The 922,746-nt window shown below is 71.1% G+C and carries 790 protein-coding genes, 8 tRNA genes, 3 rRNA genes, 1 other RNA gene, 6 pseudogenes and 5 riboswitches (2 of these 813 running past the window's edge); of the genes and pseudogenes, 484 read left to right on the top strand and 324 right to left on the bottom strand.

From position 1 onward, the window contains the following. From rplO to truA, 12 genes are all read left to right on the top strand, one after another. A protein-coding gene (gene rplO, locus Cs7R123_RS17200) for a 50S ribosomal protein L15 (RefSeq protein WP_212827710.1) crosses the window boundary here: on the top strand, positions 1–376 show its 3' portion. 68 nt of this gene lie to the left of the window's left edge; only the last 376 of its 444 coding nucleotides appear in the window; its start codon lies beyond the left edge, outside the window; it ends in the stop codon at positions 374–376. A gap of 314 nt (positions 377–690) precedes the next feature. Beyond that, entirely contained in the window at positions 691–2,019 is a 1,329-nt protein-coding gene (secY, locus tag Cs7R123_RS17195) for a preprotein translocase subunit SecY (RefSeq protein ID WP_212827708.1), read from the top strand. A gap of 70 nt (positions 2,020–2,089) precedes the next feature. Next, positions 2,090–2,743 (top strand): adenylate kinase, encoded by a 654-nt coding sequence (locus tag Cs7R123_RS17190; protein ID WP_212827707.1) that lies wholly within the window; start codon positions 2,090–2,092, stop codon positions 2,741–2,743. A 237-nt stretch (positions 2,744–2,980) separates the two neighbouring features. Then, the gene (gene map, locus Cs7R123_RS17185; protein ID WP_212827705.1) at positions 2,981–3,832 is read left to right on the top strand and encodes a type I methionyl aminopeptidase; all 852 of its coding nucleotides are present in this window, start codon (positions 2,981–2,983) and stop codon (positions 3,830–3,832) included. Positions 3,833–4,221: 389 nt separating this feature from the next. Beyond that, entirely contained in the window at positions 4,222–4,443 is a 222-nt protein-coding gene (infA, locus tag Cs7R123_RS17180) for a translation initiation factor IF-1 (RefSeq protein WP_018347787.1), read from the top strand. A gap of 81 nt (positions 4,444–4,524) precedes the next feature. Then, positions 4,525–4,638, top strand: a complete 114-nt coding sequence (gene rpmJ, locus Cs7R123_RS17175; RefSeq protein ID WP_020520458.1) for a 50S ribosomal protein L36 — start codon at positions 4,525–4,527, stop codon at positions 4,636–4,638. A gap of 188 nt (positions 4,639–4,826) precedes the next feature. After that, the gene (gene rpsM / locus Cs7R123_RS17170; RefSeq protein WP_212827704.1) at positions 4,827–5,207 is read left to right on the top strand and encodes a 30S ribosomal protein S13; all 381 of its coding nucleotides are present in this window, start codon (positions 4,827–4,829) and stop codon (positions 5,205–5,207) included. Positions 5,208–5,253: 46 nt separating this feature from the next. Continuing rightward, positions 5,254–5,661, top strand: a complete 408-nt coding sequence (rpsK, locus tag Cs7R123_RS17165) for a 30S ribosomal protein S11 (protein WP_212827702.1) — start codon at positions 5,254–5,256, stop codon at positions 5,659–5,661. 15 nt (positions 5,662–5,676) lie between these two features. Further along, on the top strand, positions 5,677–6,303 hold the full coding sequence (gene rpsD / locus Cs7R123_RS17160) for a 30S ribosomal protein S4 (protein WP_212827700.1): 627 nt from the start codon (positions 5,677–5,679) through the stop codon (positions 6,301–6,303). A 93-nt stretch (positions 6,304–6,396) separates the two neighbouring features. Beyond that, positions 6,397–7,419, top strand: coding sequence for a DNA-directed RNA polymerase subunit alpha (locus Cs7R123_RS17155; RefSeq protein WP_212827699.1), 1,023 nt, complete (start codon positions 6,397–6,399; stop codon positions 7,417–7,419). A gap of 39 nt (positions 7,420–7,458) precedes the next feature. Continuing rightward, complete coding sequence (gene rplQ, locus Cs7R123_RS17150; protein ID WP_212827698.1) at positions 7,459–7,950, top strand: 50S ribosomal protein L17; 492 nt, start codon at positions 7,459–7,461, stop codon at positions 7,948–7,950. A gap of 88 nt (positions 7,951–8,038) precedes the next feature. Beyond that, positions 8,039–8,869 carry a tRNA pseudouridine(38-40) synthase TruA gene (gene truA / locus Cs7R123_RS17145; protein WP_212827697.1) on the top strand — a complete coding sequence of 277 codons (831 nt, stop codon included), beginning with the start codon at positions 8,039–8,041 and terminating at the stop codon, positions 8,867–8,869. A 7-nt stretch (positions 8,870–8,876) separates the two neighbouring features. Here the strand turns inward: truA and Cs7R123_RS17140 are convergent, their stop codons facing one another. After that, the gene (locus tag Cs7R123_RS17140; protein ID WP_212827696.1) at positions 8,877–10,604 is read right to left on the bottom strand and encodes a hypothetical protein; all 1,728 of its coding nucleotides are present in this window, start codon (positions 10,602–10,604) and stop codon (positions 8,877–8,879) included. Between the two features lie 13 nt (positions 10,605–10,617). On the opposite strand from Cs7R123_RS17140, the gene Cs7R123_RS17135 reads away from it, so the two are divergent. The 10 genes from Cs7R123_RS17135 (at position 10,618) to thiC (ending at position 19,406) form a co-directional block, all read left to right on the top strand. After that, positions 10,618–11,298 carry a methyltransferase gene (locus Cs7R123_RS17135; RefSeq protein ID WP_212829225.1) on the top strand — a complete coding sequence of 227 codons (681 nt, stop codon included), beginning with the start codon at positions 10,618–10,620 and terminating at the stop codon, positions 11,296–11,298. 17 nt (positions 11,299–11,315) lie between these two features. Continuing rightward, positions 11,316–13,016, top strand: coding sequence for an ATP-binding cassette domain-containing protein (locus Cs7R123_RS17130; RefSeq protein ID WP_212827695.1), 1,701 nt, complete (start codon positions 11,316–11,318; stop codon positions 13,014–13,016). Between the two features lie 105 nt (positions 13,017–13,121). Further along, complete coding sequence (gene thiE / locus Cs7R123_RS17125; protein WP_212827694.1) at positions 13,122–13,748, top strand: thiamine phosphate synthase; 627 nt, start codon at positions 13,122–13,124, stop codon at positions 13,746–13,748. 6 nt (positions 13,749–13,754) lie between these two features. Continuing rightward, positions 13,755–14,168 (top strand): hypothetical protein, encoded by a 414-nt coding sequence (locus Cs7R123_RS17120; RefSeq protein WP_212827693.1) that lies wholly within the window; start codon positions 13,755–13,757, stop codon positions 14,166–14,168. A gap of 136 nt (positions 14,169–14,304) precedes the next feature. Further along, positions 14,305–14,415, top strand: a riboswitch (TPP riboswitch). Beyond that, entirely contained in the window at positions 14,409–15,476 is a 1,068-nt protein-coding gene (gene thiO, locus Cs7R123_RS17115; RefSeq protein ID WP_212827691.1) for a glycine oxidase ThiO, read from the top strand. (Overlaps the previous riboswitch by 7 nt.) Beyond that, positions 15,473–15,676 (top strand): sulfur carrier protein ThiS, encoded by a 204-nt coding sequence (gene thiS / locus Cs7R123_RS17110; RefSeq protein ID WP_212827689.1) that lies wholly within the window; start codon positions 15,473–15,475, stop codon positions 15,674–15,676. The genes thiO and thiS overlap by 4 nt, the downstream gene beginning before the upstream one ends. A 1-nt stretch (position 15,677) precedes the next feature. Further along, positions 15,678–16,448: a thiazole synthase gene (locus Cs7R123_RS17105; protein ID WP_212827687.1), complete on the top strand. Its 771-nt coding sequence runs from the start codon at positions 15,678–15,680 to the stop codon at positions 16,446–16,448. Continuing rightward, entirely contained in the window at positions 16,442–17,074 is a 633-nt protein-coding gene (locus Cs7R123_RS17100) for a thiamine phosphate synthase (RefSeq protein WP_212827685.1), read from the top strand. The genes Cs7R123_RS17105 and Cs7R123_RS17100 overlap by 7 nt, the downstream gene beginning before the upstream one ends. After that, positions 17,071–17,877 (top strand): bifunctional hydroxymethylpyrimidine kinase/phosphomethylpyrimidine kinase, encoded by an 807-nt coding sequence (gene thiD / locus Cs7R123_RS17095; protein WP_212827683.1) that lies wholly within the window; start codon positions 17,071–17,073, stop codon positions 17,875–17,877. The genes Cs7R123_RS17100 and thiD overlap by 4 nt, the downstream gene beginning before the upstream one ends. Then, complete coding sequence (thiC, locus tag Cs7R123_RS17090; RefSeq protein WP_212827681.1) at positions 17,874–19,406, top strand: phosphomethylpyrimidine synthase ThiC; 1,533 nt, start codon at positions 17,874–17,876, stop codon at positions 19,404–19,406. Before thiD ends, thiC begins: the two co-directional genes overlap by 4 nt. 150 nt (positions 19,407–19,556) lie before the next feature. Here thiC and Cs7R123_RS17085 read toward each other — a convergent pair whose 3' ends face one another. From Cs7R123_RS17085 to Cs7R123_RS17060, 6 genes are all read right to left on the bottom strand, one after another. Beyond that, a complete protein-coding gene (locus Cs7R123_RS17085; protein ID WP_212827679.1) occupies positions 19,557–20,726 on the bottom strand; it encodes a hypothetical protein in 1,170 nt (389 codons plus the stop codon). Beyond that, on the bottom strand, positions 20,701–21,585 hold the full coding sequence (locus Cs7R123_RS17080; protein WP_212827677.1) for a hypothetical protein: 885 nt from the start codon (positions 21,583–21,585) through the stop codon (positions 20,701–20,703). The genes Cs7R123_RS17085 and Cs7R123_RS17080 overlap by 26 nt, the downstream gene beginning before the upstream one ends. 27 nt (positions 21,586–21,612) lie before the next feature. Then, positions 21,613–22,698 carry a uroporphyrinogen-III synthase gene (locus tag Cs7R123_RS17075; RefSeq protein ID WP_212827675.1) on the bottom strand — a complete coding sequence of 362 codons (1,086 nt, stop codon included), beginning with the start codon at positions 22,696–22,698 and terminating at the stop codon, positions 21,613–21,615. A 43-nt stretch (positions 22,699–22,741) separates the two neighbouring features. Next, positions 22,742–23,086: a nitrite reductase small subunit NirD gene (gene nirD, locus Cs7R123_RS17070; RefSeq protein WP_212829224.1), complete on the bottom strand. Its 345-nt coding sequence runs from the start codon at positions 23,084–23,086 to the stop codon at positions 22,742–22,744. A gap of 2 nt (positions 23,087–23,088) precedes the next feature. Beyond that, positions 23,089–25,584: a nitrite reductase large subunit NirB gene (nirB, locus tag Cs7R123_RS17065; RefSeq protein WP_212827673.1), complete on the bottom strand. Its 2,496-nt coding sequence runs from the start codon at positions 25,582–25,584 to the stop codon at positions 23,089–23,091. A 144-nt stretch (positions 25,585–25,728) separates the two neighbouring features. Further along, positions 25,729–26,331, bottom strand: a complete 603-nt coding sequence (locus tag Cs7R123_RS17060; RefSeq protein ID WP_212827672.1) for a hypothetical protein — start codon at positions 26,329–26,331, stop codon at positions 25,729–25,731. Positions 26,332–26,668: 337 nt separating this feature from the next. Here Cs7R123_RS17060 and Cs7R123_RS17055 point away from each other — a divergent pair, with 337 nt between their 5' ends. Both Cs7R123_RS17055 and Cs7R123_RS17050 read left to right on the top strand, forming a co-directional pair. Continuing rightward, complete coding sequence (locus Cs7R123_RS17055) at positions 26,669–26,929, top strand: DUF6364 family protein (RefSeq protein WP_212829223.1); 261 nt, start codon at positions 26,669–26,671, stop codon at positions 26,927–26,929. Then, the gene (locus Cs7R123_RS17050; protein WP_212827671.1) at positions 26,919–27,212 is read left to right on the top strand and encodes a type II toxin-antitoxin system PemK/MazF family toxin; all 294 of its coding nucleotides are present in this window, start codon (positions 26,919–26,921) and stop codon (positions 27,210–27,212) included. The genes Cs7R123_RS17055 and Cs7R123_RS17050 overlap by 11 nt, the downstream gene beginning before the upstream one ends. On the opposite strand, the gene Cs7R123_RS17045 is transcribed toward Cs7R123_RS17050, so the two are convergent. From Cs7R123_RS17045 to Cs7R123_RS17035, 3 genes are all read right to left on the bottom strand, one after another. Beyond that, on the bottom strand, positions 27,209–27,742 hold the full coding sequence (locus tag Cs7R123_RS17045; RefSeq protein WP_212827670.1) for a MarR family winged helix-turn-helix transcriptional regulator: 534 nt from the start codon (positions 27,740–27,742) through the stop codon (positions 27,209–27,211). The two genes, Cs7R123_RS17050 and Cs7R123_RS17045, sit on opposite strands and share 4 nt — an antisense overlap. Before the next feature lie 53 nt (positions 27,743–27,795). Beyond that, on the bottom strand, positions 27,796–28,386 hold the full coding sequence (locus Cs7R123_RS17040; RefSeq protein ID WP_212827669.1) for a malonic semialdehyde reductase: 591 nt from the start codon (positions 28,384–28,386) through the stop codon (positions 27,796–27,798). A gap of 191 nt (positions 28,387–28,577) precedes the next feature. Then, positions 28,578–29,921 (bottom strand): MFS transporter, encoded by a 1,344-nt coding sequence (locus Cs7R123_RS17035; protein WP_212827668.1) that lies wholly within the window; start codon positions 29,919–29,921, stop codon positions 28,578–28,580. Positions 29,922–30,269: 348 nt separating this feature from the next. Here Cs7R123_RS17035 and rplM point away from each other — a divergent pair, with 348 nt between their 5' ends. The 3 genes from rplM to glmM all read left to right on the top strand — a co-directional run bounded on the left by rplM (position 30,270) and on the right by glmM (position 32,727). Further along, a complete protein-coding gene (gene rplM / locus Cs7R123_RS17030) occupies positions 30,270–30,713 on the top strand; it encodes a 50S ribosomal protein L13 (protein ID WP_212827667.1) in 444 nt (147 codons plus the stop codon). Between the two features lie 20 nt (positions 30,714–30,733). Continuing rightward, positions 30,734–31,216, top strand: coding sequence for a 30S ribosomal protein S9 (rpsI, locus tag Cs7R123_RS17025; RefSeq protein ID WP_212827666.1), 483 nt, complete (start codon positions 30,734–30,736; stop codon positions 31,214–31,216). A 167-nt stretch (positions 31,217–31,383) separates the two neighbouring features. Beyond that, positions 31,384–32,727 (top strand): phosphoglucosamine mutase, encoded by a 1,344-nt coding sequence (gene glmM / locus Cs7R123_RS17020; protein ID WP_212827665.1) that lies wholly within the window; start codon positions 31,384–31,386, stop codon positions 32,725–32,727. 63 nt (positions 32,728–32,790) lie between these two features. On the opposite strand, the gene Cs7R123_RS17015 is transcribed toward glmM, so the two are convergent. Both Cs7R123_RS17015 and Cs7R123_RS17010 read right to left on the bottom strand, forming a co-directional pair. Next, the gene (locus Cs7R123_RS17015; protein ID WP_212827664.1) at positions 32,791–33,339 is read right to left on the bottom strand and encodes a hypothetical protein; all 549 of its coding nucleotides are present in this window, start codon (positions 33,337–33,339) and stop codon (positions 32,791–32,793) included. A gap of 54 nt (positions 33,340–33,393) precedes the next feature. After that, positions 33,394–34,128: a hypothetical protein gene (locus tag Cs7R123_RS17010; RefSeq protein WP_212827663.1), complete on the bottom strand. Its 735-nt coding sequence runs from the start codon at positions 34,126–34,128 to the stop codon at positions 33,394–33,396. 118 nt (positions 34,129–34,246) lie between these two features. Here Cs7R123_RS17010 and glmS point away from each other — a divergent pair, with 118 nt between their 5' ends. Next, positions 34,247–36,115: a glutamine--fructose-6-phosphate transaminase (isomerizing) gene (gene glmS / locus Cs7R123_RS17005; protein WP_212827662.1), complete on the top strand. Its 1,869-nt coding sequence runs from the start codon at positions 34,247–34,249 to the stop codon at positions 36,113–36,115. Here the strand turns inward: glmS and Cs7R123_RS17000 are convergent. The 3 genes from Cs7R123_RS17000 to Cs7R123_RS16990 all read right to left on the bottom strand — a co-directional run bounded on the left by Cs7R123_RS17000 (position 36,102) and on the right by Cs7R123_RS16990 (position 39,797). Further along, positions 36,102–37,685, bottom strand: a complete 1,584-nt coding sequence (locus Cs7R123_RS17000) for an alpha/beta hydrolase (RefSeq protein ID WP_212827661.1) — start codon at positions 37,683–37,685, stop codon at positions 36,102–36,104. The genes glmS and Cs7R123_RS17000 overlap by 14 nt on opposite strands. Then, entirely contained in the window at positions 37,682–38,023 is a 342-nt protein-coding gene (locus tag Cs7R123_RS16995) for a WXG100 family type VII secretion target (RefSeq protein ID WP_212827660.1), read from the bottom strand. Before Cs7R123_RS16995 ends, Cs7R123_RS17000 begins: the two co-directional genes overlap by 4 nt. A 169-nt stretch (positions 38,024–38,192) precedes the next feature. Next, the gene (locus tag Cs7R123_RS16990) at positions 38,193–39,797 is read right to left on the bottom strand and encodes an amidohydrolase (protein ID WP_212827659.1); all 1,605 of its coding nucleotides are present in this window, start codon (positions 39,795–39,797) and stop codon (positions 38,193–38,195) included. Between the two features lie 23 nt (positions 39,798–39,820). Between Cs7R123_RS16990 and Cs7R123_RS16985 the strand changes: the two genes are divergently transcribed. The 3 genes from Cs7R123_RS16985 (at position 39,821) to Cs7R123_RS16975 (ending at position 42,694) form a co-directional block, all read left to right on the top strand. Next, positions 39,821–40,195, top strand: coding sequence for a holo-ACP synthase (locus Cs7R123_RS16985; protein WP_212827658.1), 375 nt, complete (start codon positions 39,821–39,823; stop codon positions 40,193–40,195). Then, positions 40,192–41,634, top strand: a complete 1,443-nt coding sequence (locus Cs7R123_RS16980; protein ID WP_212827657.1) for an NAD(P)H-hydrate dehydratase — start codon at positions 40,192–40,194, stop codon at positions 41,632–41,634. The genes Cs7R123_RS16985 and Cs7R123_RS16980 overlap by 4 nt, the downstream gene beginning before the upstream one ends. A 160-nt stretch (positions 41,635–41,794) precedes the next feature. After that, positions 41,795–42,694 (top strand): endonuclease domain-containing protein, encoded by a 900-nt coding sequence (locus tag Cs7R123_RS16975; RefSeq protein WP_212827656.1) that lies wholly within the window; start codon positions 41,795–41,797, stop codon positions 42,692–42,694. A gap of 187 nt (positions 42,695–42,881) precedes the next feature. Here Cs7R123_RS16975 and tsaE read toward each other — a convergent pair whose 3' ends face one another. From tsaE to alr, 3 genes are read right to left on the bottom strand one after another with little or no spacing between them, the layout of a single operon-like run. Next, positions 42,882–43,355, bottom strand: coding sequence for a tRNA (adenosine(37)-N6)-threonylcarbamoyltransferase complex ATPase subunit type 1 TsaE (tsaE, locus tag Cs7R123_RS16970; protein WP_212827654.1), 474 nt, complete (start codon positions 43,353–43,355; stop codon positions 42,882–42,884). Continuing rightward, a complete protein-coding gene (locus tag Cs7R123_RS16965; protein ID WP_212827653.1) occupies positions 43,352–44,512 on the bottom strand; it encodes an alpha/beta fold hydrolase in 1,161 nt (386 codons plus the stop codon). The genes tsaE and Cs7R123_RS16965 overlap by 4 nt, the downstream gene beginning before the upstream one ends. After that, on the bottom strand, positions 44,509–45,648 hold the full coding sequence (gene alr / locus Cs7R123_RS16960; RefSeq protein WP_212827651.1) for an alanine racemase: 1,140 nt from the start codon (positions 45,646–45,648) through the stop codon (positions 44,509–44,511). Before alr ends, Cs7R123_RS16965 begins: the two co-directional genes overlap by 4 nt. A gap of 95 nt (positions 45,649–45,743) precedes the next feature. On the opposite strand from alr, the gene tsaB reads away from it, so the two are divergent. The 8 genes from tsaB (at position 45,744) to Cs7R123_RS16920 (ending at position 54,208) form a co-directional block, all read left to right on the top strand. Next, positions 45,744–46,457 carry a tRNA (adenosine(37)-N6)-threonylcarbamoyltransferase complex dimerization subunit type 1 TsaB gene (gene tsaB / locus Cs7R123_RS16955; RefSeq protein WP_212827649.1) on the top strand — a complete coding sequence of 238 codons (714 nt, stop codon included), beginning with the start codon at positions 45,744–45,746 and terminating at the stop codon, positions 46,455–46,457. Continuing rightward, positions 46,454–46,894 carry a ribosomal protein S18-alanine N-acetyltransferase gene (gene rimI / locus Cs7R123_RS16950; RefSeq protein ID WP_212827648.1) on the top strand — a complete coding sequence of 147 codons (441 nt, stop codon included), beginning with the start codon at positions 46,454–46,456 and terminating at the stop codon, positions 46,892–46,894. Before tsaB ends, rimI begins: the two co-directional genes overlap by 4 nt. Positions 46,895–46,896: 2 nt before the next feature. Further along, positions 46,897–47,946: a tRNA (adenosine(37)-N6)-threonylcarbamoyltransferase complex transferase subunit TsaD gene (gene tsaD, locus Cs7R123_RS16945; protein ID WP_212827647.1), complete on the top strand. Its 1,050-nt coding sequence runs from the start codon at positions 46,897–46,899 to the stop codon at positions 47,944–47,946. Positions 47,947–47,972: 26 nt separating this feature from the next. Beyond that, on the top strand, positions 47,973–48,227 hold the full coding sequence (locus Cs7R123_RS16940; protein ID WP_212829222.1) for a hypothetical protein: 255 nt from the start codon (positions 47,973–47,975) through the stop codon (positions 48,225–48,227). A 58-nt stretch (positions 48,228–48,285) separates the two neighbouring features. Next, positions 48,286–49,905: an alkaline phosphatase gene (locus Cs7R123_RS16935; RefSeq protein WP_212827646.1), complete on the top strand. Its 1,620-nt coding sequence runs from the start codon at positions 48,286–48,288 to the stop codon at positions 49,903–49,905. 70 nt (positions 49,906–49,975) lie between these two features. Further along, positions 49,976–50,662: an HAD family hydrolase gene (locus Cs7R123_RS16930; RefSeq protein WP_212827645.1), complete on the top strand. Its 687-nt coding sequence runs from the start codon at positions 49,976–49,978 to the stop codon at positions 50,660–50,662. A gap of 97 nt (positions 50,663–50,759) precedes the next feature. Next, complete coding sequence (locus tag Cs7R123_RS16925; protein ID WP_212827644.1) at positions 50,760–52,469, top strand: ABC transporter ATP-binding protein; 1,710 nt, start codon at positions 50,760–50,762, stop codon at positions 52,467–52,469. Beyond that, positions 52,469–54,208 carry an ABC transporter ATP-binding protein gene (locus Cs7R123_RS16920; RefSeq protein ID WP_212827643.1) on the top strand — a complete coding sequence of 580 codons (1,740 nt, stop codon included), beginning with the start codon at positions 52,469–52,471 and terminating at the stop codon, positions 54,206–54,208. Before Cs7R123_RS16925 ends, Cs7R123_RS16920 begins: the two co-directional genes overlap by 1 nt. 169 nt (positions 54,209–54,377) lie before the next feature. Here the strand turns inward: Cs7R123_RS16920 and Cs7R123_RS16915 are convergent, their stop codons facing one another. The 7 genes from Cs7R123_RS16915 to Cs7R123_RS16885 form a co-directional block, all read right to left on the bottom strand. Then, on the bottom strand, positions 54,378–55,562 hold the full coding sequence (locus Cs7R123_RS16915) for an ROK family protein (RefSeq protein WP_212827642.1): 1,185 nt from the start codon (positions 55,560–55,562) through the stop codon (positions 54,378–54,380). A gap of 25 nt (positions 55,563–55,587) precedes the next feature. Continuing rightward, on the bottom strand, positions 55,588–56,847 hold the full coding sequence (locus Cs7R123_RS16910; protein WP_212827640.1) for a sugar ABC transporter permease: 1,260 nt from the start codon (positions 56,845–56,847) through the stop codon (positions 55,588–55,590). Then, positions 56,844–57,614, bottom strand: a complete 771-nt coding sequence (locus Cs7R123_RS16905) for an ATP-binding cassette domain-containing protein (protein ID WP_212827638.1) — start codon at positions 57,612–57,614, stop codon at positions 56,844–56,846. The genes Cs7R123_RS16910 and Cs7R123_RS16905 overlap by 4 nt, the downstream gene beginning before the upstream one ends. A gap of 118 nt (positions 57,615–57,732) precedes the next feature. Next, positions 57,733–58,824, bottom strand: a complete 1,092-nt coding sequence (locus Cs7R123_RS16900) for a sugar ABC transporter substrate-binding protein (protein WP_212827636.1) — start codon at positions 58,822–58,824, stop codon at positions 57,733–57,735. 355 nt (positions 58,825–59,179) lie between these two features. Then, a complete protein-coding gene (ybaK, locus tag Cs7R123_RS16895; RefSeq protein ID WP_212827634.1) occupies positions 59,180–59,659 on the bottom strand; it encodes a Cys-tRNA(Pro) deacylase in 480 nt (159 codons plus the stop codon). Positions 59,660–60,468: 809 nt separating this feature from the next. After that, positions 60,469–61,629 carry a class I SAM-dependent methyltransferase gene (locus tag Cs7R123_RS16890; protein WP_212827632.1) on the bottom strand — a complete coding sequence of 387 codons (1,161 nt, stop codon included), beginning with the start codon at positions 61,627–61,629 and terminating at the stop codon, positions 60,469–60,471. A gap of 3 nt (positions 61,630–61,632) precedes the next feature. Beyond that, entirely contained in the window at positions 61,633–62,481 is an 849-nt protein-coding gene (locus Cs7R123_RS16885) for an SMP-30/gluconolactonase/LRE family protein (protein WP_212827631.1), read from the bottom strand. A gap of 283 nt (positions 62,482–62,764) precedes the next feature. Here Cs7R123_RS16885 and groES point away from each other — a divergent pair, with 283 nt between their 5' ends. The 3 genes from groES (at position 62,765) to Cs7R123_RS16870 (ending at position 66,484) form a co-directional block, all read left to right on the top strand. Continuing rightward, complete coding sequence (gene groES / locus Cs7R123_RS16880; protein ID WP_203692166.1) at positions 62,765–63,079, top strand: co-chaperone GroES; 315 nt, start codon at positions 62,765–62,767, stop codon at positions 63,077–63,079. 65 nt (positions 63,080–63,144) lie between these two features. Further along, positions 63,145–64,782, top strand: coding sequence for a chaperonin GroEL (gene groL / locus Cs7R123_RS16875; protein ID WP_212827629.1), 1,638 nt, complete (start codon positions 63,145–63,147; stop codon positions 64,780–64,782). A gap of 151 nt (positions 64,783–64,933) precedes the next feature. After that, a complete protein-coding gene (locus Cs7R123_RS16870) occupies positions 64,934–66,484 on the top strand; it encodes a molybdopterin-dependent oxidoreductase (RefSeq protein WP_374706992.1) in 1,551 nt (516 codons plus the stop codon). Between the two features lie 12 nt (positions 66,485–66,496). On the opposite strand, the gene Cs7R123_RS16865 is transcribed toward Cs7R123_RS16870, so the two are convergent. Continuing rightward, complete coding sequence (locus Cs7R123_RS16865; RefSeq protein WP_212827627.1) at positions 66,497–66,871, bottom strand: WhiB family transcriptional regulator; 375 nt, start codon at positions 66,869–66,871, stop codon at positions 66,497–66,499. 201 nt (positions 66,872–67,072) lie between these two features. Here Cs7R123_RS16865 and Cs7R123_RS16860 point away from each other — a divergent pair, with 201 nt between their 5' ends. After that, positions 67,073–67,843, top strand: a complete 771-nt coding sequence (locus Cs7R123_RS16860; RefSeq protein WP_244871874.1) for a response regulator transcription factor — start codon at positions 67,073–67,075, stop codon at positions 67,841–67,843. Between the two features lie 66 nt (positions 67,844–67,909). On the opposite strand, the gene Cs7R123_RS16855 is transcribed toward Cs7R123_RS16860, so the two are convergent. Further along, entirely contained in the window at positions 67,910–68,287 is a 378-nt protein-coding gene (locus tag Cs7R123_RS16855; RefSeq protein WP_212827625.1) for a DUF5319 domain-containing protein, read from the bottom strand. Between the two features lie 273 nt (positions 68,288–68,560). Here Cs7R123_RS16855 and Cs7R123_RS16850 point away from each other — a divergent pair, with 273 nt between their 5' ends. From Cs7R123_RS16850 to Cs7R123_RS16790, 13 genes are all read left to right on the top strand, one after another. Beyond that, the gene (locus Cs7R123_RS16850; protein ID WP_212827623.1) at positions 68,561–69,709 is read left to right on the top strand and encodes a GuaB3 family IMP dehydrogenase-related protein; all 1,149 of its coding nucleotides are present in this window, start codon (positions 68,561–68,563) and stop codon (positions 69,707–69,709) included. A gap of 173 nt (positions 69,710–69,882) precedes the next feature. Further along, positions 69,883–70,947: an AAA family ATPase gene (locus tag Cs7R123_RS16845; RefSeq protein WP_212827621.1), complete on the top strand. Its 1,065-nt coding sequence runs from the start codon at positions 69,883–69,885 to the stop codon at positions 70,945–70,947. Between the two features lie 9 nt (positions 70,948–70,956). Then, complete coding sequence (locus tag Cs7R123_RS16840; RefSeq protein WP_212827619.1) at positions 70,957–71,631, top strand: DUF4276 family protein; 675 nt, start codon at positions 70,957–70,959, stop codon at positions 71,629–71,631. A gap of 129 nt (positions 71,632–71,760) precedes the next feature. Beyond that, positions 71,761–73,203 carry a M1 family metallopeptidase gene (locus Cs7R123_RS16835; RefSeq protein WP_212827617.1) on the top strand — a complete coding sequence of 481 codons (1,443 nt, stop codon included), beginning with the start codon at positions 71,761–71,763 and terminating at the stop codon, positions 73,201–73,203. A gap of 124 nt (positions 73,204–73,327) precedes the next feature. Beyond that, positions 73,328–74,269 carry an inositol monophosphatase family protein gene (locus Cs7R123_RS16830; protein WP_244872016.1) on the top strand — a complete coding sequence of 314 codons (942 nt, stop codon included), beginning with the start codon at positions 73,328–73,330 and terminating at the stop codon, positions 74,267–74,269. A 180-nt stretch (positions 74,270–74,449) separates the two neighbouring features. Continuing rightward, positions 74,450–76,102: an FAD-dependent oxidoreductase gene (locus Cs7R123_RS16825; protein WP_212827614.1), complete on the top strand. Its 1,653-nt coding sequence runs from the start codon at positions 74,450–74,452 to the stop codon at positions 76,100–76,102. Positions 76,103–76,136: 34 nt separating this feature from the next. Then, positions 76,137–76,550: a hypothetical protein gene (locus Cs7R123_RS16820; RefSeq protein ID WP_212827613.1), complete on the top strand. Its 414-nt coding sequence runs from the start codon at positions 76,137–76,139 to the stop codon at positions 76,548–76,550. After that, on the top strand, positions 76,547–77,728 hold the full coding sequence (locus Cs7R123_RS16815; RefSeq protein ID WP_212827611.1) for a hypothetical protein: 1,182 nt from the start codon (positions 76,547–76,549) through the stop codon (positions 77,726–77,728). The genes Cs7R123_RS16820 and Cs7R123_RS16815 overlap by 4 nt, the downstream gene beginning before the upstream one ends. A 10-nt stretch (positions 77,729–77,738) precedes the next feature. Next, positions 77,739–78,518 (top strand): DUF3152 domain-containing protein, encoded by a 780-nt coding sequence (locus tag Cs7R123_RS16810; RefSeq protein ID WP_212827609.1) that lies wholly within the window; start codon positions 77,739–77,741, stop codon positions 78,516–78,518. Positions 78,519–78,545: 27 nt separating this feature from the next. Further along, positions 78,546–80,099, top strand: coding sequence for a glutamine-hydrolyzing GMP synthase (guaA, locus tag Cs7R123_RS16805; RefSeq protein WP_212827607.1), 1,554 nt, complete (start codon positions 78,546–78,548; stop codon positions 80,097–80,099). A 198-nt stretch (positions 80,100–80,297) separates the two neighbouring features. Continuing rightward, positions 80,298–81,263 carry an NUDIX hydrolase gene (locus Cs7R123_RS16800; protein WP_212827606.1) on the top strand — a complete coding sequence of 322 codons (966 nt, stop codon included), beginning with the start codon at positions 80,298–80,300 and terminating at the stop codon, positions 81,261–81,263. A 22-nt stretch (positions 81,264–81,285) separates the two neighbouring features. Beyond that, a complete protein-coding gene (locus Cs7R123_RS16795; RefSeq protein WP_212827605.1) occupies positions 81,286–82,212 on the top strand; it encodes an NUDIX hydrolase in 927 nt (308 codons plus the stop codon). Between the two features lie 298 nt (positions 82,213–82,510). After that, a complete protein-coding gene (locus tag Cs7R123_RS16790) occupies positions 82,511–83,404 on the top strand; it encodes a phosphatidylcholine/phosphatidylserine synthase (RefSeq protein ID WP_244871873.1) in 894 nt (297 codons plus the stop codon). 62 nt (positions 83,405–83,466) lie between these two features. Here the strand turns inward: Cs7R123_RS16790 and Cs7R123_RS16785 are convergent, their stop codons facing one another. The 3 genes from Cs7R123_RS16785 to Cs7R123_RS16775 all read right to left on the bottom strand — a co-directional run bounded on the left by Cs7R123_RS16785 (position 83,467) and on the right by Cs7R123_RS16775 (position 86,403). Next, entirely contained in the window at positions 83,467–84,714 is a 1,248-nt protein-coding gene (locus Cs7R123_RS16785; RefSeq protein WP_212827603.1) for a phosphatidylserine decarboxylase, read from the bottom strand. 109 nt (positions 84,715–84,823) lie between these two features. Next, entirely contained in the window at positions 84,824–85,054 is a 231-nt protein-coding gene (locus Cs7R123_RS16780) for a hypothetical protein (protein WP_212827602.1), read from the bottom strand. Beyond that, on the bottom strand, positions 85,051–86,403 hold the full coding sequence (locus Cs7R123_RS16775; protein WP_212827601.1) for a PspC domain-containing protein: 1,353 nt from the start codon (positions 86,401–86,403) through the stop codon (positions 85,051–85,053). The genes Cs7R123_RS16780 and Cs7R123_RS16775 overlap by 4 nt, the downstream gene beginning before the upstream one ends. Positions 86,404–86,469: 66 nt before the next feature. Between Cs7R123_RS16775 and Cs7R123_RS16770 the strand changes: the two genes are divergently transcribed. The 7 genes from Cs7R123_RS16770 (at position 86,470) to Cs7R123_RS16740 (ending at position 94,471) form a co-directional block, all read left to right on the top strand. After that, complete coding sequence (locus tag Cs7R123_RS16770; protein WP_212827600.1) at positions 86,470–87,777, top strand: ATP-binding protein; 1,308 nt, start codon at positions 86,470–86,472, stop codon at positions 87,775–87,777. Between the two features lie 8 nt (positions 87,778–87,785). After that, positions 87,786–88,433, top strand: coding sequence for a response regulator transcription factor (locus Cs7R123_RS16765; protein ID WP_212827598.1), 648 nt, complete (start codon positions 87,786–87,788; stop codon positions 88,431–88,433). A gap of 250 nt (positions 88,434–88,683) precedes the next feature. Further along, on the top strand, positions 88,684–90,312 hold the full coding sequence (locus Cs7R123_RS16760) for an ABC transporter substrate-binding protein (RefSeq protein ID WP_212827597.1): 1,629 nt from the start codon (positions 88,684–88,686) through the stop codon (positions 90,310–90,312). A gap of 97 nt (positions 90,313–90,409) precedes the next feature. Then, complete coding sequence (locus Cs7R123_RS16755; RefSeq protein ID WP_212827595.1) at positions 90,410–91,444, top strand: ABC transporter permease; 1,035 nt, start codon at positions 90,410–90,412, stop codon at positions 91,442–91,444. Then, positions 91,437–92,429 (top strand): ABC transporter permease, encoded by a 993-nt coding sequence (locus tag Cs7R123_RS16750; RefSeq protein WP_244871871.1) that lies wholly within the window; start codon positions 91,437–91,439, stop codon positions 92,427–92,429. Before Cs7R123_RS16755 ends, Cs7R123_RS16750 begins: the two co-directional genes overlap by 8 nt. Before the next feature lie 4 nt (positions 92,430–92,433). Continuing rightward, entirely contained in the window at positions 92,434–93,468 is a 1,035-nt protein-coding gene (locus Cs7R123_RS16745; protein WP_212827594.1) for an ABC transporter ATP-binding protein, read from the top strand. After that, on the top strand, positions 93,461–94,471 hold the full coding sequence (locus tag Cs7R123_RS16740) for an ABC transporter ATP-binding protein (RefSeq protein ID WP_212827593.1): 1,011 nt from the start codon (positions 93,461–93,463) through the stop codon (positions 94,469–94,471). The genes Cs7R123_RS16745 and Cs7R123_RS16740 overlap by 8 nt, the downstream gene beginning before the upstream one ends. A gap of 291 nt (positions 94,472–94,762) precedes the next feature. Here Cs7R123_RS16740 and Cs7R123_RS16735 read toward each other — a convergent pair whose 3' ends face one another. Together Cs7R123_RS16735 and Cs7R123_RS16730 are read right to left on the bottom strand one after the other, a co-directional pair. After that, the gene (locus Cs7R123_RS16735; protein ID WP_212827592.1) at positions 94,763–95,044 is read right to left on the bottom strand and encodes a chorismate mutase; all 282 of its coding nucleotides are present in this window, start codon (positions 95,042–95,044) and stop codon (positions 94,763–94,765) included. A gap of 232 nt (positions 95,045–95,276) precedes the next feature. Beyond that, on the bottom strand, positions 95,277–97,124 hold the full coding sequence (locus Cs7R123_RS16730; RefSeq protein ID WP_212827591.1) for a bifunctional UDP-sugar hydrolase/5'-nucleotidase: 1,848 nt from the start codon (positions 97,122–97,124) through the stop codon (positions 95,277–95,279). 263 nt (positions 97,125–97,387) lie between these two features. Between Cs7R123_RS16730 and pcrA the strand changes: the two genes are divergently transcribed. Beyond that, positions 97,388–99,694: a DNA helicase PcrA gene (gene pcrA, locus Cs7R123_RS16725; RefSeq protein ID WP_244872014.1), complete on the top strand. Its 2,307-nt coding sequence runs from the start codon at positions 97,388–97,390 to the stop codon at positions 99,692–99,694. Positions 99,695–99,815: 121 nt separating this feature from the next. On the opposite strand, the gene Cs7R123_RS16720 is transcribed toward pcrA, so the two are convergent. Beyond that, complete coding sequence (locus Cs7R123_RS16720; RefSeq protein WP_244871870.1) at positions 99,816–100,574, bottom strand: M23 family metallopeptidase; 759 nt, start codon at positions 100,572–100,574, stop codon at positions 99,816–99,818. A gap of 290 nt (positions 100,575–100,864) precedes the next feature. Beyond that, positions 100,865–101,575: a M23 family metallopeptidase gene (locus tag Cs7R123_RS16715; protein ID WP_212827586.1), complete on the bottom strand. Its 711-nt coding sequence runs from the start codon at positions 101,573–101,575 to the stop codon at positions 100,865–100,867. Positions 101,576–101,899: 324 nt separating this feature from the next. On the opposite strand from Cs7R123_RS16715, the gene Cs7R123_RS16710 reads away from it, so the two are divergent. From Cs7R123_RS16710 to sucD, 3 genes are all read left to right on the top strand, one after another. Continuing rightward, the gene (locus Cs7R123_RS16710; RefSeq protein ID WP_212827585.1) at positions 101,900–102,307 is read left to right on the top strand and encodes a cobalamin B12-binding domain-containing protein; all 408 of its coding nucleotides are present in this window, start codon (positions 101,900–101,902) and stop codon (positions 102,305–102,307) included. A 529-nt stretch (positions 102,308–102,836) separates the two neighbouring features. Further along, the gene (gene sucC, locus Cs7R123_RS16705; protein WP_212827584.1) at positions 102,837–104,015 is read left to right on the top strand and encodes an ADP-forming succinate--CoA ligase subunit beta; all 1,179 of its coding nucleotides are present in this window, start codon (positions 102,837–102,839) and stop codon (positions 104,013–104,015) included. Between the two features lie 8 nt (positions 104,016–104,023). Further along, the gene (sucD, locus tag Cs7R123_RS16700; protein WP_212827583.1) at positions 104,024–104,911 is read left to right on the top strand and encodes a succinate--CoA ligase subunit alpha; all 888 of its coding nucleotides are present in this window, start codon (positions 104,024–104,026) and stop codon (positions 104,909–104,911) included. Positions 104,912–104,974: 63 nt separating this feature from the next. Here the strand turns inward: sucD and Cs7R123_RS16695 are convergent, their stop codons facing one another. Together Cs7R123_RS16695 and Cs7R123_RS16690 are read right to left on the bottom strand one after the other, a co-directional pair. Next, positions 104,975–105,349 carry a hypothetical protein gene (locus Cs7R123_RS16695; RefSeq protein ID WP_244871869.1) on the bottom strand — a complete coding sequence of 125 codons (375 nt, stop codon included), beginning with the start codon at positions 105,347–105,349 and terminating at the stop codon, positions 104,975–104,977. An 18-nt stretch (positions 105,350–105,367) separates the two neighbouring features. After that, the gene (locus Cs7R123_RS16690) at positions 105,368–105,688 is read right to left on the bottom strand and encodes a hypothetical protein (protein WP_244871868.1); all 321 of its coding nucleotides are present in this window, start codon (positions 105,686–105,688) and stop codon (positions 105,368–105,370) included. 185 nt (positions 105,689–105,873) lie between these two features. Here Cs7R123_RS16690 and Cs7R123_RS16685 point away from each other — a divergent pair, with 185 nt between their 5' ends. Then, the gene (locus tag Cs7R123_RS16685) at positions 105,874–107,397 is read left to right on the top strand and encodes a DUF6350 family protein (protein ID WP_212827582.1); all 1,524 of its coding nucleotides are present in this window, start codon (positions 105,874–105,876) and stop codon (positions 107,395–107,397) included. A gap of 133 nt (positions 107,398–107,530) precedes the next feature. Here the strand turns inward: Cs7R123_RS16685 and Cs7R123_RS16680 are convergent, their stop codons facing one another. Together Cs7R123_RS16680 and Cs7R123_RS16675 are read right to left on the bottom strand one after the other, a co-directional pair. Beyond that, positions 107,531–107,809 (bottom strand): CD225/dispanin family protein, encoded by a 279-nt coding sequence (locus Cs7R123_RS16680; RefSeq protein WP_212827581.1) that lies wholly within the window; start codon positions 107,807–107,809, stop codon positions 107,531–107,533. Between the two features lie 141 nt (positions 107,810–107,950). After that, on the bottom strand, positions 107,951–108,835 hold the full coding sequence (locus Cs7R123_RS16675) for a DUF4190 domain-containing protein (RefSeq protein WP_212827580.1): 885 nt from the start codon (positions 108,833–108,835) through the stop codon (positions 107,951–107,953). Positions 108,836–109,037: 202 nt separating this feature from the next. Between Cs7R123_RS16675 and purN the strand changes: the two genes are divergently transcribed. Both purN and purH read left to right on the top strand, forming a co-directional pair. Continuing rightward, positions 109,038–109,643, top strand: coding sequence for a phosphoribosylglycinamide formyltransferase (purN, locus tag Cs7R123_RS16670; RefSeq protein ID WP_212827579.1), 606 nt, complete (start codon positions 109,038–109,040; stop codon positions 109,641–109,643). Beyond that, entirely contained in the window at positions 109,640–111,229 is a 1,590-nt protein-coding gene (gene purH, locus Cs7R123_RS16665; RefSeq protein WP_212827578.1) for a bifunctional phosphoribosylaminoimidazolecarboxamide formyltransferase/IMP cyclohydrolase, read from the top strand. Before purN ends, purH begins: the two co-directional genes overlap by 4 nt. Before the next feature lie 78 nt (positions 111,230–111,307). Here the strand turns inward: purH and Cs7R123_RS16660 are convergent, their stop codons facing one another. The 5 genes from Cs7R123_RS16660 to Cs7R123_RS16640 form a co-directional block, all read right to left on the bottom strand. Beyond that, positions 111,308–112,351 (bottom strand): ABC transporter ATP-binding protein, encoded by a 1,044-nt coding sequence (locus tag Cs7R123_RS16660; RefSeq protein ID WP_212827576.1) that lies wholly within the window; start codon positions 112,349–112,351, stop codon positions 111,308–111,310. After that, complete coding sequence (locus tag Cs7R123_RS16655; protein ID WP_374706959.1) at positions 112,335–113,372, bottom strand: ABC transporter ATP-binding protein; 1,038 nt, start codon at positions 113,370–113,372, stop codon at positions 112,335–112,337. The genes Cs7R123_RS16660 and Cs7R123_RS16655 overlap by 17 nt, the downstream gene beginning before the upstream one ends. Next, entirely contained in the window at positions 113,369–114,346 is a 978-nt protein-coding gene (locus tag Cs7R123_RS16650) for an ABC transporter permease (RefSeq protein WP_212827574.1), read from the bottom strand. Before Cs7R123_RS16650 ends, Cs7R123_RS16655 begins: the two co-directional genes overlap by 4 nt. A 10-nt stretch (positions 114,347–114,356) precedes the next feature. Continuing rightward, positions 114,357–115,286 carry an ABC transporter permease gene (locus Cs7R123_RS16645; RefSeq protein ID WP_212827572.1) on the bottom strand — a complete coding sequence of 310 codons (930 nt, stop codon included), beginning with the start codon at positions 115,284–115,286 and terminating at the stop codon, positions 114,357–114,359. 201 nt (positions 115,287–115,487) lie between these two features. Continuing rightward, a complete protein-coding gene (locus Cs7R123_RS16640) occupies positions 115,488–117,116 on the bottom strand; it encodes an ABC transporter substrate-binding protein (protein WP_212827570.1) in 1,629 nt (542 codons plus the stop codon). 659 nt (positions 117,117–117,775) lie between these two features. On the opposite strand from Cs7R123_RS16640, the gene Cs7R123_RS16635 reads away from it, so the two are divergent. Beyond that, on the top strand, positions 117,776–118,639 hold the full coding sequence (locus Cs7R123_RS16635) for a bifunctional methylenetetrahydrofolate dehydrogenase/methenyltetrahydrofolate cyclohydrolase (protein WP_212827568.1): 864 nt from the start codon (positions 117,776–117,778) through the stop codon (positions 118,637–118,639). A 125-nt stretch (positions 118,640–118,764) separates the two neighbouring features. Beyond that, entirely contained in the window at positions 118,765–119,721 is a 957-nt protein-coding gene (mdh, locus tag Cs7R123_RS16630; RefSeq protein ID WP_212827566.1) for a malate dehydrogenase, read from the top strand. A gap of 57 nt (positions 119,722–119,778) precedes the next feature. Here the strand turns inward: mdh and Cs7R123_RS16625 are convergent, their stop codons facing one another. Continuing rightward, complete coding sequence (locus Cs7R123_RS16625) at positions 119,779–120,429, bottom strand: hypothetical protein (protein ID WP_212827564.1); 651 nt, start codon at positions 120,427–120,429, stop codon at positions 119,779–119,781. 145 nt (positions 120,430–120,574) lie between these two features. On the opposite strand from Cs7R123_RS16625, the gene Cs7R123_RS16620 reads away from it, so the two are divergent. Further along, positions 120,575–121,249: a uracil-DNA glycosylase gene (locus tag Cs7R123_RS16620; RefSeq protein WP_244871867.1), complete on the top strand. Its 675-nt coding sequence runs from the start codon at positions 120,575–120,577 to the stop codon at positions 121,247–121,249. A gap of 47 nt (positions 121,250–121,296) precedes the next feature. Here the strand turns inward: Cs7R123_RS16620 and Cs7R123_RS16615 are convergent, their stop codons facing one another. Further along, a complete protein-coding gene (locus tag Cs7R123_RS16615) occupies positions 121,297–123,279 on the bottom strand; it encodes an SPFH domain-containing protein (protein ID WP_212827560.1) in 1,983 nt (660 codons plus the stop codon). A gap of 207 nt (positions 123,280–123,486) precedes the next feature. Here Cs7R123_RS16615 and Cs7R123_RS16610 point away from each other — a divergent pair, with 207 nt between their 5' ends. After that, on the top strand, positions 123,487–124,704 hold the full coding sequence (locus Cs7R123_RS16610) for an NADP-dependent isocitrate dehydrogenase (RefSeq protein ID WP_212827558.1): 1,218 nt from the start codon (positions 123,487–123,489) through the stop codon (positions 124,702–124,704). Between the two features lie 221 nt (positions 124,705–124,925). Here the strand turns inward: Cs7R123_RS16610 and Cs7R123_RS16605 are convergent, their stop codons facing one another. The 6 genes from Cs7R123_RS16605 to Cs7R123_RS16580 form a co-directional block, all read right to left on the bottom strand. Next, on the bottom strand, positions 124,926–126,203 hold the full coding sequence (locus Cs7R123_RS16605) for a hypothetical protein (RefSeq protein WP_212827556.1): 1,278 nt from the start codon (positions 126,201–126,203) through the stop codon (positions 124,926–124,928). Continuing rightward, positions 126,200–127,033, bottom strand: a complete 834-nt coding sequence (locus Cs7R123_RS16600; RefSeq protein WP_212827554.1) for an alpha/beta fold hydrolase — start codon at positions 127,031–127,033, stop codon at positions 126,200–126,202. The genes Cs7R123_RS16605 and Cs7R123_RS16600 overlap by 4 nt, the downstream gene beginning before the upstream one ends. Before the next feature lie 10 nt (positions 127,034–127,043). Then, positions 127,044–128,075, bottom strand: coding sequence for a galactose-1-phosphate uridylyltransferase (gene galT, locus Cs7R123_RS16595; protein ID WP_212827553.1), 1,032 nt, complete (start codon positions 128,073–128,075; stop codon positions 127,044–127,046). 25 nt (positions 128,076–128,100) lie between these two features. Next, complete coding sequence (locus Cs7R123_RS16590; RefSeq protein WP_212827551.1) at positions 128,101–128,859, bottom strand: DeoR/GlpR family DNA-binding transcription regulator; 759 nt, start codon at positions 128,857–128,859, stop codon at positions 128,101–128,103. 79 nt (positions 128,860–128,938) lie between these two features. Then, positions 128,939–129,955 carry a glycosyltransferase family 2 protein gene (locus tag Cs7R123_RS16585; protein ID WP_244871866.1) on the bottom strand — a complete coding sequence of 339 codons (1,017 nt, stop codon included), beginning with the start codon at positions 129,953–129,955 and terminating at the stop codon, positions 128,939–128,941. Continuing rightward, on the bottom strand, positions 129,952–130,950 hold the full coding sequence (locus Cs7R123_RS16580) for a sulfotransferase domain-containing protein (RefSeq protein ID WP_212827549.1): 999 nt from the start codon (positions 130,948–130,950) through the stop codon (positions 129,952–129,954). The genes Cs7R123_RS16585 and Cs7R123_RS16580 overlap by 4 nt, the downstream gene beginning before the upstream one ends. Positions 130,951–131,039: 89 nt before the next feature. Here Cs7R123_RS16580 and Cs7R123_RS16575 point away from each other — a divergent pair, with 89 nt between their 5' ends. The 3 genes from Cs7R123_RS16575 to Cs7R123_RS16565 all read left to right on the top strand — a co-directional run bounded on the left by Cs7R123_RS16575 (position 131,040) and on the right by Cs7R123_RS16565 (position 132,427). Further along, complete coding sequence (locus Cs7R123_RS16575; RefSeq protein WP_244871865.1) at positions 131,040–131,849, top strand: WecB/TagA/CpsF family glycosyltransferase; 810 nt, start codon at positions 131,040–131,042, stop codon at positions 131,847–131,849. 95 nt (positions 131,850–131,944) lie between these two features. Continuing rightward, positions 131,945–132,130 (top strand): DUF397 domain-containing protein, encoded by a 186-nt coding sequence (locus Cs7R123_RS16570; protein ID WP_212827547.1) that lies wholly within the window; start codon positions 131,945–131,947, stop codon positions 132,128–132,130. 63 nt (positions 132,131–132,193) lie between these two features. Next, a complete protein-coding gene (locus Cs7R123_RS16565; protein WP_374706958.1) occupies positions 132,194–132,427 on the top strand; it encodes a DUF397 domain-containing protein in 234 nt (77 codons plus the stop codon). On the opposite strand, the gene Cs7R123_RS16560 is transcribed toward Cs7R123_RS16565, so the two are convergent. The 8 genes from Cs7R123_RS16560 to Cs7R123_RS16525 form a co-directional block, all read right to left on the bottom strand. Beyond that, the gene (locus Cs7R123_RS16560; protein ID WP_212827543.1) at positions 132,424–132,966 is read right to left on the bottom strand and encodes a DUF402 domain-containing protein; all 543 of its coding nucleotides are present in this window, start codon (positions 132,964–132,966) and stop codon (positions 132,424–132,426) included. The genes Cs7R123_RS16565 and Cs7R123_RS16560 overlap by 4 nt on opposite strands. A gap of 78 nt (positions 132,967–133,044) precedes the next feature. After that, on the bottom strand, positions 133,045–133,998 hold the full coding sequence (locus tag Cs7R123_RS16555; protein WP_212827541.1) for an endoglucanase: 954 nt from the start codon (positions 133,996–133,998) through the stop codon (positions 133,045–133,047). Further along, the gene (locus Cs7R123_RS16550) at positions 133,998–134,750 is read right to left on the bottom strand and encodes a class I SAM-dependent methyltransferase (protein ID WP_212827539.1); all 753 of its coding nucleotides are present in this window, start codon (positions 134,748–134,750) and stop codon (positions 133,998–134,000) included. The genes Cs7R123_RS16555 and Cs7R123_RS16550 overlap by 1 nt, the downstream gene beginning before the upstream one ends. A gap of 48 nt (positions 134,751–134,798) precedes the next feature. Continuing rightward, the gene (locus Cs7R123_RS16545) at positions 134,799–136,370 is read right to left on the bottom strand and encodes a lipopolysaccharide biosynthesis protein (RefSeq protein ID WP_212827537.1); all 1,572 of its coding nucleotides are present in this window, start codon (positions 136,368–136,370) and stop codon (positions 134,799–134,801) included. Beyond that, positions 136,367–137,239, bottom strand: coding sequence for a sulfotransferase (locus Cs7R123_RS16540; protein WP_212827535.1), 873 nt, complete (start codon positions 137,237–137,239; stop codon positions 136,367–136,369). The genes Cs7R123_RS16545 and Cs7R123_RS16540 overlap by 4 nt, the downstream gene beginning before the upstream one ends. Positions 137,240–137,270: 31 nt before the next feature. Then, positions 137,271–138,527, bottom strand: a complete 1,257-nt coding sequence (locus Cs7R123_RS16535) for a hypothetical protein (RefSeq protein WP_212827533.1) — start codon at positions 138,525–138,527, stop codon at positions 137,271–137,273. A 125-nt stretch (positions 138,528–138,652) separates the two neighbouring features. Continuing rightward, on the bottom strand, positions 138,653–140,104 hold the full coding sequence (locus tag Cs7R123_RS16530) for an O-antigen ligase (protein ID WP_244871864.1): 1,452 nt from the start codon (positions 140,102–140,104) through the stop codon (positions 138,653–138,655). Next, the gene (locus Cs7R123_RS16525) at positions 140,101–141,783 is read right to left on the bottom strand and encodes a Wzz/FepE/Etk N-terminal domain-containing protein (protein WP_244871863.1); all 1,683 of its coding nucleotides are present in this window, start codon (positions 141,781–141,783) and stop codon (positions 140,101–140,103) included. Before Cs7R123_RS16525 ends, Cs7R123_RS16530 begins: the two co-directional genes overlap by 4 nt. A gap of 259 nt (positions 141,784–142,042) precedes the next feature. Between Cs7R123_RS16525 and Cs7R123_RS16520 the strand changes: the two genes are divergently transcribed. Next, entirely contained in the window at positions 142,043–144,883 is a 2,841-nt protein-coding gene (locus Cs7R123_RS16520) for a hypothetical protein (protein ID WP_212827529.1), read from the top strand. On the opposite strand, the gene cysC is transcribed toward Cs7R123_RS16520, so the two are convergent. Together cysC and ppc are read right to left on the bottom strand one after the other, a co-directional pair. After that, a complete protein-coding gene (gene cysC / locus Cs7R123_RS16515) occupies positions 144,880–146,397 on the bottom strand; it encodes an adenylyl-sulfate kinase (protein ID WP_212827528.1) in 1,518 nt (505 codons plus the stop codon). The two genes, Cs7R123_RS16520 and cysC, sit on opposite strands and share 4 nt — an antisense overlap. Before the next feature lie 178 nt (positions 146,398–146,575). Further along, positions 146,576–149,377 carry a phosphoenolpyruvate carboxylase gene (gene ppc / locus Cs7R123_RS16510; RefSeq protein WP_212829212.1) on the bottom strand — a complete coding sequence of 934 codons (2,802 nt, stop codon included), beginning with the start codon at positions 149,375–149,377 and terminating at the stop codon, positions 146,576–146,578. A 334-nt stretch (positions 149,378–149,711) separates the two neighbouring features. Between ppc and mfd the strand changes: the two genes are divergently transcribed. Together mfd and Cs7R123_RS16500 are read left to right on the top strand one after the other, a co-directional pair. Further along, positions 149,712–153,281 carry a transcription-repair coupling factor gene (gene mfd, locus Cs7R123_RS16505; RefSeq protein ID WP_212827527.1) on the top strand — a complete coding sequence of 1,190 codons (3,570 nt, stop codon included), beginning with the start codon at positions 149,712–149,714 and terminating at the stop codon, positions 153,279–153,281. After that, the gene (locus Cs7R123_RS16500; protein ID WP_212827526.1) at positions 153,278–153,763 is read left to right on the top strand and encodes a methylated-DNA--[protein]-cysteine S-methyltransferase; all 486 of its coding nucleotides are present in this window, start codon (positions 153,278–153,280) and stop codon (positions 153,761–153,763) included. The genes mfd and Cs7R123_RS16500 overlap by 4 nt, the downstream gene beginning before the upstream one ends. A 187-nt stretch (positions 153,764–153,950) precedes the next feature. Here the strand turns inward: Cs7R123_RS16500 and Cs7R123_RS16495 are convergent, their stop codons facing one another. Beyond that, positions 153,951–155,039: a hypothetical protein gene (locus Cs7R123_RS16495; RefSeq protein ID WP_244871862.1), complete on the bottom strand. Its 1,089-nt coding sequence runs from the start codon at positions 155,037–155,039 to the stop codon at positions 153,951–153,953. 206 nt (positions 155,040–155,245) lie between these two features. On the opposite strand from Cs7R123_RS16495, the gene Cs7R123_RS16490 reads away from it, so the two are divergent. The 21 genes from Cs7R123_RS16490 to Cs7R123_RS16390 all read left to right on the top strand — a co-directional run bounded on the left by Cs7R123_RS16490 (position 155,246) and on the right by Cs7R123_RS16390 (position 173,881). Beyond that, positions 155,246–155,947, top strand: coding sequence for a hypothetical protein (locus Cs7R123_RS16490; RefSeq protein ID WP_212827524.1), 702 nt, complete (start codon positions 155,246–155,248; stop codon positions 155,945–155,947). Then, positions 155,944–156,897: a MazG family protein gene (locus Cs7R123_RS16485; RefSeq protein WP_244871861.1), complete on the top strand. Its 954-nt coding sequence runs from the start codon at positions 155,944–155,946 to the stop codon at positions 156,895–156,897. Before Cs7R123_RS16490 ends, Cs7R123_RS16485 begins: the two co-directional genes overlap by 4 nt. Before the next feature lie 39 nt (positions 156,898–156,936). After that, positions 156,937–158,553 (top strand): DUF885 domain-containing protein, encoded by a 1,617-nt coding sequence (locus tag Cs7R123_RS16480; protein ID WP_212827523.1) that lies wholly within the window; start codon positions 156,937–156,939, stop codon positions 158,551–158,553. 41 nt (positions 158,554–158,594) lie between these two features. Continuing rightward, positions 158,595–159,290 carry a hypothetical protein gene (locus tag Cs7R123_RS16475; RefSeq protein ID WP_212827522.1) on the top strand — a complete coding sequence of 232 codons (696 nt, stop codon included), beginning with the start codon at positions 158,595–158,597 and terminating at the stop codon, positions 159,288–159,290. A 169-nt stretch (positions 159,291–159,459) separates the two neighbouring features. After that, positions 159,460–160,746 (top strand): phosphopyruvate hydratase, encoded by a 1,287-nt coding sequence (eno, locus tag Cs7R123_RS16470; RefSeq protein WP_212827521.1) that lies wholly within the window; start codon positions 159,460–159,462, stop codon positions 160,744–160,746. Between the two features lie 226 nt (positions 160,747–160,972). After that, positions 160,973–161,500, top strand: a complete 528-nt coding sequence (locus tag Cs7R123_RS16465; RefSeq protein WP_244871860.1) for a septum formation initiator family protein — start codon at positions 160,973–160,975, stop codon at positions 161,498–161,500. Between the two features lie 134 nt (positions 161,501–161,634). Further along, the gene (locus tag Cs7R123_RS16460) at positions 161,635–162,159 is read left to right on the top strand and encodes a DUF501 domain-containing protein (protein WP_212827517.1); all 525 of its coding nucleotides are present in this window, start codon (positions 161,635–161,637) and stop codon (positions 162,157–162,159) included. Then, entirely contained in the window at positions 162,156–162,677 is a 522-nt protein-coding gene (locus tag Cs7R123_RS16455; RefSeq protein ID WP_374706957.1) for an amino-acid N-acetyltransferase, read from the top strand. Before Cs7R123_RS16460 ends, Cs7R123_RS16455 begins: the two co-directional genes overlap by 4 nt. A 37-nt stretch (positions 162,678–162,714) precedes the next feature. Then, a complete protein-coding gene (locus tag Cs7R123_RS16450) occupies positions 162,715–163,611 on the top strand; it encodes a Ppx/GppA phosphatase family protein (protein ID WP_244871859.1) in 897 nt (298 codons plus the stop codon). 79 nt (positions 163,612–163,690) lie between these two features. After that, positions 163,691–164,014 carry a PadR family transcriptional regulator gene (locus tag Cs7R123_RS16445; protein WP_212827513.1) on the top strand — a complete coding sequence of 108 codons (324 nt, stop codon included), beginning with the start codon at positions 163,691–163,693 and terminating at the stop codon, positions 164,012–164,014. Further along, positions 164,011–165,108 carry a hypothetical protein gene (locus tag Cs7R123_RS16440; protein WP_212827511.1) on the top strand — a complete coding sequence of 366 codons (1,098 nt, stop codon included), beginning with the start codon at positions 164,011–164,013 and terminating at the stop codon, positions 165,106–165,108. The genes Cs7R123_RS16445 and Cs7R123_RS16440 overlap by 4 nt, the downstream gene beginning before the upstream one ends. A gap of 213 nt (positions 165,109–165,321) precedes the next feature. Beyond that, entirely contained in the window at positions 165,322–165,795 is a 474-nt protein-coding gene (locus Cs7R123_RS16435; RefSeq protein ID WP_212827510.1) for a hypothetical protein, read from the top strand. A 197-nt stretch (positions 165,796–165,992) separates the two neighbouring features. Next, positions 165,993–166,475: a hypothetical protein gene (locus Cs7R123_RS16430; protein ID WP_212827508.1), complete on the top strand. Its 483-nt coding sequence runs from the start codon at positions 165,993–165,995 to the stop codon at positions 166,473–166,475. Positions 166,476–166,646: 171 nt separating this feature from the next. Beyond that, entirely contained in the window at positions 166,647–167,327 is a 681-nt protein-coding gene (locus Cs7R123_RS16425; protein WP_212827506.1) for a dienelactone hydrolase family protein, read from the top strand. Then, a complete protein-coding gene (locus Cs7R123_RS16420) occupies positions 167,288–168,040 on the top strand; it encodes a uracil-DNA glycosylase (RefSeq protein ID WP_374706991.1) in 753 nt (250 codons plus the stop codon). Before Cs7R123_RS16425 ends, Cs7R123_RS16420 begins: the two co-directional genes overlap by 40 nt. Before the next feature lie 44 nt (positions 168,041–168,084). Beyond that, entirely contained in the window at positions 168,085–168,795 is a 711-nt protein-coding gene (locus tag Cs7R123_RS16415) for a DUF4129 domain-containing protein (RefSeq protein ID WP_212827504.1), read from the top strand. Beyond that, on the top strand, positions 168,792–169,379 hold the full coding sequence (locus tag Cs7R123_RS16410; protein ID WP_212827503.1) for a hypothetical protein: 588 nt from the start codon (positions 168,792–168,794) through the stop codon (positions 169,377–169,379). The genes Cs7R123_RS16415 and Cs7R123_RS16410 overlap by 4 nt, the downstream gene beginning before the upstream one ends. A 2-nt stretch (positions 169,380–169,381) precedes the next feature. Then, on the top strand, positions 169,382–170,464 hold the full coding sequence (locus Cs7R123_RS16405; RefSeq protein ID WP_212827502.1) for a MoxR family ATPase: 1,083 nt from the start codon (positions 169,382–169,384) through the stop codon (positions 170,462–170,464). A 1-nt stretch (position 170,465) separates the two neighbouring features. After that, positions 170,466–171,839 (top strand): DUF58 domain-containing protein, encoded by a 1,374-nt coding sequence (locus Cs7R123_RS16400; RefSeq protein WP_212827501.1) that lies wholly within the window; start codon positions 170,466–170,468, stop codon positions 171,837–171,839. A gap of 55 nt (positions 171,840–171,894) precedes the next feature. Continuing rightward, positions 171,895–172,443, top strand: coding sequence for a hypothetical protein (locus Cs7R123_RS16395; RefSeq protein ID WP_212827500.1), 549 nt, complete (start codon positions 171,895–171,897; stop codon positions 172,441–172,443). Positions 172,444–172,555: 112 nt separating this feature from the next. Beyond that, positions 172,556–173,881, top strand: a complete 1,326-nt coding sequence (locus Cs7R123_RS16390; RefSeq protein WP_212827499.1) for an NAD(P)/FAD-dependent oxidoreductase — start codon at positions 172,556–172,558, stop codon at positions 173,879–173,881. Positions 173,882–173,943: 62 nt separating this feature from the next. Here the strand turns inward: Cs7R123_RS16390 and Cs7R123_RS16385 are convergent, their stop codons facing one another. Beyond that, entirely contained in the window at positions 173,944–175,761 is a 1,818-nt protein-coding gene (locus Cs7R123_RS16385) for a hypothetical protein (protein ID WP_244871858.1), read from the bottom strand. A gap of 143 nt (positions 175,762–175,904) precedes the next feature. On the opposite strand from Cs7R123_RS16385, the gene Cs7R123_RS16380 reads away from it, so the two are divergent. From Cs7R123_RS16380 to Cs7R123_RS16370, 3 genes are all read left to right on the top strand, one after another. Further along, positions 175,905–175,985 (top strand) — tRNA-Leu (locus Cs7R123_RS16380). A 152-nt stretch (positions 175,986–176,137) separates the two neighbouring features. Then, positions 176,138–176,935 carry a Bax inhibitor-1/YccA family protein gene (locus Cs7R123_RS16375; RefSeq protein ID WP_212827497.1) on the top strand — a complete coding sequence of 266 codons (798 nt, stop codon included), beginning with the start codon at positions 176,138–176,140 and terminating at the stop codon, positions 176,933–176,935. An 87-nt stretch (positions 176,936–177,022) separates the two neighbouring features. Continuing rightward, positions 177,023–177,322, top strand: coding sequence for a hypothetical protein (locus Cs7R123_RS16370; protein WP_212827495.1), 300 nt, complete (start codon positions 177,023–177,025; stop codon positions 177,320–177,322). Positions 177,323–177,479: 157 nt separating this feature from the next. Here the strand turns inward: Cs7R123_RS16370 and Cs7R123_RS16365 are convergent, their stop codons facing one another. Genes Cs7R123_RS16365 through Cs7R123_RS16355 form a run of 3 tightly spaced genes read right to left on the bottom strand, consistent with a single transcriptional unit; the run spans position 177,480 to position 180,668 of the window. Further along, complete coding sequence (locus tag Cs7R123_RS16365) at positions 177,480–178,727, bottom strand: acetyl-CoA C-acetyltransferase (protein ID WP_212827493.1); 1,248 nt, start codon at positions 178,725–178,727, stop codon at positions 177,480–177,482. 55 nt (positions 178,728–178,782) lie between these two features. Further along, the gene (locus Cs7R123_RS16360; protein WP_212827491.1) at positions 178,783–179,601 is read right to left on the bottom strand and encodes an SGNH/GDSL hydrolase family protein; all 819 of its coding nucleotides are present in this window, start codon (positions 179,599–179,601) and stop codon (positions 178,783–178,785) included. Next, complete coding sequence (locus Cs7R123_RS16355) at positions 179,598–180,668, bottom strand: SGNH/GDSL hydrolase family protein (RefSeq protein WP_212827490.1); 1,071 nt, start codon at positions 180,666–180,668, stop codon at positions 179,598–179,600. Before Cs7R123_RS16355 ends, Cs7R123_RS16360 begins: the two co-directional genes overlap by 4 nt. Positions 180,669–180,799: 131 nt before the next feature. Here Cs7R123_RS16355 and Cs7R123_RS16350 point away from each other — a divergent pair, with 131 nt between their 5' ends. From Cs7R123_RS16350 to Cs7R123_RS16335, 4 genes are all read left to right on the top strand, one after another. Continuing rightward, positions 180,800–181,198 (top strand): YkvA family protein, encoded by a 399-nt coding sequence (locus tag Cs7R123_RS16350; protein WP_212827489.1) that lies wholly within the window; start codon positions 180,800–180,802, stop codon positions 181,196–181,198. A 35-nt stretch (positions 181,199–181,233) separates the two neighbouring features. Continuing rightward, complete coding sequence (locus Cs7R123_RS16345) at positions 181,234–182,607, top strand: cystathionine beta-synthase (protein ID WP_212827488.1); 1,374 nt, start codon at positions 181,234–181,236, stop codon at positions 182,605–182,607. 88 nt (positions 182,608–182,695) lie between these two features. Further along, positions 182,696–183,760, top strand: a complete 1,065-nt coding sequence (locus tag Cs7R123_RS16340) for a collagen-binding domain-containing protein (protein ID WP_212827487.1) — start codon at positions 182,696–182,698, stop codon at positions 183,758–183,760. Between the two features lie 111 nt (positions 183,761–183,871). Further along, on the top strand, positions 183,872–184,219 hold the full coding sequence (locus Cs7R123_RS16335) for a hypothetical protein (RefSeq protein ID WP_212827486.1): 348 nt from the start codon (positions 183,872–183,874) through the stop codon (positions 184,217–184,219). 282 nt (positions 184,220–184,501) lie between these two features. On the opposite strand, the gene Cs7R123_RS16330 is transcribed toward Cs7R123_RS16335, so the two are convergent. Together Cs7R123_RS16330 and Cs7R123_RS16325 are read right to left on the bottom strand one after the other, a co-directional pair. Then, entirely contained in the window at positions 184,502–185,671 is a 1,170-nt protein-coding gene (locus Cs7R123_RS16330; RefSeq protein WP_244871857.1) for a glycosyltransferase family 39 protein, read from the bottom strand. Positions 185,672–185,724: 53 nt separating this feature from the next. Beyond that, a complete protein-coding gene (locus Cs7R123_RS16325; RefSeq protein ID WP_212827485.1) occupies positions 185,725–186,639 on the bottom strand; it encodes a ribonuclease Z in 915 nt (304 codons plus the stop codon). Between the two features lie 140 nt (positions 186,640–186,779). Here Cs7R123_RS16325 and Cs7R123_RS16320 point away from each other — a divergent pair, with 140 nt between their 5' ends. Beyond that, entirely contained in the window at positions 186,780–187,700 is a 921-nt protein-coding gene (locus Cs7R123_RS16320; RefSeq protein WP_212827484.1) for a hypothetical protein, read from the top strand. 101 nt (positions 187,701–187,801) lie between these two features. After that, a complete protein-coding gene (locus Cs7R123_RS16315) occupies positions 187,802–188,917 on the top strand; it encodes an IS30 family transposase (protein WP_212825420.1) in 1,116 nt (371 codons plus the stop codon). Positions 188,918–189,000: 83 nt separating this feature from the next. Here the strand turns inward: Cs7R123_RS16315 and Cs7R123_RS16310 are convergent, their stop codons facing one another. Then, positions 189,001–189,717: a cupin domain-containing protein gene (locus tag Cs7R123_RS16310; protein ID WP_212827481.1), complete on the bottom strand. Its 717-nt coding sequence runs from the start codon at positions 189,715–189,717 to the stop codon at positions 189,001–189,003. Positions 189,718–189,784: 67 nt separating this feature from the next. After that, on the bottom strand, positions 189,785–189,991 hold the full coding sequence (locus Cs7R123_RS16305) for a hypothetical protein (protein ID WP_212827480.1): 207 nt from the start codon (positions 189,989–189,991) through the stop codon (positions 189,785–189,787). Between the two features lie 516 nt (positions 189,992–190,507). Between Cs7R123_RS16305 and Cs7R123_RS16300 the strand changes: the two genes are divergently transcribed. From Cs7R123_RS16300 to Cs7R123_RS16280, 5 genes are all read left to right on the top strand, one after another. Next, on the top strand, positions 190,508–192,826 hold the full coding sequence (locus tag Cs7R123_RS16300; RefSeq protein WP_212827479.1) for a glycoside hydrolase family 3 N-terminal domain-containing protein: 2,319 nt from the start codon (positions 190,508–190,510) through the stop codon (positions 192,824–192,826). Next, positions 192,813–193,937, top strand: coding sequence for a Gfo/Idh/MocA family protein (locus Cs7R123_RS16295; RefSeq protein ID WP_212827478.1), 1,125 nt, complete (start codon positions 192,813–192,815; stop codon positions 193,935–193,937). Before Cs7R123_RS16300 ends, Cs7R123_RS16295 begins: the two co-directional genes overlap by 14 nt. Then, entirely contained in the window at positions 193,934–194,863 is a 930-nt protein-coding gene (locus Cs7R123_RS16290; protein WP_212827477.1) for a PmoA family protein, read from the top strand. Before Cs7R123_RS16295 ends, Cs7R123_RS16290 begins: the two co-directional genes overlap by 4 nt. A gap of 232 nt (positions 194,864–195,095) precedes the next feature. Next, a complete protein-coding gene (locus tag Cs7R123_RS16285; protein WP_212827476.1) occupies positions 195,096–195,521 on the top strand; it encodes a hypothetical protein in 426 nt (141 codons plus the stop codon). Positions 195,522–195,932: 411 nt separating this feature from the next. Then, on the top strand, positions 195,933–196,475 hold the full coding sequence (locus Cs7R123_RS16280; RefSeq protein WP_212827475.1) for a hypothetical protein: 543 nt from the start codon (positions 195,933–195,935) through the stop codon (positions 196,473–196,475). Between the two features lie 18 nt (positions 196,476–196,493). Here Cs7R123_RS16280 and Cs7R123_RS16275 read toward each other — a convergent pair whose 3' ends face one another. The 3 genes from Cs7R123_RS16275 to msrA form a co-directional block, all read right to left on the bottom strand. Continuing rightward, positions 196,494–197,153 (bottom strand): hypothetical protein, encoded by a 660-nt coding sequence (locus Cs7R123_RS16275; RefSeq protein ID WP_212827474.1) that lies wholly within the window; start codon positions 197,151–197,153, stop codon positions 196,494–196,496. Between the two features lie 41 nt (positions 197,154–197,194). Beyond that, a complete protein-coding gene (locus tag Cs7R123_RS16270) occupies positions 197,195–197,758 on the bottom strand; it encodes a dihydrofolate reductase family protein (protein WP_212827473.1) in 564 nt (187 codons plus the stop codon). 165 nt (positions 197,759–197,923) lie between these two features. Beyond that, the gene (gene msrA, locus Cs7R123_RS16265; protein ID WP_212827472.1) at positions 197,924–198,580 is read right to left on the bottom strand and encodes a peptide-methionine (S)-S-oxide reductase MsrA; all 657 of its coding nucleotides are present in this window, start codon (positions 198,578–198,580) and stop codon (positions 197,924–197,926) included. Between the two features lie 30 nt (positions 198,581–198,610). Here msrA and Cs7R123_RS16260 point away from each other — a divergent pair, with 30 nt between their 5' ends. After that, positions 198,611–199,747, top strand: coding sequence for a cystathionine gamma-synthase (locus Cs7R123_RS16260; protein ID WP_212827471.1), 1,137 nt, complete (start codon positions 198,611–198,613; stop codon positions 199,745–199,747). 25 nt (positions 199,748–199,772) lie between these two features. Here the strand turns inward: Cs7R123_RS16260 and Cs7R123_RS16255 are convergent, their stop codons facing one another. Continuing rightward, positions 199,773–200,369, bottom strand: a complete 597-nt coding sequence (locus Cs7R123_RS16255) for a hypothetical protein (RefSeq protein WP_212827470.1) — start codon at positions 200,367–200,369, stop codon at positions 199,773–199,775. Positions 200,370–200,523: 154 nt separating this feature from the next. Here Cs7R123_RS16255 and Cs7R123_RS16250 point away from each other — a divergent pair, with 154 nt between their 5' ends. From Cs7R123_RS16250 to ilvA, 3 genes are all read left to right on the top strand, one after another. Further along, a complete protein-coding gene (locus tag Cs7R123_RS16250; protein ID WP_212827469.1) occupies positions 200,524–201,894 on the top strand; it encodes an amidase in 1,371 nt (456 codons plus the stop codon). 84 nt (positions 201,895–201,978) lie between these two features. Next, complete coding sequence (locus Cs7R123_RS16245; RefSeq protein WP_212827468.1) at positions 201,979–202,815, top strand: DUF4328 domain-containing protein; 837 nt, start codon at positions 201,979–201,981, stop codon at positions 202,813–202,815. Further along, positions 202,812–204,029, top strand: a complete 1,218-nt coding sequence (ilvA, locus tag Cs7R123_RS16240) for a threonine ammonia-lyase (protein WP_212827467.1) — start codon at positions 202,812–202,814, stop codon at positions 204,027–204,029. The genes Cs7R123_RS16245 and ilvA overlap by 4 nt, the downstream gene beginning before the upstream one ends. Positions 204,030–204,069: 40 nt before the next feature. Here ilvA and greA read toward each other — a convergent pair whose 3' ends face one another. Both greA and Cs7R123_RS16230 read right to left on the bottom strand, forming a co-directional pair. Then, positions 204,070–204,558 (bottom strand): transcription elongation factor GreA, encoded by a 489-nt coding sequence (greA, locus tag Cs7R123_RS16235; RefSeq protein WP_212827466.1) that lies wholly within the window; start codon positions 204,556–204,558, stop codon positions 204,070–204,072. Positions 204,559–204,682: 124 nt separating this feature from the next. Continuing rightward, positions 204,683–205,126, bottom strand: coding sequence for a DUF4307 domain-containing protein (locus Cs7R123_RS16230; RefSeq protein WP_212827465.1), 444 nt, complete (start codon positions 205,124–205,126; stop codon positions 204,683–204,685). 79 nt (positions 205,127–205,205) lie between these two features. Between Cs7R123_RS16230 and mca the strand changes: the two genes are divergently transcribed. The 5 genes from mca to Cs7R123_RS16205 all read left to right on the top strand — a co-directional run bounded on the left by mca (position 205,206) and on the right by Cs7R123_RS16205 (position 211,401). Next, positions 205,206–206,096: a mycothiol conjugate amidase Mca gene (gene mca, locus Cs7R123_RS16225; protein WP_212829207.1), complete on the top strand. Its 891-nt coding sequence runs from the start codon at positions 205,206–205,208 to the stop codon at positions 206,094–206,096. Positions 206,097–206,101: 5 nt separating this feature from the next. Further along, positions 206,102–206,323, top strand: a complete 222-nt coding sequence (locus Cs7R123_RS16220; protein WP_212827464.1) for a hypothetical protein — start codon at positions 206,102–206,104, stop codon at positions 206,321–206,323. Positions 206,324–206,430: 107 nt separating this feature from the next. Continuing rightward, a complete protein-coding gene (locus Cs7R123_RS16215; protein WP_212827463.1) occupies positions 206,431–208,989 on the top strand; it encodes a bifunctional diguanylate cyclase/phosphodiesterase in 2,559 nt (852 codons plus the stop codon). A 59-nt stretch (positions 208,990–209,048) separates the two neighbouring features. Next, positions 209,049–210,647, top strand: coding sequence for a hypothetical protein (locus tag Cs7R123_RS16210; protein WP_212827461.1), 1,599 nt, complete (start codon positions 209,049–209,051; stop codon positions 210,645–210,647). Between the two features lie 31 nt (positions 210,648–210,678). Next, on the top strand, positions 210,679–211,401 hold the full coding sequence (locus Cs7R123_RS16205; RefSeq protein WP_212827459.1) for a PspA/IM30 family protein: 723 nt from the start codon (positions 210,679–210,681) through the stop codon (positions 211,399–211,401). 37 nt (positions 211,402–211,438) lie between these two features. On the opposite strand, the gene Cs7R123_RS16200 is transcribed toward Cs7R123_RS16205, so the two are convergent. Next, positions 211,439–212,278, bottom strand: a complete 840-nt coding sequence (locus tag Cs7R123_RS16200; protein ID WP_212827457.1) for a hypothetical protein — start codon at positions 212,276–212,278, stop codon at positions 211,439–211,441. 177 nt (positions 212,279–212,455) lie between these two features. On the opposite strand from Cs7R123_RS16200, the gene Cs7R123_RS16195 reads away from it, so the two are divergent. The 5 genes from Cs7R123_RS16195 to purE all read left to right on the top strand — a co-directional run bounded on the left by Cs7R123_RS16195 (position 212,456) and on the right by purE (position 219,310). Continuing rightward, positions 212,456–213,190, top strand: a complete 735-nt coding sequence (locus Cs7R123_RS16195) for a class I SAM-dependent methyltransferase (RefSeq protein WP_212827455.1) — start codon at positions 212,456–212,458, stop codon at positions 213,188–213,190. A gap of 147 nt (positions 213,191–213,337) precedes the next feature. Next, entirely contained in the window at positions 213,338–215,350 is a 2,013-nt protein-coding gene (locus tag Cs7R123_RS16190; protein ID WP_212827453.1) for a thioredoxin domain-containing protein, read from the top strand. 76 nt (positions 215,351–215,426) lie between these two features. Beyond that, the gene (locus tag Cs7R123_RS16185; protein ID WP_212827451.1) at positions 215,427–217,616 is read left to right on the top strand and encodes a hypothetical protein; all 2,190 of its coding nucleotides are present in this window, start codon (positions 215,427–215,429) and stop codon (positions 217,614–217,616) included. 15 nt (positions 217,617–217,631) lie between these two features. Then, complete coding sequence (locus Cs7R123_RS16180; RefSeq protein WP_212827449.1) at positions 217,632–218,813, top strand: 5-(carboxyamino)imidazole ribonucleotide synthase; 1,182 nt, start codon at positions 217,632–217,634, stop codon at positions 218,811–218,813. Beyond that, positions 218,810–219,310, top strand: a complete 501-nt coding sequence (gene purE, locus Cs7R123_RS16175; RefSeq protein WP_212827447.1) for a 5-(carboxyamino)imidazole ribonucleotide mutase — start codon at positions 218,810–218,812, stop codon at positions 219,308–219,310. Before Cs7R123_RS16180 ends, purE begins: the two co-directional genes overlap by 4 nt. A gap of 178 nt (positions 219,311–219,488) precedes the next feature. Here the strand turns inward: purE and Cs7R123_RS16170 are convergent, their stop codons facing one another. Together Cs7R123_RS16170 and Cs7R123_RS16165 are read right to left on the bottom strand one after the other, a co-directional pair. Further along, on the bottom strand, positions 219,489–224,327 hold the full coding sequence (locus Cs7R123_RS16170; protein WP_244871856.1) for an SCO7613 C-terminal domain-containing membrane protein: 4,839 nt from the start codon (positions 224,325–224,327) through the stop codon (positions 219,489–219,491). 360 nt (positions 224,328–224,687) lie between these two features. Next, positions 224,688–226,040, bottom strand: coding sequence for a UDP-glucose/GDP-mannose dehydrogenase family protein (locus Cs7R123_RS16165; RefSeq protein WP_212829205.1), 1,353 nt, complete (start codon positions 226,038–226,040; stop codon positions 224,688–224,690). A 237-nt stretch (positions 226,041–226,277) separates the two neighbouring features. On the opposite strand from Cs7R123_RS16165, the gene Cs7R123_RS16160 reads away from it, so the two are divergent. From Cs7R123_RS16160 to Cs7R123_RS40215, 3 genes are all read left to right on the top strand, one after another. Next, positions 226,278–227,453, top strand: a complete 1,176-nt coding sequence (locus tag Cs7R123_RS16160; protein WP_374706954.1) for an acyl-CoA dehydrogenase family protein — start codon at positions 226,278–226,280, stop codon at positions 227,451–227,453. Positions 227,454–227,928: 475 nt separating this feature from the next. Then, positions 227,929–231,321, top strand: a complete 3,393-nt coding sequence (locus tag Cs7R123_RS16155) for a serine/threonine-protein kinase (protein ID WP_212827443.1) — start codon at positions 227,929–227,931, stop codon at positions 231,319–231,321. Continuing rightward, a complete protein-coding gene (locus Cs7R123_RS40215; RefSeq protein ID WP_244871855.1) occupies positions 231,318–233,057 on the top strand; it encodes a S1 RNA-binding domain-containing protein in 1,740 nt (579 codons plus the stop codon). The genes Cs7R123_RS16155 and Cs7R123_RS40215 overlap by 4 nt, the downstream gene beginning before the upstream one ends. Before the next feature lie 11 nt (positions 233,058–233,068). Here the strand turns inward: Cs7R123_RS40215 and Cs7R123_RS41105 are convergent. Then, positions 233,069–233,161, bottom strand: a pseudogene (locus Cs7R123_RS41105) (MrcB family domain-containing protein); the annotation flags it as partial. Positions 233,162–233,935: 774 nt separating this feature from the next. Between Cs7R123_RS41105 and Cs7R123_RS16140 the strand changes: the two are divergent. The 7 genes from Cs7R123_RS16140 (at position 233,936) to Cs7R123_RS16110 (ending at position 245,818) form a co-directional block, all read left to right on the top strand. Then, positions 233,936–236,053, top strand: a complete 2,118-nt coding sequence (locus Cs7R123_RS16140) for a DEAD/DEAH box helicase family protein (RefSeq protein WP_212827442.1) — start codon at positions 233,936–233,938, stop codon at positions 236,051–236,053. A 229-nt stretch (positions 236,054–236,282) separates the two neighbouring features. Then, entirely contained in the window at positions 236,283–238,415 is a 2,133-nt protein-coding gene (locus Cs7R123_RS16135) for an AAA family ATPase (protein ID WP_212827440.1), read from the top strand. A 49-nt stretch (positions 238,416–238,464) separates the two neighbouring features. Continuing rightward, positions 238,465–238,845, top strand: coding sequence for a hypothetical protein (locus tag Cs7R123_RS16130; RefSeq protein WP_212827438.1), 381 nt, complete (start codon positions 238,465–238,467; stop codon positions 238,843–238,845). Positions 238,846–239,047: 202 nt separating this feature from the next. After that, positions 239,048–240,220 carry a cysteine desulfurase family protein gene (locus Cs7R123_RS16125; protein ID WP_212827436.1) on the top strand — a complete coding sequence of 391 codons (1,173 nt, stop codon included), beginning with the start codon at positions 239,048–239,050 and terminating at the stop codon, positions 240,218–240,220. Between the two features lie 69 nt (positions 240,221–240,289). Next, positions 240,290–241,393: a DUF4007 family protein gene (locus Cs7R123_RS16120; protein WP_212827434.1), complete on the top strand. Its 1,104-nt coding sequence runs from the start codon at positions 240,290–240,292 to the stop codon at positions 241,391–241,393. Then, positions 241,390–244,938 carry a hypothetical protein gene (locus Cs7R123_RS16115; protein WP_212827432.1) on the top strand — a complete coding sequence of 1,183 codons (3,549 nt, stop codon included), beginning with the start codon at positions 241,390–241,392 and terminating at the stop codon, positions 244,936–244,938. Before Cs7R123_RS16120 ends, Cs7R123_RS16115 begins: the two co-directional genes overlap by 4 nt. Before the next feature lie 43 nt (positions 244,939–244,981). Next, positions 244,982–245,818: a phosphoadenosine phosphosulfate reductase family protein gene (locus Cs7R123_RS16110; protein ID WP_212827430.1), complete on the top strand. Its 837-nt coding sequence runs from the start codon at positions 244,982–244,984 to the stop codon at positions 245,816–245,818. Positions 245,819–245,953: 135 nt separating this feature from the next. Here the strand turns inward: Cs7R123_RS16110 and Cs7R123_RS16105 are convergent, their stop codons facing one another. The 3 genes from Cs7R123_RS16105 to Cs7R123_RS16095 all read right to left on the bottom strand — a co-directional run bounded on the left by Cs7R123_RS16105 (position 245,954) and on the right by Cs7R123_RS16095 (position 250,369). Beyond that, a complete protein-coding gene (locus Cs7R123_RS16105) occupies positions 245,954–248,272 on the bottom strand; it encodes a DUF262 domain-containing HNH endonuclease family protein (RefSeq protein WP_212827428.1) in 2,319 nt (772 codons plus the stop codon). Between the two features lie 254 nt (positions 248,273–248,526). Then, positions 248,527–248,868, bottom strand: a complete 342-nt coding sequence (locus Cs7R123_RS16100) for a hypothetical protein (RefSeq protein WP_212827427.1) — start codon at positions 248,866–248,868, stop codon at positions 248,527–248,529. A 421-nt stretch (positions 248,869–249,289) separates the two neighbouring features. Continuing rightward, the gene (locus Cs7R123_RS16095; protein WP_212827425.1) at positions 249,290–250,369 is read right to left on the bottom strand and encodes a M23 family metallopeptidase; all 1,080 of its coding nucleotides are present in this window, start codon (positions 250,367–250,369) and stop codon (positions 249,290–249,292) included. A 375-nt stretch (positions 250,370–250,744) separates the two neighbouring features. On the opposite strand from Cs7R123_RS16095, the gene Cs7R123_RS16090 reads away from it, so the two are divergent. The 10 genes from Cs7R123_RS16090 to Cs7R123_RS16045 are packed head-to-tail and all read left to right on the top strand — an operon-like array spanning position 250,745 to position 260,874. Then, complete coding sequence (locus tag Cs7R123_RS16090) at positions 250,745–251,065, top strand: hypothetical protein (RefSeq protein ID WP_212827423.1); 321 nt, start codon at positions 250,745–250,747, stop codon at positions 251,063–251,065. A 10-nt stretch (positions 251,066–251,075) separates the two neighbouring features. Beyond that, complete coding sequence (locus tag Cs7R123_RS16085) at positions 251,076–251,786, top strand: hypothetical protein (protein WP_212827421.1); 711 nt, start codon at positions 251,076–251,078, stop codon at positions 251,784–251,786. Then, entirely contained in the window at positions 251,783–253,216 is a 1,434-nt protein-coding gene (locus Cs7R123_RS16080) for a conjugal transfer protein TrbL family protein (RefSeq protein WP_212827419.1), read from the top strand. Before Cs7R123_RS16085 ends, Cs7R123_RS16080 begins: the two co-directional genes overlap by 4 nt. Continuing rightward, complete coding sequence (locus Cs7R123_RS16075; protein WP_212827417.1) at positions 253,213–254,748, top strand: SCO6880 family protein; 1,536 nt, start codon at positions 253,213–253,215, stop codon at positions 254,746–254,748. The genes Cs7R123_RS16080 and Cs7R123_RS16075 overlap by 4 nt, the downstream gene beginning before the upstream one ends. Positions 254,749–254,752: 4 nt before the next feature. Next, complete coding sequence (locus Cs7R123_RS16070) at positions 254,753–256,246, top strand: VirB4 family type IV secretion system protein (protein WP_212827415.1); 1,494 nt, start codon at positions 254,753–254,755, stop codon at positions 256,244–256,246. Position 256,247: 1 nt separating this feature from the next. Next, positions 256,248–257,117 (top strand): hypothetical protein, encoded by an 870-nt coding sequence (locus Cs7R123_RS16065; RefSeq protein ID WP_212827413.1) that lies wholly within the window; start codon positions 256,248–256,250, stop codon positions 257,115–257,117. Beyond that, positions 257,114–258,901: a type IV secretory system conjugative DNA transfer family protein gene (locus Cs7R123_RS16060; protein WP_212827411.1), complete on the top strand. Its 1,788-nt coding sequence runs from the start codon at positions 257,114–257,116 to the stop codon at positions 258,899–258,901. Before Cs7R123_RS16065 ends, Cs7R123_RS16060 begins: the two co-directional genes overlap by 4 nt. Continuing rightward, positions 258,898–259,605 (top strand): hypothetical protein, encoded by a 708-nt coding sequence (locus Cs7R123_RS16055; protein ID WP_212827409.1) that lies wholly within the window; start codon positions 258,898–258,900, stop codon positions 259,603–259,605. The genes Cs7R123_RS16060 and Cs7R123_RS16055 overlap by 4 nt, the downstream gene beginning before the upstream one ends. A 13-nt stretch (positions 259,606–259,618) precedes the next feature. Beyond that, complete coding sequence (locus Cs7R123_RS16050) at positions 259,619–260,602, top strand: DnaB-like helicase N-terminal domain-containing protein (RefSeq protein WP_212827407.1); 984 nt, start codon at positions 259,619–259,621, stop codon at positions 260,600–260,602. A gap of 14 nt (positions 260,603–260,616) precedes the next feature. After that, positions 260,617–260,874, top strand: a complete 258-nt coding sequence (locus tag Cs7R123_RS16045) for a hypothetical protein (protein WP_212827405.1) — start codon at positions 260,617–260,619, stop codon at positions 260,872–260,874. Between the two features lie 114 nt (positions 260,875–260,988). On the opposite strand, the gene Cs7R123_RS16040 is transcribed toward Cs7R123_RS16045, so the two are convergent. From Cs7R123_RS16040 to Cs7R123_RS16020, 5 genes are all read right to left on the bottom strand, one after another. After that, entirely contained in the window at positions 260,989–263,535 is a 2,547-nt protein-coding gene (locus tag Cs7R123_RS16040; RefSeq protein ID WP_212827403.1) for a pyridoxal-phosphate dependent enzyme, read from the bottom strand. 10 nt (positions 263,536–263,545) lie between these two features. After that, the gene (locus tag Cs7R123_RS16035) at positions 263,546–264,244 is read right to left on the bottom strand and encodes an SDR family NAD(P)-dependent oxidoreductase (protein ID WP_212827401.1); all 699 of its coding nucleotides are present in this window, start codon (positions 264,242–264,244) and stop codon (positions 263,546–263,548) included. Further along, positions 264,244–265,839 (bottom strand): helix-turn-helix transcriptional regulator, encoded by a 1,596-nt coding sequence (locus Cs7R123_RS16030; protein WP_244871854.1) that lies wholly within the window; start codon positions 265,837–265,839, stop codon positions 264,244–264,246. The genes Cs7R123_RS16035 and Cs7R123_RS16030 overlap by 1 nt, the downstream gene beginning before the upstream one ends. A 213-nt stretch (positions 265,840–266,052) precedes the next feature. Then, positions 266,053–266,256, bottom strand: coding sequence for a DUF397 domain-containing protein (locus Cs7R123_RS16025; RefSeq protein ID WP_212827399.1), 204 nt, complete (start codon positions 266,254–266,256; stop codon positions 266,053–266,055). Beyond that, positions 266,256–267,128: a helix-turn-helix transcriptional regulator gene (locus tag Cs7R123_RS16020; protein ID WP_212827397.1), complete on the bottom strand. Its 873-nt coding sequence runs from the start codon at positions 267,126–267,128 to the stop codon at positions 266,256–266,258. Before Cs7R123_RS16020 ends, Cs7R123_RS16025 begins: the two co-directional genes overlap by 1 nt. An 878-nt stretch (positions 267,129–268,006) precedes the next feature. Between Cs7R123_RS16020 and Cs7R123_RS16015 the strand changes: the two genes are divergently transcribed. The 10 genes from Cs7R123_RS16015 to Cs7R123_RS15970 all read left to right on the top strand — a co-directional run bounded on the left by Cs7R123_RS16015 (position 268,007) and on the right by Cs7R123_RS15970 (position 279,246). After that, positions 268,007–268,633, top strand: coding sequence for a GPP34 family phosphoprotein (locus Cs7R123_RS16015; RefSeq protein ID WP_212827395.1), 627 nt, complete (start codon positions 268,007–268,009; stop codon positions 268,631–268,633). A gap of 24 nt (positions 268,634–268,657) precedes the next feature. Beyond that, complete coding sequence (locus tag Cs7R123_RS16010) at positions 268,658–270,145, top strand: APC family permease (RefSeq protein ID WP_244871853.1); 1,488 nt, start codon at positions 268,658–268,660, stop codon at positions 270,143–270,145. 21 nt (positions 270,146–270,166) lie between these two features. After that, complete coding sequence (locus tag Cs7R123_RS16005) at positions 270,167–270,781, top strand: N-acetyltransferase (protein WP_212827393.1); 615 nt, start codon at positions 270,167–270,169, stop codon at positions 270,779–270,781. A gap of 70 nt (positions 270,782–270,851) precedes the next feature. Next, positions 270,852–271,874, top strand: coding sequence for an asparagine synthetase A (locus tag Cs7R123_RS16000; protein WP_212827391.1), 1,023 nt, complete (start codon positions 270,852–270,854; stop codon positions 271,872–271,874). A gap of 67 nt (positions 271,875–271,941) precedes the next feature. Then, a complete protein-coding gene (locus tag Cs7R123_RS15995) occupies positions 271,942–272,784 on the top strand; it encodes a class I SAM-dependent methyltransferase (RefSeq protein ID WP_212827389.1) in 843 nt (280 codons plus the stop codon). Between the two features lie 76 nt (positions 272,785–272,860). Beyond that, positions 272,861–273,805, top strand: a complete 945-nt coding sequence (locus Cs7R123_RS15990) for a radical SAM protein (protein WP_212827387.1) — start codon at positions 272,861–272,863, stop codon at positions 273,803–273,805. Further along, the gene (locus tag Cs7R123_RS15985; protein WP_212827385.1) at positions 273,802–274,440 is read left to right on the top strand and encodes a hypothetical protein; all 639 of its coding nucleotides are present in this window, start codon (positions 273,802–273,804) and stop codon (positions 274,438–274,440) included. Before Cs7R123_RS15990 ends, Cs7R123_RS15985 begins: the two co-directional genes overlap by 4 nt. Before the next feature lie 37 nt (positions 274,441–274,477). Then, entirely contained in the window at positions 274,478–275,605 is a 1,128-nt protein-coding gene (locus tag Cs7R123_RS15980; RefSeq protein WP_212827383.1) for a hypothetical protein, read from the top strand. Positions 275,606–276,054: 449 nt separating this feature from the next. Then, complete coding sequence (locus Cs7R123_RS15975; RefSeq protein WP_212827382.1) at positions 276,055–278,718, top strand: CHAT domain-containing protein; 2,664 nt, start codon at positions 276,055–276,057, stop codon at positions 278,716–278,718. Between the two features lie 12 nt (positions 278,719–278,730). Then, complete coding sequence (locus tag Cs7R123_RS15970) at positions 278,731–279,246, top strand: trypco2 family protein (protein ID WP_212827380.1); 516 nt, start codon at positions 278,731–278,733, stop codon at positions 279,244–279,246. A 246-nt stretch (positions 279,247–279,492) separates the two neighbouring features. Here the strand turns inward: Cs7R123_RS15970 and Cs7R123_RS15965 are convergent, their stop codons facing one another. The 5 genes from Cs7R123_RS15965 to lysS (Cs7R123_RS15945) all read right to left on the bottom strand — a co-directional run bounded on the left by Cs7R123_RS15965 (position 279,493) and on the right by lysS (Cs7R123_RS15945) (position 285,174). Beyond that, positions 279,493–280,920 (bottom strand): aldehyde dehydrogenase family protein, encoded by a 1,428-nt coding sequence (locus Cs7R123_RS15965; protein WP_212827378.1) that lies wholly within the window; start codon positions 280,918–280,920, stop codon positions 279,493–279,495. Next, on the bottom strand, positions 280,920–281,534 hold the full coding sequence (locus Cs7R123_RS15960) for a hypothetical protein (protein WP_212827376.1): 615 nt from the start codon (positions 281,532–281,534) through the stop codon (positions 280,920–280,922). The genes Cs7R123_RS15965 and Cs7R123_RS15960 overlap by 1 nt, the downstream gene beginning before the upstream one ends. 58 nt (positions 281,535–281,592) lie before the next feature. Next, positions 281,593–282,546: a S66 peptidase family protein gene (locus Cs7R123_RS15955; RefSeq protein WP_212827374.1), complete on the bottom strand. Its 954-nt coding sequence runs from the start codon at positions 282,544–282,546 to the stop codon at positions 281,593–281,595. A gap of 80 nt (positions 282,547–282,626) precedes the next feature. Further along, positions 282,627–283,364 (bottom strand): class I SAM-dependent methyltransferase, encoded by a 738-nt coding sequence (locus Cs7R123_RS15950; protein ID WP_212827372.1) that lies wholly within the window; start codon positions 283,362–283,364, stop codon positions 282,627–282,629. Positions 283,365–283,638: 274 nt separating this feature from the next. Continuing rightward, a complete protein-coding gene (gene lysS, locus Cs7R123_RS15945) occupies positions 283,639–285,174 on the bottom strand; it encodes a lysine--tRNA ligase (protein ID WP_212827370.1) in 1,536 nt (511 codons plus the stop codon). A gap of 339 nt (positions 285,175–285,513) precedes the next feature. Here lysS (Cs7R123_RS15945) and Cs7R123_RS15940 point away from each other — a divergent pair, with 339 nt between their 5' ends. Next, entirely contained in the window at positions 285,514–286,506 is a 993-nt protein-coding gene (locus tag Cs7R123_RS15940; protein ID WP_212827368.1) for a phosphotransferase, read from the top strand. 105 nt (positions 286,507–286,611) lie between these two features. On the opposite strand, the gene Cs7R123_RS15935 is transcribed toward Cs7R123_RS15940, so the two are convergent. Next, the gene (locus tag Cs7R123_RS15935) at positions 286,612–286,986 is read right to left on the bottom strand and encodes a hypothetical protein (protein ID WP_212827366.1); all 375 of its coding nucleotides are present in this window, start codon (positions 286,984–286,986) and stop codon (positions 286,612–286,614) included. Between Cs7R123_RS15935 and Cs7R123_RS40730 the strand changes: the two genes are divergently transcribed. Next, positions 286,979–287,110, top strand: a complete 132-nt coding sequence (locus Cs7R123_RS40730; protein WP_280517300.1) for a hypothetical protein — start codon at positions 286,979–286,981, stop codon at positions 287,108–287,110. The two genes, Cs7R123_RS15935 and Cs7R123_RS40730, sit on opposite strands and share 8 nt — an antisense overlap. A gap of 187 nt (positions 287,111–287,297) precedes the next feature. Here Cs7R123_RS40730 and Cs7R123_RS15930 read toward each other — a convergent pair whose 3' ends face one another. The 3 genes from Cs7R123_RS15930 to mobF all read right to left on the bottom strand — a co-directional run bounded on the left by Cs7R123_RS15930 (position 287,298) and on the right by mobF (position 293,624). Then, positions 287,298–288,215, bottom strand: coding sequence for a hypothetical protein (locus Cs7R123_RS15930; RefSeq protein ID WP_212827364.1), 918 nt, complete (start codon positions 288,213–288,215; stop codon positions 287,298–287,300). A 426-nt stretch (positions 288,216–288,641) separates the two neighbouring features. Then, positions 288,642–288,986, bottom strand: coding sequence for an Lsr2 family protein (locus Cs7R123_RS15925; protein ID WP_212827362.1), 345 nt, complete (start codon positions 288,984–288,986; stop codon positions 288,642–288,644). Between the two features lie 114 nt (positions 288,987–289,100). Then, a complete protein-coding gene (mobF, locus tag Cs7R123_RS15920) occupies positions 289,101–293,624 on the bottom strand; it encodes a MobF family relaxase (protein WP_212827360.1) in 4,524 nt (1,507 codons plus the stop codon). A 312-nt stretch (positions 293,625–293,936) separates the two neighbouring features. On the opposite strand from mobF, the gene Cs7R123_RS15915 reads away from it, so the two are divergent. Both Cs7R123_RS15915 and Cs7R123_RS15910 read left to right on the top strand, forming a co-directional pair. Then, positions 293,937–294,329 (top strand): hypothetical protein, encoded by a 393-nt coding sequence (locus tag Cs7R123_RS15915; RefSeq protein WP_212827358.1) that lies wholly within the window; start codon positions 293,937–293,939, stop codon positions 294,327–294,329. Between the two features lie 80 nt (positions 294,330–294,409). Continuing rightward, positions 294,410–295,258, top strand: a complete 849-nt coding sequence (locus tag Cs7R123_RS15910) for a DUF2637 domain-containing protein (RefSeq protein ID WP_244871852.1) — start codon at positions 294,410–294,412, stop codon at positions 295,256–295,258. Positions 295,259–295,332: 74 nt separating this feature from the next. Here the strand turns inward: Cs7R123_RS15910 and Cs7R123_RS15905 are convergent, their stop codons facing one another. The 10 genes and pseudogenes from Cs7R123_RS15905 to Cs7R123_RS41100 form a co-directional block, all read right to left on the bottom strand. After that, positions 295,333–295,491, bottom strand: coding sequence for a hypothetical protein (locus Cs7R123_RS15905; protein WP_212827356.1), 159 nt, complete (start codon positions 295,489–295,491; stop codon positions 295,333–295,335). Positions 295,492–295,624: 133 nt separating this feature from the next. Next, positions 295,625–295,786 carry a hypothetical protein gene (locus Cs7R123_RS15900; RefSeq protein ID WP_212827354.1) on the bottom strand — a complete coding sequence of 54 codons (162 nt, stop codon included), beginning with the start codon at positions 295,784–295,786 and terminating at the stop codon, positions 295,625–295,627. A gap of 907 nt (positions 295,787–296,693) precedes the next feature. Continuing rightward, positions 296,694–296,975, bottom strand: coding sequence for a hypothetical protein (locus Cs7R123_RS15895; RefSeq protein WP_212827352.1), 282 nt, complete (start codon positions 296,973–296,975; stop codon positions 296,694–296,696). A 258-nt stretch (positions 296,976–297,233) separates the two neighbouring features. Beyond that, complete coding sequence (locus Cs7R123_RS15890; protein ID WP_212827350.1) at positions 297,234–297,680, bottom strand: single-stranded DNA-binding protein; 447 nt, start codon at positions 297,678–297,680, stop codon at positions 297,234–297,236. Positions 297,681–297,769: 89 nt separating this feature from the next. Further along, a complete protein-coding gene (locus Cs7R123_RS15885; RefSeq protein ID WP_212827348.1) occupies positions 297,770–298,216 on the bottom strand; it encodes a single-stranded DNA-binding protein in 447 nt (148 codons plus the stop codon). A gap of 614 nt (positions 298,217–298,830) precedes the next feature. Next, positions 298,831–298,995 (bottom strand): annotated as a pseudogene (locus Cs7R123_RS15880) (ArsR/SmtB family transcription factor); the annotation flags it as partial. A 656-nt stretch (positions 298,996–299,651) separates the two neighbouring features. Further along, the gene (locus Cs7R123_RS15875; RefSeq protein WP_212827344.1) at positions 299,652–300,149 is read right to left on the bottom strand and encodes a hypothetical protein; all 498 of its coding nucleotides are present in this window, start codon (positions 300,147–300,149) and stop codon (positions 299,652–299,654) included. A 511-nt stretch (positions 300,150–300,660) separates the two neighbouring features. After that, positions 300,661–301,533 carry a bifunctional DNA primase/polymerase gene (locus tag Cs7R123_RS15870; protein WP_212827342.1) on the bottom strand — a complete coding sequence of 291 codons (873 nt, stop codon included), beginning with the start codon at positions 301,531–301,533 and terminating at the stop codon, positions 300,661–300,663. A gap of 38 nt (positions 301,534–301,571) precedes the next feature. Continuing rightward, positions 301,572–302,009: a hypothetical protein gene (locus Cs7R123_RS15865; protein WP_212827340.1), complete on the bottom strand. Its 438-nt coding sequence runs from the start codon at positions 302,007–302,009 to the stop codon at positions 301,572–301,574. Between the two features lie 74 nt (positions 302,010–302,083). After that, positions 302,084–303,715 (bottom strand): DUF3560 domain-containing protein, encoded by a 1,632-nt coding sequence (locus tag Cs7R123_RS41100; RefSeq protein ID WP_374706952.1) that lies wholly within the window; start codon positions 303,713–303,715, stop codon positions 302,084–302,086. Between the two features lie 6 nt (positions 303,716–303,721). On the opposite strand from Cs7R123_RS41100, the gene Cs7R123_RS41095 reads away from it, so the two are divergent. Beyond that, positions 303,722–304,045 (top strand): STAS domain-containing protein, encoded by a 324-nt coding sequence (locus Cs7R123_RS41095; RefSeq protein WP_374706951.1) that lies wholly within the window; start codon positions 303,722–303,724, stop codon positions 304,043–304,045. 815 nt (positions 304,046–304,860) lie between these two features. Here Cs7R123_RS41095 and Cs7R123_RS15850 read toward each other — a convergent pair. The 12 genes from Cs7R123_RS15850 to Cs7R123_RS15795 all read right to left on the bottom strand — a co-directional run bounded on the left by Cs7R123_RS15850 (position 304,861) and on the right by Cs7R123_RS15795 (position 316,989). Further along, positions 304,861–305,313: a hypothetical protein gene (locus Cs7R123_RS15850; RefSeq protein WP_212827335.1), complete on the bottom strand. Its 453-nt coding sequence runs from the start codon at positions 305,311–305,313 to the stop codon at positions 304,861–304,863. 405 nt (positions 305,314–305,718) lie between these two features. After that, positions 305,719–307,224, bottom strand: a complete 1,506-nt coding sequence (locus Cs7R123_RS15845; RefSeq protein ID WP_244871850.1) for a DNA cytosine methyltransferase — start codon at positions 307,222–307,224, stop codon at positions 305,719–305,721. A gap of 81 nt (positions 307,225–307,305) precedes the next feature. Next, the gene (locus Cs7R123_RS15840; RefSeq protein WP_212827333.1) at positions 307,306–308,937 is read right to left on the bottom strand and encodes a ParB/RepB/Spo0J family partition protein; all 1,632 of its coding nucleotides are present in this window, start codon (positions 308,935–308,937) and stop codon (positions 307,306–307,308) included. Between the two features lie 287 nt (positions 308,938–309,224). Further along, the gene (locus tag Cs7R123_RS15835; protein WP_212827331.1) at positions 309,225–310,007 is read right to left on the bottom strand and encodes a hypothetical protein; all 783 of its coding nucleotides are present in this window, start codon (positions 310,005–310,007) and stop codon (positions 309,225–309,227) included. Beyond that, complete coding sequence (locus Cs7R123_RS15830; protein WP_212827329.1) at positions 310,004–311,221, bottom strand: methyltransferase; 1,218 nt, start codon at positions 311,219–311,221, stop codon at positions 310,004–310,006. Before Cs7R123_RS15830 ends, Cs7R123_RS15835 begins: the two co-directional genes overlap by 4 nt. Positions 311,222–311,337: 116 nt before the next feature. Next, on the bottom strand, positions 311,338–311,778 hold the full coding sequence (locus tag Cs7R123_RS15825) for a hypothetical protein (RefSeq protein ID WP_212827327.1): 441 nt from the start codon (positions 311,776–311,778) through the stop codon (positions 311,338–311,340). Beyond that, a complete protein-coding gene (locus Cs7R123_RS15820) occupies positions 311,775–312,005 on the bottom strand; it encodes a hypothetical protein (protein WP_212827326.1) in 231 nt (76 codons plus the stop codon). Before Cs7R123_RS15820 ends, Cs7R123_RS15825 begins: the two co-directional genes overlap by 4 nt. Further along, positions 311,990–313,147: a hypothetical protein gene (locus Cs7R123_RS15815; RefSeq protein ID WP_212827324.1), complete on the bottom strand. Its 1,158-nt coding sequence runs from the start codon at positions 313,145–313,147 to the stop codon at positions 311,990–311,992. Before Cs7R123_RS15815 ends, Cs7R123_RS15820 begins: the two co-directional genes overlap by 16 nt. Then, complete coding sequence (locus Cs7R123_RS15810; RefSeq protein WP_212827322.1) at positions 313,144–314,100, bottom strand: DUF4192 domain-containing protein; 957 nt, start codon at positions 314,098–314,100, stop codon at positions 313,144–313,146. The genes Cs7R123_RS15815 and Cs7R123_RS15810 overlap by 4 nt, the downstream gene beginning before the upstream one ends. 61 nt (positions 314,101–314,161) lie before the next feature. After that, positions 314,162–314,662, bottom strand: coding sequence for a hypothetical protein (locus Cs7R123_RS15805; RefSeq protein ID WP_212827320.1), 501 nt, complete (start codon positions 314,660–314,662; stop codon positions 314,162–314,164). A 359-nt stretch (positions 314,663–315,021) separates the two neighbouring features. Beyond that, positions 315,022–316,506, bottom strand: a complete 1,485-nt coding sequence (locus Cs7R123_RS15800; protein ID WP_212827318.1) for a hypothetical protein — start codon at positions 316,504–316,506, stop codon at positions 315,022–315,024. A 90-nt stretch (positions 316,507–316,596) separates the two neighbouring features. Continuing rightward, on the bottom strand, positions 316,597–316,989 hold the full coding sequence (locus Cs7R123_RS15795; RefSeq protein ID WP_212827316.1) for a hypothetical protein: 393 nt from the start codon (positions 316,987–316,989) through the stop codon (positions 316,597–316,599). 487 nt (positions 316,990–317,476) lie between these two features. Here Cs7R123_RS15795 and Cs7R123_RS15790 point away from each other — a divergent pair, with 487 nt between their 5' ends. Beyond that, positions 317,477–317,980 carry a hypothetical protein gene (locus Cs7R123_RS15790; RefSeq protein WP_212827315.1) on the top strand — a complete coding sequence of 168 codons (504 nt, stop codon included), beginning with the start codon at positions 317,477–317,479 and terminating at the stop codon, positions 317,978–317,980. Between the two features lie 260 nt (positions 317,981–318,240). On the opposite strand, the gene Cs7R123_RS15785 is transcribed toward Cs7R123_RS15790, so the two are convergent. Further along, positions 318,241–318,843 carry an NUDIX domain-containing protein gene (locus Cs7R123_RS15785; RefSeq protein WP_212827313.1) on the bottom strand — a complete coding sequence of 201 codons (603 nt, stop codon included), beginning with the start codon at positions 318,841–318,843 and terminating at the stop codon, positions 318,241–318,243. Positions 318,844–318,902: 59 nt separating this feature from the next. Between Cs7R123_RS15785 and Cs7R123_RS15780 the strand changes: the two genes are divergently transcribed. The 3 genes from Cs7R123_RS15780 (at position 318,903) to Cs7R123_RS15770 (ending at position 321,484) form a co-directional block, all read left to right on the top strand. Then, complete coding sequence (locus Cs7R123_RS15780; protein ID WP_244871849.1) at positions 318,903–320,141, top strand: MFS transporter; 1,239 nt, start codon at positions 318,903–318,905, stop codon at positions 320,139–320,141. A 161-nt stretch (positions 320,142–320,302) separates the two neighbouring features. Then, a complete protein-coding gene (locus Cs7R123_RS15775; RefSeq protein ID WP_212827309.1) occupies positions 320,303–320,800 on the top strand; it encodes a hypothetical protein in 498 nt (165 codons plus the stop codon). 249 nt (positions 320,801–321,049) lie between these two features. Beyond that, on the top strand, positions 321,050–321,484 hold the full coding sequence (locus tag Cs7R123_RS15770; RefSeq protein ID WP_212827307.1) for a hypothetical protein: 435 nt from the start codon (positions 321,050–321,052) through the stop codon (positions 321,482–321,484). Positions 321,485–321,684: 200 nt separating this feature from the next. On the opposite strand, the gene Cs7R123_RS15765 is transcribed toward Cs7R123_RS15770, so the two are convergent. Both Cs7R123_RS15765 and Cs7R123_RS15760 read right to left on the bottom strand, forming a co-directional pair. Further along, positions 321,685–322,884 (bottom strand): site-specific integrase, encoded by a 1,200-nt coding sequence (locus tag Cs7R123_RS15765; RefSeq protein ID WP_212827305.1) that lies wholly within the window; start codon positions 322,882–322,884, stop codon positions 321,685–321,687. A gap of 192 nt (positions 322,885–323,076) precedes the next feature. After that, a complete protein-coding gene (locus tag Cs7R123_RS15760) occupies positions 323,077–323,688 on the bottom strand; it encodes a helix-turn-helix transcriptional regulator (protein WP_212827303.1) in 612 nt (203 codons plus the stop codon). A gap of 112 nt (positions 323,689–323,800) precedes the next feature. On the opposite strand from Cs7R123_RS15760, the gene Cs7R123_RS15755 reads away from it, so the two are divergent. After that, complete coding sequence (locus tag Cs7R123_RS15755; protein ID WP_212827301.1) at positions 323,801–323,989, top strand: AlpA family transcriptional regulator; 189 nt, start codon at positions 323,801–323,803, stop codon at positions 323,987–323,989. Between the two features lie 38 nt (positions 323,990–324,027). Continuing rightward, positions 324,028–324,717, top strand: a complete 690-nt coding sequence (locus Cs7R123_RS15750) for a DUF3800 domain-containing protein (RefSeq protein ID WP_212827299.1) — start codon at positions 324,028–324,030, stop codon at positions 324,715–324,717. Positions 324,718–325,020: 303 nt separating this feature from the next. Here Cs7R123_RS15750 and Cs7R123_RS15745 read toward each other — a convergent pair whose 3' ends face one another. From Cs7R123_RS15745 to Cs7R123_RS15730, 4 genes are all read right to left on the bottom strand, one after another. Beyond that, positions 325,021–326,208 carry an HNH endonuclease gene (locus Cs7R123_RS15745; RefSeq protein ID WP_212827297.1) on the bottom strand — a complete coding sequence of 396 codons (1,188 nt, stop codon included), beginning with the start codon at positions 326,206–326,208 and terminating at the stop codon, positions 325,021–325,023. A gap of 206 nt (positions 326,209–326,414) precedes the next feature. Next, positions 326,415–326,924 (bottom strand): ATP-binding protein, encoded by a 510-nt coding sequence (locus Cs7R123_RS15740; protein ID WP_212827295.1) that lies wholly within the window; start codon positions 326,922–326,924, stop codon positions 326,415–326,417. Positions 326,925–327,231: 307 nt separating this feature from the next. Further along, a complete protein-coding gene (locus tag Cs7R123_RS15735; RefSeq protein ID WP_212827293.1) occupies positions 327,232–327,672 on the bottom strand; it encodes an STAS domain-containing protein in 441 nt (146 codons plus the stop codon). Between the two features lie 528 nt (positions 327,673–328,200). Then, positions 328,201–329,298, bottom strand: a complete 1,098-nt coding sequence (locus tag Cs7R123_RS15730; protein ID WP_212827291.1) for a DUF4238 domain-containing protein — start codon at positions 329,296–329,298, stop codon at positions 328,201–328,203. A 248-nt stretch (positions 329,299–329,546) separates the two neighbouring features. On the opposite strand from Cs7R123_RS15730, the gene Cs7R123_RS15725 reads away from it, so the two are divergent. Next, positions 329,547–330,005, top strand: coding sequence for a hypothetical protein (locus Cs7R123_RS15725; protein ID WP_212827289.1), 459 nt, complete (start codon positions 329,547–329,549; stop codon positions 330,003–330,005). 458 nt (positions 330,006–330,463) lie between these two features. Next, the gene (locus tag Cs7R123_RS15720; RefSeq protein WP_212827288.1) at positions 330,464–330,853 is read left to right on the top strand and encodes a TraR/DksA family transcriptional regulator; all 390 of its coding nucleotides are present in this window, start codon (positions 330,464–330,466) and stop codon (positions 330,851–330,853) included. Positions 330,854–330,925: 72 nt separating this feature from the next. On the opposite strand, the gene Cs7R123_RS15715 is transcribed toward Cs7R123_RS15720, so the two are convergent. From Cs7R123_RS15715 to Cs7R123_RS15705, 3 genes are all read right to left on the bottom strand, one after another. Next, on the bottom strand, positions 330,926–331,273 hold the full coding sequence (locus Cs7R123_RS15715; protein WP_212827286.1) for a nucleoside triphosphate pyrophosphohydrolase: 348 nt from the start codon (positions 331,271–331,273) through the stop codon (positions 330,926–330,928). 511 nt (positions 331,274–331,784) lie between these two features. Next, complete coding sequence (locus tag Cs7R123_RS15710; protein WP_212827284.1) at positions 331,785–333,803, bottom strand: MBL fold metallo-hydrolase; 2,019 nt, start codon at positions 333,801–333,803, stop codon at positions 331,785–331,787. A gap of 86 nt (positions 333,804–333,889) precedes the next feature. Then, complete coding sequence (locus tag Cs7R123_RS15705; protein WP_212827282.1) at positions 333,890–340,069, bottom strand: hypothetical protein; 6,180 nt, start codon at positions 340,067–340,069, stop codon at positions 333,890–333,892. 815 nt (positions 340,070–340,884) lie between these two features. Here Cs7R123_RS15705 and Cs7R123_RS15700 point away from each other — a divergent pair. Then, a complete protein-coding gene (locus tag Cs7R123_RS15700; protein WP_212827280.1) occupies positions 340,885–341,448 on the top strand; it encodes a hypothetical protein in 564 nt (187 codons plus the stop codon). Between the two features lie 85 nt (positions 341,449–341,533). On the opposite strand, the gene Cs7R123_RS15695 is transcribed toward Cs7R123_RS15700, so the two are convergent. Both Cs7R123_RS15695 and Cs7R123_RS15690 read right to left on the bottom strand, forming a co-directional pair. Then, complete coding sequence (locus Cs7R123_RS15695) at positions 341,534–344,521, bottom strand: S8 family serine peptidase (protein WP_244871848.1); 2,988 nt, start codon at positions 344,519–344,521, stop codon at positions 341,534–341,536. A 186-nt stretch (positions 344,522–344,707) separates the two neighbouring features. Further along, positions 344,708–345,586, bottom strand: a complete 879-nt coding sequence (locus Cs7R123_RS15690; RefSeq protein WP_212827278.1) for an MBL fold metallo-hydrolase — start codon at positions 345,584–345,586, stop codon at positions 344,708–344,710. Between the two features lie 129 nt (positions 345,587–345,715). Between Cs7R123_RS15690 and Cs7R123_RS15685 the strand changes: the two genes are divergently transcribed. After that, the gene (locus Cs7R123_RS15685; protein ID WP_374706950.1) at positions 345,716–347,641 is read left to right on the top strand and encodes an ABC transporter ATP-binding protein; all 1,926 of its coding nucleotides are present in this window, start codon (positions 345,716–345,718) and stop codon (positions 347,639–347,641) included. 208 nt (positions 347,642–347,849) lie between these two features. After that, positions 347,850–348,200, top strand: coding sequence for a YciI family protein (locus Cs7R123_RS15680; RefSeq protein ID WP_212827276.1), 351 nt, complete (start codon positions 347,850–347,852; stop codon positions 348,198–348,200). A gap of 95 nt (positions 348,201–348,295) precedes the next feature. On the opposite strand, the gene Cs7R123_RS15675 is transcribed toward Cs7R123_RS15680, so the two are convergent. Further along, positions 348,296–348,883 (bottom strand): Dps family protein, encoded by a 588-nt coding sequence (locus tag Cs7R123_RS15675; RefSeq protein ID WP_212827274.1) that lies wholly within the window; start codon positions 348,881–348,883, stop codon positions 348,296–348,298. A gap of 111 nt (positions 348,884–348,994) precedes the next feature. Beyond that, positions 348,995–349,483, bottom strand: coding sequence for a TspO/MBR family protein (locus Cs7R123_RS15670; RefSeq protein WP_212827272.1), 489 nt, complete (start codon positions 349,481–349,483; stop codon positions 348,995–348,997). A gap of 122 nt (positions 349,484–349,605) precedes the next feature. Between Cs7R123_RS15670 and Cs7R123_RS15665 the strand changes: the two genes are divergently transcribed. The 8 genes from Cs7R123_RS15665 to Cs7R123_RS15630 all read left to right on the top strand — a co-directional run bounded on the left by Cs7R123_RS15665 (position 349,606) and on the right by Cs7R123_RS15630 (position 358,858). After that, positions 349,606–350,373 (top strand): VOC family protein, encoded by a 768-nt coding sequence (locus tag Cs7R123_RS15665; RefSeq protein WP_212827270.1) that lies wholly within the window; start codon positions 349,606–349,608, stop codon positions 350,371–350,373. 76 nt (positions 350,374–350,449) lie between these two features. Beyond that, on the top strand, positions 350,450–351,295 hold the full coding sequence (locus tag Cs7R123_RS15660; RefSeq protein WP_212827268.1) for an NAD(P)-dependent oxidoreductase: 846 nt from the start codon (positions 350,450–350,452) through the stop codon (positions 351,293–351,295). 109 nt (positions 351,296–351,404) lie between these two features. After that, positions 351,405–352,226, top strand: coding sequence for a hypothetical protein (locus Cs7R123_RS15655; protein WP_212827266.1), 822 nt, complete (start codon positions 351,405–351,407; stop codon positions 352,224–352,226). Between the two features lie 91 nt (positions 352,227–352,317). Next, the gene (locus tag Cs7R123_RS15650; protein ID WP_212827264.1) at positions 352,318–353,733 is read left to right on the top strand and encodes a glycoside hydrolase family 18 protein; all 1,416 of its coding nucleotides are present in this window, start codon (positions 352,318–352,320) and stop codon (positions 353,731–353,733) included. Between the two features lie 511 nt (positions 353,734–354,244). Beyond that, a complete protein-coding gene (locus tag Cs7R123_RS15645; RefSeq protein ID WP_212827262.1) occupies positions 354,245–355,051 on the top strand; it encodes an SCO2525 family SAM-dependent methyltransferase in 807 nt (268 codons plus the stop codon). 26 nt (positions 355,052–355,077) lie between these two features. Continuing rightward, positions 355,078–356,904 carry an SCO2524 family protein gene (locus Cs7R123_RS15640; protein WP_244871847.1) on the top strand — a complete coding sequence of 609 codons (1,827 nt, stop codon included), beginning with the start codon at positions 355,078–355,080 and terminating at the stop codon, positions 356,902–356,904. Then, the gene (locus Cs7R123_RS15635) at positions 356,901–357,824 is read left to right on the top strand and encodes an SCO2523 family variant P-loop protein (protein WP_308442885.1); all 924 of its coding nucleotides are present in this window, start codon (positions 356,901–356,903) and stop codon (positions 357,822–357,824) included. The genes Cs7R123_RS15640 and Cs7R123_RS15635 overlap by 4 nt, the downstream gene beginning before the upstream one ends. Then, positions 357,821–358,858: an SCO2522 family protein gene (locus tag Cs7R123_RS15630; protein WP_212827258.1), complete on the top strand. Its 1,038-nt coding sequence runs from the start codon at positions 357,821–357,823 to the stop codon at positions 358,856–358,858. The genes Cs7R123_RS15635 and Cs7R123_RS15630 overlap by 4 nt, the downstream gene beginning before the upstream one ends. On the opposite strand, the gene Cs7R123_RS15625 is transcribed toward Cs7R123_RS15630, so the two are convergent. Together Cs7R123_RS15625 and Cs7R123_RS15620 are read right to left on the bottom strand one after the other, a co-directional pair. Continuing rightward, the gene (locus Cs7R123_RS15625; protein WP_212827256.1) at positions 358,821–359,759 is read right to left on the bottom strand and encodes a hypothetical protein; all 939 of its coding nucleotides are present in this window, start codon (positions 359,757–359,759) and stop codon (positions 358,821–358,823) included. The genes Cs7R123_RS15630 and Cs7R123_RS15625 overlap by 38 nt on opposite strands. 11 nt (positions 359,760–359,770) lie before the next feature. Beyond that, the gene (locus Cs7R123_RS15620) at positions 359,771–360,730 is read right to left on the bottom strand and encodes an SCO2521 family protein (protein ID WP_212827254.1); all 960 of its coding nucleotides are present in this window, start codon (positions 360,728–360,730) and stop codon (positions 359,771–359,773) included. 165 nt (positions 360,731–360,895) lie between these two features. Here Cs7R123_RS15620 and Cs7R123_RS15615 point away from each other — a divergent pair, with 165 nt between their 5' ends. From Cs7R123_RS15615 to Cs7R123_RS15600, 4 genes are all read left to right on the top strand, one after another. Beyond that, positions 360,896–361,864, top strand: a complete 969-nt coding sequence (locus Cs7R123_RS15615; protein WP_212827252.1) for an FAD-dependent oxidoreductase — start codon at positions 360,896–360,898, stop codon at positions 361,862–361,864. A 52-nt stretch (positions 361,865–361,916) separates the two neighbouring features. After that, on the top strand, positions 361,917–365,861 hold the full coding sequence (hrpA, locus tag Cs7R123_RS15610; protein ID WP_212827250.1) for an ATP-dependent RNA helicase HrpA: 3,945 nt from the start codon (positions 361,917–361,919) through the stop codon (positions 365,859–365,861). A 152-nt stretch (positions 365,862–366,013) separates the two neighbouring features. Beyond that, on the top strand, positions 366,014–367,252 hold the full coding sequence (locus Cs7R123_RS15605; RefSeq protein WP_212827248.1) for a hypothetical protein: 1,239 nt from the start codon (positions 366,014–366,016) through the stop codon (positions 367,250–367,252). A gap of 232 nt (positions 367,253–367,484) precedes the next feature. Further along, on the top strand, positions 367,485–367,904 hold the full coding sequence (locus Cs7R123_RS15600; RefSeq protein ID WP_212827247.1) for a hypothetical protein: 420 nt from the start codon (positions 367,485–367,487) through the stop codon (positions 367,902–367,904). A gap of 49 nt (positions 367,905–367,953) precedes the next feature. On the opposite strand, the gene Cs7R123_RS15595 is transcribed toward Cs7R123_RS15600, so the two are convergent. Next, positions 367,954–368,946, bottom strand: a complete 993-nt coding sequence (locus Cs7R123_RS15595; RefSeq protein ID WP_212827245.1) for an aldo/keto reductase — start codon at positions 368,944–368,946, stop codon at positions 367,954–367,956. Positions 368,947–368,998: 52 nt separating this feature from the next. On the opposite strand from Cs7R123_RS15595, the gene Cs7R123_RS15590 reads away from it, so the two are divergent. Continuing rightward, positions 368,999–369,370, top strand: a complete 372-nt coding sequence (locus Cs7R123_RS15590; RefSeq protein WP_212827243.1) for a MerR family transcriptional regulator — start codon at positions 368,999–369,001, stop codon at positions 369,368–369,370. Between the two features lie 68 nt (positions 369,371–369,438). Here Cs7R123_RS15590 and Cs7R123_RS15585 read toward each other — a convergent pair whose 3' ends face one another. Together Cs7R123_RS15585 and Cs7R123_RS15580 are read right to left on the bottom strand one after the other, a co-directional pair. Then, positions 369,439–370,350: a hypothetical protein gene (locus tag Cs7R123_RS15585; RefSeq protein ID WP_212827241.1), complete on the bottom strand. Its 912-nt coding sequence runs from the start codon at positions 370,348–370,350 to the stop codon at positions 369,439–369,441. Positions 370,351–370,382: 32 nt separating this feature from the next. Further along, positions 370,383–370,952 carry a hypothetical protein gene (locus Cs7R123_RS15580; protein ID WP_212827239.1) on the bottom strand — a complete coding sequence of 190 codons (570 nt, stop codon included), beginning with the start codon at positions 370,950–370,952 and terminating at the stop codon, positions 370,383–370,385. 127 nt (positions 370,953–371,079) lie between these two features. Here Cs7R123_RS15580 and Cs7R123_RS15575 point away from each other — a divergent pair, with 127 nt between their 5' ends. After that, positions 371,080–371,532 carry an acyl-CoA thioesterase gene (locus Cs7R123_RS15575; RefSeq protein WP_244872011.1) on the top strand — a complete coding sequence of 151 codons (453 nt, stop codon included), beginning with the start codon at positions 371,080–371,082 and terminating at the stop codon, positions 371,530–371,532. Between the two features lie 143 nt (positions 371,533–371,675). Continuing rightward, positions 371,676–373,622 (top strand): acetoacetate--CoA ligase, encoded by a 1,947-nt coding sequence (locus Cs7R123_RS15570; RefSeq protein WP_212827235.1) that lies wholly within the window; start codon positions 371,676–371,678, stop codon positions 373,620–373,622. Positions 373,623–373,778: 156 nt separating this feature from the next. Here the strand turns inward: Cs7R123_RS15570 and Cs7R123_RS15565 are convergent, their stop codons facing one another. Next, on the bottom strand, positions 373,779–374,492 hold the full coding sequence (locus tag Cs7R123_RS15565) for a TIGR03089 family protein (protein ID WP_212827233.1): 714 nt from the start codon (positions 374,490–374,492) through the stop codon (positions 373,779–373,781). 157 nt (positions 374,493–374,649) lie between these two features. Between Cs7R123_RS15565 and Cs7R123_RS15560 the strand changes: the two genes are divergently transcribed. The 4 genes from Cs7R123_RS15560 to Cs7R123_RS15545 all read left to right on the top strand — a co-directional run bounded on the left by Cs7R123_RS15560 (position 374,650) and on the right by Cs7R123_RS15545 (position 379,383). Continuing rightward, entirely contained in the window at positions 374,650–375,798 is a 1,149-nt protein-coding gene (locus Cs7R123_RS15560) for a glycosyltransferase family 1 protein (protein ID WP_212827231.1), read from the top strand. 69 nt (positions 375,799–375,867) lie between these two features. Next, on the top strand, positions 375,868–376,968 hold the full coding sequence (locus Cs7R123_RS15555; protein WP_212827229.1) for a mannose-1-phosphate guanylyltransferase: 1,101 nt from the start codon (positions 375,868–375,870) through the stop codon (positions 376,966–376,968). Positions 376,969–377,138: 170 nt separating this feature from the next. Then, entirely contained in the window at positions 377,139–378,161 is a 1,023-nt protein-coding gene (locus Cs7R123_RS15550; RefSeq protein WP_212827227.1) for a hypothetical protein, read from the top strand. A 238-nt stretch (positions 378,162–378,399) separates the two neighbouring features. After that, positions 378,400–379,383 carry a helix-turn-helix domain-containing protein gene (locus Cs7R123_RS15545; protein ID WP_212827225.1) on the top strand — a complete coding sequence of 328 codons (984 nt, stop codon included), beginning with the start codon at positions 378,400–378,402 and terminating at the stop codon, positions 379,381–379,383. Between the two features lie 18 nt (positions 379,384–379,401). Here the strand turns inward: Cs7R123_RS15545 and Cs7R123_RS15540 are convergent. After that, a pseudogene (locus tag Cs7R123_RS15540) lies at positions 379,402–380,154 on the bottom strand (coenzyme F420-0:L-glutamate ligase); the annotation flags it as partial. After that, positions 380,151–381,107, bottom strand: a complete 957-nt coding sequence (gene cofD / locus Cs7R123_RS15535; protein WP_212827222.1) for a 2-phospho-L-lactate transferase — start codon at positions 381,105–381,107, stop codon at positions 380,151–380,153. The gene cofD and the pseudogene Cs7R123_RS15540, both read right to left, overlap by 4 nt. 104 nt (positions 381,108–381,211) lie before the next feature. Here cofD and Cs7R123_RS15530 point away from each other — a divergent pair, with 104 nt between their 5' ends. Both Cs7R123_RS15530 and Cs7R123_RS15525 read left to right on the top strand, forming a co-directional pair. Continuing rightward, complete coding sequence (locus tag Cs7R123_RS15530; protein ID WP_212827220.1) at positions 381,212–383,734, top strand: bifunctional FO biosynthesis protein CofGH; 2,523 nt, start codon at positions 381,212–381,214, stop codon at positions 383,732–383,734. Positions 383,735–384,202: 468 nt separating this feature from the next. Then, positions 384,203–384,460 carry a WhiB family transcriptional regulator gene (locus Cs7R123_RS15525; protein WP_203755039.1) on the top strand — a complete coding sequence of 86 codons (258 nt, stop codon included), beginning with the start codon at positions 384,203–384,205 and terminating at the stop codon, positions 384,458–384,460. 44 nt (positions 384,461–384,504) lie between these two features. Here the strand turns inward: Cs7R123_RS15525 and Cs7R123_RS15520 are convergent, their stop codons facing one another. Further along, a complete protein-coding gene (locus Cs7R123_RS15520) occupies positions 384,505–384,948 on the bottom strand; it encodes a metallopeptidase family protein (protein WP_212827218.1) in 444 nt (147 codons plus the stop codon). A 120-nt stretch (positions 384,949–385,068) separates the two neighbouring features. Between Cs7R123_RS15520 and Cs7R123_RS15515 the strand changes: the two genes are divergently transcribed. Beyond that, on the top strand, positions 385,069–385,428 hold the full coding sequence (locus Cs7R123_RS15515; protein ID WP_212827216.1) for a DUF3499 domain-containing protein: 360 nt from the start codon (positions 385,069–385,071) through the stop codon (positions 385,426–385,428). Here Cs7R123_RS15515 and Cs7R123_RS15510 read toward each other — a convergent pair. Together Cs7R123_RS15510 and Cs7R123_RS15505 are read right to left on the bottom strand one after the other, a co-directional pair. Beyond that, positions 385,412–386,728 carry an FAD-binding oxidoreductase gene (locus tag Cs7R123_RS15510; protein WP_212827214.1) on the bottom strand — a complete coding sequence of 439 codons (1,317 nt, stop codon included), beginning with the start codon at positions 386,726–386,728 and terminating at the stop codon, positions 385,412–385,414. The genes Cs7R123_RS15515 and Cs7R123_RS15510 overlap by 17 nt on opposite strands. After that, positions 386,725–388,071, bottom strand: a complete 1,347-nt coding sequence (locus tag Cs7R123_RS15505; RefSeq protein WP_212827212.1) for an aspartate aminotransferase family protein — start codon at positions 388,069–388,071, stop codon at positions 386,725–386,727. The genes Cs7R123_RS15510 and Cs7R123_RS15505 overlap by 4 nt, the downstream gene beginning before the upstream one ends. Before the next feature lie 279 nt (positions 388,072–388,350). On the opposite strand from Cs7R123_RS15505, the gene Cs7R123_RS15500 reads away from it, so the two are divergent. Further along, positions 388,351–389,577 (top strand): PotD/PotF family extracellular solute-binding protein, encoded by a 1,227-nt coding sequence (locus tag Cs7R123_RS15500; protein WP_244871846.1) that lies wholly within the window; start codon positions 388,351–388,353, stop codon positions 389,575–389,577. Between the two features lie 150 nt (positions 389,578–389,727). Here Cs7R123_RS15500 and Cs7R123_RS15495 read toward each other — a convergent pair whose 3' ends face one another. Then, positions 389,728–390,222: an Lrp/AsnC family transcriptional regulator gene (locus Cs7R123_RS15495; protein ID WP_212827210.1), complete on the bottom strand. Its 495-nt coding sequence runs from the start codon at positions 390,220–390,222 to the stop codon at positions 389,728–389,730. A gap of 297 nt (positions 390,223–390,519) precedes the next feature. Between Cs7R123_RS15495 and Cs7R123_RS15490 the strand changes: the two genes are divergently transcribed. The 10 genes from Cs7R123_RS15490 (at position 390,520) to Cs7R123_RS15445 (ending at position 402,027) form a co-directional block, all read left to right on the top strand. Continuing rightward, positions 390,520–392,001: a gamma-aminobutyraldehyde dehydrogenase gene (locus Cs7R123_RS15490; protein ID WP_212827208.1), complete on the top strand. Its 1,482-nt coding sequence runs from the start codon at positions 390,520–390,522 to the stop codon at positions 391,999–392,001. A gap of 49 nt (positions 392,002–392,050) precedes the next feature. After that, positions 392,051–393,277 carry a PotD/PotF family extracellular solute-binding protein gene (locus Cs7R123_RS15485; protein WP_212827206.1) on the top strand — a complete coding sequence of 409 codons (1,227 nt, stop codon included), beginning with the start codon at positions 392,051–392,053 and terminating at the stop codon, positions 393,275–393,277. Between the two features lie 4 nt (positions 393,278–393,281). After that, positions 393,282–394,367, top strand: a complete 1,086-nt coding sequence (locus Cs7R123_RS15480) for an ABC transporter ATP-binding protein (protein ID WP_212827204.1) — start codon at positions 393,282–393,284, stop codon at positions 394,365–394,367. Between the two features lies 1 nt (position 394,368). Then, entirely contained in the window at positions 394,369–395,289 is a 921-nt protein-coding gene (locus Cs7R123_RS15475) for an ABC transporter permease (protein ID WP_212827202.1), read from the top strand. Further along, positions 395,289–396,122 (top strand): ABC transporter permease, encoded by an 834-nt coding sequence (locus Cs7R123_RS15470; protein WP_212827200.1) that lies wholly within the window; start codon positions 395,289–395,291, stop codon positions 396,120–396,122. Before Cs7R123_RS15475 ends, Cs7R123_RS15470 begins: the two co-directional genes overlap by 1 nt. A 164-nt stretch (positions 396,123–396,286) precedes the next feature. Then, positions 396,287–397,699, top strand: coding sequence for an FAD-binding oxidoreductase (locus Cs7R123_RS15465; protein ID WP_212827198.1), 1,413 nt, complete (start codon positions 396,287–396,289; stop codon positions 397,697–397,699). Positions 397,700–397,821: 122 nt separating this feature from the next. Beyond that, complete coding sequence (locus Cs7R123_RS15460; RefSeq protein ID WP_212827196.1) at positions 397,822–399,081, top strand: saccharopine dehydrogenase family protein; 1,260 nt, start codon at positions 397,822–397,824, stop codon at positions 399,079–399,081. A gap of 100 nt (positions 399,082–399,181) precedes the next feature. Next, complete coding sequence (locus Cs7R123_RS15455; protein ID WP_212827194.1) at positions 399,182–399,391, top strand: type II toxin-antitoxin system VapB family antitoxin; 210 nt, start codon at positions 399,182–399,184, stop codon at positions 399,389–399,391. Next, positions 399,388–399,819: a PIN domain nuclease gene (locus Cs7R123_RS15450; protein ID WP_212827192.1), complete on the top strand. Its 432-nt coding sequence runs from the start codon at positions 399,388–399,390 to the stop codon at positions 399,817–399,819. Before Cs7R123_RS15455 ends, Cs7R123_RS15450 begins: the two co-directional genes overlap by 4 nt. A gap of 675 nt (positions 399,820–400,494) precedes the next feature. Further along, positions 400,495–402,027 (top strand): TROVE domain-containing protein, encoded by a 1,533-nt coding sequence (locus tag Cs7R123_RS15445; protein WP_212827190.1) that lies wholly within the window; start codon positions 400,495–400,497, stop codon positions 402,025–402,027. A gap of 135 nt (positions 402,028–402,162) precedes the next feature. Here the strand turns inward: Cs7R123_RS15445 and gabT are convergent, their stop codons facing one another. Together gabT and Cs7R123_RS15435 are read right to left on the bottom strand one after the other, a co-directional pair. Further along, positions 402,163–403,443: a 4-aminobutyrate--2-oxoglutarate transaminase gene (gene gabT / locus Cs7R123_RS15440; RefSeq protein WP_212827188.1), complete on the bottom strand. Its 1,281-nt coding sequence runs from the start codon at positions 403,441–403,443 to the stop codon at positions 402,163–402,165. 2 nt (positions 403,444–403,445) lie between these two features. Next, complete coding sequence (locus tag Cs7R123_RS15435) at positions 403,446–404,876, bottom strand: gamma-aminobutyraldehyde dehydrogenase (protein ID WP_212827186.1); 1,431 nt, start codon at positions 404,874–404,876, stop codon at positions 403,446–403,448. 83 nt (positions 404,877–404,959) lie between these two features. Here Cs7R123_RS15435 and Cs7R123_RS15430 point away from each other — a divergent pair, with 83 nt between their 5' ends. The 5 genes from Cs7R123_RS15430 to Cs7R123_RS15410 all read left to right on the top strand — a co-directional run bounded on the left by Cs7R123_RS15430 (position 404,960) and on the right by Cs7R123_RS15410 (position 412,181). Further along, on the top strand, positions 404,960–406,393 hold the full coding sequence (locus tag Cs7R123_RS15430) for an aldehyde dehydrogenase family protein (RefSeq protein WP_212827184.1): 1,434 nt from the start codon (positions 404,960–404,962) through the stop codon (positions 406,391–406,393). 1,214 nt (positions 406,394–407,607) lie between these two features. Continuing rightward, positions 407,608–408,984 (top strand): hypothetical protein, encoded by a 1,377-nt coding sequence (locus tag Cs7R123_RS15425; protein WP_212827182.1) that lies wholly within the window; start codon positions 407,608–407,610, stop codon positions 408,982–408,984. Positions 408,985–408,997: 13 nt separating this feature from the next. Next, positions 408,998–409,885 (top strand): NAD(P)-dependent oxidoreductase, encoded by an 888-nt coding sequence (locus tag Cs7R123_RS15420; protein WP_212827180.1) that lies wholly within the window; start codon positions 408,998–409,000, stop codon positions 409,883–409,885. Beyond that, positions 409,882–410,982: a DegT/DnrJ/EryC1/StrS aminotransferase family protein gene (locus Cs7R123_RS15415; protein WP_212827178.1), complete on the top strand. Its 1,101-nt coding sequence runs from the start codon at positions 409,882–409,884 to the stop codon at positions 410,980–410,982. The genes Cs7R123_RS15420 and Cs7R123_RS15415 overlap by 4 nt, the downstream gene beginning before the upstream one ends. Before the next feature lie 41 nt (positions 410,983–411,023). Beyond that, complete coding sequence (locus Cs7R123_RS15410; RefSeq protein WP_212827176.1) at positions 411,024–412,181, top strand: fructose-bisphosphatase class II; 1,158 nt, start codon at positions 411,024–411,026, stop codon at positions 412,179–412,181. 70 nt (positions 412,182–412,251) lie between these two features. Here Cs7R123_RS15410 and pgm read toward each other — a convergent pair whose 3' ends face one another. Then, positions 412,252–413,901 carry a phosphoglucomutase (alpha-D-glucose-1,6-bisphosphate-dependent) gene (gene pgm, locus Cs7R123_RS15405; RefSeq protein WP_212827174.1) on the bottom strand — a complete coding sequence of 550 codons (1,650 nt, stop codon included), beginning with the start codon at positions 413,899–413,901 and terminating at the stop codon, positions 412,252–412,254. Positions 413,902–413,916: 15 nt separating this feature from the next. Then, positions 413,917–414,732 (bottom strand): HAD-IIB family hydrolase, encoded by an 816-nt coding sequence (locus Cs7R123_RS15400; protein WP_244871845.1) that lies wholly within the window; start codon positions 414,730–414,732, stop codon positions 413,917–413,919. Between the two features lie 275 nt (positions 414,733–415,007). Here Cs7R123_RS15400 and Cs7R123_RS15395 point away from each other — a divergent pair, with 275 nt between their 5' ends. The 8 genes from Cs7R123_RS15395 (at position 415,008) to efeB (ending at position 424,002) form a co-directional block, all read left to right on the top strand. Beyond that, positions 415,008–415,190 (top strand): Trm112 family protein, encoded by a 183-nt coding sequence (locus tag Cs7R123_RS15395; protein ID WP_212827172.1) that lies wholly within the window; start codon positions 415,008–415,010, stop codon positions 415,188–415,190. Continuing rightward, complete coding sequence (locus Cs7R123_RS15390; protein ID WP_212827170.1) at positions 415,190–416,395, top strand: SIS domain-containing protein; 1,206 nt, start codon at positions 415,190–415,192, stop codon at positions 416,393–416,395. The genes Cs7R123_RS15395 and Cs7R123_RS15390 overlap by 1 nt, the downstream gene beginning before the upstream one ends. A 40-nt stretch (positions 416,396–416,435) precedes the next feature. Continuing rightward, a complete protein-coding gene (locus tag Cs7R123_RS15385) occupies positions 416,436–417,356 on the top strand; it encodes a cation diffusion facilitator family transporter (RefSeq protein WP_212827168.1) in 921 nt (306 codons plus the stop codon). A 5-nt stretch (positions 417,357–417,361) separates the two neighbouring features. Then, complete coding sequence (manA, locus tag Cs7R123_RS15380; RefSeq protein ID WP_212827166.1) at positions 417,362–418,531, top strand: mannose-6-phosphate isomerase, class I; 1,170 nt, start codon at positions 417,362–417,364, stop codon at positions 418,529–418,531. Between the two features lie 447 nt (positions 418,532–418,978). Further along, entirely contained in the window at positions 418,979–420,430 is a 1,452-nt protein-coding gene (gene ahcY / locus Cs7R123_RS15375; RefSeq protein ID WP_212827164.1) for an adenosylhomocysteinase, read from the top strand. Positions 420,431–420,570: 140 nt separating this feature from the next. Continuing rightward, on the top strand, positions 420,571–421,461 hold the full coding sequence (efeU, locus tag Cs7R123_RS15370; RefSeq protein WP_212827162.1) for an iron uptake transporter permease EfeU: 891 nt from the start codon (positions 420,571–420,573) through the stop codon (positions 421,459–421,461). Positions 421,462–421,546: 85 nt separating this feature from the next. Continuing rightward, positions 421,547–422,674, top strand: coding sequence for an iron uptake system protein EfeO (efeO, locus tag Cs7R123_RS15365; RefSeq protein ID WP_212827160.1), 1,128 nt, complete (start codon positions 421,547–421,549; stop codon positions 422,672–422,674). Between the two features lie 68 nt (positions 422,675–422,742). Further along, on the top strand, positions 422,743–424,002 hold the full coding sequence (gene efeB, locus Cs7R123_RS15360) for an iron uptake transporter deferrochelatase/peroxidase subunit (protein ID WP_212827158.1): 1,260 nt from the start codon (positions 422,743–422,745) through the stop codon (positions 424,000–424,002). An 82-nt stretch (positions 424,003–424,084) separates the two neighbouring features. Here the strand turns inward: efeB and Cs7R123_RS15355 are convergent, their stop codons facing one another. After that, positions 424,085–425,014, bottom strand: a complete 930-nt coding sequence (locus tag Cs7R123_RS15355; protein WP_244871844.1) for an RDD family protein — start codon at positions 425,012–425,014, stop codon at positions 424,085–424,087. A 92-nt stretch (positions 425,015–425,106) separates the two neighbouring features. Here Cs7R123_RS15355 and Cs7R123_RS15350 point away from each other — a divergent pair, with 92 nt between their 5' ends. Continuing rightward, positions 425,107–426,084 (top strand): stage II sporulation protein M, encoded by a 978-nt coding sequence (locus Cs7R123_RS15350; RefSeq protein ID WP_212827156.1) that lies wholly within the window; start codon positions 425,107–425,109, stop codon positions 426,082–426,084. Here the strand turns inward: Cs7R123_RS15350 and Cs7R123_RS15345 are convergent. From Cs7R123_RS15345 to Cs7R123_RS15325, 5 genes are read right to left on the bottom strand one after another with little or no spacing between them, the layout of a single operon-like run. Beyond that, entirely contained in the window at positions 426,070–427,377 is a 1,308-nt protein-coding gene (locus Cs7R123_RS15345; RefSeq protein WP_212827154.1) for a DUF58 domain-containing protein, read from the bottom strand. The genes Cs7R123_RS15350 and Cs7R123_RS15345 overlap by 15 nt on opposite strands. Continuing rightward, positions 427,377–428,354, bottom strand: a complete 978-nt coding sequence (locus Cs7R123_RS15340) for a MoxR family ATPase (RefSeq protein ID WP_244871843.1) — start codon at positions 428,352–428,354, stop codon at positions 427,377–427,379. Before Cs7R123_RS15340 ends, Cs7R123_RS15345 begins: the two co-directional genes overlap by 1 nt. Continuing rightward, the gene (locus Cs7R123_RS15335; protein ID WP_212827152.1) at positions 428,351–429,658 is read right to left on the bottom strand and encodes a DUF4350 domain-containing protein; all 1,308 of its coding nucleotides are present in this window, start codon (positions 429,656–429,658) and stop codon (positions 428,351–428,353) included. Before Cs7R123_RS15335 ends, Cs7R123_RS15340 begins: the two co-directional genes overlap by 4 nt. Beyond that, complete coding sequence (locus tag Cs7R123_RS15330; protein ID WP_212827150.1) at positions 429,655–430,230, bottom strand: DUF4129 domain-containing protein; 576 nt, start codon at positions 430,228–430,230, stop codon at positions 429,655–429,657. Before Cs7R123_RS15330 ends, Cs7R123_RS15335 begins: the two co-directional genes overlap by 4 nt. Next, positions 430,227–431,078 (bottom strand): hypothetical protein, encoded by an 852-nt coding sequence (locus tag Cs7R123_RS15325; RefSeq protein ID WP_212827148.1) that lies wholly within the window; start codon positions 431,076–431,078, stop codon positions 430,227–430,229. The genes Cs7R123_RS15330 and Cs7R123_RS15325 overlap by 4 nt, the downstream gene beginning before the upstream one ends. A gap of 217 nt (positions 431,079–431,295) precedes the next feature. Here Cs7R123_RS15325 and mtrA point away from each other — a divergent pair, with 217 nt between their 5' ends. The 5 genes from mtrA to hpf all read left to right on the top strand — a co-directional run bounded on the left by mtrA (position 431,296) and on the right by hpf (position 437,275). Next, the gene (gene mtrA, locus Cs7R123_RS15320; RefSeq protein ID WP_212827146.1) at positions 431,296–431,985 is read left to right on the top strand and encodes an MtrAB system response regulator MtrA; all 690 of its coding nucleotides are present in this window, start codon (positions 431,296–431,298) and stop codon (positions 431,983–431,985) included. A gap of 238 nt (positions 431,986–432,223) precedes the next feature. Then, the gene (gene mtrB / locus Cs7R123_RS15315; protein WP_212829192.1) at positions 432,224–433,789 is read left to right on the top strand and encodes an MtrAB system histidine kinase MtrB; all 1,566 of its coding nucleotides are present in this window, start codon (positions 432,224–432,226) and stop codon (positions 433,787–433,789) included. Beyond that, positions 433,786–435,642 carry an LpqB family beta-propeller domain-containing protein gene (locus Cs7R123_RS15310; protein ID WP_212827144.1) on the top strand — a complete coding sequence of 619 codons (1,857 nt, stop codon included), beginning with the start codon at positions 433,786–433,788 and terminating at the stop codon, positions 435,640–435,642. Before mtrB ends, Cs7R123_RS15310 begins: the two co-directional genes overlap by 4 nt. Positions 435,643–435,645: 3 nt before the next feature. Beyond that, entirely contained in the window at positions 435,646–436,386 is a 741-nt protein-coding gene (locus Cs7R123_RS15305) for a ComF family protein (RefSeq protein WP_244871842.1), read from the top strand. Between the two features lie 271 nt (positions 436,387–436,657). Continuing rightward, positions 436,658–437,275 carry a ribosome hibernation-promoting factor, HPF/YfiA family gene (gene hpf, locus Cs7R123_RS15300; protein ID WP_212827142.1) on the top strand — a complete coding sequence of 206 codons (618 nt, stop codon included), beginning with the start codon at positions 436,658–436,660 and terminating at the stop codon, positions 437,273–437,275. A gap of 102 nt (positions 437,276–437,377) precedes the next feature. Here hpf and Cs7R123_RS15295 read toward each other — a convergent pair whose 3' ends face one another. Both Cs7R123_RS15295 and Cs7R123_RS15290 read right to left on the bottom strand, forming a co-directional pair. Further along, entirely contained in the window at positions 437,378–438,487 is a 1,110-nt protein-coding gene (locus Cs7R123_RS15295) for a GNAT family N-acetyltransferase (RefSeq protein ID WP_212827140.1), read from the bottom strand. After that, positions 438,484–439,053 carry a GNAT family N-acetyltransferase gene (locus Cs7R123_RS15290; protein WP_212827138.1) on the bottom strand — a complete coding sequence of 190 codons (570 nt, stop codon included), beginning with the start codon at positions 439,051–439,053 and terminating at the stop codon, positions 438,484–438,486. Before Cs7R123_RS15290 ends, Cs7R123_RS15295 begins: the two co-directional genes overlap by 4 nt. A 57-nt stretch (positions 439,054–439,110) precedes the next feature. Between Cs7R123_RS15290 and Cs7R123_RS15285 the strand changes: the two genes are divergently transcribed. The 5 genes from Cs7R123_RS15285 (at position 439,111) to secA (ending at position 454,604) form a co-directional block, all read left to right on the top strand. Continuing rightward, positions 439,111–439,563, top strand: a complete 453-nt coding sequence (locus Cs7R123_RS15285) for a hypothetical protein (RefSeq protein WP_212827136.1) — start codon at positions 439,111–439,113, stop codon at positions 439,561–439,563. 168 nt (positions 439,564–439,731) lie between these two features. Beyond that, entirely contained in the window at positions 439,732–450,525 is a 10,794-nt protein-coding gene (locus Cs7R123_RS15280) for a LamG-like jellyroll fold domain-containing protein (protein ID WP_212827134.1), read from the top strand. Next, complete coding sequence (locus Cs7R123_RS15275; protein ID WP_212827132.1) at positions 450,522–450,806, top strand: MafI family immunity protein; 285 nt, start codon at positions 450,522–450,524, stop codon at positions 450,804–450,806. The genes Cs7R123_RS15280 and Cs7R123_RS15275 overlap by 4 nt, the downstream gene beginning before the upstream one ends. Before the next feature lie 636 nt (positions 450,807–451,442). Continuing rightward, positions 451,443–451,580: a hypothetical protein gene (locus tag Cs7R123_RS40205; RefSeq protein WP_244871841.1), complete on the top strand. Its 138-nt coding sequence runs from the start codon at positions 451,443–451,445 to the stop codon at positions 451,578–451,580. A 180-nt stretch (positions 451,581–451,760) separates the two neighbouring features. Further along, a complete protein-coding gene (gene secA / locus Cs7R123_RS15265) occupies positions 451,761–454,604 on the top strand; it encodes a preprotein translocase subunit SecA (protein WP_212827131.1) in 2,844 nt (947 codons plus the stop codon). Between the two features lie 207 nt (positions 454,605–454,811). Here secA and Cs7R123_RS15260 read toward each other — a convergent pair whose 3' ends face one another. Together Cs7R123_RS15260 and Cs7R123_RS15255 are read right to left on the bottom strand one after the other, a co-directional pair. Next, entirely contained in the window at positions 454,812–455,330 is a 519-nt protein-coding gene (locus tag Cs7R123_RS15260) for an Rv3235 family protein (RefSeq protein ID WP_212827129.1), read from the bottom strand. 95 nt (positions 455,331–455,425) lie between these two features. Next, positions 455,426–455,659: an AlpA family transcriptional regulator gene (locus Cs7R123_RS15255; protein ID WP_212827127.1), complete on the bottom strand. Its 234-nt coding sequence runs from the start codon at positions 455,657–455,659 to the stop codon at positions 455,426–455,428. A 132-nt stretch (positions 455,660–455,791) separates the two neighbouring features. Here Cs7R123_RS15255 and Cs7R123_RS15250 point away from each other — a divergent pair, with 132 nt between their 5' ends. Beyond that, the gene (locus tag Cs7R123_RS15250; protein WP_212829189.1) at positions 455,792–456,304 is read left to right on the top strand and encodes a hypothetical protein; all 513 of its coding nucleotides are present in this window, start codon (positions 455,792–455,794) and stop codon (positions 456,302–456,304) included. Positions 456,305–456,469: 165 nt separating this feature from the next. Here the strand turns inward: Cs7R123_RS15250 and Cs7R123_RS15245 are convergent, their stop codons facing one another. After that, complete coding sequence (locus Cs7R123_RS15245) at positions 456,470–457,438, bottom strand: hypothetical protein (protein ID WP_212827125.1); 969 nt, start codon at positions 457,436–457,438, stop codon at positions 456,470–456,472. A 277-nt stretch (positions 457,439–457,715) separates the two neighbouring features. On the opposite strand from Cs7R123_RS15245, the gene pruA reads away from it, so the two are divergent. The 3 genes from pruA to Cs7R123_RS15230 all read left to right on the top strand — a co-directional run bounded on the left by pruA (position 457,716) and on the right by Cs7R123_RS15230 (position 461,110). Further along, entirely contained in the window at positions 457,716–459,362 is a 1,647-nt protein-coding gene (gene pruA / locus Cs7R123_RS15240; protein WP_212827123.1) for an L-glutamate gamma-semialdehyde dehydrogenase, read from the top strand. Between the two features lie 79 nt (positions 459,363–459,441). Further along, positions 459,442–460,314: a tryptophan 2,3-dioxygenase gene (locus Cs7R123_RS15235; RefSeq protein WP_212827121.1), complete on the top strand. Its 873-nt coding sequence runs from the start codon at positions 459,442–459,444 to the stop codon at positions 460,312–460,314. A 280-nt stretch (positions 460,315–460,594) separates the two neighbouring features. After that, a complete protein-coding gene (locus Cs7R123_RS15230) occupies positions 460,595–461,110 on the top strand; it encodes a PadR family transcriptional regulator (protein WP_212827119.1) in 516 nt (171 codons plus the stop codon). Here Cs7R123_RS15230 and Cs7R123_RS15225 read toward each other — a convergent pair. The 3 genes from Cs7R123_RS15225 to Cs7R123_RS15215 are packed head-to-tail and all read right to left on the bottom strand — an operon-like array spanning position 461,103 to position 464,538. Continuing rightward, complete coding sequence (locus Cs7R123_RS15225) at positions 461,103–462,101, bottom strand: N-acetylglucosamine kinase (protein WP_212827117.1); 999 nt, start codon at positions 462,099–462,101, stop codon at positions 461,103–461,105. The genes Cs7R123_RS15230 and Cs7R123_RS15225 overlap by 8 nt on opposite strands. Continuing rightward, positions 462,098–463,357 carry a 6-phospho-beta-glucosidase gene (locus Cs7R123_RS15220; protein ID WP_212827115.1) on the bottom strand — a complete coding sequence of 420 codons (1,260 nt, stop codon included), beginning with the start codon at positions 463,355–463,357 and terminating at the stop codon, positions 462,098–462,100. Before Cs7R123_RS15220 ends, Cs7R123_RS15225 begins: the two co-directional genes overlap by 4 nt. A gap of 26 nt (positions 463,358–463,383) precedes the next feature. Next, on the bottom strand, positions 463,384–464,538 hold the full coding sequence (locus Cs7R123_RS15215; protein ID WP_244871840.1) for an ROK family transcriptional regulator: 1,155 nt from the start codon (positions 464,536–464,538) through the stop codon (positions 463,384–463,386). Positions 464,539–464,758: 220 nt separating this feature from the next. Between Cs7R123_RS15215 and Cs7R123_RS15210 the strand changes: the two genes are divergently transcribed. The 9 genes from Cs7R123_RS15210 to ssrA all read left to right on the top strand — a co-directional run bounded on the left by Cs7R123_RS15210 (position 464,759) and on the right by ssrA (position 473,615). After that, positions 464,759–466,021 carry an RNA-guided endonuclease TnpB family protein gene (locus Cs7R123_RS15210; protein ID WP_212827111.1) on the top strand — a complete coding sequence of 421 codons (1,263 nt, stop codon included), beginning with the start codon at positions 464,759–464,761 and terminating at the stop codon, positions 466,019–466,021. Then, positions 466,018–467,130, top strand: a complete 1,113-nt coding sequence (gene prfB, locus Cs7R123_RS15205; protein WP_280517299.1) for a peptide chain release factor 2 — start codon at positions 466,018–466,020, stop codon at positions 467,128–467,130. The genes Cs7R123_RS15210 and prfB overlap by 4 nt, the downstream gene beginning before the upstream one ends. A 241-nt stretch (positions 467,131–467,371) precedes the next feature. Then, positions 467,372–468,052 carry a cell division ATP-binding protein FtsE gene (gene ftsE, locus Cs7R123_RS15200; RefSeq protein WP_203689272.1) on the top strand — a complete coding sequence of 227 codons (681 nt, stop codon included), beginning with the start codon at positions 467,372–467,374 and terminating at the stop codon, positions 468,050–468,052. 77 nt (positions 468,053–468,129) lie between these two features. After that, on the top strand, positions 468,130–469,005 hold the full coding sequence (gene ftsX, locus Cs7R123_RS15195) for a permease-like cell division protein FtsX (protein ID WP_212827109.1): 876 nt from the start codon (positions 468,130–468,132) through the stop codon (positions 469,003–469,005). A 154-nt stretch (positions 469,006–469,159) separates the two neighbouring features. Beyond that, entirely contained in the window at positions 469,160–470,404 is a 1,245-nt protein-coding gene (locus Cs7R123_RS15190) for a M23 family metallopeptidase (protein ID WP_212827107.1), read from the top strand. A gap of 112 nt (positions 470,405–470,516) precedes the next feature. Next, positions 470,517–470,993: an SsrA-binding protein SmpB gene (smpB, locus tag Cs7R123_RS15185; protein WP_212827106.1), complete on the top strand. Its 477-nt coding sequence runs from the start codon at positions 470,517–470,519 to the stop codon at positions 470,991–470,993. A gap of 119 nt (positions 470,994–471,112) precedes the next feature. Beyond that, positions 471,113–471,883, top strand: coding sequence for a cellulose binding domain-containing protein (locus Cs7R123_RS15180; RefSeq protein WP_212827104.1), 771 nt, complete (start codon positions 471,113–471,115; stop codon positions 471,881–471,883). Positions 471,884–472,001: 118 nt separating this feature from the next. Then, positions 472,002–473,159, top strand: a complete 1,158-nt coding sequence (locus Cs7R123_RS15175) for an SRPBCC domain-containing protein (protein WP_212827102.1) — start codon at positions 472,002–472,004, stop codon at positions 473,157–473,159. 83 nt (positions 473,160–473,242) lie between these two features. Next, positions 473,243–473,615: a transfer-messenger RNA gene (gene ssrA / locus Cs7R123_RS15170) on the top strand. Positions 473,616–473,670: 55 nt separating this feature from the next. Here the strand turns inward: ssrA and Cs7R123_RS15165 are convergent. Together Cs7R123_RS15165 and Cs7R123_RS15160 are read right to left on the bottom strand one after the other, a co-directional pair. Beyond that, positions 473,671–474,330 (bottom strand): response regulator transcription factor, encoded by a 660-nt coding sequence (locus Cs7R123_RS15165; RefSeq protein ID WP_212827100.1) that lies wholly within the window; start codon positions 474,328–474,330, stop codon positions 473,671–473,673. After that, on the bottom strand, positions 474,282–476,255 hold the full coding sequence (locus Cs7R123_RS15160; protein ID WP_244872008.1) for a sensor domain-containing protein: 1,974 nt from the start codon (positions 476,253–476,255) through the stop codon (positions 474,282–474,284). Before Cs7R123_RS15160 ends, Cs7R123_RS15165 begins: the two co-directional genes overlap by 49 nt. A 136-nt stretch (positions 476,256–476,391) precedes the next feature. Between Cs7R123_RS15160 and Cs7R123_RS15155 the strand changes: the two genes are divergently transcribed. From Cs7R123_RS15155 to Cs7R123_RS15145, 3 genes are all read left to right on the top strand, one after another. After that, entirely contained in the window at positions 476,392–477,297 is a 906-nt protein-coding gene (locus Cs7R123_RS15155; RefSeq protein WP_212827096.1) for an ABC transporter ATP-binding protein, read from the top strand. After that, the gene (locus Cs7R123_RS15150; RefSeq protein ID WP_212827094.1) at positions 477,294–478,025 is read left to right on the top strand and encodes an ABC transporter permease; all 732 of its coding nucleotides are present in this window, start codon (positions 477,294–477,296) and stop codon (positions 478,023–478,025) included. The genes Cs7R123_RS15155 and Cs7R123_RS15150 overlap by 4 nt, the downstream gene beginning before the upstream one ends. Before the next feature lie 147 nt (positions 478,026–478,172). Beyond that, a complete protein-coding gene (locus Cs7R123_RS15145) occupies positions 478,173–478,439 on the top strand; it encodes a hypothetical protein (RefSeq protein WP_212827092.1) in 267 nt (88 codons plus the stop codon). Here Cs7R123_RS15145 and Cs7R123_RS15140 read toward each other — a convergent pair. Next, positions 478,436–479,014: a nucleosidase gene (locus Cs7R123_RS15140; protein ID WP_212827091.1), complete on the bottom strand. Its 579-nt coding sequence runs from the start codon at positions 479,012–479,014 to the stop codon at positions 478,436–478,438. The genes Cs7R123_RS15145 and Cs7R123_RS15140 overlap by 4 nt on opposite strands. A gap of 152 nt (positions 479,015–479,166) precedes the next feature. Here Cs7R123_RS15140 and Cs7R123_RS15135 point away from each other — a divergent pair, with 152 nt between their 5' ends. Continuing rightward, positions 479,167–479,787, top strand: coding sequence for a YqgE/AlgH family protein (locus Cs7R123_RS15135; protein WP_212827089.1), 621 nt, complete (start codon positions 479,167–479,169; stop codon positions 479,785–479,787). Between the two features lie 189 nt (positions 479,788–479,976). Further along, a tRNA-Ala gene (locus Cs7R123_RS15130) sits at positions 479,977–480,049 on the top strand. Positions 480,050–480,161: 112 nt separating this feature from the next. Here the strand turns inward: Cs7R123_RS15130 and Cs7R123_RS15125 are convergent. From Cs7R123_RS15125 to Cs7R123_RS15115, 3 genes are all read right to left on the bottom strand, one after another. Next, entirely contained in the window at positions 480,162–480,614 is a 453-nt protein-coding gene (locus tag Cs7R123_RS15125; protein ID WP_212829312.1) for a hypothetical protein, read from the bottom strand. A 132-nt stretch (positions 480,615–480,746) separates the two neighbouring features. After that, on the bottom strand, positions 480,747–481,235 hold the full coding sequence (locus Cs7R123_RS15120; protein ID WP_212827087.1) for a hypothetical protein: 489 nt from the start codon (positions 481,233–481,235) through the stop codon (positions 480,747–480,749). A gap of 35 nt (positions 481,236–481,270) precedes the next feature. Further along, positions 481,271–481,618: a hypothetical protein gene (locus Cs7R123_RS15115; protein WP_212827085.1), complete on the bottom strand. Its 348-nt coding sequence runs from the start codon at positions 481,616–481,618 to the stop codon at positions 481,271–481,273. A gap of 85 nt (positions 481,619–481,703) precedes the next feature. Between Cs7R123_RS15115 and Cs7R123_RS15110 the strand changes: the two genes are divergently transcribed. Continuing rightward, on the top strand, positions 481,704–482,432 hold the full coding sequence (locus tag Cs7R123_RS15110) for a tyrosine-protein phosphatase (RefSeq protein ID WP_244871838.1): 729 nt from the start codon (positions 481,704–481,706) through the stop codon (positions 482,430–482,432). A gap of 184 nt (positions 482,433–482,616) precedes the next feature. Here Cs7R123_RS15110 and lysS (Cs7R123_RS15105) read toward each other — a convergent pair whose 3' ends face one another. Beyond that, positions 482,617–484,356, bottom strand: a complete 1,740-nt coding sequence (lysS, locus tag Cs7R123_RS15105) for a lysine--tRNA ligase (protein WP_212827081.1) — start codon at positions 484,354–484,356, stop codon at positions 482,617–482,619. Positions 484,357–484,438: 82 nt separating this feature from the next. Continuing rightward, complete coding sequence (locus Cs7R123_RS15100) at positions 484,439–485,173, bottom strand: sensor histidine kinase KdpD (protein WP_244871837.1); 735 nt, start codon at positions 485,171–485,173, stop codon at positions 484,439–484,441. Between the two features lie 81 nt (positions 485,174–485,254). Between Cs7R123_RS15100 and Cs7R123_RS15095 the strand changes: the two genes are divergently transcribed. After that, positions 485,255–486,004 (top strand): NUDIX domain-containing protein, encoded by a 750-nt coding sequence (locus Cs7R123_RS15095; protein ID WP_212827079.1) that lies wholly within the window; start codon positions 485,255–485,257, stop codon positions 486,002–486,004. Between the two features lie 148 nt (positions 486,005–486,152). On the opposite strand, the gene fdhD is transcribed toward Cs7R123_RS15095, so the two are convergent. After that, positions 486,153–486,992, bottom strand: a complete 840-nt coding sequence (fdhD, locus tag Cs7R123_RS15090) for a formate dehydrogenase accessory sulfurtransferase FdhD (protein ID WP_212827077.1) — start codon at positions 486,990–486,992, stop codon at positions 486,153–486,155. Further along, positions 486,992–489,262: an FdhF/YdeP family oxidoreductase gene (locus tag Cs7R123_RS15085; RefSeq protein WP_212827075.1), complete on the bottom strand. Its 2,271-nt coding sequence runs from the start codon at positions 489,260–489,262 to the stop codon at positions 486,992–486,994. Before Cs7R123_RS15085 ends, fdhD begins: the two co-directional genes overlap by 1 nt. 112 nt (positions 489,263–489,374) lie before the next feature. On the opposite strand from Cs7R123_RS15085, the gene Cs7R123_RS15080 reads away from it, so the two are divergent. The 3 genes from Cs7R123_RS15080 to Cs7R123_RS15070 all read left to right on the top strand — a co-directional run bounded on the left by Cs7R123_RS15080 (position 489,375) and on the right by Cs7R123_RS15070 (position 493,124). Continuing rightward, a complete protein-coding gene (locus tag Cs7R123_RS15080) occupies positions 489,375–489,668 on the top strand; it encodes a hypothetical protein (RefSeq protein WP_212827073.1) in 294 nt (97 codons plus the stop codon). Positions 489,669–489,868: 200 nt separating this feature from the next. After that, positions 489,869–491,593: a cytochrome c oxidase subunit I gene (ctaD, locus tag Cs7R123_RS15075; RefSeq protein ID WP_308442884.1), complete on the top strand. Its 1,725-nt coding sequence runs from the start codon at positions 489,869–489,871 to the stop codon at positions 491,591–491,593. Positions 491,594–491,879: 286 nt separating this feature from the next. Next, on the top strand, positions 491,880–493,124 hold the full coding sequence (locus tag Cs7R123_RS15070) for an MFS transporter (RefSeq protein WP_212827071.1): 1,245 nt from the start codon (positions 491,880–491,882) through the stop codon (positions 493,122–493,124). A 145-nt stretch (positions 493,125–493,269) separates the two neighbouring features. Here Cs7R123_RS15070 and Cs7R123_RS15065 read toward each other — a convergent pair whose 3' ends face one another. From Cs7R123_RS15065 to Cs7R123_RS15050, 4 genes are all read right to left on the bottom strand, one after another. Next, the gene (locus Cs7R123_RS15065) at positions 493,270–494,073 is read right to left on the bottom strand and encodes a DNA-formamidopyrimidine glycosylase family protein (RefSeq protein ID WP_212827069.1); all 804 of its coding nucleotides are present in this window, start codon (positions 494,071–494,073) and stop codon (positions 493,270–493,272) included. A gap of 111 nt (positions 494,074–494,184) precedes the next feature. Further along, positions 494,185–495,843 (bottom strand): glycosyl hydrolase family 18 protein, encoded by a 1,659-nt coding sequence (locus Cs7R123_RS15060; RefSeq protein WP_374706947.1) that lies wholly within the window; start codon positions 495,841–495,843, stop codon positions 494,185–494,187. Positions 495,844–495,937: 94 nt separating this feature from the next. Further along, entirely contained in the window at positions 495,938–496,510 is a 573-nt protein-coding gene (locus Cs7R123_RS15055) for an isochorismatase family protein (protein ID WP_212827065.1), read from the bottom strand. Positions 496,511–496,603: 93 nt separating this feature from the next. Then, positions 496,604–497,905, bottom strand: coding sequence for a nicotinate phosphoribosyltransferase (locus Cs7R123_RS15050; protein WP_212827063.1), 1,302 nt, complete (start codon positions 497,903–497,905; stop codon positions 496,604–496,606). Positions 497,906–498,087: 182 nt separating this feature from the next. Between Cs7R123_RS15050 and clpS the strand changes: the two genes are divergently transcribed. The 5 genes from clpS (at position 498,088) to Cs7R123_RS15025 (ending at position 500,925) form a co-directional block, all read left to right on the top strand. Then, the gene (gene clpS, locus Cs7R123_RS15045) at positions 498,088–498,390 is read left to right on the top strand and encodes an ATP-dependent Clp protease adapter ClpS (RefSeq protein ID WP_212827061.1); all 303 of its coding nucleotides are present in this window, start codon (positions 498,088–498,090) and stop codon (positions 498,388–498,390) included. 8 nt (positions 498,391–498,398) lie between these two features. Continuing rightward, positions 498,399–498,899 (top strand): DUF2017 domain-containing protein, encoded by a 501-nt coding sequence (locus Cs7R123_RS15040; RefSeq protein WP_212827059.1) that lies wholly within the window; start codon positions 498,399–498,401, stop codon positions 498,897–498,899. Positions 498,900–498,966: 67 nt separating this feature from the next. Continuing rightward, positions 498,967–499,488, top strand: a complete 522-nt coding sequence (locus tag Cs7R123_RS15035; protein WP_212827057.1) for a Mov34/MPN/PAD-1 family protein — start codon at positions 498,967–498,969, stop codon at positions 499,486–499,488. Positions 499,489–499,542: 54 nt separating this feature from the next. Continuing rightward, complete coding sequence (locus Cs7R123_RS15030; protein WP_212827055.1) at positions 499,543–499,857, top strand: MoaD/ThiS family protein; 315 nt, start codon at positions 499,543–499,545, stop codon at positions 499,855–499,857. A 102-nt stretch (positions 499,858–499,959) separates the two neighbouring features. Then, positions 499,960–500,925: a PLP-dependent cysteine synthase family protein gene (locus Cs7R123_RS15025; RefSeq protein ID WP_212827053.1), complete on the top strand. Its 966-nt coding sequence runs from the start codon at positions 499,960–499,962 to the stop codon at positions 500,923–500,925. A gap of 237 nt (positions 500,926–501,162) precedes the next feature. Here Cs7R123_RS15025 and Cs7R123_RS15020 read toward each other — a convergent pair whose 3' ends face one another. After that, entirely contained in the window at positions 501,163–501,657 is a 495-nt protein-coding gene (locus Cs7R123_RS15020; RefSeq protein ID WP_212827051.1) for a hypothetical protein, read from the bottom strand. 166 nt (positions 501,658–501,823) lie between these two features. Here Cs7R123_RS15020 and murI point away from each other — a divergent pair, with 166 nt between their 5' ends. The 5 genes from murI (at position 501,824) to Cs7R123_RS14995 (ending at position 505,894) form a co-directional block, all read left to right on the top strand. After that, positions 501,824–502,618, top strand: coding sequence for a glutamate racemase (gene murI, locus Cs7R123_RS15015; RefSeq protein WP_212827049.1), 795 nt, complete (start codon positions 501,824–501,826; stop codon positions 502,616–502,618). 76 nt (positions 502,619–502,694) lie between these two features. After that, positions 502,695–503,441: an MBL fold metallo-hydrolase gene (locus Cs7R123_RS15010; RefSeq protein WP_212827047.1), complete on the top strand. Its 747-nt coding sequence runs from the start codon at positions 502,695–502,697 to the stop codon at positions 503,439–503,441. Positions 503,442–503,483: 42 nt separating this feature from the next. Further along, complete coding sequence (gene rph, locus Cs7R123_RS15005) at positions 503,484–504,260, top strand: ribonuclease PH (RefSeq protein WP_212827044.1); 777 nt, start codon at positions 503,484–503,486, stop codon at positions 504,258–504,260. Further along, entirely contained in the window at positions 504,257–504,877 is a 621-nt protein-coding gene (gene rdgB, locus Cs7R123_RS15000) for an RdgB/HAM1 family non-canonical purine NTP pyrophosphatase (protein WP_212827042.1), read from the top strand. The genes rph and rdgB overlap by 4 nt, the downstream gene beginning before the upstream one ends. Positions 504,878–504,964: 87 nt before the next feature. Further along, positions 504,965–505,894 carry a hypothetical protein gene (locus Cs7R123_RS14995; protein WP_212827041.1) on the top strand — a complete coding sequence of 310 codons (930 nt, stop codon included), beginning with the start codon at positions 504,965–504,967 and terminating at the stop codon, positions 505,892–505,894. 9 nt (positions 505,895–505,903) lie between these two features. Here the strand turns inward: Cs7R123_RS14995 and Cs7R123_RS14990 are convergent, their stop codons facing one another. Then, positions 505,904–506,506 carry a TetR/AcrR family transcriptional regulator gene (locus Cs7R123_RS14990; RefSeq protein ID WP_212827039.1) on the bottom strand — a complete coding sequence of 201 codons (603 nt, stop codon included), beginning with the start codon at positions 506,504–506,506 and terminating at the stop codon, positions 505,904–505,906. A 97-nt stretch (positions 506,507–506,603) separates the two neighbouring features. On the opposite strand from Cs7R123_RS14990, the gene Cs7R123_RS14985 reads away from it, so the two are divergent. Then, positions 506,604–507,797 (top strand): FAD-dependent oxidoreductase, encoded by a 1,194-nt coding sequence (locus tag Cs7R123_RS14985; protein WP_212827037.1) that lies wholly within the window; start codon positions 506,604–506,606, stop codon positions 507,795–507,797. A gap of 189 nt (positions 507,798–507,986) precedes the next feature. Here the strand turns inward: Cs7R123_RS14985 and hutH are convergent, their stop codons facing one another. The 6 genes and pseudogenes from hutH to Cs7R123_RS14955 form a co-directional block, all read right to left on the bottom strand. Next, positions 507,987–509,522 (bottom strand): histidine ammonia-lyase, encoded by a 1,536-nt coding sequence (hutH, locus tag Cs7R123_RS14980; protein WP_212827035.1) that lies wholly within the window; start codon positions 509,520–509,522, stop codon positions 507,987–507,989. An 83-nt stretch (positions 509,523–509,605) separates the two neighbouring features. Then, positions 509,606–510,745: pseudogene (hutI, locus tag Cs7R123_RS14975) on the bottom strand (imidazolonepropionase); the annotation flags it as partial. 40 nt (positions 510,746–510,785) lie between these two features. After that, positions 510,786–512,066, bottom strand: coding sequence for a formimidoylglutamate deiminase (locus Cs7R123_RS14970; protein WP_212829186.1), 1,281 nt, complete (start codon positions 512,064–512,066; stop codon positions 510,786–510,788). Beyond that, on the bottom strand, positions 512,066–513,253 hold the full coding sequence (locus Cs7R123_RS14965; RefSeq protein ID WP_212827030.1) for an allantoate amidohydrolase: 1,188 nt from the start codon (positions 513,251–513,253) through the stop codon (positions 512,066–512,068). The genes Cs7R123_RS14970 and Cs7R123_RS14965 overlap by 1 nt, the downstream gene beginning before the upstream one ends. 8 nt (positions 513,254–513,261) lie before the next feature. After that, complete coding sequence (hutU, locus tag Cs7R123_RS14960; RefSeq protein ID WP_212827029.1) at positions 513,262–514,911, bottom strand: urocanate hydratase; 1,650 nt, start codon at positions 514,909–514,911, stop codon at positions 513,262–513,264. A gap of 4 nt (positions 514,912–514,915) precedes the next feature. After that, complete coding sequence (locus tag Cs7R123_RS14955) at positions 514,916–515,767, bottom strand: MurR/RpiR family transcriptional regulator (RefSeq protein ID WP_212827027.1); 852 nt, start codon at positions 515,765–515,767, stop codon at positions 514,916–514,918. Between the two features lie 135 nt (positions 515,768–515,902). On the opposite strand from Cs7R123_RS14955, the gene Cs7R123_RS14950 reads away from it, so the two are divergent. Then, on the top strand, positions 515,903–516,745 hold the full coding sequence (locus Cs7R123_RS14950; RefSeq protein WP_212827025.1) for a class I SAM-dependent methyltransferase: 843 nt from the start codon (positions 515,903–515,905) through the stop codon (positions 516,743–516,745). Positions 516,746–516,876: 131 nt separating this feature from the next. On the opposite strand, the gene Cs7R123_RS14945 is transcribed toward Cs7R123_RS14950, so the two are convergent. Together Cs7R123_RS14945 and Cs7R123_RS14940 are read right to left on the bottom strand one after the other, a co-directional pair. Further along, entirely contained in the window at positions 516,877–519,993 is a 3,117-nt protein-coding gene (locus Cs7R123_RS14945; RefSeq protein WP_212827023.1) for a M14 family metallopeptidase, read from the bottom strand. A gap of 150 nt (positions 519,994–520,143) precedes the next feature. Beyond that, positions 520,144–520,608, bottom strand: coding sequence for a winged helix-turn-helix domain-containing protein (locus Cs7R123_RS14940; RefSeq protein WP_212829185.1), 465 nt, complete (start codon positions 520,606–520,608; stop codon positions 520,144–520,146). A gap of 278 nt (positions 520,609–520,886) precedes the next feature. Between Cs7R123_RS14940 and Cs7R123_RS14935 the strand changes: the two genes are divergently transcribed. Both Cs7R123_RS14935 and Cs7R123_RS14930 read left to right on the top strand, forming a co-directional pair. Continuing rightward, complete coding sequence (locus Cs7R123_RS14935; RefSeq protein WP_212827021.1) at positions 520,887–525,248, top strand: S8 family serine peptidase; 4,362 nt, start codon at positions 520,887–520,889, stop codon at positions 525,246–525,248. Positions 525,249–525,375: 127 nt separating this feature from the next. Beyond that, the gene (locus Cs7R123_RS14930; protein WP_212827019.1) at positions 525,376–525,732 is read left to right on the top strand and encodes an MmcQ/YjbR family DNA-binding protein; all 357 of its coding nucleotides are present in this window, start codon (positions 525,376–525,378) and stop codon (positions 525,730–525,732) included. A 147-nt stretch (positions 525,733–525,879) separates the two neighbouring features. On the opposite strand, the gene Cs7R123_RS14925 is transcribed toward Cs7R123_RS14930, so the two are convergent. The 3 genes from Cs7R123_RS14925 to bcp all read right to left on the bottom strand — a co-directional run bounded on the left by Cs7R123_RS14925 (position 525,880) and on the right by bcp (position 527,240). After that, a complete protein-coding gene (locus Cs7R123_RS14925) occupies positions 525,880–526,539 on the bottom strand; it encodes a hypothetical protein (protein ID WP_212827017.1) in 660 nt (219 codons plus the stop codon). 77 nt (positions 526,540–526,616) lie between these two features. Next, positions 526,617–526,690 (bottom strand) — tRNA-Leu (locus Cs7R123_RS14920). Between the two features lie 73 nt (positions 526,691–526,763). After that, entirely contained in the window at positions 526,764–527,240 is a 477-nt protein-coding gene (bcp, locus tag Cs7R123_RS14915) for a thioredoxin-dependent thiol peroxidase (protein ID WP_212827015.1), read from the bottom strand. Between the two features lie 130 nt (positions 527,241–527,370). Between bcp and Cs7R123_RS14910 the strand changes: the two are divergent. From Cs7R123_RS14910 to Cs7R123_RS14900, 4 genes and pseudogenes are all read left to right on the top strand, one after another. After that, positions 527,371–528,021 (top strand): annotated as a pseudogene (locus tag Cs7R123_RS14910) (energy-coupling factor ABC transporter permease); the annotation flags it as partial. Further along, positions 528,001–528,420, top strand: a complete 420-nt coding sequence (locus tag Cs7R123_RS40200; RefSeq protein WP_244872007.1) for a PDGLE domain-containing protein — start codon at positions 528,001–528,003, stop codon at positions 528,418–528,420. The pseudogene Cs7R123_RS14910 and the gene Cs7R123_RS40200, both read left to right, overlap by 21 nt. Before the next feature lie 4 nt (positions 528,421–528,424). Further along, positions 528,425–529,195: a cobalt ECF transporter T component CbiQ gene (gene cbiQ, locus Cs7R123_RS14905; protein ID WP_212827013.1), complete on the top strand. Its 771-nt coding sequence runs from the start codon at positions 528,425–528,427 to the stop codon at positions 529,193–529,195. After that, positions 529,192–529,959 carry an energy-coupling factor ABC transporter ATP-binding protein gene (locus tag Cs7R123_RS14900; protein WP_212827011.1) on the top strand — a complete coding sequence of 256 codons (768 nt, stop codon included), beginning with the start codon at positions 529,192–529,194 and terminating at the stop codon, positions 529,957–529,959. The genes cbiQ and Cs7R123_RS14900 overlap by 4 nt, the downstream gene beginning before the upstream one ends. Before the next feature lie 160 nt (positions 529,960–530,119). On the opposite strand, the gene Cs7R123_RS14895 is transcribed toward Cs7R123_RS14900, so the two are convergent. Genes Cs7R123_RS14895 through Cs7R123_RS14880 form a run of 4 tightly spaced genes read right to left on the bottom strand, consistent with a single transcriptional unit; the run spans position 530,120 to position 533,217 of the window. Continuing rightward, a complete protein-coding gene (locus Cs7R123_RS14895) occupies positions 530,120–531,295 on the bottom strand; it encodes a hypothetical protein (protein WP_212827009.1) in 1,176 nt (391 codons plus the stop codon). An 8-nt stretch (positions 531,296–531,303) separates the two neighbouring features. After that, a complete protein-coding gene (locus Cs7R123_RS14890; protein WP_212827007.1) occupies positions 531,304–532,038 on the bottom strand; it encodes a thioredoxin domain-containing protein in 735 nt (244 codons plus the stop codon). An 18-nt stretch (positions 532,039–532,056) separates the two neighbouring features. After that, positions 532,057–532,617: a DoxX family protein gene (locus Cs7R123_RS14885; protein WP_212827005.1), complete on the bottom strand. Its 561-nt coding sequence runs from the start codon at positions 532,615–532,617 to the stop codon at positions 532,057–532,059. Between the two features lie 18 nt (positions 532,618–532,635). Further along, positions 532,636–533,217, bottom strand: a complete 582-nt coding sequence (locus tag Cs7R123_RS14880) for a sigma-70 family RNA polymerase sigma factor (RefSeq protein WP_374706946.1) — start codon at positions 533,215–533,217, stop codon at positions 532,636–532,638. Positions 533,218–533,339: 122 nt separating this feature from the next. Between Cs7R123_RS14880 and Cs7R123_RS14875 the strand changes: the two genes are divergently transcribed. The 4 genes from Cs7R123_RS14875 to Cs7R123_RS14860 all read left to right on the top strand — a co-directional run bounded on the left by Cs7R123_RS14875 (position 533,340) and on the right by Cs7R123_RS14860 (position 537,737). After that, a complete protein-coding gene (locus Cs7R123_RS14875) occupies positions 533,340–533,981 on the top strand; it encodes a hypothetical protein (protein ID WP_212827001.1) in 642 nt (213 codons plus the stop codon). After that, positions 533,978–535,636, top strand: coding sequence for a copper resistance CopC/CopD family protein (locus Cs7R123_RS14870; protein WP_244871836.1), 1,659 nt, complete (start codon positions 533,978–533,980; stop codon positions 535,634–535,636). Before Cs7R123_RS14875 ends, Cs7R123_RS14870 begins: the two co-directional genes overlap by 4 nt. Positions 535,637–535,670: 34 nt before the next feature. Then, a complete protein-coding gene (locus tag Cs7R123_RS14865) occupies positions 535,671–536,381 on the top strand; it encodes a YcnI family protein (RefSeq protein WP_244871835.1) in 711 nt (236 codons plus the stop codon). Positions 536,382–536,510: 129 nt separating this feature from the next. After that, complete coding sequence (locus Cs7R123_RS14860; protein WP_212826999.1) at positions 536,511–537,737, top strand: hypothetical protein; 1,227 nt, start codon at positions 536,511–536,513, stop codon at positions 537,735–537,737. Between the two features lie 259 nt (positions 537,738–537,996). Here Cs7R123_RS14860 and Cs7R123_RS14855 read toward each other — a convergent pair whose 3' ends face one another. Beyond that, positions 537,997–539,235, bottom strand: a complete 1,239-nt coding sequence (locus Cs7R123_RS14855) for a glycosyltransferase family 87 protein (RefSeq protein ID WP_212826997.1) — start codon at positions 539,233–539,235, stop codon at positions 537,997–537,999. Between the two features lie 92 nt (positions 539,236–539,327). On the opposite strand from Cs7R123_RS14855, the gene orn reads away from it, so the two are divergent. After that, positions 539,328–539,942 (top strand): oligoribonuclease, encoded by a 615-nt coding sequence (gene orn / locus Cs7R123_RS14850; RefSeq protein WP_280517298.1) that lies wholly within the window; start codon positions 539,328–539,330, stop codon positions 539,940–539,942. A gap of 86 nt (positions 539,943–540,028) precedes the next feature. Beyond that, positions 540,029–540,104: transfer RNA gene (locus Cs7R123_RS14845), tRNA-His, on the top strand. A gap of 98 nt (positions 540,105–540,202) precedes the next feature. On the opposite strand, the gene Cs7R123_RS14840 is transcribed toward Cs7R123_RS14845, so the two are convergent. The 7 genes from Cs7R123_RS14840 to Cs7R123_RS41090 all read right to left on the bottom strand — a co-directional run bounded on the left by Cs7R123_RS14840 (position 540,203) and on the right by Cs7R123_RS41090 (position 549,201). Then, the gene (locus tag Cs7R123_RS14840) at positions 540,203–541,525 is read right to left on the bottom strand and encodes an Ig-like domain-containing protein (protein WP_212826995.1); all 1,323 of its coding nucleotides are present in this window, start codon (positions 541,523–541,525) and stop codon (positions 540,203–540,205) included. 130 nt (positions 541,526–541,655) lie between these two features. Beyond that, entirely contained in the window at positions 541,656–543,044 is a 1,389-nt protein-coding gene (locus Cs7R123_RS14835) for an Ig-like domain-containing protein (protein WP_212826993.1), read from the bottom strand. 165 nt (positions 543,045–543,209) lie between these two features. Then, the gene (gene ahcY, locus Cs7R123_RS14830; protein WP_212826992.1) at positions 543,210–544,667 is read right to left on the bottom strand and encodes an adenosylhomocysteinase; all 1,458 of its coding nucleotides are present in this window, start codon (positions 544,665–544,667) and stop codon (positions 543,210–543,212) included. Positions 544,668–544,771: 104 nt separating this feature from the next. Then, positions 544,772–544,848, bottom strand: a riboswitch (S-adenosyl-L-homocysteine riboswitch). A gap of 29 nt (positions 544,849–544,877) precedes the next feature. Next, on the bottom strand, positions 544,878–545,291 hold the full coding sequence (locus tag Cs7R123_RS14825) for a DUF488 domain-containing protein (protein ID WP_212826990.1): 414 nt from the start codon (positions 545,289–545,291) through the stop codon (positions 544,878–544,880). 66 nt (positions 545,292–545,357) lie between these two features. Further along, a complete protein-coding gene (locus Cs7R123_RS14820) occupies positions 545,358–547,748 on the bottom strand; it encodes an excinuclease ABC subunit UvrA (RefSeq protein WP_212826988.1) in 2,391 nt (796 codons plus the stop codon). Between the two features lie 186 nt (positions 547,749–547,934). Continuing rightward, positions 547,935–548,291 carry a VOC family protein gene (locus Cs7R123_RS14815; RefSeq protein WP_212826986.1) on the bottom strand — a complete coding sequence of 119 codons (357 nt, stop codon included), beginning with the start codon at positions 548,289–548,291 and terminating at the stop codon, positions 547,935–547,937. A 190-nt stretch (positions 548,292–548,481) separates the two neighbouring features. Continuing rightward, positions 548,482–549,201: a helix-turn-helix domain-containing protein gene (locus Cs7R123_RS41090; protein ID WP_212826984.1), complete on the bottom strand. Its 720-nt coding sequence runs from the start codon at positions 549,199–549,201 to the stop codon at positions 548,482–548,484. Between the two features lie 237 nt (positions 549,202–549,438). On the opposite strand from Cs7R123_RS41090, the gene Cs7R123_RS14805 reads away from it, so the two are divergent. The 8 genes from Cs7R123_RS14805 (at position 549,439) to Cs7R123_RS14770 (ending at position 566,351) form a co-directional block, all read left to right on the top strand. Further along, entirely contained in the window at positions 549,439–550,104 is a 666-nt protein-coding gene (locus tag Cs7R123_RS14805) for a DUF4097 family beta strand repeat-containing protein (protein WP_212826982.1), read from the top strand. 104 nt (positions 550,105–550,208) lie between these two features. Beyond that, entirely contained in the window at positions 550,209–551,027 is an 819-nt protein-coding gene (locus Cs7R123_RS14800) for an alpha/beta fold hydrolase (protein ID WP_212826980.1), read from the top strand. A gap of 147 nt (positions 551,028–551,174) precedes the next feature. After that, positions 551,175–552,932, top strand: a complete 1,758-nt coding sequence (locus Cs7R123_RS14795) for a phosphate ABC transporter substrate-binding protein PstS (RefSeq protein WP_212826978.1) — start codon at positions 551,175–551,177, stop codon at positions 552,930–552,932. 53 nt (positions 552,933–552,985) lie between these two features. Further along, positions 552,986–553,720 carry a phytanoyl-CoA dioxygenase family protein gene (locus Cs7R123_RS14790; protein WP_212826976.1) on the top strand — a complete coding sequence of 245 codons (735 nt, stop codon included), beginning with the start codon at positions 552,986–552,988 and terminating at the stop codon, positions 553,718–553,720. 139 nt (positions 553,721–553,859) lie between these two features. Beyond that, positions 553,860–554,255, top strand: coding sequence for an RDD family protein (locus tag Cs7R123_RS14785; RefSeq protein ID WP_280517297.1), 396 nt, complete (start codon positions 553,860–553,862; stop codon positions 554,253–554,255). Between the two features lie 889 nt (positions 554,256–555,144). Further along, the gene (locus Cs7R123_RS14780) at positions 555,145–558,435 is read left to right on the top strand and encodes a LamG domain-containing protein (RefSeq protein ID WP_212826973.1); all 3,291 of its coding nucleotides are present in this window, start codon (positions 555,145–555,147) and stop codon (positions 558,433–558,435) included. Positions 558,436–558,622: 187 nt separating this feature from the next. Continuing rightward, positions 558,623–565,396 (top strand): RHS repeat-associated core domain-containing protein, encoded by a 6,774-nt coding sequence (locus Cs7R123_RS14775; protein WP_212826971.1) that lies wholly within the window; start codon positions 558,623–558,625, stop codon positions 565,394–565,396. A 706-nt stretch (positions 565,397–566,102) separates the two neighbouring features. Beyond that, positions 566,103–566,351 carry a hypothetical protein gene (locus Cs7R123_RS14770; protein WP_212826969.1) on the top strand — a complete coding sequence of 83 codons (249 nt, stop codon included), beginning with the start codon at positions 566,103–566,105 and terminating at the stop codon, positions 566,349–566,351. 67 nt (positions 566,352–566,418) lie between these two features. Here Cs7R123_RS14770 and Cs7R123_RS14765 read toward each other — a convergent pair whose 3' ends face one another. Beyond that, complete coding sequence (locus Cs7R123_RS14765) at positions 566,419–566,742, bottom strand: hypothetical protein (RefSeq protein ID WP_212826967.1); 324 nt, start codon at positions 566,740–566,742, stop codon at positions 566,419–566,421. A gap of 293 nt (positions 566,743–567,035) precedes the next feature. After that, positions 567,036–567,108: transfer RNA gene (locus Cs7R123_RS14760), tRNA-Lys, on the bottom strand. A gap of 363 nt (positions 567,109–567,471) precedes the next feature. Between Cs7R123_RS14760 and Cs7R123_RS14755 the strand changes: the two genes are divergently transcribed. The 6 genes from Cs7R123_RS14755 (at position 567,472) to Cs7R123_RS14730 (ending at position 575,132) form a co-directional block, all read left to right on the top strand. Further along, the gene (locus tag Cs7R123_RS14755) at positions 567,472–568,875 is read left to right on the top strand and encodes a DNRLRE domain-containing protein (RefSeq protein ID WP_212826966.1); all 1,404 of its coding nucleotides are present in this window, start codon (positions 567,472–567,474) and stop codon (positions 568,873–568,875) included. A gap of 323 nt (positions 568,876–569,198) precedes the next feature. Beyond that, a complete protein-coding gene (alaS, locus tag Cs7R123_RS14750; protein ID WP_212826964.1) occupies positions 569,199–570,509 on the top strand; it encodes an alanine--tRNA ligase in 1,311 nt (436 codons plus the stop codon). Between the two features lie 414 nt (positions 570,510–570,923). Beyond that, the gene (locus tag Cs7R123_RS14745; protein WP_212826962.1) at positions 570,924–572,216 is read left to right on the top strand and encodes an extracellular solute-binding protein; all 1,293 of its coding nucleotides are present in this window, start codon (positions 570,924–570,926) and stop codon (positions 572,214–572,216) included. After that, positions 572,216–573,151, top strand: coding sequence for a carbohydrate ABC transporter permease (locus tag Cs7R123_RS14740; protein WP_212826960.1), 936 nt, complete (start codon positions 572,216–572,218; stop codon positions 573,149–573,151). The genes Cs7R123_RS14745 and Cs7R123_RS14740 overlap by 1 nt, the downstream gene beginning before the upstream one ends. Next, complete coding sequence (locus Cs7R123_RS14735) at positions 573,148–573,981, top strand: carbohydrate ABC transporter permease (RefSeq protein ID WP_212826958.1); 834 nt, start codon at positions 573,148–573,150, stop codon at positions 573,979–573,981. The genes Cs7R123_RS14740 and Cs7R123_RS14735 overlap by 4 nt, the downstream gene beginning before the upstream one ends. Positions 573,982–574,094: 113 nt before the next feature. After that, positions 574,095–575,132 carry a LacI family DNA-binding transcriptional regulator gene (locus Cs7R123_RS14730; protein WP_374706944.1) on the top strand — a complete coding sequence of 346 codons (1,038 nt, stop codon included), beginning with the start codon at positions 574,095–574,097 and terminating at the stop codon, positions 575,130–575,132. A gap of 105 nt (positions 575,133–575,237) precedes the next feature. Here Cs7R123_RS14730 and Cs7R123_RS14725 read toward each other — a convergent pair whose 3' ends face one another. Next, complete coding sequence (locus tag Cs7R123_RS14725) at positions 575,238–576,092, bottom strand: NAD(P)-dependent oxidoreductase (protein ID WP_212826956.1); 855 nt, start codon at positions 576,090–576,092, stop codon at positions 575,238–575,240. Continuing rightward, positions 576,089–577,339, bottom strand: coding sequence for an enolase C-terminal domain-like protein (locus Cs7R123_RS14720; protein WP_212826954.1), 1,251 nt, complete (start codon positions 577,337–577,339; stop codon positions 576,089–576,091). The genes Cs7R123_RS14725 and Cs7R123_RS14720 overlap by 4 nt, the downstream gene beginning before the upstream one ends. A gap of 275 nt (positions 577,340–577,614) precedes the next feature. Here Cs7R123_RS14720 and Cs7R123_RS14715 point away from each other — a divergent pair, with 275 nt between their 5' ends. After that, positions 577,615–578,607: an LPXTG cell wall anchor domain-containing protein gene (locus Cs7R123_RS14715; protein ID WP_212826952.1), complete on the top strand. Its 993-nt coding sequence runs from the start codon at positions 577,615–577,617 to the stop codon at positions 578,605–578,607. An 80-nt stretch (positions 578,608–578,687) separates the two neighbouring features. Here Cs7R123_RS14715 and Cs7R123_RS14710 read toward each other — a convergent pair whose 3' ends face one another. From Cs7R123_RS14710 to speB, 4 genes are all read right to left on the bottom strand, one after another. Then, positions 578,688–579,911, bottom strand: a complete 1,224-nt coding sequence (locus Cs7R123_RS14710) for an OmpA family protein (RefSeq protein ID WP_212826950.1) — start codon at positions 579,909–579,911, stop codon at positions 578,688–578,690. Then, positions 579,898–581,241 (bottom strand): hypothetical protein, encoded by a 1,344-nt coding sequence (locus tag Cs7R123_RS14705; protein WP_212826948.1) that lies wholly within the window; start codon positions 581,239–581,241, stop codon positions 579,898–579,900. Before Cs7R123_RS14705 ends, Cs7R123_RS14710 begins: the two co-directional genes overlap by 14 nt. A 34-nt stretch (positions 581,242–581,275) precedes the next feature. Next, positions 581,276–581,992 carry a hypothetical protein gene (locus Cs7R123_RS14700; protein ID WP_212826946.1) on the bottom strand — a complete coding sequence of 239 codons (717 nt, stop codon included), beginning with the start codon at positions 581,990–581,992 and terminating at the stop codon, positions 581,276–581,278. A gap of 334 nt (positions 581,993–582,326) precedes the next feature. Beyond that, on the bottom strand, positions 582,327–583,349 hold the full coding sequence (gene speB / locus Cs7R123_RS14695; protein ID WP_212826944.1) for an agmatinase: 1,023 nt from the start codon (positions 583,347–583,349) through the stop codon (positions 582,327–582,329). Between the two features lie 160 nt (positions 583,350–583,509). Between speB and Cs7R123_RS14690 the strand changes: the two genes are divergently transcribed. Beyond that, positions 583,510–585,051 carry a leucyl aminopeptidase gene (locus tag Cs7R123_RS14690; protein ID WP_212826942.1) on the top strand — a complete coding sequence of 514 codons (1,542 nt, stop codon included), beginning with the start codon at positions 583,510–583,512 and terminating at the stop codon, positions 585,049–585,051. Between the two features lie 268 nt (positions 585,052–585,319). On the opposite strand, the gene Cs7R123_RS14685 is transcribed toward Cs7R123_RS14690, so the two are convergent. Beyond that, positions 585,320–586,843, bottom strand: coding sequence for a glycerol-3-phosphate dehydrogenase/oxidase (locus Cs7R123_RS14685; RefSeq protein WP_212826940.1), 1,524 nt, complete (start codon positions 586,841–586,843; stop codon positions 585,320–585,322). Between the two features lie 80 nt (positions 586,844–586,923). Between Cs7R123_RS14685 and Cs7R123_RS14680 the strand changes: the two genes are divergently transcribed. Next, positions 586,924–588,486 (top strand): FAD-binding oxidoreductase, encoded by a 1,563-nt coding sequence (locus tag Cs7R123_RS14680; RefSeq protein WP_212826938.1) that lies wholly within the window; start codon positions 586,924–586,926, stop codon positions 588,484–588,486. Between the two features lie 8 nt (positions 588,487–588,494). On the opposite strand, the gene Cs7R123_RS14675 is transcribed toward Cs7R123_RS14680, so the two are convergent. Beyond that, positions 588,495–589,055, bottom strand: a complete 561-nt coding sequence (locus Cs7R123_RS14675) for a TetR/AcrR family transcriptional regulator (protein WP_212826936.1) — start codon at positions 589,053–589,055, stop codon at positions 588,495–588,497. Between the two features lie 95 nt (positions 589,056–589,150). Here Cs7R123_RS14675 and Cs7R123_RS14670 point away from each other — a divergent pair, with 95 nt between their 5' ends. Then, positions 589,151–590,251 (top strand): hypothetical protein, encoded by a 1,101-nt coding sequence (locus Cs7R123_RS14670; RefSeq protein ID WP_212826934.1) that lies wholly within the window; start codon positions 589,151–589,153, stop codon positions 590,249–590,251. Positions 590,252–590,579: 328 nt separating this feature from the next. Here Cs7R123_RS14670 and Cs7R123_RS14665 read toward each other — a convergent pair. Continuing rightward, positions 590,580–590,789, bottom strand: a pseudogene (locus tag Cs7R123_RS14665) (flavin reductase); the annotation flags it as partial. 235 nt (positions 590,790–591,024) lie between these two features. Here Cs7R123_RS14665 and Cs7R123_RS14660 point away from each other — a divergent pair. From Cs7R123_RS14660 to Cs7R123_RS14650, 3 genes are read left to right on the top strand one after another with little or no spacing between them, the layout of a single operon-like run. Next, complete coding sequence (locus Cs7R123_RS14660; RefSeq protein ID WP_212826932.1) at positions 591,025–591,801, top strand: GntR family transcriptional regulator; 777 nt, start codon at positions 591,025–591,027, stop codon at positions 591,799–591,801. Continuing rightward, a complete protein-coding gene (locus Cs7R123_RS14655; RefSeq protein ID WP_212826930.1) occupies positions 591,801–592,643 on the top strand; it encodes a hypothetical protein in 843 nt (280 codons plus the stop codon). The genes Cs7R123_RS14660 and Cs7R123_RS14655 overlap by 1 nt, the downstream gene beginning before the upstream one ends. Next, entirely contained in the window at positions 592,640–593,065 is a 426-nt protein-coding gene (locus Cs7R123_RS14650) for an NUDIX hydrolase (protein ID WP_212826928.1), read from the top strand. The genes Cs7R123_RS14655 and Cs7R123_RS14650 overlap by 4 nt, the downstream gene beginning before the upstream one ends. A 316-nt stretch (positions 593,066–593,381) precedes the next feature. Here the strand turns inward: Cs7R123_RS14650 and Cs7R123_RS14645 are convergent, their stop codons facing one another. From Cs7R123_RS14645 to Cs7R123_RS14635, 3 genes are all read right to left on the bottom strand, one after another. After that, on the bottom strand, positions 593,382–594,029 hold the full coding sequence (locus tag Cs7R123_RS14645) for a hypothetical protein (RefSeq protein WP_212826926.1): 648 nt from the start codon (positions 594,027–594,029) through the stop codon (positions 593,382–593,384). A 5-nt stretch (positions 594,030–594,034) separates the two neighbouring features. Continuing rightward, positions 594,035–594,196 carry a hypothetical protein gene (locus tag Cs7R123_RS14640; protein WP_212826924.1) on the bottom strand — a complete coding sequence of 54 codons (162 nt, stop codon included), beginning with the start codon at positions 594,194–594,196 and terminating at the stop codon, positions 594,035–594,037. A gap of 311 nt (positions 594,197–594,507) precedes the next feature. Beyond that, positions 594,508–595,275: a TIGR04255 family protein gene (locus Cs7R123_RS14635; protein WP_212826922.1), complete on the bottom strand. Its 768-nt coding sequence runs from the start codon at positions 595,273–595,275 to the stop codon at positions 594,508–594,510. A 682-nt stretch (positions 595,276–595,957) separates the two neighbouring features. Between Cs7R123_RS14635 and abc-f the strand changes: the two genes are divergently transcribed. Then, on the top strand, positions 595,958–597,568 hold the full coding sequence (gene abc-f, locus Cs7R123_RS14630; protein ID WP_212826920.1) for a ribosomal protection-like ABC-F family protein: 1,611 nt from the start codon (positions 595,958–595,960) through the stop codon (positions 597,566–597,568). 44 nt (positions 597,569–597,612) lie between these two features. On the opposite strand, the gene Cs7R123_RS14625 is transcribed toward abc-f, so the two are convergent. Both Cs7R123_RS14625 and Cs7R123_RS14620 read right to left on the bottom strand, forming a co-directional pair. Further along, positions 597,613–597,768 (bottom strand): DUF6131 family protein, encoded by a 156-nt coding sequence (locus tag Cs7R123_RS14625; protein ID WP_212826918.1) that lies wholly within the window; start codon positions 597,766–597,768, stop codon positions 597,613–597,615. Positions 597,769–597,844: 76 nt separating this feature from the next. Then, entirely contained in the window at positions 597,845–598,258 is a 414-nt protein-coding gene (locus Cs7R123_RS14620; RefSeq protein ID WP_212826916.1) for a hypothetical protein, read from the bottom strand. A 157-nt stretch (positions 598,259–598,415) separates the two neighbouring features. On the opposite strand from Cs7R123_RS14620, the gene Cs7R123_RS14615 reads away from it, so the two are divergent. Then, positions 598,416–598,598: a hypothetical protein gene (locus tag Cs7R123_RS14615; protein WP_212826914.1), complete on the top strand. Its 183-nt coding sequence runs from the start codon at positions 598,416–598,418 to the stop codon at positions 598,596–598,598. A 127-nt stretch (positions 598,599–598,725) separates the two neighbouring features. On the opposite strand, the gene Cs7R123_RS14610 is transcribed toward Cs7R123_RS14615, so the two are convergent. Beyond that, positions 598,726–598,938, bottom strand: coding sequence for a CsbD family protein (locus tag Cs7R123_RS14610; protein WP_212826912.1), 213 nt, complete (start codon positions 598,936–598,938; stop codon positions 598,726–598,728). Between the two features lie 164 nt (positions 598,939–599,102). Here Cs7R123_RS14610 and Cs7R123_RS14605 point away from each other — a divergent pair, with 164 nt between their 5' ends. The 5 genes from Cs7R123_RS14605 (at position 599,103) to Cs7R123_RS14585 (ending at position 605,759) form a co-directional block, all read left to right on the top strand. After that, entirely contained in the window at positions 599,103–600,275 is a 1,173-nt protein-coding gene (locus Cs7R123_RS14605) for an LCP family protein (RefSeq protein ID WP_212826910.1), read from the top strand. A gap of 61 nt (positions 600,276–600,336) precedes the next feature. Then, positions 600,337–601,713: an FAD-binding oxidoreductase gene (locus tag Cs7R123_RS14600; RefSeq protein ID WP_212826908.1), complete on the top strand. Its 1,377-nt coding sequence runs from the start codon at positions 600,337–600,339 to the stop codon at positions 601,711–601,713. Between the two features lie 169 nt (positions 601,714–601,882). Next, positions 601,883–604,099, top strand: a complete 2,217-nt coding sequence (locus Cs7R123_RS14595) for an ATP-dependent RecD-like DNA helicase (RefSeq protein ID WP_244872005.1) — start codon at positions 601,883–601,885, stop codon at positions 604,097–604,099. A 91-nt stretch (positions 604,100–604,190) separates the two neighbouring features. Further along, positions 604,191–604,688 (top strand): hypothetical protein, encoded by a 498-nt coding sequence (locus Cs7R123_RS14590; RefSeq protein WP_212826905.1) that lies wholly within the window; start codon positions 604,191–604,193, stop codon positions 604,686–604,688. 57 nt (positions 604,689–604,745) lie between these two features. Next, positions 604,746–605,759 (top strand): NAD-dependent epimerase/dehydratase family protein, encoded by a 1,014-nt coding sequence (locus Cs7R123_RS14585; protein WP_308442894.1) that lies wholly within the window; start codon positions 604,746–604,748, stop codon positions 605,757–605,759. A gap of 122 nt (positions 605,760–605,881) precedes the next feature. On the opposite strand, the gene Cs7R123_RS14580 is transcribed toward Cs7R123_RS14585, so the two are convergent. After that, complete coding sequence (locus Cs7R123_RS14580; RefSeq protein WP_212826901.1) at positions 605,882–606,385, bottom strand: nucleoside deaminase; 504 nt, start codon at positions 606,383–606,385, stop codon at positions 605,882–605,884. A gap of 233 nt (positions 606,386–606,618) precedes the next feature. On the opposite strand from Cs7R123_RS14580, the gene Cs7R123_RS14575 reads away from it, so the two are divergent. The 5 genes from Cs7R123_RS14575 (at position 606,619) to Cs7R123_RS14555 (ending at position 610,066) form a co-directional block, all read left to right on the top strand. After that, positions 606,619–607,902: a citrate synthase gene (locus tag Cs7R123_RS14575; RefSeq protein WP_212826899.1), complete on the top strand. Its 1,284-nt coding sequence runs from the start codon at positions 606,619–606,621 to the stop codon at positions 607,900–607,902. An 83-nt stretch (positions 607,903–607,985) separates the two neighbouring features. Continuing rightward, a complete protein-coding gene (locus Cs7R123_RS14570; RefSeq protein WP_212826897.1) occupies positions 607,986–608,585 on the top strand; it encodes a molybdopterin-dependent oxidoreductase in 600 nt (199 codons plus the stop codon). Beyond that, positions 608,555–609,316, top strand: a complete 762-nt coding sequence (locus Cs7R123_RS14565; RefSeq protein WP_212826895.1) for a ferredoxin reductase — start codon at positions 608,555–608,557, stop codon at positions 609,314–609,316. Before Cs7R123_RS14570 ends, Cs7R123_RS14565 begins: the two co-directional genes overlap by 31 nt. Before the next feature lie 29 nt (positions 609,317–609,345). Then, entirely contained in the window at positions 609,346–609,639 is a 294-nt protein-coding gene (locus Cs7R123_RS14560) for a DUF6510 family protein (protein ID WP_212826893.1), read from the top strand. A 37-nt stretch (positions 609,640–609,676) separates the two neighbouring features. Further along, complete coding sequence (locus Cs7R123_RS14555; RefSeq protein WP_212826891.1) at positions 609,677–610,066, top strand: PPOX class F420-dependent oxidoreductase; 390 nt, start codon at positions 609,677–609,679, stop codon at positions 610,064–610,066. 4 nt (positions 610,067–610,070) lie between these two features. On the opposite strand, the gene Cs7R123_RS14550 is transcribed toward Cs7R123_RS14555, so the two are convergent. The 4 genes from Cs7R123_RS14550 to Cs7R123_RS14535 form a co-directional block, all read right to left on the bottom strand. Further along, positions 610,071–611,252, bottom strand: coding sequence for an ABC transporter permease (locus Cs7R123_RS14550; protein WP_212826889.1), 1,182 nt, complete (start codon positions 611,250–611,252; stop codon positions 610,071–610,073). Continuing rightward, positions 611,249–611,956 (bottom strand): ABC transporter ATP-binding protein, encoded by a 708-nt coding sequence (locus tag Cs7R123_RS14545; RefSeq protein WP_212826887.1) that lies wholly within the window; start codon positions 611,954–611,956, stop codon positions 611,249–611,251. Before Cs7R123_RS14545 ends, Cs7R123_RS14550 begins: the two co-directional genes overlap by 4 nt. Beyond that, positions 611,953–613,302 carry an efflux RND transporter periplasmic adaptor subunit gene (locus Cs7R123_RS14540; protein WP_212826885.1) on the bottom strand — a complete coding sequence of 450 codons (1,350 nt, stop codon included), beginning with the start codon at positions 613,300–613,302 and terminating at the stop codon, positions 611,953–611,955. The genes Cs7R123_RS14545 and Cs7R123_RS14540 overlap by 4 nt, the downstream gene beginning before the upstream one ends. A gap of 67 nt (positions 613,303–613,369) precedes the next feature. Further along, positions 613,370–614,500: a tyrosine/phenylalanine carboxypeptidase domain-containing protein gene (locus Cs7R123_RS14535; RefSeq protein WP_212826883.1), complete on the bottom strand. Its 1,131-nt coding sequence runs from the start codon at positions 614,498–614,500 to the stop codon at positions 613,370–613,372. A gap of 139 nt (positions 614,501–614,639) precedes the next feature. Between Cs7R123_RS14535 and Cs7R123_RS14530 the strand changes: the two genes are divergently transcribed. The 3 genes from Cs7R123_RS14530 to Cs7R123_RS14520 all read left to right on the top strand — a co-directional run bounded on the left by Cs7R123_RS14530 (position 614,640) and on the right by Cs7R123_RS14520 (position 617,105). Next, positions 614,640–615,029, top strand: coding sequence for a YciI family protein (locus Cs7R123_RS14530; RefSeq protein WP_212826881.1), 390 nt, complete (start codon positions 614,640–614,642; stop codon positions 615,027–615,029). Positions 615,030–615,184: 155 nt separating this feature from the next. Beyond that, complete coding sequence (locus Cs7R123_RS14525) at positions 615,185–616,384, top strand: acyl-CoA dehydrogenase family protein (RefSeq protein ID WP_212826879.1); 1,200 nt, start codon at positions 615,185–615,187, stop codon at positions 616,382–616,384. A 139-nt stretch (positions 616,385–616,523) separates the two neighbouring features. Beyond that, entirely contained in the window at positions 616,524–617,105 is a 582-nt protein-coding gene (locus Cs7R123_RS14520; protein ID WP_212826878.1) for a dihydrofolate reductase family protein, read from the top strand. A gap of 30 nt (positions 617,106–617,135) precedes the next feature. Here the strand turns inward: Cs7R123_RS14520 and Cs7R123_RS14515 are convergent, their stop codons facing one another. Beyond that, positions 617,136–618,452: an extracellular solute-binding protein gene (locus Cs7R123_RS14515; RefSeq protein ID WP_212826876.1), complete on the bottom strand. Its 1,317-nt coding sequence runs from the start codon at positions 618,450–618,452 to the stop codon at positions 617,136–617,138. A 99-nt stretch (positions 618,453–618,551) separates the two neighbouring features. Beyond that, positions 618,552–619,049: an NUDIX hydrolase gene (locus Cs7R123_RS14510; protein ID WP_212826874.1), complete on the bottom strand. Its 498-nt coding sequence runs from the start codon at positions 619,047–619,049 to the stop codon at positions 618,552–618,554. A gap of 263 nt (positions 619,050–619,312) precedes the next feature. Between Cs7R123_RS14510 and Cs7R123_RS14505 the strand changes: the two genes are divergently transcribed. After that, positions 619,313–619,630 (top strand): hypothetical protein, encoded by a 318-nt coding sequence (locus Cs7R123_RS14505; RefSeq protein WP_212826872.1) that lies wholly within the window; start codon positions 619,313–619,315, stop codon positions 619,628–619,630. Between the two features lie 96 nt (positions 619,631–619,726). On the opposite strand, the gene Cs7R123_RS14500 is transcribed toward Cs7R123_RS14505, so the two are convergent. From Cs7R123_RS14500 to Cs7R123_RS14475, 6 genes are all read right to left on the bottom strand, one after another. Continuing rightward, positions 619,727–620,641: a GNAT family N-acetyltransferase gene (locus tag Cs7R123_RS14500; RefSeq protein ID WP_212826870.1), complete on the bottom strand. Its 915-nt coding sequence runs from the start codon at positions 620,639–620,641 to the stop codon at positions 619,727–619,729. A gap of 85 nt (positions 620,642–620,726) precedes the next feature. Continuing rightward, positions 620,727–622,679 (bottom strand): M14 family metallopeptidase, encoded by a 1,953-nt coding sequence (locus Cs7R123_RS14495; RefSeq protein WP_212826867.1) that lies wholly within the window; start codon positions 622,677–622,679, stop codon positions 620,727–620,729. 71 nt (positions 622,680–622,750) lie between these two features. Then, complete coding sequence (locus Cs7R123_RS14490) at positions 622,751–624,106, bottom strand: trypsin-like serine protease (protein ID WP_212829180.1); 1,356 nt, start codon at positions 624,104–624,106, stop codon at positions 622,751–622,753. 190 nt (positions 624,107–624,296) lie between these two features. Continuing rightward, positions 624,297–625,289, bottom strand: a complete 993-nt coding sequence (locus Cs7R123_RS14485; RefSeq protein ID WP_280517296.1) for a TAXI family TRAP transporter solute-binding subunit — start codon at positions 625,287–625,289, stop codon at positions 624,297–624,299. Then, complete coding sequence (locus Cs7R123_RS14480; RefSeq protein WP_212826863.1) at positions 625,289–625,714, bottom strand: roadblock/LC7 domain-containing protein; 426 nt, start codon at positions 625,712–625,714, stop codon at positions 625,289–625,291. The genes Cs7R123_RS14485 and Cs7R123_RS14480 overlap by 1 nt, the downstream gene beginning before the upstream one ends. Further along, positions 625,711–628,239, bottom strand: a complete 2,529-nt coding sequence (locus Cs7R123_RS14475) for a nitrate- and nitrite sensing domain-containing protein (protein ID WP_212826861.1) — start codon at positions 628,237–628,239, stop codon at positions 625,711–625,713. The genes Cs7R123_RS14480 and Cs7R123_RS14475 overlap by 4 nt, the downstream gene beginning before the upstream one ends. 348 nt (positions 628,240–628,587) lie before the next feature. Here Cs7R123_RS14475 and Cs7R123_RS14470 point away from each other — a divergent pair, with 348 nt between their 5' ends. Further along, positions 628,588–630,225, top strand: a complete 1,638-nt coding sequence (locus Cs7R123_RS14470; RefSeq protein ID WP_212826859.1) for a sorbosone dehydrogenase family protein — start codon at positions 628,588–628,590, stop codon at positions 630,223–630,225. Between the two features lie 58 nt (positions 630,226–630,283). On the opposite strand, the gene Cs7R123_RS14465 is transcribed toward Cs7R123_RS14470, so the two are convergent. Together Cs7R123_RS14465 and Cs7R123_RS14460 are read right to left on the bottom strand one after the other, a co-directional pair. Then, complete coding sequence (locus Cs7R123_RS14465) at positions 630,284–631,300, bottom strand: OmpA family protein (RefSeq protein ID WP_212826857.1); 1,017 nt, start codon at positions 631,298–631,300, stop codon at positions 630,284–630,286. Further along, positions 631,300–631,932, bottom strand: a complete 633-nt coding sequence (locus tag Cs7R123_RS14460; RefSeq protein ID WP_244871833.1) for a helix-hairpin-helix domain-containing protein — start codon at positions 631,930–631,932, stop codon at positions 631,300–631,302. The genes Cs7R123_RS14465 and Cs7R123_RS14460 overlap by 1 nt, the downstream gene beginning before the upstream one ends. A gap of 329 nt (positions 631,933–632,261) precedes the next feature. On the opposite strand from Cs7R123_RS14460, the gene Cs7R123_RS14455 reads away from it, so the two are divergent. Further along, positions 632,262–633,635 carry a cellulose binding domain-containing protein gene (locus Cs7R123_RS14455; protein ID WP_244871832.1) on the top strand — a complete coding sequence of 458 codons (1,374 nt, stop codon included), beginning with the start codon at positions 632,262–632,264 and terminating at the stop codon, positions 633,633–633,635. A 39-nt stretch (positions 633,636–633,674) separates the two neighbouring features. Then, positions 633,675–634,148 (top strand): MaoC family dehydratase, encoded by a 474-nt coding sequence (locus Cs7R123_RS14450; RefSeq protein ID WP_212826855.1) that lies wholly within the window; start codon positions 633,675–633,677, stop codon positions 634,146–634,148. Between the two features lie 19 nt (positions 634,149–634,167). Here Cs7R123_RS14450 and Cs7R123_RS14445 read toward each other — a convergent pair whose 3' ends face one another. Together Cs7R123_RS14445 and Cs7R123_RS14440 are read right to left on the bottom strand one after the other, a co-directional pair. Next, positions 634,168–634,368, bottom strand: a complete 201-nt coding sequence (locus Cs7R123_RS14445) for a hypothetical protein (RefSeq protein ID WP_212826853.1) — start codon at positions 634,366–634,368, stop codon at positions 634,168–634,170. Between the two features lie 27 nt (positions 634,369–634,395). Continuing rightward, positions 634,396–635,439, bottom strand: coding sequence for a hypothetical protein (locus tag Cs7R123_RS14440; protein ID WP_244871831.1), 1,044 nt, complete (start codon positions 635,437–635,439; stop codon positions 634,396–634,398). Positions 635,440–635,731: 292 nt separating this feature from the next. On the opposite strand from Cs7R123_RS14440, the gene Cs7R123_RS14435 reads away from it, so the two are divergent. Continuing rightward, positions 635,732–638,713: a bifunctional diguanylate cyclase/phosphodiesterase gene (locus Cs7R123_RS14435; RefSeq protein WP_212826851.1), complete on the top strand. Its 2,982-nt coding sequence runs from the start codon at positions 635,732–635,734 to the stop codon at positions 638,711–638,713. A 20-nt stretch (positions 638,714–638,733) separates the two neighbouring features. Further along, on the top strand, positions 638,734–639,453 hold the full coding sequence (locus tag Cs7R123_RS14430; RefSeq protein ID WP_212826849.1) for a helical backbone metal receptor: 720 nt from the start codon (positions 638,734–638,736) through the stop codon (positions 639,451–639,453). Between the two features lie 73 nt (positions 639,454–639,526). On the opposite strand, the gene Cs7R123_RS14425 is transcribed toward Cs7R123_RS14430, so the two are convergent. The 3 genes from Cs7R123_RS14425 to Cs7R123_RS14415 form a co-directional block, all read right to left on the bottom strand. After that, positions 639,527–640,969 (bottom strand): carboxylesterase/lipase family protein, encoded by a 1,443-nt coding sequence (locus tag Cs7R123_RS14425; RefSeq protein ID WP_212826847.1) that lies wholly within the window; start codon positions 640,967–640,969, stop codon positions 639,527–639,529. A gap of 207 nt (positions 640,970–641,176) precedes the next feature. Next, the gene (locus Cs7R123_RS14420) at positions 641,177–642,823 is read right to left on the bottom strand and encodes an FAD-binding dehydrogenase (RefSeq protein ID WP_212829176.1); all 1,647 of its coding nucleotides are present in this window, start codon (positions 642,821–642,823) and stop codon (positions 641,177–641,179) included. Positions 642,824–643,085: 262 nt separating this feature from the next. Next, entirely contained in the window at positions 643,086–644,726 is a 1,641-nt protein-coding gene (locus Cs7R123_RS14415; RefSeq protein WP_212826845.1) for a PKD domain-containing protein, read from the bottom strand. Between the two features lie 224 nt (positions 644,727–644,950). Here Cs7R123_RS14415 and Cs7R123_RS14410 point away from each other — a divergent pair, with 224 nt between their 5' ends. After that, positions 644,951–645,913 (top strand): isopenicillin N synthase family oxygenase, encoded by a 963-nt coding sequence (locus tag Cs7R123_RS14410; protein ID WP_244871830.1) that lies wholly within the window; start codon positions 644,951–644,953, stop codon positions 645,911–645,913. Positions 645,914–646,043: 130 nt separating this feature from the next. Then, a complete protein-coding gene (locus Cs7R123_RS14405) occupies positions 646,044–646,388 on the top strand; it encodes a hypothetical protein (RefSeq protein ID WP_212826843.1) in 345 nt (114 codons plus the stop codon). A gap of 293 nt (positions 646,389–646,681) precedes the next feature. Here Cs7R123_RS14405 and arfB read toward each other — a convergent pair whose 3' ends face one another. Then, a complete protein-coding gene (gene arfB, locus Cs7R123_RS14400; protein ID WP_212829174.1) occupies positions 646,682–647,095 on the bottom strand; it encodes an alternative ribosome rescue aminoacyl-tRNA hydrolase ArfB in 414 nt (137 codons plus the stop codon). 277 nt (positions 647,096–647,372) lie between these two features. On the opposite strand from arfB, the gene Cs7R123_RS14395 reads away from it, so the two are divergent. From Cs7R123_RS14395 to Cs7R123_RS14370, 6 genes are all read left to right on the top strand, one after another. Further along, on the top strand, positions 647,373–648,647 hold the full coding sequence (locus Cs7R123_RS14395; RefSeq protein WP_212826841.1) for an ABC transporter substrate-binding protein: 1,275 nt from the start codon (positions 647,373–647,375) through the stop codon (positions 648,645–648,647). Between the two features lie 106 nt (positions 648,648–648,753). Beyond that, positions 648,754–649,686 carry a carbohydrate ABC transporter permease gene (locus tag Cs7R123_RS14390; RefSeq protein ID WP_244871829.1) on the top strand — a complete coding sequence of 311 codons (933 nt, stop codon included), beginning with the start codon at positions 648,754–648,756 and terminating at the stop codon, positions 649,684–649,686. After that, a complete protein-coding gene (locus Cs7R123_RS14385) occupies positions 649,683–650,615 on the top strand; it encodes a carbohydrate ABC transporter permease (protein WP_212826839.1) in 933 nt (310 codons plus the stop codon). The genes Cs7R123_RS14390 and Cs7R123_RS14385 overlap by 4 nt, the downstream gene beginning before the upstream one ends. Next, complete coding sequence (locus Cs7R123_RS14380; protein WP_244872003.1) at positions 650,615–653,056, top strand: glycoside hydrolase family 2 protein; 2,442 nt, start codon at positions 650,615–650,617, stop codon at positions 653,054–653,056. Before Cs7R123_RS14385 ends, Cs7R123_RS14380 begins: the two co-directional genes overlap by 1 nt. 28 nt (positions 653,057–653,084) lie before the next feature. Next, on the top strand, positions 653,085–655,064 hold the full coding sequence (locus tag Cs7R123_RS14375; protein WP_212826838.1) for a cellulase family glycosylhydrolase: 1,980 nt from the start codon (positions 653,085–653,087) through the stop codon (positions 655,062–655,064). Between the two features lie 121 nt (positions 655,065–655,185). Further along, positions 655,186–656,202, top strand: coding sequence for a hypothetical protein (locus Cs7R123_RS14370; protein WP_212826836.1), 1,017 nt, complete (start codon positions 655,186–655,188; stop codon positions 656,200–656,202). Between the two features lie 217 nt (positions 656,203–656,419). Here the strand turns inward: Cs7R123_RS14370 and ribA are convergent, their stop codons facing one another. Beyond that, a complete protein-coding gene (ribA, locus tag Cs7R123_RS14365; protein ID WP_212826834.1) occupies positions 656,420–657,040 on the bottom strand; it encodes a GTP cyclohydrolase II in 621 nt (206 codons plus the stop codon). Between the two features lie 230 nt (positions 657,041–657,270). On the opposite strand from ribA, the gene Cs7R123_RS14360 reads away from it, so the two are divergent. The 3 genes from Cs7R123_RS14360 (at position 657,271) to Cs7R123_RS14350 (ending at position 660,953) form a co-directional block, all read left to right on the top strand. After that, positions 657,271–658,674, top strand: coding sequence for an MFS transporter (locus Cs7R123_RS14360; protein ID WP_212826825.1), 1,404 nt, complete (start codon positions 657,271–657,273; stop codon positions 658,672–658,674). Next, positions 658,671–660,137 (top strand): aminotransferase class V-fold PLP-dependent enzyme, encoded by a 1,467-nt coding sequence (locus Cs7R123_RS14355; protein WP_212826823.1) that lies wholly within the window; start codon positions 658,671–658,673, stop codon positions 660,135–660,137. The genes Cs7R123_RS14360 and Cs7R123_RS14355 overlap by 4 nt, the downstream gene beginning before the upstream one ends. Positions 660,138–660,302: 165 nt before the next feature. Beyond that, on the top strand, positions 660,303–660,953 hold the full coding sequence (locus Cs7R123_RS14350; protein WP_212826820.1) for an FMN-dependent NADH-azoreductase: 651 nt from the start codon (positions 660,303–660,305) through the stop codon (positions 660,951–660,953). Positions 660,954–661,020: 67 nt separating this feature from the next. On the opposite strand, the gene Cs7R123_RS14345 is transcribed toward Cs7R123_RS14350, so the two are convergent. From Cs7R123_RS14345 to Cs7R123_RS14330, 4 genes are all read right to left on the bottom strand, one after another. Continuing rightward, a complete protein-coding gene (locus tag Cs7R123_RS14345) occupies positions 661,021–661,428 on the bottom strand; it encodes a PaaI family thioesterase (RefSeq protein WP_244871828.1) in 408 nt (135 codons plus the stop codon). Positions 661,429–661,558: 130 nt separating this feature from the next. Next, positions 661,559–662,056 (bottom strand): hypothetical protein, encoded by a 498-nt coding sequence (locus tag Cs7R123_RS14340; RefSeq protein WP_212826818.1) that lies wholly within the window; start codon positions 662,054–662,056, stop codon positions 661,559–661,561. Between the two features lie 108 nt (positions 662,057–662,164). Then, positions 662,165–662,461 carry a GlsB/YeaQ/YmgE family stress response membrane protein gene (locus tag Cs7R123_RS14335; RefSeq protein ID WP_212826816.1) on the bottom strand — a complete coding sequence of 99 codons (297 nt, stop codon included), beginning with the start codon at positions 662,459–662,461 and terminating at the stop codon, positions 662,165–662,167. 113 nt (positions 662,462–662,574) lie between these two features. Then, positions 662,575–663,597: a lactonase family protein gene (locus Cs7R123_RS14330; RefSeq protein ID WP_212826814.1), complete on the bottom strand. Its 1,023-nt coding sequence runs from the start codon at positions 663,595–663,597 to the stop codon at positions 662,575–662,577. Between the two features lie 136 nt (positions 663,598–663,733). Between Cs7R123_RS14330 and Cs7R123_RS14325 the strand changes: the two genes are divergently transcribed. Then, positions 663,734–665,296: an NAD(P)-binding domain-containing protein gene (locus Cs7R123_RS14325; RefSeq protein ID WP_212826813.1), complete on the top strand. Its 1,563-nt coding sequence runs from the start codon at positions 663,734–663,736 to the stop codon at positions 665,294–665,296. A gap of 57 nt (positions 665,297–665,353) precedes the next feature. Here Cs7R123_RS14325 and Cs7R123_RS14320 read toward each other — a convergent pair whose 3' ends face one another. The 3 genes from Cs7R123_RS14320 to Cs7R123_RS14310 all read right to left on the bottom strand — a co-directional run bounded on the left by Cs7R123_RS14320 (position 665,354) and on the right by Cs7R123_RS14310 (position 668,564). Continuing rightward, positions 665,354–665,953: a nitroreductase family protein gene (locus tag Cs7R123_RS14320; protein WP_212829170.1), complete on the bottom strand. Its 600-nt coding sequence runs from the start codon at positions 665,951–665,953 to the stop codon at positions 665,354–665,356. A gap of 132 nt (positions 665,954–666,085) precedes the next feature. Further along, positions 666,086–667,189 carry a glutamate--cysteine ligase gene (locus tag Cs7R123_RS14315; RefSeq protein WP_212826811.1) on the bottom strand — a complete coding sequence of 368 codons (1,104 nt, stop codon included), beginning with the start codon at positions 667,187–667,189 and terminating at the stop codon, positions 666,086–666,088. Between the two features lie 235 nt (positions 667,190–667,424). Further along, positions 667,425–668,564 carry a M20/M25/M40 family metallo-hydrolase gene (locus Cs7R123_RS14310; protein WP_212826809.1) on the bottom strand — a complete coding sequence of 380 codons (1,140 nt, stop codon included), beginning with the start codon at positions 668,562–668,564 and terminating at the stop codon, positions 667,425–667,427. Positions 668,565–668,755: 191 nt separating this feature from the next. On the opposite strand from Cs7R123_RS14310, the gene Cs7R123_RS14305 reads away from it, so the two are divergent. Next, positions 668,756–669,304 carry a carboxymuconolactone decarboxylase family protein gene (locus Cs7R123_RS14305; protein ID WP_212829169.1) on the top strand — a complete coding sequence of 183 codons (549 nt, stop codon included), beginning with the start codon at positions 668,756–668,758 and terminating at the stop codon, positions 669,302–669,304. A gap of 32 nt (positions 669,305–669,336) precedes the next feature. Here the strand turns inward: Cs7R123_RS14305 and Cs7R123_RS14300 are convergent, their stop codons facing one another. After that, a complete protein-coding gene (locus Cs7R123_RS14300; RefSeq protein WP_212826807.1) occupies positions 669,337–670,344 on the bottom strand; it encodes a sensor histidine kinase KdpD in 1,008 nt (335 codons plus the stop codon). Continuing rightward, the gene (locus Cs7R123_RS14295; RefSeq protein WP_212826805.1) at positions 670,337–671,041 is read right to left on the bottom strand and encodes a response regulator transcription factor; all 705 of its coding nucleotides are present in this window, start codon (positions 671,039–671,041) and stop codon (positions 670,337–670,339) included. Before Cs7R123_RS14295 ends, Cs7R123_RS14300 begins: the two co-directional genes overlap by 8 nt. Positions 671,042–671,181: 140 nt before the next feature. Between Cs7R123_RS14295 and Cs7R123_RS14290 the strand changes: the two genes are divergently transcribed. The 10 genes from Cs7R123_RS14290 to Cs7R123_RS14245 all read left to right on the top strand — a co-directional run bounded on the left by Cs7R123_RS14290 (position 671,182) and on the right by Cs7R123_RS14245 (position 685,048). After that, positions 671,182–671,757 (top strand): DM13 domain-containing protein, encoded by a 576-nt coding sequence (locus tag Cs7R123_RS14290; RefSeq protein WP_212826803.1) that lies wholly within the window; start codon positions 671,182–671,184, stop codon positions 671,755–671,757. A 116-nt stretch (positions 671,758–671,873) separates the two neighbouring features. After that, positions 671,874–672,350 carry a hypothetical protein gene (locus Cs7R123_RS14285; protein WP_212826802.1) on the top strand — a complete coding sequence of 159 codons (477 nt, stop codon included), beginning with the start codon at positions 671,874–671,876 and terminating at the stop codon, positions 672,348–672,350. A gap of 193 nt (positions 672,351–672,543) precedes the next feature. Then, on the top strand, positions 672,544–673,029 hold the full coding sequence (locus tag Cs7R123_RS14280; RefSeq protein ID WP_212826800.1) for a GbsR/MarR family transcriptional regulator: 486 nt from the start codon (positions 672,544–672,546) through the stop codon (positions 673,027–673,029). 605 nt (positions 673,030–673,634) lie between these two features. After that, entirely contained in the window at positions 673,635–674,825 is a 1,191-nt protein-coding gene (locus Cs7R123_RS14275) for an ROK family transcriptional regulator (protein ID WP_212826798.1), read from the top strand. A 43-nt stretch (positions 674,826–674,868) separates the two neighbouring features. Further along, positions 674,869–676,446, top strand: a complete 1,578-nt coding sequence (locus tag Cs7R123_RS14270) for a sugar ABC transporter ATP-binding protein (protein WP_212826796.1) — start codon at positions 674,869–674,871, stop codon at positions 676,444–676,446. Further along, on the top strand, positions 676,443–677,483 hold the full coding sequence (locus Cs7R123_RS14265) for an ABC transporter permease (protein ID WP_212826794.1): 1,041 nt from the start codon (positions 676,443–676,445) through the stop codon (positions 677,481–677,483). Before Cs7R123_RS14270 ends, Cs7R123_RS14265 begins: the two co-directional genes overlap by 4 nt. A 95-nt stretch (positions 677,484–677,578) precedes the next feature. Beyond that, complete coding sequence (locus Cs7R123_RS14260; protein ID WP_212826792.1) at positions 677,579–678,634, top strand: substrate-binding domain-containing protein; 1,056 nt, start codon at positions 677,579–677,581, stop codon at positions 678,632–678,634. Positions 678,635–678,673: 39 nt separating this feature from the next. Continuing rightward, on the top strand, positions 678,674–679,864 hold the full coding sequence (locus Cs7R123_RS14255) for a Gfo/Idh/MocA family protein (protein ID WP_212826790.1): 1,191 nt from the start codon (positions 678,674–678,676) through the stop codon (positions 679,862–679,864). Positions 679,865–679,967: 103 nt separating this feature from the next. Then, a complete protein-coding gene (locus Cs7R123_RS14250) occupies positions 679,968–680,972 on the top strand; it encodes a sugar phosphate isomerase/epimerase (RefSeq protein WP_212826788.1) in 1,005 nt (334 codons plus the stop codon). 140 nt (positions 680,973–681,112) lie between these two features. Continuing rightward, positions 681,113–685,048 (top strand): ThuA domain-containing protein, encoded by a 3,936-nt coding sequence (locus tag Cs7R123_RS14245; protein WP_212826786.1) that lies wholly within the window; start codon positions 681,113–681,115, stop codon positions 685,046–685,048. A 703-nt stretch (positions 685,049–685,751) separates the two neighbouring features. On the opposite strand, the gene Cs7R123_RS14240 is transcribed toward Cs7R123_RS14245, so the two are convergent. Together Cs7R123_RS14240 and Cs7R123_RS14235 are read right to left on the bottom strand one after the other, a co-directional pair. After that, entirely contained in the window at positions 685,752–686,714 is a 963-nt protein-coding gene (locus tag Cs7R123_RS14240) for a phytoene/squalene synthase family protein (protein ID WP_212826784.1), read from the bottom strand. A 238-nt stretch (positions 686,715–686,952) separates the two neighbouring features. Then, entirely contained in the window at positions 686,953–687,699 is a 747-nt protein-coding gene (locus Cs7R123_RS14235) for a M23 family metallopeptidase (protein WP_212826782.1), read from the bottom strand. 236 nt (positions 687,700–687,935) lie between these two features. On the opposite strand from Cs7R123_RS14235, the gene Cs7R123_RS14230 reads away from it, so the two are divergent. Next, positions 687,936–689,945 (top strand): BTAD domain-containing putative transcriptional regulator, encoded by a 2,010-nt coding sequence (locus tag Cs7R123_RS14230; protein ID WP_212826780.1) that lies wholly within the window; start codon positions 687,936–687,938, stop codon positions 689,943–689,945. A gap of 149 nt (positions 689,946–690,094) precedes the next feature. Here the strand turns inward: Cs7R123_RS14230 and Cs7R123_RS14225 are convergent, their stop codons facing one another. Both Cs7R123_RS14225 and ftrA read right to left on the bottom strand, forming a co-directional pair. Beyond that, positions 690,095–691,168, bottom strand: a complete 1,074-nt coding sequence (locus Cs7R123_RS14225; RefSeq protein WP_212826777.1) for an N-acetylmuramoyl-L-alanine amidase — start codon at positions 691,166–691,168, stop codon at positions 690,095–690,097. A gap of 166 nt (positions 691,169–691,334) precedes the next feature. Next, entirely contained in the window at positions 691,335–692,366 is a 1,032-nt protein-coding gene (ftrA, locus tag Cs7R123_RS14220; RefSeq protein WP_212826775.1) for a transcriptional regulator FtrA, read from the bottom strand. A 105-nt stretch (positions 692,367–692,471) separates the two neighbouring features. Here ftrA and Cs7R123_RS14215 point away from each other — a divergent pair, with 105 nt between their 5' ends. The 3 genes from Cs7R123_RS14215 (at position 692,472) to Cs7R123_RS14205 (ending at position 697,008) form a co-directional block, all read left to right on the top strand. Beyond that, complete coding sequence (locus Cs7R123_RS14215) at positions 692,472–692,957, top strand: rhodanese-like domain-containing protein (protein ID WP_212826773.1); 486 nt, start codon at positions 692,472–692,474, stop codon at positions 692,955–692,957. Between the two features lie 265 nt (positions 692,958–693,222). Continuing rightward, a riboswitch (cobalamin riboswitch) is annotated at positions 693,223–693,410 on the top strand. 185 nt (positions 693,411–693,595) lie between these two features. Beyond that, positions 693,596–695,998 carry a ribonucleoside-diphosphate reductase subunit alpha gene (locus Cs7R123_RS14210; RefSeq protein WP_212829168.1) on the top strand — a complete coding sequence of 801 codons (2,403 nt, stop codon included), beginning with the start codon at positions 693,596–693,598 and terminating at the stop codon, positions 695,996–695,998. Further along, a complete protein-coding gene (locus Cs7R123_RS14205; RefSeq protein WP_212826771.1) occupies positions 695,989–697,008 on the top strand; it encodes a ribonucleotide-diphosphate reductase subunit beta in 1,020 nt (339 codons plus the stop codon). Before Cs7R123_RS14210 ends, Cs7R123_RS14205 begins: the two co-directional genes overlap by 10 nt. A 1-nt stretch (position 697,009) precedes the next feature. Here Cs7R123_RS14205 and Cs7R123_RS14200 read toward each other — a convergent pair whose 3' ends face one another. Further along, positions 697,010–697,735: an HD domain-containing protein gene (locus Cs7R123_RS14200; RefSeq protein ID WP_244871825.1), complete on the bottom strand. Its 726-nt coding sequence runs from the start codon at positions 697,733–697,735 to the stop codon at positions 697,010–697,012. Positions 697,736–697,885: 150 nt separating this feature from the next. Then, positions 697,886–698,725 carry an MHYT domain-containing protein gene (locus Cs7R123_RS14195; RefSeq protein WP_212826769.1) on the bottom strand — a complete coding sequence of 280 codons (840 nt, stop codon included), beginning with the start codon at positions 698,723–698,725 and terminating at the stop codon, positions 697,886–697,888. 291 nt (positions 698,726–699,016) lie between these two features. Between Cs7R123_RS14195 and Cs7R123_RS14190 the strand changes: the two genes are divergently transcribed. Further along, positions 699,017–699,631 (top strand): thymidylate kinase, encoded by a 615-nt coding sequence (locus Cs7R123_RS14190; protein WP_244871824.1) that lies wholly within the window; start codon positions 699,017–699,019, stop codon positions 699,629–699,631. A gap of 337 nt (positions 699,632–699,968) precedes the next feature. Further along, positions 699,969–700,901, top strand: coding sequence for an RNA polymerase sigma factor RpoD/SigA (locus Cs7R123_RS14185; protein WP_212829165.1), 933 nt, complete (start codon positions 699,969–699,971; stop codon positions 700,899–700,901). A 67-nt stretch (positions 700,902–700,968) separates the two neighbouring features. Here the strand turns inward: Cs7R123_RS14185 and Cs7R123_RS14180 are convergent, their stop codons facing one another. Beyond that, the gene (locus tag Cs7R123_RS14180; protein ID WP_244871823.1) at positions 700,969–701,946 is read right to left on the bottom strand and encodes a C40 family peptidase; all 978 of its coding nucleotides are present in this window, start codon (positions 701,944–701,946) and stop codon (positions 700,969–700,971) included. Between the two features lie 9 nt (positions 701,947–701,955). Continuing rightward, positions 701,956–702,129, bottom strand: a riboswitch (cyclic di-AMP (ydaO/yuaA leader). Positions 702,130–702,588: 459 nt separating this feature from the next. Between Cs7R123_RS14180 and Cs7R123_RS14175 the strand changes: the two genes are divergently transcribed. Then, positions 702,589–703,119, top strand: coding sequence for a DUF6232 family protein (locus Cs7R123_RS14175; protein WP_212826767.1), 531 nt, complete (start codon positions 702,589–702,591; stop codon positions 703,117–703,119). A gap of 9 nt (positions 703,120–703,128) precedes the next feature. Here Cs7R123_RS14175 and Cs7R123_RS14170 read toward each other — a convergent pair whose 3' ends face one another. Both Cs7R123_RS14170 and Cs7R123_RS14165 read right to left on the bottom strand, forming a co-directional pair. Continuing rightward, the gene (locus tag Cs7R123_RS14170) at positions 703,129–703,863 is read right to left on the bottom strand and encodes a PIG-L deacetylase family protein (RefSeq protein ID WP_212826765.1); all 735 of its coding nucleotides are present in this window, start codon (positions 703,861–703,863) and stop codon (positions 703,129–703,131) included. A gap of 30 nt (positions 703,864–703,893) precedes the next feature. Continuing rightward, positions 703,894–704,766: a helix-turn-helix transcriptional regulator gene (locus tag Cs7R123_RS14165; RefSeq protein ID WP_212826763.1), complete on the bottom strand. Its 873-nt coding sequence runs from the start codon at positions 704,764–704,766 to the stop codon at positions 703,894–703,896. Positions 704,767–704,982: 216 nt separating this feature from the next. On the opposite strand from Cs7R123_RS14165, the gene Cs7R123_RS14160 reads away from it, so the two are divergent. Continuing rightward, on the top strand, positions 704,983–705,177 hold the full coding sequence (locus Cs7R123_RS14160; RefSeq protein ID WP_212826761.1) for a DUF397 domain-containing protein: 195 nt from the start codon (positions 704,983–704,985) through the stop codon (positions 705,175–705,177). A 20-nt stretch (positions 705,178–705,197) separates the two neighbouring features. Here the strand turns inward: Cs7R123_RS14160 and Cs7R123_RS14155 are convergent, their stop codons facing one another. Both Cs7R123_RS14155 and Cs7R123_RS14150 read right to left on the bottom strand, forming a co-directional pair. Further along, positions 705,198–705,914 (bottom strand): serine/threonine-protein kinase, encoded by a 717-nt coding sequence (locus tag Cs7R123_RS14155; protein WP_212826759.1) that lies wholly within the window; start codon positions 705,912–705,914, stop codon positions 705,198–705,200. Between the two features lie 107 nt (positions 705,915–706,021). Continuing rightward, on the bottom strand, positions 706,022–706,609 hold the full coding sequence (locus Cs7R123_RS14150; RefSeq protein WP_212826757.1) for a thermonuclease family protein: 588 nt from the start codon (positions 706,607–706,609) through the stop codon (positions 706,022–706,024). A 189-nt stretch (positions 706,610–706,798) separates the two neighbouring features. Between Cs7R123_RS14150 and Cs7R123_RS14145 the strand changes: the two genes are divergently transcribed. The 8 genes from Cs7R123_RS14145 to Cs7R123_RS14110 all read left to right on the top strand — a co-directional run bounded on the left by Cs7R123_RS14145 (position 706,799) and on the right by Cs7R123_RS14110 (position 713,936). Continuing rightward, positions 706,799–707,212: an organic hydroperoxide resistance protein gene (locus Cs7R123_RS14145; RefSeq protein ID WP_212826755.1), complete on the top strand. Its 414-nt coding sequence runs from the start codon at positions 706,799–706,801 to the stop codon at positions 707,210–707,212. Between the two features lie 4 nt (positions 707,213–707,216). Further along, a complete protein-coding gene (locus tag Cs7R123_RS14140; protein WP_212826754.1) occupies positions 707,217–707,678 on the top strand; it encodes a MarR family winged helix-turn-helix transcriptional regulator in 462 nt (153 codons plus the stop codon). Further along, on the top strand, positions 707,675–708,667 hold the full coding sequence (locus Cs7R123_RS14135) for an NADP-dependent oxidoreductase (RefSeq protein WP_212826751.1): 993 nt from the start codon (positions 707,675–707,677) through the stop codon (positions 708,665–708,667). Before Cs7R123_RS14140 ends, Cs7R123_RS14135 begins: the two co-directional genes overlap by 4 nt. 76 nt (positions 708,668–708,743) lie before the next feature. Next, positions 708,744–709,184, top strand: a complete 441-nt coding sequence (locus Cs7R123_RS14130) for a Rieske (2Fe-2S) protein (RefSeq protein WP_212826749.1) — start codon at positions 708,744–708,746, stop codon at positions 709,182–709,184. Between the two features lie 93 nt (positions 709,185–709,277). Next, the gene (locus Cs7R123_RS14125; protein ID WP_212826747.1) at positions 709,278–710,225 is read left to right on the top strand and encodes a hypothetical protein; all 948 of its coding nucleotides are present in this window, start codon (positions 709,278–709,280) and stop codon (positions 710,223–710,225) included. Positions 710,226–710,228: 3 nt separating this feature from the next. Then, positions 710,229–711,938 carry a pitrilysin family protein gene (locus Cs7R123_RS14120; protein ID WP_212826746.1) on the top strand — a complete coding sequence of 570 codons (1,710 nt, stop codon included), beginning with the start codon at positions 710,229–710,231 and terminating at the stop codon, positions 711,936–711,938. Between the two features lie 45 nt (positions 711,939–711,983). Next, complete coding sequence (locus Cs7R123_RS14115; RefSeq protein ID WP_212826744.1) at positions 711,984–713,411, top strand: pentapeptide repeat-containing protein; 1,428 nt, start codon at positions 711,984–711,986, stop codon at positions 713,409–713,411. A gap of 297 nt (positions 713,412–713,708) precedes the next feature. Continuing rightward, on the top strand, positions 713,709–713,936 hold the full coding sequence (locus Cs7R123_RS14110; protein WP_212826742.1) for a winged helix-turn-helix domain-containing protein: 228 nt from the start codon (positions 713,709–713,711) through the stop codon (positions 713,934–713,936). 81 nt (positions 713,937–714,017) lie between these two features. Here Cs7R123_RS14110 and Cs7R123_RS14105 read toward each other — a convergent pair. After that, positions 714,018–714,094, bottom strand: a tRNA-Arg gene (locus Cs7R123_RS14105). Positions 714,095–714,204: 110 nt separating this feature from the next. After that, complete coding sequence (locus tag Cs7R123_RS14100) at positions 714,205–715,173, bottom strand: alpha/beta hydrolase (RefSeq protein ID WP_244871822.1); 969 nt, start codon at positions 715,171–715,173, stop codon at positions 714,205–714,207. A 164-nt stretch (positions 715,174–715,337) separates the two neighbouring features. Here Cs7R123_RS14100 and ssb point away from each other — a divergent pair, with 164 nt between their 5' ends. The 4 genes from ssb (at position 715,338) to Cs7R123_RS14080 (ending at position 719,664) form a co-directional block, all read left to right on the top strand. Beyond that, the gene (ssb, locus tag Cs7R123_RS14095; protein WP_212826741.1) at positions 715,338–715,994 is read left to right on the top strand and encodes a single-stranded DNA-binding protein; all 657 of its coding nucleotides are present in this window, start codon (positions 715,338–715,340) and stop codon (positions 715,992–715,994) included. A gap of 70 nt (positions 715,995–716,064) precedes the next feature. Beyond that, positions 716,065–717,597 (top strand): cobyric acid synthase, encoded by a 1,533-nt coding sequence (locus Cs7R123_RS14090; RefSeq protein WP_212826739.1) that lies wholly within the window; start codon positions 716,065–716,067, stop codon positions 717,595–717,597. After that, positions 717,594–718,163, top strand: coding sequence for a uridine kinase (locus Cs7R123_RS14085; RefSeq protein ID WP_212826737.1), 570 nt, complete (start codon positions 717,594–717,596; stop codon positions 718,161–718,163). The genes Cs7R123_RS14090 and Cs7R123_RS14085 overlap by 4 nt, the downstream gene beginning before the upstream one ends. 127 nt (positions 718,164–718,290) lie before the next feature. Continuing rightward, positions 718,291–719,664 carry a dipeptidase gene (locus tag Cs7R123_RS14080; protein ID WP_212826735.1) on the top strand — a complete coding sequence of 458 codons (1,374 nt, stop codon included), beginning with the start codon at positions 718,291–718,293 and terminating at the stop codon, positions 719,662–719,664. 173 nt (positions 719,665–719,837) lie between these two features. On the opposite strand, the gene Cs7R123_RS40175 is transcribed toward Cs7R123_RS14080, so the two are convergent. Together Cs7R123_RS40175 and Cs7R123_RS14070 are read right to left on the bottom strand one after the other, a co-directional pair. After that, complete coding sequence (locus Cs7R123_RS40175; protein WP_244871821.1) at positions 719,838–720,698, bottom strand: hypothetical protein; 861 nt, start codon at positions 720,696–720,698, stop codon at positions 719,838–719,840. Between the two features lie 85 nt (positions 720,699–720,783). After that, on the bottom strand, positions 720,784–721,554 hold the full coding sequence (locus Cs7R123_RS14070; protein WP_244871820.1) for an SURF1 family protein: 771 nt from the start codon (positions 721,552–721,554) through the stop codon (positions 720,784–720,786). A 175-nt stretch (positions 721,555–721,729) separates the two neighbouring features. On the opposite strand from Cs7R123_RS14070, the gene Cs7R123_RS14065 reads away from it, so the two are divergent. Next, positions 721,730–722,329 carry a GNAT family N-acetyltransferase gene (locus Cs7R123_RS14065; RefSeq protein ID WP_212826733.1) on the top strand — a complete coding sequence of 200 codons (600 nt, stop codon included), beginning with the start codon at positions 721,730–721,732 and terminating at the stop codon, positions 722,327–722,329. A 56-nt stretch (positions 722,330–722,385) separates the two neighbouring features. Here the strand turns inward: Cs7R123_RS14065 and Cs7R123_RS14060 are convergent, their stop codons facing one another. Further along, entirely contained in the window at positions 722,386–724,509 is a 2,124-nt protein-coding gene (locus Cs7R123_RS14060; RefSeq protein ID WP_212829160.1) for a transglycosylase domain-containing protein, read from the bottom strand. A 170-nt stretch (positions 724,510–724,679) separates the two neighbouring features. Here Cs7R123_RS14060 and cobT point away from each other — a divergent pair, with 170 nt between their 5' ends. Both cobT and cobA read left to right on the top strand, forming a co-directional pair. Continuing rightward, a complete protein-coding gene (gene cobT / locus Cs7R123_RS14055; protein ID WP_212826731.1) occupies positions 724,680–725,759 on the top strand; it encodes a nicotinate-nucleotide--dimethylbenzimidazole phosphoribosyltransferase in 1,080 nt (359 codons plus the stop codon). Positions 725,760–725,802: 43 nt separating this feature from the next. Next, positions 725,803–726,996 (top strand): uroporphyrinogen-III C-methyltransferase, encoded by a 1,194-nt coding sequence (cobA, locus tag Cs7R123_RS14050; RefSeq protein WP_212826729.1) that lies wholly within the window; start codon positions 725,803–725,805, stop codon positions 726,994–726,996. A gap of 69 nt (positions 726,997–727,065) precedes the next feature. Here the strand turns inward: cobA and otsB are convergent, their stop codons facing one another. Continuing rightward, on the bottom strand, positions 727,066–729,609 hold the full coding sequence (gene otsB / locus Cs7R123_RS14045) for a trehalose-phosphatase (protein WP_212826727.1): 2,544 nt from the start codon (positions 729,607–729,609) through the stop codon (positions 727,066–727,068). Beyond that, the gene (locus tag Cs7R123_RS14040) at positions 729,606–731,030 is read right to left on the bottom strand and encodes a trehalose-6-phosphate synthase (protein WP_212826725.1); all 1,425 of its coding nucleotides are present in this window, start codon (positions 731,028–731,030) and stop codon (positions 729,606–729,608) included. The genes otsB and Cs7R123_RS14040 overlap by 4 nt, the downstream gene beginning before the upstream one ends. A 208-nt stretch (positions 731,031–731,238) precedes the next feature. On the opposite strand from Cs7R123_RS14040, the gene ettA reads away from it, so the two are divergent. The 4 genes from ettA (at position 731,239) to Cs7R123_RS14020 (ending at position 734,788) form a co-directional block, all read left to right on the top strand. Beyond that, a complete protein-coding gene (gene ettA, locus Cs7R123_RS14035) occupies positions 731,239–732,915 on the top strand; it encodes an energy-dependent translational throttle protein EttA (protein WP_212826723.1) in 1,677 nt (558 codons plus the stop codon). 82 nt (positions 732,916–732,997) lie between these two features. Continuing rightward, positions 732,998–733,399 (top strand): thioesterase family protein, encoded by a 402-nt coding sequence (locus Cs7R123_RS14030; RefSeq protein WP_212826720.1) that lies wholly within the window; start codon positions 732,998–733,000, stop codon positions 733,397–733,399. After that, on the top strand, positions 733,396–734,046 hold the full coding sequence (locus Cs7R123_RS14025; RefSeq protein ID WP_308442881.1) for a hypothetical protein: 651 nt from the start codon (positions 733,396–733,398) through the stop codon (positions 734,044–734,046). Before Cs7R123_RS14030 ends, Cs7R123_RS14025 begins: the two co-directional genes overlap by 4 nt. Before the next feature lie 274 nt (positions 734,047–734,320). Further along, entirely contained in the window at positions 734,321–734,788 is a 468-nt protein-coding gene (locus Cs7R123_RS14020; RefSeq protein WP_212829158.1) for a YbjN domain-containing protein, read from the top strand. A 237-nt stretch (positions 734,789–735,025) separates the two neighbouring features. On the opposite strand, the gene Cs7R123_RS14015 is transcribed toward Cs7R123_RS14020, so the two are convergent. From Cs7R123_RS14015 to Cs7R123_RS14000, 4 genes are all read right to left on the bottom strand, one after another. Continuing rightward, the gene (locus tag Cs7R123_RS14015) at positions 735,026–736,297 is read right to left on the bottom strand and encodes a delta-60 repeat domain-containing protein (RefSeq protein ID WP_244871819.1); all 1,272 of its coding nucleotides are present in this window, start codon (positions 736,295–736,297) and stop codon (positions 735,026–735,028) included. 160 nt (positions 736,298–736,457) lie between these two features. Next, entirely contained in the window at positions 736,458–736,874 is a 417-nt protein-coding gene (locus Cs7R123_RS14010; RefSeq protein WP_212826718.1) for a globin, read from the bottom strand. Between the two features lies 1 nt (position 736,875). After that, positions 736,876–738,168 carry an MFS transporter gene (locus tag Cs7R123_RS14005; RefSeq protein WP_244871817.1) on the bottom strand — a complete coding sequence of 431 codons (1,293 nt, stop codon included), beginning with the start codon at positions 738,166–738,168 and terminating at the stop codon, positions 736,876–736,878. Positions 738,169–738,381: 213 nt separating this feature from the next. After that, positions 738,382–739,449, bottom strand: a complete 1,068-nt coding sequence (locus Cs7R123_RS14000) for a mechanosensitive ion channel family protein (RefSeq protein WP_212826716.1) — start codon at positions 739,447–739,449, stop codon at positions 738,382–738,384. A gap of 395 nt (positions 739,450–739,844) precedes the next feature. On the opposite strand from Cs7R123_RS14000, the gene Cs7R123_RS13995 reads away from it, so the two are divergent. Continuing rightward, positions 739,845–740,363 (top strand): HNH endonuclease, encoded by a 519-nt coding sequence (locus Cs7R123_RS13995; protein WP_212826714.1) that lies wholly within the window; start codon positions 739,845–739,847, stop codon positions 740,361–740,363. A gap of 3 nt (positions 740,364–740,366) precedes the next feature. Here the strand turns inward: Cs7R123_RS13995 and Cs7R123_RS13990 are convergent, their stop codons facing one another. The 3 genes from Cs7R123_RS13990 to Cs7R123_RS13980 all read right to left on the bottom strand — a co-directional run bounded on the left by Cs7R123_RS13990 (position 740,367) and on the right by Cs7R123_RS13980 (position 742,191). Further along, on the bottom strand, positions 740,367–740,984 hold the full coding sequence (locus tag Cs7R123_RS13990) for a class F sortase (protein WP_212826712.1): 618 nt from the start codon (positions 740,982–740,984) through the stop codon (positions 740,367–740,369). 3 nt (positions 740,985–740,987) lie between these two features. Beyond that, positions 740,988–741,476 carry a hypothetical protein gene (locus tag Cs7R123_RS13985; protein WP_212826710.1) on the bottom strand — a complete coding sequence of 163 codons (489 nt, stop codon included), beginning with the start codon at positions 741,474–741,476 and terminating at the stop codon, positions 740,988–740,990. 265 nt (positions 741,477–741,741) lie between these two features. Continuing rightward, entirely contained in the window at positions 741,742–742,191 is a 450-nt protein-coding gene (locus Cs7R123_RS13980; protein WP_212826708.1) for an Lrp/AsnC family transcriptional regulator, read from the bottom strand. Positions 742,192–742,337: 146 nt separating this feature from the next. Here Cs7R123_RS13980 and Cs7R123_RS13975 point away from each other — a divergent pair, with 146 nt between their 5' ends. The 14 genes from Cs7R123_RS13975 (at position 742,338) to Cs7R123_RS13910 (ending at position 754,563) form a co-directional block, all read left to right on the top strand. Next, the gene (locus Cs7R123_RS13975) at positions 742,338–743,216 is read left to right on the top strand and encodes a tryptophan 2,3-dioxygenase (protein WP_212829155.1); all 879 of its coding nucleotides are present in this window, start codon (positions 742,338–742,340) and stop codon (positions 743,214–743,216) included. 112 nt (positions 743,217–743,328) lie between these two features. Next, on the top strand, positions 743,329–744,609 hold the full coding sequence (kynU, locus tag Cs7R123_RS13970; protein WP_212826706.1) for a kynureninase: 1,281 nt from the start codon (positions 743,329–743,331) through the stop codon (positions 744,607–744,609). Beyond that, positions 744,606–745,955 carry an NAD(P)/FAD-dependent oxidoreductase gene (locus Cs7R123_RS13965; RefSeq protein WP_212826704.1) on the top strand — a complete coding sequence of 450 codons (1,350 nt, stop codon included), beginning with the start codon at positions 744,606–744,608 and terminating at the stop codon, positions 745,953–745,955. The genes kynU and Cs7R123_RS13965 overlap by 4 nt, the downstream gene beginning before the upstream one ends. Positions 745,956–745,972: 17 nt before the next feature. After that, complete coding sequence (locus Cs7R123_RS13960) at positions 745,973–747,454, top strand: 2-hydroxymuconic semialdehyde dehydrogenase (protein WP_212826702.1); 1,482 nt, start codon at positions 745,973–745,975, stop codon at positions 747,452–747,454. Beyond that, a complete protein-coding gene (locus tag Cs7R123_RS13955; protein WP_212826700.1) occupies positions 747,451–748,275 on the top strand; it encodes a 2-keto-4-pentenoate hydratase in 825 nt (274 codons plus the stop codon). The genes Cs7R123_RS13960 and Cs7R123_RS13955 overlap by 4 nt, the downstream gene beginning before the upstream one ends. A 76-nt stretch (positions 748,276–748,351) precedes the next feature. Next, positions 748,352–749,257, top strand: coding sequence for an acetaldehyde dehydrogenase (acetylating) (locus Cs7R123_RS13950; RefSeq protein WP_212826698.1), 906 nt, complete (start codon positions 748,352–748,354; stop codon positions 749,255–749,257). Next, the gene (dmpG, locus tag Cs7R123_RS13945; RefSeq protein ID WP_212826696.1) at positions 749,254–750,273 is read left to right on the top strand and encodes a 4-hydroxy-2-oxovalerate aldolase; all 1,020 of its coding nucleotides are present in this window, start codon (positions 749,254–749,256) and stop codon (positions 750,271–750,273) included. The genes Cs7R123_RS13950 and dmpG overlap by 4 nt, the downstream gene beginning before the upstream one ends. Further along, positions 750,270–751,019, top strand: a complete 750-nt coding sequence (locus tag Cs7R123_RS13940) for a 2-keto-4-pentenoate hydratase (RefSeq protein ID WP_212826694.1) — start codon at positions 750,270–750,272, stop codon at positions 751,017–751,019. The genes dmpG and Cs7R123_RS13940 overlap by 4 nt, the downstream gene beginning before the upstream one ends. Before the next feature lie 76 nt (positions 751,020–751,095). Next, on the top strand, positions 751,096–751,518 hold the full coding sequence (locus tag Cs7R123_RS13935) for a RidA family protein (protein ID WP_212826692.1): 423 nt from the start codon (positions 751,096–751,098) through the stop codon (positions 751,516–751,518). Further along, positions 751,515–752,036 (top strand): 3-hydroxyanthranilate 3,4-dioxygenase, encoded by a 522-nt coding sequence (locus tag Cs7R123_RS13930; protein WP_212826690.1) that lies wholly within the window; start codon positions 751,515–751,517, stop codon positions 752,034–752,036. Before Cs7R123_RS13935 ends, Cs7R123_RS13930 begins: the two co-directional genes overlap by 4 nt. Next, positions 752,036–753,043: an amidohydrolase family protein gene (locus Cs7R123_RS13925; RefSeq protein WP_374706943.1), complete on the top strand. Its 1,008-nt coding sequence runs from the start codon at positions 752,036–752,038 to the stop codon at positions 753,041–753,043. Before Cs7R123_RS13930 ends, Cs7R123_RS13925 begins: the two co-directional genes overlap by 1 nt. Next, positions 753,040–753,780 carry an alpha/beta hydrolase fold domain-containing protein gene (locus Cs7R123_RS13920; protein ID WP_212826688.1) on the top strand — a complete coding sequence of 247 codons (741 nt, stop codon included), beginning with the start codon at positions 753,040–753,042 and terminating at the stop codon, positions 753,778–753,780. Before Cs7R123_RS13925 ends, Cs7R123_RS13920 begins: the two co-directional genes overlap by 4 nt. A 113-nt stretch (positions 753,781–753,893) precedes the next feature. Next, positions 753,894–754,160: a hypothetical protein gene (locus Cs7R123_RS13915; RefSeq protein WP_374706990.1), complete on the top strand. Its 267-nt coding sequence runs from the start codon at positions 753,894–753,896 to the stop codon at positions 754,158–754,160. Further along, positions 754,147–754,563 (top strand): DUF5130 family protein, encoded by a 417-nt coding sequence (locus Cs7R123_RS13910; RefSeq protein ID WP_212826686.1) that lies wholly within the window; start codon positions 754,147–754,149, stop codon positions 754,561–754,563. The genes Cs7R123_RS13915 and Cs7R123_RS13910 overlap by 14 nt, the downstream gene beginning before the upstream one ends. A 67-nt stretch (positions 754,564–754,630) precedes the next feature. Here Cs7R123_RS13910 and pepN (Cs7R123_RS13905) read toward each other — a convergent pair whose 3' ends face one another. After that, positions 754,631–757,186 (bottom strand): aminopeptidase N, encoded by a 2,556-nt coding sequence (gene pepN / locus Cs7R123_RS13905; protein ID WP_212826683.1) that lies wholly within the window; start codon positions 757,184–757,186, stop codon positions 754,631–754,633. Between the two features lie 251 nt (positions 757,187–757,437). Between pepN (Cs7R123_RS13905) and Cs7R123_RS13900 the strand changes: the two genes are divergently transcribed. The 4 genes from Cs7R123_RS13900 (at position 757,438) to Cs7R123_RS13885 (ending at position 760,147) form a co-directional block, all read left to right on the top strand. After that, entirely contained in the window at positions 757,438–758,061 is a 624-nt protein-coding gene (locus tag Cs7R123_RS13900) for a disulfide bond formation protein DsbA (protein ID WP_212826681.1), read from the top strand. Positions 758,062–758,163: 102 nt separating this feature from the next. Beyond that, positions 758,164–758,355 (top strand): hypothetical protein, encoded by a 192-nt coding sequence (locus tag Cs7R123_RS13895; protein WP_212826679.1) that lies wholly within the window; start codon positions 758,164–758,166, stop codon positions 758,353–758,355. A gap of 70 nt (positions 758,356–758,425) precedes the next feature. Then, entirely contained in the window at positions 758,426–759,616 is a 1,191-nt protein-coding gene (locus tag Cs7R123_RS13890) for a DUF1015 family protein (RefSeq protein WP_212826678.1), read from the top strand. A gap of 60 nt (positions 759,617–759,676) precedes the next feature. After that, the gene (locus Cs7R123_RS13885) at positions 759,677–760,147 is read left to right on the top strand and encodes a ribose-5-phosphate isomerase (protein ID WP_212826676.1); all 471 of its coding nucleotides are present in this window, start codon (positions 759,677–759,679) and stop codon (positions 760,145–760,147) included. Between the two features lie 4 nt (positions 760,148–760,151). On the opposite strand, the gene Cs7R123_RS13880 is transcribed toward Cs7R123_RS13885, so the two are convergent. Then, entirely contained in the window at positions 760,152–760,391 is a 240-nt protein-coding gene (locus Cs7R123_RS13880) for a hypothetical protein (RefSeq protein WP_374706989.1), read from the bottom strand. Between the two features lie 57 nt (positions 760,392–760,448). Here Cs7R123_RS13880 and Cs7R123_RS13875 point away from each other — a divergent pair, with 57 nt between their 5' ends. The 5 genes from Cs7R123_RS13875 (at position 760,449) to Cs7R123_RS13855 (ending at position 767,076) form a co-directional block, all read left to right on the top strand. Further along, on the top strand, positions 760,449–761,006 hold the full coding sequence (locus tag Cs7R123_RS13875; protein WP_212826674.1) for a hypothetical protein: 558 nt from the start codon (positions 760,449–760,451) through the stop codon (positions 761,004–761,006). 195 nt (positions 761,007–761,201) lie between these two features. Next, complete coding sequence (locus Cs7R123_RS13870) at positions 761,202–761,846, top strand: hypothetical protein (RefSeq protein WP_212826673.1); 645 nt, start codon at positions 761,202–761,204, stop codon at positions 761,844–761,846. Positions 761,847–761,944: 98 nt separating this feature from the next. After that, a complete protein-coding gene (locus Cs7R123_RS13865) occupies positions 761,945–762,610 on the top strand; it encodes an alpha/beta fold hydrolase (protein ID WP_212826671.1) in 666 nt (221 codons plus the stop codon). Between the two features lie 185 nt (positions 762,611–762,795). Then, positions 762,796–763,263: a hypothetical protein gene (locus Cs7R123_RS13860; protein WP_212826668.1), complete on the top strand. Its 468-nt coding sequence runs from the start codon at positions 762,796–762,798 to the stop codon at positions 763,261–763,263. Positions 763,264–763,491: 228 nt separating this feature from the next. Beyond that, on the top strand, positions 763,492–767,076 hold the full coding sequence (locus Cs7R123_RS13855; RefSeq protein WP_212826666.1) for a LamG domain-containing protein: 3,585 nt from the start codon (positions 763,492–763,494) through the stop codon (positions 767,074–767,076). 188 nt (positions 767,077–767,264) lie between these two features. Here Cs7R123_RS13855 and Cs7R123_RS13850 read toward each other — a convergent pair whose 3' ends face one another. Then, entirely contained in the window at positions 767,265–768,254 is a 990-nt protein-coding gene (locus Cs7R123_RS13850) for a helix-turn-helix transcriptional regulator (protein ID WP_212826664.1), read from the bottom strand. Between the two features lie 232 nt (positions 768,255–768,486). Between Cs7R123_RS13850 and Cs7R123_RS13845 the strand changes: the two genes are divergently transcribed. After that, the gene (locus Cs7R123_RS13845; protein ID WP_212826662.1) at positions 768,487–768,645 is read left to right on the top strand and encodes a hypothetical protein; all 159 of its coding nucleotides are present in this window, start codon (positions 768,487–768,489) and stop codon (positions 768,643–768,645) included. Positions 768,646–768,696: 51 nt separating this feature from the next. Here the strand turns inward: Cs7R123_RS13845 and Cs7R123_RS13840 are convergent, their stop codons facing one another. Continuing rightward, a complete protein-coding gene (locus Cs7R123_RS13840) occupies positions 768,697–769,620 on the bottom strand; it encodes a helix-turn-helix transcriptional regulator (protein WP_244871815.1) in 924 nt (307 codons plus the stop codon). 429 nt (positions 769,621–770,049) lie between these two features. Between Cs7R123_RS13840 and Cs7R123_RS13835 the strand changes: the two genes are divergently transcribed. From Cs7R123_RS13835 to Cs7R123_RS13820, 4 genes are all read left to right on the top strand, one after another. Beyond that, positions 770,050–770,316, top strand: coding sequence for a hypothetical protein (locus tag Cs7R123_RS13835; RefSeq protein WP_212826658.1), 267 nt, complete (start codon positions 770,050–770,052; stop codon positions 770,314–770,316). A gap of 243 nt (positions 770,317–770,559) precedes the next feature. Beyond that, on the top strand, positions 770,560–770,817 hold the full coding sequence (locus Cs7R123_RS13830; protein ID WP_212826656.1) for a hypothetical protein: 258 nt from the start codon (positions 770,560–770,562) through the stop codon (positions 770,815–770,817). 386 nt (positions 770,818–771,203) lie between these two features. Then, positions 771,204–777,575, top strand: a complete 6,372-nt coding sequence (locus Cs7R123_RS13825; RefSeq protein WP_244871999.1) for an RHS repeat domain-containing protein — start codon at positions 771,204–771,206, stop codon at positions 777,573–777,575. Next, on the top strand, positions 777,575–778,621 hold the full coding sequence (locus Cs7R123_RS13820; RefSeq protein ID WP_212826652.1) for a hypothetical protein: 1,047 nt from the start codon (positions 777,575–777,577) through the stop codon (positions 778,619–778,621). Before Cs7R123_RS13825 ends, Cs7R123_RS13820 begins: the two co-directional genes overlap by 1 nt. Positions 778,622–778,665: 44 nt before the next feature. Here Cs7R123_RS13820 and Cs7R123_RS40170 read toward each other — a convergent pair whose 3' ends face one another. Continuing rightward, positions 778,666–780,288, bottom strand: a complete 1,623-nt coding sequence (locus Cs7R123_RS40170) for a carbohydrate binding domain-containing protein (protein WP_244871814.1) — start codon at positions 780,286–780,288, stop codon at positions 778,666–778,668. Between the two features lie 95 nt (positions 780,289–780,383). Between Cs7R123_RS40170 and Cs7R123_RS13805 the strand changes: the two genes are divergently transcribed. Both Cs7R123_RS13805 and Cs7R123_RS13800 read left to right on the top strand, forming a co-directional pair. Further along, positions 780,384–780,863 (top strand): RNA polymerase sigma factor, encoded by a 480-nt coding sequence (locus Cs7R123_RS13805; RefSeq protein ID WP_212826650.1) that lies wholly within the window; start codon positions 780,384–780,386, stop codon positions 780,861–780,863. A gap of 2 nt (positions 780,864–780,865) precedes the next feature. Then, on the top strand, positions 780,866–781,771 hold the full coding sequence (locus tag Cs7R123_RS13800; RefSeq protein ID WP_212826648.1) for a hypothetical protein: 906 nt from the start codon (positions 780,866–780,868) through the stop codon (positions 781,769–781,771). Between the two features lie 187 nt (positions 781,772–781,958). Here Cs7R123_RS13800 and Cs7R123_RS13795 read toward each other — a convergent pair. The 3 genes from Cs7R123_RS13795 to Cs7R123_RS13785 all read right to left on the bottom strand — a co-directional run bounded on the left by Cs7R123_RS13795 (position 781,959) and on the right by Cs7R123_RS13785 (position 783,008). Beyond that, positions 781,959–782,032: transfer RNA gene (locus Cs7R123_RS13795), tRNA-Gly, on the bottom strand. Between the two features lie 66 nt (positions 782,033–782,098). After that, positions 782,099–782,175: transfer RNA gene (locus Cs7R123_RS13790), tRNA-Pro, on the bottom strand. Positions 782,176–782,399: 224 nt separating this feature from the next. After that, positions 782,400–783,008, bottom strand: a complete 609-nt coding sequence (locus Cs7R123_RS13785; RefSeq protein WP_212826646.1) for a hypothetical protein — start codon at positions 783,006–783,008, stop codon at positions 782,400–782,402. Between the two features lie 244 nt (positions 783,009–783,252). Between Cs7R123_RS13785 and tig the strand changes: the two genes are divergently transcribed. The 4 genes from tig (at position 783,253) to clpX (ending at position 787,624) form a co-directional block, all read left to right on the top strand. Then, positions 783,253–784,623, top strand: a complete 1,371-nt coding sequence (tig, locus tag Cs7R123_RS13780) for a trigger factor (protein ID WP_212826644.1) — start codon at positions 783,253–783,255, stop codon at positions 784,621–784,623. Between the two features lie 220 nt (positions 784,624–784,843). Next, a complete protein-coding gene (locus Cs7R123_RS13775; RefSeq protein WP_212826642.1) occupies positions 784,844–785,455 on the top strand; it encodes a ClpP family protease in 612 nt (203 codons plus the stop codon). Positions 785,456–785,466: 11 nt separating this feature from the next. Beyond that, entirely contained in the window at positions 785,467–786,120 is a 654-nt protein-coding gene (locus Cs7R123_RS13770) for an ATP-dependent Clp protease proteolytic subunit (RefSeq protein WP_280517295.1), read from the top strand. 208 nt (positions 786,121–786,328) lie between these two features. Next, positions 786,329–787,624, top strand: a complete 1,296-nt coding sequence (gene clpX / locus Cs7R123_RS13765; protein WP_212826640.1) for an ATP-dependent Clp protease ATP-binding subunit ClpX — start codon at positions 786,329–786,331, stop codon at positions 787,622–787,624. A gap of 54 nt (positions 787,625–787,678) precedes the next feature. On the opposite strand, the gene Cs7R123_RS13760 is transcribed toward clpX, so the two are convergent. Continuing rightward, a complete protein-coding gene (locus tag Cs7R123_RS13760; protein WP_244871813.1) occupies positions 787,679–788,341 on the bottom strand; it encodes a helix-turn-helix domain-containing protein in 663 nt (220 codons plus the stop codon). Positions 788,342–788,382: 41 nt separating this feature from the next. Here Cs7R123_RS13760 and Cs7R123_RS13755 point away from each other — a divergent pair, with 41 nt between their 5' ends. Both Cs7R123_RS13755 and Cs7R123_RS13750 read left to right on the top strand, forming a co-directional pair. Beyond that, complete coding sequence (locus tag Cs7R123_RS13755; protein WP_212826638.1) at positions 788,383–789,234, top strand: DMT family transporter; 852 nt, start codon at positions 788,383–788,385, stop codon at positions 789,232–789,234. A 58-nt stretch (positions 789,235–789,292) separates the two neighbouring features. Beyond that, a complete protein-coding gene (locus Cs7R123_RS13750) occupies positions 789,293–790,462 on the top strand; it encodes an MFS transporter (RefSeq protein WP_212826636.1) in 1,170 nt (389 codons plus the stop codon). Position 790,463: 1 nt separating this feature from the next. Here the strand turns inward: Cs7R123_RS13750 and Cs7R123_RS13745 are convergent, their stop codons facing one another. After that, a complete protein-coding gene (locus tag Cs7R123_RS13745) occupies positions 790,464–791,315 on the bottom strand; it encodes a GNAT family N-acetyltransferase (protein ID WP_212826634.1) in 852 nt (283 codons plus the stop codon). A gap of 468 nt (positions 791,316–791,783) precedes the next feature. Between Cs7R123_RS13745 and Cs7R123_RS13740 the strand changes: the two genes are divergently transcribed. The 3 genes from Cs7R123_RS13740 to rrf all read left to right on the top strand — a co-directional run bounded on the left by Cs7R123_RS13740 (position 791,784) and on the right by rrf (position 796,996). Then, positions 791,784–793,300, top strand: a 16S ribosomal RNA gene (locus tag Cs7R123_RS13740). Positions 793,301–793,651: 351 nt separating this feature from the next. Further along, positions 793,652–796,764: ribosomal RNA gene (locus Cs7R123_RS13735) — 23S ribosomal RNA — on the top strand. 115 nt (positions 796,765–796,879) lie between these two features. Next, positions 796,880–796,996 (top strand): 5S ribosomal RNA (gene rrf, locus Cs7R123_RS13730). Together the 16S, 23S and 5S rRNA genes form the textbook arrangement of a ribosomal RNA operon. Before the next feature lie 879 nt (positions 796,997–797,875). Here the strand turns inward: rrf and Cs7R123_RS13725 are convergent. Further along, entirely contained in the window at positions 797,876–798,598 is a 723-nt protein-coding gene (locus tag Cs7R123_RS13725; protein WP_212826632.1) for a hypothetical protein, read from the bottom strand. Positions 798,599–798,684: 86 nt separating this feature from the next. On the opposite strand from Cs7R123_RS13725, the gene Cs7R123_RS13720 reads away from it, so the two are divergent. The 3 genes from Cs7R123_RS13720 (at position 798,685) to Cs7R123_RS13710 (ending at position 803,142) form a co-directional block, all read left to right on the top strand. Continuing rightward, positions 798,685–801,315, top strand: a complete 2,631-nt coding sequence (locus Cs7R123_RS13720; protein WP_374706942.1) for a valine--tRNA ligase — start codon at positions 798,685–798,687, stop codon at positions 801,313–801,315. A gap of 89 nt (positions 801,316–801,404) precedes the next feature. Continuing rightward, the gene (locus tag Cs7R123_RS13715) at positions 801,405–802,676 is read left to right on the top strand and encodes a folylpolyglutamate synthase/dihydrofolate synthase family protein (RefSeq protein ID WP_212829149.1); all 1,272 of its coding nucleotides are present in this window, start codon (positions 801,405–801,407) and stop codon (positions 802,674–802,676) included. 19 nt (positions 802,677–802,695) lie between these two features. Beyond that, positions 802,696–803,142 carry a DUF4233 domain-containing protein gene (locus tag Cs7R123_RS13710; protein WP_212826630.1) on the top strand — a complete coding sequence of 149 codons (447 nt, stop codon included), beginning with the start codon at positions 802,696–802,698 and terminating at the stop codon, positions 803,140–803,142. A gap of 48 nt (positions 803,143–803,190) precedes the next feature. Here the strand turns inward: Cs7R123_RS13710 and Cs7R123_RS13705 are convergent, their stop codons facing one another. After that, positions 803,191–804,612, bottom strand: coding sequence for a VOC family protein (locus Cs7R123_RS13705; RefSeq protein ID WP_212826629.1), 1,422 nt, complete (start codon positions 804,610–804,612; stop codon positions 803,191–803,193). Between the two features lie 169 nt (positions 804,613–804,781). On the opposite strand from Cs7R123_RS13705, the gene ndk reads away from it, so the two are divergent. The 3 genes from ndk to Cs7R123_RS13690 are packed head-to-tail and all read left to right on the top strand — an operon-like array spanning position 804,782 to position 809,019. Then, positions 804,782–805,216, top strand: a complete 435-nt coding sequence (gene ndk, locus Cs7R123_RS13700) for a nucleoside-diphosphate kinase (RefSeq protein ID WP_212826627.1) — start codon at positions 804,782–804,784, stop codon at positions 805,214–805,216. A 21-nt stretch (positions 805,217–805,237) separates the two neighbouring features. Next, the gene (locus Cs7R123_RS13695; RefSeq protein ID WP_212826625.1) at positions 805,238–806,563 is read left to right on the top strand and encodes an SWIM zinc finger family protein; all 1,326 of its coding nucleotides are present in this window, start codon (positions 805,238–805,240) and stop codon (positions 806,561–806,563) included. Beyond that, the gene (locus Cs7R123_RS13690) at positions 806,560–809,019 is read left to right on the top strand and encodes a DUF6493 family protein (RefSeq protein ID WP_212826623.1); all 2,460 of its coding nucleotides are present in this window, start codon (positions 806,560–806,562) and stop codon (positions 809,017–809,019) included. Before Cs7R123_RS13695 ends, Cs7R123_RS13690 begins: the two co-directional genes overlap by 4 nt. Positions 809,020–809,099: 80 nt before the next feature. On the opposite strand, the gene Cs7R123_RS13685 is transcribed toward Cs7R123_RS13690, so the two are convergent. Continuing rightward, positions 809,100–809,711: a PASTA domain-containing protein gene (locus Cs7R123_RS13685; protein ID WP_212826621.1), complete on the bottom strand. Its 612-nt coding sequence runs from the start codon at positions 809,709–809,711 to the stop codon at positions 809,100–809,102. A 332-nt stretch (positions 809,712–810,043) separates the two neighbouring features. On the opposite strand from Cs7R123_RS13685, the gene Cs7R123_RS13680 reads away from it, so the two are divergent. From Cs7R123_RS13680 to Cs7R123_RS40165, 13 genes are all read left to right on the top strand, one after another. Then, positions 810,044–811,201: a Fic family protein gene (locus Cs7R123_RS13680; RefSeq protein WP_212826619.1), complete on the top strand. Its 1,158-nt coding sequence runs from the start codon at positions 810,044–810,046 to the stop codon at positions 811,199–811,201. Between the two features lie 299 nt (positions 811,202–811,500). After that, positions 811,501–814,617, top strand: coding sequence for an isoleucine--tRNA ligase (gene ileS, locus Cs7R123_RS13675; protein WP_212826617.1), 3,117 nt, complete (start codon positions 811,501–811,503; stop codon positions 814,615–814,617). Between the two features lie 85 nt (positions 814,618–814,702). Next, a complete protein-coding gene (locus Cs7R123_RS13670; protein ID WP_212826615.1) occupies positions 814,703–815,962 on the top strand; it encodes an RNA-guided endonuclease TnpB family protein in 1,260 nt (419 codons plus the stop codon). Positions 815,963–816,018: 56 nt separating this feature from the next. Continuing rightward, positions 816,019–816,705, top strand: a complete 687-nt coding sequence (locus tag Cs7R123_RS13665; protein ID WP_212826613.1) for a 1-acyl-sn-glycerol-3-phosphate acyltransferase — start codon at positions 816,019–816,021, stop codon at positions 816,703–816,705. A 67-nt stretch (positions 816,706–816,772) separates the two neighbouring features. Then, positions 816,773–818,725 carry a TIGR03960 family B12-binding radical SAM protein gene (locus Cs7R123_RS13660; protein WP_212826612.1) on the top strand — a complete coding sequence of 651 codons (1,953 nt, stop codon included), beginning with the start codon at positions 816,773–816,775 and terminating at the stop codon, positions 818,723–818,725. 61 nt (positions 818,726–818,786) lie between these two features. After that, positions 818,787–819,527 (top strand): TIGR03936 family radical SAM-associated protein, encoded by a 741-nt coding sequence (locus tag Cs7R123_RS13655; RefSeq protein WP_212829148.1) that lies wholly within the window; start codon positions 818,787–818,789, stop codon positions 819,525–819,527. A 157-nt stretch (positions 819,528–819,684) separates the two neighbouring features. Beyond that, positions 819,685–822,312 carry an Rne/Rng family ribonuclease gene (locus tag Cs7R123_RS13650; RefSeq protein ID WP_212826610.1) on the top strand — a complete coding sequence of 876 codons (2,628 nt, stop codon included), beginning with the start codon at positions 819,685–819,687 and terminating at the stop codon, positions 822,310–822,312. A 124-nt stretch (positions 822,313–822,436) separates the two neighbouring features. After that, positions 822,437–822,991 (top strand): hypothetical protein, encoded by a 555-nt coding sequence (locus tag Cs7R123_RS13645; protein ID WP_212826608.1) that lies wholly within the window; start codon positions 822,437–822,439, stop codon positions 822,989–822,991. 144 nt (positions 822,992–823,135) lie between these two features. Beyond that, the gene (locus Cs7R123_RS13640; RefSeq protein ID WP_212826606.1) at positions 823,136–823,612 is read left to right on the top strand and encodes a hypothetical protein; all 477 of its coding nucleotides are present in this window, start codon (positions 823,136–823,138) and stop codon (positions 823,610–823,612) included. 202 nt (positions 823,613–823,814) lie between these two features. After that, a complete protein-coding gene (gene rplU, locus Cs7R123_RS13635; protein ID WP_212826604.1) occupies positions 823,815–824,129 on the top strand; it encodes a 50S ribosomal protein L21 in 315 nt (104 codons plus the stop codon). Positions 824,130–824,137: 8 nt separating this feature from the next. Further along, a complete protein-coding gene (gene rpmA / locus Cs7R123_RS13630) occupies positions 824,138–824,395 on the top strand; it encodes a 50S ribosomal protein L27 (RefSeq protein WP_212826602.1) in 258 nt (85 codons plus the stop codon). A 309-nt stretch (positions 824,396–824,704) separates the two neighbouring features. Continuing rightward, a complete protein-coding gene (gene obgE / locus Cs7R123_RS13625; protein ID WP_212826601.1) occupies positions 824,705–826,249 on the top strand; it encodes a GTPase ObgE in 1,545 nt (514 codons plus the stop codon). Further along, positions 826,132–826,875 carry a GNAT family N-acetyltransferase gene (locus Cs7R123_RS40165; RefSeq protein WP_244871811.1) on the top strand — a complete coding sequence of 248 codons (744 nt, stop codon included), beginning with the start codon at positions 826,132–826,134 and terminating at the stop codon, positions 826,873–826,875. Before obgE ends, Cs7R123_RS40165 begins: the two co-directional genes overlap by 118 nt. Here Cs7R123_RS40165 and trpS read toward each other — a convergent pair. Further along, positions 826,872–827,873, bottom strand: a complete 1,002-nt coding sequence (trpS, locus tag Cs7R123_RS13615; protein ID WP_212826597.1) for a tryptophan--tRNA ligase — start codon at positions 827,871–827,873, stop codon at positions 826,872–826,874. The two genes, Cs7R123_RS40165 and trpS, sit on opposite strands and share 4 nt — an antisense overlap. 239 nt (positions 827,874–828,112) lie before the next feature. Here trpS and pepN (Cs7R123_RS13610) point away from each other — a divergent pair, with 239 nt between their 5' ends. The 7 genes from pepN (Cs7R123_RS13610) (at position 828,113) to Cs7R123_RS13580 (ending at position 834,775) form a co-directional block, all read left to right on the top strand. Further along, positions 828,113–830,596, top strand: a complete 2,484-nt coding sequence (pepN, locus tag Cs7R123_RS13610) for an aminopeptidase N (protein WP_212826595.1) — start codon at positions 828,113–828,115, stop codon at positions 830,594–830,596. A 15-nt stretch (positions 830,597–830,611) separates the two neighbouring features. After that, positions 830,612–831,196: a nicotinate-nucleotide adenylyltransferase gene (gene nadD / locus Cs7R123_RS13605; protein ID WP_280517294.1), complete on the top strand. Its 585-nt coding sequence runs from the start codon at positions 830,612–830,614 to the stop codon at positions 831,194–831,196. A gap of 209 nt (positions 831,197–831,405) precedes the next feature. Beyond that, the gene (gene rsfS / locus Cs7R123_RS13600) at positions 831,406–831,795 is read left to right on the top strand and encodes a ribosome silencing factor (RefSeq protein WP_212826593.1); all 390 of its coding nucleotides are present in this window, start codon (positions 831,406–831,408) and stop codon (positions 831,793–831,795) included. Then, on the top strand, positions 831,792–832,421 hold the full coding sequence (locus Cs7R123_RS13595) for a histidine phosphatase family protein (RefSeq protein ID WP_374706941.1): 630 nt from the start codon (positions 831,792–831,794) through the stop codon (positions 832,419–832,421). The genes rsfS and Cs7R123_RS13595 overlap by 4 nt, the downstream gene beginning before the upstream one ends. A 46-nt stretch (positions 832,422–832,467) precedes the next feature. Next, complete coding sequence (locus Cs7R123_RS13590; protein WP_212826591.1) at positions 832,468–832,887, top strand: hypothetical protein; 420 nt, start codon at positions 832,468–832,470, stop codon at positions 832,885–832,887. Positions 832,888–832,903: 16 nt separating this feature from the next. Then, complete coding sequence (locus tag Cs7R123_RS13585) at positions 832,904–833,776, top strand: DegV family protein (protein ID WP_212826589.1); 873 nt, start codon at positions 832,904–832,906, stop codon at positions 833,774–833,776. A gap of 60 nt (positions 833,777–833,836) precedes the next feature. Then, a complete protein-coding gene (locus tag Cs7R123_RS13580) occupies positions 833,837–834,775 on the top strand; it encodes a hypothetical protein (protein ID WP_212826587.1) in 939 nt (312 codons plus the stop codon). A gap of 48 nt (positions 834,776–834,823) precedes the next feature. Here the strand turns inward: Cs7R123_RS13580 and Cs7R123_RS13575 are convergent, their stop codons facing one another. Further along, the gene (locus Cs7R123_RS13575) at positions 834,824–836,779 is read right to left on the bottom strand and encodes a S8 family peptidase (protein ID WP_212826585.1); all 1,956 of its coding nucleotides are present in this window, start codon (positions 836,777–836,779) and stop codon (positions 834,824–834,826) included. A gap of 263 nt (positions 836,780–837,042) precedes the next feature. Between Cs7R123_RS13575 and Cs7R123_RS13570 the strand changes: the two genes are divergently transcribed. After that, positions 837,043–837,360 carry a winged helix-turn-helix domain-containing protein gene (locus Cs7R123_RS13570; RefSeq protein ID WP_212826583.1) on the top strand — a complete coding sequence of 106 codons (318 nt, stop codon included), beginning with the start codon at positions 837,043–837,045 and terminating at the stop codon, positions 837,358–837,360. Then, positions 837,360–837,584 carry a hypothetical protein gene (locus tag Cs7R123_RS13565; RefSeq protein ID WP_212826581.1) on the top strand — a complete coding sequence of 75 codons (225 nt, stop codon included), beginning with the start codon at positions 837,360–837,362 and terminating at the stop codon, positions 837,582–837,584. The genes Cs7R123_RS13570 and Cs7R123_RS13565 overlap by 1 nt, the downstream gene beginning before the upstream one ends. 18 nt (positions 837,585–837,602) lie before the next feature. Here the strand turns inward: Cs7R123_RS13565 and Cs7R123_RS13560 are convergent, their stop codons facing one another. Continuing rightward, positions 837,603–838,790, bottom strand: coding sequence for a branched-chain amino acid ABC transporter substrate-binding protein (locus Cs7R123_RS13560; RefSeq protein WP_212826579.1), 1,188 nt, complete (start codon positions 838,788–838,790; stop codon positions 837,603–837,605). Positions 838,791–838,915: 125 nt separating this feature from the next. On the opposite strand from Cs7R123_RS13560, the gene Cs7R123_RS13555 reads away from it, so the two are divergent. The 5 genes from Cs7R123_RS13555 to Cs7R123_RS40160 all read left to right on the top strand — a co-directional run bounded on the left by Cs7R123_RS13555 (position 838,916) and on the right by Cs7R123_RS40160 (position 846,136). Further along, the gene (locus Cs7R123_RS13555) at positions 838,916–840,985 is read left to right on the top strand and encodes a bifunctional diguanylate cyclase/phosphodiesterase (RefSeq protein ID WP_212826577.1); all 2,070 of its coding nucleotides are present in this window, start codon (positions 838,916–838,918) and stop codon (positions 840,983–840,985) included. Between the two features lie 246 nt (positions 840,986–841,231). After that, positions 841,232–842,014 carry a ComEA family DNA-binding protein gene (locus tag Cs7R123_RS13550; protein WP_244871810.1) on the top strand — a complete coding sequence of 261 codons (783 nt, stop codon included), beginning with the start codon at positions 841,232–841,234 and terminating at the stop codon, positions 842,012–842,014. Further along, on the top strand, positions 842,014–844,533 hold the full coding sequence (locus Cs7R123_RS13545) for a ComEC/Rec2 family competence protein (protein WP_212826575.1): 2,520 nt from the start codon (positions 842,014–842,016) through the stop codon (positions 844,531–844,533). The genes Cs7R123_RS13550 and Cs7R123_RS13545 overlap by 1 nt, the downstream gene beginning before the upstream one ends. A gap of 98 nt (positions 844,534–844,631) precedes the next feature. Next, on the top strand, positions 844,632–845,612 hold the full coding sequence (holA, locus tag Cs7R123_RS13540; protein WP_212826573.1) for a DNA polymerase III subunit delta: 981 nt from the start codon (positions 844,632–844,634) through the stop codon (positions 845,610–845,612). Beyond that, on the top strand, positions 845,609–846,136 hold the full coding sequence (locus Cs7R123_RS40160; protein WP_244871809.1) for a hypothetical protein: 528 nt from the start codon (positions 845,609–845,611) through the stop codon (positions 846,134–846,136). The genes holA and Cs7R123_RS40160 overlap by 4 nt, the downstream gene beginning before the upstream one ends. Positions 846,137–846,360: 224 nt before the next feature. Here the strand turns inward: Cs7R123_RS40160 and rpsT are convergent, their stop codons facing one another. Together rpsT and Cs7R123_RS13525 are read right to left on the bottom strand one after the other, a co-directional pair. Next, complete coding sequence (gene rpsT, locus Cs7R123_RS13530; RefSeq protein ID WP_212826571.1) at positions 846,361–846,627, bottom strand: 30S ribosomal protein S20; 267 nt, start codon at positions 846,625–846,627, stop codon at positions 846,361–846,363. Positions 846,628–846,768: 141 nt separating this feature from the next. Continuing rightward, entirely contained in the window at positions 846,769–847,737 is a 969-nt protein-coding gene (locus Cs7R123_RS13525; protein ID WP_212826570.1) for a phosphotransferase family protein, read from the bottom strand. 96 nt (positions 847,738–847,833) lie between these two features. Here Cs7R123_RS13525 and Cs7R123_RS13520 point away from each other — a divergent pair, with 96 nt between their 5' ends. The 5 genes from Cs7R123_RS13520 to Cs7R123_RS13500 all read left to right on the top strand — a co-directional run bounded on the left by Cs7R123_RS13520 (position 847,834) and on the right by Cs7R123_RS13500 (position 853,362). Beyond that, a complete protein-coding gene (locus Cs7R123_RS13520) occupies positions 847,834–848,412 on the top strand; it encodes a DUF4240 domain-containing protein (protein WP_212826568.1) in 579 nt (192 codons plus the stop codon). Between the two features lie 244 nt (positions 848,413–848,656). Then, on the top strand, positions 848,657–850,528 hold the full coding sequence (lepA, locus tag Cs7R123_RS13515; RefSeq protein WP_212826566.1) for a translation elongation factor 4: 1,872 nt from the start codon (positions 848,657–848,659) through the stop codon (positions 850,526–850,528). Further along, on the top strand, positions 850,528–851,028 hold the full coding sequence (locus Cs7R123_RS13510; RefSeq protein ID WP_212826564.1) for an NUDIX domain-containing protein: 501 nt from the start codon (positions 850,528–850,530) through the stop codon (positions 851,026–851,028). The genes lepA and Cs7R123_RS13510 overlap by 1 nt, the downstream gene beginning before the upstream one ends. A 145-nt stretch (positions 851,029–851,173) precedes the next feature. Then, positions 851,174–852,361 carry a hypothetical protein gene (locus Cs7R123_RS13505; RefSeq protein ID WP_212826562.1) on the top strand — a complete coding sequence of 396 codons (1,188 nt, stop codon included), beginning with the start codon at positions 851,174–851,176 and terminating at the stop codon, positions 852,359–852,361. Between the two features lie 89 nt (positions 852,362–852,450). After that, positions 852,451–853,362: a hypothetical protein gene (locus Cs7R123_RS13500; protein WP_212826560.1), complete on the top strand. Its 912-nt coding sequence runs from the start codon at positions 852,451–852,453 to the stop codon at positions 853,360–853,362. Positions 853,363–853,476: 114 nt separating this feature from the next. Here Cs7R123_RS13500 and Cs7R123_RS13495 read toward each other — a convergent pair whose 3' ends face one another. The 3 genes from Cs7R123_RS13495 to Cs7R123_RS13485 form a co-directional block, all read right to left on the bottom strand. Then, positions 853,477–854,412 carry a phytanoyl-CoA dioxygenase family protein gene (locus Cs7R123_RS13495; protein ID WP_212826558.1) on the bottom strand — a complete coding sequence of 312 codons (936 nt, stop codon included), beginning with the start codon at positions 854,410–854,412 and terminating at the stop codon, positions 853,477–853,479. Between the two features lie 163 nt (positions 854,413–854,575). Then, on the bottom strand, positions 854,576–855,430 hold the full coding sequence (locus Cs7R123_RS13490) for a hypothetical protein (protein WP_212826556.1): 855 nt from the start codon (positions 855,428–855,430) through the stop codon (positions 854,576–854,578). 193 nt (positions 855,431–855,623) lie between these two features. After that, the gene (locus Cs7R123_RS13485) at positions 855,624–856,409 is read right to left on the bottom strand and encodes an enoyl-CoA hydratase-related protein (protein WP_212826554.1); all 786 of its coding nucleotides are present in this window, start codon (positions 856,407–856,409) and stop codon (positions 855,624–855,626) included. Between the two features lie 17 nt (positions 856,410–856,426). Between Cs7R123_RS13485 and hemW the strand changes: the two genes are divergently transcribed. Beyond that, positions 856,427–857,641: a radical SAM family heme chaperone HemW gene (hemW, locus tag Cs7R123_RS13480; RefSeq protein WP_212826552.1), complete on the top strand. Its 1,215-nt coding sequence runs from the start codon at positions 856,427–856,429 to the stop codon at positions 857,639–857,641. Between the two features lie 7 nt (positions 857,642–857,648). Here the strand turns inward: hemW and Cs7R123_RS13475 are convergent, their stop codons facing one another. Beyond that, the gene (locus tag Cs7R123_RS13475; RefSeq protein ID WP_212826550.1) at positions 857,649–858,161 is read right to left on the bottom strand and encodes a DUF4870 domain-containing protein; all 513 of its coding nucleotides are present in this window, start codon (positions 858,159–858,161) and stop codon (positions 857,649–857,651) included. A gap of 242 nt (positions 858,162–858,403) precedes the next feature. On the opposite strand from Cs7R123_RS13475, the gene hrcA reads away from it, so the two are divergent. The 3 genes from hrcA (at position 858,404) to Cs7R123_RS13460 (ending at position 861,443) form a co-directional block, all read left to right on the top strand. Further along, positions 858,404–859,429 carry a heat-inducible transcriptional repressor HrcA gene (gene hrcA, locus Cs7R123_RS13470; protein WP_212826548.1) on the top strand — a complete coding sequence of 342 codons (1,026 nt, stop codon included), beginning with the start codon at positions 858,404–858,406 and terminating at the stop codon, positions 859,427–859,429. 47 nt (positions 859,430–859,476) lie between these two features. Continuing rightward, a complete protein-coding gene (gene dnaJ / locus Cs7R123_RS13465) occupies positions 859,477–860,607 on the top strand; it encodes a molecular chaperone DnaJ (protein WP_212826546.1) in 1,131 nt (376 codons plus the stop codon). A gap of 101 nt (positions 860,608–860,708) precedes the next feature. After that, entirely contained in the window at positions 860,709–861,443 is a 735-nt protein-coding gene (locus Cs7R123_RS13460) for a 16S rRNA (uracil(1498)-N(3))-methyltransferase (RefSeq protein WP_212826544.1), read from the top strand. Positions 861,444–861,563: 120 nt separating this feature from the next. Here the strand turns inward: Cs7R123_RS13460 and Cs7R123_RS13455 are convergent, their stop codons facing one another. Then, a complete protein-coding gene (locus Cs7R123_RS13455) occupies positions 861,564–862,325 on the bottom strand; it encodes an SDR family NAD(P)-dependent oxidoreductase (protein WP_212826542.1) in 762 nt (253 codons plus the stop codon). Between the two features lie 24 nt (positions 862,326–862,349). On the opposite strand from Cs7R123_RS13455, the gene Cs7R123_RS13450 reads away from it, so the two are divergent. The 8 genes from Cs7R123_RS13450 to Cs7R123_RS13415 all read left to right on the top strand — a co-directional run bounded on the left by Cs7R123_RS13450 (position 862,350) and on the right by Cs7R123_RS13415 (position 869,819). Next, positions 862,350–862,703 carry a histidine triad nucleotide-binding protein gene (locus Cs7R123_RS13450; protein WP_212826540.1) on the top strand — a complete coding sequence of 118 codons (354 nt, stop codon included), beginning with the start codon at positions 862,350–862,352 and terminating at the stop codon, positions 862,701–862,703. Positions 862,704–862,712: 9 nt separating this feature from the next. Next, positions 862,713–864,089: a serine hydrolase gene (locus tag Cs7R123_RS13445; protein WP_212826538.1), complete on the top strand. Its 1,377-nt coding sequence runs from the start codon at positions 862,713–862,715 to the stop codon at positions 864,087–864,089. Between the two features lie 143 nt (positions 864,090–864,232). After that, a complete protein-coding gene (locus Cs7R123_RS13440; RefSeq protein WP_212826536.1) occupies positions 864,233–865,288 on the top strand; it encodes a PhoH family protein in 1,056 nt (351 codons plus the stop codon). 15 nt (positions 865,289–865,303) lie between these two features. Continuing rightward, positions 865,304–865,861 (top strand): rRNA maturation RNase YbeY, encoded by a 558-nt coding sequence (gene ybeY, locus Cs7R123_RS13435; RefSeq protein ID WP_212826534.1) that lies wholly within the window; start codon positions 865,304–865,306, stop codon positions 865,859–865,861. 26 nt (positions 865,862–865,887) lie between these two features. Then, positions 865,888–867,177 (top strand): hemolysin family protein, encoded by a 1,290-nt coding sequence (locus tag Cs7R123_RS13430; protein ID WP_212829144.1) that lies wholly within the window; start codon positions 865,888–865,890, stop codon positions 867,175–867,177. Further along, complete coding sequence (locus Cs7R123_RS13425; protein WP_212826532.1) at positions 867,170–867,529, top strand: cytidine deaminase; 360 nt, start codon at positions 867,170–867,172, stop codon at positions 867,527–867,529. Before Cs7R123_RS13430 ends, Cs7R123_RS13425 begins: the two co-directional genes overlap by 8 nt. 104 nt (positions 867,530–867,633) lie before the next feature. Then, on the top strand, positions 867,634–868,170 hold the full coding sequence (locus Cs7R123_RS13420; protein ID WP_212826530.1) for a hypothetical protein: 537 nt from the start codon (positions 867,634–867,636) through the stop codon (positions 868,168–868,170). Further along, entirely contained in the window at positions 868,167–869,819 is a 1,653-nt protein-coding gene (locus Cs7R123_RS13415) for a M48 family metallopeptidase (RefSeq protein WP_212826528.1), read from the top strand. The genes Cs7R123_RS13420 and Cs7R123_RS13415 overlap by 4 nt, the downstream gene beginning before the upstream one ends. Before the next feature lie 9 nt (positions 869,820–869,828). Here Cs7R123_RS13415 and Cs7R123_RS13410 read toward each other — a convergent pair whose 3' ends face one another. The 4 genes from Cs7R123_RS13410 to Cs7R123_RS13395 form a co-directional block, all read right to left on the bottom strand. Next, complete coding sequence (locus tag Cs7R123_RS13410) at positions 869,829–872,678, bottom strand: AfsR/SARP family transcriptional regulator (protein WP_212826526.1); 2,850 nt, start codon at positions 872,676–872,678, stop codon at positions 869,829–869,831. A gap of 216 nt (positions 872,679–872,894) precedes the next feature. Continuing rightward, positions 872,895–873,704 (bottom strand): sugar phosphate isomerase/epimerase, encoded by an 810-nt coding sequence (locus tag Cs7R123_RS13405; protein ID WP_212826525.1) that lies wholly within the window; start codon positions 873,702–873,704, stop codon positions 872,895–872,897. After that, positions 873,701–874,786, bottom strand: a complete 1,086-nt coding sequence (locus Cs7R123_RS13400; RefSeq protein ID WP_244871808.1) for a dihydrodipicolinate synthase family protein — start codon at positions 874,784–874,786, stop codon at positions 873,701–873,703. Before Cs7R123_RS13400 ends, Cs7R123_RS13405 begins: the two co-directional genes overlap by 4 nt. Next, entirely contained in the window at positions 874,783–875,928 is a 1,146-nt protein-coding gene (locus Cs7R123_RS13395) for a Gfo/Idh/MocA family protein (RefSeq protein ID WP_212826523.1), read from the bottom strand. Before Cs7R123_RS13395 ends, Cs7R123_RS13400 begins: the two co-directional genes overlap by 4 nt. A gap of 88 nt (positions 875,929–876,016) precedes the next feature. Between Cs7R123_RS13395 and Cs7R123_RS13390 the strand changes: the two genes are divergently transcribed. Both Cs7R123_RS13390 and Cs7R123_RS13385 read left to right on the top strand, forming a co-directional pair. After that, positions 876,017–877,036 (top strand): LacI family DNA-binding transcriptional regulator, encoded by a 1,020-nt coding sequence (locus tag Cs7R123_RS13390; RefSeq protein WP_212826521.1) that lies wholly within the window; start codon positions 876,017–876,019, stop codon positions 877,034–877,036. Between the two features lie 93 nt (positions 877,037–877,129). Further along, complete coding sequence (locus Cs7R123_RS13385; protein ID WP_212826519.1) at positions 877,130–877,741, top strand: hypothetical protein; 612 nt, start codon at positions 877,130–877,132, stop codon at positions 877,739–877,741. 77 nt (positions 877,742–877,818) lie between these two features. On the opposite strand, the gene Cs7R123_RS13380 is transcribed toward Cs7R123_RS13385, so the two are convergent. The 4 genes from Cs7R123_RS13380 to Cs7R123_RS13365 form a co-directional block, all read right to left on the bottom strand. Continuing rightward, positions 877,819–879,111, bottom strand: a complete 1,293-nt coding sequence (locus Cs7R123_RS13380; protein WP_212826517.1) for a delta-60 repeat domain-containing protein — start codon at positions 879,109–879,111, stop codon at positions 877,819–877,821. A 91-nt stretch (positions 879,112–879,202) separates the two neighbouring features. Beyond that, positions 879,203–879,589: a hypothetical protein gene (locus Cs7R123_RS13375; RefSeq protein ID WP_212826515.1), complete on the bottom strand. Its 387-nt coding sequence runs from the start codon at positions 879,587–879,589 to the stop codon at positions 879,203–879,205. Then, entirely contained in the window at positions 879,586–879,774 is a 189-nt protein-coding gene (locus Cs7R123_RS13370) for a hypothetical protein (RefSeq protein WP_212826513.1), read from the bottom strand. The genes Cs7R123_RS13375 and Cs7R123_RS13370 overlap by 4 nt, the downstream gene beginning before the upstream one ends. Before the next feature lie 22 nt (positions 879,775–879,796). Beyond that, the gene (locus Cs7R123_RS13365; protein ID WP_212826511.1) at positions 879,797–880,630 is read right to left on the bottom strand and encodes a phosphoribosylaminoimidazolesuccinocarboxamide synthase; all 834 of its coding nucleotides are present in this window, start codon (positions 880,628–880,630) and stop codon (positions 879,797–879,799) included. Positions 880,631–880,719: 89 nt separating this feature from the next. Here Cs7R123_RS13365 and Cs7R123_RS13360 point away from each other — a divergent pair, with 89 nt between their 5' ends. From Cs7R123_RS13360 to Cs7R123_RS13345, 4 genes are read left to right on the top strand one after another with little or no spacing between them, the layout of a single operon-like run. Next, positions 880,720–881,886, top strand: coding sequence for an ImmA/IrrE family metallo-endopeptidase (locus tag Cs7R123_RS13360; protein ID WP_212826510.1), 1,167 nt, complete (start codon positions 880,720–880,722; stop codon positions 881,884–881,886). A gap of 35 nt (positions 881,887–881,921) precedes the next feature. After that, on the top strand, positions 881,922–882,812 hold the full coding sequence (gene era / locus Cs7R123_RS13355; RefSeq protein ID WP_212826508.1) for a GTPase Era: 891 nt from the start codon (positions 881,922–881,924) through the stop codon (positions 882,810–882,812). A 43-nt stretch (positions 882,813–882,855) separates the two neighbouring features. Continuing rightward, the gene (gene recO, locus Cs7R123_RS13350; RefSeq protein ID WP_212826506.1) at positions 882,856–883,611 is read left to right on the top strand and encodes a DNA repair protein RecO; all 756 of its coding nucleotides are present in this window, start codon (positions 882,856–882,858) and stop codon (positions 883,609–883,611) included. Positions 883,612–883,653: 42 nt separating this feature from the next. Further along, on the top strand, positions 883,654–884,460 hold the full coding sequence (locus Cs7R123_RS13345) for an isoprenyl transferase (RefSeq protein ID WP_374706988.1): 807 nt from the start codon (positions 883,654–883,656) through the stop codon (positions 884,458–884,460). A gap of 85 nt (positions 884,461–884,545) precedes the next feature. Here Cs7R123_RS13345 and Cs7R123_RS13340 read toward each other — a convergent pair whose 3' ends face one another. The 4 genes from Cs7R123_RS13340 to Cs7R123_RS13325 all read right to left on the bottom strand — a co-directional run bounded on the left by Cs7R123_RS13340 (position 884,546) and on the right by Cs7R123_RS13325 (position 888,464). After that, positions 884,546–885,514: a magnesium transporter CorA family protein gene (locus tag Cs7R123_RS13340; protein WP_244871807.1), complete on the bottom strand. Its 969-nt coding sequence runs from the start codon at positions 885,512–885,514 to the stop codon at positions 884,546–884,548. A gap of 207 nt (positions 885,515–885,721) precedes the next feature. Next, positions 885,722–886,501, bottom strand: coding sequence for an energy-coupling factor transporter transmembrane protein EcfT (locus Cs7R123_RS13335; protein ID WP_244871806.1), 780 nt, complete (start codon positions 886,499–886,501; stop codon positions 885,722–885,724). Next, positions 886,498–887,883 carry an ABC transporter ATP-binding protein gene (locus tag Cs7R123_RS13330; RefSeq protein WP_212829141.1) on the bottom strand — a complete coding sequence of 462 codons (1,386 nt, stop codon included), beginning with the start codon at positions 887,881–887,883 and terminating at the stop codon, positions 886,498–886,500. Before Cs7R123_RS13330 ends, Cs7R123_RS13335 begins: the two co-directional genes overlap by 4 nt. Next, the gene (locus Cs7R123_RS13325) at positions 887,880–888,464 is read right to left on the bottom strand and encodes an ECF transporter S component (protein ID WP_212826501.1); all 585 of its coding nucleotides are present in this window, start codon (positions 888,462–888,464) and stop codon (positions 887,880–887,882) included. The genes Cs7R123_RS13330 and Cs7R123_RS13325 overlap by 4 nt, the downstream gene beginning before the upstream one ends. A 102-nt stretch (positions 888,465–888,566) precedes the next feature. Then, positions 888,567–888,672, bottom strand: a riboswitch (TPP riboswitch). Positions 888,673–888,797: 125 nt separating this feature from the next. On the opposite strand from Cs7R123_RS13325, the gene Cs7R123_RS13320 reads away from it, so the two are divergent. The 3 genes from Cs7R123_RS13320 to Cs7R123_RS13310 all read left to right on the top strand — a co-directional run bounded on the left by Cs7R123_RS13320 (position 888,798) and on the right by Cs7R123_RS13310 (position 892,717). Continuing rightward, the gene (locus tag Cs7R123_RS13320) at positions 888,798–889,793 is read left to right on the top strand and encodes a permease (protein ID WP_212829140.1); all 996 of its coding nucleotides are present in this window, start codon (positions 888,798–888,800) and stop codon (positions 889,791–889,793) included. Beyond that, positions 889,790–890,563, top strand: a complete 774-nt coding sequence (locus Cs7R123_RS13315; RefSeq protein WP_212826499.1) for a TIGR03943 family protein — start codon at positions 889,790–889,792, stop codon at positions 890,561–890,563. The genes Cs7R123_RS13320 and Cs7R123_RS13315 overlap by 4 nt, the downstream gene beginning before the upstream one ends. Before the next feature lie 255 nt (positions 890,564–890,818). Further along, positions 890,819–892,717, top strand: coding sequence for an acyl-CoA dehydrogenase family protein (locus tag Cs7R123_RS13310; RefSeq protein ID WP_212826498.1), 1,899 nt, complete (start codon positions 890,819–890,821; stop codon positions 892,715–892,717). 30 nt (positions 892,718–892,747) lie between these two features. On the opposite strand, the gene Cs7R123_RS13305 is transcribed toward Cs7R123_RS13310, so the two are convergent. The 7 genes from Cs7R123_RS13305 to Cs7R123_RS13275 all read right to left on the bottom strand — a co-directional run bounded on the left by Cs7R123_RS13305 (position 892,748) and on the right by Cs7R123_RS13275 (position 897,159). Further along, on the bottom strand, positions 892,748–893,359 hold the full coding sequence (locus Cs7R123_RS13305) for a hypothetical protein (RefSeq protein ID WP_212826497.1): 612 nt from the start codon (positions 893,357–893,359) through the stop codon (positions 892,748–892,750). Between the two features lie 51 nt (positions 893,360–893,410). Then, the gene (locus tag Cs7R123_RS13300) at positions 893,411–893,803 is read right to left on the bottom strand and encodes a Fur family transcriptional regulator (protein WP_212826495.1); all 393 of its coding nucleotides are present in this window, start codon (positions 893,801–893,803) and stop codon (positions 893,411–893,413) included. Then, positions 893,800–894,144, bottom strand: a complete 345-nt coding sequence (locus Cs7R123_RS13295) for a helix-turn-helix transcriptional regulator (RefSeq protein WP_212826493.1) — start codon at positions 894,142–894,144, stop codon at positions 893,800–893,802. Before Cs7R123_RS13295 ends, Cs7R123_RS13300 begins: the two co-directional genes overlap by 4 nt. A gap of 1 nt (position 894,145) precedes the next feature. Then, positions 894,146–895,012 carry a metal ABC transporter permease gene (locus Cs7R123_RS13290; protein ID WP_212829139.1) on the bottom strand — a complete coding sequence of 289 codons (867 nt, stop codon included), beginning with the start codon at positions 895,010–895,012 and terminating at the stop codon, positions 894,146–894,148. 8 nt (positions 895,013–895,020) lie between these two features. Further along, entirely contained in the window at positions 895,021–895,788 is a 768-nt protein-coding gene (locus tag Cs7R123_RS13285) for a metal ABC transporter ATP-binding protein (protein ID WP_212826492.1), read from the bottom strand. 76 nt (positions 895,789–895,864) lie between these two features. Next, a complete protein-coding gene (locus Cs7R123_RS13280; RefSeq protein ID WP_212826490.1) occupies positions 895,865–896,779 on the bottom strand; it encodes a metal ABC transporter substrate-binding protein in 915 nt (304 codons plus the stop codon). Between the two features lie 116 nt (positions 896,780–896,895). Next, positions 896,896–897,159 carry a hypothetical protein gene (locus Cs7R123_RS13275; RefSeq protein ID WP_244871805.1) on the bottom strand — a complete coding sequence of 88 codons (264 nt, stop codon included), beginning with the start codon at positions 897,157–897,159 and terminating at the stop codon, positions 896,896–896,898. 97 nt (positions 897,160–897,256) lie between these two features. Here Cs7R123_RS13275 and Cs7R123_RS13270 point away from each other — a divergent pair, with 97 nt between their 5' ends. From Cs7R123_RS13270 to Cs7R123_RS13245, 6 genes are all read left to right on the top strand, one after another. Further along, positions 897,257–897,580 (top strand): antibiotic biosynthesis monooxygenase, encoded by a 324-nt coding sequence (locus Cs7R123_RS13270; protein ID WP_212826489.1) that lies wholly within the window; start codon positions 897,257–897,259, stop codon positions 897,578–897,580. 60 nt (positions 897,581–897,640) lie between these two features. Beyond that, positions 897,641–898,141 (top strand): hypothetical protein, encoded by a 501-nt coding sequence (locus Cs7R123_RS13265; protein ID WP_212826487.1) that lies wholly within the window; start codon positions 897,641–897,643, stop codon positions 898,139–898,141. A gap of 162 nt (positions 898,142–898,303) precedes the next feature. Continuing rightward, complete coding sequence (locus tag Cs7R123_RS13260; RefSeq protein WP_212826486.1) at positions 898,304–899,683, top strand: glycine--tRNA ligase; 1,380 nt, start codon at positions 898,304–898,306, stop codon at positions 899,681–899,683. A gap of 124 nt (positions 899,684–899,807) precedes the next feature. After that, positions 899,808–900,758 (top strand): endonuclease/exonuclease/phosphatase family protein, encoded by a 951-nt coding sequence (locus tag Cs7R123_RS13255; protein WP_244871804.1) that lies wholly within the window; start codon positions 899,808–899,810, stop codon positions 900,756–900,758. 236 nt (positions 900,759–900,994) lie between these two features. After that, entirely contained in the window at positions 900,995–901,831 is an 837-nt protein-coding gene (locus Cs7R123_RS13250; protein ID WP_244871803.1) for a SigB/SigF/SigG family RNA polymerase sigma factor, read from the top strand. A 122-nt stretch (positions 901,832–901,953) separates the two neighbouring features. Continuing rightward, positions 901,954–903,021, top strand: coding sequence for an NADH:flavin oxidoreductase/NADH oxidase (locus Cs7R123_RS13245; RefSeq protein WP_212826484.1), 1,068 nt, complete (start codon positions 901,954–901,956; stop codon positions 903,019–903,021). Positions 903,022–903,040: 19 nt separating this feature from the next. Here Cs7R123_RS13245 and Cs7R123_RS13240 read toward each other — a convergent pair whose 3' ends face one another. Further along, positions 903,041–903,475, bottom strand: coding sequence for a DivIVA domain-containing protein (locus Cs7R123_RS13240; protein WP_212826482.1), 435 nt, complete (start codon positions 903,473–903,475; stop codon positions 903,041–903,043). 128 nt (positions 903,476–903,603) lie between these two features. Here Cs7R123_RS13240 and Cs7R123_RS13235 point away from each other — a divergent pair, with 128 nt between their 5' ends. From Cs7R123_RS13235 to Cs7R123_RS13225, 3 genes are all read left to right on the top strand, one after another. After that, a complete protein-coding gene (locus Cs7R123_RS13235) occupies positions 903,604–904,326 on the top strand; it encodes a helix-turn-helix domain-containing protein (protein WP_212826480.1) in 723 nt (240 codons plus the stop codon). 210 nt (positions 904,327–904,536) lie between these two features. Further along, on the top strand, positions 904,537–905,034 hold the full coding sequence (locus Cs7R123_RS13230) for a hypothetical protein (RefSeq protein ID WP_212826478.1): 498 nt from the start codon (positions 904,537–904,539) through the stop codon (positions 905,032–905,034). 4 nt (positions 905,035–905,038) lie between these two features. Further along, the gene (locus Cs7R123_RS13225) at positions 905,039–905,368 is read left to right on the top strand and encodes a hypothetical protein (RefSeq protein ID WP_244871802.1); all 330 of its coding nucleotides are present in this window, start codon (positions 905,039–905,041) and stop codon (positions 905,366–905,368) included. A 1-nt stretch (position 905,369) separates the two neighbouring features. Here Cs7R123_RS13225 and dusB read toward each other — a convergent pair whose 3' ends face one another. Next, complete coding sequence (gene dusB / locus Cs7R123_RS13220) at positions 905,370–906,491, bottom strand: tRNA dihydrouridine synthase DusB (RefSeq protein ID WP_280517293.1); 1,122 nt, start codon at positions 906,489–906,491, stop codon at positions 905,370–905,372. 96 nt (positions 906,492–906,587) lie between these two features. Further along, entirely contained in the window at positions 906,588–907,151 is a 564-nt protein-coding gene (locus Cs7R123_RS13215) for a YceI family protein (RefSeq protein WP_244871801.1), read from the bottom strand. 355 nt (positions 907,152–907,506) lie between these two features. On the opposite strand from Cs7R123_RS13215, the gene Cs7R123_RS40155 reads away from it, so the two are divergent. Next, positions 907,507–913,170, top strand: a complete 5,664-nt coding sequence (locus Cs7R123_RS40155) for a ThuA domain-containing protein (RefSeq protein ID WP_244871800.1) — start codon at positions 907,507–907,509, stop codon at positions 913,168–913,170. Between the two features lie 40 nt (positions 913,171–913,210). Here Cs7R123_RS40155 and Cs7R123_RS13190 read toward each other — a convergent pair whose 3' ends face one another. Then, on the bottom strand, positions 913,211–913,912 hold the full coding sequence (locus Cs7R123_RS13190; RefSeq protein WP_212826473.1) for a hypothetical protein: 702 nt from the start codon (positions 913,910–913,912) through the stop codon (positions 913,211–913,213). A 127-nt stretch (positions 913,913–914,039) separates the two neighbouring features. On the opposite strand from Cs7R123_RS13190, the gene Cs7R123_RS13185 reads away from it, so the two are divergent. After that, on the top strand, positions 914,040–915,707 hold the full coding sequence (locus tag Cs7R123_RS13185) for an NAD(P)/FAD-dependent oxidoreductase (protein ID WP_212826471.1): 1,668 nt from the start codon (positions 914,040–914,042) through the stop codon (positions 915,705–915,707). 108 nt (positions 915,708–915,815) lie between these two features. Then, a complete protein-coding gene (locus Cs7R123_RS13180) occupies positions 915,816–916,271 on the top strand; it encodes a hypothetical protein (RefSeq protein ID WP_212826469.1) in 456 nt (151 codons plus the stop codon). Positions 916,272–916,334: 63 nt separating this feature from the next. Here the strand turns inward: Cs7R123_RS13180 and Cs7R123_RS13175 are convergent, their stop codons facing one another. Then, on the bottom strand, positions 916,335–917,303 hold the full coding sequence (locus tag Cs7R123_RS13175) for a GNAT family N-acetyltransferase (protein WP_212826467.1): 969 nt from the start codon (positions 917,301–917,303) through the stop codon (positions 916,335–916,337). Positions 917,304–917,507: 204 nt separating this feature from the next. Here Cs7R123_RS13175 and Cs7R123_RS13170 point away from each other — a divergent pair, with 204 nt between their 5' ends. Together Cs7R123_RS13170 and Cs7R123_RS13165 are read left to right on the top strand one after the other, a co-directional pair. Then, a complete protein-coding gene (locus Cs7R123_RS13170; protein WP_244871799.1) occupies positions 917,508–919,619 on the top strand; it encodes a RecQ family ATP-dependent DNA helicase in 2,112 nt (703 codons plus the stop codon). A 177-nt stretch (positions 919,620–919,796) separates the two neighbouring features. After that, positions 919,797–920,768, top strand: a complete 972-nt coding sequence (locus Cs7R123_RS13165) for a quinone oxidoreductase (RefSeq protein WP_212826465.1) — start codon at positions 919,797–919,799, stop codon at positions 920,766–920,768. Between the two features lie 7 nt (positions 920,769–920,775). On the opposite strand, the gene Cs7R123_RS13160 is transcribed toward Cs7R123_RS13165, so the two are convergent. Continuing rightward, positions 920,776–921,534 carry a CBM35 domain-containing protein gene (locus Cs7R123_RS13160; RefSeq protein ID WP_212826463.1) on the bottom strand — a complete coding sequence of 253 codons (759 nt, stop codon included), beginning with the start codon at positions 921,532–921,534 and terminating at the stop codon, positions 920,776–920,778. Positions 921,535–921,596: 62 nt separating this feature from the next. Beyond that, positions 921,597–922,746: the 3' portion of a hypothetical protein gene (locus Cs7R123_RS13155; protein WP_212826461.1), read on the bottom strand. It continues 125 nt past the right edge of the window; only the last 1,150 of its 1,275 coding nucleotides appear in the window; its start codon lies beyond the right edge, outside the window — the gene reads right to left on this strand; the stop codon is at positions 921,597–921,599.

Raw genomic sequence — 922,746 nt, 5'->3', positions numbered from 1 at the left:
CGGTGAGGGCTCCAAGGGCAAGACCGCCGGTCGCGGTACCAAGGGTACGAAGGCCCGCTACCAGGTGAAGCCGTCGTTCGAGGGTGGGCAGATGCCCATCCACATGCGGCTGCCGAAGCTGAAGGGCTTCCGCAACAAGTTCAAGGTCGTGTTCCAGGTGGTCAACCTGGACCGGCTCGCCGAGCTGTTCCCCAACGGCGGCCAGGTCGGCCCGCTGGAGATGGCCGAGTCCGGCGCGGTCCGCAAGGGCCAGCCGATCAAGGTCCTGGGCACCGGTGAGCTGGGCGGCGTGAAGCTCCAGGTGAAGGCGCACGCATTCAGCGCCTCCGCCAAGGAGAAGATCGCTGCCGCCGGCGGCTCCGCGACGGAGCTGTAGGACGACAGGCATAGTGTGGCGCTCGACCGCTTCGGCGGTCGGGCGCCACACTCGCCTATGGGCCTCTTCCGGTGGGCATTCCGCCTGCGGGGGCCTACGCTGGCACGGGCAGGTCGCAGCCTGGCACAGATATGTGCGGCGCAGACCTGACCATTGAGGGTTGGGACTGTTAGAGTCCGATCCCAGCTACGCGTAGAATGCGCGTGGCACGGTTGCGGCCGCCCGCAGACGAACGGCCAATACCACCGCCTGAAATACCGTTCCGCCCCTTAATCAGCCCACCGGCTCCCGGTGCCGCGCGCAGGAGGAAGAAGTTGCTCTCCGCTTTTGTCAGTGCGTTCAAGACGCCTGACCTGCGCAAGAAGATCTTGTTCACACTCGGGATCATCGCGATCTACCGACTCGGTGCCACGCTGCCCAGCCCCGGCGTCTCGTACGGGAACGTGCAGAAGTGCATCCAGTTGATGGAGGCCGGTGCCGACAACGGGGTCTTCACGCTGCTCAACCTCTTCTCCGGCGGCGCCCTGCTGTCCCTGTCGGTCTTCGCGCTCGGCATCATGCCGTACATCACCGCGTCGATCATCCTGCAGCTGCTCACCGTGGTCATCCCGCGGCTGGAGGCCCTGCGCAAGGAGGGCCAGGCCGGCCAGGCGAAGATCACGCAGTACACCCGTTACCTGACCCTCGGCCTGGCGGTGCTCCAGTCGTCGGCGTTCGTGGCGCTGGCCAAGTCCGGCCAGCTGTTCCAGGGCGCGTGCGACGACTTCCCGATCGTCCCGAAGACCTCGCTGCCCGAGTGGGCCACCCTGACCGCCCTGGTGGTCACCATGACCGCCGGCACCGGCGTCGTCATGTGGCTGGGTGAGCTCATCACCGACCGTGGCGTCGGCAACGGCATGTCCGTCCTGATCTTCACCTCGATCGCGGCCCGCCTCCCCAGCGAGGGCTGGACCCTGAAGGAGTCCAAGGGCTGGCCCGGCTTCTTCGGCGTGCTCGGCCTGGTCGTCGTGGTCATCGCGCTCGTGGTCTACATCGAGCAGGCGCAGCGCCGCATCCCGGTGCAGTACGCCAAGCGCATGGTCGGCCGGCGCATGTACGGCGGCACCTCGACCTACATCCCGCTGAAGGTCAACCAGGCGGGTGTCATCCCGGTCATCTTCTCGTCGTCGCTGCTCTACCTGCCCACGCTGGTGCTGCAGTTCATGGACAAGAACAACCCCAGCGCCTTCTACACCTGGGTCAGCCGCTACCTGGCCAGCCCGGCGTCGTGGAGCTACATCGCGCTGTACTTCGTCCTGATCATCTTCTTCACCTACTTCTACGTCTCGATCACGTTCAACCCGACCGAGATCGCGGACAACATGAAGAAGTACGGCGGCTTCGTGCCGGGTATCCGCCCGGGCAAGCCCACCGCCGACTACCTCGACTTCATCCTCGGCCGGATCACCCTCCCCGGCGCGCTGTACCTGGGCATCATCGCCGTCCTGCCGAACCTGTTCTTCCGCTGGCTGGACGCGACGAGCTACCAGAACTTCCCGTTCGGCGGCACCGCGGTGCTGATCATGGTCGGTGTGGGTCTGGAGACGGTCAAGCAGATCGAGAGCCAGCTGATGCAGCGAAGCTACGAGGGATTCCTTCGATGATCATCCGGGCGCATCGGGTCGGTGGCGCGTTCGCGCGTCACCGGCTCGCCCTTTTGTGTGAGGTGCGGTAATGAGGCTTGTGCTGGTGGGTCCGCCGGGAGCGGGCAAGGGAACGCAGGCGGAGTTCATCGCCTCGCACCTGTCCGTCCCGAAGATCTCGACGGGCGACATCTTCCGGGCCAACGTCTCCCAGGGCACGCCCCTCGGCCTGGAGGCCAAGCGGTACATGGACGCGGGCGGCCTGGTCCCGGACGAGGTCACCATCAACATGGTCCGCAGCCGCCTGGCCGAGGAGGACGCCGCCGACGGCTTCCTGCTCGACGGCTTCCCCCGGACCGTGCCGCAGGCCGTGGCGCTGGACAAGATCCTCGCTGACACCGGCGCGATGCTGGACCTGGTGCTTGAGCTGATCGTCGACAACGACGAGGTGATCCGGCGCCTGTCGGGCCGGCGGACCTGCCACGGCTGCAAGAAGATCTGGCACGTCGAGTTCGACCCGTCGTCGCACGAGGGCGTCTGCGACCGCTGCGGCGGCGAGCTGTACCAGCGCGACGACGACAAGGCCGAGACCATCGCCGAGCGCCTCAAGGTCTACGCCCGCGACACCTCGCCGCTGATCGACCACTACGGCGCCCAGAACAAGCTCGTCGGGATCGACGCCACCGGGCCGGTGGAGGATGTCACCGAGCGGGCCATCAACGAGCTGCGCTCGTTCAGCGCGTAGCATTGGCGGGGGTGATCCCCGGACGGTGGGCTCCCCGCCCGCCGGAACACAGCTTGAACAACGCCCGCGGGCCGGTGCCCGCGGGCGTTGTCGTGTGCGGGCCGGTGCGCGCCGCTTCCCGGCCTGCCAGGGGCCTGGGGCGGTGCTGGACGCGCGCACGAGCGAACTCCGGGCGGGGCGACCCCGAAGAGCGATGCCCGTAGGGCAAGGCAACCAGGAAGGCGAAGGCCGCAGCACATGGAAATCGAGATCAAGACTCCCGAGCAGCTGCGCCTGATGCGGGCCGCGGGCCTCGTCGTGGCGGCCGCGCTGGCGGCGACCCGGGACGCGGTCAAGCCGGGCGTGACCACGGCCGACCTCGACGCCGTCGCCGAGGACGTGATCCGGTCGCACGGCGCGGTGCCCTCGTTCAAGGGCTACCACGGCTTCCCCGCCACCATCTGCTCATCGGTTAACGAGCAGGTGGTGCACACCATCCCGAACGCCCGGCACGTGCTGGCCGAGGGCGACCTGATCTCGATCGACTGCGGGGCCATCCTGAACGGCTGGCACGGCGACGCCGCGATCACCGTCGGGGTGGGGGAGACCCGTCCGGAGCTGCTGCGGATGGCCGCGGTGGCGGAGGACTCCATGTGGGCGGGCATCGCCGCGGCGGCGCGCGGGGTGCGCGCCGGGACCGGGCGGCTGACCGACGTGTCGTACGCGATCGAGTCGTCGGTCCGCAACGGCGGCGGGCCGTACGCGCGGGCCACCGGGACGCACCGCAAGTACGGCATCGTCAAGGGCTACGGCGGCCACGGCATCGGCACCGCGATGCACCAGGAGCCGCACATCCACAACCACGGCCGCCCCGGCCGCGGCCCGAAGCTGATCCCCGGTATGGCGCTGGCCATCGAGCCGATGATCACGATGGGCTCGGCCCGCACCGTCGAACTGTCCGACGGCTGGACCGTGGTCACCAGCGACGGCTCCGCCGCGGCGCACGTCGAGCACTCGATCGGCCTGTTCGAGGACGGGGTGTGGGTGCTCACCGCCGAGGACGGCGGCCGCGACCGCCTGGGCGACCTGCTCACCGCCCAGGCCGCCTGACCTAGCGCCGACCTCGCGCGACCCCGGCCCCGTCCGCACGCCTGTGCGGTGGGGACTCGTGCAGTTTCGGGGAAAGTGCGCGAATCAACACCAGGATTCGTGCACTTTCCCCGAAACTGCACCCTTCCCCACCTGCGGTGCGCCGTATGAGGGGGACGTGGGGGCGGTGGGGGGATGAGATCCGACACACCCGACCGCGGGTTCGCACACCGCGGTTTGGTATCGATGCCCACCTGGGCGTAGACTGACCAATCGGCGCACCGCGTCCACTCCTTCGTGCTCCCCGCGCTTCGGGGGCCGATCGAACCGCGGCTGGCGCGGCCGGGACTCCCGGTCGTGATGGACCAGGTGGGCCGACCCAATTCACCCTATGTCAGGTAGCGGAGGACATGCCGAAGAAAGACGGGGCCATCGAGATCGAGGGCCGAGTTATCGAGCCGCTCCCGAACGCAATGTTCCGGGTAGAGCTCGCTAACGGTCACAGAGTCTTGGCCCACATCAGCGGCAAGATGCGTCAGCACTACATTCGCATCCTGCCCGAGGACCGAGTCGTCGTCGAACTCTCGCCGTACGACCTCACCCGCGGGCGGATCGTCTACCGCTACAAGTAACCACTGGCTCACAGGGTGAGTCCGTGTCCGTCTTTCCCTGCTCCGGGTCGCCCGGGGTGGGAATAGCAGCAAAGGCGAGCCGTGAAGGTCAAGCCGAGTGTCAAGAAGATCTGCAACAAGTGCCGCGTCATCCGTCGGCACGGCCGCGTCATGATCATTTGTGACGACCCGCGCCACAAGCAGCGCCAGGGCTGATCCCAGTCCCTGACGACTGCTGAGGCAGTTGCAGCACCACCAGCAATAGCTCGTTCCAGCCGCGGGAACGCTCCGACTCGTCGGACAGCTGCGCGGAACAACCCCCGGTCGGAGGCCGGGGCCCCTCCTGGGCAGGAGGGGGTTGGATCGGGCGCAGACCTCCGCGATTTACGAGGAGCAGCCCAGAGATGGCACGTCTCGTCGGCGTCGATCTCCCCCGCGAGAAGCGGGTCGAGATCGCGCTCACCTACATTTTCGGCATCGGCCGCACCCGCTCGGTGGAGCTGTGCTCCGCCACGGGCATCGACCCGAACAAGCGGGCCAAGGACCTCACCGACGAAGAGGTCCTCCAGCTTCGTGAGTACATCGAAGCGAACTTCAAGGTTGAAGGCGACCTGCGCCGCGAGGTCGCCGCTGACATCCGCCGCAAGGTGGAGATCGGTTGCTACGAGGGCATCCGGCACCGTAAGGGCCTGCCTGTCCGTGGGCAGCGCACCCGCACGAACGCTCGTACCCGCAAGGGCCCGAAGCGCACCGTGGCCGGCAAGAAGAAGCCCGGCAAGAAGTAATCCAGGGCGCCTGTAGCAACCGCATCGAGAAGGAGCGCACAAAGATATGCCACCCAAGGCACGCACCGGGGCTGCTGTAAAGAAGGTCCGGCGTAAAGAACGTAAGAACGTCTCCCACGGGCAGGCGCACATCAAGAGCACGTTCAACAACACCATCGTGTCCATCACGGACCCGACCGGTGCTGTGATCTCGTGGGCCTCCGCCGGCCAGGTCGGCTTCAAGGGCTCGCGCAAGTCGACCCCGTTCGCCGCGCAGCTGGCCGCCGAGGCGGCCGCCCGTCGCGCGATGGAGCACGGCATGCGCAAGGTCGACGTGTTCGTCAAGGGTCCGGGCTCCGGCCGTGAGACCGCCATCCGTTCGCTGACCGCTGCCGGTCTCGAGGTCGGGCAGATCTCCGACGTCACGCCGCAGCCGCACAACGGGTGCCGTCCGCCGAAGCGCCGCCGGGTCTAAGGGAGATATAGAAACATGGCTCGTTACACCGGCGCAGACTGCCGCCGTTGCCGTCGCGAGAAGGTCAAGCTGTTCCTCAAGGGCAGCAAGTGCGATGGGCCGAAGTGCCCGTTCGAGTCGCGCCCCTTCCCGCCCGGCCAGCACGGCCGCGGTCGCACCAAGGAGTCCGAGTACCTGCTCCAGCTTCGCGAGAAGCAGAAGGCCCGCCGCATCTACGGCGTGCTGGAGAAGCAGTTCCGGGGCTACTACGAAGAGGCCAACCGCAAGTCCGGCAAGACCGGTGAGGTTCTGCTCCAGATCCTCGAGTCGCGCCTGGACAACGTCGTCTACCGGGCCGGCCTGGCCAAGTCCCGTGACCACGCCCGCCAGGTCGTGAAGCACGGTCACTTCCTGGTCAACGGCAAGAAGGTCGACATCCCGTCGTACCGGGTGACCGAGCACGACATCGTCGAGGTCCGGGACAAGTCCCGTCAGCTCACGCCGTTCGTCGTGGCGCAGGCCGAGGCCGGCTCGCGCGGCGTGCCGGCCTGGCTGGAGGTCATCCCCAGCCAGTTCAAGGTCCTGGTCCACACGCTCCCGGCCCGCCAGGTGATCGACACCCAGGTCCAGGAGCAGCTGATCGTCGAGCTCTACTCCAAGTAAGTAGTGCTCCTGGCCGGTGCGGCGTCATGCCGCACCGGCCGACCCGTCACGTGTGGCGTCAAATAGCGGACGCCCAACGTAAGGAGATCACCAGTGCTCATCTCTCAGCGACCGACTCTCACCGAAGAGACGATCAACGAGACCCGCTCCCGGTTCACCATCGAGCCGCTTGAGCCCGGATTCGGCTACACCCTCGGCAACTCGCTGCGTCGCACGCTGCTCAGCTCGATCCCGGGCGCGGCCGTGACCAGCATCAAGATCGACGGTGTGCTGCACGAGTTCACCACGATCCCCGGTGTCAAGGAGGACGTGGTCGAGCTGGTCATGAACGTCAAGGACCTGTGCGTCTCGTCGGAGCACGACGAGCCGGTCAGCATGTACCTGCGCAAGCAGGGCCCTGGCGACGTGACCGCCGGTGACATCCAGCCCCCGGCCGGTGTCAGCGTGCACAACCCGGACCTCAAGCTCGCCACCCTGAACGGCAAGGGTCGGCTCGACATGGAGCTGACCGTCGAGCGGGGTCGTGGCTACGTCACGGCGGCGCAGAACAAGAACGCCGGTGCCGAGATCGGCCGCATCCCGGTCGACTCGATCTACTCGCCGGTGCTCAAGGTGACCTACCGGGTCGAGGCGACCCGTGTCGAGCAGCGCACCGACTTCGACCGTCTGATCATCGACGTCGAGTCGAAGGCGTCCATCCCCCCGCGGACCGCGCTGGCCTCGGCCGGCTCGACCCTGGTCGAGCTGTTCGGCCTGTGCCGCGAGCTGGACGAGACCGCCGAGGGCATCGACATCGGCCCGTCGCCGCAGGACGCGCAGCTCGCTGCCGACCTGGCACTGCCGATCGAGGAGCTGGACCTGACCGTCCGGTCGTACAACTGCCTCAAGCGCGAGGGCATCAACAGCGTTGGTGAGCTCATCGGGCGTACCGAGGCGGACCTGCTCGACATCCGCAACTTCGGGCAGAAGTCGATCGACGAGGTCAAGATGAAGCTGGCCGGAATGGGTCTGGGGCTGAAGGACTCGGCCCCGAACTTCGACCCGGCGCACGTCGTGGACACCTACGGCGAGGCTGACTACGACACTGACGACTACCGTGAGACCGAGCAGCTGTAAGCCTGCCTCGGCAGCTCGGTAAGACATCAAGGAGCACCAATGCCCACGCCCACCAAGGGTCCCCGCCTCGGGGGCAGCCCCGCGCACGAGCAGCTGATCCTGGCCAACCTGGCCACGTCGCTGTTCAAGCACGGGCGCATCACCACCACCGAGACCAAGGCCAAGCGGCTGCGCCCGCTGGCCGAGCGTCTGATCACCAAGGCCAAGCGGGACGACCTCGCGGCCCGGCGTGACGTCCGCAAGACGATCGGCGAGCGGGACACCTTCGTGGCCCTGTTCGAGACGATCGCGCCGCGGTACGCCAACCGCAACGGCGGTTACACCCGGATCGTGAAGACCGGCCCGCGCAAGGGTGACGCCGCTCCGATGGCGATCATCGAGCTGGTCGAGGAGCTCGTGGTGGCGGCGCCCGCCGCGCCGGCCAAGGCCGCCAAGGCCCAGGCCAAGAAGGCTGCGCAGGAGGACAAGGTCGCCGTCCTGTCCGGCGAGGCCGCCGACGAGCCGGCTGCCGACGCGGACGCCGACAAGTAAGGCGCACGTCCGATCCGAAGCTCCTCTCCCGCCGCGCCACGCGGCCGGGGGAGGAGCTTCGGTCCATTTAGGGGGAGGTCAAGAGGCGATGAGGGTACGGCTGGACGTCGCGTACGACGGCACCGACTTCTCCGGCTGGGCCGCCCAGCCGGGACGGCGCACCGTGGCCGGGGTGCTGCTGGCCGAGCTGGAACGGATCGCCGGTCCCGGCAACCCGACCGGCCTGACCGTCGCCGGGCGCACCGACGCCGGGGTGCACGCCACGGGCCAGGTCTGCCACGTGGAGCTGCCCGACGACCGCTGGGCCGCCCTGGCGCCCACCCTGGTCCGCCGCCTGGCCGGGCTGCTGCCCGCCGATGTGCGCGTGCTGCGGGCCGCCGCGGTGCCCCCGGAGTTCGACGCCCGCTTCTCGGCCCTGTGGCGCCGCTACGAGTACCGGGCCAGCGACGCCGAGGCCGGGCCGAACCCGCTGCGGCGGCTGGACACCCTGTTCTGGCAGCGCCCGCTCGACCTGGACCGGCTCAACGCGGCCGCGGCCGGGCTGTGCGGCGAGCACGACTTCGCGGCGTTCTGCAAGCGCAAGGAGCACGCCACCACCATCCGGCAGATCACCGCGATGTCGTGGCGGCGTGAGCCCGACGGGGTGCTGATCGCCACCGTGCAGGCGGACGCGTTCTGCCAGGCGATGGTGCGCAGCCTGGTGGGCGCGATGCTGACCGTGGGCGACGGGCGGCGCGAGCCGGGCTGGCCCGCCTCGCTGCTGAGCCGCACCGAGCGGTCCAACGACGTCGTCGTGGCGCCCCCGCACGGGCTGAACCTGGTCGCGGTCGGCTACCCGGAGGCGGCCGAGTTCGCGGCACGGGCCGAGCAGACCCGCAACCTTCGCGGCACCCCGGCCGGGGCCCGCGGAAGCGTCTGAGGCCGTCTCAGCCCGCGGACGGGGCCGGGGTGGCGCTCGGGTCGGCCACGCCGCTGGCGGCGATCGGGTCGAACGCCCGGTCCTCCAGCACCTTGCCGCGCAGGTAGAACTCGATCACGTCGTAGAGGATCTGCTTGGCGAACGGGTCGCCGACGGCGATCTCGTCGCCGTCGGAGCGCGCGATCACGCAGTAGACGAGGTAGTGGCCCTTGATGTTCCACCCGGCGTGGGTGGAGGACAGGGCCAGCGGCCGGGTCTTGCTGTCGGGGGCGTATCCGAGGAAGCGGCCCTTGCCCGCGTCGACGATCGGCTTGATCGCCTCGTACGCCTGCTCGGCGCTGGCGACGGTGTCGAGGTTGACGATGCCGCCGGTGACCAGGTACTGCCCGTTGGGGGAGCGCAGCGTGCCGCGCACGACCTGGCTGCAGCCCAGCTTCGCGATCAGCTTGGTGAGGTCGCCGTTGGTGGTGGCCCGGCAGTCCTTGAGCACCTGCGCCTTCACCAGCGTGTACGCCTCGGTCGGCTTGTTCACGTCGATGACGATCTTCGAGGCGGGGAAGACCTCCTGCGTGGTCAGCGGCTTGCCGTCGACCTCGCGCGAGGAGATGTCGACGGGCGTGGCCGTCGGCGGGGGCGAGCTGTTGGCCTGCGCGCCGCTGCTGTTCTTCTCGTCGAGCACCATCAGGAACGAGCCCACCGCGCACACGGCGAGCACCGCGACGACGCCGAGCACGCTCAGCGTCTTCTTCCACCGGTTGGACATGTTCGGGTTGATCGGCAGCCGCTGGAACCGGCCGCCCGCGTCGGCCGGGCGCATTCCGCCGGTGCGCTGCGGGGGCGGCGGCGGGGGCGGCGCCGTGATCGACGGCCGGGTCGGCGGCGGGGTGACCCGCACCGGGTTGGCCGGGCCGACGGGCGCGGCGGTCCGGCTGCCCGGCCCGCCGCCCGTGCGTGCGGGCAGCCCGGGGGACACGGGCGCGGGCAGGGTGCCGGGACGCTGTCCGGGCTGCTCGGTGCCGCGGCGCGGCGGTGCGGCGGGCGCGCCGCGCCCGGCCTGCACCGGCGGGGGCGGCGGGTCGCCGACGCCGCGCGGGCGGGCCAGCGAGCCGTTGCGGGCGCCCGGCGGCTCGCCGGGGACCGGTCCGCCGGGCGCGGGCCGCCGGCCCGTACCGGGCGGTGCGGACTGGCCGCGGCCGGGTTCGGCGGTGCGGGGCGGTTCGGCGCCGCGGCGGCCGCCGTCGTATGCGGTCGGTCCGCCGGACGACGGGGGCAGGCCCCGGTCGAACCCGGCGCCGCGGCCCGGCGAGCCGGTGCGGTCCTGGGTCCCACGGCCGGGCGTACCACGATCCGGGGTGCCGCGATCCGGGGTGCCGCGATCCGGGGTGCCCGCGCGGTCCGGCGCGGCGCCCCCCCGGCCGAAGCCCCGGCCGGAACGGTCGGGGCTGCCGAAACGGTCCTGGGTGCCACCGCGCGATGGCGGCGGCTTGTGCTCGGTGAAGCCGTTGAACCGGTCGGGCGCGCCACCGGAGGTGGGCGCCTCGGGAGCCCGGCGGCGGCCCGAACCCCGATCGCCACGATCTGGTGACTCTGCGTCATGGGTGTCGCCGCGCTGGGTTCCATGCCGACTCGCCCTGGTCTCGCCTGGTGTACGCGGATCCTGGGGGTCGCGGTCGCGCGGGTCGCGCCGGGAGGACGGAGTCCAGTCCCCTGCGCCAGTCCCGTAGCCGTGAGCCATGTCGCACAGCGTAATGGACGACACAGTCGCCCTTAACCCTGCGGCGCGGGAGTCCGTCCGTTCGGGGGAGAATGGGCCGGTGGGCGAGCATTATTTCACCGCGGAGCCGGGCGCGCCGGTCCGTCCGCGAGAGGTCGAATTCAGCATCGGCGGCGACGAATACACCCTGACCTCGGCAGGCGGCGTGTTCTCCGCCGACCGGCTGGACACCGGCACGACCGTACTGCTGAAAAAGGGCGATCTGCCCACCGCCGCGACTACCGGCACCCTGCTCGACCTGGGCTGCGGCTACGGGCCGATCACGATGGTGCTGGCCCGCCGGGCGCCGCAGGCCCAGGTGTGGGCGGTCGACGTCAACTCCCGTGCCCGCGAGTTCACCGAGGCCAACGCGCAGCGGCTGGGCGTGTCGGAGCGGGTGCGGGTGGCCGAGCCCGACGCGGTGCCGGAGACTGTCGAGTTCGCGCAGATCTGGTCCAACCCGCCGATCCGCATCGGCAAGCCCGAGCTGCACGAGCTGCTGCTGCGCTGGCTGCCCCGGCTGGCCCCGGACGGGGTGGCCTGGCTGGTCGTGGGCCGGCACAAGGGTGCCGACTCGCTCCAGGCCTGGCTCAACGAGCAGGGCTGGCACACGGACCGGCACGCCAGCGGGTCCGGTTTCCGGGTGCTGAAAGTGACTCGCCCGCAGGCCCTCTGATCAGGCAGGATTCCCGCGTGGGTTATGTGGATGTCTCGGGCGTGTCGTGGACGCTGCCCGACGGGCGGGTGCTCTTCTCCGAAGTGTCGTTCCGGGTCGGCGAGGGCGCCAAGGTCGCGCTGGTCGGCCCGAACGGCGCGGGCAAGACGACGCTGCTGAAGATGGTCGCGGGCGACCTGCCGACACCGGTCGGCGGCATCGCGCGCGCCGGCGGCCTGGGCGTGATGCGCCAGTTCATCGGCATGTACGGGTCGTCGGCGGCGACCGGCGCGGCGGGCGGCGGCGACGCCACCCTCGCCGAGCTGGCGTTCTCGCTGGTCGAGCCGCGGTTGCAGGCGGCCGGGGCCAAGCTGGTGCGCGCCGAGCACGCGATGCGCGAGGCTGAGGCGCAGGGGCCGCTCAGCAGCATCGCCCAGCAGGCGCAGCTGCGCTACGCCGAGGCGCTGTCGGCGTTCGGCGAGGCGGGCGGCTACGAGGCCGAGGTGCTGTTCGACACCGTCTCCACGCTCATCCTGGACAAGCCCTGGGACGAGACCCGGGAGCGGCCCGTGCGCACCCTCTCCGGCGGCCAGCAGAAGCGCTTCGCGCTGGAGCTGCTGCTGCGCGGCACCGACGAGGTGCTGCTGCTCGACGAGCCCGACAACTTCCTCGACGTGCCCGCCAAGCGCTGGCTGGAGCAGCGGCTGCGCGAGTCGAAGAAGTCGGTCCTCTACGTGTCGCACGACCGCGAGCTGCTCAACCAGACCGCCGACCGGGTGGTCGCGGTCGAGGGCGGCAGCGCGTGGACGCATCCCGGCAACTTCGCCTCCTGGCACGAGGCCCGGGTGGCCCGGCACGACAGCATGGAGGAGCGCCGCCGCCGCTGGGACGAGGAGCACGAGAAGCTGCGCACGCTGATGCTGATGTACAAGCAGAAGGCGGCGTACAACGACGGGCTGGCCTCGCGCTACCAGGCCGCCCAGACCCGGCTGCGCAAGTTCGAGGAGGACGGCCCGCCGCCGCTGCCGCCCAAGGACCAGCAGATCCAGATGCGGCTGCGCGGCGCCCGCACCGGCAAGCGCGCCGTCATGTGCGAGCAGCTCGAACTCGACAACCTCACCTTCCCGTTCGACCTGGAACTCTGGTACGGCGACCGCCTGGCCGTGCTCGGCGCCAACGGCACCGGCAAGTCGCACTTCCTGCGCCTGCTGGCGCAGAGCACCGACGACCCGTCCGGGCGCTCGGCCGACGGCGCCGAGCACGCCAAGGTCGGCCACCAGGGCAGGTGCCGGCTGGGGGCGCGGGTCGTGCCGGGGCACTTCTCGCAGACCCACGACCGGCCCGACCTGGCCGGGCGGGAGCTGCTCGACATCCTGTGGCGCGGCGACGCGCACCGGCCGTCGCTGGGACGCGAGGCCGCGTACAAGGTGCTCGACCGGTACGAGCTGGCCAAGCAGGGCGAGCAGCGGTTCGGCACGCTGTCCGGCGGGCAGCAGGCCCGGTTCCTGGTGCTGCTGCTGGAGCTGTCCGGCGTGACGCTGCTGCTGCTCGACGAGCCCACCGACAACCTCGACCTGGCCAGCGCCGAAGCGCTGGAGCAGGGCCTGGAGAGCTTCGAGGGCACGGTCGTCGCGGTCACGCACGACCGCTGGTTCACCCGCTCCTTCGACCGCTTCCTCGTCTTCCAGAACGACGGCGAGGTCGTGGAAACCCCCGAACCCGTCTGGGACGTCCGCTGAGTCCATGCAGTTTCGGGGAAAGCGCTGGAATCTTGAGCGTCGTAGCCGCACTTTCCCCGAAACTGCACGATCCCGCCCGCCCCGTCTGGCGGTAGCGTGTGCGCCATGGGGTTGGGGCGGCTGCATCTGGTGACCGACAGCAGGCCGGGACGTGATCCGGTCGCGATCGTGCGGGCGGCGCTCAGCGTCGCCACCCCGGACCTGGTGATCCAGTTCCGGCCGGCCGACGACTGGACCGACCGCTACTGCTACGACCTGGCGGGCCAGATCGTCGCCCTGTGCCGCCCGCACGGGATTCCGGTGCTGGTCAACGACCGGCTGCACGTCGGCTTGGCGGCGGGCGCGCGCGGCGGCCACGTCGGCGCCGACGACCTGCCCGTGGCGGCCGCGCGGCGGCTGCTCGGCCCGGACGCGATCCTCGGCGCCACCGCCCGGGTGCCCGCGACGGCGCTGCGCGCGGTCGGCGACGGGGCCGACTACCTCGGCGTCGGCCCCTGCTTCGCCACGGTGACCAAGGACGACCTGCCGGTGGCGATCGGGCCGGAGGGGCTGCGGGCCGTGGTGCGGCAGTGCGCCGGCACCCCCATCATCGCGATCGGCGGCGTGACCGCCGCCCGCGTGCCGGCCCTGCTCGCGGCCGGGGCCCACGGCGTCGCGGTGATCGGCGCGGTCTCCGAGGCCCCCGACCCGGCGCAGGCAGTCGCCGACCTGCTCGCCGCCGTCGCGGCCTGACGCTAATTGTCAGCGGGAGCGGTCAGGCCCTGCCCGGGGTGTGACCGTCCGACACGGTGGTTCCTGTCGGGCTACCACCATGAGGGCTATCTGCGCTGGTGTGCCGAGGTTCACTGCGCGGCCTGCGGCAGCCGGTTCGCCGTCGAGCTCGGTCGTTGTCTGAACGAGGCCGCCCGGGCCTCGATCGCGGCGCAGGAGGGCTGGTTCGGGCTGGTGCTGGCTCCGGCCGACAGCGTCGACGTCCGCGTGCGCAGCGTGGTGCGGCAGGAGCTCGGGTTGACGTTCGCGCAGGTGCTCGCCCTGTTCCGGGAGTGTCCACAGCGGCCGGTGCGCGGATTGTGGCAGGAGATGGAGCGTCTGTCGTACCTGATCCGTCGCGCGGTGCCGACAGCCGAGCCGCAGGTTATGCCGTTGCCGTGACAACGGCATCGGATGATCGGCGAGTTTGGATGCCATACGAACACGTGGTTGCCAGTCGGTGCGGGCAGGGTTACGCTGCGCTCGGCTGGCCTGAAAACTGACGGGTAGCCTACGTAACACACACGCAACACACTGCATGAAACCCCACGGGAGCCCAGTGAACTGGGCTGAGAGGGGAGCTGATTCGCTCCCGACCGTCGAACCTGATCCGGATAATGCCGGCGCAGGGAGGAGAAGCGGATGATTCCGCGCAGGGTATCCGTCGTCGGCGGCGGCATCATCGGACTCTCCATCGCCTGGGAGTGCGCGCGCCGCGGCCACGAGGTCACCGTCTACGACCCCGATCCCGGCAGCGGTGCGTCCCATGTGGCCGCCGGGATGCTGGCGCCGGTCGGGGAGTCCTACTTCGGCGAGCAGGAGCTGACCGAGCTGCTGCTCGAATCCGCCCGGCGCTGGCCCGCGTACGCGCGGGAGCTGGCCGCGGCGTCGGGACACGAGCTGGGACACCGCACCGAGGGGACCCTCCAGGTCGGGCTGACCGCCGACGACCTGGCGCAGCTGCGGCGGCTGTGGACCCACCAGCGGGAGCTGGGCACCCCGGTCGTGACGCTGGACAGCGACCAGCTGCGCGAACGCGAGCCGCTGCTGCACCCGCGGGCACGCGGGGTCCTCGTCGAGTCCGACCACCAGATCGACCCCCGCAAGGTCGTCGCCGCGCTGCGCTCGCTGGTCCCGGTCCGCCGGGCGGCGGTCGCGTCGCTGGCCGACCTGGACACCGCCGCCGACACCGTGGTGCTGGCCGCGGGCTGCGCCAGCGCCGAGCTGGCCGGGCTGCCGGTCCGGCCGGTGCAGGGCACGATCGTGCGCCTGCGCGGGCCGGTGGTGCTGCGCCACGTCATCCGGGGGTACGCCGACGGCCGCGCCGTCTACCTCGTTCCCCGCGCCGACGGCGAGGTCCTGGTCGGGGCGACGGTCGAGGAGCGCGCCGACGGGCACGCCACCGCCGGCGGCATCAGGGATCTGCTGCGCGCCGCCACCGACCTGGTGCCGGAGCTCGGCGAGCACGCGCTGGTCGAGGTGTCGACGGGCCACCGCCCCGGCACCGAGGACAACGGCCCGATCGTCGGCGAGCTGGAGCCGGCCGGGGCGTCGCCCCGGTTGCTCGTCGCGACCGGGCACTACCGCCACGGGGTGCTGGCCGCCCCGTACACCGCGCACGCCGTCGCCGACCTGGTGGACGGGCGGGCGCTGCCCCTGCTGTGGGCGCCTTTCACGCCGCAACGCCTTTCCGCCGGAGGTGCCAGATGATCACAGTCGTCGTGAACGACGTTCCCCGCCGGACCGACAACACCGAGACCGTCGCCGAGCTGCTGAACAACCTGCCGGTGCCGCCGCGCGGGGTGGCGGTGGCCGTCAACGGCGAGGTGGTGCGCCGCGCCGACTGGCCGCAGACCCGCCTGGTCGACGGCGACCGGGTCGAGGTGCTCACCGCCGTGCAGGGCGGCTGAGGTGGACGACAGGTTCTCCCTCGGCGGGGTCGAGTTCAGCTCGCGCCTGATCCTGGGCACCGGCGGCGCGTCCAGCCTGCACAGCCTGGAGCAGGCGCTGGTGGCGGGCGGCACCGAGCTGGTGACCGTGGCGCTGCGCCGCATCGACCCGACCACCCCGGCCGGGCTGATGGACGTGCTGGAGCGCTGCGCGGTCCGGGTGCTGCCGAACACCGCCGGCTGCTTCACCGCCGCCGACGCCGTACGCACCGCGCACCTGGCCCGGGAGGCGTTCGAGACCGACTGGATCAAGCTTGAGGTGATCGGGGACGACCGGACCCTGCTGCCGGACGCGGTCGAGCTGCTGCGGGCGGCCGAGCGGCTGGTCGGCGACGGGTTCACGGTGCTGCCGTACACCACCGACGACCCGGTGCTGGCGCGGCGGCTGGCCGATCTGGGCTGCGCCGCCGTGATGCCTGCGGGCGCCCCGATCGGGTCGGGCCTGGGCATCAGCAACCCGCACCACATCGAGCTGATCCGCGAGGCGGTGACCTGCCCGGTCATCCTCGACGCCGGGATCGGCACCGCCAGCGACGCCGCCCGCGCCATGGAACTGGGCTGCGACGCGGTGCTGCTGGCCAGCGCGGTCACCCGGGCCGCCGACCCGGCCGCGATGGCCGCGGCGATGCGCCACGCGGTGCTCGCCGGACGGCTGGCCGCCCGCGCCGGGCGCATCCCGGTGCGCCGGTACGCCCTGGCGTCCACCTCGACCGACGGCCTGCCGTCATGGTGAGCCCGGTGCGCGGGGTGGTCGTGGTGACCGACCGGGCCGTGGCCGCCCGGCCACTGACCGAGGTGGTCGCCGCCGCGGTCGCGGGCGGGGCGCGGCACGTGCTGCTGCGGGAGAAGGATCTGCCGCGGCCGGCGCGGCTGGAGCTGGCGTACGCGCTGCGCGCCCTGCTCGAACCCGTCGGCGGCCTGCTCATCGCGGGCGGGCAGGACGTGCTCGAAGGCGAGGCGCTGCACCTGAGCGCCGGTGCGGTCGCGCCGCTGGGCCGCCCGCACGTGCTCGGCCGCTCCTGCCACGGCGAGGCCGAGCTGGCCCGGCTGACCAACGAGGACTACGCGACCGTGTCCCCGGTCTGGCCCACCGCCACCAAACCCGGCTACGGCCCGGCGCTCGGCCCGGCCGAACTGCGGCGGCTGTGCGGCCTCGCGGGTCGCCCGGTGCTCGCGCTCGGCGGGGTGACCGCCCCGGAGCAGGTCGCGGCGTGCCGGGAGGCGGGCGCGGCCGGGGTCGCGGTGCTCGGCGCGGTCATGCGCGCCGACGATCCGGCCGAGGCGACCGCGCGGCTGTGCGCGGCGTGGGACGGCGTGTGCGACGGCTCCGGCCGCCGCCGGGCGACAGTGATCGCATGACCCCTCATGAGACCCCGCACGTCGTGCTGACCATCGCCGGGTCGGACAGCAGCGGTGGCGCGGGCATCCAGGCGGACCTGAAGACGTTCGCGGCCCTGGACTGCTACGGCGCCAGTGTCATCACCGCGGTGACCTCGCAGAACACGAAGACCGTCAGCGACGTGCACGCGATGCCGCCCTCGGTGGTGGCCGCGCAGCTCGGCGCGGTGCTGGAGGACCTGCCGATCTCGGCCGTGAAGATCGGCATGGTGGCCACCGGCGAGATCGCCGCGAACATCCGCGCCCGCGCCCGCAACGGCGAACTGCCGCGCATGGTGCTCGACCCGGTGCTGACCGCGTCGACCGGGCGGCGGCTGGGCATCGTCAGCGCCATCGAGCGGCTGCTGCCGTACGCGACGGTGGTCACGCCCAACATCGACGAGGCGTCAGCGCTGCTCGGCTGGCAGGTCGCCACCCCCGCCGACATGGCCGGGGCGGCGGCGCAGCTGGCCTCGCAGGGGCCGCCGTGCGTGGTGGTCACCGGCGGCGACCTGGGCGGCGCGGAATCGGTCGACGCGGTGTGGACGGCCAACGGCACGCGGTTCATGCGCGCGCCGCGCATCCCGACCGGCAACACCCACGGCACCGGCTGCACGTTCTCGGCCGCGATCGCGGCGCGCCTGGCGCAGGGATACCCGGTCGAGGACTCGATCGCCTACGCCAACCGGTACGTGCGCGCGGCGCTGCTCGGCGCGCAGGACTGGCGGATCGGCAGCGGGGCGGGCCCGCTGAACCACTTCCCTCGGCTCAAGGAGGCAACATGAGACGCAAGGTCTACGTCGAGGGCTCGCGCCCCGACATCCAGGTGCCGTTCGCGGAGGTCGAGCTGACCGACGGCAGCACCCCCGTGCGGCTGTACGACACGTCGGGGCCGGGCGTCTTCGCCGACCTGCCGCGTACGAACTGGGTCGAGGACCGCCGCCTGCACGGCGCGCCCGTCACCCAGCTCGGCTGCGCGCGGGCCGGGATCGTCACGCCGGAGATGGAGTTCGTGGCCGTCCGCGAGGGCGTGACCCCGGAGTTCGTCCGCGACGAGATCGCCGCGGGCCGGGCCGTGCTGCCCGCCAACGTCAACCACCCCGAGATCGAGCCGATGATCATCGGCAAGGGGTTCCTGGTGAAGGTCAACGCCAACATCGGCACCTCGGCGGTCACCTCCGACGTCGCCGAGGAGGTCGACAAGCTCACCTGGGCCACCAAGTGGGGCGCCGACACGGTGATGGACCTGTCCACCGGCCCGCGCATCCACGAGACCCGCGAGGCGATCGTGCGCAACTCGGCCGTGCCGATCGGCACCGTGCCGATCTACCAGGCGCTGGAGAAGGTCAAGGGCGACCCGCTGAAGCTGACCTGGGAGGTCTACCGCGAGACCATCATCGAGCAGGCCGAGCAGGGCGTCGACTACATGACCGTGCACGCAGGCGTGCTGCTGCGCTACGTCCCGCTCGCGGCCGACCGGGTCACCGGCATCGTCTCGCGCGGCGGCTCGATCATGGCCGCGTGGTGCCTGGCCGGGCACCGGGAGAACTTCCTCTACACCCACTTCGAGGAGCTCTGCGAGATCTTCGCGAAGTACGACATCACGTTCTCGCTGGGGGACGGGCTGCGCCCGGGGTCCATCGCGGACGCCAACGACGAGGCGCAGCTCGGCGAGCTGCGTACGCTCGGGGAGCTGACCGAGATCGCGTGGCGCCACGACGTCCAGGTCATGGTCGAGGGCCCCGGCCACGTGCCGATGCACAAGATCAAGGAGAACGTGGACCTCCAGCAGGAGTGGTGCCACGAAGCGCCGTTCTACACGCTCGGCCCGCTGACCACCGACATCGCCCCCGCGTACGACCACATCACCAGTGCCATCGGCGCCGCGATGATCGCCATGTGGGGCACCGCGATGCTCTGCTACGTCACGCCGAAGGAGCACCTGGGGCTGCCGAACCGCGACGACGTGAAGGCGGGCGTGATCGCGTACAAGATCGCGGCGCACGCCGCCGACCTGGCCAAGGGGCACCCCGGCGCCCAGGCCTGGGACGACGCGCTGAGCAAGGCGCGGTTCGAGTTCCGCTGGGAGGACCAGTTCAACCTGGCGCTGGACCCCGACACCGCGCGGGCGTACCACGACGAGACGCTGCCCGCGCCCGCCGCGAAGACCGCCCACTTCTGCTCGATGTGCGGGCCGAAGTTCTGCTCCATGCGCATCAGCCAGGAGCTCAAGGAGTACGCCGCCAAGGGCATGGCCGACAAGTCGGCCGAGTTCGTCGAATCCGGCGGCAAGGTCTACCTCCCGCTGGCCTGACGTGTACCCCACCGCGCCCGCCCCGCCGCCACGCGGGGCGGGCGCGGTGCGTTCGTGCAGTTTCGGGGAAAGCGCTGGAATGGACGACGGAATTCGTGCACTTTCCCCGAAACTGCACGAGCGCCGCCGCTCTGCGGCGACGGGGGGCGGTCACCAGCTCGGGTCGTCGAGGGGGCGGAGCAGCGGCAGGCCGTCGAGGGTCTGCGCGATCAGTTTGGCGTTGCCGGTGGGCAGGTGGCTCATCCGCAGGTTGCGGTGGACCGGGCAGTCGCAGGCGGGGTCCAGCGGCGCCGGGCAGGCCGCGCGGGCCAGCCGCAGCGGCGCGATCGCGGAGTCGTCGAGGAACCACAGCCGGTCTCCGGGCCGCACCGTGTCCGCGTCGCGGATCCGCTGGCCGAGGATCACCTCCTCATCGCAGGCGCAGGCGAACAGCCAGGTCTCCATCGAGCCGTCGGCCGAGATCGCGAACCAGGCGCCGAACTGGAGGTCGCAGTCGTCGAGTGAGGCGTGCTCCGAGGACCGCCCGAGCACTGCGGGACGGTCCAGGCGGATGCGGTCCTCGCCCCATACCGCCTCGCGGGTGGAGGCCGTCCTGACCTGCTCGGCCGCGTCCACGGCGTCCTTCATCAGGGCGATCAGGTCGCCGGCCGGTGCGGACAGGTCCTCCGTGGTGGCGACCGTGAGCCGCACCGTGCAGACCCCGACCGCGTCGAGCTGCACCGACAGGCGCCCGCCCCGCCCGGCGACGGCCACGTCCCGCCCGCTCAGCTCGGTGTCGACGGGCAGCGGCTCGACGAGCGCGGTGGCGGGCAGGCCGAGCTCCCGGCACAGCGGCTCCAGGCGGTGCCGCGTCATCCAGCGCACCCGCTCGACCCACACCTGGCGGCCGTCGACGCGCAGCGACGGGGCCCGGCGGTGGCTGCGGTCCCGGATCTCCCGCTCGGTACGCCAGAAGACCTCCCGCACCGTGTCCGGGTCCGGCAGCGGCGTGGCGCCCTCGATCCGCGCGGCCAGGGCAGCCGCCTGCTCGGGCCGGACCGGGTCCCAGGTGTCGTCGAACTCGGGGCGCAGGGCGCGGCCCCAGCCCGGGTCGTACACCCAGGCGCCCTCGCGATGGCGCCACAGCAGGCAGTGCTCGTAGCCGCGGTAGCGGACGTCCGCGTGGCTGCGGCCGGTGATCAGGACGGTCAGCGGCGGGGCGTCGCGGCGGCGGTCGGCCTCGGTCGCGTACACCACGTAGTAGTGCAGCTCGGCGTTGTAGTCCTCCGGCGGCCCGGGGTCGGCCGGGCGCGGGTCAGAAGGCCGGTCGGGCGGGGGCACGGCGCGGCGCCAGGGCGATGACGGTCGTGACCAGCAGGCCCACCACCACCGCGATCATCGCGCCGAGGTACGCGTCGGCCTGGTAGCTCAGCGAGCGGGACAGGCCCGGCCCGCCGATGCCGTACGCGATGGCGATCAGCAGCGGACCCGCGGCGCCGGACAGGGCGATCAGCGTGCGCGAGCGCCCGGCCCGCCGCGCGACCAGCCCGCAGACCAGCGCCGCGAGCACCGCCAGCACCGGTGCGGTGAACGAGGCACGGGGGATGGGCTCCAGCGAGCTGACGTCGAGCACGCCCAGCCGGATCGGGTCGTAGTAGTCGCCGAGCGCGTCGCGGTTGCGCCCGAACTGGGCGGTGTCCAGGAACGACACGACCGCCAGCACCCACACCCCGGCGGTGAACACCCACAGGTTGGTGCTCAGCGGGCTGCGGGCGACCACGAACAGCGACAGCAGCAGCCCCGCGATCACCCCCGCGCCGACCGCGAGCGCGGCGGTGAGCTGCGGGTCGAACGAGGCGTGCAGTACGGCGTACCGCGCCGGTTGCAGCGTCAGCGGCAGCGCGACCGTGGCGGCGCCCAGCGCGGCGGTGCACGCCGCGAGCGCCCGCACGCCCACGCCGACGCGGCCGGTCTCCCGCTGCGCCATTCCGGCGGCGAAGGTGGCCCCGCCGACGGTGGCGCACAGCGCGAACCAGGCGATCCAGCTGAGCTGGAGGTTCCAGTCGTTGTCGGTGCCGGCCAGGAACTCGCGGTCCAGGCGCAGCGCGTTGAGTCCGTAGACGACCCCGAACTGTGCCGCCGCGATGACGGCGGCCAGGCCGAATCCGGCCGCCAGCTGCCGTACCCAGAAACGCATCACGCGGGGACCATACGTCTGCTCGGCCGGTCAGTCCACCGGGAGCCGGTAGCCTCTTTTGACCACCGTCTGGACGAACGCCGGGTCGCCCAGCCCGGCGCGCAGCCGCGCCACCGCCATCTCGACCGCGTGCTCGTCGGCCCCGCGCGGCAGCGCGGGCAGCAGCGAGGCCCGCGAGCGCACCTTGCCCGGCATCGCCGCCAGCGCCCGCAGCACCGCCATCGGGGCCGGGGCCAGCGGTTTCAGCTCGCCGTCGACCATCGCGGCGTGCCCGCGCAGCGTGAGCTGGTGCTCGGCCACCCGCAGCGTCACCGCCCGCCGGGGCAGCTCGTCGGCGATGGCGCGCACCATCGCCCCCAGGCGCGCGCGGGCCGGGGCGATGACCGGGATGTTGTGCCGGATCAGCGGTGCCGCCGTGACCGGCCCGACGCAGGCGGCCACGACGTCGTGACGCAGCGCGTCGAGCAGGGTGTCCGCGCCGCCGCCGGCAGCGGCGATGAGCGCGCCCGCCGCCGGGGCGGAGGTGAACGTGATGGCGTCGACGAGGCGGTTGGAGACCAGGTCGACCAGCCGGTGCAGCGGCGCCGGGTCCAGCGGCGGCGCCCAGCGGTACACGGGCACCTCGATGACCTCGGCCCCGGCGGCGCGCAGCGACGCGCAGAACTCCGGCTGCTGGTCGCCGTGCAGCTGAACCGCGATGACCTTCCCGGCGACCCCGCGCTGGAGCAGGTGGGCCAGGCACTCGTCGCAGCTCTCCGAGTCCGGCGACCACTGGTCGTGCAGTCCGGCGGCGCGCACCGCGCCGCGGGCCTTGGGCCCGCGGGCCACGATGTACGCGTGCACCAGCACCGCGCGCAGCGGGTCGGCCAGGCCCCAGCCCTCGGCCGCCTCCAGCCAGCCCCGCATGCCGATGCCGGTGTTGGCCACCACCATGTCGGGCGGCGCGTCCAGGCAGCGCCGGGTCGCCTCGCGCAGCTGCGAGTCGTCGTGCAGCGGGACGATCCGCAGCGCCGGGGCGATGACCACCCGGGCGCCGCGGCGTTCCAGCAGTGCGGCCAGTTCGTCCCGCCGACGGTCGGCGGTGACGCCGACGGTGAACCCGGCCAGCTCGGTCATGACCCGTCCTCGTCCCCCGTGGCGGGACCGGTGTGCGGACTGCTCACGGCCGGTCCAGCGTGACTTCGACGGTGCCGCCCTCACACCGCACCGGGTACGTGGGCAGGGCCACGCCCGGCAGGTCCAGGCACTCGCCGGTGCGCAGGTCGTAGACCTGCTTGTGCAGCGGCGAGGCCACCGTCGGCACGCCGCCGCGGTCGCCGACGATGCCGCGCGACATCACCTGGGCGCCCGCGATCGGGTCGCGGTTGCCGATGGCGTACAGGTCGCCGTCGTAGGTACGGAAGATCGCGATCTGCACCCCGTCGACGAGCGCGGCCACGCCCCGCTCGGGCAGCAGCCGGTCGTACGAGCACACCGAGGTCCAGAACGCCGTAGTCGCAGTGATGGTCACCGGGCACCTCCGATGGTGACGGGCACCGGACCCTGGCGCGTCGGGACCTTCTGCCCGCGCTCCACCTCGAACGTGATGTCCGGGTCGGGGGTCTCCGGTGCGTTGACGAACGAGACGAAGCGGGCCAGCCGGTCCGGGTCGTCCAGGGTGGCCCGCCACTCGTCGGCGTATGCCGTGACGTGCTGGGCCATCTGCGCGTCGAGTTCGGCGCACAGCCCGAGCGAGTCGTCCACGATGACGTCGCGCAGGTGGTCGAGTCCACCGTCCATCGCCTCCAGCCAGGCGGCGGTGCGCTGGAGCCGGTCGGCGGTGCGGATGTAGTACATGAGGAACCGGTCGATGTAGCGGACCAGGTCCTCGGTCGACAGGTCGGTCAGGAACAGGTCCGCGTGGCGCGGGCGGAAGCCGCCGTTGCCGGCGACGTACAGGTTCCAGCCGTTCTCGGTGGCGATGATGCCGAAGTCCTTGCTGCGGGCCTCGGCGCACTCGCGGGCGCAGCCGCTGACCGCGGACTTGAGCTTGTGCGGGGCGCGCAGGCCGCGGTAGCGCAGCTCCAGGTCGATGGCCAGGCCGACGGAGTCCTGCACGCCGTACCGGCACCAGGTCTCGCCGACGCAGCTCTTCACCGTGCGCAGCGCCTTGCCGTACGCGTGGCCGGACTCGAACCCGGCCTCGACCAGCCGCTGCCAGATGACCGGCAGCTGCTCGACGCGGGCGCCGAACAGGTCGATCCGCTGCCCACCCGTGATCTTCGTGTACAGCCCGAAGTCCCGCGCCACCTCGCCGATCACGATCAGCTTCTCCGGCGTGATCTCGCCCCCGGGGATGCGCGGCACCACCGAGTACGTGCCGTCGCGCTGGATGTTGGCCAGGAAGTGGTCGTTGGTGTCCTGCAGCGCGGCCTGCTCGCCGTCGAGGATGTAGCCGGGGTTGGTGGTGGCCAGGATCGAGGCGATCGCGGGCTTGCAGATGTCGCAGCCGCGGCCGCTGCCGTACGTGCTCACCAGCTCGGAGAACGAGGTGACCCGGCGGACCCGGATGATGTCGAACAGCTCCTGCCGCGAGTACGTGAAGTGCTCGCACAGCGCCTTGCTCTGCGCCACCCCGCCCGCGGCCAGCAGCTGCTTGAGCAGCGGGATGCAGGAACCGCAGCCGGTGCCCGCCTTGGTGCAGGTCTTCAGCCCGGCCACGTCGGCGCAGCCGCCCGCGATCGCGTCGGTGACGTGGTCCTTGGTCACCGCGTGGCAGGAGCACACCTGCGCGGTGCCCGGCAGGTCCATCTTCACGGCGCCGTCCCCGGCCGGGGCCAGCATGGCCAGCGGCGCGGCCGGCAGCGGCCCGCCGAGGCTGGCCCGCAGCGTCGGGTACGCGCTGGCGTCGCCGACGAGGATGCCGCCGAGCAGGGTCTTGGCGTCGTCGGTGAGCAGCAGCTTGGCGTAGACGCCGGTGACCTGGTCGGTCACCACCACGTCCAGGCCGGGCGCGAACGGGGCGCCGAAGCTGGCCACGTCGACCCCGAGCAGCTTGAGCTTGGTGGAGGTGTCGGGCAGGGCCATCTTCGATCCGCCGCCGGTGATCCGGTCGGCGACCACCTCGGCCATGGCGTACCCGGGCGCGACCAGGCCGTAGCAGACGCCGTCGCCGCCCTCGACGCTCAGTGACGCGCACTCGCCGATGGCCCAGACCGCGGGGTCGGCGGTGGCGCAGGAGTCGTCGACCAGGAAGCCGCCGCGGGGGCCCTTGGCCAGTCCGGCGGCCTCGGCCAGCTCGTCGCGCGGCCGGATGCCCGCCGCGACCACGACCACGTCCACGGCGAGCTCGCCGCCGTCGTTGAAGCGCATGGTGGTGACCCCGTCGGGGCCGCCCTCCAGGCCCGCGCAGCCGCGCGCGGTGTGCACGGTGACGCCGAGGGCCTCGATGTGGCGCCGCAGCACGGCGCCGCCGCCCTCGTCCACCTGGAGCGGCATCAGCCGCGGCGCGAACTCGACCACGTGGGTCTCCAGCCCGAGCAGGCGCAGCGCGTTGGCCGCCTCCAGGCCGAGCAGGCCGCCGCCGAGCACGGCGCCGACGCGGCGGCCGTTCGCGGTGGACCACTCCCTGAGCTGCTCCAGGTCGTCGATGGTCCGGTAGACGAAGACGCCGGGCAGGTCCGCCCCGGCGATCGGCGGGACGAAGGCGCGCGAGCCGGTGGCGAGCACCAGCGCGTCGTACGGCGTCTCGCCGGCGGGGGTGACCACCACCCGGCGGTCGCGGTCGATCGCGGTGACGGCCTGGCCCAGCCGCAGCTCGACCCCGGCGGGCGCCCCGCCCAGGTCCAGGTCGGCGGCGTCGTACGTGTCGAACCAGGCCGACAGGCGGACCCGGTCGTAGGCGGGGCGGTGCTCCTCGGCCAGGACCGTCACGGTCCAGCCGTCGGCGCCGCGGTCGGCGAAGGCCTCCAAGAATCGCTGCGCCACCATGCCGTGGCCCGCGACGACGAGATTCCTGCTCATGCAGACACCCCCACGCTGTACGAGGTGGATCGCCACATCACCGGGCGGCCGGACGCATCCTTGCGGTCGGGCCGGACGGTGGTGGCACGAATAGCGCCGACGGCGCGGGCCCGGGAACGGGCCGGAGGAAGGCAGTCCATGGGGTCACCGGCTCTGGCGTCCGGTGGCCGGGCGGGAGGCTGTCGGCCGGTGCTCAACCGCGACGAGGCGGGCACGACCGGCCGGTGCTGGGACGGGTTCGACGAGGAGCCGCGGCGCGCCTGCCCGGTCCGCCGGGGGGCAGGACATGGACTCGCCTTTGACGGCGTCCACCCGCTCCCACGTGACGCCGGCGAAGTCCGCCGCCCCTCCAGCGGTGGCACGCCGCAGCTCCTCGAAGACGGCGCGCGGTGCCGCGGCAGAACCGCGGAACCGCGCGCCTCCGATGTCGGCGGTGCCGTCACCGGTGTGGCCGAGCTGGGAGGCCAGCTCGGCCGACACCGCCAGATCCGTCCCTACCCCTGGCGGTGGCTCCTGGTGGGCGCGGCGCTCGCGCGCCGCACTCTCCAATGTGGTCATTGTGCCATCTGCTGCGACCCATTGGGCCACAGGCCGCACCACATCTACTATGGCGAGCGTCTCACTGTGCCCGAATTCGTAGGATGACAGCAGGTCAGCAGCGCTGCGCCGGTTCGTCACAGCCGCCGGGCACGCCCCGGGCGCCGCCGCGACGGTGGCGGCGGATGCGGATGGGGCGGGCGTGGCCATGGCGAAATCCTGCGGTCCGGGAGTTTCGCTCCCGGGTCCCTTATGTTTCCAACCTGCTAAGACCAACGCACGACGTGCCGGTAAACCCTGTTGGGATGCCGGATGGCCGCACGGCGCCCCGCGCGGGCGACCTCCGATCGGTGGATACCGAGGTCGGCACAGGTAGGGCGGAACGGTCCGCGCCGGGTGGGCCGGTCGGTGGATTACCCCACGGAGGTGCTAACGGTTACGATGAAGTCACACTGCGTAAAAGTGCTCAGAAGTAGGCATTCTCACTCAACTTCGTGGCACGAAGAACGGGATGACTGATGGTCACACCGAGCGTAATCTGATCGGCATGACTGCCAAAGTAACCCTGTCCTTCGCGGACGACACGATTGAGGAAGCGCGCCGCTACGCCGAGCGCGACGGCTTGTCCCTGTCGGCCTGGATGGATCAGGCCGCGCGGGAGAAGGCCCTCCGGGAGCTGTTCACCGCCCACGCGGACGTCGTCCGCCGGGCCGGGATCGACCGCCTGGAGAAGAGCGCGCTGGACGACGAGCGCGAAGTGGAGATGGTACGCCTGGAATTGTCAGGACGGGGGCGGCGTGCTGCGTAGAGGCGAGATCTGGCGCATCGACGGCGCCCGGGAGCGGCTCGGGCTGGTGATCAGCTCGGATGTGTACAACAGCACCGACGTGCCCATCGTGATCGTGGCCGAGGTGGTGGAGGAAGAGGAACTGCGCGACTCCCCGCTGGCCGTGCCCATGGGCGAACTGATCATCATGCCCGACCGGGTTTCGTCACCGATGAAGAAGTGGTTCACGGACATGGTCGATGTCGCCGACACCGACACCATGCGCAGAGTCGGTCGTGCCCTGCGCATCATCCAGGACCTCTAGCACTCCTCGGTGTCGCCGCAAGCCTCTGCTTCCTTGGGGCAGGCCTCCCGCATCATCGTGTGCAGCGGCGTGAACAGCTCGGTCAGCATGGCCAGCTGCTCCGCCGAGAGCCGGTCGATGAAGATCGCCCGGACCAGCGCCACATGATGCGGGGCCACCCTGCGGATGGTCTCCCAGCCCTGCTCGGTGAGCACCGCGTACTGGCCGCGCCGGTCGTCGGCGCAGCTCTCGCGGCGGACCATCCCGGCCCGCTCCATGCGGGTGATCTGATGCGACAGCCGGCTCTTCTCCAGCAGCATCGTCTGGGACAGCTCGGACATGCGCATCCGGCGCCCTGGCGCCTCGGAGAGGCTCACCAGCACGCCGTAGTCGGTGCCGGACAGCCCGTGCTGCGCCATCCCGCGCTCCAGCTCGGCCGTCACCAGCTTCGAGGTGAAGATGAAGCTGCGCCACGCGGCCTGTTCGGGCTCGGTCAGCCAGTTGGCAGTCGTCGTCGGGGTCGCCGTCGTCGGGGTCGCGGTCGTCGCCATGTATTCCACCCTAGAGGGGTGAGGGCCTTACCCTCACCCCTCGTCCGTCCGGATCAGGCCGTCGTAACGACCTCGTCGTAGTCCAGCCGCGGGTTGCGGTCGAACCACGCGTTCTCGCCCGGCTTGCCGATGTTGACCACCGCCAGCACCCGGTGGGCGCCGTCGGCGAAGAAGTCCTTGTTGATGCCCTCGGCGTCGAAGCCGGTCATCGGGCCCGCGGCCAGGCCGGCCGCGCGTACGCCCAGGATGAAGTAGCCGACCTGCAGGGCGGCGTTGAAGCGGGCCGTCTCGGTGCGGGCGGCGTCGTCGCCGAACCAGTCCCGCGCGCCCGGGGCGTGCGGGAAGGTGCGGTGCAGGTCGTCGTGGAAGTCGGTGTCCGCGGCGAGGATCGCCGTCAGGGGCGCCGTCGAGGTCTTGCCCTTGTTGCCGTCGGCCATGCGCTCGACCAGCTGCGTGCGGGCCTGGTCGGAGCGGACCAGCACGACGCGCAGCGGCTGCATGTTGAGCGAGGTCGGGGCGTACTTGACCAGGTCGTAGATGGCCCGGACCTGCTCGTCGGTCACCGGCTCGTCGGTGAACGCGTTGGCGGTGCGGGCGCTGCGGAACAGCAGGTCCTGAGCCTGCTGGTCGAGAACGAGCGACATCTTGTCTTTCCTCCGAAGTCGGTCTGTGGGCTGGTGACCAGCCACTGATGCCAACTTTGGTGAAAATTCAACTATTCCGCAAGCCTCAGCGGTGTGGCCATCGCCACTGCTGGTATACCGCAACGCCGCCGATCGGCGGCGGGCAGGGTGCGGCCGGGCGGTGGTGGCCGCCCGGCCGCTCGGGGAGGAGGTCAGATGCCGGCGTGGGCCAGGCTGGGGGCCTGGGCGGCCAGCACGCGCTTGCGCAGGTAGCACCACCAGGTGACGGCCAGGCAGACGCCGTACATCACGGCGAACCAGGTGAAGGCGGTGCTGATGCCGCCGGTGGCCTTGATCGAGTCGCTGATGGCGCGGGGCAGGTAGAAGCCGCCCACCGCCCCGATCGCACCCGCGATGCCCAGCGTCGCCGCCGACTCCCGCTTGGCGGTGGCGAGGTCGGGCGAGGTCGCGGCGAAGATCGCCGGGATCATCCGGTACGTCGACCCGTTGCCCGCCCCGGCCGCGGCGAACAGGAACAGGAACGAGCTCAGGAACAGCCCCATGCTGTGCGCCGACACCGAGGCGACGACGCCGTACGAGCCGAGGCCCATGAGGATGTAGCAGGCGGCGGTGACCCGGGCCCCGCCGGTGCGGTCGGCCAGCCAGCCGCCCAGCGGGCGGGTGAGCGAGCCGATCAGCGGCCCGGCGAAGGCCAGCGTGACCGTGGCCGTGCCCACGTGCGCCACCGGCGCCTCGGGGAACTGGAGCTTGAGCACCAGCGGGAACGCGGCCGAGTAGCCGAGGAACGAGCCGAAGGTCCCGATGTACAGGAACGACATGATCCAGGTGTGCGCCCGCTTGACCGTGGCGAACTGGGCCTTGAGCGGCGACCGGGCCACGTCGAGGTTGTTCATGAACAGCCGGGCGCAGATCGCGGCCGCCAGCACCAGCGGCACCCACATCAGGCCGCCGTAGACCAGGCCGGCCGACAGGACGATCGGCACGATCAGCTGCATCGTACTGATGCCGATGTTGCCGCCCGCGGCGTTGAGGCCCAGCGCCACGCCCTTCTCCCGCTCCGGGAAGAAGAAGGAGATGTTGGTCATGGAGGAGGCGAAGTTGCCCCCGCCCACGCCCGCGGTCGCCGCCAGCAGCAGCACCACCCAGTACGCGGGCTTCGTCGTCACCGCGAAGATCAGCCCGGCCAGGGGGATCAGCAGCAGCATCGCGCTGATCGAGGTCCAGGTGCGCCCGCCGAACCGCGTCACCGCGAAGGTGTACGGCAGGCGCATCAGCGCGCCGATCAGGTTCGGCAGCGCGACCAGCCAGAACTTCTGGTCCACGGTGTAGGGGAACTGCGCGGCGGGCAGCGCCACCACCACGACGCTCCACAGGGTCCACACAGAGAAGCCGAGGTGCTCGGCGAAGATCGAGAAGATCAGGTTGCGGCGCGCGACCCTGCGGCCGGTGGACGCCCAGAACTCGGGGTTCTCGGGGTCCCAGTGACTAAGTGCGGCGGTGCCGGCCGGGGCGGGCGCCGGAGCAAGGGCGGTCATGGTGACGAACGTACGAACGAGTCATTGCCGTGTTGTTCCGTCGTTCATACCTTTGCTGTGAATCCTGCCGCACCTTGCGGGCCCGACTGCTGTGAAGAGCGGCGGGTGAAACCGGACATCAGGACCGGTAACACAACAGCGTAGGCCCGTTTTGACCGGCCCCAGGGGCAGCGGGTATCGTTAGCGGCTGTTGTGCGAGAGGTGGCGCCGAGCCGGTATCCCTGATGCTCAGGTAGGCTTGTCGTTCGCGCGCCGGCCCGTTCGTGGCCGGCCGGAATCGCAGAATCCGTTGGTCGTGGGCAGTAACGCCCGCGATCACACAGACCTACGACGAGACAAGGTAGACCTGTGCGTACGTACAGCCCGAAGCCGGGTGAGATCGAGCGTCAGTGGCACGTTATCGACGCTTCTGACGTCGTGCTGGGCCGGCTCGCCACCCACACCGCCAACCTCCTGCGCGGTAAGCACAAGCCGACTTTCGCGCCGCACGTCGACACCGGCGACTTTGTGATTGTCATCAACGCCGGCAAGGTGGCGCTGACCGGCAACAAGCGCGCGACCAAGATCGCTTACCGGCACTCCGGTTACCCGGGTGGCCTGAAGCAGATCGGCTACGAGGAGCTGCTGACCAAGCGCCCCGAGAAGGCGATCGAGCTGGCCGTGAAGGGCATGATCCCCCACAACAAGCTGGGCCGTCAGATTATGTCGAAGCTGAAGGTCTACGCTGGCGCGGAGCACCCGCACGCGGCGCAGCAGCCCGTGCCGTTCGAGATCAAGCAGATCGCGCAGTGAGCGCGGACGAAGGAATCACCATGACCGACACTTCTGTGCCGACCCAGGCCGATGTCGAGGCTGAGGCCTCGGTCGTCGTCGCCGCGAAGGTCCAGGCCACCCCGAAGTTCAAGGGTGACCGGCCGATCCAGACCGTGGGCCGCCGCAAGCAGGCCATCGTCCGGGTGCGTCTGCTCCCCGGCACCGGCAAGATCACCTGCAACGGCCGTGAGCTGGAGAAGTACTTCCCCAGCAAGGTGGCGCAGCAGTCGGTCCGCGAGCCGCTGGTGACCGCCGAGAAGAACGAGAACCTCGACGTGATCGCCAACCTGCACGGCGGTGGCATCACCGGCCAGGCCGGCGCGCTGCGCCTGGCCATCGCGCGGGCGCTGTGCGAGCTCGACATCGACGACCGCCCGGCGCTGAAGAAGGCCGGCTTCCTGACCCGTGACGCTCGGGTCAAGGAGAGCAAGAAGTACGGTCTCAAGAAGGCCCGTAAGGCCCCGCAGTACTCCAAGCGTTGATCTCTCTTCGCTGAACGGCCGGGCACGCTGCTGCACGACAGCTGGCGTGTCCGGCCGTTCGCTTTCTCTCAGCCGGCCACGAGCCGGCTTCTCACCTCATCCGGATGTGGCCCGGCGTGTCGCCCGCCCACTCCGCCTTTCGCCACCCCGTCAGAAAGGGCACCCCGATGGCACGCCTCTTCGGCACCGACGGCGTACGCGGTCTCGCCAACGCTGACCTCAGCCCCGAACTCGCCATGTCGCTCGCGCTCGCCGCGGCGCACACGCTGCCCGACCCGGCCAAGCTCCAGCCGCCGCTGGTGGTGGTCGGCCGGGACCCGCGGGCCAGCGGCGAGATGCTGGAGGCGGCCGTGGTCGCCGGTCTGACCGCGGCCGGTGCAAACGTGGTGCGGGTCGGCGTGCTGCCCACCCCCGGGGTGGCCTTCCTGACCGCCGAGGTGCGGGCGGACTTCGGCGTGATGATCTCCGCCAGCCACAACCCGATGCCCGACAACGGCATCAAGTTCTTCGCCGAGGGCGGGCACAAGCTCACCGACGAGCAGGAGGACGCCATCGAGGCGGCGCTGGGCGAGCGGTGGACGCGGCCCACCGGCGCCGCGGTCGGCCGGGCGCACGACCTGCTCGACGGTGCGGAGCACTACACCGCGCACCTGGTGGGCGCGGCCGAGCACTCGCTGTCGGGCCTGACCGTCGTGGTCGACTGCGCCCACGGCGCGGCCAGCGACGTCGCACCGGAGGCGTTCCGCCAGGCCGGTGCCGAGGTGATCGCCATCAACGCCGAGCCGGACGGTCTCAACATCAACGACGGGTGCGGCGCCACCCACCTCGGCCCGTTGCAGGCGGCCGTGGTCGAGCACGGGGCCGACCTCGGCATCGCGGTCGACGGCGACGCCGACCGCTGTCTGGCCGTGGACGCCAACGGTGCCGAGGTCGACGGCGACCAGATCATGGCGATCCTGGCCCTGGGCATGCGCGACGCGGGCACCCTGGTCGACGACACGCTGGTCGCGACGGTCATGAGCAACCTCGGCCTGCGCATCGCGATGCGCGAGGCGGGCATCACCCTGGTCGAGGCCAAGGTCGGTGACCGCTACGTGCTGGAGGAGCTGCGCAACGGCGGTTTCAGCCTCGGCGGCGAGCAGAGCGGGCACGTGGTCTTCACCGACCACGCCACCACCGGCGACGGGGTGCTGACCGGCCTGCGGCTGATGGCGCGGATGGCGCAGACCGGCACCTCGCTGGCCGGGCTGGCCGGGGTGATGAGCAAGCTGCCGCAGGTGCTGATCAACGTACGGGTGGCCGACCGGGCGGTGGCCGGGGCGCCGGAGATCCTGGCGGCGGTGGCGGCGGCCGAGGCCCAGCTCGCCGGTGCGGGCCGGGTCCTGCTGCGCCCGTCGGGCACCGAGCCGCTGGTGCGGGTCATGGTCGAGGCGTCCAGCGAGGACACCGCGCAGAAGATCGCCGAGGGTATCGCCGCCGACGTGCGCGCGGCCAGCCCGCTGGCCGACTGACCCCGAGTACGAGAGAAGCGGCGCGCCCCGGTCCGGGGCGCGCCGCTTCGCCGTTCCGGCGGGTCAGCTCATGAAGATCGCGGTGCAGACCACCGAGATGTCATTGCCGTCGTTGCGCTTGCGCTCGGTGCCGTCGATCGAGATCGAGCAGCTCTCGAACTTGGTGGAGTCGTCGAGCGTGTCGAACGCCATCACCGATACGGCGAAGGTGTCCTGGTCGACGGTGATGTCCTTGGACCACGGCAGGGTCACGGTCTCGGTCTGCGGGCCGCCGCTGCCGGCGTTCCAGGTGATGCTGGTCTTGCCGCTGCCCTCGACGGCGAGGTGGACCGAGTGCGAGCCGCCGGGCTTGCCGGTCTCGACATCCATGGTGGGGAAGGTGTCGACGATCTCCTGCGCCTTGTCCTTGGCCTTGCCGTAGAGGATCCAGCCGCCGACGCCGCAGGCCGCGCACAGCAGCAGCACGACACCGACGATGATGCCGATGATCATTCCCGCGTTGCTCTTCTTCGCCGGCTGCTGGATCGGCGAGACAGGCGCGCCGTACTGCCCGTACTGCGGGGGCTGAGGGGGCTGCGCCTGGTTGGGGTCGTACGGAGGGGGGTAACTCATGGGCGGATGGTAGACCGGAGCCCGCACGGTCGCGGGCTCCGTGCCCAGTACCCGTCAGACTTCGAGATCGCGGATGCAGGTGACCGAGCCCTTGCCGGTCTGCCGGTCGGCCTCCTTGCCGTCGATCACGATCACACAGGTGATCGCGGCCGTGCCCGGCACGGTCGCCGAGACCGAGGTCCGCAGGTATGAGCCGTACCCCGTCCAGCTGCGGGTCCACGGCAGCGGGGCGGTAGCGGTGTTGTATCCCGCCGGCGTCTGGAAGCTGATCTTCGCAGTGCCCTTGCCCGTGATCCGGTACTCCACCGTGTGCCCCCGGCCCGTCGTCGGCGAGGCGTCCGGGCTGGGCTCGTCCCCGTAGCCGCCGTACGGGTCGTATGTCGGGTAGGTGTGGACGCGGTTGGCCGCCTCGCTCAGGCTGCGGGCCATCAGCACCCCGCCGATCGCGCACAGGCAGACCACGAGCAGCACCACGCCCGCGATGATGCCGATCACCAGGCCGGTGTTGCTCTTCTTCGGCGGCGGAGGGGCCATCGGTGCGATCGTCGGACCGGAGGGATACGCCCCCGGCGCCGGATACGCCTGGTACGGGCCCGGCACGGCGCCACCGGGCGGAGCCCAGCCGCCCGCGGCCGGGCCGGGCTGGCCCTGCGGTGCGCCGGGCTGGCCCCACCCGCCCGCAGCCGGGGCCGACGGGGGCTGCCAGGCGGGCGGTGCCTCCGGGGGCTGCCAGGGGCCGGGGGCGGCGGGCCGGGGAGTGGGATCGGACGGGGCGGAGGGGTCGGTCACGCCCAGAGAGGATACCGGGCCGCACCAGCGGTTGCTGTCCGTGATCGATCATCACGTGTGCGTGAAAGACTCGACTTCGCTCATGCAATATGAGCGAAACTCCGCTAGGGTGGCTCGCATGTGCGGGATCGTGGGATACGTAGGAACTCAGTCGGCCCTCGGCGTCGTCCTCGACGGGCTGCGGCGCCTGGAATACCGGGGATACGACTCGGCGGGCGTCGCGGTGCTGGCCGACGGCCGCCTGCTGCTGGCCAAGAAGGCCGGCAAGCTGTCGAACCTGGAGAAGATGCTGGCCGAGTCCGCCGAGGCGGACCTGCGCGCCGGGCTCACCGGCATCGGGCATACCCGCTGGGCCACCCACGGCGGCCCCACCGACCGCAACGCGCACCCGCACCTGTCGACCGACGGCCGGGTCGCCGTGATCCACAACGGCATCATCGAGAACTTCGCCCGCCTGCGCGCGCAGCTCCAGGCCGACGGCGTCGAGTTCGCCAGCGACACCGACACCGAGTGCGTCGCCCACCTGCTCGCCGCCGAGCTGGCCGGGGTGCCCGGCAGCCCGGCCGCGCTCGCCGAGGCGATGCGCAAGGTCTGCGGCAAGCTGGAGGGCGCGTTCACGCTGCTCGCCGTCGACAACGAGGCGCCCGGCGCCGTGGTCGGCGCCCGCCGCAACTCCCCGCTCGTGGTCGGGCGCGGCAACGGCGAGAACTTCCTGGCCAGCGACGTCAGCGCGTTCATCGAGCACACCCGCGAAGCGGTCGAGCTGGGCCAGGACCAGATCGTCCTGATCACCGCCGACGCCATCGAGATCACCGACTTCGACGGCAACCCGGCCCAGGGCCGCGACTTCCACGTGGACTGGGACGCGCGCGCGGCCGAGAAGGGCGGGCACGACTGGTTCATGCTCAAGGAGATCGCCGAGCAGCCGGAGGCCGTCGCCGACACGCTGCGCGGCCGCATCGGCGAGACCGGCGAGATCATGCTCGACGAGGTGCGCCTGACCGACCAGGACCTGCGCGACGTCGACAAGGTCTTCATCGTCGCCTGCGGCACGGCCTACCACGCGGGCCTGGTCGCCAAGTACGCGATCGAGCACTGGACGCGCATCCCGTGCGAGGTGGAGCTGGCCAGCGAGTTCCGCTACCGCGACCCGGTGCTCGACCGGTCCACGCTGGTCGTGGCGATCTCGCAGTCCGGCGAGACCATGGACACGCTGATGGCGCTGCGCCACGCCAAGGAGCAGAAGGCCCGCGTGCTGGCCATCTGCAACACCAACGGCTCGACCATCCCGCGCGAGTCCGACGCGGTGCTGTACACCCACGGCGGCCCCGAGATCGCGGTGGCCTCCACCAAGGCGTTCCTCACCCAGCTCGCCGCCTGCTTCCTGGTCGGCCTGCACCTGGCCCAGGTGCGCGGCGTCAAGTACGCCGACGAGGTCGCCGCGGTCGTCGCGCAGCTCCAGGAGATGCCCGACAAGATCGAGAAGGTGCTCGGCACCATGGAGCCCGTCCGCGAGCTGGCCCGCGAGCTGTCCACCGCCTCGACGGTGCTGTTCATCGGCCGCCACGTCGGATACCCGGTGGCGCTGGAGGGTGCGCTCAAGCTCAAGGAGCTGGCCTACATGCACGCTGAGGGCTTCGCGGCGGGCGAGCTCAAGCACGGCCCGATCGCGCTGATCGACCACGGCACGCCGGTCGTGTGCGTGGTGCCCTCGCCCGCCGGGCGCGGGGTGCTGCACGACAAGATCGTCAGCAACATCCAGGAGGTGCGCGCCCGTGGCGCCCGCACCATCGTCATCGCCGAGGAGGGCGACGAGGCCGTCGTGCCGTACGCCGACCTGCTGGTGCGGGTGCCGCGCACGCCGACGCTGCTCGCTCCGTTCGTGACCACGGTGCCGCTGCAGGTGCTGGCCGCCGAGATCGCCGCCGCGCGCGGCCACGACGTCGACCAGCCCCGCAACCTGGCCAAGTCCGTCACGGTGGAGTAGGGCCGGTCTCCGTGCCCGTGACGATGTGCGCCATCGTCTCCAGGGCCGGGCTGGCCGAGTCGAAGTAGCCGGAGTGGGCCGCGAGCGGATCGCGGCCCACTCCGGCGTCGAACACCCGCGCGCCGAACTGCGCCGACGACGGGTCCACCCCGTGCCACAGGTCGGCGTTGCCGCGGAACAGCGCGTCCGTGGCCGCCCCGGCGGCGATCAGTGCCGGGCCGCCGACCGCGTCCAGCGCCACCTCGCCCTTGGAACTGGCCGCCAGGATCAGGTCGTTGCGGGCCGTGGCCGCCCACACGTGCGCGGGATCGCGCAGCTCGGCGGCGCTGCCCACACCCATCCCCGGGCTGCCCAGGGCCACGATCTCGTCGGCGGCCAGCGCGCCGTCGCGGTCGGCCAGACCCAGGGCGAGTGAGCCGTACGAGTGGCCGACGACCGTGTGCCGCCCCGGCTCGCCCTCATGCGTGGCCGCCAGCCCGTCCTGGAAGGCGGCCAGGTCCGGGGCGGCGTCGCGGGCCGAGGTCTCCAGCAGCGCGTCCAGCCCGTCGGGCGGGTCGTAGCCCAGCCACAGGATCGCCGACGTGCGCTGCTCGGGTGCCGTCGCGGTGGCGCGCAGTTGCAGCGCGGAGGCCCGGCTCAGCTCGCCCTCGACCGAGTCGATCGACGCCCCGCTGCCCGGCACGTACGTCGCGGTGCTGTCGGCGGCGTCGGGGTCCCCGACCGCGATCACGGCCCGCCCGTCCCCGGCCGCGTCGAAGCCCATCAGGTATGCCCGGGGCTCCTGCCGGTCCAGCCGGGCCGCCAGCCCTTCCAGCGTGTGGATCCGGCGCTCCGTGCCGTCCGGCGGATGCGGTGCCGCCAGGACCGCCCGCAGCCGGTCCAGTTCGGTGTCCAGCCGCTGCCGGTTGGCCTGGTCGCGGGCGGCCACGGGCACCCCGTCCAGGCCGCCGACGAGGTCCGGCCGGGTCACCAGCAGCCAGCGCCGCTGCGCCGGGGTCAGCGCCGCCCACCACTGCGCGACGGCGAGGATGCCGCTCGGCGGAGCCGGGGCCGGGCTGGTCGCCCAGCCGTCGCGCGCCCCGACCGCCAGCGCGGTCAGCAGGCGCGCGGTGTCGTCGTCGCTGTCGCGCACCCGGCGCAGGATCTCCGCCAGCTGCGCCGCCACCCACTTCGCGAACGCGATCTCGCCCGGGTCGGGTTTGACGGTCACCACGTCCAGGCTCACCTCGCCGTCGGGGGACACCCGGACGGGGGTGCCGCGCAGGGACGCCAGCAGGACGCGTACCCGCTGCTGGAGCGCGCGCACCAGCTCGGCGTGCCGGCACAGCAGCTGGTCCACCTCCAGCAGCACCCCCGGCACCGTCACCAGCCCGGCGCTGATGGTGCGGCAGGCGGCCTCGGCCGCCGGTGCGGCGATCCCGCCGGTCCACACCTGCCCCAGCCGGGTCACCTGCGCGTCCAGCTCGTCGGCGCGGTCGTCGACGTGCCGACTCAGCCGGCGCCAGGACGCCGCGCTGCGTGTCCACAGGTCCAGGTCGGCCGCGACCAGCTGCGCGTACGTCACGGTCATCGGGCCACCCCGATCCGGGCGCCGCCCGCGGCCGCGATCACGTCGGCGGCACGCTCGTCGCGGCCGGAGTATTCGGCGGCCGCGGTGCGCAGCCGCTGCGCGTATCCGTCGAGGGCGGTGCTGAGGCCGGTGAGGTGCGCGTTGACCTCGTACATCAGCCTGACCTGGGCGGACCTGACCGACCAGCCCTCCGGGGAGGCGGTCAGGTCGGCGGTGCGGGGCACGTCGCGGGACATGGCGCCGGCCAGGTCGGCCAGCCGGGCGGCGATGCGGACCAACTCGTGGGGGTCGACGCGCACCGGCTGGGGTGCGTTTCCGTCATCGAACTCGACATCCATGCGGGGGATGCTGCCGCGCCGGTGGAGCCTGGGGACAGCCCTGTGGATAACCAGGGGCCGGATACCCACAGACTTATCCACAGCCCTTGCCGCACCCCAGACCCCCTGGTAGCAGCCACCCACCTACACCGCAGGGGCGGCGGGGTCCGCCGCGACGGTGGGCGCCGGGTCAGGCGGTGTACACCAGCCGACCCGCCACCCACGTGCGCAGCGCCCGCGTCGCGCCGATCTGCGCGGCCGGTCCCGCGAACGGGTCCCGGTCCAGCAGCGCCAGGTCCGCCAGCCGTCCCACCGCGATCACCCCGGTCTCGTCCAGGTGGTTCACGTACGCCGACCCCTCCGTGTACGCCCGCACCGCCGTCTCCAGCGAGATCGCCTGCTCCGGCCCCAGCGGCGGCCCGTCCACCCCGTACGGCACCCGGTTGACCGCCACGTGGATCGCCTTGAACGGGTCCGGGTCGGACACCGGCCAGTCGCTGCCCGCCGCCAGCCGCCCCCCGGCGCGGTGCACGCCGCCGAACGGGTACTGCCAGCTCGCGCGCGGCTGTCCCAGGAACGGGATGGTCAGCTCGTCCATCGCGGGTTCGTGCGCGGCCCACAGCGCCTGCATGGTCACGGTGAGCCCGACCCGGCCGAACCGGGGCACGTCGTCGGGGTGCACCACCTGCACGTGTGCCACGTGGTGGCGCAGCCGCGACCCGGCCACGCCCTCGACCGCGTCCAGGATCTCCCGGGCGGCCCGGTCCCCGATGGCGTGGAAGTGCACCTGGAAGCCGTCGCGGTCGAGCAGGGCGACGATCTCGCGCAGGTGGGCGGGGTCGACGCGGGAGATGCCGCGGCGGTCGGTGGCGCAGCCGCAGCCGTCCAGGTACGGCTCCAGCATGGCGGCGGTGAAGTTCTCCGCCACGCCGTCCTGCATGATCTTCACGGTCTCGGTGCGGAACCGCGCCCCGCCGCCGCGCGCCAGCTCGCGGCGGTTGCGCAGGTCGTCCCGCTGTTCCGGACCGCGCGACGGCTCCCACCACAGCGCGCCGCGCACCCGCGCGGTGAGCAGGCCCTCGCGGTCGGCGGCCAGGTACGCCTCGAAGCAGTCGGGCCAGCCGCCGTAGTCGCCGACGATCGCGTCCTGCCACGCGGTCACGCCCAGCGAGTGCAGCCGGGACTGGGCCAGCAGCAGCGCCCGCCGGATCTCGGCCGCGTCCGGGCGGGGCGCGACCGAACTGACCAGCTCCATCGCGCTCTCGTGCAGCACGCCGGTGGGCTCGCCGTCGGCGTCGCGCTCGATCCGGCCGCCCTCGGGGTCGGGGGTGTGCCGGTCGATCCCGGCCAGCGCCAGCGCCCGCGAGTTGCACCAGGCGCTGTGCGCGTCGCGTACGGCCAGGTAGACCGGCCGGTCCGCGACCACCCCGTCGAGGTCCTGCCGGCACGGCTGCGCCCCGCCGAAGGCGTCGTACGACCAGCCCGCCCCCATGATCCACAGATCGCCGGTCCGGGCCGCGTACGCCGCGACCGCCGCCAGGTACCCGGCCCGGTCGTGCAGCTCGGTCAGCTCGCAGCGCAGCAGGTTCAGCCCGGCGAACACCGGGTGCGCGTGCGCGTCCTGCAACCCGGGCAGCAGCAGCCCGCCGCCGAGGTCCACCACCTCGGTGCCGCGTTCGGCCAGCGCCCCGACCTGCTCGTCGGAGCCGATCGCGGCGATCCTGCCGTCCTTCACGGCGACCGCCGTCGCCCCGCCGCCGCCGTACACGATGCCGCCACGCAGTACCAGATCCACACTCCAGACCTTAAGGTCAGTTGGTGATTGTCTCGGTGGGCAACGACGTGGTCCTGGTGGAACGCTTCGCACAGGCGCTGCGGCGCACCCCGATGCTGACGGAGCGGCTGTTCACGGAGGCCGAGCGGACCACCCGGTCCGGCAACCCACGCTCGCCGGAGTCGCTGGCGGCCCGGTTCGCCGCCAAGGAGGCCGTGGCCAAGGCCCTGGGCGCCCCCGCGGGCATGCAGTGGCACGACTGCGAGGTGGTCGTCGACCCCGACGGGCGGCCCTGGCTGACCGTCACCGGCACCGTCGCCGCCGTCGCCGCCGAGCGCGGCGTCGAGCGCTGGCACCTGTCCCTGTCCCACGACGGCGGCATCGCCTCGGCGTTCGTCATCGCGGAGGCGGGACTGTGAGGCAGGCGTACCGGGTCGCCCAGGTCCGGGCGGCCGAGCAGGCCCTCATCCCGACGCTGCCGCCCGACACGCTGATGCTGCGGGCCGCCGCCGGGCTCGCGCGCCGCTGCCAGGTCACCCTGCGCGACCAGGGCGGGGTGTACGGCTCGCGCGTGCTGCTCCTGGTCGGCCCCGGCGACAACGGCGGCGACGCCCTGCACGCGGGCGCGATGCTGGCCCGCCTGGGCGTGTCCGTGAGCGCGCTGCCCGCCGACCCGGCCCGGGTGCACGCGGGCGGCCTGGCCGCGCTGCTCGCCGCGGGCGGGCGCACCGTCGCGGACTGGCCCGCGCGCACCGACCTGATCGTCGACGGGCTCGTCGGCATCGGCGCCACCGGTGCCCTGCGCGGCGCCGCGCTGACGCTGGTCGAGCGGCTGGCCGTGCTCGACCCCCGGCCGCCGGTCATCGCCGTCGACATCCCGTCCGGCGTCGACGTGGACACCGGCGACGTGCCCGGCACCGCCGTACGCGCCGACGTCACCGTCACGTTCGGCTGCCTCAAGCCCGCCCACGTGGTGGGCCCCGCCACCGGCCACGCCGGGCAGGTCGAGCTCGTCGACATCGGGCTGCGGCCGTGGCTGCACGGAGACCCCGCGCTGCGGGTGGCCGAGGCGGCCGACATCGCCGCCTGGTGGCCGCGGGCCCACGCCGGGTCCGACAAGTACACCCGCGGCGTCGTCGGGGTCGCGACCGGCTCGCCCGGCTATCCCGGCGCGGCCCTGCTCTCGGTCTCCGGCGCGCTGGCCGGGCCGACCGGGCTGGTCCGCTACGCCGGGGCCGCGCACGAGACCGTGGTGCCCGCGCACCCCAGCGTCATCGGCACGCCCCGCGTCGCCGACGCGGGGCGGGTGCAGGCCTGGGCCTGCGGCAGCGGCCTGGGCACCGACGACCGCGCCCAGGGCGAGCTGCGTACGGTGCTCGCCGCGCCCGTGTCCGCCGTGCTCGACGCCGACGCGATCACCATGCTGGTGGACGGGTCGATGTCCCGTGAGCTGCGCCGACGCGACGCGCCGACCGTGCTCACCCCGCACGACCGGGAGTACGCGCGCCTGGCCGGGGAGCAGGTGGGCCCCGACCGGGTCGCGGCGGCGCAGAAGCTGGCCGCGTGGACCCGGGCGGTGGTGCTGCTCAAGGGCGACCGCACCGTGGTCGCCGGGCCGTCCGGGGAGGCGTGGGTGAACCCGACCGGCAGCCCGGCCCTGGCCACCGGCGGCACCGGCGACGTGCTCGCGGGGCTGCTCGGATCGCTGCTGGCCGCCGGGGTGCCGCCGGTGCGGGCGGCGGTCGCGGCGTCGTACGTACACGGCCTGGCCGGCCGCGAGGCGGCCCGTTCCGGCCCCGTCACCTCCTCCGACGTGGCCGCCGCCCTCCGCCCCGTCCTCGCCGCCCTCCTCGCGTAACCTCCCGCCGCCGCCCGCGCCCCGCGTACGGAGTCAAGATCCGTGCAGTTTCGGGGAAAGTGCACGAATCCCAGCCAAGATTCCTGCACTTTCCCCGAAACTGCCGCAGGGTTATCCACAGGGGTGGATGCGGGGGGACGGGTCCCGGCAGGGTACGGGGGTGTCGCGTAATCCGAGGCGCCCGCAGGAACTGGTCGGGCACATCTTCTCCGCCGCCGAAGTGATCTCGTCCGGGATCCTGACCAAGGGCGAGCTGCGCAGCAAGGCGTGGCGGCCGCTGTTCCGCGGCGTCTACGCCGACGCGGCGACCACGTTCTCGCACGAGTCGCGGTGCAAGGCGGCGGCCCGGTGGCTGCTGCCGCCGCAGGCGGTGATCGCCGGACGCTCCGCCGTGGCGATCCACGGTGGACCGGCACCCGGCGAGGACGATCCGGTCGACGTGCTCATCCCGCCCGGCCACCGGTTCGGTCCGGTGCACGGCCTCCGAGTGCATACCGCGGAGCTAGCCGACGGCGAGGCGATCGAATCCCGCCGGCTCACGGTGACCTCACCCCTGCGCACCTGCTGGGACCTGGCCCAGTGGCACGACCTCGTCGAGGCCGTGGTCCAGGTCGACGCGCTGCTGGGCCTCGGCGCGGTCAAGGCGGACGCGCTCGCCGAACAGGCCGACCTCCGGATCGAGGTGCGCGGCGGCCGCCGCTTCGCCGCCGTGACCGGACTCGCCGACGGCGGGGCGGCCTCCCCGCCGGAGTCGCGCACCCGGGTCGGCCTGGTGCTGGCGGGCCTGCCCCGCCCGGTCACCCAGCACGTCATCGACGCCGCCGGCCGTTTCATCGCCCGCGTCGACCTGGCCTGGCCGAGGTACCGGGTCGCGGTCGAATACGACGGCGTATGGCACGCGCAGGCCGACCAGTTCCACCGCGACCGGCGCCGCCTCAACGACCTCGTCGGCCAGGACTGGATCGTCCTGCACCTCACCGCCCAGCGCCTGCGCACCGACTTCGGCGGCTTCGTCGCGGAGGTCGCCCACGCCCTCACCACCCGAGGCTGGCACCGATGACCCGCGCCGCCGCACCGTGGGTGGGCCCAGGACGCCGCGCTTTAGGTGAGTCAAGATTCGTGCACTTTCGGGGAAAGTGCACGAATTCCGGCCAAGATTCCAGCACTTTCCCCGAAAGTGAAGCGATCTTGCCGCACGTGCCCCGCGCCCGCGCGCCCTCGCGCCGTCCCGCTTGGACGGGGACGGGTCAGGTGGTCAGGGTGGTCAGGCGGGTGGGCCAGGTGCCGCCGTGGGGGATGAGGGCGACCTCGCGGGTGTCGTCGGGGTGCCGGGTGATGCGGACTTCCAGGTGCGAGTCGGCGAGCTGCTCGACCATGCCCTCGCCCCATTCCACCAGGGTCACCGAGTCGTCGACGGAGGCGTCGAGGTCGAGGTCGTCGACCTGGGCGCGGGGGTCGGTCATGGCGCCGAGCCGGTACGCGTCCACGTGCACCATCGGCAGGCTGCCCCCGGCGGCCAGGTCGGGCCGGTGCACCCGGGCGATCACGAAGGTCGGCGAGGTGACGGTGCCCTGCACGCGCAGGCCCTGGCCGACGCCCTGGGCCAGGGCGGTCTTGCCCGCGCCGAGCGGGCCGCTGAGCACGACCAGGTCGCCGGGTTGCAGCACCTCGGCCAGGCGCACGCCGAAGGCGCGGGTGTCGTTGGCGGTGGGAAGGATCATTTCTGCTCCAGCGCGTCCAGGAAGTCGATGAGCGCGGCGTTGACCTCGGGCGCGTGCTCCAGCATGGTCACGTGCCCGCTCTCGGGGATGATCACGAGCTTGGCGTGCGGCAGCAGGCGGCAGATCTCCTCCGAGTGCGCCTGCGGGGTGATCATGTCGCAGTCGCCGCAGACGACCAGCACCGGCACCCGGTTGAGGGCGCGCAGCGCGGGGTAGCGGGCGTGGCTGTTGATGGTGCGCAGGTAGCGGGCGACGGTCTCGGTGGTGGTGCGCGAGTTCATCTGCTCCACGTACGACACCAGGGCCGGGCTGGGCTTTTCGCCGCCGAAGCCGTAGCGGCGGGTGAGCAGCCAGGCGAGGTCGGTGCCGGCCTGCCGCGCCTTGTCGATCATCGGGCCGGTGATCCGGGCCGCCCCGGTGAGCAGCCCGAGCAGCGGGCCGCTGGTCCGGTTGATGATGGCGGGCAGGCCGTAGAAGCCGCCCTGGCCGTCGATCTGGCCGCCGGAGGTGGCGATCAGCACCGTGCCGACGACGCGGTCGACGAACATCTCGGGGTGCTGCTCGGCGAAGGCCATGATGGCCATGCCGCCCATGGAGTGGCCGATCAGGACGAGCGGGCCGGTGGGGACGGTCGCCTTGATCACGTCGTACAGCGCCTCGCCGAGGGCGGGCAGCTCGTACTCGCCGCCGTCGGACAGGGTGCCGGACAGGCCGTGGCCAGGCTGGTCGAAGAAGACCATCCGGTGCTCGCCGAGCCGGTCCAGGGCCTGCCGCTGGAAGTGGAAGGTGCCCTGGTCGAGGCAGAAGCCGTGCACGAACACCAGGGTCGGCGTGGTCGGCGTCGTGGGCGGCCCGAGTTCGACGGCGACGCCGTCGACCGGTTCGACGATCTCGACGTGCAGCTCGACGCCGTCGGCGGTGCTGACGGTCGTGGTCTCGTCGTACGGCAGCCGCCCGAAGGGCTCGTCGGCGTACGGGTCGGCGTCGGACTTGCGGGTCCGCCGCACCACCAGGCGCTCGACGGCGATGCCCGCCGCGACCCCGGCGGCGGCGACGCCGATGACGGCGCCGACGACCCCGGCGCGGCGGCGCCCGGAGGTCGGGGCCTTGTCGGTCTTGGCGGCGGGTTTGACGTCCGAGGGGGTCGACGTGCTCATGAGGAGGAACCACCTCGGTAGACCCGGGGCACCCGGACGCTGCCGAACCGGGTGACGATCTCGTAGTTGATGGTGCCGACGGCCTCGGCCCAGTCGTCGGCGGTCGGCTCGCCCCGGTCGCCCGGCCCGAACAGCACCACCTCGTCGCCGATGGCCACCTCGGTGTCGCCGACGTCGACCACGAACTGGTCCATGCAGACCCGGCCGGAGACGGTGAACCGGCCGCCGTTGAGCTGCACCGGGCCGGTGTTGGAGGCGTGCCGGGGCACCCCGTCGGCGTAGCCGAGCGGCACCAGCGCCACGGTGGTGTCGCGGCTGGTGGTGTACGTGTGCCCGTACGAGATGCCCTGCCCGGCGGCCAGGCGCTTGACCAGCAGCACCCGCGCGTGCGCGGTCATCGCCGGGCGCAGTGCGGCGCGGATGGCCGGGTCGTCGACGGGGGACAGTCCGTACACGGCGATGCCGGGGCGGACCAGGTCGAAGTGGGTGTCGGGGCGGGTCAGCACGGCCGCGGAGTTGGCGATGTGGCGCAGCTGCGGTTCGACGCCGAGCCGCTGCGCGGTGTCGAGCGCCTCGGTGAACGCGGCCAGCTGCGCGTCGGTGGTGGCGTGGCCGGGGGCGTCGGCGTAGACGAAGTGGCTCCAGATGCCGACGATCTCGACCAGCCCGTCGGCCTGGGCCTTCGCGGCGGCCTCGACCAGCTGCGGCCACTCCAGCGTGGTGGCGCCGCCCCGGGACAGCCCGGTATCGATCTTGAGGTGGACGCGGGCGGTGCGCCCGGACTCGCGGGCCGCGTCCAGGACCGCGGCGAGGTGCACCTGTCCGGCCACGCTCAGGTCCACGTCGCGCTCGATCGCGCGGGCCAGCGCCTGGCCGGGCAGCCACAGCCAGGACAGGACCGGGGCGGTGATCATCGCGTCGCGCAGCCCGAAGGCCTCCTCCAGCGTGCACACGCCGAGCCAGGAGGCGCCGCCGAGCAGCGCCGCGCGGGCGGCGGCGACCATGCCGTGCCCGTAGCCGTCGCCCTTGACCACGGCCATGACCTGGGCCGTCGTGCCCGCGCGCAGCGTCCGCACATTCGCGCTGATCGCGTCGAGGTCGACCAGGACCTGGGACTGAGCGTCGGCCTGCCACATGCGTACCAGCCTACCCAGCAGTACGCGGGCCACTTCGGCGGCACAGCGACCCGGCGCTCGATGGGACGCCGAGGGCGGGACAGTAGGGTGGAGGGGTGCTGGTGCTGGTGGTGGATACGGCGACCCCTGCGGTGACGGCCGCGCTGGTGGAGATCGGTGCGGACGAGGTCCGCCAGGTGGCCGCGCGGGCGGCGGTGGACGGGCGCGCCCATGGCGAGCTGCTCGCGCCGCAGATCGACGCGGTGCTCGCCGAGGCCGGGGCCAAGCCCCGGGACCTGGGCGCGGTGGTGGCCGGGGTCGGCCCCGGGCCCTTCACGGGGCTGCGGGTGGGGCTGATGACGGCCGCGGTGTTCCAGGCCGGGCTCGGGATTCCGGCGTACGGCGTGTGCACGCTCGACGCGTTCGGTGCCCGTACCACCGGAAAGGCCCTGGTCGCGACCGACGCCCGCCGCCGCGAGGTCTACTGGGCCGTCTACGCCGACGGCACCGCGCTGACCGGCCCGGCCGTCGACAAGCCCGCCGACATCGTCAACCGGCTGACGACCTACGGCGTGACCCACGCCGTAGGCGAGGGCGCGCAGCGCTACGCCGACGTGCTCGGGATCACACCCGGCGCCGTCCTGTACCCGGATCCGCTGGCCCTGGCGGAGCTGGCCGCCGAGCGGGTCCGTGCCAAGGCCCCGACCGAGCCGCTGACCCCGCTCTACCTGCGTCGGCCCGACGCGGTCGAGCCGGCGGCGCGCAAGGCCGCGCTGTCGCCCGCCGAGCAGTCGGAGGCCGGTGCCAAGCTCACCGCGGGCCGCCGATGAAGATCGACCGGCTGCGCTGGTGGCAGATCGAGGAGCTGCTGCCGATCGAGGGCGACCTGTTCGGCGCCGAGCAGTGGACCGCCGCCATGTTCTGGAACGAGCTGGCCAACGGCCACCACTACCTGATCGCCACCGACGACGACGGCGCCGTGCTGGGCTACGGCGGGCTCGCGGTCGGGCAGGGTGAGGGCTGGATCAACAACATCGCGGTGCGCCGCGACGCGCAGCGGCGCGGCATCGGCCGGGCTCTGATGGAGGCGCTGCTGGCCGAGGGCCGCCGCCACCACGTCAAGCAGGTGCTGCTGGAGGTGGCCGCCGACAACGCGGCGGCGCAGCGGCTGTACGCCACGCACGGCTTCGAGGTGATCGGGTTGCGCCGCGGCTACTACCAGCCCAGCAACACCGACGCCCTGGTGATGAGACGGGACGAAGACTGAGCATGACCATCAACGAACCGCTGGTGCTCGGGATCGAGAGCAGCTGCGACGAGACCGGCGTCGGCATCGTCCGCGGGCACACGCTGCTCGCCGACGCGCTCGCCTCCAGCGTGGACGAGCACGCCCGTTACGGCGGCGTGGTGCCCGAGGTGGCCAGCCGGGCGCACCTGGAGGCCCTGGTGCCGACGCTGCACCGGGCCCTGGACGAGGCCGGGGTGACCCTGGCCGACATCGACGCCATCGCGGTGACCGCTGGTCCCGGCCTGGCCGGGGCGCTGCTGGTCGGCGTCGCCGGGGCCAAGGGCCTGGCGCTGGCGGCCGACAAGCCGATCTACGGCGTGAACCACCTGGCCGCGCACGTCGCGGTGGACACCCTGGAGCACGGGCCGCTGCCCGAGCCCGCGATCGCGCTGCTGGTCTCCGGCGGCCACTCCTCGCTGTTGCGCGTCGACGACCTGGCCAAGGGCGTGACGCCGCTGGGCGCGACCATCGACGACGCGGCCGGGGAGGCGTTCGACAAGGTGGCCCGGCTGCTGGGCATGCCGTTCCCGGGCGGCCCGCCGATCGACCGCGCGGCGCGCGACGGCGACCCGCTGTCGATCAGCTTCCCGCGCGGCCTGACCGGCCCCCGCGACCTGGTCGAGCACCGGTTCGACTTCTCCTTCTCCGGCCTGAAGACCGCCGTGGCCCGCTGGGTCGAGGCGCGCGAGCGGTCCGGCGAGCCGGTGCCGGTCAACGACGTGGCCGCCGCGTTCCAGGACGCGGTCTGCGACGTGCTGACCATGAAGGCGATCGACGCCTGCCGGGCCGAGGGCATCGACACCCTGGTGCTGGGCGGCGGCGTGGCGGCCAACTCGCGGCTGAAGGTGATGGCGGCCGAGCGGGCCGCGAAGTACGGCATCACCGTGCGGGTGCCGCGGCCCAAGCTGTGCACCGACAACGGCGCCATGGTGGCCGCGCTCGGCTCGCATCTGGTCGCCGCCGGAGCCATACCGTCCAAGCTGGACTTCCCGGCCGACTCCGCGATGCCCCTGACCGTTGTGGGGGTGTAGCTTTGCCCGATGCCGGGGACGACGAAGTGATCGTGCGGATGTGGGAGGTGCGCGCCTACCCGCGCTCCTTCACCGACCTGCTGAACTGGGTGTGCGACGTGGCCGTGCCGCGGCTGGAGGTCGAGCCCCGGCACGTCGCCAGCGAGGTCTTCTCCTCCACCGACCTGCGCGTGGTGGTGATCTCCCGCTGGCGCGGCGAGCCGATGGACCTGCCCGCCCCGCCCGAGGGGCTGGCCGCGCGCTCGGCGCACGTCTGGGACTTCACCCCGGTGGACCGGTAACCGCAGCTCGTCGGCGTGGTGCCCGGGACCGGCTACATGATCAAGCGATCCTGGGCACGTGTCTACCACGGGCCGGGCCACGCGCCGCACCATTCTGCTGCTGGGATCGGCCGCCGCCGCGGCCCTGCTCGGCTCGCCCGCGATCGCGCGCGGTCCGGGCGGCAGCACGCTGGCACCGCGCACCGACCCGTTCACCCTCGGCGTGGCCTCGGGCGACCCGTCCCCGGATGGGTTCGTCATCTGGACCCGGCTGGCCTGCTCACCCCTGAACGAGGACGGCCGCGGCGGCATGGCCGACCAGCCGTACGAGGTGGAGTGGCAGGTCGCCGCCGACGACCGCTTCGCCGGCCTCGCCGCGTCGGGCACCGCCTGGGCCGAGCCGTCCTGGGCGCACAGCGTGCACGTGGAGCTGTCGGGGCTGGAACCGGGGCGGGAGTACTTCTACCGGTTCCGGCTCGGCGGCTGGTACTCGCCGACGGGCCGCACCCGCACCGCCCCGCGCCCGGCCGAGCAGCCCGCACTGCTCTCCTTCGCCTTCATGTCCTGCGCCGAGTACGAGCACGGCTGGTTCACCGGCTACCGCCGGGTCGCCGAGGCCGAGCCGGAGCTGATCCTGCACCTGGGCGACTACATCTACGAGTACGCCCCGCACTACTACAACGCCCCCAGCGGCAACGTCCGCGACCACACCTCGCCGCAGACCCGGACGCTGGCCGACTACCGGCGGCGGCACGCGCAGTACAAGCTGGACCCGGACCTCCAGGCGGCGCACGCGACGGCACCGTGGCTGGCGGTGCCCGACGACCACGAGGTCGCCAACAACTGGGCCGGGCTGACGCCGATGCAGCCCGATCCGGCGTTCCCGGCCCGGCGCGACGCGGCGCTGCGGGCGTACTACGAGAACATGCCGCTGCGGGCGGCGGCCGTGCCGGTGCCCGGGGTCCCGGCGAGCACGCTGCGGCTGTTCCGCCGGGTCGGCTGGGGGCGGCTGGCCACGTTCCACCTGCTCGACACGCGCCAGTTCCGCGACGACCAGGCCTGCGGCGACGGCTACCGGATCTGCCCGCAGGCCATGGACCCCGCGCGCACCATCCTCGGCGCCGACCAGGAGCGCTGGCTGCTCGGCGGGCTGGCGGCCAGCACCGCGGGCTGGGACATTCTGGGCCAGCAGGTCTTCTTCTCGCAGCGGGACAAGAACCCGGACGCGACCAGGAGCACCAGCATGGACGCCTGGGACGGGTACGCCGCCTGCCGCGGCCGGGTCGTCGACGCCTGGGCGCACGTGCGCAACGCCGTGGTGCTCACCGGGGACGTGCACTCGCACTGGGCCAGCGACGTCAAACGCGACTTCGACGACCCGCACGCCCCGGCCGTCGGCTCGGAACTGGTGGCCACGTCGCTGACGACCGGCGGGGACGGCGTGGACTCGGAGCCGTCGGCGCACCCGTTCTTCGCGAACAACCCGCACCTGCGCTTCCACAACAACCAGCGCGGCTTCGTACGCGCCACGCTCACCGCAGCCGAGCTGACCGCCGACTTCCTCACCCTGGACCGGGTGTCGCAGCCGGGTGCGCCGGCCCTGCTCAAGGCCCGTTTCGCCGTCGCCGACGGGGTGCCGGGGCCGCGGCAGCGCTACCTGCGCCCGATGCCCGCAGAGCCTGTGCCGCCACCGGCGTGACGCGTGCCAGCAGCGGATCTGCCGATGCGGAGGAGTCCCCTTCGGCCATCGACTCCGGTAGCCTGCGCGCGTGCTGGACTACCGGAACGCGCAGCGCGGCGTGGTGCTCTTCGACCTCTTCCAGACACTGGTGCCCGACCGCCCGCAGGCGGCGCGCGACGAGGTCAGCCGCCAGATGGGCCGCGCGCTCGGCGTCGACGCGGACGCGTTCGCGGTGCTGTTCCGCGGCACGATGCGGGAGCGGATGCGCGGCGAGCTCGGCAACCTCGACGAGACCATCCGTACGCTGGCGCACCGGCTGGGCGGCGAGCCGACCTCGGCGCAGGTGCGCTTCGCGGAGGTGACCCGGCTGCGGTTCACCCGCGAGGTGCTGTGGCCCAGCGCCGCGACGCTGTCGGTGCTGGACGCGCTGCGGGCCCGCGGGCACCGGCTGGGCCTGGTCAGCAACTGCTCGGCGGAGACGGTGACGCTGTGGCCGGGCCAGCCGATGGCGCCGCGCTTCACGGCGGCGGGCTTCTCGTGCGAGCTCGGCGTGACCAAGCCGGACCCGGTCATCTTCCTCAAGGTCTGCGGCGACCTGGGCGTCGCCCCGCAGGACTGCCTGTACGTCGGCGACGGCGACAGCGGCGAGCTGGCGGCGGCGGTGGCGCTGGGCATGCGCGCGGTGCGCACCACCGAGTTCGCCGACACCGACCCGACCTGGACCGGGGCGACCGTCGGCAGCCTCGCCGAGCTGCCGGGCTGGCGCTTCGAATGACCACGCCGTCCGGGTGACAATTGCGTTGATCATCCACAAAAGGCGGTAAATAATCGGTGGCGCGGCGCGGGGTCCGGCGAGTAAGTTCATCGCCGCTATGCGTTCCTTACCTTTCGCCGATCCCGGCACACCGGACAGCAGGTCAGCCGCCCACTATCTGTGGTGGCTGGCCAAGCAGCAGTGGCGCACCATCGCCTTCGGCATGATGTTCGGCATCGTCTGGATGGTCACCGGCGCGCTGATCCCGATGGTCATCGGCAAGGCCATCGACGCCGGAGTCACCAGCCGCGACACCACCGCCCTGGCCCGCTGGGCCGGGGCTTTCCTGCTGCTGGGGCTCGTGCAGGCGGCGGCGGGCATCATGCGCCACCGCAACGCGGTCTTCAACTGGATGGCGTCGAGCTTCCGCACCGTCCAGATCACCGTCGCGCACGCCAACAAGCTGGGCGCCACGCTGCCCAAGCGGCTGGCCACCGGCGAGGTCGTGGCCATCGGCGCCGCCGACACCAGCCACATCGGCCACGCGCTGGACATCACCGCGCGCGGCTCGGCGGCGGTGATCACCCTGATCGTGGTGACCACGATCCTGCTGACCTCCTCGGTCAAGCTCGGCCTGGTGGTGCTGATCGGCGTGCCGGTGCAGATGGCCGTGGTCAGCCTGCTCATCAAGCCGCTGCACCGGCGCCAGCAGGCATACCGCGACCAGCAGGGCGCGCTGACCGGGCGGGCCACCGACATCGTGGCCGGGCTGCGGGTGCTGCGCGGCATCGGCGGCGAGCAGGTCTTCTCGGCCCGCTACCGGGAGCAGTCGCAACTGCTGCGGGCCGCGGGCGTACGCGCCGGGCGGGTCGACTCGCTGCTGGAGGCGATCCAGGTGCTGATGCCGGGACTGTTCCTGGCCCTGGTCACCTGGCTGGGCGCCCGCTACGCCGCCGCCGGGGAGATCACCGCGGGGGAGCTCGCGAGCTTCTACGGGTACGCCGCGTTCCTGGTCGTGCCGATGCGCACCCTGGCCGAGATGCTGGACAAGATGACCCGCGGCCACGTCTCGGCGGGCCGGGTGCTCAAGGTGCTGCGCCTGGAGCCGGAGATCGCCGACCCGGCGCAGCCGGTCGCGCTGCCCGAGGCCGGGGTGCTGGCCGACGTCCGTTCCGGCCTGTCGCTGCGCCCCGGCGCGCTGACGATGCTGGCCGCAGACCGCCCCGAGGACGCCATCGAGATCGCCGACCGGCTCGGCCGGTACGCCGAGGGCGAGGTGACGCTGGGCGGCGTGCCGCTGTCGGCGGCCACCCGCACCGACGTGCGTGCCCGTGTCATGGTCGCCGACAACAACGCGCGCCTGTTCAGCGGTCCGCTGCGCGACGAGCTCGACCACGGCTGCGAGCCCGGCCAGGCCGACGACGCCCGGATCACCGCCGCGCTGCACGCGGCCAGCGCCGAGGACATCGTCGAGGCGCTGCCCGACGGGCTGGACTCGTTCGTCGCCGAGCGCGGCCGCGAGTTCTCCGGCGGCCAGCAGCAGCGGCTGCGGCTGGCCCGCGCGCTGCTGTCCGACCCGCCGATCCTGATCATGGTGGAGCCGACGAGCGCCGTCGACGCGCACACCGAGGCCCGGATCGCGCAGCGCCTCGGCGCCGCCCGCGCCGGGCGCACCACCCTGATCGCCAGCACCAGCCCGCTGCTGCTGGACCGGGCCGACCACGTCGTCTTCGTCGAGGACGGCAAGGTCACGGCCGAGGGCACCCACCGCGAACTGCTGTCGAGCGAGCCCCGCTACCGGGCCGTGGTCACGAGGAGTGTGGACTGATGGCACGCGTCGTGCTGCCCGTGGCGGACACCGCGGCGGTCCGCCGGTATGCCCGCAGGCTGATGTCGCGCCACCCGGGCCAGCTGTCGGCCGTCATCGGCCTGCACGGCCTGGCCGCCCTGGCGGGCCTGGTCACGCCGTACCTGCTGGGGCGGCTGGTGGACGGGATCCAGAAGGGCACCGGCGTCGGCTCGATCGACCGGATCGCGATCGGGCTGGTCACCTTCGTCGTCGTGCAGGCGGTGCTGGTGCGCTTCGCCGCGTTCTCCTCGGCCAACCTGGGCGAGCGGGTGCTCGCCGAGCTGCGCGAGGAGTTCGTCGACCGGGTGCTGGCCATCCCGCTGTCCACCGTGGAGCGGGCGGGCACCGGCGACCTGGTCACCCGGACCAGCCGCGACGTGGCGCAGCTGTCGCACAGCGTCCGCCGCGGCGTGCCGGAGACCCTGATCGCGCTGGTCACCCTGGTGCTCACCGCGGGCGCGCTGGTCTGGCTGTCGCCGGTGCTGGCGATCGGCTGCCTGGTCGGCGTCCCGTTCATCGTCGCGGCGTCCCGCTGGTACTTCCGTCGCGCCACCAAGGCGTACCTGCGCGAGAACGCCGCCTCCGCCGAGGTCATCGACGGGCTGACCGAGACCCTCGACGGCGCCCGCACCACCGAGGCGCTGGGCACGGTCGCGCGCCGTCGCCGCCGCACCGACCGCGACCTGCACGAGCAGTTCAAGGCCGAGACCGCCACGCTGAACCTGCGCACCGTCTTCTGGCCCGTCGTCGACCTGGGCTTCACCACCCCGGTCGTCGCCACGCTGTTCTTCGGCGGCTGGTGCTACACCCAGGGCTGGGTCGAGCTGGGCCAGGTCGTCACTGCGGTGTTCCTGGTGCAGCAGCTCATCGAGCCGGTCGACCGGCTGCTCGGCTGGGCCGACGAGCTCCAGGTCGGCGCGGCGTCGCTGGCCCGGCTGCTGGGCGTGGCCGAGATCGGCGACGACCGGGCCGTCACCGGGGCGGTGCCGGACTCCGAGCGGCTCACCGCGACCGACGTGCGGTACGCGTACACCGAGGGCCGCGACGTGCTGCACGGGGTCGACCTGACCCTGGCGCCGGGGGAGCGGCTGGCGGTCGTCGGGCCGTCCGGGGCGGGCAAGTCGACGCTGGGCCGGCTGCTGGCGGGCATCGACGCCCCGCGCACCGGCACCATCGCCGTCGGCGGGGCGCCGCTGGTGGAGCTGCCGCTGGAGCAGCTGCGCGGGCACGTCGCCCTGGTCACCCAGGAACACCACGTCTTCACCGGTACGCTGCGCGACAACCTCGCCCTGGCCCGGCCGGAGGCGTCCGACGGCGACATCCGCGCCGCCCTGGTCGCGGTGGACGCGCTGGGCTGGGTCGACGAGCTGCCCGCCGGGCTGGACACCGAGGTCGGCAGCGGCCGGCACGAGGTGTCCCCGGCGCAGGCGCAGCAGCTCGCGCTGGCCCGGCTGGTGCTGGCCGATCCGCACACGCTGGTGCTCGACGAGGCCACGTCGCTGATCGACCCGCGCGCCGCCCGGCACCTGGAGCGCTCGCTGGCGGCGGTGCTGGACGGGCGTACGGTCGTCGCGATCGCGCACCGGCTGTTCTCCGCCCACGACGCCGACCGCGTCGCGGTGGTCGAGGACGGCCGCATCGCCGAACTGGGCTCCCACGACGAACTGGTCGCGGCGGACGGCTCCTACGCCGCCCTCTGGCGCTCCTGGCAGTCGTAACCCGTCCCGCCCGCCCCACCCCGACCCCGCCCGGCCTCCGGGCGGCGGCCCCATGATCACTCGACTTGCCGGGCAATCGGGCCTTTGAACAGGCCACTTTCCCACGATTGCCCGGCAAGTCGAGCTGGGTTGAGGGGTGTGTGCGGCGCCGGCCGGTGCGGCGGGGCGGTCAGCCGAGCGGGTCGGCCAGGAGGTTCTCGAAGGCGAGTTCCGCCGCGCCGATCAGGGCCGCGTCGCGGCCCAGCTTGGGCGTACGCAGCCGGACGTGCTCGCGCGTGGCGGGCAGGCTGATGCTGTTCAGGCGGCTGCGCACCTGGGCCGCGGCGGCCAGGTACACGTCCCGCAGCGTGCCGCCGAAGATCACCAGCTCCGGGTTGAAGATGTTGACCAGGTTGGCCACGCCGAAGCCCAGCCAGTCGCCGACCTGCCGCACCGCGGCCTGCGCGGTCGCGTCGCCGCGGGCGGCCGCGTCGACCACGGCCAGGATCGCCTCGGCGCCCTGGATCCGGCCCTCCCCGTCCCGCCCGGCGGCACGCAGCAGGGCGTACTCGCCGATCTCGGTCTCCCAGCAGCCGCGTGAGCCGCAGCCGCAGGCGCGGCCGTGCGGGTTGACGACCATATGGCCGACCTCGCCGCCGTAGCCGCCGTGGCCGGTGACCCGGCGGCCGCCGGCGATGATCCCGGCGCCCACGCCGACGTCGCCGTACACGTAGATGATGTTGTCGCAGCCGACGGCGACGCCGCGGGTGTGCTCGGCCAGCGCGCACAGGTCCGCCACGTTGCCCACGGTGACCTGCGGCAGCAGGTCGGGCACCCGGTCCTGGAGCGCGTGCCCCAGCGGTTCGTCCAGCCAGCCCAGGTGCGGGCCGAGCCGGACCAGGCCGTCGTCGCGGCGGACCAGCCCGCAGACGGCGATGCCCGCGCCGATGCACCGGGCTTCGGCGTCGACGGTCCCGGCCATCTCGGCGATGAAGTCCGCGATCGGACGCACCGCCTCGATCGCCTCGCCGCGTGGACGCGCCGCCTCGCGCTGGTCGAGGACGACGCCGCCCAGGCCGACGCGGGCGACCCGGATCCGGTCCACCTCCACGCTCGCGGCGTAGACGTAGACCAGTTCCGAGGAGGGGCGCACCACCAGCGAAGGCCGGCCGGCGCGCCCCGTCTCCCGTGGCGCCTCCTCGCTGACCAGGCCGACGCCGGCCAGGTCAGCGGTGAGGGCGCCGATGGTGGAGCGGTTGAGACCGAGTTCAGAGGTGAGCTCGGCGCGGGAGATCTGACCACGTACGTGCACGAAACGGAGCAACGCGCCCAGGTTCTGCCGCCGGATCTCCTCCTGGCTCGGTCCCGCTCGCATGCTTCTCCCGTTGGCCATGCAAAGGTCAGCGGCTGGCCGCCGCGCGGCGGCGGGTGAGGGCGTCGACACTCGCGGCGAGCAGCAGCACCCCGCCGGTGATTATGTACTTGACGCCGGCCGGCCAGTCGACCAGACCCATGCCATTGATGATCACCTGGATGACCAGGCCGCCGAGCACGGCGTCGATCACGCGACCCTTGCCGCCGAAAAGGCTGGTCCCGCCGATGACGGCCGCGCCGACCGCGTACAGCAGCACGTTGGAGCCGCCGGTGTTCGGGTCGACCGAGGCCGCCTCGCTGGCCGCGACGATGCCGCCGACGGCCGCCATGGCCGAGCAGATGACGAACGCGGAGATGCGGATGAAGTCCACGTTGATACCAGCGCGCCGGGCCGCCTCACGGTTGCCGCCCACGGCGTAGATGTGCCGGCCGAACTTGGTACGGCGCAGCACGAAGGTCCAGATCACCAGGATGGAGGCGATCACCGGCACCACGTTGGGCACGCCCCGCACTTCGCCGAACACCGGCGCGCGGTTGACGTTCAGGGTGTCGACCGCGTAGATCGTCAGTGCGGCCAGACCGCCGACGCGCAGCGCCATGATCTGCCAGGGCGCCGTGGCCAGCCCGCGCTTGCGGCGGTTGACCAGCGAGTACAGCTGCACCCCGGCGTAACCGAGGATGACGATCGCGGCGAAGCCCCAGCCCAGGAGCGGGCTCATGTTCGACTTCTGGATGCCCAGGATCACCGTGTCGCGGATCGAGATGTTGGTGCCCTGCTTGAGCAGGGTCAGCACCACGCCCTGGAACACCAGGAAGCCGGCCAGCGTCACGACGAACGACGGAATGCCGATCTTGGCGACCAGGAAGCCGATGATCGCGCCGATCACGATGCCGGTGGCGATCGCCATCAGGATCGCGACGTACCAGGGCATGCCCCACTCGGCCAGCGACTTGGCCAGGATCGCGGCGCAGACGCCGGAGGCGAAGCCCGCGCTCAGGTCGATCTCGCCCAGCAGCAGCACGAAGACCAGGCCCATGGCGATCATCATGAGCGGCGCGGCCTGGGTCAGCAGGTTGGCGAAGTTGATCGGGGTGAAGAAGCGCGGCCGGGCGATCGAGAAGACCACGCAGAGGACGAGCAGGCCGCCGACTGCGGGCAGCGAGCCCAGGTCACCGCCGCGCAGGCGACGGCCGTAGTCCTTGGTGTACGACCACACGCCAGCCTTCTCGTCGGTGGCCGGCACCCGCTCGGCCGGGGCCTTGCTGGTGGCAGTAACGGCGCTCATGCCGCCGCCCCTTCCTCGACGAGGCCGAGCGAGCCGCTGCGGCCGGAGGTGATCAGCTCGACCACCTGCGCGTGGGTCACGTCCGTCGTCTTGACCTGCGCCGCCATCTGCCCCAGGTAGAGCGCGGCGATGCGGTCGGAGACGGCGAAGACGTCGTTCATGTTGTGCGAGATGAGGACGACGGCGAGGCCGTTGTCGGCCAGCCGCCGGACCAGCTCCAGCACCTGGGCGGTCTGGGCGACGCCGAGCGCGGCGGTGGGCTCGTCGAGGATCACCAGCTTGCTGTTCCAGAGCACGGCCTTGGCGATGGCCACGGTCTGCCGCTGCCCGCCGGACAGGCTCGACACCAGCTGCCGCACCGACTTGACGGTCCGCACGGACAGCCCGGCCAGCGTCTGCGCGGCCAACTGCTCCATGCTGGGCTCGTCCAGGATGATGCCGCTGCGGCGCTCGCGCCCCAGGAACATGTTCTGCACGATGTCGAGGTTGTCGCAGAGCGCCAGGTCCTGATAGACGATCTCGACGCCCAGGTGGGCGGCGTCGCGGGGGCTGTGCACGTGGACCGGCTTGGCGTCCATCAGGTACTCGCCCGAGTCGGTCGAGTAGATGCCGCCGATGCACTTCACCAGCGTCGACTTGCCGGCGCCGTTGTCGCCGACGAGTGCGGTTACCTCGCCTGGGTGGACCGAGAAATCGACGTTCCGGAGCACCTGCACCGGGCCGAAGCTCTTGTTGATTCCACGCAGTTCGAGTAGAGGGGTTCCCATACGGGCGCTCCGTTCGAGGGGGTCACTGCGATTCGCTTACAGGCTGCTTCTCCGACAGGGACGTGGTCCCCGGACACCGTGGAGGTGGCGTCCGGGGACCACGTCGGCAGCCGGGAGGTCAGCTGATGCCGGCCTCGGTGCACTTGGCCGCGAAGTCGGCGGTGCACAGCTCTGCCTTGGTCACGTAGCCGTCGGTGACGACGTCCTTGACGTTGTTGAAGAAGATCGCCTGCGGAACCAGCAGCACCGACGGGACGTCACGGCCGGACTCGGTGTCCTTGGTGGTCTGGTCGGTGCTCTTGGTCTCGCCCTTGGCCAGCGAGATCGCCAGCGCGGCGGCCGCGTCGGCCTCCTGCTTGACGGCCTTGTACACGGTCATGCACTGGTCGCCCGCGAGGATGTTCTGCAGGCCCTGCACGGTGGCGTCCTGGCCGGTGACCGGGACCTTGCCGTTGACCTTGTTCTTCTTCAGCACGGTGATGGCCGCGTTGCCGAGGCCGTCGTTGGCGGCGAGCACGCCGTTGATCTTGCCACTGGCCTGCGTGAACATCTGCTCGAAGATCACGCCAGCCTGCGCGTTGTCCCAGTCCGGCACGGGCTGGTCGGCGACGAGGCTGTACTCCTTGGCGTCGTACTTCGGCTGAAGCACGCCGACGGCGCCGGCCTTGAACAGCGTGGCGTTGTTGTCGGTCGGCGAGCCGTTCAGCTGCGCGATCGCCGGGTTCTTGGCGCCGCTGTCGGTCAGGCACTTGACCAGGCCGTCGCCCTGCAGCTTGCCGACAGCCTTGTTGTCGAAGCTGACGTAGTACGACGCGGAGCCGCCCAGGGTCAGGCGGTCGTAGTCGATCGTCGGGATGTTCTGCGCCTTGGCCTTGTCCAGGACGGCCTTACCGGTGCCGGAGTCCAGGTTGACGATCATCAGCACGGTCGCGCCGTTGGTGATCATCTGGTCGGCGATGGTCTGGAACTGGGTCTTGTCGCCCTGTGCGTTCTGGATGTCGGCCTGAACGCCGGCAGCCTTGAAGGCCGCCTCGAGGTACTTGCGGTCCGCGGTCTCCCAGCGGGCCGAGGACTTGCTGTCGGGCAGGATGACGCCGATCTTCGGCGTCTTGGGGGCGCCGGTGTCGGCACCCTTGTCCTCGGCACAGGCGGCGAGGCCGGTCACAGCCAGGAGGCCGGACGTGGCCAGAGCCAGGATCCCTTTGCGCATCGTTGCTCAAATCCTCTCGGATTCAGGGGTTGTTACACGGGGTGGTTGCGGAGCGGTGCGGCGTCCCGGATCCGGGGTCCGGGGGAGCCGCGGTGGCGAATCCGGGGTGCGGTTCGCCAGGTATCGGCAGTGCGTGAGGCCGGTCACACGGTTTTTGTTGTGTGCGACAACGTATGGCGAACAAATGTGTTCGCGCAAGCCTCGGGTTTGTTGTTGGCAATAACAATTCAGCAACGTGCGCGTAACCGGACCGTCGTCCGGGGTTGCGAAAGGCTTCCAGGCAGGACAAATCACCCAGCGTCAGGACAAGATCGTCCAGATGCCGGGACGGCGGAGGGAACGGGGGCGGATCAGGTCAGGAACGGGCGATGGGGGCGAGGACCGCAGCGGTCAGCCGGATCAGGTCGGTGGGGGCCAGCCGGAGCTGAAGACCCCTCTTACCTGCGGAAACATACATCGTCTCGCCGGCCAGCGCCGACTCGTCGATCACGGTCGGCAGGCGCTTGCGCTGCCCGAGCGGGCTGATGCCGCCGCGGACGTACCCGGTGGTCTTCTCGGCCAGATCGCGGTCGGCCATCGCAGCCCGCTTGCCGCCGGCCGCCGAGGCGAGCGCCTTCAGATCGATCTCGCCGGTCACCGGCACCACGGCCACCGTCAGCGCGCCGTCGACCTCGGTGACCAGGGTCTTGAACACCCGCGCCGGATCGGCGCCGAGCGCCTCGGCGACCAGCGCGCCGTAATTGGGGGAGTCGGCCGACACGTCGTACGTGTGCAGCGTGTGCGCCACCTTCTGCTTGGCGAGCAGCGCTGTCGCCGGAGTCCCCTGACCACCCACGATCGCCGATGCTACGCCGCCCCTACCCCGCCCCACCGCCCACCAGCCACCGCCCCGCGGCCCGGTTCCCTTCACCCGGCCGTGCGGTCCAGCGGATGATCGCTGTTTCCGGCCCAACCCTCGCCATGAACCGCCGGTCCTGACCGCAGACGGCGATCGTCCACCAGCGATCGCCACTCCCGGCCCGATCCTTGCCGTGAACCGCCGGTTCTGACCGCAGACGGCGATCGTCCACCAGCGATCGCCACTCCCGGCCCGATCCTTGCCGTGAACCGCCGGTTCTGACCGCAGACGGCGATCATCCACCGGCCATCGCCGCTTGCGGTCAAAGCCACCGCGCCCGTCGCCTTCTGCCGCGCCTGTCACTCCGCCTGCCGTTCCCTACGGTGCGCCGTGCGCCGCGCGCGGTGCACGGCGCGCGGTCTGCGGTGCGCGGTGCGCGGTCTGCGGTGCGGGGTCTGGTGGGTGATCGCGGTTTCCGGTCGAAACCCTGCCGTGAACCGCTGGTCTTGACCGCAGATCGCGATCATCCACCGGCGATCGCGGCCTCCGGTCGGAACCGGCTGCCATTCGCCGCCGTCGCCGGCCAGGGGACCGGTGATCACGGTCGCAGGGTGGAGACACGCCGTCGAACACGTCCATAAGTTCATGATCAACCGGGTGGTGCCGGGGCGGTACCGGCTGGTGCCGGGTGGCATCCGGTGGCACCCGGCGGTGCCGGGCGGCGGTGACGGGCGGTGCGGGGCGGCGGTGCCGGGCGGGCGGCGGCGTGCGGCGGCGTGCGGGGCGGTGGGGTGGGGTGGGTGGGGTTAGGGGGTGGGGTGGGTGAGGAGGGCTAGGGGGCCGGTGGGGGTGCGGGTGAGGAGGAGGGAGGCGGGGTTGGGGCCGGACAGGCGCAGGTCACGGCGGAGTTGTTCGACGTCGAGGGCGGAGCCGCGCTTGAGGATCTCCAGGCGCCCGACCTGGCGGTCGCGCAGGGCGGCGCGCAGGCGCTTGAGGGAGAACGGCATGGCCTCGTCGATGGCGAAGCAGCGCCCGAAGGGGGAGGTCACGGGCGTGTCGGTGTAGACGTACGCGATGGACGGGTCGGCCAGGCGGCCGTCGTGGGCGGCGGCGAACTCGGCGACCAGGTGGGCGCGGACCACGGCGCCGTCGGGGTCGGTGACGTACGCGCCGACGGCCCCCACCGGCGCGAGCTCGTCCCCGCTGCCGGTCAGCTCGTGGGCGGTGCCGTCGCGCAGCACGGTGGCCCGGCGCGGCACCCGGGCCAGCGGCCCGCACCAGGCGGCGGCCTCGACCACGTCGCCGTCGACGGAGACCAGTTCCAGCTCGGCACCGGGCGGCAGCAGCCCCTGGTCGATGCCGGGGGCGAGCTTGAGCACGGTGTACGGCACCCGCTGCGGCAGCGCGGCCACCCAGTCCCACGGCGGTGAGTAGTCCTCGGGCCGGAACACGCGCCGCCCGCCGCTGCGCCGGGCCGGGTCGCAGAACGCCGCGTCCACGGTGCCCAGGTCGAAGTCGCGGGCGTCACCGCAGGTCACGGTCGCGTCGGGAGCGTTGAGGGCGGCGCAGGCGGCGGTGACCGGGTCGGCGTCGACGCCGTACGCCCGGATGCCCGCGGCCGTCACCGCCCGCAGGTCGGCGCCGAGCCCGCAGCCGAGGTCCGCCAGGGCCCGCACCCCGGCCGCGGCCAGCCGCGCGGCCCGCCGCGCCGCGACGACCTCGCGGGTGGCCTGCTCCAGCCCGGCCCGGGTGAGGAAGACCCGGGCGGCGTCGGCGCCGAACTTGGACGCGGCCCGGCGCCGCAGCGCGACCTGGGTCAGCGCCGCGTTGGCCAGTTCGGGGGCGAAGCCGAGCGAGCGCAGTGCCATGGCCGCGGCCAGCGAGTCGGTGTCGGCCGACTGGGCGGCGGCGGCCAGGGCCGCTTCACCCTCGGCGGTACGCAGCAGCGCCAGCTGGTCGAGATCCACGCCTCATTCTGGCAGCGCGACAGTGACCACCTGGAACGGTGCCCCCGCCCCGGGCTTGTGCATCTGCGAGTTGACCAGCAGCAGCCGGTCGTGTGCGTACGCCAGCGTGGTCGGGGCGTCGAAGCAGTCCTCGCGCCAGCGCCGCACCTCCACTCCCGACCGCCCGTCCGCGGCGATGCACACCTCGGACAGGTAGAACACCACGTCGGCGTGGCTGGTGCCCTCGTTGACCAGGCCGTACAGGGCGTCGCCGAGCAGCAGCATGCCGTCGGGCCCGAACGGCGCGCCCACCTCGACCCGGGTCGCCTCGGCGGTGGCCAGGTCGACCCGCCACAGGCTGTCGTCGCCCTGCGCGGCGACCAGCAGCGCGCTCCCGTCGGGCGTGGCGGTGATCCCGTTGAGGAACGGCAGCGTGCCCGCGCCCTCGACCGTGGCGAACACCTCCAGCTCGCCGGTGGTCGCGTCGCTGTCGCCCAGCGGCAGCCGCCACACGACGGGTGTGCGCGAGTCGGTGACGTACGCGGTGTCGCCGACGATCCATACGTCGTTGAGCAGGGCGTCCGGGGCGGTGCGCCGGGCGACCAGCGCGGCGGTCCGCAGGTCGTAGACGTACAGGTGGCCGGTGTCGCCGCCGCAGGCGACCAGGCGGGTGCCGGCGTGCACGGTCAGGCCGAGCACGCAGGTGCGCCCGTCGGATCCGGCGGGCAGCCAGACCTCGGTCTCGGGGTGGTCCAGGCTGCCGCGGTAGACGGTGCCGTCGCGGCTGCTGCCGACATGGAAGGTGCCGCCGGGCGCGGTGGTGATCCCCTCGGGGAACACGGCGTCACCGGGAAGGGTGTAAACGGCGTGCATGGCCGCACCCTACGCGGGCGGCGCACGTGCGGAGATCCCGATATCCCCGGTGTTCACGTAGGGGACGGGGTAAGTTGGCCGACGTGGCGACTAGCACTCTCCTTGACTGAGTGCTAGCGGCGACATAGTGTTCGAGTTAGCACCCTGGCTGCCAGAGTGCTAATGCATGACCGCCCGGTCGGTGGCGACACCCGCGACGACGCCACCTGGCGGGCGGTGATCTGACCAGCAGACAGACACCTGGGTCTCGTGCCGCGAGACCCGGGCTATACCCCAGGAGGGTATGCTCGTGACTACCGCGACGAAGGTTGCGATCAAGCCGCTCGAGGACCGGATCCTGGTCCAGGCGAACGAGGCTGAGACCACCACCGCGTCGGGCCTCGTGATCCCCGACACGGCCAAGGAGAAGCCGCAGGAGGGCACCGTCCTCGCTGTCGGCCCCGGCCGCGTCGACGACAAGGGCAACCGCATCCCGGTCGACGTCAAGGTGGGTGACAAGGTCATCTACTCGAAGTACGGCGGCACCGAGGTCAAGTACGCCGGCGAGGAGTACCTGCTGCTCTCCGCCCGCGACGTCCTCGCGGTCGTCGAGAAGTGATCTCAGCGATGCCCCGGCGCACCATGTGGTGGGCCGGGGCATCGTCACGTTAAGGAGACGATTAGATGCCTAAGATCCTCAGCTTCTCTGACGACGCCCGCCACCTGCTGGAGCACGGGGTCAACACGCTCGCCGACGCGGTCAAGGTCACGCTGGGTCCGAAGGGCCGCAACGTGGTGCTGGACAAGAAGTTCGGCCCGCCGACGATCACCAACGACGGCGTGACCATCGCCAAGGAGATCGAGCTGTCCAGCCCGTACGAGAACCTGGGCGCGCAGCTGGTCAAGGAGGTGGCGACCAAGACCAACGACGTCGCCGGCGACGGCACCACCACCGCCACCGTGCTCGCCCAGGCGATGGTGCGCGAGGGCCTGCGCAACGTGACCGCCGGCGCCAACCCGGCCGGTCTCAAGCGCGGCATCGACCAGGCGGTCACCAAGATCAGCGACGCCCTGCTCGGCAAGGCCGTCGCGATCGCGGACAAGTCTGACATCGCGCACGTCGCCACGATCTCCGCGCAGGACCGCGCCATCGGTGAGCTCATCGCCGAGGCGATGGACAAGGTCGGCCGCGACGGTGTCATCACCGTCGAAGAGGGCTCGACCATGACCACCGAGCTCGAAGTCACCGAGGGCATGCAGTTCGACAAGGGCTTCATCTCGCCCCACTTCGTCACCGACGCCGAGTCGGGCGAGGCGGTGCTGGACGACCCGTACATCCTCATCACCACCAGCAAGATCTCCTCGATCGAGGAGCTGCTGCCGCTGCTGGAGAAGGTCCTGCAGACCGGCAAGCCGCTGCTGCTCGTCGCCGAGGACGTGGACGGCCAGGCGCTGAGCACCCTGGTGGTCAACTCGATCCGCAAGACCATCAAGGTCGCCGCGGTCAAGGCGCCCGGGTTCGGCGACCGCCGCAAGGCGATGCTGCAGGACCTCGCGGTCCTGACCGGCGGCGAGCTGGTCGCGCCGGAGCTGGGCTACAAGCTCGACGCCGTCGGCATCGAGGTGCTGGGCCAGGCCCGCCGCGTGGTGATCACCAAGGACACCACCACCGTCATCGACGGTGTCGGCAAGCAGGGCGAGGTCGACGCCCGCGTCGCGCAGATCCGCAAGGAGATCGAGGCCTCGGACTCCGACTGGGACAAGGAGAAGCTGGGCGAGCGTCTCGCCAAGCTCTCTGGCGGCATCGCCGTCGTCAAGGTCGGCGCCGCGACCGAGGTCGAGATGAAGGAGCGCAAGCACCGCATCGAAGACGCGATCGCCGCGACCCGTGCCGCGATCGAGGAGGGCATCGTCCCCGGTGGCGGTGCCGCGCTGGCCCAGATCACCTCGGTGCTCGACGACGACCTCGGCCTGACCGGCGACGAGAAGACCGGTGTCTCGATCGTGCGCAAGGCGCTGGTCGAGCCGCTGCGCTGGATCGCCCAGAACGCCGGCCACGACGGCTACGTCGTGGTGCAGAAGGTCCAGGCCAGCGACTGGGGCCACGGCCTCGACGCGGCCAAGGGCGAGTACGTCGACCTGGCCAAGTCCGGCATCGTGGACCCGGTGAAGGTGACCCGCAACGCGGCGATCAACGCCGCGTCGATCGCGAGCCTGCTGCTGACCACCGAGTCCCTGATCGTCGAGAAGCCGGTCAGGGCCGAGCCCGCCGGCAACGGCGGCCACGGCCACTCGCACGGCCCGGGTGGGCACTCGCACTGACCCCGCTCCCGGCCCTGCCGGGGGTAAAGAAGGGCACCTTCTCATCGCATGGCGAGGTAGAAGGTGCCCTTCCTGATTTCTGCCCCCTTCACTTCTAACCCCTGCGGCCGTTCGGCGGGGCGGCGGTAAGCGATCGGTAATGCGTTCGGTCATGGTCGGCAGGCGCCGGGGCGAGCAGACTGTGGTCGTGACGACTCGGGTACGGGCGATGGCCGCGGGTGTGGTGTCGGCGGCGGTGGCGCTGGGCGTGGCGGAGCTGGTGGCGGTGTTCACCGGCCCGCGCACCTCACCGCTGATAGCGGTGGGCGGGGCGGTCGTCGACGCGACCCCGGAGGCGGTCAAGCACGTCGCGATCCAGTTGTTCGGGACGAACGACAAGGTCGCGCTGCTCACCGGCACCGTGCTCCTGCTGGCCGCCTTCGCGGCCGTGGTGGGCCTGCTGGCGCGGCGCGACTTCCGCTGGGGTGTCGCCGGGATCGGACTGTTCGCCCTGCTCGGGGTGGCCGCGGCGGTGACCCGGCCCAACGCGGGCCCGCTGGCGCTGCTGCCCACCGTCGTCGGCTCGGCCGCCGCGATCGCGGTGCTGCACTGGCTGCTGCGCGCGGCCGAGGTGACCGGCGCCGACCCCTCCGACGACGCCGCCCGGCGGCGGTTCCTGCGGTTCGCGCTGCTCGGCGCGGGCGGCGCCGTGGTGGCCGGATTCCTGGGCCGTACGCTGTCGGCCCGGCGCGGGGTGCAGGAGGCGCGGGCGCAGCTCACCCTGCCGACGCCGCAGAACCCGGCCCCGGCCCTGCCCGCGAACGTGGACCCGCCCGCGGCGGGGCTGTCGCCGTACGTCACGAGCAACGAGGCCTTCTACCGCATCGACACCGCGCTGGTGGTGCCGCAGGTCGACCCGGACTCGTGGCGGCTGCGCATCCACGGGCGGGTGGCCCGGCCGATGGAGCTGACCCTCCAGCAGCTGATGGCCCGGCCGACCGTCGAGCGGTACGTCACGCTGACCTGCGTCTCCAACGAGGTCGGCGGCGACCTGGTCGGCAATGCCCGCTGGCTGGGCGTACGGGTCAAGGACCTGCTCGACGAGGCGGGTCCGCTCGACGGCGCCGACCAGGTGGTCAGCCGCTCGGCCGACGGCTGGACCTGCGGCACCCCCACGTCGGCGCTGCGCGACGGCCGCGACGCGTTGCTGGTGTTCGCGATGAACGGCGAGCCGCTGCCGGTCGAGCACGGCTTCCCGGTCCGCATGGTCGTGCCCGGCCTGTACGGCTACGTCAGCGCCTGCAAGTGGATCACGGAGATGGAGCTGAGCTCCTTCGCCGACTTCGACGCGTACTGGGTGCGCAAGGGCTGGGCGGCGCAGGGGCCGATCAAGACGGAGTCGCGGATCGACACCCCCAAGGCGTTCGGCGCGGTCTCCCCCGGCGACACCGTGATCGGCGGGGTGGCCTGGGCGCAGCACCGGGGCGTCTCCGTGGTCGAGGTGCGCGTGGACGAGGGTCCGTGGGAGCCCGCCACGCTGGCCGGAACCGTCGGACCCGACACCTGGCGGCAGTGGACGATCCCGTGGAAGGCGACGCCCGGCACCCACACCATCTCGGTCCGGGCGGCCGACGCGACCGGTGCGCTACAGCCGGAGGACCGCGCCGATCCGTTCCCGGACGGCGCCCAGGGCTGGCACACGATCAGCGTGCAGGTGCACTGAGCGCTGCGGATGTCACCGGCCGGCCGCGACCGCGGCCGAGAGCTCGGGCTCCAGCCGTGCTTCGAGGCGCTCGACGTCGACGCGGGCACCGCAGCGGTCGGCGACGTCGCGCCAGCCGATCTGCAACAGGCGGTGCCGCTCGTGTTCGGTGAAACCGCCCCACACGCCGTACGGCTCGCGGGTGGTGAGGGCGTGCGCGGCGCACTCGGCGCGCACGGGACAGGAGCCGCACACCTTCTTGGCGGCGGACTCGCGGCGCCCCCTAGATGAGCCCCGCTCACCATCAGGGTGGAAGAATTGCAGGCTGTCACGCCCTCTGCACGCGCCGTGATGCTGCCAATCCCAAACGTCGGCTATCGGACCGGGGAGTCTGCGGAAGTGGGCCATCTGACCTCCTAGGGGATGGGAGGCTTGAGGTCAAGCGAAGAGATTTGGGACAACGTCAGCACGTTACTCCTCGTACGTCCACTTGTCGTCATCGAGTGGATGATCAGGTAGTGCTGGACAGAGTTTTCGACGGAATCCCCGGAAAGTGCGTAATGATCTGGGTGTCTCGTGGTCTTCTTCGCAGGAGAGAGGGGGATCACCGTGCAGACCGTCCTCGTTTGCGTACGCACCACCATGGCCGCGGCCACGATCGCGACCTGCGCCGAGCGGCTGGGGATAGCCGCCGGGGTGCGTACCGCGACCAGTGCCACCGAGGCGATAGCGCAGTTGGCCACGTTCCCGGCCGGGATCGTGCTCGCCGACACCGCGCTGACCCGCCCCGACACCGTCGGGTTCACCCGAAAGGTGCTCGCGGCGGTGCCGCATGCCCAGCTGGTGCTGTTCGGCCCGGAGGAACCGGCCGCCGCGCAGGCGGCCATCCGGGCCGGGGCCCGCGGCCTCATCGGTGGCACCGACCCTGACCCGGTCAGCACCGCGGCCAAGGCGCTGCTGCTGGTCAGCAGACCCGTGGCGCGCACCGAGGCGATCCGCCCGGCTGTCGCCGGGGTGATGGCCGGCGCCGCGCGCACCGGAGTCAGACCGCTGCCCGCCGGACCCGCGACGGCCGGGACCTACCCCGGCCGCCAGTTGGGGGTGCCCGCTGCCGCGGTCGTGCCCGCCCAGCGTGGAGACCTGGCCACCGAGCAGATGGTGCCCTCGGCCCGCCCGGCGCGCTCGGTCACCCTCACCGAGCGCGAACTCCAGGTGCTGCGCGGTATGGCCGACGGCCAGAGCAACGCCGAGATCGGCCGCGACCTGTTCGTGTCCGAGGACACCGTCAAGACCCACGCCCGCCGGCTGTTCCGCAAGCTGGGCGCGCGTGACCGCGCCCACGCGGTGGCGGCGGGATTCCGGGCCGGACTGGTGTTCTGAGGGGACCACCCCGCCGCTCTACCCGCCGCCGCCCCGCCTAAACCCGGCCGGCGGGTGGAGAAGATCTCAGTCCTCGACCATGTCGTCGACGGCGTCGGCGTAGCCGCGCGCGTACTCCCAGGTCACGTAGTGATCGGGGTCCGGGTCGTAGGCCGGCTCGTGCACCCGCGGGCGGCCGGAGTCGAGCAGGTGGCGCAGGTTGCCGCGGAGCAGGTCCCAGTCGAAGTAGTGCGGCTCGCGGCAGTCCTCGCAGTCGACGACGAGACCCCGGATGCCCTTGGGGGACAGCAGCACCTGGTAGACCTCCAGCTCGGCCAGATCGGCCAGGAGGTCGGCGCGTTCCTGCGTCGAGAGTTCGCCGTACGCGTCGCCCTCGGGGTCCTCCAGCCCCGCCGTGGGGTCGGCCGGATCGCCGTGGAACGGGTCAATGGGCTCGTCGTGCACCCCTTCACGTTAGTCTCCCGCACGCGGCAGTGGGGGCGCAGACACAGGCCCGCTTCCCGACAGCCTGTCCGGGATCGTCCGGCGCAGGTCAGCGCGCGGGTAGCATGCAGTCGTCCCGTTGTCGCGCGATCGTCCGGTTCGCGTCGGCGGTCGGGGCGACGGGGCCTGCCCGCGAGACTCCACCAGGCCGCACCGGCGACGACCGTCCTGCTCGTGCCCGGCGAACCGGCCTCGCGGTAGCGTTTGTTCAACTGAACCGCGGAGGAGAGACCCGTGCGAGACATCGTCGAGATCGGCCTGGGCAAGACCGCGCAGCGCGGCTACCACCTCGATGACATCGCCATCGTGCCGACACGTCGCACCCGGGACGTGGACGACGTCTCCACGAACTGGCAGCTCGACGCGTACCGCTTCGCCATCCCGTGCGTGGCCCACCCGTCCGACGCCACCATGAGCCCGGCCGGCGCCGTCGCGCTGGGCCGCCTCGGCGGCCTCGGCGTCCTCAACGTCGAGGGCCTGTGGACCCGGTACGAGGACCCCGGCAAGCTGCTCGCCGAGCTGGCGCACGCCGCGGGCGAGGGCGACGACGAGAACATGACCGGCCGGCTCCAGCAGCTCTACGCCGCCGAGCCGATCAAGCCGGAGCTGATCGCCGAGCGCGTCCGGGAGATGCGCGACCTGGCCGCGAAGTCGGGCGGCGGCGTCACCGTCGCCGTACGCGTGTCGCCGCAGCACACGCTGGCGCTCGCCCCGGTCATCCTCGACGCCGGGGTGGACCTGCTGTTCATCCAGGGCACCATCGTGTCGGCCGAGCACGTGTCGACCGTGGACGAGCCGCTGAACCTCAAGGAGTTCATCGCCGACCTGGACCTGCCGGTCGTCGTCGGCGGCTGCACGAACTACCAGACCGCGCTGCACCTGATGCGCACCGGCGCGGCCGGCGTCATCGTCGGCATCGGCGCCGACCACCTGTCCACCACGGACACCGTGCTGGGCATCCGGGTGCCGATGGCCACCGCGATCGCCGACGCGGCCGCGGCCCGCCGCGACTACCTCGACGAGACCGGCGGCCGGTACGTCCACCTCATCGCCGACGGCGACCTGCACACCTCCGGCGACATCGCCAAGGCCCTGGGCTGCGGCGCCGACGCGGTCATGCTCGGCGCCCCGCTGTCGCTGGCCGAGGGTGCGCCCGGCGGCGGCCTGTGGTGGCACGGGTCGGCCAGCCACCCGAAGCTGCCGCGCGGCTCGATCGGGTTCACCCGCGAGCCGATGGGCTCGCTGGAGGAGGTGCTGTTCGGGCCCGCCACCGACCCCGACGGCCTGCTCAACCTGTTCGGCGGCCTCAAGCGCGCCATGGCCAAGTGCGGCTACCGCGACCTGAAGGAGTTCCAGAAGGTCGGCCTGATGCTGGACCGCTGAGGCTGTGCGCGGGTGCGGCTGTTGTAAAGCGAGTTTGTATTGCTGTAGCTCAGTCTGCGGACCGCCTGCTTTGTGTGAAGCACGCCCCTGCCTTGAGGTTTACCGGAGGGCTCCGGTCAGAATGTATATACAAAATGACCGGGGCAACGGTGGCGGCGTGGAGCGGAGTTGGTGTGGGCGGAAGGCTGATCGATGAGGTGACGGTATCGGGGTTCACCTCAATCAGGCAGGCCACGGTCACACTGACCCGCCTGAACGTGCTCATCGGTGCTAACGGTGCTGGCAAGAGCAACTTTCTGCGAGTGCTGGAACTCTTCAGCAGGCTTGCCGAAGGGAGGTTCAGTGAGGCTGTCGCCAGCGGTGGTGGGGCATCAGCGCTCACGCGACGCGACATGAAGCGGCCCAGCTTGACGGCCCGCGCAGACGCCACCTCATATGGGGCTTCTTTCGGGAAGACCGCCGACGATCGCCTTGTCATCGAGGATGAGCGGCTGGTCGATCGGAAAGGGCCTAGCGTGCTGCCGGTCAATGCGCATGAGGCAACCGCCCTACTCAGCGACGACCGCTCCGTGTGGCTTCGCGAGGCGCTGGCAGGCTGTCGTGTGTTTCATTTCAACAACACCGGCCGAGACGCACAGGTGAGGATGCCTGTGCCGACTGCTGACAATCTCGCGATCAGCCCCGACGGGGGTAATCTTGCGGCAGTCCTCTGGTCTTTGAGGCAGCTGGATAAGGCAGCGTATGGCCGTGTCGTTGACGCTGTCCGCCTGGTGGCGCCATTCTTCCAGGATTTCGTCCTGCAACCGGACACGCGCAACGATTTGATCAGGCTTCGGTGGCGCGAGGTGGGCTCCGACGCTGTCTATGGGGTCCACCAAATGTCAGACGGCACATTGCGTTTCGTCTGCCTGGCTACCCTGCTGCTTCATCCGGCGGTGCCGCGGCTGGTGGTGCTGGACGAGCCAGAACTCGGCATGCATCCTTTCGCAGTGGCACAGTTCGTGGACCTGATCCGCGGTTTGCCCGATGACCGGCAGGTCGTGATCGCTACGCAGTCGATTGCGCTTCTTGAGCAGTTCGCGTTGACCGATGTCGTCGTCGTCGATCGTGAGAGGGGCGCATCGGTGTTCCATCGGCCAGAGGCCGCCAAATTGAGCAGTTGGTTGGAGGAGTACACCCTCGGCGAGTTGTGGCAGTCGAACCTCATCGGTGGCAGACCGATGCGAGAGAACCCGTAGGCTGCCCGAGTGCGACGCGTCCATGTGCTGATCGAGGGTCAGACCGAGGAGCTGGTTTTGCGGGATCTGTTGCTGCCATACCTCGAAGGGCTGCAGATCCAGGCGAGCTACAACATCCTGATCACCAGGCGCCAAGGCTCCGCTCCAGCCGGGCGGGGCGGAGTCAGCTCCTGGAACCGGATCGAGCCGATGCTCCGCCACCTGTTACGAGATCCGACACTGGACAGGGTAACGACGATCTTCGACTACTACGCATTTCCATCTGATGCGCCAGGTATGCGGGAACGAGCACGTCAGCGCGACCCTTACAGTGCCGTCCGGTACGTCGAGACCGAGCTGGCGGCGGCCATCGGGGATCGTCGATTTGTTCCCTTTTTGGTCCTTCACGAGATCGAGGCCTGGGTTCTGTCGAGCATGCGTGCCCATGCCGAACCGCTGGCCCTGCGTGTAGCGATTCAAAACATGGTTGATCAAGCGGGCGGCCCGGAGTTGGTCAACGGAAGCCAGCAGACGGCCCCATCGAAGCGCCTTGAGCGCTTGTTCGAACGCCATCTGCGTCGCAAATACTTGAAAACCACGGACGGTCCGGCTTCACTTCGGGGGCATTCCGTTGAGGCACTCCGTGCCGACTGCCCTCATTTCGACCAGTGGCTCACTACTCTGACGACACCTGAGCCCTCCTAAACTCGCATGTCTACCGCACATTGGCGCGACTTCTGTCCAAGCGCGCATGAGGCGATCGCTGGCGTGACAACCTGGGCTGATGCCAGGAGGTCATAGAGTCTGGGTAAGTCGTGACACTGGGAGGGGCTCATGACGAGGCAGCGCTGGACAGCGGTCGCGGCAGCGGCGGCCGTACTGCTCGCGGGCGGGTGCTCGGCGGGCAAGAAGCCGCTGTTCACCGGCCCGAGCGGCGGTTTCCCCGAACCGTCGGCGGTCCCGGTGGCCGCCGCGGACCTGGGCAGCGCCGGTGACCCCTACTACCCCGGCTACGGCAACAGCGGCTACGACGTCGCCTCGTACGATCTGAAGGTCAAGTACGACCCCGCGACCGACCGGCTCACCGGCGTCGCGACCGTGACCGCGACCGCGACCGCGGTGCTGACCCGCTACCACCTCGATCTGCACGGGCTGACCGTCGAGCAGGTGACCGTGGACGGCAAGGCGGCCACCACGGCCCGCAAGCAGGACGAGCTGATCATCTCGGTGCCCGGGTCGATCCCGGCCGGGCAGAAGTTCGTCACCGTGGTCACCTACGGCGGCATCCCCACCCCGATCACCGGCCCCGAGCTGGGCGCCACCGGCCTGCTGTCCACCAGCGACGGCGCCTTCGTCATCGGCGAGCCCGAGTCGGCGACCACCTGGTACCCGGTCAACGACCACCCGCGCGACAAGGCCACGTACACGATCGCGCTGACGGTGCCCGCCGGGCTGTCGGCGCTGAGCAACGGGCTGCTGCGGAGCAAGAAGGACGACGGCGGCTGGACCACGTGGAACTGGCAGGTCACCTCGCCGATGGCGTCGTACCTGTCCATGTTCGTGATCGGCAAGTACCGGGTGGCGCAGAGCGAGCACAAGGGCAAGCCGGTGCTGACCGCGGTGTCGAACAGCATCCCGCGCGGAGACGTCGACGCCGCGGTGGCGCGTACCCCCGAGATCATCGACTTCCTGGAGCAGAGCTTCGGGCCGTACCCGTTCGACGCGTACGGCGGCATCGTCATCCACGACGACCGGGTCGGCTACGCGCTGGAGACCCAGACCCGGCCGGTCTACTCCGACGCGTTCTGGGGCCGCGGCCCGAACACCGTCGTGGTCGCGCACGAGCTGGCCCACCAGTGGTTCGGCGACAGCGTCTCGGTCGACACCTGGCGCAACATCTGGCTCAACGAGGGCTTCGCGACGTACGCGCAGTGGATGTGGGGCGAGCACGTCGGCGAGACGACGATCCAGGACGAGTTCGACCGGCGGTACGAGGACGAGGGCAACCAGATCTGGCGGATCGCCCCCGGCGAGCCCGGCAAGGACAACCTGTTCTCCGGCAGCGTCTACCAGCGCGGCGGCATGACCCTGCACGCCCTGCGCAAGCAGGTCGGCGACGACAAGTTCTTCACCATCCTCAAGACGTGGACCTCGGAGAACAAGGACCGCAACGTCACCACGGAGCAGTTCATCGCCCTGGCCGAGCGCATCAGCGGCCAGGACCTCCACGCCTTCTTCGACGCCTGGCTCTTCCAGCCCACCCGCCCAGAGCGCTGAGCCTGGGACGGGCGCGTGCGTGTCCGGTTGCGAGCCATGGACACGCACGCGTCGGCTCCGCCGTCTTCATCGCGGCGACGATGAGTCCACCGGGCATCGAACCGCCCCTGGAGCTGCGGTGACGATGCCGGAGGTGATCGTGCACGAGGTCCCGCTGACCGATATGGCGCGTGGTGCGGCAGATCTGGTCCGAACGATCATGGCGGAGATCCGGCCGAAGCTGATCGCGGCTGCCGTCTCCGGGAATCGGGGCGAGCGGCACAACGAGCGGCACGCCGGCAACTTCCTCTCCCAGCACGACCTGTGGATGCACGCCCGGTATCGCGATCTCCTGACACCCCTGCTCGGGCGGTTCGTGTACGCCTCGGAGGAGGGCGATCCGCAGGTCATCGGCGACGACCCGGACCCCGACCTCTGCGTGCTCGTGGACCCGTTGGACACCAGCGAGCTCGCGGTGCGCGGACTGCACGGGTACACGCACCTGATGATCTACTCCCGTTCGCTGGCGCGGCCCGTCGTCGCCGTGGTGGGCGACATCTTCCATCACGTGCAGCTCTATGTGGCCGCCCGGGACGCGGCGGGCAACGACCGGGCACTGCTGATCACGGCGGACGGACAGCCCCATGCGCTGCGCCCACCACAGCCGCGTGAGCTGACGGATGCCCTGGTCACGAACTTCCTCATGCGCCCGATGGAGCGGTTCCTGCCGCTGGCTGCCCAGACGCGGTTGGTCGAGGCGCTCGGGGCGGCGAACGATGCGGGTCAGGCCCGCGGCCGACTCGGCGTCGACTTCGGCTCGATCGGACTCTGCCACGTGGCGGCCGGGTTCACCGACGCGATGGTCGAGTTCACCAAGGGCTTCGCCGTGTGGGATCTCGCCCCCGGGCAGTACGTCCTCGTGGCGGCGGGAGGCGCGGTCGTCGGCCTGGATGGGCGTGAGCTGTCGCTGGATCTCGGGTTCGACTCCCTGGACGGTATCGCCGCCGCCATGACGCCGCGACGGAAGTTCGTCGCCACCGGCACGGTGGACCTCGCCCGCGACATCCTCAAGGTCCTCGACACCTGACATCGGGCCCGGACGTTCGTGCAGTTTCGGGGAAAGTGCACGAATGCGGGCCAAGATTCCTGCACTTTCCCCGAAACTGCACGAACGCCCGCGCCCCGCGCCCCGCGGCGGGCGGGCGGGCGGGCGCGGGCGGGGCGCGGGGTCTGGCGTGGGGCTTACTGGCGGGTAATAATCCTGCGCATGGCTCGCTACGACGTGGTGGTGATCGGGTCCGGGTTCGGTGGGAGTGTCGCCGCGCTCCGGCTCGCGGAGAAGGGGTACTCGGTCGCCGTGCTGGAGGCGGGGCGCCGCTTCGCCGACCGCGACTTCCCCAAGACGAGCTGGCGGGTGCGGCGGTTCCTGTGGGCGCCCGCGCTGGGCTGCTACGGCATCCAGCGGATCACGCTGCTGCGCCCGGACCGGGGTGAGCGCGGCGCGGGCGTGCTGGTGCTGTCCGGCGCCGGGGTCGGCGGCGGTTCGCTGGTGTACGCCAACACGCTGTACCGCCCGCTGCCCGACTTCTACGCCGACCCGCAGTGGCGCGACATCACCGACTGGCAGGCCGAACTGGCCCCGCACTACGACACCGCCGAGCAGATGCTGGGCGTGGTCACCTATGACCGGACCACCCCGGCCGACGAGCAGTTCCGGCAGGTCGCCGAGCGGATGGGCGTGGGGGAGACCTTCCACGCGACCCCGGTCGGCGTGTTCCTCGGGATGCCGGGCACGACGGTGCCGGACCCGTACTTCGGCGGGCGGGGCCCGGCGCGGGCGGGCTGCCTGCACTGCGGCGAGTGCATGACCGGTTGCCGCCACAACGCCAAGAACACCCTGGTCAAGAACTACCTGTGGCTGGCCGAGCAGGCGGGTGCGCAGGTCTTCCCGATGACGACGGTGACCGCGGTGCGCCCGCGCGAGGGCGGCGGCTACACCGTCGAGACGGCGCGGACCGGGGCGCTGGTCGCGAAGCGGCGGCGCTCGCCCGCCGGGGCGGTGATCGAGGCCGACCAGGTCGTGTTCGCGGCGGGTGCGCTGGGCACGCAGCGGCTGCTGCACGCGATGAAGGAGAAGGGCGTGCTGCCCCGGCTGTCGGACCGGCTCGGGGCGCTGACCCGTACCAACTCGGAGTCGCTGGTGGGGGCGACGATGCTGCCCGGCGACGCGCGCCGGCGCAAGCCGCGCTTCACCGAGGGTGTGGCGATCACCAGCTCGTTCCACCCGGACGCGCGTACGCACATCGAGCCGGTGCGCTACGGCAAGGGCTCGAACGCGATGGGCCTGCTCCAGTCGGCGCTGACCGACGGCGGCCCGGGGCGGGGGCGGCGCTGGCTGCGGGAGATGCTGCGCTGGCCGCTGCCGTACCTGCGGGCGATGTCGGTGCGGGGCTGGTCGGCCCGGACCATCATCGCCCTGGTCATGCAGTCGCTGGACAACTCGCTGACGGTGCGCTGGCGCCGCGGCGGCCTGCGGTCGACGCTCGGGCACGGGGCGCCGAACCCGACCTGGATCCCGGCGGGCAACGAGGCGGTGCGGCTGCTGGCCGAGCAGATCGGCGGGCTGCCGGGCGGGGCGCTGCCGGAGGTGCTGGACATCCCGCTGACCGCGCACATCCTGGGCGGGGCGGTGATCGGCGCGGACGCGGGCAGCGGCGTCGTGGACCCGTACCACCGCGTGTTCGGGCATCCGGGGCTGCATATCGTCGACGGCGCCGCCGTCTGCGCGAACCTGGGTGTGAACCCGTCGCTGACGATCACGGCGCAGGCCGAGCGGGCGATGGCGGCGTGGCCGGCCAAGGGTGAGGCGGACCGGCGGCCGGCGCCGGGGGAACCGTACCGAAAAATTACCGCCGCGTGACCCGGCGGCGACGCGCACGCCCGACCATGTCGGAGTGACCGTCGCTGCGACCACTCCCGCAGCCGCCGCGCGCGGCGGACGGGCAGACGTGGTCTATGTGCTGCTGCTGGTGCAGGCCGGGGCGGGCCTGCTGGGGATGCTCGGTGAGCTGCTGTTCATGGGCGGGCTGCCGTTCTACGCGATCGCGCCGCTGAGCCGGGTGGTGGTGACGTTCGTCTTCGCCGCCCTGGTGGTGCGCGGGCGGCGCGGCGCCCTGACCGGGGTGATCGTGCTGCAACTGCTGTCGCTGGCGGGGCTCGTGGCCAGCCTGGTGCTGGGCGCCTTCCCGGGCATCGACTTCACCCCGACGCTGACCGGCCTGCTCACCGGGCTGGTGCTGCCGGTGCTGGTGACGGTGCTGTGCGTACGGCTGCTGATCGCACCCGAGCCCGGGGCGGGCGCCCGGTGAACCCGGCCGAGACGCTGCTGGCCGGGATCGCGCCCGAGCACACCGCCGCGCTGGCCGCGGGCATCCTGGCCTGCTGCTTCCTGCCCTGGCTGGCACCCGCGCCGCTGAGCCCGCTCCCGCGCTGGGCGTACGTGCTGCTCGGCGCCGCCGCCGCGGTGCACCTGGCGCTGCCGCTGGGCCACCGCGACGGCGCCTGGCTGACGGCCGGTTTCCTGCTCAGCGGGGTGGCGTACGGGCTGCTGGCCTGGCTGGCGCGCGGGGACCGGCGCGGCTGGCGGCTGGGGACGGCGCTGCTGGTGCCGCTGAACCTGCTGGCGTACCTGGTCGTGATCGGGCGCGGCGGCGAGGAGGCCGACCAGGTCGGCATCGCGGCCGCGCTGGTGGAGCTCGTCGCGTTCGGGCTGGCCGTGGTGCCGCAGCGGCAGCCGGGTCGGCCGCGCCGGTTCGCGCGCGCGCTCGGTTCGACTTCGACGGTGCTCGCGGTGCTGGTCACCGGCATGGGCGTGTGGATCTCGACGCTGGTCGCGCACCAGGCGGCGGGTACGGCCGCCGGTGCGAGCCAGGCGCCCGCGGTCGGCCACAGCCACGCCCACGGGCACGAGCACCTGCTGCGGGCCCAGGCCGGAGTGATCATGCGGCCGCTGCTCGGCGACCACCACCCGACCGCCGCGCAGGCCGACGCTGCCGCGCACCTGGCCGCCGACACCAAGGAGTCGGTGCGCCGGTTCGCGCGCCTGTCCGACGCGCTGGCGGCCGGGTACGAGCTGCCGGTGACCGGGAAGACCGGCCCGGACGTGCATCTGGAGAACCCGGTGTTCAAGGCCGACGGCGCGGTGCTGGACCCGCGGCGGCCGGAGATGCTGGTCTTCGCGATCGAGGGCGGCCGGGCGACGCTGCTGGGCGTGGTCTACGTGATCGAGCGCGCCGGGACCGCCGGGCCGGAGCCGGGCGGCCCGGTCACCCGCTGGCACGCGCACAACCTGTGCATCTCGCTGGCGCCGCCCGGCATCGGCGTGGTCACGCCGTTCGGCGGGTGCCCGACGCTGTCGGTGGCGCTGACGACGCCGGAGATGATGCACGTGTGGGTGGTGGACCCGCCCGGCGGCGCGTTCGCCGAGGGCGTGGACCAGAAGTGGGCCCGGGACTACCACCGCACGCACGGGCTGCCGACCGCTTAAGGTGTTCGGCATGGGGAGGATGACGACGCGGGCTCGCATTGCGACGGTCGCGCTGACGGTGTCACTGCTGGCCGCGGGCTGCGGTGGCGGGGAGAAGCCGGTGTTCGAGGCCGCTGCGTCGCCGTCGCCGGTGACGGAGGCGGCTTCGCCGTCGGCACCGCCCTCCGCCGAGCCGTCGCCGTCGCCGTCGGTCAAGCCGTCGCCGTCGGTGAAGCCGATCAAGAACGGCAACGTGCTGCGGCACGGCGCGGGCACGTTCCGCACCGCGCCCGGCGGCACCGACGTGGTCGGCACCGCGGGCACGCTGCGGACCTACTACGTGCAGGTGGAGAACGGGATCACCACGTTCGACCCGGACGGCTTCGCCGCGGCGGTCGACACGATCCTGGCCGATCCGCACAGCTGGATCGCGTCCAAGAAGTGGCGGTTCAAGCGGGTCACCGCGGGCGTGACGCCCGACTTCTACATCAAGCTGGCCACCCCGGACACCATGGACCGGATGTGCGGCACCGCCGGGCTGGACACCGCGGGCATCTTCTCCTGCCAGTACGGCAACTATGTCATGATCAATCTGTACCGCTGGACCAACGGCGCGACCGGGTTCACCGACCTGAGCGTGTACCGCAACATGGTGGTCAACCATGAGACAGGTCACTATCTCGGCCACGGCCACGTGTTCTGCTCCGGAGCGGGCAAGCTGGCGCCGGTGATGCAGCAGCAGACCAAGTCCTTGCAGGGCTGCAAGGCCAATCCGTTCCCGTACCCCGACGGGGTCCACTACGTGGGTTGACCTGGGCGCCACGTTAAGGTTGGGGTCATGACTACGCCGCGCCCCGTTCTGGTGGTTGACTTCGGAGCCCAGTACGCCCAGCTCATAGCCCGTCGGGTGCGCGAGGCGCGGGTCTATTCGGAGATCGTCCCGCATTCGATGTCCGTCGATGAGATGATGCGCCGGAACCCGGCCGCGATCATCCTGTCCGGCGGCCCGTCGAGTGTGTACGAGCCCGGCGCGCCGCAGGTCGACCCGGCCCTGTTCGCGGCGGGCGTGCCGGTCTTCGGCATCTGCTACGGCTTCCAGGCCATGGCCGCGGCGCTGGGCGGCACGGTCAGCCACACCGGCCTGCGCGAGTTCGGGGGCACCTCGGTCGAGGCGCAGCCCGACGCGGGCGTGCTGTTCGCGGGCCTGCCCGCGCGCCAGGACGTGTGGATGAGCCACGGCGACTGCGTGAGCGTCGCCCCGGCCGGGTTCACCGTCACCGCCGCCTCGGCGGGCGCGCCGGTCGCCGCGTTCGAGGACACCTCGCGCGGCTTCGCCGGGGTGCAGTTCCACCCCGAGGTCGCGCACACGCCGTACGGTCAGCGCCTGCTGGAGCGGTTCCTGCACGAGGTGGCCGGGATCGAGCCGGCCTGGACCATGGGCAACATCATCGACGACCAGGTGGCCGCGATCCGCGCCCAGGTCGGCGACGCCGAGGTGATCTGCGGCCTGTCCGGCGGCGTCGACTCGGCGGTGGCCGCGGCGCTGGTGCACAAGGCCGTCGGCGACCAGCTGACCTGCGTCTTCGTCGACCACGGCCTGCTGCGCGCGGGTGAGGCCGAGCAGGTCGAGCGCGACTACGTCGCCGCCACCGGCATCAAGCTGAAGGTCGTCGACGCGGCGGACCGGTTCCTGGGCGCGCTGGCCGGGGTGACCGACCCGGAGACCAAGCGCAAGATCATCGGCCGGGAGTTCATCCGGGTGTTCGAGGCCGCCGCGCGCGAGGTCGCGGCCGGCGGCGACGTGCGCTTCCTGGTCCAGGGCACGCTCTACCCGGACGTGGTCGAGTCCGGTGGCGGCACCGGCACCGCCAACATCAAGAGCCACCACAACGTGGGCGGCCTGCCCGACGACCTCAAGTTCGACCTGGTCGAGCCGCTGCGCACGCTGTTCAAGGACGAGGTGCGGGCGCTGGGCGCGAGCCTCGGCCTGCCCGAGGAGATGGTCTGGCGGCACCCGTTCCCGGGTCCGGGCCTGGCCATCCGCATCATCGGCGAGGTCAACCAGCACAACCTCGACATCCTGCGCGCCGCCGACCTGGTCGCCCGCCAGGAGCTGACCGCCTCCGGCCTCGACCGCGACGTGTGGCAGTTCCCGGTGGTGCTGCTGGCCGACGTCCGCTCGGTCGGCGTGCAGGGCGACGGCCGCACCTACGGCCACCCGGTCGTGCTGCGCCCGGTCTCCAGCGAGGACGCGATGACCGCCGACTGGTCCCGCCTGCCGTACGACCTCGTCGCCCGGATCTCCACCCGCATCACCAACGAGGTCCCCGAGGTCAACCGCGTCGTGCTCGACGTGACGAGCAAGCCCCCGGGCACCATCGAGTGGGAGTGAGTGAACGTTGAGCCCCGGCCCTCGGCCGGGGCTCAACTCTTTGTGTGCGGTGTCCCAAGATCTGTTTTTATGCCCAGTTCACGGCACTGAGCTGGGACGCCGGACCACAAAGGTGATCAATGGCAGTAATGGAACGCGAAGGTACTTATAATTCGGACATCTTGTCGTGATCTTCGCGGCGGGGGAGAATGACTTCTCGTGACCACCGCGCTACAGGCATTGCGGCGGATCGCCGCGTATGCCGTCATCACCAACGACTCTGACCAGGTGCTTCTGGTCCGAGCCTCCGCGCAGTCCGGCACCCCGGGCATCTGGTCCCTCCCTGGAGGGGCGGTGGACCACGGCGAGCATCCCAACGACACCGTTGTCAGGGAGACTGCCGCCGAGACCGGTCTGAGCATCGCCGTCACCGGCCTGCGCGACGTGCTCGCCGACATGCGGGCACTGCCGCACCGCGGCGTGACCATCCACACCGACCGCGTCATCTACGCCGCGCGGGTGCGCGGCGGAGCGCTGCGCGAACGCGTCGCCCAGCCCACCGACCTGGTGCGCTGGTTCGACCTCGACGAGTGCGCCCAGCTCCCGTTGCGGCCGTTCACCGCGGGGGCGCTCGGGCTGTCCGCCGTCGCCGCGGACCAGCTCCCCGACGAGGTGCCCGACTTCCCGTCGTTCCACGCCGTGCCCGGCGCGGACGGCCTGCACCGCGCGCAGCGCTTCGCGGCGTACGCGGTGGTCACCGACCGGCAGCAGCGCGTGCTGCTGACCCGGATCTCCCCCAACTACCCGGGTGCGGGCCTGTGGCACCTGCCCGGCGGCGGCACCGACTACGGCGAGCAGCCCGGCAGCGCGCTCATCCGCGAGCTGGTCGAGGAGACCGGCCAGCGCGGCCACCTCGGCGAGCTGCTCGGGGTCGCCAGCCACCGCGACGCGGCGTCGCTGGGCCCGGAGGGCTACCCGATCGACTGGCACGGCGTGCGGGCCTTCTACCGGGTCCGCGTCGACCGCGCCACCAAGCCGAAGGTGTACGACCAGGGCGGCTCGACCGCCGAGGCGCGCTGGGTCACCCCCAGCGAGCTGGGCGAACTCGGCCCCGAGGACGTCACCGAGGTGACCGCCGAGGCGCTGCGGGCCGCCGCGCTGCCCCGCATGCCCCGGCAGGTGTGAGCGGTCGCCTAGCCTGGCGGCCATGGAGAAGCGACGCAGGATCGGGGCGTACGGGATCGCCCGCGACGAGCAGGGCCGGCTGCTGCTGGTCCGCTCGTCGGCCAGGTCGAACCACCCCGGGCGATGGTTCCTGCCCGGGGGCGGCCTCAACCACGGCGAGGAACCGGCCGCCGGACTGGCCCGGGAGTTCCTGGAGGAGACCGGCCTCACCGTGCGCGTCACCGGCCTGCACGCGGTCTCGTCGGACCTGGTCGACATGCCGTGGCGCGGCGTGCTGCTGCACCACGACCGGGTCGTCTACGACGTGGAGGTCACCGGCGGGGAGCTGACCGTCGAGACCGACGGCACCAGCGACCTGCCCGCCTGGGTGGAACCGGCGCGCCTGGCCGAGCTGCCGGTCATCCCGTTCGTGGCCCGGACCCTCGGGCTGCCCGAGCCCGCCGTCGACACCCCGCCGCCCCCGGCCGCCGACGAGGCGGGCGAGCTGTCCGCGGACGGGCGGCTGGTGCGCCAGACGAACCGGGTGATGCGCTTCGGGGCGTACGGCGTCGTCACCGACCCGGCGGGCCGGGTGCTGCTGTCGCTGACCTCGCCGGGCTACCCCGGTGCGGGCCTGTGGCACCTGCCCGGCGGTGGCACCGACTTCGGCGAGCAGCCGCAGGCCGGGCTGCTGCGCGAGATCTACGAGGAGACCGGGCAGGTCGGCCGGGTGGCCGAGCTGATCGAGGTGGGCTCGCACCACAACCCGGCCGCGGTCGGCCCCGAGGGCGTCCCGCTGGACTGGTACGTGGTCCGCGCGGTCTTCCGGGTCATCGTCGGGGACCCGACTGTGCCGGTGGTCACCGAGGTCAGCGGCTCGACCTGCGACGCGGCCTGGTTCCACCCGTCCGAGCTGGGCGGTATTCCGCTGACGGACGCCGCAACCAGAGAATTGCGCCATATGAGGTGAATTTGTCGGTCGGGTAGACTGGCCACCGGACCGAGACAGACCGCCCCCGGGATGCTTCATGGCCTAGGGGCCGATTTGCCCCTTCAGTGGCCCAATGGGTGGAGATTTCGACCCGCTGGGTATCGCCAAGGCACACACGGGTGTGCGATGGTGTAGGCCGCAAAAGCCGGACGGTCCGCTGAGGCGGCGGAAAGGAACCGTACCGGCCATGGAGGGACGACACGTGCCGAGAGCCTTATGGCGTCGGCGTCGCTTGACGGACAGTCCGCGTCCAGCGGGCCGGCAGTGGACCGGTCGCTTGCGCGCAGGCAGCTCCTTCGCCCGGCAGATGCTGCTGGTGCCGGTGGGACGGCTGCGCCGGACTGATCACTCCGTTGCGACGAGCCCCAATCTGCCCGGACTGGACCCGGTCGAGCTGCGCGCCATCGAGGCGGCCGCTGCGACCGAGACCGCCGAGCCGCCGACCCCGACCACGATCCCGCTGCTGCCCGGCGAGCGCACGCTCGACCGGCGCATCAAGTTCGCCATCGTGCAGGGATGCACGCTGAGCAGCCTGATGCTGGGCATGACCGCGATCTTCCTCGCGATCATGGGTGCCAACCCGATGTACGGTGCGCTCTGCCTGCTCGCCTGCATCACCTTCGACGGCCTCGACGGGGCCCTGGCCCGCAAGTTCGGCGTGGCCAGCCCGTTCGGCGTGCAGATGGACTCGCTGGGCGACATGACGTCGTTCGGCATCGCAGCCCCGGTGGTCATCTACTCCGCGCTCAAGGACGCGGTGGCCACGCCGGTGCTGATCGCCGCATGCGCGCTCGTCGCGTGCTGCGCGGCGATCCGCCTGGCCCGCTTCAACGTGTCCCCCAAGGACGGCCGCTTCTTCTGCGGCGTGCCGACCACCATGGCCGCGACCGTGCTCGCGGTGACCGTGCTCCTCAAGTCGACCGGGCTGGGCAGCTCGCTGCCGGCCGGCGCGCTGGTGCTCGGGGTGGTGCTGCTGGCCCTGGCGATGGTCTCCAGCTTCCCGTACGCCAAGCTCGCGAAGGTGGTCAAGCTGCCGCCGACGCTGTTCATCCTGCCGCTGGTCGGCCTGGTGTGGAACCCGCTGGTCACCTTCGGCCTGCTGGTCCTGGTGTATCTCGCCAGCGGCCCGCTGCTGTGGGCCCGCCAGCGCCAGACGGCCCGCGTGGCCTGATCAGCCGATAACGAGAGCGCCGCCCCGGTCCACTGGACCGGGGCGGCGCTTTTCGTACGGGGTCAGCGCAGGCGGGCGATGACCGTGGACGCACCGGTCACCCGGTCGCCTGGGGCGACCAGGGCCTCGGCGCGGTCGGCGGGCAGGTACACGTCCGTGCGGGAGCCGAAGCGGATCAGGCCGAACCGCTCGCCCTTGGCCAGCAGCGCGCCGATCGGGGCCCGCTGCACGATCCGGCGCGCGATCAGGCCGGTGCGCTGGGCGACGACCACCCGGCTGCGGTCCGGCGTCTCCAGCACCGTGTACGCCGCGACGTTGTGCTCGGCCTCCGGCTTCATCGCCGCGGCGTAGCCGCCGTCCTCGACGAAGTAGTCGACGACCTTGCCCGCCACCGGCGCCCGGTTGACGTGCACGTCGAACACGGACAGGAACACCGCGATGCGCAGGAACTCCTCGTCGGCGAAGCGCTCGTCGTAGATGTGCTCCACGCTGAGGACCTTGCCGTCGCTGGCGGCCACGACCGCGGTCGGGTCGGCGGGGACGTCGCGCTCCGGGTCGCGGAAGAACGCGGCCACCGGCGCGGCGGCCAGGGCGGGCACCAGCCACGCCTTCGACTTCGGGCGGATCGTCTTGAGCAGGGCGGCGGCGCCGAGCGCGATGCCGGCCGCGGCCACGCCGTTGGAGTCGATGTTCATGCCGCCGTACAGCGGGACGCTGCTCGGGCGGTAGGCGGGGCCGAGCTTGGCCGCGACGCCCGGGTCGACGTCGGTGAAGCGCAGGCGGTGCACCCGCACCGGCGGGGTGTTGCGCAGCACGAGGTCGGAGCCGACGCCCTGGCGGGCGGCGATCCGGTCGAGCTCGTCGTTGGCGCCGCCGGACAGGCCGGGCAGTGCGACCGCCGCGATGACCAGCAGGCCGCCCTCGGCGACGAGCTTGCTCAGGCGCTCGACCGTGGTGCGGGCCTCCTCGCCGGAGCCGACCACCGGCTCGGCGACGATGACCAGGTCGGCGGGCTCGGCGGCGCTGAGGTCGGCCACCACCTGCACCCGCTCGGCCAGGAAGCTGCCGAGGGTGGCCAGGTGCCCGGCCAAGCTGTCGTCGGCGGCGACCACGGTCAGCTTGTCGCCGGGCAGCAGCGCGTCGAGCGCCTCGGCGAGCACCAGCGAGTCGGCGCTCGCGCCGACCAGCAGGGCGGTCTTGGGTCCGGCGTGGCGGGCCAGCTCGGCGGTCAGGGTGCGCGCGGCCCGGTCGCCGATGCGGATCTGGCCGAGCGGTCCGAGCGCGGGTCGATCAGGCTGGTACTGGCTCATGGGACGGTGCTCCTCGTCATCGGGTGGTTCACCGGTCAGCATAGACAAGCTCCCCTCACCGGCCAGTCGAGGCCGGTGAGAGGAGCGGGTGCGGTGCTGCGGCGCGGGGTCAGTCGTCGCTGTTCGGAGCCTGGTCGACGACCGGGATCTCGGCCCGCTTGCGCGGCGTGAGCGCGGCGAGCACGCCCAGCACGCCGAAGATGATCAGGCCGCCCGCGACGAACCAGCCCAGCGAGGGCAGCTCGACGTGGATCAGGCGGCGGGCCAGGAACGCCCCCGCGACGAACAGGAACAGCAGGCCGAAGAAGAGAGACACCGAGTCGGTGCGGTGGGCTTTCACCGGATCACCTCCGCGTTGGCGGCGTTGACGTCGAGGTTGATGCGCAGGGTGCCGCCGCCGGGGCCGTCGGCCCCGACGTCGGTCTGGGTGTCGTTGACGCCCGCACCGTTGATCTCCCGCCCGAAGACGCTGGCGTTGCCCAGGTTGACGTCGGTGATGACCGTGACGTCCACCCCGTCCGGGACGAGGATGCGCAGTCTGCCGGCCGTGATCTGCGCCGTGACCTTGGTGTCGCGGCCGGCCAGGTCGAGTCCGGTCAGGTCGAGCGTGGCGTCACCGAAGCGGTGCTCGTACCGGTCGGCCAGGTCGTTGACGCTGGTCGGCGCCCAGGTGACGGTGCCGGCCTGGCTGCGCACCCGGTCCCAGTCGTCCCCGGCGTTGGCCATCGGCAGCGCCAGGGCGAGCAGGATGCCCAGGAAGATCCAGCCGCGGGCGCGGCCGATCCAGGCCCCGACGACCAGGCCCGCACCGGCCACCGCCAGCGCGGCGGCGACGTACACGGTGCCGTCGACGGAGACCCCGGCCATGTCCGCCATCGCCAGCAGGCCGAGCGCGATCAGCGCCACCCCGAAGATCAGGCGGCCCAGCCGCGAGGACTCCGGCCGGGGCTTGACCGGCAGCGGGGGCGGCGGAGGCGGCGGGGGCGCCGCCGGCACGTACGGCCCGTGCGGGGCGAACGGCGGCCGGTAGCCGGTGGGCTCACCGGGGATCGGCGCGGTGACCGTCGCCGGGCCGGAGCCGGTCGCGGCGGCGTACTCCGCGGGCTGCGGAGCGGTGTACTGCGGCGCGGCGTACTGCGGGGGCAGGTAGGTCACGCCGGGGTGCTGGCGCGGCCGGTGGCCGTTGCTGCGGCTGACCACCAGGGCGGCGACGACCAGCCCGATCGCCGCGATGACGGCCATCTCGAAGCTGTTGGTCACGCCGCCGAGCGCGAACACCGCCACCACGCCCAGCACCAGCGTCAGCGTCGACGAGGTGCCGGAGTAGCCGCGGCCGAACAGGGCCTCCAGCGGTGAGGCGCTGTCGCCCTCGGCCGGGGTGAGCAGCCAGAACGCCAGGTACACGATGATGCCGATGCCGAAGATCGACAGGACGCCGATCAGCACCCGCCACAGCAGCGGGTCGGTGTTGGTGGCCCGGCCGAGGGCCCCGCAGACGCCCGCGAGGTAGCGACCGTGCCGGGGGCGGATCAGGCCGTACCCGGCCGCCCAGGAGACGTACGGGGCCGCCTCAGGACCGGGGGGTGTCCGGTCCGCCGGAGGCGGGTGCGGGGCGTCCGCCGGGGGCGGCGTGGTGCCGCCGTCACCGGCGCCGTCCCCGCGAGGGGGAGTCGGGGTCTCATCGCTCATACCGTCGATAGTGAGGCTGAGCTGGCCTGACCCGCCTCAGGACCGGACCCTGAGCCCACCCTGATAATGGAGGTCACCGTATCTGGGGGTCTCACCCGTGGGCGGCCGTGCGCCGGCCGTGACACGATCGATCACGTGTCGACCTCCGTGCCCGAGACCCCCCGGCTGACCCGCTCCCGCTCCGACCGCCTGGTCGCGGGGGTCGCCGGGGGCATCGCCGCGCACGTACGGCTGTCGCCCACGCTGGTCCGCATCATCTTCCTGCTGCTGCTCCCGCTCAACGGCCTGGGCGCGCTGCTGTACGCCGTCTTCTGGGCCGTGCTGCCCGCGGGCGAGGACGGCGGCCGCCGCCGCCCGTCGATCCGGCTGGTGCCGTTCGTGCTGGCCGGGCTCGCGCTGATGGCCGTCAGCATCCTGATCAACCGGGACGGCGGCATCGGCATGACCGTCGGCTGGCTGGTCGCGCTGGTGGCGGTCGGCGCGGGCATCATCTGGCACCAGGCCGACCCGGACCGGCGGCAGCGCTGGACCGACGCCTCCCCGAACGCGCCGTGGCTGGCGGCGCTGTCCGACGGGGACCGGCGCATGTACGTGCTGCGCTTCATCGGCGGGGGCGTCCTGGTCGCCGTCGGCATGATCGGCGTCATCGTCATCTACTCCCCGAAGACGATCGGGGCGATCAGCTGGGGCGATCTGTGGATCGCGGTGGCCTTCGCCCTGGTGGCGCTGGCCGGGGTGGGCCTGGTCGCGGCGCCGCTGCTGTGGCGGATGCTGACGGCGCTGCGCGCCGAGCGGGAGGGCCGCATCCGCGAGCAGGAGCGCGCCGAGCTGGCCGCGATGGTGCACGACCAGGTGCTGCACACGCTGGCGCTGATCCAGCGCAACGCCGCCGACCAGGCCGCGGTGACCCGGCTGGCGCGCGGCCAGGAACGCAGCCTGCGCACCTGGTTGTACCAGCCCACGGGCTCGCCGACGGAGCACTTCGCGGCGGCGTTGCAGGCGGCCGCGGCGGAGGTGGAGGATACCTACGGGATCGTCGTCGAGGCGGTCGTGGTGGGCGATCGCAAGGTCGACGAGCGGGTGGCGGCGATGGTCGCCGCGGCCCGCGAGGCGCTGGTCAACGCGGCCCGGCACGCGCAGGTCAAGAGCGTCTCGCTGTACGCGGAGGCGGAGCCGACGATGCTGAGCGTGTTCGTCCGCGACCGCGGCACGGGGTTCGACCCGACCGCGGTGGAGGAGCGCCGCCACGGCGTCCGGGGTTCGATCATCGGGCGGATGGCCCGCCACGGGGGCCAGGCCGAGATCCGCAGCACGGTCGGCGAGGGCACCGAGGTGCGGCTGAGCCTGTCCGTCACGTCCTTGAAAGAGGAGTAGGGATATATATGAGCGAGCAGCGCTTGCGGGTGTTCCTGGTCGACGATCACGGGATGTTCCGGGCCGGGGTGCGGGCCGAGCTGGGCGCCCACGTCGACGTGGTCGGCGAGGCGGCGACCGTGGCCCAGGCGGTGTCGATGATCGGGTCGACGGTCCCCGACGTGGTGCTGCTCGACGTGCACATGCCCGACGGCGGCGGCCGCGCGGTGCTGGAGGCGGTGCGGCGCACCCAGCCGCAGGTGCGCTTCCTGGCCCTGTCGGTGTCGGACGCGGCCGAGGACGTGATCGGGCTGATCCGGGCCGGGGCAAGGGGTTACGTCACCAAGACGATCTCGCCCGACGACCTGGTCGACGCGATCCGGCGGGTGGCCGACGGGGACGCGGTCTTCTCGCCGCGGCTGGCCGGGTTCGTGCTGGACGCCTTCGCGGCGCGGCCGGACGCGCCGGTGGCCGACCCCGAGCTGGACCAGCTCACCAACCGGGAGCGGGAGGTGCTGCGGCTGCTGGCGCGGGGGTACGCGTACAAGGAGATCGCCAAGGAGCTGTTCATCTCCATCAAGACCGTCGAGACGCACGTCTCGAACGTGCTGCGGAAGTTGCAGATGTCCAACCGGTACGAATTGTCGCGGTGGGCGGCGGATCGACGTCTGGTGTGACGCTCTGTATCGCCCAATCCGTGAGAAGCCAGTTACCTCCATGTTTCGATTCTGGATCAACACCCTGGTCGACCTGCTGAATCGCGGCTGTTCAGAGCGTTTTCCTTCGATCAAGAAAGTTGCTTGACGCGGTATCGGCGTCGTCCCGTCTCGGTAACGGGTTGGTATCAGGGCCTTCCCGGCGCGTGGCGAGGGGTGCGAAAGTGTGGCCACCTCACACCCCCTCGTGAGCGCCTGAGGAGGCACACGAATGCGCGGGAAATCCCTTAAGGCAGCGGTGGCTACCGCCGCTGTCGCGCTGATTGCCGCTGGTTGCACCAGCACCCCCGAGCCGGAGACGCCGAGCGACACCGGCGGCGAGCTCCGGATCTACGCGTCGGAGCCGGCGAGCCTGTTCCCGCCGATGGCCGACGACAACCCGTCGATCGTCGTCATCCGCCAGATCTACAAGGGTCTGGTCGAGTACGACACCAAGGGTGCTCCGGTCAACGTCATCGCTGACTCGATCACCTCGTCCGACAACAAGGTGTGGACGATCAAGCTGAAGTCGGGCTTCAAGTTCACCAACGACGAGCCGGTGACCGCCGACAGCTTCATCAACGCGTGGAACTTCACCGCGTACGGCCCGAACGCTGCCACCAACTCGTACTTCCTGTCGAACATCGGCGGGTACGACGCGCTGCAGTCGAAGGACCCGGACGGCGACGGCCCGAAGACGGCTCCCGAGCCGGCGGCCAAGACCCTGTCGGGTCTGAAGAAGATCGACGACACGACCTTCGAGGTCACCCTGACCAAGGCCTTCTCGGGCTTCCCGGCGCAGGTCGGCTACTCGGGCTACTTCCCGGTCGCCAAGGCCTGCCTCGACGACGTCAAGGCCTGCACCGAGAAGCCGATCGGCAACGGTGCATACAAGATCGAGGGCTCCTGGGAGCACAACGTCCAGGTGAAGCTGTCGCGCAACGACGCCTACACGGCGTCGAAGGGCAAGGCCGACACGCTGGTCTTCAAGATCTACGACAAGCAGGAGACGGGCTACGCCGACTTCAAGGCCGGCGAGCTGGACATCTTCGAGGCTGTCCCCTCGGCTGAGGTCAAGGCCGCCATGGCGCAGTACGGCGAGCGCTTCTTCCAGAAGCCGTCGAACAACTTCACCTACGTCGGCCTGCCGCTGTACGACGCGCGCTTCCAGGACAAGAAGATCCGTCAGGCGCTGTCGCTCGCGATCGACCGCCAGGCGATCATCGACGCCGTGTTCGACGGCCGCTTCTCGGCCGCGCAGGGCGTCGTGAGCCCGAACTTCCTCGGCTACCGTGACGGCGCTTGCGCGAACTGCAAGTACGACCCGGTGAAGGCCAAGTCGCTGCTGGACGAGGCGGGCGGCTGGAAGGGCGGCAAGATCGTCCTGTGGGCGAACGCCGGTGCGGGCCACGAGAAGTGGATGCAGGCTGTCGGCGACGGCTGGAAGAAGGACCTGGGCATCGACTACGAGCTCAACACCTCGCTCCAGTTCCCCGAGTACCTGGCCAAGGGCGACCAGAAGAAGTTCGACGGCCCGTTCCGTCTCGGCTGGGGCCCGGACTACCCGTGGTTCGAGACCTACCTGGCGCCGCTGTACGGCACCGGTGGCTCCTCGAACAACAGCGGCTACACCAACCCCGCGTTCGACCAGCTGGTCGAGCAGGGCAACGGTGCCAAGACGCAGGACGAGGGCATCAAGTTCTACCAGCAGGCTGAAGACGTCATCGTCGACGACCTGCCGGTCATCCCGATGTGGTTCGGCAAGGTCTCGGACGTGTACAGCGAGAACGTCAAGACCTTCGTCTTCAACCCCATCTCCGGCGTCGAGTACGACAAGGTCGTCCTCAACCCCGCCAAGTGATCTCCTGATCGCTTGATCTGATCCACACTCACGCGGGGCGGTGGGGAACCTGGACCGGTTCCCCACCGCCCCGATGGCTCCGAGAGGAGGACCAGAGGTGGGACGCTACGTCATTCGACGCTTGCTGCAGTTCATTCCCACGGTCCTAGGAACGTTGTTCCTCCTTCACTACCTGACCTCGGTGGGCATGCAGCTCACCGGTAACCCGGTCCGCGCGCTGTTCGGGGACAAGACCCCGCCCAAGTCGACGCTGGATGCCATCACCCGGGCGCTCCATCTGGACGACCCCTGCCTGAAGCAGCCCGGGAACCCGTGTTTCAACCTCTTCTTCCAGCGGATCGGCGTGGCCAAGGTAAACGGCCACTTCGACGGCTACCTGCAGGGCAACTTCGGCACCGACCTGCACTTCCGTGCGGTCACCGAGATCGTCGGTGACGCGATGCCGTTCACTCTGAAGATCACGCTGATCGCGTTCCTCGTCGAGGCGATCGTGGGCATCCTCGCGGGCGTGCTGGCCGGCACGCGCAGCGGCGGCTTCATGGACTACTTCGTGAAGATCAGCACGGTGCTCGTGATCTCCGTCCCCGTCTTCGTGCTGGGTCTGCTGATCCAGGAGTACGTCGGCGTCCAGTTCGGCAACTGGCTGCGGGGCATGTCCTGGGTTCCGGAATGGATCTCTCGCGGCATGTTCGGTGCCGCGTACAAGAGGGACTATCCGTTCGCGAGCCTGATGCTGCCGGGTGTCGTGCTGGGCCTGCTGGGCCTGGCCACCACCGCCCGGCTCACCCGCACCAGCGTCCAGGAGAACCTGCGGGCCGACTTCGTCCGCACGGCCAGGGCCAAGGGCCTCACCACCAAGCGCGTGATCGGCGTCCACACGCTGCGCAACTCGCTGATCCCGGTGGTCACCAACCTGGGCCTGTCGCTGGCGGTCTACCTGACGGGCGCCATCGTGACCGAGGGCATCTTCAACGTGCCCGGCATCGGCAACAAGATCGGCCGCGCCATCTTCCAGGGCGAGTCCGTGGTGCTGATCGGCATCACCACCATGCTGGTGCTGGCATACCTCTCGATCACGCTCCTGGTGGACCTGCTCTACGCCGTGCTCGACCCGAGGATCCGCTATGAGTGACAGCATCGACAACAGCACTTTCACGGCCAACTCGGTGGCACCGGCGATGGCCACGACCCTGCCCGCCGACCCGGCCCCGGCCAAGGACCTGCGCAACGAGCCGGCCAAGGAGCGCAACGCGAGCCTGTGGTCGGACGCCTGGCGCGAGCTGATCCGCAACCCCGTCTTCATGATCTCTTTCGGGTACATCCTGCTGATGACCTCGATGGCGGTCCTGCCGAAGCTGTGGACCAGCAAGGACCCCACGATCTGCGAGATCCGCGAGGCCAAGCTCGGCCCCAGCGCCGCGCACTGGTTCGGCACCAGCGTCAACGGCTGCGACTACTACGCGCACATCGTGTACGGCGTGCGCCCGTCGCTGCTCATCGCGCTGTTCGCCACCCTGGGCATCACCTTCCTGGGTATCACCCTGGGCCTGATCACCGGCTTCTACGGCGGCTGGGTCGACTCGCTCGTGTCGCGTATCGCCGACATCATCTACTCGCTGCCCTACCTGCTGGGTGCGCTGGTGTTCCTCACCGTCATGCGCAAGAGCGAGCTGATGACCAAGAGCCAGTTCAGCCAGGTCGTCGTCATCGCCCTGGTGCTGGTGACCCTGGGCTGGGTGGGTGTCACCCGGATCATGCGAGGCAGCGTGCTCGCGGCCAAGAACCTCGACTTCGTCCACGCCGCCAAGGCACTGGGCGCGTCGAACTTCCGGCTGATGTTCCGGCACATCCTGCCGAACTCGATCGCACCGGTGATCGTCGTCATGACGATCTCGCTGGGCGGGTTCATCTCGGCGGAGGCGACGCTGACCTTCCTCGGCGCCGGTCTCCAGGCGCCGGCCGTCTCGTGGGGCGTCATGATCGCCGGGCACGTCCCGTACTTCACCGACTATCCGCACCTGGTGCTCATCCCGTGTGCGTTCCTGGTCGGCACGGTGCTCTCGTTCATCCTGATGGGCGACGCCCTGCGCGACGCTCTCGACCCGAAGCTGAGGTGAGAACATGACTGAGGTTTCGGTCGACTTCAGCCCGGCGCTGCGCGGCACCGACTCCAGCGCGCCGCTGCTGCAGGTGGAGGACCTCCGGGTGGAATTCCGCACCCGGGCCGGTGTGGCCAAGGCCATCAACGGCGTGTCGTTCGAGGTCAACTCGGGTGAGACGCTGGCGATCCTGGGCGAGTCGGGCTGCGGCAAGTCCGTGACCGCGCAAGCGATCATGGGCATCCTGGACACCCCGCCGGGGTTCATCACCGGCGGCGAGATCCGCTACCGCGGCGTGGACCTGCTCAAGCGCACCGCCGAGGAGCGCCGGCTGGTCCGGGCCAACAAGATCGCCATGATCTTCCAGGACGCCCTCTCGGCGCTGAACCCCGTGTTCAACGTCGGGTTCCAGCTGGCGGAGCTGTTCCGCAAGCACCGGGGCATGTCGCGGGCCGACGGCAAGAAGCGCGCCATCGAGCTGCTCGACCTGGTCAAGATCCCGGCGGCCCGGCAGCGGGTGGGCGACTACCCGCACCAGTTCTCCGGCGGTATGCGCCAGCGCGTCATGATCGCGATGTCGCTGGCGCTGGACCCCGAGCTGCTCATCGCCGACGAGCCCACGACCGCCCTGGACGTGACCGTCCAGGCGCAGATCATGGGCCTGCTCGCCGAGTTGCAGCGCGAGCGCAACATGGGCCTGATCCTGATCACCCACGACATGGGTGTGGTCGCCGACGTGGCGGACCGCATCAACGTCATGTACGCGGGCCGGATCGTGGAGAAGGCGCCGGTGTACGACATCTACGCCAAGCCGTCGCACCCGTACACCAAGGCGCTGCTCGAGTCGATCCCCCGGGTCGACCTCAAGGGCCAGCAGCTGAACGTGATCAAGGGCCTGCCGCCGAACCTGACCAGGATCCCGGCCGGCTGCGCGTTCAACCCCCGGTGCCGGTACACGCAGGACGTCTGCAAGGCCGACCCGGTGCCGCCGCTGCACCAGATCCAGCCCGGCATCGCCAGCGCCTGCCACTTCTGGAAGGAGGTCCGCGGTGAGTGACGTCGTGCTCGAAACCCGCGACCTGGTCAAGCACTTCCCGCTGACCAGGGGGATCCTCTTCAAGACCAAGGTCGGCGCGGTCCGGGCGGTCGACGGGATCAACCTGCAGCTGCACCGCGGCGAGACTCTCGGCGTGGTCGGCGAGTCGGGCTGCGGCAAGTCCACGCTCGCCAAGCTGCTCGTCGGCCTGGAGAAGCCCACCAGCGGATCCATCGTCGTGCGCGGGCAGGACACCTCGAAGCTCGGCGGCGAGGCGATGCGGCGGGCGCGGCGCAACATCCAGCTCGTGATGCAGGACCCGTACACGTCGCTGAACCCGCGTATGACGGTCGGCGACATCGTGGCCGAGCCGTTCCAGATCCACAGCGACGTGGCACCCAAGGGCGACATCCGCCGCCGGGTGCAGGAGCTGCTGGAACTCGTGGGCCTGAACCCCGAGCACATCAACCGCTACCCGCACCAGTTCTCCGGCGGCCAGCGCCAGCGCATCGGCATCGCCCGCGCGCTCGCGCTCAAGCCGGAGATCATCCTCTGCGACGAGCCGGTCTCCGCGCTCGACATCTCGATCCAGGCCCAGGTCATGAACCTGCTGGACGAGCTGCAGAGCGAGCTGGGGCTGTCGTACATCTTCATCGCCCACGACCTGTCGGTGGTGCGCCACATCGCCGACCGCGTGGCCGTGATGTACCTGGGCAAGGTGGTCGAGAACGGCACGGACGTGCAGATCTACGACCAGCCGACCCACCCGTACACGCAGGCGCTGCTGTCGGCCGTGCCGGTGCCGGACCCGACGCTGCGCGGGCACCGGGACCAGATCGTGCTGGAGGGCGACGTGCCGTCACCGGCCAACCCGCCGTCCGGCTGCCGGTTCCGCACCCGGTGCTGGAAGGTGCAGGACATCTGCGCCACCCAGGAGCCGCTGCTGCAGATCTCGGCGAAGTCGGGGCACGAGAGCGCCTGCCACTTCGCCGAGGTGCGGGACGTGGTCCACGCCACCCAGTGATCCGGGTGGAGTGACTCCCGGTGGCGAACGGTCAGGTTGGGTTGAGCCTCCGGCCGGACCGTCCGCCACCGGGTCAACATAGAGCAGGGCACCGCACGCTTCGCGAGCGGTGCCCTGTGCTTGCTTCGGCGGCCTTTCCACTTGCGCCGCAACGGGGTCGCGCCCTCAACGGCCCCGCTTTTAATCGACGCTGGCCTATCTGGAGGACGAATAACGAGAATCCGTCCTCTAGATAGGCCAGCGTCAATGCTAAGTGGGTGCGGTGGACGCGCCGCTCAGGCGGAGTACCGCCTACAGGGGCCCGCGGCCGGCGCGGAGGATGAGCAGGGCGAGCTGGGTGCCGTCGGGGCCGAGTTCGGCGCGGAAGCGGTCCATGATCTCGCGCTCGCGGCTCAGCACCAGCCGGGTGCCGCCCGAGGCGACGCGGGTCTGGCCGACCCGCTGCGAGATCGCGGCGCGCTCGCGCCACAGCGTGATGATGGCGGCGTCGATGGCGTCGATGCGCTCCCGCATCGCCGTGATCTCCGACGCGGCCTCCGGCGCTTCGGCGCCGGTCTGGGCGATGACACTCATGAGTACTCCTCGATGGGATCGTCGCTCGTCTGTGCCCTGGGCAGAAGAAAAGCCCCGGGCTCGGCGAGCCCGGGGCTTTTCGTCAGGTCTGCTGCTCAGTCAGGCGCGACCTACGGCTGCCGGGGCTCCGGAGCCATAGGTAAAGGAGAACGCCTGCTTGATCACGTTGCCCAGTATGCCACGGATGCCGGGCGACGCCATCAACTCGACCATCATGTGAGAGCCGTCCTGCTCAGCCCAGCTTGGTGATGCGGTCGGCCGACCCCGGTGCGATCGGACCGGTCGCCAGGTGCGCGACCAGCGCGTCCACGTCGAAACCGGGTGCGTAGACCCGGCCCGTGCCCCCGGTCAGCACGGTGAACCCGTCGCCGCCGTTGGCCAGGAAGTCGTTGGTCGTCACCAGGTACGTCGCCGCCGGGTCGATCGGGGTGCCGTTGAGCGCGATGTTCGACACCCGCGAGCCGAGCGGCAGCGTGGTGTCGTACGCGTAGGTGAAGCCCGCCGAGACCTGGAGGATCTTCGTCGTGGCCTGCCCGAGGTAGCCCGCGAACTGCTGCTCCAGCACCTGCTTGAGCTGTGCCCCGGTCAGCGACTGGGTCACCACCAGGTTGTTGAACGGCTGCACCGTGAACGCCTCGCCGTAGGTGACCTGGCCGGGCGCCTCGCCGCCGGGCGAGTTGCTGTAGCTGAGCGCGGCGCGGATGCCGCCCGGGTTCATCAGCGCGAGCTGTGCCCCGGTCGACGTCGTCCGGGCGAGCTGGGCGTCGGCGATGACGTCGCCCAGCGGGCTCTCGCCGTTGGCCTTGTTGTTGTGGGGGATGTCGGCGCTGATGCTGCCGACGATGCGGTTGGCCAGCGGCGCCACGGCGGTGCGGTACTTGTCCGCGATGACCTTGGCGGCCGGGTCGACCAGCGCGGGGTTGCGCACGTACACGCCCGGAGCGGAGGTCTGCCAGGTGCCGTCGGGGTTGCGCACGCCGTTCTCGGCGATGACGTTGTGCGCCTCGATCGAGGTGAAGGTGCGGCTGCGGCGGTCCATGGTCATAGTGATGTCGGTGACCAGGGCGCCGTTGGTGCCCGCGCTCGTGACCACGACCGGCTTGCCGGTGGCGTTGGGCAGCGAGCACGAGTAGAAGCGGTGCGTGTGCCCGGAGACGACGATGCCGAACTCGTCGCGCAGCCCGGCCACGATCGGGGTGATCGCACCGGCGAACGCCGAGCAGGTGGAGATGTCGCCGGTCGGGCCCTGCTGGCCGCCCTCGTGGATCAGCAGCACCTGGGCCTTGACGCCGAGCAGGCGCAGGATGCCGCCCCACAGGTTGGCCGTCTCGACCTCGTCCTTGAACTCGACCGTGGTGATGCCGGCCGGGTTGACGATGGTCGGGGTGGCCTTCAGGGTCAGGCCGACGAAGCCGACCGGGACCCCGTCGATGATCTTCACGCTGACCGGCGGCAGCACCGGCAGCTTGGTGCGCTTGTCCACCACGTTGGCGGCCAGGTACGTGAAGGCGGCGCCGTCGAAGCCGTCGCCGTCGGCACAGCCGTCGGTGGGGTGGCAGCCGCCGCGCTGGAGGCGCTTGAGCTCGGTCACGCCCTCGTCGAACTCGTGGTTGCCGACCGAGGTGATCTCCAGGCCGAGCTCGCTCAGCAGCTCGATCGTGGGCTCGTCGTGGAACGCGGCGCTGACCAGCGGGCTGGCGCCCACCATGTCGCCCGCGCCCACGGTGACCACGTCGCGGCCCGCGGCGATGTTCTCGGCGCGCAGCTTCTTGACCCAGGTGGCGAGGTATTCCACCCCGCCGGCCGGGTTGCCGAGGACCAGGCCGCCGCTGCCGGTGGGCGGGTCGATGGCGCCGTGGAAGTCGTTGAAGGCGAGCAGTGCGCCGTTGGCGGTGTGGGTGGCCGCCGCCGGTTCGGCCAGCTTGAGAGCGACCGGGGTGAGGGGGGTCCACGCGGCGGGCGTGGTGTCAGCGCTGGATCCGCCGGCCGGCGAGATCGCCGCGACGACGGCCACCGCGAGCGCCGGGGCAGCCAGCACCCGCAGCACGCTCGTCCAGCTCCGATGGCGGGGGTGACTCATAGAGACGCCTCCATTGTCTGCGCCGCGCTCGTATGCGCGGCAGGCTATGGACATCCTGGAGCAGCGCGCCCGCTCGCGCCACCAGAGATCGGTGACGTTTGCGTGACCGCCGGTCGGCTCGGAGCGCTGTCAGCCGGGACGCATAGACTCACCAGACGATGCATCCTCTCTTCGACCTCCCTGACGCCACGCCGTCCACCGAGCGCACGGCGGGTGCCGGTGCACCCGCGCAGGGCTCCCGCGGCGGCGATCCCTCCCGCGTGATGAAGCTGCTGGAGGGTCTCAACGAGCCCCAGCGCGCCGCGGTGGTGCACGCCGGCGGCCCGCTGCTGATCGTCGCCGGTGCCGGCTCGGGCAAGACCCGGGTGCTCACCCAGCGCATCGCGTACCTGCTGGCCGCGCGGGACGTGCACCCGGGCGAGATCCTGGCCATCACCTTCACCAACAAGGCCGCGGGCGAGCTGCGCGAGCGCGTGGCGCACCAGGTCGGCAACCGGGCCCGGATGATGTGGGTGTCCACCTTCCATTCGGCTTGCCTGCGCATCCTGCGCGCCGAGCACGAGCACGCCGGGCTGAAGTCGTCGTTCTCGATCTACGACGCCGACGACTCGCGGCGGCTGATGCAGCTGGTCTCCCGCGAGCTCGACCTCGACCCCAAGCGCTACCCGCCGCGCAGCCTGGCCGCGCAGGTGTCGAACCTGAAGAACGAGCTGATCGACCCGGAGTCGTTCACGGCGAGCGGCCCGACCCAGCGCGTGCTCGCCGAGGCGTACACGCTGTACCAGCAGCGCCTCCAGCAGGCGCACGCGCTCGACTTCGACGACATCATCATGCGTACGGTGCACCTGCTCCAGGCCAAGCCGGAGGTCACCGAGAAGTACCGCCGCCGGTTCCGCCACGTGCTCGTCGACGAGTACCAGGACACCAACCACGCGCAGTACATGCTGATCAAGGAGTTGGTCGGGGGCGGTGACGCCGCGGCTTCGCAGGCCACGCCTCCCGGTGAGCTGTGTGTGGTCGGTGACGCCGACCAGTCGATCTACGCCTTCCGGGGCGCGACCATCCGCAACATCCTGGAGTTCGAGCGCGACTACCCGCATGCCACCACGATCCTGCTGGAGCAGAACTACCGCTCGACGCAGACCATCCTCAGCGCCGCCAACGCGGTGATCGACCGCAACGCCGACCGCAAGCCCAAGCGGCTGTGGAGCGACCAGGGCGCGGGCGAGCAGATCACCGGGTATGTGGCCGACAACGAGCACGCCGAGGCCGACTGGGTGGCCCGCGAGATCGACCGGCTGTGCGACGCGGACGCGGCCCGGCCGGGCGACGTGGCGGTCTTCTACCGCACCAACGCCCAGTCCCGGGTGTTCGAGGACATCTTCATCCGGCTCGGGCTGCCGTACAAGGTCGTCGGCGGGGTGCGCTTCTACGAGCGCAAGGAGGTCCGCGACGCGCTGGCCTACCTGCGGGCGATCGCCAACGAGGACGACACCGTCAGCATGCGGCGGATCATCAACACGCCCAAGCGCGGCCTGGGCGACCGGGCCGAGGCCGTGGTGGAGGCGCTGGCGGCGCGGGAGCGGGTGTCGTTCGGGGCGGCGCTGCGCCGGGCGGCGGACGCGCCGGGCATCGCCACCCGCGCGGTGAACTCGATCAACGACTTCCTGGCGATGCTCGACGAGGCCCGCGACCTGGCCCGTGAGGCGCCCCCGGAGGCGGTGCTGGAGTTCATCCTGTCCCGTTCGGGCCTGCTGGCCGAGCTGGAGGCGAGCCTGGACCCGCAGGACGAGGGCCGGGTGGAGAACCTCCAGGAACTCGTCAGCGTCGCCCGGGAGTACGCCGAGCGCACCGCGGCCGCCGACGAGACCCCGGCGCTGGCGGGCTTCCTGGAGCAGGTGGCCCTGGTCGCCGACGCCGACCAGGTGCCCAGCGACGACCCCGACCACCAGGGCGTGGTCACGCTGATGACCCTGCACACCGCCAAGGGGCTGGAGTTCCCGGTGGTGTTCCTGAGCGGTCTGGAGGACGGCGTCTTCCCGCACCTGCGCTCGCTCGGCGACGTCAAGGAGCTGGAGGAGGAGCGCCGCCTGGCGTACGTCGGGATCACCCGTGCCCGGCAGCGGCTGTACCTGTCCCGGGCGGTGACCCGCTCGGCCTGGGGCCAGCCGCAGTACAACCCGCCGTCGCGGTTCCTGGAGGAGCTGCCGCCGGAGCTGCTGGACTGGAAGCGCACCGAGGGTGCGGTGAGCTCGTGGGGCGGCGACCGCGGCGGCATCGGCGGCCGCGAGCGCAGCCAGGAGCGCGCGGCGAGCACGTTCGTCGGCGGCACGAGCCGCGCGGCGGCGCTGGCCAGCCGGATCGGCGTGGACCCGAGCAAGCTCGCCACGGCCAGCGACCTGGCCTCGGCTCCGGCCCTGTCGGCCGGTGACCGGGTCAACCACCAGCGCTACGGCCTGGGCCGGGTGCTCGCGGTGCAGGGTGTCGGGGCCCGGGCGCAGGCCCAGGTCGACTTCGGCGACCAGGTGTTGTGGCTGGTGGTCCGGCACGCGCCGATCGAGAAGATCTGAGCCGTACCCTCCGCTGAAACGACGTGTGGCCCGGATCGATGATCCGGGCCACACGCTTTCGGGGGGGTGGGGTGGGGATGGGTGGTGCTGGGGATGGGTGAAGGGGATGGGCGGTCTCGGGTCAGCAGCCGGTGCTGATACCGCGCTCCTGGAGCCACGGGGCGGGGTTGACCTGGTTCCACATGCCCTGGTGCACCTCGAAGTGCAGGTGGGGACCGGTCGAGTCACCGGTGGAACCCTCGTAGCCGAGGATGTCGCCGGCCTTGACCTGCTGACCCTCCTGGACCACGGTGCGGTTCATGTGGGCGTAGTGCGTGAAGTAGCCGTTGCCGTGGTCGACCACGACCGAGATGCCGTAGCCGGAGTAGACCCAGCCGGCCGCGAAGACGGTGCCGGGGCCGACGGCCCGGATCGGGGTGTTCTCGGGCATGGCGAAGTCGATGCCCTTGTGCTCGGTGCCCCAGCGGGGGCCGAAGCACGAGCTCACCGGGGCGCCCTGCATCGGGGTGCTCCACACGGGGCGGGCGGCCTTCGGCGCGGCGGCCTTGGCCTGCTTCGGCGCGGCCTGCTTGGCCTTCGCCGGGGCGGCCTGCTTCGCCTTGCTCTTGGCGGGGGTGTTGCTCTTGGTGCTGCGGGTGGACCGGTCGGCCCGCTCGGCGACAGCCTCCCGCTTGGCGGTGGCGGTCTGCGCGACGGTGGTCAGCGACTTGGCCGGGGCGTTGTCGATGGTGGCGGCGACGAAGCCGACCGATGCGACGCCGGCGAGAACCGCGATGGCGGTGACCGCACGGGTGCGTCCCTTCAGTCCGGCGCGGACCAGGTCGCGGGCGGCGACCAGCTTCTCGCGGCCGGCCTTGAAGATCTCGGTGCTGCTCTGCACGAGGGGAACCTCCGTTGTGTCTCCGTTGACGGGAGCCATGTTGCCTGGTCAGAACGGGGGTAGCCAAGCGGGCTCCGAGGCCGATTCGGATATTCGGGCGGTTCTCGGGCTGGTCGTTTGTCCTGTTGTCGAACCCCGACCGACCCTGAGTCCCTTAAGGGGGGAGTGACCTCGGTCACCCGACAGGCCCGATTTCGTGACCGGGGGAGGTGGCGTCGTTGCGCTGCGTGATGTCAGACCAGACAAAACCGCCCGCATCGGAAGGATGCGGGCGGTTCGGAAGTATCGCTTCAGCCGACGGAGCCGTCGAAGGCCTGCTCGATTTCGAGTTCGAGATCAACACCGTGGTCCTTGAACCAGGGGATCGGGTTCACGGCGACGTCGTTGACGTGGATCTCCAGGTGCAGGTGGGAGCCGAACGAGTGGCCCGTGTTGCCGCCGAGGCCGATGACCTGGCCGGCCTTCACCTTGTCGCCGACCTTCACCAGCAGCTTGCTGGAGTGGCCGTACACCGTCTTGAGGCCGTTGCCGTGGTCGATGATGATGCAGTATCCGTAGCCGCCGTTCCAGCCGGCGAGGATGACGGTGCCGTCGTGGACCGCCGAGTACGGCGTGCCCTCGGTGAGGGCCAGGTCGACGCCCTTGTGCATCTTCCCCCAGCGCATCGCGAAGCCGGAGGTGATGCGGTAGTTGTGGAAGGGCAGCAGCCAGGCGTTGGGCGCCGCGGTGATCGAGGTGCTGAGCGTCCGGTCGTCGCCGCGGCTGGCGCGGTCGGCTGCCTCCGCACGGGCGACGCTGGAGTCGGAGACCGCGGTGGTGTCACCGCTGAGGCTGTCGGTCTTGGCGTCCGTGATGCCGGCTCCGGCACCGAAGGCCACGATTCCCGCGCCGACGAACGCGGTGGTGATGACGGCTGCGTACCTGCTGCGGGGCGGCGTGGCCACCCGGCGGCGACCGCGGTAGCGGTCGCTCTCACGTAAGAGCTCGGGCCGGTATTGCACCTACAGCCTCCGTCATCGGTGGCGCCGCTGGATCACGACGCTCTGTCACCCTGTTTTGGATGGCACTGCGGGACAACTTAACCAACCCGTAGGGGTAGGCACAAGCTCCTGAACGTCATCCCTTAGCCGTCAGTGCGACTGTCCGGCCCGAATATCCCCTTTCTGTCCGTATTTATCCCGGAATCCGGTGATCACGTAGAGTGATCGTTCGCGGGGCAGGCCGTATATATAGGCGTCGCGCTGTGATGTGACCTGACCGCTGGTGGTGACCCCCGGGGTGTGGGTTACCGTTCGTTAAGTCTGTACGGCGAGAGGTGAGCACTGATGGGCACTCGTATTCGCGTGGTCGTGGCCAAACCGGGGCTCGACGGGCACGACCGCGGCGCGAAGGTGGTGGCCAGGGCCCTGCGTGACGCGGGTATGGAGGTCATCTACACCGGGCTGCACCAGACGGCGGAGCAGATCGTGGAGACCGCGATCCAGGAGGACGCGGACGCGGTCGGCCTGTCCGTCCTGTCCGGTGCGCACATGACGCTGTTCCCCCGGGTCGTCGGCCTGCTGCGTGAGCGCGGCGCGGGCGACATGGTGGTGTTCGGCGGCGGCATCATCCCCGAGGCGGACATCCCCGAGCTGGAGCGGCTCGGCGTGGCGAAGGTGTTCACGCCGGGTGCGACCACCCAGGCGATCGTCGAGTGGGTGCGGGCGAACGTCGCCACGACCCAGCCGGCCTGACCGGCCGGCACACGTACCGCAACAGCGAAGGCGCCCGCACCGCGGGCGCCTTTATATAAGGTGCGATTTCCCCAAGACAAAAGGGGAGGAGCCGGACGCACCCCTCACACGCCCGGCTCCTCTATGCACGACGCCCCGCCGCCACCCCTCGACCGACAGGGCATCGGCCGTTTGTGTCATCCCGCCTGGCCTTTCGGTTTCAGCGCTCTGACATCAGACTCAACGAGGGTTTTCGCAGGGGGTTACGGCCGGTGGCGCCGTCACTGGAACGGGTGACGGCGCCGATGTCCCCGCAGTCCGGCCGACCCCGCCGCGGGGCCGGGAACCCTTGCCCCGCCCCGGTCCGCATAGCCGTCGGTCATCGCCCGGTGTGCAGTTGGGCACACCGGGCGGTCGTGCCGATACCCTGCGCTGAGGGACCGTTAGGCTGCGCGGAAGGCCTATCCAGCGGAGGATGGGCAATGGTCCCTACGCGTCGTGTCGGGTGTCCCGCCGGCTACGCGTTGGGCTGGACAGCGAAGAGGTATCGGTGGACCTGTACGAGTACCAGGGGCGCGATGTCTTCGAGAAGCACGGCCTGCCCGTGCTCGCCGGTGGCGTCGCCGAGACCCCTGAGGAGGCCCGCGCCATCGCCGAGCGGCTCGGCGGCCGTGTGGTTGTCAAGGCGCAGGTGAAGGTCGGCGGCCGCGGCAAGGCCGGCGGCGTGAAGCTGGCCGACGGCGCCGACGAGGCCTACGCCCGCGCGAACGACATCCTCGGGATGGACATCAAGGGCCACACGGTCCACAAGGTGATGCTGGCCGAGACGGCCGACATCGTCGAGGAGTACTACTTCTCCTACCTGCTGGACCGGGCGAACCGCACCTTCCTGTGCATCGCCAGCGTGGCCGGCGGTATGGAGATCGAGACCGTCGCCGAGGAGCAGCCGGAGAAGGTCGCGAAGGTCGCCATCGACGCCAACCGCGGCGTCGACGAGGCCCTGGCCCGCGAGATCGTCACGGCCGGCCACTTCCCGGCCGAGGTCGCCGACCAGGTCGTCGACATCGCGGTGAAGCTGTGGGCGACGTTCGTCGCCGAGGACGCGACGCTGGTCGAGGTCAACCCGCTGGCGAAGGTGGGCGACGGCCGCGTGCTGTGCCTGGACGCCAAGGTGACCCTGGACGAGAACGCCGGCTTCCGCCACGCCGACCACGAGGCGCTGGAGGACAAGGCCGCGGTCGACCCGCTGGAGCAGGCCGCCAAGGCCAAGGACCTCAACTACGTCAAGCTCGACGGCGAGGTCGGCATCATCGGCAACGGCGCGGGCCTGGTCATGTCCACCCTGGACGTGGTCGCGTACGCCGGTGAGGAGTTCGGCGGGGTCAAGCCCGCGAACTTCCTCGACATCGGCGGCGGCGCGTCGGCCGAGGTGATGGCGAACGGTCTGGAGATCGTGCTGTCGGACCCGGCCGTGAAGAGCGTCTTCGTCAACGTCTTCGGTGGCATCACCGCCTGCGACGCGGTCGCCAACGGCATCATCCAGGCGCTGGCCATGCTCGACGGCCGGGGCGAGAAGGTCACCAAGCCGCTGGTCGTGCGGCTCGACGGCAACAACGCCGAGGCGGGTCGGGCCATCCTCGACGGCGCCGGCAACCCGCTCGTGGAGCGGGTCGACACGATGGACGGCGCCGCCAAGCGCGCCGCCGAGCTCGCTGCGGCTGGGAAGTGACATAGACAATGGCTATCTGGCTCACCAAGGACTCCAAGGTCATCGTCCAGGGCGTGACCGGCTCTGAGGGCTCCAAGCACACCCGCCGCATGCTGGCGGCCGGCACGAACATCGTCGGCGGCGTGAACCCGCGCAAGGCGGGCACCACCGTCGAGTTCGACGGTCACGAGGTGCCGGTGTTCGGCACCGTGGCCGAGGCGATGGACAAGACCGGTGCCGATGTCACGGTCATCTTCGTGCCCCCGGCCTTCACCAAGCAGGCAGTCGTCGAGGCGATCGACGCGGGCATCGGCCTGGCCGTCGTGATCACCGAGGGCGTGCCGGTGCACGACACCGCCGCGTTCTGGGCGCACGCCGTGGCGACCGGCAACAAGACCCGCATCGTCGGGCCGAACTGCCCCGGCATCGCCTCGCCGGGTGCGAGCAACGCCGGCATCATCCCGGCCGACATCAGCGGCTCGGGCCGCATCGGCCTGGTCTCGAAGTCGGGCACGCTGACCTACCAGCTCATGTACGAGCTGCGCGACATCGGCTTCTCCACCGCGGTCGGCATCGGCGGCGACCCGATCATCGGCACCACCCACATCGACGCGCTCGCGGCCTTCCAGGACGACCCGGAGACCGAGGCCATCGTCATGATCGGTGAGATCGGCGGCGACGCCGAGGAGCGCGCGGCCGAGTTCATCAAGGCGAACGTGACCAAGCCGGTGGTCGGCTACATCGCCGGCTTCACCGCCCCGCCCGGCAAGACCATGGGCCACGCGGGCGCGATCATCTCCGGCTCGTCCGGCACCGCCGACGCCAAGAAGGCGGCGCTGGAGGCGGCCGGGGTCAAGGTCGGCAAGACGCCGTCGGAGACCGCGCGCCTGATGCGCGAGGTCATGCAGGGCCGCTGAGCCCGTACGGACGACGGAAGGGGCGCCACCCGCTGCGGGTGGCGCCCCTTCTCGCGTACGCGGTCAGTAGCCGCCGTCGTAGCGGTGCCCCATCGACCCGCTGAACGCGCCGAGGGCGCAGGACAGGCCGGTGCCGATCACCCAAAGCACGGTGAAGGCGATGCCCAGCCAGAAGGCGACCTTGCCGAGGGTCTGGTCCTGGCCGTGCTCGCGGGCCTCCTTCTGGGACAGCCAGCCGAACAGGATGCCCAGCGGCGGGCAGCAGGTCACGGCGGCCACGATGCCGATGATGCCGAACAGCACCGCGTTGTCCCGGCGCGGCGGTGGCGGCGGCACCCCGTAGGGAGGTGGCGCGGTCGGCGGCGGCAGCGGCGGCACGTGCGGCCCAGGTGGCACGGGTGGTACCGGTTCGTGCGGCGGCACGGGTTCGTTCGTCATGACTTCCCCCAATCCGGACTACATGCCGGTCTTCCACCCGGACATGCTGTAGCGCCACAGGTACAGGTCCTTGCTGCACAGCGCCAGCACGCCCACCACTATCGCGATCCAGCCGAGCGTGGTGGAGCCGCCGTTCTGCTTGGCCTCGCGCAGCGACAGCCAGCCGAACAGGATGCCCAGCAGGCCGGTGCAGCACAGGGCCGTGACGATGCCGATGATGCCGAAGATCTTCGCCCGGTCCTGGTTCCCGGCCGGGGTCACCGGTGACGGCGGCAGGTGCGGCGGTGGCGGTGGCGGCGGCACCGACGGCGGTGGCGGAGGCGGCGGCGTATAGGTCACGGCACTCTCCCTCGCTAAGGACTCGATCGCAGCGTAACCCTCCTAACTCGCATACCGGGTCGAAATGGCCACGGGCTAAGGATCGTGGTCATCCCGCCTCGTTTGTGGTTAGGTAGCGCCTGATGGCGGAACATGATGGGCCCCTCGACGAGTCGCCGTCCCGGCGACCGGACGACGCTGGCCGAGTGCCGACTCAACTTCGGCCCGCAGCCCCGGGCGGTCCTGCCACGACCGCCGACGGCGCGCCGCCGACCGCTGCCCGGGAGCCCGCCGCGCCCGTGGCGGAGCCCGCCGGCCAGGACACGATGCTGCTGGACCTGGACCTGGACCTGGACCACCCGGCCGGTCCGCCCGGCCGGCACGACGACGAGCACGACGACGTCGCCACCCACGACACCGTGCTGCTCACCCCAGGGCACCTGGGCGCGCGCGAGACGGTGCTGCTGCCCCCGCGCGACGACATCGCCCACCGCGAGACGGTGCTGCTCGCACGCGGGCGCCCGCCGGGCCCGCCGCGGCCGAGCGGGGCCCCGCTCCCGGTCGCGGCCGTGGTCAACACGGTCTGGGCCGCGTTGCAGGTGCTGGCCCCGCTGCTGCTGCTGACCGTCGGGGCCCGCGCGGTCGAGGGCCCGGTCGCGTTCCTCCTGTCGACCAGGCTCGCCCTGGCCGGCTGGCTGCTCGGGCACGGGGTGCCGCTGACCGTGCCGCTCAACGAGCACCTGGCCACGCTGGACCTGCCGCCGCTGCTGCTCACCGCGGTGGCGCTGTGGCGCCTCAACCGCGCGGGCGTGCACACCGTGCGCGCGCTGGGCGCGCAGGGCAGCGGGTCGGTCCGGGCCGCCGCGCTGGCCGCCGGATCGGTCGCCGCCGTCTACTGCGGGCTCGGCGTGGGCGCCGCGGCCCTGGTCGACGGGCCGGGCATCCTGGTCACCCCATGGCATGCCGCCGTGAACTTCGCCGTGCTTGGCCTGGCCGCGGCCGGGCTGGGCGCGGCCCGCGCGGGCGGGGTGGTGCGGCGGCTGGCCCGTCTGACGCCGCTGCTGCTGCGCGACGGGATCCGGGTCGGGGCGGTGGCGACCCTGCTGATCGCGGGCGTGGGCGCCGGGGCGGTCGGGCTGGCGGTGGCGGTCAACGGCGCCGAGGCGTCGCGGCAGCTCGCCGCGTTCCCGGGCGGGGCGCTCGGGCAGACCGGGGCGGTCCTGCTCTGCCTGGCGTACGCGCCGAACCTGTCGGCATGGGCCGCGTCATACCTGCTGGGCCCGGGGTTCGAGGCGGGCACGCTGCCGCGTACCGGGCTGCCGGTGTTCGCCGGGGTGCCGCACGGGCCGCTGCGCGGGCCGGGCTGGCTGCTGATGGTGCTGCCGCTGCTGGGCGGCGCGGTGGCGGTGGTGCTGCTGGCGCACCGGCGGCTGCGCGCCCGGCAGACCCGCTCGGGGGACGTGGTGGTGCCCCAGCCGCAGTGGCTGCGGATGGCCGGTTCGGCGGCGCTCGGCGGCGCGGTCGCCGGGCTGCTGTGCGCGGCGGTCGGCTACGTGTCGGGCGGGGTGCTGCGCACCCCCGGGGGCGAGCTGCGCTTCGGGCCCGCGATCTGGCCGATGGCGGGCATGTCGGCGCTGGTGGTGACGCTCGGCGGCCTGCTGGCCGTAGCCGGGGTGTGGGCCTACCGGGCGCGTCCGCGCAGCCGGCGGGCGACGCCGGACGAGGCCTGAACCGTCGCGGTCGACCCCCCGCGACGGCCGGTCGCCCCCTCGCAACGGCAGGGACCACCGCCGGTACGGGGCGAGCGGCCCCGCGGTGGCGGTGGTCCCTGCGGCGTCAGCCGGTCTACTACCAGCCGTCGGCTCACATCGAGGAGTTCGCGGCTCCGACGACGAACATCACGATGTAGCAGCCGCAGCACAGCACCCACGCGGCGATACCGATGATCAGAGCGAGCTTGGACCACTTCTTCGACTCGGTCGCGGCGGCCTGGGCACCCGCGAAGTCGCCCTGCTGCAGCAGCGGGTTGACCTTGCTGGCGTTGATGATCGCCGGAATGGCCAGCGGCCAGAAGAAGAAGATGGAGACGATCGACCACGTCATGTTGTTGTCGATCTGCGGCTGCGGAGCGCCGTAGGTCATGTAGAACTCCAGGGTGTCGGGGTGGCTCGGACTGGAGCCGATATCGAACGAGCGGAGTCTAATGGCTTCATGCGACGTACGTGACTGGTGGGACGGTTGAAGCTGACCATCCCACCAGTCGAATTGTTGTCTGATCCGAATTCAGCGGTATTGGTTGTACACCTTGTCCGTCCAATGGGTGGTCAACCCGCAGATCGCGCCGATGATGGCGATGACGCCTAGCACGATCGCCACCCAGCCCAGCCAGCTCATCGAGGCCTGGCCCTTCTTCACCCGGGACAGGTGCAGGTAGCCGAGGATGATCGCCGGGATGCCGCCCAGGAACGGCAGCCCGTTGAGCCACGGGCAGCAGCAGCACCCGGTGCTGAGCACGCCGCAGACGAAGCCGATCCAGCCGAGCAGGTTGTTCTGCGCGCCGCCCGCGCGCTGGTAGACCGTGCCCTGCCCCGGGCTGAGCGGCGGCGGCGGTGGCGCGCCGTAGGCCGGCGGCGGCGGTGGCGGGGCGGGCACGGGCTCGCCGTAGGTGCCGCCGCTGCGGTACGGCTCGGTGACCGGCGGTGGTGGTGGCACGGCGGGCGGACCCGGCGGCTCGTACGGTGAGGGCTCGGCGCCGCCCGCGTTCGTGCCCGGCGGCTCCGGCCAGCCGGAACCGGAACCGGCCGGGCCGGCGGCGTCGGAGACCGTCGGCGGCGGCGGCACGGGCGGCATCGGCGGCGCGGGCACCGGCGGGGTCGGCGGCGGTGGCGGCGTCGGCGGTCCGGGTGGCGGCGGCGCGGTCGGATCGCTCAGCATCGGTGGCGGCTGGTACGGCTCCGGCGCGGGCGGGCTGAACGGGCTCTCGGCGTCGTGCAGCGGCGGCCACGGCGGCGGCTCCGGGGCGCCCGCCGGCGACTCCGGTGGCGGCGGCACCGGCTCGCCCGGCGGGGGCGGCACGTCCGGTGAGCCGGGCTGGTCGCGGTGCGCCGGCGGCTCGTACGGGCGGTGGGGCTCCTCCGGCGTGTCCGGCGGCGTCGGCGGTTGCGTCAAGGTCGGCTCCTCGCGTTCGGCAGCACGCGCCGGACCCGGCACCGCGGTGGCGTCGCAGCGGCGTGGCGCCGGGGCAGGCGCGTGCTGGAATGCAGTTCTGCCCTCAATATCCGCTTTATTGACCGGTTCTTCGGGCAAAACGCCGTAAATCATCGCCATACCCGCCGCGAGCTCGCCGCCGCCAGCCCGATAGGGTGCTGCTGTGACCGCTCGCCTCGTCGTCCTGGTCTCCGGCTCCGGTACGAATCTGCAAGCACTGCTCGACGCCTGCACCGACCCCGCGTACGGTGCGACCGTCGTGGCCGTCGGCGCCGACCGGGACGGCATCGCCGGCCTGGCCCGTGCCCAGTCGGCAGGCGTCCCCTCCTACGTCGCCCGCGTCCCCGACTTCGCCGACCGCGACGAGTGGGACGAGACCTTCACCGCACTCACCGCCGAGCACCGGCCCGACCTCGTGATCGGGGCGGGCTTCCTCAAACTGGTCGGCAAGGCGTTCCTGGGCCGGTTCGAGGGCCGCTACATCAACACCCACAATGCGCTGCTCCCGGCGTTCCCCGGCATCCACGGCCCGCGCGACGCCCTCGCGTACGGCGTGAAGGTCGCCGGGGCGACCCTCCACTTCGTGGACGGCGGGATGGACACCGGGGCGATCATCGCCCAGGTCGCGGTGCCGGTGCTCGACGACGACACCGAGGACACCCTCTCCGAGCGCATCAAAGACGCCGAGCGTGCGCAGCTGGTCGACTACGTCGGCCGGATGGCCCGCCACGGCTGGACCATCAACGGCAGAAAGGTGATCGTCGGATGAGCGAGAGCGGCAGCGAGCGCAAGCCGATCCGCAGGGCCCTGGTCAGCGTGTACGACAAGACCGGGCTGGAGAACCTGGCCGCGGTGCTGCGCCGGCACGGCGTCGAGATCGTGTCGACCGGCTCGACCGCGCAGCGCATCGAGACCATGGGCGCGCCGGTGACCAAGGTCGAGGAGCTGACCGGCTTCCCCGAGTGCCTGGACGGCCGGGTGAAGACCCTGCACCCGAAGGTGCACGCGGGCCTGCTGGCCGACCTGCGCCTGGACAGCCACCGCGACCAGCTCGCCGAGCTCGGCGTCGAGCCGTTCGACCTGCTCATCTCGAACCTGTACCCGTTCTCGCAGACGGTCTCCTCCGGCGCCTCGCTGGAGGAGTGCGTGGAGCAGATCGACATCGGCGGCCCGGCGATGGTCCGCGCGGCGGCCAAGAACCACGCCAACGTCGCGGTGATCACCTCCCCGAACGAGTACGGCCTGCTCGCGGCAGCCCTGGAGAAGGGCGGCTTCACCCTGGGCGAGCGCCGGGCGCTGGCCGCGCGGGCCTTCGCCGACATCGCCGACTACGACGTCGCCGTGGCCAACTGGTGCGCCCAGGAGCTGGTCGAGCTGGACTCGCTGGCCCCCGGCGCGCAGTGCTGGCCCGAGTACGCGGGCCTGGGCGTGTGGCGCAAGAACGTGCTGCGCTACGGCGAGAACCCGCACCAGGCGGCCGCGCTCTACATCGACCCGGCCTCGGCGCCCGGTCTGGCGCGCGCGGAGCAGCTCGGCGGCAAGGAGATGTCGTACAACAACTACGTCGACACCGACGCCGCCTGGCGCGCGGTGCACGACTTCGACGGCGTGCACGCCGTCGCGGTGATCAAGCACGCCAACCCGTGCGGCATCGCCATCAGCCCCGTGTCGGCCGCCGACGCGCACGCCAAGGCGCACGCCTGCGACCCGGTCTCGGCGTACGGCGGCGTCATCGCGGTCAACAGCGAGGTCACCGTCGAGCTGGCCAGGCAGATCGCCGAGATCTTCACCGAGGTCCTGGTGGCCCCCTCGTACGCCGACGGCGCCGTGGAGGTCCTGGCCGCGCGCAAGAACCTGCGCATCCTGGTCGCCCCGGCCTACCGGGCGGGCCCGACCGAGATGCGGCAGATCTCGGGCGGCATCCTGGTGCAGACCCGCGACAGCTTCAACTCCGACGGCGACAGCGTGGAGAACTGGACCCTGGCCGCCGGCGAGCCCGTCGGCCCCGAGGTGCTCAACGACCTCGAGTTCGCCTGGGGCGCGGTGCGCGCGGTCAAGTCCAATGCGATCCTGCTGGCCAAGGACGGTGCCAGCGTGGGTGTGGGCATGGGCCAGGTCAACCGGGTCGACTCGTGCAAGCTCGCGGTCACGCGGGCGGGCGACCGGGTCAAGGGCGCGGTGGCGGCGTCGGACGCGTACTTCCCGTTCGCCGACGGGCTCCAGGTGCTGATCGACGCGGGCGTCACCGCCGTCGTGGAGCCGGGCGGCTCGATCCGCGACCAGGAGGTCATCGACGCGGCCAAGGCCGCCGGGATCTCGCTCTACTTCACGGGCTCGCGCCACTTCGCCCACTGACGTAAAAGATCGGCGCCCCCGCTCAGAACCCCACCTCACAGAGGTTCCGAGCGAGGGCGCCGATCTGCTTTCGGCCGGTCAGGCGACCGGGTTGCGCAGCTCCGCGAAGTGGCAGGCACTCGGGTGCGGGTCGACCGCGCGGCGGATGAGCAGCGGCTCCTCCACCGAGCAGCGCTCCTGCGCCTTCCAGCACCGGGTGCGGAAGCGGCAGCCCGACGGCGGGTTGGCCGGCGACGGCACGTCACCGGTGAGGCGGATGACGTCGCGGTGGTGGCGCGCCTCCGGGTCCGGCACCGGCACCGCCGACAGCAGCGCCTGGGTGTACGGGTGCGTCGGCCGCTCGTAGATCTCCGCGTCCGTGCCGACCTCCACCATCTTGCCCAGGTACATCACGCCGACCCGGTCGGAGATGTGCCGCACCACGGACAGATCGTGCGCGATGAAGATGTACGACAGGTTCAGCTCGCGCTGGAGCCCCTCCAGCAGGTTGATCACCTGGGCCTGGATGGACACGTCCAGCGCGGAGACCGGCTCGTCGCAGACGATGATCTCCGGCTTGAGCGCGAGCGCGCGGGCGATGCCGATGCGCTGGCGCTGGCCGCCGGAGAACTGGTGCGGGTAGCGGTTGATGTGCTCGGGGTTCAGGCCCACGAGCTCCAGCAGCTCCTGCACCCGGCGCTGGCGGTCGCCCCGGGGGGCGACGTCGCTGTGGATCTCGTACGGCTCGCCGATGATGTCGCCCACGGTCATCCGCGGGTTCAGCGACGTGTACGGGTCCTGCATCACCATCTGCACGTTGCGGCGCAGGCGGCGCAGCTCGCCGCCGCCCATCTTGAAGATGTCCCTGCCGTTGAGCAGGGCCCGGCCGCCGGTCGGCGTCTCCAGCCGCATCAGCAGCTTGGCCAGCGTCGACTTGCCGCAGCCGGACTCGCCGACGATGCCCAGCGTCTCGCCGCGGTGCAGCTCGAAGCTGACCCCGTCGACCGCCTTGACGGCGCCGATCTTCTTCTTGAAGAGGATGCCGCGGGTGATCGGGAAGTGCTTGACCAGGTTCTCGACCCGCAGGATCGGCTCACCGGCCGGGCGTGCCACGGGGGTGATGTTCTCAGCGGAGTGTGCCATCGAGCATCTCCTTCGCGAAGTGGCAGGCGCTGGTACGGCCGTTGCCGAGGTTCAGCGACGCGGGTACGTCGGTCCGGCACACGTCCTTGGCGTACCTGCACCGGGGGTGGAACGCGCAGCCGGACGGCGGACGCAGCAGGTTCGGCGGCAGGCCCTTGATCGTGGCGAGCTCGGTGCCCTTGGAGTCCAGCCGCGGGATGGAGTCCAGCAGCCCCTCCGTGTAGGGGTGGGCCGGGCTCTTGTAGAGCTCGTGCACGTTGGCGTGCTCGACGATCCGGCCGGCGTACATGACCGCGATCCGGTCGGCGACGTCGGCGACCACGCCCAGGTCGTGCGTGATCAGGATCATGCCCATGTTCAGGTCGCGGCGCAGGTCGGCGAGCAGGTCCATGATCTGGGCCTGCACGGTGACGTCCAGCGCCGTGGTCGGCTCGTCGGCGATGAGCACCTTCGGGTCCATCGCCAGCGCCATCGCGATCATGACGCGCTGGCGCATACCGCCGGAGAACTGGTGCGGGTAGTCCTTCACCCGGTCCTTGGCGGCCGGGATCTTGACCAGGTCCATCAGCTCGACCGCGCGGGCCAGCGCGGCCCGCTTGGACATGCCCGCGCGGGTGCGCAGGGTCTCCGAGATCTGCCAGCCGACCGGGAACACCGGGTTCAGGGCCGAGAGCGCGTCCTGGAAGATCATGGAGATCTCCTTGCCGCGCACCTGCCGGCGCTTCTCCTCCGGCATGGTCAGCAGGTTCTGGCCCTTGTAGAGGATCTCGCCGCTGGGGATCTTCGCGGGCGGCATGTCGAGGATGCCCATGATCGCCTGCGCGGTCACCGACTTGCCGGAGCCCGACTCGCCCAGCACCGCCAGCGTCTCACCGGGGTTCAGGTGGTACGACACCCCGTTGATGACCCGGGCGACGCCGTCGCGGGTGTGGAATTCGACGAAGAGGTTCTTCACCTCGAGCAGGGCGTGCCCGGTGGGGACGCCGCTGCTCTGCACCTGGATGTCGGTCACGTTGCTCACCGCAGCTTCGGGTCGAACGCTTCGCGGATCTTGTCGCCCAGGATGATGAAGGCGAGCACCGTCAGCGCGAGGAAGGTGGACGGGACGATCAGGGGGATCGGGTTGGTGCGGACCTTGCCGATACCCGAGGCCTGCGAGATCTGCAGACCCCACGACTGCGCCGGCGGTTCCAGGCCGACGCCGAGGAACGACAGCGACGCCTCGGCCGCGATGAACGAGCCCAGCGCGATCGTGATGACCACGAGGAACGGCGCCAGCGCGTTGGGCAGGATGTGCCGCCACATGATCCGGGCGTTGCCCGCGCCGAGCATCCGGGCGGCCTGCACGTAGTCCTGGTTCTTGGCCGAGATGACCGAGGAGCGCACCACGCGGGACGCCGTGGTCCAGCCGAGGCCGCCGAGCAGCAGCACGAACGCGATGATGCGGGCGGTGTTGCCGCCGCCGGCGTTGTCGACCCGCTTCATGATCACCAGGCCGGCCAGGATCAGCGGCAGGCCCAGCACGATGTCCGTGCCGCGGGAGATGACCGCGTCGACCCAGCCGCCGAAGAAGCCGGAGGTCAGACCCGCCAGGATCGCCAGCACTCCCGCGAACAGCGCGGCGAAGAAGCCGATCAGCAGCGAGTTGCGGGCACCGTAGATGGCCCGGGTGTAGACGTCGCAGCCCTGGTAGTCGAAGCCGAAGATGGCCGGGCCGCTGGGGCCCGCGTTCTGCTTCGACAGCTGGCACGCGACGTTGGGATCGCCGCTGGTGAACAGCTGCGGGAACACCGCCATCACCAGCGCCACCAGCGCGATGAGCACGGCGATCCAGAACAGCGGGCGGCGGGCCAGGTCGTGCCAGGCGTCGGTGGTCGCGCTGCGGGCGCGCTTGACCTCGAGGGTGTGCGGCTGCCCGGGGGCGTTGGGTTCGCCGGCCGGGCCGGGGGTTGCCGTGTGCAGCTCGGAAGCGGCCACGTTCTCGAATTCACTCATTGTCTTCCGCCTACTCGTACCGGATCCGCGGATCGAGCACCGCGTACAGCAGGTCCACGATCAGGTTGGCGACAAGGAACACGACGACCAGCACGCTCACCGTGCCGATGACCACCGGGGCGTCACCGAGGTTGAGGTTCTTGTACAGCAGGTTGCCGATGCCGGTGATGTTGAAGACGCTCTCGGTGATGATCGCGCCGCCCATCAGCGAGCCCAGCTCGACACCGAGGAACGTCACGATCGGGATCAGCGAGTTGCGCAGCACGTGCACGCCGATGACCCGGCGGCCCGGGATGCCCTTGGACCGCGCGGTGCGGACGAAGTCGGCGCGCAGGTTCTCGCTCACCGAGGCGCGGGTCAGCCGCATCGCGGTGGCCAGCGACAGCGCGCCCAGGATGATGCCGGGCAGCAGGAGCTCGTACCAGGTGGCGGGGTTGTTGGCGGTCGCCGGGAAGATCGGCCACTTGATGCCGAACAGCAGCTGGCCGATGGGGGCGAGCACCACGGTCGGGATACCGATGATGACCAGGGTCAGCACCAGGGTGCTGTTGTCGAAGATGCCGCCGCGCTTGATACCGGCGATCACACCCGCCAGCACGCCGAAGATCATCGCCACCAGCAGGGCGATCGTGGCGAGCATGGCCGTGGTGGGCAGGCGCTCCAGGATCATCTCGCTGACGGGGCGGCCGGTCAGCGAGGTGCCGAGGTCGCCGTGCAGCAGGTCCGACAGGTAGTGCCAGTAGCGCGTGAGGAACGGGTCGTTGAAGTGGTACTGCTGCTCCAGCTGGGCGCGCTGGACGGCGGAGACCGGGCGCTCACCGGCCAGGTTCTGGATCGGGTCGCCTTCACCGCCCGCGAACATCAGCGTGAAGACGATGAAGGTGGTCCCGATGAAGACCAGGATCATCTGTAGCAGGCGCCGCACTATGTAGCGGAACATCGTCGTTCTTCTCTCACCGGGCAGCACAATTCGGTACGAATAGTCGCATTGTTCGTACCACGGGGCTGCGGTCGACGTGGTGGTAGTGCACAAACCCGGTCTCGCGGCGTGACCGCGTGCGACTGGGAAAGGGGCTTCCAGGCGCGGAGGGTGGTGCCGATCCGAAGACCGGCACCACCCCCCAGGTCAAGCAGCCGACGGTCAGCCGACGTACTGGATCTTGTTCAGGTCGACCCGGTTGAACAGGTCGATCGAAACGTCCTTGACCTTGGTCGAGTGACCGAAGACGTTCTGGCCGAAGCGCAGCGGCATCACCGGCAGGTCCTGCGCGAGCAGGTCCTCGGCGGCCTGGTACTTCTTGATGGCCTCGTCCTGGGTCGCGGCGGCAGCGCCCTCCTTCAGCAGGTTGTCGAAGGCGGGGTTGCTGTAGCCGTAGTAGTTCGACGAACCGGTCGTCGAGTACAGCGGGCCGAGGTAGTTCTCCATGGACGGGTAGTCCATGACCCAGCCCATGCGGAACATGCCGACGTCCTTCTTCGCCTTGACCTTGGTGAGCAGGTCGGCGAACTTGGGCTCCGGGGTGCCGACGCACTCGACGCCCAGGTTGGTCTTCAGCTGGTTGCAGGTCGCGTCGACCCACGCCTGGTGACCACCGTCAGCGTTGTACGTGATGTTCAGCGACTTGGGGCCGCCGGCAGCGTCGTACATCTTCTTGGCCTCGGTCGGGTTGAACTCACACGCCGCACCGCAGGTCTTGTCGCGGTAGCCCGCGACGACCGGCGACACGAACGAGTAAGCGGCCTTCTGCGAGCCCTGGAACACCTTGTTGACGATCTCCTCGCGGTCGATCGCCATCGAGATGGCCTTGCGGACCTCGACCTTGCTGAAGCGCGGGTCGAAGGTCGGGAACGCCAGCACCTGCAGGGTCGACGCGGGGCTGGTCTGGTAGCGGTCGCCCAGGTCGCCCTGGACGGTGGCCAGGCTGTCGGTCGGGATCTGCTTGATCACGTCCAGGTTGTTGGCCTGCAGGTCCGCGTACTCGGCGGCGTCGTTCTGGTAGATCTTGAAGTTCGCGCCGCCGATGCTCGGCTTGGTGCCGGCGAAGGCGTCGTACTTCTCGACCTCGATGCCCGAGTCGTGGTTCCAGGCGCCCTTGATCTTGAACGGACCGTTGCCGATCGGGGCGTCCTCGAAGCTCTTGCTCAGGACCAGGGGGCTGGCGGTGTCGCTCTCCCACGCGGCCTTGGGCAGCGGGTAGAAGGCGGTGTAGCCGAGCAGCGACTTGAACTCGCTGAACGGCGCGCTCAGGGTCACCGTGAACGTCTTGTCGTCGACCTTCTTGAGGCCCGACAGGGTCGTCGCGGTGGGGGTGGTCTTCGCGTCCGCCGGGTTCAGGGCCGCGTAGCCCTCGACCTTGTCGAAGAAGTAGTTGTTGTCCTGGGCGTTCGGGGCGTAGGCACCGTAGTTCCAGGCGTTGATGTAGTTGTCGGCGGTGACCGGCTCGCCGTTGTGGAACGTCCAGCCGTCCTTCAGCTTGATCGTCCAAGTCTTGTTGTCGGTCGTGCTGATCTCCTGCGCGGCGACCTCGTACGGCTTGTTGGCCTCGTCGAAGTCCACCAGGGGAGCGAACAGCGCCGCCAGCACCTGGGAGCCACTGGTCTCCGCGGTGTTGGTGGGGATCAGGTGCTTCGGTTCGGCGATACCGACCGACACGACACCGTTGGGGTTGGTGCTACCCGTGTCGCTGCCACCGCTCTTGCCACAGGCCGTCAGGCCCAGAGTGACAGCGAGCGGGAGAGCGGCCCAGGCCGCGAGCCTACGGACCTGCATTGAGCCTCCTCATCTCCTACGTCTCACCGCATAGACGGCAGGCTGACCTGCCGTTGTCACGCAGTGCAACGTCCGGCAAAGGTAGGACGAAGCTCGGCCCGGCACCAAACCCGTGGGTTGCAGATTCGCAACAGTCTACGAGTCGACCACTTGCGGACCGGCCTGCTGATTTGGTATTAGAAGACAGCCCGCCAAATGGGCGGTTCTGAGTGATTATGCCCGATCTGCGGGGTGACCGGGGCGACAGTCGGCGATCACATTGTGGACATGATCAGCGCCCGATTTGCCCTCGAAAGTCGTCCCAGATGATGGAAGATCCTGCCGCCAAGGCCACAGGGTGATCTATCGCACTGTTACCGACGGTTATACAACCAGGTCAACTGGCATTTCATAGATCAACTTGAGCGCCGGTTTTCGGCGTACCCCTGCCCGATTCTCGGCTTTGCGCACGTTGCCGGGACCGTCCCGCCCGCCCGCCGTAGACGTCGGCCTATCTCGTCGACTCAGCGGAGATCAAAATCGACGAGATAGGCCGACGTTTATGAAAGGCGGGGCGGGGAGCGGAGCGGGGAGTGGTGGCTGCGCGCGGCGGGAGGCGGCGCGGCGAGCGGGCATGTCCCGGTTCGGAGGGAGCCGGCGAGGGTGGGAGGATCGGCGGTATGACGGCAACGATCCTCAACGGCACCGAGACCGCAGCGGCGATCAAGGCGGACCTGCGCGAACGGGTCGCCCGGTTGGCGGCGCGGGGCGTGACGCCCGGCCTGGGCACCGTCCTGGTCGGCGACGACCCGGGCTCGCAGTGGTACGTCAACGGCAAGCACCGCGACTGCGCCGAGGTCGGCATCGCCTCGCTGCGCCGCGACCTGCCCGCCGACGCGACCCAGTCCGATGTCGAGGCGGCTGTCGCCGAGCTCAACGCCGACCCGGCCTGCACCGGCTACATCGTCCAGTTGCCGCTGCCGAAGGGCCTGAGCGAGCAGCGGGTGCTGGAGCTCATCGACCCAGACAAGGACGCCGACGGGCTGCACCCGGTCAGCCTGGGCCGGCTGGTGCTCGGCGTGCCGGGGCCGCTGCCGTGCACGCCGCGCGGCATCATCGAGCTGCTGCGCCGCTACCACGTGCCGATCGCGGGGGCCGAGGTCGTCGTGATCGGCCGCGGCGTCACCGTGGGCCGCCCGCTGGGCCTGCTGCTCACCCGGCGCACCGAGAACGCCACCGCGACCCTGTGCCACACCGGCACCAAGGACCTGGCCGGGCACGTGCGCCGCGCCGACATCGTGATCGCCGCGGCCGGGGTGCCCGGCATCGTCACCGCCGACATGGTCAAGCCGGGCGCGGCGGTGCTCGACGTCGGCGTGTCGCGGGTCGAGGGCGCCGACGGGAAGAAGCGCATCGTCGGCGACGTACACCCGGACGTGGCCGAGGTGGCCGGTTTCCTGTCGCCCAACCCGGGCGGGGTGGGCCCGATGACTAGGGCGATGCTGCTGACCAACGTGGTCGAGCGGGCCGAGGCGGCGCGCTAGCCCACACCGCGCGCACCCCGTAGGTCTCGCATAGACGACGCGGGCTATGGTGCGGAATCGTTACACCTTCGTCACAGGACCACGCTGGCCGCAGCCAGACGTCCGCCAGCAGGGAGTATGTGCCAATGGGCAAGGGCAAGAAGGTCACCGTCGTAGGGGCCGGTTTCTACGGCTCGACCACCGCGCAGCGCCTGGCCGAGTACGACGTCTTCGACACGGTCGTGCTGACCGACATCGTCGAGGGCAAGCCGGAGGGCCTCGCGCTGGACCTCAACCAGTCGCGGTCCATCGAGGGCTTCGAGACCAAGGTCGTCGGCGCGACCACCGGCCTCGACGGCTCGGGCTACGAGGCGATCGCCGGGTCCGACATCGTCGTGATCACCGCGGGCCTGCCGCGCAAGCCGGGCATGAGCCGCATGGACCTGCTCGAGGTCAACGCCAAGATCGTGCGCGGGGTGGCCGAGCAGGTCGCCAAGCACGCGCCGAACGCCGTCGTCATCGTCGTGTCCAACCCGCTGGACGAGATGACCGCGCTGGCCCAGCTCGCCACCCAGTTCCCGAAGAACCGGGTCATCGGCCAGGCCGGCATGCTCGACACCGCGCGCTTCACCCACTTCGTCGCCGAGGAGCTGGGCGTCCCGGTCGGCTCGGTCAAGACGCTGACCCTGGGCTCGCACGGCGACACCATGGTGCCGGTCCCGTCGCGCTGCACCGTCGACGGCAAGCCGCTGTCCGGCCTGCTGCCCGCCGAGAAGATCGACGAGCTGGTCACCCGTACCCGCAACGGCGGTGCCGAGGTCGTGGCGCTGCTCAAGACCGGTTCGGCGTACTACGCGCCGTCGGCTGCCGCCGCCCGTATGGCCAAGGCCGTGGCCGAGGACTCCGGCGAGGTCATGCCGGTCTGCGCCTGGGTCGACGGCGAGTACGGCATCTCCGGCGTGTACCTGGGCGTCGAGGCCGCGATCGGCGCCACCGGCGCCCGGAACATCGTGCTGACCGACCTCAACGAGTCGGAGCTCGCCGGGCTGAAGGAGGCCGCCGAGGCCGTCCGCGCCAAGCAGGCCGACGTCGCCGGTCTCTGACGCCGCGCGCCGTGCAGAAGGGCGCCCCCGCCGGATGGCGGGAGGCGCCCTTCTCGGCTATTTGAACTGCTCGGGGAACTCCGCGACGATGCCGTTCCCGAAGTAGCCGACCAGGTTCTGCACGTCCTGGTAGTAGGCCTCGTTGCCCGCGATGCTCTGCGCGTAGTCGCCCCCGGCGAAGCTGGTGACGGCGGTGGTGAGCAGCGCCAGGTTCCGGTCGAGCAGCTGGCGTGTCTGCTCGTACGGGAAGTGGTCCGGATTCGCCGTGCTGAGGACCTTCGCCAGCTCGGCGTGGCTCTGCTGCCATCGCGCGGTGGCGTCGGCGAGCTTGGCCTTGTCGCCCGCGCCCGCGGCCGGCACCAGGTCGGCGGCGATGGCGACCTGCTGCGACAGGATGTCGCTGATCTGGTCGCCGGTGCCCGTGCCGTAGTACTTGGCGAAGACGGCACCGATGTCCTTCTGGTTCTTCATCAGGCTGGCGGCCGCGGCCTGCGCGGCGCCGGGATGCGCTCCGCCCAGGAGCGCGGCGACGTAGTACTCCCTCGTGTACCTGGCGCTGTCGGACCACTGCGTGCCCATGGCCGTCCACAGCTCGGCCTTGGCCCGGTCGCCCGAAGGGCTCACCACCGCCGCGGCGGCCGTGCCGAACAACCCGACGGCCAGGAGGGCCGAGACCGTTCCCAGCAGCGTTCTGACGAATGCTCTCACGACGTGCCTCCCCGCGAGTGATCCGAACTTCCCGGCCTATAGCCGTACCCGCACCCTGCGCCGGGCAAACCGGCGTGTGCGCCGCCCGGCCGCGGCGGCCCCGCCGAAGAGGCGTCTGTCGGTAGTGGGCACTATGGTGTGGCGCATGGCATTGGACCTGCTTGACATGCTGCCCGGCGAGTGGCGCGACGTGATGAAGCCGCATCTCGACCTCGACGCCACCGCGAAGCTCGCCGCCTTCGTCGAGGCCGAGTACGCCGCCGGCACCGTCTTCCCGCCCCGCGAGGACCTGTTCACCGCGTTCCGGCTGACCTCCCCGGCGCACACCCGGGTGCTGATCCTCGGGCAGGACCCGTACTTCAAGCCCGGTCAGGCGCACGGGCTGAGCTTCAGCGTCCGCCCCGGCGTGCCGGTGCCGCCGAGCCTGCGCAACGTGTACAAGGAGCTCAAGGACGACCTCGGCGTGAACCCGCCGGCCAACGGCGACCTCACCGGCTGGGCCGCCCAGGGCGTGCTCATGCTCAACGCGGTGCTGACCGTGCGCTCGGGCACCCCGAACAGCCACGCCAACCAGGGCTGGGAGCAGTTCACCGACGCCGCGATCAAGGCCGCCAACGACTCGCCGTACCGGGTGGTGTTCGTGCTCTGGGGGTCGTACGCCCGCAAGAAGGCGGCGCTGGTGCGCAACCCGCAGCACGTGGTGCTGGAGGCCGGGCACCCGAGCCCGATGAACCCGAAGGGTTTCCTGGGCAGCAAGCCGTTCTCGCAGGTCAAGACCGCCCTGGCCGAGGCCGGTCGCGGCGAGATCACCTGGGGCTGACGTGCGGGGCGACCCGGCCTCGACGGCCGGACCGCCCCGCACCGGCTTCACTCCTGCTCGGACCGCTGGAGCGGGATCTTGCCCTCGTGCAGGGCGCGCATCAGCGTGGCGGCGAGCCCGTCGAGGCTGGAGCCGCCGGTGACCAGTACCTCCGGCATGATGTTGATCTTTCCTTCGGCGATGGCGTTGGCCAGTGCGACCAGGGCGGTCGGCAGCTCGCCGATGGCGTCACGCTGCGCCTGGAAGCCGGCCGCGCGGGCCAGCCCCATCGCCTCGGTCGCCTTGGCCTCGGCCAGACCGACGGCCTGGGCCCGGTCGGCCTCGGCCTGTCCCGTGAGCCGGACGTACGCGGCCTGGCCGCCCGCCTCCGCCTCCCGGGCCTTCGCCTTGTTCGAGCTGATCTCCACCGAGACCGCCGCCGAGGCGAGTTCGGCCTGCATGTCGGCGGTGCCGCGGGCCTTCTCCATCTGCACGCGCACCGTCTCGGCCCGCTGCTGCTCCTCGTAGGTGGCCCGCTGCTGGTTGGCGATCTCGCGGTGCGTCAGCACCTCGACCAGCTCCGGCGGGAACACCACGTCCTGGATGTAGACGCCCCGAGTCTCCACGTCGTACCCGGCCAGGTACTGCGTGATCGCCGCGAACGCGGCCTGCTGCACCTCGTGCCGGGTCTCGATGAACTTGATCGCCTCCAGCGCCTGGAGCGTGTTGCGGAAGTGGTTGCCCACCGCCGACTGGAGCACCTCGTTCACCAGGTTCAGCATCGTGCCGACCATCGAGATCACGCGCGGCGCGCGGCCGTCGGAGACGTGGATCTGCACCTGAAGGTCGATCTTGAACACGAAGCCCTCGCGGCTCTTGCCGACGATCGGCTCCAGCCGCGAGTCCAGGTCGTGCGCGGTCGACATGTGGTTGGCCCAGTTCAGGGTCAGGATGAAGGTCGGCACGAGCTCGGCGGCGTAGATGCGCGGGTTGATGGCGTACTTGCCGGTGCGCAGCGGCTCCTGCCAGATGCCGCGGTGGCCGGGGCGCACGATGCTGCCGAACTTGAAGTCGGTGCCGGAGGTGTCCAGCGTCGGCAGGCCGACGAACCCCTTGATCACGGCGACCTGTCCCTGGTTGACCACCAGCATCGGCACCATCTCGACCAGCACCAGGAACGGGTTCAGCAGGTACGCGCCGTACAGCAGCGGGTCGTGCTGGAGGCCGATCCGGCCGCCCGCGTCCAGGAACGCCTGGAAGTCCTGGTAGTTGTTGTGCACCTCGTTCTTCGAGCCCAGCAGCACGTCGATGATCTCGGCGTCGGTGGTGTCGGCGCCCTGCTCCATCGCCGCGATGTCGTCGAAGCCGCCCAGGCGGCTGGCCAGGTCGCCGGAGGGCAGCGGCTCGCCTTCGAGCACGGTGACCAGGCCGATCAGGTCCCGGTCGCCGTGCGGTGAGATCACCACGACCTTCAGGCGCTCAGGCGTCAGCCCGAACGCGGCCGGGGCCAGCTGGCGCTTGGCGGCCAGGACCTGGAACTCCGGCGACACCGGCACGCCGAAGACCGAGCGGGCCGTGATGATCAGGAAGGCGACCGGGTGGACCGGCACCAGGGTGCCGGGCGGCAGCACCGGCCGCTGCACACCCTTCTCGCCGCCGGTGGCGACGAAGTTGCGCAGGTCGGAGAAGTTGCCGAAGCCCGGCTGGTAGCGGGCGCTCTTGGCGCCGATCGGCAGCGGCGCGCCGACCTGGGAGATCACCACGCCGATCTCGCCGGCGGGCACCTGCACCCAGGGGAACTTGGTGACCCCGTAGACGGGCCACAGCTTGAGGCGCAGGCCGGGCATCAGCAGGTCGGCCTGGTAGCCGGCCTCCCCGGCGAACGCGATGGGGTTGTCGTCGCGGAGTTTGCGGCCGAGACGCTTGGTGACCAGGCCGACCTCGGTCGGACCGATCTTGTGGATGGACTTCAGGATGACGATGAGTAGTAGCAGGCCGACGATCACGGCTGTGGTGAGCGTCGGCAGGAATGGCAGCGGGTCGCTGTCCATGCCCCATCTCCTCGGATGAGTCGGGCTCCTGTCGGCCGCAGAGCGTAGACCCGGTCGGCAAGGCGCCGATTCGGGCATCGGTGAGAGGTGGGGCACCCTGGGGGTTGCGGCAGGTGGGTACGGCAGTACGCTCGTACTGCTAAATCGTGCGACCGCCGCCCGGCGCCCTGCCGCCGGACGCCCGAAGGTAAGAGGAGCGCCTGCGAGATGGCGAAGATCAAGGTAAACAACCCCGTAGTCGAGCTCGACGGCGACGAGATGACCCGGATCATCTGGAAGCAGATCCGCGAGCAGCTGATCCTGCCCTACCTCGACGTGGAGCTGGAGTACTACGACCTGGGCATGGAGCACCGCGACGCCACCGACGACCAGGTGACGATCGACGCGGCGAACGCGATCAAGCGGCACGGCGTGGGCGTCAAGTGCGCCACCATCACCCCGGACGAGGCCCGGGTCGCCGAGTTCGGCCTGAAGAAGATGTGGAAGTCGCCCAACGGCACCATCCGCAACATCCTCGGCGGCGTCATCTTCCGTGAGCCGATCATCATGAGCAACGTGCCGCGGCTCGTGCCGGGCTGGACCAAGCCGATCGTCGTCGGCCGCCACGCCCACGGCGACCAGTACAAGGCCACCGACTTCGTGGTGCCCGGCCCCGGCAAGGTGACCGTCACCTACACCCCGGCCGACGGCAGCGAGCCGATGGAGTTCACCATCGCCGACTTCCCCGGTGGCGGCGTCGCGATGGGCATGTACAACTACGACGACTCGATCCGCGACTTCGCGCGGGCGTCGTTCAGCTACGGCCTGCTGCGCAACTACCCGGTCTACCTGTCGACCAAGAACACGATCCTCAAGGCGTACGACGGCCGGTTCAAGGACATCTTCGCCGAGATCTTCGAGGCCGAGTTCAAGGCCGAGTTCGACGCCAAGGGCCTGACCTACGAGCACCGGCTGATCGACGACATGGTCGCCGCCGCGCTGAAGTGGGAGGGCGGCTACGTCTGGGCGTGCAAGAACTACGACGGTGACGTGCAGTCCGACATCGTGGCGCAGGGCTTCGGCTCGCTGGGCCTGATGACCTCCGTGCTGATGACGCCCGACGGCCGCACCGTCGAGGCCGAGGCCGCGCACGGCACGGTCACCCGGCACTACCGCCAGTGGCAGAAGGGCGAGAAGACGTCGACCAACCCGATCGCGTCGATCTTCGCCTGGACCCGGGGCCTGGCCCACCGCGGCAAGCTGGACGGCACCCCGGCGGTGACCAACTTCGCGGACACGCTGGAGCAGGTCATCATCGAGACCGTCGAGGGCGGCGCGATGACGAAGGACCTCTCGCTGCTGATCTCGCGGGACGCGCCGTGGCAGACCACCGAGGAGTTCATGAACACCCTCGACACCGCGCTGGCCCGCAAGCTCGGGGCCTGAGCACCCGTTTCCCGCCCGGCCCGACCTCGTTGAGCCAGGTATAAAACGGAATAATCCCGCCTGAAAGTCCCTTCCCAGAGACCAGACCCGCGCCCGTGCGGGTCTGGTCTTTTTTGCGCCCTCGCCGCGGGGCGCGCGAGGTGCGCGGGGGCCGGGGCTGGAGATCGTGATCTGCGGTCAGAAGATGCGCTCCGCGGCCCGTTTCTGACCGCAATCGGCGATCATGCCCCCGGCGGGAGCCAGACGGGGCCGGAGGGGGTGTCGCGGACCTCGATGCGGGCTGCGGCGAGGGCGTCGCGCACCTGGTCGGCGGCGGCCCAGTCGCGGCGGGTCCGGGCCGAGTCGCGCACCGACAGCAGCGCCTCGACCAGCGGAGTGAGCAGCGGCGTCGGGTCGGCCGTGCCCGCCAGCTCGCCGAGGCGCACCACCATGCCGCGCAGCAGCCCGCGCGCGTGCTCGCCGTCGTCGGAGACGTTGGTGTCCGCGGTCCAGTCGACGATCACCTGCTCCAGTTCGAGCGCCGCGGCCACGCAGCCGTCGACGTCGCGTGCGGCCAGCGCGGCGGTGAACCGCTCCTCGGCGTCGTCGGCGGCCTCCCGCAGGCTGGTCGCGACGCCCGTCCGACCGCCGGTGGCCTGCGCCGGCTCCGCCCCCGCACCGTGGTCGGCGGCGGCGTCAAGAAGGGGCGCTTCTGCTACGAAATGCGATGAGAAGGTGCCCTTCCTCTCCTCGGCCTCGGGGAAAGGGAGGGGGAGGGTGGTCCCGGTGGGGTAGACGGTGCTGCGGCCCGCGCGGCGCAGCGTCAGGCGCCCGTTGCCGATGACGGTCGCGGTGCGCTGCTCCAGGTCGCAGACCAGGGCGGTGTGCTCGTCGACGCCGACGATGAGCCGGTCGTCGGGCAGCTCGGCCTCCAGCTGCCGCAGCCGGGGCTCGCCGAGGTAGCAGTACCGGGTGTCGTGGTGGCCGCCCTCGGCGTTGTCGTAGTGCGGGATGACCACCGCGGGCACGCCGGTGAGCTGCTCGAACAGGTCCAGGCCGGGCAGCCAGTGCGGTTCGGTGCCCGCTTTGTAGATCTCGTACACGGGGATGGTGTGCGAGCCGAGGGTGAGTGCGGCGGCGCTGGCGAACACGAGCACCTCGGCGCGGGGCAGCAGCCCCGGCAGGTCGGTGTCGCGCCACTGGCGCAGGGCGTACGTCGGCGACCCCGGCCCGGCGAAGATCCAGCTCGCGCCGCGCAGGGCGGCCAGCGCCCGCTCCCGCTCCAGCCCCGGCTCCGGCTCCCGCCGCCAGGACACCACGTCGACGGCCTGCCCGACGCTCTGCGCGAAGTAGCCGACCGCGCGGGCGCTGATCTCGTCGGCGTTGAGCTGGAACCCGTACGGCGTGTCCAGCAGCACCGCCCGGCCGTTCGGCGGCAGGGTCGCGAACAGGCTGCGGTGCGGCTTGATCATCGTGGGGGTGGTCTCGCCGGAGCCCATCACGACCAGCAGACGGGTCATGCCGCCGCCTCGCGGCCGGGCACCAGGGTGAGCAGGTCGGCGGCGACCCGGTCGGGGTGCTGGGCGTGCAGGTCGTGGTCGCCGCCCGGATACCAGCGGATGCGCGCGTCGCGCAGCGCGGCCGCGGCCGCGCGGACGTGGTCGGCGCGCTCGCCGTCGGGGCCGCCCGCGGGCAGCAGCAGCGCGGGCACGGTGACCAGCGGCAGGTCGGCGCTGGCGGGCTCGTCCCACAGCGAGCGCAGGATCTGCATGTGGTGCGGGACGGTCAGGCGCCGCCACATGGTCCCGTCGGGCTCGATCCGCATGTTGGCCAGGGTCGCCTCCCGGGCCGTCACCGACCACTCCGGATGTGCTGAATCCAGCCAGCCGCGCATCCGCTCGGCGGGGTGGCCGTCGATGTCGCCGGGCCGCAGCGCCGCGGTGCACGCCGCCCAGCCGGGGAAGGTCGCGCGCAGGTCGATCCAGCCGCCGTCGACCAGCCCGAGCGCGCCGGGCAGCTCGGGATGCTTGGCGGCCAGGCGGGTCACCACGTTGCCGCCCCAGGACTGGCCGACCACGACCGGCCGGTCCAGCCCGAGCGCCGTGATGACCGCGGCCAGGTCGGCGGCGGCGGTGCCGGTGTCGTAGCCGTGCTCGGGCGCGTCGGACTCGCCGTGCCCGCGCAGGTCCACCGACCAGCTCGGATGCCCGGCCGCGGCGAGGTGGCCGGCCACCTCGTCCCACAGCCGGGCGTTGGAGGACAACCCGTGGACCAGCAGGAACGGTTCCCGCTGACCGTCACGGTGGCGCAGCCGCAGCCGTACGCCCGGTTCGACCTCGATGTCGTTCACATGTACGAATCTAGAGGGTGACGGCCCTCAGCGCAGCAGCCGCCTGCTCGGGGGCGATGTCATTCACCCAGGCGCCCATCGACGACTCCGACCCGGCCAGGTACTTCAGCTTGCCCGGGGCGCGGCGGCTGCTGAAGATGCGCAGATGCAGGTAGCCGAGCTCGCGGTCGGTGCGCACGGGCGCCTGGTGCCAGCCCGCGACGTATGGCATGGGCAGGTCGAACAGGCCGTCCAGGCGCCGGGCCACCTCCGACCACAGGGGCGCGCACGCGTCGAGTTCGGTCTCGGTGAGCGCGGCGAGGTCGGGCACCTGGCGGTTCGGTGCGATGTGGATCTCGTACGGCCAGCGCGCCGCGTACGGCACGAAGGCGGTCCAGAACTCGTTGGCGGCCACCACCCGCTCGCCGGACGACCGCTCCGCGGCGAGCAGGTCGGCGTAGAGGTTGGTGCCGGTGCCCAGGTCGCGGTGGCGCCGGGCGGCATCGAGGTAGCGCCGGGTCACCGGGGTGACGTACGGGTAGCCGTAGATCTGGCCGTGCGGGTGGTGCAGCGTCACGCCGATCTCGACGCCGCGGTTCTCGAAGCAGAACACCTGCTCCACCCCGCCCAGCGCGGACAGTTCGGCGGTGCGGTCGGCCAGGACGGCCAGCACGGTGCGCACCCGCGACACCGGCAGTTCCTTGAACGACGCGTCGTGCCGGGGGGAGAAGCAGACGACCTCGCACCGCCCCGACTCGCCCGAGAACGACGGGAAGCGGTTCTCGAAGACGACCACGTCGTAGTCGTCGGCGGGCACCTCGGTGCGGAACCCACCGGTCGACGGGCACAGCGGGCACTCGGCGGTCGAGGGCAGCAGCGGGCGGCCCTGCCGGTGCGCCGCGACCGCGACCCACTCGTCGGTGAGCGCGTCGAAGCGCAGCTGGGCGGGTGCGGGGGGCGGGGGCAGCTCGCGGTCGTCGACGGTCGCGCGGACCGCGTCGTCACGCTCGTCGAAGTAGATCAGCTCACGGCCGTCGGCCATGGTGATGGAGGTTCGCTTCATGGCACTCTCGCTGGTCGGTCCGGGGTCACTGGTCGGTCAGCTCGACGGTGAGCAGGTCGCGCACGCCGGTCGGGGGTTCGGCGTCGGTGATGAGCAGGTGCGCGGCGGTCAGCGGCGCGATCGAGGCGATGCCCAGGGTCTGCCACTTGGTGTGGTCGGCGACCACGACCAGGCGCCGGGTGGCGGCGATCAGCGCCCGGTCCGTCTCGGCTTCGAGCAGGTTCGGCGTGGTCAGCCCGGCCTCGGTGCTCATCCCGTGCACGCCCAGGAACAGCTGGTCGACGTGCAGGTCGCGCAGTGAGGCGATGGCGATCGGGCCCACCAGCGCGTCGGAGGGGGTGCGGGTGCCGCCGGTGAGCACCACCGTCTGGTCAGGCCGCCCGGCCCGGTAGAACACGTCGGCGACCGGGATCGAGTTGGTGACCACGGTCAGCCCCGGCACGTCGACCAGGCGCTGGGCGATGCGCACGGTGGTGGTGCCCGCCGACAGCGCGACGGCGCTGCCCGGCTGCACGTGCGCGGCGGCGGCCTCGGCCAGCGCCGCCTTCTCGGCGCGCTGGCGTTCCGCCTTGGCCGCGAAGCCCGGCTCGTCGGCGACGCCGGACGGGGGCGCGGTCGCCCCGCCGTGCACCTTGATCACGAGGCCGCGCTCGGCGAGGACCTCCAGGTCGCGGCGGATCGTCATGTCGGAGACGCCGAGCTCGGCGACGAGATCGGCCACGCGTACGCCGCCGGCCCGGCGGACCTGCGCGAGGATCGCCTGCTGACGCTGCGGCGCGAGCACTGTGCCTCCCGAATTCACCAACTTCCAACAAGGTTCAACACCGTATCGTACGTCAGTGCACACGGGCAATGGGCAGTGCTCAGATGCCGTGCCCCCGGCGGTGCAGCGCGGTCAGCACCGTCTCGACCTTCACCGCGCCGGCGATGGCGGCCAGCGCGATCGCGGCCCGGGGCTCGCGCCAGTTGTGCCGGACCGTCTCGCGAGCCCAGCGCCAGGCCTGCCGGCGGTCACCGGCCGCCGCCGACCAGCATGCGAGCTGGCCGTAGACGCGGGCGGCGCCGGGGCGGCAGCCCGAGATCTCCGGGTGGCGCGCCATCATCCAGCGCAGCGACGAGATCTTCGTCGTGTACTCGTACGCGTAGAAGCTGCTGCGTCCCCACAGGACCCGCACCAGCGGCTCGTCCACGTGCACGATCGGGTGCCGCCGGGCGGCCCGCAGCAGCAGGTCCCAGTCCTCGTTCTGGCTGCCGGGGGCGTCCTCGGCCACCGGGCCGATCACCCCGTCCTCCAGCAGCGCCTCCCGCAGCGCCAGGAAGCCGGAGGAGTGCAGCATGGACATCCGCGACCGGGACAGCTGCTCGACGGTGACCGTGCCGGTCCCGGCCAGGCGCGGGTGCACCGCCTGCTCGAACTCAACCTCGACCGCGCAGGTCGCGAACTCCGCGTCCGGCGTACGCACCAGCGCCTCGACCTGCCGGCGCAGCTTGGCCGGGTGCCACACGTCGTCGTCGTCGCAGAACGCGACCAGCTCGGTGTCCAGCGCCATGATGCCGGTGTTGCGCGCGCCGGCGAGGCCGGGCTGGCGCCAGTTGGCCAGCACCATCACCGCGCGGTCGTCGGCGTCGGCCAGTCGCCAGTCGGGCTCGGCCTGGTCGAACACCACGATCACGCGCAGCGGGCCCGGGTAGTCCTGCGCGCGTACCGCCTGGAGGGTGCGGCGCAGTAGCTCGGGGCGGTCGCGGGTCGGGATGACCACGCCCACCGCGGGCCAGTCGCGCGGCAGGCCGGTCTGCTGCGGCACGGCCGCCCAGCCGGGCGCGGCACCGGGGGCGCGCCGCGGGTCGCGGAACCGTCCGGCGTTGACCTTCATCTTCATCGTCCCGCTCCTGTGCTGGTGTATTCGGAGGTGCCGCGCCGGGCCGGGGGGATCGGCGCCGTGCTGCCCAGGGGGTAGCCGTATGCCTTGAGCAGCGGGGCGCAGACCGCGCCGACCAGGGCCCGCTGCCGGGGGAGCAGGCTGTCGCGCCACGCGTCGTCGCGGCGCAGCTCGACCTGGCCGGTGGTGAACCGCATCGGGTTGCCCGCCGCGCTGTGCCCCCCGGTGAGCCGGACCGCGCCGGAGTCCAGGAAGCTCAGGTCCATCACCGACGGATCGAGCCCGGCGAAGGCGGCCACCCGGCGCACGCTGCCGAGCGGGTCGGTCAGGAAGTCCTCGTACCGCAGCCGCCGCACCGCGACCCCGCGCCGCCGCAGCAGGCCGAACGCGGCGTTGTGCGCGTTCCACAGCAGGGCGCTGCGCGCCGGGGCGTAGCGGGTCATCTCGTCGCCGTCGGCCTCGGGCCGGGCCACCTTCTTGGTCCACGAGTACGCCACCCCGCGCGCGTCGCGCACCACGTGCAGCACCCGCAGGTCGACCTCATCGCAGTGGCGCAGGCAGTGGGCCAGCGCGCTGTGCTTCGACGAGTCGATCACGACGTTCGCGCCGGAGACCCGGGCGGCGGCCGCGTAGATCTTCGCGTAGTAGCCCGCGTACTCGGCGACCAGCGTGATGAACTCCTTGGCGAACCGGCTCGACCCGGCCAGCCGGGGGATGTGCCGGGTGCGCTCGACCAGGTCGCGCAGCGCCAGGATGCGGTGCACGTCGACGCGGTGCCAGCCGCCGAACGCCGAGATGCCGACGCGCTGCCAGAAGTCGCAGCCGGAGAAGCGCTGCCCGCAGCCGCACCGCTCGTCGTCGCGCAGGTCGCGCTGCCAGAGGTGGACGATCTCGCCCAGGGCGCAGACCCCGGGCAGCTCGCCGAGCACCCGCTCGATCAGCGTCGTGCCGCTGCGGCCGAGGCCACCGAGGAAGAGCACCCTGGTCGTCGTCATACGTCCCCCACTGGCGGCGCCGCCCGGACGCGACGCGCTCACGGCGTATAACGAGGCAACTACGGTGTAGGTCTGTATTGTCTGATTTCGTGGCATTCACGGGGACTGTCTATGGCCGCCGCGTGCACCTCGCCGGGACCTGGTTCGACGCCGTCACCGAGGAGGCCGTCGCCGAACGCGTACTGGCTGCTCTCGAACGTGGCGAGGGCGGCCGCATCATCACGCCGAACGTCGACATCATGCGGCTGGCGACCGGCCGGGGACTGCGCGCCGCCGAGGTGCGCGGCTTCCTCGACGACGCCAATCTCGTCGTCGCCGACGGCATGCCGCTGGTCTGGGCCAGCAGGATCGGCCGCAGCCCGCTGCCCGAACGGGTGACCGGCTCCGGTCTCATCTGGACCCTGTCGGCCGCGCTCGGCCGCGCCAACCGCTCGGTGTACCTGCTCGGCGGCTCGCCGCCGCGCTCCGACAGCGGCATGGACGGGGCGGTCAAGGCCGCCTCGGTGCTCGCCTCGGCCTGCCCGGGGCTGCGCGTCGCGGGCCAGGTGGCGCCGCCGTTCGGGTTCGACCTCGACCCCGAGGGCTGCGCCCGGGTGTACACCGACGTCATCGAGGCCAAACCGGACCTGGTGTTCGTGGGCCTCGGCTTCCCGAAGCAGGAGCGGGTCATCTCCGACCTGCGGGCCGAGCTGCCGTTCACCTGGTTCCTCGGGTGCGGGGCGGCGATCGGGTTCGTCGCGGGGGAGCTGCACCGGGCGCCGGGATGGATGCAGCGCAGCGGCCTGGAGTGGGCGCACCGCCTGGCCCAGGAGCCGGGCCGGCTGGCCGGCCGCTACCTGGTCCGCGACATGCCGTACGCCGTCCGCCTCCTGGCAGGCGCCGCCCTCCGCCGCCACTGACTCCGGCCCGCGCCGCCGCCACGGGGTTCCGCCGCGATTCCGCGCGCTTCCGCGGCAAGATCGCTGTTTCCGGTCAGGATGCGCGGCAGGACAGCGTGTTTCAACCGCAAACGGCGATCACGTCGGTCGAAAAGTGCGCTTTGGGGCCAGTGGCGTTGGGCTCTGCGCTGGTCAGAGATTCGAAGCAGGCGGGCGATGGGCCTGTCGTGTCGTTCAGTGCCGAGGCGTGGCAGTCGTTCATGGCCGCGGTGAAGGCGGGCGACTTCGACCTGCGCGGCTGACCCGATCGGCTGATTTGCGCGTCATCGCGCGCCTTCATCCCTTGTGCGGCCTATCCTGCGGTGGTGAACATCATCGATGCCAGCTGGGCCGAGAGCAGCCGCAGCGATGCAGGTGACGGGCAGTGCGTGGAGGTCCTGTTCGGGGCCGAGACGGTCGCCGTACGCGACTCCAAGAACCCGGACGGCCCGATCCTGGCCTTCTCCCGCGAGTCCTGGCAGTCCTTCCTCGACGCCGTCAAACTCGGCGACCTCGACCTGCCCGTCACCGTCCGCGCCTGCCAGCCCGCCGTCGCCTAGGGCGCGGTTCCTGGATCTCGGTCGCTGAACCAGGCGGCGAGGTAGGGGTCTGCGGTGCCGTCGAGGGGAAACGCTCGCTGGATGAGCGCGCTGCGCATCTCGTCGAAGGTGTCGAGGGCCTGCCGCGCAAGGGGGTCAGGGTAGCCGAAGGCCGTCCTGTGGTGGGCGAACTCCTCCTCGTCCAACAGTACGACTTCGTCGTTCCAGGTCAGCGCGAGGTCGAGATCCAGGTCGACAAGGGACACGCGGGTGTCGTCGAGGATCGGCCGCGTGGTGATGTCGAGGTAGAAGCGGAATCGGGCCGGCCTTCCGGACGTGGCCGGCCGGGCGTACCACCGGGCAGACCAGGCGTGATCGGTCGGGAACAGGGTGACGGCGTCGGTGGGGAAGGCGCCGGTGGCGCCGTCGCCCCGGGTGAACGCCGCGCCGCGCCGACTGCCTGCCCAGACCCCGGCCGAGTCCGTGCCCAGCAGGGTCATCGTGGTGCGGTAGTGCATCCGCGCCGGCCACTTGCGGTACTCCACGATCAGCGCCGTCACCCCGCCATGATGACACCCGCGCTGCGCTGTCGATCAGGAAGTCGTGCCGCCGCCACACCGTCGAGCCGTGCCATAGGTTCATGATCGACGGGAGAGGGTGGCGGTGCGGAGGGCGGCGAGGGGGAGGGGGTCGTCGCGGAGGGAGAAGCGGCCCGAGGGCTGGCGGTCGTCGGGGTCGGACTCGAAGTAGAGGGTCGCGCGGATCTGGGGGTTGGCCGCGAAGACGGCTTCGGCGTCGGTGAGCCAGGTGGCGCGCTGGGTGGGGGACCAGGCGCGGGAGACGCCGTACTCGCCGATCATGATGGGGCGGGGGTGGGTGGCGGCCCATGTGAGGAACGGCTTCAGGAGGTCGGCCATAGGGGTCAGGGTGCTGCCGGCGTAGGCGTCCACGCAGGTCCAGTCGACCTGGTCGTCGCCTGGGTAGTAGTCGGGGGCGCGGCCGGCGGCGAAACCCTCGACGGTCGGGCACCAGACCCAGGCGGCGTTGATGGCGCCCTCGGCGGCGAACAGTTCGCGGGTGCGGCGCCAGGCGGCGACGAACTCGTGCGGCGCACCGACCTCGACCACGAGGTTGGGGCGGTCCATCTCCCAGCGCAGGCGCAGCAGGACGGGCGCGCCGAGGTCGCGGACCTGGCGGGCGCGCTCGCGGATCACCTCGTCGTGCTGCCCCGACAGCACCTCGGCGCTGTCGGCGCCGGTCCAGCTGAGCATCAGCGTGGCCCCGGCGTCGCGGAACTGCCGGTCCGAGACCGTGCCGATGTCCTCGTGCAGCCGCCGGTATGTGTTGACCACGTCCAGCCGCCGCCCGAGCCGCTGCTCGAAGTCGCGTACGGCGGCGAGGCGGCCGGGCTGGGTGAGGCTGTCGGGGCGCACCCAGGCGCCCACGAGCGCGCCGCCGCGCGGCACCGGCACGGGTCCGGCGGCGTGCCCGGCGCCCGTCGCGATGCTCTGCGGGGCAGGAGTGGTCGTCCCGCAGGTGGCCAGGGCCAGTGCGGTGGCGATCGCGGCGGCGGCGCGCAGCAGGCGCAGCATCAGTCGTGCGTCCGGGTGCGGCGCGCGACGTAGAGCACGTTCACCGCCCAGCGGCCGCCCCAGCCGGTGCGGGCGCACAGGTCGTCGAGCACCCGGGCCACGCCGCGCAGCCACGGGCGGCCGTACCAGCCCTGGGTGAACAGGGCGAAGCCGCGCTGCTCGACGATGGTGAACCCGTGCCGGTCGAGCAGCTCGGCGACCTCGGTGTGGTCGAGCTCGGCGAACCAGGGGTCGCCCGCGTGGTGGTGGTGCCGCAGGTGCCGCAGTGAGTGCCGGTTGCCGTGGTTCTCCACCACCAGCAGGCCCGCGTCGTAGTTGGGCAGCACCTTCGCCGAGAACGCGATGGCCCGCTCGCGCACCTCGGGCTCGACGTTGAGCAGCAGCCGGAAGATGGTCACCAGCGCCGGGGCCTCGGTCGGCGCCGGGTCGGGGATCTCGCCGCCGGACTCGACCAGGTGCAGCTCCGCGTACGAGCCGACCTCCTCGGCCTTGGCCAGCATCGCCGCGGAGGTGTCGTAGCCGTGCGCGCCGCGGACCAGCCCGTGCAGGATGCGGATGGCCCGCCCGGTGCCGCACGCGAAGTCGTGCTGCACCGGCCGCCGGTAGGGGAACGCGCGCTTGGCCAGTCTGCGCAGGTAGGCACGTTGGCGTCGATTGATCGCCGAGGCGTAGCTGTCCGGGGCGTACACGACGTGCTCGTACTTCTCGACCGTCGCCTCGTCCTGGAAGATCTCGGTGTAGTCGGCGCGCATGCGGGGCAGGTCCCTTCCGTGTTACGGCTTATCTGTTCGGCGGGTGGGCTAACCCCGGCGCTTGCCGGGGGCGGTCGAGGGCCGGGCGGCCTGGAGCAGGGCGGCCAGCCCGAGGCGGTCGCGGAACCGGCGCAGGCCGCCGACGTACACGCCGGTGGCCAGGGCGAGCGCGGCGCCGGTGCCGAGCGGGGTGGCGGGCAGCACCATCCGGGCCAGCCACGGCAGCAGCCCGAAGCTGGCCACGGCCAGCCCCATCGCGGTGCGGGTGGCGGCACCGAACGGGTGCAGCCGGAGCACTCCCGCCAGCTGCGCCAGCGGCACCAGGTTGTTGACCGCGACCGCGGCGGCCAGGCCGTAGGCGGCACCGAGCACGCCGAGGCGGGGCACCGCGTACAGGTCGATGGCGATCATGACGGCCAGCGCCAGCAGCACGTTGGCCAGGTTCCACGTGGTGCGCCCGGCCATGGACAGCACCATGTCGACCATGCCGCAGCCGGTGCCGATCAGCATCGCGACGGCGAGCACCCGCACCGCCGGGGCGGCCGAGACGTACGAGCCGCCGAAGACGCCCAGGTAGAGGTCGGCGTAGTCCCACACCAGCAGGTGCAGCGGCCAGCAGATGAGCACCAGCCACGCGGTGGCGGTCTGGTAGAGCCGCAGCGCTCCGTCCCGGTCGCCGACGGCCAGGGTCTCGGCCAGCCGCGGCTGCACCGCCTGCGCGATCGACCCGTTGGCCAGCTGGCCGAGCACGATGAACCGCCCGGCCACCGCGTACGCCGCGGCGGGGGCGAGCCCGGCCAGCCCCGCGACCATCAGCACGTCCACCCGCTGGAGCGCGGTCTGCGCCGAGTTGGCCAGCGCGCGTGGCGCCGTGTAGCGCCAGAACGCCGAGGCGACGGTGCGCCCCTCGATCCGCGCGGCGCGCCGCTCGCGCGCGTCGAGCAGCGGTTCGCGCTGCCAGCGCCGCCACACCAGGTATGCCGCCAGCGCCACCACCGGCAGGTACGGCATCACCCAGGCCAGGGCCCAGGCCGGGGTGTGCAGCACCGAACCGGTCAGCGCCAGCGCGGCCAGCGCCCCGATCCCGCACAGCTGCATCGCCGGGCGCAGGACCTTGTCGAGCAGCACCGTCGGCCGCATCTCGCGGTAGCCGCGCGTCGCCGCGAGCAGCGAGTCGGTCAGCGCCGCCAGCGGCATGAACACGGCCAGGGCGCGCAGCGGTGCGGCGTAGTCGGGGATGAGCCAGCCGGCGGTGAGCCATACCCCCGCGCCCAGCAGCGTGCCCAGCACCGCGACCGGCACCAGCCCGGCCCGCAGGCACGGGCCGATCAGCTCGGGCCGCCCCTGGGCCCGCAGCCGGGCCGGCCAGTAGACCAGCGCGGTCGAGGTGCCCAGCCGCGCCACGCCGCCGACCAGCACGAACGCCGACGTCGCGGCGAAGAACGAGCCTGCCGCATCCGGGCCCAGGCCCCGCGCCACCAGCCAGGTGACGCCGACGCCGGCCACGCCCGCCAGCGCCGCCCCGGCCAGGTTGGCCAGCCCGCCCCGGGCGACCCCGGAAACGCCGGAGGGCGCCTCGGCGGGGGCGGTCGAGGGCGCGAGCAGTTGCTGCCCGGTCATGCGCGCCAGCTCGGGGTGCGGCCCAGCCACTGCGCCAGCTCGGCGTCGTGCGGGGCGTAGTGCGCGCGCAGCTCGGTGCGCAGCCGGGCGGGCATCGGGGCCGAGCGCGGCCGGGCGTTGTGCTGCTCGAACTCGGGATAGCCCAGGCTCGGCAGGTCGAGGAAGTCCAGCACCCGGTCGTAGGCGGGCCGCGGGTCGGTGAAGAACTGCTCGCTCTCCACCACCAGGATCCGCTCCGGCGGGATCTCCAGGGCCAGCCGGCGCAGGTAGACGGCGTACTCGCCGCGGGCGCGGTAGCCGTGGTGCTGGTGCGAGAACGAGTACGCGTGCTGGTCGGCGAGCATCCGCTCGCGCTGGCCGCGCAGCCGTACCGGCTCCAGGTCCAGGGCGGACGCGAAGTCGGCGACGGTTTCGAAGCCGCGGGCCAGCTCGTGCGCGTGCTGGGAGTAGGCGCGCTCGACCGGGTCGCGTACCAGCACGATCATCTTCGCCCCGGGCAGGTCGCGGGCGATGCGCCCGGCGGCGTGCGGGTGGTAGAGGTAGTACGGGCTGGACTCGAACGTCTGCGTGGGCACGCCGAGTTCGCGCTCCACCCGGGCGGCGGTGCGCCGCAGCGGGAAGTGCCCCTGATACCAGGACAGGCCCCGGTGGTAGCTCGTGTCGAAGTAGTGCACGCCCTTGTGCAGCACCGCCTTGAGCACCGCCGGGTGCGCCGCCAGGGCGCGGTACAGCGAGGTGGTGCCGCAGCGCTGGCCGCCGCAGATCAGGAACGACGGCAGCAGCCGCGCTCCGGCGGTCAGCCACCCCACCGACCGCGAGCCGAGGTGGACCACCTTCTTCACCGACTCCGGCACGTGCGCCGACTTCACTGCTGCCTCCTCGGGCGGGCTGGGGGACGCGTCACAGGTGAGCGACCTTGCGGATGAGTACGGGCAGCAGCCACGTCCCCAGCACCCCGAGCCGGGCGCCCGCCTCGGCCTGCCGGTCGCTGAGGTAGCGGGTGGCCAGGTCGGCCAGGTACAGCAGGGCCACCACCTCGGCGCTGCCCGGGACCACCTCGAACGGCTCCAGCAGCAGCGGCGCGCGGCGCACCGTCGACTCGACCGCGGTCTGCGGGTCGACCCCGTCCTGGAGCTGCCGTTGCAGGTCGTAGTGGACGGCGTCGAAGCCCAGCGGCACCCCGGGGGTGAACCGCTCCCAGTCCCAGACCAGCAGCGAGCCGGCCAGGTTGGCCATGTTCCAGGGAGCCCAGTCGCCGTGCCAGGCGCCGTAGCGCAGGCTCAGCTCCGAGCAGCGCTCCACCAGGAAGCGGGCTGCCTGCGACAGCTGGGCCACCTCGGGGGCGGCCCGGTCGGCGGCGGCGGTGTCGGCCTCCAGCTGGCACAGCCGGTTGCGCAGGTCCGCCCAGTACGGGCTGGTGGCCAGCCAGCCCTGGGTCAGCCCGCACGCGGCGGCGACCTCGGTCATCGCCCGCTGCAACCGGGCCGGGGTGAGCGCGGCGCGCGCCTGCCACACCGGCAGCGCCGACTGCACCAGCACCTGGGTGCCGCGCCACTGCCCGGCGTGCAGGATGCTCGGCACGGTCACCTCGGACAGCTGCACGTGCGACAGCGCCGACAGGGCGGCGGTCTCGGCGCGGACCAGGCGCCGGGTCAGCGGGCCGACGCCGAGCTTGGCGAAGCCGATGGTCTGCCCGTCGGGGCTGATGAGCTGGAGCACCGGCTTGCGGTTGGCGCGGGCGGGCCCGATGTGGATGCTCACCCGCACGTCGGTGCCCAGCGCCTCCCGCAGGAACGCGTCGATGGTGTCGCCGCCTCCGGCGGGGCTGGTCAGGCGTACCCGGTCGCGCAGCACCGCGGGCCAGGCGCCGGACTGCAGCGCCACGGCGACGGCGTCGCGCTTGAGCTTGGCCAGGCGGCTCTGCGGTTCGGCGAACCGGCGCACCGCGGCGGCGGCGACCCGGCGCGAGCCGAGCGGCACCAGCAGCTTCGGGCGGCGGGCGTCGGGGATGACGACGTACTCGGCGACGCGGGTGCCCGGCTCGCCGGTGCTGGAGCACTGGGGGTAGAGCAGTTGCAGGACCTCGCGCAGGAACTGGCCGCGCAGCTGCGCGTCGGACTGGGTGAGCTGCGCGGGGGCGGTGCTGATCGGGCTCATACCGCTACCCACGTAATATGCTCGCCCACGCCGATCCTCCCGTATTTGTCCGTTATGTCCTCCGGGCTCAACGGAGGACCCACGGGATCGGTGCGGGGCATCGGCGCGCGAAAAGGACGGCGGCGTCAGGCGCCGGGGCGCGTCTGCTCGTTGCGCCAGAGCAGCACGTACCCGAGGAAGGTGAACGCCAGGGGCGTGACCAGGGAGTTGTACCAGAGCGCGGCCACGAACGAGCCCGCGATCGCGGCCGTGCCCGCCAGCCCGATCGCCGACCGGTCGCGGCGGAAACGCCACAGCGCGTACCCGAAGAACCCGAAGTAGGTCACGGTCCCGACCAGCCCGTGCGCGAACAGCAGCTGCCACAGCTGGCCGTTGCCGCCGACGGTGAAGTTGCCGCAGCGCTCGCACGCCGCCGACTCGCCCACGGTGATCGAGTTGCGGCCGCCCACGGTGTTGCGGGTCGAGCCGAAGCCCAGCACCGGCGACTCGGTGAACCCGGCCAGCGCCCGCTCGGTGAGGAACATGCGTACGCCGTTGGACTTGCCGTTGTCCATGCGCCGCTCGACCACGTCGCCGAGCGGGGTGGCGGCCAGCGCCACGATCAGCCCGGCCCCGACCACGCCCAGCGCGATCAGGGAGCGCACCCGCCCGGCCAGCGCCTGGCGGACCGCGACGAAGACCGCCGTCACGCCCAGCCCGATCCACAGGCCCCGGTTGAGCGAGTGGACCACCGGGACCACCGACACCACCAGCGTGGCCACGGCGAGGATCCGGGTGCGCAGCGAGGTCCGGTACGCGAACGCGGCCACCGCGAACCACACCGCCAGCAGGCAGAAGTTGTTGCCCCACGTGTTGGTGTAGCCCCACGGCGCGGCGGGGCGCGGAGCCGGGTCGCCGACCAGGTCCATGATCTGCGCCGCGTACGGGTGGACCAGCGACTTCACGAAGCTCTTGCCGCGCACCCCGTCGGGCAGCAGCAGCTCGAACGGCGAGGTGAACTCGAACGACCCCGCGAACGTGCCCAGCAGGCCGCCGGCCACGGTCACCGCGAACAGCCAGCCCAGCAGGTTGACCAGCCGCCGCTGGGTCAGCACGGCGGTGGACAGGTTCCCGGCGTAGACCAGCAGGATCGTCAGGGCGGCGTACTGGACCAGCCGGAACGCCACCGCCGTGATCCGGTCGCCGAACCCGGCGACGACCGTCCCCTCCGGGTCCACGTCGAGCACGGCCAGCCCGGCCACGACCGTGGCGCAGAACGCCAGCCAGAGCCAGAAACCCGGGGGCAGCCGCACCGGCCGCCCGGCCGCGTGGCGGCGCCACAGCTGCACCGCCATCGGCACCGCCGCGAGCGGGAAGACCAGCACGCCCAGGCCCAGCGCCCACCACAGCGGGTACAGCGCCAGCAGCAGCGTCAGCGGCCAGCCGGGTCCGAGCAGTGACCGGGCCCCGGACCGGGCCGGCAGCGAGCTGACCGGCATCGACGTGACAGGTATCGACGTGACCGGGGCGATGCCGTCGGCCCGCCTGGACGGTCCGCCGGTACGGAGGTCCGTCGCCGACTCGCCGACGGCGGTCACCGGGGGTGCGCCTCGTCGAGCTCGGCCAGCGCGGAGGCGTCGACCGGCGCCAGCATGATGGTCTGGTCCTCGCCGCGCGGCTTGTGGCCGTTGGTGTGCGGGTCCGGCTCGGCCGAGGCGGTCTCGACGAGCGCGGGCTCGGACGCGGTCGCGGGCCTGCGCCGGACGCGGCGCGGCAGCTTGGGCATGACCACGCCGCCCAGCAGGATCGTGCCGACCCGGCGCAGCTGCTCGGCCGCGTCGGCGACCTGCGGGCGGCGGGTGCGGCGCAGCTCGACCGCGACGATCGCCGCGTCGGCCAGGCTGGCCAGGCTCTGCGCGTCGGCGCTGGCCGCCGTCGACGGGGCCTCGATGACCAGGTAGTCGGCGTGCGCGCGCAGCGTCGCCACGATGTCGCGCAGGGCGTGCGACTGGAGCATGCCCGCGGCGGTGGCGGTGCCGCCGGTGGTGATGACGTGCAGCGACGGCGTACGGGCGGCGCGCTGGGTCGCCTCGGCCAGGTTGACCCGGCCCGCGAGCAGGTCGGACAGCCCCGGCGTCGGGGCCACGCCGAGCAGCTGCGCCAGCGGCGCGCTCTCGGCCATCGTGTCCGGCACCTGCGCGCCGACCAGCACGACCTCCGCGCCGGTGCGGGACAGGGCGGCGGCCAGGTTGGCCGCCACCAGCGTCGCGGCCGGGCCGCGGCTGGCCCCGGTCACCACCACGACCTGCTCGCCCGGCTTGAGCGCGGCGACCACCTCGTTGCGCAGCCGGTTGAACGCCCGCCCGCCCGGGCTGAACGGAGTGAACACCTCGGTGCAGGTCTTGCCCTTGCCCGGCACCGTGCCCAGCACGTCGACCCCGGCGCGGACCAGGTCGCGGCCGCCGTGCACCCGCCGGTCCAGCCGCTGGCGCAGCGCTGCCAGGCCGAGCCCGGCGAGCAGGCCGAGCAGGGCGCCCGCGGCGTAGTTGACGGCCGGGTTCGGCTTGACCGGGTTGCTGGGCACCCGGGCCTCGCGGATGATGACGCCCGCGTTCACGGTCTCGGTGGCCAGCGAGTTGACCTTGTTGTTGAGCTGGTTGATCTGGTTCACCGTGGTGTCGCGCTGGCTGTCCAGCGAGGCGTACGCGCTGCTGTTGGAGTGCAGCCCGCCCAGCTTGCCGTTGATGTCGGTGAGGTCGTCGCTGAGCTCCTTGAGCTTGGCGCGCAGCGCGTCGGCCTGCCGGGTGAGCTCCGCTTTGGCGTTGCCCTCCCGGTTGGCCAGGTACGACTGCGCGAACGCGTGCGCGCCCGCCTGGGCCTGCAGCGGGTCGCCCGCGGTGAACTCGACCTGGAGCACCGACGTGTTCGGCGGCACCTCGACCGAGACCGAGGCGGCCAGCACGTCCACGTCGTCGCGGTGCAGCAGCTTGGCCGCCCCGGCCACCACCGGGGTGGAGCGCAGCAGCTGCGCCTCGGTGTCGAGGTTGATGTCGTCGCGGGTGCGGCCGCCGGAGACGTTGGCGTCGAGCCCGGCCGGGCGGACCAGCACCGAGGCGTCGGAGACGTACTCGCGCGGCAGTGACTGGTTGTATGCGGAACCGGCGGCGACCCCGAGCGCGGCGAGCAGCATGGCGAGCCACCAGTGCCTCCGCAGCATGCCCAGGTAGTCGGTCATGTCGTACGACGAGGGGGGTGACCCGGCGTATGTCGCGTCCACGGCGTGGGCCCTTCTGGCGGCGTTGGCGTCCGGTGGAGTCAACGGTCCGGGTGGGGCGACGTAACTGCGCATATTGCCAGATAACCCGACAAAATGGTGTTATCGCAGCTAGAAGGCCATGTACGGGATGAAGATCGCAGCGCTGCGTTCTTGCCGAAAAGCTCCCAAACCTTCCTAAACGGATATGATGCCCAGAAGGATACGCACAACTGGACATAAATCCTGCTCGCGTACCGGGGGCTCAGGAAGGGGCGAAGCGATGAGCAAGACCCGCATCGGCATCGCGATCACCGTAAGCATGTCCGTACTGGCGTCGGCCGTGCTGCTCGGCCTGCTCGGCGGGGCCCTGGCGCCTCCGCCGGCACGCGTGTCGGTCGTCGAGGACGCCTACACCCTGAGCACCACGCCCACCACCGGATCCGGCCGCCAGGTCTACCTGACAGCGGGCGGATACAAGGGCGGAGCGGCGGTCAGCTACCTGAAGTTCCACGTACAGCTGCCCGCGGGGCGCCGCCCCGACCGGATCTGGCTCTGGCTCGGCCGCCACAGCGGCACCCTGCCGCGCCTGGTCGAGCTGTCGCAGGTGCCCGACACCCGGTGGCGGCAGAGCACGCTGACCGCGGCCACCGCACCCCGGCTCGGCACCGTCGTCGGCTCCGTCGCCCCCGGCCGGTACGACCGCGCCGTCGCGTTCGACATCACCCGGGTCGTCAACGGCTCCGGCTGGTACGCCTTCGCGGTGACCGCGCCGACCGGCAACCAGCTCGCCTACTTCGTCGCCGCCGAGGCCGGGGCCACCACCACCGGCCCGCCGACCATCACGTTCGAGTGGAACACCGCGTCCAGCACACCGGCCACGGCCTCGGCCACCGCCTCGGCCACGGCCACCGCCACCGCCACCGCGTCAGCGACCCCGTCCGCCAAGCCGACGCGGACGGCTCGCCCGACCGGCGCGCCCACGCGCACGTCCGAGCCCGGTGCCGAGCCGTCGCGGTCGTCCGAGCCGACTGCCGACCCGTCGCGGTCGTCCGAGCCGACTGCCGACCCGTCGCTGTCGCTGCCGCCGTCGCCCGAACCCGGCGACGATGCGCAGCCGTCGGCGGACCCGACCGAGCCCAGCCCGGACCCGAGCAGCAGCGAACCGGCCGAGGGCCAGCCGTCGGCCAGCGCCGCGCCGGACCGCGACACCGACGACCCGTCCGACCCCGACCCCGACCCCGAACCCGGCCCGGCGACCTCGGCCGACCCGGTGGACCTGCCAGAGCCTTCCGCGATGCCGACCGTCACGCCGTGGCCCGACGCGTCGTACTCGCCCAGCGAGCAGCCCTGGCCATCGGACTCGCCGAGCGCGTCTCCGTGGCCGGCGGGCGACCCGCTGCCGTCCGCCTCACCGGTCGTGGATCCATGGCCCTCCGCCGACCCGTGGCCCTCCGCCGACCCGCTGCCGTCGTCCTCGCCGGTCGTGGATCCGTGGCCGTCGACCGGCGACCAGCCGGACCCGTCCGCCTCGTCGTCCGAGCCCGGCACGGCCGATCTGCCGACGCCGCCCGCGGCGGACCCCGGCACCGACCCGCAGCCGGGCACCGACCCCGCGCCGACCGGCGGACCCGGCACCGATCCCACCGCCGAACCTGAGCCCGGCACCGACCCGACCGCCGAGCCCGACCCGACCACCGCGCCCGACCCGACCACCGAGCCGAGCACTGACCCGACCGCGGAGCCGGACCCGACCGCCGAGCCCGACCCGACCGCCGAGCCCGACCCGACCGCGGAGCCGCAGCCCAGCACAGATCCGGGCACCGAGCCGACCGCCGAACCGCAGCCCGGCACCGAGCCGACCGCTGAGCCGCAGCCGACCGCCGAGCCCGGCACCGAGCCGAGCACCGAACCGGCGCCGAGCACCGAACCGACCGCTGGACCGACTGCTGAGCCGCAGCCCAGCCCCGAGCCGAGCGTCGAGCCGGCGCCGAGCGCCGAGCCCAGCACCGAGCCTGGCACCGAGCCCGGCACCGAGCCGAGCCCGGACCCGACCGTCGCGCCGAGCGGCGAGCCGAGCCCCGGCACCGAGCCGAGCCCCGGCACCGAGCCCAGCGGCGGGCCGACCACCGAACCCAGCCCGTCGACCGATCCCGGCACGCCCGCGGACTGCGTGATCGGCGCGAACCTGGTGCCCACCTGCGGCGCGCTGTGGGGGGTCGCCGCCGGGGCGCACACCCGCCAGAACCGCGTCGAGGCGCTGTACGAGTTCGAGCGGCGCACCGACCGCCGCCAGGTCATCTACCACGCGTACCACCGGGGCACCGAGCTGTTCCCGACCGCCGAGGAACTGGCCATCACCAAGGACCCGCAGCAGCGGCGCATCCTGTTCCTCAACTGGAAACCGCGCGAGGCGAACTGGGCGCAGATCGCCGCCGGCGACCGGGGCACCGAGGCCTACCTGGACCGGCTGGCCGCCCACATCAAGGGCTCGCTGACCGACCCGTTCTTCTTCACGATGAACCACGAGCCGGAGAACGACGTGGTCAACCGGCCCGGTTCGGGCATGACCGCCGCCGACTACGCCGAGGCGTTCCGGCACGTCGTGTTCGGGCTGCGCCAGCGCGGGGTGACCAACCTGGTCTCGGTGATGTGCTACATGGCGTTCGTGCCGTGGAACGTGAAGGGCTGGTTCGAGCAGCTCTACCCCGGTGACGACGCGGTCGACTGGATCGCCTGGGACACGTACGCCTACAGCGACCCCGGTTACGGGTACGGCGACTTCGCCGAGATGATGAACCGCACCTCCGGCAGCCGCCGGGACTGGCCCGGCTTCTACAACTGGGCCGCCACGTCCTTCCCGGACAAGCCGCTGATGCTCGGCGAGTGGGGTGTGTGGCACTCCGCCCGCAACCCGCAGCACCAGGCGGAGTTCTTCGACTCGGCCCGGCTCCAGCTGGAGTCGTTCCCGCGGCTGAAGGCGCTGGTCTACTTCGAGTCGCCCAGTGCCGAGGGGCGCAGCTCGATGATCGACGACACTCCGGCCGGGCTGGCCTCGTTCCGGCAGTTCAGCCAGCACCCGGCCTTCGACATCTACACCGGCCCGGCCGGTCGCAAGAGCTAGCGGGGATTGATCCAGCCTTCGTCGGCGAGGTACGCGAGTACCTCGCCGACGGCGTCGTCGATGGTCCCCGCCGAGGTGTCGAGGGTCAGCTCGGCGTCGGCGGGCACCTCGTACGGGTCGTCGATGCCGGTCATGCCGGTGAGCTGGCCGGCGCGGGCGCGGGCGTACAGGCCCTTGCGGTCGCGCTGCTCGCACACCTCCAGCGGGGTGGCCACGTACACCAGCACGAAGTCGGCCCCGGCGGCCACCGCCATCTGCCGCACCGTGGCGCGGGCGCTGGCGTACGGCGCGATCGGGCAGGCCACGGCCAGGCCGCCGTGCCGGGCCACCTCGGCGGCGACCCAGCCGATGCGGCGGATGTTCAGGTCGCGGTCGGCCTTGCTGAAGCCCAGCCCGGCCGACAGCTCGCGGCGCACCACGTCGCCGTCGAGCACGGTGAGGCTGCGCTCGCCCGTCTCCAGCAGCGCGTCGGCGACGCCGCGCGCCACCGTCGACTTGCCGGAGCCGCTGAAGCCGGTGAAGAAGAGGACCAGCCCGCGCTGGCGGCGCGGCGGGCGGGAACGGGTCAGCTCGCGGGCGACCGCGGGCGGGGTGTGCCATTCCGGCAGCGGCAGGCCGTCGTCGAGCAGGCCCGCGATCTCCTCGTCGGTGAGCGCGATCCGCTCGAATCGCTCGGGGACCTCGTCGCGGTCGCGCCACTGGCCGTCGCGGCTGTCGTAGACCAGCTCGCGGGGGATGAGCACGCGCGGCCCGGCTCCGGTCATGGCGCCGGGGGTGCCGAGCAGGTGGGTCACCCCGTACGCGGCGGCGACCTTGGCGCGGACCAGCGCGTCGGTGATCTCGTTGCCGCGGTCGACCAGCGGCACCGCCACGATGATCGGGTCGGGCATCCGGTCGCGGGCGGCCAGCACGCAGCGCACCAGCGCCTCGGAGGTCAGCCCGGCCGGGCCGGGCGAGCCGACCGGCACCAGGATCACCAGCTGCGCGTTGAGCTGCCGCGCGGCGTGGTTGAGCTGCGCCAGTTGCGGGCGGTGCAGCGGCCGGTCGGCGAAGTAGCCGAGCACGCGCTGCGCGGTGATGCGCCCGTGGACCCGCTCGGTGGGCACGCGCAGGCGTGCGAACGGGGCCCGGCCGCCGTCACCGGTACGGGTGACCGGCCCGGCCACCCCGGCCCAGCCCTCTCGGCTCGGCCACACCTCGGTCACGTCCAGCCGCGCCACCGGGGCGCCCTCCGGGTCGGTGAGCAGCAGCGGCGGCGCGTCGGCGACGTCGATGCCGTCGAGCATGCCCGCGGGCACCTCCAGCCGCACCGGCAGCGGCCAGGGCCGCCCGTCGCTCAGGCGCGCCGTCTTGGCCACCGACCGCAGGTCGTCACGGCCCAGGAAACCGCCCAGCGGGGCATACGCACCACTGAGCAGCAGCTCCAGATCGGACAGCTCGGTCGGGTTCGGCGTCCACGACGGCGCGCCTCGCAGCACCTCGTCGCCGACCACCCGCTCGCTCCGCTCGCTCACGACCGCTCCCGCCTCCCCGACTTCCGCCCGGTCCACTCCTTCGCGCCCACTCGCGTCGTCGCGAGACTAGCGCCCCTCCGTGACCGACAGGTGACAAGTGTGGCAGCACGCCGCACCCGGGTCGAGTGCACCCGCTGGGAGAAGAGTGTGAGTTGTGTGGAGGGGCGCCCGGTGCAGCTCAGCCGGTGTTCCGCATGCCGGCCGCGATGCCGTTGACGGTCGTCAGCAGCGCCCGCTCCAGCGTCGGGTCGGTGGTGGGGGCGCGGCGGCTGCCCGGCGCGGTCGCGATCGCCCGCCCGGCCAGCCCCGCGTCGCGGTACTGGCGCAGCAGCGCCACCTGCAGGTGGTGCAGCGGCTCCAGGTAGGTGTCGCGCACGGCCAGGGTGCGGCGCAGCACCGGCTGGGCGTCGAGCAGGGCCGGTTCGCCGGTGATGGCCAGCACCTCGGCGACGCTGCGCTCGTACTCTTCCTCGATCGTGCCGAAGATGTGGCGCAGCGGTTCGGGCACCAGCGTCTGCACGTACCCGCGGGCGATGGTCAGGTCGGTCTTGGCCAGCATCATCTCGACGTTGGACAGGAACGTGCGGAAGAAGTCCCAGCGCTCGTGCATCTCGCGCAGCCGGTCCGACAGCCCCGCCTCGCGGGCGGCGGCCAGCCCGGTGCCGACGCCGAACCAGCCGGGCACGATCTGGCGCGTCTGGGTCCAGCCGAACACCCACGGGATCGCCCGCAGGCCGCCCAGGCCCGCCCCGGAGTCCGGCCGCTTGGCCGGGCGGGAGCCGATGTTGAGCGCGCCGAGCAGCTCCGTCGGCGTCGCCGCCCAGAAGTACTCCGGCAGCTGCTCGTTCTCGACCAGCTCGCGGTACTTGCCGAAGGCCGCGTCGGAGACGGTGCTCATCGCCGCGTCCCACTCGGCCAGGGCCTCCTCGGGCTGGCGCGGCGCGGTGTGCAGCAGCGTCGCCTGGAGCACGGCCGCGACGGTCAGCTCCAGGTTCTCGCGGGCCAGCGCGGGCAGCGTGTACTTGTCGGAGATGACCTCGCCCTGCTCGGTGACCTTGATCGCGCCGTCGAGCGTGCCGTACGGCTGGGCCAGGATCGCCTCGTGGGTCGGGCCGCCGCCCCGGCCGACGGTGCCGCCGCGGCCGTGGAACAGCCGCAGCCGCACGCCGTGCTTGGCGGCGATGTCGCGCAGCGAGCGCTGCGCCTTGTGGATGGCCCACTGGCTGGTGGTGATGCCGGCCTCCTTGTTGGAGTCGGAGTAGCCCAGCATCACCTCCTGCACGTCCCCGCGCGCCCGCACGATCGCCCGGTACGGCGCGAGGCTGAGCAGCTCGTCGAGGATCTGGCCGCCGGCCTGGAGCTCGGCGACGGTCTCCAGCAGCGGCACGAACCCGATCGAGGCGCGCGGCGCGTTCGGGTCGACCAGTCCGGCCTCCCGCCCCAGCACCGCCGCCGCGAGCACGTCGTCCACGCCCCGCGTCATCGAGATGATGTACGACTCGACCACGTCCTCGCCGAACAGCTCCTGCGCGGAGCGGATCGTGCCGAACACGTCGAACGTCTTGCGGGCCGCGTCGGTCAGCGGGCTGTCCGCGCTGGACAGCGGCCGCCGCCCGGTCAGCTCCTTGGCCAGCAGCGCGATCCGCTCCTGCCGCCCGAGCATGGCGTAGTTGTTGACCTCGCCGACCTGCGCGTAGAGCTGGGCCAGCACCGCGTGGTGGGCGTCGGCGTGCTCGCGCACGTCCATCACGGCCAGGTGCAGGCCGAACGCGCTGACGGTCCGGATCGCCGAGGCGAGCCTGCCCACCGCGGTGAGCTGACCGGCGTTGCGGGCCAGCGACGCGCGCATCAGCTCCAGGTCGGCGATCAGCTCCCGGGTGCCCAGGTAGTCGCGGCCGGGCACGTGCGCGGTGCCCGCCGCCAGCCGGGCGCGGGTGTTGGTGAGCTTGGCGCGGATGCAGCGCGCCTTCAGCCGATACGGCTCCTCGGCGTTGACGCGGCGGAACCGGTCGCTCACCTCGGGCAGCGCGTCGAGGTCCTTGGCCAGGCTCGCCGACAGGTCCAGGGACACGCCCCGGATGCGGCGCGACACGGACACCTCGTTGATCAGCTCTTCGAGCGCGGCCTCGACCGCGCGGATGCCGTGCTCGTGCTGGAGCAGCAGCACGTCGCGGGTGACCGCGGGGGTGACGTACGGGTTGCCGTCGCGGTCGCCGCCGATCCAGGTGCCGAACGTCAGCGGGCGCGAGGTCGGGGCGGTCTCCACCCCGAGCCGCTTCAGCGTCTCGGCCAGGTCGTCGAGCACCCGGGGCGCCGCGTCGTCGTAGAGGTCGCGCAGGTAGTAGACGGCGTTGCGGGCCTCGTCGGTCGGGTCCGGCCGGTCCAGCCGCAGCTCGTCGGTCTGCCAGAGCAGGTCCAGCACCTCGGCCAGCCGGTTGTCGCGCAGCGACGTCTCGCCGTAGAGGGCGTTGGCGGAGAATTCGGCGTCGAGCTCGTCGGCGATGGCGCGCAGCTTGGTCAGGATCGACCGGCGCGCGGCCTCGGTCGGGTGCGCCGTGAACACGGGCCGGATCGCCAGGCGGCGCGCGGCGGCCGCGATCTCGCTGGCCGGGACGTTGCGCTCGGCGATCAGCTTCGCCGCGCCGTCGAGCCAGCCGCCGTGCACGGCGCGGCGGCGCCGCAGCTCGCGGGCCCGGTGCACCTGCTCGGTGATGTTGGCGAGGTGGAAGTAGGTGGAGAAGGCGCGGGCCAGCAGGGTGGCCGTGGAGACGTCGAGCGCGCCGAGCTTGATCGCGGCGGACTCGGCGTCGCTGCGCACGAGGGCGCGGACCTCTTCGACCAGGTCGAGCAGGCCGCGGCCCTCCTGGCGGGCCAGGGTCTGGCCCAGCAGCGTGCCCAGGCGGCGGATGTCGGCGCGGAGCGCGGCGTCCGCGACGTCGGCGGCCTCACCGGCGGCGTCGAGTTCCGGATCGTAGGTCAGCTCAGTCACCGCTGGTCCTTCCGCGTGTCCCTCTTCGTGCAGTGAAGGACGACGCTGTCCGACTGAACTCTAGCCCGCAGAGCCGCCGGTCGGCGGTGTGACGCGGGCCATCCCACATTGCGCGATCATTTCGCCGACACCCGTTCCGAGATCGTCGGCTGCGGTCACATCGTCCACTCCGACGATGCGTTCTGGCCGCAGACGACGATCATCACCAAGACCGGCCAGCGGTAAACGGCGCGGTGCGGCCGGGGCCGGGGAGTAGGGTGGGCTGCGTACCCCGCACCGTTCTGGCTGCGGGGCAATTCGGCGTGGCCGAACGTGGAAGGCGCAGATGAACCTCACCGGACTCCTCGATGCCGCACTCACCGACCCGGCGCTGGCCCGTACCGCGCAACTGGCCCGGACCGAACCCGAGCTGGACCTGACCGCGCCCGCCTCGGCCCGGCCGTTCCTGGTCGCCGCCGCGGCCGCCGCGCGCCCGCTGCTGGTGGTGACCGCGACCAGCCGCGAGGCCGAGGACCTGGCCGACGCGCTCGGCGCGTTCGTCGACCCGGACACGGTCGCGGTCTACCCGGCCTGGGAGACGCTGCCGCACGAGCGCCTGTCGCCGCGCTCGGACACGGTCGGCCGCCGCCTGGCCGTGCTGCGCCGCCTGGCCCACCCCGGTGAGGCGGGGCGGTTGCGCATCGTCGTCGCGCCGGTGCGCAGCGCGCTGCAACCGCAGCTCAGGGGCCTGGGCGACCTGAACCCGATCGATCTGCGGCCGGGCAGCACCGCGCCGCTGGACGAGCTGACCCACACCCTGCACGACCTCGCGTACGCCCGGGTCGACCTGGTGACCAAGCGCGGCGAGTTCGCGGTGCGCGGCGGCATCCTCGACGTCTTCCCGCCCACCGACGAGCACCCGTCCCGGGTCGAGTTCTGGGGCGACGAGGTCGAGGAGATCCGCACGTTCGCCGTGGCCGACCAGCGGACCATCGACAAGGTCGACCGGCTGTGGGCGCCGCCGTGCCGCGAGCTGCTGCTGACGCCGGACGTGCGCGCCCGCGCCGCGCGGCTGGCCGCCGACCATCCGGCGTTGGAGGAGATGCTCACCAAGCTGGCCGAGGGCATCCCGGTCGAGGGCATGGAGTCGCTGGCCCCGGCCCTGCACGCGGGCGGCGACAGCATGGAGCTGCTGCTGGACTGCGTGCCCGGGGACACGCTCGTGCTGCTCGCGGACCCGGAGCGGATCCGCACGCGCGCCCACGACCTGGTCCGGACCTCGGAGGAGTTCCTGGAGGCGAGCTGGGCCGCGGCCGCCGTCGGCGGCAAGGCCCCGATCGACCTCGGCGCCGCCGCGTTCAAGACCCTCGCGGAGGTACGGCAGCACGCCGCCCAACTCAAACTGTCCTGGTGGACGGTGTCCCCGTTCGGGCTGGTCGAGACCGAGCGCCCCGGCGGCGCCGGCGAGCCGTGGCTGGACGCGGCGCCGGTGCAGGTCGCGCCGGACACCGCCACCGTGCTGAGCTGGGCCGCGACCCAGCCGCCGGTGTATCACGGCGACACCGCGAAGGTGATCGCCGACCTGCGCGGCTGGCTGGCCGAGGGCTGGCGGGTGGCGCTGGTGTTCGAGGGGCACGGCCCGGCGCAGCGCTCGGTCGAGGTGCTGCGCGACGCGGGCCTCGGCGCGTCCCTGATCGCAGAGGTCACCGACGTACCCGAACCTAACCAGGTCGTCGTCTCGTGCGGGCCGCTGCGCCAGGGCCTGGTCGCGCCCGGGGCGAAGCTGGCCGTGGTCACCGGCGCCGAGATCTCCGGCGGCCGCGGCACCGGCACCCGCGAGCTGGGCCGGATGCCCTCGCGCCGGCGCAACACCATCGACCCGCTGGAGCTGCGCGCGGGCGACTTCGTGGTGCACGAGCAGCACGGCATCGGCAAGTACGTCGAGCTGGTCCAGCGCAAGGTCAACGGCGCCGACCGCGAATACCTCGTCATCGAGTACGCCTCCAGCAAGCGCGGCCAGCCCGGCGACCGCCTGTTCGTGCCCACCGACGCCCTGGACCAGCTGTCCCGCTACGTCGGCGGGGAGCAGCCGACGCTGCACAAGATGGGCGGCGCCGACTGGCAGAAGGCCAAGGCCCGCGCCCGCAAGGCGGTCAAGGAGATCGCCGCGCAGCTCATCCAGCTGTACGCGGCGCGCCAGGCCGCGCCCGGTCACGCGTTCGGCCCGGACACGCCCTGGCAGCGCGAGCTGGAGGACGCCTTCCCGTACCAGGAGACCCCCGATCAGCTGTCGGCGATCGAGGAGGTCAAGGCCGACATGGAGAAGACGGCCCCGATGGACCGGCTGATCTGCGGCGACGTCGGCTACGGCAAGACCGAGATCGCGGTACGGGCGGCGTTCAAGGCGGTGCAGGACGGCAAGCAGGTCGCCGTGCTCGTCCCGACGACGCTGCTGGCCCAGCAGCACTACAACACGTTCTCCGACCGGATGGCGCAGTTCCCGGTGGTGCTGCGGCAGCTGTCGCGCTTCGCCACCCCGAAGGAGGCCGAGGAGACGCTGGCGATGACGGCCGACGGCCGTGCCGACATCCTCATCGGCACGCACCGGCTGATCCAGAAGAGCACCCGCTTCAACAAGCTCGGGCTGGTCATCGTCGACGAGGAGCAGCGGTTCGGCGTCGAGCACAAGGAGCGGCTGAAGGAGCTGCGCACCAACGTCGACATGCTGAGCATGTCGGCGACGCCGATCCCGCGCACCCTGGAGATGTCGATCACCGGCATCCGGGAGATGTCCCAGATCACCACGCCGCCGGAGGAGCGCCACCCGGTCCTCACCTACGTCGGGGCGTACGACGACAAGCAGGTCGCCGCGGCTATCCACCGCGAGCTGCTGCGCGACGGCCAGGTGTTCTACCTGCACAACCGGGTCGAGACGATCGACAAGGCGGTGCGGCGCCTGCGCGAGCTGGTGCCCGATGCGCGCGTGGTCGCCGCGCACGGCCAGATGGGCGAGGACGCGCTGGAGAAGGTGATGGTCGGCTTCTGGGAGAAGGAGTACGACGTCCTGGTCGCCACCACGATCATCGAGTCCGGCATCGACATCCCGAACGCCAACACCCTGATCCTGGAGCGGGCCGACCTGCTCGGCCTGGCCCAGCTGCACCAGATCCGGGGCCGGGTCGGCCGCGGCCGCGAGCGCGCCTACGCCTACTTCCTCTACCCGCCGGAGAAGCCGCTCACCGAGCAGGCGCACGAGCGCCTGGCCACGATCGCCCAGCACACCGAACTCGGCGCGGGCATGTACGTGGCGATGAAGGACCTGGAGATCCGGGGCGCGGGCAACCTGCTCGGCGGCGAGCAGTCCGGCCACATCGAGGGCGTCGGCTTCGACCTGTACGTCCGCATGGTCGGCGAGGCCGTTCAGCAGTTCAAGGGCGGCGGCAACGGCGAGGAGGAGGCGGCCGAAGTCAAGATCGATCTGCCGGTCGACGCGCACCTGCCGCACGACTACATCGACTCCGAGCGGCTGCGCCTGGAGATCTACCGCAAGCTCGCCTCGGCCCGCGACGAGGTGGCGCTGAAGGAGGTGGTGGCCGAGCTGACCGACCGGTACGGCGAGCCGCCCGCCCCGGTGGCCAACCTGGTCGCCGTGGCGAAGCTGCGCCTGGCCGTGCGGCAGTACGGCCTGACCGAGATCTCGATGCAGGGCAGGCACATCCGGTTCAGCCCGCTGGAGCTGCCCGACTCGCGGCAGCTCCGGCTCAAGCGCTACCACCCCGACGCCGTGTACAAGCAGACGGCGGCGCAGGTCAGCGTGCCCGTGCCGACCAACCGCCGGGTGGGCGGGGAGCCGCTGCGCGACCAGCAGCTGCTCGACTGGTGCGTGCAGCTGCTCAAGGACGTGCTGGGGTCATGACGCTGCGCTGGACCGTGGTGGACGACACCCCGATCGGCCCGCTGACCTGCGGCGTCGACGACCTCGGGCTGTGCGCGCTCCAGTTCGGCGCGCAGCCGGTGCCGGTCGACGTGGACCGGCGGCTCGACGTCGTGGCCGAAGAGCTGCGGGCGTACTTCGCGGGGGAGCTCGTCGAGTTCACGCTGCCGGTGTCGGTCCGGCGCGGCAGCGACTTCGAGCGTGCCGTGTGGGCCCAGCTGTCGCGCATCCCCTACGGGGAGACGCTGACCTACGGCGAGGTGGCTCGCGCGGTCGGCCAGCCTGACGCCGCCCGAGCGGTCGGGGTGGCCTGCAACCGCAACCCGGTCGCGGTGGTGGTCCCCTGCCACCGGGTGGTCGGCGCGGGCGGCAAGCTGGTCGGCTTCGGCGGCGGCCTGCCCCGCAAACGCCACCTCCTCGAACTGGAGGCCCGCGTCCGCATGGAACACGACTGGCTCTCCTGACCCGCCCCGCCCAGCGGCGTTCCAAGATCAGCCAAGTTGCCGGGCAATCGGGCGAATGCGGGGGCCTTGAGTGCCCGATTGCCGGGCAACTTGGCCGGTCTTGGGCCGGGAAGGCCGATCTTGGGCCCGGGACGGCGGAGGCCGCCGTCCCGGTGGGGCGGCGGCCTCGGTGAGGGGCGGGGACCGGTCAGGTGGTGCGGCGGGGGCGGGTGGCCAGGGCGAGTGCCGTCCAGCCCGCGGCCAGGACGAGGCCGCCCCACACGAAGGCCGGGTAGCTGATCGGCGGGGCGCCGATGAAGAACTTCTGCAGCCAGGCCGCGCCCGCCAGCGCCGCGGTGGCCACGGCCGCGCCGAACACGGCGACCGCCACCGCCCGCCCGATGCCCGCCGCGGTGGCCGGACGGGCGGAGACCTTGCCGTCCAGCGGCGTGGCCGCCGGGGCCGCGGTCGCGGGCAGGGCCAGGAAGACCACGTCGACGGCGATGGCGCCGGCCAGCAGCAGCAGCGGCGGGATCGACTTCGGGAAGCCGGTGCCCGCCAGCAGCATCCAGGCGAACAGCCGGTAGCCCAGGTAGCCCGCGGCGATGCAGGTCGCGGTCCAGCGGGCGCCGACGAAGAACCGGGCCGCGACCAGGGTCAGCAGGGCCGCCCCGGCCAGCCAGGACGGGTACACCCAGGAGTCGACCGGCAGCGCGAAGCCCTCGACCGCGAGCCGGTCGACGCTGCGCCCGATCTGGCCGGCGGCGAACGCCAGCAGGCTCGGCTCGGCGGTCGGCGTGCCCGCGTCCCAGGCCTGCAACGACAGCACGCCGTATTCCTGGTGCTGGTTCGGGAAGAGCACGTTCTCCAGGAAGAAGCCCCAGAGGACGGCGCTGACGACGGTGCGCGTGCGGCCGGGAGCAGTGGAGATCCAGTAGCCGCGGGCGGCGCCCAGCAGCATGAAGGCGGTGCCCAGGTACAGCAGCGCGTGGCTGAAGCTCCAGGCGGTGATGTCCAGCCCGTTGATCCGGTGGTTGAGCACGTCGATCGGGATGGCGATCAGGAACGTCGCCGTGCCGCCGACCATCAGGCGCTTGGCCAGGCGGTCCACGCCGACGCCGTGGTAGGCCTGGAACAGCACGAGCGCGACCACGAGCACGGTGCCCGCGGTGTTGAGCAGGTGCGGTGGGGCGAAGTCGTCGCGCAGCCACTTGAAGTGCCAGGACATGTCCCAGGTCGAGCCCAGCATCTTCAGCGTGAATGCGACGAGCCACAGCCGGTAGACGGCGGTGACCACGGCCGGAGCCTGTTCCGGGGCGGGGCCGGAACGGATTATCCCCACCCAGGCCTCGGGGGATCGAGGAAGCGTCTGCGTCGTCACGGGCGGAATTCTGCCGTGTCAAGCCGTACTTTCGGACCCTCCGAACACCTGAATCCACCCTGAGATCTCCCCGATCATCAACCCGTGAGAGAGTGAGGCCGTACCCGTCACAGGAGGACCTCGTGCGCCGTCTGATCGCTGCCGCCGGAATCGCGACTGCCCTGCTGGCCCTGGCCGCGTGCCGTTCGAACCCGGACATCGCCGCGTACGTCGGCGACCAGAAGCTCACTGAGCAGCAGGTGACGGAACTGCTCAACGACTACGCGAAGGCGCAGGGGGCGCAGCCGGGTGCCGACCCGAACGCCGCCGGTCCCAGCCGCGAGGCGGTGGTGCAGCTGTTCGTGAGCGACCAGCTGTGCCAGCGGATCACCAAGCAGCAGGGCGACACCACGCCGCCCGCGTCCCCGCCGGCGGGCACCCCGGAGCTGCTGGCGATCTACCAGCGGGTGCAGACCTGCAAGGAGTCGCTCAAGGCCGAGCCGGTCAAGCCGACCGAGGCCGACCTGCGCGAGGTCTACGACAACGGCGTGGCAGTCAAGGCGATCGACCCCAGCGACCCGAACCAGTCGTTCGACCTGCTGAAGGCCAAGCTCGCCGACGGCGACTACGTCTCGCAGGCGCTGGGCAAGCGCAAGGTGCTGGACGACGCGGCGAAGGCGGCCGACGTCTCCGTCAATCCGCGCTACCGCTCGGTGTACTTCCCGGTGCTGGAGTTCTCGCAGAACCTCCCGGCGCTCACCGCGATCCTCGGCCAGCCCGCCTCGACCGCCGTGGTGAACGTGCCCGCCCCCGCCCCCAGCGAGCAGGCGGCGCAGCAGCAGTGACCGCGGCCGGGCCGGTGCGCCGGATCGTCCTGCTCGTCACCTCTCCGCGCATCCCGGCCGGGCTGCTCACCGCGCCCGCCTGGGATCTCGTCCGCGCGCACCCCGTGCTCGCGCCCGCCGACGGCGACGCCGTCACCGCGCTGCGCGCCAACGGTGCCGACGTCCGCGTGCTGGCCCGGCCCGTCGCGCAGGACCTGCTCGACGCGGCCCAGGCCGCCCCGGACGGCATCGTCGTCTGGCTGTCCGGCCCCGGCGGCGACGAGCACCTGGCCCGCGAGCTGGGGCTGCGGCTGGCCCGCGAACCCGGGCTGGCCGAACTGGAACTCATGTACGGCTCCTGGGACCCCCGGGGCGCCCGCCTGCTCGACGCCGTCGCCGTCACCGACCGGCTCCAGGCGCAGGACCCGTGGCGTCGCGAGCAGACCCACCGCACCCTCGCCAAATACCTGCTCGAAGAGGCGTACGAGGCGTACGACGCGATCGTGGCCGGCGACCACGCCGCCCTGCGCGACGAGATGGGCGACGTGCTGCTCCAGGTGCTGTTCCACGCCCAGCTCGCGCAGGAGCTGCCCGAGGACGAGCGCTGGGACGTCGACGACGTCGCGGGCGACTTCGTGGCCAAGATGGTCCGGCGCAACCCGCACGTCTTCGCCGACACCCCGGTCGCCGACGTGGACGAGATCATCGCCAACTGGGAGCGGATCAAGAGCGAGGAGCGGGTGCGGCGCTCGCCGGTCGAGGGCGTGAGCTGGTCCCTGCCCGCGCTGGCGCTGGCGGCGAAACTGCTGGTGAAGGCCCGCCGGCACGGCCTGCCCGAGCCGCAGCCGTCCGGCACGCTGGGCGGCCGGCTGCTGGCGCTGGTGGCCGCGGCGGGCGAGGACGCCGATCCCGAGGCTGATCTGCGCGCCGAGCTGCACCGCTACACCGAGTCCCTCGACCCCGACCGCTGACCCGTGCCTCCGGGCCCGGGGGCACGGTAGGTTGTGGCGATGACGCTGGACTTCGCGCCGCTCGCCGAACACATCGCCGACGCGCTGCTGGAGGCATCCCCGGAGCTGGCCGCCGACGCCGGTGACCACCGGTTCGACGACCGGCTGCCGGACCTGTCGCCCGACGGGGTGCTCGCCGACGTGAACATGCTGCGTGACGCCTCGGGCGCGCTGTCCCAGGTGGACCCGGACGCGCTCGACGAGGCGGAGCGGGTCGACCACGCCATCCTCAGCTCGCTGGTCGACCGGCGGCTGTTCGAGCTGAGCGAGCTGAAGTCGTACCAGTGGGATCCGCTGTGGCACAACCCGGGCACGCTGCTGCACGCCCTGCTCGCACGGCCGTTCGCGCCCGCCGAGCAGCGGCTGCACTCGCTGGCCCGGCGGCTGGCGCAGGTGCCTGACGCGCTGGCGACCGCGCGCGGGGTGCTGCGCGACTGCCCGCGCATCCACCTGGAGACCGCGGTCGGCCAGTTCGCGGGCACCGCGGCGCTGGTGCGCTCGGAGCTGCCGCAGCTGCTGGCGCAGGAGCCGGGCCTGGCCGACCAGGTGCAGCCGCTGGCGCAGCAGGCCGTCGCGGCGCTGGAGGAGTTCTCCACGTGGTGCGCGCGGCAGGTCGAGCGGGGCGACGGCCGCAGCCCGCGGCTGGGCCGGCGCCTGTGGGAGGCCAAGCTCTGGTACACCCTCGACACCGAGCTGACCGCCGCCGACGTGCTCAAGCGCGCGCAGGAGAACCTGCGCCGGGTCACCGAGGAGCTGCGCGAGGTCGCCGTCGCGCTGGAGGGCGGCGCGGCCGACGACGCGACGGTGCGCCGGGCGCTGGACCGGCTGGCCGACAGCCACCCCGACGACGCGACCATCATCGCCGCGGCCCGTGCCGCCGTCGCCGACACCACCGCGTTCGTACGGCAGCACGACCTGGTCAGCCTCATCGACGACCCGCTGGTGATCGAGGAGATGCCGGAGTTCTCGCGCGGCGTGGCGGTGGCCTACTGCGACCCGCCGGGCGCGCTGGAGACGGCGCAGGTGCCGACGTTCTACTGCATCTCGCCGACGCCCGCGGGCTGGAGCCCGGAGCGGGTCCGCTCGTTCTACCGCGAGTACAACCACCATTCGATCAAGAACCTGACCGTGCACGAGGCCATGCCGGGGCACTTCCTCCAGCTCGCGCACGGCCGCCGCTACCGGGGCAGCACCCGGGTGCGGGCCCTGGGCCGCTCCGGCACGTTCACCGAGGGCTGGGCGGTGTACGCCGAGGAGCTGATGGTGGCCAACGGCTACGGCGGCCTGGCGGTGCGCGCCCAGCAGCTGAAGATGCAGCTGCGGATGAGCATCAACGCGATCCTCGACCAGCTCGTGCACTGCGAGGAGCTGTCCGAGGCCGAGGGGATGGCGCTGATGCTGGAGCAGGGCTTCCAGGAGGAGGGCGAGGCCGCCGGGAAGTGGCGTCGGTCACTGCTCAGCTCGGCGCAGCTGTCGACGTACTTCGTGGGGTGGGCGGAGGTGTCGGAGATCGGACGGGCGCGCCCGGACGGTGTCAGCGTGCGGGACTGGCACGACCGGATGCTGTCGTACGGCTGCCCGCCGCCGCGCCACCTGCGCGCCCTTCTCGGCGGGTAGGCGTTTGCGTGAGGTCGGGCCGATGGGGGAGGCTGTGCCGCATGCGTGCCGCCCTCACCTCGCTCATGTGCGCGTCGCTGCTGCTCACGGCAGGTTGCCAGGTGATGCCGGACGGTGGTGCGCCGATGGATCGCAGCCGCCTGATCGCCGACATGACGGCCCAGGTGCACCGGGCGAACGAGCACGGCTACCACGCCGAATACCTGCTGTCCGGCGGGGTCCGGGGTGACATCTCGCAGCACGTCCGCCCGACGCAGGCGTCGTACGCCTACCCGGGCGGGCGGCTGATGGCGGCCGCGGACGGGCTGACGTCGTGCGTGACGGCGGTGCGCCCGGCGCGCTGCCAGGTCCGGCCGGTGCCCAAGCCGGGGCCGCTGGGGCTGGCGCCGTACAACGAGCTGGTCAAGCACGGGCTGGTCAGCGGCCCGGTGCTGGCCGAGCTGCTGGGCACGGTGGAGGTGCAGAGCCAGGCGACGGTCGAGGCGCACGACACGACCGTCGCCGGGCAGCAGGCCACCTGCCTGGAGGTGTCGGGTCTGATCGAGACGAACGCGGCCGGGTTCACCGTGTGCGTGACCTCCGACGGCGTGCTGGCGAGCTTCAACGGCGTGCTGGACGGGGTCGAGATCGACCAGGCGCTGCTGCGCCTGTCGCCCGCGGCACCCGACGACGTGTTCGCCGTGCCGAGCGGGGCCAAGGTCGTGGACCACCGGCCGTCGACCGCGCCGAAGCCCTGACCCTGCCTTAGGGCACGTTCACCTGGGGAAGTGGCCCTGAGGTCGCCACGCCCGCGGTAGCGGGCGGACATGATGCCGTTAGGCTTCCCACGTAGAGCCGGACGCGTCCGGCGGAGGTGCCAGCGAGGGCACGTTCGGCCCCGGCGCGCACACGAATGAGGGAGCACACGTGGCCACCATTGAAGGCTTCGTCGCCCGGGAGATCCTCGACTCCCGCGGTAATCCGACCGTCGAGGTGGAGGTGGGTCTCGACGACGGCACCATCGCGCGCGCCGCGGTGCCCTCCGGCGCCTCGACCGGCGCCTACGAGGCGCTGGAGCTGCGGGACGGCGACAAGCAGCGCTACCTCGGCAAGGGCGTCGAGAAGGCGGTCGCCAACATCGAGGACCAGATCGTCGACCAGCTGATCGGGTACGAGGCCAGCGAGCAGCGCCTCATCGACCAGAAGATGCTGGAGCTGGACGGCACCCCGGACAAGTCCGTGCTCGGCGCCAACGCCATCCTGGGCGTGTCGCTGGCCGTGGCGAAGGCCGCCGCCAAGAGCGCGGAGCTGAGCCTGTTCCGCTACGTCGGCGGCCCGAACGCGCACCTGCTGCCGGTGCCGATGATGAACATCCTCAACGGTGGCGCCCACGCCGACTCCAACGTCGACGTGCAGGAGTTCATGATCGCTCCGATCGGCGCGCCGAGCTTCCGCGAGGCGCTGCGCTCCGGCGCGGAGGTCTACCACGCGCTCAAGAGCGTGCTGAAGAAGAAGGGCCTGTCCACGGGCCTGGGCGACGAGGGCGGCTTCGCCCCGAACCTGCCCACCAACGCGGCGGCGCTCGACCTGATCGCCGAGGCGGTGCAGGCGGCGGGCTACAGCCTCGGCACCGACATCGTGCTGGCGATGGACGTGGCGGCGACCGAGTTCTACGCCGACGGGTCGTACACCTTCGAGGGCACCCCGAAGTCGCGTGACGAGATGATCGCGTACTACGCGAAGCTGGTGGAGTCGTACCCGATCGTGTCGATCGAGGACCCGCTGGCCGAGGACGACTGGGCCGGCTGGACCGCGATGACCTCGCAGCTCGGCAGCAAGATCCAGATCGTCGGCGACGACCTGTTCGTCACCAACCCGACCCGCATCGCCCGCGGCATCGCCGAGGGCGCGGCCAACGCGGTGCTGGTGAAGGTGAACCAGATCGGCTCGCTGACCGAGACCTGCGACGCCGTCGAGCTGGCCCACCGGGCCGGGTTCCGCACCATGATGAGCCACCGCTCGGGCGAGACCGAGGACACCACCATCGCCGACCTGGCGGTGGCGATGGGCTGCGGCCAGATCAAGACCGGCGCCCCGGCGCGGTCGGACCGGGTCGCCAAGTACAACCAGCTGCTGCGCATCGAGGAGGAGCTGGCCGACGCGGCCCGCTACGCCGGTGCGGGTGCGTTCCCGCGGTACACCGCGGGAAAGTGACACTGCCGCGGTACACCGCGGGAAAGTGAAGTCGTTCCGGCGGCCGTAGAAAAGGACTCATCTGCGGTTTGACGTCGGAATATGACGCGGGGGCGCGGTAGCGCCTAGCATGTGGTCGAAGCTCCTTCCAGCTGTTGCGACATGTTGGAGGGGGCTTCGACCCATCGCGTGGGTCAGCGGGGAGGGAGGGGTGGTGCAGCGGCGACAGCCTGTTGGGCAGGGACCGGTGCGGCGGCCCCGTGACGGCGCCCGCGACGCCCGAGGCGCCCGCGGCAGCGCGGGGGTCCGCGCGGTCCGCGAAGGCGACCGCTCGCTGAGCCGCCCCGCAGCCGCCCGGCGCGCCGCCGCGGCGGGCGCCGCCAAGCGCACCACCGCCCCGAACCCCAACGGCCTGACCGGCCGCGCGACCGCGATGCTGGTCGTCCTGGCCGCGCTCGCCCTCGGCTACGCCTACCCGGTGCGCGTGTACCTGACCCAGCTCGCCGAGATCGACGCGTTGCAGCAGTCGCAGGTCGCGCAGGCGGACCGCATCGCCGGGCTGGAGCGCCAGGCCGAGAAGTGGAAAGACGACGAGTACATCAAGGCGCAGGTGCGGCGCCGGTTCTTCTGGGTCCACCCCGGGCAGACGCCGCTCGTGCCGATCTGGGACGACCACGCCGCCGACCACGACGCCGGGCGCCAGCCCGCGCCGCCGCCGCAGCCGACCACCTGGTACGGCACCGTCTGGTCCCGCCTGGATCCCGCCGCCCCCTAGGCCCCCGCAGTGCGCTCTTGTCGTCACGGTGATCGAGAGAGTCGCGAGTCGCCATCGGCGTGCCCGCCGCTGTCCCCACCCGATCACCGAGACCCGTGAGCACCGAGACTCCTGCCGAGCCAGAGGAGGCCGAGATGGAACGCGAGATGGTGCCGCCGCCGGTGCGGGAACCGGCCGGCCAGGCCGACCTCGACGCCGTACGCGCGCAGCTGGGCCGCCCGACGCGCGGCACCGCGATGGTGGCGCACCGGTGCCCGTGCGGCAAGCCCGACGTGGTGGAGACGGTGCCGCGGCTGCCCGACGGCACGCCGTTCCCGACGCTGTTCTACCTGACCTGCCCGCGGGCGACCGCGGAGTGCAGCAGGCTGGAGTCGTCGGGCCTGATGCGCGAGATGAACGAGCAGCTGCGCAGCGATCCGCAGCTGCGCGCCGACTACCTGCGCGCGCACGAGGACTACCTGGCCCGCCGCGAGGCGGTCGGCCACGTGGCCGAGATCGAGAACGTGTCGGCCGGGGGCATGCCCGAGCGGGTCAAGTGCCTGCACGTGCACCTGGGGCACGCGCTGGCGGTCGGCCCGGGGGTGAACCCGTTCGGCGACGAGGTGATCACGCTGGTCGAGCCGTGGTGGACGGCCGGCCCCTGTGTCGAGACAGAGTGAGAGGGCAGGCCGCGTTGGGTGAGATCGAGGTCCGCAAGGCGCGCACCGCCGACGTGCGCGGCATCCGGCGACTGATCGACACGTACAGCGGGGAGCGGCGGCTGCTGAGCAAGGCCACCGTCGCGATATACGAGGACGTGCAGGAGTTCCGGGTGGCGGTGCGCGACGACGGCACCGTGGTCGGCTGCGGCGCGCTGCACGTGCTGTGGGAGGACCTGGCCGAGATCCGCACCGTGGCCGTGGACGCCACGGTCCGGGGCCAGCGCATCGGGCACCGGATCGTGGGGGCGCTGCTGGACGACGCCCGCGAGCTGGGCGTACGCCGCATCTTCGTGCTCACCTTCGAGACCGGGTTCTTCGGCTCGTTCGGCTTCGCCGAGATCGACGGCGCCCCGGTGCCGCCGCCGGTGTACGAGCAGCTGCTGCGCTCGTACGACGAGGGTGTGGCGGAGTTCCTGGGGCTGGAGCGGGTCAAGCCGAACACCCTCGGCAACACCCGGATGCTCGTGCACCTGTGAGCCGTGCGGTCAGCCGGGCGGCGGTAGGGTGGCGGCCGTGGGAGACGCTGTCGCCGCCATCGATTGCGGCACGAACTCGATCCGCCTGCTGATCACCGAGAACGGGCGCGAGCTCGCGCGCGAGATGCACATCGTGCGGCTCGGGGCGGGCGTGGACCGCACCGGGCGCCTCGACCCGGCGGCCATCGAGCGCACCCGGATCGCCCTGGCCGAGTACACCGGGCTGATCGCGCGCCACGGCGCCGACCGGGTGCGGATGGTGGCGACCAGCGCGACTCGCGACGCGGCCAACGCCGAAGACTTCCACGCGATGGTGCTCGCCACGCTGGGCCGGCCCGCCGAGGTCATCAGCGGCGACGAGGAGGCCGCCCTGTCGTTCCGGGGCGCCGTCGACGGGCTGCCCGAGGGCGGCGAGCGCCTGGTCATCGACATCGGCGGCGGTTCCACCGAGTTCGTCCGGGGTGCGCGCGAGGTGCGCGCCGCGATCAGCATGGACATCGGCTCGGTCCGGATGACCGAACGCCACCTGCCGTCCGACCCGCCGACCGCGGCGGAGGCGGCCGCCGCCGTCGCCGACATCGACGCGGCGATCGACCGCGCGCTGGCGGCGGTCGGGGCCGAACCGGCCACGCTGGTGGGGGTCGCGGGCACGGTGACCACGGTGGCGGGCATCGCGCTGGGCCTGGAGTCCTACCGGCCGGAGCTGACCCACCACGCGGTGGTGCCGCTGGCGGCGGTCGAGGAGATCACCGACCGGCTGACCTCGCTGGACCACGCGGGCCGGGCCGCGATCGGGGCGATCCACCCGGGCCGGGTCGACGTGATCCCGGCCGGGGCGCTGATCCTGCGGCAGATCATGCGCCGCACCGGCAGCACGGAACTGGTCGTGTCGGAGCACGACATCCTCGACGGCATCGCCTCCTCCCTGGCGTAACCGCAGCTCACCACCTTGAGTGGGGACGCACGGCGGCTCGCCGTTGCACTACTGTGCATACGACAGTACTCTCTTGTGCGTGGATACCACGCAACTCCTGAAGGGAGTGCTCGACCTGGCCGTCCTCGCCGTGCTGCGCGACGACGACGGCTACGGGTACGACATCCTGCGCCGCCTGCGCACCGCCGGGCTGTCCGAGATCGGCGACGCGTCGGTCTACGGCACGCTGCGCCGGCTGTTCGCCGCGGGCTACCTCACCACCTACGTGGTGCCGTCCGAAGAGGGACCGCACCGCAAGTACTACGCGCTCAACCCGGCCGGCCGGGCCCAGCTCAAGCAGGGCGGCGAGGTCTGGCGCGAGTTCGCGTCCACCATGGAACTGCTGCTGCGGGAGCCGGCATGAGCGTCGAACAGGATGACATCGTCAGGTACGTGGCCGCCGTCGGCGCGGCACTGGGCGACCTGCCCGACGACGTACGCGAGGAACTGCTGGAGGACCTGCCGGCGCACCTGGCCGAGGTCGCCGCGGAGGTCGCCGCCGAGGGCGGCGGCGCCACCCTGGCCGACCGCCTCGGCACCCCGGCGGCGTACGCCGCGGAGCTGCGCGCCTCGCTGGGCCACACGGGGGGTCCCAGCGGGCTGGGCGGGCGCGCCGCCCGGTGGACCACGCGCTGGCGCGGCCGCCTGAACGGGCTCGACCGCCGGGTGGGCACCGTGCTCGGATACGAGCGGGCGGGGGAGTTCCTGCGGGCGCTGCGCCCGGCCTGGTGGGTGCTGCGCGGCTGGCTGCTGGCCATCTTCATCGCGCAACTGCCCGGCGTGGTCCGCTTCGGCCTGGTGCCCCGGGTCAGCGGCAACCTCGTCGTCGGAATCCTGCTGCTGGCGGCGTGCGTGGTCGCGTCGATCTGGGTCGGCCGCAACGGCCGCCCCCGGCAGTTGCCGCTGCGGCTGGCGCTGCTGGCCGCGTCGCTGGGCCTGGCCGGGTTCGGGGTCGTCTACTACGGCGTGGCCGACCAGGAGCTCGACGGGCGCAACTACGACACCGTCGCCGACTACTACAACCCATACGAGCAGGTCCGCGACGTCTGGGTGGTCGGGCCGGACGGGCAGCTCATCCCGGACGCCCGCCTGGTCGACCAGAACGGCGACCCGGTGCTGCTGGGCTACTGCGCCCAGATGCTGCCGAAACTGGGCACCCGCCAGGCGCTCGCCTGGTCGCCGGACAAGGGCCTGCAGGTGCTGAACGACGAGACCATGCCGTACTCGGGCGAGCCGGTCGACTTCACCGACCTGGCCTGGCAGGTGTCGTACCCCGCCTGCGGGAACACCGCGAAGCCGCCGGTGAACTGGATGCCGGGGCAGCCGCAGCCGCTGCCGTGGGCGGACCCGACCGCGTCGCCGCAGCCGTCGGCGCCCGCGCCGACCGCGTCACCGTCGGCGGCGCTGCCGGCGTCGCCGAGCGCCGGTCCGACGCCACGGCCCAGCGCGAGCCGCTGACCGACGATCGCCAGGGGCGTGCTGCCTGCCATGACGGCGGGTGGTGCGCCCCTGGTCACGCCGGGTGATGAGGATGTTTCGGGCACCGGGCATTCCAGTTTCCCTATGGCGTTCAGCAAACGCTAAGGTGTGCCGGTCTCCGTGCCTGCGTGAGACCTCTTCGCCTGCGGGGGCCGATGTGCGCCAGCGGGCGCACCCCTGGAGGAAGAAGCAATGAGCGAGCAGGAAAACCCCACCCAGCAGCCCCCGGCGTACGAGCCGCCGGCCGCGGGCGCCGAGTCGCCGGTTCCGGCCGCCCCCGTCGCTGCTGAGGAGCCCAAGAAGAGCAGCAAGCTCCTCAGCATCCTCGGCGTGATCGTGGTCATCGTCATCATCGGCGTGGTCAAGTTCGGCGCCGCCTGGGGCCTCGGCAGCCTGTGGGACAACATCACCGGCGCCGTGCAGACCGCCGACGTCGGCGACTGCATCAACGAGTACGGCAACAACGTGGACGACGCCAAGGTCGTGGACTGCGCCGACCCGAAGGCGGCCAACAAGGTCGTCGGCATCGTCGAGGACAAGTACACCAGCGCCTCCTTCCAGATCGAGGACAACCCGTGCACCGCGTACCCGGACGCCGAGAAGGCGATCTGGGTCGGCGACACCGGCACGGGCGACGTGTGGTGCCTGGTCTCCACCACCAAGTGACGCAACCGGCCTGAGCAAGGCCGAAGCGGCGGGGCGGGCCACCACGACAGGGGGCCCGCCCCGCCGCAAGTTCCGACCGAATTCGGGATCCGGGGAAAGATCGTCTGCCGCTACGGTGACGATCTTCGCGATCACGCGAGAAGTGCCTGCCTCCGCGCCTTCACGTGCCGGAGGCGTACCCCCGGAGGAAGTACTTCATGAGCGAGCAGGAACTCCCTGTCCCGCAGCAGCCGGCCGCCGCCGCGCCGGTCGACCCCGCGTCGGACGCCGCCGCCTTCTACACCGCGGCCGCGGACGCGGCCGAGGCCAAGGCCGGCAAGACCCGCAGGGCCCGCATCATCGTCGTCTCGGTCCTGGTCGTCCTCGTCGCGGCCTGCGGGGTCATCACGCAGACGGACCTGCTGAGCCGCCTGCTCGGCGACGTGAGCGCGGCTCAGCCCGGTGACTGCATCACGGCCTACCAGGTCAACGTGGCCAAGATGAAGGTCGTCGACTGCGCCGCCCCGGAGGCGGTGAACAAGGTCGTCGGCATCGTCGAGGGCCGGTACACCAGCCACGGCTTCAGCCAGCTGGACTCCGTGTGCACCGAGTTCAGCGGGGTCCGCAGCATGCTGTGGGTCGGCGACTCCAACGACAGCGAGGCCAAGGGCGACGTCCTCTGCCTGACGAGCGTGAAGTGATCTCTCTCACCTGAGCGTTATCAGAGCGGCGGCGTGGTGAGTTACTGCGACAAGTCGTAACTTTCGCCACGCCGCCGCTGTCTTCCCCGGTACCGTCCGGTGTGGTTGGCTACCCCGAACGCCACGACTGTGCGACCAGCCGATGACGACTGACCGACAGGAGGACGACCGATGGGTGAAATGGTTAGCTTCCCCAGCAACGGGGGTACGAGCGAGGGCTACCTCGCGCTGCCGAAAGAGGGCAGCGGGCCTGCGGTCATCGTGATCCAGGAATGGTGGGGCCTGGTCCCGCACATCGTCTCGCTCGCCGACCGCTTCGCCGCGGCCGGGTTCGTCGCGCTCGCGCCCGACCTGTACCACGGCGTGCAGACCACCGAGCCCGACGAGGCGCTCCGGCTGATGATGGGCCTGGCCATGGACCAGGCCGCCCGGGACATCGCGGGCGCGGCCGAATACCTGTCCCAGCGCCCGGAGGCGACCGGCGGCGTCGGCGTCGTCGGCTTCTGCATGGGCGGCAGCCTGGCCCTGTGGTCCGGCACGGTCAGCGACAAGATCACTACCGCGGTCGGCTTCTACCCGGCCCTGCCGTGGGAGCGCATGGCGCCGCAGTGGAGCAACTACGCGGGCAAGACCGCGATGATCCATTGCAGCGAGGAGGACGGCACCTCCGCCGCCGAGGGCATCAAGACCGCCCAGGCCGCCATCGAGGGCGCCGGCGGCACCTGCGTCGTGTACGACTACCCCGGCACCAAGCACGCCTTCGTCAACGACGACCGGCCCGAGGTGTACAACGCCCACGCCACCGCCTCGGCCTGGGCCCGCACCGTCGAACTGCTGCGCAACCCCCGGTGACCGCGGCCGAGCTGGCCGCGCTCGACGATCAGATCTCCGCCTGCCGGGCCTGCCCCCGGCTGGTGGCCTGGCGGGAGGAGGTCGCCGCGGTCAAACGGGCGGCCTTCCGCGACCAGGAATACTGGGGCCGCCCCGTGCCCGGCTTCGGCCCCGCCGACGCCCGCATCCTCATCCTCGGGCTGGCCCCGGCCGCGCACGGCGGCAACCGCACCGGGCGCATCTTCACCGGCGACCGCAGCGGCGACGTGCTGTTCGCCGCCATGCACCGGACCGGGCTGGCCAACCAGGCCACCAGCGTCTCCCGCGACGACGGCCTGACCCTGCGCCACGTGCGGATCGCCGCCGCCGTCCGCTGCGCCCCGCCGGACAACAAGCCCACCCCGGTCGAGCGGGACACCTGCGCGCCGTGGCTGCACCGCGAGGTCACGCTGCTGCGCCCGACACTGCGGGTGGTGATCGCGCTCGGCGCGTTCGCGTGGAGCGCGTGGTGGCCTACGCTGTCCACGGTGTACGGCGTGCGCCCCCCGGTGCCGCGCCCGGCCTTCGGGCACGGCGCGCTGTTCCGGATGGACGCGGTCGAGGGCGCCGGGGGAGTCCCGGCGCTGCTCGGTTCGTACCACGTCAGCCAGCAGAACACCTTTACCGGGCGGCTCACACCCGCCATGCTGGACGACGTGTTGCGGCAGGCCCGGGCGCTGGCCGACCTCGACTGACCGGGCACCGGCCGACACGTTGACGTTCGCACGAGCGGGGAACCATGGAAGCGTTGCGTCGCTGGTGGCCGTTGCTGGCCGTGGCCGCGCTGCTCACGGTGGCGGCGGCCGCCGCCTCGGTCTCCGTGCTGCCGATCGGCCGCGCGACGCCCGACGGCCAGGGGGCCCAGCCGACCGCCTCGGCCAGCGCCACGCCGTCGCCCAGCGCGCCGGCGCCCACGCCGTCCGCATCGGAGCAGCCCGTCGCCGACAGCGGCACGGGCTGGGTCGGCCTGGTCGCGGTCGGGGTGTTGCTGGCCATCGGCGCCGTGGTGCTGGTGGTGCTGCTCGGCGCGGCCGCCCGGTCGACCACCCGGTTCCGCCGCCGGGCCATCCGCGAGCGGCCACCGGTCAAGCTGGCGCAGGCCACCGCCGAGGCCGACGTGATGGCGGCGCTGGACGCGGGCCTGCTCGACCTCGACGACGACGCCGCCGACCCGCGCACCGCCGTGATCGCCTGCTGGGTGCGGCTGGAGCAGGCCGCCGCAGCCGCGGGCGTGGCCCGGCTGCCCGGCGACACCGCCACCGACCTGGTCGTGCGGATGCTGGTCGGCCGCCGCCTGAGCTCCGACGTGCTCAACGGGTTCGCCGACGTCTACCGGCGCGCCCGCTTCGCCACCCACCGCGTCGACGGCGGCATGCGCGAGCAGGCCCGCTCGTCCCTGCGCCGCCTGCGCGCCGAGCTGGCCGAACCCGGACAGGAGGTCCTGGCGTGACCGACGACGGCTCTTCGATCGAGGATCTGCTCGGGCTCGGGCACGGGCGTGAGCCCGCTCCGGAGCCGGAGGAGCGGCGGACCCGCTCCCGGGCGGTGCGCTGGCTGACCCTGGTCGGGTTCGCGCTGGCGTGGACGGCCGCCGGGTGGATCGTGCTGAAGCTGCTCGGGCTGGGCATGCCGCTGCCGCTGCTGTTCGCGGTCGCGGTGACCGTCGTCGCGGTGTGGCGCATGGCGCGCACCCTCAAGGCGCCGCCGCCCCCGCGCCACGCGGGCCGCCACGGCCACTCCGACGACGCCCCCGCCGTCGACGACGGGATCCGGCTGGCGGTGACCCGCTGGCAGACCATCCTCGAATGGGCCCACGCCGACGGCGCCCGCTACCAGCGCCGGGTGCACGCCCGCCTGGCTGAGCTCGTGGACGAGCGGCTGCGCCAGCGCCACGGCGTCACCCGCGCGACCGAACCCGACCGCGCGCGTAGGCTGCTCGGCGACCAGCTCTGGACGTTCCTCACCCAGCCGTCCAAGCGCCTGCCCAGCCCCCGCGAACTCGATGTGATCGTCACTGCGTTGGAGAGACTGTGAGCATGCAACCGATTCCCGCCGGCGAGGTGGGCCGCCTCGCCCAGCAGGTGCTCGACCGCGTCGGCACCGTCATGGTGGGCAAGCGCGACTCGCTGGAGCTGGTGCTGGCCGGCGTCCTGGCCGGCGGTCACGTCCTGCTGGAGGACCTGCCCGGCCTGGGCAAGACCCTGACCGCGCGCACCTTCGCCCAGGCCCTGGGCCTGGACTTCCGGCGTCTCCAGTTCACCCCGGACCTGCTGCCCGCCGACGTGACCGGCTCGTTCCTGTACGACCAGCGCAGCCACGACTTCACCTTCCGCGCCGGACCCGTCTTCACGAACCTGCTGCTCGCCGACGAGATCAACCGCACCCCGCCCAAGACGCAGGCGGCGCTGCTGGAGGCGATGCAGGAGAAGCAGGTCTCGGTCGAGGGCGTGACCTACCGGCTGGAGGCGCCGTTCCACGTGCTCGCCACCGCCAACCCGATCGAGTACGAGGGCACCTACCCGCTGCCCGAGGCCCAGCTCGACCGCTTCATGCTGCGCGTCTCCTTCGGCTACCCGGAGGCCGACGAGGAGCTCAACGTGCTGCGCCGCCGCATGTCGCGCCGCCGCGAGGAGGCCGTGGTCGAGCCGGTCGTCGACGCCAAGACGCTGCTGCGGATGCAGGCCGGGGTCGAGGAGATCGAGGTCGAGGACTCGATCTGCCGATACCTGATCGCGCTGACCGCCGCGACCCGCGAGCACCCGGCGGTGCTGGTCGGCTCGTCGCCGCGCGGCTCGCTGGCGCTGCTGCTGCTGTCGCGGGCCAAGGCCGCCCTGGCCGGGCGCGACTACGTGATCCCCGAGGACGTCAAGGCGGTGGCGCTGCCCGCGCTGGCGCACCGGATCACGCTGCGGCCGGAGATGTGGCTCAAGCGCATCGACCCGGTCGGGGTGGTGGCCGAGGTGCTGGCCGCGACGCCCGCCCCGGTCAGCGGCGCGCTGCCCAGCCACGCCGGGAACCTGGGCCAGCAGCGGCCGAGCCCCGCCCGCAACAGCCGCCTGATCAGCAGCCTCGACGACGACGACCTGGAACCGTTCCGGCCGACCGGGAACCGGGGCTGACGTGCGGCCGGGAGCCCCCGAAACCGGCGACCCGGGTGACAGCGCGCCGCGCCCCGACGACTGGGTGCCCACCCGGGCGCTCGGCCGCGCGGTGCTCGTCGCCGGGGCGCTGCTGGTCGGCGCGGTGCTGCTGGGGCGGACCGACCTGATCGTGCTGGCCCTGCCGCTGGCGCTGGGCGTCGCCTTCGGCCTGGCCAAGCGTCCGGCCAACCTGCCGGGGCTGCGGCTGTCCACCGTGGAATCGTTCCCGGTCGAGGGCGGCGAGCTCGGCGCCACCGCCGAGGTGGAGAACCGCGACGTCACCGGCTACGACCTGGCCGTCGTACGCGTGCAGCACTCGCCCTGGCTGCGCCTGGACGACACCGGCGCGCAGGGGCGGCACGCGGGCGGCAGCCGCCCCTACGTGACGCTGGTGCCGCGCGGGGTGGCCGCCGCCATCGAGTTGGCCGGGCCCGCCGTCCGGTGGGGCCGCCACTCGCTCGGCCCCGCCTCCGCGTACGCCGTCGCCGCCGACGGGCTGCTGGTCAGCCGGGCCGTGGTGACCGGTGCGCTGGGCGTGAAGGTGTACCCGCTGACCGACCCGTTCAAGGCCGACGAGGTCATGCCGCGCGCGGCCGGGCTGGTCGGCCAGCACCGCTCGCGGCGTCCCGGCGAGGGCGGCGAGCTGGCCGGGGTGCGCCAGTTCGGCCCCGGCGACCGGCTGCGCCGCATCGACTGGCGGGTGTCGCTGCGTACCGAGCGGCTGCACGTGGCGGCGACGCTGTCCGACCGCGACGCCGAGGTCGTGGTGCTGCTCGACCTGCTCGCCGACGCGGGTCGCTCCGGCGGCGTCGACGGCACCGCCTCGGTGCTGGACCGGACCGTCCGCGCCGCCGCCGCGATCGCCGAGCACTACCTGCACCGCGGCGACCGCGTCTCCGTCCTGGAGTACGGCGCCTCGGCGCGCCGCCTGCGCCCGGCCAGTGGCCGCCGCCAGTACCTGACCGTGCTGGAGTGGCTGCTCGACGCCCACTCCAGCCCCACCGCCCAGGAGCGCGGCGGAGCCCAGCTCGCCGCGGGCATCTCGGCCGCGGCGCTGGTCGTGGTGCTCACCCCGCTGCTGGACGCGCGCTCGGCCTCGATGCTGGCCGGGCTGGCCCGCTCGGGCCGCTTCGTCGTCGCCGTCGACACCCTGCCCGAGGGCCTGACTGCGGCCAGCAGCAACACCTGGGGCGAGGTGGCGTACCGGCTGTGGCGGGCCGAGCGGGAGAACACCATCGGGCAGCTGCGCGAGCACGGTGTGCCCGTGGTCGCGTGGGCCGGTGCGGGCAGCCTCGACGCGGTGCTGCGCGACGTGTCCCGCCTGGCCGCGGCCCCGAAGGCGGTGCTGCGATGACCACGGCACCCGCGGCGGTGGCCGACCCGACGAGGCACGTGAGGACGGTGCGCCGATGAAGCAGCTCACGGAGCGGCTGCGGGCGGTCGGCCGGATCACCGGCGGACCCCTGCTGGTGCGGGCGGTGGTGTTCGCGGCGGCCTTCGCCGGGCTGCTGATCGCGGCGCCGGCCGGGACGCTGGAGTCGCGGCTCGTCGTCGGGCTGCTGGTGGCGGCGGTGCTGCCCGCGCTCGCGCCGCGCGGCATCGCGGTCACCGGCGTGCTGCTGGTGATGATCGGGCTGTGGCTGGTCGACACCATGGCCTTCGGGTCGCCGGTGACGCTGGCCCGGCTGCTGGGGCTGGCGGTGGCGCTGTACCTGACCCACGCGGCGGCGGCGCTGGCGGCGGTGCTGCCGTACGACGCGATCGTCGACAACCAGGTGATCATCCGCTGGGCGGCGCGGGCGGTGCTGCTGGTGACCGTCTCCGGCGGCCTCACCATCGCGCTGGCCGAGCTGCTGCCCGGCCACCGCATCGCCGCCCCGAACGTCGCCCTGGTCGTGGGCCTGGCCGCCACCGCCCTCACGGTGGGCCTGCTCACCCAACTCGGCCGCCGCCCCTGACCCACCCCGCTCCCGATCTGGGGTGGTGAGCTGGGACGTGATGGGCGTCGCTGTCCGGGATCACAGGTTTCTCAGCTGATTGTCAGGCTGGCCCGGCGGTAGCGTGAATAACGTGAAGCCACTGCGGATTCTGGTGGTGGGCGCGGGCCACGTAGGCCTTTACGCCGCTCTCCGCCTGTCCAGGAAACTGCGCGCGACCGAGGCTGAGGTGGTCGTCGTCGACCCGCAGCCGCACATGACCTACCAGCCGTTCCTGCCCGAGGCGGCGGCCGGCAACATCTCCCCGCGGCACACGGTGGTGCCGCTGCGCCGGGAGCTGCGCCGCTGCACCGTGGTCCAGGGGGCGGTGACGAAGGTCGAGCACTCCCGGAAGGTCGCGACGGTGCAGCCGGTGGTGGGACCGTCCCGCGAGATCCCGTACGACCACATCCTGGTCGCACCCGGCAGCGTGTCGCGGACCCTGCCCATCCCGGGCCTGCGCGAGCACGCGGTCGGCTTCAAGACCATCGGCGAGGCGATCTGGCTGCGCAACCACGTGCTGGAGTGCCTCGACATCGCGGCGGCCACGACCGACGAGCAGACCCGGCGCCGGGCGCTGACGTTCGTGGTGGTCGGCGCCGGTTTCGCGGGCGTCGAGGCGCTGGGCGAGATGGAGGACATGGCGCGCGACGCGCTGCGCTACTACCCCGAGCTCAAGGCCGACGACATGCACTGGGTGCTGGTCGAGGCGACGCAGCGGGTGCTGCCCGAGGTCGGGCCACAGATGGGGGCGTACACGGTCGAGGCGCTGCTCAAGCGCAACATGGACCTGCGCCTGGGCACCCGGCTGGAGTCCTGCGTCGACGGTGTGGTGAAGCTGTCCGACGGCGGCGAGTTCGGGGCGGACACCATCGTGTGGACCGCGGGCGTGAAGGCGCACCCGATGGTGGCCGCGACGGACCTGCCGCGCAACGCGCAGGGCAAGATCACCTGCGACGCGACGCTGCGGGTGGTCGAGGACGGGCAGGTCGTCGAGGGTGCGTGGAGCGCGGGCGACTGCGCGGCCGTGCCGGACCTGACCGCGGCGGCGGGGGAGCTGTGCTCGCCGAGCGCCCAGCACGCGGTGCGCCAGGCGACGCGGCTGGCCGACAACCTGGTCGCGGTGCTGCGCGGCAAGCCCATCCGGGAGTATCGCCACAAGCACGTCGGTTCGGTGGCCAGCCTCGGCCTGCACAAGGGCGTCGCCCACGTGTACGGCATCAAGGCCAAGGGCCTGCCCGCGTGGTTCATGCACCGCACGTACCACATGAGCCGGATCCCGTCGTTCAACCGCAAGGTGCGCGTGGTCGCGGACTGGACCCTGGCCCTGTTCCTCAAGCGCGAGGTGGTCTCGCTCGGTGCCCTGCACCAGCCCATGGACCCCTTCGCCCAGGTGACCGCCCCGACGAAGCAGGACTAGCACGTCACGAAGGGCACCTTCCACGTCGCGGAGCGAGTGGAGGTGCCCTTCGTCTGCTCAGGTCACCAGCGACGGGGCCAGATGATGACGTCCTCGACCGGCGTACCGGGGCCGAGCAGCTGCTCCAGGGTGAGTTTCAGCTCCTCGTGGCGCGGGTTCGGGGTGAGCACCACGCAGGCGGCCTTCCAGCGGGTGAGGTCCTTGCGGGCGTCGAGCCGGTGGTCGTCGTTGATCTTCGGGACGATCCCGGTACGGATGACCTCCGACAGCACCCACGAGGTCGGCAGCTTGCCGATGCCCATGGTCGCGTGCCCGTCCTTGCCGTACGGCCCGATGAAGAAGCCCTCCGGCAGCGCGAACGCGGTCTGCGCGGCGGTGGCGTTGCGCATCGGCTCCGGCCGCTCCGGGGTGGGCAGCGGCACGGTGACGATGGTCTGCCCGTCGGTGGCGCACTGGCGCCACAGGCCCTCGGTGAAGAACGGCGACACGGGGGCGCGGTCGGTCGTGGGCAGCGGCGTCGGGACCAGCGGCAGCAGGGCCGCGCCGACCAGCACCGGCACCGCGATCCGCACCTGCCGCAGGGTCGACTGCCGTGCCTGCTCCAGCGCCCGCACCAGCAGCAGCGCCACCAGCGGGATGGCGGCCAGCGCGAACCGCATCGGCAGCGCGCCGTCGACCACGGGCAGCTTCAGCAGCAGCCAGAACGGTCCGGGGACGCCGGTGCGGTGCCCGGCGACGATCAGCTCCGGGCCCAGCGACAGCAGGCTCATCGCCAGCGCCGCGGCGCCGCAGGCCAGTGCGACGGCGTCGCGGCGCAGCCAGACCAGCAGCACCGCGACCAGCACCAGCAGCGGCCAGCCGAGGAAGGTGTTGTACTCGGCCGGGCCGGTGGTCAGCGACGACGCCGAGCCGTCGCCGGCCAGCGTCAGCGGCGAGAACGCGGCGAACCCGGCCAGGTCGGCGGAGAAGTAGTGCGGGCTGAACACGCCGTCGGAGACCGACTGCGGGCCCTTGAACTGCGTCCACAGCGGGTATCCCAGCAGCGCCACCGCCGTGCCGACGGCCACCGCCACCCCGGCCGCGAACCGGCCCAGCTCCTTCAGCGCGGGGCGGGTGCGCGCCGCGTACACCACCGTGAAGATCATCAGCGTGATCGCGGTGAGGAACAGCGTCTCCTCGCCGATGAACAGCTGGAAGCCGACCAGCGTGCCGAACAGCACGCCGAACCCGACCATGCGCCGCCCGGCGGGCACCGGCTGCCGGGCCGCGCGGGCCAGCTCGACCACGCACCACAGCATCAGCGGGATCAGGAACTGCGCCGTCATGTGCAGGTGGCTGTTGGACTGCGACACCATGCCCGGGGCGAACCCGCAGAACGCGGCGCCGACCCCGGCGGCCAGCGGACCGGCGCGCAGCGTGCGGCGCAGGAAGACGTACCAGCTGATCGCGGTGAGGGCCAGGTTGAACGCGATGAGCAGCGAGAACGTGGTGGCGGCGCCGTAGTGGGCGGTGATCGGGGCGAACAGGCCGCCCAGCGCGATCACGGTGGTGTTGGCGAGCAGGTTCACCCCGTACGGAGCGTTGAGGCGGTCGCTGACCAGGGAGAAGTCGCCGCTCCAGAGGGTGGTGTCGTGGGCCAGGAACCACTCGTACAGGATCTGGTCGGGCGGGTTGAGGGCCAGCGTGCGCGTGTCCGGATCGGGCCACAGCCCCAGGGTGAGCCAGGCGGCGAACGCGACGTACGCCACCCCGATCGAGACGTCCACCAGAGCCCGCCGCCGGTGCCCGGAACCCGGGGCGGCCGACGACGGCTGCCCGCTCCGCTGTTCGGGCGGGGCGGAGCTGTTGGTCGATCCCAGGGCGGGCGCGGTGCTCGTCACGCGCTTGACCCTAGCGCTTAAGCGGCCCGAACACCTCGGCCGATCCTGCCGGGCGCAGGGTGATGTGCCGCATTGCCGTATCGCGGGTGCCCTGCGGCGGCCGGAACGGCTAACGTGACAGGGCACAGCACGCGCGGTGCCAAGCCCGGGTGGTGGAACGGCAGACACGGTCACCTTAAAAGCGACTGCCGAAAGGCGTGCGGGTTCGAGTCCCGCCCCGGGCACCGATACGGAGCGAACCCGCCCTGCTCACAGGGATTTGCCCGTTGTGGCACCGGAACGCCGAATCCGATCTTCAGCCTGATAGACGTACTTTCCAGGGTGCGCCGATCCGCTACGCTGACGCCACCATCCATGGAGGAGGCGAGAAAGCGCAGTGAAGAGTTCCAATCCGGTCCTCAACCGGATCGGCGCGGCCGCGCAGCAGCCCCGGTACAGCGTGCCGGGCCAGGGCGTGCCGACCAGTTACGCCCCGGGCGGCTACCCCGAGGTGGTGCAGACCGGCCACGCCGACGTGATGACGCTCGACGACGTGGTGGTCAAGACCATCACGCTGCTCGGCCTCGCCGCCCTGTCGGCCGCCGTGACCTGGACGGTCCTGCCGTTCGAACTGCTCGCTCCGGTCTGGATCGCCGCGGCGGTCGCCGGCCTCATCGTTGGCATGATCATTTCGTTCGCGCAGGTGACCAACGCCCTGGTGATGTGCGCCTACGCGCTCATCGAGGGCGTGTTCCTCGGCGCGGTGAGCAGGGCCTACAACACCGCCTTCGACGGCATCGTCCTCCAGGCGGTCATCGCCACGCTGGGCGTCTTCCTGACCATGGCGGTGCTCTACAAGGCGAAGGTCATCCGGGCCACGCCGAAGTTCATGCGCGTGGTCATCGGCGTCACCGCCGGCCTCGGCGTGGTGATGCTGGTCAACCTGGCGATCTACCTGATCACCGGCTCGGCGAGCCCGCTGCGCAACGGCGGCCCGCTCGCGATCGGCTTCAGCCTCGTCTGCATCGTGGTGGCCGCGCTGATGTTCGTGGTCAACTTCAAGCAGATCGAGGACGGCATCGCCGCCGGCCTGCCGCGCAAGTACGGCTGGCTCGGCGCGTTCGGCCTGCTGGTCGAGCTGGTCTGGATGTACCTGGAGTTCCTGCGCCTGCTGTCGTACCTGCAGGACGACTAGTCCGGCGGGCAGGCCGCAGACCGACACGCCGCCGTGGGCACCAGCCCGCGGCGGCGTCGTTCATGCAGGGGCGGCACAATCCTGTGCGTGAGCACCGAGCAGCTGCGGCGAGCGGCCGATCTCCTCGCCAACCAGGTCGGCCACTGGACGCCCGCCCGCTGGGCCGACCGGGGCGAGTCGATGCACCTGCTGGTGCAGCGGGTCGCGGATCAGGCCGCCGACCTGGGCGGCACGCCGCGCCGGGCCGTGCCGCGCCTGACCGACCTGGCGCTGGCCGACCAGCTCCGTGTGGTGGTCGGCGAGCTGATCTCGCTGGCCCCCGCCCCCGACCTGGTGGCGTCGACCACCGCCGACATCGCCGCCCTCCGCCACACCCTCGACACCTGACCCCGTCCGGGAACGTCGTTCAAGACCAGCCGAGTTGCCGGGCAATCGGGCATATGAGGGCTCCTCTTTCGCCCGATTGCCCGGCAACTTGCGTGATCTTGGGGCCCCGGCGCCCGTCCGGAGTGGGGCGGGCCCGGGAGGCGGGTGGGTGGGTCGGTCAGCTGAGGCGTTCGATGACCATGGCCATGCCCTGGCCGCCGCCGACGCACATGGTCTCCAGGCCGATGCTCTTGTCGTGCCACTGGAGCGCGTTGATCAGGGTGCCGGTGATGCGGGCCCCGGTCATGCCGAACGGGTGGCCGACCGCGATCGCGCCGCCCATCGTGTTCAGCTTCTCCAGCGGCAGCCCCAGCTGCTGGTACGACGGGATGACCTGCGCCGCGAACGCCTCGTTGATCTCGCAGAGGTCGACGTCGTCGATGGTCATGCCCGCCCGCCGCAGCGCCTGGCGGCTGGCCTCGACCGGGCCGATGCCCATGATCTCGGGGCTCATCGCGGTGACGCCGGTGGACAGGATCCGGGCCAGCGGGGTCAGGCCCAGCTCCCGCGCCCTGCTGCCGCTCATGATCACGACCGCGGCGGCGCCGTCGTTGAGGGGGCAGCAGTTGCCCGCGGTGATCCGGCCGTCGGGGCGGAACACCGGCTTGAGCGTGGCGGTGCCCTCCAGCGTGATGCCGGGGCGCGGACCGTCGTCGGTGCTGACCACGGTGCCGTCCGGAGTGATCACCGGGGTGATCTCCCGGGCCCAGAAGCCGTCCTTGATCGCCTGCTCGGCGAGGTTCTGCGACCGTACGCCGAACGCGTCCATCTCCTCGCGGGTGACCCCGTGCAGCTGGGCCAGGTTCTCCGCGGTCTGGCCCATGGTCAGGTAGATGTCGGGCAGCTCGCCGTCCGCCCGCGGGTCGTGCCAGGCCGGCGCGCCCGCCTCGGCACGCCGGGCCGAGCGGGCCTGGGCCGCCGCGAAGCGCGGGTTGTTCCACGCCCCGCCGACGGCGGCCGCCGCGTCCGGGGGCAGCCAGTCGGAGTTGCCGCGGGCATACCGGGAGACCATCTCGACGCCGGCCGAGATGAACACGTCGCCCTCGCCCGCCTTGATCGCGTGGAACGCCATCCGAGTGGTCTGGAGCGACGAGGCGCAGTACCGGGTGATCGTGGCGGCGGGCAGCGAGTCCAGCCCGAGCAGGGTGGCGACCACCTTGCCCATGTTGAAGCCCTGCTCGCCACCGGGCAGGCCGCAGCCCAGGTAGAGGTCGTCGATCTCGCCCGGGTCGAGTCCGGGGACCTTGTCCAGGGCGGCCTGGATGATGGTGGCGGTGAGGTCGTCGGCGCGCAGGTCGCGCAGCGAACCCTTGCCGGCCCGGCCGATCGGAGACCGGGCGGTGGCGACGATGACAGCATCAGACATGAACGGACGTTAACTCACGGGTAACTTGGTGCGCCAGGCGGGAGTGACGAGTTCCTCAGGGGAGTCTGGGGGTCACGCCGGCCGCGTGCGCGACCGCCGGGAGCAGGGCGTACGCCCAGACCCGGTATCCGTCGGCGGACGGGTGGTAGCGGTCGGCCGACAGCGTGTTCGGGTCGGCCCGGAACACCGGCCCCGTCTCCACCGCGAGATCGACCACGGCACCCCCGGCGGCGTGCACCGCGCGCACCTGCGCCCGCGCCACCCGGCGGCCCAGCCAGCCCACCACCTGCCGCAGCGGCGGGGCGATGGCCCGCGCCGCGCCCAGGTCCGGGCAGGTGCCCACGACCACCTCGACGCCCGACTCGCGCAGCCGCCGCACCGCCGCCCCCAGGTACGCCGCCGCGTCCGACGGGCGGCGCAGGGTGATGGCGTCGTTGCCGCCGACCAGGATCACCGCCACCTCCGGGCGGTCGCCGAGCAGGCACCGGGCCACCTGGGTGGCCAGGTCCGAGGAGCGGGAGCCCGCCACACCGACGCTGGACAGAGCCACCTGCCGTGCCGTGCCGCGCCGGGGCCCGCGGCCCGGCTCGCCGCTCTCGCCCGCCGCCAGCAGCACCGCGAGCTGGCCGCCGACGGTGTCGACCACCCGGTCCACGCCCACGCCCAGCGCGGCGGAGTCGCCGAGCATCACCAGCCGCAGCGGGGCCAGCTCGTCGCCGCCCATGGTGGTGCGCAGCGCCAGGCCGAGCTCGGGCTTGGCATAGCGCCGGGTACGGGCGATGACGGCCTCGGCGGCCAGCAGCGCCGCGCCGCCCACCGTCCCCGCGATCAGCGTGATCGCGGCGGCCTTGCCCAGCTTCCGAGCCCAGGTCATGCTTGCGCCTCGCTAACGTCCGCAGTCCGGTCCATGCCCGCGGTCCAGGTCGCCTCCGCGGGACGGACCACCTCCCGCACCCGGCGGCGCAGCTGCGCCCACCGGCCGGCCGGTCCGCGATCGCGACCGTCCACGCGTACGCCGCTCACCTCGGTGCCGGCATGGCGTGCCGCCTCGACCGCGGCCTGTGGCAGCGACCGTACCCCGTCGGCGGCCGTCTTCGCGCGCTCTTGCGGCGCCTGCGGCCCCGTCGGCGCGCGCAGGGCCGCCACCACCGTCGGGAGCAGCACCGACGCGGCCAGCGCGTAGCCCTCGGCGGACGGGTGGAAGCGGTCGCGGGCGAACATCCGGTGCGGCTGCGCCGAGAACGTCGGCCCGAGCAGGTCGCCCAGCGAGACGGTGCGCCCGCCCGCCTCGACCACGGCCACGGTCTGGGCCGCGGCCAGCTGGCGGCTCCAGGAGCGGGCCACCCAGCGCAGCGGCGCCCGGATCGGCTGCACGGCGCCCAGGTCGGGGCAGGTGCCCACGATCACCTCGGCGCCGAGTTCGCGCAGCCGCCGCACCGAGTCGGCCAGGTGCTTGACCGACAGGGCGGTGCCGGCGCGGTGGGTGATGTCGTTGGCGCCGACCAGGATCACCGCGAGGTCGGGGCGCAGCTCCAGCGCCTCCTCCACCTGCGGCAGCATGCTCATCGAGGTCGAGCCGACCACGGCCAGGTTGTGCAGCAGCACCGGCCGGGACAGGCGCCGGGACAGGCCGGTCGCGATCAGCGCGGCCGGGGTCTGCCGGGCGCGCAGCGCGCCCAGCCCGGCGGCCGACGAGTCGCCCAGCATCACCATGCGCAGCGGTTCGCCCGGCTGGCGGCCGCCGTACAGGCCGTCCGAGCGCGGCGGCGGTGCGACCGCCAGCGGGATGGTGCGGCGGGCGGCCTCGGCCTGCCCGAGCATCACCCCGACCGTGGCCAGGCCCAGCGCGGTGAGGGCGCCGCCGCCCCACATGGCCATCCGGACCAGGTCCCGACCGCGACTGCGTGCCGCCGCGTGCGTCGGCGAAGTAATCTCGCTCATAGCCAACTCGCTCTGCGCGGTGCCGCTGAAGGCATCGGCGTCTGGCGGTGCCGCACCGGGCGGCCGGCTCGCTCGCAACGCTTCATAGCCAAGAAGGTAGCGCTCTTCGGAAGCGCGTGGATGGAGGCGAGATGGGACGCACATTGCGTCGTACGGCGGCGTTCACAGCGCTGTGGAAGGCCATGGTCACGGGGTCGGGCAGCAACGCGAGCCTGGGCCAGCGGCTGGGCGCCATGCCGCGGATGCTCGTGGCCACGCTGCGCGGGCGGTATGACGGGTTCGGCCGCCTGATGCTGATCACCGCCGCGACCGCGTACGTGGTTTCGCCCGTCGACATCGTTCCCGAGGCTTTCCTGCTCGTCTTCGGCCTCGTGGACGACATGATCGTGGTCGGCTGGATCGCCGGCGCGCTGCTGAGCGAGACCGACCGCTTCCTGGCCTGGGAGGGCTCGATCCCGCCGGCGGCCGGGCGGGCGGCCACGCCGCCACCGGCCGGGCCGGGCACGGTCATCGAGGGGGAGGTCGCCTGACGCCCGCGGGGTGCTGCCGGCTTTAGAGTTGACCAATGCGTTACTACGAGAACGTGGTCGACCTGATCGGCAACACCCCCCTGGTCAGGCTGCGGAACGTCACCGACGGAGCCAGTCCGACCGTGCTGGCGAAGGTCGAATATCTGAATCCGGGCGGCTCGGTCAAGGACCGCATCGCCGTCCGCATGGTCGAGGCGGCCGAACGCGACGGCCTGCTGCGGCCCGGCGGCACCATCGTCGAGCCGACCAGCGGCAACACCGGCGTCGGCCTGGCCCTGGTGGCCCAGCTCAAGGGCTACAAGTGCGTCTTCGTCTGCCCCGACAAGGTCAGCGAGGACAAGCAGAACGTGCTGCGGGCGTACGGCGCGGAGGTCGTGGTCTGCCCGACCGCGGTCGCGCCGGAGGACCCCCGCTCGTACTACAACGTCTCCGACCGGCTCGCCCGCGAGATCCCGGGCGCCTGGAAGCCCGACCAGTACAGCAACCCGAACAACCCGCGCTCACACTACGAGGACACCGGCCCCGAGATCTGGGAGCAGACCGACGGCCGGATCACGCACTTCGTGGCCGGGGTGGGCACCGGCGGCACGGTCAGCGGCATCGGCCGTTACCTCAAGGAGGCCTCGCAGGGCCGGGTGAAGATCATCGGGGCCGACCCCGAGGGCTCGGTCTACTCCGGCGGCACCGGGCGGCCGTACCTGGTGGAGGGGGTCGGCGAGGACTTCTGGCCGCAGACCTACGACCGGGACGTCTGCGACGAGATCATCGAGGTGACCGACAAGGAGTCGTTCGCGATGACCCGCCGCCTGGCCCGCGAGGAGGGCCTGCTGGTCGGCGGCTCGTGCGGGATGGCCGCGGTGGCGGCGATGAAGGTCGCCGCGACGGCCGGGCCGGACGACGTCGTCGTGGTGCTGCTGCCCGACGGCGGCCGCGGCTACCTGTCGAAGATCTTCAACGACGGCTGGATGGCCCGCTACGGCTTCCTGCGCACCGGCGAGGCCGGGGTCACCGTCGCCGACGTGCTCGCGGCCAAGATGTCGGCGAAGGCGGGCATGCCGGAGCTGATCCACGTGCACCCGACCGAGACGGTCCGCGACGCCATCGACATCATGCGGGAGTACGGCGTGTCGCAGCTGCCCGTGCTCAAGGCCGAGCCGCCGGTGGTCACCGGCGAGGTCGCCGGTTCGATCGTGGAGAAGGACCTGATGGACGCCCTGTTCACCGGGGCCGCGGCGCTGCACGACCCGCTCGACCGCCACATCGGGCCCGCCCTGCCGATGATCGGCGGCGGCCAGCCCGTGGCCGAGATCGTGGCGATGCTGGAGAAGTCCGACGCCGCGATGGTGCTCATCGACGGCAAGCCGCGCGGCGTGCTCACCCGCCAGGACCTGCTCACCCAGCTCGGCTGACCCGCACCGCCCCCGGTCCCGCCGAAACCTTCGGGACCGGGGTGCGGCGGGACCGTCCGGGGTGGTGCGGACGGGATAGGGTGCGGGGGTGCGTGCCGCCGTCGCAGCGGTCCTGAGCATGGTGATCGGGCTGGCTCCCTCGCCGAGGCCGTCCGGTGGGGACTTCGCGCACTCAGCCCAGTTGAGCGCCTGCGTGGCGACCGTCCGGCCGCAGGGCGAGGGCGGCGAGCAGCTCGCCTCGCCGTATCCGCCGGGGACCCGGGCGGTGGTCCGGCTCGCCCCCGGCCAGACCAACGTGCTCTGGCTGACCGCCGCCGACCTCGACCAGATCGAGGAGCTGAGCTTCGAGCCCAATCCCACGTTCGGGGGGCCGCTGCTGATCAACGTGGACACGCGCGGGGTCGGCTACGACTTCGCCTGGACCGTGCCCCGGCTGCCGACCCTGACCGGGCCCGACCGGGACCTGCTGTGGCACTTCCCGGACGCGCTGCGGCTGGTGCTCAGCGGGCCGCTGCCCAGCGGCCTGATCTTCGCCCCGCGCGCCGACGTCGTCGACGCCTCGGCCTCCCCGTCGCCCTCGCCGCCCCCGGCCGCGCACGTCGTGCCGGGAACCGGCGGCGGCACCGAGCCGGGGGCGAACGCGCACGTCGTGCCGGGCCCGACCGTGCCGCACCCGGCCCCGAACGCCCACCTCGTGCCGAGCCGGACCGAGCGGCAGGCGGGCGCGGGCCTCGCGGCGAGTCCCGCCGCGCCGCCGCCGGGCGCGGGGGCCGCCGCCAGCCCGACGCCGAGCCGCAGCGCGAGCCCGTCGCCGAGCCCGAGCCCGAGTGCCGCCCCGTCGCCCAGCGCCAGTCCCAGCGCGAGTCCGTCGCCGAGTCCCAGCCCGTCGCCGAGCGCGATCCCGGCGACCAGGCGGTTTCCGTACCCCCTCGATCTGATCTGCGACCGCAGCCCGCGGCCGGTCGCGACCCCGACCGGGGACGACCCGGGCACGCCGGACCCGGGCCTCGCGGCCACGCCGTCGGCCACCTCCGAGGCGGGCCGGATGCTGGCCCTGGTGTCGCAGCCGGTGACCTGGTTCGGGGTGGCGCTGCTGCTCGTCGGGCTCGCCCTGCTGATCGGCGTCCTAGCAGCCAGAGCGGCACGTCGCTGATTCGGATGACGGCGTGTACAGCCAATCGCACAGTCTGTGCGACGAATCTGCTTGCCCCGCAGTTCTACTAAGCGTACGGAAGCGGCACCGCTACCGAGGGGAAGTGGAAACGTGGTCACCGTCGACCATGGACTGTCCGCCGACACCGAACCGACCGACATAGCCGACCGGCTCCTGTGGCGCGACGCGCAGCAGATCCTCGGGCGGCACGAGCGACCTGACGACGACGATCTCTGCACCTGGTGCGGTCAGCACTGGCCGTGCCCGCCGCGTCGACTGGCAGAGCGGGCACAAGCCGCGGCCAGCCGGCACTGGCGGGACGCCTGGACCGTACGGCACGACCTGAACGGGCTGCGCTCGCTGCCCGGCTGGCGTGCCGCCCTCGGCGAGCGAAGCGGCTCCGGCCAGCGCAGTGCCACCACCGGCACCGGTGGCATGCGCGGCGGCTACTTCGACTGACCAGGGCTTCGACCAGCCAACCCAGGGTGTTCCGCCCGGCCGGCCGTCCCCCGGCGCGGGCCGTGCGGATCATCCGCCCCCGCGGCTCCGCCACCGCGCTCCGCCAGCGCCGGCGTGCCGCCTCGCACCTGTACGGCCGACATCCGGGTCGACAAGCCTCCGTCGACCCGGCGCCTCCGGCCAGGCGTCCGTTCGGACCGTACCGGTGTCGTGTGGGCGAGGGCACGTGACACTCCGGTCCCCGCAGTCCGGTCACGTGCCCTCGCCCCTTCCCCGTCGGGGCTAGGGCGAGAGCTTCCAGATCAGCAGCAGGTAGACCCCGCAGTAGGTGGACGCCGCCGCGATCGTCAGCACGATGACCGCCATCCGGGCCGGCCTGGTCCGCGCCAGCGCGGTGGCCACCGGCACCAGCAGGGCGAACGCCGGGAGCAGGAAGCGGGCCTTGGAGTTGTAGTAGTTCATGCCGCCGACGGTGATCAGCAGGATCAGCCCGCTGAACAGCAGCAGCTGCCACGGCTGCCGGTCGATGATCGTGAGCGCGAACAGCGCGACCGCCACCAGCAGCACGAACGAGACCAGGTACGCGTCCAGCGAGCTGTTGTGCTTGAGCAGCCTGGCCATGGTCTTGGCGGTGAACACCCCGCCGTCGAAGCGCGAGCCCCAGCCCGCGTCCTGGATGTGGAACCAGCCGTCCAGGCGCCCGGTGCGCTGCGCCACCCAGAGGATGTAGCCCAGCCAGCCCAGCGGCGCCAGCAGCATGCCCACCCAGGGCTGCCACGCCCGGCCCCGGGTCTTGACCACCGCGATCAGCGCGGCCAGGCCGACCACCGGGATCAGCGCCAGCGCGGTCGGGCGGGTCAGCCCGGCCAGCAGCGCCAGCGCGCCCGCGGCCACCCAGCGCTCGCGCAGCAGCGCCAGCAGGGCCCAGGCCACGAACGCGGTGAAGATCGCCTCGGTGTACGCCATCGACTCGACGATCGCGTGCGGCAGCAGCCCCCACAGCAGCGCCAGCAGCACGCCCGTCCGGCGGTCGTGCAGGTGGGCGCCGACCGCGTAGACGCCCCAGGCCGCGATCAGCGCCGCCAGCCAGCTCACCAGGATGGCGACCGTGTCGGCGGGCAGCGGCACCACCTCGTGCACCCCGCGCACCAGCATCGGGTACAGCGGGAAGAAGGCCATGTCGTTCTTGTCCAGCACCTGCGGGCCGGAGTAGCCCTCGGTGATGATCCGGAAGTAGAACCCGGCGTCGGTGCGGTGGCCCAGGATGTGCCAGCCGTCGCGGCCCGACAGGTGCGCCACGAGCAGGTAGACGCCCACCCCGACGGCGCGCGCGACGGCGTACGCCACCAGCGCCGGCCAGGCGGCCAGGAACGACTGCTTCAGGCGCGACAGCGGCGGGCCGCCCGGCGCGGCGACGGCCGGCGCGGTGCCCGGCTGGCTGAGGGAAGACACAGGTCGGCTCCGATCGGCGTGCTGCTGGCCGCTGCGAATACTAGGCCGGAAGGTCAGCGGCGCGCAGGCAGGGTGATCCTGCTCAATTCCCGCGCGACCACGATCTCGCCGCCGAAGTGGCGCGCCGCCTCCTCCCCGAACACGTCGGCGTCGGGATGGCGCTGGGAGAAGTGGGTCAGCACCAGCGTGCGCACCCCCGCCTCGGCGGCGATCCGCGCCGCCTGGGCCGCGGTGAGGTGCCCGGCCTCGGCGGCCAGCTCGGCCTCGGACTCCAGGAACGTCGACTCGATCACCAGCAGGTCGGCTCCGGCCGCGAGGTCGAGCGCGGCCTGGCAGCGGCCGGTGTCCATGACGAAGGCCATCACCTGTCCCGGCTTCGGGCCGCTGACCTCGTCGAGGGTGACCCGGCGGCCGTCGGCGTCGATGACGCCCTCGCGCTGGAGCACCCCCACGGCCGGGCCGCGTACCCCCAGCGCGGCCAGGCGCTCGGGCAGCATCCGGCGCCCGTCCGGCTCGACCAGGCGGTAGCCGTACGACTCGACGGGGTGGTTCAGCCGCCGGGCCGACAGGGTGCCGAACGGGCCTTCGGCCAGCACGCCGCCGTCGCCGATGACGGGCTGCTCGACCAGGCGCGCGTGGTCGTCGTACCAGCTGGCGTGGCGCAGCCGCTGCCAGAAGAGCGTGCCGGAGGCGGGGAAGTGCACCGGCACCTCGTGCGGCACCCGGTCCAGCGACAGCCGCTGCACGATGCCGGGCAGGCCGAGGCAGTGGTCGCCGTGGAAGTGGGTGACGCAGATGCGGGTGATGTCGCTCGCGGCCGCCCCGGCCAGCAGCAGCTGGCGCTGGGCGCCCTCACCGGGGTCGAACAGGATGCCCTCACCGTCCCAGCGCAGCAGGTAGCCGTTGTGCGCGCGGTGGCGGGTCGGCACCTGGCTGGAGGTGCCGAGCACGATCAACTCTCGGGTCACCGCCGTAGCGTACGGCTGCCCGCCCGGCGGCTCTGACGGGTTTCCCAGCCACCGTGCAGGGTCCGTGCAGGTCGCCCCGACGGTTCGCCGAGCCCCGGTGCCTAGCGTCGGGCATACCGACGAAGGAAGGGCTGACTGCGATGCACCACGACCACCATGAGGGCCAGCGGGTGAGCCGCCGCGCGATCTTCGCGGGGATCAGCTCGCTCGGGCTGGGCGGCCTGCTCGCCGCCTGCGGCGACGGCGGTGCGGCCACCACCTCCACCGGCGAGACGGTGGCGCCGGAGGCGGTCACCACGGCCGACCTGACCGGCCTGTTCACCGGGGCGAGCACCTGCGCGCTGACCGCGACGACCACGCAGGGGCCGTACTACTTCGACGCCGACAAGATCCGCAGCGACATCCGCGAGGACCGGCCGGGCACCCGGCTGCGCCTGGCCATCAAGGTGCAGGACAGCGAGGAGTGCAAGCCGCTGAGCAACGCGGTGGTGGAGATCTGGCACTGCGACGCGGCCGGGCTCTACTCCGGCGCCGAGGCGATGTCCGGCGGCGGCGGCCAGCCCGGCGGCACCCCGCCCAGCGGCCAGCCGGGCGGCCCCGGTGGGACCCCGCCGAGCGGCATGCCGGGCGGCACCCCGCCCAGCGGGGCGCCGCAGCCCGGGGCCGGGCAGCCGGGCGGCACCGGCGGCGAGGGCGACATGGCCGACCTCCAGCCGCAGGACGACCAGCGCTACCTGCGCGGCGCCCAGGTCACCAACAGCGACGGCATCGTGCAGTTCACCACGGTCTGGCCCGGCTGGTACCGCGGCCGCACCGTGCACGTCCACGCGATGGTGCACGTCAGCAACTCCCGCGTGCTCACCACGCAGATGATGTTCGACGAGGCCATGAACACGAAGGTCTTCACCGCGGCGCCGTACTCCGCCAAGACCGGCCGCGACACCTTCAACGACGGCGACTCGATCTACCAGGACCCGATGCTCCTGAAGATCACCGAGGACGGCGACGGCTACCTCGGCGTGATCGTCCTCGCGGCGGACTCCGACCGCGACGGGGCGTAAGGGCGGGCAGTCTCGTGCAGTTTCGGGGAAAGTGCTCGAATCTTGGCCGGCGGTTTCTGTTGGCTGTTGCAACGAGGTATGGATCTTGGAGGATCGGATTCATGCCCGGTAGACGTTTGACTTCGCAGGAGCGCGCCCAGATCGAGGTGTTGTTCGGTCAGGGGCTGCGTTATGCCCAGATCGCGGCGGTGATCGGCCGTGACCGTACGACGGTGTGGCGGGAGGTGACCCGTAACAACGCCTACCAGGGTGCGCACGCGCCTGGTGGTGCCTGGCATCCGCGCGGCCGGGCCGCCGGATGTCCGGCGACCGGGCGGTGGGGTGGGGGCTATCGATGGAAGTACTGCCACGAGTTCGCCCAGCGTCGGGCCGACAAGCGGGCCCGGCGCCCGCGTGATGGCAGGCTGCGCGCCCGGCGCAGCCGTACGATGGCACCGCTGTGGCACCTGGTGAAGCAGCGGCTGGCCCAGCGGTGGTCGCCGGTGCAGGTCGCCCGGTCGCTGCGCATCGACTACGCCGATCAGCCGGAGTGTTGGGTGTCGCACGAGACGATCTACCAGGCGATCTACTACCAGGCCCGGGGCGGGATGCGTGAGGAACTGGCCCGGCAGGTCGCGCTGCGTTCCGGCCGGGCGGCCCGCAAGCCGCAGTCGAGGGCGGCCACGGCCACACGCGCGGCCAGGCCGTGGGTCGCCGATCTGCACATCTCGGCCCGCCCGGCCGAGGCCGCCGACCGGGCCGTGCCCGGCCACTGGGAAGGCGACCTGATCATCGGCGCCCGCGGCACCAGCGCGATCATCACCCTGGTCGAACGCGCCACCCGCTACGTCATGCTCGGCGCCCTGCCCGAATCACGCATCAGCGACAACGTCACCGACGTCCTCATCACCCTGATGAACCGCCTACCCGACGAACTACGCAAGACCCTGACCTGGGACCAGGGCGCCGAGATGGCCCGCCACGCCCGGTTCACCCTGGCCACCGACTGCAAGGTCTACTTCTGCGACCCCCACTCGCCCTGGCAACGCGGCAGCAACGAGAACACCAACGGCCTGCTACGCCAGTACTTCCCCCGCTCCAGCACCGACTTCCGCAAATACAGCCAGGACGAACTCGACGCGGTCGCCCGAGAACTCAACGGACGACCGCGCCAAACCCTCGACTGGCAAAACCCCGCCGAACGACTCAACCAGTACCTCGTTGCAACAACCGCTTGAGCCGGCCGCCCGGATTCCAGCACTTTCCCCGAAACTGCACGAACCCCGTGCGGGGCGGGCGCGGGCGAGGCGGGTGGGCGGGGTCAGAAGGCCCAGGTCTGGAGGTGGCCGCACATGCCGTGGCGGCCGGGCGGGTTCGGGGTGGCGTGGCCGACGTGGGCGTCGGACATGAGGCCGGGGCGCCCCTCGGCGAGGTCGCGCAGTTGGGCGCCGGTGCGCTCGGCCTGGGCCAGGGCGCGCTCGCGCCACAGCGCGTCCCAGGCCGCGGCCCGGTCGCGGACCAGTGCCGCGGCGGCCCGGTGCAGCTCGGCCAGCGCGTCCGGGCCGCCCTCGCGCAGCCGCAGGTAACCCTCCAGCGCGAGGTCGCGGCGGTGCCGGGCCGCGTCGGCGAGCGCGGCCTGCGTCTGCGGCCCGGCCTCGATCTCCGGGGGTACGGCCAGCGCCGCGGCCCGCGCGTAGGCGGCCGGGTCGGCCAGCACCTCGGGCGGGAAGGTGAGCACCGCGTCGCCCGCCTCGGGCAGGCCCGCGTTCTGCATCACCACCAGCAGTTCCAGGTCGCCGTCGGTGACCAGCCGGTGCACCGTGCCGGGGCTGAACCACAGCACGGTGCCGGGTCCGAGCGGGTGCTCGGCGTACCCGTCGCGGCTCAGGGTCTCCAGGGTGCCGGTGCCGGAGGTGACGACGTAGCCCTCGGACGAGGCGGTGTGCAGGTGCGGGGAGCCGCCGCGCCTGCCGTCGGCGGCGGGCCAGTCGTACACGCGCAGCGCCGAGACGGCGGTCGCGCCGGGGAAGCCGTACACGGGGAATGTCCTTCCGGACGGCCGGGTGCGGGCCGGTAGGGAGCGCGGTCCGCACCCGGTTCGACGATCATGCCAGCTGGTCCTGGAAGCGGCCGCGGACCTCGTCGCCCCCGGCCCGGCGCCGTTCGGAGACGGCGTCGTCCCAGGCCGACAGCGGCTTGCGTCCGGACAGGATGTCAGTCTGGTACGTGTCGAGCACGGTGTCGAGCGCTGCCCGGCCGACGACCACCACCAGGGCGGGCGGCCCGTGGGGCGGCGGGCTGGTCCGCCCCACGGGGGTCTGCGCCGGCACGGTCAGCGGCCCTCTCGATGGGCAAAGCCGTACAGTCGAAAGAATTCCGGAACAGTTCCGTAACTGACTCGGAACGGTAGGGACGACCGAACGGGATAGTCAACCCCCTATGGCCGAATTGGGGATATTGAAAACTTTCGGTGACGCAACGGAGCGACGGCAGCATGACCGCCTCCACCGCAACCTCCTACCGCGCATCTGCGGAGCGGAGGCCGGCCACGGAACGTGACTGTGAAGCCCTGCTGGTGGCGCTGCCGTGTCTGTCCACTGTGCACCGTTTCTACGGCAGAGGCCGTACGAGCAGGGGATTGGTGGCGCAGCGGAAGTTTCGGAGCTTGTTGATCGGCGCTTTTGGACGTCTCGGCCGCGAAAGTCGCCGCAAGAGCTATGGATAGCGCCGAGCGCGGTGCTAGGGTGCGGATGCCACTGCCCTCCGGTGAGATCTCCATACCGGAACTTTCCCGGAAGCAGCCCCGCCGCGCTTCGGAGGACCGTCGGATGTCCAGCCAGCCCAGCCCGCTCGAACCGTGGCGCGACGTCGCGCTGCCCGCCCCCGACCGGGTCGCCGACCTGATGCGCCGGATGACCCTGGCCGAGAAGCTCGGCCAGCTCTACGCGGTGTGGCCCGCCGGCGGCGCCACCGGCCAGGACGTGGCCCCGTTCCAGCAGGACATGGCCGACGAGGGCTTCGACTGGCGCCGCCTGATCAAGGACGGCCTCGGCCAGCTCACCCGGCCGTACGGCACCGCGCCCGTCTCGGCCGCGGACGGCGCCCGGCAGCTCGCCGAGCTCCAGACGGCGATCGTCGCCGCGGGCCGGTTCGGCATCCCGGCCCTGGTCCACGAGGAATGCCTCACCGGCTTCACCGCGTACGGGGCGACGATCTTCCCGACCCCGCTGGCCTGGGGCGCGAGCTTCGACGCCGCCCTGGTCGAGCAGGTCGGCGCCGTGATCGGGGCGAGCATGCGCTCCCTCGGCGTGCACCAGGGGCTGGCCCCCGTGCTCGACGTGACCCGCGACGCCCGCTGGGGCCGCACCGAGGAGACCATCGGCGAGGACCCGTACCTGGTCGCCACCGTCGGCACCGGATACGTGCGGGGCCTGGAGTCGGCCGGGATCGTGGCCACGCTAAAGCACTTCGCGGGCTACTCCGCCTCCCGGGGCGGGCGCAACTTCGGCCCGGTCGGGATCGGGCCGCGCGAGCTGGCCGACGTGCTGCTGCCGCCGTTCGAGCTGGCCGTGCGCGACGGCGGCGCCCGCTCGGTGATGCACTCGTACGCCGAGATCGACGGCGTCCCCGCCGCCTCGGACCCGCGGCTGCTGACCAGCCTGCTGCGCGACGAGTGGGGCTTCACCGGCACCGTCGTGGCCGACTACTTCGGGGTCACGTTCCTGCAGACCCTGCACCACGTCGCCGCCGACCACGGTGCCGCCGCCGCGCTCGCCCTGGCCGCCGGGGTCGACGTCGAGCTGCCCATGGTCCGCTGCTACGGCCGCCCGCTGCTGGAGGCGGTCGAGTCCGGGCAGGTCGCCGAGGAGCTGGTCGACCGCGCGCTGCGCCGGGTGCTGCTACAGAAGTGCGAGCTCGGCCTGCTCGACCCCGGCTGGGAGCCCACCGCCGCCGAGGCCGTCGAGCTCGACCCGGCGCCCGCCCGCGAGCTGGCCCGGCGGCTGGCCGAGGAGTCGGTGGTGCTGCTGGGCAACGACGGCACCCTGCCCCTGCGCACGCCCGGCACGCTGGCCGTGGTCGGGCCGCTGGCCGACCACGCCGACGGCATGCTCGGCTGCTACACGTTCCCGCGCCACGTCGGCCTGCACCACCCCGGGCTGCCGCTCGGCGTCGAGGTGCCCACGCTGCTGGCGAGCCTGCGCACCGCGCTGCCCGACACCGCGATCGCGTACGCGCCCGGCTGCGACGTGCGCGGCGCCGACACCGGCGGCATCGGCGCGGCCGCGCAGGCCGCCGCCCGCGCCGAGGCGTGCGTGCTGGTGCTCGGCGACCAGGCCGGGCTGTTCGGCAACGGCACCTCCGGCGAGGGCTGCGACGTCACCGAACTGCGCCTGCCCGGGGTCCAGGAGCAGCTGCTCGCAGCGGTGCTCGACACCGGGGTGCCGGTGGTGCTGGTGCTGCTGTCAGGCCGGCCGTACGCCCTCGGCGCGTACGCCGACCGCCTGGCCGCCGTGGTGCAGGCGTTCTTCCCCGGCGAGGAGGGCGGCGCCGCGGTCGCGGGCGTGCTCACCGGCCGGGTCTGCCCGTCGGGGCGGCTGCCGGTCGGCGTCCCGCGTCACCCCGGCGGCCAGCCCGCGAGCTACCTCGCCCCGACGCTGGCGCACCGCAGCGACGTCAGCACCGTCGACCCGACGCCGCTGTACCCGTTCGGGCACGGGCTGTCGTACACCTCCTTCGCCTGGGAGCCCGCCACGGCAGGCCCGCTGAGCTGCGCCACCGACGGCGCGGTCGAGGTCGCGATCACGGTCCGCAACACCGGCGACCGCGCGGGCACCGAGGTCGTCCAGCTCTACCTGCACGACCCGGTCGCCCAGGTGACCCGGCCCGTGGTCCGCCTCATCGGGTACGCCCGCGTGCCGCTCGCCCCCGGCCAGGCGCGCCGGGTCGCGTTCACCGTGCACGCCGACCTGACCGCGTTCACCGGCCGGTCCGGGCGGCGCGTCGTGGAACCGGGGGATACCGAGTTGCGCTTCGGGGCGTCCAGTGCAGACTTCCGGCATACCGTGGCCGTCCGCTTCCACGGTCCGGAACGGACCGTGGGCCACGACCGAGCCATGACCACGGAGGTTGTGCTTGCAGACCTATGACCTCGCCGTGGTGGGCACCGGCGGCATCGCCGCCGTGCACGCCCGCGGCATAGCGGACCTGGGCGGCCGGGCCCGCGTCAGCGCCGTCGTCGACGTCGACGACCGGCGGCTGCGCGAGTTCACCGCCCACCTGGCCGACCTCGGCCTGCCCGAACCGCACGGCTACGCCAGCCTGGAGGAGATGCTCACCGCCGAGCGCCCCGACCTGGTGGACCTGTGCACCCCGCCCGGCCTGCACGCCCCGCAGGCCGTCATGTGCCTGAGCCGGGGCCTGACCGTGCTCTGCGAGAAGCCGCCCGCGCTCAGCCTGGCCGAGTTCGACCGGATCAGCGCCGCAGCGCAGGCCGGCGGCGGCCACTTCGCCACCGTGTTCCAGCACCGCTTCGGCAGCGGCGCCCGCACGCTGGCGGCACTGGCCGCCGACGGGCGCCTGGGCGCCCCGATGACGGCCGTCTGCCACACCCTGTGGCACCGGCCCGACGCGTACTTCGAGGTGCCCTGGCGCGGCCGCTGGGACGTCGAGGGCGGCGGCCCGACCATGGGCCACGGCATCCACCAGATGGACCTGCTGCTGTCGGTGCTCGGCCCCTGGCGCGAGGTCGTCGCCGTGGCCGCCCGCCAGGCCCGGCCCACCGACACCGAGGACCTGTCCTGCGCCATCGTGACCTTCGAGTCCGGTGCCGTGGCCAGCGTCGTCAACAGCCTGCTGTCCCCGCGCGAGACCAGCCACCTGCGCTTCGACTTCGGCCACGCCACCGTCGAGCTCACCCACCTGTACGGCTACGGCGACGCCGACTGGACCGTCACCGCCGCCCCCGGTCACGCCGAGGCGGTCGAGGCCGCCTGGGCCGCCGGGCCGAAGGGGCAGGCCAGCGGCCACGGCGCGCAGCTCGCGGCCGTGCTCGACGCGCTCGACGCGGGCCAGGAACCGCCGGTCGGCACCGCCGCCGCCCGCGCCACCATGGAGCTGATCGCCGCCGTGTACCAGTCCGCCTTCACCGGCCGCCCCGTCGCCCGCGGCGAGATCGGCCCCGGCTCACCGTTCTACGACCGGATGCAGGGCACCGGCGCCCCGTGGCCGGCCGTACGCGCCCTGGGAGGTGCCCGATGAGCGACGCCGCCCTGCGCCTGACCGACGACCGCACCGGTTCGCTGGCCGTCGAATACGGCGACCAGCTCCTGCTGCGCTACGTCTACCAGCCCACCGACCCCCAGCTGGAGTCGCCGCGGCCGTACTTCCACCCGCTGCACACCCTCGGCGGCGACCTGGTCAGCCTGTTCCGGCCACACGACCACGTGTGGCACCGGGGCATCGCGCTGTCGCTGCCCAACGTCGGCACCGAGAACTTCTGGGGCGGCGTCACCTACACCCGCGGCCACGAATACCGCCAGCTGCCCAACAACGGCAGCATGCGGCACCAGCGGTTCGACCGGCTCGACGCCGAGCCCGGCCTCGTCCGCGTCGCCCACCGGCTCGACTGGATCACCGAGGGGGGCGAGACCTGGCTGCGCGAGGAGCGCGGCTTCACCGTCACCGCCGCCCCCGACTCCGACGCCTGGGTGCTCACCTTCACCACCGCGCTCACCAACGTCAGCGGCCGCGACATCGTCATGGGCAGCCCCACCACCGAGGGCCGCGACAACGCGGGCTACGGCGGGCTGTTCTGGCGCGGGCCGCGCTCGTTCACCGGCGGCGCCGTACACGTCGAGGGCCGGACCGGCGGCGACGAGCTGATGGGCGTACGCGCCCCCTGGCTCGGCTTCACCGGCCGCCACGACGGCAGCAGCCGCTCGTCGACCCTGGTCTTCGTCGACGACCCCGGCAACGGCGACCAGCACGTCAAGTGGTTCGTCCGCGCGGAGCCCTTCGCCTGCGTCTGCCCCGCACCGTTCTTCGACGAGGAGGTGACGATGGCCCACGACGGCAGCCTGCTGCTGCGATACGCGGTGGTCGTCGCCGACGGCAGCCCCGACCCCGCCGCCCTCGCCGCCCTCGGCACCGCCACCCTCACCACCCTCGCCACCCCCGAGGACTGAGGTACGGAAGGGCACCTTCGTCGGCTGGCGTCAGCCAGACGAGCAGCATCGCGGCTCGCTTTGCGAGGTCGAAGGTGCCCTTCCCCACGCCTGGGTCCTAACGCTCCATTCGCGACTGTGGAGAAGCTGTGAAGGCGTCGTGACGAGGGACGCATTCCGGAGGCGGTGACGGCAGAATCGCTGCCATGCGACGAATACTCGCGCTGGTGGTGGCCTTGGTCATCGGGGGCGGGTGCGCGTTGGGGGAGCTCTCGCCGACTACGGGGACCCCGCCGACCTGCGCCCGGCAGACCTGGTCGGCACCTGGAGCAACGTCGACGGAGGCAACCTGGTCTTCACCGCCGACGGGAGGTTCACCGCGGTGAAACTGCCGTATGAGCGGTTCCGCGACTTCCTGTCCCACGACTTCGCCGGGCAGGTGGACGGCAGCGGGACATGGAAACTGCGGTCGTCGCAGACCGGCGGGCCGATGAACAAGGTCGACCTCGACTTCGGGCAGTTGGCAGACGAGCCCGAGGCGCGGGTCGGCGACTCCGTCGACGCGCTGGTGCAGGACGGGAAGACATACCTGGTGTTCTTCTTCGTCGGCGACGGCGGGAACAGCTGGCGCGCGTACGCGAAGACTCCCGCGCCGTCGGGGGGCGGCGGGGGCGGCTGAGCGCCAATCCAGGGGCGCTCGGGGTGGGTGCGGTCCGGGTCGCGTCACGCGACCCGGACCGCGCTGCGCCGAGCCCGGCCGTCTGGCACGGGCCGACCGGTCCGCGCCAGGCCCGCGCAGCCGCGCGGGCGCAGCCGCGCAGCCACCATGATCACAGTTTCCGGTCAGAATCTCGCGCTCAGACTCGCATTCCGACCGAGAACGCCGATCTTCGTGGCCCTGCGCCCGGTGCGGGCCGGGTCGATGGGGTGAGGTGGCGGGTTGATCGGCGGCTTCGGTCGAAACCTCGTGTTGGGGCTGCGGAGGTGACCGCAAGCGCCGATCACGCAGCGCAACCCCGCTGGACGGGGCCGCGCGGGCGGTCAAGATCTCGTAGAGTGGCGCGGCCTGTTCTCGTGTCGGAGGGTCGTCATGCCGAGGGTTCGTTTCGCCGCCGCTGTCGCCGCTGTGCTGCTGACCGGGACGCTGGCAGCCTGCTCCGGCGACGATCCGGAGCCCGCCGCGCTGTTCGCCTCGCCGAGCCCCGTCGCGAGCCCGTCAGCCGAGGCGCCGCCCTCGCCGAGCGCCGTGCCCTCGCCCAGCGTGTCGCCGACGCCGAAACCCTCGACGTCCCCGTCGCCCCGCCGCTCGCCGTCGCCCGCGCCACGCCCCACGATCAAGCTCAAGTCGATGACGATGAGCATCTCGGTCACGAGCACGGAGGTCGTCGTGACGGTCAAGGGGACCACGACGGGGTATGGCAAGGCGACGATCGACGTCGGCTACCACTCCTCGAAGCGGGCGCGGGACAGAACCGCCACGGTGACGGGCACCGGCTCCAACACGTTCACGAAGACCATCTCGGTGGCACGCAGCGCTGTCTGCCAAGGATCGCCCTGGATCCTCGACGTGACCTTCTACTACAGCGGATACCGGGCGGACTCGATCCATCTCGAAAAGGTCGTCGACTGCTGACACGTCCCCCGGGGCGGATCAGATGCCGTACTTCGTGGGGCCGATGACGCGCGGGTCGGGCAGACCGATCGACGCTCCCAGCCAGGGCACCCGCAGTGCGCCGTCGCGGTTGTCGTGGATCCATACCGTGTGGTCGCCGGTCGAGGCGGGCACGTCGCTGTCGGGGTCGTCGGAGTTGACGGTGATCTCGACGCCGCCGTACTTCGGGCTCGGGAGCAGGCAGAGCTCGGGGATCTCGGGCCAGCCCACCGACCAGTAGATCGATCCGGTGTCGGGCCCGGCGGCGGCGACGAGGTCGCGGTCGGCCTCGTCGGGCGCGTTCCGTTCCAGATGCACCTCCACCAGGACCGGCGGCAGGGTACGCAGGCGGACCGAGGCTCGGGGGTCCATGCCGTACACGGTGCAGGTGCCGTCGTCCCATACCGGCGCGCTCATGAGCCGGTCGCGGCCGTGCAGATCGAGCGCGTCCAGCAGCAGCTCGGCGAGTTCGGGCGTGGTCTGGGCCCGGCAGTCGATCCCGGCCACGTGCTGGTAGCGGCTCAGGTCATGGCTGGTGGTGACGAGGTAGCCGAACATGTGCTCGACGACGACCGCCAGCGACATCAGCTGCTGGGCAGCCGTGAACGCCAGATCCAGGTCCGGGGTGCGCAGCAGCGGGTACCTGATGGAGTTGCCCATGGGCAGGCAGCGTGCCAGCGCCCGGCGCACCCGGCCACGGATTATCGGGAGCGGCGGTACACCAGCTCGACGATCCCGTTGCCGGAGGGGACGCTGGAGACCAGTTCCAGGGGGTACGAGCTGGGCACGCCGTCGAACAGCCGGGTGCCCTCGCCCGCGACGTACGGGAACATGCTGATCTGGAGCTCGTCGATCAGGTCGAGCTGCATGAGCGAGCGCCACAGCCGGACCCCGCCCCAGACCACGATGTGGCCGTCGCCGCCCTGCCTGAGCCGGTCGACCTCCTCGGTCGTGTCGCCGGCGGCGATGGTGGTGTTGGCCCAGTCCGCCTTCTCCAGCGTCCGGGAGAAGACGACCTTGGGCGCCGCGTTCAGGATGGGCGAGAACGGGTGGTCGACGGACTTCATCATCGACACCGAGATGCCCTCGTAGGCGGTACGGCCGAAGACGTGCGCGTGCGCGCTGCGGAGGAAGTCGAGTTGCGCGGGGTCGTCGGGATCGCGGTTCTCGGGCAGGCCGAAGCAGAAGTCCCAGAACGCGGTGCCCCGGTCGGCCATGAGCCCGTCGACCGAGTAGTTGAACACCGTCGCCACCAGCTTGCGCATCTCAGAACCCCTTGTCGCCAAGCGCGGCGGCGCGGCACCGCTGCCGAACGCCATTGTCCTGAACTGACTGACAGGTTCCGCGCACAAAGAGCAACACACCGAGATGTGAACGGCTGTACCGGGCTGTTTCGCCTGGTACAGCCGTTGCGGGGGGTCTTGGCCAGATCAGGCGTCGGTCCTCGCGACCCCGATGGGGCAGCTCATGCCGTTGGGGCCGATGCCGCAGTACCCGTTGGGGTTCTTGGCCAAATACTGCTGGTGGTAGTCCTCGGCGTAGTAGAAGTGGGTCAGCGGCCCGATCTCGGTCGTGATCTCCCCGTACCCCGACGCGTTCACCACCGGCTGGAACGCCTCGCGCGACGCCGCCACCTCGGCCGCCTGCTCCGGGCTGGTCGTGTACACCGCCGACCGGTACTGCGTCCCGATGTCGTTGCCCTGGCGCATGCCCTGGGTCGGGTCGTGGTTCTCCCAGAAGATCTTGAGGATCTCCGCGTACGAGACCACCTGCGGGTCGAACACGACCAGCACCGCCTCGGTGTGCCCGGTCATCCCCGAGCAGGTCTCCTCGTACGTCGGGTTGGGGGTGCTGCCGCCGGCGTAGCCGACCGCGGTCGAGTAGACGCCGTCGGTCTTCCAGTACAGCCGCTCGGCTCCCCAGAAGCAGCCCATGCCGACCACAGCCGTCTGCAACCCTTCGGGCCAGGGGCCGACCAGCGGGGTGCCGAGCACGTAGTGGCGGGCGGGCACGTGCATGGAGACATCCCGTCCGGGCAGCGCCTCGGCGGGGGTGGGCAGGTCGAGCTTCTTGTGGCGAAGGAACATGCTCCAAGTGTGCTCGCTTAGGCTGTTGACATGTCTTACGGGTTTGAAACACTCGCTATCCACGCGGGTCAGGAACCGGATGAACGCACCGGTGCGGTGATCCCGCCGATATTCCAGACATCGACCTTCAAGCAGGACGCGGTCGGTTCGCCGCGCCTGGGATATGAGTACGCGCGCTCGGGCAATCCGACCCGCGATTCGCTCCAGGAGTGCCTGGCCGCGCTGGAGGGGGGTGCCCGGGGGCTGACGTTCGCCAGCGGCCTGGCCGCCGAGGACACCCTGATCCGCACGGTGTGTGCGCCGGGCGACCACGTGATCATCCCGGATGACGCGTACGGCGGCACGTTCCGCCTGTTCGCGCGGGTGGCCGAGCGCTGGGGGCTGACCTGGTCGGCGGCCCGGATCTCCGACGTCGACGACGTGCGGGCCAAGCTCACCCCGAACACGAAGATGATCTGGGTCGAGACGCCGACGAATCCGCTGCTCAACATCGCCGACATCGCGGGCCTGGCGGCGCTGTCGCGCGACGCGCACGCGCTGCTGGTCGTGGACAACACGTTCGCCAGCCCGTACCTTCAGCAGCCGCTGGCGCTGGGTGCCGACGTGGTGGTGCACTCGACCACCAAGTACGTCGGCGGCCACTCCGACGTGGTCGGCGGGGCGCTGGTCCTCAACGACCTGGAGCTGGCGGACTCGCTGAAGTACCACCAGAACGCGATGGGCGCGGTCAACGGCCCGTTCGACGCGTGGCTGACCCTGCGGGGCGTGAAGACGCTGGCCGTACGCATGGAGCGGCACTGCGACAACGCGGAGAAGGTGGCCGAGTTCCTGTCCGGGCACCCGAAGGTCACCCAGCTCTACTACCCGGGCCTGCCCGAGCACCCGGGCCACGAGGTGGCCGCCAAGCAGATGCGCCGCTTCGGCGGCATGATCAGCTTCCGTACCGGCGATCCGGCTTCGGCCGAGCGGGTCTGCAACACCACCAAGGTGTTCACGCTGGCCGAGTCGCTGGGCGGCATCGAGTCGCTGATCGAGCACCCGGGCAAGATGACCCACGCCAGCGTGGCCGGTTCGGCGCTGGAGGTCCCGGCCGACCTGGTCCGGCTGTCGGTCGGCATCGAGACGATCGACGACCTGATCGCGGACCTGGCCGCCGCGCTGTCCTGACGCTTGCGCGAGCCCTCCGGCCGGGTCAGACCCCCTGGCCGGGGGGCAGCACGCGGGTGGCTTCCATGGCGTAGTCCTCGCCGAACAGGCGCAGCTCGTCGCCCTTGCAGCTGTAGCTGTCGGGGTTCACCGACATGGTCAGCTTCTGGGAGTTGTTGGTGCTCCCGTTGATCTTGAGCGTGGTCGTCCCGGTCGTCTGCGGGCTGCTGTAGTTGATGGTCTTCTCGTCGGCCACGTAGTTCATGACGACGTTGCCCTTGTGGATGACCTCGTACCGGTCACCGCTGCGGGTGCCCTTGCGGGTCGTGTTGTAGACCATGCGCAGCACGCCGTCGGCGCCGTAGCTGAACCGCACGCCCTTGCCGGTCAGCTGCACGGTCCCGTCGTAGAACTCGACGTTGGAGGTGTACGACGTCTCCAGCCAGTCGCCGACGAGGCAGTCCTGCGGCGCCCTGCTGGGCGCGGGCGGCGCCACCGACGGCAGCGGGCTCGCCGGGGCGGCCGCGGCGGACGGCGACGGCGCCGATCCGTTGCGGCGCAGCAGGTAGTAGCCGGCCGCGCCGCCGCCCAGGCACAGCACCAGCAGCACCACCAGCCCGATCACGCCGACGACGACGGGCACTGTCCAACTGCGACTCTTCTGGTCCGGCTGCATCGATCCAGCATTGCCAACGGATCGGGCCCCGGCAAGACTCCGGTGTTGAGGTCACAGCGATCACCTCCATACTGGAACCCCGGTTGCCAGGCACGGCGACAGCGACGTTGCGGAGGAACTGATGGCGGACACGTGGGTCGGGTCCACCGCTAAGCAGATCGCGCGCGCGGTGCGCCGCGGTGACACCTCCGCCACCGCCGTCGTCGCCGACCACCTGGAGTACGTCAGCCGCACCGATCCGATCGTGGCCGCCTTCCGCGTGGTCCGCGGCGCCGAGGCCGCCGCCGAGGCCGAGAAGGTCGACGAGCAGGGCGAGCTGGGCAACCTGCCGCTGGCCGGGGTGCCGATCGCGGTCAAGGAGAACACGCCCGTCGCGGGCGTGCCGACCTGGCACGGCTCGGCGGCCGCGCGTACGCCCGTGGCCGAGCAGGACCACGAGCTGGTCCGCCGCCTGCGCGGCGCGGGCGCGATCGTGCTGGGCACCACCCGCATGCCCGAGCTGGGGCTGTGGGGCACCACCGACGACGACACCGCCGTCACCCGCAACCCGTGGGCCCTGGACCGCACCCCGGGCGGGTCGTCGGGCGGTTCCGCCGCGGCCGTCGCCGCCGGGCTGGTGCCGATGGCCCACGCCAACGACGGCCTCGGCTCGATCCGCATCCCGGCCGCCTGCTGCGGTCTGATCGGGCTCAAGCCCGGCCGGGGCGTGCTGCCGGTGGACCTGGGCGCCGACGACTGGTTCGGGCTGGTCGAGCACGGGATGCTCGCCACCACCGTCGCCGACGCGGCACTCGGCTTCGCCGTGCTCGCGGGGCGGACGCCGCAGCCGCTGAACCAGCCGGGGCGGCTGCGCATCGCGGTGTCGCTGCGCTCGCCGGTGGCCGGGTCGGGCGCCGACGCGGCCAACCGGGCCGTGGTCCAGACCGCCGAGAAGCTGCTGGCCGACTGCGGCCACGACCTGATCGGCGCCGATCCGGCGTACTCGACCAGGCTCGGCCTGCGCGGCATGGCGACCTGGTTCGCCGCGGCGTACCGCGACGCCGAGGCCGCCGAGCTGGAGCGCTGGCGCCTCCAGCGGCGCACCCGGCGCCACATCGCGATGGGCGCCTGGGCCTGGCGCCGCGGCTACGTCCAGGAGGCCGACCGCAAGCAGCTGCGGGACCAGGCGCTGGACTTCTTCGCCGAGCACAGCGTGGACCTGCTGCTCACCCCGGTGCTGGCCGGGGCGCCCATGAAGGCGGCCACCTGGCACCGGCGGAGCTGGCTGGCCAACGTGGTGGCCAACACCCGCTACGCGCCGTACGCGGCACCGTGGAACATCGCCGGGTTCCCCGCGATGACCCTGCCCATGGGCGTACGCCCGGACGGGCTGCCCGCGGCCGTGCAGCTGGTCGGCCCGCCCGGCACCGAGCTGCTGCTGCTGGCGGTGGCCGGGCAGATCGAGCTGGCCTCGCCCTGGCGCCGCCACGCCCCCGGCTACCCGCGTCCGTAACGCGGTGCCGCCCGCCGAAAACGGGGTCACCCGCTAGATCAGGTTCGGCTACGCTGCCGGGGCCCTCGACCCTGGAGAGATGCTGTGATCTGCGCGCACTGCGGCAACCACACCGACCCGAACACCGCCTACTGCACCACGTGCGGAGCCGACCGGAACCAGCCGCCGACCTGGCCCAACGTCCGCACGTTCGCGGTGCGGGGCCTGGGCCTGGCCACCGTGGTGGCGCTCGCCGCCGCGTCCGCGGTGCGGCTGCTGACGGCGGTCGTCCTGCCGCTGATCGGCCGGCACCTGTGGGAGCAGTCCGCGGCCGCCGGCACCAGCGACGGGGTCGCCTGGGCGCTGCGGCTGCGGTGGGTGGGCACCGTCGTCGACTTCCTGGTGCTGGTGGTGACGGCCGTACTGGTGACGAACTGGCTGTGGCGGGCGCGCAAGAACCTCGACGCCTTCCCCGGCGCGGGCTCCGACCTGGGCGCGGGCTGGGCGTTCGGCGGCTGGATCACCCCGCTCGCGAACTTCGTCATTCCGTGCCAGCTGGTGTTCCAGGTGGCCAAGCAGAGCCTGCACCGGCGCTGGGTCGGCCCGGTGGTGGCCGGGTGGTGGACCTGCTACCTGAGCTACCAGTTCCTCCCCCGTCTCCTGGACCTGGACGACCTCGGCTACCTGAAGGGCCGCGACTACGACGTCGAGCAGTACCTGCTCGTCAACGGGGGGATGGCGCTGGTGTTCGCGGTGGCGGGCGGCTGCCTCGCGTTCCTGGTCTACCACGTCAGCCAGGCCCAGACCGACCGGATCGCGCGCGGTGAGGTCGTGCACGCCTACGCGGCGTACGCGGCTGCGGCGGCGCAGTCCGTGACGGCCGTCCCGGACGGCGTACCCGGGGGCGGGCAGGCTGTAGCGGGTGGCACGATCCAGGTGTGACACCTGAGCTGGTCAGCCTCGCCGACATCGAACACGCCCGGGAGCGGCTGCGCTCGGTGGTGCGCACCACCCCGATCGAGCCGAACCGGCCGCTGACCGCCAAGCTCGGCGGCCCGGCCTGGCTCAAGTGCGAGAACCTCCAGCGCGCGGGGTCGTACAAGGTGCGCGGGGCGTACACCCGGATCTCGGGGCTCAGCGAGCAGGAGCGGCTGCGCGGCGTGGTCGCGGCCAGCGCGGGCAACCACGCCCAGGGCGTGGCGCTGGCGGCCGGGCTGTGCCGCACCCGCGCGACCGTGTTCATGCCGGTGGGCGCGCCGCTGCCCAAGGTCGCGGCCACCCGGGGGTACGGCGCCAGCGTGCAGCTGGCCGGTTCGACCGTGGACGAGGCGCTGGTCGCGGCGCAGGAGTTCGCCGAGCGCACCGGGGCGGTCTTCATCCACCCGTTCGACCACCCGGACGTGATCGCCGGGCAGGGCACGGTGGCGCTGGAGATCCTGGAGCAGGTCCCCGACGTACAGACGATCATCACCGGGATCGGCGGCGGCGGCCTGATCTCCGGAATGGCGGTGGCCGCCAAGGCGCTGCGCCCCGACATCCAGATCATCGGCGTGCAGGCGGCCGGGGCGGCCGCGGTGCCCCCGGCGCTGCGCGCGGGCCGCCCGGTGCGCCTGCCCAGCATCGCCACCATCGCCGACGGCATCGCGGTCGGCCGCTGCGGCGACCTGACCTTCGCCCACATCAGCAAGCTCGTCGACGAGGTCGTCACGGTCACCGACGAGGAGATCTCCCGGGCGCTGCTGATGCTGCTGGAGCGCGGCAAGCTCGTCGCCGAACCGGCCGGCGCGGTGGGGGTGGCCGCGCTGCTGGCGGGCAAGGTCGAGGTCCGTACGCCGGTCGTCGCGGTGGTCTCCGGCGGCAACATCGACCCGCTGCTGATGGTCCGGCTGATCGAGCACGGGCTCACCGCCGCCGGGCGTTACCTGCACCTGGGCGTACGCTGCGCCGACCGGCCCGGCCAGCTCGCGGCGCTGCTGACGCTCATCGCCGAGCAGCGGGCCAACGTGCTGGACGTCGCGCACCAGCGCCACGACCCCGGGCTGCACCTGGGCGAGGTCGAGGTGGACCTGTCCGTGGAGACCCGCGGCGCCGAGCACTCCGACCGCCTGGTCAGCGCGCTGACCGCCGCCGGCTACCAGGTCGAGGTCAACCCCTGACCCACCCGCGCCCGGCGGCGGTCCGCACGGCAGGTTCGGGTCAGCCCGCGAAGGGCTCGAAGGACACGATGGTGACCTTGATGTCGGCGCCGCTGGGGGCCGTGTAGGTGACCGTCTGGCCCTTGCGCGAGCCGAGGATGGCCCGGCCGAGCGCGGACTCGGGGGAGTACACCGTGAGGTCCGTGGTGGCGGCGATCTCGCGCGAGCCGAGCAGGAAGGTCTCGGTGTCCTCGGTGTCGTCGTCGAAGTAGATCGTGACGACGGTGCCCACGGTGACCTTGTCGGTGTTCTTGGCCTCGCCGACCTTGGCCACTCGCAGCAGCTCCTGGAGCTGGCGGATGCGGCCCTCGGCCTTGCCCTGCTCCTCGCGGGCGGCGTGGTAGCCGCCGTTCTCGCGCAGATCGCCCTCCTCGCGGCGGGCGTTGATCTCCGCGGCCATGGCGGGGCGGGCGGCGATCAGCTCGGCGAGTTCGGCCTGGAGCTTGTCGTACGCGTCCTGGGACAGCCAGGTGGCGTCAGTCGTGGACACGGGCGTTCTCCTCAGGGTCTTGCGGGCGGATTCATGTGCAATCGTCCACGCGTATGTCAAGGGCACGTCACGTGATAACGGCCGCGTTGAGCGCGATGGGCGAAGTTACCAACTTACCAGCGCTTCAGGCCGGACGGCATCCCTTAACCTCGCCGGTGACCGGCCGCCCGCTCGTGACCAGGCGATGTGTCACCTGGGTGCGGGCCGGGTCGGGTCCCGGACTGACGGTCACGTCTTCCTGGCCCACCTGGGCACCGGAGGCGCCGCGCGCCCGCAGGGTGCACACGGCGTCGCCGTCGGCGGGCAGCCGGACCAGGATCGTGATCACGACCTGGGTGTCCGTCATGTCGGTGAAGCGGGTCACCGAGGCGCTGTAGTCGCCGTCGCCGTACGCCCGGAAGAGCTGCCAGCCGATCGCCGCCATGGCCACCGCGGTCACCGCCGCGAGCACCCCGACCACCGCGCGCGGCGTCGTGCGGCGCTCGCGGCGCCTGCCATACCGCCCCGCGGGCCACGGCGCACGCTCACCGGTGGTGCCGGCGGGCGTGTTCGTCGAGGTCTCGGTCACCGTGGGGGGTCCTTCGCTTGGCGTGTCGGAGGCGTGAGGAAGACTGGTGGGGTTGATTCTCGCACGTGGGGAGTACGCGGTGACGCAGCGGCTGCGCTTGATGGCGGTGCACGCCCATCCGGACGACGAGTCGTCCAAGGGGGCGGCGACGATGGCACGTTATGTCCGCGAGGGCGCGGAGGTGCTGGTCGTCACGTGTACCGGCGGCGAACGCGGGGACGTGCTCAATCCGAAGCTGGACCGCCCGGAGGTCTGGGAGAACATCGCCGAGATCCGCAAGGCGGAGATGGCGGCGGCCCGGGACATCCTGGGCGTCGACCAGGCCTGGCTGGGCTTCGTCGACTCGGGCTGGATCGAGGGCTTCGACCCGGCCGACCCGTCCGGGCTGCCCGAGGGCTGCTTCGCCCGGATGCCGGCGGCCGACGCGGCGGTGCCGCTGGTCAAGCTGATCCGCGAGTTCCGCCCGGAGGTGCTGCTGACCTACGACGAGGAGGGCGGCTACCCGCACCCCGACCACATCCAGACGCACGTGATCAGCATGATCGCGCTGGAGGCGGCCGCGGACCCGGCCTACCGCCCCGACCTGGGCGAGCCGTTCCAGGTGGCCAAGACCTACTACCACATCAGCTTCACGAAGCTGAAGTTCTCCGCGCTGCACGAGGCCATGCTCGCCGCGGGCCTGGAGTCGCCGTACGGGGAGCGCCTCAACGACGACTGGATCGGCGACAAGTCGCCGCGGATCACCACCCGCATCCCGTGCGGGGAGTTCTTCGAGCTGCGCGACGACGCCCTGCGGGCGCACGCGACCCAGATCGACCCCGACGGGCCGTGGTTCCGCGCCCCGCTGAACGTCCAGCGCGCGGCCTGGCCGACCGAGGACTACCAGCTGGTCCGCTCGGTCGTGCAGACCGCGATCCCCGAGGACGACCTCTTCGCCGGCCTGCGTGAGCCGGCCGTGAGCGACAGGTGAGGACCATGCTGCAGATCCTGGCCGACAACAACTTCGGCGACACCCGCTCGGGCGACGGTCTAGCAGGGCCGATGGCCCTGCTGTTGATCCTGCTGCTGGGTGCGGCCACGGTTTTCCTGATTCGCAACATGAACAAGCGAATCAAGCGGTTGCCCGAGACGTTCGATTCCGCCAGCATGGGTGGCGGTGTGCGGCCTGACACGCCCACCTCGCCGGACGCCCGATAGGCGGTCCGGGACCTACCACCGGCGGGCGCTGGCACGTCAGGCGGAGCGCGCGTCGCCGCACCTCGGCGACTGCCTCCGCCGCGCGTGCGCTCGGACAGGGGGCTGCGATGAGCACATGGCTCTCGCGTACGTGGGACCGGTGGCAGCGCTGGTCGGGAGTGGCGGGGACGACCCGCCCGGTCCGGCTGGTGACCGCCGGTCTGGCGGCGTGCGCGGCACTCGTCGTCGTCGGCGGGCTGCTGCTCGCCTCCGGCGGCGGTGGCCGGCCCGCCGACTTCGGGCTGCTGGTCGGCCTCATCGTGCTGGCGCACCTGTTCGGCCTGCGGATGCGGGTCGGCTCGACCTACATCGACGTCGACTGGGGCGAGGCCGCGCTGATCGTCGGCTTCACGCTGGTGCCGGCCGGTTGGCTGCCCGCCGCGACAGGCCTGGCCGTGCTGGTCGCCAAGCCGGTGCTGGCGCTGTTCACCGGCAACCGGACCACGGCGTTCGAGGTGGTGCGGGCCTCGGCCTCGCTGACCCTGTCGGCGGGGGTCGCGGTGCTGGTGGTCTCCGCCAGCGGGGTGCAGACCCGCCCGGTGACCCCGTCGTCGGCCGCGGTCGTGGTCGCCGCCGCGGTGCTCTACCTGCTGTGCAGCGCGCTGCTGCTGGCCCTGCACCTGGGTGTGCGCGACGGCCAGTCGATGTTCGGCGTGGTGTGGCAGGCGCTGCGCGGCACGCCCGTCATGATCGTCGGGAACGTGGCCCTGGGCCTGCTCACGGTCGGCCTGTGGCGCAGCAGCTGGCTGTGGGTGCTGCCGCCGCTGCTGTGGCTGCTGCACCAGCTCTACGTGCACCGGCTGCGCGAGGACGAGGAGCGGCGCACCTGGGGTGCCTTCGCGGCGGCCAGCCGGTCGCTGCACAAGCTGGACGAGGTCGCGGTGGCGCAGGAGGGCCTGCGCGCGGCGCAGTCGCTGTTCCCCGTACGCGCCGCCGAGCTGACCGTGCTCGCCTCGCACACCCGCTACCACGGCGCCACCCGCGGCGGGGTGTTCGAGCTGGCCGCCGCCGAGCCGGCCGACGTCCAGCCGGCCGAGAACGACCGGCTGCCCGTGGTGACCCGGCTGCTGGAGGTGGCGGGCGGCCCGGTCGGGCTGCTCACCCTGCGGCTGGCGCGGCAGAGCACCTGGGGCCTCAACGACCAGCACCGGCTGGCCGCGTTCGGGGACGCGCTCGCGGCGGCGCTGCACGACGCCGCCACCCACAGCGCCCTGCGCGAACTGCGTGAGCGCAACACGTACGAGTCGCATCACGACCCGCTGACCCGCCTGCTCAACCGCGACGCGCTGCTGGCGCGCGGCGACGCGGTGCTGCGCGGCCTGGACGCGCGCAGCCCGGTCGCGCTGCTGCTGCTGGACATGGACCACTTCAAAGAGGTCAACGACACCCTGGGGCACCTGGCCGGCGACGAGCTGCTGCAGACCGCCGCCACCCGGCTGATCACCGACGCGGGCGAGTCCGAGCTGGTGGCCCGGCTGGGCGGCGACGAGTTCGCGCTGCTGATCACCGACCTGCCCGCGATGTCGTGGGACCGCGACGCCGCCGAGCCCGACCTGCTGGGTGCCGCGCGGACGGTCGCCGAGCGGCGGGCGCGGGCGCTGGCCGCGGCGCTGGCCAGCCCGACCGAGGTGGCCGGGGTGACCCTGTCGTCGGAGGTCTCGGTCGGCGTGGTGGTGGCCGCCGCGGGCGAGCTCGACCCGACCGAGCTGCTGCGCCGCGCCGACATCGCGCTGTATCAGGCCAAGGAGTCCGGGGCGCGGGTCACCGCGTACGACCCGGCCCGCGACCGGACCAGCACCGACCGGCTGGCGCTGGTGGCCGAGCTGCGGACCGCCCTGGCCGCCGACGACCAGCTGCACCTGGTGCTCCAGCCCGCCGTCGACCTGCACACCGGCGCGCCGACCGGGGTGGAGGCGCTGATCCGCTGGCACCACCCCCGCCGCGGCCTGCTCACCCCGGTCCACTTCGTCCGAGCCGTGGAGGCCAGCGACCTGCTCGGCCGGTTCACCCGGCACGTGCTCGACCAGGCGCTCGGCTTCGCCGCGCAGTGGGGCGCGCTGGGCATGGAGCTGCCGGTCGCGGTGAACCTGTCGCCGCGCAGCCTGCTCGACCCGCGCCTGCCCGCCGACGTGGCCGAGCTGCTGGCCAAGCACCGGCTGCCCGCGTCCCGGCTGGTCCTGGAGATCACTGAGACGGTGGTGCTCAGCCCGCTGCCCGTCACCGACCAGGTGCTGCGGGACCTGCGCCAGCTCGGGGTCCGCTTCGCCGTGGACGACTTCGGCACCGGCTTCTCGTCGCTGACGTTCCTGACCCGCATCGCCGTCGACGAGCTGAAGATCGACCGTACGTTCGTGGCGCGGATGGGCGAGTCCAAGCAGGATGCCGCGATCGTGCGCGCCGTCGTCGACCTGGGCCGCCAGCTCGGCATCCGGGTGGTGGCCGAGGGCGTGGAGACCGGCGACCAGCGGGCCGTGCTGCGCAAGCTCGGCTGCGACGCGGGGCAGGGCTTCCACTTCTCCCGGCCGCTGCCGGGCGACCAGATCATCGAGGCGCTGCGCACGCTCGCGTCGGCCGCCCGACCGTCCCGGAAACTGCGCGCCGAGCCGGGTGGTCTGGCCTCGGGCTAGCCGCCCGGGGCCGCATGATTCGGCCGTTTTGCCTGCTAGACCCGGGTTATGGTGGGCAGGTGCCAGTCGACAGCGGGGGAGCCGATCTCTACTCGGTGCTGTGCTGCCTGCTGACGTTCCTCGTCGCCCTGGCGATCGTCCTGTTCGTGCTGCGCCGCAGGCGGCCGCCCGGTCGGGGCGGACCCGGCGGTGGCGGCAGCGGCCCGACGCCTCCGTCCGGCCCGCCCGACCCGTACGCCGGGATGTCCACCACCGACCTGTCCACCCGTGCCAACGGGCAGCTCGTCGCCGTCGACAACGCGGTCCGCACCAGCGAGCAGGAGCTCGGCTTCGCCACCGCCCAGTACGGCACCGACGCCGTCGCGCCGTACACACAGGCCGTCGCCGCGGCCAAGGACGAGGTGGCCGCCGCGTTCCGGATCCGGCAGCAGCTCGACGACGAGATCCCCGAGGACGAGCCGACCCAGCGCCGGCTGCTGGCCGAGATCCTCCAGCGCTGCGCCGCGGTCGACCAGCGCCTCGACGCCCAGGCCGACGCGTTCGAGCAGCTGCGGGCCATGGGCGACAACGCCGAGCAGCTCAGCCGGGACCTGACCGCCCGCGCGGCGCAGCTGCGGGCCGGGCTGCCCGACGCGCAGGCCACGCTGGCCAGGCTCGGCACCCGCTACACCGAGGGCGCGCTCGCGGCCGTCTCCGGCAACGCCACCGAGGCCGCCGCGCGGCTCGACTTCGCCGACGAGCAGCTCGGGCACGCCGCGACCGGCCTCGCCGCGGCCGACCGGGGCCAGGCCGCCGTCGCGCTGCGCGGCGCCCAGCAGGCCGTGGACCAGGCCGGGCAACTGCTCGGCGCGGTGGGCAAGACGTCAGCCGACCTCGACGCGGCCGGGCAGGCCGCCACCCGGCTGGGCGACGAGCTGCACGCCGAGGTCGCCGCGGGCCGGGCCGCGCTGGAGGCGGCCGGTGGCAGCGGCTCGGCCGACCAGATGAACCTGGCCGCCGCAGTGGCCCGCGCCGACCAGGTCGCCACCGACGTACGCACGCAGCTGGCCGCGCCGCGCACCGACCCGCTCGGCATGATGCGCCGCCTGGAGGGCGCCAACACGGCGCTCGGGCAGGCGCTGGGCGCGGTGCGCGACGCCGCCGACCGGGCGGGCCAGGCGCGGGCCCAGTTGGAGCAGGCGCTGTTCGCGGCCCGCTCGGCGGTCGACTCGGCGGCCGGTTTCATCAGCACCCGGCGCGGCGCCGTCGGCTCCACCGCACGGGCCCGCCTGGCGCAGGCGCAGCAGCAGCTCGACGCGGCGTCGGCGGGCGGCGAGCCGGTGGCCGCGCTCAGCGCCGCCCAGCGCGCCCACGACCTGGCCGCCCAGGCCATGGACGCCGCCCGCGACGACGTCGAGCGCTGGTCGTTCCCGTCCGGCTACGGCCGCATGGGCGGCGGCCCGGTCATCGTCAGCGGCGGCGGCATGGGCGGCTTCGGGATGGGCGGCATCGGCGGCGCGGTGCTCGGCGGCATCCTGCTGGAGAACGTCCTGTCCGGCGCCGGCGGCGGGTTCGGCGGCGTACGCATCGGGCTGATGCCCTCCGAGGACGATCCGGTGCCCCCCGCGCCGGTGCAGGCGAGGTTCGGCGGTCCCAGCACCTGGGCCCGGCACGGCTGAGCAGTACCAACGCAGGGAGAGGACAGAACCGATGGCGGCACAGTCGATCCTGGGGCGGATCACCGCGATGGCGCGGGCCAACATCCACTCGATGCTCGACCAGGTAGAGGATCCGCAGCAGATGCTCGACCAGATGGTGCGCGACTACACCGCGAGCATCGGCGAGGCCGAGAACGCGGTCGCCACGACCATCGGCAACCTGCGCCTGATGGAGGCCGACGCGCAGGAGGCGACCAAGACCGCGGCCGACTGGCAGGTCAAGGCCCGCGCCGCCAGCGCCAAGGCCGACCAGATGCGCTCGGCGGGCAGCCAGCCCGAGGCGGACAAGTTCGACGACCTGGCCCGCATCGCCATCGGCAAGCAGATCGCGTACGAGACCGAGGCCAAGAACTACCAGCCGCTCATCGCCGAGCAGACGCAGGTCACCGAGCAGCTCAAAGAGGGTGTCGCGCAGATGCGCACCAAGCTGGAGGAGCTGCGCCGCAAGCGCGACGAGCTGGTCAGCCGGGCCAAGGTGTCCGAGGCGCGAGGGAAGGTGCAGGACGCCGTCGGCAACATCGACATGGTCGACCCGACCAGCGAGATCAGCCGGTTCGAGGAGATGGTGCGGCGGGAGGAGGCCCGGCTCAAGGGGCACGAGGAGCTGGCCGCCTCCAGCATCGACAAGCAGTTCGAGCAGCTGGCGGCCGGGGCCCGGGACAGCGAGATCGAGCAGCGGCTGGCCGAGATGAAGGCGGGCTCGGGGCCGCGCTGAGGCCGTGCCCCGGCGGGTCGGGGCGGCTCAGTGCGGCTCAGGCGGGGGCGAAGCGGCCTGACCGGTCGTAGATGTCGATGACCAGGTCCCACAGCGCCGCGTTGAGCGTCGGATGCTCGTCGACGATCCCGCGCAGCCGTTCGGCCGGGCAGCGTTTGACCGGGGTGGCCAGCGGCTCGGTGTGCGGTGGCAGCGGCACGAACCGCAGCCGCCGCTCGCCGCCCGCGCCGATCAGGACGAACTTGTCCGCGGGGATGCGGTAGCGGCCGTGCAGCAGCACGTGCTCGAAGGTCGCGTCAGGATAGGCGAGGAAGCCGGTCGTCCCGGTCAGGAACTCGAACCGGGTCTTCTCCTGGTCGTCGTGCACGTACGCCAGTGCCTTGTAGAGCTGGCGGCTGCCGCGCAGCAGCTCCCGCAGCGGATCGCCGCTCAGGCCCACCACGTCGCGCCCGTATCGCAGGGCCGACTCCAGGCAGATCACGGCCTCGACCGCGCCCAGGCTGATGTTGCGCTTCAGCTTGTGGGTCAGCGAGGCCAGCAGCTGCTCCGGGCTCGCGCCCGGCGGCGGCACCCGCTGGCCCGCCCAGGTCACCTCGTCGCAGTGCGTCGCGACCAGGCCCAGCATGCCGTCCAGCCGCGGGCCCAGCTCCCGCAGCGAGGCGTCGACCAGGTCGCGGAACATCTCGTTCATGCGGTTGAGGCCGGTCAGCGCGTCTCCGGGGCCGACCCGGCCGAGCAGGTCCTTGCGTTCGGGCGAGGCGGCGAGCTCGCGGAACCAGGTCGCGGTGAACGGGTCGTAGACCTCGCGGTAGAGGATGTCCTTGGAGTGCTCGTCCGAGACGGCGTTGGCCGGCGCCACGCCGGTCGGAGACGACATCGGCCCATCGTAGAACCAGGAAACGACGGCGGCCGTCAGGCAAAGAGCTCAATCTGTGACAGTCGTCCCGCAGCCGTGTCCACGGTCGCCCGACCGGGTGGTCCGCGAGACTCTCTCGGGGTCACGCACCGTCCGCCACCTCTCCGGAGGCGGTACGGGCGCGGCTAGGGTGAGATCATGACCGAGCCGATCTCGCACGCCCGCTCGTTCGGCAGCGCGGCGGAGCGCTACGACCGCCACCGCCCGTCGTACGCGCCCGAGGCGGTGGTCTGGGCGCTCGGCGAGCGTCCGCTGCGGGTGGTGGACCTGGGCGCGGGCACCGGCATCCTGAGCCGCCTGCTGCACCGCCACGGCCACGAGGTGGTCGCGGTCGAACCCGACAACCTGATGCGGGAGCACCTGCTCCAGACCAGCCCGGGGGTCATGGCGTACGCGGGGTCGGCGGAGCGGATCCCGCTGCCCGACGGGTCTGTCGACGCGGTCGTGGCGGGGCAGGCGTACCACTGGTTCGACCCCGAGCGGGCCCATCCGGAGATCGCCCGGGTGCTGCGCCCGGCGGGCGTGCTCGCCGCGTTCTGGAACGACGCCGACCTGGGTGCACCGTGGACCGTCCGGTTCGTCGAGATCATCGACGGGGGCGGGGAGGCCGCCGCGCAGCGGCCGCTGTCGGACTTCGGGCCCCTGTTCGGGCCGGTCGAGGCGGGGGAGTTCCCGCACGACAGGTGGATGACCCCCGACGACCTGGTGGCGCTGGCGACCACGCGCTCGCCGTACCTGGTGGGCACCGACCATGAGCGGGCCGCGCTGCTCGGGGAGATCCGCGAGCTGCTGGCCGGCCGGGAGCTGGCCGGGCACGCCCGCTTCCCGATGCCGCACCTGACCCGGGTGCACCGCGCGACCCGCCTCGCCTGACCCGCCGTGGGCCGGGGCGGCGGCCGTGGTCGCGTTCGGCGCCACACCTCAGGGGGTGTGCTCACACCACATGAGGTGTAGCGCGTGGACAGACTGCGGCGCGGTGAGCCGAGGCTGGGGCGGATCACGGTGTGAGAGAGTGGGCGGGTGAACCGGCTCGCGAGCGCGACCTCGCCGTACCTGCTCCAACACGCCGACAACCCGGTGCACTGGTGGCCGTGGGGCGAGGAGGCGTTCGCCGAGGCCAAACGCCGGGACGTGCCCGTGCTGATCTCGGTGGGGTACGCGGCCTGCCACTGGTGCCACGTGATGGCGCACGAGTCGTTCGAGGACCAGGCGATCGGCGACCAGGTCAACGCGGACTTCGTCGCCATCAAGGTCGACCGCGAGGAGCGGCCGGACGTCGACGCCGTCTACATGGCGGCCACGCAGGCGCTGACCCGCCAGGGCGGCTGGCCGATGACGGTCTTCGCGACCCCGGACGGGCGGCCGTTCGTGTGCGGCACCTACTACCCGAAGGCGCAGTTCTCGCTGCTGCTGACCCGGGTGGCGCAGGCGTGGCGGGACCAGCGCGAGGCGGTGGTCGAGCAGAGCGACCTGATCGTGGAGGCGATCAGCCAGCGGCCCGGGACGGGCAGCGGCGAGATCACCGACGAGCTGCTGGCGCACGCGGTGCAGCAGCTGCGCGGCGACTACGACATCGCGCACGGCGGGTTCGGCGGGGCGCCTAAGTTCCCGCCCCACATGATCATGCTGTTCCTGCTGCGGCACCACCGGCGCACCGGGGACGAGGAGGCGCTGGAGCTGGCGCGGCACACCGGCGAGGCGATGGCGCGCGGCGGCCTCCACGACCAGCTCGGCGGCGGGTTCCACCGGTACGCGGTGGACGCGACGTGGACCGTGCCGCACTTCGAGAAGATGCTCTACGACAACGCCCTGCTGCTGCGCGTCTACACCGAGCTGTGGCGCCTCACCGGCGACGAGCTGGCCCGCCGCGTCGCGCTCGACACCGCCGCCTTCATGCTCGACGACCTGCAGACGCCGCAGGGCGCGTTCGCCTCGGCGCTGGACGCCGACACCGACGGCGTCGAGGGCACCACCTACTCGTGGACGCCGGCGCAGCTGGCCGACGTGCTGGGCGACGAGGACGCGGCGTTCGCGGCCGACCTGTTCGGGGTGACTGCGGCGGGCACGTTCGAGCACGGCAGCTCCGTGCTGGAGCTCAAGCGCGACATCGACGACGTCGCGCCGGAGGTGCGCGAGCGCTGGGAGCGGGTTCGCGAGCGGCTGATGGCCGCTCGGCGGACCCGGCCGCAGCCCGCCCGCGACGACAAAGTGGTCGCGGCCTGGAACGGCCTGGCGATCACGGCGCTGTGCGAGCTGTGGCGCCGCTGCGTCGACACCGGCGACGAGGGCGAGCGGGTGGACACCGACTTCCGCGCGGCGGCGGTCGAGGCTGGCGAGCTGCTGGTCCGGGTGCACCTGGTCGACGGCCGGCTGCGGCGGGTGTCGCGGGACGGGGTCGTGGGGGAGCCCGCCGGGGTGCTGGAGGACTACGGCTGCGTGGCCGAGGCGTTCTGCGCGCTGCACCAGGTGACCGGGGACGGCCGCTGGCTGGAGCTGGCGGGGTCGCTGCTGGACTCGGCCGCCGAGCGGTTCCGCGACGGCGAGGGCGGGTTCCACGACACGGCGCAGGACGCGGAGAAGCTGGTGATCCGCCCGGCGGACCCGACCGACAACGCCACCCCGTCGGGGCAGTCGGCGCTGGTGGCGGCGCTGCTGGCGTACACCGGGCTGAGCGGCGAGCCGCGCTGGCGGGAGATCGCCGAGCGGGCGCTGGGCACGGTCGTGCCGGTGCTGGCGCAGCATCCGCGCTTCGGCGGGTACGCGGCTGCCGCGGCGGAGGCGCTGCTGTCGGGGCCGTACGAGATCGCGATCGTGACCGCCGATCCCGAGGCCGACCCGCTGCTGCTGGCGGCGCTGGAGCAGGCGCCGCCCGGCGCGGTCGTGGTGGCCGGGGCGCCGGACGCGCCCGGGGTGCCGCTGCTGGCGGGCCGCCCGATGATCGACGGCCGGTCCACCGCGTACGTGTGCCGCGGGTTCGTCTGCAACCGTCCGGTGACGACGACTGTCGAACTAGCGACAATTCTCAACCAATAGCACTATATGAGCCGTCAAACGGACAATCCTGGCTAGGCTGAGGCTTCCCCCAAGGCCCCGCTGAGGAGATGACCGCATGGCCGGCCTCGCCGCCCTGCTGAGCTTCGGCTCCGATCGCAACTCCACCGAGACGCTGACCGCGCTGTCGCGGGCACTGGCCCCGCGCGGCTCCGAGGAGGCGCGCGGCGCGTCCGGACCGGCCCGGCTGCTGGTGCGTGCCGCACTGCCGATCGTGCACCGCCTCGACGGCGGCGCCGTGCTCGTCCTGGACGGCATCGCCGAGCTGAGCACCCTGACCGCGCGGCGCGCCGAACGGGGGCCGGTCGGGCTGATCACCGGCGGGCAGCCGTACACCCTGGTCCTGGCCGACCCGGACGGCCTGGTGCTGGCCCGCAACGGCGACGGCCCGCCGCTCTACTACGCCCGCACCCGCAGCGCGGTGCTGGTGGCCAGCGAACCGGCCGCGCTGCTGGCCGCCGGGGTCCCCGCCGCGCCCGACCCGGAGACCGTGCAGCGGTTCCTGGCCGTCGGCTCGTGCGACGAGGGCGCGGCCACCTTCTTCGACGGCATCCGCCGGGTGCTGCCCGGCCAGGTGGTCGAGATCGGGCGCGGGCAGGCCGACGGCTGGTCGGTGCGGGCCCATCCGCCGGTACGCGGCCGCGGCGCCGCCCCGTCCGGCCGCCTCGCGCTGGTGGAGGCCCTCGGCGAGGACCGGGTCGGGGTGCTGCTCGGACCCGGCATGCCCGGCGCGGCCGTGCTCGGCACCGCCCTGGCCGAACGCGTCACCGCCCGCGGACTGCCCGTCTACTCGGTCAACTTCCCCGGCCTGCCCAGCGAGTCCTCCGCGTACGCCGCCGCGCTGCTCACGCCGCTGGGCGACGGCGTGCGGCACCGGGCGCTGCCGTTCTTCGCCGACGAGATCGACGTCGACGCCTTCCTCGCCGACGTCGGCGAACCAGTGCCCGACCTGGCCGGATACCTGTGCTGGGCGGTCGCGCGGGCCACCGGCGGCGAGGTCGACGCGCTGCTGTGCAGCACCGGCTGGACCGGGCCCGCCAACCACCTGCCCCGGCTCGCCGACCGGGTCGCCGCCCGCTACGGCGTCAGCCTGCGCTTCCCGTACCGGGAGCTGGAGACCACCGACGAGGCGCTGCGCGCCGAACTGCGCTCGACGGCCGAGCGTGCCCTGCCGCCGCCGTCGGCCCGCGCGGCCCTGGCCGCCGGGACCGCCCCGCTGGAACCGCCCCTACACGAGGTGCTCCAGCGGCTGCGCGCCGAACTGATCGGCGCCCTGCTCTACCCGCGCCACGGCACCACCGACCACGCGGGCCTGACCGCGATGCAGGACCTGCCCGGTGCGGGCCCGGCCGCGACCGACCGGCTCTGGCGGCGGTACGTCCTGGAGCGCTGGCTGCTCACCGTCGTCGGGCCGCACCGCCGCCCGGCCGGTGCCGTCCCCGCCGCCCGCCCGGCCCCGGGCCGCCCGCCCGCCGCCCCGGCGGTCACCGCGGACGGGCAGGACTGGGTGCGCCACGCGCTGACCACCGAGCCGATGGCCGCCGGCGACCGCATCGCCGACAAGATCGCCTGGTACGTCGCCGAGTTCGCCCACGGCGCCGACAAGCCGTCCCGCCAGGCGCTGCGCCAGCCGTGGCACCTGCTGGTGGCGGCCAAGCCGATCGCCGTCGCGCAGGGGCTCGCCCGGGGAGTCTGGGACATCCGCCCCGGCGCCGTCGCCCGCGCCCTGGTCCGGCTCGCCGGGCCCGGCACCGGCCTGACCGACCCGTGGACCGTGCAGGTGGCGCTGGAGCACAGCGGCGCCGCCCGGCTCGGCGCGGCCGCCCTCTGCGCCCGGTTCGGGCGGCGGGCCTGGTCCGACCGCATCGCCGGGCCGCTGGCCCGCTCGGTCTGCCCGCCGCGCGAGCACGCCTGCGCCCCGGCGCACCTGGCCGTGGTGCCGCCGCCACGCGAACCGCAGCAGGTCGCCGAGCAGCTCGCCGCCGCGCTGCGCAAGGCCCTGCCCGCCGACGTGTACGCGGCCCTGGCCGGATGCGCCGTCATCGGCGTCGGCGACGGCGGCATGCGGCTGCTCGGCTGGTCGCGGCCGGGCGATCCGCCCGCCGGGCTGCTGGCGGCGCTGTGCGCCGACAACCCGTTCGGGCAGGACGACCGGCGCACCCCACTGATATTGGCGCTGGCCAAGCCCCGGCAGGTGGCCCAGTCCACTGGCCGCAAGGGCGGTCGGCCTGCGGCTAAGCGGCGCTGACTAGACTTCGCGGCGATGGACACGCGCACCGGACTCCCTGTCGTCGGCATGATCGGCGGCGGCCAGCTCGCCCGTATGACCCACCAGGCCGCGATCGCCCTCGGTCAATCGCTGCGGGTGCTCGCCACCGACCCCGACGAATCCGCCGCACTGGTCGCAGCCGACGTCCAGCTCGGCAGGCATACCGACCTGGCCGCGCTGCGCGACTTCGCCAAGGCGTGCGACGTGGTCACCTTCGACCACGAGCACGTGCCCGGCGAGCACATCCGCGCCCTGGCCGCCGAGGGCCACCCGGTCTTCCCCGGCGCCGACGCGCTGCACTACGCCCAGGACAAGCACGCCATGCGGCGCCGGCTCACCGAGCTCGGCGCGCCCGTGCCGCGCTGGGCACCGCTGCACACCGCAGCCGAGCTGGTCGCGTTCGGGCTGCCCGCCGTCGTCAAGACCGCCCGGGGCGGGTACGACGGCCGCGGCGTCTTCGTCGTCGAGGACCCGGCCGAGATCAGCGACCTGCTCGCCAGCGGCGCCGAGCTGATCGTCGAGGAGAAGGTGCAGCTGCGCCGCGAGCTCGCGGTCCAGGTCGCCCGCTCGCCGTACGGCCAGGTCGCGGTGTACCCGGTCGTCGAGACCGTGCAGCGCGACGGCATCTGCGTCGAGGTGCTCGCCCCCGCGCCGAACCTGTCCGAGGATCTGGCGCTGGAGGCGCAGCAGCTCGCCATCCGGATCGCCCACGAACTGGGCGTGGTCGGGATGCTCGCGGTGGAGCTGTTCGAGGTCGCCGGAGGCGGGCCTCGAACCGGCGAGCAGAGCGAGACGCCGGCCGGGCTCGTGATCAACGAGCTGGCGATGCGGCCGCACAACTCCGGGCACTGGACCATCGAGGGCGCCCGCACCTCGCAGTTCGAGCAGCACCTGCGGGCCGTGCTCGACTACCCGATGGGCGACACCACGCTGGCCGCCCCGGCCGTGGTCATGGTCAACGTGCTCGGCGGTCCGGAGGGCGGCATCGGCATCGACGAGCGGGTGCACCACCTGATGGCCGCCGAACCCGGCGTCAAGCTGCACCTGTACGGCAAGCAGACCCGGCCCGGCCGCAAGATCGGCCACGTCACGGCGCTCGGCGCCGACCTCGACGACTGCCGGGCCCGTGCGGCCCGCGCGGCGCACTGGCTCACCTACGGAAAGGCGATGTCATGACCGAGGCGGCTCCCCAGGTCGCGGTGATCATGGGTTCGGACTCGGACTGGCCGGTCATGCGCGCCGCAGCCGAGGCGCTGACCGAGTTCGGCGTCGAGTTCGAGGTGCGGGTCGTGTCGGCGCACCGTACGCCCCACTTCATGCTGGAGTATGCGGGTGCCGCCGCCGACCGCGGGCTCAAGGTGATCATCGCGGGGGCGGGCGGGGCCGCTCATCTGCCCGGCATGGTCGCCTCGGCGACGCCGCTGCCGGTGATCGGGGTGCCGGTGCCGCTGAAGTACCTCGACGGCATGGACTCGCTGATGTCGATCGTGCAGATGCCCGCCGGTATCCCGGTGGCGACGGTGTCGATCGCCGGGGCGCGCAACGCGGGCCTGCTCGCGGTGCGCATGCTTGGCATCCACGACGCGACGCTGCGGGCCAAGCTGACGGACTACGCGCACAGCCTGACGGAACTGGTCGCCGAGAAGGACAAGGCGCTGCGCGCCACCCTCTGACTCCCGGGGCACCCAGCCGCGCCGCACTTGCGCCGCCGCCGCCGCCCCGCCCCGGCCCGGCCCACCCGCCCCGTTTTCATAGACGTTGGCCTATTACGTCGACTTCGATCGACTCCCAGTCGATGTAATAGGCCAACGTCTATCTAAAGCGCTCGCTCGGCGGCGTGCCGACCCCGGTTCAGCGCATCTGGTTGTAGCGGTCTGTCGCCTGGCGGCGGCGTTCGTTGCTGGCGCCCAGCACGATCAGCACGATGCCGCCGATCAGCACGCCGAGCCACGTGTTGCCGACCAGCGTCAGCGCGTGCAGCGAGGCGATCACCGTGACCGCCGCCCCGATCGCCACCGGTGCCTGCTGCTGCCGCTGCGAGCCGATGATCAGTGTCACGATCGCCGCGACCAGCAGCCCCACCTCCCGGATCGGGTTGGTGTCGGTCACCAGCACCACGACGACCGTCGGCCCGAACGCCGCGACCAGCGCCGGCCCGTACGCCGCCCAGCTGCCCAGCTGCGGGCGCTGGCGCAGTTCCAGCAGCCCGACGCCGAGCGCCAGCAGCGCGAACGGCAGTGTGTACGCCTCCGGCAGCGCCACCGAGGCGGTCCGCATGATCAGCCACCAGGCGGCGATCTCGCTGATCGCGGCCGCCCAGAACAGGATGCGCCGCTGCAACGGCGGCCGCCCGGCCCGGGTCGCCGCGATGCCGAGCACCGCACCCCAGCCGACCAGCAGCGCCGCCGCGTGGGTGGTGGACCGGGCGGCCAGGGCCAACCCGATCAGCCCGGCGGCGTACCCGGCCCACTCGACCGCGCTGGCCTCGCGCAGCGCCTCGGGGCGCTGGAAGCGCGGGTGCAGCGCGGTGCCGACGATGAGGACCGCGCCGACGGCGAGGACGCCGAACGCCGACCACTCCGGCCGCGCCCCGATGTGCAGGCTGACCGTGAGCACGAACAGCTCGGCGGCCAGGGCGCCGCCGAGCCAGCCGAGGATGCGCGCGGGCTGCGACCGGCCGCCCAGCGCGGCGGCGGCACCGACGGCGACGGCGCCGCCGAAGGTGAAGATGGTCAGCCCGGGGGTGGCGAGGCTGCCCGCGAGCCCGGCGCCGCCCGCGATCAGGCCGATGACCAGCACCGCGACCCGGGCGGCGCGGACGGCCCGGTCGCTGTCCTCGGTCGACGGCGGGTCGGTCAGCGCCACGCTGAGCATGCAGACGGTGAACACGGCCAGCGCCGCGAGCACTCCGGCGGGCCAGGCCAGGTCGAGGCTGACCGGGGTGATCAGCAGGGTGACGGCCGCGCCAGGCACGACCACCGAGACGGCGCGGGTCGCGCCGCCGCCGAACCCGATCGCGGCGATCGCGGCGGCGATGGTGAGCAGCAGCGCGGTCAGTGCGGCGGCCACGTCGACGGTGCTGGCCACCGGCGGGGGCGGGCCCTGCCAGATCGCGCCGAGCCGCTCGTACGGCCGGACCAGCGCCGCCTGGAGGGCCGGGGCGAGCGAGACCAGGGCGATCGCGGCGGGCGCGACCGAGGCGGCCGCGGCCATCGCCCCCGGGTACGTGGGCCAGCTGCGGGTGCGCTCCAGCAGCTGCGTGCCGGTGTCGAAGTTGATCCGCCACCGCTGCGGCCCGGTGAACTCGCCCCGGCGCCGCCACTGGCGCGGGGTGGCGGGCGCCAGCCCGAGCTGGGCGCGGGTGGTGGTGCGCAGCAGTTCGGCGAGCACGACGAGCAGCACCGCCGCGGCGGCGTACACCCCGGCGGGTTCGTCGGTGGGCAGCGCCAGCAGCGCGATCAGCGTGCTCGACACGGCCACGCCCACGGTGCACCAGCCCAGGTACGGCGCGACCAGCTTGCGTACCGCCGCGAACGCCGCGAGCCCGAGGCTGGCCCCGCCCAGCGCGGCGGTCAGCACGACGCTGGCGTCCTTGTCCGCGGTCGCCGCGAGCGCGGCCAGCGCCGCGGGCAGGGCCAGCAGCACCCCGGCCGTGCCGGTGCCGCCCATGACCTCGACGTGGCCGGGCGGCTGCGCGCCGTCGGCGGCGGCCCGCCGGGTGACCAGCACCGACATCACCACCAGTGCCGCCGACACCAGCGCGATCATGCCGAGGGCCGCGGTGGTGGTCCACGGGCGGACCAGGCTCGCGCCGAGCGCGTACAGCGCGACCGCCACGGCCACCGTCAGCCGGGTGTATCCGGCCCGGGTGTCCTGCGCGATCACGGCCGCGATGGCGTACCCGGTGGCGATGGTCAGGCCGAGCACGATCGGTGCCCACCACGGCCAGCCCAGCGCGGCGGGGGTGCCCACGGTCGCGAGCACCACCGCGACGGCGGCGGCGTGGTAGTTGCGCGGCGCGGGCAGCACCACGGCGGCGGCGACCGCGAGCACCAGCAGCGCCACCGGCCCCTGCCAGCCGAAGCCCTGGGCGCCGACCGGGGCGAGGTCGGCCGACCACAGCTGTCCGGGCCGGGCCAGCGCCTGCATGCCGCCCGACAGCGCCGGATACCCGGCGACGACGACGAGCACGGCACCGGCCACGCCGGTGCCCGCGGACGGCCCGCGGCGCAGCTCCTCCGGCAGCGACCGGACGGCCATGGCCACCACCAGCACGATCGCCGCGGCGAGCACCAGCCATGCCTGCGGCACCACCTGGTACGCGATGCGGCCCAGCGATCCGATCAGCCCGACCGTGACGGCCCCCGCCGCGATGTCGGCGCCGTCGAGGACGCGGTCGGCCCGGCGGCCCGAGTCGATCGACGGGGCGAGCGCGAGCAGGATCGCGGCGAACAGCAGCAGCGCCCCGACGGCCGCGTCGAGCGTGGTCGCCCCGGCGGCGACGAACCCCGCGCCCGCGACCAGCAGCGTGCCCAGCCCGGCCCCGGCGGCCAGCGGGGTACGGATCCGGCGCTGCGCGACCAGCCGCGCGGCGACCAAACCCAGCGTGACCGCGCAGGCGAGCTGCGCACAGGCCAGCGCGGCGGCCTGCCCGGCCGCCGGGAACAGCGTCAGCACCCCGACGCCGACGGCACCGGGCGCGCTGAACGCGGCGATCCCGGCGGCGGCGTCGCCGAGCACGGCCGCCTCCGGCGGGGCGACCACGACCCGCGGCAGCATCGCGAGCAGCGCGCCCGCGACGGTGAACGCCGCCAGCACTCCGGCGGTCGACGACTGCGCCGCCAGCGCCACGCTGAGCGCCGCCGCGACCAGCACGACCGCCGCGATCAGGTACGCCCGCGCCGATCGGGGCGTGCTCGCGCCCCACGGCACGCTGTCGGGGGTGTCGGGTCCGGTGGTGGCCCGGATCAGCACCACGGCGCCGGCGCCGATGCCGACCGCGAGCACCGCCACGGCCGCGCCGACCAGCAGCCACTGGCTGACCGCCCAGCTCAGCCCGAACGATGCGGGGGCCGACAGCGCGGCCAGCGCCGCCGCCGCCACGGCCGCCTCCCGCCGGTACGCCGTGGGCAGCGCCAGCGCGGCGGCGACGGCCAGCAGCGCCGCCGTGGCCGCCAGGGACCAGCCCGGAGAACCGGCCTGGCGCACCACGGCGGCGGTGAACGCGGCGGTGTCGGCGTGCCAGAGTGGGCGGGCCGCGATGGGCAGGGCCAGCGCGGCCCGCAGCGCGGCGCCGACGGTGAACAGCGCGAGCACGCCGAGCGCCACGGTCGCGGCCAGCTGCGGCCCGCGCCGGATCGAGGCGGGCACCGCGCGTACGGCCAGGCCGGTGAGCGCGACCACGGCGGCGATCACGACGAAGGCTCGGCCCGGCAGCGTCACCACGGCGACCCGGGCCGCCGACCCGATGACGGCCAGCACCATCGCGGCCGCCGCGATCTCGCTCAGCGGCCGGCGGCGCACCATCAGGGCGCCGAGCAGCCCGATCGCGGCGGCGGCCAGCAGCGACAGCCCCGCCAGCAGCACCGTCGGCACCGCGTGCGCGGTGAGCAGGGCGGCGACGCCGTAGACCAGCGCGCCGCCGACGGCCAGCCCGTGCAGCACCCAGATCAGCTCGCGCAGCCGGTATGCCGACCAGCCGATCGGGTTGCGCTCGGGCACCTTGGACAGCTCGACCGCGCGGGCCATGACCGCGTTCTGGGCGGCGACCCCGGTCAGCACCACGGCCCAGCCCGCCGGGCCCTTGATCATGTCGAAGGCCAGCAGCGGCAGCACGGGCTGCGCCGCGAGCACCACCACGTACCGGGGGGTGGTCAGCCGGGTCAGCCGGTGGTATCCGAACGCGATCGCGGCCGTCGCCCCGAACACCAGCCCGGCGACCAGCGGCCCGGCCTCGCCCCGGTTGACCACCTGCACCAGCAGGTAGCCGTCGATGGGCAGCAGGCCCAGGCCGACCGCGGCCAGCGACTCGGCGGTGGAGGTGAGCCGGGCGCGTACGAGCTGCGGCGCGATGCCCAGCAGCACCAGCGTGGCCAGGCCCAGCACCGCCAGGCGCAGCTGCGGGGCGACGTTGCTCAGCGCGACGACGGCGAAGACGACGGCCGCGATGCCCAGTAGCAGCGACCCGAGCACCAGCAGCACGTTCTGGACCTCGCGCGGCGAGGCCTCCGGCGGCGGCCCGGCCGGTTCGCCCAGCGGCGCCACCCGGGGCCGACTCGTCCCGCCCGGCGGCGGTCCCGCAGGCCCACGTCCGGCCGCGGCGACCGGCTGCCGGGGCACCGTCGGCGCCTCCGGGTCGGGGGCCTGGGCGCCCGGCCCGGCACCGGCCGGCACGGTCGCCGGTTCCGCCGGTGCGGCGGCAGGCTCGGAAGTGGCGCCCGAACCCGGGCGCAGGTTCCAGCGCCGCGGCTTCGGCGCGGCCTTGCGCTGCCGCTCGGCCTCCTCGGCCATCAGCACCTCGCGCTGGTGGACGGCGGCCTGCATCTGGCTGGAGAGCTTCTTGCGCTCGCTGGACAGCCGCACGTCCTCGGCGTTCATGTCCGCGATGGCCTTGGACAGCCGGGTCAGCTCGTCGCCGAGCTGCTCAGGGGTGTTGCCGCAGTGCGGGCAGCGCTGCGACGGATCACGCATACGGCCGCACATCGAGCATTCGCTGTTGGCAGCCACGGCAACCTCCGACTCGCCCCCTGGTCACCAACCGGCGACGCGGAGTATGGATCGCTACCCCCGCAGCATGCCGAATCCCCCCACCCCTTGAAAACCCCCATTCCACGCACGACCCCCCACCGACCCCACCCGCCACTTTTCGGTTGATCATGAACTTAAGGTCGGGTTGGACGGTGTGTCACCACCCTGGGACCGTGATCAACAAGCGCAAACCCGGCAGCCGGGCGGGGGCGGGGCGGGCCGGGGGGCGGTTGGGTGGGCGGATGCGGCGAGGCCCGCCTCGCCGGGTGGCGGGACGGGCCTCGTCGGTGAGACGGGTATCGGTCAGACCGTCGGGCGGCCCAGGGCGCGCACGGTCCAGCCGGCCGACTTCCACGCGTTGGCGTCGAGGCAGTTGCGGCCGTCGATGATGAGCTTGCTCGCGGCGACCTCGCCCAGCGCCACCGCGTCGGCGTTGCGGAACTCGGCCCACTCCGTCAGCACGCAGACCAGGTCGGCCTCGGTGACCGCCTCGACCATCGACTTCTCGTACGCCACGTCCGGCAGCGCGCGCTTGGCGTTCTCCATACCCTGCGGGTCGTAGACGCGGACGTCGGCGCCCGCGCGGGCCAGCATGCCGGCGACGGCGAGCGCGGGCGCGTCGCGTACGTCGTCGGAGTTGGGCTTGAAGGTCGCGCCGAGCACGGCGATCCGGGCGCCGGACAGGTCCGGGCCGGCCGGGCCGAAACGGCGGTTGAGCAGGCCCGCGGCCAGGTTCAGCACGCGCTGGCGGCGGCGCAGGTTGATCAGGTCGACCTCGTGCAGGAACCGCAGCGCCTCACCGGCGCCCAGCTCCTGCGCGCGGGCCTGGAACGCGCGGATGTCCTTGGGCAGGCAGCCGCCGCCGAAGCCGACGCCCGACTGGAGGAAGCGGTTGCCGATGCGCGGGTCGTAGCCCAGCGCGCGGGCCAGCTGCGTGATGTCGCCGCCCGCGACCTCGCACACCTCGGCCATGGCGTTGATGAAGGAGATCTTGGTGGCCAGGAAGGAGTTCGCGGCGACCTTGACCAGCTCGGCGGTGGCGAAGTCGGTGGCCACGACCGGCACCTCGCGGTCCTCGACCGCGGCCAGGTCGAAGACGCCCTTGTGCGCGGCGTGCAGCAGCGAGTTGGCCCAGTCGGTCTTGGTGGCCACGACGATGCGGTTCGGGCGCATGACGTCGTCGACGGCGAAGCCCTCCTGCAGGAACTCGGGGCTCCACGCGACCTCGACGGCCAGCTCGGCGCGGGCGTGCTTGGCGACCAGCGTCTCGACCCACTCGGCGGTGCCGACCGGCACGGTCGACTTGCCCACGATCAGGGCCTTGCGGGTGAGGTGCTGCGCGAGGTTGCTCACGGACGCCTCGACGTACTGCAGGTCGGCGCCGAGGCCGTTGGCGCGCTGCGGGGTGCCGACGCAGATGAAGTGGACGTCACCGAAGTCGGCGGTCTCCTGGTACGACGTCGAGAAGCGCAGGCGGCCGGCGGCCAGGTTGCGGCGCAGCATCTCGTCGAGTCCGGGCTCGTGGAACGGGACCTCGCCGCGGCTCAGCTTCTCGATCTTGTTCACGTCGACGTCGAAGCCGATGACCTCGTAGCCCAGCTCCGCATAGCAGATGGCGTAGGTCGCTCCCAGGTAGCCGGTGCCGAGGAACGTCAGGCGAGGGCGGGGGGCGCCCGACGGCGGGGTGACCGGGGCCGGGCTCGCGTACGGGAGAGTCACGCGTTTTCTCCTAGATTCTGCTGTGGCGCCGCATTCAGCTGAGGAGCGCCGTAAGGGGCCGGTGGTGGAGCAGATGCAGAGCCTACGCCCTGTACTGATGCCAAGGAAAGTTTACCGGAGCTGCTGGACCGCGCATTCTTATCGAGCGTTAAGCTACTCGCCGGTACGAGTTTCATGCGTGGGAGGAAGCCGGAGATGTTCGACCTCTACCAGCTCTCGGACGAGCACGTCGCCATCCGCGAGGCCGTCCGTGACGTATGCGACGCCAAGGTCGCCCCCAATGCCGCCCAAGCCGACGAGACCGGAGAGTTCCCGCAGGCCAGCTACGACGCGCTACGGGCCTCGGACTTCCACGCTCCACACATCCCCGAGGAGTACGGCGGCGCCGGCGCCGACGCGCTCGCGACCGCGATCGTCATCGAGGAGGTCGCCCGCGCCTGCGCCTCCAGCTCGCTCATCCCCGCCGTCAACAAGCTGGGCACCATGCCCCTGCTGCTGTCGGCCTCCGACGAGCTCAAGCGCCGCTACCTGCCGAAGGTCGCGGCGGGCGAGGGCATGTTCTCGTACTGCCTGAGCGAGCCCGAGGCCGGCAGCGACGCCGCCGCCATGACCACTCGGGCGATCTATGACAATGGTCACTATGTGCTCAACGGCGTCAAGCGGTGGATCACCAACGCCGGGGTGAGCGAGTTCTACACCGTCTTCGCGGTCACCGAGCCCGGCATCGGCGCCAAGGGCATCTCCGCGTTCGTCGTCGAGAAGAGCGACCCCGGCGTCAGCTTCGGCGCCCCCGAGCGCAAGCTCGGCATCAAGGGCTCGCCCACCCGCGAGGTCTACCTCGACCAGGTGCGCATCCCCGCCGACCGCATGATCGGCGAGCCCGGCACCGGCTTCGCCACCGCCATGCGCACCCTCGACCACACCCGGGTCACCATCGCCGCCCAGGCCGTCGGCATCGCCCAGGGCGCGCTCGACGCCTCACTGGCGTACGTCAAGGAGCGCAAGCAGTTCGGCAAGCCGATCGCCGACTTCCAGGGCGTGCAGTTCATGCTCGCCGACATGGGCATGCGGCTGACCGCCGCCCGCGAGCTGACCTACGCGGCGGCGGCCCGGTCCGAGCGCGGCGACGCCGACCTCACCTACTTCGGCGCGGCCGCCAAGTGCTTCGCCTCCGACGTGGCGATGGCGATCACCACGGACGCGGTGCAGCTGCTCGGCGGGTACGGCTACACCAAGGACTTCCCGCTGGAGCGCATGATGCGCGACGCCAAGATCACCCAGATCTACGAGGGCACGAACCAGGTGCAGCGGATCGTGATGGCGAGGCAGCTGCTCAAGGGCGTGATCTAGCAACTTCATGCAGGTGGGAGCCATGATTTGCGGGAGTTTGATCTTTCGGTTGATGTCTGCTGATCATGGCTAGTTTCGACTGTCATCCTGGGGAAATCCTGGGCCCTAAGCTAAGCAATGCAAGTTAATCGATTTTGGCCTTGAATGGGGAGCGGGCTCGCATGTCCGGCACGGGCCGTTATGGCTCGAGTTGGAGGGCGTGAAGGCCGGACCGGGTGAAGGCCAGTCCGCAAGAGACCGCCCAGCAGTCCTGGGCGGCTCGCAGACGGGCGGCCAAGTGCGAAGTGGCCCGAAGGACTTGGCTCCCGCCCGGACCATGGGCTGTCCGGGGCTGGCCAAGTTGGGCCCCTGTTCGGGTGGAGCCGCCCATGTATCGTGAACTGCTCTCTGCTTGTCGATGACCTGCGGTGTCGGAGGGGCTTAGTAGGCTGAGTCGTGCTCCTTCAGGGCACCTGATCGTCACAAGGACGGGGATATGCGTTTTGTCGCGGGTCGGTACGCCGAGATCGCGAACACTCGGCGAGTGGGCGGTCAAGCTGAGGTCTTCCAGGCGGCAGACTTGCATCAGGGAGGCCGGACCGTAGCGGTCAAGCTCGTGCCCGCTACGGCCGACGAGATCAATCGCATCTATTTCGAGCGCGAGACGTCGGCGCTGCGCAAGCTTGATCATCCGAACGTCGCAGCGTTACTTGACAGCGGCACCGACGATGCACTGGGCGTCTACTTCGTGGTCCTGGAATGGGTTCCGGACACGATCAAGGAGTGGATGCGGACAGAAGACGAGCCTCCGAGCTGGGACGACGTAGCAGAAGTGATTGCCCTCCCTCTGGCGTCGGCGCTGGCCCACTCTCACTCGCTGTCTGTCCTTCACCGGGACATCAAGCCAAGCAATGTGCTGTGGGACGGCAAGAAGCCGCTGCTGGCCGACTTCGCCCTGAGTAAGATCAAAGACCAGGTAGCGGGCGCTGGCGACCTCTCCGTGCTCGGGGTTCCAAGCGGCCCGTGGGCGCCTCCGGATCTAGCATCGCGTGGATCCACGCGTTTCGACGTCTACGGGCTGGCTGCCACTCTCCTGCAGTGCATAACGGATTTCGAGATCCATGACTACCCGGATCTTGTCCGGGCTTTGGTAAGACCAAATGTGCCGGACAAGGCAATAGCGGACTTGCTGAGGCGAGCACTCGACCCGGATCCGGCCAAGCGCCCTGCGGACGGTCAAGTCTTTCACCTGGAACTACAGGCGATACAGGCAGCGCGGAGCAGCAAGTGGCACAGGCAGAAGACCTTCGCCTTCGAGCTGTCCGGTACCGCTCGGAAAACGCTTGAGGCCACTGGTGACGGTCGCGCCGCAGAATCGGTCATCGCCACCCGTCTTGGGACCGCTACCTTCGTCATGCCCCGTCGGAAATTACTGCCCGACGGCACGGCGGAACTGACCGCTGACGAGTTCCGGCTGGTCGGCGACCAGGTAGAAATGGCTATCGTCTTCACAGGCCCATACCGGATGCTGTGTAAGTGGGCCGAGCTGAAGGAGTTCGACGAGCTTGAGCGCTGGCGGCAGCACGAGGACGCCATCATGCTCGATGCGCGGGACTACGCCTGGACCGCGGGCTCGCCGATCAACCCTCAGCAATCAGCACAGGCCGCCACAGAACTGCGCGCCATCCTGGAGAAGGGTGTCCAGGACGCCAGTGACAGGTTCAGCGACCGTTTCAAACAAGCCCGGCTCAACAGCTGGTCAACGCTGATCGATGCGAAGGAACAACTGGAACGTCGTCTCGAAGAGCCCATCCGGTACGTGAAGATCAACCGGTCTGGCGCAGAGTTCGAACTAGAAACACCAACACCTTTGAGCAGTGCGCACCTGGATCAGGACCGGCTGGCGCGCCCACTCGAAGATACGAACCGTCGCGGTACAGCAGTGACGATCGTCGAGGTTGAGGGCACCGACTTCGTCGTGCGAGCGGAGAACGCCGGTCCTGACCTGCCTGCCGAAGGTGTCCTGGTTCGGGACCGCACAGCCACGCAGACCTCCATCCGCCGGCAGAAGAACGCCCTGGCGGCGCTACGAGAGGGAAGCGCAGCCCGGCCGCATCTTCGCGATCTCGTCCTTGATCCGTCGGTTGCCAGAGCGCCCGAGCCGGTGGCGTTCACGCCCCTGACGCCAGATATGGATGAGGACAAGAAGATCGCCGTCGCCAAGGCGCTGGGCGCGCCGGATATCTTCCTGGTGGAAGGGCCGCCGGGAACGGGGAAGACCTCGTTCATCTGCGAGCTGATCCGCCAGTATCTGAAGGCGCGGCCTGGTGACAAGGTGCTCCTCGTCAGTCAGATGCATGTAGCTATCGACAACGCGGTGACCCGCCTGCACCGATCCGGGGTTGGCTCGGTTGTCAGGCTGTCGAGCCGAGATGATCGCGTCGACTCCGAGGCCGCGCCATTGTTGCTCGCGAACAAGATCGCCGCTTGGGCGGACGAGATCAGGGAACGTGCCCGCAGCGGCATGGCCGTGCTTGCCGAACGCGAAGGCCTGAACGTCGAGCATCTATCGCTGGCGATCCGGGCGGAGGAAGCCCTCGCCACGCTTCGGCGACAGACGGAAGCCGCCGACGCCCTGGGGCCACTCGACGAAGGCGATCGGCTCGACAACGAGGATCTGGCGGAGGAACGCGCCGAACTCCTCGCGGACTACCTGCGGGCCGTGGATCGCGCCGACTCTGCCGTACGGCACGTCAAGGTACTTGCTCATGAGCTAGGCATTACGTTGGCGGCGGATCTCGGAGAGTCGGAACTCCAGCAACTCGTCGATGCGAGTCTTACCATGCCTGGGGCCGAGATGCGCGTTCGGCAACTGGTAGAAACGCAGGGTGACTGGCTGGCCAGCCTCAACGATCCGCGCAGCGCCGAACCAATGTTCCTGCCGACGCAGAGTGTGGTCGCGGGCACCTGCATGGGGTTCCTGACCAACGCCCATATCCAGGAAATGCAGTTTGATCTGTGCATCATCGATGAGGCATCGCGGGCCACCGCACCGGAACTCCTGGTACCGATGACGCGCTCAAAGCGATGGGTCATGGTCGGCGACACCAAGCAGTTGCCACCCATGGTCGAGGAGATCTTCGAGTATAAGGATCTTGTCGAGACCTTTGAACTCGACAAGGTGTTCCTGACATCGTCGCTTTTCAGCACACTTTTGGGCGAGGCGCCGCAGGAGTGCAGAACCAGCCTCGTGACGCAGCACCGTATGGCTGAGCCGATCGGCGAACTGATCTCACAGACGTTCTACGAAGGCGCGCTCATCCACGAGCCCGTCACTATGCTGCGGGCGGACACGATCGACGACGAGGACAGGCTGGTCTGGTTCTCCACCAGCCGGCGCAGCGGTCGGCATGAGGAACCGCGGCGCCAAGGCCGCTCAAGCTCGAACAAGCTAGAGGTCGATCACGTCGTCGCCCTGGTATCCAGGATCGACGCTGACAGGATAGCCGGCCGCCTGGCCCGTATCGACGGCAACCCGCTGGAAGTGCTGATACTTAGCGGTTACGAGCGGCAACGCACCGAGATCACCCGAGCGCTTCGACGGCTCCGCCTTAGCCATATGTCGGTTCAGGTCAAAACAGTCGATGCCGTGCAGGGCCGGGAAGCCGACGTCGTGATCTTCTCAGTCACCAGAAGTAACCTCGCGGGAGACCTAGGCTTCCTTGCCGACCAGCACGGGACGGGGCGGGTCAACGTCGCCCTGTCGCGTGCCCGCGAGATCCTATGGATCGTCGGTGACTCCGAGTTCTGCAGTAGTAAGGAAGGTCCCCTGAAGCGAGCGGTGACCCACATCAGCGCCAGCGCAACGGGGAGGGTGGTATACCTGTGACCCGGGACATCTTCGCCCAGGCCGCCAGGCGGCACGCACACGCATTGCCCGGCCACATCCTTCTGGCCGCCGTGCCTTGCGCGGTTCCGTCATCGGTACTCACCGTCGACGTCCTCGTCGAACGGGCAGAGAACCTGGAATCGGCTCAAAAGTACGCTCTACGCGCACTGCTCTACGGCATCGACACCGTCGAAGACCTGCAACTGTTCCTCGGTCTGGACCTCGGCGACACCGCTCGCGCCCTCGCGGGCCTGCTCAACGCCGAGTACATCGACTACCGCGCGGTGGCCGAGGGTGACATCAGGCGACTACAGCTACTTCCTGCCGGCCGGGAGGCTGCGCGTGACGCGCAGGTGCGCCGCCCGAAGGCCACGACGTATCAGATTGTGTACGACCGGCTGACCGAGAAGGTCACGACGTGGCATAAGAACGCTCTGCGCCGCGCCTCCCAGGCACGCGTCGATGGGCGGATCGTGTTGCCGCCTGCCACCAGCAGGCATGTGGAAGTCGCCGATCTCAGCATCTCCGCGGTGTCGTCAACGCTTGACCACCGAACCCGTGATGGGGTTGGCATCCTGGGTATCAGCGGTGTCACCGAAAATCGCAACTTCCATCATGACGGAATATTGCTGATCTTCAAAGACCTCGAATCGGATGCCCTCCGGCTCGGAGTCGAGATCGACGGCGGCTGGAGCGAGGCCCACGTAGCTGCACTCGAAACCATCGGCGCAGTGGACCGCCTCGGCCTCTCCACGGGACCTGCGCAAGCGCCGTACGAGCCGATCGAGCACAGCGGCGAACGGCTCAGTAAAGATCAAGTCGTGGCGCTCCAGACGGTCGGCGGCGACGTGGCCGAGCAAGACGCGAGCGACGCCCTGGAGCAGGCCGCGATCCGCTGGCTGGGCATCTACGAACACCCTCAACAGCTCGAGGACGCGCTCGCGAACACGCAGCACCGGCTACTGATAGTCACCCCGGCGATCCGGCAGGCGGTGGTGAACGCCGCCTGGATAAGGCAAGTCCAGGACCTCGCCCGGACGGCAGACGTCACGATCGTCTGGGGATCCGGCGACAACAGCGAAACCGATCAGTCGTGCCTAGAAGCCCTGAATGAGGCCGCCCGCAGATCCGGGCGCCTGGGCATCATCAAGGTCAACGATATCCGGGCAAAGGTTCTGGTCTCCGACGACACCTACATCAAGACCAGCTTCAACTGGCTGTCCTTTCGCGGTGACGGTTCCCGCAAGTTCCTCCAAGACGAAGGCGACCTGGTCCGGGAGAGGACCCTTGCCGATGCGGCTTACGACAAATTCATGAGGGAGAACTGCGGTCTCGCGACCGAGGTGGTTGGGAGCCTCCCGGCCAGGTTCCTCGGTCTGATCTCCACCGAGGTTCCGTGGCAGATCGCCGAGCCAACGATGGTAGCCAGACCCGCCACGCAGGCTGCTCGCCCGCCGAAGCGCCCAGCGGAGCCCAAGGGCGTTAGGCGGGAGGATGCGCTCTCCGCACTATCCGCCGGACAGGTTCTTGAAGGGCGCGTGAAGACCCTGACGACCTTCGGTGCGTTTGTCGAGGTGGGCGGTGTGGACGGCCTTGTGCACATTTCCGAGCTGGCCGAGCGCCGTGTGGGGCACCCCTCGGAGATCGTCAGCATCGGTGACAAGGTGACGGTGAAAGTCCTATCTGTGGACCTCCAACGCAAGCGCCTATCCCTATCGCTGAAGGCAGCGAGATGATCAAGCGTCAATGAAACGTTAGTCATATCTGCCGCGAACAGGTAGTCGACGTACATGCCGCGCTGGGCGGACTCGGTTTCGTCGGAATCGAATACCGCGATCATGGCAGGGTCACCAGCACTACATTTCGGTCGCTATACATGGCGGTCACCCGCCAGCAAGCCGGTCTCGCTGGGACGGCAGATCTGCGAGGACCTGAATTTCGGCGTCGAGCGCTCAGTCGTCAAACGCTTGAGTCGTCCGTAAACAGTGTCTCCAGAAGGGGGCGCGGTGTGGTGGGCAGCTTAAGCCTCGGGGACTGTTCGCGCCATGCGTTGGCGATCTGCTCCGCGTACCACGCCATGCGTCGGGAGTGCGCATCGAGGTGTCCGGACTCCTCGGCATCGCGTCTTGCAAGGCGATAGCGATGTTCGCAGCCATCGATGCCATGACGTGCAAGCTGATCTTGGACGGCGCGTCGTACCTCCGCCGGGGTCGGGTCGTTGTCAAGATCCGCACCGAACAGGATGTGGGAGAGCGTTCGCGGTTCAAGTTCGACCGTAAGTGTTACCCGCATAAGTGCGATACTGTCTGAAATCCGACTTATCTGGCAAATGCCACGCTGCTGTTTTCCACCTGGCTGGAACTTTCCCTAGGAGTGCGGGCGCGGTCGATTTACCCGGCGCCGGGCGTTGTCGGTGCCGCTCCGTAAACTCATGTATGGAGTGGACCCGGGCTCGGGTCCGATCGGAGAGAAGCTCGGGTTGACCTGGGCTAATAGCTGTGAAAGCCGTTGGTGTGCGTGTGCTGATATCCGCCTGCCCCACTTGCTTGCGGGCGACCCGGGCCGCTGGCCCGTGAACGAGACGCTTCGTGACGCTCTCCGTGCGTCAGCGCCCGTGTACGAGATACCAGAAGACGATCTTGTTGGTGAGGTTCTGGTACCCGCCATGGCGGCGTCGGAAGAGGTGCGAATCGGCGCCGGATTCTTCACCTCTCACTGCTTTGCGCAGATTGCCCCGGGTCTCGCGTCGTTCCTGCGCAGCTCCGACAGCGCTCTTCATCTGTTAATCAGCCCGGCGATCGATGCGGCCGATCGGGACGCCATGGAGCGCGGGCTGAAGACTGCCGAGGTGGTCATTCAGGAGGCTGCGGACAAGTTGCTGGAGGATGCCCATCTGTCGGATCGGGCGCTGGTACATCACACTCTTGACTGTTTGGCATACCTCGTCGCGTCTCGGCGCTTGCGGGTCAGGTTCGCGCTGATGAAGGTCGGCCAGTACCACAAGAAGCAGTGGCTGCTGCGTTCCGGTGACGACTGGGCGGTAGTCCACGGATCCGGCAACGCGACCACTCGCGGGCTCCTCGTGAACGGGGAGCAGATGACCGTCGACCGTGCGTGGAGCGACGGGCCTGTTGCCAAGGCGCGCGTCGAGAAGCTGATCGCTGGCTGGGATCGTGACTGGCACAATCGCAGCGCGCATCTGCTGACGATCGAACTGGCCGAAGGGCTTCGCCTTACTGCAGGCGTGTCCGGGGCGCCGCAGATGCCCACGGTCGATGACTTCTGGCGAGCATGGCACGCCGACCATGTCCGTGGCCTTGAGCCGCCTTTGCCGCCGGGCCTGGAGGTGGCAGCGCCCCGGCTGCTGGCCATACCGGAGGGCGTTGAATGGCGGACGGGGCGCTTCGCGCATCAAGGGCTGGCCGTAGACAGCTTCCGGGAGGCTGGTTCAAGGGGCATCCTTGCGATCGCTACAGGTGGGGGCAAGACGCAGACAGCCATGATTACTGCGGTCTTGGAGCAGGACCGCCACCGAGGCCCGATGTTCGTATTGATCATCGTGCCCGGTGCGCCGCTGATGCGTCAGTGGGCCGAAGTCGTTTCGATATTCGGGGTAGACCCGTTCCTGCCCAGCGAACTTGCCAGCGCGAAGCGGCAGGCGCGGCTGCAGGAGATTCGGGCAGGTTTTGCCGGCGACGTACAGCGCACTGTGGTGGCGGTCTGTACCCAGAAGCTCTTCGTCGGTGACGCCACGTTCAGAGAGTTCATCGAACAGCTGCCTGAGCGGGTCCTGACCATGCTCGTTGGCGATGAGGTCCACAACCTAGGTTCGAGAGGATTCCTGGAGAGGCAGCCTGACCGGTTCGAGGTCAGGCTGGGCCTGTCGGCCACCCCTCAGCGGCAGTACGACCCAACGGGCAGCACGACGCTGTTTGAGTTCTTCGGCGACCAGGTCTTCGAGTTCGGAATTCAAGACGCCATCAGGGCCGGATGCCTAACCCCCTACAACTACTACCTGCACGAGGTGCCTCTGGCCGAGCATGAGATGGCGGCCTATGTCGATCTCACCCGTCAGCTGCAGCGTAAGGGCTTCCTCCGTGCCGACGACGGACAGGAGTCGGGCGTTGACGCCCAGGTCGAGCACCTGCTGCGTAAGCGTCGGGCGATCCTGGAACACGCAGAGGCGAAGCTTCCCAAGTTGCGCAGCCTCCTTGCCGGCACCGGCGCTCGCAATATCAGCAGAACGCTGATCTACGCCTCGGCGAAGCCGTCAACGCTGGGGGGCGGCCGACAGATCGACGATGTTAATGCGATGCTGCGATCACTGAGTGTCCGGTTTCATGAGTTCACCAGCGAAGAGACGTCACAGCGCGGTTCTCAGCGATATCTAGAGGCGTTCGGAAACGGCGACTACCAGGTACTTACGGCGATGAAGGTGCTCGACGAGGGCATCGACATTCCACAAACCGACACCGCCTACCTGCTGGCCTCGAGCACGGTTCGGCGAGAGTGGGTGCAGCGCCGCGGCCGGATCCTGCGGCGCGCGGCTGGCAAGGACCTCGCTCACCTGCATGACTTCTTCGTGGTTCCGCCGGAACCAGGAACGAGAGAAGGCCGCTCGCTGCTACTCGGCGAGTTGGCGCGGGTGCGCGAGTTCGCCGGGACCGCCGATAATGAGTACGACCCTGACGGCCCCCGCGTATTGATCAATAACCTTGAACGGATGCTCTAGGGCGAAAGGAACAGATGTCAGCCACCACACCCCGAATCCTGGAAGTGGCACGCCAGGAGGTGGTATCCCTCGACGACCGCTGTACCGGCTATCACGGCGAGCTGGTCATGGCCTTGGACACGCTGATCCGAGAGCAGCCCACGTCCGATCCTCGCCAGCGTCAAGACCACATCGCAAGGTTGGTCGAGACGATCGGATCTAGGGTGATCCAGCTCAGCGGGAGGGCCTGATGCGCCTACTGGGCGTCCATGTGCGCAACTTCAAGCTTCTGCGAGACGTCAAGATCGAGTTCTCGGTCGACCGGAACCGTCCGCTCACCGTGGTGCGTGCTGAGAACGGTTCTGGGAAGACCTCATTTCACTATGCGCTGCTCTGGGGTCTCTATGGCGCCGAGCGGCTCAAGGTCATCTCTGGTGTCGATCGCCTTCGTTTGACATCGACGGCTCTAGAGCCGGGCACGTCCGTCGATGTCGATGTCGAGATCACATTCGAGGTGACTGACCAGAACAATGACACAGCGACTTACACCCTGCGCCGCAGCGTGCGCGAGACTCCAGGGCACGGAGAGGTCAGCCGGGGACGGGAGACGTTGACGCTGTGGCGGCATGAAAGCGCCGGTGATAAGCAGGTTGCCTCGCCTGAGGCATGGGTGGAGCGTTTGTTGCCCAACCGGCTAGCAGACGTCTTCTTCACCAATGGCGACGATGTGCAGAAGTTCATCACAGGCAAGGTGGACACGCATGAGCGCCAGGAGAAGGTGCATCGCGCCATCAAGAACCTGCTAGGCATCAGCATGCTGGCCGACGCCGTGTCCGACATCAAAGCAGTACAGCAGCAGTTCGAGCGCAAGGTCGCGCGGCTGGCGGGGTCGAAGGTCGAAAACCTCATCAGCCAGCGTGACGACCTTCAGCTGGCGGTCGGGCGGCTGAGCGCGGACCTTGAGAAGACCGTTGCCAGGCGACGGGTCATGGAACACGACAAGGAGACCAAGCAGCGAGAGCTCAACGCGATCCGAGGCATTGGCGATCTCGACTCGATCAACATGGAGATCGGCAACCTCGAGCGTGATATCGAGGGACTGAGAACGCGCAAGGACAAATGTCTACGCAAGATGCGCGAACTTTACGCCGGCGAGCCGCTGTCTTGGGCGCTGGGAGCAGATCTGTTGAGCCGCGGCATGGCTCGGCTGGAAGGGTTGGCAGAGAAGAACATCATCCCCAGTACGGCGGTGCAGGTCCTTGCCGACCGGCTGGAGATGGGCGTCTGCATCTGCGGGCAATCGCTAGAGGAGGGCTCAGACCTTCGGTCGCACGTCGCCGAGCTGTTGAGTAGGCAGCGTGAGCAGTCCGAGATCATCGACCATCTTTCCCAGCTGCGGTACCAGAGTAAGGCGCTTCGGGATCTGACGCCTGACGGCGAGGCGTACCGTGCGGCCAGACTTGAGCTGCTCGAGGAATACTCCGCCATTACCGCAGACCATCGGACCAAGGCGGTCTCACTCAACCTCGCCCTCGACAGACGTAAGCTCATCGACCACGAACGGGTGCGTTTGCTGGCAGAGGATCTCGCTGACCTGGAGAAGAAGCTCAACGAAGCTCTCGCTCACAAGATCCACCTTGAGAACCAGATCACCAACGAGAAGCGCGCCCTTGATGACAAGCAGCAACAGGTCGACAAGGCCCAGCGCGAGGCTGACGTCGGCCGCGATCAAGTCTTGAAGAAGAGCGTCAGCGAAGACCTGCTAACACTGGCCACGGCCGTGCAGGACCGTCTTCAGACCGACTACGTCCAGCGCGTCTCCGACCAGCTCGGCGGCATGTTCATGGGGATCGTCGGCACTGACAGCGATCCCAGCAAGAGCGTTTTCACCGACGTCTCGATCACCAGCAACTTCGACATCACCATATCGAGCCAACACGGAACGAGTCTCGACCCTGACTTCGAGGTCAACGGAGCATCGCAGCGCGCGCTCACACTGTCGTTCGTCTGGTCGCTTATGGAGGTTGCCGGCGTCGAAGCACCCCGGTTCATCGACACTCCGCTCGGCATGGTCTCCGGCGAGACCAAACGGCGCATGGTGGAGGCGATCACCCGCCCCCCTGGGGCCACGGGCACCGGTTTCCAGGTTGTGCTGCTGCTGACGCGCTCCGAGATGGCGGGAGTCGAAGACCTCATCACGGCACGGGCCGGGGCCTACTCGACGCTCTCCTGCAGCCACCACTACCCGACAGAGATCGTTAACCCCTGGCCCGTCGAAGGCCCGGTCTCGGTCGTCTGTGATTGCTCCCACCTGCAGCAGTGCCGCGTGTGCGCTCGAAAGCAGGACAACGAGTTGGGCTTGAGCTATGTCGAGCGACAGTGAGTGAGTACGTGCGATGATCTCGAATCGCTATGCCGCGGTGGACCTATACATGCCCGAGCAGCTGCACCGCCACATTAGGGATGCCACGGGGGCCGGTAAACCCTTCGAACGGCAGATCGACGCGTGGTGGCTCGCCATCAGTGTGGGAGTCAAGGCCTCGCAACGCCGACCGATGGAACCCGGCGCCAAGACGACGAAGTTCATGGACGGAACCATCTTCGGTCGAGATCCATGGCGCATCGTCCATCTCGAGCTGCTCGCCCTGGCCACAGAAGGTGAAGAGGTGCTCCGACACCCGACGAAGGTCATCGCGATCGCCTCCAGTTACGCCAACTATGGCCTCGAGTGGCTGATCAACGAGTGCCTCATCGGCGATGTCGAACCTTCGGTCACGATCCTCAACAGACTCGACCCGGCAGCTCTCGGGTAGGGCCCCACCGTAGTCGACGCCCCCACCCCGCTGCGGGCCATCATCGCGGGGTGGGGCGATCGGTCGAGCCCATCAGCCGAAAGGATGATTTTTCGAACAGGTGTTTGCTTCGCGACGTATGATCTCCGGCGGCGGTCGACTACTGGACGAACGCCGCGACGGGCGGTCGCGGCCATCCAGGAGCCTCGGCTAGAGTCTAGGGGTGCCGCGGGAGGATGACGTGCAGGGCCTCAGCAGAGAGGCGAGCGAGGTCATCTACCTCGACTACAACGCCACCGCGCCGCTCAGGCCGGAAGCGTGGGCCGCCATGAGCGAGGCCCTTCTTCGGGTGGGGAACGCCTCAAGTGCCCATACGCTGGGGCGATGGGCTTCCGAGCGCGCCGAGTCCGCGCGCAACGAGGTCGGGCACCTCATCGGGGCCGCACCGAACGAGATCATCTTCACTTCCGGTGCCACCGAAGCGAATAACCTGGCCCTGCACGCGGCGGCAGTCAGAGCACAGCGTGTCGTGGTCTCCGCGGTAGAACACCCGGCAGTCCTCGAAGCCGCCCGAGCACTGCCTGTCGCAGATCTTCGCATCATCGGGGTCGACGAAGACGGACTGCTGCTCCTGGACGAGCTGGAGGACGCTGTGGCCGGCTCGGGCGGGAGCGTCGTGTCCGTCATGGCGGCCAACAACGAGACCGGAGTGCTGACCGACCTAGCCGCCATCACCAAGATCACCCGGCGTGCTGGCGCGTTACTGCATGTTGATGCGACCCAACTCGTGGGCAAGCTTCCGATGAACCTGAGCCTGCTCGACATCGACCTGCTGTCGCTGTCTGCTCACAAGTTCGGCGGTCCGCAAGGCGTCGGCGCGCTGTTTCTGCGACGTGGATGCCCCGTGGCATTCGAGCCTCTGCTGAGGGGAGGGGGCCAAGAGCGCGGCTGGCGTTCCGGCACCTTGAACGTGGCCGGCGTCGTGGGCATGGGAGCTGCCGCCCGTGCCGCAGCCGACCAACTGGAGGTCGAGCGGCGGAGGGTGATGACACTACGTGATCACCTTGAAGCGGGAATTCTCGCCACGGTCAACGGGGTCGAACGCAATGGGCACCCTGACTTCCGACTTCCCGGCGTAAGCAGCCTCGCCTTCCGCGGAATTCCAGCAGACGCCCTGCTCAGCGCTATGCCCGGTGTAGCCGCCTCAGACGGCAGCGCCTGCGCCTCTGGGGCGCTGACGCCAAGCCACGTTCTGCTCGCCATGCACCGCAGCCGCGAACACGCGGAGTCGACAGTACGCTTCTCGCTCGGCCACGCCACGACCGCCGCAGAAATCGAGGAAGCGATCATGCAGGTAGGCGATGCGGTGAGGCGGGTTCGTACAGCCATGAGCTAACCCGCTTCATCTTGCCAACCCGCAACCGTAGAAGCCGCCACCGACGGTGGCACGAGAGGTATCACCCACATGATCGACACTAAGCTGAGGGACGTGGCGGAATTTTCCTTCGCCCGCCACGAGACATTCGCCCCACGGTTCGGCTGGCTTCACAAAGCCTATAGCTCATTGACCGACCCGAATGTCGGGGCAGAGGTCTTCCTGCGTAATGACGCACCGGTCGTGCTCGGTGTCGGCAAGAACATGGTCAACGCGATCCGCTTCTGGTCCAACGCCTTCAAGGTGTCCATCGAGTACCCTAAGGCGGCGAACATCAGAGCGTTCGAGTCCAGCCCCCTGTGGGAGGCTCGCTGGCTGCTCGACGAAGAAGGTGCCGACCCGTACTTGGAAGATACCGCCAGCCTCTGGCTGCTGCACTGGTGGCTATTGGCGCCGCCATGCTACGTGCCGACGTGGTGGATCGCCTTTCACGCCATGCCCACCTCACGGTTTACTGAGGCGTCCCTGACAGAGATCGTGGTGCGAAACGTCAGGCTGGCCGGGTGGGAGCCGCCAGCTCTGGCATCAATCGAGCGCGACGTGGACTGTCTGACCAAAATGTACGCCCGGCGGCGGACCAACCCGTTGTCACCGGGCAGCTTCGAAGACCTACTGGACTGCCCCTTCAGGGAGCTTGGCCTGCTCGAAGCTGTCGCAGCCGATGTCAACGAGCACTCGAAAACGCCCCGCGCCTGGCAGTTCACCACCACCGCGCGAAGCTCGCTGCCGGCCCTTGTCCTGGCCTACGCCTGCCTTGACTACGCGGCGCGCAACGACGGCTTCGCCAAGGGCGGCTCGATATCGCTGGCCCGGCTCGCCCATGAACCAGGCGGACCCGGGCGTGCGTTCCGGGTTCGAGAGCCGGAGATCGCCGCCGCGCTGGAACAGGCCGCAGCACGGCACAAGAATGTGACACTCACCGAGGGACTCGGCCAGCGCAGCCTCACCTTCAAAACAGACCCTAAAGCCCTGGCGTGGGATCTGCTCGACGCGCACTACGGCGGAATTCGGAAGAAGCACCCGACTCCTACGGCGCGGCAGTGGTACGCAGACCATCCTGGAGCTCATGACGCCCTGCAGACACGGCAGGCCGGACGCGGCCGTCAGCTTGCGACTGTGGGAGGACAGGCATGAGCCCGGTGGCCAAGACGTCGAAGAAGGTCAGCGACGCTGGCAAGCCCGAGCTGCCGCTTGGCGTACAGATCGTATCCAGCCAGCTGAGATCCACGAACCTCGACCGTGACGCGAGTAGCGCACCACTGGACCACATCCATGTAGGCGCCCGCGCTCAAGACATGATCGAACGGGTGGCGGCGGCGCTCGACGACGCCACCCGTACCCGGGCCTGGTCGCTGACCGGCCCCTACGGAATGGGTAAGTCGACCCTTGCCCTGCTCCTGCAAGCGCTGCTGGGTCCTGACCCGGATCGGCAGGCAGAAGCTGACAAGCGCGTGTCTGCAGTCAGTGCGACATTGGCGCAAAGGTTCGCTGCCGCACGTGAGCGACAGGTCCCGAAAGGCATGCTCACCGCTGTGACCACCGCGCGGCGAGAGCCTCTCGTCGTTACCGTCGCGCGAGCCCTGCGTCTTGGAGTAGACCGGTACTGGACGACTCGGACCATGCCTCGGCCGGTGGCCAAGGCCCTCGCAAGGTTGGAGAGCGACAACGCGGCGAGCACGGAAGTGCTCGAAGCTCTGGCCTGCATCTGCGACCACGCGCCTGTGCTGCTCGTCATCGACGAGTTCGGCAAGTCATTGGAACACCTGGCGTTCCGCGGTGACAATGCCGAAGCCAAGGACGACGTGTTCCTGCTTCAGGAGATCGCCGAGTCGGGCGCAGGAGCTCAAGGGCTGCCGCTGTTCCTCATGACGCTGCAGCACATGTCATTCCAGGACTACGCTGCTCACTCATCCGGGCTGCAGTCACGCGAGTGGGCGAAGATCCAAGGACGCTTCGAAGACGTCACCCTCACCGCCCACATCGGCGACGCGATCCAGCTCATGGCTCGAACGCTTGACAGCTCCGGCGTTGACGCAACAGGGCGCAAACGCATCATCAAGTACGCGGCGGTAGCGGCACGCGCCTGGCAGGACCACGGTCTCGATGGGGTCCTGCCCGCAGACGACGCCCTTTTCTCTAGCGTGTACCCGTTACACCCGATCACGGCGGTTGTCGCACCACTGCTGGCAGCGCAGATTGGTCAGCACGACCGGAGCATCACGGGTTTTCTGGCCAGCGATGAACCGCACACCGTGCGGCGGTTCATCACCGATCATGAGACCGCCAAGCCGAAGATTGCGTCCACCGTTCACATCTCCGACGTCTACGACTACTTCCTCACCGCAGGCAGGACGTCGGTGCTGGCCTCAAGCAATGCCAGTCGATGGATCGAGATTGACTCGCGGATCAACGAGGCGCACGGCCTGTCGTCTGAAGACGAGAAACTGCTGAAGACGATCGGCGTCCTCAATTTGATCGATGCCTCAGGGGCGCTCCGTGCCAGCGAGGAAATGATCTACCTCGCCATCTCGGAGCCGGACGAGCTTGACGACTCCAGCCGACGCCACCGCCTGAAGGAACGACTCGACGAGCTCGTCGACCAGGGGGACTTCCTGGTCTACCGAGAGTTCAGCGATGAGTACCGTGTCTGGCGCGGAAGTGACGTCGACCTGGGAGCGCGCATCAAAGAGATCGTCGACAAGCTGGACGATCACAGCAAGGTCACTGGTATCAGCCGCTTCCTGCCCGGAGCTGTTGTCGCAGGCAAGCACAGCCAGCAGACCGGCATTCTCCGCCACTTCGTCACGAAAGCAACAGACCCCCAGACTCGACTTGAATCGCTGCCGACAGTCGAAGACGCCGCAGACGGCACGCTCATCTTCCATTTCGGCGAGCCGCTGACAGTCCCGCGCATCTCTTCCGAACTACCGGTGGTGGTGGGCACCACCACAGCACTCGCCGAACTCCTCCAAGCGGCAGGCCAGTTCGTCGCCATCGAAGAACTGCTAAGGGATGTCACCCTCGACAGCGTCGCACGCAGGGAACTCACCGAGAGAAGCGCACAAGTCAGCGCCGACGTCGCGGGAAAGATCGCCACGGCGTTCTCGCCGACGGCGGACGGCACAACGTGGCACCTCGTCAAGCCGAACACCGAGGATCAGACCAGCGAAAGCATCGTTCTGCGAGGCCGCAGCATGGCCAGCATCGTTTCGGCAGCCTGCGATGCTGTGTTCACCGAGTCCCCCCGCATCCGCAACGAGATGCTTGGCCGGCATGAGCTGACCAGCCAAGGCGCCAAGGCTCGGCGTGAGCTGATGACCGCGATGATCGATCATCCGCGAGAGCGTCACCTCGGTGTCGAGGGCTACGGCCCGGAACGGGCCATGTATAGCGGGGTGCTGCACTACCTCGGCATACACGACATCGACGACACCGAGCCGGACAGCGACGCAGACGAGATCGTTCGCTTCGCTTTCCGCCCCCCGCAGCCCGGCTCCACCCTGGCCCCGGCTTGGAATGCGCTTCACGCTGCCCTGAGGAAGGAAGACAGGTCGGTTTCCGTGCAGGAGCTGTTCGACCTGCTCGCCAAGCCGCCGTACGGCGTGAAGAAGGGCATCGCGCCAGTCGTAATCCTGACCGCGCTGCTGTTAGGCGACAGAGATCTTGCAGTGTTCGAGGAGGGATCGTTCAAACCGCGGGTCACAGCGGACCTTGCGGAGAGAATCACCAAAGCCCCCGGCCGGTTCGCCATCCGGTCCATGGCGACAGATTCAGGACCTCGCAAAGCTGCCCTGACCGCCCTGGCCGCCGCGCTAGGACTCAATGACCGAGCAGTTGCCGCCAACATCCGCAACGCGGCGCCGGTAGCGGTAGCCCGCGCGCTGCTCGATCGGTACAGGGCGCTCACCCCTTATGCCGTGTCCACGCGGCGCACCAGCGCGCAGGCACAACAGGTCCGCGCGGCTCTGAGCACAGCCCAGGAGATAGACGGGCTGCTTTTCGTTCAGCTGCCGCAGGCGCTGGGCCTAGAGCCGATCAACCGCGAAGGCCGCACGGACAAAGCGATGATCAACACCTACGCGCGCCGGCTGGCCGAAGTTATGGACGAACTGGCGTCGCTACAAGACGAGCTCGCATCACGCGTCGTTGCGACGGCTGCTGAGGCATTCCAGGCTGACCCACATCTGACGCAGTTCCGCAAAGACCTGGCTCGTAACGTAGCGGGTCTTCAAGGCGTGGGTGGCCTGGAGCCCTCCGTTCAAGGGCTGGTCAACCTTGCCACCAACACTGAACTCGACGACGAATCGTGGCTCGACCCGCTTGTCCTCCGGATCGCAGGTCGCGGCATAAACCAGTGGCGCGACACAGACGAGGAGACCTTCGTTCAGCAGGCACGAGCGCTCGCTCGCTCCGTCGATCGCGTAAGCCATATCCTCGAAGACCGAAAGACGCTTGCCGCCGACGAGGCGGTGACATCCCACGTGATCACCCTGACCAGCGGCTCCGGCGATGAGGACAGGGCAATAGTTCATGTCCCCGACGCCAAAATCGAGCGAGGTAGATCACTCGCAAGCGATGTGGCTCGGCAAGCGCGAGAGGCCCTGGGAGCCAACGGCGCGCGAATCCTGCTTGCTCTGCTAGCCCAAGAAGTCCTCTCTGACCAGCAGAGCGAAGCATAGCCCCGCACGATGCCAGACATACCCCCGCGAAAGAAGGCGTAGGATGACCATCCCGGTGCAGACTGCCCAGCCAATCCGACACGTCCTGGGCATCTCTGGCGGCAAAGATTCCTCGGCGCTAGCTGTACACATGCGAGACAAGGTGCCGCAGATGGAGTACTTCTTCTGCGACACCGGTGCCGAACTGCCCGAGACCTACGACTTCCTGAGTCGTCTCGAAGGGGCGCTCGGCAAACAAATCGTTCGGCTTAATGCGGCCCGCGACTTCGACCACTGGATGCAGATCTACCAGGGAACGTTACCGAGCGCCAGCATGCGATGGTGCACCAGGCAACTGAAGCTCAAGCCACTCGAGGATTGGTTGGGAGATGACCAAGCAATCTCATACGTGGCCATCAGGGCGGACGAGAACAGGCTGGGCTACATCAGCACTAAAACCAACATCACGGCCGTGTTCCCCTTCAGGGAGGACGGAGTCGATCTAGACGGCGTGAACCGCATCCTCGACCAGGCTGGAATCGGCCTCCCGGACTACTACGAATGGCGTACAAGGTCAGGTTGCTACTTCTGCTTCTTTCAACGCAAGCACGAATGGGTTGGGCTGGCCGACCGTCACCCTGATCTGTTCGAACGTGCAGTGGAATACGAAGACAAAGTCAACTTCGAGGCCACCGCATCCCGGGGTCGCAAGTACACCTGGTCACAGGGCGAGTCATTGCGGGAGCTGATCGGCCGGCGCGACGAAATCGAGCGCAAGCATGAAGAAGCCCTGGTGAGAGCGGCCCAACGCAGTCGACCCAACCTGCCTCTCATCGATATTCTTACTGACGCCCTCGATGAGGAAAGCGACGAGGCGGGATGCGCGGTCTGCCATTTGTAGCGCCAAATCGGGCCCGCCGTTCATCCGTGCCAGTGCGTTTGTGACGGGTCGCGGTCAAACATCTACATCTAGAGCTTGTTTCGCCTGTAGTGCCCTGGGGTGCAGGCCTGCGGTCGCGACCGCAGGCCTGCATTTTCACGATTTTGGCAGCCCAAGCCAGGGCGCCAGAGTGTCCCAAGCCAATGACGCCAGCCGTTCGGACCGTTCGTGAACAAACTCGACAGACCAGTCCTCTTCGCGCTGCCCAAGTGCAGCAACGAGAGGTAGGTGACGTGCCTGCAACATGATCTGGTTGGCGTTGCTGCCCAGAATCAAACCCTGGTCGGCCGCTTCCTTAATCAGCTTCTCCGCGTCATCGATAGTGGGGGCAGAAAATGCTCTATACATCGTTCTCTTAACCGGCCACGGTCGGTTGCTGGCGGAAGAGTTCTCGATGGAAGGCATCAGAGTGAGGTTGCCCAGGGTGTGCTGAGTGTTATCGCCGTCATAGATGCGCGAATCCCAGCCATCGTTCGCCTCCTTCGGGGCTACATGCTCGATGGTGAGGGTTGCATCGTCACGCCAGCGCTCCAACGTCATGGTTTCAAGCAGCCCATCCCGACCCCACCTGATTAGGCCCGGCCGTTCCACGTCAGGGGACGAGTTGTGGCTGGCGGCCAGCAGCAGTATGCGAGCCAGTGGTCGGGCGGCAGTGTAGACAGGCACGCTGGCGGCACGCGTGATCCACTTCGCCTTATCGTCGAGGCCCCCTTTGCCCAGTTGTTTGAGCAGATACTTCTGTAGGAGGTCGACATCGATCTCGGCCGCGAGCTGCCGTTGGTCGCGCGCCAACGGGGGGACTGCGCTGTCTGGCTCGCCCAGGTGCATCAACTTCCTGTAGATGTCATCGATGCCGGCGGTGGAGCCATGAGCACCGCGCCAGAGCGCATAGAACGCGGCGCACATGCGCGCAGCGCTCAAGAAATGCTGCACTCGGCGATCCACTTCGTCCGACGGCGACAGGCGATAGGCCGCGTAGAAACGAGTGAGCGGCGCCTGGACTATGTCATGCTTGGCGGATCCCAGAACTGCTAAAGCAAGTGAGGCATCTCCGCTAAGCGCAGAATTATAAGCCTCGAGCTGCTCTGGATGCCTCCATGGACCGTCAGTGAATTGAACAAGCTGCTCAAGTGTTGCCAGGAAGTCTCGGCGAGTTGACAGGTCCGGTTGCTTGTCGAACTGATCGCGAAGGTGGCGCCGCTGATCATTGAGGCGTTTGCTCAGCTTCGTGCCGCTCTGGATCAAGGCAAACGGCACTAGTAGGTTGCTCGTGGCCGACTGCTTTCGGTCGGCCGTATCGCCCTCGCGGGTCAAAAATGCATCGATGACGTCAAATGATCTTTTCGACGGCGACTTCTCCCAGTCCTTTAGCCCCTCAGCCTGAATGACCTTCGGCTTAAAGGTCTCCAGTGCGGTCAACGGCTCACCGGTGGTGTTCAAGGCTTCGAACATGTCGAAGCCGTAGTCCTCGCGCTTGGCCGTAACGACAGCAACTGTTACGCGACGCAGGAGGTAGTTCGCGAAGACGATAAGTCTCAGAAGCTCTGCCCAGCGAGGCTTGTCCTCTATTGATTCCTGAATTTCAACCGGGATAGCGTTGTCACTGTTGAAGAGTGCGCTCTGCAGCTTTGCTGAACTCAGCACAGTCGAAAGGCTAGGAAAGGAGTTGTCGTCGCCATCGTCGGAACTATCTGCACGCGCCTGTTGCCGAACGGTTTTGCGGATGTGTTCCCTGACACGTGAGAGATGGTTGTGGGCCTCGCGATTGCTTGGCTCAGTCTCAGCTTCAAGCGCGACATGCTTGTATGGCTTCGAAGCATCGGAGCTTCGTGCGTGAGCGCCGTAGCTATGAAGGTAGAAACCGATCGGCGATTCATAACGTGCCTCGCCGGTCATCCGGGACCACGCGTCATGATAGGAGCGAATCATGCGGGGGTAATACCGGAAGTTGTTGTCACCGTAGCGCATGTCTTCTTCGAAGGTGGGAGCGAGTCGACCAACGATGTCGAGAGCTTGGTTGTACAGCCAACGAGCGGTCTGATCCGCTTGGATCTGCTCGCTCCTTAGCCGAATCTCTTCATGCAGGATCGTTGCCAAGATCAACACGGTGGTCAGTCGCTGCTGTCCATCGATAATGGTCATCACCTTGGGGGGGACCTGAGAGCGATGAATCGGCTCGACCGTCACGTAGCTAAGGTCACGAAGGGCGATGACCGTACCCAGGAAGCAGATCGAATCCTCGAACTGAGTGAGCTGGGTTAAGCCATGAGCTATGTCCTCGAACAGTCGCCGCACCTTGGTCTGTTCCCAGCTATACGCACGCTGGTAAGGCGGGATATACAAACCCTGACCAGTTTCACTCAAGAACTGTGAAATCGCCAGTGGTGCTGCGTCGAAGATCTCACGTGCTTCCATACGGCCCCCATCGGTCACCCTCGGTTGATCGCTCGAAAGCGTACCGTTGGCGAGCGACGCTCGGGAGACCCCTTTTTGAGATTCTGATCGAAACTGAATGAGCGGATTTGAGCAGGTATGCTAGAGAGCGTCCCATAGTTGTGGCCCAGCAAACAGGCCCGACGACGGCAGCCGGTTAGCCGTTAGGTTGGACTCTGGCCCTCCACTTGATCGGCATGCAAGTAGCGACTGTGGGCCGCGAGGAACCATCGGTTTCATTCGTCAAGCGGCTTGCTGTTCTCCACGGGTGTCGCCAGAACCTCAAGCAACGTGCGCGCGGCAACACCGGAGCGTGACCGAGTGGTTCGAGCGGGCCAGGCACGGTCAATCTGCTGGCGGTACCACTCAAGCCGCCGATTATGAAGATCGTTTGCGCTCCGCTCGTGGGCGTCCCGCTCGGCAAGCCTGTAATAGCGCCGACATCCGTCGAGCCCGTATGTGAGCATGCGATTGACCACCGCACTCCGCACCTCTCCCACGGTGGGCCTCTCGCTAATGTCGGCCCCGAAGGCAAGCTCGACTAGATTTTTGCGGTCGACCTCCAGCTTCATCTGCACAGTGACTCGCTGGGCAGGATCCTGAGAATTTTCCACCAGGTCGCTCCGATCGCCATCGCGCCAGCACCCGCTGGCGGAGCCGCTGAAAGCTCGCCGTAGGGCGGACAGCAAGCGGCCCGGCGGAAAGATCGTGGTGCGAGCGAAGCGAGCTTTAGCCACGATCTCGCCGGGTCGCTTGTCTAGGCCGACCTATGGCGAGCGACAATCGGGTCCCGAAGCGGGCGCGGCCAGGATCGGGCCAAAAGCGTACATTCTCAAGCAGTGTTGCGTCGGCTTCCGATCACACCTCGAACGCTCAGCCGCCTCGACTTATCTGCGGACTAGCACCTATGAAACAGGCTTCGCTAAGCCTGGCGGGAAGGCGTCTTGTAAAGCGTGATCCGATAAAGCACCATTATGGTCTAATAGTCATACTTTGAAACTATTTGGTTAGGTCTACTCCTCGCGCTGCCATGAACATGATGGGGTCTACGGCTAGGTTGTTTGAGGGGCCGCCGATGTGGGTCTGGTAGTGCAGGTGGGGTCCGGTGCTGTGGCCCGAGGTGCCGACGACGCCGATCTGCTGTCCGGCGACGACTTGTTGGCCGACGGTGACGTACGGGCGGCGCAGCATGTGGCAGTAGCGGGTGAGGGTGTGGTCGGGGTGGGTGATGTCGACGTACCAGCCGCAGCCTGGCATGTTTAGTGATCCGTCGATGTCGCAGTTTGCGCTGCCGCACTTGGCGACGGTGACCTTGCCGGCGGCTGCGGCGTAGATGGCGGTGCCTTTGGGGGCGGCGACGTCGACGCCGTTGTGGGTTGGCCGGTCCGGGGTGTGGAAGCCGCTGGCGAAGCGGCCGTTGACGGGTTTGGTCCAGCCCATGGCCGAGATCGGTCCGCTGCTGATGGTGCAGGCGAGGTTGTCCCCGCCGATGGCCAGGGTGATGGCGGTGGCGAGGGGTTCGTGCTTGGCGTAGGCGTCCGGGAATGCCGACACCTGTACCTGCTGGGCCGCGACCGTGACCGGGAGCTGTTGCCAGTCTTTGATGGTGGTCAGCTTGCGGTAGAACTTGGTGGCCGCGGTCTGCGGGATCATTAGTTCTTTCACGGTGCCCCACCCGCCTTGCCCGTCGGGGGGCAAGGGGCGCTGCTGGAACAGTCCGACGGAGTCGTGGTCGGTGCCGACGCCGTCGTGGGGCAGCAGCAGGGAGTTCGGCACGTTGGTGTTGGCGAGGTTGCGCAGCCGGCTTTCCTGTAGCGCGGTGGCTAGGGCGACGACCGCCGCCCGGGGTGGGAGCTTCAGCCCGGCCGACACTTGGTAGACGGTCTTGGCGTGGGCGAGCTGAACAGGGCTGAGCTCTTTGAGTGCCAGGGCCGTGGCTGGGTCGGTGCCGGTGGCGGGTAGGCAGCCGGTGGAGGCGACGGGGTCTAGGGCTCCGCTGGCGGTGGCGCTGACGGCAACGCCGAGGGCGAGCAGGACCGGGGCGAGCGCGGCGGCGATGCCGAGGTGTTTGAGGTTCACCGGCGAGCTCGGGGCGGGCGCGCGGGAGCCGGATGAGGCTGTGGGGGCATGGGGTGTCCGTTCTGCCTGGGTTGCGATCGGGGGATCGTGGGCCGGGCAGCGTGACAGCCGGTCTGCGCGGCCGAGGAGGCGCGCAGTGACACGCGATGCGGACGTGAGGCTACGTGGCCTCTGACCTGCGGCGCAAGCCGAGACGACCTAGTTGAGAAACTTTACGTAAGTGCTCTGACCTGGCTTGACCTCGGCCGGGGGCGAATGGCAGGTTGGTGAGCCGACGCGGTCACCGAGTGTGATGTCCGCAGGCAGGAGGCCGGTTCCTCCGCGGCATCCGGTTCGCGTCTCACCCCCTTTTGCCGTGACACCCCCGGAGCAACCATGTCCATCTCCGCAACGCTGCTCAACCATGCCCTTTATGCGGCTGATGTCCTGGCTGATGTGCCCAACCCGGCGCCGGTAGACCCGACCGGCGGCAATGGTGGCGTGTCGCTGCTGCTGTCCTACGTCAAGTGGGGCGCGCTGATCGCCTGCGCGATCGCGGCGCTGGCCTCCGGCGGCATGATGGCCATCGGCAAGCTGTCCAACCGACCGGACACCGCGGAGAAGGGCAAGTCCGCGTTCGTGTGGGCCATCGGCGGCGTCATCGCCACGGCGATCGCGATCCCCCTGGTTAACACGGTCTTCGGTGCCGCGAGCTGAACGCGCGCCGATGAGCAACAGCTTCCTGGAGACCGGACGCACCCGCCGCACCGGACCCATCCTGATCATCATCGCGGCACTCGCCGTGATCGCCATCGCGGTAACCACAATCGTGATCGTCGTGGCCAACACCTCGCCTGACCCGAAGCCCGAGCCGAGTGTCCAGCCGACCCTGTCGGTACCGACCGGCCCGCTGACCTTGATCAAGGGCTCATACACGGTCGACGGCGTCTCGGTCGGTTACCCCCACACCGTCGCGGGGGCGGTGTCGGCGGCCGCCGAGTACGCGACTCAGATCGGATCTACCTTGGATCCCGATCGCGCACGCATGATCGCTGGCGCTATCGCAGATCCCTCATTCGAGAACGCTCGTGATTACTTCGCGCAGGGGCCGGTCAACTCCCGGCAAAGGCTGAGTCTTCCACTGGCCGGCCCGATCCCTGCAAACGCGAGTTTGACGCTGGGTCCTGCTGCCTACCAGTTGCGTTCGCCGAGCGAAGACGCTGTCGTCGTTCTGATCTTGGGGTATCTGTCCATGGTCGGCTCCGACGGCAAGCTGATCTCGAAAATCGGTGTCTTCCCCATGGAGATGCACTGGGCGAACAGCGACTGGAAAGCGCTCAAGCCGGGCACCACCAAAGCCACCGACTTTAGCTCGCTCGCGACCACGCCCGGGTCATCCGAGGCTGCGGCAAAGGGATGGCTGGAGCTCCGGCCTTGAGGACCGAGTGCGATCTAATCAACAACCCGACGGGGTGCCCGGGCGACATCATCGATGACGTCATCGGGGGCGCGGCGCTGAACGCGTGGGAGTCGGTGTGTAAGAGCTTCGCTGATGCCGCGGTGTCGCTGATGAAGGGTTTCGCGGGCGCTTTCGCGGCGTTTCCGAAGATCGACTTGATGGCCCTGGAGGGTCCCTACGGGATCGCGAAGTGGGTCGGGATCGCCCTGATCGCGTTGCTGCTACTGGTGCAGGTGGTGCGCACGGCGGTGACGCATGACGGGTCGGCACTGGCGACCGGTGTGGTCGGTGTGGGTAAGGCGGCGCTGGCGTTCGCGTTCACGTTGTGGATCGCCCAGGCCGGTCTGGAGGCCGCGGATGAGATCACCGAGGGGATCATCAGTCGGTCGTTCGGCGACTCCGACGGGTTGAAGGAGCGGCTGACGCTGCTGTTCCAGTGGGGTGGTCCGAACCCTAACCAGACCCTTGTCGTGTCGGGGTCGTTGATGTTGATCCTGTCGCTGGTCGGGATCGTGCTGACGCTGGCGTTGTGGTTCGAGATGCTGCTGCGTCAGGGCGCGATCCTGGTGCTGCTGGCGACAGCGCCGATCGCGGCGGCGGGGTTGGTGTCGGAGTCGACGCGGTCGTGGTGGTCGAAGATGTGTGCCGCGACGATCCAGTTGATCGTGTTGAAGCCGGTGATCGCGTTGGTGTTCGCGATCGGGTTCGGTGTCCTCAGCCCTCCTGCCGGGACCGGCCCGTCGGAGCCGGTGAAGGTGCAGGATCTGACGACGCTGCTGGCCGGAATGCTGATCTTGTTGATGGCGGTGGTGGCGTGGCCGGTGATCGCCCGGTTCTTCACGTTCACCACGGTCCACGTCGGCTCCGGCGGGATGGCGGGCCTGCTCGGCTTCGCCGCGGGCCGCGCGAACAGCGGTGGCGGCCCGGTGGGGGTGAACCCGGCGCAGTTCGCGCAGGTGTCGGAGGCGCGCACGATGGCGTCCGCCGGAGCCCAGGGCGGCCTGGCCGTAGGCGGCCCAGCCGGTGCCGGTGCCGGTGCCGGCACTGGTGCTGCTGGTGTGTTGGGTGCGGCGGTGTGGCCGGTCGCGGTCGCGGCGGCGGGTATCGACATGGCGCAGCGGGCGGTGAACTCGCTGTCGGGCCGGATGGAGCAGATGGCCGGCCATGCCGGTATCCAGGGCGCGCAGCCTCATGGGCGTCCGGCGGGTCATCCGCAGTTCGCGGGTGAGTGGTCCAGCCCTGTCCCGTCGCCGTCTGCGCAGCAGCCGGAACGTGCCGCCCCCGCACCCGTGCCGGCGCCTGCCGAGGCTGGTCCTGCTGGGCTGATGCCCGAGACCCGCTTCATCGAACCCGCTCCGGCATACGAGCCCGGTGCCCATGTCAGCCCGATCGAGGAAGTCCAGCGATGACGACGAGCAGTGAGTCCGGCCCGCGTACGTATATGGGTTGGCAGCAGGAGAAGGTCGCGTTCCTGTTCGGGATGTCGGCGCAGCGGGCGGCGATGGTCGCTGCTGCGGTGCTTGCCGGGATCTGGCCGGTGGCCGCGTCGCGGCCGCAGGCGGGTGTGGTGTTGTGGCCGGTCGCCGCGGCGTTGGCCACGCTGGCGTTCCTGCGGCTGGGCGGGCGCACGGTCGACGAGTGGGCAGCGGCGTTCGTGTCCTACCACGCCAACCGGGCACGTAACCGGCACAAGTTCCTGTCGGCCGCGTTCGCTCCCGACACGTCGGCGGACGCGACGGGCCCGAAGCCGATGGACCTGCCCGGTGTCCTCGCCCCGGTGAAGATCCTGGGCGGGCAGATGCCCGGCGGCGGACCCCTGGCGATCGCCTACCACCGCCTGGACCGCACCTACACGGCGGTGGCGAAGGTCCGCTACTCCGGGATCAGCCTGGTCGACTCCGGGCGCCGGGATCAGCGGGTGGCCGGGTGGGGTGCGCTACTGGCCGGCTTGTGTGTTCAGGGCAACCAGATCGTGCGGGTCCAGGCGCTGCAGCGCATCGTGCCCGAATCAGGTGCGGCGCTACGGCGCTGGCACAACGACCACATCACCGCGGGCGCGCCGGAGCAGGCTGTAGCCGTGACGGCGGGCCTGCTGTCCACGGCGACGCTGGCCACCAGCCAGCGGGAGGCGTATCTGTCGTTCACCCTCGACGAGCGGCGGGCGAGCGCGGCGATCAAGAGCGCCGGTGGCGGCAGCGCCGCCGCCGCGGCGGTGCTGACCCGGCACCTGCGGGCCATGGCGGCGTCGATCGCGGGCGCGGATCTGCAGATCGAGTCGTGGTTGAGCCCACGGGATCTGGCGGAGGTGATCCGGACCGCGTTCGACCCCCACGCCGGGCGGCACCTGTCGGAGCGGCGTGCCAATGCCGCGGCCATCGGCGCCGACGGCCTACCCGCCGGCGTGGACCCGGCCATGGCGGGCCCGGCTGCGGCGGAGAGCAAGCCCGACGCGTACGCCCACGACGGCGCGCACTCGGTGACCTACTGGGTGCATGACTGGCCGCGCAGCCAGGTGTACTCGACGGTGCTCGCGCCGCTGCTGGGCGAGGGCGCCCACCGGCGTGCATTCAGCCTGCACATCGAACCCCTCGGCCCGCGCGAAGCCAGCCGGGAGGTGATGGGGGAGCGGACCAAGCGCAGCGTCGCGGTCGGGATGCGCCAGCGCACCAAGCAGATCGTCCCCGAACACGAACGCGTCGCCCTGCAGCGCGCAGAGGCGCAGGACGCCGAACTCGCCGCAGGGCACGGCCTGGTCCGGTTCACCGGCTACGTCACCCTGACCGTCACCGAGCCCGGCCAACTCGAGGACGCGTGCGCCGCCCTCGAAGCCGACGCGGCGGCGGCACGGATCGAGATCCGGCGCATGTGGTACGCCCACGACATCGGCTTCGCCATGGGCGCCCTACCGCTCGGGTTCGGCCTGCCCAAGAAGCGGTGGTAAACCGATGCTGCGCCGTAAGAAAGGCATCGACCTGCCCCAGGTCGACATCACCGAGGTCCTCGGGCACGTTCCCAGCCCGGTCAAAGCGGTACCGAAGGCCAAGCGCGAACGCCGGCACCGTGAGCCCGTACCGCCGCGCCTGGGCTGGCCGCGCCCGTTCGCTGGCCGCGCCGCCAGGCCCCCGGCGGTGCCGGTGTTCCGGGGCTCGACTGGGCAGATCCAGGGTCTGTACCCGTGGCTGTACGGGCAGAGCATGCCGCCGGCCGGCACGTACATCGGCATCGACACCCAGTCGGGCGGCTCGTTCTCCTGCCACCCGATCGAGTGGCTGAAACTCGGCCTGATCACCAACCCCAACATGATCATCACGGGTGTGCCGGGCTCCGGGAAGTCCGCGACGATCAAACTGCTGTGCTACCGGCTCATGGCCTACGGCGTGCGCAGTTTCATCGTCGGCGACATCAAGAACGAGTACGCCGCCCTGGCCCGCCACCTCGGCGTGCAGCCGGTCGAACTCGGGCCGGGGCTGGGCAACCGGCTCAACCCCCTGGACTCCGGCCCCCTCGGCCGCAACCTGCCCGCAGACCCGGCGCTGCTGCGCGAGCGCCTCGACGAGATCCACCGCCGGCGCATCACACTGCTGTCCTCGCTGCTGGTCATGCGGCTGGGCCGGGCACTGTCCCCGACGGAGGAGGCGGCGCTGTCCCTCGCCATCAAGCACGCCTCCGGCCAAGCGACCGCCGCGACCGACCTGGTCGACCCGACGATCCCGGCGGTGTGGGCGCTACTACGCGACCCCCTGACCGACATGGCCACCGAACTTCGGGTGCGAGGCGCGGACGTCGCCGAGCTGCGCGAGATGATCCGCCCCGTCGCCGACGCGCTGGGCAACATGGTCCAAGGCTCTCTGTCCGGGCTGTTCGACGGCCCCACGAGCATCCGCCTGGACTTTGACGCCCCCATCCAGACCGTGGATCTGTCACGCATCGACGGCCGCGGTGACGAGACCGTGGCCATGACCCTGGCGTGTGTGAGCAGTTGGGGCCAGGCCGCGATCGACGAGCCCGGCGGCCCGGTGCGCATGGTCGTGCGCGACGAATTGTGGCGGGCGATGCGCGTGCCCGCGATGATCCGCAAGATCGACTCTGATCTGCGGCTGTCCCGGGCGCAGGGCACCATCCAGGTCCTGTCCACCCACCGCCTGGCCGACTTCGAAGCCGTCGGCGAGCAGGGGTCGGAGGAGGTGACGATCGCCCGCAACCTCATCGCATCCTGCGACGTGCGGGTCTGCCTGCGCCAGGACACCGCACCCCTGGCCATGACCAAGGAGACCATCGGACTCACCGACACCGAGTGCGCCCACATCGCCGCCTGGTCCGGCGAGCACGTCGGCCGGGCGCTGTGGAAGGTCGGCCGCCAGCCGTCCCAGATCGTACAGACCGTACTCAGCCAGCGGGAACGGCAGCTGTTCTACACCAACGAACGCATGGTGGCCTGACGTGGACTGGATACGCGCCCGGTTCGAGCACCTCGTGATCGGCACGATCCTGGCCGGCGTCAACGAACCCGCGAACGCCGCCTATCTGCAGGCAGACGACTTCGAGTTCCCGTTCACCGGCGGACTGTATGCCGACCTGTTGCACATCGGCGCGGCGCAGCCCGGGTGGGACACCACGAAGATCGCGGCGGTAGGCGCACGCCGGCACACGACGGCAGGCGTCACCGCGGCACTGCTGCTGCGTCTAGCCGATGACGCCCGCGCCGCCACGCCCGAGACGCGGGCGGCGGCGTATGCGCAGGTCGCCTGGTACGGCAGCGCGAGCGCCATCGAGAACGAGCTGAAGGTCATCGGCGTCATGCGCAGCCACGCGCAGGCGATGGCCGCCTACGCCCGTCTCGGCTTGGCCCTACACCGCGCCGAGCACATCCAGCCCAGCGAGGACGGCTCGCGCATGCAGGAGCGCTGGCTGGAACACCACTACGGCTACAACCCCGTAGGCGACAACGAGCACCATGCCGCAGCAGAGCACACCGTGCTGGCTGGACTCTTGCGCACGCCGCAGGCGGGTTGGGTGATCGCGAACCTGCCCGAGGCGGCTTTCATCGATCCGCTGCACCGCACGGTCTACCACGCCCTCACCCACGGCGAGCTGCCCGCCCCACCCCGCCGGCCGACATCAGACCAGGTCACCGAAGTGGTCCTGCGCTTACACGTCCGCGGGGAAGTCGACACGAACCTGGACGACATCGTCGCGCTCGACGGGCGGCTGACCCGGCTATACGCGACTCGGGTCGGCGTGGTCGACTGCGTCACCGCTGCGGGAACCCTGTTCCCCGACGGCGACGGTTTGGCTGGCGCGGCACGGTGAGCACCAACACCACCCGCGTCGGCGGCGGCATCACCAGCAGCGGCTCGGACACGGCAATCCTCACCCTGATCGCCACCGCCGGGTTCGCCGGCGTCGGCACGTGGCTGTCCGGGCAACTGGCCGGGCTGCTGTTCACGTTCACCTGGCCCGCCGCGTCGCCAGGTGACGCGTTCACCATCGCCCTGGCCCTGCCGCAACATCTGGACGACCCGCGCCAGGCCTGGCCGCTAGCCGCACGCGACCAGCTACCCGGGCCGGCCGGGGTGTACCTCGTCATGGCTTTGGTCCTGGCTGCCATCGGGGGCCTTGCCGTGGCGCTCTGGCGCCGGTGGGGCAGGGGTGTGCAGCGGCGCGGCATGGCCTCCCCGCGCCAGCTCGACAAGACCCTGTCCGCGCGCGCGGTGCTCGGCAAGGCGGCTCGCTTGCGGCCGGGTCTGGTCGGCAAGCCGCAGCTGGCCGATGTGGCTGTGGAGCTCGGCACGGCAGGGTCGATGCCGCTGTACGCGAGCCTGGAGTCCTCGGTGCTGCTGGTGGCCGCGCCACGGCAGGGCAAGACCTCCCAGGTGATCATCCCGTGGCTGCGCGGGTTCCCCGGCGCCGCGGTCGTGACGTCGGTACGCCACGACGTCCTAGAGGCCACCGCCACGCTGCGGTCGGGCACCGCGTATGTGATGGAACTGACCGGGGACCTGACCTGGCCCCATCGCATCCAGTGGACCCCGATTGCCGGCTGCGAAAGCTACGACACAGCCCGCAAACGCGCCGACGTGATGATCGCCGTCGGTAAGCAGGAGTCCGCCGACGCGTCCAACTCCGGGTTCTTCGGCCTGACCGCCACCAACCTGATGGCGGCATGGCTGCACACCGCCGCGCTGACCGGCCGCACCATGACCGACGTCCTCATGTGGTCCACCGACGACACCAACGACGAACCCGTCAAACTCCTGCGCGGCGCCCACGGTGCCCGCGACGGCGTGCTTCGTATGCTCGACAGCTTCTACCGCCAGCCCACCACCACGCGTTCGAACCTGTGGACCACCGTGCAGACCGGCACCAGCTGCCTGTTCGGCGAAGCGGCCACCGCTGTGTTCTGCGGACCTGTCAGTCGTTCGTTCGACATCGAGGCGTTCCTGCGCGGTGGCACCGACACGATCTATCTGCTCGTCGACGAGAGCCAGGCCGCCGCACTCGCGCCGCTGGTCACCACGTTCGTCAACGAGATCACCATCACCGCCAAACGCCTCGCGCAACGCTCACCCAACGGCCGCCTCGACCCGCCCCTGGGAATGATCCTCGACGAGGTCACCAACGTCGTTCCCCTGCCCGACCTGCCCGACCAGATGTCGTACGCAGCAGGCTTCGGCGTCTTCATCGTCGGCGTGCTGCAGAACCTTGCCGCCGCAGAGCGGCGCTGGCGGGCCGTCGGCCGGCGGATGCTGTGGGCCAACGCCACCATCAAGATCGCTCTCGGTGGTCTGGCCGGCGACGACCTCGACGACTTCTCCCAACTCGCCGGCACCTACCGCGAAACCCTGCTCGTGCCGCAGCGCAACCCGCAAGGCGTGACCACCCAGGCCACGGTCGTCGATCGCAAGACGATGTCGCCCGAAGCGATCCGCACCCTCGACGAGCAGGACCGTCAAGCGCTGGTCATCCACGCCACGACCCCGGCCGTCAAGACCCGCATGGTGCGCCACTACGAAAGCGCCCACGCCAAGGACTACACCCGCGCCACCGCCGAAGCCCGCACCCTGATGGGCCACACCACCGGAGCCGCCACATGAGCACACCCGAACCACGCCCGGCGCCCGCCCTACATCTGGGCGGCGGGTACGAGGTCAAGCCCGTCATCCGCGAGTGGCACACCCTGAGCCCCGACGAGCAGCAGACCGAATGGGCCGACCTCGTCGACTGGGTCATCTGGATCCACGACCTGTACGAACTGTCCCGCGAGGAACGCCTGCCACTGTGCTGGCCGCGACACCCGGGACTGGTCGAGGAACTGCGCAGCCTCAAAGTCTGGCGCGAAGCCGTCTACGGCACCCCGGACGCACCCGCGCACACCGCCCGGTCCTGGCACGGCGAACTTCGCCAGACCATCGCCGCCACCGCCTCGTTCTGGGCGCCGTCCTGCCGCGCCGGCCACACCGACGCCGCCGTGCTCACCGACGCCCACCCGGAACTCGCCAAGGCCTGGCACGAAGCGGGACCCCCGGCCACCCCCGGCAGGCCCACCGTCACGGGACCGACCGCCGGCGCGCGGGAGATCAGCGATGCGGCGATGGCCGACGCCCTGGCCAACGGCCGGGCCATGGTGCACAGCAAGGGCATGCCGTTCTACACCAACATCGACGGGACCTGGTGGACCCGCGCCGACGACAGCACCACGTGGCTTCGCTGCACCGACCCCGCCCACCACGCACACCTCGACACCACCGCCGCACGCATGCGCGCCGCCGAAGCCGCCCGCGACAACCTGAACCTCTGAAGGAGACCCGACCATGGCGGACCTGATCATGCGCGCCGAACACGGCATCCTCGGCGCTCTCCTGACCGGCGACCAGGCAGACCTCATCACCAACACACTGACTGCGGACGACTTCGGCCACCCCGCCCACGCCGCGATCTACGGCGCGATCCTCGACCTGCAATACGCCGGCTACGACACCAACACCCTGACCACCGCAGTCGCCGCGGTCGTCGACCGGCCCGACGTCGACGCCACCTGGCTACAGCAACTTGCGGCCGCCGCACCCGACGGGGCCGACGTCCGCCCCTACGCCCAGATCGTCATGCAAGCCGCGTTCGACCGCGACACCGCCGACCTCGCCCTGCCCTACCACGCCGCCGCCGAAACCACCGCCGACCCACAGGAGCGCTCACACCTGGCCCGCGTCGCGGCAGCACTCGACGCCCGCGCCGCCGCGTTCGCACCCGCCGCCGCGATCGACCCCGAACAGGACATCCAGCTAACGGCCCCGACCGGCGCGGCGCTGGAGTTGCACCGCGAGGACGCGGTCATCGCCGACATCCTCCAGCACCCCGAGCAGGCCAAGGCCGTCGCTTCCTGGCTGCACTCCGACGTGTTCACCATTGAGCAGCGACGGCTCACGTTCGAGGTCGCGATCTCCACCGCCTACCACGGCGACCCCATCGACCCCGTCATCCTGGCCTGGGAAGTCGAACGCAACCGCAGCCTCAACCTCCTACACCACCACCGGCCACAACTACCCGACCCACGAATTGAACCCGACTACACCTACATCGGCCGCCTCCTGACCACCGCCGTAGCAGTCGGCACCGCCGTGACAGTCGGCCACAGCCTCGTCGAAGCCCACGTCGCCGCGACCCTCGCCCTGAGCGCAGCCGCCGCAGCCGAACGCGCCCTCCACCGCGGGCACACAGTCGAGATGGCCCACATCGAGGTGAGGCTCGAAGCCCACCAAATGCCCCAGCCCTCCGCCGACCGGCCCATCGAGCTGTGAAGGGACGACCGACGATGACCACGCCCAACACAGCCACCACCGGCCAGCCCCAGGCGCAGCGGCACCTCAGCCACGACCAGATGCGCCACCTCATCGCAGCCGGCCAGGCGGCACCCATGTCAGCCGACGAACGCCACCGCATGTACGTCAGGTATGACGGCACATGGTGGATCGCCGACCGTGACGGCTACACCCAGATCACCAACCCCGCCCACAACATCAAGCTCGACACGTGGCATCGGCGGCTAACCGACGGAGCCCTATGGTCCTAGATCGAACTCCAACCGCCAGGGGACTTTGGGTGTCGACGGCATTGGGCCCGGGCGTCCAGCGAGGCTCTTGATACATCTTCCGCGTGAGCTTCCCAGCAAGGGTGATCGACGACTCTAGATCGCAGCGCGGTTGGTGGGTAATGGTCGATGGGCGAAGACATCGAGGTGCTGAGCAATGGTCTCGGTTAAGATGTCCGCCATCTCGCCCACCTTCTCGGTTGCCTCTGTGCCGATGGAAAAGCGCAGGAATGGATCATGGAACTCTGCGGTCGACGAGGTTGCAGACACACGGGTGGTCGAGAGCCCGAAGCTCACGCCCCTGACCAGCGGGATGCCGCGTAATCTGGCCATTTTCATCAGGCGCTCGATCAGCGATTCCAGGACGTCGCGATTGTTCAGACCTGTCTCGTGGAACTTCAGGGTGACCACGCCGCCGCCGTGCGACCAGTCGTTGTGCGTCCAGTCGTCGACAACGCCTACTGCGAGGCGTTTACCAAGCCATGGCACGAGGCGTAGAGAATGCGCGAATGCGGATGCGTTGGCGGACATTGTCTGCATCCTGTCCAGGAACGTTTCGCGATCTGCCCTGGGAAAGCGAGCGACAGCCTCGGGATACAGAACGGTACCAGTGTTGCGGCGCTGCAGCCGTAAGTGAGTAGAGAGGGCCGTTGGTATGACACAAACACCGGCCATTTGCAGGTCAAGGCCGAGTTGTGCGTATTTACTTGCACTCTCGTAGTAGAGGGCGCGGGGGGTCGTGCCCGGGGGGAACAGGCGAAAGATGTCGATGCCGCCTGAGACCATGGTTCCGTCGATGACCAGCCAGCGGTCTGACCATGCCGGATTGCCAACGGTGATGCTGGCGAGCTCGCGGAGGTCGACCGAGGGGAGTCCCGCTATGTTGGCCACGGGGTCGACGAACAGAACGCGAGCGTCATTCTGCTCGACGATCTGTACGAGGTCGGAAGGGTGGAAGCTCGCAGCTTGGACGTGTCTTACGAAGGGTAGGCTCGTCAACTGTTCGCGAGCCTCGAAATAGATGTAGGGCGTGCACGCAACCGTATCGCCCGGTTGTAGCACGTGCCGTAGCAGGTAAGACTCGATGAGCTGGTAGGCGGCCATTCCGCTCGACGTTGCCAGCAGTTCGACGTCGTGGTTTGCGAATCCGAGCATCTCGGCGAGGCACAGCTCGAGGTCGAGTAGGGCGGCGTTGCCGTACCGGGCATAGTTCGCGATGTCGGGCATCTGTGCGGCGGGATCGAAAAAGTTGATTCTCTGGCTTTGGTCATGTGCGGGACTAGCCCATTCCATCGACTGATGTATGAAGCCCGTTAGTCGGTGAAGCAAGCGCAGTTCGTCCTCGTGGTGCTCGGTTGTATTACTGGCGACGTGGTTGCGTAAGCGCTGGGCGATGCTGAGAACGACGTCAAGCGCCTCGTGGGCGACGGGGCTTACGCGAAGATCCGAGTCTTGCACATAGCGTCGGTGCGCCGTCAGAACAGATGCCGCAGCGTCGAGTTGCGACCTCGGAGGTGAACCGGCGGACGGTAGGTTCGGCGGTGTAGCCGTCATCGACCGGTCGCCGTGCGTTGCGGGCAGCTGTTGCGCGAGGGTCGGGGGGCGGCTCAGAACGGGTGTGCGTCGGCGAAGGCCGAGCCGACGACGCAGGTTCGGATCGGGGATATCGGTGGTGAACGCTCGAGCGACGTCCGAGGAGTTGATGTTGCTACCGGTGAGAACGACCAGTGACCGGCCAGACGTCGATGGCCCTGGCGGGGTCATTAGCGCCCCGACTGCCGCAGCTGCCGCGCCTTCAACGAGCAGGTTTTGCCGATGTAGTAGGGCGAAGACCCCCAGTGCGATGGTCGGCTCGTCGACTTCGTGGAGCGCGACCGACAGCCGGTTCAAGACCTCAGCCAGCGGGTGTGGGTCTGGAGTCAGGACCGCGAGGCTGTCAGCGAGCGTGGGCGCATACGCTTGGGCCAGGCAATTCGTCAATGGGAGTTGCCCGAAGGGGCGCCGGAACACGGCTGGGTGGACCGCGGCGAGCCGGATGTCGGCGACGGCAGCAGTTGCGTATTCGCCGCAGCCGGCGAGAAGCGTGCCACTGCCTAGAGGGACAATGAGATTGTCAAAAGGACCTGCGTCTTCGAATGCCTCAGCAGCGCAGGTGGCGAGTGCGACTGCTGCGCGTAGGTCGCCGGATGACGGAAGAAACGGCAGGCTGTGTCGCTGCGCGTAGGCAACGGCGTAGCTGGTGGCATCGTTGCCGTCGGCCCCGGCGACCTCGACATGTGCGCCGAGTTCCCTGATGCGTCTGGTACGTACGGCAGAGGCGTTGATCGGAACGAATGCTACGCATGAGTGGCCGAGAATACGCGCGGCCTCGGCAATCGCGAGTCCGTGGTTCCCGCCGGGCGCTGTCACGAAGCGTTGAGCCGGGTCGAGGGACAACAGGGCATGGAAGGCGGAGCGGGCTTTGACGCTGCCACTGCGTTGCCAGCATTCCAGCTTGGCCCAGACTTCTCCGTCGGGGGTGTCCAGCCATGGCAGCCGGATGGTGGGCGTATTCACAACATATGGGGCAATGATCGTGCGGGCCGTGTCGACCTGGTCGGCGATTACGTCAAACGCGGAGCGTCGGCCGGTGGTCTGGGTCATGCAGGATCATCTACCAAGGAAGCGGTCGACGTTCGTGAAAAAGTTGGCCGCGTGGCCCGTCGTCGGGCAGCGTGGCCAGCCACGTGAAGGTATCGACGACTTCTGCCGGCGCGTGTTCTGCTTTGCCGTACGCCAAGCGGGTGGCGATCAAGCCCGGTGACGCGGCATTCACCAGAATGTTGTCCCCGGCGACCTCGTCTGCGAGCACACACGTCAAGGCGTTGAGGGCGGTCTTAGAGATGCGATACGCGGCGCTGCCCGTTTTCATCGTCGACAGCAGGCTCATGTGGCTGGTCACGTTGACGATGCGTCCGTAGCCGCCTTGGCGCATCTGCGGGATGGCCGCTATGCAACACCGCCAGGCGCCGAGCAGGTTGGCGTTCATCGTCGCCGCGACGATTTCCATGTCCGCAGAGTGTGCTGGCCTGGCACGATCAATGGCGACGGCGGCATTGTTGACGAGCACGTCCATTTTGCCGTGTTCGAAGCCGATGTCGGCGATCGCCCGTGCGACGCTGGCTGGGTCGGTGATGTCGAGTTGGTGCGCGCTGACGTCGAGTCCGGCGGCAAGCAGTTTGTTCGCCGCGTCTACGACAGCTCGTTCATCTCGGCCGGTGAGGACGACGTGCAGACCCAGGGTGGCGAGAGCCTCGCTGATCGCGAACCCAAGCCCTCGATTGGCGCCGGTGACGACGGCGACTCTGCGCATCAGATGAACTCCATGCTGTCGATCTGCTCGACGAGTGTGCGGGCATCGGAGATCCCATCGTACTGAGCGAGACGATTGCGAAGGCGACGGATGCGCCCGGTGTTGCGGGCGGAGCGTGAGGTCTGCAGGTCGCCCAGTGCGGATCTCGTCAAGTCGCAGGCCTGCTCGACATTTCGAAGGTCGATGAGGTTTTCGGCACGCCAGATGCGGTACGTCGCGCGGTCGCGGACCCGCGATGCCGGTTGGAGTTCCAGCGCCTTGGCTAGCCAGGCCTCGGCTTCGGCTGGCCGATGGACAAGCCGGTAGCACGCGGCGGCTTGCGCATAGTATTCGGCTTCGTCGAAATAGCCTGCCCAGGCGGGTGCAGCCGTAGCGTGGTCGGGTGCTCGGCCCATAGCCGTGTCCGCCGAGGCGAGTAGGCGCTCAGCCCTGGTCCGGTCGCCTGCGGCCGCGGACGTCCGGGCAAGCCTGATGGTGAGCATGGCAACTACGCGGGGGTGGGCATTCTGGGCGCTGGCAAGTGCCGAGCTTGCGATTGACAGTGCGTCAGCGGTCTGGCGGAGGTCTACCCGTTGCAGACTCATGCACTTGAGGATGTTGGCGCCGAGCATGCGATCATCAGCGGCGTGCGATGCGCGTAGGGCAGCGATCCAATAGCGCTCAGCCGCAGTGTGGAACCCGGCGTCGAAACTGGCGTAGCCGGCAAGCCGTCCGAGTTCTGCAGCGATGGCGGCCATCCTGCGGCCGGTGGGTTCGTCATAGCGGCTGGCGAGAAGCAGATTGGTGACTAGACGTAGTTCCGAGTCCACGATCCCGCGGACACCGGCACCGCCGAGGCTCGCATCCAGCGAACGCATGGTTGGCAGGCGCTGCTCAAGGCAGTCAACGACTGTTGTGTCGAGCCGGCCTCCGCGCATCGCTGGTATGAGGCGGGGGGCGTCGGTGCCAAGCCATCGATCCGTCAGCGTAGCGACCGCAACTCCGCCGAGAGTGAGAAATGCTCGTCTGTCCAGCATGGCCGACTCCGCTTCCCGGCCAAGCGCCGCCAGCGCCTGGTCCCAGGTCCAATCGAACGTCGTATCGATCCGTACACCTGCCGGTAGCCAGTACGGCCAACCCAGCGCCGACACCGTGCCAGTGTCAACGCCAAGCTCGGCCGCTATGGCGAGCTGGGTGGCGTGATCGGGTGACACGCCGCCGTTCTCCCACTTGCTGACGTCGCCTGCGTGAAATGTCGCCTGGGTTCTACGAAGGATGAGATTGGCGAGGTCCTGCTGGCTCCAGCCCCGCTCGTAGCGTACATAGGTCAAGGGGTGCGGAAAGACGGTGAGGTCGCTGGGCCGTGGCTCGTTGTTGTTGGCAGCGATGCCCGCAGGCGTCGTGGCGGTAGCTGACGCTCGGATGACGTAGAACCCGAGCTGAGCGTCGCCTTCGACCATCAACACTGATCGAAAAGCTTCGCGATACTTGCTGTTGGGCCAGCGATGCTCCCCACGTTCCAGTTTGCCGATGTACGTCTCGTCCAGCTCTGATCGCTGCCCATGGGTGATGAGAAGATATCCGTTGACAGCCTCAGCAAGTTCTTGTCGCGACATCGGCCGACCCGAACCTGACGGTGACACAAGGTGGCGTCTTGCTCGATTGAGCAATGTGTTCGGCGACAACACTCTTCCCGCACCCACGGATCCTCCCTTCGTCTATATCAGGATGACAGGACACGACGCACGTGTCAGGACGGTTCGCGTAACCCTCACTCAGGTGACCGCCGCGACTGCTGGCGGTGGCCCACCCGCAACGAGCGGCAGCGCCTACAGGTCGAAGTCGCCGCGTCGGATGCCGGCCAGGAACTCCTGCCATACAACTGACGGGAAGGCCAGGATCCCGCCGTTCGGGTCTTTCGAGTCGCGTACTCCGACGTGACTGCCGTCCTCGCTGGTGGCGACTTCCACGCAGTTGTCACCGCCACCGCTGCGGGTCGATTTGCGCCAGTTGGTGAGCGTCGTGTGCTCCATCAGCGGTCCTTCTCTCGTAGTTCCTCGGCTACTGCGGCGAGGAGGTCAAGGCTGTCCAGGGGTGCCAGGGCGGCTTCGCGGAGGCGGTCGTACAGGGCCAGGTAGTAGTCGACCTCTGCGGCGTCGGTCAAGACCAGGTCCGAGGTGACGGTGTCCACCGCGACGACGACCGGGTCGTCGGGGTCGGGGTAGCGGTAGACCGAGAACGGTGACCGGGCTACGGCGTGATCAGCGATTCGTGCGCCGACGCGCAGCACCCGGATGGTGATCTTCGAGTTGTTGTGGCCGAGGTCGATGAGGTGATCGAGTTGCCTGCAGACGACATTGCCCGGTGCGGCAAGCCGGCGCACGGCCAGCTCGTCGATGATCACTTCGTAGGTCGGTCCGCCCGGGCGCTGCATGACCTGCTGGCGGGCGGCTCGCGCTTCGACGGCGCGCTCCCGGTCGAACTCCTGGCCGTGGGCTGAGTGGTCTACGCGGGCGCGGGCCTGCGTGAAGGTGGGGATCTGCAGAAGACCGGGCAAAAGGGTCAGCTGGTACTCGCTGATGGTGCTGGCTCCGGCCTCGAGGTTGGCGTACAAGGCCTGGCGCGGGCCCATCTGCGTGGCGAACTTCTCCCACCACCCGCGCTCCTGCGACTCGCGGGCAATCGCCATGATCGTGTTCCAGCGTGGCTGGCCGACGCCCAGCTCGGCCAGGATGCGCATGATCTCGTCGAGATCAGGGCGTACATGGCCGTTCTCCAGGCGTGAGATGCGCTGACGGGCGACCCCGATCGACCTGGCGAGCCGGTCCGCCGAGTATCCGTGGTCGTCGCGCAGCCGCGTGATCTCAGCGGCCAGGCGCCGGCGGCGCACATAGGGACTGATCATGGTGTTCTGCCTCTACTCGGCTCGGTGACCGACGGCGGCAACCCGCCGATGCGCACAGACAGTAACCCCAAAATCGACGGCTGACGACGCCCGATCTGGACAGTGCGGTGAGTTTCAGCAGGTGGGAGACAAGTCTCCTGCCAAGTCTCCTGGCATGTCTCCTGCCAAAGTGGCGTTCCCGCCACCGGGGACCGTCCGTGAAGGTGTACTCACGACGAGCGATGCATCGACTTCCTGGCGCCAAGTCGGCCAGGGGGCATGCGGTCCATCGCATCCTCCCCACCACCCGGCAGACAAGGGGGCGACATGGCCATCACCGATACGGGCTGCGGTACTCCCATCGGCAGGCAGGCCATGACGGTACCCGCTCTGCCGGCCGCACGCAGCGCTCCGGTCCCTCGCGCAGCTGCTGTACGCACCGCTGTCGTTCCGAGAACGGGCTGGGCGGCATCGGAAGGTCGTCTGTCCGTCACGGGCGACAACTTGCCGGAAGTCCTCGCTGCTACCTGCCTTGATATGACGGTGGCGGTGGGAGACCTGGCTGGGCTTCGGCGGGGTGCACGCGACCGTACCTTCCCGCCGCGTGCACCCCGTTCGAGCAGCCGACCCACACTGAACCGGCCTGAGTGCCGGACGGCATCGAGTGCCGACACGGTGTCCGATGACGAGGCGGGGGCCAGGCCCAGGGCGCACCGGCCGCGCCCAGCCAGGGGGGTACCCCGCCTCATCAAGTACGTCCCTGCTACCACGCGCTGCGGACAGAACTCCCCAGCAGTACGCGTGACAGCCAGCTCGGGGCGTACCGGGCTGGCGTGGATCACCGTCACGGCAAGCGGTGATCCACGCCAGCCACAGACCGAGTGGAAGGCGGGCAAGCCGTGATCGCCGACGACTTCTTCCGCATCGCCCACCACGACGTCACCGGGAAACCGCGCCTGCACAGCCGCGCGGTGGCGATCGGCCTGGCGGCGTCGCTGCTGGGTGAGCTGCTCGCCGAGCGGCGCATCACCCTCGCCGACGGCCAGCTCACCATCACCGACCGCACGCCGCCATCGGACTCTCTCACCCACGCGGTCCTCGACCAGCTCGTCGACGAGCCGCGCCAGCACACCATGCAGACGTGGCTGGCGTTCCTCAGCCAGCAGGCGACGGCCCAGGTCGCAGGTCGGCTGCAGCGCGCGGGGCACGTTCGGGCCGAGGCGGGCCGTCGGCTGCTGCGCACCGCCGGCACGGTCTGGGTCCCCACCGACATGAACACCGCCGCCAAGCCCTGGGCGCTGCTGTCGAACCAGCTGCGCCGCCACGGACCCCTCGACTACCACCAGCTCTGCCTGGCCGGGCTGTGCCACGTCACCGGCCTGGACTCCTACGTGATCGAGGGCGCGCCCCCAGCCACCTACGAGCACATGCGCAACCAGATCGGCACCCTCTGGCCCCCGATGCAGGACCTGCTGCACCACACGCGTACGGCCATCGGCAACGCCGTCCTGGCCCACCGCACCTGACCCACCCTGAAAGAGGAGCTGTACGTGACCCACTCCACCAGCCAACCGACCCGGGCGAGTAACGTCTCGCGGACCCTGGCGCAGTCGCGTCTGGGCGTGCCCAGCGTGTTCTTCTTCGCCGCAGCCGGCGCCGCACCGCTGACCGTCGTGGCAGGCGGCGCCACCACCGGCTTTGCGGTCACCGGAACGCTGGGCATCCCGGTCTCCTACTTCGCCATCGCGATCATCCTGGCCGTGTTCTCTGTCGGTTACGTGGCCATGAGCCGCCACATCGTCAACGCCGGCGCCTTCTACACCTACATCAGCCACGGGCTCGGCAAGATCACCGGCGTCGGTGCGGCGGGTGTCGCCGTGCTGGGCTACAACGCCATGCAGGTCGGCCTGTACGGCGGGTTCGGTGCTGTGCTGGCCGGCTACCTCGAAACCCGCTTCGGCATGAGCATCACCTGGTGGGAGTGCGCCTTCATCGGCTGGGCCCTGGTGGCGGTGCTCGGCGTGCTGCGCGTCGACCTGAATGGCAAGGTCCTGGCCGTCCTGCTCCTCGCGGAGATCGCCATCGCGGTTGTCTACGACGCTGTGATGATCGGCCATCCCGCCCGTGGCGGCGTGGATTACGACACCCTGGCCCCCTCCTACCTGTTCGCCTCGGGTATCGGCGCAGCTCTGGTCACCGCGGTCACCGGGTTCGTCGGCTTCGAGGCTGGCGTCGTGTTCAGCGAGGAGACCAAGGACCCCAAGCGCACCGTCGCTCGAGCCACCTACCTCGCCCTGGTCGTCACCGGCCTGCTCTACGGCCTCTCGGCCTGGGCCATGTCCGTGCCCACCGGCCACGACGGCATCGTCACCGCCGCCCAGGCGCAGGGCACCGAGCTCATCTTCAGTCTCGTCGCCCCGCACGTCGGGCAGGCCATGATCGACATCGGCCATATCCTGTTCATCACCTCCCTGTTCGCCGCGCTGCTGGCCTTCCACAACACCGTCGCCCGCTACCTGTTCGCCCTCGGCCGCGAAGGCGTGCTGCCCGCCGCGCTTGGGCGCACCAGCCGCCGCAGCGGTGCGCCCAAGCTCGGCTCCCTCATCCAGACCGCCCTCGCCTTCGCCGTGATCACCGTCTACGCGGTCAACGGCTGGGACCCGATCGTCAAGCTGTTCTTCTGGCTCACCGTCGCGGGCGGCCTGGGCGTGCTCATCCTCATGGTCGCTACCTCCCTGGCCGTCCTCGGCTACTTCCGCCGCAATCCGGTCGGCGAGAACCCATGGCGCCGCATCATCGCGCCGCTGTCGTCCTTCCTCGCCCTCGGCGCCGTCCTCGCGATCACGCTCGACCAGTTCCACCTCCTGCTGGGCGTCGGCCCCGACTCGCTGCTGAAGTGGATCTTCCCGATCGCCTATGCCGTCACAGCCGCGTCCAGCGCGGCCTGGGCCCTCGCCCTCCGGCTGGGCCGCCCCAGCACCTACGCCGCCATCGGCCTGGGCGCCAACAGCCCCACGCCCGCCACCGCGCACGCCTGACAAGCGAGAGGCCCCGGAGCCATGGACCGCACCCCACCCGCACCGATCCGCAGCGCCCGACCTGACGAGGCGCACTGGATCAGCGCCCTGCTCGCCGACGCCTTCCTGATCAGTCCGGTCGGCAACTGGCTCATCCCCGACATCGGCGAGCGGCGCAAGGTGTACGTCGACTACTTCCGCATCTTCGTCGACGACGGCCTCCACCAAGGCCTCGTCCACGTCACCGACAACCTCTCCGGTGCGGCCATCTGGTACCCGCGCACCGACGAGGACGTCGAACCAGCCGACTACCAGGAACGACTGGCCGCCGCCTGCGGGCCGTGGACACCACGCTTCGCGCAGATCGACGAGACCTTCGCCAAGCACCACATCCACGAGCCACATCACTATCTCGGCTTCCTGGGCGTAGCGCCCGAACGCCAGGGCGCCGGCGTAGGCAGCAGGCTCCTCCAGCAGCGCCATGCCGACCTCGACAGGGAGGGCACGCCGGCCTACCTGGAAGCCAGCAACGCCCGCAACCACCGGCTGTACCTGCGCCACGGCTACACCGATCTGCCCGGCTCGCCGTTCCACCTACCTGACGACGGGCCGCCCATCTGGGCCATGCGACGTGTGCCCAGTCCAACGAGCCGGTAGCCGGCCCCGCCGCGGCGCCACTGCCCGCGCTGACCTCGCCCAGCACTGACGGATTCGAGTAGGAGAGACAGTGACGACCACAGACCGGATCAGTCCGCCACGTTCCTGGATGACGCCAGACTCGCATTTCGCGATCGCTATGGACAGCGACTGGTATCGAGGGCTTGTCCTGCTCCAGGACACGCTCACCACGGCGACGACGCAGTTCTGGACGGCGCGAGGGCTCCGGTTCAGCCACCTGCCCATCACCACCGGCTCCGTCTCCTCGCCCATGGGCCTCGGCAGCGACAGCCTGCCCGTGCAGGTGGACCTGCACGGCGTACCCACCTTCCTCGCCGACTCCATGCAGTTCTCCCTGGAGTACATGTGCAGGTTGAGCAGGAACGGCGCCTACTACGTCATGCCGTCTTTCCGAGGCGAGGCCGCCGACCCGACCCACCTTTGCCAGTTCTTCCACAGCGAGGCCGAGATACCCGGCAGCCTCGACGACGTGATGCGCCTGGTCGAGGACTACATCCGCCACCTCGCCGAACACCTGCTCGTCCAGGCCGGGCACTGGATCGCGCGTATGGCCGGTGGCGTCGCGCACGTCGAGAGCCTCCTCGCCCAACCCGCGGGGTTCCGGCGGCTGACGTTTGACGAGGCGGTGGTGCATCTACCCGAGCCGGAGAGCGTTCAGACCGATGAGGTAGGCGGATGGCGATCGCTCACGCGGGCCGGTGAGAAGCGGCTCATGGACCGCCTCGGTCAGTTCGTCTGGGTCACCCGCTGGGACCACTTGTCTGTGCCCTTCTACCAGGCATTCGACGGCGACGGTCGTGCGCGCAACGCCGATCTCCTGTTCGGGCCGGGCGAGGTGGTCGGCGCCGGGGAGCGGCACACCACGGGCGACCAGGTCCGCGATGCGCTCAAGCTGCACGACGTCGCCAGCGATGGCTACGAGTGGTACGTGGCCATGAAGGATCTCAGGCCCATGAGGACCGCCGGTTTCGGCTTGGGGGTCGAGCGGTTCTTCATGTGGCTGCTCCAGCACGACGACATCCGTGATCTTCAGCTGCTGCCGCGCGAGAACGGCCGCACCATCCTGCCGTGAAACCGCCGGTGCCCGCTCCGACGATGACCTCCGCCAGACGAAAGTGAGAGCCACTGACATGGGACTTATGACGCGAACCGAGTTCGACCAGTTCTTCGAGCCGTACGCGAGGAACGTCGCCGGCTTCTACGAGGCGTCGTACTGGCGCCTGGCCGACGAGCTGATCAAGGCGCTGGTCCGGCGGCACCTGGGGATGCTGCCAGGCGGAAGACTGCTGGACGCCGGCGGTGGCACCGGACGGTGGGCCGTGTGGTACTCCTCTGCCCTGGACGTCGATGTGACGATCGCCGACAAGTCCCCGCAGATGCTGGAGGAGGCGCGGCGCACCATGGAGGCGGCCGCTCCGATCCGCGTTCCCCGGATGGTCGAGTGCGACCTGTGCGACGCTCCCTCGCTCGGTGACGCGGAGTTCGACGGCATCGTCAGCACCTACGGCGTGCTGAGCTTCCTGGAGGATCCCGCCGCCGCCTTCCGGACGTTCTACCGGGTACTCAAGCCCGGTGGGCGGGCGTTGCTGATGAGCCACTCACTGTCGAACGCGCTGCACTCCAAGGTAAATCGCGACGGCGCCGACGCAGCGGAACTCGCGGACATCCTCGCCACCGGAACCGTCCGGTGGGCGCCCCACGTACCGCGCCTGCGGGTCTACTCGGTCGAGAACCTGCGCGACCTCGCCGCGGCGGCCGGCTTCCGGGTATGCGGCGCCTTCGGCGTGACCTCAGTCGTGCACCCCGGACCCGAGGACTTCGGCTACCCGTACGACACGATCAGCGCCATTTCGCGACGCCTCGAGGACCCTGCCTACTTCGCGCAGGCTCTCGAACTCGAGCTGGCGGCGTCCGAGCAGTCTGGCTGGGCCGAGCGCGGGGTCAACCTCATGATCTACATCGAACGGCCGGCAGAGGCGTGAACTCGCCGACTCCACCCTCCAGCGGCTCGACAACGGCTGCACGGCTTTCCAGCTCGCACCCCTCGAGGAGCGCCAGATGACTCAGGAACTCTGCCGGTTCAGGCCTGCAACCACCGGCTCCATGGTGATCTGGGAGCTGACGCGGTACTGCAACCTCGCGTGCGTGCACTGCTGCACCGACTCCGACCCCGACGTCCCGACCGACCGGGACCTGCCCACTGCCGCCATCATCGAAGCGATCTCCGACATGACCGCCTGCGGCATGCGCGAGTTCTTCTTCTCTGGCGGGGAGCCGTTCACCAGGAAGGACCTGGTGGAGATCATCTCAGCGGTCGACCCGCAGCAGGGTGACGTCTTCGTCAACACCAACGGCTACCACGTCACCCAGGAACTCGCCGCACAGCTGGCGGGCACCGCTCTGCGCAGCGTAACCGTCAGCATCGACGGCGCGACCCGGGATGTGCACGCGATCCTGCGGGGCAAACCGAGTTCGTATGACCGGGCCGTCCGGGCGGTCGGGCACTTCGTACACGCCGGTATCCCGGTGCGGATCTCCCACGTGGTCGCTGCGCCCAACGTTCACCAGGTCGAGGACTTCGTCCACCAGATGCTGCCGCTCGGTGTCACCGGCATCGTGGTCAGCACGATGTTCCCGGCCGGCCGGGCAGCCCGATACCCCCATCTCCTGCTGAACGAGCAGCAGACGACCGATCTCGAGATCCGGCTCTCTGCACTGCGGGCCGTATGCGCCGAGAACGGTGTCGAACTCGACTACAGCCTGGGCGACAGCCCGGTCACCGAAGAGGGGCCACGGGGCTGCCCGGCGGGCTCCCAGGTGTTCTACGTCTCCGCTGATGGCGCGGTCAGCGGTTGCTCCTGGCTCTACAAGCTCGACCCGGACCGGTACGGGATCGGCAACCTGCATGACACACCCTTCAGGCAGCTGCTGGACGACCTGCGAGCGCAGAACCAGACGTTCATGGGCTACCAGTACTGCCCCCTGCCTCTCCTCACCACGTGAGCGGTATCACCAGGCCCACGGAAGAGTGGCGACGCAAGGCGCGGCGGGCGCTGTTCGGAACCGAGCAGCTCCGCCGGCGCGTGGTGCTGTCGCCCTTCGCCGCGGTCCGTGAAGAGTTCACCGGCGCGGACGAAGACTCCGGCTGGTGGCCAGTCCGCCATGCCAAGGAGGTCAGCGTTATCCAGGTTCCGCAGGGCAGCGTCTGCGTTGACGCCGTCCTCGCACTGGAGCCGGGACACCAGGTCACGTTTATTGGAACCTGCGGAACGCTGACTGCCGCCACGCCGCTACCAGGCAGGAGCCTCGTCGAGCCTGAGCGTGCCACAGCCTTCGACGGCACACGCGGTCGGCGACGGTGGACAACCGGGCCGGTAGTGGCACTGGGCGGGCACGTCCGCACGGTGGGCCACCTCGGGCAGTCCAGCGCGGCACACGCAGAACTCCGCCGCGACGCGGACTTCGTCGATATGGAGACCGCCTGGGTGTTCGCCGCCGCACTGGTGGCGCGCTGCGACGTCCGGGCGGTCCTGGCCGTAACCGACGGCAACCAGGGCGGAGCTGTCTTCGAGACGGCGTACGAGGACGTAGCGGCTCGGCTCAGAGCTGCGACAGCACACGCGAACGCCAGCTGGTGACCAAGATTCAATCCGAGCTTGCCGGAGGAAGGCAGCGATGCCGTACACCGAGTTCTCGAACAGATCACCTGAGGCCAGCAGCCTCCGTGTCGCTGTAGACCAAGCCGCCACGCGGGTGCAGCAGAGCGTCCTCATCGAGGCACATGCCGCGCGTGCCGCGAAGTTGAGTCCCTCCGACGTGCACGGGCAGTTCGCGGCGAACCCGTTCAGCCGACCCAGCGACCTGGACCAGCGGGCGGTCCTTGAGTTCGAGCGATGCGCGATGGACGTCATACCCCTCGGCGCGCGGATGGTCGAGCTCTCGCCGGTCACCGCCTTCGCCGCCCACTCCAGCCTGACAGGGATCAGCCAGAAGACGGTACTCAGCACCATCCGCAACACCGAGGTCGTGGCGGACGGCGTGGTGGTCCTGGCCCTGCTCGCCGCCGAGGAGAGGCGGCAGGCGGCGTACTGGAACGGCACGATGCTGGGCACGTTCCACCGAGAGTTGCGTACCCAGGCCCACGAGCAGCCGGGCTTCACCTCCCACTTCCGGGCGCTCAGCCTCGTCAGTACGGAGAGCACCCGGGACAGCACGGCATTCAAAGCCGCCCACTTCGCCCGCCATGTCGGCATTTACCTGGACATCCTCGATGAGACGACATCCCTCGGGTACCGATCCGAGTCCGTGACGGTGGCCCTGTCCAACCTTCGCATTCTGGAACTCGTCATCCGGAACGAACGCCTCGATCGGGCTGCGATCATGCGGCACACCCAGACACCCGGGTTCTCGGTCATGGGTCGCTTCGGCATCCCCCTCCCCAGATCGGTCCGCCTCGACGAGCTTCCGGCGCTCACCGCCGATCTGCCGTCCGAGTTCACCTACCTCCGCCGCGCCCTTCGGTACCTGGAGACCGTCTTCGAGCCGACACGGAATGCCCTGGAGGACAGGCCCGGCGCGGCAAAGACCAACATCGTGGTCGACCTCGACCGGCACGCCGGCATGGGCTACTACGAGGACGCCTGTGTGAAGATCTCGGCATCGAACGAGTTGGGCGAGACCTTTCCGCTGGTCGACATCGGCACCAACACGTGGCTGACAATGATCACGAACGACAGGTCGGACCGCCTCATGACCGGCGGCATGGGAACGGAACTGTTCATCAAGAAGTTCCGCAGCAGGTAGCGGCATCTGTCAGTGTCACTAGGCGGTCAGCGATGTGGGCACCAGATGTCGGTGGGGATGGCCAGGGGTTGTCAATAGCTCGGCCGCCAGATGTCAGGAACCCGGTTGGTTATGTATCGAGCTGCGGTGGCGAGGGCTTGAGGTCGCTCGCAGGCGCACCGGCCCTGAAGACAATCCCGCCTATTATCTGGTCGTCCGAGACGAGATTCTGATCCGGCCGCCGCCCAGCGCTACATGGCGCGGCGGGCGCGCGCCCAAATCACTAGGTGAAGGGCTCGGACATCGCAATGATCTTCCAGCCGCGAATCGCCGCCGAGCTGATCCGCAAGGCCGCCCGATCGGCATCGTAGCTTGCAGGGCCGAACGGCGTGCGCCGCCCAGCCGATAGCCGCACGCGACGCACCGGCGGTACGGTGACTTCCGCTGAGATCTCCGATACGTTGCGGATGATGGTCAGCTTCTTTCTGAGCTACCGCGCTGGCGACGAGGAGTTCGCGGCGCGGCTAATCGACGATGCCCTGACCGACCGGTTCGGCGGCGACAGCGTCTTCCGGGACAGACGGTCGACTCCGCCTGGTGTGAATTGGTCGGCCGAGCTGAGGCAACGGCTCGCGGGGGCGAGGGCGCTCATCGTCGTAATCGGGCAGGGCTGGCTCAGAGAGACTTCTCGCCGAAGGCTGGATGATCCTTCGGACTTCATCCGGCGCGAGATCGAATTTGCAATGGAGCGCCAGATCACGGTCGTGCCCGTGCTGGTTGGCGGAGTAGAACTGCCACGCGACAGCGACCTGCCGGCGTCCTTGCGGCCGTTGAGCCAGCTACAGTACCGGCGCCTCGGCGCTCGCACCGCCGAGGCGGACCTCCGCCAGCTGGTCGAAAGTCTTGCCACCAGCCTGCAGATGCGCGTGCCCGTTGCCCCAGCCGGTGTCCCGCTGATTCTCGGCGAAGCGTCGGTGCCCGTGTTCAGCCTCAGGGTGCCGACGCGACCGTCGACAGCGGTCGTCTACGCGACCCCTGCCGGTGACCTGGAGGTCTTCGACAGCGGCCGGCCGATGCGGCCGTCCGATCTGATGGGCGGCAGGTACTCAACGCGCTACGAGGTCGACGTCCGGAAGCACCAAGCCGTCCTTACGGCGAGGATGCCCAGCAACAACGTCGGCTACGACTTCACGGCTTCCCTCGAGGTGACCTTCCAGGTCACTGAACCCGAGCAGGTCGTCCGGGAGTCGGTCGGGGACGCCCTGATCCCAGTCCGTGACTACTTGCTGGACAAGTGCCGGTCGATCACCCGGCAGTTCGCGGTCGAGCAGGTCGGACAGGCCGAGTTGGCCATCAACGGTGAGGTTGATCGGAACACTCTCATCCCTGGTGGAATCACGATCCACTCGGTGCGCTCACGGCTGACGCTCGACGACGAGACCGGACGGCTTCTGGCGGAGCGAAGCCATGAGCTACGCCATGCGTCTGAGCCCGAGGTCCTCAACGCGAACCCCACAGAGCTGTTGCAGTTATATCTGAACCATCGCCCGGAGGATGCCGCCGAGGTGCTGGAGCTGCTTGCCAAGCGCGAAGGCAGCTTCGACGACCGCGTGCATCGGGTGTTAGTGGAGTTGTTCAATCGCAACGTGGTTAAGCTCTCGGACATCCCGCCGATTGAGTCCGCTCTGGGGACCGGGCGGCAGCCGGAGCGGCTGCTGGTGGCTCGAGCACCCACCCAGGTGCCGGTGGGTCAGGATTTGAGTGTCGAGGTCCGGATCGTGAGCGCGGGGCGCTCGGTTCCTCTCGACGCTGTCATGTCCAGGATGGCCAGCTTCGTTGTGACCGATGATGGCACGCGGGTCACCCTGACGGTCCACGTGCCGCCGGGGCTGCACGCGGAGGGACCGCTGCAGCAAACCGTGCTGCTCAAGCTGGCGGAGGATCCGCCGCCGATCCGGTTCGGGTTCGGTGCGCGTACCCCTGGATTGCATCGCATCGATGTGACGGCCTGGGCCGGCGGCACCTTCCTAGCCGAGGTCTCCGTCGAGGTCTCCGCGGACGTCGGCGGGGCGTTCCGCGACGGGCAGCCGAAGGCTGCGTCGCTGGGCGCGGCGAGCGCGCGGCCCGGCGAGGTCACCATGGAGGTGCGGTTCAACGGCAGCCAGTACACCTTTCAGCTGCGATCGGACGCGGCGCTGTTCGCCCCAGTCGTCGAGTCGGTCGCGAACACGCCGAACGCCGCCGTGGAGAACGCCATCAAGGAGCTGCAGCAGCTGGCCGGCGGTAGCTCCCGCTCCCGATACAGCGCCACGATGACCCGCGAGGTGGTCCGGTCGGCTGGCATCCAGCTGTGGTCGGAGATGGTGCCGGCCGACATCCGCGACCAGTTCTGGCAGGTCGGCGCGGACATGAGCGCCTTCACCATCGCCACCGACTACGACTTGGTCCCGTGGGAGCTGCTCTACCCGCTCAACGCGAGCAATGACGCCGGCTTCCTGGTCGAGCAGGTCCCGGTGGTACGCCGCACCTACGGTCAGCGCCGTACCCCAACGGTGGGGCTCGGAAGTCCACGCTTCGTCGTGCCGACCAAGGCGCCCACCGGCGTGTACGACGAGGTCGCGGCCATCAGCGCGATCCTAGGCACGGCCCACGGAGACCCGATCACCACGGCCGACGAGCTGCTCGCCCTGATCAACTCGGGGGAGATGGGCGCCACCCATTTCGCCTGCCACAACACGTTCTCCGCGGACGGCTCCTTCATCGACATGGACGGCGGCCGATTCAAGCCGGCCCTGCTCGCCGAGGCCGCCATCCGCAAGACCCTGGAGCAGACCAGCCCTCTGGTCTTCATCAATGCCTGCCGCAGCGCCGGCGCGGCGCCGACGTACACGAAGATGCTCGGCTGGGCCCAGCAGTTCATGTCGTCCGGCGCCGGCGCGTTCGTCGGAACGCTGTGGGCCGTTCGTACCGAAAGCTCGGCCCGCTTCGCGACCGCCTTCTACCGCTCCCTGGCAGACGGCGCCACCCTCGGCACCGCAGCCCTCGTCGCACGGACCGAGCAGCAAGAGGATCCGCTCGATCCGACCTGGCTGGCGTACACCGTCTACGGCGACCCGTTCGCCACCGCTGCCTGAAAGGATCCAACCATGGACGTGATCGACTACAGCGTGCCCGTCGAAGAGTTGGTCGCGGCGGTGAAGGACGCGGTCAAGCAGGCCAGCATCTCGACCACCGACGCGGGACGGGACCTACGGATCAGGTCGGTCCAGCTGACCCTGAACGTGGTCGTCACCACGAAGGTCGGCGGCGGTCTCGACTTCCGGGTTCCGGTGATCGGCTGGAAGGTGAAGGTAGGTGGCAGTCGATCCCGGCAGCGGGCCCACACGATCGACCTCACGCTCGTCCCGGAGGATCTACAGGACCGGTACGAGCTGCGCAACAACGCCGTCGAGGAGGCTCTCGTCGAGGCGATCACCATAGTCCGGTCCGCGGTCGCCGCCGGTGCCGGAGGTGACGACCCCCTCGTCCTGGAGACCGCGACGGTCGAGCTTGTCTTCGGGGTCACAGACCAGGGCACAATCTCGGTCGGCGCGGAGGGCGAGCTGACCGAGGAGCTAACCAACACCCTCCGACTCAAACTCGTAGGTGGCAAAGCGGGCTAGTAAAGCGTCTTTGCGCGATGCGCGCAGGCCTGGCCGCACGAATCGTCACCGTACGTAAGCGGATTGCTAGGGCGACGACCGGGCTGAAACCGGCATCCGGGATGGCGCCGAAACTCGAACATCGAAACCGATCAGATCTCGCTGGCACTGAAGCTCGGCGACATCTGGCGCCGTAAGAAGTGGCGAACAAAGCAGCTCCGCCTGCTGCTCTCTTCCTCAGGCGGAGCCTGAGCTTGGGTGGGGTCCTCAGGACGCGAACGGATACCCCAGGACGGCCTTGGTCTCCAAGAATTCGGCGAACGCTCGCTCGCCCCACTCCCGGCCGTTGCCCGAACGCTTGTACCCGCCGAACGGAGCGTTGAAATCGATCGCGGCGCCGTTGATGTTGACCCGGCCAGCTCGCAGGCGTCCCGCGACTCGGACGAGCCGCTCGGGATCTTCGCCGTTGATGTAAGCCGCCAGTCCGTACTCAGTGTCGTTGGCCAGGTCTATCGCGTGGTCGACGGAGTCGTACCCGATGAGGCAGAGCACCGGTCCGAAGATCTCCTGCCGCGCGATCGCCATGTCGTTGCGGACGTTGGCGAAGACAGTCGGCCTGGCGTAGAAGCCCCTGTCCAGCCCGGCCGGCCGGCCGAGCCCACCGGCGATGAGCGTTGCGCCATCCTTCATGCCCCGCCTGATGAACTCCTGGACCCGGTCCCACTGCGCGCTCGATGCGAGCGGTCCCATGTCAGGCTCATCGAGCGGGTCTCCGACGGTGGTGTCGTTCGCCATCTGCCGGGCGATCTCGATAGCCTCGTCCATCCGCCGGGCCGGTACGAGCATTCGGGTAGGGGCGTCGCAGGACTGGCCCGAGTTGACCATGACCGACTCGGTGCCACTCCGCACGCCGGCAGCGAACCTGCTGTCGTCGAGAATGATGTTGGGGCTCTTCCCGCCGAGTTCCTGGTGCACTCGCTTGACAGTGGATGCGGCAGCATGGGCGACCTCGATCCCAGCGCGGGTCGAGCCCGTGATGGACACCATGTCGACGTCGCGGTGCCCGGCGAGAGCTGCCCCTACCGTAGGGCCGTCCCCGTTGACCAGGTTGAAGACGCCCGGAGGCACTCCCGCCGCATCCATGATCTCCGCGAAGAGGTAGGCGGACAGCGGAGCGATCTCGGACGGCTTCAGCACCATCGTGCAGCCGGCCGCCAGCGCTGGGGCCACCTTGCACGTGATCTGGTTGAGTGGCCAGTTCCACGGCGTGATCAGCGCACATACTCCTATCGGTTCGAGGAGCACCAGGGTGCTGGCGCTTTTCTGCTGGAACCGGTAGTCCCTGATGGCATCTCGGGCGGTGCTGAGGTGCTGCCCGCGGCCGACCTGGGCTGCCGCTGTCAGCCAGGTGGGGGCGCCCATCTCCTCGGTGATCGCGGCGGCAAGGTCATCGGCCCGCCTCAGATATTCCGCGATGATCGAGTCGAGCACGAGGGCGCGCTCGGCCGGACTCGTTTGCGACCATGACGGGAATGCCTGCCGCGCAGCGCCGACCGCCTGGTCGACATCGTCCGGCGTGGCGGCGGACACCTGCCCGGCGATCTCCTCGGTCGCCGGATTGATCACTTGGATGGAGGACGGGCTGTCGGGTGCGACCCACCGCCCCCCGATGTAGAAGCTGCCGTAGTCGCGCATCAGTGACCTCTCGGAGATGGTGGGGGCAGGCTCGCGGCGGCGTCGGCCGTGACACGCCTGCGGTCGGTGAGGGTTGCCTGGATCGCTGCGGCCAGGGACTCCGGATCGCTGTCGTTCGCGACCGCGGAGATGGGGAGATTCCGCACTTCGTCAATGAGGTGGCGCTGCAGGAGCCTCGCGGCGATGAAGTCCGTCAGGCCCTGGGCGTCGCACTCCCGTTCGCGGAAGAACCGGCTGCGGTGCTGGGCGGCGTCGGCGCTCACCACGAGGAACGCGCTTCCGGACCACGAGTAGGCCGGGTCGAGGAAGGAAGCCTCGACTATCAGATCGTCGCCGTACAGCGCCAGCTCGTTGTCGAGAAACGGTTTCATGCTCGTTCGCACGGCCAGGAGGCCCCTTGCAACGTTCTCTTCAGTCAGCTGGCCGAACCGGGTCCACGCCTCCTTGGTGCCCAGATGAAGGAAGGGGTCCTCGGCCTGCGACTTCACCAGGGTGGCGATGCACCACTTGAGATAATCGCCTTCCAGCAGCGGGTAGTTGAGCAGGAGCTTGAGCCGCCTGCTCGTGGACGTCTTGCCGGCCCCCGGCGCCCCGTAGATGAAGATCCTGGGCATCGCCCTCTCCCACTCATAGGTTGGTCGTGCGCTGCGGCGGCTGGCGGCTCAGCGCCGGTCACCACACCGCAGCACGGGTGATCTCGACGCTGCCGGAGGTGCTGTCGACTGCTGCCTGGACTCCGATCGGCAGCGTCAGCATCGGGTCGGTATGCCCGAGATCCACGTCGGTGACGACCGGTATCTGCCGCACATCGAGACGCCGTCGCAAGCTCGACGCGACACGGGCGGCAAGTTCCGGCGGTGAGCGGAACAGCCGCCCGAACAAGACACCTGCCGCCGTATCGAAGAGTCCGAGCATCTCCAGGTGCGTCAGCGAGCGCTCGATCTCGTCCAGCGTGCTGCTGGCCGTCTCGAGAAACAGGACGGCACCGGTGAAGTCCGGCAGGTACTGCGACCCGCCGAGCGCGCTCAAGGTGTCGATATTTCCGCCGAGCAGGGGTCCGCTCCCGGTTCCCTCGCAGACCCAGTGCCATCCGGTACCCGGCCGCACGGTGCGCGGGCCGTCATCGTCGGTGTCCCATGGGCAGAATTCGTCGGTCCAGGCCTTCGCCGGAACTAGCCGGCCGATCGGGATGGGCTGGCAGACCGCCCGCAGTAGGTGATCGGCGGTGTAATCCTGCATGGAGGGCTGCTCGGCAACCTCTGGAAGGAGGGTGGGGCCGTGGAAGGTGACGATCCGCGCCTTGGTGTAGCAGGCGAGGAGGACGGCGGTGATGTCGCTGTATCCGCAGATGATCTTCGGATCGGCCCGCAGGGCGTCGTAGTCGAGATGCGGAAGTACGGCGTTGCCGCTGTATCCCCCGATCGTGGCGATGACTGCCCTCACCTGCGGGGCGCGTATGAACTTATTCAGTTCGTCGGCCCGCGCCGTCGCGCGCCGCTCGTAATCGCCGACCAGACTGGCCTGCGGTCCCACGATCACCTCGAAGCCCATCCGGCGCAGGGCATCGACGCCGCGGGCCAGGCGGCGCGGCGTGCGTACCGGCCCCGAGGGTGTGGCCACGGCCACCAGGTCACCCCGCCTGAGCCGACGAGGCAGCACCGGCTCAGCGGATGCACTTCCTGCGGCTGCCTGCTTGAGACCACTCCTCATTTCCGTCGCAGGACCCAGGTCTCGCGCAGCGTCTGTTCCGTCGCTGGCATGCTGCCGTAGTCGTCCCGGATCTCCTCGACCGCGTACATCGCGTCGGCGGCGTACGCCGCCAGTTCGTCGCGGTCGAACCAGCGCTGGTGGTGGCGGATCGACTCCCGAGTGAAGGCGCCGCCCTTCCGGGTGAACAGCGTGATGTCGAACTGCGTGGTCCGAGCCGCCGCGTCGGTGTGGTTGCGCCAGACGTAGGCGAAGTCGTCGAGGTCGTCGCCGTAGTGGGTGTCGGCGAAGACGTCGTGAAGCTTGCGCTGCGTGTTGACATCGAATACCAGCAGCGCGCCGGGCCTGCTCGCCTCGGCCATGCGGCGAAGCGCCTGCGAGACCATGCCGTCGGCGACCAAGTAGTTGAGGCTGTCGAAGGTGCAGATCGCGACGTCGAACGATCCGGAACCGAGCGGCATGTCGGGCACGTCGGCGCGGACGAACCGGGCCTTCGGCGCGGCACGCCGCGCGATCTCGAGCATCGGCTCGCACGCGTCCACGCCGGTGACCTCACAGCCTCGCTCGGTGAGCAGGCCAGCCATGGTGCCCGTGCCGCAGCAGACGTCGAGCACTCGCGGCCGCGCTGAGGGTGGGGAAGGAAGCCGATCGAGGATGAACTCGACCCAGCGCTGGTAGTCGTTGTCGGCGACCCAGCGGTCATAGACCTTCGCCAGGGCGCCATACGGAGCGGACATGGTGCAGCCACCTCTCGCCAACCTGATCTCGTACGGCAGTGGCGGCTACCCGATGGCGCCCGGAGGGGGCGAAGCCTATCGATGTTGCCGCATGTCCACCTTCGTGGACTATCCCTGCGGCTGGAACGCCGCTTTACCGGGAGAGATGGCAGGAGAGATAGCAGGAGACTTGGCGCTCGCGCAGGATGCGGCTCGTCCGGCCCGGTAACACCGCAGGCTGGAACCGCGTCTGATGACGCGACTCCAGCCTGCGGTGTTACCGGTTTCTGGGCGATCAGGCCTGCTCAGGACGTACCAGGGGGAACAGGATCGTCTCGCGGATACCGAGGCCGGTCAGCGCCATCAGCAGCCGGTCGATGCCCATGCCGACCCCGCCGCAGGGCGCGAGGCCGTACTCCAGGGCGCGCAGGTAGTCCTCGTCCATCGGCATGGCCTCTACATCGCCCTTGCCGGCGAGCCGCGCCTGCTCCTCGAACCGCTCCCGCTGGATCACCGGGTCGACCAGCTCGGAGTAGCCGGTGCCCAGCTCGAAGCCGCGTACGTAGAGGTCCCACTTCTCGGTCAGCTTTGGCTGGCTCCGGTGCGCCCGCGTGAGCGGGCTGGTCTCCTCCGGGTAGTCGCGAACGAACGTCGGCGCCTGAAGCGACGGCACGACGAGCTCCTCGAACAGCTCCTCAGCCAGCTTGCCCGGACCCCACTTGGGGTCCACGCCGAGGTCTACCTTCTCCGCGAAGGTGATCAGCCGGTCGTACGGCGTCTCGACGGTGACCTCCTCGCCCAGCGCCTCCGACAACGACCCGTACAGCGTGACCGAACGCCACTGGCCGCCGAAGTCGTGGACCGAACCGTCCGCCGCGGTGACGACGTGTGAACCGCTGACCGCCAGCGCCGCTTCCTGGATCACCCCGCGCAGCAGGTCGGCCATGACGTTGTAGTCGGCATAGGCCTGGTAGAACTCGAGCATCGCGAACTCCGGCGAGTGCGTCGAGTCGACCCCCTCGTTGCGGAAGTTGCGGTTGATCTCGAAGACCTTGTCGATGCCGCCGACCACGCAGCGCTTGAGGTACAGCTCGGGCGCGATGCGCAGGTACAGGTCCATGTCCAGGGCGTTGGACCGCGTAACGAACGGGCGCGCTGCCGCACCGCCGTGAACGACCTGCAGCATGGGCGTCTCGACCTCGACGTAGCCCCGCTGGTGGAACGACTCGCGCAGGCTGCGTACGACTGCCGCGCGACTGCGGACCATCTGCTGCGCCTGCGGGCGCATGATCAGGTCGACGTACCGCTGGCGGACTCGGGCCTCCTCCGACATCGGCTTGTGGGCGACGGGCAGGGGCCGCAGCGCCTTCGACGCCATCTGCCAGGTCGAGGCGAGCACGGACAGTTCGCCCCGCCGACTGGTGATGACCTCACCGGTCACCGAGACCTGGTCGCCGAGGTCGGCCAGCTGCTTCCACTCCGCCAGGCTGTTGGCGCCGACCCTGTCCAGGGAGAGCATTGCCTGCAGTTGGGTGCCGTCACCGTCCTGCAGCGTCGCGAAGCAGAGCTTGCCGGTATTGCGGACGAACATCACACGGCCGGTCACCGACACGACGTCGCCGGTGGTGTGATCTTCAGGCAGGTCGGCGTACCCCTGGCGGACCTCTGCGAGGGTGTGCGTACGTGGCACCGCCACCGGATACGCGTCCACGCCCGAACCGATCAGCACCTCCCGCTTCGCCCGGCGAACCTTCATCTGATCGGGGAGATCATCGACGGGTTCTCCCTGCGCAGGCGGCGTCGTCAGGGACTGGGCAGCTTCGTTCGTCATGGAGCAGCTTCCTCGGCTCAGCAGGTAGTCGGACAGGTCCAGCGAAGACTATCTGTACCAGGGCGGCCCGGCCTGCTCATAAACGTCCTGACCGCCAACGCAAAATGGCACGGCCTGCGGCAAGGCAGCATCACTCGTATCTCTCCTGGTAAGTCTCCTGGTAAGTCGGAGTTCCGGATCGGTGGTCCTGACCGCGAAAGTCGACATCGATTCGCAGAACTCCCGTCGCGCGGAACTCATGTCGATCTGGCTTCGTGGCCCTGTATGCCTCCGAGCCGCTTCGTGCGGCTACGCCTATAGCCACCACCTATAGCCCCAGGTCAACCCGATAGGCGGATTATGACAGCCGGCGACGAGCAGCTACCCCACGGGCAGACCGCGCAGCGGCTGTTATGGCAGGACCTCTCGGATGATCTGAAGCTCGCGATCGAGGATCAACTGGGTGGTCGGGTGCTGCACGCTCGATCGCAGAATGGCGGCTTCACCCAGGGGATGGCCTCCGTGCTCTACACCCGTGATCACGGCGCCGCCTTCGTCAAGGCGGTACCCGCAAGCTCGCATCTTGCCGAGTGGTGCCGTAGGGAGGCTGCTGTCAACGCAGCCCTACCGACTGGCCTGCCAGTCCCGGGGTTCAGGTGGAGTACTGAGCTGGCCGGACACGTGATCCTCTGCTTCGATCCGGTGTCCGGGGAGCTGCCACAGCAGTCGTGGGAGCCTGCCGAGCTGCTGGCGGCGCTGGCGGCGCTGGCCGCCATCGCCAGCGCACTCACCGTGCCGCCGCCGGCTCTGGCGCAGCTGGCTACCACCACCTTCTCCCGTGAGATCGCCGAGAGCCACACCTGCTGGCAGCGGATCGATGCAGGGGATCTTCCGATGCCGCCGATACCTGCCTGGGCAGTCGAGCGTATCGGGCAACTGGCGCAGCTCGAGGCCCTACTACCCCTGGTGAGCGCCTCCGCGACCGGAATGATCCACTACGACCTGAGGCCGGATAATGTGATCATTGCCAGGGGGAGCGGTCAGGCCGCCGTCTGCGACTGGGCGCGACTTGACCATGGCCCCGTCTGGGTGGACACGATCAACCTTCTCATCAGCGCCGCTCCCTACGGACACGACGTGGACGCGCTACTGGCTGCCCATCCGAGCGCGCAGGAGATGCCCGACCTTGCGGTCGAGGCTCAGCTTGCGTCCTGGTCTGGATACCTCCTTGTCGCAGGCAGCCAGCCTCCCGTGCCGTCCTCGCCGCACTTCAATACCAGCCGCTACCAGTGCGGGCTGGCCGCACTCGGCTGGCTCCGCAAGCGCCTGGAATACGGCCCGAGGACCGCGTGACTGGACACGAGTGGCACCGGTGTAGGGGGGCACCGAGCCTTCGACGCTGTCCTGGTGGGCACTGGGTGGCAGTTGGCGAACGGGGTCGTGGCCGCCATCCTCAGCTCAGACTACGCCAGCGTCGCCTTGCTCGAACCGGGCAATCGTCCTGAGGGCATGTGCTTCGAGCGACGGTCTCGCCTTGAGAACCGCCCTGTGTACGTAGGTCGTCAGAGGGTAGCGCCGAAGTATCTCATCGAGTCGATCTTGCACCTCCAGCAACTGGTCGGCGGGGCCGGTCGTCAGGTCCGCTGTGACGAGCGCGTCCATCACGGCACTGTCCTCGTACGAGAACTCGGCCAGCTCCCGCGTCAGGTTGCGTTCGGCTGCCTCGAACCTCGCTCCGGTGTGATGGGCAACCAGCGCTGCGAGACCTGCGGTCCTGGGCGCGGCGTGCCACGGCGCGGTGTATGCCGCCACCCGCAACGGGCCGTTGATCATCGACGCTCGGACCGGCGCCGATCGGGTCACTCTGGTCGACGGCATGCCGCTGCTGGTCAACGAGTACGTCGCGGTCGGCGACTACGCCGGGCTGGGGATGTCGGTGCTGCCCGCCATGCGCTGACCACTGCCAGCGGGTGGCGTCAATGCGGCCAAGTGGTGGGCAGTGTGGCGGCGCCGCCGGGAGAGCCGTTGTCGGGTTCCTGGCGGCGCCGGCTGGCAGGGGCTAGTGCAGCCCGCTGCGCGGTCCGCGGCGGTGATCTGGGCTGGGACTCGGCCGCGGTCGCTTCGCGGACCGCTGGGTAGCTTGCCTATGCTGCTTGTCGGCGTTCCTCTCGGGCCGAGGGTCGGCCTTCCCACTTGGAACGTGGGCGTTGGCATTCGATGCAGGCCGCGCGCTGGTGCAGTTCCATGCTGATGCCTCCGGCACTGGCGATGGCGAATCCGGGGGCTTGCGAGGTGATGGCGAGCGGTTCGCCGTACACGTCAATGCTTAGGTCGTTCAGGTAGGCGACCGCCTCCGTCGGTGTCGTCATGCCGCACCAGCTCAGGTGGGCACGTGCCGTCTCGGCAGGGGCAGGGATAAAGGCCGCGTCGCGGGCGTTCAGACGGCTATCGAGCACGGGTAGAAGCGGGAAGAACGCGCTGTAGAGGCTGGTGTGCGAGGTAGGCAACCAGACGTGGGCCCATCGGTCTTCGAGATCGGTGAGGCCGCTGGAACGCCAGACCGGCTTGTACCCCTTGTTGTCGCGGTTGTCTTGGACCTCGAACTCGAGAAGATGTAGACGGGCTCGGTGGCGGTCGCGGATCTCGATTACGGTTTTGGTGGGCAGGTGCAGCAGTTCGTACCCGTGGCGGGTGAGGCCGTGGTGTCGAAGTCCGGGGATGCCTCGGCACTCAGGCCAGCCGTTGCGCTCGTTGACATAGGGGAGGAGGTAGCTGGCCATCCGTGTGGCGAGGGTGGAGCCCATGATGATGCGGTCTGGCTGCGGTGAGATCCATGATCCGTAGCACTCGAACAGTTCGGTCAACGATCGACCTGTCGGATTCCACGGGTGGTTACGGCTGCCATGGGCGAAGATCTCGAGCAGGGTGGCTTGGAGGACTTGCTGGCCCGTCGGCTGCTTCAGTAGATCTCCGCGCTGCGGAATTCCTCGCCGGGCGAGGGCGCTCGGCTCCTTCGTGATGTCCCGGCGGTGCTTCCAGCGGCTCGGGTTGGTCCCTCTCATGACTGACCTTCCATGCACGGCCGACGTCCCGGACCACGCCGCGGCTTTCGGTCAATTGGCATGGAGATTGCTTTGGGTTAGACGGAGCCGCGGGCACCACCCTTGAACTGCGTCGAGCATCGATGTCCGGGCATCGGATGTCAGCAGCGGGCGGCTGGCTCCGAGCCGCCGACTGGGACTGTAGCGGGCAACCGGGGTGGAGTCACGGCGGCTCGACAGGCGGCTTGGCAGGTTCAGCCGCAGGGAGTGCAGAGTGCACGGAGTCGGGGCAGGTCCTGATCGCCCACGGTGGCACCGACCTCGCGGCTGTATACGGGGGCTGGTGCAGAGGGTGTTTGTGCTGTGCGGTGGTGGCCGGCGGTGATGGGGCGCGCCGCCGGGTAAGTTCCCTGGCGGGTTCCCGGCGGCGCTGGTTGGTATTTGTGGTTAGCGCAGTCCGGCTGCCCGGTAGGCGTCGACGATGTCGGCCGGGACTCGGCCGCGGTCGCTGACCTGCTTGCCCTGTGCCTTGGCCCAGTCGCGCACGCGCTGGTTGAACGCGCGCTGGTCGGCGGCGGTGAGTGGTGCGGCGGGCTGGGACCGTGGGCCGCGGGCCGGACTCTTGCGGGCGGCGGCGATGAACGGCGCGAGCGCCAGGGCGAGTTTGTCGTGGTTGGCGGGGGACAGGTCGATCTCGTAGGCACCGCCGTCGTATGCGAACGCGACGGTTCGTACGTCGTTGTCGGTGCCGTCGAGGTCATCGCTGAGGACCACGATTTCGCGTCGTGCCATGGGCTGTTCCTAACTATCCGGGGGCATGGAGCGGGTCTGGGCGCCAGGGTGGGCACCGGTGCTGATCAATCACATCGGGTTGGTGCATCGGGGCGGCACGGCAAATTTGACCAGTCACCAGGTGATTTCTGTGCCCGGGGAGGGTTGGGTGTATTCCATCGGGGCTTCGAGGGTGAGGGGGTTTCGGACCAGAGGCGGCTCCGTGCGGGGCTGGGGGATGGAACTGGTGTGGGGTTCGGATGCGGTGAGGTGGCCGCAGTGGACGAGTACTGCGTGCAGGTGCGCGGTGTAGGCGGGTGCGGTGAGCAGGGTGTCGGCGTCGCCCCCGCGTGGGCCGAGCCAGTCGCCGCCCAGGCGCGCGGCGAGATCGGTGGAGATGGCGTCACGCTCGGCCTCCGGCAGCGCGAGATAGATGTCGGCGGTGATCCGTGCGGTGATGGTGTCGAGGCGGGGCAGGCCGGGGTGGCGGGTGGCCAGGACTGCGTCGGCGGCGTGCAGGTAGGCGTCGTGTTCTGCGCGGTCGGCGGGCACGTAGGCGCCGAGCGGCTGGGTGGGGTCGTCGGTGGTGATCTGGTGCTGGTCGCGGTAGGCGGCCACGACGCCGACATGCCCCATCCATGTGGCGTGGGCGGTGGCGGAGGTCGGGGTGGTGCCGAGCCCGGCCAGCCAGGCGGGCTGCCCGGCCAGGGCGGTAAGGGCGAGGTGTTCCACGCGGGCGGCGGCCAGCTGCTCGGCGTGGGTGAGGTAGTCGGTCAGGTCAGTGTTGGTGGTGGCGGGGTTGGGTGCCAGCCATGGCAGGACACCGGCGGCGGGCGCGGGGGCGGTCAGGGTCTGGACGTGCTGGAGCAGCCCGTCGAGGCTGGTGCCGGGCTTCGACGCAGCGAGTAGTTGTCCGGCGGGGGTGCCGTTGGTTTCGGCGGCCTTGAGGGTCCAGGCCAGCGTGCGCCAGGTGTCGCTGTTGCTGTCTTCGGCCGGGGTGGGCCGGGTGTCGAGGGTGTGGGTGATGCGCCAGGCCAGGACCTGGGAGATGGAGTCGGCATCGTGTAGCGGCCGCTGGAGGACGGCGGCGGTGAGGACGCGGGCGGGGTCATAGCCGGCGTTTTCGGCGCGGCGTACGGCTGCGGTCAGTGCCGGCCACGCGGCTTCATCGGTGGCGCGGCGGGCGTCGTGGTCGCCGAGCACAGCGGCGAGGCTCTTCTGGTTGTCGGCCTGGGCGATGGTGATGTCGGTGCGCAGGGCACGCGGACGCCCCACGGCGGCGTGCGGGTCGAGGCCGAGCTGTTGGGGCAGGATCGGGTGCAGCAGGGCTGCGTAGCGGGCGGCGTCTGCGGTGGTGGGCTGGGCCATGGCGGGGGTTGGGGTGCGGCCGTCGACGTGGTCGCGGATACGCCACGCGAGGACCTTGGACGGGTCTTCGTCGGTGGGCAGGGGTCCGCGGCGGGCGGCGCCGGCCAGAACCTGGCTCAGGTCCCAGCCCTGCGCCTCGACCGAGCGCAGCGCGCGTACCACGCTCGACCACGACTCATCGGTACGCATCGTGGTGGCGTGCTCGCCGAACGCCTGGACCACCAGTTCGCGCATGCGGTCCTGGGTGGCGAGGTCTGCGGCGTAGCGCATCCTGGGCAGGATGGCGGCCAGGCTGCGGGCGTGCTCCTGCTCGGCCGCGATTGTCTGGGTGGCCGACAGCTGAGTGCCTTCACGCGCCAGCACATTCTCGAGGACTTCGCGGGCGGCCTGGTGGTAGGGGTCGTAGATGCTGCGGTCCAGCCGCGCGTCCTCGTCCAGCGGAAGGATCTGGTGGGTGACGGCGTACAGGATGGTGCGGATGCGGGCACGGGTCGCCGCGACGTACAGGTTTTCCCTGCTCATGTCATCGGTGACGAGGGCGTGGGCGGTGTCGACGGTGGAGCCCTGGGCGCGGTGGGTGGTGGTGGCGTACATCAGTTCGACGTGGGCGGTCACGTAGTCGGCGGGCAGGGTGAGGGTGCCGCCGTGGCGCTGGTGCTGGACCTTGAGCGAGCCGTTGCGGTGGCGTTTGGTGACGGTCCAGGCGTCGCCGTTGCGGACCCAGTCTTTGCCGCGGTTGCAGGTCATGCGGCGGTCGTTGACCCGGGTGACGATCCAGTCCCCGGTCCCGACGAGGTTGCCGTCGTGCAGCTGCACGCCGTCTCGGTCGACCTGGCCTGCGGCGACACGGTCGGTGCGGGCGCGGGCCGACAGTGCGGTGACGCCGCTGGTGGTCGACGACGACATGATGGTGCGCAGCCCGGCGGTCATGTCGGCGTGCCAGCCGTTGTATGCCTGCTCGATCATCGCCTCGGCGGACCCGCCGCGGATGCGCCCGCCAGCGGCGTAGTAGTCCAGGGCGGCGGTGTCTCCCTCCCGTAGACGGCGCGTGTTGTCGGCCTCCTGCGGCGTGGTGAAGCGGTGCAGTTCGGTGAGCTCGACTGCCCCGACTTCGGTGGCGAGCAGGCGCAGGGCGCCGCCGGACTCGACGGCCGACAGCTGCCGGTAGTCGCCGAGCAGCCGTACGGACGCGCCGTGGCGGGCGGCGATGTCCAGCAGCGTGTCGAGGTTGCGGGTGCCGGCCAGACCGGCCTCGTCGACCAAGATCACATCGCCGGGTTCGACGCGGAAGAAAGCGCGTTTGGCGTAGTCGCGCCCGGCGCGCTGCGGGTCGGGCTGCCCGTGGACCATGTGCTCGATGACCATCTTGTGCAGGTTCTCCGCTGCCACGCCGAGGTCGTTGGCGAGCACGGCGGCGGCTGCCGCCGAGGTGGCCAGGGGGATGAGGCGCTGCCCGTTGGCGGCCAGGACGTGCTGGTAGGCGTGCATGGTGGTGGTCTTGCCAGCACCGGCCGGACCGAGCCCGACAGTGATCATGTTCGGGTTGGTGGCGAACTCGACGACCATGGCCCGCTGCCCGGCGTCCAGGGTCTTGCCGTGAACGGCTTCGTACCCGTCGAGTACGGCGGTGACGAACGCCAGTTCGGCGGTGCGTGCGCCAGGGGTGGTGGCGGCTGCGAGGAGGCGCTGTTCGGCGTCGAGGATCGCCTGGCTGGTGAAGCGGGTGGAACCATGTTCGACGAACACGGAGGTGCCGTCAACGCGGCGCAGCATCGCCGGCTCGGGCAGATCATGGTGGGCGGTTACGGGGATGGAGTGCTGCTCGACAGCCTGGGCTACGACCTGCTCCAGCACGGCGGTGCGCTGTTCGACGGTGGCGAAGACGAGCCCGTCAGGAAACATTCCGTCGGGCGGCTGGCGCAGCGTGCGGTCGGCCTCGGCGCGTAGGTTCCATACGGTCCATGTCGATCGGGACATCGCCGTACGGCCGGCGGTGAGCTGCGCCAGCGCCGAGATGTCGCCTGTGGACAACTCTGTGAATACGGCTGTGGAAACCCGCCCTGGGGTGGTCGCTGGCACCACGGCCATGACCTTCTTGATGGCTTTGCGTCCGTGATCGTTGGTTAGCCGGTCACGCCATCCGGCGCGCAGTCCGGCCAGTGACCGGGGTGCGGGCTTGGGGCCGCGGGTGGCCAGGTTGGCCCGCTCGGCCAGCGCAAATGCGACCTCCTTGTCCGGGTCGCGGCCGTGGGCGCGGCGGTAGTCGACGATCAGCTGGTCGTATTCGGCCTCGACCTGGGCCCGTCGCGAGGAGAACGTCTTGATGACCTCCAGAGGCATTCCGGCGATCTCCCGCACGACATGCCGCTTGCGCACCGTGTCCGGGCGGACCTCGAACCCCACACCCAGATACCGCGCGGCGAGGGTCTCCACGGCCGAGTTGTAGTGCTCGGACGCGGCGACCGCGAGGTTGTACAGCAGCCTGCCGTTGAGGCTGCGCCACTTGTCGTCGACGCCTTGGATCTTGGCGCTGACAGTGACGTGGGTGTGCAGGTTCGGGTCGCCGTTGCGGTTGTCGAAGTGGTCGAACACCGAGTAGATCAGGCCACGAGTGGCCAGGTGGACCTGCCCCGAATCGCCGGTACGGGTGTAGGCCGCGTGCTCCTCCAGGAACGCCAGCGCGGAGTCGCGGGCCTCGACGTGCACCCGCATGGCGGCGTCGCGGACCCACTGCCGCTCGTCCAGCATACCCAGCACGACCAGCGACTTGACGGGCGTGAACACGAGGTCGAACCCGGCGACCCCGCCCCGAGAGCGGCCCGCCTCCTCGGCCCGGATCTTCGCGATCTCGGCCCGGTTCGGTTCACGGCCGGCTTCGGTGCGGATGACGTCGAACCGTGCGTTGACACGGCTGTCGAACGCATCGAGGTTCTTGTAGACGGGAAACCGTCGCCCGAGCGTGGCGTGTCGGATCGCCTTCTGGGTCAGCGCCGCACGCTGCTTGTCGGTCATCTCCTCGCGCATGTGCCGGGCCAGGTAGTCCGCCATGATCCGGTCGGAGTCGGGGTGCATGCCCTGCCCGTACAGGTGGGTCATCTGCTGCTCGGTGACGGTGCCGGACAGGCCGAGCGCGGGCAGACCCCGGCCGCCCCACTGGCCGGGAGGGTTGCCGTTGGCGGTGTAGTACTCGGCGGCGGACTGGCCGGGGATGCGGTCGCAGTCGCCGCCGGCGATGTGGCGGGTCAGGTAGGTGTAGCCGTCCCCGACTGACAGTTTCGCCAGCGACATCATGCGGCAGCACCTCCCTTCCCGGTCGTGGTTTCGCCCACGAATGCTGATGCTTCGCGGGCGTGGTTCTGCTTATTCGCGCGTGTGTTGAATGGGCACTCTACGGCCCTGCTCTTTCGGTGGCAAGAGCATCTGCAAGAGGTGTGTGGCGCTCTTGCTGGTGCGGCCCAGGTGTGGCGTTTGTGCTGGTGAAGTGGGAGGTGTGGGCGGCTTTCGGGTGGTTGTTTCTTTAGTTGTTTTCAGTTGGCTTGATGTGGTTTGAATTTGCGACTCGGGCTTGAGGGAATCGCTGTTTAGTGGCTATGGTCTGGCGTCATGGGAAAGCGATTCAGTGGGCAGAGTGTTCGGGCGGCGGCGGCACGCCGGGCGTCAGAGGTGTCGGCAGCGCGGCAGGCGCGGCTCGCCGCGCATGAGGCGGCGGTCACCGAAGCGGTGCGGACCTACTTCGACCGCACGGCCCGCCTGGAAGCCGTTCGCGCCGACGCGCAGCAGCGGGCAGAGCAGATCCTCACCGAGGCGCAACAGACCGTCGCAGGACTGGCGCTGGAGGCCGAGGACGCGGTGCGGACCCTGCGCAGACTCGGCGAGCCGGTGGTCGAGATCGCGCAAATGACCGAACTACCCGTGTCGGCTGTCCGAGCGCTCGTCGGCAAACGCGCCAGCGCGCCGACGCGCCTGCCTGACTCGCAGCAGCAGCCGTCGGCCTGAACCCGTGATCGGCTGCACGCCCGCCAGGGCGCGTAGCACCCGAACCTCACCCTGGAAGCATTGGAAAGGACGCCACCGCGTTGAACGCGACCACGCTCGCCTCTCGCACCTCGGCCGCCATGGTCGCGCTCGTTGCCGGATACTCCTCCTTCAGCCACGTCGCACACGTGGCGCTGGGCTACGGCGAGCGGCCTGAGGTTGCATACGCGCTGCCGTTCGCGGTCGACGGGCTGCTGGTGGTGGCGACCACCGCGATGCTGGACGACAAACGCGCGGGACGTTCGGTGCGATGGTCGGCCAGGCTGGCGTTCGCGTTCGGGGTGAGCACGAGCCTTGCGGCCAACGTCGCCTCCGCCCGCCCTGACACCGGCGCCCGGATCGTGGCGGCTGTCCCGGCCATCGCGCTGCTGCTGGCTGTCGAGGTCCTGTCCCGCTCCGGCAACCCGAAGACCACCGCACCCGCACACGCGGGTGAACACCTGATGGCCGAACTCCCCGACGGCGATGATGGCCAAACGGCCGAGGTGCCGCAGCGGCCGGTGGCCGAAACCGCGTACGAGACGATGGCCGTTTCCGCCACAGGCGCTGTGGTTGCCGTGGCCGAAACCGCGACGGGCGACAGTGAGCAGTTGGCCGAAGTCCGCGACGAGGTCGTGGCCGAAACCGCGACGGCAGCCGCTGGGCGACTGGCCGCAGGCCGCGATGAGGTTGTGGCCGCTGACGACATGGCGGCGGTGCGGCCGTCGGCTGCGATCGCTGCGGCCAGTAGTGACCTGGCTGTCCGCGTGGCGTTCCTTGCCGCGGGCCGCCCGGACATCAAGTCCAAGGCGGTGGCCGACCGGCTCGGGATCCCGGAGCGGACCGCTCGCCGTTACCTTGCCGCTGTACGAGCTGGCCGTGCGGGAGTGCAAGCGAGTGGCCGAGGCTGACTGCGGGATGGTGGTGAACATGCGGCCAGGCCGGACCCGTTCGGGTCCGGCCTGGCCGTGAGATGTGGGCGTGATTAACCGCAGTGGGTGTCGTGCCAGCCGGGCGGTTGGTCGTGGGCGCTGGCCTGGACCGCGCGGGTCAGATCACGCGCGGCCAGTACGACCAGGTCGTAGTAGTAGCCGAGGCTGTCGGCGTAGTGCGCGTGCGACTCGTCGGCGCGCTCAGCGCACACCAGTTGCAGCACCGTCGGGTCAGCCGGTCGTGCGCCGTGTGCGCTGGCAGCACCGTGGAGGTGGTCGCGTTCATCGCGGACTCCTTCGCGAGATGGGGCGGCGGCACCCGGCAGGGTGCCGCCGCGGTGCGGTTTAGCGCTGGTGGTAGCTGAGGACGATGCGGTACTCGGCGTGGTCGGCAGGGTTGCTCCAGTCGTAGACGTCCTTCTGACCGGCGAGTACGAACGGGGTACCCGTGGTGCGGGTGCCGGTGCCGCGGCGGCGGTAGCTGACGGGGCTGTGGTGGTGACGCATGACGGTGCCTCCTCGGGCGGTGTCCGGGTGCGGCGGTGTTTTCCCGGCCTGTGCCTGGGTGCCGCGCTGACAGGCCGGTGAGGGACCGGCCAGGGCCGGGCGGCGGGCAAGAAAGCCCAGCGCAAAGATGTTGGGAGCGTCAGCGTCCGGCGCAGCGCAGCGAGCCGGCCCAAGATGTTTGCGCGGGCTCTTGCCGGGCGCGGCCTGGTCGGTCACCACTGGGGACTGGCAAGCGCGCACCATGGCGCCCGCCAGGGAAGCCGACACCCGGACATGCCGACAGGAGCACCCTGCCGCCATCGCAGCGTCGGCAACGCCGACACGTACCCACCCGCGCGCTGTCGGACACCGTTCACGCTCCATGGCGCCGACGCTGCTTTGACAGCAGGCCACCGTGCAGAGGTGGCCCGCGGACTACGGCGGTGCTCGCTGACCGGCAGACGGCGGTGGCTACTGGGCTCGCGCACGTGCGGGCCGTCCCAGGCGGCGACTTCGTCTAGGGCCCGGCGTGCCGACACGATCCGGAACATGATCACATCGCGCATCGTTGCGACGGCCGCGGGGAGCCTTTCAGGACGGGCGCACCTACGGGCCCGGCCGACGCGCTCCATGACCGGCGCCGCCCGCTTGTCTACTGTGAGCGACCAGGCGGGTCTGGTCGCCTTCGGCCTGCGGCCAGGTGCAGGCACCGGTCCGCAACCGCGGCGATCGGTGAGCCGTCCAACGCGGCCTATCGGCCGCACCAGCCGCTGCGCGCGTCGGGGCTGCTGGGACGGGGGACGTGGTCATGGGTGTCGACAGACATGCTGGCACTGTACGAAAACGGGCTATGACCACGACCTCCGAGCGATCCTCGACTACGGCGTTGCTCTGCGGCGGTCGTGCCGCCGCAGAGCAACGCGTTTGTTCAGTCGCCGCAGCGACGTGGGTGCGTCGCGAGCTGGTCGGCGTTGCGTACGGCGGCGGTGACGTAGTCGTGGGCCAGGCGGAACATGTCGGCCTGGGAGGCGTCGTGCTGGTGGTCGGCGCATGGCCGGTCGTGGTCTCGGCCGGGGCAGCGGCAGGACAGGGCCTCGTCGCGGAATTGCTCGGCGCAGTGTTCGAGGACGCCGAGGAGGTCGTCGGCGATCACGCGCGGTACGACGATCGCGATCGGGGCGTGGCGGTGGCGGATGGTGTCGAAGCTCATCGCAGACTCCGAGATGTTCAGGGGCGGGGTGTCCGTGGTCTGGTCCACCACCACTGGCAGGACAGGACGTGGTCCTCGCCGTCGGAGGGGTTGGCGCCGCAGTCCGAGCACGGGCGCTTGCCGCGTCGAGTGCAGCCGGGGGAGTGCTCGAAGAACCAGCCGCGACAGCAGCCGGTCCTCTGTCGGTTGGTGCGCATGGCGGGCCTCCGGGTACGAGGACGGGCGCGGACCTTCCGGTCCGCGCCCGCGAGCAGTCGGTCAGTGGTGGACGAGTTCGAGGTCGGTGACGACCTCGGGGTAGATGTCGGCGACGAACCGCTCGCCGTCGGCGGTGGTGACCAGATCCGCGCGGCGGGCCTTGGTCGGCAGGCCGGCGTGGGCGTCGGTGAACCGCATGGACACCGACAGGTTGCGGGCCTCGACGGTGATCGCGGGCATACCGGAGTCGCCGGTGTAGGCGACCATCCGGCCGCCCTCGACGAGAACCTGGTCACCGCGGGTCAGGCTGCGGGCCCGGCCGGCGAGGTCGCCCCAGGCCATGACCTCGAAGAACTGGGGGCGGGCGTCGACCCACTTGCCGGTGTGGTCGCGGTAGCGGTCCTTGTGCATAAGGGAGAACCGGACGAACTCACGCCCGTCGCGGGTGTGACCGGGCTGCGGGGAACAGGTGAGACGGCCTTCGATGACAACGGTGAACAGGGACACGATGACTCCAAGCGTGCGAAGGATGAAAGGGGCGGCGCGGCGGGCCAGGGGTGCGGGGCCGGTGCGTGACCGGCCCCGCACAAGCCGGGTCAGAAAGCGGGCTCAAGCTCGCCGGACACCGCATCCCACGCGGACTCGAAGTCGCTGTCGGAGCGCTTACCGAAGCCGCCCTTGACCTCGCGTTGGGAGGTGGCAGGGTTGAACCGCAGCGACAGGGCGATGTTGGCGGCGGTGACCTGCAGCTGCCCGGACGGGCGCTCGGCACCCTCGGTCTGGTAGGCGTAGACGGACAGGTCGTCTCGGGCGTCGATGATCACGGTGTCGCCCTTGCGCAGGCTCTCGGCGACGCGTTCGGCCAGGTCCTCCCACGCGGTGACGGTGATCCACACGGTGGGGCCGTTGACCCACTCGCCGGAGGTGTTGCGGCGGCGGGTGTTGTGGCCGACGCGCATCCGGCACAGGGCCTTGCCAGCCGGGGTGTAGCGCAGCTCGGGCTCGGCGGCCAGGTTGCCCTCGAAGGTGAGGTTGAACAGCATGACGGTGGCTCCCTTTAGGAGTGGTGCGGCCCCGGTGTGGTGCCGGATCGGGTGATCCGGGCGCCGGGGTGCCGCGCTGACGGGCCGGTCAGAGCCCGCCCTGGGGCCGGGGCTGCAAGCCACCCGCCGAAAGATCTTGGCGGCGAGCGCAGCGAGCAGACAGCCAAGACTGTTTCGGCAAGGGGGGCTTGTCGGCCCCGCGCCCGGGTGGGCTGACCTTCGGGTCCTCAGCAGCGGCATCCACGGCCAGCCCTGGGATCAGCGCGGCGACCCGGCACCGCCGGACCTGCACAGCCCTGGACGCCGACAGGACTGTTCGACAGCTCCGGAGCGACCGCGCGAGGACCGGTTCGCGCATTGGCGGTCAGCACCTGACGGTTGCGGCCGTGGCGCTGAGCCGCGACGGCAAGGCCGTCGAACTGCCCGCCCCGGCAAGATGCGCTAGTCAGGGGCTCTTGGGGATGAGCCTGTGCGTCGTCCAGAGGTCAGCGGGCCGAGCTATCCGGTGCCCGGGGGACGACGGCATCCCGCGCCGCAGCCTGAATGCCTGTGGATCGCTAGCGGCGGGCCGATACCACGCGAGCGTGCTCGGTGCTTGCTGCCGATCCGGCGGGTCAGCCGTTCACCGACTCCGAGACGTTGAGCAGCGCGGCGAGTTGACGGAGGTTGTCGCGGACGGGCCGGTAGTACACCCAGGTGCCACGGCGTTCGCCCTCGATGAGTCCTGCTTCGCGTAGCACCTTCAGGTGGTGGGAGATGGTGGGGCCGGACACCGCGAAGTCGCCTTGTGTCACCGACGGCGCGCAGGGAACTCGTGTCATGTCGTGGCCCGGCTACGCCGTTGGGCGCCGTGGCGAGTTCAGGCTGGGGCGGCGATGGGTTCGGGGTCCCAGCCAGGCGCGGTGACGGATGGTCCTTGCGGGGCGTAGTCGCCGGCGCGCCGAACCCGCCACCGCCCGAACTGCCGCCCGTAGGCGTAGGCGGCCTCGGCTGACCTGCGCGCCGAAGTCTCGTCGTGGAACGGGTGAGCTATCCGCCGCTGCTGTTCGCGATCGACCAACTCGACCTCCCACGCGCCGACAGGGCTCTCCCGCAGTTCCAGGTGCAGCAGTAGGCGTCCTGCTTCGAAGCAGTCAGCGACTTCGCGGACCCTCATTTGAAACCCACGACGTCCAGCATATCGAACGTGTGTTCTATGGCGTCAAGGAAGCCGGGATCCGCGTGGCGGATAGTGGAACTGTGGCTGGGCGCGGTAGTTGGCCATTGAGCAGACCAGTTGGCCGCATGATCGCCGAGGGTGCGCTGGCGCGGTGGTGGCGCTGCGGCGAGTAGAGGGTGCCGCTAAGGTCATGATCACGGTGGAGCAGGCGACTGGCCGCTGCGAGGCGTTCACCAAGCAGCCCGTCGCCAGGATGGTAGGGCAGCAGGAACGCGCCTACTGCTCGTCTGGAACGCCGAAGCGTACTGCCAATGCGGCCTCTTGTATTACGACGGCCTCCCACTCGATGAGTTCCGTGCTGGGTCGTTCACCCGGCTCAAGCCGCTCGTAGCGACGTTGGCGCGCATCCGGATAGTGGAAAAGCAAGCTTTCGACGATCTGCTCACGAAAGCGGTAGTACCCAAGTTGTCGCTGCGAGACCTCGTCATCCGGCTCGAACCACTTGACCAGGAACGTCTGCACGCAGTCGCGGTGGGCGTTGATCGCTTGGCCAAACCGTCGCTCTCGGCCGACTGGAACGAGTTCATCTGGCCAGCTGGGCTCGGGACCTACTCCACGGGCACCGCATGAGATGCAGGCTTCACCACGGGCCTGGTCGAGGCTATAGATGGTTTCGATCACCGCCAAGGACGGCATGACGCGAACCTCGAGCTTGTAGGGCTCAACCGGATGAGTGGGTTGCGGACGGGGCTGACGCTCTTCGGAGGTGGTCATCGGCGCTCCTTGTCGGAGCGAGTGTAGATCAACCTGCTTGGCGGAGCGGCCCCGCCGAAAGGAGCTGGCGGAGTGTCGATGCGGTGTGCGAGTTCGTGTATGTGACTAGGTGGCCCTTGAGACGGACATGGTGGAGGTAGGGGCGTTCTCCGTGAAAGCGTTTCCACTGCGACACGAAGTCACGTCGGATTTTGCCCGCTTCTCGCGGCAGCATCGGCGCAAAGTAGTACTAGCTCTGTGTTAGGTCGGTCCAAATGCGAACCGAGGCAAGGAGGCGCTTCAACTCGCCCTGGTCTCCATGAGGTTCCCGAGTTGCCTGCTCTCTACAACCTGATGTAGTTGACTGGGGTGCGAGCCGGTCGGGGTGGGCAGCGGCGTCGGATGGCGTTGCCCACCCATTCCAACCTGCCGGACGACGCATCGCCACCCGCCCCGCCGAGCGGGTGGCGCACGCCTGCTAGAAGGCGGACACCTGGAAACGCGGGCCTGGTGGGTCAGTGCTCGCCGCCGGTTAGCGCGGGTGCCGTCGGCCTGCGCGCCAGCCGGAGGCGATGGTGCGGCGTGCCTCGGCAGGTGGCAGGCCGACCACGACGGCGGCTGCTGCGAGATGTTCAGTGACCTGGCCTTCGGTCAGGTCGGCGAGTCTGGCGAGTTGTCCGAGACGGAAAGCTGCGTGGTTGAGTGCGCTGTTGCGCCCGCCAGGGCGGATGCGACGTCCGGCGCGGTACGCCGGCCGGGCGGCGTTCAATACGCGCCTGGTTTCTGCGTCGAGGACGGCGGTGGTGTAACGGTCGAGGTTGGTGATCGCCTTGGTAGGCGGTGGGGCAGGGTCGGGCCGGGGCGTGAGCAGGGCTTTCAGCGCGGGCGGGCAGTCGGGCAGGTGGCGGCCGGTCCAGGCAGGTGTGAAGGCGTAGCGGTCGCCGGTGCCGTGCATGGATGGTGGTGCGACGGCGAAGCCGCCGCGTCCGCGCCAGTCGACTCCGGGCAGCACGCCCACGCGGGAGGGCAGGCCGGTGGCCGTGTACCACAGGTGCCAGCCGTTGCCGGTGCGTACGACAGGCCCGGGTGGGCTGGCGACGTGGAGCAGGTTCAGGACGACGGCCATCGCTTGGCTGGTGTCGATGTCGCAGATGTCGAGGGTGGTGCCGGTGGCTACGCCGATGTTGGCGGCCGGCCACCGGCGCCACCAGTGCCGGATGAGTCGGGGGTTGACGGAGGCTTCGTGCAGGCCGTGTCGCAGCCGGGGGTGTTTGCCCGCCGAGGAGCAGTCCTTGCCGTTGCGGCAGGTGCAGCCGTCGGGGGTGGGGGTGTGCAGGGGCAGTACCGATATGCCCCGTGCGGCATATCGCAGCGCCGCGGCCTGCAGGCTGTTGACGGCCTCCATCGGTCCTCCATGTTGCTGGCGGGCTGGTCGCGCTAGTCCTATCCGTTGGTCAGGGGCTTGAGGGCGTCGAGGATGAGCTGGCGGTCGATGGTGGTGAGCCAGGTGCGGGGGATGCGGCGCCAGTAGCGGTGGTCGGTGCCGCCGAGCTGGGCGAGGTTGGCTGCCTGTCCGCCGTCGCGAAGGATGACGTGGGGTTCGGGTCCGCCTTCCCATCGCGGTCCGGCGATGGTGACCACGGTGCCGACGGGCAGCGGCGGCTGCGGCATGGCGACGGTGGTCTTGGTGTCGTCGGCTGCGGGCGCGGGCAGCAGGGCGGTGGGATTGGCGCGCAGGCCACGACCGCCGCCGACACGTTCCAGGATGGCGTCGACGGGGCCGAAGCGTTCGATGCGGTAGACGATCCCGCACCAGCGCTCGGGGACCTCGGCGGGGTTGCAGACGACCAGGTCACCGATGTTGAAGCCGTTACGTGACATGAGCGATGGACTCCTTAAATGAAGGTGAGGCCCGTGTCCGGGTGGACGCGGGCCTGCGGTGCTCGACTGGATGGTCAGGTGTTGGCGGGATGGACCGACAGCCACCTGCTGGTCTTGAAGTCGTGACTGGTGCCATCGGTGAGGGTGATGGTGATCTGAGCTCGCCGTTCGCCGTCGGCGGGCCGGTGCTCGACTGCGGCGACGGGTCCGGTGAAGCCGGTGTGCAGTTGCCGGCCGTTGTAGCCGGTGTCCCAGGTGCCGGCGATGATGTCGCCGGGCCGCACGTCTGCGGGCAGCCGGTCGACCGGCTGGCCGTCGGGCATTCGCCAGGTCGGCTGCTGGGCGTCGACGGCCAGCGACGCGGCGATGTCGGGCACCGGCTCCCCGGCCGCGAGCCGGTCGTACACCGTCAGGTATGACATGGCCAGGCGCCTGCGCGCGTCGGCGTCGGTGTCGGCGGTGGGCCAGAACGCGGTGACCTGCCGGTCGTCGGCGGTCAAGGGCAGGCCGTGGACCAGGCGTTGGGCGTAGCCGACGTGGCGGGCCTGCTCCTGCGGGGCGGGGTCGTAGCCCGAGCTGCGGGCGGCTGCGGCCAGATGCTGCCAGCGGGCGACGGCTTTGGCCTGCTCGACCGGCCACGGCCGCCCGTTGGGCGCGTCGAGCTGCGCTCCGCCGCGACGGCGTCCGTAGATCTTGTCGTAGGGGGCTTTCTGGGGCCATATGCGGTTGTCGAGGCTGACCGTCTTGCGGTTGACCCGGGTGACGCGGTACCAGCCGTGCATCCCGACGCGTACCCAGTCGTTTTTGGCGAGGTTGTCCGGGCCCCAGGCCACGAACTGCCCGGACGCTGCACGGTCGGCCAGCTTCGCCTCCTGGTGGGCGATGTCCTCCTCCAACCGCGCGATCTCGTTGTGAACCCGCGTCTGGTAGGAGGACGCGGCGTCGACCTGGACGGCCTCCTCGCGCTCGCGCTCCCAGCGGCGCAGGTCGGCGCGTAGCCGGTCGATACGGCGCATGATCGCCCGCGGGTCGTCCTTGGCAGCTTCGGCGGCCTGGACCCCGGCCGCGCGCTGGGACAGCGCGACGGCGGTGTCGTGCTCGCGGTTGGCGGCTTGGCGGTGCTGGTGGGCGCGTTCGCGGCGGTCGCGGTCGCTGCGGTAGGAGTGGTGGCCGGGCATCATCGGCTGGCCTGTCGGGATCCCGGCTGTCGTCGCCTCAGCCGCTTGCCGGCGGGCGTCACCGCGTGCGGCGACCGTGGTGGCGCGGTCGGTGAGCCGTTCGGCTCGTTCGTCGGCTCGCTGTCCGCGGTCGGCCTCGCGTTCTGCGGCGGGCCGCCACTGGTCGTCGATGTCGACGGTGACGGTGTGGCCGTGCTCGCGCAGGGCTGCGGCTGCGGCGTCGATGGTGTCGCGTCGGGCGGGCTTGTCGCGGCTGCCGCGCAGGTAGATGCCGACGTCGGGGTGACTGCGGAAGCCGTAGGCGCCGATCAGGTCGAGGACGCGGTCGCTGCGGTGGGTGCCGCTGACCAGGGTGCCTTCGGCGTGGTTGTGGGAGATGAGGATCAAGGGGTCTCCAGGGTTGTCGGGGGTGGGCAAACAGGTCCGCCCGCGCCGGGGTTCGGCGCGGGCGGAGGAGGGCAGGTCGGTTGGGTGGGCAGCGGTGTCGGCCGGGTGACGGACGGTGATGTTGCTGTTCGCGCGGGACACTGGGGTATGGCAGGGCAGGCGGGGCAGGACATGGTGGTGGGCTGCCTGATCCGTCTGCGCGGTGAGCTGGACCTGATGACAGCCGACGGCGTCGCGGTGGGGCTGCGTGCGGCGATCGACACCGCCGTGCGGCGGCACGCGCGCCTGGACTTGGCGCAGCTGCGTTTTATGGACGCGCGCGGTCTGGCGGTGCTGCTCGGTGCGGCCGCCTACGCCCGTACCCGCTGCAGCCGGTGGGATGTCGTGGGTGCGTGCGCGCAGGTCGCCCGGGTCATCGCGGTGACCGGCGCGGGCCGGGCGCTGGGGATCGGGGACGCCCGCGGCTTGTAGCGCATGGGTCCAGCCGCGCCGGGCGGCTTCGGCCGCGGTGTAGTCGCCGCGGCTGGCATGGATGCCGGCGTAGGCGTCGGTGAACGCGGCCCGGATCTTGTCGGGTGCGACGTCGGCGTGGGTGGCGCCTTCCAGGTGAAGCCAGTGCCCGATCACCGACGGTGGCAGTCCGCTGCCTGCGGCCAGTTCTTTGATCACGCACAGCACGCGTAGGTCGTGGTGTTCGCGGTGGCGGCCGTAGTCGCCGAAACCGTGAGTGTCGATGATCAGGATGTCGCTGGTCGTGCCGGTGATCTGCTGCAGATGCGCCAGGGATGCCTGCGGGTCGGGGCTGATGGAGGTCCGGTGGGTCAGGGTGGGGTCGGCGGCGTCGGCGACCAGGATCCGCCCGCTGCTGTCGGCCGCGTCGGGCAGTTGGCCGGGTGTGCGCTGTAAGCGGGTGTCGCGCAGCGTGGCCAGGTCCAGTAGCGCCCGCCGCGAGATTCGCCCGAGCAGGGCGAGGATCCGGTCGCGGTGGCGCTGCTGGTAGGGGGTGAGGTCGGCGGCGGGGGTGATCACGGCCGCGTGGTGGGTGACCCACACGATCGGGGTGTCGTCGCAGCTGACGCTGTAGTAGATGGTGTCGCCGGTGGCGGGCTGGTCGTGGGGGCGGTAGGCGTCGGTGTTCAGCCGGTCGGCGTCGTGCGGGTGCAGGGTGCCGGTGGGGATCGGCTGCGGCGCCCCGTGGCGCAGGCACACGCCGTACAGGCGTCCGGCGTCGAACGGGGACAGCTCACGTGCCAGTTCGAGGGCCCGGCTGTGGGTGACGGTTCGGCTCACGGCTGGCCGCCAGTGGTGATGGCGGTGGGCCAGGCGTATCCGATGTGGTCGGCGCTGACGTCGAGGGCGAACCAGGGCCGGTTGCGTCGGGCGGCGGCGCGCAGGTACTGGATGAGGGTCGCGCCGATTGCCAGGGGTTCGGTCAGTTCGAGGTGTTCGGTGAAGTCGTCGCCGCCGATGTCGGTGTGGCTGAGTTCCTGGCGGGTGCCAGGTCCCCAGCCTTCGGCGTAGACGGCGCGCTGTCCGTGGTCGGGTCGGGCGGCGTTGCGGGGCAGGCCGGGGATGCCCGAGGAGAGCAGGAAGGTGCCGTCGTCCTTGCCCCACAGCAGCGCAGGTACGGCGGGCAGTCCGGCGTCGCGGCGGGTGAGGGACAGGTGGTGGTCGGTGGCTCGCATGGCGTGTTCGGCCAGGACCATGGTTTGGGCGAGTGAGAAGTACAGGCGGGTCATCGGCGGGTCTCCAGGTCAGTTGCAGATGCGGGGGAACGGTGCTGGCCCAGGTCAGCGGCATCGCCTCCAGTACGGGGCGGCCGTTGACGGTGATCGCCGGGCCGTAGTTGTCGCCGTCGTCGGTGGTGATGTCGATGCGGATGTCGGCGCTGTCGTCGGCGGGCTGCCGGACGCGCACGGTGTACGCGTCGGCGGTGACGACCGCGGTGCTGATGCCGTACCGGTCCTCGACGACCCGGGCGTCGATGGGTGTGGTGTGGGTCAGCAGCGGCCGTCCGCTGCCGGAGATCAGCCCGCACAGCAGGTCGACGGCATCTGCGATGTTCGGCTCGGTTTCGCGGTTGAGGAACGCGGTCAGCCCGTCGACGATCAGCGTGTTCGGGTGTTCTGCCTGCCTGTCGTGGTTCATGCGGCGGCTCCGACAAGCTCGCGGGTGTCAGGGCGGGCCGGGCTGACGTGCACGGCACGCTCGCGGTCTCCGTTGCCGGTGAAGGTGGGTGTGTGCCCGGTGATGAGTTCGACGAGGGAGGCGATCAGGTCCCTGGCGGCGGGTGGGGTGACGGCGTTTCCTGCTTGGCGTACGCGGGCGCGGCGGGTGCCGAGGATCTGGTAGTCGGCGTCGAATGCCATGCCGGCGGCGATCTCGGAGGGCTCCAGCATTCGGAAGTCGCACTCCATGGGGTCGATGGCGAAGGCGGGTGGGGTGTCGATGAGGGCGTAGCGGTCGCGGGTGGTGAGGGTGGCCATGGGCTGGTGGGTGGGGTGGGCTCTGCCGTTGCTGTGGTAGGGCAGCAGCAGGGAGGGCCAGGTGAGCAGGGCGTGGTGGTTGCCTGCCGCGGTCACGGTGGGCAGCGGGTGGGTGGCCGCGGGTCGGGCGATGCCGTGGTTGCGCATCGGGACGACCAGCGCGTCCTGGTGGCGGCCGGTCTGGGCCCGTAGCGGTTGGTCGACGGGCCGGACATGGGCGACGGTGGCGCGGCCCTCCAGCGGGACGACGATCGGCGGCACGGTGACCTTGGCGTCGGTATGGCGGGTGTGGCGGCGCAGCCCGTCGGTGATGCGGGCCATCGTCTTGGCGGCCAGCGGCGTCGGGCGATCACCGATACGAGTGCCGGTGAGCGTGAGGTCGATCGCGGTGGCGGCGGGCAGGACGCTCGGGTGGACGCGGTTGCGGCCGCAACCGGGGGTGGGGCAGGCCCATACGTATTGGCCGTGGGTGCCGTAGCGGCCCCACGACCGGTCCGGACGTTTCCAGTCCTGGTCGGGGCGCTGGGTGATGCCGCACCGGTCGCAGGTGGCCAGCGGCCGAGCCCAGGTGTCCAGGTCAGGGCAGCGGCCGAGTGTTGCGAGGTGGGCCACGCAGTACCAGCGGTCGCGTGACTGCGGTGCTCCCGGCCCGCCCGCCTGGGCGAACATCGAGTTCAGATGAACCTGGTGCAGGCAATAGCCGAGGTCGCGCAGCGCGAGCAGCCAGGCCCGGTAGGGCAGCCACTTGACGACCTCGATGACGTTTTCGATCACCATGCCGAGGTACGGGCGTCCGGCCAGACGGCGGGCTTCGGCGAAGCGGACGACGTCCCACATGGTCGCGCGGGAGCGTTCGGCGGCCTGCCAGGGCAGTGTCTGGCCGTACACGTCCGGGACCTTGTCGGCGTCGCGGATGCCTTTGGCCTGGGTGTGGTTGGTGCATTCGGGGCTGGCCCACAGCAGGTCGGTGGAGGGGTATCGGCGTGGGTCGACCTGGGAGATGTCGGCGCAGTCGTGGGCGACGGTGGGGAAGTTGGCGTGGTGGGTGGCGATTGCTTGCGGCCAGTGGTTGATGGCGAACAGGGCTTGCACGCCGTCGACGAGGGTGGCGCCGCGGGTGCTGCCGCCGGCGCCGCACATCATGTCCAGCAAAGTCAGCGTCAAGATGGGGCTCCAGAAACGACGAAAGGGCGGCCCACCGCGCACACGCGCGGTGGGCCGCCCTTGGCTGGGGGGCCGGTCGGGTCAGACGGTCAGGGCTTCGGCGTCGGCCAGCGCGGCCAGCGCGATGTCGATGTCGAGCCCATCGCCGGCGCGGCCTCCGAGCCCGTCGGCCTCGAAGCTGTCACCCGCGGCCGGGTCGTCGCCGTGCCCGTGCTCGTCCGAGCCGCCGTCGTCGGCGACGTTCTCGTGCTCTGCCTGGTCGTCGTCCGGGATTTCGGCGGTGTCCTGGTCCTCGTCGTCTCGCGTGTCGTCGCGAAGCGACTGGCGCAGGGTCGTCTCGGCCTCGGACAGGACGTAGCCGTCGCTGACGAGCTGGTCGAGCCAGAACGCTGCGGCGTTGCGGTCCAGGGCCCACTGCTGCATGCCGCCGGCGTAGCCGAGGTTGTGCTCGTGGGCGCAGATCCACTGCGCGACCAAACAGCGGCGCAGCCGGTCCTCACCCGCGGTGGCCAGCACCTCGTTGTCGACACCGCCGAGCGCCGGATACAGCCCGTCCAGCTCCCGGAAGCGGATCGACGCGGTCGCGATCACCGTCTCGCGCAGCGCCTCGGCGAACAGCTTCTTCGCGGCGCGGGCGGTGCCGTAGGCGCTGCGGTAGAAGTCCCGCCGCACCTGCTGCGCGGTGGCCAGGCCCTCGACGTAGGCCGCGTGCTCACGCTCGGCTTGCTCGCGTCGCTCTCGCTCTTCGGGCGTGAGGCCGGCGGTGGAGGTGGTGGCGTGGCTAGCGCGGGTGTAGCCGTACTTGTCCGGGTCAGCGCAGTAGATCACCGTCTTGGCCGCCGACCCGTTCTTGTCGACGAACGCCGCGAACCCCGGCATGGTCTTGACGACTTCGGGGTCCAGGCGCTCGCCTTCGGAGTCGACCAGCCGTGACGCCTCCACCGCGGGGCTCTCGTATCCCCAGGCCTTCGGGCGGGCGGTGACCTTCACCCCGGCCAGGACCAGCTCGGCCTTGGCCCGGTCGCGGGCCTCGTTGTAGGCGCGCTTGGAGCGTTCGTTGGCGATGGCGTGCTGCAGCCCCCACCCGGTCCCGGCGGACTTGAGGATCCGCGCCAGTGTGGCCGGGTCGTCGGCGAACTCGGCGAGCCGGGCGGCGTCGTCCAGGGCGAGGGTGCCGCGGTCGGCGGCGGCGCGGGCCTGTTCGGGCAGTTCCCGCAGCTGCAGGCTCGCCTTGATCCTGCCGGTGGGCACGGCGCGGACCTTCGCGATCTGCTCCGGGGTCCAATCGAGGAGGGTGAGCTGGTGGTAGGCCTCGGCTTCCTCGGTGGGGGTCAGGCCGACGCGGTGGCCGTTCTCGGCCAGCTGGGCGACGATCATCGCGGCTTCGCCTTCGTCGGCGGCGATCCAGCACGGCACCTTCGCCATTTCCAGGGCGATGGCGGCGTACTTGCGCCGGTGCCCGATGATGATCTGCCACACGCCGTCACGGCCCTCGGCGGGGATGACGACCAGAGGGCATAGGACGCCGACGACTTCCATGGACGCCTTGAGGTCGTCGAGGTCACCGACGCTGACGCGCAGGTTGCGCGGGTTGTCGAGCAGTTCGCGCGGGTCCAGGTCGGCCGCGCGTAGCCAGGCCGCAGGCGACGCCGGGACCGTCGGCTGCTCGCCGACGATGGCGTCGGTGTCGGTGGTCAGGGTGGCTGTGGTCACGAGGGGGTACCTCCAACAGGGTTGATCAACAAATGTCGCCCTGCCCGGCGTCGTGGCCGGGTGGGCGGTGCTGGCCCGATCCGCCAAGGCCGGCCGATCGGCGCAGACCCGCAAGGCCCTCTGCTCTCGGGAGCAGGGCACCGAGGGTGACGGGCGCGGGGGAGGGCCTTGCGGGGCCAGCCGCGGGCGGCCAGGATCACGGGCCAGACACGCCACACCCGGACCGCCGCCGGGACCCAACACCCGCTTCCGCCGCATCTACTGCGGCGAAAGCGGGTAGGTCAGGGTCAGGAGTGAACCGACCAGGTACCGGGCTGCGGCCCGTCGAACGGGAAGTCCGGCTGGTGTTCGTGGTCGAGCACAGCCGCACCGGGGTAGGCGGGCCGCCATGCCCGCTCGGGGGTGGGGATCGCGGCGCAGCCGGGGGTCGCGCAGCTGCGCTTGTCGCCGTGGAAGACCACCCCGTACACCAGGGAACCGGTGGACACGTACAGCGACATGCCCCCGTCACGCGACACCGTGACCTGCGGCCCGGCCCCAGGAGTGAGCAGCCCCGCGACGTGGCGGTGCCACGAGGACAACGCCGCCAGGTACCGCTCGGAGCGTTCGCCGTAGAACCGGGCCAGGGCATGCAGGTGCTGCTCGCAGGCCGTGATCACGTCCGCGGCCGACCTGCTCACCCGCACCTCGACCACATCGGGGCGGTAGTCCGCCTGCGGCAGGACCGGTTCGGGCACGGTGGGGTCGTCGTAGCTGCCCGGCATGATGTTGATCAGTTCGAGTGCCAGTTGCGGTCCGGTGCCCCACTGCTCGGCGCGGCGGGTGACCGCGTCGAGCACGGCCGACCATTGCGTCTCGGGGATCGCGTACCGGGTGGGGTCCAGGGGGTTCGACGCGTCGAAGTCGTCAAAGGCCCTGCCCGTGCCGTCCAGCAGGACGTTGAACAGGCCGCGGATGGTCACGGACGCCAGTTCGCCGGTGGAGGACGCCGCGCCGATGCGGTCCAGCAGGCCGCTGATCTCGCGAGCGGTCAGCGCCCGCGAAACCTGGTGAGGGGTAGATGTTGTCATCGTGCGGCCGCCTGGAGTTCGGCGGTGGGGGTCCAGTGCTGGTGGGCGCGGTCGAGGCCGGCGAGGTAGGTGTCGGCGTCGTTGGCGCAGCGGGTACACAGCCCGACGTCGGGCCCTATCTGGTCGTAGCCAGCGGCGTCGAGGCTGAACCCGGCGCTGAAGTCCCCGAGGATTCCGCGGGGGTCGTTCTCCCCGTCATCTGTGCCCCACAGCAGCCAGGAGCAGACCGCGCACGTCCCCCGGTAGCGCAGGATCCGGTCGCGGTGGCGCCAGGAGTCGTACCAGACCTGTACGGGTGTGCCGGTCGCGGCGTCGGCAGTGAACCGGGGCTGCTCGACGAGGACGGGGAGGGCTTCGGGGATGGTGAGCAGGTGGTCGGTGTCGCGGGAGGTGATCGGTTTGGTCATCCGGACCAGCCGTGTCGTGACCAGCGTGCCGGAGATGGCGAACGCGTCGTGCGGCAGCGGCTGGTGGCTGCCGTGGTGCTCGATGAAATCCCGAATGGTGCGGTGCTTGGCGTCGTTGCGGTAGGCGATCGAGTTGGGTACGACGGCGACGAGGCTGGCGCCGGGGCGCAGCATCACCCATGCCATGCGCAGATGGTCCATCCACACGTGCGGGTCGCTGGCGGTCCCGAACGGCGGGTTCATGACGACCGCGTCGAACAGGCCGTTAGCGGTCATGGCCTGCTGGGCGAACACCTCCAGGGTGGTGGTGCGCACATCGACCTGCCGGCCGAGGGTCGCGGTGACTGCGGCGCGGGTGGGGTTCGGCTCGACGGCGGTCACCTGCACGTCGGGGTTGGCGCGCAGGATCGCCGCGACCAGAGCCCCGTCGCCGGCCGATGGTTCCAGCACGCGGGCGCTGGGCGGTAGCCAAGCCAGGTCGGTGTGCGGGTAGGAGCACAGGCGGTCGGCCAGATCGTTCGGGGTGCGCACGAAACCCTCGGCGCGGCGCGGGTGGAGCGGGATGACGCCGGTGTCGAGGGTGTGGACGATCAACGCGGCCGGATCGACAGCCTGCGGGAACACGGTGGCCTTAACCGCGGGTGCCCAGGCGCCGCCGAGGGCGGCCAGGATCTTCTTGACCGGCGCGTACGCCTCGGCGCTGACCTGTTCGGTGATGCGTACGCGGTTGCCGTCGACGACGGCGGCCGACAGCAGCTCGCGGGTGCGCTCGTCGATGGCGGGCGTGGCAAGGGTGGAGGGTGGCAATCGAAAACTCCCTGGAAACGGCGAAAGGCCGCCCCCGCGGATGCGGGGGCGGCCTTTCGCGAAGGACGCAAACGGGTGCTGGCGGACCTGGGCGGTCCGCGGCGGTCAGGTGCCGGTCAGTGGCGGATGACCGTGTGGACGCCGGTCAGGTAGGGCGACACGTCGCCGGAGAACGCGGCCACGCCGTAGGTCTCGCTGTCGAAGTCGCCGCCGTCGAGATCGGCGCGGTAGTGCTCCTGCCCCAGGGCGCTGGCTTGCTCGAACGCGGCCAGTGAGTTCTCGCCTCCGACGACGGGCACGACGATGACCGGCGGTTCGCAGCCGCTGAGCGGGCTGTCGGAGGACCAGTCCCGCACGAAGGTCACGTTCAGCGGCGCGCTGTCGGCGTCGCGGACCAGTTCGCGTGCCTGGTGGACGAGGCGGTGGAGGGTTTCCCAGGCGATGTCGTTGTCCATTGCGGCGTCCGGGCCGTCGTTGTCTGACGGGTCGACGTCGGTGGTCAACTCGGCGACCGCAGTAACGAACTCGCGCAGGGCGGGCAGGGCGTCGACGTTCATTGGTGCTGGCCTTTCGGCCGATGCCGCGCCCGATCCAAGAAGCCGAGCACGAGGTCATTGAGCTGCCGCCGGGCCTCGGGCTGGGTTCGTCCTTCCGCACGGAACGGGTTGTAGACACCGACGTCGGGAAGGTCGAGCTCCGCCTGCCATGCCGCGCCACGTACCGGCTCGCGCCACATCGTCACGGGCAGCCGGATGGTGGCCTGCTGTTTCACATAGCTGGACAAGACCGCTCCTCAGATGTGGTGACAGGTGACGAAGGCGGGCCGGCGAGGGCGGCACGGCGGGCCCGCTGGTGCCGCAACTGCTGGACCCTGGCCTCGAACCGGTTGTTGACCATCGCGGCGACCTCCTGCTGTTCGGCGAACAGCAGCGCATACCGCGGCGCGTGCGGCATCTGGCCGAAGTAGGCGCGCACATACTGGTAGCGGCGATCGTGGCGCCAGCTGCGGCGCAGCTCGGCCATCAGCCGCGCCGCGAACGCGGGCACCACCTCGTCCAACTCCCAGCGGACGTCGTGGCCGTCATGGTGGGGCTGGTACTCGATGCCGCTGACGGTGTCCCACCACAGCCGCCGGACCCGCTCGTCGCCCAGGACATGCCACACGTCCCGGGCACGCTCGCCGAGCATCCGGTAGACATCGCCGGAGACCCACTGGTCCCACGACGCTTCGATGTCCTCCTGCTCCAGCGCCGACAGGTCGGCCTCGTCGTAAACCGGGTACTCGACCTGCAGGCCGATCAGCAGGTCGACCAGCTGCGGGGGCAGGTCGGCCACGAACGCGCCCAGCACGTCGCCCTCCCAGAAGGCGAGGTCGGTGAACGCGCCGGGGTAGACGCGGTGCAGGCTGCGGTGGTTGCTGCGCGCCCGCGCGGCGGACTGCCCGGCCAGGCGCTCACCGCTGCCGACATCGCCCAGACCGACGTAGACGGCGCTACCGGCGAACGGATACGGCGACAGGTCGTTCCACCGCAGCGCGTGCGGTGTGGCCGGGTCGGCGTGGCTGATGCCGAACCCGGCATCGCGCAGCCGCTCGACCGGGTCACCTGCGGCCAGGGTGAGCCGCTCGGCCAGCAACTGGCCGCCTGACGGCAGGCACAACACGGCGCTGCTGCCCGCACCGCCGGCCGGCACCCGTGCGGCGGTCGTCGCGTCCACGGTCACGGTTACGACGAGCGTGGCCACACCATCGGGTAGGTCGAGATCTGCCGGAACGGCGTCGGCGCCGAGCAGCAGCAGCGACAGGTCGCCCGGCGCCGAGAATGTGTCGTCGAGCCCGCACACGCTCACGTGCACGCCGACGCTGCGGGCGACGGCGGTGACTGCCGCGCGCACGCGCTGGCAGCCGGTGATGAGTAGTACGTTCACGCCTCACCGCCGTGTCGTGCCGGCAGGGTGTCGTCGGCGGTTGGAGGCCATTGCGGAACGATCTCCCGGGCGGGTACGCCAGTGCCGATACCCTGGGCGACCAGCCGCGCCATGCCGTAGTCGGCGTCGACGGCGGCGACGCGGTTCAGCGCGGCTGCGGCGAGAAGGTCTTCGCCGCGCATCCATGCGCACCAGGCGGCCAGGGCGGCGGGCGCGGCGATGTGGGTGTCGGGGGTGCGGCGGGTCAGGTCCAGCCACAGATCCCGCTGCCACATCAGGCTGGTGGTCGCCTGCCAGGCGATGTCACGCAGCCGGATGTCGGTGAGCATCACGGCCATGAGCGCTGCCTGCCCGGTGGTCAGCCGATGCCCGTCAGCGGCCTCCTCGAGCAGGAACCGCAGCACTGCTGTCGGCTTGTCGCCGCGCGGCCGCAGCACGGCGATAGCTTCGGCAGTCTCGGCCCGCGCCACCTGATCGGGCAGGGTCAGCGCGACCAGCGCCTGGCGCGAGGGCAGCGCCACCAACCCGCGCAGGGTCGCGTGGGCCGCCGCGGCGGTGGTGGCGGGGTCCAGGGGCAGGCCTTTGGCGGCGCGGCAGGCCGGGCAGCGCAGGCAGTAATAGCGGCCCTCGGCCAGCAGGTAGACGTCGGCGACTCGCAGCCGGGCGTCGAGCTGAGCGACGGTCGCCCGGACCCGATCGATAGCAGAGGGCGGACCATACGCCAGCACGGCTACGCGAGTGGCGCCGCGCTTGTGCGCGAGGGCCCGGACGTGCCCGGCGATGGCGTCGGGATGGTCGGCCAGGTCGTGGCGAGTGAACAGATGCACCCGCTGGTCGTCTTGCAGGTACAGGACGACCAGGCTGTCGGTGGGGTGGTAGCCCAGCAGGTAGGGGACGGTGCCGAACATGTCCTCGGGCGTGCGCAGGTGGAAGGTGGGCGTATCGACAGGCAACACAACTCCTAGAAGATCATCGATGGGTGCCGGTTGTGGCGCGGCCACGGCCGCGGGCGGGTCAGGATGTGGAGGCGGCGTTCGTGAAGACGTCGGGTTCGCTGATCAGCCAGGGCGCGCGCCGGTAGCCGGGTAGCCGGGAGATCGCCAGGGCGCGCAGCGCGTCGCAGAACTCACGGGCCTGGCTGTCACGCCAGCCAGGGTGTTCGCAGGACTGGTACTCGTAGCAGTCGACTGCCTTGAGGACCACCACCGGATCGGGATCACCCGGGACGCGGGTGAACAGGTAGGGCGGTTCGATCTCGGTCTCGTCGTAGCGGTGGTTGACGCTGTCACGGTTGGTGGCCAGCAGCATCGCCCCCACCTGCCCGGCGGTCGCCGCAGTGAGCTCACGACGCCGCTCGGTGGCCTGGCGCTGCAGCTTGGCGGAGGTCCACTGGCCGCGGTCGGACGCCGCGTCAATGGGCGGCCAGGTCCAGCGCAGCGGCCCAGTCGGGGTGTAGGCCAGCGCGGCCGACAGCATCGCGTCGATGTGCTCGACGGGCAACTCGATAGCGCTCACCGGCCACCGCCTGACAGGCGGCAGGGATGACAGTTGAAAGAGGTCATGGCACCTCGCCAAGGGAAGTTCCGAAGACCCGGCGGCGGGGTGCGCCGTGCGCCGGGTCGTGCTGACTCCCGCCGGACACCGGCCAGGGCCCGCAGGCAGGCAAGGGACCGCACCTGACGGCGTTAGATAGAGGCGGCCCCATCAGGCGTCGAAGACCAAGGGCGCGAGGCTGACGGTGCCCTTGCCGGGCAAGGGCCGGCCGGTAGAACGCGGGAAAGTCAGCACCGACCCGAGCGCGCCAGCACTATCGCCGCCGTCAGCAAAATGAACGCGCCCACGCGGCGCGCAGGCGCCGCGTGAGCGCCGAGGCGTCAACTCCCCGGCTGGGCCGACTCGGCCAGATGCCACACCAGGTGGCCGAGTCCGACCGCGTACATGCCGTCGCTGTCGGCGACGGTCCAACTGACCAGCAGGTTGCGCTGGTCGTGGCCGCCGGTGCGGTACAGCTCCACCACGCCGTGATGGATCTCGATCCAGTGCTTGCCGGGAAGGTCCGCATACGCTGCGGTGTCGGCGGCGATCGCCGCTGCGGTGGCGGCGTCGAAGCGGGCGACGTATCCCAGGCCGCAGCGCAGGCCGGGGGCGATCTGGGCGGGCCAGTCTTGGCCGCTCAGATCCCAGCTGAACACTTTCCCGTCGATCCAGGCATGACGGCCCGGGTCGAAGTCGTCGCGGACGACGGTGCGGGCGCAGCGGGTGATCGGGACGCCGTCCAGGCCGGGCAGATCGTGCCACACGTCGACGGCCAGCCAGCCGTCCTGCCGGTCGGGGATCCTCGAGGACGGGACAAGGTTGTAGAAGGAGTCGCGCAGGCGGATGAACCCGCTGCGGGTGCGGTCGTCTGCCACCGGCGGCCGGTTGACGGGGCGGATGGGCCGGTCGGCCACGGTGTGGGGGCGTCCCCACCGGTCGTGCCAGCCAGGCAGTCCGCTGGAGGCCAGGGTCGCCCCGCCCGGGTGGTAGCGCAGGATCAGGCCGCGCCCGCTGCTGTCGCGCCCGTCGGGGTAGGTGACCTTGCCGTGGGTGTCGGTGTGGTCGGCGTGCGCGACTAGCGCCGCGACCCGCGCCCACGGGAACCACAGCCGCCGCGCGGGCGGGGGAAGCTCTCGCACGGCCGCAGTAGTGCGAGCCTGCCAGGTCCACCATCCGGACCCGACCGGATACCGCCCATCGTGATCGGGGGACAGGACCGTGCAGGTCTGCTCGGCGGTGCCGGCCTGTTCGACGACCGTGACCGTGGTCCCGTCGATGTCGATGCGGGTGGTGTAGTCCGGGTCCTGTTGCTGCCGGGCCACCTGCGCGGCGATCTGCTCGACCGTGGGCAGGTCGAAGCTGGGCAGGTCCCAGCCGTTCCACGTATAGCCCTTGGGGATCATAGCGTCGAACGGTCCGAGGTCCTCGATGGCGACAGCGGCCGGGATCATGCGCGCGTTGTCGTCGGCGCCGCTGCGGATGCTGTGCACGGTGGACACCACGGTTGCGGCGCCGTCGGCGGGGGTGAGCGCGAGCCAGTGGTGGCCCGCGGCCACGCCCCGGTACAGCAGCGCGAGCATGCCGTCCAGTGGATCGGCCGTGTTGAACAGCGGCAACTCCTTGGCCGTGCTCAGGCGAGGGACGGGGCCGAGGCCGTGGACGACGGCGGGCAGAGCGCCAGACACTGTCTCGGCGGCGCTCTGCAGGATCACCGGCTCTCCAGGGACCAGTACCAGCTGAGCCTGGCTGCCCTGGGCGGCGAGGGTGTGTTCGGCGAGGTTGAGGGCGTCGTGCAGGTCGACGAGGTAGGCGGCAGTTCGCAAAGGTGGTGCTCCTTCGGGGCAGGGTGAAGCGCCCGGCCGGTGCCGGGTGCCGAAGATCAGGAATTCGTTGGCGCCAGCAGCTGTCGCAGGTCAGCTGACTGTGGCGTCAGCTCGTTGGGCCGCGAGGCTGGCGGGCAGGCGGGATCGCCAGCGCAGCGCGTAGCGGCGGCAGTTGCCGCAATGGCCCAAATGGAGGCAGCTGCGCAGGCGCGGCTGGTAGCGGGCCGCGAACGACCATGCCATCGAGTCGCTTGACTCGATCCGTGGTGCGAACCGGGCTAGGCCCAGCGTCTTGGAGCCGTACAGGTGCAGCCGGTTCAAGCCGAGGTTGTTGAGTAGCGAGACGATCCGTTCGGCCTCGGCGCTACCCTGCCGACGGCACACTGACCCGACGTCGAGGAGGGGCTGACGGGCCAGATCTACGCCGTGGCGTGCGTAAAGGTCGACGCACAGCTCGTACTCGCGCGGGTGCCAGCCCTGCACGACCGGGATGATCGGCAGCGTGTCGTCGACGGCTTGAGGTCGAGGTAGTTGCCGACTTTTCTGAGCGACGGGTCACGCTTCGCCGCTAAAGCAGCGGGTCGACGTCGCGGGAGCTTTTCGCGACGTCGACCCGCAGGCTGGGAACCGAGTGCCTGTTGAAGAATCAGGTGAGTGCTCAGTTCCGCAAGACCACACTCCGATCGCCAGTAAAGCCACGGCGGTGCCAGCAACCAACAGGAACGGTGTAACACGAGCTTGAGTACGAATGCGGCCATCATCCCCAACTGGCCGACGATCAATGCCGCTGCCAGCCGGATCAAGGCCAGGGCCCACAGACGTCCTACCCCGACTGTGTTGGGCGTCTTGCGACCAACCGGCGGCGGCGTACATCATCACAGCCGGCGGCGAGTGGTGCGCAAAGGCTAACCGCGTGGTGGGGTGCAAAGCGGATCGTTGGGCCTTAGTGTCCCCCAGTGTGAAGGCATTCATGCGAGACACCGCCATCAACGTCTTGGCCAACTTGATAGCAGCGGCAGTGATCTATCTGCTCGGCGTCGCGTACGGACTTTTCCCCAGTGTCAGGGGCGCCGTCATATTCTCGGGCGGCCTGATCGTGGTGGCGGGCTCCGGTGCCGTGTTAACGCTGGTTGCCATGAGAGCGGACAGGGAAACTCATCTCCGGGGGTTATTTGCATGGCAATTGTTACAGGGGGTCGCGGGGATCGCCTTCCTGGGTGGGCTGATTGCGTTGGTGGGGGCAGCGGTTCCGGGACCGACCGGGGGAACGACCCGCTCAGTCCTCTTCGTAGTGGTACTCCTCGGGGTGGGAATCCCGTCAGTGATTGCGCGGATCATGGCGGTCTACCGTAGGGAGTTACAAAAGAAGACTGCGGGCGAGGAAGAAGCAAAAGACCTTGAAGGCTATCCATCACCAGCTCCAAGGCAGCGCCCAAGTACACCTCGTCGAGCGAAGAAGCCGTCTCGGAAGTAACGACCGCCCAAGCTTTCACGCGCGCCAGGAACACCCGCGCCCGCCCTGCTGGCGGCTGAGCGGCATTTTCGGCTCCGACGAGGCCGTGTGACGCCGGAGCCGCGATGCCGTCTGAGTGCCCGACGAACAGCCCGGTCAGGCGGTACTGACGGCAGGCTGGACTCGGCCGGTGCGGTGGCAGCGGGCCAGACGCCGGGTCATGACGATGACCATGGCCCACTGGACGATCGCGGCGTGATGCTCGGGGTGGCGTTCGTGCTTTAGAGGATCTGTCCTCGGAGCGGTTCGACGATCTTGGCGAGGAAGCGGTGCATGTGCGGGTCGAGATCGTCGATCGGCATCTGCAGGACTTCTTGCGGGCTGTGCCATCCGATCGCGGTGAACTCCGCGGTGTCGAACGCGACGACCTGTGTCCGGTCGGTCTGCACCACGTGCCACAACGAGACGTCGATGTGGCTGCCGCCGCGGCCGTACGGGTCACGGGTGCGGGTCACGGTCACCATGGCCGGGGTCTGCCCGAACACGGGGTGGGCGAGCGCGGCTACGCCGAGCTCCTCGGTGAACTCGCGCTCTACGGTGGCCCAGGGCAGCTCCCCGGGTTCGCAATGCCCGCCTGGCGGCAGGCGCAGGCCGGCGTTGCGGTGTTCGACCAGCAGCAGGTCGCCGCTCTCGCGGTCGACGGGGATCATGTAGGAGACCAGGTGCATCGGCGGGTTGTCGGGCTTACTGACCCGGTAGAGCGGGGCATCGCTGCTGATCCAGGCCAGGACCGTGTCGCGGTGTTCGGCTTCGACGGGGTCGAGGGGGCTGATCTCGGCGACCAGGGCGTGCACGGCCTCGCGCGTACTGACGGGGGAGCGCATCTGCTGATTGTCACCTGCCGGCCCGGACACCCGGGCGTCGGCTGGCGACAATGTCGGCCATGACGTCGACTGCCGGGCTAGGTCGGGACTTTCGCCGGTTGTGGGCCGGCTACGCGATCAGTGAGTTTGGCAGCGCCGTCGGGGCCGGCACGTTGCCGCTGGTCGCGATAACCGTGCTGGACGCGCCGGCGTGGCAGGTGTCGATGCTGGCGGCTCTGTCGGCGGCCGCGGCTGCGGCCATCGCGCTGCCGGTCGGGACCCGCATCGATCTCGGCCGCAAACGCCCTTGCATGATCGGCGCAGACCTGGTGCGGTTCGCGGCGCTGGCGAGCCTGCCTGCCGCCGCCGCGCTCGGAGCCTTGACGATCACTCAGTTGTGCCTGGTGGGTGTCGTCAACGCCGCCGCCGCGATCACGTTCGCCGCCGCGAGTGGCGCTCATTTGAAGAACCTGGTTCCTGCGCAGCTGCGGACGCGGGCCAACAGCCGGATGGAGGCCACGTTCTGGACCGCGACCAGCGTCGGGCCTCCGCTGGGAGGGCTGATCGTGTCGGCGGTCGGGCCGCTGGCCACGGCCGCGGTCGACGCCGTCAGCTACCTCGGCTCCGCCGCCTGGGTCCGCCGGATTCGAAGCCCCGAACCGCCACCGGCAGCACGCCACGACGAGCCTTGGTCGGCTCAGCTGACCGCCGGATGGCGTTACATCTTCGCGCGGGCTGACCTGCGGGGTCTGTTCGTCAATTCGCAGTTGTTCGGTGGGGCGATCATGCTCGCGTCGCCGATCCTTCCGGTGTTGATGCTGGGTGAGCTGGGTTTGGCGGCTTGGCAGTACGGCCTGGCGGTTGGCGTGCCGGCGGTGGGCGGGATCGTCGGCTCGCTGCTGACCGGCCCTTTGGTCCGCCGGTACGGGGTACGGCGCGTCCTGCTGGGCGCGGGCGCGGCCCGGACCGTGTGGATGGTGCTGGTGCCATTCGCGCCGCCGGGCACGGCGGGCCTGGTGCTGATCATCGTGGCGGACACCATGCTGCTGCTGTGCGCTGGAGTGTTCGGGCCGCTGTTCGTGACCTACCGGATGGAAGCGGTCGGCGACGGCCACCTGGGCCGGGTGCTGACGACATGGTCGGCTGGCACCAGGTGTGTGCAGCCGCTGTTCATCGCAGCCGGCGGTGTCCTGGCGTGGCTGCTCGGCCCTGCCGCGGCTATCGGCGTCGCCGCGCTGTTGCTGCTGTCCAGCAGCGTGCTGCTGCCATGGACCGCAGTCGAGACCAACCCGGCGGGGGCGCTGCGCACCGCCGACTAGCTCCGGCAGGTACCAGCCATCCGCGCAGCCGCCAGGCGGCTGGCGCGACGTTGGCGTCGGGTACGCCGTACGCGGGCCGGCCCGCACGTCATTGACCGGATCGCGACAGCACGGTAGCCGCCTCAGGCAGGGCGTACACCGTCATTCGGACGTTGTCCATGATGAGGCCGCGTATCGAGGCGGCCACTCGCTCCGAATGGGGGATGCACGTGAGCAGGCGCCGACTGATCATGCTCGTCAGCGCATCTGCGCTGCTGGTCACGGTCGTGGTGGCCGTCGGCGACCTGCAGGCCGGCTCCGGCGCCGTCGCTGAGGTCGGCGACACGCTGCGACCGGACTCCGAGTTGCTGTCCTGCGATCCCAGCAACGGCGTGGTCTCGAGCAACCTCGACTACGGCATCGGCGGCACTGAAACCCCCGACCTGCGCACGCCCGAACAAGTCGTGGCGGACGTGCTGACTTTCGAGGGCCACCCCGAGCTTGCCGTCCTGGAACTGGTGACGGTGTACGCCCGGCGCGACTACCGGCAGATCACGGTGAATAGCCCGCAAGGCGTCTATGCCGCATTCACCTTTGAGTCCGTGCCGGGCGTACAGCAGGGACGCCCAATCCTGAGTCGGTACAGCAGGTGCAACGGCCCGCTGTCCAAACGCCGCTGATCTTGCATGCCATGTGATGCCGGCCAAGAGCCTTCCGGGCACGCGAGCCCGCGCGACTCCGGCCCCGCCCGGCCGCCAGCACTGCATCGGGCCTGCGCCTTGGCGATTACCGGCACTCGAAGATTCGAACTGATGTACGATCAAGCCGACCTTGATCATTACGGCAGGCTGGGCTGGTCATGAACCGTCAGGCGAGCGTGGCCCGACGCCGCGGCTCGGCGCGTGGGCGCGGCTACGGGTGTGGCTGAAATGTCGGGACAGCACGCCTACGGGCCGATGCCCACCACCGCTCAGCTGGCAGACCTCGCACGGCCGGTCCCGCCGCTGGTGACGGTGACCGGCATCGCCGAAGGCTTGGTTCCAGCGGCGCTGCTGTTCTGGGGACGTGGCGACGACGGATGGCACGCCGGCATCGCCTGGATCTATCGAACCTTCCGGGGGACGCCGCTGCGCGCGCTGCTGACGACGTGGGTGCCGGCGGAGCAGGTGCGCGAGCGCGCGGGTGAAAGCTACGAGCGGGTGCCGCGAATCGTGCTGCGCGGTCCGGCTTCGACCTGGCCGATACTGCCACCTGCGTACCCGAAGATCGGGCCGGAGTGGGTTGAACGGCACCAGCATGCGGCGCGGGCGGACCCCACTGGCGAGTACGCCGACCTGCGCGACGACATCCGCGCCGGCACGTAGCGCCAGCGGACAACCCATCGCGGCCCCCTGCCGTCGTAACTGCCGTGGACCGGCAGGCGAGCGGAGATCAACTTGGGTGTCCTTCCGGGGAAACGGAGTGAGGTGGATAGACGGGGCGTGCCTGCTACCGTGGAGGTGCGGACCTGCCCCACACTCGTGGATCGGCAGGTCCGCTTTTATTTGCCTCCCGATTGCAGCCGTTAGACGCCTGCGGGTTCTGCAGCCTCTGCGGACCGGACCGTGCCGGTGATTGAGGCGAGCGGGGCCATGGCGGTGTCGATGGCTGCTCGGCCGCGTTCGGGCGCGTCGGGCATGAGGTGGCCGTAGTAGGCGTAGGTGATCTCGACGGAGGAGTGGCCGAGCCACTCACACAGGTCGGTGATGGGCACCCCGTTGCCGAGCATCGACGCGGCGAAGAAGTGGCGCAGCGCGTGGGTCTTGTGGAACGAGACCTTCGACGCGGTGAGGGCGGGCTGCCAGACCTCGTTGCGGAAGTAGTACTGGTAGAGCAAGCCAGTGCGGGTGTGGTTGGGGAACAGCAGCTTGTCCTGGCCGCAGGTGCCGTAGCGCTTGAGGTGTGCCTGCAGAACCGCGGCCACGATGGCGGGCAGCGGCACGGTGCGCCCAGGTGACTCCTCGTCGCGGTGCTTGGTGTAGCGCTTGAGCCGCAGCCCGGCGTTCTTGCCGCTGTCGGTCTCGCCGTCCTCGGTGATCTGCCGGTCGACGCGCAGCAGCCCCTTGCGGAAGTCGATCTGCTCGCGGCACAGGCCCATGGCCTCGGAGATCCGCAGGCCGCAGCCGGCCATCAGCCAGATCATCGCCGCGTACCGCGGATCGGTGGCCAGGATCAGGGCTTCGACCTCGAACAGGTCCGGTACGACGATCTTTTCCTTGACGACACGCCGGGTCTTGGCGCGGCTGCCGGGCAGCGTGGCACGTTTGGCGGGGTTGCGGCCGAGTTCCTCGTTGTTGACGGCCCACTGCAGCGCCGAGGACAGGTAGCCGAAGCGGGTCTGCAGGGTCTGGTTGGCGTACTTCTTGGTGTCTTTCATCCAGGCGATCCACGCCTGGATGTCGGACAGCTTGAGGCTGCCGGTGGTGCGGGTGGTGAAGTACGGCTTGATCGTCTGGTTGAGGATGCTGCGGTACTGGCGGACGGTGGAACTTTCCAGGCCGCGTGAGGTGGCCCAGCGCTCGAACAGGCTGACGACGGTCTCGGCTGCGCGCTTTGGCTCGATGTAGGTGCCTGTTTCGAGCTCGCGGTCCATCTTCGTGCGGAACGCCTCGGCGTCGACCTTCTTGCGGAAGGACTTCTGCCGCTGCTTTTTGTCGGGGTCGTGCCAGTAGACGGTATAGCCGACGCCTCCATCGGCTTGCGGGGTGATCCAGGCGTGGGCCATGCGGGTGGTTCCTTTCACATACCCGCGCCGTCGGGCTGCTGCGGGCGCGTGTCATCGCCCCGGCAGCCAAGGTCGGGCGGCGGGTTGGGGGTGCGGGGTATCGGCCGCTGACACCACTGGTGCCGCGGAACGTGGGTACGGGCTACCGGCTCGTGTGCCGGACTGGCGTCACGAGCGTTTTGTCAGGTCTGATCAGGCGCTGGGTCGCCCTAGTCGATCCAGGAAGCCGTCGATCTTCTGTAGCACGTCGGCGGTCGGCGCGTCTGAGGTGATCGCGTCACGGACCTCGCCGAGCACCTCGCGAACCTGTTCGCGGGTCTTGCGGCTGATCTGATCGGCGTCGGCGGCGAACAGGTCGAACGCCGCCATCGCGCGCTCCTGGAACCAGGCGCGCAGATCCTGCGACACCGGCTGCTCAGCGCCGCTCAGCACCGCGTCAGCGGCGGCCTGGTACTGGCGTGCGTCGGTGCCTTCCAGGGGCTCCTGCCCTCTGACCCAGCGCAAGAAGCGCGCGGAGTCGACTGTCACGCCCGGAGCCACTTGGACATGTTCGCCGGCCGCGACCAGCAGCGCCTCCGGCGGGACGTCGAGCACATAAGCGAACCGGATCAGCTCGTCGATGGTCGCGCCGGCCGCTCGCCGCCCTGCCTCGATGTTCATCAGGACGGTCGATGTCATGGACGGGTCGTCGTACAGCTCAGCCGCCTGTGTCGCGTTGAGTTTGCGTGCCTTGCGCACCTCTCGCAGTCGGTCACGCACGATCTCGCCAGGCGACGACCCACCGCTGACCTGCTCGCTTGTCATGTTCGTAATTTTTACTCGTCCCCTTGACAAATGGCAACCCCCTGACCAGGATCACTTACCGCAACAGCAAAGCAGGATCCTAAAATTTGCGGAATTGGTAAGTGAGGTTGAAATGAGAGACGGCGGCACGGGGCTGTGGACACATGAGGAAGCGGCGGAGTACCTCGGCATCGCCAAGCAGACGCTGCACTTCATCAACCACAAGGGCGAAGGGCCGAAGTCGTTCAAGGTGGGACGCTACCGCCGCTACCGCCAGCGCGACATCGATGCCTGGCTGGAAACCCGCAGTTCACGGTCCTGAGACCTACTTCGCCAACCCCTCACCACTGGAGTCTCACCTTGCCCACGACCTGCAATTTCGACATCTTCTACATCGACGACTCCGGTAGCGAGGCCGCCGGGTGCATTACCTTCAGCTGGATCCAGATCAACCCTGCAGACTGGGCGAGCGCCATGCAGAAGTGGCTAGCCTTCCGGGCGGAGGCGTATCGGCGGCATGGCATCTCCGCGTCCCAGCGACTGCACGCCACCGACCTCGCCGGAGGACGCCGAAACCGCTCCGCCGCGGCGCTGCGAGGAAACCGCCAGCAGGGGATGGCTCTCATTCGGGAGGGCTTGGAAGCGATCGCAGGCCTGCCCGGAGCACGCCTAGGCACCGCCTATCGCATGACGTCCAGCCGCGGCCGCGCCTACGAGACCGACAAGCAGGACCTGTACGAACACGTGGTCAGAGCACTGGATGCGCAACTTCAGGCACGCGACAGCTTCGGCGCGATCGTCATGGACGGAGACGGAACCAACGGCGCCTACGCGCGAGCACATCGCACCCTGGGGGAGCATGGGCGCAGACTGATTGAAGACCCGTTCTTTCGGCACGCCGATGTCAGTCAGTGGGTCCAGATCGCTGATCTCATCGCCTGGACCGGCTACCGGTCGTTGACTGTCACAAACCGTAGGCGTGCGGCGATGACTTGGTACGCCAACATCCTCGGCGACCTCGACGTCCACGGCGGCCCGGTCATTCTTTGATCACTCCGAGTTTCTGCCACGGAACCCGTGGTCTCCCTGGGTCGATGCATGCCGCGCCACGGCGGGGCCGGGCCTAAGCGGGCCCGACACTCGCAGCCGGGCGTCAAGGAGCGAAGCGCCCGGAGGGCTTGACGCCCGCTAGGGGGTCGGGATGATAGGCCGGGGACCCGCGAGCCAGCGCGGCCGCTTTCGTCAGATTCGGTCATGAGCCGCGCCTACCACGAGAAGACCGTCACGGTTGAGCATGTGGCCTGCGTTCTGGCGCTTAACCCTGAAGCTGGCTCGATCGGCCGTTTTGTGGCGTTAGGCATCCTGGCCGCATAGCTGACGGTGGTAGCTGAGGCACTCGGCGTCGAGGATGTGCTGTGGGTGTATGTGCAAAGTGCCGACCGGCGATTGATCAACAGCGGAGCGTACAACACCCTCGTGGTCTACATAGATTGTAAACGTATCGAATAGAACGTGATCGTTGGGGCAAAGGCACAGCAAGTTGGCTAAGTGATCTGGACCGCGGTGGGGCACGCCGAGACCGCGAATATGCGCCGCTTCGCTGTAGCCACCATTGCGAGTTTGCAGGCGTACGCCGCAGATTTGACATCGATGATCGTAGAGAGCCTTGACTGATTGTGCGATCTGGGGGTCGCGCACGATCAGTTGTGCCGTCACCTCACGCCTAGCTGCTTCGCCTTGCAAGCCTTCCGCGAACCCTGCCCACCTGTCGTTGCCGGCTGCGGTGTCGTAGCCATGCAGGCCGACGTCGCCCAGCAGCGCAGTATGATCTAGCTGGACAAGGTACCGCGTGAGAAGGGTCCGTACGGCACGCCCTCTAATCGCCGTATCCTCGAGACGGCTAGCGGCGTCAGTAGTGAAGCCAGCCAGTGGGTTGTCGTTGTCCAGTAGTGTGAGTGGGGGTGTCTTTGTGCGGCTCCACGCCAGGCCGTTGACTTCCCATAGCCCATCGCTGCGCAGATGCCAGAACGGGTGCTCGGGACTGAGGCGTGACTCGGGCAGTCCGTAGCTATGCAGAATTGGTGTGACACCATCGCGGAATTCTCGCCAATCCATTAGGCGAGGTTGACCGGCGGCCAGCCGGCCGATCGCCCACAGCAGAGCAAGTGGCTTATGACGGCTGGGTATCCCCCCGAGCCGATGCGTCGATAGGCGATCAAGAACATCGAACAGGCTGGTACCAGCATGACCCGATGGCCTCCGTGAGTCCACGCGGGTGATCTCGAAACCGAGTCTTCGCAGCTGTAAGATCATCGTGCGCTGGCCATCACCAAAGTCGCTGGGCGTCAACGCACCCCCACCGACATGCTCGTGAGCGGCGACCATGATCGCCTTCGAGTCGTACTTCCGGCCGTTGTGGACAAACCAACAAGCATGGGTCTGTTCCAGCCCGTAGCGCTCAAGGAGCAGCGGCTGCCCAAGCTCGTCGTACTCCGCGACTGCCGCCAGCACGGCTTCACGCGTGATTTGCAGCAGCGTCATGCTCAAAAGCATATGGAAGTCGCGTTGGCAACCACCTCGGCCGAAGTGCCACGATCAACGCCGGTGGAACGACATCCTTGCCTGGCTGGCTTCAGACTCCGGGAGAAGGTGCCGTAGCGGCGGTGACGGCGCCAAGGTCCCGCGCCTTTCTTGATGACCTTGCAGTTGCCGAGTGGCAGATGCGTCGAGTTTCGGCGGCGCGTGGGTCACGGCCGTATGTTCTCTGCCACCCAACGGTCCAGGTCGAGGTCGGCGTTGTAGACAACCGGCCGCTCGACCGCGGTCGGTTCCTCGAACATGCTGAGCGCCTTACTCATCGTCTCGTCGTGAAGATGGGCCCGCTTCTGGGTCGTCATGTTCTGCCGGCGCCGCGCCTCCGCTACCTCGGGCGGCGTATCGACGTACACGAGCACCGGCTCGGCGCCGCATTGCTGCGCGGTGTCGCGTAGGCTCTGCCGCTCGGCGCGTGTGAGGCTCGCCCCGTCGAAGACGACCGTCCGACCGGCCCGCAGCATGGCCTCAAGTTTCTCGAAGGCCCTGGCATAGACGTCGTTCCAGTCCCTTTGATCCATCGTGGTCACATCGCGGCCGCCGCTGGTGATCTCATCGTCGACCGACGCGTATCCGAAGTCGAAGCGTCGCACCAACTCGCGCGACAACACACTCTTGCCGGAGTACGGCAGACCAGTGACGATGTAGAGTCTCAGCTCGCCCACGTCGGGCAATGTAATACGACCGCCGACGGAGTACGACGGCCGATCGAGGTCAGTCGAACAGGTGACGATGGTCGCGACTCCACCGGATCGATCCGAGACACGGTCCAGAACGCTCTCGGCATACTCGCCAGCCGCGTCGCGGTACTCGACCGTCGGCTCACGCGGATGGTGACTGACGAGACGGGCGGGTGTGCGGGGCCTATGTGAGCGGCGTTGCGGCACGGCCGAACGACCGAGCACCACGTGGTCTCGGCGATCCATTCGTCGCCGCTCATCGCACCGGTTGGGGTGTGCCCGGCGAAATGGGTCAGACGGAGATCAGCGCCGTGGGCTGGTCGGCTGCCCGTACTCGGCGGACTGGGGCGACGTTCGACCTGCCTGCGAGTGCGGCGGTCGCGGTGGCCGGATCGGTGAACATGTCGAGTAGGTCGGTCACTTCCAGGACCATGCGGACCAGGCGTTGCGGGTAGCGTGCCCACATTTGACATCCGGCGGCCTGCGCGGTGGTGTGCGCGGCGACGAGCACCCGCAGGCCGGACGCGTCTAGGAAGGTGCAGGCGGCGAGGTCCACGTCGATGACGGCCGGGGTGTGCGTGGTCAGCGCGTCCAGTAGCGCGTGTTGCAGGGCGGGTGCGGTGGCCATGTCGATCTCTCCGCTCACGGTCACGACGACTGTGCCTGAGGCGCGGCGGCGGGTGGTCAGGTGCGCTTGCGCCAGTGCGGTGACCGGCGAAGTGTGTTGTGACATCGTGTGTACTCCAAGCCCAGCGGCGGTGCGCGAAGCGTGCGGGTTGGAGGGCGGGGACCAGGCCCAACGCCGGGAAGGCAACAACCCCCTTGAACTCGGGGCGCTGTCGCGGGCTCGACCGGCCGAGCACGTCGGTGCAGCGCGGCCAATCCCATACGCTACTCGCCCGTGACAGCGGGTGGGGTCACGAATTGAGCGGGGACATTGCGGGCGTTCGCGTCGGTGATCGTCGGGCCGCCAGCCGGGTAGCGGCCTGGCGAAGCGCCACCACACCGAGCGGGATCGGCGACCCCTCAGTAGACCGCACAGGGACGACAATGCCAGTGACGTACGCGCCAGCAGAACAACTTCACCGGTCCGGGTGGCATCGGAAACCAGGTCTTCGTCTGAGCGCATGAGCCATTCCTTGGCGGCACGGGCGTGGCCGGCAACCCGTGAGATGCCTGCCCCGCCGATGACCTGAACCAGTTGTGGCCTCTCCGAGGTTGAGACCAACCACGGGCCGGTCCGAGCGGGCTCAGATCGCGATCAGAGGCGGCCGAGCACACTGGGCCGCCACGGCCATGGTGCCTTCTGCAGTTCGCGGCTCATCGGTGTGCCGCCGTCGCACACGTTGACGACCGGTCCCACCGGCGGCAGCTCGCAGTCACGGATCGTCGCATGGTCCAGGTGTGCGGCGACCCAGTCAAAGGCCTGGTCGATCAGGCGCCTGTTGATCTCAGCGGCGAATTGTGCGGCGTCCTCGCCCGCGAGTTCGACCATGGGTCGCGCCGGCGTGTCCGGGCGGCCGAACACTAGGGCCATCCGCGGGTTGGCCGGCAGGATGATCGCCTCGGCGAGCGGGAATCCTGACGGCTTGGTGGTGTAGATGTGGATGATCTCTTTGCCGATCCGGTGCGCCTGGCGGTCTTTGCGGATGCGGACCCGGCGCTGCTTTGCGGTCAGGAAGCACTCCGGCCGGTGCTCGACATGAGCGTTGTTGACGACCAGGACCGGTTCGTCGCAGGTCATCAGCAGCGGGGCGTCCAGCAGAACGCGCGTCACGGGCCGCTGAACCAGGTGCAGGGCAACCGGCTCGGCCATGGGGAATAGCTGGATGTGCTCGTTGGGATGTGGGACCGCGACCAGGCCCTCAAGCAGTTTCTCCCGCTTGGTGCCCCGGGCCATCATCTTGACGTGGTAGTCGGCGAGCAGTTCATTCTCGCGGCGTGTCCGCATGCCGCGTACGGCCTGCATCGCAACGAAGTTCGCCAGGGTCATCCGGTCGTCGACGGTTAGCGGCACGTCGGCGCGTAGGTTCGTCAGCAGCCGTTTGAACACCTCGGCCGTGTCGGCTTCCAGGATGCTCAGCAGGTGTTCCATCCTGCCGTCCTTGTGCCCGTCGTGGTTGATCACGGTGTAGAAGTCGCGTACGGCCAGGTCCTTGTGCGACTGGGCGCGGCCGGTGCCCTGGTTCCTGTCGCGGACCCACAGGTGGCCGCTGGTGGAGGCGAATCCGCGCAGGTAGAAGGCTGGCACTACGTGATGGCGTGCGCCGACGCCATTGCTGATGTCGACGTCGCGGGTCCATCTGTCGGCCTTGGCCTGCACCCATGTCCGCATCGCCGCGGTGTAGCCGTCTGACACCGTCATCCTCGCTTTCGGGTCCGCACGAGCGGAACACCAGGGCAGCCTGTCACCCTTCCGAGTCCGGATGCACATGCTTTACATCGCTGTCGGCGGCCTTCCGTTCGTCGAGACGCCCTTGGGCGGCGATGGGTGTGCCGTCCGTAGGCGTCCCCGCGGGTTCAGGCTCGGCCGGGCCGTGGGATGGGCCGCGCCAGCGGACGCCTGCTCGGTGGTCGACTCGACAGCGACCGGCCTACTGTGAGCGCATGTCGTCCGCAGCAGGGCACGTCGATCGCATCGCTGAGATCGCCGCGCGGTATCGCCGGGCGATCCTGGACAGCTCGCCCCACCTCGTGGAACTTGGCGTCATGAACAACTTTCCCGCCGGGGCGTGCGGCCAGGCGTGCCTGCTGCTCGGTGAGCACCTGTGGTCGCGAGGTCAGGGACTATGGCGTCTCGCGTCGGGGATGCGTCCGGGGGAAGGCCCTATCGTCACTCACTCGTGGCTGGTGCGAGATGGCCTGGTCGTCGACATCACCGCCGACCAGTTCGATGACGTCGATACCCCAGTCGTGGTGACGTTGGACGACGCCTGGTACCAACCCTGGGACCGGCTGGGGTCCCGCTGGGCGCGCCTGGACGGCACATCCGGCCAGGACACCCCCTCGCTTCGACAGGCCTACGACCACATCGACGCGGTCCTGACCGGAGGGCGTGCTGGCTGAGACACCGTTCTCGTATAACGGGTCCTTGCCGTCGCGGGTTCTGATTCGAGGCGCGTCAGCTGGCCGCGCGAGGCACCGCGACCGGGCGTGCGGGTGTCATCCTATACGCCCCTTGCGTAGGTTCGACCCAGTTCGTCGACCCGAAGACCTGGGCGCCTTCGTGCCTGTCCAGCCGCTTGAGTAACGCGGGTATCTGCCCCCGTTGATCCCGAAGGTCTCAGTCGGTGCCAGGCGGCACGCCGAGCCGTTCGGTGGCGCCGCGCGGATGGTGAAGGTGTCGGGGAACAGGCGCAGCTTGCGGCTCATGTGCTCGCCGTACTGCGCGGGTGCGTCGGCCGGTGTGGCGAACGGCGGGGCCGGGTCGGGGCCGGTTAGGCTCGGCGATCACCCCGTGACGGGGAACCGGGAGGGCCTGCCGTCGCGGGTTTCGCTTGCGACGAAGGACAGGTGCTGCACAGGTGAACGCCGAGGGCGAGACGATGACCCCGGAGACCGACGCCGTCGATCTGACCGACCTCGGCCGGATGCTGCGCCAGCGCCACGACGACACTGCCGAGCAGCTTCGCGGTCTGCGCGAGCAGACCGGTTCAGTGCTGGCCGGTGAGAGCGGCAGCGGTGACGCCGCCGACGTAGGGACCCTGGCCGTGGAGAGCTCCGAACAGGCGGCGCTGGCCGCCGCTCTGGCCGAGCAGCTGGCCCGGTTGCGGGCCGCGGTGGCGCGCCTGGACGCGGGTACGTTCGGGGTGTGTGAACGCTGCGGGAAGCAGGTGCCGCCGGTGCGGCTGCAGGTGATGCCGTGGGTGACTCACTGCGTGCCCTGCCAGAGTGCCGCCGAGAAGCGCCGTTGACCACGCTCCCGTGCCGCATCTGCGGTGCCCTCTTGGCCCGCCCGGATCTAGCCGAGATGAGTGCGTGTCAGTTCAGCCCGGCTGCGGAACTCGCACTTCGTCGAGCCAGAGGCGCTCATCGAAGCCTCCGCGTTCAGAACGTTTGCTCGCCGCAGCCGCCTCAACCTCCTCATCGGTATGGCCGAGGGCGATCGTTAGCGCAGCTAGAACCTCGTGAACGTCGGCGAGCTCGCTGAGGACCTCGTCTACTTCGGCGGACCCGAGTTCCTCAGCTTCTTCGTGGAGCTTCGCGATGAGCGCCACTAGGAAGTCATCTGGCCCGAGAACCCGGATCTCCGGTATCTGACCACCGGCCGAGATGATCTCGGGTATGCGGTCACGCACGAGCTTGCCGTAAGGGATCTTCCTGCTCTGAGCCATCCCGGCATCCTGCCACTTGCCCGCCACTGAGGGTGCGCAGATTTGCCGCGATTCGGTCGGCAGTTCCGTACGACCGATCGCTGACGAGGTGGTGGTCGGATGAGCAGTTTGACCGGTCTCTGGGTGTCTAGTGGTAGGAGGACTCGGCTCTGCGACCAGGCTGCGTCGTCGCTAGCTGTATGCCAACCAACATTACGATAGGTGTCTAAGTTAACTCGCTCAGTAATCCTGGGGAAGTCCTGGGGGCGGGTGGTTCAACATGTGTTTTGCCAGTTCAGGGGATATTAGAGCGAAGATCACCCAGATCTACGAGGGCACGAATCAAGTGCAGCGGATCGTGATGGCGAGGCAGCTGCTCAAGGGTGTGATCTAGAACGTTGGTGCTGGCGTCGTGTACGCCTCATGCGGCAACCAGAGTCGGCACGTCGAGAAGCTCGGCGAATCGACGGCAGTCGCCACGTCGTCTACCTGGTACCGGCGATAACCGCCGCCTGACCGCGTCCCGGTGGTGTCAGAACCGCCACCGGGACGTGGGGGCAACACGCCTGCCGAGCCGCTCGAGATGGTCGGCGAACTCGCGCTGCGGCCCCGGCAGCCCGTGCACCAGCATCACCTCAGCCGCGCGGGCATCCTTGATGATCGACATCAGTCCCTTTCGGTCGGCGTGCGCGGACAGTCCGAACTTGGCGATCCGGGCCTTCACCTCGACTGCCTCGGTGTCCAGCAGGAACCGGGTCTCCTCCCCACTGGCCAAGGCAAGCAGCGCAGCCCCAGGGGACTCCTCGTCTTGGTGACCCGCCAGGAGCAGCGCGGCCGACGGGTCGGGCAGGATCGAACGCGCCCACTGGACGGCCGGACCGGCCGTGAGCATGCCCGACGTCGTGATCACGACTCCGCGACGGAACGAGGCCATCGTTTCCCTGCGCCGTTCCGGGGCGACCTCCTGCACCTGCCCGCCGAAGATGCGCAACGGGTTCTCGGCGGTGGCGGTCTGCTGCTCGTAGATGCGGGTGATCTGTCGCGCCATGCCGTCGACGAGCACCGGCACATCGGGTAGGTGGCGTCGCAAGGTCAGCGCGACTTCCTGGGCCCGGCCCAGGGCGAAGGCAGGCACCAGCACACGGCCGCCCGCCGTGACCGTCTCGGCCACCGTCGCGAGGAAGTTGTCCACCTCGAAGGCGCGGTGCGAGCGCCCCGGCCGGCAGTACGTGGACTCGATGACCAGCAGGTCCGAGCCTCGTGCCGAATCGGGCAGGAGTAGGCCGGGCACCGTCGTCTGTGCCTGGTCGGACACGTCCCCGGTGACCACCACCCGGCTGGCACCCGCGCGCACGACCACACCCGCCGCGCCCAGGATGTGGCCTGCGGGAAACAGTTCCACCGTCACGCCGTCGCCCACGTCCACCACGGCACCGAACGGGACGGCCCGGATCTGGTGACGCGCGACCATCGCCTCGGCGTGACCGTAGGGGGGCAGGGCGTCCGTGGCGTCGGGAAGGCCCTCCCGGCGAGCCCGCTCGAAGACCTTCACCGAGTCGGCCCACATCGTGGGAAGCAGGGCCGCGGTGTCCGGCGTGCAGAGCACCGGCACCGACGAGTCGTCGGCGACCAGGACCGGAACATAACCAGCGTGGTCGTTGTGGGCGTGGGTCACCACGATCGCGTCGAGGCGACCGGCTCGCGCCACGGCGATGTCCGGTGGCCCGGCGCGGTCGAGCGGCTGGCGCGGGCGCATACCGGCATCGACGAGCAGGCGGACGTCACCGACCTCGACCAACATGCAGGACCCGCCGATGTCCGTGCCCCCACCCAGCGGAGTGAGCGAGATGTCCCTGGGACGGGTATGCGCAGGGGCCGACGGCAGGATCGGCGACCGCAGCGAGTCGAGGACGGTGAGGAAGGCCTCCGCGCCCATGCCCGCCGCCAGTGCCGCGGTGAGCCGGGCGGCGGCCGTGCCGGGCTCGGCGTGCCGGGCCCGTTCACGGTCGCGCGGATCCGCGTCCACCAGACCGGCCGGGCGTATCGCCTCGGCCAGGACGGTAGCAGCGTGTACGGGATCTGCGGCTCTACGCCGCTGCACGTCGAGTTCGGCACGCAGCGACTCCACCACCGCGAGGGCTTCGTCCCGGTCGGTCACCGCGGCGTCCAGCTCCCGCCGGGCCGCGTCACGTTCCCGGATCGCCCACTCGAGTCGCCCTCGGGCCTGATCACGAGCTGCCCTGATCTCGGCGATGGTGCGCGCGTCCCGGTCGGCCCGGCGTCCCTCGACGCTCTGGACGGGCTTCGGCTCGGGCTTGGGCCGGGTCGCGTCCCGGGGCGCCGGAATGAGCGCTTGGGGGTCGGCGGCCAGCCGCTCGGCCGCCCGCTCCGCTGACCCCTGATCGGGTCCGGTGAGCTCGCGTAGCAGCGGGTGGCCACCCGCCAGTGCCGTGGCGTGGCGCTGCGCGAGTTTCGCACGCATCGCGGGCACCTGGGCGATGACGCGTAGCAGCTGGGCGCGGTTCACCGCAGCGAACCGCGCCGCGTCCACGTCCTGTCCGTCGTACTCCGGCTGGGCGAGCACCTGGCGCACCGCGTCCCCGATCAGCGCGGTGAGCAGACGGCGCGCGTCCTGGCTCACCTGACCGAAGCCTGGGTCGCCGCGGCCATGACCGGCTCGACCAGCAGGTGCCCGCCGTCGGCGCTCGTGATCAGCAACCCGAGCGTACGCAGCACGTCGACCACATCGGCCATGCTTCGGTACCCGTGCTCGGCAAGCTGCGACTCGCCGAGCACCGCGGCGCCCGAGTCTTCCGACTCCGCGTGCAGGCGCAGGTAGTCGACGATCGTCTGCTGTTCGACGCGCTCCGCGGCGAACTCCCGCACCAGGAAGGTCCACGCCTCGCTCAGCACGCCGTCGGCTCGGGCGCCCGAGGCGGCCACCAGCTCGTTGGCGCGTTGCGGATCCGCCAGGTGGGCACGCAGCCCTCCGAGCGGATCGACGCGGGCGTCACCGTTCTGATCCCGTGACAGGTCTTCGGCGACCTTGTTCACGTTCATCGGCCAGCCGCCCGAGACCGACAGCAGCTCGTTGCGGGAGGCGTCGTCCTGGAACGGCAGCGTCGTGTCGGTCAGCCACAACCGCAGGTCGGTCCGGTCGTAGCGGCGCAGTCCGGTCAGGCCCGACGAGGCGTCGGACTCGTCGGCGACGGTCGGCCACAGCGCGGCCTGTTTCGGCGAGGTCACCAGCACGATCCCCAGCGTCCCGCCGGAGTGGGCTGCGATGAGTTCCCGCGCGGTGCGCCAGGTGTTCCAGGCCGCCTTCGGCATCGCCGCCTTCAGGTCCACGACGACCACGGCGTGCCCGCCGGCCGCGAGCATCGTGGCCTGCTGGCACTCGTGCTGCAGGGTCGCCGGTGCGGCCTCGCGCAGTTGGACACGCCGACTGCTGGACACCGCGTTGTCGTGTTCGTCGCGCATGGCGCGGACGCAGCGTTCGATGGTCAGCGCCGTCGACCCCGCGATCATGCGCACCTGACTCCGTGGCGACAACAGGTCGGCGATCTGCTGCGAGGTCAGCGGACCCCGGGTCGGACCGGTGCCGAAGGCCGGCCGAAGCAGGCTTCCGTCGAAGCTCTGCGGCAGCGGCATGGACTCCGCCTGCTCCAGGAACTCGTCCACCTCGTCCCGCGAGCCGAGCAGGTCCAGCACGTTCGGCGTGCGCAGGCGGTAGCCGCCGTTCGCATAGGACAGCACGCCGAGGTCGACGCACTCGTCGAGCAGTGCCCTGAACTCACCCGAGCGCACGTTCTCGGCGGCAAAGCCCTGCGGCCACCACTGCTCGCACTCGACTCGCAGCGCCGCTGGCGACAGCGCCGAGCCGGCGCCGCTGGTGTGCGCGTGGAACGCCACGCTGTACGCGATGACCTTGTACCGAAGGTCCAGGTTCAGGGTCCAGTCGAAACGCTTGCGGAAAGCCGCACGTAGCGCGTCGTCGGCCCATACCGCCTCGACGTCGTCGTCGGTGACGTTCTGCGGCGGGGCGTCCGCAGCCAGCGCCACCCGTTGCAGGTTGCGCAGCAGCTGCGCGCCGAACAGCTGGATCAGCGCCGGCTGGTTGTTGGCCAGGGCGAGCACTCGCGGTGCGTGGTCCAGCTCCCCGAAGCGGTAACCGAGCGCCTGCAGCGGGTTGGTCAACAGGTCGTAGGCCGCCTGCGGTGCCAGCGGCCCCACGCAGACCGGGTCGCCGAAGTGGGCCAGCGGGTGGTTCGCCAGCCGCTCGAACCGGGCCGTCTGGTGCAGGCCGGCGAACACCACCTTCACGGACCGGCTGGTGCGCTCCATCAGCTCCTTGAACTGCGTCACGTTCGTGAACCTGCCCTCGGCCGCGTCCGCGTCGAGGAAGGAGTCCGACTCGTCGAGCAGCAGCAGAAGCTGACGGCCCGGTCGGGCCGCGATCCAGGTCGCGACTCTGCCCATCAGCGTGGGGGCGACCTCTCCGGGCGGGGCGTCGCCGGCGACGACCCCCTTCTCCGCGAGGATCGGCCAGAGCGCCGACCACACCGCGTCCGCCGGGACGTCCTGGCCGACCCGGTATATCGAGAGGTAGACCGCGTGCCGTGAGACGTTGTCGTCGAACTCCCGCGCCGCGGCCCGCAGCAGGGCGGATTTACCGAGCTGACGACCGCCGTACACGATGCACGAACCCATCATGTCCACGACCTTGTCGCGTTCCTCGGCCCGGCCGTAGAACATCTCCTGCGGCACCAGCCCGGCCACATCCGGCGTGAACGGTGTGGCCGAGGTGAACGGCAGCGTGATGGCCATGGTGGTGTCCCGGCTCGGCTCCGGCTGCGACACCAGGTAGGCGAACGCCGCCTCGTCGACGACGGCGGTCACCGGCAGACGCCGACCGCCGCCGCCGCCGCTGCGGAACTCCGTGGCCAGCTCGCGCCGCGCGTCTGCGTCCAGGGTGCCGAAGTAAAGCACGACGACCGAGTGGTCCGTGGGCTCGTTGCGCAGCAGCTCGATCAGCTCGGAGGCGGTCGGCGAGCGCCACACCGCGAGCAGCCGTAGCGTGTCCCCGGATGGGCTGATGGCGCTGCCGAACGCCGGAATGAGGGCGTTGCCGGCCGTGGCCCGAACGCTGGTGAGATGCATCCACGACGAGCGCTTCGCGCTCTGCCCACGGCGTCCGGTGGGCGTGTTGGCGCCGTCAACGAAGAAGCCGAGCTGCTCGAGCACCGCTTTCACGTTTCCGAGCCTCGCGTCGAGCGATCCCTCCTGGGCCAGCGCCATCCACTGCCCGATGCTGCCGGACGCCGCCCTGGGGCGGCCGATGAGGGACAGGTCGATCCCAGCCCCGCTCAGCGCTGCGGTCAGCGGGCCGGCAGCGGGATTGCGACCCTCCTCGATCGCCCGCTTCAGCTCGCTCAGGGCCACTGTGGTGGGGCTGGAGCCCGCAGAACCAGCGAACAGGTTGGGGAAGACCGGGTGGAACCTGCGAAGGTTGTCGACCTCCTCGCGCGGCCCCGGCAGCTCGCGACCGCCGCGGATCGTCTCGAGGTACTCGTTCGCGGTGGTCAGGTCGCCTTCGTCGATTCTGCTGGCGACGCGGGCCGCCGGGCCCGCAGCCGCGTCGGACTCGGTGAGCTGCCTGCGCGCCCCGTCGACCGCCGCCTGCACCCTGGCTGCTCGGTCTTCCTCGATGCGGGCGACCTGGGTGAGCATCACGTCGTAGTCCCGCCGGACGCCCCGGGTCCCGGACATGAATTCACGCACCCGCGACGACAGGTCGGCCCATTCGTCGGCGGTCAGCCGGCCGTAGCGGCGGTCGGCGTCGATGCGGGTGACGACCCCGCCGGCCAGCTGGTCGAGGCGGCTGGCGGAGTCAGCGACCGCGCGGTCCCTGGCGACGGACAGACGCTGCGCCAGCGAGGCGTCGGCGGAGCGCACGACGTCGATGAGAATCTGCGTACCCACCTGGTCGTGCTGGGCGGCGCGTCGATCGAACGCTCGTACCCAGCCCGCTTCACCATCGCTCAGGGTGTCCACGGCCACTTCGATGTCGAACACCGTCACCTCACGCAGCGGCTCCAGCGAAGGGGCGATCGGCAACTGCGGCACGAGCGCCAACTGCCCGTGGACGAGCCGCTCTGCGGACAGCTCGGCACCATGCAGCGCCGTCTTGCCGTCCAGCAGTTCCAGCGACTCGCTGAGCAGCGCGAGCCCGGCCTGGATCGCCGCATCGCGGGCCGGCTGGCCGGTGTGCGCAAGCGCCGCGAGCTGTTCGAGCGCAGGCTCCCGGATGGTGTTGACCCGTGCCCGCAGCTCGGCCATCGGGTCCGCCATCCATGTGCCTGCCGCCGCGGGGCGCGTCAGGTTCTCCGTCGCCTCGACCCATCGGGCGAGCAGGTCGGTGACACCATCCGTCCACTCGAGGATCTTCGACCGCGCCCTCGCTTCGATCCGTGACCGCCGCTTCACCGACGACGATCGCCGAGTGTCGTAGTCCAGCGTGGCCTCGAGAGTCGACTTGGACCTCAGCTCGCGGACCCGGTCTCGCACGGCACCGAGGTCGTCCAGGTCGCGAGAGCCACTGGCGACGATGGTGAGCGGGGTGCCGAGGAAGCCGCTGGCCGCCATCCACGACTGCCACAGCTCGGTCGCGGCCGCGTATCGGATGGTCCGCGACGGTCCGGACAACAGCAGTTCACGCGCAGCCCTGGTCAGGTCCTCGTGTCCCGCTTCCGCGCCAGCTGCCTCAGCCACCGCGTCCGCGCTGCGCGCGGTCAGGTAGACACCGCTGTAGATCGCATTGAGCAGCGCCTCGGTCAGCTCCTCGACCGCCGGCCCCGCCTTGACGACACTGGTGGTCAGATCCCGCAGCGGACCCGCCGCGCCCGCGGTCGGCGACAGCAGTCCCGCACGCACCGAGGCAGCATAGATCAGCATCTGCATGTCCGGCCGGTCGTTGAGCGCGTCGGCATCGAGCTGCCTCACGGTGTCGACGAATGCCGCCGCGTTGGACCCGGCCGAGCTGCGCATCGCCGCGGCGTGCGCGGCAAGCCGATGTGCCGCCACCACGGCCACAGGCGCGGCCTGCGCGTGCATCAGCCACGAGGCGAGTGCGAACTGCCCGTCCTGCAGGAGCCCGACGTGCATGGCCTCGACGTCCAGCGGAGTCCGTGGATCGGTGGCGGCATCGGCCGGACCGTCCAGGACGTGCTGGCCCGGCTGCTCCACTGCGCTGCTCGGCTCGGGAATCGTCAGCTGCATCCGGGCCAGCACCTCGGCGAGGGTCACCGTGATCGCGGGAGCGAGTTCGCCGGCCGGTGCCATGGCGGTTGTGGTGGCCGGACCTTCGCCCTCGGCATCTGCCGCAGGGGCGGACTGCACCGGACCCGGTCCGATTCCGCCGTCACCGTCGGGAGGGGTGTCCGGCGTCGGCGAGACGTCGTCTCCCTCGAGCGCCAAGTCTCGCACGACGTGCAGCAGGACCGACGCGTCGGGCAGGCCGGCCTGCACCGTTCGCGCGAGCTCGGTCACACGCTGCGGGTCCCGGCTGCCGATCTCAATCGCCGTCAGCAGGGCGTCGAGGCCGGCGAGTACCGCCGCGTCAGTGTCGGCGTCGACCGAGGCGGCCAGCTCGGCCACCAGGCGCGCCTCGCCGGCCACATAGTCGGGAGCACGCAGTGAGACCAGCCGCCGAATCCGTATTAGCTGGCCCAGGTTTTCCATCGCGGCGGACAGCTCATCCAGGCGCAGCCGCGCCTCGTCGAGCGTCGACGGCAGGCCCTCCTGAGTCACCGCCGCGACCTTCTCGAATAAGGCCGTCAGATCATCGGACAGGCGCCCGACACCGATCAGCGCGCCGTCCGGGGGCAGCCTGCCATCGTGGACCGACGCCACGAGATCCGGCAGCACATGGTCGCGGACGAGGGCGTGCGCGGCGGTCACAGCGTCGCTGAACGCGATGATGTCGCTCAGGTCCTCCGGTGACACCTCGTTGCCGTGCCGGTGCCCGTTGTGGTACCAGGATCGCTGCCCGCCGCCGACGTCGGCCGACTCCTCCCCCGAGCCGGCCCACCCGTCGGCCGACTGGTCATCGGAGGTGGTGACACCGATAGGCCCGGCTGCATTCCGCAAGCGGGTCACCACCTCCACCAGCCGCTCCAGCGACTGAGGCTCATCCGGCAGAGCGGGATGCCGCATTAGCACCTGCTCCCAGAGCTGCCGCAGCGCCGACGACCCTTCCGGACTCAAACTGCCCGGCGCTTCGGCGACCAGCCAGCCGAGCGCGGCCACGCTTCCAGGGTGCGCGGTGGTCACCATGGCGGACCAGACCGCCACCCGCACTGGCGTAGTGAAGCCGAACGACCCGACGTCCTGCAGGCAGACATGGATCTGCCGGTCTGTCAGAAAACCCAGTCGCGCCGGGTCGGCACGGAGCAGAGCACCAAGTTCTTCCTCGGACAGTTCACACGTCATGGCGGTGCTGAGCACGCCGTGGTGTAGCGCGTCGTGGAGGATCCGCTCGGTGAGCTCCTCCGGAGCCCGGACCAGCATCGTGCGCATCGACTGGGCGACGACTGATGCCTGCGCCCCGTTGCGCACCTTCAGCTGGCGCTGAATCCAGGTGAGTTCCGCAGCGCGAAGGCGGTGCAGTTCATCTGCGAACTCGGCCACTCCGATGTTGAGCGCCGCCGACTTCGCCAACCGCAGCTTACGAAGATCACGGATATCGTGATCGGTGAGCACGGGCGTGTCGGCTGCGGGCCGCAGATCGGCTTCCTGATCGATGCCAGACACGTCCACACGACCTCCCGGATACCAGCAGCCTTGCCGAGACTCACTGTCTATCACGTGCCCCGGACTGCACAGGACGACCTGCCGTCACATAGAGTTCACCCGAACGTCCTGTATGACGTGTCTTTCCGGCGTTGTCACTCGGCCTGCGGCGTAAGAGATCGAAAGTGGCCTGGTCACGGCCGATTCCGATCGTCGTCGCGGCCAGGACCGGTCGTCTCGCGATACCGGCGGACGAGCTCGGCGGCGGCCGGGCCGGTCGCTGTCACGACGGTCGTGATAACCGCAGCCTCGTATTGCCTGGCGGCCATCAGAATGGCCGGGCCGAATACACACAGGACGCTGACGAGGCCGAGCAGGGCATCCGGTAGACGCGTGTTGGTGCAGACGGTGCCGACAGGTCGCGCGCGAGCTATCAGCGAATCTTTTATGGCTGGTCGAGCTGAACCAGGATAATCCGCAGGTAGACGCTTTGCATGGACCAAATGTCAGGTCGATCAAATCAGCATTCGGGGCAGCTGGGTGACATGCGGGGGACCGCGGTCGTGACAAGATGCCCGGTGCCGTGGCGGATCCATTGCCGATCCGAACGACACCAGCAGAGCGCTCTCTAGGAGCCGCTCGGTGCTGCGTGGAGCCGGTGTGGCCACGAACCGCCTGCGGGGCTCCTGCACGCGCTTGGGACGTCCGGCGAAGACGCCTGTGCCCAACGGCAGGGATGTGGTGATACCGGTCTATGGTCGGCTCATGGCCTACCGTGTCGAGTGGATTCGGTGACCGTGCGCCGGCCCGGGATCCGTACCTGTCGAGAAGCGGCTTCAGCCGTGCACGCCTCCGAATTCGCCGCAGACGTCCGGGGTCTGCTGCGGCCCCGGATGTACGGGCTGCTGCGGGGGAGGGCGCCGATCTGGTTGCAGCTCGTCCGGGCGTCCCGCGACGAGCGGCTCATCTGGCAGGGGCTGGAGTCGTTCGCCGTGCTGAGCCGCCCCAGAGACCGGGTCGGCGAGGGCGCCGACCGGGTGCTTCGCTGGATCGACCAGCCATGGACGCTGATCGTCGCCGCCGCGGAGCTGCTGGTGAAGGGCATCTGCGACTGGGGCCAGGGCAAGTCCGATGAAGCGCAGGAGCTCGCGGCTGGGAACGCCGCGAGCCTCGTTCTCGATCTCGTCGCAGCGGGGCGTTCGTGCGCCGACGGGGACCGGTCAGGCGGTGATCGCGCGGCCACCGTAACCACCGGCGCGCGGAGTACCAGAAGATCGTCGGCCGATGCTGGCGGATGGTCCACCGGCCCGCTGCCCTGCCGACAGCGATCAGCCGCGGCGCGGCGGAGATCGCTGTCTGAGGTCAGGAGGCGCACGGAGACGGCAGGTTGTGACCGCAGACAGTGATCTTCATCCGCCAGCCCGCTCGGTGAGCGGGGTCAAAAGGAGAGGGCCGGGGGCAGTTGCCCCCGGCCCTCTCCGTGCTGTCAGGTCAGCTGACCGTGACGATGGTGCGGCCGACCGCGGCCGTGCCGTCGCCGTACGTCACGACACCCAGGTACCGGGTGCCCGCGGCCAGGCCGCTCCACGCCAGCGTCACGGTGACCGTGCCGTTGACGGTGATCGGCTGGCTGGCCGGGGTGGCGGTGAAGTTGCCCGCCGCGACCGGCGCGACCGCCCACGAGTGGCCCTTGACGGTGGTCACGGCCTTGCCCGGGGAGTCGAACAGCGTGTAGTAGACGTCGTAGCTGCCCGGCGCGAGGGTGACGACCTCGGCCGCCGTGCCGCCCGAGCTGCTGCCGACCAGGCTGCCGGTGCCCGCCACGTACGCGAACACGTCGATGTCGGTGCCCATCGCGTAGTCGGCGTCGAAGGTCTGCACCCGGCCGACGCCGCCGTCCGGCACCGTGAACGTGATCTTCGTGGTGCGGTTGGAGGCGGCGGGCAGGTTGGAGTCGAACGCCGGACCGTTCGGGTCGAGCGCCTCTCCGGTGACCGACGCCGGGACCAGCCCGGAGACGGTGCTGGTCAGCGTACCGGCGAAACCGCCCTTGACCTTGACGGTGGTGCCCGACCCGGTGGCGGCGACGTCACCGGCGACCGCGACCGGCACGGGCCGGACCGCGATCGGGCTGCGCACGCTGTGCAGCGTCTTGCCCTTGCTCTTCTCGGTCCAGGTCAGCGAGCCGAACGCCCAGTCGTTCTGCGGCGCGGTGGTACGCGTGATCTTGACAGTGAAGGTCTTGGACTGGAGCGGCTTCAGCGACAGCGTGCTGGGGCTGACCGTGACCGTGAACCCGGCCGGAGCGACCGCGGTGGCCTTGTAGGTCGCGTTCGACAGGGTGGTGTTGGTGACCGTCCGCTTGACGACCTGCTCGCCGGTGATGTCGCCGACGGCGATCGACGGGTAGTTCAGGTCGCTCGGGTCGATCTTGGCGGCGGACGCGCAGCCCGCCTCCGGGGTCTGCCCGATCGCGCACGCGTACGCGTCCCAGTCGCGCGGGCGCGACGAGTACACCAGGCCCGGGTCGAACATCTTGGTCGGGTCGACGTGGCCCGCGCCGTAGTTCAGCGGGGTCGCGTCGCCGGACGCGGTCTGGATCGGGGCGCCCGTGTTGTCGGTCTGGTACGCGGTGGTCATCATCGCCGACTTGACCCACATCGGCGGCCACAGCGGGTGCTTGGACATGATGAGGGCGGCCAGGCCGGAGATGTGCGGCGCCGACATCGAGGTGCCCGACAGCGCGTTGAAGTTGTTGCCGTCGGTGACCGGAGAGGTCGCCGCGATGACGTCCACGCCGGGCGCGGTGATGTCCGGCTTCAGCAGGTCGCCGCCGCCGGCCAGGGCCGGGCCGTACGAGGAGAAGCCGGCCATGATCGGTGCCTGCACCGGGGTCGGGTCGGTCTCGGTCAGGCTGGCGGTGGCACCGGCGCCCGCGCTCGCGACGTACGCCTTGATGGCCACGCCGTCGGCGAAGCTGACGTGCACGGTCGGCACGGCGTGGAAGTCGCCGACACCGGTCTGCGACGCCGCCGAGTTGGCCAGGATCATGCCCACGCCGCCGGCGGCCGCGACGACCGCGCCCTTCTCGACACGGGCGTTGATGCCCCGGGTGCAGATCACGATCTTCCCGGCGGCCAGCCCCGGGTCGATGGTGCCCGGCATGCACAGCTCGGCCAGGGCCGGGTCCTGCGCGGCGGCCACGATGTCCTTGGAGTTCACGATGCCGGTCGACGCCACCGCGGCCGGCACGACGCCGACACCGGTGTAGGTCGTGCCGTCGCCGAGCACCACGCTCTTCTGGTTGCCCCGGTCGTGGCTGCTCGCCGCGACGGTGATCGTCCACGGCGAGTTGTGCGCGACCGTGGACGGACCCTGGTCGCCGCTGTTGCCCGCCGAGGTGGAGATGAACACGCCCGCCGCGGCGGCGTTGCGGAACGCGACCTCGTCCGGGCCGACGATGGTGTCGGTGGAACCGGAGATCGAGTAGTTGATGATGTCGACGCCGTCCGCGACCGCGTCGTTGATCGCCTGGACCAGACCCGCGGTGGTGCCGCTGGCGCCGGTGCCGGCCTCGTTCTCCCACAGCGCCTTGTACACGGCGATGCGGGCCGCCGGGGCCATGCCGCTGATCGAGCCGACCGAGCCGCCGTTGATGGTCGCGGGCACGTTGTAGTTGCCCGCCGCGGTCGACGCGGTGTGCGAGCCGTGGCTGCTCAGGTCACGCGGGCTGACGAACTCGTCCTCGGTGACCGTGTTGCCGAACCCGGGGTAGTACCGCGCGCCGATGAGCTTGTTGTTGCAGGCGATCGGCTCCTCGGTGCCCGCGTCGCAGATGCCGCGCCACTTGTGGTTGATGATCCACTGGTCGGGGCGCGGGGTCGGCAGCGCGGCGAACGCCGGGTTCTCCGGCCAGATGCCGGAGTCGATGTCGCCGACGATGATGCCCAGGCCGGCCTTCTCGGCGCCGCCGAAGCGCTTGGCCCACACGCCGGTGTCGCCGGACAGACCCAGGAACTTCGGCGTGGTCGTCGTGTCGACCGTGTGGATCTTGTTCTCCCAGACCCGCACCACGCCGGCCGTCTTGGTCAGCTGCGCGGCCTGGGCCTCGGTCAGGTCGGCGATGAAGCCGTTGAAGACCGCGGACAGGTCGGACCGCTTCTTGCCCGTGGCGCCGACGCGGCGCAGCACGTCGTCATGCCGGTTGGCCAGCAGCTTCGTGTACGCCTTCGCGGCGGCGGTCGAGCCGTCGAAGCGCTCGCCCTCAGCGGGCCTGGTCGCCTGGTAGCCGGCGATCCCACCCTCGTAGACGCCGGTGGGGGCGCCTTCGGTCTGGACGATGTAGAGCTTCGTGGGGCCGGTGCCGGCGGGCGGCGCGGCCTGGGCGCCCTGCACACCGGCACCGGCCACGAAGGCTACGGTCACGGTGGCGAGCGCGAGCGTGACCGCGCGGTTGCGGGTCAGTCGCTGGATTCTCACGAGGGGTAACCTCCTGCTCCGGCGGGCGCGTCAAGTCGCACCCACGCGGGTAGAAGGTATGTCGCTCGATCGGGTGAGCCCCATCCGCCCTATGGTTCGTTTTCGGACTCCGTGCCTGCCGGTGATGCCGATGGTTCCGAATAGGACTAACCCTGCGTGACAAGACCCGGTCAGCCGACGGCCCGGTCAGCCGTTGGTGCGGTCGATGACGAAATCCGGGTACGCGTGCCGCCCGCGCTGCTCGCCGACCTCCGCCACCGCCCGCTGGAGCTGCGCCAGGTGCTCGACGGTCAGCTCCAGCGGCGGCTCGTCGGGCTGGTAGCTCCAGCCGACCGGGTAGTCCGTGCCCGGCGTGGTCGTCATCTCGATGTGGCAGCCGAGCACGTGCGTCACCGGCCGCCGCCGCGCGAAGTCGACCAGCCGGTCGACGCTGCGCCCGAACGCGGCCCAGTCCTGCACGTACAGCCGCCCGCGGTAGACGGTGTCGCCGGTGAGCAGGAAGCCGGTGTGCGGGTCGTAGAAGCTGACCGACGCGTCGTGGTGGCCGGGGATGGCCAGGCACTCCAGCACCCGGCCGCCCAGGTCGAGCAGCGCGGTGCGGTCGGGGTCGGCGTCGAAGCCGAAGAAGGCGTACGCGGCGTCGCGCCTGGCGCCGATCAGCTCGGTGTCGGGCCGGCCGGCGAACTGGCCGTCCCCGGCGACGTGGTCGCCGTGGGCGTGGGTGTGCACGACGAGCAGCCGGTAGCCGGGGCGGGGGTGCCGGGCCAGCCACTGCTCGACCAGCCCGTCGACGACCGTACGCAGCGGCATGTGCGCGGGGTCCGCCGTCGCGCCGGTGTCGATCAGCACCGCGCGGTCGGCGCCGAACAGCAGGAACAGGAACGGCGCCTCGTAGTGCACCGCCTTGTTCTGGCGCAGGATGAAGGTGTGCTCGTCGTGGGCGTACACCTGGAGGTCGGGGTTGGTGTCGTACTTGGCCGCCGTGGAGCCGTGGATCCAGGACACGGCCAGCGGCCGGGCGGTCGGGACGGTGGCGAAGGCGACGGGCCGGCCCGGATCGGTCATGTCCTGCTCCCATGATCGGATCGTGATTGATCATTCACCACCCTAGCGGCTGACCTCCGATCGAAATCGCTCGTTGACTGTCGGCCCCGCGCGAAAGACTGGTGGTCCATCCACGAGGGAGGACACCACGTGACCGCGACCGCCACCGGCGCCACCACCTCGACCGAAGACCCCGACCCAGCCGCGCCGGCCTATGAGCCGGCCCTGCCCGAACTGCGGGCGATGTGGTGGGAGAGCGGCATGCGCGCCCGCGCCGACGCGGGCCTGTTCGCCATCTTCACCGAACTGCCCCGCCTGGTCGCCACGGCGGTCGGCATCAGCTGGAGCGCCGACCGGGCCCGGACCATCGTCGTCGGCGCGGCGACCTTCGCCTCCGGCGCGATGGCCACCTTCGGCCTGCTGGCCACCCAGCGGGTCCTGGTCGGGCTGTTCTCGGCCGGGCCCACCGCGGACCGGGTCACGGCCGCGCTGCCCGCACTGATCGCGCTCGCGGTGGCGACCGCGGCACGCGCGGGGCTCGGCATCGCCAGCGGGTACGCCCAGAACGGGCTCACGCCGCGGGTGGACCGGGCGGTCGAGCGCAAGCTGTTCGAGACCACCACCGCGGTCCGCCTCGACGCGTTCGACCAGGACGCCTTCGCCGACGACGTCGAGCGGGCCAGCCGTGGCACCGACGCCGCGATGGGCCTGGTGCAGGGCACGATGAACCTGCTCGCGGGCGTGGTGTCGCTGCTCGCCGTCACCGTGGCGGTGATCGTCATCCACCCGCTGCTGCTGGTCGCACTGCTGGTCGCGACGGTGCCGAACGCGTGGGCGGCGCTGAAGGCGGGCCACCAGCGCTACCAGACGTACGTGGCCGGGTCGGTGCGCCGCCGCCGGCTGTGGATCCTGCACCACCTGATGGCCGACCGGCAGACCGCCGCCGAGCTGCGCAGCTACGACCTGCGGCAGTTCCTGCTCGGGCAGTACGACCAGGTCATGGAGGTGGAGACGAGGATCCAGCTCGACCTGGCCCGCAAGGTCACCACCACGACGAGCATCGGCTCGCTCATCGGCGGCATGGCCAGCGGTTCCGTGTACGCCCTGCTCGGCTGGCTGCTGCTGGACGGCCAGATCCCGCTGGCGGCCGCGGCGACCTGCGTGGTCGCGCTCCAGGCCGCCGCGCGGTCGCTGTCGACGGTCACCTTCCACGTGGACCGGCTCTACACCGACGGGCGGCACTTCGGCGACTACACCGGCCTGATGCGCCGCGCCGCCGACCACCTGCCCGACACCTCGGGCGCGACGCCGCCCGAGCCGCTGCGCGAGCTGCGGGTCGAGGCGGTGAGCCTGGTCTACCCCGACCGGGACACCCGCGCGGTCGACGCGGTGACCCTGGCCGTGCAGGCGGGTCAGACGGTCGCCTTCGTGGGGGAGAACGGGTCGGGCAAGTCCACCCTGGCCGCGATGATCGCGGGCCTGCGCTTCCCGAGCGAGGGCGTGCTGCGGTGGAACGGCGTCCCGCTGGCCGAGCTGGACGCGGCCGAGCTGCGCGGCCGGGTCGCGGTGGTGACGCAGGACTACCACAAGTGGCCGTTCACGGCGGCCACGAACATCGCGCTGGGCGACATCGCCGGGCTGCCGGGCCGCAAGCGGATCAAGACGGCGGCCGGGCGCGCCGCCGCGCACGAGATGATCGTGGCGCTGCCGCACGGGTACGAGACGCTGCTGGACCGTACCTTCGCCCAGGGCCAGGACCTGTCCGGCGGCCAGTGGCAGCGCATCACCGCCGCCCGCGGCTTCCTCCGCGACGCCGAACTGCTGATCATGGACGAGCCGTCCTCGGCCCTCGACCCCCGCGCCGAGGACGCCCTGTTCCAGGCCCTGCGCGACCGCCAGGGCCACCGGACCACCATCCTCATCACGCACCGGCTGGCCAACGTACGCCACGCCGACCGCATCTTCGTGATGCACGACGGCGCCCTCATCGAGTCCGGCACCCACGACGAGCTGATGGCCCGCCCCGCCCGCTACGCCGAACTCTTCACCCTCCAGGCCGCGGGCTACCAGGCCTGACCTCCACGCGCTCGCGGTCGCGATCGTGGCAGCGGTTTCGGGGAAAGTGCTGGAATCTTGAGCGCTGTTCCTGCACTTTCCCCGAAACTGCCCGAAAGTCCGCCGGGGACCGAAAGTCCGCCGGGGCGGCGTGTCGAATGCGCCGTCGGGCGTTCGTAGAGAGGGTGAGGCGGTCACGGGGGCCGTCACGAGACGAGGGAGCGACACCATGGCGCAGTACCTGCTGAGCATCTACCAGCCCGACGGCGTGGTGCCGCCCCCCGAGGTGCTGGACCGGGTCATGGCCGGGCTGGCCACCGTCGAGGAGGAGCTCCGGGCGGCCGGGGCGTGGGTGTTCACCAGCCCGCTGACCCCGGCCGCCGCCGCCACCGTGGTGCGCCACCGCGACGGCGAGACGCTGCGCACCGACGGCCCGTACGCCGAGGGCAAGGAGCACGTCGGGGGCTTCTGGCTGGTCGAGTCACCGGACCTGGCCGCCGCCGTGGGCTGGGCCGACCGCATCGCCCAGGTCACCACCCTGCCGATCGAGGTCCGCCCGCTCGCGGGCCGCGCCGCCTGAACACCGGCGAAGTTGCCGGCAGTCGGGCGTATCTTGACCGCTGATACGCCCGACTGCCCGGCAACTTGCGCGATCTTGCGTGTGGGTGTGTGTCGTCAGGCCTCCGTGAGCGGGGTGTCGACGAGGTGCTCGGCGAGGAACCACGCCTGCATCTCGCCGGTGCGGATCACGTCCGACACCAGCAGGTCGTTGGTGCCGTCGTCGCCCATCTCGTCGGCGCGCTGCGCGGCGTCGTGCGCGGCGATCAGGATCGACTCGTGCGCCTCCAGCAGCCGGGAGATCATCGCCGGGACCTCCTCGACACCGTCCGGCGGCCGCTTGATCACGGTGATCTCCGCGACGTGGCGCGGGTCGCCGATGGCCACGCCGCCCAGGCTCTGGATGCGCTCGGCGATCGTGTCGATCAGCTCCAGCTGCTCGCCCGCGTGCTTGTCCAGCAGCAGGTGCAGCTGGTAGAAGGTCGGGCCGCGCATGAGCCAGTGATGCTTCTTGTAGAGGCTGTAGAGGATCTGGCTGTCGGCCAGCGTCTGGTTGAGGCGCTCGCACGAGTACATCCGGGCGTCGTGGGACAGCCCGACCGGAAGCTGGCGCACCGTCCCGTACTCCTGGATCTGCACGCCCTTCTGGTGCAGGTTCGGCTGGCTGCCGCCGCGGGCGGAGCTCTTGGCCGTCTTCGAAACCATCGATCGTCTCCTTCTCGTACAGCCCGGAGACACCCCCTGCGCATCGCGCTTGAGCAGCGCAGACGTGCCTGATCGGGCAGGAACGGCGTGCCGTGTCCGAGTCTGGCAGAGTCAGCCCCGGTTGAGCTGCCAGATGCTGAAGTTGAGTGCCGTCGCGAAGGTCACCCACAGCCAGTACGGCACCAGCAGCCAGGCCGCCACCGGGGACACCTTCCGGAACACCGCGACGGTCGCGCCGATCGCCAGCCACAGCGCGACGATGTCGACCAGCGCCGCGCCGCGCAGCCCCGCGCCGAAGAACAGCGGGGTCCAGGCCGCGTTGAGCACGAGCTGGATCGCGTACGGCACCAGCTGCGGCCCCCAGCCCACCGCCCGCCACACCAGCCACCCGGCCAGCGCGATCATCGCGTAGAGCAGGGTCCAGACCGGGCCGAACACCCACGCCGGCGGCGCCCAGCCCGGCCGGGCCAGCGCCGCGTAGTCGTCGGCGGGACGGGCCACGGCCAGCCCGCCGACCAGCGCGACCAGGGCGACGGCGGCGGCGAATCCGGCCAGGACCCACCACTGCCGGGTCGAGGAGCGTGCCGACTCGACTGTCATACCAAGTTCAATAACCCCGATCGGGCGGCGGGAAACCCGGTTTGCCCCGATGCGTCGATTCGAGTGGAAGGATTTTCCCTGATGACGGCCCCCGCACCCGGACCACGGGTCACCATGGCGGCATGAGGTACGCACAGGGCACGCCGAGCTGGGTCGATCTGGGCAGCACCGACGTCGACGGCTCGGTCGCCTTCTACGGCCGCCTGTTCGGCTGGACCGCCGACGACCTGGGCCCCGAGGCGGGCGGCTACCGGATCTTCCGCAAGGACGGCAGGCAGGTCGCGGGGCTGGGCCCCGCCAGCGACCCCGCGCGCGGCTCCTCCTGGGCGACCTATCTCGCCGCGACCGACCTCGACGACGTCGCCCGCAAGGTCGACGAGCACGGCGGCCGGGTCGTCGTCCCGGCGATGGACGTGATGGACGCGGGGCGGATGGCGGTCTTCACCGACCCCACCGGGGCGTACTTCAACGGCTGGCAGGCCTCCCGGCACGAGGGCTTCGAGCTGGCCAACGAGCCCGGCAGCGTCACCTGGAACGAGCTCATGACCGCCGACCTCGACGCCAGCAAGGTGTTCTACCAGGAGGTCTTCGGCATCGACGAGCGCGACGTGGCGATGGCCGAGGGCATGACGTACACGCTGCTGGAGGTCGGCGGCCGCCCGGTCGCCGGGGCGATGCCGATCGACCCCGCCTGGGGGCCGATGCCGTCGCACTGGTCGGTCTACTTCGCCGTCGACGACTGCGACTCCGCGTTCGCCCAGGCGCTGGAGCTGGGCGCCAACAAGATCATGCCGCCGGAGAACTCGCCCGCCGGGCGGTTCGCGATCCTCAGCGACCCGCAGGGCGCCGGATTCTCGATCATCCGCAACAACCCGGACTTCACCATCTGAGCCGCGCTGGGTAGGTTGGTCCCGGTCGGCCGCCGGGTCCGGCCGCTGGGCCGGAACGGCGGAAGGTGCGGGCGCGATGACGCTGGTGGCGGTGACCGGAGGCAGCGGCAAGCTGGGCCGGGCGGTGGTGCGCGAACTGCTCGACCACGGGTACGACGTGGTCAACCTGGACCTGGCCGCCCCGCGCGAGCAGCTGTGCCCGTACACCCGGATCGACTTCACCGACTACGGGCAGGCGGTCGAGGCGTTCACGGCGATCGACAGCCGCTACCGCGGGGTCGACGCGGTGGTGCACCTGGCCGCGATCCCCGGGCCGGGCGTGACCGGCAACGCGGCCACCTTCGCCAACAACGTGACCGTCAGCTACAACGTCTTCGCCGCCGCGCGCGCCGCGGGCATCCGCAACGTGGTCTGGGCCTCCAGCGAGACCCTGCTCGGCCTGCCGTTCGACACCCCGCCGCCGTACCTGCCCGTCGACGAGGAGTACGAGACCCGCCCCGAGACGGCGTACGCGCTGGCCAAGCGGCTCGACGAGGAGATGGCGGCGCAGTTCTGCCGGTGGGAGCCCGACCTGAAGATGATCGGGCTGCGCTTCTCCAACGTGATGGAGCCCGGCGACTACGCGGCCTTCCCGTCGTACCAGGACGATCCGAAGCTGCGCAGCTGGAACCTGTGGTCCTACATCGACGGCCGCGACGGTGCCCAGGCGGTGCGGCTGGCGCTGGAATACCAGGTGCCGGGGCTGGAGGTGTTCATCATCGCCAACGCGGACTCGGTGATGGACCGGCCCTCGGCCGAGCTCGCGCGCGAGCTGTTCCCGCAGGTGCCGTGGAAGCGGCCGGTCGAGGGCACGCAGACGCTGCTGTCGATCGACAAGGCCCGCCGCCTGCTCGGCTACGAACCCCGCCACAGCTGGCGCTGATCCTGCCTCCGCCGGGCAGGCGACCGGTGGCGTCGGCATCGTGATCGGTGCTCGTAAATGTTGTTCCGGGAAGCGATGATGACGGTGACCGTCGTTATCGGAGGAACGCATGGCGAAGTCCGGAAGATCGCTGGCCATGGCGCCGCTGTGGCTCATCACACTGCTCGGCGCCACGCTCACGGTCCTCGGCGTGTACGTCCAGTCGACGGCGGAGTCCCCTGTCGCGAACGTCGTCGCAGGCACGCTCGCCGCACTCGGCGGCGGCGTCATCGGTGCCACGATCAGCCTGTATTTCGCGGCAGGGGAGGGGCGCGACGCGCTCTACGCGGTGCGTGAACTGCTGGCTGGCTCGTTCGCGGCGCGGATCAGGTCGGCTGAGGCGGATCTCAAGCCGGTGCGCCAGGTCTGGCACTACTACTACCTGACCGAACGCGGCGGAGCGTTCCTGTGGCGCTACTGGACGTACCGATTCGACCAGGGCGGGGTCCCGAGTTCCCTCGCTACGGAGATCACGGACATCTCGAACGGCAAGGAGCACGTCTACCGGGTCGAGGTAGGGGTGCGCGGCGGTCGCATGATCATGGTCGAGTCTCCCGCTCAGGGCAACGAGCCGCCGATCATCGCCGTGACCCCCAACTTCACCGAGGTGTACCAGAACATCCGTGCCGGTGTCGTCCTCCTCAAGTCGTGGGACGGCAACGACCTGTTGACGAAGTGCCTGTGGAGCACGTCTCCACTGGCCCGAGCGGACGGACTCGAGGTCGTCGTCGAGGACGAGCCCATCCTTGAAGACGTCTGGGACCGGGTGTTCGGCCGCAACAACCGGATCTTCCCGTCGACCAGGGACGGTGGCCGGAACGTGCCGCGCCGAGATGCCGGTGGGTCCCTCGTGGAGCCTGGCCGGGCAGGCGATGCGGTGTCCGGAGAGTAGACGCGCACCGGAAATGAAACTAACTGTTAGGACTCTTGACTGATCGTTGGCGCCGGGAGAAGGTCACCGGGAGGCAACGATGGGAGTTCATATGTTCCGTACTCTGCACCGTCCAGGGCTCGTCGGGGCGTTGGCCCTGGCCCTGGGGGCTGGCCTGGTGGCGGCCGTGCCCGCGCAGGCGGCCGGCAACGCCGCGGCCGACCAGGCGCCGAAGAAGGTCATCTCCGCGTACTTCGCCGACTGGGACGTCTACGGCCGGGGCTACTTCGTCAAGGACATCCCCGCCGACAAGCTCAACGTCATCCAGTACGCGTTCGGCGTGCCGACGTTCGACTCCGCCACCGGCGCGGTCGGCTGCGGCGTGCTCGACCCGTGGGCCGACTTCCAGCAGGTCTACTGGGGTCCGGAGAACACCGTGGACGGGGTTGCCGACAACTTCCCCGACCAGCGGCTCTACGGCAACTTCAACCAGCTGCGCAAGCTGAAGGCGGCCAACCCGCACCTGAAGATCGAGATCTCGCTGGGCGGCTGGACCAAGTCGACCTGGTTCTCCTCGGTCGCGGCCACCACCGAGCGCCGCCAGGCGTTCGTCGCGGCGTGCATCGACAGCTTCATCAAGGGGAACCTGCCGACCGGCGGCTGGCCGGAGAACGCCGGCGGTATCGGCGCCGCGGCGGGCATCTTCGACGGCATCGACCTGGACTGGGAGTACCCGACCCAGAAGGCCGACAGCAACGTGGACTACGGCCCGGCCGACCGCCACAACGCGACGTTGCTGGCCAAGGAGTTCCGCCGCCAGCTCGACGCGCAGGGCGCCGCCGACGGCAAGCACTACCTGCTCACCGCCGCCCTCCCGGCGGCCAAGAGCTCCACGAAGTACTACGAGCTGCGTGATTTCGCCAAGTCGATGGACTGGGTGAACATCATGACGTACGACTTCAACGTGCCCGGTGGGTCCGTGGCCGGCCCGAGCACGCTGTTCGGCCGTGACCCGCGCGACCCGCAGGCCGACGACCTGACCTGGAACACCGCCGGCACGGTGGCGTACTACCTGCTCAACGGCGTTCCGGCCAACAAGATCGTGGTCGGCGTGCCGTTCTACGGCGTGCAGTACGTCCGCAACCCCGGCGGCCTGTACGGCCCGTTCGACAACACCGGGCTCGACCCGGAGGCGGCGAACTGGGACGCCAAGCCGCAGCCGTCGTACCACGACCTCGTCGACGTGGCGGGTGTCGTCACCGCCGGCGGAGTCGGTCAGGGCGGGTACACCCGCAAGTGGAACCCGTTCGCGGGCGAGCCGTACCTGGTGAATCCCGCCGCGGTGCACACCCTGGGCGGCGAGCCGGTCACCGCGCCGACCACGATCGTCTACTCGGACCCGAAGTCGATCGCGGAGCGCACGGTCATGATCAAGGTGCTGGGCCTGCGCGGCGCCATGGCGTGGGAGCTCAGCCAGGACTCGAACGACCACGCGCTGATCGGCGCGCTGGGCCCGGTCCTGAACTGACCTGACAGCCCCGGCCGGTGCGCATCGTCGTGCGTACCGGCCGGGGCTTCGGCGTGTGATGCATGAACTCGGTCAATGGCGGTTCCGGTGCCCTGATTCCCGGTTGCCTAGGCGGCGACGCACTATTCGGCATGCCGCCTCTCGGGTGATGAACGACAGCACGTGCACTCGTGCGCATAAACGACGAGAAGCTGAATCTCGCTCGGATGCGCGGTGGTCGCGGGGCGGTGTTTCCGGCGAGACCACCGCCGGGTGTCCATACAGCAAGATGAGGGATGGCGTAACCGCACCTCAGGGCTGATCGTTGGTGGGACGGGACTAGACTCCGTGGTGCTCGTCGATGGCGATCCGGACCAAGCCTTGTGACCGCATCGTGGCTTGACCTGACCGCCGTCGCATCGGAGGCTGTCACGGGATGCTGCGCTTGTTGGGACTTACAGGTGACTCGCTTGGGTAGGACGGGGTCTCTTCTTCTCGCCCGTAGGCGATCGGCCGCGGAGCGAGGGGCGAGATGACGGAGGCGCTGCCGATGCCGGCGTGGGCGGGGCCCGCGCTGCGCCGCATCTACGCCGAACGGGCCTACTCCGAGCGCTATCGCAACGCCGACTTCGACTGGGACCTCTTCAACCCCGAGTGGTACTGCGCGCACAACTACCTGAAGCTTCGCGACGACGACACCGCCATCATGCGCAAGGTGGGCGAGTTCTTCAGCGGGGCATTGGCGCAATCGGCGCCGCGGCCGCGCGGGCTCGATGTGGGCAGCGGCCCGAACCTCTATCCGGCGATGGCGATGCTGCCGTTCTGCGAGTCGGTGGACCTGCGCGAGTATTCGCGTTCGAATGTGCGCTGGCTGTCCCGGCAGGCCCGTTACTACGACCGGCACTGGGATCAGTTCTGGAAGGTCTACCAGGACTTCTCCGGGTACGACAAGATCGGTAACCCGCGCCAGGCGCTCGCCAAGCGGGCGAGGATCGAGCGGGCGAGCATCTTTCACCTGCCCGAGCGGGAGTGGGATCTCGGCACCATGTTCTTCGTCGCCGAATCGCTCACTCGCGACCCGATGGAATTCTGGGCGGCGGCGCACGCCTTCATCCGCGCCCTGCGTCCCGGCGCCCCGTTCGCGGCCGCATTCATGGCCGACTCCGAGGGCTACACGGTGGACGACCGCTTCTTTCCGGCCGTTGCCGTCGGTCCGTCAGACGTGGAAGACTGTCTCTCCGTAGTGGCCGACAGAGTCGTGATCCAGATGGTGGAAACCAAGAGCCCCTTGCGTCGCGGATACGGCGGCATGATTCTCGCGATGGGAGTGGCGCGCTGAACTGACGGGACGGTGGCCGGGCATCCATGAAGATCGCGCCTAGACAGGAAATCCTCAGCATCTGGCGATCGGTTGTCCAGGCATCGTGGGAGGGCGGCGAATGGAGGTGGGGCGATCCTGAGGGCAGGAACTCCATTCTCGACGCCGAGCAGTTGCTGTGCATCATGCTGCCCGCCACGGAGGTGCCGCGCTTCCGGCTCGACGTCCCGGACGAGACCGAGGACGACGTGGCCGACGCGCTCAAGCGGCTCGGCTCGAAGGTGCAGATTCCCCAGGTGCTGGTGCGGGTGCTCACCGAATACCACAAGCGGTATTCGCGGGACGGCACGCCGATCTTCACCGCCGGCTCATACCTCTCCCCGCTGCCGAGCACCGGGGCGCTGAACGAGACGGAGCAGAGCTACGACATCGTCGAGAGCTTCGCCCTCTCTGTCACGCTGACCCTGGCCACGCTCGGCTTCTGCCAGGTCTACCGCGCCTCCGTGCAGTCCGACCGGCAGCACCGCCAGATCGACGAACTGATCACCCTGGCCAACGACCGGCTGACCGCGGCCATGATCGGCCTGCTGCGCAGCTTCACCGTGCTGGTGTACCACGTCGACTCCGACGAGGGACGGATCCTCACCCGGACGGTGAACCAGTCGGCCGAGGACCGGGACGTGGTGGTGCGCAAGCTGCGCGACAAGCTGCGGCCCACCATCGCCGGCCTGCGCGACCTCACCGTCGGCATCTCCAGCGTCAGCGGCATCGGCGAGGCCAAGAACCTGCTGGAGTGCGGCTGGTCCTGGGGGATCATCGACGAGTCCTCGAAGATCGATTTCGTCTCCCCGCGCTACCGCCAGGAACCCGGCTACGCCGTCGACGAGCCGTATCTCTACTTCACCGTGCAGGCCCTCGACGGCATCGCCGACCTGTTCTCCAGCCGCACCGTGCTGCTGGGCCTGCTCGACGAGGACCAGCTGCGCCTGCGCTCGGCGCTGCAACTGCGGTTCGAGCTGACGCAGAACTACTGGTGGACGGTGGCCGGTTTCGGCAGCGAGCGCTGGCCGCTGGAGGACCTGCCCTGGCGCACCACCGACAACATCGAATCCGACTACTTCAGTCTCCTGGTGACGTCGATCGCCACCCGCGGCCTGCTCGGTCAGCGCAGCAACGACGCGGATCTCGGCCGCCTGGGTCAGGTGCTCACCGAGCTCGCGAACCGGGCCCGGATCACCCGCCGGCCGTCGGAGAACGACGGCGCGGTGGCGCTGCACCAGCCCGGCGTCGGCATCGGCCTGAGCGGTTCCGAGAAGCGCGCGGTGGTGCAGTGGGTGGCTGCCGACTTCGCGCCGCTGCTGCTCAAACGGTCCATCCGCATCGCGCGCCACCTGCAGGACCCCCGTCTGCGAGCCCGGCAGCAGTCCACCGCCGACCAGGTGTGGGAGCACCTGGTGGAGCGGCGCATCGTCAAGGGCGAGGGGGCCGGGCTCTGGGACCAGCCGTCGCTGGTGTTCCCGGAGCTCACCGACGACGGCCGGCTCAGCTGGCACCACACCGTACGGGTGGTGGAGAGCCTGGTGTTCGCCGCCGACCTGGCCGTCACCCAGCCGCTCCCCAGCAGCGACCTGGAGGCGTACGCCCACGACCTGCTCTACGAGGCTGAGCATCTGCTCGACCGCGAGCGCCTGATCAACTCCACCATGCCGGGCACGAAGCTGGCGGACGCGCTCGAACGGCTCAAGATCCTGCTTCAGCGGGCGCGGCTGGTCGTCGAGGCCCGGCCCGGCACCAGCGTGGCGCTGGTCTCCGAGGTGCTGCGCGAGCTGGACAAGCTCGCGGCGGCGCGGGGCGACGAGACGGGAGGTCGATGACCATGCTGGTGCTGGCGACCTCCGACAAGGGGGGCACCGGCCGCTCGGTGACGAGCAGCAACCTGGTCTACCGCAGCGCCCTGGCCGGCCAGGATGTCTGCTATCTCGACTTCGACTTCGGCTCGCCGACCGCCGGGGCGATCTTCGGGGCCGCCGACGTCGAACGGGGCGTCGCGCGCGGCGGGCTGCACTCGTACCTGCGCGGCAGGTCGCCCGAGCCGATGCGGGTCAACGTGTGGGAGGCCTCTGAGCGGCTGCGCCGCGGCGGCCGGCCGCTGACCGCCGGGCGGCTGCAACTCGTCCCGGGAGACCGGGGCGGGGCGGAGTTCGCGGCGACGCCGGCGATCGTGCAGCGCTGCGTCGAGCTGCTGGTGCGGATGGAGGAGGAGTTCGCCCTCACGCTGATCGACCTCAGCGCCGGGCGCTCGTACGCCACCGACATCATGCTGGCCGCGCTGGCCAGCCGGGAGCTGCGCGGGGTGACGGCCCGCTGGCTGGTCTTCCACCGGTGGACGAGCCAGCACATCATCGCGGCGTCCGGTCTGGTCCACGGCGAGAAGGGGATCATCGAGATGGGGGAGAAGCGGGGGCACCGCCGCGAGGCGCTGGTCGAGTCGATCAGATTCGTGCGGACCGCGGTGGTCGACCCGTCCTCGGAGTCGCTGTCCGGGCTGCGCCCGCCGCAGCTGGTCTGGCTCCAGCGGCACAACAAGGAGCTGAAGCGCCTGGCCAGCGAGTCCCGGGTCGGCGAGGTGAACGTGATCGGGTCGGTGCCGCTGGACCCCGTGCTGCAATGGCAGGAGCAGCTGATCTCCGACGACGACACCGTCACCAAGGAGATCGCCAACGAGGACACCGTGGCCGCGTTCAAGGAGATCGCCCGGAAGCTCGTCGACGAGGCGTACTGGACCGGATCATGACCGAATCCGTGTTCGTGGAGAACAGCGCCAGCCCGAAGACCGACGAGCTGCCCCTGTCGCACCTGTCCATCGAGCTGGGCCATCTCTACATGGAAGACTTCATGGCCGGCTACGACCGCCTGCGGCAGATGTTCGTCCAGGTCAAGCCGTGGGCGGAGGCGGCCGAGGGCGCCTGCCGGGCGGTGGTGGGCGCCAAGGCGCGGATCAGCACCTGCTTCCTGATCGACGACTACTTCTCCCGGTTCGACAGCCCGCAGCGCATCGTGCCGATGCTGCAGGAGGCGGCTCGGGAGTCGAAGCTGACCATCGACTACCTGGCCCGCGAGTCGTCGTGCGCCGCCACCGGGTCGGTGCGGCCGGTGGACCTGGTGCACAGCCGGCTGGTGCCGGAGCCGGTGCCGGGCACCACCGGCGCCGAGCGGCCGGCGGTCGGGGACATCGGCTGGCTGTGCAACGGCCAGCGCTCGCCCGGGGTCGCCGCCATGGCTCAGGCGATGGACTGGGACGAGCCCTGGCAGCCGCCGCGGCAGAACGCGGTCGACAAGCATTCGATCTTCATGGACGTGCAGCTCTGGGACAAGCCGGAAGGCTGGGCGGAGGCGGACGGCGCCGGTGAATCGCGCCGCTGGTCCTGCCCGATGCTGGCCGCCGTGTGGCAGCTGCTGCGGCTGGGCCTGCTGCGCGACGAGGGCCGGGCCGTCGCGGCGCCGGTGCCGGCCCCCGAGCCGCTGCCGGAGTCCTGGGCGGACCTGCCCGCCGTGATCCGCCTCAACCCGAAGGCCAGGCCGTTCTTCGCCTACCGCACCTTCACCGCGATGAACTCCCGGTTCCTGCCGGTCGAGGACGCGGTGCGGACGATCCTGAGCCAGGTCGGGGTCGACCCGGCGGCCGACGCGCAGCTGGTAGCGCGCGCCACCGCCGACGGGCTGCGACTGCCGCGCGAGGTGCTGGGCCGCATCGACTACGCCTTCGTCGGCGCCTGGACCCCTGCCGCCGTCAGGTCAGCGGACTCGCCAGCTCCCACAGCTCGTTGAAGCGCTCGATGTTGCGCTCCACCTTCTGCCGGTTGGTGACCAGGTGAGTGTTGGCGATGCTGACCCGGCTGTGTTCGAGCAGCGGCGCCGACGGTGAGCTCTGGTAGCAGACCACCCGGTCGAAGATGATGACGTCGGCGATCGGGGGGATGAAGTTCGGCGACTGCGCGCTCACGTCCAGCGTGCGCACCTCGATCCTGAGGTCCTGGTGCATCCGCACCGTCCGCTGGAACTTCTCGTCGTCGGTCTGGGTGGGGCGGTCCAGGATGAAGATCCGGCGGATCTTGACGTTGCGGCGGATCGCCGCCTCCCGCTGGGCCTCCAGGTAGCGCTGGCCGAGATCGCTCTGCCAGAGGCTGCCGTCCAGGTAGTCCTGGCTGCCGCCGTCGATCGTGGTGCTGATCGCGTCCAGGCTGCGCCGGGCGTGCTTGGTCAGGCCGAGCAGCCAGTCGCGGTCCTCGCCGTCGTAGGTGACGTCACCGGACTCGGAGAACGTCTTGAACATCTCCGACAGGCGGTCGATCTCGGCTGCCGCCAGGTCGTTGACGAGTTCGGGCAGGCGCTTGATCTGCGTCGCGCGGGCGACGAGCTCGGTGATCTTCTCGGTGTTGAGCTGCGACGCCTCGACCGCGCCGAACAGGTCCGTGGCCTGGCTGATCCGCCGGAAGCTGGCCACCAGCTCGACCTCCAGCCGGGCCAGCCGGCGCTCCACGTCGTAGAGGAACTGCACCATGAACGCGACGCCGGCCACGAACAGCGAGGCCCCGAAGCTCGCGATGAGCTGCCGGTCGTCCTTCCACTCGTCGAGCAGGAACGTCACCAGGAAGGTGATGGAGAAGAACGCCAGGCTGATCAGGATCTTCATCGGGGTGCGGATGACGTGCTCGTTATGCTGCGACATGGTGCCCCCTGTCACTGCCGGTGGACCCGTGCGGCGATCAGGGCCAGCGAGAGCTGGTCGCGCACCCGGTCCACGTTGGTCTGCCACTGGCGGCTCAGGCCGGGCCGCCGCTCCACGTCCTGCCAGAACCGGGCCAGCGCCGCACTGACGCGGGCCGCGGGCATCCACAGGTGCAGCAGGTAGTCGACGGCCGGTTCCAGCCGTGCCACCACCCGGTCCCGTGTCGCCGAACCGGCGGGAACTCGGCCGACCAGCGACAGCAGTGTCGTGAGCAGCCAGTCGTGCAGTGCGATGTCCTCGCACAGGTGGGCCACCGCCGTGGCGTCGGCGCCGATGCCGGGCAGCCTGACGGTGCGGTGCCTCTCCTCGTCGACGAGCGTGAACTGGAACTCCTCGGCGCCGGAGACGACCCAGCGCAGGTGGGTGCGCTGCGACTCGAAGGGCTTGCGGCGGTCGACGTGCTCGCTCTGCTGCACCCGGTCGATGGTCCCGTCGCTGATCGCGCTCAGGTTCAGCAGCTGCGGTTCCGTCCGCGGCTGGAGGTGGCCGGCGGCGAGGTCGGCGTCGGCGTTGCGGCCGTACAGCTCGATCACGCCGGGCTGGGCCAGGTAGTGCGACCACGGCAGGCGGCGGCCGCCGTCGACCGGGCGCAGCCGGGTGTACGAGGAGCCCTGCACGATCTGGCCGCCGGTGATGACCCCGCGGGAGAGCACGGTGCCGACGCCGTGCGTGACGACCGGACTGGGCCGCAGGCCCCGGCGGGAGACCGCCGGCAGGTCGCAGTCGATCCCGGTCAGCTGCGGCGGCGACACCGCGTACGAGTTGGGGCGCGCGGATCGCAGCACCCGCTCCCCGACCGTGAAGGCGAGCAGGTCGGCGGCGGTCCGGGCGGTCACGGCACTGGAGTGCTGCAGCAGCGCGGTGCTGACCTCGCCCAGGATGACGTCGGCGTCCCCGTTCGCGGTCGTCAAACCGGGCCTCCTCGGCAGTTGATCGATTGATTTCACTCCATGATGCCTGCTGGAGGCAAGGGCCCGTGTGGTCATGTCCAACGGGCGGTTTCCGTTATCTATACGGAGAGTTACCAAACCAAGCGCTCGTTCAGGCAATTGCTTGATGTAAGTTAATCTAATCGCATGGTGACCTCACCAAAGGCATCGATAACCGTCTTGGGCGCTGGCGTGTCCGGCCTGACCACAGCCATTTGTCTGGCTGAGAGCGGGCACCGGGTGCGGGTGCGCGCCGCACTGCCGCCGGACCGGACCACCTCGGCTTGCGCCGGAGCAAGCTGGGGACCGTACATGGTCAGTGACGCCCGTGTACTCGACTGGAGCATCGCCACCCTGCGTGAGTTCGAGCGGCTGCCCGAGGGCCGCGGTGTGCGCTTCGTGCGCGGGATGGAGGCGTCCCCCGACGACGAAGTCAAGCCGCCGGAATGGGTGACTGCGATGCGTGACTATCGGCTTTGCGACAGGGACGCGCTGCCCGAGGGTTACGCCCTTGGCTGGTGGTTCACCATTCCACTCGTCGACATGCCCGTATACCTGAGGCATCTCACCGAGCGGCTGGCGGCGCTGGGCGTCGGGATCGAGGTGCTGCCCCGGCCGTTGGCCGCCTTCGCCGAGCTGGACGATCCGGGCATCCTGATCAACTGCACCGGCCTGGGCTCGCGGCTGCTGGTCGAGGACAGCGGGCTGGAGGCCACCCGCGGGCAGCTCGTCGTGGTGGAGGACCCGGGCCTCGACTGGTTCTTCCAGGACGACCGGGAGGAGGGCGAGCTGACCTACTTCCTGCCGCACGGCAGGCATGTGGTCCTGGGCGGATACGCGGAGCCGTACCACGGGGACCCGGCGGAGCTGCGGCCCGACCCGGAGATCGCGCGGCGGATCGTCGAGCGCTGCGCGGCGATCGAGCCGCGCCTGGCCGGGGCCGTCAAGATCGAGGACCGGGTGGGGCTGCGGCCCAACCGCAAGAGCGGCATCCGGATCGAGGCCGAGCTGGTGGACGGGGTCACCGTGATCCACAACTACGGGCACGCCGGCTCGGGGGTGACCCTGTCCTGGGGGTGCGCCCAGGAGGTGTCGCGGCTGGTCCGCGAGCTGTGAGCGAAAACCGCTGGTCGACACGGGCGGGGAACGGCATATCCTTGCGGCTGTCATGACACCGCAGTCCCGCCCTCCCCAGCCCGCCAGCCCGCTCGTCGAGCTGCGCCGACGCGTCGACCAGCTGATGCCGCAAGACCGGCGCAGGCTCACCCGGCGCCTCGACGGCGTACGCAAGACCCGTGCCGGAGAGGCGCTGGACGCCGCCGTGGCGCAGATCACCGAGGCGGTGGCGCAGGCGGAGCAGAAGCTCGCCGCGCGGGCCGCCGCGCTGCCCGCCATCACATACCCGGCCGAGCTGCCGGTCAGCCAGAAGCGCGACGACATCGCCGCCGCGATCCGCGACCACCAGGTCGTGATCGTGGCCGGTGAGACCGGCTCCGGCAAGACCACCCAGCTGCCGAAGATCTGCCTGGAGCTGGGCCGCGGCGTGCGCGGCCTGATCGGGCACACCCAGCCCCGGCGGCTCGCCGCCCGCACCGTGGCCGAGCGCATCGCCGAGGAGGTCGGGGTGCCGCTGGGCGGCACCGTCGGCTGGAAGGTGCGCTTCACCGACCAGGTCGGCGACGAGACCATGGTCAAGCTGATGACCGACGGCATCCTGCTCGCCGAGATCCAGCACGACCGGACGCTCTCGCAGTACGACACGCTGATCATCGACGAGGCGCACGAGCGCAGCCTCAACATCGACTTCATTCTCGGGTACCTCAAGCAGCTGCTGCCCAAGCGGCCCGACCTCAAGGTGGTCATCACCTCGGCGACGATCGACCCGGAGCGGTTCGCGGCCCACTTCGCCGGGCCGGACGGGCCCGCCCCGATCATCGAGGTCTCCGGCCGCACCTACCCCGTCGAGGTCCGCTACCGCCCGCTGGTGGTCGAGGGCGACGAGGAGGACGGCGACGAGGAGCGCGACCAGATCCAGGCGATCTCCGACGCCGTCGACGAGCTGGCCGCGGAGCGGGCGGGCGACGTCCTGGTCTTCCTCAGCGGCGAGCGCGAGATCCGCGACACCGCCGAGGCGCTGCGCAAACGCAACCTGCGCCACACCGAGATCCTGCCGCTGTACGCCCGGCTGTCCACCGCCGAGCAGCACCGGGTCTTCCAGCCGCACACCGGGCGGCGCATCGTGCTGGCCACCAACGTCGCCGAGACCTCGCTGACCGTCCCGGGCATCAAGTACGTCGTCGACCCCGGCACGGCGCGCATCTCCCGCTACAGCAACCGGCTGAAGGTGCAGCGGCTGCCGATCGAGGCGGTCTCGCAGGCGTCGGCCAACCAGCGCAAGGGCCGGTGCGGCCGCACGTCGGACGGCATCTGCATCCGGCTCTACGACGAGCTGGACTTCACCAACCGGCCGGAGTTCACCGAGCCGGAGATCCTGCGTACCAACCTGGCCTCGGTCATCCTCCAGATGATCTCGCTGGGCCTGGGCGACATCGCGGCGTTCCCGTTCATCGACCCGCCGGACCGGCGCCACATCGCCGACGGCATGGACCTGCTGCACGAGCTGGGCGCCCTGGAGGCGCCGATGCGCGGCGAGCCCGGCCGCCTCACGCCGCTGGGCCGCCGCCTGGCGCAGCTGCCGGTCGACCCGCGCCTGGGCCGGATGGTGCTGGAGGCGGAGAAGAACGGCTGCCTGCGCGAGGTCCTGATCATCACGGCGGCGCTGTCCATCCAGGACCCGCGCGAGCGGCCCGCCGACCGGCAGCAGGCCGCTGCCGAGAAGCACGCCCGCTTCGCCGACGAGGGCTCGTCGGACTTCATGGCCTTCCTCAACCTGTGGAACTACGTACGCGAGCAGCAGCGCGAGCTGTCGTCCAACCAGTTCCGCCGCCTGTGCAAGACCGAGTTCCTGCACTACCTGCGCATCCGCGAGTGGCAGGACCTGGAGTCGCAGCTGCGCCAGGTCGCCAAGCAGCTCGGCGCCGTGCTCAACACCGCGCCGGCCGAGCCCGCCACCGTGCACCAGGCGCTTCTTTCCGGTCTGCTGTCGCACCTGGGCTTCTACGATGCGGAGAAGCGGGACTTCCTCGGCGCCCGAGGGGCCCGCTTCTCGCTGTTCCCGGGGTCGGCGCTGTTCAAGAAGTCGCCGCGCTGGGTGATGGCCGCCGAACTCGTCGAGACCTCGCGGCTGTGGGGCCGGGTCGCGGCGAAGATCGAGCCGGAGTGGGCCGAGACCCTGGCCCCGCACCTGGTCAAGCGGCAGTACAGCGAACCGCACTGGGAGAAGAAGCAGGCCTCCGTCGTCGCGTACGAGAAGGTGCTGCTCTACGGCCTGCCCATCGTCGCCAAGCGCAAGGTGAACTTCGGCCGCATCGACCCGGTGCTGTCCCGCGAGCTGTTCATCCGGCACGCGCTGGTCGAGGGCGACTGGGAGACCCACCACGACTTCTTCCACGCCAACCGCGCGCTGCTGGCCGAGGTCGAAGAGCTGGAGCACCGGGTACGCCGCCGCGACATCCTCGTCGACGACGAGACCCTGTTCTCCTTCTACGACAACCGGCTGCCCGCCGACGTCGTCTCCGGTCAGCACTTCGACACCTGGTGGAAGTCGGCCCGGCGCAAGACCCCCGACCTGCTCAGCTTCGAGAAGTCGATGCTGGTCAACGCGGCTGCGGGCGGCGTCGAGGAGGAGGACTACCCGGACGCCTGGCAGCAGGGACGGTTCGAGCTGCCGCTGACGTACCAGTTCGAGCCCGGCGCCGACGCCGACGGCGTGACCGTGCACATCCCGCTGCCGCTGCTCAACCAGATCAGCCCGGCCGGGTTCGACTGGCAGATCCCCGGCCTGCGCGAGGAGCTGGCGATCGCGCTGGTGCGCTCGCTGCCCAAGGCCGACCGCCGCAACTTCGTGCCGGTGCCCGACTACGTCCGCGAGGCGCTGGCCGGGGTCAAGCAGAGCGAGGAACCGCTGGTGGCGGTGCTGGAGCGGCAGCTGCGCACGATGACCGGCGTGGTCGTCTCGCGCGGCAGCTGGGAGCCGGACAAGGTGCCCGAGCACCTGAAGATGACGTACCGGGTCGAGGACGAGCACGGCAAGACCCTGGCCGAGGGCAAGGACCTGCCCGAGCTCAAGCGGCGCCTGCGCGACAAGGCGCAGCAGGCCGTCGCCGCGGCCGCCGACGACCTGGAGATGCACGGCCTGACCGCCTGGAGCATGGGCCCGCTGGCCCGCACGGTCGAGCGCAAGCGCGGCGGGTACGACGTCAAGGGCTACCCGGCGCTGGTCGACGAGGGCGCCGCGGTCGGGGTCAAGGTCTTCGACTCCGCCGGTGAGCAGTGGAACGCGATGTGGCGGGGCACCCGGCGGCTGGTGCTGCTGGCCGCGCCGCCGCCGCTGAAGTCGATCCAGGGCCGCCTGTCCAACCAGGCCAAGCTGGCGCTGTCGCGCAACCCGCACGGGGGCGTCGCGCCGCTGCTGGAGGACGTGGTCACCGCCGCGGTCGACAAGGTGATCATCGAGGCGGGCGGCCCGGCCTGGGATGCCGACGCGTTCGCGGCCCTGGCCGCCAAGGCCCGCGCGCAGCTGCCGGCATCGGTCCTGGAGATCCTCCAGCAGCTCGAACCGGTCCTCGCGACCTGGTTCGAGATCGACCGGAAGCTGAAGTCGATCACCAACGTGCTGCTGGTCCGGTCGGTCTCCGACATCCGGTCCCAGCTGACCGCGCTGGTCTACCCCGGGTTCGTGGCCGGCACGGGGCTGCGCCGCCTGTCCGACCTGGTCCGCTACCTGCGCGCCATCGAGCAGCGGCTGGCCAAGCTGGCCGAGCAGCCGCAGCGCGACCGCGAGAAGCTGCTGCTGCTCGAAGACGTGCTGCACGAGTACGACGAGGCCAAGGCATCGGTGCGCCCCGGCGCCCCGGGCTGGGACACCGTGGTCGAGGTGCGCTGGATGATCGAGGAGCTGCGGGTCAGCTACTTCGCGCAGACCCTCGGCACGCCGTACCCGGTCTCGGACAAGCGGATCTATCGAGCACTGGCCACGATCCCCGCGAGCTGACTAGGCTTGATCGACGGGGGTCGCTGTGCCAACTTTTGTCGAATCACCGTCTGCATTGGAGCGATCACTGTCGGATTAGCGTTACCCTGTCGCCAAACGCGCGAGCGGGGGTGGACGTGAGATCCTTTTCCGACGTTCGGCTGATTCGCATCGTGGTCGTCCCACTGGCCATGTCGCTGCTGGCACTGCTGCCGGTCGCGGAGGCCGCCGCCGCGCCGGGCGGCGGGGACGGCCGGTCCACCGGCGGTATCCCGGCGGCGACGTGGACTGTCATGCGCCGGCAGGAGGCCCTCCAGCCGGTGGTCGACCGCCTCTACCGGGAGATCGACGGCGCACCCGGCGGGTTCGTCAGCCTGGCCTTCGAGGGTGACGGCGTCTCGGTCTACTGGAAGGGCGAGCTGACCCCCGGCATGGCGCGGGCGGTCGCCGAGGCGCGCTCGCTCGGCAGGGTCAGGGTCAGGCCAGCGCCGTACTCGAAGCGCGAACTCGAAGCCGCCGCCGCCGAGATCGAAGCCGCCGCGACCGCCGCCGGCGCGGACCTTCAGGAGATCTCCGTCCGCTACGACGGGACGGGGCTGGACGTGGTCAGGATGGACGGGGTGACGGCGGCCCGGGTGCGCGCGAGATCGGCCAGCCCGGCGCCGGCACGGACGTCGATCGACGGGCTGATCTCCGAGCTGGGCCTCTCGGTCCCGGTCCGCGTCACCGCGGGTCGCGGCCCGCTGCGGCTGGCCTCCTGCGATGTCGTGTGCAGCCGCCTGGACGACACGGCCCCCTGGAACGGCGGCACCAGGATCAGGATCCCGGGAACCGCCAAGGGCACCCTCGGGTGCACCTCCGGCTTCGGCGTGCTGAAGGGCGGGCAGTCTTACCTGCTCACCGCCTCCCACTGCATGAACCCGACCAACGTCGCTTACGACTACGCGAACGAGCGCATCGGCGGCGTGTACGCCGACAACTGGGATCACGACATCACGATGATCAACGCGCGCGGCAGCGCGATGATCTTCGATGGGCCCGCCGCGACCAGCAACACGAAGGTCGTGCGCAGCTCCGGCGGGGTGGTCGTCAACGAACTGCTGTGCCAGTCAGGCTCGACGAGCGGAGTGCTCTGCGGCCTGAAGACGCAGGCAGGCTCGTACACTGCCTACGGTTGTGACTCGGACGACGACTGCTTCAGCATGCACGACCTGAGCAGGGCGGCACAGGTGGACGGGCTCCAGTCCTGTCGCGAGGGCGACAGCGGCGGGCCGGTCTACTCCCTGGACGGCTCAGGCGTACGGGTGAAGGGGACAGTCACCGCCTATTCCGTCACGGACTCGTCCCTCCTGTACTACCAGGACTGGACGACCATCGCGTCGGACTTCGGGGTCACCGCCAAAACGAACTGAACCATGCCTGGGCGAGAGGTCATGGCGCTTGGTCAGGGAACGGTTCTGTTAACAGGTGTTCAGGAGCTGGACAATGCAAAGGTCACGCGGTGCCGGTGAAATCGGATCCCGGCCCGGCAGGCTCTCCCGAGCCGTCGTCATTCTGGGCCTGACCGCCCTTCTCGTAAACGCGTGCGGCACGCCGGACACCGACGGCGGTGCGGCGGTGCCATGGGTGGCGGCGAGCGGCAATGTGGCCGACGCGCGATGCCCGGACACGTATCCGCTCGGTCCGTCGACCGACACCCGGCCGGACGGCCCGCTGGTCGCGACGGGGCCGACCGCGGCCGTGCTGTGCACGTACTCGCCCGGCGACTCCGGCGGCGCCGTCGCGCTGAGCCGGTCCCGGAACGTCGACGCGGCGGCCGCCGACGCCGTGGCCGCCCTCCTCAACCGGCTGCCGAACGCGGAGAAGGCGTTCGACGGCCAGGCCGAGCCGGTGTGCGCGGCCGTCGCCGGCGACCAGTACAACGTCGTGCTGGCCTACCGCCAGTACGACCCCATGGTGGTGCGGGTCAACGCCAACTGCGGCAGCGTCGCGCACGCGGGTGCGGTGCGGTACCTGACCGGCCAGAACAGTCTGAAGGCGCTGCTGGCGCTGCTGGGCGGCTGAACGCGGGCACGACTCCGGCGCGGGCGCTGTGCGCCCGCGCCGGACCGTGTCAGCGCAGCTCGGCGAGCAGCGACTCGACCTCGGCGAACGCCGCCTCGGGCAGCGGACCGAGGGCCAGGGTGGCGAAGTTCTCCTCCGCCTGGGCGACCGTGCGGACACCCGGGATCGGCAGCGTCCACGGGCTGCGAGCCAGCAGCCAGCCCAGCGCCCCCTGGGTGAGCGTCCGGCCGTCGGCGGTCAGCGCCTGCCGGACCCGGTCGACGAGCTCGGCCCACTGCGGGGTCGGCACGCCGTCGGTGAAGTACTGCAGCCACTCCGGGGACTTGCCGCGCACGTCGTCGCCGCCGATCCGTCCTGCGGCACCGTGGTACTTGCCGGTGAGCAGGCCCATCGCCAGCGGCCCGCGGTTGATCCCGGCCAGCTCGTACCGGGCCAGCACGTCGACCATGGCCGCGTTGTCGTTCAGCACCGAGTGGTCGTACTGGACCGCCGCGCAGTTCGGCCCCGCCTCGGCGAAGGCGGCGGCGCGCTCCGGGTCGTCGGTGCTCCAGCCGTACGCCCGGATGCGGCCCTGGGCGACCAGCTTCTCCAGCGGGTCCACCAGCTCCAGCGCCTGCTCGGTCGGCAGGTGGCCCAGGTGCAGCTGGTACAGGTCCAGATAGTCGGTGCCGAGCCGGTCGAGGACGCCATCCAGGCAGCTGAGCATGTACTCCGGGGTGCCGTCCGCGCCGGTGGCCAGCCGCGTCTGCTCCTCGAAGGTGTTGCCGAACTTGCTGGCGACGACCACACTGTCGCGCCGCCCGCCCAGGGCCCGGCCGAGCACCCGCTCGCTGTGCCCGGCGCCGTAGTTGCTCGCGGTGTCGAAGAAGGTGACGCCGAGGTCCAGTGCCCGGTGCACGGCGCGGACCGACTCGTCGTCGTCGACCTCGCCCCACCCGTACGGCTGCCCGTCCTCGCCCCACAGCGGGCCCCCGATGGCCCAGCAGCCCAGGCCCAGTGCGCTGACCTCGATGCCGCTGCGACCCAGTTTCCGTGTCGTCATGTCGGCCAGCCTGGCACCTGGAGTGCGCTCCAGGTCAAGCTACGGTGGTGCGGTGACCCGATACACCCCCGCCGAAGCCGTCCAGCGCAGTGGTTTCAGCCTCGACACGCTGCGCTACTACGAGCGCATCGGTCTGCTGGAAGGCATCGACCGTACCGCCGGCGGCCGCCGCGTCTTCTCCGACGACGACCTGGGCTGGCTCGGCCTGCTGCGCTGCCTGCGCGACACCGGCATGCCGATCAACGCGATGTGCCGGTTCGCCGAGCTCGCCCGGCAGGGCGACGAGACCATCGCCGACCGGGTGGAACTCCTGGAACAGCACGGTGCCTCGGCGGAGGCCCAGCTGGAGCTGCTGCTGCGGCAGCACGAGTACCTGCGGAACAAGATCGCGTACTACCGCACGCTCCTGCCCACCGCGGCGTAGGGCGACAAGGAAGGGCACCTTCGCCGGTTCGCTGCGCGAGCGGGAAGGTGCCCTTCTGTACGGGCGGGTCAGCGCTGGCCGGGCGGTTCCGGCGGGGTGAGCATGACCGTGGCCTCGTCGGGCAGCGGCGGGGGCACGGCGGCGCCGGGCCTGGCCGACGGCGGTGCGGCAGCCGGTGGCGCGACCGGGACAGTCGGTGCCGCCGCCGTCGGTGCCGCCGCCATCGGTGGTGCCGCCGTCGGTGGTGCCGCCGGGGCGGGAGCCGACGGGGTCATCGCGGCCGGGGGCGGGTTCGGGTTGCGGCGGGGCAGCGGCGGGGCGCCGCCGACCGGCATCGTCGGGGCCGAGGTGGACACCGTCGGCGCGGCCGGGGCCACGGGGGCCGCCGGTGCGGGCGGGGCGGGCGGGCTCGGCGGGGCCACCGGGGTCGCCCGCGGGTAGTGCAGCGACGGCGCCGCGACGTCGGGCAGCGCGTACGGGTCGGCGGGCATCGAGGTCAGCTGCCGGGTCGGGTCGGTCGGCGCGCCCGGCTGGCGCTGCTGCTGCGGCGGATACTGCTGGGGGTACGCCTGCTGCGGGAACTCCGGCTGCGGGTCGGCGTGCCGGCGCCAGCGGCGCGGGCTGGCGATCGTGGCCAGCAGCGGCACGCCCAGCAGTGCGCCGAGCCCGAGCTGGCCCACGGCGCCGGCCAGGTGGATGTCGATCAGCGCGAACGTGTCCAGGTAGGACCGCTGGTCGGCCAGGGCCCAGCCGCTGGTGCCGAGGAACGCGATGCCCGCCAGCCCCGGGCCGACCGGCGACAGCCGGGCCATGACCAGGACGGCGTACAGGATTCCGGCCAGCAGCAGCGCACCGAGCGCCGCTCCGGCGTCGAGCACCGCGTCGGCGGCGCCACCGGCCGCCATCGTGGTGCCCCAGGCGCTCAGGCCCGTGCCGGTCAACAGGAAGATCGCGGGTGCGAAGACGAGCGAAAGCAGCAACGATCCTAGATGACGCACCATGCCTCCGGGGTCTACAGCGTGGCCTGCGGCGCGTTCCAGGATGGCGCATCAGCGCCAGACCCGTACGCGGGGGTGGCAAGCGGCAGCTCCATGGTGGCCGTGGGCTCCAGCGGGCGGTCGGCGCCCGGCTGGGCCGCGGGCTGCGGCCAGGCGGCCTCGATGGTGTGGACCGGCTTCGGCCACGCCCGCCAGCGGCCGGGGCTGACCACGGCGACCAGCAGCAGCGCGCCGACGGCGGCCAGCAGACCGGTCTGGAGCGGAACGGTGAGGTCGGCGTGGTAGCCGCCGATCTTCCAGCCCGCGTCGAGAGTGTCCAGTGCGGGCACCGGCTGGAGCAGGAACCAGGTGGTGAAGCCCAGGTAGACCAGGGCGGTGAACAGCGGGCCCACCGGGGACAGGCGCAGCGCGCCGATCAGGCCGAGCACCAGGCCCGTCCCGGCCAGCACGGCGAGGCCGACCCACATGCCGGTGGGCACGTCGGGTGACACGCTCACCGCGAGCATGGCCTGGCCCTGTGCGGCCGCGGCCCACGCGAGCGGTGTGATCACGATTGCGGCGAGGAGGCTCCATACGTGACGCATGTGCGGCACCTTACTGTTTTCCCGTTGCCCCGGCACCCTCGGCGGGGGGAGGCCGTACGGTGAGGGCGTGATCTCCCAGGAGCAGGGCCATCCGACCGCGTTCGCGCGGGTCACGTTGAGCCGCATCATGACCAGCCAGGACGTCAACCTGTACGGCACGGTGCACGGCGGCGTGATCATGAAGTTCGTCGACGACGCCGCCGGGGCGGCCGCCGCCCGCCACTGCGGCTTCAACGCCGTCACCGTCTCCCTCGACGAGATCACGCTGATGGTGCCGGTCCGCGTCGGCGACCTCGTACACGCCAAGGCGCAGGTGAACTGGACCGGCCGCACCTCGCTGGAGCTCGGCGTCACGTGCTGGGCCGAGCGCTGGAACGAGGCCGACCGCGCCCCGGTCAACGTCGCCACGGCGTACCTGGTGTTCGTGGGGGTCGGGCCCGACGGCGAGCCGATCGAGGTGCCGCCGGTGCTGCCGGAGACCGAAGAGGACGAGCGGCGCTTCCGCGAGGCCGAGATCCGCCGCGAGCACCGGCTGGCCCGCCGCCGCGCGATCGAGAGCCACCGCGCCGACCGGCACTGAGGTGTCGGCCGCCGCCATGGCCGCCCACTGACCGGTGTGCGCCGGGAACACCGCAGCCGGCTCGTCCGGGCCGCAGAATGATCGCGCAGGGGATGCGGCAGGATGCGAGTGCGGTACGACGGCGTACGCGGGAGGAGAACACGATGACCAAGGTGCTGTGGACCCCACCGGCAGACGTCAGGCAGACCTCCCGCATCGGCGACTACCTCGGCTGGCTGGAGAAGCACCGCGGGCTGGCCTTCGCCGACTACGACGCGCTGTGGCACTGGAGCACCGAGGACCTGACCGGGTTCTGGTCGTCGATCTGGGAGTACTTCGACGTCGTCGCGCACGGGCCGGTGACCGCTGTGTTGCCCGACGCCACGATGCCGGGCGCGAAGTGGTTCCCCGGCACCACCCTCAACTACGCCGAGAACGTGCTGCGGATGCCGGGCGTCGGCGACGACGAGCCGGTCGTGCTCGGCTACTCGCAGACCCGCGAACCGCTGGTGCTGACCGCCGCGCAGCTGCGCGAGCAGGTCCGCCGGGCGCGGGCCGGGCTGCGGCGGCTCGGCGTCGGCGAGGGCGACCGAGTCGCGGCGTACCTGCCGAACATCCCCGAGGCGGTCGTGCTGATGCTGGCCACGGCCAGCCTGGGCGCGATCTTCTCGTCCTGCGCGCCCGAGTTCGGCACCCGCAGCGTCACCGACCGCTGGCAGCAGATCTCGCCCAAGGTGCTGGTCGCCGTCGACGGCTACCGGTACGGCGACAAGCTCATCGACCGGGCCGGGGAGGTCGCGGCGATCCGGGCGGCGCTGCCGTCGCTGGAGCACACGATCGTGCTGCCGTACACCCAAGGCAATGTCGGCCTGGGCGAGCTGGCCGCCGACACCGGCGAACCGCTGGCCTTCACCCCGGTTCCGTTCGCCCACCCGCTGTACGTGCTCTACTCCTCCGGCACCACCGGCCTGCCCAAGCCGATCGTGCACGGCCACGGCGGCATCCTGCTGGAGCACCTGAAGATGCTCGCCCTGCACCACGACCTGGGCCCCGGCGACCGCTACTTCTGGTTCTCCACCACCGGCTGGATGATGTGGAACTACCTGGTCTCCGGCCCGGCGGTCGGGGCGGCGATCGTGCTGTTCGACGGCAACCCGGGCGCCCCGGACCTGGGCATGCTGTGGCGCCTGGCCGAGGAGGCCGGGATGACGTACTTCGGCACCTCGGCGCCGTACCTGCTGGCCTGCCGCAAGGAGGGGCTGGTGCCGCGCGAGGTCGCCGACCTGTCTCGCCTGCGCGGGCTCGGTTCCACCGGGGCGCCGCTGCCCGCCGAGGGCTTCGAGTGGGTGTACGACAACATCAACCCCGACCTGATGCTGCTGTCCCTGTCCGGCGGCACCGACGTGTGCACCGGCTTCGTCGGCGGCACCCCGCTGAACCCCGTCTACGCGGGCGAGATCGCGGCCCGCTGCCTGGGCGCGAAGGTCGAGGCGTACGACGGCGCCGGCCATCCCGTGCTCGGCGGCCTCGGTGAGCTGGTCATCAGCGCGCCGATGCCGAGCATGCCGGTCGCGTTCTGGGGCGACACCACCGGCGAGAAGTACCGCGAGGCGTACTTCGACGTGTTCCCGGGCGTATGGCGCCACGGTGACTGGATCACCATCACCGACCGGGGCACCTGCGTGATCACCGGCCGCTCCGACGCCACGCTGAACCGGGGCGGGGTGCGGCTGGGCACGGCCGAGTTCTACTCGGTGGTCGAGGGCATGGACGAGGTCGCCGACTCGGTCGTGGTGCACCTGGAGGACGACGAGGGCGGGGCCGGGGAGCTGCTGCTGTTCGTGGTGCTGGTGCCGGGGTGCGAGCTGGACGACGCGATGCGCGGGAAGATCGCGCGGGAGCTGCGGACCGCGCTGTCGCCGCGGCACATCCCGGACGCGATCTACCAGGTGGCGGCGGTGCCGCGGACGCTGTCGGGCAAGAAGCTGGAGGTGCCGGTCAAGCGGATCCTGACCGGCACGCCGGTGGAGTCCGCGGCGGCGAAGGGGGCGCTGGCGAACCCGGAGTCACTGACGGCGTTCGAGGAACTGGCCCGTACCCGGGCCGCGTAGCCCCTGTCCGGGCGACCTGGTCCCGGGTCACCCCGTCCTTTACATAAACGCTGGCCTATCTCGTCGAGTTTGATCTACGCAGATTCGATGAGATAGGCCAGCGTTTATGTAAAGCGGATCGCGTCGCCGCCCGTGGCCCGACCCGCGGGCGGGGGCTCAGGGGATGATCTTGGCGCGTTCTGTCGTCGCGCGGGAGTCGAGGATGCCTGCGGCCGTGTGGTGGGACAGGACCAGCGTCGCGCCCGCGGCCAGCGGGGCGACCAGCCAGTCCAGCGGGCGCGGGTGGGCGCCGAGGTCGATCAGCACCCGCTCGCCGCGCTGGATGTCCAGCTCCTTGGCGCGGGCCACCGCCCGGTCGGCGAGCTCGGCGTGGGTGATCGAGCCGCCGCCGCCGGGCAGCCCGACCAGTGCGGCCGCGCCCGGGTCGGCGGCCGGGCCGCCGTAGAAGTCGCCGTGGGCGCGCGCGGAGCTGACCCAGTCCGACACCCCGGCGGGCAGGCCGCGCAGGGGCAGGGCGAACGGGTGCAGGCCGACGGCGTACGTGTCGGGGGCGGTGGGGGCCGCGTCGGCGGCGACGAAGGCGACGTCGGCGGGCAGTTCGGCGGAGTGGGAGACGGCCAGCCCGGCGGTCCACGTGGCGAGCATGATCGCGGCGGTCTGCCAGTGCGGCGGCAGCGCGATCGAGGCGACGTCACCGGGTCCGAGGCCGAGCCCGTCGACGAGCAGGTTCCCCGTCTTGGCCACCCAGTTGGCCAGGGTCGCACCGGACAGCTCGGTACGTTCGCCGGTGGCGTCGTCGTACCAGGTGAGCAGGGGGCGGGCCGGATCGGCCGACACCGTGGCGGCGAAGAGCTGACTGATAGTCGACACGTGGTCAGGCTACCGACAACGCCGCGTCGTGGACCTTGCCATGGGGTATGTCGGGCGTAGTCTGAGACGTGACTGCTGTGAAACAGCGCACAGTCTCACAACCGCAGAGCGGCGGTCGACTGGGCTGCGCTGCACACCCCCACAAGGAGTGTTCACCGTGACGATCTCCCGCTCTCCCCGGGTGCTGGTCGACGCGACCAGTGTCCCCGCCGACCGAGGCGGGGTGGGCCGCTACCTGGACGGGCTGCTGGGCGCCCTGGCCGAGCGGTCCGACCTCGACCTGATCGTGGTCTGCCAGCGCACCGACCAGGAGCGCTACGCCCGTACGCTGCCGCACGCGCAGGTCGTGGCGGCGCCGGCCGCCGTGGCGCACCGCCCGGCCCGGCTGGCCTGGGAGCAGACCGGCCTGCCGCTGCTGGCCCAGCAGGTCGGCGCCGAGGTGCTGCACTCGCCGTTCTACACCTGCCCGCTGCGTTCGGGCTGCCCGGTGACGGTGACGGTGCACGACGCGACGTTCTTCACCGAGCCGGAGCACTACGACAAGTCGCGCGGCACCTTCTTCCGCTCCGCGATCAAGACGTCGATGCGCCGCGCCGAACGGGTGATCGTGCCGAGCAAGGCGACCCGCGACGAGCTGATCCGGCTGCTGGACGTCGACCCGACCCGCGTCGACGTCGCCTACCACGGGGTGGACCACACCGCGTTCCACGTGCCGGGCGAGGACGAGAAGGCGCGGGTGCGGGCGCGGCTGGGCCTGGGCGAGGCGTCGTACCTCGCGTTCCTGGGCGCGAAGGAGCCGCGCAAGAACGTGCCGAACCTGATCCGCGGCTGGATCGCGGCGGTACGCGACCGGGTCGACCCGCCCGCGCTGGTGCTCGCCGGCGGCCAGGGCCACGACGACGAGATCGACCGGATGGCGGCCGAGGTGCCCGCGCACCTGCGCCTGCTGCGGCCGGGCTACCTGCGCTACGCGGACCTGCCCGGGTTCCTGGGCGGGGCGGTGCTGTGCGCGTACCCGAGCCATGGTGAGGGTTTCGGGCTGCCGATCCTGGAGGCGATGGCCTGCGGCGCGCCGGTGCTGACCACGCCCCGGCTGTCGCTGCCCGAGGTGGGCGGCGACGCGGTCGCGTACACGGGGCCGGAGGCGGACGCGATCGGCCGCGACCTGGCCGCGCTGCTCGACGACGACGGACGCCGCGCCGCCCTGGCCGCGGCCGGGCTGGCCCGGGCGAAGGAGTTCAGCTGGAACTCCAGCGCCGACGCCCACATCAGCGCCTGGCAGCGGTCGATCCGCGACCGCCACTGACGGGCGGTCGGCAGGGGGCCTGCGGGCGGGGCGAGTTGCCTACCCCGCCCGGTCAGGCAGAATGGTCGGATGCTGCACGCCGTAATCCCTGCTGGTGGGAGTGGGACGCGCCTCTGGCCGCTGTCGCGCGCCACGAACCCGAAGTTCCTGCACCCGCTCACCGGCACCCCCGAGACGCTCATCCAGGCCACCGTGGCCCGCCTGGCCCCGGTCGCCGCCATCGGGGACACGTACGTGGTGACCGGCACCGCCCACGCGGCCGCGATCGCCCGGCAGCTGCCTGACCTGCCCGAATCCAACATCCTGATCGAGCCGAGCCCGCGCGACTCGTGCGCCGCCATCGGCCTGGCCGCCGCCGTGATCGCCCGGCGCGACCCGGAGGGCGTGATGGGCTCGTTCGCCGCCGACCACCTGGTCCGCGACGTGGCCCGTTTCACCGAGGTGCTGCGCGACGCCGAGGCCGGGGCCCGGCGCGGCCTGCTGATGACCATCGGCATCACCCCGACCCACCCCGAGACCGGGTACGGCTACCTGCAGTGCGGCGCCGTCGTCGACGGGCCGGTGCGGGTCGTCGACGAGTTCAAGGAGAAGCCGTCGCGCGAGGTGGCCGCCGAGTACGTCGCGTCCGGCCGGTACCTGTGGAACGCCGGCATGTTCGTGTGGCGTGTCGACGTGTTCCTGCGCGAGCTGGCCCGCCAGCAGCCGCAGCTGCACGACGGGCTGACCCGCATCGCCGCCGCCTGGGACACCGACGACCGCGACCGGGTGCTCGGCCAGATCTGGCCCACCCTGACCAAGATCTCCGTCGACTACGCGGTCATGGAGGGCGCCGCCGCGGCGGGCCTGGTCGCCACCGTGCCGGGTGACTTCGGCTGGAACGACATCGGCGACTTCCACACCCTCGGCGAGGTGCTGCCCGCCGACGCCGACGGCAACGTGGTGGTCGGCGACGACGCCACCCTCGACGGCGGCAAGCCCGAGGTGCTGCTGCACGACTCGCGCAACGTCGTGGTGGTGCCGCAGTCGGGCCGCCTGGTCGCGGCGCTGGGCCTGGAGAACATGATCGTGGTCGACACCCCGGACGTGGTGCTGGTGTGCGGCCGCGACCGCGCCCAGGACGTCAAGAAGCTGGTCGACGAGCTCAAGGAGCGCGGCGACACCCGCATCTGACCCCGCGAGCCCTGCGCGAATCCAGCGCGAGCCCTGCGCGAGCCCTGCCGAGTTGCCGGGCAATCGGGCGTAAGTCGGCCTGACTTACGCCCGATTGCCCGGCAACTTCGCTGAGGGGGGTGCGCGGTGGTCGCGGGGCGGAGTGGTGGCGGGTGCATACGCTGGGGATCATGAAGTTGGTGGAGCTGGCGGCGGCGGGCAACGAGGCGAGCGACCTGCTGGCCGTGGCCGACCCGGCGCTGCTGCGGGAGTTCGGCGCGCGGCGGGCGTACTGGACCGTGCTGGACGAGGGCCCGGTGGAGCGCTGCCTGGCCCTGATCGTGGAGCGGCTGGACGGGACGTGGCGCGCCGCGCACGTCGCCGCCGAGGCGGGTGCCCACGCGGGGCGCACCGAGGACGCCGAGGCGCTGGCCCGCCACGACGGCTGGGTGTACGTCCTGGGCTCCCACTTCGGCTCCAAGGCGGGCCCGCTGCGGCCCAGACGCGCCTTCGTGGCCCGGTTCCGCGAGTCGGCCCGGCCGGAGCTGGAGATCGTGCGGCACCGGTTCGCGCTGCACCGGGCGGTCAACGACGCGCTGGCCGAGCTGGCCGCCACGGGGCATCCGGTGGCGCCGGGGCCGGTCGATCCGGCCGTACACGACGGTTTCATCGAGCAGACGCTGCGCCGCGGCACCGCCAAGGGCAAGGCCTGGGTCGCGCAGCTGGCCCCCGGCGACCACCCGGTCAACATCGAGGGTGCCGCGTTCACCGGGCGCGGCACGCTGCTGGTCGGGCTGCGCTGGCCGGTCACCGCCGCGGGCGAGCCGGTGCTGGTGGAGCTGGCGGGGGTGCCGGAGCTGTTCGCCGGCGGCGCGCTGCGGGTCGCGGGGGTGTACGCGCTGACCGGCACCGGCCCCGGCCCGCTGGGCGTACGCGCGCTCGCCGCCCGCCCCGACGGCGGCTACGACGCGGTCATCGGCTCGATCGACGCCCTGGACAAGGGCTCGGTGCTGCTGGAACGGCATCCGCACGCGCGCCACGCCACCTGCCGCCACGTTCGCTTCGTGCTGCCGGAGCGCCCCGGCCCGGCGCTGCTGAAGGCGGAGCCGGTGGCGGATCTGGCGCCGCTGCACCACGTCGAGGGGGTGTCCGACCGGGACGGAGCGCCGATCTACGTCACCGACGAGGACCACCGCATCGGCCTGTGGCTGTGAGACCCGGTCCGGTGCGAACGGAGCGGCCGGCCGGTCTGCCCCCCGGCTCCCGGCCGGCCGCTACCGTGCCCCGTACGCCCCCGTACGGTCGGCGACGCCGTGCGTCGCTCGGCTCCCCAGGCCGGACCACAGGATCGCGCACCCGGCCGCGTCGGGTCCACGACTTTCAGCGGTGACTTAAAGACCCAGGTCAGCTCCGCCGGTATTGTCATCCGAGTCACCCCACCCCGGAGTCCACATGCTGCGGATCCATTTCACCGGCGCCGATCTCGTGCGCACGCGCGTGGCCGCCCGGCCCGATCCGATGTGGGAGCTCGCGCTCAGCATCCACCTGCTGCGCATGCGCGGCACCGACCCGCTGCTGACCGCGTGGAAGACCGGCACCGTGGCCAGGCTGCGTCCGGCCGGGCCGCTGCGCGCCGAGACGGCGATGCTGCTGGCGCTCAACCCGCCCGTGGGCTACTTCCCCGACCTCCTCACCCCGACCGAGGCTGCCGACGGCATCGGCGCCGGAGTCGACGCGGTGCTGTCGACGCCGCAGCCCCGGCTGCGCCGCGAGATCGACGTCCTCGGCCGCACCCAGGGCTCGCTGCCCCCGGCCGTCGCGGACCTCGGCCGCGGCCTGCGGTCGGCCGTGGCCGAGCTGGGCACGGCCATCACGCGGTATCACGAGGCAGCGATCGAGCCGATGTGGCCCCGGGTCCGCGCGGCGGTCGAGGCGGACCGCAGCCTGCGGGGCCGCACCCTGCTCGACCGGGGCGTCGAGGGGCTGCTGAACGACCTGCACCCGTCGATCCGGTTCGACGGCGGCACGCTGTCCATCGCCGACTACCCGTCGCACCGCGACGTGCACCTGGAGGGGCGCGGGCTGCTGCTGGTGCCGTCGTACTTCAAGACGAACAGCAAGCCGGTGACGCTGGTGGACCCCGAGCTGCCGCCGGTGCTGGTGTACTCGGTGCACCCGGCGGCGCGGCTGGCCGCGACGGCGCCGGGCGAGGCGCTGACCGGGCTGCTGGGGCGCACCCGTGCGGCGGTGCTGGAGCTGGCGGCGGCGGGCAGCACGACCACCGAGCTGTCCCGGCGGCTCGGGGTGTCCCCGGCGGCGGTGAGCCAGCACGTGACGGTGATGCGCGACGCCGGACTGATGCTGAGCACCCGGGCGCGCAACACCGTGCACCACACGGTCACGCCGCTCGGCCAGGCCCTGCTGGCCGGCGGCTGACCGTCAGCCCTGCTCGCGGGCCTGCTCGCGGCCCAGCGCGATGGCTTCGGCGGTGCCGAGGGAGAACAGGTCGTGCTCGGCGGAGCGGACCAGGGTCTCGACCGCGCCGGGACCGTCGGCGGGCGCGGTGATCAGGCCGCGGACCACCGCCACCGGCACCCGGTCGATCTTGTTCTTGACCAGCTCGGCCGCTGAGGCGATCTCGTCGGCGATCGCCATCTGCGTGATGTGCAGCTCGTTGCCGTACGGGTCGGTCTCGCCCCGGTAGTCGCGCAGCGGCGCGATCCCGGAGCAGCCCAGCGCCACGTCGGTGAGCCCGTTGCGCCACGGCCGCCCCATCGTGTCGCTGACGATGACGGCGACGTTCAGCCCGTGCCGCTCGCGCAGCGTCGCGCGCAGCTCGCGGGCCGACCGGTCGGGGTCGACGGGCAGCAGCACGAGCTGGGACCGGTCGACGTTGGAGGCGTCGATGCCGGCCGAGGCGAGCACGAAGCCGTGGTGGGTCTGCACGATGCGGGTGTGCCCGCGCGTGGCGACCGGGCGCGCGGTCTGGTCGCGCAGCACCTTCTCCCGCGCGGCCTCGCGCTCCGGCCCCGACACGGGCACGTCGGCGAGGCTGCCCTCGGCCTTGGAAACGATCTTGCTGGTGACCACGAGGATGTCGCCGTCGGCAAGCCACGGCGCGGCCTCGGTGATGAGCTTGGCGAGGTCGTCGCCGGGGCGTACGTCGCCGATGCCGTGCACCGGGTGCACGCTGTAACCGCCGATCACGACAGTCCTCCCAGTTCCAGTGCGGCGCGGACCATCGCCGCGGTCGCGTCCTCGTCGGTCATCCACAGCGGCGCCGCCCCCACGCGTACGCCCGGGACGTCGGTGGCCGCGTCGACGGGGTCGACCAGCCACGCGTCGAGCACCCCGCCCGCGGTACGCGCCCCGAGCAGGCGGCCCACCCCCTCGGCGGTGCACGCGACGTCCAGCGCCGCCAGGCAGCGGTCGGCCATGCCGCGTACGGGGCTGCCGCCGATGATCGGCGACACGCCCACGACCGGGGCCGAACCGGCGACCAGCGCCTCGCGCAGCGGGGCCACGGCCAGCACCGGCGCGATCGACACCACCGGGTTGCTCGGCGCCAGCAGCACCACGTCGGCGCCGCTCAGCGCGTCGAGCACGCCCGCGGCGGGCTTGGCGGCGTCGGCGCCCACGAACACGAACCGCTTCGCGGGCACCTGCGCGCGGTGGCGCACCCACCACTCCTGGAAGTGGATCGCCTGCTCGGCGCCGTCGAGCTCGGTGACGACGTGCGTCTCCAGCCGGTCGTCGGTGGCGGGCAGCAGCGCGACGCCCGGCTGCCAGCGGTCGCACAGCGCCGCGACCACGGCCGACAGCGGGTAGCCCGCGTTCAGCATCCGGGTCCGGACCAGGTGGGTGGCGATGTCGCGGTCGCCCAGACCGAACCAGCTGGGCTCGGCGCCGTACTTCGCGAGCTCCTCCTTGACGGTCCAGGTCTCGCCCGCGCGGCCCCAGCCGCGCTCGGGGTCGATGCCGCCGCCGAGGGTGTACATCACCGAGTCCAGGTCGGGGGTGATGCGCAGCCCGTGCATCCACACGTCGTCACCCACGTTGACGACCGCGGTGACCTCCGCGCCGGTGGTCCGGGCGTACGCCCGCACCCCGGTCAGGAACCGCGCGCCGCCGATGCCGCCTGCCAGCACCACGATCCGCATGGACACATCCTCCCGCACCGCGGCGGGCAAGTCGGGGCCGGGTCGTACGCTGACCTGCGGGCGTTCATGCCTACTACGGGGTAGCGCGGGAAAAGGGGAGCGGCATGGCCGGCGAAGCGGTGGCGCAGCACCAGTTCACGGCGGCGGAGGTGACGCGGGCCCTGCGCCGCGCGGGCAGCGGCCGCGCGCTGGACGCGGCCGAGGCGACCGCCCTGCTCAGCGCGCAGGGCGAGGCGTTCGACGAGCTGCTGGCACTGGCCGGCGCGGTCCGCGACGCGGGCCTGCGCGACGCCGGGCGGCCCGGTGTCATCACCTTCTCCAAGAAGGTGTTCATCCCGCTCAGCCGCCTGTGCCGGGACCGCTGCCACTACTGCACCTTCGCCACGGTGCCGCACCGGCTGCCCGCGGCCTTCCTCGACCGCGACGAGGTGCTGGCCATCGCCCGCCAGGGCGCCGCGCTCGGGTGCAAAGAGGCATTGTTCACACTCGGGGACCGGCCCGAGGACCGCTGGCCGGCCGCGCAGCAGTGGCTCGACGAGCGGGGGTACGGGTCCACCCTGGACTACCTGCGCTCGGTGGCGATCGCCGTGCTGGAGGAGACCGGCCTGCTGCCGCACCTCAACCCGGGCGTGCTGAGCTGGGCCGAGCTCCAGCGGCTGCGCCCGGTGGCGCCGAGCATGGGCATGATGCTGGAGACGACCGCGACGCGGCTGTGGTCGGAGCCGGGCGGCCCGCACTACGGCTCGCCGGACAAGGAGCCGGCGGTGCGGCTGCGGGTGCTGGCCGACGCGGGCCGGGTCGGGGTGCCGTTCACCACGGGCATCCTGATCGGCATCGGCGAGACGCACGCCGAGCGGGTCGACGCACTGTTCGAGATCCGCCGCAGCGCCCGCGAGTACGGCCACCTCCAGGAGGTGATCGTGCAGAACTTCCGCGCCAAGCCCGACACCGCGATGCGCTCGGTCCCGGACGCCTCGGTGCGCGACCTGGCCGCCACGGTCGCGGTGGCGCGGCTGCTGCTCGGGCCGGGCATGCGCCTCCAGGCGCCGCCGAACCTCATCGACGCCTCGTTCGAGCTGCTGGTGCGGGCCGGGATCGACGACTGGGGCGGCGTTTCGCCGCTGACGCCCGACCACGTCAACCCCGAGCGCCCCTGGCCGCACCTGGACGAGCTGGCGGCGCTGACCGCGGCGACCGGTTTCGAGCTGCGCGAGCGGTTGACGATCTACCCGGCGTACGTCCGCGGCGCCGAGCGGTGGCTCGACCCGCGCCTGCACCCGCACGTCACGGCCCTGGCCGACGCGTCCGGGATGGCCGTGGCCGACGCCCCGGTGACCGGCCGCCCGTGGCAGGAGCCCGAGGTCGAGGGCGGCACCGGCCGCACCGACCTGCACGCCACCATCGACACCGACGGCCGCACCGCCGACCGCCGCGCCGACTTCGACACCGTGTACGGCGACTGGGCCGCCGTCTCCGAGGCGGCCGGGCGCGACACCGGCCCGGCGGTGCACGTCGGCGCCCTGGCGCAAGGCCTGCGGGTGGCCCGGGAGAACCCGGCGGACCTGCTCGAACCCCGGCACGAGGACGCCGCTCTGGCGCTGCTGCACGCCGACGGCCCGGCCCTGGACGAGCTGTGCCGCATCGCCGACGACGTGCGCGCCGCCACCGTCGGCGACGACGTGACGTACGTGGTCAACCGCAACATCAACTTCTCGAACGTCTGCTACGTGGGCTGCCGGTTCTGCGCGTTCGCCCAGCGCGAGCGCGACGCCGACGCATACCGGCTGACCGTGGCGCAGGTCGCCGACCGGGCCGAGGAGGCGTGGCGCGACGGCGCCACCGAGGTGTGCGTCCAGGGCGGCATCGACCCGCAGCTGCCGGTCTCGGTCTACCCGGACCTGGTCCGCGCGGTGAAGGAGCGCGTGCCGGGCATGCACGTGCACGCGTTCAGCCCGATGGAGATCGTCACGGCGGCCGCGAAGGCCGGCGTGCCCGTCCCCGACTGGCTGGCGCGGCTGCGCGAGGCCGGGCTGGACACCATCCCCGGCACCGCCGCCGAGATCCTCGACGACGAGGTGCGCTGGGTGCTCACCAAGGGCAAGCTGCCCACCTCCGCCTGGGTGGAGACGGTCGAGGCGGCCCACCGGCTGGGCATCCGGTCCAGCTCCACGATGATGTACGGCCACGTCGACCACCCCCGGCACTGGCTGGGCCACTTCCGGGTGCTGGCCGGGATCCAGGACCGCACCGGCGGCTTCACCGAGTTCGTGGGGCTGCCGTTCGTGCACACCAACGCCCCGATCTACCTGGCCGGGGTGGCGCGGGCGGGCGCGAGCTGGCGCGAGAACCGGGCCGTGCACGCGATGGCCCGGCTGCTGCTGCACGGGCGCATCGCCAACATCCAGTGCTCCTGGGTGAAGCTCGGCGACGAGGGCACCGTGGCGATGCTGAACGGGGGCTGCAACGACCTGGGCGGCACGCTGATGGAGGAGACGATCTCCCGGATGGCGGGTTCGGCGCACGGCTCGGCCCGTACCGTGGCGCAGCTGCACGAGATCGCCGCCGCCGCGGGCCGCCCCGCCCGCCAGCGCACCACCGGCTACGCCGCCGCCCCGCGACGGCCCTGACCGCGACCACCCGTTTTTCATAGACGTTGGCCTATCCCGTCGAGTTCGATCTACGTGGACTCGATGAGATAGGCCAACGTCTATCTAAAGCCGGATCGGGTGCGTGACGCTCCGGTCGTCGCCTCGTTGGGTTCAGGGTGACGGACATCATCGGCTATCTGTCGGATCGCCGTCAGCCGGATGACGTCAAGCCCGACACGCCAGCAGAATTTCGCCACGACACGCCCGGGATGCCGTTACCGCTCTCGGGTCTGGATCGATAGGGCAGTGGCGGGAGGATGCCGCCGCACCGAACGGCCCTGCCGGGCGTGTACCAGAGTCAGCTTGACGGTGCACGTACGACACGCGTGTAATTCCGTTGGGGCTTGGGGGAAGCGGCAGCCACAAAACCGCCTATGTGGACAAGTGCCCTCTCCAGGGTGGGGGGTTGCGCCGGCGATCCCGGCGCGCATAAAGGAGGCAGCGGAGATGGACGGTCGCCCCGTCGTGGCGGATCTGCTGGGCAACGCGCCCGAGTGGCAGGAGCACGCGCTGTGCTCGCAGACCGACCCTGAGGCGTTCTTCCCCGAGAAGGGCGGTTCGACCCGCGAGGCCAAGCGCATCTGCTCGCGCTGCGAGGTCAAGTCCGAGTGCCTGGAGTACGCGCTCTCGCATGACGAGCGCTTCGGCATCTGGGGCGGACTGTCCGAGCGCGAGCGCCGCAAGCTCAAGCGCCGCGCGGTCTGAGGCTTGTCTCCTGCCCGGATCGGGGGGTCCGGGCAGGGGAACCCTCAACTGAGGTCGTCAGGGCTCAGCCCGAGCAGGTTCGCCACCTGCTCCACGATCACGTCACGCACCAGCTCGCCCAGGTCCTCGCGGTCCGAGGCGCGAAACTCCAGCGGGCGCCGGTAGACCACGATCCGCGGCGGCACTCCGTGCCGTCCCGGCCGTCCCGGCAGCAGCCGCGCCAGCGGCACCCGGCCGTCCTCCAGCACGTCGGAGTCGTACACGTTCAGGTCCGGCGGGACGTCCTCGACCGCGAACTCGACCCCGGCCAGCTCCGTCGCGAACTTCGCCTCCAGCGACTCGACCGTGTCCAGCACCAGCTCGTCGAAGACCTCGGCCTTGGTCCGGGCCAGGGGCACGCTCGCGGGCACCAGGCGGCCGCGCATCCCCCGGCCGTGGCGGTCGCGTCGGCGGCGGGCGGCTGGGCGGCGGCGGGCGGGACTGGTCACGTCGCCAATGTATCCCCGCCGGTCAGTTTCACGGCGGCCGACGCCCACGTGATCCTTCCCTCGGCGTGTCGCGGCGCATCCACGGCGCACTCGCCCGGCGGGACGCTAACGTCACACGCCGTGAGGTCTCCACGGCGTTGCTCTCGTAACGGCTGCCCCCGGCAGGCGGTCGCAACGCTGACCTATGTCTACGCCGAGTCGACCGCGGTGGTCGGGCCGCTCGCGGCGCACCAGGAGCCGCACACGTACGACCTGTGCGAGCCGCACGCGCTGAGCCTGACCGCGCCCCGGGGCTGGGAGCTGGTCCGCTACGACGGCGAGTTCGAGCCGCCGCCGCCGACCACCGACGACCTGGTCGCGCTGGCCGAGGCCGTACGCGAGGCGGCCCGACCGCACCCGCGCGCCCCCGAGCCGCCGGAGCCGGCGCCGACCCACACGCCCGGCCGCCGCGGCCACCTGCGGGTCATCCCCCCGGCCTGAGGCGGGACAGGGCGTCGAGGGCGACGACACCGCGCAGGGCGGTGTTGATGCCGAGCCAGCGCAGCGGTTCGGGCTCCCAGCTCGGCGAGCGGTGATTGACCCAGGGCAGGCCGGTCCGCTCGGTCTCGTGGCCGGTGATCAGGTCGGCCAGGGTCCGCCCGGCCAGGTTGGTGGCGGCCACACCGTCGCCGACGTACCCGCCGGCCCAGGCCAGGCCGGTGGCGCGGTCCAGGCCCACGGACGGGTGCCAGTCGCGGGCGATGCCGAGCGGCCCGCCCCAGGAGTGGGTGAACCCGGCGCCGTCCAGGGCCGGGAACAGCTCACGCAGCGTACGACGCAGCGCCTCGTGCACCCGGGGCACGCTGTCGTACGACGGCCGCACCGCCGATCCGAAGTGGTACGGCGCCCCGCGCCCGCCGAACGCCAGCCGCCCGTCGGCGGTCCGCTGCCCGTAGACGACCAGCCGCCGCAGGTCGGTGAAGGTCTCCCGTTCGGCGAGCCCCGCCCGCTCCCAGAACTGCTCCGGCAGCGGCTCGGTGGCCACCATCAGCGAGTACACCGGCACGACGGCGCGGCGGGCCCCGGGCAACCCCGGGGTGTAGCCCTCGGTGGCCCGGACCACGACCGGCGCCCGGACCTCGCCGTACGCGGTGCGGACCCGTCCCGGCGCCAGCTGCAGGGCCGGGGTCTTCTCGAAGATCGGCACGCCCGCCCGCTCGACCGTGCGGGCCAGCCCGCGCGCCAGCTTGAGCGGGTGCAGCGCCGCGCAGTGCGGGTTCCACGTCGCGCCGTGCACGTCGGTGGCCCCGCACCGGGCCCGCGCCTCGGCCGCCCCCAGCAGTTCCAGCTCGAACCCGTACGCCGCCGCCTGCGCCGCCTCGGCCCGCGCGTGCTGCCACTGCCGGGACGAGCGGGCCAGGCCCAGCGAGCCGCCCTTCGCGAAGTCGCAGTCGACGCCCTCGGCGGCGGCGACCCGGCCCACCTCGTCGACGGTGTCGTTCATCGCCTGCTGGAACGCGATCGCGGCACCCCGGCCGTGCCGCTGCTCCAGCTTCGGCAGCGAGACCGGCAGCAGCCCGGAGCACCAGCCGCCGTTGCGCCCGGAGGCTCCGAACCCGGCCTGCTCGGCCTCGACGACCGCCACGCGCAGCCCCGGGTCCGCCCGGCGCAGGTAGTACGCCGTCCACAGGCCGGTGTAGCCCGCGCCGACGATCGCCACGTCGACGTCGAGGTCGCCGGACAACCGCGGGCGGGGCGAGGCCGCTCCGCCCGCGGTGTCACGCCACAGCGATACCGTCACAGCAGCTTCGAGGCCCGGGTCAGCACGTCGCGCAGGATCTGCTCGATCTCGTCGAACTCGGTCTGGGTGCAGATCAGCGCGGGCGACAGCTGGATGACCGGGTCGCCGCGGTCGTCGGCGCGGCAGTACAGGCCCGCGTCGAACAGGGCGGTGGACAGGAAGCCGCGGATCAGCTTCTCCGACTCCTCGGCGTTGAACGTCTCCCGGGTCGCCTTGTCCTTGACCAGCTCGATGCCGTAGAAGTAGCCCTCGCCGCGCACGTCGCCGACGATCGGCAGGTCGTACAGCTTCTCCAGGGTGGCCCGGAAGGCGGGCGCGTTGGTGCGTACGTGCCCGACCAGGTCCTCCCGCTCGAACAGGTCGAGGTTGGCCAGGGCGACCGCGCAGCCGACCGGGTGGCCGCCGAAGGTGATGCCGTGGGCGAACATCTGCCCGTCGGCCAGGAACGGCTCGATCAGCCGGTCGCTGGCGATCATCGCGCCGAGCGGGGAGTATCCCGAGGTCAGCGCCTTGGCAGTGGTGATGATGTCGGGCTGGTAGCCGTAGTACTGCGCCCCGAAGTACTCGCCGAGGCGGCCCCAGGAGCAGATGACCTCGTCGGAGACCAGCAGCACGCCGTACCGGTCGCAGATCTCGCGGACCCGCTGGAAGTAGCCGGGCGGGGCGGGGAAGCAGCCGCCCGCGTTCTGCACCGGCTCCAGGAACACCGCGGCGACGGTCTCCGGCCCCTCGCGTTCGATGGCGCGGGCGATCTCGTCGGCGGCCCATACGCCGAAGGCCTCGTAGTCGTCGGCGTGCACCGGGGCCCGGTAGAAGTTGGTGTTGGGCACCTTGATGCCGCCGGGCACCAGCGGTTCGAACTCGGCCCGGAACGCGGGCACGCCGGTGATGGACAGCGCCCCCATCGAGGTGCCGTGGTAGGCCAGGTAGCGGCTCACCACCTTGTGCCGCATCGGCTGGCCGATCTTCTTGAAGTACGAGCGGGCGAGCTTCCACGCGCTCTCCACCGCGTCGGAACCGCCGGTGGTGAAGAAGACCCGGTTGAGATCGCCGGGGGTCAGCGCGGCGATCCGGTCGGCCAGCTCGATGGCCTTGGGATGGGCGTACGACCACAGCGGGAAGAAGGCCAGCTCATGTGCCTGCTTGGCAGCCGCGTCGGCGAGCTCGGCCCGCCCGTGCCCGGCGTTGACGGTGAACAGCCCGGCCAGGCCGTCGAGGTAGCGCTTGCCGTTGCTGTCCCACACATAGGCGCCCTCACCTCGCACGATCGTGGGGACGGCGCCGGTGCGGTAGGCGCCCATCCGGGTGAAGTGCATCCAGAGGTGGTCGGTTTCCTTGCCCATCGTGAGGCTCCACTCAGAGGTACGTAGCCGTGTTGCCTACGGTTATCGCACAGGTATTCGCGAGAAGACAACCCTTCCAGTGCCATTCTCGCTCGCTCGCCACGGATTTCGTAGTGATCCCCGGGTTCGGCCTCCCCGGTCGCACCGTTGCGCCGCAGAAGGGCGATTTGTGAGCTCGGGCACGACCTCGCGCGTGAGCGGGCATGATTTGGGCAGAATTGTCGGTCGCCCGTTGTTGTCCTGGGGAACGTCGTCCCCTCACCAGCAGAGGTACCTCGATTGCGCGCTCCGGCCACCCTCTCCTCGCCCGCCCGTGCCCTGCTCCGGGCTGTCGGCCGCCCCGTCACCCGGCGGCGGCTGCTGCAGGGCGCGCTGGCCGGCGGCGCGGTCGCCGCGGGCGCCGCCACGCTGGGCGGATGCGGGCTGGAGGGCACCGGGGTGGCGCGGGCCAACTGCACCGCCGTCGACCGTTCCGCGACCGAGCGCAGGCTCGCCTTCTCCAACTGGGTGCAGTACATCGACGTCGACGAGCGCGACCCGAACCGGCGCCCGACGCTGGCCGCGTTCACCGCCAAGACCGGCATCAAGGTCGACTACACCGAGGACATCAACGACAACAACGAGTTCTTCGGGCGCATCCGGGCCCAGCTCGCCGCCTGCCAGGACATCCAGCGCGACCTCGTGGTGTTCACCGACTGGATGGCGGCCAAGTTCATCCGCAACGGCTTCGCCGAGTCCATCGCGCCCGCCCGGATGCCCGCGGTGCACCGCAACGTGCTGCCGTCGCTGAAGCTGCGCTCGTACGACCGGGAGTTCGCGTACTCGGTCCCGTGGCAGTCGGGCCTGACCGGCATCGCGGTCAACACGCGGGTGACCGCCGAGGTGCACACCGTCGACGAGCTGCTCACCCGGCCCGACCTGGCCGGGCGGGTGACCGTGCCGATGGAGATGTCCGACACGATGGGCCTGCTCATCGCCTCGCTGGGCAAGGACCCGGCGGACTTCACCCCCGAGGACTTCGACGCCGCGCTGGACAAGCTCAACCGGGCGGTGCAGGCGGGCCACATCCGCCGCTTCAGCGGCAACGAGTACGTCCAGGACCTGGCCAAGGGCGACGTGGCCGCGGCCATCGCCTGGTCCGGGGACGCGCTCCAGCTCAACACGAACGACCCGAAGATCAAGTTCATCGGCCCGGACGAGGGTCTGATGATCTGGTCGGACTGCGCGCTGATCCCGTCGACCGCCGCGCACGCGGCCAACGCGGCGAAGCTGCTGGACTACTACTACGACCCGGCGGTGGCGGCGGAACTGGCGGCGTGGGTCAACTACGTGTGCCCGGTGGTCGGGGCGCAGGAGGAGATGGCCAAGATCGACCCCGAGCTGGCCGAGAACGAGCTGATCTTCCCGGGGCCGTCGCTGCTGGGGCGGGTGCACGCGTTCAAGGCGCTGAGCGACAGCGAGGAGCGCGCGTACCAGGCCAAGTTCTCGGCGGTCATGGGCACCTGACCCGCCCGCCGCTCGTGCCGCACCCCGTTTTTCATAGACGTTGGCCTATTACGTCGACTGAAACAAGATCGAACTCGATGTAATAGGCCAACGTCTATGAAAAGTGCGAGTGGGGCGCGGCTGGCGAGGGGGCCGCGAACGCGGTCGCGGTCAGGCGGTGCCCCAGGAGTACGTCTGCTTGCGCAGCTTCAGGTACACGAACACCTCCGCGCCGATCACCCCGTCCACCGCCCGCACCTCCTGCAGGATCTCCAGCAGGTGGTCGTCGTTGCGGCAGACCGCCTCCAGCAGCAGGTCGAACGAACCCGCGGTGATCACCACGTAGTCGACCTCCTCGATCGACGCGATCCGGTCGGAGATCCCGTCGAGGTCACCGGTCGTCTTGACGCCGATCATGGCCTGGCGGCCGAGGCCGAGCTGGAGCGGATCGGTGACGGCGACGATCTGCATGACGCCCGAGTCGATGAGCCGCTGCACCCGCTGTCTTACCGCCGCCTCGCTCAGGCCGACCGCCCGGCCGATGGTCGCGTACGGGCGTCGGCCGTCCTCCTGCAACTGCTCGATGATCTGTTTTGCCGTCTCGTCGAGCAGTGCGTGGTTGGCGTGGTTGAGCTGCGGGTGGCGGCGGACGGTTCCGCGGGGCACCGTTGAGTCAGCGGGCGTCGGCAATGCCGGCCTCCTGAGGGACGTGAGCGATGAGGGTCGCAGGGCGGGGTGGGCCGGGGCGCGGTGGCCCCGGTGGTCGAATCGTAACGCCGTTCCGGCCACGATTCCGGTACCCGCTACGTCCCCCTGTAACGAAAACGTCATCTGTTGGCGACCTTGGCCGTTGGAATTCGTGGACCCAGCTCAAGAACGCCACGGAATCCCTTGTCATGTGGTCCACGTCATGTAACTATGGCCGCGCCACGGCTTGTTAACCAACTGACAGTGGGGGACGGGATGACCGGTTTTTCGCCCAATCTGATCGGCGGAACAGGCGCCGACGGCACCTCGGGTGAGCGGTTCTCCGTGATCAACCCGGCGGACGGGACGGCGGTGGCCGAGTTCGAGCTGGCCGGCGCGGCCGACGTCGACGCGGCGGTGGCCGCGGCGCGGGCCGCGTTCGGCGGCTGGTCGGGCGCGACGCCCGGCGCGCGCTCGGCGGCGCTGACCAGGCTGGCGGGCGTCCTCAGCGAGCGGGCGGCGGACTTCGTGGCGGCTGAGGTGGCGCAGACCGGCAAGCCGGTGCGCCTGGCCGCCGAGTTCGACGTGCCCGGCACCATCGACAACACGGCCTTCTTCGCCGGGGCGGCGCGCAACCTGGAGGGCAAGGCGGCGGGGGAGTACTCCGGCGACCACACCAGCATGGTGCGCCGGGAGGCGATCGGCGTGGTCGGCTCGATCTCGCCGTGGAACTACCCGCTCCAGATGGCGGCCTGGAAGATCCTGCCCGCGATCGCGGCGGGCAACACCATCGTGCTCAAGCCCGCCGAGCTGACCCCGCTGACCAGCGTCATGTTCGCCCAGGCGTGCCTTGACGCGGGCATCCCGCCGGGCGTGGTCAACGTGGTGACCGGTCGCGGGGCGACGGCCGGGGCGGCGCTGGTCGCCCACCCGGACGTGGACATGGTCAGCTTCACCGGCTCGACCGCGGTCGGGCGCCAGGTCGGCGCGACCGCCGCGGGCGCGGTGAAGCGGGTGCACCTGGAGCTGGGCGGCAAGGCCCCGTTCCTGGTCTTCGACGACGCCGACGTGGAGGCCGCCGCGCAGGGCGCGGTCGCCGGTTCGCTGATCAACAGCGGCCAGGACTGCACCGCGGCGACCCGGGCCTACGTGCAGCGCCCGCTCTACGACCGGTTCGTCGCCCGGGTGGCCGAGCTGTTCGAGGGGGTGCGGGCCGGCGACCCGCTCGACCCCGCGACCGACATCGGCCCGCTGATCTCGATCGCCCAGCGCGACCGGGTGGCGGGGTTCGTCGACCGGGCCCGCGCGGCGGGTGCCAAGATCGTCGTCGGCGGCCGGGTGCCGGCCGACCTGGCCCACGGCGCCTACTACGCCCCGACCCTGGTGGTCGACGCGGCGCAGGACAGCGAGATCGTCCAGCAGGAGGTGTTCGGCCCGGTGCTGGTGGTGCTGCCCTTCGACACCGATGATGAGGGTATGGCGCTGGCCGACGACACACCGTACGGGCTGGCCGCGAGTGTGTGGACCCGCGACGTCTACCGGTCCCTGCGCGGTACCAGCGAACTGCGCGCAGGCTGCGTGTGGGTCAACGACCACATTCCGATCATCAGCGAGATGCCGCACGGGGGCTACCGGCGCTCGGGATTCGGAAAAGACATGTCCGCCTACTCGTTCGACGAGTACACACAGATCAAACACGTCATGTTCGACCGTACTGCGGTAGCCGCCAAGCCCTGGCACCGCACCGTCTTCAAGTAGTTGATAACAGCATCATCCGGTAGTCCCCTCTTACGTTAAGGAACGTTCGATGCCTCGTCGTATTCCTCTTTCCCCGCAGGCCCAGGCGGTGCTCGCGGCCATGCCGTCGCGGCGCAGCGTGCTGCGGGGCGTCCTGGCGGGCGGCGCGCTCGCGGCGACCGGCGGCGCGCTGGCCGCCTGCGGCACCACCGGCACCGGCAGCAACGGGCCGTCGGCCAAGGCATGCAGCGTGCCGGACGTGTCGGCGGCCGAGCGGACCGTGATCTTCTCGAACTGGCCCGCCTACATCGACGAGGACGAGAAGAACGCCGAGGTCCACCCGACGCTCAAGGCGTTCACCGCCAAGACGGGCATCGACGTCAAGTACACCGCGGACATCAACGACAACAACGAGTTCTACGGCAAGATCCGTACGCAGCTCGCGGCCTGCCAGACCATCGACCGCGACATCGTGGTGTTCACCGACTGGATGGCGGCCAAGTTCATCCGCAACGGCTTCGCCCAGAAGTTCAACCCGGACAAGGTGGCCACGTTCCTGAAGAACCTGGCCCCGACCCTGAAGGGCCGCCAGTTCGACCCGAACATGGAGTACGCCGCCCCGTGGCAGTCCGGCCTGACCGGCATCGCGGTCAACACCGGGGTCACCAAGGAGGTGCACACGGTCGACGAGCTGCTGACCCGCCCGGACCTCAAGGGCAAGGTCACCGCGCTGACCGAGATGCGCGACACGATGGGCTTCATGCTGCTGTCGATGGGCAAGGACCCGGCCAAGTTCACCGCGGCCGAGTTCGACGCGGCGCTGGAGAAGCTGAAGGCCGCGGTGGCCTCGGGCCAGATCCGCAAGTTCACCGGCAACGACTACGTGCAGGACCTGGCCAAGGGCGACATCGCCGCTTGCATCGCCTGGTCCGGCGACGTCATCCAGCTCGGCTTCGACAACGCCAAGATCAAGCTGATGACGCCGGACGAGGGCCTGATGCTCTGGTCGGACAACATGCTCATCCCGACCACGGCCTCGCACGCGTCCAACGCCCAGGCGCTGATCGACTACTACTACGACCCGAAGGTCGCCGCCGAGCTCGCCGCGTACGTCAACTACGTGTGCCCCGTGGCCGGCGCCCAGGAGGCGATGCAGGCGATCGACCCCGACCTGGCCGCCAACCCGCTGATCTTCCCCAACGCCGAGATGCAGTCCAAGCTCCACCTCTTCATGCCGCTCACCGAGGCGGAGGAGAAGGAGTACGAGGGCAAGTTCCAGTCTGCGATCGGGGCGTAGCACCGTGACCGACCAGGATCTGTGTATCGAGGGCGTCACCAAGACGTTCGGCAGCTTCACCGCCGTCGACGACCTCACCCTGACCATCCCCGACGGTTCGTTCTTCGCGCTGCTCGGGGCGTCGGGATGCGGCAAGACCACCACGCTGCGGATGGTGGCGGGGCTGGAGGAGCCGACCGCCGGGCGGATCACGCTCGGCGGCCTCGACATCACCCGGATGCGGCCGTACAAGCGGCCGGTGAACACGGTGTTCCAGAGCTATGCGCTGTTCCCGCACATGTCCGTCGCCGACAACGTGGCGTTCGGGCTGCGGCGCAAGGGCGTGAGCAAGGCGGACGCCCGCGGCCGGGTGGCCGAGATGCTCGACCTGGTCCAGCTCGGCCAGTACGGCTCGCGCCGCCCGGCGCAGCTGTCCGGCGGGCAGCAGCAGCGGGTGGCGCTGGCCCGCGCGCTGGTCAACAACCCGGAGGTGCTGCTGCTGGACGAGCCGCTGGGCGCGCTCGACCTCAAGCTGCGCCGCCAGATGCAGATCGAGCTCAAGCGCATCCAGACCGAGGTCGGCATCACGTTCGTGCACGTCACCCACGACCAGGAGGAGGCCATGACCATGGCCGACACGGTCGCGGTGATGAACGAGGGCCGCGTCGAGCAGCTCGGTGCCCCCGCCGAGATGTACGAGTTCCCCGCCTCGGCCTTCGTGGCCAACTTCCTGGGCCAGTCCAACCTGATCCAGGCGCAGGTCACCGGCCAGGCCAACGGCAGCGTCACGGTGGACGCGCACGGCAACCGGCTGGCGGTGCCGACGGCCCGGTGCCGGGTCACCTCCGGCAACGCCCTGCTGGGCGTACGCCCGGAGAAGCTGCACCTGGTCGCCGACCAGAACGCGGTCCCACAGGGGCACGCCGCCATCGGCGGCGTCGTCACGGACGCGTCGTTCACCGGCGTCTCCACGCAGTACCTGGTCCGCGCCCCCTGGGGGACCGAGCTGACGGTGTTCGTGCCCAACTCGGGCCTGACCGCCCCGCAGCTGCCCGGGGCCGAGGTGCACGTGCACTGGGCCCCGGCGCACTCGTTCCTCGTGGGGAGCTGACATGGCCGCTCTGATCCCCGCCGGCGGCTCGGGCGCGGCGGTCGACGCCGCGCCCGCGGCGCCCGCGGCGGGCATGCGCGCGCACCGCTGGGTCCCCTACGCGCTGCTCGCCCCCGGCCTGCTCTGGCTGGTCGTCTTCTTCATCGTGCCGGTGTGGCAGCTGTTCGCGGCGAGCCTGTGGGACCCCAACGGCTCGATCGAGACCGGCTACGCGATGACCTGGTCGTGGAGCAACTACGCGGCCGCCTGGGACATGTTCCACGTGCAGTTCCTGCGCTCGCTGTGGTACGCGTTCATCACCACCGTGGTCTGCGTGCTGCTGGCCTACCCCCTGGCCTACGCGATCGCGATCAAGGGCGGGCGCTGGAAGAACCTGATGCTGGTCGGCGTGATCGCGCCGTTCTTCACCAGCTACCTGGTCCGGACGTACTCGTGGAAGGCGATCCTGGCCGACACCGGCCCGGTGGTCGAGTTCCTGAAGTGGATCCACGTGCTCGGCCCGGACGGCCGCCTGCTGGCCACCGAGTTCGCCGTGATCGCGGGCCTGGTCTACAACTTCCTGCCGTTCATGGTGCTGCCGCTCTACGCCAGCCTGGAGAAGCTGGACGTGCGCCTGCTGGAGGCCGCCCGCGACCTCTACCACGGGCCGGTGCGCAGCTTCCTCCGCGTCACGCTGCCGCTGTCCATGCCGGGCGTGGTGGCGGGCACCCTGCTCTGCTTCATCCCGGCGACCGGCGACTACGTCAACGCGCAGCTGCTGGGCGGGCCGAACACCCAGATGATCGGCAGCGTCATCCAGTCGCGGTTCCTGGTGGTCAACGACTACCCGATCGCGTCGGCGCTGTCCGTCATGCTCATGGTGACGATCCTGGTGCTGGTGACGGTCTACGTCAGCACCGCCGGCACGGAGGAGGTGGTCTGATGCGCTCCCTCTGGCGCTGGTTCGCCGAGAAATGGGTGTTCCTGCTGGGGCTGCTGCTGCTCGGGTACCTGTTCGTCCCGATCGCGGTGGTGCTGCTGCTGTCGTTCAACCAGCCGGGCAGCCGCAACACCACGTACGTGCTGGACTTCAACGACCTGCACTTCACCATGGACAACTGGACGAACATGTGCGGCGCTGCGGGGCTGTGCGACTCGCTCCAGCGCAGCATCATCATCGGCTTCAGCGCGACGGTGATCTCGACCATTCTGGGCACTCTGATCTCGTTCGCCCTGGTCCGCTACCGGTTCATCGGCCGGGGTGCCACCAACACCCTGATCTTCCTGCCGATGGCCACGCCGGAAATCGTCATGGGCACTTCGTTGTTGACACTGTTCATCGGGGCAAAGTTGCCGCTGGGCTTCTTGACGATCCTGATCGCGCATGTCATGTTCTGCATATCGTTCGTGGTGGTCACCGTGAAGGCGCGGCTGGCCGGGCTCGACCCAAGGCTCCAGGAGGCGGCGATGGACCTCTACGCGACGCCGTGGCAGGCGTTCCGTCTGGTCATCCTGCCCCTGGTCATGCCCGGGATCGTGGCGGCGTCGCTGCTGGCGTTCTCGCTCAGCTTCGACGACTTCATCATCACGAACTTCGTGACCGGCACCAGCGGCTACGACACGTTCCCCATGTTCATCTGGGGCTCGAACCTGCGCGGCATCCCGCCGCAGGTCAACGCCGTGGCCAGTGCCATGTTCCTGATCTCGTTCGCGTTCGTCATCGCCGGCCAGCTGCGCACCCGTCGCCGCTCGGCCCGCCGCGCCGCGACCAGCTGATCTTCTGAACGGCCGCCGAATCGGCACGCGTCAAGCGTGATCCGGCTCGGCGGCCGTTTGGTATTCCCGGACAAAACGTTTATCCGGGGAAAATTCAGGAAATGAGGCGGCACAGTACCCAATCGGGTACGCCCGCCGAGGTAGTAGAAGGAGGAGATCGGCTCATGCGGGCCAAAGGATCAAAACTGTGGGCGTCGGCGCTAGCAGATGCGTCGCCGACGCCGTACTGGACGGACCGGCCGGAGCGGCCGGCACCCGTACCCCCGCTGACCAGCGCGACCACCGCGCAGCTGGCCGTGATCGGGGGTGGCTACAGCGGCCTGTGGACGGCGCTGGCGGCCAAGGAGCGCGACCCGTCAGCCGACGTGGTGCTCCTGGAGTCGGGGGTGTGCGGCCACGCCGCCTCCGGTAGAAACGGTGGATTCTGCTCCGCGAGCCTGACCCATGGGCTCGCCAACGGGGTGGACCGGTTCCCGGGCGAGATCACCGAGCTGGAACGGCTCGGCCGGGAGAACCTCGACCAGATCGAGGACACGCTGGTGCGGTACGGCATCGACTGCGACTTCGAGCGCACCGGTGAGCTGGAGGTGGCCACCTCCGCGTACCAGCTGGACTGGCTGCACGAGTCGGCGGAGCTGACCCGGTCCATGGGTTACCACGCCGAGGTGTTCGACGCCGGCCAGGTGCGGGCGCAGGTCGACTCGCCCACCTACCTGGGCGGCTGGTGGGACCGCGACCGGGTCGCCATGCTCGACCCGGCGAAGCTGGCCTGGGGCCTGCGGCAGGCGTGCCTGTCGCTCGGGGTGCGCATCTACGAGGGCACTCCGGTGCTCGGCGTGGCCACCCAGCGCGACGGACTGGTCCTGCGCACCCCGCACGGCGAGGTGCGGGCGAGCCGGGTCGCGCTGGCGACCAACGCCTTCGGCCCGCTGGTGCGCAAGCTCAAGCGCTACCTGATCCCGGTGTACGACTACGCCCTGATGACCGAGCCGCTGAGCGACGCCCAGCTGGCCGCGGTCGGCTGGCAGAACCGGCAGGGCCTGGGCGACTCGGCCAACCAGTTCCACTACTACCGGCTCACCGCCGACAACCGGATCCTGTTCGGCGGATACGACGCGATCTACCACTTCGGCAACCGGATCGCACCGACGCTGGAACAGCGGGAGGCCACCTTCGAGCGGCTGGCAGAGCACTTCTTCACCACGTTCCCGCAGTTGGAGGGCTTGCGCTTCTCCCACAGCTGGGGCGGGGTGATCGACACCTGCACCCGGTTCTGCGCGTTCTTCGGCACGGCCTTCGACGGCCGGCTGGCGTACGCGGCCGGGTACACCGGACTCGGCGTGGGCGCGACCCGCTTCGGGGCCCAGGTGATGCTCGACCAGCTGCACGGTCTCGACACCGAACGCACGAGGCTCGACTTCGTCCGCAGCAAGCCCTGGCCGCTGCCGCCGGAGCCGCTGCGCTCGCTCGGCATCCAGCTCACCCGCTGGTCGCTGGCGCGCGCCGACGAGCACCAGGGGCGCCGCAACCTGTGGCTGCGCACCCTGGACCACGCCGGCCTCGGCTTCGACTCCTGACCCGGGCACCCCACCGGTCTCCCCAGCCCCTCGCGTCGCACGCGGGCGGGCAGGGGCGACACACCTGAAAAAGACACATCAGTCATACGCGGTCAGAAAGCCGCGTTGTTGAAGGGACTGTTATGCGTATCCTGCTGGTCGGCGCCGGAGGCGTCGGCAGTGCAGCAGCCTCAATCGCCGCACGCCGTGATTTCTTCCAGCTCATGGTGGTGGCGGACTACTCCCTGGAGCGGGCCCAGAAGGCCGTCTCCGGGCACGACGACCGCTTCGTCGCGGCCCGCCTGGACGCCTCGAACGCCGAGGACGTCGCGGCGCTGTGCCGCGCGCACGGGATCACCCACGTGCTGAACGCGGTCGACCCCCGCTTCGTCATGCCGATCTTCGACGGGGCGTATGCCGCAGGCGCCGACTACCTCGACATGGCCATGTCGCTGTCGCGCCCGCACCCCACTGATCCCTACACCCGGACCGGGGTGGTGCTCGGCGAGGAGCAGTTCGCCAAGGCCGTCGACTGGGCCGCCAAGGAGCGGCTGGCCCTGGTCGGCATCGGCGTCGAGCCGGGCCTGTCCGACATCTTCGCCCGCTACGCCGCCGACCACCTGTTCGCCGAGATCGACGAGATCGGGGTGCGGGACGGGTCCAACATCACCGTGGACGGGTTCGACTTCGCCCCGTCGTTCTCGATCTGGACCACCATCGAGGAGTGCCTCAACCCGCCGATCATCTGGGAGCGCGAGCGCGGCTGGTTCACCACCGCCCCGTTCAGCGAGCCCGAGGTGTTCGACTTCCCCGAAGGCATCGGCCCGGTCGAGTGCGTCAACGTGGAGCACGAGGAGGTCCTGCTCATCCCGCGCTGGGTCGACGCCCGGCGGGTCACCTTCAAGTACGGCCTGGGCAGCGAGTTCATCGAGATCCTGAAGACGGTGCACAAGCTGGGCCTGGACTCCACCCGCCCGATCCCGATCGGCGGCGGCAAGTCGCCGGTCATGGTGTCGCCGCGCGACGTGCTCGCCGCGCAGCTGCCCGACCCGGCCACGCTGGGCTCGCGCATGCGCGGCAAGACCTGCGCCGGCACCTGGGTGCGCGGGCGCGCACTGGACGGCAAGACCAGGGAGGTCTACCTCTACCACGTCGTCGACAACGAGTGGTCCATGCGCGAGTACGGCCACCAGGCCGTGGTGTGGCAGACGGCCGTCAACCCGGTCGTCGCGCTGGAACTGCTCAGCGAGCGGGTGTGGCAGGGCGTCGGGGTGCTCGGCCCCGAGGCGCTGGACCCGGTGCCGTTCCTGAACAAGCTCACCGAGTACGGCTCCCCCTGGGGCGTACGTGAGCAGCAGCCGTTCCGCCCCACCAACCAGCTCCGCCAGCAGGTAGCCGCCTGACCTGCGGCATTGCGGGGCGCGCTCCCTCGGGGATATCTTCATGACAGGGTGGGATATACCCGAGGGGGCGCCGCCCCTCGCGGACAGGCTGGGGGACGGTATGGCCAAGACGCTCATCGACATCGACGAGGACGCGCTCGCCCTCGCGATGGCCGAGTTCGGCACCTCCACCAAGGTCGAGACGGTGAACCGGGCGCTGCGCGAGATCGCCCAACGGCGTCGCGAGCGGGTCGACCAGTTCATGCGGATCGCCCTGCTGACGGCGGACCGCCTCGCGGAGACCGACGTCGACCGGGAAGCCTGGCAGTGATCTACCTCGTCGACAAGTCGGCGTGGGAGCAGTTGCGCTACAGCGACGCGGCACGGCAGTCGATGATCACCAGGTTCCTCGACGGCTCGATCGCGACCTGCCCCGTCATCGCGGCCGAGATGTGCTTCTCCGCCCGCAACCACGCCGAGCTGACCGCCATGCGCACGGAGTACGAGACCGTGCTGTGGCTGGAGACCAGCGACGCCGCACAGCGCCGGATGCTCGACGTCATGCAGCTGCTGGCCCTGCGCGGCCACCACCGCAGCGTGGGCATTCCGGACCTGCTCGTCGCCGCCACGGCCGAGGCGCACGGGGCCACGATCCTGCACTACGACAGCGATTTCGAGCGAATCGCCGACGTCACCGGCCAGGCGCACGAGTGGATCGTCCCGCGTGGCAGCGGGCACGCCGACACCAGACGCGCTTGATCACGTAAGCTTGCCCAGCCGCGTGCCAGGTGCGTCGGTGACGGCTACTCCATGGAGGCTGGGGCTTATGTCCCACGCCGGTGAAGTGACTCGCCCGGAAACGGGACGCCGTCGCCCCTTGATCTCTGGCGCGCGGCATTCGTTATTCCGTTGCCCGCTGAGGCGGAAGCGCCATAGATTGGCTCTCGTCTCCCGGTGCGCAGGCAGCGGATACTTCCGGATCTGTGGGTCGCGGGTTCGAGTCCCGTGCGGGCCTTCGGGGCCCGGTAGCTCAGTTGGCAGAGCAATAGAATTGTGCCGCCGCCGACTCTGACCTCGGGAGACACCCATGCGGCCCGTCCGGTGCGCAGGTTACGGCTACTCCACTCTTAATGGGGAGGTCGCGGGTTCGAATCCCGCCCGTGTCCATACCGGATGCGCGTAGCTCAGCGGCCCAGAGCGCCATCTGCCGTCGCCGACCCGATCTCGGACGGGCCGCATGGAATAAGCACTGGAAGCGTTCTGGTGACTGCTCTAGTTTGATTCCGCACCTCCCGGTGCGCGGGCTGCGGCTACTTCTCTGTAAAAGAATCCATACGCCGCCGCCACCTTGATCTCGGGAGGCGCACCATCCTTCACACCGTCCGGTGGGTGGGTGCTGCGCGCCCGCCGACCACCCTCGGGGGAGGATCTGTCATGGCGAAGTTCAACACCGCCACCGCTTTCCAGCAGCGCCCGGCCGGGACCACGGCCCAGGGAGCGCCCGGGTTCGCCCGCGAGCCGAAGCAGGAGCTGTTCCTGCTCGCCGTGGCGAACATGGTCGGTGAGCAGACGTTCTACGAGAAGGCCGGCGACCGCGACGCCCGCTTCCTGACGCTGGTGGCCGAGGTGGCCGTCGCGGACCCGGAGTGGTTCGCGCGGTTCGTGCCGTGGCTGCGGCTGGGCGCCAACCTGCGCACCGCCTCGGTCGTGGCGGCGCTGGAGGGCGCTAAGGCCCAGGTCGCGGCCGGTATCCCGGGTTCGCGCAAGGTGGTCGACGCGGCGTTGCAGCGCGCCGACGAGCCGGGCGAGGCGCTGGCGTACTGGCTGTCGCGCCACGGCCGCGCGCTGCCCAAGCCGGTCAAGCGCGGCGTCGCCGATGCGGCGGTGCGGCTCTACCACGAGCGCAGCCTGCTCAAGTACGACTCCGACAGCGCCGCGGTGCGCTTCGGCGACGTGCTCGACCTGACCCACCCGACCGCGCGCGACGCGGTCCAGGGTGCGCTGTTCCAGCACGCGCTGGACCGCCGCCACCAGCGGGACAACCCGCTGCCCGAGTCGCTGCGCGTGCTGCGCTCCCGGGCCGCGCTGACGGCGCTGCCGGTGGCCGACCGGGCGGGCGTGCTCGACCCGGCCCGCCTGGCCGCGGCCGGGATGACCTGGGAGGCGCTGGCCGGCTGGCGGCAGGGTCCGCTGGACGCGGCGGCGTGGGAGGCGGTGATCCCGTCCATGGGCTACCTGGCGCTGCTGCGCAACCTGCGCAACTTCGACGCGGCGGGGGTCGGCGACGAGGTCGCGGCGGCCGTGGCGGCGAAGCTGTCCGACGCGGACGAGGTCGACCGCTCGCGGGTGCTGCCGATGCGGTTCCTGTCGGCGTACAACGCGGCGCCGAGCCTGCGCTGGTCGTATCCGCTGGAGAAGGCGCTGCAGTTCGCGCTGGGCAACGTGCCCCGGCTGGACGGCCGCACCCTGGTGCTGATCGACACGTCAGGCTCGATGAACAGCGTGTTCAGCCGGGACGGGTCGCTGCGCTGCTGGGACGCGGCGACGCTGTTCGGCCTGGCCCTGGCGGCGCGGGCGCACGCGGCGACGGTGGTGTCGTTCTCGGACCAGACGAAGGTCTTCGACCTGCGCGCGGGCGAGTCGGTGCTGGCGGCGGTGCGGCGGTTCAAGGACGGCGGCTGGTTCTTCGGCTCGGGTACGGAGACCGAGCGCGCGGTGCGCGCCCACTACGCCGGGCACGACCGGGTGGTGATCCTGACCGACGAGCAGGCGAGCTGGCACGGCAGCCACGACGTGGCGGCCGCGGTCCCCGCGAACGTCCCCGTCTACACCTGGAACCTGGCCGGCTACCGCCTCGGCCACACCGCCCCTGTCGGCCGTCGCCACACCTTCGGCGGCCTGACCGACGCGGCGTTCTCGATGATCGCCCTCATCGAGTCCGGCGAGGCGTCGACCTGGCCGTTCTGACCCACCGCCCACGCTGCGGCTCGGTGATCGCCGGTGGGGGGTGGGGTGATGATCGCTGATTGCGGTCAGAACACGAGCTGCGAGGCGACGTTCTGACCGCAATCAGCGATCATGCCGCAGGCCACACGGCCGCGATCAGGGCGCGGTGGTGGCGAAGGCCTCCTCCAGGATGGACAGGCCGCGGTCGAGTTCGGCGTCGGAGATCACCAGCGGGGGCAGGAACCGGAACACGTTGCCCCAGGTGCCGCAGGTCAGGGTGAGCAGCCCGGCGGCGTGGCAGGCCTTGTTCACCGCGCCGGTGAGGACCGGGTCGGGGTCCAGGGTGCCGGGCTTGACCAGCTCGATGGCGACCATGGCGCCGCGGCCGCGTACCTCGGCGATCTGGGGGTGGGCGGCGGCCAGCTTCGTCAGCCGGTCGGTGAGCACCCCGCCGATGCGCCGCGCGGCGGCGTTCAGGTCGAGCTCGCGCATGGTCTGGATGGAGGCGAGCGCGGCGGCGCAGGCGATGGGGTTGCCGCCGTACGTGCCGCCCAGCCCGCCCACGTGCACCGCGTCCATGATCTCCGCGCGGCCGGTGACCCCGGCCAGCGGCAGCCCGCCCGCGATGCCCTTGGCCACCGTGACCAGGTCGGGCACCACGCCTTCGTGGTCACTGGCGAACCAGTCCCCGGTACGGCAGAACCCGGTCTGGATCTCGTCGGCGACGTACAGCGCCCCGTTGGCCCTGGCCCAGCTCGCCAGCGCGGGCAGGAACCCCGGCGCGGGCACCACGAAGCCGCCCTCGCCCTGGATCGGCTCGATCACGATCGCGGCGACGTTGGCCGCGCCCACCTGCGTGGTGATCTCGTCGACGGCGCGGGCGGCGGCCTGCTCACCGGTCAGGCCGTCGCGCAGCGGGTACGACATCGGTGCCCGGTAGACCTCCGGGGCGAACGGCCCGAACCCGTGCTTGTACGGCATGTTCTTCGCCGTCAGCGCCATGGTCAGGTTGGTGCGCCCGTGGTAGCCGTGGTCGAACACGACGACCGCCTGCCGCCCGGTGGCGTACCGGGCGATCTTGACGGCGTTCTCGACGGCCTCGGCACCGGAGTTGAACAGCGCCGACCGCTTCTCGTGCGTACCCGGGGTCAGCTCGTTGAGCTGCTCGCACACCGACACGTACGACTCGTACGGCGCCACCATGAAGCAGGTGTGCGTGAACAGCTCGACCTGCCGCCGGACCGCCTCGACCACCGCTGGGGCGCTGTTGCCCACGTTGGTGACGGCGATCCCGGCCGCGAAGTCGATCCACTCCCGCCCGTCGACGTCGCGCAGCGTGCCACCGGAGGCCCGCTCGACGTAGGACGTGATGGTCGAGCCGACCCCCTTGGCGACGGCGGCGGTCCGGCGGGCGTGGATGTCCGAAGAGGCGCTCAAGGTCATTCTCCGATGTTGTGCATGACGTGCTTGATCCGCGTGTAGTCCTCCAGGCCGTACGCGGACAGGTCCTTGCCGTACCCGGACTGCTTGAAACCGCCGTGCGGCATCTCGGCGACCAGCGGGATGTGGGTGTTGATCCAGACGCAGCCGAAGTCCAGCCGCTTGCTGACCCGCATCGCCCGGCCGTGGTCGGAGGTCCACACGCTGGAGGCCAGGCCGTAGCGGCAGTCGTTGGCGTACCTGAGCGCCTCGGCCTCGTCGGCGACCTTCTGCACCGTGATGACCGGCCCGAACACCTCGTCGGTGACGATCTCGTCGCCCTGGACCAGGTCGGCCACGACGGTGGGCTCGAAGAAGTAGCCGCGCTCGCCCACGCGGTGGCCGCCCGCGGTGATGCGGGCGTGTGCGGGCAGCCGCTCGATGAAGCCGGTGACCCGGGCGAGCTGGTTGGCGTTGTTGAGCGGCCCGAACAGCACGTCCTCGTCGTCGGGCGCGCCGGTCTTCAGGTTGGCGGCCTGCTCGGTCAGGGCGGCCACGAAGGCGTCGTACGCCCCCTCGGTGACCAGGACGCGGGTGGCCGCGGTGCAGTCCTGGCCCGCGTTGAAGAAGCCTGCGATCGCGATGCCCTCGGCCGCGGCGGCGATGTCGGCGTCGTCGAAGACCATGACCGGCGCCTTGCCGCCCAGTTCCAGGTGGGTGCGCTTGATCGCGGGCGCGGCCGCGGCCGCCACCTCGGACCCGGCCCGGGTGGAACCGGTGATCGAGACCATCGCCGGGGTCGGGTGCGAGACCAGGGCGCGGCCGGTGTCGCGGTCGCCGCAGACGACGTTGAGCACGCCCGGCGGCAGGAACTCCGCCGCGATCTCGGCCAGCAGCAGCGTCGACATCGGCGTGGTGTCCGACGGCTTGAGCACGACGGTGTTGCCTGCGGCGATGGCCGGGGCGAACTTCCACACGGCCATCAGCAGCGGGTAGTTCCACGGCGTGACCTGCGCGCAGACGCCGATCGGCTCGCGGCGCACGTAGCTGGTCATGTTCGCCATGTACTCGCCGGCGGAGCGGCCCTCCAGCAGGCGGGCGGCCCCGGCGAAGAAGCGGATCTGGTCGATCGCGGGCGGCAGCTCCTCGCTGGCGGTCAGCGCCAGGGGCTTGCCGGTGTTGCGGCTTTCGAGCGCCACCAGCTCGTCGGCGCGCGCCTCGACCGCGTCGGCGATCTTCAGCAGCGCCTTCTGCCGCTCGCTGGGCGTGGTGTCGCGCCAGGTTTCGAAGGCGGCGGCCGCCGCGGCCATGGCGTTCTCTATGTCCTGCTTCCCGGAGACCGGGGCGCTTGCGAGAATCTCACCGGTGCACGGGTCGATCAGGTCCGCGTAGCCGCCGTCCACCGGCGCTACGTACTTACCGTTGATGAAATTGGCCAGCTGTTCTGTCATCGGTGGCATAGGGCAATCTTCGCTACGAAATCCGCAACGAGCAAGGGTCTTGAGCAACTGTTTCCGTGCAGTAGGGTGGGCTTATGGCCGATCAGACCCCGTTCTGGATCGCGGGCGCCCCCGAGTCCAGTGATGATCTTGTTGTCGTACGCAATCCCTATGACGGGCGGGTGGTCGGGCAGACCTCCAACGCCACCCCGGCGCAGGTCGAGGCCGCTGTCGCGGCCGCCGCGCGGGTGGCCCCCGAGGCGGCGCGCCTGTCGGCCGCGGCCCGCGCCGCCGCGCTCGACCACGTCAGCCGCCGCCTGGCCGAACGCGGCGACGAGGTGGCGGCGCTGATCAGCGGCGAGAACGGCAAGCCGCTGATGTGGGCCAGGGCCGAGCTGAACCGCGCCGTCTCCACGTTCCGGTGGGCCGCCGAGGAGGCGCGGCGGTTCGCGGGCGAGCTGATGCGGCTCGACACCGACCCGGCGGCGGCTGGGCGGATGGCCGTGGTGCGGCGCTTCCCGAAGGGGCCGGTGCTGGGCATCAGCCCGTTCAACTTCCCGCTGAACCTGGTCGCGCACAAGGTCGCCCCGGCGATCGCGGTCGGCGCGCCGATCATCGTCAAGCCCGCCCCGGCCACACCCCTGTCGGCGCTGCTGCTCGGCGAGCTGCTGGCCGAGACCGATCTGCCCGCGGGCATGTTCTCGGTGGTGCCGGTGCCCAACGACCGCGCCGCCGCCCTGGTCGCGGACCCGCGCCTGCCGGTCGTGTCGTTCACCGGCTCGGGTCCGGTCGGCGCGAGCATCCAGCAGGCCGTGCCGCACAAGCACGTGACCCTGGAGCTGGGCGGCAACGCCGCCGCGGTGGTCTGCGGCGACTACGTCGACCTGGACTGGGCCGCGCAGCGGATCGCCCTGTTCAGCAACTACCAGGCCGGGCAGAGCTGCATCGCGGTGCAGCGGGTGATCGTCCACCGCGACCGGGTCGAGGAGTTCGTGCCGAAGCTGGTCGCGGCCGTGGAGTCGCTCAAGACCGGCGATCCGGCGGCGGCCGATACGCAGGTGGGCCCGTTGATCACCGAGGCCGCCGCGCAGCGGGTGGAGAACTGGGTGAGCGAAGCGGTCGCCGCCGGCGCCCGCGTCCTCACCGGGGGCGTACGCGACGGCGCGCAGTACGCCCCGACCGTCCTGACCGATGTCCCGGCCGATGCCAAGGTCGCCTGCGACGAGGTGTTCGGGCCGGTGCTGGTGGTGTCGGCGGTCGACTCCGACGACGACGCGTTCGCGGCGGTCAACGACTCGGCCTTCGGCCTCCAGGCGGGCGTGTTCACCACCAGCCTGCAGACGGCGTTCACGGCGCACGCGACATTGCAGGTCGGGGGAGTGATTGTGGGTGACGTGCCGTCGTTCCGGGCCGACCAGATGCCGTACGGTGGCGTCAAGGGCTCCGGCACCGGTCGCGAGGGCCTGCGTAGCGCCATGGACGACTACACCGACCCCCGGGTCCTCGTCCTCACCAACCTGCCCTTATAGATCGATGATCCGCAATTCGGTGTAGCGGGGCAGGGGAAGGGTGTCCAAGTATCGACGTTGCCGAGCATCGAGACCGAGAGGTCAAGTGCACGTCGATCTGGACACTCTTCTGACCGCGCTGTGCGTGAAGATCCATGACCTGCTGCAGGACCGTGTCAGGCGGGGCACCGGCCGAGGTTCACCGATGTCGGACTACTGACCGTGGCCGTCGCGCAGGCTCTGCTGCAGATCCCGGCTGAGCGGCGCTGGCTGCGGCCGACGCCGGGTATGTTCCCACCTGCACAGGCCAGCAAAATCAGCGCCTGCGCGATGCCCTGCCCTGCTCGAACAGGTCATCCGGGCGCTGGCGTGCGACAGCGACGTGTGGATCGCGGACTCCGCCTGGTCGAGTGCGCCCGCTCGATCGCGACCCGCCGCTGGTCCGACCTGGCCGACTGGGCATCTACGGCCACTGCTCGGCCCACAACCGGTGCACCTGCACCTGCTCGCCACCGCCACGACATGCCCATCGCCTGGGCACTGGCCACCCCCCGAGCCGACGAACGGGAGATCCCGGCCGCGATCTTCGACGTCGAACCCGATCTACTCGGCCTCGCCCGGGCCAGACGATCGTGGCGGCTACAACTCCGCCGCCTTCGAACGCGAACTGGCCGAAAACGGCGCCCGGCTGCTCATGCGTCGGCTTCCGTAACCGTGCCCCGCGTCCCGGCGCGCACCTGATCAAAGCCGTACGCCGGCTCATCGAGGCCGTCAGCGGCATCCTCAAGAGGCCACTCGACCTGGAGCGCCACAGAGGCCGTACGTTGTAAGGAGTCGCCACACGCGTGGGCGCAGCGACTCCTTGCCTTTGGCGGCGGCGATCTAGCTCAACAACCGCACCAGCCAACCCATCCCAAGATCACTGATCGCCTACTTCCGCTGATTTCCGAATCATCGATCTGGAGGCGCAAGACACGTGTGCCGGCGATACGTCCGCTCCGGCGGCACTCGTGCCTTCAAATCAGCCACGTCAACTAGAACAACTAGATTCACATGAGCAATTCTGTACAATTGGCTTAGTGAGAGGTCATTTAAACGGGCAGATTATGCAGAGGGATGCCGGTTGTACTCGCGTTGATGACCGATGGGCCATTGCGGTCGTTGCATCGTCATCGACAATGAGCTACACATAGGTTAGTTTCAATGGCGAATCGACGTGCCGGCCCGGAGGGCTGATGTCATACAAGATCGAAGTGGTTCGCACGCTTGCCGAGGTGCCAGACAAGGGCAGTGCGGGCAGGCTCCGGATAAGCGGGCTGAGCCTCGTCGTCTATTATTTTCATCGAATTGAGACGCCAATCAGGTTCGACCTACCAGCACAAGACAAGGACCGGGGAGAGCTCTCCTACTCGTCGAAGCTTCTGCCCGGCAGTGGTTTCAGTTATGAGACCGTGCGGTCGGCAGGCCCGGCCTCTGCTGCGTTGACGGAGATCCTGCCCCATGCAAGTGAATGCGACGTCGTTCATTCGATTCTGACGTTCGGTGGTTCTTATCTTGTTTCCGCCGTGCCTTACGTGATTTCTGTGGCGCGAGATCAGGAATTTGGCTACATCAGGATTGACGAGGCGCTGGACGTAGACGACTGCCTCAAAATCATTCGCGCTATCAAGAGCGATGACGAGGTTGGGGCGCGAGCCTCATGCCTGAAGGAATCCCTGGTCGGCGATGGTTACGCCAAGACGACGTCTGCGGTCGACACGCAATGTGTGGATGGCGTCATGGGCATCCAAATATGGGATATAACAGGAACGGGCGGCCGGGAGCCTGAGGGTCGATTTCGCGGCATCGATGAGACGCGCGAGTACTGCTGGGAGCTGTCTGCGATTCTGGAGCACAGTTCGGACCATGTGATAAACGACGGGCTCTGGCGTGAACGAAGCCCAGAACTGGTTTTCGGGGCGATCCGGCATGGATTCTCGTTTTTCGACGATCACATGGTTCTTGTGAACGAGACCTGCTGTATGGAAGTGGCCCATATCCCGGCCTGGCTGCGGGGACGATCGCTATACCGCATGGCGAATTTCGGCTACGACTCATCATCGATCTTCGTCGCATCGGCTTGTATTCTGCGGTCGGCGTATCTACGCCATCTCTCTCAGGAACTGCGTATATCCCTGGACAGCCTGCTGGTGGATACAGCGCTGACGATGAACGAGCTCCATTCGCTGACTCGCACCGAGGTCCTGCACTCCGCAGTTCTGGGTCGCATGCGTGAATTCACTAGTTCGCTGCGGGAGCCTCGCAACAGATCGTTCAGCGATCATATGGCAGGACTGCTCGAACTTGGCCGGCTGGACACGTCGGTTAGCAGAGATCTCGATCGGATACGCGCGGTGGCGGGCAGCCTGGCGCAGGCTCGCGAGCAGGACGAAAGGGGCCGCACTGGAATAATCTTGGCTTTGGTTGCGGCAGCCCTCGCGGTCGTTGGAATTCCCGGATTGGTGGATCTTGTGTCTAAATGGGTCGCCGCGAGTGACTGGTGGTCTGTGGGGATCTCCAGTGCGTTAGTCGGCGGGTGTCTGGTAGGGCTCGGGTTCGCGTGGCGTCGTTGACGGGAGAGCGGTCATGAAGATCGTCGTGACAGGTTCCAGCGGGTTCATCGGCCGGCACCTCGTTGCCGATCTTGAGGGTCGTGGTGAGAACGTCTTTGCAGCCGACCTGCCCCACACCGATGTTCGGTCGGCAGAGGGCATCGCCGACATGATCAGCCGTATCCAGCCCGACCTTGTGTACCATCTGGCGGCGCAGGCAAATGGTGCGCTCGCCGACTCCGCAGCTGCGGAGATGTGGAAAACCAACGTCATGGGTACGGTCCACGTGATCGAGGCGGTGCTCGCCCACCGTCCGTCGTGCCGAATCCTGCTGGCCAGCACTGCGGCTGTCTACGGCGAGGCGGCGGACCGGATAGCGGAGACGGCGTATCCAACACCTAGGACCTCGTACGCGGCCAGCAAGGTCGCAGCCGAGGCGGCGGCCTTCGAAAGCTGTCGTCGAGGTGCCGATGTCGTGGTTGCCCGGTTGTTCAACATCTTCGGTCCAGGTCAGCGAGACGACTTCTTCATGCCGTCGCTGGTGCGACGAGTCAAGCGGGCCGTTCTGACGGGAGACTCGCACGTTGCGGTGGCAAATTTGCGGGCGGTGCGGGATTTCGTCGATGTGAAAGACGCCGTCGGCGGCCTGCAGGACCTGATGGCTCGGGGCGAGTCCGGGGCAGTCTACAACGTATGTAGTGGTGAGGGCGTGACAATCGAGGCGGCCGCCAGGCGTCTGGTCGAGGTTGCCGGCTGTCAGGTGGAGATCCTCCCGTCCATCCAGCAGGGCGACGAGACAGTCCTAGTGGGAGACCCGCGGGCGACATTCGACCGGACTGGATGGAAGACCTCTACTAGCCTTGTCGAATCGCTCGCCGCGCTGCTTGGCGAGAACGGGTTAGAGGGGGTGAGAACAAGATGAGTGAGGCGGGCAAGATCCGGATTCCGTTGTCGGATGCGGATGTGGGGGAGACCGAGACCGGCTTCGTCCTGAAGGCGATGAAGGATGGTTCCATATCCGGCACGGGAGCCTTCATAAAGCAGTTCGAGGATGGGGTCAGCCTCCGGGTGGGGCGGCGGCATGCCGTAGCCACGTCCAACGCCACGTTGGCGATTGAATTGGCGCTGCGTGTGCTCGGTGTCAGCCGAGGTGCCGAGGTGATCGTTCCTGCGCTCACCTTCGCCGCGCCGGCAATGTCAGTTCTTGCGGTCGACGCCACCCCCGTGATCGTTGACGTCGAGCCCGGCTCATGGACGCTGTCGCCGACGGCCGTTTCGGAGGCGATTACCGCGAGTACCAAAGCGATCATCGCAGTCGACGTCATGGGTCACCCTGCGGACTACGACAGGCTTTCCGCATTTGGCGTGCCGATCATCGAAGATGCTGCCGAAGCGCACGGTGCCATGTACAAGACCCGGCCGGTCGGCTCGCTCGGCGATATCTCCGTGTTCAGTTTCCATGCCAACAAGACGATCACCACAGGGGAGGGGGGATGCGTCACCACAGACCGCTCGGACCTTGCCGATCGAATGCGTTCGATGGTTCACCACGGCTTCGTGCCTGATCGTCCCTACTGGCATGAAACTCTGGGACGTAATTTCAGGATGACCAATCTGACGGCCGCGGTTGGCCTCGGGCAGCTGCAGCGATGGGACGCGCTCGTCGCGGCCCGGGGCCGCGTCGCCGGGTGGTACGACTCTCTGCTGGCCGACTCGGGTTGCAACAGTCGCCCCATCGCAGATTGGGCTACCTATTCCTGCTGGCTCTATGCAGTCACCACCACCCACCGAGACCGCCTCGTGGCAGATCTTCGTGAGGCGGGAGTGGACGCCCGAGCGGTATGGCCTGCCCTGACCCATCAGCCGATCTTTGCGCGTTACGCCGACCGAGCCTGTCCGGTTGCAGAGCGTGTCGCGCGAGATGCATTATGGCTTCCGACGTACAGTCACATGACGTACGAGCATGTTGCTTATGTAGCCGACCTAACACGTAGAACGATCCGGGCGTACGAGATCTAGATACAGCTGTGGATCGGCACGACTGATCTGGGTGATGACCAGTGCTCAAGACCGACTTTCTTACTGAGGCGATCCGATCCGTCGATTCGCGTGTCTCCCATGTCGACGTCGTCGAGAGGGTTGGCGCTGTGCCGGAGTCGGCTCTCCTCGAATCGCCGGTGCCTGTCCTCATCGCGGCGATCGCAGCCGCGGCCAGAGGCGCGGCTGTCGAGTCAATGGCACCCGACGACGGGCACGCCGAAGACGAGCGCAAACGCAGGATCGACGGGGCAGCCACGGAGGCGGCCGAGCGGGTGTTTGTCGGTTCGCGGCTGAAAGTCGAGGTCGCTGCGGGTGAAGGGCTTCGGGATCAAAGCCCGGGTGCACGTGCCGGGCAGCTGATCCAGGGTGCCCACGCCAGCGAGAAATGGGCCGGAGTATTCGATTACGTTGACGGGACGACCTTGGCGGCCCGAAGGCTGCCAGGGGCGCTGTCATTGGGAAGCCTCGGCAGAGGCTATCGGTCGGTTCCCGACCTGCAGGCATACTCGGTGCAGGTCGATGCGGCTGTGGCATCGGGGTTGAACGTGATGTCGCCGCCCGAGGAGCACATCATCCCCCTGCTGGAAGCGCTAGCTGGGCAGAGGGGCATATCCGTAGGAGATCTAACGATCTTCACGCACTCCGTGTCAAGCAACCAGAGCCACGCGACGCTGATCGACATACTTCGTCAGAATGTGGCCCAAGTGGTTGTTCCAGAGCTGGTCACGGTGGAACCGCCAGCGCTGCTCTCCCAGATCGGGCTGAGCGGACCCCGGGTCGATTCCATGATCGGGGCGATGGGCCTCTCGGAGCTCGCCTTTGCGGCAACCCTTCTCGACCTGGCGCTTCCGGATAGCCGATTTCTGTTCCGTGTCGCCTCTATCGACGGGCCAAGAGCTGCCCCGGAAACACCCACTCTGGAACCGATGTTCAGTTTCTCGGAGCACGAACTGGAAGAGCTGCGTAACCTTGGCTGGCAACCTGATCTGCAGTACACGAGCCGGGACATCGTGCCTGCAGGCAGCGCTAAGGCGTCCGCGATCTTCGCGGTGACGTGCAACAAGGACTTCGGCTTGCCAGCACCGGTCATCGAGCCGATGGGTGACGCGGTCGTACACGGATATGTGCTTGTTTCCGGCTGCCGGGTGGCTCGGGTGACCGTAACCTATAGCAGTTGACCGATCCGCAGGTTTAATTCATCCCGAAGATCGCTGGCCGGGATGAATTAAACCTGCGGCCGCAACAGGTTCAGGCGTTCAGCGTATCTGCGACGATGGACTGGGCGTCCTGCTGAATGCGTGTGAGATGTTCGGGTCCCACGAATGATTCAGCATAGATCTTGTAGACGGGTTCGGTGCCCGACGGCCGAGCGGCGAACCAACCGGTTTCAGCGATTACCTTCAGGCCGCCGATCGCAGCCCCATTGCCTGGGGCATGGCTGAGCTTCGCGGTGATGGGGTCCCCGCCCAGTTTCTTGGCGGAGACGTCCTCTGGGCGAAGACGGGACAAGCCCTGCTGTATCTCGGGGCTGGCGGGTGCGTCCAGGCGCGCATACCAGGTCTCGCCGAGATCGGCGACGAGCTGCTCGTAGTACTCACTCGGCGACATTCCGGTCACGGCCTTGATCTCGGCCGCCAATAGGCCCAGGATGATGCCGTCCTTGTCGGTCGACCAGGCTTTTCCATCTCGGCAGAGGAACGAGGCGCCAGCGCTCTCTTCGCCGCCGAATCCGATCGCTCCTGTCTGCAAGCCAGCAACGAACCACTTGAAGCCGACGGGGACCTCGAGCAGTTGACGGCCGAGCCGGGCGGCCACTCTGTCGATCATTGACGATGTGACGACGGTCTTTCCCACAGCGGCGTTGCCCGGCCACTGCGGCCGGTGGCGAAACAGGTAGTCCACCGCCACCGCCAGGTAGTGGTTGGGGTTCATCAGGCCCGCATCAGCCGTCACGACCCCGTGCCTGTCGGCGTCAGGATCGTTTCCGAGCGAGATGTCGTATTCCTTCTGGCGGGCGATCAGCGAAGCCATGGCATGGGGAGAGGAGCAGTCCATGCGGATCTTGCCGTCCCAGTCGAGGGTCATGAATCCCCAGGTGGGGTCGACCTGCCGATTGACGACGACCAGGTCAAGGTCGTGGTAGGTGGCGATCGCGGACCAGTAGTCGATGCTCGCGCCTCCCAGCGGGTCCGCTCCGATAGTCACGCCAGCGTTGCGGATCGCCTGCATGTCGATCACAGCAGGCAGGTTCCGCACGTAGGCATCAAGGAAGTCGTACTCCGTAGTGGTCTCGGCGCGGCGAGCCTCGGCCAGCGTTACGCGGGACACCCCGCGCAGCCCGGTACCGAGGAACCTGTTGGCCTGATCCTCGATGACTTTAGTCGTCTCAGTATCGGCCGGTCCGCCGTGAGGGGGGTTGTACTTGAATCCTCCATCGCCCGGCGGATTGTGGGAGGGGGTGACAACGACGCCGTCGGCGAGGCCTGACGTTCGGCCATCGTTGTAGACGACGATGGCGCGAGACACCGCAGGGGTGGGGGTGTACCCATCCCGCGCGTCGAGGGCGACAAGCACGCCGTTCGCTGCAAACACCTCTAGCGCTGTCGCAAGCGCGGGCACCGACAGGGCGTGCGTATCCCTCCCCATGAACAAGGGTCCGTCGATGCCGGAGGCCGCCCGGTAGTCACAGATCGCCTGGCTTGTAGCGGCGATGTGATCTTCGTTAAAGGACAAGGTCGTGCTCGAACCGCGATGGCCAGAGGTCCCGAAGGCGACCCGCTGTTCTCGCCGTGCAGGGTCTGGATGCTCCGTGTAGTAGGCCGTGACTAGACGTGCGACGTCAACCGAGTCGCCGGGACCGACGGGCTGTCCCGCGCGGGGGTGGGCCTTGGCTGGCACGAGCTCCCTCTCTGTTTAGCCGACGGGCTGCAGGCCCCGACCGAGGCCGGTTGCCTGGTTCGCGAGCAGCTTCTCGACATATGCCGCTGTGTCCTCCCAGCGCTCCACCGCGACGCACTGGATGCCCATTTCCTTGACGGGGTAGTCGTTGCCGCCAGGCTCGAGGCGGTCGCCCACGAACAGGACCTCATCCAGGTCGAGGTTGAGGCGCTGGACGAGCTGGCGCATGCCGTAAGCCTTGTCCACGCCTTTCTTGGTGACGTCAATGGATGTCGACCCGCCGGCGCGCACCTCGAGATCCGGCAACCGATCCACCGCCCAGGCTCGTAAGGCGTGCTTCTTCGTGCCATCGGGATCCCAGCGGTACTTGGCTTCGGCAGGTGCGCTCTGGCCGAGCGCGGAAAAGGTGATCTGGCTGCCGCGATCCTCGATGATGTCGCCCCATGTGTTCTCTTCCCACATGCCGAGCTCTTTGGCGCCCTGTGTCAAAGTATCCACGACGCGAAGTTTGTCGGATTCGCTGAGATCTTCGATGTAGAGGGCGTGCCACCGCGAATCAACCCAGCGGTAGTAGCGCGTGCCGCATGTCGGCATCAGGTGCAGGCGCGCACGGGCAGTGTCGGTGACATCGAGGTGCTGCAGGACCTGCTTGACGAACTGCTCGAACCTGCCACCTGAGATGATGCACACGTCGACCGTCGATAGCAGGCGCGCGAGAAGTCTAGCCATCTCGTCGTCGATCCTGGTCTTGGACACGGCGAGGGTGTCGTCCAGATCGAAAGCAACAACTCGAATGTCCCGCTGCATATCTACCTCAAGCTCGTCTACCATGACCGATCAGCTGCGAGCGGACGCGCCAACATGAGCAGACTGATCTGTCGGTACTCCATGAGTCCGACACTGCACTATACCCACTGGCAGGGAGTTGATCGGTTGCGCGGGCGTCGCGCTGTCCCGGGTGTCAGACGGCTCGCGAACATCGACTGCCCCACCGAGGTTGATAGATTTCGTACGCTGCTCAGAGCAGGGCTGCGAAGTTCATGCCGTGTGAAGATCAGTCGTTAGCCTGCCGTGCCATGTTGCGGCTGTTACTTCAAGGAGCCGACGTGTCGCTCGACCCGCAACTGCTCGAGATTCTCGCCTGCCCGGCGGAGGATCACGCTCCGCTGCGCCACGACCCCGAGGCGCAGACGCTGACCTGCACCTCGTGCGGCCGGGTGTACCCGGTGCGCGATGGGCTGCCGGTGCTGCTGCTCGACGAGGTGCTGACCGGCAAGGCGGGTGCCTGATGGCCATCCCGCCGCTGGAAGGCGCCGCGGGCGTACGCGGCAACCGGTGGTTCGACGAGGCGCTGCTCGACGATGCCCCGGGCCTGGCCGCCCGGGACCCGGGCGGGATGCTGCGCGCCATCGCCTCGGCGGGCGCGCAGGTGCGCGAGGCGACGACCCTCACCGCCGAGGTGGACCTGACCCACCTGGCTGACGAGGGGCGCCCCCGGGCGATCGTGGTGGTGGGTGCCGGTACGGCAGCCCGTACCGGTGACATCCTCACCACCATCGCCGGGCCCCGCTGCCTGGTGCCCGTGCTGACCCACCGCAGTGTCGAGGTGCCCGCCTGGATCGGCGCGGCCGACGTGGTGATCGCGGTGTCGGCCTCCGGCCGCTCGCCGGAGGCGCTGGCGGTCGCGGAGGCGGCCGGGCGCCGCGGGGCGCGGCTGGTCGGGATCGGTGCCCCCGGCTCGCCGCTCCAGTCGGTGGCCGAGCGCTACCGGGCCCCGTTCATCCCGGTGCCCCGCCGCGGCGCGGCGCGGGCGAACCTGTGGGGCCTGGCCGTGCCGGTGCTGCTCACCGCACGGTCGCTCGGCCTGGTCAAGGTCAACGAGGCCGACCTGGCCGAGACCGCGACCCGGCTGGACCTGGAGGCCGACCGCTGCCGGCCGACCGCGGAGACCTTCGTCAACCGGGCCAAGACCCTCGCGCTGAACCTGGCCGGTTCGGTGCCGGTCATCTGGGGCGACTCGCCGCTGGCGGCGGTCGCGGCGGTGCGCTACGGCGACATGCTGTCGGCCAACGCCCGCTACCCGGTCGTCACCGACGCGCTCGGCGAGGCCGGCCGCGGGCGGGTCGGCCTGCTCGACGGCGTCTTCGGTGCGCTGGCCGCGCTGGAGAAGGACATCTTCGCTGATCCGGAGGTCGACGGGCCTTCGGCCGACCCTCCGCGTCTGAAAGTGGTGCTGCTGTGCGACGGTGGTCTCGCCGACGAGAACAGTGCGGCGCAGACGACGGACCGGCGGGCCGAGGTCGTGCAGGACATCGCCGCGAGGCGGGGTATCGAGGTGGACGTGCTCACCGCTGAGGGAGGCTCGGCGCTGGAGCGCTTCGCCTCGCTCGTGGCGGCGACCGACTTCGCCTCGGTGTACCTCGGGCTCGGGCATGGCCTGGACCCGATGGCGGTGCCGGCCGTCACGGAGCTGAAGGAGCAGTTGCGCAAGTGAAGTATGGGATCTGCGGGATGTCGACGGTCGGGGTGGACGCATGAGTGCCGAGGGCGGCACCAAGGCGATCGTGGCGGCGTTGGCCGCCAACCTCGGCATCGCGGTGACGAAGTTCGTGGCCTGGGGGCTGACCGGGTCGTCGTCGATGCTGGCCGAGGGGATCCACTCGGTGGCGGACTCGGGCAACCAGCTGTTGCTGCTGCTCGGCGGGCGGCGGTCCAAGCGCGAGGCGACGGCACTGCACCCGTTCGGGTACGGCCGGGAGCGCTACATCTACGCGTTCATCGTGTCGATCGTGCTGTTCAGCGTGGGTGGCCTGTTCGCGCTGTACGAGGCTTACCACAAGTGGGAGCACCCCGAGCCGATCACCGAGTGGCAGTGGGTCCCGGTGGCGGTGCTGGTAATGGCGATCATCCTGGAGTCGCTGTCCTTCCGGACGGCGATCAAGGAGTCGAACCAGATCCGCAACGGCGTGTCCTGGAAGAACTTCATCCGGCGCGCCAAGGCGCCGGAGCTTCCGGTGATCCTGCTGGAGGACTTCGGCGCGCTGGTGGGCCTGGTCTTCGCGCTGATCGGCGTCGGTATGACGCTGATCACGGGCAAGGGCCGCTGGGACGCGGCCGGCACCGCCATGATCGGCCTGCTGCTGGTGTCCATCGCCGTGGTGCTCGCGGTCGAGACCAAGAGCCTGCTGCTGGGCGAGTCGGCCACGGAGGAGCACGTCCTCGCCATCGCGGCCGCCATCGTCGACGGCCCCGAGGTCGAGCGCGTGATCCACATGCGCACGATGCACCTGGGCCCGGAGGAGCTGCTCGTCGCCGCGAAGATCGCGGTACGTCACGATGAGAAGGCCGACGAGATCGCGCGCGGCATCGACGCCGCTGAGGCGCGGATCAGGGCCGCCGTGCCCATCGCCCGGGTAATCTACCTCGAACCGGACATCGACTACGCGAAGGGCTGACCCCCGTGCGCCGACTCCAGAACCCGATCCGGCCGTATGCCTGGGGATCGCGCGAGATCATCGCGCAGGTCCAGGGGCGGCCGGTGCCCAGTGCGGGACCCGAAGCGGAACTGTGGATCGGCGCGCACCCCGACAGCCCCTCCACGATCGACGGCCGGTCACTGGCCGAGGCCATCGCGTCGGCGCCGGGCGAACTGCTCGGCGCCGACGCGCACACCGCGTACGGGGCGCGCCTGCCGTATCTGATGAAGCTGCTGGCGGCGGAGCGCTCGCTGTCGTTGCAGGCCCACCCCGACGCGCGGCAGGCCGCCGACGGCTTCGCCGCCGAGGAGCGGGCGGGCGTGCCCCGCACCGCCCCGCACCGCAGCTACGTCGACGGCAACCACAAGCCCGAGCTGCTCGTGGCGTATACGCCGTTCGAGGCGCTGTGCGGCTTCCGCGCCCCGGCCGCCTCCGCCGAGCTCGTCGACGCGCTGTCGGTCACCGGGCTCAAGCGCGTCGTCGGCGCCCTGGCGGCGGGCGACCTGCGCGAAGCGGTGCAGACCCTGCTGAGCTGGCCCGCCGCGGACCGGGCCGACCTGCTGGAGCAGGTCACCGCCAACGCCGGCAAGCTGCCGTCCGGCGAGGTCGGCGGCGGCCCGCGCGGGCTGGTCCGCCGCCTGGCGCAGGAATACCCGGGTGACGTCGGCGTCGTCGTGTCGCTGCTGCTCAACCACCTGCTGCTGGAGCCCGGCCAGGGCATCTGGATGCCGGCGGGCAACCTGCACGGCTACCTGCGCGGCGCCGGGATCGAGATCATGGCGGCCAGCGACAACGTGCTGCGCGGCGGTCTCACCCCGAAGCACGTCAACGTGCCGGAGCTGCTGCGTGTGCTGCGCTTCGAGCCGCTGCACGAGCCCGTACGCGACCCCGAGCCGGTCGCGCCCGGCGTGGTCACCTGGAGCGTGCCGGTGCCCGACTTCCGGCTGCATCGGGTGCGGCTGGACGACGAGGTCGGCGAGGCCCGGGTGGCGCTGGACGGGCCGCGGACGGTGTTCTGCGCGGCCGGGACGGTGACGGTGGGCGACGAGAGCGGGTCGGTGACGCTGCGCGGCGGCGAGGCGGCGTACGGGCTGCCCGCGGGCGGCTCCCTGACCTTCAGTGGCGCGGGCGAGGCGTACACCGGCTCCCTCTGAGCACCCCGGCCCCACCCCCGCGCCCACCCGGCGCCACACCCCGGCTTTTCCATAGACGTTGGCCTATTACGTGGAAGATGATCTCTTCTCAGTCCACGTAATAGGCCAACGTCTATTGAAGAACGGGGCGGGCGCGGGCGCGCGGAGGGCGGTTGGGTGGGGTTTGTCTGATGCGATGGTGTCGTGATTACGCTGTGGTGATGCGCCGGACACGCCGCGTGTCGAATCTTGACCGATCTGCTTGACAGCGACTCGACAGAGTGTGACCCTTTAACCACGCAGCGTTATCGGGATCATTCATCCGAGCCACGCGCGGGGGAACCAAACCGGGGGGAGTGTGGCCCGGTCCCTGGAGCGGAGGGTCCGCCCGGGGGCCGGGCCACACGTATGCCCGCTCGGCCCACTCGGCCCCCGTGCCGACCCGGCCGAACCGACAGGAGCACTCCGATGGCCAGCCCGCTCGCCCCCGGCGACTTCAAGGTCGCCGACCTCTCGCTCGCCGCGTTCGGGCGCAAGGAGATCCAGCTCGCCGAGCACGAGATGCCGGGCCTGATGGCGGTGCGGGCGGAGTACGCCGGTGCGCAGCCGCTGGCGGGGGCCCGCATCGCCGGGTCGCTGCACATGACCGTGCAGACGGCGGTGCTGATCGAGACCCTGGTGGCGCTGGGCGCGCAGGTCAGGTGGGCCAGCTGCAACATCTTCTCCACCCAGGACCACGCCGCGGCGGCGATCGCGGTCGGCCCCGACGGCTCGCCGGACGCGCCCGCCGGGGTGCCGGTGTTCGCGTGGAAGGGCGAGACGCTGCCGGAGTACTGGTGGTGCACCGAGCAGATCCTGCGCTGGCCGGGCGGCGCGGGGCCGAACATGATCCTCGACGACGGCGGCGACGCCACCCTGCTGGTGCACAAGGGCGCCGAGTTCGAGCAGGTCGGGGCGGTGCCGCCGCCCGGTGGCGACGACTCCGAGGAGTACGCGGTCATCCTCGACGTGCTGCGGCGCTCGCTGGCCGAGGACCCCCGGCGCTGGAGCGCGATCGCGGCGGGCATCCAGGGCGTCACCGAGGAGACGACGACGGGCGTGCACCGGCTGTACGAGATGATGGCCGCGGGCCGCCTGCTCTTCCCGGCGATCAACGTCAACGACGCGGTGACAAAGAGCAAGTTCGACAACCGGTACGGCTGCCGCCACTCCCTGGTCGACGGCATCAACCGGGCCACCGATGTGCTGATCGGCGGCAAGGTGTGCGTGGTGGCGGGCTACGGCGACGTGGGCAAGGGCTGCGCCGACTCGCTGCGCGGGCAGGGCGGCCGGGTGGTGGTCACCGAGGTCGACCCGATCTGCGCGCTCCAGGCGGCGATGGACGGATACCAGGTCGCCACGATGGACGACATGGCGGCCGCGGGGGACGTGTTCGTGACCGCGACCGGCTGCAAGGACGTGATCACCGCCGGGCACATGGCGCGGATGAAGCACCAGGCGATCGTGGGCAACATCGGCCACTTCGACAACGAGATCGACATGGCCGGGCTGACGCGTACGCCGGGTGTGACGAGGATCAACATCAAGCCGCAGGTGGACGAGTGGCGCTTCGCCGACGGCCACTCGATCATCGTGCTGTCGGAGGGCCGCCTGCTCAACCTGGGCAACGCCACCGGGCACCCGTCGTTCGTGATGAGCAACAGCTTCACCAACCAGGTGCTGGCGCAGATCGAGCTGTTCACCCGGCGCGAGCAGTACCCGGTGGGCGTGTACACGCTGGCCAAGAAGCTGGACGAGAAGGTCGCCCGGCTGCACCTGGACGCCCTGGGGGTACGGCTGACCGAGCTGACCAAGGCGCAGGCCGACTACCTCGGGGTACCGATCGGGGGACCGTACAAGCCGGACCACTACCGGTACTGACGTCCCACCGCAGGTCACTGCTTTCTGGAGCCGTTCCAGTGAAGTGACCCCGGTCGACTTATGGTGTCAGGGAAGCCTACGCTAAGGTGTGCCTCGCCTTATTAAGGCAAGGCTTGGCTCTGACACCCCCGGGAGCACCGATGAACGGCAACGTCTTCCTCGCGACCTACCTGATCGGTCTGCGCGAGGGGCTAGAGGCGACCCTGGTGGTGACCATCCTCGTCGCCTTCCTGGTCAAGTCGGACCTGCGCAGCCGCCTGCCGTACGTCTGGTCCGGCGTCGGCGTCGCCGCGGCGCTGTCGGTCGGCTTCGCCGCGCTGCTCCAGTTCACCAGCGCCAACCTGGAGTTCCAGCGCCAGGAGCTGTTCGAGGCGGTCACCTCGATCGTCGCCGTCGTCTTCGTCACCTGGATGATCTTCTGGATGCGCCGCGCGGCCCGCTCGATCGCGGGTGACCTGCGCGCCAGGCTCGGCGCCGCGATCCAGCTCGGACCGCTGGCCGTCGTGCTGACCGCGTTCCTGGCCGTGGCACGCGAGGGCCTGGAGACCGCGCTGATCTTCTTCGCGACGGTCCAGGGCGCCGCCTCCGGCTGGTCGGTCGTCGCCATCGTCAGCGGCATCGCCACCTCGATCCTGCTGGGCTTCCTGATGTACCGCAGCGCCCTCAGAATCAACCTGACCAGGTTCTTCACCTGGACCGGCGTGCTGCTGGTCCTGGTCGCCGCCGGCATCCTCAAGTACGGCGTGCACGACCTGCAGGAGGCCGGCATCCTGCCCGGCCTGACCACGTCGGCCTTCGACATCACCGGCACGCTCGACCCCACCACCTGGTACGCCGAGCTGCTGCGCGGCATGTTCAACATCACCCCGGCACCGACCGTGCTGGAGACCGTCGCCTGGGTCGGGTACGCCGTGCCCGTCCTCGTGCTCTTCCTGTTCCGGCGGCCGCCGTCGCCCGCTGCGCGCACCACCCCCGCGACCGTCGCGCCCCCGGCCCCGGTCGGCGACGGCGGCTCGTCCCAGCCCGCCTGACCCGCGCCGGGCCGCGCGCCGACCGGCGTCCGCCCCGAACCTCGGAACCAACTGATCCCCACCTCGGAACACAGGAGCCTGACCGATGCGCAAGCTTCCCGCCCTGACCGCCGTGGCCGTCCTCGGCCTGGGCCTGACCGCGTGCACCACCGACCCGGAGCCGGCCGCCCCCGGCGCCACCACCGGTCCGATCGCGGTCAAGGCGACCGACACCGCCTGCGAGGTCGGCCGAGTCGAGAACGCCGCGGGCACGGTGACCTTCAATGTCACCAACTCCGGCGCCAAGGTGACCGAGTTCTACGTGTACGCCGCCGGCGACCGGGTCATGGGCGAGATCGAGAACATCGCGCCCGGCCTGACCCGCGAGCTGAAGGTCGAGCTGGCCGCCGGGACGTACGAGACCGCCTGCAAGCCGGGCATGACCGGCAAGGGCATCCGGGGCGCGTTCAAGGCGACCGGTTCGGCCGCGCCGCTGACCGCCGACGCCAAGCTGGCCGAGGCGACCGCCAGCTACCAGCGCTACGTGCAGAGCCAGACCGCGGCGCTGCTGCCCAAGACCGAGGAGTTCGTCGCGGCGGTCAAGGCCGGCGACGTGGCCAAGGCCAAGGCGCTGTTCCCGGTGGTGCGTACGTACTGGGAGCGCATCGAGCCGGTGGCCGAGATCTTCGGCGACCTGGACCCGAAGATCGACGGCCGGGCCGAGGTGATCGAGGAGGGCATGGCCTTCACCGGTTTCCACCGCCTGGAGCAGGACCTGTGGGAGAAGAACGACATCTCGAAGTCGGGCCCGATCGCCGACCAGCTGCTGGTCGACGTGAAGGAGATCGTGGCGAAGGCCGACGCCGAGAAGCTGTCCCCGCTCCAGCTGGCCAACGGTGCCAAGGAGCTGCTCGACGAGGTCGCCAGCGGCAAGATCACCGGCGAGGAGGACCGCTACTCGCACACCGACCTGTGGGACTTCGCCGCCAACGTCGAGGGCTCCAAGGCCGCCGTGCAGGCGCTGCGCCCGACCCTGGAGGAGCGTGCCCCCGAACTGGTGGCCAGCCTGGACGCCGCGTTCAAGAACGTCGACGACACCCTGGGCAAGCACCGCGACGGCGACGGCTGGAAGCTGCACACCGCGCTGAGCCAGGCCGACCTGAAGGAGCTCACCAACGTGATCAACGCGCTGGCCGAGCCGATCAGCAAGATCGCGGCGGTCATCTCCAAGTGAACCCCGGGCCCCGCGGCGCCGACCGGCGCCGCGGGGCCTCCCCGCCCCCCACGAACGGATGTGACCACGTGGTATCGCGACGCACCGCCCTCACCGCCGCCGGCGTCGGTATCGCCGGCGTAGCCGGAGCCGCCGCGGTCGGCTCGGTCATGATGAACGACGCCCCCGACCCGGCCGCCGCGTCGCCAGGCGCCCCGGTGCCCTTCTTCGGGGCCCACCAGGCGGGGATCGTGACCCCGGCGCAGGACCGACTGCACTTCGTCGCCTTCGACGTGATCACGAAGGACCGGGCCCGGCTGGTCGAGATGCTGCGGGAGTGGACCGCCGCCGCGGCGCGGATGACCGCGGGCCGTGACGCCGGGCTGCTCGGCGCCGTCGGCGGCCAGCCCGAGGCGCCGCCGGACGACACCGGCGAGGCGCTGGGCCTGCCCGCCTCCGGCCTCACGCTGACCGTCGGCTTCGGCCCGTCGCTGTTCCGCGACGCGGACGGCGTCGACCGGTTCGGCATCGCCGACAAGCGCCCGGCCGCGTTGGAGGACCTGCCGCACTTCCCCGGCGACGCGATCAAGCCGGAGATCAGCGGCGGCGACATCTGCGTCCAGGCCTGCTCCAACGACCCGCAGGTGGCCGTACACGCGGTGCGCAACCTGGCCCGGATCGGCTTCGGCGTGGTCAGCGTGCGCTACTCGCAGCTGGGCTTCGGGCGCACCTCCAGCACCTCGCGCGCGCAGGCCACCCCGCGCAACCTGATGGGCTTCAAGGACGGCACCCGCAACCTCAAGCTGGAGGACGGCAAGCTGCTCGACGAGCAGCTGTGGGCGCACGCCGACGACGGCGCCGCGTGGATGGCCGGGGGCAGCTACCTGGTGACCCGCCGCATCCGGATGCTGATCGAGACCTGGGACCGCACCTCGCTGACCGAGCAGGAGGCGATCTTCGGCCGGGACAAGGGCGAGGGCGCGCCGCTGGGCAGGCAGAAGGAGTTCGACGAGCCGGACTTCGCGGCCAAGGGCGCCGACGGCTCCCCGGCGATCGCGATGGACGCCCACGTCCGGCTGGCGCACCCGGCGCAGAACAGCGACGCGCACCTGCTGCGGCGCGGCTACAACTTCGTCGACGGCTCCGACGGCCTCGGGCGGCTGGACGCGGGCCTGTTCTTCATGGCGTACCAGCGCGACCCGCGCAAGCAGTTCGTGCCGGTGCAGCGCAACCTGGCCCGCCACGACACGCTCAACGAGTACATCCGGCACACGTCCAGTGCCCTGTGGGCCTGCCCGCCCGGCGTCGCCAAGGAAGGCGACTTCTGGGGGGCCGGCCTCTTCAGCTGAGCGGTGCCCGCTCGGACGGCGCCGCCTCGGACCCGACCCGCCCCGGTCGGGACCGAGGCGGCGTCCGGCGTTTCAGCGGGGCTCAGGCCACCGGCGCGGCGGCGCGCAGCGACGTGTCGGCCGCCGGCGCGAGGGTCGCGGGTGCGCCGGTCGCCGGTGCGGCCGTGGGCTGCGTCGGGAGCTGCGGGAACAGCTGCGGCCACAGCGCGGCGTGGCTCGCCCGGTTGCGGGCCAGGCGCAGCGCCGAGCGGCGGTGGCGCTCGCCGACGATGGCGGCCAGGTATACCCAGCCGGGCGTGTTCGGCGGCGGCTGCGGGGTGGTGACGGCCAGGATCTCGGCGGCCAGGGCCTGGCCCAGGCGCGTGCGGTACGGCTCGCGCAGGCTGCGGCTGCGGGACAGGAAGTGGCGCGCCGCCAGCGCCAGCTCGTCGTCGAGCCCGGTCAGGTCCAGGGTCGAGGCCCACTCCTGGAGGTACGGCGGGGTGGTGGGCACCCAGCCCCAGCTCTGCGGGGTGCGGTCGTGGATGACGATGGTGCCCGCGGCCAGGTCGGCCAGGCGCTTGGACCGCCCCGAGCCGATGAGCACGGCCAGGCTCGTCGCCCAGTTCACCGGCAGCAGGATGCCCGGCCACTCCAGCACCGTGCCGACCAGGGCGCGGATGAGGGCGTGGCGCAGGGTCACCGGGCCGCCGTCGTCGCGCACCACCCGCAGGCCCATCGCCAGCTTGCCCAGCGACCGGCCGCGGGTGAGCACCATCAGCACGGCCGGGTAGACCACCAGCACCAGCACCGAGGACACGACGTACGCGATGGGGGCGGAGGGGCCGCCGAACCCGGCCAGCGCCAGCGCCAGCGTGAGCACCGTCGCCACGATCATCAGCGCGAAAACCATCACGATCATGTCGAGCATGAGCGCGAGCACGCGCGAACCGGCGCGGGCCAGCCGCACCTCCAGGTGCACCGCCTCGCCGCTGACCAGCTGTGCCGACGTACCGTCCCCGCGCTCTGCCACGGGCACAGTGAATCACAGGCACACCCGGGTGGGCTGTCCCCGCTAGGCTGCCGGTCGGCGCGGACCCCTCCCGCGCCGGGGAGGGACGAGCAGTGGACCTGGACGCGTACGTCGCCGAGCACCGGGGCGAGTGGCGCCGGCTGGACACGCTGAGCCGCCGCAGGCGGCTGAGCGCCGCCGAGGCCGACGAACTGGTCGTGCTGTACCAGCGGGTCGCCACGCACCTGTCCGTGGTGCGCAGCCGCACTCCGGACCCCTCCCTGGTGGCCGAGCTGTCCCGGCTGACCCTGGCGGCCCGTGCGGCGATCACCGGGCCCGCCGCGTTCGACTGGCGCAGCGTCCCCCGCTTCTTCACCCACAGCCTCCCGCTGAGCCTGTACGTCGCCCGCCGCTGGTGGATCACGTCCGCGCTGGTCTTCCTGGCCGTCTCGGCGGTGCTGGCCGTCTGGGTCATCGAGGACCCCGGCGTGGCCGGGGCGTTCGGGCTGAGCGACAGCGACATCCGGGCCCTGGTCGACCACGAGTTCGCCGACTACTACAGCGAGTACGACTCGCATGTCTTCGGCGCCCTGGTGTGGACGAACAACGCCTGGATCTCGGTGCAGTGCCTGGTCTCGGGGATAACCATCCTGCCGGTCTTCTACCTGCTGTGGCAGAACGCGCTCAACCTCGGCCTCACCGGCGGGCTCATGATCGGCCACGGCGGCGCCGGGCAGTTCTTCGGGCTGATCGCCCCGCACGGCCTGCTGGAGCTGACCTGCATCTTCGTCTCGGCCGGGATCGGGCTGCGGCTGGGCTGGTCGTGGATCGTGCCGCTGCCGGGGATGGGCCGGGCGCAGTCGCTGGCGGTCACCGCGGTCCAGAGCATGGTCGGCGCGGTGGGGCTGGTCGGCCTGCTCGCGGTGGCCGGGTTCCTGGAGTCGTTCGTGACCCCGTCCGCGCTGCCGCTGCTGGTGCGCGACGCGATCGGCCTCACGGTGTGGCTGGCGTTCCTGGCGTACGTCTTCGTCCTCGGCGCCCGGGCGCAGCGGCGCGAGGCCGCCGCACCCGAGCGGTCAGAGCTTTCCTGAGGCCTTGAGGTCGAGGTAGGCGTCGGTGACCCGGCTGGCGAACACGTCGGCCGGGAAGTCCAGCACGGTGACGCCGTTGCGGCTGAGCGCGCCCGCGATGCGCTCGCGGTCGGCCAGCGCCCGCGCCCCGGCGGCCGCGGTGTAGACGTCGTTGGGCACGTCCAGCGGCCGGGCGGCCAGTTCGGTGAGCGCATGGTCGTGCACGGCCGCGACCAGCACCCGGTGCCGGGCCGCGAGCCTCGGCAGCACCGGGAGCAGGCCCTCGCCCAGCGCTCCCGGCTCCAGCGCGGTGAACACCACCACCAGGCTGCGCTTGCGCTCGCGGCGCAGCACCTCGCTGGTGATCAGCTCGAAGTCGGTCTCGACCATCGCGGGATGAAGCGGCGCGACGGCCTCGATCAGGCGCGGCAGCAGCGACCGGCCCTGCACGGCGGTGACCACGGTGCGGACCCGGTGGTCGGCGGCGATGAGGTCGACCTGGTCACCGGCTTCGCGGGCCACGGCGGCCAGCAGCAGCGCCGCGTCCATCGCCGCGTCCAGGCGCGGCTCGTCGCCGACGCGCACCGCGCTGGTGCGGCCGGTGTCGAGCACGCAGACCACCCGGCGCGACCGCTCGGGGCGCCAGGTGCGCAGCATGACGTCGCCGCGGCGGGCGGTGGCCCGCCAGTCGATGGAGCGGACGTCGTCGCCGGGGACGTACTCGCGCAGCACGTCGAACTCGCTGCCCTGGCCCCGGCCCCGGATCGCGGTGCTGCCCTCGACGGTGCGCAGGCGCGACAGCTTCTCCGGCAGGTGCTTGCGCGAGGCGAACCGGGGCAGCACCCGCAGCGTCCACGCCACGTCGTGATCGGCCTGCCGGAACGCCAGCCCCCACGGGCCGAGGCTGCGGACGGTCACCCGCCCGGCGGGCCGGTCGCCGCGCCGGGTGGGGGTGAGCACCGTGGGCAGCAGGGCCGTGGCGCCTGCGGGCAGGCTCAGCTCGTACGGCTCGTCCGCGGCGCCCGCCGAGGGCGTCCACGCGTCGCGGACCCGCAGCCGCCCGCCGGTGCCGGTCGGGTTGCGCACCGACAGCGCGACCTGGGTGGACTCGCCGAGCCGGACGGTGCGCGCGCCGCTGCGGGCCAGGGTCAGCCGCCTCGGGTCCACGGCCCGGGACCGGTCGACGGCCACCAGCGCGGCGAGCAGGGCCACCACCGCGCCGAACACGGCCTGCGGGTACACGCCCAGGATCGACCCGGCGATGACCGCGACGCAGCCCGCGGCCGCCAGTGCGGCGGTGCGTGCGGTGGGCATCAGCGGGGCGTCGGGACGGTCGCCAGCACGGAGTCGAGCACCGCGTCGGCGGTGACGCCCTCCAGCTCCGCCTCCGGGGTCAGCCGCAGCCGGTGCCGCAGCGTCGGCCGCGCCATGATCTTCACGTCGTCGGGCGTGACGTGGTCGCGCCCGGCCAGCCACGCCCACGCCTTCGACGTGGCCAGCAGCGAGGTGGCCCCGCGCGGGGAGGCGCCGAGCTCGACCGAGGGCATGGCCCGCGTCGCCCGGCAGACGTCCACGATGTACGCCATGACGCCGTCGGCGACGGTGATGCGGCCGACCGCCTCGCGGGCGGCGGCCAGCTCGGCGGCCCCGGCCACGGCCTGGACGCCGACCGCCTTCAGGTCGCGCGGGTCGAATCCGCCGTGGTGGGCGCGCAGCACGCCCAGCTCCTCGTCGCGGGTGGGCAGCGGCACGGTCAGCTTCAGCAGGAACCGGTCCACCTGCGCCTCGGGCAGCGGGTAGGTGCCCTCGTGCTCGACCGGGTTCTGGGTCGCGGCGACCAGGAACGGGTCGGGCAGCGGCCGGGTCACGCCGTCGGCGGAGACCTGGCGCTCCTCCATGACCTCCAGCAGCGACGACTGGGTCTTCGGCGGCGTACGGTTGATCTCGTCGGCCAGCAGCAGGTTCGTGAAGACCGGGCCCGGCCGGAACTGGAACTCGGTGGTCCGCGGGTCGTAGATGACCGACCCGGTGACGTCGCCGGGCATCAGGTCGGGGGTGAACTGGACCCGCTTCATGTCCAGCTTCAGCGACGCGGCCAGGGTGCGCACGAGCAGCGTCTTGGCCACGCCGGGCGGGCCCTCCAGCAGCACGTGCCCCCGGCACAGCAGGGCGATGACCAGCCCGGCCACCACGCCGTCCTGGCCCACCACGGCCTTGGCGACCTCGGTGCGCAGGCGGCCGAGCGCCTCGCGGGCCGGGTCGGCGGGTTCGAACGTCAGCGGCTCGGTCACCGGTGCTCTCCTTCGTTGATGCGGGTGCCGGTCACGGTGTCGACCAGCGTCTTCAGTTCGGCGGCGCGGGCGTGCAGCTCGGCGTCGGAGCTCGGTTCGGGGCCGTACAGCAGGTCGTCGAGCTGGGCGCGGCGGCCGGGCAGGCGCGCCTCCAGCGCGTCGGCCAGCTGCTCCCGGTCGGCGGTCGGGGGCAGGCCCAGTGCGGCGCGCAGCCGGGTGCGGGCGCCGGTGCGCAGCGTCTCCAGCGCCGGGCCGCGGGCGCGGGCGCGCTGGTAGAGGCGGCCTCGGCCGAGCGCCGTCTCGGCGCCGCGCACCTCGACCGGCAGCGGTTCGACCGCCGGGGCGCCCAGCCGCCGGCCCTTGGCCAGCGCCAGCAGCAGCCCGGCGAGCAGGAGCAGCAGCACGGTCCAGAACGTCCAGTCGGGGAACGGGCTGGGCGGCGGCGGAATGTCCGGCAACGAGCCCGGGTCCGGGTCGCCGTCGTCGTCAGCCTCGGCGCCGGGCTCGTCGTTCGGGCGCTGGTACACGGTGCCGGGCGGCGCTGGGGAGGCTCCGGGCGCCGGGCTGGCCGTCACCACCACGACGGGCTCGTCCGGCGGCGCGGCCTCGGGGGCGTGCAGGTCGAGCCAGATCAGCGTCTTGTGGCGGCTGAGCAGGTCGGCGGCCAGGCGGCTGTTGTCGTGCTCGGCCAGCCGGTCGGCCCGGAACGGCTCGTCGCTGCCCACGGCGATGAACTCGACGTCGTTGTAGCGCAGCTGGGCCAGGCCGTCGTCGTAGCAGAACACCGGCTCCTCGCGGCTGTACTTGTGCTTGAGGAACCGGGTGCGCGTCACCGCCGCCGGTCCGGCCGAGGTCAGCGTGCAGCCCGGACCCGGCCCGGTCACCGCGGTGGCCCAGCGGCGGTCGAGCACGCCGAGCGGCGGCACGAAGTCGGCCAGCTCCGAACCCGGCTCGACCAGGACCACGGTGGCCCCGTCCGGCGCCAGGTCGACGACCTTGCGGTAGTCGGGGTGCACGTAGCGCGGGGCCGGGACGAACAGCGTGACGTCGCTGCCGATCCGGTCCATGTGCCGCAGCGCGTCGCCGGTGCGGGTCTCGGTGAGGACCGCGACGCCGCGCTGGCGCAGCAGCTCGGCCAGGTCGCGGCCGCCCGTCGCACCGGGCGAGGTCGGCGCGAGGTACGCCGGCTCGGCCGGGTCGGTCTGCTCGACCGCGTGCGCGGTCAGCGTGACCGCGATCAGCGCCACCACCGGCACGAACGGCAGGACCAGCCGCAGCGCGCGGCGCTTCTTCGCAGGCGTCATGCCCGGCCTCGCAGCTGCTCGTGGACGCGGTCGAGGCAGTCCTTGACCGTCGCGTCGTGGTCGGCGGTGGCGGGGCGCCTGCCGTACCAGATGGTGGAGAAGGTCTCGGTCGCGGTCGTCACCGCCGGGGCCAGTTCGGGCCGGGCCGCGCCCGCGGCGCGCGCCAGTTCGGCCACGGTCAGGCCGGGCTGGGCGCCGACCACGTCGCGGTCGACCAGCTCGCGGACGATGGCGCGCAGCCGCTCCCGGACCGCCTCGGCGTAGCGGCCCTGGGCCGCGAGCCGGTCGGCCAGCGTGGCGAAGACGGCGGGGGCGACGTCGGGCAGCTCGTCCGGGGCCGCCTCGACCGCGGCGATCTCCTCCTCGGTCACCACGACGGCCTGCTCCGCGCGCTTGGGCCGCTTGTGCCGCCGGCCCCAGCCCTTCGTCAGGTTCCACCTGTTCGGCAGCCAGGCCGGCCAGGTCAGCCAGAGCAGGCCGACCACCCCGGCCAGCACGATCAGGCACAGCAGGGTCAGGCCGAGCGACATGTGGTCGCTCCAGGCGGCGACCGCTTCGTCCCACCACCTCATCGCGTCACCACCAGGGCGTCGGCGGTCAGCGGGCGGCGCAGCGCGGCGCGGTTGAGCCAGATGTCGAGGCCCTCGACCCGGGCCCGGGACTCGACCAGCAGGGCGGCGTCGAGCGCGGCCAGGCTGGCGTACGCCAGCGCGTTGGCCAGCACCAGCGCGGGCAGCAGCACCCAGTCGTAGCCCGCGTGGTCCAGCGGGAGGAAGTCCTCCCCGGCGATGACGCCGAGGAAGAAGCCGAACCGCAGCAGCGCCCAGGCCACCCAGCCCAGCAGGCGTACGCCGGTGACGCGCAGGCCGCCCCGGAACGCCAGGGCCGCGGCCCGGCCCAGCGCCCCGGCGGGGCTGCGCCGCTCGACGTACAGCGCCACGGCGGCCAGCCCGAACAGGGGGTAGCCGACCAGCCACACCGGGCCCAGGAACGCGCCGAACAGGGCCGGGGCGCCCGCGAGCAGGGCCACCAGCGCGGTCTTGGCGATCATCGAGGCGCGGAGGCGGCCCAGCGCGCGGGCCGGCACCCCGGTGACGTCGGCGACGACGGCCCGGCCCGTGACCAGGCCGAGCGCCACGATGATCATCGCTTCGAGGCCCATGCCGAGCGCGAAGACCGGCCAGTAGTCGGAGAACAGGTCGGGCGGGCCGGAGGCGAGGTGGTAGTCCAGGGCGAGCCGGGACGGGTACAGCACCGCCTGCTCCAGCACGGCCAGCACCGCGGCCGCCGTCAGCAGCGTGCGCGCGTTGCGGTGCACCAGCTGCATCGCCGCGTCCAGCAGCTCGCCGAGGGTGAGCGGGCGCAGCGGCACGGCTCGCTCGTGCGGCGGCTGGTGCGCGACCGGCGCGGCGCGGTCCAAGGGGTGCTCCGGGGGGTGTGGGGGTGGGGGTGGGGCAGCGCCCGCCATCCTGGCACGCCGGGGCCAGTCGCGTGGTCCCCACCCTCGTCCGGCGTAGCCGGTCGCGGGGTGCCTACCCTGGCCGATCGGACGAGATCCGCGAAGCCGGTTCGTGTCTTGCGGGATGGGATGGAATATTGGACGGCATGAACGAGCCGATGCTGCCTGGAGCGACTGGATGAGGGCCCGAGTCCTCGTTGTGGACGACGATCCCGCCCTGGCGGAGATGCTCGGCATCGTGCTGCGCAGTGAGGGGTTCGTGCCGGCCTTCGTCGCCGACGGCGAGCGGGCGCTGGCCGCGTTCCGCGAGGCGCGGCCGGACGTCGTGCTGCTGGACCTGATGCTGCCCGGCATGAGCGGCCTGGATGTGTGCCGCGCGATCCGCGCCGAGTCCGGCGTGCCGATCGTGATGCTGACCGCGAAGAGCGACACCGTGGACGTGGTGCTCGGGCTGGAGTCCGGCGCCGACGACTACGTGGTCAAGCCGTTCAAGCCCAAGGAGCTGGTGGCCCGGGTGCGGGCCCGGCTGCGCCGCGGCGAGGACGTCACCCCCGAACTGCTCACGATCGGGCCGCCGAACAACCAGATCGTCATCGACGTGCCCGCGCACACCGTGACCCGCAACGGCGAAGAGGTGAAGCTGACGCCGCTGGAGTTCGACCTGCTGGTGGCGCTGGCCCGCAAGCCGCGCCAGGTGTTCACGCGCGAGGTGCTGCTGGAGCAGGTCTGGGGCTACCGCCACTCGGCCGACACCCGGCTGGTGAACGTGCACGTGCAGCGCCTGCGCGCCAAGATCGAGCCGGACCCGGAGCGGCCGGAGATCATCTTGACCGTGCGCGGGGTGGGCTACAAGGCCGGTACCAGCTAATCTTGTCCCCACTGTGACCACCCCCACCCCCCGCCCCGACCTGCTGTCCGACACCGCCGAGGGCGGCGGGGACGGCCGTTCGGCCGCGCGCGGCGCCCGCGCCCGGCAGCTGGTGCTCGGCCTGAGCCGCCTGGTCCGCCGGGCGGCCCGGGTGCCCGCGCTGCGCCCGGCCGCGCGCAAGCTGGCGCCCGTGCTGCGGCAGGGGCGGCGCACCTGGCGCCGCTCGCTGCAACTGCGCATGGTCACCATCACCCTGCTGTCCTCCAGCGTGCTGGTCGGCGGCTTCGGCTACCTGGTGGCCAAGCGCAGCAACGACGCGCTGCTGCGGGGCGCCGAGCACGAGGCCGAGCAGCGGTTCGACAACGGCGTCGTCGACGCGACCGAGCAGCTGAACATCATGCTGACCGCGGAAGACCCCAAGATCCAGCAAGACATCACCCTGCTGCTCAGCTCGCTGGCGGGGCAGCGCGCGGACGCCAGCGGCGTGGTGGTGGCGATGCGCTTCAAGGACGAGCCCGCGCGGACGCTGCCCAGCGAGGGCCTGGTGTGGCCGGTGGGCCACGACGTCGGCAAGGCCGTCACGAAGGAACTCGAGGACGACGTGATGGCGGGCGGGTCCAGCCATCAGTACGTCACCGCCGACCTCGGCGGCGACGACGGCCAGAGCACCTACCTCGTGTACGGCTCACCCGTGCCGACCCGCTGGAAGCACGGCTCGGTGCAGCTCTACTACCTCTTCCCGGTCGACAGCCAGATGGCCATCGCCGACGACATCCGCTCGACCATCAATTACATCGGCGCGGCGCTGGTCCTGCTGCTCGGCGTCGTGACCGCGCTGGTCACCCGCGCGACGGTCAGCCCGGTCCGCGTGGCGGCGCGCACCGCCCAGCGCCTGTCGGCCGGACTGCTCGACCAGCGGATGACCGTCAAGGGCGAGGACGAGCTGGCCCTGCTGGCCGACGCGTTCAACCAGATGGCGGCCAACCTGCAACGGCAGATCGTGCGGCTGGAGGAGATGTCGCGGCTCCAGCGCCGGTTCACCTCCGACGTCTCGCACGAGCTGCGTACGCCGCTGACCACCGTCCGGATGGCGGCCGACCTGATCCACTCCGAGCGCGACAGCTTCGAACCGGCCGTGGCCCGCAGCGCCGAGCTGCTGCTGGGCGAGCTGGACCGGTTTGAGGAGCTGCTGACCGACCTGCTGGAGATCAGCCGCTTCGACGCCGGCTTCGCCATGCTCGACGCCGAGCCGACGGACCTGGTCACCGTGGTGCGCCGGGTGACCGAGCGGCTGGAACCGGTCGCCGAGCGCCTGAACGTCTCGCTGGAACTGGTCGCGCCCGACCCGCCGGTGATCGCCGAGATCGACGGCCGCCGGGTCGAGCGCATCCTGCGCAACCTGGTCGGCAACGCGCTCGACCATGCCGAGGGCAGGCCGGTGGTGGTGACGCTCGGGGTGGACAACCGGGCCGTCGCGATCACCGTCCGCGACTTCGGCGTGGGCCTGAAGGCGGGGGAGGACAAGCTCGTGTTCAACCGGTTCTGGCGGGCCGACCCGTCGCGGGCCAGGCAGACCGGCGGCACCGGCCTCGGCCTGTCCATCAGCCTGGAGGACGCGCGCCTGCACGGTGGCTGGCTGGAGGCCTGGGGCGCGCCCGGCCGGGGTGCCCAGTTCCGGCTGACCCTGCCGGTCCGCGCCGGCGGCCGCCTCGCCGGCTCGCCGCTGCCGCTGGTGCCCACCGACCTGCCCGCCCCGCGCGACGGTGCCGAGGACCGGGTCCGCCAGCAGGGAGCCGCGGCGTGACCGGGCTCGACCGCCGCCGCCTGCTGGGCCTGTTCACGGGCGCGGGTGCCGCGCTCGCGCTGGGCGCGTGCAGCATCGGGCCCGGCGACGAGGTGGTCCGCGACCGGCTGGGCCCCACGGCCGGACCGGGCGTGGCGCCGGCGACCCTGGCCACCCCGCCCAAGCGCACCGCCACCGAGGTGCACGGCGACCTGGTGAAGCAGTTCCTCCAGGCAGCGGCCGGCGACCACGGCTCGCAGGCGTCGCACGCGCAGGTGATGGAGGTGCTCAAGAGCTACCTCAGCCCCAGGGCGATCGAGGAGTGGAGCCCGGGCACCGAGGTCAACCTGGTCCGGTTCACCTCGCAGCCGACCCGCAACGGGCCCAACGGCGTCAACTTCTCCGTGCAGCACCTGGGCGTGCTCACCCCGGACGGCCGGGTCGAGCCGCCCCGGCTGACCCAGAAGACGTACACGGTCTACGTGGACAAGTCGACCACCAGCCCCGGTGGCCTGGTCATCACCAAGCCGCCCAACGACCTGCTGCTCATCGACACGGCGGTGCCGAGGTACTACGACGTGCGGCCCGTCTACTTCCTCAGCAGCGGCGACGCCTCGACGCTCGTGCCCGACCTGCGCTACCTGCCGCGCGCGGTGCCGCCGGAGCAGCAGGGCAACCGGCTGCTGGAATGGCTGGTCAACGGGCCGTCGTCGTGGCTGGACCGGGCGGTGGCGCGTCTGCCCGAGGGCACCGCGCGGCGGGGCAACATCACGCTGAGCACTGACAACGTGACGGTCAACCTGACCGCCAGCGTCTCCGACGCGACCGCGCTGGACAACCTGGCCGCGCAGCTGTGGTGGACGCTGCGGCCGGACCGCTCCAACCGCGGGCTGCAGCTGCGCACCGAGAGCGTGCCGGTCACCACCAGCACGGCCTACCTGTCGAAGAACGCCGCCGTGCTGGAGAGCACGGGCCAGGACGGCCCCCGCCGCTACGCGGTGGTCGACGGCAGCCTGCGCCGGGTGCCGTCGGGCCCGGCCACCGCGCCGCCGCTGGCGCTGGGCAACGTCAACCAGAACGTCGTGGTCGCCGCGGTGTCCCGCCGGGCCGAGGCGGTCGCGCTGGTGCGCAAGCGGTACGGGCGACACCAGCTGTGGATCGGCACGGCCGACCGGATCGTGTACAGCGGGCTCGAGGGCGACAGCATGTCGGCGCCCACCTGGCTGGACCGCGGCAAGTCGAAGCTCCTGGTGATCGTCGACGGGAAGATCCACGCCGTGGAAGGCGAGGGCGCGGGCGCGCACGCGCCCGTGCACGACGAGCGGCTGCCCGGCCGGGTCACCGCGATGTCGGTGGCCCCCGACGGCCGCCGGATGGCGCTGGTCATCGGCGGCAAGCTGTACGTCGCCGCCCTGATCCGCGACGGCAACCGGCTCAGCTCGTTCTCGATCGGCCAGCCGAGGCTGGTGCCGACCGGGCTCAGCGACCTGCAGGGGGTGGCCTTCACCAAGGAGGACCACCTGGTCATCGCGGGGCTCGGCGAAGAGCAGGAGGTGCTGCTCTTCGAGATCACCGTCGACGGCGTGCTGCGCTCGGCCCAGCTGAGCCCGGCCCGGCTGCACACCGAGATCTCGAACCTGGTGGCGTACGTCGACAACCCGATCACCGGGGCGGGCCTGAACCTGCTGCTCGACATTGACGGCTCGGCGTTCCAGGTGTTCGGCAACACCATCCGCGACCCGGAGCCGCTGAGCCAGTTCCTGGTGTCGTCGTCGGAGCCGACGCCCGCGGCCTCGGCCACGCCGGTCTCGCCCACGACCTCGCCGAGCCCTCCGGTGGTGCCGACCGTCTCCGCCGCCTGCTTCGAGGGCTGAGCCGTGCCGCCGGGGGGCCGCCGGGCACGGGCGGGCGCCGCCGCGACCGCCCTGTGGGGCGCGCTGAGCGACCTGGTGCTGCCTGCCGCCTGCGCGGGCTGCGGGCACGAGGGGCTGCCCCTGCGGTTCGAGGTCTGCGACGGCTGCACGGTCGAGCTGGATCGGCTGCGGGCCCTGCCCACCCGGCCGCAGCCCGCCCCGGACGGCCTGCCCGAGTGCGTGACGCTGGGCGACTACGACGGGCGGCTGCGCGAGCTGATCCTGGCGTACAAGGAGCGGGGGCGGCACCGGCTGGCCCGGCCGCTGGGCGCCCTGCTGGCCGAGGCGGTCGCCGCCGTGGTGCCGCGGTCGCCGGTGCTGCTGGTGCACGTGCCCGACACGGCCGCGGCGGCGCGGGCCCGGCACGGCGACCACATGCTGCTGCTGGCGCGCGGCACGGCCGCCCGGCTGCGGGAGGCGGGCCGTCCGGTCGGGCAGGCCCAGCCGCTGCGCGCCCTGCCCAAGGCGGACTCGGCCCAGCTGACCTCGGCGCAGCGGGCGCTGGCCGCGCTGGGCGGGTTCACCACGGCGCCGGGCCAGGTGGCCGCGGCGCGGCGGGCCGCCGCCGGGTCGGTGGTGGTGCTGCTGGACGACATCGTCACCACGGGCGCAACTTTGTCGGCCGCGGCGGCATGTTTGGCGCGTGCGGGGGTACGGGTGGAGGTATGCGTCACCCTCGCCGCGACACGCCGGACTCGTCCCTGACCGCGAATTGTGCGCGAAATTTCCGGATAATGGGGGATCGGCTGCCGGTGACGGCTCGGTGACGTGCGGTACCGAAAGGGCGAATCTCGTCAAAACAGTCTTGGTACAAGGGATGACGAGAAGCTGTCCAGCGGCTAGCGTCAGAAGCCAACCACCTGATGAGGGCCACTGGTGAACGGTGGCACGAGCGTCGGAAGGGGCTTACGCAAGTGCGCCCCGGAGCAGATCGCCGGGGCGTCCGGAATTTCGGACAGACCGTGGGAGGTCAGGCGTGGACATCGAGGTCAAGGGTCGTAATGTCGAAGTGCCCGAGCACTACAAGGTGCACGTGGCCGACAAGCTGCAGAAGATCGAGCGTTACGACCAGAAGATCATTGAAATCGACGTCGAGCTAATCCACGAGCGCAACCCGCGACAAGTTGACTCCTGCCAGCACGTTGAGATCACCTGTGTCACCCGCGGTCCCGTGATCCGCGCCGTCGGCGCCGCCGGTGACTTCTACAGCGCACTCGACCAGGCCATCGAACGTCTCGACCGCCAGATGCGCAAGGCGGCAGACCGCCGCCGGGTGCACCGCGGCCGCCGCGCGCCGATCTCCGTCGCCGCCGCGACCGCAGGGCTTCCGCTCTTCGAACCCCCCGGTGACCTCACCGCTTCGCTGTCCCGTTCCAACGGCTCCGTCGGAACGATGGACGACGAGGAGCAGCCCTGGCACATCGTCCGGGAGAAGGAGTTCTCGGGCGAGCCGATGACGATCGACGACGCGCTCTACCAGATGGAGCTCGTCGGGCACGACTTCTACCTGTTCCACGACAAGGACAGCGGCCGGCCCTGCGTGGTCTACCGCCGTCGGGCCTACGACTACGGCCTGCTCACCCTCGCCTGGTGACGTCGCTCGTGGTCACCCTCCTCTGAAAACGGTGACCCGGCGGCTCCAGCGGTCTCACACCGCCGGGGCGGCCGGGTCACCGTCCCTTTCGCACCGTCCGGGTCAGCGGAAACGCTCGGCGATGCGGACGAACTGGATGTCGTCGATCCGGGTGCCGTCGGGTCCCGGCAGCTTCGCCTTCATGTAGGCCTCCTGCTCGAACCCGGCCCGGCGCAGCACCGCCCGCGACGCCTCGTTGTAGGGGAACGTCCCCGCGCACACCCGGATCACCCCGGCGTGCTCCAGGGCCCAGTCGCTGATCAGCCGGGCCGCGCTGGTGGCCAGGCCCCGGCCGCGGAACTCGGGTCGCAGGCCGTATCCGATCAGGGCCTGCCGGGTGAACGGCTCCTGGTAGAACAGTCCGATGTCACCCGCGAACGCCCCCGTGGCGGCGTCGAGGATGACGCAGTTGGCCCGGGCGCCGGCCAGCCAGTCCGCGCCGGTCGACTCGCAGCGCAGGCGCATGAACTCGGCGGTGCCGCGCGGGCCCAGGTTCGTCTTGGCCACCTCGGGCAGCGCGTGGAGCGCGAGCAGGTCGTCGGCGTCGGCGACGGTGATCGGGCGGATGGTCGCGTTGCCGTCGGTCAGCTGCCCGCCGGGGAAGTCGGGCAGGCCGGGCGCGACCCGGTCGCCCGAGTCCGCGGCGAGCCGGACGAACGCGGTCAGGTCGACGCGCTCGCCGAACCGGTCGGTGCCGGCGCCGCGGCGTACCCCCTCGCGGGTGAAGCCCGCCGCCAGCGCCACCCGCTGGCTGGCCTCGTTCGTGGCGGCGGTGAGCAGCTCCAGCCGGACCAGGCCGCGCTCCCGGAAGGCCCAGCCGGCCACGGCCCGCGCCGCCGCGGTGGCGACACCCTGGCGGCGGGCCCACGGCGCGACCCAGTAGCCCACCTCGGCCTGGCCACGGCCGGCCACGACGTGCGACATCCCGGCGCCGCCCAGCACCCGGTCGGTGGCCGGGTCGACGACGGCCCACGCGGCGCCGTCGGCCTGCCACGCCGCCGGGGCGCCGGTCGTGATCCACCAGCGCGCGTCCCCGGCCGTGTACGGCGAGGGCAGCAGCGGCAGGTACCGGGCGATCTCCGGGTCGCCGCACGCCCGGGAAACCTCTTCGACGTCACGCTCTGCCCACGGGCGCAGCCGCACCGCACCGCCGTCGACGATCGTCTCGTTCATGCCAGGTCCTCCTGTATCAGCGCCGCGATCCAGCAGTCGCGCCGCTCGCCCCGGTGCGCGCACCCGCCGCGCTGCACCCCTTCGAACACGAAGCCCGCCTTCTCCGCGACGCGGCGGGAGCCGTCGTTGCCGACGTGGGCCTTCCACTCGACCCGGGCCAGGCCCAGCTCGCGCAGACCGTACTCGGCGGCAGCGCGCAGGGCGGCGGGCATGTAACCGCGCCCGCGAGCGTACGGTGCCGTGATGAAGCCCACGTCGGCGACCTCGGGGTCCTTGCCCACACGCAGGTCGAGCTGCCCGACGTACGACCCCTCGGCGTCGGCGACGACCCAGCAGGCGCCCTGGCGCCGCTGCCACCAGCCCGGCGCGTACTCGGTGACGAACCCGGCGGCCATCTCGGCGTCGTAGCCGAGCGGGACCGTGGTCCAGCGGACCGTCTCGGGGTCTGAGCAGGCCTTTTGGATCGCATCCGCGTCTCGCGCCTCGGCCGGTCGCAACGTAAGGTGCTCGCCGTGACTCGTAGTGGCGTTAAGAACAGGCTGAGGGCTGTCGTAAGGAGTGGCCATGCGGCCACCCTGGCACACCGTGGGATGACCCGCACACGGTTATCTGCCCTCGGCGCGGTGGTGCTGACCCTGGCCGGGGTGCTGACCTGGGCGTTGTGGCCGGGGGAGGAGCCGCGGTCCCGCCAGTACCGCGAGGCCGTCGCGTGCCTGCTCACCGACGACCAGGGCCTGCGGGGCGCGCAGGCGGCCGAGGTGTGGTCCGGCATGCAGGACGCCTCGCTGGAGACCCTGGCGCGGGTGCAGTACCTCACGGTCGACGGCGCGCAGACCGTGGAGAACGCCCGGGGTCTGCTCAACAGCCAGATCCAGAGCCGGTGCTCGATGGTTCTGGCGGTGGGCGAGGCCCCCGGTGCGGCGGTGCGGGAGGCCGCTCCGGTCCATCCTGGAGTTATGTTTGTGCTGTTCGGAGACATGATCAACGGGGCCCCGAAGAATTTGTCCGTTATGAAGTCTTCGCGTGGTGACGTACACGATGTCCTGGTTGATGAAATGGGCTCTGACCTGCGGTAACAGGTCTTAGCTTGACGTTTGTGCTGGCAGGCTCCAAGATCTCCCCCGTTTTCATCACGGGGAGGAGCCCAGCCCATGGGCGGTCGTTCGACCAGGCGTTTTTCGCACCGGATCGCGTTCATCACCGCGGTCCTGTTCGGACTGACATTCGCGGTGCCGGCAGGGGTGGTGCCGGCTGACGGCGGGTTCCCGCTCGCCTGGCTGTACTCGTGGGTGCCGCAGCGCGGCGCCTGGGCGGGTGACATGCTGCTCGGCCCCTCCGGCCACGAGCTCAACGGCGCCGCCGGCCTCGGCCACGACGCGTCGGCCGCGGACAACCGCGCCCACGGCGGCAACGGCCGCGCTCCCGGCCACGCGCCGGGCGCGCTCCCCGCGTACGACCTGCCGGACCAGAGGGGCAAGCCGTCGACCACCCCGCTGACCAGCGGAAAGTTCGACCCGGCGACCAGCAGGCGGCTCGCCGACCGGTCGACCCGCACCGCGGACGTCTTCCAGAACGCCGACGGCACGCTGACCCGCCAGCTGCACCCCGGGCCGGTCAACTACCGGGCCGCGGACGGCACCTGGCAGCCCATCGAGACCGACCTGCAGCGCCAGGGCAACGGCCGGCTGCGCATGAAGGCCAACTCGCTGGACGTCTCGCTGGGCGGCAGCAGCCGCAAGGCCGCCCGCGCGGCCGACGCGCTGGTGTCGATGGCGCTGCCGGGCGGCCAGACGCTCGGCTACGACCTGGCCGACGCCGCGGACGTGGCGCCGGTGGTGGACGGCTCGCTGGCGACGTACCGGCAGGTCCTGCCCCAGACCGACCTCGAACTGCGCACCTTCGAGACCGGCGTCGAGGAGACGCTGGTCCTGGCCTCGCCGGACGCGCCGCACTCCTGGCTCTACCCGCTGCACCTGGACGGGCTCACCCCCCGGGTCGAGGAAGACGGCTCCATCGCCCTGCTCGACGCCGCCGGCAAGGCCGTCGCGTCGTTCCCGCGCGGCCGGATGGAGGACTCGCGCGTCGACCAGCGCACCGGTGAGCGCATCTCCTCGGACAAGGTCGTCTTCGAGCTGGTGAAGACGGCGGACGGCACCGCGCTGCGGGTGACCGCCGACGACGCCTGGCTGCGCGACCCCGCCCGCGTGTACCCGGTGCGGGTCGACCCGACCGCGACCGCGAACACCGGCACCACCGCCGACGTCTTCGTCGACAACGACACCAGCACCGACTCGTCGACGCAGAACGGCACCTCGCTCGCGGTCGGCTACGACAACGAGTCCCCGGCGCGCAGCTTCATCGCCTTCGACCAGTTCGACGACAACGGGTTCATCGGCAAGCGCATCACCGCGGCGTCGCTGACCGTGTTCCACACCTGGTCCTGGGACTGCACCTCGCACCTGCCGGTCTACGTGCACAAGGTGCTCCAGTCGTGGTCGGTGGCCAACCTGGCCACCAGCACGCTGCCGGGTCCGACGCGCAGCAGCGCGATCGGCACCCTGACCATCGCCGACAACTACCCGGCCTGCACCAATACCGGCGCCGACCGCAATATCGGCAAGAACCAGACCGTCCTGCTGAACCCGGGCACCTTCAACGACTGGTCCATCGGCGGCCCGAACTACGGCCTGGCGCTGACCGCGTCGGAGACCGACCCCAAGGGCTGGAAGCGGTTCACCGCGGCCAACTACAGCAGCGGCGCGCACAAGCCGATGCTGTCGCTGACCTACGCGCTCAACGTGCCGCCGCAGGTGGACACGCAGTACCCGCCGCACGGCTACCAGTCGCCCACGCTGACGCCGGAGCTGCTCGCCTACGGGCAGGACCCGGACTCCTTCCCGAAGACGCTCACGTACAAGTTCCAGGTCTGGGACAAGACGGCCACCACGCTGATCGCCGAGTCGACCCCCAGCACGGACCGCCGCTGGGTCGTGCCCTCGGGCAAGCTCGCCTGGGGCGAGAACTACCTGTGGACCGTGATCGCCAACGACGGCCAGCTTCCGAGCACGTCGCAGAAGTTCAACATGCTGAGCACGCCGGTGCCGCAGCCGACGATCACCTCCGGCCTGTCGCAGAACGGCGACAAGGGCTTCGACCCGACCTCCGGCAACTACACCACCGCCGCGACGGACGCCACGGTCAGCACGGTCGGCCCGTCGCTGTCGGTGCAGCGCTCGTACAACAGCGTCGACCCGCGCAACGGCGCGTTCGGCTTCGGCTGGGCCGGCATCGCCGACTCCCGGGCGGTCGAGCGCACCGACGCCACCGGCGCGCTGCAGACGGTCCTGGTGACCTACCCCAACGGCCAGGACGTCGCGTTCGGCAAGGACGCCGCCCCGGCGACCACGTTCAGCCCGCCGAGCGGGCGCTTCGCCACCTTCAAATCGGTCACCGGCGGCGGCTACGAGCTGGTGGACAAGGACGGCACCAGGTACGTCTTCGCCAAGAACATCGCCACCGGCGCGTACGCGATCAGCTCCGCCGCCGACGCGCAGGGCCGCACCGAGACCTTCGAGTACGACGCGAGCAACCGTCTGTCGAAGATGATCGCGGCCTCCGGCCGGAAGCTGTACTTCACCTGGTCGCAGCCGAGCGGCGCGACCGCGTTCCACGTGGCGACGGTCTACGGCCAGCAGGCCGACCCGGCCGACGCGAGTTCGGTGCAGACCTGGCAGTACAACTACACCGGGGACAAGCTGACCTCGGTCTGCCCGCCCAACGACTGGGCGCACTGCACGGCCTACACCTACGAGACCAACTCGGTCTACCAGAGCGTCGTGCTCAACTACGGCCCGCGCTCCTACTGGCGGCTGAACGAGACCGCGGCCGGCCCCGCCAAGAGCGCGGTGACCGACAACGCCGGGGTCGACAACGGCACCGCGACCGCCCTCACCTACAACCAGACCGGTCCGCTGTCGGGCGGGACGGGCAAGGCCGTCAGCTTCAACGGCACCGCGTCCTCGGTCAAGGTCCCGTCGAACCTGGCCTCGAACGCCAGCTACCGGTCCGTCAGCATGTGGTTCAAGGCCGCCTCGGGCACCGGTGACAACGTCCTGCTGAGCCAGTCCTGGGACGATCCCGCCACGGCCGCGACCTCCAACGGCGCCTACCAGCCGACCCTCTACCTCGGCTCCGACGGCAAGCTCATGGGCGGCTTCCCGACCGCCCCGGCCACCGGCGCCCTGGACAGCATCGTCGGCACCGGCGCGGGCAGGTGCATGGAGGCCGGCATCCCGCTGAACAACGCGGACCGGGCCTACATCTGGGACTGCAACGGCGGGGCCCACCAGAAGTGGACCCTGGACTCCTCGTCCCGGCTCGCGGTGACGTCCAACGGCGTCACCAAGTGCCTCGACGCCAACGGCTCGTCGACCGCGGACGGCACCGACCTCATCGTCTACAGCTGCAGCACCGGCATCAACCAGAAATGGACCCTCCTGGCCGACGGCCGCATCGTCGGCCAGCAGTCCGGCAAGTGCGTCGACGTCGAGCAGAACGGCGTCGCGAACGGCACGTTCCTGCAGCTGTGGAGCTGCGGACCGGTGCCCAAGCTCAACCAGGCCTGGCACAGCCGCCTGCACGCGCCGATGGCGACGACGGCCTCCTACGCCGACGGCAACTGGCACCACGCGGTGCTGTCCGCCTTCGGCGACCAGCAGAAGATCTACGTGGACGGCGTCGAGAAGGCGTCGCAGTCCGGCCTGTTCGTGCGGGGCATCGAGGAGAAGTCCACCTACCTCGGCCTGGGCTACCTCGGCGGCAACTGGCCCAACCAGAGCCACGCCGACGCCAACAAGAACACCGGCACGCGTGACTACTTCAACGGCTCCCTGGCGGAGGCGGCGTTCTTCGACCGCGCGCTCACGGCAGACGACGCCAAGGCGCTCTTCGACGCCAAGCGCTCCACCGAGCTGCTCAAGACCGTCAAGCGCCCGTCGGGCACCAAGATCGCCGCGTCGGTCAACTACGACCGGGTGAGCGGCATGGTCTCGGACGTCACCGACGAGAACGGCGGCGTCTGGAAGCTCAACGCGCCCGTCGTCCAGGGCACCAGCCTGGTCTACCAGAGCACCGTGCTCGCGGCACTGCCCGTGGACTACTACCGCTTCGCCGAGACCGGCACGAGCACCACGATCAACCAGATCAACGGCAACGTCGCCACGTACAACAACGTGACGCTGGGTGCCGCCAACGGCCCGTTCGCCGACAGCACCGTGGCCGACTTCAACGGCACCACCTCGTACGTGGCCACGCCCGCGACCTTGGACACGTCCAAGCCGTTCTCGGTGTCGGCCTGGGTCAAGATGGATGACAAGGACGCCGACCAGTACGTCACGGTGATCGGCGGGGCCATCGGCAGCGCCTTCAAGATCTATTACGACAAGGCGGGCGACCGCTGGCGCGTCATCGGCAAGGGCACGAAGACCGACAGCACCCAGGCATGGTGGGATCTGCCGTCGCCGGCCAACCTGGTCAAGATCGGTGAGTGGACCCACCTGGCCGTGACGGCGGACACCACGACCAACGCCGTCAAGCTGTACGTCAACGGTGCGCAGGTGGCTTCGCTGACGTCGCCCGTCCCGCTGAACAACTCGGGTGGCAACGGCAACATCGGCTCGGAATACAGCGTCGGGTACTGGGACGGCGGCATCGCCGAGTTCGCCACCTTCCGCCAGGCGCTCAGCGCCTCGCAGGTCGCGGCGCAGTTCACCGCCCGGGACAAGGTCAACGGAACCCAGGGCGAGTCGATCACCACTACCGACCCGGACAACAAGTCGCAGATCACGATCACCGACCTGAACACGGGTCGCAAGATCGCCGAGACCGACGCACGCGGCAAGACGACCCGCTACGGCTACGACGTCGCCGGGTTCCTGCGCACCGTCACCGACCCGGACGGCAACGTCACGATCACCGAGCACGACGTGCGCGGCAACACGGTCTCGTCGACGACCTGCCAGGACTACTCGACGAACAAGTGCTCGACGGTCTACTACAGCTTCTACCCGGACGCCGTGACGCGGGTGCTCACCCCGGACCCGCGCAACGACGTCATGACCGAGATGCGCGACGGCCGTTCGGCCAGCGGCACCGACAACACCTACCGGACGACCTACCAGTACGACACCCGCGGCAACCGGACCGCGGTCGTCGACCCGCTCGGCCGCGTCACCAGCACGGTCTACACCGACGCGCCGACGCTGACCGGCAGCACCACGTGCAGCGCGAGCGAGACACCGGACAAGGCGTTCGACCTCAACACCGGCACCGGGTCCAAGTTCTGCTCCAACGTCGCCTCGGCGTGGCTCCAGGCGCAGTGGCCGACGGCGCAGACGTTCACCACGGTCACGGTGCGGCACGCGGAGGCCGGTGGTGAGGCCGCGAGCCTCAACACCAAGGACTTCGACATCCTCACCTCGAACGACGGCACCGCGTGGACCACGCAGCTCCAGGTCCGCGGGAACACGTCGGCGGTCAGCAAGCACACGCTGCCCGCGCCGGTGGCGGCCAAGTACCTGAAGATCTCGGTGCTCGTCCCGGCGCAGGACGGCAGCACCTCGACGCGGATCTACGACGTCGAGGCGTACAACGCCACGGTTCCGGCGGGCCTGCCGCGCACCACCACCACGCCCGGCGGCGCGGTGCAGACCGTCGAGTACTACCCCAACGGCGACGTCGCCAAGGTCACCGACCCGGGCGGCCTGGTCACCACCTACGTCTACGACGACCTGGGCCGCCGGACCTCCGAGACCGAGATCAACAAGAGCTACCCGGCCGGTGTCACCACGTCGTACAAGTACGACAAGGCCAACCGGGTCGAGACGCAGACCGATCCGACGATCACCAACCGGATCACGGGTGCGCAGCACACCGCGATCACCACCACGGTCTACGACTACGACGGCAACGTCCTGTCCGAGACGACCGCGGACACCCTCGTCGGCGGTGACGCGCCGCGGACGAAGTCCAGCACCTACAACCAGTACAACCAGGTGCTGACCTCGACCGACGAGGCCGGCAAGACGACGACCCTCTACTACGACAACTTCGGCCGCGTGGTCCGCGAGGTCGAGCAGAACGGCGACGAGACCCTCTCGACCTACGACGAGACGGGCAACCTGACGACCACCACCGTCAAGGGCTGGCGGGGCGACCCGGCCAACCCGCTGCCGGCCCCCGGTATCGACCTGGTGTTGACGTCGAAGGCGTACTACGCGGCGGGCCGCCTGGCCTCCGAGACCGACGCCGAGGGTGTCACCAGCGAGTACACCTACACCGACAACGGCCTGGTCGCGAAGGTCGTGCGCAAGAAGGGCACCAGCTCCTTCACCGTCGAGCAGAACACCTACGACGCCGCGGGCAACCTGACCCAGCAGGTCACCAACAACGGCGCCACGACGATGACGTACAAGTACGACGCCGCGAACCGGCAGTACGAGTCGACGCTCGACCCGGCGGGCCTCAACCGCACCACCACCCAGGCCCTGGACGCCGACGACCGTGTCATCTCGACCACGGACAAGGACGGCACCGGCAAGGTCTACGGCTACAACGAGTCGATCTACGACCCGATGGGCCGCGAGGTCGCCGCGACCACGTACCTGTCCGCCACCAGCCCGACCCCGGTCGGCCGGTGGAAGCTCGACGAGACCGCAGGCACCACGGCGGCGGACGCGGCTGGCAACAACCCGGCCAAGGGCACGAACCTCAGCTGGTCGACCGAGCACGGGACGTCCGCGTCCTTCGGCGGCGCGACCTACCTGACCACGACCGGCACCGCCGTCGACAGCAAGCGGAGCTTCACGGTCGCGGCCTGGGTACGGCTCGCGGACAACACGCAGACCCGCAAGATCCTCGGCACCTCGGGGGATCAGCAGAACCCGTTCGATCTGCGGTACGACAGCACGGGCGCGTGGAAGTTCACGATGAAGAACGGCGACGTCGCCGACGCGGGCTTCGTGGGCCCCGCGTCGACCTCGACACCGGCCGTCAACACGTGGACCCACCTGGCAGGTGTCTTCGACGCGACCACGAAGACGATGCGTCTGTACGTCAACGGCGTTCAGGAGGGCACCGACACCGTCTCGACCCCCTTCAGCACCGTCGGTCCCCTGGTCATCGGCGCGGGCATGTTCAACGGATCGCGAGGTAACTACTGGAAGGGCGAGATCGACGATGTGCAGCTCTACCAGAAGGCCCTGAGCACTTCGGAGATCAGCGGCATCGTCGGCGGCACGGTTCCGGCGGCCGACGCGAAGGTCATCCGGTCGTCGTCGCAGCTCGACGTGGACGGTGCGGTCAAGGCTGTCACCGACGCCATGGGCAACACGACGACCTACGAGGTCGACGAGGCCGGGCGGATGGTCAAGACGACCACCCCGCAGGTCACGACTGAGACCTACGGGCAGGCGCCGGTCCAGGCCAACGCCGTCTCGTGGGCGGGTTACGACACGTTCGGCGGGGTCAGCGACTCCCAGGACGCCCTGGGCAACTGGACCCGCACCGAGTACGACGCGGCCGGTCACGTGGTGAAGGTGCGGATGCCTTCGTACACCCCGCCGGGCTCGTCGACGCCGATCACGCCCGAGACCACGTCGACCTACGACGACCTCGGCCAGGTCAAGACCGTCACCGACCCGATGGGCGAGGTCAGCAGCTACGACTACGACCAGCTCGGCCGGGTGTGGCGCAAGACCGCTCCCGACGGCGGCGTGACCAAGTACACCTACAACAACACGGGTGACGTCCTGACCGTGACCGACCCGGAGGGCGCCGTCAGCGAGACGGTGTACGACTACCTGGGCCGCACGGACAAGACCCGGGAGTACGTCCGCCAGACCAGCCAGACGCTGGAGACGAAGTACACCTACGGCTTCGGCGGCTGGGTGTCGGACGTGACGTCGCCCGGCGGCGTGCACACCGGCAAGACCTACAACACGGCCGGGCAGACGCTGACCTCCACGGACAGCGCCAACAAGGTCACCAACTACGGCTACGACGGCGGCGGCCGCCTGGAGCAGACGACCCTGCCCGACGGCTCGTACACCAAGACCGGGTACGACCTGGCGGACCGGGCTGTGTCGAGCTCGGCCTACAAGTCGGGCAACACGCTGCTCAAGACCGAGTCGACCGAGTACGACGCCAACAGCAACGTGCTGAGCAGCACCGACGCTCTGGGCTACAAGACCACCTTCGCGTACGACGCGACCGGCCTGCTCGCCTCGTACCGGCAGCCGATCTCGGGTTCGGACTCGATCCTCACCTCGTTCGGCTACGACCTCGCCGGTAACCGCACCCGGTTCACCGACGGGCGTGGCAACCCGTTCTGGACCACGTTCAACACGATGGGCCTGCCCGAGTCGGTCATCGAACCGGCGACGGCGACCCACCCGAACGCGGCTGACTACACCTACACCACCGCGTACGACGCGGCGGGCCGGACCGTGTCGCAGACCCAGCCCGGCGGTGTGTCGATCACCTTCGACTACGACGAGATGGGCCGCCTGACCAGCCAGTCCGGCACCGGCGCCGAGGTCGTGACCGCGGACCGCGTCTTCGGCTACGACCACGCGGGCCGCATGACCACGCTGTCTGGCTCGGGCGGGACCAACACGCTCGTGTACGACGACCGCGGCCTGCCGACCTCGGTCACCGGCCCGTCGGGCAACTCGTCGTTCCAGTACAACGCCGACGGCGGCATGACCAAGCGGTCGGACGCCGCGGGCGACACGGTCTACGGGTACGACGCGGCCACCGGCCGGCTGGCGACGGTGACCAACGGCACCGCCGTCCAGGCGACGTACGAGTACAACAACCTGTCCCAGGTCAACAAGATCACGTACAGCGGGACCCGGGTCCGGACCATCGGGTACGACGACCTGCACCGGATGAACCTGGACGAGCTCAAGACGACGGGGGCCACCCCGACGACGGTCGCGAAGGTCGACTACACCTACGACCTGAACGGCAACGAGCGCACCAAGACGACCACCGGGTTCGCCAAGTCCGGCACGAACACGTACGACTACGACCAGGCCAACCGCCTGACCTCGTGGAACGACGGCACCAACATCACGGTTTACGCGTACGACAAGTCCGGCAACCGGGTGCAGAACGGCGCGAAGACGTTCACGTACGACGAGCGCAACCGCCTGATCACGGGCGCCGGGGCGAACTACTCCTACACCCCCCGGGGCACCCTGTCCCAGGTGTCGGACGGCAGCGGCACGTTCGCCACCCTGTCCGACGCGTTCGACATGGTCGCGTCGCAGCAGGCGGCCGGCGGTACGCAGACGTACGAGTACGACGGCCTGGGACGGGCGATCCGCCCCGGGTTCTCGTACACCGGCGTCGGCAACGACCTCGCCGGTGACGGCACGGCGACCTACGTCCGCGGCACCGCGGGCGAGCTGGTCGGCGAAGTCGCGGGCGCGGCCAAGCGGTACGCGTTCACCGATGCGCACACCGACGTCGTGGGCCAGTTCACGGCCACTGGCACGGTGCTCGACGGATCCACCGCGTACGACCCGCTGGGCAAGGTGCTCCAGGCGACCGGCATGATCGGCAACCTGGGCTACCAGTCCGAGTGGACCGACAACCTCACCAGCCGTGTCAACATGCACGCCCGGTGGTACAACCCGGACACCGGCCAGTTCGACTCCCGTGACACGGTCTCGAACAACCCGGTCCCGGCCTCCATCGGCGCCAACCGCTACCAGTACGGCGACGGCATCCCGCTGATCGCGACCGATGAGTCCGGCCACTGTTCCTGGTACGACGTCGTCTGTGGGGCCAAGAAGGTCGCCAGCAGCGCGGTCCAGAAGTGGAACAACTCCTCGGTCGGCCAGTTCGTCAACAACAGCGTCTCCACCGCGTACCACTCGACTGTGTCGTGGGGCTACGGGGTCGCCAACCGAGCGCTGGGCGATCTCAGTAACGCCGCCGACAGCTTGGGTTTGAAGGGCGTCAAGAAGTGGGCTGACTCCGGCCGCAAGTACACCGCCAACAAGGCGGCCGCACACAAGCAGCAGGCGAAGGCTGCGTATAACAAGGCCAAGCAGGCCGGGCACGCGGTAAGGGCACAGGTTGAGCGGAACGTCCGCAAGGCCGGCAACGCGATCAAGGATGCGTACAAGGCGACCGAGAAGTGGGTCGAGGCGCACAAGGCAGAGATCGCGGGCGTGGTCGCCGGTGTGGTCGTGGGCGCGGTCTGCGGCGCCGCGATCGGCTGGACCGGTATCGGTGCCGTCGGCTGCGGGGCGCTCGCTGGTGCGGTCGGATCAGCGGTCACCGGAACCATGAAGGGCCACACCGGCTGGGAACTGGTCGGCGATATCGCCTTCGGCACCGTCACCGGCGCCGCCCTCGGCGGCCTCGGATCGATGGTGGGCTCTGGGCTGAAGGCGGTCGTCGGCGGCGGGATGAAGAACGCCCTGGCGGAGGGACTCAGCGGAGCAGTCAGCAAGTTCGGCGGTGCCTTCCGCGCCGAAGGAGCCAATATTCTTGGTGGCGCCAGGAGCCTGGGGTCTGGTGCGCTGGGCTTGGGACAAGCCGCGATGTCCGGCCTCAAGGGCGCTGGTCGGTCGGCGCTTGGCACTGCTGTTCGACCCATCCAGCAACTCGTGAGTTCCTTCACCAAGCCGGCGGGCGGATATGTCAACATCTTCTCGAAGGAGGCGACTCGGCACGTGCTTCAGGGAGACTCGGCTACCTCTGGTGGACATCTGTGGCCTGGAAACGCGGGTAAAAGCTTGTTCCCCTGGCACTGGTCGGGTGACAAGATCATGCACGCGGTCTCTGATATCGTGACTGATCCCGCGACTGCATGGAGTAACCAGACAGGCACTCAAGGATCACTTCTTACGAGAGCTTTGGACCCGGCCAAGTGGATCACGCACGCTACGAGGTGGAACGTCAACATTCGTGTGATCTATCAGCCGTTTGACAATCTGTTGAAGACGGCATTCCCTCCCAGATGAACATTCACAAGAAAATCGACCAGGAGGCCGATCTCCTAATCGGCCTCCTGCGGGACCGAGTTGGCTCGAGCAGCGCAATTGAGGTCGCTCCCGTAGATCTTGATAGCTTTCGCGAGATGGTCGCGGCGAACGAGTCGATCTTGGGATTCGAGACGCTATGCGAGCAGTTGTGCGAAAACGAGATGGCGATTGATGACGAAATATTCCAGCGGCTCACCACATTTTGCAGGCTGGTTGGCGCCGATTATGTCTATGTTTCCCGTCTAGGTCGTGCTTCATAAGCTGTGCCGAAGTGTGAACACCGGAGCCTCCGCGAAGGTACTGACAGTGCCTTCGCGGAGGCGGGAGTGTGTGACCGTTTCACGGTTCCTGTCGTCTTTGTTGTTGCCCGGGTTGGCGGGAACGGGCTGATAGTTCGAGATTACGGCTACTTCGTTGCGGTTCAGGTCGGCCAAATCGCTACCCAGAGCGTAGATCGATTGACGCGTACTGCGGAGAAGGCCTTGAATCGATAAGGATTTTCGACGATATTCGAAGGAGGAACCCCTGGCAGGAAGGCCCTTCCCGATTTCGTCTATCCGGTACTGGATCCTCTTATTCTGAAATGCCGTATAATTCGTCCGGGTCGACCGCGCGTACAGCGGCCACGCCCGCCAACTCGTTGGTAAAGGCCCACGGCCGAGAGTAAAACCAATACGGCAGCGGGCTGGTCGTGAGCAGACCAACGGATGTGTTAAGCCGTCGCAACTCGTCAACCCCGTCGACTTGTCGTGGCACTTGGCTTCGCCGACCCCCGGTAGCCCGTCAGGCAGCGCTAGATCGCGGCGTGGCATGGTCCCGTACGCTTCCCGCGCCGCGCCGGCCGCGCCAAGACCAAGATCGCCACCCAGCCCGGTCGAACAGAAAAAGTCGAGTACATGGCCCCGACGTTCACCTTCGCCCGCGGTGCGCTCGGCGCCCCCGGAAAAGTGAAATCGTCCGGGTTTTCCACCATCATGATTTTCAATGTTCTCGCCGTCGTCGCCGTGATCGCGGCGCTGGTCGCCTCGCGCTGAGTTTCAGCACGTCACCAGCCGGATCAGACCGCCCGGTGATCTTGTCAGCCATAGCTGATGATCATGATATGCGCCCCCGTCGGGTGCCGATTCGGGCTGCTCGTGTCCCCAGGGGTGACGATTGCCCGTCCGGTGCGCCTACGATGGGTCGGCAGACTGTCTAGGGAGCGTTGAACACCCGTGTCGATTTTCGAGAAGATCCTGCGTGCCGGCGAAGGGCGCATGCTTCGTCGGTTGAAGGCCATCGCTGAGGCCGTGAACTCCATCGAGGAGAACTACACCGACCTCACCGACGCCGAACTGCGGGCGCTGACCGACCAGTACCGTGAGCGTCTGGCCGACGGGGAGACCCTGGACGACCTGCTCCCGGAGGCCTTCGCCACGGTCCGGGAGGCGGCCAAGCGCGTGCTGCACAAGCGGCACTACGACGTCCAGATCATGGGCGGCGCCGCGCTGCACTTCGGCAACATCGCCGAGATGAAGACCGGTGAGGGCAAGACCCTGGTCTCGACGCTCCCGGCGTATCTGAACGCGCTCTCGGGCAACGGCGTCCACGTGATCACCGTGAACGACTACCTGGCCCAGCGTGACGCCGAGTGGATGGGCCGGGTGCACCGGTTCCTCGGCCTGACCGTCGGCGTGGTGCTGCCCAACCGGCCCGCCAACGAGCACCGCGCGGCCTACGAGTGCGACATCACGTACGGCACGAACAACGAGTTCGGCTTCGACTACCTGCGCGACAACATGGCCTGGGGCGCGCCCGACATGGTGCAGCGCGGCCACAACTTCGCGATCGTCGACGAGGTGGACTCGATCCTCATCGACGAGGCGCGCACCCCGCTGATCATCTCCGGCCCGGCCGAGCAGTCGCAGCGGTGGTACGGCGAGTTCGCGGCCGTCGTCGGCCGGCTGGAGCGCGGCAAGGACGGCGCGGGCGACTACGAGGTCGACGAGTCCAAGCGCACCATCGCCGTCACCGAGCGCGGCGTCTCCCGCGTCGAGGACCGCCTGGGCATCGACAACCTGTACGAGTCGGTCAACACCCCGCTCGTCGGCTACCTCAACAACGCCATCAAGGCCAAGGAGCTCTACAAGCGCGACAAGGACTACATCGTCGCCGAGGGCGAGGTCCTGATCGTCGACGAGTTCACCGGTCGCATCCTGCACGGCCGCCGCTACAACGAGGGCATGCACCAGGCGATCGAGGCCAAGGAAGGCGTCGAGATCAAGCAGGAGAACCAGACCCTGGCGACGGTCACCCTGCAGAACTACTTCCGCATGTACGAGAAGCTCTCCGGCATGACCGGCACGGCGCAGACCGAGGCGGGCGAGTTCAACAAGGTCTACAACGTCGGCGTGGTGACCATGCCGACGCACCGGGCGATGATCCGCCTGGACAAGTCGGACGTCATCTACAAGACCGAGAAGGCCAAGTTCCAGGCCGTGGTCGAGGACATCGCCGAGCGCCACGCCACCGGCCAGCCGGTGCTGGTCGGTACGGTGTCGGTGGAGAACTCCGAGATCCTGTCGCAGCTGCTGCGCCGCAAGGGCATCCCGCACTCGGTCCTCAACGCCAAGTACCACGCCCGCGAGGCGGAGATCGTCGCGCAGGCCGGCCGCAAGGGCGGCGTCACGGTCGCCACGAACATGGCCGGCCGCGGTACCGACATCCTGCTCGGCGGTAACCCCGAGTTCCTGGCCGCGGCCGAGCTGCGCCAGCGCGGGCTCACCGAGGAGGAGCACGGCGACGACTACTACAAGGCGTACGAGGAGATCCTCCCGGGCTGGGAGGAGGCCTGCAAGGCCGAGGCCGAGGAGGTGCAGGCCGCGGGCGGCCTGTACGTGCTGGGCACCGAGCGCCACGAGTCCCGCCGCATCGACAACCAGCTGCGCGGCCGCTCCGGCCGCCAGGGCGACCCGGGCGAGTCGCGGTTCTACCTCTCGCTGCAGGACGACCTGATGCGGCGCTTCCGCTCCGGCGCGGTGGAGGCGGTCATGGACCGCTTCAACATCCCGGAGGACGTGCCGATCGAGTCGAAGATGGTGACCCGGCAGATCCGCGGCGCGCAGACGCAGATCGAGGCCCAGAACGCCGAGATCCGCAAGAACGTGCTCAAGTACGACGAGGTCATGAACAAGCAGCGTCAGGTGATCTACGCCGAGCGCAAGCGCGTGCTCGACGGCGAGGACCTGAACGACCAGATCCAGAGCATGATCGACGACGTGGTCGGTGAGTACGTCACCGGCGGCACGGTCGGCACCGGCAAGGAGTACGCCGACGACTGGGACCTCGACCAGCTGTGGACCAACCTCAAGCAGCTCTACCCGGTGGGCATCACCATCGCCGAGCTGGAGGAGGAGACCGGCGGCACCCGCAACACGTTCGACGCCGAGTTCCTGCGCGAGCGGCTCAAGCAGGACGCGCACGAGGCGTACGAGCGCCGCGAGCAGCAGCTCGGCTCGGAGGCCACGCGGGAGCTGGAGCGCCAGGTGCTGCTGGCCGTCATCGACCGCAAGTGGCGCGAGCACCTCTACGAGATGGACTACCTCCAGGAGGGTGTCGGCCTGCGCGCGTACGCCCAGCGCGACCCGCTGGTCGAGTACCAGCGCGAGGGCTTCGACATGTTCGCCCAGATGATGGAGGGCATCAAGGAGGAGGCGGTCGGCTTCCTGTTCAACCTGGAGGTCCAGGTCGAGCACGAGCACGCCCCCGCCCCGCAGCAGGAGGGCGTCCCGCTGCCCGACTCCGAGTCCCACGTCGAGATCAAGGCCCGTGGCCTCCAGCGCCAGCAGCAGAGCCGCGGCCTCCAGTACACCTCGCCGACGATCGACGGTGCCGCGGGCGCCGGCGCGCCGCAGGTGCAGCAGGCTCCGGCTCTGGGCATCGGCAACAACAACAACGGCGACCGCCGCCCGTCCCCGCGCGGCGGCCGCGGTGCGGTGGCCGCGCCGGCCTCCCGCAACTCGCCCTGCCCCTGCGGCTCGGGCAAGAAGTACAAGCGCTGCCACGGCTCGGCCGAGTAGGCACGTAACGCAGAACGGGAGGACCGCCTGGATGGCGGTCCTCCCGTCCTTTTGTGCGGCGCCCTGGCTGCCCCTGCCATGCGCACGCACCTCCCCATCAGTGGCGGTACGGCCCGGAACGGCCGCCGCGGTGCCGAGTGCAGACGGCCGCCCCGGGGGTCTGTCGGGCTCTCGCCCAGTGGTTCTCTGGGCTCCCGCCCAGTGGCGCTACAGCAGCACGGTGAGCGCGGTGCAGCGCCAGGTGGTGCCGTCGCGCTCCAGCCGGTATGCGATGGACCAGGTGCTGTGGCCGTCGCTGAGCACGGCGGCGACCTCGGCGACGCCGGGGCGGGGCTCGCAGGTGCGCAGCTGGCGGCGGCGCACCGGGGTGCGGGCCGTCGCGTTGCGCCGGGACAGGCGCATCTTGGCCAGGCGGCGCAGCGCCCGGGTCAGCTCGTCGAGCACGTCGTTGGCCTCGGTGACGCGCAGCAGCGGCCGCAGCTGGCTGGGGGAGCGGAAGCCGTTGAACAGCTCCAGGCACAGGTTCAGGAAGCGCAGCGCGGTCGTGTGGCACTCCGGTGACGCCCCGGCGATCGCCTCGGGCGGGATCACCTCGCGCGGCTCGGGCCGGACCGGCCGGTAGGTGGTGGGGCGCAGTTCGTCGTCGAACGGCGGGTCGAGCAGCGGCGCGCGGTGGATGCGGACCGAGCCCGGCGCAACGGCGGGCGGCGACGCGAGCACCGTCATGGGTTCACCACCTAGATCTTGAGTTTGCTTGAGTTTGCCTCCGTTTGAAATTCTCTGGCTATGGATGGGACGCGGTCAATGCCTGTGGATAACTCTCAGTCCTCGCTGCCGGACAGCGGGTTGTCCCGGACGTACTGCTGCGTCTCGCCGTACAGCCGCTCGATGAACTCCTCCAGCCGGCCGCGCTCGACGCGCCACTGACCTCGGCCGCCGAGCCGGATGGCGGGCAGCTCGCCGCGGCGCACCAGGGCGTAGATCTGTGCCACCGACGTGCTCAGCTCCTCGGCGACCTGCTCCAGGGTGAGGAAGCGCGGCTGCGGCTGGTTCATGGCGGGGTCTCCTGAGAGGGGCGTGATGCTTCAACTTGCTTTAGTTTGCCATCGGATGGCGGCCTGCGGTGTGCGCGGTGGCGGACATGCGAGACTGTCCCCGACAGCCTGTGCGAGCCGGAGGTGACCGAGGTGGCGGCGGAACTCGTACGCGTCTACCTACCCGCGACCGTGCCGCTGGTCGCGGCCCTGCACGAATCAGGTGAGCTGGGCCGCGCGCCCGTCGCCGCCCACGCCGTCACCCCCGCCCTGCGCGAGTGGTACGCCGAGGGCGACGAGGAGGAGCTGGAGTTCGTCGCCTTCCTGCGCGCCGCCCAGGACGCCCTGCGCCTGCTGCGCGAGGACCCGAGCGCCCCGCGCCGCCGGGTGGTGGTCTCCGTCGACGTGCCCGCCGACCAGATCACCGCGGACAGCCGGGAGCTCGGCACCAGCGCGGTGAAGCTGCGCGACCCGGTCCGCCGGGCCGCGATCGCGAGCTTCCACGTCGACGAGCCGGACGCCGGGCCGGTGGTCGCCGCGGCCGCCGAGGTGGTCGAGCGGGCCGCCGGGGGAGACCCGGACGCCCAGTTCACCGTGGACTCCGCCGAGGACCTGGACCTCCTCTGGTACGCCCCGGAAGAACTGTCCGACCTGCTCGCCTCCTGACCCGCCAGCCGTACTCCGAGCACCTCCCCCCACCCCGTCTTTGAACGACGTTGGCCTATCTCATCGATTCCGAGTAGATCGAACTCGATGAGATAGGCCAACGTTTATGAAAAACGGGGCGCGGTGCGGGCCCGGTGGACAGCGAGCGCGGCGCTGTGCCGGGGGTCAGGCCGGGTCGGCGGTCGCCTTCGGCAGGGTGCGGCCGAACGCGACCAGTGCCGTGATCGCGCCGACGAAGAACACGACCAGGCTGGTGTTCAGTCGCGAGTCGGCGGCGATGCTCTCGAACAGCTGGTCACCGGTGACGTCGGTGCTGGCCATGCTGAGCAGCCACGGCGCGCCGAGCCGGGTGAACAGCTCGGCCACGGCCAGCATCAGCCCGGCCGCGCCGCCCGCGAGCAGGTACAGCGGCCAGCGCGGGGTCTGCCCGACCTGGCGCGACAGCGCCCGCAGCCGCCAGAACGCCAGCAGCCCGGCGGTCACGCCGGAGACCACGGACAGCGTGAACGCGACCCAGCCGTTGGCGGCGTACCGCCCGGCGGGGGTGCCGTCGTCGCCGAACAGGCGCAGCAGCTGGTCGGAGAACCGGTGCGCGACGAACGCCAGGACCATGACCGACAGGGCGGCGATGACGCCGGTGCGCAGCAGCGGCCGGACGCTGAACGCGCCGAGCGCGCCGCCGAGGGCGCCCGCGAGGCCGACCGTGAGCGCGAGCACGCCGCCCGCACCGGCGGGGACCCCGAACACCAGCAGCGCGGCGGAGGTGGCGACGGCGCCGGCGAACAGGCCCGCGCCGATGCCGGCGGCGAACCGTACGCCGGTGGCCGGGGCGTTGCCGCGGGCGTCGAGCCAGCCGGTGGTGAACAGCGAGACGGCCACGCCCGCGACCAGGCTGGCCTGGACCAGGCCGGGCAGGGCGACGGCGGCCAGGGCGAGATTGAAGTCGGCGCTGCCGGGGGTGAACGCGGTCCGGTTGACCAGCAGCGACAGCAGCAGCCAGGCCAGCGCGGAGAACGCGAGCCAGCTCGGCGCGGTCGGTGCCGCCGCCGTCGGGGCGGGCGGGGCCGGCTTGCCCCGCTGCGCTGGGGCGGGGGTGTCGACGGGCTCAGACGTGGCGATCGCTGGCTCGGTCATCTTGGTCTCCTGACGGGCGGCGGTGGGCCGGTCGCGGCCATGGTGCACGCCGCCGCGGCGAGCCCTGGTCGCAAGGGCCTGGGACGGCAGGCGAGGGGGTCGGGGTGCTCTGGCGACCTAGCCTAGCCATGCCGGAGGGATGGGTATCGTGGACCGGGAGGGCTGTCCCGGCCACGTGGAACGGATCACATGGCGGCGCCTGCCCGATGTCACGGGCGTGCTTTGCATGCGAGTATGCAAAAGAAGTTGACACCCCTTCCGATCGAAGGAGCCATCGATGGACGCCGTATCCCTGGTGCCCGACCCGCACAACGAGCCGGTGAAGACCTACGCCCCCGGCTCCGCCGAGCGGGCCAGCCTGCAGAAGCGGCTGAAGGAGCTGGCCGCCGACCGGGTCGATCTCGCGATGACCATCGACGGGCAGCAGCGTATGGGTGGCGGCCAGGCGATCGACGTCGTCCAGCCGCACAAGCACTCGCATGTGCTGGGAGTCACCCACAATGCCACCAACGCCGATGCGGTGGCGGCGGTGACGGCCGCGAAGAAAGCCGCCCCTCTTTGGCGTGATATGTCCTTCGACGACCGGGCGGCGATCTTCCTCAAGGCGGCGGATCTGCTCTCCGGGCCGTGGCGCGACACCCTCAACGGCGCCACCATGCTGGGCCAGTCCAAGACCGTCCAGCAGGCCGAGATCGACTCCGCCTGCGAGCTGATCGACTTCCTGCGCTTCAACGTGCTGTTCGGCCGCAAGCTGCTGGCCGAGCAGCCGGTCTCCTCGCCCGGGGTGTGGAACCGGTTCGACCACCGCCCGCTGGAGGGCTTCGTCTACGCGGTCACCCCGTTCAACTTCACCGCGATCGCGGGCAACCTGCCGGCGACCCCCGCGCTGATGGGCAACACCGTGCTGTGGAAGCCCGCGCACACCCAGCAGTTCGCGGCGCACTTCATCATGCGGCTGTTCGAGGAGGCGGGCCTGCCGCCGGGCGTCATCAACATGGTGACCGGCGACGGCCTGGCCGTCTCCGACGTGGCGCTGACCGACCCCGACCTGGCCGGCATCCACTTCACCGGCTCGACCAGGGTCTTCCAGCACCTGTGGAAGCAGGTCGGCGACAACATCGCCGGGTACCGGTCGTACCCGCGCATCGTCGGCGAGACCGGCGGCAAGGACTTCGTGATCGCCCACATGTCGGCCGATCCGGACGCGCTGGTCACCGCGCTGGTGCGGGGCGCCTTCGAGTACCAGGGCCAGAAGTGCTCGGCCGCCTCGCGGGCGTACGTGCCGCGCTCGCTGTGGGAGGCGGGCGTGCGCGACCAGCTCGCGGCCGACACGCGGTCGCTGACCTACGGCGACGTGAACGACTTCGCCAACTTCGGCGGCGCCGTGATCGACGGCCGGGCGTTCGCGCGGCACGCGGCGGCGATCGAGAAGGCCAAGGCGTCGGAGTCCTGCGAGATCCTGGTCGGCGGCACCGTCGACGACAGCGAGGGCTTCTTCGTCTCGCCGACGGTCATCGTCTGCGACGACCCGGCCAACGAGGTGTTCACCACCGAGTACTTCGGGCCGATCCTGGCCGTGCACGTCTTCGACGACGCCGACTTCGAGGCCGTGGTCCGGCAGGCCGAGAGCGTCGCGCCGTACGCGCTGACCGGCGCGATCTTCGCGCAGGACCGCCGGGCGCTGGAGTGGATGGCCAAGGAGCTGCGCTTCGCGGCGGGCAACTTCTACCTCAACGACAAGCCGACCGGTGCCGTGGTGGGCCAGCAGCCCTTCGGCGGCGGCCGGGCCTCGGGCACCAACGACAAGGCGGGCTCCTGGCACAACCTGATCCGCTGGATGTCGCCGCGGACCATCAAGGAGACCTTCGTGCCGCCGAAGGACCACCGGTACCCGCACATGGACACGGACAACCCCCGCGCCTGACCGGCCGCCGCACCACGCCGCACCTCCGGGTGCGGCGTGGTGCAATGCGCGCAAAACGGGTGAACGTTACGGTTGGTCGGTGACCTACCACCCGTCAGGTGACCGGGCCGGTGAGCACGCGGGAGACCCCCGCGGTCGCGCCGGCTCACCCAGGACCGGTGGGCAGGAGCCGGGCCGCGATTTCGGCGAGCAGGGCGGCCGGCTCACCTACGGGCGGTACCTGCGCATCCCGGAGCTGCTGGCGCAGCAGCGGCCCGAATCGCGGCCGCCGGCCCACGACGAGCTGCTGTTCATCACCATCCACCAGGTGTACGAGCTCTGGTTCAAGCTGCTCCTGCACGAGCTGGCCGACGCCCGCGACCACCTGCTGGCGGGCGAGACCTACCTGCCCCGGGTGCGCCTGGAGCGCTGCCAGGTGATCGAGCGGCTGCTGATGCAGCAGGTGGACGTCATCGACACGATGACCCCGCAGGACTTTCTGGAGTTCCGGACCAACCTCGCGCCCGCGTCGGGGTTCCAGTCGGTCCAGTTCCGGGAGATCGAGTTCCTGTCCGGCCTGAAGGACCCCGGCTTCGTCGAGCGCCTGCGCAATCTGGAGCCCGAGCAGCTGCGGCGGCTGCGCGCCCGGTTGGCCGAGCCGAGCCTGTGGGACGGGTTCCTGACGGTCCTGACCGCGTACGGCTTCGCGGTGGACACGCCCGAGCACCGGCTGGCGTCGCTGGCCGCCGTCGCGCACGACCGGGAGCGCTACGGCGCGCTGTGGGACCTCGCCGAGGCGCTGCTCGCGCACGACCAGGCGTGGGCGCTGTGGCGGGCGCGGCACGTGCTCATGGCAGAACGCCAGATCGGCACCAAACCGGGCACCGGAGGGTCGGCCGGGGCGCCCTATCTCAGATCACGACTTGATCTCAGGTTCTATCCGGACCTCTGGGCGCTGCGCGCCACCCTGTGAAGCAGGGCGAACACCGTACGTGCGAGAATTTGTCCGGTTGGTCGGATGTGGCGCGCGCGAATCATGGAAGATCATGGCAAGCGTCCGGAGTCCGACAAGATCGACACGCCGAAGGAATATGCGGCTTTTGGGTGATCGCGCCAGGGTCGGCAGTCCGAGGCATTAAACGGACATATTACTGTCTGATCAGACAGTCGAAGCTGGACTGTCCGGCGCGAACAGTCCACAGTGTATGAGCGATATCCTGGACAGAAGGCTGCGGAAGTGGCAGCGTTGAAGCATGGCAGAGGTAGGAATCAACGCTACTGCGGCGGCCGTGCTCGGTCTGCTGCATGATGGCCCGATGACCGGTGGTCAGCTCATGGCCGCCGCAGAACGCAGGCTCAGCCCGTACTGGTCCATGACGCGGTCCCAGGTCTACCGCGAGCTGCCGGTCCTCGCCGAGCTCGGTTACGTCAAGCTCGGCAAGCCCGGTCCCCGGGCCAGCCAGCCCTACGCGATCACCGCGGCGGGCAAGCGGGCCTTCGCCCGCTGGCTGAACGAGGAACCCGGCCGCGAGCTGGTGCGCAACCCGTACGCGCTGCGTGTCGCATTCGGATCCACGCACGCGACCAACCAGTTCGACTCGCTGCTCAACAGCGCGAACACCCACCACACCGAGGCCCTGGCGGAAGCCCGCGAGCAGGCCAAGGAGGCGAAGAAGGAAGGCGACGAGTTCACCGCAGCGGGGCTGGAGTTCGCCGTCGCCTACCACAAGGCGGCGCTGAACTGGCTCAAGAGCGCTATCGCTAAGTGAGCTGAGGCCGCGCCGTCGCCAGCGCCGCACGCAGCCCGGCCGCGGCGGCAGACGTCGCACCCAGCGCATCCAGGGCGAAGAGGCCCGCTCCCACCACCGGCGGCGCAGCCACGACGGCAAGCCGAGCAGCCGACGAGTGGGCCTTCACCCCTTCGTAGATCGCGTCGTTGAGCAGCGCGTGGCCGGCCCGCAGCACCCCGCCGCCGAGGACCACCTCGTACGGCAGGTCGCGCAGGCCGAGCCGGTCCGCGGCCACGGTAGCCATGGCCGTGATCTCCGACGCCTGCCGGGCCACCACCCGCCGGGCCACCGCGTCACCGGCGGCGGCCACCGCGAACAGCACCTCGCTCAGGCTGTCCAGCCGGGCGGCGGGCAGCTCACCCAGGTGCACCCCGGAGATCACCTCCAGCACCGTGTCCCGGCCGAAGTGGGCCGCCACCGCCTCCACCAGGGCGGTCGCGGGTCCGCGGCCGTCCTCGCCGCGGGCGGCGTGCCACATCGCCAATGACGCCAGGTGCTGGCCGCCGCCCCAGTCCCCGGCGATCATGCCGAGCGCGGGGAAGCGCGCCGTGCGCCCGTCGGCGGCGCGGCCGACGCAGTTGATCCCCGCGCCGCACACCACCGCGACCGCGTCCGGGCTGTCGGTGCCCGCGCGCATCAGCGCGAACGTGTCGTTGTCCACCCGGTACGACTGCGCCCAGCCCGTCGCCGCGATCGCCGCCGCGGCCACCTCGACCTCCAGCGGCAGGTCGACGCCGGACAGGTAGACCTCGGCCCGCGCCACCGGCACCGTCGGCGGCATCTCCGCCGCCCGCAGCGCCGCCGCGACCAGCCCGTCGACCAGCTTGACGGCCGCCTCGACCCCGAGGGTCTGCGGGGACGAGCCGGGGCCGCGGACGAAGCCGTGCACCCGGCCGTCGGTGTCGGCCAGCACCACGTCGGTCTTGGAGTTGCCGCCGTCGACGGCCAGGAACAGCTCGGTGGAGTTCATCGGGCCCACGCCAGGTGTGCGGAGTTGGCGGCCAGCAGCTTGCCGGTGAGCGCCTCGGCCTGCTCGTACTGGCCGACCAGCGGGTGGGCCAGCAGCGCGTCGTAGACCCGGTCGCGGCCGCCGTGCACCGCCGCGCGCACCGCCAGCTCCTCGTACGCCGCGACGCCGGAGATCAGGCCCGACATCAGCGGGGAGACCGGCGGGGCGGCCAGGGCCGTCGCGCCGTCGCCGTCGACCCGGGCACTCACCTCGATCACGGCCTCGTCCGGCAGGAAGGGCAGGTGGCCGTTGTTGCGCAGGTTGACCGCGTGCACGGCGCCGTCGCCGCTGACCAGCGAGGTGATCAGGCCCACCGCCGCCTCGGAGTAGAACGCCCCGCCGCGCTGCGACAGCAGGTCGGGCTTGGTGGAAAGGGCCGGGTCGGCGTACATGGTGAGCAGCTGCGACTCGATCGCGGCCACCTTCTCGCCCCGGGTCGGCGCCCCGCGCTCCTCGCGGACCACCAGGTCGTGGGCGTAGAAGTAGCGCAGGTAGTACGACGGGACGCTGCCCAGGCGGGTCAGCAGGTCGGCCGGCAGCTGGACCTGGTCCGCCAGCGCGGCCAGGTGCCCGGTCAGCAGCTCGGGCAGCCGGTCGACGCCGTTGACGTACGCGGCGCGCTCCCAGGTCAGGTGGTTGAGGCCGACGTGGTCCAGGGTGACCTGGCCCGGGTCGACGCCCAGCAGCGCCGCGAAGCGCCGCTGGAAGCCGATCGCGACGTTGCACAGGCCGATCGCCTTGTGCCCGGCGTCGAGCAGCGCCCGGGTGACGATGCCGACCGGGTTGGTGAAGTCCACGATCCAGGCGCCCGGGTTGGCCAGCCGGGCCGCGCGCTCGGCCACGTCGAGCACGACCGGCACCGTGCGCAGCGCCTTGGCCAGGCCGCCCGCGCCGGTGGTCTCCTGCCCGACGCAGCCGCAGTCCAGCGGGAACGTCTCGTCGCTGATCCGGGCGGCCTGGCCGCCGATGCGCAGCTGCACGACCACGACGTCGGCGCCGGACAGGCCGGCGTCCAGATCGGTGGTCCAGGTCAGCGTGCCGGGGTGGCCGTGGTGGGCCATCAGCCGCCGGGCGTACGGCCCGATCACGTCGAGCCGGTCGGCGGCCGGGTCGACCAGTGCCAGTTCGGTGACGTTCAGACTGCCGGCGAGCCGGGCGAACCCGTCGACCAGCTCGGGGGTGTAGGTGGAGCCTCCACCCACGACTGCGATCTTCATGTGGTCTCCGTGAGGGTGTGGTGCGGTCAGGCCGGGGTCAGCGCGTAGCGCAGCGAGTCGATGAGGGCTTCGCGCACCGCGCGCAGCCCGGCGTCCATGGCGCCCAGCAGCACCGCGTCGTCGGGCAGCGCGGTCACCGCCACCGGGGTGCGCAGCGGGGTGTCGCGGTGGAACGCCTCCACCACCAGCTCGCGCAGCGCGTCGCCGCCGGCCTGGGCCACCTCGCCGGCGAGCACCACCAGCGGCGGGTCGAGCAGGGCGGCCACGGCGGCCAGCGCCACCGCGATCCGGTCGGCCAGGTCGCGCAGGAACCGCGCGGACTCGGGCCCGGCGTCGGCCACGGCGGCGGCGACGGCGTCCTCGGCGGTCGGCCCGGCCAGGCCGTACGTCGCCGCCAGCGCGAGCACGGTCGGGCCGCCGACCAGCTCCTGCATGTCGCGGGGCTGGCCGCCCAGGCCGACCGGGACGTAGCCGATCTCGCCCGCGCCGCCAGTCGCGCCGCGCAGCAGCGACGGCCCGAGGTCGATGGCGCAGCCCAGGCCCGCCCCGAACCACAGCAGCACGAAGCTGTCGGTGCCCTTGCCCGCGCCGCGGTGGCGCTCGGCGATGGCGGCCAGGTTGACGTCGTTCTCGGCGGCCACGGTCAGTTCGAGCGCGGCGGCGAGGTCGCCGACCAGGCCCGGCCGCTGCCAGCCGGTCAGGTCGATGTGCCGGATGGTGTCGGTGCCCGGGTGGTACGACCCCGGCACGCCCAGCTGGAGGTGGGTGAGCCGGTCGGGGGCCAGCCCGGCGGCGGCGCACAGGTCGGCCAGGATCAGCCGGACGGTGGCCACCGGGTCGTCGGCGGCCGCCGCGAACCGCTCCTGCGGGTACTCGGCCTGGGCCAGCACCGCCCCGGTCAGGTCGCACAGCGCCGCGTCGTACGGCGCGTGGGCGGTCTCGGTGGTGTCGCGCACCGAGACGGCCGCGACGACGGCGGCGCCGGGGTTGATCGCGTACACCTCGGCGTTGGGCCCCGGGCCACCGCTGGTGTGCCCGACGACCAGCGCGAGCCCGGCCTCGGTCAGCGTGCGCAGCACGTCGGAGGTGGTCGGCTTGGACAGACCGGTCAGTTCCCGCAATTCACCCCGGGTGAGGGTGCCGCGGTCGAGCAGCAGCGCCAGCGTGGCACTCTCGTTCATGGCGCGCAGCAGCTTGGATGATCCAGCCAGCCGTGACACAACCCGCCCCCTGGGTTCATTGATCGTCGAGTTCATCGCTCGTTGAAAGAACGTTCGCAATTGGCAACCAACTTTACTATCTTGGTTGCCTGCCGGGTTGTCAAGCGCGGTCCCAGGCGCGTGGCGCGGCGGCATCTGCGGGCGGGTATGGAGTGTCGGAGGGTGTTGATAGCTTGCGGCCGTGACCGCACGGGTGAAGCGAGCGTTTCGGTACCGCTTCTATCCAACGGATGCGCAGGCGGCGCTGCTGTCGCGCACGTTCGGATGCGTGCGCAAGGTTTACAACCTGGCCCTGGCGGCCCGGTCCGAGGCCTGGGCCGATCGTCGCGAGCAGGTCGGGTACGGTGCGACTTCGGCGATGCTGACCGCCTGGAAAGCCACCGAGGAGATGGCTTACCTCAACGAGGTGTCGGCGGTGCCGCTGCAGCAGACACTGCGGCACCTGCAGACCGCGTTCGACAATTTCTTCGCCAAGCGCGCCCGCTACCCGCGGTTCAAGTCCAAGCGCAGGTCCCGCCGCAGCGCTGAGTACACGGCCAGTGCGTTTCGCTATCGTGACGGACGGCTGACGCTGGCAAAGATGTCCGAGCCGCTGAACATCGTCTGGTCACGTCCCATACCTGAAGGCGTACGGCCGTCGACGGTGACGATCAGCCAGGACCCGGCGGGGCGCTGGTGGGTGTCGCTGCTGTGCGACGACCCCACGGTCCGGCCGCTGCCTGTCATCGATCGGGCGGTGGGCATCGACGCCGGGATCGAGCACCTCCTCGTCCTGTCGACCGGTGAGAAGATCACCAACCCTAGGCATGAGCAACGCGACCGCAAGCGGCTCGCTCGCGCACAACGAAAACTCGCCCGAAAGGCCCCGGGTGAGGGCGCTAATCGGGCCAAGGCTCGGGTCAGGGTCGCCCGGGCGTACGCCCGCATCAGCGACCGGCGCCGCGACCACCTGCACCAACTAACCACTCGACTCGTGCGCGAAAATCAAACGCTCGTGATCGAGGATCTGCAAGTGCGCAACATGGTCAAGAATCACAGCCTGGCGCGAGCGATCTCGGACGTGGCCTGGCGGCAGTTGCGCATGATGCTGGAGTGCAAGGCGGTGTGGTACGGACGGAACCTCATTGTGGTCGACCGCTGGTTCCCTAGTTCGAAGCTGTGCTCGGCATGCGGTGTCCTCGCCGACCGGATGCCACTCGAGGTGCGGATTTGGACGTGCCGTTGCGGCACGACCCATGATCGTGACGTTAACGCCGCGAAGAACATCCTGGCCGCCGGGCTGGCGGTGTCGGCCTGTGGAGCCGGTGTAAGACCTCAACGGGACTCCTCCCGTGCGGGGCGGTCGGCAGCGAAGCAGGAAACCCCGAGGGTGACCAAGGGAGTCTCCGCCCAAGGGCGGGGGAGGAAGTCAACGGTGGCGGTCCCTACTAGTCTTGTGCTGTGACTGCCGACTACGCCGATCAGCTCAAGTCCCTCGACGCGACCATGCGCAACATCGAGTCCGTGCTCGACATCAACCGGCTGCGCCGGGACAAGGACCAGCTGGAGGAGGCCGCCTCGGCGCCCGATCTGTGGGACGACCAGGTCAAGGCGCAGGAGGTCACGTCGCGGCTGTCGTACGTCAACGGCGAGATCGGGCGGCTGGAGCGGCTGCGCGGCCGGATCGACGACGCCGGGGTGCTGCTGGAGCTGGCGCAGGCCGAGAGCGACGCCGGCTCGCTGGCCGAGGTCGGCACGGAACTGGCCTCGCTGGCCAAGGCGGTCGAGGAGCTGGAGGTCCGCACCCTGCTGTCCGGGGAGTACGACTCCCGCGAGGCGCTGGTGGCGATCCGGGCCGGCGCGGGCGGCGTGGACGCGGCCGACTTCGCCGAGATGCTGCTGCGCATGTACCTGCGCTGGGCCGAGCGCCACGGCTTCCCGACCGAGGTCTACGACACCTCGTACGCGGAGGAGGCGGGCCTGAAGTCGGCGACCTTCGCGGTCAAGGCGCCGTACGCGTACGGCACGCTGTCGGTGGAGTCGGGCACGCACCGGCTGGTGCGCATCAGCCCGTTCGACAACCAGGGGCGGCGCCAGACCAGCTTCGCCGGGGTCGAGGTGCTGCCCGTCGTGGAGCAGTCCGACCACGTCGACATCGCCGAGAACGAGATCCGCGTGGACGTGTACCGCTCCAGCGGCCCCGGCGGCCAGAGCGTCAACACCACCGACTCGGCCGTGCGCATCACGCACATCCCCACCGGCATCGTGGTGACCTGCCAGAACGAGAAGTCGCAGCTCCAGAACAAGGCGTCGGCGCTGCGGGTCCTCCAGGCGCGGCTGCTGGAGCGCAAGCGCCAGGAGGAGCAGGCGAAGCTGGACGGGCTGAAGACCGACGCGGCCGGCTCGTGGGGCGACCAGATGCGGTCGTACGTGCTGCACCCGTACCAGATGGTCAAGGACCTGCGCACCGAGTTCGAGACGGGCAACCCGACGGCCGTCTTCGACGGCGAGATCGACAGCTTCGTCGAGGCGGGCATCCGCTGGCGCAAGCAGCGCCAGCTCGAAACCGCCTGATCCGTTCCAGCGCCGTGAAGGCTGTCGTCGATCCGACGGCAGCCTTCGCCGTGTCGCGGGTACGCCGTCCGGGCGACACCCCGTACTAGTGCGCACCATCGGCTAGACGGGTCGTTCGACTACGCACCGTAAGCGTTGATCACGAGTCGATCACGGAATTTTCCAGGAACATTCACGGCAATACCGTCAAGCGAGCCACGCCGGACTTGGCGAAGCCGCAACACCGCGTAGACTCTCGCCCGTGATTCGACTTGAGCACGTGACCAAGACCTACCCGAAGGCGTCCCGGCCATCACTGGACGACGTGTCGGTCTCGATCGAGAAGGGAGACTTCGTCTTCTTCATCGGTCCGTCCGGCTCCGGCAAATCAAGCATCGTCAAACTCATGCTGCACGAGATCAAGCCCAACAAGGGCAAGGTCTTCGTGAACGGCAAAGAGATCAGCTCGATGCGCTCCTGGAAGATCCCCAGCTTCCGGCGCTCCATCGGCTGTGTGTTCCAGGACTTCCGCCTCCTGCCGAACAAGACGGCGTACGAGAACGTCGCGTTCGCCCTGGAGGTCATCGGCAAGTCCAAGGCGGTCGCGCGCCGGGTCGTGCCCGAGGTGCTGGAACTGGTCGGCCTGGGCGGCAAGGAGCACCGCTACCCGCACGAGCTCTCCGGTGGCGAGCAGCAGCGTGTCGCGGTCGCGCGGGCGTTCGTGAACCGCCCGCTGATCCTGCTCGCCGACGAGCCCACCGGTAACCTCGACCCGGACACGTCCATCGAGATCATGCGGTTGCTCGACCGGATCAACCGGACCGGCACCACCGTCGTCATGGTCACCCATGACTCCAACATCGTGAACCAGATGCGCCGCCGCGTCATCGAGATCGAAGGCGGCCGGATCGTTCGAGACCAGGCCCGAGGCGTCTACGGCTGATCGGCCGCGGGCCGTCCCCCGGCCCGCCCGCTGCCTGTCCTGACGATCTGACCGTATATACCGGAGGAATCCCCCCGATGCGTGCGAAGTATGTCCTCGCCGAGGTGCTGGTCGGGCTGTGGCGCAACGTCACGATGACGGTCGCCATGATCATCACCATGATCGTGTCGCTGACCATGCTCGGCGCCAGCCTGCTCATGTACATGCAGGTCGACGAGATGAAGGGGCACTACTACGAGCAGGTCGAGGTGTCCATCTACCTCGACAAGGGCGTCGCCGAGGACAAGGTCTCGGCGATCAAGACCCAGCTCGACAGCGACCCCCTGGTCAAGAGCGTCATCTACGAGACCCAGGAGATGGCGTACGAGAACTTCAAGCAGCAGTTCCGTGACACCCCCGACCTGGTCGCCGCGATCGGTCCGACGGAGCTGCCCGCCTCGTTCCGCGTCAGCCTGAAGGACCCGCAGCAGTTCGATAAGATCAACACCACCTACGGCGGCCTCGAAGGCGTCGACAACGTGGTGGACCAGCAGAAGCTGCTCCAGAAGATCTTCGACATCCTCGGCTCGATCCAGACCATGTCGCTGGTCGTCGCCGGTGCGATGGGCATCGCCGCGCTGCTGCTGGTGGCCAACACCATCCAGGTCGCCGCGTACAGCAAGCGCCGCGAGGTGGCCGTCATGAAGCTGGTCGGCGCGTCGAACTGGTTCATCCAGGCGCCGTTCGTGCTGGAGGCCGTGTTCGCCGCCGTGCTCGGCTCGCTCCTGGCCTACGTGATGCTGGTGGTCGGCAAGGTCGTGCTCATCGACCACAAGCTGGCCGCACTGACGGACCTGCTGCTGCCCGTGAGCTGGGGCAACGTCAACATGATGCTGCCGATCCTGGCCGGTATCGGGTCGGTCGTCAGCGCCGTCACCGCCTGGGTCACCCTGCGCTTCTACATCCGCGTCTAGTCGCGGACCGCACCGCAGACCGGCCCGCCCCGGGAGTCTTCTCCCGCGGCGGGCCGGTTTTTTGTCGCTCCGTACGTTCATGGTGCGTTTTTGTGGCGAATTGCCCCGTATCGACGCAGTAGGGTGAATCCCAGTCGAGATGCGGGAGGGTGCCGTGGGCTGGCGTCGACTCGTACCGGTGCTGCTGTGCGCCGTCGCGGTGGTCCTGACCGGGCTGCCGGCCACGGCCGCGCCCGACGACCCGAGCGACGACATGAAGCGCGCCGACAGGGAGCTGGCCAAGACCAGCGCGCTGCTGGAGTCGGTCTCCGAGCAGGCGCGCACCGCCGCGCGGCAGCTCGCCGAGACCAACGCCGCGCTGCCCGCCGCGCAGGAGCGCATCGTCACGGCCAAGGGGGCCGTCGTCGTCGCCGATACCAGGGCCGCCACCGCGCAGCGCAAGGCCGACGCCGCCACCGCGGCCTGGCAGGCCACCGACCAGCGGTACCAGGCGGCGGTGCAGGGGGTGGCGGCCGGGCGCGACCGGATGGCGCGGTTCGCCGTCGCGACCATGCACGGGGCCGACGTGGCCGAGTTCAACCTGCTGCTGGCGGCGACCCGGCCGCAGGAGTTCCTGATCCGCGGGGACCTGATCCGCCAGCTCGGCCAGATGCGCAAGGAGGCGATCGACGGCTACATGGTCGCCCGGCGCGACGCCAAGCAGGTCACCAACGAGGCCGAACTGCGGCGGCGTACGGCGGAGGAGGCCAACCAGGTCGCGCGGGCCGCGCTGAAGGAGGCGCAGGACGCCCGTGCCGAGGCCGAGCAGGCCGAGCGCGACCTGCGGGACCTGTCGAAGCGCCGGGAGAAGGCGGTCGCGGCCGCCGAGGCGGAGAAGGCCGACGTGCAGCGCCGCTACGACGAGGTCAAGCAGCAGAGCGAGGAGATCGCCGCCCAGCTGCGCGCCTGGCAGGAGCAGTACGGCCAGTTCGTGCCGGTGCTGCACGCCGGGGCCAAGCTGCTCATGCCGACGCGGGGCTGGAAGTCCAGCGACTTCGGCATGCGGTTCGATCCGTACTACCGCACGTGGCAGCTGCACGCCGGGGTCGACATCGCCGCCGACGGCGGCCAGCCGATCTACGCGGCGGCGGGCGGCACGGTGGCCACGGCGGGCTGGAACGGCGGCTACGGCAACTACACCTGCATCACCCACGGCCGCAAGGACGGGCACGTGATCTCCACCTGCTACGGCCACCAGTCCAAGATCCTGGTGTCGGTCGGGCAGAAGGTGCGCGGCGGCCAGCTCATCGGCCGGGTCGGCACCACCGGCGCCTCCACCGGCACCCACCTGCACTTCGAGGTACGCCGCGACGGCGACCCCATCCAACCCCTGGGCTGGCTCCCCGGCTGCCTCTGCTGAGCTGCTGGCCGGGCGGACGGAAGCCGCCGGTGGCCGGGCATATCCCGGTGCGGGTGCTTTGGGTGATCGGTATTGTTGGCGGGTTGCCCGATGTCGGTGAGAGGGGGCGGTCATGCCGCGGGAGCAGGGGCGCAAAGTGATCGCGTCCAACCGCAAGGCGTACCACGACTACACCATCCTCGAGACCGTCGAGGCGGGCATCCAGCTGATGGGCACCGAGGTGAAGTCGCTGCGGCTGGGCCGTGCCTCGCTGGTCGACGCGTTCGGCCAGGAGCGCGACAACGAGCTGTACCTGCACCAGCTGCACATCCCCGAGTACGTGATGGGCACCTGGACCAACCACGCCCCCCGGCGCACCCGCAAGCTGCTGCTCAACCACAAGGAGATCGTGCGTCTGATCACCAAGACGCGCGAGGGCGGCCTGACCCTGGTGCCGCTGTCCATGTACTTCAAGGACGGCTGGGCCAAGGTCGAGCTGGGGCTGGCGCGCGGTAAGAAGGAATACGACAAGCGCCAGGACATCGCCAAGCGGGACGCCAACCGCGAGATCAGCCGGGAGCTCGGCCGCCGGGCCAAAGGCCGCAGCTGAGTGCCGCAGCTGAGTGCGGCTGATTTCCGCCCGGTTACCAGCGGGTGGCGTGCCGACCGACCGGATTGGGTCGGATAGCTGATCGTCGGGCTGGCGCCGGGGCGGTAGCGTCGCCGGACGTGAGCAAGCATCGCCTTCGCGAGGACGACGACACCGCGCTGCTGCCGCCCACCGTGGAGGAGCTGGCCCGCAGTGAGCGCAGCCCGGACCGGGCCCGGCCCGGCCGGCAGCCGATCATCATCGGGCTGGCCACCGCCGCGCTGCTGGTCTCCGGCGCGGGCGCCTGGGCGCTGGTGAAGCCGTCCGGCGCCCCGGAGCTGTCATACCCGATGACCGGACCGTCCGCCTCGGGCGGCGCCGGGTTCGTCGACGGGTTCGGCGTGATGACGCCCAGCCCGGCGCCGACCTCGCCACCGCAGCCGTCGCACACCGCCCCGCCGCCGGGTTCGCCCAGCGCCGGGGCCAGCCCGTCGGTCGCCGCCAGCCTCGGCGGCTCGCCGTCGGCGGGCGCGTCGCCGGGCAGCTCCCCGGTGGGCGCCCCGCCCGCCGGCGGCGGCACGGGCGGCGCGCTGGCGGCGACGTACGCGATGAGCCCGTGGTGGAAGGGGTTCCAGCTCACCGTCACGATCAGAAACACCGGCAGCGCCCCGGCCGACTGGCGGGTGCGGATCAAGCTGCCCGCCGACGCCGTCGTCCCGATCTGGGCGGTCTGGTCGACGGTGCCCAGCGCCGGCCCGGACAACGTCTGGGAGTTCGCCCCGCAGAACGGCGGCAAGCTCGCCCCGGGCGCGTCGGTGTCGTTCGGCATGACGGGCACGCGCACCGGCACCGGCACCGACTTCGCGGTGGTCTCGTGCACCGTGGACGGCGGCACCTGCGCCGCGAACTGACGCGCGGCCGCCCGGATCCCCGCAGCGTGAACGAGGTTTCCTGCGGTTGACCATCGGGCGCCGGACGGACGCCGATCGGGGGCTGCGTTGACCACAGTGACGGCCCTATAGTCGGAGCGTGACTGAGCTGCGCATCGATGTGGACCTGGCGCACCCGCGGTCTCGGGTGTGGCGGGCGCTCACCGACGTGCGCCTGCTCGGCGAGTGGTTCATGCCCACCGACCTGGCCGCGGTGCCCGGCAACACGTATCGTGCGTTCCCGCCGCCGGGGCTGGCCGGGCTCGAATCCGCCTTCGACGCCGACGTCGTCGAGGTGGTCGAGGCCGAGCGGCTGGCCATGCACTGGCGCGACGACCACACCCATACCGAGATGACGTGGACGCTGGCCGAGACCGACGGCGGCTGCCGGCTGACGGTGGTGCAGGCCGGGTTCTTCGGGGTGGACGGGACCCGGCGGCGGCGCGAGCTGCGCCGGTCGTACCAGCTGCTGTTCGGCGAGCGGCTGCCCATCGTGCTGGACCGCCTCGCCGAGGGCGAGGTCGACCTCGGCGGCGTCGTGGCCGACCTGCACACGGTGATCCCGCGCCGCCGCGACACCGCCGTGCTGCCGCCCGCCGCGCGGCCCGCGCAGCCCGCGCCCAACCGGCGGATGCGGCTGCTCTCGCTGATCGGCGCCGCGATCCTGGTCGTGCTGGCCAGCTCGGCGGTGGCCGTGATGATCGGCAACAGCGGCGGCGGCGAACCGGTCGCGGCCGGGGAGGAGCACTACGGCGTGGGCCTCGGCGTGCAGCCCGGCGGCTCGGACGCCGCCACCACCGGCAGCCCCGCCGCGACGCCCGGCACCGTGCCGAACGGCACCGGCACCTCGGCGTCGCCGAGCCCGGTCGCGGCCGGCGGCACCCCGACCCCGATCCCGGAGATAACCGTCACAGCCGGGCCGGACGCGCCCGTGAACGCCACGTACAAGACGATCGCGCTGCTCGGGCTGGGCGGGTTCGACACCGAGGTGACCGTCCGCAACCCGGGCAACCGCGCCGCGGACGGGTGGACGGTCGTGCTGACCATGCCGGGTGACCGCGCGGTCGAGAACCGGTCGGCCACCCAGGTGCAGTCGACGCAGGCGGGCACGCAGGTGACGATCGTGCCGGTGGCGGCCTCGCGCAGCCTGGCACCCGGGGCCAGCGTCACCTTCTCGATCCGGTTCCCGGCGCTGCTGGCGGTCGGCCAGTCGGCCAAGGGCTGCACGATCAACGGGTTCGCCTGCGTCCGCGGCTGACACTCCGGATACCGGAATGACAGCGCCCGGGGCGGGCGTTAGGCTTGGGGTGCACGGTGCACCTCGCCGTGTGTTATCCCCACGGGGGTGACAGGTTTCGACATCGTACGTTGAGGCAGGAGAAGCGAGCCGAGGAAGCCGACGTCGTCTCGAAAATCGTCGTCGGAAACGTATAAGCGCCAACGCTAAGCGCGCTGACTACGCTCTCGTCGCCTGAGACGAGTAGCTAGTCTGTCGGTCCAGGAGAGCCCATGGCCTGGTCACCGGCATCAGCTAATGGGCTGGCCGAGATGGCCCCGTCGCGGGGCTGCCAAGGCGAGATCAATCGCGACTGGGCCCGTCACACCGTCTTGCTCATGTGATCGGTGGGGCCGAGTAGAGACCTAGTGAGCTGCGCTCGGAGAAGCCCTGGCGATGCGGCGATGGACCCGGGTTCGATTCCCGGCACCTCCACCGTCGAGGCCGGTGCCCACCACCAGGTGGGCACCGGCCTTCGCCGTTTCCGCCCCCGCTACGGGTGGGGGGAGGCGTCGGCGAGGTGGGCGAGGACGGCCAGGACGCGGCGGTTGTCGTCGTCGGACTGGGTCAGGTCGAGCTTGGTGAAGATGCTCGCGATGTGCTTGCCGACGGCGCCCTCGGAGACGTACAGGGTGCGGGCGATCGCGGTGTTGGAGCGGCCCTCGGCCATCAGCCCGAGCACCTCGCGCTCGCGGGCGGTCAGCGCCGCCACCGGCGCCTTGGCGCGTCCGCCGGACAGCAGCCGCGCGATCACGTCGGGGTCCATCGCGGTGCCCCCGGCGGCGACGCGGCGCACCGCGTCGAGGAACTGCCCGGCGTTGAGCACCCGGTCCTTGAGCAGGTATCCGATCCCGCCGGAGCCGTCGGCCAGCAGTTCGCGGGCGTACAGCTGTTCCACGTGCTGCGACAGGACCAGCACCGGCAGCCCCGGGATCTCGCGCCGGGCCGCCAGCGCCGCCCGCAGCCCCTCGTCGGTGTGCGTGGGCGGCAGCCGTACGTCGACGACGGCGACGTCGGGCCGGTGCGTGATCAGCGCGGCCAGCAGTTCCGGCCCGGTCTCGACGGCGGCGACCACGGTCGCCCCGTGCGCCTGGAGCAGCTGGATCAGACCCTCTCGGAGGAGGTAGAGGTCCTCGGCGAGGACGACGCGCATGGGATCTCCATGGTGAGCCGGGTGGGGCCGCCGGGCGGGCTGTCGACGGTGAGGACGCCGTCGAACATACCCAGGCGGCGCTCGATGCCGCTCAGGCCGCTGCCCCGGCCCGGGTCGGCGCCGCCCGCGCCGTCGTCGGCGACCGTGATCCGCAGCACGGTGCCGGCGGACATCGCCACGGCGATCGAGCCGGCCCCGGCGTGGCGGACCGCGTTGGTCAGCGCCTCCGCGACGGCGAAGTACGCCGCCGACTCCAGCGGGGCGCTCAGGCGGTGCGGCAGGTCGGCGGTGACGGTCACCGGCAGGGGAGTGTCCAGCGCGAGCGCGCGTACGGCGTCGGCCAGGCCGCGTTCGGCCAGCACCGGCGGGTAGATGCCCCGGACCAGCTCGCGCAGCTCCCGCAGCGCGGTGGCGGCCGAGTCCCGGCCCCGCGCCAGCAGCACCTTCGCGGCCGCCGGATCGGTGTCCACGAGCTGCTCGGCCGCGCCGAGGGTCATGCCCAGCGCCACCAGCCGGGCCTGGGCGCCGTCGTGCAGGTCGCGCTCGATCCGGCGCAGCTCGGCGGCCTGCGCGTCGACGGCGTCGGCGCGGGACCGGGTCAGGCTGGCCACCCGCTGCGCCAGCAGCGCACCCCTGGTCGGGGCGAGCAGCAGCGCGGTCCAGCGGCCGTGCAGCCGCAGCACCAGCGGGGCCAGGCGGCTGCCGACCACGGCCATCAGCAGGCCGACCGGGATCGCCGCGGTGGCGGAGCCGTTCAGCTTGCCGTACCAGTCGTCGCCGTACTCCGGGATGGGCAGCAGGTCCATCCACAGACGCGGCATGGCCAGGCCCCAGATGCCGTACACCACCAGGATCACGGGCGGGACCAGCAGGAGCAGCGCCGCGATCGGGTCGGTCTCCAGCCACAGCAGGTCGCGCCAGGTGGCCCGGTCCCGCGACAGCCACTCCATCCGCTGGTGGAACGCGGCCACCTGCTCGGTCTGGTAGAGGTGCTTGCCGACGCGGTACATCCCGTCGGGGCCGCGCTCCAGCGGCGGCCGGGGCAGGTAGGGGCGCGGCACGGGCACCCCGGACCAGGACCCCGCCAGGTGCCGCCGCCAGTCGGCGAGCCAGCGCATCCCGCTCAGCGCGGGCGGGATCACGAAGATCAGGCCCAGGCCGTACCCGAGGATCAGCCCGAGCGTGCTGAGCACCAGCACCGGCAGGCCGAGCAGGGTCAGCCCGAGCAGCGCCAGGAGCCGCACCGAGGCCAGGCCGTACCGCTGGAACCAGCCTTTGAGCAGGTCGCCGAGCGCGCGCCGCCAGCGGCCGCCCCGGGTGAGCAGGGCGCGGCTGACGTAGCCGCTGGCGCGTACCGCCCCGGGCGCGATCAGCGGGCCGAGCAGCAGCGCCAGGCAGCCGAGCACGATCGCGGCCGTGCCACGGTCCACCCCGGGCAGCGCCGCCCAGTCGGGCAGGCCGCGCCACAGCAGCAGCGGGCCGATGACGAGCAGGGCCGCGGGCAGCAGCGCCAGCGCGCCGCCGGTGACCGGGTGCAGCAGCTGCCAGCGCAGGTCGCGCCAGGTGCCGGTGTCGCCGAGCACCCACTCCAGCCGGGCCATGAACCGGGGTATCCGGGGCCCGCGGTAGAGCTGCCGGTCGTGGCGGTAGAGGCCGTCGGGCTGCCGCTGCGGGGGCGGCGGCTCGGGCACGTAGTCGGCGGGGGAGGGGATGCCGGTCCAGCGGTCGAGCCGGGTCCGGGCGTACCCGGTGAAGTGCCGCGCCAGCAGCAGCGGCCCCGGCAGCAGGAAGACCATGCCCAGCCCGAAGCCGGGCACGATCGCGACCAGCTGCCCGGCGAAGACCACCAGCCCGGCCAGCGCCAGGACCACCAGTTGCAGGCCGCGCAGCACCGCCAGGCCGTGTACGGCTGCCCGCTGTCTCATCACCGGGCCAGTCTGGCGGCCGCCGCGCCGATCGCACAGTGCCCGTGAGCCCCGCCATGGGGGTGGGGCTGGCACCACCCCCATCGTGGGGCCGGACGCATTACCGCGCCAGGTCGCCGGACCTAGCGTCGTCGCCATGACCGTCATCGAAGTAACCGACCTGACCAAGCGGTACGGCGACCGTACCGTCGTGGACGGGGTGAGCTTCACCGTCGCCGAGGGCGAGATCTTCGGCATCCTGGGCCGCAACGGCGCCGGCAAGACCACCACGGTCGAGTGCGTCAGCGGCCTGCGCCGCCCCGACGGCGGCACCGTGCGGGTGCACGGCCTCGACCCGCACCGCGACGCCGACCGCGAGCGGCTGCGCCGGGTGCTCGGCGTGCAGTTGCAGGAGGCGGCGCTGCCCGAGCGCATCCGCGTCGCCGAGGCGCTGGACCTGTTCGCCTCGTTCTACCCGGACCCGGCCGACCCGGCCCGGCTGCTGGCCGAACTCGGCCTGGAGCAGGCGCGCGGCACCGCGTACGGCAAGTTGTCCGGCGGCCAGAAGCAGCGGCTGTCGATCGCGCTGGCCCTGATCGGCTCGCCGCGCGTCGCGATCCTGGACGAGCTCACCACCGGCCTGGACCCACAGGCCCGCCGCGACACCTGGGCCCTGATCGAGCAGGTGCGGGCCCGGGGGGTGACCATCGTGCTGGTCACCCACTTCATGGACGAGGCCCGGCGGCTGTGCGACCGCATCGCCGTCATCCACGAGGGCCGGGTGGCCGCCGTGGACACCCCTGACGGGCTGGTGGGCCGGGTCGCGGCCGGGCAGCGGGTGCTGTTCCGCGCGCCGTCGGCCGTGGACACGGCGGCGCTGGCCGCCCTGCCCGGCGTCGACTCCGCGGCCCGCGAGGGCGGCGAACTGGTGGTGGCCGGGCGCGACGTGCTGCTGGCCGTGGTCACCGAACTGGCCCGCCAGGGCATCACCCCCACCGAGCTGCGCGTGGAGCAGGCCGGGCTGGAAGACGCGTTCATCGCACTGACGGAAGCGACGGCATGAACAAGCTGGTCCGGATGGAGGCGCGCCTGTTCCTGCGCGACCCCGCCGCGGTGATATTCGGCATCCTGCTGACCCCGCTGATCCTGGTGATCCTCGGCAGCGTCCCCGGCTTCCGCCAGCCCGACCCGGGCCTGGGCGGCCTCCGCGTGATCGACCTGTACGTGCCGATCCTCATCGCGATGGCGCTGGGCACGATCGCGCTGACGATGCTGCCCGCGCAGCTGGTCACCTACCGCGAGCGCGGGGTGCTGCGGCGGCTGTCGGTCACCCCGGCCCGGCCGCGCGACCTGCTCGCGGCGCAGCTGCTGGTGCACCTGGTGCTGATGGCGCTCGGGACGGCGGCGGTGCTGGTGCTGGGGCGGCTGGTGTTCGGGGTGGCGCTGCCGGGCAACCCGGTGGCGTGGGTGCTGGCGCTGGTGCTGTCGGCGGCGGCGCTGTTCGGGATCGGGCTGCTCGTGGCGTCCGCCGTGCCGGGCGTCAAGGTGGCGCAGGGTATCGGCTCGGTGCTGTTCTTCCCGATCCTGTTCTTCGGCGGGCTGTGGGTGCCCCGCGAGGCGATGCCGCCGGGGCTGCGCCACGTCAGCGACCTGACGCCGCTGGGCGCCGGGGTGCAGGCGATGGGCGACGCCGCCGTGGGCCACTGGCCGCAGCCGCTGCACCTGGCGGTGCTGGCCGGATACATCGTGGTCACCTGGCTGCTGGCGATCCGGCTCTTCCGCTGGGAGTAGCGCGCACCGCCACCTGTCCGGCCGTGCCGCGCGCCCGGCCGGGCAGGTGGCTGAACGTTCGTTCAAACATGGGCAAAGGGTGGACATCGCCGCGAACCGGCGTGACCATCGAACGTAAGGACGTTTCGCGGTCGGCGGGGGTGAGCCATGGCCACCGATCCACTGGACGAGATGAGAGCTGCCGTGCTCGGGCCCGCACACGGGCTGGGCGAGGTCGTCAGGGACGCTCCGCGCCTGGTCCACCGGGTGCGGGCGCTGGAGGACGACCGGCGCGCCCTGCTCGACGCGGTGTCGGCACGCCCGCTGGACCACGGCACTGAGGAGCGGCTCGCCGAGCGGCTCGTCGCATACCGGCAGCACAGCGCGGACGTGCTCTACCAGGCATACGGAATCGACCTGGGCGGGGAGACCTAGGCCGCGCGGACGTCTCCCGCCAGCCACGCGCCCAGCGCCTTCGAGCACTCGCTCACCGCCGCGTTCCAGCTCCGGAACGCCTGCCCGTCTGCTTCGTCACTGACCTGCTTGACCAGGCGCACCGGCACGCCGAACGCCGAGGCGGCGGCGGCCACGGCGTAGCCCTCCATGTCGACCAGCGCCGCCGAGCGGGCGAGCGCGGCCCGCAGCTGCGGGTCGGAGACGAACACGTCCCCCGTGGCCAGCACGGGCCCCTGGCCGGCCAGGTCGATCGGAGCGCCGAACGTGTGCCCGGTCAGCGCCGTGATGCCGCTGGAGTCGAAGTCGTGCTGCACCACCCGGCTGACCAGGTGGATGCCGGTCAGGCCCGGGTGCAGCGCGCCGGCCGTACCCAGATTGATGATCTCGCGGGGCCGCGGCCCCGCCGCCAGCGCCCGGGTCACCGACAGCGCCGCCTGCACCTTGCCGACCCCGGTCAGCAGCACCGGGTACGGCGAGTTCAGGTGCTCGGCCTCCTCCGGCAGAGCCACGGCGAGCAGTGGCAGGTCGGGTCGGATGGCACCGGTCAGCAGCATCCGCAAAGTGTAGGACTATCGCGTTACGGCGATGGCCGTCCGCCGCCGCGCCCGGGGCAGACGCTGTCCAATCGCCGACAGTGGCGATATCCGCCGCAGAAGCCGTGTCGAGACCCTAACCATGCCGGGTCCGGGCGGATATCGTGCCAGTCATGGCGTCGGGAGAGCCACACACCACGTGGCATGACAAGGCGGGGAAAGGTTCGGGGCGATACGGGGTGGAGTCACTGACCGGGCACCTGCTGGTTGCCCTGCCCACACTGAACGACCCGAACTTCGAGCGTACGGTCGTCTTCGTGCTGGCCCACGAGGCCGACGGAGCGCTGGGGGTGGTGCTGAACCGGCCCACCGAGGCCCCGGTGGGCGACGTCCTGCCGGGCTGGGAGTCACTGCTGCGCGAGCCCGGGGTCCTCTTCGAGGGCGGCCCCGTCGGCACCGACTCGGCGATCTGCGTGGCCCGCGCCCGCGCCGGGGTGGCGGGCTTCGTCGGCTTCAGCCGCGTGATGGGCCAGATCGGGACCGTGGACCTCAGTCGCGACCCGGCCCGGGTCGGCCAGCGCCTGGAGTGCGTCCGGGTCTACCACGGCTACGCCGGCTGGGCCGCCGGGCAGCTCGAACAGGAGATCACCGAGGGCTCCTGGCTCGTCTTCGAGGCCCTCCCCAGCGACCCCTTCCGCACCCAGCCCGAAGACCTGTGGCCCCTGGTCCTCCGCCGCCAGGGCGGCATCACCTCCGCCCTGGCCAACTACCCCCCCAACCCCACCCTCAACTGACCCCCCCGCCGTCGGGCAGGCCTGCACCGTTGATCATGAACTTATGGTCGGGGTCGACGGTGTGTCATGCCCGTGGGGCCGTGATCAACACGCCGGGGGATACCCGTTTTTGCAGGGGGGCCGGGGCCGTGTACTATTTCGCAGGTGCCCGGGACACGGAAACGGCAAACGGGGACTTACCAGTAACAAGGGGCCGTGGCGCAGCTGGTAGCGCACCACACTGGCAGTGTGGGGGTCAGGGGTTCGAGTCCCCTCGGCTCCACCGGAGAGAGAACGCCCGGGTCGAAAGACCTGGGCGTTCTTTTTTGTATGAACGTGCGGGATGTGGATCGGCTGTGCCCGCCGGTCGACGAGCGCAGCCGATCGGAACGCGGTCAGGCCGCCGAGCAGGCGGCGGTCAGCTCCGCGATGGCGGCTTCCAGTTGCTGCTTGCCGGGCTTGGCGGTGGCCGATTTCAGGTATGCCTCGCCCAGCCGCATCATCTCCTGCTGGACCTTGTCGGCGGCCGCGCCGACCGTCGCGTTCGCGCCGATGGAACCCACGATGACCGCGGCCGAGCCCGCGCTCCACTGCGCACTCACCGCGAGGTGCCCGGCCGGCGGGCCGATCTTCTCGGCCTCGGCGACCTTGTCCGCGTTCTCTTTGATGGTCTTCGTCAGGTCGGCGCAGGCCTTCGCGGTGGCCGCGTCGTCGGCTGTGGCGGCGCTCGCGGTCACCGGTCCCGTCGCGGTGGCGGACGGCTCCGATCCGGATGACGAGTCGCATCCCGACAGCGCGATCGTCGCCGCGACGACCAGGCTGCTCACTACGATCCTGGTTCGGTTCATCGTCGTTCCCCCATGATGATCATGGGGCCGCACGCTACCAGGCCGAGGCCGGCTGGGTTGTCCCGCAACGGATGCGATGGTTACGGACTGTCCTGACCAGGGGGATTGCGGGTGGCGGTGATCGTGCGGGGCTTACCGGCCCCCGGTTGCCCCGGCGCGGGCCAGCGCCGCCACCGCCTCGATCCGGTCCGCGTGGCGCTGTGCGCCCTGTTCTGTCGCCGCCGCCTGCCATGGCAGCAGGACCGACGTGGTCGGTGGTGCGGTCAGGTGCCGCGGGTCTGCCGTGCGATACACGATCACCGGGGCCCAGTAGCGGCCGCCACGGCCGTTGGACTGCCCGACCACCGGCACCCGGACCACGTCCGCGGCCGGGATCCGCCACGTCCGGGCCATGCCGCGCACGACCAGGAAGGGCGGCTCGGCGTACACGCCGGCGCGGATCGCCCGCACCGCGAGCGCCACGGCACCGGCCGCCCACAGCAGTGCCGCCAGGACGCCGAGCGGCGCCGACTGCGCTCCGACGAGCAGGAGCAGCAGCACCGCCCCGCCCGCTGCCGCGACCAGTGCGGTCGCCGCCATCAGCCCGTTCTGCCACCCGCTGCGTGCCGTGCCTTCGGCCATGCGCCCCAACGTAGCGGCGCGCGGCAAGCGGGCGGTCAGCTCGCCGGGGTGCCGCTGCCGGGGTCCTCGGGCTTCGGCGGCTCCTTGCCGCTGCCGCTGCCGCCGTCACGTACCCCGTCGAACCAGCCGCGGACGTCGTGCCCGGCCGACCCGATGGTGTTGGAGACCGCGTCGGCGAGCAGGTGCCCCACGTTGCGGACGTCGGCGCGCACCGCCTCGTCCTGTACGGCGTTGCCCGCGGTCTTGAACAGATCCTCGACCGCGGTGCCGAGCTTGATCAGCGCGTCGGGCCACTCGCCGGGGCCGGACTGCTCGAAGTGCAGCTTGAGCTTGAGCCCGAGCCCCTGAAGACGGTCGCCGATCTCGTTCCACTCGTTGGTCATGGTTCCAGGATGCTCCGCCGAGGCAACCGGCAGCGGGCGCAAAAGGGGCGGCGGGGTGAACGGGGGCGCCGTACAGTCGGGCGGTGTGAGCAGACATGTCCCGTTCCAGCGCGTACGCAACTTCCGTGACCTCGGCGGCTACCGGACGGCCGACGGCCGCACCGTGGCCTGGGGGCGGCTGTACCGGTCGGACACGCTGGGCAAGTTCGACGACGACGACTGGGCGGCCTTCCTGGCCCTGGGTGTGCGCACCGTGATCGATCTGCGCTACCCGTGGGAGATCGAGCGCGGCGGCCGGGTTCGCGAGCACGACAGCTTCACCTGGCACAACCTGAGCGTCGAGCACCGGCCGTACAAGCAGGCCAGCCAGGGGCCGGAGGTCGACCCGGTGCCGTTCCTGGCGGGCAAGTACGCCGAGGTGGCCGAGGACGGGGTGGCGGAGCTGGCCACGGCGCTGCGGCTGATCGCCGGGGAGGGCGACGGGCCGCTGGTGTTCCACTGCTACGCGGGCAAGGACCGGACCGGGATCGTGGCGGCGCTGGTGCTGTCGCTGCTGGACGTGCCCGAGGACGTGATCGTCGCCGATTTCGCGCTGACGGGCCTGATCACCGAGCATCTGGTGGCGGACATCACGGCCCGGATGGGGCGGCCGCCGGTCTGGCCGGGATACGGGCGGGCGCCGGAGGGGGTCATGCGGCTGTTCCTGGCGGATTTGACTGAGCGGTACGGGTCGGTGCGCGGGTACGCCGAGCAGCGGCTGGGCGTCGACGAGCCGCTGGTCCAGGCCCTGCGCACCCGCCTGCTGGAACCCTGACCCCCGCCCCCGTCATCCCGCCATCCCGCCGCCCCGCCGCCCCGCTCCCGCCCCGTCTTTGAAAGACGTTGGCCTATCTCATCGACTCCGAGAAGATCGAACTCGATGAGATAGGCCAACGTTTATGTAAAGCGGGTGGTGGAGCCGGGTGGGCGGGACCGGAGCGGTCAGGCCGCGGTGGGGGTCAGGCCGCGGCGGGGGTCAGCAGGGTGCGGACGCGGTCCGGGCCGACCGCCAGCAGCAGCGTGGGCAGGCGCGGGCCGGTGTCGCGGCCGACCAGCAGGTGGTACAGCAGCGCGAAGAACTCCCGTTGCGCCGTCTTCAGCTCCGGCGTCGGCTTGACGTCCGGCGGCAGCCCCAGCATGACCTTCGGCACGCCGTACACCAGGGTGGTCAGGCCCTCCAGGGACCAGTGCTCGTCGAGCCCGGCCAGCAGCAGCCGCAGCGACTCCCGTTCGGTCTCGCCGAGTTCGGCCAGCCGCGCGGTGTCCGGCCCGGCCAGCACGCGGGTGCGCTGGTCGGCGGGCACGTGCGTGGTGATCCAGCGCTGGGCCTTGTCCAGGCGGGGCCGGGTCTCGTCCAGCGAGGCGACCGGGTCGGCCGGGTCGAGGTCGCGCAGGATGCGCAGGGTCTGCGCCTCGTCGCCGGTGGTGACGTCCACGATCGAGGCCAGGGTCCGGTACGGCAGCACGTGCGGCGTGACCGGCAGCAGCCCGGCGGCGGTGCCCACGGCGCGGGTGTACGCCGCGGCGTCGGCCGGGGTGGCGGTGCCGTCGCCGACCTTGCGGCCGAGGGTGTCCCACTCGTCGTACAGGCGCTGGATCTCCTGGTCGAATGCGATCTTGAACGACTGGTTCGGGCGGCGGCGGGCGTACAGCCAGCGGAGCAGCGGCGGCTCCATGATGTCCAGCGCGTCGGCCGCGGTCGGCACGCCGCCGCGCGAGCTGCTCATCTTGGCCATGCCGGAGATGCCGACGAAGGCGTACATCGGGCCGATCGGCTGCTCGCCGCCGAAGATCTCGCCCACGAGCTGCCCGCCGACCTGGAACGACGAGCCGGGGGAGGAGTGGTCCACGCCCGAGGGCTCGAAGATCACGCCCTCGTACGCCCAGCGCATCGGCCAGTCGACCTTCCAGACCAGCTTGCCCCGGTTGTGCTCGGACAGCCGGACCTGCTCGGCGTGCCCGCAGGCGCAGGTGTAGTCCAGCTCGGTGGTCTCGTCGTCGTACGCCACCACCGTGGTCAGGTCGCGGTCGCACACCGAGCAGTACGGCTTGTACGGGAAGTACCCCGCCACGGTGTTGCCGTCGTCCTCGCCGGCTGCGCCCGAACCTTCGGCGGCCTCCGCGGCGGCGGCCGCCTCTTCCTCGTCGAGCTTGCCCGGCTGGGCGCCCCCGGCGGTGCGGTTCTTGGTGCGGTAGCGGTCCAGCACCGCGTCGATGCGGGCCCGCTCGCGCATGGCCAGCAGGATCTGCTCGCGGTACTTGCCGGTGGTGTACTGCTCGGTCTGGCTGATCGGGTGGTACTCCACGCCCAGCTGCGCCAGCGACTCGATCATCGGCGCCTTGAAGTGCTCGGCCCAGTTGGCGTACCTGCTGCCGGCGGGGGCGGGCACCGAGGTCAGCGGCTTGCCGATGTGCTGCGCCCAGGTCTCGTCGATGCCCGGGACCCCGGCCGGGACCTTGCGGAACCGGTCGTAGTCGTCCCAGGAGATCAGGTGCACACACTCGTGGCCGCGGCGGCGGATCTCGTCGGCGACCAGGTGCGGGGTCATCACCTCGCGCAGGTTGCCCAGGTGGATCGGGCCCGACGGGCTCAGGCCGGACGCGCAGACGATCGGTTTGCCCGGCGCGCGACGCTCCGCCTCGGCGATCACTTCATCCGCGAAGCGGGAGACCCAGTCGGCCTCGGGGCTTACAGCCACGACCAGCACGTCCTTTCCGTGAGTTGAGGGTGTCCCCCCATTCTCCCGGATGCCGTGAACGGGTTTTACGCCCGCCCCGGACTCATCCCGCCAGAGTGTGCGAGGGCAGCACCACCGAGGCGGCGATGCCGCGCTCACCCGCGGGCTCCAGCTCGACCCGGATGTCGTGCCGCTGGGCCAGCCGGCCGACCACCCCGACGCCCATCTGCCGGACCGTGATCGCGCTGGGCGGGGTCGGCTGGGCCAGGCGCTGGTTGAGTTCGCGCAGGCGCGCCGGGGGGATGCCGATACCCCGGTCCTCGATCAGGATGACCGCCCGGTCCGTGACGCGCCGCACCTCCACCAGCACCTTCGTGTCGGGCGCGGAGAACGCGGCCGCGTTGTCGAACAGCTCCGCCAGCAGGTGCACCAGGTCGTTGACGACCGGGGCGGCGACGACCAGGCCCGGCTCGACCACCCCGAACTCGATCCGGCGGAAGTCCTCCACCTCCGAGCAGGCGCCCTGGAGCACCTCCTCCAGCGGCACCGGATCGCGGCGGATGCGCGCCGACTCGCCCCCGGCGAGCACCAGCAGGCTCTCGTCGTTACGCCGCATCCGCAGGGCCAGGAAGTCCAGCTCGAAGAAGTTCTTCAGCCGCTCCGGGTCGTGCTCCTGCTGGCCCATCCGGTCCAGGCAGCCGATGAGCCGGTCCACCATCGCCTGCGAGCGCCGCGACAGGTGCAGCAGCATGTCGACCGTCTCGAGGTGCGCGTCCTGGGTCGCGGGGTCGGTCGGGTCGGCCATGGTGATCACTCCAGTGACGTTGACGGTGACCAAGGCGCTTACGTACTGGCGCAGACTCAACCATGCCGCCGGGCGGGTCGACAAGCGCCCCGGTCACCGGTCAGGCTGTGAATCATGACGGTTCCGGACCGCGATCGGGTCAGCGCGCTCCTGCTCGACGCCGACGAGCTGATCCTGCTCCGCCGCACCCGGCCCGAACAGCCCGAGCCGTACTGGGTGACACCCGGCGGGGGCCGGGACCGGCACGACGCCTCGCTGCTGGCCGCGCTGCTGCGCGAACTGGACGAGGAACTGCGCGCCGTGGTCACGCCACCGGTGCCGCTGACGATCCGCGACAGCACCGGCCCCGACGGCCGTCGCCTCATCCGGCACCATCTCTACGCGTGCCGCCTGGTCGAGATGGACCCCGCCAACCGGTACGGCCCCGAGTTCGCCAACCCGGCCAAGGGCACGTACGACGTGGTGCGGGTGCCGTTCACCCTGCCCGCGCTGGCGGCGCTGAACCTCCAGCCCGCCGTGCTGCGCGACTACCTCGGCGGGGCGGTGGACCTGGTCCGGCGGGCGGCGCGGGACGGGCGGGCCTCCTACCGCGTCCGGTTCGCCGCCGACGCCCGGCCCGACCGGCTGCGGGCCGCCCTCGCCGAGGCGTACGGCGCGGACGACGCGCTCGTGCGGCTGGAGCCGGGGGACGGCGGCGGCTGCGACCTGCTGGCCGGGGACGAACTGGCCCGGCTGACCGGCGCGAGCGAGCTGGAGCTGGCCACGCGCCTGTGCCGCCTGGCCGCCACGTCCGCCCTGGTCACCGACGGCCCCGACCACTGGCGAGTCGCCCCCGACGGGTCCTACGCCCCCGCCTCCCGCTGACTGGCGTTCGTGCAGTTTCGGGGAAAGTGCAGGAATCACGGCCCGCTTTCGTGCACTTTCCCCGAAACTGCACGAACCGCGTGCGGGGCGGCGCGCGGCGCGCGGCGTGGCGCCCGCATGGCGGCGTGGCGCGGCGGCGCGGCGCGGGTCAGGTGAGGCGGTCCGGGCGGGTGTAGACGTTCATGGTCGGGCCGCGCAGGAAGCCGACCAGCGTCATCCCGGCCTCGTCGGCCAGGTCGGCGGCGAGCGTGCTGGGCGCCGACACCGCGGCCAGGACCGGTATCCCGGCCAGCCACGCCTTCTGGGTCAGCTCGAAGCTGGCGCGGCCGGAGACCAGCAGCACGTGCCCGGCCAGCGGTAGCCGCCCGGCCCGCAGCGCGGCGCCGATCACCTTGTCGACGGCGTTGTGGCGCCCGACGTCCTCGCGTACGGTCACCAGCTCCCCGGCGGCCGTGAACAGCCCGGCCGCGTGCAGGCCGCCGGTGCGCTCGAACGTGCGCTGCGCCCCGCGCAGCCGGTCGGGCAGCCCGGCCAGCACGGCCGGATCGACCGCCACCGGGTCGGCGGCGACGTCGTGGCGCGAGCGCACCCGGATCGCGTCGATGCTGGCCTTGCCGCAGACCCCGCACGAGCTGGTGGTGTAGAAGTTGCGCTCCGTCCCCGCCTGCGGCGGCGGCACGTGCTCGGCCAGCACCACGTCCACCACGTTGTAGCTGTTCTCGACCTCGGCTCCGGCGCACAGCTGGGCGGTGTGCACGTCGTCCGGTGCGGTGATGACGCCTTCGGTGAGCAGGAAGCCCAGGGCGAGGTCGAGCTCGTCGCCGGGGGTGCGCATGGTGACGGCCAGCGGCGGGCGGGGCCCGCCGCGGTGCCCGACCCGGATCTCCAGCGGTTCCTCGGCGGCCAGCGTGTCCGGGCGGCGCGCGGCGGACGCGCCGCCGGACAGGTCGATCCGGGTGACGGCACGGCGGTCGCTGGCCCGGCCCATCAGCGCGTACGCAGCCTGACGACGACCTGCTTGGACGTCGGGGTGTTCGATTCGGCGGCCGTGGAGTCCAGCGGCACCAGCACGTTCGCCTCGGGGAAGTACGTCGCCGCGCAGCCGCGCACGGTCGGGTACGCGATCACCCGGAACGACTCGGCGACCCGCTCGCCGTCGGCCCACTCCGACACCAGGTCGACGACGTCGCCGTCGGCCACGCCGAACTCGCGCAGGTCGTCGGGGTTGACGAAGACCACCCGGCGGCCCGCCTTCACCCCGCGGTAGCGGTCGTCCAGGCCGTAGATCGTGGTGTTGTACTGGTCGTGGCTGCGCAGCGTCTGGAGCAGCAGGCGGCCCGGCGGCACCGTCAGCACCTCCAGCGGGCTGGCCGTGAACCGGGCCCTGCCGTCCGGGGTCGGGAAGCGGCGGTCGTCGCGCGGCGGGTGCGGCAGCGTGAACCCGCCGGGCACGCGCACCTTCGCCTCGAAGTCGGCGAAGCCGGGCACGGTGTCGGCGATCAGGGCCCGCACCGAGCGGTAGTCCTCGGCGTACGTCTCCCACGGGACGGTGGAGTCGGGCAGCAGGTGCCGGGCCAGCCCGGCCACGATCGCGACCTCGGAGCGCAGCTGCGGCGCGGCCGGTTCGAGGCGGCCCTGCGAGGCGTGCACGCACGACATCGAGTCCTCGACCGTCACGAACTGCTCGCCCGAGGCCTGCACGTCGCGCTCGGTGCGGCCCAGGCAGGGCAGGATCAGCACGGTCTGCGGGTCGGCGGTGACCACGTGCGAGCGGTTGAGCTTGGTGGACACGTGCACGGTCAGCGCGCACGAGCGCAGCCCCGCCTCGGTGACCCCGGTGTCGGGCGAGGCGGCGGCGAAGTTGCCGCCCAGCGCCATGAACACGGTCGCCTGGCCGTCGCGCATGGCGCGGATCGCCTCGACCGTGTCGTACCCCCGCCGGGCCGGCATCGGCAGCGACAGCGACTCGCCGAGGGCGCCCAGCCACGACGGCGGCTCGTGCCAGATGCCCATGGTCCGGTCGCCCTGGACGTTGGAGTGGCCGCGCACCGGGCACAGGCCCGCGCCGGGCAGGCCGATCATGCCGCGCAGCAGCTGCACGTTGACCACCTCGCGGATGGTCGCCACCGAGTCGCGGCCCTGGGTCAGGCCCATCGCCCAGCACACGATGGTGGCGGGGGAGCCGGCGAACAGCCGCGCCGCGGCCTCGATCTGGTCGCGGTCCAGGCCGGTCGCGGCGTGGACCAGGTCCCAGTCCAGCTCGCGCAGGGCGTCGGCATAGGCCTCGAATCCCGCCGTGTACGACGCGACGAAGTCCTCGTCGACCGTGCCCCACGACAGCAGCAGCGAGCCGATCGCCTGGAACAGGGCCAGGTCGCCGCCGACCCGGATCGGCAGGTGCAGGTCGGCCAGCGGGGTGCCGCCGCCGACCAGCCCGCCGACCTTCTGCGGGTTCTTGAACCGCATCAGCCCGGCCTCGGGCAGCGGGTTCACTGAGATGATCTTCGCGCCGTTCTTCTTGGCGAGCTCCAGGGCGCTGAGCATGCGCGGGTGGTTGGTGCCCGGATTCTGGCCCACCACCGCGATCAGCTTGGCCCGGTGCACGTCCTCCAGGGTCACCGAGCCCTTGCCCATGCCGATGGTGCTGTTCAGCGCCACCCCGGACGACTCGTGGCACATGTTGGAGCAGTCCGGCAGGTTGTTGGTGCCGTACGCCCGCGCCATCAGCTGGTAGAGGAAGGCGGCCTCGTTGGAGGTGCGGCCGGAGGTGTAGAACAGCGCCCGGTCCGGCTCGATCGCGCGCAGGTGGTCCGCGGCCAGCGTGAACGCCTCGTCCCAGCCGATCGGTGTGAAGTGCGTCGCGCCCGGTCGCTTCACCATCGGCTCGGTGAGCCGCCCCTGCTGGCCCAGCCAGTAGTCGCTGCGCCCGGCCAGGTCGGCCACGGCGTGCTCGGCGAAGAACGCGCGGGTCACCCGGCGCAGCGTCGCCTCCTCGGCCACCGCCTTGGCGCCGTTCTCGCAGAACTCGAAGTGGGCCCGGTGCGCCGGGATGGGCTCCGGCCAGGCGCAGCCGGGGCAGTCGAAGCCGTCGGCCTGGTTCATCTTGAGCAGGGTGAGGGCGGAGCGGCGTACGCCCATCTGCGCTCCTGCGGCGCGCAGGCCGTGCATCACCCCGGGCAGGCCGGCCGCGCTGTCCTTGGGTGCACGCACGGTCAGGTCCTGGTCACCGACATCGTCGCGGGGAGGCTTCTTCGCCATACCTAAGACCATCTCACGTTTCCCGCGATGCGAAGCCGCCGGTGGGCGTCTAGCCTGTGGCGGTCGCCGGCACCCCGGCCGGCGTGATCCCATCCCCTGGGGAGGACGATCGATGAAGGACTGGATCGCCGGTCTGCTGGCCGTGCTCGGGACGCTGCTGATCCTGGCCGGTGCGACGGTGACCGTCGTGAAGACACTCACCCCCGATCCGGGCGCGACCGCCGCCCTCACCACGGACCCGCTGGGTGCGACCGCCGTGGCCGCGGGCAGCCGGTTCACCCGCTGGCTGCACCGCATCAGCGCGGCCGACCGGCTCATCGGCTGGGGCGTGGTGCTGCTGGTGCTCGCCGCGGTCGCCGCAGGCGCGATCTCGCTCAATCTCAGCGCCGCCGCGGGAACTCGCTGACCAGCGACACGCCGAACGTGAACGGCGGCCCGGCCCGCGTGACCGGGCCGCCAACCTACACCGTTCGGCGCGGCTAGGTGCACCCCGTGCTCCCAGGCCACCTGCGAAGGATTATTCTGCCTCCGAGGTACGCCTCAACTGATCAATCCGGCGGCGGCGCGCAGGCGCCAGGCGGCCGGGCCAGCCACAGGAGGCCACACGTGACCACCGTCGCACCGCAGCCGATCGCGACGCGGCCCTACCCCGTGCGTAAGCAGGTCAAGGGTTCGGCGCTCGCGCGTCTGCTGCGCACCACGGATGCGAAGCAGATCGGGATCATGTACATGGTCACCGCCTTCGTGTTCTTCATGATCGGTGGCCTGCTGGCGCTGCTGATGCGCGCCGAGCTGGCGAAGCCGGGAATGCAGTTCCTGACGCCGGAGCAGTACAACCAGCTGTTCACGATGCACGGCACGATCATGCTGCTGTTCTTCGCGACGCCGATCGTGTTCGCGTTCGCGAACTACGTGGTGCCGATCCAGATCGGTGCGCCGGACGTCTCGTTCCCGCGCCTGAACTCCTTCGCGTACTGGCTGTACCTGTTCGGCGCGAGCCTGGCCACCGCCGGGTTCATCACGCCGGGCGGCGCCGCGGACTTCGGCTGGTTCGCGTACGCGCCGCTCAACGACGCGATCAACTCGCCCGGCATCGGCGCCGACATGTGGATCGCCGGCCTGGTGCTGTCGGGTCTGGGCACCATCCTCGGCGCGGTCAACATGATCACCACGATCCTGACCCTGCGCGCGCCCGGCATGACGATGTTCCGTATGTCGATCATGACGTGGAACATCCTCGTCACCAGCCTTCTGGTGATCATGGTCTTCCCGCTGCTGGCCGCCGCGCTGCTGGCCCTGCTGGCCGACCGCCGCCTCGGCGCCCACGTCTTCGACCCCGCCACCGGCGGCCCGATGCTGTGGCAGCACCTCTTCTGGTTCTTCGGCCACCCTGAGGTGTACATCGTCGCGCTACCATTCTTCGGCATCATCTCCGAGGTCATCCCGGTCTTCAGCCGCAAGCCGATCTTCGGCTACACCGGTCTGGTCGCCGCGACCCTCGGCATCGCCGCGCTGTCGATGAGCGTGTGGGCGCACCACATGTTCGCCACCGGCCAGGTGCTGCTGCCGTTCTTCTCGTTCCTGAGCTTCCTGATCGCCGTGCCCACCGGCATGAAGTTCTTCAACTGGATCGGCACCATGTGGCGGGGCCAGATCACCTTCGAGACGCCGATGCTGTTCGCCGTCGGCTTCCTGGTGACCTTCCTCTTCGGCGGCCTGTCGGGCGTGCTGCTGGCCAGCCCGCCGATCGACTTCCAGGTGTCGGACTCCTACTTCGTCGTCGCGCACTTCCACTACGTGCTCTTCGGCACCATCGTGTTCGCCGTGTACTCGGGCATCTACTTCTGGTTCCCGAAGATGTTCGGCCGCATGATGGACGAGAAGCTGGGCAAGGTCCACTTCTGGCTGACCTTCATCGGCTTCAACGCCACCTTCCTGGTGCAGCACTGGCTCGGCGCCGAGGGCATGCCCCGCCGGTACGCCGACTACCTGCCCACGGACGGCTTTACCTTCCTGAACACGTTCTCGACCATCGGCGCGTTCATCCTGGGCGCCTCCACGCTGCCGTTCATCTACAACGTGTGGAAGTCGTACCGGACTGGCCCGATCGTGACCGTGGACGACCCGTGGGGCCACGGCAACTCGCTGGAGTGGGCGACCAGCTGCCCGCCGCCGCTGCGCAACTTCGACAGCATGCCGCGCATCCGCTCCGAGCGGCCCGCGTTCGACGCGAAGTTCCCGCACCTGGCGGTCAGCACCGGCACCAAGGCCCCGGTCATCGAGGCGCCGAGCTACTCGCACGGCCGCCACGGCGGCGACCACGAGGTCTGACCCACCACCTGCTTCACCCGAGGCCCCGGCCCGCCGCATCCCGGCGGGCCGGGGCCTCGGCCGTTCGGCGGCGCCGCGCCGCGACCGGTGCGCGCCGCGGCGCGCACCGGCGGCAAGATCGGCGTTTGCGGTCGAAGTGTGCGGCCTGGCGTGACTTCGTGACCGGCGATGGCGATCAAGGCGGCGGCGATCAAGGTGACGGGAATTACCCCGGGTCAGCCGGTAAACGGATTGCCTGAAAGTCGGGGGTGTCGGGCACCATGGTCGGCTGGAGGTAACAACCGCAATGACCATCGAGCCTTACCGCAAGATTCTCGGCCTGCCCGGCGTACGTGCGTTGCTGCTGGTCGGGCTGGTGGCTCGGATCCCGGTCATCGCCACCGGCATCGTGCTGACGCTGCACGTCGTCAACACCCTCGGCCTCGGCTTCGCCCAGGCGGGCCTCGTCGGCACCGCGTCCACCCTCGGCTCGGCGATCGGCTCCCCGATCACCGGCCGCATGATCGACCGGTACGGCCTGCGCCCCGTCCTGATCACCACCACCGCCGCGCAGGCCCTGTTCTGGCTCGCCGCGCCCCGCCTCGGCTACGCGGTCCTGCTCGGCGCCGCCGCGATCGCCGGAGTGCTGGGGCTGCCCGTGTTCACCATCGTCCGGCAGAGCCTGGCCGCGATGGTCCCCGCCGACCAGCGCCGCCCCGGGTTCGCGCTGGACTCGATGGCGGTCGAGCTGTCGTACATGGTCGCCCCGGCGGGGGCCGTGGCCGCGGTGAGCCAGTTCGGCAGCCGCCCGGTCATGATCGCCGTCGGCGTAGGGGTGGTGCTGGCCGGGGTCGCGCTCATCGCCCTCAACGCGCCGACCCAGGCCCCGGTCGAGGACGGCGAGTCCGAGGCCGCCGTGCCGCGCCGCCAGTGGCTGCGCCCCCGCGTGATCGCCCTGTTCGCGCTCACGGCGTCGCTGACCTTCGTGCTGACCGCCTCCGACCTGTCCCTCATCGCGGCGCTCAAGGGGTCCGGCCAGCAGAACTGGGCCGGTGTCGTGATCGCGATCTGGTGCCTCTACTCCCTGATCGGCGGCTTCGTCTACGGGGCGCTGCACCGCAACGTGTCAGCGGCGCTGCTGGCGGGCGGCCTGGCCGTGCTGACCGTGCCGGTCGGGCTGGCGGCCGGAGCACCGTGGTGGGCGGTCTGCCTGATCCTGATCCCGTCGGGTGTGCTGGTCGCGCCGTCGCTGTCGGCCACCATCGACACGCTCAGCTCGTGGGTGCCCGCCGGGTCGCGCGGCGAGGCGATGGGCCTGCACGGCACCGCCCTGACCATCGGCGTAGCCGCAGGCGCGCCCTTCGCCGGCGCGATCATCGACTCGGTCGGCCCCGGCCGGGCCTTCGCCGCGGCGGGCCTGGTCGCCCTGCTGCTCCTGGCGGTGGCACTGCCCTTCTGGCGCTCCGGCGCCGATCTCGCCCCCGCCGGTGCTCCCGCCCCGGCACCGCCGCACGAACCGCTGACCGAACCCGCCCCCGGCCTCGCCACCTAGGCCGCGCCCCTCACCGGCCGCGCCGCGCCACGCGCGCCGCCGGGCGGCGGCCGGTGCAGTTTCGGGGAAAGTGCTGGAATCCGCACCAAGATTCCTGCAGTTTCCCCGAAACTGCAGGACCCGAGCCCGTGCTCGTCGTCGTTCCTTACCCCGGGGTGGGGGTGGGGCGGGGCTGGCAGCGGGGGCACCAGTAGGTGATGCGGTCGCCGTCGCCGTCCTTGCTGATCGGGCCGTTGCAGTTGCGGCAGGGCTGGGCGCGGCGGCCGTACACGTAGCTGGTCTCGCCGCGGCGCAGCGAGCCGGTGGTGGTCTGGGTCCAGCGGCCCCGGTTGTGGGCGAGCAGCCGCTGCGCCAGGTCGACCACCCCGGGCAGGTCGGGGACCTCGCCGACGGGGGTCCACGGCCAGACGCCGCGCAGGAACAGCACCTCGCACTTGTACAGGTTGCCGATCCCGGCCAGGTTGCGCTGGTCGAGCAGTGCCGCCGCGATCGGGGCGGCGGGGTCGCGGGTCAGGCGGCGGACCGCCTCGGCCGGGTCCCAGTCCGGGCCGAGCAGGTCGGGGCCGAGGTGGCCGACCAGGCGCTCCTCCTGCGCGGTCGGCACCAGCGCCAGGTCGTGCAGGTGGAAGCCGACGGCGGTATGGTCCCCGGCGCGCAGCACCACCCGGATGGTGTGGGCGGGCCGGGCGTTCCAGCGCTGGCCGGGGCCGTACACCCGCCAGGCGCCCTCCATCCGCAGGTGCGAGTGCAGGCTCAGCTCGCGGCCGCCCGCGGTGCGCAGGCGCAGCAGCAGGTGCTTGCCGCGGCTCAGCGACGCGACGACCTCGGCGCCGGTCAGGTCGACCACGGCCAGTTGCGGCACCCGGAACTGCGCCCCGGTCAGCGTGCGCCCGACCAGCCCTTCGCGCAGGAGCTGCGCGGTGTTGTAGACGGTGTCGCCTTCGGGCATACCCCCATCCTGCCCGACGGCGTCGCCGCAGCCTGCCGGACGAAAAGGAGCGGGGCCCCGGTCCGGACGTCGCGGTCCGGACCGGGGCCCCGCTCAGCGGGCCCTGCTGGATCAGGCAAGGCCGCTGTTCATAGCAGTGATCAGCTCGCCGTTGCTGGTGTCGCCGAACAGCTCCCAGAAGAAGGCGCCGCCCAGGCTCTGGTTCTTGGCCCACGACATCTTGCCCGCGATGGTCGCCGGGGTGTCGTAGCTCCACCACTGGCCGCCGCTGAAGCAGTACGCGGTGCCGCCGACGGTGCCGTTGGCCGGGCACTTGGTCTTGATGGTGTGGTAGTCCTCGTTGCCGGCCTCGTAGGTGCCGGGCGCGGCGCCGGTGGCGGTGCCGCCCGGGGCGGCCTGGGTGACGCCGGTCCAGCCGCGGCCGTAGAAGCCGATGCCGAGCAGCAGCTTCGACGACGGGACGCCCTTGGACTTGAGCTTGGCGATCGCGGCCTCGGCGCAGAAGCCCGCGGTCGGGATGCCGGTGTAGCAGTTCAGCGGCGAGTGCGGCGCGGTCGGGCCGGTGGTCGCCCAGGTGCCGAAGTAGTCGTAGGTCATCGGCATGTACCAGTCGACGTACTGCGCGGCGGCGGCGTAGTCGGTGGCGTCGATCTTGCCGCCGTTGCTGCCGTCGGCGGTGATCGCCGCGGTGATCAGGTAGCTGGAGCCGAACCGGGTCCGCAGCGCCGACATCAGGTTCTTGAACGCGTTCGGACCGCTGGTGTCGCAGGTCTCGCCGCAGGCGTTCGGGTACTCCCAGTCGATGTCGATGCCGTCGAAGACGTCAGCCCAGCGCGGGTCCTCGATCATGTTGTAGCAGGAGTTGGCGAACGCGGTCGGGTTGGCCGCGGCGGCCGGGAAGTTCTTCGAGTAGGTCCAGCCGCCGATCGAGAAGATGACCTTGATGTTCGGGTACAGCTTCTTAAGCTTGCGCAGCTGGCCGAAGTTGCCGCGCAGGGCGCCGGCGTCCCAGGTGTCGGCCACGCCGTCGACGCTGCCCGCGGCGTCGTACGCGCGGTCGTAGTCGTTGTAGGTGTCGCTGAGCACGCACTGGCCGCCCGAGATGTTGCCGAAGGCGTACAGGATGTGGGTCAGCTTGGCCGCGGAGCCGCTGGTCGCGATGTTCTTCACGTGGTAGTTGCGCGCGTACTGCGCCCAGTTCGTGAAGTAGCCGACCAGCTTCTTGCCCGGGTTCGGGATGGTCGGGCTGGTCGACGGGCTCGGCGAGGCCGACGGGGAGGCGCTCGGCGACGTACTCGGCGACTTGCTCGGGGAGGGCGAGACCGAGGGGGAGGCCGACGGCGAGGTCGGGGTGCTCGGCGAGGCCGACGGCTGGCCGCCGGTCGTGCAGTTCGCGCCGTTGATGGTGCAGGCGGTCGGCGTGCCGGAGCCGGCGGTGTTGAAGCCGAAGGAGGCCGTGCCGCCCGCGGGGATGGTGGCGTTCCAGGTGCCCGTCGCGGTGCGGGTCTGCCCGGTGCCGCTCAGGGCGGCGTCCCAGGAGGAGCTGACGGTGGTGCCCGCCGGGAGCGTGAACGTCAGCGTCCACGTGGTCGGGCTGCTCGTGCCGTTGGTGATGACGTACTTGCCCTCAGCGCCGGTACCCCAGTTGCTGGGCTGGGTGTACGCGGCGGTGACCGTGCCGGCGGCGTTGGCCATGGTGACGACACCGACGGTGGCGGTGGCGACCATGACTACCGCGCTAGCGAGCAGCCGGGCCCGTAGCTTGAACATGGCTCTCCTCATTGATTGACACCGGTCCCCCCGATGGCGCCAAACAATAAGTTAAGTTTCCTTAAAAAGGAATAGTCCTTACCTAAAACCGGACCTAAATGGTCTCCACCAGGTGCACACCCGCAGCTCGGAGCTCTTCGATGGCCCGCTCGGTCGTCTCCGGAGCGACCCCGGCGGTGAACCCGAGCACCACGGTGGTGTCGAAGCCCTCCCGGGCGGCGTCCAGCGCGGTCGCCCGTACACAGTGGTCGGTGGCGATGCCGACGACGTCCACTTCGGTCACGTCGCGCATCCGCAGCCAGGCCGCCAGCCCGATCCCCGCGGTGTGCCCCTCGAACCCGGAGTACGCCGCCGCGTACTCGCCCTTGCGGAACACGGCCTCGACCCGGTCGGTGTCCAGCTCGGGGTGGAACTGCGCGCCGAACGTGTCGGCCACGCAGTGCACCGGCCAGCTGGAGGCGTAGTCCGGCGGATCGCCGAAGTGGCCGCCCGGGTCGGTGTGGTGGTCCTGGGTGGCCACGACGTGCTGCCACCGGTGCCCGGTGGCGGTGTCGGCGGCAAGCTGCGCCGACAGGTTCGCGGCGACCGCCGCGCCGCCGGCGACCGCCAGCGACCCGCCCTCGCAGAAGTCGTTCTGCACGTCGACGATGATCAGTGCCCGGGTCATGACCGGCCTCCCGCTTGGCGTCGTGGCTCAGCACCCATGCTGCGCCACGGCCGCCACCGGCGCAATGATCTCTGCGTCACGCGGACCCCCGCCTCACGCGGTGGGCGCCACCGTCACCGGGATGGCCGGGTCGCCCGCCGACAGCTTCAGGCCCTCCCACGGGATCGTGATCAGACAGTCGCGCAGGTGGGCGCGGCTCTGCTCCAGCGTGGGCAGGTCCGGCACGAGCTCGCCGCCGCGGATCAGCGGCCGCTGGAGCAGCCGGTCGCCGGGCTGGAGGTCGGGCTCGTCCTGCGACAGCACGATCTCCTCGACCGCGGTGCCGGTGGGCTTGTGCCGCCGGTACGCCGTCTTGCGCCCGCCGACCGTGGCCTTGTTCTCCGAGCGCTTCACCACCGGGCGGCCCTCGACCTCGACCAGCTTGTAGACCAGGCCCGCGGTCGGGGCGCCGGAGCCGGTGACCACGGCGGTGCCCGCGCCGTACACGTCGACGGGCTCGGCGGCCAGGGCGGCGATGGCGTACTCGTCCAGGTCGCCACTGACCACGATCTTCGTGTCCGGCGCGCCCAGCTCGTCCAGCAGCGCGCGCGACTGCGCGGCCAGCACCGACAGGTCGCCGGAGTCGATGCGCACCGCGTTCAGGCCGGGACCGGCCACGGCGATGGCGTTGCGGATGCCCTGGCTGATGTCGTACGTGTCGACCAGCAGCGTGGTCTGCTCGCCCAGCGCCGCGACCTGCGAGGCGAACGCCGCCTTCTCGTCGTCGTGCAGCAGCGTGAACGCGTGCGCGGCGGTGCCCCGGGTCGGGATGCCGAAGCGCAGCCCGGCGGCCAGGTTGGAGGTCGAGCTGAAGCCGGCCAGGTACGCCGCGCGGGCCGAGGCGACCGCGGCCTCCTCGTGCGCCCGGCGCCCGCCCATCTCGATCAGCGTGCGGCCCCGGGCCGCGGTGACCATGCGGGCCGCGGCGGCGGCCACCGCGCAGTCGTGGTTGAGCACCGACAGGATCAGCGTCTCCAGCACCACGCACTCGGCGAAGGTGCCGGCCACGGTCAGGATCGGGGAGTTGGGGAAGAACAGCTCGCCCTCGGCGTATCCGTCGACGTCGCCGGAGAAGCGGTAGTCGGCCAGCCAGGCCGCGGTCGGCTCGTCGACCACGCCGGTGCGGCGCAGGAAGTCGACCTCGTCCGGGTGGAACCGGAACGCCGCGAGCTGCTCCAGCAGTCGCCCGGTGCCGGCCACCACGCCGTAGCGGCGCCCGAGCGGCAGCCGCCGCGCGAAGACCTCGAACACGCCGCGCCGGTGCGCGGTGCCGTCGCGCAGCGCCGCGCTGATCATGGTCAGCTCGTAGTGGTCGGTCAGCAGGGCGGGAGCTCCCGCACCGGCGAATTCACCCATGGCGCCACCCTAAGGCCGGGCCGCGCCCGCCGCCGCTCCCGACCGGCGCGACGCGGGACACACCCTTGATCATTCGAGGTGGCGGCGGGTGGAGAGGGCATACCGGACAAGTCACGACGTGGTACGAGGCGACATCATCCGGCGGTGCGCGAGCCTGTGTGTTGCCCGAATCAACTCGTAGGATGGGGAACGTGACCGCCGCCCCGCAGACCACTCCGGTAGATCAACCGGACGTAGACGAAGCATCGGAGTTCGCCCGGCCCTGGGTGACGATCGTGCACAACGATCCGGTGAACCTGATGAGCTACGTGACCTGGGTGTTCCAGGAGCTCTTCGGTTACAGCCGGGACAAGGCCGAGCTGCTGATGCTCGACGTCCACCAGAAGGGCAAGGCCATCGTGTCACACGGCGCGCGCGAGCGTATGGAGCACGACGCCACCCGGCTGCACACGTACGGCCTGTGGGCCACCGTCGACAAGCAGTAGGGCCGCGAATGACGATGTTCCGCCGCGTCGGCGGCGAGTGCGTGGCGGATTTCCGCGAGGACGAGGTCCGGGTCCTGCGCAAGGTCACCGAAGAGGTCGTAGGACTGCTCACCGAGGGGTTCGAGCGCGACGACCCGGTGGTCGAGCGACTGTTCCCCGACGTGTACCCGGACCTGCCGCGCGACTCGGCCGAGTTCCGCCGGTTCACCGAGGGCGACCTCAAGACCGCCAAGATCGACCAGGCCGGCGCGGTGCTGGCCCTGCTGCCCGAGGACGGCCACGGCGAGGTGCGCCTGGACCGCGAGGCCGCCGAGGCCTGGCTGCGGGCCATCAACGACGCCCGGCTCGCGCTGGGCATCCGGCTCGAACTCACCGACGACACCATCGTCGAGTACGAGCTGGAGGAGGCGCTCGCCGTCGACGCCTCGTCGGCCCGCGTCTTCCAGCTCAGCGTCTACTCGTATCTCGGGTACCTCCAGGAGTCTCTGCTGGACGCCCTCATCGGCTGAATGTTCCCGCTGCGGTACGGATCACTCGGCCTGTCGCGGCGTGGGCGCGGTCGGTAGGCTTGTCGTCGTGCTGACCATCCACCGGGAGATCATCGAGGCGATCGTCGCCCATGCCCGCCGGGACCACCCGGACGAGGCCTGCGGTGTCGTCGCCGGGCCCATCGGATCGGACACCGCGGTGCGGCACATCCCGATGGAGAACGCCGAGCGTTCGACCACCTTCTACCGCTTCGACGCCGGCGAGCAGCTGCGCGTGTGGCGGGAGATGGACGACCGCGACGAGGAGCCGGTGGTCATCTACCACTCGCACACGGCCACCGAGCCGTTCCCGTCGCGCACCGACGTGTCGTACGCGGGGGAGCCGAACGCGCACTACGTGCTCGTGTCGACGCGCGATCCGCAGACCGCGGAGATCCGCTCGTTCCGCATCGTGGACGGGCAGGTGACCGAAGAGACGGTCCGGCTCGTTGATGAGAGCATGCAGTCCATGCGGTCCGAGGAGAAGAGCGGCGACCCGCACGTCGTGCAGTCGTACATGTTCGGGCAGAGCCCGACGGCGGTCGAGTACGAGTGTCAGCCCCAGCGCTGACCCGACCCTGACCGCTTCCTGTCCGGCCCTTTCCTCTTCCAGGAGTAATCCATCATGGCGATCGACGTCCGCATTCCGACCATCCTGCGCTCGTACACCGGTGGCGCCAAGGCCGTCTCCGGCGCCGGAGACACGCTGGCCGACCTGCTCACCGACCTCGACGGCAACTACCCGGGCCTGCGTGGCCGGCTGATCACGCCCGAGGGCGGCCTGCACCGCTTCGTCAACATCTACGTCAACGACGAGGACGTGCGCTTCCTGGGCTCGCTCGACGCGAAGGTCGGCGACGGCGACACCGTCACCATCCTGCCCGCCGTCGCCGGCGGTGCCTTCGGCCTGGCCGCCGCGGCCGCCGTCCTCGGCCGCTGAGCCTGCCCGACCCACTGCGCGCCAACGGCGGCCAGGCACCCTGCCGGGGTGCCCGGCCGCCGTTCGCGCCTGTGCGGCCGACCTTCGTGATAGGGAGCTGACATGGCACGTTTCGACTCGCTGCTCGACGTCTGCGGCGATACCCCCTTGATCGGTCTGCCCCGGCTCAGCCCGGTCGTGCCCGACGGCGCGCCGCCGGTGCGCCTGTGGGCCAAGCTGGAGGACCGCAACCCGACTGGCAGCGTCAAGGACCGCGCCGCGATGTACATGGTGCGGGCCGCCGAGGCGGCCGGGCGGCTGCGCCCCGGCGACACGATCCTGGAGCCGACCAGCGGCAACACCGGCATCTCGCTGGCGATGGTGGCCAAGCTGCGCGGCTACCGGCTCGTGTGCGTGATGCCGGAGAACGTCTCCACCGAGCGGGTGCAGCTGCTGCGCATGTACGGCGCGGAGATCATCTTCTCGCCCGCGGCGGGCGGCTCGAACCAGGCCGTGGCCACGGCCAAGCAGATCGCGGCCGAGCACCCCGACTGGATCATGCTGTTCCAGTACGGCAACGAGGCCAACGCCCGCGCCCACTACGAGACCACCGGTCCCGAGCTGCTGCGCGACCTGCCCACGATCACGCACTTCGTGGCCGGGCTGGGCACTACCGGCACCCTCATGGGCACCGGCCGCTACCTGCGCGAGAAGCTGCCCGACATCCAGGTCATCGCCGCCGAGCCCCGCTACGGCGAGCTCGTGTACGGCCTGCGCAACATCGACGAGGGCTACGTCCCGGAGCTGTACGACGCCTCGGTGCTGACCCGCCGCTTCTCCGTCGGCACCCGCGACGCCGTCCTGCGCACCCGCCAGCTCGTCGAGGTCGAGGGCCTGTTCGTCGGCTTCTCCACCGGCGCCGTAGCCCACGCCGCCCTAGCCGTAGCCCACGAAGCGGCAAAGGCGGGCCGCCCAGCCGACGTAGCCTTCCTGGTCGCCGACGCCGGCTGGAAATACCTCTCCACCGGCGCCTACACCGGCACCCTCACCGACGCCGAAACCGCCCTCGAAGGCCAACTCTGGGCCTAACCCCCCACCGCCCGTCCGCCCAGGCCTCCCGGCCCGGTATCCCCCGTCGATCATGAACTTATGGCACGGCTCGACGGTGTGTCGCCTGCACAACCTCCTGTTGACCATTCCTGCCCCAGCGGGCAGGTCCTGCCGCACCGGCAGTTGATCAGGAAGCTGTGCACGCAACACGCCGTCGACCCGTGCCATAAGTTCATGATCGACGTGGAGAGGCGGGGCCTGGCCTGCGGCCGGGGGCTAGAGGGCGGTGTAGGCGAGGGCGATGTTGGTGAGGAGGAGGAGGGTGGCGAGGGAGAAGAGGTACGTGGGGAGGCGGTCGCGGTGGATCGCGGCGAAGCCGGCCATCATCGCCACGATGCCGAGGACGCCGATCGCCAGGGTCACCGGGGCGTACCAGGCGGGGGCGTCGAGGCTGAGGGCCAGGGTGACGCCGAGGCGGCCGCCGGGGATCAGGCCCAGGAAGGCGAGGACGGCGGCCCACAGGGACAGGCCGACCAGCCGCTTGGTGCGCGGCGCCGGGTCGTCCTCGGCGGGCAGCCGGAACCGGGCGGACACGGCCGAGCGCAGCCGACCGGGCGTACGCGGCACGTCCTCGTCGGGCGCGGTCCGGGCCGCGGGCATGGTGCTGTGATCGTTACCGGCCGTGGTGGCCGCGTCGCTCGATGCGTCAGCGGGGTCCACGGTGGCGAGAGTGCCCTCGCCGTCGCGCTCGGAGTCTGACTCAGTACGCACTGTGCTCGCTATTCTCTGCCTGACCTGCCCGTCCACCGGGCCCTGCACTGAGTGCAACGGTTTTTGACGACCGTCCGTAACGGCACGCTCGCATCGGTGTCACGTTGGCGACATCTCGGAAAGGACTGTTCCCCTGAGGGGGGTTCCGCCAAGTAGGCTGCGCAGCGTGACGGACGCGCCGATCGGCATCTTCGACTCGGGGGTCGGCGGGCTCACGGTTGCCCGCGCCATCCTCGACCAGCTGCCACATGAGCGGATCGTCTACCTCGCCGACACCGCGCACATGCCATACGGGCCCAAGCCGATCGCCGACGTGCGGTCGTACGCGCTGGCCTGCCTCGACCAGTTGGTCGAGCGCGGCGCCAAGATGCTGGTGATCGCCTGCAACACCGCCTCGGCCGCCTGCCTGCACGACGCGCGCGAGCGCTACTCGGTGCCGGTGGTCGAGGTGATCAGACCCGCTGTCCGGCGCGCCGTGGCGGCGACGCGCAACGGACGGGTCGGGGTGATCGGTACGACCGCTACCATCACCTCAGGGGCTTACCAGGACTCCTTCGCGGCCGCACCGCACCTCAAGGTGACCGCGACGGCCTGCCCTCAGTTCGTCCCGCTGATCGAGCGGGGCGTCACCTCCGGCCGGGCCCTGCTCGGCCTGGCCAGTGCCTACCTGGAGCCGCTACAGCAGGCCCAGGTCGACACGCTCGTGCTGGGGTGCACCCACTATCCGCTGTTGACCGGCGTGATCAGTCTCGTGATGGGGGATCAGGTGACACTGGTGTCGAGCGCGGACGAGACGGCGCGGGACGTCTTCCGCGTGCTCGTCGAGGGCGACATGGTACGGCCCGACGACGCGCCGCCGCCCGCTCACGAGCTGCTGACAACGGGCGACCAGGAGATCTTCGACCGGCTCGCGCGCCGCTTCCTCGGCTCCGCGCTGGAGCAGGCGGGAGCAAGGGCATGAGCGAGCGAAGCGAGCGAATCATGGGGCACAGCGGCTCCGAGCCTCGTCGTGAATCTTCGCGGAGCGGAGATTCACGATGAGACTGACCGTTCTGGGCTGTGCGGGGAGCTTTCCCGGGCCGGAGGCGGCCTGCTCGGCGTACCTGGTGGAGGCGGACGGGTTCCGGCTGCTGATGGACTTCGGCACCGGCTCGCTGTCGGCGCTCCAGCGCTACGCCGGGATCAAGTCGGTGGACGCGATCCTGCTGAGCCACCTGCACTGCGACCACATGCTCGACGCCTGCTCATACGTGGTGGTCCGCCGCTACGCCCCCGACGGCCCGTACCCGCCGATCCCGGTGTACGCCCCGGCCGGGGCGCCCGAGCGCATCGCCACGGCGTACAGCCTCGACGAGGGTCCGCTCGACGACGTGTACACGTTCTACGCGCTGCAACCGGGCAGCTTCCCGATCGGCCCGTTCCAGGTCAGCGTCGACCGGGTGAACCACCCGGTGGAGACGTACGGCGTGCGGGTGGAGCACAACGGGCGGTCGCTGGCGTACTCCGGCGACACCGCGCCCTGCGACGCGCTGCTGCGCCTGGCCGCCGGGGCCGACCTGTTCCTGTGCGAGGCCAGCTACCTCGACGGGGTCGACAACCCGCCGGACCTGCACCTGACCGGGGCCGAAGCGGGCGAGATCGCCACCAAGGCCGGCGCGCGGCGGCTGCTGCTGACGCACCTGGTCACCGCGTGGGGCTCGGAGGCCGAGACGTTGAACAACGCTACGGCCACGTTCGCCGGTCCTGTGGAGATCGTCCGTCCCGGGGCCCGGTACGAAGTTTGACCCGCTCGCGCACGGGCCGGGTCAGCGCCATAGGGTGGGCGCATGACCCGACCTGACGGCCGCGCCGCCGACCATCTCCGACCGGTCAAACTGACCCGCGGCTGGAGCATGCATCCCGAAGGCTCCGTGCTGGTGGAGTTCGGCAACACCAGGGTGCTGTGCACCGCGAGCGTCACCGAGGGCGTGCCGCGCTGGCGCAAGGGCACCGGCCAGGGCTGGGTCACCGCCGAGTACGCGATGCTGCCGCGCGCCACCACGACCCGGTCGGACCGGGAGAGCGTGAAGGGCAAGATCGGCGGCCGTACCCACGAGATCTCCCGCCTGATCGGCCGCGCGCTGCGCGCCTGCATCAACCTCAAGGCGCTGGGCGAGAACTCGATCGTCATCGACTGCGACGTGCTCCAGGCCGACGGCGGCACCCGCACCGCCGCCATCACGGGGTCGTACGTGGCCCTGCACGACGCGGTGAGCTGGCTGGCCGCCAAGAACATGCTCACCCGTAAGCAGACCGTCGAGACCACGCTGCACCGCTCGGTCGCCGCGGTGAGTGTCGGCATCGTCGCGGGTCAGCCGCGGCTGGATCTGTGCTACGAAGAGGACGTGGCCGCGGAGGTGGACATGAACATCGTGTGCACCGGCACCGGCGACTTCGTCGAGGTGCAGGGCACCGGCGAGGACGGCGTGTTCGACCGCGCCCAGCTCAACGCGCTGCTCGACCTCGGGGTCAAGGGCTGCGAGGAGCTCACCACGATGCAGCGCCAGGTGCTGGGGATGCCCACGCTGGACGCGGCCGGGCTGCTGGAGGTGTTCCGCAAGTGAAGGTCCTGCTCGCCACGCGCAACGTCAAGAAGCTCGACGAGCTGCGCCGCATCCTGGCGTCCTCGCCCGAACTGCTCAAGGTGGAGCTGGTCGGCCTCGACGACGTCCCCGAGTATGCCGAGGTGCCCGAGACCGGGCTGACCTTCGCCGAGAACGCGCTGCTCAAGGCCCGTGAAGGGGCCAAGCACACCGGGCTGCCGACCGTGGCCGACGACTCGGGCCTGGCCGTCGACGCGCTCAACGGCATGCCGGGCGTGTTCAGCGCCCGCTGGTCCGGCCGGCACGGCGACGACCGGGCCAATCTGGACCTGGTGCTGGGGCAGATCGGCGACGTGCCCGACGAGCACCGCGGCGCGGCGTTCGTCTGCGCGGCGGCCCTGGTGCTGCCCGGCGGCGGCGCGCCGAACGGGCGCGAGCACCTGGTCAGCGGCAAGATGACCGGGCGCCTGCTGCGCGCGCCGCGGGGCGAGGGCGGCTTCGGCTACGACCCGATCTTCGTGGCGGAGGGCAACACGCGTACCAACGCCGAGCTGGAGCCCGCCGAGAAGGACGCGATCAGCCACCGCGGCAAGGCGTTCCGCTCGCTGGCCGCGGTCATCGCCAAGAACCTCACCTGAGCCGACCGGCCACCGGCCGCGGGACCCCGTCGCGGGCCTGCGGCCGGTAGCATCGGCGCACGTCGACACGTGCTGCCGGGGGGCTTGATGTTCGCGTGGTTTCGCCGATCCGCCCTGCTGATCGGTGGTGTCGCCCTGCTGGCCGGGATCGCCGCCTGCGGCTCCGATGACACGCCGGACCCGGCGGCGGCCCGGCGCGCGCAGGCCGCGCTCGACACGGGCGCGGAGCTGAAACGCCAGGTCCTCGCCGTGGAGAACACCCTCGTGGACCGCTGCCTGACGGCCCAGGGCCTGCCGCTGTACGACCTGGACGGCGCTGCCGTGCCCTCGTCCCGGCAGAACTTCGAGTCGCCACCGGTCGAGACGGCGCGGCTGCTCGGCTACGGCCTGGATCCGCGCCGCCGTCCCCCGGAATCGGAGAAGCCGCCCAGATCGGCGTGGGAGCGGCTGCCCGACGCGGAGAGACTCCGCTACACCCGGGCCAGGTTCGGCGACATGGACAGCGACGTCGTCTCGTACGACTTCGGCCACGGCCAGATCAGCAGCCCGCTCGGCGGATGCGTCGGCCGGACCCGCCTCGCGATCTACGGCGATCTGCATGAGTTCCTGCGGCTGGACTGGCTGGTCACCAACCAGCTCAAGGAGGCGCGCGCCCAGGCCGTCCGCGACGACGAGGGCCTGTCGCAGGCGTTGAGCTCCTGGTCGGCCTGCATGCGGGACAAGGGCCGTCCCGGCCTCGCCGACCCCGCCGCCGCCCGCCGGAACGCGGAGGAGATCTACGCCGACGTCGACCCCGCGGATCGGGCCGGGCTGGACCGGGCCCTGGCCAGGGAGATCGAGGCCGCGCTCGCCGACGCGACGTGCGCGGACACCACCCGGCTGCGCGAGGTCAGCCAGCAGGTCCGGGCACAGGCGATGGCGGAGCAGCTCGCCGCGCACGAGGCCGACATCGTCGCCTGGCGGGAGTTCATGTCGAAGGCGCTGGGCCGCGCGCAGCAGCTGCTGGCCCTGGGTTGAGCCGACGGCTCAGCCCGGCCGAGCGGCTCGGAACACGCCGGCGCGGGCCGCGACGGCGACGGTCGCCGCGGTGCGCGCCGCCAGCGGCGGGTCCAACGGCTCGCCGGTGAGCAGCAGCCGCAGGTAGTAGGGCGCGACCAGCGCCTCGACGGCCGATACCGGATCGGTGTCGGCTGGTATGTCGCCGCGCGCGGCGGCGCGCGTGAAGATCTCCGCGCCCGCCGCCGCGCGGCCGTGGATGAACCCGCGCAGCGTGGCGGCCGCCTCCGGGCTGCGGGTCGCGGCCGCGACCAGGCCCGTCATCAGGGCGGCGATCGACGGATCGGTGAGCACGCCGCCGATCGAGCCCGCCAGCCGGTGCAGGTCGGCGTCCAGGTCACCCGTGTCCGGGATGGGCACGGCGCGCGCGGCCAGGTCGGTGAGCAGCTCGGTGAGCACGCCGTCCAGGTCGGTCCAGCGGCGGTAGACCGTGGTCTTGTTGACCCCGGCCAGCTCGGCGATGCGGTCGACGGTGAGGCCGCCGTAGCCGTGCTCGGCCAGGGCCTGCCGGGTGGCGGCCAGGACATCGGCGCGTACCCGCGCGCTGCGGCCACCGGGGCGCGTGACGACCATCACCGATCTCCTTATCGCATCCATAGTTGCTTTTGGCGTGTTGCCGGTTCAGACTCAGCTTAATGCAACTACAGTTGTGATAGGGAGTGAGGGTCAGATGGACACCCAGGTCTGCGTCGTCGGCGGCGGGCCCGCCGGGCTCATGCTGTCGCTGCTGCTCGCCCGGCAGGGCGTCGGCGTCGTACTGCTGGAGAAGCACGCGGACTTCCTGCGCGACTTCCGTGGCGACACCATCCACCCGTCCACCCTGGACCTGCTGGCCCAGCTCGGGCTGGAGGAGCGCATCCAGGCCCTGCCCGGACGGCACGAGCGCGCCATGACCGCCACCTTCGACGACGGCACCTTCGCCATGGCCGACTTCACCCGGCTGCCCAAGCCGCACAACTACCTCATGTTCCTGCCGCAGTGGGACTTCCTCGACCTGCTCGCCGCCGAGGCGGCCACGCTGCCGGAGTTCACCCTGCTGCGCTCCACCGAGGCCGTCGACGTGCTGCGCGACGCCGCCGGGACGGTCGTCGGCGTCGCCGCGTCCGGGCCGGACGGGCCGGTCGAGATCCGGGCCGGGCTGACCGTGGCCTGCGACGGGCGGTTCTCGGTCGTCCGCGACCGGCTCGGGCTGGTGCCGCGCGAGTTCGGCGCGCCCATGGACGTGCTGTGGTTCCGGCTGCCGCGCACCGAGGCCGACCACACCGGGCTGGACATCCGGGTCGGGTCGGGGGCGCTGCTGCTGACCATCGACCGGCACGACTACTTCCAGTGCGCGTACGTCATCCCCAAGGGCGGCTACGACCAGGTGCGTGCCGAGGGGCTGGACCGGCTGCGGGCGCGGATCGCCGCGCTGGTGCCGGACCTGGCCGGCCGCGCCGGCGAGCTGGCCGACTGGGACCAGGTCAAGCTGCTGACGGTACGGGTCAACCGCCTCGACCGCTGGCACGCGCCCGGCGTGCTGTGCATCGGCGACGCCGCCCACGCCATGAGCCCCGTCGGCGGGGTCGGGGTCAACCTGGCGGTGCAGGACGCCGTCGCCACCGCCCGCCTGCTCGGCCCAAAACTGAAGGCGGGCACCCTCACCACCGCCGACCTCGACCTGGTACGCCGCCGCCGCCGCTTCCCGACCGTGGTCACCCAGCGGGTCCAGCGCGTGGCCCAGTCCCGCGTCATCGGCACCGCCCTGCGCGCCGACGGCCCCGTCAACGCCCCCGCCGCCGTCCGCCTCCTCCAGCACCTGCCCTTCCTGCAGGGCCTCACGGCCCGCATGGTCGGCATCGGCGCCCGCCCCGAGTCCCTCTAGCCGCCCAGCCCACCGCCGGTCCGTCGGGGGTCTCTCCGCGTCGATCATGAACCTATGGCACGGCTCGACGGCGTGTCGCGTGCACAACCTCCTGTTGACCATCCCGCTGCGCGGAAACGATCAGGAAGCCGTGCACACGACACGCCGCTGAACCGTGCCATAGGTTCATGATCGACGGGGTGGGGGCCCCTAGGCGAGGGGGCCGACCTCGGATTCGATGGTGGTGCGGAGGGTGGGGGTGGAGACCACCGTGCGGAGGTTTTCCAGGACGGGGGCGAGGAAGACGTCGGGGCCGGGGGGGCCGGCGTGGGGGGTTACCGCGGTTATGGCGAGGCGGCCTGCCGGGGACGGGGTCAGGGGGGCGCGCAGTTGGAGGCCGCGTACGGCGGCCAGCAGTTCCACCGCGAGCAGGCTGGTCAGGTTGTCCAGGACGGTGCGCAGCTTCTTCGCCGCCGCCCAGCCCATCGAGACGTGGTCCTCCTGCATGCCGCTGGTCGGGATGGTGTCCACGCTGGCGGGCGAGGCCAGGCGGCGGTTCTCCGCGACGATGCCCGCAGCCGTGTACTGCGCGATCATCAGCCCCGAGTTGACCCCGGCGTCCGGGCTCAGGAACGGCGGGAGCTGGCGGGAGCGGGTCACGTCCAGCAGCCGGTCGACGCGGCGCTCGCTGATCGAGCCGATCTCGGCGGCGGCGATGGCCAGGAAGTCGGCGGCGAAGCCGAGCGGGGCGCCGTGGAAGTTGCCGGTCGACTCGACCCGGCCGTCGGGCAGCACGACCGGGTTGTCGGCCAGGCTGACCAGCTCGCGGGCGGCGATCGTACGCGCGAATTCCAGGGTGTCGCGGGCTGCTCCGGCGACCTGCGGGGCGCAGCGCATCGAGTACGCGTCCTGCACCGCGTGCTCCAGGTCGTCGCGGTGGCTGTCCATGATCTGCGAGTGCTGGAGCAGCCTGAAGATGTTCGCGGCGCTGACGCCCTGGCCGGGGTGCGGCCGGATGTCGTGGATCGAGTGGTGGAACGGCTTGTCGGTGCCGAGCATCGCCTCGATCGACAGCGCGGCGGTGATGTCGGCCATGGTGCACAGGTGCGCGAAGTCGTCGCAGGCGAGCTGGAGCATGCCGAGCATGCCGTCGGTGCCGTTGATCAGCGCCAGGCCCTCCTTGGAGCTGAGCGTGATCGGGGTAAGCCCGGCGGCGTGCAGCGCGTCGGCGCCCTCCAGCCGGGCGCCGTCCTTGCCCAGCACCCAGCCCTCGCCCATCAGCACCAGGGCGCAGTGGGCCAGCGGGGCCAGGTCGCCCGAGGCGCCGAGCGAGCCGTGCTCGGGCACCCACGGCGTGATGTCGTGGTTGAGCAGGTCGGCCATGGCCTGCGCGACGAGCGGGCGTACGCCGGAGTGGCCCAGGGCCAGCGAGCGCACCCGCAGCAGCATCATCGCCCGGACCACCTCGCGCGGCATCGGGGCGCCGACGCCGGCGGCGTGCGAGCGGATCAGCGCGTGCTGGAGCTCGGCGCGGCGCTGCGGGGCGATGAACGTGTTGGCCAGGGCGCCGAAGCCGGTGGAGACGCCGTACACGGGGCGGCCGTCGCGTTCGATGCCGTCGACGATGGCGCGGCTGACCCGCATGGCCTCGATCGCGGCCGGGCTCAGCTCGACGCGCGCGTCCTGGCGGGCGACGGCGGCGATGTCGGCGGGCGCGATCCCGTTCGGCTCGACGATGACGGTCATTTCGGCACTCCCTTGTGCGGCATTTCGAGTTTCGAAGAGGCGTTGAGCAGGGGGCCTTCACCTGCGTAGAGCGGATGGAAGACGCCCCTGCGCACCACCAGGCGGGTGAGGGGGACGGCGGGGCGGTAGGCGAGGTGCAGGTGGGAGGGGGCGTCGAGCACCTGGAGGTCGGCGGCGGCGCCGACGGACAGGTGGCCCAGGTCCGGCCGCCGCAGGGCGCGGGCGCCGCCGGCGGTGGCGGACCAGACGGCCTCGCTGGGGGAGAGCTTCATGTCGCGTACGGCGACCGCGATGCAGAACGGCATCGAGGACGTGTACGACGAGCCCGGGTTGCAGTCCGTGGCCAGCGCGACGGTCGCCCCGGCGTCGAGCAGGCGGCGGGCGTCCGGATACGGCGCGCGGGTGGAGAACTCGGCCCCGGGCAGCAGCGTCGCCACCGTGCCGGAGTTCGCCAGGGCGTCGACGTCGGCGTCGGACAGGTGCGTGCAGTGGTCGGCCGAGGCGCAGTCGAGTTCGACCGCGAGCTGCACGCCGCCGCCCATGGTGAGCTGGTTGGCGTGGATGCGCGGGCGCAGTCCGGCGGCGATGCCCGCCTTCAGCACCGAGCGCGACTCCTCGACGTCGAAGGCGCCCCGCTCGCAGAACACGTCCACCCACCCCGCGTACGGCGCGCAGGCGGCCAGCATCTCCCCGTTGACCAGGGACACGTAGTCCGGCGGCCCGTCGGCGGGCTTCACGTGCGCCCCGAGGTAGGTGACCTCGTCGCTGAACTCGGCGGCGATGCGCAGGCTGCGGGCCTCGTCGTGCGTGCTCAGGCCGTACCCACTCTTGATCTCGATCGTGGTGGTGCCCTGCCGCAGCGCCTCGCCGACCAGGCGTGCGACGTTGGCGCGCAGCTGGTCGTCGGTGGCGGCGCGGGTGGCGGCCACGGTCGTGCGGATGCCGCCGCCGGTGTACGGCTCGCCGCTCATCCGCGCCGCGAACTCCGCCGCCCGGTCCCCGGCGAAGACCAGGTGGCTGTGGCTGTCCACGAACCCGGGCAGCACCGCGCCGCCCAGGGCGTCCAGCCGCTCGTCGGCGGCGGGTGCGGCACCGGCCGGGCCGACCCACTCGACCCGGTCGCCGACCACGATCGCCGCGTCGCGCAGGATGCCCAGCGGGCCCTCGCCCAGCGCCGGATCGTTGGTGACCAGCTCGCCGATGTTGGTGATCAGCACGCTCACGCGATCGCCTCCCAGTCGCGGCCCGGCGGGTATGCGCTGCTCAGAACAGGCACGTGATCGCCTCCCGCAGCTCGCGCGGCACGTCGACCGAACCGTGCCGCCCGTCGCGGACGATCTCGCGGCCGTCCGCGACCACGTGCGTGACGTCGGCGGCGCCCGCCGCGAACAGCACGCCCTCGGGCTCGATCCCGGCGGTCCGCACGCTGTCCAACGAGACGGTGACCAGGTCGGCGCGCCTGCCGACCGCGATCGCGCCCGCGTCGGGCCAGCCCAGGCTGGTGTGGCCGGTGGCCGCCGTGCGCAGCTCCGCCGGGGTGAAGTGCCCGCGCCGCTGCGTGGCCAGGCGTTCGTTCAGCTCCAGCGCCCGCGACTCCTCGAAGAAGTCTATGACCGCGTGGCTGTCACTGCCCAAGGTCAGCCGGACGCCCGCGTCGGCCAGGGTCCGGGCCGGGCCGATGCCGTCGCCGAGGTCGCGCTCGGTGGTCGGGCAGAAGCAGGCGTACGACCCCGACAGCAGCGCGATGTCGGCGTGGGTCAGGTGCGTGGCGTGCACCGCCGAGAACGTCTCGTGCACCGCCCCGAAGTCGGCCAGCACCTGCGTCGGCGTACGGCCGTGCTCGGCCAGGCAGGCCTCGTTCTCGGCGACCTGCTCCGACACGTGCGCGTGCAGCGGGCGCCCGCCCGCCCAGGCGGCGATCGTGGGCAGCTGCGAGGTCGGGACGGCGCGCACCGAGTGGATCGCGGCGCCGACGACCAGGTGCGGCTGGTCCTCGATGGCGTCCACGCGTTCGGCCCAGCGCAGCGCGTCGCCGTCGCCGAAGCGCAGCTGCGGGCCCTCCAGGGGTTTGCCGTCCACCGAGGCGGTCAGGTAGAGCGTGTCCAGGAGGGTGATGCGCAGGCCCGCGTCCTTGGCGGCGGCGACGAGGGCGTGGCCCATCGCGTTCGGGTCGGCGTACGGGGTGCCGCCGGGGGCGTGGTGCAGGTAGTGGAACTCGCCCACGGCGGTGACGCCGGACAGGGCCATCTCGGCGTAGACCGCCCTGGCCAGGCGGTAGTAGGAGTCGGGGTCGAGGGTGCGGGCGACGGTGTACATCTGGTCGCGCCAGGTCCAGAAGTCGCCGCGGCCGGAGTGGGTGCGGCCGCGCAGGGCCCGGTGGAACGCGTGCGAGTGCGCGTTGGCGAACCCGGGGACGGTGATCCCGGCGCGCCGTTCGGCGGCTTCGCCGGAGCGGGGCGCCACGCGCACGATCCGGCCGTCGCGGATCTCGATCAGCACGTCGGCGGCCACCCCGTCGGGCAGCCAGGCGTACTCGCAGCGGATCAGCACGCCAGCTCCTGCAGCACGTCGGCCAGCGCCCGTACCCCGGCCTCGCAGTCGGCGTCGCTCGCGTGCTCGGCCGGGGAGTGCGACACCCCGGTCGGGTTGCGGACGAACAGCATCGCCGTCGGCAGCAGCGCGCTCAGCACCCCGGCGTCGTGCCCGGCCCCGGTCGGCAACACCGGCGCCCCGTCGAGCACCTTCGCCAGCCGGTCGCGCAGCCCGACGTGGAACTCCGTCTCCGGCGACACCGACTCCGCCGTCAGCGACACCTTGGTGCCGTCCTCGCGGGCGTGCGCCTGGGCCCGGTCGTACACGGCGGCGACCACCGCCTCCATCGTGTCCGGGGCGTCCGCGCGGGCGTCCAGCCACGCGCTGACCAGCGACGGGATCGCGTTGGTGGCGTTCGGGGCGACCTGCACCCGGCCGATGGTGGCGTGCGCGCCCAGGCGCCGGGCCTCGGCGTCGGCGGCCAGCACGGTCGCGGCGAAGGTCAGCATCGGGTCGCGCCGGTCGGCCATCAGCGTGGTGCCGGCGTGGTTGGCCTCGCCGCGGAAGTCCAGCCGCCAGCGGCCGTGCGGCCAGATCGCGGTCGCCACGCCCACGGCCCGGTCCAGGTCGACCAGGGCGCGGCCCTGCTCGACGTGCAGCTCGACGTAGCAGCCGAGCCGGGCCAGCAGGTCGGGCCGGGCCCCGGCCGGGACGGCGCCCATGGCCTGGGCCAGGGTGACGCCGTCGCGGTCGGTCAGCGCGGCCGCGGCGTTCGGGTCGACCGCCCCGGTGAACAGGCGCGAGCCGAGGCAGGCCAGCCCGAACCGGGAGCCCTCCTCCTCGGCGAAGACGGCGACCCCGATCGGGCGGGCCGGGGCGAACCCGCGCGCCCGCAGCTCGTCGACGGCGAGCAGCGCGCTGACCACGCCCAGCGGGCCGTCGTACGCGCCGCCGTGCGGCACCGAGTCCAGGTGCGAGCCGGTGAGCACGGCGTCCCCGGCGGCCGGGTCGCCCCACCAGGCGAACAGGTTGCCGTTGCCGTCCTGCTCGACCGCGAGGCCGCGGCCGCGGGCCTGGTCGAGGAACCAGTCCCGCAGCAGCGCCTCGGCCGGGGTGTACGCGTACCGCAGGTAGCCGCCGGTGCCGGGGTCGCGCCCCACCGGCGCCAGCTGCGCCCACAGTTCGGCGAAGGTGCTCATGCCGTGCCTCAGGATTCGCGCATCGGCACGCGTACGCCGCGCTCGGCGGCGACGTCGGCGGCCAGGTCGTACCCGGCGTCGACGTGGCGGATCACGCCCATGCCCGGGTCGTTGGTGAGCACCCGCTCGATCTTCTGCGCGGCCAGCGCGGTGCCGTCGGCGACGGTGACCTGCCCCGCGTGGATGGAGCGGCCGATGCCGACGCCGCCGCCGTGGTGGATCGACACCCACGAGGCGCCCGAAGCGGTGTTGACCAGCGCGTTCAGCAGCGGCCAGTCGGCGATCGCGTCGGAGCCGTCGAGCATCGCCTCGGTCTCCCGGTAGGGCGAGGCGACGCTGCCGCAGTCGAGGTGGTCGCGGCCGATGACGATCGGGGCCTTCAGCGTGCCGTCGGCGACCATCTCGTTGAACCGGACCCCGGCCCGGTCCCGCTCGCCGTAGCCGAGCCAGCAGATCCGGGCGGGCAGGCCCTGGAACGCGACCTTCTCCTGGGCCATCCTGATCCACCGGGACAGCGACTCGTTCTCCGGGAACAGGTCGAGCACGGCCTTGTCGGTGGCGGCGATGTCGGCCGGGTCACCGGACAGCGCGGCCCAGCGGAAGGGGCCCTTGCCCTCGCAGAACAGCGGCCGGATGTACGCGGGCACGAACCCCGGGAACGCGAACGCCCGGTCGTACCCGCCGAGCTGGGCCTCGCCGCGGATCGAGTTGCCGTAGTCGAACACCTCGGCCCCGGCGTCCATGAACCCGACCATGGCCTCGACGTGCTTGGCCATGCTGGCGCGGGCCCGCTCGGTGAACTCCTCCGGCTTGTCGGCCGCGAACGTCTGCCACTGCTCGACGCTCACGCCCTCCGGCAGGTACGACAGCGGGTCGTGCGCGCTGGTCTGGTCGGTGACGACGTCGATGGCCACGCCCCGGCGCAGCAGCTCGGGGAAGACCGCGGCGGCGTTGCCGACCACGCCGACCGACAGCGGGCGGCGCTGCGCCTTGGCGGCCAGGGCCAGCTCGATGCCGTGGTCGAGCGAGTCGGCGACGACGTCGAGGTAGCGCTGCTGCACCCGGCGGTCCAGGCGGGTCTTGTCGACGTCGATGATCAGGCAGGCGCCGCCGTTCATGGTGACGGCCAGCGGCTGGGCGCCGCCCATGCCGCCGCAGCCGCCGGTCAGCGTCAGCGTGCCCGCCAGCGTGCTGTTGAACCGCTTCTCGGCGACGGCCGCGAACGTCTCGTACGTGCCCTGGAGGATGCCCTGGGTGCCGATGTAGATCCAGGAGCCGGCGGTCATCTGGCCGTACATGGTCAGGCCGAGGGCCTCCAGGCGGCGGAACTCCGGCCAGGTCGCCCAGTCGCCGACCAGGTTCGAGTTGGCCAGCAGCACCCGGGGCGCCCACTCGTGGGTGCGGAACACGCCGACCGGGCGGCCCGACTGGACCAGCATGGTCTCGTCGTCCTTGAGCGTGGTCAGGGTGCGGATCAGCGCGTGGAAGCTGGGCCAGTCGCGGGCGGCCTTGCCGGTGCCGCCGTACACCACCAGGTCCTGGGGGCGCTCGGCGACGTCCGGGTCGAGGTTGTTGCACAGCATCCGGATCGCGGCTTCCTGCTGCCAGCCCTTGGCCGACAGGGTGGTGCCGCGGGCGGCGCGAATGATCTGGTCCATCTGCCTACTCCATGAAGACGGCACGGCGGGTGGCCGAGCTCTCGAAGTGTTCGAGCCGGCGCTGGGTGGCCGCCGGATCGATGTCGCTCATCGCTTGAAGAAGCACCATGGTCAGCACCATCGGTGCGGTGTGCAGGTCGAACACGAGCTGGGAGCCGACGGCCGCGGTGAGCGTGACGTCGGCCAGGTCGGCGGCCGGGCTGACCGGGGAGTCGGTCACCACGACCAGCGCGAGGCCCAGGGACCGGGCCTCGGCGAGCGCGTCGCGCAGCTCGCGCGGATAACGCGGCAGCGCGTACGCCAGCACGGCCCGCGCGCCGGAGTCGGCGGCCTGCTCCAGCCGTTCGATGAGCAGGCTGCCGCCGGTGTCGAGCACGCGAACCTCGGGGTGGATCTTGGCGGCGAAGTAGCCGAAGTAGCCCGCCAGCGGCGCGGCCGCGCGCAGGCCGAGCACCGGCAGCGGGCGGCTGGCCGCGAGCAGGCCCGCCGCGGCGTGCACGGCGGCCGGGTCGGCGAGGGTGTCGGCCAGGCGGTTCAGGTTGGCCATCTCGTCGCGTACGGCCCGCTGGAGGTCGTTGGCCTCGTCCTCGGCGGCCGGGGCGCCGCCGGAGCTGAGCTCGCGCAGCCGCCGGCGCAGCGCCGGGTAGCCGTCGAAGCCCAGCGCCATCGCGAACCGGGTCACCGACGGCTGGCTGACCTGCGCCATCTCGGCCACCTCGGCGGCCGACAGGTATGCGGCGGTGTCGGCGTGGTGCACCAGCTCCCGGGCGATGCGCCGCTGGGTCGGGGTGAGCCGGGCACCCTGCACGAGCGCGCGCACCCCGGAGGCCGCCCCTGAAGTAACCCCAACATTCACCACGCCACTGTATGCAAGTTTTCATTCAAACGCCACAGCCATGTGACGGCCCGATGCCGACTCGGGACACCTGGTACGGGGCGGCTCGGGATGATAGAAAGCGCTAAGCGATTCATGTTCGTGGAAGGTGCCCCGATGCCCGACCGCAAGACGAGGATCCGGCGCGCGGTGTCGCGCACCCCGCTCGCACCGCTCGCCGCGCTGCCCAAGCGGCTGGTCCGGGTCGCCAAGCACGACGCCGGGGTGCTGCGCGAGTCCGCCCGCTGGCTGATCAAGTCCCGCGAGCACCACAACTACACCTACGACCTGACCGCGCTGAACCGCGAGCACCTGGCCTGGTTCGTCAGCGTCGTCGGCGACGCCCCGGTGGGGCAGGTCCGCGAGTGGATGGCCGAGATCGAGGCCGACACGGCACTGCGCACCCACATCGAGCAGACCACCGCGACCGCCGCCCGCCGCGGCCTGGCCGACAAGACGGTCCGCTACGCCCGCCGCCTGGGCTGGTATGCGCTCATCCGCGCCGCCAAGCCCGCGCACGTGGTCGAGACCGGGGTCGACAAAGGCCTGGGCACCTGCGTGATCGCCTCGGCGCTGCTGCGCAACGCCGCCGAGGGGCACCCGGGGCGGGTCACCTCGCTCGACATCAACCCCGAGGCCGGATACCTGGCGAAGGCGCAGCCGTGGGCGTCGGTCGTCGACCTGGTCATCGGCGACTCGATCGCCTCGATCGGGGCGCTGGACCGGCCGGTCGACCTGTTCCTGCACGACAGCGACCACAGCGCCGCGCACGAGCTGCGCGAGTTCACCGCGGTCGAGCCGAAGCTGTCCGAGCGGGCGCTGCTGCTGACCGACAACGTCACCGTCACCCGGGTGCTGTCGCAGGTCGCCGAGAAGACCGGCCGCCGGTTCCTCGCCTTCCGCGAGGAGCCCGCCCACCACTGGTACCCCGGCGACGGCATCGGCGCCGCCTGGCGCTGACCGCCGGGCCGGGGCGGTGATCGCTGTCTGCGGTCAGAAAGTGCGCCCAGACCGCAGAGAACGACCCGAAACACCGATCATGAGCGAGGGGCCCCGCCGAATCGGCGGGGCCCCTCGTCACGGACCGGGGGTCAGTGGCCCAGGAGGTGCTTGAGGGCTCGTTTGACCAGGTCGTCTCGGTCGGCCGGGGGCAGGCCCTCGATGCCGAAGCCGGTTAAGACCGTGTCGCGGGTCGTCACGATGCTGCCCTCCTCGAAGGCCAGCTGGCTGCGGGCGAAGTCGCTGCTGTTGCCGGGCGAGCCCGCGGGCGGGCCCGCGACCGTCCAGCCGCCCAGGCCGTCCTCGAACGAGGTGTCGGCGACGGTCGCGCCGTCGGCCTTGACCGTCACGTCGTCGAGGAAGACGCCCAGACCCTGGGTGCCCCAGTCGGAGGCGTACGAGATGGACAGCTCGACCTGCTTGCCCGCGTACGGGGTCAGGTCGAACGCGAGCTCGGTCCAGCCGCCGGACGGGCCGGTCAGCGCGTTCCAGGAACCCGTGGTGCCCGTCGGCGAGCAGTCCGCGCCCTGGTAGTGGCCCAGGAACGGGTGCACGCCGTCGACCCAGCCCGCCCCGCAGCTGTCGCCGGTGCCCTGAGTGCTGTGGCCGTTGAGGTCGGGCAGCGTCGTCCAGTCGTCGGAGCCCACCACGTGCGCCTCGACGAACAGGTAGTCCCAGTTCGGCTCGGTGTCGAACGACGACCAGAACCGCAGTTCACCGCTGGTCTTACCGCTCAGGTCGACGGTCTGGGTCAGCCGCTTGTAGCTGGAGTCGGCCCGGCCGCTGTAGAGGTACCAGCCGCCGGTGCGCGGGTCGAACGGCGCCGCGCCGGGGCGCAGCCAGTCGGCCGGGGCCGAGCTGCGGAACTGCGGGAACTTCGCCGGCGGCAGGAAGCTCGACGTGCTCAGGAACGAGGCGGTGTGCGCCTGGTTGCCCGCCGACCCGGCCCCGTTGAGGCTGCCGGCGAAGCCGGTGAAGGCGCCCCCGTTGCCGCCCAGCGGGTACGGGCTGTCGTCCGGCGCGGTGCCGCCGCCGTCGATGTAGTTGTACGCGCCCAGCCAGTACTGCAGGAAGTCGTTGGTGACCGGCAGGCACGGGTAGTCGCGGACGGTGCACTCGGGCTCGGCGGGGGAGTTCGGGTTGTAGAAGTAGGACCCGTCGGCCGACTGGGCGTACTCGGCGTACTGCCCGGACAGCAGCAGCTTGCCGCCCTCGTTGAGGTAGTCGCGCACGGCCAGCTCGATGTCGAGCGACGCCTTGGCGGTGGTGCCGCCGGGCTGCCCGAGCTGGCGCAGGATGACGTCGTCGCCGGTCTCCCAGACCACCGCGTCGTAGTGCGACAGCACGCCCAGCGGGTGCGGCGCCTTGCGGCCCATGGTGTCGAAGTCGTACACGTCGCTGGTGTATCCGGCCGCGGTCAGCGCCGCGGCGTAGGGGTCGGTGTACTTGGCGGCCGTGCCGGTCTGGGCCGGGCTCGCACCGGTGACGTCCTCCGCGGCCAGGATGAGCACCCGGCCGCCGATGTCGTCGTGCACCCGGTAGGTGAAGTGCTCGCTGGCGACCGGGCCGCCCTTGCCGCGGCCGGTGAACCAGACCTCGACCTGGTCGCCGGGCCTGGTGCCGGTGACCTTGCCGCGGAACTCGCCGTAGAAGTCGGCGTTGGTGTCGCCGTAGCGCTCACCGCCGCGCCACTCCTTGACCCCGCCGGTCTTGGTGTAGCCGCCGTTGACCCGCCAGTGCACCTGCACGTTCTTCAGGCTGCGCCGGATGGTCGCGGCGACCGGCTGGGTGCGGCCGTACGACACGTCGAAGGAGTCGACGACGAAGTCCGGCGTGGTGCGGCCGATCGAGGAGACCGGGTTGGCCGGGTCGGGCGCCGACAGGGCCAGCGACAGCGCGAACGGGATGTTCTTCAGGAACTCGTCCTGGATCAGCTGCTCGTCGTCCGGGAAGTTGAAGACGCTGGCGCAGTCGTCGGCGTTCCACGGGTCGTCGGGGTCGATGTTGGAGGCCGTCTCGCAGGTGCTCATCTCGGGCGTGAACCCGAGCGTGCCGTACTTGACCGCCATGTGCAGGTCTGTGTCGCCGTTGGTGGTGTACAGCTCGGCGGAGATGTCCGGGTCGTAGCCGGGGATCGCCGAGTGCGCGTCGTCGCCGGCCAGCGCCTCGTAGATGACGTCGTCGGGCGTGGGCGTGCTGACCTGCCAGCCGACGCCGTACAGCAGCAGTTCGGCGGCGGAGTGGTAGTTGACGAAGAAGTCGAAGCCCACCCGCTTGAACAGCGCGTCCAGCGCCTTGGACTCGGGCTCGGAGTTCGGCCCGCTGCCCCGGTAGGTCTCGCTGGCCGGGTCGTCGGAGGAGCCCTCGTTGTCGTAGCCCCACTTGGTGGCGTAGTTGCGGTTCGGGTCGACGCCGTCACCGGCGCCGATCGCGCCGTCGCCGTCGAGGTCGCGCAGGTTCTTGCGCCACAGGCGGTTGCCGTCGGTGAAGGTGAAGTCGTAGCCGTCGGGGTTGGCCACCGGCAGGAACCACAGCTCGCGGGTGTTCACCAGCTCGGTCAGCTGCGGGTCGGTGCCGTACCCGTCGAGGAAGTGGTGCAGCAGGCGGCGCACCATCTCGGGGGTGATCCACTCGCGGGCGTGCTGGCCGCCCATGTACATGACGGCCGGGCGGCTGCCGTCCTTGGCGAAGCGGGCGTTGCGGGTGACCTTGACCGCCTTGATCGGCTTGCCCTGCACGGTGTAGCCGATGGTCTCCAGCTTGGCCAGGCCGGGGTGGGCGGCGGCGGTCTGCTCCAGCTCCTCCTGGAGGTTCCCGGCGCCGCTGTACGGGCGGAACACGGCCGGGCCGGCCAGGCGGGCCATCGACTGCGAGGCGGGCACGCCGTCGATCTTCTTGACCGCCAGCTTCACGCCCTGGCTCGCCAGCCGCGCCGCGTCGCGCCGGGTCAGCACGACCTCGACCGACAACCGGTCGCCGGACGCGGGCTTGACCGCCACGTCCTCGCGGTCGAGGCCGAGCGCGCGGAACCGGGCGAGCTGGTCGGCGGCGATCTCGCCGACGTATACCTCCAACGGGTTGCTCTGGCCGGCGGCCTTGGCGGTGGTCGGCGGGGCCGCCGAACCGACCGCCTGCGCGCTGCCCGGCAGGATCAGCGCGATCGCGCCGACCACGCCGAGGCCCGCGGCCACGATCCGTGATCTTGTCATCTGTGCCCCTCCAGGGTGTCGAGGACTTCCGAAAGAAAGCCTTCGGGTCACCGTCAGATATGTCAATAGATAAGACCACGATCGAGTACGGCCGAACGCACGCTGTCCGGGCGCCCCGCCCAGGCTAGGGCGGAGCAGCGGTGCGGCGGCTCAGGCGGCGCGCGTGGCGTCCGTGGCGACCAGGCGGTAGCCGACCCCGCGCACCGTCTCCACGGCCAGCTCCCCCTCGGCGGCGGCGAGCTTGACTCGCAGCCGCTTCACCGCCGAGTGCAGGATGGACGTGTCGCCCAGGTAGGCCCCGCCCCACACGGCCTGGAACAGCCGCTGGTACGTCCAGACGGTCGGCGGCGGCCCGGCCAGGCAGCCCAGCAGCCGCCGCTCCAGCCGGGTCAGCGGCAGCGGCTCGCCGTGCCAGCTCGCCCGGTGGCCGCCCGCCTCGATGACCAGCCCGCCCAGCTGCACGCGTTCGGTCTGCGCGGCGGGAACGGGCGGGGCGAGCGGCGGTTCGGCGGCGGGTTCGGGGAACAGGATGCCCCGCAGTTCGTCGAGGTCGGCGCAGATGAGCACGGCACCGCACGAGTCGAGGCGGCGCACCAGGCGCTCGCGTACCGCCAGATCGGACGATACGCAGACAACCAGCGGCACATCAACAGCGATCACCGCAACCTCCCCAGGCTCCACCGCCTACAGACAACCCGCTCATATAGATCAAGTCAACTTCATACCGGGGCGGAAACCTGCCGCTGTCGGCATTCTGCCCGGATCGACGGAGTACTGACAGGGACTTGCCCGCCTGCGGCCATTGATAGGCGCCATTGCCTGACCGAAGCATGGCATGCATGCCTCGCGCGGGACATCCCCGCTGCGCGGTGCCCATTCCAGGGGAGGACGAGATGTCACAAGCCAACCGGCGTCGCAGCCGGTCGCGGTGGCCGCAACGCCTGGCCGCCATATCGGTGCTGCTACTGGCCGCCACCACCGTGCCCGCGGTGGCGGTGCAGGCGGCGCCCGCGCCCAAGGCCGAGGTCAGCGCGGCGGTGCGCGCCGCGGTGGCGGGCGGCGGGAGCACCGGGTTCCTGGTGTATCTGCGCGACCGGGCCGACCTCAGCCCGGCGGCGAGCGCCGCGAGCTCGACCGAGCGTGCCACCCGCGTCTACACCGCGCTGACCGCCACCGCGGCGACCAGCCAGCGGGACGTGCGGGCGCTGCTGGACGACCGGAAGGTCTCGTACCGGTCGTTCTGGATCGCCAACGCGCTGCTGGTGACCGGTGACCAGTCGGTCGTCGACGCGCTGGCCGCCGAGCCGAGCGTGGCTTCCATCGCGCCCTCCAAGACGTACCCGCTGGTCCAGCCCATCCAGGGCACGGACCAGGCGACCGTCAACGCGGTGGAATGGGGCCTGGACAACATCAAGGCGCCGCAGGTCTGGTCGGAGTACGGCGTGCGCGGCGAGGGCATCGTCGTGGCCAACATCGACAGCGGTGTGCAGTACGACCACCCGGCGCTGGTCGGCAAGTACCGGGGCAACACCGGTGGCACGTTCAGCCACGACTACAACTGGTTCGACCCGACCGGCATCTGCACCGGCGGCACGCCCTGCGACAACAACGACCACGGCACCCACACCATGGGCACCATGGTCGGCGACGACGGCGCCGGCAACGTGATCGGCGTCGCGCCCGGGGCGAAGTGGATCGCGGCCAAGGGCTGCGAGGTCAACACCTGCTCCGACGCGTCGCTGCTGGCCGCCGCGCAGTGGGTGCTCGCCCCGACCGACCGGGCCGGCAACAACCCGCGCCCCGACCTGCACCCCGACGTGGTCAACAACTCGTGGGGCGGCAGCGGCGGCGACCTCTGGTACGAGGACTCCGTCGACGCCTGGATCGCCGCGGGCATCTTCCCGATGTTCTCCAACGGCAACGAGGGCCCGAACTGCGGCACGGCGGGCTCGCCCGGCGACTACCCGCAGTCGTACTCGGCCGGTGCCTACAACAGCGGCAACGTCATCGCGGGCTTCAGCAGCCGCGGCGCGTCCGAGGTGGACGGCGGCATCAAGCCGAACATCGCCGCCCCGGGCGTGAACGTGCGCTCCAGCGTGCCGGGCGGCGGGTACGACTCCTTCAGCGGCACCTCGATGGCGTCCCCGCACGTCGCGGGCACCGTCGCGCTGCTGTGGTCGGCGGCCCCGGCGCTCAAGGGCGACATCGACGCCACCAAGGCGCTGCTCGACGACACCGCTGTCGACGTCGACTCGCTCGGCTGCGGCGGCACCGTCGACGACAACAACAACTTCGGCGAGGGCCGGCTCGACGCGTACGCGGCGGTCACGGCCGCGCCGCGCGGCCCGCACGGCACCGTCACCGGCACGGTGACCGACGCCGCGACCGGCACCGTGCTGGCCGGGGCGACCGTCTCGGTGCCCGGCCGCACCGTCACCACCGCGGCCAACGGCTCCTTCGAGCTGTCGGTCCCGGCCGGGGCGAACGAGGTGACCGCGAGCAAGTACGGCTACCACGCGTCGACCCAGACCGTGACCGTCGCCGAGGACGCCACCGTCACGCAGAACTTCGCGCTGACCCCGGCGCCGATGGTGACCGTCAGCGGCAAGGTGACCGACGGCTCCGGCCACGGCTACCCGCTCTACGCCCGACTCGACGTCGCGGGCGGCCCCGGCGTGCCGGTCTTCACCGACCCGTTCACCGGCCGCTACAGCGTCAACCTGCCGGGCAACGCCACCTACCAGTTCAGCACCGCCGCGCTGTACCCCGGCTACCGCACCGCGACCACCCCGGTGGTCCTGGCCGCGGCGGCCAAGACCGTGAACATCGCGGTCGGGGTGGACCCGGGCTGCACCGCCGCGGGCTACGCCTCGGCGTTCACCGCGCCGCTGCTGTCGCAGGACTTCGGCGGCGGCAGCCTCCCGGCCGGCTGGACCGCCAACGCCCGTACGGCGGACGGCAACTGGTCGTTCACCGACGCGGGCGCGCGCGGCAACCTGACCGGCGGCACCGGCGGCTTCGCCATCCTGGACAGCGACAACCTGGGCCAGGGCAAGACGCAGGACGCCGATCTGATCACCCCGGTGGTCGACCTGTCCGGCTCGGGCGCGCCGTACCTGCGCTTCAACAGCGACTACCGGGCGTTCTCCAACAGCATCGCCGACGTGGACGTCAGCACCGACGGCACCACGTGGACGAACGTGTGGCACCAGACCACCACCAACCTGCGCGGCCCCCGGGTCGAGCAGATCGCGCTGACCTCGCTCGCGGGCTCGGCCACCGCCCGGATCCGGTTCCACTACAAGGGCACCTGGGCCTGGTGGTGGCAGGTCGACAACGTCGAGGTCGTCAACCGGACCTGCTCGCCGGTCCCGGGCGGCCTGGTCGCCGGTCTGACCACCGACGCCAACACCGGCGCCGGGCTCAACGGTGTCACCGTGACCAGCACCGACGTGCCGGGTGACAAGGCGACGTCGGCGGCCACGCCGGACGACGCGGCGCTGGCCGACGGCTTCTACTGGCTGTTCTCGACCGTGACCGGGACGCACCCGTTCGCGGCGACGAAGGCGCCGTACGCCCCGCTCAGCAAGAGCGTGGCCGTGGCGGCCGACGGGATCAAGCGGGCCGACTTCGCGCTGAAGTCGGGCCGGTTGACGATCTCGCCGACCACGGTGCAGTCGTTCCAGCCGTACAACAGCACCCGCAAGACGACGCTGACGGTGACCAACACCGGTTCCGCGGCGGCGACCGTGCAGGTGCTGGAGCGCGGCGGCGACTTCTCGATCCTCGGCCGGGCCGGTGCCCCGCTGATGGAGTCGAAGCTGCCCGGGGGCAAGGCACCGCGCGGGATGACCGGCGTGGCCGGCACCCGACCGGCGGCCTCGACTCCGGCGGCGGCCGGGGCCTGGGCTCCGATCGCCGACTACCCGGTGGAGGTCTTCGACAACGCGGCGGCCGCCCTGGAGGGCAAGGTCTACTCGGTCGGCGGCGGTAGCGGCACCGGCAACGAGAACAAGGCCTTCCGGTACGACCCGGCGACCGGTGCGTGGGCGGCCCTGCCGAACCTGCCCACCGGCCGGGCCAAGCCGCAGGTCGCCGCCGTCGGCGGCAAGCTGTACGTGCTGGGCGGCTGGAACGGCAGCGGTACGCCGATCTCCAGTGTCGACGTCTTCGACCCGGTGGCCGGGACGTGGAGCACCCTGTCCGGCGTGATCAACCCGAAGCCGCGCTCGGCGGCGGGCATCGCGGTCGCGAACGGGAAGATCATCCTGGTGGGCGGCTGCACCGACAGCAGCTGCACCGACTCCACCGACACGGTGATCTTCGACCCGTCGGCGAACGTGTTCACGCTCGGTGCGGCCTACCCGCAGGGCGTCGCCTGGATGTCCTGCGGCGGCGTCTCCGGCAAGGTCTACTGCGCCGGTGGCAGCGGTGACGCCGACTTCGACAACGGCTTCGCCTACGACCCGGCGGCCAACAGCTGGTCGCCGATCGCGGACATGCCGTTCGACCTGTGGGGCTCGGCGGGCACCTCCGCCGGCGGCCTGCTGGTGCTGGCCGGTGGCGTCACCGACGGCTCCACCACGGTGACGAACAAGACCATCGCGTACGACCCGGCCGCGAACGCCTGGCTCACCCTGCCCAACGCCGCCAACGCGGTGTACCGGGCCGGGGCCGCCTGCGGCGCGTACAAGATCGGCGGCTCGCCGACCTCGTTCGTCGGGTCGAAGAAGTCGGAGTTCCTGGGCGACCTCGGGCAGTGCGACGAGGCCACCGAGGTCACCTGGCTGAGCGAGAACCCGGCGTCGTTCACGCTGGCGGCGGGCAAGTCGCGCACCATCACGGTCACGCTGACCGCCACGCCCGCCGCGGGCGTGCAGCAGCCCGGCAAGTACGAGGCCCAGCTCGCGCTGCGCTCGGACACGCCGTACCCGGTGTCCGGGGTGGACGTCGAGATGAACGTCTCGCCGCCGCCGAACTGGGGCAAGATCCAGGGCACCGTGCTCGGCCAGTCCTGCGCGGGCGGCCTGGTGGGCGTGCCCGCGATCGTCCGGGTGAACCTGCTCGACATCCCGGACACGGGCTGGACCCTGCGCGCGGGCGCCGACGGCTCCTTCGCGTACTGGGTGCCGAAGGGCAACTACGAGGTCATCGTCGCCAAGGACGGCTGGATCCCGGAGGCCACGCGGTTGAAGATCGAGGCGGGCATCGTCCGCACCGCCGACTTCACCCTCGACCCCCTGGACGCCTGCTGACCTCCGCGCCGTGTGAGGTCGTGAGGTAAGGAAGGGCACCTTCTCATCGCGCTGCGATGTAGAAGGTGCCCTTCTGAATGTCTGCACCCCACCCGCGGCTGTCGGAGGGCGGGGTTAGCGTGCGGGCATGGTCACGCTGGAGCAGATACGGGAGATCACGCGGACGCTGCCGCGCACCGAGGAAGCGCTGGTCCGCGACTACGTGAAGTTCCGCGTGCGGGGCATCGTCTACGCCTCGGTCTCGCCCGACGAGACGGTCATGGGGTTCGGCTTCCCGAAGGAGGAGCGGGCCGACCTGGTCGCCGCCGAGCCGGACAAGTTCCTGCTGCCCCGCGAGTCCGACCTGCGCTTCCACTGGGTGCAGGTGCGGCTGGCCGCCATCGACGAGCAGGAGCTCTACGAACTGGTCACCGAGGCGTGGCGGATGTGCGTGCCGCGAAAGGTCTGGCTGCCCCGGCTGGGCCCGCCGACCGGCCCCCGCTGACCGCTGCGGCGCGCGGCGGCCGGGGGGGCGGTGATCGTCGCTTGCGGTCACAACCTGGACCTACGGCGCAGTTTCCGACCGCGGCCAGCGATCTTCACCGCGCCACCAGAGTCCGCAGCCGGCGATCTTCGCCGCGCCGTCGGGGGATCAGAGGCCGCGGGCGGCGAGCAGCGCGGCGACCTCGGTTCGGCTGCGCGTGAACGCCCGCCGCAGGTGGCGGATGTGCAGCGTCATGCTGAGCAGGAAGGTGGCCGCCGCGACGGCCGGCGGCCAGACCGTGAAGTCCAGCCAGATCCCGGTGGCGAAGCCCGCGCCGAGCGCCAGCAGCGCGCTGTTGATCACTCCGACCGTGCCGGGCAGGCTCATGACGTCGCGGAGCACACCGGTGCGCTCACGGTAGGTCGTGCCGATCACGCCGAGGTCGCCGAGCACCGGCATGAGCAGGTAGGGCGCCACCGAGGTCGATCGCCGCGCCAGGTAGGTGCGCAGGGCGTCGGTGGCGGCCGCGTACCGGTGACCGCGCTGGCTGAACTCCACCTGCCGCAGGAACGTGGAGAGACCGAGCACCAGGATCAGGAAGCCCACCGTGCCGAGCGTGCCCTTCGCGGGCTCGCTCAGCCTGCCGCCCGAGACCAGCCCGCCCGACACCGCCGCGACGGCGGTCACGATGGCGAGGAAGAAGTTGAACCGGGCGGCGGACTGGTCCCGCAGCGCCTTCTGCCAGTCGCTGAGCGCGTTGTATTCGGCCAGTGCGATGGTCAGCGCGTCATCGGCGTCTTTGCTGGTGTCAATGTCGGGGGTGGACACGCCGGGAGCATAGCGGGTACGCGCACGGGGACTGGTCCCCCGTCGTGCCGGTCGCCGAGACGGTCGAGCAGGTGTAGTAGGGCCGGCGGGACTCGAACCCGCACTGGCGCGGACCTAAACCGCGTGCCTCTGCCAATTGGGCTACGGCCCCAGTGGAAAGATTGTCGCCCATCGCCGGACCCGGCGCTGACCCAGGTCCGGCGCGGCGTCCGCGACACGCGGTATCAGTTCAGCCCGAGGTCGCGCCGCAGCTTGGCGACGTGCCCGGTGGCCTTCACGTTGTAGAAGGCGTGCTCGATCTGCCCCTTCTCGTCGATGACGAAGGTGGAGCGGATCACGCCCTGGACCGTCTTGCCGTAGTTCTTCTTCTCGCCGTAGGCGCCGTACGCCTTCAGCACGGCCTTGTCCTCGTCCCCGACCAGCGGGAACGTCAGCGCGTCGCGCTCGGTGAACTTGGCGAGCTTGGCCGCGCCGTCGGGGGAGATGCCGACGACGGCGTAGCCGTGCGCGGTCAGCGAGGCGAGCGAGTCGCGGAAGTCGCAGGCCTGGGTGGTGCAGCCGGGGGTCATCGCGGCGGGGTACGCGTACAGGATGACCTTCCTGCCCCGCAGGCTGGACAGGGCTAGCGTGCCGCCGTCGGCGGTGGGCAGGGTGAAGTCGGGCGCGGTGTCCCCGGGCGCGAGTCGAACGTTCTCCGTCACACCGCCACCCTAGTCCGCGGTCGTGTCCCGGCCCCGCCACCGGAGGTCCCGGCGGGGCGAGGCGGGGGAGGGGTGAGGCTTATTGCAAGTTATTTGCAACAAGACATAGGCTGGCCCGGTGAACCTCGCGATGCACATCAGCAACGGCATCATCGACGGACCGGTCTCACTGGCGTACGGCGTGGCCGCCGTCGCACTGCTCGCGTACTGCCTGGGCAAGGCCCGGCACGACCTCAACGACCGCCTCGCCCCGATGGCCGGGCTGGTCGCGGCGTTCATCTTCGCGGTGCAGATGCTCAACTTCCCCGTGCTGCCCGGCGTCAGCGGCCACCTGCTCGGCGGCACGCTGGCCGCGGCGCTGGTCGGTCCGTGGGTCGGCGCCCTGTGCGTGTCCGTGGTGCTGATCGTGCAGGCCCTGGTCTTCGCCGACGGCGGCATCAGCGCGCTCGGCCTCAACATCTCCAACATGGCCCTGCTGGGAACCGCGGTCGGGTTCCTGGTGCTGACCGCGCTCATGAAGGTGCTGCCGCGCACCGCCGCCGGGCTGGGCCTGGCCGTGTTCCTCGGCTCCATCCTGAGCGTGGTCCTCGCCTCGCAGGGCTTCGTGGCGCAGTACGCCCTCGGCGGCGACATCCCGCTGACCATCGGGTACGGGCAGATCTCGGCGACCATGGCCGGGGTGCACGTGCTCATCGGCATCGGTGAGGGGCTGATCGCGGCGGTCACCGTCACCACGGTCGCCAAGGTCCGCCCCGACCTGGTGTACGCGCTGCGCGGCCGCCGCCTCGACCCGGCCGGGGCCGGCACGTCCAGCCGCAGGTTCGTGCTGGCGGGCCTGGGCGTGGCCGCCGTGCTCGCGGGCGGCGTCAGCTACCTGGCCTCCAGCTCCCCGGACGGCCTCGACGCGACCACCCTCGACGGCTGCACCCTGAACGAGGCCGGGGAGATCATCGCCGGGAACTGCATCGCGCAGCGGGCGGGCGGCCACGAGCTGGGCGGATCGCTGCTGGCCGACTACGCCGTCAAGGGCCTGAAGGACTCCACCGGCCTGGCCGGGCTGCTCGGTGTCGTGCTCACGTTCGCGCTCGGGCTGGGTGTCTTCTGGCTGGTCCGGCGCCGCCGGGCGGCGGCCGGGGCGCAGCGCCCGGTCGAGCCGGTCGGTGCCGGGGACCGGGGCTGAGCAGATGGGCGCCGGGCACACCCACTCGATGTACGTGCACGGGCACTCGCCCGTACACCGCCTCGCCCCCGAGGTGAAGATCGCCGCGGCGGTGCTGTTCACGATCGTGGTGGTGGCGACGCCGCGCGAGCTGGCGGGCGCCTTCGCGGCGTACGCGGTGATGATCGGAGTCCTGGCCGTGCTGGCCCGGGTCCCGGCCGGGTGGCTGGCCCGGCGCAGCCTGATCGAGCTGCCGTTCGTGGCCACCGCGCTGCTGCTGCCGTTCTTCGCCTCCGGACCGCGCACCCACGTGCTCGGGCTGAGCGTCGCCGTCGAGGGGCTCTGGGGCGGGTGGAACATCCTGATCAAGGGCACGCTGGGCGTACTGGTGGCGCTGCTGCTGGCGGGCACCACCCCGGCCCGCGACATCCTGGTCGGCCTCGACCGGCTGCGGACCCCGCAGGCGATCACGCAGATCGCCCTGTTCATGCTGCGCTACCTGGACGTGCTCGCCGACGAGGCACGGCGGATGCGGCTGGCCCGGATCTCGCGGCTGGACGACCCGCGCTTCCTGTGGCAGCTGCGCGGCTTCGCCGCGGGCCTGGGCACCCTGTTCCTGCGCGCGTTCGAACGCGGCGAGCGGGTCTACCTGGCGATGCGCTCGCGCGGCTACACCGGGCGGCTGCCCGCCGCGCTGCACGAGGGCACCGCCGCCGGCGCGCGCCAGTGGGCGGTCGCCGCGATCGTGCCCGCGGCGGCCGCCGCGGTGCTCCTGCTCGGAAGGATCGGCGTATGACCACCGCCGCACTGCACCTCGACGGCGTCCGGTACGCCTACCCCGACGGCCACCAGGCCCTGCACGGCGTCGACCTGCGCGTCGAGCCCGGCGAGCGGGTCGCCCTGCTCGGCCCCAACGGGGCGGGCAAGACCACGCTGGTACTGCACCTCAACGGCATCCTGCCCGGGACCGGCGCGATCGGCTCCGAGGGCACGGTGCGGGTGGGCGACCGCGCCGTCGAGCCGCGCGACCGGGCCGGGCTGGCCGAGGTCCGGCGCCGGGTCGGCATCGTCTTCCAGGACCCCGACGACCAGCTGTTCCTGCCCACGGTCGGCGAGGACGTGGCGTTCGGCCCGGCCAACCTGGGCCTGCGCGGCGCGGAGCTGGCCGAGCGGGTCGACGAGGCCCTGGCCGCCGTGGGCATGGCCGACATGAAGGCGCGCGCCCCGCACCACCTGTCGCTGGGGCAGCGCCGCCGCGTCGCCGTCGCGACCGTGCTGGCGATGCGCCCCGACCTGCTGGTGCTCGACGAGCCCTCGTCGAACCTCGACCCGCAGGCGCGACGGGAACTCGCCGAGATCATCCTCGGGCTGGACGTGACGGTCCTGATGGTCACCCACGACCTGCCGTACGCCCTCCAGCTGTGCGAACGCTCGGTGATCCTCGACAGCGGCCGCATCGTCGCCGACGCCCCGACCCGGGACCTGCTCGCCGACGACGACCTGCTGACCCGCCACCGCCTGGAACTCCCCTACGGCTTCGCCATCCCAACGTCCAGCTGACCAGCCATTCCCCGCACCACACCGGGCCGGGCCGGGCAGGGTGATCGGTGTTTGCGGTCGGAACCTGCTGCTGAAGCGTCGGAAATGACCGCAGACGGTGATCTTCGGGCAAGATCGCCGTCTGCGGGCGGAAAGTGGGTGCGGCCGGGACGGCCGCCGGCTAGCTCTGGTCGGGTGTACCGGTGGCGGGCTCGGGCGTGACGTCGGCAAGAGCGGCGGGAGCCGGGTCGGTGCTGGGAGTCGGCACGGTGGCTGGACGCGCGGTGGTGGTGGGGGCTGGTGCGGGGGTGAGGCCGCGCAGGCGGAGCATGCCGGCGGCGGCGACGCCCACGCCCAGGGCGACGACGGCCGTGATGAGGATGCGGGCCAGGTCGTCGGAGGCCTTGCCGGACAGGGGCGGCAGCGGGGCGATCGAGCGGTGGAAGACTGCGGCGTTGACCATACCGGCGAACAGGCCCGCGGCCGCGCCGCCCAGCGCCAGCGCGAAGTCGCCCGCCGCCTTGCGGGCCAGCGAGTAGATCCCGGCGGCCAGGGCCGCGAGCGCGCTGACCGCGGGCCACAGCTGCACCGTGAACAGCTGGCCGAGGATGGGCAGCACGGTGGTGTTCCCGGCGTCGATCTCGCGGCCGACGGCGTACGCCAGGGCGAGGGCGCCCGCGGCGATGGCGGCGACCGCCAGCACGGCGGTGACCCAGCGCGGGCGGCGTGGGATGAGGCCGAGCAGCGCCACCAGCACGGCACCGGCGACGGCGACGGCCCACCAGGTGACCGGCGACGGCGGCGGCACGTAGTCGAGGGTGCCGGACAGGGTCAGCGGCGTGACCTCGGTGCGCATCGGCACGGTCCAGTCGCGGATGCGGCGGGCCTGGCCGGGCGCGGCCTTGACCTCGGGCGGGTCGGTGGGCTCGGTCCAGATGACGCGCTGGTCGTGCCAGCGGTACACGGGGTCGTCGCTGACCTTGCGCCACTCCGGCGGCAGCGTCGGGTCGGCGGTCGCGGGCGGGTCCACGTGCGCGATCGTGATGTTGAGGTACGTCGCGGGGGAGTGGATGTTCTCGTACACCCCGTCGGGGCGTACCTCCAGGTAGGGCTCGTTCTGGTAGCCCAGCACCTCGACCGGTTTCCCGCTGTCGTTGGTCAGCTGGAGCCGGGCCCCCGCCTCGATGCTGATCACTTCGAGGCCGGGCAGGTCCGGGCTGACCGTGATGGTGGTCCGGAAGTTGGTGGCGTCGGGGGCGTCGGCGCCGTGCGCGAAGGCCGGGGTGGCGGTGGCCAGGAGCGCCGCGAGCGCGGTCCCGAGGACCGCGCCCGCGCGTCGTACCAGGAGGGGTGTCATCTGACCTGCTAACTCACGGTGGGGGTGGGTTTGGCCCCGGTCGCCTCGGCGACCGCCGCCGCGATGGCCGGGCCGGTGGCCTGGACCGGCTTGCCGTTCACCAGCACGGTAGGCGTACCGCTGACACCGGCTTTGCCCGCCTCGGTGGTGACGTGGTCCGCCCAGGTCACGAACTTCTTGTCCTGGACGCACTGGCCGAAGGCGTCGCCCAGGCCGACCGTCTTGCCCAGGGCGACCAGGTCGTCGTCGCTGGGCCCGGCGGTGCCCTCGGCGGGCTGGTTGGCGAACAGCGCGTCGGCGTACTCGGCGAACTTGCCCTCGTCGGCGGCGCAGCCGGAGGCGGCGGACGACCGGGTCGAGTAGCGGTTGGTCGAGGCGCCGTCGAGGTATGCCACCGGGTGCGTCACCAGGGTGATCTTCTTGTCGTCGACGAGCTGCTTGACCTGGGCACCGTAGTCGTCGTGGAAGGCTTTGCAGTGCGGGCACAGGAAGTCGACGTACTCGTCGACGGTGACCGGGCCCGCGCCCGCCACGACGCCGCTGCCCGCGCTGTTGGTGTTGCGCGGGGCCGTGTACTCGCCGCTCTTGCTCGACGCGTACAGGCTCCAGCCGATCAGGCCGGCGATGACCAGCGCGGCGACCGCCCCGATCGTGATGTACAGGGTGCGCTTGCGGCGCTTCTCGGCGGCGATCTGCTCGCGCACCAGCCGCGCCGCGGCGTTCTGGTCCTTGCGGCTGCTCATGCCGTCACCGCCGCCAGGTCACGCCCGCTTCTGGCGTGCCGCCGCGGCGGCAGGCTCGTCTTCGTTGTCGTCATCGTCATACTCCTCGAACACGGCGTCCGTCGCGGACGGTTGATCCAGTCGTGCGTCGAGGGAGAAACGGCTGACCGGGTAGATGATCAAAAAGATGGCCATCGCCAGGAAGGCCACATCCCGGAGGATCTCCGGAACGTAGTTGGGGGTGACGCCGGGCGGGAGCACGCCGCCCTTGCTGAAGCAGCCGCAGTCGATGTTGAGGCCGCGGGCCCAGGCCGAGGAGATGCCCGCGATGAAGGCGACCATGGTGACCGCGCTGATCCAGCCGGCCAGGCGGGTGGCCAGGCCGACCAGCAGGAGCAGGCCGAGGGCGATCTCCACGAACGGCTGCGCCGCCCCGAAGGCCATGGCGAGGTCGTACGGCAGGATCTGGTACGCGTTCACGGCGCGTCCCGTCGCGGCCAGGTCCGACACCTTGAGCAGCCCCGCGGTCAGGAAGACCCCGGCGAGGGCGAGCCGGACGACCAGGCTCACCCACGGCTGTGCCCTGTGCCAACCGCTCATGTCTCCTCCTCCACGCCGTTAGGCGGCTAGTGCGGTAACGACGCTGGTGACCAAGTCGGCGCGGGCGCGCGCGACCCGGGACCGGATCGTGCCGACGGGCACCTCCAGCACCGCCGCCGCCTGCTCGTACGGCAGCCCCAGCAGCTGGGTCAGCACGAACGCCTCCCGGCGCTCCGGCGACAGCCGCTCCAGCAGCTGCGCCGCGCTGACCTGACCTGCCGGGTCGGGGTGGAGCCCGCCCGTCGCCGCCTCGCCGGCCAGACGGGTGTCCAGCCGGCGCTGCCTTACCACCGTACGCACATGGTCGGCGCAGGTGCGGCGGGCGATTCCCAGCAGCCACGTGCGTACCGTCGACCGGCCCTCGAAGCCGGGCAGTGCCCGGAACGCCCGCAGATAGGTCTCCTGGGTCAGATCATCCGCGCTGCCCGGATCGACCAGGGCCGCTACGAACCGCCACACCTCGGCCTGGGTGGCCCGCACCAGCGCGGCCTGCGCCAGCGGATCTCCACCACGCGCGGCCAGCGCCCACTGCGTAGCAGCATCGCGCTGCGTGGCCGGATCGGCGACCGGGCGGGCGGCATCGGATGGCTGGGGGGACACGGGGAGCAAGCCTAACGGCCGATCGGTCGGTCACGGAATGGTGACGCTGTGCGTGTCCCACGCCACGCTGATTCCTCCGTGCCGCCGGGAACCGGACGCCCCCGAGCGCCGACTACCCGCCCATGAACATCTGCGACGAGGTACGCGAAGGGCTCTCGGCCCGGCTGGACGGTGAGGAAGAAGGCTGGGCGGCGACGTCGGCGGTGTCCCTGGACGGGCACCTCGCCGGGTGCGCCGACTGCCGCACCTGGCTGCGCGCCGCGGAGCAGCTGACCCGCACGGTGCGCCTCCAGCCCGTCGAGGTGCCCGACCTCACCGCCCCGATCCTGGCCGCCGTCGCCGCCGACCAGACGGCGGCCGAGCGCGCCCACCGCGAGCAGGTGCACGGCCGCCGCCAGATCCTGCGGATCGCGCTGGCCGCGACCGCCCTGGTGCAGCTGCTGCTGGCGCTGCCCGCGCTGCTGGCCGGGGTCGGCGAGCTGCACACCGGCCGCGAGGCGGCCTCGTTCGACATCGCGCTGGCGGTCGGGTTCGCGCTGGCCGCGTGGCGGCCCGAGCGGGCACGGGCGTTCCTGCCGGTCGCGTTCGTACTGGCGGTGTGCCTGATCCTCACCAGCGCGTTCGACGTCGCCGACGGCATGACCGCCTTCGCGCACGAGATGGGGCACCTGGCCGCGCTGGCGCAGGCCGGGCTGCTGTGGGCGCTGAGCCGTACCCCGGACACCTCCCGTTCCGGTCACCACCCGGCTACGGTCGCCGGGTGACCGATGTGAAGACCCCTCGATCTTTCGTGCGCCCGGTGCGCGCGCTGCTGGCGCTGGCGGCGTTCGCGCTGATGGTGCTGCTGCCCGGCAGCCCCGCGTACGCCCACGCCGCGCTGCTGCGCACCAACCCCCCGGCCGGGTCGGTCGTGCCGAAGGCCCCGCAGGAGGTGCAGCTCACCTTCAGCGAGCCGGTGACCCCGGTCACCGACAAGATCCGCATCATCGGCCCGGACGGCGAGCGGGCCGACCGGGGCACCCCCACCGTCGACGGCAACGTGCTGCGCATCGGGCTGCGCGACGACGCCCCGCGCGGGACATACCTGGTCAGCTTCCGGATCGTCTCCGCCGACAGCCACCCGGTGCCCGGCGGCTTCACCTTCTCCGTCGGCGCCCCCTCGGCCACCCCGGCCGCCCCCGCCGAGGACAAGGTCGACCCGACCATCCAGACGCTGATCGCCATCATCAAGGTCATCGGGTACGCCGGACTCGTGCTCATCGTCGGCCCGGTGCTGGTGCTGGCCCTGCTCTGGCCCGGCCGCCTGGACCGCCGCGGCCCGCGCAGGCTGATGTGGGCCGGCTTCGGCCTGGTCGCCTTCGCCACCCTGGCCGGGCTGTACCTGCAAGCCCCGTACACCACCGGCACCTCCCTGTTCGGGGCGACCGCGGGCGACCTGGGTGACGTGCTGGGCAGCCAGTACGGCATCGCCGCCCTGGTCCGGCTGGCCTGCCTGGCCGTCGCCGCGATCCTGGTCCGGCCGCTGCTGGCCGGGCGCGACGGCCCGGTCGACCGGGCGCTGCTGCTGACCGTGGCCGGGATCGGCGCGCTGACGTGGCCGCTGTCCGGGCACCCGGCCGCCTCGCCGGTGCCGCCCGTCTCGGTCACCGTCGACGCGCTGCACCTGGCCGGGGCCGCCGTGTGGCTCGGCGGCCTGCTCATGCTCGGGGCATACCTGCTGCGCAAGGCCGACGCCCGCGAGCTGGGCGCGATCCTGCCGATCTGGTCCCGCTGGGCGTCGCTGGCCGTGTCGACGGTGCTGCTCGCGGGCGTGGTGTCCGGGCTGATCCAGGTCGGCACCCCGCTGGCGCTGGTGCAGACGACGTACGGCCGGGTGCTGCTGGTCAAGGTCGGCCTGGTCGCGATCGCACTGATCGCGGCCTGGCTCGCCCGCCGCCACGTGCTGAACGGGGCCGCCGACGCGCCGAAGCCGCTGCGCCGGGTGGTCCTGGTCGAACTGTCGGTCGCGGCGGTCGTGCTGGCGCTGACCGGCGCGCTGACCCAGACCACCCCGGCCCGCACCGCGGCCGAGACCGCCGAGAGCGTGGCGCAGCAGCAGCTGTACTCGACGGCGCTGAGCACCAAGCTCTACACGCTCCAGGTCGAGATCGACCCGGGCAACAAGGTCGGCGACAACCTGGTCCACCTGTACGCCTACACCCCGACCGGCGATCCGCTGCCGGTGCTGGAGTGGAAGGCGACCGCGGCGCTGCCCTCGGCGGGCATCGAGCCGATCACGTTCACCGTGCTGAAGCTGACCGACAACCACGCCAGCGGGCAGGTCACCCTGCCCACGCCGGGCCAGTGGCAGCTGAAGTTCACGCTCCGCACCTCTGAAATCGATCAAGCGTCGGTCACCGCCACGGTGCCGATCTCTTAGTGCTCGCGCCGCGAGCCGTAGGAAAGGTCCAGACATGAAGACGATGCGTCGCCTCGGTGTGGTGGCTGCGGCCGTGTTCGGCCTGGTGGCCGTCGCAGTGCCCGCCTCGGCCCACGTGACCGTCAACCCGAGCAGCGCCGTGCAGGGCGGATACGCCCGGCTGGCGTTCCGGGTGCCGAACGAGTCGGACACCGACAGCACCACCAGGCTGGAGGTGCACCTGCCCGAGGACGCGCCGGTCGCCTCGGTGATGACCTCGCCGGTGCCCGGCTGGACCGCCACGGTCACCAAGCGCAAGCTGGACAAGCCGATCGAGGTGCACGGCAGCCCGGTCAGCGAGGTCGTCTCGGTGGTCACCTGGGTCGCCACCGCCGACGCCGCGATCAAGCCCGGCCAGTTCCAGGAGTTCCCGATCTCGCTGGGTCCGCTGCCGACCGTCGACCAGATGGTCTTCAAGGCACTCCAGACCTACTCCGACGGCACCGTGGTGCGCTGGATCGACGAGCCCGCGGGCGACGGCACCGAGGCCGAGAGCCCGGCGCCGGTGCTGAAGCTGACCGCGGCCACCACCACCGGGGCGGCCGCGCAGACGACCGCCGCGGCGACCGTGCCGCTGGCCCAGGACGGGAAGGCCGACGGCGGCAGCGGCTGGACCGGCGTCGCCGGGCTGGTCGCGGGCGTGCTCGCGCTGATCCTGGCAGGCCTGGCGCTGGCCCGTACCCGCAAGCCGACCGGGACGGCGTAGCCGCTCGCCTCCGCACGGAGTACATCGGCCGGGTGCCCGCGTCTGGGGGCACCCGGCCGCGTTGTCCCCGAGGGGCGGCGGCGTGGACGAGCCGCGCCGTGGGTGCCGCCCGGTCGGAGGGACACGCGGATGCGCGGGCTGCGGTGGATCGTCGGCATACTGGCCCTGCTGGTCGCGATCCCGGCGGCGGCCGGCGGCGTGGTGGCCTGGTGGGTGATGCGCCACCCCAGCCCGGACGGGGCGTTCCACGCCGACCTGGTGCCGATCGAGCGGCCCGACCGGGTCCTGGTCGTGCCGGACCTGGACGCGCTGCTGCGCCGCGACGCGCCGTACGCCCGCGTCGGTGAGACCACGCTGCGGCTGAGCGTCAGCTCCGGCGGCACGCCCGCCTTCCTCGGCGTGGCCGACCCGGGCCGGGTCGCCGAGTATCTCGCCGGGGTCCGCTACACCGAGATCTCGCAGGTGCAGCTGGGGCGGGGACAGCTGCCGGTGCGGACGCAGCGGGTGGAGGGCCAGGGCGCCCAGGGCGCCGAGCCGGCCGACCCGGAGGCGCAGGACCTCTGGCAGCGGCAGGGCATCGGCTCGCTGTCGTGGCGGCCGGGCGAGGACCGGGGCCGCCGGGTCGCGCTGGTCGTCGTCCTGCGCGACGGAACGGCGGCCGGGCACGCCGCCCATCTGGACGTGGCGGTGCACGCCGACTGGGTCCGTACCGCCTCGTGGGGCCTGCTCATCCTCGGGATCGTCGCGCTCACCCTCGGATACGTGCTGCTCGCCTGGCCCAGCCGCCCGGTCGAGGACCGCGGGGCCGTCACGGCGGCGGCCGGCCCGCCCCCGGTCGTCCCGGCGGGCCGGACGCCGACGGTGGAGCTCGCCGCGGCCGTGACCGATCCGGCGGCCGGTCCGGTGCCGATCGTGCCCGGTCTCAACGGGCGCGACGCCGCGCCGATGCCGATCGTGCCGGGCCTGGGCGGATACGGCACCGGGCCGGGGCGGGTCGTGCCGGTGTTCACGTCAGGCGAGCCCGCGCGGGCCGATGCGGCCCCGGGCACGCTGCTGGTCTCGCCCGCCCGGCTCCCGCTACAGCCGAGGACGGCCGACGAGCGGCCGTGGCCCGGCACGCCCCCGGCGGGCGCGCCGTGTACGGCCGAGACGGTGTTCCAGGCGGTGGCGGGCGGTGGCCCCGCCCCGGCGGCCGCGCCGCTCGACCTGGTCTGGCCGCCCCGCCGCCGCACCGAACCGCCGGTCACCGAGCCGGTCCGCGAGGTGGTGACCGAGGAGCTGCCGCCGGTCCCGTTCCTGCCCCGCCCGGCCTGCACCCTGCGCCTGCACCGCGACCGGGTGCCCACGCGGGGGTGAGAGGTTCGTGCAGTTTCGGGGAAACTGCACGAAAGCGGCCCAAGATTCCTGCACTTTCCCCGAAACTGCCCCTCCGGCGGCGCGGGTCGCGCGGCGGCGTGCGGTGGGAGGGGCGGGGGACAGACGAGCGGCCCGGACGCATCTGCGTCCGGGCCGCTCTCACCGGGGGAACGGTGTCACTACTGGGGACCTGTCCCGGGGGAGACGTGTCCCGATGTCGTCTACGGTACGCCAAATCCGTCAGAACGGACAAGTATGTCTAATCGGTCCTTGACATGGGATAATCCGATGTTCGGTCCCTGATCGGCAGGAACGCCACCAGCACCAGGCTCGCCAGCACGTACGCGTTGCGGGCCAGGAACAGCCCCGGGGTGTCCGTCGGCACCGCCGCCACGCCCCAGTCGACCAGCGACACCACCCCGAGCAGCGGCACCGCGTACGCGGCGGCGGCGAAGGCGAGCCAGGCCCAGCGGCGTGCCCCGGACGTGTCCAGCGCGGCGGCGACCAGGGCCACCACGGCGGGCACGAACCAGTAGAGGTGGTGCGGCCAGGTGATCGGGCTGATCAGGCCGGACAGCAGGCCGGTCAGGGCCAGCGCGGCGACCCGGTCCCCGGCGCGCCCGGCCCGCGCGGCCCGCCACAGCCCGAGGGCCAGCACGGCGAGCGCGAGCAGCAGCCATACCCCCTTGGCGGGCTCGGCGGGGGCGACCAGCCGGGCCAGCAGGCCCTGCAACGACTGGTTGCCGGTGTAGTCCAGGCGGCCGACCCGCGCGGTGTCCCACAGCGCCGAGGTCCAGAACTGCCACGAGGCGCGCGGCGCGACCGCGGCGGCCAGCAGCGTCGCCCCGGCTGCGGTGACCGCCGCCGTCACCGCCGCCCGCCACTGCCGGGTGATCAGCAGGTAGACGATGAACAGGCCCGGGATGAGCTTGATCGCGGTGGCCAGGCCGATGCCGACGCCGGTCCAGCGCGAGCCGCGCGGCCCGAGCACCAGCAGGTCCAGCATGATCAGCACGATCAGCAGCATGTTGATCTGGCCGAAGGTGAGCGTCTCGCGCAGCGGCTCGATCAGCAGCACCAGTGGCGCGGCCACCCCGACCGCGAACCAGGCGGGCTGCTGCCACCGCCGCGCCAGCGGCCCCACCAGCCAGTACGTCGTGACGAGCACCGCCGCGACCGTGCCCAGCGTGAACAGCGCCGCCACCGCGCCGGTCGGCAGCAGCCCGAACAGGAACAGCAGCGCGGCCGCGAACGGGGGATAGGTGAAGTACAGAGCGCCCTGCACCCGGTCGGGCTGGGCGTAGTCGTACAGGTCGTTGCCGTCGCCCCACCAGCGCACCGCCGACAGATAGATCTTCATGTCGAAGAAGTCGTGGCTGACGCGCAGCCGCTGGAACAGCAGCGCGGCGACCGCGACCACCGCGACCACGATCGCGACCCGCGCCGCGGTGCCCGCCCCGGTCCGCTTCGCGGCGGTCTGCGCCTGTGGTGTGGACATGGCCGCAACCCTAGTCGGCCAGCCGGACTGCGCCGCCATGAGGAGCGGGCGCCGGATCGGGTCCGCGCGGGGTTCGGGCGTAGGCTGTCGCCGTGGGAGATCTTCGTAGCGCCGACCATCTCGTGTGGATCGACTGTGAGATGACCGGCCTCAATCTGGGCAGCGACGCGCTCGTCGAGATCGCGGCTCTGGTCACCGACGCCGAGCTGAACGTGCTCGGCGAGGGCGTCGACGTGGTGATCCACGCCGAGGACGCCCAGCTCGACGGGATGCTCGACGTGGTGAAGCAGATGCACGAGCGCTCGGGCCTCACCGAGGCGGTGCGCGCCTCCGCGGTCACCGTCGCCCAGGCCGAGGACATGGTGCTGGAGTACATCTCCAAGTACGTCACCGAGCCGCGTACGGCGCCGCTGTGCGGCAACTCGATCGCCACCGACCGCGGCTTCATCGTGCGGGACATGCCCCGCCTCGACGCGCACCTGCACTACCGCATGATCGACGTGTCGTCGGTGAAGGAGCTGTGCCGCCGCTGGTACCCCCGGGTGTACTTCGGGCAGCCGGAGAAGGGCCTGGCCCACCGGGCCCTGGCCGACATCCGCGAGAGCATCCGCGAACTGCGGTACTACCGCGAGGCGATCTTCGTGGCGCAGCCCGGTCCGGACGTGGACGAGGCCAAGCGGATCGCCGCCACGATGGTCCTGCCGTAACACTCCCCATACCCACTCGACGGGAGGCCGGGGGGACCGGCTATTATTAGCCGTCGCCGCGGCTGCGAGGTCAGCGGTGGACAATGGTGGTCGTAGCTCAGCTGGTAGAGCACCGGGTTGTGGTCCCGGGGGTCGCGGGTTCGAGTCCCGTCGATCACCCCATGAAGAAGCCCCGGCGGGTTTTCCCGCCGGGGCTTTCTGCTGCTCCGGTAGCAAGAAACCGGCGCCTGACCAGTGTCCTGATCAGGCGCCGGGGTGCGTCAGGCGCTGGGGGCCGGGTCCGGGGTGGCCGACGGCGACGCCGACGGGTCCGGGGTGGCCGACGGGTCCGGGGCCGGCGTCGCGGGCGGCGCGTACGGGATCGCGCTGCCCTTGACGTACTCCTCCCACGGCCTGTCCCAGTCGGTCCAGCCGTTGCCGTACTCCAGCTCGCGCGGGGTTCCGGTCGTGGTCACCGGGGTGCCGACCAGCGTGTTTTCGAACAGCCACTTGGCGTTGGCCATCGAGACGTTGACGCAGCCGTGCGACACGTTGCGGTGCCCCTGGTGCTGCACCGACCACGGCGCGGCGTGGATGAACTCGCCGCCCCAGGTCATCCGCTGCGCGAAGTCGATGTTCGTGCGGTAGCGGTTGGCCGGGTCCGGGTTGTTCATGGTGTCGAAGACGGTCTTCGCCTTCTTCTCGATGATGACCATCGTGCCGCTGGACGACGGCATGGTCGGGCGGCCCAGGCTGACCGGGATCGTCTTGACCGACTTGCCGTCCTTGAGCACCGTCATCATGTGCGTCTTGTCGTTGACCTGGAGCACCAGGTCCGGCCCGACCTTGCAGACCAGCGTCGAGTCGCGCTTGCCGTAGTAGCCGTCGCCCAGCGGCAGGCCGCCGGCGCGCACCTTGACGAAGATCTCGGTGCCGGCCTTCCAGAACTCACGCGGCCGCCAGTGCAGCTCGGTCGCGTTGTACCAGGTCCAGATGCCTTCCTGCTGCGGCGTGGTCTCCACCAGCAGGCGGCGCTGGAACGCGGCGCGCTGCGCCTTCGGGACGGCCCGGCTGGTCCGGAAGATCAGCGGCATGCCGACGCCGATGACGGCGTTGTCGGCCAGGAAGCTGCTGACCCCGACGACCTTGCCCGGCTTGGCCATCGTGGTGAACGTGGTGGTGGCCGAGACGGCCTTGCCGTCGTCGCCGGTCGCGGTCACCGTCGCCGTGTACGTGGCGCCGTAGGCCAGCGCCTTGTCCGGCAGCCAGCCCGCGCCGTCAGGGTGCATCGCCCCGGCGACCTCGGTGCCGGCCGCGTCGGCGAGCACGATCTTGGTGTCCACCGCGTCGGTGGCGGTGAACACGATCTCCGCCGAGGCGGGGATGTTCTTGCTGTCGGTGGCCGGGCCGGTGATGGTCACGGCGGCCTTCGGCGGCGTCTCCTGCGGCTTTCCGTCGCCGGAGCCGTTCCAGACCGGGGCTTTGTCGCCGGTGCACGCGGCGAGGCTGGCCACACCGGCCGCACCCGCACCGGCCAGGCCGAGTGCGGTCAGCGCGCGCCGGCGGCTCAGTTGCAGCCGGGTCAGGCGGTCGGGGGTGGGCATCGGTCTCCTCACCAAGGTCGAGGGGGGTCACAGGCAAGCGACCCATCCATCCTGCCCCAATGACGCCGGGGAGAGGTGGATGAGTTGCCTGCCGTGAGTGTTCCCACCGTACCTCGCGAAGATGCGTGCCCTACTGTCCAGGTTCGGCGTCCGGGGATTGCTCCTGCCCCGTCCCGTCCGGGTCGGCCGGGTCGGTCTCGCCCGGTTCCGTCGTGCCCGGACCCGCCACGGGCGATTCGTGCGGCGTCGTCGTCATTCCCGCGGCCGGTGAGGCCTGCGGGGCGGACGGGGCCGTGCTCGGTGTGGCGCTCGCCACGGCCTCGGGCGTGAGCGCGGCCGGGACCGGCAGGGCGCTGCCCTTGAGGAAGTCCTTCCAGCTCATGTCCCAGGCGGTGAAGCCGTTGCCGGGTTCGAGCTGGTGGCCGGTGCCCTTGACCGTGACCGGGTCGCCGACGTGGGTGTTCTCGAACAGCCAGACCGCGTTGCCGGGACCGACGTTGAGGCAGCCGTGCGAGACGTTGCGGTGGCCCTGGTCGCCCACCGACCACGGGGCCGAGTGGATGAACTCGCCGCCCCAGGTCAGCCGCTGGGCGTACTCGATGGTGACCCGGTAGTGGTCCACGCCCGGCTCGCGGGTGGTGTCGAAGACGGTGGACTCCTGCTTGTCCATGATCACCATGGTGCCGCTGGAGGAGGGGGTGCTGTCCTTGCCGAGGCTGACCGGCATCTCCTTGACCAGCTTGTCGTTGCGATACACCTGGATCTGCTTGGTCGAGTTCTTGACCTTCAGTTCCACCTTGTCCTTGGCGATCTTCGCGGTGGCGCGGCGGTCGTCGTCGCCGTAGCGGCCCTCGCCCATCGGCGCGCCCTTCAGCGCCGCCCGGACGGTCAGCGTCGTGCCGGGCTTCCAGTACTTCGGCGCCCGGTAGGTCACCTGCCGGCCGCTCATCCAGTGCCAGACGCCCGGCTGCGCCGGCTGCGTCGTGACGAACAACCGCGACTCCACCGCCGCTCTGGCGCTGTCGGGGATGGTGTCGGAGAACTCGACCACCACCGGCATCGCCACGCCGTAGGTCAGCCCGTCGAACAGGTACAGCCCGGTGCCGACCTGCCGCTGCGGCTCGGCCATGGTCCGGAACTCGGTCGACTGGGTCACCGCGTGCGACCCGTCGGTCGCGGTGACGGTCGCCGTGTAGCGGCCGGCGTAGGCGAGCGGCTTGTCCGGCACCCAGGCGGTGCCGTCCTCGCGCATCCGTCCCGGCACGATCCTGCCGTCGGGGCCGGTCAGCACCACCGAGCGGACCGAGGCGTTCGCCACGGTCACCCCGATCTCGGTGCTGGCGGGCAGGTCCTTGGCCTGCGCGACCGGTGTGACGGCCAGGGTGGGCGGGGGCGGCGCGGGCGCGGCCACCGGCGCCGCGGCCTGCTTGCGCTCACCGTCCGAACAACCACCCAGCAGCACCGGTACGGCCAGAGCCAGCGCCGCTGCCGCGGTGGACACCCCCCGCAGTGCACCCATGACGATCCCACCCCGCACGAATAGCTCCCGTTATGTCCGCTTCACATCCTGCCGTAGCGAAACGTCCTCGGGGGCGTTATCCTGCTAAAACGGGTAGTTTTGCCGGTAAACGAACGAAGCCGGGAACCGCGACGCGGCTCCCGGCTCCGATCCGGCAGTGGATGCTCAGTAGCGGTAGTGCTCGGGCTTGTACGGCCCGTCCACGTCCACACCCAGGTACTCGGCCTGCTTCTTGGTCAGCGTGGTCAGCCGCACGCCCAGGGCGTCCAGGTGCAGGCGGGCCACCTTCTCGTCCAGCAGCTTCGGCAGGACGTAGACCTTCTTCTCGTAGTCGCCCGGCTTGGTCCACAGCTCGATCTGCGCGATCACCTGGTTGGTGAACGACGCCGACATCACGAAGCTCGGGTGGCCGGTCGCGTTGCCCAGGTTCAGCAGGCGGCCCTCGGACAGCACGATGACCGAGTGCCCGTCCGGGAAGCGCCACTCGTGCACCTGCGGCTTGATCTCGACCTTCTCGACGCCGGGCCACTTGGCCAGGCCCGCCATGTCCACCTCGGTGTCGAAGTGGCCGACGTTGCCGACGATCGCGTTGTGCTTCATCTGCGACATGTGCTCGGCGGTGATGATGTCCTCGCCGCCGGTCGTGGTGATGAACAGGTCGGCCTGGCCGACCACGTCCTCCAGCCGCACGACCTGCAGGCCCTCCATCGCGGCCTGCAGCGCGCAGATCGGGTCGACCTCGGTCACCACGACGCGGGCGCCCTGGCCGCGCAGCGACTCCACCGCGCCCTTGCCGACGTCGCCGAAACCGCAGACCACGGCCACCTTGCCGCCCAGCATCACGTCGGTGCCCCGGTTGATGCCGTCGACCAGCGAGTGGCGGATGCCGTACTTGTTGTCGAACTTCGACTTGGTCACCGAGTCGTTGACGTTGATCGCCGGGAACAGCAGGCGACCCTCGTTGGCCATCCGGTACAGCCGCTCGACGCCGGTGGTGGTCTCCTCGGACACGCCCCGCACGTCCGCCGCGATCCGGGTGAACCGCTTGGCGTCGGCCTCCAGGCTGCCCCGCAGCGTCTGCAGGATCACCTGGTACTCGTGGTGGTCGTTCTCGCCCGGTGCGGGCACGGCGCCCGCCGCCTCGAACTCGACGCCCTTGTGCAGCAGCAGGGTCACGTCGCCGCCGTCGTCGACGATCATGTTCGGGCCGCGGCCGTCACCGAAGTCGAACAGCTGCATGGTGCACCACCAGTAGTCCTCCAGCGTCTCGCCCTTCCAGGCGAACACCGGAGTGCCGGACGGCGCCGCCACCGTGCCCTTGCCCACGACGACCGCGGCGGCCGCGTCGTCCTGCGTCGAGAAGATGTTGCAGGACACCCAGCGGACCTCGGCACCCAGCGACACCAGCGTCTCGATCAGCACCGCGGTCTGCACCGTCATGTGCAGCGAGCCCGCCACCCGGGCCCCGCGCAGCGGCTGCGCCTCGGCGTACTCCCGGCGGAGCGCCATCAGGCCGGGCATCTCGTGCTCGGCCAGGCGGATCTGGTGCCGACCGGCCTCGGCCAGCGACAGGTCAGCCACGGCGAAGTCGACCCCGTTGAGGTGCTGCAGTTTCGCGCTCATGAATCCTCTCCCATGAAACGTGAACGGGTTGTCGGACCCGAGCGGGAGGCGATCCGGGTCGCCGACGCGGCACAGCCACAGGGCAACAAAAAAGGACACCTCCTCGATCGGAGGCGCCCTTGAAGGTGAAGGCCGGGCCGAGCGTGGCGGGTGGTCACCCGTCGCAGCGCCTCTCGACCTCGACCGCGCATTGCGCGTTCACGAACTCTATCACGATTTCGGCCCGCCACCGTGCGGCCGACCGCCGTGCCCACCGCTGCCCGGCTTGCCTTCCAACACGCTCACCAGCACCGGAACGTGGCTGTGCGCGACGTCCTTGGCCGAGGTCAGCAACGTCACCGGCCCGCGTCCGAGCGCCGCCCACAGCCGGGCCAGCCCCGCCTGCTGGTCGGGGCCGTCCAGCTCGTGCAGGTAGCGCCGGGTGAACTCGTCCCGGCGCCCGTCCGGGTCTTCGTGGTACCACTTGCGCAGCTCCGTGGACGGGGTGACCTCCTTGGGCCACTCGTCGACCCGGGCGGCCTCCTTGGCCAGGCCGCGCGGCCACAGCCGGTCGACGAGGACCCGGTGGCCGTCGTCGCCGGCCGGTGGGTCGTACACCCGCTTCATCCGCAGCACACGGTCCACTCAACCACAGCCGCCCGCCGCGAGGCCGGGTTCTCCCAGCGTGGAGCTGGAAGAACCCGGCGCGCGTCAGCGGGTGACGTACTCGGCCAGGTGCTGGCCGGTGAGGGTGGCGCGGGCGGCGACCAGGTCGGCCGGGGTGCCCTCGAAGATGATCCGGCCGCCGTCGTGCCCGGCCCCGGGGCCGAGGTCGATGATCCAGTCGGCGTGCGCCATGACCGCCTGGTGGTGCTCGATCACGATCACCGACTTGCCGGCGTCGACCAGCCGGTCCAGCAGGCCGAGCAGGTGCTCCACATCGGCCAGGTGCAGGCCGGTGGTCGGCTCGTCCAGGACGTACACCCCGCCCGGGTCGCCCATGTTGGTGGCGAGCTTGAGCCGCTGCCGCTCGCCGCCGGACAGCGTGGTGAGCGGCTGGCCGAGGGTGAGGTAGCCGAGGCCGACGTCGGCGAGCCGGTCGAGGACCTTGTGCGCGGCGGGCGTACGCGCCTCGCCGGCGCCGAAGAACTCCTCCGCCTCGGTCACCGACATCGCGAGCACCTCGCTGATGTCGCGGCCGCCGAGGTGGTAGTCCAGCACCGCGGCGGAGAAGCGCCTGCCCTCGCACTCCTCGCAGGTGGTGGCCACCCCGGCCATGATGGCCAGGTCGGTGTAGATGACCCCGGCGCCGTTGCAGGTGGGGCAGGCGCCCTCGGAGTTGGCGCTGAACAGCGCGGGCTTGACCCCGTTGGCCTTCGCGAACGCCTTGCGGATCGGCTCCAGCAGCCCCGTGTACGTCGCCGGGTTGCTGCGCCGCGAGCCGCGGATCGCGCCCTGGTCGACCGTGACCACCCCGTCGCGGTCGGACACCGAGCCGTGGATCAGCGAGCTCTTGCCCGACCCGGCCACGCCGGTCACCACGACCAGCACGCCCAGCGGGATGTCGACGTCGACGCTCTGGAGGTTGTGGGAGTCGGCGCCGCGGATCTTCAGCGCGCCCGACGGCTTGCGCACCTTCGGCTTCAGGCTCGCGCGGTCGTCCAGGTGCCGCCCGGTCAGGGTGCCGCTGGCCCGCAGCCCTTCGACCGTGCCCTCGAACACGACCTCGCCGCCGGCGGTGCCCGCGTGCGGGCCGAGGTCGACGACGTGGTCGGCGATCGCGATCGCCTCCGGCTTGTGCTCCACCACGAGCACCGTGTTGCCCTTGTCGCGCAGCTGGAGCAGCAGCTTGTTCATCCGCTGGATGTCGTGCGGGTGCAGGCCGATGGTGGGCTCGTCGAAGACGTACGTGACGTCGGTGAGCGAGGAGCCCAGGTGGCGGATCATCTTGGTGCGCTGCGCCTCGCCGCCGGACAGGGTGCCGGACGGGCGGTCCAGCGACAGATAGCCCAGCCCGATCTCCACGAACGAGTCCAGGGTCTGCCCGAGCGCGGTGAGCAGCGGCGCCACGGACGGGTCGGCGAGCTCGCGCACCCAGTCGGCCAGGTCGCTGATCTGCATCGCGCAGGCGTCGGCGATGTTGATGCCCTTGATCTTCGAGGACCGGGCGGCCGCGCTGAGCCGGGTGCCCTCGCAGTCGGGGCAGACGGTGAACGTCACGGCCCGCTCCACGAACGCGCGGATGTGCGGCTGCATCGCGTCGACGTCCTTGGCCAGGAACGACTTCTGGATCTTCGGGATCAGGCCCTCGTAGGTCAGGTTGATGCCCTCGACCTTGATCTTCGTCGGCTCCTTGTGGAGCAGGTCGTTCAGCTCGCGCTTGGTGTACTTGCTGATCGGCTTGTCCGGGTCGAAGAAGCCGCAGCCGCGATAGATGCGGCCGTACCAGCCGTCCATGCTGTAGCCGGGGATGGTCAGGGCGCCCTCGTTGAGGGACTTGCCGTCGTCGTACAGCGCGGTCAGGTCGAAGTCGGTGACCTTGCCGATGCCCTCGCAGCGCGGGCACATGCCGCCCGTGATGCTGAACTCCCGCCGCTCCTTGGTCTTCTCGCCGCCGCGCTCGATGGTGACCGCGCCCGCGCCGCTGATCGAGGCGACGTTGAAGGAGAACGCCTGCGCCGAGCCGATGTGCGGCTGCCCGAGGCGGCTGAACAGGATCCGCAGCATCGCGTTGGCGTCGGTGGCCGTGCCGACGGTCGAGCGCGGGTTGGCGCCCATCCGCTCCTGGTCGACGATGATCGCCGTCGTCAGCCCTTCGAGCACGTCGACCTCGGGCCGGGCCAGCGTCGGCATGAACCCCTGCACGAACGTGCTGTACGTCTCGTTGATCATCCGCTGCGACTCGGCGGCGATCGTGTCGAACACCAGCGAGCTCTTGCCCGACCCGGAGACCCCCGTGAACACCGTCAGCCGGCGCTTCGGGATCTCGATGTCGACGTTCTTGAGGTTGTTCTCGCGCGCGCCCAGCACGCGGATCAGATCGTGGCTGTCAGCAGCGTGCGGGGTGGACGCCCGCGGGTCCGTCTTCGCGGCCTTGGTCATCGAATCTCCCTCTGGTCGGGCGGGCCGCCGGCGAGGTCCGCCCCGGCGGCCGCCTGGCATGATCTGCCCGGCATCAAGCTGTACGTCTGTTTCGTCCATGTCGGCATGGCCGCGGCAACGGTACGCCGTCGCGCCGCACACGTGTGGGGTTGTCTGCACAAGCCCACACGTGTGAGCGCGCGCGGGTCACCGGTCCTGGAGCAGACCCAGCACGTTGCCGTCCGGGTCGGTGAACGTGGCCACCAGACGGCCGCCGCCGACGTCGCGCACCGCGTCCTTCAGCGTGCCGCCGGCCGCGGTCACCTCGGCCAGCTTCGCCTCGATGTCCGACACGTGCCAGTACGCCACCGGCGAGGTCATGGCCTGCGGGCCGCCGCTGGGCACCAGCCCGATCTGCTGGCCGGCGACCTCGTAGCCGACGTAGTAGGAGGAGTCGGTCTGCGGTTCGGTGCCGAGCAGCGCGCTGTACACGGCCTTGGCCGCGGCCAGGTCGGACACGGGGTGCAGCAGGGTCTTGACGCCGTCGATGGAAGAGCCGCTCATGGTCACTCCTGAAGTCGTGGGTCGCGTTCGACCCGGGTTCCGCGCCACCGTGGTGCCGGATGGCCTCTTTAAAGGGCATACCTGGCGTTCACGACATTGGTGACGTCCACGGCGATCACCCTAGTCGCACAGCGGTGACCTGGGCTTCTCGAATCCTGACCGGTATGCGGCCGCGCCGGACCGGGGTGGATCAGGCGCTCTCGGACCTCGTGTGGAGGATCTCGCGGGCCTGCTCGGCGGCGCGGGTGATGCTCTCGCTGATGAAGTCGAGGAAGCGGGCGATGTTCTCCAGGCGGGCGGCGGCCGGGGTGCCGGCCCCGAGGATGGCCACGCCCTGGCGCGCGACACCCACGAGCTGGTCGTTGGCGCGGGCGCTGGCGATCGTCGCCTGGAAGAAGAGCTCGTCGTCGACGATGTAGCGGTCGCGGCGGCGGTCGTCGCGCTCGCGGCGGACCAGGCTCTGGCTCTCCAGGAAGGCGATCGCCTTGGAGATGGACGCCGGGCTGACCTGGAGGCGCTGCGCGAGCTGGGGCGCGGTGAGGCTGCCCGCGTCGGTGGTGAACAGCATCGTCAGCACGCGGGAGCTCATCTTGGACAGGCCCGAGGCCATGAGGACGGTGGTGAGCGTCTCCTCGTACTCGGCTATCGCGTTCGCGTCCCGGCCGTGGGGCTGCGGAGCCGCCGCCGAGCCGGGGGCGGAGGCGGGCCGGCGCCGGTGGGCGCGGCGTTCGGTGGCGCGGTGCGCCAGGTCGGCGCGGTATGCCGTCGGGCCGCCGTTGCGCATCACCTCGCGGGTGATCGTCGAGGTCGGACGGTCGAGCCGGCGGGCGATCTCGGCGTAGGGGAGGCTGTCGGCCAGCCCCACCGCGATCTGCTGGCGTTCCTGCTGGCTGAGCCTGCCTCCCGGCATCACTGTCTCCCTGGTCGTTGCGCGCGGCGTTGCCTGACGGCCTCGCCACTATAGCGTTCACTTCTCTTCCATTGCAACGCAGGGCGCAGCTCCTATTGCATTGATAACTCATCCATTGCAACAATATCAAGCCTGTGAGCTCTGGTTATGACTGACGTGTGCAACGAGTGTGTTGCCTAGTTTTGGAAAGCAACGTAGCGTTTCTCATGTCAGAAACAACGAGCACAGGAGAATGTGATGCAGAAGTTCGCCACCCCCGCCCCGATCTCCGCCGTCCTGGACATCACCGCCGGCCGCATCCAGTTCATCGCCGCCGACCGGGCCGACACCACCGTCGAGATCCGCCCGGCCAACCCGGACAAGAGCCGCGACGTCAAGGCCGCCGAGCAGACCACCGTCGCGTACGCCGACGGAGTCCTGCGGATCAGCAGCGCCGAGCCGAAGAACCAGCTCTTCGGGCCGTCCGGCTCGGTGGAGGTCACCGTCCAGCTGCCCGCCGGTTCCCGCGTCGAGGCCAAGACCGCCGCCTCCGAGCTGCGCGGCGTCGGCCGCCTCGGCGACGTCGCCTTCGAGGGCGCGTACCGGCAGATCAAGATCGATGAGGCGGCGAGCGTGCGCCTCACCGCGCTCGACGGCGACGTCGAGGTCGGCCGGCTCACCGGACCGGCGCAGATCAGCACCATGCGGGGCGCGATCCGGATCGCCGAGGCCGTGCGCGGCCCGGTCGTCCTGAGCACCCAGTACGGCGACATCTCGGTGGCCGCGGCCGCCGGTGTCTCGGCCGCCATGGACGCCGGCACCAGCTACGGCCGCATCAGCAACACCCTCAAGAACGACGGCACCGTCGGGCTCGACATCCGCGCCACCACCTCCTACGGCGACATCACCGCCTGCAGCCTCTGAGCAGCAGGACAGCCGGCCGGGCCCGTCAGCGGCCCGGCCGTCCCCTCCCATGGGGCCCGCGGGGCCCGATTCCGTACGGACACGAACACGACCAGGAGCGAACCATGACGAAGAACAGCCTCTCCGCGACCGACGCGACCTGGACCGGCATGGTGCCGGTCGACGACACTGCACTGGCCGCCACCGACACCGGCGGCTCCGGCATCCCCGTGGTCTACCTCAACGGCCAGTTCGCCACCCAGGGATACTGGCGGCGGGTCATCGGCGAATTAGGGCCGGGCTGGCGGCACATCACATACGACGAGCGGGCGCGGGGCAGGAAGTCCCTGCTCTCGGCCGACTACTCGTTCGAGGCCGCCGTGCGCGACGTCGACGCGGTGCTCGCGGCCAGGAACGTCGAGCGGGCGCTGGTGGTCGGCTGGTCCTACGGGGCGTTCGTGGCGGCGCACTGGGCCAGCCGGAACCCGGACCGGGCCCTGGGCGCGGTGCTGGTCGAGGGCGCGCAGCCGTACGACTGGCTGGACGAGGCCATGGAGCAGCGCATCCGCAAGCTGTTCAAGCGGATCGGGTGGTTCACGCGGCCGCTGCGGCCGACGGGTCTCGTCCCGCGGATGAGCGCCGCGCAGCAGGCCGAGAGCAACATCGAGCTCGGCCGGATCGCCCGCGAGAGCGCGCTGGGCCCGGTGCTGGACCGCATCAGCGTCCCGACGCGGTACGTGGTGGCTTCCGGGGCGTCGCTCGGCAGCCGCGGGGACGAGCAGGAGCGGATCCGCGCCAGCCTCGACCGGGTGACCGCGCGGAATCCCAACATCATGATCAGCGCGAAGGTCGCGAGCAACCACGACAAGATCCTGATGAAGGACTTCCTGGCCGTTGCCGACGCCGTACGGCAGGTCGCCGCCGCGGCCGGGCCTGCGGCCTGACGACGTACAGCCCGCCCCGGCAGCCGTTGCCGGAGCGGGCTTCATCGTGTGAGCACATACGACGTTCGCCCGCCGTTCACACACCCATGATCGCCCGGAAAGCCGCATGGTCTTTGCTGTGGGCCGGCACGGTACGGGGGAGTGACCATGGTGCGCAGCTTCATTTCTCGGCGGATCGCCGCGACCATCGCCGCAGTGGTGGTGGTGACGTCGGCGACTGCGGGGCCCGCGTACGCCGATCCCTACGTGCCGATCTCGGGCGCCGGCTCCAGTTGGGCCGCACCGCTGGTCTACCAATCGGCTGCCAACGTCAGGCAGTTCGGTCTGACCGTCAACTACGCCGACACCGGTGCGACCGACGGGCGCAACAGATTCCGTTCGGGTGTCGTCGACTTCGCGGTGTCGGAAGTCCCGTACGGCCTGGATGCCTTCGGCGTCAGCGACCAGCCGCCGACGCGCCCGTTCAGCTATGTTCCGTTCGTGGCCGGGGCCACGGTTTTCGCGTACAACCTCAAGGTCGGGACCACGCGGGTCACGAACCTGCGCCTGTCCAGCTCCGTGCTCGCGGGCATCTTCACCGGCCGGATCACCGCCTGGAACGACCCGCAGATCCACGCCGACAACCCCGGCATCGCGCTGCCGCCCAAAACCATCACCCCGGTGGTGCGGTTGGACGCGTCGGGCACCACCCTCCAGCTGACCTCCTGGCTGGCGGCACAGCAGCCCGCCCGGTGGCGCGAATACTGCGCCGCGGCCGGACTGCCCGAGCCGTGCGCGCCGACCATGGTGTTCCCCGTCGCGGCAGGCAGCGGGCTCAAGGCCTTCGCCGGCTCGAACGGGGTGGCCGGGTACGTGAAGTCGGCGCTCAACGACGGTGCCATCACGTACGTCGAAGCCTCGTACGCCCTCAACCTCACCCTGCCCACGGCCAAGGTGCTCAACACGGCTGGTTACTACACCGCCCCCACGGCGGCCGCGGTCGGCGTCGCGCTGACCGGCGCGCGGATCAACCCGGACCAGACCGCCGACCTGAGCGGCGTCTACGCCAACCCCGACCCCCGCGCGTACCCGCTGTCCGGCTACGCGTACCTGATCGTCCCCACCAGCACCGCCTCAACCTTCTCCGCTGAGAAGGGACACACCCTGACGGCGTTCGCCGCCTACGGGCTGTGCGCGGGGCAGGGTCAAGCGGAGGCCCTCGGCTATGCGCCGCTGCCCGTGAACCTGGTGCGTGGTGGATTCGAGCAGTTGCTTCGGATTCCCGGCGGCGACCCGGCGGCACTGAACCTCGCCACCTGCGCCAACCCGACGTTCACCCCGGACGGCACCGACATGCTGCTCTCGACCGCGCCCATGCCCAATCCCTGCGACCAGCAGGGCACTGCCTGCGGAGGTCTGGTCACGGGAGCGGCCGAGTTCCTGCAGACGACCGTCGTGCCCGGAGCGTTGACCATCACCGTGGCCGGGAGCGGCGTGGTCCTGCCGCCGATGGCGCTGACCTCGGACGCGTCGCTGCTCAGCACCGCGGGAATGCTGCCTGCCGTCACCGTTTCCGACACCCGGGCCGGCAACCCGGGGTGGAACATCTCGGGGCAGGTCGGTGACTTCTCCGACGGGGCCGGGCATGTGATCGCGGGGGCGAATCTCGGCTGGTCACCTGTGCTGGTCAGCAAGCAGCCGCCGCAGGTCGTGGTGCTCGGGGCGGTCGTCGTGCCCGCAGCGGGAGCCGCACCTGGGGCGCCGGTGCCGTCCGGTGTCGGTCTGGCCGGCGGCGCGACGCTGGCGACGGCGGCTCCGCTCGGCGGCAACGGAACCACGATGGTCGGCGCCGAACTCACGCTCAACGCGCCGACCTCGACTCCGCCGGGCACCTACTCCGCGACCCTGACCTTCACCGTGATCTAGCGCGGGCCGGTAAATCGGTCGCCGCTGTACGCGTCCCTGCCTACCGTGGCGGCATGTGGGACATCGAACAGCTTCGCCGTTTCGGTGATGACGGGTACATCGTCGTACGGGACGTGGTGCCTGCGGACGTGCTGGCTGCCGCCACCCTCCGGGTCGACGCCCTGGCGCGGCAGCGCCCACCGGCGCCGGATCACACCGGGCACCACTTCTACTTCGAACCCGGCCGCCGAGAGCCGGATCTGCTCGGCCTGCTGACCGGCAGCCCGGCGTGGGAGCTGGCGGCCGGGCTGACCGCGCCGCGCACGCTCCAGGTGCCTGACCAGGTGCAGGTGGCGCTGACGTATCCGCCCCACCCGCCACGGCCCGGTCGCGGGCACATCGACGGGATCAGCCCTCCGGAACCCGACGGCCGTCCGGGGACGTTCACCATGCTGGCCGGGTTCATCCTGTCCGACCAGAGCGAGGACGACATGGGCAACCTCTGCGTGTGGCCGGGCAGCCACCGCCAGATCGCCTCGTACTTCGCCAAGGCCGGTCCGGACGCGATCCTGGCCACCGGCGGCTATCCGCCGGCCGACCACGACCGGATGGTGCAGGTGCACGCCAACCCCGGGGACCTGGTCCTGGCTTCGTACCTGCTGTCTCACAACATCGGCGCGAACACGTCTGCGGTGCTGCGCAAGAGCGTGTACTTCCGGCTGAAGACCGTCAGCCATGACCGCTCATGGCGTGACTATGTCCAGGACGAGCTGTACGAGTTCGAACCTGTACGCGCGGCACTCTCCTGACGCGTGACGATCGACTTCGTCCAACGCTCGACCACCATTCTTGACTTGCGGGCGGAGCCGCGGCTCGTCTGCTTGTCAGGGGTGAGCGCCGTATCCCGAAGGTCGCTACTGTGTCTGCCGTTCCCCTTAGGAGGTTGCGTTGCGGTATGCAAGTTGGTTCGCGCGGGCGGCTGCGTTCTTGATCGACGTTCTGTTGTTCGTTGCAGTATTGACGATCGTGAACTTGAGCGGCGTTGCCGAGCTGTCCGATACGGCAGCCTATGGTGCGGCGCTGGCCGTACTTGCAGTTCATGGAGCCAACCGTTGGTATTTCGGCGGTAGGTCAGGCCAGTCTCTTGGGCGCAAGCTGGTGGGAATTCGGCTGGTTTGGGAGCGGGGGGAGCGGCCGATCGGTACCTTTCCTGCTTTCTTGCGGGATCTGACTCATGCGGTGGACACGTTTGCGCTGTACATCGGCTGGCTGTTTCCGCTCTGGGACGCCAAGCGGCAGACGTTTGCCGACAAGATCTCCAGCACTGTGGTGCTGAAGGCCTGAGGCTCGCGAGGTTGGGCGTTCAGCTGGCTGGACTTGCCATTTTCAGGTGGGTCCAGCCAGCTGTTTTCTGCGCACGGCATGCTGGGTGGAGGCTATTGCCGACTGAGCGGTCATCAGGCGTACATCGACATGGCTCCGGCGCATGATGTAACGGATGAGTAACGATCAGCCATCCGTTACCGGATGATCGCGGCTAAGCCCCTGGATCCTTCATGTACTACGGAAAGTAATCAACTCAGCTTGGTCGCACTATCTAATAGACCCATGTCGATCAAAATTGTGTGTTGGGCTCTACGGCTGCTCGGAAAGAGGGGCAGCGATTGTCGGTTGGCACGTCTAGCGTGCGAGTCTTGTGGATGTTCATCGCAGAGTTAAGGTTTTCCTCGCGAGCCGGAGGGTTTCGAGCCTCTGGCGCCGCAGAGGTGTTCTCGGGCGTGTTGCGAGTTTAGTCGGCCTGGTTGGACTGGGTGTCGCGGTGCCTGTCCAGCCAACGGCCGCGGTTGCGGCGGGGTGTGCTGCTGCCGCGGGTACTGAGACTCAAGCTGTGGCGTTGGCTGCTGCCTGTGGCACGCCTGTGGTCGTGGACTCGCTGACCACGGAGTACCTGCAGGTGTCGGCGTAGCCGACAGGGGAGCTTCGGCTTGAGTCGGCGGTAGTGCCGCAGCGGGCGAAGGTCGCCGGCGGATCGTGGATGCCCCTCGACCTTCAGCTGGTTGCTGGCGCGGACGGTGTGTTGCGCCCTGCGGTGTCCGCCAGTGATGTGCGTTTCTCCGGAGGTGGTTCCGGTCCGCTGGTCAGCCTGCGGCGAGACGGCCACCGATTCGATCTGTCGTGGCCGTCCCCGCTGCCAGCGCCGTCGGTCTCAGGCGACTCGGCGACCTACGGCAACGTGCTGCCAGATGTCGATCTGGTGGTGCGCGCGACGCGTACGGGATTCACCCATGTGCTGGTCGTCAAGACCGCGTCGGCGGCTGCCAACCCGGCGGTCCGGTCGGTGCACTTCGACGTCGCCGGCGACGTGGAGATCATCGAGTCTGGCAATGGCGCGCTGCGTGCGATGGCTGGCGGTGAGGTCGTCGCTGTGGGCCAGCCACCGGTGATGTGGGACTCCGCCCAGTCGTGGCCGGAAGGCAGTGACGTCGTCACCGGCCAAGGCTTAGCAGAAAGGAGCGCGGACCCCACGTCAGGGTCGGGATCCTCGGCTGACGGCGCGTCCGACGCGGCGCAGATCGTGCCGGTTGACGCGCAGGTGACCACGGACGGGGACCTTGTCCTGGTCCCGGACACCGCTCTGTTGGCTAACGGGGCGTTTCCGCTCTATATCGATCCGCCATGGGACGATGACGACAACAGGTGGGCCTACGCCACCAATAACAACTCCTCCAACACGGACTACACCTCGGCGCGGGTAGGCAAGAACCCCGACACTGGGGTGCTGTACCGGTCGTTCTTCGAGTTCCCGACGACGGACGAGAACATTGTGCCGCTGCGTGGCAGGCAGATCCGCAGCGCCAAGGTTCAGATCGAGCTGGACCACTCGTGGTCGTGCGGCCCGACGAAGACGAACCTGTACCGGACGTCGCTGATCGATGCGACGATGCGGGCGACGTGGTCGAAGATGAAGCTGGTCAACCACCTTGACGCGGTCGATGCCAATGCCAACGAGGATGGCGGCTGCTCGTCCCTGCAGCCCGACGTCACGGTGAACTTCGCCGCTGCGGCGGTTACGGCGCAGGTGCAGACGGCGGCGACGAGCAACTGGACGACGATCACCGTCGGTCTGTGCGCCTGCAACGACGCCGCCGGAAGCTCCGAGACGTCCCAGGACAGGTGGAAGCGGTACAACCCGGCCAAGGCGTTCCTGGTCGTGGACTACAACACCGCACCCACCGCGCCGACTGACCTGCGGTTCGGTACGTTCACGTGCCCGTCGGCGCCTGAACTCACTGCCCCGCCGTTGACGGGGTCTGTCAGCACGACGCTGGAGGCGCTGGCCAACGACGCCGACGGCGGGACGGCCGACGTGACGTTCCGGCGGGTCGAGATCCCGGCCGGTACCACAAACCCGGACACGCTGACCGGCTACACCGACGTCACCTACACGAGCAAGCCGGTCAACAGCAAAGCGGCCGGGCAGGCTCCGAACGCCTCGCGGGTGCAGGCTCCGGTGACCGGGCTGGTCGACGGCAAGGTGTACGGCTTCAAGGTCAAGTCTCGTGACCCGAACACGGTGACCGGGTTCAGCGCGGACAGCCCGTGGTCGCAGTGGTGCGTGTTCGCCGTCGATGTGGGCATCCCGCCGACCCCGGGCCTGTCGTCGGCGAACTGTCCGGAGGATCAGACCACGGCCGTCGGGCCGGGCGAGACCTGCACGGTCCAGATGACCACGACCGCCACCGACGCCGCCTACTTCGAGTACTGGTTCGAGGGCCAGTCGCATCGCACCGTCGCGGTGGATGCCGACAAGCAGGTCGATGTGCCGGTGACACCGATCAAGTACGGGCTGAACACGTTCAACGTGTTCGTCGTGGACACCAGCGGCCACCCGTCGGCGTCGGAGCGGACCTACTCCTTCTACGTGGCGTCGCCGTCCAAGCCGCAGGCCCACTGGGACCTGGAGGAACTGCCACCGTCGTTCGACCAGTCCGCCGCCTTGCACGATCAGGGCCTCGGTACGGTCACGAACCTGACGTCGTTCAACGGGACCTGGGACGCCGACACCCGCCTTGTCGGTGCGCGTACGGCCGGGTTCAACGGCACCTCGCAGGCCGCTACCGCGACGGGTCCGGTGGTGTCGACGACTGGGTCGTTCAGTATCTCGGCCTGGGTTCGGCTGGGTGCGCTGCCGACCGACGACAACACCGCCGTCACCCAGGACGGCACCGACGCGGCGGGCTTTCAGCTGGGCGTCCGCATGGTCGGGTCGCCGCTGGCGCCGCGATGGTCGTTCACGATGAAGGACACCTCGGCCCAGTCGAGCGCGACGAAGACCGCGTTCAGCCCGAACGCCCTGACCGCGGCCGACGTCGGTCAGTGGACGCACATCGCCGGTGTGTACGACACCAACGCCAAGAAGATCCGCCTCTATGTCAACGGGGTACTGCTCGGCGGCACCGACCGGACCACCGCATCCTGGCAGGCGACCGGCAACTTCGCGGTCGGCCGCGGCTTCGCCAGCGGAGCGGCGAGCAAATGGTGGAAGGGATCGGTCGCCGACGTCCGTGCCTGGGACCGTGCACTGGTCGCCGAGGACTTCACCCCGCAGCCGATCTCCGGCGACGTGGGCCTGGTCGACCACGACATCACCGCGCAGTGGAACTTCGACGCGATCCGCCTGTGCACCCCGATGGTGTGCCCCACTGTCACCGACGTCTCCACCTTCGGCCGGGAGCTGCAGCTGCAGCCCGGCTCGTTGACCGGCCCGGATCAGTCACCTGCCAGTGAGACCTGCCAGTTGGGCGGCCGGTACACGGTGGCGGTCTTCGACACCTGCGACCTGGACTACAGCGATCCCGGCAGCTCGGGGCCCGAGTTCGGCACCGTGCTCAAGGACTACGGTACGGCGGGTGCGCCTGATTGGCGCCATGCTCCGGTGGTGCGGACTGACACCTCGTTCACGGTGTCGGCGTGGGTCCGGCCGCAGGAGGATTCGCTGCTGACCGGCTGCCGCACCGTCGTAGCGCAGGATGCCACGGTCGTCGGCGGCCCGGTGTCCGGGTTCTACCTGCGCAGCTGCCCCCAGCTGGAAAGCGGCGGGACCACGACTGCGCGCTGGCAGGTGATGATGCGCGACACCGCCGCAGCCAGCGGCAGCGGCGTCACCGTCACCGGGTTGCAGCCGATCGCGTCGTCGGCCGACCCGTCGGTCGCCGCACTCACCGCTGGGCGGTGGACGTTCCTGACCGCGGTCTACGACACCACCACCCGCGAGATCCGGCTCTACGTCGACGGTGTGCTCCAAGGCTCGGCTGTCCGCCCGGCGAACACGGCCTGGAACGCCGTCGGAGCACTGACTCTGGGCCGGGCGCGCTGGTTCGACGCCCTGCACGCCGACGGTATGGACGCCGACTTCTTCCTGGGCGGGGTCGACCAGGTCACCGTCTACGCCGGAGTCCTCGACCAGACCGCCATCGACCAGGCCTACCTGGCCGAGAACGAAGCCCCACCCCAGCAAGGGTGACCCCGGGGCTGGGCGGACCGACGGTCCGCCCAGCCTGCCCTTTCTGCAAGTTCAGTAGATCAATGCCGTGGAGGCAAAGGTGACAACCCCTCAACCCCGTCCACCACTGGTCGCGCGCCGACGGCGCCGACCAACTACCCGAAACGTACTCACCGCCGCCGGTCTAGCGGTCGCGCTGCTCGGGGGCATGCTCAGCCCGCTGCAGCCGACCCCGGCGGCCGCAGCACCAGCGCACCTGGGCACCCAGACCGAACCGGTGGCACCCGGCAGCGACGGTCACGTCCTGCACGCCAAACCCGCGGCCATCGCCCGCAACCTCCCGGTGAACCTGCCCGCCCCGGCATGGCCGCAGCACGCGTCCGCCAAGGTCGACCTGTCGGCCGCAGTACAGAGCAAGACCGCGGCGCGGGCCAGCAATCTGCCAGTGACGGTCCAGCGAGGCGCTGCAGCCAGCGTGGGCGACCTTTCGGCCGTCACCGTCGAGGTGGTCGACCGCGACGCCGTCCCCGCTACCTGGCGCAACGGGACTGTCGTGCGGGTCAATCGCGCCGACGGCAAGACGTCGGCATCCTCGACGCAGCTGTCGGTGGACTACACCTCTTTCCGCAACGCCTTCGGTGGCGACTGGGCATCCCGGCTGCGGCTGTGGCTGCTGCCCGAGTGCGCGCTGACCACCCCGGACCAGGCCAACTGTCGGGCAGTGGCGCTGAAGTCCCGCAACGACCAGCACACCGGCACCGTCACCGCCGAAGTCCCCCTCGCTGCCGCGTCGGCGCCGACCGGTACCGCATCGGCGCAACTGGCCGGGGACACAGCCCTGTCCGCTGGCGGCGCGGTCGTCGCGTTGGCGGCCGGTGCGTCGGGCTCGTCCGGCGACTTCGCGGCCAGCAGCCTGCAGCCGTCGGGCAGCTGGCAGGCCGGTGGCAACTCCGGCGACTTCTCCTGGACCTACCCGCTGTCGATGCCCCCATCAGCCGGCGGACCGGTGCCCAGCATCTCGCTGGCATACAGCTCCAGCAGCGTCGACGGCCGCTCCTCGGCCACCAACAACCAGCCGTCCTGGCTTGGTGAAGGCTTCGAATATTCGCCCGGCTACATCGAACGCCGCTACATCCCCTGTTCGGAGGACACCGCCGGCAGCCCCAACAACGCCGGCAACCCGACCGGGGACATGTGCTGGCGGTCGGACAACGCCACCATGAGCCTCAACGGGCACGGCGGCGAGCTGCTGAAGAACGGTTCGGTCTGGCGGGCCAAGAGCGACGACGGCTCCAAGATCGAGAAGCTGACGGGTGGCACCAACGGCGACAACGACGGCGAGTACTGGAGGGTCATCACCACCGACGGCACCCAGTACTTCTTCGGCCGCAACACCCTGCCCGGGCAGAGCACCACCACCAACTCCGCCTGGACCATGCCGGTCTACGGCAACCACACCGGCGACCCCTGCCGCGGCAGCTCCTTCGCGACCTCGGCCTGCACCCAGGTATGGCGGTGGAACCTCGACTACGTCGTCGACCCGCGCGGCAACACCATGTCGTTCTGGTACGACACCGAGACCAACCAGTACGCCGCCCGCAACACCGACACCAACAAGACGCAATACGTCCGCGGCGGCATGCTGCGCCGCATCGACTACGGCACCTACTACCGCACCCTGGCCGAACACCAGATCGCCGAGACTTCGATCGCGCCGACCGGGCAGGTCCTGTTCGACCCCGCCGACCGCTGTCTCACCTCCTGCTGGTCCGGAACTGACCCGACCACCCAGAACTGGCCCGACACCCCGTGGGACCAGAACTGCAAGACCACCGCCACCTCCTGCCCGGGGCTGTACTCGCCGACGTTCTGGTCGACCAAACGCCTCAACAAGATCACCACGCAGGTGTGGGACACCACCAAGACCACCCCCGCCTGGCAGCCCGTCGACTCGTGGACGATGACCTACACATTCCCCGACGTCGGCGACGGCTCCACCAACCGCGGCATGTGGCTGTCCACGCTCGTGCACGCCGGCCTGGTCGGCGGCACCGAGACGATGCCCCCGGTCGTGTTCGAGCCGGTGTCGATGCCAAACCGGGTCGCCACCACGATCGGCGTCACCAACAACTGGCAGCGTATGTCTCTGGTCACCACCGAGACCGGCGCCCGGGTGCACATCTACTACTCGGCACCGGAGTGCACCTCCGGGAACCTGCCGGCGCACGCCTACAGCAACAGCATGATGTGCTACCCGGTCCTGTCCGAGAACCCGATCAACCCGTCCCAGACGGTCACCGACTGGTGGCACAAGTACACCGTCAAGCAGGTGTCGGAAGAAGACATCAACATGACCGGCGCCCCGGCGTCGCATGACACCTTCTACGAATACTCCGACGGCCCCTACTGGCACTACGCCGACGACGACGGCTTCACCAAACCCAAGTACCGCACCTGGTCGCAGTTCCGCGGCTACGGCACCGTCAAGGTCCGCGGCGGCGACACCCCTGGCCAGCAGACCCTCGTCGAAACCCGGTACATGGTCGGCATGCACGGCGACCGCCTCAACGACACCGGAGGCACCCGCACCCGCACCGTCACCGCCTCCATCGGCACCGAAGCCGTCGACGACGAAGACGAGTTCGCCGGCACCACCCGAGAGCAGATCACCTACCTCGGCAGCACCCCGATCACCAAGACGGTGTCGGTGCCGTGGATGTCCGCGCCCACCGCCACCCGCACCAACGCCGACGGAAGCACCACCACCGCCCGGTTCGTGTCCACCCGCACCGGTTATACCGCTACCGCGCTGGGCCTCAACCAGGAACGCGGCTGGCGCATCAACCGCACCGTCACCCAGCTCGACTCCCAATACGGCACCATCGACTGGCAGCAGGACGACGGCCTGTGGTCACCCACCGGCGACCCGTCGGCCAACGGCGACGAGCAGTGCACCACCTACCAGTACAACCGCAACACCACCAAGAACATCCACCTGCAGCGCCGCATCACCATCACCGCCCTGCCCTGCGGCACCAACCCCGCCACCACCGACGACATCATCAGCGACGTCCAGAACAGCTACGACAGCGCCACCAGCCCGGCAACCATGGCCACCTACGGCCTGCTGACCAAGTCCGAGCAACTCAAAGACTGGACCCCCGCCGGCGGCACCGTCTGGGACACCACCGAGGTCAACGCCTACGACACTACCGGCCGAATCCTGGCGACCACGGACATCAAAGGCAACACTGCCTCCACCGCCTACACCCCGGCCGTGGGCGGTCCGTTGACCCAGACCGTCGAGACCAGCCCCGCACCTTATAGCTGGAAGACGACTACGAAGATCGCCCCGTACTGGGGCCACCCCACCAAGAGCACCGACCCCAACGGCCGGATCACCGAGGCCACCTACGACCCGATGGGTCGCACCTTGGCGGTGTGGCAGCCGGGCTGGTCTAAGACCACCAACCCGAACACCCCCAACACCCGCTACACCTACACCTACTCGGCGACCAAGACCGACTATCCCGTAGTCAAGACGGAGGCGCTTAACGCCAAGGGCAACTATCTGACCTCCTACCAGCTGTTCGACGCCTTGCTTCGGCCTAAGCAGACGCAACAACAGGCTGTCGGAGGAGGATGGGTCCTGGCCGATACCTTCTATGACACGCTCGGACGGGCTGTCACCAACTACGGCGCATACAAGGCCAACGAGACCAGCACGTCGGTCGTGCCGGGCAAGCTGTGGTCGCAACCGGAGTGGTCCATCCGCGCGGTCACTAAAACCGTCTACGACACGGCGTCCCGCGCCACGGCGCAGGACTTTTATACCACTGACGGCATTTCGACTCTTACCTACAAGTGGCGCACCGCCACTGCCTATACCGGCGACGCCACCCTCGTCACCCCACCCGACGGTGCCATCCCGACAACCACCGTCACCGATGTCAAGGGCCGCACCGTCGAACTTATCCAGCACAACACCGCTGCTGGAGTCGCCAGCACCGGGCTGTCGACCAAGTACACCTACAACCGCAAGAACCAGATGGTCAAGACCACCGATCCACTCGGCAACGAGTGGACCTGGACCTTCGACATCCGCGGCCGCCAGATCAGCGCCAAAGACCCCGACAAGGGCACCACCACCAGCGAATACAACGACGACAACGAGCTGGTCAAAACCACCAACGCCGGTGACGTCCTGGTCTACGAATACGACCAGCTCGGCCGCAAGACCGCCGTCTACAGAGACTCCGCCACCACCGCCAACAAGCGAGCGGCCTGGACCTACGACAGCATGTGGACCGGCCTCACCGTAAGGGGTCGCCTAGCCACCAGCACCCGCTACGAGGGCGCCAACACCTACACCATCAAGATCGGCGGATACTCGCCGCGCTACGCCGTCAGCGATATCACCTACAGCATCCCCACCTCACTGACTGGCCTCGGCGGCGACTACACCTTCACATACGGCTACAACAGCACCGACGGCTCACCCACCAACACCGCCTTCCCCGCTGGCGGCGGACTGGCCGGTGAAGCAGTGACCGTCGGCTACGACACCACCTACGGCCTGCCGAACGGACTCACCACCACGGCCGTCGGGATCACCTCCTACGTCACCGGTCAGACCTATACCGCCTTCGGTGAACCGTCGATGACCACCCGCAAGACCGGCACCTCACCATATGTTGACTCCGAGACGACCTATGACGCCTCGACACGCCGGACGACTCGGTTCAAGGTCAAACCCGAAACGGCGGCCGGCACGGTCACCGACATCGGATATCAGCATGACTCTGCTGGTAACTACCAGTGGATCGCTGACACGCCCCAGGTCGGGCAGAGCGACATCCAGTGCTTCACCTACGATCGCCTTCGGCGTCTGACCGACGCCTGGACACCCGCCACCACCAGCCAATGCGACGACGGACCGGTGGGCGATCCCATCACCGGCGCCGAACCCTACTGGCAGACCTGGACGTTCGACGACGTCGGCAACCGCCTCACCCAACAAGACCACACCAGCCAGACCACGCGCACCTATAGCGTTCCCGCGCAGGGCGCGACCGCCGTAAGACCACACGCCGTGACCCAGGTGCAAACGCAGACACCCGGACTGACAGTGACTCAGTCCTACGGCTACGACGTCAGCGGCAACACGACTGCCAGACCCGGATCCGGGGGTGGCCAGACGCTGACCTGGGACGTCGAAGGTCGCCTAAAGACGGTCGCCGAGGGTGCGAACACGACTACGAACACCTATGACGCTGACGGCGCACGGCTCCTGCGTGACGACACAAGCAGCACCACGCTGTATCTTCCTGGTCAGGAGATGAGGCGGGACAAGGGGAGCGGCATCGTCATCGCCACCCGCTACTACGCCTTCGGCGGACAGGTTTGTGCCCAGCGCACCTCGACGGCGGGCCTCGTCTGGCTCTTCGGTGACCACCAGGGGACCCAGCAGCTCGCGATCGAAGCGAGCGCCCAGCAGGTCACGGTACGACGGCAGAGCCCGTACGGTGAGAAGCGCTCCGCGACCTCGTCGCCGTGGGTGAACCAGAAGGGGTTCGTCGGCGGCGACATCGACCCGACGGGTCTCATCCACATCGGGGCGCGTGAGTACGACCCCCAAATGGGCCGTTTTGCCAGCGTCGATCCGATCTTGGTCTCGAGCGATCCAGCACAGTTCAACGCTTACCAATACGGCGCGAACAACCCCGTAACCTACGCCGACCCGACCGGAACGGTGCTACTCGGTGCAGAGGGCGGCGGTGCTGGAGGCAATGGCGCCAAACCGGTAGGGACGACCGTGTGCCTTCCCGACTGCACACCAAAGCCAAAGATCAAGAAGGACCTAATTCAATGTCAAGGGATCTGCCACCCGAAGCCGACCAACGCGTTTGAAGCAGTCCTGGCTGGAGTAATCGACTTCAGTTATGAGACCACCGTCGGCGCGGCCGAGGGTTTGTGGGACACAGGGGTTGGTTTCGTCGACTCGGCCATGGAAGACGGTGCCGCGTGGGGCAGAGGTGAGCTGAGCCTCGTTGACGCCGTCAAGAGGGGCGTCTCCAACGTCTGTCACGCCCCCGGCCTCGCCTGCAATCTTGTAGACACCGGAGCCGGCATCGTCAAGGGCGTCGTTAATACCTTCACCGCTGACACCTCGGAACAGAAGGTGTACAACGGAACAAAGAGCGCACTTACCATCGGCTCATTGCTCTTTGGATTCCGCAAGGGTTCCAAGGGGGGCCCGGCGGACTGCAAGGTCCGGAACAGTTTTACCCCCGGCACCCTCGTGCTTCTCGCTGATGGCTCGAACAAGCCGATAAGTCAGATCGAGCTGAACGATAAAGTCATGACTGGCGACGTAAAAGTAGACGACTTTAGCGGGCAGCATCCGGTGATTGCTCTGATCGAGGGAGAAGGCGACAAGGACCTAGTCGATGTTGTGTTGTCGAACAACACAGACAGCGGGACGGCGACAGTCACGGCGACCAGCGGTCACCTCTTCTATGTCGCGAACCGCAGCTCCTGGGTTGGCGCAACATATCTGCGGCCTGGCGACGAACTGATGTCAAACGACAGTTCGCCCGTAGTTGTTCTAGGAACCCGTCACTATACGATCCATGCTGCGGTCTACAACCTCACCGTAGCCGGGGTGCATACCTACTATGTTCTCGCAGGTAACACGCCGATTTTGGTTCATAATGACGGTGGCGAACCCACTAGCGGCACAATTGCTCGTGGTCCGCAGGGAATGACAATTCAGATCTATGCTAATGACCATGGACCTGCTCATGCACATCTAAAGGGTCAAGGATTTGATATTCAGATCGGGCAGAACGGCAAACCGCTTGACGAAAATATCCAGCTGAATAGTCGCCAGCAGGCGTTTGTGGACGACAATATCAAGACCATCCGCGGTAGGATCGGCGCCAAGATGCGTGAGCATCGGCTAAATGGGGGCGGCTGCTAGATGAATAGGGATCTTAAAACCGTTCTTGTCAACATCGCCAATGCACTTGGTGTGCCTCAATCGGACGTTGAAGCAGACCACGGTCGGTGGCATCTGTACGAGCGTGTGATCGAGTCATCGAACCATCTTGACCTGCTCCGAAAGGCTGTTGCGCTTGAGGAAGACACTACGCTGGCGACCTCGGTAGTTCTGCGAATGCTGGAGCTGGTGACAGACGATCAACAGGATGATTGGATAGTCCAGCTCGCACCGAACAATAGGGCGTATAGTCAAAGGCGTGCTGGTGAAATTCGGATCCTCAGGCGGGCAAGGGTGGGCGCCGTGTACCCCGAGGAAATAGCTTCCCAAGTTGGAGATTGGACAGATTGGTTGCAGCTGCGCCTCGTGGAAAACCTCGGTAATCGGGCAAGTCTCGCGATCCTTTCTGATCAGGGAAGAACAAAGCGCATTAGGAATTCTGCTGCCCAGCGGCTGCGAGCCCTCATCAATTAGCCTTGACAGGCTCGACAGGAGCAATTTCATGCGGAGTGGTGCCACTACCAAGCGTAATGGTGCCACTCCGTTAATCGCGGTGGTCGTGGTTGGTCGTTCCGGTTGCTGTGGGACCTGCCGAAGATAACCGCAAGCCTGCGGCAGCTCGCTGCGATTCCCGCGCCACGCGGGCTGACCTTGCGCACGGTCGAGGACCGCTGGCGCGACTACGCCGGTGACCGCGCCCTGGTTCGACACCGCCTGCGTCGGCTTGCAGCTCATCGAACCCGGGCACACGCCCAAGGAATCCGAGCTGTGGTGTCAGAACTCGCCCGCCTACGCAGGGGCCCCCGACGAAGCGGTGTCGACCTTCGTGGCCGCCAGTCGGAACCTCTGGGGCGAGATCGCTACTGCTGACCCGCAGCCTTGGAAGATCGAGGTCGCCGAGGCCGCCCGAGCGTGGGCCGAGCACCGGGCCGCGTAACCGCCGCAAGTTCGGGCAGGCCGGCAAGTCTGGGTTCCCGAGGGAGGGCCCGTTCCGGTGCGGTTCGCTATTCGAGGACCTCGCCCTGCTGCTCGCTGCCGGTGTCGAAGAAGGTGTCGAGGTAGGTGCCGACATCCAGGTCGCTCTCGCGCATCAGCGAGAACAACTCGGCTCCGTCGCCCGGCTCGTCGGCGAGCTTGTACGCCTGCGCCAAGCCGGTGTACTCGCCGTCTAGCAGCTCGGCGTACTCGCAGACCTCCGCTTCGGCGCGGCGTACCGCGTCGGCGAAGTCCACGGCTCGCCACAGCGTGACCCGCTCCTCGAACAGCGTCTTCTGATCACGTTGGAACCGGACGACGCACCGCACCGAGAACCATCCGTTATCGGCCACCGCCATCGCGTCCTTTCCCGCTTCCGCCACATCCACGCCGAGTCCAGCCGACCGAACCGTCCGGCGATCCCGCCCGGCCCACTCTGGGCGCAGGGGAGCGCTACCGAAACGGCACCGGCCCGATCCTGGCCCGACGCCAAGGAGACCAAAGACTGGGTGATGACGGCGCCTGGCATTGTGTATCGGCTGTTCGCGGCAGATACGAGCACGCGTTGAGCACATCAGAAACGATCATTCGATGAACCCGGGCATGAAAAAGCCCCGCTTGACCAGGTCAAGCGGGGCTTTTGCCGTGCGCCGCCAGGGACTCGAACCCCGAACCCGCGGATTAAGAGTCCGCTGCTCTGCCAGTTGAGCTAGCGGCGCTCGTTGGCAACGGGAGAACATTAGCATGGCCCTCCCGGGGATCTCCAATCGGTTCCGGCACCCCGTGACCAGATGTGACCGGCGTCTACAAAAATTCGTACAAACGTCCTCAAATTGGCAGTCGGACGCCCCAGATCGCATCACTGACAGTCGATGAAGCTGGTGCTTCGCCACGCTTGCAGGGATCTTGACCGTTACGCCGGAGCTGGCGCCACCTCGCCAAGCCACCCGAACGGGCACAGAACTCATTCCCAGCTAGCGCCGTGTTCACTCCGATGTGTTCTGGCCGCCCTGGTCCGTCCCTACATTGCATTGTCGGCTGTCAAACCCAGCAGCCATCACCCCCCAGAAAGGGACCACGTGATGGGCACCCGACACCTCCGCGCGGCCACCACCGCCGGGACGGCGTTCACCCTGATCGTCGCCGCGGTAGCCGTCGTGCTGACCGCCTCCGCGAACACCGCGGCGGCCGCGAGCACCACGTTCACCCCGGTCGCCGACACGTACGTGCAGAGCGACACCGCCAACACCAACTACGGCACCGCCACCGAGCTCGACGTCGACAACTCCCCGGTGCGGCGCCTGTTCCTGAAGTTCACGGTCTCCGGCGTCGCCGGCACGGTGACCGGCGCGAAGCTGCGGCTGCGGCACAGCAGCGGCAACAGCGGCAGCGTCAACGGCGGCACGTTCAAGGCCATGTCGAACACGACCTGGTCGGAGACCGGGACCACCTGGAACAACCAGCCGGCCCTGGACGGGGCCACGCTGGGCAGCCTGGGCTCGGTGTCGGCGAACGGCTGGTACGAGGTCGACGTCACCGCCCTGGTCTCCGGCAACGGCACGTTCAGCATCGGGGCGAGCTCGGCCAGCTCCGACGGGGCGTACTGGGACTCGCGCGAGAGCGGCGCGGACGCGCCGCAGCTCGTGGTCACCACCGGCACCGCGCCGTCGCCGCAGCCGTCGGCCAGCGGTGGCGTGGCGGCCGACCCGGTGCTGGTCGGCGCCGGTGACATCGCCACCACGGGCTCGGGCGACACCGCCACGGCCGCGCTGCTGGACGGCATCTCCGGCACCGTCTTCACCACCGGCGACAACGTGTACGACAGCGGCACCGCGTCGGAGTTCAGCTCGCTCTACAACCCGACCTGGGGCCGGCACAAGGCGCGCACCCGTCCGGCGCCGGGCAACCACGACTACGGCACCTCCGGCGCGACCGGCTACTACAACTACTTCGGGTCGGTGGCCGGGCCGTCGGGCCGCGGGTACTACTCGTACGACCTGGGCAGCTGGCACGTCGTGTCGCTGAACTCCAACATCAGCATGTCGGCGGGCTCGGCGCAGGAGACCTGGCTGCGCGCGGACCTGGCCGCCAGTACCCAGCCGTGCACGCTGGCGTACTGGCACCACCCGCTGTTCACCTCGGGCGCCAACCACGCCCCGGAGACGGCGACCCGCCCCCTCTACCAGGCGCTGTACGACTACAACGCCGACGTCGTGGTGTTCGGGCACAACCACCAGTACGAGCGGTTCGCCCCGATGAACCCGTCGGGCACCCTCGACAACGCCCGCGGCCTGCGCCCCTTCGTGGCGGGCATGGGCGGCGCCGGGCTGTACAGCTTCGGCACGATCCAGCCGAACAGCCAGGCCCGCAACAACAACACGTTCGGCGTGCTCAAGTTCACCCTGCACGCGAACAGCTACGACTGGCAGTTCGTGCCGCAGTCGGGCAAGACGTACAGCGACAGTGGCACGGGAAGCTGCCACTGACGCCGTACCCCCTGGCGGGCCCGCGCCACGCGCGGGCCCGCACCAAACGGGTTGACGCGGGTGCGGCCTGCGGCTACTAATGGGAGGACCGGCCTTTCGGCGGCCGGATCGAGTGATCGGAAGAGCGCAGATGATGTCGGGACGGCGAGCTAGCCGCGCCGAGCAGGAGTCCGGGGACCGCGTCCTCGCCTGACCCCTCGGCCCCGCTCGGCGTGTCCGCCTGCCATCTCCCATCGCGCTCCCAGACGTCTCAGCGGCGAGGGCCGGGCTGTGCCCCGGTTCTGCGAGCGCGGCCCCGGACTCTTCCGACTGCGAGGCCGATCATGCGTTCCGACGACATCCGCCGTACCTTCCTCGACTTCTTCCAGCGGCTCGACCACCACCAGGTGCCATCGGCGTCCCTGGTGCCCGACGATCCGTCGCTGCTGCTCACCGGCGCGGGCATGGTCCCGTTCAAGCCGTACTTCCTCGGCGATCGGGTGCCGGAGCATCCGCGCCTGATGTCGCGGCAGCGCTGCGTACGCACCGTGGACATCGACAACGTCGGGCACACCACCCGGCACGCGACCTCGTTCGAGATGCTGGGCAGCTTCGCGTTCGGCGACTACGGCCGCCGCGAGGCGATCGAGTGGGCGTGGGAGCTGCTCACCGACGGCTTCGGGCTGGACCCGGACCGGCTGTGGATCACCGTGTATCACGACGACGACATGTCGCCGAGCCTCTGGCGCGGCGTCGGCGTGCCCGACGAGCGCATCCAGCGCCTCGGCATGGCGGACAACTACTGGTCCATGAGCGGGCCGGGCCCGTGCGGGCCGAACACCGAGATCTTCTACGACCGCGGCGAGGGCTTCGGGTCCGGCGGCGGCCCGGCGGTGAACACCGAGCGGTTCCTGGAGATCTGGAACCTGGTCTTCATGGAGTACGAGCGCGGCGAGGGCACCGGCAAGGACGACTTCGACATCCTCGGCCCCCTGCCCGGCCGCCACGTCGACACCGGCATGGGGCTGGACCGGATGGCGCTGCTGCTCCAGGACGCGCGGCACCTGTGCGAGACGGACCTGCTGGCGCCGACGCTGACCCGGTTGCAGCAGCTCGGCGCGGGCGACTACGCGTCGGCGGGGGAGCGGCGGCAGGTGTCGTACCGGGTGGTCGTCGACCACGTCCGGGCGGCGGCGTTCCTGATCGCGGACGGGGTCCTCCCGTCCACCGACGGCCGGGGGTACGTGCTGCGGCGGCTGCTGCGCCGCGCGATGCGGCACGCGCGGCTGGTCGGGGTCGAGGGACCGGTGCTGGCGGAGCTCGCGGACACCGTGGTCGACACCTCGGGCGGGACGTGGCCGCAGCTGGAGGCGGCGCGGGAGCTGATCGGGCAGGTCGTGCGGCGGGAGGAGCAGTCGTTCGGGCGTACGCTGCGCCGCGGCATGCACCTGCTCTACCGCGCGATGGACGGGGCGTCCGGGCAGCTGCCCGCGGCGGTCGCGTTCGAACTGCACGACAGCCACGGCTTCCCCGTCGACCTGACCGCGGAGATCGCGGCGGAGGCGGGCCTGCTCCTGGACCGTACGGAGTTCGACCGCCTCATGGACGAACAACGCCGCCGCTCCCAATCCCCGCGCCGCCAGACCGTCCCCTGACCCGCCCTACCTCCGTCCCGCGCGCTGCGCGTCGCCCGGTGAGGCTGCAGTTTCGGGGAAAGTGCAGGAATCGTGGCCATGATTCCCACACTTTCCCCGAAACTGCACACTCCGGTGGACGGTGCGGCGGTACGTGGTGCGGCGGTCGAAGGGGCGTATGGGTCGACTTCTTCGGTGGGTTTAGCTACCGGCAATTTTCCGGAAAGTTTCAGTGGTGGCGGCGCAATTCTCGGACACGGTATTAACCGATGTCGAGATGCGACAGACCTTGACCTACCGCGTTGCGGGGCCGTAACGTGCGCGCCACAATCGAAAATACCGGCCTGGGGCAGAAACTTTCGGGGCCGGTTCCGACATCTGCCCGGACCGGTTTCCGGCCTCCGAGAACCTGACTTGCACCTCGAAGGGACGGCTATGACCGCGTACCTCTCCCGCAGGACGCTGCTGGGTATCGCCGGTGCCTCCGCCGGCGCGCTCCTGCTCGCAGCGTGTGGCGACGACGAGCCCGCCAGCCCGGATGGCGCGCAGACCATCAACTGGTGGCACATCCAGAACACCGAGCCGATGCTGCCCGTGTGGGCGGCGATGGCCAAGGACTACACGACCGCGCACCCGAACGTGAAGATCGAGATCCAGCCCCTCGAGAACGAGGCGTTCAAGGCCAAGCTCACCACGGCGACGCAGGCCGGGTCGCCGCCGGACCTGTTCCAGTCCTGGGGCGGCGGCGTGCTCAAGCAGCAGGTCGACGCGGGGCTGGTCAAGGACATCACGGCCGACGTCCAGCCGTGGATCGGGACGCTGCTGCCGGCGGCGGTGCAGCCGTTCACGATCGACGGGAAGATCTACGGGATTCCGTTCGATGTGGGCATGGTCGGGTTCTGGTACAACAAGGACCTGTTCGCCCAGGCCGGGATCACCGCGGCGCCCACGACGTGGGCCGAGCTGCTCACGACGGTGTCGGCGATCAAGGCCAAGGGCATCGTCCCGATCGCGCTGGCGGGTAAGGAGAAGTGGCCCGGCCACTTCTACTGGGCGTACCTGGCGATGCGGATCGGTGGCCTGGGCGCGTTGCAGCAGGCGGCCAAGGACGGCAACTTCGACACCCCCGACTTCATCGCCGCCGGTAAGGCGCTGAAGGACCTCGTCGCCCTGTCCCCGTTCCAGAAGGGATTCCTGGGCGCGGACTACTCGTCCCCGGACGGGCAGGCCGCGACGATGGGCAACGGCGGAGCCGCGATGGAGCTGATGGGCCAGTGGGCCCCCTCGGTCCAGGCGTCCACCTCCACCAGCAAGAAGGGCCTGGGGGACAAGCTCGGGTTCTTCGCGTTCCCGGCCGTGGACGGCGGCAAGGGCACTGTCGCGGAGGCGTTCGGCGGCGGCAACGGGTTCGTCATCGGCAAGAACGCCCCCGCCGCGACCACCGACTTCCTGCGTACGCTGATGACGGCCGCTAGCCAGCGGACCAGCGCGGCCACCGGCGCAGTCCTGCCGACGGTGAAGGAAGCCGCTGACGCGATCAAGGACGTGAACAGCAAGACTGTCGCAGCCAGCCTCGCCGCGGCGACCGGGTTCCAGCTGTACCTGGACCAGGCGTACCCGCCCGCGGTCGGGCAGCAGGTCAACGACAGCGTCGCCGAGCTGATCGCCGGGTCGAAGACGCCGGAGCAGATCGTCAAGGACATCACCCAGGTCGCGAAGAGCCAGTGATGACGACGATCCAGGAGACTCCTCTCCTGGCGCCCGCGGCGGCCGTGCGAGAACGCGGCCGCCGTTCGTGGCGTCAGGTGCTGCTCATCGGCGGCTTCCTGCTGCCCGCGCTGGTGCTGTTCCTGCTGCTGGTGCTCGTGCCGATCGTGGTCGCCGGCTACACCAGCCTGTTCAAATGGAACGGCTTCAACCTGCCCGAGAACTACGTCGGCCTCGACAACTACACCCGCGCATTCGCCGACCCCACCTTCCTCGGCGACCTGCGCCGCGGCGGCCTGCTCATCGCCCTGTCCGTCCTGGTCCAGCTACCGGTCTCACTCGCCCTGGCCATGCTGCTCAACCAGCCCCTACGCGGACGCGCCGTCTACCGCCTCGTCTTCTTCGCCCCCTACGTCCTTTCCGAAGTCACCACCGCGGTCCTGTTCACCCTCGTCTTCTCACCCAACCGGGGACTGGCGTTCGGCGGCGACATGTTCGCCGACCCCGAACAGGTCATCTACGCCCTGTTCTTCGTCATCTCCTGGAAGTACTTCGGCTTCCACATGATCCTCCTCCTCGCCGGGCGGCAGGGCATCCCGCGCGAGCTGACCGAGGCGGCCACGACCGACGGAGCCGGACCCTGGCAGGTCTTCCGGCACGTGACGCTGCCGCTACTCGGACCCACCATCCGGGTAAGCCTGTTCCTGTCGGTGATCGGCACGATCCAGCTGTTCGACATGGTCTGGGTCCTCACCGGCGGCGGACCCATCCACAGCTCCGAAACCATGGCCGTCACGATGTTCCAGTACGGCTTCCGCCGCTTCGAAGTCGGCTACGCCAGCGCCATCAGCATCGCCATGTTCCTGCTCAGCCTCATCTTCGCCCTGCTCTACCAGCGGTTCGTACTCCGCCGCGACCTCGAGGGCGCACTCACCACCCGCGGAGTCCAGCGATGAAAACCACCATGGCCACCCGCGCCCGCCGCACACTCCTACATCTGATCTCCATCACCATCGGCGCACTCATCGTCATCCCGATCGGATTCGGCATCCTCGGCGGCTTCAAAGACAACGGCCAGCTCTCCACCAACCCCATCGGCCTACCCCACCCCTGGCACCCCGAGAACTACACCGGCATCCTGGGCAGCGAAGTCTTCTGGCGCCAACTCGCCAACAGCATCCTCATCGCCCTGGCCACCGTCATCGTCGTCGTCGCCGCATCCGCCGCCGCCGCATTCATCTTCGCCAGATTCAGCTTCCGGGGCCGGGAGTTCCTGTTCACCCTGTTCGCCGTCGGACTCATGTTCCCGTTCGCGGTCGCGATCCTGCCCCTGTTCATCCTGCTGCGCAGCCTCGACCTGCTCGACAACCCCCTCGGCGTCATCCTGCCCCAAGCCGCCTTCGGACTCCCCACCACGATCATCATTCTGCGCTCGTTCTTCCGCACCATCCCCGCCGAAGTAGAGGAAGCAGCCACCCTCGACGGCTGCGGACCGTTCGCGTTCTTCTGGCGCATCCTGCTGCCCATGGCCAGACCCGCCCTGGCCACCGTCTCCGTCCTGGCCATCGTCGCCAGCTGGAACAACTTCATGCTCCCCCTCGTCGTCTTCACCGACCAGAACTGGTGGACCCTGCCCGTCGGCGTCCAAGCCTTCCAAGGCCAATACGCCGACGACACCGCCCGCGTCCTGGCCTACGTCATCCTCTCCATGCTCCCCGCACTCGCCTTCTACGCCATCGCCGAACGACAACTGGTCGGGGGACTGGCCGGCAGCGTGAAGGGCTGAGGTGTACGGCGCGTGTTTGCGATAGGTTTCCGTGATCCCCTCCGGCCGAGGCAGCGGCCGGCGGAGCCCCGCGCCCGGAAGCTCTCCGGCCGCAGGGCCCGCGGGGTGGTGCGATGACGAAGGAGACGACCGTGGCCGTCGACGACAACCGCAAGGTCACCATCGCGGCGATCGCCCGTGAGGCAGGCGTCTCCGTGCCCACGGTGTCGCGAGTCATCAACGGGCGTTCCGACGTGGCCCCGCAGACCCGCGAGCGCGTCGAGGAGCTGCTCAACCGGCACGGCTACCAGCGGCGGGCGCCCGCGATGCGTACCAACTCGGGTCTGATCGACCTGGTCTTCCCCGACCTGGACAGCCCCTGGGCCGTCGAGATCATCCGCGGCGTGGAGGACGTGGCGCACGCCGCCGGGGTCGGCACGGTGGTGTCGGCGATCCACCGGCGCTCGGCCTCGGCCAAGCAGTGGCTGGACAACCTGCGCTCGCGCGCCTCCGAGGGGGTCATCTTCGTGACCTCGACGCTGGAGCCGCCGTTGCAGGCCGAGCTGCGCCGCCTCAACATCCCGGTGGTCATCGTCGACCCCGCCGGAGTGCCGCCGCAGGAGGCGCCGACCATCGGCGCCACCAACTGGAACGGCGCCCTGCGCGCCACCGAATACCTGCTGGGGCTGGGACACCAGCGGATCGGGTTCATCGCCGGACCGCCGCAGCTGCTGTGCAGCCGAGCCAGGCTCGACGGCTACCGGACCGCGGTCGAGGCCGCGGGCCTGCCCGGCGACGACAAGCTGATCTTCCCCGGCGACTTCTACCACGAGTCGGGCTTCGCGGGCGGCACCCACCTGCTCAACCTGGCCAAGCCGCCGACCGCGATCTTCGCCTCCAGCGACCAGATGGCCCTCGGCGTCTACGAGGCGATCCGCCGCAAAGGACTGCGCGTGGCCGACGACGTCAGCGTCGTCGGCTTCGACGACCTCCCCGAAGTCCGCTGGTCGTCGCCGCCGCTGACCACCGTCCGCCAACCCCTGGCCGAGATGGGCCTGCTCGCCGCCCGCACCGTCCTGCGCCTGGCCCAACGCGAGAAGATCGAAAGCCCCCGCGTCGAACTCGCGACGGAACTCGTCATCCGCGACAGCGCCGCCCCGCCCCGCGCCTGACCCCGCGACGGGCCGGGTGCAGTTTCGGGGAAAGTGCATGAATCTCAGACCGGATTCCAGCACTTTCCCCGAAACTGCACGCACCCGGCCGCCCTGAGGCGGTGCTCAGGGGTGGAGGTGTTGCGGGGTGAAGGAGAGGAGGGTGGCGGCGCTGGTCAGGTCCAGGGGGACGGCGCGGCCGGGGAAGACCGCGCGGCGGGGGACCAGCGGGTGGAAGCGGTCCAGCAGCTCCTCTGTGGGCTGCGGGGCCAGCGTGTTCGGCGCCGCGACCAGGATCGGGTGGAAGCCCGACAGCGGTCGGGTGAGCGCGAGCCAGTTCGCGGCGGCCGCGTCGCGGTCCTCCAGGTATGCCCAGAGCGACGCCGCGCCCCACTCCGGCCGCTCGGCGAAGTTCGCGGCGTAGACCGGCAGCCGCTCGTCGAGCCCGCCCAGCAGCGGGAACCGCAGCGACACCACGGTCATGCCGTGGCGGCGGGCCATCATCGCCCCGGTCGCCTCGTCGACCTGCTTGCTCAGCGCGTACGGGTCGGCGGGCTGCAACGGGTGCGCCTCGTCCACCGGCACGTAGTGCAGGCGCAGCGGCACCGGCGCGAACGCCAGCCCCAGCGCCGACTGGCTGCCCGCCAGCACCGCCCGGCGGACGCCCGCCTGCCCGGCCTGCTCCAGCACCGTGAACGTGCCCCGGGTGTTGCCCCCGAAGACGTTGTCGGCGGTGTCGAGCATCGGCGCGGGGATGGCGGCGCAGTGCACGACGGCGTCCACCCCGTCCAGGGCGGCGCGGACCGTGTCGGTGTCGGCGGTGTCGCCGACCAGCACCCGGTCGGCCTTGAGGTCGCCCGGGTCGGCCAGGTCGAGCGCGGTGGCGGCGACGCCGCGGCGGTGCAGCAGGTCGAGTGTGGCGCGGCCGAGCCGCCCCGCCGCCCCGGTGACCAGGACGCGGCGGGGCTCGTGCCCGGTCACGGCGCCTCGATCCCGCCGTCCGGGCGGCGTACGCGGGCAGCCCAGCGCTCGTGCAGGTGGGTGACCGGCGGGTACTTCGCCGCGGCCTTCTCGTCGAGCTCGATGCCCCAGCCGGGGGCGTCGTTGGGGTACAGGTACCCGTTGCGCGGGTCGAGGGTGCCGGGGAAGACCTCGCGGACCGGGTCGGGCCACAGGTGGCCCTCCTGGATGGTGAACGCGGGCGAGGTCACGTCCAGGGCCACGTTGGCGGCGGCACCGACCGGCGACACGTCGGCGGGGGCGTGCCAGGCCGTGCCGACGCCCATGAGCTCGCACATCGCCACGATCTTGCGGGCCGGGGTGAGGCCGCCGATCGCCGACACGTGCAGCCGGATGATGTCCACGCCGCCGCCGTGCACCAGCCGGGCCGCGTCGGCGACCGAGGCGACCTGCTCGCCGACGGCCAGCGGCATCGGCGCGGCCGCCCGGACCTCGGGCAGGCGGTCGTACAGCTCCAGCGGGATCGGGTCCTCCAGGAAGAACAGCCGGTACGGCTCCAGCGCGCGGGCCAGGCCGATCGCCTGCTTCACGGTGAGCCGGTGGTGCACGTCGTGGCACAGGTTCGGCTCCTCGCCCAGCACCTCGCGGGCGGCGGCGAACAGCTTCGGGGTGTCGCGCAGGTACTGCTGCACGTCCCAGCCGTCCGGGTAGGGCGAGCCCGGGTAGGCGTCCGGGGTGCCCGCCGCGCCGTAGGTGCCCAGGCCGGGGCCGCCGACCTGGAGGCGCACGTGGCGGTAGCCGTCGGCGATGATCTGCTGCGCGTGCTCCAGCGTCGCCCCGACGTTCGGTCCGGCGGCGTGCAGGTAGGTGTCGGCGGCGGCGCGGACCCGGCCGCCGAGCAGCTCGTACACCGGCATGCCGGCACGTTTGCCCGCGATGTCCCACAGCGCCTGGTCCACCCCGGACAGGGCGCTGTTGAGCACCGGCCCGCCCCGCCAGTACGACGACAGGTGCACCATGCGGGTGATGTCCTCGATGTCGGCCGGGTGCCGGCCGATCAGCATCGGGGCGACGTGCTGGTCCACGGCGGCCACCACCGCGTGGAAGCGCTGGGTGAACGTGGCGCAGCCCAGGCCGTACAGGCCGGGGTCGTTGGTGTCGACACGCACCACGACCAGGGGCAGCCCCTCGGGGGCGGTGACGATGGCCCGCACCGAGGTGATGCGCAACCCGTCACGGGCCGGCCACGGCGCTTGGGTCTCTCTCATCAGAGGACCGTCCTTCGCGATGACATATGGCACCGAGCGGAGGTGCGTAACGGAGACGCCGGACCTCCGGGTCCGGCGCGACGAGCATACCCCGGGTAACGGATGTCGATGTCCGTCTGTACTGCCGGTCCTTACCCGTGACACGGCCATGGGCCGAAAGGCCGAGGTCAGAGGGCCGGAGCAGCCTGCGGTTCCGGGCCGTCGGCGCGATCACAGTCGGTGACCGCCTTGGGAAGGATGGGGTGTCGCACTTTGTCTTCCCCTCGGAGTCCCACATGAACAAGCGCGTGCGCGCCGCGGTGATCGCGGGCGCTGTCGCCGCTGCCGGAGGCATCGCCCTGGTCGCGATCCCCGCCCTGGCCGGTGACACGCCGACCGCCCCCTACAACGCCGTGCTGAAGTCGCAGCACCAGGGCACCTATGCCACCGCGTACGAGAAGAACTGCGACGACACGGGAGCCCTCGGCGCCGGGTTCGACGGCTGGGTCTTCAACGTGGCGCCGGACATCTTCGACACCACCGTCGGCATGTGGGCGAAGTTCTCCCACAACGGCACCGAGACCACCACATACCTCAAGGACAGCGACGCCGACGGGTACCCCAACGGCTTCGCCAACGCCACCAACAAGCACCTGGCCTGGGTCGTCGTCCCTGCGGGGTGGAAGCTTGAGACCGCGCAGGCCCTCGTCGTCGCCGACGGTAAGGGCGGCGGCAAGAGCGACCCCAAGCTGCTGGTGACCCACACCTGCTGGACGAAGTCGGAGCCGCAGCCGTCGACCTCGCCCGGCGGCCAGGTGCCCGGCTCGCCGACGCCGTCCCCGGTGAGCAGCCCGTCGACCAGCCCGTCCCCGCAGACCTCGCCGTCGCCGGAGGCCACCCCGTCGCCGGAGACGTCCCCGTCGCCCGAGACGTCGCCGTCGCCGGGGACCAGCCCGTCCCCGGAGACCTCGCCGTCGCCGGAGGCCACCCGGTCGCCCGAGACGTCCCCGTCACCGGAGACGTCGCCGTCGCCGGAGACCAGCCCGTCGCCGCAGACCTCGCCGTCGCCGGAGAACACCCCGTCGCCGGAGGCCACCCCGTCGCCCGAGACGAGCCCCTCGGCCGGCCCGACGAGCCCCGCCCCGGTCCCGTCGCCGTCGCCGTCGGGTGACTCGCTGCCGACCACCGGCACCGCGGTCACCTCGATCGTGCTGGCGGGTCTGGCCCTGGTCGGCGTCGGTGCCGCCCTGCTGTTCCTCATGCGCCGCCGCCGGACGCTGAGCGCCTGAGGCTCGGCTGACCGGTAAAGAAAGGGGCACCTCCCACGGGAGGTGCCCCTTTCCGCATGTCCGCGGGTATGCCGGCGGGCCTAGCCGCAGCCGGTGAACTCCAGGATGACGTTGCGGTTGCGGCTGGCCAGGTTCGGCACCAGCCGCCCCTCGGCGTCGCGGTCGCGGAGGTACCCCGGGAAGTCCATCCCGGCGCCGAACGTCTCGATGCCCGCGGCGTCGACGCCGAGCCCGACCAGGATCCGCTTCACGGCCTCCGCCCGGTCCAGCGAGAGCTTCTTCTTGCTGTCGGTGTTGCGGTTCTCGCCTGACGACGAGGTGGTACCGGTGAGCTTCACCGTGTACTTGGAGGACTTGATCCGTTCGGCGTAGACCTTGAGCGCCTCCGTCGCGTCGGCCTCGCTGAGGAACTCCGCGGTGTTGGGCTTGAACCGCACCCGGCCGGCGTCCGGGATCCTGATCGCGGTGCAGACGTCCTCCGCCGGCGGGTTGGGCGGCTCCGGGATGGCGACCACGCCCACCTCGGGCGTGCCGGAGGGGGCCTGGTCGTGCTGCCCGGCGGACAGCTCCTGCACGCAGCGGGCCTTGGCGCGGGCGCCGATCTCGCGCCAGATCGCCAGCAGGTTCTCCCGGCGGGCGGTGTCCAGCGACGCCTGCGGCGCCATCGTCTTGCCGATCCCGACCAGCACCAGGGCCTGGCCCTCCAGGTGCGGCAGCTGGTGCTGCTTCTCCAGGAAGTCCACCAGCTCCGCCGGGTCGGCGTCGATCATGCCCTCCTGGCGGAAGTCCATCGGGGCCATCGTCTGGAGCCCGGAGTCCAGCAGCACCACCGTGCCGCCGCTGCCGACGGCCTCGCCGGCCAGGGCCACCGCCTCCAGCGGGTTCGCCTGCGCCTTCGCGGCCTTCACCGAGGTCACCGCGTGGGCGATGCCGTTCTCGAAGTTCTCCAGGTCCCGGCGCCAGGCGATGTCGTTCTGGGCACCGCTGCGGAAGGTCCCGTCACCGGCCGACTTCGGGTCGCCGTCGACGCCGAACACGATGATCCGCTTGCCGTCGTACGCGCTGCGCTGGACCAGGGTGAGCACCTCGGTGGGCAGCTCGGGCACCGGCTGGTTCGACCGTACGCCGACCGCCAGCGCGAGCTGTCCGCCCTGCTCCAGGCAGGGCGGCAGCGCCGCGAACGTCACCTCCGGCGGGCAGCACCGCGAGCACGCCGCGGTGGGCAGGACCAGCGTGCCCAGCAGCGCCAGGGCCAGGATCGAGCGGGGCGCGGTGCGGCCGCGCCCCGGTTCACGCCGCGCCACCGGACCTCGCTCCCGCCCGGCCGCCGCAGCCCGGGATCGGCTGGTTCAGCAGGAACTTGATCTCGTCCGGGTCGGTCAGCCGCTTGGCGATCTGCACCCGGGCGTGGGACTTCAGCTCGCAGCCCAGCGCCCGCCGGTGCTCGCGGGCCTGGTCGGCACTGGCCTTCTCGCCGCTCTCCAGGCGCTTGCGCAGCCGTTCGGCCTCCTGTAGCGACACCGACGCCTCGCTCTCCGCCCGGCCCAGCGCCGCGGCCTCCTTGCGCAGCCGCTTGCGGGCCTTGCGGTACGCGCTGCGGAACGGGTTCCAGGTCAGGTACGCCCCGATCAGCGCCAGCACGCCGGTGGTGACGAAGACGACCAGGAAGACGATCGCCTTCGTGGTGACCGAGGTGTCGTCCTGGCCGAACTGGACCCCGCCGAAGTTCAGCAGCGAGGTGCTGGCGCCGGTGTCGTCGTGCACGGTCAGCCGCATGAAGAAGGCGCCCATGCCCAGCGCCACCCAGGCGGCCACGCAGGCCACGACGATCCAGATCTTGCCGTCGGGCTGGCGTGCGCTCACGTCGCGCGCCGTGGTGCCGGCCTTGTGCATCAGCAGCAGCGCGATGAGGGTCACCGCGAGCACGGCCGCGTAGAGCAGCTCGGGGATGGCACCGAGCACCAGCGCGAGCACCTGGTAGAACGCGACGAAGTCGGCGACCCCGGCCAGGCCGAGCACCAGGTAGTGCATGACGTCGCCGAACGACACGTTGTCCAGCTCGCCGTGGCGGGCGTAGACCCGGTTCGGATTCGGCACCGGCCCCGTCGCGGCCGGGGTGTCCGCCGCGACCAGAGCCGTGCCGGCCGCCGGCGGGTGCGCCAGCCTGATGTCGCGGTCGTCGGCGGCCTGGCCGCCGGGCTGCGGCGATCCGGCCAGGCCGCCGGTGGCCGGATCGGCCTCGGCGAGGGAGAGGGCCGGGACGGGATCGGCGGGCGGGCGGTGGCCGGTGAGGTTGAAGTACGCCCGGTCGTGCGCCTCCTTGGCCAGCGCGTGGTCGTTGCGCGCGGTGGTCAGGAGGGCGGACTGCTGCCGGTTGCGCGGGGCCAGCTCGCCCAGCCGGGTCTGGAGCTGTTCGAGCTGGCGCTGGTACTCCGAGCCGATGTCGGCTTCCCAGGAGTCGGACTGCGCGTCGACCTCGGTGTCGAAGATCGCGCCGCTGCTGCCGGTCACCGCCGGCATCTGCGCGATCTCGCTCTCGATGTTGCGGCGCAGGGCGTCGCGGTTGGGCGGCATGAGCGCGCCGTACTGCCCGGGAACCGCGGGCGGCGGGGGTGGTGCGGTGGGGCTGGCCATGGGGGTGTCACGCCTCCCGTTCAAAAAAGGACTGTCACTTCTCGCTGTCGCTGTTTTCGGGCTGGAAGACAGGGGTGTCGGCGGTGTCGCCCAGGCGGCTGTCCAGCTCGTTGCCGAACCGGTGGCTGCGGCACAGCGACTGGCGGTAGACGTTGATCCGCTCCGTGACGTGGCGCCAGGCGAGATTGGCCTGGGTGGCCGCGCGCTGCATGCCCAGCTTGACCTTCACTTCCAGCTGCTTGATCTCCACCTCGAGCCGCGCGACCCGCTCGCGCTCCTGGTCGAGCCGCTGGATGGCCGCGGTGTGCGCGCTGTTGAACCGGAACAGCTGGTCGCGGCGCTCCTGGCGCTCCTCGGCGGTCTGCTTGACGCCCGGCTCGGCCAGGGCGTCCAGCCGCGCCGTCTCCCGGGCCAGCGTGTCCCGGGTCGCCCCGACGGCGGCACGCAGGTCGGAGAGGGCTTCGCGGCTGTGCTCCAGCTGGATCGCCTTGGCGGCCGCCTCCTCCATGGTGCCCCGGTACGCCTCGTTGAAGCGGATCTCCTCGATGTGGAAGAGCTTCTCCGCCTCGTTCTCCAGCTCCCGCCAGTACGCGGTGCGCAGGTCGGCGGCCTTGACGTCGGGCCGTCCCAGGCGGCCGTCCCACCACCCGTGAAACCGGTCTCTCAGCCGGGCGCGCCTGCGGTACGGCATCGTCGGCAGCGTGGACCCGCCGCCGTCGTCGTGTACGAGCGCCGAATTGTTCCTGGCCATGACCGACTCCCGAGGCTCGGACCTTCCGCCGACAGACGCACCGGCCGTGACGGGCACGGCCGGGCGCCATCAGGCTCGCACGACGCCCACCTGCCCTGACATCGCTGTATGGCCATGAGTGCCCGCGATGTGTCCGACCGTGACCGTCGAGAGTGGAGGGTCGGGCCACCTACGGTCGGCTTCGTGTCAGCCGATGGGTCCGAATCTCGTCACGGGCGGCGGCGACCACCCGCCCCGCCCACCTTGATCAGGCAAGTTGCCGGGCAGGTGGGCGAAACCGGGGCCCCGATACGCCCACCTGCCCGGCAACTCGGCCGGGGGTCGGGCCGAGGGGTCAGGTCGGGCGCTGGTCGAGCAGCGGGGTGGCGGGGTTCCACGGGGTGGGGGAGTGGGCGTCGCGGCGGGCGCGGGCCAGGCCGGACAGGGCCTCCAGGACCACCCGGTTGCCGAGCAGGGCGGTGATCTCGGCGTGGTCGTACGGCGGGGACACCTCGACGACGTCGATGCCTGCGATCGGCAGCGTCCGGCAGATCAGCGACACCGCGTCCAGCAGCTGCCGGGCGGACAGGCCGCCGGGTTCGGGGGTGCCGGTGCCGGGTGCGTGGGCCGGGTCGCACACGTCGACGTCGACGGACAGGAACACCGCGTCGCAGTCGTCCAGCGCGATCGTGAACGCCTCGGCCAGCACCGCGTCCAGCCCCCGGTCGACGATCTCGGCCATGTGGTACGAGCGCATCCCCTGCGCCGCCATCCAGTCCAGCGTCGGCGGCTCGGGCCAGTAGCCGCGCAGGCCGAGCTGGAGGAACCGGTCGCCGCGCACCGCGCCGGACTCGATCAGGCGGCGCATGGGCTGGCCGTGGCCGTACAGGGAGCCGAAGGTGATGTCGCCGGTGTCGGCGTGCGCGTCGAAGTGGATGACCGAGACGCGCCCGGCGCCCCACCGGCGGGACACCCCGGTGACGTCGGGCCAGGTGATGGTGTGGTCGCCGCCGAGGATCAGCGGGACGGCTCCGTGGCCGGCGATGAACGCCACCGCCTCCTCGATCGCCTGGCAGCTGCGCAGCACCTCGCCGCTGTAGACCTCGACGTCGCCCGCGTCGAACACGGTCAGGTCGGGGCCCAGCGGGTCGACGCGCAGCGCCAGGTGCGGGCGGGACGAGTCGTGCGGTAGGTAGTCGGTGCCGCGGATGGCGGAGGGGCCGAACCGGGTGCCGGGCCGGTGCGAGGTGCCGCCGTCGAACGGCGCGCCGAGGATGACCACGTCGGCGTCGGCGTAGCCGTCGGGCTCGCGCCAGTCGCAGCGGGGTACGCCCAGGAAGGTGATGTCCGGACCGAACATCGCCCCATACCGTGTCATGCCTTTCATTCTGCTCATTCTGCGCCCGCCGCCGATGATCGCCGGACTTGCCGGGCAATCGGGCATGAGCGGGGGCCATATACGCCCGATTGCCCGGCAACTCGGCTGGTCAAGGGCCATGCTGGGGGCGGGAAGAGGGTGGGAGAGGGCGGGGGAGCTGATGGTGGCCGCGGTCAGGGGGCTGGACCCGATGCCGTCGTGGGAGCGTCCTGTCGCGGTGTCGGTGCGGCCGCCCTCCGGGGGCGACGGCGCGATGCTGCCCGGGGTGCCGGTCGGGGTCACCGGGAAGGTGCCCGCCGAGCTGGGCATCGGCCGTGACGCGCTGCGCGCGGCCGGGTTCGACGCGCGGGTGGGCCAGGCGATGGTGCTGACCCGGGACGGCGCGCCGGTCGTCGCGGTCGGGATCGGCGACCCGGCGCGGCTGGACGCCGCGGGCGTACGGGACGCGGCTGCGGCGTACGCGCGCTGCGCGGCGACGCAGGAACGCCTGGTGCTGACCCTGCCGCAGGGGCCGGGGCTGGATCCGGCGGCGGCCGCGCAGGCGGCGGTCGAGGGGATGCTGCTGGCCCGCTACCGGTATCCGGTGCTCAAGGACATCGGGAAGACCGGCCGGCCCAAGCGCGGCGGTCAGCCGCTGGTCGGCGAGGTGGTGCTGCTGACGGCGGCGCGGCAGGTGCGCGCGGCGGCCGAGGGCGCCCGCCGGGGCGAGCTGTTCGGCCGCGCCGCCGCGATGGCCCGCGACCTGGCCACGTCCCCGCCATCGCTGCTGACGGCGGTCCGCATGGCCGAGTGCGCGGCCCGGGTCGCGAACGGAGCGGGCCTGGAGACGGAGATCTTCGACCGGGACGCGCTGCTGGAGCTGGGCTGCGGCGGCCTGCTCGGGGTGAACGCGGGCAGCGCCGACCCGCCCCGCATGATCCGGATGCGCTACCGGCCCGAGCATGCCGACGGCCACGTCACCCTGGTCGGCAAGGGCGTCATGTACGACTCGGGCGGCATCAGCCTCAAGCCCGCCGACGCCGTCCACGCCACTATGAAAAACGACATGTCCGGGGCTGGGGCGATCCTGGCCGCGATGGCGGTGCTGCCCGCGCTGGGCTGCCGGACCGCGGTCACCGGCTACCTCATGTGCACCGACAACATGCCCTCGGGCACCGCGACCAAGCTCGGCGACGTGCTCACCATCCGGGGCGGCACCACGGTCGAGGTGCTCAACACCGACGCCGAGGGGCGGCTGGTGATGGCCGACGCGCTGGTGCTGGCGACCGAGGAGCAGACCGACGCGATCGTGGACATCGCCACCCTGACCGGCGCCTGCCTGCGCGCGCTCGGCGCGGAGGTCGCGGGCCTGTTCGGCACCGATCGCGAGCTGCTGCGGCAGGTCTGCGCGGCGGCGGTCGCCGCCGACGAGCCGGTATGGCAGCTGCCGCTGGACCGCCGCTACCGGGGCGAGCTGGAGTCGGAGGTCGCCGACCTGAAGAACGTCGGCGGCCCGAACGGGATGGCGATCCACGCGGCCCTGTTCCTGGCCGAGTTCGTGGGGGACGTGCCGTGGGCGCACCTGGACATCGCGGGTCCGGCGCAGTGCGAGAACCCGAGGCTGTGGCGCACACCCGGCTGCACCGGCTTCGGGACGCGACTGCTGCTGGAGCTGCTGCTCTCGTTCACCCGTCCGGGGGGCGCCGCGTCGGGTGGGCCGTGAGCCGCCGATACGCGTCGAAGTTTGTTTTTCGTCCGATGACCCGGTCACCGAACTGGGTCAACCCCAGGTCACATGGTTGTCGGCGGCCGAGCCGATCGGTTGGAAAGCTGGTGCGATCAGTTTCCGGGGACATCGGGGATGGCGGTTAGCGCGAAAAGGCGGTACGTTCAATGCAAGCTCGTTCCGACGGTTTCCCCCGTGATCGCCGGAACGAGCTTCTTTCATGCGTGAACTATCCTGTCACGACTGAACAGTCACTAAGGCCGCGTCACGAGTCCGTGCCCAGGGCCAGGATGTCTTCGGCGGCGGCCAGCGCGGCGGCGCGGAACGCCGGGACCAGGCCCAGGCGGGTGCGCCGGTCGAGCAGGTCGTCGACGGTGAGCGCGCCCTCGTGCCGCACCGCCCACAGCAGCTCCGCCCCGGTGACCGGGCTGCCCTCGACCAGCGGTCCGTGCAGCGGCGGCGGTGCCTGCGCGAGCACGGCGGGCGCCTCGGTGCCGTACCGGAAGACCAGCCGGTCCGGGGCGTCGACCCGGGCCAGCGCCGCGCGGTCGGCCGCGCCGGGCAGGGGCAGGTCGCGGGTGCGGCAGCGGCCGGCGCTCAGCTCGCGGCGGCGCACCGCGAGGTCGACCGCGTCCTGCGCCATCCGCCGGTAGGTGGTGAGCTTGCCGCCGACCACGGTCACCACCCCGTCCGGCCCCTCGATCACGGCGTGGCGCCGCGAGATGTCGGCGGTGCGGCCGTCACCGCCCATCAGCGGCCGCAGCCCGGCGTACGCGCCCAGCACCTCGTCGCGCCGCACCGGCCGGGCCAGCACCGGGTTGAGCACCCCGAGCAGGAACTCCACATCGGATTCGGGCACCTCCGGCACGTCGGGCACCGGCCCGGCCACGGGCTCGTCGGTGAGACCGACATACACCAGGCCCTCGGGCTGCGGCAGCACGATGACGAAGCGGGAGAACTCGCCCGGCACCGGGATGGTCAGCCCCGTCCACAGGCCGGGCAGCAGCGTGCCGGGCAGCACCAGGTGCGTGCCCCGCGACGGGCGCAGCGTGATCTCCGGCGCCAGGGTGCCCGCCCACACGCCGGTGGCGTTGACCACGGCGCGGGCGCGGATGCGCAGCTCCTGCCCGGTGACGGTGTCGCGGGCGGTGGCGCCGTCGCCGGTCAGCGCCTCGGCGCGGCAGCGGGTGACGATCCGGGCGCCGTGCGCGGCGGCGGCGCGGGCCAGCCCGACGACCAGCCGTACGTCGTCGCTGAGCTGCCCGTCCCAGCCCAGCCGCCCGCCGCGCAGCCCGTCGGCGCGCAGCGCGGGCACCATGGCGCGCACCTGCGCGGCCGTCAGCGCGCGGGCGGTCGGCAGCACGGTGCGCGGGGTGCCGGCCACGGCCCGCAGCACATCCCCGGCGCGCAGTCCGGCCCCGGCCAGCCGTACCGAGGAAGGGGTGGTCTGGGCGGTGGCGGGCAGCAGCATGCCCAGGGCCCGGGTCAGGTGCGGGGCGGTGCGGGTCATCAGGATGCCGCGCTCCACGGCGCTCTCGTACGCCACCCCGAACTGCCCCCGGGCCAGGTAGCGCAGGCCACCGTGGACGAGCTTGGAACTCCAGCGCGACGTGCCGAAGGCCAGGTCGTGGGCGTCGATCGCGGCGACCGACAGCCCGCGCGACGCCGCGTCCAGGGCGACCCCGGCGCCGGTGACGCCCAGGCCGACGACGAGCAGGTCCACGGTCTCGCCGTCGGCGAGTTCGGCCAGCTCGCGGACGCGCCGGGCGGCGGTGAGGGAGGCGGACACGGAACCCTCCTAGGCTCTGGCGAGGGTGCGCACCGCGCCCCGCTTGCGCCGAAGTGACATTTGATGTCACTCTGTCACACATGGATGCGATCGGGGAAGTGCACCGGGCCGGCTGGGCCCGCTGGGGCGACCGGACCAAGGCGCGGCCGCTGCCCGAGGGCGTGGCCAAGCTGCTCGGACAGGTCTTCGACGTGCGCCCGCCCGCGCCCGTCGCGGAGCTGGACCAGGTCGAGCTGCCGCCGTCCGCGCTGGACGCGGCGGCGCTGTCGGCCCTGGCCGCGATCGTCGGCGCCGAGCACGTGCACGCCGACCCCGCCGCCCGCGCCGCGCACGGCGCGGGCAAGTCCACTCCCGACCTGCTGCTACAGCGCGCCGGTGCCGTGCCGCACGCCCCCGAGGCGGTGCTGTGCCCGGCCGACACCGACCAGGTGGTCGCGGTGCTGCGCACCTGCGGCGAGCACGGCCTGGCCGCGGTGCCCTTCGGCGGGGGTACGTCGGTGGTCGGCGGCCTCACCACCCCCGCCCCGTACGTCGCCCTCGACCTGCGCCGCCTCGACCGCCTCGTCGCCGTCGACCCGATCTCGCGCACCGCCGTGCTCCAGGCCGGGCTGCCCGCCCCGCGCGCCGACGAGCTGCTCGCCGAGCACGGGCTGACCCTCGGCCACGTCCCTCAGTCCTACGAGTACGCCACCATCGGCGGCTTCGCCGCCACCCGCTCCTCCGGCCAGCTGTCCGCCGGATACGGCCGGTTCGACGACATGGTCGTCGCGCTCGCCGTGGCCACCCCGCAGGGTGTGCTGCACACCGGCCGGGCCCCCGCCTCGGCGGCCGGACCCGACCTGCGTGAGCTGTTCCTCGGCTCCGAGGGCGCGTTCGGCGTGATCACCGAGGTGACCGTGCGGGTGCGCCCGATCCCCGCGCAGCGGCACTACGAGGGCTGGCGCTTCGACTCGTTCGAGGAGGGCGCGGCGGCGGCCCGCACCCTGGCCCAGGACGGGCCGAAGCCGACCGTGCTCCGCCTGTCCGACGAGGTCGAGACCATGATCGGCGCGACCGGTGCCGGGCGCGGCGAAGGCGGCTGCCTGCTGATCGTCGGGCACGAGGGCGCCGAGGTGGCCGCTGCGGTCGAGCGCACCGGGCAGGTCCTGGCCGGACTCGGCGGCACCCCGCTGGGCACCGCACCCGGCGAGCACTGGGCCGCACACCGCTTCGACGCGCCATACCTGCGCGACGGGCTGCTCGACGCCGGGGCGTTCGCCGAGACCCTGGAGACGGCGGCGTTCTGGTCGGCGCTGCCGGGCCTGTACGCGGCCGTCCGCGAGGCCCTCTTCGCGACGCTGCCGACCCCGTCCCTGGTCCTGTGCCACATCTCCCACGTGTACGAGACCGGCGCCTCCCTCTACTTCACCATCGTGACGGCGTACGCCGACGACGCGGTGGCGGGCTGGCAGCGGGCCAAGGAGGCCGCCAACGAGGCGATCCTCGCCGCGGGCGGCACCATCAGCCACCACCACGGCGTCGGCACCGAGCACCGCGACTGGTACGTCCGCGAGATCGGCCCCCTCGGCGTCACCGCCCTCCAGGCCGTCAAGCAGGCCCTCGACCCGTCCCGAGTCCTCAACCCGGGCATCCTCCTGCCCTGACCGGCCGGTCACGGGGCGAGGTAGCGGTCTAGGAGGGCGGCGAGTTCGGGGTCGAGGTCGGCGGCGTCGTACGCGTCGGCGACAGTCGGCATCGACAGCACGAAGGACTGGGCGGTGAGCAGCACCGCGCGAGCCAGCCGGGCCGGCTCGCCCGCGCGGATCGACCCGTCGGCCTGACCCGCCGCGATCGCCTCGACCAGGAACGCGAGCATCTCCTCCTGCCCGGCTCCGCGCCGGTGCAGCAGGTAGGGCAGCAGGATCTCGGGGTCGACGTCGATGATCTTGCGGAGCAGCGGGTGCCCGCGCAGCACGGCGGCCGCCGCCACCGACTGGGCCACCAGCCGCTCCCGCCCCGGCGCGGAGGCGTCCCCGCCGTCGCGGGCGGCCACGATCACCCGGTGCCACTCGCGGCTCATCAGGTCGCCGACCAGGCTCTGCACGTCGGGCCAGCGCCGGTACACCGACATCCGCGACACCCCGGCCCGCCGCGCCACCTCGGTCACGGTGGTACGGCGCACCCCGTACGCGAGCACGCAGTCGCGTACGGCGTCCAGCACGAGATCGTCCACCGGCCCTGTGTACCACGGGGGCGAGCCGTTCGGGTGAGCGGCGGTATCCTTGCTCGCGCAACGGCGCGTCCGCGAATCCGACCTGGGGAGCCACCATGGTCAGCACCGATACCGCATCCGAAGTCCAAGCCGCACCGTCCGGACCGGAACCGGTGCGCCCGATCACGAGTTACCGCACCGATCTGGTGATGGTGGTGCTGGGCCTGTGGTTCACCGTCGGGCTGATGCTGGACGCGTGGGCGCATAACAACGTGCCCGGCCTGGAGACCTTCTTCACCCCGTGGCACGCCGTCTTCTACTGGGGCTTCCTGGTCACGGGCGGCTGGATCGCCTGGACCGTACGCCCGGCCCTGCGCGGCGGCGGCCTCCCGAACTGGCGCGCCATGCCGGTCGGCTACGCGTCGGCCTCGGTCGCGGTGCTGGCGTTCGCGGTCTTCGGCTTCGGCGACTTCACCTGGCACGAGGTGTTCGGCATCGAGCAGAACATCGACATCCTGTTCAGCCCCACCCACCTGGGCCTGGTCGTGTCCATGTTCGTCATCGTGACCACCCCGCTGCGCGCGGCGTGGCTCCAGGACCGCCCCGTCGCCACCGGGCTGCGCCCGCTGCTGCCCGCGATCCTCAGCCTCGCGCTCGGCTCCATCCTCATCCTGCTGTTCCTCCAGTACGGCAACGTGATCACCTTCGGGGCCGGATCGGTGCAGGTGGCGCTGTCCAACCCCGATGAGGGCTTCACCGGCCGGTTCGTCACGATGCTGGCGCTGACCACGGTGGTGCTGTTGGCACCGCTGCTGCTGATCGCCAAGCGGTGGACGGTCCCGGTCGGCACGGCGACCATCCTGTACGGGTTCCTGGGGCTGTTGTCCACGGCCGTCACCGGCTTCAACAACGTGGAGATGGTGGCCGGCCTGGTGGTGGGCGGCATCGGCGTGGACCTGCTGGCCTGGTGGCTGCGCCCGAGCGCGGCCGCCCCGCGTCGGCTGCGGGTGTTCGCCGCGCTGGCGGCCGGGTGGACGTGGATCGCGTTCTTCGGCGCGGCGTACGCGGCGGGCGGCTCGATCAACTGGGTGGGCAAGGGGGACCCTGTGCCGACGCCGGAGCTGCTGACCGGGATACCGGTGGTCGCGGCCCTGGTGGGCCTGCTGCTGGCGGTGCTGGTGGCGCCGACGATGCCTGCGGGCCGAGCGGCGGAATAAGACCATTCGCGGGTACGGCGGCAGCCGCCGTACCCGCCCCCGCCTGCCGTGGCACAACCCCGTTTTTCATAGACGCTGGCCTATTACATCGAAGGCGATCTTCTCGTGGTCGATGTAATAGGCCAGCGTCTATTGAGTTGTGGTCGCCGCAGCCCCGTCAGCCGATCTTCAGAGCTGCGAGCAGGCGACGTGCACCGCGTCGCGGGGCGGGCGCAGGGCGCCGTGTGCTGTAGCCGATGGAAGCGGCGTTCGGCAGGTGAGTGTCCGGGAACGGTTGAAGCGGTCGCCTCGGGGGCGGCGTTCGCGGAGGTGCCGACGCTGCGTTCAGCCAGCCGAGGAAGCGGTGGTGCAGCAGGCCGGACGCGGTCGTCGGGAGGTCTTCGCATGCCTGGACGAGGTGGCGGGCCAGGACGAGCGCCAGGGAAGCGGGCGAGCCGTCGAACTGCGCGAGCAGTTGCCGCCTGCGGGTGTGGCAGGGCCACTCCGCCGCACAGATCGCGCACTTCCACTGCGGGCGGATCGGCGTGTGCAAAGACATCGAGCCTCCTTGCGGAGTCGAGTTGGGAGCGGAAGGGCGCCTTGCGAGTTGGGAGATGCGGTGGGCGCCCTTCCGGCAGCTCACCGGCCCGAGGGTGCGACCCGGACCGATGAGCTACTGCCTTAACCTAGAGAGCGTCGAGGCAAAACGCAAGACGTATTACGTCAAGCCAACGTGAGACCTGATGAATGCGCGGCCTACTCTGGGTAAGACGTACTACGAGCAGGGAGTCCTGATGGCCACGATCGAGACCTCGCGCTCTCAGTACGCTCAGATCGCCGAGCTCGTTCGCAGTCGCATTGCAGACGGGACGTACCCGCCAGGTTCTGCGCTGCCTAGTGAGGACCGCCTTGCCGATGAGCTGCGCGTTTCGCGGCCAACGGTGAACAAAGCGCTGACGATCCTGCGCAACACCGGCGAGATCAAGGTGCGCCGAGGTGCCGGTACGGTAGTCCGTTCGCTGCCGACGATCTTCCGGGACGCCAAGAAGCGCTATGTGGCCCGCAACGAAGGAAACGGTGCGGCCGAGGTCGAGGTCAGTCGTCACGAACTCCACTCCAGGACCGTCTACCGCGAGATCGGCAAGGCAACCCCACCGGCGGCCGTCGCTGACATCCTTGGACTGGCCGAGGGTGAGCCAGCTCTGCTACGCGGCCGAGTCTTGTACGCCAACGACGAGCCCACCCAGATCGCCGATTCATACATTCCCTGGTCGCTGGCTGATGGCCAGCCCGACCTGCTGCGAGAGAACGCCGGACGCGGTGGTTCGTACGGCCGCCTCGCCGATGCTGGCTACCCACCCACCCGGTTTGCTGAAGACATCACGGTCCGCATGCCTACCGACGCCGAGCAGCGCGTCCTGGAACTGGAGCCGACACAGCCGGTGTTTGAGATCTGGCACGTTGCGTACTCACACGACCGGCCCATTGAGGTCTGCGTGCACGTCATGGCAGGTCACCTGTGGAAGCTCCACTACGAGTGGGACGACGCGACGCACGATCAGGCCGCCTGATGCGCGTCACCATGGCGACCGAGGCCGCCCCGGGCCGTCCCGACAACGAGGACCAGGTCTTTCACTACGCGAACGTGGTCGGCGTACTCGATGGAGTCTCAGCCACAGATGGTTTGGATAGCGGATGCATGCATGGCCCTGCCTGGTACACCCGCCAGCTAGTTGTTCGGCTCAAGGACACCATCGATAAGGCGCCCACGGATTCCTTGTCGAACTTGCTTGGGACTGCCATCGAACAGGTGATGCGCGATCACCCTGATTGCGACCTGAGCAACCCGAGCACGCCCGCTGCAACCGTGTGCATGGTGCGTGAGAACGGGCCAGAGCTGGAGTACCTGATCCTGTGCGACAGCTCACTCATTGTCGACAGAGGCACTTCGAGGATGAGGATGACTGACAAGAGGTTCGAACGCGCGATCACCCGCATCCGTCAGGAGGCGCTGGCCGGTGACGTGGCGATCGATTCCGAGGAGCATGCAGCACGCCTCCGCGTGGCGGCCGAGCGCAAACGACTGCTGACCAACACTCCTGAGGGTTACTGGATTGCCGCCGCCACCCCAGTCGCAGCAGAACAGGCCATCACGGGCCGGTTGCCGCTGACCGGCCCCCGCGCGGTACGCAGGGCAGCGTTGCTCAGTGACGGCGCCTCGTGCGCCGTCGATACTTTCGACCTCTACAGCTTGGCCGGTCTGCTCAACCTCCTCACCGAGGATGGACCTGAAGAACTAATTCGCCAGGTCCGCCAAGCCGAGAATGCCGATGGCGATGGCTACGCCCGGCCCCGGTACAAGCGTCACGACGACGCCACCGTCGCACTCTGCCTGTTCGAGGAGACCCGATGACTCAGCCGCGCCACTCCGTCAGCGTCGCCGGGGTCGTCATTGACGAGCAGGGCAGGGCACTGGTCATCCAGCGCCGGGACACAGGCGCATGGCAGTTGCCCGGAGGTGTCCTCGAACTTGACGAGACCATCGAGGACGGCATGTGCCGTGAGGTGCTGGAGGAGACCGGCGTCGAAGTCCGGGCAGTGCGGCTCACCGGCGTCTACAAGAACATGAAGCTCGGAGTTGTCGCTCTGGTCTTCCTCGCCGAGCGGATCACGGGCGAACCGCGACCGACCGACGAATCCGTAGCCGTGGAGTGGTGGACCCCTGACCAGGTCAGAGAACGTATGAGCGAGGCCTTTGCTGTGCGCATTCTCGATGCGCTCGACTGCGACCCTCTGCCCTCGATCCGTTCCAATGACGGCGCCAATCTGCTCTGATGGCTGTGCGTTGCTATCACTCGGTATAGTCCTCACAACTTCGGTGTCGAGCTTGTTCGCGTACGATATCCGCAGGAGCAAGCTGCGGTTTCGATTTGCCGAGCCGGGAGGTCCCATAGGGATCCGTCTACAATGTAGAGGTGCAAACGAACGCGAACGCTCGGGCTTTTGAGCTGTTGATCAGGTCTATCGGGCGTTTATGAAGTACTGTGTGTCATGCAATTTACATGGGCCGCCGCTGGTAGTCCACGATGTACGTGTATTCAAAGTTGGTTATTTGCGCACGAAGGGTTCCGGTCGAGTAGGACTATCGCGCCTATTGCGATTTCTGCCAAGGGAATGGTTCGGCGATACCCATCTTGGCTGGGCCGTACTCTCCCATTTCCTCGGGTGACAGTGCGTACCATTCGTCGTAGGGATACCGGCGAAAGAATTCGCCAACGCGCTCCCGAAAATGCGATTGCGCTACATCGTTCAGGCGCCCCACGCGATTGGTCTGGCGCATATCCTCCACGTTCTCGCGTGGAACACGCATGGGGACTCGAAAGTCGACTGCCATCCGCTCAACGATCTTGAAAGCTGGATCCTGGGGTAGGTAAAACCACTTCTGATTGACCCTAGCATGTGTCGTAATGATCTTTACCCATGACTTGTACTTCGCATCCGTAAGATCCTTGGCCACTGCATCCACGTCCCTGAAGGAACGAATCTCGCAGAAGCTAATTTCTTCGGCGCGCGATGCATCGCAATCCTGGCTAATCACAATGGCGAGTACCGGTCTGACTGCAACGATTATGCTGGATGGTTCTGCGAGGTGTTCGATGCGCGACCAATCGCCAATGATCGGGATTCCAGAAGATGTAATTGCCGACATCTTGGACAGGTTAATATCGAACCGAGGTACACGCGCGAAGATGTCGCCCTGCCGAATAGGTGAGCCAGTCTCAACTTCTTCGTAGATCACGCAGCTCAGTCCTCGTCGTCTAAATCATAGGTCCCGATCAGTTCGAACTCTCGCAGCGCGAGAGCGCGCCTCCTTTCCTCCATCAGCAAGAGCTGCGTTACCGCGTTTGAGGCGGCTTCCACGAGGGTTACCTGCAACTCGCTGACTGTATCGGCGACCTCACTCACAGTAGACACCATAGCGTCCCCTGCGGCACCAATGGTCCAGTCTCTAACTGAAGAAGAGTTAGGGCGCCTAAATGGGTCACTCGCGACGACCGCCGTACTCAAGCTAGCCAAGGCGGCTGCACCTGTGAGAGATGCGATCACGGCGGCGCGAGCTGCGAAGCCCATGCGTACAGGCATGCTTCGGTCTGACTCGGCTAGGTTGTGCCGAACGACTGAATCTCTCAGAACGCTCGTGCCAGACAGTAGCTCGTCTCCGCGTAGCTCCGAAAGACCGGCTAGATCCCGGGGGTTGTATAAAGCGCTGTGACTCATCACCGCTCCATAGTGAAGCTTTTAAAGAGTTCACCATCGATGAAAGCGAAGAACCAGCGTTCGATTACCGCATGGGAGTAATCGAGCCAGTTCGCAAAATCCTCTTGGTGCACCGGCCCGGAAAGGCGACCATCGGCAGAAAGTTCGACGATCATTGCTGGCGACTCTCGCTTCGTGCCTGTCAGGATCCGCACTACGCCAGATGTGCCGGCCTTCTTTAACGGATACGCTACTTGGAGTGCGGCGATATGTGGCGAAGGTGCCGTCTCATGACTCGCAATCCCGTCGGGAAGCACGAAGGCGGTGTTGAGTTTTTCGGCAAGGAACTCCTGTGGTCCCATGCCCTCCAACGGGAATGCGTTTATATACTTAAGGACAAGATGGTCAACCTCCGGCGGAGCTCCACCGTTGAATGTCGGATAAACTCGATGGAGGTTTTCCCAAAGCTGCATTGCGCGCTGATAGAAATCGTTCCACGAATATTCCTGCGTTGAGTTGAGAGTGGCAATACCTGGCCCCAATTGAATAAGCGGCCATTGCTCGGGACCGGTGCGAAGCTGAAATTTCGCTATGTAATGCGAATATTCATCCGGAACATCAATGGCAGGTAAGCGCACCTGGAAGGGATACACATCTCCGACAAGGCCAGCGATTGCGCCAGTATATAGGGGGTGTGCAGGGTCCGTAGTGCCGCTAATTTTCCACCTGATCTCTAGGATCGCTTCTACAAGCGGCTTCCGTGCCAGATCACGACTGACGATACTCAAGTGGGTGTCCTTCGGGCTGATACTGACAGCTACATCAGTCTGTACCAGACTTCGGCAGCTCGCTACCCCGGTCGGGGCTGCACATTTGAACGATAAGCCACTTACACCTGTGCCGAGGACGCTAACGGCCTCGGCGCTTCCGTCAGTCCGGCGATGTTGCCGTGATCTATGGGACGGGTGACCCACTCCACGGGCTGTTCGTGCAGCTAGCCATCCTCTGCCGGCCGCACCATCTCTCGGAGGTTGCACGCCCACAACGACGCGAGCAGATCGGGAGGTTGGCTGGAGCGCTGGCCGAGCATAAGTGCGTTGTGTCGCCTCAGCTCGGTAACAGCGCCCCTGCTACGACGCCGTCCGAGACGTGGGTGCATAAGTGTCAGGATGGGACAGAGCGACAGGTTTAGTCTCTACCGACGTCGGCAGCAACGTATGCATACCCATGAGAGCGGACCATCTTGCCCGAGCGACGCATCTCGGAATATGGGTTGCGCCAGCCTCCCGCAGTGCGCAACATCGCCAGGACCACGTTGTCTCCTCGGGGAGCCCTTCGCACATGTGATTCACGGGACGCGCTGAGCCTTCCGCTCGCCCTGCCTGACCGGCCTACGGCCGTCGGCTCCCGTGCGCCTGCCTCCGGCGGCGCCTCACCCAGTGCTCGCACTCACCCACCCTGGGGATCACCGTGCTCAAAGCTGTCTCTCTGTCTCACCACTACTCCGGCGACACCCTGTTCGCCGGTGTCGACCTCATCCTCAGCGCCGGTGACCGCTTCGGCCTCGTCGGCCCGAACGGCGCCGGCAAGTCCACCCTGCTGCGTATCCTCACCGGCCAGCTCAAACCCGCCACCGGCCACGTACGCCGAGCCCCCGGCATCCGCCTCGGCTGGTTCGCCCAGCAGGTCCCCGACCCCGACGCCACCGTCGGCGACTTCCTCTCCGCAGGTCTGGGCGAACTCGACACCATCCGCACCCACCTGGCCGACCTAGAACAGGCCCTGTCCCGAGGCGAAGACGTCCTCACCGAATACGGCCAGGTCCAGGACCGCTGGACCGCCCTGCAAGGCTGGACCGCCGAGAACCGCCTGGCCGAGGTACGCGAGCGCCTTGACCTCTCCCACCTCCCCGACGAAGCCCCCCTCCGCCAGGTCAGCGGCGGCGAGCAGGCCCGCCTCACCCTGGCCCGGGTCCTCCTCGACACCCCCGACCTGCTCATCCTCGACGAGCCCACCAACCACCTGGACGCCGAGGGCATCGCCTGGCTCGGCGACTGGCTGTCCGCCTTCACCGGCGGCCTCCTGGTCGTCAGCCACGACCGCGCCTTCCTCGACCGCACCGTCACCCGCGTCCTCGAACTCGACGGCATCCACGACGAGCTCCAGTCCTACGAGGGCGGCTACTCGGCCTACCGCGTCGAGAAGGCGAAGCGCTGGGAGCGCCTGCTGCTGGACTACGAGGCTCAGGAGAAGGACCGGACCCGCTGGGAGTCCGACATCGCCCGCACCCGCGAGCAGGCAGCCGGGGTCGAGCAGTCGGTCCGCAGCGGCCTGGGCTCCGACAAGATCCGCCGGTACGCGAAGAAGGTCGCCAAGAAGGCCAAGGCCCGCGAACGCCGCCTGCGCCGCCAGATGGCCTCCCTGCACTGGCTCGACCAGCCGCAGACCCGCCCCACCCTCGCCCTGGCCTTCCCCCAGGAGGCCACGCCGGACGAGATCGTGCTCCAGGCCCGCGACCTCACCCTCCACCGAGGCGGCCGCACCCTGCTCGAACCCACCGACCTGACCGTGTACGGCGGCGACCGCATCCTCCTCACCGGCGTCAACGGCGCGGGCAAGACGACACTCCTGCGGGCCCTGACCGGCGACACGCCGGACGGCGGCGCCGTCGACGCGCCCGCGGGCGTGTCCCTGCTCCCGCCGACCCACGACGACCTGCGCCGCCCGACCACGGTCCGCGACTTCTTCCGCAGCCACGTCCCGGTGTACGCCGAGGACGCCGAGCGCCTGCTGGAGGGTTACCTGTTCGACGACGACCAGTGGGACGCGCCGCTGCGGACGCTGTCGGCGGGGGAGCTGCGCCGCCTGCTGCTCGCGGTGATGGTCAACAGCCGGGCACGGGTGCTGCTGCTGGACGAGCCGACCAACTACCTGGACTTCGACTCCCTCGACGTGATCGAGGCGGCGCTGCGGGAGTTCCGGGGCACTCTGATCACGGTGACCCACGACGCGTACTTCGCCGACGCGGTGGGCCATACCCGGCACTGGCACCTGGCCGGGGGCAAGCTGCTGGAGCAGTAGAAAGTGACGCGGCGGGCCCGATGGGCCCGCCGCACGTCATGTTCCTACCAGTAGTGGCGTCTGCCGCCCACGGGGCGGCCGACCGACCCGGCGATCCACAGCACCGCGCCCACGATCAGCAGGATGATGCCGATCGTCCACAGCAGCGAGATGTGTAGGAAGTAGCCCAGGAGCAGCAGTATCAAACCGAGGACGATCACTTGTGCCTCCCTCGCGGGCAACTGTTGCCCACGATCGGGAGGTACCCGGTCCGACCGCGCGGTAAACGACCGATGATCAGGCTGGGGTGAGCACCGCCCGGCGCGGTTCGGCGACCGTCTCGACGGTCAGCGCGGGCTCGGCGTCGCCCCGCAGGGCCAGGGCGCGCAGCCGCAGCATGGCCACCTTGGTCACCACGTCGGCCATCGGGCCTGGTCTGTGCGCCCAGAAGGTGGCGAGCAGCGGCTGGGTCAGGTCGGCGAGCACCGCCGGGTCCGTTCCCGGCGGCAGCGCCGCGACGGCCTCGCTGGTGCCGGCGATGGCCCGGTCGAGCCCGGCCTGCCAGGCAGGCCCGATCCGGCCGGTGCCGGGGTACGAGGGATCCGAGCGCCACGACTGCCACCTGTCCAGCAGCGTGATCAGCTCGGCGCGCAGCTCTTCCGCCACGCGGGCGGCATCACTCAGGGTGATGAGTTGTTCACTGCTGGTCATGGCTACACATCCTACGGTCCGGGGTGACCGCAAGTGCCCGCAACACGGCACAACTCCGACATGATCACGATACACGGCACGTCCATCTTGTAATGGTTTGCCAGGAACGCCACGCGGGTACACAGCAGGTGTTCCCGGAACCCCGAGGAGGGCGGTCATGGCAGGTCACAGCCCGGAGCGCGATTTCATCGACCCGGTGCCCGAGTCCGACCTGGAACGGGCCCAGGACGACACCGAGCGCGACCACCAGCGGCACCACGAGGACACCGAGCGGCTCAACGACGACGACCCCCGCGACCCGCGCAACCCACCCGAACCGTTCTCCGGCTCCGAACACTGAAGCGAAGCAAGGAAGGGCACCTTCTTATCGCTGTACGCGGTAGAAGGTGCCCTTCTTGACGGCTGGTGCGGCCGGGGCCGGCAGCCCACCGCTGCCGGCCCCGCCCGTGGCAGAGTGCGTCACCAGGTCAGCCGCGGCCGCGCATCGCGTTCGTCGCGGCGTCCTTCGCGTCGTCGAAGGTGTCCTTGGCCTTCTCCCCGGCCTTGTGTGCCTTCGCCGAGGCCTGGTCCATGTGGCCCTCGGCCTCCAGGCGCTCGTTGTCGGTCATCTTGCCGGCTGCCTCTTTGGTCTTGCCCTTCAGGTCTTCGGCCTCGTTGCTGATCTTGTCCTTGATACCCATGACCAACTCCCTCGGTCTGGTTCTCTCGGTCGGGTTCCACCGCCGACATACCCGATCCAGATGAGCTGAAACCTAACCAAACCAACTCAGTGGACAAAACCCCCGAAAAGGTAATAATGGGCTGGTATGGTCGGTCGCCAGGTGACCCCTGGATGGAGACCTCGATGACCCTGCGCAAACGCCCCCGCCGCCGCCTGCCGCTGTGGGCGTTCATGCTGGCCGGGGTGGGCCTGCTCGTGCTGTCGCTCGGGTTCGGTGGGGCGCTGCTGACCAAGTCCTACCTCCAGAGCCTGACCAGCTCGGTGGAGACCGGCTCGGTGCTGGAGGGTGAGGCGCTCAAGCCCGCCCCGGCGATCTCGGGGCGCACGCTGACCGGCCCGCTCGACATACTGCTGCTGGGCCTGGACACCCGGCACGGCTGGGCCGAGGGCAGCGGGCGCGCCGACACCATCATCGTGCTGCACATCCCGCGCGCCCACGACAAGGCATACCTGATGTCGATCCCGCGCGACGCGCTCGTCGACATCCCGGCATACCCGCAGGCCGGGTTCTACGGCAAGCGCAACCGCATCAACGCCGCCTACGTGTACGGCTCGCGCAACGGCGTCAACTGGCAGGGCGGCGCCGCGCTCACCGCCAACACCATCCACCAGCTCACCGGCCTCCAGTTCGACGGCGTCGCCGTGATCGACTTCGACGGGTTCAAGGACGTCGTCGAGGAGCTGGGCGGCGTGCACATGTGCGTCGACCGCGCGACGACGTCCGACCACTACATCGTGGTGAACGGCAAGCCCGAGTACGCGTACGGCAAGCGCAGCGGGGTCTTCCTGCCCAACAGCTACGTGCACCCCGTCGGCTGCCGCGACATGGCGGGCTGGGAGGCGCTCGACTTCGCCCGCCAGCGCAAGAGCGGCCCCAACGGCGACTACGACCGCCAGCGCCACCAGCAGCAGCTGCTCAAGGCGATCGGCAGCAAGGCCACCTCGGCCGGGGTCATCACCAACCCGCTGAAGGTGAACGCACTGATCAAGGCGGCCGGCAGCGCGCTGAAGATGGACACCGGCCACGCCGAGCTGTTCGACTTCCTGTGGACCCTGCGCGGGCTGCGCAGCGACGACCTGGTGCTGCTGAAGACCAACAACGGGACGTACCTGCGGGGCAAGGTCAAGGGCACCCAGGCGATCAGCTACGGCACGCTGGAGATGTTCGCCGCGGCCAAGGCCGACGCGCTCGACACGTACGTGGCGACGCACCCCGGCTCGGTGTACGGCGACGGCGAGGTCCCGGTCGGCGCCCCGCCCACCACCGACCCGCACCCGATCCGCGCCGCCGACTGACCGCCCCGCCCCCGCCCCGGGCATTTATCCTGGTGGGAGCCGGGCCGACGGGGGGTTGGTCATGACCGTGCTGGGGACCAGAGCGGTGAGCGCGCTGCGGGCCGGATTCGCCGGCACCGTGCTCACCCCGGACGACGCCGCGTACGGCAACGCGCGCACTCTCTTCAACTCGATGATCACCAAGAGGCCGGGCGTGATCGCCCAGTGCGCGAGCACCGCCGACGTGGCCCGCGCCATCGCGTTCGCCCGGACCGAAGGACTGGAGCTCGCCGTACGCGGCGGCGGCCACGGCGTGGCCGGGACCGCCCTCACCGACGGCGGCATCGTCCTCGACCTGCGCCGCCTCAATCAGGTCACCGTCGACCCGGTCGCCCGCACCGCCGTGGTCGGCGGGGGCGCGATCATGCGCGACCTGGACCGGGCCGGACGGCCGTTCGACCTGGTCACCACCGGCGGCCGGGTCTCCACCACCGGCGTCGGCGGGTTCACCCTGGGCGGCGGCTCCGGCTGGCTGGAGCGCAAGTACGGCCTGGCCTGCGACAACCTGCTCGCCGTCGACCTGGTCACCGCCGACGGTTCGACCGTCACCGCGAGCGGGACCAGCCACCCGGAGCTGTTCTGGGCGCTGCACGGCGGCGGCGGCAACTTCGGCGTCGCCACCTCGTTCACCTTCCGCCTGTACGAGCTGCCCCAGGTCGCCGTCGCGCTGCTGCTGTGGCCGCCGGAGGCGGGCCAGGACGTGGTCGCGGCGTACCGGGAGTTCATGGCGTCGGCGCCGGACGAGGTCGGGGGCGGGGTCATCTTCCTCACCGCCCCGGCCGAGCCGTTCGTGCCCGACCACCTCGCCGGCAAGCTCGCCTGCGCGATGCTGCTGGTCTACGCCGGGACGCTGGACGAGGCGCGGGAGGTCGCGGCGCCGCTGCTGGGGCTCGGGCACGACGGCGAGCTGATCGTCGAGGTGCCGTACGCCGAGTTGCAGAGCATGTTCGACGACCCGCCCGGCTACCGCAACTACTGGTCGGCCGAGCACCTGGAGTCGCTGCCGGACGAGGCGGTGCGCCGCTTCTGCGACCGGGCGTACGACATGGTCGTGCCCTCACCCTCGCAGCACGTGCTCTTCCCGTACGGCGGCGCCGTGGCCCGCTCGACCGAGGGCTACCCGGTGCCGTGGCGCCGCGCGCCCTGGGTCGTGCACCCGCTGGGCCTGTGGACCGACCCCGAGGACGACCGGCGGGCCATCTGCTGGGCCCGCGACACCCGCGCCGACATGAAGCCGTGGTCGACGGGCGCCGTCTACTCCAACTTCATCGGCGCCGAGGGCGCCGAGCGCGTCGTCGCCGGGTACGGCCTGGACAACTACCGCCGCCTGGCGGCGATCAAGTCCCGCTACGACCCCGGCAACGTCTTCCACCTGAACCCGAACATCAAGCCGGGCTGACCACCCGTCGGACCGTTCTCGGCGACCGTGGCGGACCGGTGTCTGACATGCCTGGCAGGCTGGGCCTTCTTGCTTCGTCGCACGGATGCGGCACGATGTCGGGGTGACCGCGCAGACCTCCGCCGCGCAGACCTCCGCCCCCGGCCAGGCTCCGGCCCGGCCGCCCGGTGTGGTGCTGGAGGCGGTGCTGGAGCGGATCACGTACGCCAACGAGGAGACCGGCTACACGATCGCGCGCGTGGCCACCGAGAAGCGCGGCGACGACCTGCTCACCGTGGTCGGCGCGCTGCTGGGCGCGCAGCCGGGCGAGAGCCTGCGGATGACCGGCCGGTGGACGTCGCACCCGCGCTACGGCCGCCAGTTCGAGGTGTGGAACTACACCACCGTGCTGCCCGCCACGATCGTCGGCATCGAGCGCTATCTCGGGTCGGGCCTGGTCAAGGGGATCGGGCCGAAGCTCGCCGAGCGGATCGTGGCCCACTTCGGCACCGACACGCTGCGGATCATCGAGGAGACGCCGGACCGCCTGATCGAGGTGCCCAAGCTGGGCCCCAAGCGCACCAAGCTCATCGCGGCGGCCTGGATCGAGCAGCAGGCCATCAAGGAAGTCATGATCTTCCTCCAGGGCGTCGGGGTGTCCACGTCGCTGGCGGTGCGCATCTACAAGCAGTACGGCGACGGCTCGATCACCGTGGTCCGCGAGGAGCCGTACCGGCTGGCCGCCGACGTGTGGGGGATCGGGTTCCGCACCGCCGACACCATCGCGCGGTCGGTCGGCATCGCCTACGACAGCCCGCAGCGGGTCAAGGCCGGTTTGCAGTACACGTTGAGCGAGGCTGCCGACGCCGGGCACTGCTACCTGCCCGCCCCGAACCTGGTCGCCGACGCGGTGAAGATCCTCGCCGTGACGACGAAGGAGGGCGAGGACCTGGGCGTGCCCGTGGACCTGGTCACCCGCTGCCTGGCCGAGCTGGTCGACGACGAGGGCGTCGTGCGCGAGGAGGTGCCCGGGGTCGAGGGTCCGGTGCCCGCCGTCTACCTGGTGCCGTTCCACCGCGCCGAGCGCGGGCTCGCGCAGAGCCTGCTCACGCTGCTGAACACCGGCCGCGACCGGCTGTCGGCCTTCGCCGGGGTGGACTGGGCCAAGGCCCAGACGTGGCTCAAGGCGCGCACCGGGCATGATCTCGCCCCCGAGCAGGAGCAGGCGGTGCGGCTGGCGCTGACCGAGAAGGTGGCGGTGCTGACCGGCGGGCCGGGCTGCGGCAAGAGCTTCACCGTACGGTCGGTGGTGGAGCTGGCGCGGGCCAAGCGCGCCAAGATCGTGCTGGCCGCGCCGACCGGCCGGGCCGCCAAGCGCCTGGCCGAGCTGACCGGCCACGAGGCGACCACGGTGCACCGGCTGCTCAAACTCCAGCCGGGCGGCGATCCGTCATACGACCGCGACAACCCGCTCGACGCGGACCTGGTCGTCGTCGACGAGGCCTCGATGCTCGACCTGATCCTGGCCAACAAGCTGGTCAAGGCCGTCGCGCCCGGCGCCCACCTGCTGCTGGTCGGCGACGTGGACCAGCTGCCCTCGGTCGGGGCGGGCGAGGTGCTGCGCGACCTGCTCAACGCCGACGTCGTGCCGCGCGTCCGGCTGACCCAGATCTTCCGGCAGGCGCAGGAGTCCGGGGTCGTCGTCAACGCGCACCGGATCAACCGGGGCGAGTTCCCGCACCTCAAGGGCTTCCCCGACTTCTTCTACTTCCCGTGCGACGACACCGAGGCGACCGCGCCGCTCGTCGTCGACCTCGTCGCCCAGCGCATCCCGAAGCGGTTCGGGTTCGACGCGCGCCGCGACATCCAGGTGCTCACCCCGATGCACCGCGGCCCGGCCGGGGCGGGCAACCTCAACCTGCTGCTCCAGGAGGCGCTCACCCCGTCGGTCGAGGGGAGGCCCGAGCGGCGCTTCGGCGGCCGGGTGTTCCGCGTCGGCGACAAGGTCACCCAGATCCGCAACAACTACGACAAGGGCACCGCCGGGGTCTTCAACGGCACCGTCGGCGTGGTCACCGGGCTGTCGCCGGAGGACCAGTCGCTGACCGTGCGCACCGACGAGGACGAGGACGTGCCGTACGCGTTCGACGAGCTCGACGAGCTGGTCCACGCGTACGCGATCAGCATCCACCGGTCGCAGGGCTCGGAGTATCCGGCCGTCGTCATCCCGCTGACCACCGCCGCCTGGATGATGCTCCAGCGCAACCTGCTCTACACGGCCGTGACCAGGGCGAAGAAGCTCGTGGTGCTCGCCGGGTCCACCCGCGCGCTGTCCGTCGCGGTCCGCACCCTCGGCGCCGGGCGCCGCCACACCGCCCTCGACCACCGCCTCCTCCCACCCGAGTGAGCGGCGAGGGGCAACGGCGGTGGAATCCGTCCGCTACCGTCCCCCACATGCCGAGCCCTGCCGACCTCCGGACCGCCTGACCATGGGTGTCGTGACCAGAATCCGCGAAGCGGCCTGGCGCGGGGCCGGTGCCCTGGCGCTGCTCTGTGCCTTGTCGACGGTCGCCGGTTGCGGCGTGTCAGCAGGCGCGGTGCCGTCGGCACCGAGCGCGCCCGCGCCGAGTGTGCTGCCCACCGCGCTGCCTGACTTCCGGAAGCTCCCCAACACGGTGGTCGAGTCGTGGACCGGCGAGGGACCCGGCGAGTCGACGTTTCCCGCCGTGGACGAAGCCGCCGCCAGGCGGAAGCACCCCAGCTCCGTCCTCGCCGTGGTCGGCGCCTGCCTCGGTGGCGGCTCCATGAGGGTCGAGTTCAAGGCGGCCAAGGCCCAGGGATACGTCGACGTGCCCTGCAACGGGACGATGAGCGAATTCGCGCAGACCAACCTGATCGGCGGGGCCAGGGACCAGGGGGCGTACATCTTCTCCAAACGCACCTCCGGCCACGTGACGCAGTGGGCGATCTGCCTTTTCGTGCTCCCGGCCGTATGACGCCGCAGCCGGCTACGCCGACCGCGAACGGGGTGGTCGCCGGGCGATGCGGCGGTGATGCTGGCAGCCATGCGACTGCTGGTGCTGGGTGGGACCGTTTTTCTCGGACATGAGGTGGCGGCGCAGGCCGTCGCGGCAGGACATGAGGTCACGTGTGCGGCGCGTGGCGTATCGGGGACGGTGCCCGAAGGGGCGCGGCTGGTGGTGGCGGACCGTGACACCCCCGACGGCCTGTCGGCCCTTTCCGGCGAGTCGTTCGACGCGGTGATCGACGTCGCCCGCCGGCCCAGCCACGTCCGCCACGCGCTGGCCCAGCTCGGCGACCGCGTCGGCCACTGGGTGTACGTCTCCAGCGGCTCCGCCTACGCCGACAACTCCGTGCCGGGCCGTACCCCGGCCGATACGCCGTTGCTGCCCCCGGCGACGCCCGAGCAGGACGACGCGGTCGGCGCCAACTACGGCCCGGCGAAGGTCGCCTGCGAGCAGGCGCTGTCCGGCGCGGTGGAGCCGGAGCGGCTCTTCCTGTGCCGGGTGGGCCTGATCGTCGGGCCGGGCGACCGGTTCAACCGGTTCGACTACTGGGTGTCGCGGCTGGCCCGGGGCGGGGAGACGCTGGCGCCCGGGGCGCCGGACGAGTGGGCGCAGTGGGTCGACGTGCGCGACCTGGCCACCTGGCTGCTGCACATCGCCGAGCAGCGGCTCGCCGGGGTGTACGACGGGATCGGCGCCCCGATGCGGCGCGGCGACTTCTTCGCGGCCATCGCGGCGGCGCTCGGCACCCAGCTGTCACTGACCTGGGTCGACCAGGACTTCCTCCAGGAGCAGGGCGTGAACGCCTGGATGGGGGAGCGGTCGCTGCCGATGTGGGTGCCGCTGCCGGAGTACGCCGGGTTCATGTGCCGCGACGTCAGCGGGTCCCTGGCCGCCGGGCTGGTCACCCGCCCACTCGCCGACACCGTCCGCGACACCTGGGCCTGGCTGCCGACCGCGGGCGACCGCAGCCCCGCCAGCGGCATCGCCCCCGCCGACGAAACCGCCCTCCTGACCGCCTTCCACGCCGCCCACCCCTGAGGGCTGGCGTGCAGTTTCGGGGAAAGTGCGGGAATCTTGGTCCGGATTCGTGCACTTTCCCCGAAACTGCACCCACCCACCCACGCACCCGCAGCCGCACCCGCCCACCCGCCCGGCGCGCGTCAGAAGGGGACGCGGTCGATCTTCTCCTGCCAGGCGCGGAAGGGCTCCATCACGTTCGGGGTGAGCACCTGGACGACCGGGGTCGACCAGAGCTGGCGGGGCATCTCGAACAGGTTGTAGAATCGAAGGTCGTCGAATCCGCTGCGGGCGGCGTCGACGCGGGTGGCGCCGTAGACGACGCGGTCGACGTGTGCCCACAGCGCTGCGGCCAGGCACATCGGGCAGGGTTCGCAGGAGGAGAAGAGCACCGTCCCGGGCAGCTGGAACGTCAGCGACTGGCGGCAGGCGGCCCGGATGGCGGTGATCTCAGCGTGCGCGGTCGGGTCCAGGTCCTTGGTGACCCGGTTGACGCCCTTGCCGATGATCTGGTCGCCCTTGACGATGAGGCTGGCGAACGGCCCCCCGCCCAGCTCGACGTTGGTCACGGCCGATTGCAGCGCGATGGCGAGGAAGGCTCGGTCGGCCTCCTCGGTAATGACGGTCGGGTGGGGCAGCGTCGCCACGGTTTCAGGGTATGCCTCGCCGGGTGCGGGGTATGCCCAGTCCGCAGCACCCGTGCCCGGTCAGTTGCCCCAAGCACTCAAAAATCGTCCCAAAATCGGGTAAGTGCTTTTAAAGCACGAGGGGCTCGGCGTGATTCTCCCCTCAGCCGGGGCTGCGGCAGATGCCGAACCGCAGGGATTACGGTGAAACTTAACTACTGATAAAGGATCTCCCGATAAAGCGAGGGAAAGTCGTGGCGGATGTGAACCTGGAAACCCCGGGTGGGCACCTCTCCCTGGATGTACAGCCTGCCGTCGAAGGCGCCTCTGGCCTCGACATCGGCAAGGTGTTGAAGGAGACCGGGTTCGTCACCTATGACCCCGGCTTCGTGAACACCGCGGCGTGTACCTCCGCGATCACGTACATCGACGGTGACGAGGGCATTCTGCGTTACCGCGGTTACCCCATCGAGCAGCTGGCGGAGCACTCCACCTTCCTGGAGGTCTCCTACCTGCTGATGTATGGCGAGCTGCCCACCGCCGCGCAGCTGAGCGAGTTCTCCGAGCGTGTCCGCCTGCACACGCTGCTGCACGAGGACATGAAGCGCTTCTTCGAGGGCTTCCCCAAGGACGCGCACCCGATGTCGGTGCTGTCGGCCGCCGTGAGCGCGCTGGGGACCTTCTACCAGGACAGCCTGGACCCGTTCGACAACGACCAGGTCGAGATCTCGACCGTGCGCATGCTGGCCAAGCTGCCCACGATCGCGTCGTACGCGTACAAGAAGTCCATCGGCCAGCCGATGCTGTACCCGGACAACTCGCTCGGCTACGTCGACAACTTCCTGCGCATGACCTTCGGTGTGCCCGCGACGTCGTACGAGATCGACCCGGTCTTCGCCAAGGCGCTGGACCTGCTGCTGATCCTGCACGCCGACCACGAGCAGAACTGCTCCACCTCGACCGTGCGCCTGGTCGGCTCGGCCCAGGCCAGCCTGTTCGCCTCGGTCTCCTCCGGCGTGAACGCGCTGTCCGGCCCGCTGCACGGCGGCGCCAACGAGGCCGTGCTGGCGATGCTGGAGCGCATCCGGGCCGAGGGCGGCGACGTGGCGTCGTTCGTCCGCAAGGTCAAGGACCGCGAGGACGGCGTCCGCCTGATGGGCTTCGGCCACCGGGTCTACAAGAACTACGACCCGCGCGCCGCGATCGTGAAGAACATGGCGCAGGACGTGCTGGGCCGCATGGCCAAGCCGGACCCGCTGCTGGACCTGGCCATGCAGCTGGAGGAGATCGCGCTGGCCGACGACTTCTTCGTCTCGCGCAAGCTCTACCCGAACGTGGACTTCTACACCGGCCTGATCTACAAGGCCATGGGCTTCCCGACCAAGATGTTCACGGTGCTGTTCGCGCTGGGCCGCCTGCCCGGCTGGATCGCGCAGTGGCGCGAGATGATCAGCGACCCGGCCACCAAGATCGGCCGCCCGCGCCAGGTGTACATCGGCTCGCCGGAGCGGAACTTCGTGCCGGTCGAGCAGCGCTGACGCGTACCCCGAACCGCTCTTCGCCCCCGCTCCCAGCAGGCGAAGAGCGGTTTTTCGCGTCCCGGGTGTGGTAGCTCTAGGTGATGGGCATCGTCTCGCCGGGGTTCCACGGGCGGCGCTCGGCGAGCACCCCGAAGCTGCCGCCGGGCCAGTACCTGACCGAGGACTTCCCCGTGCTCACCGCCGGGCCGACGCCCCGGGTGCCGACCGACACCTGGGAGTTCGTGATCATCACGGAGACGGGCCAGCGCTACACCTGGAACTGGGCGCAGCTGACGGCGCTGCCCGCCCAGACGGTCACGGTCGACCTGCACTGCGTGACGAAGTGGTCCAAGCTCGGCACCACCTGGACCGGGGTCAGCCTGGACACCCTGCTGGAGAACGTGGAGACCGCCGCCGACTACGCGCTGGTCAGCTCCTACGGCGGCTACACCACCAACCTGCCGGTGGAGGACCTGCTCGACGGCCAGGCCTGGATCGCCTACCGGTACGAGGGCGAGGACGTCACGCCCGCGCACGGCGGACCGGCCCGGCTGCTGGTGCCGCACCTGTACCTGTGGAAGTCGGCCAAGTGGGTGCGCGGGATCCAGCTGTTGCACGAGGACGAACCGGGGTTCTGGGAGAGCGCCGGCTACCACGACTACGGAGACCCATGGCGCGAGCAGCGGTACCAGGGGGACTGAGCCGGCTGGACTGGCGGGTGGCGCGGCTGGTGGAGCGGCGCGCCGAGACCCCCAGCGCCGGCACCCTCGTCCTGGACGTGCCCGGCTGGCCGGGGCATCTGCCCGGCCAGCACGTCGACGTGCGGCTGACCGCCGAGGACGGGTACAGCACGCAGCGCAGCTACTCGATCGCGTCGGCCTCGGACGGCTCGCACCTGGAGCTGACCGTGCAGCGGGTCGACGACGGCGAGGTGTCGCCGTACCTGGCCGACGTGCTGGCGGTGGGCGATCCGGTGGAGCTGCGCGGGCCGGTCGGCGGCTGGTTCGTGTGGCGGCACACCGACACCGCGCCGGTCACGCTGGTCGCGGGCGGCTCCGGCATCGTGCCGCTGATGGCGATGGTGCGCACCCGGCGCGCGGCGGGCGGCAAGGCGCTGTTCCGGCTGCTCTACTCGGTGCGTACGCCGCAGGACTGCATCTACGCCGACGAGCTGCGCCGCCGCGCCCGCGAGGACTTCGGCCTCGACGTCGCCTACGTCTACACGCGGGAGGCGCCGGACGGCTGGCCCGGCGAGCCGAGGCGGCTGGGCGTCGCCGACGTCAACACGCACGCCTGGCCCGCCGACTTCCAGCCCGCGTGCTTCGTGTGCGGGCCGACCGGGTTCGTCGAGGCGGTCGCCGACATCCTCATCGCCCTGGGCCACGAGCCCCGCCGCGTCCGCACCGAACGCTTCGGCCCGAGCGGCCCCTGACCACTGGAAACGCGGCACTGGAGGATGGGATGGACCGGTTCGAGGGCAGGTATGAGGATGGGGACTTCACGGACGGGAACGCGCTGGCGGGGCCGTTGCGGGAGATCTTCGCGGTGGACCTGACCACGGCCAGCGGGCGGTGCGCGCACTGCGGCGCCGAGGGGCCGGTGGCGGCGCTGCGGGTGTACGCCCACGCGCCCGGCCTGGTCGCGCGCTGCCCCTCCTGTACCGAGGTGATCATGCGGCTGGTCCGCGGCCCGTCCAGCGCCTGGCTCGACCTGCGCGGCGCGGTGAGCCTGCACATCCCGCTCGGGGTGGAATAGGCCATGAACAGCAGTTCCGACCGGTAGATTCGCCATCATGCCGATTTTGACCGAAGAAGACGTCGCCCTGCTCAACGAGCCCCAGCTGGCCCACATCGCCGTGACCGCGTTCGACGGCTCGCCGCACGTCACCGCGGTGTGGATCGACACCGACGGCGAGCACATCATCTTCAACACCGCCAAGGGCCGGGTGAAGTACGACGCCCTGGTCCGCGACCCGCGCGTGGGCGTCTCGATCGTCGACCGCGCGAACGACTTCCGCGCACTCTGGGTCAAGGGCACCGCCGAGCTGGTCGAGGACGGCGCCCGCGCCCACATCGACAAGCTGTCGCACAAGTACCTGGGCAAGGACTACCCGTTCGCCAAGGAGGGCGAGGAGCGCATCATCGTGCGGATCACCCCGACCGCCAAGCTGGGCCAGGGCTGATCCGTCACTCCGTCCGCAGCGCCGGTACGGGGTCCAGCCGGGCCGCCCGCAGCGCGGGCGCCACCCCGAACACGACCCCGACCGCCGCCGCGACACCGAGGCTGAGCAGCATCGACCACCACGTCAGGACGGCCGGGACCGGGGTGAGCCGGTCGACCAGTGCCGCGCCGAGCGCCCCGGCGCCGACGCCGAGCAGCCCGCCGACGCAGGTCAGCAACACCGCCTCGGCCAGGAACTGGGCGGCGATGTCGGCCGGTCCGGCGCCCAGCGCCTTGCGCAGGCCGATCTCGCGCACCCGCTCGCGCACCGACACCAGCATGATGTTGGCGACGCTCACCCCGCTGACCAGCAGCGAGATCCCGGCGATGGCGACCAGCACGCCGCCGAGCAGCCCGAGCACCCGGTCCAGCACCCCCACGATCTGGTCCTGGGTGACGACGCTGAACTCGGTCTCGGGATGCCGCCGCGACAGCTCGGCCGAGATGCGCCGGCCGAGGTCGCCGAGCTGCTCGGGCGCGTCGGCCCGGACGGCCAGCGCGTCGACCCGGCCGGTGCCCAGCAGCCGCTGCGCCGAGGTCAGCGGGATGTGCAGCTCGTCGTCGCGGTCCACGCCGAGGCTCTGGCCCAGCGGGGCGAACACCCCGATCACGCGGAAGCGGACCCCGGCGACGGTGACCTGCGCCCCGACCGGGTTCCGGGTGCCGAACAGCGTCCGCGCGACCGAGGCGCCGAGCACCGTCACCCGGCGCGCCGTGTCCACGTCGGTGCGCGACAGGTACGTCCCGGCCGACAGCTGCCGGGTCAGCACCCGGGGCGAGTTGTCCAGCGCCCCGACGACGCTGGTGAAGGTCTTGGCGGTCCCGGCCAGCACCGTCTCGCCGGAGGCGACCGTCGCGGCGACCCGGTCCCGGTCGCCGACGATCCGGCCGATGGCGTCGACGTCGGAGAGCTGGAGCCGCGACGTGGTCGGCATGCCGACCTCCATCCGGCCCGGCACCACCAGCAGCAGGTTCGACCCGAGGCTGGACACCGTCCCGGCGACCTCCTGCCGGGTGCCGTTGCCGACCGCGACCAGCACCATCACCGAGGCGACCCCGACGGCCACCCCGAGCACGGTGAGCGCGCTGCGCAGCCGCGCGGCGCGCAGCGCACCGGCGGCCACCCGCCACGCCTCGGCGAACCTCATCGCCACTCCGTTCCGGTGTCGGCGGTGATCCGGCCGTCGTGCAGCACGACCTGCCGGGCCGCGCGGTCGGCGATCCGGTGCTCGTGCGTGACGATCGCCAGGGCCACGCCACGTTCGGCGTTCAGCTCCTCCAGCAGGGAGAGCACCTGCTCGCCCGCGACCGAGTCGAGGTTGCCGGTGGGCTCGTCGGCCAGCAGCACGGCCGGTTCGGTGATCAGCGCCCGGGCCACGGCGACCCGCTGCTGCTCACCGCCGGACAGCTGGCCGGGCCGGTGCTGCGCCCGGTGCGCCAGGCCCACCCGGTCGAGCAGCTCCAGCGCGCGGCGGCGCCGCTGCGGGCCGGGCACGCCCCGGTAGACCAGCGGCAGGGCGACGTTGTCGACCGCGGTGGCCTGCGGTTGCAGGTGGAAGCTCTGGAACACGAACCCGATCACGCCGTTGCGCAGCCGGGCCAGCCCGGTCGCGGGCAGCGCGGCGACGTCCTGGCCGTCGATCAGCACCTGCCCGGCGGTCGGGCGTTCCAGCCCGCCCAGCAGGTGCATCAGCGTCGACTTGCCCGACCCGGACGGACCGGTCAGCGCCACGTGCTCGCCGCGGTCGATGCGCAGGCTCACCCCACGCAGGGCGGCGACCGCGGCGGTGCCGACCCGGTAGTCGCGCGACGCCTGCCGCGCCTCGACCACGGCTGCTGTCCGGGCGGTCACTCGACGGTCATTCCCTCGCGTACGTGGTCGAGCCCGTCGACGACGATCCGCTCGCCGTCGGTCAGGCCCGCCAGGATCTCGGCGCGGCCGTCGTCGGAGGCGCCGACCGTGACCGGCTGCAGCACCGCCTTGCCGTCGCGCACCAGCCAGACGAAGCTCTTGCCGAGCTTGGTGAAGACGGCGCCCGCGGGCACCGACGGCTTGGCGTTCTGGTCGCCGACCGGCAGGTGGGCCACCGCGGACATGCCGGGCAGCGGCACCGGGTCCAGCTCGCCGTTGAGCGCGAACTTCGTCCGGTACGCCACCCCGCCGCGCGCCGACTTGGTCGGCAGAATGTCGATCGACGTGATCGAGGCGTTGAACCTGGCCTCCGGCGCCGCCTCCAGGCTCACCGTCGCCTCGTCGCCGGTCTTGACGTTCAGCACGTCGGTCTCGTCGACGTCGCCCACCAGGGACAGCTCGCTGGTGTCGACGATGGTGACGATGGCCCGCCCCGGGGTGACCGGGTCGCCGACCTCCGGGGTGTCGTTCACGCCGGGGTCCCCGGCGCCGCCGGTGCCGACGTCGAGGCCGGTGAGGCCGGGCAGCAGCGAGGCGAGCGGGCCCTGCGGCAGGCGGTCGGCCAGCAGGCCCGCGATGATCGCGTTGCTCTCCGGGCCGCCGAGCTGCACGGTGCCGTCGATCGGCGCGACCAGGGTCAGCGCGTCCACGGTGTTCTGCGCGGCGTCGGCCGCCGACTGGGTCAGCAGCCGGGTCACCGCGTTCAGGCCGACCAGGATCTTGTCGAGCTTCTTGAGGTTGTCGTGGACGTCGTCGGCGAAGTCGTCGAGGTCGTCGATGGTGTCGTTGAGCAGGTCCTCCTGCTCGTCGAGCTCTTCGAGCAGGGTGTCGCGCAGTGGTGAGGGCGGGATCAGCTCGGCGAGGTCGCGGTAGAAGTCGATCGTGTTCTGATCGTTGTTCTTGCGGTCCTCGATGAGGTCGTCGAGGTCGGCCGGGGTGATCTTCTTGATGAACTTGACCGTGTTCGCGGCCTGCCGGGCGCGGGCCAGCCGCTGCATGGCCAACGGCGAGTCGATGTGCCCCAGCACCTCGCCCTCGTGCACGAACTGGCCGGGCTGCACATTCAGCTGGACCAGCACGCCGCGGGCGGGGGAGCGCAGCGTGGCCGAGTTGCGCGCGGCGATCTGGGCCGGCACGTCGATGAACTCGGAGATGCTGGCGCGGCGTACCTCGTCGATGACGATGGCCGGGTCCGGCTCCTCGACCGCGGCCCCGGCCACCGTGAACGGCAGCGTGGCGGCCGTGAGTCCCAGCACGGCACGGCGGGTGGTGGAGGCACGGGTCATGCGTGCCAGCGTAAAGGTCAGTATGTCATAAAACGGACTTATCGGGCCCGTGTCCGGATGAAACCGCTCAGACGACGGCCCCGGCCAGCTCGACGACCCGCTCCAGCCGGTACGCCGGCTCGGCCAGCAGGCCCCCGTCCTGCCAGCGCAGCAGCGCGTCCAGGCCGGACAGGGACCAGCGCCCCGCCATGAGCAGGTCGTGGTGGCCGGGGTGGGCCGCCAGGTGGGCGCCGACGGTCAGGAACTCCATGAAGTACACGTGCTCCTTGAGATATCCGCCCGGCGCGGCGGTGTCCGCGGGCCCGCGCTTGACCCGCAGCGTGAGGCTGAACGCCTCGTCGGGCGAGGTGTGCGGCACCAGCTGCGCGAAGACGGTGCGGAAGTCGCCGCCGAGGGCGGCCTGGCAGGCGAGCACCCGCAGCGCGTTGCGGCGCATGGCGTCGACGTCGGCGACCCCGGCCCGGTGCTCGTGCCAGACCGCGAGCCCCTCCTCGGCCGGGGCGCTGTCGCTCAGGCCGTGGCCCAGGATGCGCAGCGCCTGGTGGCGGCCGTTGGCCGCCCGCAGCACGTGGGTGCCGATCTCGTGCACGATCAGCCGCCGCACCTCCGCGGCGGTGAAGACGGCGCCGCGCTTGACCCGTACCGTCGATTCGGCCGCGACCACGCTCATGCGCTCGGCCAGGTGCTCGCTCTGCTCCACCGACCACTGCGCCAGCCCCGCTTCGGCGAGCACCGTGCGCATCGCGTCGGCGGCCCGGTCGGCGGTCCAGTCGGCGGCGGGCGGGTGCTCGTCGGCCGGGTGCTCGGCCAGGTAGCGCCGGGCCTCGGCCACCGCCGTGGGGGTCGGCGCGCCGAACACGCGCATCGCGTAGCCGGTCATCTCGGCCGGGTCGCGGGTCGTCAGCGCGCGCAGCGCCGACTCCGCGTGGTCCAGCTCGCGGGCCAGCAGGTCGTGCCAGAACGGGTCGTGCGGCAGCCGGTTGCGGGCGGCCGCGATCGCGGCGGCGGCCGGGGCGGGGTCGGCCGCCGGGTAGGCGAGGCGGGGGTTGACCGGCCGGCCCGCCGCCCAGCCCGCCAGGAACTCCCGCCGCACCCGGTCGGCGTCCAGCGGCGTGATGAGCGGGACGTACCGCAGCGCCTGCTCGGCCTGTGCGACCAGGTCGGCCGCGGCGTTGATCGCATCGAGTTCGGTGTCCACGGCCCCGCCATCCTGATTCATCGACAGACCCGACCACCGTAGTCGTATTGGGATAGGACGGTCGTCCCGGGTTCGGGGTGGTGGGGAGCCCCGGCAGGTCCGGTTCGCTAGGGTCGGGTGGAGTGAATGGAGTGTGGCCGTGAAGTTCGCCCTGCTGATGTACAGCGATCCCGCCGAGACCGCCGCGATGTCGCGCGACCAGTTGCGGGAGGTCGGCCGCAAGCACGAGCGGCTGCGCGCCGAGCTGACCGCGGCGGGCATCCTGGTCGCGGGCGCCGGCATGGGCCACGCCGACCAGACCACGACGGTGCGGCTGTCCGGCGGCGCCCAGGTCGCCGGGCCGGGTCCGCTGTCCGCGGCCCGCGAGCAGCTCACCGCGTACTACGTGCTGGAGTGCGCCAGCAGCGCGGAGGCGGTCGGCGTCGCCGAGCGGATCGTGGACTTCCATGTCACCTCGGTCGAGGTCCGGCACGTCCACGACTCCTTCGGCATGGTCGAGGCGGGTGCCGGGGTGTCCGCGCGGAGCTGACTGATCACCGTGGGTCACCAGGGCACTCTCGGAGGTGACCGTGTCCGGCCGCGGCGAGAGGCTGAACAGGACGCCCCGAAATACACCGCATGTCATCCATCCGGCGGAAAGCGGGGTCGTCTCGCCGGAAACGGACACGGGGAGGAGTGTTTCTGATGCTTGAGGGAGGATCTCCGCCAGGGCTGCTCCAGCCGCAGCTCACCACCGAACAAGAGGAATGGCTCAAGCGCGTCGCGGATCTGGAGCCGCTGCTCGCGGCGCACCGCGACCGGTCCGACAACGTGCGGGAGATGTCGCGGGAGGTGTTCGAGGCGCTCCGTGACGCCGGTCTGTTCCGGATGTGGGTGTCGCGGGCGTTCGGCGGCGGCCAGGCCAGCATCCTGACCGGGGTCACCGTGGTCGAGGCGCTGGCGCGCATCGACGCCTCCGTGGCCTGGCTCGTCGGGACGCAGGCCGCGCTGTCCCGGCTCTCCGACTACCTGCCCGAGCCGGTGGCCCACCGGCTCTACCGCGAGAACACCGGCCTCGTGATCGGGGCGACCCGGCCCACCGGCACCGCCGAGCGGGTCGAGGGCGGCTACCGGCTCACCGGGAAGTGGCCGCTGGCCAGCGGCTACGCGCACGCGCGGTGGCTGCTGTGCACGGCCGTGGTCACCTCCGGCGGCGAGCCGGTCGTGACGCCCGCCGGGCGCGAGGCCCGGCTGCTGCTGGTGCCCCGGGAGCAGACGACCGCCGAGGACACCTGGCACACGCTCGGCCTGCGGGGCACGGGCAGCATCGACTTCCGCGTCGACGACGTCTTCGTCCCCGACGAGCTGAGCGTCGGGCGCACCGACGTCCTCAGGTATCCGCCGGAGCGGGCGTCCCAGGCGTACGCCATCGACTACTTCACCTTCGTGCACTATGCCGACGCGCCCGTCACGCTGGGCATCGCCCAGGACGCGCTGGAGAGCTTCCGCCCCACGGTCGCGGACCGGGTGCCCGTCGGCGGCACCGCGACCCTCGCCGAGAGCCACACGATGCAGGACCGGCTGGCCCGCGCCGAGATGCTGGCCTACTCGGCGCGCCTGCTGCTGTGGGACGCCGCCCGCCAGGGCGACCGGTACGGCGCCACCGGCGGCCTGCCGTTGACGGCGACCGTACGCCTGACCGCCGCCACGGTCGCCGACAAGGCCACCGCCGCGGTGGACACCGTCGTCGACCTGGCCGGCACCTCCGTCATCTACCGCAAGAACCGCCTGGAGCGCTGCTTCCGCGACGTGCACACGGCGAACAAGCACATCTCCATGGCCCCGGCGCACTTCGAGATGGTCGGCCAGTACCTGGTCGGCGGCCCGATGCCCTGGCGCCGGTAGCCCCACCGGACCCGCCGGCGACCGCACCCCGCCCCGGTGCGGTCGCCGGCGCCTTCGTCCGCTCCGGCGGTCGCGGGCGCGGCGGCTTGCCCCTCGCCCACCGCGCGGGCAGGGTGTTCGGTGACATGGAGGTATGCACATGGGTAAAGTCATCTGGCACACCACGCTGTCGCTGGACGGCTTCATCGCCGGCCCAGGCGGCCGGATGGAGTGGGTCACCGGGCACTCGGGCGTCCCGCCGGAGGTGTTCGACGAGATCGTCGCCCCGCTCGGGGCCGTCCTGGCCGGGCGCCGGACCTACGACGAGGGCATCAGCGCGGTCGGCGGGAAGGTGTACAACGGCGCCTTCGACGGCCCGGTGTTCGTGCTGACCCACCGCCCGCCCGCCGACCCCGGCCCCGGGCTGGAGTTCGTGTCCGGGGACATCGCCGAGGTCATGGCGACCGTCCGCGCGGCGGCCGGTGGCGGCGACATCGCCCTGCTCGGGGCGCAGACCGCCCGGCAGTGCCTGGCCGCGGGCCTGGTCGACGAGGTGTTCGTGCACCTGGTGCCCGCCCTGCTCGGCGACGGCGTGCGGCTGTTCGACAGTCCGGGCGACGACTGGATCGACCTCACCGCGGTCAGCCTGCGCACCGCGGGCGACCTGGCGCACCTGCGCTACCGCGTCGGCCCGCGCCGGACGCCGGCAGGCGAATACCCTGCCGCGCTCCAGCCCCGGTGAACCCGGGGCCGGTGCGCGGCAGGGCCGCTGTCAGTGGGTGTCGTTGTACTCGTCGAGCATCTGCTGGGCCTGCGCGGTGGCCTGCTGGAACCGCGCCACCGGGTCGGCACCGGACATCAGCACGTCGTGCATCGCCTCGGTGATCACGTCCTGGACGGCGCGGGCCCGCCCGAAGACCGCCCCCCGGGTCGCGGGCGTGTCCGCGCTGCGGCGCAGCTGGTCGATGGCGGTCCGCTCGTGCGGGTTCTCCACGTACCAGCCCTGTTCCTCCAGCAGCCGCAACGAGGACTCGGTGATGGGCATGAAGGTGCGCTTGTCGCCGTGCACCGCCGCGGCCCGCTGCGGTGCCACCAGGAACTGGAGGAACGCCAGCGCCCCGTCGCGGACCTCGTCGGACAGGCCCGCGGCCAGCCAGATCCCGTCGCCGGCCACCGAGTTGCCCACGAACGGCACGTCCTCGTTGTACGGGAACGGCACCGGGACGACCTCGAAGCCGTTGTCGCGGGCGTCGGACACCAGCGGCCCGGCCTCGACCGACGAGTTCAGCGTGATCGCGACCTCGCCCTTGACGAACAGGTCGTAGCAGCCCAGCCAGTCCATCTGCTTGCCGGAGTAGAGGAAGTGCCCGTCCCGGTTCAGCCGCTGCCACCAGGTCACGAACGACAGCATCTCCGGCGTGGCCAGGTCGATCTTCTCGGCCCGGCCGGTGCGGCCGTTGTCGTGGTCGACGTACTGGCCGCCGTGCTGGGCCACCGCCTGCTCGAAGAACCAGCCCTGGTTGGGCCAGGTGATCGCGTGGGAGGGGCGCCGCCCGCGCAGCCGCGCGACGGCCTCGCACGCCGCGTCGATCTGCTGCCAGGTGCGCGGCGGCTCGGTGATGCCGGCCTCCCGCAGGATGGTCATGTTGGCGTACATCAGCGTGGTCGACGGGTTGCGCGGCATCGCGTTCAGCTTGCCGTCGATCGTCTGGTTGCGGGCCATGTTCGGCACCAGGTCGCCGACGACCACGGGCTCGCCGAGGATCTCGGAGCGCCCGCCGATCGCCTCCTCGATCGCCTGGAACGCGGGTGCCCCCGACGGCAGGCGCATGTCGCGCGCGTGCTGGCTCCACAGGTACATGATGGTGACCAGCTGCGGCCCGGTGCCCGCCGCGACGGCGTCACCGAGTTCCTCCAGCATCGTGCGCACGTCGATCCCGCTGATGCGCACCTCGTACTCCGGGTGCCGGCGGCCGAACTCCAGCGCCTGCTCCTTGATGGGGTCGAGGAGCTTGGGCAGCAGGAACCAGTGGTTCATCCACATCTCGACGACCGTCTTGCCCGGCGACTCGGGCGGCTGCGCTGCCATGTCTCGCCCTCCGTGTGGTTTCGCGGCATCTGTCGCTTCCCCACGTTGCCGTTCGGCGAGGGCTTCGGCACCTTCCTACGTGCGCGGTGCCGCCGTCCGTCACAGCCCCAGCGGCACCGGCTCGGCCGGAACGCCGTCGGCCAGCAGCGCGGCCAGCAGGGTGGCCATGTCGCGCGGCGAGAACACCGCCGGTCCGGTGTACGCGCCGAGCTCCGCCGGCGACCACCAGCGCCACCCGAAGATGTGCTCGTCGGCCAGCTCGGCGTCGGTCATCGCGCCGCGCGGGGTGAACGCCTCGGCTCGGACCAGGAAGTAGTCGTTGATCACGCCGTCGTGGCCGTTGGCGTGCCCAGGCTGGACCACGACCTGGTGCCACACGTGCGGCGGTTCGGTGGACAGCACCAGGCCGGTCTCCTCGCGCAGCTCGCGGTGCAGCGCGTCGAGCAGCGTCTCACCGGGGTCGAGCCCGCCGCCGGGGGTGGCCCACACGGTGAACGGCCCCGTCGGCCGGTCGAAGTCGAACCGGCACAGCAGGATGCGGTCGTCGGGGTCCAGCACGATCGCGCGTGCCGAGTGGCGCAGCTTCGGCAAGGTCATCCCCGCACTGTACGACCAGGACGATCCCCCCGCCGCCCCACCCGGGCTGGGCGCGGCGGGGCGGATGATCGCCGTCTCCGGTCAATCGCTAAGCGCTCGGGCCACCTTCTGACCGCAGACAGCGATCACCGGGGCGCCGGTCGCCGGGCCGTCGCGTCGCCGTCTCCGGGTGGTGTCGGGTGCGGGCCGATCGGCCGATGCGGCGCGGATCTCGCGCGCCGTTATCGTGTCGCAATCTTGACGGGAATTCCACAGGGGACGCTATGCAGAACAGGATCGGGGCGATCCTGCTCGCCCTCATCGGGGTCGGCATGATCGCCTTCGGCATCCATCAGCAGTCGGCTGCGGTCACCTGCGACAACCAGGTGATGACGCCCGGCGACCAGTGCATCAGGTACAGCGACAGCTCGCGCACCGCCTACACCTTCGACGAGTATGCCGGCCGCCAGCACACGCAGGGCGTGGTCATCACGGTCTTCGGCGTCGCCCTGCTCGGCTACGCCGGATACACCGCCGTACGCGAGAGCCGCCGCGACCGCGACGACGCCGCCGCCGCGATGGCCTGGCAGCAGGGAGCCTGATGATGTCCACCACCCCCGCCGCGGCGCAGCCGCAGGAGTTCGCGCAGCTGCCGCGGCCGGGTCTCGGTCATGCGCGCCGACGGCAGGTCCGCCGCGTCACAGCTCCTTCAGCAGCGACCACTCGGCGGCGCAGACCTGGTAGCCGAGCCAGTCGTTGACCGCCAGCATCGGCTTGTTCTCGTAGTCGTTGCACGTGATCGCGGTATGGATGCCCAGCTCCGCGGCCTTGCGCAGGGCGGCGGACTTGACCAGCTTGGCCAGGCCGCGCCCGCGGAAGTCGCGCAGGGTGCAGGTGCCGGTCGAGGTGCCGCGCCCGGCGGCCCGGTCGGCCTCCATGAACGTCGCGCACGCGGCCACCCCGTCGACCACGGCCACGGTGCCGACGTGGTGCTGCTGGTCGGGGCTCTCCCAGTACCGCTTGAGCCACAGGTCGTACGGCGTGCCGTCGTAGGACACGTCGCCGGGCTCGTCGATCGAGGCGGCCTGGTCGAGGTCGTACACGGTGCGCGGGCCCGCCTCGGCGAGGCTGATCAGGCGCACGTCGGGCGGCAGCTCCGGCATCGGCGGCAGCGTCCGGGTGTCCACCTGGGAGAAGCGGTCGCGGGCGCCCTGGGTGAAGCCCCGGTGGGCGGCGAAGGCGAGCGTCGCCTCGTCGTCGTTGCCCCACGCGTGCACCCGGGTCGCGCCGATGTCGCGCAGGTGCGCCTCCAGGCGGCTGTGCAGCGCCGATCCGGCGCCCCGGCCCCGGAAGGCCGGGTCGGCGACCAGCGTCAGCGCGCCGGTGTTCGGCACCGAGGTCTGCAGGTTCAGGTTCGCCATGCCGAAGGCGGCGACGCGGCCCTCGTGCTCGGCGAGCAGGCGCAGCGGGCGGCTGGCCTCGGGCACGGTCCGGAACCAGTTCTCCTGCGCGGCCACGCTGGCGGTGAACCAGGCGTAACTGGCGGTCCGGATGCGCGCCAGCTCGGGTACGTCCGCCAGGGTCGTCTCGCGGATCATCAGTTCGTCGGTCACGCCACCTGTCTAGCAGCGGCCGCAAGCCATTTACCGGGTACGGCGCCCGCCCGCTGGGCAGCCGGGCGGGTGCCGTACCCGTGTCTCACAGCGTCAGCGTCCAGCTGTTGACGTAGCCGGTGTCGGCCGACGCCGCGTCCTGGACCCGCAGCCGCCACACGCCGTCGGCGGCCTCGGTGGACAGGTTCACGGTGAAGGTCTGGTCGATGTTGTCGGCGCTGCCGCCGGTGCGGTTGGCCAGCGTGTAGACGCTGCCGTCCGGCGCGACCAGCGCCACGACCAGGTCACCCTTGTACGGGTGCACGATGTGCACCTCCGCCGTCGCCGTCGCCGAGGCGCTGCGGCCGCAGCCGGAGATGGTGATGTTGCTGTACACCGTGCTCAGGTCCGGGATGGTGACGTCGGTCGGGTTGGTGCCGACGCAGCCGGGCGCGCCGTTGACCGTCAGCGTGTACACCGCGGTCCGGGTCGCCCCGGTGCCCGTGCCGGTCACGGTGACCGGATACGTCCCCGCCGGGGTCGACGCCGACGTGCTGACGGTCAGCGTCGCCGACTGCCCCGAGGTGACCGAGGACGGGCTGAACGACGCGGTCGCGCCCGCGGGCAGGCCGCTCGCGGTCAGGTTGACCGTCTGCGCCGCGCCGTTGGTGACCGCCGTGGCGACCGTCGAGGTCACCGCGCTGCCCGGGTTGACCGCGCCCGAGGCCGGGCTCAGGCCCACCGAGAAGTCGTTCGCGGCGGTGCAGTACTGCGCCTGCTTGTTGATGGCCCGGTACGGGCAGTCGGCGTACTCCGACAGCAGCAGCACCGCGTCCCGGTTGCGGGCGGTCTGCGCCCCGATCACCTCGTCCGGCGGGTAGAAGCCGGGGCTCGACGAGACCGGGTACATCTCGAACGTGTACGTCCACACCCGCTGGTCGCCCCAGAGCCAGTCGGTGATGTCGCCGTCGGTGATGTAGAGGTCGCTGCCCTGCTCCGGCGTGTAGCCGTTGGTGGCGGCCATCTGCTGGCCGATCGTGGCGAACACGTTGTGCTCGTCGGCGGTCATGCCCGGGGTGACCGTGTCGGCGGTGGTGTACCCGAACGGCCAGAGGATCAGCTCGCCGTACGTGTGGAAGTCGATGTTGGCCTTGACCTGCTGCACCCCGCCGATGCGGCGCGAGAGCACGAAGTCGCGCAGCACCTGCGCCTCCGGGGTGGAGAACGCCGACGCGCCCCGGTAGGTCTCGCTGGAGGTGGTGCCGCTGGAGCCGCCGCAGCAGCCCCACTTGTAGCCGAAGTTGCGGTTGATGTCGGTGCCGACGTTGCTCGAACCGCTGTTGGGCTGCCGGTTCTTGCGCCAGGAGCGGTAGGAGCCGGTGGCGATGTCGTACTCGCCGCCGTCCGGGTTGAGGTCCGGGATGATCCAGATCTCGCGGGAGTCGACCACGGCGCGCACCCGGCTGTCGGTGGCGTACTGGTCGGTGAGCAGGTTGGCCAGGTAGAGCGCCATCTCGACGGTCAGGTGCTCGCGCGCGTGCAGGTGCGCGTTGATCAGGATCTCCGGCTCGTTCTCGTCGGTGCCGACGTTGTCGGAGATCTTGAGCGCGGTGATGGCGCGGCCCTCGTACGAGGTGCCGATCTGGGTCTTGCTCGCCAGCGTCGGGTGGTCGGTGACGATCTTGTTCAGCTCGGCGGTCGCCTCGGCGAAGTTGTGGTAGGCCGAGTCCGCCGAGGGGAAGTCGTACGTGATCGCGCCCGGGGACGCGAGCTGGTCCGGGCCGGGCTGCTGCTCCAGCGTGAAGCCGAGCGCGCGGATGCGGGCCACCTCGGCGCCGGTGGCGGTGACGTAGACGCGGCCGTGTTCGACCAGGTCGATCGCCGCCCCGGTGCGGGCGACGGCGTTGCGGTCGGCCAGCGTGCGCGGGCCGGTGACGAGGTACTGCGCGGAGCTGTCCGCGGCGGCGCTCGGGCCGATCGGCGCGGCGGCGGCCGGCGGTGCGGTCACCGTCAGCGCCGTGCCCAGCGCGAGCGCGGTCAGCAGGAGTCTGCGTCGCATGGGATTCCTTTCGGGGGAATGGGGGCAGGCCCGGCCGACGGGGGGAGCGACCGGGCCTGCCAGGAGTGAGGTCAGAGGGTGAGCGTCCAGCTGTTGATATAGCCGGTGTCGGCCGACGCGGCGTCCTGGACACGCAGGCGCCAGGTGCCGTTGCGGGCCTCGCTCGACAGGTTCACGGTGAAGGTCTGGTCGATGTTGTCGGCGCTGCCGCCGGTGCGGTTGGCCAGCGTGTAGACGCTGCCGTCCGGCGCGACCAGCGCCACGACCAGGTCACCCTTGTACGGGTGCACGATGTGGACCTCGACCGCCGAGGTCGCCGACGCGTTGCCGGTGCAGCCCGACACGGCGATGTCGCTGTAGACCGTGCTCAGGTCGGGGATGGCCACGTCGGTGCCGTTGGTGGCCGCACCGCAGGTGCCGACCGCGTTCACGGTCCAGCTGAACGAGGCGGTCCCGGACTTGCTCGCGCTGTCGGTGGCGGTCACGACCACGGTGGAGGTGCCGGCGGTGGTCGGCGTGCCGGTGATCTGGCCGGTGCTCGCGCTGATCGACAGACCCGCGGGCAGGCCGGTCGCCGACCAGCTGTACGGCGCCGTGCCGCCGGTGGCGGTGTTGTTCAGCGTCACCGAAGTGCCGACGGTGGTGGTCTGGTTGCCGGGGCTGGCCACGCTGACGCCGCCCGGCGCCCCGCCCAGGGACACGGCGGCGTTGTAGATGTCGGTCGCGAAGTAGCGGACCTCGGTGTAGACGCCCGGGTTCTGAGCTCGGGCGCAGCCGGTGCCCCAGCTCGTGATGCCGACCTGGACCCACTCGTTGGCCGCGTTGCGCTTGAACATCGGGCCGCCGGAGTCGCCCTGGCAGGTGTCCACGCCGCCCGCGCTCCAGTTGCCGGCGCAGATCTCCTCGTTGGGCAGCAGGCCCGAGTAGTCGCCGCCCGCGCTCTGGCACTGGGTGTCGGTGATGAACGGGACGTCGGCCTTGCGCAGGTAGCGCTGCTGGCCGCCGCCCTCGGTGGCCGCGCCCCAGCCCGCGACCGCGAAGGAGCCGCTGTGCAGGGAGGTGTCGGTGGCGATCTTCAGCAGCGGGGCCTGCGTGATCGGGCTGGACAGGCGGATCAGCGCCCAGTCCTTGCCGGTGCCGCTGTAGCCGGGGGCCCGGTAGACGTAGTTGGACGTGCGGGTGACCCGGCTGGTGTCCTGGAGGTCGACCACGCCCCAGGTCGCGGTGATCGAGGTAGTGTTCCCGGTGGCGCCGACGCAGTGGGCCGCGGTGAGCACCAGGCTCTGGGTGTACATGGCCCCGCCGCAGCCCATGGACAGGCGCACCATCCACGGGAACTCGCCCTGCGCGGCGGTCGTGCCGCCGACCACGGGCTGCGGGCCGTCCGGCCCGACGGGGACGGCCTGTGCGGGCACGGCTGCCGCCATGCCGCCGGTCACGGCCGCGGCCAGCGCGATCGCGCCGGCCCGCAGTGCCGTTCGAAGTGACTGCCTCACGGATCCTCCCAAGGTCCGACCGGCCGCCCGGCGGCTTCTGGCCCCGGGCAGCGGTGAGTTCCCCTGGAAGGTAACTATTCCAGTGATGCATGGCAATATTTGATTTGGTATGAAGTGGCGCTCAGCTGACGTTGTAGAACAGCTCCGCGCCGGTGTGCAGGGACAGGGGAGCGGTCTCGGAGGCCTTGGCCCGGTCGATGTTGGCACCCTCGGGGTGCACCGCGGCCAGTTCCGACTGGTACGTGAAGATCAGCTCGGTGAGCTTGTGCGCCAGGTCGATCGGCATGTCCTCGCCCACCACGATCAGGTTCGGCACCGCCACCGTGGCCGTGTCCCGGCCCAGCCCGTACGCCGCCTTCGGGATGACGGCCGCGCTGTAGATGTCCGGGTGCGCCCGGTTCAGCGCGGGCAGCACCTCGCCCAGCGGCACCAGCGTGAACCGCCCCGGGGCCTGGCCGAACAGGGCGGTGAGGCCGACCGTGGGCAGGCCAGCCGTGTAGAACATGGCGTCCAGCCGGTCCTCGCGCATCAGGTTCGTCATCTGCGACAGCGAGGCCGACGTGCGCTTCAGGTCGCGGTCGGGATCGACCCCGGCGGCGGCCAGCACGCGCAGCGCCACCTCCTCGGTGCCCGAGCCGCGCGGGCCGGTCGCCACGCGCAGGTCCTTGAGCCCCTGCACCGAGGTGACGTGGGCGTCGGCGCGCACGACCAGGTGCGTGTAGCTGTTCCACACCCGGGCCAGGGCGCGCAGCCGCACCGGTCTGCCCTCGAACGCGCCCTTGCCCGCGACCGCGTCGGCGGCCACGTCGGCGAAGGTGAACGCGATGTCGACGTCGCCGCGGGCCAGCCGCTGGAGGTTCTCGCCCGCGCCGTTGGTCGGCGGGGCCAGCGCCTCGTATCCGGGCAGGTGCCGGTTGACGATGTCGGCGTAACCCCCGCCGATCTGGTTGAACACGCCGTTGGTGGGGCCGGTGCCGATGGTCAGGACGCCGTTGTGCCAGGGTGGCAGCCCCTGGTCGGCCGTGCTGGTGCACGCCGCCAGAACGGCTGCCACCAGCACGGCCGTCAGCAGGGCCGGCCACCGCCGGACGCGCCGCGCGAGGGCGGGCGCCATCAGATCGCGTCTGCGCGGGCGCCGGGCTCCAGGGCGTACGCCACGCGGTGCGCCAGCAGGGCCGTCTCGTAGCCGATCTGGCCCAGGTCGCAGCCGGGCGCGGCCACGACGGCGAGGAAGGCCCGGTCGCGTACGGCCATGATGAGCAGCACGCCCTCGTCCATGTCCACCACGGTCTGGCGCACCTGCCCCGTCTCGAGGCACGTCGCGGCGCCCACGGTGAGGCTGGCCAGGCCGCTGGTGATGGCGGAGAGCTTGTCGGAGAGGTCCTGGCGCAGCCCGTCGGAGGCGGCGATGGTCATGCCGTCCACGGACACGGCCAGGGCATAGGTGACGTCGGCGATCCGTTTGGCGAACGAGGTCAGCAGCCAGTCCAGGCTGTGGACCTCTTCGGCACCGGCGAGCTGGGCGGAGTTCTGAGTCATGAGGTGCTTTCCTTCTTAGCCGGCGAGCTTGCCTGCTGCTCGAGGGCCAGTTCGCGGTGAGCGGCCGCGATACCGGTGGCCAGGCCTGACAGCCGCGTGCGGACCACTTCCGGGTCCAGGACGTCGACACGGCGTCGGGAGACTGCGTCGCCGTCCGGTGCCAGCACGTCGCCGGGTCGGCGACGCGGCAGCCCCGACGGCAAGAGCTCGCGTTCGTGGTGAGCGTGGGATGCGGGAGCGACCACAGGGATCACCTGGGTCGTCGCCGCGTCGGCGCCGCCGGCCGGACGGACCGGGAAGTGGACGGCGGAGGAGGGGACGGTCGGGGTCGGGGGGACGGCGGTGACGGTGATGATCGGGGAGGGGACGGTGGGTGAGTCGAGCGTAGGGGATGGAACGGTCGGGGAGGGGTCCCGTGGCGGATCGGTGGCCGCCCGGCGGGTGCGCAGCATCTCGCCGACGGGCGGGGCTGAACTCGGCGCGGGCAGGGTCAGCCGCTCGGCGGTGGCCGGCGGCGGGGCGAGCAGCGTGGTCGGCAGCAGCACCAGGGCCACGGTGCCGCCGTTGGGGCTGCTGCGCAGCTGCACCGAGATGCCGCGCCGGGCCGCGATCCGGGCCACCACCAGCAGACCCATGGTGCGGGTCAGGTCGGAGGTCAGGGTCGACGGCTTGGTCAGCCGCTCGTTGATCTCGGTGAGCTGCTGGGGCGGCATGCCGATGCCGGAGTCGAACACGCTGAGCGTCAGTCCGTCCACGCCGCGGCGGCTGGAGACCAGCACCCGGCTGTTGGGCGGGGAGAAGTCGGTGGCGTTCTCCAACAGCTCGGCCAGCAGGTGGACCACGTCGCCGACCGCGTGCGCGACCACGGACAGGTCCGCGATCGCGTTGGTCTCGACGCGGGTGTACTGGTCGATCTCGGCCGCGGCCGCGTGCACCACGTCGATGAGCAGCTCGGAGCGCATGAACCGGCGGCTGGGCTCACCACCGGCCAGCACCAGCAGGTTCTCCTCGTTGCGGCGCATGCGCGCGGCGAGGTGGTCCAGGGCGAAGAGGCGGGCCAGCGACTGCGGGTCGGTCTCGTCGCGTTCGAACTCGTCGATCAGGTGCAGCTGCCGCTGGACCAGGGTCTGGCCGCGCCGGGACAGGTTGACGAACATCGCCGACACGTCGCTGCGCAGCATGGCCTGGTCGGCCGCGAGCCGCAGCGCCTGCTGGTGCAGCGCGCCCAGGGCCGCGCCGACCTCGCCGATTTCGTCGGCGGGGCCGGACAGCTGGGCGTCGACGCGGGTGGTCGCGGCCTTGGTGAGGCGGCGCACCGTGTCCGTGCTGGGCGCGGCGGAGACCTCGGCGATCGCGGTGGGCAGCTCGTCGGTGGCGACGGCCAGCGCGGCGCGGCTCAGCTTGCGCAGACCGCGGCTGGTGCGTACGGCCAGGAACACCGCGAACGCCAGCGACACCACGATCGCGGCGACCGTGCCACTGCCGGCCAGCCACGCCTTGCGCCGCGCGGTGGTCTCCAGCATCGTGGCCCGGTCGTCCAGGGTGGTGATGACCTCCAGCTCGAACAGGTACAGCCGCCGCAGCGCGTTGGTCTGGGCGATGTGCCAGGTGTCGGGATCGACCCGCAGCGCCGCCGGGTCGGTGTCGCCGCGCAGCGCCGCTTCCATGATCTGCTCGGCCCGGTCCACGTCCTCGCCGCTGACCACCTTGAGGTAGCGGGCGTGCAGCGCGGCCCCGGCGATCGGTTCGAGCTGGGCCTCGCGCTCGATCTGCGCGCCGTGCAGTTCGGCCAGCTCGGCGAGCTGCCCGGCCTCGAACCCGTTGCGGCCGAACGCCTCGCGCAGCAGGCCGCGCGCCTCCGACCGGTGGTGCTCGATCGCGTTGAGCACCGAGACGGTGCGCGCCAGCGAGTTGAGGTCGGCGTCCTTCGGCTCGGCGGCCAGCGCCTCGCCGACGGCGACCAGCGCGTGGGTGAGGTCGTCGTAGATCTCCTCGGGCGAGTTCTCGCCGTCGGCGCCCTCGGTGTTGAGCGCCTCGGGCCGCTGGGAGCGCTCGCGCAGCTGGGGCAGCCCGGTCAGGTCGGCCCCGGCGTCGGCGAGCAGGGCGCGCAGCGCCGGGGTGGTCTGCATGACCTTCGCCGCCGCGTCGGTGTAGCCGGTCACGGCGTCGTCGGTGCGCCGCCGCTGGGCGACCAGCAGCTGCTCACCGGCCTTGCCGCCGCGCTGGAGCAGCGCCTCGGTCTCGGCGATCTCCTGTTCGAGCTGGTGACCTAGCCGGACGGTGGCGGTCAGCGCGCTGGTCAGCACCACCGACTGCCGGGAGTCGTCGATGCTGCGCACGGCCGCGCGGGTCTGGATGCCGCCGAGCACGGCGAGGGCCGCCGTGGCCACGGCGATGGGCAGCAGCAGCCGGTACCGGATGGAGCGCAGCGGTTTGGTGCGCCGCCGACCCGGCAGCGGGGCCTGCTCTGTTTCCCGCGCGTAAGGAGGTGCCCACGGCGGCGTGGAGCCGCTCGTGCCTGTCATCCCATGCACCTCCGGACGGTGTGTCGCGCTTGAATGAGCGTTGCGTGCGCAAACGTGCGCCACAACCCCCGAACCGTCCACCGGACGGTCACTTCGTGGTCACCTTTGACGACACGTTCAGCGGTACCGGAGGCGGATCTGAGCCGATGGTAGATGTTTCAACGGTGTTGCGGTGAGGCGCACTCGCGTTAACGGACGCCCACCGCCGCCAAGTGCGTTGTCCGACCGTGCCCGATGGTGGTCGGAGCGTGTGTCCGCCCGGGACTTCGGGCGTGTGACGCCGCCCCGAGCCGGGCGCGCTGGGTAGCCTGACCCGGATTACCTGATAACTGGTGATTTGGGGGAGACATGAGAGCCCGCAACATCCTCGTCGCGGCGGCGGTGCTGGCCGTCGTGGCCGGCGGCGCCGGCTGGGCGGCACTGCGCCCGACGGCGTCCGCACCGGACTCGGACGTTGCGGCCGACGCGCCTGTCATCACCGAGCCCGCCGTCGAGGGCCGCCTGGTCAGCGGTGCCGACGTGCACATGGAGACCGCGCCCGCCGCGGCCGGGGCCGCCGCGCACGGTCATGCCGCGACGCTGGGCTGCACCGACTGGGAGATCTGGACCGTCCAGCCCGCGCAGCGGGTCTGGTTCGGCGGCTGCGTCGGCGGAACGCAGAAGGTGCACGCCCATCTGGGCGACGGGGTGTTCGAGAACGAGTTCGCCGGGCGCCGGGACCTGGCCCCAGACCGCGACTACGCGCTGCGGGTGCGCTACCGGTTCGACCAGGCGGCCGGCCAGACCGTGTGGGGGCCGTACGCGCAGCGCGCCTTCCGCACCGACCAGCAGCGCAAGGCACTGCCCACCGGCGAGCGCTGGACGGTGCGCCAGCCCGGCTACCGGGTCGAGGAGGTCGCCGGCGGGTTCGAGCTGCCGGTGCACATCGCGATGGTGCCCGAGCACTCCGACGACCGCGACAAGCCGCTGGCGTACGTCACCGAGCTGTACGGCTCGATCAAGGTGATCACCGGGGACTTCCGGACCCGTACCTACGCCGGGAAGCTGCTGAACTTCGACCCCAGCGGCACGTTCCCGGGCAAGGGCGAGACCGGCGTGACCGGCGTGGTGGTCGAGCCGCGGACCGGCGACGTGTTCGCCGCGGTCCTGCACGAGTCCGGCGGCAAGCACTACCCGCGGGTGATCCGGCTGCACAGCGAGGACGGCGGCCTGCACGCCAAGACGCAGACCACGGTGCTGGACATGCCCGGGGAGTCGCAGGAGGCCGCGCACCAGATCTCGCAGCTGAACATCGGGCCGGACGGCCGGCTGTACGTCCACATGGGCGACGGCATGACCCCCGAGACCGCCCGCGACCTGGACTCCTTCCGGGGCAAGATCCTGCGGCTGAACCTGGACGGCACCGCGCCGGACGACAACCCGTACTACGACGCCCGCGACGGCATCACCTCCCGCGACTACGTGTACGCCCTGGGCTTCCGCAACCCGTTCGGCGGCGCCTGGCGACCGGGCGGCGGCTACTACGAGGTCGAGAACGGCACCTCGATCGACCGGCTGGCAAAGGTCGACAAGGGCGTGGACTACCAGTGGAACGGCGAGCGCGAGAGCATGCGCCAGCCCGCCCTCTACGTCTGGGAGCGCTCGACCGCCCCGACCGCGATCGCCTTCATCGACCCGCAGGTCAACCACGGCGCGGGCTTCCCACAGGACAAGTACGGCCACATGTTCGTCGCCGAGAGCGGGCCCACCTACGCGGTCGGGCCGCAGGAGCTGGGCAAGCGGATCGTGGAGTTCACGTTCCGGCCCGACGGCTCGGTCACCGGTCCGCAGCCGCTGATCGAGTACAACGGCAAGGGCCGTTCGACCGTGGTCGGCCTGGCGGCGGGCCCGGACGGGCTGTACTTCACCGCCCTGTGGCCCGACGGCGAGAAGGACAAGCCCACCTCGGCCGACGCCAAGGTCTACCGCGTGCGGTACACGGGCTGAACAGCTGAAACGCAGAGCGCCCCGCGACAGTTGTCGCGGGGCGCTCTGCGTTCTCAGGTCAGGGCAGGACGATGAACTCCACCCGGCGGTTGATCGCCCGGTTGGTCTCCGTCGTGTCCGGCACCTTCAGCCGGCTCTCGCCGTAGCCGACCGAGGTCAGCCGGTCGGCGCTGACACCGTGCGCGACCAGGAAGTCCACCACCGTCTTGGCCCGGGCCCGGCTCAGCGCCAGGTTGGACTCGGCGGTGCCGATGGTGTCGGTGTGGCCCTCGATGCGCACCTTGACCTCGGGGTTCTCGGTCAGGATCTGCGCCGCCCGGACCAGCGCGGCCTGCCCGGCCGCGGTCAGCACGGTGCGGTTGTCGAGGAACGTCACCGGCGGCAGGCTGATCAGCGCCTGCTGCACCTCGACCTTCATCTGGTCGATGACGGTGGCGCCGCTGGCCACGGCCGCGTCGGCGATCGCGTCCTTGGCCGCCTGGGTCTTGATCGTGCCGGTCAGCGTCAGCGCGCCCTCGCGCAGCTCCACCGAGGCGTCGGTCGAGTTCTTGCCCACCGCCTGCAGCACCGGGACCAGGCCGCCGAGCGCGGCGCCGGTCACGGTGGCGTCGACGGTGAGCTGGTCGTCGACGTCGACGTCGGCCGAGATCGCGGCCGCGGCCTGCTTCAGTGCGGTCCGGGTGGCCTCGTCGGGGACGCGGCCGCTCAGGGTGACCTTGCCGCCGACGACGGCGACCAGCACCGACGGCAGGGCGGGCGCGGGCGGCGCCACCACGGGCGCCTCGGGCCACTCGGCGTCGGCGACGCGCACGCCCTCCAGCGCCCGCACGATGCGCAGCGCCCGGGTGCCCTCGGCCTCCGAGCCGGCGCGCAGCGTGCCGTCGCGGCCGATGAAGCTGACCCGGATGTCGGGCAGCCCGGCGGCGGTCAGTGCCGCCACCGACCGGCGGGTGAGGTCGTCCTCCATCTTGTGCCGGTTGGGGATGTGCTGCGCCACCACGATGCCGGTCAGGCCGACGACGGCGACGGCGAGGCCGACCAGGCGGCTGAACCTGCGGTTGCTGCGGTCGCTCATCAGGCCCGTCCCGTGTCCCGCCCGGCGACCAGGCGGCGGGTCAGGTCCTCGAACCCGGCCTCGTCGCCGTCGGCGAGCAGCTGGGCCTGCGCGGCCCAGGTCACGATGCTGGGCGCGAAGTTCATGCCCGCGTCCTCGATCGCCGTGCGCAGGGCGGTCTCGTCGGCGGCGGCGAGCTGGGCGTACGTCCGGATGCCGGCGTTGTTCAGGGCGGCCTTCATCTTCGGGCCGATGCCCTCGATGCGCTCGATGTCGTCGGCGGGGCTGTCCTCGGTCGCGACCGCGACGGCGGCGACCACGGGGATGTCGGCGTCGGCGGCGTCGTCCGGCTCGACCTGCTTGGGCACGGCGGCCTTGACGATCGGGGCGACCCGGGTGACCGGGCGCTGCTGCACCTCGATCTGCTCGGGCTCGGCGGCGGCCACCGGCTGCTCGGCGGCGACCAGCTCGGCCGTGGCCGCGGCTGGCGCCTCCCTGATGCGGGACAGCGTCACCGTGTCGACCATCTCCTCGTCGACGGTCTCCTCAATGGGCTCCGGCTTGCGCCGGGCCCAGAGCAGGTAGCCGACGAGCAGGCCGAGCAGGAAGGCCGCGATGATTATGAGGAGCGACTGGCCGATGAACCAGGCCACGAAGACCTCCAAAGTGAACGCGCTTGTCGGGGGCAAGCGCTGCGGGAAACTCGGGGCAGCTTCGCATACGCCCGATGGATGCGACAGAGCGCATCGGCCTGTTGTGGCGTCGTCCGCAGGGGTGGAACCGGTTCGGCCGCTTGACACTCCACCGGTCGGACACCGGGGCTTGACCACCCGGGGCGGTGTGCGACGATATCGACGGGAGCCTACGTCGTCGGCGGCCATCAGGGTGGGTCAGACCCGGCCGGACCACGACGCCATGTCCGTCAGACAACGACACGCGTCATCGTGCCGTACGCCGGTGGCGTGCGAAAGGACTCCCGCTCATGACCACACCACTACCCGGCCTGACCGTGCCCGTGCGCCGTGCCCGCGCCCTGCGCCTGCGCGCGGCGGTGCTGGCCGCGCTGTCGGCCCTGGCCCTGGCGCTGCTGATGCTGCCCCGCCTGCCCGCCGCGGCGGTCACCGTGACCACGCCGGTCACCGGTAACACCACCTACTTCGACGGGCTGGGCGCGCCGTACGGCGGCTGCGGGATGCCGCAGGCCAACCTCGACAGCCAGGACTTCATCGCGCTCAACGTGTTCAACACCCCGAACGACTACGCGTACTCGACGCGGCCGGTGCCGGCCGGGACCAAGGTCGGGGCCTGGGAGAACGGGCGCAACTGCGGCCGCTGGGTGCAGGTCGTCGTCGGCGACTACTGCACCGGGATCAACGACGGCGCGCCCGGCCAGGCGTTCTGCCGCAACGGGTCCTACGTCGCCGACGGCTACAACGGCGGCGTGCTCAACATGCTGGTCGCCGACAGCTGCGGCGACGCCAACGCCTGGTGCCGCGACGATCCGTACCACATCGACCTGGCCAAGGCGTCGCTCAACCGGTTCGTCAAGAACGGCGCCACCGTCACCGACATGTACCCCAACCACTTCAACAACCGCCACATGACCTGGCAGTACATCGCCGCGCCGAACTACAGCGGGGACATCCGGATCGGGTTCCTCCAGGGCGCGCAGACGTGGTGGGGCGCTATCGCGGTCTCGCACCTGGCCAACGGCGTCCACGGGGTGGAGTACTTCGCCAACGGGGCCTGGCAGACCGCGCCCATGAACAGCGACATGGGCCAGAGCTTCATCCCGACGCCGGTCACGGCGGGCGGCAGCCAGTTCCAGATCCGGGTCCGCGACGCCAACGACGCCCTGATCAACAACGGCCGGGTGTACACCTTCTCGCTGCCCGCCTCCTGCGGCTCGTCCTGCCCGGCGGCGTACACCGAGGTCGCGTACACCACCAGCGGCGGCCCGACCGGCAGCCCGTCGGCCAGTGCCTCGGCCAGCCCCAGCGCGTCGCCGAGCGCGAGCCCCTCGCCCAGCGCGAGCCCGTCGCCTAGCCCGTCGGGCCAGGGCGGCGCGTGCACCGCGACCGGCGCGGTGTCCAGCCAGTGGCAGGGCGGCTGGCAGGGCCAGGTCACCGTCACCGCCGGGGCGGCGCCGATCAGCGCCTGGACGGTGAAGTTCACCCTTCCCGCCGGAGCGTCGATCACGCAGCTGTGGAACGGTGTGCTGACGGTCAGCGGATCGAGCGTGACGGTCAGGAATGCGACCTACAACGGCAGCCTGAACGCCAGAGGGTCGACCACGTTCGGGTTCACCGCGAACGGTTCGCCGTTCACCGTCCCGCTCACCTGCACCAGCCCGTAAGCCGATGATCGGCACATGGGCATCTGCTTAGATGCCCATGTGCCGACGACGATCACTCACGTACGCGACCTCGCCTCCGTCGTGGGGGAGTTCCTGGGCCACAGCGAGTGGCACGAGATCACGCAGCGCCAGGTGGACCTGTTCGCCGAGGCGACCTGGGACCACCAGTGGATCCACACCGATCCCGAGCGGGCCGCCGCCGGGCCGTACGGGCAGACCATCGCGCACGGCTTCCTCACCATGTCGCTCACGCCGACCCTGCTGGCCGAGATCTGGCGCGTCGACGGCGTCGACATGACCGTCAACCAGGGGATGGACAACCTGCGCCTGCGCGCGCCGGTGCCGGTCGGGGCACGGGTGCGGATGGGGGCCGACCTGCTGTCGGCCCGCACCCGCCCGCGCGGCTACCACGAGGTCGTGGTGAAGCTGGTGTGGGAGCTGGAGCACGCGGGCGAGCAGAAGAAGGCGGCCACCGCCGACCTGACCATCCTGCTGCGCCAGACCGCGGCCTAGCTCAGGGCCTGCGGCCGGTTCAGGGCTGGCCGGTCCAGCGGGCGTCGTCCTCGTCCCACTGCTCGTTGCGGTCCTGCACGCGCTGGAGCGCCTGCTCGGCCTCGGCGGCCGTGGGGTACGGGCCGAGCAGGTTCTTGGCCGGGCACCGGTCCTGACCGGTCTCGACGCGGTGGTGCTTGACGCACCAGAAGTACTGCGGCGGGTTTCCGACATCCGTCATGACATCACTATGCCCCGCCGCGCACCCCTACAACACCGAGACGTGGACGTGGTTGGTGTGGTCGCCGGCGGGGGAGTCGCCGCAGTTGGAGCCCGCGGAGCTGTACGACTTCCAGGCGCCGTTGACCCAGATCTTGCAGTACCAGATCACGTACATGATGCCGAGACGGCTGGCGTTCTTGATGAAGAACGAGGCGAGCTCGGCGCCGTACGTCTTGTTGGCGCCGCTGGCCGACGCGTTCTCGAAGCCGCCCACGGCCGCGGCGAAGTCGCAGGCGCGGCCCTTGGGGTGCTCGCCGTCGCCGCCGGAGCGGTGGCAGGAGACGTAGTGGTTGAACCCGGCGGCCTTGGCCTGCTTCATCGCCCACAGGGTGCGCGGGGTGATGCAGCCGCTGGTGGTCGGGTCGTCGATGCTGCACGTCTCCTTGGGCCACGACCCGTCGGAGTTGCGCGGGGCGGGCTTGGCCAGCGCCGAGTTGGGGTTGATGTACCCGGTCGTGCCGCCGCCGCCGACGACGGCCTGCAGCGCCTTCTCGGCGGCCTTCTTGCGCTTCTCCATGTCGGCGAGCGCGGCCTGCTCCGTCTTGATCTCGGCTTCGAGCTGGGTCTTGGCGTCGGTGATCTCTCGCTGGCGCTGGGTCAGCGCCGCCAGGCGGCTCTGGTCGCGCTCGGTGAGCCGGTCCATGGCGCTCGCCCGCTCCAGCAGCGAGCCGGGAGTGCCACCGCTGATCATGAGGCTGAGGGTCCCGAGCCGGCTGGTCTTGTACGCCTCGGCGGCGTACACCGCGACGAGCTTCTTCAGCCCGACCAGGTCGGCCTCGGCCAGGGCGAGGTCGGCGTTGAGCGTCTTCTGCCGGGTCTGCGAGGCCTCCAGGGTGGCCTGCGCCTCCAGGTAGCCCTTGGCCGCGCTGTCGAGGTTCTCGCGCAGCTGGGCCAGCTTGCTGCTGCTGCCCTCGTTGGGCGGCTCGGCCAGCGCGGGCGCGGCCGGGGCGAGCCCGGTGAGCAGCATGGTCACAGCGGCCAGCAGCAGTGCGGCCGTGGCGGCACGCCGCCGGGGCGCGTTGGGGGTCACGGGGGTTCCTTCCGTCGGTGCCGCGCGGACTCCGCGGCCGCCGTCCGGAACCGCGGGGGAGGCGGTCGGGCGGGAGCAGGGCCAGGTCAGGCCACTGGGCGGGGTCGGGGTGCGCGACGGTTGGCAGTCGGTACGTGAACGGGGCTCGGTGCCGGGGACAGGCGGTCAGAGTACCGCGTCGTGGGCCGGGCTCTCAAAAGCGCATTCCAGCGACGCCCGGCCGGTCACGTAATAGTGTTATCCGGAGGGGATTGTGTCGTCTCGCACCTTTTCAGTGCTGTTCACAGCCTGGATGGTGCTGATTGGCGCGCTCTACTACGCCATCGCACCGATCCAGGTGTGGCTGTGGGCCGTGCTGGGAGTCAGCGGCATCCTGGCCATCGAGCTGGGCATACGCCGTAACCGTCCCAGGCGTGCGCGTCCATGGCACCTGCTCGCCCTGGCGCTGTGCCTCTTCGTCATCGGCGACGCCGCCTCGGCGCTGATCAACCGCGACAGTGCCACGCCCTACCACGTACCCCTCCTGATCGATCTGTGCTACCTGGCCATGTTCGTGCTGATGAGCATGGGCCTGATGGGGCTGGCCAGTTCGGGGTCCGCGGTGCGCGACCGGGCCGGGCTGCTCGACGCGCTGACCCTGATCCTCGGCGCCGGACTGGTGGCCTGGGTGCTGGTCATCGAGCCGCGCTTCACCACGCCGGGCCTGTCCCCGTTCGACCAGATCACCACCGTCGCGTATCCGCTGGCCGACCTGGTGCTGCTGGCGATGGTCGTGCGGATCGTGGTGGTGTCGCGCTGGAGCGTGCCGGTGGTGCTGCTGGCCGTGGGCGGGGCCGGCATGTTCGTCAGCGACATGCTGCACCTGTTCGCCCGGCTGGACGGGTTCTGGCACATCGGCGGCCAGCTCGACGTCGGCTGGATGCTGCTCTACTGGGGCTGGGGCATGGCCGCCCTGCACCCGCAGATGGTGTGGCTGACCGAGCCCCGCAAGCTCCAGCCGGCCGAGCTGACCGGGCGGCGGCTGGTGGTGCTGGGGCTGAGCTCGCTGGCACCCCCGGCGGTGCTGCTGGTCGAGGCGCTGCGCGGGCCGGTCGACAACGGCGAGGTGATCGCGGCGCTGACCGTCGCGATGTTCGCCCTGGTGCTGATCCGGCTGGTCGACGCGATGCGGTCGCACCGGCAGGCGCTGCTGCGCGAGCGCATGCTGCGCGAGGCGGGCGCCGAGCTGGTCGGCTCCACCGACGCCGGGCAGGTGACCGACGCCGTACGCAAGGCGGCCACCGGGCTGCTGCCGCCGGACGCCGACCACCGGGTGGTCCTCGCCACGGGCCGGCCCGACGAGCCCGCCGCGACCGTCCCGGACAGCAGCGCGGTGCTGTGCCACGTGGTCGACCTGCCCGCGTCGGCCGCGCGCGAGCTGGCCGGGTTCGACGTGGCGCTGAGCTGCCCGCTGGCCCCGGCCGACGGGGTCCCGGGCGGACGGCGGATGGGCACGCTGCTCGTCGCGGCCGAGGAGAACGTGCTGCGTACGCTCCAGGGCTCGATCGAGGTGCTGGCGCTGCAGGCCGCGCTGGCGCTGTCGCGGATCACCGCCAACGAGGAGATCAACCGCCGCGACAGCGAGGCGTACTTCCGCGCGCTGGTGCACAACACCGCCGACGTGATCATGATCGTGGAGGCGGGCAACGAGATCCGGTACAGCAGCCCCTCGGCCATGGCCATGTTCGGCCGCGACCGCCTCGAAGGCACCGACCTGCTCGACCTGGTCATCCCCGAGGAACGGGAGCGCAGCGCGGCATACCTGCGCCGGGCCCGCTGCGAGCGGCGCGGCGAGACCACCGACTGGACCGTGTGCGGGGTCGGCAACCGCCGCCTCCAGGTCGAGGTCTCCAGCCGCGACCTGCGCGACGACCCGACCGTCGGCGGACTGGTGGTCACCCTGCGCGACGTCACCCAGCGCCGCCGCCTGGAGCGGGAGCTGACCCACCGGGCCTTCCACGACTCGCTGACCAGCCTGGCCAACCGGGCGCTGTTCGTCGACCGGGTCACCCTCGCCGTCGACCGGGCCCGGCGCAACAGCTCCATCGCGGGCGTGCTCTTCATCGACCTCGACGACTTCAAGGACGTCAACGACACGCTCGGCCACCCCGTCGGCGACCAGCTGCTCGCCGAGGTCGCCGAACGGCTGCGCGGGGTGCTGCGCCCGCACGACACCGCGGCCCGGCTCGGCGGCGACGAGTTCGCCGCCCTGATCGAGGACGCCGCCGACACCGCCGCGATCGAGCGTGTCGCCGAGCGGGTGGTCCGGGCGCTGGCGCTGCCCGTACCGGTCGGCGACCACCTGGTCCCCGCCGAGGCCAGCGTCGGGGTGGCCACCACCCGCCACGCCGACGACGGCGACGAGCTGCTGCGCCACGCCGACCTGGCCCTGTACGCCGCCAAGGGCGCGGGCAAGGGGCAGTGGCGCCGCTATCAGCCCGCCCTGCACGAGGCGCTGATCGAACGCCTGCAACTGCGCGCCGACCTGGACCGGGCCGTGGCCGAGCAGGAGTTCAGCCTGCGCTACCAGCCCGTCGTCGGCCTGGACGGCAGGCGGACCGTCGGCCTGGAGGCGCTGGTGCGCTGGGAGCACCCGGCCCGGGGCACCCTGTCGCCGGACGAGTTCATCGGGGTGGCCGAGGAGTCCGGGCTGATCGTGCCGATCGGCACCCAGGTGGTGCGGCAGGCGCTGGCCGAGGCGGCGCTGTGGCCGACCCGGGTCGGCACCGGGCCGTACGTCAGCATCAACGTCTCGGCCCGCCAGTTCCGCACCCCCGGCGTCGTCGCCGACCTGCTGCGCGAGCTGGACGAGGCCGGGCTGCCGCCGCACCGGCTCATGCTGGAGATCGTCGAGACGCTGCTGCTGCACGACGAGGAGGAGGTCTGGGCCGACCTGGCCGAGCTGCGCGAAGCGGGCGTACGGGTGGCCATCGACGACTTCGGCACCGGCTACTCGTCGCTGAGCTACCTGCGCCAGGTTTCGCTGGACGTGGTGAAGCTGGACAAGTCGTTCGTCGGTGCCATCGAGACCTCACCGCAGCAGCGCGCCCTGGTCGAGGGCATCGTCCGGCTCGCCGCCACGCTGGGGCTGGAGGTGATCGCCGAGGGCATCGAGACCGAGCAGCAGCGCGAGATCCTGCACGACATCGGCTGCCCGTTCGGCCAGGGCTACCTCTTCAGCAAACCCCTGCCCGCCCCCGACACCACCGCCTGGCTCCTGTCCGAACTGAAGTAGGGCAGGCGTAGCGTGGCGGCGTGCGGATCGTGTCGCTGGTGCCGTCGCTGACCGAGGCCGTGGCCGCGACCCTGCCCGACGCGCTCGTCGGCGCCACCGACTGGTGCACCCACCCCGCCGGCCTGCCGGTCGCCCGCGTCGGCGGCACGAAGTACCCCGACCTGGACCGGGTGCTCGCGCTGCGCCCCGACGTGGTGCTGGTCAACATGGAGGAGAACCGGGTCGAGGACGCCGACGCGCTGCGGGCCGCGGGGGTCGAGCTCTTCGTGACCTTCCCGCGTACCGTCGACGAGGCGCTGACCGATCTGGGCGCCATGCTCGCCGCCCTCGGCGCGCCCGCCGAACCCGGCTGGCTGGCCGAGGCCCGCGCCGCCTGGGCCGCCGTCCCGCCGCTGCCCGCCCGCCGGGCGATCGTCCCGGTATGGCGCCGCCCGTGGATCGTCCTCGGCGGCGGCACCTTCGCCGGGGACGTGCTGCGCCGCCTCGGCGTCGACAACGTCTACGGCGACGACCCGGACCGCTACCCCCGCCCCACCCTCGCCGAACTGCGCGAACAGCACGCCGACCTGCTGGTGCTGCCCGACGAGCCCTACGCCTTCACCCGCGACGACGGCCCCGAGGCGTTTCCCGGCGTCCCGTACGCCCTGCTCAGCGGCCGCCACCTGACCTGGTACGGCCCCTCCCTGACCCAGGCGCCCACCCTCCTCGCCACCCAGCTCGCCGCCGCTTCAGGCGGATGATCATGCAGTTTCGGGGAAAGTGCAGGAATCTTGCACGGAATTCGTGCACTTTCCCCGAAACTGCACGATCCGCTTACGCCCAGGCGGCGAGTTCGGCGGCGCGGGGGGCGTGGACCACGGCGGAGGTGGGGGCGTCGAAGCGCATGACCGGGCGGGTGGGGTCCCAGGCGGGCCAACCCGGGTCACCCGTCGCGGCGAAGGCGACCCAGGCGCGGTGCATGGTGTCGGCCAGCGCCTGGGGCGGCGCGTCCCCGGCCAGGGCCTTGCCGTCGGAGCTGGCCAGGGTGTCGAAGACGAACCCGATCTCCAGGGCGTGGCAGGCGCCGAGCTGCTCGACCGGGGACTGCCAGGCGAACTCGTACAGCCAGGTGCGGGCGGGCAGGCGGGCGTCGGCCAGGCGGTTGAGCGGCAGCCGCAGCAGCCGGTCGGTGGCGATGATGCCGAGCAGCTCGCCCGGCCGGGCCTGCGGCCACGCCTCGCGGTAGACCTTCGCGGTGCGCCCCGGCACGCGGAACTTCGCCAGCGCCAGCCGCAGCGTCAGCCCGTTGATCTTCTCCACCATTCCGGTGGGCACGAACCACAGCCGGTACTCCTCGGCGTTGTAGCCGAGCATCACGTCGATCCCCGCCGCCGCGCCCGCGTGCAGCGCGCTCAGCGGGTCGGCCGGCACGGTGTCGCCGTCGACGGCGAGGGTGAACCCGATGCCGTTGCCGATCGGCGCCCCGCTGCGGCTGACGGCGGCCTGCGCGTCCAGCAGCCGCTTCGGGTCGACCGCGGCGAAGGCGGCGGCCGTGGCCGGGACGCGCAGCCGCCTGGCGACGGCCCGGGTGGACCTGGCCGCGCCCTCGCGCGACTGCGCGGTCGGGGCGCCGCTCTGCAGCACCGCCCGCCGGAACAGGCCCTCGGCGTACGGGCTGGTCAGCAGGGCGCCGATGGAGATGGAACCGGCGGACTCGCCGAAGACGGTCACGTTGCCGGGGTCGCCGCCGAAGGCCGCGATGTTCTCGCGCACCCACTCCAGCGCGGCGAGCTGGTCGCGCAGGCCCAGGTTCGTCGGTGCGTCGGGGAAGACGCCGAAGCCCTCGACGCCGAGCCGGTAGTTGAACGAGACCAGCACGACGCCGTCGCGGGCGAAGGCGCTGCCGTCGTACGCGGGCGGGCAGGAGGAGCCGTTGCGCAGCGAGCCGCCGTGGATCCACACCATGACGGGGCAGCCGGAGCCGTCGGCGGGCGCCCAGACGTTCAGGTTGAGGCACTCGGTGCCGGGGATGTCCGGGTCGGCCAGCAGCCGGTCCATCGGGGGCGGGAACGGGGCCTTCGGGGCGGTCGGGCCGTAGGCCAGCGCGTCGCGTACGCCGTCCCACGGCTGGACCCGGGCGGGGCGCCGGAACCGGTGCTCACCGAAGGGCGCGGCCGCGTACGGGATGCCGAGGAACACCGCGATCCCGTCGCTGAGCCGCCCGCGCACCCGCCCGGCCCGGGTGGCGACGATCGCCTCCGTCGCAATCTCCGTCATGGCCGTATTCTGCGCCCGCGCACCCCTTTCCCGCCCCCACATCCGGACCACAACTCGCGATCATGGGCCGCTCGCGCGGGTTGATCGCGGTTTGCGGTCGGAAGCTGCGCTGTAGGCCGAGCTTCCGACCGCAAACCGCGATCAACCAGCGGGCGGAGCGGTCAGACCACCGCGGGCGGAGTGGTCAGACCGCCGCGAGTCGGGCGGTCAGACCGCGGCGGCGGCCGCGCGGCCGGCCTGGCGGCCCGAGAAGAGGCAGCCGCCCAGGAAGGTGCCCTCCAGCGAGCGGTACCCGTGCACGCCGCCGCCGCCGAACCCGGACACCTCGCCCGCCGCGTACACGCCGGGCAGCGGCGAGCCGTCGGCGCGCAGCACCCGCCCGGACAGGTCGGTCTCCAGCCCGCCCAGCGTCTTGCGGGTGAGGATGTTCAGCCGCACCGCGATCAGCGGCCCGGCCTTCGGGTCGAGCAGCTTGTGCGGCGTGGCCACCCGGATCAGCTTGTCGCCCCGGTAGTTGCGGGCGCCCCGGATCGCGGTGACCTGGAGGTCCTTGGTGAACGCGTGGTCCATCTCCCGGTCACGCGCCTCGATCTGGCGGCGCACCTCGGCCAGGTCCAGCAGCGGCGTCTCGGTCAGCTTGTTCATACCCGCGACGAGCTCGTCCAGGTTTTCCGCGACGACGAAGTCGGCGCCGTTGCGCTTGAACGCCTCGACCGGGCCGGGCGCGCCCGGCAGCACCCGCTTGAGCAGCTGGCGCACGCTCTTGCCGGTCAGGTCCGGGTTCTGCTCGGAGCCCGACAGCGCGAACTCCTTCTCGATGATCTTCTGGGTGAGCACGAACCAGGTGTGGTCGTGCCCGGTGGTCATGATGTGCTCCAGCGTGCCCAGGGTGTCGAAGCCGGGGAACAGCGGCACCGGCAGGCGGCGGCCGGTGGCGTCCAGCCACAGCGACGACGGGCCGGGCAGGATCCGGATGCCGTGCCTGTCCCAGATCGGCGCCCAGTTCTCGATGCCCTCGGTGTAGTGCCACATCCGGTCCGGGTTGATGATGTTGGCCCCGGCGGCCTCGGTGATGCCGAGCATCCGGCCGTCGACGTGCGCGGGCACGCCCGACAGCAGCTTCTTCGGCGGGGTGCCCAGCCGCTGCGGCCAGTTGCGCCGGACCAGGTCGTGGTTGCCGCCGATGCCGCCCGAGGTCACGATCACGGCCTGGGCGCGAAGCGCGAACTCGCCCGCGGCGGCCCGGCTGGACGCCTCGCCCCGCTGCGCGGAGCTCGGTTCGAGCACGGTGCCGCGTACGCCGTCGACGACGCCCCCGGTCACGGTCAGTTCGTCCACCCGGTGCCGGAACGACAGCTTGACCAGGCCCTTGGCCGCCGCCGCCCGCACCCGCGCGATGAACGGCGCGAGCAGCCCCGGCCCGGTGCCCCAGGTGATGTGGAAGCGCGGCACCGAGTTGCCGTGCCCGTCGGCGAGGTACCCGCCGCGCTCGGCCCAGCCGACCACGGGGAAGAACCGCACGCCCTGCCGGTGCAGCCAGGGCCGCTTCTCACCCGCGGCGAAGTCGACGTACGCCTCGGCCCAGCGGCGCGGCCACGCGTCGCACTCGCGGTCGAACCCGGCACTGCCCAGCCAGTCCTGCAGGGCCAGCTCGCGGGTGTCGCGGATGCCCATGCGGCGCTGCTCGGGGGAGTCGACCAGGAACAGGCCGCCGAACGACCAGAACGCCTGCCCGCCCAGCGACGCCTCGGGCTCCTGGTCCAGCAGGATCACCCGCTTGCCCGCGTCGGCCAGTTCGGCGGTGGCCACGAGTCCGGCCAGCCCGGCCCCTACGACGATGACGTCGGCGTCCACGGGCGTCACTCTCCTCTGCTCGCCGCGGCTGTGATGCGCGGCACGCCGCGAGCTTAGCTAACGCGAAAAGCATTCGCTTCCGGGGTGCCGCGTGTGCCCGGGTGCCGTGCCGCGGCCCGTGCCGCGCCCCGCCCCGCCCCGCCCGCTTTCAACTGACGCTGGCCTATCTAGAGGAGTGTCGCGGGTATCCGCGTCCTCTAGATAGGCCAGCGTCAATGCTAAGTGCAGGCGCGAGCGACCCGCGCCGTCACCGTCGAGCGGGTCACGCCGCCTGGAGGATGAAGGTCCAGGTCGTCGTGGTGGTGCTGGCGGCGGCGGCCGTGGCGGTCAGGCCGCCGTAGCCGCCGGTCGGCAGGGAGCTGCCCGTGTCGGCCAGCAGACCGGTGACCCGGCCGCCGCCCGTCTGCGAGCTGTTGCTGCGCACCTGGACCCCGGCCGGCGCGTTCAGCGCCGAGGAGGCCGCGTCGCCGTGCATCCAGTACGACACCGCCCAGCTCTGGCTGCCGGTCACCGCCGTGGTCGGGGTGATCCGGGCCGCGCTGCTGGCGATGTCCGTCGCGCCGGCGAAGGTCACCGCACCGGCGCCGCGATACGCGGCCACGATGAAGTTGCCCTTGGCCTGCGCCGACAGCGTCACCCGCACCTGGGTGCCCGCGTCCCCGGCCGCCGCGACCTTGGTCCACACGGTCGTGGTGGCGTAGCCGCCGTCGAGGCGGTTCAGCTGGGTCCAGCCGGTCACCCCGGTCGGCGCACCTGCGGTGGCGTGCGTGTTCGTGCTGAGGATCAGCAGCAGCCGGTCGCCCGCCTGCACCCCGGACGGCACCGTCACCACGTGCTGGGTGGCGTTGGCGTTCGCGGTGGCCTGCCCGGCGAAGGAGATCGCCTCCGGGATCGGCGCGACGGTGACCTGCCGGGTGTCGGTGTCGGTGGCACCCCGGTCGTCGGTGACGGTCAGCGTGACGCTGTACGTGCCCGCCGCCGCGTACGTGTGCGACGTCGCCGGGACGCTGGCGGTGTCGGCAGTGGTGCCGTCGCCGAAGTTCCAGGCGTAGTTCTGGACCGCCCCGTCGGCGTCGGTGGAACCCGAACCCGACAGCGAGCAGATCAGACCGGTGCAGCTGGGCGCGAGGTTCGCGACCGGGATGGCGTTGGCCGCGCCGCCCGCACCCTTGAGGATCTTGATGTAGTCGATGTCACCGACGAAGTAGTCGCAGGTGACGGTGACGCCATCGCAGGCGCTCTTGCCGCCGATGGAGAACTGGCGGGTGTTGTTGATGGTGCCGGTCGGGCCGTTGAGCCGGCTGGTGCGCACCCCGTCGACGAACATCTCGACGTACGCCGAGGTCCGGTTGCAGGTGACGGTGTGCCACTGGCCGTCGGCGATCGAGCCGTCCATGTAGCCGGTGCGCGAGGAGCCGTCGGCCCCCCGGAACAGGCACTTGGGGCTGCCGCCGGGCGCCTCGAACTTCCAGTAGCCGCCGACCTGGCTGCCCTGCCCCTTCTGCATGATGTTGCCGAAGGAGTAGGTGCTCCGGTAGCGGATGGTGAATGAGAAGTCGCCCGCGTCCGGGTTGAAGTCGTTCGTGTTCGGGACGATGTTGACGTGCCCCGGCACGTACTCCTTGTTCTCCGGCAGGTGCACGGCGAACCGGTGACCGGTGGCTCCGGCGTACAGCGTGCCGGTGGCCACCTCGTCGCCGATGGTGCCGTTCCTCCCGTTGCCGCTGCTGTCCACCAGCACGGTCGAGCCCGGAGCCTCGTCCATGCTGTAGAACGCCACGGTCTTGGTGGCCGTTGCGTGCGCCGGCGCCGCTCCTACGAGGACCCCCGCGACAGCCATGGCGGCGACGAGGCCCAGCCTTCCGGCTGCGCGCCGCCCGCCAGGCTTGATGCCTGTACGCATGCGTTTCCTCCTAGTCGTTGCTTGGGGCTCACCCTTCCATGTGTTAACAAACGGTTGAATGGCCCTTTGGGTGGACCGGGTGACGCATTTCCGTCGCAGGTGGAAGGACTGGTTGACGGACGATCGGACGGTTGACCGGTCCGGCCGCACCCAGGTCGGCGAGGCTATTCGAGCGATGCCGGAACCACCGCGCGCGGCGCATCCGGGTGCGCGAGGATGGTGGCGTGAGCAGCCTGCCGATCATCGACCTGGCCCAGCCGCGCGCGACCGTGGCGCACGGCATCCGCGCGGCCTGCCGCGACAGCGGCTTCTTCTACCTGACCGGGCACGGTGTGCCGGCCGAGCTGCTGGCGGAGCTGGACGCGGCCGCGCGTGGGTTCTTCGCCCTTTCAGAGGCCGACAAGACCGAGATCGCGATGGCCCGCGGCGGCCGGGCCTGGCGCGGCTTCTTCCCGGTCGGCGGCGAGCTCACCTCCGGTCGCCCCGACCTCAAGGAGGGCCTCTACTTCGGCACCGAACTGCCCGAGGACGATCCCCGGGTACGGGCCGGACTGCCCCTGCACGGCCGCAACCTCTTCCCGGCCCAGGTCCCGCACCTCGGCCCGCTCGTGCTGACCTATCTGGACGCGCTGACCGCCGTGGCGCAGGAGGTCATGCGGGGTGTAGCCGTCAGTCTCGACCTGGACGAGGACTACTTCGCGGCCGGATACACCGCCGACCCGACGGTGCTGTTCCGGATCTTCCACTACCCGCCCGCGCCGGAGGGCGACGACGGCTGGGGCGTGGGCGAGCACACCGACTACGGCCTGCTCACGCTGCTGGCGCAGGACGACAACGGCGGTCTTCAGGTCAGGACGCCGCGTGGCTGGGCCGAGGCGCCGCCGGTGCCGGGGACGTTCGTGTGCAACATCGGGGACATGCTCGACCGGCTCACCGGCGGCTGGTACCGGTCGACGCCGCACCGGGTGCGCAACACCAGCGGCCGCGACCGGCTGTCGTTCCCGTTCTTCTTCGACCCCGCGTTCACCGCGGCGGTGCCGCCGCTGCCGGGCCGGGCCCGCACCGGCGACGACGGCCGCGACCGCTGGGACGGCCAGGACCTGCGCGCCTTCACCGGCACGTACGGCGAATACCTGCTGGGTAAGGTGGGCAAGGTATTCCCTGAGCTGGGCGGGGCGGTGCTGTGATCGTCTCTTCGCCTGTTGGGTGACGTGCTGTTCACCGTATGGCCAAATTCTGTCCACGTCGCCGGGTGACGGTGTTCTGATCCGGTGTGCGGCCATTGCCCCGGACCGTCTGGCAGAACGGGGATCGTCGGTGACCGCTCGGTTCGAGTTCTACGAGCGGGCGCCGATGGGCGTCACGTGGCGCCTGCTGTCCAGCAACAACCGTGATCTCGGCCGGTCGGCCTCAGGCTACTCCGACGTGGACGACTGCATCAGCGCCGTCGAGACCCTGCGCGCGGCGCTGGCCGACACCGAACCCCAGGTGTACCGCGTGAACCGGCTGGCCTGGGCGTGGCGATTGGACGTCGCCGACACGGCCGCCGTGGCCAGCCGCGCCTACCAGCGCCGGGTCCAGGCGCAGACCGCCTGCGGCCTGTTCGTGAAGCTCGCCTCCGTCGCCGAGATCACCCCCGCCGTCCGCCAAGCCCGCACCTGACCGAACCCGCCGATCTCCCACCGAAGATCGCCGCCCCCGGCCAGAACCTGCGCCTTCAGGCCACCGCTTGACCGCAACCGGCGATCTCCCGCCGGTGACCGCCGTGCCAGGGGCCCGAACCTGGGCCCCCAGGCCCGCACGTGACGGGAACCCGCGATCTTCCATCGGTGATCGGCTTCTCCGGTCAGAACCTGGGCGCTCAGGCCACAATGTGACCGCAACCAGCGATCATGCCCGGCCCCCGCCCCGGCCCCAGGGCCCGGCGGCCGGTGGGAGTGGGTGCGGCTGGGGCGTCAGTCGCTGTGGCCGGAGCGGCGGGTCTGCTTGAGGGCCGAGCGGTGGCGCTTGGACTCCAGGCGGCGGGCCTGGGCGCCCTTGCTGATGCGGGTCGGGCGGCGGGTCGGCGGGGGCGGGGCGATCGCCGTACGCAGCAGCGCCGCCAGCCGGGCGCGGGCGGCCTCGCGGTTGGCGAGCTGGGCCCGGTGCTCGCTCGCGGCGATGGTGAGCACCCCGTCGGTCAGCCGGTTGGCGAGGTGTGCGAGGGCGCGCAGCCGCAGCGGCTCGGGCAGCGCCTGGGAGCGCTCCACATCGTAGGAGAGCTCCACCCGGCTGTCGGCGGTGTTGACCCCCTGCCCACCCGGCCCGGAGCTGCGCGAGAACCGTTCCCGCAGTTCACTGCCGGGAATCACCACATGCTCGCTGATCATCAAATCCTGTGCCACGGTCTGGTTCACCCCCTCCGGTCGCCGTGAGCCACCCGCTGATCATGCCCTACGGAGAGCGCGTTCACGAGCCGTTTTCAGTCTTGTCAATTTACGATCCTCGATATATCTTAATCGGTTTTGATGGCCCACGTCACAGGATTGTCACGGAAAATACCTCCGGTTGACACATCCGCACGGCCCTCGTAGCGTAGGGCCACTTATCCGGTTCAGTAGACGCTTCGCTATATATGGGAGCGCTCCAAATGGTACGGAGGATGCCATGCGACTGACCAGGTCCCGTTGGACCGCAGTCACCGCAGTCCTTGCCGTCGGCGCCGTTGTCCTCGCCGGGTGCAAGGGTGGCGACGACACCGAGAAGCCCGGCGGCACGGTCGAGCTGAAGATCGCCTTCTGGGGCGACTTCGGCCTCGACGAGCTCAAGGCCAGGTACGAAGCGTCACACCCGAACGTGAAGATCGTCCTCAACTCGGGCGAGTACAACGCGCAGCACGAGGACCTGCAGAAGAAGCTGATCGCGGGCTCGGGCGCGGCCGACATCGCCGCCATCGACGAGGGCTTCGTCGTCAGCTTCCGCAGCCAGGCCGACAAGTTCGTGAACCTGCTGGACAAGGGCGCGGGCAAGTACCAGGACAAGTACCTGCCCTGGAAGTGGAAGCAGTCGCTGTCGGCCGACGGCAAGACCCAGATCGGTCTGGGCACCGACGTCGGCGGCCTGGCCATGTGCTACCGCACCGACCTGTTCAAGGCCGCGGGCCTGCCCACCGAGCGCGACGCCGTCTCGGCGCTGTGGCCGACCTGGGACGAGTTCATCAAGGTGGGCCAGGGCTACACGGCCAAGTCGAAGAAGAAGTTCCTCGACAACGCCACCAACATGTTCAACCCGGTCCTGGGCCAGCAGCCGGTCGGCTTCTACGACGAGCAGGAAGCCCTGAAGATGGACGGCGGCCCGAAGGTCGCCTTCGACACCACCATGAAGGCCATCGACGCGGGCCTGTCGGCGAACCTGGCGGCCTGGTCGCCGGAGTGGAACGCGGGCTTCGTCAAGGGCGACTTCGCGGTGCTGGCCTGCCCGGCCTGGATGCAGGGCCACATCAAGAACACCGCGCCGGACACCTCCGGCAAGTGGGACGTGGCCGCGATCCCGGGCGGCGGCGGCAACTGGGGCGGCTCGTTCCTGACCATCCCGAAGCAGGGCAAGCACACCGTCGAGGCGTACGAGTTGCTGGAGTGGCTGATCCAGCCCGAGCAGCAGATCGAGATCTTCAAGAAGGTCGGCAACCTGCCCTCGCAGCCCGCGCTGTACAAGGACCCGGCGATCGCCGACTTCAAGAACCCGTTCTTCAGCAACGCCCCGGTCGGCCAGATCTTCAGCAAGACCGCTGAGGGCCTGACCCCGCAGTACCTGGGCAAGAAGAACGGCCCGACCCGCGTCGCGGTGGAGAACGTCATCAACTCCGTCCAGGCGGGCACGACCAAGTCGGCCGACGCCTGGGCCCAGGCGCTGAAGGAAGCCGAGAAGGCGGCCAAGGCCTGACCCGCGTCGCAGTCGGGATCTGAAGAGGTGGGCGTCTCCCTACGGCGTCCACCTCTTCGCCCGCGACCGCATCATATCGACCGATCTCGGTTAACTGGAGGTAATCGTGCGCGGGTTGTCGCACCGCCTGCACCGCTTCGACGTGCGGCAGATGCCGTACGTCCTCGTCGCTCCGTTCTTCATCCTCTTCGCGGTGTTCGGACTGTTCCCGCTGATCTTCAACGGGATCGTGGCCCTGCGTACGTGGCGGCTGGACGATCCGTCCCAGGACGGCTGGGCCGGGTTCGCCAACTTCCAGCGCCTGTTCACCGACGAGGACTTCTTCAACGCGCTGTTCAACACGTTCGGCATCTTCGTGCTGTCGACGGTGCCGCAGCTGTTCGCCGCGATGTGCGTCGCGCACCTGCTCAACCGCAAGCTCAAGGGCAAGATCTGGTTCCGGGTGAGCATGCTGCTGCCGTACATCACGCCGCTGACCGCGTCCACGCTGGTCTTCCTCGTGATCTTCTCGAAGAACAGCGGCGTGGCCAACTGGGTGCTGTCGCTGATCGGGCTGAACGACCCGAGTGACCCGCTGGACTGGCGGGCCGGGAAGGTCCAGTCCTGGATCGCCATCGCCACCATGGTCAACTGGAAGTGGATCGGCTACAACGCGCTGCTCTACCTGGCCGCGATGCAGACCATCCCGCGCGACATCTACGAGGCCGCGGCCCTGGACGGCGCCAGCGCCTGGAAGCAGCTGTGGCGGGTCACCGTGCCGATGATCCTGCCGGTCGTGATCTTCACGGTGGTGCTGTCCACCATCGGCGGGCTCCAGCTGTTCACCGAGCCGATGCTGTTCGAGTCCAACCCGGCCGCCGCCACCGGCGGCTCCAACGGCGAATGGCAGACCATCGCCCAGCTCATCTACAAGGTCGGCTGGAAGAACCTCAACCTGGGCTACGCCGCGGCGATGTCCTGGGCCCTGTTCCTGATCATCGTCCTCGTCGCCGGGCTCAACGCCCTGGTGGCGAACCGGCTCGGAGGAGGACGCCGATGACCGCGACCGTGGACCGGCAGCGCACCGCGCCGCCCGCCCCGCCCGCGCGGGTGCGCCGGGTCAAGCCGTCCCAGGTCGGGCGCGCCCCCCAGGACACCCCGGCGGGCGCCTGGACGTACGTCCTGCTCACCGTCTTCTTCCTGGTGTCGGCGTACCCGATCTACTGGATGTTCGTCATCGCGACCAGCACCGACGCCGCGCTGGCCGACATCCCGCCGAAGTTCCTGCCCGGCGGCAACCTGGGCACGAACCTGCGCGAGGTGTTCACCCTCGAAGACGTCTACTTCGCCGAGTCGCTGCTCAACAGCGTGATCGTGTCGACCCTGGTGACGCTGTCGATCCTGTTCTTCTGCTCGGTGGCCGGGTTCGCCTTCGCCAAGCTGCGGTTCAAGGGCCGCAACGCGCTCATGCTGGTCGTGATCCTGACCCTGACCGTGCCCAACCAGCTCGGCGTGGTCGCCCTGTACATCCTCATGGGCAAGCTGCCGGGTGAGGGCGGCTGGAACGGCAGCCTGCTCGCGGTCATCGTGCCGGGCCTGGTCAGCGCGTTCGGCGTGTTCTACATGCGGCAGTTCATCCTCGGCGCGGTGCCCGACGAGCTGATCGAGTCCGGGCGCGTCGACGGCGCCAGCACGATGCGCATCTACTGGAGCATCGTGCTGCCCGCGATCCGGCCCGCGCTGGCCGTGCTGGGCCTGCTCACCTTCGTCGGCACCTGGAACGACTTCCAGTGGCCGCTGATCACCCTCGGCGGCTCCGACTACCCCACCTCGATGGTGGCCCTGTTCGACCTGGCCAGCGGCAACTACGTGCTGTACCGCCGGGTGCTGGCGGGAGCGCTCGTCGCCACCCTGCCGTTGATAGTGATGTTGGCAGTCGGGGGCAGGCAGATCGTCCGCGGCATCATGGAGGGTGCGGTCAAATCGTGATGGCGACAGCAAGCAGCATGGTCCGGCTCCACCAGGGCTGGACCGTGTCCGCCCGGGACACCCCGGTCGAGGTCGACGGGGTTCCCGCGAGCGTGCCGGGGTGCGTGCACACCGACCTGCTCGCGGCCGGGCTGATCGAGGACCCGTACCTCGACGACAACGAGGACCGGCTCGGGTGGATCGGGCGCACCCGGTGGGAGTACCGGACGTCCTTCGAGTGGGCGGGGCCGGGCGACGACCGGATCGACCTGGTCTGCGCCGGACTGGACACGGTGGCCGCGATCGAGGTCAACGGCGTCGAGGTCGGCCGGACCGCGAACATGCACCGCGGCTACCGGTTCGACCTGCGCTCGGCCCTGGCGCACGGCCGCAACGACCTGAAGATCAGTTTCGATTCCGCGTACGACTACACCGCCGCGATGGCCCGCCAGGTCGGGAGCCGGCCGGGGGCGTACGACGAGCCGTACAACCTGATCCGCAAGATGGCCTGCAACTTCGGCTGGGACTGGGGCCCGACCGTGGTCACCGCCGGGATCTGGCAGCCGATCGCGCTGCACAGCTGGTCCACGGCCCGGCTGGGGCAGGTCCGCCCGCTGGTCACCGTCGAGGGCGACACCGGCCGGGTCGAGCTGCACGTCGAGGTCGAGCGGGCCGCCGCGGAGGTGCTGACCGTCAGCGCCGAGATCGGCGGGGTGAGCGCGACCGCGGTCATCCCGGCCGGGCAGATCACCGCCGTGCTGGAGATCGAGGTGCCGCAGGTGCGGCGCTGGTGGCCGCGCGGCCACGGCGAGCAGCCGCTCTACCCGCTGCGGGCGGTGCTGGCCACGGGCGGCGGCCGCGAGCTGGACCGCTGGGAGCGCCGGGTCGGCTTCCGCTCGGTCCGCCTGGACACCGCGCCCGACGGGCACGGCACGCCGTACACGGTGGTGGTCAACGACCGGCCCGTCTACGTCAAGGGCGTCAACTGGATCCCCGACGACGCGTTCGTCACCCGGATCACCCGGGAGCGCCTGGCCGAGCGCTTCGCCCAGGCCTGCGGCGCCAACGTCAACTACCTGCGGGTCTGGGGCGGCGGCCGCTACGAGTCGGAGGACTTCTACGAGCTCGCCGACGAGCTCGGGCTGCTGGTCGGGCAGGACTTCCTGTTCGCGTGCGCGGCATACCCGGAGGAGGAGCCGTTCGCGGCCGAGGTGGCGGCCGAGGCGCGCGAGCAGGTGGTGCGGCTGGCACCGCACCCGAGCCTGGTGACCTGGACCGGCAACAACGAGAACATCTGGGGCTTCGCCGACTGGGGCTGGCCGGAGCAGCTCAAGGGGCGCACCTGGGGCGACGGCTTCTACCACGGGCTGCTGCCGTCGGTGGTGGCCGAACTGGACCCGACGCGGCCGTACTGGCCGGGCAGCCCCTGGTCGGGCCGCGCCGACCTGCACCCCAACGACCCCGACCACGGCACCACCCACCTGTGGGAGGTGTGGAACCGGATCGACTACACGCACTACCGCGACAGCGTGCCGCGGTTCGTGGCCGAGTTCGGGTTCCAGGCGCCGCCCGCGTACGCCACGCTGCGCCGCGCCCTGCGCGACGAGCCGCTGGCCAGCGACTCACCCGGGATGCGGCACCACCAGAAGGCGATCGACGGCGATCTGAAGCTGCGCCGGGGCCTGGACGCGCACCTGCCGCTGCCCGCCGACTTCGCCGACTGGCACTACCTGACCCAGCTGAACCAGGCCCGCGCGATCAGCCTGGCGCTGGAGCACTTCCGCTCGCACACCCCGCACAACATGGGCGCGATCGTCTGGCAGCTCAACGACTGCTGGCCGGTCACGTCCTGGGCGGCCGTCGACGGCGACGGGCGGCGCAAACCGCTCTGGTACGCGCTGCGCCGCTCGTTCGCCCCCCGCCTGCTCACCATCCAGCCCCGCCCCGGCGGCCTGGTCCTGGTCGCGGTCAACGACACCGACCAGGACTGGACCGCCCCGGCCGCGGTGACCCGGCACGGCCTGGGCGGCGACGCCCTGGCCCGCGCCGAGGTCGTGCTGGACGTCCCGCCCCGCTCGGCCACCACCGTGCTGCTGCCCCCCGACGTCGCGACCAGCGGCGACCGGGCCGGGGAGCTGCTGCGGGCGGTCGTCGGCGACGAGAGCGCGCTGTGGTTCTTCGCCGAGGACCACGAGATCGAATACCCGCCGGCCCGGTTCGAGGCGAAGGTCGTGCGCAGCGGCACCGCGTACGAGGTGACCGTCACGGCCGGGACGATCCTGCGCGACCTCGTGCTCTTCCCCGACCGGCTCGACCCGGCGGCCCAGGTGGACCAGGCCCTGGTCACCCTGCTGCCGGGGGAGTCGGCGACGTTCACGGTGACCGGCGCCGAGCTCGGCGACCCGGCAGCGCTGGCCGCCCGGCCGGTGCTGCGCTGCGTCAACGACATCGCGCGCGTCTGACACCCATACCCCCTCAAGGAGCACGCACATGAACAGGAAGATCCTGGCGGCCGCCGCCGGGGCGCTGGTCCTGCTGCTCGGCACCGGTGGTGGCCCCGCCTACGCGGGCGGCGGCCACCACAGCGGGTTCGTGACCCGCAGCGGCAGCGATCTCAAGCTGGACGGGGCACCGTTCCACTTCGCGGGCAGCAACAACTACTACCTGATGTACTCGTCGCAGACGATGGTCGACGACGTCTTCGCCCGCGCGAAGGCGGCCGGGCAGACCGTGCTGCGCACCTGGGGCTGGCTCGACATCGGCGCCGCCGACGACACCGGCTCGGTCTCGGGCAAGAAGAACGGCGTCTACTTCCAGTACTGGGACGGCAGCAGGCCCGCCTACAACGACGGGCCGGACGGGTTGCAGCGGCTGGACTACGTGATCTGGAAGGCGGGGCAGAGCGGCGTCAAGCTGGTCATCCCGTTCACCAACAACTGGTCCGACTTCGGCGGCATGGACCAGTACGTCCGCTGGGCGGGCGCCGACAACCACGACGACTTCTACACCGACCCGGCCATCCGGGGCTGGTACCGCGACTGGATCACCCACCTGCTGACCAGGGTGAACCCGCTGACCGGGCTGGCCTACCGCGACGACCCGACGATCATGATGTGGGAGCTGGGCAACGAGCCGCGCTGCAAGGGCTCCGGGCTCTACCCGCAGTCGGCGCAGTGCACCCCGGCCACGGTCACCGCCTGGGCCGACGAGATGACCCGGCACGTCAAGAGCGTCGACCGGCGGCACCTGGCCGGGGTCGGCGACGAGGGCTTCTACTGCGACGACGCGGCCTCGGCGGACTGGACCGTGAACTGCGGCGAGGGCGTGGACTCCAACGCGCTCGCCCGGCTGGCGGCGGTGGACGTGGTGTCGTACCACCTGTACCCGGACGGCTGGGGGAACAGGACCGCGCAGTGGGGCACCGACTGGATCGCCCGGCACACGCGCGACGCCAAGCGGGCGGGCAAGCCGGTCATGGCCGGGGAGTTCGGCTGGCGCGACAAGGCCACCCGCAACCCGGTCTACCAGGCGTGGACCGCCGCGGCCTCGCGCGACGGCGGCGACGGGTTCCTGTACTGGATGCTCAACGGCGTCCAGGACGACGGCACCATGTACCCGGACTACGACGGGTTCACCGTGGCCTGCCCGAGCCCGGTGTGCCAGACCGTCACCAACGCCGGGAAGATCATCAGCTCGGGGGTGCGCACGTTCCCGCCGGTCGCCGACCACGACAGCGCGGTGGTGCCGTTCGGCACGGCCGCCGTGCTGAGCCCGGCGGCCAACGACATCGCGTACCAGACGCACGTGCGGGCCGACCGGATCGACCTCGACCCGGCCGCCGACGGGCGCCAGACCGGCCGGACCGTGCCCGGGGGCGTGTTCGCCCTGGACGCGGCCGGGGTGGTCACCTTCACGCCGGAGCAGGGGTGGAGCGGTAAGGCGACGATCTCGTACACGATCCGCGACACCGCCGCGCGGCTGTCCAACCCGGCCGACATCGCGGTGACCGTGCTGCCCGATCCGACCGCCGCGATCCCGCTCGCCTCGTTCGAGACCGGGGTGGACGGCTGGGCGCCGGGGAGCTGGCAGGCCAATGCGGGCACGCTGAGCCCGCAGACCGCGTTCGTCACCGACGGGGCGGCGGGGCTGCACGCCGACGCCGTGGACGGCGGCTGGTTCGGGGTGTCGTTCCCGGCGGCCGTCGACCTGTCGGGCAAGTCGTCCGTGAAGTACGACCTGCGTACGTACGCGGCCGGGACCTCCACCAGCATCGTGCTCCAGGCCGGGCCGTCCTGGACCTGGTGCCAGGGCCCGTTCAACTGGGTCAACCAGGACACCGCCCAGGCCGTGGTCGAAGTGGACCTGCACACCGGCCTGTCCTGCGACGCGAGCCTGCTCACCGAGGTGCACGCGATGTACGTCTGGATCAGCCCCGGCTCCTTCGACCTGGACCACGTCCGCGCCGAGTAGCCGCCCCGCATGACCGCTCCGAGCCGGGAGGGCGCCCGCCCTCCCGGCTCCGGACGGGACACCGGCGCGGTGGCGGCGGCGATAGGCTCCGCGACGTCAGGCGTCGATGCGGGGGGCGGTCTTGAGAAGATCGGCGGCGGTATCCGGAATCACCGCGCTGGTGCTGCTGGCGGGATGCGATCCCGCCCCGGCGCCCGATCGCGGCCAGGCGGCGGACCACCCCGCGGGCCAGGTGGTGGACGAATCCGGCAAGAAGGTCGCGAGCATCCTCTGGGCCGGGGACGGCAAGATCTACTACACCGTGGACGGCGGCAAGGTGCTGATGCGCGCCGCCACGTCCGCGCCGCCCGAGGAACTTCCGCTGCACCTGCCGCCGGAGTGCGCCGACGGCGTCTACGGCCTGGCCCAGGCGGCGGACGGCGGGCTGGCCGCGATGGCGAACTGCGGCTGGGACTTCGCGCACTCGGTGGAGAAGACCGAGCCGGTGGTCATCGATGTGGCCACGGGGTCGGGCCGGCTGCGCCAGGTGCCGCACTGGGCCGTCGACGTGCTGTGGGGCGGCGGCGGCCGCCCGGACTGGGTGCGCTACGGCGCCGAGGGCTGCCAGACGATGGTGCGGCTGCGCGGCGACCAGCCCGACCTGGGCACCGGGGAGTTCCAGCGGATCGCCCGGCCCGTGTGGCTGCCGGTGCTGGACGGCCGCGGCTACCTGTACTTCTTCGGCGGACGGCGAGACGGGTGCGACGCTGCGGCGAGCGACCCGTGGTCGCTGGTCGCGGTCGCGCCGGACGGGTCGTTCACGACGCTGGGCGAATTCCAGTACCCGACCGGCCTCGCCGCTGACGGCGGCGGACGGCTCGCGGTGGCGGCCGTCCGCGACGGGACCAGCGGCATCTGGGAGCTGCGGCCCGGCCAAGGGGCGTTCGAGTTGCGCCATGCCGGTGACTACTGCGGGCTCTCGTTCTCCCCGGACGGCGCCAGCCTGGCAGCGGCCGTACCGGAGCTGCACGCCTCGGTCCTGGTCCTGCCGATGAGGCCCGACGCGGCCGCCCCGGCCGCCCCGGTCGCGTCGCCCGCGAGCACGCCGGACAGCCGAAGCCCCCGCTGCGCGAGCGACCCCCGCCCGAACTTCGACTAGCCGCTGCTGAGCCGGACCGGCCGCTGCCGGGCGGGACCTGCCGCAGCCGGGCGCGGTCCGCCCGCCGCCGAGCCGGCACCGCCGCTGCTGGTCGCCAAGATCGCTGTCTGCGGTCTTTTCGTGGGCTCAAGGCGCAGGAAAAGACCGCGAACAGCGATCTTGGCGGCGCGAGCCGTCGCGCGGCGCCGCAGTACGCGTCGGGTGGCGCGGCAGGCGGTCAGGCCGCGATGGGGAGGGCGATGGTGTGGTGGGTGTGGGTGACCTTGGCGAGCAGGTAGCGGAGGTTGTCCGGGACGGCGTGGACGTCCGTCGGGACGACCTCGGCGACCTCGACGCCGTGCTCGCGCAGCTGGCTCGGCTTGTCCGGGTTGTTGGTGAGCAGGTCGATGCGGGACACGCCCAGCGCGGTCAGCATCCGGGCGGCGGCGGTGTAGTCGCGCTCGTCGTCGGCGAACCCCAGCGCGCGGTTCGCGGCGTACGTGTCGAGGCCGGTGTCCTGGAGGGCGTACGCGTCGAGTTTGGCGTAGAGGCCGATGCCCCGGCCCTCCTGGCGCAGGTAGAGCAGGTAGCCGCCGCGCTCGGCGATGCGCTGGACGGCCTCGCGCAGCTGGGGGCCGCAGTCGCAGCGGGCGGAGCCGAAGACGTCGCCGGTCATGCACTCCGAGTGGGCGCGCACCAGCGGCACCGCGGCGCCCCGGTGGTCGCCGAGGCCGAGCGCGATGTGCTCCTTGCCGTCGCCGAGCCCGGTGAAGGTGAAGACCTGCGCGTCGACGGCGTACCCGTCGGCGAAGTGCAGCGGCACGGTCACCTGCGTACGGATGCCCAGCTGTTCGGTCATGGCTCACCAGCTCCAGTGCTGTCGTGGCCGGGCCGCCGAGACTGCGGTCCGGTTCATGATGGTTGAAGGATCAAGAGGCCCGTCGCATTCCCGACTCGCGCGCGCGGGAATGTGACCTGTGCCGCGCAGGTGGGGGCGGCGGCGCGGTCCGGTGAACGCGGCGATAAAAGCGAAGAAGTCTCGCGGCCGCCCTTCCTGGGTGTGACCCGCGCCGCGTACCATCCGCCACCATGACCGTGTCCCCCTCACCGTCCCAGGTCAGCGCCCCCGCGCCGCTGTCCGGCGGCGTACGCGCCGGGTACTCCCTCGGCTCGCTGGCCACCGGCGCGTTCGGCACCGTGCCCGGCCTGCTGCTGCTGCCGTACCTCACCGACAATCTGGGCGTCGCCGCGGGCCTGGCCGGCCTGCTGGTGCTGGTGCCGAAGGCGTGGGACGTCCTGATCAACCCGCTGGCCGGGCGGATCTCCGACCGGACCACCTCGCGGTGGGGGGCGCGGCGGCCGTTCCTGCTGTTCGGCGGCCTGGGCGTGGCGGTGCTGTTCGCGCTGATGTTCGCCGCCCCGTTCGGCAGCGGCGCGGGCGCGTCGGCGTACGTCGCGGTCGCGTTCCTGGCCACGGCGACGGCGTACGCGTTCTTCCAGGTGCCGTACGTGGCGATGCCCGCCGAGATGACCGACGACTACACCGAGCGCACCCGCCTGATGACCTGGCGCGTGGCCGTGCTCGCGGTGGCGATCCTGGTCTCCGGCGCGGTGGCGCCGATCGTGGTGAACAGCACCGGCGGGGGCGTGCCGGGGCACCGCTGGATGGGCCTGTTCGTGGCCGTGCTGATCGTGGCCGGGTCGGTGGGCGCCTTCCTCGGCACCGCGAAGGCGCCGACCGGCCAGGTCACCGAGAGCGAGCCGTCGCTGCGCGCCCAGCTCGCGGTGGTACGCGCCAACCGCCCGTTCACCATCCTGCTGACCGTGTTCGTGGTCCAGTCGATCGGCGTGGCGACCATGCTGGCCGGGGTCAAGTACGTCGCCGACCACGTGCTGCACCGCCCCGACGACGGCCCGACGCTGCTGTTCGCCTGCTTCGTCGGCCCGGCGCTGCTGGTGATGCCGCTGTGGACCCGCCTCGGCGCCCGGCTGGGCAAGACCCGCGCCCTGGTGCTGGCCTCGGTGCTGCTCACCGGCGGGGCGCTGGCGCTGGTGGCGGCCGGGTCGGTGCCGCCCGCGGCGGCGTACGCGATCACGGGCGTGATCGGGGTCGGGTACGCCGGGCAGCAGGTCTTCGCGCTGGCGATGCTGCCCGACTGCGTGGCCTTCGACGCCGCCCGCACCGGCCGCCGCCAGGCGGGCGTGTTCACCGGCCTGTGGACGGCGGGGGAAACCCTGGGCCTGGCGCTCGGCCCCGGCCTGTACGCCCTGGTCCTCCAGCTGACCGGCTACGTCTCCTCCGACACCGGCACCGCCGTGGCGCAGACGGACACCGCGCGCCTGGGCGTGCTGCTCGGCTTCACCGTGGTGCCCGCGCTGCTGGTGGGACCGGTGGCCCTGCTGCTGCGCCGCTACGACCTGACCCCCGAGCGCCTGGCATCGGCGCAGCTCAACACCGACAGCAACCCCTCTACAGATAGTGTTCCCGCATGATCGACGCACTGCCGACCCACGGGGTCCCCGCCGACCAGGTGCTCGCCGAGCTGCGCGGGCTGCGCGCGGCCGACCTGCCCACCCACGGCGGCCGCCTGTTCGCCTACGTCTACGACCCGGCCCGCGCCGGGCTCGACGAGCTGGCCATGTCGGCGTACGCGCTGTCCGCCCATGTCAACGGCCTGGACCCGACCGCCTTCCCATCGCTGCTGGCCACTGAGAACGCGCTGGTCGCCGCCGCCGCCCGGGTGCTCGGCGCCGGTCCGGGCACGGCCGCGCCGGACGTGGTCGGCTCGGTGACCAGCGGCGGCACCGAGTCGCTGATCCTGGCGGTGAAGACCGCCCGCGACGCGCACCCGGAGATCGAGCACCCGCGCCTGGTCGTCCCGTCGACGGCGCACGCCGCGTTCGCCAAGGCGGCGCACTACCTGGGCGTCGCGCTGGACCTGGTGCCGGTGGACCCGGTGACGTGCACGCCCGACCCGGCCGCGGTCGCTGCCGCGATCACCCCGGACACGGTGCTGGTGGCCTGCTCGGCGCCGTCGTACGCGCACGGGGTGGTCGATCCGGTCGAGCAGATCGCGGCGATCGCCGAGCAGCGGGGCGTGCGCTGCCACGTGGACGCCTGCTTCGGCGGCTGGGCGCTGCCGTTCCTGCGCCGCATCGGGGTGGAGGTGCCCGCGTTCGACTTCGGCGTGCCCGGCGTGACCAGCATGTCGGTGGACCTGCACAAGTACGCGTACACCCCCAAGGGTGTGTCGGTGCTGCTGCACCGCGACGCGTCGCTGCGCCGGCCGCAGTACTTCGCCTTCGCGGACTGGCCCGGGTACACGATGATCAATCCGGTGATCTCGTCGACGCGTTCCGGCGGGCCGATCGCGGCGGCCTTCGCGACGCTGCGCCACCTGGGCGACGAGGGCTACCTGGAGCTGGCCCGGCAGACCCGCGCCGCGGTGGCCGGGCTGGCCGAGGCGGTGACCGCGACGAGCGGGCTGCGGCTGCTGACCCCGCCCGACTACACCGTGGTCTGCCTGACCTCCGACGACCCGGAGCTGGACCTGTTCGTGCTCGCCGACGAGCTGGCCGCGCGGGGCTGGCACACCCAGCCGCAGCTGCCGTTCGAGGGCATCCCGGCCAGCATCCACCTGACCGTGACCGCCTCGGTCGCGCCGCAGGTCGCGCAGTTCGGCCCGGCGCTGGCCGAGGCCGCGGCGGCGGCGCGGGTGCACGGCCCGGTCCGGCTGCCGCAGGAGCTGCTGGCGATGGCGGCGCATCTGCAACCCGACCAGCTCACCCCAGAGCTGGTCGGCGGGCTGGCCGAGAGCCTCGGCCTCGGCGCGGCCGAGCCGGGCGAGCAGGCGCGGCTGGCCGTGGTCAACACGGTGCTGGCCGCGGCCCCGCCCCGGCTGCGCGAGCGGCTGCTGGTCGAGTTCGTGGGGCTGCTGCAACGCCCGTCCTGGTGACGGTGCGCCGCTTATACACGATGCGGGCGCGACGGGCTGTCCCCCGGATTGCCCAGTCGCGCCCGACGATTCACCAATTGGTGCGCCATAAATTGACACTCGGCGTTTGAACAGGGGCGACGGCTCTACATTGGCCTTTTCGCCACTCCATTCAAGGGGCCGTAAGTGCGACTTCTCCACATCGTGGCAACACCTCGCGGCGAGCTGTCCCACTCGCTGCGGATAGCGAACGAGTTCATCGGTGCCGTCGCCGCGGGTGACAGCGCGGTAGAGGTCGACGTGCTCGACCTCTACCGCCAGGACCTGCCGGCGGTGGTGGGCGACAACATCGAGGCGAAGTACTCGCTGATGGTGGGGCAGCCGATCGACCGCGGTCACGCCGAGTCGTGGCGGCAGATCGAGTCGCTCATCGAGCACTTCCTCACCGCCGACGCGTACGTCGTCACCGCGCCGATGTGGAACTTCGGCATCCCGTACGCGCTGAAGTACTACATCGACTGCGTCGTGCAGCCCGGCTACCTCTTCCGGTACGACGAGACCGGCAGCGTCGTGCCGATGGTCACCGGCAAGAAGATGGTCTGCGTGACCTCGCGCGGCGCCGACTACTCGCCGGGCGGATACCTGCACCAGCTGGACTTCCAGGAGCCGTACCTGCGGACGGTGTTCGGGTTCGTCGGCATCACCGACGTCTCGTTCATCAACGCCCAGCCGATGGACATCACCCCCGACCTGCGCGAGTCGGCGCTGGCCGCGGCGCTGGCGCAGGCGCGGGAGCTGGGCGGCTCGTTCCTGCCCCGGACCGGCGTTCCGGCCTGATCCCTGCTGCGGCGCTCACACCTCCTGCGGTGTACGTACACCCTGGGAGGTGTGAGCGCGGGGACACCTACTTGCGCTGGAGCAGCATGCAGGTGAGGCGGGCGGTGCAGATGCGCTGGTCCTCGTCGTCGGTGATGACGATCTCGTACGTCACCACGCTGCCGCCCCGGTGCAGCGGGGTGGCCGTCCCGGTGACCAGGCCGCCGCGCGCCGCGCGGTGGTGGGTCGCGCTGATGTCCACCCCGACGGCGAACGGCCGCCCGATGGTCGCGCCGTGCAGGCTCGCCCCGATCGAGCCCAGCGTCTCGGCCAGCACGCACGAGGCGCCGCCGTGCAGCAGCCCGAACGGCTGGGTGTTGCCCTCGACCGGCATCGTGGCGACCAGCCGCTCCGGCGTCGCCTCCAGCAGCTTGATCCCGAGCCGGTCGGCCAGTGCCCCGTTCATGCCCGCGGCGGCGTCGAACTCCATCTCCATCCGCCGCACGGTACACGCCGCACCTGCACAGGGTTTCGGGGAAACCGCTGCTTCCGGGGGAGCGGAAGCGGCGATTTCCCCGACGTTTTCGAACAGATGCGGGAGGAGGGTACGGGGGTGGGGCGGCCGATCACGGAGCCGAGCCGCGGCGGTGGCCGAGCGTGGCCACGCCGACGATCCAGCCCACGAACAGGCCGTAGATGGCGCCGGTGCCCGCGGCCTGGAAGCCGCCGAGCAGGGACGCGTCCGAGCGGATGAACGCCGTCAGCAGCCCGGCCAGCGCACCGGCGAAGATGTAGCCGGACCAGCCTGCGATCAGCTGGCTGAAGGTGCCCCGTGCGGCGCCGAGCTGCGCGCCGGTGGTGAGGGCCAGGAAGAGCGCGGTGAAGACCACCACCAGGATCGCCTTGAGGTCGGCGGCCAGCACGTCCTGCACGGACTTGTCGGCGTCGAAGCTCCACGCCGGCCAGGCGAGCAGGTTCAGGAACCAGCCGCCCGCGGTGTTGGGGTCGGCGTTGTCGTGTGCCCAGTCCCGGTAGACCGGGCTGCCGAAGACCAGCACCAGGATCAGCGCGGCGATGACGCCCGCACCGGTCGCGGTGCGGTAACGCGAAGCAGTGAGTACCATGCCGCCCCGATAGCCGGGCCCGCCGATCGGTAAACTCCCCTGCCCAATGTGTACCTAAAGATGCTTCTTGCCCGGGCGCACAGCGGACGTGCGCCCGAGTCCGAGGGATCAGGGAGTGCGGCGCTGGGTCGGCGTGACGGCGGTGTGACGGCTCGCGCTCACCTTGGCGGCGATGTACACGAAGATCATTGCAAGGATCAGCTGGATGATGTGCCTGATCCAGTCGATGCCCCTGGTCTCCCCGACGCCCAGCCAGGTGGCGATGATGCCGCCGAGGGTGGCGGCCAGGATGCCCACCAGCACCGTGGTCAGCGCGGAGATGTTCTGCCGGCCGGGCAGCAGCAGGCGGCCCAGGTAGCCGACGATCGCGCCGCCGATGATGCCCCAGAGGATCGTGCCGATCATGTACGCCTCCCGTGATCATGCCTGCTCCTGGCCAGTATCGACCCGGTCCGGCGGCGTTCGGGGAGGTTCGCGAATAATCGTCCGGTCTCGGGCGGCTCGTGGACGGCGCCGGGTCAGCGCCGCGGCAGCAGCACGCAGGCGGGCCTTGCCACCTCGACCGCGGCACCGGTCGGCACCGGGATGCCCGTGTCCGGGTCCACCCGCAGCACCGTCACCGAGTCGCCGGTCTGGTTGGCCACGTAGATCAGGTCGTCGACCTGGGCGAAGTGGCGGGGCCACCGGCCGCCGGTCGGCACGTCGGCCAGCGCGGTCAGGCGCGTCCCGGCCACTGCGAACACGGTCAGGCAGTCCGGGCCCCGGTTGGCCAGGTAGACGAACCGGCCGTCCGCGGAGCACTCGATGTGGCTCGGATAGGTGCGCTCCTCCTCGGGCAGCTCCAGCGCCGCCGGGACCGCCGGACCGGGCCGCAGCACGCCGTCCGCGACGGTGCAGGCGACCACGGTCGCGTCCAGCTCGCCCGCGACGAACACGGCCCCGTCCGGGTGGGCGGCCAGCCAGCGCGGGCCCATCCCGGCCGCGAAGTCCGCGGCGCCCGCGCGGTGCAGCGCGCCGTCCACGACGGTGTACCGGACGACCTGGTCGATGCCGAGGTCGGTCACCCACAGGTCGCTGCCGAGCCACTGGGCCAGGTGCGCGTGCGGGGCCTCCTGCCGCTCGGGGTCGAGGCCGGAGCCGGTGTGCCGGACCAGGTCGCGCGGCTCCAGCGTTCCGTCGGCGGCGACCTCGAACAGCGCCACCGACCCGCCGCCGTAGTTGGCCACCGCCACCCAGCGGCCCGACGGGTCCACGCTCAGGTGGCACGGCTCGCCGCCGGTCGGGCGGGTGCCCAGGTGGGTCAGCGCGCCGTCGGGCGCCACCGCATAGGTGAGGACCTCCCCGGCGAACTCGCTGGCCGCGTACAGCCAGGGGCCGTTGGGGTGCCAGGCGAGGAAGGAGGCGTCGGCGGCGGGGGCGTCGCCGTGCGGCGCCGCGGTGAGCTCGCCGGTGGCCGCGTCGCGGTGCCAGCCGGTGATCCCGGGGACCCCGTCGTCGGTGTACGCGCCGATGTAGACGAGGTCGTGCCCGGTCGTCGCCATGCCCAGCAGTCTATTACGCCGCGGGGCGCCGTGATCGACCCGGTCGGAGCTGAGCCGATACCGTGCAACCCATTGACACATCGACATTCGCTGCGAAAGGTTTCCTTCGGACCGTGACACGTGTGGGGAGAAAGTCATGACCCAGATCCACCCGGTGGTGGGGCGCCATCGCTACCTCATCGTCGGCGCGGGCCCGGCGGGCCTGCAACTGAGCTACTACCTGCAGCAGCGCGGCTGCGACTACCTGACCCTGGAACGCGAGCCGCGGCCGGCGGCGTTCTTCCGCCGGTTCCCGCGGCACCGGCGCCTGATCTCCATCAACAAGGTGCACACCACCAGCACCGATCCGGAGATCCGGCTGCGCTGGGACTGGAACTCGCTGCTGCACGAACCGGCCGACCTGCCGTTTCCCAAGTACAGCGGCGAGTACTTCCCGCACGCCGACGACCTGGTGCGCTACCTGGAGGACTTCACCGAGCACCACCAGCTGCGGGTGCGCTACGACGCCGCGGTCGGCACCGTGGAGCGCGACGGCGACGGCTTCCTGGTCCACACCAACCGGGGGACGTACGCGGCCGAGTGCCTGATCATGGCGAGCGGCTGGCAGCGCCCGAACATGCCGCAGATCAAGGGCATCGAGCACGCCACCGGGTACGAGTCGATGGAGACCGACCCGGCGCACTACACCGACCACCGCGTGCTCATCCTCGGCAAGGGCAACTCGGCGTTCGAGACGGCCTCGTCGATGCTCGGCCACGCCGCGATGATCCACCTGGCCAGCCCGCGCCCGCTGCGGCTGGCCTGGAACACCAAGCACCCCGGCGACGTGCGCGGCCACCACGGCGCCGTGCTCGACAGCTACCAGTTCAAGACGCTGCACTCGGTGCTCGACTGCACCATCGACGAGATCGTGCCGCTGGACGGCGGCACGTTCGAGGTGCACCTGACCTACACCCACGCCGACGGCGAGACCGCGGTGATGGAGTACGAGTCGGTGCTGCGCTGCACCGGCTTCGCCATGGACACCTCCGTCTTCGGCGAGACCTGCCGCCCCGACCTGGTGCCCAGCGGCCGCATGCCCACCACCAAGGGCGACTGGCAGTCCACCAACGTGGACGGGCTCTACTTCGCGGGCACGCTGGCCCAGGACCGCGACTTCAAGAAGGCGTCCTCGGCCTTCATCGACGGCTTCCGGTACAACCTGCGCACCCTGGCCGCGCTGCTGTGCGAGCGGTACGAGCAGACGCCGCTGCCGTACGGCACCGCCGAGGCCGACCCGGCCGAGCTCACCGACCTGGTGCTGGACCGGGTCAACTGGAGTTCGGCGCTGTGGACCCAGTTCGAGTTCCTGGTCGACGCGCTCGTCGTGGACCAGGGCACCGGCGAGGTGCGCCACTACCTCGACCTGCCCGAGGACTACGCGATCGCCCGCTTCGCCGACGAGCCGCACTTCTACACGTTCGGCCTGCGCTGGGGCCGCGACGAGTACGGCGACGTCTTCGCCATCGAACGCCACCCGCAGCCCGACCGGGCCAGCGAGAGCGCCTTCATCCACCCGGTGATCCGGCGCTACCGCGGCACCACCCGGGTCGAGGAGCTCCACCTGCTGGAGGACCTGCTGGCCGAGTGGCGCCGCCCGGACCGGCACATCGAGCCCCTGCGCGCCTTCTTCGCCGAGCAGCTCCCCCTCAGGCCCTGAGGTGAGGAAGGGCACCCTCTTGCCGTATCGCCGGGCAAGGGGTGCCCCTTCCCGCCGTCAGAGGCGGACGAGCACCTCGGACAGGGGCTTGCGGGAGATGTCCGGCACGCGCACCTCGTCCGCGGGGTAGCCCACCGGCATCACCACGTACGCGCGCTCCTCCGGCGGCCGCTGGCACACCTCGTTGAGGAACTGCATCGGGCTGGGCGTGTGCGTCAGCGTCGCCAGCCCCGCCAGGTGCAACGACGTGATCATCATCCCGACGGCGATGCCCACCGACTCCTTGACGTAGTACGGCTTCGGCGAGTTCGGGCCCTTGTGCACCTCGAACACCACGATCACCGCCGGGGCCGTCTCCAGGAACGGCTTGCGCCAGTCGGTGCCCAGCGGCGCCAGCGCCTCCAGCCACTCGTCGGAGGCCCGCCGCCCGTAGAACGTGCGCTCCTCGATCTCGGCCGCCTCCCGCAGCCGCCGCTTGCGCTCCGGATCGGTGAGCACCACGAACCGCCACGGCTGCACGTTGGCGCCGCTGGGCGCGGTCGACGCCGCCCGGATCGCCTCCTCGATCACCGCGAACGGGACCGGGTCGGGGGAGAAGTCGCGGATGGAACGGCGGCTCGCCATCCGTTCGGCGTAGCCGGCCGCGGTGCGGACCATCGCGGCGGGGGACTTGCGGCGGACCGGTAACGGCACGGTCGCGATGCTGGTCATGGCATACCTCCCGAGGGGGTTGCGAACCAGCATCGCGTGCGCGCGGGTGGATCGTGTACTGCCAGAAAGCTCTTTACATCACGCTATGGTCTGCTCGGCAAGATAGTCGACCACGTCAGCCAGCCGGCCGTTCCGCCGCGCGGCGGCACGCTGCCGCTGGGCGCCGATGCCGCCGTGCCGCAGCGACGCCAGCCATCCCGCCACCGCCCCGGCGTCGCCGTTGGCGTCGAGCACAGGCCCGATCTCGTCCACCATCCGGTCGAGCAGCGCGAACGCGGGCGTCAGCACGCCGGTGCGCAGGTCGACCCCGTCCCCGCACAGCCCGTCGCGGGCCGCCCGCCAGTACGCGGTGCGCATCAGCTCGCCGGGGATCTGCGGGCTCGCCTCGCCCGCGTCCAGCCGCGCCGACAGGTGCGCCACCAGGGCGCGGACGAGCGCGGCGTACAGCGCGGACTCCTCGGCCGTGATCGGCACGTCGGCGACCCGCACCTCCAGGGTCGGATGGCTGGCCGAGGGGCGCACGTCCCAGAACACGGTGCCCCGGTCCACCAGCGCCCCGGCGGCCAGCAGCGTGCCCACCACCTCGTCGTAGTGCTCGGCCGAGGCGAACTCCGGCGGCGGCCCGGCGACCGGCCAGCGCGGCCAGGTCATGGTGCGCCAGCTGGCATACCCCGAGTCGCGGCCGTCCCAGTACGGCGAGTTGGCCGTCAGCGTCAGCAGCACCGGCAGGTACGGCCGCAGCAGGTTGCTCACCCGCACCGCGTGGTCGCGGTCGGGCATTTCGACGTGCACGTGCAGGGCGCAGATGGCCAGCTCGTCGTGCAGGCCCCGGAACGTCTGCTGGCCGAGGGTCTGCCGGGGGCCCTGCGTCATCGGGGGCGGCACCGCGGCGCCGAGCACCGGGGAGCCGGAGGCGATGAGCCGTACCCCCAGCTCGTGGGCTTGCTTGCCGACCTCCGTGCGCGCCTCGCGCAGCTGTGCCAGCACCTCGGCCGCGCTCGTGCACGGATGGGTGCGGGTCTCCAGCTGCCAGGTGGTGATCTCGCCCGAGACGCGGCCGTCCAGCCGGGGCTTGGCGGCGTCGATCAGCTCCTGAGCCCGGGGCACCGGGGCTCTGGTCTGCGCGTCGACGACGAGGAACTCCTCCTCCACGCCGAACCGTGGTGCGTTGCCTGTGCCCATGCGGCCTTGCCTCCCGCTCGCTGCCTTCCGGCCGCGACCCCCACGACCAGCGCGAGCCTAACCGCGCCACCCCCTCCCGCACCAATATGGACGGTCTCGCCGCGCCGGGCCGCGGGCCATCCGCCGACGGGAGGGTGCGGTTTCGGGGAAAGTGCTGGAATCTCTGCCAAGATTCGTGCACTTTCCCCGAAACCGCAGCTCGGACCGCGCGGGGCGCGGGGCGGGGGGGAGGAGATCAGGGGCGGGGGTGGCGGGCGGGGGCGGTGAGGACGCGGTCGATCAGGGTGGCCAGGAGAGCGGTGCGGGGGGCGAGCTGGGTGACGTCGATCCACTCGGTGCGGCTGTGCGAGCCGCCGCCGACGCCGCCCAGGCCGTCGAGGGTGGCCACCCCGAGCGAGCCGGTGAAGTTGGCGTCCGAGGCGCCCGGGGCCCAGGCGCCCTCCGGCTCGGGCTGGCCCAGCGCGCGCGCCGCCTCCTGCGCCAGTTTCAGCAGCGGCATGGCCACCTCGGGCTGGAGCGGGTACCGGTTGACACCGCCGCCGACGGTCAGCACCGCGTCGGGCAGCCGGGGCGTGACCGCGTGCATCATCCGGTCGACCCGGTCCAGCTCGGCGGAGGTCCACGCGCGCACGTCCACCGCCAGCAGCGCGCTCTCCGGCACCACGTTGGTCATCGTGCCCGCGCTGAGCACGGTCGGGGTCACCGTGGTCCCCTCGCCGGCCAGCGCCTGCACCGCCAGCACCTGGTGCGCCAGCTCGATCGCGGCGTTGACGCCCCGGTGCGGCTCCACCCCGGCGTGCGCGGCCCGGCCCTTGACCAGGATCCGGTACACCGAGCCGCCCTTGCGGGCGATCTTGAGGGCGCCGGTCTCGGTGCTCGGCTCGGCGACCAGCACCGAGCGCGACCGGCCGGCCTGCTCCTCGATCAGGGGGCGCGAGGTCGGCGACCCGCTCTCCTCGTCGCAGGTCAGCAGGAGGCCGACCGACGAGGTGTCGTCGAGCAGCTCCAGCGCGGTCAGCTGCTGCACGATCCCGGACTTCATGTCGCACACGCCGGGGCCGCTGGCGATGTCGCCGGTCACCGAGTACGGCCACTCGTCCACCGTCCCGGCCGGCCACACCGTGTCGTAGTGGCCCAGCAGCAGCACCCGCTGGTCGGTGGCGGGCCAGAGCAGGTGCGGCAGCCCGTCCACGATGATCCGCCGCGCCGGGCGGCCCAGGACGGCGGTGCCCCATTCCTCCAGCAGGTCCGCGCAGCGGGCCAGCCGCACCGTGTCGCCGGGTGGGGACTCCAGCGACACCAGCTCGCGGAGCCGGTCGTGCAGCAGTTGCGTCCGGGCTTGTGCCCCATGGCGTATCGCATCGGCATCGGTCACCGGAAAAGCGTCGCACCGGGCGATACCGGCCAGCCATACGCAACCGTGCGCCCCGGCGTACGCGCTGGTGGCGGCCCCGCTGACGGCACCCGGGGAGAAGTGGGGCCGTACAGCGCACGATCGAAGAAGACAGATGTGCCGACGATCGGGCAGGATGGTAGGGTCGACCGTCGAATTAGGAGGGTGACGTCATCGCACACATCGACCTGGGCGTGGACGAGACGCAGGTGCCAGGCATCAGCGGCCCGATGCGCTACCGACCGGAGACCGCCGCTCCGCTCAACGCCCTGGCCGAAGCGCTGCTTCGGACGCCCCACCCGACGCTGACCCAGGGCGAGCGCGAGCTGATCGCCGCGTACGTCTCCGGGCTCAACGACTGCAACTTCTGCTGCTCCTCGCACTCGGCGTTCGCGGCCGCCTGGCTGCCCGAGGGCATGGAGCTGGTGCGCCAGGTGCGCACCGACCTGGCTGCGGCCCCGATCAGCGCCAAGCTGCGCGCCCTGCTGAACATCGCCGGTGCGGTGCAGGTCAGCGGCCGCAAGGTGTCCACCGAGCTGATCGACGCGGCCAAGGCGGAGGGCGCCACGGATCTGGAGATCCACGACAGCGTCCTCATCGCCGCCGCGTTCTGCATGTACAACCGGTACGTCGACGGTCTGGGCACCTTCGCCCCGGACGATCCGGCCGCGTACGAGCAGGCCGCCAAACGGATCGTCGAGGTCGGTTACGTCGGTTTCTGAGCCCGGCCGGGGTGGTCCCGCACCCCACCGGTCTACGCGGGCAGCCTGACTTCGAATCGGCAGCCCCCGGCCACGTTGCGCACCTCGACGCGGCCGCCGTGCGCCTCCACCAGACCACGCACGATGGCCAGGCCGAGTCCCCCGCCGGCAGTGTCGCCGGCGGGGGTCCGCGCCTTCGCGCCGCGGAACGCCACGTCGAACACCCGGGGCAGGTCCCCGTCGGCGATCCCGCCGCAGGTGTCGGCCACCGCCAGCCAGCCGCCCTCGGCGTCGCGGCCGCCGGTGACGGTCACCGTCCCATCCGACGGGCTGTAGCGGATCGCGTTGAGCAGCAGGTTCGCCACGATCCGGGACAGCTCCGGCTCGCTGGCCCGCACCAGCGGCCAGTTGCCGGGCTCGGTCACCAGCCGGACCCGCCGCGCCGCGGCCAGCGGCGCCGCCGCGGCGACCGCGTCGGAGACCACGTCGCCCAGCGGCACGTCCACCGGGGACAGCCGCAGCGCCCCGGCGTTGATCCGCGACAGCTCGAACAGGTCGTCGACCAGCGCGGCCATACGGTCGGTGCCGGTGCGGATGCGCCGGTGATACTCGGCGACCGTCGCCGGGTCGCTGACCACCCCGTCCTCCAGCGCCTCGGCCATCGCGCGCATGCCCGCCAGGGGGGTGCGCAGATCGTGCGACACCCAGGCCACCAGGTCCCGGCGGCTCGCCTCGACCTGGCGCTCGTGGGCGCGGGCGTCCTCGGCCCACATCGCCGAGCGGGCCAGCCGCCGCCCGAGCCACCAGCCGATGGCCAGGCTGACCAGCCCCGACAGCGGGACCACGACGAGCAGCACGGTCAGGTCGTGCGGCGAGATGAACATGCCCCCGGCCACCGCGAACACTCCGGCCAGCATCGCCAGCACGGTCACCGCCAGCAGCACGCAGATGTTGAGCGTGATCGAGCGCCGGTGCAGCAGCCGCAGCAGCAGCGCGCCGGGCAGCCACACCACGGCCGCGCCGCCGAGCGCCGCGAGCAGGATCAGCAGCAGGTCACGCACCGCCGCCGCCCACCGGCTCGTAGCGGTAGCCCACACCCCACACCGTCTGGATGCGCCGGGGCGCGGCCGGGTCGCGCTCGATCTTCTCCCGCAGCCGCCGCACGTGCACGGTGACGGTGGACTGGTCGCCGAAGGTCCAGCCCCAGACCGACTCCAGCAGCCGGTCCCGGCGCAGGGCGACGCCGGGATGCGACATCAGGAAGACCAGCAGGTCGAACTCGCGTACCGTCAGCGCCAGCTCCTGCCCGTCCAGCCGCGCGATCCGCGCGACCGGGTCGACCCACAGGTCGCCGTCGGCGAGTAACGGTGCAGGGTTCGGCGGCGGGGCGGCGCGGCGCAGCACCGAGCGGGCCCGCAGCACCAGCTCGCGCGGCGAGAACGGCTTGGTCACGTAGTCGTCGGCGCCGAGCTCCAGGCCGAGCACCCGGTCGGTCTCCTCGCCGAGCGCGGTCAGCATGATGACCGGCACCGGCGGCCCGCCGTCGGCGCGCATCCGGCGGCACACCTCCAGCCCGTCCACGCCCGGCAGCATCAGGTCGAGGATAACCAGGTCGGGCCGGTGCCCGGCGTACGCGGCGAGCGCGGCCGGGCCGTCGGCGGCCAGCTCCACCTCGAACTCGGCGCGCTCCAGGTAGCGGCGCACCACGTCGCTGACGGTCGGGTCGTCGTCGACGACGAGCACGCGGGTGGTGGCCATAGCGCGAGCGTACGGCGCGATCGGCCCGGGTGGCCCCTGTCCGCCGCCGACCAGACCCTTACGATCCGCGAACGCGGCGATCCGCCGGGCCCGGTTCCGGGCTAGCGTCGTCACCGAGGGGGAGGACTGAGATGGGGCCGATGAGGCAGTTGCTGCGCAGGCCGGTGTACCGGGTGCTGGCCGGGGTGGTGGTGCTGGCGCTCGCGTTCGGGCTGTACTGGTTCGCGCCCTGGAAGCTGTTCACCGGCAAGACCGTGAACGACGCCGTGCCCGAGGCGGTCTACGCCAGCGGCGTGCCGCTGCCGCACGTCACCGACTCGCCGTCGCCGCCGCCGGTGCCCGGCCAGGACCCGCACAAGACGGTCGCCGTGGTGGTGGCCCAGGGCGAGCTGGTGTCGCACGAGCACCCCAGCAAGGGCTACGTCGAGCTGGTGTGGCTGCCCAACGGGCGCTACCAGGTCATCCTTCGCGACCTGGGCACCTCCGACGGGCCGGACCTGCACGTGTGGCTCACCGACCAGCCGGTCAAGCCGGGCCAGGACGGCTGGCGCGTCTTCGACGACGGCAAGCACACCGACCTGGGCAAGCTCAAGGGCACCCGGGGCACCCAGGTCTACGACGTGCCCAAGGGCGTGGATCCGAAGAAGATGCGCAGCGTGACCATCTGGTGCGAGCGCTTCTCGGTCTCGTTCGCCGCCGCGCCGTTGCAGTTCTGAAGAACCGGGGTCACCGGCGGCGGTGATCCGCCGTCCCGGTTGAGGATGGTTGCGACGGAAACGATATGGTATAGCCGCATCGACATATGCGAGTTGTGCAGCCTATCGTTTCTACCATGGCGAAAGCACGTACGGTGACCGGGCTCGGGATCATCGCCACCGCGGCGCTGGTCGTCGTGTTCGGCAACCAGCCCTTCGTGGAGTGGGTGCACAACCACACCAGTGCCAGCAGTGCGTGGGGCTGGTTCCTGCGCATTCTGACCTGGCCGCAGTGGGCGTTCGGGCCGGTCGACGGCTCCAGCAGGGCGATGCGCCAACTGCTGGCCAACGACCTCCGGGCGCTGCTGCTCATCCTGTTCGTGGCACTGATCCTCGGCGTGGTCGCCAAGGCCGTCAGCGGCGGCACGGCAGGATTCTTCCTCGGCTGGTCCGCGCTGATCTTCGCGTCGGCGCTGGCGGCGTTCCTCACCTCCTTCATCATCGCCAACCCGACCCTGGTGGGCGCGTTCGAGACCGCGGCCGGCGGCTCTGCGTACGGCCTGTTCGCGGGCTGGATCGTCGGCGCGGTCACCGCCACCGCCAAAGCCGCCTGACCGGAGCAAGGGCACCTTCTCGTCGGTTTCCGAGGTAGAGGGTGCCCTTCTTCACCGCCACTGCTTTCCGAAGGCCCGGTACCCGCTCGGACCGGGCCTTCGCCGCGTCCGCGCCAGGCGGGACCGCCCGCTACCTGGCAGTTCGATCTTCACGAAGTCATTGACACACGAAATCTTGTTATGATCGCTCACGATGAGCGACGACGTGACGCGGGACGAAGAGGGTGTGCGCCGCTCGGTGGAGCAGATGGCGATGATGCTCGCCGACATGGGCTTCCCCCGGATGGCCTCGCGGGTGCTGCTGACCATGATGGGCGCCGAGGAGACCTCGCTGAGCGCGGGCGACCTGGCCGACCGGCTCGCGGTGAGCCCCGCCGCGATCTCCGGCGCGGTCAAGTACCTGATGCACCTGGGCTTCGTCGTACGCGAACCCGTGCCCGGCTCGCGGCGCGACTTCTACCGCCTGCCCGCCGAGCCCTGGTACGGCGTCACCATGGCCAAGCGCAGCTTCTACGGCTACTTCTCCGACGAGGCCGACAAGGTCATCGTGGCGGCGGGCGGCGAGGGCACCGCGGCCGGGACCCGGGTGGCCGACATGCGCGACTTCTTCCGCTTCGTCGAGGACGAACTCGGCACCGCCCTGCAACGCTGGCAGGAACAGCGCATGCGCGAGCGCTGACCGGCGGCACCCACCACGCCCCGCCTCCCGCTCCCGCGACCGCCCACGCGCCGTCTCCCGCTCGCGACCGTCTCCCGCCCGCGCGCCGTCTCCCGCTCGCCCGCCGTCGTCCGGCCGCGCTTTCTGGCGATGATCGCTGGTTGCGGTCGGATTCCGTCGTCTACGCGAAGCCTTTGACCGGAAACGGTGATCTTGCGAGCGAGATCGCTGTTTGCGGGCGATAGGGGCGGGCGGAGGGCGGGCGGAGGGGGCGACTTTCGGGGTGGGGGCCGGGTTTTCGGCTGGGCGGGGGCGGCCTGCCGTCAAAACCATGGGGCGGTGCACGGCTTCGGACCGCAGCCGCCGATCTTCGCGGGAGCCGGGCACTTTCCTGCCCGCACGGGCCCTGCGGCGCTCCTGCGCGCATTCCCGCAGGCCAAGACCCCGCAACTGAGCGACCTCCGTCACCATTGAAGATCAACGTTCTGGTAGACCCTCTCGAACTTCTGAATGATCAAACAAAAGTTCCGAAGAAACGGCAAGAAGCTATGGACGGAGTCGTCGAAAGCTCGTAACCTGTGCGACACAACACATTCGCGGTGTCCGAACAGGTGAAAGGTGGCCGGATGAGCCTCGCCCGTGCGCTCTGGGATCCGCTGCACGTACGTGTGCTGCGGCTGCTGCGCGACGAGGGTGCGCTGTCCCGCGCCGAGCTGGCCGACCGCCTCGACATCCCGCGCCCGCGCCTGCTGGCCGAGCTGGACCGGCTCGTCGCCGGGGGCCAGGTCGCCGAGGCGGGCCCGGCCGAGTCGCGCGGCGGGCGCCGCTCCACCCTGGTCGAGCTGAACCCGGGCATGCGCTTCGCGGGGGTCGACCTCGGCGCCACCTCGATCGACGTCGAGGTGACCAACGGGCGGCTGGAGCCGGTGGCCCACTACAGCGAGTCGGCTGACATCCGCAGCGGGCCGAAGGTGATCCTCCAGCGGGTCAACGAGCTGCTGGCCAAGGCCAAGGTGGAGGGTGCGTTCACGCACCTGGACGGCATCGGCATCGGCGTGCCCGGCCCGGTCAGCTTCCGCGACGGCGTGCCCGTCTCGCCGCCGATAATGCCCGGCTGGGACCGCTATCCCGTGCGTGAGCTGCTCACGCGCGAGCACGGGTGCCCGGCCGTGGTGGACAACGACGTGAACATCATGGCGGTGGGGGAGCGGCACGGCGGCGTGGCCCACTCCGTCGACAACTACCTGTTCCTGAAGATCGGCACCGGCATCGGCTGCGGCATCTTCCTGTCCGGCGAGGTCTACCGGGGCACCGACGGGTGCGCGGGCGACATCGGCCACATCCAGGTCGACGCCAACGGGCCGGTCTGCACCTGCGGCAACATCGGCTGCCTGGAGGCCGTGTTCAGCGGCGCCGCGCTGGCCCGCGAGGCCACCGCCGCAGCCCGCTCCGGCACCTCCCCGGCGCTGGCCGAGCGGCTGGCCCAGCACGGCGTGGTCACCGCGACGGACGTCGCGGTGGGTGCCATCGAGGGTGACGTCACCTGCGTGCAGCTCATCCGCGACGGCGGCCGCCGGGTCGGCATGGTGCTGGCCGGGCTGGTCAGCTTCGTCAACCCGTCGATGATCGTCATCGGTGGCGGCCTGGCGCAGCTCGGGCACATCATGCTCGCGGAGATCCGCAGCGTGGTGTACCGGCGCTCGCTGCCGCTGGCCACCGGGAACCTGCCGCTGGTGCTGTCGGAGCTGGGCCCGCGCGCCGGTGTCGCCGGTGCCGCGGTGCTGGCCAGCGAGATCGCCTTCGAGCAGGCGTCATGAACATCCGGACCGGGGCCGCACGGCGGCCGAGCGAGGAGCGGGCATGAGCGAGTTGCTGATGGACGCCCCGGCCGCGGGCGCGCAGGCGTCCGGCGAGGTCGTGCTGCGGCTGTCCGGTGTGGTCAAGACCTTCCCCGGCGTACGGGCCCTGGACGGTGTCGAGCTGGAGGTGCGCGCCGGCGAGGTGCACTGCCTGCTGGGGCAGAACGGTGCGGGCAAGTCCACCCTGATCAAGGTGCTGGCCGGGGTGCACCGCCCCGACGAGGGCCAGGTCGAGTGGCTGGGCGAGCCGGTGTCGTTCGGCAGCCCGCAGGCCGCCATGAAGGCCGGCATCGCCACCATCTACCAGGAGCTCGACCTCGTCGACTACCTGTCGGTGGCCGAGAACGTCTACCTCGGACACGAGCCGCGCAACTTCGGCTTCGTGCAGAAGGCAACGGCGGCCCGGCAGACCCGGGAGCTGCTGGAACGGCTCGGGCACGGGGAGATCCCGGCGCACCGGCTGGTCCACTCGCTGCCCGCCGCGGGCAAGCAGATCGTCAGCATGGCCCGCGCCCTGTCGCACGAGGCCAAGCTGATCATCATGGACGAGCCGAGCGCGGTGCTGGCCCACGACGAGGTCGGCAACCTGTTCCGGATCATCCGCGAGCTGACCGCGCAGGGCATCGCCGTGGTCTACATCTCGCACCGGCTGGAGGAGATCCGCGAGATCGGCGACCGGGTCACCGTGCTCAAGGACGGGCGCACCTCCGCGGTGAACCTGCCCGCCCGCAGCACCCCGACCCGCGACCTGGTCAGCCGGATGACCGGCCGCTCCATCGAATACGTCTTCCCGCCCCGCGCCCAGCAGGTGCCCGGCGAGAAGCTGCTGGAGGTGCGCGGTCTGGGCCGTGCGGGCGAGTTCGCCGAGATCGATCTCGACGTGCACGCCGGGGAGATCGTGGGCATCGCGGGCCTGGTCGGCTCGGGACGCTCGGAACTGCTGGAGACGGTGTTCGGGGCGCGTACGCCCGATGCCGGATCGGTGGTCGTGGACGGCCGCCGGCTGCCGCCCGGCAACGTGGCCGCGGCGGTGCGGGCCGGTCTGGGCATGGCGCCCGAGGAGCGCAAGAGCCAGGCGCTGCTGCTGGGCGAGCCGATCTACCGCAACATGACGCTGACGACGTTCAGCGGGTTCGCCACGGTCGGGTTCACCGACGCCGGGCGCGAGCAGGCCGAGGCGATGAAGATCGCCGACCTGCTGGAGCTGCGCCCGCGCGACGTGCGCCGGGCCGTGCGCACCCTGTCCGGCGGCAACCAGCAGAAGGTGGTGGTCGGGCGCTGGCTGCTCGGCGGCACCCGGCTGCTGCTGCTGGACGAGCCGACCCGGGGCGTCGACGTGGGCGCGCGGGCGGAGCTGTACCAGGTGATCCGGCGGCTGGCCGACCAGGGTGTCGGCGTGCTGCTGGTCTCCAGCGAGGTGCCCGAGGTGCTCGGGTTGTCCGACCGGGTGCTGGTGATGCGGGAGGGCCGGGTCGTGCACACGGCTCCCGCCGAGGGCCTGGCTGAGGAAGACGTTCTCGATCTCGTGATGGCGGGCTCGCTCACCGCCACCGACGAACGCGCTGAGGAGCTGTCGTGAGCTGGTGGAGAGATGAGGCCCGGGAGCCGCTGCGGCGCAACCTCGGGCTGGTCGGAGTGCTGCTGGCGCTGTTCGCCATCGGCGCGTTCATCCGGCCTGAGCTGTACGGCGACCCCAAGTGGGTCGTCAACAACCTACTTGTGATCATGACTCAGGCCGCGGCCGTCGGCGTGGTGGCCATCGGCATGACGTTCGTGATCATCGGGGGCGGCATCGACCTGTCCGTGGGTGCGCTGATCGCCCTGTGCGGGGTGTGGGCCACGACCTACGCGACGCAGAGCTACGGCACCCTCGGCATGATCTTCACGGCGCTGGCCGTCGGGATCGGCGCGGGCGCGGTCAACGGCCTGCTCGTGGCGTACGGCAAACTCGTGCCCTTCATCGCCACCCTGGCCATGCTGGTCGCCGCCCGGGGCCTGGCCGCGAACATCTCCGGCAAGCAGACGCAGATCTCCAACGACGTCTTCATCAACAGCATCGCGACCACCCGCATCCTGGGCATCCCGATGCTGGTCATCATCCTGCTGCTGGTGGCGGCCCTGGGCTGGGTGCTGCTCAACCGCACCACCTTCGGCCGGCGCACCGTGGCCGTCGGCGGCAACCCCGAGGCGGCGCGCCTGGCCGGCATCAACGTCCGCCGGCACACCCTGGCCCTGTACGCGCTGTCCGGCCTGTGCGCCGGCATCGCCGCCATCATGCTCACCTCGCTCGCCACCTCGGCCCAGGCGGCAGCCGCCGACCTGTACGAGCTCGACGCGATCGCCGCGGCCATCATCGGCGGCACCCTGCTCTCCGGCGGGCGCGGCACCATCGTCGGCTCGCTGCTCGGCGTGATCGTGTTCTCCACGATCACCAACCTGTTCGCCATCGCGAACCTGCCCACCGAGGTCCAGAACATGGTCAAGGGCGCGATCATCGTGACCGCCGTCCTGATCCAGCAGTTGCGGTTCGCCTCCGTCACCCAGTTCGCCCGCAGACACGGCTTGACCCGTGCGGGCGCGCCGCCCGAGGCGGCCGTGGCAACACCCGCTCCATAGCGCATCACTCCGCTCACCCTGCTCCACCTGGGGCGACTGTCGCGTGCGACAGCCGCTTGACCGAACACACCCTCGTGACGACCAGGAGGTCGTAAATGACCAAGCAGAATCCCGACGTGTCCCGCCGCCGCCTGTTCCTCGGCGCGGGCGCGGTCGGCGCCGGTGCCCTTCTCGCGGCCTGCACCAGCAACGAGGCCCCGCCCTCGGCGGCGCAGACCAAGGGCGCCGACACCGCCAACCCCAACGCCGCCGCCGGCAAGGCCGTGACCATCGGTTTCTCCGCCCCGGCCGCCGACCACGGCTGGATCGCCGCGATCACCAACAACGCCAAGGCGCAGGCCAAGGCGTACTCGGACGTGACGTTCAAGCAGGTCGAGGCGGGTAAGGACGCGGCCGCCCAGCGCGCCGCGCTCGACACCCTGATCGCCGAGAAGCCCGACGTGATCGTGCTGCTGCCGCACGACGGCAAGGAGCTCAACGCGTTCGGTCTCAAGGCCATGGAGGCGGGCATCCCGGTCGTCAACCTGGACCGCGCCTTCCCGGACGCGCTGGCGTACCGGCTCCAGATCAAGGGCGACAACTACGGCATGGGCGTCGCCGCCGGCCACTACATCGGCAAGGCGCTCAAGGCCAAGGGCGTGGCCAGCCCCATCATCGGCGAGATCGCCGGCATGGACGAGCTGGAGCTGACCCAGGAGCGCAGCCACGGCTTCGCGGCGGCGCTGAAGACCTACGGCTTCACCGTCGCCAACCGGCGCGCGGCCCGGTTCACCGCCGACTCCGGCCAGGCCGAGGCGGCGAACATGCTGCAGGCGCTGCCGAAGATCGACGCGATCTGGAACCACGACGACGACCAGGGCATCGGTGTGCTGGCCGCGACCAAGGCGGCCAACCGCAGCGAGTTCTTCATGGTCGGCGGCGCCGGCTCGCTGAAGGCGATCCAGGACATCGCCGCCGACAACACCGTGCTCAAGGCGACGGTCACCTACAGCCCGTCCATGGCGTCGTCGGCGATCTCGCTGGCCCGCCTGCTGGGCCAGGGCCGCGGCATGGCCGACCTGGTCGAGCTCGCGGTGCCGAAGGAGATCATCCTTGCCTCGGAGACGATCACCAAGGAGAACGCGAGCTCGTACCTCAAGCTCGGCTTCTGATCGACGCTCGGTCACTGAACGGAGAAGGAGCCCCACCCCGTGTCCACTTCAGACAGAGAACTGCGGATCGGCATGGTCGGTTACGCCTTCATGGGCGCCGCGCACTCACAGGCGTGGCGCACCGTGAACCGCGTCTTCGACCTGCCGCTGCGGGTCCGGATGGCGGCGGTGTGCGGCCGCGACCAGGAGAAGGTCGCCGAAGCCGCCGCCCGCCTGGGCTGGGACGAGCACGTCACCGACTGGCGCGAGCTGATCGCGCGGGACGACATCGACGTGATCGACGTCTGCACCCCGGGCGACAGCCACGCCGAGATCGCGATCGCCGCCCTCGCCGCCGGTAAGCACGTGCTGTGCGAGAAGCCTCTCGCCAACACGGTGGCCGAGGCGCGGGCGATGGTCGCGGCCGCGGAAGCGGCGCGGGCGCAGGGCGTACGCACCATCTGCGGGTTCAACTACCGCCGGGTTCCGGCGGTCACGCTGATGCGGCAGATGGTCGAGGCCGGACGGCTCGGCACGATCCGGCACGTACGCGCCGCCTACCTTCAGGACTGGATCATCGATCCGCAGTTCCCGCTGGTGTGGCGGTTGCAGCGGGAGCGGGCCGGGTCGGGTGCGCTGGGCGACATCGGTGCGCACATCATCGACCTCACCCAGTTCGTCACGGGTCAGCAGGTCACCGGGGTCAGTGCGGTGACCGAGACCTTCATCACCGAGCGGCCGCTGCCGGGAGAGGCCAGCGGGCTGGCCGGCACCTCGACCGGCGGCGCGCTCGGGAAGGTGACCGTCGACGACGCCGCGATCTTCACCGCGCGGCTGTCGGGCGGGGCCATCGCGACGTACGAGGCGAGCCGCTTCGCGACCGGGCGCAAGAACGCGCTGCGGGTCGAGATCAACGGCTCGCGGGGGTCGCTGGTGTTCGACCTGGAACGGCTCAACGAGCTGGAGTTCTACGACGGCGACCGGCCCGCGGCCGAGCAGGGTTTCAACCGCATCCTGGTCACCGAACCGGAGCACCCGTACCTGTCGGCGTGGTGGCCGCCCGGCCACATCATCGGGTACGAGCACAGCTTCACCCACCAGATGCGCGACTTCGTCCAGGCCATCGCCGACGGCACCGACCCGGCCCCGTCGTTCACCGACGCGCTGGGCGTGCAGCTGGTGCTGGACGCGGTGCAGCGCTCCGCCGACGCGGGTTCCTCCTGGACCCCGGTGGAACCGCTCGGCGCATAGACGTGGCGGGGCCCGGCCGGACGCCGACCGGCCGGGTCCCGTCACCCCATCTACGTAGCACGTCAACGCACCCCCCTTCGTCCCGGGAAACGGAGCACGACCGATGCCACGACCCATCACCCTGTTCACCGGCCAGTGGGCGGACCTGCCGTTCGAGGAGGTCTGCCGACTGGCGTCGGAGTGGGGTTACGACGGACTGGAGATCGCCTGCTGGGGCGACCACTTCGAGGTCGACAAGGCCCTGTCCGACGAGACCTACGTCCAGCGCAAGCGCGACCAGCTCGACAAGTACGGCCTGAGCGTCTACGCGATCTCCAACCACCTCGCGGGCCAGGCGGTCTGCGACAACCCGATCGACGAGCGGCACAAGGGCATCCTGCCCGCGCGGATCTGGGGCGACGGCTCGCCGGAGGGCGTCCGGCAGCGCGCCGCCCAGGAGATGGCCGACACGGCCCGCGCCGCGGCCAAGCTCGGCGTGAACACGGTGGTGGGCTTCACCGGTTCCCCGATCTGGCACTACGTGGCGATGTTCCCTCCGGTCCCGGCGTCCATGGTGGACGCGGGCTACGCGGAGTTCGCCGACCGCTGGAACCCCATCCTCGACGTGTACGACTCCGTCGGCGTGCGCTTCGCGCACGAGGTGCACCCCAGCGAGATCGCCTACGACTACCACACCACCAAGCGCACCCTGGAGGCCATCGGCCACCGTCCCGCGTTCGGGCTGAACTGGGACCCCTCGCACATGGTGTGGCAGGGCTGCGACCCGGTCGGGTTCATCCTCGACTTCGCCGACCGGATCTACCACGTGGACTGCAAGGACACCAAGGTGCGCATGGGCGACGGCCGCCGCGGCATCCTGTCCTCGCACCTGCCCTGGGCCGACCTGCGCCGGGGCTGGGACTTCGTCTCCACCGGCCACGGCGACGTGCCGTGGGAGGACTGCTTCCGCGCGCTGAACTCGATCGGCTACGACGGCCCCATCTCGATCGAATGGGAGGACGCCGGCATGGACCGGCTCGTCGGGGCGCCGCAGGCGCTCGGCTTCGTACGCAATCTGCTCTTCGATCCGCCCACCGCCTCCTTCGACGCGGCTTTCAGCTCCGAATGAGACGCGGCGGGCTCCACTGACTCTCACGCGCGCCGGCGAGCGCGTGAGCAACACCCCCGCCGCGTTCCGCGGCGGGGGCTGTGACATGGGGACGTGCATCGGCGCACGCCCTTTCCTCTCCCACGGGAAGGACCCTGTCCATGCTCACCTACCGTCCTCCGGGATGGCGCCGGCTCCTCAGCGTCCTCGCGACCGCCGCACTGGTGGTGGCGGGCACCGCGTACTCGGCCACTCCGGCCAGCGCGGCACCCGACTTCACCGTCCTGATCTTCTCCAAGACCGCCGGGTTCCGGCACGACTCCATCCCCGCCGGCATCACGGCGATCCAGCAGCTCGGCACCGCGAACAACTTCGCCGTCGAGGCGACCGAGGACGCGGCCCAGTTCAACGACGCGAACCTGGCCCGGTTCAAGGCCGTGATCTGGCTGTCCACCACCGGTGACGTGCTCGACGCCACGCAGCAGGCGGCGTTCGAGCGCTACATCCGGGCCGGTGGCGGCTACGTCGGCGTGCACGCCGCGTCCGACACCGAGTACACCTGGCCCTGGTACGGCAACCTGGTCGGCGCGTATTTCAGCAACCACCCCGCCCCGGCCAACGCCACCGTGAAGGTGGCCGACCACGTCCACCCGTCGACGGTGAGCCTGCCGGAGAAGTGGAACCGGTTCGACGAGTGGTACTCGTACCAGACCAACGTGCGGGGCAAGGCGCACGTGCTGGCGACCCTCGACGAGACCACCTACGCGGGCGGCTCGATGGGCATCGACCACCCGATCGCCTGGTGCCAGAACTACGACGGCGGCCGGGCCTGGTACACCGGCGGCGGCCACACCATCGAGAGCTACAGCGAGGCGAACTTCCGGGCGCACCTGCTCGGCGGCATCCGCACCGCGGCCGGGGCGGTGACCGCCGACTGCGGCGCCACCGTCAGCAGCAACTTCTCGCAGGTGACCCTGGCCAAGGGCGCGGCCGAGACCGGCGAGCCGATGGGCCTGACCGTGCTGCCCAACCGGGGTGTGCTGCACACCTCGCGCGAGGGCGTGGTCCGCTACACCGACGTCGACGGCAACACCAAGGTCGCGCTGACGCTGCCGGTGTACAGCCACGACGAGGAGGGGATGCAGAGCATCAAGGCAGACCCCGCCTTCGCCACCAACCGCTGGGTGTACGTCTACTACGCCCCGCCGCTGTCCACCCCGGCCGGTGACGCGCCCTCGACCGGCACCGCGGCCGACTTCGCACCGTGGAACGGGGTGAACCGGCTGGCCCGGTTCACGGTCCGGGCCGACTACACGATCGATCCGGCCTCGCAGGTGACCGTGCTGGACGTGCCGACCAGCCGGGGCCTGTGCTGCCACGTCGGCGGCGACATGGACTTCGACGCCGCGGGCAACCTGTACCTGTCCACCGGTGACGACTCGAACCCGTTCGACTCGGCGGGCTTCGCGCCGCTGGACGAGCGGCCGGACCGCAACCCGGCCTACGACGCGCAGCGGACCGCGGCCAACAGCAACGACCTGCGCGGCAAGGTGCTGCGCATCAAGCCGAGCGCCGCGGGCGGCTACACCATCCCGGCCGGCAACATGTTCGCGCCGGGCACCGCGAAGACCCGTCCCGAGGTCTACGCGATGGGCTTCCGCAACCCGTTCCGGATGAGCGTGGACAAGGGCACCGGCATCGTCTACCTCGGCGACTACGGGCCGGACGCGGGCACGGCCGACCCGAACCGGGGCCCGGCCGCGCAGGTGGAGATCTCCCGGATCACCGGTCCGGGGTTCTACGGCTGGCCGTACTGCTCCAGCTTCGGTGACGCGTACAACGAGTGGGTGTTCCCGAACGGGCCGTCGCTGGGCAAGTACAACTGCGCGGGCGGGCCGACCAACAACTCGCCCAACAACACCGGCCTCACCACGCTGCCCCCGCTGACCCCGGCCTGGGTGCCGTACAACGGCGGCAGCCCGGCCGACATGGGCGGCGGCGGCATGGCGCCGATGGGCGGGCCGGTCTACCGGTACGACCCGAACAACACCTCCCCGGTGGCGTTCCCGGCGTACTACAACGGCACCTACTTCCACGGTGAGTTCGGCGCTCGCTGGATCAAGAACTTCGTGATCGGCGCCGACGGCAAGTACCTGAAGATCAACCCGTTCCCGTGGACCGGCACCCAGGTCATGGACATGGAGTTCGGCCCCGACGGCGCGCTCTACGTGCTGGACTACGGCACCGGCTGGTTCGGCGGCGACGCCAACTCGGCGCTCTACCGCATCGAGTACGCGCGCCTGGGCCGCCCGCCGGTGGCCGTGGCGACGCCGAGCCGGACCTCCGGCAGCGCCCCGCTGACGGTCAACTTCTCCTCGGCGGGCACCTACGACCCCGACGGCGATCCGTTCACCTACGCCTGGGACTTCGACACCAACGGCACGGTGGACTCGACCGCGGCCAACCCGAGTTTCACGTACACCACCAACGGCCAGCGCACCGCGACGCTGACGGTGAAGGACGGCACGGGCAAGACCGGCAACGCCAGCGTCATCATCACCGTCGGCAACAACGCGCCGACCGTGACGCTGACCCTGCCCGCCAACGGCCAGGTGTTCAGCTTCGGCGACCTGGTGAACTACCAGGTGACCGTCACCGATCCCGAGGACGGGACCATCGACTGCAACCGGGTCAAGGTCAGCTACATCCTCGGCCACGACACCCACGGACACCCCATCACCAGCAAGAACGGGTGTACGGGGTCGATCCAGACCACGCAGGACGGTGAGCACGACACCGCGGCCAACATCTTCGGGGTGTTCGACGCGGAGTACACCGACAACGGCGCCAACGGCCAGCCCGCGCTGACCACGCACGCCACCAACGTCGCCCAGCCGCGCACGCGGCAGGCCGAGCACTTCGGCGCCAGCCAGGGCGTGCAGCTCAGCGCCGGTGCCGGGGCCAACGGCGGGGCGGCGGTCGGATACATCGAGAACGGGGACTGGATCTCGTTCACGCCGTACAACCTGACCGGGGTCACCACGGTCTCGGCCCGGGTCGCCTCGGCCGGGGTCGGCGGCACCATCGAGTTCCACACCGGCTCGGCCACCGGCCCGCTGGCCGGCACGGTCACGGTCGCGCCGACCGGCGGCTGGACCACCTGGGTCACCGTCAACGGCACGATCACCCCGTCCACCACCTCGGGCCAGCTCTACCTGGTGTTCAAGGGGGCCGCGGGCTCGCTGTTCGACATCGACGAGTTCACCTTCGGGCCGGGCGGCACCACCCCGCCGGACCCGGGCGGCGACCTCGCCCGCAACCGCCCCGCCTTCGCCTCCAGCACCGAGAACGCGGGCACGCCCGCCTCGGCGGCGGTCGACGGCTCCGGCACGACCCGCTGGGCCAGTGCCTTCGCCGACCCCCAGTGGATCTACGTGGACCTGGGCTCGACCAAGACCATCAACCAGGTCAAGCTGACCTGGGAGGCGGCGTACGGTTCGGCGTACCAGGTGCAGACGTCCAACGACGCCGCCACCTGGACCACGATCAAGTCGGTGACCGGCGGTGACGGCGGGGTCGACGACCTCACCGGCCTGTCCGGCTCCGGCCGGTACGTCCGGATCAACGGCACCACCCGGGCCACGGCCTGGGGCTACTCACTGTGGTCGTTCGAGGTCTACGGCGGCGGCTCCACCCCGCCCACCTCGACGAACGTGGCACTGAACAAGCCGGTCACGGTGTCCAGCGCCGAGAACGCCGGCACGCCCGGCAGCGCGGCGGTCGACGGCGCCACCACCGGCGGCCGCTGGTCGAGCGCGTTCAGCGACCCGCAGTGGCTCCAGATCGACCTGGGTTCGACCATGCCGATCAGCCGGGTACGGCTGTTCTGGGAGGCGGCGTACGGCTCGGCGTACCAGGTGCAGACGTCCAACGACGGCACCACCTGGACCACGATCAAGTCGGTGACCGGCGGCGACGGCGGCACCGACGACCTGACCGGCCTGTCCGGCTCCGGCCGGTACGTCCGCATCAACGGCACCACCCGCGCCACCGCCTGGGGCTACAGCCTCTTCGAGGTGGAGGTCTACTCCCCGTAACCCCCGCTGTGAAGTTGTGAAGTAAGGAAGGGCACCTTCTTATCGCTCTGCGCATAAGAAGGTGCCCTTCTCGACGCCCCGACAAGCGCGGGGCGGAGCCAGGACGCCCACGGCGCGATAGCCCCGATCCCCGCGATGGCCTCGATCCCCGCGATGGCGCCGATCCCCGCGATAGCCCCGACCCCTGAGGGGTGCCGGTGATCTCGATCGGAAGATCGGCGTCTTCGGTCAAAAGCTGTGGTCGGGGGCCACGTTTCGACCGCAACGAGCGATCTTCGCCGAAGATCGGCGTCTGCGGGCGGGAAGCGGCTGCTCGCGGACCGCTGGGCCGCAACCCGCAGCGCTTCCAATAGACGTTGGCCTATTACATCGACTGAATGGAGATCATCTTCGATGTAATAGGCCAACGTCTATCAAAAACGGGTGCGCGCAGGCGGCGTGGGCATGCACGGGGTGCGCGGGCAGTGCGGGGTTCGCGGGGCGCGGGCAGTGCGGGGCGCGGGCAGTGCGGGGTGCGCCGGGTGCGGGGGCAGTGCGGGGGTGCGCAGAGTGCGCCGGGTGCGGGGGCAGTGCGGGGGTGCGCAGAGTGTGCCGGGTGCGGGGGCAGTGCGGGGGGCGCGGGGTGCGCAGAGTGCGGGGCAGTGCGGGGTTGCGCAGGGTGTGCCGGGTGTGCCGGGGGTGGGGGCGGGCGGGGTGGGGTGGGTCAGGGGAGGAGGGTTCGGGCTAGGAGGGTTCGGGCTAGGAGGGTGGCGCGGCGGTGGGCGGGGACGACGGCGCGGCGGACGAAGACGTCGTGGTCGGCGCGCTCGATCTCGTCGAGGATCGCGCCGTAGACGGCGTACGCGGCGCGCACGCAGGTGCGGGACGCCCCGGGGAGCAGGTCCAGGCCCGGTGCGGCGGCGGCGTAGTGGGCGCGGGCGCGCTCGACCCCGTACCCGATCAATGCCCTGACGGGCGCACCGGCCCGCCGCCGGGCCGCCGCCTCGCAGAGGTCCGCCTCGCCCACCCCGAACCGGGCCAGATCCTCCTGTGGCAGGTAGATCCGGCCGCGAGCCAGGTCCTCGGCGACGTCGCGCAGAAAGTTGGTGAGCTGGAACGCCAGCCCCAGCTGTCGGGCCGGCTCGCGGGCCGCACCCGGGTCGGCGGGGCCGAGCACCGGCAGCATCAGCGTCCCGATCACCGCCGCCGAACCCTCCATGTACGACAGCAGCGCCGCGTAGTCGGCATACCGCCCGATGGTCAGATCCATCGCCATGCTGTCGAAGAACGCCGCGAAGTCGGCCGGGTCGAGCTCGAACACGGCGGCCGTGTGCAGCACCGCGGGCAGGATCGGGTCGTCGACGGGTTCGCCGCGCAGCCCGGCGTCGAACCGGTCGGCGAAGTCGCGCAGGCGGCGGGCCCGCTCGGCGGTGGACATCGGCCCGGTGCCTTCAGCGAGGTCACCACCGGTGCCGTCGCCGGTGCCGTCGCCGAGGTCGTCGACGATGTCGTCGGCGTGGCGGGCGAAGCCGTAGAGAGCGTGCACGTGCGGGCGCTTCCAGGCCGGCAGCAGCCGGGTGGCCAGGTAGTAGCTGCGGCCGTGGCGGCGGTGCAGATCGCGGCAGCGGGCGTACGCCCCGGCGAGCGCCCCGGGTACGGCGGCAGCCGTCACCGCCGTCGCCGTCATCCGTGCACCCTCCCCGCCTGGCCCCGCCGCATCCTACCGACCGCCCCCTCCTGACCTGCGCACACGTGACAGCCGTCTCGCCGCGGGGTGCGCCCGCGACGAGACGGCTGCAGTTTCGGGGAAAGTGCTGTCATCGCGCCCGCTTTTCGCGCAGTTTCCCCGAAACTGCACGAAACGGAGGAGGCGGTGGCGCTGGGTGGCGCTGGGTGGTGCGGTGGTGCGGTGTGGGAGGGGCGGGCTAGCAGCGCGGCACGCCGGGGATGAAGCCGTCGTAGCCGGTGTAGACGTAGGCGTCGGAGACGAAGCGGCCGGTGCCGATGCGGTCCCAGATGTTGCTGGTGCCGTACGTGCCGGTCACGGTGGTGCCGGTGGTCTGGCAGAAGATGTCGATCGAGGCGCCGTCGGCGACGGTGCCGACCGAGCTGTAGCCGGTGCCCGGCCCGGAGCGGACCGTCAGCGGCGAGCCCGCGGTGTTGACGGTGCCGTCGGCGGCGCCGCCGGAGCAGCCGTTGTCGCTCTTGTACGTCTTGCTGCCCCAGTACAGCGCCTGCACGCCGTTGAACTTCACCTTGATGTCGCTGCCGTTGAGGCGCTGCTCGTAGTGCAGGTGCGGGCCGGTGGAGTTGCCGGTCGTGCCGAGGTACCCGATGACGGTGCCGTACTTGACGGTCTGGCCCACCGACACGTTGAACCCGTTGAGGTGCGCGTAGTAGGTGGTGTATCCGCTGCCGTGGTTGATGCGCACGTACTTGCCGTAGCTGGTGTTGCCCAGGTTGGTCACCACGTCGACGGTGCCGGGCGCGCTGGCCACGACCGGGTCGCCCAGGTCGTCGGTGCGGTTGAAGTCCACGGCGTTGGCCGGGCTGTGGTCGGACCGGGTCTGGCCGGTCCAGGACTGGTTGCAGGGGAAGGGGACCTTGAACGTCGGCGCGGCCATGGCGGGCGAGGCCGGTACGGCCAGTGCCGCCGCCGCGGCCAGGACCATAACAGCCAGCCGGATGCGGTTACGGTGCACGGGAGAGAGCTCCTCACGGTCGGGGTTGGATACCGGGGGTCGCGTGCTGCGCGGGGTGCGCACAGCGTCACCCTCCGCGCTCCAGACCGCCTCCAGAACGACTACAGCCGTTCAGCCCGCGAGTCTGGTCCGAACAGTCGGCCGCGCGTAGGCTCACTGGCAGCGATCATCGACGCTTCGGTCAAGGGCTCCTGGGGTGGTTGGCGATGGATCGGCTGGAATTACGCATCCTGGGTCCGCTGGAGCTGCGGCTGGGTGGGGCGACGGTGCCCGTGGACGGGGTGAAGCCGCGCCAGCTGCTGGCCACCCTGGCGCTGCACCACGGCCGCACCGTCTCCGTCGACCACCTGGTCGAGGTGCTGTGGCCGCAGGAGGCCCCGCGCTCGGCCCTGGCCAACGTCCAGACGTACGTCAGCTCGCTGCGGGCGCTGCTCGGCGAGCACCGGCTGCGGCGGCTGCCGCCCGGCTACCGGCTGGAGCTGGCCGAGCACGAGCTGGACGCGCAGACCTTCGAGCGGTACGCGCGCGCCACCGACCGCCCCGCGATCGAGCAGGCGCTCGGCCTGTGGCGCGGCGAGCCGGTGGAGAACCTGCCCCCGTCGCCGCTGTGGAGCGGTGAGGTCAACCGCCTGGTGGAGCTGCGGCGGGCGGCCCGCCAGCAGCGGGCCCGGCTGTGCATCGACGCGGGCCGGCCCGGCGAGGCGCTGGAGGAGCTGCGGCAGCTCGTCGCCGAGGATCCGCTCGGGGAGCAGTCGTGGCTGCTGCTGGTGACGGCGCTGCGCGACGCCGGCCACCGGGCCGAGGCGCTGTCGGCGTACGCGACGGCGCGCCGCACGCTCAGCGCGGAGCTGGGCGTCGAGCCCGGCGAACCGCTGCGGCGGCTGCACCGCACGCTGCTGGTCGAGCACGGCACCGGGCCCGACACGCTGCGGCTGGACGGCGCCGCCGCGGTGGTGCTGCGCGGCCTGGCCCGGCTGGGCGCCAACGCGGTCCCGGCCTGGGTGCCCGCCGCGCTGCTGGACCGCCGGGACGCGACCGAGGTGATCGAGTCGCTGGACCAGAGCCGCCTGCTGCGCGGGGTCGGGGCCGACGCGCTGGGCCGCCCCCGGTACGGCCTGCCGGTGCTGGTCGGGCTGCTCGCCCCGGACCTGCCCGGTGAGGGCATCGAGACCGCGCTGAGCCGGGTGCTCGGCGGCTACCTGATGCTGGCCGAGCGGGCCGGGGCGGGGCTGCCGCCGCAGGTGTTCGGGCCGGGCCTGACCGTGGCGGCCCGCTGGACGGTGCCCGACGCGGACGAGCTGGTCCGCGACCCGGTGGCGTGGTTCGCCGCCGAGCGCGACGGGCTGCTGGGCGCCGTCGCCGCGGCCGCCGCGACGGGCCTGGACGACCTGGCCTGGGAGCTGGCACACGCCATGGTCGCCTGGTGCGACCTGGGCGGGCACACCGCCGAGTGGGAGCAGACGCACCGGGCCGCGCTGGCGGCCTGCCGGGCCGCGGGCAACGCGCTGGGCGAGGCGGTCACCCTGCGCGGGCTCGGGCAGCTGCACCTGTATCGCGACGACTACGCGCACGCCGCCGAGGCGTTCAGCCGCGCCCGCCTGCTGTTCGCGCGTCTGGGCAACCAGCACGGGCTGGCGGCGGCGCTGGCGGGCCTGGGCACCGTGCACCGCATCCGCGACGAGTACGCCGAGGCGTACGACTGCTACGAGCAGTCGCTGGCGGCGTACCTGGAGCTGGGGCAGCGCCACGGCGAGGCGTACGCCGAGGGGGCGCTGGGCATGGTGTGCCTGGCCCGGGGCGAGCTGGACATGGCCCAGCACCACTTCACGATCGGGCTGAAGGTGGCCGAGGAGATCGGCGACGAGCACCGCACCGCGCTGCTCACCCGTCAGCTGGGGCTGACCCGGCTGCACCGCGGGGAGCTGGCCGAGGCGCGGGAGTCGCTGACCGCGGCGCTGGACCGGTTCGCCGGGCTCGGCGACAGCCACTGCGCCGCGTACTGCCTGACCGACCTGGCCGGGCTGGAGGCGCCGGAGGTGGCGGTGGAGCGGCTCACCACCGCGCTGGAGATCTTCGAGCGGATCGGGGACCGGCGCGCCCAGGCCAAGACCGCGCACCGCCTCGGCGAGCTGCACCGCGGCGACGGCCGCCAGGGCCTGTCCGACGCGTACCTGGCCGAGGCCCGCCGCCTGCGCGCCACCGTCGACCTCTCCTGACCCGCCCCGGCCGGGCCACCCCGTTTTGTCATAGACGTTGGCCTATTACGACGAAGGTGATCTCGGTCCAGTCGATGTAATAGGCCAACGTCTATGGAAAACCGTGCGCGGCGGCGGGGGGAGTGGGGATGGGGGAGGCGGTGGCGGGGTCAGGCCTTGGTGATGCGGACGGCGTCGGCGATGACGTACTGGGTGCCGGAGGTCCACCGGCTCACGCCCACCACCTGCTGCGCCCCGGCCGCGAACGCGAACGTGCCGAGGCTGCGCCACGCGCCGCCGCCGGTGGTCTGGTTCACCGTCACGGTCTGGCTGCCGGCCGAGCTGAACACCACGAACGGGGTGGCCGCGTTGTAGCCGGGGTCGCCGGGGTACCACGTCTCGATCTTGTAGTTCCCGGCGCTGGGCAGGGTGGCCGAGTAGTACGCGGGGTCGCTGGCGGCGACCGGGGCGGCATACCGGTAGTCGGCGCCGTAGCGCTGGGTGGAGTAGGTGGACGTGCCCCACGCGGTCGAGGCGCTGAAGCCGGCCGAGCTGTTGTCCACGATGGCCGACCAGGCGGTGCCGCCGGACAGCTTGGCGGCCACGGCCGAGCGCAGCGCGGGCAGCTGGGCGTAGAAGGCGTCGCCGGGGCAGCTGGTGGAGACGAAGTCGCGGTGCCCGTAGATCTTGGTGGGCGCGATGCCGTACTGGTCGCAGATGTAGGCGCAGAGGTCGACGAGCTTGTTGAACTGGGTGGTGGGCGGGGTGGCCGAGGTGTACGTGCCCTCGTTCTCGATGCCGATGGCCTGGTCGTTCTGGCCGGGGCAGTGTGCGCCGACGACCATGCCGTTGCCGCTGGTCAGGTGGGACAGGCTGTAGTGGCGGCCCTCGGTGATGAAGCCGCCCCGGCTGACCGTGAAATGCTGGCCGGTGTCGGACCAGCCGTTGCTGTCCATGTGGTAGTTCTGAATGGACCTGGCCAGCGAGAACGCGTGGGCCTGCGTGTAGTCGGTGGAGTTCGCCGTCGCCGTGTGGTGAATGATGATCTTGTTGGCGTCGGTGGCGATCTGCGACAGGGTCGAGGACGGGTTGCGGGCGCCCCAGGTGGCGCAACCGGCGATGGTCGGCGCGGCGACGGCCGCGGCGGCCGGTCCGGCGATGCTCAGTTCGAGCCCGCCGAGGGCGGCACCGGTGCCGAGCAGCACGGCGCCGCGGAACATGTCGCGTCGGGACAGTGGGGACATGGGTTCACTCCACAGTGAGGGATGAGTGGATGAACCCGCGCAGCGAAACTTTTCTACCAACTGCTGGAATTTCGCGCAAGACGGCAACCATCGAGGGGCCTCAGCGCGTGTCGATGAAGGCGGGTCCGGTGCCGTTTTACGGGGGCGGCACCGGGCTTACCAAAAGCTACCTGGCGCGGAACGTGCGCCGGTAGGCCGAGGGCGAGGTGCGCATGCACCGTCCGAAATGGTGCCGGAACGTGACCGGGCTGTCGAAGCCCACCGCCGCCGCCACCGCCTCGACCGGGCTGTCCGCAGCCTCCAGCAGCGGCAGGCTCGCCGCGATCCGCTGCTCGATCAGCCAGCGGATCGGGCTGGTGCCGGTCTGCCGGGCGAAGTGCCGCAGGAATGTGCGCGGTGACATGTGCGCCCGCGCGGCCAGCGCGTCGACCGACAGCGGCTGGTCCAGGTGCGCCAGGGCCCAGGACATCGCCTGGGCCACGCCGTCGTCGCCGGGCAGTTCGCGGACCGGCGACTTGATGAACTGCGCCTGCCCGCCGTCGCGGTGCGGGGGCAGCACCAGGCGCCGGGCCACGCTGTTGGCGGTCTGCGCGCCGTGGTCGCGGCGTACCAGGTGCAGGCACAGGTCCAGCCCGGCGGCGCTGCCCGCGCTGGTGACGACCTGGCCGCTGTCGACGTACAGCACGTCGGGGGTGACCTCGACCAGCGGGTGGCGCTCGCGCAGCAGGGCCGCGTAGCGCCAGTGCGTGGTCGCGGCCCGCCCGTCCAGCAGCCCGGCCGCGGCCAGCGCGAACGCGCCCGAGCAGATCGACACGATTCGGGCGCCCCGGTCCGCGGCCGTCCGCAGCGCGGCGACGAGTGCGGCCGACACGGGCGCCCTGACGTCGGCGACCCCGGGCACGATCACGGTGTCGGCGGCGGCCAGCACGTCCAGCCCGTGCGCGGCGGTGATGGTGAACCCGCCGACGGCGGGCAGCGGCTCGGGCGTCTCGGCGCAGACGGCCAGGTCGTACCAGGGTGCGGCGAGTTCGGGGCGGTCCAGCCCGAACACCTCGACCACGCAGCCCAGCTCGAACGGCGCCATCCCGGCGAACGCCAGCACGGCGACGCGGTGGCGCGGGCGGGTCTCCAGCCGGACGGCCACGGGCGGGGCGGAGGGCGCGGCGATGGGCGCGGCGATGGGCGCGGCGAGGGGCATGGCGGGATCTTAGCGAAGGGCGGCGTTGCCGCCACTTCTTCCGCACCGCGTACGCCCGCAGGATGGTCTTGCCCAGCCGGACCACCGACCACCAGGAGAAACGCGATGTCCGCCAGCCTGTCCACGTCGCCCACCGCCGCCGTCCTGTCGACCCCGCCGGCCACCGCGGAGCTGGCTATCGCCCATTTCGCCGCGAAGCTCGCCTTCGAGACCGACGTCTCCGACGTGCACGCCGACCTGGCGGCCGGGGTGCCCGGGATCACGGTGGTCGACACGCGATCGCTGGAGGCGTGGGAGCAGGGTCACATCCCGGGTGCGGTGCACCTGCCGACCGCCCGGATCGCGGCCCGCGCCGCCGAGCTGATCGGCCCTGACCAGGTCGTCGTCACCTACTGCTGGGGACCGGGGTGCAACGGCTCGACCCGCGCCGCGCTCGCCTTCGCCCGCCTGGGCCACCCGGTCAAGGAGATGATCGGCGGCTACGAGTACTGGGTCCGCGAGGGCTTCCCGACGCAGACCCTGCTGGGCGTGCGGCACAACGACGTCGACCCGCTCACCGCCCCGGCCAGCGGTGCCGCCTGCGCCTGCTGACCGGCCGCTCAGGCCGCCCAGCGCGGCTCCCGCGTTCATGTATAGACACCGCCGGTTGCGGTCCATCGACGACACGCCGCGCTTCATCTGGGGTCGCTTTCGCCGCCCACCCACTAGATGTAGTGTGATGGCATCGCTGGTCCACCCCTCCGGCACAGTGACGGGCGCAGTGCGCGATCGTCGCAGGCCGGGTCGGGTGGGGCCATCGCGGCAGCCATCCTCGCGGCGGTCCGGCCATGCCGGGCCTCCGCGAGGCTGCCGTGACAACAGGGAACCCGGTGCGACTCCGGGACTGCCCCGCAGCGGTGAGTGGGAACGAACCCGCCCCGCGAGGACGCGACCTCGTGGAGCAGCACTGGGCCACCCGGCCCGGGAAGCGGCGGATTAGGTCAGCCGGACGAACACGGCCCGCGAAGCCGTGTCGACCGGCCGTGCCCACGAGTCCGAAGACCTGCCAGCGTGCGCGCGCGGACCTGACCCGTGCGCGCCGTACACACCGGGCCGCGCGGGACGGTCCACGGTGGATCGCGCGCGCCCGGAACGGGGTGCCGTCGCGCTCCGGCGTGCCGTCTCTCGCACGATGAGGGGTAGCGCACGCGTTGACCAGCACGATCACGGCCGGAACGCCCGTCGCGGGTATGCAGACCGGCACGACCTGGGACGCCGGACCGGCGGACAGACTCGCACAGCAGCTCGGCGCGGCGGCTGAGGGCCTGCCCGACGTCGACCCCGGCACGGTGCTCGCCCCCGTCGTCGCGGGCGTGTGGCCGGGCGCCACCGAGGCCGACCTGCGGCTGCGTGCCATCGAGACCGCCGCGGCGCTGGTGGTGCGGGAACCGGCGTACAGCAGGCTGGCCGCGCGCCTGCTCGCGGTGCACGTCGCCGAGGAGGCCGCCACCCAGGGCGTACGTGACTTCGCCGACGCGGTGCGCGCCGGGCACGAGGCGGGCCTGCTCGCCGACGACCTCGCCGCGTTCGTGTCGGTCCACTCCGGCGAGCTGGCGGCGCTGATCGACCCGGCCGCCGACGACCGCTTCGAATACTTCGGCCTGCGCACCGTCTACGACCGCTACCTGCTGCGCCACCCGGTCACCCGGCGCGTGCTGGAGACTCCGCAGCACTTCCTGCTGCGCGTGGCGTGCGGCCTGATGGGCGAGGTCGGCACCGCGAGCACCGCCGGGCTGCGCCTGCCCGGCAGCGTCGCCGAGGTCGCCCGGCTGTACGCCATCCTCAGCCGCCTGGCCTACCTGCCCAGCTCGCCCACGCTGTTCAACGCCGGGGCCCGCCGACCCCAGCTGAGCAGCTGCTTCCTGCTCGACTCGCCCCGCGACGAGCTGGAGTCGATCTACGAGCGCTACGCGCAGATCGCCCGGCTGTCCAAGTACGCCGGGGGCATCGGGGTGGCGTGGTCGCGGATCCGGTCCCGGGGCTCGCTGATCCGCGGCACCAACGGCCTGTCCAACGGCATCGTGCCGTGGCTGCGCACGCTGGACGCCAGCGTCGCCGCGGTCAACCAGGGCGGCCGCCGCAAGGGCGCGGCCTGCGTCTACCTGGAGACCTGGCACGCCGACCTCGACGACTTCCTCCAGCTGCGCGACTCCACCGGCGACGAGAGCCGCCGCACCCACAACCTGCACCTGGCCAACTGGGTGCCCGACGAGTTCATGCGCCGGGTCGAGGCGGACGCGAGCTGGTCGCTGTTCGACCCCAAGGACGTGCCGCAGCTGGTCGACCTGTGGGGCGACGAGTTCGACGCCGCCTACCGGGCGGCCGAGGCGGCCGGCCTGGCCGTGCGTACGCTGCCCGCCCGCGACCTGTACGGCCGGATGATGCGCACCCTGGCCCAGACCGGCAACGGCTGGATGACGTTCAAGGACGCCGCCAACCGCACCTGCAACCAGACCGCCGTGCCCGGCAACACCGTGCACCTGTCCAACCTGTGCACCGAGATCCTTGAGGTGACCAGCGACGACGAGACCGCGGTGTGCAACCTCGGCTCGATCAACCTGGCCGCCCACTGCGGCCCGGCCGGGGTCGACTGGGCCGGGCTGCGCGACACGGTCACCGTCGCGGTGCGGGTGCTCGACCGCACCATCGACCTGTCCTACTACCCGACCGGGCAGGCGGCCGGGGCCAACAGCCGCTGGCGGCCGATCGGGCTGGGCGTGATGGGCCTGGCCGACGTCTTCTTCACCCTCGGTCTGGACTTCGACTCGCCCGAGGCGCTGGCCCTGTCCACCCGCATCGCCGAGGAGATCGCGCTCGCGGCGTACGACACCAGCGCCGACCTGGCCGCGTCGCTCGGCGCGCACCCGACCTACGCCGACACCCGCGCCGCGCGCGGGGTGCTGCACCCCGACCACTGGGCCGACGCCGAGCACACCCGCCCGCACGAGTGGGCGGCGCTGCGGGAGAAGATCGCCCGCACCGGGCTGCGCAACTCGCTGCTCATCGCGATCGCGCCGACCGCCACCATCGCCTCGATCGCCGGCTGCGCCGAGTGCATCGAGCCGCCGGTGGCCAACGTGTTCAAGCGCGAGACCCTGTCCGGCGAGTTCCTCCAGGTCAACCGCTACCTGGTGGACGAGCTGAAGGCACGGGGCCTGTGGACCGAGGCGCTGCGTGAGCGCATCCTGTCGGCCGAGGGCTCCATCGCCGAGATCGACCAGATTCCGGCGGAGCTGCGTTCCCGCTTCCGCACCGCGTGGGAGCTGCCGCAGCGCGCCCTGATCGACCTGGCCGCCGCCCGCGCGCCGTACATCGACCAGTCGCAGTCGCTGAACCTGTTCATGGCCGCGCCCCAGATCGGCAAGCTCTCCTCGATGTACGCCTACGCCTGGCGCAAGGGCCTGAAGACCACCTACTACCTGCGCTCCCGCCCGGCGACCTCGATCGCCAAGACCACCACGCGGGCAGCCGCCCCGGCCGCCCCGGCCGGCCCGGCGCCGGTCGCCGTCGCGCCCGCGCAGCCGCTGCGGGCGGCCACGGGGCTGATCGAGTTCAACCTGGAGAACCCGGAGATCTGCGAGGCATGCCAGTGACCGCCGAACCGAAGATGCTGCTGCACCCGGGCCTGGACCTGACCCTGCGGCCGATGCGCTACCCCGACTTCTACGAGCGCTACCGCGCCGCCATCCGCAACACGTGGACCGTCGAGGAGGTCGACCTGTCGGGCGACCTGCCCGACCTGGCGGGGCTGTCCGAGGGGGAGCGGCACCTGGTCAACCGCCTGGTCGCGTTCTTCGCCACCGGGGACACCATCGTCGCCAACAACCTGGTGCTGAACCTGTACCGCCACATCAACGCCCCGGAGGCCCGGCTCTACCTGAGCCGCCAGCTGTTCGAGGAGGCGGTGCACGTCCAGTTCTACCTGACCCTGCTGGACACGTACCTGCCCGACGACGCGGCGCGGGCCGAGGCGTTCGACGCGGTGGAGAACATCCCGTCCATCGCGCGCAAGGCGCGGTTCTGCTTCGACTGGATCGACTCGGTGTTCGACCTGCCGGAGCTGACCACCGCCGACGAGCGGCGCCGGTTCCTGCTCAACCTGATCTGCTTCGCCGCCTGCATCGAGGGCCTGTTCTTCTACGGCGCCTTCGCGTACGTGTACTGGCTGCGCTCGCGCGGCCTGCTCGACGGGCTGGCCGCGGGCACCAACTGGGTGTTCCGCGACGAGTCGATGCACATGGACTTCGCCTTCGCCGTCGTCGACACGGTCCGGGCCGAGGAGCCGGGGCTGTTCGACGAGCAGCTGGGCAAGGCGGTCGTGAAGATGATGGAGGAGGCGGTCGAGGCGGAGCTCGCGTTCGCCGAGGACCTGTGCGGGGCCGGGCTGCCGGGCATGACGCTGGCCGACATGCGGGAGTACCTCCAGTACGTCGCCGACCAGCGGCTGGCCCGGCTGGGGCTGCCCGCCCGGTTCGGCTCGGGCAACCCGTTCCCGTTCATGGCCCTGCAGGACGTGCAGGAGCTGGCCAACTTCTTCGAGCGCCGGGTCACCGCCTACCAGGTGGCCGTCGGCGGCAGCGTGAGCCTGGACGAGGACTTCTAGCTCACTCCCCGAGAATCGCCCGGAAGCGCTGCTCGGCGAGGTCGAACTGACGGAAGATGTGCGTCTTGACCTCGCCGGGCAGCGGCGTGTCCGGGCGGGCCACCAGCTCGCGCAGCAGCGGCACCAGCGGCGAGTACTTCACCGCGGCCCGCATCACCTTCGGGCCGGTGGTGTGCACGATGCCCACGCCGTTGTCGGTGAAGTCGGACACCTTGATCACCCGGGCCCACGGTTCGGCGTCCAGCGCCTCGACGACGTGCTCGCGGTACTGCTCGTCGTGGTCGCGGTCGGGCGTGTAGACCGGGTTGGTGACCGCGTCGACCAGCCGCGCCACCCGGGCGCCGTAGCGCCGCTCGACCTCGGCCAGGGCGACGTCGTGCGGCGCCGGGCCCTCCCGGTCCGGCACGCCGGCCAGCCGCCACGGCTGGTCCTCGACCGCGTCGTGCAGCAGCGCCGCGACCAGCACGTCCCGATCGGTGACGTGGTAGTAGCAGATGATCCGGATCGCCACCCGGAGCACGTGGTTCAGGTACGGCTCGCGCACCCGGCGCTGCCCCTCGTGCAGCCGCGACGTCAGCTCCATCGCGTCCGCCAGCACCGCCTGGTCGTCCTCGGGCAGCCGGTGTATCTCCAGCGCGAACCGGTCCCGCAGGCCCTGCTCGCCGAGCACCTCGGTGATCGCGTGCAATGGCATCGTCAACAGGTATGCCGGTGTCGTCGCCTCCATGCCGGTGTTTATATCCGATCAACGCGACCTCCGCTGTGCCTCCTTTCCGGACCGTGGCCGACGGCTGTGAGCGACGCTTGTGAACGACGGCTGGGGATGACAGCTGGGGATGACGGGGGGATGACGGGGGGCCGGCGGGCCGGGAGCGGCTCAGCGGCCGACCCGGGCGGCGCGGTGCAGCGCGGCCTGGTCGGCGGCGCGCTGGGCGGGCACGACCGAGGCCAGCGGCATCCGGTGGCGGGGGCGGGCGGGCTCGCCCTCGAACTCCTCCTGGGTCATCGCCTGAAGCGCGCTGAACAGGGTGCCGACCAGGCCGAGCGCGGCCAGCAGCACGATCGGCACGATCAGCGTGAACGGGCTGATCCCGGGCACGCGGCCGTCGCCGCCGAGCTCGACCCGGACCGCGGCCATGGCGGTGTAGTGCATGCCGCACACCGCCACCGCCATCACCCCGGCGGCGCCCGCGATGGAGGACAGCCTGCGCACGGCCACGGCGAACCACAGCGCGACCGTCGCGGCGACGACGGCGATCGCCACGGACGCGCCGACCAGGCCGGGGTCGTACGAGATGCTCCCGGCCACGCGCATCCCGGCCATGCCGGTGTAGTGCATCGCGACCACGCCCAGGCCGGTGAACCCGCCCCCGGCGACGATCCGGACCGCCGAGACCTCGCCCTGGGCGGCGATGAACAGGCCCACGCCGACGGTGAGCACGGCCAGCGCCAGGCTGATGAAGGTGATCACCGGGTCGTAGCGCACCGGGCTGTCCGGCACGTCGAAGCCGATCATGGCCATGAAGTGCATCAGCCAGATGCCGGTGCCGCCGATGGCCAGCGAGGCCAGCATCAGCCAGCGGGCCCGCCGCCCGGCCGAGCGCGCGTGCCGGGCGCGGGCGGTGCAGACCAGGCCCAGCAGGGAGCCCAGGAACGCGAGCGCGAACGCGGCGATCGGGTTGAAATAGCCGTACGCGAAATGATGCACTTCACTCATGTCGGCGCCTCCGTGGTGATGGGGGTCACCATTGCGCCATGGGCCGACCTGCACTGGTCGCACAGCGTGTGCGCAATTGCACTGTGGATCACCAAGCTGGCGCTTGCCGCGCGCTCCGCCGGTCGGGATTCGTGCACTTTCGGGGAAACTGCACGAATCGCGCCTGCCTTTCGAGCACTTTCCCCGAAACTGCACGTTTGCCCCGACCCGACGGCGCCCGGCAGCGCCCGACGGCGCCCGACGGCGCTCCGGACGGGTGGGCGGGTGGCGGCGGGTGGTTAGCGTCGGGGCGTGGCAGGGCATGGGGCGTGGGTGATCGCGCTGGTGGGAATCGACGGGTCGGGCAAGACGACCCAGGCGGTCCGGCTGGCGGCGGCGCTGTGCGCGGCCGGCCTGCCCGCTCGGTACGGCCGCAACGCCGGCGGCCGCCGCTTCCTGGGCCGGGTGGCGCAGCGCTTCGGCAGCCGCGACGCGGCCACGATGCTGGGCCGCCCCGGGCTGCTGTTCGTCGAGTCGCTGCTGCGCTGGCTGGCCATCGCCCGCTCGCTGCTGGTGGCGCGGATCACCGGCCGGGTCGCGGTGATGGACCGCTACACCCCTTGCCAGCTGGTCAGCCTGCGGGTGCACGGCGGCGGCGCCCGGCTGGAGCGCGCCGTCCGCGCGATGTACTCGGTCTTCCCGGCCCCGGACCGGCTGATCTTCCTCGACGTCGGCCCGTCCCAGGCGTACGACCGGATCGAGCGCCGGGCCAGCGACCATGAGGACATGTCATACCTGGACGCCACATACAGCGCGTACAAGGACATGACGGTTGATGCGGTGCCGGTGTCCGGAGCCGGACATCCCGACGACGTCGCGGCCGCCATCTGGACGGCCGCCTGGCCGACGCTCCGCCCCGCCCACTGACTCCGCCCACTGACTCCGGCGAGGGATCCCGGAAGAGGGATAAAGCGTCTTAGCGCGGGTATCCACCTCTCACCAAGCGATGGCGAGGCACGTCACAGCGTCGCAGTGACGCAGGTCGCTGTGCCGGCGGCCGGGCTGTGGTCCCATAAATAGGGCATTGCGGACCTATCTCAATCGGGACTCAGCAGGTCGACATGCCTGTATCAGGGAGTTCACAGCTTTTCGTGACACTTTCGATGGGCAACGCGGAATCATCTCCGGGCGTCATCTGTTGTGAAGGTGTCAGCACCGCCAGGCCCTGCGGCGATTACGGGGGAGGACCCGAGACGTGGAGAACATGACCATGCTGCGCACCGACCAGGTGGCTGAGGAGCGCGACCTCGTCGGCGTGTACCTGCACGAGATCTCGCGTACGCCCCTGCTGGACGCGGCGGCAGAGGTCGACCTCTCGAAGGCGATCGAGGCCGGCCTGTACGCCGAGCACCTCCTGGAGGAGGAGAAGCTCAAGCGCGGCCTCAAGCGCGAGGAGCTGGAGAAGCTGGTCGCCGAGGGCGAGCGGGCCAAGGACCTGTTCATCCGCGCGAACCTGCGTCTCGTGGTGTCGATCGCCCGCCGCTACGTCCGCTCGGGCATGCCGATGCTCGACCTGATCCAGGAGGGCAACACCGGCCTGGTCCGCGCGGTCGAGAAGTTCGACTACGTGAAGGGCTACAAGTTCTCCACGTACGCCACCTGGTGGATCCGGCAGGCGATCAGCCGTGCCATCGCCCAGCAGGAGCGGACCGTGCGGCTGCCCGTCCACCTGGTCGAGGACGTCAACCGGATGCGCAACGTCGCCCGCCAGCTCACCCGTGAGCTGGGCAGCGAGCCGGAGCCGCAGCAGATCGCCGCGGCGCTGGGCGTGACCGTCGAGCGGGTGACCGAGCTGATCCGCTGGTCGCAGGACACCGTCTCGCTGGACACCCCGGTGGGCGACGACGGTGACACCAACCTCGGCGACCTCGTCGCCGACCGCGACTCGCCCAGCCCCGAGGAGATCGTGCTGTCCGCGCTGGAGCGCCAGCGCATCGAGGGCCTGCTCAACCACCTCGACGACCGCTCGGCCGGCATCATGCGGGCCCGCTACGGCCTTGAGGACGGGCGGGAGCACTCGCTGACCGAGGTGGCGTCGCGCTTCTCGCTGTCGCGCGAGCGCATCCGCCAGCTGGAGATCCAGGCGCTCGGCCGCCTGCGCGAGCTGGCCCGCGCCGAAGGCCTCCAGGCCGTCTGACCCCTTTCCCGCGTACGACGAAAGAAAGGCCCCGCCCATCCGGGCGGGGCCTTTCGCCATGCTGCCGTCAGGTGCGGACGCGGCCGTAGCCGTAGGGGGTCATCATGTCGACGCTGGAGATCTTGACGACCTCGCCGAACGTCGGCGCGTGGATCACCTTGCCGTTGCCGATGTACAGCGCCACGTGCCCCAGCCCCGAGTAGAAGACCAGGTCTCCCGGGGCCAGCTGGGAGCGCTTGATGCGGGTGGTCTCGTTCCACTGGGTCGCTGCCTGGTGGTAGAGGCTCACCCCGGCGGAGCGCCACGCGGCCAGGGTCAGGCCGGAGCAGTCGTAGCCGGAGGGGCCGTCGGCGGCCCAGACGTACGGCTTGCCCAGCGCCTTGTACGCGTACGCCACGGCGGCCCCGGCCCTGCCGGAGACGCTGGGCACCGTGCCGGTGTAGCTGGATCCGCGCTCGTCGGACAGCCCCGCCTGGCGGCGCAGCTGCTCCAGCTTCTTCAGCTCGGCCTCGATGCCGCGCCGCTGGGCCGCGATCGCGGCCGCCCGCGTGGTCAGATCCTTGGCCTGCTGCTCCAGCTCGCTCTTGGCCTGGAACTGGTCGGCCGCCGCGCTGTGCGCCGCGGTGACCTGCTCCTGCTGGTCGGTGGCGAGGTGGTCGATGGTGGTCAGCCGGGACAGGACCGCGTCGTGGCCGCCCCCGGCGAGCAGGGCGTTCCACGTGTCCAGGCGCCCCGTCTGGTACGCCGTGACGGCCAGCGCCGCGACGTTGCGGTGCGCGCTGTCGGCGCGTTCCTGGAGCGGGGCGAGCTCGTGTTCGAGCTGCGCGACGCGGGTGCGGTTGGTCTTGAGCTGGCTGTCGAGCTTGTTGTACGACTCGACGACGCGTTCCAGCTGCGCCGACTTGGTCGAGATCTGCTGGCGCAGCTCGGCCGCGCTCGGTTGGGCATGGGCGGGGGTGCCCGCCGCGGCCACGCCGATGAGGGCGACGGCGGGGGCCAGGAGGCGGACGGCGATGCGCCACCCCCTGCCGTGATGCGATGGCAAGGTGCTGTCGGCCCTTCTCCGCAGCCGCCTACCGGGTTAGCTGACGGGTTCGGGCGAAGGGCGCCCTACCGCAGTCACTTTCAGTGACTGCCGATTCACCCCAAAACAGACCTGGGTCCCCGGCTCGCGGCGCCCGCCCGAGGAGGTATCGGGGGCGCACTTGCGACTCGGCGGCGCTGGTCCGGTGCCGTTCGGGGGTGAGCGGCTGGGAACCGGCCCAGTGCTGGCCACGGTAGCCGCGCCCGCCGCGAGGCCCAAGTGCGAACTGACCTGTGTGCCCGATCTAAACCTGTTATGCGGTGAAAAGTTACGTCACTTTGGGTGATGCGCCTCAGGGCTGGCTGGAGGCAGGCTGAACGAGGGCTGTCACCCGGGAACGTGCCAATCTGCCATGTGGCAGGTCGACATGCTTCCCATCGGGAGCGGCCCGGCACACACTGAGGTCAACGCGGCCCGACCGTCGGAAAACCGTCATGTCGGCGTACGCGGAAAAGGGAGATACCGGCACCCGGCGGCCACCGGATGCCGGCAAGCGGCCCACCGCAACCCCCGCCTACACCGTTGCAGGCCCGCCGTCAGGCGGGCCCGGTCACCGCGCCCGCTTGCGGCGGACCGGCGATCACGAGACGTTGGGAGAGCTCGATGAACCCTATCCGGCCAGCGGAGCGGCCACCAGAGAAACCGATCCTGACGTTCCGGCCCGGACTGCGGATCACCGACACCTGCCTCCAGGTCGGCAGCCAGCACTTCGCGCTGGCCGGGCTGAGCGGCGTGCACAGCCGGCAGGGCGGCCACGACCCGCTCACCCGGCGCTGCGCCGCGATGCTGGCCGGCGGGATCGTGCTCACGGGGCTGTTCGCCCCGGTGATGCGCCCCGCCGGGCTCGCCGGTGCCGTCGCCGTGCTGTGCGGGCTCGCCCTGCTCACCGTGGTCAGCGCGCGGCGCCGCCCGCCCCGGATGGAGCTGTGGGCGGACTACCGGGGGCTGCCGACCAAGCTGCTGGTCAGCGATGACGTCTGGCTGATGGGCGGGGTGGAGCGGTACCTGCGCCGCGCGCTGAGCGACCTGTCCCGCCTGCCCCGGCGGGCGCCGCGCCCGCCGGCCACCAGCGGCGTCAAGCACCCGTCGCAGATGCATCCCAGCCAGATGGTCCCCGTCCCAGCCGGGCGGTGACCGCGCCGGTCACTCGGTGCGCACGATGGTGAACGCCTCGCAGAGGCGGCCGGTCAGGCCGTGGGCGGCGGCGAGGGCGCCGAGGCGCTCGCGCAGCATGCCGTCCAGGTCGGTCAGGTGCGACGTCTGCGAGGCGTGCGCCCGCAGCGCGGCCAGCTTGCGGTCGAACGTGTCGGTCACGTCGACGGCGTGGTCGGGGTCCGGGCCGCCGGAGTACCAGATCTCGCGGACCGTCCAGGCGGCCAGGCCCGCCGCGGCCAGTTCCGGGTGCGCGAACGGGTTGCGGGCGTCGGGATAGACCGCGCAGGTCACCGCCTCGCCCGCGGCCAGGTGGTCGGGGTGGCTCGGGCCCGCCAGGCGGTCCCAGCGGCGCAGCGGCGAGCTGGTCAGGATGCGGTCGGGCCGGTGGCGCCGGATCGCGGCGGTCAGGTCGCGGCGCAGCTCCAGCGACGGCGTGACCATGCCGTCGCGATACCCGTCCAGGAACTCGACGGTGGTGACCCCGACGGCGGCCGCGGCGGCCCGCTGCTCGGTCTCCCGCAGCACCGGCATCCGGTCGCGGGGCGTGTCGTCGAACCCGCCCGCGTCACCGCGGGTCACCAGCAGGTACGACACCTCGATGCCCGCCTCGGTCCAGGCGGCGACGGTGCCGGCCGAGCCGAAGTCGACGTCGTCGGGGTGGGCGAACACGCACAGGACGCGGGAGACGTCGGAAAGGGGGGCGGCAGACGGCGGGAAGCTCATGAGTCCCGAGCATATGCACGCCCGGCGCGGTCAGCGCAGCTCGCCCGCCACCTGCGCGATGTAGGCCAGCGAGTCGGCCTCGCCGAGCGCCACCGCGGCCAGGCGGTCGAAGGTCGTCCGGTACGGCCCCGCGTCCTCCTCGCGGTCGAGCACCTGGCCCCGGTCCACGGCCGGCACCACGCTGCTGAACTCCAGGTAGACCACGTCGTGGTCGGCGCCGTACGGGAAGGACATCAGGACGAACGCGGGCTCCAGCGCCTGGAGCCCGGCGCTGAACGGCAGCACCTGGAGCTGGATGTTGGGCCGGGCACCCAGGCGCACCAGGTGGTGCAGCTGCTCGCGCTGCACCGCGACGCCGCCGTTGATGCGGCGCAGGGTCGCCTCGTCGAGCACCGCGTGGATGCGCGGCGGGTCGGTGCGCCGCAGCACCCGCTCCTGGCGGCGCAGCCGGATCGACACGTAGTCGTCGCCGGCCGGCAGCGTCTGCGGCTGCCCCGCCGACACCACGGCCCGCGCGTACGACTCCGTCTGGAGCAGCCCCGGGATCACCAGCTGCTGGTAGCAGCTGATCGCGGCGGCGCCCTCCTCCAGCCCGATGTAGTTGGCGTACTTCGGGGCGAGGTCGCCGAACTCGGCCCACCACGCCTTGGCGCGGGCGGTGCGGGCCAGCACCTCCATCTCGGTGACCGCCGCCTGCTCGCGCACGCCGTACAACTGGAGCAGGGCGCGCATGTCGGTGATGGTCATCCGGACCGAGCCGTTCTCGATGCGGATCACCTTCGACAGGGACCATTCCAGCGAGGCGGCGACCTGCTCCTGCGTCAGGTCGGAAGAGTCACGAGCCGACCGCAGCGCGTGACGCAGGCGGAGTCGGGCGACGGCCGGGTTTTCTCGGTCGCTCACCTTGACCGTCCACCTCTCGACGCTGGCCCCGTACCGCGCGGGCGGCTGCTGCGCGGACCTGCGTCGCGCGCAAGCCCACCACGACACGCCATGTGGCGATCTGCGTGCGGCTACTTGCCACTGTCCTATCCGACGAGTTTACTGTGGCGCTGTGGCGCCTGCCAGAGGTGTCGCGACCCCAGCCTGTGCTTGTAAGCCGATTGTCGGGAGTTGACGATGACCCTGGTCTCCGGTGCCGCGTGGCGCAAGAGCCGCCGCTGCGAGTCCGCCGCCTGCGTGGAGGTGGCGTCGACGCCGGCGGCGGTGGGTGTGCGCAACTCGACCCGACCGCAGACCAGCGTCGTGGTCTCCGCCGAGGCGTTCCGCGCCTTCATCGCCGGAGTGAAGCAGGGCGAGTTCGACCTGAGGTAGGCGGCGCCGCCGGCGTCGGTTCAGCGGAGGGCGGCCAGGCTCCACAGGGCGAAGGACGCCTCGCGCGCGCTCGGGCGGCCGAGCGCGTTCTTGTCCATGCACGCGCGGCACAGCTCCGCCAGCGCGTGCGGGAGCCCCGGCACCGCGAACACCGGTGTCGGCGCCAGGCTGCGCACCGCCGTCGCGTCGCGCGGGCTGCCCCGTTGCGGGTACGGCGACGTGCCGGTGATCATCTGATACATCAGCGCGCCCAGGGCGTACACGTCGTCGGCGGGGGTGGCGAAGTGCGCCGGGCCGGGATGGATCAGCTCGGCGAGTCCGAAGTCGACGACCTTCGGGCCGGTCGTGGTCAGCATGACGTTGCCCGGGGTCAGGTCGCGGTGCACCACCCCGCGCCGGTGCGCCACCGCCAGCACGTCGGCGGCGGTCCCGGCGACCCGCAGCGCGTCGGGCACGGTCAGCGGGCCGCTGCCGAGCACGTTGTTCAGGTTCTGCCCCTGCAGCAGCTCCAGGGCCAGGTAGCCGATGTCGCGGCCGTCGGGGCCGGGCACCACGTCCACGTCGAAGATCTTCGGAACGTGGGGGTGGCGCAGCATCTTGGTCATCTCCGCCTCGTGGCGGATCAGCCGCGAGTAGCGCGGACCCACCACTTTGACCGCGAGCCTGCGGCCCGCGGCAGCGTCGACGGCCTGATAGACCGTGGACACTCCACCGCGCGCCAGAGGCCTGGTCAGCACATATCTCCCCGCGATCGCCGTGCCGATAGGGAGCTCCACGGGCGCCGATTCTTCCGTACTGAAGGGCACAAAGCCATCGCGGCAGCTTGAAATCTTCAATAATTCGCTCACCTTCCGACGCAGACACCCCACAGTCCGTGCCGTTGCGCCCGCGCCCGTTCCACCGCGTCGTGCAGCTCGCGCCGGTGCGCCAGATTCGGTGGAATCGCGAGTTCGCGGACGTCGCCGCGTTCGGCCAGGTCGGCGTTGACGAAGGTGCCGTCGGCGGTCCAGGCGTAGACGAGATAGCGGTCGTACGGGTCGCGGCGCTGCGTGTCGGGCAGGATCCACAGGCTGCCGCCGGGCGGGGCGAGCTGCCTCAGCCGGGCCTGCGCGCCGTCGGCCCAGCACTGCGGACGGCCGTCGGCGCCGTGCAGTTCCGGGGCGTCGACGCCGAGCAGGCGCAGTTGCACCTCGCCCGCGGCGTCGACGACCGGGCCGGGGGTGGCGGTGACCGCGATCGAGTCGCCGTCCAGCGGATAGCGCACCCGCACCTGCTGGGCATCGGGTGGGGGAGCGGCCGGGCGGGCCGAGGGGGCCGGTGCGGGTGCGGCGTGGGTACGGGCGTACCACCACCAGCCGATCCCGCCCAGCACCAGCACCGCCACCCAGAACCCCGCCGCGACCACCTCCCGCCGCCGCGCTCTGCCCCCCACGCGCTGACGCGCGCCCCGCCCCGCTCCCGGCCCCGTCATTCGTGCAGTTTCGGGGAAAGTGCAGGAATATCGGGCTCGATTCGTCACTTTCCCCGAAACTGCGCGATGACAGGCGGCAGGTAGGCGGCAGACAGTCGGCAGGGTCACGTTTGGTTGTGGGCGATTGAATTGGGGGCTAGCGTTCCGGGCATGACTTCTCTCTACACCGCCGTGGTGACCTCGTCCGGCGACGGGCGCAACGGCAGGATCCTCAGCTCCGACGGGCTGCTCGCGGCCGATCTCGCGATGCCGTCCGCGCTGGGCGGCAACGGTGCGGGCACGAACCCCGAGCAGCTGTTCGCGGCCGGGTACGCGGCCTGCTTCCACTCGGCGCTGCGGCTGGTGGGCCGGCGCGCCAAGGCCGACGTCGACGGGTCCGAGGTGACCGCGAAGGTCGACCTGAACCGGGCGGGCGAGGGCTTCGGGCTGGGCGTGACCCTGGAGATCAGCCTGCCGGGGCTGGCGCCGGAGGCGGCCCGTGAGCTGGCCGAGGCCGCGCACCAGGTCTGCCCGTACTCGAATGCGACCCGGGGCAACATCGACGTCGCGATCGTGCTTGTCTGAACCCATGCCGCCCGACGAGACCGACCTCGACCTGCGCAAGCAGGTGTGCTTCGCGCTCTACTCCGCCAGCCGGGCGCTGACCGCGCTCTACCGGCCGGTGCTGGACCGCCTCGGCCTGACCTACCCGCAGTACCTGGTGATGCTGGTGCTGTGGGAGCGCGGCGAGGTGAGCGTGAAGGCGCTGGGCGAGGCGCTGCAACTCGACTCGGGCACCCTGTCGCCGCTGCTCAAGCGGCTGGAGGCGGCCGGGCTGGTGGTCCGCGCGCGCAGTGCGCGCGACGAGCGCTCGGTCCTGGTCAGCCTCACCCCGTCCGGATCCGACCTGCGTGAGCGGGCGACCGGCATCCCGCGGGCCATCGCCGAGGCGACCGGCGTGCCCGCGACACAGCTCGCGGCGCTGCGCGACACGCTGCGCGCCATCACCGACGCGGCCCACGAGGCCGCCACCGAGAAGGAGACATCGTGACGGTAGGACGGGAGATCCAGCTGGCCTCGCGGCCGGACGGGACGCCGACCCTGGACAACTTCCAGCTGGTCGAGGTCGAGGTGCCGGAGCCGGGCGAGGGGCAGGTGACGGTGCGCAACACCGTCATGTCCGTGGACCCGTACATGCGGGGGCGGATGAACGACGTGAAGTCGTACGTGCCGCCGTTCCAGGTGGGGCAGGCGCTGGACGGCGGCGCCGTCGGCGAGGTGGTCGCGTCGAACTCGCCGCTGCTGGCCGTCGGCGACCTGGTGCTGCACGGGTACGGCTGGCGCGACCTGGTCACCGCCGACGCCAAGCGCTTCCGCAAGCTGGAGCCTGTGGCCGCGCCCAGCGCCTTCCTCGGCGTGCTCGGCATGCCCGGCCTGACCGCGTACGTCGGCCTGCTCGACATCGCCGGGATGAAGCCGGGCGACACCGTGTTCGTGTCGGGTGCCGCCGGTGCCGTGGGCAGCCTGGTCGGGCAGCTGGCCAAGCTCAAGGGCGCGGCCCGGGTGGTGGGCAGCGCGGGCAGCCCGGCCAAGGTGAAGCACCTGGTCGACGAGCTCGGCTTCGACGCCGCCTTCAACTACCGCGACGGCGACGTGAGCGCACAGCTCAAGCAGGCCGCGCCGGACGGCATCGACGTCTACTTCGACAACGTGGGCGGCGACCACCTGACCGCTGCCATCGCGCGCGCGAAGGTGTTCGCCCGGTTCGCGCTGTGCGGGGCGATCTCCGGCTACAACGAGCCGGTGCCGGGGCCGGACAACATGATGTCCCTGATCGGCAAGCGGATCACCATGCGCGGCTTCATCGTCAGCGACCACGACGACCGGATGCCGGACCTGTTCCGCGAGGTCGGCGCCTGGCTGGCCGAGGGGAAGATCAAGGCCGAGGAGACCGTGGTCGCCGGGCTGGAGAACGCCCCGCAGGCGTTCCTCGGCCTGATGCGCGGCGAGAACACCGGCAAGATGGTCGTAACGATCTGACCTGCGCAAACAGGCACGGCTGTGCCCGTACCCCCGCTAATGTCGCTGAAGGGCGATCACCAAGCGGGGGTGCGGGATGGCGCAGGCGGAGACGACGCGGCGGGTGCTGCTGGCGGGGGTGTGCGGCGCGGGTCTGGGCGCCGTCGGCGCCGCGTGCGGCGGGGCGGCCGGGCCGCCGGAGGCGGGGGCCTCGACCCCGGCTGCGGTGAAGGCGCCGCCGACCGCGCCGGTGACCCTCGGGCCGGTGACCGACGTGCCGCTGGACAGCGGCAAGGTGTACGACATCGAGCAGGTCGTCGTCACCCAGCCGCAGCAGGGCGTGTACAAGGCGTTCACCTCGATCTGCACGCACAAGCAGTGCCAGGTGGGATCGGTGTCGCAGAACCAGATCATCTGCCCGTGCCACGGCAGCCGCTACTCCGCCGAGGACGGCAGCGTGCTCAACGGCCCGGCGACGCAGCCGCTCGCGGCCAAGAACATAGCGGTGGAAAGCGGCCAGGTCGTGCTGAAGCCCTGACCCGGCCGACCGGTCTGCTTCAGGGGGCCGGATGGCCGATGACTAGGCATTACGGGGCAGCGTCACGGTCCGCGCTCGCCTAGGATCCGCCGGGTGACCACCCCCGCACCCGGTGCGCCCGTGTTCGATCCGGGCGCCGCCCACCCGGAGTTCGCCTCCGTCCGAGCCGCCGCCCAGGCCGGTGACTGGCCCGCGCTGCGACAGCACTTCGCCGGGCGCACCCGCACCGACGAGCTGGTCATGCTCGCCGTCGAGGTGGCCGGCGTCGAGGGCGTGGAGCTCTTCCTGACCAAGGTCGCCGAGCAGGAGGAGTCGTCGACCCTGCCCGAGTTCCTGCTCGCCGCCCGGTGCCTGGAACTGGCCTGGGACGCGCGCACCAGCAAGCTCGCCAAGCACGTCAGCCGCGAGCAGTTCGCCCGGATGCGCGAGCACCTGTGCAACGGGGAGCAGCTGCTCATCGACGTGACGGCGCTCGAACCGGAACACACCGCCGCGTGGACCTACCGGATCAAGAACGGGGTGGGGCTGGAGGTCGGCCAGGCCGAGGCGCGCCGCCGCTACGACCGGGTCGCCGCGACCGACCCGCACTCCTACCGGGCGCAGAAGTCGTACCTCAACCAGCTCTATCCCAAGTGGGGCGGCAGCTGGGAGGCGGTGTTCGCGTTCGTGCGCGAGCGGGCCGCGGCGGCGCCGGACGGCGCGATCAACGCGACGCTGCTCGCCGACGCGCACTTCGAACGCCACGTGTGGCTCGAAGACGCCGAGCGCCGGCAGTACTGGCAGCGGCCGGACGTGGTCGCCGAACTGCACGCCGCGGCGCAGCGCTCGCTGCTGCACCCGGCGTTTCGCCGCGACTACGGCTGGGTGACCGCGCACAGCCTGTTCGCCCTCGCGTTCTGCCTGGCCGGACGGCACGACCTGGCCGCGCCGCACTTCCGGGCGCTGGGCGACCTCGCCGACCCGTTCGGCTGGTCACAGCTCGGCGGTTCCGCGGCCGAGGCGTTCACCAAGCACCGCGCGACCGCGCTCAGGAAGGGCTGACCCGTGCTGCACACCACCGAGGTCGACGGGGTTCCCACGCTGGTCGCGCCGACGTCCGGGCCGATGAACGTCGGCCTGGTCTTCCGGGTCGGGCAGGCCGACGAGACGCTGGCCGTGCACGGCATCACGCACCTGGTCGAGCACCTGGCGCTGCACGACAGCGGCCTGTCGGACTACCACTACAACGGGGCGACCGCGTCGGTCTACACCCACTTCCACATGCAGGGCACCGAGGCCGACGTGGTGACGTACCTCGGCAAGGTGACCTCCGCGCTGCGCAGTCTGCCGATGCACCGGCTCGACACGGAGAAGGAGATCCTGCGCACCGAGGCCCGCACCCGTGGGGGCTTCCCGTCGATGCCGTTGTGGCGCTACGGCGCGCAGGGCTACGGCCTGCCCAGCTACCCCGAGTGGGGCCTGTTCCGGCTGCGGCCCGACGACCTGCGGTCGTGGGTGGACACGTACTTCACCCGCGAGAACGCCGTGCTGTGGATCGCGGGCGGCGGCGTGCCCGCCGGGCTGCGGCTGGACCTGCCCGGCGGCGTGCGCCGCCCGCTGCCCGCGGCCACCTCGGCGCTGCCGGTCACGCCCGCCTACTTCAGCGGCGACGACGCCAGCGTGCTGCACAGCGCGGTGGTGCGCCGCAGCACGCCGGCCCGGGTCTACGCCGACGTGCTGGAGCGCGCGCTCTACCGCGAGCTGCGGCAGGAGGGCGGCTTCTCCTACACCGCCTCCACCTCGTACGACCCGCGCGGCGACGGCTACGCCACGATCACCGCGTACGCCGACGCGCTGCCGGAGAAGCAGGGCGCGGTGCTGGGCGGGTTCGTCGACGTGCTGGCCCGGATGCGGCTGGGCCGCATCGAGGAGCGCGACCTGACGTCGGTGCGTACCAAGACGCTGGAAGGCCTGAACCACCCGGAGATCGAGGCCGCCCGGCTGCCCTCGCACGCGCTGAACCTGCTCACCGGCCAGCCCGCGCAGAGCGTCGAGCAGCTGCGCGCCGAGCTCGCCGCCGTGACGCTGGACCAGGTGCGCGAGGTCGCGGTCGAGGCGGCGGGCACCGCCCTGTTGCAGACCCCGGAGCGGGGGCAGGCCGACTGGGCCGGGTTCGCCGACGCGCCGACCGCCTCGGCCGCCGTCGCCGAAGGCAGCCGCTACGTCTCCATCGAGGACCCGCAGTACGCCGTCGCGGTCGGCCCCGACGCGGTGAGCTTCGTCCGGCCCGACCAGTGCCAGACGGTCCGCTACGACGAGTGCGCCGCGATGCTGATGTGGCCGGACGGGGCCCGGCGCCTGATCGGCACCGACGGCATCGTCGTACACCTGGAGCCGACCCTGTGGCGCCTGAGCGGGCCCGGCCTGGGCGTGCTCGACCAGGCGGTGCACCCGTCGCGGCACATCCCGATGCCCGCCCGCGACCCCGACTCGATCCCCCAGCCGGGCCCGGGGGTCGACGCGTCCGGCAGGCGGAAGGACCCGTCGGCGGTCACCTCCGGCCGCAACGTGACCGAGATCGCCGGGATGGTCGTGCTCGGGCTGCTGTCTGCCTGCTGCGCGTTCCTCGTGCTGGCGTTCACGCTCTACCTGACCGACACCACCGAGCAGGTGGAGGCGGCGGACTGGCAGGCGCTGGCCTGCTTCGGCGTGGGCACGGCACTGTTCGCGGTGCCGCTGTTCCTGATCGTGCGGATGCGCCGCAGGCGCCGCTGACCCCGCGGCACGGGACGGTGGTGGGCGGTGTCCACAATGGGCGGCGTGCTTCCTGAACCGTTGAGCGCCACCGAGCAGGCCGTGGTCGAAGGCTTCCGCACCGGCACCGTCGTGGACCTGTCCGGCTCCGACGACCGGGACGTACGGGCCGAGGTGCTGCGCGGCCTGCTGCTGGCCGGGCCCGGCGGCGAACCGAGCCGGCTGTCCCGCCTGCGGCTGACCGGCGCCCGGATCGCCGGCCCGCTCGACCTCGACCACAGCCAGGTCGACACCTCGATCGCCCTGCACGACTGCGTCTTCACCGACCGGATCAGCTGCTACGGCACTATCCTGCGCCACGTCGACCTGAAGGGCTGCCGGTTCCCGGGCCTGCTGGCGTCGTACGCGGTGTTCGCGGGCACGCTCAACCTGCGCGACAGCCACAGCAGCGCGACCGTGCACCTGATCGGCGCGCGGATCGACGGCTCGCTGATCCTCAACCGCGCCCAGCTGTCCGACGCGCAGCTGGCCCTGTCCGGCACCCGGCTCTCCGTCGGCGTCGACATCCTGGCCCAGGGCGGGTTCACCTGCCACGGCGAGCTGCGGCTCAACGACGCGGAGATCGGCGGGGCGCTGCGGTGGGAGGGCGCCGCGCTGCGCAACCCCGGCGGCAAGGCGCTGTTCGCCCCGGACATCAAGGTCGGGGCGGTGGCCAATCTGTGCGACGGGTTCAGCGTCGACGGGGCGGTGCGGATGTCGTACGCCCAGATCCGCAGTCGGCTCTGCTTCGACGGCGCGTGGCTGGCCGGCGACGCGCAACCCCTGATCGACCTGCGCCACCTGGAGGCCCGCGAGCTGGTCCTGCTGCCGACCGGCCCGATCGACGGCGAGGTCGACCTGCGCAACGCGCGCCTGGGCGTGCTGCGCGACGACCCGGCCACCTGGCCGAAGCGCCTCCGGCTCACCGGGGCGAGCTACGAGATCCTGTCCGGCACGCACCTGGGCGCCGGGCGGTTGCCGTGGCTGCGGCGCGATCCCGACGGCTACCAGCCGCAGGCGTACGAGCAGCTCGCCGCCGTCTATCGCCGGGCCGGGCACGAGCCGGACGCGCGCGCCGTGGCGCTGGCCAACCAGCGGCACCGCCGCAGCACGCTCGGGCTGCTGGGACGGCTGTGGGGCCACGCCCAGGACCTGCTCATCGGGTACGGCTACCGTCCGCGCCGCGCCGTGCTGGCCCTGGCGCTGCTGGCCACGGTCGGCACGGTCGCGTTCGCGCTGCACCCGCCGGTGGCGGCGGTGCCCGCCGAGGCGCCGGTGTTCAACCCGTTCGTCTATACGGCAGACCTGCTGATGCCGCTGATCGACTTCGGACAGGAGCAGGCGTTCCATCCCCGGCCCCCGCTGACCTGGCTCGCGTACGCGCTGATCCTGAGCGGTTGGATCCTGGCCACCACCGTGGCCGCCGCCGCGACCCGGCTGCTGCGCCGCGACTGACGCGCACCTGCTGACCGCCGGGGATCACCGACGGCCAGCAGGGCAGTGGCACCGAGGCGGTTGGGCGATGTCGGTTGAACCGCCTCGGCTGTCGTGGGCTGGGGTAGCAACGGGTGCGAGCCATGGGCTACCCCAGCGTCAACCGTCCTGGTTTGCCGAACCGAGGACCGTTTCAAGAGACAACCTACGTCAGATACTGCTGTAGATCTAGTCCGGACGCGAAAGTCGTCACTATCTGCACTTGCTGACGTTGGTTGGCGCATGATCTGATCGAGGGGCCGAACCGAGGAACCCCACATGCCTGTCGCCAAAGCGGATTACCGCCGGATCGCCGACGCGATCACAGAGAAGATCAAGAGCGGCGAGCTGTCGCCGGGCGAGAAGCTGCCCAGCACCGCGCAGCTCGCCGACCAGTACGACGTGAGCCCTGCCACCGTCTATCGTGCGGTGTCGCTTCTCCACGATCGTGACCTGGTGATCGGTCACCCCGGCAAGGGTGTCTTCGTGGCCGGGGCGACCGCGTAGCAACCTTTCGTGCACCCTCTGAGGCGCGCAGCGGACGTCGGCTCCAGTCCGATCCCTCGCACCTCACAAGGAGGAAAGTGCTGGTGCGCCCGGCAGGACTCGAACCTGCGACCTGAGGATTAGAAGGCCCCTGCTCTATCCAGCTGAGCTACGGGCGCGCGTAGTGAAGGCTACCGTGACGGGTCGCCGTGGTGATCGGCTACCCGGTCGGAACCGACCCCGATACTAAGTCAGCGACCCGCCACCGAGCAGGTGGTTATCGGCGCTCTCAGCCGTGGACGTAGGTCTTCAGCCAGCGGTCGGACTCGGCGAAGAACGCGTCCCTGGCCGGGCGCCGCGACAGGGTCAGGTCGTGCTTGCCGCCGTCGATGCGCACCAGGGTCAGGTGGCGGCCCAGCGCGGGCGCCCAGCGCACGATGTGGTCCACGTCGAGCACCGCGTCGGACTCGTGCGCGGCGTCGGTCCAGCTGTGCAGCCGGTAGGACCGGGTGGCGCAGGCGACGAAGATCGGCATCCGCAGGTCCAGGCCCGCGTGCAGGCGCTGCTGCCCGGCCCGGATCGCCTTGATCCAGGCCACCCGCACCGGGAACCCGGCGACGGGCTTCCAGTCCACCCGGAAGTCCCACTCGCCGTCGTGGTCGCGGTGGATGCTGCGGCCGTACAGCCGGGGCACCTTCAGCGGGATCACGCGGTACGGCGCGCGCCGGGCCAGTGAGCCGACCGCGCTGACGGCGGGGCGGCGCATCAGCCAGGGCGCGTTGAAGTCGAAGAACGGGCTGTTGAACAGCAGCGCCGCGATGCCGCTGTCGTCGCCGCGCGCCTGCGCCCACAGCGCGGTGATCAGGCCGCCGGTCGAGTGCGCCGCGACCACCATCGTCTCGTGGCCGTCGGTCTCCCGGATGATCCGGGCAGCGGCGTCGAGCTCGGGGAAGTACTCGTCCATGCTGCGGGTGAAGTTCGGCGTCTGGTGCTCCAGCAGGCTGCGGCCGTACTTGCGCAGATCGAGGGCGTAGAAGTCGTAGCCGCGCTCGATGAAGAAGTCCGCCAGGTGCGTCTGGAAGAAGTAGTCGTTGAAGCCGTGCACGTAGAGCACCGCGCGCGTGGTGGGCTGCGGCGCGCGGCGGCTCACCAGCGTCGCGACGACCCGGCCCTGGTCGTCGTCGGGTAGTTCGATGATGCGCTGCCGGTAGGGCTCGCCGAGGATGTCGATCTGGTCGCTCGCGATGTCGGTCTGCACGCTGGAATGTTACCGCGAAGTAGTGGCTGGCATAACAGATCAATTCGCTGCTCGGGGCGTAATCCCCAATCGGGTGGCCGTCCACAGGCCGGGCGGTCGCGCGGTGGTCCGCGCGGGCGCTTCCCGGAAGTCTCGTCGGTGTCGGACATCGAAGGGAGATGACAGTGTTCGATACGTATGTCACGGTTGTCGGGAATGCGCTCACGGCGCCGGAGTGGCGGCGTACGCAGCAGTCCGGGCAGCTCGTGGCGAACTTCAAGGTCGCCTCGACCGCGCGGCGGCTCGACCGGGCCACCGGCCGCTGGGTCGACAGCAACAGCCTGCGGGTGCGGGTGAACTGCTGGCGGCGCCTGGCCGAGGGCGTGGCCAGCTCCGTCATGATCGGCGACCCGGTGGTCGTCACCGGCCGCCTCTACACCCGCGACTGGATGGACGAGGAGGGTCAGCACCGCGTCATGTACGAGCTGGAGGCGGTGGCGGTCGGCCACGACCTGTCCCGGGGGCGGGGGCGGTTCGCGCGTACCAAGCCGGGCAGCGGCACCAGCGCCGTCGAGGACGGCACCGCCGAGTCCCGGGTGGGCGGGGAGGAGACCTCGGCCGCGCCCGAGCTGCGGGTCGGGCCCGACCCCGACGACCCGCTGTTCGCCGACGAGTTCGGCGACGCGTTCGGGCTGGACCCGGTCGCGTCGCTGCGCGGCGGCGGCCTGACCGCCGAGCTGGTCGGCGGCCGCCCGATCGGCGAGGAGGACGAGGACGACGACCTCGACGACGCCGACGACGAGCACCCCGCCGCGCGCGACCGCGTGCCGGTCGGGGTGTAGTCGGGATGAACAGGGGGTGGCCGGAGGGGTTCGCTGAGGGGCCGGCCACCCCCGCGCCTACGCTGACCACATGAGCGGGATCTTGATCGCCGGCACCACCTCCGACGCCGGCAAGAGCGTGCTCACCGCCGGGGTGTGCCGCTGGCTGCACCGGCGCGGCGTGCGCGTGGCCCCGTTCAAGGCGCAGAACATGTCCAACAACTCGGCCGTGGTCGTCGACGCGACCGGGCGCGGCGGCGAGATCGGACGGGCGCAGGCGCTCCAGGCCGTCGCCGCCGGGCAGGCGCCCCAGGTGCGGTTCAATCCGGTGCTGCTCAAGCCCGGCAGCGACCACAGCAGCCAGGTGGTGCTGCTCGGCCAGGCCGTCGACACCATCGACGCGGCCGACTTCCGGCGCCTGAAGACCGCGATGTCGGGCGCGGCCTACACCGCCTTCGACGAGCTCTCCCGGGAGTACGACGTGGTCGTGTGCGAGGGAGCGGGCAGCCCCACCGAGATCAACCTGCGCGAGCACGACTACGTGAACATGGGCCTGGCCCGGCACGGGAACCTGCCCACCGTCGTCGTCGGCGACATCGACCGGGGCGGCGTCTTCGCCGCCATGTTCGGCACCGTCGCGCTGCTGGACGCCGCCGACCAGGCGCTGGTCGCAGGTTTCGTGGTCAACAAGTTCCGCGGCTCGCGCGAGCTGCTCCAACCCGGCCTCGACATGATCGAGAAGGCGACCGGCCGCACCGTGTACGGCGTGCTGCCCTTCGACGTGGACCTGTGGCTCGACGCCGAGGACGCCCTCGCGTACGGCAAGGTGCTCGGGCGCCCCGCCCCGGCCCGGGGCACCGAATGGCTGCGCGTGGCCGTGGTCCGGCTGCCGCACATCTCCAACGCCACCGACGCCGAGGCGCTGGCCTGCGAACCGGGCGTCAGCGTCCGGCTCACCGTGGAACCGGCCGAACTCGCCGAGGCCGACCTGGTCGTGCTGCCCGGCACCAAGGCCACCGTGGCCGACCTGCGCTGGCTGCGCGACACCGGGCTGGCCGGTGCCGTCACCGCGCACGCCGCACGGGGCAAGCCCCTGCTGGGCCTGTGCGGCGGCTTCCAGATGCTCGGCGAGCAGATCACCGACGAGGTGGAGAGCCGCCGCGGCGCCGTCGACGGGCTCGGGCTGCTGCCGGTGCGGATCGCGTTCGCGCCGGACAAGGTGCTGTCCCGCCCGGCCGGGTCGGCGCTGGGGGCACCGGTGCGCGGGTACGAGATCCACCACGGGCGGGTGTCCCACCGCGACCCGGGCCTCGCCCCGCTCATCACGTACGACGGCGGCGAACCCGAGGGCGCGGCCGCGGGCAACGTCTTCGGCACCCACTGGCACGGCGCGTTCGAGTCCGACGAGTTCCGCCGCCGCTTCCTCACCCTCGCCGCCGGGATCGCCGGGCGGCACGGCTTCGCCGCCGCCCCCGACACCAGCTTCGCCGCCCTGCGCGAGGCGACCGTCGACCGGCTCGGCGACCTGGTGGAGGAGCACCTGGACACCGGGGCGCTGTGGCGGCTCATCGAGCAGGGCCCACCGCGCGGCCTGCCGTTCCTGCCTCCGGGCGCACCCGCGTGACCCCGGCGGAGACCGCCGCGCTGGTGCGGGCCGCGCCGCCGAAGCTGGGCCGCACCCGGCTGGTGCTGGTCGACGGGCCGAGCGCATCGGGCAAGACGATGTTCGCGGCCCTGCTCGCACGCGAGCTGGCGGCACCGGGTGCGGACGCGGCCGGGCCGGTGGAGACGGTGCACACCGACGATCTGCTGGACGGGTGGGACGACCAGTTCACGTACTGGCCCCGGCTGCGGCGGCAGGTGCTGACCCCGCTGCGCCACGGTGCGCCGGGCGGCTACCACCCGTTCGACTGGCAGCTCGGCAGGTTCGGCACGGAGTGGGTCACGGTGTGGCCCGCCGACGTCGTCATCGTCGAGGGCGTCGGGGCGGCGCGGGCCGAGGCGCGGCCGTGGGCGTCGCTGTCGGTGTACGTGCACGCTCCGGCCGCGTTGCGCCGCGCCCGCAGCATCCTGCGCGACGGCCCCGGCATGCAGGGCGTCCTGCGGGTATGGCGCCACCGCGAGCAGATCCACTTCGCCGCCGACGCCACCGCGGCCCAGGCCGACCTGCGTGTCGACGGATCCGGGTAGGTCGCGATGATCGGCGTTTGCGGTCCGGCGGTGCTGTCGGCGCGGAGTTTCTGACCGGAAACGGCGATCACCGGCGCGCGGCGGATCGCTGTGCGGGGGTGCGGGGCGGGGTGGCAGGATCATCTGCATGACGACCCTCACTGTTGACCAGCTGCGCGCTGCGATCGAGCGCGAGCTGCCGGGCGTACGCGCCGACCTGGAGGCCCTGGTCCGTATCCCCGGCATCGCCTTCGACGGCTTCGACTTCGCCCCGCTGGAGCGCTCGGCCCAGGCAGTGGCCGACCTGCTGCGCGGTGTCGGCCTGGAGGTCGAGGTCAGCCGCGTCGGCGACGGCCACCCGGCTGTCATCGGCCGCCGCCCGGCCCCGCCCGGTGCGCCCACCGTGCTGCTGTACGCCCACCATGACGTTCAGCCCGTCGGCGACCTGAGCAAGTGGGAGTCGGACCCGTTCGAGCCCACCGAGCGGGACGGCCGGCTCTACGGCCGCGGCGCCGCCGACGACAAGGCCGGGGTGATGGCGCACGTGGCGGCGCTGCGCGCGTTCGGTTGCGGCACCGCCGACGACCAGCTGCCGCTCGGCGTGGTCGTGTTCATCGAGGGCGAGGAGGAGTTCGGCTCGGACTCGCTGCCCGCGCTGCTCGAAAAGCACCGCGCCGAGCTGACCGCCGACGTCATCGTCATCGCCGACTCCGGCAACTGGGACATCGGCGTGCCCGCGCTGACGACGTCGCTGCGCGGCATCGTCAACTCGTTCGTCGACGTGAAGGTGCTGAACTCGGCCGTGCACAGCGGCATGTACGGCGGCCCGGTCCCCGACGCGCTGACCGTGATGTGCCGCCTGCTGGCGACGCTGCACGACGACAACGGTGACGTGGCGGTGCCGGGCCTGGTCAGCAAGACCGCCGCGCCGCTGGACTACCCGGAGGACCGGTACCGGGCCGAGGCCGGGATCCTCGACGGCGTCGAGCTGATCGGCACCGGCCGCATCGTCGACCGGATGTGGACCAAGCCGTCGCTGTCGGTGCTCGGCATCGACGCGCCGCGCACCGCCGAGGCGCCCAACGCGCTGGTGCCGTCGGCGCGGGCGAAGCTGAGCATGCGGCTGGCGCCCGGGGACGACCCGAAGTCGGCGTACCAGGCGCTCCAGGCGCACCTGGAGAAGCACATCCCGTGGGGTGCGCAGGTCAGCTTCGAGTTCGAGCACGACGGCAACCCGTGCGTGATCGACGCGACCGGCAAGTACTTCGACGCCGCCCGCTCGGCGTTCGCCACGGCCTGGGACGGCACCGAGCCGGTGGAGATCGGGGTGGGCGGGTCGATCCCGTTCATCGCGACGTTCCAGGAGGTGTACCCGCAGGCGTCCATCCTGGTCACCGGGGTGGAGGACCCGAACGCGAAGGCGCACGGCCCGAACGAGAGCCTGCACCTGGGCGAGTTCGCCCGGGTCTGCCTGGCCGAGGCCCTGCTCCTGCACAACGTCGCCGAGGCCGCCAAGTCCTGACGCAACCCGCCGTCGCGCTGCGCCGAGCAGCGTCGCTGCCGCGCCGCGCCGCGATTTTAATAGACGTTGGCCTATTACATCGACTGAGAAGTGATCGAAGTCGACGTAATAGGCCAACGTCTATGTAAAACGGGGTGTGGGACGGTGCGGCGCAGCCGAGTGAGATGGGTGGGTCAGAGCGCGGCGAGGGAGCGTACGTAGTTGACCTGGGCGTGCAGGTGTGCCACCACCCGCTGGTCGTTGACGGGGATGCGCAGCACGTAGTGCCGTCCCTCGTTCGCGATCGAGATCTGCACCGACCCCTCGTACGTCGTCGTCTTGACCAGCAGGAACAGCAGGCTCAGGAAGCAGAGCACGAAGAACAGCAGGATCGCGCAGGCCACCGCCCAGCCGGGGATGCGCTGCCGGCTGTGGAACTGGTCGTTGATCGTCCACTGGGAGCCGCGCAGCGGGATCTCTCCGGTCGGCGTGATGATCGTCGTCGCGGTGACCGCGACCTCACCGAGCTGCACCAGCACCGGCCCGGCGATACCGGGGTGGGCGGGCGGCTGCGCGGACCCGGCGGGCAGCCGCAGGCGCGGCGGCGCGGGCGGGGACGGCGGCATCGGCGTCGTGGGCGGCGGCATCAGGTGCGTGGGCGGCATGGCCGCGACGGTGGGTGGCATCAGGGGCGGCGCGGCCGCGGCGGTGACCGGCGGCATCAGGGGCGGGGGCGGCGCGGCCGCGGCGGTGACCGGCGGCATCGGCGGGGCGCTGCCGACGGCCGGCCCCGGGCGGCGCGGCAGTGGGGCGGGCTCGGTGCCGGGCGGGTCCAGCGGGCGCAGCCGCACCGTCGGCGGCGCGGGCACCGGTGGGCCGGGCGGTGGCTCGACGGCCGGAGCCCGCCGGGGGAGCGGCGGCGGGGCCGGCTCGGGCACCTCGGCGGTGGCCCGGACACCGAAGGCGGCCAGCGGCTCGGTCGGCAGCGGCAGGGTCGGCGGCAGGAAGGGATGCTGCCGTTCGGCGTCCGGCCGGTCGGTCTGCTCGTCGGTCACCACCGCACCATAGCGGTCTGCCGCTTGCCCGCGCGCCGTTGAGAAGGGCACCTGCCACCCCGCAAAGCGAGCCGAGCCGACGAGGTTACGTCAGGGCAGGGGCGGGCGCGGGTTCGTCGGCGGGGGCGGACAGCTCGCGCAGGTCCTTGCGGGCGAGCAGGGCGACGCCGACCAGGGCGCCGACCGAGAAGATCCACCACTGGACGGCGTAGCCGAGGTTGAGCCAGGCGTTCTCGTGGCCGACCGGGATCGCGGTGAGGCCCTGGGCGCCGGGGGTGCCGGAATCGGCGAGGACGTACGCCCCCAGCACCGGGTACGGCAGCTTGGCCGCGATCGGGCCGACCGCCGCGCGCCGGGTCTCCCAGCGGCCCAGCCGCTGCTGGATCGCGCCGGGCGAGGACTCGCTCAGGTGCACCCGGCCGACCACGGTGACCGTTCCGGCGGGGGCGGCGGGGACGTCGGGGGCGATGTCGATGCCGTGCGGGTTCGGCTTCACCCAGCCCCGGTCGACCAGCAGCGCGGTGCCGTCGGGCAGCCGCAGCGGGGTGAGCACCTCGTAGCCGACCTCGCCCTCGACGGTGCGGTTGCGCAGGAGGATCTCCTGGCTCGGGTCGTACTGGCCGGTGGCGGTGACGCGGGTCCAGGCGTGGTCGGCGTCGGGGGCGGTGCCGGGCGCGCCGAGCACGTCGCGGACCGGGACGGGAGCGACGACGGTGCTGGCGTCGATGCGGTCGTTGATGGCGGAGCGCAGCTCGTACCGGCTCCACTGCCAGCGGCCGAGCAGCACCATCACGAACGAGGCGAGCAGGGCGGCGAGGAAGATTCCCAGCCAGCGGGGGGTCAGGAGGGAGCGCACCCGGGCAGTCTACGGGTATGCCCGAGTTGTGAGTTCTATCACGCCCAAACGGCTGACCCGCCACTCGGACGACCGTATGGTCCACCGGGTATGGTGCAACTTCGAGTCGCCCCGGGCGCTCTACCTGATGCAGGTACGCCCAGGGCAGGCGCGCACCCCCGACGATGGAGTCAGCATGTCGAGCCTTTTGACCGCAGGTGTGGCCGGGCGAGGCAACCTCGCCATCCGCCGTTTCCCGACGCTCACGGTGCAGACGCCGCGGCTGGACGTGCGGCCGCTGACCGCCGCCGACGCGGACCCGGTGACCGACATCTTCGCCGACAAGCTCACCCAGCGGTGGCTGCCGTTCCCGCAGGAGTTCGGCGAGATCGAGGGCCGGTCGTGGTGCACCGAGATGGCGGCCGAGCGGCGCGACAGCGGCATGGGCGACCACTACGGCATCGTGCGGCGCGAGGACCAGCAGCTGGTCGGGTGCCTGTGGACCAAGCGCACCGACTGGGTCGGCCGGGTCACCGAGATCTCGTACGCGATCGCGCCGGACGCGCGCGGCCTGGGCATCGGCCCTGAGGCCGTCGACGTGCTCACCCTGGCGCTGGTGCTGGAGCACGGCTTCCAGCGCATCGAGCTGCGGGTCGCGCCGGGCAACACCGCCTCGCGGCGGGTGGCCGAGAAGGCGGGCTTCACCTACGAGGGCCTGCTGCGCAACGCCGGGTACGTGCACAGCGGCCGGGTCGACCTGGAGGTCTGGTCGATAGTCGCCGCCGACCTGCGCTGAGCCGCGCATACGCCGAAGGGGCGCCCCGCGGTCGGGGCGCCCCTTCGGCGTTCCTGCTACTTGCTGCCGATGATCGAGTCCGGCGGCGGGGTGAACTGCTTGACCGGCTTGCCCTCCAGGGAGTCGCGCAGCGTGTACGAGACGGTCTCGACGGGCTTCCAGGAGTTCCAGTCGCCGGTCACGTGGAACGGGTTGTCCGGATCGGCCATGAAGCTCGCCGCGGCCAGCTCCTTGGTGAAGCCGACGAACCAGGCCGCGCGCGTGTCGTCGGTGGTGCCCGTCTTGCCCGCCACCGGCCGCTTGACCACGCCGTACACGCCGGGGGCGGTGGACCAGTTGCCGCACGAGCCCTTGGCCGCGCCGTAGCCGGTGACGCAGCGCATGGCGTCGGTGGCGGCACGGGCCACGGCCTTGGTGACCTCCTGGCGGCAGCGGGGCGTCGCGACCGGCACCTGCTGGCCCTTGACGGTCATCATCGCCGGGCTGCCGTCGGGGTTGGTGATCCCGATGACCGGCAGCGCCTCGCAGTACTTGCCCTCGGCGGCCATGGTCGCGTAAGCGTTGGCCATCTCCAGCGGGGTGGTGTCGGCGACGCCGAGGGTGAACGAGCCCCAGGTCTTGGACTTGGCCGGGGACGCCTGGAGCTTGTCGATGTCGGTGCGCCAGTGCAGGCCCAGCCGCTCGGCCATGCGTACCGCCTTGTCGGCGCCGACCTTCTGCTCCAGCTGTACGAAGTAGGTGTTGACCGACTTGCCGAAGCCCGACCACATCGCGTGCTTGCCGGTCATCGCGCCGCTGGCGTTGGACGGGCACCAGTGGCCGCCGCCGCAGGAGCCGCGCTCGCCCCAGCCCGCGAAGTAGATGGACCGGTAGCGGTGCGGGGCGTAGAACCAGGTGTTCATCTTCAGGCCCGCGTCCAGGGCCGCCACCATCGTGAAGATCTTGAACGTCGAACCGGCCTGGTAGCCGGGCAGGTTGCCGCCGCCCAGCAGCGGGTTCACCGTGTTCGGGTAGTTGCCCTTGATCTTCCCGGCCTTGGTCGGGTCGGTGTGCGTGCCGTTGCCCGCCTGGTCCAGCGAGTAGTTGCGGTTGACCGCCATCGCCTTGACCAGCCCGGTGCCGGGCTGCACCACGACCTCGCCGAGCGCGTACGAGCTGCCGATGGGCTGCCGCTTGGTCACGTGGCCCATCGCGATGTCCTGGACGTTGGGGTCCAGCGACGTCACGATCTTGTAGCCGCCGCGGCGCAGGTTGTCCTCGCGCTCACCGGGGTTGGCCCCGAACGCGGGCTGCGAGATCCACCAGTTCTTGAACATGTCGCAGAAGAAGCCCCAGCTGTTGTGGCCCTGCGACACCGAGGTGCAGTCGTTCGGCGGGTCGGTGATCTTGAGCTTGATCGGCTCCTGCTTGGTCTGCTCGGCCGCCTCGGCCGTGATGTAGCCGAGCTCCTTCATCCGGTCGATCACGTAGTTGCGCCGCTGGGTCGCCGCGGTGCGGTCGGTGCCCGCCGGGTCGTACGCCGAGGGCGCCTTGACCAGGCCCGCCAGGGTCGCCGCCTCGGCCAGGGTGAGGTCCTTGGGCAGCTTGGAGAAGAAGATCTGCGACGCGGCGAAGATGCCGTACGCGCGGTGGCCGAAGTAGGCCACGTTGAGGTAGCGCTCCAGGATGTCGGTCTTCGACATCTGCTGCTCCAGCTTGATCGCGAGGCGCGCCTCACGGATCTTGCGGAGGCTGGTCTGCTCGGTCGCCGCCATGACCTCGCTGGGGGTCTGCGCGCCGTCGCGCAGCGCCATCCGCACGTACTGCATCGTCAGCGTCGAGGCGCCCTGCGAGACCTCGCCCGCGGTGTGGTTGGCCACGAACGCGCGCGCGATGCCCTTCGCGTCGACGCCGTTGTGCTGGTAGAAGCGCCCGTCCTCACTGGCGACGATCGCCCGCTGGATGGTCTCCGAGATGTCGGCGATCGGGGCGTACTTGCGGTGCTCCTCGTAGAAGAGCGTGATCAGGGTCTTGCCGTCCGCGGCGTACACGTAGCTCGTCTGCGCCGGCGGCACGGTTTCGAGCTGCGACGGCAGGGAGTCGTAGAAATCGGCGCCCGCCTTGACGCCGAGGCCGCCCACCGCGGCCAGTGGATAGGTGACCGCGGCGACGACGACGCCCGCGATCAGCCCGGAGCGCATGATCGGCCCGAGACGTCCCGTGGCGGAAATGGCCTCTTTGAGGCGGCTGAGCGGCTTCACCCCATAAAAGTAGAACAGCGTCCTCTTTATCCGGATTCAAAGCGCTGAAAGACGCGGCGATTTCTCCCCCCGAGTCGGCAAGGCGACACGGGACGTGATGAGCTGACGAGGTGACGAGTGAGCTACTGGTGCTAACGATCGAGTCGGTGCGTCCGCTCGACGGCCCCGCGATCGAGCAGGCCCGCCGCCTGCAGGCCCGGCTGACCAAGCCCGCCGGCAGCCTCGGCGTGCTGGAGGAGCTGTCCGAGCGCCTGGCCGGCCTGGCCGGGGTCTGCCCGCCGCCGCTGCTCGCCCCGGCCGAGCTGGCGATCTTCGCGGGCGACCACGGCGTCCACGCCCAGGGCGTCACGCCGTGGCCGCAGGCGGTCACCGCGCAGATGGTCGGCAACTTCACCGCGGGCGGTGCCGCCGTCAACGCACTGGCCCGGCAGACCGGCGTCGGCGTCACCGTGGTCGACGTGGGCGTGGCCGCCGACCTGCCGCCCGTCAAAGGCCTGGTCTCCGCCAAGGTGCGCGCGGGCACCCGGGACATGACCGTCGAACCCGCGCTGACCCGGGCCGAGACCGTCGCGGCGCTGGAGGTCGGGATCCAGATCGCCCACCAGCTCATCGACGGCGGCGCCCGGATCCTGCTCACCGGGGACATGGGCATCGCCAACACCACCGCCTCGGCCGCGCTCATCGCGGCGTTCACCGACCGCGACCCCGGCCTGGTCACCGGCTACGGCACCGGCATCGACGCGCCCACCCACCTGCGCAAGGTCGAGGTCATCCGCAAGGCGCTCGCCCTGCACGGCCACCTCTGGCAGGGTGACGCGGCCCGCGACCCGGTCGCGGTGCTCGGCGCCGTCGGCGGCCTGGAGCACGCCGCGCTGGCCGGATACATCCTGGGCGCGGCGGCGCGGCGGGTGCCGGTCATCCTCGACGGCGTGATCGCGGCCGCGGCCGCGCTGGCCGCCGCGGCGCTCGCCCCCGGCAGCCGGGATGCGATGATCGCGGGGCACCGCTCGGTCGAGCCGGGTGCCGACGTCGCGCTCACGCAGCTGGAGTTGGCCCCGCTGCTCGACCTGGGCCTGCGACTGGGCGAGGGCACCGGCGCCGTGCTCGCCTATCCGGTGGTGGCCTCGGCGGTACGCGTACTGCACGAGATGGCCACCTTCGACAGCATCGACATCGCCCCCGCGCCCTGACCCAGTGGCCGGTGCGCGGCCGGGCGGAAGGCAAGGGGTGGACGTGTCGGAGTTGTACCCGTTGGGACTGCGGTTGGACGGGCTGCCGGTGCTGGTCGTCGGCGGCGGCGCGGTCGCCACGCGGCGCGTGCCCGCGCTGCTGGCGGCCGGGGCGCAGGTGCGGCTGGTCGCGCCGGAGCTGACCCCGGCGCTGCGCGGCCTGGCCGACGCCGGGCGCCTGGACTGGGCCGAGCGCGCCTTCACCGAGGACGACGTCGAGGGCGTGTGGCTGGTCCAGGTCGCCGTCGACGACCCGGAAGCGGCCCAGCGGGTGTCGGCCGCCGCGGCGGCGCGGCGCGTCTTCTGCGTACGGGCTGACGACCGGCACGCCGCCACCGCGTGGACCCCGGCCGTGGCCCGGCACGGCACCGTCACCGTGGCGGTGCTGGCCGGGGGCGAGCCGAAGAAGGCGGTGTCCGTGCGCGACCGGGTGGCCGGGCTGCTGGCCACCGACGCCGAGACCGTGTCGGAGTCGTACCGCGGAAGTGTCGCCCTGGTCGGCGGCGGTCCCGGCGACCCGGAGCTGATCACCGTCAAGGGCCGCCGCCTGCTGGCCGCCGCCGACGTGGTGGTCGCCGACCGGCTGGCCCCCGGGCTGCTGCTGGACGAGCTGCGCCCCGAGGTGGAGCTCGTCGACGTCGCGAAGCTGCCCTACGGCCCGGCCGCGCAGCAGGAGGAGATCAACCGCATCCTCGTCGAGGGCGCCAGGGACGGGAAGTTCGTGGTGCGGCTCAAGGGCGGCGACCCGTACGTCTTCGGCCGCGGCGGCGAGGAGGTGCTGGCCTGCGCCGAGGCGGGCGTGCCGGTGACCGTGGTGCCCGGCGTGACCAGCGCGATCTCGGTCCCGGCGGCGGCCGGGGTGCCGGTCACCCACCGCCGGGTGGCGCACGAGTTCACCGTGGTCAGCGGGCACATCCCGCCGGACCACCCGGACTCTCTGGTCGACTGGCCCGCGCTCGGCCGGATGCGCGGCACGCTGGTGCTGCTGATGGGGCTGAAGAACCTGCCCGCGATCACCGCGACGCTGCTGGCCCACGGGCGCGCCGCCGACACCCCGGCCGCGATCGTGCAGGAGGGCACCACGACCCACCAGCAGGCCGTACGCGGGACGCTGGCCGAGCTGCCGAGCCTGGCCGAGGGCTTCCGCCCGCCCGCGATCGTCGTCGTCGGCGACGTCGTCGGCGTCCTGCCCGCCTGATTGGATCATGGAGGCGGGAATTATAGGCGCAACTATAATAGTTGCGCCTATAATTCCCGCCGCTCGTGCTTACTGGGACAGGAGCTGGGCGCAGCGGATCAGGCCCAGGTGGCTGTACGCCTGCGGGTGGTTGCCCAGCCCGCGCTCCAGGTCCGGGTCGTACTGCTCGGGCAGCAGGCCGGTCGGGCCGGCCGTGGCCATCATCTGGTCGTAGAGCTCCTGGGCGTCGGCGCGGCGGCCGGTGCGCAGGTACGCCTCGATCAGCCACGCCGTGCAGATGTGGAAGCCGCCCTCCTTGCCGGGCATGCCGTCGTCCCACTTGTACCGGTAGACGACCGGACCCGAGCGCAGCTCGGCCTCGACCGCGAGCACCGTGTCCAGGAAGCGCGGGTCGTCGTCGGCGAGCAGGCCCGACAGGCCGATCCACAGGCTGGACGCGTCCATCTCCGGGAACCCGTACGCCACCGTGTACGCCTTCGTACCCTCGTGCCAGCCCTGGTGCAGCACGTTCTCGGCGATACGGTCACGCAGCTCGGCCCACTCGGGCCGCTCCTCGTTGGTGTGGCGCTCCAGCACCTTCAGCGCGCGGTCCACCGTCATCCAGGACATGACCTTGGAGTACACGTGGTGCCGCGGTGGGAGGCGGGCCTCCCAGATGCCGTGGTCGGGCTCGTGCCAGCGCTGGCTGACCGCCTGCACCATGGCCTCCATGACCCGCCACTCCTCGTGGCGGATCTTGCCGCGCCGGTCGGCGACGGCCATCAGCACGTCGGCGACCGGGCCGAACACGTCGAGCTGGAGCTGCTTGTTGGCGGCGTTGCCGACCCGGACCGGGCGCGAGCCCGCGTATCCGGGCAGGCTCTCGATCACGGCCTCCGGGCCGAGCTCGTAGCCGTCGACGGTGTAGAGCGGGTGCAGCCGCTCCGGGTGCCCGCCGGTGCGCTCGACCACACCGTCGACCCAGCGCAGGAACTGCTCGGCCTCGGTCAGCGAACCCAGGTCGACCAGCGCCTTGACCGTCATCGCGCCGTCGCGCAGCCAGCAGAAGCGGTAGTCCCAGTTGCGGATGCCGCCGAGGGTCTCCGGCAGCGAGGTGGTGGCCGCCGCGATGACGCCGCCGCCCTCGAAGTGGCACAGCCCGCGCAGCGTCAGCGCGCTGCGCAGCACCACCTCGCGCTCGCCGCCGTTGGGCAGCTCCAGCGAGGCGGCCCACTCGCGCCACGGCTGCTCGACCGACTCCAGCCGGTCGGCAATGCTGCGCGGGTGCGGGGTGAGGTCGTGGCTGCGCATCCGCATCTCGAGCAGCGTCTCGCCGCCGAGCTTGGCCAGGTCGATCACGGCGCGGGCGGTGTCGTGCCCGCCGTCGTCGACCACGTCCCACTCCACGCCGGGGGAGTACAGGCTCAGGTGCTCGCTGGTGCCCAGCACCAGCAGACCGTCGCTGAGCGCCTGGAGCTGCACCGGCACCTGGCCGAACTCCGGCCGCGGCGCGAACTCGACCCGCACCACGGTGTTGCCGCTCAGCCGCCGCATCAGGCTGTCGCCCTCCAGCCAGTCGGTGACGGTCAGGCCCGACCAGCGGGTCTCGATCGTCATCGTGCTGGGCCGGTAGCGCTGGCCCAGCGGGTGGCCGCCGCGCTGCGGGCCGACGCTGAAGTGGCCGGCCGGGGCGCCCCCGAGCAGGTCGGCGAAGATCGCCGCCGAGTCCGGGCGCGGGTGGCACAGCCAGCTCATCCGGGCGTCCGGGCTGATCAGCGCCACGGTACGGCCGTCGGCCAGCATCGAGTGGCGCTCGATCGGCACCGCCCGCTCACCGAACAGCCAGTTGCGCCGGGTGTCCAGCAGCAGCCCGAGGATGCGCACCGCCTGCAGCGGGTCCTGCACCCGGTAGCCCGCCGCGGTCTCGCCCGAGCCCACCTTCACGCCCACGTCCTTGCCGGACAGGCTGCGGAACGCGTTCTCGTCGGTGACGTCGTCGCCCATGAACAGCACCGCGCCGGCCGAGACCTGGCGGCGCAGCTCGTCGATGGCCGTGCCCTTGTGCGAGGCGAGCACCGACAGTTCGAGGACCTCCTTGCCCTCGGTGGTGTGCACGCCGGGCCAGGCGGCCGGGCCGCAGCGCACCGCGTCGGTGATCGCCGAGGCGACCGGGCGGGAGGCGGTGCGCAGGTGCACCGCGATGCTGGCCGGCTTGTTCTCCAGCCGTACGCCCGGGTGGGCCGCGGCGATGCGCTCCAGCTCGTGCTGGAGGCGGGTGCGCAGCTCGACCTGGTCGGGGGCCAGCCGCTGCACGAAGCCGACGTCGAACTCCGAGCCGTGGCTGCCGACCAGATGGACCTCGCTGGGCAGCCGCGACAGCGCGGCCAGATCCCGCAGGGCCCTGCCGGAGACCACCGCGACGGTGGTCTGCGGCAGGGTGGCCAGCGATCGCAGCGCGGCGACCGCTTCCGGTAGCGGCGCCGCCGCGGCCGGGTCCTCCACGATCGGCGCGAGCGTGCCGTCGTAGTCACACGCCACCAGCAGCTGCGGCACTCGGGCCAGCTGCGTCAGGGCGGAGCGGAGGGCGGGGTCGAAACCGTCGCGATCTAGATCGACGGTGGTGCCCAGGGTCATGATGTGGCTCCCAGTTCGGTCAGGAAGTCGGATGCCCAGCGCGCCACGTCATGTCGGCGCAGATGCCGTTGCATGACGCCTATCCGGCGCCGGGCCTCGTGCTGGTCGACGGTGACCGCCCGCATCAGGGCATCCTTGACCGCGTCCAAGTCGTGCGGGTTGCACAGGAACGCCTGCCGCATCTCGCCCGCAGCCCCGGCGAACTCGCTCAGCACGAGCGCCCCACCGTGGTCGAGGCGGGCTGCGACATACTCCTTGGCCACCAGGTTCATGCCGTCCCGCAGCGGAGTCACCATCATCACGTCGGCCGCGCAGTACAGTGCGGCCAGCTCACTGCGACTGTACGACTGGTGCAGGTAATGCACGGCAGGCACGCCGACACGGCCGAAATCACCGTTGATCCGGCCCACCTCCCGCTCCACCTTGATGCGCAGCGCCTGGTAGTGCTCTACGCGCTCGCGGCTGGGCGTGGCGACCTGCACCATGACCGACTCGGGCACGGTGAGCTTGCCCGCGGCGAGCAGCTCCCGGAACGCCTTGAGCCGGTGTTCGATGCCCTTGGTGTAGTCGAGCCGGTCCACGCCGAGGATGACCGTCTTCGGGTCGCCCAGTTCGGCGCGGATCTGCTTGGCCCGCTCCCGCACCAGCGGGTTGTCGGCGAGCCGTTCCATCTCGCCGACGTCGATGCTGATCGGGAACGCGTCCGCCTTGACCTGGCGGCCCTCGTACTCGATCACGTTGCCGTGGTACGGCGTGCCGAGCAGGTGCTTGGCCAGCCGGAGGAAGTTCTGCGCCGCCAGCCGCTGCTGGAAGCCGACCAGGTCGGCGCCGAGCAGGCCCCGCAGCACCTCGGCCCGCTGCGGCAGCTGCATGAACAGCTCGATCGGGGGGAACGGGATGTGCAGGAAGAACCCGATCTTGAGGTCGGGGCGCAGCTCCCGCAGCATCGCGGGCACCAGCTGGAGCTGGTAGTCCTGCACCCAGACCGTGGCGCCCGGGGCGGCGACGGCCGCGGCCGCCTCCGCGTACCGGCGGTTGACCACCCGGTAGGCCTCACGCCAGCGCCGCCGGAACACCGGGGGTTCGACGTTGTCGTGGTAGAGCGGCCAGATGGTGGCGTTGGACTGCCCCTCGTAGTACCGCTCGAGGTCGTCCTCCGACAGCGGCACGGGGTGGATGTTGATCCCGTCCAGCTCGAACGGCTCCGGGGCGACGTCGCCGGGGGTGCCGGCCCAGCCGATCCAGGTGCCGTGGTGCTCGACGAGCACAGGGTGCAGGGCGGTCACGAGTCCGCCGGGGCTGCGTCGCCACCGGCGCTGCTGATCCCCGGTGCCGGTTACCCGGCCGCCGGGGGTGTCGTTCGGGATCTCGTCCACAGGGAGCCGGTTGGCAACCACGACAAACGGGCTGCGATCCACCATCGCGGCCTCTCCTCCGATCGGTTGATCGTTGGCCATCCTTTGAGACTACTGGTGCAATCCGGAAGATGGATCATCGGCACGGTGATGACCGCAATACGTCGCGATAATCCCAGCGGGGGACAATGATCACAACCCACCCGATGTGGGGGCCGGACCGGTGGCCTGGGATGATGGAGCGGAAGTCTGTCTGAAGGGGGTTGGCCCACCCGTGGCCCAGTTCATATACACGCTCGAAAAGGCGCGCAAGGCACACGGCGACAAGGTTGTGCTGGACAACGTCACGCTCAACTTCCTGCCCGGTGCCAAGATCGGCGTGGTCGGCCCCAACGGTGCGGGTAAGTCCAGCCTTCTGCGGATCATGGCTGGCCATGACATCCCCAGCAACGGCGACGCCCGGCTCATGCCCGGTTACACCGTCGGCATGGTGGCGCAGGAGCCCCGGCTGGACGAGTCGCTGACCGTGCTGGAGAACATCGAGCTCGCCGTGGCCGGCACCAAGGGCAAGCTCGCCCGGTTCAACGAGATCGCCGAGCTGATGGCGACCGACTACTCCGACGCGCTCATGGACGAGATGGGCAAGCTCCAGGAGGAGCTGGACCACTCCGACGCCTGGGACCTCGACTCCAAGCTCGAGCAGGCCATGGACGCGCTGCGCTGCCCGGAGCCCGACCTGCCGGTCGGCCCGCTGTCGGGCGGCGAGAAGCGCCGCGTGGCGCTGTGCAAGGTGCTGCTGGAGCAGCCCGACCTGCTGCTGCTGGACGAGCCCACCAACCACCTGGACGCCGAGAGCGTGCTGTGGCTGGAGCAGCACCTGGCCAAGTACCCGGGCACGGTCATCGCGATCACCCACGACCGCTACTTCCTCGACAACGTGGCGCAGTGGATCCTGGAGCTCGACCGCGGCCGGGCGTACCCGTACGAGGGCAACTACTCCACCTACCTGGAGAAGAAGGCGCAGCGGCTGGGCGTCGAGGGGCGCAAGGACGCCAAGATGAAGAAGCGGCTGTCCGAGGAGCTGGAGTGGGTCCGCTCCAACGCCAAGGCCCGCCAGACCAAGTCGCGGGCGCGTCTGGACCGCTACGAGGAGATGGCGGCCGAGGCGGAGAAGACCCGCAAGCTCGACTTCGAGGAGATCCAGATCCCGCCGGGCGGGCGTCTGGGTAACACCGTCATCGAGGTCAAGGACCTGAAGAAGGGCTTCGACGAGCGGGTCCTGATCGAGAACCTGTCGTTCTCGCTGCCGCGCAACGGCATCGTGGGAATCATCGGTCCGAACGGTGTCGGAAAGACGACTCTGTTCAAGACCATCGTCGGCCTGGAGGAGCCCAACGAGGGCTCTGTCAAGGTCGGGGACACCGTCAAGCTGTCCTATGTGGACCAGAACCGGGCCGGTCTGGACAGTGGCAAGTCGGTCTGGGAGGTCGTCTCCGACGGCCTGGACTACCTGATGGTCGGCAAGGTCGAGATGCCGTCGCGGGCGTACGTCGCCGCGTTCGGTTTCAAGGGCCCGGACCAGCAGAAGCCGGTCAACGTGCTGTCCGGTGGCGAGCGCAACCGCCTCAACCTGGCGCTCACCCTCAAGATCGGCGGCAACGTGCTGCTGCTCGACGAGCCCACCAACGACCTGGACGTCGAGACCCTGTCGAGCCTGGAGAACGCGCTGCTGGAGTTCCCCGGCTGCGCCGTGGTCATCTCCCACGACCGCATGTTCCTCGACCGCGTCGCCACCCACATCCTCGCGTGGGAGGGCACCGACGAGGACGAGTCGAAGTGGTTCTGGTTCGAGGGCAACTTCGAGGCGTACGAGAAGAACAAGATCGACCGCCTCGGCGCCGAGGCCGCCCGTCCGCACCGGGTCACGCACCGCAAGCTGACCCGCGACTGACGAAGATCCACCAAGGTCGCCCGGCGGTCCAGGGTCAGCTGACCCCGGCCGCCGGGCGACTCTCATGATTGAGGCGGCATCGATGAGGTTCACCTACCACTGCGCGCTGCGCTGGTCCGATCTTGACGCGTACGGGCACGTCAACAACGCGCGCTTCCTCACCCTGTACGAGGAGGCCCGCGTCGCGATGATGTTCGTCGGCGCCCGCGACGCGGGGGTCACCTCCTTCGAGGAGGGGATCGTGGTCGCCCGGCACGAGGTGGATTACCTGCGCCCGGTCGACTACGGCGACCCGGTGCGCATCGAGCTGTGGGTCGACGACCTCAAGGCGTCGCGCTTCACCATCTGCTACGAGCTGTTCGACGGGGACCTGCTGGCCAGCCGGGCCCGCACCGTGCTGGTGCCGTACGACCTCGAACGCCGCCGTCCGCGCCGGCTCACCGAGTCCGAGCAGTCCTTCCTCAAGCCGTGGCTGGTCAGTTGAGCACCGTGTCCGCCGACCCGGGCACGGCGCCCACCGCCGACGCCGCCGCGTTCCTGAGCCGCCTGGTCCGGCTGGACCCGGCGGCCCTGGTGCGCCTGCGCCCGGCCGGGGCCGACCGCACCGCGCTGTGGGCGGCGCTGCCGTGGGGCGTGCTGGTGACCCGCACCGTCGACGGCTGCGCCGACCGGGACCGGGTCACCACGGCCGCCGCGCTGCTGGCGGGCGCGGCACGGCTGCCGGAGCGCGACGGCGACTGGCGCCTGCCGCTGCCGCCGTCCGCGGGCCGCGTGCTGGAGTCGCTGCCGGTCGAGGTGGTGCGCCAGGCGGCCGAGGCGGCGGCGGCGACCCTGCGCGAGGTGGAGGCGGACGGCCTGCGGGGCCGGGCGGTCGGGCAGCGGGTGTTGCGCGACGCACTCCTTGACCACGTTGTCATCACCGGAAAGTCCGATATAGACGATGTACCCTTTTCTGTACCGCAGCGTTTGGTTCAGGCCGTGGTGCGGATGGGGTTCCTCGGAACATCAGGCCAGGTGAGCGTCGTCACCGCCGGGCCGTGGACCGGGTTGGCCGCTTCCTTTGGTACGGCTTGGATCCGAGCCACCTCGGCGTTGACCGTACGACCGATCGTCACTCGTCCTATTGGTTGATCGCGGCTCGGTCATCTAGCCTGGGACGGCCGGTAAGGGGATGACGGAAGGCGGCTGTCCGGGTAGCCTCTCGCCGGGGGATGAACTGAGGGTAGGCAACTGCTCTCCCTCAGCATTTATCTGGTCGGCTTCAGGCTACGGTCGGACAGGAGCAGCGATGGCTTGGTTCTCATGGCAGCGCGGATGGCGGGGGCAGTCCGCGGCGGCGAGCACGGCGCGGCAGCGGGTGGTCCCGCAGCAGCGCGGACTCTTCGAAGTGCCGGACGATCTGTCCATGATGGACAGTCTTCCACCTGCTCCGACCAAGCTCGCCGTCAGTGAGACGCCGCCGGTCAACCTGCGCCGGATCGCGGCCACGCTCGACCTGCTCGACATCCGCTACCTGTCCGACGGCGAGGAGAGCCTGCTCGCCCTGTGGGAGCGGCACGCCCTGCTGTTCGCGGTCGAGGGGCCGGACGACGAGATCCTGGTGATCCGGGCCCGGCCGCACGCCACCGTCCCGCCGGAGCTGGCCGACCTGGCCTACCGCGCTGTCAACGAGTGGAACCACACCCGCCGCTTCGCCAAGGCGTACGTGGGGGACCCGACCGAGCGGGGCCAGCTGCCGATCTATGCCGAGTGGCAGGTGCCGCTGCGGTCCGGCGCGCACGACGCGCTGCTGATGGAGCTCCTGGACTGCGCGGCCTCGGTGTCGACCACCTTCGTCGACTGGATGCACTCCGACGGCGGCCTGCTGCTCTGATCCCGGCCCCGCCACCCTCGCACCGTGGCGGTACCCGATCGGGCGGATCCGCCGACGGGCCGCACCCGCCGCCTCCGGGCGCCGCGGGGCGCGTACCGGCCTCGGCTTTTAATAGACGTTGGCCTATCTCGTCGAGTTCGATCTTCGATCAGTCGATGAGATAGGCCAACGTCTGTCTTCAGTCATCCGGTGACCCGGCCATCCGGCGACCTCCGCCCAGCGGGGGCGCTGACGGGGCTACTCGGGGCGCGGGAACAGGCCGATGCGGCCGTGGTACTCCCGGCCCAGTTCGTCGGTGTCCGAGCCCACCAGCAGCCCCAGCGGCGTGGCCGCGAACGCCTTCACGCCCACCCCGCGGGTGCGGGTCGGGTTCCAGGGCAGGGCCAGCCCCGTCTCCGGGTCGATCGCGCCGACCCCGGGCCGCGACACCGCACCCGGGCCCTCGGACTCGTGCCCGTACGGGTTGTCCAGCCAGCGCTGGTGCCCGCCGACGTACACCGCGCCGCCGATGACCTCCACCGCGTACAGCGAGTCGCCGCCGGTGTGGTTGACCCAGGTCGGGCCGGTGTGCGCCGGCGCGTACGTCTCGAACCGCGCCGCGGTGTCGCAGGTCAGCCGGCTGCCGCTGAGCCGCCCCGTGGTCACGATGACCAGGAACCGCCCGTCGGGCGAGAAGTCGGCGGCCCGCATGTACGTGTCGAAGTTGTCCCGGCACCGCGGCGCGTACGCGTCGGTCGACCAGTCCGCCAGCGCCGCCTTCGGCCGGGTCAGGTCGAACATCGCCGCCTGCGTCCGCCGGGTCGAGCCGACCCGGGTGAACGCCCCGACGGCCAGCAGCCGGTCGCCCGACGGCGTGATCGCGATGTCCTCGACCTTCACCCGGCCGATCTCCGGCGCGGACAGCCGGGCGTCGAAGCGCGGGTCCACGGCCCCGGTGAGCGCGTCGACGCGGGCCAGGCCGACCCGCTCCACGCCGCCGATCGCGCTGAACGAGCCCGCCAGGTAGAGCCAGCGCCCACTGGGCACCAGGCCGCGTACGTCACCCCAGTTGATCTCGGCGGTGAAGCCCGCGACCGGCTCGCCGGTGGCCAGGTCGAGCCGGACCAGGCCGCGCCGGTACGCCCCGTCGACCACCTGGAACTCCCCGCCGACGAACACCGACCCGTCCGGGCCCGGGGCCAGGGACATCACCGCGCCGTCCAGCTGTGGGGCGAAGTCGAGCACCGCGCCGGTGCGCAGGTCGAACGCGAAGAGGTTCTGGCGGTCGTACGCCTGCTCGCCCGCGCTGTCGGCGACCATGGTGAACTCCCCGCCGACCACCACCGTGCCGCCGACCAGCGCGATCGCCTGCACCTCGCCGTCGAGCACGTGCGGCGTCCAGTCGGCCGGGTCCTCGCTGACGGTGTCGGCCGCGCGGACGGCGGCCACGGCCTGCGGCGGGGCGACGGCGGCCAGGGCGGCCAGCACGGCGAGAGCGGCCAGCGGTATGACGCGACGGCGCATCAGCATGTCTCCTCATCTTCCGGGCATTCCACCCGTCTAACGAGGCTCCACACCCGTGAGCGCCACCCGAACGGCCCCGTTGAGAAGGGCACCTTCTACCGCGTGAAGCGAGCCGAGCTACTGCTCGTCTCGCTGACGCGAGCCGACGAAGGTGCCCTTCCTTACGTCAGTGCTCGGCGTTCACCATGAAGAACGCCGCGCGCTCCAGGTAGTCCCACAGCAGCTGGTCCAGTTCCGGGGCGAGCTCCAGGACGTCGACGGCGTGGCGCATGTGGCGCAGCCAGGCGTCGCGCTCGACGCTGCCGATGACGAAGGGGGCGTGGCGCATGCGCAGCCGCGGGTGCCCGCGCTCCTGCTGGTACGTGGTCGGGCCGCCCCAGTACTGGACGAGGAACTTGCGCAGCCGGTCGTTGGCCGGACCGAGGTCCTCCTCCGGGTACATCGGCCGCAGCACCGGGTCGGCGGCCACCCCGGCGTAGAACTCGTCCACGAGCAGGCGGAACGTGTCCTCGCCGCCGAGCAGTTCGAAGTAGTTCGGCGGCGTCTCGGTCGAGGGGGCGGTCTGTTCGCTCACCCGGCCCACGTTACCCGGCGGCCGGAGCCTCGTTCAGGCGGCGAGCCCGCTCGATGGCGGCGGTGAACAGGTCCGCCGGAGGCCAGGCGCTGAGCGCGACCAGCACCAGCACCACCCCGGCCACGCTCCACAGGCCGACCACCTGGTGCAGCGGCCAGCGGTTGGCCATCATGCCGGCGACCAGCACCGAGCCGCCCTGGAGCAGCTGCATCCCGGCCTGCATCACGCCGAACGCACGTGCCCGGTACCGGTTGGGCAGGGCCAGCACGAACAGGCCGTTGGCGGCGGGCATCATCCCGGCGATGCAGAACCCGCAGGCGGCGGCCATCAGGCACACCGTGAACAGCGGCGGGTCGGTCAGCGCGGGCACCAGCGACAGCGCGGCGAGCAGGGCCAGCGGCCGGATCAGGCGGCGCCGGGTGTCCGAGGTCGCCAGGCGCCCGACGAGCAGGCCGCCGAGCACGTAGCCGACCGGGCTGGCCAGCATGATCAAGCCCTGGTCGAAGCCGATCTCGGCGGCCGAACCGGCCGGTTCGAGGTGGTGGGCCCAGACCACCGCCAGCCCTTCGGGCAGGATCGCGAACAGCATCGAGGTGAAGACCAGCACGGCGATGCCGCGCAGGGCGGCGGTGCCGAAGACGATGGCGAAGCCGTCGGCTGTCTCGCGGACGAGGTTGCGCCGGGCGGCCCGGTCGTTGACCGCGGGGCGGTGCTGGACCATGGTGACCAGCACCAGCGCCGACACCGCGAACGTGGCGGCGTCGAGCAGCAGCGCCAGGCGCGGGTTGATCGCGGCCAGGACGCCGCCGGCCAGGTAGCCGCCGATCTGGGCGGCCTGGTTGAGGCTGAGGTTGAGCGAGATGCCGACCACCAGGCGGTCGCCGCTGAGCACATGGGACAGCAGCGCCGAGCGGGAGGAGTCGTACGGCGGGTTGCCCAGGGCGGTCAGGAACAGCAGGCCGATCAGGACCGGCAGCGGCAGGCCGGGCACGGCGACGAGCGCGATCAGCACCATCCGGGCCAGATCGCTGACGATCATCACGGTGCGGTACGGGTACCGGTCGGCGACCGCGCTGAGCAGGGGCCCGAGCAGCAGCCAGGGCGCGAAGCTGATGGCGAAGGTGGCCGCCGCGGCACCGGCCGAGCGGGTCTGGTCGAAGACCAGCGCCGTCACGGCCGCCTTGGCCAGGTAGTCACCGAGCCAGGACAGCGCCCCCGCGCTCAGGATGCCCCGGTACTCGCGGTCGGCGAGCACCTCGCTGAAGGTCGTCCGCCGCTCGGGTCGCGATGCGGGGGCGGCCACCTGTGCGGGTGGTTCGTTCGGCGGTGGTGTGCTGGTGGGAGCGGAGGGGTGCACCACCGGATGGACCTCCATCGATCACGACGTGGGTGTCGAGGAACGTCATCCTGTCGTACGTTCACGTCGAATGGCCGTCCCGGTAGGGATCTCGACGGTAGATTCTGCCCGATCGGTGGATAAAGCGCTAGCCTCTACGGATGATGCCCTGGTGGTCGGTCAGGCAGCGGGGTCGGCGGTGACGACGGTTCCCTCGTCCGGGGGCACGGCCGCCCGCAGCGACCGGGCCGCCTGCATCTGCGCGGCGATCCCCGACGCCTCCAGCGCCTCCGTCAGCCGCCGCCGCAGCTCACGCTGCACGATCCACTGCTTGTCGGCCGACGTCTTGCAGATGGTGCGCAGCACCGCGCCGTCCACGCTGATGCTCTCGACCCCGAGCACCTGCGGGGGATCGATGAAGTCCCCGGCGAACTCCGGGTCGGCCGCGAACGCCGCCACCGTCTGGCGCAGCACGCTGGTGGCCTCCTCGACACCGACGAAGCCGATCGGCACGTCGACCATCACCTGGGCCCAGCCCTGGCTCTTGTTGCCGATCCGGACGATCTCGCCGTTGCGCACGTACCAGAGCACGCCGCGCGCGTCGCGGACGGTGATGGTGCGCAGGCCGACCGACTCGACCACGCCGACGGCCTCGCCGGTGTCTACCACGTCGCCCACGCCGTACTGGTCCTCCAGCAGCATGAACAGGCCCGCGATGAGGTCCTTGACCAGGGTCTGCGCGCCGAAGCCGAGCGCCACGCCGGCGATGCCGAGGCTGGCGATCAGCGGGGCCAGGTCGATGCCGAACTCGCTCAGCACGATCAGGAAGGCGATGGAGAACACGCCGACCGTGATCATGCTGCGGAGCACCGAGCCGATCGCCTCGGCCCGCTGGCGGCGCCGCTCGGGGAAGACCGTGGTCGCGTTCACCACCGAGACCGGGATCTTCTCGCGCAGCGGCCGCAGCATCGTCGGGGACTTGCCGGCCGAGGCCCGCTTCACCACGTTCATGATGAAGTGGCTGAGCACGGCCCGCGCGACCATCGCGCCGAGGATGATGGCGAGGATGCGCAGCGGCTTGATCAGCAGGTAGTAGCCGCCGTCGGCCAGCCAGACCGACTCCGTCAGGCGGTACAGGCTCTTGCAGAGGTCGTCGCCCAGGCAGTTGACCGAGGGCGAGGAACTGGCTGCCGGGGTCGGCGTGCCCGAGGGGTCCAGTGCGAGCAGGGCGAGCGTGCTGATCGGCATGTCGGCGTACTACCTCGTCGGTCGGTGGCGAGAGCCCAGGGTATCGCGCCGGGCGGCCACCCCCCGTCGGTGGCTTACCGGAGCGGCAATAGGGTATCGACCGTCCGTATTGGTCGCGGGGCGGTGCCCCCGATATGGGACGGCCGGCACGACCGGGAACCGCGCGGCACCGCCGCCGGTCGGCGAAGGCGCGCGACGGCGCCGAATGATCTCGCCAAATGGTCCGGGATTAATCTCGCAAATGCCAATGAGCTGGGCATATCGCGGCCGAGAATTCATGAGAGCGCCGCAAATTGTAGGTGCAATCACCGGATCTATCGGGGACGATGGTCACAGTGACAGGAGGGATCTGAGGCTCCCGGCGTCAGGCCCCTGGCGATAGAGGGTGATACCTGATGCCTGACATACGACCCGCAGCATCCTCTGCCGCGTTGCTCCTCAACGCGACCTACGAGCCGCTGTGTGTCGTGTCCGTGCGTCGGGCCGCCATTCTCATCCTCTCCGGCAAGGCCGTCTGCGTCGCCGACGGCGACGGGATGCTGCACAGCTCCCGCCACGACGTGCCGGTGCCCCTGGTCGCCAAGCTCACCCGGTTCGTGCGGGTGCCCTACCGCACCCAGGTCGGGCTGTCCCGGCGGGCCATCTTCGCCCGCGACGGCGGCCGCTGCGTGTACTGCCAGGGCCCGGCCGAGACCATCGACCACGTGCACCCGCGCTCCAAGGGCGGCCCGCACGCCTGGGAGAACGTGGTCGCCGCGTGCGCCCGGTGCAACCATCACAAGGGCGACAAGACCCTGACCGACCTCGGCTGGCGGCTGCCGGTCAAGCCCGCCGTGCCGCACGGCCTCATCTGGCGGGTGCTCGGCCACCGGGCCCCCGACCCGCGCTGGGCGCAGTGGCTCGAACCCGCCTGAACCTCAGCTCCCACGGGTGCTGACCAGGCTCGCGAAGACCACGATGTTGTCGGCGTACCCGAGCTCGCCGCCGACCCAGCGGCCCCCGCACGTGATCACCCGTAGGCCGGGGCGGCTGAAGTCCTGGTAGACGCGCTTGGCCGGCAGGGCGTCCTTGGCGAAGCGCTCCACGGTGTTGACCTCGAACACCGCGACTCGGCCGTCGCGCCGGGTGACCTCGATCCGCTGGCCCGGCTTCACCTCGTTGAGCCGGTGGAACACGCCGGGATGGTCCTTGGTGTCCACGTGGCCGACGATGATCGCGGGGCCGTACTGGCCCGGGGACGGGCCCTGCTGGAACCAGCCCGCCTCGTTGCGCAGCAGCAGCGAGGGCGTGGCCACCGCCCCTTCCTTGTCCAGCCCGACGCCGTGGACGTACGCCTTCACCTTGATCGACGGGATCTCGATGCGCAGCGGGCGGCTCGGGCCCAGCACCGGGAACTCGCCCGGCGGGGGCTTGCCGGGCCCCCGGAACAGCTCGGCCAGCGACAGGCCGTGCGCCCGGCCCAGCCCGATACCGACGCTGAACAGGCCCGCGAGCACCAGCAGCAGCGCCAGCGGGCGGCTCCACCGGGTTCGCACGCCTCAGCCCTGCGGCAGGGTCCGGCGCCGCCGCGCCAGCAGCGCCACCCCCGCGCCCAGCCCCACCGCGGCCGCGCCCGCGCCGATCAGGGTGCTGCCGTCGTCGCCGGCCAGGAACCCGCCGCCGGTGTTCGGGCCGTGGTTCGAGCTGTGCTCGCCGACCACCCAGAGGGTGGTGGTGGCGGTCTGCCGGCTGGGGCAGGTCAGCTTCACGCTGTAGCCGCGCGGCGGCTTGTTCTCGGGCACGGTCGCCGCAGCGATCAGGTACGCGTTGGCCGGTTCGACGGTGACGGTGCCGAACGCCTCGGAGTGCACCTTGGCGTTGTTGAGCGCGTCACCGCAGCTCGCTCGGATGGCGACCTGGAACCCCGCCTGGATCGTGCTCGGGTTGACCTCGACGAAGACGCCCTCGGCGTACGCGGGAGCGGGCGCGCTCAGCCCCGCGAGCGCCAGCGCCGCCGCGCTGGCCGCGACCCGGATGGCAGACCGCATGTTTCCCCCATCATCGACGATCCCGGCGAAAACCCCCGGGCTAGGAGGAATCCTCTCACCGCAGACGCGACACCCCACCCGAACATGAAAACTCGTCCCCCTGTTCCGGCCGCAACGGCTGAGCAGAGTGCAGTTTCGGGGAAAGTGCTGGAATCTTGAGCGCCATTCGTGCACTTTCCCCGAAACTGCACGAACCCGGGCGCGGGGCGCGGGCGCGGGGCGCAGGCGGCGAGCGCAGGCGGCGGGGGGTGGGTGGCGGGGTCGGTCAGGGCTCGGCGGGAGTGACCGGCGTGATGGGGCGGCGGGCCAGGGGGGTGGACAGGACCATCGTGCTCGACGGGCGGCCGTGGCGGGCCAGCCGGTCGATCACCGCCTCGAACGCCTCCATCGAGGGGGCGGCGACCTTGATGATGCTGCACGCGTCCCCGGTGATCCGGTGGATCTCCAGGATCTCCGGCCACTGCGACACCGTCGGTTCGCGCAGGATGCAGCCCGGCCCGTAACAGGACATCTGGATCAGGGCGACCACGGGACGGCCGACCGCGCCGAGGTCGACCTGCGCGTGGTACCCCGTGATCACGCCGGACTCCTCCAGCCGCCGGACCCGCTCGGCGACGGCCGGTGGGGACAGGTGGACCCGCCGGGACAGCTCGCTGAAGGACAGCCGCGCGTCGTCCTGCAGCTCGCGCAGCAGCGCCCAGTCCATGTCGTCCACGCGGCACCTTCCCTTCGTAAACCAAGATCTCGAACTCGATTATGAACCGAAAGCCAGCTGGGCCCGGCGCCGTTGAAACGGCATTCCGCGTCCCGGGTCTCCGGGGACAAGATGTCCGCATCCGAACGGAGGACCTCGTGGACGCCATGACTTCGACGACAGCCGTACGCCCGGCCACCGCCCAGGAGCGCGACGAGCGCGCGGCGGCCAACGGCGGCGAACCCACCCTGGAGTTCGCCGACCAGACGCCGTACGACGCGTATGTGCACGCCTCCACCCTGCACAGCCTGCAGCAGACCCTGAGCAAGGACCCGGGCGAGATGTCCTTCCTCATGATCAGCCAGGTGATGGAGCTGTACTTCGGGCTGGTGCGCTTCGAGCTGCGCGAGGCGCAGCGGCTGCTCGGCGAGGACGACGTGTGGGGTGCGCTCGCGCCGCTGCGGCGCACGGTGCTGCACCTCGACGGCCTGATCGCCGCCTGGCAGGCGCTGCACTGGATGACCCCGGCCGACTTCAACCGCTTCCGCAACCTGCTCGGCGAGGGCTCGGGCTTCCAGTCGGCGATGTACCGGCACCTGGAGTTCCTCCTGGGCCTGAAGACCGCCTCCCTGGTACGCCCGTTCAAGCGCCAGGACGAGGTCTACCACGACCTGCTGGCGACCCTGCACGGCGCGAGCGTGTGGGACGACGTGATCGCGCTGTTGTCCCGGCAGGGCTTCGCCATCCCGGCCGAGGTGCTCGGCCGCGACCTGGCCGAGGAGCACCAGCCGCACCCGGCGGTCGAGGCGGCCTGGGTGGAGGTCTACCGCGACGACAGCCCGGACAACCACCTGCGCCAGCTCGGCGAGGCGCTGACCGAGGTGTCCGAGCGGTTCGACGAGTGGCGCCACCGGCACCTGCGCGCGGTCGCGCGCACCATGGGGGCGAAGGTCGGCAGCGGCGGCTCCAACGGGTACGCCTGGCTCCAGCGCAGCCTGTCCCGCACCGTCTTCCCCGAACTCTGGTCCGCCCGCACCCTTATGTAAGGCACAGTCGGCCTATCCGGTCCGGTGCCGATGCGGTGATCACGGTGCCAGGGTGGTGACACGCCGACGAGCACGTCCATAAGTTCATGATCGACGCAGAAGAAGAGTGGCCATGAGGTTCAGCGAGGAAGACGCGCGGGGGCGGGATGCGGCCGAGCCGGGGCAGCGGGAGCTGTTCCGGGTGCCGCCGGCTGAGGGCGGGGCGTACGCCGAGGTGGCGTACATGGCGGGCAACTCGCTGGGGTTGCCGCCGAAGGCGACCCGGGAGGAGCTGCTCGCCGATCTCGACGAGTGGGCGCAGTGGGGCGTGGAGGGGCATCTCGACGCGGCGCGGCCGTGGCTGCCGTACCACGAGCTGCTGACCGGGCCCGCTGCGCGGCTGGTCGGGGCGCTGCCCGCCGAGACCGTGGTGATGAACTCGCTGACGGTCAACCTGCACCTGCTGATGGTGTCCTTCTACCGGCCCGAGGGCCGGCGCGACCGCATCGTCATCGAGGACTCGGCGTTCCCGTCGGACAGCTACGCCGTACGCAGCCAGGCCGCCTTCCACGGGCTCGACCCGGACCTCGCCGTGGTCCGGCTGCGCCCGCGCGACGGCGAGGACTGCCTGCGCACCGAGGACGTGCTGGAGTTCCTGCGGGTCGAGGGCGACACGGTCGCGCTGCTGCTGCTCGGCGGGGTCAACTACCTCACCGGCGAGCTGATGGACCTTCCGGCGATCACGGCGGCCGGTCAGGCCGCCGGGGCGGTCGTCGGCTGGGACCTGGCCCACGCGGCGGGCAACGTGCCGCTGAAGCTGCACGAGTGGGGCGTGGACTTCGCCGCCTGGTGCTCGTACAAGTACCTCAACTCCGGCCCCGGGGCCCTGTCCGGCGTGTTCGTGCACGAGCGGCACCTCGGCGACCCGCGCCTGCCGCGCTTCGAGGGCTGGTGGAGCACGGCGCAGGCGACCCGGTTCGAGATGACGCCGACCTCGCGGCCCCCGGCGACGGTCGAGGCGTGGCAGGTCTCCAACCCGCCGATCTTCGCGATGGGCCCGGTGCGCACCTCGCTGGAGCTGTTCGACAAGGTGGGCATGGACGCGCTGCGCGAGCGCAGCGTGCGGCTCACCGGATACCTGGAGAGCCTGCTGGACGAGGTGCTGCCGGGGCGGCCCCTGGCGGTGGTGACCCCGCGCGACCCGGGGCGGCGCGGCTGCCAGCTGTCGGTGCGGGTCACCGGGATGTCGGCGGGCGACCTGGCCGCGCGGCTGCGGCACGGGTACGGCGTGATCGCCGACGCCCGCCAGCCCGACATCGTGCGCTTCGCGCCGGTGCCGCTGTACTCGACGTACCACGACTGCTGGCGGGTGGCGCAGGCCCTCGCCGAGATCTTCCCGGTGGAGGAAGCGTGAAAGGCAAGCAGATCGCCGTCGTCGGCGCGGGGCTCGCGGGCTGCCTGCTCGCGTGCTTCCTGGCCCGGCGCGGCTACACCGTGCACCTGTACGAGCGCCGTCCCGACCCGCGGACCGGCAAGGTCGAGCGGGGCCGCTCGATCAACCTGGCCCTGTCCGAGCGCGGGCTCGACGCGCTGCGCCGCATCGGCCTCGACACCACGGTGATGGCCGACGCGCTGCCGATGCGCGGCCGGATGATCCACCCGGTGACGGCGCCGGGCGTCGCGGGCGAGCCGGCGTTCCAGGCGTACAGCAGCGACGGCGAGCGGGCCATCAACTCGATCAGCCGCGGCAACCTCAACAACGCGCTGCTGACGGCCGCCACCGCGCTGCCGGGCGTGTCGGCGAGCTTCGACCACCGGCTGGTCGGCCTGGACCCGAAGACCGGCGAGATGCAGTTCGACACCCCGGCCGGGCGGGTCACCGCGCAGGCCGACGTCGTGCTGGGCACCGACGGCTTCAGCTCGGCCGTACGCGGCCAGCTGCTGGAGCACACCGGCCTGACCGAGAGCCTGGACTTCCTGGACTACGGGTACAAGGAGCTGACCATCCCGGCCCGTGGCGGCGAGTTCGCCCTGGACCCGGGCGCGCTGCACATCTGGCCGCGCGGCTCCTCGATGATGATCGCGCTGCCGAACCCGGACCGCTCGTTCACCTGCACCCTGTTCTGGCCCACCGGCGGCACCAGCGCGTTCGCGTCGCTGACCAGCCCGGCCGCGATCAGGAGGCACTTCGTCGAGCACTACCCCGACGTGGTGGAGCTCGCGCCGAACCTGGTCGAGGACTACCTGCTGAACCCGGTCGGCGTGCTGGGGACGGTCAGGTGTGAGCCGTGGCAGGCGTACGGCCGGGTGGGGCTGCTCGGCGACGCCGCGCACGCGATCGTGCCGTTCTACGGCCAGGGCGCCAACTGCGCGTTCGAGGACGTCGTGGAGCTGGACCGGGTGCTCGACGAGACCGGCGACGACTGGGACCGGGCGCTGCCGGAGTTCGAGGCGCGGCGGCGGGCCAACACCGAGGCGATCGCGCAGATGGCGCTGGCCAACTTCGTCGAGATGCGCGACAAGGTCGCCTCGCCGGTGTTCGCGATGCAGAAGAAGGTCGAGCACGCGCTGGAGCGGGCTCTGCCCGGGAAGTACGTGTCGCGCTACGAGCTGGTGTCGTTCTCGACCACGCCGTACGCGCAGGTGCAGCGGCGGGTGCGGCGCCAGCAGCGGCTGCTCGGCGCGGCGGCGGGCGTGGCGGTGGTGGCGCTGGGCGCGATCGGCGCCGCGCTGGCGTGGCGGAAGGGTAGTGGGGCGTGAACTGGGATCCGATTCTCATGACGGGTGTCCCGGCGGGGGCGCCGGGGCTGCTGCGCAACTACGTCGGCGGCGGGTTCGTCGACACGGGGCGTACGTTCGCCAAGCTCAGCCCGGTGACGGGCGAGAAGGTGTTCGAGGTGTCCGAGGCCGACGCGGCGACCGTGGACGCGGCGGTCACCGCCGCCCGCGCGGCGCTGCGCGGGCCGTGGGGCCGGATGAGCGAGGGTGAGCGCGCGGCGGTGCTGCGCCGGGTCGCCGACGAGCTGGAGCGGCGCTTCGACGACCTGGTCACCGCCGAGGTGGCCGACACGGGCAAGAGCATCTCGCAGGCCCGTACCCTCGACATCCCGCGCGGCGCGGCCAACTTCCGGGCCTTCGCCGACATCGTGGCCAGCGCCCCGACCGAGTCGTTCACCACGACCACGGCGGCCGGGGTCAAGGCGCTCAACTACGCGGTGCGCAAGCCGGTCGGCGTGGTCGCGATCATCGTGCCCTGGAACCTGCCGCTGCTGCTGCTCACCTGGAAGCTCGCCCCGGCCCTGGCCTGCGGCAACGCCGTGATCGTGAAGCCGTCGGAGGAGACGCCGAGCTCGGCGACGCTGCTGGCCGAGGTGTTCGCGGCCGCGGGCGTGCCCGACGGCGTGTTCAACCTGGTCCACGGCTTCGGCCCGGACTCGGCCGGGGAGTTCCTGACGAAGCACCCGGGCGTGGACGCGATCACGTTCACCGGCGAGTCGGCCACCGGCAGCGCGATCATGCGCGCCGCGTCCGACGGCGTGAAGGCGGTCTCGTTCGAGCTGGGCGGCAAGAACGCGGGCCTGGTCTTCGCCGACGCCGACCTGGAGGCGGCGGTCGCGGGCTCGGTGCGCTCCAGCTTCACCAACGGCGGCCAGGTGTGCCTGTGCACCGAGCGGCTGTACGTGCAGCGCTCGATCTTCGACGAGTTCGCCGGGAAGCTGGCCCGCAGGGCGAGCGAGCTGGCCTTCGGCTGGCCCGCCGACGAGGCCACGGTCAACATGCCGCTGATCTCGCGCAACCACCGCGACAAGGTGCTCGGCTACTACGACCTGGCCCGCGCCGAGGGCGCGACCGTGCTGGCCGGGGGCGGGGTGCCGCACTTCGGCGACGCCCGCGACGGCGGCGCGTACGTGCAGCCGACCGTGCTGACCGGGCTCAGCCAGCAGGCGCGCACCAACCGCGAGGAGGTCTTCGGGCCGGTGGTCAGCCTGATGCCGTTCGACGACGAGGACGAGGCGTTCGCGCTGGCCAACGACTCCGACTACGGCCTGGCGGCCACCGTCTGGACCCGCGACGTGGGCCGGGCGCACCGGGCCGGGGCGCGCATCGACGCCGGGCTGGTGTGGATCAACACCTGGTTCCTGCGCGATCTGCGTACGCCGTTCGGCGGTGTGAAAGCCTCTGGGGTGGGTCGCGAGGGCGGCGTGCACTCGCTGGCCTTCTACTCGGAACTGACCAACGTGTGCGTGGAGCTGTCATGACGCTGGCCATCTCGAAGGACACCCTCGACGAGGCGGTCCGGATCCTGCACGGGGCGCAGGAGTCGCGCACCCCGTGCCCGCCCCTGCGCGAGCGGCTGCTGCCGGTCGGCGACGTCGCCTCGGCGTACGCGGTGCAGCGCGCGATGACCCAGGACGCCGTCGCCCACGGCCGCCGCATCGTCGGCGCCAAGATCGGGCTGACCAACCCGGTCGTGCAGAAGCAGCTCGGGGTGGGGCAGCCCGACTTCGGCGTGCTCTTCGCCGACATGGCCGTCTGGGACGGCGCCGAGGTCGACGTGACCCGGCTGCTCCAGCCGCGGGTGGAGGCGGAGGTCGCCTTCGTGCTCGGCCGCGACCTGCCGTATGAGCAGGTCACCGTCGCCGACGTGATCCGCGCGACCGACCACCTGCTGCCCGCGATCGAGATCGTCGACTCGCGGATCGCCGGGTGGGACATCTCGATTGTGGACACGGTCGCCGACAACGCCTCCAGCGGCCTGTTCGTGCTGGGCAACCAGCCGGTCGCGCTGTCGTCGGTGGATCTGCGGCTGTGTGGCGCGGTGCTGGAGCACCAGGGCGAGCCGGTCTCGGTCGGCTCCGGCGCGGCCTGCCTGGGCAACCCGGTCCACGCCGTCGCCTGGCTGGCGGCCACCATGGCCCAGGCCGGCACCCCGCTGCACGCGGGCGACGTCATCCTGTCCGGCGCCCTGGGCCCCATGGTCCCGGTGCAGCCCGGCGCCTCGTACGAGGCCCGCATCACCGGCCTCGGCACCGTCCGCACCGCCTTCACCAACGCCACCGGTCGCCGGGAGGTCCGGTGATCAGGAAGCTGTGCACGGGACACGCCGTGGAGCCGTGCCATAAGTTCATGATCAACGCGGAGAAGGGTGGGCGGCCGTGAAGGCGGGGGTGGCCGTCATCGGGTCGGGGAACATCGGGACCGATCTGATGATGAAGGTGCTGCGGGTCAGCGAGTCGCTGCGGATGGTGGCGATGGTGGGGATCGACCCTGAGTCGGACGGGTTGGCGCGAGCCGCCCGGCTGGGCGTGGCGACCACGGCCGACGGGGTCGACGGGCTGGTTGGGATGGCGGAGTTCGGCGAGGTGGAGGTCGTGTTCGACGCGACGTCGGCCAAGGCGCACCGGTATCACGACGAGGTGCTGCGCGCGCACGGCAAGACCGTGGTGGATCTGACCCCGGCGGCGATCGGGCCGTACGTCGTGCCGACCGTCAACCTCGACGAGCACCTGCACCAGCCCAACGTCAACATGGTCACCTGCGGCGGCCAGGCCACCGTGCCGATCGTCGCGGCCGTCAGCGCGGTGACCCCGGTGGCGTACGGCGAGATCGTCGCCTCGATCGCGTCGCGCTCGGCGGGCCCCGGCACCCGGGCCAACATCGACGAGTTCACCGAGACCACGGCCCGCGCCATCGAGGTCGTCGGCGGCGCCGCGCGCGGCAAGGCGATCATCGTGCTGAACCCGGCCGAGCCGCCCCTGCTCATGCGCGACACCGTCTACTGCCTGTGCGCCGACGCGAACGCCGACCGGGCGGCCATCGCGGCCTCCGTCGAGGCGATGGTCAAGCAGGTCCAGGGCTACGTCCCCGGCTACCGGCTCAAGCAGCAGGTGCAGTTCGACGTGGTCGAGGTGCCGCTGCTGGCCGCGCCCGCACTTCAGGTGTCGGTGTTCCTGGAGGTCTCCGGCGCGGGCCACTACCTGCCCGCGTACGCCGGAAACCTCGACATCATGACCTCGGCCGCGCTGCGCACCGCCGAGCGCCTCGTGGAGATGAAGCGATGACCGAGGTCTATGTACAGGACGTGACGCTGCGGGACGGGATGCACGCCATCCGGCACCGCTACACCGTCGGCCAGGTGCGCACCATCGCCGCCGCGCTGGACGCAGCCGGGGTGGCCGCGATCGAGGTCGCGCACGGCGACGGCCTGGCCGGTTCGAGCGTGAACTACGGCCACGGCGCCGCCACCGATCGCGAGTGGATCGCGGCGGCCGCCGAGGTCATGACCCGCGCGAAGCTGACCACGCTGCTGCTGCCCGGCATCGGCACCATCGCCGACCTGCGCGAGGCCCGCGAGCTGGGCGTCACCAGCGTCCGGGTGGCCACGCACTGCACCGAGGCCGACATCTCGGCCCAGCACATCGGCTGGGCGCGGGAGAACGGCATGGACGTCTCCGGCTTCCTGATGATGTCCCACATGAACGACCCGGCGAACCTCGCCCGGCAGGCCAAGCTGATGGAGTCGTACGGCGCGCACTGCGTCTACGTCACCGACTCCGGCGGCCGCCTGCTGATGAAGGACGTCGCGGAGCGGGTCGACGCGTACCGGCAGGTGCTCGACGAATCCACTCAGATCGGCATCCACGCCCACCACAACCTGTCCCTGGGCGTGGCCAACAGCGTCGTGGCAGTTGAGCACGGCACGTACCGTGTCGACGCGTCACTGGCGGGCATGGGTGCCGGGGCGGGCAACGCGCCGCTGGAGGTGTTCGTGGCGACGGCCGAGCTGATGGGCTGGAAGCACGGCTGCGACGTGTACGCGCTGATGGACGCCGCCGACGACGTGGTCCGGCCGTTGCAGGACCGCCCGGTCCAGGTCGACCGGGAGACCCTGTCGCTGGGGTACGCGGGCGTCTACTCCAGCTTCCTGCGCCACGCCGAGCGCGCGTCGGAGAAGTACGGCGTGGACGTGCGCTCGATCCTGGTGGAGCTGGGCCGCCGCCGCATGGTCGGCGGCCAGGAGGACATGATCGTCGACGTGGCCCTGGACCTGGTCGCGGGTAGGGAGAGCAGCTCATGAGCGTGGAGCGGGCCGAGAAGATCGCCAAGATGGCGGAGCTGCTGGACGACGCGGCCGCCACCGCCACCGCGATCCCGCAGCTGACCAAGAACTTCTCCCTCGGCGTCGACACGGCGTACGCGGTGCAGGAGGCGCTGGTCGGCCGCCGCCTGGCGCGCGGGGAGAAGCTGGTCGGGCTCAAGATGGGCCTGACCAGCCGGGCCAAGATGGCCCAGGTCGGCGTGCACGAGGTGATCTGGGGGCGGCTCACCGACGCCACCGCGATCCCCGACGGCGGCACGGTGCGCACGGCCGGGTTCATCCACCCGCGGATCGAGCCGGAGGTCGCGTTCCTGCTGCGCGGCGGCCAGATCGCCGCGGTCGCCCCGGCCCTGGAGATCATCGACTCGCGGTACGCGAACTTCGAGTTCACCCAGCCGGACGTGGTCGCCGACAACACCTCGGCCGCGGCGTACACGATCGGGCCCTGGCGCCCGGTCCCCGCCGACCTGGACAATCTCGGCGTGCTGCTGGAGATCGACGGCCGGGTGGTGCAGACCGGCTCCACCGCCGCGATCCTCGGCGACCCGCGCCGCGCCCTGGCCGAGGGCCGCCGTCTGACCGCCCGCCACGGCGTCACGCTGGAGGATGACTGGATCTTCCTGGCCGGTGCCGCCACCGAAGCCGTCCCGCTGCGCCCCGGCGCCCACGTGCGCGCCGTCGTCCAGGGCCTCGGCTCCGCCTCGGTCAAGGCGGCGCTGGCATGAGCGAGCGAAGCGAGCGAATCATGGGCTCAGGGCGGCTGGTGCCTCATGCCGTTTCCGCGCGGAGCGGGGAAACGGCATGAGCGGGAAGGTGGTTGAAGGCAAGGCCGTGCCGCGCGGGAGGTTCCCGCACGTCAAGGTCGCCGGTGGGTTCGCCTTCGTCTCGGGTACGAGCAGCCGCCGGCCCGACAACACGATCGCCGGTGCGCAGGTCGACGAGCTGGGCACCACGAACCTCGACATCCGCGAGCAGACCCGCGCCGTGATCGAGAACATCGGCGACATCCTGCGCTCGGTCGGCGCCGACCTGCCCGACCTCGTCCAGGTCACGACGTACCTGGTCAACATGAACGACTTCGGCGGCTACAACGAGGTCTACGGCGAGTACTTCGACGCGACCGGCCCCACCCGGACCACGGTCGCGGTGCACCAGCTGCCGCACCCCCACCTGCTGATCGAGATACAGGCTGTGGCTCTCATACCCCCGAAGGAGCAGCGATGACGCACATCGACGAGCCGGTCGACTTCCCGGCCTGGGTCGAGGAGAACCAGCACCTGCTCAAGCCGCCGGTCGGCAACAAGCAGGTCCTGCCCACCGGCGACGACTTCATCGTGCAGGTGGTCGGCGGGCCGAACCAGCGCACCGACTTCCACGTCGACCCGTACGAGGAGTACTTCTACCAGATCCAGGGCACGCTGCGGATCAACGTGATGACCGCGGACGGCCCCGAGACCGTGGTCGTGCCCGCCGGGCACATGTGGATGCTGCCCCGGCTGCTGCCGCACTCGCCGCAGCGCGAGTCCGGTTCGATCGGCATCGTCGTCGAGCGGGTCCGCGAGGAGGGCACGCTGGAGAAGTTCCGCTGGTACTGCCCCGAGTGCGCGGACATCGTGCACGAGGTGGAACTCCAGGTCCGCGACATCGTCGCCGACCTGCCGCCGGTGTTCCAGGCGTTCTACGCCAGCGAGTCGGCCCGCACCTGCGGCAACTGCGGCCACCTGCACCCGGGCAAGGGCTGATGGCACCCGTCGTCGACGTGCACACCCACGTCGTGCCCCGGGGCTGGCCCGACCTGTCCGCCGAGTGCGGCGGGACGGGCTGGCCCTGGCTACGCGTCGACTCCGAGCGCGCCGCCATGATCATGGTGGGGGAGACCGAGTTCCGGCCGATCGGGGCGCAGTGCTGGGACGCGCCGACCCGGCTGGCCGACATGGCCGAGGACGGCGTGGACGTGCAGGTCGTCTCGCCGACCCCGGTCTTCTTCAGCTACGACCGCCCGGCCGCGCAGGCCGTCAAGGTCGCGAAGATCTTCAACGACCTGACCCTGGAACTGTGTGCCGAGCAGCCGGACCGCCTGGTGCCGTTCTGCCAGGTGCCGCTACAGGACCCGGAGCTGGCCTGCGCCGAGCTGGACCGCTGCCTGGCCGCCGGGCACGCCGGGGTCGAGATCGGCAACCACGTCGGCGACCGCGACCTCGACGACCCCGGCATCGTGATGTTCCTCCAGCACTGCGCGCAGGTCGGGGCGCCGGTCTTCGTGCACCCGTGGGACATGCCCGCCGGGCCCCGGCTGGACCGGTGGATGGCCCGCTGGCTGACCGGCATGCCCGCCGAGACCCACCTGTCGGTGCTGGCGCTGATCCTGGGCGGGGTGTTCGACCGGGTGCCGGACACGCTGCGGCTGTGCTTCGCGCACGGCGGCGGCAGCTTCCCGTTCTGGCTGGGCCGGGCCGACAACGCCTGGCACCGCCGTGGCGACGTGGTGCGCGGCGCCTCGCAGCGGCCGCCCAGCGCGTACACGGACCGCTTCTTCGTCGACTCCGTGGTGTTCGAGCCCGCCGCGCTGCGGCTGCTGGTGGACACGATGGGGGAGGACCGCGTCGTGCTCGGCAGCGACTACCCGTACCCGCTGGGCGAGCGTCCGGTCGGCCAGGTCGTCGCCAAGGCCGACTTCCTGACCGCGCCGCAGCGCGCCAAGCTGCTGGGCGGCAACGCGCTGGCGTTCCTCGGCCGGGAGCAGCGGTGACCGAGGACCGCTCGGTGCTCACCCGCGCCGCCACCGCGCCCGACGAGACCCTGCGCTACGGCGACCTGCCCGAGCACGTCGCCGACGCCTGGTACGGCGACAGCCGCGCCCTGGCCCGCCCGCTGGTGCTCATCGTGCACGGTGGATTCTGGCGCCCGGAGTACGACCGAGCGCACACCCACCCGATGGCCGAGGCGATCCGCGACGCGGGCTGGACGGCGTGTTCCACCGAGTACCGCCGCGAACCGGGTGTGCCCGACGTCACCACCGGCGACGTCGCCGCCGCCGTCGCGGCGCTGCCCGGCGCGCTGACCAGGCACGATGGCCGCGTGATCGTGGTCGGGCACTCCGCGGGCGGCCACCTCGCGCTGTGGGCGGCCGCGGCCGCGCCCGCCGCCGGGCTCGTCGGCACGCTCGCGCTCGCGCCGGTGGCCGATCTCGTGCTGGCCGAGCAGCTGCGTCTCGACGGCGGCGCGGTCGGTGATTTTCTCGGTGTCCCGGCGGCTGAGCGGCCTGACCTCGATCCAGCCAGGCTGTCCACCCCTTCGGGGGAGGTGGTGCTGCTCCACGGGGTGCGCGACGAGGTGGTTCCGATCGCGCTGGCGGGGTCGTACGCCGAGGCGCACCCGGGCAGCCGGGTCGCGGCGGTCGCGGATACCGGGCATTTCGCCGTCATCGACCCGCTGTCGGCGGCCTGGCCGGTGGTGCTCGACGAGCTCGCGCGGCTGGGTGACTGACGCGACGGGTTTGGCCCCCTGAGCACGGGGGCACCCTGGTTCCGCTAGCGTTGAAGCGTTCGGATCGGACTCGAGCCGGGGGGCTGTAGTTGTCCACGCCAGATATCGGAGACCTGCTGGTCTACGTGGGTATCCCGCTCGCGGTGATCGCCACGATATTCGCTTTGGTCTATGTAGTCGGCGGCCGCCGGAGCGACAAGCGCTACCGGCCGGGCCGCCCGTACACGTACGCGCCGGTGTGGTTCCTGGCCCGCCCCGACGCCGACGGCCCGCAGGCACGCCACGCCGAGCTGACCGCCGCCGCCCGCGCGGAACTCATCGCCGCGGGTGACGAGGCGCCCGTGGTCGACGTGACAGGAGGCGCAAGTGACCGCTGGTGAACTGACCACCGCCCACCACCACCCCGGTGGCGTCGACGCGGTGATCGACGGACCTTTCACCACCCGCCAGCTGCTGCGCCTCGACGACGCGCTGACCAAGGCCGACCACGCCACCGGCTTCACGTTCAGCGTGTACGTCGGCGACGTCGCCGAGCCGGTGCGCCAGAACGCCGAGCAGCTGCACGCCCGGCTGGCCAAGCCCGCCGACTCGGTGCTGATCGCGGTCTGCCCGCAGCTGCGGCAGCTGGAGATCGTGACCGGGTCGCAGGTCCGCAAGCGCCTGTCGGACCGCGACTGCAAGCTGGCCGCCCTGTCCATGGCGGCCGCCTTCAACGGCGGCGACCTGGCCGGCGGCCTGGTCAGCGGCCTGGCCCAGCTCACCGGCCTGGCCGGCAAGAGCTGACCCGGCGGGCAGCACCCCGTGGTGGACCGCCCCGCCCCCGGGCAGGGGGCAGGGCGGTACAGGTGGGTCAGCTCGCGGCGGCGTCGCGGGCCCGCGCCTTCAGCGCGCGCACCACCCGGTCGTTGCCCTCCGTGACCAGCCGCCGCAGCGGGGTGGCGTGGCCCTCTCCGGCAGCCCAGGCCTCGTACGCGGCGACCGTCTGCGCCGACGGGTCCAGCACCGGGTAGCCCAGCATCACGAACTCCTGCCCCGGCTCGCTGTCGCGGGCAGCCCACACCCCGTCCACGTCGGCGAAGAACCGCTCCGTGTACGGCCGGGTCAGCTCGACCTGCGCGGCGTGCTGGAAGCCCATGACCAGGGCCCGGCTGCGCCAGTTGGCCAGGTTCTGCGCGCTGGTCAGCTCCGCCCACACGGCGGCCTTGTTCTCCGCGGTCGGGATCAGCGCGTACGCCAGCGCAGCGCCGATGTCGCCGGCGGCGGTGCGGTCCGCGTCGTGCTCGGCCTGGATCGTCGCCGGGTCGATGGTGCCGTTGGCGACCAGCGCCTGCACCAGCTGCCAGCGCAGCTCGCCGGCGATGCTGATGCCCTCGGGCACGCCGGTGCCCTCCAGCCAGCCGCGCAGCACGTCCAGGTCGGCCCTGCCGCGGGCGGCGCTGATGAAGGCGCGGGCCCAGCCGAGCTGGAAGCCGCTGCCCGCCTCGGCGGTCTCCATGGCGGCGCGGGCGGCGTCGGCGAGCCGGGCCCAGCCGGTCGGCGCCCAGGCCGGGTCGGCGAACTGGGCGAGCACCAGCTGCACCTGGCGCAGGGTGGACATGACCAGGTTGATGTCGCGCTCACGCGGCAGCGCGGCGGTGACCAGCGCGACGTAGTCGCGCGCGGCCATCTCGGCGTCGCGGACCATGTCCCACGCGGCCGCCCAGCACAGCGCGCGGGCCAGCGAGGAGTCGAAGCCGCTCAGGTTGTCGACCACGACGGCCAGCGACCGGTCGTCCAGCCGCAGCTTGGCGTAGCTGAGGTCCTCGTCGTTGAGCAGCAGCACGTCGGCGGCGCGCTTGCCGGCCAGCGCGTCGATGACGGTGCGCGGCCCGGCCACGTCGACCTCGATCAGCTCGCGGCGGATCAGCGAGCCGTCGACGAGGTCGTACAGGCCGATGCCGAGGTGGTGCGGGCGCAGCGTGGGGTGGCTGGCCGGGGCCTCCTGCTCGACGGCGACCTGGGCGTAGGTGCCGTCGGCGGCGATCTCCACGGCCGGGCGCAGCGTGTTGACCTGGGCGGTCTCCAGCCACGCGGCGGCGAACGCGCGCAGCTCGCGGCCGGACGCCTGCTCCAGCGCGCCGAGCAGGTCGCCGAAGGTGGCGTTGCCCCAGGCGTTGGCCTGGAAGTAGGCGCGCAGGCCGGTCACGAACGTGTCGACGCCGACGTACGCGACGAGCTGCTTGATCACGCTGGCGCCCTTGGCGTACGTGATGCCGTCGAAGTTGACCTCGACCGCCTCGACGTCGGTCATCTCGCAGTAGACCGGGTGGGTGCTGGAGAGCTGGTCCTGGCTGTAGCCCCAGTTCTTGCGCACCGACAGGAAGGTGGTCCACGCGTCGGTGAAGCGGGTGGCCTTGGCGTTGCACCAGTGCGAGGCCCACTCGGCGAACGACTCGTTCAGCCACAGGTCGTCCCACCAGCGCATGGTGACCAGGTCGCCGAACCACATGTGGGCCAGCTCGTGCAGGATCGTGTTGGCCCGCTGCTCGCGCTCGAAGTCGGTCACCTCGGAGCGGAAGATGTACGCCGCGTCGGCGTGGGTGACGCAGCCGAAGTTCTCCATCGCGCCCGCGTTGAACTCCGGCACCCACAGCTGGTCGTACTTGGGCAGCGGGTAGCGCACGCCGAACTGGGCCTGGAAGAAGTCGAAGCCCTGCTTGGTGATCTCGAACAGCTCGTCGGCCTCGAGGTGCGCGGCGACCGAGGCCCGGCAGAACAGGCCCAGGTCGATGCCGTCGTGGGTGGTCCGCTCCTCGTGGTACGGCCCCGCGCACAGCGCGGTCACGTAGGTGGACATGCGCGCGGACTGCTCGAAGTGGACGGTCTTGCCGACGGTGCCCGCCTCGGTGGAGGCGATCGGGGCGTTGGAGACGACCTTCCAGTGCTTGGGGACGGTCGCGTGCCAGGTGTAGACCGACTTCAGGTCGGGCTGGTCGAAGCAGGCGAACACCTTCTGGGCGTCGGCCGTCTCGAACTGGCTGTAGAGATAGACCTCCTTGTCGGCGGGGTCGACCGCGCGGTGCAGGCCCTGGCCGGACTGCGAGAACGGGAAGTCCGCCTCGATGACCAGCGTGTTGCGCGCGGCCAGGCCGGGCAGGACGAGGCCGGTGTCGGAGGTCCAGGTGCTGGTGTCGAGCTCGGTGCCGTTCAGCGTCGCGCGCAGGATCTTGGCGGCGGCGACCTCGATGAACGTCTGCGCGCCGGGCTCGGCGGCGGAGAAGTCGACGGTGGTCACGCTGCGGAAGGTGCCGTCGCCGGGATTGCCGGCCCCGTCGGTCAGGTCCAGCGCGATGTCGTACGAGTGGATGTCCAGCAGGCGGGCCCGCGCTGCGGCCTCGGTCTGGGTGAGATTGCGCGTACCGGTCACGGCGTCACTTCCTGTCGGCTGCGGTGGTGAGCAGCATGGGAGGCAGCCCTGTATGTGGCTGCCCAGTGCAGTCTGTCATCGCGTCGGCGCGCTGCGACCACCCACGCTTGCGTATCGGTTGCGGCAGCGGCCCGTTTGCCAGAGGCCGCGAACGGCCCGAAGCAACTCTTTCACATTATGGCGCGCGGACGTGCGATAGGTCACGCGTCGGATGTGCGCCAACACCGCACTCGAAGAGTGACCATTCAACTATGAGCACCCCTTCGATCGACATGTGGTTCGACCCGATCTGCCCGTGGGCCTGGATGACCTCCCGCTGGCTGATCGAGGTCGAGCAGGTGCGCGACGTGCGCGTGGACTTCCATGTGATGAGCCTGTCCGTGCTCAACGCGGGTCGCGACGACCTGCCCGAGAAGTACCGGCAGCTGCTCGCCGACGGCTGGGGCCCGGTGCGGGTGTGCATCGCCGCCGCCCGCAAGTACGGCGACCCGGTCCTGCGCGACCTCTACACCGCCCTGGGCACCCGCATCCACCTGGGCAAGGAGCCGCTGGGCCGCGAGCTCTACGAGGCCGCCCTGGCCGACGCGGGCCTGGACCCGGCGCTGGCGGCGGCGGCCGAGGAGACCGTGCACGACGACCTGCTGGTCGAGAGCCACAACCGGGGCATGAAGCCGGTCGGCACCGATGTCGGCACCCCGGTCATCCACGCGCCCGGCCCGGACGGCGCGACCATCGCCTTCTTCGGGCCGGTGGTCACCCCTGCCCCCAAGGGTGAGGCGGCGGGCCGCCTCTACGACGGCGTGCTGCTGGTGGCGGGCACGCCCGGCTTCTACGAGCTCAAGCGCACCCGGGACCTCGGCCCCATCTTCGAGTGACGCCGGCGGCGGGCACGCCCCCTGAAGGCTCCTGGCTCGTTGGGGTGAGGGAGACCACACCAACGAGCCAGGCCGCTCACCGGGCCGGGTAGGGAGAGCACCGTGGCGGACGTCGTCGCAGATCCGTGGCTTCTGGAGGCACCCGCCGAGGCGGTCGCCGAGAGCCTGGGCACCTCGTACGTGTGTGTAGAGGACAGCCGCTGGGCGACCTGGCAGCCGTCGCTGCCCGCCGAGATCGCCGCCTTCCTGGCCCCTCCGGTCCTGGTCGGAGCCGCTCCCGCCCAGCGCCGCTGACGGGTCCGCCCCGCCGCACCCGGCGGGGCCAACCCATCCCAGCGGGTGGACAGCGGTAGCGTGAGCAGGCGTGACAGTCGCACACCCGATCCCCACGGCCTGGCTGACGGCCGGGGCAACCGGCGCGCAGAACTACGACGAGTTCGCCGACGACGCCGAGATCACCGAGATCATCGAGGCCAATCCGAGCAGCGCCCTGGCCATCGAGATGCCGCACCGGGCACCCGGGAGCCTGGGCAAGAGTTTCGCCGAGTCGCTGCCGGACGCCGTGGTCCGCCTGACGCAGGCCAAGGACGCGGGCGCCTACCGCCGCAGTGACGACGTGGTCGTCCTGTACCGCATCTCCGACCACGGCGCCACGGCGTACGGGCTGTGGTGCATGGTCGACACCGACCAGATCTCCACCAGCGCGGACGAGCCCGGCCTGGTCATCCGCAACGAGGACGTGTTCCTGGAGAAGGTGCGCGAGCGCGTCGCGCTGTTCCAGGCGCTGGGCCACCTGCTGTCGCCGGTGCTGCTGCTGCAGACCGGCCGGGGCGAGGAGCTGCACGCGGCGCTGGCCGAGGCGGCGGCGCAGGCCGGTGCGCCGGCCGCGACCGACGTGGACCCCGCCGGGCGTACCCACGCGATCTGGCCGCTGGCCGCGGGTCCGGTCGCCGACCGCCTGCGCGAGCTGGCCGGCACCGGCGAGCTGGTCGTCGCCGACGGCAACCACCGCAGCCTGGCCGCGCAGAGCGGCGGCCTGGACCGGTTCCTGGCCGTGGTGACCACGCCCGCGTCGGTCGCGATCCAGCCCTACAACCGGCTGGTGCACCAGCTCGACGCCCCGATCGAGGAGCTGCTGGAGCGGCTGGAGAAGGCGGGCGCGCAGGTGTCCCCGGGCACCGCGACCGTCCCGGCGCAGGGCGGCACCGTGCACCTGTACGCCGACGGCCGCGCCTTCGCCGTCACCCTGCCCCGCGACCCGCACGGCAGCGTGATCGACAACATCGACCACGCGCTGGTGGAGCGGGTGCTCTTCGCCGACGCGCTGGGCCTGGAGCCCGGTGACAAGCGGATCACCTACGTCGGCGGCGACTATCCGGCGTCCTGGCTGGCCGAGGAGGTCGACGCGGGCCGCTCGGCGCTGGCCGTGCTGATCGCGCCGGTCACCGTCGACGACTTCGTCGAGGTCAACCTGGCCCGCCAGAAGATGCCGCGCAAGAGCACCTGGTTCACCCCGAAGGCCCGCGGCGGCCTGGTCGTGGCCCAGGTCGCCTGAGGCGTACGCCGTCTGCCGGGTCCCCTGCGGGGCCCGGCGGGCGGCTGGCAGACTTTGGCCATGCGCGTATATCTGGCCGCCGACCACGCCGGCTTCGAGCTCAAGGCCCACCTGATCAGCGAGCTTTCGGCCAAGGGATACGACGTCGTCGACGTCGGCGCGCACACCTACGACGCCGAGGACGACTACCCGTCGTTCTGCCTGCACGCCGGCATGCGCGTGGTGACCGACCCGGGCAGCCTGGGCGTGGTCATCGGCGGTTCGGGCAACGGCGAGCAGATCGCCGCGAACAAGGTCGCCGGGGTCCGCGCCGCGCTGGCCTGGAACCTGGACACCGCCCGGCTGTGCCGCCAGCACAACGACGCGAACGTGGTCGGCATCGGCGCCCGCCAGCACTCGCTGGCCGAGGCGACCGAGATCGTCGAGGCGTTCCTGAGCACCGGGTTCTCCGGCGAGCCGCGCCACTCCCGCCGCATCGACCAGGTCGCCGCGTACGAGAAGTCGGGCGAGCTGCCCGACCTGCCCGCCTGAGCGCTCAGCGCAGCGGGTCGCGGGGCACCCAGCCCCGGCGCACGATCTCCAGCTCGGCCTCCGCCCTGGCCAGGTCCTCGGCGGTGGGCCGGGCCGCGTCGCGCGCCCGCATCGCCGCGGACAGGCTGATCTGCGAGGCCCCCGGCCCGATCAGCCCGCGCAGGCCGCGTTCGAGATCGTGGTCGTCGCTGTCGTCATCCCGGCCCCGGTGGCGGCGGCGTTCGTGCTCCTGCATGCCTGCCAGGCTAGTGCAGTTTCCACCCGGTCGCCGGTGTCGTGCGGGTTGGCTACGCTGTGCGGCGTGACTGAGGGCATCGACCCGACGCGGGAACTGCGTCTGGACCGTACACAGGAGATCCCGACCGAGACCGTGAACGCGCAGCGCGCCGGGTTCAAGCAGGGCGTGGCCAGCGTGCCCACGCAGCGGCAGGTGGAGCAGACGGTCTCCTTCGAGCCGACCCTGGCACCCGGGCAGATCGTCACCTCCGGCGCGCTGAAGCGCCCCGTCGTGCCGCTGCGCGTCCGGCTGCGCCAGCTGCGGACCGGCGGCCGCTGGAGCGTGGCCGGCGCCGTGTTCCTGCTGGTCTGCTGGGGCCTGTGGTCCGCCTCGTCCCGTGACGGGGATCACGCCACGGCGGCGCTGGCCCTGCTGCTCGCACTCGTGGTCGGGGTGGGCCTGTTCGGCCTGGCCCGTCTGGTGGGCAGCGTGGTGCTGGAGAAGGTGATGGGCCGGACCCGGCGCGGCGCCTGGGCCGCGCACGCGACGGTTGGCCTGTTCCTGGTGGTCGTGGGCGGCTCCTACCTGAGCCAGATCGAGTGGGTCGTCAACGTCTGGAACTTCCTGCGCGGCGTCCGCTGACCCGTTCCCGCGGCGTGCGCTGACCCCGCGCCGACTGAGATCCACATCCCGCCTGTCGGATATCCGGCAGGCCCTGGGATGTGGATCATTTTCGTTTACGGAGAGTATTTGTCCTCTCCACGGGTGGTCACCAGCGGAGATATGAATTACGTTGGTTCAGCCCGATACGCGAGAAATACCACGGGGGTGGTCACGATGGGATTCAGGTATGGCTGGGCCGCTGCGGCGGCAGGATTCGGCACCGCGAGCGCGGTGGTGGGACTGGGACTGGGCCTGCTGGCAGGCTCGCCCGTGACGATGGCCGCGTCCAGCGCCACGCTGCTGGCCGCCGTGCCGCAGACCCTGGCGACGACACCGGCGGCACTGCGCCCGATGGCGCCGACGGCGCTGCGGCTGAGCGCCGAGCCCGTGCGGCTGAGCCCGTCCCCGCTGAGCGGCGCCGCCCTCGCGCCGTTCGTCGGGAGCTGGCACGTGCACGGGGCGGACCTGGACATCAAGGCCGACGGCACCGGCACCGAGCTGATCCAGCTCGGCCCGTGCCAGGGCCTGTCGGGGGGCAAGCGCTGCGTCGCCGTGGCGTCGGTGCGGCTGGTCGACAGCGGCGGCCCCGGCTACGTCTACACCGGGTTCACCTACCTCGACCAGAACGGGGCCGCGGTCGTGCCGGACAGCCTGGAGGGCCTGCCGCAGGTCGGCGACGGCTACCGGGTCGAGGTCTACCAGCCGGGCGTGCTGCGCATCTCGCCGATGAACGAGCACAGTGGACAGATCATGGGCGGGCGGTACCGCTGCGCCGCCGACGCGTCGGCCTACGCGCACCAGCGCCTGTGCAACGCCTGAGCGCACGCCTGTGCAACGCCTGAACGCACGCCTGTGCAACGCCGAACACGGCGGCCGGACAGGGTTGAAGCGGCCGCGCCGCGGGCATAATCGTCGGCGTGACCGTCAGCGAGTTGTGGTACCAGTCCTCGGGCACCCTGGGTGCCACCCCGGTGGTGCTGCTGCACGGCCTGACCGGTGACGCCACCACCTGGCAGCAGGTGACGCCCCTGCTGGCCGAGCGGGCCTGGCTGCACGTGGTGGACCTGCGCGGGCACGGGGCCAGCCCCCGGCCGGGACGGTATTCGGCCGAACTCATGCGCGACGACGTGGTGGCGCTGCTGGACCTGCTCGACCTCGACCGGGTGGTGCTGGTCGGGCACTCGCTGGGCGGGGTGGTGTCGTACCTGATGGCCCAGACGCACCCGGACCGGGTCGCCGCCGTGGTGCTGGAGGACCCGCCGCCGCCGCGCCCGCTGGAACGCACCGTCGGCCCGCGGCCCGACGGCCCGCTCGACTACGACTGGGACGCGGTGCCCGCGATCCTGGGGCAGGTCGTCGCGCCCGATCCCGGCTGGTGGCCCGCGCTGGCCACGATCACCGCGCCGGCCCTGGTCGTCGGCGGCGCCCGCAGCCACATGCCGCAGGACTGGCTGGCCGAGATGGCCGCGCAGATGCCGCGCGGACGCTATCTCGCCCTCGACGCCGACCACGGCGTCCACGCCGCCCTGCCCGCCGAGTTCGCCGCCGCCGTGCACGCCTTCCTCGACGAGCACGGCCTCTGACGGCAATCCGACCCGTCCGGCGACCTGGAAAGAGGCGACCGGCTCTCGCCCCCGTCGTACGGCGGTGGCATGATCTGCGCGCAGCGTGCGCTCCGTCCGGTGGCGGAACCGTTACGCGGCAACGTATCGATCTATCTGCTCCGATGTAGATAATCGGTACCCACCCACGCGCGAGAGGAGCCACCGTGGCAGAACGTGAGGGCGGTGCCGTCAAGGTGCTGCGCGGCCTGGGGATCGCGGTGCTCATCGTCGCCGCGATCGTCCTGCTCGCCGCGTACTGGCGGCAGGCGCTGGACCTGGTCGTCTCGATCTGGCAGTACCTGGTGGACCGCATCCCGGACCAGGGCGGGCAGCGGACCGCGGTGCTCGTCTACATCATCGCGGCGGTGCTGCTGGGCATCCTGTTCTCGCAGGCCGGCCACTTCACCGCGTACGGCATCGCGACCGGCCTGGTGCCGCTGCTGTGGTTCCTGTTCTGGGAGGGTTTCCCGCCGGTGGGCCTGAACCCGGTGTGGACCTCGAACCTGGGCGTGGCACACCTGAGCCCGAGCCAGGTGATCCTGTGGGCCGTGGTGGCCACGGTGGTGACCACACTCGTCTTCGTGCCCCTGGAATACCGCGAGAAGTGGACCCGGCGCCGCCGGTCCCGCTGATCCGCTGACCCTGCACCACCGCGAGAGGCGGCGGCCCGTGACCGGGCCGCCGCCTCTCGCGTGTCCGGGCACGACATAGCCTGACCTGGTGATACGTCGCCGCCTGCATCCGGCCTCATGCGGTCAGGCCGGTTTAGGGTGCCGCTGATCTAGTGACCCACGGCCGGACAGCCAAGAAGCTCATCGCAACGCACCTTCGTTATTTGGCATTCCCTGAAGGGTTGTTCGATGAGCTGGAAAAGGCATGGCCGCGGGGGCCGCTGGCTCCCCGGGCTGGTGACGACGGCGGTTGTCGCGTCGCTGGCGACGGTGTCGGTGCAGGTGGGCCAGGCAGCAGCCGCCGCCGCGCCCGCAACCTGCGCCGACACGGTGCAGGATCTGTACAGCGCCGGCAAGATGGCGGCGCGGTGCGGTGCCAGGGTCGAGGCCATGGCGGGACGCAGCGAGACCGGCCAGGTCTTCGCCAACCCCGACGGCACCTCCACCATGACGACGTACATCGCGCCCCAGTGGGTGCGCGGCACGAACGGGGCCTGGGCCGACGTCAACACCAACCTGAGCGTCGGCGGCGACGGCGCCGTCAAGCCGATCGCCAGCCCGGTGGACGTCCAGTTCTCCAGCGGCGGCAAGGGCCCGCTGGTCACGCTGCGCCAGCACGGTTCGACGTTCACCATGACCTGGCCGGGCGGCGACCTGCCCAAGCCGACCGTCGACGGTTCGACGGCGACGTACGCGGAGGTCCTGGCGGGGGTCGACCTCACCGTGACCGCCAACTCGACCGGTTTCCAGCACGTGCTGGTGGTCAAGAACGCCGCCGCCGCGGCCAACCCGAAGCTGCGCAAGATCCACTTTGCGATCGGCGGTGACGCCAAGGCCCGTACGCTGCCGGACGGCCGCGTCCGCTTCGCCGACGGCGCCGGGTCGACCATCGCGCTGACCTCGGCCGCCTCGGTCTGGGACTCCTCGATCGACCAGGCCGCCGCCGGCGAGGTGCTGCCCGGCGTCAGCCAGGCGACGCTGGCCGCGGCCCGGGCCAACCCGTCCGCGGACCTCGTCTCGACCGCGGCCCGCCCCGGTGTGGCCTCGAAGTCGGTGGCGCTGGGCGTGTCCGCCGCGACCGACACGGACTTCGTGCTCACCCCGGACGCGGCGCAGCTGGCCGACCCGAAGACGGTGTTCCCGCTGTACATCGACCCGGCGATCGGTCCGGGCGCGTCCAAGTGGGCGTACGCCAACAACATCAACTCGAACTGGGACGTCGGCGGCCAGGCCTGGGTCGGCCCGAACACCTACGACGGCACCCTTTACCGCTCGTTCTTCGACTTCCCGTCCACGTCGGGCTCGCTGACCTGGAAGGGCAACAACAAGAACATCATCAGCGGGTCGATGAACATCTGGGTCGACCACACCTGGTCGTGCGGTGACACGTACACGCACATGTACCGGCCCAACGGCAACATCACCTCCGCCAGCGGTGCCCGGATGGCCTGGTCGACGCGCCCGCTGGGCTCCAGCGCGATCTGGCTGTCCTCGGCCGCCTCGCACGCCAACGAGGCGGGCGGCTGCGGTTCGGTCCAGCCGGACCAGCTGGTCTCGTTCACGGGCACCACGCTCAAGAACGACCTGCAGGCCGCGGCCGACGCCAGCTACTCGACGTACACGGTCGGCCTGTGTGCCTGCAACAGCACCAACCAGTACGAGAGCACCCAGGACCGCTGGAAGAAGTTCTTCACCGCCACCACCACCGGCGGCCACGCGGTGCCCGCGCTGAGCGTCACCTTCGACACCGACCCGAGCGTCCCGGCCAACCTGGCCCCGGTGCACGGCGTCGCCTGCGGCGGCACCATCGGCACCACCTCGCCCACCCTTGAGGCGCAGTACGCCGACGTCGACACCGCCGACACGCTGACCGCCACGTTCGAGTGGAAGCAGCTGCCCTCGGGCACCGCGACCCAGGTGGCGGGCCCGTCCAAGCCCGCGAACAACGTCGGGTCGGTGCCGCTGACGCTGGGCAGCGCCGCCGAGGGCAAGAGCTACTCGTTCCGCGTGCAGACCAAGGACAACTCGAACTACCTCTCGCCCTGGTCGGGCTGGTGTGACTTCACGGTCAACGCCTCCGCCCCGACCGCGCCGGTGGTCACCTCGACCTCGTACCCGTCGTGCGTGCCCGCCAACGTCGACACCTGCGCCCACCCGGGCGGCCCCGGTGTGACCGGCCAGTTCGTCTTCAGCGAGCCGGCGGGCGACCCGAACGGGTCCGACGTCACGTCGTACCTGTACGGCTGGACCACGCCGCCCACCACCGTGGTGACCGTGGCCGCGGGCCAGGCGTCCCCGACGATGAACCTCACCCCGCCGCACTACGGCCTCAACACGCTCTACGTGCTGAGCAAGGACCCGGCGGGCGCCCCCAGCCCGATCACGTCGTACACGTTCCTGGTGGACTCGCCGTCGGCGGCGCTGGCCTACTGGCCGCTGGACGACATCCGCGGCCACGGCTTCACCGACCAGGTCAGCAGCACCGCGCTCACCACGACGAACGTGACCTGGACGGCCAACGGCCGCTACCAGGGCGCCACCGCGGCCACCTTCGGCGCCTCCGGAGACGCCAAGACCACCGGCGCGAAGATCGACACCACCAAGTCGTTCAGCGTCTCGGTGTGGGTGCGCCTGACGGACGCGACCAACAACTACCGGGCGGTGATCTCGCAGGAGGGCGTGAACACCAGCGGGTTCGCGATCTACAACATGCCCGACACGAGCCAGTGGACCTTCGCGCTGTACGACACCGACACCACGACCACCGGCGGCAGCTACGCGCACGCCCCGGCGAAGCTCAACGTCTGGACGAACATCACCGCCGTCTACGACGCGTCCGAGAAGACCATGAAGATCTACACCAACGGCGTGCTGGGCGAGACGGTGACCCGTGCCGCCACGCCGTGGGCGTCCAGCGGAAAGCTGCACCTGGGCTGGGCCAAGTACGGCGCCGGCCTCAGCATGACCACCGGGGTCGGCCAGATCGCCGACGTGCGGCTGTGGAACCGCGCGGTCACCGTCGACGACATCAACGGCACCGACGCCGACCCCGCCAACGGGATCCCGGCCCAGACCGGTCTGCTGTCGCCGATGCAGGTCGGGTCGTGGGACTTCAGCGGCGGCGTGGACTGCTACTGCCCGAGTGTCATCGACGGCGCGTACTTCGGCCGCCAGCTGAACCTCGACGCGGGCTGGATCAACACCCCGCCGAGCTCGTCGTTCGCCCTGAACGGCCATGACGGCAACGACGCCCTGTCGGTCGACGGCGTCACCGGCTTCGCCTCCACCACCGACGACCAGGCGGTGAAGCACCCGGTGGTCCGCACCGACCAGTCGCTGACCTTCTCCGCCTGGGTGAACGTCAACGCGCTGACCGGCGCCGACCAGGTGATCCTGCGCCAGGGCACCACGGCGAGCTCCGCGGCGAAGCTGTTCGTGTCGGGCACCTCCGGCAAGTTCGTGTTCGCGATGGCCACCCCGGACGGCAGCGGCGGCTACATCTGGGCCAACGCGACCTCCGCCGCGGTGGCGGTCCCCGGCACCTGGACGCACCTCACGGGTGTCTTCGACGCGGTGACCGGCAAGACCAAGCTCTACGTCGACGGCGTCGCCCAGACGAGCGAGGGCAGCAACGCGGTCGGCTGGGACAGCACCGACAGCCTGCTGGTCGGCACGACCGGCACGACCGCCAACTTCGGCGGCCTGATCGACCAGGTCAAGGTCTACCAGGGCGTGCTCAACAGCCGCGAGGCCGCGGCCCTGCCGGCCGCCTGACCCGACCGCACAGCACGAAGCGCGCCGCTCCCCGCCCCGGGAGCGGCGCGCTTCGCCATGCCCGCCCACGCCCACGCCGTCCAAGATCGCGCAAGTTGCCGGGCAATCGGGCGAATACGAGTCCAAGATTCGCCCGATTGCCCGGCAACTTTGCACGATTTTGGAACGGGCCGAGGAGGAAGACGGGGTCAGGCGTCGGTACGCAGCCAGCCGCGCTCGGCGGCGTGGATGCCCGCCTGGAACCGGCTGCGCGCCTCCAGGCGCTCCATCAGCACCGCCATCAGGCGCCGTACGGTCGACAGGGAGACGCCCAGGCGCCGCGCCGCCAGCTCGTCGGTGTGCCCGGCGGCCAGCAGGCCGAGCAGCTCGCGCTGGGTCGCGTTGAGGGCCTCCTCGTCCTGCTGCGCGGGCGCCTGCCCGAACGGCAGGCCGGACGCCCACAGCTGCTCGAACAGCGCGTACGCCAGCGTGGCGATGCCGGGGCTGCGGATCTCCACCGCGCCCTGGCCGGTGTCGGCCGGATCGAGGGGCAGCAGCACGGTGCTGCGGTCGTAGACCACCATCAGGATCGGCACGATCGGCACCGTACGGGCCCGGCCGCCGAGTTCGGTCAGCCAGCGCGCGTAGCCGACGAGGTTCGGGTCGTTGCGGAAGCTGTCCTGGTAGACGCAGCGGATCGCGACGCCGCGCTCCAGCATCTGCTGGTTGAGCGGGCGGCTGGCCTGCTTGGCGTCGGGGGTCTGCGTGACGTTGGGGTTCAGCGACACGCACTCGCGGACCACCGCGGCGCTGAGCTCGGCCATCCGGGTGCGCACCGCCTCGACGCCGTCCAGGCGTACGCCGCCGTTGGCATCGGCCTTGGCCAGGTGCTCGCGGGCGATGGCGGTGATGGCGACCCGGGTGGCGTCGATGCTGCGGCGCCGCTCCTGGATCTCGGACTCGGCCCGCGCCAGCAGCGCGGACAGTCCGATCGACGGCTCGACCGCGCTCCAGCCCGCCGGCTCCTCGGTGGAGGGGTGGAGCAGGGCGAGCTCGGCCAGCTGGTCCAGGGCCGAGCGGACCTGTCCCTTGGACATGGCCAGGTGGTCGGCGATCCGCTCCAGACCCCAGGAGCGGTGGGCCAACATCGTCCGGTAGACGGCCTCGCCGGAGACCGACAGGCCAAGAGACTCGAGCATCGCGCAACTGCCTTAGCTGGTAGCGGAGACCGCCGCCTGGGGCGACGCCCCGCGGCCGCAGGTGCGGACGTCGGGCGGCCACGGGCGGACCGGCTGAGAGCAACCGTCAAGACACGTTGCTCTCAGCTCCACGTCGGTGACATCGCCGCGAGCGGCCGCCAGTATTTCTCCTGCGAGTGGTGGGCCCGCCGACCGCATTGACATGGGGTGTCTCAGGGGAACGGGATTGACGATGAACGCTGCCTTCAGAATGGGCGCGCTGCGCCTGGCCATGATCGCGCTCGCCGGGCTGCTGGCCGGGTCGGCCACCGGGATCGCGTCGACAGCGGCCGCGGCCGCGCCCGGAGGCGCCGTCACGGCGCACGCTGACGGCGGGTCCGAGTGGGGCTGAGCGGCCACCACCGGCGGGCCCGTGGGCGTGCGTGATCGACGGCGCGCACGGCTACAGCCAGCCCCGCCGGACGGCCTCGGCCCCGGCCTGGAACCGGCTCTCCACGCCGAGCCGGTCGGCGAGCTCGGACACGATCCGCCGCACCGTACGCGCGGAGAGCCCGATCTTGCGGCCGGCGGACTCGTCGGTGTGCCCCGCGTCGAGCAGGCGCATCAGCGCCTGCTCCTGCGGGGTGAGCCCGCGGTCGTCGGACTTCGGCGACTCGCCGAACGGGGTCGCGAAGTCCCAGACCTGCTCGAACAGGATGCACAGCGCGGCGATGACGCCGGGGCTGCGGATCTCCAGCGCACCCCGGGTCGAATCAGCGGGGTCGATGGGGATGATGGCGACGCGTCTGTCTATTATGATCAGTCGCATGGGGACAGACGGAACGGTCCTGCTCCGGCCGCCTTTGGAGGCCATCCACTTGGCGAAGGCGAACATGGTCGGGTCGTTGCGGACGCTCTCTTGATACACGTTGCGGATCGAGACGCCTCGTTCGAGCAGCAGCTGGTTGAGCGGCCGCCCCGCGTCGATCGCCTCGGCGGTGAGCTCCGCGCGGGCGGTGAAGGTCAGGCACTCCTTCTGTACGGCCGGCGCCAGCTCCATCAGGCGGCCGCGCACGGCGCTGGAGCCCTCCAGCCGGATGATCTCGTCGCGGCGGCGGACCTTGTCGTGCTCGGTGGCGATGGCGGAGATGGTGGCGCGGGCCACCTCGATCTGGCGCTGCCGCTGGGCGATGTCGGCCTCGGCCTGGGCCAGCAGCATGGTGAGCCCGGCCTGCGGGCTGACCACGCGCATGCCGCCGGTGTCCTGCGCCCGCGGCTGCACGAGGGCGCGCTCGGCGAGCACGTCCAGCGCGTCGCGGACGGCGGCCTCCGACAGCTGCATGTGCGCGGCGAGGTCCTCGACCCCCCACAGCGGGTGATCGACCATCGTGAAATACACAGCTTCGGCCTCCGCGGTGAGGCCTACCGATTCCAACACTGCCACCCCCGGGTTGGCTCGTGATCGCGTCGATCATTGTGCAGCAGCGATCACTGTCGCGGAATCCTCGGGCGCCGATGTGACCTGAAACGGCCATGCCGCTTCAGGTCGATGTCTCAGTACTGACACGGCGGATCGGGAAGGGCAGGCTCAGAGGGCCTGGGAAACCCAATTCGTCATCGATGGAAAGCGCCGGGGGAAAAGCCATGAGAAGGATCATTCGTATGCGTGCCGGAATCGCACTGGCAGCCCTGCTGGTGGCGGTAGTCGCAGGTTTGAGCGGAATCGGCCACTCGGCCGGCAGCGCGGTCCCGGCCCACCCGGTGGCGGACGGTCTGATCTGGCCGGTCCCCCCGGTGCACCCGTAACCAGGGCGCGATGCTGACGACCACCGTCCGACTGGTGCCGCCGAGGGGGGCGCCCGGCCTGTCGCCGGCCGAGGTCGTCGATCTGCTCTGGCTGCATGCGGCCCCGCCCGACGGCGTGGAGCACATCCACGCCCGCGCCGGGCCCGCCGGGATCGACGTAGTGGTCTTCACCGTCGCGTCAGGGCAGGACATCGCCGATGTGATCGTCGCCGCCGTGTGCGGGCGGGCGATCCGCTCGGCCCCCGTACTGAGCGGGTGGACCGCATTCATTCCATAGCGAGCGCCACGGCCGCCGATCGATTCGATCGGCGGCCGTGGCGCTTCTTCGTGCGTACGGCCCGAGCGGTCCGGTGAGAGCAAGCTGTCAGCCACGTTGCTCTCACGTGTCCGCTGGTGACGCACCACCGACCACATTGGCATCCTGAGCGGACAGCGCGATGACCCCGACCGCGACCGCGGTGCGGGGTCGGTACGGGGATGGGAGTTTCCGAGTTGACCAGTTAGACGGTGTCTCATGTACATGTCGAGAGCCACGCTCGTGCGGGAGTCGGCGGCTGCGGCGGTGAGCGCCGACGGCCGGCGGCTGCGGCGGTTGCTGGCGGAGGCGCCCGGGGGCGCCGAGCCGCTCCTGGAGCACGTGCACGCGGCGATCAGGGGCGATCGCCTGGAGGTGACGTTCTTCCTCCAGGCTGCCGACCAGCACGAGGCCGATGTGATGGCGCACCTTCTCGCCGCCCGCCTGTCCGTCCTGCTTCCCGGCTGGGGGCTGCGCGGCTGAGCGGGGGACCGGCCCGCATCGGGCATACCGCGGCCAGGCCGGGAGAATCTCCCCGGCCTGGCCGCGGCCGTTGCGCGGTGGACCCTCCAGTGCGGACCGCCGGTCCCGTCGCACCGCTTGAGAGCTAACTGTCAGAGCAGCTTCCTCTCAGTGCCGAGCCGGTGACAGCGGGCTCCGCCCTTGGCAGCCTTTGCTCACCGGACACCGGTAACCGACAACCACCTCGCGGGCCGCGCACCCTCATGTCGTACGCGGCCCGATTCACCCCTTTTATCACGGGAGGAACCGTGCCACCCAGGCATGCCCGCCGCGACCGCGGCGGTTCGCTCGGCGGTCGACCGCGACCGCGCAGAAGACTGGCGACCATCATCGCGACGACCGTGGCGATGGTCGCCAACGTGCTGCTGATGTCGGCCCCGGCGCAGGCGGCCCCGGGCCCGCAGACGCTCACGGCCCAGCAGCTCCCGTCCGCGCACGGCACCAAGGTGCCGGCGGCGGCCCGGCCGAAGGACCTCAGCCAGGGCGCGGGCGCCAAGCGCACGGCACCGAGCTGGCCCACCGCGGGCGCGGCGGACGTGTCGGTCGGCACCGGTGCGGCCCGGGCGGGCGCGCTGCCGGTCTGGGTCGGCCCGAGCCGCGGCAAGGACCGCAAGGCCGCCGACAGCGTCGCCAAGGCCAACGTCAGCGTGCTCGACCGGGCGCACACCCCTGCCGCATGGCGAAACAGCCTGCTGGTCCGGGTGAAGCGGGCCGACGGGCGCACCGGCCAGGGCGCGGCCGCGGTCGGCATCGACTACTCGTCGTTCGCCGGGGCCTACGGCGCGGGCTGGAACCGCCGCCTGCGGCTGGTCCAGGTGCCCGACTGCGCGCTGACCACGCCGGGCGCGCCCGGCTGCGCCGCCACCCCGCTGGCCGCGACCAACGACGTGTCGGCGCAGCGCATCACCGCCGACGTGTCGCTGATGTCGGCCTCCGGCACGATGGTGGCCCTGTCCGCGGGCGCGTCGGGCAGCGACGGCGACTACGGCGCGACCAACCTCCAGGCCTCCTCGACCTGGAACGCCGGCGGCAACACCGGTGACTTCTCCTGGTCGTACCCGCTGCGCAGCCCGCCGTCGCTGGGCGGACCGGCCCCGTCGATGGGGCTGTCGTACTCCTCGACCGCGGTCGACGGGCGCAGCGAGACCAGCAACAACCAGCCCACCTGGGTGGGCGAGGGCTTCGACTACTGGCCCGGCTACATCGAGCGGCGGTACGCGACCTGCGCCGACGACAAGGGCAGCGGTGCGAACAACACCACCGACACCAGCGACATGTGCTGGAAGACCGACAACGCGGCGCTGTCGCTCAACGGCAGCGGCGGTGAGATCGTCCGCGACGGCACCAGCGGCAAGTGGCGGCTGAAGAACGACAACGGCTCGCTGGTGGAGCGGTTCACCAACACCGTCAACGGCGACAACGACAACGAGTACTGGCGGGTGACCACCGGTGACGGCACCCAGTACTTCTTCGGCCTCAACCGGCTGCCCGGCTACACCGGTACCGCCCCGGCGAACAAGGCGACCGGCTCGGTCTGGACCGAACCGGTGGCGGGCAACAACTCCGGCGAGCCCTGCCACGCCAGCGGGTACATCGCGTCGTTCTGCAACCAGGCGTGGCGCTGGAACCTCGACTACGTCGTCGACGTGCACGGCAACACGATGTCGCTGTTCTACACCGCCGAGACGAACAAGTACGGCCGCAACAACAGCGACTCCGACCTGGTGAGCTACGTGCGCGGCGGCGTGCTGGACCACATCGACTACGGGACCGACAACCGCTCGGGCACCGACACCGAGAACACCGCCACGGCCGCGCCGATGCGCGTGGTCTTCGCCGCGGCCGACCGGTGCCTGTCCTCGTGCGCCACGCACGACCAGCCGCACTGGCCGGACGTGCCGTGGGACCAGGAGTGCACCGGCAGCACCTGCACCAACCACGCGCCGACCTTCTGGTCGACCAAGCGCCTGGCGTCGGTGACGACGAAGGTCTGGGACGCGGTGGCGGCGGCGTACAAGAACGTCGACGTCTGGACGCTGACGCACAACTTCCCCGACCCCGGCGACGGCACGCGGGCGGGCCTGTGGCTGGAGTCGATCGTCCACACCGGTACGGCCACCGGCCCGGCGATCGCGGCCGGGGCGCCGGTCATGCCTGAGATCAACTTCGACTGGATCCAGCTGCCCAACCGCGTCGACACGGCCACCGACGGCAAGCCGGCGATGAACTGGATGCGGATGGGCACCATCTGGACCGACACCGGCGGCAAGGTCGACATCCGGTACACGGGTCCGGACTGCGTCGCGGGCTCGCACATGCCGGCCTCGCCGCAGGCCAACACCCTGCGCTGCTACCCGGTGCTGGAGGAGCAGCCGGACAAGTCGCTCAAGACCGAGTACTTCCACAAGTACCTGGTCACCTCGGTGACCGCCGCCGACCTCACCGGCGGCAGCCCGGACGTCGTGACCTCCTACGAGTACGTCGGCACCCCCGCCTGGCGGCACACCGACGACGACGGCATCACCAAGGACAAGCTGCGCACCTGGTCGGACTTCCGCGGCTACAGCCAGGTCAACACCCGCGTGGGCGAGCCCGGCTCGGGCACCGAGTCGCTGTCGGAGAGCGTCTTCTTCCGCGGCATGCACGGCGACCTCAACGGGGCGGGCGGCACCCGGATCGTCACGCTGCCGGCGCTGGACCTCAACGGCGACGGCGACACCGCCGACGTCGCGGACGCCCCCGTCGTCAACGACGAGAACGGCTACGCCGGGCAGGTCCGCAAGTCCACCGTGTTCAACGGCGTCGAGTCGGCGCCGCTGTCCGTCACGGCCAACGAGCCGTGGCAGTCGACCGCGACCGCCTCGCGCGACATGGGCGACACCACCGTCTACGCGCGCTACACCGGCACCAAGTCGACGTGGGCGGCGACCGCGCTGGCCGCGGGCGGCTGGCGGGTCACGCGGTCCAACACCACGTTCGACTCCTACGGCGCCCCGGCGCAGGTCGAGGACCTCGGCGACGCCTCGGCGAGCAACGACGAGCAGTGCACCAAGACCACCTACAACCGCAACCTCGTCAAGAACATGCTGTCGCTGGTCAGCCAGACCGAGACGTACGCCGTGACCTGCGCCGCCAGCGCCGCGACCGACGCCGACGTGATCGGGATGAGCCGCACCTTCTACGACCACCAGGCCATCGGCGCCGCCCCGGTCAAGGGCGAGCCGACCCAGGTGGACGCGGCGAAGTCGTGGACCCTGGCGGGCGGCCCGAGCTGGGTCACCCAGTCCACCGCGAGCTACGACGCGTACGGCCGGTCGACCGACGCCACCGACGTGCGCGGCAACCACACCACGCACGCCTACACCCCGGCCTCGGGCGGCCCGGTCACGCAGATCGCGGAGACCACCGGCCTGGGCACGACGACCAACACCGTCGAGCCTTCCTGGGGTACGCCGACCGCCACGGTCGACGTGAACAACCGGCGCACCGACCTCACCTACGACGGCCTCGGCCGGCTGACCCAGGTGTGGCTGCCCAACCACCTCAAGGCCACCTACCCCGCCCAGCCGAACTCGCAGTACGCGTACCTGATCCGCAACAGCGGCGGGGCCAACGCGGTGACCAGCCAGAAGCTCAACGCCTCGGGCAACTACATCACCTCGTACGCCCTCTACGACGGCATGCTGCGCCAGCGGCAGTCGCAGTCGCTGTCGATGGCGGCCGGCAACATCGGCACCGTCTTCGCCGAGACCAAGTACGACGCCCTCGGGCGTACGGCGAGCGTGTCGAAGCACTTCGACGCGACCGTCCAGCCGTCCACCACGCTGTTCACCATCCTGGACTGGCAGCCGAAGAACCGCGCGGTGAGCCAGTACGACCGGGCCGGCCGCCTGATCGTCTCGATCGCGCAGTCGGCCGGGACGAACCTGTGGGCGACGACCACCGCCTACGGCGGCGACCGGATCAGCACCACGCCGCCGACCGGCGGCACCGCCACCACCGTGCTCACCGACGTGCGCGGCCGCGTGGTCGAGCAGCGCCAGTACCACGACCCGGCCGACGTGGGCAGCGGCACCCGCTCGACGTTCGACCAGACCGTCTACCACTTCAACCGCAAGGGCCAGCAGGACACGCTCACCGACAACGCCGGTTCGGTCTGGTCGTACGAGTACGACCTGCTCGGCCGCCAGACCGTCACGCACGACCCGGACAAGGGCACGGCCAGCGTCGACTACGCCGACTCCGGCGAGGTGCGCTCCGTGACCGACGCGCGGACCCAGACCATCGCCTACACCTATGACGGCTACGGCCGCCAGACGGGCGAGTTCGCCGGCTCGACCTCCGGGGCCAAGCTGGCGAGCTGGGCCTGGGACCCCGCCGGGGCCAAGGGCCAGCTGGCGTCGTCGTCGCGCTGGGTCGGCACCGACGAGTACAAGGTCAAGGTGCGCGGCTACACGCCGCTGTACCAGCCGACGGGTGAGGACTACACGATCCCGGCGACGCAGACCGGCCTGGCCGGCACCTACTCGGTGACCCGGTCGTACTTCGTGGACGGTTCGCCGGCCACGATGAGCTACCCGAACGTGGGCGGGCTGGGCGCCGAGACGCTGACCTACACCTACGACCCGGTGACGGGCCTGGCCGAGCAGCTCCAGACGAACGCGCCCGGCTTCGGGCAGTACGTCAGCAACACCGACTACACCGCGTTCGGCGAGCTGAGCTTCATGCAGCTCCAGCTCACCGGCGGCAGCTGGGTGCAGCGCAGCTTCACCTACGACGACGCCACCCGGCGGCTCCAGCGGTCGCAGACCCTGCGCCAGACCGCGCCGCAGCCGGTGACGGACACCAGCTACGGCTGGGACGCGATGGGCAACGTCACCAAGGTCGCGGAGACGGCCGCCAGTGGCGCGGTGGACACCCAGTGCTTCGGCTACGACGGCGTACGCCGCCTGGCCGAGGCGTGGACGCCCGCATCGGGTGCCTGCGGCGACCCGAAGTCGGCCGCGACGCTGGGCGGCCCGGCGCCGTACTGGCAGTCGTGGACGTTCGACGCGGCCGGTTCCCGCAAGACGCAGACCAGCCACGCGGCCGCGGGTGACACCACCGCGACCTCGACCTACCCGGCGGCCACCGCGGCCAACGCGCACGGGGTGCAGTACGTCACCACCAGCGGGCCGGGCGTCAACCGCACCGACAACTACACCTACGACGCGTCCGGCAACACCACCGCCCGGCCCGGCCAGGCGCTGAACTGGGACGTGGAGGGCCGCCTGGCCAAGGTCACCGCGACCGCGACCAGCACGGACACCACCTACATCTACACCGCCGCCGGCGAGCGCCTGATCGCCAGCGACACCGCCACGACCACGCTCTACCTGCCCGGCCAGGAGGTCCGGCGGGACAAGACCAGCGGCGCGGTCACCGCGACGCGCTACTACAGCTGGGAGGGCCAGACCTGCGCCTCGGTGACCACGGGCGGCTCGCTCACCTGGCTCGTCTCCGACACGCAGGGCACGGCGCAGGCCACGGTCGCCTCGGGCAACCAGGCGATCAGCCAGCGGCGGCAGGACCCGTTCGGCAACGCGCGCGGCTCCAGCCCGTCCTGGCCCAACCGCAAGGGATTCGTCGGCGGCGACGTCGACCTGACCGGCCTCACCCACCTGGGCGCCCGTGAGTACGACAGCGGACTGGGCCGGTTCGTCAGCGTCGACCCCGACTTCCACCAGGCGGACGCGCAGTCGCTCAACGGCTACGCGTACGCCAACAACACCCCGGTGTCCTCCAGCGACCCGACCGGTCTGCGGGTGTGCATGGACGACACCGACTGCCGCGGCGCCAACCCCGGCGGTGGCGGTGGCGGCGGTGGGGGCGGCGGCGGCGGTGGCGGTGGCGGCGGTGGGGGCGGCAATCCGGACCCGGACCCGCTACCGTGCAGCGCAGCGAAGCTCAACTGCACGATCAAGGACATCAACAGCATGACGGTGGTCCAGCGCAAGACCCTCGTGCAGGAGTGGCTGAGCCTGTACGGCAAGCAGTTCAACTCGGAAGACTGGTTCCACCAGATCGAAGGCGTGCTCGACTTCATGATCGACGACGGGGTGGCCAAGGCCGGCTCGTGGTCGTCGTGGGTCGACTCGACGATCCTGCACGGCGTGCAGGGCGGCCTGGCCATCGCCACGGGCAAGGGCGACGGCATGGGCAACCCGGGCGCCCAGAAGTGGGCCAAGTTCTTCCGGTACAGCGCCACTCTCGGCGGCGACAAGGACAACAACTACCGCCGCAAGCTGTGGAGCGAGGCCGAGGAGGCCACGACGCTGTACGGGTACGGCGTCGCCACCGAGCAGGGCCAGCCCATCGGCACCCCGCAGGAGCTGTCGTTCGCGGCGGCCGCCCACGCGTACCGGTTCATGCTCCGGCACCAGGGCGCGACGGACACCGTGGCGGCGGGCGTGGCGAGCGGTCTGTGCAACCTCGTCGGAGGTCCGGCGCTGGCCGCCCGGTGCGGCGCGGTCGGGGCGGCGGCCACGCACACCCTGCTGGACCCGCACGAGCACGACCCGACCTACCTGGGCGGGCACGTGGTCAGCGGGGTCGAGCAGACTGTCGAGGGCATCGTCACCGGCAACCCGACGCAGATCCAGTCGGGCGTGCAGGAGGCGGCCACGTACGGGAACAAGGCCGTCAACGAGTGCTGGAACTGGCTGAAGGGACACTGGTGATGAAGAGGCGACTGCGGGCAGTGGGAGGCGCGGTGCTGGCCGCACTCGCCCTGGCCGCTTGCGGGCACGGCGGGGGAGCGGAATCCCCGGCTGCGGCCGCACCCGCCGGGACCGTGCTCGACGCGCCGGCCGGGTGGCTGAGCAGCCCGGTCTGGCTCGCCGACGGATACATCTACCTGCTGCACGGCGACCCGGGCTACGGGCCGGACACGCAGCTGTGGCGGACCAGGGAGGGCGGCAAGGCCGAGCGGCTGAACCCGCCCGCCGAGGCGGGGTGCGAGCACACCGACTACCGCAACCTCCAGGCACTGCCGGACGGCAGGCTCGGGCTCGGCCGGTGGTGCGGGATGGAGGATCCGCGCAAGGATCACTTCGACCTCATCGCCCTCGACCCGTCGACCGGCAAGGTCGAGGAGCTGGCGGTGCTCGGCGGGACCCCGGCGGGCAACGTCGCCTGGGCCCCCGGGCTCCAGACGGGGTACGTCGCGCACAGCACCGCGATCTGCGCGGGCATCGCCGGGCTCAGCCGGGACGGTGCCCAGCGGATGCCGGAACCGGTGACGTTCGACGGCCACACCTGGGCGGTCGACTTCACCTGGTTCCGCGACGCGGCGGCGGAGTGCACGGCCGACGGCCGCGCCGACACGCCGATGCTGCGCAAGGACGGCAAGAGCCTGGTGCTGTTCGCCTCGCCCACCTCGCAGGGCAAGTCGGGCAACGACCGGACCGGCCAGCCGTGGAACCTCTACCGCTGGACGCCGGGTGCCGGCCAGCCCAGCGCCGTGGTCACGGGTCTGGGCGACCCGCTGGGCGCGTGGCTGGACCCGGACGACCGCAGCGTGCTCGTCTCGGCGCGGTGGCAGTCGAAGTACGGCATCTGGCGGGTGGACCTGGCGTCCGGCGCGGTGACCGAGGTGTCGCCGGGGCGGTCGATCGGGGTGACGATGTCGCCTGACGGCGGCAAGATCGCCGCGGTGTTCCAGCCGGCCAAGGGTGCCGACTACGACATCGATCACAACGAACTGCGGGTGATCGACGCGAAGTGAACCGTTCCGGTGGGAGGGCGCGAGCCCTCCCACCGGCGGCCCGCTCAGCCGGTGTACCCGGCGAAGATCTTGCTGAACTCGTACGGCGACTGCGCGATGTTGGTGCACATGTACAGCGCGCCGTTGCACGCATTGCGGTCGCGGGTGGTCTCCCAGAAGGCGAGCATGCCCAGGTGCTTGGACTGGGCGAAGGTCACCATCTGCCGCGCGTCGTTCTGGTCGTAGACGTGGCCGTCGTCGTTCTGGCCCAGCATCGGGGTGACCCCGACCATCTTCCAGACCTGAGCGTCGGTCTTGGCCGGGTACAGCGTCTTCAGCTGCGCGAACGTGGAGTTCGCCGCCTGCACGGCCAGATCGCCGTAGTCGCCGCTGCGGTAGTAGTCCATCGCCATGATGTTGACCAGGTCCAGGTTGACCCCGGCGTCACGGGCCGAGCGCACCACCGACAGGCCGTCGGCGGTCAGGCCCTCCGGCAGCACCGGCAGCGTCAGCGAGATCTTCAGACCCGGGTTGGCGGCCTGGAGCGCCGCCAGCGCCTGCGAGCGCCGCGCCACCGAGGCCGGCTCGGCCGTGGCCGAACCCTCGATGTCCAGGTCGATGTACTTCAGCGCGTACGCGGTGACGACCGCCTGGTACTCGGCCTGCAGCGCCGACACCGAGGAGCAGGCCTGGGCCAGCTCGATGCCGGTGGCGCCGCCGAACGAGACCTTCACGTCGCCGCCGCGGGCGCGGATCGCGTCGATCTGGTCGCGGGCCCAGCCCTGGCGCGGGTCGTAGGCGTTGAACCACATCGCCTTGCAGGCCGACGCGGTGACGAAGGCCATCGTGAAGCTCTTCAGGTTGCCGCCGGTGGCCAGGTCGGGCAGGGCCGGCGTGGGCCAGGCGCCCATGTCGACGTAGGGCGCGGTCGGCAGGCCGGGCGCGGTCGGGCAGCCGGAGGTGCTGGCCGACACGGCTGTGCTGTTCGCGGACTCGCCGTTGGCGTTGTACGCCGTCACGCTGTACGAGTGCGAGGTGCAGGTGCCCAGGCCCGAGAGCGTGGTGGAGGTGCCGGTGACGGTGGCCCGCAGCGTGGTGCCCTCGTACACGCGGTAGCCGGTGGCGCCGGTGACGGCGTTCCAGCCCAGCGAGATCGAGCTGCTGGTGGTGGCGGTGACGGCCAGGCCGGCCGGGGTCGCCGGGCCGCCCGGGTTGGTGCCGCCCGGTCCGTCGAGGGAGACGTCGTCGGCGTAGTAGGTGCCCTGGCCGTACCAGCCGTGCAGGAAGACCTGCGCGCTGGTCTGGCCGGCGGCGGTGGTGAAGGAGACGCTGAGCTGGGTGTACGCCGCCGCCGACGGGGTCCAGGTGGACGCGCCGCCGGTGACGCCGAGGTACACGTAGCTGCCGCGCACCCAGGCCGTCAGCGTGTACGCCGTGCTCGGCTGCACGGTGACCGTCTGGGTGCACTGCGCGTTGTCCGAAGCCGACGCGGCTCCGGCCAGCGCCTTGGCGCCGCCGTGGACCGGGGTGGACACGACCGAGCCGAGGCCGCCGGTGCACGACCACGGGGACAGGGCGCCGGATTCGAATCCGGGGTTGGCCAGCAGGTTGGCCGCGTATGCGGGCTGAGCTCCGAACAGCGCGCCGGCCAGGGCGAGCGTGAGAGCGATGAATCGAAGCTTTCTCATACGTTATATTATTAGGAAACTTTACTTACGATGTCCACGAAGTTGGCACAAGCCCGCCACGGCAACCTCCCGGACCCCCGCGGGGTATGAAGGACATGGCCGACTGGGAAGCAGAGTTCTGCGAGTACTTCGAGGCGCGGGTGCTGCCGCTGCGGCGGTTCGCGTACGCGCTGTGCGGCGACTGGCACCTCGCCGAGGACCTGGTCCAGCACACCTTCACCCAGCTGTACCGGCACTGGCGGCGCCTGGACGGCGCGACGCTGGAGGCGTACACGCGGCGGGTGCTGGTCAACGCGTTCCTCAACAGCCGCCGCGCCCGCCGGCACGAGCAGGTGGTGGCCGACGTGCCCGACCGGGCCACACCCGCCACCGACCCCGGCGGTGACGTGCTCGCCCTGCTCGCACAGCTGCCGCCCCGGCAGCGGGTGCTCATCGCCCTGCGCTACCTCGACGACCTGTCCGTCGGCGACACCGCCACCGCCGCAGGCATCAGCGAGGGCGCCGTCAAGAGCCAGACCTCACGCGGGCTCAGCGCGCTGCGCGGCCTGCTCACCCCGCGACCGGTGGAGGAGTGACCATGGACGACCAGACCCTGGCCCAGGCCCTGCGCACCCGCATCGCCCAGCACGAACCCCCGCTCGGCCTCACCGCCGCCGCGGTGTTGCGGGCCGGACGCCGCTCCCTGCTGCGCCGCCGCCTGACCGGCACCGGCGGGGCCCTCGCGGTGGTGGCCGCGATCGTGGTCGCCGCCGGATACCTGCTTACCCCGGCCGTCGGGCAGAGCGCCGCCCCGGTGCTGATCCCCGGCTGCCGGCTGCCGGGCGGCGGGCTCATCAACTCAGTGGTGCAGCAGGTCGAGTTCTACCGCCCCGAATGGCAGTCGTCCTTCGCACCGCCGCGGGCCCCGATCGACGGCGCCTGCCCCGTGCCCGACCGCTCGCCCGGGTCGTACCCGCTGACCTGCCCGCCCGGTTCCCAGCCCGACGGCGACCTGCGCGCCCGCACCACCCTGACCTGCTTCCTGCGCGACCAGGTCGACAGCCTGGCCCCGGGCGCCGGGCTGGGCCCGCTCCAGGGTCCGGACGGCAGCGAACCGCTGACCGCCTTCCCCGGCCTCAACGGCGGCTACGAGGCGAGCGCGGTGCTGACCGACGGCTCCGGCGCCGGGGGGCTCGTCGTGATCGTCACCACCATGCCCCAGTTCGAGCAGGTGCCCAGCTCCGACCAGTGCGCGTTCGTCGGCTGCGAGCGGCGTCCGGACCGGGACGGGGCCGCGCTCGCCGTCTTCCGCACCGGGGGTCCGGGCGGCTTCGAAGCGATCACCGTGTACGCCTACCGCGGCGGCAGCGTGGTGGCGATCACCTCCACCAACGACGACCGCGCGTACGGCGGCCCCTTCCGCCCCGTCCCGGCCCTCTCCGAACCCGACCTCACCACCCTCGCCCTCGCGACCCTCGCCGTCGACCTCCCACACGGCCCCTGACCGGCCCACCCGCCGCCCGCCGGGCGGCCGCCGATCATGCAGTTTCGGGGAAAGTGCAGGAATCAAAGCTCGAATTCCTGCACTTTCCCCGAAACTGCATTTCCGAACACCGGCACGAGCACGGGGCGGGCGGGTAGTTCGTGCACGAAGAAGGCCCAGGTCCGCTGTCGGACCTGGGCCTCTTCTATGGAGCGGGCGACGAGAATCGAACTCGCGTAGTCAGTTTGGAAGACTGAAGCTCTACCATTGAGCTACGCCCGCGTGGGCACCACTATAACCGGCCCGTCACAACGCCCGCGCGCCGAGGTCAGGAGCGTCGACCGTTGCTGGTCGGGGTGGCCGGATTCGAACCGACGGCCCCTCGCTCCCAAAGCGAGTGCGCTACCAAGCTGCGCTACACCCCGTCGCGCCGTCACCGGCGCCCACGGAAGTGTATGCGGTCGGCCGTGCGCGCCGCACACCCATATGCCGTGTGTCGGTGTGAGCTTTCCTCCCGATTCTCCCGCTCTGGCGGTGGATGGCACATACGCTGAGGTCAGGGACGGGGGACACGATCGCTCCCACGCCGCCGGAAGGCCGTACGTGCCACCGGGCGGCGGCAGGGACCCCCGGTGGGGCTTCGTTCGGATCAGGCGGATGGGGCTCCACCGGGCTGCCCGGCATCGCTGTAGATGAGGTGCGCGTTGGCCGGGGTGAGCAGTTCGGGCCGGATCTTGCGGTCGAGCCAGATCGCGCCGACCGCGGCGAGCAGCCCGAACACGGCCGCGCCGAGCCAGGCCCAGCCGGTGCCGCCGGCCGGCTCGACGACCAGGTCGAGGTCGGTGGCGCAGGCCATGGGCGCGGCGACGACCCCCTGCAGGCACGCCGTCACGGCGAGATCCCCGGCCGGGGTGTCGTGCCCGAGGACGGCGGCGGCGGTGTACGTGCCGGTCCGGCCGGCGCCGGGGGCGGGCCAGTGGAGTGTGGCGCCGGTGCGGGTGGCTCCGTCGGCGGTGACGTCGCGCAGGTCGGACGGCACGGTCAGGCGGACGGTCGCGCTGTCGGTGCCGTCGCCGCGGGCGAGGATGCGGTACTGGACGGTGTCGCCCGGCTCTATCCGGCGTACCCCGTCGTCGACGCTGATCGCAGCGGCGGCCTGCGGTTGCGCCCGCAGCGCGAGCGGCGTGAGGGCCAGCAGCGGGCCACCTGCGGCCGCTATGGCGGTGGCCAGCAGCAGCGTGACATTGATCGGCGGCACGGCGGTCTCCTCCCAGACGACCTGCCCAGTTTGTCGGCTTTGCTCGTTATTATGATGCTGACGCGCCCGCGCGGTGTGACATCCGCCGACAACCGCCGCCCGATGCGGTGAACGCCTCCGGCGGTCGCCTACACTCGACCGGGCTCTTTCCGCGCACCACGCCGGTGGCACCGGCGGGCGCGGAGGGGCATACAGTTGCGCAAGGCAACCCCAAACGACCCGAAAGATCCCAAGGAGTACGCCTGTGAAGAGCACCGTCGAGACTCTGAGCCCGACGCGAGTGCGGCTCGCCATCGAGGTGCCGTTCGCCGAGCTCGAGCCGAGCCTGAAGAAGGCGTACCGCGAGATCGCGGCCCAGGTCAACATCCCCGGCTTCCGCAAGGGCAAGATCCCGGCCCAGGTCATCGACCAGCGCGTGGGCCGCGGCGCCGTGCTGCAGGAGGCGATCGAGGAGGCCATCCCGCAGCAGATCTTCGCCGCCGTGCGCGAGCACGAGGTCAAGCTGCTGGGCCGCCCGGCCGTGGACAACCTCGAGTTCGCCGACGGCCAGCCGCTGAAGTTCACCGCCGACGTGGACGTCCGCCCCGAGCTGACCCTGCCCGAGCTGAGCAGCATCAAGGTCGAGGTCGACCCGCTGGCCGTGGCCGACTCGGAGATCGACGAGCAGATCGACGGCCTGCGCCAGCGCTTCGCGACGCTCAAGACCGTCGAGCGCGCCGCCGCTGACGGCGACTACGTGCAGCTGGACCTGGTGGCGACCGTCGACGGCGCCGAGGTCGAGGGCGGCACCGCCAGCAACCTGTCCCACGAGGTGGGTTCGGGCCAGCTGCTCAAGGGCCTGGACGAGGCCGTGGCCGGCCTGTCCGCCGGCGAGTCGGCGACCTTCACCAGCCAGCTGGTCGGCGGCGAGCACGCCGGCAGCGACGCGGACGTGACCGTGACGGTCCGCACCGTGAAGGAGAAGGAGCTTCCGGCGCTGGACGACGACTTCGCCCAGCTCGCCAGCGAGTTCGACACCCTGGAGCAGCTGCGCGGCGACCTGTCGGAGCGGATCACCCGCGTCAAGAAGGTCGAGCAGCTGTACGCGGCACGTGACAAGGCGCTGGCCGAGCTGGTCAAGCGGGCCGACGTCCCCGCGCCCGAGGGCGTCGTGGCCGACGAGGTCGAGCAGCGCAAGGCCGCCATGGTCGAGCAGCTGGAGCGCATGGGCGCCAGCCTGCCCGAGTACCTCGCGGCGGAGGAGAAGACCGAGGAGCAGATCGACACCGAGCTGTCCGAGGCGGCCGCCGAGGGCGTCCGGATCCAGCTGGTGCTCGACACCATCGCCGAGGCCGAGGACGTCCAGGTCTCCGACGACGAGTTCGGCCACGAGATCGTGCACCGCGCCCAGCGCGCCGGTGTCGCCCCGCAGCAGTACTACGACCGCCTGGTGCAGGCCGGTGCCGCCGCCGCCGTCTACGGCGACGTGCGTCGCGGCAAGGCGCTGGCGCTGGTCATGGAGCGGGTCATCATGACCGACACCGACGGCGAGGTGCTGACGCTGGACTCGCTGCGCGAGGGTGCCGACGACCACGCCGGGCACGACCACGGCGACCACGAGGGCCACGACCACTGAGGCCGAGGCTGAGTTCCAAGGACGTGACGGTGAGGGGATCTGTCGGCCATCCGGCCCGGCGGATCCCCTCGCCCTTTTGAGCGGCAGCTCAGGTGGGTGTGCGGCCCGCCACAGTCACGGACGGGCGTGGTGCGCTCACAGCGAACACGTCGGCACTGGGGAAGCTGGTGTCGGAATCAGCGGTTAGGGTCGCTGTAGGACAACGAGAAAGGCTGCCGATATGAGCGAGCTGCACGTTCCATCTGCGCGGGGTTCCGATCCGATCGCCGGCGGCCTCGACGACTCTGTGTACAACCGCCTGCTGAAGGAGCGCATCGTCTTCCTCGGCAGCGACGTCAACACGCAGGTCGCCAACCGGATCTGCGCGCAGCTCCTGCTGCTGTCCGCCGAGGATCCCGACCGCGACATCTACCTGTACATCAACTCGCCCGGCGGGTCGGTCTACGACGGCATGGCGATCTACGACACCATGCAGTTCATCTCGAACGACGTCGCGACGATCGCGCTGGGCATGGCGGCCTCGATGGGCCAGATGCTGCTGTGCTCGGGCGCGAAGGGCAAGCGCTCGGCGCTGCCGCACGCGCGGATCATGATGCACCAGGCTTCGGGCGGCATCGGCGGCACCGCGGCCGACATCGCCATCCAGGCCGAGCAGATGATCTACACCAAGAAGCTGATGATCGACCTGATCGCCCAGCACACCGGACAGCCGGTGGCGCAGATCGAGGCAGACAGCGACCGCGACCGCTGGTTCAACGCGGAGCAGGCCAAAGAGTACGGCTTCATCGACCACGTGATCACCGCTACGTCCGTGGCGCCGGTCGGGAACTGAAGGAGCGCAACATGTTTCCAGCTATGACGCCCAGCTTCGGCCAGCCGTCCAGTCGCTACATCGTCCCGCAGTTCATCGAGCGGACCACGACGGGCCAGCAGACGATCGACCCGTACGCCAAGATGTTCCAGGACCGGATCATCTTCCTGGGCGTGCAGGTCGACGACGTGTCGGCCAACGACGTGATGTCCCAGCTGCTGGTGCTGGAGGCCGCCGACCCGGACCGCGACATCACGATGTACATCAACTCGCCCGGTGGCTCGTTCACCGCGATGACCGCGATCTACGACACCATGCAGTTCGTCCGCCCGGACATCCAGACGGTCTGCCTGGGCCAGGCGGCCAGTGCGGCCGCGGTGCTGCTGGCGGCCGGCACGCCCGGCAAGCGCCTGGCGCTGCCGAACTCGCGGATCATCATCCACCAGCCGGCCACCGAGGGCGGCTACGGTCAGGGATCCGACATCGAGATCCAGGCTCGCGAGATCATGCGCATGCGCACCCAGCTGGAGGAGATGCTGGCCCGCCACAGCGGCCAGTCGGTCGAGAAGGTCAAGAAGGACATCGACCGCGACAAGATCCTCACTGCCGGTGAGGCGGTCGAATACGGCCTGGTCGACTCGGTGCTGTCGTACCGGAAGAAGTCGGCGATGGCCGGGGCGCGCTGACCCCGTTCCGTCGGTCGGCGCCGTTCACCCCATCGGGTGGACGGCGCCGAAGCGGTTGTCGGGGGGACGTGACAGAATCTTCGGCATGGCAGCCGGGGTGGGGGCGCCGCAAAACGGCTCACAACAGGTAACGTCATCACAGAACCGATGTGCGCGCCGCCGGGAACGGCAAGGCGTTCGTCAGCTTCAGGGGCAGGGGGAGTCGTAGGTGGCACGGATCGACGGCGGCGACCTGCTGAAATGCTCCTTCTGCGGTAAGTCGCAGCGGCAGGTCAAGAAGCTCATCGCGGGCCCTGGGGTCTACATCTGCGACGAGTGCATCGACCTCTGCAACGAGATCATCGAAGAGGAGCTCGCCGGCGAGGAGCAGGTCCGCTGGGAGGAGCTGCCCAAGCCGATGGAGATCTGCCAGTTCCTCGACTCATACGTGGTGGGTCAGGACCAGGCCAAGAAGGCCCTGGCGGTGGCGGTCTACAACCACTACAAGCGGCTCCAGGCCGACGTGGCGCACACCCGCGGCGGCGAGTCCGTCGAGGTGGCCAAGAGCAACATCCTGCTGGTCGGCCCGACCGGCACCGGCAAGACCCACCTGGCCCAGACGCTGGCGCGCATGCTGAACGTCCCGTTCGCCATAGCCGACGCCACCGCGCTCACCGAGGCCGGATACGTGGGTGAGGACGTCGAGAACATCCTCCTCAAGCTCATTCAGGCCGCCGACTGGGACATCAAGCGCGCCGAGACCGGCATCGTCTACATCGACGAGATCGACAAGATCGCGCGCAAGTCCGACAGCCCGTCGATCACCCGTGACGTCTCGGGCGAGGGCGTGCAGCAGGCGCTGCTGAAGATCCTGGAAGGCACCAGAGCCAACGTGCCGCCGCAGGGCGGACGCAAGCACCCGCACCAGGACTTCGTCGAGATCGACACCACGAACATCTTGTTCATCTGCGGCGGCGCCTTCGCCGGCCTGGAACAGATCATCGAGCAGCGCACCGCCCGTTCGGGCCTGGGGTTCGGCGCGCACCTGCGCGCGGTGACCGACCGGGGCAACAACGACGAGGTGCTGGCCAAGGTCATGCCGGAGGACATGCTGAAGTTCGGCATCATCCCCGAGTTCATCGGCCGCCTGCCCGTCATCACGACGGTGCGCAGCCTCGACCGCGAGGCGCTTGTCAAGATCCTGACCGAGCCGCGCAACGCCCTGGTGAAGCAGTACCAGCGCCTGTTCGAGCTCGACAACGTGGTGCTGGACTTCGACAGCGAGGCGCTGGAGGCGATCGCCGACCAGGCGATGCTGCGCAACACCGGCGCCCGGGGCCTGCGCGCCATCATGGAGGAGGTCCTGCTCTCCGTGATGTACGAGGTGCCCAGCGACCCCAACGCCGAGCGCGTGCTGATCACCCGAGCCACGGTGCTGGAGAAGGTCTACCCGACCATCGTCCCGCGGCGCGAGCTCGGCACCGGCCGCCGCGCCCGGCACCACCGCGAAGAGAAGACGGCCTAGCTCCGTACCCGTGAGAAAGCCCGCACCGACCGGTGCGGGCTTCTTCGTGCCCGCTCAGCGCGGACCGCGGCGGTGGGTGTACTCGCCCGGGGGCATCGCCACCAGCATCACCACGCGCGCCGGGCCGTCCTGCACGTTGCGGTACGTGTGCGCCCGGTCGCCCCGGAAGTCCAGCGTCTGCCCCGCCTGCACCAGGTGGTCGGCCCCGTCGATGGTGACCACGATCTGCCCGACCAGCACATGCGCCATCTCCCGCGCCCCCGGCTGCTGCTCCTCGGCGTCGTACCGCTCGTTCGGGGCGAAGCGCCAGTCCCACAGCTCGACCGTGGCCGGGTCGGTGACCCCGCGCAGCAGCCGCCCGGTGCCGCCCCGGCCGCCCCGCCACAGCACCGGTCCGTCCTCGAACTCGCTCAGGTGCACGGTGCGGTCGGCGGCCGGTTGCAGCAGGCGGGCCACGGCCACCCCGAACGCGTCCGCGATCCGCGCGAGCGTCCCCACACTCGGATTGGTCCGCCCCGCTTCGACCTGCACCAGCATGCCCTTGCTCACCCCGGACCGGCCGGACAGCTCGTCCAGCGACCAGCCCCGCCCGGTCCGCAGCGCCCGCACGTGCAGCGCCACCGCCGCGTTGATCTCGTCGATCGGCACCTGCCGCGGCCGGGGCGTACGCAGGCCGCGGTCAGCCGTCCGGGTCTGCTCCACCGTCGTCTCGGTCAACACCCTGTCCTCCGCGGTCGCCGCTGTGATACGAACACGCTGTGATCGCTATCCTGCTCGCCGGTACATCCGCCCTGGTCTGGGGCACTGCGGACTTCTGCGGTGGCAAGGCGGTCCAGCAGGGGGCCGCGAGCGTGCGCGGCCACTCGTTCTCCGTGACCGTCGTCTCGCAGCTGTGCGCGATACCGATGATCGCAGTTTTCCTGCTGCTGGTCCCGGGTCGGCTCGGCGTGTCGGGGCTGGGTTGGGGCGCCGCCGCCGGGGTGGCCGGACTCTTCGGCATCGTGCTGCTCTACCAGGGCCTGGCCAGCGGCGCGATGTCCGTGGTCGCCCCGATCACCGCGGTCACTTCGGCACTGGTGCCGCTGGCCGGAGGCCTGGTGCTGGGCGAGCGGCCGGGTGCGGTGTCACTGGCGGCGGCCGGTTGCGCGGTGGTGGCGATCGCGCTGGTGAGCCTCGGCCCGTCGGACGGGGCGAGCGCGGTGACGCCGCGCGTGATCGGCCTGGCGCTGGCGTCGGGGGCGCTGTTCGGGGTGTTCTTCCTGCTGCTGGCCCAGGCGGGGTCCAGCGCCGGGATGTGGCCGCTGGCCTGCGCCCGGCTCGCGTCGATCCCGGTCGGGCTGGCGCTGCTGCGGCCGATGGGCGGCACCCTGGTGCTGCGGGGCCGGGTGCTGGCGCTGACCGCGATCGCCGGCTGCCTGGACATCGCCGCGAACGGGTTCTACCTGATGGCGGCCAACGCGGGACAGCTGAGCATCGTGGCACCGATCGCCTCGCTCTACCCGGCCAGCACGGTGCTGCTGGCGCTGACGGTCAACAAGGAGCGGCTGCGCGCCATCCAGTTCGCCGGGCTCGGGCTCTCCGCGACCGCGCTGATCCTCGCCGCCGTATGACACCAGGTCAGGGCAGGGGACTAGCGGCGGAGAGCGCTCTCGCAGATAAGGTGCTGAAGTGACCCGGGACCTGACACGCGCCCGCTGGGCGGTAGCCACGATCTTCGCCGTACACGGCGCCGCCAGCGGCAGCTTCGCCGCGCGCATCCCGTGGATCGCCGAACATCTGCACCTCAGCCAGGGCAGGCTCGGCCTGGCCCTGATCATGCCCGCGGTCGGCTCGCTGAGCTCCATGCCGTTCACCGGGCGGCTGGTCGCCCGCATCGGCGGCCGCACCGCCACCCGGATCCTCATCCCGGCCTGGTGCGCCGCCGTCGGCGTGCTCGCGCTCGCGCCCAACGTCTGGGCGTTCATGGGCATGCTCCTGCTCGCGGGCGTGACGGCGGGCACCTCCGACATCGCCATGAACGCCGAGGGCGTCGCCGTCGAGCAGGGCCTCGGCCGCTCGATCATGTCCGGCCTGCACGGCATGTGGAGCCTGGGCGGCCTGGTCGGCTCGGGCATCGGCGCGGCCGCCGCGTTCGCCGGTATCAGCGCACCGGTCAACCTGGGCGTCATGGCGGTGCTGCTGGCGGTCGTCGCCGTCATCGCCGGCCACTGGCTGCTGCCCAGCGCACCCGCACCCGCCAGCGACGAGGGGCCGCGCTTCTCGCTGCCGCGCGGCCCGGTGCTGATCATCGGACTGGTCGGCTTCTGCGCCGTGTTCGCCGAGGGTGCCACCGCCGACTGGTGCGCGGTCTACCTGCGGGAGATCCTCGGCTCCAGCGAGGGACAGGCCGCCATCGCGTACAGCGCGTTCGCGTTCGCGATGACGAGCGGCCGCCTCGTCGGCGACGCCGTCGTACGCCGCTACGGCGCGGTCGGCACCGTGCGGTTCGCGGGGATGGTGGGCATCCTCGGCGGCGTCCTGGTCGTCACCTCGTGGGCGCCCGCCGTGGGCATCGCCGGCTTCGGGCTGATCGGGCTCGGGGTGGCCGTGGTGGTTCCGCTGGCGTTCAGCGCCGCCGGGCACACCGGAGACCACCCGGCGCACTCCATCGCGGGTGTGGCGACCGTCTCGTACGGCGCGGGCCTGGCCGGACCCGGCCTCATGGGCGGCATCGCCCACGCCACCTCGCTGCCGTTCTCGTTCGGACTGGTGACCACCCTCATCGCGGTCGTCGCGCTCAGCGCGGGACGGCTGCGCGCCGCCGAGATCACCCACGTGCCCCAGCCCGCCGCCGCCTGAGTCAGCCCACCTCCCACAGCTGCACGTCGTGCAGCGGGCGGTAGCCGATCACCTGGTAGATCTTGTTGCTGGTGGGATTGGCGAGGTCGGTGAACAGCACCGGCCGCAGCCGGGCCGCGAGCGTGGCCTCGCTCACCACCGCCACCAGCGCGCTCGCGTAACCGTGGCCGCGGCGGCGCCCCGGCGTGAAGACCAGGTTGATCCGGGCCACTCCCGCGACGGGGACGGTGAGCGCGGCCATGCTGACCGGCTCGCCGCCGGACTCCCATACCCACAGCAGTCCGCCGCGGGCCAGCCGCCCGTCGACCGGCGCCGCCGGATCGGGGTGCGGCTCGCGCGGCAGCGCCTCCCGGTGGAATGCCGCCGACCACTGCACCAGCAGCTCGCGGTCGGCCTCCCCGGCCTCCCGGGCGTGGCCGGGCACGCCGGTGGGCCGTTCGATCCGCGACGCCTCGAACATCCGGAACGACTCCCGCAGCACCGCCCGGCCGCCCTCGGCGGCCGCGACCGTCTCGGCCAGGCGGCGGGTCTGGTCGGGCGGCCCGGTGAACCGCCGTGCGTCCGGTGCCGAATCCAGCAGGTAGTGCGCCAGCACAGGCACCGCGGCGTCGGGCACCGAGCTGAGCATCAGGGCGAAGGGCGGCGGCCACACGGCCACCGCGGCCAGGCGCGGGCCGTCGGTGGATTCATCGAGTACGCGCAGCAGCAGCATCCGCTCGTGTTCGGCCGAGACACTGTCCATCCGCGACTGAAGGAGGGTGAGCAGCGGATTGTTGCGGACCGGGTCGCGCATCAACCAGGGCATCACCTCGTGCCCGTAGGCGATCAGGCCTGTGTCCGCGGTCACCTTCACGCGTCAGATTGTCCTCCGCGGGCATGAGGTGGATTCTCCTTTCCCGACGAGTCAAGCGCTTGACCTGCGAGAATGGAGCTGTCGAGGTGGTGTGACCGCAGTCGGCCCACCCCGATTTGCATCCTGCCCGCCGGGCCGCGTAATGTTCTCTCTGCCAGCGAGGAACGGACAGAAACGCCGGAGCGGATAGCTCGGGCGGAGGCCGGATCGCTGAGCCGCCCCGAGTGGTGCGGACCCCGGTTAGGGGGACGCGAAACCGGTCGGGTAAGCTTTGACGAGTTGCCCCGCGAACTTCCCGCAGAGATGTGGTGGGTTTCGGTGTGTGCTTGTTCTTTGAGAACTCAACAGGGTGCTAGATATGCCAGTGCCAATTTATTGATCACCTCGTCGTGGTCATTCCTTTGGTATTAAGCAAACATTCGGACATTTTTTATGTCGGTGGTTGTTTTTTGCCGGGTTTTTGAATTCTTTTTGGAGAGTTTGATCCTGGCTCAGGACGAACGCTGGCGGCGTGCTTAACACATGCAAGTCGAGCGGAAAGGCCCTTCGGGGTACTCGAGCGGCGAACGGGTGAGTAACACGTGAGTAACCTGCCCCTGGCTTTGGGATAACCATCGGAAACGGTGGCTAATACCGAATATTCACTTCTGGTCGCATGGCTGGTGGTGGAAAGTTTTTCGGCTGGGGATGGGCTCGCGGCCTATCAGCTTGTTGGTGGGGTGATGGCCTACCAAGGCTTTGACGGGTAGCCGGCCTGAGAGGGCGACCGGCCACACTGGGACTGAGACACGGCCCAGACTCCTACGGGAGGCAGCAGTGGGGAATATTGCACAATGGGCGGAAGCCTGATGCAGCGACGCCGCGTGAGGGATGACGGCCTTCGGGTTGTAAACCTCTTTCAGCAGGGACGAAGCGAAAGTGACGGTACCTGCAGAAGAAGCGCCGGCCAACTACGTGCCAGCAGCCGCGGTAAGACGTAGGGCGCGAGCGTTGTCCGGATTTATTGGGCGTAAAGAGCTCGTAGGCGGCTTGTTGCGTCGTCCGTGAAAACCTGGGGCTCAACTCCAGGCTTGCGGTCGATACGGGCAGGCTAGAGTTCGGTAGGGGAGACTGGAATTCCTGGTGTAGCGGTGAAATGCGCAGATATCAGGAGGAACACCGGTGGCGAAGGCGGGTCTCTGGGCCGATACTGACGCTGAGGAGCGAAAGCGTGGGGAGCGAACAGGATTAGATACCCTGGTAGTCCACGCTGTAAACGTTGGGCGCTAGGTGTGGGGGGCCTCTCCGGTTTCCTGCGCCGTAGCTAACGCATTAAGCGCCCCGCCTGGGGAGTACGGCCGCAAGGCTAAAACTCAAAGGAATTGACGGGGGCCCGCACAAGCGGCGGAGCATGCGGATTAATTCGATGCGACGCGAAGAACCTTACCTGGGTTTGACATGCACTCTAAAACTGGAGAGATTCAGTGTCCTTCGGGGGGGTGCACAGGTGGTGCATGGCTGTCGTCAGCTCGTGTCGTGAGATGTTGGGTTAAGTCCCGCAACGAGCGCAACCCTCGTTCCATGTTGCCAGCACGTTATGGTGGGGACTCATGGGAGACTGCCGGGGTCAACTCGGAGGAAGGTGGGGATGACGTCAAGTCATCATGCCCCTTATGTCCAGGGCTTCACGCATGCTACAATGGCCGGTACAATGGGCTGCGATACCGTGAGGTGGAGCGAATCCCAAAAAGCCGGTCTCAGTTCGGATCGGGGTCTGCAACTCGACCCCGTGAAGTCGGAGTCGCTAGTAATCGCAGATCAGCAACGCTGCGGTGAATACGTTCCCGGGCCTTGTACACACCGCCCGTCACGTCACGAAAGTCGGCAACACCCGAAGCCCATGGCCCAACCCGTAAGGGAGGGAGTGGTCGAAGGTGGGGCTGGTGATTGGGACGAAGTCGTAACAAGGTAGCCGTACCGGAAGGTGCGGCTGGATCACCTCCTTTCTAAGGAGCACCTACCTGCGAAAGCGGGTCAGGACCCAGCTGCTGCGAGTGTCAGCAGTGGGGCTCATATGGCGGAGACGCTGGCAGAGAAGTATCGGCAACGGCCGGATCCCTAGTACTGCATCTTCGTGTGCGTGGAACGGCCCGGTGCGGCTGATGGCTTCGTATAGCACCCTGTTGGGTCCTGAAAGAACAAGCTCCGAGTTCGGGGCGGGTTTTTTCTGGATCGCCGATCGCATCTTCTGATTCAAACTGCCGCGTGTGTGGTGTGTGTTTCGGGTGTGGGTGTGGGTTGGTTGTTTGTTGAGATGTGCATAGTGGACGCGAGCATCTTTGTTTTCTGCGTATTGTAGGTAAGTTTTTAAGGGCAGACGGTGGATGCCTTGGCACCAGGAGCCGATGAAGGACGTGGGAGGCCGCGATAGGCCTGGGGGAGCTGTCAACCAAGCTGTGATCCCAGGGTGTCCGAATGGGGGAACCCAGCCCGAGTCATGTCGGGTTACCCGCACCTGAATTCATAGGGTGTGTGGAGGGAACGCCGGGAAGTGAAACATCTCAGTACCGGTAGGAAGAGAAAACAACATGTGATTCCGTGAGTAGTGGCGAGCGAAAGCGGATGTAGCCTAAACCGTGTGCGTGTGATACCTGTCAGGGGTTGCGTACGCGGGGTTGTGGGACCCTGCAGATCCAGCTGACACTGGGTGACACAGTTATAAAGTCGTGGGCTAGGCGAATCCTCTGGAATGAGGGACCGTAGAGGGTGAGAGTCCTGTAGCTGAAAGTTTACGACCTGTGGTGGGTGTTCCCGAGTAGCGGCGGACTCCTGTAATCTGCCGTGAATCTGCCAGGACCACCTGGTAAGGCTGAATACTCCCTGGTGACCGATAGCGGACTAGTACCGTGAGGGAATGGTGAAAAGTACCCCGGGAGGGGAGTGAAATAGTACCTGAAACCGTCTGCCTACAATCCGTCGGAGCTGAGGACTTGTTCTGAGGTGACGGCGTGCCTTTTGAAGAATGAGCCTGCGAGTTAGTGGCATGTGGCGAGGTTAACCCGTGTGGGGAAGCCGTAGCGAAAGCGAGTCTGAATAGGGCGCTTTAGTCGCATGCTCTAGACCCGAAGCGGGGTGATCTAGCCATGGGCAGGTTGAAGCGACGGTAAGACGTCGTGGAGGACCGAACCCACCAATGTTGAAAAATTGGGGGATGACCTGTGGTTAGGGGTGAAAGGCCAATCAAACTCCGTGATAGCTGGTTCTCCCCGAAATGCATTTAGGTGCAGCGTCGCGTGTTTCTTGCCGGAGGTAGAGCTACTGGATGGCCTAGGGGGCCCACAAGCTTACCGAAGTCAGCTAAACTCCGAATGCCGGTAAGTGAGAGCGCGGCAGTGAGACTGCGGGGGATAAGCTTCGTAGTCGAGAGGGAAACAGCCCAGATCACCAGCTAAGGCCCCTAAGCGTGTGCTAAGTGGAAAAGGATGTGGGATCGCATAGACAACCAGGAGGTTGGCTTAGAAGCAGCCACCCTTGAAAGAGTGCGTAATAGCTCACTGGTCAAGTGGTTCCGCGCCGACAATGTAGCGGGGCTCAAGCACACCGCCGAAGCTGTGGCATTCACACAATGACTCGGCCAGCGTGAGCTGGTCCAGGTGTGTGGATGGGTAGGGGAGCGTCGTGTGGCGGGTGAAGCGGCAGAGTGATCTAGCCGTGGACGCCACGCGAGTGAGAATGCAGGCATGAGTAGCGAATGCAGGGTGAGAAACCCTGCCGCCGGATGACCAAGGGTTCCAGAGTCAAGCTAATCTGCTCTGGGTGAGTCGGGACCTAAGGCGAGGCCGAGAGGCGTAGTCGATGGACAACGGGTTGATATTCCCGTACCCGCAAAGCAGCGCCCGCGACGAACCTGGCTGTACTAACCTTCATGGACGTGGATCACCTTCGGGTGGGAAGCGCGAGTGCTGGGATCTTGGCTGGTAGTAGTTGAGCGATGGGGTGACGCAGGAAGGTAGTCGAGCCCAGGCGGTGGTTGTCCTGGGGTAAGCGTGTAGGCCGTGGTGTAGGCAAATCCGCACCACAACAGGCTGAGACGTGATGCCGAGCCGTATCAGGTGAAGTCGATGATCCTATGCTGCCGAGAAAAGCCTCTAGCGAGCTGTGCGCGGCCCGTACCCCAAACCGACACAGGTGGTCAGGTAGAGAATACCGAGGCGATCGGGCGAACTGTGGTTAAGGAACTCGGCAAATTGCCCCCGTAACTTAGGGAGAAGGGGGGCCTCGTCTGGTGAAGGCCTTCGCGGCTGGAGCTGGGTGGGGTCGCAGAGAGCAGGGGGAAGCGACTGTTTACTAAAAACACAGGTCCATGCGAAGTCGTAAGACGCTGTATATGGACTGACGCCTGCCCGGTGCTGGAACGTTAAGGGGACCTGTCAGCCTTTCGGGGTGAAGCGGAGAACTTAAGCGCCAGTAAACGGCGGTGGTAACTATAACCATCCTAAGGTAGCGAAATTCCTTGTCGGGTAAGTTCCGACCTGCACGAATGGCGTAACGACTTCCCCACTGTCTCAACCACAGGCCCGGCGAAATTGCAGTACGAGTAAAGATGCTCGTTACGCGCGGCAGGACGGAAAGACCCCGGGACCTTCACTATAGCTTGACATTGGTATTCGGTTCAGATTGTGTAGGATAGGTGGGAGGCTTTGAAGCTGTGACGCCAGTCATGGTGGAGCCATCGTTGAAATACCACTCTGTTTGATCTGGGTATCTAACCTCGGACCGTGATCCGGTTCAGGGACAGTGTCTGGTGGGTAGTTTAACTGGGGCGGTTGCCTCCTAAAGGGTAACGGAGGCGCCCAAAGGTTCCCTCAGCCTGGTTGGCAATCAGGTGTTGAGTGTAAGTGCACAAGGGAGCTTGACTGTGAGACTGACGGGTCGAGCAGGGACGAAAGTCGGGACTAGTGATCCGGCACTGGCATGTGGAAGCGGTGTCGCTCAACGGATAAAAGGTACCCCGGGGATAACAGGCTGATCTTCCCCAAGAGTCCATATCGACGGGATGGTTTGGCACCTCGATGTCGGCTCGTCGCATCCTGGGGCTGGAGTAGGTCCCAAGGGTTGGGCTGTTCGCCCATTAAAGCGGTACGCGAGCTGGGTTTAGAACGTCGTGAGACAGTTCGGTCCCTATCCGCCGTGCGCGCAGGAGACTTGAGAAGGGCTGTCCCTAGTACGAGAGGACCGGGACGGACGAACCTCTGGTGTGCCAGTTGTCCCGCCAGGGGCATGGCTGGTTGGCTACGTTCGGAAGGGATAACCGCTGAAAGCATCTAAGCGGGAAGCTCGCTTCAAGATGAGGTCTCCCACCCAGAGATGGGGTAAGGCCCCCGGCTAGACCACCGGGTTGATAGGCCAGAGATGTAAGCACAGCAATGTGTTCAGTCGACTGGTACTAATAGGCCGAGGACTTACCTAACTATCTTTACGTCAGAAGCTGCGCAAAGAAACGCTCGCGTCCACCATGCACATCACGGCATGCAACCGCCTCCACCGTTCGGTGTCGTAGGCAAGGGTTGATATGTTGATAGTGTTACGGCGGTCATGGCGGAGGGGAAACGCCCGGAAACATTCCGAACCCGGAAGCTAAGCCCTCCAGCGCCGATGGTACTGCAACGGGGACGTTGTGGGAGAGTAGGACACCGCCGGACAAACATCGCTGTCAAGGCCCACCCCCCAGGGGTGGGCCTTGACGCGTTTACCCACCACCTTTCCCCACCGCCGGACAACACCAGCCACCCCGCCCACCACCGGCCCGGCAACCGGCCGGCACCAAGCCGACCCCGGGCCGGCTCAGGCCAGCCCCCTCGGGCCTGGGCCTGGTGCCAGCACCAGCCGACTGGCCGACCCCCGGGTCCTGGCCGGCCCCCGGGTCCGGGCCTGCTGCCAGCACCGGCCGGCCTCCGGGGCCGGGGTCTGCTGCCAGCCCGGCCCGCTCCTCCACGTCGATCATGAACTTGTGGACGTGTTCGGCGGCGTGTCACCACCCCACCACCGTGATCAACCACCCCGCCGCAGGCCCGAACACGTTGGACAGCGGCAGAAGCCGCCGCGGCCCAGCCGGGTGCGATACCGGCTGGCGGGCGCAAGCCAGGCGATGATCGCGGTCTCCGGCCACAACCTCGTGCGTCAGATCAGATCGAGACCGCAACCAGCGATCACCAGCCCAGAACCCCGACACACCCACCGGACACCGGTCGCGAACCCGCGAAGATTGCCACTTCCGGTCACAGAGCCACGCGACAGGCCAGACCACGACCGCAAACAGCGATCACCACCCCAGCACCGCGACCGTGGCCGCGACCATCGGTGGGCCGCCCGCCCCGACCCGCGACCCGCAGGGCCCGCCGCCAGCTGCGGTCGAGCCCGCCGTCGCCGGACAACCTCAGCCACGCGAAGGCGGATCCGACGATCGCCGTTTCCGGTCATAGAGCCCCACGCGACAGGCCACGCGACGACCGACAACAGCGATCACCAGTGCCACCCCGTCGACCTGACCAGCCCGGGCCGGGTTTGGCCACCGGGTGGGGTTAGCGGTGGAGGGTGGTGGTGCGGATCTGGAGGATGAGAGGGGTGGCTTCGGCGGGGGTGCGGTTGGGGAACAGGGCCAGGGCGATGCTGCCGTTGTCGGCCCAGCCGCATACGGCGAGCTGCCCGTCGGTGCTGTCGGCGGAGCCGCACTTGACCACGCCGCCCAGTTCGCCGGGGTCGATCGACTGCAGGGCGGTGACGCCGCCGGTCTCGTCCTCCATGAGCTTGAGGACGGTGTCGAACTCGCGTTCGGGGCGAAGCAGCGTGGCGCCACCGCCGAAGACCATGATGCTCTTGGACGGGCCGCCGGCCGGGTCGCTGTAGATGGCGCTGGCGGTGCGGTCCAGGTCGATGTCGGCGGCCAGCGCCGTCATCAGGTACCCCGCGGTGTCCTTGGCGGCGTCGCTGTCGTCGCGGGTGAGGTCGCCGATGCGGTCGGGCATGGTGAGGGTGGAGTCCTTCTGCTGGACCACCCGCCAGGCGGTGGGGCCGACGAACACGGCCGACAGCAGCGCGGCGACACCGAGGGCGCCGATGGTGATGAGCATGGCCTTGCGGCGGCGGCCCGGGACGGGTGCGTCGTCGTCGGGTTCGTCGGTCATCGCGCCGGGCAGCAGGCGCACGGCGGGACGGGCGTACGCGGGGATGCCGTCGGCGCTCTGGGCGGTGGAACCGCCGCTGCCAGGGCCGTCTTCGGGACGTACCGTGGGCTCGTCTGACATTGCTGACCACCTCTCGCCGACTCGCGGAGCCTAGCAAGCGACGGCCTGCCAGCGGTGGACGGTGAGCAGCTTCGTAGACTTGGCGCGTGACCGAAACCCAGCCGACGCGCGACGCGCGCGCATCCCAGCCTGTCGAACTGGCCGCCGCCTACACGCCCGGCGACGTAGAGCAGCGGCGGTACGAGCAGTGGGTATCGGCCGGGCACTTCGACGCCGACGCCAAGAGCGACAAGCCGCCGTTCGCCATCGTCATCCCGCCGCCGAACGTGACCGGGTCGCTGCACGTCGGCCACGCGCTCGATCACACCATTCAGGACTCGCTGATCCGCCGCAAGCGGATGCAGGGCTTCGAGGCGCTGTGGCTGCCGGGCATGGACCACGCGGGCATCGCCACCCAGAACGTGGTGGAGCGCCGCCTGGCCGCCGAGGGTCTGTCGCGTCACGACCTGGGCCGCGAGGCCTTCGTGGAGAAGGTGTGGCAGTGGAAGGCGGAGTCCGGCGGCGCGATCCTGGGCCAGATGCGGCGCCTGGGCGACTCGGTGGACTGGTCGCGTGAGCGCTTCACCATGGACGAGGGCCTGTCGCGGGCCGTGCAGACCATCTTCAAGCGGCTGTACGACGACGGCCTGATCTACCGCGCCGAGCGCATCATCAACTGGTGCCCGCGCTGCCTGACCGCGCTGAGCGACATCGAGGTGGAGCACAGCGACGACGAGGGCGAGCTCGTGTCGATCCGGTACAGCGACGACATCGTGGTCGCCACGACGCGGGCCGAGACGATGCTGGGCGACACCGCGGTGGCGGTGCACCCCGACGACGAGCGGTACAAGCACCTGATCGGCACCGAGGTCGAACTGCCGCTGACGGGCCGCCGCATCCCGATCGTGGGCGACGCGCACGTGGATCCGGCGTTCGGCACCGGCTGCGTGAAGGTGACCCCGGCGCACGACCCGAACGACTTCGAGATCGGGCAGCGGCACAACCTGCCCTCGATCACGATGATGGACGAGCGGGCGATCATCACGGTGCACGGCCCGTTCGAGGGGCTGGACCGGTACGAGGCACGTCCGGCGGTGGTGGCGGCGCTGCGCGAGCTGGGCCTGATCGTGGCCGAGAAGCGGCCGTACCTGCACGCGGTGGGGCACTGCTCCCGGTGCAAGACGACGGTGGAGCCGCGGCTGTCGTTGCAGTGGTTCGTCAGCACCGGCCCGCTGGCGAAGGCGGCCGGGGACGCGGTGCGCGACGGCCGGGTGCGCGTCGAGCCGGCCGAGCTGAGCAAGCGCTACTTCGCCTGGGTCGACAACATGCACGACTGGTGCATCTCGCGCCAGCTGTGGTGGGGCCACCGCATCCCGGTCTGGTACGGCCCGGCCGGTGAGGTCGTCTGCGTCGGCCCCGACGACCAGGTGCCCGCCGGGGACGGCTGGCGCCAGGACGAGGACGTGCTCGACACGTGGTTCTCGTCGGCGCTGTGGCCGTTCTCGACGCTGGGCTGGCCGGAGCAGACCGCAGATCTGGCGAAGTTCTACCCGACCAGCGTCCTGGTCACCGGCTACGACATCCTGTTCTTCTGGGTCGCCCGGATGATGATGTTCGGCCTGTACGCCATGGACGGTAAGCAGCCGTTCGACGTCGTCGCCCTGCACGGCATGGTGCGCGACCAGTTCGGCAAGAAGATGAGCAAGTCCTTCGGCAACGTGGTCGACCCGCTGGACTGGATCGACCGGTTCGGTGCCGACGCGACCCGGTTCACGCTGGCCCGCGGCGCCAACCCCGGCTCGGACGTGCCGGTGTCGGAGGAGTGGTGCCAGGGCTCGCGCAACTTCTGCAACAAGCTCTGGAACGCGACCCGGTTCGCGCTGCTCAACGGTGCCCACACCGAGGGCCCGCTGCCGACCGAGCTGTCGACGATCGACCGGTGGATCCTGTCGCGGCTCCAGCACACGATCACCGAGGTCGACGAGTACTTCGAGGGGTACGAGTTCGCGAAGGTCTGCGACAGCCTGTTCCACTTCGCCTGGGACGACGTCTGCGACTGGTATGTCGAGCTGGCCAAGCCGGTGCTGACCGGCGCCGATGCGGACGCGGCGGACCGGACCAGGCGGGTGCTCGGGCACGTGCTGGACCAGCTGCTGAAGCTGCTGCACCCGGTCATCCCGTTCGTCACCGACGAGCTGTGGTGCGCGCTGCACGGCGTCGAGGGCGACGCGTCGATCATGGTGGCGGCGTGGCCGTCGGCCGACCCGGCGCTGATCGACGACGCGGCCGAGGCCGAGCTGGAGACGCTCCAGCGGGTCGTCACCGAGGTGCGCCGCTTCCGGGCCGACCAGGGCCTCAAGCCGGGGCAGCGGGTCGCGGCGAGCCTGGACGGGCTGGTCGGGGCGGGTGTGGCCGCGCACGAGCCGCTGATCCGCTTCCTGGCCCGGCTGGAGGAGCCCGGTGACGGGTTCACCGCCACGGGCACGGTCGCGGTCGCGGGCGGCGTCACGGTGGCGCTGGACACCCGGGGCAGCATCGACGTGGCCGCCGAGCGCGCCCGCCTGACCAAGGACCGGGCCGCCGCGGAGAAGGAGATCGCGCAGGCGACCGGCAAGCTGGGCAACGAGGGCTTCCTCGCCAAGGCGCCCGAGCAGGTGGTCACCAAGCTGCGGGAGCGGCTCGCCACAGCCGAAGCCGACCTGACCCGCATCGACGCGGCCCTGGCGACGCTAGGGTGACTCCTGTGAGCTCATCCGGCCGCGAGGGCGCGCACGAACCGACGTACGCCGAGGTGGAAGCCGCGCTGAACCAGCGCGGCTTCACCCGGATGGTGTTCGACCTGGGGCGGATCGAGGAGCTGCTGGACGTGCTCGGCAGCCCGCAGCGGGCGTACCCGTCGATCCACCTCACCGGCACCAACGGCAAGACCTCCACCGCCCGGATGATCGACAGCCTGCTGCGCGTGCACGGGCTGCACACCGGCCGGTACACCAGCCCGCACCTGGAGACGGTCCGCGAGCGGATCAGCCTGGACGGCGAGCCGGTCGACGAGGAGCGCTTCACGGCGGTGTACCAGGAGGTCGGGCCGGTCGCGGAGCTGCTGGACGCGCGCAGCGACGAGCCGCTGACCTACTTCGACATGACCACGGCGCTGGCGTTCGCGACGTTCGCCGACGCGCCGGTGGACGTGGCCGTGGTCGAGGTGGGCCTCGGCGGGGCCGAGGACGCGACCAACGTGCTGCACGCCGGGGTCACCGTGATCACCCCGATCGGGCTGGACCACACCGAGTGGCTCGGCGACACGATCGAGGACATCGCGCTGGCCAAGTCGGGCATCGTGCACGAGGGCTCGACCCTCATCTGCGCCGCGCAGCCGGAGGAGGCGATGGAGCCGATCCTGGACCGCTGCGCCGAGGTCGGGGCGACCATCGCCCGCGAGGGCAGCGAGTTCGGGGTGCTGGAGCGCAACATGGCCCTGGGCGGGCAGGTGCTGCGGCTCCAGGGACTCGGCGGGGTGTACGACGAGATCTTCCTGCCCCTGCACGGCGCCCACCAGGCGCAGAACGCCGCCGTCGCGCTCGCCGCGGTCGAGGCGTTCCTGGGCGCGGGCAAGAGCCGGCAGCTCGAAGCGGAACTGGTCCGCGAGGGCTTCGCCACGACGTCGTCACCCGGCCGCCTGGAACGGGTGCGCAATGCCCCGACCGTGCTGGTGGACGCCGCCCACAACCCGCACGGCATGGCCGCCACGGTCGCCGCGCTGGGCGAGGAGTTCTCGTTCCGGCGCCTGGTCGTCGTGGTCGGCATGCTCGGCGACAAGGACGTGCCGGGCGTGCTGGAGCTGCTGGAGCCGGTCGCCGACGAGATCGTGTGCACCCGCAACTCCTCGCCCCGGGCCATGCCCGCCGAGGAGCTGGGCGAGCTGGCCGAGGAGTTCTTCGGCGAGGACCGGGTGCACGTGTACGACGAGCTGCCCGACGCGATCGAGGCGGCGGTGGCGCTGGCCGAGCAGGACGTCGACGCGGGTATCAGCGGGGTCGGGGTGCTGATCACCGGCTCGGTGGTGACCGTCGCCGACGCGCGGCGGCTGCTGCGCCGGTGACACGGAACGGGGGTAGGCGATGACCAGGCCGAGCGAGGCGGCGGCGGGGGCCGGGCCGGAGGGCCCGGCCGGGCACACGCCCGGCGAGGCGCCGGAGCGGGACGTGAACCTCACCCTGGGCGGCAAGCCCAGCGGGCTGCGCAACCCGTCGAAGGCGGTGCGCGGACTGGGCGCGGGCCTGCTGGTGATGGAGGCGCTGGTGCTGCTGCTGGCGCTGCTGCCGATCCGGGTGCTCGGCTCGCCGTCGGGCAGCAGCATGAGCATGGCGCTGGTGCTGGGCGCGGTGCTGGCCGCCGTGCTGATCACCGGGACGCTGGGGCACCGGTGGGGCTGGTGGCTGGGCTCGCTGTTCCAGGTGGGCCTGATCGCGCTGGGGTTCCAGCACTGGGCCTTCGCCGCGGTCGGCGTGGTGTTCGGGCTGGTCTGGGTGTACGTGCTGCACACCCGCCGCACGATCCTGGGCTGAACGATGCCGGGCTGAGCGGTCCCGGGCGCAGCGGCCGGACCGGTCCGGTCAGGCCGCTTTGGCCTTCCACTCGATGATGCCGATGCCGTGGCCGTCGGGGTCCTTGAACGAGGCGGCCCACAGCTCCAGCCGCTCGCCCTGGTTGACCACGCGCGGGGCGAAGCCGAACTTCACGCCGCGCACCTTCAGCTCCTCGTAGACCGCGACCACGTCGCTGACCTCCAGGTTGAGGTGCACCAGGCGGCGGTTGACCGGGCTGGGGTCGTTGGCCTTGCGCAGCACGATCCGGGTCTCACCGGAGGCGAGCACCAGGCTGCCCGCGCCGCCGTCGACCTCGTAGAAGCCGAGCAGGTCGTGGTAGAAGGCGCGGGAGCGTTCCAGGTCGCCGACGATCAGCGTGATCCCGACGCCGTGGATGGAGCTGGCGACCGCAGGCCGGGCCTGGGGTGACGCGATCAGCAGGTCGTCGACCCCGGTGTCGGCGACCGGTGCGGCAGCCGGCGGGGGCGCGGGTGCGACCGGCTCGGCCGGCGGGGGCGCCGACGGCCCGTCCGGTTCGGGGACGGCGGAGAAGTCGAGGGCGCTGATGTCGTCCAGCGGGGGCTGGCGCTGCGCGGGCACGTCGCCGATCAGCTCGCCCTCCAGCACCGCCGTGGCCGCCTCGCGCCGGTGGTGCGGGCTGGGGCGCCGCGACAGCGGCTCCAGGGTGCCGTCGATCGGGGCGGCCGGGGTGGGCGGGCGCGGCGGCTCGGGGCGCGCGCGGTCGGCGTCGACCGGCACCGCGGACACCGGCACCGCCTCGACGGGCACGGCTGAGACGGGCACCGCGTCGAGGTCGACCGGGTCGTCGTCGCGGTAGCCGGTGTATGCCTCGTCGCCGTTGCCGGCGAAGTCGTAGTAGGCGTCGTACGGGTCGTAGTCGTCGTCGATGTGGTGCGGGTCGACGTAGTGCTGCTCCTCGTAGCCGTTCCCGTCGGGGAAGGCGTGCGGGTCGCCCTCGACGTAGGTGGCGCCCAGGTCGGCGGCGTAGCGCTCGCCGTGCGTACCCACGCGGTCCCACTGGATCTTGATGCGCCGGGCGTCGCCGACCGCGACCAGCACCGGCAGCGTGTCACCGACGTCGGGCCACTTGAGCACCTGGACCCTCGGATCGATCATGTTGACCGTCTGGCCCGGGTGTCCCGGCGCGTCCAGCAGCACCTGCATCTCGCAGCGGCCGAACTCGGCGTGCGGCGGTTCGGAGACCTTGACCACGTGGATCGTGCCCGCCACGAACGCCTTGTCGGTGCCGCGCATGGACGCGGTGGTGAGCAGGGCGACCGCGATGACCAGCATCGCCGCGCCGACGGCACCCAGCGGCCAGCTGCCCATGCCGGCCGACATCGAGATGACGAACAGGCCCAGCGCGCCCAGGCAGACCGCGATGGTCACCCGGCCCGGCCGGACCGGTTTGCGCCCCAACCGTGCCAAGCTCGGCCTCCCCTATCCAAGTGGCGCTGGGCAGTGCGAGTGGTCCCCCACAGCGCGCCGTCGTACGGCGACGCTGTGTCCTCATGGCCACCATAGGCGGGTCCGTCGATCGAGGAAAGTGCAGCCGGGTAGGCTGGTGAACCGACCTCGCATCGCCGCAGGTCGGACCATGTGTCGCGTTCGAGGAGGATCTGTGTCGGAACGTTCGCTCGTGCTGATCAAGCCTGATGCCGTACGCCGTGGCCTGGTGGGCGAGATCGTGACGCGGTTCGAGCGCAAGGGCCTGACCCTCGACGCCCTCGTGCTGCGGACCATGGACGACGACCTGGCCGACGCGCACTACGCCGAGCACGTGGAGAAGGCGTTCTACCCGCCGCTCAAGACGTTCATGACCTCCGGTCCGCTGGTCGTCGCGATCGTCTCCGGCGACCAGGCGATCGCCGTGATCCGTGCCCTGGTCGGCGCGACCGACGGCCGGGCCGCGGCCGCGGGCACCATCCGCGGCGACCTGTCGCTGTCCAACCGGGAGAACCTCGTGCACGCCTCCGACTCGACCGAGTCGGCCGAGCGCGAGATCAAGCTCTGGTTCCCCGAACTGTCGTAACCTGCGCCTACGGTGGCCGCCATGCCGACAGCCGCCTACGCGTACCGCGGTGCCTCGGCGCTGACCCCGGACGGCCTCGGCCTGAGCACCTCCGGCGGACCCAGCGCCAACCCGCGTTTCTTCCAGGGGTTCATGACTACCCCGCACACCGTCGCCCAGGGCCTGCTGGCCGTGGCGGAGGTGGCGCGGGCCCGCTACTTCCAGCCCGCCGACCGCGCCGCGATCCTGGACCCGGTGGTCACCGGCAGCGAGGACATGCTGCGGTTCGAGTCGTTCAGCGGCTGCTGCGGGGTGTACGCGCGGATGGACGTGCTGCCGTCCGGCCTGGACGGTGAACGGCCCGAGCACGGCACCACCAACGTCGACGTCAACGCCCCGCTACAGGTGGCGCTGGCCCGCGTCGGCGGCGGCGACCCGCTGCACCTGGCCGTCGGCCCCCACGACCTGACCGTGTCCACCATGGACGGTGCCCTGGTGGAGCGCAAGGTGCCGCTGCCAGGCCGCTGGCTGCGCGGCTTCGCGCAGGTGCACGCGATGACCTCGGGCATGGAGCCGCGCGCGGTCGTGCCGGGCGCGGAGGCGGCCGCTTTCCTGCAGCGGCTGCCGCGCGAGCGGTCGGTGCTGTGGGTGGTGCCCGCCGGCCGGTCACTGCGCCTGACCGCGCGCCCCGTGCCCGGCGCGGTGTGCCTGGCCGGGGCCCAGCGGCTGGCCGCGCTGCGCGGTCTGGCCCGGCACGCGCAGACCCTCACCGTGTACGGCCCCGCCGCCCGCCCCGGCAGCCCCGCGCTCGCTTCGGTGTGGGAGCTGACCACGCCCACCCTCCGGATGTCGCTGACCCTGTCCCCGGAGCCTTACCGCGGGTTCTCCGGCGAGGGCGCGGTGCTGTCGGCGCTGGCCGCCGACGACCTCGCCGACGCCGCCGACCAGATCGGCGAGCTGCTGGGCACGGTGCCCACGCTCGACGCCGACGCCCTGGCCGTGGCCACGGGCCTGCCCGCCGAACGGGTCCGGGCGGCGCTGGCGCTGCTGGGCACCGCCGGTCGGGTCGGCTACGACGTGTCCGAGGCGACCTACTTCCACCGGGTGATGCCGTACGGCACCGACGCGGCCGAGAAGCTGAATCCGCGGCTGTCCGGGGCGAAGGCGCTGCTGGATGCCGGTGCGGTCACCTTTGGCGACGGGGTGGCCCACGTGCGCGGCAACGAGGGGGTCTACCAGGTGCGGCTGGAGCACGGGGTTCCGGCCGGATGCACCTGCGTGTGGTGGGGACGGCACCGGGGCAGCCGGGGGCCGTGCCGGCACCAGCTCGCCACCCGCCTGCGCCTGGACGCGGCGGTGCCGCGATGAGCGCGCAGGGCTGGCCGAGACTGCGGCAGGCGCTGGTCGACGGATCGTGTCCCGGGGTCCTGGACTGGGCCCGGGCGACCGGGGAACAGGAGCGCCGGGCCGCGTTCAACCAGGTCGCCGCATATCTGCGGGAGCATCCGGCGACCTGGGAGCACTTCCAGCAGCGAGCCGGGGTCCGCGCCGCCGCGATCGCGGCGACAGCCTCGACAGCGAAGAAGGCCGCCGCCGCGCTACGCCAGGGCGAGCTGCGCTGGATGATGAACTCACTGTCGCCGCAGCCGGTGCTGGAGCTGCTGCGGCTGCGCGAGGTCCCTTGGCAGGGCGAGCTGGCACACGTGCTGGCCGAGCGGCTGCCGGCGGACGAGACGTCAGGCCCGCGCGGCGACTGGGTGCTGGTGGCCGAACTGGTGCGGGAGAGCGGCTGCGCGGTCCCGGCGGCCGAAGGGTTCGTCGGCGGGTGGATCGACCACGTACGCGGGCAGGCCGACGCCGACGGGGCGCTGCGGGGCAGCCCGTTCACGCGGGAGCTGGTGCCGCAGTTGTTCGCCCACGACCGGCTGGGCGGGCGGCTCGACTACACGTACCAGGGCTCGGGGTTCCTGCCCGCGCTGATCCGGCTGGCCGCCGACGACGCCGGGGTGCGGGCGGCGCTGCTCGACGGGTGCCGGGCGCGGCTGCTGCGCGGGGGCAGGCCGACCGAGCTGCGGCCGTACACCCGGATGCACGAGGAGCTGGCGCCGACCGGCGCTGAGGCAGCCGAGGCGGTCGCCGACTACCGGCGGCTGCTGGAGACCGGCAGCTCGCCGCTGGCGGGGCTGGCCCAGCGGATGCTGCGGGCGGCCGACGAGGCGGGGCTGCTGGACCCGTACACCCTGGTGGAGATCTGCGCCACGGCGCTGGCCCGGCCGGAGAAAGGCTTGGTCAAGGCCCAGACGGTGTGGCTGCGGCGGGCGGCCAGGGCCCGGCCCGAGCTCGCGGCGCAGCTGCTGGCGCTGCTCGACGGCGGCCCGGACACCGCCGCGCCGCCGCCGGTCGCGCTGCCCGCGCCGGTCCCGGCCCCGATCGACCTGGCGCCGGGTTCGGTGTACGAGGTGGCCGAGGACCTGGCCGCGATCACGGCCGGGGACCGGTCCATGGCCACCGTCGAGCGGTTCCTCGCCGGGCTGGTGGCCTGGCGCAGCCGGGACCACGACGCGCTCATCCGGGCCATCGGCCCGCAGCTGGACAGCGCCCGCGCCTGGTGGCCCGGGTTCGCCGAGCAGCTGCATGAGGCGCTGCTCAGCGCGGTGCTGGCCCGGGGGCGCAGCGAGCGCTGGCGCGAGATGCTCAACGTGTTCCGCTCGGAGGAGGCGGTCCAGGGCATGCCGCTGCGGCTGCTGCGCGGGAGCAGCGGTTCGCCGGCCCGGATGTACGCGGTGCGGCTGGCCGAGATCTCCGCCCAGCTGATCCGCCGCCCGGTGCCGCTGCTGACGGCCACGCCGACCCACGCCAACGGCGCGATCGCACCCGAGGTGCTGCTGGAACGGCTCACCCGCGCCGAGCGCGAGGGCTGGCAGCCGTGGCGCATCGACCTCGACCAGGCGCTGCTGCGCCTGCCGCGTACGGTGGCGCCGCAGGTCGTCGCGGCCGCCGCCGCCCTCACCTCCCCGGCGGGCGTCCGCTTCGCACAGTGGATCAGCATGCCGACCCCGGACCCGGTGACCGTGGTCCGCGACGAGGTCGCCGGGCCGCACGTGCCCGCCTGGCACCAGGTGCCGCAGCTGCGCCGGACGGTGGCGCTGGCGCCGCCGGACGGGGTCGCCCCGGTGGTGCGCGAGCTGTTCCAGGTGTACCGCTACGAGCTGACGACCTGGCGATCGGAGCCGGTGACCGATCCGCAGCTGTGGACGTCGGCGCTGCCTTCGCACCCGGAGGTGGTGGCGGCCTGGGCGGTGCACGGTCTGGCGTCCCTGGCCGACCAGGACGCGGAGGGCGGCGCGCTGCTGCTGCCGCTGCTGGCCGAGTGCGACGGACCGGCCGGTCCGTCGGTGCACCTGGCGCTGGCGTACACGCTCGGCTCCCGCGCCGTCGCCGACCGGGTCGCGGCGGTCGACGGCCTGCTCGGGTTCGCGGCCACGGGAGCAGTGGACTTCACGGTGGTCGGGGCCGAGATCGGGCGGCTGGGTGCGGCCGGGATGGTGAAACCCAACCGGGTCGCGGCGGCGCTGGCCGAGGCGACTCAGGCCGGGGCGTGCCAGGCGGTGTGGGAGATCGTCGCTGCGGCGCTGCCGCCGCTGGTGGCGGAACCCAAGGCGCGGCCCGGCACGGCGGACCTGATGGCGCTGGCGCACCGCTGCGCCGCCGCGGTCGGGGTGCGCCAGGTGCCTGCGGCGCTGACCGAGGTCGCGGCCCGGCCCGGGTCCAGCCGCCTGGTCGCCGAGGCCCGCACCCTGCGCGCGCTGGTCTCCCCGCGCTGACCTCGAACCTTAAGGCGGAAACGGATCCGGCCGCCACCGGGGTGCCCGGTGGCGGCCGAAAACGCGTGCGTGGGCGAAGGTCAGCCCTTGCCGTTGCTGACCGAGGTGCAGGTCAGCACGATCTCGGTGTCACCGGAGACCTTGTCGCCGGCCTTCACCGACTGCTTGGTGACCTTCCAGCTGACCAGCAGGGTCAGCTCCTTGCCGTCGTCGCCGACGAACTTGACGTTGGTGAAGCCCGCGGTCGCCAGGATCTTCTCGGCGTCGGTGGCCGACTTGCCGACCACGTTCGGCACGGCGATCAGCACCGGGGCGGCCGGGCTCGGGCTCGGCGACGGGGCGGCGGACGGGCTCGGCGACGGCGCGGCCGGCGACGGGCTGGCCGCTGCGGTGGTGGCCGTGACAGCCGAAGGCGAGGTGCCCGGGGTCGGGCCGTCGCTCTTCTTCCACCACTTCATGTACGCGAAACCGCCGCACAGCAGCAGGAGCAGGATGAGCAGGAGCAGGAGGAGCAGCAGCAGCCAGCGCTTGCGGCCGCCGTTGTTGTCGTCGTCCTTCTGCGCAGCGCTGGGGGCGGCGCCGGCGGGGGCGGCGGCCTTGGCGTCGGACGCCTTGGAGTCGGCCGCGCCGTCGTCGGCGGGCTTCGGCGTCGAAGCCGGCTCTTCGGGGGTGGTGTAGTCGGAGTCTGACACTTCGTGCCTCTCGTTGTGTCCTATGTGTCCGCACGCGCTGCGATGGCATCGGATGCGAACACCGGACATGATGGCCGTTCGGGCCGGTGAGGTCACTAGACCGTTGGGTAGCATCCACGCTCACCGAACGGTCAGCCCACCTGTGATGCGATTCAGGTCACTCACGTACGCGCTGGCGGAGTGCCGTACACAGTGGAATGTGGGGCAGGATGTCGGATTCCCGCGACGGGTGATCCGGTGCACTTCAGGCACGGCCGGAACAAGGATTTAACAGACTCATGCGCCCAGGTCGGCTCCGTGCGAACATGCGACAGGAGTAGTAGCATGGAGCGATGCTGCTTCAGACGCCGAAGCTAGACGACGACGACCTGCGTGTGCTCGGCGAGATCGAGCAGATGCGCCGCGACCTCCAGCTGCACGTTCGTGCTCATCCTCGGTGGACGGGTCAGCTGCGGCGCGAGTTGTTCGCTGCGGCGGTGCAGGGCTCCAACACGATCGAGCAGATCACGGTCAGCATGTCCGACGCGCGAGCCGCAGTGGAAGGGCAGACGCTGTCGGCTGATGTCGACGAGCAGACCCAGCTGGCGATCCTGGGCTACCGCGACGCCATGACCTTCGTGCAGCAGACACCGCTGATGGCGAACTTCTCCTACGGCGAGATGCTGCTGGCGAGCCTGCATTTCATGATTCTCAAATACAACCTGCCGAAGTGGCCGGGCCGATACCGGGCCGGCGGTATCTACGTGACGAGTAACGACCCGCTGGAACCCGCCTACACCGGGCCGGATGCCGACGTGGTGCCGGAACTTATGCGGGAACTGGTGGAGTGGCTCAACGACGGAGATCTCGACCAGCCCGCGCTGGTGCGAGGGGCGATGGCTCACCTCAACCTGGTCTGCATCCATCCGTGGCGGGACGGCAACGGGCGGATGGGGCGGTGCCTGCACACGCTGGTCCTGGCGCGCGACGGGGTCCTGGCGCCCGAGTTCTCCTCCATCGAGCAGTGGCTCGGCGACCAGGTCCACACGGTGCAGTACTACCAGGCGCTCCAGGAGACCCAGGGCGGCTCGTTCCAGCCGGAGCGGGACGCCCGGCCGTGGCTGCGGTTCGCGCTCACCGCGCACCACAAGCAGGCGCAACTGGTGCAACGGCGGGTCGACTACTCGGAGCGGCTGTGGCGGGAGCTGGAGCGGGTGGCGGCCGAGCGCGGGCTGCCGGAGCGGACGGTGTCGGCGCTGTATGCGGCCGCGCTGGGCGAGCTGCGGCGGACCACGTACCAGGGTGACGAGGAGCTCACCCGGGATCAGGCGATCCGGGATGTGCAGGCGCTGGTCAAGCACGGACTGGTGCGGCCGCTCGGCAACGCCCGGACGCGGGTGTACCTGATCGACGGGGTGGCGAAGGACGCGCACCTGGCCTCGGTGGACGCGGTCCGCAAGCCGATGCGGGAGCCGTACCGGGAGATCGAGCGCGAGCGGCGACGCGCCTGACGCCGATCAAGCCGCGGAGTCAGGCGCGCATGTCGCAGTGCCGAAACCCGGTAGACCGGTCGGGCCGGGGCGGCGGTAATCTGGACGCACAGGCATCGACCCGGCTATCACCGGTGAGCCTCCGGAAGAACGGACCCGGGTGACCGGGGCCCAGTAGAACCGGACGGGTACGGCCCGTCACAGCCGAACGAGCGGCCCGTGCGCACCCTGGCACGGGCAAGCGAGGTGGTACCGCGGGCCCACAAGGCTCGTCCTCGCACTGAGTACGTATCAGTGACGAGTGTGACGAGGAGCCCGCGATGGCCTACCCACTGCACGAGGCCGCCGCCGACGGCGTGTCCGCCAGCCCCGACCTGCCCGCCCTGGAGCGGCGCGTCCTGGAGTTCTGGGCCGCCGACAAGACCTTCGCGGCGAGCGTGGAGCAGCGCGACGCCGGGGTGAAGGGGTCGAACGAGTTCGTCTTCTACGACGGCCCGCCGTTCGCCAACGGCCTGCCGCACTACGGCCACCTGCTGACCGGCTACGTCAAGGACGTGGTGCCGCGTTACCAGACGATGCGCGGCAAGCGGGTGGAGCGCCGGTTCGGCTGGGACACCCACGGCATGCCCGCCGAGGTGGAGGCGGAGAAGCAGCTCGGCATCACCACCAAGGCCGAGATCCTCGACATGGGTGTGGCCCCATTCAACGAGGCCTGCCGGACCTCGGTGCTGCGCTACACCAGCGAGTGGGAGCGCTACGTCACCCGCCAGGCGCGCTGGGTGGACTTCGCCAACGACTACAAGACCCTCGACCTGGACTACATGGAATCGGTCATGTGGGCCTTCAAGACCCTGTACGACAAGGGGCTGGTCTACGAGGGCTTCCGGGTGCTGGCGTACTGCTGGCGCTGCGAGACGCCGCTGTCGAACACCGAGACCCGGATGGACGACGTCTACAAGGACCGGCAGGACCCCACCCTGGCGGTGAAGTTCCAGCTGGAGACCGGTGAGAAGGTCGCGGTGTGGACCACCACGCCGTGGACGCTGCCGAGCAACCTGGCGCTGGCCGTCGGCCCGGACATCGACTACGCGGTCATGGAGAAGGACGGCGAGAAGCTGGTCCTGGGCGCGGCACGGCTGGACTACTACGCCAAGGAGCTGGAGGGCTACGAGCGGACCGGCACCGTCAAGGGTGCGGACCTGGTCGGGCGCAAGTACGCGCCGCTGTTCCCGTTCCTGGTGAACCACGCGGGCGACAACGCGTTCCAGGTGCTGGGCGCGGAGTTCGTCACGGTCGAGGACGGCACCGGGGTGGTGCACCTGGCCCCGGCGTTCGGTGAGGACGACCAGAACACCTGCCTGGCGGCCGGGATCCCGACCGTGGTGACCGTCGACGAGCGGGCGCGCTTCACGGCGCTGGTGCCGCCGTACGAGGGCCAGCAGGTGTTCGAGACGAACAAGGCGGTCATCCGCGAGCTGAAGGACCGCGGCATGGTGCTGCGGCACGAGACCTACACGCACTCGTACCCGCACTGCTGGCGCTGCGACACCCCGCTGGTCTACAAGGCGGTGTCGAGCTGGTTCGTGAAGGTGACCGCGTTCCGGGACCGGATGGTCGAGCTCAACCAGCAGATCAGCTGGACCCCGGAGCACGTCAAGGACGGCTCGTTCGGCAAGTGGCTGGCCAACGCCCGTGACTGGTCGATCAGCCGCAACCGGTTCTGGGGCTCGCCGATCCCGGTGTGGGTCTCCGACGACGCGGCCTACCCGCGCGTGGACGTGTACGGCTCGCTGGCGCAGCTGGAGGAGGACTTCGGGGTCAAGGTCACCGACCTGCACCGCCCGTACGTCGACGAGCTGACCCGGCCGAACCCGGACGACCCGACGGGCCGGGCGACCATGCGCCGGGTGCCGGAGGTGCTGGACTGCTGGTTCGAGTCCGGCTCGATGCCGTTCGCCCAGGTGCACTACCCGTTCGAGAACACCGAGTGGTTCGAGAACCACTACCCGGGCGACTTCATCGTCGAGTACATCGGGCAGACCCGCGGCTGGTTCTACACCATGCACGTGCTGGCCACGGCGCTGTTCGACCGGCCGGCGTTCCGCAGCTGCGTCAGCCACGGCATCCTCCAGGGCTCCGACGGCCGCAAGATGTCCAAGAGCCTGCGCAACTACCCCGACGTCTACGAGATGTTCGACCGCTACGGTGCCGACGCGATGCGCTGGATGCTGATGAGCTCCCCGGTGCTGCGCGGCGGCGACATGGCCGTGAACGAGTCGGGCATCCGTGACGCGGTGCGCCAGGTGCTGCTGCCGCTGTGGAACGTGTACTACTTCTTCACCCTGTACGCCAACGCCGGCGGCCATACCGCGCGGACCCGCACCGACTCGACCAACGTGCTGGACCGCTACATCCTGGCCAAGACCGGCGAGCTGGTGTCCACGGTGCAGTCGCAGCTGGACGCCTACGACCTGTCGGCGGCCTGCGCGAGCGTGCGGTCCTACCTGGACGCGCTGACCAACTGGTACGTGCGCCGCAGCCGGGACCGGTTCTGGGCGGCCGACGCCGACGCCTTCGACACGCTGTACACGGTGCTGGAGACGGTGGCCCGGGTGGTGGCGCCGCTGGCGCCGCTGACCGCGGAGGAGATCTGGCGCGGGCTGACCGGCGGGCGCTCGGTGCACCTGGCCGACTGGCCGTCGGCGGAACTGTTCCCCGCCGACCACGGGCTGGTCGCGACGATGGACCGGGTGCGCGAGGTGTGCTCGGCGGCGCTGTCGCTGCGCAAGGCCAAGGGCCTGCGGGTGCGGCTGCCGCTGGCGACCCTCACGGTCGCCACGCCGGACGCGTCGTCGCTGCGCGACTTCGCCGACCTGGTCGCCGACGAGGTCAACGTCAAGCAGGTGGTGCTGTCCGACGACCTCACCGGCCACTGCGAGCAGGTGCTCAACGTGGTGCCGCGGGTGCTCGGGCCGCGCGTGGGCGGCTCGGTGCAGCAGGTGATCAAGGCGGTGAAGGCGGGGGAGTGGTCGCTGGTCGACGGCGCCCCGGTCGCCGCGGGGGTCACCCTCCAGGAGGGGGAGTACGAGCTGAAGCTCGTCGCCGCCGACGCCGAGCACTCCGCCCCGCTGCCGGGGGACGCGGGCGTGGTCGTGCTCGACACCGCCGTGACGCCCGAGCTGCACGCCGAGGGGCTGGCGCGCGACGTCGTCCGGGCCGTGCAGCAGGCCCGCCGCGAGGCGGACCTGGACATCACCGACCGGATCGCGGTGACCGTGGCGGCCTCGCCCGAGGTGGTCGCGGCAGTGACCGCGCACCGGGAGTTCGTCGCTGGAGAGACGCTTGCCGACGAGATCGCCTTTGGCGCGGTCGAGGGTGGTTTCACCGGGGAGGTCGGCGATGGCGAGCAGGTGACCGTGGGTGTGACGCGACGCTGAACGCCGCAGGCAGGTACGGGGCCGGATTGATCGGACCGGCCCCGTACCTTCATCGCCGCCCATAACGCTCGAATATGATGTTCTCGTGCGCTTGCGCTACAACTTCCGGCTTTACCCGACCTCGGGTCAGCGCCAGGCACTGGCGCGGGCGTTCGGATGTGCTCGCGTGGTCTTCAACGATGGGCTGCGCATACGTGAGCAGGCAAGGCTGGCCGGAGAACCCTATGTCACGGATGCGGAGCTCTCCCGCTGGTTGACTCAGGCCAAGAAGTTGCCGGACCGTCAATGGCTCGGTGAGATCTCGGCCGTTGTTCTCCAGCAAGCGCTTGCCGATCTCAATACGGCCTACCGCAACTTCTTCCGTTCGCTGTCGGGACGGAGAGCGGGCCGCCGAGTCGGTCCACCGCGTCTCAGGTCCAAGCGCGGCACCAGGCAGTCGATTCGGTTCACGCGAAATGCAAACTTCAAGGTCTTGGACACGGGCCGGCTCCGCCTGCCCAAAGTGGGTGATCTTGAAATTCGGTGGTCGAGGGAGCTGCCTGCCGAGCCGTCATCGGTCACCGTCGTCAAGGACTCGGCAGGCAGGTACTTCGCCAGTTTCGTCGTAGAGGTCCAAGCGGAGGAACTGCCAGTCGTGGACGAGGAGGTCGGGCTCGATCTGGGTCTGACCGCGTACGCGGTCGACTCCCGTGGTCGGATCATCGAGAACCCGCGATTCTTCCGGCGGCATGAGCGCCGCCTCAAGGGAGCGTACCGAGCCCTGGCTCGGAAGGAGAAGGGCAGCAAGAACCGAGCTAAGGCGAGAGTGAAGCTTGCGCGCGTGCATGCGCGCGTGGCGGACAGTCGGCGAGACTGGCTGCATCAGGAGACGACCCGGCTGATTCGCGAGAACCAAGCGATCTACCTGGAAGACCTGGCGGTCCTCGGCCTCGCCCGTACCTGGCTGGCCAAGTCGGTCTATGACGCGGCGTGGGGGAGCTTCCGCAGGATGCTCGAGTCTAAAGCTGCCCGATACGGCCGTCATGTTTATGTTATCGGACGCTTTGAGCCAACTAGTCAGGTTTGCTCAGCATGTGGACTCAATGACGGCCCGAAGGCACTTAGCGTACGGGTCTGGAACTGTGGCAGCTGCGGGGCGACCCATGATCGAGACTTCAACGCAGCGAAGAACATTCTCGCCGCTGGACGGAAACTCGCCGCTGAGACGCGGCGGGAGGCGGAGAGGTTAAACGCCTGTGGAGCGCAGGTAAGACCGGGAGCGATTCCGGCACCGCGCAGTGAGGCAGGAACCCACCGAGGGGCGGCATACCCGCCCGGCAGGAATCCCCTCCTGAAGGAAGGGTAGGACGTCAAGGTAAGTTCATCGGCCGGCGGCAAGCTCATACCCTATGGAGGCAGAAAGTGCCGGTGCTCTATACGGTCGGATTGTGGACTGTGGCGCCCGCGGTCAAACTGGCCTGGCGGCCGAAGATCGAGGGGCAGGAGCACATCCCCACTACGGGGGGTGCCATCTTCGCAGGCAACCACCTGTCCGTCGCCGACGAGTTCTTCCTCGGCTCGGCGGTGTCGCGGCACATCTCCTTCTGGGCCAAGGAGGACTACTTCATCGGGACCGGCCTGAGCGGCATGTTCTTCCGCAACCTGATGGGCGGGCTGGGTGCGATCCCGGTGCACCGCTCCGGCGGGCGGGCCGCGCTCAGCGCGTTCGACGCGGCGATCCCGGTGCTCCAGGAGGGCGGCCTGGTCGCCGTCTACCCGGAGGGCACCCGGTCGCCGGACGGCCGCCTCTACCGCGGGCGCACCGGTGCGGCGCGGCTGGCGCTCGCCGCCGACGTGCCGATCATCCCGGTCGGCACCATCGGCACCGAGCGGGTCCAGCCCATCGGCCAGGCGCTGCCGAACCTGCGGGCCGGCGACGTCACGATCAAGTTCGGCAAGCCGATCGAGGTGGGTGCGTGGCGCGACGCCGAGTCGGCGAGCACCGCGGCACGTGAGATAACCGACACCGTGATGATGGCGATCCAGTCGCTCACGGGTCAGGAGTACGTCGCGCGGTACGCGCCCAAGCGGCAGTCAGCCGAAGAATAAACCGGATAAACGGCTTGATATCGCCCGGGGTCGGTCGGCCCCGGGCGAGCGCGTACCCTTGATACCCATGCGTGGCGACTCCGTCTTTCCCCAGCTTGAGCTCCTGCTGCCGTTGGTCAGCAAGCCGATCCAGTACGTCGGCGGTGAGCTGGGCGCTGTCGTGAAACCGTGGGAGTCGGCCACCGTGCGCTGGGTGCTGTCCTACCCCGACGCCTACGAGGTCGGCCTGCCCAACCAGGGCGTCCAGATCCTGTACGAGGTGCTCAACGAGCGCGAGGACACCCTCGCCGAGCGCACGTACGCGGTCTGGCCCGACCTTGAGAAGCTGATGCGCGAGCACGGGGTGCCGCAGTTCACCGTCGACTCCCACCGCGCCGTGGGCGACTTCGACCTGTTCGGCCTGTCCTTCGCGACCGAGCTGGGCTACACCAACATGCTCACCGAGCTGAGCCTGGCGCAGATCCCGCTGCTGGCGGCCGACCGCGACGACTCGCACCCGATCGTGGTCGCGGGCGGGCACGCCGCGTTCAACCCGGAGCCCATCGCCGACTTCATCGACGCCGCCGTGCTCGGCGACGGCGAGGAGGCGGTGCTGGAGATCACCGACATCGTGGCCGCGTGGAAGCGCGAGGGCTGCCCCGGCGGCCGTGACGAGCTGCTGCTGCGCCTGGCCAAGACCGAGTCGGTGTACGTGCCGCGCTTCTACGACGTGGACTACCTGGCCGACGGCCGCATCCAGCGCGTGGTGCCCAACCGGGCCGGGGTGCCGTTCCGGGTGCACAAGCGCACGACGATGGACCTGGACGCGTGGCCGTACCCGAAGAAGCCGCTGGTGCCGCTGGCCGAGACGGTGCACGAGCGGTTCGCGGTGGAGATCTTCCGGGGCTGCACCCGCGGCTGCCGGTTCTGCCAGGCCGGCATGATCACCCGCCCGGTGCGCGAGCGCTCGATCACCACCGTGGGGCAGATGGTGAAGGAGGGGCTGGAGTTCTCCGGCTTCGACGAGGTCGGCCTGCTGTCGCTGTCCTCCGCTGACCACTCCGAGATCGGCGACATCTGCAAGGGCCTGGCCGACCAGTACGACGGCACCAACGTGTCGCTGTCGCTGCCCAGCACCCGCGTGGACGCGTTCAACATCGACCTGGCGCAGGAGCTGTCGCGCAACGGCCGGCGCACCGGCCTGACGTTCGCGCCCGAGGGCGGCTCCGAGCGCATCCGCAAGGTGATCAACAAGATGGTGACGGAGGAGGACCTCATCCGCACCGTTGTCACCGCGTACAGCAACGGCTGGCGGCAGGTGAAGCTCTACTTCATGTGCGGCCTGCCCACCGAGACCGACGAGGACGTGCTGCAGATCGCGCGCCTGGCGCACGAGGTGATCAAGTCGGGGCGCCAGGCCACCGGCTCCAAGGACATCCGCTGCACCGTGTCGATCGGCGGGTTCGTGCCCAAGCCGCACACCCCGTTCCAGTGGGCCGCCATGGAGCGCCCCGAGGTGATCGACGGGCGGCTGCGCGCGCTCAAGCAGGAGATCAACTCCGACCGGTCGCTGGGCCGGGCCATCGGCTTCCGGTACCACGACGGCGAGCCGTCGCTGATCGAGGGCCTGCTGGCCCGGGGCGACCGTCGCGTCGGCGCGGTCATCCGCGAGGTGTGGGAGCAGGGCCAGCGCTTCGACGGCTGGACCGAGCACTTCTCGTACCGGCGCTGGGTCGACGCCTGCGCCGCGGTGCTGCCCGGCCTCGGGGTGGACCTGGACTGGTTCACCACCCGCGAGCGCGAGCAGTCCGAGGTGCTGCCCTGGGACCACCTGGACTCGGGCCTGGACAAGGACTGGCTCTGGCAGGACTGGCAGGACGCCCTGACCGAGTACGAGCAGGACGACTGCCGCTGGACCCCGTGCTTCGACTGCGGCGTCTGCCCGTCCATGGACACCAACATCCAGATCGGCCCCACCGGCCGCAAGCTGCTGCCCATCACGCCGGTCAACACCGGCCTGCGCGTACCCGCTGGAGCCTGACGTGGGCAAGCCCAAGAACCAGCCCGAGGGCGGGCAGGCGCCGGTCGTCCAGCGTGTCCGGCTGCGCTACGCCAAGCGCGGCCCGCTGCGCTTCACCTCGCACCGGGACTTCGCCCGCGCCATCGAGCGGGCCATCCTGCGGGCCGGGGTCCCGATCGCGTACTCGCAGGGGTTCACCCCGCACCCGAAGATCTCCTACGCCAGCGCCGCCCCGACCGGGGTGGCCTCGGAGGCGGAGTACCTGGAGCTCGGCCTGCGCGAGCGGATCGAGCCCGACCAGCTGGTCAAGGCGCTGGACGCGGCGCTGTCGCCGGGGCTGGACGTGCTGGAGGCGGTCGAGGCGACCGCGCCGGGAAGCCTGGCCGACCGGATCACCGCGTCGCACTGGCGGATGGAGCTTCCGGGAGTCGGCGACGACCAGCTGGCCGACGCGGTGGCCGCATTCGTCGCTCAGAGTGAGATTCTGGTCGAACGTATGACCAAACAGGGCCGGCGCACCTTCGACACCAGGGACGCCGTGGTGCACATCGAGGCCGTCCGGTCACAGACCCGGCCACCTGGCGTGGTCGAGACCGCCCCGTGTGCGATACTCGACCTTGTCGTGCGGCAGGTCACTCCCTCCGTTCGACCCGATGACGTCCTGTCTGGCCTGCGCGTGGTGGCCGACCTGGAGCCGTCGACGCCCCACACACTTCGTAGTGCCAGGGCGACACGGCTGGCACAGGGCACGTTGACCCCGCAGGGGGAGATCGTGGACCCGCTCGACGCGGACCGCGATCCCGTCGCCATCGGCGAGCGTTAGCCCGGCTTGGCTAACGCTGTCGGCAGACTTCGGCGCAAAGCCGGCCCGCAGTGCCTGACCTGGCGCCCGGGCTGGTGGAACGACGGAAAACACCGGTGTTCCTGAGTGGCTGCGTTCGTCTACGCGCCCGGGAACGCCAGAACTGGAGAACAGCCGGATGCTCGACCACGAGCCCGCAGATCGGCCTGACAGCGCCGACGAGGCACAGCACGGCGGGGAACCCCCGCACAGCACGGCGCCACAGCGCGACGACAGCGGTGCCGTCAGCGCCGACGCCTCTGACGGGACGTCGGCCGCCGACGACTCCGCGCAGGCGCCGGCCGAGGCGACGGTGCGCCGTCGCACCCGCAAGCGCGCCACCGCCGCGGCCGAGGAGCCGCAGGAGGAGGAGACCGAGGCGGTCGCCCCGGTCAAGAAGGCCGCCCGCCGCCGTAAGAAGGTGGCGGAACCCGACATCTCCGGCGAGTCTGCTGCAATTGAGGCAGAAGCTCCGATAGTGCTGCCCACACCCGCCCTCTCGGTGCCCGCGGCCGAACAGGATGCCGCGGAGCTGGCCGAGGAGCTCGAGGCCGAGGAGGCCCCGGCTGCCGAGGCCGCACCGGCCGAGGAGCCCGCGCCCAAGCGCAAGGCCATCTCGGTGCTCTTCATGGCTCCGGAGGCCGCCGCGCCGCCGGTCCGTGCCGAGCAGCCCCGTGCTGAGCAGCCTCGCGCTGAGCAGCCGCGTGCCGAGCAGCCGCGTGCCGAGGCCGAGAGCCGCGCCGAGGACGAGGCCGAGCCCGCGGAGTCGGGCCGCCGTCGCCGCCGTTCGCGCCGTGGCCGGACCGAGGAGGCCGAGCCGGCCGCCGCGGTGGAGGCCGAGGAGGAGGAAGCCGGCGCCGAGCTCGACGAGGACGACTCCGAGCTCGACGAGAACGGCCGCAGCCGCCGCCGCCGGGGCCGTCGCGGCCGTGGCCGCGGCAAGGGCACCAACGACGAGGCGTCCGACGATGAGGCCGGCGAGCCGGTCGAGGCCGACGCCGAGGCCGACGACGACGAGGAGCCGCTGACGCGCCGCCGCCGTCGCCGCCGCCGCAAGGGCGCGGGCGACGCTGAGGACGGCGCCGAGGACGGCGTGCACACCGTCGTACGCATCCGTGAGCCGCGCGCCGTCAGCGACGAGGTGCAGGGCGTGTCGGGCTCGACCCGGCTGGAGGCCAAGCGCCAGCGCCGCCGTGACGGGCGCGAGCAGCGCCGGACCCGGCCGGCGATCCTGACCGAGTCGGAGTTCCTGGCCCGCCGTGAGGCGGTCGACCGGGTCATGGTGATCCGGGAGAACCCCGACCGCACCCAGATCGCGGTGATGGAGGACGGCGTGCTCGTCGAGCACTACGTCACCCGCGCCTCGGCCGCGACGATGGTCGGCAACGTCTACCTCGGCAAGGTGCAGAACGTGCTGCCGAGCATGGAGGCCGCCTTCGTCGACCTCGGCCGCGGCCGCAACGCCGTGCTGTACGCCGGTGAGGTCAACTGGGACGCCGCCGGGCTGGAGGGGCGCTCGCGCTCCATCGAGCAGGCGCTGCGCTCGGGCGACTCGGTGCTGGTGCAGGTCACCAAGGACCCGCTGGGTCACAAGGGCGCCCGCCTGAGCAGCCACGTCGCGCTGTCCGGCCGCCACCTCGTGTTCGTGCCCAACGGCAACGCGTCGGGCATCAGCCGCAAGCTGTCCGATGTGGAGCGCAAGCGGCTGCGCGACATCCTCAAGAAGCTGGTGCCCGAGGGCGCGGGCGTGATCGTGCGCACCGCCGCCGAGGGCGCCTCCGAGGAGGACCTGGCCCGCGACGTCAAGCGCCTGCAGGGTCAGTGGGAGGACATCCAGGCCCGCGCGGCCGACGGCGGCGCCCCGGCGCTGCTGTACGGCGAGCCCGACCTGGTGGTCCGGGTGGTCCGCGACCTGTTCAACGAGGACTTCAAGGAGCTGGTGGTCCAGGGCGACAACGCCTACGAGACCGTCCAGTCCTACCTGCACCACGTGTCACCCGATCTGGTGGACCGGGTGCACCGGCACACCGGCGTCGCGGACGTGTTCGCCACGTACCGCATCGACGAGCAGATCCTCAAGGGCCTGGACCGCAAGGTGTTCCTGCCCTCGGGCGGCCACCTGGTCATCGACCGCACCGAGGCGATGACGGTGGTCGACGTCAACACCGGCAAGTACACCGGTGCGGGCGGCAACCTGGAGGAGACGGTCACCCGCAACAACCTGGAGGCGGCCGAGGAGATCGTGCGGCAGCTGCGCCTGCGCGACCTGGGCGGCATCGTGGTCATCGACTTCATCGACATGGTGCTGGAGAGCAACCGCGAGCTGGTGCTGCGGCGGCTGACCGAGTGCCTGGGCCGGGACCGGACCAAGCACCAGGTCACCGAGATCACCTCGCTGGGCCTGGTGCAGATGACGCGCAAGCGCATCGGCGCGGGGCTGCTGGAGGCGTTCAGCGAGCCGTGCGAGCACTGCAAGGGCCGTGGTGTGATCATTCACACGGAGCCGGTATCCGACCGAAGGGCCGCCGCCCCGGCGCCGGTCCAGCAGGTGGCTCCGGCGCAGGTCAAGGCGGCTCCGGCGGCGCCCGAGCCCAAGCCGCGGGCGACCGAGGCCGACTATTACGACACGGCGGGCTACGACCTGTCCCGCTACGAGGCGGCCGACGACGAGGGCGACGGCGGTGACGCCGACGGCCCCGACGAGGCTGCTGACGTGCCGACGCGGCGCCGTACGCGGCGGGGCGGCCGGCGGCGCACCCGCCCGTAACGAATTGATACGGCGGGGCGCGGAAAAGATGCGCCGTCGCACGGACTGCGTAAGCTGCCCGGGGTACGTTGCCACGACCCCGGGCAGCTTGCTGTCCGGCCCCCGTTTCGGAGGAAACGCCACCATGCGACGCGTCCTGCTCGCCGTCACCCTGAGCCTGTCCCTGGCCGCGGCCGCCGGCTGTGCCGACAGCCCGGTGGTCGACGCGCAACCCTCTGCCTCCACCGCCGCCTCCGCGTCCGCCGCCGCCGACCCCAGCGCGGCGCCCAGCGCCAGTGGCTCGGCGGGCACCGGCACCGGCACCGGCACCACCGACAACAAGGCTGTGTGCGCGGCGTCAGTGCAGGCGGCCAGCACCTTCACCATGACGATCATCTCCAAGGCGCAGAAGGCCGGCGAGGCGCTCAGCGACCCGGCCAAGGCCAAAGCCTTCCTGGACGACCTGTCCAAGGACTACGTGGCGTTCTCGACCACGCTCAAGACCCAGTCGGAGAAGGCGGCCGACCCGGCGCTCAAGAAGGCGCTGGCCGACCTGATCAAGGCGCTGGACTCCGCGCAGGCCGTGCTGGCCGACCCGCAGAAGCTGTCCCAGGACCCGTCGAAGATGCAGGAGATCCTGTTCAGCGCGGATCTGACCGCAGCCGGCGAGGCCCTGGAGAAGCTCTGCCCCACCTCCTGACCCCGGTTCATACTTCCCGGCTGTCCGGTATCGTCCGGGCGTCGGTGGGTATGGGCTGTCTATGCTGCCCGAGCAAGTTGCACTCACCTCGTGCAGGGCAGTGATGTCTGTCCGTTTCACCCCGCTATCCCGAAGGAATCCCTGATGCGACGCATTCTCGCTGCCGCAACCCTGGGCGTGGCGCTGTTCGGTGCCGCCGCCTGCGCCGACACCCCGGTCGACACCCCCGCTGCCAGCGGCGCCCCGTCCGCGGCCGCCTCGCCGACGCCGGCCGGCGTCGACAAGAAGACCGCCTGCGAGAACCTGACCAAGGCCGACGCGGACTTCAAGGCCAAGATCATGCCGCTGCTGCCGAAGCTGATGGACCCGGCCACCGCCGGCGAGGCCGTCCAGGGCATGGTCAAGGAGCTGCCGGCGTTCCAGGCCGCGTACGGCAAGGACGCCGAGACGATCGCCGACGCCGAGCTGAAGGCCGCCGTGCAGGCGGACCTGGCCGGGCTGAACAAGGCCCTGGCGGACGTGGCCGCGGCGGGTGCCGACCAGGCCAAGATCCAGGCGATCGTCACCGGGCCGGAGTTCTCGAGCCTGGGCGAGAAGGTCCAGACCCTCTGCAAGGCGTGAGCCGCTGAGCACGGCGCGGGTGACCACCCTCACCTGCGCCGTGCCGACAGGCCGCCCGGTTTGGGCAACGGGCAGGCCATGACGTAGGCTTCTCTGCGGTGCTCTAACAGGCGCCGTATGCGTGCGTGTGTGACGGCCGGCTTTCGGCCAGGACGCGCCGAGCGCAGTCAACCGCCAGAGCTACGACAGGAGTCCGCGTCTCATGTACGCGATCGTCAAGACCGGCGGCAAGCAGTACAAGGTCGCCGAGGGCGACGTGATCGAGGTCGAGAAGCTCGCGGGCGCGCCCGGCGACGCGGTTGCACTGTCCGCAGTGCTGCTCGTTGATGGCAGCGACCTGGTGACCGACGCGGCGAAGCTTGCCAAGGTTTCTGTTTCCGGAGAGGTCGTGGCCCACACCAAGGGCCCGAAGATCCGGATCCACAAGTTCAAGAACAAGACCGGCTACCACAAGCGGCAGGGTCACCGTCAGCCGCTGACCCAGGTCAAGGTCACCGGCATCAAGAGCGGGAAGTAGGCCTCGAGATGGCACATAAAAAGGGTGCATCCAGCTCGCGCAACGGTCGCGACTCCGCCGCCCAGCGGCTCGGGGTGAAGCGCTTCGGTGGTCAGGTCGTGTCCGCCGGCGAGATCCTCATCCGCCAGCGTGGCACCAAGTTCCACCCGGGCGACCTGGTCGGCCGTGGTAGCGACGACACGCTGTTCGCGCTGGCCCACGGTGCCGTGCAGTTCGGCCTCAAGCGCGGCCGCAAGACCGTGAACATCGTCCCGGTCGAGGGCTGATTGCTCATAAGAGGCGGGAAGGCGCGCTGCGCCTTCCCGCCTCTTACCATTTCCGCCGGCTGCGCCGCGCCGAGGGCCGGGCGGTCACCGCAGTTTCGGGGAAAGTGCACGAATTCCGGCCAGAATTCCTGCACTTTCCCGGAAACTGCAGTGACCCGGACCCGCGTTGTGGTGAGCGTCCCAGTGTGTTCGGGGCATGCGCGGGCCGCGGCGAGCGCTGATTGTCGGGGAGCTCGCCGGCAGTGGTGCGAGTGCGCCCGCAGAGCGGGCATATGCTGATTTAGATCTACATAGCTGGAGGATGGAAACGTGGCGACCTTCGTGGATCGCGTGGTGCTGCACCTACAGGCGGGTGACGGCGGGCACGGTTGCGTCTCCATCCACCGGGAGAAGTTCAAGCCGTTCGGCGGCCCTGACGGGGGCAACGGCGGCCACGGCGGCGGCATCCTGATGGTCGTCGACCCGAACGTGCACACGCTGCTGGACTTCCACTTCCACCCCCACCTCAAGGCCCCGAACGGCAAGGGCGGCGCGGGCAACAACCGCGAGGGCGCCAACGGGACCGACCTGGTGCTCAAGGTGCCCGACGGCACCGTGGTGCAGACGGCCGACGGCGAGGTCATCGCCGACCTGGTGGGCACCGGCACGACCCTGGAGATCGCCCGGGGCGGCCGGGGCGGCCGGGGCAACGCGGCGCTGGCCAGCTCCCGGCGCAAGGCTCCCGGCTTCGCCGAGCTGGGCGAGCCCGGGGACCGGCTCGACGTGGTGGTGGAGCTCAAGAGCGTCGCCGACGTCGGCCTGGTCGGCTTCCCGAGCGCGGGCAAGTCGTCGCTGATCTCGGTGATCTCCGCGGCCAAGCCCAAGATCGCGGACTACCCGTTCACCACGCTGGTGCCGAACCTCGGCGTGGTGCAGGCCGGCGACCAGACGTACACCGTCGCCGACGTGCCCGGCCTGATCCCGGGCGCGGCCGAGGGCAAGGGCCTGGGCCTGGACTTCCTGCGCCACATCGAGCGCACCGCGGTGCTGGCGCACGTCGTGGACACCGCCACGCTGGAGCCCAACCGCGACCCCGCCGCCGACATCGACGCCCTGGAGGCGGAGCTGGCGCAGTACGGCGGGCTGGAGGACCGGCCCCGGATCATCGTGCTCAACAAGATCGACGTACCGGACGGGCGGGATCTGGCCGACATCGTCCGCCCCGACCTGGAGAAGTACGGCTGGCCGATCTACGCCGTCAGCGCCGCCACCCGCGAGGGCCTCCAGGAGCTGATCTACGCGCTGGCCCGGCTGGTCGACGAGCACCGCGCCGCCAAGCCGGTGCTGGAGCCGACCCGCATCGTGCTGCGCCCGAAGGCCGTCGACGACTCCGGCTTCGAGATCGAGCAGGACAAGGCCGGGGTATGGGTCGTGCGCGGCGCCAAGCCCGAGCGCTGGGTGCGGCAGACCACGTTCGACAACGACGAGGCCGTCGGCTACCTGGCCGACCGGCTCGCCCGGCTCGGCGTCGAGGCGAAGCTGGCCAAGCTCGGCGCGCAGCCGGGCGACCCGGTGCGCATCGGCACCATGGAGTTCGACTGGCAGCCCACGGTCTACGCCGGCGTCGACTACGTGCCCGGCAACCGGGGCACCGACATCCGCATCGACGGCGAGCCGACCCGGCCCGGTGCCACCGAGCGCCTGGCCGCCCGCAAGGCACGCCGCGAGCGCGAGGACGGCGACACCGCCGGAGACGAGTGGCTGGAGGACGGGCAGGACGTCCAGGGCCCCGACGGCGCCGCAGACGACGACGAGGACTTCGCCGACGACTTCGACGAGACCGACGCGGACGCGGACGCGGACGAGCGCCGCTGACCGCGGCACCAGCTGGGAAGGGCGCCTTCTCCTGCGCGTCGCGCGGGGAGGGTGCCCTTCTTTCCTTCCTTCGCGCGGGTGTGAACGGTGGGTTTCGCTACGGTTGGGTAACAGCACGGTGCGGGCGGCTCGGGTGTGCGCAGCGCGTAACAGTCCGGAAACATGCCCTGGCTAGCGTCACGACGGTGTTGATCCAGCACCGTGAGATCACCCACCCTGATGTGACCGCGCTCGTACTCGCCGCTGAGGACGAACTTCTCACGCGGTATCCGGGCACGACGCGAACCCCCTTGAACCCCCGTGCCCACTTCGTCGTGGCGTACGTACTGAGCCAGCCGGTCGGGTGCGGAGCGTTGACTCCGCTCGAAACCGGCTCGGGGGAGATCAGGCGAATGTATGTGGCACCGGCGCATCGCCGCGCCGGGGTGGCCCGCCGCATCCTTGCGGCACTGGAACGACGGGCCACCGCCCAGGGCTGGGACACGCTGCTCCTAGAGACCGGCGAGAACCAGCCTGAGGCGATCGCGCTGTACGAGTCGGTGGGCTACCAGCGCACCGAGCCGTACGGCAGATACGTGCACAACTCCAGCTCCGTCTGCTTCACGAAGAAGATCGTTCGGCCCTAGCAACGCAGGCCGATCGCCTCGCCGGCTCGCCGCAGTGTGGCGGCAGCCCGCGGGCGAACCCGCTCGGCCCCGTCGGCCAGGATGCGCTCCACCTCCTGCGGCGGCAGCGCCGCGTACGCCCGCTGAAGCGGTTCCAGCAGCGCCACCACCGCGTCGACCACCCCGGCCTTGAGCGCGCCGTAGGACGTGAAGCGACCCGGTTCCCCGGCGCACGCCTGGTAGATCTCCAGCAGGTTGGTGACGCCCGGCTGCCCTTGCCGGTCGTGGCGGACCACGCCCGCGGTGTCGGTGACCGCGCGCATGACCTTGCGCCGCACCACGTCCGGCGGGTCCAGCAGCCCGATCGTGCCGGCCGCGGAATCGTTGGTCTTGCCCATCTTGGCGCCCGGGTCGGCCAGGTCCATCACCCGCGCCGCGACCTGCGGCAGCTGCCCCACCGGCACGGTGAACACCGTGCCGTAGCGGGCGTTGAACCGGGTCGCCAGGGTGCGGGTGAGCTCCAGGTGCTGGCCCTGGTCGTCGCCGACCGGCACCACGTCGATGTCGTGCACCAGGATGTCGGCGGCCATCAGCACCGGGTACGTCAGCAGGCTGAGCCGGACCCCGGCGGCGCCGGCACCCTTCTCCTTGAACTGGGTCATCCGCTGCGCCTCGCCGTAGCCGGTCGCGCACTCCAGGATGTAATGGAGTCCGGCGTGCTCGGGCAGGTCGGATTGGACGTACAGCACGCCGCGGTCGGGGTCGATCCCGGCCGCCAGCAGCACCCGGGCCTGCTCGCGGACGTACTCGCGCAGCCGGGCCGGGTCGTGCTCGACCGTGAGCGCGTGCATGTCGGCGATCATCGTGATCGAGTCGGTGTCGTACTGCGCGGCCAGCATCGGCCGGATCATGCCGAGCAGGTTGCCCAGGTGCAGGCGGCCGGTGGGCTTGCAGCCGCTCAGGCGGCGGACCCGGGTCGTGGCCGAGGCCTGGGCGGGGCTGAGTGCGGTGAGGGTCATGTCGGTCTCCTGTCGCGATCGCGGTCGCCGGACCGGGAGGCGCACGAGCCCGTGCACGAGAAAGGCCGCCCGGTGAGGCGGCCTGGTGAGGTCATACGGATGCGGGCCGCCGGGTCAGGGCAGCCACCACAGGTTGGTCGTGGGTGTCGTCATCCGCATGACGCCGATTGTGGCACCGCGCGTCGCCGCGCGGCAACCGGCATGTGGCGGCAGGGGGTCTATCAGGCAGGATGGGGCGCATGACGCAGCGCAGCCTCACCCATGCCGAAGCCGTCTCGCGTGCCGCTACCGTGCGGCAGCTGTCGTACGAGCTCGACGTCGACCTCACTACCGGTGAGGAGACCTTCCGCAGCGTGACCACCGTCCGCTTCCAGGCGGCACCCGGCACCGCCACCTTCCTCGAAGTGCGGGCCGATCGCCTGCTGGCGGCGACGCTCAACGGCGTGCCGCTGCCGGAGTCGGCCTTCGCCGAGGGGCGGCTGGCGCTGGACGGGCTCGCCGAGCAGAACACCGTCGAGGTGACCGCGGATTACCCGTACACCCGCACCAGCGAGGGCATCCACCGCTTCACCGACCCCGCCGACGGCCTGGTCTACACGTACGCGCAGCCCTCGATCGCCGACGCGCCCCGGTTCATGGCCTGCTTCGACCAGCCGGACCTGAAGGCGCCGGTGACCCTGGCCGTCACCGCCGACCCGTCGTGGCTGGTCCGCGCCAACGCCGACGGCGCGCAGACCGCCCCGGGCCGGTGGGAGTTCGCGGCCACCAAGCCGGTCGCCACGTACCTGATCACGTTCGTGGCCGGGCCGTACGTCCAGGTGGACGACGCCCACGACGGCATCGGCATGGCGATCGTGGCGCGGGCCAGCGAGGCCGAGGCGCTGCACCGCGACGCCCCCGAGATCTTCATGCTGACCAAGGCGTTCCTGGACCGCTACCACGAGCTGTTCGGCGTGCGCTACCCGTTCGGCAAGTACGACCAGGCGTTCGTGCCCGAGTTCAGCTGGGGCGCGATGGAGTTCCCCGGCCTGGTCGTGTTCCGCGACGAGCTGCTGTTCCGCGCGACGGTCACCGACACCGAGCGGCTGGAGCGGGCCGCCATCATCGCCCACGAGATGGCGCACATGTGGTTCGGCGACCTGGTCACCATGCGCTGGTGGGACGACCTGTGGCTGAACGAGTCGTTCGCGACGTACATGGGCTACCGGCTGGTGGCCGAGGTGACGCCGTGGCCGCAGTCGTGGACCCGCTTCGGCGTCGGCCGCAAGGCCTGGGGGTACGCCGCCGACCAGCGCCCGTCCACGCACCCGATCGCGCCGACCGAGGTCGCCGACACCGACGCGGCGTTCGCCAACTTCGACGGCATCTCCTACGCCAAGGGCTGCTCGGCGCTGCGGCAGCTGGTGGCGTGGATCGGCGACGACGCGTTCCTGGCGGGGCTGCGGTCCTACTTCGACAAGCACGCCTGGGGCAACGCCACCCTGGCCGACCTGCTGGACGCGCTGTCGCAGGCCAGCGGCCGGGACCTGGACGCGTGGGCGCGCGACTGGCTGCGCACCCCGCAGGTGAACACGCTGCGCCCGGAGATCACCTGGGCGGCGGACGGGTCGTACGAGTCGGTCGCCGTGGTGCAGACCGCGTCGCCGCAGTTCCCGGTGCTGCGCCCGCACCGCATCGGCCTGGGCTGGTTCGACGAGCAGGGGCAGTGGCGGCGCACCGAGATCGAGGTGTCCGGCGCGGTGACCCCGGTGCCGCAGCTCTCCGGCGTACGCGGAAAGGGCCTGCTGCTCAACGACGGCGACCTCACCTTCGCCAAGATCCGCCTGGACGACCGGACCCGGACCGACCTGGGTGCGCTGCTCGCCGAGCAGCCGGACTCGCTGACCCGCGCGCTGCTGTGGAACAGCGCCTGGGACGCCACCCGCGACGCCGAGTGGCCCGCGCTGGAGTTCGTGCGCCTGGCCGCCGACGTGCTGCCGGCCGAGACGGACGTGACCCTGGCCGAGTCGGTTTTCGCGCTGGCCCGTCTGGCGGTCAACACGTTCCTGCCGGAACAGCAGCGCGAGCAGGGCCGGGCGGCGCTGGCCGCGGCCGCCCGCACGCTGCTGGAGACCGCCGCGCCGGGCAGCGGGCGCCAGCTCGTCGGCGCGCGCCAGCTGACCGCGGTCGGCGGCGCGGGCGAGCGCGAGCTGCTGCGCGGCTGGCTCGACGGCACCGCGGTGCCCGAGGGCCTGGTCGTCGACAGCGAGCTGCGCTGGTCGGTGCTGACCCGGCTGTCGGTGCTCGGCGACGTGTCCGAGGCCGAGATCGACGCCGAGCTGGCGCGCGACAACAGCGCCCGGGGTGAGCAGGAGGCCGTGCGCTGCCGTGCGTCGCGGCCGGACCCGCAGGCCAAGGCGTGGGCCTTCGACCTGATCGTGCGCGAGCAGGGGCTGTCCAACCGGATCTGCGCCGCGGCCGGGCTGGGGATGTGGCAGCCAGAGCACGCCGAGCTGACCGAGCCGTACGTGGCGCGGTTCTTCGCCGAGCTGCCCGCCTCGGCCGGCCGCTCGGGCGACATGCTGGCCCACCTGGTCGCGGCCGCGTACCCGGTCTACGCCGTGTCGCCCGCCACGCTGGCCGCCGCCGAGCGGGCGCTGGCGGGCCCGGTGCACCCGCTGCCGGCGCGGCAGCTGGCCGACAGCACCGATGATCTAGCGCGGGCGCTGCGGGCCAGAGGCTGACGTACGGTGGAGGGCGTGGCGAGTCGTATCGGGATCATGGGCGGGACCTTCGATCCCATCCACCATGGACACCTCGTGGCCGCCAGCGAGGTGGCCGACCGCTACGCCCTCGACGAGGTCGTGTTCGTGCCGACCGGGCAGCCGTGGCAGAAGAGCGGCAACCCGGTGACGGCGGCGGAGGACCGCTACCTGATGACGGTCATCGCGACCGCGTCGAACCCGCGGTTCTCCGTCAGCCGGGCCGACATCGACCGGGGCGGGGACACCTACACGGTGGACACCCTGCGTGAGCTGCGCGGGCAGTACGGCGAGAAGACCGAGCTGTTCTTCATCACCGGCGCCGACGCGCTTTCCAAGATCCTCTCTTGGAAGGACGCGAACCAGCTGTTCGAGCTGGCCCACTTCGTCGGGGTGACCCGGCCCGGGTTCGACCTCACCGACGCGCATCTGCCCGCCGACGTGGTGAGCCTGGTCCAGGTGCCGGCGATGGCGATCTCGTCCACCGACTGCCGCCGGCGCGTCGCCGCGGGCCAGCCCGTCTGGTACCTGGTACCGGACGGGGTAGTGCAATACATCACAAAACGGCGTCTTTACCGCTGATCGGCGGTGGGCTGGGGCACCTCGTCGCAATCTCAGCGGCGTCTTCCGGCGCGCCTGTGAGATTCTTGATGTCAAGCCTGTCCGCACCCAGCGGGGGGTTGACCGTCGCCAGCGGTAGCGGCCGCTCGGTGTCATCCGTAGCAGCGCGAAGGATGACGCCGATTAAGGCCGCGGTAGCTGGCGAGCATGACACGACCGAAAGGACCAAGGTGCCCGCAACCGAGCGTGCCGTCGAGATGGCGCTGGCCGCAGCACAGGCCGCCGCCGACAAGAAGGCCGAGGACATCGTCCTGCTGGACGTGGGCGACCAGCTCGTCATCACCGACGTCTTCGTGGTCGCCTCCGCCTCCAACGAACGCCAGGTGCTCGCCATCGTCGACGCGATCGAGGATGCCCTGCTCCAGCTGCCCGAGAAGGCCAAGCCCGTGCGCCGCGAGGGCGAGCGCGCCGGCCGCTGGGTCCTGCTGGACTTCAACGACATCGTGGTGCACGTGCAGCACAGCGAGGAGCGCGAGTTCTACGCGCTGGACCGGCTGTGGAAGGACTGCGCCCGGATCGAGTTCGTCGACCGCCACCTGGCGGCCCAGGACGCCGCGTGAGCAACGAGCGGGGCTCGGAGCACGCTGTGACCCGGGTCGTCCTCTGGCGGCACGGCAACACGTACTACAACGCCGAGGGCCGGGTGCAGGGGCAGCAGGACTCGCCGCTCAACGACACGGGCCGCGCGCAGGCTGCTGCCGCGGCCCCGGCGCTCGCTCGCCGCGGCCCCGTCCGGCTGGTCACCAGCGACCTCAGCCGCGCCGCGCACACCGCGGCCGCGCTGGCGGAGCTGACCGGGCTGGTGGCCGAGCGCGACCCGCGGCTGCGCGAGCGCGGCTTCGGGCAGTGGGAAGACCTGCTGATGACCGAGGTCAAGGAGCGGTTCCCGGTCTCGTGGCGCGGCTGGCGTGACGCCGTGGACGCCCCGGGCGACGGCGTCGAGCCACTGGCCGACCTGGGCAAGCGGGTCGTCGAGGTCATCCGGCAGGCCGCCGAGGCCGCCCCGGGTGCCACCACGGTGCTCGCCTCGCACGGCGCCGCCATCAAGTACGGCGTCGCCACCCTGCTGGGCTGGCCGTACGAGATCCTGCCGACGATCATGCCGATCCAGAACTGCCACTGGGTCGACCTGACCCACTCGGCAGAGCACGGCTGGCGGGTGTCGGCGTACAACGCGGGTGTCTGAGCAGCGCTCGCGCAACTCCCGGCGTGCCGGTAACGTCCCATCTGACATGACGACGCGAAAGCACCTGACGCGAACCCTGCTGGCCGCGACGCTGCTGGGCGGCCTGCTGGCCGGTTGCGCGCGCACCGGCACCGCGGAGCCGAACGGCACACCCACCGGGGAGGCCAGTGTGAGCAGCGCACCGTCGCCGGGCGCGGGCACGCCCAAGCCGCCGAAGGGCGGCCCGAGCATCCCGCCCCCGGCCAGGGACGAGATCACCGTGACCGGCACCGTCGAGCATGTCGACCTGGAGGGCGGCTGCACCGTGCTGCGCGCGTCCGGCAAGACCTACGAGCTGATGGGCGGCGACCGCGACGTCATCACGCCCGGGGCCCGGCTGACGGTCACCGGCCGCATCCGCACCGACATCGCGACGATCTGCCAGATGGGGCCTGTGCTCGAGGTCATCTCGGCACAGCCGTCGTGACAGGTAGCGTGCGCGCATGGCCGTAGCCGTCGTCACCGACTCCACCGCGTACCTGCCCGCCGCCGTCGGCGACGGGACGCTCACCGTGGTGCCCCTGCACATCGTGCTCGGCGGCGTGTCGGGCCGCGAGGGCGTCGACGTCACCCCGGCCGAGGTCGCGGTGGCGCTGACCGCGCGGCGGGTGTCGGTCACCACCTCCCAGCCCACTCCGGCCGAGTTCAAGCAGGTGTACGACCACCTGTTCGCCGCGGGCGTCGACGGTGTCGTCTCGGTGCACCTGGCCGGGGCGCTGTCGGGCACGCTCGGCTCGGCCGCGATCGCGGCCAAGCAGGCGGCCGGGCCGGTCGAGGTGGTCGACTCGTGCTCGGCGGCGATGGGCGTGGGCTTCCCGGCCCTGGCGGCGGCGCGGGCCGCGGCCGAGGGCAGGGACCTCAAGGGGGTACGCGAGGCGGCGCTGTCCACCATCAGCCGCACCTCCACCTTCTTCTACGTCGACACGCTGGAGCACCTGCGCCGGGGCGGCCGGATCAACGCCGCGTCCGCGCTGGTCGGCACGGCGCTGGCGGTCAAGCCGCTGCTGGAGGTCTCGGCGGGCGGCATCTCCATGCGCGACAAGGTGCGCACCGCCGCCCGTGCCCTGGACCGGCTGGTGGCGCTCGCGGTGCAGGCGTCCGGGGACGGCCCGGTCGAGGTCGCGGTGCACCACCTGGCCGCCGCCGAGCGGGCCGGCTCGGTCGCGGCGGCGCTGCGGGAACGGCTCGGCGACCGGCTGTGCGAGCTCTACACCAGCGAGGTCGGCGCGGTCGTCGCCGCGCACGTCGGCCCCGGTCTGGCCGGGATCGTCGTGCACCGCCTACCGGAGCCGGACCAGTCCCTGCTGCCCGGCTGAGCACCCGCGGCGGCGCAGTGCGGTGGCGGTATCGCGCAGCGGTGACGATACTCACCGTTCATGGAGAAGGCTCGACCGGATTCGGTCGGCCGGGACCTGGCGCACGCGCTGCGAACCGGCCCGTTCTCCGCCGTGCTCCACCTGGCCATCGAAGACCGGGGAATGCGGTTGGAGGAGATCCAGGAGCGGCTTGCCGCTGCCGGGATCACAGTCAGCACCACCACGTTGAGCTACTGGCGCCGGGGGCGCAGCCGTCCTGAGCGCCCCGAGTCGATGAAGGCGGTCCGGCTGCTGGAGCAGATCCTGTCGCTGCCCGCCGAGTCCCTGATAGCCCAGCTCGGTCCGCGCCGCCCGCGCGGGCGCTGGCTGGGCCAGCCCCCGGGGACCATCGACATCGACCGGCTGTTCACCGACTCGCCCAGCGTCGCCAAGATGATCGGGGAGCTGGACCGCTGGCTCTACCACGAGCTCAGCCGGGTCAGCCTGCACGACGTGTACCAGGTGGGCGCGCAGCGGCAGGAGATCAGCCTCAGCTGCCGGCAGGTGCTGCGGGCCAACGTGGACCGGGTGTCGCGCACCGTCGGCATCTTCCGCACCGACGATCCGGGCGCCCCGGTGCAGATCAACGCGCTGCGCAACTGCCGCCTGGGGCGGGTGCGCACCGATCCGGACAGCGGGCTGTGCGCCGCTGAGATCATCTTCGACCGGATGCTGTCGCAGGGCGACACGGTGGTGCTGGAGTACGAGTTCCTCAGCAGCTCCGCCGCGCCCACCGACATCTACTACCGGGGTTTCTCGGTGCCGGTGGGGGAGTACCTGCTGCAACTGCAGTTCCACCGCGACGCGGTGCCGGCCCGGTGCTACCGGTTCGAGCGGCGCGGCGTGAACGCCCCGGACCAGGGGCTGCGCGAGGTGTGGATCGGCTCGACGCACGGGGCGCACCTGGTCGGTTCGGACGTGCCGCCGGGCATCGTGGGCATGCGCTGGGAATGGGAATAGCGGTCGGGCGTCCTCGTGAGACGCCCGACCGCCACCCTCCCCCGCAGGTCAGGAGGCGCTGATGGTCACATCGTCGATGACCCAGCTGGTCTGGAGGTTCTGGTCCTCGACGCCGCTGAACTTCAGCGTCACCGTCTGCCCGGCGAACTGGCTCACGTTGACCACCTTCTCCACGTACGCCGAGTTGGCGTCGAGGTTCGTGGCGGAAACGACCGTCGTGCTGCCCATGGTCACGGTCAACCGGTCGTAGACCAGGCCGTCGTTCTCGGCGGTCGTGATCCGGATCCAGTAGCGCAGCGTCACACTCGTGCAGCCGGCGGGAATGGTCACCGACTGGGAGATGTAATCAGTGTGCGTCTGGCCCTGGCCGCCCAGCCACGCGCTGCGCGTGCCGGTGTGGCCCGGGTAGCCGTACCCCGACCAGGCGCCGATGACGCCGCTGTTCGAGGCCCACGGGGTGGTGCCGTTCTCCAGGCTGGAGTTGCCGACCACCTGCACCGGGGTGCAGCCGCCGCCGCCCGAGGTGACCGTCCAGGTGAACGTGACGGTCCCGGTCTTGCTCGCCGAGTCGGTCACCGTGACGGTGACGTTGTAGCTGGCGGCGGTGGTCGGGCTGCCCGTGATGAGGCCGGTCGACGAGCCGATCGACAGGCCGGCGGGCAGGCCGGAGGCGCTCCAGGTGTAGGGGGAGGTGCCGCCGGACGCCTGCAGCTGCAGGTTGACCGACTGACCGACCCCGGTGCTCTGGTTACCGGGGTTGGTCACCGACGGGTTGCCCGGCTGGGTCCCGCCGTTCATGAAGCCCGTGTACAGCAGGCGGTTCGGCGAACCGGTGCCCGGGCTGGTGATCTTTCCAGTGGTGGCGTTGTTGACCAGCGCGTCGCGGACCTGGGCCGGGGTGGCGTTGGGGTTCTGTCCCAGGTAGACGGCGGCGGCGCCGGTGACGTGCGGGGACGCCATCGAGGTGCCGGTCATCGTGGCGCTGCCGGTGTTGCTGGAGTACGACGCCGACACGATGCTCGTGCCCGGCGCGAACAGGTCCAGGCAGGTGCCGTAGTTGCTGGTGCTGTTGCGGGCGTCGGAGCTGTTGGAGTTGCCGACGGTCACCGCCGCCGACACCGCCTGCGGGCTGTAGTTGCAGGCGTTGTCGCCGGAGTTGCCGGCCGCCATGACGACCTGGATCCCCGAGTTGATCAGGTTGGTGACCGCGGTGTCCATGGCCTGGCTGGTGCACGGGCTGGTGCAGCCGATGCTGTAGTTGACGACCGCGGGCTTGACGCCGTTGGTGCGCACCCAGTTGAACCCGGCGATCAGGTCGTCGTTGGTGCCGCTGCCCTGGCAGTCCAGCACGCGTACCGACACCAGGCTGGCCTTCTTGGCGATGCCGTACGTGGTGCCGACCGCGGTGCCCGCCACGTGGGTGCCGTGGCCGTGGCAGTCGGCGGGGTTGCTGTCCCCGTCGACGATGTCGGTGCCCTGCTTGACCCGGCCGGTGAACTCCTGGTGGTTGGGGTTCAGGCCGGTGTCGGTGATGTACACGGTCACGCCCTGGCCGGGGTTGGCCGGGTAGGCGAACGACTGGTTCAGCGGCAGGTTCGCCTGGTCGATGCGGTCGTCGCCCCAGTTCGGCGGGTTGCTCTGGGTGTCGGCGATCTGCACGTGCTGGACGGCCTCGACCGAGGCGACGGCCGGGTCGGCGGCCAGGCGGCGGGCCTGCTGCGCCGACAGCGACACCGAGAAGCCGTGCAGCGCGGCGTCGTACACGTGGCGGGTCTTCCCGCCGAACCGGCCCGCGAGGTCGCGGGCCTTGGCGCCGATGGCCGACGCGGTGGCGGCCACCGCGGAGTCCTTCAGCACCACGATGTAGCGCCCGGGGACGGCGCTGGGGCTGTCCGCGTACCGGACGGTGCCCTCGGGGGCGGCCTGCGCCGGACCCGGAACGCCGACCGCGGCCGCGAACACCAGGACGAACGCGGCACCGAAGCCGTAGATGCGTTGCAGCAAGGTGATCTCCTCCCAGAAGCCGGCTTCGCGACCGGGTCCGGTTGACGCCGGCCGCGAAGGGCTGGGGAGAACCTAGGAGCGCGTGTACAGGTAGCGGCAGGTCTGTGAACAGCTTTCGACGATTCGTAACGTCAAAACTGTTGAAAAACTGGGAAGAGCCTTCTGTCGTGAACCGACAGAGTCCCGACAGTTGAACCCGCTGCTCTTACGCGCGGTTGACACCTGTCATAGAATTCTTACAGGTGTTAGTCAGAGAGGTACCAGTGGACGTCGAAAGCCTGGTCGGCCGCCTCGCGGCGGTGGCCAACCCGTTGCGGTTGCGCATCCTGGCCACCCTGGCCGAGGAGTCGACGCACGTCAGCGAGCTGGCCAGACGGACCGGCATGTCCCGGGCGCTGCTCTATCTGCACCTGCGCCGACTCGAAGAGGTCGGCTACGTCACGGGGCACCTGGAGCTGTCGCCCGACGGCAAGGCGCTCAAGTATTTCGAGGCGGTGCCGTTCGCGCTCACCGTCGATCTGCCCACCGTCCGGGCCGCGGTCGCCGCGAGCCCTCCCGTCACCCCTGAGGAAGATTCGTAATGGAGAGCATCCCCTGGTTCGGCTGGGTGGCCATCATCGGCGCCGTCAGCTGGGTAATCCCCGTCGTGCTGCACACGCTGCGGCAGCGCCCGGCCGTCGCGGACGACGCGCTGCGGGCCAGCCTCGACGGCCTGGCCGCCACCAACCGTCAGCTCGCCCAGCGGCTCGACCAGGTCGACCAGCGCCTGGGCAAGATCGAGACCACCCTCAACGACATTCCGTGACCGGGCGCCGGGCCCTGGTCAGCCCGTCTGGCTGACCAGGGTGAAGGCCCCGTCGTGGATCTTCAGCAGCATGAAGTCCGGGTGCGGCTGGGTCCCGTCCGGCCCGAACTGCGAGGGGCCCGACAGCAGCTGGATGTCGGCCGGGGTGGTGGCGGCGATCGCCTTGCGCACGGCCTCCCGGTCCAGGCTGCCCGCGCGCTGGATCGCGTTGACGGCCAGCTTGAACGCGTCGTAGCTCTGCATCGTGAACGGCCCCGGTTCGTGGCCGTACGCGGCCCGGTAGCGCTGCGCCCACTCCTTGGCCTTCGGCTCGAACTGCGCCAGCGGCAGCGTGATCCCGTAGACGCCCTCGGTCTCCTGCGGCGTCAGCTTGTCGAACAGGGTGGGGTCCAGTCCCGCGTCCGACAGCATGATCGTGCCGGTGAACTTGGCGGCCCGCAGGTCGCGGATGATGGTGGCCGCCTCCGGGTAGTACCCGGTGAACAGGACCGCGTCGGCCTGCTTCTGCATGACCTCGTCGACCACGCGCGGGTAGCTGTTGGCGCCCTGGCTGATGCGCAGCCGGGCGGCCAGCTCCAGTCCCGCGTCCGGCTGCTTCAGGCGCTCGACGGCGGCCTGGGCCACCGACTGCGGGAAGCTGGTGCCGTCGTCGACCACGGCCAGCTTCTTGCGGCCCAGCTTGGCCAGCGACTGCACCGCACGCTCACCCTCCTCCTTGGCGGTGCCCGCCAGCAGGAAGACGCTGTCGTAGCCGGGGGCGAGCAGGTCCATCGAGTTCGCCGCCGGGATGATCATCGGGATGGCGGCGGTGTGGAACGGCTTCAGCACGGGCACGACCGCGACGCTGCACCCGCCGCCGACCGACACCGTGATGTCCTTGGCCACCAGGTCGTTCGCCTTCACCACCGCCGTGCCGGGGTCGCACGCGTCGTCGCCGGTCACCAGCTCGACCGGGTGCCCGAGCACGCCGCCCGCGTCGTTGACCTCCTTGATCGCGAGCTGGTACGCCTCCATCATCCGCTGGCCGGTCGGCGCGTTGTCGCCGGTCAGCGGAATCAGTGCGCCGATACGTACTGTTTGTGGCGTATCATCCGGCTTGCTGGGGGTGCTGCATGCGGCCAGAACACCGCACAGAGCGGCCAGCATCGCGGCGGCCGCTGCCCGAAGGCGGCGGCGCGCGGCTCGTCGTGGCTGGAGGTCGTCCATACGGTGAATTATTATCACGTGTTAGTAGGATAAGCCGGATATGCCGTCCTGGCCATCTGCCTCGTCGGCGTGCAGCACTCGGCGGGGCGGGCCGCAGGCCAGCCCGGAGGGGGGCACCCGAAACAATGCAGTGGCCGTCTTGGTGGCGGGCCGCCTTCGGCAAGCGGGGCAGGCGTGCCCGCCGCAGCGACCCCATCCGCCCGCGCCGCAGCCTGGGCATGACCGCCGCGCTCGCGGCCGTCCTGTGCGGGCTCGGCGCGTTCACACTGTGGGGCACCCTCCAGGCCACCAGGGCCACCGAGGCGCAGAGCCGGGCCCTGGTGCTCGACGCCATCTTCAGCGAGGCCAGCTCGGCCGTGGCCGTGCAGGAGATGCAGGCCCGGCACTACCAGCTCGAACCGTCGGTGGCCAGCCGGGAGAGATACCTCGACTCGGCCGCCCAGGCCGATGCCGCGCTGCGCCGGGCCGTGGAGCTGAGCACCGGGGCGGCCCAGCAGGACGCGCTGCGGCTCCAGGCCGAGCAGTCGGCGTATCGGCAGGCGGCCGACCAGCTCATCGTCATGGTCACCGACCGCAACCCCGACGCCGTCAAGCAGGACCGGCTGGAGGTCACCCCGGCCTACTACACGCTCCAGCACGACATCACCGAGGTGTCCCGGTCATACCACGCGCTGGCGCAGAAACGGGTCGCCGAGCTGCGCAGCGTACAGACCAGGATGTTCGCCGCGACGATGCTCGGCTTCGCGATCGGGCTCGCCCTGGTCGCCGCGATCTGGCGGGTCATGCTCGCCTACCAGCGCCGGGTGCTCGAACACGCCCGCGCCAGCCAGCGCCAGGCCCTGCACGACCCGCTCACCGGCCTGGCCAACCGGCTGCTGTTCCAGCAGCGGCTCGACGACGCCATCGAGGCGGCCGGGCCCGGCTCCGACCGGCAGCCGGCGGTGATGCTGATCGACATGAACGGCTTCAAGGCCGTCAACGACACCCTGGGCCACCACGCGGGCGACGAGGTGCTGGTGCAGACCGGCAACCGGCTGGGCAAGGTCTGCGGGGAGGGGGACACGGTCGCCCGGCTCGGCGGCGACGAGTTCGCCGTACTGCTGCGCAGCGTCTCCTCGGTCGAGGCGGCGCTGGAGATCGCCGAGCGGGCCGGCGGCGCGCTGCGCCGCAACTTCCAGCTGCCCGTCGGCTCCGCGGCCGTCAGCGGCAGCGTGGGCATGGCGCTGGGCGCCCCCGGCTGCTCCGCCGAGGACATGCTCCGCCACGCCGACGCCGCCATGTACCGGGCCAAGAGCAGCGGCAAGGGCGTCGCCCTCTACGACCCCGAGGTCGACATCGACCAGCCTGGGCGGATGGCGCTCTTCGCCGACCTGCGTACGCTGCTCACCGAGGGCGATCCCGACGCCCAGCTGGTGCTGTACTACCAGCCCCAGGTGCGCATCGCCGACGCCACCGTCCCCGCCGTCGAGGCGCTGGTGCGCTGGCGGCACCCGCAGCTGGGACTGCTGGCGCCCGACGCGTTCCTCGGCGTCGCCGAGACCGGCGGCCTGGAGATCCCGCTCACCTACCACCTGCTGCGCATCGCCGTCGCCGAGGCGGCGGGCTGGCACGCCCAGGGCCGGCCGCTGACGGTGTCGGTCAACGTCAGCCCCAACTGCCTGCTCGACGAGGCTTTCGTCGGGCAGGTGCGGGCCGCGCTCGCCGACACCGGCCTGCCGTCGCACCTGCTTCGGCTGGAGATCACCGAGAGCGGGATGACCACCGACCCCGACCGGGCGCAGGAGGTGCTGCGCCGGATCCGGCACGACGGCGTACAGGTGTCGATCGACGACTTCGGCACCGGCTTCAGCTCCCTCAACCAGCTCAAACTGCTCACCGCGGACGAACTGAAGATCGACCGGATCTTCATCCAGGAACTGGCCACCGACCCCGGCGACGCCATCCTGGTGCGCAGCGCCATCGAACTCGCCCACAACCTGGGGCTGTTCGTCACCGCCGAGGGGGTGGAGGACCTGACCGCGCTGAACATGCTGGCCGAGCTCGGCTGCGACCAGGTGCAGGGGTTCGCGCTGTCCCGGCCGGTCCCCGCCGACGTGCTGCGCGCCGAATGCGCCAAGGCGGAGCAGATCGCCCGCGCGGCCCTGAAACCGGCCCGCGGGACGATGACGACCACCGAGTTCGGGGCGAAGGTCTGACGCGCCGCCCTTCACGGCGACGCCGTCGGGGCGGCGGCCGCCCCGACGGGGCGTTGCGAATGCACCCGTCGGCGTCGGCGCCCTAGCACGGTCGTGCCGTGATCAGGCGGTCGTCCCCAAGCGGCAGGTTGTCCACAGGCGGTGCCGCGCGGCCATACCGGGCGGTGCCCGGCGTTCCTAACGTGGCCGCGTGCTGTCACTGCGCCCCAGCCGCCCGACGAGGCGGCCCACCGCCGGCTGAGAAGCGTGTTCGCCGTCCCGCAGTCGGCCCCGTCTGACGACGTGCCCGCGCCGGCCGGGTACGTGCCGCAGGCCGAGGAGGTGCCGCCCGACGGCGCCCGGCTGGCGCGTCCACCGGACGGCACGCTGCCGCAGTTCGGTGCCCTGCCCGGCGGCGATCCCGAGCCGGAGCAGCGGCCGTCGGCGCTGCCGGGGCGGTCGGCGTTCGACCCGGGACGGCGCGGGGTGCGGGCACTGGCGGCGGTCGCCGTGCTCGTGGTGCTGATCGCGGCATACCTGGCCTGGCAGGCGCGTCCACAGGCCGAGCCGGTCCCGGCGCTGGTCGCCGACACCGCCGCACCCCGGCCCACGGCGGCGCCCTCCCCGGCGGAACTGGTGGTCGCGGTGACCGGCCGGGTGCGGCATCCAGGTCTGGTACGCCTATCGCCCGGCTCCCGCGTCGCCGACGCCATCGAAGCGGCCGGGGGCGTGCTGCCCGGCACCGACCTGTCCACGCTCAACCTGGCCCGCCGCGTCACCGACGGCGAGCTGATCGCGGTCGCGGTGCCCGGCGCGGCGGCCGCCGACCAGGGCGGCGGCCCAGGGGCGGTGCCCGGCGGCCTGGTGAACCTGAACACGGCCACCCTCGCGCAGCTCGACGCCCTGCCCGGGGTCGGCCCGGTGCTGGCGCAGCGCATCCTCGACCACCGCGCCCGGCACGGCGACTTCCGCGGCGTGGGGGAGCTGCGGCAGGTCGAGGGCATCGGCGACGCCAAGTACGAGCAGCTCAAAGACCTGGTCACGGTCTGATGGGCGGCCGCGACCCCTCGGCGGGACCCGACCTGCGGCTGGCGCCGTTCGCGCTGGCCTGCTGGGCCGCCACGCTGACCGTCCTGCACACCGACCAGCGCACCGCGTACGTGCTGACCGCGACCGCCCTGCTCACCACGGTCCTCCTACTCGCCGCCGACCGCCTCCGCGCCCGGGTCGGCCGCGTCCAGGTCGACCGTGCCGCGGTCGGTCGGGGTCGTGCAGTTTCGGGGAAAGTGCGGGAATCATGGCGCCGATTCGTGCACTTTCCCCGAAACTGCACCCTGCTCCGGGGCACGGGGGGCGGCGGCGCGGGCGGCAGCCCGCGCGGGGGCGTGAGTGCGCGGGCGGGCGCGGGTGTCGGCGAGGGCGGGGGATCGGCGGGGTGGGGGTGGCGGTGGGTTGTCGCGGGGGCCTGCGCGGGGATCGCGTGCGGGGCGGTGGCGACCGGGGCGCGGCTGTCGGTGCGGGACGCGCCCGAGCTGGCCGCGCTGGTGCGGGAGCACGCGTCGGAGCAGGTGCTGCTGACCGTACGCGATGATCCGCGCGCGGTCGCCGGGGTGACCGGCCGGGACGCGACCTGGGTGGTGGTGGCCGACCTGGACGCCGTCGCGGGGCTGCGTACCGAGGCACGGGTGCTGGTGCTGGCCGCCGACGGCGGCTGGCAGGGGCTGCTGCCGGGCCAGCAGGTCCGGGCCCGGGTCCGGTTCGGACCGTCGCGCGGCGGCGACCTGCGCGCGGCGGTGCTGTCGGCCGACGCGGCCCCGCAGCCGCTCGGCCCGGCGCCGTGGGCGCAGCGCGCCGCCGGGGTGCTGCGGTCCGGGCTGCAACGGGCCTGCGCGCCGCTGGACGAGGCGACCGGCGGCCTGCTGCCGGGCCTGGTCGTCGGCGACACCAGCCGCATGGACCCGGAGCTGGCGCAGCAGTTCAAGACCGCCGGCCTCACCCATCTGAACGCCGTCAGCGGCAGCAACGTCGCCGTCGTCGTCGGGGCGGTGCTGCTGCTGGCGCGGTGGTGCCGGGCCGGGCCGCGGCTGAGCGCGGTGCTGTGCGCGGTCGCGCTGGTCGGCTTCGTGATCCTCGTACGTCCCTCGCCGAGCGTGCTGCGGGCCGCCGCGATGGGCGCGATCGCGCTGCTGGCCCTGGCCTCGGGACGGCCCCGCGCCGCGCTGCCCGCCCTCGCCGCGACCGTGGCGGCGCTGCTGGTGCTCGATCCGGAGCTGGCCGCCGACGCCGGGTTCGCGCTGTCCACCCTGGCCACGGCCGGGCTGCTGCTGCTCGCGCCGCCCCTGCGCGACGCGCTGCGCCACCGCCGGGTGCCGCGCGGGGTCGCCGAGGCGCTGGCGGTGCCGACCGCCGCCCAGCTCGCGTGCGCGCCGGTGATCGCGGGCATCAGCGGCACCGTCAGCCTGGTCGCCGTGCCGGCGAACCTGCTGGTCGTGCCTGCGGTCGCACCCGCCACGCTGACCGGGGTCGCCGCCGCACTGCTGTCGCCGGTATGGCCGCAGGCCGCGCAGTTCGCCGCCTGGCTCGGCAGCTGGCCCGCCCGCTGGCTGGTCACCGTGGCCCGGGTCGGCAGCGAACTGCCCGCCGCCACGCTGCCGTGGCCTGAGGGAGCGCCCGGGGCGCTGCTGCTGGCGGGCCTGACCGTGCTGGCCATGCTCGGCCTGCGCCGCCCCGTCCTGCGCCGGATCGCGCTGGTGCTGGCGCTGGCCGCCACCGTCGGCGCCCTGCCGGTGCGGCTGGTCGCGGGCGGCTGGCCGCCACCTGGCTGGATCGCGGTCTCCTGCGACGTCGGCCAGGGCGACGCCACCGTGCTCAACGCGGGCGGCGGCGCGGCGGTGGTCGTCGACGCCGGTCCGCTGCCCGGCCCGGTCGACGCGTGCCTGGACCGGCTCGGCGTACGCACGGTGCCGTTGCTGCTGGTCAGCCACTTCCACCTGGACCACATCGGCGGCCTCGACGGCGTGCTCGCGGGGCGGCCGGTCGGCACGGTGGTCACCACGGCCTTCCCGGAGCCCGCGAGCGGCCGCGACGCGGTGCTGCGCGACGCCGCCGCGCACGGCGTACCCGTGGTGGCGGCCCCGGCCGAGGGCGGCTGGACCGTGGGCGCGGTCCGGCTGACCGTCCTGCCCGGACCGGCGCTGCGCGGCACCCGCAGCGACCCCAACAACAACTCCCTGCTCCTGCTCGCCGAGGTGCGCGGGGTGCGGGTGCTGCTGGCCGGTGACGCCGAGACCGAGCGGCAGCGGGCGCTGCTGGACGCGGGGGCCGGACTCGGCGCGCAGGTGCTCAAGGTCGCCCATCACGGGAGCGCCTACCAGGCGCCGGAGTTCCTCGACGCGGTCGCGCCCCGGATTGCGCTGGTCAGCGTCGGCGCGGGCAACGACTACGGCCACCCCAGCCTGCCGGTGCTGGCGCGGCTGGCCGCACACGGGGCACGGGTGCTGCGTACGGACATTTCGGGCGACCTGGCGGTGCTGCTCGACGACGGCGTCCTGTCCGTGGCGACCGGATGAGGACCGCCACCCACACGAGGGGCGCGGGCGCAAGACGACGCGCCCGTTCGAGTGACGATGAAGGGTCGGCCAGGGGGGCGTGCGACTATAGCGGGGTGGTGAGCCAGGTACCGTCCCCCGCCCTGACACCCGTGGTCCTCATCCTCGGCGATGAGGAGCTGCTCGTCGCGCGCGCCGTGACCGACACCGCCGCCGCGGCCCGGGTCGTCGACCCGGCCGCCGAGCTGCGGGAGATGGACGCCGACACGCTGCTGGTGGGTGAGCTGGCCGAGGCGCTGAGCCCGTCGCTGTTCGGCGGCCGCCGCGTGGTGGTGCTGCGCAAGGGCCAGGACGCCAAGAAGGACGTCGCGGCGATGCTGCTCGACTACGTCAAGGCACCCGACCCCGAGGTGACCCTCGTCGTGGCGCACGCGGGCGGCGCCAAGGGCAAGGCGTTCGCGGACGCGCTGACCAAGGCCGGGGCCGAGGTCGTGCCCGCCGCGAAGATCACCAAGCACCGGGAGCGGGTCGACTTCGTCACCAGCGAGGTGCGCCGCCTGGGCGGGCGCTGCCAGGCCGACGCGGCCGAGGCGCTGATCGAGGCGGTCGGCCACGACCTGCGTGAGCTCGCCGCCGCCTGCGCGCAGCTGATCGCCGACACCGACGGGCGCGTCGACGCCGCCACGGTGGCGCGCTACTACCGGGGCAAGGCTGAGGTCAGCGGCTTCGCCGTCGCCGACGCCGCGGTGGCCGGGGACCTGCCGGCGGCCCTGGAGGCGCTGCGCTGGGCGCTGCACAGCGGCGTGGACCCGGTGCCGATCGCCGACGCGCTCGCCGACGGCGTACGCACGGTGGCGCGGGTGGCTTCGGCGGGGCGCGGCAACGCGTTCCAGCTCGCCTCGACGCTGGGCATGCCCGCCTGGAAGATCGAGAAGGCGCAGCGCCAGGCACGCGGCTGGACCCCGGAGGGGCTGGTCCAGGCGATGCGGGCGGCAGCCGACTGCAACGCCGCGGTCAAGGGCGGCGAGGAGGACCGCGGCTACGCGCTGGAGCGCACCATCGCCGCGTTCGCACAGGCCAGAGCGGGAGGATCGAGATGACGAGCACCATCCGGTCGCGCCGCGCCGGGATCAGTTCCGAGGAGGCGCGCACCCGGCCGCTCTACGCGCGGGTGCTGGGCCTGCAGTACGTACGCCCCAGCAACCTCATGTGCTTCGTGTTCTTCGAGGGCGCCGTCGCGCTGGCGGTGCTGCTGTCGCTGGCCGAGCTCACCAGCTGGTGGTCGGTGCTGGTGCTGCCGGTGTCGGTGGCCGTGATGGTGAAGGTCAACGACGTGATCGCGGGCGCGACCACCCGCTCCGGCGGCGACGCGGTCCGGCGGCCCGCCCGCGCCACGACGGGCCCGGTGGCTCCGTTGCGAGGCGCGGCCCCGCCGCCGGAGGTGCTGCCCGCCTACGAGGAGGGCTTCGCCGACGACGCCGGGACGGACCTGCCCAGCCGGTACGAGCGGCTGACCCGGCACGAGCAGGCGCCGGTCGAGCCGATCAGCCCCGCCGCCGAGGAGCCGTGGATCGGCAGCCCCGAACAGCGCGCCCGCCAGTCCGCGATGTACCGCTACGACTAGCCCCACCCCACCCCGGACAGCCCCGCCTTACGCCGCCACTCACGGGTCACGGCCGGCCAGAGCACCATGATCGCCGTCTGCGGTCGGTCTCTCGCCGCAGAGCGCACACAACGACCGCAGGCAGCGATCTTGCGGCGGATACGGCAAAAGCCGATGCCCGGCTCCTGTGGTCAGGAGCCGGGCATCGGCGATGCTGATGGCAGTGCCCGCGCGGGCACCGGGCCTCAGGCGGACAGCGAAGCCAGCTTCTTGGCGATGGCCGACTTGCGGTTCGCCGCCTGGTTCTTGTGGATCACGCCCTTGCTGACAGCCTTGTCCAGCTTGCGGGTGGCGTCACGCAGCAGCGCGGTGGCGTTGTCGACATCGCCGGAGGCAGACGCCTCGTGGAACTTACGGACAGCGGTCTTCAGCGACGACTTGACCGACTTGTTGCGCAGCCGGGCCTTCTCGTTCTGCCGGTTGCGCTTGATCTGGGACTTGATGTTCGCCACGCGACAGCCTCGTCCTGCTCGTTTCGGTTGATTGCTTAGGATGGACCGGCGCGTTAGCACCAGCCGCGACGTGCCAGGTTACCAGGTAGCCCGCGCATCGGCCAAAACGGGCCCATGCCTGCGGGCTGGTCGGGGGCGTTGTCAGCACCAGCCCTGGCGCCGTGACAGCCAGCCTACCGCGAGCCGCCCGTAGTACCGCTGGTGGGATCGGAGAGCGGGAGACTGCTCGATCTCCGGCTTGGCCCCGGCGTGCACGTAGTAGCCCGCGCACGCCGACAGCGCGGCGTCGAGCGCGTCGCCGGGCAGCCCGCGTGCCGCCGGGTGGGCGGCGAACAGCGCGTCCGTGTCGTGCCCGCCGACCTCGGCCGACAGCAGCAGGGTGACCAGGTCGAACCAGGCCGGGCCGCGGGACAGGAAGGCCCAGTCGCAGATCCAGGCCCGGCCGTCGGCGTCCAGCACCACATTGTCCAGCCGCAGGTCGCAGTGGAACAGTCCGGTCGCGGCGGTGCCCAGTTCGGCCAGCCGCGCCTCCAGCTCGCGCAGCCGGTCCAGCCGGGGCGCCAGTGCGGGGGCGAGCACCGCGAGCCGGTCGGGGTCGGCGTCGCGCCAGGTGCTCAGCGTGCTCTCGGCGATGGTGGCGAACGTAGCCAGCGGCAGGTCGTGCAGCGGCTCGGCCAGCACGGCGGCGGTGCGGGCCCAGGCGTCGAGGGTGGCGGCCAGTTCTGCCGGCTGCCACGGCAGCTGCGGCACCCGGGCGCCGGGGACCGGATCGAGGCACAGCACGACGTGGTCGGCCAGTTCGGCGTGCCAGCGCAGCCGCGCGGCCGCGGCCCCCTCGGGCAGGGCGGCGGTGTTGCGGGCCTCGTCGGTGTACGCGGTGGCCAGGTAGTGGTCGCGGTGGACCGCCTTGACGAAGTGGGTGCGTCCGTCGGCCGTACCCACGACGGAGGCGAAGCCCTGGGTGAAGCCCGCGCCGGTCCCGCCCGCCGTGACCACCGCGGCGCCCAGCCGCTGCTCGATCCCGGCCCGCAGGTCGGCCGGGAGCCCCGCCCAGGCCGGGCGGCGCGCGGTATCGGTGTAGCCCACCTCGGGCAGCAGCAGCTCGGTCATGCCGCCATGGTCGGGGTGGGCTGTGACGTGCACAACCGGGTTTCGGCCGCCGTGGCGGCACGGTGCCGCCCGCGCGAGGTGGCAGACTCTGCGGCTGTGGACACCGATCGGTTCTGGGCTCTGATCGAGCAGGCGCGCACCGACGTCGAGGGCGAACCCGGCGAGGACGGCGCGGCCCTGGCCAAGGCGCTCACCGCGCGGCTGGTGGAGCTGCCCGGGGCGCAGATCGAGCAGTTCGCGGCCGAGTTCGAGCGGCTGCGCGGCGCGGCCGACCGGTACGACCTGTGGGGCGCGGCGCACCTGATCGGCAGCGGCTGCACCCGCGACGGCTTCCTGGACTTCCGCAGCGGCCTGGTCGCCGCGGGGCGGCACTGGTACGAGGCGGCCCTGGCCGACCCCGACGCACTGGCCGGGCACCCCGCCGTGGCCGAGGCGATCGAGTGGAACGACGACAGCGCGATCTTCGCCGAGCTGGTCGGCTACGCCCCCGCGAACGCGTACCGGCAGGTCACGGGCGCGGAGCTGCCCGCCGTCGGCGAGACTGAGCCCGCCGCCGAGACCGAGCCCGCGGGCGAGCGCTGGGACTTCGACGACGACGCCCAGATGCGCCACCGCCTGCCCCGCCTCGCCTCGCTGACCATCGGCTGGCCCCCCAACGAGGGTTGCCGCTGCTGATCCGCCCTGCCGCCCGGCCCGCCGCCCCCACCCGCAAGATCAACCAACTTGCCGGGCAATCGGGGCAATAACGGCCCAAGATGCGCCCGATTGCCCGGCAAGTTGCCGCGATCTCGCCGCGATCTTGGGGTGGTCGGCGGGCTGGACGGCGGAGTGAAAGGCAGGGCCGAGCGGGCGGGTTCGGGGACATGGGAACATAGAGGGGGCGACCGCCGCCTTTCGCATGCTCACAGAACGGATCACCGTGCCTCCGCTGCTCGGATCGAACAAGCCCGGCGACACTGACCCGGCTGCCATCCGCAACTTCTGCATCATCGCGCACATCGACCACGGCAAGTCGACCCTGGCCGACCGCATGTTGCAGCTCACCGAGGTGGTGGACCCGCGCCAGATGCGGGCGCAGTACCTCGACCGGATGGACATCGAGCGCGAGCGCGGCATCACCATCAAGAGCCAGGCCGTGCGCATGCCGTGGACCGTCCGCGAGGGCGACCGGGCCGGCGAGCAGGTCGTGCTCAACATGATCGACACCCCGGGCCACGTCGACTTCACCTACGAGGTGTCGCGCAGCCTCGCCGCCTGCGAGGGCGCGATCCTGCTCGTCGACGCCGCGCAGGGGATCGAGGCGCAGACGCTGGCCAACCTGTACCTGGCGATGGAGAACAACCTCACCATCATCCCGGTGCTCAACAAGATCGACCTGCCTGCGGCCCAGCCGGAGAAGTACGCCGAGGAGCTGGCGCACCTGATCGGCTGCGACCCCTCGGACTGCCTGAAGGTGTCCGGCAAGACCGGCGACGGCGTGCCGCACCTGCTCGACGAGATCGTCCGGCAGCTGCCCGCCCCCAGCGGCGGCGACGCGAAGGCGCCGACCCGCGCCATGATCTTCGACTCGGTGTACGACGTCTACCGCGGCGTCGTCACCTACATCCGGGTCATCGACGGCAGGCTGGACGCCCGCGACCGGATCAAGATGATGTCGACCGGCGCCGTGCACGAGCTGCTGGAGATCGGCGTCATCTCGCCCGAGCCGATCAAGTCGCAGTCGCTGAGCGTCGGCGAGGTCGGCTACCTGATCACCGGCGTGAAGGACGTGCGGCAGTCGCGGGTCGGCGACACGGTGACGCTGAACGCCCGTCCGGCCACCGAGTCGCTGGGCGGCTACAAGGACCCCAAGCCGATGGTCTACTCGGGGCTGTACCCGCTGGACGGCTCGGACTACCCGGAGCTGCGCGAGGCGCTGGACAAGCTGAAGCTCAACGACGCGTCGCTGGTCTACGAGCCGGAGTCGTCCGCGGCGCTCGGCTTCGGCTTCCGCTGCGGCTTCCTCGGCCTGCTGCACCTGGAGATCATCCAGGAGCGGCTGGAGCGCGAGTTCGGCCTCGACCTCATCGCCACCGCGCCGAACGTGGTCTACCGGGTGGTGACCGACGACGGCAAGGAGGTCGTCGTCACCAACCCCAGCGAGTACCCGCACGGCAAGGTCGCCGAGGTGTTCGAGCCGGTCGCCCGCGCGACGGTGCTGACGCCCAACGAGTACGTCGGTGCGGTGATGGAGCTGTGCCAGGGCCGGCGCGGCATCCTGCAGGGCATGGACTACCTGTCGGCGGACCGGGTCGAGCTGCGGTACACGCTGCCGCTGGGTGAGATCATCTTCGACTTCTTCGACCAGCTGAAGTCCCGGACCAAGGGCTACGCCAGCCTGGACTACGAGCCCAGCGGCGAGCAGGCGTCCGATCTGGTCAAGGTCGACATCCTGCTCCAGGGTGAGCCGGTCGACGCGTTCAGCGCGATCGTGCACAAGGACAAGGCCTACGCGTACGGCACCACGATCGCGTCCAAGCTGCAGAAGCTGATCCCGCGGCAGCAGTTCGAGGTGCCGATCCAGGCGGCCATCGGCTCCCGGGTGATCGCCCGCGAGACCATCCGCGCCATCCGCAAGGACGTGCTGGCCAAGTGCTACGGCGGTGACATCAGCCGGAAGCGCAAGCTGCTGGAGAAGCAGAAGGAAGGCAAGAAGCGGATGAAGATGGTCGGCCGGGTCGAGGTGCCGCAGGAGGCGTTCATCGCCGCACTGTCCACCTCGGAGAACCCCGAGTCCGGCAAGAAGAAGTAGTGACGTTCGCGGGGCACTGCTTCCGCTGCGGCGCGGCCCTGTCGGCCGCGCCGCCCTGTGCCTGCGGCAGTTGCGGGTACGAGCACTACCTCAACGCCCGGCCCACCGTCAGCCTGATCATCCTGGACGGCGCGGGCCGGTTCCTGGCGCTGCGCCGGGCGCGGGCGCCCAGGGCCGGTCTGTGGGAGACGCCGGGCGGGTTCTGCGACGGCTGGGAGGAGCCCGCCGACGCCGCCCGCCGCGAGGCCCGCGAGGAGCTGGGCGTCGACATCGAGCTGGGCGACTTCGTCGGCATGTACCTGGGCGGGTACGAGTTCCAGGGCGAGCTGCTGCCGGTGCTGGACTGCTTCTTCTTCGCGACCCTGCCGGCAGGCGCGCAGCTGCTGGTCGACGCCGTGGAAGCCAGTGAGCACACCTGGTTTCCGCTGGCCGATCCGCCCCCGATGGCCTTCGAGACCATGGACCGCGCGCTGCGCGATGCGGTGGTCCGCGCGGGGTAGGCCGTTCGGCGAAGATCGCCGTACAAAAGGTCAAAAGCCGTAGTAACTGGGCAATGTACCCATCGTTACCTCAAGTGCAGTGTTTTGCCGCTTCTGCCCGATATGTACTGGGCGAGTCGGTTCCAAAGTCGCACAAGGAGTGACGATGCAGATGAAGAAGGCCGGAGTCGTCGCCACTGGCGCTCTCGCGACCGTGGCGATCATGGGGGCTCCTGCCGCCGCTGCGGCGCCCACCATGGACGCCTCTGCGCTGACGAAGGCCACCTCCCTCACCGAGGGCAAGAACAGCGCGATGCGCCAGGTCGGCGCCGGTCAGCTGCAGCTGGCTCGCGGTGGGTGGCAGGGTGGCTGGGACGCGCCGTGGGACGTGGACCCCCAGGCCCTGGTCGCGCTGCTCGACGGAACGGTGGTCAACGTGGCCGCCCTCCAGCAGTGTGGCTCCACCAGCGGCAACGTCGTCGGCATCTCGGTGCCGATCACCTCGCCCAACACCGTCGTCGCCGACAGCCACGACAGCGGCTACGGCGACGAGGACTCGATCGCCTGCGCCAACGGCAACATCAAGATCAAGCAGACCGACAACTACCCGCTGATCGGCGTCGGCAACGACTCGGCCGTGGGCATCCTCACGGTCCAGTCCTGCGGCTCGACCGACGGCCAGGTCGTCGGCATCACCGTGCCGGTCACCTCGCCGAACACCGTGATCGGTGACTGCACCAACGGCAACGTCGAGATCCAGGCGTCGCACGACTGGAACGACTCGGACCAGTGGGGCGGCGGCCACGACAAGTGGGGCGGCCACGAGCAGCACGGCTACGGCAAGTGGCAGGAGTCGGCCCGCACCGAGGGCACCGTCGACGCGACGGCCGTGGCCCGCAAGGCGCTGGTCAGCAAGGTCTCCGCGCTGAAGACCCGCGGCGGCTACGCCCAGATGGGCAAGTCGGCCCGCGTGGCGGCCCCGCAGGCGCGCGGTGGCGGCTGGGACGCGCCGTGGGACGTCGACCCGTTCGGCCTGGTGTCGGCGCTCAACGGCAGCTCGGTGCTGGCCGCGACGCTGCAGGCCTGTGGCTCGACCTCGCCCGACGCGATCAGCGTGGCGATCCCGATCACCTCGCCGAACACCGTCATCGGTGACTGCAAGAACGCGAACGTGAAGATCGACAAGGAGGGCCCGAAGGGCCTCATCTCCGCGCTCGACAACACCTCGCTGAACATCCTGCCGCTGCAGTCATGCGGTTCGACCAGCTCGAACATCATCGCGGCGGCCGTGCCGATCACCTCGCCGAACACGGTCATCGGCAGCTGCTTCAACGCCAACACCGTCATCGACTAATCAGGTCGCAACGGCATGGCAAGACAGGGGCGGGTCGCGCCAGCGACCCGCCCCTTCCTTAGGAAAGCCAGAATCCACAAGGAGAGACGATGCAGATAGGCAAGGCGGGGGTCGTAGCAGCCGGCGCGCTCGCGACGGTCGCGGTGTTCGGCTCCGCCGCAGCCGCCGCGCCCGTGGCGGGACCCGTTTCGGCGGACCCGGTACGCACCGCTGCGACCACCTTGAAGCAGGCGGCTGTCCAGCAGGCGACGGCCCGGGCGGCCACGCAGGCCCGAGCGGCGGTGGACACCGTCGCGCGCGGTCCGAAGCACGAGGTGAACCAGCCGCTCATCTCCATCGGCACCGGCACCGCCATCACCGCGGCGGCATGGCAGACCTGTGGCGCGGCCTCGTCACAGGTGCTCGCCGCCACCGTCGCGCTGCAGTCTCCCAACACCGTGCTGGGTGACTGCGCCAACGCGAACGTGCTGATCCGGCAGAACCAGGTGCCGGGGATCATCTCGATCCTGGACGACACCTCGGTCAACGCGCTGCCGATCCAGGTCTGCGGCTCGAACTCCGCCGTGCTCGGGGTGACCGCGGCTGTCAACTCGCCTGCGACCGTCATCGGCGACTGCAGCAACGCCAACACGCTCATCGCCGCGCCCAAGCAGACCGCCGAGGGCGAACAGCCCCGCAGCGTGGTGTCCCTGCTCAGCGGTTCGGTCGTGAACGCGGTCGCGACCCAGGTCTGCGGCTCGACCGCGGGTCTGGTGGGTGCCACCGTGGCGCTGCAGTCCCCGACGACCGTGCTCGGCGACTGCCGCAACAGCAACAGCGCCATCGTCAAGCGCGAGCCCGCGGTGGTTCCCCTGCTCAGCAACCAGGTCATCGACCTGCTGCCGCTGCAGGTGTGCGCCTCGTCGGGCCTGATCGGCCAGCTCGGCCCGGCCCTGCCGATCGGCAGCCCGGCCTTCGTCGCCGGCCAGTGCACCAGCGGCGGCCAGGAGATCATCGACTGATCAGCTCTGGCAGCCGGAACCGCGGCAGCTGGAAACCGGGCATCCGGGCAGGAAGACGGCGACGGCCGGGAACGTCCTGGAGGACGTTCCCGGCCGTCGCCGTCTGTCAGCGCGTCAGCGCAGCCAGGGCACCGTACGGTCCAGCAGGCCGCGCTCCTTGAGCTCGGCGCGCACCGGGATCGTGTCGTCGACCCAGCCGCCGTCGCCGACGCCCCACATGTTCTGCACCTTCAGCTGGCCGAAGGCCTCGCCGACGAGCTGGCGCTGCACCGGGGTGAGCGACGCGTACCACGCCGAGTCGCGGTCGATCGGCATGTCGTCGACCGGCCGGATCCAGCGGTACGTGTAGCTCATGAACAGCATCCGGCGCGTGAACTCCGAGCGGTTGCGCGAGCGCGAGTGCCACAGGCGGCGGTCGAAGATGAACGCGTCGCCCGGCTTGGCCAGCCACGGCACGGCACCCTCGGGACCCTTGGCGATCTCGGCCGGGTCGCTCGGGCGGTACATCGAGTTGTTGAGGTGCGAGCCGGGGATGCACAGGGTCTGGCCCCGGCCCGGCTCGGAGATGTCGCTCAGCACGATCGCGACCTTGAGCGACAGCATCGGGCGCGGGATGTCGCCGTAGAAGGGGGCGTAGTACTCCGCGTCGGAGTTCTGCCGCCAGCCGTCCTGGTGCCACTCCCAGCGCGGGGTCTCGTCCTCCTCGTACGGCGGGTTCACGTCGAGGTGGTTGTGCTGGGAGTAGATGTTCCAGCCGGCCAGGCCCCAGATGTAGCGGAACGTCGGACCGTAGTCGAGCATGCGGGCGAAGGCCAGGCTGTGGCTCACGGCGCCGAGCAGGTGCAGCGAGCCGGTCTTGTCCAGGTGGCCGACGGACTTGTGCTCGGCGTAGAGGCGATCAGCCTCGGCCTGCAGCTCCGCCACCCGCTCTTCGCTGACGACACCCGGCAGGTGCAGGTACCCGCGCTCGTGGAACTCCCGGCGCTCGGCGTCGGTGATCGGCGTGAAACCCGCGTCCTGAGCGGTGTCAGGCTGAGAGGTGATGGTCATGTCCTCCCCTTACGTCCTTCCATACTGGGCACGGACGAAGGTGGCGATCGGAGGCGCGCGACTTGGGGGTGGCGTGCCGGGGTGAGCCAACTTCGCGAACGAGAGCCGATACTAACTCGCAATCGGGGCGTACGACGCGTCGCGTACCGGCTCCCCACCAGCCTCACCCGGCTGGCCGGACCGCTGCCACCACCTGTTCGGCCACTTTCTCGGCCGCCGACCACGCCCCGTTGTCGGCGGACCACTGGCGGTCAGCGAATGTCACCTTCCGCACCCCGGCCGCGGGCGCCTGGGCCACGAGCCAGTGCGCGAACTGCCACCCGGCCCGGTCCGTCGCGGCGGGCACGCGCAGCTCGGCTCCGGCCGCGACGACGCCCTTGGCCTTGGTGCCGAAGTCGAGCTTCATCCGCTCGACCAGTCCCGCCGAGGTGAGGACGACGTCGTCATCCCTGGTGTCGCAGGTCACACCGCCCGGGACCTGCCCGGTCAGCACCCGCGTCAGCACCTCGGCCTCGTCGGCCCACTTTTGGTACGCCTCCGGGTACGCCGAGCGCTGCACCCGCTGCGCCGCCTCGGTGACGCGCATCCTCTGCCAGCCCTTGATCCGGGCCAGGCTGCGGTAGAACCGGTCGGCGGCGTACCGCGGGTCCATGATCTGCGCGGTGGTGCCCCAGCCCTGGCTGGGACGCTGCTGGAACAGCCCGACCGAGTCGTGGTCGTTGCCGCCGCCCAGATGCTCCAGGTTGCGCAGCTTCGACTCCTGCAGCGCCGTGGCCAGCGCCACGGTCACCGCCCGGTCGGGCACGTTGCGCCGGATGCCGACCGCGGCGATGGTGGCGGCGTTGGCCATCTGCTCCGGGTCCAGCCGGACCTGCCCGTCGGCGTCGGCCACGCACTCCGGGGCGCCGAGCACGGGCAGCGGCAGGCCGTCGGGCAGCTTCGTCCGGGCCAGGTAGCCGCCGACCCCGCATACGACGAGCAGGACGACCAGCACAGTCAGCACCGAACGGGCGCGCACGCGACCTCCTAGAGGGGGTTTCGTCGGTTCGTGGCAGGCTCCCCGGCCACCTTACGACGCGAGAGGCCCCTCGCCCCGATTCACGCCGCCCCCTCACCATCGCCGTCGCGCTGTGAGGCGGGCGTTAAGAGAGGCGGCGTCAAGAAGGGCACCTTCTACCTCGGAAAGCGAGTGGAAGGTGCCCATCCTCACCTCAGGCCTGGGGGATCCAGGCGGGGTCGCGCTTCTCGCGGAAGGCGGCGACGCCTTCGCGCCCCTCCGGGGAGCCGAAGAAGCGCAGTGAGATCTCCGACAGGTGGGCCACCTCGGCGCCGATGGTCTCCGCGGGGGTACGGCGCAGCAGCTGCTTGGTCGTGGCCAGCGCGGCCGGGGCGCCCCGGACCAGGCTCTCGCACCAGCCCTTGACCACGGCGTCCAGCTCGTCGCCCGGCACGGCGGCGCTGACCAGGCCCATCTGGGCGGCCCGGGCCCCGGCGAAGACGTCGCCGGTCAGGTAGTAAAGGGCGGCGTCGCGCGGGGACAACCGGGGCAGCACCGTCGCCGAGATCAGCGCGGGCACCACCCCCAGGCGCACCTCGGTGAAGGCGAACGTCGCCGCCTGGTCGCAGACGGCCAGGTCGGCCGCTGCGATCAGCCCCAGGCCGCCCGCGCGGGCCGGGCCGCGCACCGCCGCCACCACCGGCTTCGGGCAGTCCGCCACGGCCGCGAGCACGTCGCCCAGCAGCGCCGCGGGCATCTGCCCGGAGGCGGCGGCCGCGGCGGTCTCGGCCAGGTCGGCGCCGGAGCAGAACACCGGGCCGGTGTGGTCGAGCACGACCACCCGCACCGCGTCGTCGGCACCGGCCGCGGCCAGCGCGTCGAGCAGCTCGCGCATGAGCCGCTGGGACAGCGCGTTGCGGTTGTGCGGGCTGTCGAGCGTGATGGTGGTTACGCCGCGGGCGTGGGTGACCCGTACGAGCGGGGAGTCAGGTGACGACATGTTGGCAGACTAGAGGCGTGGCCCAGCTTCCCGATGGTGAACCCGTACCCGACGACGGTGCGTTGCCCGAGTCCGCGCTGACCGACGTCGGCGGGCGCGGCTTCGGCGTATATCTGCACGTCCCGTTCTGCGCCAGCCGGTGCGGATACTGCGACTTCAACACGTACACGGCCTCTGAGCTGGGAGGGGCCGACACCGACGGGTACGTCGAGGCGGTCCTCGCGGAGCTGGCCCTGGCCGCGAAGGTCATGCCCGCCCCGCCGCAGGTGGACACGGTGTTCGTCGGCGGCGGCACGCCGACGCTGCTGCGTCCCGACCAGCTCGGCCGGATGCTGGCCGCGATCGACGACACCTGGGGCCTGGCCGCCGGGGCCGAGGTGACCACCGAGGCCAACCCGGAGTCGGTGACGCCCGCCTCGCTGCGGGAACTGCGCGCGGCCGGGTTCACCCGGATCTCGCTGGGCATGCAGTCGGCCGCGCCCGGGGTGCTGCGCATCCTGGACCGCAAGCACACCGCCGGGCGCGCCCCGGCCGCCGCCACCGAGGCCCGCGAGGCCGGGTTCGAGCACGTCAACCTGGATCTGATCTACGGCACGCCGGGGGAGAGCGAGCAGGACTTCGCCGACTCGCTGGCGGCGGTGATCGGGGCCGGGGTGGACCACGTCAGCGCGTACGCCCTGATCGTGGAGGACGGCACCCGGCTGGCCGCGCGGGTCCGCCGCGGCGAGCTGACCGCCCCCGACGACGACGTCGCGGCCGACCGCTACCTGGCCGCCGAGGCCGCGCTGACCGGGGCCGGGCTGAGCTGGTACGAGGTCTCGAACTGGGCCGCGGACGAGGCGTCGCGCTGCCGCCACAACCTGCTCTACTGGCGCGGCGGCGACTGGTGGGGCCTGGGGCCGGGCGCGCACAGCCACGTGGGCGGGGTGCGCTGGTGGAACGTCAAGCACCCGAGCCGGTACGCCGCCCGCCTGGCCGAGGGCCTGTCCCCGGGCCTGGGCCGGGAGGTGCTCACCGCCGAGCAGCGCCACACCGAGGAGGTGCTGCTCCAGCTGCGCCTGGCCGACGGGCTGCCGCTGGCCCGCCTCGACGGCGCCGGGCGCGACGCGGCGGCGCGGGCGCTGGCCGACGGGCTGCTCACCGAGGCCGGATACGGCGACGGCCGCGCAGCGTTGACGCTGCGCGGCCGGCTGCTGGCGGACGCGGTGGTCCACTCCCTGCTGGCGTGGTGAGGCGGTCTTACTTGACCAGCTTCAGCGGCGTCAGCGGGTAGTTGTACGACGAGCCCTCGTTGGCCTTGATGCCGGCGAGCACGCCGAAGATCGCGCCGACGACGGTCGCGGCCAGGGCGATCAGGATCGTCACGACCAGGCAGCTGAGGATCCAGCAGATCGCGGCCACGATGGTGATGCCGATCTGGAAGTTCAGCGCGGCGATCGCGTGGGCGCGGGCGGTCGGCGACTTCGGGCCCTGCACCAGCAGCGCGATCAGCGGGGCGACCCAGCCGCCCGTGCCGGCACCGAGCAGGGCGCCGGCGGCGCCGCCGAAGTGGGCGACCATGGCCCAGGTCTTGTCGTCGTTGCTGTCGAAGCCGACCGGCGCGGGGCCGGGCGGAGGAGCCGTGTAACCGCCCGAGGCCGGCGGCGAGTACGGTGCCGACGGCGGCGCGGCCGGGGCCGGAGGCTCGAAGGACGGAGCCGACGGCACCGGCGGCTCCTGGGGGGCGGAACCGGGCGGGGTGGGTTCACTCATGCCCGTCAGGCTAGGTCTGTGGATCAAACGGCGCCAGTCAACACCCGTGACCGATAGGCGACAATCTGCAACCGCCTACGTGCTCAATCGTTGTCTGGTCCGTCTCGGGCCCCGCCGCGACCGGTCGGACCCCCTGTCCGGCCGCTCGGGGTGTCGGGCGGGTCACCACGCCTATCCCAACCCGGTGCGCGGCCACGTAGACTGGCACTCACCAACCACGAGTGCCAAGCGGGAGGAGCGGCATGGGCCTGGACGACCGCAAGCTCGAGGTCCTGCGTGCGATCGTGGAGGACTACGTCTCCACGCAGGAGCCGGTCGGGAGCAAGGCGCTGGTGGAACGGCACGCCCTGGGCGTGTCCCCGGCGACCGTCCGCAACGACATGGCCGTGCTGGAGGAGGAGGGTTACATCCGCCAGCCGCACACCTCGGCCGGGCGGGTGCCCACCGACCGCGGCTACCGGCTGTTCGTGGACCGGCTGTCGCGGGTGAAGCCGCTGACCCCGGCCGAGCGCCGCGCCATCGAGCGGTTCCTCATCGGCGCCGTCGACCTCGACGACGTGGTGCACCGCACCGTCCGGCTGCTGGCCCAGCTCACCCGGCAGGTCGCCGTGGTGCAGTATCCGAGCCTGGCCCGGTCGGCCGTGCGCCACCTGGAACTGGTCCCGGTCTCCACCACCCGGCTGCTGCTCGTCATGATCACCGACACCGGCCGCGTCGAGCAGCGTACGGTCGAGCTGCCCACCCCCGTCGAACCTGACGAGATCACCGAGCTGCGCCGGCTGCTCAACGTGACCCTGGCCGGGATCAAGCTCGCCGACACGCCCCCGCTGGTGCAGGGGCTGGTCGAACGGGCCGAGCCCGAGGCCAAGGCGACCGTGACCGCCCTGGCCAGCGTGCTGATGGAGACCCTGGTCGAGCGGCACGAGGAGCGCCTCGCGCTGGCGGGCACGCACAACCTGGCCCGGGTGGGTCCGCTGGACCTGGCCACCGGCTCGCTGCGCCCGATCCTGGAGGCGCTGGAGGAGGAGGTCATCCTGCTCAAGCTCTTCGACGAGGTGAAGGCGGGCGCGACCCGGGTGCGCATCGGCGACGAGAACGAGGTCGCCGACCTGCGGGTCACCTCGGTGGTCAGCACCGGATACGGTCCGGGCAGCACCGTGGTGGGAGGCCTGGGCGTGCTGGGGCCGACCCGGATGGACTATCCCGGCACCATCGCCACCGTACGTGCCGTCGCACGTTACGTCGGCGAGCTGCTGGCGCAGAATTGACCGACGATTTTTCCGTAGCGTGTTGTTGAACGAGGCTTGAGGACAGCGTGGCCAAGGACTATTACGGCATCCTGGGTGTGCCCAAGGACGCCGACGCCGACGACATCAAGCGGGCCTACCGCAAGCTGGCCCGGCAGTACCACCCGGACGTGAACCCCGACCCGGCCGCGGCGGAGAAGTTCAAGGACATCAACAACGCGTACGAGGTGCTCTCGGACGACCAGAAGCGGCGGATCGTCGACCTCGGCGGCGACCCGCTGGCGCCGGGCGGCGGCGGGGCCGGCCCCGGCGCGGGCGGCGGCGGCCCGTTCGTCGGGTTCCAGGACATCATGGACGCCTTCTTCGGCGGCAGCGGTTCGCGCGGCCCGCGCCCGCGCACCCGGCCGGGTGCCGACGCGATCCTGCGGCTGGACCTGGACCTGGTCGAGACCGCGTTCGGCGTCGAGGCCCCGATCACCGTGGACACGGCGGTGCTGTGCACCACCTGCTCCGGCGCCGGGACCGCGGCGGGCACGCATCCGCAGACCTGCGACACCTGCGGCGGCCGCGGCGAGGTCCAGTCGGTGCAGCGCACCTTCCTCGGCCAGGTCGTGTCCTCGCGCCCCTGCAACGCCTGCCAGGGCTACGGCACCACGATCCCGCACCCGTGCCCGACCTGCGCCGGCGACGGCCGGGTCCGCACCCGGCGCAGCCTGACCGTCAAGATCCCGGCAGGGGTCGAGGACGGCATGCGCATCCGCCTGGCGGGCCAGGGCGAGGTCGGCCCCGGCGGCGGCCCCTCCGGCGACCTGTACGTCGAGATCCACGAGCGCTCGCACGACGTGTACGCGCGCAAGGCCGACGACCTGCACTGCAAGGTCACCGTCCCGATGACCGCGGCCGCCCTGGGCACCCGCCTCACCATCAAGACGCTGGACTCCGAGGAGCAGCTGGAGGTCAAGCCCGGCACCCAGCCGAACTCGACCCTGCGCATCCGCGGCAAGGGCGTCCCGCACCTGCGCGGCCAGGGCCGAGGCGACCTCTTCGTCCACCTCGACGTCAAAACCCCCACCAAACTAGACAACGAACAGGAGCGCATGCTCCGCGAGTTCGCCCGCCTCCGCGGCGAAGAGGTAGCCGAACTGTCCAAGCAAGGCGGCTTCTTCTCCCGCGTCCGCGACGCCTTCAACGGCCACTGACCCCCGGCCGTGCCCCCCTCACGGGTCGATCATGAACTTATGGCACGGTTCGGCGGCGTGTCGGGGGCACGGCTTCCTGATCGACATCGGAAGGTGAGCCGGTGAGCGCGCCGCTGTTCCTGGTTGACAAGTTGCCGGCGGGGGAGTCGTACACCCTCGGCGGGGTTGAGGGGCATCACGCCGCCACCGTGCAGCGGCTGCGGGTCGGCGAGCAGCTGCTGCTCGCCGACGGGCGCGGCGGGCTGGCCACCGCGGTGGTCACGGCGGTCGGCAAGGGCGCGCTCGACGTCGCCATCACCAGCCGGGCGTACGACGACCCGCCCGCCCCCCGCCTCACCGTCGCCCAGGGCATCGCCAAGGGCGACCGGGGCGAACTCGCCGTACAGGCGATGACCGAGGTCGGCGTCGACGAGATCCTGCCCTGGGCCGCCGCCCGCAGCGTGGCCCAGTGGCGCGGCGACCGGGGCGCCAAGTCGCGCGAGAAGTGGGCCGCGGTGGCCCGCGAGGCCGCCAAGCAGGCCCGGCGCACCTGGCTGCCCGAGGTCGGCGGCGACCCGGACGTGTCCACGAAGCAGCTCGCCCAGCGCCTGGCGGGCGCCGCCGCGGCGTACGTGCTGCACGAGGAGGCCACCGAGCGGCTGGCCGCCGCCGCGCTGCCCGACTCCGGCGAGATCATCCTGGTGGTCGGCCCCGAGGGCGGCATCGACGCGGCCGAGGTCGCCGCGTTCACGGCCGCCGGCGCGGTCCCCGTCCGCCTGGGCAGCACGGTCCTGCGCACCTCCACCGCCGGCGTCGCCGCCCTCAGCGTCCTCTCGGCCCGCCTCAACCGCTGGTGACCTGCCCGCCGGGCGCGGTTAAAGATCGGCCAAGTTGCCTGGCAATCGGGCGTATCTTGGGCCGTCTTTCCCACGATTGCCCGGCAACTTGGCCGATCTTGGGCCCAGGGCCCGGGGCGGTCAGCGGAGGTGGGAGGCGCCGTTGAGGTCGAGGACGGCGCCGGAGGCCCATTCGGCCTCGGGGGAGGCGAGCCAGAGGACGGCGGCGGCGACCTCCTCGGGGCGGGCGACGCGGCCGAAGGGGGACTGGGCGGCGTGCTCGGCACCGCGCGGCACCTTGTACGACGCGTTCGACGGGTCCTCCAGGACGTACCCGGGGGCGACGGTGGCCACGGCGATGCCGTACGGGGCGAGCGCGACGGCGAGGGACTGGCCCATCGCGTGCAGCCCCGCCTTGGCGGCGCCGTACGCGGGCTGGCCCGCCTCGCCCCGGTACGCCCCGCGCGAGCCGACGTTGACGATCCGCGCCGGTGGCGCGCCCTCGGGCCGGGCCAGCATGTGCCGCACCGCGCACCAGGTGACGTTCGCGGGGCCGGTCAGGTTCACCGCGAGGGTACGGGCCCAGGCCTGCTGCCACTGCTCGTAGGAGACCTCGGTGATCGGGTGCGGGTACGCCTGCCCGGCGTTGTTGACCAGCACGTCGATCCCGCCGAGCCCGTCGGCGGCCGCGTCGGTCATCGCGGCGACGGCGGCGGGGTCGGCCAGGTCGGCCTGTACCACGACATGCCCGGAGCCGGGCAGCTCGGCCCGCAGCGACTCGGCGAGGTCCGCGGAGTCGCGGTGGTGGACGGCGACCCGGTCGCCGTTCGCGGCGAACGCGGCCGCCACCGCGCGGCCCACGCCGCGCGACGCACCGGTCACCAGGATTTTGCGCACTGACACGGAGTTCAGCCTACGATCTGTGCCGTGACCCAACCCGACTGCCTGTTCTGCCGGATCGTCGCGGGCGAGATCCCGGCGACCGTGGTCCGCGAGACCGAGACCACGCTGGCGTTCCGCGACATCGCGCCGAAGGCGCCGGTGCACGTGCTGGTCATCCCGAAGGAGCACTACGCCGACGTGGCCGCGCTGGGCGCCGGTGACCCGGCCCTGGCCGGGGAGGTGCTGAGCACCGTCGCCGACGTGGCGGCGGCGGAAGGCCTGGACGGCACCGGTTTCCGGGTCATCTTCAACACCGGCGCCTCGGTGGGGCAGACGGTGTTCCACGCGCACGCCCACGTGCTCGGCGGCGTCGACATGGACGGCGATCTCACCGGGTAGTCTCGCCGCATGGCGAACGTGAACGCGGCTCTGGAGCGACTGGTCCGACAGGTCCAGACGCAGGCCAGAGTGCCCGCGCTGAGTGTCGCACTGCGCCGGGCCGATCGTCCGGTGTGGATGTTCCAGGTAGGCGGCTCGGGTAACCCGACCGCCCCGCTGGACGCGGCCACCCCCTTCCGTATCGGGTCGATCACGAAGACCTTCACCGCCGTGCTGGTGCTCCAGTGCCGCGACGCGGGCCTGCTCGACCTCGACGACCCGCTGAGCGCGCACCTGAAGGTGCCCGCGCACGGCGCGATGACCATCCGGCGGCTGCTGTCGCACACCGGCGGCCTGCAGCGCGAGCCGTTCGGCGACATCTGGGACACCCTGGCCGCCCCGGAGCTGCCGGGCCTGCTCGCCGACCTGGCCGACGCCGAGGCGGTGCACCCGCCCTCGCGCCGGTTCCACTACTCCAACCTGGGCTTCGCGCTGCTGGGCCACGTCGCCGAGCAGCGGCTGGGCGGATCGTGGCGGGAGCTGGTCGCCGAGCGGATCTGCGGCCCGCTGGGCCTGTCGGCCACGACGTACGACCCGCCCGCGCACGCGGCCGTGGGCTACCTGGTCGACGAGTACTCCGACCACGCCCGCCCGGAGCCCGCGTTCGACATGCTCGGGGCCGCGCCGGCGGCGCAGCTGTGGAGCACCGCCGCCGACATGGCGGCCTGGGCCGCGTTCCTGGCCGACCCGCGCTCGGCCGACCCGCAGGGGCGGGTGCTGGCCGCGGCGACCCTGGACGAGGCGCGCTGGCCGCTGACCCCGCGCCACGAGACGGTGTGGGGCTCGGGCATCGGCCTGGGCCTGATGCTGTGGCCGCAGCCGGGCCGGGTGCTGCACGTGGGCCACAACGGCGCCATGCCGGGCTTCCTGGCCGCGGCCGCGGGCCGGCACGGCGGTGCGGGCAACCCGGGCGGCATGTCCTGCGCGGTGCTGGCCTCCTCCGGCACGGCCGGCGACATCCTCGACCTGCCGCACCAGCTCATGGCCGAGTCGCTGGCCCAGGACCCGGTGGACGTCGCGCCGTGGTCGCCGGGCACCCCCGCGCCCGACGGCCTGCGCTCGGTGCTGGGCCGTTGGTGGGGCGAGGGCTTCGAGCACGTGTTCCGCTGGCGCGACGGCGCGCTGACCGCCTCGGGCGCCGACGACCCGGCCGAGGTGGCGCCGAGCGTGTTCGCGCAGCTGCCGGGGCAGCCGGACGTGCTGCGTACGGTGTCGGGCCGGGAGGTCGGCGAGCTGCTGCGGCTGACCCGCGACGAGCACGGCGAGGTGGTCCGGATGCACTGGGCGACGTACCGCTTCACGCGGCAGCAGGAGTCCTTCGACGGCGTGTGGGCCAGCCGCCCCTGACGCCCCGAGCCGGGGGTGGCGCCGCCCCCGGCTTGTTAAGCACTGGCGGCTTGCAACACGGCGACTACGATGGGAGCAGCGGCGGCGGAAAGAGTCGCTGACGAGGGTAGAGAGCGGGTGGCGGGAGGCCTCACGGCCGTCTTATGAGCATTGCTTCCACTCCCAACGCGGTTCCGCACGCGGTGCAAACCAAGATCACCGTGCCTGACCCGAGTGTCATGGTCCAGTTGCTGGGCACCGGCGACCGCGTGCTCCGGCTCATCGAGAAAGCCCTTGCCAGCGACATACACGTGCGGGGCAACGAAATCACCATCACCGGCCCCGCCGCCGAGAACGCGCTCGCCGAGCGCGTCTTCGGTGAGCTGCTGGAACTTATCGAGAAGGGCGAGACGCTGACCGAGGACGCCGTCCGACGCACCGTCGGCATGCTGACCGATGAGGGCAACACCGAGCGGCCCGCTGAGGTCCTTACTCTCAACATCCTCTCCCGGCGCGGGCGCACCATCCGCCCCAAGACCCTGGGCCAGAAGAAGTACGTGGACGCCATCGACGCGCACACGATCGTCTTCGGCATCGGGCCCGCCGGCACCGGCAAGACCTACCTGGCCATGGCCAAGGCGGTCCAGGCCCTGCAGGCCAAGCAGGTCACCCGGATCATCCTGACCCGGCCGGCGGTCGAGGCGGGCGAGCGGCTGGGCTTCCTGCCCGGCACGCTCAACGAGAAGATCGACCCGTACCTGCGCCCGCTCTACGACGCGCTGCACGACATGATGGACCCCGAGGCGATCCCGCGGCTGATGACGCAGGGCACGATCGAGGTGGCTCCGCTGGCGTACATGCGCGGCCGGACGCTCAACGACGCCTTCATCATCCTGGACGAGGCCCAGAACACCACGCCCGAGCAGATGAAGATGTTCCTGACCCGCCTCGGCTTCAACTCCAAGGTCGTGGTCACCGGCGACGTGACGCAGATCGACCTGCCCGGCGACCAGCGCAGCGGCCTGCGGGTGGTCCAGGAGATCCTGGACGGCCTGGAGGACGTGCACTTCTCCCGGCTGTCGAGCTCGGACGTGGTGCGCCACCGCCTGGTGGGCGAGATCGTTGACGCCTACGCCAAGTGGGACGAGATCCAGCAGCGTGAGACGCTGCCTGCGAACGTGCATTCCGTGCCGCGCCGCGGTGCGGGGCGCCGCCGCTGAACCGAGGGATGGAACGTGTCTATCGAGATCGCCAACGAGTCCGGGTATGACGTCGACGCCGACAACATCGTGGCCGTGGCCCGGCACGCGCTGGCCCAGATGGGTGTTAACCCGCTGGCTGAGCTGTCGGTGCTGCTGGTCGACTCGGACTACATGGCCGAGCTGAACCACCGCTGGATGGGCAAGGAAGGCCCGACCGACGTGCTCGCGTTCCCGATGGACGAGGACACGATCGACCACGGCCCGTCGGAGGCTTCCGGCGGGCAGCCCGCGCTGCTCGGCGACCTCGTGCTCTGCCCCGAGGTCGCCGCGGCGCAGGCCGCGCGCTACGGCAGTCCGGACCCGCGGATGCGCCGCGAGGACGCACCCGAGCCGGAGGTCCCCGCCGGGGGACCGGCGGGCCTGCACGGCGACTACGGCACCGCCGACGAGCTGAGCATGCTCACCATCCACGGTGTGCTGCACCTGCTCGGCTACGACCACGCCGAGCCGGAGGAGGAACGCGAGATGTTCGCGCTCCAGGGCAAGCTGCTGGACAGCTGGCAGGCGCGCAGCGGGGCGAGCAGCAAGTGACCAGCCAGTTGGGCGGCCTGCCCGACATGCCGCTGCTGTGGTCGGCGGCGGGCCTGGTCGTGCTCGCCGGACTGTTCGCGATGACCGAGTCGGCGCTGGCCGTGGTCTCCCCGGCCCGCGCCGCCGAACTGGCCCGCGAGGGCGTGCGCGGCGCGGCCGCGCTCCAGGCGGTGGCGGCCGACGCGGTGCGCCACATCAACCTGCTCCTGCTGCTGCGGCTGCTGTCGGAGCTGACCGCCACGACGCTGGTGGCCCTGGTCGCCGTGGACACCTTCGGCCCCGGCTGGACCGCCGCGCTGGTGACCGCCGGGGCGATGACGCTGATCAGCTTCGTCGTCGTCGGGGTCACCCCGCGCACCATCGGGCGGCAGCACCCGTACGAGGTCGGCCGGTTCGCCGCGCCGGTGCTGCGCTGGCTGACCCGGGTGCTCGGCCCGCTGGCGAGCCTGCTCATCGTCGTCGGCAACGCGGTCACCCCGGGCAAGGGCTTCCGCGAGGGCCCGTTCGCCACCACGCAGGTCGAGCTGCGCGAGCTCGTCGACCTGGCCGAGCAGCGGGGCGTGGTGGAGCACGGCGAGCGCGAGATGATCCATTCGGTCTTCGCGCTGGGCGACACCATCACCCGCGAGGTCATGGTGCCCCGTACCGAGATGGTGTGGGTCGAGGCGTCCAAGTCGGTGGAGCAGGCGCTGGCGCTGGCGCTGCGCTCGGGCTTCTCCCGGGTGCCGGTGATCGGCGAGTCCGTCGACGACGTGCTCGGCGTGGTGTACCTCAAGGACCTGGCCCGGCACGTGCAGGACGGCAAGGCCGAGGAGCCGGTCGAGCAGCTGATGCGGGTCGCCTCGTTCGTGCCCGAGTTCAAGCCGGTCGACGACCTGCTGTCGGAGATGCAGGCCGCGCGCACCCACCTCGCCATCGTCATCGACGAGTACGGCGGCACCGCCGGCCTGATCACCATCGAGGACATCCTCGAGGAGATCGTCGGCGAGATCACCGACGAGTACGACGTCGAGCGGCCGCCGGTGGAGCGCCTGGCCGACGGCGCGGTCCGGGTCACCGGCCGCCTGCCGATCGAGGACCTGGGCGAGCTGTTCGACGTGGACCTGCCCGCCGACGAGGTGGAGACCGTGGCCGGCCTGCTGGCCCAGGCGCTGGGCCGGGTGCCGATCCCGGGCGCCCACGTCTCGGTGGGCGGCCTGACGCTGGTGGCCGAGGGCACCACCGGGCGGCGCAACCACATCGATACCGTACTGGTGACGCGGGAGGAGCCCGCGGACGACGCCGTACCCCACGAAAGGCACCTGGCCGATGTCTGAGAAGTCCGTCACCGCCGAGACCCTGTCGGCCGAGGATCGCAAGCTGCTGACCATGGCGCGCTCGGCGCGGGCCCGCATCAACGCGATCGAGGGCGCCGCCGTGCGCGACGGCGACGGGCGCACGTACACCGGGGTGAGTGTGCGGCTGCCGTCGCTGTCGATCTCGGCACTGCACCTGGCGGTCGCCTCGGCGGTCGCGGCGGGCGCGACCGCGCTGGAGGCGGCCCTGGTCGTCACCGAGGCGTCCAAGGTGGACCCGGGCGACCTGGCCGCGGTCAGCGACGTCACCGGCGGCATCCCGGTCTACCTCGCGACTCCTGACGGCACCGTCGCCGCCGTCGGCACCGCCTGACCAGACCGCGACGCGATGACGGCACCCGGCAGCGCGCCGGGTGCCGTTCTTGTTGTCGCCTTCCTGATAGCTGAGCATTTGTCAGGCAGTCCCATACTCGAAGCGTGATCGAGACCACATCGCACGGTGACGGCCAGCTCACCGCGGCCGACCGGCAGCTGATCGTCGACCTGGCCCGCGGTGTGGTCGGGGAGGTGGCTTCCGACGAGCTCGCCCTGTTCGATCAGCGCAGCAGGGCGTTCCTACGGGGCCGGAGGGCCTCCGGGCGCGATCCGCTCTCGCTGGGCGGCACCGAGGTCCTGGCCCTGGTGACCTCGGTGGCGCTGGTGGCGGCGAAGACCGCCGTGGAACTGCTGCTGTCGCGGGTGGCCGACGCGGCCGAGCGCAAGGCGTCGACCGCACTCGACCGGCTCGTCGACCGGCTGCGGCGGCGGCCGAAGGCCCCGTCGCCGGTCGCCACCGCGCGCTGGCGGCCCGAGGACCTGCGCGACGTCCGCGACGCGCTCACCGCTGTGCTCGCCGATTCGCCCGACCGGGAACCCGTCATCAACGCGCTCCTCGCCCACCTGGCGCTACAGACCGCCACCGCCACCGCCATCACCGGCGGCGACGCGGCGGGCGAGCAGGCCGCGTCCCGGTGAGGCGGCCGGGCGGCGAGCACGCGCAGCGGGCGGGCCTGTCCAGCACCACGCTGTGGTTCCTGGTGCTGACGGCCGCGCTGTCCGTGGCGGCCATGGCCGCGGGCGATGTATGGCAGACGCCGCAGCAGCGGCTGGAGCTGGGCATCGACTACCTCTGCTCCCAGCAGGTGGGTGCGGCGCTCTGGGACGAGCGGTACAACCCGCTGGCCGCCCAGTTCCCCACCGCGCCGCTGACCTTCCACTGGGCGGACGAGTTCACCGCCGAGGACGGGGCTGAGTACAACAGCAGAGTCGCTTCGCAGTGCCCTGTCGCGCAGGTGGCGCCGCCGGGCACGCAGAGCGCCGTCGCGCTGGCGGTCCTGTTCGGCGGGGCCCTGGCGGTCTACTGGCTGCTGCCGACGTGGCGGATCCGCCGTCGCGGGCTGGTCCGGCTGGACCGGGCAGGGCAGCCGGCCGAGCTGCTGCGTACTGTCGAGCAGCTCGCCGAAGGTGCCGGAGTCTCGGTGAGATACCTGGTCAACCCGCTGGACGAGCGCGTCAGCGGGGTCGCGTTCGGACACGCGGGCAGGCGCTACATCGAACTCAAGAGCGGCCTGCTGGTGCTGTTCAAGCGGGACCGGGCCGGGTTCGCCGCCGTGGTGGAACACGAGCTGGGGCACGTACGCAACCGCGACCTCGACGTCTCCTACCTGGCCGTCGCGCTGTGGCGGACGGCCGTGGCGATGCTGCTGGTCGCGGCGGTCTGGTTCCGGGAGAACCTCGGCAATGAGGACGAGCCCTTCCCCCCGGCCGTCCGCTACCTGGTCTTCATGGTGCTGGCGGCGTTTCTCGCCCGCAACGGCGTGCTGCGCACCCGTGAGTACCACGCTGACGCCTACGCCGCCCGCACGCCCGAGGGCGCGGCTGCCCTCGCCCGGCTCCTCGGCGGCGATACCGGACGGCGGTCGCCCGGCTGGCTGGCCGCCGTGCATCCACGGGGCCCCGACCGGGTCGCCGTCGTCGCCGGACAGCGTCGCCCGCCCGAGTTCGGCCGGGCCGGTGCCGCGGCCTTCGGGCTGCTCGCCGCCCTGGCCGTGCCCATGCTGGTCGATCGGGGCAGCTGGATTTTGCAGGTCTGGGCGTTCCAGCACCGGGTGATCGGCTGGGACGCGGTGTCGGTCCGCCCGGCGTATGTCCCGTTGGCGCTGATCGTGCTGGCCCCGGTCGGTGCCGGGCTGGCGGTCGGCATCTGGCGCGCGGTCGCGCACGGCCCGCTGCGGCCGGCCCTGTCGTGGCTCGGTCAGCTGGCCGCCTGCTTCGGTGCCGGTCTCCTGCTGGGCGCCTGGATCGCGCCGCAGTCCACCGCGCTTGCCGATCCCGGCCTGGCCGCGAGCCTGGGCTACGACAGCCTGGCCGCGCTGCCGCTCGTGGGCGCCGGGATGGTCACCGCCCTGGCCGTGGCGGCGGTGTCCTGGCGGTCGGCGGTGGGCCGGCCGGACTCGGCCGGGGTGGCCTGGATGTTCGCCGGATACGGAGCGATGTCGGCGACCGCCGGGATCGCGTACGGCTCGGCCCCCGGTCTCGGCCGGATGTGGTGGCTGGTGGGCGTCCTCGCCGTGTTTCCGCTGCTCGGGCTCCTGCTTTCCCGCGTCCGGCGGGCAGGGGGTTGACGGGCGTGGTCACGCCGCCGGTGCTGCGGGCAGGCCCGCCCGTTCCAGGATGATCGTCAGCCAGACCGGGACCGGGTCGCCGGTGTCGTCCTCGGTGACCGGGGGCCGACCGAGCAGCCCGGCGGCCAGGTTGCGGGCGGGGACCTGCCGCAGCGCCTCGCACACCGCCAGGCAGGCCGCGGCGTCGTCGCGGCTGCGCCGGGTCTCGCCCAGCCAGCGGTGCGCCACCGAGCGGAACAGCAGCGCGACCCACTCGTTGTACCGGTCGCCGTACTGGCGGCACAGGTCCAGCCCGGTGTCGGCGCTGCGGACCGCCTCGGCGTGCCGCCCCTGCGCCAGCAGCACCCCGGCCAGCTGCACCTCGGTGACCCCCGCGCTGAGCAGGTCCTGCTCGGCGTATTTGATCTCCAATGCCTCGGCCAGGTAGCCCTGCGCCTCGTCGAGCTCGCGCTGGGCGATGAAGTGGTACGCCGCGTTGGCCAGCGCGTGCGCGGTGCTCTTGTGATCGCCGACGGCCCGGCGCAGCTCGATCGCCCGCCGGTGGCAGGCCGCGGACCGGTCCGGCTCGCCCAGATCCGTGTACGTCGAGGCCAGGTAGGACAGCACCGCCGCCTGCGTGCTCGGCCGCTGCGCGATCCGGCTCAGCTCCAGCGCCCGGCCCAGCAGGAGGACCGCGTCGGCCGCCCGGCCCTGGCGCTGCGCGATCGCGCCCAGGTTCATCACCGCGACGGCCTCGGACGCCGGGTCGCCCAGCCGGTCGGCCACCCGGGCCGACAGCTCGCACAGGTGCTGCCAGTCGGCGAGGTGGCCCGCGCTGGCCAGGAACATCGTCATCGTCGACTGCAGCTGCAGCGCGAACCGGCACAGCGGATCGGGTGCGTCGACCGCCTGTTCGGCGAAGGCGACCAGGTTGGCCCGCTCCGTCTCGAACCAGCTCCGGGCCGCGGCCACGTCGGGCAGCACGACCAGCTCGGCGTAGCGCGGGTCGGCGAGATCCTCGGCGCCGACCAGCAACTGGCCGGGCCGCAGCAGCTGGGTGCCGCGGCGCGCCGCGCCCAGGTAGCAGACCGCGGTGCGCTCCAGGGCGGCCGCCGTGTCGCCCTGTGCGGCGGCGTGCTCCATCGCGAACAGCCGCATCAGGTCGTGCAGGCGGAATCGGTCGCCGCCCCGCTCGATCAGGCGGGCGGAGACCAGGCGGTCCAGGGTCGGCTCGGCGGCCCGGACCGGCACGTCCCACAGCGCGGCCGCGACGGCGGTGTCGAAGCTGTACACCCGCAGCAGTCCCAGCAGCCCGAACGCGGCCGCCGCGGCCGGATCGAGCGCCTGGTAGCCGGCGCCGAAACTGGCCCGCACGGCGAGGTCGTCGACCTCCAGCAGGTCCAGCCGGGACCGCTCGTCGGCCAGGCGGGCGGCCAGCCCGGCGAGGCTGAGCTCGGGGTCGGCCAGCAGCCGCGCGCCGGTGACCCGGATCGCCAGCGGCAGGTGGTCGCAGTAGCGCAGCACCTCGTGCGCGGCGGCCGGATCCCACACCGCCCGGTCCCCGGCGTACTGCGTGAGCAGGCGGACGGCCTCGTCGGGCGGCATGCCCCCGATCTCGATCCGCTGGGCGTCGAGGGTCACCAGCGGGCGGCGGCTGGTGACGATCACGGCGCACTCGCCGCTGCCCGGCAGCAGCGGGCGCACCTGCGCCGCGTCGCGCGCGTTGTCCAGCACCAGCAGCACCCGGCGGCCCGCCAGCAGCGAGCGCAGCAGCGCCGACGCCTCGTCGGTGTCGGCGGGCACCCGCTGGGCGCCGACCCCGAGCCCGCGCAGGAACCGGGCCAGCACCTCCAGCGGCGTCAGCGGTTCGGTGGACGGGTCGAAGCCGCGCAGGTCGGCGTAGAGCTGCCCGTCGGGGAAGCTGTCGCGGACCTGGTGGGCCCAGTGCGCGGCCAGCGCGGTCTTGCCCGCCCCGGCCTGCCCGGTGATCACGGTGACGCCGGGGCGGCCGACCCGGCCCAGCGCGGCCAGCTCCCGCTCCCGGCCGGTGAAGCTGGGCACGTCGAAGGGCAGCTGCGCCGGGACGACCGCGGCGGGGGCCGCCTGCCGGACCTGAGGCGCGGTGGCCGGTGGATCCAGCGCCGGGTCGCCGACCAGGATCGCGCGCTCCAGCTCCACGAACCGCGCGCCGGGGTCGAGCCCCTGCCCCTCGGCCAGCAGCGCCCGCATCCGGCGCGCCACCGCGGTCGCGTCGGCCCGGCGCCCGGCCCGGTACAGCGCGAGCATGAGCTGGGTGACCAGGCGCTCGCGCAGCGGATGCGCCTCGACCAGCCCGGTCAGCACCGGGACGAGCACGTCGTGGCGGCCGAGGTCCAGCTCGGCGTCGGCCCGCAGCTCCTGGGCGGCGAGCTGCTGCTCGTGCAGATGCTGGCGCGCGCTCGGGGCGTACGCCGCGGTCACCCCCGCCAGTGCCTCGCCGCGCCACAGGGCCAGGGCGCGGTCGGCCCGCCGGACCGCCTCGCGGGGTTCGCCGCGCCGCTGCGCCTCGCGGGCGGCGCTGAGCTCGGCGGCGAACACCCCGGCGTCGGTCTCCTGGACCGGTGCGGCCAGCGCGTAGCCGCCCGGACGGGTGGCGATGACCTCGGACAGCCCGTGCCGGCGCAGGGCGCCGCGCAGGTGCGAGACCGCGACGTGGATCTGCGAGGCGGCCGTGGACGGCTCGGCTCCGCCCCACAGGGCCTCGATCAGCTGGTCACGGGTCACCACCCGCTCGGCGTGCAGCACCAGGAAGCCCAGGATCGCGCGGTGCCGGGGCTGCGGCAGCGGCACCGCCACGTCGTCGGCGGTCAGCTCCACGGGTCCGAGCACTCGGTATCGCACGCAGCCTCCCGCCTCGTCAAACGATCATGATAAGGAGGGCGCGCAAGCCCGGCAAGCCGATCGCAAGTGGCGGGATAAGGATCTCCAGACAGACTTTCGGCGGCGATCGGGACCGCCGCCGCCCGGCGGTTGAGGCATACGGGGGCTGCCGGCCACGGTGAACCCGATCGCACAGGCCGAGGGCGCCCGCCAGGTGTGGCGGGCGCCCTCGGCCTGTCAGGACGCCGCGATGTGGACGCGGTGCCGGTCCACCATGGTCCGTACGGTCAGCGCCGGGTCGGTGTCCCAGATCTCCTGGTTGAAGATCTCGACCTCGACGTAGCCGGTGTACCCGGCCGCCGCCACCGCCGCCGTGATCGGCGCGAACGCGATGTGGCCGTCACCCACGTGCCCCCGCCCCAGCAGCATGTCGGCGGGCAGCGGCACCACCCAGTCGCAGACCTGGTACGCCGAGATCCGGCCCGCCGCCCGCGCGACCTGCGGGAACAGCTCCGGATCCCACCACACGTGGTACGTGTCGACCACCACGCCGACCTCGTCGGGCGCGAACGGCTCGGCCAGGTCGAGCGCCTGCCCGAGGGTGGACACCACGGCCCGGTCGGCGCAGAACATCGGGTGCAGCGGCTCGATCGCCAGCCGCACCCCGCGCTGCCGGGCGTACGGCACCAGCAGCTCCAGCGCGCGGGCGACGTTCGCGCGGGCGCCGGGCAGGTCCCGGGACCTCTCGGGCAGCCCGCCGACGACCAGCACCAGCTCGGCGGTGCCCAGCTCGGCCGCCTCGTCGACCGCGCGCCGGTTGTCCTCGATGGACTCCGGTGAGCCGGTCGTGACGAAGCCGCCCCGGCACAGGCTGGTCACGGTCAGGCCGTACCCGTCGAGCAGCTCGCGGGCGGCCCGCGCGCCGCCCGCCGCCGCGACCACGTCGCGCCACGGGCCGATGCCGTCGACGCCGTTCTCGGCGCACAGCCGGGCCGCCTCGGCCAGGGTGGCCCGCTTGACGGTGGCGGTGTTCAGCGACAGCTTCACGCCGCACCCTCCAGATAGGCCGCGAACCGGCTCGCGGCCAGGTCCGGGTCGGCCAGCACGCCCGCCTGCCCGGCGAGGGCGTACAGCTGCGCCAGGTGCTCGCGCGAGCGCGCCGTCTCCTGCCCGCCGACCATCCGGAACCGCTCCTGGTGCCCGTTGAGCCAGGCCAGGAACACGATGCCGGTCTTGTAGTGGTAGGTCGGCGGGCCGAAGACGTGCCGGGCCAGCGGCACGGTCGGGTCCAGGACCGCCCGGAACCCGGCCGTGTCCCCGGCGTCCAGCCGCGCCAGCGCGGCCGCGGCGGGCACGGCCAGCGCGTCGAAGATGCCCAGCAGCGCGTCCGAATGGCCCTGCTCGTCGCCCGCGATGAGCTGCGGGTAGTTGAAGTCGTCGCCGGTGTAGAGGCGCACCCCGGCGGGCAGCGCGCGCCGGATGGCGATCTCGCGGTCGGCGTCGAGCAGCGACACCTTGATGCCGTCGATTCTCGGCGCGTTGGCGTGGATCAGCTCCAGCACGCTCGCGGTCGCGGCGTCCAGGTCGGGCGAGCCCCAGTACCCGGCCAGGGCCGGGTCGAACATGTCACCCAGCCAGTGCAGGATCACCGGCCGGTCGGCCTGGGCCAGCAGCTTGCCGTAGACGGCGTGGTAGTCGGCCGGGCCCTGCGCGGCGGCGGCCAGCGCCCGCGACGCCATCAGGATCACCCCGGCACCGGCCTCCTGCACCACGTCCAGCTGCTCGGCGTACGCCGCCTCGATCGCGGCCAGGCCGTGCGCCCCCGGTGCGAGCTGGTCGGTGCCCGCGCCGCAGGCCAGCCGCCCGCCGACGGCCCGGGCCTGCTCGCCGCTGCGCCGGATCAGCTCGCGGGTCGCGGCCCAGTCCAGGCCCATGCCGCGCTGGGCGGTGTCCATCGCGTCGGCGACGCCCAGCCCCAGCGACCACAGGTGGTGCCGGAACGCCATGGTCGCGTCCCATTCGACGACGGCGGGCCGGCCCGGCCCGTTGCCGGCGTCCGGATCGGCCACGACGTGCGCGGCCGCATAGAAGATCCGCGAACTCACCGTGCTGCCGGGTTCGCCGCTCACAGGTCACCCACCATGACCTTGCGGCCCTCGCGGACCGACTGGAGGCCCAGCTCGGCCAGCTGCACGCCGCGGGCGCCCGCGTACAGGTCGTGGTGGTAGGGCGCGTCGGCGACCACGTGGGCCAGGAACTCCTCCCACTGGCGCTTGAAGCCGTTCTCGTACACGTCGTTGTCGGGCACGTCCGTCCACTGGGCGCGGAAGTCGTGGCCGGCCGGCAGGTCCGGGTTCCACACCGGCTTCGGGGTGGTGGCCCGGTGCTGCACGCGGCAGCCGCGCAGGCCCGCCACGGCGCTGCCCTCGGTGCCGTCGACGTGGAAGGTGACCAGCTCGGTGCGGTCGACGCGGGTGGTCCACGAGCTGTTGACCGAGGCGATGATCCCGCCCTCCAGCTCCAGCAAGGCGTACGCGGCGTCGTCGGCGGTGGCGGCGTACGCCTGCCCGTGCTCGTCCCAGCGGGTCGGGATGTGCGTGGCGGCCTGGGCGTAGACGGAGCGCACCGGGGCGATGACCTGGTCGAGCACGTAGCGCCAGTGCGGGAACATGTCCAGGATGATGCCGCCGCCCTCGGCGGACCGGTAGTTCCAGCTCGGCCGCTGCGCGGGCTGCCAGTCGCCCTCGAACACCCAATAGCCGAACTCGACGCGCACCGACAGGATGCGGCCGAAGAAGCCGGACTCGACCAGGCGGCGCAGTTTGAGCAGGCCCGGCAGGTACAGCTTGTCGGCGACCACGCCGTGCTTGATCCCGGCCGCCGTCGCCTCGTCCGCCAGGGCGACGGCCTCGGCCAGCGACTCGGCGGTCGGCTTCTCGGTGTAGACGTGCCGGCCGGCCGCGATCGCCTGGCGCAGCGCGCCGACCCGGGCGGGGGTCACCTGCGCGTCGAAGTAGATCTCGTTGCTGTCGTCGGCCAGCGCCTCGGCCAGGTCGGTGGTGTACCGGGTGAGCCCGTGCCGCTGGGCGAGCTGCTCCAGCTTCGCGGCGCTGCGGCCGACGAGCACCGGTTCGGGCCAGACGACGGTGCCGTCGGGCAGGGTCAGGCCGCCCTGCTCGCGGATGGCCAGGATGGACCGCACCAGGTGCTGGCGGTAGCCCATCCGTCCGGTGACGCCGTTCATCACGATGCCGACTGATCTGCGGTCCATTGCTGCGCTCCTGCGGTGAGGGATCGGGAGGGAGCCGAAGACGGGGGGTGGAAAGCGCTTTCCGCTGCCGAGGCGGTACCCTACGCGCATGCCCAGAACCTCGTCAACCAGACCGCCCGGCAGCGCCGCCACGCTGCAGCAGGTCGCGACCGCCGCGGGCGTGTCGCTGGCCACCGCCTCCCGCGTCCTGCACGGCAGCGGCGGGCGCAAGGTCGCCGAGGAGCTGGCCGAGCGGGTCACCGCGGCCGCCGCGCAGCTGCGCTACGTCGCCCACGCGCCCGCGCAGTCGCTGGCCCGCTCGCGCAGCACCGTCGTCGGGGTGCTGGTGCACGACATCGCCGACCCGTACTTCGCCGCCATCGCCGCCGGGGCCATGCAGGTGGCCCGGGAGCACGACCTGATGGTGCTGGTGGCCAACACGTTCCGCGATCCCGCGCTGGAGCGCGACTACCTGGCCCGGCTGCGGTCGCAGCGGGCGCGGGCGGTGCTGCTGGCCGGTTCGGCGTTCGCGGCCGAGCCGTTCGCCGACGAGCTGGCCGGATTCGCCGCCGCGGGCGGGCGGGTGGCCGCGATCGGCGCGCGCGGCGAGGGCATCGACGCCGTCGAGCCCGACCACGCCGGGGGCGGCCGCCTGGTCGCCGAGCACCTGACCGCGCTGGGCCACCGCGAGATCGGCGTGATCACCGGCCCGGCCGGGCTGGCCACGGTGGCGCAGCGGCTGTCCGGCTTCACCGAGGTGGTGCCGGGGGCGCACGTGATCGAGGCGGACTTCACCCGCGCGGGCGGCCGGGCCGCCGCGCACGAGCTGCTACGGACCCACCCCGGGGTCACCGCGGTCTTCGCCCTCAACGACCTGATGGCGGCCGGTGCGCTCGCCGCGCTGCACGAGGCGGGCCACGCGGTGCCCGCCGAGATGTCGGTGGTCGGCTTCGACGACCTGCCGGTCGCCGTCGACCTGACCCCGGCCCTGACCACGGTACGGCTCGACCTGGCCGCGATCGGCGCGGAGGCGATGCGGCTGATGCTCGACGACGAGCCCGGCGGGCGCACCCGCCCCGCCCCGGCGCACCTGGTCGTGCGGGAGAGCACCGGTCCCGTGCGCTCCTGACCGGACGGCGCGGCGGCTTTGCCCCGTTCCCACCCACGCGAATAGTGACGGTGGGTAGTCAGTCGAATGCACTGACGTCAACGGAGGTACTGCATGCGACGTCTCCCACTGGCCGGACCACTGCCCCGCCTCGTCGCCGCCGCGGGGGCGGCGACGCTGACCCTGGTCCTGTCCCTGCTGGCCACCGTCGGTCTCGGTGAGCGCCCGACGTCCGGTTGGGCCGCCGCGGCGCAGGCGGCGCAGACCGTCGCGATCAACCCGGGCAACGTGCCGACCACGGCCGCCGCGTTCAAGCCCGACGGACACGACTGCGACCCGGACTTCGGCGGCGGCCCGCTGCCCGGCATGGACATCTGGGTCTTCGACCTGCCCGGCAACCACGACAGCAGCGGCGACTTCACCCGGCTGCGGCTGACGTTCGACGTGCCCGGCGCCGGGATCGTCGCGGTGGCCGTTCCGGACGACGGCGGCGCGATCGTCCGGAACGGCACGAGCAAGGCGTGGATCGCGACCCCGGCGGGCTGGACGCTGACGGCCGCCTCGGCCGACATCACCGGGACGGCGTCGTCCTTCGTGCTCACCCACACCTGCCCGGCGGCCGGCCCGTCGCCGTCGCCCCATGGCGGGAAGTACAAGCCGCGGCCGCTGGCGGTGCCGGAGCGGGCGCCGGCGTTCTGGCTGTGGGCGCAGCGCCTGCTGTTCTGATCCGGTGGCGGGTGGTGATCGCGAATCGTGGACGCCAGGTGCGGCTATAGCAGCACCTGGCGTCCACGATTTCGGATCTAGCCGCTGTACGGGAACAGGCCGATGCGGGCGTGGTACTCGTGGCCCAGTTCGTCGGTGTCGGAGCCGACCAGCAGCCCCCGGTCGCAGAGTGCGAAGGCGCGCACCCCCTCGCCCCGGCTGCGGGTCGGGTTCCACGGCAGGGCCAGCCCGCTGACCGGGTCGAGCGCGGCGATGCCGGGGCGGTCCACCGCGCCGGGCCCCTTGCTCTTCTGCCCGTACGTGTTGTCCTGCCAGAGCTGGTGGCCGCCGACGTAGACCGCCGATCCGGTGACGGCGACGGCGTACAGCGAGTGGCCGCCGGTGTGGTTGATCCAGGTCGGGGCGTGCTCGCCGGAGCCGGTCGCCTCGAACCTGGCCGCGGCCGTGCACGGCAGGTCGGGCCCGGAGTCGTGCCCGGTGGTGACGACCACGAAGTAGCTGCCGTCGGGGGAGTAGTCGACGCCGCGTACGTAGCTGTCGAAGCGGTCGTCGCAGCGGATGCCGTAGAACGGCGCGGTCCAGTCGGTCACCACCGCCTCGGGGCCGGTGACGTCCAGCACCGCCAGTTGCGGGCGGGGCAGGCCCCGCGCGGTGTTGAAGTTGCCGATCGCGACCAGTCTGGTGCCGTCGGGGGACAGGTCCATCGCCTCGGTCCGGGGCGCGGTGTTGACCGGGTCGCCGAACTCGGCGTCGAAGCCGGGGTCGACCGTGTCGGTGGCCAGGTCGAGGCGGGCCAGGCCGTTGCGGCGCAGGCCGCCGATCCAGTCGTACCAGCCGCCGACGTACAGCTGCGAGCCGGACACGGCCAGGGTCCGCACGTCGCCGTCGACGCCGGTGCGCAGGTCGGGGGAGACCGCGCCGGTGGCGGCGTCGAGGCGGGCCAGGGAGCGGCGCCGGTGGCCGTTGACCTCGTTGAAGTTGCCGCCGACGAGCAGGCTGCCGTCCGGGCCCTCGGCCAGGGCGAAGACCGGGCCGTCGAGGTCCACCCGCAGGTCGGTGACCTCGCCGTCGGACAGCCGGAACGCCATCAGGTTGCGGCGCGGCAGCACGGCCCGGCTGTGCGCCTGGGTGCTGGCGCCGAAGTCGCCGCCGACGTAGGCCGTGCCGCCGATGACGGTCATGGCCCAGACCCGGCCGTCGGTGATGTGCGGGGTCCAGTTGACCGGGTCGGCGGCGATCGCGTCGGTGGTCGCGGGGGCGAGTTGGGCCGCCGGCGCCGCCGGGGGGTCTGCCGCTGCCGGTTCGGCCTGCGCTGCTCCCGCGGGCAGCAACAGGGACAGCATGGTGGAGAACGTGAGGAACGTGTGCATGCCCTCATGTTTGCTGAAACACGAAGTTTCTGCACTAAAAACACGAAACAGACAAGAAAGGTTTTCGCAGGTCAGAAGCGGTACGTACCCGTCAAACCTGCCGGATGAGGTCCGGCCGGAGCAGCTTGCTCGCCAGCGCCGGTTCGGCCGTGAGCAGCGGGGTGTGCGTGACCGCCGCGAGCAGGCACGCGTGTGCCATGCCCAGCGTGCCCAGGAACCGGGCCAGCCCGCCCACCGCCTGCGCGTCCCCGGCGGGCAGCGCCGCCACCGACACCTGTCGCAGGGTGCGGAACACGTCCAGCAGCGGCTCGTCGGCGGCGTCGACTGCCCAGTACGCCTCGCTCAGGCACAGCGCCGGGACCAGCACCTGGAATCCGGCGTCGTCGAGCGCGACCAGCTGCGCGGCGAACGCGACGTCGTCACCGGCCAGGTAGCGCCGGATCGCGCTGGCGTCGACGATGCGGGCGACCGGCCTCATTCGGCGACGACGCCGTACGCGGCCAGCAGCGGCGTGTAGTGCGCCCGCTGCTCGGCGACCCAGGCCGGGTCGGCGTGCAGCGCCCGCTCCTCCTCGAACTCCGCCCGGACCTCGGCCAGCACCCCGACCGGGATCTCGGGCAGCCCGAGCCGCCGCCGAACCTCCACATAGCTCTGCTCGCCCATGGGTCGAGGCTAGCTCGCGGAGTCAGCTCCAGGCGAGACCGGTGATGCGCTCGTACGCCTCGACGTAGCGGGCGCGGGTGGCCGCCACGACGTCCTCGGGCAGCTCCGGGCCGGGTTCCTGCTTGTCCCAGCCCAGCCCGACCGCCCAGTCGCGCAGGTACTGCTTGTCGAAGCTCGGCTGCACCCGGCCCGGCTGGTAGCCCTCGGCGGGCCAGAACCGCGACGAGTCCGGGGTCAGCACCTCGTCGCCCAGGGTCAGCACGCCGTCGGCGTCCCAGCCCAGCTCGATCTTGGTGTCGGCCAGCAGGATGCCGCGCTCGGCGGCGATGTCGCGGCCGCGCTGGTACACGGCGAGCGTGATGTCGCGGATGCGGGCCGCGTCCTCGGCCCCGATCTTCGCCTCGACCTCGGCATACGTCATCGGCTCGTCGTGCTCGCCGATCGGGGCCTTGGTGCTCGGCGTGAAGATCGCCGGGTCCAGGCGGGACGCCTCGGTCAGGCCCGGCGGCAGCGCCACGCCGGAGACCTCGCCGCCGGCCAGGTAGCTCTTGAGGCCCGAGCCGGTCAGGTAGCCGCGGGCGATGCACTCCACCGGCACCATGCGCAGCCGCTTGCACCGGATCGCGCGCCCGGCGAACTCGGCGGGCACGTCGGTCGCGGAGACCACGTGGTGCGGCACCAGGTCGGCGAGCTGCTCGAACCACCACAGCGACAGCTGGGTGAGGATGGCGCCCTTGTCCGGGATCGGGGTCGGCAGGATCACATCGAAGATCGACATCCGGTCCGAGGCGACGAGGATGATGTCGTCCCCGTCGGCGTAGACGTCCCGGACCTTGCCCGAGTGCAGCAACTCCACGGTGGTCACCGTACCGGACCGGGTTTTCCGGCCGGGCGGCGGAGCCGAGCCCGTTGCGATTATCGCGAGGCATCGCTAGTTTCATGTCCATGGATGAAGGCGTGATCGACCGGGTCCGTACGGTCATCACCCGGGTGTCCCCGAGCCAGGCCGCCTTCAGCGAGCTGGTCGGCATCAGCCCGGACAAGCTGTCCAAGTCGCTGACCGCGGTGCGCCGCTTCACCTCGCTGGAGCTGGCGCTGATCGCCGACGCGGGCGACGTGAGCGTGGACTGGCTGCTCACCGGCCGCTCCCGCGAACCCGCCGCGACCGGCCCGGCCGAACCGCCGACCGGCGACGCGGTGCGCGCCCTGCTCGACCGCTACGCCGTCGCGTACGAGACGCTGCGCCTGCTCGGCCGCCGCGAGCGCCCGCCCGTGGCCGCCGCCCCGCCCCACACCCCGCTGCCGCCGCTGCCGCCCGGTCTCCAGGGCCGTGAGCTGGCCGCGCCCGCCGTCGCCGCGCTCCGCGCCACCGGCGTCCCGGCCGTCGGCGCCCTCGACACCGCCGAGCTCGCCGACGCGATCGAGCGGGCATACGCGGTGGACGTGGCGTTCGGGCCGCTGCCCGGCGGGGCCGACGCCATCGCCTGGCACGCGGGGCACGGGCGGCTGCTGCTGTGCGGCAGCACCAGCCAGTGGTCGCGGCAGCGCTTCGCCCTCGCCCACGCCCTGGGGCACCTGCTCGCCGGGGACGCCGACGAGCCGCTGGTCGACCACCGGGTCGCGCCGGGCCGCCAGCACGCCCCGATGGAGGCGCGGGCCGACGCGTTCGCGGCCGCCCTGCTCATGCCGTACGACGAGATCCAGGCGCACCTCGGCGGCGGCCCCGTGACCGACGCGGCCTTCGCCGCGCTCGTGTCGGGCATGCGCGTGTCGCCGGGGGCGATGGCCGCCCGGCTGCACGCGCTCGGCCTGCTCGACGCGCACGCCGCCGACGGGTTCGGCCGCTGGACCGCCGCCCGCTGCCACGCCACCGGGCCCGGCCGGGCCGCGCTGGTCGCCCGGCTGGACGCCGCCCGGGGCGGCCGCCTGCCCGCGCGCCTGGTCGCCGACCTGCTCGCCGCGTACGCCGACGGCGCCACCACCCTGCTCCCGCTGGCCGGACTGCTCGGCCTGGAGGTCGACGAGCTGTTCGCGGCGCTGGTCGCCGAACCCGACAACGAGCACGCGCCCGGCCGCCGCGCCCACGGCGAGGAGCCGGTCTTCCTCCCGTAGCAGGAGGCGGAGTCGGGGCACGGTAGCGTACGGGCGTGGCGGATAACTCATACCGTGCCGGTTTTGCCTGTTTCGTCGGACGACCGAACGCCGGCAAGTCGACACTCACCAATGCGATCGTGGGCCAGAAGATCGCGATCACCTCGAACAAGCCCCAGACCACCAGGCACGTCATCCGCGCGGTGCTGCACCGCCCCGACGCGCAGCTGGTGCTGGTCGACACCCCAGGGCTGCACCGCCCGCGCACCCTGCTCGGCGAGCGCCTCAACGACCTGGTCCGCGCGACCTGGAGCGAGGTCGACGTGATCGGCCTGTGCATCCCGGCCAACGAGCCGGTCGGCAAGGGCGACACCTTCATCGCGGGCGAGATCGCCGAGCTCAAGGCCACCGTCGTCGCGGTGGTCACCAAGACCGACCTGGTCAGCAAGGACGCGCTGGCCGAGCAGCTGCTCGCGGTCGACGCGCTCGGCGCGTTCGCCGCCGTGGTCCCGGTCAGCGCCGTCGGCAGCGACAACCTCGACCGCCTGGTCGACGTCATGATCGGGTACCTGCCGCAGTCGCCGCAGCTCTACCCCGACAGCATGCTCACCGACGAGCCCGAGCACGTGCTCATCGCCGAGATGATCCGCGAGGCGGCCCTGGAGGGCGTACGCGACGAGCTGCCGCACTCCATCGCGGTCCTGGTCGAGGAGATCATCCCGGGCGAGAACAACCTCACCAAGGTGTACGCCCACGTCTACGTCGAGCGGCAGAGCCAGAAGGCCATCATGATCGGCGCCAAGGGCTCGCGGCTCAAGGAGGTCGGCATGAAGGCCCGCGCCGACATCGAGGAGCTGCTCGGCACCCGGGTCTACCTCGACCTGCACGTCCGCGTCGCCAAGGACTGGCAGCGCGACCCGCGCCAGCTGCGCCGCCTGGGCTTCTAGCGGCAGCCGCGAGGGCGTCGGTCCCGCCGCGTAGATTGGGCGCATGCCGGGCATGCGCCGACCCCTCTACCGCGACGACGCCCTCGTGCTGCGGGCGCAGAAGCTGGGCGAGGCCGACCGCATCGTCACCCTGCTCACCCGCCAGCACGGCCGGGTCCGCGCGGTCGCCAAGGGCGTGCGCCGCACCACCTCGCGCTTCGGCGCGCGCCTCGAACCGTTCAGCCACATCGACGTGCAGTGCAGCGAGGGCACCTCGCTGGACAGCGTCACCCAGGTCGAGGCGCGCGATCTGCTCGGGCGCCGGTTCCTGTCCGACTACCCGCGCTACACCGCGGCCAGCGCGATCGTGGAGCTGGCCGAGCGGCTCACCCCGGTCGAGCGGGAGCCCGCGATGCGGCTGTACCAGCTCACGCTCGGCGCGCTGCGGGCGCTGGCCGAGGCCCAGCGCCCCGCCACGCTGGTGCTCGACGCGTACCTGCTGCGGGCGATGTCCCAGGCGGGCTGGGCGCCCGCGCTGCGCGACTGCGCGGTGTGCGGCGAGCCGGGGCCGCACCGGGCCTTCTCCGTACCCTCCGGCGGGGTCACCTGCCTCAACTGCCGCCCACCCGGCGCCGCCCATCCGGACCCGGCCGCCCTCGACCTGATGTCCGCCCTGCTCATCGGGGACTGGGCCGCGGCCGAGGGCGCCGAGGCACCCGTGCAGCGCGAATGTGCGGGTTTCGTGGCGGCGCACTTGCAGTGGCACCTGGAGCGGCAGCTACGCTCTCTGCCGTTGGTTGATCGCCGGGAGCCGGCCTAGCCCTGACATCCGGGCCCTGACATCTGGGGGAAGAGCACCTTGCTGCGCACGCGACGCGAACCCAAGCTGCCCACCCCGCACCCCAGCGGGGCGACCCCGCCCAGGCTGCCCGCCGACGCGCTGCCCAAGCACATCGCGGTCGTGATGGACGGCAACGGCCGCTGGGCCAAGGACCGCGGGCTGCCGCGCACCGAGGGGCACAAGCGCGGCGAGTTCTCGCTGTTCGACGCCATCGAGGGCGCGCTGGAGATCGGGGTGCCCTACCTGTCGGCGTACGCGTTCTCCACCGAGAACTGGAAGCGCTCGCCCGAGGAGGTGCGCTTCCTGATGGGCTTCAACCGCGACGTCATCCGCCGCCGCCGCGACCAGCTCAACGAGCTCGGCGTGCGCATCGTGTGGTCGGGCCGCCGCGGGCGCCTGTGGAAGAGCGTCATCGACGAGCTGGAGACCGCCGAGCAGCTCAGCCGGAACAACACCAAGCTGACGCTCCAGTTCTGCGTCAACTACGGCGGCCAGGCCGAGATCGCCGACGCGGCCGCCGCGATCGCCCGCGACGTCGCCGCAGGCCGCCTCAAGCCCGACAAGATCAACGAGAAGACCTTCGCCCGCTACCTCTACCACCCCGAGGTCCCCGACGTGGACCTCTTCCTGCGCCCCTCCGGCGAGCAGCGCACCAGCAACTACCTCATCTGGCAGTCCGCGTACGCCGAGCACGTCTACCTGGACACCCTCTGGCCCGACTTCGACCGCCGCCACCTGTGGTACGCCTGCGAGCTCTACGCCCAGCGCGACCGCCGCTTCGGCGGCGCCCTCCCCAACCCGGTCCCCCCACCGGCCCCCGCCCTCTGAGGCGTCGATCATGAACTTATGGCACGGCTCGACGGCGTGTCATGGGCACAGCTTCCTGATCGACTCCAGGTGACACCCGCGACGGCTACCACCAGCCCTGGTGTTTGGCCCAGCGGAGGAGGGTGATGGACATGGCGACCATCACCGCGAGGACCAGGGCCAGCTGGGGGACGTCGGTCTGCCGGTTGACGATCAGGTTCATGCCGTAGATGGAGGACAGGGCCGTGACGGGGAGGGTGACCACCGCGATGACGGCCAGGCGCTCGGCGGCGATGGTCATCTTGGTGTCGGTCCGGGTGCGGTAGAACTCGATCACGCCCTGGAGGTAGTCGGCCTGCCCGTGGGCGATGGCGCGCACCCGGTCGAACTGATCGACGATGTCGTCCAGCAGCAGCCGGTCCTCGGGGCCGGTCACGCCGCCGGTGCCCAGCCGGCCCAGGCTCGCCAGCCTGCCGTACACCTCGCGGCTCAGCGTGGCCATGGTCCGTACCGCGATCAGCCCGTGCCGGGTCTGGAACAGCTCCTCCAGGAACTTCTCCGTATCGCCGAACCGCCCGCTGGTGACCCGCTGCTCCAGCCGCCACACCTCACCGGTCTGCCGCTCGATGAAGGCTTCCTGGCGCCGGGCCAGCGCCGACACGATGGCGTACGACAGCTCGAACGGCGACCTCGGCCGCAGGCGCCCCGACTCCAGCCGCCGCAGCACCTCGGCCGTCTCGTACGTGGTCGCCACCGGCTCGACCGCCGGGTTGACCGGCCCGTGCACCGTCACCAGATACCGCGCCCCGATGAACTGGTCCAGCTCGATGAAGTGGACGTGGCCCGCCGCGCCCTGCTCGGGGGCGTGCAGGACGACGAAGACGTGATCGGGGTAGACGTGGATCTTGGGTACCCGGTTGCGCTCGACGCAGTCGCGTACCGCCAGCGCGTGGAACCCGAACGCCTCCGCGAGCACGGCTCCGGCCGCGGCGTCGCCGACCGGCACGTCGGCCCACACGATCCCGTCCGGGCGCCGTAGCAGTGCGGGCAGCTCGGCGGCGGAATACTGCTCCACCCCGTCAGCGGTGATCAACCGAATATCAACCGCTCACCCCTCCTCAACCCCCGCGCCTATCCCCGCAAAACCCCCATTCCGCCCCACACTATCGCGAAGATCGCCGTTGCCGGTCGAAAGGTGAACCCCCGGGCGAGGTAGTGACCGCAGACAGCGATCACCCCACCCGGACCCGGAAGGCCCGCGGCCCGCTTCGGCGGGGGGTGGTCAGTGGTGGGCGAGGAGTTGGGTGGTGAGGGCGAGGGCGAGGGCGGTGAGGATGAGGAGCCAGTCGGCGGGGTGCCAGGGCATCGGGCGTGCCAGGCCGCGCGGGACTCCGGCGTCGAAGCCGCGCGCGTCCATCGCCACCGCGAGCCGGGTTCCGCGCCGGATCGCCCCGACCAGCAGCCCGAACGCCGTACCGGCGAACAGCCTCGCCCAGCGCACCGGGTTCCCGCCAGCGTCCAGCCCGCGCGCCCGGCGGGCCGTCGTGATGGTCCGCCACTCCTCGCCCAGCAGCCCGACCAGCCGGAACGCCGCCAGCGCCCCGATCGCGAACCGGGCGGGCACCCGGGCGTGCTGGATCAGCGAGTCGGCCAGGTCGGTGGGGTCGGTGGTGCTGAACACGAGGATGCTGGGCAGCGCGATGGCGAGCAGCCGCAGCGCCAGCGTCAGCGCGTTGGCCAGTACGGTCGTCGTGACCAGGAACGGCCCGAAGTGCAGCAGCACGGTCCCGGACCGGTCGGCCGCGAACAGCGTCAGCGACAGCACCACGGTCGCGGCCGCGAAAAGCGCGGGCCAGCCGCGCCGCAGCAGCCCCCACGGCGTGATCCCGAACAGCGGCGCCGCCAGCAGGGTCACGGCCAGCGAGAACGTCAGCGCGGCGAGGTCGCGGGTGAACAGCGCCGCGGTGGTGAACAGCGCCAGGGCGACGATCTTCGAGACGGGGGTACGCCGGGCCAGCGGCGCCCAGCGCCCGGTCACGTCGGCGGTCGGCGGAACGATCACGAAGTGCCTCCGTCCGAGTCGAAGGCGTCCGGGTAGGAGGTAGGCGGGCCCGGCAGGGACACGACGCGGTCGGCCAGGGCGGTGACGACGTCGGGGTCGTGGGTGACGGTGACGACGCCGTGCCCGCCGTCGCGCAGTCCGGCGAGCATGCCGACCAGTTCCAGCCAGGTACGCCGGTCCTGGCCGAACGTCGGCTCGTCGAGGATCAGCAGCTCGGGCCGGGCCGCCAGCGCGGTCGCCACCGACAGCCGCCGGGCCTCGCCGCCGGACAGCGTGAACGGGCTGGCCCCGGCCAGGTGCGTCAGGCGCAGCCGTTCCAGCAGCTCGTCCTGGCGGGCCGGGGCGGTGCCGCCCAGGGCCAGTTCCTCGCGCACGGTGGCGGTGACGAACTGGTGCTCGGGGTTCTGGAACACCGAGCCGATCCGGGCGGCGAGCACGGGCGCGCGCCAGCGGTGCGGGGCGCCGTACCGGGTGCGGACCTCGCCGGCCGCCGGCTTGAGCAGGCCGCCCAGGGCCAGGGCGAGGGTGGACTTGCCACTGCCGTTGGGGCCGGTGACCGCCAGCACCTCACCGGCGCGGGCGGTGGTGTCGGGCAGGGCCAGGTCGCGTACGCGCAGGTCGTGGCTGGACACGAGCACGTCGCCGGGCGGCCCGGCGGCGGGCAGGCGCGGCGGGGGATGGCCGGGCACCCACACCCCGGCGGCGGCGAGGTCGTCGCCGAGCGGCCCGCGCAGCAGCGCCGGGGGCACGTCGTCGCGCACGCCGCCGCCCGGTTCCAGCACCACCACCCGGGTGACCAGGTCCAGCACCTCGGCGATGCGATGCTCGACCAGCACCAGGGTGGTGTCGGAGCCGACCGCGTCGCGCAGCGCCCGGCGCACCTGCCCGGCTCCGGCGGGGTCGAGGTTGGCGGTCGGCTCGTCGAGCAGCAGCAGGCCGGGCCGGGGTGCCAGCGCCCCGGCCAGGACCAGCCGCTGCTGCTCGCCGCCGGACAGGGCGCCGGTGGGCCGGGACCGGTCCGGTCCGAACCCGACCTGCGCGAGAACCTCGTCGACGCGGGGCCAGATGCGCTCGGCGGGCCAGCCGAGGTTCTCCAGCCCGAACGCGACCTCGTCCCCGGCGCGGGACATGACCAGCTGCGACTGCGGGTCCTGGAACACGATGCCGACGCCCGCGTCGACGCGCAGTTCGCCCTCGGCCTGGCCGGAGTCGTCGGGCAGCAGCCCGGCCAGGGCGTGCAGCAGCGTGGACTTGCCCGCCCCGGACGGGCCGAGCAGCAGCACCCGCTCGCCGGGGGCGATGCGCAGGTCGAGCCCGCGCACCGCCCAGGCTCGGCGTCCGGCGTGGCGCCAGCCGTACCCGTTGAGCCGGATCACCGTCAGACCAGGTCGCGGACGCGGCCCGACGGGAACCGGTCGAGCACCCCGGTGCGGGCCAGGGCCTTGGTCAGCAGCATGCCGCCGAGCCCGGCGACGACGAGCGTGCTGGCCACCACGATGGCGAAGTAGCTGACCTTGTAGTCGAAGCTCCAGTCGGCGTAGTAGACGGTCAGGTCGAGTACGGCGGCGGTGGCCCCGGAGAGCAGGGCCGCGATCAGGGCCTGCGGCAGCTCCCAGCGGCGCCAGCGGAACGCGGCGAAGCCGAGCTCGCCGGCCAGGCCCTCGGCCAGGCCGTACCACAGCACGGAGAAGCCCCAGGTGGTGCCGAGCAGCGCGGAGATCGAGGCGGCGACGAGCTCGGTGTAGACCGCCGCACCCGGCTTGCGGATGATCAGCGGGGCGAGGACGGCGGGCATCAGCCATACGCCGTAGATGGCGGCCGAGGCGGGCGGGAAGAAGCCGCTGAAGACGGCGGAAGCGGGGCCGTTCCAGAGCAGGCCCCAGGCCCAGAAGATGACGCCGAAGGCGGCGGCGAGCACGGACGCGACGACGATGTCGACGGTCCGCCAACGGAAGCTGTGCATCGGATGTGGCTCCTTGTTCGTGAGGGGACGAACGAGGAGAAGGCGCACGCCGTACGCCCGCTATGCCCCGTTTACGAGTATGGCGGGCGGACCGGCGTGGCGGTGAGGTGTTGACCGAACTCCCTGCGCTGGCATTACCCAGATCAGGTTCGAGGGTCTGCGGCCTGCTGCCGCACTCTCAGCGCTGTGCGCTCCCCTGTCGTTTTCAAACTGTGTACCCGCTGTATACGCGGTGCTTGTGTCGGACAGGCTAGCACCGAACCCGCGGCAGGTAACCTGTGCCGGTCGGCACATCCCGTCGAGGTGAGGACCCCCGTGACCGCTGTCGATCAGGTGCGCGGCACTGACAGTCATACCCCCGGGACGGCCGCACCGAAACGGCGCCGCCTCGGCTCCGTCGAAGTGCTCGCCGCGGTGCTGATCGCACTGCTGATCTTCCGGGCCCCGCTGGCGTCGGTGCTGTCGACGCCGCGCATGCAGACCTGGACCACCGTGTTCGTCTCGGTGATGGTGCAGGCCACGCCGTTCCTGGTGTTCGGCGTCGTGCTGTCGGCGGTGATCGCGGTCTTCGTGCCCCGCTCGTTCTGGGCGAAGGCGCTGCCCAAGCATCCCGCCCTGGCCGTGCCGGTCGCCAGCTGCGCCGGGGTGATCCTGCCCGGCTGCGAGTGCGGCTCGGTGCCGATCGCCGGGTCGCTGATCCGCCGCGGCGTCACCCCGGCCGCCGCGCTGGCGTTCCTGCTCGCCGCGCCCGCGATCAACCCGATCGTGCTGACCGCGACCGCGGTCGCGTTCCCGAACGATCCCGAGATGGTCGTCGCCCGGGGCGTGGCCAGCATCGTCGTCGCGATGCTGATGGGCTGGCTGTGGCTGCGCCTGGGCAAGGCCGAGTGGATCCGGCTGCCGCACCGGCCCGAACTGGACGACCTGTCGCGCTGGCGCGCCTTCTGGGCCGCCTGCCGCCACGACATCGTGCACGCCGGCGGGTTCCTGGTGCTCGGCGCGATGGCCGCCGCCACCATCAACGTCCTCGTACCCGAGTCGGTGCTGCAACGCGTCGCCGACCGGCCGGTGCTCGCGGTGATCGCGCTGGCGGGCCTGGCCGTGCTGCTGTCGATCTGCTCCGAGGCTGACGCGTTCGTCGCCGCCTCGCTGAGCCAGTTCTCGCTCACCGCCCGGCTGGCGTTCCTGGTCGTCGGCCCGATGGTCGACCTGAAGCTCATCTCCATGCAGGCCGGGGTGTTCGGGCGCCGCTTCGCGTTCCGGTTCGCCCCGGCCACCTTCGTCACCGCGATCGTGGTCGCGGCCGGGATCGGGTGGGTGCTGCTGTGAACCGTCAGGCGCAGGGCGTGGTGATGCTGCTGCTGGGCGGCGCCATCCTGAAGGCCAGCCTCACCGACATGTACCTGCGCTACGTCAAGGCCGGGCTCCAGCCGTTCCTGATCGGCGCCGGGCTGCTGCTGGTCCTGGCCGCGATCATGACCATCTGGTACGACGTCAGGCACGGCACCACCGTCGACACCGAGTGCGCCGACGGCCACGACCACGCCGACGACGACCACGCCGACGAGCACGCCGGGCACTCCGGCGGCGGCCACGGCCACCGCGAACCCCGGATCGGCTGGCTGCTCATCGCGCCCGTGCTCGGACTGCTGCTGGTGGCCCCGCCGGCGCTCGGCTCGTACGCCGCCGGCCAGGCCGGCACCGCGCTGTCCTCGCAGCGGACCAGCGACTTCCCGCCGCTGCCGGAGGGCGACCCGGTGCGGCTCAGCGTCCTGGACTACGCCACCCGGGCCATCTTCGACAACGGCACCTCCCTCGGCGAGCGCACGGTGCAGCTGACCGGGTTCGTGTCGCTGGACCCCGACGGCAAGCCGCTGCTGACCCGCATGATCCTGTCCTGCTGCGCGGCCGACGCGCGGCCGATCAAGGTGGGGCTGACCGGCAGCGCCCCCGAGGGCGCCGCCCCGGACACGTGGCTGGAGGTGACGGGGACGTACAGCACCCAGACGCTGGCCGACCCGGTCAACGGCGAGGACATCCCGTTCCTCAACGTCGCCACCTGGCGCCCGGTGGCCGCCCCGAAGGAGCAGTACGAGTAACCGCTCGCCCGCGTCCGTCCCACCTGGTTTTTCATAAACGTTGGCCTATGTCGTCGACTTCGATCTTCCTTCAGTCGATGAGATAGGCCAACGTTTATGAAGGGAGGGGCGTCGTCGTCGCCCTCGATGGCAGCTGTTTCCCCGAAACTGCGGCTTCACTCATACCCCCGTCCAGGTTTGCCCCCGAACGCTACCGATCAGTAGGTACTCGGCGGTAGCTTGAATTCCAGGGCGACAGACGACAGGGGTGTCGATATGACGACCACGCAGCGAGAGGTGAGCGCAGACCAGTCCCGGGAGGTGGCCGAGGCCGCCCGGGAGAGCCAGTGGCTCAAACCCAGTTTCGGTAAGCAGCTGTTCCTGGGACGGCTCCGGATGGACCTGATCCACCCGTGGCCCAGCCCCACCCCCGACCCCGACGCCGAGCAGTTCCTGGCCCGGCTGGAACGGTACGTCCGCACCGAGGTCGACGGCGCCGCGATCGAACGCGACGCCCGCATCCCCGACGAGGTGTTCCACCGCCTCGCCGACCTCGGCGCCTTCGGTATGAAGATCGATCCCAAGTACGGCGGGCTCGGCCTGTCCCATCTCGACTACTGCCGCGCGCTGGAGCTGGCGGGCTCGGTCAGCCCGGCCATCGGCGCGCTGCTGTCGGCGCACCAGTCCATCGGCGTGCCGCAGCCGCTCAAGCTGTTCGGCACCGCCGAGCAGAAGCAGCGCTTCCTGCCGCGACTGGCCGCGGGCGAGGTGTCGGCGTTCCTGCTCACCGAGCCCGACGTCGGCTCCGACCCGGCCCGCATGTCGGCCACCGCCGTCCCGGTCGGGGGCGGCTACCGCCTGAACGGGGTGAAGCTGTGGGCCACCAACGGCACCGTGGCGACGCTGCTGGTGGTGATGGCACTGGTGCCGAGGTCGGAGGGGCACCGCGGCGGCATCACCGCGTTCGTGGTCGAGGGCGACGCCGACGGGGTGGCCGTGGAGCGCCGCAACGCGTTCCTGGGCCTGCGCGGGCTGGAGAACAGCGTCACCCGCTTCCACGACGTGCTCGTGCCCGCCGAGAACGTCATCGGCGGGGAGGGCCAGGGCCTGAAGATCGCGCTGAGCACGCTGAACACCGGTCGGCTGTCGCTGCCGGCGATGTGCGTCGGCACGGCGAAGTGGTGCGTGAGCGTGGCCCGGCAGTGGTCGGCGCAGCGGGTGCAGTGGGGCCGGGCCGTCGGGCAGCACGAGGCGGTCGCCACGAAGATCGCCTACCTCGCGGCAACGGCGTACGGCATGGAGTCGATGCTGAACCTGTGCTGCCTGCTGGCCGACGACGACCGCAACGACTTCCGCATCGAGGCCGCCCTGGTCAAGCTGTACGGCTCCGAGCAGGGGTGGCGGGTGGTCGACGAGCTGGTCCAGATCCGGGGCGGGCGCGGCTATGAGAGCGCCGAGTCGCTGGCCGCTCGCGGCGAGAAGGCGATCGGGGTCGAGCAGCTGCTGCGCGACATGCGCATCAACCGCATCTTCGAGGGCTCGACCGAGATCATGCATTTGTTCATCGCCCGTGAGGCCGTCGACCAGCACCTGTCGGTCGCGGGCGCGCTGATCGACCCGAAGTCGACGCTGGGCGCCAAGGCGTCGGCGCTGGGCCGGGCCACCTGGTTCTACGCCCGCTGGCTGCCCACCCTCCTCGTCGGGCGCGGCACCCTGGGCGGCTACCGCTCCTTCGGCCGCCTGGCCCCGCACGTCCGCTTCGCCGAACGGGCCGCGCGCCGCCTGGCCCGCGACACGTTCCGGGGCATGGCCCGCTGGCAGGGGCGGCTGGAGCACCGGCAGGTCTTCCTGGGCCGGATCGTCGACATCGGCGCCGAGCTGTTCGCCATCGCCGGGACCTGCTCCCGGGCTGCGGCGTCGGACCAGCGCGAGCAGGTCGAGCTGGCCGACGCGTTCTGCCGCCAGGCCCGCGACCGGGTGGAGGTGCTGCGCCGGGCACTGTGGCACAACACCGACGCCACCGACGCGGCCCTGGCCCGGCGGGTGCTCGACGGGGCGTACACCGAGTTCGAGCAGGGTATCGTCGCCCCGCCGACGGAGGGGGAGTGGGTCGCGGCCTGGCACCCCGGGCCGTCTGCGACCCCCGACGTCCGCCGCCGCATCCCACCCCGCTGACGCGGAGCAGGGGAGGGCACCTGCCCTTCCCTACTCCCGGGGCGAGCCGCGCAGGCCGAGGCGGCGCAGTTCGAGCGCGGCGAGCTGGTCGATCGCGGCAGTGTCGCCCCGCCGCCACCCCGCCACCACCGTGCTGTCCAGCGACGCCACCCGGCGCAGCGGGGCGGTGGCCAGGGCGCGCAGGGCGAGCAGCTCGCTGCCGCCCTCGTACCGGCGCAGCTTCGCCGCCGTGCTCGCGGCCCGGATCCACGACATCCGCAGCGGCAGCCACAGCACCAGCGCCATCAGCACCGGGATGCCGGCGGTGAGCCAGGCCAGCGCGGTGGCGAGGCTGCCGACGGCGTCCTGCTGGTCGCGACCCGCCTCGGCGATGGTGCCGGCGGCCTTGGCCGCGTTGCCGAACGGCGCGCTGACCTGGTCACCGACGAGCGGGATGCCGCGGGCGCGGTCCTGCACCGAGGTCAGGTCGGCGGCGAGGCTGCCGCCCGCGCTCTCCAGCTTCTGCCCGGGCACCGCCAGCTTCTGGACCAGGTGGTAGAGGGTGACCGCCGCCCAGATCCACACCGCGCTCCACACGATGGCAGCCATGTCGGCCACGATCTGCCGGGTGAACCGCCACGGCTTCTCCGCATAGAGTTTCATGACAGCATTGTGATCCGCGTGCGCGGAACGCAAACCCCCGCCGCGCGAGCCTCAGCTCTTGGCACAGCCCTGGCAGGTGCCGAAGATCTCCAGCGTATGGCTGACGTCGACGAACCCGTGCTGCGCCGCGACCCGGTCCGCCCACGACTCCACGGCGGGCCCGGCCACCTCGACGGTACGCCCGCAACGGCGGCACACCAGATGGTGGTGGTGCCCGTCCGAGCAGCGCCGGAACAGCTGCTCGCCGTTGGGCGGGCGCATCACGTCGATGTCGCCCGCGTCGGCCAGGGCCTGCAGCGTGCGGTACACCGTGGTCAGTCCGACGCGCTCGCCGCGGTCGCGCAGCATCGCGTGCAGCTGCTGCGCGCTGTGGAATCCCTCCACCTCGGACAGCAGGGTGGCCACCGCGGACCGCTGGCGGGTGTTGCGGGCGGGCGCGGTCATGGCCTGCCCTCCCCGGCGTGGGTGACCGCATCGGCCACGATGTGTGCCACATGCTCGTCCACCAGGGAGTATGCGATCTCGCGGCCGTGCCGCTCGGCGCGCACCACCCCGGCCGACCGCAGCACCCGCAGGTGCTGTGACACCAGCGGTTGCGTCACCTGCAACCGGTCGACCAGCTCATGCACGTGGCGTGGCCCCGCGGCGGCCAGTTCGGTCACGATCGCGATGCGCACCGGTGCGGCCAGCGCCCGCAGCAGCTCTCCGGCGCGCGCGTAGGACTCGGTGTGGCTCACGCCCACCACGGTAGCCCCGTATGCCGACTGGCTCCCAATCGCCCGCATTTCAGCAATCAAGGGCGCACTCCGGCGGTTCGGTGCTGATCGGCACGGTCGCGGGCCGCCGCATCCGGCGCAGCGCCGAGGTCACGACCGCGACCAGCACGAACAGGGCGATGGCGGTGAGCACGATGGTGGCGCCGGTGGCGGTGTCGAACCCGGCCGAGATCGTCGTCCCGGCGCCCGCGGCGACCAGGCCGCCGAGCATGGCCAGGGTCATGGTGCCGCGGAAACCCCGCGAGATCAGTTGCGCGGCGGCGACGGGCACCACCATGAGCGCGCTGATCAGCAGCAGGCCGACCGAGCGCATCGCGACGGTGACGGTGACCGCGGTCATCACGGCCAGCAGCAGGTTGAGCAGCCGCACCGGCAGGCCGGAGACCTTGGCGTACTCCTCGTCCTGGCAGATGGCGAACAGCCACGGCCGCAGCCCGAGGGTCACCGCGAGCACGCACGCCCCCAGCACCCCCATCACGACCAGATCGGCGGGCTTGAGGGTCAGCGGCGATCCGAACAGGTACGCGGTCAGGTTGGCGTTGCTCTTGCCCGGGGCGAGCTCGACCAGGAACACGCCGCCGGAGATGCCGCCGTAGAACAGGATCGCCAGGGCCATGTCGCCGGAGGTGCGGCCGCGCTCGCGGATCAGCTCCACCGCGACCGCGCCCAGCGTCGAGACCACGATCGCGGTCAGCACGGGGGAGGTGCCGGTGAGCAGGCCGACGCCGACGCCGGTCAGGGCGATGTGGCCGATGCCGTCGCCGATCAGCGACATCTTGCGCTGCACCAGGTAGATGCCCAGCGACGGCGCGATCAGCCCGGTGATCAGCGCACCGATCAGGGCCATCTGCATGAACGGCTGCGACATCATGTCGATGAGGCTCATCAGCGCGACCCCCAGATGCTCGGCGGGTCCTGGGGTTCGTGCGGGTGCACGTGGTCGTGGTGAGGGTCGGCGTGGTGGCCGGTGGGGTGGGGGATCGCGCCGTCGTGCGCGATCACCCCGTCGTGTACGACGACCGCCCGGCTGATCACCGGCTCCAGCGGCCCGAGTTCGTGCGCGACCAGCAGCACGGTGCCGCCGCCGGTCACGAAGTCGCGCAGCGCCCGCGCGAACGCCTCCTGCGAGGCGGCGTCGACCCCGGCCGTCGGCTCGTCGAGCACCAGCAGGTCGGGCTGCCCGGCCAGGGCGCGGGCGATCAGCGTGCGCTGCTGCTGGCCGCCGGAGAGCGAGGCCACCGGGTCGTGCTCCCGGTCGGTCAGGCCGACGGCGGTGAGCGCGTCGGTGACGGCCCGCCGGTCGCCGGAGCGGCGCGGGCGCAGGAAGCCGCGGGCGGCCAGCCGTCCCGACGCGACGACCTCGCCGACGCTGGCGGGGACGCCGCCGCCCGCGCCGAGGCGCTGCGGCACGTACCCGATGCGGTGCCACTGGCGGAAGCGCCGCCGGGGCACCCCGAACAGGGTGACCTCGCCCGCGGCGAGCGGGACCAGGCCGAGGGCGGCCCGGACCAGGGTGGACTTGCCGCTGCCGTTGGCACCCAGGATCGCCACCACCTCGCCGGGGGCGACGTACAGATTCAGATCGCGCAGCACGGGGCGCTCGCCGTAGACGACCGCCCCGTGATCGATGGCGAGGACCGACGGGGCGCTCACGCGGACCACCCGCTTCGCGGCCGCTGCGCCTGAGGCACGGGCCGCGCTGTGCCGATGATCCGCTCGCTGCGCTCGCTCATGAACATCCCAACGCCGTACGCAGCGCTTCGAGATTGGTACGCATGACCGACAGGTAGTCACCCGTCCCGCCCTCGGTCAGCCCTTCCAGCGGGTCGAGCACCGCCGTCTTGGCCCCCACCTCGGTGGCGAGCGTCTCGGCGACCTTCGGCGACACCAGCGTCTCGAAGAAGATCGTGGTCGCGCCCGCCTGCCTGGCCTCGGCCGCCACCGTCGCCAGCTGCTGCGGCGTGGGCTCGGTGTCGGGGCTGAGGCCGGACAGGGCGAGCTGGGTCAGGCCGTACCGGTCGGCGAGGTAGCCGAAGGCGGCGTGGCTGGTGACGATCTCGTGCCGCCGGCACTGCTTGAGCCCGGCGGCGAACTCCCCGTCGAGCTTGGTCAGCTCCTGGAGCAGCGCGTCGGTGTTGTTCGCGTAGTCGGCGGCGTGGTCGGGGTCGAGCTTGGCCAGCCTGCCGGAGACGTCGCCCGCGATCGCGGCCAGGCGGGTCGGGTCGAGCCACACGTGCGGGTCGGGCGCGCCGGCGTCCTCGGTGGCCCCGCGGTGGTTGGGGCCGGTGGCGGGCGGGGTGACCGTGGACACGTCCAGGTCGTGCCCGGCGGCGTTCTGCCCGACGGCGTCGTCGAGCTGCGGCTGGACCCCCTTGAACCGGATCACCAGGGCCGCGTTGGAGATCGCCCCGACCTGGGAGGGCTTGAGCTCGATGTCGTGCGGCTCGGCGCCGGGGGCGGCCAGGTTGGTGACCTTGACGTGGGCGCCGCCGATGCGCTCCGTCACGAACTGGAGCGGGTAGAACCCGGTCACGACAGAAAGACGGCCGTCACTGCTCCCGGAACCGGAGCAGGCCGCCAGAGCGACGAGCAGCACAGCGGCGGCGCCACCGGTCGCGGCGCGGCGCAGGGATCGGCTCAACATGAACCCACTGTGGCTGAAAATGAGAACGATTGTCAAAAACGCATGGATGCATACCGACGCATACGCAGCTCAGCCCACCCGCCCCTGGGCGAGGCGGGTCAGTGGGTGAGGCGGGGTCAGTGGGTGAGGCGCAGTGCGGCGGCGGCCACGAGCAGGGCGAGCACGGTCACGCGCAGGGCCCGGGTGGAGGCAGGCTGCACCCGCCAGGTGGTGGACAGCAGCCCGGCCAGCGCGCCGGCGAGCAGGAGCAGCAGGATTCCGCCGTACGGGGCGGGCAGCAGCAGCGCCGCGCCCAGCACGACGAGGGTGCCCAGGAACGCCGGCAGCCGCCCGATGCGCGACAGCCGTGTCAACAAATGCTGCTGCTGAGCCTCGACCACGTTTCCGTCCTCCGTCGGGAAGGGCACCTGCTATCACGTAGAACGATAAGAAGGTGCCCTTCCTCCTTCGGGGGGCGGGGGTCGTAGGCTGCGCAGTGTGCTGATGTTCAACCGCTTCGTGATCACCGACGACACCGAGGGCTTCGTCGAGCGCGCCCACGCCGCGCTGGCCGCGCTGGCGGCCCGCCCCGGCTACGTGCGCGGCGAGCTCACCCGGTCGCTGGACGAGCCGGAGCACTGGTGCCTGCTCACGGAGTGGGAGAGCGTGGGCGCCTACCGGCGGGCGCTGGGCGGGTTCGACGTCAAGGTCACCGCGACCCCGCTGCTGGCCCAGTCGCTGATGGAGCCGTGCGCGTACGAGTCGCTCGCCTCGGCCGAGCCCGGCGGCGAGATCGTCGCCCGTGCCAGTGACCGCGCCTGATCAGCACCTGATCAAGCGCGTGGGAGCGGGCCGCGGCGCCGACGCCATATGATCGCGGCCATGACGGAGATGTCCGCGACCCCCGCGGTGCCGCCGGGCCCTGGGGCCCGCCCGCCGTTCCCGGCCGCCCCGACCGAGGGCGGCGGCACCCGGCTGGGCTGGGGGCTGGGCATCGCCGGGCTGCTGCTGGTGCTGTGCTGCGGCGGTGGGCTGGTCACGGGCGTCGGGGTGCTGGCCACGCAGGTGCAGGCGCTCAACGAGCAGGCCCGCGCCCAGGTCGGCCGTTATCTCGACGCGCTGCGCGACCGCGACTACGACAAGGCGTACGGCCTGCTCTGCGACGCCGAGCAGAAGCAGCTGGACCTCGACCGGTTCACCCGGCGGGAGCAGTCGCGCCCGGAGAAGGTCCGCTCGTACGAGCTGGGCAAGATCGACGTCAACGGCAGCGACCTCGAACTGCCGGTCGACGAGACCTACGCCGACGGCACCAGCGGGAAGGTCGTCTACTACCTGGCCCAGGACCGTAAGACGGGCCAGTTCGAGGTCTGCGGCCGCAGCTGAACACGCCTCGACCGGCGCCGCGGGCCCGGGAGCGGTGCAGTAGCGTAAACCCGATGCGGGTCACTGTCCGTGACCCGTAGTGTCTTGATCGTCGCGCGGGTGCGCCCGCCGACCTCCGCCGACAGCCAGCCGGCGGCAAACTCCAACGGAATGGAGCCCGAAATGCCCGCGGACCGGATCGACTCCGTCGTCAGCCTGGCCAAGCGCCGGGGTTTCGTCTACCCGTCGAGCGAGATCTACGGCGGCACCCGCTCGGCCTGGGACTACGGCCCGCTCGGCGTGGAGCTGAAGGACAACGTGCGGCGGCAGTGGTGGAAGACCATGGTCCAGCAGCGCGACGACATCGTCGGCCTGGACTCGGCCGTCATCCTGGCCCGCCAGGTCTGGGAGGCCTCGGGCCACCTGGAGGCGTTCGTCGACCCGCTGACCGAGTGCACCAGCTGCCACAAGCGCTTCCGCGCCGACCACCTGGAGGAGGCGTTCCTGGCGAAGAAGCCGGGCGCGACCTTCGTGCTGTCGGACCTGAACTGCCCGAACTGCGGCAACAAGGGCGTCTTCACCGAGCCGCGCATGTTCAACGGCATGATGAAGACCTTCCTGGGCCCGGTCGAGAGCGCCGAGGGCGTGCACTACCTGCGCCCCGAGACCGCGCAGGGCATCTTCGTGAACTACGCGAACGTGGCCACGACCGCGCGCAAGAAGCCGCCGTTCGGCATCGCGCAGGTCGGCAAGAGCTTCCGCAACGAGATCACGCCCGGCAACTTCATCTTCCGTACGCGTGAGTTCGAGCAGATGGAGATGGAGTTCTTCGTCGAGCCCGGCACCGACGAGCAGTGGCACGAGTACTGGCTGGAGCAGCGCTGGAACTGGTACCTCGACCTCGGTATCTCGCCGGAGAACCTGCGGATGTTCGAGCACCCGAAGGAGAAGCTGTCCCACTACTCCAAGCGGACGGTGGACATCGAGTACCGCTTCCAGTTCGGCGGCACCGACTTCTCGGAGCTGGAGGGCATCGCCAACCGCACCGACTTCGACCTCACCACGCACAGCAAGCACTCGGGCGTCGACCTGTCCTACTTCGACCAGGACAAGAGCGAGCGCTGGGTGCCGTACGTGATCGAGCCCGCGGCGGGTCTGACCCGCGCCGTGCTCGCCTTCATGCTGGAGGCGTACGACGAGGACGAGGCGCCCAACACCAAGGGCGGCGTCGACAAGCGGACGGTCATGCGCTTCGACAAGCGCCTGGCCCCGGTCAAGGTCGCCGTGCTGCCGCTGTCGCGCAACGAGCAGCTCTCGCCGAAGGCCCGTGAGCTGCAGAAGACGCTGTCGATGCGGTGGAACGTCGACTTCGACGACGCCCAGGCGATCGGCCGCCGCTACCGGCGCCAGGACGAGATCGGCACGCCGTACTGCGTGACGGTCGACTTCGACACCTTGGAAGACAACGCCGTGACGGTCCGTGATCGTGACTCGATGGTGCAGGAGCGCGTGTCGCTCGACCGGGTGGAGACGTACCTCATCGAGCGCCTGCCCGGCTGCTGACCCGAGCTGAACTGGACGGAGTCCCCGCGAGCCGCATGGTTCGCGGGGACTGCGCCGTCGGGGCGGGACCGGTCCCGCCCCGATTCCGAGTTTGATTCGAGTCCGGGCAGGTAACATACGGACAGTGACCACCATCGAGATCGAAAAGGTGAAGGGCGTGCCCCCGGCCAAGAAGCGGCCATGGCGGGCGGTTCTGGTCGGCACCGCCGCGGTGCTGCTGGCGCTGTTCCTGGCCGTTCACCGACTGCTGCCCAACTGGCATGGCGTGGGCAGCATCCTCGACACGATCGCCCCCGTGTTCGGGCTGGCGATCCCGGTGCTGGTCGTGCTCGCGCTGCTGGCCCGTTCCTGGCGCGCGCTGCTGGTGGTCGCACTGCCCGCCGTCATCTGGGCCGCCATGTTCGGCCGCGCGCTGCTGCCCCCGCCGGGCGGCCCGGTCGAACTGCGGGTGGCCAGCCAGAACCTGTACGCCGACAACCCCGACCCGGCCACCACCGTCGCGGCGCTCACCGTCGGCAACCCCGACCTGGTCGCGCTCCAGGAGGCGACCGGCGCCACGCTGGAGTCGCTGGCCGAGAGCGAGACCAGGCAGTACCCGTACAGCGCGCGCCGCTCGACGGTCGCACTGCTCAGCCGCTATCCGATCGCGACGGTCACCGACGTCGACACCGGGCTGGACTGGGTCCGCGCGCTGCGGGCGACGGTGCGCGCCCCCCAGGGCGAGATCGCCGTATACGTGGTGCACCTGGGCTCGGCCCGGGTCAACGACACCGCCACCCGTGACCGCACCGTCGACATGCTGGCCCAGGCCGTCCGGGGCGACAGCGCGAAGCGGGTGGTGGTGCTGGGCGACTTCAACACCGCCGCCACCGACCGCGCCATCGCGCCGCTGACCGACCAGCTGGCCGACGCCCAGGCCGAAGCGGGCTGGGGGTTCGGCTTCACCTGGCCGTCCTCGCTGCCGTTCATGCGCCCTGACCAGGTGCTCTACCGTGGACTCACGGCGACGCAGGCGGGCGTGCAGCGTACGCCCGGCACCGACCACCGGGCGGTCACGGCGGGCTTCGCCTTCTGAGCCGTTGCCAGGGCCGGGCCGGGCCGAGCCAGTAACGTGACTGAATCTCTGGTCTGGACTAGTACTTTCAGACGATAGACGGTATGGTCTTGTCTGCCCGGCACGCGTGTCGGGCACGGCCCCACAGCCGTTTTCACGACGCTCAAGAAGCGGGTGTCGACGCCGAACAGAGGACCGCGGCCGTGTGCGCAGGGCGCACCGGTTCCGACGCGGTTCACTGCGGTGAGGAAACTGCAATGACCATCAGCATCATCAGCACCGTCGACCGTAAGGTCGCCGTCGAGTCCCCCGTCAGCGCGTCTGTCTCCTCCGACGACCTCGACGGCCCCATGGCCGAGGCGGTCCTGGTCCGTCTCGCTGAGGCGGGTCCGGACGACCCGGCTCGTGAAGATCTGCGCCAGCAGGCGATCTGCGCCTGGCTGCCGCTGGCCGAGCGCCTGGCCCGGCGTTTCCGGCACCGTGGTGTGGACACCGAGGACCTGGTCCAGGTGGCCACTGTCGGCCTGATCCAGGCCATCGACCGGTTCGACCCCTCCCGCGGTTCGGCGTTCGTGCATTTCGCGGTGCCGACGGTGGTGGGTGAGCTCAAGCGCCACTTCCGTGACCGCGGCTGGAGCATGCGGGTGTCGCGCCGGATGCAGGAGCTGTACCTGGACGTCAACCGGGTGTCGCCGCAGCTGAGCCAGGAGCTGGGCCGGTGGCCCACGTCGGCGGACCTGGCCGAGCACCTGGGCACGACCGTGGAGGAGGTCCGGTCGGCGGTGCACTGCGCGCAGGCGTACCGGACCGGTTCGCTCAACGTCGCGGTCAGCGGCGAGGACGGCGATCTGGAGATCGGTGAGCTGATCGGTGAGGCCGATCAGGACATCGAGGCGGTGGCGGACCTGCACGCGCTGCGGCAGTACCTGAAGGAGCTGCCGACCCGGGAGCGGCGGATCCTGTCGCTGCGGTTCGGGTGCGGCTACAACCAGGCCCAGATCGCCGAGCAGATCGGGGTGTCGCAGATGCACGTGTCCCGGCTGCTCACCCGCTGCATCGGCACGCTGCGCCAGCAGATGCTCGCCGACGCCTGACCAATGCGGGTTCCGGGGCGGACGACACCGGTCGTCCGCCCCGGTCCCTGCCCGGATATTCCTGCCTGCGATGCACCTCACGAGCCGGTCGAAGGCGGAGCCGCCGGTCGTAGGGTGGCACCGTGACCTCCCTGGCCCAGCCGCTGCGGCTGCGTGACGTGACCCTGCCCAACCGCATCGCCCTGGCGCCGATGTGCCAGTACTCGGCCGAGGGCGACGGCCTGCCCACCGGCTGGCACCTGGCGCACCTGGCGGCCCGCGCCGTCGGCGGCGCCGGCCTGATCCTCACCGAGGCCACGGCGGTCGTGCCGGAGGGCCGCATCTCCCCGCGCGACACCGGCCTGTGGTCACCGGCGCACGTGGACGCCTGGCGCCCGATCACCGCGCTGATCGCGGCGCAGGGCGCGGTGCCCGCGGTGCAGCTCGCGCACGCCGGGTTCAAGGCGTCGACCTGGTGGCCGTTCGCCGCCGAGCGCGGCGGGGTCGCCGACGCCGACGGCGGCTGGACCCCGGTCGGACCGGGCGGGCAGCCGTTCGTGCCGAACTACCGCACGCCCGCCGCGCTGGACCAGGCCGGGATCGACGCGGTCGTCGCCGCGTTCGCCCAGGCCGCGGTGTATGCCGTGGACGCCGGGTTCCAGGCCGTCGAGGTGCACGCCGCGCACGGCTACCTGCTGCACGAGTTCTACTCGCCGCTGACCAACCACCGCACCGACGGCTACGGCGGGTCGTGGCAGGGGCGCACGCGGCTGGCCCTGGAGGTGGTCCGCGCGGTGCGGGCCGCGGTCGGCGACCAGACCCCTGTCCTGGTACGGATCTCCGCCACCGACTGGACCGAGGGCGGCTGGACCGCCGACGACTCGGTCCAGTTCGCGATCGAGCTGGCCCGCGCCGGGGCCGACCTCATCGACTGCTCGTCCGGCGGCGCCGACCCGCACGCGCAGATCCCGCTCGGCCCCGGCTACCAGGTGCCGCTGTCGGAGCGGGTGCGCCGCGACGCGGTCGTGCCGACCGGGGCGGTCGGCCTGATCACCGAGCCGGAGCAGGCCGAGCAGATCGTCGCCGACGGCCAGGCCGACCTGGTGCTGCTGGGCCGGGAACTGCTGCGCGACCCGTACTGGCCGCGCCGCGCCCTGGCCAAGCTGGGCGCCGAGCCGCACTGGCCCGACCAGTACCTGCGCGCCTTCTGACCCGCCGCCGCGGCCTGGCTCAGCCCCGGCCGCGCAGCTCGCGGACGACGGCCGCGCGCCACCCGTCGACCTGCTCGCGGTCGTATCCGCCGCGGGCCAGGTCGACGGCGGCGCGCTCCAGCTCGTCGGCGGTGATCCCGCCGCCGCCCGCCAGCACCGGGGCGACCCGCGCCACCAGCGCGTCCACCTGGGCCCGGTCGTAGCCCTTGGCGAAGAACGGCACGGTCGCGAACGACTGCTGCCGCGATGCCGCCAGGGGTTCGGCCGTGGCGGTGGCCGCCAGCAGCGCCAGATGCTCCAGCACCTGGACGCGGTCGTAGCCGCGCAGGACCACGGTGAGGTCGACCCGGGTCAGCTCCTCGGCGCTCAGGCGGCCCTCGGCGAACTCGGCCAGCAGACTGTCGACTTCCTCGCGGTCGAAGCCGCGCAGCACGACGGTGAAATCGGGAGACACGCGGCCATGGTGCCAGCGGCGTCAAGCCCTGCCTGCGCCCACACCGCATACGGTGTGCCCACACCGCATACGGTGTGCGCGCCCGCGCGGGGTGGGCCGGGCGGGGCAGGACCGTTATGGTTACCGCCATGTCTGACGCGCCGGGCTTCGGCGTACTCCTGCAGCGGTTGCTGGCCAACCGCGGCCTGCACGCCGACCACCTCGCCCGCCTGCCCGACCTCGACCCGGACGAGCTTGAGCTGCTGCTGCGCGGCTCGCTGGAGCCGCACCCCGTGCTGCTGCGAGCCCTGGCCACCGCGCTCGGCCTGCGCCCGGCCGACCTGTTCGCCGCGGCGGGCTGGCCGGTGCCCGCCGAACTGCGGCCCGCCGCGCCGCAGGCCCGAGCGCAGGTGACCGAGCTGGTGCTGCTGGCCCGCGCCTGCGAGCCCGCCGAGCTGCTGCGGCTGCGCCGGTTCGCCCGCTCGCTGTGGCCCGTCCAGCCGGAACCGCCCGCACCGGCCGACGACCCCGCACCCGGCCACGGCTTCGGCCCGCTGCTGTCGGCGCTGATGGCCAACCGGAACCTGTCCGCCACCGGCCTGGCCGCGATCACGGGCCTGACCGGGGCCGCGCTCGCCGGACTGCGCACCGGCGAGCGCCCCGCCACCCCCGACGAGCTGACCGCCCTGGCCGAAGCCCTCGACGTACGCGCCGACGACCTGTTCGCCCTCGCCGCGACGCCGCTGCCGGAGACCGGCCTCACCTACGCCTACCTCGTCCGTCCCCACCTCGGCGGGCTGGTCGGGGACCTCGTCCCCCTCCCTGCCTCCCGCCTCGCCTGGGTCCTCGCCCTCGCCCACGACCCGAGGTGAGGAAGGCACCTTCTTCCCGCTCTGCGAGGTAGCAGGTGCCTTCCTTACCTCGCGCTCAGGGGCGCAGCGGGCGGGTGCCGGCGGCGGTGGCGCGGTATTGGTCGCGCAGCAGGCCGATCTCAGCCGACCTCCGCCATGCCCGCAGTCTCGCACCTCGGCAGGCTCGCCGCCGCGTTGTATCTGATCATGAATTAGTTCATGATTGGGGTCATGGGAGTTGGTGCGACGCTGCAATGGTCCGACATCGCCCGAAATCCGCGGGAGGTGGCCGCAGCTGTCGAGCGCGACGGCGAGGCCCGCCTCGAACGGCGCGGCGAAGGCGCGGCATTCGTCCTCATGACGGCGGCACGGGCTGCCGCGACCCGGGCGGGGGTGCGCATCGCCGAGCGGCTGCTACGCAACTCGCTCGTACACGCCAAGCGGGCCGGGGACCTGGACAGCCTGCTGCTCGACAGCTTCCCCTGGCTTCAGTTCATTCCGCAGGAGTATCGGCCGGAGTTCGCCGCCGAGTTCGTCGCCACCTTCGAGGCGTGCAGCGACCTCGAGGTGTGGGCTCCGATGGAGCGGCTCATGCGGGAGTGGCGGGCCACTGCGGCGATCTACGCGGACCCGGAGCTCGCGGCCCGCCTGCGCGGCCCGTTCGACGACGATCTCGGGGTGGCGCTGCCGCCGGAGGTGGTGATCGACGATGCCGGCCGGGCGCAATGACCGGGTGGCGCCACCGCGGCGGCCAGACGGCTACGAGATCCGGTTCGCGTCCAAGGACGCCGCGGAAGGCTGGGAGGAGCTGGCCCGGGTCGCCCCGAACGCGCTGCGCGCCGCCTGGGAGGCGATCGACCTCGACCCTCAGACGCCCGTCAACGTCGACCGCCACCACCGCCTCAAGGCGGGGTTCGCGCATGTCACGGTCAAGGGCGTCACGATGGAGCAGTGGCAGTACGAGGTGACCTCGGGCGGCCGGATCTGGTTCGGCGTCGATCGTGGGGCGCGTCTGGTGTGGATCACCTACGCCTCGACGAGGCACCCGAAGGAGACCGACTGACTCAGCCGCCGGAGTCGTCGTGTTCGGCGTCCTCGGGGACGGCGGCGCTGTCGCGGTCGTCGAGCCAGCCGTACGGCAGCACGACCTTGGCCGGGGAGTTGGTGCGCCCGCGCGGCTGCCCGAGGTTGGCCACCGGGAACGGCTCGTCGTGCTCCAGCTTGCCCAGCAGGTCGTCGAGCTCCATCAGCGACGAGGACATCGCCATCGCCTGGCGCAGTTGCGGCCCGACCGGGAAGCCCTTGAGGTACCAGGCGACGTGCTTGCGGAAGTCGGTGACGGCTTCGCGCTCGGCGCCCCACCACTGCACCAGCAGTTCGGCGTGGCGCCGCATGACCTGGGCGACCTCGCCCAGGTTCGGCATGATCCGCTCGGGGCGCCCGGCGAACGCGGCGGCCAGGTCGGCGAACAGCCACGGGCGGCCCAGGCAGCCCCGGCCGACCACGACGCCGTCGCACCCGGTCTCGCGGACCATGCGCAGCGCGTCGTCGGCCTCCCAGATGTCGCCGTTGCCGAGCACCGGCACGTCGAGCGCCTGCTTGAGCCGGGCGATGGACTCCCAGTCGGCCTCGCCGGAGTAGCGCTGCGCCGCCGTACGCGCGTGCAGGGCGACCCAGGCCACGCCCGCGTCCTGGGCGATTTTCCCCGCTTCCAGGTACGTCAGGTGGTCGTCGTCGATGCCCTTGCGCATCTTGATGGTGACCGGGATGCCTGCCGGCGCGGCGGTGTCGACGGCGGCCTTGATGATCGCCCCGAACAGGTTGCGCTTCCAGGGGATGGCCGAGCCGCCGCCCTTGCTGGTGATCTTCTTGACGCTGCAGCCGAAGTTGAGGTCGATGTGATCGGCCAGGTTCTCCTCGACGACGCGCCGCACCGCCTTGGCGGTGATCACGGGGTCGACCCCGTACAGCTGCATGCTGCGGGGGGACTCGTCCGGCCCGAACTCGATCATCTTGTCGGTCTTCGGGTTGCGCACGGCCAGCGCGACGGTAGTGATCATCTCGCAGACGTAGATCCCCGCGCCCTGCTCGCGGCAGAGCTGGCGGAACGCCACGTTGGTGATTCCGGCCATGGGTGCGAGCACCACCGGCGGGTCCACGGGAAGCGTTGCGAGCTGCAAGGTCACGCCGTCAAGAATCCCACATCGCGGCGGTGCCCCCACAGACCTGTGCCCCACCCCACCCTGGCACGGGCGGGATGGGGCACGGCGTGCGGCTCAAGGTCAGGCGTTCTTGATCGCGGAGATCTCGAACTCCAGCGTGATCTTGTCGCTGACCAGGACGCCGCCGGTCTCCAGGGCCGCGTTCCAGGTCACGTTCCAGTCCTTGCGGTTGATCGCGACCGAGCCCTCGAAGCCGATCCGGTGGTTGCCGAACGGGTCCGTGGCCGCGCCCTGGTACTCGAAGTCGATGGTCACCGGCTTGGTGACGTCCTTGATGGTGAGGTCGCCGGTCACCTGGAAGTTCTCGGCGTCGACCTGCTTGACCGAGGTCGAGGCGAAGGTGATCGTCGGGTACTTCTCCATGTCGAGGAAGTCGTTGCTGCGCAGGTGGCCGTCGCGCTGCTCGTTGCGGGTGTCGATGCTGGCGGCCTGGATGGTGACCTTGACGTGCGACTTGCTGACGTCACCGCCGTCGAGGTAGCCGGCGCCCTCGAACTCGTTGAACGCACCGCGGACCTTGGTGACCATGGCGTGCCGGGCGACGAAGCCGATGGTGCTGTGCGCCACGTCCACCGTGTAGGTGCCGGTGAGTTCCGCGAGGGTCGGGCTGGTCGTCGTGCTCATCATGTGCTCCTTCAGCAGGCATTTCGTGGTCGTTGATTGTTCAACTACCGCTACAGCCTACTCAATGTCATTGAAGGTTCAACTATTCCGCGCCTTCGCGGGTATGTGACCTGCGCCACTGTACCCTCCAGCATTTCCGGCATGCCGGATTCACGCCGCAAGCCGGTTCTGTGGCTCGATGGCGCGGTGTGCCATCCACAGTGGACTGGCATGCAAATTTCCTAACTCTCATTGACAAGAGTCACCGTAAGCGTGCAAATTTGTCACTGCTTCGAAACATCGGCGCCATGAACCCCCCTCCGGGGCCGCTCACCCGAAGGGTCTTCCCACGTCCCGCAATGACGAGGAGACTCTCGTGTCCCGCGCCCGTCCCGCGCGTCTGTCCCTGCGCGCAGCGCTGCTGCGCGTCCTCACCGTGGCCGCCCTGGCCCTGACCGGCCTGGTCGGCCTGCCCGCGGCCGCCCACGCCGCCAACTACAACGTGCTCGTCTTCTCCAAGACCGCCGGTTTCCGGCACGACTCCATCGCGGCGGGCGTCACCGCCGTCCAGCAGCTCGGCGCCGCCAACGGGTTCACCGTGGAGGCCACCGAGGACGCGGCCGCGTTCACCGACGCCAACCTGGCCCGCTTCGCCACGGTGGTGTTCCTGTCCACCACCGGCGACATCCTCGACGCCAACCAGCAGGCCGCGTTCGAGCGCTACATCCGCGCCGGCGGCGGCTACGCGGGCGTGCACGCCGCCTCCGACACCGAGTACGGCTGGGCCTGGTACGGCAACCTCGTCGGCGCCTACTTCTCCAGCCACCCCGCGGTGCAGAACGCCACCGTGAAGGTCGAGGACCCGGCGCACCCGTCCACCGCCTCGCTGCCCGCGAAGTGGACCCGCTCCGACGAGTGGTACGCCTTCCAGAGCAACCCGCGCACGCGCGTGCACGTGCTGGCCAGCCTGGACGAGCGCAGCTACACGCCCGGCACCGCCACCATGGGCGCCGACCACCCGATCGCCTGGTGCCAGAACTACGACGGCGGCCGCTCCTGGTACACCGCCGCCGGGCACGACGCGGCCGCGTTCAGCGACACCGCGTTCCGGGCGCACCTGCTCGGCGGCATCCAGACCACCGCCGGCGCCGTCAGCGCCGACTGCACCGCCAGCCGCGACGCGAGCTTCTCCAAGGTCACGCTGGACAGCAACACCAGCAACCCGATGGAGCTCGACGTCGCCCCCGACGGCCGCGTCTTCTACATCGAGCGCGACGGCCGGGTGCAGATCATCAAGCCCAGCACCGGCACCACCGTCACCGCGATGACGCTGCCCGTCTTCACCGGCAACGAGGACGGCCTGCTCGGCATGCGGCTGGACCCGTCGTTCGCGACCAACGGCTGGATCTACCTGTACTACTCGCCGAACACCGGCGGCCCGCGCAACCAGATCTCGCGGTTCACCGCCTCCGGCGACACCATCGACCCCGCCACGGAGAAGGTGCTGCTCCAGGTCACCACGCAGCGCAACACGTGCTGCCACGCGGGCGGCTCGATGACCTTCGACAGCGCGGGCAACCTCTACCTGGCCACCGGCGACAACACCAACCCGTTCGAGTCCGACGGGTTCGCCCCGCTGGACGAGCGGGCCGGGCGGCAGGACTACGACTCGCAGCGCTCGGCGGGCAACACCAACGACCTGCGTGGGAAGATCATCCGGATCAAGCCGCAGGCCGATGGGACGTACACGGTGCCGTCGGGGAACCTGTTCGCGCCGGGCACCGCGCAGACCCGGTCCGAGATCTACGCGATGGGCTTCCGCAACCCGTTCCGGATCGGCGTCGACAAGGCGACCAACACGCTGTACGTCGGCGACTACGGTCCCGACGCCGGGGCGCCCAACGCCGCCCGCGGCCCCGAGAACACGGTGGAGTGGAACATCATCGGGTCGGCGGGCAACTACGGCTGGCCGTACTGCATCGGCAACAACTACGCCTACGTCGACTACACGTTCCCGTCCGGGCCGAGCGGGGCCGCGTTCAACTGCGCGGCGCCGGTCAACAACTCGCCCAACAACACGGGCCTGACCAACCTGCCAGCCGCGCGCCCGGCCACGGTCGACTACGACTACGGCGGCAACCCGCTGTTCCCCGAGATCGGGGGCGGCGGCGCGCCGATGGGTGGGCCGGTGTACCGCTACAACGCCGCGCTGGTGTCGGACCGCAAGTGGCCCGCCTACTACGACGGCAAGGCGCTGTTCGGCGAGTGGAACCAGAACAAGCTGTACACGATGCAGGTCACGCCGGACGGGAAGTCGCTGGTCGACATCAACAACCTGTTCCCGTCCATGGCCTTCCTGCGCCCGATGGACCTGGAGTTCGGGCCGGACGGCGCGATGTACCTGATCGAGTGGGGCACGGGCTTCGGCGGCAACAACGCCGACTCCGGCATCTACCGCATCGACTACAACTCCGGGAACCGGTCCCCGGTCGCGGTCGCCTCCGGCACCCCGACCTCGGGTCCGACCCCGCTGACCGTGCAGTTCTCCAGTGCGGGCTCGAACGACCCGGACGGCCAGGCGATCACGTACTCGTGGGCGTTCGGGGACGGGCAGACCTCGACGGCGGCCAACCCGTCGCACACGTACAGCACGGCGGGCAACTACACCGCCCAGCTGACCGTACGCGACCCGGGCGGCAAGACCGGCGTGGCCAACGTGCTGATCGCGGTGGGCAACACCGCGCCGACGGTCAACCTGACCACCCCCGTCGACGGCGGCTTCTTCACCTGGGGTGACCAGGTCCGGTTCAGCGTCACCGTGACCGACCCCGAGGACGGCACCATCGACTGCTCGCGGGTCACCGTGCAGTACTACCTCGGCCACGACGAGCACGCGCACCCGATGCAGAGCTACACCGGCTGCTCGGGCATCGTGCAGACCTCGCTCGGCACCGGACACGGCGACGACGCCAACACCTTCGGCGTGATCGAGGCGACGTACACGGACAAGGGCGGGCCCGGCGGCGTGGGGGCCCAGACCGGCCGGTCGACGCGGGTGCTCCAGCCCAAGCACAAGCAGGCCGAGTTCTTCAACAGCACCGGCCGGGCCCCGAGCGGCATCGGCGGCGGCGACCCCGGCGTGCAGCGGGAGACGACCTCCGACCCGGCGGGCGGGTTCCAGAACCTCGGCTTCATCGAGGACGGCGATTTCTGGACATACACCCCGGTGAACCTGACCGGCATCGACTCGGTGCGCGTCCGGGTGGCCTCGCCGGGTTCCGGCGGGCGGGTCGAGATCCGGACCGGGTCCGTGACCGGGCCGCTGGTCGGCACGGCGACCTTCGGGGGTACGGGCGGCTGGCAGACGTACACCGACGCCACCGCCACGATCTCCGGGGCGGGCACGGCGACCGGGCCGCTGTTCCTGATCGCCAAGAACCCGGCCGGTGACACCGGCCAGGGCTCGATCTTCAACGTGAACTGGGTCGACTTCGTCGGCCGGGGCGTGTCGGACAACTCGACGCTGGCCGTCACCCCGGGCAGCCTGGCCTTCGGGTCGGTCACCGTCGGGCAGACCAGCGCCGCGCAGACGGTCACCGTCACCAACCCGGGCACGGGTGCGGCGTCGGTGTCGGCGGTCGCGGTGTCCGGTCCGTACACCCAGACCAACAACTGCCCCGTCAGCCTGGCCGGTGGCGGTTCCTGCACCGTCACGGTGCGGTTCGCGCCGACCGCGGTCGGCGCGGGCAACGGCACCCTGTCGGTGACCAACTCGACCACGCCGCAGCCGATCACCGTCGCGCTGACCGGCACCGGCGCCGACCCGAACACCAACCTGGCCGTCGGCGCGACCATGACCGCCAGCAGCAGCAGCGGCGGCCTCCCGGCGACCAACGCCAACGACGGCAACACCAGCAGCTACTGGGAGTCGAACAACAACGCCTTCCCGCAGTGGCTCCAGGCGGACCTGGGCTCGGCCAAGCAGGTCAGCTCGGTGACGCTGAAGCTGCCGCCGCCGGCGTCGTGGGGTGCGCGCACCCAGACGCTGACGGTCCAGGGCAGCACCGACGGCACCAACTTCAGCACGCTGAAGGCGTCGGCGGGCTACCTGTTCGACCCGAACACCGGCAACACCGCGAGCGCGTCGTTCACCGCGACGTCGGTGCGCTACGTCCGGGTCACCATCACCGCCAACACCGGCTGGCCGGCCGGGCAGCTCTCCGAGCTGCAGATCTTCGGCGGGGGTACGCCGCCCGGCAGCGCCACCCTGGAGGCCTCGCCCGCGAGCCTCGCCTTCGGCAACACCGTGATCAACACGACCACGCCCGGGGTGACGGTGACCGTCACCAACACCGGCACGGCCGCGGCCACCCTGTCCGGGACGAGCATCTCGGCGCAGTTCAGCCGGACCGACAACTGCACGGGCACCCTGGCGGCCGGGGCGAGCTGCTTCGCCACGGTCTCCTTCGCGCCCACCTCGACCGGTGCCAAGACCGGCACGTTCACCCTCAGCAGCAACGCGAGCAACCCCACGCTGACGGTCAACCTGTCCGGCACCGGCATCAACCCGATCCCGCCGACGCTGTCGGTCGGCCCGCCGAGCATCACCTTCCCGGACACCTCGATCGGGTCCAGCGTGGTCCGGCAGGTGTACGTCAGCAACGGCGGCAGCAGCGCCGCGACCGTCAACTCGATCACCACGTCGGGGGCGGGCTTCTCGGTCGGCACTGGTGGCAGCTGCGGCAGCACCATCGCCGCGAACACGAACTGCTTCGTCAACGTCGTCTTCGCGCCGACCACCACGGGTTCGCGCTCGGGCACGCTGACGATCAGCAGCAACGCGAGCAACCCGACGGTGTCCGTGCCGCTGACCGGCAACGGCACCCCGGGCCAGTCCCCGGCCACGCTCACCGCGTCGGCGGTGTCCTTCCCGGACACCGCGGTCGGCTCCAGCGTCGTACGCACCGCGACGGTCACCAACACCGGCACCACCGGCGCGCAGCTCACCTCGATCACCGCGTCGGGCACCGGGTTCACCCTCGGCGCCAACACCTGCGGCACGGCGCTGGCCGGCGGGGCGAGCTGCACGATCAACGTGACCTTCGCGCCCGCCTCGGCGGGGGCGAAGACCGGCACGGTGACCGTGAGCAGCAACGCCACCAACCCGACGCTGACCATCAACCTGTCCGGCAACGGGATCAGCGGCGCCGGCAACCTGGCGCAGGGCAAGCCGGTGACGGTCACCAGCGTGTCGCAGACCTACGTCGGCGCCAACGCGGTCGACGGCGACGTCAACACGTACTGGGAGAGCGTCAACAACCAGTTCCCGCAGCAGATCACGGTGGACCTGGGCGGGGCGGCGACGCTCAGCTCGGTCGTGCTGAAGCTGCCGCCGAGCTGGGGCACCCGCACCATGACGCTGTCCGTGCTCGGCAGCACCGACGGGTCCGGCTACACCACGCTGGTGCCGTCGGCGACGTACACGTTCGACCCGGCCACGGGCAACACGGCGAACATTCCGGTCAGCGCGTCGGCCCGCTACGTCCGGCTGAACATCACCGCCAACAGCGGCTGGCCCGCCGGTCAGCTGTCGGAGTTCCAGGTGCTCGGCACCGGCGGCGGGACCGGCAACCCGGACCTGGCGCTGAACCGGACGACCAGCGAGAGCAGCCACACCCAGACGTACGCGTCCGCCAACGCCGTGGACGGCAACGCGGGCACGTACTGGGAGAGCGGCAGCGGCTTCCCGCAGACCCTGACCGTGGACCTGGGCAGCGCCCAGACCGTGGGCAAGGTCGTGCTGGCCCTGCCCTCGGGCTGGGGCAGCCGGGACCAGACGCTGTCGGTCCTCGGCAGCACCGACGGCACCAACTTCAGCACGCTGAAGGCGTCGGCCGCGTACACGTTCAACCCGGGCGCGGGCAACACGGTGACCATCACCTTCACCGCCGCGTCGGCGCGCTACGTCCGGCTGAGCTTCACGGCCAACACCGGTGCCACCGGTGGCCAGGTCGCGGCGTTCTCCGTGTACGCGTCCTGAGAACCGTCCTGGCCCCCGTCCCGCGCCGGCGGGGCGGGGGTCAGGCGTTCGTACGGCGCCAGCGGCGGCGGGCGCTGGCGCGGATCAGGTTCTTGGCGACCTGCGCCTCGTACGCCGCGTCGGCCGCCTCCTGGGTCAGCGCGTGCGACGCCTGCCGGGCCACCTCGGCGGCCCGCCGCGCGGCCCGCTCCTTCCCCGCCGCGATGTGGAACTGCCGCGCCGCCTCGGCGTCGTCGGCCCGACGGCGCAGCAGGTCGTGGTAGTGGTCCTGGCGCTGCTGGTCCCAGCCGTCGACGTGCTGCCAGACCGCGTGCATCTGCTGCACGGTGATGTCGCCGCGCTTGAACGCGTCCCGGGCCGCGCGCGCCACCTCGCGCAGGTCGCCCTCGGGCAGCGGGACCTCCTGGGGCAGCGCCGCCGCGGCGGCGTTCGCCTCGTCCAGCAGCTCGGCCGCCGACATGTGGTCCTGCCACGCGACGTCGCGGGCCGCCTCGGCCTCGGCCAGTTCGGTGGCGGTGCGCTCGGCGGTGTGCACGGCGTCGCGGGCCAGCTCCAGCACCTCGGCCGCGACCCGTTCCAGCTCGTCGGCCTCGACGGACAGGCGCTCGCGCTCGGCCGCGTTGAGGCGCACCGCGGCACCGCCGTCACGCCTGGCCTGCGCGCGGGCGGTCATACCCAGGAAGATGATGGCCATCAGGGTGACGGGCAGCCCACCCAGCAGCATCGCGGCTGATTGCGTCACCCCCTCGACCTTAGTATCGATTCGCGTTGATCGTTAGATCCCGGCGCTGTCCGGTCTGTGCCAGCCGCGCCCGACCGCGGCGTACGGCGCACTCGACCGCGGCGGTCCGTGGCGCGAAGATGTCCCGGTGACCCACCCCGATCACATCCCGTCCGGGCCGCCGCCGCGCAGCGGGACCGCCGTCGTCATCGGCGCCGGCATCGCCGGACTCAGCGTCGCCCGCGTCCTCGCGGGCGGGTTCGCCCAGGTCATCGTGCTCGACCGGGACCGCCTGCCGGACCAGGCCGTGCCCCGGCGCGGGGTGCCGCAGGGCTACCACGGCGCGGTGCTGCTCGCCGCCGGGCAGCAGGCCCTCGGCGCGATCTTCCCCGGCCTGGTCGACGAGCTGGCCGCCGCCGGGGCGGTGCCGTTCGAGCCCGGCGTCGAGATGGCCGTGTACCGGTACGGGGCGCTCTACCCCCGCGAGCCCGTCGGCCTCGGGCTGGTCTCGTTCAGCCGCCCACTGCTCGAACTGGTGCTGCGTCGCCGCGTCGCCGCCCTGCCCAACGTCACCGTGTACGACGACACCGCCGTCGCCGGGCTCACCGGCACCGGCACCCAGGTCACCGGGGTCACCCTCAACGACGGCCGCCACTTCGCCACCGACATGGTGGTCGACTGCACCGGCCGTGGCGCCCGCTCCGACCGCTGGATCGCCGCGCTCGGCTTCCCGACGCCCGAGGCGTCCGAGGTGAAGATCAACGTCGGGTACGCCACCCGCCTGCTCCGCCGCGCCCCCGGCGACCTGCCCGAAGGCAAGGCGCTGCTGATCCTGCCCGCGCCCCCGCACGAGAAGCGGGCCGGCATGGCACTGCCGATCGAGGGCGACCGGTGGCTGATCACCATGGGCGGCTGGCACGGCGAGTTCCCCGCCAGCGGCGACTGGGAGGCGTTCGCCGCCCACGCGCGGGCGCTGCCGTACCAGGGGCTCACCCGGCTGCTCGACCGGGCCGAGCCGCTGACCGACGTGGTGTCGTACGGGTTCCCGACCAGCCGCAGGCGGCACTTCGAGCAGCTCACGTACGTGCCCGCCGGATACCTGGCCATGGGCGACGCGTTCTGCTCCTTCAACCCGATCTACGGGCAGGGCATGACCTGCGCGGCGATGCAGGCCGTGGCGCTGGGCCGGCTGCTCGACGAGCACGGGTCGGCCACCGCCGACATGGCCAGGGCGTTCTACCGGGAGGCGGCCCGGATCGTGGCCACGCCGTGGCAGTTCGCCTCCGGCGGCGACTTCGCCTACCCGGAGACGGCCGGGGACCGGCCCAAGGGGATCGCGGTGCTGAACCGGTACTCGCGGCGGATCCAGCTCGCCACGCAGGCCGACCCGGAGCTGCGGAAGCTGTTCACCACGGTGCAGCACCTGCTGGTGCCGCCGGACGTGCTGCGTACGCCCGCGATGGTGCTGCGGGTGCTGCGCACCTCGCTGCGCGCCCCGGGGTTGAAGGGCGGCCCGGTCGAGCTGGTGCCCGAGGTCGCGGTCGTGCCGGTCGAGGCGGCACCGGCCCCGACGGACCTGGTCCCGGTGGCATCGGCCGCGGCCGCCGTGGCGGAACCGACCACCGAGCTGCCGCTGGTGGCGCCGGGCAGGTCGCGCGCGGTCGACGCCGTCCTCATCGGAGTCCTGGCCGCCGAGGGCGTCCTCGACCAGCCCGGCCCTGTTCAGGAAGCCGGGCCGCAGGACGCGGTGGACGTCGAGTGGGAACCGGTCGAGGAGGCCGAACCGCAGGACGAGGTGGCCGCGGAACAGTCGTAGCTCCAGATCTTGTGCGTTTTCTGCTGCTGGGACGACAGCAGACGCACAAGATCTGGAACTTCGACGCGAGGGTGCGGCGGTTTGCGGTTGCGGGCTAGCGTGCGGTGCGTGGCGGGCAGGCGTACGACGATGGGCTGGCAGTCCCGGCGCGAGGCGGTCGTCGGCTCGATCGTCATCGCGGCGGTCCTGCTCGGCCTGTCCGGGCTGGTGCTGGTCGGCTGGACGGAAGCGGTGGCCCCGCCCTGGCGGGCCGCACACGGCCAGGGCGTCCACGGCACCTGGACCCCGACGTCGGTCTCCGGCTCCAAGGGCGGTCCGATCTGGCTGGGCGACTTCGTGCCCGACGGCGGCGGGCCGGTGCAGCGCGACGTCTCGTACTCCCAGCCGGGGGTCGCGGTGCGCGAAGGCGTCCCCGTCGCGGCGGTCGAGGTGGGGACGCAGGTGTACGCGGTCGACGACACCTCGGCCTGGGTCTTCCCGGCCGTCGTCGCGTCCTTGTTCACCCTGCTGCTGGCGGGGATGTGCTGGTTCGTCGGCCGTCACCTGCGGCCCCGCCGCGGCTGAGGAATCCCGCGCGGCCGGGCAACCCGCGCCGGGTGCCATCCGGTCCTGGCGGCGGCGCGGGCCTCAGTAGCCGACCAGGCGGTGCAGGCGTACGAAGGACTCCTGGAAGCCCAGCGCGGGCCAGGCGCGCGACGACAGCAGGTTGGTGACCCGCCAGTCGGTGACGACGCTGGTGTGCCCGGCCTCGGCGGCCCAGGCCAGCACCGCCTCGCCGAGCGCACGCCCGGCGCCGAGCCCGCGCGCGTGCGGCAGCACGGCCGCGAACCCCAGGAACCCGGCGCGGTCCGGGCGGGCCAGCGTGGTGTGCGAGCTCGACTTCTCCAGCGCGCAGCCGACCGCCGACCCGATGACCTCCCCGTCGTGTACGGCCACGAACGTGGTGAAGTCCGGGTCGTCGAAGTCCTCGCCCCACTCGGCGAGCGAGCTCTCCAGCGTCGGCGGCCGGGCCGCCGAGAACACGGGCGTGCGGGCCTGGTGCTCGGGCAGCACGATCTCCAGCTCGGCGAGCACGGGGATGTCGGCGCGCTCGGCCGGGCGGACGGTGACCTTCGGCGCGCTCAGCTCGCCCGGCTGCGGCAGCGCCCGCAGGCCGTGCGCGTGCTGCTGGCCGAAGCCCACCCGGAACCAGGCCCGGACCAGTTCCGCGTCGGCGGCCGGGGTGAGCACGTAGTGGGCCTTGCGGCCTTCGGCGACCCAGCGGTCGGCGGCGACGGCGTACAGCTCGCGCATCGCCTCCGGTTCGGCGGCGGCCTGCCCGGCGGCCTCGACCCACATGTTGTCGCCCCAGCTGGCCGCGGCCTTCGGCGAGCCGACCAGGTAGCCGACCAGCGCCCCGCCCCGGAACGCGACCGCGCCGGACGCCTCCTCAGCCTCGGCCGCCCCGCGTACGGCCTCCTCGGCTGCGGCCGGGTCCTCGTAGCGCGCCGACAGCAGCGGCTGCGCCTGCCGGTGGCGGCGGTGGCGCTCGGCCAGCAGCTCAGCGGCGGCCGGGATGTCGTCGACGGCGAAGGGCCGCACCTCAAGGCGTGACATGCCGCGAAGCTAGCGCCGCCCCCCGCGCCGCGACAACCGGTTTTACGCGGCCGCAAGATCGCCGTTTTCGGCCACGGCATCGACTGCGAGCGCTGCTTTTGACCGCAAACGCGGATCTCCGCCCCGCGCCCCGTGCGCGCCCACGGGTGCGGGGTGGTGTCGGGCCAGCGGCGGCGGGCGGGGCCGTGCTGGTAGAAAAGGGCGGTGACAGCGGACATCAGGGACAGAGCCGAAGCCATCCTGCGCAAGCTGGCGGGCGAGCGCGCGACCCTGCGCCCCGACCAGTGGACCGCCATCGAAGCCCTGGTCACCGGCTCCCGCCGCGTCCTGTGCGTGCAGCGCACCGGCTGGGGCAAGTCCGCGGTCTACTTCGTGGCCACCGCGCTGCTGCGCGAGCGCGGCCACGGCCCCACCGTCATCGTCTCCCCGCTGCTCGCGCTGATGCGCAACCAGGTCGACGCGGCCGCCCGCGCGGGCATCCACGCCCGCACGATCAACTCCGCGAACCTGGAGGAGTGGGAGCAGATCACCGCCGAGATCCAGGCGGGGCAGGTGGACGTGCTCCTGATCAGCCCGGAGCGGCTCAACAACCCCGACTTCCGCGACTCGGTGCTGCCGAAGCTCGCCGCCACGACCGGCCTGCTGGTCGTCGACGAGGCGCACTGCGTCTCCGACTGGGGCCACGACTTCCGCCCCGACTACCGCCGCCTGCGGACCATGCTGGCCGAGCTGCCGGAGGCGACGCCCGTCCTGGCGACGACGGCGACGGCCAACGAGCGGGTCACCGCCGACGTGGCCGAGCAGCTCGGCGACGCGCTGGTGCTGCGCGGCCCGCTGGACCGGGAGTCGCTGCGGCTGGGCGTGCTGCGGCTGCCGACCCCGGCCCACCGGCTGGCCTGGCTCGCCGACCACCTGGACCGCATCCCGGGCTCGGGGATCATCTACACCCTGACCGTGGCGGCCGCGCAGGAGACGGCGCAGTTCCTGAGCTCGCGCGGCTACGCGGTGGCGGCGTACACGGGGCAGGCCGAGGACGCCGACCGGCGGGTGGCCGAGCAGGAGCTGCTCGACAACAAGCTGAAGGCGCTGGTGGCGACGTCGGCGCTGGGCATGGGCTTCGACAAGCCCGATCTCGGGTTCGTGGTCCACCTGGGCGCGCCGAGCTCGCCGATCGCGTACTACCAGCAGGTCGGCCGGGCCGGCCGGTCGGTCGCGGCCGCCGACGTGATGCTGCTGCCCGGCAGCGAGGACGCGGCGATCTGGCGCTACTTCGCCTCGCTGGCGTTCCCGCCGCAGGAGCAGGTGCTGCGGGTGCTGTCCGCGCTGGAGCAGGCGGGCCGCCCGCTGTCGACGCAGGCCCTGGAGGTGCAGGTGGACCTGCGCCGGGCCCGGCTGGAGCTGATGCTGAAGGTGCTGGACGTCGACGGCGCGGTGCGGCGGGTGCGCGGCGGCTGGGTCGCCACCGGCGCCCCCTGGCGCTACGACACCGAGCGCTACCAGCGCATCGCGCGGGCGCGCGAGGCCGAGCAGCAGAGCATGCGGGAGTACGCCGACAGCACCGCCTGCCGGATGGAGTTCCTGCGCCGCACGCTCGACGATCCCGGGGCGGCCCCGTGCGGCCGCTGCGACAACTGCGCCGGCCCGGCGTACGACGCGCAGGTCTCCGGCCCGGCCCTGGACGCCGCGCGGGCGTTCCTGGGGCGGCCCGGCGTGGTGATCGAGCCGCGCAAGATGTGGCCGACGGGGCTGGCGGCGGTCGGCGTGCCGCTGACCGGCAAGATCGCCGCCGAGGAGCAGATGTGGCCCGGCCGGGCCGTGGGACGGCTGTCGGACCTGGGCTGGGGCGGGCGGCTGCGCTCGCTGGTGGACGAGGCCGCGGCCGACGGCCCGGCGCCCGACGACGTGCTGGCCGTGGTGGTCGAGGTGCTGAAGGAGTGGGCCAGGGGCGACGACCCGTGGCCGCAGCGCCCGGCGGGCGTGGTGGCGATCGGCTCGCGGCGGCGGCCCCGGCTGGTGGCCAGCGTCGCCGAGCACGTGGCGCGGGTGGGGCGGCTGCCGCTGCTGGGCGAGGTGCGCAGCATCGGCGAGCCGAGGCTCCAGGCCAACCGGGCCAACAGCGCCCAGCGGGTACGCGCCCGCTACGGCACGTTCGACCTGCCGCCCGAGGTCGGCACCGCGCTCGGCGGCCGGTCCGGCCCGGTGCTGCTCGTCGACGACCTGGTCGACTCGGGCTGGACCATGGCCCTGGTCGCCCGCGAGCTGCTGCTCGCGGGTGCCCCCGGCGTGCTGCCGCTGTCGCTCGCGCTCGCGGGCTGACCGCGCATGATCCGGCATTGTGGACGCCGGGTGCTGCTCTAGCGACATCAGGCGTCCACGATCTCGGATCATGCCCCACCGCCGCCGCAGCGGCGGCATGCGGGCGGAATGCGAACGGCCCGCCGGTCACCGTGGCAGACTCGACCGCGGCGATCAAGCAAAGCGGAGGGCACGGTCATGCATCTCATCCAGATCACCGAGTTCGGCGGCCCGGAAGTGCTCACCCCGGCCGAGGGCGACGTGCCGCAGCCCGGTCCGGGTGAGGTGGTGGTGCAGGTCGCCGCGGCGGGCGTCAACTTCATCGACGTGTATCACCGCACCGGCCGCTACCCGAACGCGCTGCCGCTGACCCCGGGCATGGAGGCGGCCGGCCGGGTCGTCGCCGTCGCCCCCGACGTGGACTCCCTCGCGGTCGGCGACCGCGTCGCCTGGGCCAACCACCTCGGCGCGTACGCGGAGTACGTCGCGGTGCCCGCCGAGCGCCTGGTGCCGGTGCCCGACGCCGTCTCCGACGAGACCGCCGCCGCGGCGCTGCTCCAGGGCATGACCGCGCACATGCTGACCCACGACATCCACCGGGTGCGCCCCGGCGACACCGTGCTGGTGCACGCGGCCGCGGGCGGCATGGGCCTGCTGCTGACGCAGATGGCGACCGGCATGGGCGGCCGGGTCATCGGCACCGTCTCCACCGCCGCCAAGGAGGAACTGGCCCGGGGCGCGGGCGCGGCCGAGGTGATCCGCTACACCGAGGTGGCCGACCTGGCCGCGACGGTGCGCGAACTGACCGACGGCATCGGCGTGGACGCCGTGTACGACGGCGTCGGCGCCTCCACCTTCGACGCCAGCCTCGACTCGCTGCGCCGCCGGGGCGTGCTCGCGCTGTACGGCGCCGCCAGCGGCCCGGTGCCCCCGGTCGACCCGATCCGCCTGATGCGCGCCGGTTCGGTGTGGCTGACCCGCCCGACCATGGTCGACTACACCGCGACCCGCGCCGAGCTGCTGGAACGGGCAGAAGCGGTGCTGGGGCAGATCGCCGCGGGCACGCTGCACGTGACGATCAGCGAGCGCTACCCGCTGGCCGGGGCGCGCCGGGCGCACGAGGACCTGGAGAGCCGCCGCACCACCGGCAAGCTGCTGCTGGTGCCCTGACGCGGCGCTAGGCCGTCACTTCGACGAAGTCGATGTTCGGGCCGCCGCTGGGGTTGACCGCGGTGGCCCGGATCGTGTTCGTCCCGGCGTTGAGCTGGACCGTCACGGTGCGGCTCTGCCAGTTCTCCCAGACGCGGGTGTTGTCGAAGAGCAGGTCGAGCAGGACCGGCACGCCGTTGACGCTGATCGACATGGTGCGGCCCACGCCGGACCCGTTCGCGAAGCGCAGCACGACCGTGGCCGGGCCGGTCTTGGCCGCGGTCACGGTCCACTGGATCCAGCAGCCCCAGGTGTTGTCGTAGTCGACGAAACCCGGGCCGCTGAAGCCGGGGTGGTCGCTGGCCTGGCGGGCGCCGCTCAGCGACGCGGACTCCGCCTCGTACCGGGTGGTGCTGGGGGCGGTGGGCGGGGCGGGGGACGGCGACGGGGCGGCCGGGGGGCTGGACGGTGCCATCGAGGCCGTCGACGGGGTGGCGCCGGGCGACGGGGTGCCCGTGGCGCCGGGGCTGGTCGGGGCGCCGACGGGCGGCGGCGAGTTCGGCGGCGGCACGTCGGGGTTGCGCGGCGACGGCGCGGTGTGCACGGCGGCGGGGGAGTCGGCGGGCTCCGCGTTGCTCCACATCATCGGCGCCTGCACCATCTGGTACACCAGCAGCAGCAGAGCCACGGTGAACACCCCGGCCCCGATCAGCGGGACGGCGCGCAACCGTTCCAGCACCGGGAACCGGCGCCGGCGGCGACCCTCATACCCGAAATCGTCCTGCACCGCCGCTGTCCTGCCGTTTCGTCTCTGCGCCGCGGTCGCGGCCGGTCATGTCCCCCGGCAACCTAGTGGCTGGCCGTGGTCGGCGCGACCCTCCGCTCGGACAGTTTCGGCCTCGGACGTGCCAGGATGGCGGCCACGATCCACCACGGTGGAAGCACGGCCAGCACCAAGGCGTACCAGGGAAGTCGCCACGTCCATGATGGACCGTCGCCCTCGGCGGTGACGACGCCGGGTCGGGTCGCCAGTGACCAGGCCAGGAACGCGTCGCCGACCGGCAGCGCCCCGCCCAGGTAGCGGCGCCGCCCCTGCCACTGCACCGGCAGGCCCGCGGCCTCGGCCAGCCCGGTGAGCGCGGCGGCCGCGGGCGCGTCGCGGTAGAGCACCGCGTCGCCGAGCGCGACCGCGCTGGCCGAGGTGCTCAGGCCCAGCACGAGCGGGCCGGAGTCGACGTCACCCGCGCGGTCGGTGCCGACCGGGTATTCGCGCACACCCGGGATGCCGGGCACGGTCGAGGCGAACCGCTGCCGGAACACGGTCCAGTCGGCGGCGCCGCGAGCCGGGTCGAGCTCGGCCAGGAACCGCAGGATGATCACCTGTGAGGTGGCCCGCGCCAGGTCGGTGGGCTGCCCGGACCCGGCGTCGACGGTGTGCGGCAGCAGCCCCGTGCCCGGGTCGCGGCGGCTGTCGGCGGCGGCCAGCCACGAACGCACCAGCGGGCCGTGGTCGGCGCCGGTGAGCCCGTCGGCGCGGTGCACCGCGGCGAGGCCGACCACGCTGTCGCAGGGCCACGCCTGCCCCGGGTACGCGGTCAGGAACGGCGACCCGCTGCCGCTCAGCTTGCGCTCGAACGCCGCCGCCAGCGCCCCGGCGTCGGCGCGCAGCCGGGGCAGTTCCGGCGCGCCCGGCCCGGCCAGCGCCGCGACGCCGCCGCGCAGCCAGGTCGCCCAGCCCTGGTAGAAGACGCCGTAGGGCGGGTCGAGGCTTGCGCTGAACCCGGCCCGCCCGGCGTCGGAGTCCAGGTGCGCCAACGCCCAGCGGGCCTCGGCCAGCGCCCGCTCGCGGGGCGCGGTGTCGCGCGCACCCACCTCGACCCAGGTCAGGCCGTAGAGCGCGTAGCTGAAGAAGTAGCCCTCCGGGAACAGCTGCTGCATCCGGTCGGCGCTGCCGGAGTCCAGGGCCTCGCGCAGGAAGGCCAGGCGGGGCAGCGCGTCG

The organism is Catellatospora sp. TT07R-123, from assembly GCF_018327705.1.
Lineage (GTDB): Bacteria > Actinomycetota > Actinomycetes > Mycobacteriales > Micromonosporaceae > Catellatospora.
Note: the sequence above shows the minus strand (reverse complement) of the source record. Positions and strands in the feature narration are given on the sequence as shown.

Excerpts from the sequence above, each read along its gene's own strand:
- Cs7R123_RS16030 (WP_244871854.1), bottom strand. The coding sequence starts at position 265,839 with ATGTCGCGACAAGAACTTGCTGAGGCTGTCAACGGATATCTTCTCATC.
- Cs7R123_RS14735 (WP_212826958.1), top strand. The coding sequence starts at position 573,148 with ATGAAAACCACCATGGCCACCCGCGCCCGCCGCACACTCCTACATCTG.
- dmpG (WP_212826696.1), top strand. The coding sequence starts at position 749,254 with ATGACCGAGGTCTATGTACAGGACGTGACGCTGCGGGACGGGATGCAC.
- Cs7R123_RS15570 (WP_212827235.1), top strand. The coding sequence starts at position 371,676 with ATGACCAAGGTGCTGTGGACCCCACCGGCAGACGTCAGGCAGACCTCC.
- alr (WP_212827651.1), bottom strand. The coding sequence starts at position 45,648 with ATGTGGCAGGCCGACGCTCAGTCCCAGGTCCTGGTCGACCTCGACGCG.
- Cs7R123_RS13985 (WP_212826710.1), bottom strand. The coding sequence starts at position 741,476 with ATGCGGTCTGCCATCCGGGTCGCGGCCAGCGCGGCGGCGCTGGCGCTC.
- Cs7R123_RS15870 (WP_212827342.1), bottom strand. The coding sequence starts at position 301,533 with ATGGAGGCCGTCAACAGCCTGCAGGCCGCGGCGCTGCGATATGCCGCA.
- Cs7R123_RS16045 (WP_212827405.1), top strand. The coding sequence starts at position 260,617 with ATGACCACGCCCAACACAGCCACCACCGGCCAGCCCCAGGCGCAGCGG.
- Cs7R123_RS13660 (WP_212826612.1), top strand. The coding sequence starts at position 816,773 with ATGCGTGGCGACTCCGTCTTTCCCCAGCTTGAGCTCCTGCTGCCGTTG.
- efeO (WP_212827160.1), top strand. The coding sequence starts at position 421,547 with ATGCGCAAGCTTCCCGCCCTGACCGCCGTGGCCGTCCTCGGCCTGGGC.
- Cs7R123_RS15995 (WP_212827389.1), top strand. The coding sequence starts at position 271,942 with ATGACGCGAACCGAGTTCGACCAGTTCTTCGAGCCGTACGCGAGGAAC.
- Cs7R123_RS15140 (WP_212827091.1), bottom strand. The coding sequence starts at position 479,014 with ATGCTGCTGACCGGTGCCATCCGACCCGACCTGCCACTGCTCGCCGTG.
- Cs7R123_RS15010 (WP_212827047.1), top strand. The coding sequence starts at position 502,695 with ATGAGACTGACCGTTCTGGGCTGTGCGGGGAGCTTTCCCGGGCCGGAG.
- sucD (WP_212827583.1), top strand. The coding sequence starts at position 104,024 with ATGGCTATCTGGCTCACCAAGGACTCCAAGGTCATCGTCCAGGGCGTG.
- Cs7R123_RS14690 (WP_212826942.1), top strand. The coding sequence starts at position 583,510 with ATGGTGGCCGCGGTCAGGGGGCTGGACCCGATGCCGTCGTGGGAGCGT.
- Cs7R123_RS16635 (WP_212827568.1), top strand. The coding sequence starts at position 117,776 with ATGACGGCAACGATCCTCAACGGCACCGAGACCGCAGCGGCGATCAAG.
- Cs7R123_RS15070 (WP_212827071.1), top strand. The coding sequence starts at position 491,880 with ATGACCATCGAGCCTTACCGCAAGATTCTCGGCCTGCCCGGCGTACGT.
- Cs7R123_RS14015 (WP_244871819.1), bottom strand. The coding sequence starts at position 736,297 with ATGCTGATGCGCCGTCGCGTCATACCGCTGGCCGCTCTCGCCGTGCTG.
- cofD (WP_212827222.1), bottom strand. The coding sequence starts at position 381,107 with ATGCGGATCGTGGTGCTGGCAGGCGGCATCGGCGGCGCGCGGTTCCTG.
- Cs7R123_RS14620 (WP_212826916.1), bottom strand. The coding sequence starts at position 598,258 with ATGACCAGCAGTGAACAACTCATCACCCTGAGTGATGCCGCCCGCGTG.
- Cs7R123_RS14090 (WP_212826739.1), top strand. The coding sequence starts at position 716,065 with ATGAGCGGGATCTTGATCGCCGGCACCACCTCCGACGCCGGCAAGAGC.
- Cs7R123_RS14040 (WP_212826725.1), bottom strand. The coding sequence starts at position 731,030 with ATGGTGGATCGCAGCCCGTTTGTCGTGGTTGCCAACCGGCTCCCTGTG.
- Cs7R123_RS13850 (WP_212826664.1), bottom strand. The coding sequence starts at position 768,254 with ATGCTCGAGTCTCTTGGCCTGTCGGTCTCCGGCGAGGCCGTCTACCGG.
- Cs7R123_RS15160 (WP_244872008.1), bottom strand. The coding sequence starts at position 476,255 with ATGAGACAGCGGGCAGCCGTACACGGCCTGGCGGTGCTGCGCGGCCTG.
- glmM (WP_212827665.1), top strand. The coding sequence starts at position 31,384 with ATGGCACGCCTCTTCGGCACCGACGGCGTACGCGGTCTCGCCAACGCT.
- Cs7R123_RS16160 (WP_374706954.1), top strand. The coding sequence starts at position 226,278 with ATGCGTGGGAGGAAGCCGGAGATGTTCGACCTCTACCAGCTCTCGGAC.
- Cs7R123_RS13715 (WP_212829149.1), top strand. The coding sequence starts at position 801,405 with ATGGTGTTCGACCTGGGGCGGATCGAGGAGCTGCTGGACGTGCTCGGC.
- Cs7R123_RS17060 (WP_212827672.1), bottom strand. The coding sequence starts at position 26,331 with ATGGCCACGCCCGCCCCATCCGCATCCGCCGCCACCGTCGCGGCGGCG.
- Cs7R123_RS16185 (WP_212827451.1), top strand. The coding sequence starts at position 215,427 with ATGGCCGGCCTCGCCGCCCTGCTGAGCTTCGGCTCCGATCGCAACTCC.
- Cs7R123_RS15660 (WP_212827268.1), top strand. The coding sequence starts at position 350,450 with ATGACGCTGGTGGCGGTGACCGGAGGCAGCGGCAAGCTGGGCCGGGCG.
- Cs7R123_RS13690 (WP_212826623.1), top strand. The coding sequence starts at position 806,560 with ATGAGCGCGCAGGGCTGGCCGAGACTGCGGCAGGCGCTGGTCGACGGA.
- Cs7R123_RS14240 (WP_212826784.1), bottom strand. The coding sequence starts at position 686,714 with ATGACGGCGACGGCGGTGACGGCTGCCGCCGTACCCGGGGCGCTCGCC.
- Cs7R123_RS16965 (WP_212827653.1), bottom strand. The coding sequence starts at position 44,512 with ATGAGCACGTCGACCCCCTCGGACGTCAAACCCGCCGCCAAGACCGAC.
- Cs7R123_RS17000 (WP_212827661.1), bottom strand. The coding sequence starts at position 37,685 with ATGACCGTGACGTACGCGCAGCTGGTCGCGGCCGACCTGGACCTGTGG.
- Cs7R123_RS14700 (WP_212826946.1), bottom strand. The coding sequence starts at position 581,992 with ATGGCCAGGAACAATTCGGCGCTCGTACACGACGACGGCGGCGGGTCC.
- Cs7R123_RS16660 (WP_212827576.1), bottom strand. The coding sequence starts at position 112,351 with ATGGCACACTCCGCTGAGAACATCACCCCCGTGGCACGCCCGGCCGGT.
- Cs7R123_RS14200 (WP_244871825.1), bottom strand. The coding sequence starts at position 697,735 with ATGGAGGCGACGACACCGGCATACCTGTTGACGATGCCATTGCACGCG.
- Cs7R123_RS14655 (WP_212826930.1), top strand. The coding sequence starts at position 591,801 with ATGCGCGTCACCATGGCGACCGAGGCCGCCCCGGGCCGTCCCGACAAC.
- kynU (WP_212826706.1), top strand. The coding sequence starts at position 743,329 with ATGAGGTTCAGCGAGGAAGACGCGCGGGGGCGGGATGCGGCCGAGCCG.
- Cs7R123_RS14445 (WP_212826853.1), bottom strand. The coding sequence starts at position 634,368 with ATGACGGATGTCGGAAACCCGCCGCAGTACTTCTGGTGCGTCAAGCAC.
- Cs7R123_RS14990 (WP_212827039.1), bottom strand. The coding sequence starts at position 506,506 with ATGGTCGTCACGCGCCCCGGTGGCCGCAGCGCGCGGGTACGCGCCGAT.
- Cs7R123_RS15640 (WP_244871847.1), top strand. The coding sequence starts at position 355,078 with ATGAAGATCGCGCCTAGACAGGAAATCCTCAGCATCTGGCGATCGGTT.
- Cs7R123_RS14820 (WP_212826988.1), bottom strand. The coding sequence starts at position 547,748 with ATGACCAAGGCCGCGAAGACGGACCCGCGGGCGTCCACCCCGCACGCT.
- Cs7R123_RS15765 (WP_212827305.1), bottom strand. The coding sequence starts at position 322,884 with ATGGCCCACGCCTGGATCACCCCGCAAGCCGATGGAGGCGTCGGCTAT.
- Cs7R123_RS13835 (WP_212826658.1), top strand. The coding sequence starts at position 770,050 with ATGCTGACGACCACCGTCCGACTGGTGCCGCCGAGGGGGGCGCCCGGC.
- Cs7R123_RS14985 (WP_212827037.1), top strand. The coding sequence starts at position 506,604 with ATGGACACCCAGGTCTGCGTCGTCGGCGGCGGGCCCGCCGGGCTCATG.
- Cs7R123_RS15335 (WP_212827152.1), bottom strand. The coding sequence starts at position 429,658 with ATGACGCCTGCGAAGAAGCGCCGCGCGCTGCGGCTGGTCCTGCCGTTC.
- Cs7R123_RS16925 (WP_212827644.1), top strand. The coding sequence starts at position 50,760 with ATGCGTTCCTTACCTTTCGCCGATCCCGGCACACCGGACAGCAGGTCA.
- Cs7R123_RS13310 (WP_212826498.1), top strand. The coding sequence starts at position 890,819 with ATGACGACCACGCAGCGAGAGGTGAGCGCAGACCAGTCCCGGGAGGTG.
- Cs7R123_RS13830 (WP_212826656.1), top strand. The coding sequence starts at position 770,560 with ATGTCGAGAGCCACGCTCGTGCGGGAGTCGGCGGCTGCGGCGGTGAGC.
- Cs7R123_RS14755 (WP_212826966.1), top strand. The coding sequence starts at position 567,472 with ATGGGCACCCGACACCTCCGCGCGGCCACCACCGCCGGGACGGCGTTC.
- efeU (WP_212827162.1), top strand. The coding sequence starts at position 420,571 with ATGAACGGCAACGTCTTCCTCGCGACCTACCTGATCGGTCTGCGCGAG.
- Cs7R123_RS16775 (WP_212827601.1), bottom strand. The coding sequence starts at position 86,403 with ATGAGCGATGAGACCCCGACTCCCCCTCGCGGGGACGGCGCCGGTGAC.
- Cs7R123_RS16055 (WP_212827409.1), top strand. The coding sequence starts at position 258,898 with ATGAGCACACCCGAACCACGCCCGGCGCCCGCCCTACATCTGGGCGGC.
- Cs7R123_RS14225 (WP_212826777.1), bottom strand. The coding sequence starts at position 691,168 with ATGTCCCCACTGTCCCGACGCGACATGTTCCGCGGCGCCGTGCTGCTC.
- clpS (WP_212827061.1), top strand. The coding sequence starts at position 498,088 with ATGGGGAACGTGACCGCCGCCCCGCAGACCACTCCGGTAGATCAACCG.
- rpmA (WP_212826602.1), top strand. The coding sequence starts at position 824,138 with ATGGCACATAAAAAGGGTGCATCCAGCTCGCGCAACGGTCGCGACTCC.
- Cs7R123_RS14660 (WP_212826932.1), top strand. The coding sequence starts at position 591,025 with ATGGCCACGATCGAGACCTCGCGCTCTCAGTACGCTCAGATCGCCGAG.
- Cs7R123_RS15780 (WP_244871849.1), top strand. The coding sequence starts at position 318,903 with ATGACGTCGACTGCCGGGCTAGGTCGGGACTTTCGCCGGTTGTGGGCC.
- Cs7R123_RS15155 (WP_212827096.1), top strand. The coding sequence starts at position 476,392 with ATGACCGTCATCGAAGTAACCGACCTGACCAAGCGGTACGGCGACCGT.
- Cs7R123_RS14340 (WP_212826818.1), bottom strand. The coding sequence starts at position 662,056 with ATGGTACTCACTGCTTCGCGTTACCGCACCGCGACCGGTGCGGGCGTC.
- Cs7R123_RS14605 (WP_212826910.1), top strand. The coding sequence starts at position 599,103 with ATGACCCTGCGCAAACGCCCCCGCCGCCGCCTGCCGCTGTGGGCGTTC.
- Cs7R123_RS13300 (WP_212826495.1), bottom strand. The coding sequence starts at position 893,803 with ATGACCGCGCCCGCCCGCAACACCCGCCAGCGGTCCGCGGTGGCCACC.
- Cs7R123_RS14215 (WP_212826773.1), top strand. The coding sequence starts at position 692,472 with ATGTCCGCCAGCCTGTCCACGTCGCCCACCGCCGCCGTCCTGTCGACC.
- alaS (WP_212826964.1), top strand. The coding sequence starts at position 569,199 with ATGCGTTCCGACGACATCCGCCGTACCTTCCTCGACTTCTTCCAGCGG.
- guaA (WP_212827607.1), top strand. The coding sequence starts at position 78,546 with ATGACTACGCCGCGCCCCGTTCTGGTGGTTGACTTCGGAGCCCAGTAC.
- thiC (WP_212827681.1), top strand. The coding sequence starts at position 17,874 with ATGAGACGCAAGGTCTACGTCGAGGGCTCGCGCCCCGACATCCAGGTG.
- msrA (WP_212827472.1), bottom strand. The coding sequence starts at position 198,580 with ATGTTCCTTCGCCACAAGAAGCTCGACCTGCCCACCCCCGCCGAGGCG.
- Cs7R123_RS14295 (WP_212826805.1), bottom strand. The coding sequence starts at position 671,041 with ATGGCCACCACCCGCGTGCTCGTCGTCGACGACGACCCGACCGTCAGC.
- Cs7R123_RS14525 (WP_212826879.1), top strand. The coding sequence starts at position 615,185 with ATGCTTGAGGGAGGATCTCCGCCAGGGCTGCTCCAGCCGCAGCTCACC.
- hutU (WP_212827029.1), bottom strand. The coding sequence starts at position 514,911 with ATGGACCAGATCATTCGCGCCGCCCGCGGCACCACCCTGTCGGCCAAG.
- mdh (WP_212827566.1), top strand. The coding sequence starts at position 118,765 with ATGGGCAAGGGCAAGAAGGTCACCGTCGTAGGGGCCGGTTTCTACGGC.
- tsaE (WP_212827654.1), bottom strand. The coding sequence starts at position 43,355 with ATGATCCTTCCCACCGCCAACGACACCCGCGCCTTCGGCGTGCGCCTG.
- Cs7R123_RS16200 (WP_212827457.1), bottom strand. The coding sequence starts at position 212,278 with ATGTCGTCTCCGACCGGCGTGGCGCCGGCCAACGCCGTCTCGGACGAG.
- Cs7R123_RS15595 (WP_212827245.1), bottom strand. The coding sequence starts at position 368,946 with ATGACGACACGGAAACTGGGTCGCAGCGGCATCGAGGTCAGCGCACTG.
- Cs7R123_RS15150 (WP_212827094.1), top strand. The coding sequence starts at position 477,294 with ATGAACAAGCTGGTCCGGATGGAGGCGCGCCTGTTCCTGCGCGACCCC.
- pruA (WP_212827123.1), top strand. The coding sequence starts at position 457,716 with ATGGACGCCGTATCCCTGGTGCCCGACCCGCACAACGAGCCGGTGAAG.
- Cs7R123_RS14720 (WP_212826954.1), bottom strand. The coding sequence starts at position 577,339 with ATGAGAGAGACCCAAGCGCCGTGGCCGGCCCGTGACGGGTTGCGCATC.
- glmS (WP_212827662.1), top strand. The coding sequence starts at position 34,247 with ATGTGCGGGATCGTGGGATACGTAGGAACTCAGTCGGCCCTCGGCGTC.
- Cs7R123_RS16750 (WP_244871871.1), top strand. The coding sequence starts at position 91,437 with ATGAGTGACAGCATCGACAACAGCACTTTCACGGCCAACTCGGTGGCA.
- Cs7R123_RS16205 (WP_212827459.1), top strand. The coding sequence starts at position 210,679 with ATGGCGGCACAGTCGATCCTGGGGCGGATCACCGCGATGGCGCGGGCC.
- Cs7R123_RS15345 (WP_212827154.1), bottom strand. The coding sequence starts at position 427,377 with ATGCCCACCGCACGCACCGCCGCACTGGCGGCCGCGGGCTGCGTCGCG.
- Cs7R123_RS13995 (WP_212826714.1), top strand. The coding sequence starts at position 739,845 with ATGCCTGACATACGACCCGCAGCATCCTCTGCCGCGTTGCTCCTCAAC.
- Cs7R123_RS15135 (WP_212827089.1), top strand. The coding sequence starts at position 479,167 with ATGGCGTCGGGAGAGCCACACACCACGTGGCATGACAAGGCGGGGAAA.
- rplQ (WP_212827698.1), top strand. The coding sequence starts at position 7,459 with ATGCCCACGCCCACCAAGGGTCCCCGCCTCGGGGGCAGCCCCGCGCAC.
- Cs7R123_RS13380 (WP_212826517.1), bottom strand. The coding sequence starts at position 879,111 with ATGCACACGTTCCTCACGTTCTCCACCATGCTGTCCCTGTTGCTGCCC.
- Cs7R123_RS14860 (WP_212826999.1), top strand. The coding sequence starts at position 536,511 with ATGCGCGGGCTGCGGTGGATCGTCGGCATACTGGCCCTGCTGGTCGCG.
- Cs7R123_RS13390 (WP_212826521.1), top strand. The coding sequence starts at position 876,017 with ATGCCCAGAACCTCGTCAACCAGACCGCCCGGCAGCGCCGCCACGCTG.
- Cs7R123_RS15715 (WP_212827286.1), bottom strand. The coding sequence starts at position 331,273 with ATGGCTCAGAGCAGGAAGATCCCTTACGGCAAGCTCGTGCGTGACCGC.
- Cs7R123_RS14800 (WP_212826980.1), top strand. The coding sequence starts at position 550,209 with ATGACGAAGAACAGCCTCTCCGCGACCGACGCGACCTGGACCGGCATG.
- Cs7R123_RS15220 (WP_212827115.1), bottom strand. The coding sequence starts at position 463,357 with ATGAAGATCGCAGTCGTGGGTGGAGGCTCCACCTACACCCCCGAGCTG.
- Cs7R123_RS16050 (WP_212827407.1), top strand. The coding sequence starts at position 259,619 with ATGGCGGACCTGATCATGCGCGCCGAACACGGCATCCTCGGCGCTCTC.
- Cs7R123_RS14495 (WP_212826867.1), bottom strand. The coding sequence starts at position 622,679 with ATGCGACGCAGACTCCTGCTGACCGCGCTCGCGCTGGGCACGGCGCTG.
- Cs7R123_RS14950 (WP_212827025.1), top strand. The coding sequence starts at position 515,903 with ATGCCCGACCGCAAGACGAGGATCCGGCGCGCGGTGTCGCGCACCCCG.
- mfd (WP_212827527.1), top strand. The coding sequence starts at position 149,712 with ATGAACCTCACCGGACTCCTCGATGCCGCACTCACCGACCCGGCGCTG.
- Cs7R123_RS14510 (WP_212826874.1), bottom strand. The coding sequence starts at position 619,049 with ATGACCTTGCCGAAGCTGCGCCACTCGGCACGCGCGATCGTGCTGGAC.
- hutH (WP_212827035.1), bottom strand. The coding sequence starts at position 509,522 with ATGACCGTCATCGTCGAGCCGAACGGGATCGCGCCCGCCGACATCGCC.
- Cs7R123_RS13840 (WP_244871815.1), bottom strand. The coding sequence starts at position 769,620 with ATGGTCGATCACCCGCTGTGGGGGGTCGAGGACCTCGCCGCGCACATG.
- rpsD (WP_212827700.1), top strand. The coding sequence starts at position 5,677 with ATGGCTCGTTACACCGGCGCAGACTGCCGCCGTTGCCGTCGCGAGAAG.
- Cs7R123_RS13825 (WP_244871999.1), top strand. The coding sequence starts at position 771,204 with ATGGTCGCCAACGTGCTGCTGATGTCGGCCCCGGCGCAGGCGGCCCCG.
- Cs7R123_RS13680 (WP_212826619.1), top strand. The coding sequence starts at position 810,044 with ATGCTGCTTCAGACGCCGAAGCTAGACGACGACGACCTGCGTGTGCTC.
- Cs7R123_RS16745 (WP_212827594.1), top strand. The coding sequence starts at position 92,434 with ATGACTGAGGTTTCGGTCGACTTCAGCCCGGCGCTGCGCGGCACCGAC.
- Cs7R123_RS15735 (WP_212827293.1), bottom strand. The coding sequence starts at position 327,672 with ATGTCACAACACACTTCGCCGGTCACCGCACTGGCGCAAGCGCACCTG.
- Cs7R123_RS14195 (WP_212826769.1), bottom strand. The coding sequence starts at position 698,725 with ATGAGTGAAGTGCATCATTTCGCGTACGGCTATTTCAACCCGATCGCC.
- Cs7R123_RS13590 (WP_212826591.1), top strand. The coding sequence starts at position 832,468 with ATGACGACGCGAAAGCACCTGACGCGAACCCTGCTGGCCGCGACGCTG.
- Cs7R123_RS15065 (WP_212827069.1), bottom strand. The coding sequence starts at position 494,073 with ATGCCCGAAGGCGACACCGTCTACAACACCGCGCAGCTCCTGCGCGAA.
- Cs7R123_RS17140 (WP_212827696.1), bottom strand. The coding sequence starts at position 10,604 with ATGGCTCACGGCTACGGGACTGGCGCAGGGGACTGGACTCCGTCCTCC.
- Cs7R123_RS15745 (WP_212827297.1), bottom strand. The coding sequence starts at position 326,208 with ATGACGCTGCTGCAAATCACGCGTGAAGCCGTGCTGGCGGCAGTCGCG.
- Cs7R123_RS15460 (WP_212827196.1), top strand. The coding sequence starts at position 397,822 with ATGCGTATCCTGCTGGTCGGCGCCGGAGGCGTCGGCAGTGCAGCAGCC.
- Cs7R123_RS14285 (WP_212826802.1), top strand. The coding sequence starts at position 671,874 with ATGGCGAAAGCACGTACGGTGACCGGGCTCGGGATCATCGCCACCGCG.
- Cs7R123_RS14935 (WP_212827021.1), top strand. The coding sequence starts at position 520,887 with ATGTCACAAGCCAACCGGCGTCGCAGCCGGTCGCGGTGGCCGCAACGC.
- Cs7R123_RS16115 (WP_212827432.1), top strand. The coding sequence starts at position 241,390 with ATGAGCCCGGTGGCCAAGACGTCGAAGAAGGTCAGCGACGCTGGCAAG.
- Cs7R123_RS14875 (WP_212827001.1), top strand. The coding sequence starts at position 533,340 with ATGAACATCTGCGACGAGGTACGCGAAGGGCTCTCGGCCCGGCTGGAC.
- Cs7R123_RS16730 (WP_212827591.1), bottom strand. The coding sequence starts at position 97,124 with ATGAGTCACCCCCGCCATCGGAGCTGGACGAGCGTGCTGCGGGTGCTG.
- Cs7R123_RS13545 (WP_212826575.1), top strand. The coding sequence starts at position 842,014 with ATGGGCGGCCGCGACCCCTCGGCGGGACCCGACCTGCGGCTGGCGCCG.
- pepN (WP_212826595.1), top strand. The coding sequence starts at position 828,113 with ATGACGCAGCGCAGCCTCACCCATGCCGAAGCCGTCTCGCGTGCCGCT.
- Cs7R123_RS15925 (WP_212827362.1), bottom strand. The coding sequence starts at position 288,986 with ATGGCACGACGCGAAATCGTGGTCCTCAGCGATGACCTCGACGGCACC.
- Cs7R123_RS16180 (WP_212827449.1), top strand. The coding sequence starts at position 217,632 with ATGGACACGCGCACCGGACTCCCTGTCGTCGGCATGATCGGCGGCGGC.
- Cs7R123_RS16920 (WP_212827643.1), top strand. The coding sequence starts at position 52,469 with ATGGCACGCGTCGTGCTGCCCGTGGCGGACACCGCGGCGGTCCGCCGG.
- Cs7R123_RS16905 (WP_212827638.1), bottom strand. The coding sequence starts at position 57,614 with ATGGGAACCCCTCTACTCGAACTGCGTGGAATCAACAAGAGCTTCGGC.
- Cs7R123_RS16770 (WP_212827600.1), top strand. The coding sequence starts at position 86,470 with ATGGAGGTCACCGTATCTGGGGGTCTCACCCGTGGGCGGCCGTGCGCC.
- Cs7R123_RS14470 (WP_212826859.1), top strand. The coding sequence starts at position 628,588 with ATGAGAGCCCGCAACATCCTCGTCGCGGCGGCGGTGCTGGCCGTCGTG.
- Cs7R123_RS14840 (WP_212826995.1), bottom strand. The coding sequence starts at position 541,525 with ATGCCCACCCCCGACCGCCTGACCCGGCTGCAACTGAGCCGCCGGCGC.
- Cs7R123_RS14270 (WP_212826796.1), top strand. The coding sequence starts at position 674,869 with ATGAGCGAGTTGCTGATGGACGCCCCGGCCGCGGGCGCGCAGGCGTCC.
- Cs7R123_RS16300 (WP_212827479.1), top strand. The coding sequence starts at position 190,508 with ATGTCCAGCCAGCCCAGCCCGCTCGAACCGTGGCGCGACGTCGCGCTG.
- Cs7R123_RS15120 (WP_212827087.1), bottom strand. The coding sequence starts at position 481,235 with ATGGCCGAAGGCACGGCACGCAGCGGGTGGCAGAACGGGCTGATGGCG.
- Cs7R123_RS14320 (WP_212829170.1), bottom strand. The coding sequence starts at position 665,953 with ATGGTCCGCACCGCGGCCGGCTACGCCGAACGGATGGCGAGCCGCCGT.
- otsB (WP_212826727.1), bottom strand. The coding sequence starts at position 729,609 with ATGACCCTGGGCACCACCGTCGATCTAGATCGCGACGGTTTCGACCCC.
- Cs7R123_RS14245 (WP_212826786.1), top strand. The coding sequence starts at position 681,113 with ATGCTCACCTACCGTCCTCCGGGATGGCGCCGGCTCCTCAGCGTCCTC.
- Cs7R123_RS15960 (WP_212827376.1), bottom strand. The coding sequence starts at position 281,534 with ATGCCCAGGATCTTCATCTACGGGGCGCCGGGGGCCGGCAAGACGTCC.
- Cs7R123_RS15670 (WP_212827272.1), bottom strand. The coding sequence starts at position 349,483 with ATGACAGTCGAGTCGGCACGCTCCTCGACCCGGCAGTGGTGGGTCCTG.
- Cs7R123_RS14790 (WP_212826976.1), top strand. The coding sequence starts at position 552,986 with ATGTGGGACATCGAACAGCTTCGCCGTTTCGGTGATGACGGGTACATC.
- Cs7R123_RS15225 (WP_212827117.1), bottom strand. The coding sequence starts at position 462,101 with ATGAACTCCACCGAGCTGTTCCTGGCCGTCGACGGCGGCAACTCCAAG.
- Cs7R123_RS14795 (WP_212826978.1), top strand. The coding sequence starts at position 551,175 with ATGGTGCGCAGCTTCATTTCTCGGCGGATCGCCGCGACCATCGCCGCA.
- Cs7R123_RS15900 (WP_212827354.1), bottom strand. The coding sequence starts at position 295,786 with ATGCGTCACCACCACAGCCCCGTCAGCTACCGCCGCCGCGGCACCGGC.
- Cs7R123_RS15255 (WP_212827127.1), bottom strand. The coding sequence starts at position 455,659 with ATGAACCAGCCGCAGCCGCGCTTCCTCACCCTGGAGCAGGTCGCCGAG.
- Cs7R123_RS14465 (WP_212826857.1), bottom strand. The coding sequence starts at position 631,300 with ATGAGCGACCGCAGCAACCGCAGGTTCAGCCGCCTGGTCGGCCTCGCC.
- Cs7R123_RS41090 (WP_212826984.1), bottom strand. The coding sequence starts at position 549,201 with ATGCCGGGAGGCAGGCTCAGCCAGCAGGAACGCCAGCAGATCGCGGTG.
- Cs7R123_RS15525 (WP_203755039.1), top strand. The coding sequence starts at position 384,203 with ATGGACGGTCGCCCCGTCGTGGCGGATCTGCTGGGCAACGCGCCCGAG.
- Cs7R123_RS13425 (WP_212826532.1), top strand. The coding sequence starts at position 867,170 with ATGTCTGAGAAGTCCGTCACCGCCGAGACCCTGTCGGCCGAGGATCGC.
- Cs7R123_RS15215 (WP_244871840.1), bottom strand. The coding sequence starts at position 464,538 with ATGAACGAGAGTGCCACGCTGGCGCTGCTGCTCGACCGCGGCACCCTC.
- Cs7R123_RS14505 (WP_212826872.1), top strand. The coding sequence starts at position 619,313 with ATGCAGAACAGGATCGGGGCGATCCTGCTCGCCCTCATCGGGGTCGGC.
- Cs7R123_RS14280 (WP_212826800.1), top strand. The coding sequence starts at position 672,544 with ATGAGCGACGACGTGACGCGGGACGAAGAGGGTGTGCGCCGCTCGGTG.
- Cs7R123_RS15420 (WP_212827180.1), top strand. The coding sequence starts at position 408,998 with ATGAAGATCGTCGTGACAGGTTCCAGCGGGTTCATCGGCCGGCACCTC.
- Cs7R123_RS14775 (WP_212826971.1), top strand. The coding sequence starts at position 558,623 with ATGCTCAGCCCGCTGCAGCCGACCCCGGCGGCCGCAGCACCAGCGCAC.
- Cs7R123_RS16500 (WP_212827526.1), top strand. The coding sequence starts at position 153,278 with ATGACGCTGCGCTGGACCGTGGTGGACGACACCCCGATCGGCCCGCTG.
- Cs7R123_RS16885 (WP_212827631.1), bottom strand. The coding sequence starts at position 62,481 with ATGCACGCCGTTTACACCCTTCCCGGTGACGCCGTGTTCCCCGAGGGG.
- Cs7R123_RS14315 (WP_212826811.1), bottom strand. The coding sequence starts at position 667,189 with ATGGGCACAGGCAACGCACCACGGTTCGGCGTGGAGGAGGAGTTCCTC.
- Cs7R123_RS15835 (WP_212827331.1), bottom strand. The coding sequence starts at position 310,007 with ATGACAACATCTACCCCTCACCAGGTTTCGCGGGCGCTGACCGCTCGC.
- Cs7R123_RS15790 (WP_212827315.1), top strand. The coding sequence starts at position 317,477 with ATGCGAGACACCGCCATCAACGTCTTGGCCAACTTGATAGCAGCGGCA.
- Cs7R123_RS15095 (WP_212827079.1), top strand. The coding sequence starts at position 485,255 with ATGACGGTTCCGGACCGCGATCGGGTCAGCGCGCTCCTGCTCGACGCC.
- Cs7R123_RS13645 (WP_212826608.1), top strand. The coding sequence starts at position 822,437 with ATGCGACGCGTCCTGCTCGCCGTCACCCTGAGCCTGTCCCTGGCCGCG.
- groL (WP_212827629.1), top strand. The coding sequence starts at position 63,145 with ATGCCTAAGATCCTCAGCTTCTCTGACGACGCCCGCCACCTGCTGGAG.
- Cs7R123_RS15030 (WP_212827055.1), top strand. The coding sequence starts at position 499,543 with ATGGCGATCGACGTCCGCATTCCGACCATCCTGCGCTCGTACACCGGT.
- Cs7R123_RS14485 (WP_280517296.1), bottom strand. The coding sequence starts at position 625,289 with ATGGCGCCCGCCCTCGCGCGGCGCGTCCGGCGGTGGCCGGCCCTGCTG.
- Cs7R123_RS14355 (WP_212826823.1), top strand. The coding sequence starts at position 658,671 with ATGATCGACGCACTGCCGACCCACGGGGTCCCCGCCGACCAGGTGCTC.
- Cs7R123_RS14650 (WP_212826928.1), top strand. The coding sequence starts at position 592,640 with ATGACTCAGCCGCGCCACTCCGTCAGCGTCGCCGGGGTCGTCATTGAC.
- truA (WP_212827697.1), top strand. The coding sequence starts at position 8,039 with ATGAGGGTACGGCTGGACGTCGCGTACGACGGCACCGACTTCTCCGGC.
- Cs7R123_RS15115 (WP_212827085.1), bottom strand. The coding sequence starts at position 481,618 with ATGACCAACGAGTGGAACGAGATCGGCGACCGTCTTCAGGGGCTCGGG.
- tsaD (WP_212827647.1), top strand. The coding sequence starts at position 46,897 with ATGACCATCAACGAACCGCTGGTGCTCGGGATCGAGAGCAGCTGCGAC.
- Cs7R123_RS14885 (WP_212827005.1), bottom strand. The coding sequence starts at position 532,617 with ATGAGCGGTTGGCACAGGGCACAGCCGTGGGTGAGCCTGGTCGTCCGG.
- Cs7R123_RS14210 (WP_212829168.1), top strand. The coding sequence starts at position 693,596 with ATGCAGACCGGCACGACCTGGGACGCCGGACCGGCGGACAGACTCGCA.
- Cs7R123_RS15275 (WP_212827132.1), top strand. The coding sequence starts at position 450,522 with ATGAACATTCACAAGAAAATCGACCAGGAGGCCGATCTCCTAATCGGC.
- Cs7R123_RS16910 (WP_212827640.1), bottom strand. The coding sequence starts at position 56,847 with ATGAGCGCCGTTACTGCCACCAGCAAGGCCCCGGCCGAGCGGGTGCCG.
- Cs7R123_RS40205 (WP_244871841.1), top strand. The coding sequence starts at position 451,443 with ATGGCCCCGACGTTCACCTTCGCCCGCGGTGCGCTCGGCGCCCCCGGA.
- Cs7R123_RS15625 (WP_212827256.1), bottom strand. The coding sequence starts at position 359,759 with ATGTCGCAGCATAACGAGCACGTCATCCGCACCCCGATGAAGATCCTG.
- Cs7R123_RS16865 (WP_212827627.1), bottom strand. The coding sequence starts at position 66,871 with ATGGCCCACTTCCGCAGACTCCCCGGTCCGATAGCCGACGTTTGGGAT.
- Cs7R123_RS13820 (WP_212826652.1), top strand. The coding sequence starts at position 777,575 with ATGAAGAGGCGACTGCGGGCAGTGGGAGGCGCGGTGCTGGCCGCACTC.
- Cs7R123_RS15725 (WP_212827289.1), top strand. The coding sequence starts at position 329,547 with ATGTCGTCCGCAGCAGGGCACGTCGATCGCATCGCTGAGATCGCCGCG.
- Cs7R123_RS14160 (WP_212826761.1), top strand. The coding sequence starts at position 704,983 with ATGACCCTGGTCTCCGGTGCCGCGTGGCGCAAGAGCCGCCGCTGCGAG.
- rplU (WP_212826604.1), top strand. The coding sequence starts at position 823,815 with ATGTACGCGATCGTCAAGACCGGCGGCAAGCAGTACAAGGTCGCCGAG.
- Cs7R123_RS15425 (WP_212827182.1), top strand. The coding sequence starts at position 407,608 with ATGTCATACAAGATCGAAGTGGTTCGCACGCTTGCCGAGGTGCCAGAC.
- Cs7R123_RS14060 (WP_212829160.1), bottom strand. The coding sequence starts at position 724,509 with ATGCGCTCCGGGCTGATCGCGGGCGTCGTCGTCGCCGCGGTCACCTAT.
- Cs7R123_RS16360 (WP_212827491.1), bottom strand. The coding sequence starts at position 179,601 with ATGACCTGGGCTCGGAAGCTGGGCAAGGCCGCCGCGATCACGCTGATC.
- Cs7R123_RS16615 (WP_212827560.1), bottom strand. The coding sequence starts at position 123,279 with ATGGACAGCGACCCGCTGCCATTCCTGCCGACGCTCACCACAGCCGTG.
- Cs7R123_RS13305 (WP_212826497.1), bottom strand. The coding sequence starts at position 893,359 with ATGAAACTCTATGCGGAGAAGCCGTGGCGGTTCACCCGGCAGATCGTG.
- Cs7R123_RS16610 (WP_212827558.1), top strand. The coding sequence starts at position 123,487 with ATGGCGAAGATCAAGGTAAACAACCCCGTAGTCGAGCTCGACGGCGAC.
- Cs7R123_RS14745 (WP_212826962.1), top strand. The coding sequence starts at position 570,924 with ATGACCGCGTACCTCTCCCGCAGGACGCTGCTGGGTATCGCCGGTGCC.
- Cs7R123_RS16785 (WP_212827603.1), bottom strand. The coding sequence starts at position 84,714 with ATGAGCCAGTACCAGCCTGATCGACCCGCGCTCGGACCGCTCGGCCAG.
- Cs7R123_RS13295 (WP_212826493.1), bottom strand. The coding sequence starts at position 894,144 with ATGCGGGCGATTGGGAGCCAGTCGGCATACGGGGCTACCGTGGTGGGC.
- Cs7R123_RS14425 (WP_212826847.1), bottom strand. The coding sequence starts at position 640,969 with ATGACGGAGATTGCGACGGAGGCGATCGTCGCCACCCGGGCCGGGCGG.
- Cs7R123_RS15290 (WP_212827138.1), bottom strand. The coding sequence starts at position 439,053 with ATGGCCACTCCTTACGACAGCCCTCAGCCTGTTCTTAACGCCACTACG.
- thiS (WP_212827689.1), top strand. The coding sequence starts at position 15,473 with ATGATCACAGTCGTCGTGAACGACGTTCCCCGCCGGACCGACAACACC.
- Cs7R123_RS15485 (WP_212827206.1), top strand. The coding sequence starts at position 392,051 with ATGCCTCGTCGTATTCCTCTTTCCCCGCAGGCCCAGGCGGTGCTCGCG.
- Cs7R123_RS14395 (WP_212826841.1), top strand. The coding sequence starts at position 647,373 with ATGCGACTGACCAGGTCCCGTTGGACCGCAGTCACCGCAGTCCTTGCC.
- Cs7R123_RS14890 (WP_212827007.1), bottom strand. The coding sequence starts at position 532,038 with ATGAGCAGCCGCAAGGACCAGAACGCCGCGGCGCGGCTGGTGCGCGAG.
- Cs7R123_RS14540 (WP_212826885.1), bottom strand. The coding sequence starts at position 613,302 with ATGACCCGTGCCTCCACCACCCGCCGTGCCGTGCTGGGACTCACGGCC.
- Cs7R123_RS15230 (WP_212827119.1), top strand. The coding sequence starts at position 460,595 with ATGGCAGAGGTAGGAATCAACGCTACTGCGGCGGCCGTGCTCGGTCTG.
- Cs7R123_RS16195 (WP_212827455.1), top strand. The coding sequence starts at position 212,456 with ATGACCGAGCCGATCTCGCACGCCCGCTCGTTCGGCAGCGCGGCGGAG.
- Cs7R123_RS14610 (WP_212826912.1), bottom strand. The coding sequence starts at position 598,938 with ATGGGTATCAAGGACAAGATCAGCAACGAGGCCGAAGACCTGAAGGGC.
- Cs7R123_RS15470 (WP_212827200.1), top strand. The coding sequence starts at position 395,289 with ATGCGCTCCCTCTGGCGCTGGTTCGCCGAGAAATGGGTGTTCCTGCTG.
- Cs7R123_RS15125 (WP_212829312.1), bottom strand. The coding sequence starts at position 480,614 with ATGAACCGAACCAGGATCGTAGTGAGCAGCCTGGTCGTCGCGGCGACG.
- Cs7R123_RS13940 (WP_212826694.1), top strand. The coding sequence starts at position 750,270 with ATGAGCGTGGAGCGGGCCGAGAAGATCGCCAAGATGGCGGAGCTGCTG.
- Cs7R123_RS13360 (WP_212826510.1), top strand. The coding sequence starts at position 880,720 with ATGGATGAAGGCGTGATCGACCGGGTCCGTACGGTCATCACCCGGGTG.
- Cs7R123_RS13725 (WP_212826632.1), bottom strand. The coding sequence starts at position 798,598 with ATGTCAGACGAGCCCACGGTACGTCCCGAAGACGGCCCTGGCAGCGGC.
- rpsK (WP_212827702.1), top strand. The coding sequence starts at position 5,254 with ATGCCACCCAAGGCACGCACCGGGGCTGCTGTAAAGAAGGTCCGGCGT.
- Cs7R123_RS16260 (WP_212827471.1), top strand. The coding sequence starts at position 198,611 with ATGTCTTACGGGTTTGAAACACTCGCTATCCACGCGGGTCAGGAACCG.
- Cs7R123_RS15635 (WP_308442885.1), top strand. The coding sequence starts at position 356,901 with ATGACCATGCTGGTGCTGGCGACCTCCGACAAGGGGGGCACCGGCCGC.
- Cs7R123_RS16545 (WP_212827537.1), bottom strand. The coding sequence starts at position 136,370 with ATGACCGGGCAGCAACTGCTCGCGCCCTCGACCGCCCCCGCCGAGGCG.
- Cs7R123_RS15550 (WP_212827227.1), top strand. The coding sequence starts at position 377,139 with ATGAAGTTGGTGGAGCTGGCGGCGGCGGGCAACGAGGCGAGCGACCTG.
- Cs7R123_RS13585 (WP_212826589.1), top strand. The coding sequence starts at position 832,904 with ATGGCCGTAGCCGTCGTCACCGACTCCACCGCGTACCTGCCCGCCGCC.
- rpsI (WP_212827666.1), top strand. The coding sequence starts at position 30,734 with ATGACCGACACTTCTGTGCCGACCCAGGCCGATGTCGAGGCTGAGGCC.
- Cs7R123_RS15950 (WP_212827372.1), bottom strand. The coding sequence starts at position 283,364 with ATGTCCGCTCCGTATGGCGCCCTGGCGAAGGTCTATGACCGCTGGGTC.
- Cs7R123_RS13440 (WP_212826536.1), top strand. The coding sequence starts at position 864,233 with ATGAGCATTGCTTCCACTCCCAACGCGGTTCCGCACGCGGTGCAAACC.
- Cs7R123_RS16085 (WP_212827421.1), top strand. The coding sequence starts at position 251,076 with ATGAGCAACAGCTTCCTGGAGACCGGACGCACCCGCCGCACCGGACCC.
- Cs7R123_RS16320 (WP_212827484.1), top strand. The coding sequence starts at position 186,780 with ATGCACCACGACCACCATGAGGGCCAGCGGGTGAGCCGCCGCGCGATC.
- Cs7R123_RS15490 (WP_212827208.1), top strand. The coding sequence starts at position 390,520 with ATGACCGGTTTTTCGCCCAATCTGATCGGCGGAACAGGCGCCGACGGC.
- Cs7R123_RS14140 (WP_212826754.1), top strand. The coding sequence starts at position 707,217 with ATGCCGCCCGACGAGACCGACCTCGACCTGCGCAAGCAGGTGTGCTTC.
- Cs7R123_RS16475 (WP_212827522.1), top strand. The coding sequence starts at position 158,595 with ATGCGTGCCGCCCTCACCTCGCTCATGTGCGCGTCGCTGCTGCTCACG.
- Cs7R123_RS14670 (WP_212826934.1), top strand. The coding sequence starts at position 589,151 with ATGGTCAGCACCGATACCGCATCCGAAGTCCAAGCCGCACCGTCCGGA.
- Cs7R123_RS14065 (WP_212826733.1), top strand. The coding sequence starts at position 721,730 with ATGTCGAGCCTTTTGACCGCAGGTGTGGCCGGGCGAGGCAACCTCGCC.
- Cs7R123_RS13475 (WP_212826550.1), bottom strand. The coding sequence starts at position 858,161 with ATGAGTGAACCCACCCCGCCCGGTTCCGCCCCCCAGGAGCCGCCGGTG.
- Cs7R123_RS14855 (WP_212826997.1), bottom strand. The coding sequence starts at position 539,235 with ATGTCCACACCACAGGCGCAGACCGCCGCGAAGCGGACCGGGGCGGGC.
- Cs7R123_RS14805 (WP_212826982.1), top strand. The coding sequence starts at position 549,439 with ATGCAGAAGTTCGCCACCCCCGCCCCGATCTCCGCCGTCCTGGACATC.
- Cs7R123_RS16345 (WP_212827488.1), top strand. The coding sequence starts at position 181,234 with ATGCGTTACTACGAGAACGTGGTCGACCTGATCGGCAACACCCCCCTG.
- Cs7R123_RS16350 (WP_212827489.1), top strand. The coding sequence starts at position 180,800 with ATGGGACGCACATTGCGTCGTACGGCGGCGTTCACAGCGCTGTGGAAG.
- Cs7R123_RS16535 (WP_212827533.1), bottom strand. The coding sequence starts at position 138,527 with ATGAGCCCGATCAGCACCGCCCCCGCGCAGCTCACCCAGTCCGACGCG.
- Cs7R123_RS13235 (WP_212826480.1), top strand. The coding sequence starts at position 903,604 with ATGTCTGACGCGCCGGGCTTCGGCGTACTCCTGCAGCGGTTGCTGGCC.
- Cs7R123_RS14275 (WP_212826798.1), top strand. The coding sequence starts at position 673,635 with ATGAGCCTCGCCCGTGCGCTCTGGGATCCGCTGCACGTACGTGTGCTG.
- Cs7R123_RS15385 (WP_212827168.1), top strand. The coding sequence starts at position 416,436 with ATGAGTGCCGAGGGCGGCACCAAGGCGATCGTGGCGGCGTTGGCCGCC.
- Cs7R123_RS13375 (WP_212826515.1), bottom strand. The coding sequence starts at position 879,589 with ATGAGGCCGGTCGCCCGCATCGTCGACGCCAGCGCGATCCGGCGCTAC.
- Cs7R123_RS16090 (WP_212827423.1), top strand. The coding sequence starts at position 250,745 with ATGTCCATCTCCGCAACGCTGCTCAACCATGCCCTTTATGCGGCTGAT.
- Cs7R123_RS13215 (WP_244871801.1), bottom strand. The coding sequence starts at position 907,151 with ATGAGCACGACGACCAGCCCGACCCTCGCGGAACTCACCGGCACCTAC.
- Cs7R123_RS13250 (WP_244871803.1), top strand. The coding sequence starts at position 900,995 with ATGACCATCAGCATCATCAGCACCGTCGACCGTAAGGTCGCCGTCGAG.
- Cs7R123_RS15050 (WP_212827063.1), bottom strand. The coding sequence starts at position 497,905 with ATGGGTGAATTCGCCGGTGCGGGAGCTCCCGCCCTGCTGACCGACCAC.
- Cs7R123_RS16395 (WP_212827500.1), top strand. The coding sequence starts at position 171,895 with ATGAAGCAGCTCACGGAGCGGCTGCGGGCGGTCGGCCGGATCACCGGC.
- Cs7R123_RS16440 (WP_212827511.1), top strand. The coding sequence starts at position 164,011 with ATGAGCGTCGAACAGGATGACATCGTCAGGTACGTGGCCGCCGTCGGC.
- Cs7R123_RS17040 (WP_212827669.1), bottom strand. The coding sequence starts at position 28,386 with ATGTCGCTCGTTCTCGACCAGCAGGCTCAGGACCTGCTGTTCCGCAGC.
- Cs7R123_RS16735 (WP_212827592.1), bottom strand. The coding sequence starts at position 95,044 with ATGAGTGTCATCGCCCAGACCGGCGCCGAAGCGCCGGAGGCCGCGTCG.
- mobF (WP_212827360.1), bottom strand. The coding sequence starts at position 293,624 with ATGATGTCGCTGGCGAAACTGTCAGTCGGGGACGGCTACACCTACCTG.
- Cs7R123_RS16215 (WP_212827463.1), top strand. The coding sequence starts at position 206,431 with ATGAGCACATGGCTCTCGCGTACGTGGGACCGGTGGCAGCGCTGGTCG.
- Cs7R123_RS14260 (WP_212826792.1), top strand. The coding sequence starts at position 677,579 with ATGACCAAGCAGAATCCCGACGTGTCCCGCCGCCGCCTGTTCCTCGGC.
- Cs7R123_RS14715 (WP_212826952.1), top strand. The coding sequence starts at position 577,615 with ATGAACAAGCGCGTGCGCGCCGCGGTGATCGCGGGCGCTGTCGCCGCT.
- Cs7R123_RS13495 (WP_212826558.1), bottom strand. The coding sequence starts at position 854,412 with ATGACCATCACCTCTCAGCCTGACACCGCTCAGGACGCGGGTTTCACG.
- rimI (WP_212827648.1), top strand. The coding sequence starts at position 46,454 with ATGAAGATCGACCGGCTGCGCTGGTGGCAGATCGAGGAGCTGCTGCCG.
- Cs7R123_RS15680 (WP_212827276.1), top strand. The coding sequence starts at position 347,850 with ATGGCGCAGTACCTGCTGAGCATCTACCAGCCCGACGGCGTGGTGCCG.
- Cs7R123_RS13325 (WP_212826501.1), bottom strand. The coding sequence starts at position 888,464 with ATGCACAGCTTCCGTTGGCGGACCGTCGACATCGTCGTCGCGTCCGTG.
- hrpA (WP_212827250.1), top strand. The coding sequence starts at position 361,917 with ATGACACCGCAGTCCCGCCCTCCCCAGCCCGCCAGCCCGCTCGTCGAG.
- Cs7R123_RS17035 (WP_212827668.1), bottom strand. The coding sequence starts at position 29,921 with ATGACCGCCCTTGCTCCGGCGCCCGCCCCGGCCGGCACCGCCGCACTT.
- Cs7R123_RS15645 (WP_212827262.1), top strand. The coding sequence starts at position 354,245 with ATGACGGAGGCGCTGCCGATGCCGGCGTGGGCGGGGCCCGCGCTGCGC.
- Cs7R123_RS14170 (WP_212826765.1), bottom strand. The coding sequence starts at position 703,863 with ATGAGCTTCCCGCCGTCTGCCGCCCCCCTTTCCGACGTCTCCCGCGTC.
- Cs7R123_RS15545 (WP_212827225.1), top strand. The coding sequence starts at position 378,400 with ATGCTGCGGATCCATTTCACCGGCGCCGATCTCGTGCGCACGCGCGTG.
- Cs7R123_RS14375 (WP_212826838.1), top strand. The coding sequence starts at position 653,085 with ATGAACAGGAAGATCCTGGCGGCCGCCGCCGGGGCGCTGGTCCTGCTG.
- Cs7R123_RS14680 (WP_212826938.1), top strand. The coding sequence starts at position 586,924 with ATGGATGCGATCGGGGAAGTGCACCGGGCCGGCTGGGCCCGCTGGGGC.
- ftrA (WP_212826775.1), bottom strand. The coding sequence starts at position 692,366 with ATGCCCCTCGCCGCGCCCATCGCCGCGCCCATCGCCGCGCCCTCCGCC.
- Cs7R123_RS15970 (WP_212827380.1), top strand. The coding sequence starts at position 278,731 with ATGGACGTGATCGACTACAGCGTGCCCGTCGAAGAGTTGGTCGCGGCG.
- Cs7R123_RS14110 (WP_212826742.1), top strand. The coding sequence starts at position 713,709 with ATGCCTGTCGCCAAAGCGGATTACCGCCGGATCGCCGACGCGATCACA.
- Cs7R123_RS16290 (WP_212827477.1), top strand. The coding sequence starts at position 193,934 with ATGAGCGACGCCGCCCTGCGCCTGACCGACGACCGCACCGGTTCGCTG.
- Cs7R123_RS14900 (WP_212827011.1), top strand. The coding sequence starts at position 529,192 with ATGACCACCGCCGCACTGCACCTCGACGGCGTCCGGTACGCCTACCCC.
- lysS (WP_212827370.1), bottom strand. The coding sequence starts at position 285,174 with ATGACGAACGAAGCTGCCCAGTCCCTGACGACGCCGCCTGCGCAGGGA.
- Cs7R123_RS16405 (WP_212827502.1), top strand. The coding sequence starts at position 169,382 with ATGCAACCGATTCCCGCCGGCGAGGTGGGCCGCCTCGCCCAGCAGGTG.
- Cs7R123_RS14235 (WP_212826782.1), bottom strand. The coding sequence starts at position 687,699 with ATGGTCCTGGCCGCGGCGGCGGCACTGGCCGTACCGGCCTCGCCCGCC.
- rpsM (WP_212827704.1), top strand. The coding sequence starts at position 4,827 with ATGGCACGTCTCGTCGGCGTCGATCTCCCCCGCGAGAAGCGGGTCGAG.
- Cs7R123_RS13265 (WP_212826487.1), top strand. The coding sequence starts at position 897,641 with ATGACGGAGATGTCCGCGACCCCCGCGGTGCCGCCGGGCCCTGGGGCC.
- Cs7R123_RS14565 (WP_212826895.1), top strand. The coding sequence starts at position 608,555 with ATGGCGCGAGCAGCGGTACCAGGGGGACTGAGCCGGCTGGACTGGCGG.
- fdhD (WP_212827077.1), bottom strand. The coding sequence starts at position 486,992 with ATGGGCCGGGCCAGCGACCGCCGTGCCGTCACCCGGATCGACCTGTCC.
- Cs7R123_RS15145 (WP_212827092.1), top strand. The coding sequence starts at position 478,173 with ATGGCCACCGATCCACTGGACGAGATGAGAGCTGCCGTGCTCGGGCCC.
- Cs7R123_RS14815 (WP_212826986.1), bottom strand. The coding sequence starts at position 548,291 with ATGAGCGGCTCTTCCATCGACGGCGTCAAGACCCTGCTGCACCCCGTG.
- Cs7R123_RS15615 (WP_212827252.1), top strand. The coding sequence starts at position 360,896 with ATGGTGACCTCACCAAAGGCATCGATAACCGTCTTGGGCGCTGGCGTG.
- Cs7R123_RS17075 (WP_212827675.1), bottom strand. The coding sequence starts at position 22,698 with ATGACCGAGCTGGCCGGGTTCACCGTCGGCGTCACCGCCGACCGTCGG.
- Cs7R123_RS16695 (WP_244871869.1), bottom strand. The coding sequence starts at position 105,349 with ATGACGAACGAACCCGTGCCGCCGCACGAACCGGTACCACCCGTGCCA.
- Cs7R123_RS16550 (WP_212827539.1), bottom strand. The coding sequence starts at position 134,750 with ATGCGCGCCGACTACACCGAGATCTTCCAGGACGAGGCGACGGTCGAG.
- Cs7R123_RS15080 (WP_212827073.1), top strand. The coding sequence starts at position 489,375 with ATGAAGGACTGGATCGCCGGTCTGCTGGCCGTGCTCGGGACGCTGCTG.
- Cs7R123_RS15850 (WP_212827335.1), bottom strand. The coding sequence starts at position 305,313 with ATGACCCGCCTGTACTTCTCACTCGCCCAAACCATGGTCCTGGCCGAA.
- Cs7R123_RS15915 (WP_212827358.1), top strand. The coding sequence starts at position 293,937 with ATGGGAAAGCGATTCAGTGGGCAGAGTGTTCGGGCGGCGGCGGCACGC.
- Cs7R123_RS15930 (WP_212827364.1), bottom strand. The coding sequence starts at position 288,215 with ATGAGAGGGACCAACCCGAGCCGCTGGAAGCACCGCCGGGACATCACG.
- Cs7R123_RS13960 (WP_212826702.1), top strand. The coding sequence starts at position 745,973 with ATGACGGGTGTCCCGGCGGGGGCGCCGGGGCTGCTGCGCAACTACGTC.
- Cs7R123_RS15785 (WP_212827313.1), bottom strand. The coding sequence starts at position 318,843 with ATGCGCTCCCCCGTCAGTACGCGCGAGGCCGTGCACGCCCTGGTCGCC.
- Cs7R123_RS13395 (WP_212826523.1), bottom strand. The coding sequence starts at position 875,928 with ATGGACCGCAGATCAGTCGGCATCGTGATGAACGGCGTCACCGGACGG.
- Cs7R123_RS16915 (WP_212827642.1), bottom strand. The coding sequence starts at position 55,562 with ATGCGAGCGGGACCGAGCCAGGAGGAGATCCGGCGGCAGAACCTGGGC.
- Cs7R123_RS15775 (WP_212827309.1), top strand. The coding sequence starts at position 320,303 with ATGAGGCCGCGTATCGAGGCGGCCACTCGCTCCGAATGGGGGATGCAC.
- Cs7R123_RS17045 (WP_212827670.1), bottom strand. The coding sequence starts at position 27,742 with ATGGCGACGACCGCGACCCCGACGACGGCGACCCCGACGACGACTGCC.
- Cs7R123_RS15935 (WP_212827366.1), bottom strand. The coding sequence starts at position 286,986 with ATGATCAACGGCCCGTTGCGGGTGGCGGCATACACCGCGCCGTGGCAC.
- Cs7R123_RS15990 (WP_212827387.1), top strand. The coding sequence starts at position 272,861 with ATGACTCAGGAACTCTGCCGGTTCAGGCCTGCAACCACCGGCTCCATG.
- Cs7R123_RS16270 (WP_212827473.1), bottom strand. The coding sequence starts at position 197,758 with ATGCGCAAGCTGGTGGCGACGGTGTTCAACTACTCGGTCGACGGGCTC.
- Cs7R123_RS16120 (WP_212827434.1), top strand. The coding sequence starts at position 240,290 with ATGATCGACACTAAGCTGAGGGACGTGGCGGAATTTTCCTTCGCCCGC.
- Cs7R123_RS14865 (WP_244871835.1), top strand. The coding sequence starts at position 535,671 with ATGAAGACGATGCGTCGCCTCGGTGTGGTGGCTGCGGCCGTGTTCGGC.
- Cs7R123_RS15435 (WP_212827186.1), bottom strand. The coding sequence starts at position 404,876 with ATGACAGAACAGCTGGCCAATTTCATCAACGGTAAGTACGTAGCGCCG.
- Cs7R123_RS13500 (WP_212826560.1), top strand. The coding sequence starts at position 852,451 with ATGCAGATAGGCAAGGCGGGGGTCGTAGCAGCCGGCGCGCTCGCGACG.
- Cs7R123_RS13165 (WP_212826465.1), top strand. The coding sequence starts at position 919,797 with ATGCATCTCATCCAGATCACCGAGTTCGGCGGCCCGGAAGTGCTCACC.
- Cs7R123_RS14345 (WP_244871828.1), bottom strand. The coding sequence starts at position 661,428 with ATGGAGATGGAGTTCGACGCCGCCGCGGGCATGAACGGGGCACTGGCC.
- Cs7R123_RS15330 (WP_212827150.1), bottom strand. The coding sequence starts at position 430,230 with ATGAGGTGGTGGGACGAAGCGGTCGCCGCCTGGAGCGACCACATGTCG.
- Cs7R123_RS16130 (WP_212827438.1), top strand. The coding sequence starts at position 238,465 with ATGCCCGAGCAGCTGCACCGCCACATTAGGGATGCCACGGGGGCCGGT.
- Cs7R123_RS16460 (WP_212827517.1), top strand. The coding sequence starts at position 161,635 with ATGGAACGCGAGATGGTGCCGCCGCCGGTGCGGGAACCGGCCGGCCAG.
- ahcY (WP_212827164.1), top strand. The coding sequence starts at position 418,979 with ATGGCCAGCCCGCTCGCCCCCGGCGACTTCAAGGTCGCCGACCTCTCG.
- nirB (WP_212827673.1), bottom strand. The coding sequence starts at position 25,584 with ATGAGCAGGAATCTCGTCGTCGCGGGCCACGGCATGGTGGCGCAGCGA.
- Cs7R123_RS15885 (WP_212827348.1), bottom strand. The coding sequence starts at position 298,216 with ATGCTGTTCAACCTCACCTTCGAGGGCAACCTGGCCGCCGAGCCCGAG.
- Cs7R123_RS14205 (WP_212826771.1), top strand. The coding sequence starts at position 695,989 with ATGCCAGTGACCGCCGAACCGAAGATGCTGCTGCACCCGGGCCTGGAC.
- Cs7R123_RS15025 (WP_212827053.1), top strand. The coding sequence starts at position 499,960 with ATGGCACGTTTCGACTCGCTGCTCGACGTCTGCGGCGATACCCCCTTG.
- Cs7R123_RS15165 (WP_212827100.1), bottom strand. The coding sequence starts at position 474,330 with ATGCGCGTCGTCCTCGCCGAGGACCTCTACCTCCTCCGAGAGGGTCTG.
- Cs7R123_RS13580 (WP_212826587.1), top strand. The coding sequence starts at position 833,837 with ATGGAGAAGGCTCGACCGGATTCGGTCGGCCGGGACCTGGCGCACGCG.
- Cs7R123_RS13280 (WP_212826490.1), bottom strand. The coding sequence starts at position 896,779 with ATGTTGAGCCGATCCCTGCGCCGCGCCGCGACCGGTGGCGCCGCCGCT.
- Cs7R123_RS15060 (WP_374706947.1), bottom strand. The coding sequence starts at position 495,843 with ATGTTCAAGCTACGGGCCCGGCTGCTCGCTAGCGCGGTAGTCATGGTC.
- Cs7R123_RS15825 (WP_212827327.1), bottom strand. The coding sequence starts at position 311,778 with ATGAACGTCGACGCCCTGCCCGCCCTGCGCGAGTTCGTTACTGCGGTC.
- Cs7R123_RS14550 (WP_212826889.1), bottom strand. The coding sequence starts at position 611,252 with ATGAGGTTCGCCGAGGCGTGGCGGGTGGCCGCCGGTGCGCTGCGCGCC.
- Cs7R123_RS15975 (WP_212827382.1), top strand. The coding sequence starts at position 276,055 with ATGGTCAGCTTCTTTCTGAGCTACCGCGCTGGCGACGAGGAGTTCGCG.
- Cs7R123_RS14515 (WP_212826876.1), bottom strand. The coding sequence starts at position 618,452 with ATGGCAGCGCAGCCGCCCGAGTCGCCGGGCAAGACGGTCGTCGAGATG.
- mtrA (WP_212827146.1), top strand. The coding sequence starts at position 431,296 with ATGAGGGCCCGAGTCCTCGTTGTGGACGACGATCCCGCCCTGGCGGAG.
- Cs7R123_RS15980 (WP_212827383.1), top strand. The coding sequence starts at position 274,478 with ATGCCGTACACCGAGTTCTCGAACAGATCACCTGAGGCCAGCAGCCTC.
- map (WP_212827705.1), top strand. The coding sequence starts at position 2,981 with ATGGAAATCGAGATCAAGACTCCCGAGCAGCTGCGCCTGATGCGGGCC.
- Cs7R123_RS15690 (WP_212827278.1), bottom strand. The coding sequence starts at position 345,586 with ATGACCGATCCGGGCCGGCCCGTCGCCTTCGCCACCGTCCCGACCGCC.
- Cs7R123_RS16620 (WP_244871867.1), top strand. The coding sequence starts at position 120,575 with ATGGCATTGGACCTGCTTGACATGCTGCCCGGCGAGTGGCGCGACGTG.
- Cs7R123_RS13845 (WP_212826662.1), top strand. The coding sequence starts at position 768,487 with ATGAACGCTGCCTTCAGAATGGGCGCGCTGCGCCTGGCCATGATCGCG.
- Cs7R123_RS16900 (WP_212827636.1), bottom strand. The coding sequence starts at position 58,824 with ATGCGCAAAGGGATCCTGGCTCTGGCCACGTCCGGCCTCCTGGCTGTG.
- Cs7R123_RS14250 (WP_212826788.1), top strand. The coding sequence starts at position 679,968 with ATGCCACGACCCATCACCCTGTTCACCGGCCAGTGGGCGGACCTGCCG.
- Cs7R123_RS16135 (WP_212827440.1), top strand. The coding sequence starts at position 236,283 with ATGCGCCTACTGGGCGTCCATGTGCGCAACTTCAAGCTTCTGCGAGAC.
- ribA (WP_212826834.1), bottom strand. The coding sequence starts at position 657,040 with ATGACCGAACAGCTGGGCATCCGTACGCAGGTGACCGTGCCGCTGCAC.
- Cs7R123_RS16020 (WP_212827397.1), bottom strand. The coding sequence starts at position 267,128 with ATGATCAGTCCCTATGTGCGCCGCCGGCGCCTGGCCGCTGAGATCACG.
- Cs7R123_RS14030 (WP_212826720.1), top strand. The coding sequence starts at position 732,998 with ATGAGGTTCACCTACCACTGCGCGCTGCGCTGGTCCGATCTTGACGCG.
- Cs7R123_RS15505 (WP_212827212.1), bottom strand. The coding sequence starts at position 388,071 with ATGGGCAAGGAAACCGACCACCTCTGGATGCACTTCACCCGGATGGGC.
- Cs7R123_RS16825 (WP_212827614.1), top strand. The coding sequence starts at position 74,450 with ATGGCTCGCTACGACGTGGTGGTGATCGGGTCCGGGTTCGGTGGGAGT.
- Cs7R123_RS13485 (WP_212826554.1), bottom strand. The coding sequence starts at position 856,409 with ATGTCGTCACCTGACTCCCCGCTCGTACGGGTCACCCACGCCCGCGGC.
- Cs7R123_RS14490 (WP_212829180.1), bottom strand. The coding sequence starts at position 624,106 with ATGGCGGCAGCCGTGCCCGCACAGGCCGTCCCCGTCGGGCCGGACGGC.
- Cs7R123_RS13175 (WP_212826467.1), bottom strand. The coding sequence starts at position 917,303 with ATGTCACGCCTTGAGGTGCGGCCCTTCGCCGTCGACGACATCCCGGCC.
- Cs7R123_RS16640 (WP_212827570.1), bottom strand. The coding sequence starts at position 117,116 with ATGCAGGTCCGTAGGCTCGCGGCCTGGGCCGCTCTCCCGCTCGCTGTC.
- Cs7R123_RS16425 (WP_212827506.1), top strand. The coding sequence starts at position 166,647 with ATGGGTGAAATGGTTAGCTTCCCCAGCAACGGGGGTACGAGCGAGGGC.
- Cs7R123_RS16810 (WP_212827609.1), top strand. The coding sequence starts at position 77,739 with ATGGGGAGGATGACGACGCGGGCTCGCATTGCGACGGTCGCGCTGACG.
- Cs7R123_RS13805 (WP_212826650.1), top strand. The coding sequence starts at position 780,384 with ATGGCCGACTGGGAAGCAGAGTTCTGCGAGTACTTCGAGGCGCGGGTG.
- Cs7R123_RS13505 (WP_212826562.1), top strand. The coding sequence starts at position 851,174 with ATGCAGATGAAGAAGGCCGGAGTCGTCGCCACTGGCGCTCTCGCGACC.
- galT (WP_212827553.1), bottom strand. The coding sequence starts at position 128,075 with ATGAAGCGAACCTCCATCACCATGGCCGACGGCCGTGAGCTGATCTAC.
- Cs7R123_RS15755 (WP_212827301.1), top strand. The coding sequence starts at position 323,801 with ATGAGAGACGGCGGCACGGGGCTGTGGACACATGAGGAAGCGGCGGAG.
- cbiQ (WP_212827013.1), top strand. The coding sequence starts at position 528,425 with ATGGGCGCCGGGCACACCCACTCGATGTACGTGCACGGGCACTCGCCC.
- Cs7R123_RS14290 (WP_212826803.1), top strand. The coding sequence starts at position 671,182 with ATGAGGCAGTTGCTGCGCAGGCCGGTGTACCGGGTGCTGGCCGGGGTG.
- Cs7R123_RS13565 (WP_212826581.1), top strand. The coding sequence starts at position 837,360 with ATGGAGAGCATCCCCTGGTTCGGCTGGGTGGCCATCATCGGCGCCGTC.
- Cs7R123_RS16070 (WP_212827415.1), top strand. The coding sequence starts at position 254,753 with ATGCTGCGCCGTAAGAAAGGCATCGACCTGCCCCAGGTCGACATCACC.
- Cs7R123_RS16765 (WP_212827598.1), top strand. The coding sequence starts at position 87,786 with ATGAGCGAGCAGCGCTTGCGGGTGTTCCTGGTCGACGATCACGGGATG.
- Cs7R123_RS16795 (WP_212827605.1), top strand. The coding sequence starts at position 81,286 with ATGGAGAAGCGACGCAGGATCGGGGCGTACGGGATCGCCCGCGACGAG.
- Cs7R123_RS15245 (WP_212827125.1), bottom strand. The coding sequence starts at position 457,438 with ATGACCGAGCCAGCGATCGCCACGTCTGAGCCCGTCGACACCCCCGCC.
- Cs7R123_RS15630 (WP_212827258.1), top strand. The coding sequence starts at position 357,821 with ATGACCGAATCCGTGTTCGTGGAGAACAGCGCCAGCCCGAAGACCGAC.
- Cs7R123_RS15655 (WP_212827266.1), top strand. The coding sequence starts at position 351,405 with ATGGCGAAGTCCGGAAGATCGCTGGCCATGGCGCCGCTGTGGCTCATC.
- smpB (WP_212827106.1), top strand. The coding sequence starts at position 470,517 with ATGCCGCGGGAGCAGGGGCGCAAAGTGATCGCGTCCAACCGCAAGGCG.
- Cs7R123_RS15260 (WP_212827129.1), bottom strand. The coding sequence starts at position 455,330 with ATGACGGTGCTCGCGTCGCCGCCCGCCGTTGCGCCGGGCTCGGTCCGC.
- Cs7R123_RS17190 (WP_212827707.1), top strand. The coding sequence starts at position 2,090 with ATGAGGCTTGTGCTGGTGGGTCCGCCGGGAGCGGGCAAGGGAACGCAG.
- Cs7R123_RS13885 (WP_212826676.1), top strand. The coding sequence starts at position 759,677 with ATGCGCGTATATCTGGCCGCCGACCACGCCGGCTTCGAGCTCAAGGCC.
- Cs7R123_RS15455 (WP_212827194.1), top strand. The coding sequence starts at position 399,182 with ATGGCCAAGACGCTCATCGACATCGACGAGGACGCGCTCGCCCTCGCG.
- Cs7R123_RS16650 (WP_212827574.1), bottom strand. The coding sequence starts at position 114,346 with ATGAGTGAATTCGAGAACGTGGCCGCTTCCGAGCTGCACACGGCAACC.
- arfB (WP_212829174.1), bottom strand. The coding sequence starts at position 647,095 with ATGATCAGCGAGCATGTGGTGATTCCCGGCAGTGAACTGCGGGAACGG.
- rph (WP_212827044.1), top strand. The coding sequence starts at position 503,484 with ATGACCCGACCTGACGGCCGCGCCGCCGACCATCTCCGACCGGTCAAA.
- Cs7R123_RS15445 (WP_212827190.1), top strand. The coding sequence starts at position 400,495 with ATGGCGAAGTTCAACACCGCCACCGCTTTCCAGCAGCGCCCGGCCGGG.
- Cs7R123_RS15940 (WP_212827368.1), top strand. The coding sequence starts at position 285,514 with ATGACAGCCGGCGACGAGCAGCTACCCCACGGGCAGACCGCGCAGCGG.
- Cs7R123_RS14325 (WP_212826813.1), top strand. The coding sequence starts at position 663,734 with ATGACCCAGATCCACCCGGTGGTGGGGCGCCATCGCTACCTCATCGTC.
- Cs7R123_RS14705 (WP_212826948.1), bottom strand. The coding sequence starts at position 581,241 with ATGGCCAGCCCCACCGCACCACCCCCGCCGCCCGCGGTTCCCGGGCAG.
- Cs7R123_RS15875 (WP_212827344.1), bottom strand. The coding sequence starts at position 300,149 with ATGACCACCTCCGAAGAGCGTCAGCCCCGTCCGCAACCCACTCATCCG.
- Cs7R123_RS14415 (WP_212826845.1), bottom strand. The coding sequence starts at position 644,726 with ATGCGTACAGGCATCAAGCCTGGCGGGCGGCGCGCAGCCGGAAGGCTG.
- Cs7R123_RS13800 (WP_212826648.1), top strand. The coding sequence starts at position 780,866 with ATGGACGACCAGACCCTGGCCCAGGCCCTGCGCACCCGCATCGCCCAG.
- Cs7R123_RS14835 (WP_212826993.1), bottom strand. The coding sequence starts at position 543,044 with ATGGGTGCACTGCGGGGGGTGTCCACCGCGGCAGCGGCGCTGGCTCTG.
- Cs7R123_RS15965 (WP_212827378.1), bottom strand. The coding sequence starts at position 280,920 with ATGCGCGACTACGGCAGCTTCTACATCGGGGGGCGGTGGGTCGCACCC.
- Cs7R123_RS13385 (WP_212826519.1), top strand. The coding sequence starts at position 877,130 with ATGCGACGTCTCCCACTGGCCGGACCACTGCCCCGCCTCGTCGCCGCC.
- Cs7R123_RS14020 (WP_212829158.1), top strand. The coding sequence starts at position 734,321 with ATGATGGACAGTCTTCCACCTGCTCCGACCAAGCTCGCCGTCAGTGAG.
- thiO (WP_212827691.1), top strand. The coding sequence starts at position 14,409 with ATGATTCCGCGCAGGGTATCCGTCGTCGGCGGCGGCATCATCGGACTC.
- Cs7R123_RS15895 (WP_212827352.1), bottom strand. The coding sequence starts at position 296,975 with ATGAGCTTCGACACCATCCGCCACCGCCACGCCCCGATCGCGATCGTC.
- Cs7R123_RS15760 (WP_212827303.1), bottom strand. The coding sequence starts at position 323,688 with ATGACAAGCGAGCAGGTCAGCGGTGGGTCGTCGCCTGGCGAGATCGTG.
- Cs7R123_RS14965 (WP_212827030.1), bottom strand. The coding sequence starts at position 513,253 with ATGAGCACCTTCGCCGAACTGTGGGCGCAGCTGGCGCCGGTGGGGCGC.
- Cs7R123_RS16835 (WP_212827617.1), top strand. The coding sequence starts at position 71,761 with ATGACGAGGCAGCGCTGGACAGCGGTCGCGGCAGCGGCGGCCGTACTG.
- Cs7R123_RS14995 (WP_212827041.1), top strand. The coding sequence starts at position 504,965 with ATGTTCGCGTGGTTTCGCCGATCCGCCCTGCTGATCGGTGGTGTCGCC.
- Cs7R123_RS14380 (WP_244872003.1), top strand. The coding sequence starts at position 650,615 with ATGGCGACAGCAAGCAGCATGGTCCGGCTCCACCAGGGCTGGACCGTG.
- Cs7R123_RS16520 (WP_212827529.1), top strand. The coding sequence starts at position 142,043 with ATGAGCAAGACCCGCATCGGCATCGCGATCACCGTAAGCATGTCCGTA.
- Cs7R123_RS16275 (WP_212827474.1), bottom strand. The coding sequence starts at position 197,153 with ATGGGCAACTCCATCAGGTACCCGCTGCTGCGCACCCCGGACCTGGAT.
- Cs7R123_RS16105 (WP_212827428.1), bottom strand. The coding sequence starts at position 248,272 with ATGGAAGCACGTGAGATCTTCGACGCAGCACCACTGGCGATTTCACAG.
- Cs7R123_RS16415 (WP_212827504.1), top strand. The coding sequence starts at position 168,085 with ATGGAAGCGTTGCGTCGCTGGTGGCCGTTGCTGGCCGTGGCCGCGCTG.
- Cs7R123_RS16480 (WP_212827523.1), top strand. The coding sequence starts at position 156,937 with ATGACGCTGGACTTCGCGCCGCTCGCCGAACACATCGCCGACGCGCTG.
- Cs7R123_RS13900 (WP_212826681.1), top strand. The coding sequence starts at position 757,438 with ATGAGCACCCCTTCGATCGACATGTGGTTCGACCCGATCTGCCCGTGG.
- Cs7R123_RS13695 (WP_212826625.1), top strand. The coding sequence starts at position 805,238 with ATGCCGACAGCCGCCTACGCGTACCGCGGTGCCTCGGCGCTGACCCCG.
- Cs7R123_RS15675 (WP_212827274.1), bottom strand. The coding sequence starts at position 348,883 with ATGGTTTCGAAGACGGCCAAGAGCTCCGCCCGCGGCGGCAGCCAGCCG.
- Cs7R123_RS16365 (WP_212827493.1), bottom strand. The coding sequence starts at position 178,727 with ATGTCTGATGCTGTCATCGTCGCCACCGCCCGGTCTCCGATCGGCCGG.
- Cs7R123_RS40160 (WP_244871809.1), top strand. The coding sequence starts at position 845,609 with ATGACGAGCACCATCCGGTCGCGCCGCGCCGGGATCAGTTCCGAGGAG.
- Cs7R123_RS13710 (WP_212826630.1), top strand. The coding sequence starts at position 802,696 with ATGACCAGGCCGAGCGAGGCGGCGGCGGGGGCCGGGCCGGAGGGCCCG.
- Cs7R123_RS15555 (WP_212827229.1), top strand. The coding sequence starts at position 375,868 with ATGCTGCACGCCGTAATCCCTGCTGGTGGGAGTGGGACGCGCCTCTGG.
- infA (WP_018347787.1), top strand. The coding sequence starts at position 4,222 with ATGCCGAAGAAAGACGGGGCCATCGAGATCGAGGGCCGAGTTATCGAG.
- Cs7R123_RS13925 (WP_374706943.1), top strand. The coding sequence starts at position 752,036 with ATGGCACCCGTCGTCGACGTGCACACCCACGTCGTGCCCCGGGGCTGG.
- Cs7R123_RS16040 (WP_212827403.1), bottom strand. The coding sequence starts at position 263,535 with ATGACCCAGACCACCGGCCGACGCTCCGCGTTTGACGTAATCGCCGAC.
- pcrA (WP_244872014.1), top strand. The coding sequence starts at position 97,388 with ATGAAGCTGCTGGAGGGTCTCAACGAGCCCCAGCGCGCCGCGGTGGTG.
- Cs7R123_RS16555 (WP_212827541.1), bottom strand. The coding sequence starts at position 133,998 with ATGCTGCGCCTGCTGCGCGCCGCCGCCGCGATCGCCACCGCACTGGCC.
- Cs7R123_RS14730 (WP_374706944.1), top strand. The coding sequence starts at position 574,095 with ATGACGAAGGAGACGACCGTGGCCGTCGACGACAACCGCAAGGTCACC.
- Cs7R123_RS14480 (WP_212826863.1), bottom strand. The coding sequence starts at position 625,714 with ATGACTCAGAACTCCGCCCAGCTCGCCGGTGCCGAAGAGGTCCACAGC.
- ileS (WP_212826617.1), top strand. The coding sequence starts at position 811,501 with ATGGCCTACCCACTGCACGAGGCCGCCGCCGACGGCGTGTCCGCCAGC.
- speB (WP_212826944.1), bottom strand. The coding sequence starts at position 583,349 with ATGACACGGTATGGGGCGATGTTCGGTCCGGACATCACCTTCCTGGGC.
- Cs7R123_RS14145 (WP_212826755.1), top strand. The coding sequence starts at position 706,799 with ATGACTTCTCTCTACACCGCCGTGGTGACCTCGTCCGGCGACGGGCGC.
- Cs7R123_RS15415 (WP_212827178.1), top strand. The coding sequence starts at position 409,882 with ATGAGTGAGGCGGGCAAGATCCGGATTCCGTTGTCGGATGCGGATGTG.
- trpS (WP_212826597.1), bottom strand. The coding sequence starts at position 827,873 with ATGACCCTCACCGCACTCAGCCCCGCCCAGGCCTCGGCCACGACCCGG.
- Cs7R123_RS14185 (WP_212829165.1), top strand. The coding sequence starts at position 699,969 with ATGACCATGCTGCGCACCGACCAGGTGGCTGAGGAGCGCGACCTCGTC.
- Cs7R123_RS14945 (WP_212827023.1), bottom strand. The coding sequence starts at position 519,993 with ATGACAAGATCACGGATCGTGGCCGCGGGCCTCGGCGTGGTCGGCGCG.
- Cs7R123_RS15055 (WP_212827065.1), bottom strand. The coding sequence starts at position 496,510 with ATGACCCGGGCACTGATCATCGTCGACGTGCAGAACGACTTCTGCGAG.
- Cs7R123_RS14570 (WP_212826897.1), top strand. The coding sequence starts at position 607,986 with ATGGGCATCGTCTCGCCGGGGTTCCACGGGCGGCGCTCGGCGAGCACC.
- Cs7R123_RS16645 (WP_212827572.1), bottom strand. The coding sequence starts at position 115,286 with ATGTTCCGCTACATAGTGCGGCGCCTGCTACAGATGATCCTGGTCTTC.
- Cs7R123_RS16760 (WP_212827597.1), top strand. The coding sequence starts at position 88,684 with ATGCGCGGGAAATCCCTTAAGGCAGCGGTGGCTACCGCCGCTGTCGCG.
- Cs7R123_RS15400 (WP_244871845.1), bottom strand. The coding sequence starts at position 414,732 with ATGGTAGACGAGCTTGAGGTAGATATGCAGCGGGACATTCGAGTTGTT.
- Cs7R123_RS16430 (WP_212827508.1), top strand. The coding sequence starts at position 165,993 with ATGAGCGAGCAGGAACTCCCTGTCCCGCAGCAGCCGGCCGCCGCCGCG.
- Cs7R123_RS13955 (WP_212826700.1), top strand. The coding sequence starts at position 747,451 with ATGACGCTGGCCATCTCGAAGGACACCCTCGACGAGGCGGTCCGGATC.
- Cs7R123_RS16435 (WP_212827510.1), top strand. The coding sequence starts at position 165,322 with ATGAGCGAGCAGGAAAACCCCACCCAGCAGCCCCCGGCGTACGAGCCG.
- Cs7R123_RS14615 (WP_212826914.1), top strand. The coding sequence starts at position 598,416 with ATGGCAGGTCACAGCCCGGAGCGCGATTTCATCGACCCGGTGCCCGAG.
- Cs7R123_RS13555 (WP_212826577.1), top strand. The coding sequence starts at position 838,916 with ATGCAGTGGCCGTCTTGGTGGCGGGCCGCCTTCGGCAAGCGGGGCAGG.
- Cs7R123_RS14385 (WP_212826839.1), top strand. The coding sequence starts at position 649,683 with ATGACCGCGACCGTGGACCGGCAGCGCACCGCGCCGCCCGCCCCGCCC.
- mtrB (WP_212829192.1), top strand. The coding sequence starts at position 432,224 with ATGGTCACCATCACCCTGCTGTCCTCCAGCGTGCTGGTCGGCGGCTTC.
- Cs7R123_RS14080 (WP_212826735.1), top strand. The coding sequence starts at position 718,291 with ATGACGACCCTCACTGTTGACCAGCTGCGCGCTGCGATCGAGCGCGAG.
- Cs7R123_RS15475 (WP_212827202.1), top strand. The coding sequence starts at position 394,369 with ATGGCCGCTCTGATCCCCGCCGGCGGCTCGGGCGCGGCGGTCGACGCC.
- Cs7R123_RS14175 (WP_212826767.1), top strand. The coding sequence starts at position 702,589 with ATGAACCCTATCCGGCCAGCGGAGCGGCCACCAGAGAAACCGATCCTG.
- Cs7R123_RS15865 (WP_212827340.1), bottom strand. The coding sequence starts at position 302,009 with ATGTCACGTAACGGCTTCAACATCGGTGACCTGGTCGTCTGCAACCCC.
- Cs7R123_RS16110 (WP_212827430.1), top strand. The coding sequence starts at position 244,982 with ATGACCATCCCGGTGCAGACTGCCCAGCCAATCCGACACGTCCTGGGC.
- Cs7R123_RS16250 (WP_212827469.1), top strand. The coding sequence starts at position 200,524 with ATGGCGGACACGTGGGTCGGGTCCACCGCTAAGCAGATCGCGCGCGCG.
- Cs7R123_RS40170 (WP_244871814.1), bottom strand. The coding sequence starts at position 780,288 with ATGAGAAAGCTTCGATTCATCGCTCTCACGCTCGCCCTGGCCGGCGCG.
- Cs7R123_RS13855 (WP_212826666.1), top strand. The coding sequence starts at position 763,492 with ATGAGCTGGAAAAGGCATGGCCGCGGGGGCCGCTGGCTCCCCGGGCTG.
- Cs7R123_RS16075 (WP_212827417.1), top strand. The coding sequence starts at position 253,213 with ATGACGACGAGCAGTGAGTCCGGCCCGCGTACGTATATGGGTTGGCAG.
- Cs7R123_RS13930 (WP_212826690.1), top strand. The coding sequence starts at position 751,515 with ATGACGCACATCGACGAGCCGGTCGACTTCCCGGCCTGGGTCGAGGAG.
- Cs7R123_RS15465 (WP_212827198.1), top strand. The coding sequence starts at position 396,287 with ATGCGGGCCAAAGGATCAAAACTGTGGGCGTCGGCGCTAGCAGATGCG.
- ndk (WP_212826627.1), top strand. The coding sequence starts at position 804,782 with ATGTGTCGCGTTCGAGGAGGATCTGTGTCGGAACGTTCGCTCGTGCTG.
- Cs7R123_RS17015 (WP_212827664.1), bottom strand. The coding sequence starts at position 33,339 with ATGAGTTACCCCCCTCCGTACGACCCCAACCAGGCGCAGCCCCCTCAG.
- Cs7R123_RS16005 (WP_212827393.1), top strand. The coding sequence starts at position 270,167 with ATGGACCGCACCCCACCCGCACCGATCCGCAGCGCCCGACCTGACGAG.
- Cs7R123_RS16580 (WP_212827549.1), bottom strand. The coding sequence starts at position 130,950 with ATGACGACGACCAGGGTGCTCTTCCTCGGTGGCCTCGGCCGCAGCGGC.
- Cs7R123_RS17135 (WP_212829225.1), top strand. The coding sequence starts at position 10,618 with ATGGACGACACAGTCGCCCTTAACCCTGCGGCGCGGGAGTCCGTCCGT.
- Cs7R123_RS14895 (WP_212827009.1), bottom strand. The coding sequence starts at position 531,295 with ATGACACCCCTCCTGGTACGACGCGCGGGCGCGGTCCTCGGGACCGCG.
- purE (WP_212827447.1), top strand. The coding sequence starts at position 218,810 with ATGACCGAGGCGGCTCCCCAGGTCGCGGTGATCATGGGTTCGGACTCG.
- Cs7R123_RS14520 (WP_212826878.1), top strand. The coding sequence starts at position 616,524 with ATGGGTAAAGTCATCTGGCACACCACGCTGTCGCTGGACGGCTTCATC.
- ahcY (WP_212826992.1), bottom strand. The coding sequence starts at position 544,667 with ATGAGCGCGAAACTGCAGCACCTCAACGGGGTCGACTTCGCCGTGGCT.
- Cs7R123_RS15040 (WP_212827059.1), top strand. The coding sequence starts at position 498,399 with ATGACGATGTTCCGCCGCGTCGGCGGCGAGTGCGTGGCGGATTTCCGC.
- Cs7R123_RS13445 (WP_212826538.1), top strand. The coding sequence starts at position 862,713 with ATGGCGAACGTGAACGCGGCTCTGGAGCGACTGGTCCGACAGGTCCAG.
- Cs7R123_RS14335 (WP_212826816.1), bottom strand. The coding sequence starts at position 662,461 with ATGATCGGCACGATCCTCTGGGGCATCATCGGCGGCGCGATCGTCGGC.
- Cs7R123_RS16315 (WP_212825420.1), top strand. The coding sequence starts at position 187,802 with ATGCCCGGTAGACGTTTGACTTCGCAGGAGCGCGCCCAGATCGAGGTG.
- Cs7R123_RS13650 (WP_212826610.1), top strand. The coding sequence starts at position 819,685 with ATGCTCGACCACGAGCCCGCAGATCGGCCTGACAGCGCCGACGAGGCA.
- Cs7R123_RS16870 (WP_374706992.1), top strand. The coding sequence starts at position 64,934 with ATGGTCGGCAGGCGCCGGGGCGAGCAGACTGTGGTCGTGACGACTCGG.
- Cs7R123_RS15770 (WP_212827307.1), top strand. The coding sequence starts at position 321,050 with ATGTCGGGACAGCACGCCTACGGGCCGATGCCCACCACCGCTCAGCTG.
- Cs7R123_RS14475 (WP_212826861.1), bottom strand. The coding sequence starts at position 628,239 with ATGACAGGCACGAGCGGCTCCACGCCGCCGTGGGCACCTCCTTACGCG.
- purH (WP_212827578.1), top strand. The coding sequence starts at position 109,640 with ATGAGCGAGAGCGGCAGCGAGCGCAAGCCGATCCGCAGGGCCCTGGTC.
- Cs7R123_RS41095 (WP_374706951.1), top strand. The coding sequence starts at position 303,722 with ATGGCAGGGCAGGCGGGGCAGGACATGGTGGTGGGCTGCCTGATCCGT.
- Cs7R123_RS17055 (WP_212829223.1), top strand. The coding sequence starts at position 26,669 with ATGACTGCCAAAGTAACCCTGTCCTTCGCGGACGACACGATTGAGGAA.
- groES (WP_203692166.1), top strand. The coding sequence starts at position 62,765 with ATGCTCGTGACTACCGCGACGAAGGTTGCGATCAAGCCGCTCGAGGAC.
- Cs7R123_RS15575 (WP_244872011.1), top strand. The coding sequence starts at position 371,080 with ATGACCAGCCAGGACGTCAACCTGTACGGCACGGTGCACGGCGGCGTG.
- Cs7R123_RS14930 (WP_212827019.1), top strand. The coding sequence starts at position 525,376 with ATGGTCACGCTGGAGCAGATACGGGAGATCACGCGGACGCTGCCGCGC.
- Cs7R123_RS14130 (WP_212826749.1), top strand. The coding sequence starts at position 708,744 with ATGGCGCAGGCGGAGACGACGCGGCGGGTGCTGCTGGCGGGGGTGTGC.
- Cs7R123_RS13935 (WP_212826692.1), top strand. The coding sequence starts at position 751,096 with ATGAGCGGGAAGGTGGTTGAAGGCAAGGCCGTGCCGCGCGGGAGGTTC.
- Cs7R123_RS13770 (WP_280517295.1), top strand. The coding sequence starts at position 785,467 with ATGTTTCCAGCTATGACGCCCAGCTTCGGCCAGCCGTCCAGTCGCTAC.
- Cs7R123_RS14600 (WP_212826908.1), top strand. The coding sequence starts at position 600,337 with ATGACCGTGCTGGGGACCAGAGCGGTGAGCGCGCTGCGGGCCGGATTC.
- thiE (WP_212827694.1), top strand. The coding sequence starts at position 13,122 with ATGGGGTTGGGGCGGCTGCATCTGGTGACCGACAGCAGGCCGGGACGT.
- Cs7R123_RS16585 (WP_244871866.1), bottom strand. The coding sequence starts at position 129,955 with ATGAAGATGAAGGTCAACGCCGGACGGTTCCGCGACCCGCGGCGCGCC.
- Cs7R123_RS16605 (WP_212827556.1), bottom strand. The coding sequence starts at position 126,203 with ATGACCCGTCTGCTGGTCGTGATGGGCTCCGGCGAGACCACCCCCACG.
- Cs7R123_RS16170 (WP_244871856.1), bottom strand. The coding sequence starts at position 224,327 with ATGCGTGATCCGTCGCAGCGCTGCCCGCACTGCGGCAACACCCCTGAG.
- Cs7R123_RS13370 (WP_212826513.1), bottom strand. The coding sequence starts at position 879,774 with ATGGGCGAGCAGAGCTATGTGGAGGTTCGGCGGCGGCTCGGGCTGCCC.
- Cs7R123_RS14555 (WP_212826891.1), top strand. The coding sequence starts at position 609,677 with ATGCCGATTTTGACCGAAGAAGACGTCGCCCTGCTCAACGAGCCCCAG.
- Cs7R123_RS16995 (WP_212827660.1), bottom strand. The coding sequence starts at position 38,023 with ATGGATGTCGAGTTCGATGACGGAAACGCACCCCAGCCGGTGCGCGTC.
- Cs7R123_RS16355 (WP_212827490.1), bottom strand. The coding sequence starts at position 180,668 with ATGAGCGAGATTACTTCGCCGACGCACGCGGCGGCACGCAGTCGCGGT.
- Cs7R123_RS13640 (WP_212826606.1), top strand. The coding sequence starts at position 823,136 with ATGCGACGCATTCTCGCTGCCGCAACCCTGGGCGTGGCGCTGTTCGGT.
- Cs7R123_RS13430 (WP_212829144.1), top strand. The coding sequence starts at position 865,888 with ATGCCGCTGCTGTGGTCGGCGGCGGGCCTGGTCGTGCTCGCCGGACTG.
- Cs7R123_RS14230 (WP_212826780.1), top strand. The coding sequence starts at position 687,936 with ATGGATCGGCTGGAATTACGCATCCTGGGTCCGCTGGAGCTGCGGCTG.
- Cs7R123_RS15430 (WP_212827184.1), top strand. The coding sequence starts at position 404,960 with ATGGCCGATCAGACCCCGTTCTGGATCGCGGGCGCCCCCGAGTCCAGT.
- thiD (WP_212827683.1), top strand. The coding sequence starts at position 17,071 with ATGACCCCTCATGAGACCCCGCACGTCGTGCTGACCATCGCCGGGTCG.
- ftsX (WP_212827109.1), top strand. The coding sequence starts at position 468,130 with ATGCGTGCGAAGTATGTCCTCGCCGAGGTGCTGGTCGGGCTGTGGCGC.
- Cs7R123_RS13560 (WP_212826579.1), bottom strand. The coding sequence starts at position 838,790 with ATGGACGACCTCCAGCCACGACGAGCCGCGCGCCGCCGCCTTCGGGCA.
- Cs7R123_RS16035 (WP_212827401.1), bottom strand. The coding sequence starts at position 264,244 with ATGCGCAGAGTCGCCGTCGTCACCGGCGCCAATCGAGGGCTTGGGTTC.
- Cs7R123_RS16710 (WP_212827585.1), top strand. The coding sequence starts at position 101,900 with ATGGGCACTCGTATTCGCGTGGTCGTGGCCAAACCGGGGCTCGACGGG.
- Cs7R123_RS13775 (WP_212826642.1), top strand. The coding sequence starts at position 784,844 with ATGAGCGAGCTGCACGTTCCATCTGCGCGGGGTTCCGATCCGATCGCC.
- Cs7R123_RS13975 (WP_212829155.1), top strand. The coding sequence starts at position 742,338 with ATGACTTCGACGACAGCCGTACGCCCGGCCACCGCCCAGGAGCGCGAC.
- Cs7R123_RS13525 (WP_212826570.1), bottom strand. The coding sequence starts at position 847,737 with ATGACCGAGCTGCTGCTGCCCGAGGTGGGCTACACCGATACCGCGCGC.
- Cs7R123_RS15085 (WP_212827075.1), bottom strand. The coding sequence starts at position 489,262 with ATGGCGAAGAAGCCTCCCCGCGACGATGTCGGTGACCAGGACCTGACC.
- Cs7R123_RS16025 (WP_212827399.1), bottom strand. The coding sequence starts at position 266,256 with ATGGAGCACACGACGCTCACCAACTGGCGCAAATCGACCCGCAGCGGT.
- Cs7R123_RS13230 (WP_212826478.1), top strand. The coding sequence starts at position 904,537 with ATGGGAGTTGGTGCGACGCTGCAATGGTCCGACATCGCCCGAAATCCG.
- Cs7R123_RS14360 (WP_212826825.1), top strand. The coding sequence starts at position 657,271 with ATGACCGTGTCCCCCTCACCGTCCCAGGTCAGCGCCCCCGCGCCGCTG.
- Cs7R123_RS14435 (WP_212826851.1), top strand. The coding sequence starts at position 635,732 with ATGGTGCTGATTGGCGCGCTCTACTACGCCATCGCACCGATCCAGGTG.
- Cs7R123_RS14560 (WP_212826893.1), top strand. The coding sequence starts at position 609,346 with ATGGACCGGTTCGAGGGCAGGTATGAGGATGGGGACTTCACGGACGGG.
- Cs7R123_RS15665 (WP_212827270.1), top strand. The coding sequence starts at position 349,606 with ATGAGGTACGCACAGGGCACGCCGAGCTGGGTCGATCTGGGCAGCACC.
- Cs7R123_RS14585 (WP_308442894.1), top strand. The coding sequence starts at position 604,746 with ATGCTGGCAGCCATGCGACTGCTGGTGCTGGGTGGGACCGTTTTTCTC.
- Cs7R123_RS13870 (WP_212826673.1), top strand. The coding sequence starts at position 761,202 with ATGGGATTCAGGTATGGCTGGGCCGCTGCGGCGGCAGGATTCGGCACC.
- Cs7R123_RS14740 (WP_212826960.1), top strand. The coding sequence starts at position 572,216 with ATGACGACGATCCAGGAGACTCCTCTCCTGGCGCCCGCGGCGGCCGTG.
- recO (WP_212826506.1), top strand. The coding sequence starts at position 882,856 with ATGCCGGGCATGCGCCGACCCCTCTACCGCGACGACGCCCTCGTGCTG.
- Cs7R123_RS14000 (WP_212826716.1), bottom strand. The coding sequence starts at position 739,449 with ATGCCGATCAGCACGCTCGCCCTGCTCGCACTGGACCCCTCGGGCACG.
- Cs7R123_RS16830 (WP_244872016.1), top strand. The coding sequence starts at position 73,328 with ATGCCGGAGGTGATCGTGCACGAGGTCCCGCTGACCGATATGGCGCGT.
- Cs7R123_RS16280 (WP_212827475.1), top strand. The coding sequence starts at position 195,933 with ATGCCGAGGGTTCGTTTCGCCGCCGCTGTCGCCGCTGTGCTGCTGACC.
- Cs7R123_RS14455 (WP_244871832.1), top strand. The coding sequence starts at position 632,262 with ATGACCACACCACTACCCGGCCTGACCGTGCCCGTGCGCCGTGCCCGC.
- Cs7R123_RS16680 (WP_212827581.1), bottom strand. The coding sequence starts at position 107,809 with ATGACCTACGGCGCTCCGCAGCCGCAGATCGACAACAACATGACGTGG.
- Cs7R123_RS13260 (WP_212826486.1), top strand. The coding sequence starts at position 898,304 with ATGCCCGCGGACCGGATCGACTCCGTCGTCAGCCTGGCCAAGCGCCGG.
- Cs7R123_RS14330 (WP_212826814.1), bottom strand. The coding sequence starts at position 663,597 with ATGGCGACGACCGGGCACGACCTCGTCTACATCGGCGCGTACACCGAC.
- hrcA (WP_212826548.1), top strand. The coding sequence starts at position 858,404 with ATGGGCCTGGACGACCGCAAGCTCGAGGTCCTGCGTGCGATCGTGGAG.
- Cs7R123_RS15390 (WP_212827170.1), top strand. The coding sequence starts at position 415,190 with ATGGCCATCCCGCCGCTGGAAGGCGCCGCGGGCGTACGCGGCAACCGG.
- Cs7R123_RS15650 (WP_212827264.1), top strand. The coding sequence starts at position 352,318 with ATGTTCCGTACTCTGCACCGTCCAGGGCTCGTCGGGGCGTTGGCCCTG.
- Cs7R123_RS17100 (WP_212827685.1), top strand. The coding sequence starts at position 16,442 with ATGGTGAGCCCGGTGCGCGGGGTGGTCGTGGTGACCGACCGGGCCGTG.
- Cs7R123_RS15295 (WP_212827140.1), bottom strand. The coding sequence starts at position 438,487 with ATGAACGAGACGATCGTCGACGGCGGTGCGGTGCGGCTGCGCCCGTGG.
- Cs7R123_RS15580 (WP_212827239.1), bottom strand. The coding sequence starts at position 370,952 with ATGCGTCACGTATGGAGCCTCCTCGCCGCAATCGTGATCACACCGCTC.
- Cs7R123_RS15530 (WP_212827220.1), top strand. The coding sequence starts at position 381,212 with ATGGCCGGCGAAGCGGTGGCGCAGCACCAGTTCACGGCGGCGGAGGTG.
- Cs7R123_RS16220 (WP_212827464.1), top strand. The coding sequence starts at position 206,102 with ATGCTGCAGATCCTGGCCGACAACAACTTCGGCGACACCCGCTCGGGC.
- Cs7R123_RS16155 (WP_212827443.1), top strand. The coding sequence starts at position 227,929 with ATGCGTTTTGTCGCGGGTCGGTACGCCGAGATCGCGAACACTCGGCGA.